The sequence below is a fragment of the Oscillospiraceae bacterium MB24-C1 genome (assembly GCA_030913685.1).
GTDB lineage: Bacteria > Bacillota > Clostridia > Oscillospirales > Ruminococcaceae > Yanshouia.
Map to the genome: position 1 here is coordinate 2107672 of CP133187.1, position 844650 is coordinate 2952321.

Consider the following 844650-nt stretch of genomic DNA (forward strand, 5'->3'; position numbering starts at 1 on the left):
TTGCCTACAACCAACCGGTGACCAGGGCCTATGTTGAACAGGTGCGTGGCGTCGATTCCAGCGGCATCATCGCCAATTTGACTGAAAAAGGCCTGTTGGAGGAAGAAGGAAGACTGGAGCTGCCCGGCAGGCCTATCGCCTACCGTACGACGGCGCATTTTCTGCGCACCTTTGGACTCACATCCCTTGAGGAACTGCCACTGACAGCCGCCGCCGATATATTGGAAGAGGAGTCGCCCGATGATGTGATAGAAGGCCAGATCGTGTTCGGTGAACAGGTTCGGGCTCTAGAAGAATAGGTGGGCGGCATGAAGGTGTTTGGCTGCATTTTACTGCTGATTGTTCTGTTTTTAATGGTGCCGGTTATTGTGCACATCGATTCTGCGCCTGAAATAACAATCACGGTTAAATATTTTTGGTTTAAAAAGGGCATTCTTCCCAAAGGTGAAAAAACTGCAGGGAAGAAAAAGGCGTCAGCCCGCCCAAAAACTAAAAAAAAGAAAAAAGAACGAGAAAAACGTGCATTATCTTACACGCTGCAAGAGCTTTTGGACTTGCTGCAAACGTTACAGCGCCGTACCAGCCCCGCCGTGCGCCGCCTGTTGCGTCGCACCTCGCTAGCGAAGTTTCGCCTATGCATGATTGTGGTGGGAGAGGATGCCGCAGAGACTGCGATTAAGTTTGGTAAGGTCAACGCGCAGGTGTTTACCGCCGTCGCGTTGGTGAAAGAAACCATTCGGCTAAAAGCTGACCAGATCGAAATTCTGCCGGGATTTGGCGCCAGCCAAAGCGAGATTAGCTATTCAGGCGTTGTTCGGCTTGCGCCGCTTGCTCTGCTGGTAGCTGGTGTGCAAATCGCCTTTTGGGGTTTGGTTTCCGCACTGCCGCTGTTCTTAAGATCCTCAAAAAAGAAGACGTCAAAAAACGCTGGCGACGATGCTGCCGCCGCTTTGCGAAAGGAAGATCAGAATGGAAAAGAAACACCCCTTGAGCGAGGTGCTTGAATCCTCTCTTGAGAAACTGAAAAAGCTTGTGGATGTCAACACCATCATTGGTGAACCGCTTACCATGCCCGACGGTGTCACCATTATTCCAATTTCCAAGGTCAGTTTCGGCTTTGCCACCGGTGGGTCGGAGCTGCCCACCTCTAAGCCCACTAGCCCATTCGGCGGCGGTTCGGGCGGCGGGGTGACCATTCAGCCGCTAGCATTTTTAGTTATTTCAAAGGGCGACGTAAAGCTCTTGCAGATGCAGACAGCCGACAATACCGCTGACCGCGTGGTGAACATGATGCCGGGCGTCATCGACAAGGTCTCAGGCATTATTCAAGATCAAATGGCCAAAAAGGCTGAAAAAGCGCAGGAGGTATAAAGGGCCACGCGCAATAAAAGCGAATCATTTTTTTCACTCGCACAGAATATGTTTTTTTAATGAGGCGGGTGAATTTGATGAAAAAACGGATCATTTCTATCATTTTGGCACTGGCGTTGATGTGTTGCATTAACTTTTCGCTGGCAACGGACTCGAACGGATTTGCCGCGGCGAAAGGCGCCGTGCTCATTGAAGCCTCCAGCGGGCGGGTGCTTTTTGAAAAGGACAGTCATGAAAAGCTGTTAAACGCCAGCACCACCAAAATTATGACGGCTACTCTGACGCTGGAGCAGGAAGGGCTAGACGACGTTTTTGTGGTGGATCCCAACGCCATTAAGGTTGAGGGCAGCTCGATGGGGTTGCAAGAGGGTGACCAGGTCACGCTGCGAACACTGGCGTGGGGCATGCTGTTAGCTTCTGGCAACGACGCTGCCAACGCGGCGGCGGTTCGCATTGATAAGAGCCTTGACGCCTTTGTCGAGCGGATGAACCGCAAAGCCAAAGAAATCGGCATGAAAGATACCCGTTTCTCCAGCCCATCCGGGTTAGAGGCCGGTGAGCATTACACCACAGCCTATGACCTGGCACTGTTATCGCGTTACGCGCTGCAAAATGATGATTTCAGTGAGATGGTGCGGTCAAAATCGGCAAAGCTATATTACGGTAACCCGCCGTATCACCGCTGGCTGACCAATCACAACCGCCTACTGTGGCAAAGCGAGGATTGTATCGGCATCAAAACAGGCTTTACCAAGGCCGCTGGCCGCTGTCTGGTTTCGGCGGCGGAGCGCAACGGGCTAACGTTGATTGCTGTGACGCTCAACTGCCCCAACGATTTTGGCGTACACAAAACGATATACGATCAAAGCTTTAATCAGCTTGAGTTCGTTGAATTTGAGGATACGCTGGGTCAACTCTCGGTACCGGTGACCGGTTCAACTGAGCAGCGGGTCGGGGTTAAAGCGCTTTGGGCGCCCGGGGCTTATCTCACTGCGCAGGAGCGCACCCATGTGCGCCTTAATATCGCACTTGAAAGGTTTATTTATGCGCCGGCACCGCAGGGCCAGGTCGTTGGGCAGGCGACCGTAATGCTCGGTGAACAACCGCTCTCGGTTACGCCGCTGGTTACAGCACAGGACCGCCCTGCCAGATTCCCTGAAACGCGTAGCATCATTCAACGCGTTAAGGATTTTTTCGCGTTTCCCCAGAATTACCGGTTTCCGCTGAATGAACGGTGGGACAAAAACCCAAGCCAGAAAGAACAAAAGAAAGCGGCCAAATAAAATTTTAGCGTGTGTTGCACACCCTGTGCAACCACAGCGCCTGCGCAGTTATGACCACTCCCCGGTCATTTTGTGCCTTGCGCGCAGTGAAAGGAATGGTCAAAAATATGAGAATACACAAAGTGTTATCAGATAACGGTGTTGTTTCTCGCCGTAAGGCGGAGCAACTGATTCAAGAGGGCAGAATTACCGTCAATGGCCGCAAGGCTGAGCTGGGTCAGAGTGTCAACCCTGCGCGCGATATCATTCACATCGATGATGAGCGGGTGGTGTTTGAAAAGCGGGTCAAGAAGCTTTATATCATGCTCAATAAGCCTCGGGGCTATGTCACCACCCTTTCGGATGAACTGGGCAGGCGCTGTGTAGCGGAACTGATTTCAGAGGTTTCCGCCAGAGTGTACCCCATCGGCCGGTTGGATAAGGACAGCGAGGGCTTGCTGCTTCTAACTAACGATGGTGATTTTGCAAATTTAATTATGCACCCTAGCCACCACATCGCTAAAACCTATCGCGTGACGGTGCGCCCCGATATCTCAGAGGAGCAACTTGTGGCGCTTTCCACCGGCGTGGCGCTTGACGACGGTGTCACCACCCTGCCCGCACAGGTGCAGGTTGAAGCCAAGGAGCCTGGCCGCGTGGTGTTGCGCATGTCGATATTCGAGGGCAAAAATCGTCAGATCCGCCGCATGTGCGAAGCGCTGGGGCTGGAAGTGGCGCGCCTGCGCCGTATAGCGGTCGGGCCGGTTAAGTTGGGTATGCTGCAACCCGGGAAATGGCGCGAACTAACCCCCACCGAGGTAGGGGCGTTGCGCGGTGCGGTGACAATTTTAAACCCCAACTCATCAAAAGAACCGAAAAAGGACAGACCCAGAAGCAAGGCGGTGGCAAGACCGCGCCCAGCGGCGCGCAGAGACGGGCCGAAGCCTTCGCGGCGCGGTTGACAAACCCTGTGCTCAGGGGTATGATAACAGGAGCAAACAAGAGAAAACAAAAGATTAAGTGAGATTTTGACAAAATATCTTTCACGCACATTTCTGCGGCTGAAAGCCGCTGGCTGTCCATGGTGTGACGGTTGGCCCTTCGCACAGACGTTGCAATGCTGCGTACAAAGGGGAGTAACAAATGACCAGAAGCATGACCGGCTATGGACGAAGCCAGCGGCAGCTTGGCGGGTGGGATGTCACCGTTGAAATTAAATCGGTTAACCACCGCTACTTTGAATTTTCCTGCCGCGCACCCCGCAGCTGCAGCTATATGGAAGACAAGCTTAAAAGTCTGGTGCAAAGCCGAATTTCGCGAGGAAAGGTCGACCTTTACCTGCAGCTGACCAACACTGGCACGCTTTGTGATTCGGTGGTCAAGGTCAACCTTGAGTTGGCAAAGTCTTATGTCGCGGCGTTGCAGGCGTTGTCCGGTGCGACCGGCTTACCCAATGACATCGATCTTGCGGTATTGTCACGGTATCCAGATGTTTTGACCTCTGAACGGATGGAGATTGACGAGGATGCGCTGTGGCAGGCGGTCTCACAGGTGGCCGGAGAGGCACTCAACCGCTTTGTACAGATGCGAGAGACCGAGGGTACCCGCCTGCGGGAGGATATTTTGCTGCGACTTGATACGGTTGAAAAGCTGACCGAAACGGTCGAGGCGCAGAGTCCGCAGACGGTGGAAGCTTATCGGGCGCGGCTTTATCAAAAGCTGACCACCCTACTGGCTGACCGAAATATCGATGATGCGCGTGTGCTTACCGAGGCGGCCATTTTTGCCGACCGCGTAGCGGTGGATGAGGAAACTGTCCGCTTAAAAAGCCATTTGGCGCAGTTTCGCAGCATTCTGGCTCAACCCGACCCCGTCGGGAGAAAACTCGACTTTTTAACGCAGGAATTAAACCGTGAGGCGAACACCATCGGTTCAAAGGCGCAGGATGCTGAAATTGCAGCAGTGGTTATCGCACTTAAAAGTGAGTTGGAGAAAATACGCGAGCAGATACAAAATGTTGAATAGGAGGCATGCAGCTTGAAACTGATCAATATTGGATTTGGGAATATGGTCTCGGCGCGGAAATTGGTCGCGATTGTCAGCCCGGAATCGGCTCCCATCAAGCGCATTATACAGGACGCCAGGGACCGAGGCTCGCTGATTGACGCGACCTATGGACGGCGCACCCGGGCGGTCATTATTACCGATTCTGACCATGTGATTTTATCGGCGGTACAGCCCGAGACGGTGGCCAACCGCCTGGATGATGACGATGAGGATGACGAGCAGGATGAAGCATAAACGCGGACAACTTATCGTTTATTCCGGTCCATCAGGCGTGGGAAAAGGGACGCTGCTCTCCCCGCTGCTTGCGCCTAAAGGGCCGCTGATGCTTTCAGTCTCGGCGACGACGCGCCAACCGAGACCGGGCGAAATTGATGGCGTACATTATCATTTTGTAAACAGCCAACAGTTTTTAAAAATGGTCGCAAACGGTGAAATGTTGGAATACGCCCAATATAACAGTCACTACTACGGTACACCCAGCTGCTTTGTCGAGCAGCAGTTAGAGGCCGGACGTAACGTGATTCTGGAGATTGAAACAAAGGGTGCTTCTCAGGTGCATGCCCTTTGCCCGGATGCGCTGATGATATTTGTTATGCCGCCCTCGCTTGAGGAGCTGGCCGACCGCCTTGAGGGACGAGGAACCGAAACAGACGCTGAGCGCGCGGGGCGTCTTGCCGCCGCCGCAGAAGAAATTCGTCTGGCAGATCAATACGATTTTATCGTGATTAACGATGACATAGAATCGGCCAGGGAACAGCTGCTATGCGCTATCAACGCGGGCGGGCTGATTACCCGGTTGAACAGAAAAAGAATTGAAGAGGTGCTAAAAAATGCTGAGACCAGCAATGAGCGAAATTCTTGATAGAAACCAGGACTGCTACGCATTTGTGGTAGCTGTTGCCAAGCGTGCTCGCTATATTGCGGATACTGCCGAGGAGCAGCACGACGTTTTGGAGGGCAAGCCCGTCAAACTTTCGGTTGACGAATTTGCCTGTGGCAAGAGTAAATTTGTGACCCACAGCGAAATTCAGATATAATCTATGAACATTGCGCACGTTGCCATTGAAAAAGCGACTTATGCTTATGATAAGGAATATGACTACCTGCTGCCGGAAACAATTTGTGCCAGGGCAGGTTGCCGCGTACTGGTGCCATTTGGGGCAGGCAATAGCACCCGGATCGGGTTAGTGCTCTCGGTTGAAGAAGCACAAAGGGAACTGCCCGAGCGACTAAAGGCGATTCATTCGCTTTTGGATGCGGCACCGCTTTTAGACGATGAGGGACTTTTTCTACTAGCGGCTGTGCGCACCGCAACCTTTTGCACTTGGTTTGAGGCGTTGCGCGTATTGATACCGCCTGGTATGGGCGTGAAGGTCAATATGGGGCTTTCGCCGGTGCGAGACCAACATATAGAAGTCGAGGGGTTATCACCCGAAGCACAGCAGCTGTATGCGCTTTTGGTTAACCGCCGCGGCATTACGCCGGAGGAAAAGGCGCTGTCTGCGCTTGGACTCTCCTCACGGTCGGCATGCATTGAAGAGTTGGTTGCCGCAGGGCTTGTGACACGCAGCCGAATGATAAAAAAACGTATCGCAGACGAGCGTGCTGTGATGGCGCGGTTGGTCGTTGAGCAAGGCACAGAGCCTGAAACGCATAAATACACCCCCAAGCAACAGGCGGTCATCAACCTTCTGGAACAGGTTGGTTGCGCCTCGGTGCGTGAGTTATGCTATTTTGCTGGGGCTACCCGCGCGGTGGTTGACCGCATGCAAAAGAAAGGTCTACTCGAGCTGTTTGAGGAGGTTACCCCCCGTCGGACAGCCGACAAGACAAATCCGATTACCGACACCGTACCGATTGTTCTTTCCGAGCAGCAGCAGCGGGCGTTTGATACACTGTGCGTACTCGGACACAAAAATGAATTCACCACCTCGCTGCTGCATGGCGTAACCGGCAGCGGAAAAACACAGGTTTTTTTACGCCTTATTGAAGATGTTCTGGCTCGTGGGCGCCAAGCGATGGTACTCATACCTGAAATATCTCTCACCCCGCAGACCGTCTCAAAATTCAGCGCCCGTTTTGGGGCGCGGGTGGCGGTACTGCATTCATCACTTTCGATGACTGAGCGCTTAGACGAGTGGCAGCGCATCCGCGAGGGAAAAGCCGATATTGTAGTCGGTACCCGATCGGCGGTTTTTGCTCCGCTTAAAAACATCGGGCTTATCGTTATCGATGAGGAGCAGGAGCATACCTACCACTCTGAAAGTGCACCGCGCTACCATGCCCGGGATATCGCCCGGCTGCGCGGCAAAACGCACAACGCACAGGTACTGCTCTGTTCGGCAACCCCATCAGTTGAAAGCTATTATAGCGCCGTGAGTGGCCGATATCATCTCGCTGAACTAAGTGAGCGCTACTCGGGCAATCTCTTGCCGGATGTACTCACGGTAGACATGTCTACCGCGCCACTGAGCGCCATTTCCGCCACCCTCTCTGAAGAACTGTGTGAGCAGATCAGAGAAACGCTGGAGAGGGGAGAACAGTCGATTTTGCTTTTGAACCGTCGCGGTTACAACACAATGGTCAAGTGCTCTTCCTGCGGGGAGGTTGCGCGCTGTCCGCACTGTTCGATCCCGTTGACCTTTCATTCGGCCAACCGCCGGATGGTCTGCCACTATTGCAGCTATTCCCGGGCCGAGACCGTCCCGTGCGACAACTGCAAGAGTGCGATGCTGCGTTATACCGGCGTTGGTACTCAACGTATCGAAGAAGAATTGCAGTCTCTTTTTCCACCGGCGAGAATTCTGCGCATGGATATGGACACCACCATGTCGCGCTTTGCGCATCAACGCGCGTTTGAGGCGTTTGCCAGGGGCGACTATGATATTATGATCGGCACTCAGATGGTCGCCAAAGGGCTTGATTTCCCCAATGTAACGCTCGTGGGTGTGCTGGCCGCCGATCAATCGCTTTATGGTGAAGATTTTCGCAGCTTTGAGCGCACCTTTTCGCTTATCACACAGGTTGTGGGACGCTGTGGACGGGCGCAAAAGCCCGGTCGTGCGGTTATCCAGACCTTCACGCCTGAAAACCGCATTCTGGCGCTAGCCGCTGCGCAGGACTATAAGACGTTTTATGCCGAAGAAATTGGTTACCGCAGGGTGGGATTGTATCCGCCCTTTTGTGATATTGTGTGCGTGGTCTTCTGGTCTGAAAATGAACGCATTTCCGTTCAAAGTGCTAAATTATATAGCAACCAATTTATTGAAACAGCGAAACAAAATTATGCCGATCTGCCGATACGGCTGCTCGGCCCTGCTGAGTGCAGGCCCTACCGCGTAGCGGGGCGTTACCGCTGTCGGCTGCTGGTTAAGTGCCGCAGCGACAAAAGAACGCGTGCGCTCTTTGCTGAGATGCTTGCGTGGTATCATCAACAGAAGAATATGGCGGCAGTGACGCTAGATTTTTATTACGATTCCAACCTCTAGCACTGTGACAGCTTGATGTGTAAACGAAAGGATGTTGAAAAGTGGCGATACGCAAAATTTTAAACGAGTCCGATGAGATACTGCGCAAGCATTCCCGAACGGTAGAGAAATTTGACGACAGACTGCACATGCTGATAGACGATTTGGCCGAAACGATGAAAGAGGCCAACGGTGTCGGACTAGCAGCCCCGCAGGTGGGCGTTTTGCGTCGCGTTGTTACCATCGACGTTGGCCAGGGGGTCATTGAGATGGTGAACCCCGAGATAGTCTATGAGAGTGCCGAGCAAATCGACGACGCCGAGGGTTGCCTTTCTTCCCCTGGGGAGTACGGGTTGGTCAAGCGCCCCAGAAAGGTGCGCGCTAAATATCACGACCGTAATGGAAAAGTCTGTGAGATTGAGGGCGAGGGGCTTTTGGCCCGCGCCATCTGCCACGAGACCGACCACCTCAACGGCCGACTGTTTAAGGATTTGGTTTCCAGAATGCTTGAGCCCGAGGAGTATTAAGTTTGAAAGATTTCAAGCTTCTATTCTCAGCGCGTGTTGCGCGCATTGCAAATAAACGCAACACATGCACAGGATGGCCTGTTGTTCTAAGGACATTTTGTGCCTAGAAGCGCAGTAGGAAGGAAGATTTATAGATGGAAATTGTATTTATGGGCACGCCTGATTTTGCGGTGCCTTCGCTTCAGCGATTACTAGACGATGGCCATAATATTCTGGGGGTTTACTGCCAGCCCGATAAGCCACAAGGGAGACATTTTGTGCTGACGCCACCGGCGGTCAAGGTTCTGGCACAGCAGCACGGTATTACGGTGTATCAACCACAAACCTTCAAAGATGATCAGGTACAGGCGCAGCTTGCTACGCTTAATCCTGAGCTGGTTGTGGTGGCGGCTTACGGCAAAATTCTGCCACAGGCGGTGCTAGATATCCCCGTAAAGGGCTGCATCAATGTCCACGGTTCGTTGCTGCCAAAATATCGCGGCGCTGCACCGATTCAATGGGCGGTCATCAACAACGAACCGATTGCAGGTGTGACCATCATGCAGATGGCACAGGGTCTGGACACCGGCGATATGCTGCTGAAAAAAGAGACGCCAATCGGGGAAGATGAAACGGCGGGTGAATTGTTTGACCGCATTGCAAAGCTGGGTGCGCAGGCACTCTCCGAGGCGGTTGCATCGCTCGACACCCTTACGCCCGTTGCGCAGGATGACGCGCTGGCTTGCTGGTCGCCGCCCTTAAAGAAGGCCGACGGCGAAATCGACTGGGCACAGGACGCTAAAATGGTATATGCCCGCATTCGCGGCGTAACGCCGTGGCCGGGTGCCTACACCATGTTAAATAGCAAACGGCTTAAAATTCATCGCGCCGTGATTGACAATTTGAATAAGACAACCGGTGAGCCCGGCGAGCTACTGGATAACAAACGGCTAGTTATCGCTTGCGGCAGCGGAGCCGTCGAACTGCTAGAAGTTCAGCTTGAGGGTGCAAAACGCATTGCGGCGGCAGATTTTATCCGAGGGCAGCGGCTGACTTTGGGTAAACTATTCTAAAAGACCTTTTTGAAAGGGGCGATTTGCTTGTTTGGACATTACGGATATTACGGCCTTGACAGCTATTATTTGATTTTGGTTATGCCAGCCATTCTCTTTTCGCTTTGGGCACAAAGTAAGGTGAAGGGAACTTTTTCACGCTACCAAAAAGTGCGCAGTTACTCAGGCTATACCGGTGCCGATGTGGCGCGACGTATTCTGGATGACAACGGACTTTACAACGTGCGTATTGAGCATATCAACGGCTCACTGACTGACCATTACGACCCAAGAGATCAGGTTATTCGCCTGTCGGATAGTGTGTACGGCAGCAATTCGATTGCGGCACTGGGCGTCGCGGCGCACGAGACGGGTCATGCGGTGCAGCATGCAACCGGCTATGGACCGCTGAGCATCCGCAATGCGATTATCCCGGTGACCAACTTTGGCTCGCAGTTGGCGATGCCGTTGATTTTATTTGGCTTTTTGTTTAACAATAACCCGCTCGTCGGCATTGGCATCATCTGCTTTGCTATGGTGGCGTTATTCCAGCTTGTTACGCTTCCAGTGGAGTTTGATGCGAGTGCCCGCGCCATGCGCACCCTCTCCAACGAGGGTATTTTGCAGGGGGACGAGGTGTCGCAGACCCGAAAGGTTCTGACTGCCGCTGCACTGACCTATGTTGCCGCGTTAATTGTCTCAGCGGCGCAGTTGTTGCGTCTTGTGTTGCTGTTTAATCGCAGACGCGACTGAATTTAATCGCGACAGTGTTGTTTTGACGGCACGGAAAGGAACATTGATGGAGACTGCCCGACAGGTTGCGGCCAAAGCGTTGTTGCGCGTTGACCGCGGCGGCTATTCACAGCTGACACTCGACGCCGCGCTTAACAAAGCGCGGCTGTCTGTGCGTGATGCGGCTTTTGCTTCGGCGCTTTTTTATGGCGCTTTGGAACGACAGTTAACACTGGATCACTGCATTGCCAAATACGCGCGGCATTCGCTTTCGGACACGGTATCGGTTATTTTGCGGTTGGCGTTCTATCAGCTTGTTTTTATGGATTCAGTACCAAACCACGCTGCGGTGGACGAAGCAGTCAATATGACTAAGGCGATGGGACAGCGTGCCGCCTCCGGCATGGTCAACGGTATGTTGCGTAGCTTTTTGCGCGATGACTGTGCAATTCCCCCGATTTCGGGTAGCCTGGCAGCTAGATTGGCGGTTGAATACTCCTGTAACGAGGGTTTAATCGCGCTGTTTTTGGCGTGGCACGGTGAGGAAAAGACGCGCCTATTGCTTTCGGCCTCTATGGGTCGCCCACCAATTTATATCCGCGTTAATACCCTTAAAACAGATGCCGAAACGCTGTTAACGCATCTTTCCAAACACGATTGTAAGGCGGTTGCCCGCCCTTTGGACGGCAACTGCATTGAGATAGAGGGCGACGCAGTACACACTGTGTCGCATAAGCTGGGGTTTTTCCACGTGCAGGACGTCTGCTCTCAGCAGGCCGCACTGACACTGGAAGCGCGACCGGACGAGCGCATTTTGGATGTTTGTGCAGCACCCGGCTCCAAGAGCTTTGTGCTGGCGCAGCAGATGCAAAACCGTGGGGAGATCATATCCTGCGACATAGCCCCCGCGCGACTAGAGCTAATCAAGCAGGGGGCCAAGCGGTTAGGGATTAACATTATCACCACACAGGTCAACGACGGAGCGGAAAAGAACGAGGGCTTAGGCCAATTCGACCGCATCCTCTGTGACGTGCCCTGTTCGGGATTAGGCGTGCTGCGCCGCAAGCCCGAAATTAAATATCGCAGCGTTCAGTCGCTCGAAGGCCTGCCTGAGCTCCAGTATAAAATTCTAAAAACTTCCGCAAACTATTTAAAAGCGGACGGAATTTTAGTTTATTCCACCTGCACGCTGAATCCCGACGAAAATGAGCGGGTGGTTGAATCTTTTTTGAGGGAACACCCTGACTTTTCTCCTGCGCCGTTTGACGGTACGGACTGGAACAAGACTTTTCTGCCCCAGCCGCAGGGCGGCGATGGATTCTTTATTTCACGCATCAGGAGAGACAGATGAACGCGCAGAAAACAGCTGCCACAAAACTTGATATACTGTCAATGCTACCTGCGGAGCTGGAAGCGCTGGTGCGCGATATGGGTCAACCCAAGTTTAGGGCGGGGCAGCTCTTTGGCTGGCTGCATAATAAGCTTGTGGCCAGCTTCGACGAGATGATGAACTTGCCGGCTGCGTTTCGGGCGGCACTCTCAGAGCGCTGCTACATAACGCAGCTTGACGCACGCCGGTGCCAGAGCGCGTCGGACGGCACAGCCAAATATCTGTTTAAGCTACCTGATGGTAACACCATTGAATCGGTGCTTATGCGGCATGATTACGGCAATTCGCTTTGCATCTCCTCGCAGGTGGGCTGCTATATGGGTTGCCGGTTCTGTGCGTCTACCATCGGGGGCAAGGTGCGTAATTTGACGGCCTCCGAAATGCTCTCGCAGATTTACACCGTGACAAAGCTTTCGGGCGAGAGGGTCGACTCGGTTGTGATGATGGGCATCGGCGAACCGCTTGATAACTTTGATAATGTTGTACGGTTTTTAGAGCTGGTGCGTGATCCCAACGGCATAAACCTTTCTCACAGGCATATTTCTTTGTCGACTTGCGGTTTGGTGGATAAAATTGACGATTTGGCTGCACTATCTTATCAGTTGACACTTTCGGTCTCGCTGCATGCGTGCGATAATGAAACAAGGGATAAAATTATGCCGGTCAATAAGCGTTACCCCATTGAGGAACTGCTGGCGGCCTGCCGCCGGTATTTTGCCAAGACAGGGCGGCGCATCTCGTATGAATACGCACTGATAGCGGGGGTCAACGATAGCCCACAACAGGCTAAGAAGTTGTTGGCGCTGCTTCGCAACCAGAGTTGTCACGTCAATCTTATACCGGTGAACCCCGTGGCTGAAACTGGGTTTACCCGAGGCAGTCGCAAACAGGCCGAAGCATTTAGGGACATACTGACAGCGGGCGGGCTTTCCGCCACCATAAGGCGAGAGCTTGGCAGCGAAATAGACGCGGCCTGCGGTCAGCTTAGAAGAAAAGATGCGAAAGGGGGCGATGCGCAATGTGGATAGCAGGCGATACTCATGTAGGGCAAAAGCGGCGAAACAATCAGGATGTATTCTTAGCGGAGAAGCTGGATGGCAAACTGCTGCTGATGGTCTGCGACGGCATGGGCGGCGAACAGGGTGGCGAACAGGCCAGCGAGCTAGCCATTGAGGCGTCGGCGGCAATGCTGCGCCGAGATTTAAAAGACGTCACCGACGAAAGCACAATGCGCCGGGTACTGGAATGTGCGGGTGCTGCTGCCAATAGCGTGGTTTTTGATGCCGCGCAAGCCGACAGCACACTGACCGGAATGGGTACCACGTTGGTGGGTGCAGTGGTGTTGCCAGACTGTGCGCATTTTATCCACGCGGGCGATTCGAGGGCCTACCTGTTGCGCAACGATGTGCTGACGCAGCTTACCGTGGATCACACGGTGGTACAGGTACTCATTGACCGGGGCGAGATTTCTCAGGATGACGCAAAACATCATCCTCAGCGGCATTACATCACGCGCGCGGTGGGGGTTGTGCCGCAGATTAACTATGACATTTTTTCAATTGACTTGCTGCCAAATGATACAATTCTGCTTTGCAGCGACGGTCTTTACAACTATATGAGCCATGAAGATATTTGCGCGCTGACCGCCATTGCCGTCAAGCGTAAAAGTGTCGCGCCGCTCATCGACCGCGCTAACGAGAATGGCGGCGGGGACAATATTACTGCGGTGATTTGCTGCGTAGCCGAGGAGGTCAGCGCACATGGATAACTTTATCGGAAAAAAGATTGAGGGGCGTTACCAGATCAGCGAGCTGATCGGCGTCGGCGGCATGGCAAATGTCTATAAGGCCACCGATTTGTCGGACGGCAAGACGGTGGCGGTCAAGGTGCTACGCGAAGAGTTTTATGAAAACGAAGAGCTGCTGCGCCGCTTTAAAAACGAGAGCAAGGCCATTGCCATGCTGTCGCACCCCAATATTATCGAGGTTTATGACGTTTGCTTTGCGCATAATATGCGGTGTATCGTTATGGAATACATTGACGGTATCACGCTGAAGGAATATATGGAAGAACAGCGGCCGCTCGCTTGGAAAGAGACGGTACACTTTATCCTTCAGATACTAAAGGCGTTGTCTCATGCACATTCAAAGGGCATTGTCCATCGGGATATCAAACCACAGAACGTGATGCTGCTGTCCGACGCACGAATCAAAATTACTGACTTTGGCATTGCGCGCTTTGCTAGAAGTGAGTCGCACACCATCACCGATCGCGCTATCGGGTCGGTGCATTACATCAGCCCCGAACAGGCCAAGGGTGACCACACCGACCAGCGTGCAGACATTTACTCCATCGGCGCTATGCTCTATGAGATGCTCACCGGACAGCTGCCGTTTGACGCTGACAGCCCTGTTTCGGTTGCCTTAAAGCAGATTGAGCTTGAAGCGCCGTCGCCGCGCAGTATCAACCCCGAAATTCCCGAGGGACTAGAGGAGATTACGTTGCGCGCGATGGAAAAGGATCCCGACCGGCGCTATCAGTCGGCCGATGAAATGCTAAAGGATATTGAAGCCTTTAAGCAAAACCCCTCGGTGCATTTTGAATATAAATACATGACTGATCAAAAGGCGCAAAGCGACCGTTTTAGGCGAAATATGCGCCATGCAAAACAATTGCGGGATGGCAAGGGAGAACGTATGGCAAAACAACGATCCAGAAAACCCATGGGAAAAGAGGTACCGGTTCCTAACCGGGACAATCGAAATTATGAGGATGATGAGCCGCGCAGAGGCTCAATATTGATGGCGCTGGCAGGCATCACTGCGGCGTTTATTGTTATCTCGGTCGCATTTATCGGTGCGATGCTATATCTGAACAACCCACTTGAGAAGGTGCCGGATATCATGATGCCAGATCTCACCGGACTAAAGTACGACGCAATAAAGAATGCGCAGGAATATTCTCAATTCGTTTTGGAGGTTGAAGACAACCAATATAACGATCTTTACGAGCGCGGTGAGGTGGTCAGCCAGAAGCCCAAGGCGGGCACCAAAGTCAAGGAAAACTCAGTGGTACGCTTGGTTATTTCAAACGGCACCAAGGTGGTGCTGATGCCCAACCTTATCGGCATGGAAGAGACACAGGCCTATCAGGAACTGGCCGACCTAGACCTTGAATACCAGAAGGTCGAGATATTTTCTCAACAGCCGGCCGGTACGGTCGTTGCAACCGACCCTGGCTTTGGCAGCGAAATTCCCGCCTCTACCGTTGTGAAGGTGCAGATCAGCATGGGCCCTGAAAACAAGGTGGTTGAGGTACCGGATCTGACCGGCATGGATATCGAAGCGGCCAGAGCGTTGTTACAGCAGCTTGGGCTGGAGATCGGTGGCATCAGCTATGTCACCAGTGACAAGGCGGAGAATGTTGTCATTTCTCAGGACCCGGCGCCGACCTCTCAGATTGCCACTGGAGCATTTGTCAACCTGAACGTTTCGGGCGGCGAGAACCGTAAAAACCAGATTACGCTGCATATTCCGCTGCCAAGCGACGTGACCGACATCGTCAAGATGCAGGCGATGTTTGACGGGCGCATCCTGCGCGAAGAGCGACTGCAACCCTCTACCGCGCTTTTCTGGAAACCACTGTTCGAAGGTTCGGGTGTTGCGAAGATATTTATTCTGTACAACGACTTTCTTTACCAAACCTATGAGGTCGACTTCAACACCGGCGGATATACGCTGGTGGAGGATAATTCAGATATGCACAGCTAAAGAGGAGACACCATGCCACAAGGACGCATTATACGGCAGACAGGCGGTTTTTACTATGTTGACACCGACAACGGCGTGATAGAATGCCGTGCGCGCGGCTTATTCCGCAAGCAGGGGATTACCCCCCTTGTGGGGGATATTGCAGAAGTGGAGCATACCGATGACGGAAAGGGCTTTGTCATCGGCTTGAAAGAGCAAAAAAACAGTTTGGTTCGCCCGCCGATAGCCAACATCGACCGCTTGCTGCTGATACTTTCGATTACCGACCCGGTACCGAATCTCTTGGTGGTGGATAAAATGCTGGCCATTGCCGAATATAAAGGCATTGATGCGGTCATTGTAGTGACCAAGGCCGACTTAGCAGACACTGGCACGCTATGCAGCCTGTATCGCTCGGTCGGCTATGAGGTTAAAAGCATCAATAGCCTGGCCGATTCGCCCGAAGAAATTGCCTCGTTGATAGAAGGCAAACTTTGCGTACTGGCCGGTAACACGGGCGTGGGTAAGTCGACACTCTTAAATGCAATCGATCCAGCACTGGCGCTTAAAACCGGCGAGACCAGCCAAAAGCTGGGGCGCGGGCGGCATACGACCCGCGTCACAGAGCTGTTTGCGCTGTGCGGCGGGCTGATTGCCGATACACCTGGTTTTTCTTCTCTTGAAACGGCGCAGCTTGAGCTTATTAAAAAAGATAAGCTTGAATTGTGTTATCGTGAGTTTGAGCCCTACTTAGGCCAGTGCCGTTTTACCGGCTGTTCGCACACTAAGGAGAAGGGCTGCGCAGTACTTTCGGCGGTGGCATCGGGTGAGATTGCACCGTCACGGCATGAGAGCTATCTTGCAATGTACGAAGAAGCGCGACAGATTAAGGACTGGGAGGTTTAAGCATGGTGCGCAGATGTGTGGTGTTTTGTGCTGGAGAAGAGGGAGAGATAGATTTTACCGTCACACCTGAAGATTTTGTGATCTGTTGTGATGCCGGTTATCTAGCAGCAAAGCGGCGCGGTATCACCCCCGATCTTCTGATCGGGGATTTTGATTCCTACCGCGATCCGTTGCCAGAATCGGTAGAGACGCTGCGATTCCCAGTGGAAAAAGACGACACCGACAGCATGCTGGCGTTGCGTGAGGGTTTGCGGCGCGGTTACTTGCAATTCGTGCTGTTGTTTGCACTGGGCGGTAGGCTTGATCACACACTTGCCAATCTGCAGGCACTGGCTTTTTTAGAGGAATTTGGTGCCAGCGGTCAGATTATCGGCCCGAGAGATCGTGTTCAGCTTTTAAAAAATGGAACACTGGATATCCCCCGCCGCAGCGCGTATACATTTTCAATATTTGCATATAGCGGCAAGGCGATTGGGGTGACGTTAAAAGGGATGCAATATCCACTTAACGATGCGGTGGTTACCGAGGCGTTTCCCATCGGGCTGGGCAATCATATTATTGAGCCGATGGGTAGGGTCAGCGTTTTAGATGGCACGCTGCTGGTGGTCGAATCCAAAATAAATTAGGCGCGACTTGGCGCCGATGTCAACAGAGGAGATTACAGGGTGTTTTCTAATAAAGATATTACGCGCTTGATGATACCGCTTATCATTGAGCAGGCGCTAGCCGTCACCATAGGTGTAGCTGATACGGTCATGGTGGCTTATGTCGGCGAAACGGTGGTTTCTGGCGTTTCAATTGTCGATGCAATTAATATGTTGCTGGTGCAGGTTTTTGCTGCATTGGCAACAGGCGGCGCCATTGTGGTGGCGCAGTATCTTGGCCGACAGAATAAGTCGGCTGCCTGCGAAGCAGCAAAGCAGCTGTTTTTGGTAATGGGTGCCATTGGAATAACGGTTGCGGCTATCTGCGTAACTTGGCGGTACGATATTTTAAGGCTGGTTTATAACACGGTTGAACCTGCGGTCTTAGAATCGGCGCAGGAATATTTTTACTTAACAGCGCTTTCCTTTCCTTTCTTTGCAATCTACAACTCCGGCGCCGCGCTCTTTCGATCACAGGGCAACTCCCGCATATCTATGCTGACCGCCCTGATGATGAATGTGCTCAACATTGGCGGAAACGCTATTTTTTTGTTTGGCTATCACATGGGCGCCCGAGCCGTTGGTCTGGCAACATTGATTTCCCGCATTGTGGGGGCAATTGTTATGGTCTATCTTATCAGGGACAGCCGCAACAGGGTGTATGTCGAGCGGATGTTTCCGCTGAATTTTCGCCCCAGAATGGTGGGGACAATTTTGCGTATTGGTGTACCGACGGGGCTTGAAAACGGTATGTTCCACTTTGGTAAGCTGATGGTGTCTGGCCTAATCGCGTCGTTTGGCACGGTAGCCATCACGGCCAACGCTGTCGGCAACAGCATCACCTCCATCGCTTGTATTCCCGGTTCAGCGGTGGGTCTTGGCATGATTACCGTTGTGGGGCAGTGTATTGGTGCGGGGGAATATGAGCAGGCGCGCTATTACATAAAAAAGCTGCTAAAGTTGGCTTATATCGTCGGTGGCGCAACCAACATTTTAGCGCTACTATTTATGAAGCAGTTGGTTGGGGTATTTTTGCTTTCGCCCCAGACAGCGCAGCTTGCTATCATTATCAGCTCGATGCACGCAGGCGCGTGGTTGATATTTTGGCCCACCGCCTTTACGTTGCCAAACGGGCTACGCGCAGCGGGTGACGTGAAGTTTACCATGATTGTTTCGGTGTCGGTGATGTGGGCTTGCCGTATCGGTTTGAGCTATGTTTTTGCCCTTTATTATAACATGGGTGTCGTTGGCGTATGGCTCGCTATGATCTTTGATTGGGTGGTGCGCACTGTATTTTATATTACACGTTTTATAGGTACGAAATGGCACAGTCATACCGTGATATAAGCATACTTGTTTTTAGACGAACAAAACGCTTCATACTATTTTAAAAGTTGCGAGGTATTATACATTATACCGGCAGCCTTTTATGTTGGCTATTCGACAGGTATCTATAATTTTTACTACACAAAAAGCGCCACCCCAAAGGGGTGGCGCTTAAAGCGCTAAGGCTTACTTTGAGTAATTGTAGAAGCCGATGCCGGACTTCTTGCCGAGCTTGCCAGCACGAACCATCTTCTTGAGCAGGCCATGCGGACGATACTTGGAATCGCCGGTCTCGGAGTACATGACGTTCATGATAGCGAGGCAAACGTCAAGGCCGATCATATCGCCAAGAGCCAGCGGGCCGATCGGGTGGTTTGCGCCAAGCTTCATAGCGGTGTCGATGCCTTCAACAGTGGCAACGCCCTCGGCGTAGATGCCGATCGCTTCGTTGATCATGGGGATGAGGATACGGTTAACAACAAAGCCGGGGGCTTCTTTAACCGCTACAGGTTCTTTGCCCATGCTCTTGGTCAGCTCAAGAACCTGATCAACAGCTTCCTGGGGGGTGTTCTCGCCAGCAATGACTTCGATCAGCTTCATAACGGGGGGCGGATTGAAGAAGTGCATGCCAACAACAGGATGCTCAACACCGTTAGAGATCTCGGTGATCGAGAGCGAAGAAGTATTGGTACCGAAGACAATGCCGGGTTTGCACAGTTTGTCCAGCTCAGCGAAGATATCCTTCTTAACGGACATGTTCTCTGCAATGGTCTCAAGGATGAAGTCAACGTCTGCAACAGCCTCGAGCTCGGTGGCGGGGGTGACACGGCCATAGATGGCGTCCATCTCTTCCTGAGTCATTCTGCCCTTGGCAACAGCCTTGGCCAGCGTGCCGTGCATGTACTTCATCGCACTGTCCAACGTTGTCTGCTTACGGGTTCTGAGAATAACCTCGTGACCAGCCTGAGCAAATGCGTATGCAATGCCGGATCCCATGGTACCGGCGCCGAGTACACCAATTTTCATAATTATTTCCTCCGTTTTTTATATTTGCCTGTCGGCAGTTGATATTACTTATTTTGATAAGGGTCTGCGCGGCGCTTTTCTAAAAAAGCGGTCATACCATTTTTCTGGTCGGCGGTTTCAAAGCAACTACCAAACAGTTTAGCCTCGATGGCTATGGCAGAATCCATATCAGTCTGCAGACCGTCGTTTGCAGACTTTTTAGTAGCGCGCACTGCGATAGGCGCGTTGCGTGCAATACGTTTAGCCATCTTCTCTGCGGCGGGCATCAGCTCCTCAAGCGAATAAACCGCGTTGACCAGCCCGATTTGCAGCGCCTCCTGGGCGTCTACCTGTCCACAGGTATAAAGCATCTCCTTGGCCTTGCCAACGCCGATCAAGCGGCAGAGACGCTGGGTTCCACCAAAGCCAGGGGTGATGCCAAGGCCCACCTCAGGCTGTGCAAACTTTGCGTTCTCCGCTGCGAGGCGAATGTCGCAGCACATAGAAAGCTCGCAGCCACCGCCAAGCGCAAAGCCGTTGATGGCTGCGATAACGGGAATAGGGAAGGTTTCAATTTTGCGGAACACCGCGTTGCCCTTCAGGCCAAAGGCTTCACCCTCGGCTTTGGTCAACGCACTCATCTCGCTGATATCAGCTCCGGCGACAAAACTCTTCTCGCCCGCGCCAGTGATAATCAGAGCGCGCACGTTTTCAAGATCAATGGCGTCGAGCATGGTATCAAGATCTTCAAGCACCTGTGTATTCAGTGCATTGAGCGCCTTTTCGCGGTCGATGGTAGCAATCGCGTATTGTTCCTTTTGCTCGAATTTCACAAAGGACATAGGTTTAGCTCCTCTCAGAATCGCGATACTCGCAAAAGGGATGCGGCAGCAATGTGTCACACCCCTTGCGAAAAATACGTCTTAGAGCTTCTCGACAATGGCGGAAACGCCCATGCCGCCGCCTACGCAGAGGGTGGCAAGACCCTTCTGGCCAGCCTCGAGCTCGTGCAGCAAGGTGACGAGGATACGGCAGCCCGAAGCACCAACGGGGTGACCGAGCGCGATAGCGCCGCCGTTGATGTTGACCTTAGAAGCATCCCAGCCGAGCAGCTTGCCAACAGCCAGAGACTGAGCAGCAAACGCCTCGTTCGCTTCGATAAGATCGATCTGGTCGAGCGACATGCCAATCTTCTTGAACAGCTTCTCAGAGGAGTAAGCCGGGCCAATACCCATGATGGAGGGCTCAACACCAGCGGAAGAACCGCCAATCCACTTAGCCATCGGCTTAACGCCAAGTTCCTTAGCCTTTTCAGCGCTCATAACGATAATAGCGGCAGCGCCGTCATTGATCGAAGAAGCGTTTGCAGCGGTGACAGAGCCGCCGTCGCGCTTGAACGCGGGCTTCATCTTGGCGAGACCCTCGGCGGTGCTACCGGCACGGGGACCCTCGTCCTTATTGAATATAACGGTTTCTTTCTTGACCTTAACCGGTACGCCAACGATTTCAGCGTCGAACTTGCCGGCTTCCTGTGCGGCGCAAGCCTTCTGCTGGGAAGCAGCAGCGAACTCGTCCTGCATCTCGCGGGTGATGCCATACTTATCAGCAACATTCTCGGCGGTGATGCCCATGTGGTAGTCGTTGAAAGCATCCCACAGCGCGTCGTTTACCATGGTGTCGATGATCTTGCCGTTGCCCATGCGATAGCCATAACGAGCCTTGTCCAGCGCAAATGGAGCCAGAGACATGTTTTCCATACCACCGGCCATGATGACATCGGCTTCGCCAGCCATGATGAGCGCAGCAGCCATGTTGATGGTCTTCAGACCGGAGCCGCAAACATTATTCAGGGTAAGAGCGGGGGCTTCAATCGGAATACCTGCGTGAATAGCAGCCTGACGAGCAGGGCTCTGACCCATTCCGGCGGTCAGAACATTGCCGAAGAGAACCTCATCGATGTCAGTGGGCTTAATGCCAGCACGCTCAATCGCTTCTTTCATTACGATAGCGCCGAGCTGTTCTGCGGGGATATTCGAGAGGGCACCGCCCATCTTGCCGATAGCCGTACGGCAAGCGCCTACGAGTACGATTTCTTTGCTCATGTCTTATTCCTCCGTTTTTTTGTGTGTGCAGTTTTAACCTTTCAGGTTATGCTTCCACAAATATACCATTATTGGGCTAATGTTGCAATAGAATGCATTCCCGTCTTACCGAGTTGACGAAAAATTTGTACACCTTGCCAAAAAAAAATAAAATTTCATGACGAATTTAGTGGAAGTGGATTTATTATATTGAAATAATAAACACAATGATCAACGTGCAAATTCTTTCCATAATGCCGACTGAAAGCCAAATATTTACATGACATTGTTAAAATTTTAATTTTCGCAATGTGCGGCATATGAAAACAAATTTTCACGTAGCATTTTTGGGGAGACTATCGCCTCCCCATAATTCTTTTAAAGCACGGGTCACAACATGTCGATAAACTTCATAGCGTGCTTCTATGCTTTGCCCATCCTGAATATTATTTTCAAAAAAGCACTGATAATACGCGGGCTCTTCCAAACAATTACCTTCATAAACCCATCCCTTCCAAGCAATATAGGCGGGTGTTTATGGCGCTGTCATTACCACCAGCGTAGCAGTTGCCAACCCAAAATAACCAACAACACGGTGGCAAAAATCAAAGCCAGTCTAAAGGAGCACAGCAGCACCAAAAGCGCCCCCAGCCCAAAGGCGCCCGCAATCGCGGCAAGTCTGCAGCACTGGAATCGGCGCATTGTAACCCTCCTTTTGGATTATGTTCTCACTTTAATATATTCCAAAGTGAATTCAGGTGTGATTGTGGACTGGAATTTGATGTGTTGTCCGAATAATTTAAAATTTCTGCGAATATAAATCGGGTAGAAATGAATAGCGAGGAGAGAGCCGAATGGAACTAAATCTTCATAGACGATCGGTTGCGGCCTGCGAGCTTCTGCTCGATACGGCCGCGGAACATCCCATAGAGTGCGACGTGCTGCTGCCGGATTATTGCCCCGATATTGTTCGGGTGCTTTGCTGCCAGGTGCAAAGTGCCGTCACCGACTGTGCTGTACGCAAAACGACCTTTACGGTTGAAGGTATGGCCATTGTCAAGTTGTGCTATGTCGGTGAGGTGGGTGGTGTTCGCAAAACTGAGTATAAGATTCCATTTTCAAAAAGCTTTGAGCTTAAAAGTGAACCTACTCGCCCCATCTGGTCGGTCACCTGCGAGCAAGGGCACACCAACTGCCGCGCCGCTTCGCGCAGGCGTATTGATGTGCGGGGCGTCATCATGCTGCGAGTGAAGCTTCTGGATGCCTCACAACAGCAAACAGTTGATGCGGCTGAAGGTATGGGGGTACAGCTTCGTTCCTGTGAGGAAAGCGCATCAGACTTAACCGGTCAGATGCAGCGCCAGTTTTCGGTGGCCGAGATTCTGACCCCAGGGGTGGGCAAAAGCCCAGCTATAGAAATTGTGCGGGCTGAGTGCCGACCCACCGTGCAGGAAAGCCGGGTCATGGCTTCTCGTGTATTGCTTAAGGGCGAATTAATGGTACACCTGCTGTATAAGACCGACCCCGAGACTGGTGCTCTAGAAACCGCCGACTATTCCTTGCCGCTCAGTCAGGTAATAGAGGCCGACAATCTAGACGAGGATATGCAATGTGAAGCGCAATTGAGCTGCGTATCGCTCGACTGTACACCCGAAGAAACGGGGCAGGACGGCGACCTGCGTTTAGAGGCGCAGCTGGTTGCGGTGATCCGGTTCTTTAGGCCGATTATTCTCACCGGAGCCACCGATAGCTACTCTACGCTCTATCCCACACAAAACACCCTCTCTAAGCTACGCGTACCTAAGACCTGTACAGCGGTTTCAGAGCGTGGCAGCGTACGCACCGAGGCAGAGGCACCCGAGGATGTCACTGCGTTGCTGGATGTCTGGGCCAGCCCGTTCGGGCAGAATACCCATATGGAAGATGGCATGCTGACGGTGAGTGGTCAACTGAAATTTATGGCGTTGGTATCCACCGAAGAGCTTGGTGCAGACTGTGTGACCCACACTTGTGATATGTCTATAAAAGTACCCTGCAAAAACGAAATGGCAGAGCTGATGAGCGACGTCACGGTGCTAGCCGTTTCCGGAAGTTTAAGCCAAGGTAAGTTAATGTTGGGCTGTGAATTGCTGCTCTCGGGCATGCTCATCGAATTTGAGATGAAGTCATTGCTCACCGACCTCATGGTCGATGAGAGTAATCCGCGCAAGAGCGACCCGTTACTGGGTCTGATGATCTACTATGCGAACGCCGGCGAGCATATCTGGGATATTTCTAAGAGATTCGGCTCACTGCCAGCGCAGATTATGGCGGACAATGAGCTGACGCAAGAGGTGCTGGAAGCTGATATGCCGCTGATGATACCCACCGTTTAGTGTGCAAAGGGGAGAAAGAGTATGGAAAGCGCAACCAACCACCGCATCTATGAAGACATTGCCCGACGCACCGACGGGGACATTTATATCGGCGTTGTCGGCCCGGTGCGGACTGGAAAGTCCACATTGATCAAAAAATTTATGGAGCAGATGGTACTGCCGAATATTGAGGATTCGGCTTGGCGTGACCGAGCCACCGATGAGATGCCGCAGTCGGCGGCGGGCAGAACCATCATGACAACCGAACCGAAGTTCATTCCGGAAGAGGCCGTGCGCATCTCGGTGGACAACAACGCGCAGTGCAATGTGCGGCTTATTGACTGCGTGGGCTACATTGTCCCAAGTTCGCTGGGCTATATCGAAAACGACCAGCCCCGTATGGTGATGACCCCGTGGTTTGATCGTGAGATTCCGTTTAACATGGCCGCCGAAATTGGCACCGATAAGGTCATCAAAGAGCATTCGACCATCGGTCTGGTTGTTACGACCGACGGTTCCATTTCTGACATTCCGCGCGATGAATACGAAGAAGCTGAGCAGCGCGTTATCAACGAGCTCTCCGGAATTGGTAAACCATTTGCGGTGGTGCTCAACTGCGTCAATCCCGAATCAGAGCAGGCGCAGGCATTGGCGGCTCGAATGGAAGAAAAATATCAGGTGCCGGTCACACCGCTCAATTGTTTGGGGTTGGATTCTCAGGGAATAGAAAAGATTCTGCAGAGTGTACTTTACCAGTTCCCATTAAAACAGATTGCGATTGAAATACCGCGCTGGATCGTGGCGCTCGAGAAAGATCACTGGTTAAAAAAGGCGCTATACGATGCTGTTAAGCAATCAACATTTAGCATCAAACGTATGCGCGAGCTGCCCGAAAAACTGGCCGGTGCTAAAAAATGTGAGTATCTCAATGAATTCTCGCTCGATTCCATTGATTTCGGTCAGGGTAGTGCCCGCGCACGTGCAACGGTAGATCCAAAGCTGTTCTACCGTGTCATTGGCGAGGCAACGGGTATCGACGTTAAGGATGATACCGACCTTATGCCGGTGATGATTAAGCTAGCCACTATTAAACGCGAGCATGAAAAATATCGCCACGCACTCGAAGAGGTAGCGGCTACGGGCTACGGTATTGTCATGCCCACCATGGAGCAGCTAACGCTCGAGGAGCCTGAAATCATCAAGCAGGGTGGGCGGTACGGCGTTAAGCTCCGCGCCTCAGCACCGTCAATACATATGATGCGTGCCGATATCTCCACCGAGGTTTCACCTATCGTAGGTAGTGAAAAGCAGTCACAAGAATTGGTCGAATATCTGCTTTCAGAGTTTGAGAGCGACCCGGCCAAGATTTGGAGCTCGAACATTTTTGGCAAAAGCCTGCACGAGCTGGTCAACGAGGGGTTGCACAACAAGCTTTATCGCATGCCGGTCGACGCCCGCAGTAAGCTGACAGAGACAATTGAGCGCATCATCAACGACGGCTGCTCCGGCCTGATCTGTATCATTTTGTAAAGGATTATTCGCCGGAATACACCTATAAAAAGCGCGGCAGAGGCGCAAAAGCTTACCAGCTAAAGGTTTTTGTGGGGTTGCGCCTAACGCCTACCCCAATGTTGCCCAACGGCACTGTATATATAAATTTGCCAGAATGCGCGCGCTTTTTAGACCGATACTAATATCTTAAAGACGGTGGCCGCGGCTCCATAATAGGAATCGCGGCTACAGTCTTTTATTTTTATTTATAATTTATTTATTGAATTCAATGGAAATAAACGGTATGATTAAATAATCATACCAATAAAAAGGAAAAGCTGTTATGAAAAATATAATGCGATATGTTTTATTTATGGTTGCGGCTGCTGTTTTAATGTCCACCTGTATGGTGGCATTTGCCAAAGAGAAAAAAGATGATTTGCCGACATCGGCCAATTGCACAATCACCATTGAAGGCGAAAACCTCACGGTTTCAGGTAGTTATATGGCAACCAACAGTTATGCCATCAAGGATAAGACCGTGTCCTTTGCGGTGGACAGAAGCGGGTTGGTACTGACCTATCCCGCCCAGAGCAACAGTGTTAAAACCATCCGCCTGGGCAAGCGAACTAACGCGTTTACCGTATCCGGTGCGCTAGATTCGCTTACGCTTGCTGATACGCTTGATTATCACTACTATGTGACTATTGATGCGGCTGTCAATCAACTGACGACGAACGGCGATGTCAAGCTCACGCTAGCTGAGGCTACTGAGATCAATACTTTGACCGTTGCAAACGATAAGGCAATTGTTACGGCCCAAAGTGGTGCCATAGTTCAGAACACCAACCAAGCATTGGATTCTGAAACCTATCTATCGGCGGTTGTCCGCGAATATCGAACGAATATCGCGAGTGCTTCTTATGATAGCACCACTGGGGTGCTGTCATTGCAGGCTGACCAGAGCGGATGCACCGTCGACGATGCGCTAAAGGATGTCGTACTTACTGTGAAAAAGGCCAAGAATGATGCTGCAGTGGCCGGACAGTGGTACTGGCCAAACCTCGACGGCGGTGCGACGGCCAGTGGCCGTTATCTGTATCGCTTTGCCCCTACGCAAGGGGCGGGCACACAGGAGCTGATAGTGACATTTTCCAAGGTTGAGCACGCATCTTAAAAATTTTAAAGCATTTCTAAAGGGGTTGTTGCAAACGGCGCGCAACCAAGGGCTGTTCTAGTGTGGTATGCTGTCATTCCATATGTAGGCGAGTGCCCTCGGACGCGCCGTTCTGCTACATCCTCTTTTTTGACCATTGAAAGCCACATGCCACTGCTGCTACAGTGTATTTACTGTGGAAAAGGGTTACGCTTTTCACATAACAGCGTGCACACGACACCAGTAGGTTAACAGAAAAGCGCTTCCCGAAAAAACGGGAAGCGCTTTTTAAATGCGTGGAGCTTACTTATCAGCGAGAGCTGCCTTGAACTGCTCGATCATCAGCGGCACAACCTTGAACAGGTCGCCGGTGATGCCATAGTCGGCCACTTCAAAGATGGGAGCCGCATCGTTCTTATTGACAGCGATGATGCACTCGGAATCCTGCATGCCAGCCTTGTGCTGGATAGCACCGGAAATGCCCAGCGCGATATAGATCTTGGGGTGAACGGTCTTGCCGGTCTGGCCAACCTGATGGTCGGCAGAGAGCCAGCCTGAGTCGATGGTAGCACGGGAGCCACCGACAACGCCGCCGAGAACATCGGCCAGCTCATGAGCCAGCGCAACGCCTTTCTCAACGTCCTTGCTGATGCCGCGGCCGACCGAAACAACCACATCTGCACCGGTGAGGTCAACCAGCTGCTTGGCAGCCTTGACAACCTCAAGAACCTGAGTCTGCATATCAGCTTCGGTGAGCGAAAACGTGGGCTTAACGATCTGGCAGGCGTCAGCCTTGGCCTGATCGAACGCAGCCTTCTTCATAACGCCGGGGCGAACGGTCGCCATGGCGGGGCGGAAACGGGGGCAGATGATGGTGGCCATCAGGTGACCGCCGAAAGCCGGACGGGTCATCTTGAGGTTTCTGTCCTCATAGTTGAACTTCTGAGACTCCAGATCCAGGGTGGAGCTTTCTCTCAGGAACTCAACATACTTGACAACGTCAACATCTAGGTGGGTGCAGTCGGCGCAAAGACCGGTGTGCAGACGCGCTGCGCAACGGGGGCCGAGGTCACGGCCGATATTGGTCGCACCGATGAGGAAGATCTCAGGCTTCATCTCGGTGATAACGTCGCAGATCACCTTAGCATAAGCGTCGGTGGTATACTCCTTGAGCAGGGGGGAATCGCAAACGATGACCTTGTCGGCGCCGTAGCCGCCAAGCTCCTTGGCGATGCCCTCAACATTGTCGCCCAGCAGCAGACCGCAGAGCTCAACGCCCAGCTCGTCCGCCAGCTTACGGCCTTCGGAGATCAATTCATAGTCTGTGGGCATCAGTTTGCCCTGACGCTGCTCGCAGAAGACCCATACGCCTTTAAAAGCAGCGAGATCGGTATTGTTAAAAGTAGCCATTCGTACTATCTCCTTTCAATCAGATGATGTGCTTTTCAAGCAAAATGCTGGCCAGAGTGGCGCAGGTTGCCTTGTCGGCGCCCTCGAGCATAGTGCCAACACCCTTCTGAGGAGGAGTGAAGGACTTGAAGATGTTCGTGGGAGAGCCCTTCAGACCAATGGTGTCCAAATCAATCAGCGGATCGTCCTTTAAGGTCTCAAAGTTGAAAACATGCAGCGGCTTGGAATAGCAGTCCATGACGCCGCTGACGCTCATGTAACGAGGATCATTGAGCTCCTTGATGCAGGTGAGCAGGCAAGGAGTCTTGGTCTTGATGGTCATGTAGCCGTCCTCAAGCATGCGGCGGCAGGTGACCTCAGTGCCATCAACCTTCAGATCAGCCACATAAGAAATCTGGGGCAGATCCAGCTTCTCAGCGATCTGGGGGCCGACCTGTGCGGTATCGCCATCGATAGCCTGGCGGCCACAGAAGACAATGTCGTCAGCCTCAAGGCCGAGCTTCTTGATAGCAGCTGCAAGAATCTGGGAAGTTGCATAGGTATCGGAACCGCCGAATTCACGTGCAGAAACGAGTACGCCTTCATCAGCGCCCATAGCCATCAGCTCACGGAGCATGGCCTCTGCGGGGGGCGGGCCCATGGTAACAACGATAACCTTGCATCCGCTTGCGTCCTTCAGACGGAGAGCTGCCTCGATGGCGCTCTGGTCATCGGGGTTGATGATAGCGGCCATAGATGCACGGTTCAGCGTGCCATCAGGATTGACGGCAACCTTACCGGAAGTATCCGGAACTTGCTTTACACAAACTATTGCTTTCATAAAACGGTGCGCCTCCTCTTACTTAACCTGAAGAGCATTCGCGATGACCATGCGCTGGACTTCGCTGGTGCCTTCGTAGATTTCAGTGATCTTCGCGTCACGCATCATGCGCTCAACCGGGTAATCACGCGTGTATCCGTAACCGCCGAAGAGCTGGACGGCGCGGCGGGTGACATCGTTTGCGGCCTCGGCGGCAAACAACTTGGCCATTGCGGAATCGATGCTGTAGGGCTCATGCGCCTGCTTCTTGATAGCGGCGGAATAGACCAGATACTGCGCAGCTTTCATGCGGGTGTGCATGTCGGCGATCTGGAACTGGGTGTTCTGGAACTGGGAAATGCGCTTACCAAACTGGACGCGCTCCTTGGTGTACTTGATGACTTCGTCAATAGCGCCTTCACCGATTCCCAGTGCCTGAGAAGCGATACCGATACGGCCGCCATCGAGGGTCTTCATAGCAATCTTAAAGCCCTGGCCTTCTTTGCCCAGAAGGTTTTCCTTGGGGACGATGCAATCTTCAAAAATCAGATCAGAAGTTGAGGAGCCGCGGATGCCCATCTTTCTCTCGTGCTTGCCGACAGAGAATCCGGGGAAGTCCTTCTCAACAATAAAAGCGGAAATGCCGTGGTTGCCCTTGCTGCGGTCGGTCATTGCCATGACAACGAACACATCAGCATAGCTGGCGTTGGTGATGAAAACTTTGGAGCCGTTAAGAACATAATGGTCGCCTTCCAGAACTGCAGTGGTCTGCTGTCCGGAAGCGTCGGTGCCTGCGCCCGGCTCGGTAAGGCCGAATGCGCCGATCCACTCGCCGCTGCAAAGCTTGGGTAGATACTTCATCTTCTGCTCTTCAGTACCATTTTCAAAGATGGGCGCGCAGCAGAGCGAAGTGTGAGCCGACACAACAACGCCGGTTGTCGCGCAAACCTTAGAGAGCTCTTCGACGCATATGGCATAGGACAGAACGTCAGCGCCTGCGCCGCCATACTGCTTGGGGAAATAAACACCCATCATGCCCAGTTTGGCCATTTTCTTGACGGTCTCCATCGGGAACATTTCCTTCTCGTCGACCTCTTCGGCTAAAGGCTTAACTTCATTTTCCGCAAAATCACGATACATTTTGCGTAGCATTTGATGTTCTTTGCTCAGTACAAAGTCCATATTGTTTTCTCCTCCTATAATAGAGTAAAACGCGGCGAGTATGGTGATTTTACTCGGCGGTTTTCAAAGGGACGCTTGAACGTAATTGCACAAAGCAAAACTAATACTTTGACACAACTACAACGTTATAACATTAACACGCAGCTATAAGGAATGCAAGCAGATTTGTTAATTTTCTAACACGACAGCAACTTTTTGTTAAACCATACAAAAATGCTGTTGAATGCAATCTCAATTAGGTGAATGTGTTTGCCAAAAACCCACTTGGTTTTTCAGTCATTTTGGCGGGAATTTCAAGAGTTAAAAGCGAATTGCAAAATATTAAACGACCCTGGGCGACCTTCATCGGCCAAGAGCTATCTGCCCTGTAAAGAATGGCTTTATCGGTTAGATTTTCTCCAAATTTTCAGCTTTTCAGCTTCACGAATCAGCTCTTCGCGGAACTGCGGATGTGCGACTGAGATGATGGCTTCGGCGCGCTCCCAAGTGGTCAAACCCTTTAAGCAGACCTTACCATACTCGGTGACAAGGTAATGGGTGCAGGTGCGGGTGTCGGTAACGATAGAACCAGGGTTAAGGGTAGGCAGAATGCGCGAGCGCAGTACACCATTTTTATCGGTGAAGGAAGACGAACAGCAGATGAAGCTCTTGCCGCCTTTAGAGAGGTAAGCGCCCAACACAAAGTCGAGCTGTCCGCCCGAGCCGCTGATGTGGCGAGTGCCAGAGGATTCAGCATTCACCTGTCCAAACAGGTCGATATCCACGGCGTTATTAATGGACATAAAGTTGTCAAGCTGTGCAATTTGGCGAGAATCGTTGGTGTAATCGACGCCGGTGGCCATGACGGTGGGGTTCTGGTCGATGTATTCATACAGCTTTTTAGAGCCGGCTGCAAAAGCAAACACCTGACGACCACGGTCGATGGCTTTTTTGGAACCGTTGATTTTGCCGGCCTTGGCGATGTCAACAAAGGCGTCGACATACATTTCGGTGTGAACGCCAAGATCTTTAAGATCGGACTGCGCAATCATCGAACCGACGGCGTTGGGCATACCACCGATGCCCAGCTGCAGGCAGGCTCCGTTGGGGATCTCTTCAACGATGAGCTTTGCAACCGCCTCATCAACCTCAGTAGCAGCGGCGATGCCCATTTCGGCGATGGGCGGATTAGTGCCTTCGACCACCATATCCACCTGCGAGATATGTATTTCCGTCTCGGCACCGCCCAAGCAGCGGGGCATATTTTCATTGACTTCGAGTATGACGATCTTAGAAGTCTCGCAGACCGCCTTCAAGTGGGAGGCGTTGGGGCCAAAGTTAAAATAGCCGTGCTTATCCATCGGTGCAACCTGGAACATCGCCACGTCGCCGGGGACAATGTGCTCGCGGTAGTAGCGGGGTAGCTCGGCGTAACGGATCGGCGCATAGAATGCAAACCCTTTGTCTATAGCTTTGCGCTCAATGCCGCCCATATGCCATGAATTCCAGCAGAAATGTGCCTGTGGGTCATCAATTTTAAAAATTTCGGGTACCCACATGCAGATACCGCCGCGAATTTTGATGTCGGTCAGATCGCTCATGCGCGCTGCCAGCGCCTTATCGAGTGCAACTGGGTGACCGGTTGTCCAACCGTAATCGATCCAGTCGCCGGATTTAATAACGCTGACTGCTTTTTCGGCACTTGCCAGCTTGCTTTGATACAGTTCTTGAAAGCCCATCTTGGAAAGTCCTCCCTGTTAGTCTTATATTTAACGATCAAGTCCTTGCTCATTATAGTATGAATCAATTGAGATTTCAACCGTTTGTGTTTCGGCATAGTTCTAAAAAACGGTACTGTTTTGGACCTTTTTTCTACAATTACTAACACTTTCTTTTATAATGTGTAAAAAACGATCGTCATTATATTGACAAAATTAAAACAAGACGTTTATGATAAAATTAAATAAATCCCTGCGTACAAGAGGCTATTAGGCTGTCAAGGAATTTTTCGTAGGAGGAAATGTTTTAGTGAGCAGATTAGAAATTCGCACGCCAAACCGTTCCCAAACTGTGGTGGAGGGCCTGTACCGTGATATTGAAAGGCGCATCACCGCAAGCCCGCCCGGACTGTGTCCTGTTGACCTTTCAGCAGCATTTCTCCACCTTTGCCACGCGCAAACCTGCGGTAAATGCGTTCCCTGTCGCATAGGACTTGGGCAACTGACCGCGTTGCTCAGAAATGTACTCGATGGAAAAGCGGCACTTTCAGATATTGATTTGATTGAAAAGACCGCTCGTGTCATTAAGGATACCGCCGACTGTGCTATTGGGCGCGAAGCGGCCGATATGGTTTTAAAAGGGGTCAAGGGATTTCATGACGATTATGTAGAACATATTACCCACCACCGGTGTCTGTGCAACCTCAATCAGCCGGTGCCCTGTGTGGCACTATGTCCCGCCGGCGTGGATATCCCGGGTTATATCGCGCTGATTTCAGAAGAGCGCTTTGCCGACGCGATTAAGCTGATTCGAAAGGATAATCCATTCCCAACCTCTTGCGCCATGGTGTGTGAGCATCCGTGTGAAGCCAGATGTCGCCGCAATATGGTGGATGATGCCGTCAGCATCCGGGCGCTAAAGCGCTTTGCAGTTGACAACGCGGGGGTGGTACCGGTGCCGGAGTGTGCCGCACCCACCGGCAAGCGGGTCGCCGTCATAGGCGGCGGGCCAGGCGGACTCAGCGCTGCATACTTCCTCTCGCTCATGGGGCACGAGGTTGAGGTGTTTGAAAAGCGCGCTCACTTGGGTGGCATGCTACGCTATGGCATCCCCAGTTATCGTCTGCCGCGTGAGCGCCTTCAGGAGGACATCGATGCCATCCTTTCCACCGGCATTAAGGTCAACCTCAATTCGCAAATCGGCAAGGATATCACTATCCGTGAGCTGCGCCGCCACTTTGACGGTGTATATATCGCCATCGGTGCGCAGGCTGACAAAACGGTCGGTATCGAGGGGGAGGATGCTCGCGGCGTTATTTCGGCCGTTGAGATGCTGCGCGGCATCGGTGACGGTGTTATGCCCGACTTTTCTGGCAAGCGGGTTGTCGTCATCGGTGGCGGCAACGTCGCGATGGACTGTGCCAGAAGCGCCCGTCGTCTAGGTGCTGAGCATGTCACCATCGTTTACCGCAGACGGCGTGACGACATGACTGCTATGTCGGAGGAAGTTCAGGGTGCGGTCGAAGAGGGCTGCGAGCTTGTTACGCTGCAAGCACCGGTGCGCATCGAGCATGAAGAGGGCGATAAGGTCCTGGCACTGTGGACCCAGCCCCAGATCATCTCCACAATGGATGACGCCGGTCGCCCGCGCCCGGTCAAAGCCGACGCGCCGCAGCAACGCATCCCCTGTGATCTGGTTGTGGTCGCCATAGGGCAGGGCATTGAGACCGCACCGTTTGAGGAATACGGCATTCCGATAAAACGTGGTGTTATTGATGCCATGAACTCCAGCGACGTCTGGACGATAACCGGCGTGTTTGCGGGCGGCGACTGCGTCACCGGCCCCGCCTCGGCTATCAAGGCGATTGCCGCGGGCAAGGTGGCGGCTGCCAATATAGATGAGTACTTAGGCTTCCACCATGAGATCAAGACCGACGTCGAAATTCCTGGCGTGCGTATTGCCGATACACCTGCCTGCGGACGGGTGCTACCAAGTGAACGCCCGGCCTGTGAGCGTCTGGGTGACATGGAATTGATTGAATACGCTATGACGGCGCAGGAGGCAGCCCAAGAGGCGCGCCGCTGTTTGCGCTGCGATCACTTTGGTTATGGTTCATTCAAAGGCGGGAGGACTAAAAAATGGTAAAGCTGACGATAGATCGCATTCCCCTTACGGTTTCGGAGGGCTCCACCATTCTCGAAGCCGCTCGTTCAATCGGCATCGGAGTGCCGAGCCTGTGCTATTTAAAGGATATCAACGAGATTGGTGCCTGCCGTGTCTGCGTTGTTGAAATTGAAGGCATGGAGAAACTGGCACCCTCTTGCAATACCGTTGCCGAAGAGGGAATGGTGGTATTCACGAACAGTCCCCGTGTGCGCGAGGCGCGCCGGGTCAATGTCGAGCTGCTGCTCTCGCAGCACGATTGCCGTTGCGCCGCCTGTGTGAGAAGCGGAAACTGCACACTTCAATCAATTGCAAACGATCTTGGCATCTTAGAGATTCCCTACGCGGCCGACTATGCACCCACCGACTGGACAACGACCTTTCCACTTTATCGCGATGCTGCCAAGTGCATAAAATGCATGCGTTGCGTACAGATTTGTGACAAGGTACAGGGGCTCAACATATGGGATGTCGAGGGAACCGGCTCACATACAACGGTCGATATCTCGTATAATCGCCAGATTATGTCTGCCGATTGCGCGCTTTGCGGCCAGTGCATCACCCACTGTCCTGTGGGGGCGCTGCGTGAGCGCGATGACACCCAAAAGGTGTTTGACGCGCTGGCAAACCAAGATATCGTCACAGTGGTGCAAGTGGCACCCGCTGTGCGCGCCGCCTGGGCCGAATCGATGGATATTCCGGATAGCGAGGCGACGGTGGGGCGCATGGTTGCCGCGCTGCGCCGCATTGGCTTTGATTATGTTTTTGACACCAATTTTGCCGCAGACCTGACGATCATGGAGGAAGGCAGTGAATTTTTGGCACGGATTAAAAACCCGGCCTATCTCGACAAGCCGCTGTTTACCTCTTGCTGCCCCGGATGGGTGCGCTTTTTAAAGGCGCGTTACCCCGAATATACCGAGAACCTTTCCACTGCAAAGTCTCCTCAACAGATGTTTGGCGCAGTGACTAAGACTTATTTTGCACAAAAGCTAGGCATAGATCCGGAAAAAATTTGCTGTGTTTCAGTCATGCCCTGCGTGGCCAAGAAACAGGAGTGTGCACTACCGACCATGCGCGACGCTGGAGCGGGGCAGGATGTCGACATCGTCATTACCACCCGCGAATTAGCCCGCATAATGCGCTCGGAGCATATCCTGCTGCGCAGCCTTTCTGAAGAGACGTTTGACAGCCCGCTTGGGGTTGCCACTGGCGCGGGGGTTATTTTTGGTGCGACCGGCGGCGTTATGGAGGCAGCTCTGCGCAGCGCCTACTTCCTTGTCAAGGGTGAGAATCCCGACCCGGACGCCTTTAAATCGGTGCGTGGACTGGACGGTTGGAAAGAATCGGAGTTTATGCTGGAGGGTAATAAGCTGAAAGTTGCGGTGGTCAGCGGGCTGGGCAATGCCCATCGGCTGCTCGACGCGATCCGCCGTGGCGAGGCCCGTTATGATTTTGTGGAAGTGATGGCTTGTCCCGGCGGCTGCGCCGGTGGCGGCGGCCAGCCGATTCACGACGGGTGTGAGCTTTCGGGCCCACGCGGCGAAAAGCTTTACGGGTTGGATAAAAACGCCGAGATCCGATTCTCGCACGACAACCCCGAAATAAAACGGCTGTATAAAGACTTCTTTGGAGAGCCGCTGTCGGAGAAATCGCATCACCTATTGCACACAGATCATTTTGGTTGGAGCATGAACGAACCGCATCGAGCTACGGAAAGACCGTAAACTGTTGCTTAAAGGCCGTTTATAGTATATGCTATAAGCGGAAAGGATGATAATACATGAACAGTTTCGAGTTTTATAGCCCTACTAAGGTTATTTTTGGCAAGGACGTTGAAAGTCGCGTCGGCGAAGAGGTCAAGGCTCGTGGCGCTTCCAAGCTACTGGTACACTTCGGCGGTGGCAGCGTTAAAAAGACCGGCCTGTTGGACCGTGTAGAAGCCTCGCTGAAAACGGCCGGAGTTGATTACATCCTGCTCGGCGGTGCTCAACCCAACCCCCGGCTGGGTCTCGTTCACGGGGGCATCAACCTTTGCCGTAAGGAAAAAGTGGATATGATATTGGCTGTCGGTGGCGGTTCGACGATTGATTCGGCTAAGGCCATCGCCATGGGCGTGCCGTATGACGGCGACGTGTGGGATTTTTATGACGGTAAGGCAAAGCCTGCCGCCGCACTGCCCACCTGCAACATTCTGACGCTTGCCGCTGCTGGAAGCGAAACCAGCGCCAACACTGTCATCACCAACGAGGATGGCTGGATGAAGCGCGGCTTTGGCAACGAGTTGTTGCGTCCTGCCTTTACGCTGATGAATCCTGAACTGCTGTATACCCTGCCGGCCTATCAGACCGCTTGTGGCGTGGTGGATATTATCATGCATACCTTTGAGCGGTTTTTCTCACCCGGTGGCCTCAACGAGGTGACCGACCGTATCGCTGAGGCAATTCTGCGCACCGTTATGCAGTATGGCGCGGTGTGCGTCAAGGAGCCTGAGAACTATGAAGCGCGTTCGGAAGTGATGTGGGCGGGCAGCCTTTCGCACAACCAGCTCACCGGCCTTGGCCGCGTGACCGACTGGGCAACCCACCAACTTGAGCACGAGCTCGGCGGTATGTTCGATGTGGCACACGGCGCAGGTCTGTCGGCCATGTGGGGTTCGTGGGCGCGCTATGTTTACAAACAGGATATGATGCGTTTTGCCCGTTACGGTGTCAATGTTCTAGGATTAAACCTCAACTATGAGAACCCGGAAGAGACCGTGCTGGCAGCGATTGCACAGACCGAGGATTATTTTAAGTCGATCGGCATGCCGACAACCATTCCCGAGCTGATGGGCCGCACCCTGACCGAGGACGAAATCAAAGAGCTTTCGGCCAAATGCACGAACTTTGGGCTTCGTACAATCGGCGGCTTTGTCAAGCTGGGCGAGGAGGAGATCCTCAACATCTTCCGCGCGGCCAACAAGGCGTAAGAACGCCATTACGGCTATTATAAAAGTGATAGAGAACCCCTGTGCTGGAAAGAAGATGTCCGGCACAGGGGTTCTGATTTGGCGATAAGCTCCCAAATATACGGCGCAGACGATGCTGCGTGCAACAAAAATACCGCCCGCGCTGTCGTGCTACTTTACGACAACGCGGGCTTTTTTATTTGACGTGGTTTTTGCGGTAGGCTAAATAGCTTTCTAAAATCAGTACGGCGGCGACAGCGTCGATAACCGCTTTGCGTTTTTTACCGCGTACATCGGTTTGGTTTAGTATGCCGATAGCCGAGACGGTTGTGCTGCGCTCATCCCACAGCGTGACAGGTAAACCACTTTGTTCGCGCAGAATATCGGCCAGTTGATGCGCCAACTCGCTGCGAGGCCCGGCCGAGCCATTCATGTTCAGCGGGTTGCCAACGACAATTTCTTCGGCACAAAGCTCGGTGGCGTGTGCCAAAATTTTGGCGACCAGTCGCTCACGGTTATATTCGGCAATCACCGCCACGGGTGAAGCCAGCAGCTCGCTTTTATCACAGACGGCAAGGCCTGTGCGTGCATCGCCATAATCGACAGCTAAAATAATCATGGGTAACCCCCCTCTTTCGTAGCACGGTTAGTATATTTCGGTATCAGTGTAATAATGCTCAAGAATTTCGACGTAATCATAACCTTCCAGCGCCATATAATGCGCGCCGTATTGGCTCATACCCACCCCATGGCCATAGCCGTAAACGGTGAATTCAAACCGTTCTTTAGAGGCGTTATATTCAACGTCAAAGCAGTGTGAGCGCAGCGCAAAGGACAACAATTTTTCACGTATGCTGCGGCCTGTGATGAGCTTAGTGCCGTAAGTTCCGCCCTGTGAGCGGGTTTCGCCGCCAATTTCAACTGTGCCGACATAACCGCCCGGGGCGTCGCGTTCAACGCTAATCCAATCCTCTGGGTCGCCGTCCAGCACAATACCATACACTTTTTCAACTTTTGCGGCAAAATCGTCCTCCGAGATGGTGTAGCTGCTTTGATAATAAGGCGATTTGCGGTCGGAGGCGCTTTTTACCGGGACAAGATAAGGCAACGCGCCGCCCCAAACTGCCTGAGAGCTGGTGGTGTAACCGCAGCTGGTCGAGTGGTAAACGGTGTTGGCGTAACGCCCATTATAATAAACGCCCACGCCCAAAACCGCGTCGACTGCATCTTCAACGGCGGAAGAGATGTTGCTGTTGAGCAACACGGATGGGGCGATTCCGGCGGCGTTATTATATTTGATCATGGTATAGGTGGCGACCACATGCGCCTTCAAGGCCTCAGGCGCAAGGTTGCCGCGCGTTTCGTTTTGAAGCACCTGGCAGACAAGGTCATATGCATTCATACGCCGAACGCTGCCGCCGTAGGTGTAAGAAAGCTTTTCATCAAAGGCGTCGTCGTGCGCGGACGGCGTATCGTCTGAACCGCGAGGTGGATCATCCTCCTCGTCATCCTCGCCTGTGTAAACATACACCGTTTCATCCTCTGATGACGATGATGGAGTCTCGGGTGCAGACGATGAGGCGGCCGGTACTGATGATGATGGTTCAGGTACGGATGAAGACACTTCAGGAGCAGACGATGATGCGACCGGTGTGGATGATGGTGCTTCCGCTTGGGATGATGACATCGCTGGTGTGGACGGAGATGATACTTCAGGTACCGATGATGCCGTTGGTGCAGATGCTTCAGATTCAGACGATGATAGATCCGCTTGGGATGATGGTGTGTCTTTCTCAGAAGACGATGCTTTCAGACGCCAGGGTGGTACCGTCCGGACTGGACCCAGAACGGTAAGCTGCTCAGAAGTGCCCGAAGCATTTGTCTGTTGTGCAGGGGTTTCGTTCTTCAATGTGCCCAGTAGTGCCGCAGCCGCACCAGCCAGCGCCATGACAGCCAGTACGCAGGCGATGGCAATGCACCCAACAATAGTCTTCTTACGCCCGTTTTTGCTTTGGCTGCGCACAGAGCGCGGCGGCTTTTTAGCCTGATGCCTTTTGTCTGGTGACTTAGCCTCGGGTGCTTTTGCGGATAATGGTAAAGATTCAGGTTCAGCTGCCTCAGTCGGCAATTGTTCCTCGGCGACAACTATGGGCGTTTGGTCAGGCGAATCAAACAGCGAGGTTAGCAGTGTTTTTAGCCGAAACAGCTGCGCAGGGTCGTCATATTCGTCAAACAGTAGCAGGGCGTGCTCGTGGTGAATGCAAAGGCAGGCGGGGAACAATCCGTCGCCTGCAAAAGAGCGGGCGCCCTGCGGCAGATTGCAGCAACGCGCGAACTCAGAAAAGACCAGATCCTGCTCGCGGCAGCGCTTTTCAATATAACCGGCCGCCGCCTTGGAGTGAACAAGCGGGCGTCCCAGTGCGTCTGCGGCAGCCTCGCGGGCAAAGCCGCCGTGCGACATGCCGCCGATTACCAGTACCAATTCGGCTTCGGAAAGCGCCGTGGCGATGGCCTGAGCCAGGCTCTGCCGGTCATTTTGGCAGATGATCTCCTGGGCTTTTAGCTGCATGGCGGCCAGCATCGCGTCTATGCTGCCACGCATTTCACGGCAGCTGTCGTTGGGCTCGATGATTGTCAGCCGCATGTGTCCCTCCCATTTTATATTTTTGAGTACACAGATTTAGATCGTCAGCTCGGTTGTTTCGTCTATCCATACCGCTTCGGTACCGGCCACCGCCGCTTCAATCAAACGCGCGCGATCTAACCCGCTTTCAGCCTCGATGACCCACTCCAGCTGTGGGCGGGTGCGGGGATGGCGCGGGGTGAAGACGGTGCAGCAATCCTCATAGGGGAGGATCGATGTCTCAAAGGTATCGATCTTGCGCGCAATCGTCACAATTTCTTCCTTGTCCATACCGATAACTGGGCGGAAGACCGGCAGTGTAGCAGATTGGTCGGTGCAGGCGATGGCCTGCATGGTCTGGCTGGCTACCTGTCCTAAACTTTCGCCAGTTATCAGTGCGCCACATCCGTACTTTTCACCAAGGTGCGAAGCCATTTCCATCATCAGGCGACGCATCACAATAGTGAAATATTCCTCAGGACACTTTTCACCAATCTCCTGCTGAAGCTCAGTGAATGGCACAACCAACAGGCGTACCCGTCCAGTGTAGGCCGACATCTTCTGACAGAGCATTTTAACCTTCAGCAATGCACGTTCGCTGGTGTAGGGCGGGCTCGCAAAATGGACCGCTATAATCTCCAGTCCGCGTTTCGCCATCATATAACCCGCGACGGGGGAGTCGATGCCGCCCGAGAGTAACAGTGCTGCTTTACCGGCGCTACCGATGGGCATGCCGCCTGCACCCATTTGCTGCCCGGCGTGCAGATAGGCTGCGCGGTCGCGCACCTCAGCCCAGACCACCAGATCGGGGTTGTGTACATCCACCCGCAGGTGGGGGTGACGCTCCAACAGATAGTGCCCTAGTTCGGTGCAAATTTCTGGCGACCCCATCGGAAAGGTCTTGTCCGATCGCTTGGCATTGACCTTAAAGGTTTTCACCGAAGCAAGCGCATCGTCTAGATAATCCGCCCCGGCGCGCATAGCATCAAAGCTTTTTTCGACTACGGCGCTGCGGCTGATGGCAGCGATGCCAAAAACGCGCGAAAGACGCAGATAAGCCTCGTCCATGTCGATGTCGTCGGTCATGGGCGTGACAGTGATGGTGGACTGTGCCTTGGTAACGGTAAACGCGCCGACAGGGGCAAGCCTACGGCGGATATTCTTCATCAAAATACTTTCAAATGTAGCGCGGTTGGTGCCCTTGAGCGCTAGCTCACCATATTTAAGCAGAACAATTTCCTTCATGGATGATCCTCTTTCTTTATCGGACTTAAGACTGCCGCAGCGATTGCATGGCAAGGCTAAGGACGTCGCAAAAGCGTGTAGCTTCTGGCGGGGTGTTGGTCTCGCACAGACTGATGCGCAATGCCGAATCAATTTCGCGCACACTTTTGCCCATGGCCGCCAGAACATGGCTTTTTGCGCCCTTTGAACAGGCCGAACCGCTCGAAACATAAATACCATGAGAGGCGAGAAAATGCAGCAGCGTTTCAGAACGGTAACCAACGGCTGAACAGTTTAATAAAAACGGCGAACAATTTTGGTTCGGAGAATTGACGATGACATTTGGCAGGGCGGACAGTCCTTCGATCAACGCATCCTTGGTTTGCTGCGCGTTGGTGCGGTTGTCATCCAGTCGGTCTACGGCATTTTTTGCCGCCAGCCCTAGCGCTGCAATCATAGGCACACTCTCTGTACCTGGCCGAAGACCGCGCTGTTGGCTTCCGCCGTAAAGCAGCGGCGTCACTCTGACTTTGTCGGCAAGATAAAGTGCACCGACTCCCTTAGGTGCATGAATTTTATGCCCGCTGAGCGTCAGCATATCCACCCCCAACGCCGAAACTGAAAAGGGGATTTTGCCGAACGCCTGCACCGCGTCGGTGTGCAGTAGGGCGTTGGGTGCTTTGAGACGTAGCTTTTTGGCTACTTCGGCCACAGGCTGGACAGTGCCCACCTCGTTGTTGACCAACATCATCGAGACAAGGATGGTACCCTCATTGCAGGCATCAAGCAACTTTTCAACGCTGATGCGGCCGTCTGACTCGGGTTGGATTTCGACCGTTTCAAAGCCGCGCCGGGAAAGTTCTCGCGCCGCAGCCAGTACTGAGGAATGCTCAACCGACGTGGTGACGATACGGTTACCACGCCGCTTTTTGGCGTCTGATCCACCAAACAGTGCCAAGTTGTTGGCCTCTGTTCCGCCAGAAGTAAAAAGCACCTGCCCACCTTTGGCACCCAGTGCCGATAGCAGCTGCTTTTGCGCACGCTCCATCAACAGCTGCGCCTGTACGCCCCGGGTGTGCAGTGACGACGGGTTGCCGTAGTCCTCGCGCATCACCTGCGCCATCAGGGACACCACGCCCTCATCCACCCGCGTCGTTGCGGCATTATCAAAATAGATTTCGTTCATGGGAATGCTCCCCTTACAAACAATTTAAAGATCCATAATTCTATTATTATACCTTAAAAACAGCCTTTTTTCAACCGCCAGAGATATTTACACCACTGAGATCAAACATAGGGATGAACGCACTGTCGGCTGCGGAACCATCCTGAATATAGCAGTGGGTGATGCCAAGCTCAGCCGCGTAATCGACCAGCGCATCGTAGTGGCGCGGATTCACACGGCGGGTCAGCTCAGGGCAACGCGCGCTAAATTCACTGCTGGGGTTGTCCGGTGGGGTGTACTGGCTCATCAGGCTTAAGAGAATATCGTCGCCAAAATGGTTATACAATAGATCGACTGCCTGCATAGAGTCGGCTAGCTGACCCGGCAGCAATAGATGTCGCACTAGCACGCCCCGGCGTAGAAGGCCATCATCATCCAGCACAGGCGGGCCTACGCATTGCAGCATTTCAGCGATTGCAGACAGCGCCGTTTCGGGGTAATTGGGCGCGGCGGAATATTTTAAGCCTAGCTTCTCCTGTGCATATTTAAAGTCTGGCAACCAGACGTCAACCCACGGAGAAAGCATCTGGATGGTATCGACCTTTTCGTAGCCGCCGCAATTGTAGACAACCGGTAGCGATAGGCCTTTCTGCCGTGCCAGCATCAGCGCGTCGATAATTCCAACAGCGTAGTGCGTTGGGGTGACAAGATTGATGTTATGTGCGCCCTGTGCCTGCAGTTCAAGAAATATTTCGGCCAGACGGGCCGCAGAAACGGTCAGCCCCTTGCCACCGTGGCTGATCTCGTGGTTCTGGCAAAACACACAACCCAGCGTGCAGTGTGAAAAGAAGACGGCCCCCGAACCGTTAGTGCCTGATATGCAGGGCTCCTCCCAATGATGCAATGCTGCACGGGCAATTTTAATTTCGGACCCGGTCTTGCAATAGCCCGGGTGTAAGGTGCGATTGGTACCGCAGTTGCGCGGACAAAGGCGACATTCAATTAATCTGTCGTATAAAAAGTGATTCATTGGCATCTCCTTCACCCGATTAGGTAAGCGTTTATAGACACCTTATCATAGCGTGCCAAACACAAAGTTTCAAGAAAAAATACAGTTTTGAGAAATCCCCTAGTAGGATGACAAAATATAAAAAAACTCTCGAAGGATGCACATGTAAAAAAGCGAAAGGGTTGCGACCTGCCTTAGCAGACCGCAACCCCTCGAGTGAATGTGAATTTGCACGTAGGCTGGTAACCGCCGCTAGCACCGTTTAAAAGGCATTACCAGGCTATGGTCGTGGCGCATTGCAACTGTCTGAAAGGATGATGTGCAGCAACGAAAAGCGGTCACGTAGCATGTCCGCCACAGGCGGCGGACTTTTTAAGACGAGGGTGTCGTCGTCCTGAGGAGCGAGAGGTAAGCTGATGGCTACTGTGGTACCTTCATCTTCCTTTGACGCGATGGCTAAGGTTCCATTGTGAAGGACAATAATTTGTCGAGCTACTGATAAACCCAGCCCGCTACCGGACATTGGTAAGCCTTCGTGATCGTAAGAAAAAAAGGGTTCGCACACCTTATCCAATAAGTTTTGCGGAATTCCCTGACCACGATCTCTTATCGTAATGTGCGCACAGGAATCATCGGCGCTCAGTGCTAATGAAATAGCATTATCCGGCTTGGTAAAGCGGCAGCAGTTGGAAATGATATGCAAAATGGCATGATTAAGCAGTCTGTCGTCGGACATGATATATACCGGAATTTCTGGTATATCTAAAGAAAGCCCAATGCCGATGGAGTCGGTCAGCACTCCGGCAGCCAGCCCCAGCCGTCTTAAAAGATCACTCAAGTCAAGCAGGGCAGGCGAAAAGGGTTCATTTCCGAGTAGAAAGTGCAGATGCGCCGTAAAATCAATAGTGAATCGCAACATGTGGTAGCTATTTAGGTTTATCTGCTGTGTCAGCTCACACAATTGCTCGTTTTGCTGGACATCAGGCATACGCGCAATGGTGGAGATACCAGCAAAAATATTGGCAAGTGGGGCACGAAGTCTTCCTGAAATTGCAGAAGTCAAATAGTCGATGCTCTGTGGTAGCATAGGAGTATCCTGCGAGTCGGCAAAGCCAAAAGAGATGAGGTAACCGTCTTCAATTGGGGTAAACGAAGCCGCAAAATGTTCCATGGCCGTGAGCGGAACAGAAAAAGCCCGCGGCTCGCCAGAGGGAGTTTTTTTTATGACTTCAAGCTGTGCGGAAGAAACCAGTAAAGAAAGGCCTCCCGGAACAGACAATGCAGGATAGTGCTTGAGCGCGCAGGCATTGACCCATACTATTAATAAGTTATGGTCTGCCACTGCAAACGGGATGGGGGAGTTGCCGTGAAGCTGTTGGATTAATGCAAGTTGGGATTGCATGTAATCGTCCCCTTTTCAGGTGATATTTATTACTAATATAGTACCATATTATTCGACGTGAAACAACGTAATTCGACAAAATTTCTAAATTTAGGAAATTAGAACATTATTAGAGTGCTTTAACGTGAAATTGATTTCCAAAAAAGACTTGATCTTTTGTGTGAATTATACCAAAATTTTATATAACTATTGTTATTATATAAATTATGTGATATAAAATAGACAAAATATAAAAACAAATAATATTTTTTTGAAAGGATGTAACTAGAGTGGCAATTAAAATTGGCATTAATGGTTTTGGCCGAATCGGTCGACTGGTTTTCCGTGCGGCTGTCGAGCAGCCTGAAAAATATGAAGTTGTTGGAATCAACGATCCGTTTGTTGACCCGGACTATATGGCGTACATGGTTAAATATGACTCGATACATGGTCGTTTTGGTGGCAGCGTAACGGCTAAGGACGGCAAGCTTGTCGTTAATGGAAAAGCTATTACGGTGTTCGAGTGTAAAGACCCCGCTGAAATTGCATGGCGTGACTGCGGCGCGGAATATATCGTGGAGTCCACCGGCGTATTCACCACTGTAGACAAGGCCAAGGCGCACCTTGTAGGCGGCGCCAAGAAGGTCGTTATTTCTGCCCCCTCTAAGGACGCCCCCATGTTTGTTATGGGCGTCAATAACAAAACTTATACCAAGGATATGACCATCGTTTCCAATGCTTCCTGCACCACCAACTGCTTAGCGCCGCTGGCTAAGGTTATCAACGACGAGTTTGGTATTGTTGAGGGGTTGATGACGACAGTGCATTCGACCACTGCAACCCAGAAGACTGTGGATGGTCCTTCTAAGAAGGACTGGCGCGGCGGCAGAGCAGCTACAGCAAATATCATTCCTGCGTCGACCGGTGCTGCAAAGGCCGTCGGCAAGGTTATTCCTGAATTAAACGGCAAGCTGACCGGCATGTCGTTCCGCGTTCCCACGCTTGATGTTTCAGTGGTGGACCTCACCGCTCGGCTCGCAAAACCTGTGACGATGGAAGCGATCTGCACGGCGATCAAGAAGGCTGCCGAAGGCGATATGAAGGGTATTTTATGCTATACCGATGAAGAGGTGGTATCTTCCGACTTTATCACCGATCCGCACACCTCAATTTTTGATGCAAAGGCTAGCATTTTGCTCAACGAACAGTTTGTTAAGCTCATCAGTTGGTACGACAACGAGTGGGGTTATTCCAACAAAGTGCTCATGTTGATCGGGCATATGGCGTCGGTCGACGCGCAGTAAAAATCTTTGAACTTTGTGCAAAGCAGCCATACTGGGAAGATATTTCTTGGTAGGGCTGCTTTTGGTACATAAAAACAAAATATCCTGCCAAAAATACTATGAAAACAGCAAGGTGCCGATTTAATTGAGAAACTCACCAAATTGTTGCATCAAATCCGTTGATTTATTGGCGTCCGTGCTCTAGCCACATCAAATTGGTCGTGCTACAATAACAGCGGAGCCCTATATTGTGTAACAGGAGGCGTTTCTTTATGGCAGTAAAAATCGGCATTAACGGCTTTGGAAGAATTGGCAGAGTCGTGTTGCGGCAGGCGTTGGCGATGCCAGAGCGCTTTGAAGTCTGCGCTGTCAACTACCGCAATGTAGACCTTGAGTATATGAAGTATATGATGAAGTACGATTCCACTTTCGGTCGTTACCCCGGAACGGTGGAAGTTTATGAAAAGGGGCTAAGCTTTAACGGCGTAAAAATTCCCGTCTTCAGCGAAGCCGACGCTACTCAGGTGCCGTGGGGTGCGTTGGGGGCGGAATATATTGTTGAATCAACCGGTGCCTATGTCACGGCAGAAAAAGCTGCTGCACATCTTGCTGCGGGCGCTAAAAAAGTAGTTATTACTGCTCCAGCCAAGGATAATTCCCCAACCTTTGTTATGGGCGTTAACCATACCGACTACACCAGCGATATGACGGTGGTTTCTAATGCTTCCTGTACAACAAACTGCCTGGCACCGCTTGTCAAGGTGGTCAACGACGAGTTTGGCATCATTCAGGGGCTGATGTCCACCATCCACGCGGCAACCGCCAAGCAAAAGGTAGTGGACGCGCGTTCCATGAAGGATTGGCGCACCGGCCGCTCGGTGTTTGGCAATATCATTCCCTCTACCACGGGCGCTGCGAAAGCGTGTGGCCTGGTAATTCCCGAGGTCAAGGGCAAGCTGACCGGCATGTCGTTCCGTATCCCCGCGGCCGACGTTTCGGTGGTTGACCTGACGGCTCGTTTAGAAAAGCCAACAACTTATGACGCGGTTTGCGCCGCAATTAAAAAGGCCACCGAAACCACGATGAAGGGCGTTATGGCCTACTATGACGAGCAGGTGGTTTCGCTTGATTTTCTGGGGGATACCCACACCTGTAACTTTGATGCCAGCTCCGGTATTATGATTGACGATAATTTCATTAAGCTGCTGGCATGGTATGATAACGAGTGGGGCTATTCCAACAAGGTACTGATGCTTATTGAGCATATGGCCGCGGTGGATGCACAGTAAGCGCTACTCCCATAAAGTTTAATTCTTAATGTGAAGAGGGGTGAAATTTTTCACCCCTCTTTTAAATTTCAATGTAAGGAGACCAAAAAAGATGATCAGAAAAGTTGAGCCGAATGACCGTGAGGCTTACATTGGGCTGGTGCAGAGATTTTATAACTCAGATGCGGTAGATCACGACATCCCGAAAAAATATATCGAGGCAACTTTTGACGAGCTAATGCGCTCAGATGTTTATGCCGACGGCTACATTATGACCCATGATGGAAAACCGGCGGGCTATGCGCTGATCGCTAAAACCTTCTCGTGCGAGGGCGGTGGGCTGACGGTCTGGGTTGAAGAGGTGTTTATCCTACCTGAATACCGTTCGCTTGGGCTGGGCAAGGCGTTGTTTGCAACACTCGAAGAAAAATATGGTGGTTCACTAGCGCGTATGCGCCTGGAGATAGCGCCCGACAATATACGAGCCAAAAGCCTGTATCAAAAGCTGGGTTTTCAGGAACTACCCTACCAGCAGATGGTTAAGGAATTTAAATAATAACAGAAAGCGCTGCCGATAAAGGTCGACCTTTGTCGGCGGCGCTTATTAGTCGCAAAGCTGAGTTGGCAATAGTAGAAAACCCCTCTATAAACCGGCTTTCATCCTATTTTAGTACCCCGGTGGCTATCAATATATTGACCAATAAAAAAAATAGGTACATCATAGAAACTATAGCGGTGATGGATATAATAAGCCGGCACCGGTCTTCCCCACGCTTTTTGTCAATGATGACACAGACAATAATCAGCGCAATGCTAAGGGCAAAGCCGACAGCGCTCATGGTTAACGACATTTGTACATCCGTCCTTTCTTAGTTTATCATAGCGCACAGGACTTCAAAAGAAAAGACCTAAATTTATATTGAGCGATCGTTTACGGAAACTTTACCATTAAACGACGTCAAACTAGATATATTTTTAAAATAATAATACGTTTATAAAAACAAAACGGGCGAAAGCCCGTTTTGTACAGTATGTCGATATAAAAAAATCGTAACCTGGCAACAAGTAAGAAGATGTTTCAATGGCGCAAGCTTAACGGTCGGCATTGCGCCACCGGTGCGAGATGCCCTGAATTAAAGATACCATGACTAGTGCGACCAGACCTGCTGCAAAGCCATTGTTGTAGAGGTTGTAGCCGCCACAGGGTGCGCCAACCGCCAACACGACTGCGGCATGCAAAAAACCGGCGATAATGCCGTAATGCCAGCCGAACTGGCCAGATATTGGTGCGAGTGCAGTGCCAAACAGCGCTGCTAAAAGCATGCCGGGGTCGGTTTGGGTGGGAACCATAACATGAGAAGCAATCCAGACGCCGAACATAATGGGGATGGTATTCTTGGGGTGCTCGCCGGCCGCGCCAAAACCGATTGCCGTGAGAATCGCACCACACACAGGACCATTGAGATCGCCGCCCACTAGCATCACATATCCAAGCGAAACGGCGCCCATTGCGCCCATGTTCATCATGGTCGCACCAATGCCGTCGGTGATGACAAAGTCAGTGGGGGAACGACCCGAGTGACGCATAATACGCCAGTAGGACGGGAAGTTGAAGTTGCACAGAATAAACCCAAAAACGATCAGCGCTACAATCAGCGCGATAAGGTAAATCAGCATGGACATTGGAAAGCCGTCGTACCAGATCATGGAGGTTTTTATCGAACCGCCCATCGCCTGCGTTACTGAAGCGATCATCAACGCCATCAGTCCACCAGTAAAGCCGTAATTAAAGAGGGTATAGCCCATGTGGGTCGAAAAGGAATGTTCCGCTAAGGGGATGATTATGTAACCGATCAGAGTACCGATACCTGTAGCGAGAATGATTCTCAGAAATAGGTGTACCGGGGTTTTAAGCAGAATGTCGCTTACAATTGGCGCAAGCGTTGTAGAAAAAAGCGCTGCGTTGGTATAGCGCGACATCGGCTGCCCTTTGACCTTGGCATAAATCCAAACGCCGAGAAAAAACGGTAAAATGTTGAGGGGGTTTTTTCCGAACAACGAAAAGCCCGCCATCAAAAACATCATCGAAATGGTGCCTCCGTTGTAGGGCGTTTTGATTAGTAATGTCAGACCAATTGAAATCAGGGTAACGATGCCGGCGTTCACCAATGCGGCCCCGATAGAACCAATGACAAAATAATCAGTGATTAAAATGTCTGAACAAAGAATATATGCGATAAGGCCATCTAAAATACTTTTTGGCGTTTCTAGGCAAAAGCCAGCCACAATCAACGAAAGTGCAAGAATAAAACACATTCGTTTTGAAATCTGAGCGTTATCAGGGATAGAAGCGGCGTAATGTAGCTTTGTCATGCAGGATCCTTCCTATAACTTGCAGATTTTTTAATTATTCTATCAGACTTTGAATGTATTTTCTACCGAAAAATGTATATAAAAATGAATTTAGTAAAAAACTCACACATTCCATACTATTTTATGTGTAAAAAGTATGCTGATGGTCACCTCGTAATGGCTTGACAAATTTAAATGGAAGGTTTTGATAGGTATAAAATTGAAAAAGATCAAACGCTCAAGGTACTAATAATCACATAGGGAAGTAAGACAAAAGACGAGTGTATTTAGGGTGTATGATAAGCTTAAAACCCCTTGCGCAGGCAAGAGGTTTGATATATACTAAAACCACTCAGGATATGGTGAATTTACTCGGTGTACATGCTCGATTGGCCAATTTTCGGCGCTCTTTGCCAGTTGCAGGGAATTTTTAGCCTCCGCCCCGTACCCGTCATTAAATCAGCGTGTTCCAAAAGGTATTTGGTACGGAGGATGCGAATGCGAATTAGAAGAAAATCCTGGGCGCGGCCGGAACTTGCCGAAAGCCCGTTTGTTATAGACTGCCCCGACGACTGTCGCGGGCATTGGAAAGAGACATTTGCACGGACTGAAGCGCCGCTGCATTTAGAGTTGGGCTGCGGCAAGGGTGGCTTTATTGCGCAAAAGGCTTTTGAGAACCCCGATATTAATTTTTTGGCCGTTGACCTTAAAAGCGAGGTGCTTGGGCTTGCCAAGCGTAACGCCGAGCGGGTCTATTCCGAGGGTGGGCGCGCGGTGGATAATCTCCGTCTTGCCGCGCACAACATAGAATGGATTGACCATATGCTTGCCCCCGAAGATCAAATTGCGAAGATTTATATCAACTTTTGTAATCCATGGCCCAAAAAGCGTGATTTTAAACATCGGCTCACCCACCCCAGGCAACTGGCGCTCTACAAAAAGTTTCTGCTGCCAGGGCACCAATTGTTGTTTAAAACCGATGATGACGTTCTTTTTGAAGCCACCGGGGAATATCTGATTGAATGCGGCTTTAAGGTGGTTGAACATATTGTTGATCTGCCGGCCTCACACGAGGCTTCGGCTATTATGACAGAGCACGAGCGAATGTTTCGTGATATGGGCCTGCCTATACACTATATTGCCGCCGTGCTGCCGGAGGGAAATGTATGAAACCGTTAATATTACTTACCGCGGGGTACGATGTATCCTCAAACGGGCAAAACCGCAGATACCTCTATCAAAACTATGCAGACGCCGTTACCCGCGCGGGGGGCATTCCGCTGTTGCCGCTTGATGACGGTGAACTGGCGGAAGATTTGGCCGCGCTGGCTCAGGGGCTGCTGATCACGGGCGGACCGGACCTTGACCCTGCGCTTTATGGCGAGGAAAAGCACCCCGAGTGTGGCCAGGTTGATTCTCAGCGCGACGCCATGGAATACAAGCTTCTTGAGCGTTTTGTCAAAGCGAAGAAGCCGGTGTTTGGCATATGCCGCGGCATTCAAATTATTAACAGCTATTTTGGCGGCACGTTATGGCAGGATCTGCCCAGCCAGCTTGACGTGGTGCACGGCGGAGGCGACAAGCCGCACGACTGTGTGCATATGACTGAACTGATGCCCGGTTCGCAGCTACACAAGTTTTATGGCGGCCGTATTATGACGAACAGCTACCACCACCAATCGGTCAAGGCGATGGCAGAGGGTTTTGTTTGCACCGCCACCTGTGGTGAGGTTGTTGAGGCGATGGAACACACCACCCTGCCGATTTTAGCGGTGCAATGGCACCCCGAACGCATGACTGGCATCCACCGCTTTGAACACCATGGACCCGATTCAGCTCCGTTGTTTCTTGGGTTTGTTAAACAGTGTAAAATGTTGGGTCGACCGTAAATGTGCCGTATTTAAAACAAAAGCAAACCCGGGCAGAAGGTGGCTTCTGCCCGGGCTTACTTTTCGCTTATTAGGGCAACCTGATCATAAAACACGAAGTCGTCGATGTCGCCCTGCACTTCAAACCACTCCATAAAACTTGATAATACATCATATTCGCTTTCATTTTGTTCCATAGTTGTCGTCTCCTTTTAAAATAGCTTCTACCATTATACGCAGCCAGAACGAAAAAGATGTTAAAAAAAGTCTGCCAATTGATATTTTACTTGCAAAACGATATAATACTAAAATAACATAGTTATCCATAAACGCCGGTTTTTTCATGGCATTGTCTCGTTTTCTATATGGGTGTACAGCATTGTCTATACAATAAAATGGTGCGCATAAATTGATATGCCTTCTAATTTAATAAAATGATTAATATAGGCCCTTTTTCTATTTTCTGTAGAGAGGTTTCTCGCCATTTGTTTTATAAAATAAAAAGCCTCTATATTTATTATTTAAATTAGAATAAGCATAAACTTTTAAGTCGATGTTAATGCGTACAAAGAGCTTTCATCAGTCAAGCTGCGCAGGATGAAAACTTGTCATACACATAGGCCGGCGCAGCGGCAGAAGGGAGTCTGTTATGTATTATAATGCAAAGAACTTTTTCCCTCTTATGAAAGATCGAAAAATAGACGTCATCGGCTTCGGCGTGAGCAATTCTGAGCTTTTGTTCCGACTGGTACACAGTGGCGCGCAGGTGACATTGCACGACAGCCGTACCGAGGATCAGTTCCGACCCGAGCAGATTGAACGCCTAAAGAAAGCGCATGTCGAGTTGTCGTTAGGGCAAAATTATCTGGAAGATTTAAACGGCGAAATCATTTTTCGCACCCCTGGCCTGCCCTTTACCACCGCACAGCTAACCCGAGCGCGTGAACGGGGCAAAATTGTCACAAGCGAGCTGGAGGTGTTTATACGGCTGTGCCCCTGCCCGATATACGGCGTGACCGGATCGGATGGCAAGACCACCACTTCGAGCATTCTGGCTGAGATGCTGCGTCGCTCTGGTAAGGTGGTGCATTTAGGTGGCAACATCGGTAAGCCGTTATTGCCTATTTTGGATATGGTCAGTGAAAATGACCTGTGCGTCATTGAGCTTTCAAGTTTTCAGTTGCTGTCGATGCGCTGCTCACCCGATGTGGCGGTCGTGACCAACATCAGCCCAAACCATCTCGACGTGCATAAGGATATGGCGGAATATGTCGGTGCGAAGCGCAATATTGTGCGGCACCAGAGTGCATTCTCACGGGCGGTGCTCTCCGCAGACAGCGCCGGTGCTGAGGCGTTCATGGATGAGGTGCGCGGGCCACTGGCCTTTTTTTCGCGCCAGCGTCCGGTGCAAAACGGCGCTTGGATGGACGGTAAAGGCGACCTTTACCACAGCGTGGGTGGCCGTGCAGCCTTTTTGATGAACCGCAGTGAAATTAAGCTGCCGGGGCTGCACAATGTCGAAAATGTACTGGCTGCGATCAGCGCCGCATGGGGGGCCGTTACCCCAAAACAGATTTGTGATGCTGCCCGCACGTTTGGGGGCGTTGAACACCGCATCGAATTTGTGCGCTTAAAGGATGGCGTGCGTTGGTATAACGATTCAATTGCCACATCCCCCACCCGAACCGTGGCGGGGCTGATGAGTTTTGAAGAAAAATTGATTTTGATTGCGGGCGGCTACGATAAAAAAATTCCGTTTGAGCCGCTGACTCGTCCGGTGCTTAGTCGTGTTAAGTTGCTGATACTCACCGGACCGACCGCCGATAAAATTGAGCAGGCGGTCACTGATGCGGACGGGTTTAAGGCCAGCGGGCTTAAAATCATCCGTGCGAAGGATTTGGCCGACGCGGTGGCACAAGCCAATGCGCATGCCAAGTTTGGCGATGTGGTGACACTAAGCCCTGCCTGCGCCAGCTTTGATGCCTTTTCTAATTTTGAAGAGCGGGGCAACTTCTATAAAAAATTGGTTAATGCCCTTTAAATAAAGGAGATACAGATGCTGGATTTGTTAAAAACACTGTGCCCGGCGACAGGTGTTTCGGGTGATGAGGCCGACGCTGCCAAGGTAGCTGAGAAGCTGCTCTCACCATTGGGTCGGGTGGAGCACACGCCGCTTGGCAGTGTACTGTGCTATATGCCACCGGCCAAGGCGGGGCTGCCCCGCGTCATGCTGGCGGCGCATCTTGATCAGGTTGGCCTGATTGTGACCCGAATCACCGACAGGGGCTTTTTAAAGGTAGCCGCCTGCGGCGGGCCAGATCGTCGTACGCTCGCCGGTGCGCGTGTAACGGTGCATACGGCTTGCTGCAAACTGCCGGGTGTTGTAGTTGCAACGCCGCCCCATCTTTCGGATGGCAAAACTAAAACTGCAAAGCCTGAAGATTTGGCGGTTGATATCGGTCTGAGCGCCGAAGCTGCGCGCGAAAAGGTTGCCCTTGGTGACCGAATTGTCCTAGACGGTGTTTTGGAACCGCTGTTTGCCGATCGAGTTTGCTCCGCGGCGCTGGATGACCGCGCGGGCTGTGGGGCTATTATACGTGCGGCCGAACTGTTAAAAAAGACTGAAAAAGCCGAAATAATTGTGGCACTTGTTTCTCAGGAGGAGGTAGGCTCTTCGGGTGCGGCGACCGCGTCCTTTGCTGTTGCGCCTGACTTTGCCTTTGTTGTTGACGTGTCAATGGGGTTGGCACCTGATGAAAAGGCTGAGTCCTGTGGCGAGATGGGCAAGGGCCCGATGATCGGGGTCGCACCGATTCTAGACCGCCGCCTCTCGCGGCAGTTAACCGAGACGGCCAAGCGTGCCAACATCCCGTGGCAAATTGAAGTGATGCGCAGCCGCACCGGTACCGACGCCGACGCCATCGCTGTTTCCGGCAAGGGTGTTCGCACCGCGTTGGTGTCAATTCCGCTGCGCTTTATGCATACGCCGGGTGAGGTTGTTGCGCTCTCCGACGTTGAAAATACGGCCCGGTTAATTGCCGAGACGGTTGGAGGTGGCTTATGCAACAGCTGATAAAAGCGCTCTGCGCCGAGAGGGGCATCTCTGGTGACGAGGGGCGCGTTCGCGCCGTGATTGAAAAGCAGCTTTCGGGCAAATGTGCCCTTAGCGTAGACCCGCTCGGGAATCTCATCGCTGTTAAAAGCGGCGAGAAACCCCAAAAGAAGATTGTTTTATTTGCCCACATGGACGAGGTGGGTATACTCATAACTGCCATTACTGGCGAAGGGCTGCTAAAGTTTTCGCCTATCGGCATCGACCCGCGTGTGTTGCACGGCCGGCGGGTGCGCATTGGCGACGCGGGTATTCTGGGTGTCATCGGCGCTAAAGCATGGCATCATCTGGATAACGACGAACGCGAGGCAGAACTCAAAGCCGAGGGGCTTTATATCGATATTGGAGCATGCTCTAAGGAGGAGGCGGCCTCGGTCGTCAGCCTTGGAGACGCGGCCTGCTTCGACGCGCCGTTTTGCGAATTTGGCGAGGGTATGTTGCTCTCCCGCGCGCTGGATGACCGCGTCGGCTGTGCGCTACTCATTGATCTGCTTAGCTCTGATTGCCCGTGGGAGCTCACCGGCGTGTTCACCTGCGGTGAAGAATCCTCAATGTTTGGCGCAACAGCGGCAGCAAATGCCACCGCGCCGGAGATTGCGATTATACTTGAAACGACCACGGCGGGCGATATCGAAGGCGCTCCCGCCGACAAGGTGGTCTGTGCGCTTAAGAAAGGCCCCGTGGTATCTTTTGCCGACAAAGGCACGCTCTACGACCGCGAGTTGTATACGCTGGCCTTTAACGTGGCAAAAGAGCGTGGTATCGAGATCCAGACCAAGGAGGGTATTTTCGGTGCAAATGAGGCTCGCGTGGTCTCTCGTGCGGGCACGGGAGCCAAAACCATGGCGATTTCAGTACCCTGCCGCTACCTGCACAGCGCCTCCAGTGTGGCTGCGATGCAGGATGTAACGGCGACCAAGCAGCTGCTTTTGGCGATCATCGACCCATTAGCTCGGCTGTGATTGAATTTTGCCAGAACGTGCCGCTGCTTAAAGAACCGGAATCACTGATTAGTTGTCGCATGGAGACATTACATGCCTGCTATGGTGCGCTGCCCAACGCGTTAGACTGGTTTGCAAGCGACGCGGGCGGCGTACTTTGCCGCTTTGGCAGTGCATTGCTGATTCTTGGTGATGTAGATTTTGGTGAGCTTTTTGCCTTTGCAGATATACTGGGAGTCAATCGAATTGAATGGGCAGCGGACGGCATCACGTCACATACACTGCCCGACGGATGGACAAGCTCCAGCTATCCGGTGCTGCATGGTATTGGCGGCGTTATACCCAAATCAGGGAAAGTTGAAACCGACATTGAACTACGGTGCTGCTTTACGCTTTTGTGCCAAAGTGACCCTGAGTTTGCTCGCGAGGCTGAATATTTGCCTTGGCTCTCGGATATGACACGCCGTCGCAACGCTGGTCGAGCCGAGGTCTTTATGCATGCCGATGCTGCCGTCGCTTGCGTTACGGCTCGGGGGCGGCACAGCGCTTATCTTTCGTCGGTGGCTGTGCTGCCCGAAAAACGTGGCACAGGGCTGGGACTTGCACTGCTGCGCGCAGTTATGACGCATCCCACACTGCGGGGCGTTGATGTTTTTACGGCGGCGCAGTCCGAGGCGTTGGTGGACTTCTACCTTCAAGCAAGGTTTTCGGTGTTGCCGCAGCTTCTTACCATTACAGAAAAGAGGAAACCCTAAATGATACAACCGGTTTTTACGATAGATTCAGAAATTTTAGAATTTGCCCGACAAGCTGAAATAAAGGCCGCCCCCGCTTTTGCCGCCATTGAAGAAATCGAGCAGTTTAACGGCATGAAGGTGCTCAAAGCCTTTATTGACAATGGCATTTCGACTGCGCACCTTTGTGGCACCACCGGCTATGGTTATGGCGACATTGGCCGCGATGCGCTCGATCGCGTGTTCGCACAGGCAATCGGGGCCGAAGATGCGCTGGTGCGCCACAATTTTGTCTCGGGTACCCATGCGTTGACGGTGGGCCTGTTTGGGCTGCTGCGCCCGGGCGATGTGATGCTTTCATTAACCGGAAAGCCCTATGACACGCTTGAGGAGGTCATTGGCATTCGTGACAATGGCCGTGACGAGGGCTCGCTACGCGATTTTGGGGTACATTATGAACAAGTGGAGCTCCTCGACGGAAAAATTAATGTTAAAGCGGCTGTTGAGGCGGTTGGTGGCGCAAAGGTAGCTTACATACAGCGCTCGCGCGGGTATAGCTTGCGCCCGTCCCTCTCGGTAGCCGAAATTGGTGAAGCGATTAAGGCTGTCAAGCAGGCGAATCCCAACGTCATTGTCATGGTGGACAATTGCTACGGAGAATTTGTCGAGCGGGTCGAACCGGTTGCTTTTGACGCTGATTTAATAGTAGGCTCACTGATTAAGAATCCTGGCGGCGGCATCGCCAAAACCGGCGGCTATCTTGCGGGCCGGCACGATGTGATCGAGCGCTGCGCCTGTCGTCTGACGACGCCCGGTACCGGGCGGGAGGTCGGCTGCTCACTCGATGAGCTCAGAGGCATGTATATGGGGCTGTTTATGGCGCCCTCCACTGTTGCCGCCGCACTTAAAACCGCGGTGTTTGCGGCAGCACTTTTTGAGGAAATGGGCTTTGAGACCTTCCCGAGGGCGAATGAGCCACGGCATGATATCATTCAGGCATTGGCACTTAAAACGCCTGAGGCGCTGGTAGCATTTTGCGAGGGTATCCAGTCCGGCTCACCAATCGACTCAATGGCCGCACCTGAGCCGTGGGATATGCCCGGCTATGACAGCCAGGTGATTATGGCAGCGGGGGCGTTTACGCTGGGCGCTTCAATTGAGCTTTCAGCCGATGCGCCAATGCGCGAACCGTTTGCTGTTTGGTTGCAGGGCGGGTTGACCTATCCGACCGGCAAAGCCGGTATTCTGCTGGGTGCTGACCGCATGCGCAAAAAACAGCGGGTAAAATAATCGCCACGGCACTTGATTAATAAGCACCGGCAAAGGAGGCGTATTTTGACATCCTTTGCCGGTGTTAAATGTTGTAAAGCAGAGATTTTAATGATAAAGGCGAAAGCAGCAATAATCGGTATGTTTCATACTGGGGTATAATTTCATTAAAAAACATGGAGTAAAAGTTTTTTTACCTCTTCCGTTTGTAGCGTGGTTATGGTATAATACATTTTATGTGACAGTCCATTTAGTTTCGTTTTAAATAGGCGGGAGTATGGGGGCTGTTTTATAGATGCGGGCGTGGCGGAATTGGCAGACGCGCTAGATTTAGGCTCTAGTGGGAATCCGTGCAGGTTCAAGTCCTGTCGCCCGCACCAAACTCACATAATCCGAACCATATCTTCCAAATAGGAGATGGGTTCGGGTTTTGTATTTTACTCAAAGATTTGCAATATGTATAAGATTTAAGCCGATGGAATTTGTAAGTTCCATCGGCTTTTGCTATTTTATGCGATTGCTTTTTTCTGTTCCTCTTGCTTCTTTTTCCACTGCTCATAGGCTTTCATATTCTTATCGTCCTTGTAAAAATCTAAGGCACTTGCAAGGTAAGATTCAGCTAAAGACTCTGTTACTGAATCAGGTATTTCCTTTACCTCGGGTGGAAGGCATAGAATAGATACCTCAATTCCTTTATCGTCTAAATCTTGTATAACAGCTAATAACTCTCTAAGTTGGTCGTGTATTGTTTTCATATCTTCAATCTCCTTTACATTGTCATTTCAAAATCTTGTTCTTGCTCACTTTGAATTTTGTGACCTGCCGCAAGCTTTTTAAGATTTTCACGTTGTTTTTGCTTTCTGTCCGTCCAAGTATTTGGAGTAAATGGAGGTAGGGTATTACCAACGCTTTCAAGGTTTTTGCCCAGTGAAATTACATCTTTCGCAAGTCCATAGTGTGCTTGCATTTCACCAAGCCAACCCTCCGGTGGCTCATAGGTAAGTGGTTTGAATCCTGTTTCTTGTCTGAAAATAAACAGCTTTTCTAAATTTTCTTTGAGGTAAGTATCATCGTGAAGCTTGTTATCTCGGCACTTGTAACCCTCGGGAGTAGTATAGGTAACGTATTTTCTCGTATCGCTCCAGTTGACTTCGTAGCCCTCGTACTCCATATTGTGAATGAAGCTTTCTCTATCGGTGGAGTATAAAAGGGCATCTTCTATAGCGGAAATAAGTTGCAATTTCCAACTTTGGTTTCTTTGTGCTGCACGATATTCTCGTTGCTTAATGGCTTGTCCTCGTTTCAATTTATGGTAAGGCTCTAAAACCATCAGCCCATGAGCCATACAAATTTGGTCATTGACCATTCGTTGTTCCATTAAAACATCGTGATTTTGGTGTAGCTTTTTGCCTGTTTTGAAGCTAACCGAGTTCACCACGATGTGATTGTGTGTATGCTTGGTGTTGCAATGTGTTGCAACCATAACCTCAAAATCGGGGAACAGCTTTTGTGCAAGCTCCAAACCAATCTGATGAACTTCTAAGGGTGTGACATTATCTTCTTCTGAAAATGACTGCACAAATTGATAAAACTGTCTGCCATCATCTTTTTTATATTGCTGTTTGGTGACGCACATCTCAGCAAAGCCACTGTAATAATTGCAGTTAATTCCTGTGCGAAGAGATATATCGTTGTAATAAACCTTGTTGCTGTTGGAGATATAATTGAGTACACCAGCCATTGAACCCTTGGTTTGTTTCTTATTTTTGACCGCACTAAACACCGCCACGCTCATCCACCACCTTTGTCAGTTCGTTAATTTTCCAATAGATTGCGGTTAGACTTTCCTCTGTTTCATCAAGTTTAACTGTGTTAATTAAGCCTTGATGGCTGAGCATTGTTAGCTGATTGAGGTTGTTTCCAATCTTTTTTAGCTGACTTACTATCTCGGGAAGTCCATCTATAATGATGATTTCTTTGCCTAATGCCGACTGTGTAATATATTCGGTAACTGTCAACTTTGCTTTTTTAGACTTCTTTTTGATAGTGTCTAAGTCTTTTGCAGATATCCTAAATGCGTAATTCTTGTCTTTTGTTTGTTTCATTCAATTCCTCCGTTTCACATTGATATGTCATTTCTTCGTTCTAAAGGGGTGCGGGTCTCCCGCCGAGCAGTGGCCGCCGTATAGGCGGACGCTATGCTCGCCCTACCCTAAAGGGTAGGAATTCGTAACCGAAAGCTCCTGTGCTAATCTGAAATTGGTGCAAACAGAAATTTGTCCGCAACAATGGCTAAATTTGCGTTATATCTGTATGGGTGGGCATTATGCCACCCCATCGTCATTCTCGGCACAAAGGGGCGAACAGGGGGCAACGGTGGCGAGATTACTCTGTGCTGACGGGAGCTGACACGTAGACGGGAGATTTTGAGGGGAGTTTTCATCCGTCATCGTGTCATTGGGAATATAACTAAGAGAAAACTCGCGCCTTTCAAAGGTTCTGTTTTCAGAATAGGTAATGTTGTTTTCAGTTAAATAACTCATGTGCTTAATGATTTTCTTTTTCAGTACAGACGGGTTGCATTCCAGTTTTAAACTTTCTACAAGTTCCGTTGCTGTTCCAGTAAAACTTTTAACCGATTTAATAAAGTCAGAAAGAAGAATAATCACATCATCAACTCTTTTCTGCTCCACTTCAATTGGTTCACGCAGTTCCCAAAGAAAAGTATCTTTGTTAAATTCCAAAAACAATTCTCGCTGTTCAATATCTCGTCCTGTGCAAATGAGCACTGCTCGGTTCTCAATTCTTTTTTCTTTCTGCAACACAAAGTTAGTATCAGCTCCACCGGCGATTCCACTGGTTCCCGAAATCATATTGAGTGGATCACTGTCACCTGTTTTTCTAAGGTGATGAACCAAAACAATTGCAATTTTATATTTATCTGCAATTTGTTTCAGTGCATTGATATCATCATAGTCGGCGGCATAGGGATTGACATTTGCGGTAGAATTACTACGGACTTTTTGCAAGGTATCAATCACGATTAAGCCTGTATCAGAATGTTCCTTGATAAAGTTTTCAATCTGAATTTCTAAACCGTTTCCGATAGTGTCGCTCATAATTGCAAAATGCAAATTTGGCGGTGCATCATCTGTAATTTCAAACAGCCTGTTTTGAATTCGTGCAAAGCTGTCTTCAAGGCAAAGATACAAAACTTCGCTTTTGCAAGTTTCAAACTCCCAAACCTTCTCGCCTTTTGCAACCTGTAAGCAAATCCAAAGCGACAGCCAACTCTTACCGATTTTCGGTGAACCTGCGAGAATATGCAGTCCTTGCGGAATTAAGCCCTCCACAATAAATTTCAGTTGCTCCAGTGGTTTGGTCATCAAAGTTTCTGCATCCATGGTTTCAAGTTTATTTTTCATTTACATTCTCCTTTTTTTAATTTTCAGTTTTGTCGTTCTACCTAAAGCAGTTCCTGACCGAGGTTCTCTCCGTCGTTTTCGTCGCTCTCTCTTTCGAGGTCTTGGCAACCGTATCACCTTTAGACGATCATTCAATTTTCAAGATGCAATGCTTTTCTTCTACTTTCATTTTACAAATTAATGTGCTATCCTTATATCGTGAATTAAAAGAATTTTATTTTAACAAAATCAATTCTTTACATAAGGAGGGCATTATGGAGATTACTTATCCTTTTGCTAAGGTTTTTACCGACAGCACAAACAAACTGAATGTATTCTTCTTGCACGATACTCAGCACACTACTTTTGAGCAAATTGGAGACATTGGAAATGGTATTGTCGATTTTTGCGAACTTGATTTTACAGAAGTTTTAGAAAAAATAAAAAGCTCGAGTACCATAACGGTATCTGAGCAGAATTTTGAAGATATTAAAAATATATTTTGGAACGCTGTAGACTTATTGAAAGACAAGCACAGCTATGCTCACTTCTTTTTAAACAGCGAAATTTTAAGGACGTTCTATGCAAGTCAAAAGACAAAAGTAGAAATGATTGATTATCTTATATTTCTATTTCACTATTATGCTAATTTACAAAAGATTTATAGCGATGCTTTAGAAATGTGCCTCAATAAAGAAGTGCTGACGGAATACACACTTGCTGAAAGATATATGATTTTTTGCAATCTTACCCCAAACTTTACACATCATATGCTCCGTTCCATGTATGGCATTGCACCAATTTCTTACGGCAAGTTTGATACAAGTAAACTGATTGCTTTTGATGACCCAAAAGATGTAGATACTCGAAAGGTTTTACAGAATATTCATCGTGACAGCAATTATGAAGTAAGTATGTGGCAGTATTTTGCCATTCAAAGTTTAGAGGAAATGCTCTATCTTGAGTTTATGGAAATGATTAAGCGAGGTATTTTAGTGAAGCGGTGTGCTTTGTGCGATAAACTATTTGTGCTTGCAGATAAGCGCAAACGGGATTACTGCGACAGGATTTATAAAAACAATCGCACTTGTAAACAGGTTGGTGCAAAAATGAAATTTAATAAATCTGTTGAGGAAGATAAGTTTTTGCAAGAGTTTCAGCGAATTTACAACCGTATGTATTCAAGGTACTACCGCATTGATGCTTGGGATTCCGAGCGAGAAACTAACAAACTTTCAGAGAAAGAATTTAGGGAGTGGTCTGCTCTCGCATCCAAGTTGCGACTTGACTATAAAGTGGGCAAACTTGATGGTGAAGAAATGACAAAAGCACTTGAGTACAGTGCAAAATTTTATGACAACGAAAGCTGAGGGAACGATTTGTTCTCTCAGCTTTTGCTTGTCTATGGTTAATCCATAATGCCAACCATCTTATTTATGTCACCATCACTACCTACCATAGTGCCACCGCCCATGATGCCAATTTTGTTGCCGTTCTCGTACATATCCTCTGCAAAGATACATTCGTTTTCGCCCATATAGTCCACCCAGCCGAAGCCTAAGAAGTAGCTTTGCTTTTGACCGTTCATTATACGAGTATCACCCATTTGGGGAGTGGGTGGCTCTTTAGGTGTTAGTGTAGGGGGCTTTGTAGCCGTTCTGGTGTCGGATATCGGGGGAATGCCCGATATTTCTTTTTCTGTCGGCTGTGTTGTGGAGCTTTCTTTGGTTGGTGGTTCAACAATTTTCTCGATTTGGGTGCTGATTTTTGTCATTTCTTCGCCCGCAAGTGGCTTTGTTTCAATGGGTTGTGTGTAAATCTTACTTGCTTCTACGACCTCAGACACAGGGCAATTTTGAGGTGAAGTTGGCGAGCTTGTCAGTTCTGTGTGATAAGCTGTTATCATCAGAGAAAGAATTGCAAGTGTAGTTGCTGTCAATGCTATTTTAGTTTTCTTCATCTTTCTGCACCTCCTGTACCATAAAAGAATTCCCACAGTTTTGAGAGTCTATCTCAGCACTGTGGGAATCGTAATTTTGTAATTCATTTGTTAACTCAAAGCCTAATTTAAAGCCTTGAATGAAACTGTCTTTGCTTTGGTAGTTGCAAATCATTTCTAAGGCATCAATAATTCGCAGAATGATTTTTCTATCTTCCTTTGGTAGGTGGTCAATTAGTATTTTGTGGTTTTCATCTATGGAAGATTTAAGTTCTATTTGCTCGATTGGCTTATAAAAGCTGTGGTATAGGTCATCTAATCTTTGTGGCATATTCTCGTCCTCCTTTGTAAGCACAAAGGATACCACAGAAAGAGGAGAATAGCTACTGGAATGTTGGTTTTATTTATTATCAAATAAACTTTTTATCCTTTTGATAACAATAAAAATATTAAGAAGTATTGCAAAAATCAAATAATATATTGTAAAGCTGATACAATATTTCACCCAAGCTGTTTCAATGTTTCCAATAAAAAGAACAGAAAAAGATGCCATCAGAGCAGCTATACAAAGCACGGATTCGAATATAACAGTGTTAAATGTTTCCTTTAACACTTGTTTATAGTGCTTGTCATCTTTGTTGAAACCAGTCAGCACGCTCAACATTGCAAATAGCATTGAAATAATAATAGATAGCACAATAACTATATTTCCGACAATATCCTTGTCAATTAGTCTATAGTTAGCTACCCCAAAAGCCAAGAGTATCGGAACTCCATAAAACACAAAAATTTGTCCTTTGGCATCTTTAAAAATTTCTAATTGATCGCTAAAAATTTTTCGGACGTCGAAGAAGTTATTGTTTTTTCTTGCAAAGTTAAAGAGCAGTATTATTCCTGATAAAGTGAGCAGAAAGCATGGGGACAATATGAATTTAATAATTTTGTCTATCGTCATTTCTATCACCTCAACTTTTATCTACTTGTAACACCATCTCACTTAAATAATCGTCTGCAACTTTTTCAAAATGCCCTAATAATTTTTCTTTGTTTGGGTGACCGTCCGGCATTTGAATATCATCTGGAATCATTTCAATTAAGCTAAGGTTTTCGAGATTTCCCATGTTAATGGTTCTTTCATTGTTGTTGATTTTTACTCGGAGCTTTAGCTGATCATAATCCAATCCATCAAACTCAAACAAATTAAATTTGCCCTGCGTAAAGAAGTCGATCTTCGATTTTATTCTGCTCCATTTAGTTTCGTCAAATGTTAAATTACCTATAATCTTGGTTTCTGCACCATAACCTTTTGCAAAATTATCAGATCCATCACCCGATTTGTGATTTTTAATCATAATGATTTGCTTAACGTTTTCTTGCTTGATCATACGTTCAACAAATAGCTTTGTAGCAATAGTTTTACATTCAAAAGTTATATGATAATTTTCTGCGAAATGCTCTTTTATATAGTCAGTAGTAACGGTCTTAACTCCGTATTGACCGACATTTTGAAAAAACAGCATACCTTTTTGCACTTTTACTTTACCGTCCATGCTGTCCTTGGGGATAATAACGTAAAGATAAAATGGACGTTCTTCAGTTTGATTCTCAGTCCTTTTATGTACAACTTTTCTGCTGTGATTATCAATAATATCAGCTGAGCTACCATAGGTTCCAGATTTTATGATGCAGTATACAAACGAATATTCCTCGGTTTCACCAGAGTAAGAATCTTGGAACTCGCAATGAAAGGTTCTTTTTTTATTACTGTCATCAATTGCCTCAGAATGAGATTTAAAAAATTTTATAAAAGTATCAGCTACGCTGTATTCATTATATTGCTCGTCGTTGTCTTCAATGACTTTATCTTCGAAAAAAAGATAATTGCCTCTTGAATTTCGCTTTTTCAAAAGAAAACTGCACGCAGTTAGACTTAGATTTGCCATATGCTCTCCTTTCTATTGCTCTAAAAATGAAGTTAATAAACTTAAATTTGCACTTGTTATTTAGTAAACTCAAATCTCGCCAACTTCAGTTGTTTTAAGCGGTATCGCAGTGCTGCTTCAGAAACTCCATAGCGTTTCATCAAATCCCCACGGATACCGCACCAAATGCTAAAGGTATAATCGTTTTTGACATGCAGATAGTCCTTTATTTTGGCTCTTCGAGAGTTTTGGAGCATTCTTAGAAAAGCAGGCTTTACCTTATCTTCTGGCATCAGAAAACAGCTTGCAAAATAGTTTGCTTCGGCTTCAATGCTGTTAGAGGTTTGATGTTCTTCCATAATCTCATCTTCACAGCAATAAAAAGCGTTGGTTGTTAGATGATGAGATAGAAAATAGTGCCCAAGCTCGTGGGCTATGGTGAAGTTTTTCCTACCCACATTATCAATCGTACCATTCACCATAATATAAAATTGTCCACTGTTTCCCTTGGTAAGCGCTCCGACAAAATTATGATTAGCGGAGTTAATTTTTCGAAACTTTATGTGTTCTGCCTGCATAATATCCGAGAGGATTTTGTGGCTGTTTCCTTTCTTCAGATATTTAACAAGAACTGTATTTGCAACAGCCTCTATTTCACTATTTGTCATCGTCATCCATGGCATCAAAGATTTCTCGCAGCGTTTGCCTATCAATATCGCCACGAGCGGCAAGTCCTTGGTTTTGCAGCCACAATGCAAAACGGTGGTCTTGCTCATTCTTTGTGCCATTCTCACAAACATGGAGAACCGGTTTTTGTTCCTCTACAACGGTAGCCTGTCCGTTCATAAGCATTGGCAAAAGCCAGTCACGGAGGCTTGTGAGTTCTTGGTTTTCCCTTGTTTTTTCTGAAATCATATTAAACATTGGGCAAATTATTTTATTAAATGATTTAATTTCCTCTGTATTTGGTATATAGATAGGTCGGTCTTTCAACAATTCTTTTTGTAAATGCTTTAGACCTGTGCCTTGAAAAAACTTTTGATTCAGCTCAACCTTTATTGAATTTAACAAAAGGTACAGATAATCAGACAACTTATTCTTTGCACTTATGCACCATGTATCAGTGGAGTATGCTGCATCTCCAACATAGAATTTTACATCAGCATTTCCACCAGTATTTAAGAAGCAGTTTCTTCCATTAATAAGTGGCTTTTTCCATTCGAGGATAGCTTCGCCACTTGTAAAAAATGGGTAATCACCATTAGTAGATTTTGCTTCACCGACTTGAATGGTTGACTTTCCATTTTCTATTATTACATCAGCGATTTTCCCATTAGTAGCCTTTCTGAAAAACAAATGCATATAAATGTCGTGTGCCTGTTGTTGCAATGTTTCGTTGATTTTTTTGTTGCTCAGCATTTTATTGTTTATATTTCTAAGCAATCGTGCAATTTGATCTTGATTATCGTCTATAATAGGAATAATTATATCTTTTAAGTCGGGAATACACAGATTGCTTACTATTGAGCCAGTTGCATCCGCCCTCTTAAATTGTGTCTGAACGAAATTTGAGGAAAGTATAAAAAGTAAATAATGGGGATTGCATTTTTTTTTATCAACTTTTAATAGTACCAACCGTTGACCCAAACAGCACTTTAAACCTTTAGGAACAATCCCTACTACACCCATAGGAGCTTCTCTTGAAATTATTATATCATTTTCTTCTGGAATAGCTCTTTTTGTTCTTTCTTTGTATGTTTTTTCATCAACATAGTATCCATCGCTAAAATCTATATTTCCGTTTTTTAAGTTGAAGTTACGAACAACTCTAATACCTCTATCTTTCCATTCAGGCGTTGTATGAGGACAATCGATTACATCCGTACATAATTCAAATAATTTACAGTATCTCATTTCGCCGCCTCCAACAATTCTTTGTATGTCTTTTTCCATTTAGCGGAAGGATGGCTGCATATATTATCAGAAGTACAGAAAGCACATACTGAATCCAAATAACAATATCCACATATATCAGGGTTCGAGTGCCTACATCCATAAGTTCGATTTTCATTATCTTTATCAGTTAAAGGTGTTCGCAGTGGAAAACACAAATCTTTCGGAAAATTACTCATACTTCACCTTCTTTAACTGCTCTAATATTTCAGCCTGCAGTTTTTCCCCTTCAGCAAAATATTTTGTTAGTTTGCTTGTGTAATCTGTCATTTTTGCATTGAATTCTTCGGGTGTTATATCTACATAATCAATTTCCACATCAAAATACTGTCCTGCTGAAAGAGAATATTTCTTAGCAATAATTTCATCATAAGTTACAGCCACTGAAAAATCTTCGACAGCCTTTTTGTTTAGAAAAGTATCTACAATCAAATCAATTTCTTCGTGACGAAGTCGACATTTTTTATTGTTTCCATCTTGGTAATCTTCGCCCATTTTGGATGCATCAATTAAAACAACCTTTTCTGTTGTTTTGGAATTGTCAAAAAACAGCACCGAAACATTGGTACCCGTGGTTGCAAAAACATTTGAGGGCATACTGATTACACCATAGACGATATGCTCGTCTACGATGTGCTTTAAAACTTTATTTTCTATTCCACTTTTTGCAGTAACGAAGCCTGTGGGAATTACGATGGCACCTTTACCATTTGCTTTTAGTGAGTTGATAACATGCTGAATAAAGCAGGTGTAAATCGCCATGCTTTCCTTTTTCTTTGCCGGAACTTTCGGAACACCCGCCCAAAAACGAGCAGGCATTTTGTCCAGTTTTTCTCTTGTATCGGAAAAATCCATTTTAAAAGGTGGGTTAGATACCACATAATCAAATTGTCTAAGCGATTTCTTATCATCACTTTTGTGGTATGGCTCTGCTAAAGTATCGCCTTGCACTGCATGATCAAGGGAGGTAACCAAGCCGTTTAAAATAAGATTTAGCTTCAGCATTTTATTGCTTCGCTGGGATATGTCTTGTGCAAAAATGGTGCATTTGTCCTCACCAATTTGGTGGCTAAGTGCCATTAGTAATGTGCCTGTGCCTGCTGATGGGTCGTAGCACTCAATATTGTGCAAATCTTTGCTATCACCCACCAAAAGGCGAGCCATTATTGTTGCAATAGAATGTGGAGTGTAGTATTCAGCATACTTACCACCACCTGCGGTATTATAGTCCTTAATTAAATACTCAAAAACAGAAGCAAAAAAATCGTAATGTTGGTTAAACGCTTCTTCAAAAGAAAAATTTACAAGCTTGTCCACCAATGCACGAGCAAATGATGCCCTTTGAGCATCGTCTGTTACATAAGGTGTCAGTTTTTCAAAAAGTGCAATTTTTGTGTTTAATGTGGTTTGTGTTGCAAATATAGCCATATTGATATCAGCGATATCTGTCATGGTGCTATCAAAAATTAAGTCAAAATCGCCTTTAGCCTGTTGGTTCCACAAATTTGAAATTAGGTGTTGAGGGTATAGCTTTGGAATATCCGGGGAAAGCTCGTCTAAAATATCAAGGCGTTCATCCTCGGTCATATTGGCATATACAATTTCCCACTTTTCTGCATTTGCAAGCTTAGGACTGATTTTCTTCACAGCGTGTCCGAATTTGTCGTTAATAAACTTATACAGAAACACCTGTGTGATAATTTTATATTCGTTACCGTCATTGCCCATACCATAGGTTTGACAGGTGGATTTTAACGCATCTATCAGTGCTATTGTTTTTTCTTTTATATTCATGGTTTCTCCTAAATTTAAGCAACAGGATATGTTGCGTTATATTGATTTAAATACTGCTTTGCAATACGACTTTGAATAAACACTCTATCCTCACGCTCATTTTCAAAGCCTAATTTATTCATGCCATCTTTGATTTGAGACATAACAGTTTGTTCAAAATACGCATCTTTTTTAAGAATGTCGTTTCTATCGTAAACTTTTTGGTCAATATCGCCTTTAATAGTAAAAAGCACACTCATAATAGATTCATCATAAATAGAAACTATCGGCTTTCTCTTAGCTATTTTACGCTGCTCGTTTTCTTCACAGATACGTTTATGAACACGGGCAAATTTTGCATCTCCATTATACTTTTTCAGGAGTGCATTATTGCGTTTTTGCAGTTCAGCCAATTTTTTAAGTACATCGTCCAATGCTTTGGAATGTTCATTAAAATGAGCGATGCTATCAACGACGAAACCGTGTTCTTTAAACCGCTGCATAAAAGCTTCTCGCAGAGTGATGAATTCAGGGTCGTCAGGATCTATATTATCAGTAAATGTACGAATGGTCTTTTGCCACTTTTCTTGTAATTCCACGCCTCCGGAGATTAGTTTCATTTCTTCTTCACCAATCTTGTTGAAGTTGAAAGTAATGTCTTGCATAGCTTCATTCACCAGTTGTCGGGTGGAGTCATCTTCCGAAAAGGCTTCCTTTTGGTTAATATTATCAATATGGTGCTGCACCTCTGAAATCATTGCAGGTAACTTTGTAATCTCCAGATGAGCAAAAGCTGCTTTCAATTCATCATCACCGAAAGTACGCACAATATTGCAACAATCTCTTGCCTCAATCAATACTTTTTTAAGCTTTAGCAATTCAACTTTGTCCTCAATTGTCGAAATTTCAGAGCTAAATTCTTCAACATTGTCGGTAGAATAATTGAATAACACTTGTCGCACTTCCTGCATTTGAGCAATCAGAGCATCTTTATCCTCGATTATTTGTTTGAATGTATCTGTTTCATTGCCTTCACCGGTTTCATTCGGGTCATTAAAACGGTTAAGTTCTCGCAAATATGCTTCATTGGTTTGTTCAAAGTTTTGCTTAATATCGGCAAAGTCAATGATATAGCCATATCTGTTTTTCTTATATGGTCTATTAACACGGGTTAGAGCTTGTAGTAAGTTATGATCCTTTAATTTACGACCGAAGTACAACCTTTTTAAGCGTGGGGCATCAAACCCTGTAAGCAACATATTAAAGACAATCAAAATATCAATAGTCATATTCTTTTTGAAGTCTTTCACAATCTGTTTACGGGTTTCCTTATCTTCACTATCATGCAAAATCAAGCCAACCTTAAAATTACTTTTTAGAGATGCAGAACAATTAAGCTCACCTTGAATTTCATCAAAGTAAGCGTATAATTTACGAGCCTGTTCACTTGTTTCACAGATGACCATACCGCCCAATGTGTTATCGCCTTGTATTTGTCTAAAACGCTTTAAGTCATTTATGATAAAGCGTAGCAATTCTTTTACATAGCTTTCATGTTCAATAATTTGACTCTTTTTAATATCTTTTTTCTCTACCAACTCTTCAAGTTTTTCATAAATGGTTGACAGTTTTTCATGATAAGAAGTCTCGATATCTTCTCTAATAATTTTTAATGTGTATCCATCTTGAATTGATTTGTCATAGTAATAGGTATGTAGATATTTACCAAACACTTTCCAAGAAGCTCTTTCATCACTTAATAACGGTGTGCCTGTCAAAGCAATTTTAATGGAATCTTTGTCGGCATCAAATAAATTTGCAAGGAAACTACCTTCCGGTTTATATCCACGGTGTGCCTCATCAATGATAAAAACTCTTTGAAGATTTGTAGCATAAGCAGGCAAATCAACTTTTTCTTTATCCTCAGCGAAGCGCTGAATATTAACAACCGTTACTTCTTGCTTTCCACTATTACCTTCCTGTGCTTGAGTGTTTCGGAATTGAGCCATAAGTTCATCACGGCTGTTTGCTGTTTTTACTTCCAGACCTCTTGCTTCAAATTCCTGTGATGCCTGTTCTAATAAATCAAGTCTGTCAACAATAAAATAAAATTTTGCCACCTTGTTTTGATTAGCAAAATAGTCAGATAAAACATAGTTCAGATGATAAGAAAGTGCAGTTTTTCCACTGCCCTGTGTATGCCAAATCACACCCGATTTAATGCCTTCACTTAGCTTTTGACGTACAGCCAGTGCGGCAAACATTTGCTGATAACGCATAATATGTTTTTGATCGGTTGATTCAATTACTCCATCAACTTCTCGTTCCATCTTCACATAAGCAATTCCATACTTAATCAGGAACAACAATCGCTCAGGGGAGCACATAGAAGTCAATATTCTATTTGTTGGTGTGTTAATATTTAAATTGGTCTGGTACTCAGGAGAATGATGTATTACTTGGCAGTTAAAATCTGTCAACACTCTTTTTTCAGTTTCCAGATTAATTTCTTTATATGGATAGTCTTTTGTAAATGGTGCCAATGGCAAGTTGGCAGGATTTTCTTCTCTAAAACAGTTGAAAGCAACCTGTTCTCGTCCAGCTGTGCAATAGAATGCGCCTTGAATTGGTACAATGCCACCTTGGGCATCATACTCCATATTATTTGAAAATATCATCAATTGTGTAATGTTTATAAATCTGCGGAATTTTTTATTTGGGAAACGCTGTTTATTCATTCGCTCGCTTTCAGCAACCATTCCGCCATGGTTGTTTGGCTTTTTGACTTCAACAAATACAAGTGGTAAACCATTTACAAACAATGTGATGTCAGGACGAAATTCGTCTTGATCTCGTTTGCATGTAAATTCACCTGTACAATGATATGTATTGCTTTCAGGATTTTCAAAATCAATCAATTTGACAGGGGATACGCTTGTTAGTCTTTTATAAAAGCTTCGTCCTAAATCATCGTTATCTAATTCTTGACGAATAGTTTTGAGCATTTGCTCAAATTCTCCCTCGTGCCCAGGGTTTAGTTCGCAAAACTTTTCCTTGAATACTTGTATTAAAATATTAGTATCAGCATCATAAATAGTTTCTGCCATGTCCTCGGAGATTTTGCCAAAATAATCATAACCTAATCTATCTAAATGAATTAAAGCCGGCATTTGGACACGAGTAGCTTCATTAAATTTATTATAATTACTTGTGTTAGCCATCGATAAGTATCTCCATTTCCACAAATATATTTTTACTTTGCATCCTCAAATGCTTTTATTAGTTCATCGCTTACAGTGCACTTCTTAGCCAACTGTATAAGAGCATTCCGAGCAATTTTGTTTGGCTTTGTGTGCTGATTTTCCCAGCGATTAACCGCAGCAAAGCTCACGAGCAGCTCTTTTGCAAGTTGTTGCTGTGATAATTCCATTTCTAACCTTATTGCTTTTATCAATTCGTGTAGTTTCATATCACACCAACTTTTAGACAAAATATACCTTTACACGATAAATTATAACATAAGCTATATTGTTTTTCAAATTGTATTTTGATATAATTTGAATTATAGATTGTTTTTTGGCGGTGATTGTGTGGAAAATAATAAACCAATAGAATATATGACAGTTTTTGAGGCTTCTGAAAAGTGGAAGATGCATCAAACAAATATAATCAAACTATGTGAGAATGGTTTAATCACCAGTGCAGCAAAGTTAGGAGACAAATGGATTATACCTATGGACCCTGCAAAGCCAATCATAACAACGACTACCAGCCTTTCAAAACCTGTAAAGCCAAAGACAGATGTTCAAAGAGCTGCTCTTGAACATATCGAAAAAGGCGAGAATTTTTACACAAGAGAAATGGTTGTTGAAGGGAAAACTTTTATAGTCCATAGCATTTTTCCTAAACAAGGAAAAACAATTGAGGAGAGATGGACGAGCATTGTACTAAACAGATTAGAAAATTTAGAAGGCATTAAGCTTAATGATAAAGAACGCAAGGAGTTAATGTTAAAAGTCAGAAAAAGTAGTTCAGCTGCTAATATGACTTTTGAAAAATATATTGAATATTATAGAAAGCTTTTTAAAGAGTATGGCTTTTCAGATGAGGATATTGAAGTTCTTTTAGAAAGAAAGTCACAAGATTACGAAGACTTTATCCTATAAAATCTTGCAATCCATATTTTTCTAAGCTACAATACAATCCACTACAAGGGAGGTGGCACTGTGAATGCAGTAATTTACGCAAGATATTCCTCTGATAATCAGCGAGAAGAAAGCATTGAAGGACAGCTTCGTGAGTGTATGACTTTTGCCGAAAGCAAAGGGCTTACTGTAATCGAAAGCTATATAGATAGAGCCTTTTCAGCCAAAACCGATAATCGTCCTGAGTTTCAGCGAATGGTAAAGGAGTCCATAAAGCGAAAGTTTGAGGTCGTTATAGTTTGGAAATTGGATAGATTTTCTCGAAACCGATACGACTCTGCTCACTATAAAGCACAGCTAAAAAAGAATAATGTTAGGGTTGTTTCAGCTACTGAAAGCATTTCAGATGATGCCTCGGGTATTTTACTTGAGTCTATGCTTGAGGGCTTTGCTGAATACTATTCTGCGGATTTATCCGAAAAGGTAATCAGAGGACTTACGGAAAATGCTCTGAAATGCAAATATAACGGCGGCGGCATGACTCTTGGCTACACTGTCGATGATGAGCAGTATTTTCAAATTGACCCGGTGCTTGCACCTATCATTCAAGACGCTTTCAAACGATATGTAGACGGTGCCACTATTAAAAACTTGGTGGACCATTTCAAAGAATTAGGTGTTAAGAATTATCGTGGTGGAGATTTAAGTATTGATGCTGTAAAGCTAATGCTTAAAAATCGCAAATATATCGGTGAATACTCTTATCGTGACATCGTTACACCAAACGGTATTCCCGCCATAGTGCCTGAGGAATTGTTCAATAAAGCACAGGAGCGAATGGCGAAAAATAAAAAAGCTCCCGCACGGCACAAGGCAAAACAGGATATGTATTTGCTCACAACTAAGCTACTTTGTGGCAAATGCGGGGCATATATGGTTGGCGAAAGTGGGACAAGCCGCAATGGCACTTTCCACCAATATTATAAATGTGCCCATGTGAAACAGCACAAAGGCTGTGATAAAAAGACTGTTCGCAAGGCTTGGATTGAGGATATAGTTGTCCATTACGCTATGGAAAAGGTTATGGACGATGACTATATCAACGAGGTTTCTGAGAAAGCATTTGCGGCACAGAGCAAAGAGAATACTGTTATTCCTCAGATTAAAAAGCAACTTGCCGAAACGGAAAAAGCTATCAACAATATGATTAAAGCAATCGAGCAAGGCATTATTACATCTTCCACAAAGGATAGGTTGCAAGAGTTAGAGCAGACCAAAGAAAACCTGCAAATCAATCTTGCACGAGAGCAGATGACTAAGCCACCACTTGATAAAGACCAAGTTAAATTCTTTATTATGCAATTTCGAAACCTTGATATTACCAAGGAACGTGACAGAGAAATCTTAATTGATAACTTTGTAAACTGCATATTCCTCTTTGATGACAGAATTATTTTTGTTTTCAATCATCAAGCCGATTATGAAACAGTAAATCTACAAGACTTAGAGTGTTCGGATATTAATGACATCACTGCACCATAGTAGACAAAATCCACTTATAACTATCGTTATAAGTGGATTTTGTTATATACAAGCTTTTCACGGCTAAAACATCTAAAACAGGCAACTTATTTTATAAAAACCACTAAAAGCTATCTGCTTAAACATTTTAATCTCACTTATTCCTATCATAGAAAGGCTGCACCTGCAAATTGACACTAAGGGTTTACTCATGAATTCGCCTCCTCTATGTACGAATCACCCTGAGCGCAATATTCAAAAGTCTCAAAGTAGTATTCAATCCCATCCATCACTTTTTCGCCGAAGGCCCGCTGAAAGCAAGGTCGCTAAAATCCGGTGCGAAAGATTTGAAACCTAGTGCATCCTTATATTCCTGAATAGGCAACTGATTGATATAACTTCTCCATTTAAAATAAACGTTATCAATTTTAAATTTAGGAAAAAGCAAGTATTATTTTAGGGAAATCAGGCTAAAAAAACAATATTATAATATAAAATAAAACTATGGAAATTGTAATCATTGATTTCAATTTCCAAAAAGCTCTGATCAAGAGGGCCTTTGCAGTAAAGTTTCTTGCTTTTCGATAAAATGACAAGATAGCAGTTAAAATAGCAGCAATTAAGCTTTTCTGATTAAGCAGATATTGAGACTTGCATAATATTCTAAAAAATTAGGAAAGGATAATAAAATGAAAACTCTAATATTAGATAGAGATTTGGTTGATAAAGAAGGAAGATTGCTTCTACCAAAAGGCAGCAAAATAGAACTGTCAGAAGAAAATTTGCTGAAATTTGAGCAATTAGGTATAGTGAATCAAATTAAAAAGGTTATTAATAGAGCTAAAGATAGAATATCACCAATAAAAGAGAATTCTTCAATTAAAAATGTTTTTATAAAAAGCATTTTATATTTTGAGAGCAAAGATAAAAAAATTCGTATAGTAACAGTCGATGGACAAGATTTCTTTTATGATCGATTAGAAAATATAATGACTAAACTTAATGAACTTACTTTTTACCAAATTCATAAATCTTATTTTGTCAATTTATCTCATGTTATAATTTTTAAATATGGAGGAGCTTGATAAGAGAATGTATGCTTTTAAGAGAAAGCACAAAAAAACAAAGCGGTTATAATGACATTTCTTATCGGGACAGAGATGAGATAAGCTTGATACATTTTCTTCTATACCTGCAGATACTCGACCCGTTGGATGAGCTTCGTCCAGATGGCTATGATTTGCCATATCCGAAAGTAATCCGCCGCTTAGTAGCACCCAAAAACTCCAGTCTTCCGCGCTGTAAGGCTAGACAGAATACTATCTGTGGCCCCAAGCGCCGACACAGCGGGTTTTTTAATAATGATAACAACAGAACAAGGGTTGAATATATATCATCCCTTAATATGCCCCCTATGCCTCCTTCGCTTGTGGGGGAATGGGGGCATATTATTTAGAAAGTTTTTGAGTTATTAAAAGTAGCTCCATTGGGGGATTCCCAATATATTGCCCGATAGCATAAAATGCTTATTTGAGTATTAGCACAAGTTGACTAAGTGTTCGAAATCTCACCAGCGCGACGACAGAGAACGATAAACAAAAAGAGGTCCTTGCTTTACACTATATGTACCTTTGGGACTGGTGGCGTCGTTGGGAACAACTGCATATCGATATAAACCCTATAACAACAGAAAAAGAAGAGGGCGGTTTAACCATTTTGGTTAAACCGCCGCCCTTATTTTATCCAAGGTGTTTATCGCAGGAAGGCTATGATGTTCACAGTATCGTGGTCTTCCTTCTTGCACATTGAAACTTTAATAATTATATAGGACATGCAAAAGCAATGAGCGAAACGATATCCAAAAACCGCCCGCTATTGCGGGCGGCCCTTATGGTTGCCGAACTAGGATTCGAACCCAGACAAACAGAGTCAGAGTCTGTCGTGTTGAGGTGAGAAATCATTAATAAAAACATTTAATTTTCCGGCTGCTTTACTTACTGCACGTTGTTTTTCCAGATGAGTATAGATAGCCAACGTCGTGTGAATATCCTTATGTCCCATCAAATATGAAGCAGTTTTGACATCAATACCTGCATCATATAGCATTGTACAATATGTGTGCCGAATCATATGTTGAGTAATATCTAAACTTGTCTGCCGCTTATATTTTGTCCATTGCCAACTATGGGCATTTGGATTAATAGGTGTATAAGGGTTTTCACCAAAAATTAGTCCCTTATGAATTCCGGGATGTTTTTTCAGAATTGGTTCTAAGGTTTTGGGCATCGGGATGATCCGTTCTTGATCGCCATTTTTTAAATAGTCCCGAATGAAGGGCTGGCCTTTTACATAGACAACAGCCTTATTTACACAGATTAAGTTTTGCTTAAAATCTAAGTCCTCCCATTTTAGGGCAAGCATTTCTGATCGTCTAAGGCCGGTCATCAACAAGCAGTAGGCATAAAATCCATTTTCAAAGTTATTTCGGTGTAACAAAACTATTTCAACTTCACCTTGCGTTAACGAGCGGCGATGATTTTTCGCCGCCATGCGTGGCGTTTTGACAAAACTACACGGATTTGATAGCTCTAGTCCTTGTATATTGGCATATCTGAAAACTTGCTGGATCATGTATTTTCTCTTGTTAATGGAACTTTTAGCTAAACCTTGCTGATATAACCTATCTAATAGTTCTTGAACTTTTTTAGGAGTAATATCTTCCATGTTTAATTCATTAAATTCTACAACCAAATGGTGTTGCAATTTTGCGTACTCATTAAGAGTATTTTCTTGAACTTCGCCTTTTTGAAATTTAATCCAGTTGTTAGCCCAAAACTTAAACGTCATGTCCATAATAATGTCTCCCTTCCCTACAACATTCATGTTGTAGGGATTTTTTATTGTCTTGAAAGTCCCTCCTATTTGGTAGGGACTTTTTCATTTTATAATCGTAAACCTATTTCGACAAATAAACAGGAGGAAAGCAATATGAAAATTATATCCATCGCAAACCAAAAGGGCGGAGTCGGTAAAACAACCACAACAATGGCGCTGGGGGCAGCGCTTGCTGCTAAAGGAAAATGCGTGTTACTTATTGACCTTGACCCACAGGGTAACCTGTCAAATTACCTCGGCTTTGAGCCGGATAGCGGCTCTACTATCCACGAACTGATTGTAGCCGGGGCTACCGGTCGTGAACTGGATGCTACCAGCTGCATTCGCCACAGCAAAGCCGAGCAGCTGGATTACATACCGGCAACTCTCGCATTATCTGGTGCGGATGCTGTCATACAATCCGCAATTGGACGTGAAAGCGTTTTAAACCGAGTACTGCAAGCACCGCTGTTTAGTAATTACGATTACATCTTGATTGACTGCCTGCCGTCACTGGGGAATCTCACTCTTAACGCCTTCGGCGCGTCGGATTCCGTTCTAGTGCCGGTTCAAATGCAGAAGTTTGCTCTGGATGGGCTGGACGCATTGTTTAATTCTATAAAGATGATCCAGCAGCTTATTAATCCCAAGCTAACCCTGGGCGGCATTCTACAAACGATGCGTGATAACACGAACATGAGCGAAAGCGTTAAAGATTACCTGATAACCAATTATGGCGACGCCGTTTATAGCACTTCAATCCGCCGTTCTGTGGAGGCTGCCAATAGCACCGCTTATCAGAAAAGCCTTGTCAGCTATAAGAACAAGCTTGGCACGGAATACGAAGCTTTTGCAGAGGAGTTTCTGGTACGGGAGGGAAATTAATTGGCTATTGTCAAGCTGCGGCAAAAGCAAAAGCGTGAGCCGCGTAAGCCGCAAGTAGGCGATATTGTTACAATAATTGGCCACATAAGGGACGAGACAACCAAAACCATGCTTAAATCTGGTTCTGCTGTAGTTATTACTGACTTCGTTGTTGAAAAAGGAGTATTTGGAGAAAGGATTGAGTCTTATAAAGTAATTGACTTATCAGGAGAGCAGTTTTCCCAACAGTTGTCCGAATCCCAATTTTGTTTTTTCAAAGACCATCTTATATTCGGATTTTGGGCATTTGTAACTTTGCTTTTAGTTACTGGTTTATGGGGCGTATTAATTAACACGATAGTAACAGAGATCATTACAGTTGACATTCCTATATATTGGAGTCTGATGCTTATACCTTCACTCGTTTTCCTATGGATTTTTGTAACGTTCATTTTTATTCCTTTAGTTAGATCCTGCAAAGAATATTTCCTCTTTAAAAAGAAAGAAGGTGAATAACAATGGCGGCTAAAACATTTGACTTTTCAAATAGACCAAAACAACAGTTCACGCCGGCAGATTTGCCTGGTCTGTTTAGCGGCCTTGGCAATGCAACTGCACCAGGAACCATTGTGCAGTTGCCGCTTGGTAAGCTGATTGCTTGGGATAACCAACCGTTTAAGCCTTATTCCGAAGCGAAAATGCAGCAGTTTGTTGAAGATATAAAAGCAAACGGAGTTTTAAATCCCATAATTGTTCGCCCGAAGGGTGAGCAGTACGAAATCTTGGCAGGTCATAACCGTTGGAATGCAAGTCGCAAAGCAGGGCTGGAAACGATACCCGCCATCATCATGAATGTTGATGACGACACTGCCACGCTGATAATGGTTAACACCAACCTCAACCAACGCGACGAACTGCTTCTCAGTGAAAAGGCATGGGCATATCGTTTGCAACTGGAAGCAATGAAGAGACAGGGACAGAGGACGGATTTAACTTCCGCTCAAAATGAGCGAAAGTATTCCAACAAAGAATCCAGAGAATTACTAGCGGAGCAAACAGGTGAAAACCGTAACCAAATTCAGCGTTACGTCCGCCTTACCTATCTCATTCCCGAATTACTTGAAATGGTAGATAAAAATATGCTTCCAATGATGTCTGGCGTATCACTTTCTTATCTATCTAAGGAGGAGCAGCACATTGCTTGCGACATTTCAGCAGAGTGCGATAAAAAAATATCGACAGCGCAGGCAGAGAAGATCAAGCGGTTGGGGCAGGATGGTAGATTTAGCGCCGAAGCCGCCCGGCAGATCTTGCTTCCCACACCACGCTGGAACGCTGCCAATGCCTTTTCCAGTCGCAGCAAAGGGCTTATCCCTAAGACAGCCACAGAGCAGGACATAGAACGTATCGTCGTGTTGATTAACGAGTATTTTATGCGATCCGAAAAGGAGAAATCCGATGCCTAATTTATCAGATGGTATTATTGATCTGCTTATTAGCATACTGTTCCTCTTAATTACGATTGTGCTATTTTTGCGGGCCCACATCAAATTCTCTAAAGGTGAGTTTATATTCTCTGACCTAATGCTTGCAATACCCTTTACGGTGTTCATATTAGTTTTTTACTTTATCAGACTTCATAAAGGAGGGTAACGCATGCCTGATGTGCAATTGCGTGCATATTATTTTTTCTTGCGTTTCTCGCATTTATAAAATGCTTGTTCAAAGGGCGAATACAACCTCAGCCCACGCAGGGGGAACCTCCATTGGAAAGGAAAGAACCATGAAAAAGAAAATGCCTCAGCTTACCATGAAACGAGCCAAGGAAATTGCAGTCAAGGTTTTGGGGTCATCCAGAGGGCTAGAAAAAGATGAACGCTTTGAGGGTGCACCCTATGCCGTTTATCAAATACCGATGGGTGATTTTCGCACTGAAATCCGTTATGACATCTACGGCGGTACTCTGATTCAAGTTTCGATATGTGGGCCAATACATACGTCTTTTGCCTTATATGATCCAGATACTCTTGAAGAAAATTTTGAGCAGGAAGAGATTTGGAAACGGCGGGAAAAGCAGGAGGCTTTCGACGAATGGGTAGGTGCAAATGGACCGGAACACTGTCACGAAGCCGTGGATAAAAGCTGGAATAATCAGAGATAACCAAAATCTCAAACGATTGCGATTTTGTGATTAAGGAATGGAGGGTAAATAAGTGGATGTATTAGACAGTTACGAAAAGAATACCGTTCGGATTGGCGTTAAAGCAACCAAGCTTACCGCACAAACTTTAAGTGATATTGCTGCTTGGCTGCTCAAGCAGCTTAAAAACAAAATATTGCCGGACGAGATCAAAGGTAAAACCAGCATTAAAAAGCTAATGAAGAAGGGAGACAAGCTAATGGGGCAGGACATCAAAAGCCCCGATCTGAAGGAGCTGAGCCACGTACTTAAACGTTACAATATAGGCTTTGCAGCCATCAAACATGAGGGCACGGATGATTACACCCTGTTTTTCAAGGCCCGTGATCAAGCGCAGCTCAGCACTGGGTTAGACGCCTACCTTGCGAAGGCAGTATCCCGAAATACCCCAGAACAGAAGCGACCGGAAATCAGTAAAACCACCAGGGATAAAGCGGAGCCAGATAAGGATGTGCCGGACGACGTTTCCTTCGCCGCGCCGACACGAGAACCGGCAAAGGAAATTCCCCGGGAGCCACAGCCGCGTTCCATCCCTAAGGAGCTGGAAGAAGCAAAGGCGGTGTCGCAGGCGATGCAGCAGGCGCGCGAAGCTGAAAAAGAGCTTACCCGGAACCGCAGTAGAGGGCGAGAAAGATGAACCGCCGAAAGCTCACGTTTCACACATTAGCTGTTCTCTTTCTACTGTTGGTGTTCTGGTATGTCAACCGGGCCAGCGAACTACTGCGAGGCGCGTTTGAGGATGGAACAAGTATGGCTTTAGCGATACAAAACACAGGCATTGAAATGCTCCGAAATCCGTTTTATCTATCTATTAATAATATTGATCTAGCTGTGGCCAGCGCGTCTGTGCTGGTACTACTCATAACCGCATTACAGCGGCGCAAAGTGTTTCGCCCCGGTGAAGAATACGGCTCAGCCCGCTTTGGTACGATGCGCGACATACAGCCGTTTATTGACAAAGACCCGGATAAAAACATTATCCTGACTGAAACCGAAATGCTCTCGATGTCCAGCCGGATGAAGCGAACCAAGAACGAAGATTACAACCGCAACAAAAACGTACTGATTATAGGTGGCGCGGGCAGCGGCAAAACTCGGTATTTCGTAAAACCAAACCTGCTGCAAATGCATAGCTCTTATGTCGTGACCGATCCCAAGGGCACGCTACTGCGAGAATGTGGACATGCATTTGAAGCGAGTGGATACCGAATAAAGGTTCTAAATCTCAACGAAACGGACGGTATGCGGCAATCGCAGGGGTACAACCCGTTTAACTATATCCGCAGCGAAGCGGACATTCTGAAACTGGTGGATGTGCTTATGGCGAACACGAACGGCGAAGGGCAGAGGCCTACCGGTGATCCCTTCTGGCAGGCGGCGGAAAAGCTGCTGTACACGGCGCTTATTGGCTACATATGGAGTTGCGGCGAGCCACAAGACAAGAATATCGGAACGCTGCTGGATTTATTGGGCGCTTCCGATGCCAAGGAGGAAGACGAGGAATACAAAAACCCTGTAGATGTCCTGTTTATGGAGCTGGAACGGGAATTTCCCGACCACTTTGCGGTGCGGCAATATCGAAAGTACCGCAAGGCCGCCGGTAAAACAGCAAAGTCCATCCTCATTTCATGCGGTGCCAGACTTGCCCCCTTTGATATTAAAGAGGTTAGAGACTTAATGTCAGAGGACGAGCTGGAGCTGGAGCAGCTTGGCGACAGAAAGACCGTGCTATTTGTGATCACGTCAGATACTAACAAGACCTTTAACTTTATCGCTGCCATGATGTACTCTCAGATGTTTAATCTTCTTTGCGACCGAGCGCTATACAAATATGGTGGCAGCCTGCCGGTGCATGTTCGCTGCATTTTGGATGAGTTTGCGAACATTGGTCGCATACCCAACTTTGAAGAGATAATATCGGTCATTCGCAGCCGCGAAATATCAGCTTGTCCGATATTACAATCTAGGGCGCAGCTTGAAAGCGTCTACGAAAAGAAATCGGACATTATTATGGACAACTGCGATACGCTGCTGTTTTTGGGCAGTAAGAGTTACAAGACGCTTGAGGAAATGACAAAAATGATTGGTCGCCAGACCATAGACCAATACAACACAAGCAAATCTCGCGGCAGTCAGAAGTCGGACAGTACGAATTATCAGAAGCTGGGTCGCGAACTCATGACAATAGACGAGCTGGCCAGTATGAGCCGCAGCGAGTGTATCTGCCACATTGGTGGTATTCGCCCCTTCAAGTCAAAGAAATACGACTTAACACAGCACCCGCGCTATCATCTTACATCCGACGCGGATAGAAACAATGCGTATACGCCGCTCTGGCTGCGCCCGCATGTTACCATCTCGGCCGAAGAACGGTTCGAGGTTTTACATATATCAAACCATTAACATCATTGTTCAATCAGAAAGGAAGTAAAACTTATGGAAATTATTTCGGGTACTGTAGATGTTCTCATCACCGTCGTCACCGCCGTGGGTGGCGGACTGGCCGCTTTTGGCGGTATGCAGCTTTTCCAGGCTTACACCGACGGAAACGGTGCAAAGCAGGCGCTGGGTTGGGCGTCAGTCGCTGGAGGTGCCGGTATCATTCTGTTGGCGCAAAGGGTATTCCCTTTGATCACCTCGACTCTATCGTAATAGGCCATGCTGGACTTTTTACGGGAAAACCTTGAACCATTGATGCGGGGTTGGCTGGTGGACAGTATCATGACCAATCTTGACGGCATGTTCTCCAAAGTGCAGGGCCAGACCGCGGAGCTTCAGGATGTCCTGACCCAAAGCCCGGCAAGCTATGCCGGAGGTTCGTTGTGGAACACCGCTGTTGATGTCGCTGGCACGGTTATGACGCCAATTGCCTCGCTGGTTTTGCTGGCCGTGTTTTGCCTGGAGATCATTGGCTGGCTGGAGCAACGAAACCGGCTACATGATAGCACAGATCTGACTTGGATGTTCTTTGAGCTGACGATCAAAATCGCTGTCGGCGTTTATCTGGTCATGAACGCGGCCAAAATCACGAACGGCATTTTCCATCTCGGTGCCGAAATTGTATCAAAGATTCCCGGCGGTTCCGGAGACAGCTTCGGAACCGCGGCCGATCTGGCTTCTATTCGAGCACTTCTGGAAGAAAAAGAGATTGGTTATCTGGTGAGTATGTTGATTACCTCTCTGCTTGGTAAGGTCGGCATTATGGCAATCACCATTATGATTCAGGTATCGGTTATCGGTCGAGTATTCAAAATATGCCTGTACGGTTCGATGGGCGCTGTCCCCTACGCAACGCTGATGCACAAAGAAATGTCAGACATCGGAAAAAACTATATCAAAAACCTTTTTGCATTGGCGTTTCAAGGTTTTTTCATGTTTACCATCGTCGTGATGTACCAGGCGCTTACTCGAAATGTCACCGTCGCGTCCGACCCCAACGAAGCGGTGTTTACACTACTGCTTTATTCCGTGGTTTTTGTGTATGCGCTGTTTAACACGGCGGCGCTGTCCAAGAGCATCTTCAATGCGCATTAGTTCAAAATCCCAAACGATTGGGATTTTGGCGAAAGGAGAATTCACATGCCATATGTCAACATCCCAAAGGATCTATCCGGTGTGCAGGCCAAACTGATGTTTGGCCTGACAAAGAGGGGGCTGATCGTAGCTGCATTGGCGGTGGTGGTATACCTGCCTCTTTACTTCTTTTTAAAATCCATTATCGGCGGCGGGGCTGTATGGCTGATGATGCTGCTGGCAGCACCGCCCTTTATCTGGGGCCTTTATCCGGTACATGATAGCAGGCCAATTGAAAAAATCGTCTTTAATTTTTTGCGAGTACATTTGAAACCCCAAGTACGGCCCTACAGAACAGAAAACTTATACGCCTGCATGGAGCTGGCAGGCAAAATCGAGGAGGTGATAGAGGATGCCGACGCCGACGCTCAATCAGCCGAAAATGAAGGTCATAAAAAGAGTCGATCCCTACGCAAAGCTGCCAAGAAAAACTAAAAAGACAATAATGCGCATGATTAAGCTGGCAAAGCTGCAAGGGAAAATCCCTCGCAGCGCCCAGCGAACCATTCCCTATGACGAGATGTATCGCAACGGCCTTTGCCGTTCCAACGGTGATTATTACACCAAAACCATTGAGTTTCATGATATGAATTACCGTCTGGCCAAGCGCGAAACCAAGGAAGCCGCATTTGAAAACTGGTGCCGTTTCCTTAACTATTTTGATGCAACGGTATCCTTCCAGCTGCTGTTCGTCAACCAGCAAATCGACCTTGAAAAATACTATAAAGCCATTGCAATTCCTGAGCATGATGATGATTTTAACGCGCTGCGTGCGGAATATGTTGCCATGATGCAAGCACAGCTGGCAAAGGGAAATAATGGACTTCTAAAAAGAAAGTTTCTCATTTTCGGCATTCATGCTGAAACACTGGAAGCGGCGCAGCTTAAACTGGACCGCATGGAAGCAGAGATCATAAATGCATTCAAACAGATGGGCGTTTTTGCCGAACACCGCAACGGCTACGAGCGATTAGAAATCATGCATGATGTACTTAATATCGGTACTGACCGCAAATTGAACTTTGCATGGGAGCTTTCGTCTGGAACGGGTTTGACCACCAAGGATTTTATAGCGCCAACAGCTTTTAATTTTAAAGATAAAAGTACCTTTGAACTTCAGGAACGGGTGGGGCGAACTTCTTATCTGCGTGTTGAGGCTAAGGAGCTACCTGACGATATCTTATCGGAATTCCTTGATCTAGACAGCCCCCTGATTGCCAGCATTCATCTTCGGAGTATTGATCAGGCGGCAGCCAAAAAGTACGCCAACCGGCAAATGGCGGCGCTTAACAGCATGAAGGCAGAGGAACAGAAGAAAGCCTTCGGCCAAGGATATGACCCCGATATGCTTCCGCATGAACTTAAAACGAATATTGCCGCGAACGAAGCGTTACTTGATGATTTAGACAGCAGAAACGAAAGGCTATTCCTTATGACCTTTACGCTGACGAATTTTGCTGCGGATAAAGAAGAACTGAACAATACCTGTTCGTCTGCCCGACAGATTGCTCAACAGCACGACTGCCTGTTGCTGCCACTGGACTGGCAGCAGGAGGCCGGACTGATGTCAGCCATGCCGCTGGGGGTTAACAATGTTGAGAATCAGCGGATGATGACTACATCCGCAGCGGCTGTCTTTATACCGTTCCAAACGCAGGAGCTATTCCAGCCCGGTGGTCTGTATTACGGCATCAATGCAATATCTCAGAACATGATCATGGTGGACAGGCTTACCGGCTATAATCCAAACGGCTTGATACTGGGCGTGCCGGGTTGTTTTACGAATGATACAAAGGTTGTATTAGCCGATGGCACCAAAGCCACCTTTGAAGAGCTGATGAATTATAAGGATGGTTTTAAGGTCAAGAGCTACGATATCAAAAGCGGTAAAGAGGTCATAGGAACGGCACGGAATGTGCGAATAACACATTATGCCAAGGAACTTGTGAAAGTAAAATTCAACGATGGTTATATGGTGTCGTGCACACCTAATCATCAGTTTTTACTTTCAGATGGTACATTTAGGGATGCAAAATTTTTGAGGAATGGCCAAAAACTGTATTCAGGCCATATAGTGACTGCTGTTAAGAAGTTTACGCTTGAAAATGAAATACCTGTCTATGACATGGAAGTCGACGACACTTCAGTATTCATGCTTGAAAATGGCGTTTATGTACACAATTCCGGTAAATCCTTTTCGGCCAAGCGCGAAATGGTGAATGTCTCGCTAGTTCTTACAGATGATATCCTGATTCTTGACCCCGAGCGAGAATATACACCACTTGTAAACGCCTTGGGCGGTCAGGTCATTAAAATATCCGCTGACAGCCCGCACCATATCAATCCGCTTGACCTCAACCTTTTTTCTAAGAACGAGGAGGATACGGATTTCGACCCCATCCGGGATAAGTGTGATTTTGTGCTCTCGTTCTGTGAGCAAGCACTAAGCAGCCGCGACGGCCTTCAGCCAATTGAAATATCCGTTATCGACCGCTGCGTCATGAGGGTATACGACAAATACGTCGCAGAGCCTTGTAAAGAAAACATGCCAACGCTTCAAGACCTCTATGACATGCTGATTATACAGCCTGAGACAGAGGGAAAGCGCATTGCAACTGGGCTGGAACGTTTTGTCACTGGCTCACTAAACGTCTTTAACCATCCGACTAATGTTGAAATTGACAACCGCATCGTTTGTTTTGACATTAAAGACCTCGCCAAGAACCTTAAAAAGCTGGGCATGTTGGTTGTCCAGGATCAGATCTGGTCAAGAGTACGCAAAAACCGTGAACAGAAAAAAGTCACCCGCTATTACGCGGATGAATTCCATCTTCTGCTGAAAGATCCTCAAACGGCATCTGCCAGTGTTGAAATATGGAAGCGATTTCGTAAGTGGGGCGGCGTTCCGACCGGCATTACGCAGAACGTCAAGGATTTTCTAACCTCGCCCGAGATTGAGAATATCTTTGAAAACTCTGATTTCATCTACCTGCTCAACCAGGCCGCCGGCGACCAGAAGATTCTCGCCTCGGCACTAAATATTTCCGAGCATCAGCTAGGTTATGTCACCAATAGTCAACCGGGTGAAGGGCTACTGATCTTTAAACGGGAAAGCGCAATCATTCCGTTCATTGACCATTTCCCGAAGGATACGAAATTGTACAGTCTCATGACCACTAAGCTAGATGAAGCGGTGACCGTGTGAGGAAAGGAAGTGATGCACAATGATAAACAAGGTACTATGGGGGCTTTTATATCTGATTGCTTGTTTGACGTTCTTTCATGAGTTGGAATATCCACCAACGAACAATATTGTAATTTCAATCGGTATTACAGCCTTATTAATCCACATTGTTTATGGCTCTTATAAAAATGTCGACAAATTGACGAATTGTCTAGATTATCATGCTGTACTATTTTTGGTCTGCATTGCGGGCCCTATGATTTCATCGTCTTCCGATATGGCTTTAGGAAGACCTTTTATGGCTCTCAGTTTCTACTATGGATTGTATTTAGCCGTCCAATATTGCCGACGCGAAGGATTGAAGCCATTAACAATTATTCAGGCAGCCATATTAAGCATTGGTCTGTTTTATCTGGCTCAGAAGTGGCTATATATACCGTTTGTTGCTGTGAGCGCTATTCTGGGTTGGTTTAGTTACTCCAGTAAAACAAAAAGCTGATAGATAATCCAATAAGTCCAACTGCCACAGCAAAGCACAGAAACCACAGCATATTTGCAGGTATGGTTAAGCCATGCTTCACGGATATCCATCATACCGTTTTCGGCATCGTTCATATAACCAATCGCTTTAAAAAAGCAAATGCTAAGATAAATGTAGATCAAGCTCAATCTGAACTTCTTTCAGACCTTAAAGCTCAATATGGATATATCCCTCAAAAGTAGAAGTATTCGAGCAATTCCTATAATGCTTTCCTTGACTATTTTAATCATTAGGATTAGAAGTCAAGTTCGCAATCGTTTGGGATTTTGAGTACAGAAAAGCCGTCCCGATGAGGGACGGCAATAGAAAGATTCACGTGCGGCTTTCCCGTTTGTTTGCTTGATTAAGTTCCGCCAGACGGTTGATTTTATCCACAGTGGCTTTAATCCGTTGCTGTGTTTCCGGATCGGACTGATACTCTTCTTTCGGACGCCGGGCCTGAGCTTCTTCGGAGGAGATTATTTCATTTACCCGGTTTCTATCCTTAGCATAACTGTGAAGAAAAACACAATAACAAAAAAAGCCCACAATAATTACCCATCGCACAATATCGTTGGTATGAAATAGACTTGTTGCCAGTTCCCCGGCAAGATAGGCCCACATGAGTGAGAACACACCTGTGGAGATCCACCAGCCAATCCTAGTTTTAAATGCCAAAAGAAATAGAATGGCCAGAACTATACCCACGGCGATACAGGCATTGTCAGGAAGTTTATAGTGATAAGCCGCCAAATAAGCACTGAAACCCAGTACGGCAGCGTCAAACCATTCAATATATCCAATAAACATCAACCACAGCAATTTTAAAAAGCAGAGAAATAGCCGGAACAAACCGATAAAAGTGCTCACCATATTATCACTTCCTTATATGTAAATATTACCATAAAATCCGCATAAACACAAGCTTTTTAGGAGGGATACAGCTTTGAGTGAAGAAAAATATCAGGCGGAAGCCAGACATTTTGGACACGCTCCACAGGATGTGCCAGTCGAAGACACCACTGCCGACGAAGCTGAAGCTGCCACACCCTCCAGCCGACTTAAGCAAACCATGCGGCGGCAGGTGCGAAAGCCGGATGGCGTAAAAATCAGACTGCGTGACGATAAACCTAGGCTCAGGCTTAGGTCGCCAAAGCAACGGCTGAAATACACGCAGGCTGAATCACCCGTAGTATCCCCGCCAATGGATGGAAAGGACATGATTCGCCCCAAGGGTTCGGCAAATATCCAGCCAGAAAACAAAAATCGTGCCTCCAATCTGAAAACAGCCCAGCGCCGGCATCGGCAGTTAAAAATTACGGAACAGCAGAAATCGTCTCGACCGTCCAATATGGAAGGCGAGGTAAGGCAAGAACCGCAAAGCACTGTCACGGAATATAGGGAACCGGCTCAGCAGAGCATTCGTTTTGGAAACGCCACCGATAGGTTTACCGTCAAAGATGCCCATTTGGTGGGCGAAGGAACGACGGAGCGGCATACAAGACTGCGATTTAGCAAACAAAACCTGTTGCACTTTAAGGATAAACTTCAATCTGCGGATACATTGACCGCTTCGTTAATCACCCCGGCAAAACGCAGATTGCGCTTGCAACAAACCGCCCGACTGCGTCTCCCAATGGGGCAACTGGAAACTGACGGCAGGAATTCGCAGCAGCAACGGTTACGCTTCACTGGGCAAAGCCGATTACAACCGGATGGAGCGGCTACATCCACCGAAGTATCCTCAGGATATAAAAAACGCCTGCTTTACCGCCCAAACAGTCAATTCTACGGCGACTCGCGTGACAATCGTCATCGGCTGAAGCTACCCGGTAATGCTGTGCCAGACCGACGTAGCGGCTCTCAGCCGCCCACCTTCATGGCTGGGGCACATCCACAACGATTTAAGCCCAAGCTCCAGCTAGTTCGACCGACTTACCAGCTTGAAAACAGTGAGCAGAAACTTAAAGACATACAGCCTTCTAAGAGCTGGATCTTACAATATCAGTATGAGAATCTGCGCTTCAGGGCTGAGTCGGAGCACTGGCGGTTCGGAGAAAGACAGGCACACCGCATCTTCAGGTTTTCGGACAGCGGCAAAAAGGCTCCTTCTCGGCTGAAATTTGAAGAGGATCGAATACCTCACTCATCCAAACTTAAATTTGAAGAAGATAAAATTTCTCATAAAAGAGGCTGGGGTAGCAGTTTAAGCGCTACAAAACAGGAAACTGAACGTGCAATAAACGAACTTGCTGACCAGTCCGAAAACGAGGGTATACAGTCTGCAAACCAACATCGAAAGTGGCAAACCACCGGCCTGGGAGAAGGCTGGCGCGCCGGCGGTGCCTGGCGGCAAGGACACGACCAACGCGTGGTGCAGCGTGAAATCAAGCGCGCAACGCGTGAGGCAAAAGATAAGGCCTATGAGTTGCGCCACGGCAAACCTTCCCGAAGTGCAGAGCTGCGCAAAAAGCTCATGATTCGCAAGCGGCAGATGGAGAACTTCGCTGAAAGGAAGGCGGGCAAACAGGCCGTACAGAATACGGAACGTTTTATAGCTTTTGTGGCGGAAAAAGCTGCACAGCTCATCCGGCTGGCCGTCGCTTATATTGCGGGACCCGCAATTGGCGTGATAGCGATTTATGCTGCGGTGGCAGTGCTGGTACTAATTATGTTTAGCGCCTTTATGGACAGTGCAACGGCCGCTATTACATCCTATGCTGCACCGGATACCGAGATCGAAGCCGCCAGCAGCTACTATACCAAGCTCGAAGCCGAGCTGGACAAAGAGATCAAGAATATATCAACCGCATGGGAATGGCAGCATATCGACCAATTCCACTATGATCTGGATGATATCGAGCATGATCCCTTTCAGCTCATGGGTTATCTCAGCGTCAAGTATCCCGGCTTCACCTTTAGCGATGTAAAAACCGAGCTTGATTACATATTCGACCAGCGCTACACACTCACCACACACCAGTGGTATGAATGGCGAGGCCAAAAGCCTCATCGTTATAAGTATTACCATCTGGACGTGACGCTGCGCGCAAAGCCGATGGAGCCGATACTCCTGAAGGAGATGGCGAAAGACACCAAAAACGACCTGGTGAGCTGGTACGGCGTGCTTATGGAAACCAAGGGTGCGCATCAAGCATATGCAAACCCTTTTGATATAGATTGGTCGGGCAATGTCAGCAGCCTGTACGGCTACCGTGTAGACCCTATTGGAGAGAAAGAGCTACAGCAGCACCGTGGGGTGGACATTGCCATGCCGACCGGCACACCGATACGGGCCGGACTTTCCGGCACCGTGCGGTATGTTGGACATGACAACATCATGGGTAACTACATCATCCTAGATGCAGACGGTGTGGAGCGCACAATGAAGTATGGTCATTGTGATGAGGTACGGGTTTCAGTCGGTGAAAAGGTTGCCGCCGGTGAAACGGTGATCGGCACGGTCGGCAACAGTGGGCAGTCTACCGGGCCACACCTGCACCTAGAGATACTGGAGAACGGCGAATATGTAAACCCCATTTATTCGCTGAATTATAAAGAAAAGACATCATAAGGAGTGGACAGCATGAAAAGAATCTTGAAACGAGCAGCTAGCGCCCTGGTGTCGTTGGTGGTGGTAGTCTCAGTGTTTTCGTTGCTACCTGTTAAGGCGAACGCCGCTACCGCACTGGCAGATTACCCGGTCGGGACGGTATTTAAAATCAAAGAGGATGGTACTTATCAGGACTGGATATTGGTCAGCCACGACTATTTATCCTCCGGCAATCAGCTTTTAATGCGAAAAAACACAATATACTATGCAACTCCTATGAAGGAATACAGAAGATACTTCTATACTAGTGATGGCTCTTCTAATGAATGGTATTACAGACCAATATACAAGGGCTCGGCTCTTGAAACGTATTTAAATAATTCTTTTAAATCACTGCTTAACAGCAATATTCAAAATATGCTTATAACTGTAAATGTCCCAACTACTGTACCTGGAAATATGACTAAACCGGATGGTGTAGAAATATGGCCTGCCACCAATACAACTACATCAAATAAGGTGTTTATACTATCTGCAAACGAGTTATTTGGGGATTGGGTAGGGGGAGGCAATTATATTAGTTTTTTCAATACGGATGCTCGGAGAGCATCTGATAAGGACTATTATGTTAGAGATATTGATAGAGTAGAATCATATTCGCACAGAAATTATTATATCAAGGCAAATGGAACTATATATTGGATTAAGCCAAGTAACTGGAGTAATGCTAGATTGAATTATCGCCCATGCATAGTTCTTCCTTCCACTACCATTGTTGGCACGAGCAATCAAATCGACGGTATCATCACGCCATCAACGCCTACGGTATCGGTATCTAGCACCTGGGCGACCAACAATACGGCTACTCTTTCAGCCACCAACGCAACGCATTATGCTATCACAACCACAAACGTTGCGCCATCCTCTGGCTGGCAGACCAGCAACGTGTTTACTCTGACTGGCAACGGCAATTACTATGCTTGGGCGCGCAGCGCAACCAATACGGTGTCTGCATCAAAAAGCTTTATCGTATCGAAGGTGGATGCCACAAAGCCTACGGTCAGTTCTGTGGCTGTGCCGACGACATGGGGCACCAGCAATACTGTCACGATCTCGGCAAGTGACAACGCCAGCGGTATCGCGGCCTATGCGGTCACGACGGGCGGCACTTCCGCACCGGTATCCGGCTGGCAAACGAGCAACAGCTTTACATTCTCGGCGAATGCCACCTATTATGCCTGGGTAAAAGATCAAGCGGGGAATATTTCAGAAGGCTATAAATTTACGATAGATAAAATTGATGATATCGCCCCATTTGTTAATAAGGTGGACATGCCCACCGATTGGGGAACATCGGCAGGAATCACCATACAGGCGCAGGATATTGGCAGCGGCATCGCGGAATATGCTGTCGCGACCAGTAGCACAGCACCGACAGGAGGATGGCAAAAAGCCAGTAGCTTCACGCTGACTGCCAACGGTACCTATTACGCATGGGTTAAGGACAATGTTGGAAATACCGCATCGCAGCAATTTAAAGTTACCACAGTGGACACCACGTCCCCATCCATAAGCTACGTCACGGTGCCGTCTGGCTGGGGCGTAACTAGCACGGTGACTATATCGGCAAGTGACAGCGCCAGCGGCCTTGCTGCTTATGCCATAAGCACCATCGGTGAAGTACCGGCCACGGGCTGGCAGGCCAGTAAAAATATTGAGATTACCGCCAATGGTACTTATTTCGCGTGGGCGAGGGACAATGTCGGCAATGTCTCGGCGCGGTATGAATTTGTTATTTCCAAGGTGGACAGTACCAAACCCACCGTTACACTGGTTAGCGTACCGGATGAATGGGCGACAACCAGCAAAGTAACGCTTTCAGCATCAGATCTGGGAGACAGCGGGCTTTCAGCTTATGCGGTCAGCATTACGGATACGGCACCCGGCTCCGGCTGGCAATCCGGCACCAGCTTTACACTGGCCGCCAACGGCAGCTATTACGCCTGGGCTAAGGATGCCGCAGGGAATATCTCCGATAGCTATGAATTCACGGTGAGCAAAGTCGATACAGACAGGCCGACCGTGGCCTCGGTGGAGATCCCCACAACCTGGGGCATGAGTAGTACTGTCACTGTCAACGGATCGGATGACACAAGCGCTATTGCGGCTTATGCCGTCACTACAGGCGGTACTTCTGCACCATCCTCCGGCTGGCAGATCAGTCAACAGTTTACATTTTCGGCTAATGGCACCTATTACGCGTGGGTCAAGGATCAGGCCGGTAATGTCTCGCTCTCTGGATATGAGTTTCAAATCGCAAAGATAGATCTCTCTGATCCGGTCATATCGTCGATTGCTATACCAACCGACTGGACAACCGAGGCGAAAATCACGATTAACGCGGCTGATGCCGACACCAGCATCACAGCCTATGCGCTGACAAGCAGCAGTACGGCTCCGGCTGGCGGCTGGCAGGATAGCAGAAGCTTTACCATCACAACGAATGGCACCTATTACGCCTGGGTCAAGGACGGCGTTGGAAACACCGCTTATAAGTCCTTTTCCTTCAGCAAGATTGACAGTACAATGCCGACCATAAGTTCTGTGTCGGTACCCACAAGCTGGGGTGCAGCAAACACCGTAACCGTTTCGGCCACCGACACCGGCAGCGGTGTAGCTGCTTACGCTGTCACCAGCACAAATGTGGCACCCTCCACCGGCTGGCAAACCAGCAAGAATGTAGAGGTCACCGCCAACGGCAAGTATTACGCCTGGGCAAAAGATGCAGTTGGCAATGTCTCAGCGGGTTATGAATTCACGATTAGCAAGGTAGATAGTGGTAAGCCGGTTGTCGGCACTGTCACAGTCCCGGATGCATGGGCAACCAGCAGCACTATTTCGATCAGCGCGTCCGATGACGCCAGCGGCGTGGCTACATACGCGGTGACAACAACCAATACAGCACCCTCCACCGGCTGGCAAGGCGGCAGTAACTTCACACTCACTGCCAACGGCACTTACTACGCTTGGGCAAAGGATGCTGTCGGCAATGTTTCGGAAGGGTATAAGTTCACCGTTACCAAGGTGGATACCGATAAGCCCATTGTTGATTCGGTTAGCGTACCCACCGCATGGGGTGGTAGCAGTACCGTGGCGATCTCAGCCAGCGATACGGCCAGCGGAATTGCGGCCTACGCCATCACCACAAGCGGAAGCGCCGCCCCGGGGTCAGGTTGGCAGGAAAGTAATCGCTTCACCTTCAGCATGAATGGCACCTATTACGCTTGGGCCAAGGATGTTGCGGGGAATATCTCGGCCGGATACGCCTTTACGGTTGATAGAATCGACAACACCGTCCCCGATATAACTGAGATAACCGTCCCGTCCGACTGGGCAACCAGCGCCGAAATCACGATCAAGGCAGCAGACACACAGACCGGCGTCGCGGCCTACGCCCTGACCAAGAGCAGCACCGTCCCGGCGTCGGGCTGGCAGACGGACAGCAGCTTTACCATCACGGCCAATGGCACCTATTATGCGTGGGCGAAGGACGGCGCAGGCAACACCGCTTCAAAACAATTTACCTTCAGCAAGATTGACGTCACAGGGCCAACAATCAGCTCTGTCGGTGTACCTTCAAGCTGGAACAGCACCAGCGCCATTACAATTACGGCCACCGACGCCGCCAGCGGCGTAACATCGTATGCGGTGACAAGCACCAATACCGCACCGACAACCGGTTGGCAAACAGAAAAAACATTTGAAATAACCACTAACGGTACTTGGTACGCCTGGGCGAAGGATGCTGTTGGCAATATCTCGGCGGGTTATGAGTTTTCCGTCAGCAAGATTGATACCACCAAACCGGTGGTCAGTGCTGTTACAGTACCCGATGCATGGGCAACAAACAACGCTGTTTCAATCAATGCTTCTGACGATGCCAGCGGCATCAATACATACGCAGTCAGCAGCACGAACAGCGTACCATCCACAGGCTGGCAAACGGGAAATAGTTTTACGCTGACCAGCAATGGTACCTATTACGCTTGGGCGAAGGATGCCGCGGGTAATGTTTCGGCCGGTTATGCCTTCACGGTCAACCGAATTGATACCACAAAGCCGACTGTCACCTCGGTAACTGTCCCCACCGCGTGGGGGTCAAACAGTACCGTAACGGTTGAAGCCACCGACGCCGAAAGTAGTGTAGCAGCATATGCGATTAGCAGCACCGATACCGTCCCGTCCAGCGGGTGGCAAGCCAGCAGTAAATTTACAATAGCTGCAAACGGTACCTATTACGCGTGGGCAAAGGATCAGGCTGGCAATGTGTCGGTGTCCTATAAATTCACAGTGGATAAGATTGACAGCATTGCACCGTCCATCCTGGGCGTCATTCTTCCGGAGGATTGGACAGCGACAGCGAAAATCTCCATTGTGGCTACCGATGCCGAAACCGGAATCGCGGGTTACGCCCTCACCCGAAGCCTCGCCGCGCCAACAGATGGGTGGCAGACTTCACCGGATTTCACCGCCACGGCCAACGGTACTTATTACGCCTGGGTCAAGGATCAGGCCGGAAATACCGCGTATAAATACTTCTATTTCAACAAAATCGATACCACAGCGCCAAATGTCAACTCTGTTTCAGTGTCAACAAGCTGGGGGACTTCCAACATGGTTACGATTTCGGCTTCTGATGCGGCCAGCGGTGTGGCGGCCTACGCCGTCACCAGCACCAATACGGCCCCACTAGACGGCTGGCAGACCAGCAAAAGTGTGGAGGTCAGCGGTAACGGTACATGGTATGCGTGGACTAAGGATAACGTCGGTAACGTCTCAACAGGCTATGAATTTACCGTTTCCAAGGTGGATAGCATCAAACCTGTTGTCAGTGCAGCTGCAGTACCGGAAGAATGGGCTACCAGCGCAAAAATGACGATTACTGCGTCAGACGAAGGCGGCAGCGGCTTGTCGGCCTACGCTGTGACCAGCACCAACGTAGCACCTGCCACGGGATGGCAATCCGGCACCGGCTTTACGTTGACCGCCAACGGCAGCTATTACGCCTGGGCAAAGGATGCCGCGGGAAACATCTCAAACGGCTATCAATTCACCATTAACAAGATCGACACAACAAAACCCGCCGTGGATTTAGTGACCATCCCCACTGAATGGGGCCCGGGCAGCTCTATAACGGTCAAGGCCAGTGACGTGGGCAGCGGTGTAGCGGCCTATGCCGTTACAAAGAGCGGCACAGCCCCAACTTATGGCTGGCAGCAAAGTGATAGCTTCATGCTGGACAGCAACGCGACCTATTTTGCCTGGGCAAAGGATAACGTCGGCAATGTCTCAGCAGGTTTTGAATTTACGGTGTCCAAGGTGGACAGCACCAAGCCGGTGATCAATGATATTTCCATTCCAACCGAGTGGACAGTATCAGGGAAGGTATCCATTTCGGCTACCGACGCAGAGACCGGCATTGCGGGTTATGCGCTGACGAAGAGCAGCACCGCCCCGACATCTGGCTGGCAGGAATCCCCGGACTTTACCGTCACCGAAAATGGCACATGGTACGCATGGGTTAAGGATGGCGCGGGCAACACCGCCTATAAGAGCTGCTCCATTACCAAGATTGATACCACCGCCCCAACGGTTACTTATGCGTCGGTATCCACCGGATGGGACGCGTCGAACACCGTGACTATATCGGCCAACGACGCCGCCAGTGGCGTCGCCGCCTACGCTGTCAGCACCACCGACACAGCACCCACCACCGACTGGCAGGAAAGCAAGACACTCACCGTAACAGGTAATGGTACTTATTATGCCTGGGCGCAGGACGCTGTGGGCAATGTCTCGCCGGGATACAAATTCACGGTCTCGAAGGTGGACAGCACCAAGCCGGTGATTAACGCCGTTGCGGTATCGGATGAATGGGCAACCAGTGCAAAAGTGACGCTTACAGCGGCAGACGAAGGCGGCAGCGGACTGGCGACCTACGCTGTGACCAACAGCGACGCAGCCCCCGCCACCGGCTGGCAAACCGGCAGCAGCTTCACACTGACAGCGAATGGCACCTATTACGCGTGGGCAAAGGACGGCGCGGGCAATGTGTCTGGAGCCTATAAATTCACAGTCAGCCGTGTGGATACCGATAAACCGGTGGTGGATTCGGTCAACATCCCGACCGATTGGGCCATGAGCGGCACCGTAACGATTACAGCAAGCGACACCGGCAGTGGGATTGCGGCCTATGCCGTTACAACGGGCGGCAGCTCCCCGCCGGTATCGGGCTGGCAGCAAAGCAATAGCTTTACCTTCAGCGCCAACGGCAAGTATTATGCCTGGGTTAAGGATATCGCGGGGAATGTCTCAGCTTCGGGCTTTGAATTTGTACTGGGCAAGATTGACCGCACCAAACCGACTATCACCGAAGTAATAATGCCGGAAAACTGGACGGGTACAGCTCAAATCACGATTATGGCCACCGATGAAGAAACGGGTATCGCAGCCTATGCCATCACTGCCAACAGCACCACGCCAAAGGATAACGCCTGGCAGGATTCCAGCGTTTTCACCCTTGCGGCCAACGGTACCTATTACGCCTGGGCAAAGGACGGCGCCGGAAATATGGCCTATCAGTACATCTATTCCAACAAGCTGGATAAGGGCGCGCCGGAGATCACCGGCATTCGCTTCAACAACGCAAATACGGTGGTCACGGTATCGGCCACCGATACAGTCAGCGGTGTCAAGTGCATCTATATCGGCGAGACTGCCTTTAACGGTGGCTACGTACAGTATCAGATTCCCGATGGAACACACTATCTTACCATCTACGCTGAGGACAATGCCGGGAATAAAACCGAACAACAGACGGTGCGTGTCCCGGGTTGGTTTGATGTACTCGACACGCTGACGATTGAGACTGTAACGTTTGACCCGGATATTAAGACCGCCACCATCACGGCGGCGACCACCAAAACCGAAATTGCGGGTGTCTACGTCAACAACAAGCTCTGCGCTGGAAACCCCGCGGTGTTCACCGTCAACGGTGCACAGTATCTGGAAATGCAGGTGGTGGATGTCAACGGCGACCGCAGCGCGGTATATCGTCAACGCGTACCGGGTTGGGCCGAGGAAGTCAACAGTTTAGCCATCACCGACTGCGAATTCTCCTATGACAATACGACAGCGGTTATCACAGCCGCCGAAACACCCGCGGAAGGGGTTGCCCCTCGAGGTATTACCAGAATAGAAATCAACGGCGAATTCTTTGACGGCAATCCTGTTGCCTATTCCATCCCAGAGGGAACGCGGCATCTTGAAATGCGCGCCTACAACACGGACGGCGACTACTCGCCGCTGCTGATCCGACGCGTGCCCGGGTGGAGCGAGATTGTCTCGACCATCACCATCAGCAGCGTTGAGTTTTCTGATTATAACACCCGCGCGACCGTCACGGCGCTGGCCACCGGGGGCGACAGTGTGACCGGCATCTTTATCAATGATGTGTACTATGAGGGCAATCCGGTTGTTTACAAGATCGGGAAGGACGTGGACACGCTGCATGTTCAGGCGGTGAATCCGAATGGCGACCTTTCCGCAATGGTCAACAAAGCGGTACCGAAAAGTACAGTAAAGTCCACGCTGAAGCTTACCATTGAAGCGCCCGAGTGGACAAGCGCCAACCGCGCTAAGGTCAAGATCACCGCAGGTGATAGCATCGGCCTGAAGGCGATTATGGCCAAGACTGGCGAGGATGACGACTGGACCGACGTGACCTCCAGCCGCTATATCTGGATTTCTGAGGACACGACCGTTTATGCATCGGTCGAAAACGAGGACGGTACAGTCAAAGAAACTTCCTTGGATATTGTTTGCTTTGATAGAGCCGCGCCGACCGTGACGGCCGCACAGCAGGATAAAGTGGTGAACATTCGCGCAGAAGATAAAAAGTCCGGCGTCAAGGCGATTTACGTCAACAACGTCGAATACAACGGCAGCAAGATCTACGGTGGCAACCTGACCTACACCATCCCAGAAGGTACCACCACCGTGGCGGTCAAGGCGGTTGATGAGGCAGGAAACGCCTCCGAAATGCTGGAACTGCCGGTGCGCACAACGGTAACAGCCGTGCCGGGCATCATCGCCCCGTCTCAACCGGCACCTGTTACGCCGCCGCCCGATCCTGAGCCTGCCGCCATCCCAGACCCGGAGCCTGAGCCGGAACCGGAACCCGTGCCAGAACCAGAGGTGGAAGAAGCACCGCAGGAAGAGCCTAAAGCCGCAGGAATGACCACTGAGAAAATGGTTGCACTGGCTGCCGGAGCCTTTACGCTTTCCTCTGCCGGCACCATTGGCGGATTGTGGTGGCTACGGAGAAAGCGCTTGTTGGCGGAGGTTGTGCCAGACTTCGACCCGAAATTCCGCAAGGTTTACGACGAAAGCGAATTTCACGGGACTAAAGATCCGCTGGGTTCTAATGTGACCGAGGTTGAATTCAACCGTAAAATATCCTGACATTTTTAGAAGGAGAGACAGCTATGTATAGCAAAACCATTCTGATCGGGCGGCTTACTGCCGACCCGGAGCGAAAAACCACCCCGCAGGGAACGACGCTTTGCAACTTCCGAATTGCTGTTGAACGTGCCTATAAGGGCGGCGACGGTAACCGGAAGGTCGACTTTATCAACTGCGTCGCGTGGCGCAATACTGGAGATTTTGTGGCGCAGCATTTTCACAAGGGTAAAGCCATCGGTGTAGAGGGTACGATTGAGACCCGCGAATTTACCGATAAAGAGGGTGTTAAGCGAAACACCTTTGAAATCAACGTCGAGCGTCCCTTCTTTGTAGGAGATAGCAAGAAGAGCGACAGTCAAGGTTCAGGGGAGTAAGCCTATGGAGGTCTATCTTTACGGCACGGCCAACGAAGTTACAAAGGCGCAGGCAGCGCTGAAGATTCTTTTTCCCGAAAGCGAACACGCGCTACCGGTTTTCGACCTACCGGATACGCCGGAGCAGATTTACTGCCGCGTAAAATATAAATGCAGGGAAAGGACGGCACAAAATGAGCGACGCAACAATCAGCCAGGCCGATAAAGTCAAAGCACTCACCGATCAGCTGAAGGAGGGCGTACAAAACGTCTTCAGCAGCGGCAAATACGCTGAGTATCTGAACACCCTGTCCCGCTTTCATCGGTACAGCTTCAGAAATTCGATGCTAATTTATCTGCAAAATCCCAATGCCACGCGCGTGGCAGGTTTCAATGCCTGGAAAACGCTTGGGCGCGGCATTAACAAAGGGGAAAAGGGCCTGCAAATTCTGGCCCCTTCCCCCTACAAGATTACGGTTGATGCCACCCATGACGAAAACGGAAATCTACTGCCTGAGCCAGTGAAAAAACAAGTACAACGTATGGCGTTTAAGGTTACATATGTCTTTGATGTTTCCCAGACCAGCGGCAAGGAGCTGCCGGAGCTGGCACACCGGCTTACCGGTGACGTCGGCAAATACGACCACCTGATGGCAGCGCTGCAAAAGATATCCCCTTATCCGATTGCCTTTGACGAAATCGCAAGGGCTGGAACCAATGGTTTCTGTGACTACGAGGCGCAACGCATTGTGATCCGTAAAGGCGTCAGCCAAGAGCAGGCTGTTAAGACAACCGTACATGAAATAGCTCATGCGTTGCTGCACAGCAACAAGACCGGCCCGGAACGTGACCGTCAGGCATTTGAGGTGCAAGCCGAGAGCGTGGCTTATGTTGTCTGCCAGCACTTTGGAATTGATTCTTCTCAATATTCTTTCGGCTACGTCGCCGGGTGGAGCGGCAGTGTTCAGCTGGAGGTACTGGAGCAGTCGTTGACTGTGATTCAGAACGGCGCGTTGCAAATTATAGACAGTGCGGAAATGGAGCTGATAGAGCGCAGCAAAGAGATTGTTCTTTCTGAGCATGCTTTCGATGAGGATAACTATCTTCATTTTGTTGCAACGGTTGATAATCGAGATTATGAGGGACTATTCCGAGTCCATGACCCTGCCAACGGGAAATCCATGCAGATTGTCTCAATCGACTATGGGTATATGCACTCGGCCTTTGAAGCGCAATGGGATAAGTTGACTGAAAGCCTGCGTGAATATTCCCAGGTGAAGTACGGTGAGCTGATTACCCGAGAGGACCCCAATCTGGCCGCGCGAATGCGGGATATTGGACAGATCCCTTATTATGTTGATGGATTCAGCGAAGATTTCCTGATGTGGAAAGATATCGCAACAGGAAAAACACACGGTTATGATGGTTGGGATTTGGTGGCCAGTGATCTTGACAACCTAAACGGCTTGCATCAAACCGAGCTGACCGAAAAGATGATTGCGGTTGGGCTTGAACCCTACAAGGATACATCCGATAAGGGTCAAAACACACTGGCTTGGCTGGATACCAGCACGGGAGAAATAATCAACGCCGACAACTGGCAGGAGGTTTCGGACATTCTGACACAGCGCATGCATGAAGATGAACTCTACACATTATGGCAGGGCGAAACAAACGACCCCCGCACGCAGGAGTGGCGTAGTTTGCTAAAGCCTGCTGAGCAAACACTGGTCGACAAGTGGGATAAGGCTTGGGGAGACGATATGAAGGCCGTAAATGCGATAGTTGAAGAAAACAGAACGCGGCATAACGCCAGACAACACGATATGGCACGTTAGGAGGCTTTTTGTTATGCAGGAAACGTTATTGTCAAGAATTCGTTCTTTTATTAGCGGGAGGACGGAACCAATTCAAACGGGGCATGAGGCGTTAAAGGCTACGGAAGAACCGGCACCCCCAGTTGCTACACAACCACAGGTCAGCTATAACGCAGAGGATATCGGAGAAACCTGCGCCATTATAAGGTATACATATGACAACATTAACAAGGACTGGGATTTGGATACCGATATTTACCGGGGTAGATGGAGTGTTTGCCAGAAATATGCTGATATGCTCAATAAAGGCGAAATCACAGTAGAAGACATACCTGAGCCGTCGGAGCTAGAGCTACTGTTGGCAAAACGTGATGGGCTGAAGAATAGTTTAAATGTTGTAAATGAAGACTTAATCTATTTTGGTCGCACTCAGGGGGCGCCAGAGGGGGCAGATGGTAGAGGCGAGTATGCTGCATCTGTCACTGAGAAAAACGTTTTAGAGGAACGACTTACTTTGGTTAATAATCAAATTGAAGATTTTTATGCAGCATTACACCACGCACCGGATATATCTGATACACCACCAATCGCAGAAATTGTTCTTCATAATGGGCATGGCTTTTCCGAAACATGTACCTACATCGACCCGGAAGCGTTCAAAAAAGATCTCAGAGAAGAAATAGACATACGCGGTATCAATGCAGTTAGCGCCAAGGTTCTCAATGATGATCAGAGCCTAAAATATTTTGTAGCAAAAACCTATTATGAGGAATCCGGCAAATCCTTCCCGCCCATGAACCAGTGGCAGTACGAAAAAGGGCTATCTGAATCGGGAAAAGACCAGTTTCGGGAAAAGCAAGCTTCACGCCCCATAAAAGATAAGCTGGCAGATGCCAAGATCGAGGCCGACCGATTGAACGCTCAGCGGCACACCGGACGCGCCGCTATACAACACGACATGGCACGATAATAGGAGGATTTAAAAATGAATGTATGCTTTAATCTGGAAGAATTGGCTCTAATGGGCGCATATAACCCCGAGAACGGCCGTTTGGCCATGATTAACACCCTGACTGAAGAGTTGACCTTCACGGGCGACGTGCTGGTTGCAGAAACGACCAGAAGCGCATTGGCCAAACTGCACACCATTAGTGATGCAGAATACAGCAGTCAGAATTTTATGCTGGCCAAGGTATTAGAGTAATCCCATCGAAGCACGCGGACAGGCCCCCGTGCTCGGCGGTGGAGATTGGCGTAGCCAATACAACCGCTTGGGGCTTGTCCGGTGTGCCGATGCAAACACTACCGCAGCAGAGCTGCCGTCCCTATAAGACGGCGGCTCCTGCCACACGGCGAGTGGGAGGTGTCCAGAGGGGGAACACCCTCTGGCGGCAAAGCCGCTTGTCGGCTTGCCGGTGATCACTGATGTCAGTGGTTACCGCCAAGCAGATCAGCAATAACATTTTATAGCCGCAACACGCACTGTGGGCTGCACGGCCGCTTTTTCAAAAAAAGCAGGCTCGTGACGGTCTGTTAAAGTGCACCCAAAATCGGACGTACTGCGGCAGAAGGAGAAGGACATGGAAAGCAACGGGATTCTATCAAAAGGCTATGGTATCATTCCAAAGCTCGTCACGCTCGAAGGCAGCCTGAGCATCGATGCTAAGGCGCTGTATGCTTATTTCTGTGCTTACGCAGGTAATAGCTTCAGCTGCTACCCGCCGCGCGGCAAGATTCTAAACGACCTGGGCTTTTCCCCCGCCACCTATTACACCTACCTCCGAGAGCTTCAGGAGGGAGGCTATATCGACGTCAAGAAGCATAAAACCAGCCGGCAAGAGTGGTGTAACAACCGGATTATTTTGCTGCAAAATCCTTCGATTCTGGCCAAAGCCGAGGAAAAGCGTCGCAGACGGTTTGACATCACCGGCGGGTTGCGCGATTTCGGCTATGGCCGGATTCCCCTGGCGGTCATGACTGACCGACGGATTAGCCGCAAGGCAAAAGCACTATACGCTTATTTTTGCAGCTTTGCTGGTAATAAAAGCGTCTGTACGCCGCAGATCGAATTTACCTTGAGCTTTCTGAATATCTGTGTCAATTCCTACTACAAATACCTCAACGAGCTGCTGTGCTTCCATTACATAACTGTGTTTCACCGAAAAAATGAATATGGCCGCTATATCTCAAACAGCATCATGCTTAACCCGCAGCCCGATCATGTAGAAGGGCTGCTTCAGCTTGAAGAGCGCCGAGAGCGGTTTGCGGAGCGCTTAAAAGGCAGAGAAATAAAGCCACCTAAGCGTCGCAGAAAGCGTAAGCCAACCGTTCAGAACCCGCAACAGCTTACCGAGACTATACGCCGGCAGATCGGCTTTGACGAGCTGATTAAGAGCCGTCCGGCAGGTCTGATCAACGTTGTCGTTGGGTTTATCACCGAGCTTTCATTTGATCCCTACAGCCCCGTAGAGGCCGCCGCCGTCGATTATGATTGCGTTGAAGGCTTCCTTGGGCACATGGAACGCAGTCTCAATCCAGACGCCAATATAAAGAATCATGTATCATACTTCAAACGATCCTTCATCAATTACCTGGTTAACATCCAAATGCAATCTGATGGCAAAATGACCTGTTGAAAACTCGCCGGGATTGCATGTTTTTTAAAGATTTCACCGCTTCGCAAGTTTTGGTATATCACAAATTGTACTCGCACAAATTGGTACACTACAACCAGCAGACCCACTATAAGCAATAATATATAATTCTATCTTTACAGATAGAAAATAATAAATATCAGTTCTTGTGAGACATAAAAGGTGTCCGCTATTTTCGTTGTTGAAAAGCGGGCACAAGTAAAAGCGGACGACTGGTTTAATAGGGCGCTGCCCTCTTTACCGCCTTTTGGCGGTAAATTCACCCGGCAAATAAAGAATAATGATAATTCCCGTGGGCGGGCAAAGGAGGCGAATATTTCATTCAATAGAATTTGTGCTCGATCAGACGGCCGGTCTTAACTGGCCTGCCCCTGCTTGCGGCTCCAGCTAAACAACTATAATTAAAAGGAGAACGAAAATGAAATCTAAGCATGAGGATTTTAAGCGGAACGGTATTCCTCTTTTTGGAAAGCGGTATGGACGGTACAATTTGCTTTTCGTGTATGTGGTGATTTGCATAGGGCTGCTTGGCCTTTTTACACTAAGAATCATTTTTAATAACGGTATTCAGCTAGTTATTCGCAGCGTTGTAGTAGGACTTATTGTTGGTTTAACCCTGAATGTCGGCAACTTGTTGACCTATACGAATGTTTTACTTATTGCTTCTCCCAAATCATGTGTTTTATTTTTGCATGCTATGGAGTCAGAACTTTTATTAATTGAAAGCAATGATACTTATTTGAAGTTCCAAAGAACGGTTAAAGAGGATAGTTGTTTCTATGTGTACGATATGAAGCGTAATATGATTTGGATTGACTAGCGGCTAAGATGCCGTTTCCGGTTCCGTCTTACGTCCGCGCCCTAAAACTTTTCTTCCGTCCGGTCAAGCGGCTTTCGCGGCATATGCTCACGCCGCATCCGTATCGCGGCGCTCCGCTATTCCACGTTCTGCTGTGACAGTCCGCGCGAAAAGAGCCTTTTTGCAATTAAGGCAGCAAGCAGGCAGACCGCTTGCCGCCGACAGTCCATGATGATTGTCCATCATAGGCATCAACATGCCGAGCCGGGCGGTTATACCCGGCAGATTAAATATAATTTGGAGGTACAAACATGAAAACAGCAAATGAATCCAAAGCGTTACGCTGCACAGCAAATATGCTTGGCGGTACTGAGCAGAAACAAGGTATCTCGCGCACGGCGGCGTCCCATTGTATTGCCGGTGCCGACCGGATAGATGAATTGCAGAGAGCATTCGCACTGGCGTGCCGAATTATAGACGATAATTCTATGGCCTGCTTGGCGGATAATCAAAGCTGGCAGAACTACATACTTGAACGGGTTAGAACTGAGCCGGTGTGCCGCGTATGCGGTTGCATAGCAGACAACGCTTGCTCTGGCGGGTGCTATTGGGTAGCGACTGATTTATGTAGCGCATGTGCGCAATTTAGTGAGGAAGAGACAGAATCAAAGTACCGTCACCCGCCGCTAAGTGCAATAAATTTTTTATTGCAAACGTCAATGGAAATTGCGCCGCCACTCATTGTAAAGGGCGAATAACAATTGAGCGGAAAGTCCCCGGAACACCGGATCAGGCGGCACGACTTTATGAAATCACGGCGAAAATGTTCGATAATTATTAAAATTTATTGAAAATTACCCCAGTATGGAAGTAATAAGAAAACTGTAATAATATTTCTGACGTGTTTTACTTTTGGAAATTATTTATTATAATAATAAGTTAGATGAGTTGTTAAGGAGTACACTAAATGAATATTTTGCTTGTCGAACCTAATTATAAAAACAAGTATCCGCCAATGGGTCTAATGAAAATAAGCACATTTCATAAAAACAGACAAGATTCTGTGGTTTTTTATAAAGGCAATATGGCGGAGAACGAGTTTAGAAATCTAAGCATTGATAGAGTATATATAACGACTTTATTTACATTTTACTATCATAAAACGGTCGAGACTATTAAGCATTACAGCAAGCACATTGACCCTTCTTGCATTTATATTGGCGGTATCATGGCCTCACTTCTGACGGAACAGCTGCAACAAGATATCGGGAATTGCCATATACTGATTGGACAATTAACCGATGCTGAGGTATTGGGATTGCAGGATCATACAAATATTGATATGTTACCGTTAGACTATAGTATCCTAGATGAAATAGAATATGATTATCCTGCAGGAGATAATTATTTGTCGTATACTACACGTGGATGCCCAAATCATTGCGCCTTTTGTGCTGTCCCTTTGCTTGAGCCAAACTATCAGTTTACAAATAATATTCGCGACCAAATTGAAAACGTGAATTCTCAATTCGGTCAAAAAAGGAATCTTCTTTTATTAGATAACAATATTTTTAATTTGTCAGTTGACCAAATGCAAAAACTCGTTAATGACTTAAAAGCTGTTGGATTCACCAAGGAACCAACCTTTATCAAACAAACACCTTTTGAACAATACTTGACTAAAAGGCATAATGAGCGAATGCATCCTAAAATCTTATCTCGGGCTATAGATTTTCTTAAAGGTCAACATCAAAAATTAAAGAATTCAAAGCATGGAGATGCATATAAGGAATTTTTAGATCAACTCGATACAACAAATGATAAAGACAATTTCTTAGTCGCGAACACCGAATTCATTAATGACATTCTTCGTATGCATAAAAGACCACTAAAACGCTTTATTGATTTTAATCAGGGATTAGAGGCAGCACGAATTACACCTGAAAAAATGGAATTATTAGCTCAGCTACCTTTGAATCCAGTTCGTATCGCATTTGACCATTATAATCCTGCGGCGGTAGAAAATTATCGACGCGCTATAGTCACCGCTTATGAATGTGGAATTAACCACTTTTCTAACTATATGCTATATAATTTTGATGATAGGCCCGATTCATTATGGTATAGGCTTAAGCTTAATATTGATTTAGCAAAAGAATTACATATATCTATTTTTTCATTTCCAATGAAGTACATGCCAATTAGTAAAACAGATCGAAGCCATATAGGACCTCATTGGAACAAAAAGTACTTACAAGCTATTTCTGCTATCCTATTAGTCACAAAGGGTGTTGTTGCCCAGGGAGAAAACTTTTTTAACCGTGCTTTTGGCACTGATATTGATGAATTCTACCGGATACTTTTTTTACCTCGTGATTTTATCATTTACAGAAGTTTCTACGAAACACAAGGAATTACACAACAGTGGGATGCCATTTACAGAGAACTAAGCAAAGAAGGAAAGGATGAACTTCTAAATGCCCTAGTAGACACTAATTACCAATCCGCCCACAGATTAGTGCAAAAGCTTATACCTTTTTATAATAAAGAATATACATATGCCCAACTAACAAGAAAAGGATGACCATGGTCATCCTTTTCTTGTTACTCAAAAGAGTCTATAAACTTTTGTATCAAGCTTTTCAAACCCGCGTTTGAAAGATTATCCAGAAAAACTTTATTAGGGTGTGATTCAGCTGGGTTATGTACAATCTTATCCAATTGGTCTTTAGTAGCCATACCCTCAAAGCAGGAATTAAAGTCTTTTGCTAGAAGCTTATCTTGGTTAAAATCTTGCAGGTTTTTATTCCTATAACTTTTTAGCATATCATCAATCATTGCCCCAAGTTCGGGCGTCGGCTTACTAGATTGATTGGTTAGCCTTTTATATGAATTGCCTTTCTTCAATTGTCTGGTAATAGTCTGTTCAATTAATGAGCGCAATAAAAAGGCTGAGGCAATAGGAAATTTGTAATAAGTCGAACAACCATCTGCTTTGGATATGGCCACAATTTCTTTGGCAACCGCAACCAATCCTTTGTTTTCAGGCATACTTGGATCCAGATTTTCAATTTTCAAATCAGCAAAAAAAGATGTTTGTTTTTCTCTTAATGCAAATGTTTTCTTATCTGTGGCATTATCTCTGTTATACCCATTAAGATTCAGATTTGGTTGCTCCGCTTGAGCTGGCTCTCTTTTATCTGTATTATTAATGTCAGTAGGTATTAAATGGATAAAGTTACTTTTTGGTGAATTTTCAGGAAAAGGCTTAATATTGCCCAAATCTACACTGAAACTTTGTTCCTCTATATCTTCATTACGGAATTTCAAAATTAGCTTTTTTAATCCTGGTATTCTTACATCTGATCTTATTAATGGGTTAACTTTATCCTTGCCTTTTATTTCATCTGTACTGATGCGGTATTTATCATTTTTGGAGCGTTGATCTAGTTCTACCTTTTTCTTTGCTTCTGGTCGGGCAAAAAAAGCTTCTCCAATTAATAATAAAATTTGATCATACAATTCTAGCTGTGAGGGGAGCGGAGTATATTCTAGGGTTTCTTGATCAAATTCTAAGTCTAATCCAAACTCGATATTTTTATTGAGAATCTTCGGCATGAACTGAGTGATCACTGGTAATATTGCGGCAGTTTCTATGGGTAAAGTATGGTGTTTATTTTTTACCAGTTCAAAAATTTTTCTAAATAAAATATAATCTCGTATTTTAGATTCTATAGATTTGATATTTTTAATTGAAACTTCATTGGCTATCTGAGTAATACTTTTACCTTTTTTAAATTGAGAACAGTAATAATTGTATTGCTCAATAGTTGACCATTTTTTTATGTCTGGCTGAGTGTGCTTGGATGCTATATACTTTTGTGCATCAGTACTCTCATCATAAATAATTAGGTTCACTCTTTTCAAATTTTTTACTGTCTCAGGGTCAACGGTAGGAAGTGGAAAGCGTTTCCGTAAATCTTCATTTATTAAGGATTCATTCACAAGTATTTTGCAAGCAGTAATACGACGGTTACCTTCAAGTACAATGACCTTATTATCTTTAATATACGCCGATGCTATATCTTCATTGTAAAGTCCTTTATTTTTGCTAATACTTTCAGCGAGCTCTATGACATTTGCGTATTCCACCAGATAATTAATAATGGATAACTGTGAACTGTCTGTTAACACTGGTAGCAAAGTAGTCGATGCAAAGCGCGGATTTTCTTCGTCTAAGTATATATCTTGCAGATCAACAACAGCATATTGTGCTGAATTTGAGTGGCGCATGCCCTGAATATATTGAATAGCCATGGTGTCACCTTCCTAGCAAATACATTGTAACTATAATATCTTATATTGCCAAATAATACAAGTTTCGATATTGTTTTGACCTAAAACACATTTATCAAAGAAAACGCTTATTTCCCAAACTTGTTGGGAAATAAGCGTTTAGATATTCGCCACGTGAAGAAATAGGTTTGTGCTTTCTAAAAAACTTCCTTGAATGTTTATGACCATCCCCATAAAGTAGCCGTTATAACTTAACCAAACTCTTTTTCCTATACGATTAAATGTAGGGAATCTACTTAATGCAAAGAACAATCAAATCAAAGATACTCTTTTCTTAATCCTTTCTTTTGCTTCGTCATTAATTCCGCTTAACGCATTAATATAGTTGCAGATAAAATCCTTAGGCTTATTTTCATATGCGTAATACAATGCAGTTCTAATATGGTAAGCTACCTTTATAGACTTACTATTATCTATTAAGAGTTTCATTTGGTCTAGGGCATATTTCATTTGCTCTTTATCGCCGAACAATTCGCTGCAATCAAATAAGGATTTAATTATATATGATGAATCACGAAACTTTTCTATACCCTCACGCAAGATGCTTAGCGAGCTATTTTTATCTTTTTTTATGTATGCGTGATACTGCCCAAGAACTTCGTAATATGTTGTATTAGGTCTAGTATAATTAATGCGTGTTATTGTCTCAAGCATGTCATTAATAAATCTTTCCTCCTCCGGTTTTCTTTCAGATTCATTTTTTCTTATAAGTATTTCGAAAAACGGTTGAATTTGATAGGGGTTTTCTGAATCGCTCAGATAATTAGTTTTTGCATATTCATAAGCACTTTCATAATCTTCTAGTCCCCTGTAAACAATTACAATTTCTCGCATTGCGCTTCTGTGGCGCGGTTGGATACTGAGCACCCGCTTATATCGCTCTAATGCTTTTCCGTATTCGGAATTATGACGAAACATAAAACCGCGAAGAAAGTTGTACTCATTAATATCTTTTGCATTGTCTTCTTGGCTAAAAAATTCTACTTCAGTATAAAACGCTTGAGCTGTTTCACGAGCGAGGGCTCTGCAATAATATCCTTGGATTTTGATTTGTACAGGTAAATCATATCTTGAAAACGCCTGGGTTTCCTTGAGTTTTATTACTATACTTATAACCTGCTGGTACTTTTGATGGTTATATAAATCATATATAGACGACAAATAGAGCGTAGAGTACATGAATCGTTGAGGGATATCTTTGCCAGCCATAATATTTGATTTTAAATAATACTTAATACTTTCAAAATCTTCAGCTTTAGTTTTATCGGCTGACTCTATTAATTCATTGAATGCTGAAAGTCTTTTGTTTAAAACTGATTCTATATCAGATGGCAAACTAAAATGGGACCGCTGAATATAATCACTGATTATTGGATTTACCTCAACATACTCATTAGCAACACCTAAATATCGGCAAATTGTAAGAGTTTTAAATAGACCAAATATTTTGTAATAGGAGGGCTTTATTCTTAAAACAGTTAATAATAAATCAGTAGGAACAACGCCATATGACGACGCAAATGCTAATAAGCCATATGCATCCTCACGCATTTCTACAGGAATTGCTGATTCTAGAATAGCTGTTACTTTTTGCGAAAAATTATCAATAATTAAATGGGGATTACTTTTTACTTCTTCTATTGAAGACTCTTTCATAAGGTCAACACAATACTTAACTTGAGGCGGATAACCGGTGAGTATTTCCCGAAAATAGGTTCTGTCGTCAGGAGCAAGTTCGATGCCTCGTACCTTTCCATATACCCTCATCAATCCAGCCCACTCAGAATAGGAAAGTGATGATAAGGGTTGGGCAAACACAGTAGGATTGTCTCGCGAAAAATAAAAATTTAAATTATTATTTGCTGCAATAATAACTGTTACCTCTGGCCTAATTTGCTTTAGTGCATTATTAAACCAATATATAATTTCGCCGTTCTTAGTAATCAAAGCGTCGTTGTCATAAATTATAACCTGCTCTTGATAATTTTGTATACACTGTAGTACTTCCACTAAACAGTTGATTTTGGACTCAATACTAGAAAATGCCGTAACGGTTTCAAGAGAGTAATTACCAAAGCCTATCTCTGAAAGCTTTACAATTAGGTCTTCTATTGATGACATTGAGTCTAATGAGATAATAGGAGGACTATAATAAGTTTCTATTATTTGACTTTCTTTTAAAGATTGAAGTAAGTAAGATCTTCTTCCAATGCCCGTAAAACCGCTTGCTATAACGCAGTTAATACCATTTCCTGAGTCAAAAACTTTTTTAAATCGAGATATTTCTTCATCGCGTCCATAAAAACATTCCATATCTTCGCTTGACAATAAATGATTATCAATAAGGTATTTCATTTGTTGCGCTCTAATCTTTCTATAAGCAACAACATTACTGGAAATGACTCGTAGGTTGTAAGAAGCAAATCCTCTCCTTAGGTAGTCAGGAATTCGAGAATCAGTGTGGCTTATTACGGGATCGATAATTATAGGGAATAATTGTGCTAACTTTTGAGGGTTGTAGTTCAACTTGTCTTGCGCAATTGCTAATTCCTTTTGTACCCATTCTGAGTCCAACGCACTGTTTGAAATGAATATAACAAAAATACTTGTTTTGTCCATTTCTTTAAATATTTCATCTAGGTTTTTCATACCGGTCTCAAAACATAAGCTGTCATAGACGCATTGATCTCGCCCAAACTGATTTGCTATATAAGAGACATACGACTTATCTGAACTGCTATGCGAAAGAAACACTTTATTCATTGTACTCCACCTCAATTTTCAGTAAACTATTCCCATTAATTATACTTAATCTGACAATTATTACAAGGTAACTAAATTGATATAATGGAAAGAGTTAATCCTTATTATTTATCTTTATTTCCACTTGATTTTGTGACCCTATGCGCCTATAATTAGGAACATACGTTCATTCATTGAGGTGAGCAAGTTGGAACGCGTTATACTCCATTCGGATCTCAATAACTTCTACGCTTCAGTTGAGTTGCTATACCGCCCTGAACTGCGAGATAAACCGGTAGCCGTCTCAGGTGATGCCGAGCAGCGCCACGGCATTATTCTAACGGCAAATCGCCTTGCTAAAAGCAGGGGCGTTAAGACTGGCCAGGCGATCTGGCAAGCTCGACAGACATGTCCCAACCTCGTGACGCTTCCACCGAACTACAATAAGTACATTCGCTTTTCACATATGGCACGCAAAATTTATCTGGATTACACTGACAAGGTGGAGCCGTTCGGGATAGATGAATGTTGGCTGGACGTCAGCGGCAGCGTCGGCCTGTTTGGTAGCGGAGAAGAAATAGCTAATACCATACGTCATCGCATTCTAAACGAGCTGGGCATCACGGCCTCTGTCGGCGTCAGCTTTAATAAGGTGTTTGCGAAGTTGGGTAGCGATTATAAAAAACCTGACGCCACAACCGTTATCCGAAAGGAAAACGTTCAGTCTATCGTCTGGTCACTGCCTGCAAAAGATCTTCTTTATGTCGGTAGTGCCACTGCACGGAAGCTCTACGACGTCGGTATTCACACTATCGGCCAGCTGGCCGAGGCAGACCTGAAAATGCTAGAACTGCGATTTGGCAAATGGGGCATCATGCTTTGGCGGTTTGCAAACGGCTATGATACTTCTCCCGTCGCTACTTACGGCGACGAGTGCCTGATCAAGAGCATTGGTAACAGCGCCACCACGCCGCGCGATCTGGTCAACGACGAGGATGTTAAATTGATGCTTTATGTCCTGTCAGACAGCGTAGCAGAGCGTATGCGGGATAACGGCTTTCTGGGGCGCGTCGTGTCCATATCAGTGCGGGACTGCAAGCTACGTTCCTTCACGCGGCAATGCACATTGGAGCATGCCACCTGTCTGACGGAGGAAATCTCCAACGCGGCCTTTGCCTTATTTCAAAGACACTACCACTGGGAAGAACCCATTCGCTCTATCGGTGTCAACGTATCGGATTTTTCTCATAAAAATGAAGTCATCCAGCTGGATATGTTCTGTGACTGGCAAAAACGAGAAGAAAAGCAGAAGCTCGAGCTAACGGTAGACTGGCTGCGCCGGCGGTATGGTCATAATTGCGTGCGGCGCGGAATCGTGATGGCTGACAAAGATTTCGCACACATGAATCCCAAGGGTGAGAATACCATCCACCCGACAGGATATCTTAATGGAGGAGGCAGCATTTCATGAGGCGGGTTGACGTAGAAGTGTTGGCAAAATATCAGCTAGACGGCAAGATCATCCCTGTTTCAGTCAAATGGGATGACGGCCGCACGTTTGAAATAGATCAGGTGCTGGACATTCGGCCGGCCGCATCGACAAAGGTCGGTGGCGCGGGCATCCGGTATCTGGTACGGATAGGGCGCACGCGTACCTATCTGTTCCTTGAGGAAAGTAATTGGTTTGTGGAGGCTAAAGATGTGCGGTAGATATAGCGTTTATGTGGACGATGATCCTGGCATTCGCGATATTATAGAGCAGGTGCAGAAGCTACATCCGGCAGTGAAAACCGGCGAAGTTTTCCCCACGGATTTAGCCCCGGTACTCATAGCTGGGAATAACGGTGGTCACCTGGCCACCGCAATGCCCTGGGGATTCCCAGCATGGAAAGGCACACGACCGATCATTAATGCGCGGTCTGAAACCGCAGCGGAAAAGAGAACATTTCAGTCTGGCCTTGAAAAAAAGCGGTGTGTCATTCCTTCCACTGGCTATTTTGAATGGAACAAGGAAAAGCGAAAGTTCATCTTCCGGATGCCGGATTCAGCGACGGTGTATTTAGCTGGCATCTGGAACAATTACGGCGATGAACAAAGATTTTGTATTCTGACACGCGCCGCAGAACAATCCATCGCGGAGATTCATGAGCGAATGCCGGTGATCTTAAAGCCTAATGAACTTGATTTGTGGATTCATGACCGCAGAGCAGCTGAGCTGCTTATGCGTGGAGATCCACCGGTATTGGAATATAAAACGGCATAATGAAAAGTGGTAGTGCTTACGCACTGCCACTTTCGTTTTTGCTAGGGGGTATAAAAAGCGCCTGATCGGCAGCAACCTGAAGAACTGCGTTACCCGACCTTGCGCTGGCATATAAAAACTTTTATCAAAGCCTAGGACTGTACATTTCTTCCCGGATGGGGTAAAGCCATCGTGCCGACGAACTCAAAAAGCTGATTTTAAAGTTTTGAGATTCCTCTTCCCGACTTAGTTTACCCCATCCTTTCAAAACGTAAAGTCTGCTTCGCACTTTGACACAACTTTTTATATTCTACGCCGGGGCAAGGCCGAAAAGCACGTGCCTCGAATCTAAAAAGCTGATCAAAAGAATACGGGATCATGAAAGGGTTGATGACCGTTTTTAACAAGGCTAAAAGCCAAAATCCCAAACGATTGCGAATTTGAATTCGGAGCTAAAAAAGCCGCCCTCACTACACCATATAGCAAGGACGGCAAGCCAACACCTGAAGCTACTACACAACATGGGCGGCTACTTAATTATAGCAGACCGCCCCAAACATTGAAAGGGGCCTATAAATGATGATTACCACACTTGAACAAAATGCACGTAGAGCAAAAGAGGCTAACAGCTTTAGCAATTATCGGGCTGGCAGCGCAACTGCTGAATACAATGAATATTGCAAGAGAGCCGAAGATATAGCAAGCTGGGCAAAAGAAAGACTTGCAAAGAACGGCGCACCAGCTGAGCGGTCCGAACGGGTTGACTACCTTTTAACACTTTACAAAACAAAAAAGTTGTCCTGGCTCAACGAATTGTATGTAGTGCGCGCCCGCGTTCCTTCCGTTATGATTGCAGGGCCAGCCAATTTCCCGGTACGTGCAAAGCAGAAACAGATAGCACGCGAAAATTCAATAATGGAGCAGAACCCCGAGTCAATTCTAGACGAAATCCGCGGCATAGGGCATAATGCAAAGACGATTTACAGCGACGACCAAAACGCTGTTGAACGCATAAAAGCAAAAATCGAATCATTAAAGGGTATGCCCGACCCATATGGAAATAAAGCCGCCGAAATTCGCCGCCTTAAAGAGCGTCTGTTACAGCTTGCACCCGAGGAATTTGCAGAACAACAAGCCCATACTACTGTGAACGGCGTAAAATCCTATGATGAAATTGTCGCATTATGGGACTCCGGGGAGCTGAAAAAATCAACTTTTGTTTCATCATACGACCCCGCGCCGCGTTGGTATTTTTACCTTTACATTGACTTTTATAACGGCAAGCGTCATTACAAAGAGCTTTTGAGTATCGAGGTTGACGAAACCGGCGAAAACATGAGGCGGTACAACCACGAAAATCGCGAAACCGAGTCAATACCACTTACAGACACGCTGAAATATAGTCTTATCATTTCCAAGGTCAGAGGTAGTGGAAACAAGGCTGTAATTTATCAGCACTTAAAGAGCCTCGCGCCCAAAGCCCAGTCAAAAACCGCCGAGGAACAAGGCAAAATTGAAAACGCCTCTAATACAGTAACCATCAACGGAGAAACTGCGAAGGTTGTTAGAAACAAAGAAAAAATGCGATTGCAGTTAACTTTCGAGGGCAAGCCGGACGATACAACCCGTAAAAAGTTAAAATCAAATGGTTTCCGCTGGGCACCATCGTGCATGGCATGGCAAAGGCTGCTAAACGCTAATGCTGAATGGTCACTAAAGATAATATCCGATTAATAACTAACGCAGATGACCGGCCCACACTGGGCCGGTCACAAGCCCAGCGGAAAGTGAGGGTAATACGTGATTTATAACGTTTTTGTGGAAATGACGTTCGAAGCAGATAATAAAGAAGAAGCAGTAGAAAAAGCAAATAGCGCACTATCGCTTATACCCAAGGGGAGCGACCCATTAAATTATAGCGTTTGCTATATTGGATTACCCGAAAACTAGCAAAAAAGAAGATTCCAATTAAATGGATCATTCCTTGAGCAGGGCGAAAAAGTAGTTATGTAAATTAGCCCGTCAGAATTGGCGGGCTTTCGCTTTTGTCGGAATGTACCGAAGTAAAAATAAAACCGGCCTAAAGCGGTGGCCTCTGCGAAAGCAGAGGCCATTTTAAATGCTACAGGAAGCGCGCCCCGAAAGGGTGCTGCCTGATCGGCAGCACCCTGAAGAACTGCGTTGCCCGGCCTTGCGCCGGCATATAAAAACTTTTATCAAAGCATAGGACTGTACATTTCTTCCCGGATGGGGTAACAACGTCGCGCCGACGAACTCAAAAAGCTGATTTTAAAGTTTTGAGATTCCTCTTCCCGCCTTAGTTTACCCCATCCTCTCAAAACGTAAAGTCTGCTTCGCACTTTGAAAAACTTTTTATATTCTATGCCGGGGCAAGGCCGAAAAGCACGTGCCTCCGAATCTAAAAAGCTAATCAAAGAGACACGAATCGTGAAAAGGTTACTGACCTTTTTAGCAGGGCTGAAAGTCCAAAATCACAAACAGTTGCGAATTTGAAAGGGGCAAAAAGTAATGAAAATTGATAAGTACGAACAGCTAACCCTTGACCTACAACACGCAGGGAGAACAGCGGCAATGCTCTTTGGGGATAGCGAGGATGGCGGCACTTGCAATTTCGATGCTATTACAATTACTCTCCCTCGTTGGAATGTCGGCAAGGTAAAAACGGCGGTCGAAGCGGCGGATATGAGTGCGTGGAAAAACGGCAGTTACTATGTCGTAAACCCTCGCACAAGTGGGCAGGCGAACAGGCGCACAAGGATATGCGAAGCGATAAAAAAAGAGCTTAAAAGTAAGGGGTATGATGTCGGAATGTTCTACATGGTAGATTAGTGTGCTGTCAAAATCCCAAACGATTGCGAATTTGAAAGGAAGATATAAATATGTTAGAAAACGCTTTGCAGAGAATTGCCGCCCAGCAGGGCAAGGAGAACACCCCGATCTGGATGGTCGGGGAGCAACTCAAGGATATATGCCGCAATGAGCCGAGAAGCGCTGAACTTGTAGCGCAGGATTTAGATATACCAGAAATGAGCCTTGCGAACTGTGAAAAAAAGATCAAAGCTTATGCCGATAGCCACCGCCAAGGGAATTTTGCATGTGTCATTCCCTCGGTGGCCGAAAAAATAATCCGTGAGTTTTACGGCCTGACCGCCAAGCCGCCAGCGCAATCGACCAATACGGTCATTAGCCTACTCGATTTACTTTAAGGGGGATTTTACATGCTAACACAACATCAAATAGACGAAATGATTCAAGGTTGGCCGGAACTGCCCGCCGACATTGAGCAACAACTGCGAGACATTGCCCTGCCGCACAGCCGTTATCTGTTCTACCGCCGAGGTAAGGCGGTAGACAACCTGGGGGATGTGGTTTGTGACATAAAACCCACGGCTTATTATGGCTTTTGCACCCATTGTCAAACACAGTCGCAACTGGAATGTTCGCCAGAACATAATAAACCCTATAACTGCCCGGTCTGCGGATCAGTCTGCATCGCCAAAAAATACGGATTAGGGACAACGCGCTTATTTGAAAGCGGCAACCTCAATGTTTTGCAGGCGGCTGACAACAAGCTATATATACGACAACTGCATGCCTACCTCGATTATCGGAAAGACAAGCTGCATCCCACATTTAAATATTACGATAGTGGTTATCGTTGGCTGCTATCGACCGATGGCTGCTATAAACTGTTAAAACAGGGTCGTTCTTGGGGACAGCAGAAAAGCTTTACCATAGATCATAACTGGGCGCCCTGCTCTGATATAAATGCAAAGTTGCTAAATAGCTCCTACTTAAAAAACAGCCACGCAATGGAGTATTTGAGCATGACGCGCAATCAGCTTAACGAATTAATCCTATATGCAGCCGCCTACACCAAGCACCCTAATATTGAGAGTTTTGTAAATGAACGATACTATGTGTTTGCCAAAGAGTATGTCAAAGGTGAACGCTCAGTTATGAACAGAATAGTCAACTGGAAGAAAACACGACCTCACGAAATGCTGCGCATACAAAAAGAGGAATTGCCAGAATTTATGCGACTGTTCCGCAGTAGACCGGAAATGGCTTTGTGTTATCAGCGTGTACGATTAGCAGGACAGCATCTAACCGATTCGCAGCTGCATACGCTGGCCGAACTATGGCACTCAGCATTCAAGGAGCGCCCCGTTCGGGAGGGCATTAAAGATGGAAGGATTTTAAAGATGCTTAATTATTTACAGCGGCAGTATAAGGTAGCCGTACAAAAATACCCGGGGCAGCACCACAGCCTAAATAGTATGGTGACAGTTTGGCGCGATTATCTTGATGAATGCACCGTATTGGAATATGACCTGACTAAAGACAGCATATATTATCCGTCAGATCTTATTAAGCAGCACAACCGTACAATGAAGCTTATTAAGATAAAATCGGACGAATTAAGCTGTAAAAGGGCGGCGGCGCGGGTGAAAAAGCTTAGCTGGATGACATTTGAAAAAGACGGGTTATTGATACGTCCGGCCGAGAGTGCCAACGCGTTAGCTTACGAGGGCAAGGCGCTTGACCATTGCGTAGCCACTTATTCGGATAGGCACATCAGCGGCAAGACGGCAATATTTTTCATCCGACAAAACAATCAGCCGGACACATCATATTTCACGCTGGAGCTTAACGAAAAAGACTTTTTCGTTAAGCAAAACAGAGGATACCGCAACTGTGCCCCACCCGAAGATGTGAAAGCCTTTGTCGAAGCATGGTTGCAATGGTTGCCAGTAGAGCGTAAGCGGCTAGACAGTCTAAAACGGAAAGTACTGAAAACGGCCTAAAGCGGTGGCCTCTGCGGAAGCAGAGGCCATTTCAAATGCTTCAGGAAGCGCGCCCCGAAAGGGTGCCGCCTGATCGGCGGCAATCTGAAGAAACTGCGTTGCCCGACCTTGCGCCGGCATATAAAAACTTTTGTCAAAGCCAGGGACTTTACATTTCTTCTCGGATGGGGTAAAGCCGTCGTGCCGACGAACTCAAAAAGCTGATCTTAAAGTTTTGAGATTCCTCTTCCCGACTTAGTTTACCCCATCCTCTCGAAACGATAAAGTCTGCTTCGCACTTTGACAAAACTTTTTATATTCTTACCGGGCAAGGCCGAAAAGCACGTGCCTCAGAATCTAAAAAGCTGATCAAAGAGAAACGAAACCACGAAGGGAGGTGTTGCCAGTGCCAAGCAAAAAGAAAAAGCCTGCAAAGGCGGTCGATGTTCGCACCATCGTTTTTACCGCAATTGTAGACTTAATCGTAGGGCTTATATTGCTTATCCTCGATAGATACATATAAGCCAAAACCGTATCATGTGGGTGGATTCACTATCCACCCATATGATACCAAATAATCAGAGGGGTGTCAATTATGTATTTCAAACTTGGTTTTTATTTTATCACCATTGGCATTGCCAAGCTGCTTTTTGCGTCCATTGATGCATCTGATCGGCGGCTGTGATTTCCATAGCCGCCAAAATCCCAAACGATTGAGAATTTGAAAAACTGGAAATTGAAAGGAAATAATATATTATGAATAGTACTGCACTGAGAATTATCAAAAACGAAGCTGTTGCCGATAAAAGAAGCCTGAACACCATCACCGCCGAGATTGTCACCATTACACGGCAAACGCAATTGATGATTTTACATTCCGCTATTGAAGTCGGTCGCCGCCTTTGCGAAGCCAAAGAACAGGTGGCGCATGGCGGCTGGGGCGAGTACCTTAAAAATGAAGTGAATTTCTCAGTATCCACCGCAAACAATTTCATGCGTGTTTTTAAAGAATTTGGTGATGACCAGATGCCGCTTTTCGGGGATGCAAAATCTCAAACGTTTGGGAATTTGACCTATAGTCAGGCGGTTGCCCTGTTCGCCGTTCCAAAGGACGAACGTGAGAATTTTGTAGTCGAAAACAACGTTGAGGAATTGAGCGTTGCGGAACTCAAAAAACTGATTGCTGAGCGCGACCAACAGCTGACCGAAGCGCAAGGTCAGACCAAAACGGCAACTGAAAACCTCACAACGTTGCAAAACGAGATTGCCGCGCTCAAAGAAAAAGGCGGCGAAATTAGCCACGAACAGCTGAAAACCCTGCAAGCCAAGGCCGAAGAAGAAGCCCGCGCCAAGGCTAAAGCGGAATTGGAGCAGGTAATTGCCACTACTGCCGAGGAAACCGCCAAGGCTATTGAGCAGCAAAAGCAGCTTGAAGAAAAGTTAAAGGCGGCACAGGACACAGCAAAAGTCGAAGCCGAAAAAGCCATTGCCGAGGAACAGAAAAAGATAGCCGAATTACAGGAACAGCTTAACAAGGCACAGAGTAGCAGCAAGGCAAATACCCAAAAGGCACTCGATGCCGAAAAAAAGAAAGTTGCCGACCTTGAGGAACAATTAAAAACCGCAAAGGATTCTGCTAAAGCCGAAACCGATAAGGCGATAGCCGAAGAGAAGAAAAAACTTGCTGAGTTGCAGAAACAGTTGGAAACCGCTAAGACTTCTGCGAAAGAGGAAGCTAATAAAGTTATCGCCGAGGAACAGAAAAAACTTACCGCTTTGCAGGAGCAGCTTAAAAAAGCCGAAGCCGAGGACGCCGCTGCCGCCGCTGAACTGAAAGCGGCAAAGAACAGAACCGCCGAACTTGAAAAGAAGCTGAAACTGGCGAACACAGACACAACCGTTTTCGCTGTCCACTTTGAGGATTTACAGGCTTGCATCAACAAGCTAAACGGTCTGGTTATCAAGATGGCGCAGGGCGAGGATAAGGAAACCGCCGAGAAACTCAAAGCTGGTCTAAAAAAAGTACTGACCGATGCAGTCAAGAAGTTGTAATCATTAAAGAAAGCCTGTCCGTTACTAAGCGGACAGGCTTTCTGCTTTTAAAGGACGGTCAAAATCTCAATCGTTTGGGATTTTGGGACAGACATCTTCAAGTGCCGCCAAAGGCGCTGCCTTTGGAATCCGCGACCTTTTGAAAAAGCTCGACCAAAACTTCAATCGCTTTCAGTTTTTAGCTGGTATTTTTCGATAATTTGAGCTATAACCTCATCGGCCGTAATTTTGCCTTCAAGAATTTCACGGCCTGAAGTCAAATCTTCTTCAGTTAATGTGAATCCTTCACATTCCATGTTGAAACGGGCGAACGCCAGCGCTTGCTGAATTTCTTCTTCGGTCATAATTTTCACCATTCTATTTGCCCAGTATATCTTTCACACTGTCCAACTTGCTGATCTGGCTTAGTAGAGTTATAACTTGGTCGGGCGTCATGTCGCGGGTACCCATATACTGATCGCAGATAGCACCTACCTGAATAAGCCGATGCGTCCTGGCGCGGCGAAGCTCGTCCGGGCTGGCCGGCGCGTCAATATTCTCGTTGCTAGTCGGTGCCCCGGGCGCAACTGTGACGGTTGGCTGTGTCACAGTTGCCTGTATCGGTGACGGTGCCTGCTGCCCCTGCTGGTATTCTTTATAGAGCCGGTTCATCCGGGCTAGTATTCTTTCGCCCATCTCATCGTCCCCTGTCGTATTTATTCGAATCGGCAATATCTCGTTCCGTCATACGCTTGGCATTAAATCGATCAGCTTCAATTTGTGCAACGACAAGTTTGTCTTTAATGGTTTTTGGCCTTTCCTTTTCACGTGCTTGTATCATGCTATCTAAAACGATCTTCTTTAAATAGCACAAATTCGACCTGTCTCCTAAATCTTTAAAGATAGCGGACGCAGCCACCAAAGCGCTACGTACATAGGTGCTATGCTTCTCAAATAGAGCCGGTTCTAGCGGTATCTTATTGCTTCGCGCAAATAAGCAACAAAAGGTCACTACCGTTCTAGTGTTTCCTTCCCGAAAGCCATGTGTCCTCCACAGTTGCGCCATATGCTTTGAGAATTCATTTGCCATGGACTTATCATCGAGCTCATACCACTTCACCGAGCGCATATTGTCAAGCACGCGCTGGGCATCGCTTTGGATGTCCCTATAATCTGAGTATTCTACCGACAATCCGCTTAACGCCAGTTCGGGCTTTTCTATATTTATGATTCGAGGCATTCCGGCCCACTCAAAAACATCTTGAAAAATCCAATGATGAATTTTGCACAGATGGGCAAAGTCATAATCACCATCCATGGGATTTTCCATAAGCGACTTTATTCTTAGTCCGACAAAATTAGCTTCAATATCATTAAGCAGCTCTTGATCACGGACGTTTTGCTTGTTTTTCAGTATTTCGCTGCCCGGATACAAATATGGGTCAGACATTTGGCTTCTCCTCTATCATTTTATATTTTTGATTGAGGTATTTCAAAATATCTTCGTCAGTAATTTCTCCGCGCTTTTCTTTTTCAGCTAACTCTAAAAAATCTTTTGTAGGCGTTAATCCGTCAACCTTAATGATTCCGAGCGCATAGTTCCATGCCTGTTCCTTTGTCATTGTCAGCCCTCCCCTGTAAAAATATTTAAATTCTCAAACGATTGCGAATTTGATGATCGATTGGCCGGCCTTAGCCGGCCTGCCCCTGCGGGTGCGGGGGTGAATGCGCCGTTGTAAATCTCGGATTTTCAACCGGCGCAGAGGGGGATAGTCTCCCTTTTTTCTCGCGCTGAAAATTCTGATAAAATGCTTTTACAATGCGGATTTTTCTTAATTTATTATACCATAAATCGGGCGAAATAGCAAATGAATATGCTCTTGTCGTCAAGGGGTTTTGAGCAACGAAAATATTGCCTAAACTCCTTTGTTTTTTCTACACTCAAACCACCTGTAACCCGCCTTCAGATTTCGGTATCATAGTGTTAAGAATACCCGAGAGGAGGTGGAGCGCATGGCATTATACAGCTTTCACGGCCAGATTATTGGCCGCGGTAGAAGCATCAAAATGAATCAAGACGGGTCTGTATCGGAGAAAGCCGCTAGCCGGCGCTCGACCTCTGTTGCAGCCGCAGCCTACCGCGCCGGCACGCGTCTCATCGATGAGCGCACCGGTGAGGTCTACGATTACACCCGAAAAGGAGGCGTTGTCCATACCGAGATTATGCTGCCCACAAACGCGCCCGGCCGCTATCATGACCGGCAGAGACTTTGGAATGCCGTAGAGCTGGCGGAGCGTCAGAGTAATGCCCAGCTTTCGCGCGAACTGCGCATCGCCCTGCCGGGTGAATTCACTCGTGAAGAAAACATTGCCCTGGTGCGCGACTTTGTACAGAAGAATTTTGTGGCTAAAGGCATGTGTGCCGACGTGGCCTATCACATCAAGGACAAGGGCGGCAAGGATCACAACCCACACGTACATATCATGTTGACCATGCGCCCGATGACCAAATCCGGTACATGGTGGAAAACTAAATCCAGAAAAGAGTATATCACCGACCGGAACGGTGACCGCATCACGGGCGCCAACGGCGAATGGAAATCGCGCAACGTAGATCTCACCGGATGGAACGACAAGACGCTTTATGTATCTTGGCGAGCACAGTGGGCAGATGCCTGCAACGAGTGCTACGAAGCAAAGGGGCTACCATATCGAGTTGACCACCGCAGCTATATTGAGCAGGGCATCCACCGCCAGCCGACTATGCACATGGGCAAGGAGGCTACCGCCCTGGAGCGCAAAGGTGTTTCCACCGAGAAAGGAAACTATAACCGTACCGTTGCAGCATGTAATGAAATGGCCGACCTGGGGATTGAGCCAACAGGCTTATGGGAAACGGCACAGTCTATCTTTGAACAGGCAAAGGCGCGGCAGCGGCGTTCCAGAAAGGCGAGGGTATCCGAGCCAACCTTGGCCGGTCGAGGGGAAGCAAAAGCGGCCGAGGGCCGGCCTCAGCGACCGGAGGTCGCCCAGTCCGGCGGGCAATCCGGGCCAAGCGTGCGTAGCCAGGATGCCCAAAGGCGCACTGATGCACCGTTGCACGGTGCTGTGCGACAGGGAGCGCCCTGTACCCCAGAAAAAGACGAAAGCCGCCCGCTTTCGTCGGAGAAGAAGCCGCCGCAGCGGCTTGAAACACCCACAACCGATGCTGTGGGTGAGCGGAGCCATGCGCCCGATCGGGCAGCATGGCAGCATGAGCCGGACGCGCTGCGCAATGCGCGGCAGATCCGCAGCGCCATCCGCCAGACGGTGGGAACGCATAACTTTTTGGCCACGCGCGGCGTAGAAAGTTATGGAGATATTGTTGCGGGCGTCCGACTTGCGCAGAGCAATCACGCCGCCTGCCGTGACGAGCTGATCCGTACACAGGCCGAGATTGACCAGCTCCAGAGCGGTGGTGTTCCTGAGATCCAACAGTTGCGCGAACTTGAAAAGTGCGCACGCTGGTGTAACCAGCACCGCGATGTTGCCGAGCAGTTTGAAAAGCTGAAGTTGTTCCGGGGCCGGTTCTACCAGAACCATAAGAATGAGATCGACAAGTTTAACTACGCCAGCAAGAAGCTTCAGGCAGCCGGGTATAACCACCATATTCTACCTGAAGCTTTCAAGCGAGATATTGCTGAGTTAGAAGCCCGACAGGCCTATAGGCTGAAGGCATTGGCGAACCGCCTCGATAGCTTAATCCCCAAACTGGACGAGTTACGCGAAGAGCTGCGCATATGGTCTGCCGCTGAAGTATACATGCGCGAGCTTCTGGATCTTCCCGACCCGGAGCAGTCGCTGCCCGACTTCTCGGTGCCGTCCGGACGGGAGGACGATAGCATTCAGGCAAAGCTTCAGCGCGTTTCCGACTTGGCCCACGAACGCAAACAAAAAGTGCCGGCGACTAAGCACCGGCACGATGACAAAGGACGATAACAGAAAGGATGAGTTTTATGCTACAAGAGAAGCACATCATTGTACGTTATACCATCAGACCGTTGCCAGCGAAAGTTTTTTCCACAGAAAAGCTTCGCCTTGACTTATTGGGTGGTCGAATCCCGCTGTCTTATGTACCAAAAAAGTTTCGATTGCGGAACAAAACATTTTACATTCACGCCTTCAGATATTATCGATATAAGCAAGACATAACCAGTCCTTTTGAAATTTTGAGAAGTGATTATGAATCGTTACCAGATGGCTATGAAAAGCAGCGACTCGTAGATCTTTATGATCAATATAACTACACTTTAAATGGTGTTGAACCACCATCGACGTGTCTTTCTCAAACTATTGATAGTAGCAGAACAGAGCTTTCCGCCTGTATTGAAGAAGCAGATGCGTTAATGAAAAAAATGAAAGAGCGGATATAATATTATGAATTCAAACAAAATAATTGCTCATCAAACCAGCGATAACCTGTCATTTGACGAACGCACAGTTTTAAAGGTTTACAGAGAAAACAAGGAATTCGGCGAAAACAGCTTATTACTGCCAAGCGAAGCCCTGGGCCTGCTGCCATACATAAATTCTGTCAAAATCTCTGCAAAAACCAGAATGGATGCCGATACCCTACTGAACAAATCAATATCTTACTTTTTGTGCTACGGATACATAGAGGCACCTGTTAATGTTTCGCTCGAAGAAATTAACCGGGAGGTTTCAAAATCGGCGGAGTTGGGCCTTCTGGGATTTGAGCAGTCATCGCAACATGACAAATTCTGCTGCATTTCGGATGTGTGTATTTATAAGCCTAAAAGCCGATTTAGTAGGCGTCAGCCTCTGGCGGGTGTGGCTCACGCTAATCTGACGCTAGAACCATTGAGTAACTGGGGCGTATTTACTTATCCGTTTTTCAATAAGTATGCACCTGTCGAGCTACTGCCCACGCTCAGACCTAAATGCAGCATTATACTTACTCGCATTGCAGTAACCGACATAGTTCATGATGACAGGGATAAGTGGAAAAGTCATATTGACAAAGATCTGATTGTGCAGCAATATCAGCGGCCAAAATCACGGCTTTCCCTTTTTTCCTGAATTTCTTCGTATTCGTTATGCAAATTAATATTCAGCTGTCGTTGAGCGTTAAATATGTCAGCCTGTATTTTAGCTTCAGCTAGTGCTTGAGCAATGTTTTTTCTCTTGACCTCTTCTTTCTCTATTTGATCATCCTCGTTTCTGCGCATTTCCTGTTCCGAAGGCTCGGGCGATTGTGCTACGCCGCTCCCGCCAATAAATGACGAATGACTCCAATTTGGCGAGGCGCCATTTTTGGAATACGTGTTATAAGATTTTGAGTGTGAAAGTTTTCTGTTTTGTTGTGAAATTGCCTTTTTGGCAACCAGTATCGCAAGATATGATAGGGCGCACACACTGAGCAGAACAATGCCGATTAGAATAATTAGCTTCGTGGACATATTTTCCCTCCAACTTTTTTCATTCCCCCACGCCCCACAAAGAAAGACGGCAGGGCAACCTCTCGGTTGACCTGCCGTCTTGTTTATGCGATTAAGCTTTTTATCCATAGCCTGATAGGAGTTACCAGCTCCTATCAGGCTTGCGCCTGAAAGATGCACGCACCGCATCATCGACTGATGGATATAGCTTACACCTTATGTTAGCATAGTCTCCGAAATGATTGCAAGGGGGACAACAGTTTGTTTTTTATATAAACTTCCGCTCATTTTGAGCGAAAGTCAAATTTCCGCTTGATTTCATTAATAACACGTGATATACTTTGAATGAAATAATTACCAATGAAACACAAATAGCCCTTTAGAAGTTACCAGCTTCTAAAAGGCTTGCGCCTAGAAGATGCACGCACCGCATCACCAGACTTATCTGTGCCAAGAACACCGCAAGGTGTTAAATACAGAAAGACTATGATGTAATCGGCATCATGGTCTTTCTTTTTGTACTTTGAAACGTGAATATGTTGTAGGGCCTTTCAGTAGCAGTAGAGATGACCCAACAAGCTGCTTGCAAACCGCCCGCTATTGCGGGCGGCCCTTATGGTTGCCGAACTAGGATTCGAACCCAGACAAACAGAGTCAGAGTCTGTCGTGCTACCTTTACACAATTCGGCAATGATTATTGCAGCACTATCTATTATATCTCAAAAAACTGTAATGTCAACAATTTTTTGCACTAAAATACAGTTAGGGCATGAAAATATTGTTTTGGGATACACTTTAATAGACTGAAAACGGAGGGATATCATGGTTATCATACTGCTTCCGCCGGGAAATGACAGTGAAAAGACGGCCTGTGCGCTTTTTGAGCTGTTGCAACGAAGCCGCCACGCTATGCTGCTGTGCGACGCCCTCTGCCATTTTGCGGACGGAAACCCTGATTTTTGCATCGTGATGTGTGGTGCCGGGCAGCAGGTTGTGCTTGATGCTGCCGCTCGTTGTATTGTATTGGTGCCAGAAGGTTGCCAAAGTCCGTTTGTAGCGCCACCCGGGGCAACGGTTCTTTCCTTTTCAGAAAGCGGTCCCAGCATCGCGCTAGACGGCAGCCAGCAGCTAATAAGCTGCGGGCTGCGCCAGAGGGATACGCTAACCCTTTCGAGTTTGGACAGCCAAAAGCCCGTTTTTTCGGTTCAGCGCACCGTCACTACGTTGAACGGAGAATCGCTGGAAATTGGGGAGTACCCATTGAGTATTCCCGATGAGCAAAAACATCAGGATATTATTGCAGCCGCTGCGGTGCTGTTGCTGCAGGACGGCTATCTTGAACCGGATTGCTTTCGCACACATTAATTAAGAGCCTTCTGATCAGATGCAGTGGTATTCGACTTTAATTACTGCTTTGTCATAAAATCATCCGCATAAAAGCATGACTAAAGTAAGGTAACAGTTCCGGCGTTATTCTTGAAAAAGCCTTCATACTCACGAGCAAAGAGCGCATTGGCCTGCTCGCCGTTACAATGGCAGGCGCCCAACCGCTGTATGCCCATCGCCCGCAGGCTTGCCATGGTGGCGCGCATGCGTGGTTCGTCCGCGTCCATAAGATGTGTGCCGCCTATAAATGTGTGCACCGGTGCATTAAATAGCTGAGATACCCACGCGCAAGTGTTGATGACACCCTTGTGTGAGCAACCCGAAAGCAGAGCCAGCCCCTGTTCGCCGTGTACCACAACGACTGTTTCTTCATTGAAATCATCCACGACATAGGCCTCACCACATTGGCGTAGCATACCGGGGTTGGCCTTTTCAACTTCGTTTTTAGAAGGGATACCACATACAAGGAAAACCTTTTCGCTAAGTTTTAATACGCCTGGCTCCAAAATATAAAACGGAACCTGACGCTCAAAAAGAAATTCTTCCGTCAGCCTGGCGCTGATTGGGCGCAGGCGGCCTGATTCACGGTGATACCGATGCGAAAAAAAGTTTGGCCCAAAATAAGTGGCTTTTGGACAGCAGCCATTGTCCAGAAGGGCCTTAACGCCGCCGGTGTGGTCGTAGTGCCCGTGACTGAGCACCAGTGTATCTACGCTCTCTAAGCTGACGCCGAGTTGTCTGGCGTTGTCCAAAAACGCTGGGGTGGCGCCGGTATCAAGCAGCAACGTAAAGCTGCCATCAGTCAGGTGCAGGCTCAGACCATGCTCGGTGTGCATGCCGTCTTTAGCGGCGTTGTTTTCCATCAGGGTGGTCACGACAAACCCCATTTCAAATTCCCTCCTAATATTCGATGATTTATATGTAAGATTTTGATGCGTGTTTCTATTCTACTATAAAATACCGGGGAATACTATATTCCGACTCAACTTTTTATATCGCGCTACCGCTGTTGCAAGTGAACCTTTTTTCGGTTATGATGGCTTGAAGACAGCTTTTGCCATTATAAAAGAGGAGGAACACATCATGACGATTTTAGTGCTGGGTGGTGCGGGCTATATCGGTTCGCATACTGTCAAAGCGCTTTGCAATGAGGGTGTCGATACCGTCGTGGCCGACAATCTTTCAACCGGGTACGCTGCAGCTGTGGACAAACGCGCGCGTTTTTATAAAGGGGATATTTCTGACAAAACTTTTCTGGATACGCTGTTTAGCAAGGAACACATTGATGGCGTCATCCATTTTGCAGCCTATTCTCTGGTGGGGGAGAGCGTTTCAAACCCTCTGAAATATTATGAGAATAATCTTTGTGGTACCCGGGTGCTACTAGAGGCCATGGTCGCGCACAAAATTGATAAAATTGTTTTTTCTTCCACCGCAGCCACTTATGGTGAGCCGGAGCGTATGCCGATTGACGAGCAGGATCGCACCTGCCCGACCAATCCCTATGGCGAAACCAAACTGGCGATGGAAAAGATGTTTTACTGGACGGCTAAAGCGCACGGCCTGCGCTATGTTTCGCTACGCTATTTTAACGCCTGCGGTGCCGATGAAAGTGGAGAGATCGGTGAGGCGCACATGCCGGAATCGCATTTAATACCATTAATACTACAGGTGCCAAATGGTCAGCGTGCGCATATTTCGATTTTTGGTGGCGATTATCCTACAAAAGACGGCACCTGTGTGCGTGATTATATCCATGTCACCGATTTGGCGCAGGCACATATTCTGGCTATGCGTTATTTGGCAAACGGCAACGAAAGCAATATTATGAACCTTGGCAACGGCGTGGGCTTTACGGTGCAGGAGGTCATCGAAACCGCGCGCCGCGTAACAGGGCATGCCATCCCTGCGGTGCTCTCGCCTCGGCGAGAGGGCGACCCGGCACAGTTGATTGCATCAAGCGAAAAAGCCAAACAGGTGCTTGGCTGGCGGCCGCAGCATGCCGAACTGGAAGAAATTATTGCTTCGGCATGGAACTGGCACAAGCGTCACCCAAACGGTTACGCGCCAAAATAATCGGCATTTAGTATCTTCAATATTATAAAGTGGTGTTGGGCTGGGTTTTGTGCTGGCTCAACACCACTTTAATGATATCAGGCATAAAAGTAATGGCTTTAGCGCAAAACATGTTTGTCATCAAACGGTGAAGATAACACTGTTTTAAAATCCGATTTTTTGTGTTTTAGCTGGTTTATTTAACAAAGAGGCTCGCGATATTTTTCCGCCAAATTGCGAATTATTTGGAAATCATAATTGATTTTTAATCGGCTAATACTATGACTGCAAACGCAAATGATCTGAACACAAGTCAGACAATCAAACAATTTCTATTGTAAGGAGAATGTGATTATGGCTAATTCCAGTAACAAGATTATTGTTCCCGAAGCTAAGGAAGCTATGAACAAGTTCAAGATGGAGGCTGCTAACGAAGTTGGCGTTAACCTCAAGCAGGGATACAATGGCGATTTGACCTCTCGTCAGGCCGGCTCGGTTGGCGGACAGATGGTCAAGAAGATGATCCAGTCCTACGAGAGCTCGATGAAGTAACCTTAAACGGCGAAACAACAATTGCAGTTAGCCTGCAATAGCGGGCGATGCTTGAATCGGCCGGAGCGGTACATGCCGCTTCCGGCCGATTATCCATGCATTTAAATGACGTATCTTATTCACTTTTGACGAAACGAAATGAATTATTTTAAAATATCTTTTCTTGTATATTCTTGACGTAAAAAGAATGAAAATTATGATAAAATAAATTCAATGCTTAACTCCCTAAATTTTGTTGAAAAACCTTATGCAAAACGCCTAGGCGAAAATACATAATAAAATTATAAATTTTTAGGGGTTTATCTAATAGAAGTATTTTGGGAGAATAAGAGCAAAACTTGTCTAAAAATTAACTTCTATATTGTCGTAAATAAAAAACCTTTGTTTTTTGCCCTATTGCACAATATTGCAGGATTTGCACCTGCAAACCGTCATGGTTTTTTTGCAGATGATAAGAGACTCTTACAATTCTGTTAATAGCCTCAAAATGTCTTGACATTTTCATGAATTTGATGTTCAATATATACATGTATTCTCTCGTTTTTTTGGCTTTTTCTTTTAATCGCGAAGCCATCAGAGGGCACTACTTTCATATTACTTAACGACTGGATGGTGATAAGATTGTCTTTGGAAGCAATTAAACAGATCTCCGAGACTGAACAATCTGCGCAGCAGTGTATTACTGACGCACAGACAAAAGCGCGGGATATTATTTCTAACGCACAGCGAACTGCTGCGCAGGAATATGATTCAACGCTCAAACGGGCGGCCGCCCAAGCGGCTGAGGCGCTGGCTGGCGCCAAGCATCGCGGAGACGATATGGCCGAGCAACAGCTCTCAGAATATCGCCGGCAATGCGAGACCTTGCAGGTGCAGGCTCAGAACCGCTTGGACAAAGCAGTCGCCATAGTAATGGAAAGGGTAGTCGGCTGATGTCTATTTTAAAAATGAAGCGACTGTATGTGATTGCCCCCGCCGACTCAAGACGGACAGTTTTGCGTGCGCTGACCAGGCTCGGTTGCGTCGAGCTGGAACGCTGCTCCGCTCAGCAGATCGTCGATTCCGGCGGGAAATTATATATTAGTGAAGAAAACACACAGGCTGCAAAAACACGCAGCACCTTGGAAAATGCCTGCCGCCTTCTGAAAAATTCTGGGGCGGCAAAAAAGACACCGCTGTTTTCTGCACGGCCCGAGGTTACCGAGCGTCAGCTCTTTGATACGGCTATGCTCAGCGGTGCCAAGCAAACGGCCGAAGCGGTCGACGCACTGGGTGCCCAACTGGCTGAGGCCGGTGCGTCACAAGCGAAGCTACATTCTCAGATTGCGGCACTGACCCCCTGGCAGCCACTTGACATACCATTAGAATTTACCGGAACGCGAGAGACAGTCTTTCTTATAGGCACGATGCCTGCGGCTATTGAAACCAGCCTGTTGTTTACCCGCTTAGGAGGAGAAGCACCCGCCTGTATGGCCGAGGTAATCGGCTCTGATAGCGAGCAGCATTACATTGCCGTGATGGTTCACAGGGAGCAGGAATCGGACGCATTGAACATCTTAAAAAGCGCCGGGTTTGTCACGGCAAACTTTAAGGATGTTGAAGTAACAGCAGGCGTACAGATAGATGCACTGCAAAAAGAGATTGCTGCGCTGGAAGAAGCCAAAGACGGATACGCAAAGCAGATTGCGGCTTATTATGACCAATTGCCAACATTGGAACTGGCGTACGACGCCTACACCCAGGAGGCGGCTCGGGATGAACTGCTTTCGGCTACCGCACATACGGAGCATACAGCCTATTTTACGGGCTGGATGCCTGCTGAGGCTGAGGCTGCGGTGGCAAAGCTGCTCGACACACAGGGGTGCGCCTATTCAATTGAGGAACCGGCGGAAAATGAAACACCCCCGGTTATGATGCAAAACAGCGCATTCATCAGTCCGGTCGAGCCGATTACAGAGATGTACGACACCCCGGCCTACGGTAGCATTGTGGATCCTAATCCGTTTATGTTCCCATTTTACATTGTTTTTTTTGGTTTTATAATGGCGGACGCGGCCTATGGCATTCTGATGTTTTTTGGTTGTTACTTCGCCCTGAAACTTATGAAGCCCAAGGGTGGCATGAAAAAGACGCTCACCTTATTTATGTACTGTGGCGTTTCAACTTTTTTTGCCGGTTTGCTGTTCGGTGGCTTTTTTTCAAATGCTGTCACAGTATTCACCCAAACCTTTCTCGGAAAAGCCGTCGTTATTCAACCGCTGTGGTTTAACCCCGCGGCCGAGCCGATGAAGATGCTGGCCTTTTCACTGGCATTGGGCGGCGTACACATTATCCTTGGCATGGCGCTGGCTGCTTACCGCATGATTCGTCAGGGGCACCTGCTCGACGCTATCTTCGATGTCGGTTCCTGGTATCTGGTCTTTGCTGGAATTGGGCTATACGTGCTTAAAATTCCGGTCGGGCTATATGTGATTATAGCGGGCGCACTTTTATTGGTGCTCACCGGCGGGCGCAATAGCCCAACTCTCTTCGGCAAGATAACCGGCGGTTTAGGCTCACTTTACGGCATTACCGGCTATCTCTCAGATGTCCTTTCCTATGCACGTATTATGGCGCTTGGCCTTTCGGGCGCTGTCATCGGTCAGGTCATGAACCAGCTTGGCGCTATGGGCGGCGGTGGGTTCTTCGGGCTGGTGTTGTTTATCGTTGTCTTTATTTTGGGCCACACCTTTAACCTTGCTATCAATCTGTTGGGTGCTTATGTTCACACATGCAGATTGCAGTATATAGAGTTTTTTGGCAAGTTTTTTGAAGGTGGCGGGCGCGCATTCCGACCGCTTGTCAATAATACAAATTATGTAACAATCATCAAGGAGGACTAAAACTATGGAATTCGTCACCAATCTTTTTTCAGGCTATTTCTTTGCGCTGCTCGGCGCGGCGCTCGCGGTAGGTCTTGCCGGCTCAGGTTCGGCAAAGGGCATGGGTATTGCGGGCGAGGCCGGCACTGGCATCGTTTCAGTCTCTCCTGAAAAATTCGGTCGTGTACTGCTGCTGCAGGCGCTTCCCGGAACGCAGGGCATTTACGGCCTGCTGATCTCGTTTATGATTCTTACCGCTGCGCCGGTAACGGGCGGCACGCTCACAATCGGGCAGGGCATCGGGTATTTCTGCGGCGCATTGCCGATTGCAATCGCTGGTTATTATTCGGCTATCGCACAGGGCCGTGTTTCTGCCGCCGCTATGGGCATTGTGGCTTCTAAGCCCGAGGAATCAATGAAGGGCGTTATCGCCGCCGGCATGGTTGAAACCTACGCCGTTTTCGCTGTTCTTATTTCGTTTATTATCGTTAGTACGATTCCCAGTCTGCCGCTGTAAGGAATGATTATTATGAACGGACTCGAAAACATTTCCAATAAAATATTAACCGACGCAAAGCTCAAGGCTGATGCAATTATTGCCGAGGCTGAGCAGAACGCCGCCAAAATCCTGGCGGATTCTAAAAAGCGTGCCGAGGCCGAGGTTGAGACGATCTTAAAAGATTCGGCCGCCCGTTGTGCCGACGTTGAGGAGAAAGCGCGCCTTGTTTCCGAACTTGAGGGTAAGAAGCTTGTTTCAAATGCGCGTCAGCAGATGATTTCCCTCACGTTTCAAACGGCGCTTGATCGGCTGCTGTCACTGCCAGAAGCAGAGTATCGCAAGCTGTTGATTTCGCTGGCAAACGATGTGCTGACCGACGGTAAGGGCGGCGAGGTGCTGCTCAACGCAAAGGACCGCACCGCGCATGGGCAGGCGCTGTCTCAGGCGTTGGACGGCAAGGCCACACTTGCTGAGGATGATGCGCCAATTGTCGGCGGGCTGATTATTCGGCGCGGAAAAATAGAGTATAACTGTGCGCTGGATGTTCTTGTGCGCATGGTTTCGGAAAAAGTCGCCCCCGAGGTGTCTTCAGCGCTGTTCCCGGAAGGAGCGTGAGCGTATTGCCAAAGTCGCCCGATACCGATTATGTCTATTTAAGCACCCTTTTGAAAGCGATGGAAAAAAATATGCTTTCAAAAGAAGACCTCACCCGCCTTGTTTCGGCGCGCACCGATGAGGATGCCGTCAAAATTTTGACCGAGAAGGGCTGGAGTACCTTTGATGCCAAAGATTCTGTCGCGCTTGAGCAGGAAATATCGCATCAGCGCAAGGCGCTGTTCGATCTAATTTACCGCTATGTGCCGGAAACCAGCGTCGTTGATTTATTTCGTTTAAAGTATGATTATCACAATCTAAAATCCTTGATAAAAGCCACCGCACAGGGGGTGGATGGCCAACGTCTTTTAAGTGATGCCGGCACCATTAGCCCCAACGCGCTGGTGGGCATGCACAACGATAAAGATTACAGCCACATGCCCCCAATCATGGCTACAGCGACGCAGGAGGCAGCAGACCTGTTGGCCCGCACTGGTGACCCACAGCTTTCTGATCTGTTGTTGGACGGCGCGCTGGCGGCGCAGATGTTGGCGTTGGCTCAAGCCACCGAAAGTACATTTCTTTTGGGCTATGTTCGTCTGTGGATCGACCTTGGCAACCTGCGGGTGCTCACACGCGCAGCTTTAAGCAAAAAGGGTTTTGATTATTTACAGCGTGCGATTTTCCCGGGCGGAAATGTTGCCTGTGGGCAGGTGCGCGAGGTGAGCCCTGAGCTGCTTCGCAGTCTGTTTGGCTTTGGTGAACTGCTCACCGCAACAGAGGCCGCTGCAGAGGCACTTTCCGGCGGTCTAGCGCTTTCAGGGTTAGACATGGCGTGTGACAACACGCTGATTGAATATATTCGTGCCTCCCGCCTGATTCCATTTGGCGAGGCTACCGTCATTTCGTATCTGCTGGCGTTTGAGTCGCAGTTGGTGGCGGTGCGCACCGTCATGTCGGGGCGCGCCTCGGGCTTGAGCGAGGAGAGAATTACAGAAAGGCTGAGGATGAGCTATGTATAAAGCTGCGGTAATCGGAGACAGACAGAGCGTACTGGGCTTCAGGGCTTTAGGGCTTACCGTTGCGACTGCCGAAACGGCGCATGAAGCCGCCGAAGCACTGCACAGCTTAGCTAAAAGCCAACACGCCGTCATTTATATCACCGAACAACTTGCCGCAAAAATCCCAGAGGATATCGCGGCGTATCTGGATCTGCCGCAGACGGCGGTGATCCCAATTCCCTCAAAGGACGGCGTTCTCGGGATCGGTGATTCAGAACTGCATAAGGCAGTTGAACGCGCCGTCGGCGCCGATATTCTCAGAGACCCCGAGGAATAAACATTCCCAACCCCAGACAGAAGGAAGGTTGAATAATGAGCAGTAGCATTACAGGAAAGATTATAAAGGTCGCAGGCCCGCTTGTTGTCGCCGAGGGCCTCGCCAATGCCAACATGTTTGACGTGGTGCGCGTGGGCGATCAGCGACTTATTGGCGAAATTATCGAGATGCGCGGCGATGCGGCTTCGATACAGGTTTACGAAGAGACCTCCGGCATCGCGCCCGGTGCCAAGGTGGAGACCACTGGTGCACCCCTTTCGGTCGAGCTGGCTCCCGGTCTCATTACCACCATTTATGACGGCATCCAGCGCCCGCTGGAGGCAATTCGCGAAGTCGCAGGCAGCCTGCTGACACGCGGCGTTGAGGTTAAGCCTCTCGATCATGATAAAAAATGGGAATTTGTCCCCAGCGCCAAAGTCGGCGACAAGGTTGTCACCGGCGATATTCTCGGTACAGTGGATGAGACCATCGTTGTTAAGCACAAGGTTATGGTGCCGCACGGCGTCTCGGGCGAGATTGCCGAGATTAAAAGCGGTAGTTTTACTATTGATGAAACAATTGCGACCGTCAAACTGGCGGACGGTTCTTTAAAAGAGCTTTCGATGCTCCAGCGTTGGCCGGTTCGCGTCGAGCGTCCCTATAAAAAGAAGCTGGCGCCCGACCTTCCAATGGTTACAGGGCAAAGAACGGTCGATACTTTCTTCCCGATCGCCAAGGGCGGTACCGCCGCCATCCCTGGGCCGTTCGGTTCGGGCAAGACCGTCACCCAGCATCAGCTTGCCAAATGGTCGGACGTGGATATCGTCATCTATATCGGCTGCGGAGAGCGCGGCAACGAGATGACCGACGTTCTGCGCGAGTTTCCTGAGCTGATTGACCCGCGTACCGGTGAAAGCTTGATGCAGCGTACCGTGTTAATCGCCAACACCTCCGATATGCCGGTTGCGGCCCGTGAGGCCAGCGTCTACACCGGCATCACCATAGCGGAATACTATCGCGACATGGGCTACGCGGTTGCAGTCATCGCCGACTCTACTTCCCGCTGGGCCGAGGCGCTGCGCGAAATGTCCGGCCGTCTCGAAGAGATGCCCGGCGAAGAAGGCTATCCCGCCTACCTTGCTTCCCGTTTGGCGCAGTTTTACGAGCGCGCCGGCCGTGTCGTCTGCCTTGGCAGCGACGAGCGCGAGGCGGCGCTTTCCGCTATCGGCGCGGTTTCGCCCCCCGGTGGTGATATTTCAGAGCCGGTCAGCCAGGCGACGCTTCGTATCGTCAAGGTGTTCTGGGGATTGGATTCCGCACTGGCCTATCGCCGCCACTTCCCAGCCATTAACTGGCTGTCGTCCTATTCGCTTTACTTCGACCGCCTAAAGGGCTGGTACGATGAAAACATCGGCGCCGATTTTGTTTCTCAGCGCCACGAAGCAATGAGCCTTTTACAGCAGGAAAGTGAGCTTGAGGAAATTGTTAAGCTGGTCGGCATTGATTCGCTCTCGCCTGGTGACCGCCTGATTATGGAGGCCTCCCAGATGCTGCGTGAGGACTTTTTGCAGCAGAACGCCATGAGCGATACCGACTCCTATTGCCCGATCGATAAGCAATATCGCCTGATGGCTCTTATTCTCAGATATTATCACGCCGCTAAGAAGGCGCTGGAAAGCGGTGCCCCCATGAAGGCGGTATTCGCAATTCCCGCGAGAGATCGCATCGGCCGTGCTAAGGATGTGCCGACCGAGGAATATGTCGAGACCTACGCCGACATATCGCGTGAAATGATTTCTCAGCTTGAGGCTGCTGCGGGAGGTGCACAAGGATGATTAAAGAATACCGTACTATACAAGAGGTCGCAGGGCCTCTGATGCTTGTTAAAGACGTTGACGACGTCGCATATAACGAGCTGGGCGAAATTGAGCTGCAAAACGGCGAGGTGCGCCGCTGCCGCGTGCTTGAAATGAACGGCAGCAACGCGCTGGTGCAGTTATTTGAATCTTCGGCAGGCATCAACCTAGCGCAGTCTAAGGTGCGCTTTCTCGGACATTCAATTGAGCTCGGTGTTGCCCCCGACATGTTGGGGCGCATATTTGACGGCCTTGGTAACCCCATTGACAATGGCCCTGAGATCATGCCCGACAAGCGCATGGATATCAACGGTACGCCGATGAACCCGGCCGCCCGCGACTATCCTTCAGAGTTTATCCAAACGGGCGTTTCGGCCATCGATGGCCTGAACACGCTGGTCCGAGGGCAAAAGCTGCCGATTTTCTCAGGTTCCGGTCTGCCGCACGCCAACCTCGCCGCGCAAATTGCGCGTCAGGCGAAGGTTTTGGGCGGCGACAGTAAGTTTGCCGTTGTGTTCGCCGCTGTCGGCATCACATTTGAAGAAGCCGATTACTTTATCTCTGACTTTACCAGAACCGGGGCCATCGAACGTTCAGTGTTGTTTCTAAACCTTGCGAACGACCCGGCTATCGAGCGTATTTCAACGCCGCGTATGGCGTTGACCGCTGCGGAATATCTGGCGTTCGAGCTGGATATGCAGGTTCTGGTCATCATTACGGACATCACAAACTATTGTGAAGCGCTGCGAGAGGTTTCGGCCGCGCGTAAAGAGGTTCCCGGGCGCCGTGGCTACCCTGGTTATCTTTATACCGACCTTGCTACCATGTACGAGCGCGCTGGCCGTCTGCTGGGCAAGAAAGGCTCCATTACGATGATTCCGATTTTGTCGATGCCCGAAGACGACAAGACCCACCCGATTCCTGACCTTACCGGCTATATCACCGAGGGCCAGATCATCATTTCGCGCGAGCTTTACCGCAAGGGGCTTACACCGCCGATCGACGTTTTACCGTCGCTGTCTCGACTCAAGGACAAGGGTGTTGGCGTCGGTAAGACCCGTGAAGATCATGCCAATACGATGAACCAGCTGTTTGCGGCCTATGCCCGCGGCAAGGACGCCAAGGAGCTGATGACCATCTTAGGCGAGGCGGCGCTGACCGACACCGACAAGCTGTATGCCAAGTTTGCCGACGCGTTTGAAAAGCGTTATGTCTCTCAGGGATATGAAACAAACCGCACTATTGAAGAGACGCTGAATTTGGGCTGGGAGCTGCTTTCTATTCTGCCGGTTGGCGAGTTGAAGCGTATCAAGCCAGAATATATCGAGAAATATCTGCCGAAAAAGCAAGAGGGGTGATGCGGTATGGCAAGACTGAACGTCAATCCCACCCGCATGGAGCTAACTCGGCTTAAAAAGCGTCTTAAAACCGCTACCCGCGGCCATAAGCTGCTTAAAGACAAGCGCGATGAACTGATGAAGCAGTTTTTAGATATTGTGCGCACCAGCCAAAAGCTACGCCTACAGGTTGAGGCCGACTTGGCGGAGGCGTACCGCGGTTTTTTCGCCGCCTCGGCTCTAATGTCGCCTGAGATGATGGAGCAGACATTTCTGTATCCAAAGCAGAGTGTCGCTATCGACATGAGCTTTAAAAATGTCATGTCGGTCAACGTACCGGTTTACACAGTACAGACTAAGACGCAGGATCCCAGCGATATTTTTCCTTATTCCTTTGTTAGCACTCCGGCTGAGTTGGACGATTCGGTCATGCGGCTTTCACAACTGTTAAACGACATGCTCAAGCTTGCTGAGTATGAGAAAACGGTAAAGCTGCTGGCACAGGAGATCGAAAAGACCCGCCGCCGTGTCAATGCGTTGGAATATGTTATGATACCGCAATTCAACGAGACGATTCGCTATATTGTCATGAAGCTTGATGAAAACGAGCGTGGCAACACGACGCGTTTGATGAAGGTTAAAGACATGATGCTCAAAGAAGCCCGCGAAGAGGCGACAAAACGGGATAAAGCGGTCTAGCGCTTTGTTTAAAACTCCAAAGATAAAGCGGTTCCTCTAACAAAAGTAGGGGAACCGCTTTTATATCTGTTTATCAATTCTATTTCTAGCCGGCATGTTGTTTTCTAATTTCGGGATTCTCAATATTGGCACGCTCCAGCGTGGCGATTATAAACTCGATTTGTGCTCTGGTCAGCACATTTTTAGTGTAGCTTTGTATTTTAGCGAGCAGCTCATTGTAATGTAGTACCCCCGGCGGTTTAGACTTTAATTCGCAGTCGCGAGGAAAAGCGACCACAGAAATCAGCGGAACTTTACCCACTGGCTCGAGTGTAGACTCCAGCGCCTTGATATGGCTGTGATTCTGGCGAATCGGGTTGAAAAAACGATGTTTTTCGTTACCGGTTGACCAGGTCCAGTATTGATCAGTGTCCTTGCCCACAATATTGCCGTGGTAGTTCTGTGTCTCAATGACAAAAATGCCATGGGCTGAAATAACAATATGGTCTATATGAGAGAAGCCGGTATACGACTTAATCATAATATCGTTTAGAACGGTGTAATCTTCTTTTGGCAGAGTTGAAAGTAGTGCCGCCACTGAGTTATTTTTAGTTTTTGTTTTGATTAAAAGCAAAAAAACAGACACTATAAGTACCGCTGCTATAAGACATGGTAGCCGCCATACACCTGTAAAAAATGATTGAATTATTGATGCGAAATCTGCGCTCATTCAGTTCACCCTAATTACCAATAGTGATTGTGTAGTGGTTATTGCATCTATTACCATTATTATAACATAGTGCGGATATATTTGCAGCTTATGTCTTTACAGATAAAAAAGTGAAACTCTGCGAAAAAGAACAAATACTCCTACCGCTATGCGCATTTTAATTTTCCACCCGGAACTTATTTTAACATCATAGTCTGCTAAATTGATTGCTTGCTGCCGTTCATAGACGTATTTCCATGAGGATCACGGATAGGAGCTTTTCAAAAAATTCTATGTAATTTTTTGCTATCTTATCTCAAGGGCAGCTCGCATGACCAGCCTGACGCAAATGCTCGGGGAAGATATCTGTGGTACATCGCCAACAAAAAACAGATTCTTTTCAGGACAGTAGAAGGCGAAAGAGCCAGTTGAACCCGAGTGGCCAACCAATGTGTATTTTTTCCCAAACGGATAAAATGTAGGAATTTTCATATATCCGCCCATGTAGCGAATGGGATAAAACTTCATTTGAAGTGGATTGCACTGCGTGAGCTTTGAAAAAACTGCCTTGTCAAAAAGCGCCCCACTCCAAAATGCTTTAATAAAAATCATCAGTTCTCTTGCGGTGGTCACACCGCCACCACTGGCATAACAGCTACGGATAAACAAAGGTCTTTCTAGTTGCAGATGCTTATAGTAAATGTACGGTGCAAAGTCATTCTCTCCGGAGGCAAGATAGGTTTCTTTAAGGCTTAGTGGCATGAATATGTATTTTGTATAGGCTGCCTGCAAAGAAGAGTCGTTTACTGTCTCGACGATTTTCCCAAGCAAATCGAAATTAATATCAGCATAATAGGCTTTTCTTTTTAGACCCGGCAAAAAATGAGAATCCTTAGATTTTATCCATCCGAGTATATCTTCAAATGAATACGAAAAATCCTGTTGTTTAATCTTTTTAAAAATTGCACCCTCCAAATAATAATCTGGTAATCCGCTTGTTTGGAACAAAAGGTGCGCAATGGTAAGGTCAAATGAATTGTCTTTTCCCTTGTAGATATGTAATCCTGCAACAATCGCCTTTGGTAAATAGTCAGAAATTTTATCTTGCAAACCCAGTTTACCCTCCTGAATTAGGGCGAAAATGCAGGTAGTCGTAAAAAGCTTTGTAATGCTGGCCATGAGCATGGGGGTGTCTAAATCTCTTTTGTACGCTTTACTAAAAGAGAAGTCTCCGGTGCAGTTTTCAATCAACAGCACACCTTCATGAATTTTTTCTGAGGCGGTTAATCTATTAAAAAGTTTCTCGACTTTAGTAGTGTCCATCCAAATATCGCCCTTTTTTGATGTTTTATTATTTTGCCAAAATTGACATAATCCACGCTGCATCTGGCACATCCATTTCAGGATTTCTTGCCAGTGCCTCCATGTTGCCTTGTACAGCATTCCATAAGGTGAAGGAGAGGGAAAGAGGGTCACCAGAGCGAAATACCCCTTTTTTTTGACCCGTTTCAATAATAGGTACAGAGTCCCTTATGGTGTCGACTGTGGTGGCAACTTTGTAGACTTCTTCAGGGGTGCGCTCTTTATTCTGTGCCCTATCTATTAAGATGAACATTTTCGCTACCGATCGACTCTCTTTCGCTTTTTGAAAAAAATGCTCAATTATGTCATAAAAGACTTTATAGGGGTCCTCAATTTGTTTTCCAAAAACTTGTACTCCCTCTACACCCAGTTTTACAAGTTCTAGATAAAGCGCTTCTTTTGTTGGGAAGTAATGAAACAATAGCCCCTCGCTCATTTCAAGTGCTTTAGCAATTTCTTTGGTTTTTGTTCCAACATAACCCTTTTGCACAAAAAGGTCTAATGCTTTTAATAAAATCTCTTGCCGACGTAGTTTTTTTTGCTCTGCTCGGTTCATTTCTTATTCCTCCGACTGAGTAAATACTCATTGAGTTATTACTCAAATTTTAACTTATTGACTATAAAATGTCAATATTGAAAAAGCAGCTACACGCCTATTTAGTAACCACCTCATAAAATATTATAAGAAATGCAGTAAAAGAATAAAAATATTGACTCTAAGATATCTGATTCCATAGATGCTACAAGGGGTGTTGTAGCGATATTTCTGACATACAATCTAACTTACGAGAATTACATGAAAATATTGTAGATGAACTACAAATCAATTTTGTTATGCTAAAAGAAGACCTTGGAATCGAATTCGACACAAAGGAAAAATTTAAGGAGTTATTAAAAAGATACAAAAGAGAATAATTTCCATACATTAGCAACAGATGCTCTTGCCTATAAGCGTGTAAATTCTCGTTTGTAAAATCTCATTAAAATATATCTAAAAGAGGTGCCACACGGCAGCTGATTTAGAGGAAAAAGCAAAGAACTGTACCGCCACTTTTGACGAACTGAACACACAAATTAAGACCTTCGAAAAGCGTATGGCTAAAATTGGGGTGCTAAAAAAGCACATCATCAACTATACCCAAACCAGAGATGTTTACACAGACTATCGCAAGGCAGGCTACTCCAAAAAGTTTTATGAGGAACACCGTGCACAGCTTACTTTGCATAAGGCGGCAAAGGCTGCTTTTGATGAGCTTGGTATGAAAAAACTCCCCACCATTAAGACCCTGCAAGCCGAATATGCTGACTTGCTTTCGGAGAAGAAAAAGGCATACGGACAGTACCATGCGACGAAAAAAGAAATGCAGGATATTCTGACCGCAAAGGCGAATATTGACCGACTTTTGGGACTGGAACAGGAGCAAAAGGAAAAGAAAAACCACAGGAACAGCGGTAAGCTGCACTGTAATTATATCAGCTCCCAAAGGGGGCGTAGCCACACAATTTATTGTGTGTTCAGTAAGGATTGGGGATACTTCCCCAACAAGCAAAAGCATACGGTGGTCACCCGTATGCCCTGCTTGCCAGTATTGCCAAATTATTTTAATGCATGTTTAACGTATCTGCAGATACAGTGTTTATTAAATTATAATTATAATATAAATGCTGTTACATAAAGAAAAAATACAGATTATAAGGGAGTATTAAAAAGGTACAAGTATGTGGTTGGTTTTTGCTATAATAACAACTTTTTCATGGGCTTTTTCAGATTTATTTTATAAAAAGGGGGCTGTAATTAGCGACAAAGCAAGTCATATAAAAACGGTAATAATGGTTGGACTTGTAATGGGCTTACACGGTCTTTTATATATGATAGTTAAGGGCATATCCTTTTCTCCGATTTACCTACTAACTTACTTTCCGGTATCTCTTATGTACATATTATCTATGGCTTTAGGATATTTTGGTCTTCGGTATATTAAATTATCAATTTCTTCCCCAATTCAGAATTCCTCTGGGGCAGTAGCTTCTTTATTAATATTTATTTTTTTCGCTCATATTTTAAGTCGTTTAGAAATCTGTGCCATTGTAATCATTACAGCCGGAATAATAGCTCTTGCGATATTAGAAAAAATGGATTCCAATAAATTATTGATTTTGAAGGAAAACGAAAAGAAATATCGAAAAGGTATTTTGGCAATCACCTTGCCAATTTTATATTGTATTATTGATGGCTTAGGAACTTTTGCAGATGCGATTTACCTAGATGAATTATCGCTGATTGGTGAAAATCAGGCACTATTGGCTTATGAGTTTACATTTTTTATTTTTGCAGTAATTCTATATATTTATTTAAAGATAAAAAAAGAGCGGTTTAACCTATTTGCCGAGAAAGATCGTGGTGTTGCCGCTGCTTTTGAAACCCTTGGGCAGTTTTTTTATGTTTTCGCAATGTCCAGAAATGCAATTATTACGGCTCCGCTTATTGCCTCGTACAGTGTCTTTTCTGTATTGCTATCCAGAATTTTTCTTAAGGAAAGATTAACTCATAAACAATATTTTTCCGTAGCTGTCGTTATGATCGGTATTTTATTGCTGGCAATATCAGAAATGATGTAGAATTAATTATTCTTGAAGTAAATCTAAAAGAGCTTTTTCATTCAAAATAAAAATTCTATCTTTATTTATTTCAATTATATTGTTATTACACAGCTTTTTAAGCTCTCTGCATAGTGATGGGCGAGATACGTTTAAGTATTCTGCCCATGTTTTTTTTGTAAAAGATAAATGAATCATTGAATTGCCAGATATTTTTATTTCATGAAGCAAAAAATAGGCTATTTTCGTTTTAATTGATGAGTATGAAAAGAGTTCGAGCCTTTTTTCATAATAGATAATTCTATTTGCAAAAGCGTTTAACAGGTTCTCCGCAATCAAAGCTTCCTTGCACATTTCAAAGATGCTTTGCTTAGGGAAAAAAAGAATCTTACTGTTAGCTCTTGAAAATACGTCACAAGGATATGTGGTTTCAGTTGAAAAAACAACAGCACCACCGAATAACTCCCCTTTGTTTTTATGAAAGATGCAAATTAAATTTCCTGATGCAAGTACCTTTTGTATTTCTATGCTGCCAAAAATAATAATCCCGACATTTTCGGAAAACTGATCTTCCCGGCAGATAAATTCATTTTTGCCGTACGCCTTAATCCGATAGCGGGTTCTTGATAAAACAAGCCGTATTTCGGCTTTATCTAGCCCCTTAAATATAATGCAGTTATATAAAACTTCAATGATATCGTCCATTTAATCCTCTCTTTAATTTTGAAGTGTATCTACAGATACAGCATTTCGGTTAGCCGTGACTTACTATATAAATATATCACAACTGAAAATGCATGTCAAAATCAATTAGGAGGAACAAAATTATGAAAAAATCACTCGCATTAGTAATTGTATTGATTATCAGCCTGCTTACTGGCTGTGCTCAAACCAATTCAAAGGAAACAAATAATACTAGTCCCCAAAGCTCTGAGTTAAAAGCACAAACGACGATAACGGTGGTAGCCCCTAAATCGCCGTCTACTATTCCAATATTAAGAATGATTGAAAATAATTGCATGGGCGATGAAGCCAAAATAGACCTTCAGCTATATAGCGATTTGGAGGCTATGATGGCTATGGCTTCTGAAGGAGATTACGAAATTCTAATCGTCCCTGCGCATACTGCTGCTAATCTTAAAAATAAGCGGTTGGATGTAAAGCTGCTTAATGTGTTTGGATGGGGTGGAATGTCTTTAAGCACAACTGATCCTGGCTGCAATAGCTGGAAGGATCTTGTGGGCAAGGAACTTTATGTTCCCGCAAAAGGCTCGGTACCCGATGTTTTAACTCAATACTTTTTAAAACATAACAACCTTACTTACGGTGAAAATGTCAAAGTCGTTTATTCTAATCATGCAGAAATAGCGCAACTGCTATCATCGGGAACTATAAAGTATGCCGTTGACGCTCAACCATTCGTTACCTTTAATATTAAAAACGTTAAAGACTATAAGGTTATAACCGAATTCTCTGAGGAATGGAAGCTTACTCAAGGAAAAGAGTATTCGATGCCGGGCAATTGTATGATTACAAGCAACGAATACATAAGTAAAAATGAAAAATTGGTAAATACATTTAATGAAAAATTTGCAGAAGCGATTGAGTGGACAATACAGAATCCTTCTGAGGCTGGCACACTGGCGAGTACCCATTTAAAAGCTAAAGCAGAACTGATTGCAGAAGCTATGCCAGGTATCGGATTTAAATATATATCTGCGGCAGATTCTCAAAAAGATATGGAACAGTATTATGGGGTTTTACTGGAGATGAAGCCTGAGAGCATCGGCGGAAAACTTCCTGATGTGGAATTCTATTATTTAAAGTAAATTAGAATAAGATACCTCCTGTTGACAGTAAAATGGCAATAAACAGTATCTGAAGATACTAATTGTAAAAGAAGACTATGCTATAGTATTTTGTAAGCTGCTGATAATGCGATTCATTTGCACTAGGAGGTCCTAATGATAAGAATAGTATCTACAATATTAACTATATGTGTCAGTTCGTACTTTTTAGCTGGATGTGGAGGAAATCATGCGCAGAATACAAATGAAGCTGGAACAGCTTCAGAAACGCTGATTACAGTCATTGTACCAAAATCTTCTGCGGCAATTCCAGTGCTTAGGATACTTGAAAGCAAGGCATTAGGGGATGACATTGGTATTGATGTAGAAATTTTTGATAGTACGGAAGCTATGATATCTATGTCTTCCAGCATGAAGTACAGCTTTATTATTTTGCCTATACACACAGCGGCTACAGTATACAATAACGGTCTTGATGTAAAACTCATGAATGTATTCGCTTGGGGTGGAATGCACCTGGCCACAATTGATACTGCTTGTAAAAGCTGGGAGGATCTAAAAGGCAATGAATTATATGTGCTATCCAAGGGTTCAGTGCCCGATATTTTGACTCAGTATTTTTTGAACCAACATGATTTGGTAATCGGTGAAACCATAGAAGTGGTTTATTCAACCTATCCGGAAATTTCACAGCTGATGAGTCTTGGTAGAATAAAGTATGCTGTAGATGGTCAACCCTTTTCAACCTCCAATCAGGAAAATATTGAGAACTAGAGAATTATTTCCGATTATTCAGCCGAATGGAAAAGCTCAGCAGGCAACGAATATTCGTTGCCTGCTTATGGTCTTGCAGCTAATAGTACGTTTTTATCTCAAAATGTGGAATTCACAAAAAGCTTTATGGAAGAATTTGAAAAATCAGTCAGCTGGGTGATCAATAACCCGGAGGATGCCGGAAAGCTTGCAAAAAAACACTTAAATGCCGATGATGTTCTTATTGAAAAGGCAATGCCTAATTTCAATTTTAATTATGTGCCATCGGATACTGCACAAAAGGATATAGAAAAATATTATGATATCCTATTTGCCTGCAGACCCAAAAGCATAGGAGGAAAAAAACCAGATGAAAGGTTTTATTATAAAACCCAATAATTATTTTAAGAATAAACTTGTCAGTGACAGGCTGCCTTCCGGCATAAGCACTATCTGTATTTCTTTAATATTTTTGCTGCTATGGTATGGACTGTCACTCATTTATACCCCTTTGATACTCCCCAGTCCCGCACTAACTTTTAAATCTCTTTTAGAAGTATTGCAAAGTGAACGTTTTTTTATAGAGCTATTTTCAACTCTTAATAGGCTTTTGATAGGTCTTTTAACATCAATATTAATTGGAAGTATATTAGGAATTTTGATGGGCTGCAGCAAAAAAATAAAACATTTGTTTGAACCACTTGTCTATCTCGTTCAGGCAACTCCACCTATACTCTACATGACACTAGCCATGCTATGGTTTGGATTAAATGGGAGGGCAACAATTTTTATTGTATTTATAGGAAGTGCGCCGGTTATGGCTGTCAATATTAAAGAAGGCTTTGAGAACATTGATACTAAACTAATTGAAATGGGAAAAGCCTTTCAGTTTTCAAAATCAAAAATGATTATGGAGATTATCATTCCGTCATTAAAGGCATACTTCAAGACCGGTCTTATAACAGTATTTAGCTTTGGATGGAAACTTGTTGTCATGGGCGAGGTTTTAAGTGCAAGCACAGGGCTCGGGGCTCAAATTACAGATGCCAGAATGAATCTCGAAACAAACATGGTATTTGCATGGGGAATTATTGTTATTTTTCTTTGTTTTCTCTTTCAAAAAACCACTGTTAAGCTGTTTGAATTTAAATTAAAGCGGAGAAAAAACTATGAGGGATAAAGCATTATTAAAAATTTTGAACATTGAAAAACACTTTGAAGAAGTTATGGTTCTGCATGATTTTTCTATGGAAGCCAACCGGGAAGAAATTGTATGCATTCTAGGCCCTTCGGGTTGTGGAAAGTCTACCATGCTAAATATTATTTCGGGACTAACTACGCCGTCCTGCGGCAAAGTAATAAATAATAGTGAAAATACGAGCTATGTTTTTCAAGAAGATAGACTTTTACCGTGGAAGGACGTATATGAAAATATTAAAATTGTAAATGATAAGAGCTCTCACAAAAACTGTATGGAATTAATTGAAAAGGTAGGTTTAAAAGGGTTTGAAGGTTTTTATCCATGCGAGTTAAGCGGTGGAATGCGGCAAAGGTGTTCCATAGCAAGGGCATTTAACTATGAAGCTGATTTGTTACTTATGGATGAACCCTTTAAATCCCTTGATTATAACTTGAGAATTGGGATGATCCGTTATCTGCTTACACTTTGGGAAAGCAAGAAAAAAACTATCATATTTGTAACTCACGAGATTGACGAAGCGCTCTTGCTTGGAGACAGGATACTTTTTTTAACTAATAGGCCAACTAGAGTTTTGACAGAATTTAATATTGAAACACCTAAGCTCAAAAGAAGCCTTACTGACCCTTCACTAGTTAAAGTCAGAAATCAGATTCTTGACTTGCTGCAAAATGAAAATCAACAAGTTAATCAAGTTAATGCAATATAAAAATACAAGACGGGAACTAAAATAATTATGGGTTGCCGTCTTGTATTTTTATTTATAAAGAAATTATTTTACTTAATCGGTTAATGTTCATTACCGTTATTGTTCTTTTTTGAAATGATAGTATACCTTCAGCTTCAAGCTTTCGCAGTTCTCTGGATAGAGAAGTTCTTGAGACATCCATATACTCCGCCCAAGCTTTTTTAGAAAAAGGAAGTGTAACTATATTTGTATTTTTATCCTCGCTTTCGTACTGAAGGTAATGAACCAAATATCCGGCGATCTTCTCCTGAATGGAATCTAAAGAGAGTATTCCTATTTTGTGTTTTAGCATCAATGTTGAATTTGAAGTCGATTCAAGATAATTAAGCATAAATTGGTTATCAAGCGCAAAAAGCCGTAGTAAATCGGATTTTGTTATAAATAGAATTGTTGTAGGTTTACATGAACATATGTTATCAGGATAATATTCATATTTTGAAAAAATAGAGGATTCTCCAATCACTTCAGGAGCTCTTTTCCTTTCAATAATAACCACCTTGCCGTTTGGAAAAATCTTCTGAACATCCACTGCTCCTGAAAGTAAAATTCCTATTCTATTCGCATTTTGGACAGGCGAAAAAACGATTTCATTTTCGGCTATATTTTCTTCCTTAACATTGATTTTTAATAGCAAAGCTTCAATTTCATCAAAGCTTTTATTCTTAAACAAAGTACATTTTTGAAGTGTAGATAATTTATGATTCATTTTAATCTCCTCTTTATTAATTGAAAAGAGTATCTTGGGATACATATTTTATGACTTTATTATACTATAATACAAGTGTAATGTAAATGATTCTCATTTTAAAAATGAAGCGCAATCGTATTTCTTGGTTTGGAGATGATGATGCTTTGGACGACAATACAATAGAATTCGAGAAAATTCTTCATACATACGGATATAAGCTGACAGCGCAGAGAAAGGCAATACTTGAAATTATTCGTGATGAAAAGAAGAGACATTTATGCACGGAAGAAATATATGATGAGGTTAAAAAAGCTTATCCCGGAATAGGGCTCGCAACAGTTTACCGTACCCTGCAGCTATTTGAAAAGCTTGGGCTCGTACATCATATATTGCTGGATGACGGTTGCATGCGATTTCAGATCATCGATTCTAAGGAAAAGCACCAGCATCATCATCTTGTTTGTGAGATTTGTGGTGAAGTCCTTGATGTGGAGAAGGATATGCTGGGGACTTTAGAAGAAAAGTTGTTAATGGAAAAAGGCTTCACTGTAAAAGACCACAAAGTACAATTCTTTGGAATATGTAAAAAATGCGCAGAAAAACAAAACAAATAAAACTAGGAGGAAAACAAATGTACAGTATTGGAATTGATATTGGTTATTCATCTGTTAAGGTCATTTTGACAGATGAAGAGAATACGATTAGGTTTAGCAGATATCAAATGCATAAAGGCAGGATAAAGAATACGTTGACGGGTATCCTTAAAGATCTGACGGCAGCATTTGATCCGCAGGGCATCAAATATGGATCTGTAACAGGAAATGGAAGCAAGTTTTTAAGTGTAAATGGTGCGGCTAAAGCGGTGAATGATGTTACTGCTGTTATTGAAGGTGCTATTGCGGAAAATTCGTTGGTCGGCTCAATTGTTGACATCGGCGGTGAAAGTGCGAGATTCATCACTGGCTTGGGTGGCAGTGATAAATCTCGCATTGAAATAGCCATGAATTCCAATTGTTCTTCTGGAACAGGCTCATTTCTTGAAGAACAGATGTCCAGACTAAATTTAAAGCTTACCGATTATTCAGAGCTGGTGAAGGAAGCGAAATCCATTCCCAGAATCGCGGGGCGTTGTAGCGTATTTGCAAAAACAGACATAACGCATCATCAGCAGGAGGGCGTTTCGGCTCCGGATATTTTACTGGGGCTTGCCTATGCACTTGTCCGAAACTACAAAGGTACGGTGATGAAGAAGCTCCCTGTTAAAAAGCCAATTCTGTTTTCAGGTGGCGTCTCTTATAATGGAGGGATTATTATCGCATTAAGGGATGTGCTGGAGCTTTCGGACGAAGATTTAATCTTTCCAGACCATTTAGGGTGTGTCGGTGCATTTGGTGCATCGGTCATAGCCAGAAAAGACAGACTGCTGATTGACTTGTCTAAGGTGTTTTCCTTAGCGGAGAATACAGAAGAGATGATAATAAATGAGGATAGCATTGTTCTTCCCAAGCTGTCCGCTTATGGCGTTGGCGACAGCGATGGAAAGCATACATGTAAAAGTCTATTGTCAGAGCGTGAAGTGATTGACTGCTATCTCGGCATAGATATCGGTTCGACCAGTACAAACCTTGTATTAATTAATAGTGACAATGAGATTATCTCCTTTAAATATTTAAGAACCTTGGGTAATCCTATTGATGCTGTGATCAAAGGCTTTAAAGAAATAAAAGAAGAACTCGGCGAAAAAATAAGAATTATAGGCGCTGGAACAACCGGCTCCGGCAGATATATGATTGGAAAAATGATTGGTGCCGATGTAATTAAGGATGAAATCACCGCACAGGCAAAGGCTGCAGTCCAAATTAGCGGTGATGTGAATACTATTTTTGAAATTGGCGGGCAGGACTCTAAATTTATTAGTATTGATAATGGTGCGGTTGTTGATTTTCAAATGAACAAGATTTGTGCCGCCGGCACAGGTTCCTTTATTGAGGAGCAAGCAAAGAAATTCAATATTCCCATTGAAAACTTTGGAGAAATTGCGCTTAGAAGCGATAATCCCATCAGTCTAGGGGAACGATGCACCGTTTTTATAGAAACAAGCATTGCCTCCTACTTAGCAGTAGGCGCAAATATCAATGATATTGTTTCGGGATTATGCTACTCGATTGTTAAAAACTATCTTGATCGGGTTGTTGGACAAAAGAAAATCGGAAACAAAATTTTTCTGCAGGGAGGGCTTGCCTATAATCAAGGGGTCATAAACGCTTTCAGAGCCGTAACGGGAAAAGAAATCATTGTTCCACCATTTTTCAGTGTCACCGGAGCTTATGGTGCTGCTGTTCTGGCAATGGAAGAGATGAACGGGAAAATGAGCTCATTTAGAGGTCTTAATGTAACTGCGGAAGACTTGGTATTACAACATACAAATAGAGGCTCCATTAATTTAGGTGAAAATGAATTTAATGAAAATGTTAAAAAAATTGTGTTTAACGATTATGTTCTTGAAAATTCCGCAAAAAAAACAGTAGGTATTCCAAGAGCGCTTTTTACCTACGGCATGTTTTCTATGTTTAATACCTTCTTCAAAGAGCTTGACTTAAATGTACTGTTGTCTGACCCCACCAATGAAAACACCCTTGCCCTAGGTCAACAATATGCAATGGATGAAACCTGTTTCCCGATTAAACTGATTACTGGGCACGTTGCTGAGCTGATGCAGAAAAAGGTTGATTACATCTTTTTCCCTGATTTGGTGACGGTAGATCACCCTGGCTCCCAAAGCCGAAAAAATTATGGTTGTGCTTTTATGCAGCTTTCTTTTAAGGTTATGAACCGTGCAATGGAGCTTGACAAGAAAGGCATTGAATTGTTGTCCCCTACCATAGCGTTTCATATGGGTAAAGAATCTATTATGAAGAGCTTCCTCAAAGTTGGGGAGCAATTAGGTAAGTCAGCCGACCGAACAAGGAACGCACTTGAAAAGGGGTTAGATTCCGCTAACAGATTTGAAGAACGAATGGCGAAAAACAGCAAAAAGGTTATGAGCCAGCTTAAGTCCGATGAAATTGCGTTCGTAATGGTTTCAAAAATATACGGAGTGGCCGACCCGGTGCTGAATATGAACATACCGGAAAAGCTTGCGGGGATGGGCTACAAGGTGTTTCCGTTTTATGATTTGCCGGAAGGCGATCTGTCGAAAGAACATCCCAACATGTTCTGGCCGTTTGGCCAGCATATTTTGGAGCCTGCTCAGTTAATTCGCCGACATCCCAACCTATACGCTATTTTTCTCACTCATCATGGGTGCGGCCCTGATTCTATTCTCTCCCACTACTTTAGGGAGGAAATGAGAGGAAAACCCTATCTGCATATTGAAATTGATGAGCATTCCTCAGGTGTCGGCATTATTACAAGAGTAGAAGCCTTTATTAACAGCCTTAAAAACATTAACACAAAGCATGCAGCCAATATACAGACGTATGTAAACAGCATTGAGCATAGTGAGACGAATATAAAAAATACGCTTGGTAATCTCAACAAAACGAAAACTATTTATTTGCCATATCTGTATCCGTATTCCGAGTTCTATAAAGAGCTGCTGTTAAAAAGAGGCATTGATGCAAAGGTACTCCCCTCTTCAAGCAAAGTATCCATAGATACCGGACGTAAGTTCACAATAACAGAAGAATATTTTTCACTCACAGCTTTGTTAGGGAATGTGTTTACGACTCTAAAAAGGCTTGATAATAAAGACGTGAATCGTACCGCTTTTCTTATCCCGCAAAATGAAGGAACAGAAACAGACGGTCAGTACAGCCGACTGCTTAGAACAATGCTGGATGAGGAAGGTTATCAGAACGTCGACATTGTATCACCCTTTTGGGAAGATATTCTTTGCAAAGATGATCAAACCTTTAATGAAGTGACCCTGTGTTTTCTTGCTGGTGACATAATCTGGTGTGCTCCTCAAAAGTCACGAGAAAGGTATTTAAAAGCAACGATGGAACTGATAAAGGAAAATCAGTTTAATCTGGAACAACTGAAAGCAATTGCGCAGTCAATCGCAACGGAGCTGAATGGAGAAAGCTTTGAAAAGAAGATACTTGCTGTAGGTGAATTCAATATTCTGTTTGATGGGCTTTTAAATAATGATACTTTCAAGGAACTTGAAAAGAAAGGTCATCGTGTTTTATACAGCCCCTTAGGAGAAGCTATGTGGATGTTGTGGCGGGATTATGCAGATCAAAACAAAAATAATCAATCCGTACTCATGGAGCAAAGACTGCTAGAGCTTAGAAATGGTATTATGACTATTTCTAAAGCCCTCTGTGACTGGAGTCCTTATGAAAAAAATGCAGATGAACTGATACGAATTGCAGACAGAACTTTAGGCTATTTTTCTGGAGCTCATGGAAGATACCGACAAGCGAAGCAACTTTGTGCATCCCATAAGACTGATGGTGTTATCACAGCCGCATCTATTTATGAAAATACAGGAATCGTGCTGGGAATGCTTCAAAAAGGCTTTGAGGACGAGAACACAAAGCCTGTTTTAAATCTCACATTTGATGGAAATAAAAATGAAAATGACCAAATTAAGGTTGATTCATTTATGTACTATCTTTAATTAGGAGGAACAATCAATGAATAGCAAAAATTGCAATAACGGACATAGACAAGAGCAGCATTGTCGAAATAACAGATCACGCCGTGGCCCCAGCAGCTTTCATATGCAGGATTCCAGTCTTGTGTTTGAGAAATTAGCCCTAAAACAAGGCGACACACTTTTAGATTTAGGTTGTGGTGCTGGAGATTATTCTATTCATGCGGCTGGAATAGTCGGGGAAACTGGAAACATATATGCTTTGGATCTCTGGCAGGAGATGCTAGACAAAATTTGTGAAGATGCTATGACACAGGGAATTCATAATATACATCCCGTGGTTTCAGATATTCGTAAGAAAATTAACCTCTCTAATGACAGCATGGATATTTGCTTGATTGCTACTGTACTTCATATGATGGATTTTAAAACAGAAACTGACAGCCTATTTGCTGAAGTCAAGCGGGTATTAAAGTCAGGAGGTAAACTTGCTGTTATTGAATGCAAGAAAGAAAATAGTTCATTCGGTCCTCCTATACAAGCTAGAATTTCACCGAACGAGCTTGAGAAAGGCCTTGTTAAGTTTGGTTTTTCAAAAACAGATTATATTGATTTGGGCTCCAATTATATGGTGATATTTGCTTTAAGTCAATGAAAGTACGGGTGATCACAATGACAATTACGCCTGCTTTGGAAAACTATTTGAAAATAATATTGGAGCTGAATGAAAACGACGCCGAGGCAAGAGTTACAAGTATTTCCGAAAGATTTGGCGTAACAAAGGCAACTGTATCGCAAACTGTGAAAAAGCTTATGAATTATGGCTTAGTTACAAAGGATGTAAGTGGTGCAATATTGCTTACTGATTTCGGGAAAGAAAAGGCAATTGAAGTGCGAAACCGCAATTTAGTTATCAAAGGGTTTTTAACCCAAGTCCTCGGCGTAGACAATCAAGTATCCGAAAAAGATGCCTGTAAGATGGAACATTTAATCAGTTGTGAAACAATAGAAAAGCTTAAAGGATATTTACTTAAACCAAAATAACTAAAACTTAATTGATCCAGGAGAATATGATATGAAATCCCTTTTTGATTTAATTAAATATAAAAAAATTCATTTGATCATATGTGTGGCGTTGGCTGCCATCAGCTCGTTGCTGCTTATCGTGCCCTTTGCCCTGATATATAAAATAGTTATATATTATCTGCAAGCGGGTCAGGGGGCATCGCCCGAGCCTATTATAACATGGCTTGGGATTGCGTTTGCAGCTCTTTTATTAAGATATGCTTTTACGGTTTCTTCCTTTGTATTTAGCCACATTGCGGCTTTTGATCTACTTTACCGTATCCGCGTTAAAATAACAAAGCATATTGGAAGACTTCCAATGGGCTTCTGGGGGAATCACAGTTCAGGACAGGTTTTAAAAATAGTTCAGGAGGATGTTGAAGCAATTGAAAGCTTCGTTGCGCATCATTTTCCAGATGCAGCGGCAGGATTAACCCTGCCGTTTGCGACACTTGTCTTTCTTTTTACTGTCGACTGGCGTCTCGCACTAGCTGCGGCAATTCCGCTTCCGGTTACTATCATACTGCTTTATATGATGTGGAATGGTGCACTTACAGGACAAAACAGAAAGGAACTAACAAAAAAATATCATAAGGCTATAGAAACCATGCATTCTACAATGTTGGAGTATGTTCATGGAATGCCTGTTGTTAAGGCGTTTAATCTTAATGCAGACTCGTTTAAAAGACTCAAGCAATCTGTGTCTGCTTACCGCGATATTGTTGTTGTGTGGTCAAGGGGTGTATCGCCGTATCGGGCACTGGTTTCAACCTTTATTCTCGGAGGAGGTCTGTTTATCCTTCCTCTGGGAATATATTTAATGAAAAACGGCAGCATTGATGCCTCTAAAATCATTTTATTCCTGCTGTTTGGCACAGGTTGCTTTGGTGGTCTTTTGAAGGCAATTATGATTACAACACGCATGGAGCTTATAACCTCTGGTATAAAACGGATAAATGAGATTATGTCGGTAGAACCTCTTTATGAACCATCGGTTCCTAAGATACCAGATAAATTTAACATAGAGCTTAAAAATGTATCCTTTCAATATCAAAAAGGAGATCAAGATATTCTTAAGGATATAAATATTACTCTGCCGGAAGGCTCCTTTACCGCACTGGTAGGGCCTTCAGGAGCAGGTAAAACTACAATAGTAAACCTTATTGCAAGAATGTGGGAAACTACTGATGGTTCAATTAAAATAGGAGGAATACCATTAAACGAAATGGGTACCAAGGGCGTTTCAGAAACAGTAGGAACTGTATTTCAGGATGTTATGATACTAACGGATACAGTAAAGGCAAATATTTGTATGGGAAATGAAAAGGCGAATCAAGATCAAATCGAGGCGGTAGCAAAAGCAGCGGCGTGTCATGATTTTATTATAAATCTTCCGCATGGATATAACACGATTATTGGTGACGGAGGTGAAACACAATTAAGCGGTGGAGAAAAACAAAGAATTGCAATGGCAAGAGTTATATTTAAAAATTCTCCCATTGTTCTTCTGGATGAGGCAACTGCTTATGCCGATGCTGAAAATGAGTCGTTGATGCAGGAGGCTTTTTCAAGACTTATGGTAAATAGAACCGTTGTTGTTATTGCCCATCGGCTTTCAACGATAGTTGGAGCCGATAACATATATGTAATTGATGAGGGAAATGTAGCTGAAAGCGGAACCCATGATAAACTGCTTGCTCAAAACGGTTTATATAAAAACATGTGGGACGTACATTTAAAAGCCAGACAATGGCAGCTGTCTGAAAAGGAGGTTTGAGCATAGTGAATAAAAACAACTGGAGCTTTGTTAAAGAAAATTCCAAAAGGTTAGCTGCTGTCTTTGGCGCAAATCTGGCTTCCAACATCCTTCCGGGAGTATTTTATTTCTTCCTCTACTTGATAGTAATGCAGCTTACAGTACCCATTTTACACGGGCAGCCAATAAGTTATATGGCGTTATGGAAATATTGCATTTGGTATATAGGTGTATTTATATTTTACATACTACTGTCAATGTGGAGCCAGACAAAAACCTATGTCGAAGCTTATACAATGTCGTCAGAACTTAGGTTGGCTATGGGTGACAAGCTAAGCAGGCTATCTTTAAGCTATTTTAAGAAGAATGACCCAGGGGATATCGCTTCACGCTTATTAGGCGACGTGCAAAAGGCAGAAACAATTATCGCCAGAATTCTGCCCGATCTGACCACTGCACTCATCTCACCGGTAATTCTTATTATATTTCTAGCTACAATTAATTCGGCTTTGGCTGGTATTATCTTGTTATCTGTTGTCGCAGCCAGTGTTTTCCTGTTTGTAGCACAAAGAACAGTCGGCATTCTTGGACATAGGCATATAAAAACTGTTGTTGAAGCATCCTCCCGTATCTTGGAATACTTTAAAACGATCAAGCTTTTGAAATCGTACAATTTAACTGGAGAGAGTTTTGAAACAATGAATGAGGCAATGCTACGGCTAAAGAAAGTCAGTTTTAGAACCGAGGTTTGGACGGCCATTCCAATACAGATTTTCCTTTTCTGCTTAGACATAGGCTATTTAATAACGTTGTTTGCGGCAGTAAGACTGTGTGCAGTTGGTAGCATGCCCATTCAGAGCCTGTTTTCCTTTGCGGTTATGGGCTATTTTCTGTTTGAAACGGTAAAATCTCTTGGGCCTCAGCTTGTTGAGCTTAGATACATCTACCTATCAATAAAGCGTATCGGTGAAGTATTTGAAGCAGAGGAACCATCTTATCATGCACTAAACGAACTTCCAAAAACAAGTCATGTGACTTTTGATAATGTCAGCTTTAGTTATAGCGACAGTGATGTATTGAGCGGAGTAAGCTGTCATATTCCAGAGAAGTCCATGACTGCCCTGGTAGGTATGTCTGGTTCAGGCAAAACGACTATGACAAGCCTTATTGCAAGGTTTTGGGATGTCCAGTCGGGTGAGATTCGTATCGGTAATATTCCGATAACGAAAATTAACCCTAATAAATTATTGACAAAGCTTTCTATGGTCTTTCAGGAGGTCTATCTCTTTAACGATACAATTGCCAATAATATTGGAATCGGCAGAAAAGGTGCAGGTATAGAAGAAATAAGAAGAGCCGCATCACTCGCCTGCTGCGATGAATTTATTGAGGCTCTTCCTCATGGATATGGCACGGTTGTCAGTGAAAATGGTAATTCACTGTCTGGAGGTGAAAAGCAACGAATATCTATCGCCAGAGCTATTCTGAAGGATGCTCCAATCGTAATTCTGGATGAAGCGACCGCATCACTTGATCCTGAAAATGAAGCAGAAATTCAAAAAGCATTTGAAAATCTAGTTAATGAAAAAACGGTTATTGTAATCGCCCATCAGTTTAAAGCAATTGAAAATGCTGATAATATTCTTGTTTTGGATAAAGGGCACATAGCCGAACAAGGAACACATAAAGAATTGATTAAATCAAACGGATTGTATTCTAAGCTGTGGAAAGAACAACAGAAAGCCAGAGGCTGGAAAATGGAAGCGTCAGAATTTAACAAGTAAAAGAGGTGAAATAAATATGAATGCCAATATATTGGAAATGACTACATCTTAGTCTATAAGCTCTCCCGCTTTGGCAGAAATGCTGCCGATATTCTAAACTCACTTGAACATGTGCAATCCTACGGAGTGAATCTTATTTGTATTGAAGAAGGAATTGATTCATCACAGACAAGTGGTAAACTTTTAATCTCTGTACTGTCTGCTGTTGCTGAAATAGAGCGTGAAAACATTATTGAGCAGACAATGAACGGATGTAAAGAAAATTTGCTCCTTATGGATATTATCTTAAAGATAAGCAACTTTTTATCCAAGAGAATGAAGCCGATGCAGTAAGGATTATCTTTGATAAGTATGTACATGGTCAAAGGCACTAAGAATGAATACCGCCAAGTACAGCAAGATGACTATATTCTTGCAGATGGTCAGCACGATGCTATCATCAGCGAGGAACTATGGACGCAGGCACATGAAAAACGAGAAATAACAGGTGTAAAATCTCCCTCTAAAATTGGTCGGGACAGAGCACATTTGTTAAGCGGTATCTTAAAATGCCCTAAATGTGGCGGACCGATGTGCACAAACAAACACACATGGACAAACAAAGACGGTACATATCAAGAGATTTACTATTATGTGTGCAGTAAATCTCGAACAGCACGGGGAAAAAGCTGTGATTATAAAGCTATGCTCAAGAAAACTGACATTGAGCCACTTGTCATTGAAGCAATCAGAGAGCTGATAAAAAATCAAGATTTTGCAGCAGAAATCAAATCAAGGATAGGCAAGGAAATTGACATTTCTACTTTAAACAGAGAACTAAGCAATTATGAATCCAAACTGCGAGAGGTCGAGCTTAATAAAACCCGTCTTGAAAATGAAATTGACAGTCTGCCGGAGGATACCCGTTTCAGAGAACGCAAGCTTCACGATATGACCCTCCGGCTTGATGGTCTATATGACATCATTGTAGAGCTTGAAGAAAAATCGAGGATGTAAAGCTACGCCGAAAGGCTGTAGAGCAGGATGCCATTACTTTAGAGAACATCTACACCCTGTTGGCAAACTTTGATAAGGCCTTTGATAAAATCAGCGATGAAGAAAAAAATCTCTGATTTCTTCGCTAATCAAAGAAATAGAGATTTTCCCATGTGACGAGGCAGAACTGCCCCTTAAGTCTATTTTATTTAACTTTCCGGTTTATAAAGACGGTGGAGATGTTTATGAATTTTGTGGGACAAAAGAACAACCGTCTCAACGTGCCATGAGTAGACAAAATGATGCCCTTTGAACCTGATTATACCTTGGAGTCAGATAATATATATTATGGTCTTTTATTATTTGGCGATTGCATTCCACAATGCCTAAAGAACTTATTAAATTTGCATTCTTCATGTATTAGGGAGTTCATCAAATTTTGGTAAAATTTCTAAGTTACTTTCCCAACTTGCTTTATTTGCGCAAAAGATGTGTCCTTGCGGTTTCATGTGTAAGTCACTGTCAATACATCCTGCGGGGACAACCAGTAGCTTTCCATCAATCTGAATATTTGGAAGTGCCGATCCGCAATTGGAGCAGAAGCTTTTTATGTGACCTTCTGAATGGTAATTAAAGATTTTAGCTTTATCTTCACCAGACAGCCATTTTAACTTGGCTGTAGAAGAAAACAGATTGGCCGCATGGGCTGACCCTGTATCCTTACGACATCGCTCACAATGACAAAGAAAGAAATTTTCAAATTCCCCCTCAATCTCAAAAGTGACTTCACCACAAAGACATGATCCTTTATATTTCATTGAAATCTCCTTTTAAATAATTCAATTTTTGAATAGGCATTTCATCTAATATTAAAATATTTACTTATATGAAATACAAGTTTAACAATCTTCTAACCGGCATAATTCGACAATGCACTCCACATGCCTTGAGTAGACAATAAAGATGTCGTAGGTAGCTGATAGTTCCTTGGCGGAGGGGTATCTCTTTAAGAAAACACCTACAAATCTTGTGATTTGAATTTTAAAAATCCCCCAAGGTTTTCTTCCAACATCTTATCTACTTAAGCCACAGTAGTCGTGCACAATCTTATCAAAAGTAAAATTGTACGCAATAAAACTTTTAAATGATGATATTGTAATTTAAAGGCTTTATTCTGTGCAATTTATTAAATTGTTACATAAAGTTTGGTCTACTATTAGTCCCGACTTAAAGTGTATACGTATTTGTTCTTTTTCTATCACATCTATTGACTTTATTATACTATTTAACTTTACTTCTTCAATTGCTTTTACGTTGATTTCAGCACCGTTAAATAGATTAACTATAGAAGCTTTAGACTGCAAAGACAGGGAAGATGCTGTTTGTATTTCAGTAGCATCAATTGTATTTAGCACTTTAGACAGTGCATTGAGCAATGCAGTTTCCTTTAAACTACTTGCATTACTGCACTGTGTAGTGCCACTTTTTAATCGCCGTTTACATCTCCAAACAATTGTATTATGCTGCTTGTTATACTACGGGAAAGTTAGCTTTCATGTAAAAGAAATCATGGACAACAAAGATATGACCAGAAGCAAGCTTGCTAAACTTGCAAATATCCGTTTTGAAGTAGCTGACAAATGGTACAACGGAAATATTGAGCGTATGGATATTGATGTCCTCACTCGGATCTGCTTTGTTTTGGATTGTAAGATTTCCGATTTGATGACCTATAAAAAGTAAATCTCACTAATACAGAGTCTGTTTTTACAGGCTCTTTTTATTTGCAGATACCCAATATCTCTGTTCCATACTTGGCAAGGAGTATAGCATGAATGATAGCTTGAAATGTTTTCTCATCAATCAGGCTTTCATCGGCAATTTCATTAAGTTTAATATATTCTTTCCCTGTAGATATTGTCTTTGCTGTTTGATAGACAGCATATCTGTTGGTATCAATTCCTTTTAAATGGATTGATTTAAAATAAACCTTAGTTAAATAAACATGTGGCTTTGACCATTCCCATAGTTCATGGTCCGCTGTAAGCAAAAACAGAGTGGCAAGAAATTGATTATTATCAATTTTCTTTATCACTCTGTTTTTTATGTTGATAATATTTTTAAATCGCTGTCGGTGACCGCTGTCGCAAAAGAAATCACCATTAAACTCTGAAATCAGTTTACTCAATCTTTTTTTGAGATTATATTCTCTGAAATCCTTAAAGGTACTTTTTACTATGTTTTCATAACATACCGCGTTCGCTTTCAATCTTTCCGATAAGACCAAGCATTTGCTATCATCATTTTTACATTTTGGGTATTCGGTGCAAAACCGACAGGCTGTATCCTCTTCACTGAATGGTAACCCTTTTAATACAATTATTCCTTTCTCTCGCTTCATGAAATTAGGTACAAGCATCATCATTTGTTCAAACCCCTGTAACCTTGTACCGTACATAAATAATTTTGACATTGTAATCTTTCCTTTCTTTTTGTTTTTGGCATAAAAAAGAGGCTAAGTCTGTAGGTCTTAAGTTGACCTAAGGCTTAGCCTCTTAATTTTACATATTAAATTTTTGATTAATTGGTCATTTCATAAACATCCACTCTTTTAATAATCCTGTGCTGTTTAGCCCACTCTTGAATTTGGGCCACCCCTTCTTCAGATAAATCAAAGATCAGTGTCTCATCACCATAATGCTGGCTTGAAAACAACATCTTTCTACCCTTGTATAAGTTAAGAGTAAACCATTTAATAAAACCTTCTTTAGATAAGAAATTTTCCTTCACTTCAATTTCAAAGTCATTTGTTACTTTCCCTTGAAAAACAAGTTCTCTAGTTTCTTCATTATTTATTTTTTCCCCATACTTTATTCCCGATTCTATAGCTTCTCCATCGTTTGGCCATACCCTTGTTTCAAAAGTATCTGCCTTATTAAGAGATTTCTTTACAAGATTAACCCACCATGAATATTCTGCAAAAATAGGAGCCACATTTCTACTAGAAAAGTCTTCTCTTTCAACCATAAGCATTACATAATATTGCATAAATTCACCCCATAAAATATCATATTTCCTATGTCATCTATAATTCCACCATTTTCCAAGGCTCAAAAACGGCACTTTTTTGCCCGTTTTTAAGCCTCAAAATCACTCCAAAACCACAACATCTTGTGGTCAAAGTCTACTTTTTACCCTCCGAACCACATTTCGTCATCATTATTATCGCTTCAACGTGTGCTGTTCTTGGAAACATATCGACCGCCTGAATTTTTTGTGGAATATAACCCAGTTCGCTAAACAAAGCGACATCTCGTGCGGCGGTAGCGCTGTTGCACGACACCATGACAATGCGGTCAGGTGCCATGCGAACAGTGGTTTTAATCAAATCCGGTGTGCAGCCCTTGCGAGGCGGGTCAAGAATAATAACATTGGGGGCGATGCCCTCGGCTTCAAGCTGGGCAGCAGCCTCTGCTGCATCTGCGCAGATAAAGCGTGCGTTCGCAATGCCGTTCTGAGCTGCGTTTTGACGCGCGTTTTTGACAGCGTCTGAGACAATTTCCACCCCGATAAGTTGTCCGGCCTGATGCGCCATAGAAAGGCCAATGGTGCCTGCGCCACAGTAGAGATCCAACAGAACTTCGCCGCCCGAAAGCGCCGCGAACTCTTTTGCAATGCCATAAAGCTGCTCAGCAGCACGGCGGTTAACTTGATAAAACGATAATGGAGAAAGAGAAAAAGAAAGCCCGCAGAGCCGGTCGGTGATGGTGCTTTCTCCCCAGAGTGTTTGACATTTTTGTCCGAGCAGTACGTTGGTTTTATCGCAGTTAATATTGAGTATTACAGAAGTAATAGCAGTGCAGGCGCTGCGGAGCACTTTGATGAGCGCATCTGTTTGGGGTATGGCGCTACCGTTGGTGATGATGGTGACCATCACTTCTCCGGTAGCTTCGGCGTGGCGAATATAAAGTGCGCGCACCAGTCCGTTGTGCGTGGTCTCGTCGTAAATACTGACGTTAAATTCGGCCAGCCATCTGCAAAACGCGGCGGCTATTTCGCCAAAAAAAACAGGGTGGAGCAAGCAATCCTCCGCCGGCTCCACTCTGTGTGAGCGTTTGGCGAAAAAACCAACAATAGGCTTACCGTTTTGCAGGCGGACAGGGTAGATTGCCTTATTGCGGTAACGGTCGGCTTGCGGGGAGGGAATAGCCGGAGGCAACGTGATCATTAGCTTGCCAATGCGGCGCATGTTTTCCTCTACCCAGCTGTTTTTGGTCAACAACTCCTGTTCATAAGAGATGTGTCGAAGGCTGCAGCTGCCGCAACGGCGATAGATGGGGCAGTCGTCCTCTAGGCGGCACGCAGCGGGCGAGAGCATCTCTTCAATAATACCGAAGGCATAGTGCGAAAGCACCTTGACCACCCGCACTTTCAGCTTATCCCCTACCACTGTAAAGGGGACAAAGACAGCCATACCGTCGGCACGGCCGACGCCGTTGCCCTCATTTGTAATATCGGTAATCTCCAGCGGAATAATTGCGTTTTTTTTCAGCATAAATGCCTCCGAATCAAATCAATCCCATATTTTTAAGAATAAACGAGCCTAAAAAAACAGTAACAACCGAGGCTCCGGTAGTAAACACCACCATTTCGGCGGCCAGTGCACCGTCGGCACCCATAACATCGGCCATGACGGGGCATCCGGTTGCGTTGGGCGTGGCAAGGATAAGAAACAGTGAACAAAGGGCAGCGCCTTTCATACCGATTAAAATTGCAATTGTGGTGCCCACCAGTGGTAAAACTAGTAGCTTTGCACAGGCGCATACCAACGTCAGCTTCATGTTTCTCAACGCATTTTTAAAATCAAGTTGGGCGCCTACACCCACCATAGCAATAATAGAACCGGCGGTACCCAGATCAAACACCGGACGTTGAATCAGAACCGGCAGCGAAATGTGCAGCCCCGATAAGGTAAATCCGGCAATGCTTGCGATTATCAGCGGATTGCTAAAAACGTTGATAATAACCGATTTTACATCAACCTTTTGACCGGGTGTATCCGTATAGATTGAAAAGATGATGACAGCGAGAATATTATAAAGCGGGACGGTGCAGGCAACCAACACGCCCATGGTGCCAGCGGCTTCTTCTCCGCTGAGGCTGATAGCAAACGGAAGACCCAGCATAACGGCGTTGGAACGGAAGCTGGCTTGTGCCATAACGCCGATGCGCCCGCGCGAACTGGTCAGCTTTGGGGCTATAAGCAGCATGGTGCCGATCATACCCAGAAGGCACAGCACACAAAGCGACAGCAGAACCGGGTCAAAGGCTGTTGAAAAATTTGATGTGTAAGCTGTTTTAAACATTAACAGGGGTAGCAAAAGATAAAAGCACAGCCGGTTGACCTGTTTAGTGCCGATATCATCCAACCACCCGACCTTGCGAACGAAATAGCCGGAAGCAATCAGCAAAAAGCCCGGTACGACTGCATTCAAACAAAAAATGAAATTTTCCAAAGTGATATTCCCCCGAATCGTTTTGCAGAGATATAGTCTATGATACCACTAAAAAGCCCATAATGATAGTACAAAACCGGGCAGTAAGGGACAAAAGCATTCCTTTTTTAAACGTGCTGTGTTATGATAAAAACATGGATATGCTATTAATTTGATAGGGCTATATATAAAGCCAGCTATGCACAAAAGGGGAACATAGATGCTTCTGACACTCAACGACATAGGAAAAAGCTTTGGCGCAGAGCGTATTTTTGAACATATTAATGCTGCCGTCAACGAGCAGGACCGAATTGCACTGATTGGGCCTAACGGCGCAGGCAAAACAACGTTACTTAACATCATAGCGGGGCTTGAAGAGCCGGATGAGGGTAGTGTTGCCCGAGCCGGAACGCTGAACGTTGGTTATCTTCGTCAGAACGGCGGGCTTTTGGCCGACGGAACAATTGAAAGTGAGATGAAGCGCGCGCTGCAAGAGGTGTATGCGGTGGAGCAGGCCATGCTGGCAACAGGAGAGGAGATGGCGCGCCAGCAGCATGGCACGTCGCGTTATGCTGAGCTGGAGCAGGAATACCAGCGTCTGGAAGCAAAATTTGTCAGTCTGGACGGCTACCACGCAACCGTGAAGATTAGTACCGTTTTAAACGGCATGGGGTTTGGTGGTTTTGACCGCGCGACGCCAGTGTCGAGTATGTCCGGCGGTGAGTGCACACGACTGATGCTGGCCAAGCTTCTGATCGAAGCACCCGACCTGTTGATTCTGGACGAAGCGACAAACCATCTGGACTTTAAAATGCTAGCATGGCTCGAGGAATATCTGGCGTCTTACCGCGGGGCGATACTAACCGTGAGCCATGACCGCTATTTCCTCGACCGCGTCACCAACGTGACCTGGGAGATAGAAAATTTGAGCCTTGTTTCTTATCCCGCGCCTTACGGACGCTATCTGGCTTTACGTGCCGAACGGCTTGAGCGAATGGAAAAGGAATATGAGCGACACGTTCAGGAGGTGGCACGCCTTCAGGACTATGCCGATCGCAACATGGCGCGCGCGTCGACCTCGGCGAGCGCTAAAAGCCGCCTGAAGATGATTGAGCATCTTGGCGATGCACAAAAGCCCTATGTGCCTAAAAAACCGCCGCTGATCCGCTTTGAGCCGAAAAGTCGCCCGGTGTCCGACGTGCTTGCAGTGCGTGGGCTGACTATTTCCGTGGGCGAGGGGGAACAGCACCGTGAGCTGCTCACTGCAACCAACATTCATATCAAGCGCGGTGAGCGGGTGGCCATTATCGGTGAGAACGGCGCGGGCAAATCGACGCTTCTAAAGACGCTTATCGGCAAGTTGGCCCCCGCCGCCGGCGAGCTTGAATGGGGTCGAAATGTCAGCCTTTCCTGCTTTGAGCAGGATTCCTCCGACCTGCATCCGGATAAAACCGCACTGATGGAGCTTTGGGACCGGTTCCCGTTATCCAACGAACATACACTGCGCACGCTGTTGGGCGGATTGCACCTAGAAGGCGAGGAAGCGTTTAAAACGATCGGGGTACTGTCGGGCGGTGAGCGGGCGCGCATCAAACTGGCCATTGTCATGCTCGAGCATGGCAACGTGCTGGTGATGGACGAGCCAACCAACCATCTCGACATCCCAGCCAAAGAGGCGCTGGAAGCGGCACTGATAAAATTTGAGGGGACGGTCGTTGTAGTTTCGCATGACCGCTATCTGCTTTCGCATCTGCCCACTCGAATTTTGAGAATGGCCGACGGAAGCCTGCAAAGTTTTGACTGCGGTTTTGAAGAGATGCAGGCGCAACTGGCGCTAAACGCCTGGCAGGAAAGGGCTGTAATAACCGAAAGCCCTAAGACTGAGAGCGGTGCACAAAAGGCGTTTCACCGCTCAAAAGCACAGCGCAGCGCCGAGGTGATGGCAAAAAAACGGCTGGAACGCCTGGAACAGGATATTGCAATAACGGAGGCGAAGCTGGAAGATACCCAGAAGACACTTGCTGACCCTGAGGTCGGCAGCGATTACGAACGACTCTCTGAGCTGACGCAGCAGATAGCTGAGCTTGAGGTTCAGCTGAACAGTTATTACGCCGAATGGGACCAGTTGCTATAAAAACGGGGCTATGCTTTAAATGGCGAAGTGCCATGATATAGACGAAAAAGAGGCGGTACAGTATGAAAATTGAGTGGAACAAGAAGCATACGACCATAGCGGTTTATGCTTTGTTGGTACTGATGATTGTAATTCCTTATTATTTGACGCTGGCAAATCTTCCGGCGGTATGGATGACAGTGCGCAATCTTTTCCATCCCATTCTGCCGATGGCTTACGGCTTTGTCATCGCCTACCTGCTTAATCCTATCATGGTGGAATTAGAAGCGCTATTGGGGCGGTCAAAGTTTTATAGCAAACTAAAGCAAAGGCATCAGCGGGCGCTTTCGCTGCTGCTGACCTATCTTCTGACCATTGCAGTACTGGTTGTTTTTGTGCTTATCGTTTTGCCGTTGGTTGCTTCTAATGTTGCCGCCATGTATGAGCAGCTTCAAAATTATGTCGGTGCTACCGAAACCTTTGCCAATGAGCTGCTCGAACGCATTCCGCAAGATTTAATACCGCAGGAATATGTAGAGCAACTTACCCAGATGGCGGGCAACAGCATTCAGGACCTTATCAACTGGATGGCTACCTCGGCGCCAAAGGCTATCGGGCTGATTTGGCAGCTTGGCTCGGGGTTGATCGCTACTTTTCTGGCTGTGGTGGTCTCGATCTACCTGTTGTTTGCAAAAGAGCGTTTCATCGCCCAGCTGCGCAAATTTCTTTGCGCATTTCTATCCAAAAAGAGTGTGCGTCGTCTTGTTATGGTTACCCGCACCACCCACATGATGTTTGGGCGTTTTATCACTGGCAAAGTTATCGATTCCATCATCATCGGCATTTTGTGTTTTGTGGGGCTTAGCATCATGCAGATGCCCAACGCTGTGCTGGTCAGCTTTATTGTGGGGCTCACCAATGTGGTGCCTTATTTTGGGCCATTTATTGGGGCGGTGCCCGGGTTTATTCTTATTGCAGTCATTTCTCCGGTACAGGGTTTAATATTTTTGATCTTTATTTTGGTGCTACAACAAATTGACGGCAACATTATCGGTCCGATGATTTTAGGGGATTCCACCGGGCTTTCGGCCTTTTGGGTGGTGTTTGCCATCTTGTTTTTCGGCGGTATGTTTGGCGTGGCGGGTATGTTTATCGGCGTACCGACCTTTGGCGTTATTTACGCACTGGTTAAGGAAAGTATCACTGAACGGCTCAGCGCGAAAGGAATGCCTATCAATACAAAGGATTATATTGCACCACTGGAGATTAATGACCAAGAGTAGAGGATATGAGTGCTTGATCAATCTAAACAGTTTGTTTTGACACGCCTCTATAATTTTACCCTATAATATTTTCCGGGCGCGCTTCTCTTATACAAAGGACAACCTTGTATAAGAGAAGCGCGCCCGGTTTTATTTTTAGCCTGAACGGTACTTATGGACGTCAGTTAGTCCGAGTCCGACTTGGTGTCCTCGGAGCTTATGGCGGAATCTATCATATGTATCAGCTCAAGGGTGCTGCGAAAATGCGCTTCTTTGCCTTGATTCATCCACTTCAGGGTGCCTTGCCAAGTGTCATTTTGCTGGTAAGCAATCTGAACGATAAACGTGTCATTTGATTGTTTGCGGCTCATCACGTAATCCCCCACATCAAAGGTTATTTATAATACTATAGCAGAAGTTGGTCACAAAATGGTTGCATCAAACGGCAGGATGTTATCGAAAATACGTTAATTAAATGAAAAAATGAATGCGGCCATTGAAAGTTTATCGTTATTATACAGCAAAAAGTTACGAAATTAGACACTTTTTAAAAAATTGCTGGATTTTTAAAGTTAAATATCCTATAATTAAATAAATACTTAAGAAAATTTTCGGTTAAAACATATTGGGTATGGGGGCAGAATTATGCGGGTCAGTGAAACTGTCAATAAAAGCACACAAAACAAGGAATTACGCATTTCTATGCTGGGAAGATTTGAGCTTCAGGTCGATGATGTTTCAATCAACGACGGAATCAATCGTTCTCGTAAAATGTGGAACCTGCTGGCATATATTGTGTCTCACCGTGACAAACTGATTTCGCAGCAGGAATTTATTAATGCGCTTTGGGGCGACGAATCGGGACAGAATCCGATTAACGCACTTAAAACCCTTCTTTATCGCATCAGATTGTTGCTGACCCCCCTTGAAAAAGCATATTCGGCAGAGTTTATTTTGTCGCAGCGCGGCTCATATAGTTGGAACAGTGCCATCAACTGCAAAGTGGATGTCGATGAATTTGAAGCATTGTGCCGCCGCGCAGCGGACGAAAAGCTGGACGATATGAAGCGGATTTCACTTTATCGCGAGGCTATGGATATCTATCGCGGAGATTTTCTTCCCAAGCTGAGCATGGAGTTTTGGGCCATTCCGCTGAGCGTACACTACCATTCGCTCTATCTAACAGCGGTAAAGCGTTTTGTCGACCTGCTTGATCGCAATGCGCTCTACATAGAAATTTCGCAGGTTTGTACTAACGCGATTGCCATAGACCCGCTGGACGAGGACATTCATTGCATGCAAATCCGTGCGTTGCTTCGCCAGGGTAAGAACTCGGCGGCGCTTTCTCAGTATGAAAAGGCAACCGATATTCTTTATCGAAATCTAGGCATTAAGCCATCAGAAGCACTGCGCAGATTATATGTAGACATCATGAGAACCAATGAATCGCTCGAAACCGACCTCAGCGTCATTCAGGATCAGCTGCGTGAGGCGGTGTCTGAGCCGGGTGCGTTTGTCTGCGAATATGGCTTTTTTAAAGAAGCCTATCGCCTTGAAATTAGACGCGCCGCCCGTTCAGGGCTCGCCGTGTTTATTGGTCTCTTCACCGTTTATACCGACACGGGAGAAATACCGGAGCTACCTTTGTTGAATGTCGCTATGGATCAGCTGCTGGAGGCGATAAAGTTAAGCCTTCGCAAGGGGGATGTCGTTTCGCGGTACAGCGGTATGCAGTACGTCGTGATGCTGCCTACGTTGACCTACGAAGACGGGGATCAGGTTATGAACCGTATCGTCAATAATTTTTATAAGCAGATTCGCCGCAAGCCGGTTAAGCTGCATTACCGGCTGCAACAGCTGGAGCTGCCGGAGGAAATGCTCTAAGCCTACACAGAACCGGCGGTTTATTGAGGGCCAAATTTTCGGTCTACCCGCTTTGCGGGGTCTTGATGTTTAAACAGTAAAGTGTGACATCATATGTATTTAAAAGGTCAGGACACAGAAAAGAGGTGAAACCCTTGAAAGCGGTATATTATTATCCCGCTTCGGCGATGCGGGTCTGTGTCGACCGTCTCTCCGGCACGGAGATTAGCGGCCGCGCATATTGCCCCCAGTTGGAGGAACCCATTGTTTTTAAGGATTTAAGCATGTTTTTGCTCATGGCAGATCGGGCACTCGACCGCCGTGGTTATCCGTTGGCGTTTCAGAAAAAGCGCAGCTTTTTGGAGGAACGCATGGTTGATGGCGCTGAATCTCTTTATAAAGAGGTTAAGCCCATTCGTCAACACGAGCAGGTGATTGATGTCAGTGCAATGCGTGGGGAAATTTGCACATTTTTGGTGCATGTCTTATCGCGCCGCAATTGCAGTTGGCAGGGTCGTATTGACTGGATTGACGATGGTGATTTTGATACCTTTAACAGTGGACTGGTCTTTTTGCGCAGGGTCGGCGCACGCCTGGTGCAGCTTTCGCCAGGCAATATGAAAAGCCCCAAATACCAATAACATCAATAAAACACTGTTTTTAAAGCGCTTAAAACAGTGTTTTTATTATCGTTAGACTTACCACCTTCATGCTGCGTGACCGCGTCCATATCCTCAAGCCACTTATTGTGTAAAAATATCTCTTGAGGCAGATACTATAATACAAGGGCAGCTTGTATCGCAGTGCTGCGACTTGGATAGACCGCAGCGTTGCTGCGGTAACGACTAATTACTGTGGCCAGTCTAATCATTTTCAAACCAAAAACAGAGCAACGGAGAAGAGAGACATGAATATCCAGATATTCGGGAAAAACAAGTGTTTTGATACTAAAAAGGCAGAGCGGTATTTTAAGGAGCGCGGTATTCGCGTCCAGCGAATTGACCTGTTACGCTATGGTATGAGTAATGGCGAATTTTCATCGGTGTTATCCGCTGTTGGTGGCGTGAACGCTCTGTTGGACGAAAAGGCACCAGATGCGGCACTTGTCAAATATCTTGCACAGGAGCAAGACAAAGCACAAAAGCTTTTGGAAAATCCGAAGCTTTTAAAAACGCCGATTGTGCGCAACGGCAAGAAAGCCACAGTGGGTTATTGCCCGGAAATTTGGCAAACCTGGGAATGATGAATAAAGGCTGGATTTTTGAGCGATGACGTTTGTATGCTGCACTAAAAACGATTAAAAGTGGCTAAACAGAGACCGATGCCCCCAAAATTTAAATAGAATCCGACATTATATGGCACAAACTTTATTCGAATAATATGGCTTTATCGCAGATTTAAAGCGCGACCTTACCAGTTGGCAAGGTCGCGCTTTTTTAATTGGATTATTACTCCGCTGCTTTGAACGAAACGAAGGGGTTAACCGTTTCGCCCATGACCTGCGGCAACTTGCCATCCCAGCGCTGTACCTGCTGGTACTGGATATATTCTGGGCTTTGGTTAAGCTGCTTTTGGATAATCTCAATGGTATAAGCCTGTGCATCGGCCTTAATCTTCTCGCTGTCGGCCTGTGCCTGCGCTTCGATAACTGCCTGTTTGGCCAACTCTTCCTTTTCCTTAGTCTTGTTTTGCATGGTCAGTGCCTGCTGCTCGGCGGCAACCTTGGCACGGATAGTTTCTTCAAAACCATCTTCAAAATCCAAATTTTCCATTGCAAATGAAACGACGATGACACCGCTGTTGCCAAGACTGGTGCGCAAAGTCTCTTCAATATTCTCCTGCACGGCGGCACGGTTCTGGACGAGATCCTCAGCGCGCACCTGACCAATTGCATTTTTCATAGCCGACTGCATTTGGGGAATGATAAGCTTTGTCTCAACATTGGCGACGCCTACATTTCGGATCAAGTTACCGATCAGTGCCTTGTCATAGATATAGTTGAGCTTCACCTGCAAATTTTCAACCGTCTGGGTGTCCTTCGTGTAGGCAGTGGTGTTCATTTCATACATCTGCTCACGAATATCAACAACGCGGATAGATTGTATAAACGGAATTTTCAAGTTCAAGCCAGCACTTAAAGAGGTGTCAACAATACGCCCAAATTGATATTTAACACCTATGTAGCCTTCATCAATTACCGTAAAAGACAAGCTTCCCAACACAATGAGTGCGACCAGCAGTACTACGATAATGACCGAACGGGACAGCGATTTAAAAAAATTACCTGTGGCTGGCGCACCACCTGAGGGCGCACCATTGCTCTGGTTAAACTGAAATGCCATATTCCCCTTACCTCCCTAAAGTTGCATATATCTTGTGAATGTTTAAAGTATATCATGCGACGTAATACTAAACAATAAGAATTTTTAACTAAATTGTGTCGAAATATCTTTTAAGTATTAAGGGCATAACGACATACAATAGCAATTGGTCTTAAATAACGCTTTAAACTATCTGGAAGACTAAAATCCGCTTATTGCCAAAAACCTTAGAAGATATTAACGGGTATTTATTAATTATGTATAATATGTGGAACTTTATTTGAAAAAAATGAAACTTTAACACTTTGAGTTGAAATTTCATTTAGATAATGCTATAACGGTAATATTGCCTAAAAGCAAAGCTCAATATTGCGCAATATAACCAACGCACTTAATGGGATATTGTGACAAAAACAGGAGGAGTTCGGTTATGTTACAGTTTATTGTGACTTTTAATCTTACACTATTCATTCTTTTTACACTGTTCTACTTGTACCAAATTGTTTATGCGGTTATAGGTGTTGTTCGTCGACCCCAGAAACCGCCCGAAGCGATGAAGAACCATCGCTATGCGGTGCTAATTGCTGCCAGAAATGAGAGCGCGGTCATTGCTGAATTGATTGACAGCATCAAAAAGCAAAACTACCCGCGAGAGCTGCTGGATATATTTGTGGTGGCGGATAACTGCACCGATAAGACGGCGGCTGTCGCAAGACGCGCAGGAGCCACAGCGGTTTATGAGCGTTTTAATCATTTACAGGTCGGCAAAGGCTATGCGCTGGATTATATTCTGAAAGGCATTGCACGAGACTATGGAGCCAATGCCTATGAAGGCTATTTTGTTTTTGATGCGGACAACCTTTTAGATGAGAACTTTGTACGCGAAATGAACAAATGGTTTGACCGGGGCTATCGTGTTCTTACATCCTTCCGTAACTCTAAGAACTTTGCCTCCAACTGGTTATCTGCAGGATACTCCCTTTGGTTTATGCGCGAATCGCGTTACCTGAACTATCCGCGCATGCTATTGGGCACCAGCTGTGCCATTTCAGGCACCGGCTTTTTGGTGCATAATGACATTATCCGTAAAAACAACGGCTGGAAGCATCATCTGCTGACTGAGGACATCGAATTTTCTGTGGACTGTGTTATCAACGAAGAAAAGATTGGATACTGTCACACCGCCGTGGTTTACGATGAACAGCCTTGCACTTGGAGTCAGTCTTGGACGCAGCGGTTGCGTTGGGCTAAGGGGTTTTACCAGGTTTTTGGGCGCTACCACAAACAGCTGATTTATGGCTTTGCGGTAAAGGGTCAGTTTGCGTGCTACGATATGTTTATGACGATAGCACCGGCATTGTTTGTTTCGCTTACTAGCGTGATAGTCAACGGTATTTTTTTGCTGACCGCTCTGCTGGGCGCGGATGTGGCACCAAATATGATTCCGTTGACAACTGATGCTATTTTCGCCTCGGTTTTTAACTTTTATATAGCGCTGTTTTTGTTTGGCCTGCTGACCACTATCACCGAATGGAAGCAGATACACGCCAGCGCGGCCAAAAAGATTTTATATGTTTTCACTTTTCCGGTATTTATATTTACCTATGTGCCAATTTCGATTGTCGCATTGTTCAAAAAGATTCACTGGAGCCCTATTACCCATAGCATCAGTCGATCCATTGAGGATATGGTGCATCAGTAAGCCTAAAATATATAAAAGCGTCGCTCAATGCGGCGTTTTTATATTTCATAATGAATTAGGTGCGCTGTTATATCGCCCCATGAATAACTGCCATGCAGACGTAGATAATAATAAGGCGAAGAAAAAGGGCTGAAAAACACGGGCAGGCGGCTGGTTTCTTCTGTCGAAGGGCCGGTCGCCGTGCACCGCGAAAAGTTTAAGTCTGAAAAAGTGGTGAAAAGTATGACAAATTATTTTGCATCCTCGGCTGATAAAGACGGTGAGGATAAGCGTGTTCAGCAACAGGCCGAAATGCAGAGCAGTTCCCAAAAACGGGCGATGGAAACTGGACAGGAAAGTATTCCCACTCTTGAGCAGATGTCTGAAAAGCCAACTGACGATGGAAACGGCACCATGTTAACCACCTCGGAGATTATTGATTTTGCCGCAGGCGCAGACACCTATCTTTAAAGCAATGAGAAGCAAGTTTGGTGCGTCTAAAAAGTCCGGCTTAGGCTGGGCTTTTTTATGTTCCCAATATCAAAAGCAAATTATTTGGGTATAATTATTGTTAAAAGACAAAACAGCTACAGCTTGCTCGAGCTGATGTTTTAAAGAGTTTGACGTGCGAAAAAAAAGACGTTATGATAATAAAATGAAAAAGCAATTAGGAAGTGAAGACATTTGACACAGTGGCAAAACCGGATATTTGGACAAGGGAAAGCGGTGCTTAACAGCCCGTCTGTTCGCGTTTTGCTCATTGGTGTAGCAGTGGCACTGGCTTCGCAGCTTTACTTCTTACCCGGTGTAGGTGATTTTCGCTTCTCGGGTGCGGTGATATTGTACCCGGTTTTGCTTGCGAAAATGTTTCCGGGGCGCACTATCCCGGTGGCAGGTGCCGTAACAGCGGGGGTTGTGTGGCTCTCACGCGCATTTGTAAGTCTGGTTGTGGGACATGCACCCGTCGGTGCTGCGCTGGCAGCCATGCCTGGGGCTTTATTTTATCTTTGCTATGACACACTATTTTGTCTCTTGGTACTCAGGCGGGACAAAGTGGCATTGCCACATTTTTTGTGCGGTTGTTTTGTAGCGGACATGCTTTCTAATATGGTGGAGATCGGGCTTTCGACCGGACTTCATTATGAGGCGCAGCCCACTGTTTTTTATTTAATACTGACAGTGGTGGCGTTGGGGCGGGCGCTGTGTGCAACCGGCTTGTTTTGGTGGCTGGGTTATTATCGGCGGCTGTTGCTGTTGGAGGAACGCGAACGACGCTATCAGAGGCTATTTCTCATGACTGCACAGCTGAAGGATGAGCTTTACTTTCTCAAAAAGACCGCCGGCGATATTGAACGGGTCATGGGAAAGGCCTATGAGCTTTATGAGGGTCTGGCCGACGGGTCACAGGCTGAGCCGGGTCAGAACCGGCAACTGGCGCTAACCATTGCGCGGGATGTACACGAGGTAAAAAAGGGACACCTGCGCATTTTAAAAGGCATTGAATCCGAGGTGGAGGCCGCCTATGACCGCGAAGTCATGCACATTTCGGATTTGATGAAAATTTTAAAAGAATCTGCCCGCAAAACTTTTGATCGACACAAGCCGCAGAAAATTCGCGTGCTTATTGGGGTGGAACATGATTTTGTGACCCGAGAACACCACCGCCTTATGTCGATTCTACGCAATCTGGTGACAAATGCTATTGAGGCGATGGAGCAGGCGGACACAAGTGGAACAATTAGGGTAGAAGAATTTTTGGAAGAGGGCAACATCGTTTTTCGGGTGGAGGACGATGGGCCGGGCGTGCCGCCGCGCATGCACGATAAGATTTTTAACATTGGGTATTCGACCAAATTCAACCCGGTGACAGGCGATATCAACCGGGGCGTGGGGCTTACTGCGGTGAAATCGCTCACCGAAGAGCTGGGTGGCTCGGTGACGATGGAAACGGTACAAGGGCACGGGTGCCTTTTTTTGGTGCGCATTCCATGCGCACAGCTGGAGGAGGATTATGCGGATTTACATCATTGAAGACGACCCTACGGTCGTTGCCGTGCTGGAGGATATTATTGAAGGCGAAAATCTGGGAGAGGTTTGTGGAACGACCGAAGATGGCCATGTGGATTTGGCACAAATTGCGGCCTGCGCACCTGACCTTATTCTTATAGACCTGCTAATGCCCGGCATGGATGGCATTCAGGTTGTGCGCGAATTAAAGGCTCGGCAGACGGCCGTCCGATTCATTATGATTTCACAGGTTAGCGCCAAAGAGATGGTCGCAAAAGCCTATGAAGCCGGTGTGGAATTTTTTATTCATAAGCCGATTAACCTGTTTGAGATTAAAAGGGTGGTCAGCAATGTGGCGCAGCAGATTGAGCAGGCGCGTACACTTTCCAGCATCCAGAACATGCTGCATGCCGGTTTGCAGGGCGCACACACCGCCCCTGCCAGCCGCGAAGAACTTTGGCGGCAGCGCCTTAAAAGCATACTAAGTCAATTGGGCATGGCGGGGGAGAAGGGTTCAAAGGATATCATAGAACTTTGTATGATGCTGCTACGTCGGCGCGAAACGGTTTCACAGGTGGGCATGCGTACCCTTTGCGCCCAGCTGGGCAGCAACCCTAAATCGACCGAACAGCGTATCCGGCGTGCGATTGAACGCGGCTTGCACCATCTGGCCAGCCTTGGCGTTGAAGATTACGGAAACGAGGTGTTTGTGCGATACGCTTCCCGTCTTTTTCCGTTTGGCGAGGTGCGGGCTGAGATGGCACGAATTCAAGGCAAGGGTCCAAGTGGGAAGGTTAATCTGAAGAAATTTATCGACGGTATGGTAATTTTGGCGGAAGAATTTTGAGGATTAACGCCTATCAAATCTTTAAAACGTTTTTAAGCGGCTGACCTTGTCGCTTTTACATGTGAGAAATAACATTGATTTTAGGAAAAAATGAGGTTTAGTAACAATTGATGCAAATTTTAAAATGAATGTTAGTACAATCTAATAAAAATTGAAGCCTATACATTCTTATTGCCGCTGCACTGCAGCGGTTTTTTGCTTTTTTAACCAAAATTTATCGTCAAAACTAACAAAAGTACTTGGGGGATGATTAGAACAATTGTAGAATCGTCTTTCAATTTCGACACATTTTGACGCCAATTGAAGAACGACCATTACACTCAAAACAAACACAGAACCAAAACTGTGAATTGCCAGACAAGGCCGGAAGGTCGCACGTTAAGAGAAAAAGACTGCGCAGGTCAGAGTGAGCAGTTGAAAAATGTGACATGTATGAGGTCTGCGTTTAAAAAAACGCGGGCCAATAGCAGCGGTTGCATTCAAAGCACAGGGGATGCTTTTGGGGGAAAGCGCCCGGGCTTTTCCGACTGCTCGCCGAAAACAGACAGTAGCGTCTCATAATTTGACGCAGTAGCAATGGGTTTGGTGCCCGATGGTACAACCTGACGCGAGATGATTGAAGCCTTTTGGTTTGGTAACGAATAATTTATGGGAGGAAATATGTCTATGGCGCTATCTTTTAATTTGATCGAAACATTTGGTCTTTCGGTTGTCGTACTATTAATCGGAAAATTTCTGGTTGATAAAATTGGATTTTTAAACAAATTTTGCATTCCGGCTCCGGTTGTGGGTGGTCTTCTGTTTTCGCTGCTGAATCTGGCGTTTAATGTCAGCGGGGTAGCGACCGTAACACTGGACACGGGTCTTCAAAGCTTTTTCATGATCTGCTTCTTCACTACCGTTGGCTTCGGCGCAAGCTTAGCGGTACTTAAAAAAGGCTCGGTCGCAGTTATTATATTCTTGGCGGCGGCCAGCTTGCTTTGCGTATTACAGAACGTCACTGGCGCGGGCATTGCCACACTGATGGGTGAAAGTCCGCTGCTTGGCGTGGCGGTAGGCTCCGTCCCCATGACCGGCGGCCATGGTACTGCTGCCGCGTTTGGACCGATAATGGAGGAAGCCGGTTTGATAGGCGCTTCTACCATCGCGGTCGCTGCAGCTACCTTCGGATTGGTTAGCGGCAGCCTTATGGGCGGCCCGGTTGCTAACCGCTTAATTCGCAAGCGGAACCTCAAGGCTAGCGCAGCGGATGCTGTATCCACTGATAAGTCTATCCTCGAAGAAAAGAAAGTTCTTTTAAACAGTGGTCACCTGTCCACCGCGTTTTTCCAGATTGCGGTTGCAATGGGTCTGGGCAGCTATGTTTCTAAGGCGATTGCGCTGACTGGGTTGACTGTACCGGCTTATATCGGTTCTATGCTCGTAGCAGCGTTCATGCGCAACATCTTTAAGGATGGAACCTCTAAAGAGATTCGCATTGCCGAAATTCAGGCACTGGGCGAGATTTTCCTGTCCATCTTCCTAGCGCAGGCGCTGATGTCACTCAAGCTCTGGGAGCTGGCCAGCCTGGCGCTGCCGCTGGTTGTCATTCTGCTTGCACAGGTCACCCTGATGTTCCTGTTCACAAACTTTGTTACCTTTAACGTTATGGGCAGAGATTATGACGCCGCGGTTCTTGCTGCCGGTCACTGCGGATTCGGCATGGGCGCAACCCCCAACGGTGTCGCCAACATGACCGCGGTCGTGACTAAATATGAGCCGTCACCGAAAGCGTTTTTCGTTCTTCCTATTATCGGCGGACTGTTTATCGACTTTATCAACTCCTTTATTGTGCTGTTCTTCATCAACGCACTGAAATAACACAAATTTTCTGCTGATGCCGTCGGGGCTTCGTTGTCTAGAATGCGCTTTGCGCCTTTTTTACAGCGAGGTCCCGATTGTTTTTATTTTTTAGAATTAATTGGTGATCAACTTTTTAAAAGTGGTTGCCTGTTTTTGACGGTTGGGCACAACCGATAATTTGGACGCAGATGCATAAACTAAACCAAAAAGCAAAGGAGGAATTTTTATGGAGCAAAACAATGTACCGCAATCGCTTGCGCAGAACACGTTAGACCAAATTCCCTCGCCGACATCTGACGCCCGTAGCATTACCGCTTTGGTTAAAGAGGGTGGCAAGGTAACAGGTTATCAGCTCTCAGATAAGACGGTTCTAGATAAAACGCAGGCCATCGCGCTGGCGCGGCAGGGTGGCATTAAAGGCGTGGGTATCTCCCACCGCGGTGACACCGAATATCTTAAATCGCTCCCCGACAACAGCGACGGTAATAACCTGAGTAATCTATCCTCAATTTCTCCCGCTGATAAGGAGTAAAAACGCAAAAGAGGGGGCGACTGTTATTGCAGCCGCTCCCTTAGTCTCTCGAAAAGTCTTTTACTTTGCTCAAGATATTAGCTTCACAAAACGGGCAATTGCGCGTTTGTCGCCTGTGGGCGAACCATTCGTGTACGTAGTGCGTTTTAACGGCGCTGCGGGGGCATGATACCCGAAGCGGATCACATCGTTCTTCACTCTACTCCCCGTTGTTGGGTCTTACAGAATTCACTTTATCGAAACTCTAAGGGCGGCTGCAATAAGCAGCCGCCCTGTCGGTTAAAAATTAATAGGCTCGTGGGTCAACACTTGTGTTGTGGGTGACGTTGAAGTAAGCTATTCCGGAAGGTTAAACTTTTCAAACACCCATGCGGTCAGCTCGTTGAGCGAAGGGTGAATAATCATCGAATCGTTGATGGGTGCATAGGTGCCAACATCGGGACACAGAATTCTGAGCATCTCAAAATCCTTTGCACTTATGGACTGGCACTTTTTCTGACACCGATAACCCGCGTTCATCAGGTAGACAAATGGCTGAAGCAGCACAGAAGAATGTGGTCCAACAATGTGCACACCCAGAATTTTTTTGTCATCGCCGATAATCATTTTTACAAAGCCGTTGTCTTCATCACGCTCGTGGTAGCCCATCGCTATGCCGCCTACGACTTCTGAATAATAGTTTTTGGCGGACTGGTAGGTCAAGCCCTTTTGCTGAACCTCTTTTTCGGTCATGCCGACATGAGACACCTGTGGATGAGTAAAAATCGTCCACGGAACCGTGTCATAGCGGGCTTCTCTTTTTTCGCCTTCTGAGAAGAGGTTCTGGATTAAAATTTGCGCTTCATAGTTGGCTTTGTGTCTAAACTGATATTTGCCGTTTATGTCGCCCAAAGCCCAGATGTGCTCCTGTGACGTCTCAAGAAATTCGTTTGTGGTGATCCAGCCTCTTTTGTCCACCGTTACACCGGCCTTTTCAAGCGCGAGGGTGTCTGAGTTAGATTGCACGCCGGTGGCCACCAGAATCTCCTCACATTCTACAACGGTGCGCTCACCGGTGAGGCGGTTTTGGGTGGTCAGCTGCTTTTGACCGTCCTTGGCGGTAACCGAAAGAATATCACTGTCGTTGAGCACCGTGATACCCGCCCTGATAAATTGTCTTTTGACAAACTGCGCCACCTCGGTTTCCTCTTTATTCAATATACCGCTTGTGCGGGAGATCATGGTCACCTGCGTGCCAAAAGCAGAGAAAATGTGGGCAAACTCGGCACCGATGGCTCCGCTGCCGATAATGGTGAGGCTTTTCCATAGCTTTTTGGGAAATTTCTCACCAAAAAAACTTTCAGACGTCACATAACCGACGTCTTCAAGTCCCTCGACTTTGGGCACAAAACTTCTGGCGCCTACCGCAAGAATAAAACGGTCGCCTGAGATGATTTCATCCTCCTGACCGGGCTGTGAAATCACCATGCGGTTGGCGTCAACAAAAGCTGCACTACCCTTATAGACCGTTAGATTGGGGATGTTTTGTAGATTGTTTTCAATCGTCTTATTAAAATCAATCTGCTTCCACATTCTGCGTGAAATGGTTTCCCAGTCCATCTGCACAGAGCCTGTCTGAATTCCGAATCTCTCGGAGGTCTGCGCTTCACGGATGAAATCCGCAGGGTAGACCAGCATTTTAGACGGGATGCAGCCCTTCGTCAGACAGGTGCCGCCAAACTTCGACTTTTCAATGATTGCACAGCGTAGCCCTTTATTCAAAGCGGCTTCCATGACCATAAGGCCAGCCCCGCTACCCACAATCACAATATCAAAATGCTTCAAGAAAAACTCCTCCTCTGGTTTAGGTATTGTCCGCATCTGTCGGCAGTCAGATGACTTGACTCTTTCCGTCCAACACGATGGCAGATGTTATATCGAACCGCGAAAACTGGCGGGTTCTTTCTATAGGTTGCCACTTTTAATTTACCATAAAACTCAGGGGATTAGAAGTCTTTTTAGAAATAATTGGAAAATATTATTGGAAATATGAGTTATTTCAAGAGTTTTGGTCAATGTATATAAGAAAATAGCAAATTGACAAGTAAAACACTGTGTGGCATAATGTCTGAGAAACGCGAACAGCTGTGGCTTTTGGTGTTTGATGAGGCAATTTAAATGAATACGGAAATTTTCCTTACCGCCGGGTATTGGAATTTAAGCGCCAGACTTCATATCGCCAGGCCAAGTAAGATATGAAGCGCTGGCGCGTTTTATAATTGTGGAGGTTTGATATGAAAGGCAAAGCGAACTTAAAAGAGTTTGCAACATATACGTCACTAAATGTGCTCGGTATGATCGGGCTTTCTTGCTATATACTGGCGGATACTTTTTTTGTGGCGCAAGGGTTGGGAACAGACGGGCTGGCGGCATTAAATCTTGCAATTCCGGTCTTTAATCTAATTCACGGTAGTGGGTTGATGATCGGTATGGGGGGTGCGACCCAATACGCCATTCTAAAAAGCCAAAATGATTTTGAACGGGCTGACCGGGCCTTTACCAGTACCGTTTTTATGGCACTGGCTTTTTCTGCCGTGCTCTTTGTCACTGGTTTATTCTTATCCGGTACCATTACCGCTGCACTGGGTGCCGATAAAGATGTTTTCGGCATGTGCCAAACATATGTGAAATTTTTGTTGTTATTTGCACCACTCTTTATAATCAATAACATTATGTTATGTTTTGTCAGAAACGACGGCGCGCCACAACTGGTTATGTTTGCGATGATAGCGAGCAGCTTTTCAAACATTGTGCTGGACTATATTTTTATCTTTCCGATGAATATGGGCATTTTTGGCGCGGTACTCGCGACTGGTTTTGCCCCCGTTATCAGCCTTTTAGTTTTATTAATATTTTTTATTCAGCGAAAAAACAGCTTTCACTTTAAGAAAAGCGCCATCCCCGTACGGGTAGTAGGGGGGATTCTCTCCTGCGGTGTACCCTATTTGATTACAGAGCTGGCCTCTGGTGTTGTAATGATTGTGTTCAATTTAATCACGATGCGTTTAGCGGGCAATATCGGTGTGGCCGCTTATGGGATAATTGCCAATATTTCGATTGTGGTAATATCCATCTTCACAGGAGTGGCGCAGGGAATCCAGCCGATCATTAGTCGGCTTTACGGCGCTGGTAACCGCACGGCACTTGTAGCTACGTTGGGTTATGCACTCAAGTTGATCGTGATATTGTCGGCTGTCATTTACGCGCTTGTTTTCTTTGGTGCTGACCCAATTGCAGCCGCTTTTAACAGTACGCAAAATGTGCAAATGCAGCGTATTGCGACATCGGGTCTTAAAATCTATTTTACATCCTGCGTTTTTGCGGGCGTTAACATCATAATTTCGGCGTATTTTGCCGCGATGGAACGTGCTCGTCCCGCGTATCTCATTTCGCTTTTGCGTGGTTTTGTCATCATTTTGCCGACGGTGTTTCTCCTGTCCGCCATCTGGGGGATAACGGGGGTCTGGTGCGCGCTTCCAATGACGGAGGCGTCGGTGTCGCTAGTTGCCCTCGCTCTTTATTATTTTAAACGGCCTCTCTAAAAGGGGTTGTCGGATTATCCATTTTTTGAGGGGATAAGTACTTTTCTTTTCCCTCCTGCGCGAAAATATGTTACAATAAACGCGAGACAAGGGGCGCGTTTGCCAGAGCCTGTCATATCACCACAAGGAGCGTTACCATGCCAAAATGTCAAGTGACCCTCACCGCAAATTCGGGCGTATTGATTGAATGTAACGGTACCAAAGTTTGTTGCGACGCCTTCCACGATGATAAAGCGGTAGAATTTAGCACAGTTTCACCTGAGATGCAGCAACATATGTTGGAATCTCCGGCATTTCAAAACCCGGACATGATTTTTTACACCCATAATCACCGTGACCACTACACCCGCCCAGCGGCGGAGCAGGCGTGCAAAAGGTCGCCCGGTGCGCTGTTGGTTTCGCCGATGCAGGAGCTGGACAACAGTCTTCTTCTTTGTGAGGACACCCACAGGCTGAAGCTTGGCAACGCCGAATTTTCGTTTAAGCATCTGCGTCATGACGGCAAGGAGTATATTGACTTACCAAACTACGGCTGTCTGATAAATTTTGACGGCTTTCGGGTGTTGATTCTAGGGGACTGTGTCATCTGCAACCCGGTGCTTGAAGACTGGATTAAGGACACGCCGGTCGATTTAGCGTTGCTCAACTTTCCATGGCTGACGCTAAAGCGCGGCAGGACGTTTATTGCCGACGTAATCCGCCCTCGGCACGTGATGTTTTATCATCTGCCTTTTGTCGGTGATGATGTGGGTGGTTATCGTAAGATGACGGCCAAAAATCTGCCGCTGATCACTACGCCCCAAGATGTCCGCGTGTTACAAGAGCCATTTCAGACTGAAACGGTGGAATAAAGTTAAACTGGTTTTAAACCGTTTGAAGCTTAAAGTGCTTTTTGTCGCGCACCTACGCGCAAATATGCCATAATAAATAAGTAATCATATGAGAAGGGATGTCTTATTGATGGAAGAACGTGTGTACGACTATTTTATTACGCAGGATTACAACTGTGCTGAGACCATTTTGATGTTGGCTAATGACGAGTACGGCCTTGGTCTGCGCGAACAGGATTTTAAGCTGGTCAGTGCGTTTGGCGGTGGCTTGGGCTGCGAGAAGACCTGTGGGGCTCTGTGCGGTGCGCTCGCGGCTATCGGCTGTCTCAAGGTGACCGACCGAGCCCATGCCACCGAAAACTTTAAAGAACTGTGCGCTGATTTTGTCCAAAGGTTTGAGGACGATCTAGGCAGCATAGACTGCGACGTGCTGAAGTTGAAATACCGTGACGAAGAAACACGATGCCTTAAAACGGTGGAATTGGCTGCAAAAGCACTTGAAGATTATATAAAAGAAATCTAAGCACCCTTCTTTAATAAAATGCGTTGGGCCGCCTGCTATTAATAGTAGGCGGCCTTTGTCTGTTAAAATTTATTGCGAAGAAAAGTTGTACATACTGGAGTTTTTGGTTGCTTCTGCGTTTGCTTTCTCAACCCAAAAGTGCGGGAAGGGAAGAGGATTTGCGTGGAAAATACCAGAAGAAACGAGAATACGCCCCTCGGTAAGGCCGACTGGATAGACCTTGCCGAGGGGCTGCTTCTGTTATAACAGATGAAAATGTACAATTAGAGTAGAGAAAACGATGGAAACAGTAGACACCAGCTTGATCAAGATATTGATTGAGGGGCCCGAAGTGTCTTTAAAGGGGTCGCCGACTGTGTCGCCGATTACGGCCGCTTTATGGCTTTCGGAACCTTTTCCGCCATAAGCGCCGCCCTCAATATATTTTTTAGCATTATCCCATGCGCCGCCCGCATTAGCCATAAAGATGGCCAGCACAAAGCCAGTCACCGTTACGCCGCCGAGCAGCCCAACCACACCGCTGCATCCCAGCAGCAACCCGGTGACAATTGGAACAACCACGGCCAGCAATGACGGTGCGATCATTTCTTTTAAAGCACCCTTGGTGCAAAGATCGACGCAGGCTTCATAATTGGGTTCAGCTTTACCCTCCATCAGGCCAGTGATCTCTTTAAATTGTCGCCGAACCTCGACCACGATCGACTGTGCAGCCCGTTGCACGGCGCTCATTGTCTGTGCCGCAAAGCTAAAGGTGAGCATGGCGCCAATAAAAACGCCCACTAGAACCGCGGGGTTGGTGATCTGCAAATCGATAGTCTTGCCAATGGCGGACAGCTTTTGGTTGACAATGTCGACGTAGGAAACCATCAGCGCCAGTGCCGTCAAGCCCGCCGAGCCAATGGCAAAGCCCTTGCCCGTTGCGGCGGTTGTGTTGCCCAATGAATCGAGCGCGTCGGTTCGCTGACGCACCTGCGGCCCTAGTCCGCTCATCTCGGCAATACCTCCGGCGTTGTCGGCCACCGGCCCGTAGGCGTCGGTGGCAAGCGTAATGCCAAGGGTTGAGAGCATGCCGACGGCGGCGATGCCGATGCCGTACAGGCCCATCTGGTAAGAAGCTTGATTGGGGGATGCCGACAGGCTGCCACCCGCTGCGATAAAGCTGACAATGACCGCCACGCTGATGCAGATGATGGGCAGTGCCGTCGACCGCATACCCAGTGACAAACCACCAATGATGGTGGTGGCGGCACCCGTCTCGGTGCTCTGTGCCAATTGCTGCGTCGGCTTATAAGTATCGGAAGTGTAATATTCGGTAAAGAAGCCGATGGCGCAGCCCGCTGTCAGTCCCGCCAGCAGCGCCACATAAACGCCCATGCTGCCGATGACAACATAGGTCACCGGTGCGGCGATTATGGCAGTTAGGAAAGCGGCGATGTAAGTCCCGGTTCGCAGTGTCTTTAAAAGCGCGCGTTGGTCGGCCTTCTCTCCGGTTTTGATAAAGAAGGTGCCAAGAATGGAACACGCGATGCCCACAACCGCAATGACAACCGGTAGCAACATTGCCTGCCAGCCCAGCCCCGCCGGCCCATAGGCGGCAGCGCCCAGCGCGAAGGAGGCCAAAATCGATCCGACATAGGATTCGTAAAGATCCGCACCCATTCCGGCGACGTCGCCAACATTGTCACCGACGTTGTCAGCGATGACGGCTGGATTTCTGGGGTCATCCTCGGGGATGCCTGCTTCGACTTTGCCAACGAGGTCGGCACCCACATCCGCCGCCTTGGTGAAAATGCCACCGCCCACGCGGGCAAACAGCGCCATCGACGAAGCGCCGATGCCGAACATCACCATTGTCTGTGCAATCTCGGCGTAGCCACATCCAAACAGATACTTTAATATCAAAAGCCAGACCGAGATATCCAAAAGACCTAGCCCCACCACTGTGAAACCCATGACCGTTCCAGAGGAAAAAGCGACGTTAAGGCCTCGGTTTAGGCTTTTTTGTGCGGCACAGGCCGTGCGCGCGTTTGCAGCCGTCGCAATCTTCATGCCGACAAAGCCGGCCAGTAGCGAATAAAAACCACCGGTTAAAAAGGCAAAGGGAACAAAGACCGAGACAAGGCCAAACGCAGCCAGTGCCGCAAATAGGGCGGTCATTACGGCGAAAAATTTACTCACGGCGATATACTGCCGCTTTAAATAGGCGTCGGCTCCTCTTTTAATAGCTGAAGCAATGCGTTTCATCGTGTCATTGCCCATTGGGAAAGCCAGGACCCGTCTGCTTTGAAAAAAGGCGAAGGATAACGCAAGTCCGGCTCCGACCAGCCCTATCCAGAATAGGTTTTCCACTCTGCTCATCTCCTTAAAAAAGCTTGGGCTGCTCTAAGCAGCCGATAAATATGGGAGAGCCGCCATGGAAAACGGCTCTCCCGACGGAAGGCTTTAATATGAAACATGCTGCTGTAATGGGTTTTGTGCGATGTCCGTTGTCAACGGGGCATTCTAACTGATGAGGGTTCAGCGGCAAATGCCAGTGCAGCTCGCAACGCATCCAGCGTTTTTTGCGGCGTGCTGTCCGCTACAATTGGCAGTAGGGCTTCGCGACGTCTGTAAAAATCTATAACCGGTTCGGTTTCGTGGTGATAAATCTTCAGACGGTCAGCGATGGTCTCGGGCGAATCATCCGCCCTTGCGATAACCGGCCCACCGCATACGTCGCAAACCCCCTCTTTTTTCGGGGGCATTGAATCGAGATTATACCCCGCGCCACAGCGAGCACACACCCGGCGCGCCGCCATGCGCTGTATCACAACCTCATCTGTTACCATGAGCAATACAGCTTTCTCAATTGCCACGCCAATGGCTTCAAGCCCTTCGGCCTGTGCCACCGTTCGAGGCACGCCATCCAGAATAAAGCCCCCGTCGCAGTCGTGCTGCGACAATCTCTCTTTGACAATGCGCAGAATCAGAGCGTCGGGCAGCAACTGCCCTTTGCGCATTAGCTGATCGGCTTCTTCAGCGGTGCTTCCACCTCTTTTGACCGCGGCGCGCAGCATCTCTCCGGTCGATATGTGTGGGATGTTCAACGTGGCAGCAACGTGCTTGGCTAGCGTGCCTTTTCCTGCCCCGGGGGGCCCCAGCAAAATCATTTTCATTTTTAAAGGACATCTCCTTATTACTGTGTAATCACATTTTTGCTTAAAACAGTGCCAAAGTGCTGTTTCTAGTCCGGACAGAGGATGGTTGCCTCTGCTGGATTAATGCACAAAAACAAGTTTATTACACTAGCTTAAACCAAAATGCATTACAGCGCAAGCCCACCTGTAACTTCTAAAACAGCACCGTTAACAAATTCTGCATCGGTGGACGCTAAAAACAGGCAGGCATCGGCAATATGCTTCGGGCTGCCGAGCATCTTCATAGGGCATTTTTCCTTCATGCCGTCCAATACCTTAGGGGGCATTTTCTCAGTCATAGCCGTCAGGACGAAGCCCGGCGCCACGGCGTTGCTGCGAATCATGTGCTTTCCAAGCTCTTTAGCCCAGGTTTTTGTCATTCCTATGATGCCTGCTTTGGCCGCAACATAATTGCTCTGACCGAAATTGCCATAGATACCAACGAGCGAAGCGATGTTCACGATGGCTCCGCCTCTTTGTTGTGCCGTCATCGCTTTAGCCGCCGCCTGGCCGCATAAAAATGTACCTTTAAGGTTGATGGCGATTGCTTTGTCGAATTGCTCCTCGGTCATGTTGACCAGACGTGCGTCCAGCGTCGCACCCGCATTGTTTACCAGAATATCTACGCCGCCAAAACAGTCATTTGCCGCTTCGAATAGCGCTGATACCGACTCGGCATTGGTAACGTCGACCGATACGGCCAGCGTATTTTCGCCAGTGCTGTCTAAACTTTGTGCTACCTTCTTGGCCGCATCCGCGTTTAAATCCGCCAGCACCACCTTGGCGCCTTCGCTTAAAAAGCGTTTGGCTGTCTCGCTGCCGATGCCCCCGGCAGCACCGGTTATAACTGCAATTTTATTTTCGAGTCTCATAAAAACACGCCTTTCTGCCGCACGATACGGCATAGAATTAAGGTTTGAATAGATCTTTTTAAGCATGCCAAATAAATTGTTTTAGCTTTGGCCTACTACTGGATGAGAACTCCTCGTTTAAGCGCTTGTGAACCGCATATAGAGGTCAATTTTGTTTTATGCGGCATTGCTTCTTAGTTCAGGGTTTTGATGATCAGACTGCCGCTGATGCAGCGCTGACTCTGCTGATTGACCGCTTTTGCTTCTAAAATGAGCTTGCGTCGGTCGCATTTTTGTGCGACTACAACTGAAAAGGTCATTTGGTCACCAAGATAGACTGGCTTCTCAAAGTCGTAATCAACCTTACAAAGAATCGCCCCAAAGCCCGGCAGATTCTGTGCCGCCAGAAGCGAGAAATATCCCAGCAGCAGGCTGCCTTGACAGACTTGGCGCTCGTAGGTGGTTACCTGGTTTAGCTTGGGTGAAAGATGAAACGAATCTTTATCCCCTATAAACACCGCGTAGTCGCTGATGAGCTGCTGTGTGATATCGACAACTATTGAGGCGCTGTCGCCGATGCTTATCTGCGCAAACGGGATGTGAAAGGGTAGTTTATCCATTGTGTTGTCTCCTTTTGTGGCTGTCGTCAATCGGCTACCGGAACCTTGCCCCACCGCACGGCGGTAGCCGCCCAGGTGTAACCAGTACCCGCCGCAACCATCACAGCCAGATCGCCGTCTTTGAGTCGCCCACTCTTGACGCCCTCAATAAGCGATATAAAACAGTCTGCCGACTGGCAATGCCCATATTCCTCCAGCACAAATGAGTTTTCCTCGGTGAGGTCAAATTCCGATAAAATATGGTTTAAAATTGAGCGTTTCATAAAAATTGGCGCAATAAAATTGATGGATTTTGAGTCGTACCCGCTTTTTGCGGCGGCGCGCGTAATCACCTGATTGAAGTTGCCCAGCGTGATGGGGTCGAGTCTTTCTTTCATGCTTTTGATGTCCATGACCTTGAGGTAACGGTTTTCGGGCGGCATATGCAAAATATGATCCATATTGACACAGCCCACGCCCGGCACACAGACATCGGTGGCAAACTGCCCGTCAACGATCATAGCGCTCTCTAAGATAACGTTTTCGTTTAGATCGCGCTCCAACAGCACCGCAGCTGCGCCGTCACCAAAGTTAAACATAAAGCGGCTCTGAGAATCCTTATAATTGATCAGATCGCCTTCTTTTGAAGAGGACACCAGCAACACATGCTTTAAGTCGGGGTCTTGAATCATCATACTTTTAAGCACCTTGAGCGACCAGACGCCCGCCGAGCAGAGATTATGGATTTCAAACGCCGTCGCATTTTTGGCGCCCAGCTCGTGTTGAATTTTGGCGGCGCAATTAAAGAGGTAATAATCTTTATATTCACTACCGCAGTAGACCACCATGTCGAGTTTTGCGGGGTCAAAATCGCCCAGCGCCTGTCGAGCGGCCTGAACCCCCATAAAGGACACTGTTTCTTCGGGTTGGGCCTTGTGGATAAGCTTGATGCCAAATTTCTCGCGCACGACTGCCTCGGGGATGTCGGACGCTGCGCTGATCCACGCGCTGTCTCGAATGCCGGGGGGCACATAGCAGCCCATACTGCGGATACCTATGTTCACAGTTTTCATGTTTTGCTCCAATCTGCTAATATGTTTGGATGCGCCTGTTTGATTGGTCAGGTGAGCATCTGAGATTTTTTGCACAGCAATGCTAAAGCGCCGACATACCGGATGTATTGTAAGCGTTTATAAAACAAATGTATGAAAGCGCGGGGGAGGTACACGGCGTAGTTTAGCGTTGCTTATGCAAAAATTTTAGTCTTTTGCTTCACCGTACAGGTCGGTGATCTGTTTAACAACGATTTTGCCCACGTTATTTTTGGGCACGTCGTCTACAAATGTGATGTACTTGGGGATTTTATATCGGGCAAGCTTAGTGTTTAGCTTATTTAAAATTTCCTGTTTGGTAATGGTCATGCCCGGCTTTAGGGATACGACAGCCTTGCCGGCCTCGCCCCATTTTTCATCCGGCACGCCAAATACGCAGCATTCCCGAATGGCTTCGATGTCATAAAGAGCGCTTTCAACCTCGGGGGGGAACACATTTTCGCCGCCGGAAATGAACATGTTCTTCTTTCTACCTACAATGTAATAGAAGCCGTCGGCGTCCACCGTTGCCATGTCACCGGTGTGTACCCAGCCATCGACCAACGTGGCTTTCGTTTCGCTTTCGTTGTGCCAATAGCCAGAGAAAATCTGCGGGCCGCTCCACAAAAGCTCGCCGGGGGTGTCGGGAGTTGTAATCTCGTTTCCGTCGTCGTCAACAAGCTTGACCAAAGAGAGATACATGGGCTTGCCGACCGAGGCGAACTTCTGCTCGACGACAGATTGCGACACAAACTGCGCAGGGGTAGAGAGGTTGTTGGGTCCTGCCTCGGTCATGCCATATCCGAGGATGAACTTGATGCCCTTATCCCAAAACGCCTGCATGATATTCAGCGGGGTAGGGGCAGCGCCCGCCATTATCCAACGCAAACTCGAAAGATCGCTGGCGGCAAAGTCGGGTTGCTCGACCATCATACGGAATATCGTTGCCGCTCCAAACAGGCAGGTCGTTTTCTCCTTTTCAATGACCTCAAGCGTTTTCTTGGGGTCAAAACCAGTGCTTATATAGAGCCTGCCGCCCGCATGCAACAGCGGCAGCGTCAAGAGGTTCCAACCGCCGGTGTGAAACAGTGGAAGCACGATGACCGCGCTATCATCAAAGCGCAGACCCCAAGTGCAGATCTCATTAAAGCTGTTAAATATCTCGCTTCGGTGTGAAATCATGCCGCCTTTGGGTAGCCCCGTCGTGCCGCCAGTGTGGATGATGAGGTGGATGTCCTCAAGTTCCAGCGTTTCGCAGCAGATAAAGCTGTCGCCATATTGTTTGAGCAGTGCGTCGTAGGCCGGGTGTCCCTGGCACTCGTTTTGGCCCAGCACCACAAAATGTGCAACCTCCGTATTCGCCTGAAGATGTGCGGCCGTCTGCGAAAAGGCATCCTCATACATCAGCACCTTTGGCCCTTCGGACGTGATCAGTGCTGTCAGTTCCTGTGCCGACAATCTGGCGTTATAAGGGACCAGTATAGCCCCGAGCTTGCCGGTGGCGTAATAAGCGTCGATCAGCTCTACGCGGTTGCGCGAGATAATCGCGACCCGGTCACCCTTGTTGACGCCAAAACGTTGCTTTAAGCAGTGCGCTAGGCGGTTGGCGCGCGACTCCAGATCGCCGTATGTATAATTCTTATCTGTATCCAGATCGGTCACCGCAATGCGGGTGGCGTCTAGACGTGCTCTGAAATAGGAATAATTTCCGATCCAACCATTGCTCATCGTCAAAATCTCCTTTAGCCTGAATTCTATGTTGTGTGCTGATGGCTTGTTATACGTTCTGCGCTGCCTGTTGGAGTGCGGACACAGTCTGTACCACGCGCTGGGCCAGTCCCTGCATGATGCCAACACCTTCGGAATCTTCAAGGGCATCCTTTGCGCCGCCCTTTCCGGCGACGCCGACATTCCAATAGGTGTTGCCCACGACTATGCAGTCGTTGCAGGTTGCCCACAGCAGAATTTGCGCAAAAGCAAAGTTCTGTCCGGCACGGCGTGCAACTGTCACCGGTGCCACCACCTTGCCTGAAAGAACGCTGCCCTTCCAGGCATAGCTGTCGCCCTTGGCTTTCATGTCGTTGACCGCCCAGCGGCCGGAGAAACCAGTGCGATCCAGTATTGCTTTGAGTTCGCTGGTGATAGAGGCGTGATATACCGGAGAACCGAGTAAAATGGCATCTGCCTCACAAATTTTTTTAAAAATATCTTGAAAATCGTCTTCAATAACGCAGGCTTTAGCCGTAACGCAGCCATAGCAGCCCCGACATCCCTTGAGCGATTTATCACCCAGCCAGACAAGCTCGGTTTCGGCCCCGAGATGAGTCGCCTGTTGTAGGGCGACATTTAAGTAATGTTCGGTGTTCCCGTTTTCACGGGGACTGGCACAAATTGCAAGTACTTTCATAGGTTCACGCGTTCCTTTCTGTCACGGCGATCAGCGCGTCGTTTTTTATTGCATGGTCAATCAATGTCTCCGCGGTTTCTGGGCATCGGAATATTTCCCGATGCCCAAACCGCTTTTTAAGGAGAGTGAATTATAGATCCAAAACCGCCTGTAGGGGCTTGGAAATTTCCTGTTTCTTGGTGGCAAGCGAGACGATGACGGTTACGCCAATGGCAATTGCTGATGTGATGAAATAAGCTGGCAGCGCACTCGGATATTTAAACCCGAAGAACGGGGCGATATTGAGCACGAAGGAAACGGCAACGCCATATAAAGCGCCCTTTTCGTTGCAGCGATCCCACAAAAGACCCATTACGAAGACCGGGAAGGTACCCGACACCAGCGTACCCCAGCCAAAGGTGCCCAGTAAGGCCACCATCTCGGTGGAGTAGATGGAGACGACAATGGCGATGCCACCTAGCACAAACATAAAGATTCTTGAAACAGTCATCTGCTTGGCCGGATCAATTTTAATGCCGACCGCGGAGGTTAGATCCTTGGAAAGCAGCGTCGACGACGAAGTCAGGAACATGCTGGCCGAGGACATGGCCGCCGCAAGCACTGCTGCGTAAACAAGCAGCTGCGCCCAGACACCGACATAATCAGAGAAGGCATAAATAGCTTGGTCGCCCGATTCCAGCGGCTGAATTTCGCCAATAGCGACGAGATAAAGTGCGCCATAGGCCACCACAACGGCCAAGAAGCCAACGATGGTGTGGGTGATAGCCGTCACGATGCCCGCCTTGGGTAGGTCGCGCGGATCTTTGACCGCATACATACGGGTGAGAACCTGTGGTTGGCCGACGCAGCCGAGAATGGGGATGAGCATCCAAGTCAGGCTGATGCCTCCGGGCATTTTACCCCAGGCGTTGAGCAGGCCGACGCCCAGAGTCTTGGTTACGCCGTTGGTACCAACAACCTCTGGCACCGCGGACACCGCGGACAGCACATTGCCAAAACCGCCGGTGATGGAGAAGAAAGCGACGATCATTACGACGCCAGCTATTACCATAATAAAACCTTGGAATGCCTGTGTCAAAAGGCCGCCGACCTCGCCTGAAAGAGCGGTGTATACTGTAAGTAGACCAAAGATGACAAAGCCCGCGACAATGGGCTGCCACCCGAGCAGATGGGCGATCAGCTTGCTACCTGCCGAGATTTGCGCAGCCAGATAACCGATGCAGCCCAAGCAAATAATTAAAGACACAAGAGCCTTGATAAGGCGGTTATTGTTAAATCGGATGTCGCAAATATCGCCCAGACTCGAAATCGGGGCAATCTCTGCCATGGCGCGGACTTTTTTGCCCAGTATGATATAACTCATGGCAAAGGCGGCGCCTGAAAGCATCCAGAACGTCATGGCGTTGCCTGTGGTGTAGATGATGCCCGGAACGCCGACGAGTGCAAAAGCACTGGCGATGCCCGCCATGCTCGAAAGTCCGACAGTCACGGGGCCAAACATGGCTGTTCCGCCAAAATAGGCCTGTGAACTGGTGGCCTTTTTTTTGGCCCAAATACCAATGAGGAACGAAACGGCGATCATTAGGCCTGAAAATATGACAATCAACATCACGTTGTTTTGTGGCATATTATTTTACCCCCTTCAAACTATCGACCTTATTGATGAAATCTTCCCAGTCCTTTTCAGAGAGCCACTCATCTTGGCAGAGATATAAACCGAGATTCAGCGTCAGCATGCCACCGATCCAATATAGAAAGATGGTCGGAGCAAAGGAGGGGTGGAAGCCGAAAACGGTGAAGGTTGGCATTTCATTACCGAACAGTGTGGCGTAGTACCCCGAAGTGATAAAGCTGACCAACCAAAGTGCGGCCCAGATCAAAAGTGGATAGAACAGAAACTTTTTAGAAACAATGCCATTTTTGGCAACGCCTAAAACCATGTGCAGAAACATAAGACCCACACCTACACACATTCCGATCACGAAATGCCCCGATGTACCTGTGACGATGCAAACGAACCATAAAACCGCAATTAAACCGACAATGAGATCTCTGTGCTTAGAAATGTTCATATTAACGCCTCCCACTTTATTGGCATGTACCGGCCGGCAAAAGGCACATGCTGTTACAACATAAAACCTGAATCGTGTTTCATGTTTTCTAAATTGTAGCAACAAATATGTATAATGTCAACGGTTATTATTAACAAACAATTCATATTTTGTAGTAAAAAACGACTAAAATAATAAAACCTACTGTGTTAATAATGGAATTGAAAGAGCGGAGCAATGCTTTACAAGCGTGTTTGACCGTATTAAAATATAACAATGCGATGGAAACCAATGGAAAAGGGAAAAAGGAGTGGTTTTATGGAAGTTAAAGAAAAAGTCAAGTATTTTTATGAACACATTGTTTCTAATCACCTGCTGGATGAGCTTCCAAAATATATCTCAGAAAAATGCGCTATAAGAGTGGGGGAGACCCTTGTTCCTGTTGGCATTGACGGCATGAAGCAGCATCTTATAGATGTCAGAAAAACCCATCCAGATTTAAAGATGACCATCATCCGTCAGTATTGCGACAGCGGATATGTTATATCCGAATTTATTGCGGAAGGAACGCACAAAGGCGAATGGCTAGGCATGAAGCCTACAGGGAAAAAATTATCATTTACAGGCGTTGATATTGATAAAATAGAAGATGGGAAAATAATAGAACACGGCGGGGCTATGAATACATTTGAGCCGTTGTTTGCAGCAGGAATTATCAAACCGACCCCGTAATAAACAAAAAAATCCCGCCGTTATTTCGGCGGGATTTTACTATATACAGTTTAATTGAACATACCATCAAGCATCTTCATCGCCTCATTCACAATATAGTCGATGTCGCGCTCCTCTTTAAACATGATCCAGTGCATGCCAATGAAGTTTGCCAGCCCCATCAGCGCGAAGCTTAAAACCTCGGGGTCGATATCCTTCACTTCGCCGGTCAGTTTGGCGTTGTTCAGATGCTTGATATACGAACGGGCAAAGGTTGAATAATATTCGTCAAATAACCTTTTGTCGATAAACAACGATTCCCATGTGATGTTAAACACATATTTATGTTCAGCGATAAAATTTAGCCACGCGCGCAGGCCTTCGCGCTCGGCTTCGCGCCTTGTTTTACAGCCCGCAATCGCCTGACTGATATGCAGTCTGATCGTGTGGCTATACTGCCGCAGAAGGTATTCATAAAGATTTTGCTTGCTTTCAAAATAGATGTAAAAGGTGCCGGCACTCACATTCGCAAGTCCGGTTATATCATTGATACCCGTTTGATAATAGCCTTTTTCAAAAAAAATCTCCTCCGCGGCGCTACAGATGCGGTTCAATGTTTCTTGCCCGCGGTTGGTTTTTGGCTGGTTGACCAACGTGGATTCTGACGGGTCGTGCATCGGTTATCATTCCTTTTAATACGAAAAGTTTTTTAAATTGTAGCAGAATATGAATAAAGTTTCAAGTTGTCTGGTTTGTAACGACATTCTAACGTTTAGAACCGCTGTTCTACATTGTCACAATCCCCAAAGAGAAGGGCAGAGATGCGTCGTAAAACACGATGCACCCTACTGCGCCTGCGCGTTGATTTTTTCGGCAAGCTCATTGAGATAGACCCAACGTTCGGTTTTTAGCTCTAGCTCATCCTTTAACGTGTCCATCTGTACCGTGAGCTCCTGTAACTGGACATAATCGCTTGAAGCCTGTGCAATGTCTTGCGCACAGGCCGCAATTTGGGTTTCAAGTGCGGCAATGTCGTCGTCAATCGTATTAAATTCCTGCTGCTCTTTAAACGAAAACTTCAATTTTCGCGGTTTTGGGGCAGATTCTTTCGGGGGCGATTTGACCTCACCGGGGGACGCGTCTTTTTTAACCTCTGGCGGCTGCTCAGAGGGCCTTTTTTCGGCGTAGTCGCTGTAATTGCCAGTATAACAGGCCACTTTGCCGTCTCCGGTCACTTCGAAAATTGAGGCGGCTACCTTGTCGAGAAAATAGCGATCATGTGAAACTGCAATGACCGCGCCGGGGAAGGATTCGAGATAATCCTCCAGAATTGCCAGTGTTTCAATGTCCAAGTCGTTGGTAGGCTCGTCGAGCAGCAAAATATTTGGTGCCGCGATGAGGATGCTCAAAAGATAGAGGCGCCTGCGCTCACCGCCACTGAGCTTACCGATGGTGGAGTATTGCAGATCGGCTGTAAATAGAAACCGTTCCAGCATTTGCGAGGCAGAAAAGGTGCTCTCGTCGGTCCGAACCTCGCCCGCGATCTCACTGATAAAATCAAACACCCGTTGGTCCGGGTTCATCTCACGGCCTTCCTGTGTAAAATAGCCGATTCGCACTGTCGAGCCGGTCTCCACCGTGCCGTTGTCAGGCGTCAAATGCCCCGCGATTAGGTTTAACAGTGTCGATTTGCCCGCACCGTTTTTACCCACAATGCCGATGCGGTCGTTTTTTTGAATGCTGTAAGAAAAATCATCAATTACAGGGCGGCCGTCAAAGTTTTTGCAAACCCCTTCCAGTGCGATTAGTTTCTTGCCCAGACGGCTTGAAACAGTTGCCATCTGCACCGTATCATCGCTTACGGGCGCCGACTGAGCCATGAGCGCGTCATAACGCTCAATTCGGTCGCGGCTCTTGGTGCCGCGTGCTCTGGCACCGCGCATAATCCACTGGTATTCGCGGCGCAAAATAGACTGACGCTTACGCTCGCTGGCCTGTGTCATTTCAGCGCGCTGCGCTTTTAACTCAAGAAACTTGGAATAGTTGGCCTCGTAGGTATAAAGCGTACCGTGTGACAGCTCAACAATGCGGGTTGCAACTCGCTCAAGAAAATAGCGATCGTGCGTGATCATGATCAGTCCGCCGGTAAAGCGGCTCAAGCGCTGCTCCAGCCAGATGACCATATCGCTGTCCAAATGGTTGGTCGGCTCGTCCAAAATAAGAATCTCAGCCGGACATAACAGCGTGGCGGCTAGTGCCACACGCTTGCGCTGCCCGCCCGAAAGTGTTCCAATCTTGGCGTCAAAGTCGGTAATGCCCAGCCGCGCCAGCATGGCTTTCATCTCATAGTCGTTGATATCGCCAAACTGCGGTGCGACCGTTTCAGCTACCTGTTCAATAACGGTGAAGTCGTCTTCCATTGCCGGATTTTGAGACAGAAAGGCGATTTTAAGGTTCGGGTTTATTGAGACGATGCCCGCGTCAGGTTGCTCGATACCCGCAATGATTTTTAACAGGGTGCTTTTGCCGGTTCCGTTGATACCGACAATACCGATACGGTCCCTTTCGTTTAGATAGAGCGAGGCATCCTGCAAAAGCTGCTTAGTCGCATAATTTTTAGAGATGTGTTCGGCGGATAATAGCATGGTTTCTCCTTATGATTGAGCGGCAGAAGGCCGCGTCTGGGTTTAATAGTAATTGTTATGACCCTATTATAGTATAAAATTGCCCACTTGTGTGCTAAATGTCATAATAACCTGTCTCGCTGCGGAAAATCGTCCAAAATGCTGGGAGATACAAGGGTAGAAAAGGGAAAAAAGACGTGGTATAATAGCCGCGTTCAGCTTTATACCGTCATGATGTCCAACGGCTCGCCGCTAACTCGGTATGCTGTCTTTTGACACAAAAACACTGTGCTGCCGTCGCGGCATTAAAATCTAAGGAGACCATATGAGCATATTAAATGTCAGCAATGTCAGTCACGGCTTTGGCGCGCGACAGATTCTAAAAGACGCTTCTTTTCGCCTGCTCAAAGGGGAGCACATCGGTCTGGTGGGCGCCAATGGCGAGGGCAAAACCACATTTCTCGATATCATTACAGGCAAGCGCATGCCTGACGAAGGTGAAATTTCGTGGTGTAATAATATCACGACCGGCTATCTAGACCAGTATAGCAGCCTTGAAAAAGGCAAGACCATTCGAGATATTTTGCGCGGGGCTTTTGCGCATATGTACACGCTTGAATCGGAGATGTTGGCGCTCTATGACAAAATGGGGGATTGCCCTGCCGAAGAGATGGACGCCCTCATGGTAGAAGTTGGTGATATTCAGGAGATTTTGGATCATAGCGGATTTTATACACTGGACACCAAGATTGAAGAGTACGCAAACGGCTTGGGGCTTGGCGAAATTGGCCTTGATCGCGATGTTTCAGAGCTTTCGGGTGGGCAGCGCGCCAAAATTCTGCTTACCAAGTTGCTGCTGGAAAACCCGATGATTCTTATTTTGGACGAGCCGACCAACTTTCTGGATGAGAACCACATCGCATGGCTCAAGCGCTTTTTACAAAACTATGAGAATGCGTTCGTCCTCGTCTCGCATGACATCCCGTTTTTAAATGATGTGGTCAACGTCATCTATCATGTTGAAAATGCGATACTGACCCGTTATACCGGAAACTATGACCAGTTTATGGCGCTCTACGAGGTCAGAAAGCGCCAACTTGAGCAGGCCTATGAAAAGCAGCAGAAGGAAATTGCTCAACTGGAGGATTTTGTTGCACGCAACAAGGCCCGCGTTGCTACGGCTAATATGGCGAAGAGCCGCCAGAAAAAGCTCGACAAGATGGATCTTATCGAGCTGGGTAAAGAAAAGATAAATCCGACCTTTTCGTTTACGCCCGCGCGCACGCCGGGGAGGGAGGTTATTGTGGCAAAGGGTCTGGTGCTCGGTTACGATGAACCGCTGACCCGCCCTGTGGATGTCATGCTGGAGCGCAACCAGAAGATTGCGGTGCGCGGTGTCAATGGTCTGGGCAAATCGACGCTGCTCAAAACGCTGTTGGGGCTGATATCCCCCATTGAAGGCTCGGTGGAACATGACCAATTTGTTGAAACGGGCTATTTTGAGCAGGAGGAAAGCCGAAGTGACCGCACAGCGTTAGAAGAGATTTGGAGCGAATTTCCCGGTATGACCAACGGCGAGGTGCGTGCGGCACTGGCCAAATGTGGTCTGACCACCGACCACATCACCACCCAGATGCGGGTGCTTTCGGGCGGCGAGAACGCCAAGGTTCGGCTGTGCAAGCTGATGCTGCGACCCATGAACCTGCTGGTACTTGACGAGCCGACCAACCATCTGGATGTTGACGCCAAGGAAGCGCTGAAAGAGGCGATCCGCGGCTATAAAGGCACTGTGCTGCTCGTTAGCCACGAGCCCGAGTTCTATTCCGATATTGTCTCAGACGTCTGGAATGTTGAGGACTGGACGACTAAGTTGGTTTGAAGATTCTACCTTATAAAGCGTCCCTTCGTTCTTAGTACATTGGCCTAAGAACGAGGGGGCGCTTTATGTTATGCGGCTGTGTGGTGCCTACTCAAAGGCAAAAATACAGATTTTAAACTTTAAAAAAACACAGTTTTGCCTAAATTTGTAATTAATATAAGGGCAAATGAAAGGGGGCCTTCAACTATGGTGAACAGCAAGAAAAAAGCATCCAGAATCAGGCTTATCATACAGGTTTTTATCTTTGTGCTTGTATTTCTGATTGCCATAAGCAAATGGATGGTGGAAAAGGGAATTAAAATTCCACTGTTGCCAAATGCATCGCTTCACGCAATTTGTCCTTTTGGCGGTGTAGCAACTATTTATGAATTTATCACGACGGGTGGATTTATCCAAAAAATACACAATTCGTCATTCATTTTGATGATTCTCAGCGTAATAACGGCAGTTTTGTTTGGCACGATATTCTGTGGATATATTTGTCCGTTCGGCTCCTTTCAGGAGTGGATTGGCAAACTAGGTAAAAAACTTTTCCCGAAAAAGTACAACCAGACGGTTCCCCAAAAATTAGACAGTACTTTAAGATATCTCAGATATGTGGTTTTGATCATGGTTGTGTATCATACTGCGAGTACAGCCAAGTTGGTTTTTCAGTCGATTGACCCGTATTATGCGCTGTTCAATTTCTTTACCGACGAGGTTGCTGTTTCCGCTTACATCATGCTCGGGTTGATCATGGTGCTGTCGCTCTTTATAGAACGGCCCTGGTGTAAATATCTTTGCCCATACGGTGCATTCTTGAGCCTGTTTAACCCCATTCGCGTTTTTAAACTTAAACGCAATAAAAGCACCTGTGTCGGCTGCAAAAAGTGCGACAGGGTTTGCCCGATGAATATTGAGGTTTCGAGCAAAGAGGTTATTGGCGATCTGCATTGCATCAGCTGCCACAAATGTACCAGTGAGGTTTCCTGTCCGATCAAAGATACCGTTAGCATCGCTTTCGGAAAGGAAGGTGTTCACATTGAAAATTAAGCCGCAGATTGCAGTTATTGTCACCATTGCAGTGTTTGCTTTCGGAATTACCGTTACATCCGTCTTAGGGCTTTGGAAAACCGAGTCGAGCAAAATTCCCGCCAAATTTAAGGAGCAGCAATATTCCGACCAATATAATCCCGCAGATATTCGAGGTTCCTACACCTTTTCAGAAATCAGCCGGCTTTATGATATTCCGTCAGAAGACTTATTTGCTGCTTTTGGAATTGACGCAACCCAAAAGCCCGATTTTAAGTGCAAAGATCTCGAGAGTATTTATGGCGATTCCGAGTTTGAAGTCGGAACTTCATCGGTAAAAATGTTCGCGGCCTATTATCTGGGGCTGCCATATGAGCCGAGCGAAGAAAGCTTTCTGCCGGATTCTGCCGCCAATATTCTGAATGAAAAAGGCAATATGACCGAGAGCCAGCGCGAATATCTGAGCAACCATACAGTTCCATCAGATTAATGGCGAGTTCAAGCAACGGAAGGTACCAGGCGTTTTCCGTTTACCAAGGCTAAAAGTAAGTGTTTGTTTTAAAAAGCGATTCTCGCCCGTGGGTGAGAATCGCTTTTTAAATAAGTTTTCCCATATTGGTACAGGAGATTGCGCATGAAAACGCCCGCTAATCTCGCGTGGGAATAACTGCACCTTTGGAGGCTGTCGATACGCTGTGCCGATAGTGGTAGAGATAACCCTCGACTGGCAAAGGGGCGGGGCGGGTTGCCTCTTGCCGGCGCGCCTCAAAGTCCACGTCTGGTGCGTCGATGGTTCCTCGGCTTACATCAACATGGATGATGTCTCCGTCACGCAGGTAAGCGATTGGGCCGCCGTCATATGCCTCAGGACAGATGTGCCCGACGAAGCACCCGTTGTTCGAGCCCGAGAAGCGGCCGTCGGTGATGACGCATACCTTATTGCCCAGCTTCATCCCCACCAGCAGCTTCATGGCCTTGTACATTTCCGGCATGCCCGGGCCGCCCTTGGGCCCCTCGTTGCGAATGACCACCACCTCACCGGCTAGTACCTGATGATTGCGGATGCCGTGAAGCGCATCCTGTTCATTTTCAAATATTTTGGCGGGGCCAGTAAAAGTCAGTGCGTCGTCCGGAATCGCCGAAGGCTTCGTTACAGCACCGTCCGGTGCAAGATTGCCTCTCAAAATCGCAATGCCGCCGCGCGTATGTACAGGGTTATCAAAACGCCGAATGACGTCGGGATTATAGTTTTTAAAGGCGGTAAGATTTTCTGAGACCGTCTTTGCCGTGCAGGTGAGGCAGCTCAAGTCGAGCCGGTCGCTCAGAGACTGCATGATAGCAGGAATGCCACCCGCCTCGTAAAAATCGAGCAGGGTATATTGACCCGCCGGAATCATCGGCACGAGATGCGGTATCTCCTTGCCGACCGAGCCAAGCTCAAAGATGTCGAGGTCGATACCCGCCGCATAAGCCAGTGCGAGAATATGTAGCACCATATTGGTCGAGCCGCCGATAGCGGAATTCACTTTGATGGCATTGCAGATTGAAGCTTTTGTTATAACGTCGCGCGCGCAGATGCCCTTTTGCAACAGCGTCATGACGGCGGCGCCGCTCTCGAACGCGATGCTGAGCCGCCGGCTGTAAACCGCCGGAATGGCAGCGCTACCGGGCAGCGACATCCCCATGGCTTCAGCAAGGCAACCCATTGTATTCGCTGTTCCGAGCATTGCGCAGGAGCCGATTGTTGGTACAGCGTTATCCTCAATCCAGTCGAATTTTTCATGGTCGATAATGCCGGCTTTTAGAGCGCCCTCCGACTGTTGTATGATCGAATGGTCGATGTATTCGCCGCCGTAGGGATTGCCCTCCTTCATTCTGCCGGGCAGGGTGGGGCCGCCGTTTAAAAAGACGGTGGGCAGGTTCACTCGAAGTGCGCCGAGCAGCATTCCCGGTACAATTTTGTCGCAGGAGCCAAGAATGACGAGTGCGTCAAGGCGGTGGGCTTCCACCATCGCCTCAATGTCGTTGGCGATCATTTCTCGAGCGGGCAGAATATATTTCATACCCTTGTGCCCCATGGCTATTCCGTCGCATGCACCGATGGTTCCAAACTCAATCGGCGTACCGCCCGCCGCGTAGACCCCCTCCTTGACCCGCTGCGTCAGCTGGTTTAAAATGACATGCCCCGGGCAGATGGAATTGTAAGAATTGACCACTGCGACGATGGGCTTTTTTAACTCATCTGCACTGAAACCGGATGATTTGTAAAGCGCTCTGACATTTGCCCATTCCGGTCCGTCTAAAATATCACTGCTTCTAATCATTTTTATTTCTCCATTTTCGCAAGCAGCTTTTGCGCTGCCGGTCGCTGTTTCTTGCTACATACTGCCATAAAAAACCGATACTGCCGCCATTATACAACCTTATATCAAACGGCGCAACCCGAAAGGCAGCAAATAACGCATTATCACCACGGTGATAATGCGTTAGCTTTGGTTGGGTTGATTCTGGGCACGGTGACCGGTATAATGTTTATAAATTAGGATAAAAACGAGGTAATTATGATGGAAAGCTTTGCTGATCTGGCACGAAGGCGCTATTCTGTGCGCAAATTTGCAAAAAAGCCCGTAGAACCTGAGCTTTTGGAGAAGGTGCTGCAAGCTGCCATGCTGGCGCCAACCGCCAAAAACTATCAGTCTCAGCGCATTATTGTCGCCACAAGCGAGGAGTCTGTCGCCCGGCTGAGAGCGTGTACGCAGTGCCATTTTGGCGCACCGGTCTTGATGATTCTGGCCTTTGACACCGCAAAAGCCTCAGTTCGGGCAACGGATGGAAAAAACTGTGGCGAACAAGATATTATGATTGCGGCGGATCATATGATGCTGCAGGCAGCAGATCTCGGCCTTGGGACGACGTTTGTAGGGCTGTATGATGAGAAGGCCCTGCGGGAAGCATTTCCGCAGCTGCAAGGCCTGACTGTAGAGGGGCTGATGGTGTTGGGGTACCCAGCCGAAGATGCAAAACCCTCAAAGCTACACTACGAAAGCCTGCCAATGGAGCAGGTAGTTACGCGCGTTTGATGCAGCGCAGGGAGCCAAGACGATTTTAATCGTTGAAATCCCGGGTTAAAATATCACTTTTTTGCAGGAATTCATCTACGGTTTTAAATTGAAGCCGGTTCATAATCTCGATGACATAAGGGTTGTCCAAAGGCGTGCTGTATGGGGCTTCTAGTGCATATTGGTCAACAAACCCTGTCCCTGTGTCTGTGTCGAGAACTCTTTTGGGGCCGCCCACACATCCACCAATGCAGCCCATGCCTTCGTAAAAATTGCCCTTGATATCATTATTTAAAATGGCTGTCAGCAGCTCTTTGCATTCTTTGACACCGTTTGCATAAACAGGCTTTAGTTCCCTGTCGACCTGTAATCTTTTAGCGGAAAGAGAAACGGCCTCGCTCACGCCGCCGGTTCTGGCGTAAAGCCTGCCCAATGCTGAAGAATGTTCTTTGGTCGTTTCTTCCAACTTTGAAAAATCGACCTGGAATGCTTCAAAGATGTCTTTTAGCTCTTGAAAAGTTAAGACGCAATCAACGGCGCCGGCAATTCCTTTTTCTCTAGATTCTGCTTTTTTCGCAAGACAGGGGCCAATGAAAATTGTTTTGCATTCGGGATTGAGCTGCTTGACGATTCTTCCCGCCGCAATCATGGGCGAAACAGCGGGCGGAAGATGCTCAACAATATCGGCATAGTTTCTTTTAATAAGCGAAATCCAGATTGGGCAGCAGCAGCTCGTCAATTGAAACGTTTTATTCTCGCTATTCTTTTTAAATTCCAAGGCTTCTTTCAAAGTTAAGATGTCGGCAAATGTCGCCACTTCCACCATGCCTGCAAAGCCGATTTGTTTTAATGCGGTTCTAATTTTTGATGGGGTAGCCGCTTCCCCGAACTGCCCGACAAAAGCTGGCGCCATCAGCGCATATACGCTTTCATCAGATTGCTTTAGAATTTCGATCGCCTTGATAATATCCCGGCTTTGTTCGAGGTTGTGCTCTTCACAGGCGTCAATACATTCATGGCATCCGGTACATTTTTGGGGGTCAAAAGAGATGGCCCCGTTTTTTATTTCCACCGCGTCAAAAAGGCAAGCCGCAACACAGCTTTTATCAGTGCAGGCGCATTCGCCAGTTTTCCAAACCAATGGGTGGCTATCAGGGTGCAGCAAACAGTCCATATGGGTTTTATCATAGTTCAGCCCCGACAAATTGACCGGCTTATTTTGTGCTTTGTCATGCGCCAGCTTTTGATACAACTCTTCAAAGGTCATAATAGCTCCTTTTGTTTATAAGAGATCGTGATATTCCATAGTCTTTCCCGCTTTGCCTGTAATAATTGCCTTTTTCGGTAAGAAATACTCTAAACCCGTGCACTTGCCATTTGACAGAGTATATAACAACACCCCAATCGTTATTCCGATCTCATACGGCATAACATTGGGGTGTTTTGCTCAGTTTAATGGATAATTTAACGGTCTATTCGGTAAATAACGGCGTTGATAAATAACGCTCGCCAGTATCGGGCAGAATGACAACAATGACTTTACCCGCGTTCTCGGGGCGCTTTGCCAACTCAGTCGCCGCCCAGACCGCCGCGCCCGAAGAAATGCCAACGAGAAGTCCTTCAGCTTTAGAAATCGCTTTACCTGTCGCAAATGCATCTTCATTTTTTACACGAATAATCTCGTCATAAATAGACCTGTTCAATACAGCGGGAACAAATCCCGCACCAATGCCTTGAATTTTATGGGGACCCGCTTTGCCTTCGGAAAGCACTGGGGAATCGTTTGGCTCGACCGCCACCACTTTAATGTCAGGGTTCTGAGCTTTTAAAAATGCGCCAGTGCCGCTCAGGGTGCCGCCCGTACCCACACCTGCGACCAGAAAATCAATCTTGCCGTCGGTGTCGACCCAAATTTCGGGGCCGGTTGTTGCCTTGTGTACTGCGGGGTTTGCGGGGTTGACAAACTGCCCGGGAATGAAAGCGCTGGGGGTTTCTTTAGCCAGTTCTTCAGCCTTGGCAATAGCACCGGACATGCCCTTTGCGCCTTCTGTTAACACCAGCTCGGCACCGTAGGCCTTGAGCAGGTTTCTGCGTTCAACACTCATCGTGTCGGGCATGGTGAGAATAATGCGATAGCCGCGCGCTGCTGCGACTGACGCCAGACCGATGCCGGTGTTGCCGCTTGTTGGCTCAATAATGACCGAGCCGGACTTTAAAAGGCCTTTAGCTTCGGCGTCGTCAACCATGGCCTTGGCAATTCTGTCCTTGACGCTGCCGGCCGGATTGAAATATTCAAGCTTACCGATGATTGTGGCGCGCAGGGCGTGTTGCTTCTCATAGTTTGAAAGCTCGAGCAGGGGAGTTTTTCCGATCAGGTCAGTTAAATTCTTATAAACATTAGACATGGTGGGACCTCCTGAAATCTTTTCTCATAATTCATATATGTTTAATATGTAATATAATATAGCAAGTGTTTTTTAAATTGTCAACACTTTTTTTATTGCGCAATTGACCAGGGAGTCGCACGTCCATAAAACCGGGGCAGGGCTTAAATAATCTTGACAAAGCGCATTTTTATACTTATTATCTAAACCATATCAATTATATATGAAAAGAGTGACCAGATGAGAATATCCGCAAAGGGTCGTTATGCGTTGGCGGCGGTTATCAATATGGCGCAACGGTATCATAACGGCGAATATATCACCCTGCTTAGCATTTCTGAAACGCTGGGCATATCCAAAATATATTTAGAGCAGGTGTTCTCGTTGCTTAAACGGGAAGCGCTTGTGCAGTCAATTAAGGGCGCACAGGGTGGTTATCAGCTGACGCGGGCGCCGGGGCAGATAACAGTGCTGGAGGTTCTGATGGCTGTCGAGCAAGCCCTGTTTGAGTCGGCGCAAGAGACGGTGCAGGAAAAGGCACCCGATATAGAGACCGCCCTGCAGCTATCGGCGTTTGGTGTACTGGATAAGACGATTAGAGAAACGTTAGGTGGCATTGTGATTGCGGACCTTGTTAAGGAGGCGGAGAAGCACAAGCCGGAACAAGCGATGATGTTTTACATCTAATGTTCCGGAGCCTTAAACCGGGGTGATTACATCGGAATGCACGCTGGTAAATGGTTTGATAAACAGGGGCTGATGGTTTTTGCGCCCACTATCAAGGGGGCGGAGGCTTCTGCTTTTGAGTGGATAAAAGGTAAAATAGATTGATGCGTATAAAAGACGGTGAACGGACTGAATAAAGTCCGTTCACCGTCTTTTTTATGAGCTCTGAACTATATGCCGGTGGTACCGCCGTACAACGAGAGTACTCAGGTCGGATTTTCATTATCATAATGGCAGCGAGAGGGGATGTGGTATTCTCGGATTTTATATTGCAGTTGCCGCCGGGAGATACCAAGATATTCCGCCGTCTTGCCGCGGTGATTATTGCAGGCCAGCAAAGCGGCCAAAACCTTTTCCTTGCTCAGCCTACCGGAACCCAACTTTGGCAAAACGCGCTGATTGGGGGGCTCATGGGCGGGGGCTTTTTCGCCCAGCATGCCGACGGGAATGCTGTTGATTTCAGTTGTAGAAGAAGGGGTCATAACCACCATGCGCTCGACGAAATTGCGAATTTCGCGCACGTTACCCGGCCACTGGTAGCTGCGAACTTCTGCCAAAACCTCTTCAGAAAAACTCTTTTTAAGATTATATTTCTGACAGAAATAGTGCAAAAAATGCAGACAAAGCGGCACAATATCCTCTTTGCGGTTGCGCAAGGGCGGAATGGTTAGTGGAATTACATGGAGCCGGTAATAGAGGTCTTCACGGAAGGCCCCCTGATGCACCAGATCGGTCAACGACTGATTTGTCGCGGTGATAAGCCGAAAATCCACCTTCTTGGGCCGTATAGCACCGATGCGCTGAATGCTTTTTTCTTCGATCATGCGCAGCACCTTGCCCTGTATGCTCAGGGGCAGTGAATTGACTTCGTCAAGAAAAAGGGTGCCGCCGTCAGCCGCCTCAGCCAGACCGATTTTACCATCTTTATTTGCACCGGTGAAGCTGCCCTTCTCGTAACCAAACAGTTCGGCCTCGATCAGATTTTCTGGGAAAGCGGCACAGTTGACGGTGATCAGCGGCTTGTCGCTACGATTGCTGTGCTCATGGATAAAATCGGCGATCACCTCTTTGCCGCTGCCGGACTCGCCGTAAAGCAGCACGGTGGAATCAAGCGGCGCGATGCTGTTAGCCACCGAGAGAAGCTGCTTGATCTCCTCGCTTTTGGCGATAATACTGACTTTTTCAGCCTTTGGCGAGATATTAGAATCTCGATTGAGAATTTTATTCTGTTTAAGCAGGGTGTGATAAAGATTTTCAAAATCTGCAATATCCTGCAGCATGGTGACAACATATTTGACGTTACCAAAGCCGTCAAAAATCGGGGTTCCGGTTACAATTCGCATCCGGGTTGGCCCGTCAATTTTCTGAAAATCTTGATAATATTGCAGCCGGCTGATTCGCCGTTTTTTCTGGCAGACAAGATCAAAAACGCAGACGTCAATAAAACTTGTGAAATCATGGACGTTCATCAAAAGATAGTCTTTGCGGGGGATGTTTCTCCAGTTGATCATCACGGTGTTGACAAAGATAAAATTTCCCTGCGCATCATATACGGCTATGCCGGCATCAATATTGTCCAACACCACCGTGAAAGGCAGAAGCTCGGACAAATCATCAAAATGCGTCAACTCCTGCATTTGATCGCTCCTTCCGCTGAAATGATTTTGTAAACATTTTACCACATAAAATCGCTCGTTTAAAGCGGGAGTCATGACAACCAGACAAAGTGGCAATGGACCCAAGCCGGCGATTGCGCTGTCGCCTGTGAGCGGTCAACACAATAAAGCGCGTCCCAAAATAAAAGCAGAGATGCGTTACCGGAGTGTGACGGTTTGGCTGATTGCAGCCGATGGTACATTTACCCTTTGTGGCTGTGACGGCTTTTCAAACTTTTTGCCGTCACTCTGTCAAACAAAACCACTTGTCGCCAAGACTACCCGCGCCTTTAAAACGCGGGTAGTTTTGTGACTTTGGGCCCGGGCTGATAAAACCAGTACGGGTAAAATTGGCATCAGAGTTGCGGAAAAGAGTAGAATATAGCCAAGAATCAGATCATTTCACAGAAGGTCTGTATGCGTGTTCTGATCTGCTCATAGCTGGTGTTTTGCTGGTCGATTTCAATGGTCAGACAAGGCAGGTCTGCGTCGCGCAGGTCAGCCACGATATGGGGCAGATCGTATTCTTCGGGGTCACAGAACTTCATCAGGCAGGCGACAACGCCGGTGGCGTCGTTTTCCTTGCACATGTCCGCCAGCATTTTGCCGCGCGGCTTGCCCAGCTCATGGGCGAGACTGCACCCATAGCGCGCATTCCATTGCAGCGCCAAGCGCTTGAGACCGCCGCCACCTTTTAAAGGCGTATCGGTACGAAACTGGCGCATCTCCTGTGCCAAATCGTCCGCGACAATGGCGATGTTATTTTCGGTGAAGATATCTAAGAGTGCGTCCGGCTCACAGGTGATGCCGGTGAGCACAACCTTTTTGCCACTGAATTTGTAAACAGGCAGCGCTTTGAGCGCTTCGATAATCTCGCGCACAATGGCGGTATGCTCGCTCTTTTCATAGAAGAGTGCGCTCTTCATGACGGCGTGGCGAACGTGTGGTGTCACCACATCAAGGTGATCGTTTGCCACCTGGGCAAACTCGCGCATGACAGCGTTGTGTTCGTTATAAATTACGATGCTTTGTCCCAGCGCTTTTTCGTTCATCATCATACCGGTGATGGTGCTGAGCATTGAGAGCACATTCTCATACTCGCTGATGAGGTAATCAACACTGGCGGGGGATTTGCGGTTCTGGGGGTAGACGATCGGAATCATCGGAATGCTGGAAACACCGAAACGCCAGTTCTGGGTCATGCAGCGGAAGGTGTCACACAAAGCGGGGATGATGACGGCCGAAAGACCCTGATAAGTACCGCGCAGGCCAAGCTCCAGCGTCGACTGCATGATGGGGCAGGCAAACGCGGGCAGGTAGCTTTTGACCAACTTTAGCTCCGTCTTACCGCCCCAGAGGCCGAACGGAATCATGCCGGAGGCGTGAACCAGCTCTTCGGGTGTGTAGACGGGGAAACATCCAATTACTTTTTTACCCTGGGAAAGATAGTAATCTAACCGGGCACGGGGGTTTTCGCACGCGCTTTTAAGCAGCGCGATATTGCTATTTAAATTAGCCATTGGATATCGCCTCCTTGTTCTGTCTCATGACTTCCACCAGACCCTGAATGCGTGTTTCAAACTGGGCCTCGCTATAGTTGCGGTAATCGGCCTGATCGCCGTCAAAGGAGGTGAAAGGGATACCGGTTCTGGCCGAAATCTGGCGTTGGACCTCCATCATCTGGCAGTCCATAACCTTGCAACTGCGGTTGACGTGATAAATGGTACCCTCGCAGCCGAATTTCTCCAGAGCTTCTATGCGGCGCGCGATCATCGTTGTCGCATTGTCGCCGTTGGTTGAAGCGAAGCAGTAGGCGCGTGCCATGCCGTCCAAATCTTCATACTCGATGGCCCACGCCTTACCATAGCTGGAAGCCACCATGTTGATGCCGTGTTTTTTTAGCGTACGCAGGTTGTGGCCTAAATAGGGCCAGCAGGCGATACCATCCCACGAGACGCGGAACTGCTCTTCCACTGGGAAGGTTGAGGTACCGTTTTTGATATGTTGCTCAATCTCATCGTTGAGCTGCTGCAAAACGGCGGTGGAGGATTCCTTGCCGCGATTGCACACCATGGCGGACATGTAGTTGAAAAGCTCAAAACCGCTCAAAGGAGAGGGCTTTCTGTCCAACAGGTTGTTCGCACGCTCCCAGAGATAGCTGTTACGTTGCGAGATTTCCATGATCTTTTTAAAGCGCTCTTCATCCCAAGTCTTGCCGGTAAAGGCGCAGAGATCTTCAATCAACTTGTCAATCTGCGCGCGGACATAACGCACGCGGGTTTCGGTGACATAGTCGTAAGCGTTGTAGCAGGTATCAATAAAGAAAACTGGAATATCCATCTGCTTGGCGAGATTTTCATACCACTTGGTCAGCTGATTGCAGATGTTATTGGTCAGCAGCAGAAAATCGGGCTTGATCATCTTGCCGCCGTCGGGCAGCTCGACGTTGCTTTCGCCGTTTAAGACCGAGGCGTAGGCCAGATTGACCTTGGCGTAGGCGCACAGGTCATTGGAGTAGCCCAGCGGGCCCTCGCACTCTTGCAAAAACGGGTCGGCCTGATGGCGGGCGGCGATGCCGGCCGAGTGGTTTTCAGGGTAGAGAATGTTAAGCCCCAGTGTCTCCGCAATCTCCTGCGGGAAGATGGAGGCAGACCAACCGACCTTTTCGCCGTTTTCTTTGGCGATTCGGGCGTTTTCAAACAGTGCGTTTGTTTGTTCGCCCAGCATAATCATCGACTTGGGCTTGGGGCGTTTAGGCTTTGGTGCGGGTGCTGCAGCAGTATCGGTAGCAGCGGTATTTTCTTTAAGTGTAGCGTTTTCGCTCATGATACTTTACCTTCTCCCTTTAAGTATTTTTCCCATGCCAGCACAGCAGCGCCAATGGCACCGGCCGACTGGCAAAGCGGATGTACTAGAACTGGGCAGCCCAGCTCCCGCGACATCGCATGTACAACACCGACATTGAGTGCGACGCCGCCGCTCATGGCGACGTTTTGGCTGCGGCCTAGCCGCAGCGCCATACCCACGACGCGCTTGGCGACTGAGTTGTGGATTCCGGCGGCGATATCCTCGATGGGAATGTTTGAGGAAAGCTGTGAGATGACCTCGGACTCGGCAAAGACGGTGCAGGTGTTGCTGATAGCGACCGGACGCGTCGACTTTTCGGAGACCGGGCCGAGATCGTTAATATCGACATTTAAAACTCTGGCCATGACATCTAAAAACCGACCGGTGCCTGCCGCGCATTTATCATTCATCTGAAATGCGAGCATTTGCCCCCGAGGGCTGATTTTGATGGCCTTGGCGTCCTGACCGCCGATATCGATAATGGTATCGGCAGTGGGCAGCAGATAATGAATCCCCTTGGCGTGACAGCTCAGTTCGCTGATTTGATCGTCGGCGTAGTCACAGTTCATGCGTCCGTAGCCGGTGACGATGGTATAGCTGATATCCTGCGGGGTCAGGCCGGAGATTTCAAACACCTTTTCGCGTGCCTCTTTTGGCCCCACGGTGCCGGTGCCGAGCGGAACAACCACATGCGCGATGAGCTCGTTTCCATCCCGTAAAATTACTGCCTTGCTCGAGGTGGAACCGATGTCAATTCCAAAGGTATACATGGGACGGCGTCCCCTTTCGTTTATACTATTTGATGTTGCCGGCTTCACGCATGGCTTTAATATCGTCGTCGGTATAGCCGAGCTCTTTTAACACTTCGTTATTGTCACAGCCGATTGGGCCCGAGGTGTTGCAGGGGATGGCCGCCGGATCAATAGAGCCAAAATGAACAGGCCCGTTAGCAAATACGGTTTTAGTTCCGTCCGAATATTCGTGGAAATAGGTGTAATGGTTTGCCTGAACCTGCGGATCGTAGGGAACGTCCTTGAAATGGTACAAAATCTCGTGGGGGAGGTCGTGCTTATCCAACAGTTCATGCCAGTAAGAGACCGGCTGTTCCATAAATTTTTTATCGAAGATTTTGGTGAGTTCTTCTCTGTTTTTATAATAGGCCTCCGATGTAGAAAACCGCGGATCGGTTGCGATTTCGGGCATTCCGATAACCTCGCAGAACTCGGGGAAACGCCGGTAGTCGATAACAGCAAGATAGAACCATTCGCCGTCCGAGCCTTGATAGGTATTGCTGCCGGCATGCCCGCAGTCGTAGCGGTCACGCGGAAGTTTTCGACCGTTAAAGCCGTTTAAAAGACCGGTGCAAAGGATGAAGGTGCCTGCCTGAAGCAGCGAGACGTCGACCTTGTCGCCCTTACCAGTGACGCTTCTTTTATAAAGCGCCGCAGCGATTCCGCCTGATAATGCAACTGCCACACTGTGGTCGCCGATGCCGCCAACGGGTACGAGCGGGGGGCCGCCAGCCGGGGCAAGGTCAGCCATCAGGCCGGTTCTGGAAAAGAAGACGGTGTAGTCGTAACCGGGACGATCTTTCTCCGGACCCTTTTCACCGTAGCCGAGCACTGAGGCGTGAATCAGGCGAGGGAACTTCTCTTTGAGCTGTTCGTAGGTGAGGCCCATCGGCTCTAGTGCCTGAACGCGGTAATTGGTGACGAGTACGTCCGCCGTAGCCAAAAGCTTCATCATGGCTTCGCTGCCTTCGGGGGTGCGCATATTCAAGGAGACAAAGCGCTTGTTGAGGTTTTGCATATCGAAGTTGGGGTTTGCGTCCTTTGTGCAGGGGGAGAGCGTGGTGCCGGCCTGTTTGCGCCATGCGTCACCATTCATCGATTCGACTTTTATAACATCGGCACCCCACTCAGCAAGAATTCTCGCCGTCATCGGGCCTGCCAGCATAGTGGATAGCTCCACAACTTTAATGCCTTCCATTGGTTTCATAAGAATGTCCTCCTCTAAAAATGTTTTTAGAAACCCCAGACGGGGTGTTTTATTGGCCTTTGAAATTTACTGGTCGTTTTTCTAAAAACGCCGCTGTGCCTTCTTTGCGATCTTCAGTGCTAAAGGCGACGGTCTGGGCGAGTCTTTCGATCATCAGCCCGGTGTTTATATCGGTCTCGCTACCGGTGTTGATGGCAATTTTGCTCATCATGATCGCCACCGGACCCTTCGCCATGATCTGTCCGGCCATTGTCTCAGCCTCGGCCATCAGCGCCTCGCGGTTGTCCTCGGTGACTTTGTTGACAAGGCCGATTGAGCAAGCCTCCTCCGCGCCGATGATCCGTCCGGTGAAGATCAGCTCTTTCGCCTTTCCGATTCCGACCAGCCGCGGCAGGCGCTGTGTCCCGCCCGCCCCTGGGATGATGCCCAGATTGGTCTCTGGCTGGCCAAACTTTGACCTTCTGGTTGCGATGCGGATATCGCAGGCCATTGCCAGCTCGCAGCCGCCGCCGAGTGCGTAGCCGTTGATAGCGCAGATAACCGGTTTATACAGATCCTCCAGCGCCTTGAGGGAGAGTGACGCTGTGGCTTGCAACATTTTTAAATATGCACGATTGTGAATTTCCTTAATGTCGGCGCCGCTGGCCAGTGCCTTGTCCCCGGCGCCGCTGACGATGACCACCTTAACTGAGTCGTCGTCGCGGGCTAACTGTGTTGCGGTACGGATCTCGTTCCACATCTCAGGGCTCAGAGCGTTGCGGACGTCGGGGCGGTTCAAAGTCAGGTGCAAAATTCCGTCGTGGTTTTCGTACAGTATGTTCTCGAATTTCATTTAAATATCACCGTCTCTCTTTATAGCTTCGAGTTTTGTTTATGCCCTTGGGGTTGGTTATGTCCAAGGGGGTGGAATGCTTATCTCAGCTTGATGCACAGTAGTAAGGCCCTCTCCCTTATTAAAAAGGCGCGTTTTTAGGCGAGATATCGCCATCGTCGACCCGTTTGATGTAAACGATATTTGCGTCCCATTCGCCGAGTATTTGACCGGCGACCGGGCCTGTGTCCCAATGCGTCAGCGCTACAACCCGCAACCCTTCAAGATTTTTGACCATTATTCCTGTGTCTCCTTTCTAATAGCAACGGACTGTTGATCCGGCACTTTCTATCTGTTATTGACATGCAAAAAGCATGCCAACATTAGCTAAGAGAAAATGAATTATAACGTCAGAAAAAAGAACGGACAATTAGGCCCATAGGTTTAGCCCGGTTGTCCGATGTTGATTTTAAGTGCCAAAATCGCCTATTTAAGCGCTTCTTCCGGAAGAATCATTGGAAATAAGATGCCATTGCACAGATTAAATGAATGTGCAAAACCGCTGTTTGGCACTGACAAACCACCCCTTCTTATGCGGATATTAACCTTGAAAAGGTATGCCTGCACAAAAACATGCTGAAATAGTAGTGGTGCGGTGCAAACAAAAGTGCAAATATTGCACTTTTGCACTTCACATTGCACATGAGTCCACTTCACACTTCACTGTTTTTTTAGATGTAATTAGCGAATAAAGGTGAAACTAACTTTTGAAAGTGCACAGAAATAGGCATCGTTATGCTTTTATTTGGGGTTAAGTAAGCCCATACCAGCGATTTTTCATAGCAGGTAAGAGTTGGCATCAATATTGCATGATAATTATTAAGACGCAATTATTGAAAAAAACGGGGCGTATCAGCAAGTTTGTGGAAGGAGATAAACGAATGGAAAACATCTATATCATGGGTGCTGTTCGTACAGCGGTTGGCAAATATGGGGGGGCGCTTAAAAGTGTTCCGGCGCATACACTGGGCGCGCTGGTCATTAAAGAAGCGCTGCGGCGCGCCAAGGTTGATGGTGCCATGGTTGACGAAGTCATTTTAGGCGAAGTGCGGCAAAGCACAGAAGCTTCTAATATTGCGAGATGTGCATTGCTTGAAGCAGGGCTGCCCGAATCGGTTCCCGGTTTTACGGTCAACCGGCTCTGTGCCTCGGCTATGCAGGCAATCCGCAACGGCTGCCAAGAAATTTGGTTGGGTGAGGCGGATGTCATTGTTGCAGGCGGTGCCGAGAACATGAGCCGTGCGCCGCAGTATCTGCGCAACGGCCGGTGGGGTGATGGGACGCTGACACTGGTTGACTCCAACATCGAGGCGGGTTCGACCGCCCAGCCGTATTCGGTTTACGGCAAGGAACTGAGCATGCCCAAGACAGCCGAAAATGTTGCTGAGCGCTTTAACATTTCGCGTGAAGCGCAGGACAGCTTTGCGGTTGAAAGTCAGCGACGCGCATTGGAGGCCATTGCGGCTGGTCATTTCAAGGCGGAGATCGTTCCCGTTGAGGTCAAATTAAAGAAAAGCACGACGGTATTTGACACTGATGAATTCCCCCGTGCAGGTACAACCATGGAGGCACTGGCGAAGCTAAAGCCCATTGTCAAGCCGGATGGCACCGTTACCGCCGGAAACTCCTGTGGGCGTAATGACGGCGCGGCGGCACTGGTGCTGATGTCGGAAAAAAAGGTTAAAGAAACCGGCCTAAAGCCGTTGGCAAGAATTGTGGATATTAGCCGCGTGGCGCTTGAACCTGCCATTATGGGCTATGGTCCGGTGCCAGCCACCCGCAAAATTCTTGAGCGCACCGGCATCTCTCTGGAACAGATTGATCTGGTGGAGTTAAACGAAGCCTTTGCTTCACAGTCGGTCGCCTGCATCCGCGATTTGGGGCTGGACCCCGCCAAGGTTAATATTAACGGCGGCGCCATTGCGCTGGGACATCCGCTGGGCTGCACCGGGACCCGTCTTGTTGTGACGCTGCTACATAATCTTCAGCGCACCGGTGGCCGCTTTGGTCTCGCTACACTGTGTATTGGTGGCGGGCAAGCGATGGCAACTATTATCGAGCGGTTAGATTAGCTTTGCATCTTTGTAGGCATTTATTATAAGGGGGTATTTTTTATGACTATTGATCAGGTTAAGACCATTGCTGTTATCGGTGCGGGTGCAATGGGCCAGCAAATCGCCATGAACACCGTTTTGAATGGCCGGGCGCACGACTATAAAGTTATTCTTTGTGACTCTTTTCCCGCCGCCGTGGAAAAAGCGCAAGATTGGGCTGCCGACTATCTGGCGGGGCGGGTGGCCAAGGGCCGTATCACGCAGGAAGAAGCCGACAAGGTGACGGCCAACTTTTCGTTTTCTCAGGATGTAGACGCTTCAGCCGCACAGGCGGATCTTATTATTGAAGCAATTATTGAAAACCTGGATATCAAGCGCGATCTTTTTGAACGTATCAGCAGAATATGCAAGCCCGATACCATTCTGGCCACCAACAGCTCTAATATGGTCAGCTCGAAGTTTGACGATGTGACGCTTAGCCCTGAACGCCTATTGAACATCCATTATTTCAACCCTGCTCTGGTTATGCAACTCGTAGAAATCGTACGCGGCCCACATACATTGGAGGACGCGATTCAAACCGCTTGTGCGTTCGCACGCAATACGGGCAAAAAGCCCATTATTATTAATAAAGAAATTCCGGGCTTCGTTGCTAATCGCATCAACGCGGCAGTGACCAGAGAGGCTTGTCTGCTGCTAGAGAAGGGAATTGCCTCGGTTGAGGATATTGATACTGCGTGTGAGAAAGGGCTTGGCTATCCGATGGGCCCGTTCCGTTTGATGGATCTGACGGGTATCGACGTCAATTATTATGTCCGTCGAGACCGCTATGCAGAGAGCGGTGACGAATATGACAAGCCCAGCCCACTTGTGATCGAAAAGTATAAGAAAGGCGAGTTTGGCAAGAAAACCGGCAAGGGATGGTACGATTACAGCACGAAAAAGGAATAAGCATTCATGAAGTGTCAGTTTTATAAACAGTCATTTCTTGAAAGGAAATCCTGCTTTAAACTTCAAAGGCTCTGCGCGGTTGGCAGGGGTAATCACATAAGAGTCTTGAAGTGTTAAAATGAAACATCGTTGAGTAGTTTGATTAAGACTTCTCAACGATGTTTTTTGTTGTGATGGGCAGAGTGTAGGGCTGATGGGTGTGTAAAGCTAATTTTCAAATATGTATAATAACTGGAAATAAAATTATGCATATATACTAAAAAATATGTTGAGTATTAATGATATGTTGTAACATATTTGCGAATATGCTAAAATTCTATCACAGGGATAGGATATGATGGCAGTCTATATCTTTTATCCGAGTTTCTGCGGTAAATGCGCGAAAAATTGAGCGGCGCCGGGGGGTGCGCTTTATATGGGGGGATGGCTTCGCATTCAGAAAGCCTTACGGGTTAAGCTTCTGAGCGAGGTCTAGCACACATCCGGTATTCGTCCGCTTAAAGAAAAGGACGGAAATGAAAATGAAAAGCATTAAATCAAAGATTATGACCGCAATCATTTTATTGGTGTGCATTTCGCTTACGGTGGTAGGGGGCACGGCTATTGTTTTAAATTACGGTAGTACGTTAAATCTCATCCACAAAATCATGCAGGAAACAACGGTTCTGGCTGCCGAGCGGGTTTCCTTTGAGCTGCAAAAGTACCAGAGCATAGCAATTGAGGTGGGATGTACACCTCGGCTTGCAAACCCTGCCGCATTGGTGACCGACAAGCGTAATATCATTTCACAGCGAGCACAATTGCATGGTTTTTCGAAGGGGAATATCATTGACGCTTCTGGCACGGGCATGTTGGACGGAAAGGATTACAGCGAGGAGGATTATTTCAAGACGGTCATGAAGGGTGAAACCTTTATATCGGAGCCTTCTCTTGATGAGACGACCAACGAAAAAACAATTGTTGTCGCTGCACCGCTCTGGAAGGAAGGTGTTCACGGCACCAGTGTAGTCGGTGTGGTATACTTTGTGCCGCCGGAGACATTCTTAAATGATATCATGGCTTCTATTCAGGTCAGTGACAACAGCAGTGCATATATGATCGACACCGCTGGTAATACGATTGCACATGTTGATGGCGATGCAATGGAAATCGGGGATAACGTAGGGGTTGCGGCACAAAGCAATGCTTCTCTTTCAAAGCTAGCGCAGGTGCATATCGCCATGCAAAGCGGCGAAACTGACTTTATTTCCTGCACATGGGGCGGTGGCATGCGTTATATGGCTTATGCGCCGGTGGCAGGCACCAATGGCTGGAGTATCGCGATACATGCCCCTGCAATGGACTTTATCAAGGACGCGTTGACTGCTGCGCTGGCAACGGTGGTGCTGTTGGGAATAGCGCTGGTGGTTTCGGTTATCATTGCGGGTAAGGTTTCCAAACGGATAGCAGGACCGGTCATGTTGTGCGCCAACCGGCTATCTAGTTTGGCCGAGGGTGACTTGCATTCCGACGTGCCGGTTATTTCTACCCGGGACGAAACGAGCAAGCTTGCAGCAGCAACCGAGCGCATCACGCTGACACAGCGAGCCATAATCAATGATATCAACAGGGTGCTGGGCGCAATGGCGGATGGCGACCTGACGCTGAAGGCTGAGGCTGATTTTCCGGGAGATCTCGCCGAGATTGAAAAAGCCATGTCCAGAATTATGACTTCGCTGAACCAAACGCTTTTGCAGATTAATATTGCTTCGAACGAAGTGGCTGGCGGTTCCGGTCAGGTTTCTGCCGGGGCACAGGCACTCAGCCAAGGGGCGACCGAACAGGCCGCGGCCATAGAGCAGCTTTCGGCAACGGTGGAGTCGATCTCGACACAGATCAAAGACAGCGCCCAAAACGCGCGTGAGGCAGGCCAACTTTCTGAGCAGTCCGGCACCGGCGTCTATGAGAGCAACGCGCAGATGGTGTACATGATTTCAGCGATGAACGAAATTGCCGGCGCTTCAAATGAGATCAGCAAGATTATCAAGACGATAGACGACATTGCCTTTCAGACCAATATTCTTGCACTCAACGCAGCGGTTGAAGCCGCGCGTGCGGGCGAGGCCGGTAAGGGCTTTGCTGTCGTGGCCGATGAGGTGCGCAATTTAGCAGGTAAGAGCGCCGAAGCGGCTAAGAGCACGACGACACTGATCGAAAGTGCTATAACCGCTGTTCAAAAGGGCACCAAAATTGCGGATGAAACCGCAAAATCACTCAACGAAGTAGTGGATCAGGCCGCCAGCGCCAGCAAAAAGGTGCAGGCAATTGCGGCGGTGTCTGAAAATCAGGCCGCGCAGGTTGTTCAGATTACGCAGGGCATTGATCAAATTTCGGTGGTCATTCAGACAAACTCGGCAACCGCGCAACAGAGTGCGGCCGCTTCTGAAGAGCTTTCAGGGCAGGCACAGATGCTAAAAAGCCTGGTTGGTAGATTTAAACTGCAGGATGAAGCCGCTGTCATTACCGAAGCGGTTGTTTCAGAGCAGGAAGAGTACCAAGAAAATTTTCCACAGAACTTGTCGGATTTGAACGACGACTCAAAATATTAAAAAATGGTTTTCTAAATGGGTGCTTTACTTCTTGCGAGCAAAGCGCCCATTTTTACGCCGATTTTACAGGCTCAAAATTGTATTGCGGTGCTTGTGGTGATATACTAAGCATTAAAGCGAATTTATGGATATAATAGCAAGGCGGTTATATAGGTTTTCGACTATTTTCATAACAGACAACAGTACCTAAGCCCATGGACTTATGTGACCCACTAAAACAGAACATTGAACCATTTTGATAAAATTTCGGCAACGGGCCGACAACGGAGGAGAAATGCATATGAACTCAGAAATTATCTGCGTGGGAACCGAGCTTTTGCTCGGGGATGTGGTCAACACCAACGCCGCCGATATTGCGCGCGGCTTGGCGCACTTAGGCATTAATGTTTACCATCATGAGGTGGTGGGGGATAACCCCGGCCGCCTTCAGGAGTGCCTGAAAGATGCGTTTTCGCGTAGCGACATTGTGCTGCTGACCGGTGGGCTGGGGCCGACCTATGACGATCTGACAAAAGAAACGGTGGCCGCCCATTTTAACCGTAAGCTGGTGATGGACGAGCAGAGCTTAAAGACCATTGAGGGCTTTTTTAACCGGATAGGCCGCGAGATGACCGATAATAACCGTAAACAGGCTATGATGCCAGAGGGTTGCATCATTTTGCAAAACCCGAACGGCACTGCACCCGGTTGTATCATTGAGGGAGAAAACGGTAAAGTGGCGGTGATGATGCCCGGGCCACCCCGCGAAATGCGCCCCATGTTTGATGGCCCCGTGACCGACTATTTGCAGCGTCGATTTGGCGATGATGGCGTGTTGGTTTCGCGCACCATCAACTTTTTCGGCGTGGGCGAGTCGGCGCTGGAAGCGAGGCTCAAGGACATGTTGGTCAATGCCACCAATCCGACCATTGCACCGTATGCAAAAACGGCCGAGTGTCAGCTGCGTGTCACGGCCCGAGCCGCTACCGAAGCGGAAGCGCGCAAGCTGATAGAGCCTGTGGTTCAAGAGATTACGGCGATTTATCCCGACGAGATTTACGGTTTTGATTATCACACCATCAACGAGGCGGTTGTCAACGTTTTGGCAGAGCAAAAGTTGACCTTTGCCTGCGCCGAAAGCTGTACCGGCGGGCTGGTAGCACAGCGAATTGTGGATGTTCCTGGGGCTTCTGCCATGTTTTTAGGCGGTGTGGTGGCCTATTCCAACGCATTGAAGCAGGCGGCGTTGGGGGTAAGTGAAAACACACTGAAAGAACACGGCGCCGTTTCGCGCGAGTGCGCACTTGAAATGGCGCGCGGTGTCAAAAAGCTGACTGGCGCGGATGTTGCGGTTTCCACCACTGGTGTGGCAGGCCCCGGGGGCGGTACCGACCGGGCGCCTGTTGGCCGGGTGTATGTAGCGGTGGTCAGCAATGGTGGTGAAGAGGTGCGCGAATTAAACTTAGCGCGCGGACGCGCCGACGACCGTGAGAATATCCGCTATATGTCTTCGTCCCATGCCTTTGAAATGGCGCTGCGCGCGGTGCAAAAACTGTAATTAGATAAATTAAAAGTGGCGAGTAATTTCCTTAGGGGAATTACCCGCCACTTGCAATAATTTGGTAAAATAAGGCCACTATATAAACAATAGAAACATGATATAAATAGTTGTTATGCCGCGTAAAAAAGAGTAACCGCCCTCGGAGAGGTTGCGTTGTCTCGGCGTGTATGGCGCTCGTGGTGAAAAGGGAGGGCACTATGAAAAAGAGGATGATTTTTATAGCGACAATGCTGCTCGTTTTATGCGCCTGTGCTGTCCAGCAATCTGCATCGCCGACGAACCCGGATAGCAGCACGGTCGAATCATCCTCACAGCCAGCTTTGGACAACAAGCTTGAGCTACTCGATTATGGTGGTGTAAGGCTCAATTTTGTCCGACCGGAAGAAGCTTACGATATTTTGGGCATAACAACTTTCGGGGAAGGCTACGCTGTCATCTATCAACAGGCTATGCCCGACTCCTTTAACAAAATATTCAGTCCCAGTGATGTGTTTTATAACATTTCCACCCAGTTGTTCACCGCTGAGGGGGCTTATCTCAAGACGGTAGATTCCCAGTGGCACAACGCCATTAAAATTACCGAGCCGCTGCTGCGGCTGACGCCCCATACCGATACGATTACCTTTGAAATCTGGCGTGAAAATGAGACAGGGCATACCGAAGCGAATTGTTTTACGCTGGCGATCACCGAAGAGGGGCTACAGACGCTGGGGGAAAACCCCAATCATTATTATTACAGCTACCACCTGTTTAACGAACTGATAGCTGACGGTGAGGCGCAGCTGCAATATGCCGTTGATTACAATTCATTACAGGGAAAAGATGTGCTGCGGTTTCGGTTGGCTGCCCCAGAGGGTGAGGTGGCTGAGCGAATTGTACCAGTGACCGATGCTTCTTTTTCAAATGCGCTTTATAACACCGTACACGGCATAGACCAAGATGACTGGCTCAACGATCAACAAAATCCGCTGTATATGCTTGATGTTTCACTAAATACGCAGGCAAAAACAGCATCGCTTTCAAATGGCAAAATTACCTGTGGATTAAATTTTAGCAATGGAACACCGGGGTATAGCGTCACCCGCCGTTATACCGAGGCGATGCTCGGTGAGATGATTGCAACATCTCCCGACGGGACGCGACAGATTTACAGTGCTGATTTTCGCAACTATTTTGAGTCGCCCGGCGGCTGCGATTATGTCGTGCGTGAGGCGGAGGGTTTTAAGTTTTTATTTGCGGGCTCCGAGTTGGATCAGCTTTATTTTTTAGACAACGACCGCATCTGGGTGAACACTTTCGGTGCGCTTCGGTTTTATGACGCCACTTCTGGTGTACCCTTATTATCAGACTCGAAATTTGATTTTGGAACGCAGCAAAACCCCTATAACAAATCGATGAGTGGCATCGCGCGCATCGTGGTGGGCACAGCGGTGGATATGGAAAATCACGTTCTGCTCGTTGCGCACCGCCCCTATACCTTTGGCTCCGGCGTGCTTTGGCAGGGCACCGCACAGCAAACTCAGGCGCTGCCGGTGACGCTGACGGTGTTGGATTGGGATGGCCGGCCGCTGCGTGAATATAACACTGGCAAAACGATGCGAGCCTTCGCCAAGTTTTCTATTAATGTCCTTTCAGTTAACGTAAACGGAGACGGCACAGCCGATCTGTTATGGAGCGAAGAGCAACCGGTACAGGTGCGCTACTTGACCTAAAAATATAGAAAAATTTACCAAATAAAGTGATAAAAATGCCATGACGCGAAAACCATTACCACGACAAGAGGCGCTTTATTGCCTAATTTCTATAAAGCCCTCCTATTGTGGGAGGGCTTTTTTGTGCTGTAATTTTTGTTTCACTCCAAAGTTATTATGCTATAATAATTATATGATATTTCTGTAACGGGCAAGTGCCCGAGAACTCGTTGTCGGGCATGGCCAATGCCTTTTGATGGGCGGATTTGACACTGCACGCTTAGCGCTTCTGGTATCATAACCTAACTGAATGCACGCCCAAAGCCAAGCTAAGTTTTAAATTTAGACCCACTTACAGGAGGAATGACGATGCATCTGGAAAAAAGTGGTCTGATTAATGACCAAATGGCGTTTTTGCGCTTATTATCCAAACAATTTCCTAATATTCAGTCGGTTTGCACCGAAATAATTAATCTCAAGGCTATTTTGGATCTTCCCAAGGGTACCGAGCATTTTATTAGCGATCTGCATGGCGAATACGAGGCAGTTGCACATATCCTCAATAACGCGTCTGGCGTTATCCGTGATAAGATTGACGAGCTTTACAGCGAGAGCAGCTCGGACGAAGAACGTTCAAAGCTGGCGACGCTTATTTATTATCCGCAACACAAGCTGGAGCTGCTAAAATCCGAACATCAGGACGATCTCGACGAATGGTATCACGATACGCTGGTCAAGCTAATAGATATCTGCCGAGTAGTGGCTTCAAAGTATACCCGCTCCAAGGTGCGAAAAGCGCTACCCGTTGATTTTGCCTACATCATCGACGAGCTGTTGCATGCTGACCACTATGAGAAAAACAAAGAGAATTATTACGGACGCATTTTCTCCACAATTGTCGATGTGGGCAGGGCCGATGCGTTCATTGGGGCGCTTTCGAGCCTGATTAAACGTTTGGCGGTCGATCAACTGCATATCATCGGCGATATTTACGACCGTGGGCCGGGCGCTGAGGACATTATGCAGATGCTGATGGGCCACCACGCGGTGGATATTGTCTGGGGTAACCACGACATGCTTTGGATGGCTGCTGCTGCAGGTAACGAGGCTTGCATCGCCAACGTGCTGAATGTTTCGCTTTCTTATGCGAATGTCGACACGCTGGAAAATGGCTACGGCATCAGCCTGCGCGCCCTGACGACCTTCGCCGAAAAGACCTATGGCGATTCAATGGCATTTAAGCCCAAGGTGCTCGAACAGGATAAAATCGGCTTAAACGATGTCGAACTGGTAGCAAAGCTGCGTAAGGCAGCTGCCGTCATGCAGATGAAGCTTGAGGGGCAGATCATTGCGCGCCACCCCGAATATGATATGGATGAGCGCATGATGCTTGATAAGATTAACTTTACCGAGGGCACGGTGACCATCAAGGGCATGACTTACCCGCTACGTGACACCGATTTCCCCACCATCGACCCTGAGTCGCCTTATGAGTTGACCGAAGAAGAGCGTCAGCTCATGACCTCACTGAAGGATTCCTTTATCCGGAGCGACAAACTTCAGGCGCATATGCGGTTCTTGTTTGAGCATGGCAGCTTCTACCGCTGCTTCAATTCCAACCTGCTGTTCCACGGGTGTGTGCCGCTTAATCGCGACGGCTCGTTTGAACGGTTTGAGTTTGATGGCAAGCGCCTGTGGGGCAAGCGTCTGTTTGACTTTTGCGAGCATAAGGTGCGCGAGGGCTATTTTGGTACCCGCGGCACAAAAGAGAAGCGCGACGGTGAAGACTTTATGTGGTGGCTGTGGTGCGGCAAAAATTCGCCGGTATTCGGCAGAACCCGTATGACCACTTTTGAGCGCATGCTGGTGGAGGACAAAGCCTCGCACGAGGAGCCGAAGAACCACTATTATCACTACATGAATGACCCCAAAGTGATTGCCAATATTTTTGAAGAATTCGGGCTCGACCCCGAAGTATCACACATTATCAACGGGCATATTCCGGTGAAATCTAAGGATGGCGAAAGCCCGATCAAATGCGGCGGTAAGCTGCTGACCATCGACGGAGGCTTCTGCAAGGCTTATCAGAAGACGACCGGCATCGCAGGCTATACACTTATCTACAACTCCTATGGGATGCGGCTGGTGTCACACGGGCCGTTTAAGGGCATTGGCCAGGCGGTGCAGCAAAACACCGACATTTTATCCAAAACAGATATTTTCGAAGTAGCAACCCGACGCAAGCTGGTGGCTGATACAGATATTGGCATGGAGTTGCGCGGTCAGATTGATACCCTCTCGCTGCTGCTTGAGGCGTACCACTCCGGCGCAATGCCGCAGCTTTCGCGCTGATGCGACCGCGGCAAGGCTTTTCCGGCACGGCGCTGCAAGTAATGGCAGTGCTAAGTATGACCGGAGATCATATCGGGGCAGTTATGATGCGCGACGGGCAGATTGCGTGGGCCACAGTGCTGCGTGACATGCCAGCCCTATTTGCGCTGCGCGCCATCGGACGCGCAGCTTTCCCCATTTTTGCATTTTTGCTGGCGCAAGGCATGGTGCATACCCGCAGTCGTAAACGCTTCATTCTGCGACTGGCGGTGTTTGCCTTATTATCAGAGCTGCCATTCGATTTGGCGTTTTATGGCGTTGGTTTTTACCCCCACCATCAAAACATTTTTTTTACACTTTGCCTGGGTGCTGTCTGCATTGCGCTTTTAGATTATGGCGGTAGGGCGTTTGGTGTTTTTGCCGCCATGGGTATGGCTCTGATTGCGCAGCTTTTGTACACCGATTACGCTGCACTGGGCGTGTTAACCGTTTTAATGTTTTGGTTACTTGCACAAAAAGGACGGTTGGGCGTTGTCGTTGTGCTGCTGCTTTTTGCCGGCAGCTTTTTGATATACGACCAGTGGGTCAATTTATTTTGTTTGCTTAGCCTACCGTTGCTATTGTGCTATAATGGCACGCGTGGTGGACCGGCCGGTCTGGTAGGTAAATCGATCAGAAAATGGGGCTTTTATTTTTACTATCCGTTACATTTGTTGGTACTGTCCGCACTGGCGGGACGTTAACTGTATGGGGGAAAAGAACCTTTGACGAGCTTTTCAATACCCGCAAAGCGTTTTCACATTATTTTTTTGTCGAAAACATAGTAAAAAGCGCATCAAATATGAATATTATGTTGACAATCGTAGCGATACGCAATAAAATTAACTGGTGTTTTAATATAATATTCCTAAAAATGCGTTGTAGCAAGATGAGGAAAAACAAGCAGGAAGAAAATGACAAGGAGTGTAGTTTAAAATGGACCTTATCATCCTAATGCCCATTGGAGCAGCAGCGGCGCTGATATTTGCGTACCTGCGCTCTAAGAAGGTGCTTGCCGAGAGTGAAGGCACCGAGTTGATGAAAAAGATCTCAGCTTCTATCCGCCAGGGCGCGAACGCGTATCTCAAACGCCAGTACAGCGGGGTGGCAAAATTCTTTGCCATTGTTTTTGTTGTTATGCTAGTAGTGGTATTCATGGGCCAGATGGAAATCTGGGTGCCCATCGCCTTTTTGACCGGCGGCTTCTTTTCGGCGCTTTCCGGTTTTATCGGCATGAAAATTGCAACCGCTGCCAATGCCAGAACAGCCAGTGCAGCCAGCGAAAGCCTCAACCACGGCCTTAGAGTCGCTTTTTCGGCCGGTTCGGTCATGGGCTTTACCGTTGTTGGTCTTGGCCTTCTGGATATGAGCCTTTGGTTCTATTTTTTGAAGTATGTTGTTTATGCTGGGCTGCCCGTTGCCGAACAGGCGACCCACATTTCAGCGCTGATGCTCACGTTTGGTATGGGCGCTTCTATGATGGCGTTGTTTGCTCGCGTAGGCGGCGGCATCTTCACCAAGGCAGCCGATGTCGGCGCCGACCTTGTCGGCAAGGTTGAGGCTGGAATCCCTGAGGATGACCCCCGAAACCCCGCTGTTATTGCGGATAACGTCGGTGATAACGTCGGCGACGTGGCCGGCATGGGTGCCGACCTTTACGAGTCTTATGCCGGTGCCAGACTTTCGGCTTGTGCGCTTGCTGTAGCCGCTGGATTTGGCATGGATGGCATGGCAGTTCCGATGGCGCTTTCGGCAATCGGTATCTTCGCTTCCATCATCGGCACTTTCTTTGTTAAGACCGGTGAAAATGCCGACCAGAGAAGCCTCCTGGGTTCTCTGCGTAAGGGCACCTATATCGCCAGCGCGCTGGTGGCCATCGGCGCTTATTTCCTTATTGACTATGTCTTTAAGGGCGAGCAGCTTGGCTTGTTCATTGCGATTATCGTTGGCCTGATTGCGGGCAACGCTATCGGTTATTTCACCGAATATTACACCTCGGACACCTATAAGCCCACCCAGAAACTTGCGGGCTCTTCAGAGACCGGTTCTGCAACCATTATCATCAGCGGTTTGTCGCTGGGCATGATGTCCACCGCTATTCCTGTAATTATTGTTGCTATTGCTGTAATTATCAGCTTTATTGTTTCGGGCGGCAACGCCAGTTTTGAAGCGGGTCTTTTCGGTATCGGCCTTTCGGCTGTCGGAATGCTCTCGACACTCGGCATCACCCTTGCAACCGACGCCTACGGCCCAGTGGCCGATAACGCCGGCGGCATTGCAGAGATGGCTGGTCTTGATGAGGCAGTTCGCAATCGCACCGACGCGCTTGATTCGCTCGGTAACACCACCGCTGCCACCGGCAAGGGCTTTGCTATCGGTTCTGCGGCGCTGACCGCGCTCGCGCTCGTCGCCGCTTATGTCGACCAGTGCAAGGCTATTGATCCCGATATTGTGCTCAACCTCAGCGTTACCAACCCTGCTGTGTTGGTCGGCTTGTTCATCGGTGGTGTGCTTCCCTTTGTATTCGCAGCTATGACGATGGAATCGGTCGGCAAGGCTGCCATGAGCATTGTCACTGAAGTCAGACGCCAGTTTAAGACCATTCCGGGTCTGATGGAAGGTACTGCTGAACCGGATTATCACACCTGTGTCGACCTGTGCACCAAGAGTGCTCAGAAAGAGATTATGGCGCCATCGGTTATGGCTATTGTGGTACCGATTGTTGTCGGCTTGCTGCTTGGCGTTGACGGTGTTACGGGAATGCTGATGGGCGCTACTGTTACCGGTTTTATTCTTGCCATCATGATGTCCAACGCCGGTGGTGCTTGGGATAACGCCAAGAAATATATCGAGGCAGGCCATTACGGCGGCAAGGGTTCTTCTAACCACAAGGCAGCTGTTGTGGGCGATACCGTTGGTGATCCTTTCAAGGATACTTCCGGCCCCTCGATCAATATTCTGATCAAGCTACTTTCGACCGTTTCTATCTCGTTTGCGGCGCTCATCGTGCGTTTTGCGTTGCACCTGTTTTAAGACCTGAGAATTTAATTTAGACCTGTACTATTGATGAGGGCGGCTACCGTTTGGATTAAGCGGGGCCGCCCTCAAAGTGTTAGTTAATAAGAGTAAAGCAAGCGACAGGGGAATAGTAAAATTTAGGTTACCCCCCTACTTTCGCACTGAGACGCCCAAAGTGTGCCGGGTTTTCGTGCGCAGGTGGCAAAACAAGCTAATTTTACGAGCTTTTGTAAAAACTGAATAAGCTAAAGACTTTTGGGTATTTATGTTAGATACCCCTAAAAATGGCTACAATAAAGCTGTCGAGTTTTTATAGAGAGCCAGCATTAATACGCGACGGATTGGTTGTATTTGTAAGCGCCTATTGGTACAATAGTGATACGATTTGTTATTTTCAGGGAAGCTATTGACGCAAACTATTTGAGATGGAGGAATCCCTCGTGGAAAAAACAACAAAACAGTTGCCGTATTTGCTTGTCATCTTGTTGGGGTTTTATTGGCTTCCGTTGCTTATAGTAGACACGGGGTCCGCTATGATGTTGCTGCTTGTGATCATCCCTTTAATCTGCTTTCTTTGCTCATGCGTATATGGTGCAAGACACTCGTTTAATTTTTTTTATGCTATGATTGTAGCTGTTCTATTTATCCCATCTATTTTTATTTTTTATAATACTACTGCATGGGTTTATTCCTTGGGTTATGGGATAATTTCCTTAATAGGCAATTTAGTTGGTGCGTTATTTTATCGGTCGGCAAAATAAGTACCATAAAAAGGCTGACATCAGATTAACTGATGTCAGCCTTTTTTTGCTTTCATGGGGGTGTCTACTTGTCAGCAGGGTCTGGGTTCACCACATCCGATATGCGCTCTGCGCTGTCAGCTGCTGTTGCAGCGCGATCAATTCGGCGGAGGTAGCAACCGCCTCGCACTGGAAGGCAGTCTGCCATAATCGGCTGCGGTAATCCTGAGTGGAGCCGCTGTTAAAGACGCGGGTTGTTTCAGATTTGAAATAGCTGATTGCGTGGTTGAGCAGCCTTAAAGTAGCTGTATCGCCGCCGGGGGCGGTATCTACGGTAACAATACCGCATATGCCGTCGGGCATGAGATAGAAGGCCTCAGTGGCCATACGCGGGAAGTGTTGGGGAAGCGTCTGCCATATCGTAGCTACGGCGTTGCCGATCAGTGTCAGTCGCATTTCTGATGATGCTAGAACGCCTTTGTCAGCTAAAAGCTGCCGGCGCCCATGTATGGCAAGTGTAACAAAATAACTGTTGTGCATTACGTTGCTGCCAAAACGGTCTTTGCCGGTTGACGATGTATCCACGCCACACCTCCCTGCTGCGCTTATGCTACCAATCTGCAAAAAGCTGCCTTGCAGTCCCCTAAAATGGCGGCGCAGTCGCTCAGGGCAATGCCCTGACTGCACTGTGGCCATTTGACGGATAACTCGCAAAGCAGCTACTGAATACTTCTCGTTAGAAGGAGAGCAGCAACGCCTTATCACCCGCATAAAACGAGGTCAGACAGGCACACTCCAACACGGTGATATCCGAATCCTTGGTGCCATAGGTGGACTTGATCAAATCACACATCGTTTTGACGGCGTTGGGATTGTTACAGTGGGTGATGACCACCGGTTTGCCGGTCATGTCCTTATAGCGCCCCATGAGGGCGACCATCCGCTCAATAGCACGTTTCTCGCCGCGAGGCTTTTCAATAACTTCTATGACGCCCTCCGCTGTGTTTGTAGCAACGGCCCGAATATTCAGTGCCGAGGCCAGCACACCAGCTGCACGGCTCATCCGCCCGTTTTTAACCAAATTATCAAAGGTGGCAAGCGAAAAGAGAATCTTCATCGAGTCGCGATAACTTTCGATCTGGCGGACGATTTCTTCAAAGGGGATACCTTGTTCAATAAGCAATTTGAGTTGCCGTAGTATAAGTACCATAGACCCCGCGGCGGAACGGCTGTCCACCACATGAATCTTCTTTTCGGGGTGTTCGTCAAGCACCATATTCATCGCTTGAACGGCACAGTTGTAGCTTCCGCTTAAACCGCTGGTGATGGTGACGGCAATGGTGTGCGCCGCCTTTAAAAACTGTTCTGCAAAGGCGTAGGGGGAGGGACATGCCGAAGAAGACGCCCCTGAGAAATTCTTCATTGCGGCGAGCATTTCATGAGGATCCGTTTGGGGCAGATCGACAAATTCTTGATCGCCGACTAATATTTTTAAAGGTACGGTCGAAAAAGGAATTGCCCCTGTGTCAAAGTTATCAGGGTTCAAGTCGCAGGAACTATCCGATACCAATTGCCAATCATTCATCGATAAAAACCTCCGAAACCTGCTGTTCGTTGCAGCAGTAATGTTATTATAATACTGCGGACCGCCCTAAAAATCAAGCTGCGTGGTTATTGCGTGAGTTGGCGGTATATGTCGCTTTTTTTGCAACCAATTTGCTGTGCGGCCTGTTTTGCGGCAGCGGATGCACCTTGCCCCCCGGCCATAAGCGCTTGAGCCAGGGCGACAGCCTGCTCCAGTGTTGCCGCTGGCGTGGTGATTTCGGGTGCGCCTTCTACCACGAGCACAAATTCTCCGCGCGGGGCGGTGGAGTCGGGCGCGGCGTAGCGCGCAACCGCCAGCCCGAGTGTGGTTCGAATGACCTCCTCGTGTAGCTTGGTCAGCTCGCGGCAAAGTGCAATGCGCCGTTCTTGGCCAAAAGTGGCGGCCAAGTCGTTTAGCGTGGTGCGTAGTTTGTGTGGTGCCTCGTAAAAAATCATGGTGCGGCGCTCAATAGCAAGAGATTCAAGATGCTCGCGCCTGTTTTGCCGGTTGGTTGAAATAAAACCCTCAAAGGTAAAACGGCTGGTATTAAGCCCGGACATGGCCAGTGCGGTGGTAGCGGCGCTCGGCCCAGGAACCGAAACGATTTCAATACCGGCTTCGGCGCAGAGGCGGACAAGGTCCTCGCCGGGATCGCTGATGGCGGGCATGCCGGCGTCGGTGACCAACGCGCAGCTCTCACCTGACAAAATACGTGCGACAATCTGCTCGCCGCGTTCACGCAGGTTGTGCTGGTAGTAGCTGACCATAGGCTTGCTGATTTCAAATCGGTTTAAAAGCTTAAGCGTGACGCGCGTATCTTCCGCGGCTATAAAATCAACGGTGCGCAGCGTTTCTACCGCTCTTGACGAAAAGTCGCCCAGATTCCCGATCGGCGTACCCACCAGATAAAGCTTTGACATGGTTGTTACCTCATTCGATAAATTTCACGATATTCCGCGCTGGGGGTTCCATCACTGTTTTGCAGGTAGAGCGCCGGCAGCCAGTCGAGCTGCCGATTGCCCGCACGGCGTGCTTCCACCAAAAATAGGTGTGGCGCTTTACCGGGCTGTGTTAGTACTGGGCGGATGCGCTTGGGCTCCAGCCCGGCAAAACGCATGGCCTCAAACAGGTCGGGGAGCCGCTGGGGTTTAAAGCAAACACAAAAGCGACCGCCATAACGCAATGCTCGCCCAGCGGCACCACAGACATCTGAGATGTCCAGATCGGTTTCCTGCCGGGCGGTTTGACGCGCGCCGCCGCCATATCCCGCCTTAAAGTAAGGCGGGTTGCACACCACAAGATCAAAGGCGTTGGCGGCAAGAGCGGGGATGTTTTTATAGTCCTTTAAGTCGGCGCAAATGACATTGATGCGATTGGTCAGATTATTTTTCTCAACCGAAAGCGAAAAAAGTGCCGCTGCTTGGGCCATTAGTTCAATCCCCACTACATGAGACGGGGAGACTTCGCCTTCGCCAAACCACAGCAGCGTCACCACGCCGCAACCACAGCAAAGCTCTGCGACTATATCGTCAGCGCGCGGTGCGGCAAAGCGCGCAAGCAAGACAGAATCGGTTGTGAAACGGTGCTCATCACTGATGGCTGCTGTAATGCCGTGTGTCAGCGGTATAAAAGATTGTGGCATAAAAATTCCGAGCCTCCGTGGGTAGTTGCTTTTATCATATCACAAAAGCGGGGCGAATTTCCATTAAAGCGTTTTAAAACATTGCAGTTGGTTCTAAAAATTGCCTCGGCTTATAAAAACGAGCGTGACTTTAAATTACCCATATAGTATAATCTTTTGAAAAATTGTACCAAATTTCGGTTGTTAGCGGAGGAGAACAATATGAAAACCCTGCTATTTTGTGCAAAAGGTTTTGAAACAATGGGATTTAGCGTTTTTATCGACATTTTGGGCTGGGCCAGAAATGATTACGGATACGATGTGACGGTGGAAACCTGCGGCTTTACAAAAGAGGTACATAGCACATTTAGCATTCCCATAATAGTTGATAAAACGATTGACGAAATTTGTTCAGCGGATTATGATGCATTGGCAATCCCCGGCGGCTTTGAGGAGTTCGGATTTTATGAAGAAGCTTATGATGAGAGATTTTTGAATTTGATCAGAGCTTTTGACGCACAGAGCAAACCGATTGCCACAATTTGTGTGGGTGCGTTGCCGTTAGGGAAGAGCGGCATTTTAAAAAGCAAGCGGGCAACCACTTATCATTTGAAAGGTGGGTACCGCCAGCGACAACTTGCCGATTTCGGCGCTGAGGTTGTCAACGAGCCGGTTGTGGTTGAAGGGCATATCATCACTTCCTATTGCCCACAGACGGCGCCATTTGTCGCATTTGAGCTACTGAGAAAGCTGACGAGCGATGTACAGACTTCCGTAGTCATGCAGGCTATGGGGTTCTAGAGGCGGCTAGAAGCAAAGGAAATGCTGTGGCAGGAGGCTGGTCTTTTTTTGAACGGCAGGACATACATCGCGGGCGCTGTTACTGTTTAACATGACCACCGATTGATTTATGGGGTTGCAATTAAAACAGCTTTATTGACTGCAAAATATGTAAACAGTAAACTAAATTCTAGAAATGTTGATAAACGGCTTTGCTGAGACGCTAGAGTACCTCAGCAAAGCCATTTTTATCATTTGATTTAGTTTTGACATGCTCATAGTAAAATTTTAAGACTAGGAAGTTAGGGGTAGCATAAGAATTATAAATAAAAAGCATAATCCCTGACGCAGTAACATGTGTACTTAGGTTAATTGTCTTTGACTTATGCTCACATCTTTTAAACTTTATTTTTCTTTTTTTTCAAATTTTTCCTTGAGTTTTGAAAGGGCCTTCGACTCCAGACGTGACACATAGGAACGTGATATTCCCATGCTCTGGGCAATCTCGCGCTGGGTTAATGGCCGTTTACCATGCAAACCATAGCGCAATATTACAATATCCCGCTCGCGGTCATTTAGCTCGCTTTCGATGCTGTGGTGCAGCTCCTGCGCACGCAACCGAAATTCGATATCTTCAAAAATGCTGCCTTCGTCCGCCATGATGTCTTGCAGCGTCAATGCGTTGCCGTCCTTGTCGGTGTCGATTGGGTCAAAAATGTAAACATCCTGTGCCGTCTTTTTACGGTTGCGGAAGTACATTAGAATTTCATTTTCTATGCACCTTGAGGCGTAGGTTGCAAAGCGCGTACCTTTTTCATAGTCAAAGGTGGAAACTGCTTTGATCAACCCTATTGTGCCAATAGAAATAAGATCGTCCTGATCTTTGATGTTGGAGTAATATTTTTTTATGATATGTACCACCAGGCGCAAATTGTGTTCTATCAATCGGTTTCTGGCTTGTGTATCCCCCTCTCGGATTAATTTCAGGCATTCGCGTTCATTTTTTGCTGAAAGCGGCTTTGGGAAGGAATTCCCGCTGCTGACATGCAAAACAAATAGGAGCCGCATCAGCTGTGGTAGCCCTGACAGAAGCGTCTCTAAAAACATAGTGTTCCGCCCTCTCACGTTGTATTTCACCTTACATTTTATGTGAGAAGCCCTGTGAAAAGCACGCCGGGGGATGTCCTATCTGGACCAATAAAATTAAAAGAACGTCTAACGAGACGCCCCATTGCAATATTATGTATACGAACCACCAATCAGCTGGCATTGATATGTACCAACCGCGGGCATAATTTTTAAATTCTACTAAAAAGAACAAAAAACCAATATAAATCATAGAAAAGTAGACGTTAAGATCTTCAAAAAAAACAGCCAAAGAGGGCAACGCCCTTTTGGCTGTTTTTCTATGTCAAGTACATTTACTTTTTTTGTTCTAAAAAGTCATTAAGTTCGGTGTTTTTAATATCGGTGATGAACATATGCCCCGGCGAGTGGGTAATCACAATCGGGGGCTTTGCCGCTTCAATCGCCGCTTGTGGCGTGACGCCGCAGGGCCAGAACACCGGTATTTCACCTTCACGAATCTCCACCGATTCGCCGTAATCCGGTTTCATGATATCCGCAACGCCAACCTCGGCCGGGTCACCCATATGTACCGGCGCACCGTGCACATTGGGATACTGCTTGGTGATTTCATAAGCCAGCTTGGCATTTTCGGGCGTCATGGGGCGCATGCTGCACACCATCGGCCCCTCAAATGGGCCGGCCTTGACAGTCTGGATGTTGGTCTTATACATCGGTACGTTGCGGCCGGTGGCGATATGGCGCACTTCGATGCCCGCTTTGATCAGCGCTTCTTCAAACGAAAAACTGCACCCGATCAAAAAGCCGACAAAGCCTTCCTGCCAGAAAGCCGAGGCATCGTTAACGCGCTCAGAAAACACGCCGTTGCGGTAGATAAAATACTCTGGAATATCGGTGACAATGTTGCCTCCCGCGCCCATATCATGGGTTTCCGGTGTGCCCTCAATGATTTCCAGCACAGGGCAGGGGAAAGGATTTCTGGCGGCGTATTCCTTAAAATCCGCAGCATAATCTGCGGGCAGAATGACAAGGTTTGCCTGCGCATAGCCCGCGCACATTCCTGCCGTGGGAAAAGTAATTTCACCCGCACGTATTTTTTTGCGAACTTCGGCGGGACTCATATTGATATATGGGGTGATGTCATAGCGTGCCATACCCGTCTTCCTTTCTGTCAGTTTTTTAGCGCGGTTTTACACGGCACCGGTAGTCGGTTCCGTTGACGTTCACAGTAAACTCCCACGGGCCGGGCGTCGCCCGCACCAGATCGAGATCGGTGCGTATCGCCTCAAGGCGCCGGAGGTTCGAGAGGTAAATGTCCTGTGCCTCGGTGACGGTCACCGCTTTGAAGCGCACCGTGTCGCCGAATTTGCACTGCGCAATTAATGGGAAATCCGCCGTGATGACGTTGGCGATTTTCGTATAGCCGCCGGTGGTTTGGCGGTCAGCCAACATAATGATCGGCTGGCCCGCGCTGGGAATCTGCACAGCGCCCATCGAAATGCCGTCGGAGATGATGTCTCCACCCTTGATGTGCTCAACAACCTCGCCCTCCAGGCGGCAGCCCATGCGGTCAAACTGGTTGGTTACCGAATAGGTGGTGCTCAAAAAGGTCTTGATGCCCTTTTCGGTGAAGGCGTCATCCTGTGGGCCCATGACTACCCGCAACGTCTTGTGCGTAGCGGTGAAATCCTCCGGTGGAACAAAGCGCCCCTGTGTCAGATTAGGCAGGTCGGTTTTAGGCGCTCTGAAAGCTAGGCGATCCTCCTTGCCTAGTTTTCGGCCCTCCACACCGCCGATCTGTGCCTTGAGGTAGGTTGAACGGCTGCCCATGACTGGTGCAATGTCAAAACCACCCGCCACAGCCAGATAAGCCCGGCAGCCCGAAACCTGCATGCCAAACGTCAGCTTATCGCCCGGCTTGACCGCAACTGCACGGTACATCGGCATTGGCGAGCCGTTGAGCGCAGGCGAAAGATTGCCGCCCGTCACTGCGATGACATTGGCCTCGTCAAAGGTGACAGCGGGGCCCATCATGGTAATTTCAAGCGCCGCTTCGTCCTTTTCGTTCCCCACAAGAATATTGGCAATTGCAAAGGAACGGGGATCCATAACGCCTGATACGGGCACGCCATACTGCTGATAACCAACGCGCCCTGCGTCCTGCACGGTGGTCAGAAAACCGCCGCTGAGAATCGTCATGCCCATAATTAACCCTCCTTGCTGTATGTTTTGACGACATAACTGCCTGCGGCAACTTGTGCTGCGATGTCGTCGAATTCGGCCTGGTCCACTGGGCGATATTTGACGTATTGCCCTGCCTGCAAGAGTATTGGCGTCTCACGCTGTGCATCGTAAAGCTTTAACGGCGTCCTGCCGATGAGCTGCCAACCGCCGGGCGAGTCGATCGGATAAACACCGGTCTGACTGCCCGCGATGCCCACCGAGCCACCCGGAATTTTAACGCGGGGGCTGGTCAGACGCGGCGTGGCAATTTCAGCGCTCATGCCACCCATATACGGAAAGCCAGGGGTGAACCCCAGCATATAGATCAGGTATTCCGGCGCGCTGTGAATTTTAATAACTTCCTCAACTGTTTTGTTGTTGTGCTCGGCTACAAAGCCGAGGTCCGGTCCCATCTCGCCGCCATATAACACGGGGAGTTCCACAACCGAGGCGGGAGGGATTTCCACCTCGTCCAAGCTGCCGAGCAATCCCTGCAGCGTTTCTCGCAATTTTTCGTAACGGATAACCTCCGGACGATAATGTACGGTCAGCGAGCGGTAGGTTGGCACCGTTTCGACAATGCCGGGTACGCCCTTTTTCTCCAGCGCGATATTAAAGGCGCGGATGCGCGCGTTGATTTCAGTGCTAATTTCATTGCCGAACTCCACCAGAATAGAGGTGTCGCCGGTCATTAAAAAACGAACATCCTGCATCAGCTTAAAGCCTCCTTGTTCCTGTTTTTGACGGGCGCGCCACCGTTATCAGCCGGCAGCGCACCCGCAGTAGTGCTTTATCCGAAGATGGTTAAAAGTCTAGGCAGTGCTTTGATACCAACGTAACCGGTGAGTAACACGACGAGAGCACCCGAGACAATCAGCCAGGTTGGATGCTTATAGTCCTCGCCGACAATTGCCTTATTGCGCGAGGCCAGCAGCATTGTGCCGAGCGTTACCGGCAGGATCAGGCCATTGAGCGAACCGGCTGCCACCAGCAGTGTCTTGGCGCCGCCGAGGATGGCCATGATGAGGGTGGAAAACGCGATGAATCCAACAATAAACCATTTCTCATTTTTAGCAACAAAGGGGTGCAGGGTTTTGAGGAAAGAAACCGAGGTGAAAGCTGCGCCGATAACCGAAGTGGTACCCGCCGCGAACAGCGCTACACCGAAGAGGCGATAGCCAATTTCTCCGGCAGCAAGGCGGAAAGCTTCGGCTGCAGGGTTCGAGGCGGCCCCAATCGCACCGACGGCCTCGGCGCCGCCAGCAGTACAAACACCGAGCACGGCGAGGAACAGCAGCACACGAACGGTGCCCGAAACAGCGATACCGGTCGTGACCGAGCGCTGGATCTGGTCAAGGTTTTCTTTGCCGGAAATACCAGCGTCAAGCAATCTGTGCGCACCTGAGAAAGTGATGTAGCCGCCGCAGGAACCGCCAAGCAGCGTAATCATTGGGAAGAACAACGCTATAGGATCATCTGGGGCAAAAACCTTAGCTGCTACTTCACCAACAGGGGGCTTTGAGCTGACAGCTACAACTAAAATGGTCAGCAGAATAATTGCGCCGAGTACTTTTGTTACAGTATCCATGCCCTTTTTGGCATCTTTGGAAAGGAAAATTGTAATAGCAATTATGCCGCCAATAACGGCGCCCACCTTTGTCGGGATACCAAGCATTGCGTTGAGGCCTAGCGAAACACCGCCGACGTTACCGATATTAAAGGCCAAGCCGCCCAGCGCCACAAGAAACGCGATAAAGTAGCCCAGGCCCGGTAACACCTTATTGGCAACGTCTTGACCACGCATGCCAGAAACGCCGATAACGCGCCAGACATTGACCTGTGTGGTGATATCTAAAATGATGGTGCAAAGAATGACGGTGGAAAACGACGCCATGTACTGTGAAGTAAACATAGTTGTCTGGGTCAGAAATCCAGGCCCGATAGCGGAAGTTGCCATCAAAAAGGCAGCACCTATTAGGACAGCGGCATTCTTTTTGTCAGGCTTTGCGGGGGAAGTTGCGCTACGGTTTTCTTTGTTGCTCATAACATTTTTTCCTCCTGTTCAACATGTCGGTCTTAAACCGCGACTGAATCTATGCGCATACGATCAGGTTTTTTGTTTTGATACCCGACGGTGCTGTGCTTTGATTCAACCAACGGTTACCTTATGGTTTAACCTGCCGTGACATGTATTATGCTTTTTCGGCAAGCTTTGCGGCTCAGTTTAAAGCTGCGTTAAGTTGCAAATGGTCACGCCGCTATTTTCTAGCGTCTCGCGAATGTTTTTAACAAACTCCAGTGCGCTGGGGTTGTCGCCATGAACGCAGATGGAGTCAGCCTTGATGCTGATGACCTTGCCGGTCACTGTTTCCACTGTGCCCTTGGTCACCATCTGCACCGTTCTGGCGATGGCGACTTCCTTGTCGTGGATGACAGCGCCGGGCAGCTTTCTTGATACGAGCGTGCCATCGTCGTTATAGGCGCGGTCGGCAAACACCTCGGAAGCGGCACGAAGCCCAATCTTTTCGGCTGCTGAAATCATCTTGCTGTTGGCCAATCCGAGCAAAATAATGTTGGGGTCCACCTCGTAGACACCCTGGCAAATGGCTTCTGCGAGCGCCTCGTCCACCGCGGCCATGTTATAAAGCGCGCCGTGGGGCTTGACATGCTGCAATGGAATGCCCTTGGCTTTTGTAAACGCCAAGAGTGCGCCAAGCTGATATTTGATATAGGCTTTTGCTTCGGCGGGGGTCACCACCATGTTCCGGCGGCCAAAGCCCATCAAGTCCGGGAATCCAGGATGCGCACCCACTGCGGTGCCAGCTGCTGCGGCATTGGCAACCGTCTGTTCCATTACGACGGCGTCGCCGGCGTGCCAGCCGCACGCCACGTTGGCTGAAGAGACATATTTAAGAATCTCGGAATCCATACCGATGGTATAGGCGCCAAAGCTTTCGCCAAGGTCGCTGTTCAGATCTACCTTATACATAAAACTTCCTCCTTAAAATTTTGTGTTATTAATATATAATTGCAATTTTAATGCCAACTAATTCACGGTCGGATTATAGCGATTTTCGCAGGATTTTAACCGCATCTTTCACAAGAGTTATATGGAATATTTGTACAAGCTGCATTTTCGCTGGGTGTGCGGTGTGCGCCTGCGCACAGGTGATATGTGCGAAATCGCACGTTTTGAATAACACCCAGACTTAACTTTCAAAAAGCTGACACAAAAGCTTGCTTTGCACAAAGATATCAACTTTTAGTAGAATAGTCAAATAACAGGCGATATTCACTTAGGGCAAAACCCAAAGAGCTGCTGTATCTTATAAGATACAGCAGCTCTTTGCTCAGTTTATCAGCCGCCGTGAAATCGTTACAGCGTTAAAGCGAGTTTCGTCGTCGGGCTCGGCGGCCTTTGCAGCCTTGGGGTCGGGTGCAACCAGTGGAATATCTGAAATAACATAATTGCCCAGCACACGCGTATGGAATCGGAAGCCTTCATCAGCTTCGTCATATTCGGCGCCCGCAATTTCTACCGGCATGCCGTCGACAAGTTCATAAATATATTTACCCGTCTCGGTCTCATAGAAAAACTCACCGGTACGATTGAATTTTACATGATTAAAGCCGATGAAGAGCATATTAGCGTTGGGGTTGGCTGCTTCAACAGCGGCGTTCGGCATGGTGTCAAACAGCATTAGCACTTTACCTTGGCCCGATACATCTACGGTGAAGGTACCTTCATTAGATTCGCTGCCAAAGGAAAGCTCTACCTCATCGTCATAGTCAAATTTCAGCAAATGGGGCTCTCCCGGATAAATAATCTCTTGGTCATGATCAATCAACAGCTCTTCATAACGCAAATAGTTATTGTAGTGACAGATTGAAAACTGCACCTCAATCTCGGCGTCCTTGATGTGGTAAGGCTGATCGCCCTTCTTTTTGTTCAGCGTCACAGTACCGATAAGGTCGGCGTCGGTCGTCGCTGTACTTTCTTTCAGCTTGATGACTAGTGCGGGGAAATATGCTTCAAACGTACTGTCTTCTAGACTCCAGGACAGAGACCTGACAATTTCAACGCTAACCGCTTCTACGAGATCGCCGCCTTCTTCCCACTCGGCCTTAACCTTCATGTTCCGAATCATGTCCAAAGAAAAATTCTCCCAATCATCTTTGGCGTGCGTCAATTCAAGAAAAACAGTTGAACCATATTCGGCTCCATCGCGGTCAATAACAAAGTAGTCACCCTCAAGCGGCGCACAGCCCTTCGGTCTGCAGACATAGTCGTTTTCTCCCACGTAGATCCTTGGTCCTTGGATACCGTCAGTAGAAAAGCCGGTTGCCGGCTTTGCAAACGAGACGGTCGCTAGGCTAACTAACATTGTCATGACAAGAATAGCACTAATTACTTTCTTCATTTAATACCCTCCAAGTTTATAAACTCTACTGTGCTTTGCTGATTCTACCATTTTAAGGTAAATTATATTATGATTTTAGCACTATGTTTACAATTTGGCAATATATTATTTGAAAAAACAGCACTGAAAAGGTCACATATTTGGTGATATTTTTGCAATTAAAGATCTGATCCATCAAATTTTTACTACTGTTCTAGTTTTCGTCGCAGAGTGAACCGCGTAATGCCCAAAAGTTCCGCGGCCTTTGAATAATTGTTGCCGCTGATTTTAAGTGCCCTGTCGATACAATCGCGCTCAATTCGTTCCAAAAGCTTGGGGAGGTTGATGCCCTCTTCGCCAAAATCTGGTGTGTTCACTTCGACCATTCGATTCAAATCTGTGGAGGGCCGTTGCAAAGAAGCCGGTTCTTCAAGAAAGATTGCCCTGTGCAGAACGTCGCCTTCACAAAAAAGTGCACAGCGCTCCAAGACATTTCGCAACTCACGTACATTGCCCTTCCAACAGTACTCTGCCAACTCTCTTGCAAAGTTGGGGTCTATTCCCCGAATATTTTTTTTGAATTTGCGATTAAAGCGTTGGAGAAAATAATTGCACAACGGCAGAATATCTTCGGGACGCTCGCGCAATGGCGGAATGGTAATCTGCATCACGTTTAAGCGATAGAATAAATCCTCTCGAAATTCTTTGCGCCCGATGGCTTGTAACAGGTCGCGGTTGGTGGCAGTGATTACCCGGACGTTAACTTCAATGTCGTTGAGGCCGCCGACACGCTTAAAGCGACGATCCTCTAAAAAAGTCAACAGCTTGGATTGCATGGCTAGCGGTAGCTCGCCAATTTCGTCCAAAAACACGGTGCCGCCGTCGGCAAGCTCCAACAGACCTTTTTTGGTTTTAGCAGCGCCTGTGAACGCACCGCGCTCATAGCCGAACAGTTCGCTTTCCAAAAGATTATCCGGAATGGCACCGCAGTTGATTTTGACCATGGCAAGCTGCCGGCGCTCGCTGTTATGGTGAATGAGGTTGGCCACTACCTCTTTGCCGGTGCCGGTTTCGCCGCGGATGAGGACATCGACCTGGTCGCTATGCGCCACCACGCCGATCTGGCGGCGGATGTTCTGTATAGCGGGGCTTTCACCCACCAATGCGTGCTTGGGGGTGGAAATCAGGTCGAGGTTTCGCTTGGTCTTGAGCTGATCCATGCTGCGGTTAATCATCAACTCAAGGGCATCGAGATCAAAAGGCTTAAGAATATAATCATACGCCCCGCGTTTGACCGCCTCCACCGCCTGTGAGACCGAACCGTAAGCGGTCATCAACACGAGCTGAATATCGTCGTCAATTTTTTTGATTGCCTCAATATAATCAATGCCCTGCTGAGTGCCAAGACGGTTATCTAACAAAACAAAATGCGGTGCAAAGCGCTCTACAAGCAGCAGTCCGCTCTCGATGCTGTCTGCGGTCTCAACCTGATGCCCGAGATCGCTTAACCCCTCGCGTAGCGACAAGCGAATAAGATATTCGTCATCGATAATTAGAATTTTATAGTTCATTATGCGTCCTCCTGCATGTTAGGCTGCGGGCGGTTTCTATCATAGGTCAGGTGCGAAACCGTCAAGAAGCTTAAAGTCGCCACCACCGTGCCCGGAAAGGCTGGATGAAATGCGAAACCGCCTGCGAGGTACGGTGGATAAAACAGCGCCAGACATAACAAACCCGAGCTCAAACCCGCCCAGACGCCCTGCCGCGTGGTGCGGCGGTAAAGCAGCGAGCCGTAGAGCGTCGGGAACATGGTGACACCGAATATACCCCACAAATCGCCGCCGTAGGTCAAAAGACTGGCAGGTGGATGAATGGAGAGCAGCAGTGATACTGTACCCCCGACAAAAATGCTCGCGCGGGAAAGCGTGAGCAGTGCCGACTCGCCCAGTGGTTTTTTGCGCAGTGTGCTGACAATATCGTAGCTGAAAGAGGATGCGATCAAAAGCAGCTCCGAATTGGCGGTGGAAATGCAGGCCCCGATGATGCTGAACAGGAAGAATCCGCTCCAGGGTCCATAGATGAGGTTGTTGATTACATGCACAAAAATGCCGTCAGTTTCCTGCACTGTATCGATAGTGGGAAACATGACCCGCATACCCAAACCGATTTGCAGCAACGCAAAATAAAGCAGCGCAAGATACATCATCGAGCACAGCACCGTTCTTTTTGCCGTCTTCTTATCCTTGGCCGAAATCATGCGTATGGTGTACTGAGGGTTTGCGGCCAGCCCCAGCCCCCAGCCGAAAAACATCGTCGCGCTCATCAGTGGTGCAAATTTGCCTTTACCGAACAGGTGCAGCAGCGCGCCCTTATCAGTGGGATAGGGCATGGCAGAATAGGCATATCCGCTGATTTGAGCTGCTTTTTCGTGGATGACCGCAATACCCCCCGCCCGCGTAACAATAACAACAAACACCATGACCAACCCCAGTGACAGCGCAATGAGATTGAAGGCGTCGGTTTTAGCCACGGTGTGATAGCCGCCAAAGGTGGAGTAAAGAATAAACAGATAAATTAACAATATTGCAAAGACGTATGGAATGTTAAACAGCGTGGCTGCCACAAGCCCAAAGCCACGTATCTGAATGACCAGATAAAAAACATAAACGCCGATCATAATGACTGCAAAAATCACCTGTAATGCCTTTGAGCCAAATCGCTTGCGGAAAAACTCGGGGATGGTGAGAATATCGTTTTCATACAATCTGTCGCTGATGAGCGCCAGCAGTACCGCGCCTACAAACCACGGAATGACCGAGTAGATCAGCGCTGCGTAGCCGCTCTCAAACACGCTGCCCGTAAAGCCAAGGATGGTGGCGGCCGATACCCATGTGCCGCAAAAGGTGAGCACACAGCGGCTGAGGCTCAGCTCGCGCCCGCCTAAATAGAATTGTTCCTTGGTGTTGCCTTTTCTAAAGCTGTTTTTGCCGATCGCCAGCAAAATAGCGGAGTAAATGCAAAAGTAGATCAGATAGATAACGGTTTTATTCATCCTGCCGCCTCCTGCATTTCAAAAGTGATGGTGATGGTGGTGCCTTCGCCCCGTGCGCTTTGGATATCAAAGCTACCGCCGTTTTGTCGCAGCAGCCGTCGCACGATTGAAAGACCGAGGCCGCGCCCTTGGGCTGCGTTCACACGCCCGGAGGATAGAACGCTTTTAAGCGCCTGCTCGGTCATGCCCTCGCCGTTATCTACGACGGTGAGCACCACGCCACTTTCTAGGCGACGGGCCGAAACGGTGACGTCGCCACCGTCGCCAACAGCGCGAAAGCTGTTGTTGATCAGGTTGATTAACACCTGTTTAATCTGCCCCTCATCGGCGTAAAGCATCAGATCGGATTCGGCAAAAAAGCGCAACGCAATGCGGCTGTTTTCGGCCACCTTGGTGTAAAGCAGCGCAATTTCGTCAAAGAGCTTACCCACTGGAAACAGCGTCTTATGACTGGCGCGCTCGCGGGCGAGGTTTAAGAGATTCTCAATCAAAAGGTTGATACGATCCACTTCGCCGACCATACCGGAGCAGATAGCGCGTTCATTTTCGCCCTCAAGCCGCTTTGATATTACCTGAATACCGGCGCGTACCCCTGCCAGCGGGTTGCGTATCTCATGCGCAAGGTCGGCCGCAATCTTGCCGGTGTGAGCCAGTTTTTCGCTTTCGCTGAATTTTTCTTCCATCATCTTTTTATAAGTAATGTCGTCGAGCGTGCACAACGCACCCCAGACAAAGCCGTTGGCATCGGTCAGCCGCCAGATGCCGATTTCAAGGTCGTAAGACCGGCCGCTCGGGTCTTGTGCGCGGACAGGGTCCATCACGGGCCGACTGCTAGCAATTAGCCGACGCAGCGTTTCCAACAGCGGCTCACCGTCACAGCAAAGCCCTTCCGCCGAGAGCATGGCGGCCGCCTTGGAGTTGATACAAAGCTGTTCGCTCTGCGCGTTGTAGGCGACGATGCCCAGTGGCAGGTTTTCGACAATTGCCTCATTTAAGATTTTAACTCGGACAATTTCGCCGGTATAACGATGGATATCCGACAGCATGCTTTCAAAAGAGATTGCCAAACGCCCGATTTCGTCGCGGCGTTGACGATAGTCGGCGGCAAGGGGCTGCCCCACCGTCAACCCAGGGTCGCGGCTGATGCGTTCGCATGCTTCGGTTAGCCGCCGAATGGGGTCGGAGATATTATAGGCGATGAAAATACCGGCCTGCACCGTGATGATCAACAGCGCAATTGTGGCGATGATCATATAACGCTGATTCTCGATCAAATCGTCGTAGAAGTCGGCGCGGTCCAGAATATAGCACAGCGTCCAACTATAACGATTGTCCATGCGCGAGAGTAAAACCCATTCTTCACGCATCTGAGAGCGGTCACTGCCCTCCAACAGCGGCGCGCCGCTCTCGTCATAAATGAAAAAGCCTTTGTCGGCGCGGGCGGCGCAGGTGCGTAAAATCGACTTGCGGCTCGAGGCAATTCCGTAGTGCTCAATCTCACTTGTCACGCTTTCGAGCAGCAGACGCGCGTTGAGATATTCCTTTTCAAGCTGTGCGCGATAACCGTTATAAAACAAGATACCGCCAAAGGTTCCGGTAAACAAAAAGCTGATGATTAAAAATGGAATCAAAATCTTATTTTCAATATCCAGCTTGATTTTAAATAGTCCCATTGGTACTTCTCCCCAGACTAAAGCTGTTTATCCTGCGTGGGTCTAAAAAATGCAAAGATGCCCGACGGTTGCCGTGCCCCTAAAAAGGTGGGAATAAGGTGATAAGCTCTGGCAAAAACAACACCCACAAGCATGCCTGTGGGTATTTTAAATCTAAAATATTAATCCGCCTGGCGTGCCAAGCAAAAGTGTAAACACTATTCTAAGTGTCAAGCAAATCAGCCCCCGATGCATGCAGCAAATTGTTTTTCTTATATTAACCTATTTTTGTTGAATATGCAACAAAAAAGCGGACTATCTGCCGCGTTTTAAGACAATGCCAAGCAGTGAAAAGACGATGAACACCATGAGATTGGTTATGACGACGCTTGCACCGGCCGGCGTGTTAAAAACAAACGAGATCATGATGCCGGTGCAAAAGCTGAACACCGAAACAACAGCCGCGCAGATGACAACCCCTTTAAAGCTGAAGAACAGCCGCATGGCTGAAAGGGCCGGAAATATAACAAGACTAGAAATGAGCAGCGCGCCCATCATGCGCATGCCAACCACTACCGTCACGGCGGTGAGCAACGCAAGCAGCGTGTTGTAGGCGCCCACCCGTACGCCGGTTGCCCGGCCAAACGCCTCATCAAAGGTTACAGCAAATATGCGGTGGTAGCAAAAAACATAAAGTGACAACACCACCGCCGAGAGTACAGCGGCAAATATAACGTCGCTCTTACTCATGGCCAGCACGCTGCCGAAAAGATAGCCGTGGATATCGGCGTTGATTCCGGAGGATAGCGAGGCCGCCATAACGCCCACCGCCAGCGCTGAAGAAGAAATCATCGCGATGGCCGCGTCGCCGCGCATCGACCCTTCGGCACTGATGCGCAGCAACAGAAACGCCGACAGCATCACAACCGGCACCGCTACCACCAGCGGCGCGATATTCAATGCCATTGCGATCGCCACCGCACCAAAACCAACGTGGGAAAGCCCGTCTCCAATCATAGAATAGCGCTTGAGCACTAGACTGACCCCCAGCAGCGCAAGGCACAGTGAAACCAGAATGCCCACCATTATTGCGCGCGTCATAAATCCATACGAAAACATTGTCATAACAAGGTTAAGCATTCAATTGTTCCTCCAGAAATTTCGGGCAAAGAAAAACTAAAAGCCCGCCAAAATTGCGCAGGGGTTGCACCGCCTCTAAAAATACCCGGGGTATCTTGTTATGCATCTGCTTTTTCCCCCAGAAGGCGACGTGCCGCATCACTTTTATAATAGTCCTCAACCGGGCCGAAAAAGGCGCAGCCGTTGGCCATGTGCAAAATTTTGCCCGCGCGGCGCGCCGCTTGCAGGTCGTGAAGCACCATCAGGATTGTAACGCCATGCTGTTTGTTGAGATGATTGATAATGCCATAAAGCTCAGCCGCCGCCGATGGGTCCAGCGCCGCCGCAGGCTCGTCGAGCAGCAGCAGCTTATCGGTGGCGCAAAGCGCCCGCGCCAACAGTACACGCTGGTGCTGTCCGCCCGAAAGCGCTCTAAACGAACGTTTTTTTAAGTCCAGCGCCCCTAGCTGTGTCAGCGCCTTTTCGGCACGGGCCTTATCAGCCGCCGAATAAAATGGGCTGTGACCGCTTGCCCCGAGGCAGCCCGAAAGCACCACCTCCCAAACCGAGGCGGGGAAGTCGCGTTGTGCCATCGATTGCTGCGGCAGGTAGCCGATCTCTCGCGGGGTGACGCCATTCATGACTATTTCGCCCGAGCGCGGTTGTTGCAGCCCCAAAAGCGCTTTGACCAGCGTCGATTTGCCCGAGCCGTTTTCTCCGACGATGCAGATATAATCCCCAGCTTCGACCGAAAACGAAAGATTTTCAATAGCAATGTGCGCACCATAGCTCATGGTTAAATTTTTACACTCTATCATCGGCACGGTTCATTCATCCCCTTGTGGCGATTGCGCCCTTTTTGGTTTCTAGTCATTCTTTTTCTCCTTTTGCTGTGCGCGACGCTTATCAGTACACTGTGCGCAGCAGCCCACCAAAACGATTTGCGCTGCGTCTAGCTCAAATCCATGCTCTTTATAAACATGATCGGGCAGCTTGTCCAGATATTTGCATTCCAGATGGGTCAACGCGCCGCAATACGCACATTTCAGGTGGTAATGCTGAGGCTGCGGCTCGGGCTGATATTCAAAGCAGGCACTTTTGCCCTCGCCAAACTGGTACTTTTTGACGCAACCCTGCGCAATCAATCGCTCAAGACAACGATAGACCGTTGCCTTGCCAACCGGCCTGCCATAGCGCTGTAAAAGCGTTGCAATCTCATCAGCGGTAAAATGTTCGCCGATGTGCGCTTTTAACAGCTCCAATATCACGGCTCGCTGCCATGTCTTATAGCCCCCGGCCATCGCACAGACCCCCTATCCCTGAAAGCTTATTAATATCAATTTGAGTTTCGTTTTCATATTTTATGCCGCTGCAGCAAAAAAGTCAAGAAAAGCGATTATAATACTGATTTTCCACTAAAAAATCAGATTCCTTTTTGCTGTATTTTCTGTCGCTTTGTGTCGGTCGCATCGTTTTTGGATAAAAGATTGCTCCCGATAGAAACTCGTCGTATAAAAACGCAGAGCGAATTACCGCTCTGCGTTTAAAGCAATTCTAATTTCTCCCGGCTTCCAGTAGCTCGAACCATCCGGCTTTCGGCAAAGCAGACCGCTGTCGATAAGCTCACGCCGGAGGATAAAATAATCGTTAAAGGTGTGCCACTGCGTGCAGATGGCATTGACCGATTTTTCGGTATAGGTGCTGCCCGCTTCAAATTTTTCCGCCAGATAGCTCAGCACGGCCGCTCGAGGAACAGCTCGCTTTGGCAACTGTATAATTCGGCCCGAAGCATCAAGAAACCTCTTGATATCTGTGTTTTGTTGCATTTAGACTCCTCCATTTGTTTGTGCGTTGCGTCTTTCGGACCACAGCTCTAACAAAACGGCAACGTCGCCGGAAAACTCCCGGTCGGTTTGCGCCTCTTTCTTTTTGATCTCTTCAAGCACCTCAAAAGAAAAAGCCGACGCGCCGTGCTGCTTCCACGCCTGAGCCATGCAAGTTTCAGGGCAGGAATTAGTTGAGCATGAAAAAGAAAAACGATTTTTAGAACCCTGCATGTCGGTCGTCGACCGAATCCACGCGGCATCGGCAGCCTCGCATCGGATACAAAATACACCGCCGATCACTGTTCTATTTTTATACTGCGTTTTAAGCGCTTTTTTAGCGTGTGCATCCATTACTAAAACCTTCTTTCTGACTATTTTTGAAAACGGTCACTTCTTCGGTAGCACATCAGCAACGCCCGTACGTCCATATCTAAAATTTCCGCCAGCATTAAAAGCAGCGAAACGTCGGGCAGGCCGGTGCCGCGCTCCCATTTTGAAACAGCTTTGTCGCTGAGGCCCATTTTTTCGGCAAGCTGTTTTTGTGTCATGCCGCGCGCCAAACGTGCTTGGCGAATGATAATACCCGCTGTGCTATCTTTCATCATTTTCACCCCGCAAAAATATCGTAATGCCCGGCGGCAGAAAAAACAATAAACGCTCCGTAGAGTTGTGATTGGCGCAGGCAAAAATTACATTTGTTGGTGGTCTATTTATAAAAATCTGTCCGTACAAAACCGGATGTTTGCTGGATGACAAACTGTTTGCAGCATGCTATACTGATGTTAAATTTCGGCTGGTCTGAGCGGGCCGCCACAGGAGCATTTCTCCTTTGAAGTGCAACAATAGCATCAGGCCAGATATTCGCTGAATGGCAATTATTCGGTGGGGAACAGGCCTTTACGGAGGGAATAGATATGGCAAACAGTTTAGCGGAGCTTAGGGAGACACTGAAAAATTGCAAGGGCTGCCGCCTGTGTGAGCAGCGGAACAACGTCGTTTTCGGCGTTGGGCCTGCGCACGCACGGGTCATGCTCATCGGTGAGGGGCCCGGCCAGAACGAAGATGAAAAAGGTGAACCGTTTGTCGGCAGGGGCGGCATTCTGCTGGATAAAATGTTGGACGCCGTGGGGCTTTCCAGAGAGACGAACGTCTTTATCGCCAACATGGTCAAGTGCCGCCCACCCCAAAACCGCGACCCACAGTCCGACGAGATGGAAGCCTGCTTGCCTTTTTTACGCGAACAGGTGCGTTTGCTTCGCCCGCGCATCATCGTCTGCGTGGGGCGCATCTCGGCCCAGAGGTTGATTTCCGCCGATTTCAAGGTCACAAAACAGCACGGTGAGTTTTTTGACAAAAACGGTGTGCTGATGATGGGGACGTTTCACCCGGCCGCTCTGCTGCGCAACCCCAACCAGAAGCCGATGGCGTTTGAGGACTGGTTGAAGCTGCGCGAGGTGATCAAAAAGGAATGTCCCGAGGTTTATCAATAAACAATAAAACTTGGAGGAAACGTAATGAGTAAAGTGTTGTGGAGAAAAAACACCCTACCTAAAACCGACGACCGTTATCTCTCGTTGATGGACATACAATCGGTAGAAAGTGCGTTGGCCTTTCACCGCAGCTTCCCCGAATATTCTGTCACCCCGCTGCGGCAGCTTGAGGGTTTTGCCAAAGAGCTGGGGCTGGGCGGGCTTTATGTCAAGGATGAATCTTACCGCTTTGGTTTAAATGCTTTTAAAGTTCTGGGGGGCTCTTTTGCCATCGGCAAATTTGTCGCCGCGCAGCTCGGGCGCGATATCAGCCAGGTGGATTACGCATTTCTGACGTCCCCGGAATTTAAAGACACCTTTGCGCCCTGCACCTTTTTTACTGCCACAGACGGCAACCACGGGCGTGGGGTGGCTTGGTCGGCTGACCGCCTTGGGCAAAAAGCCGTCGTGCTCATGCCTGAAGGCACCGTTAAAAGCCGTTATGAGAACATCAAAAAGCTCGGCGCAGATGTCACGATAGAAAAGCTCAATTATGATGATTGCGTACGCAAGGCCGCGATGCTGTCGGCACAAATTCCCGCCAGTGTGGTGGTGCAGGACACCGCTTGGGACGGTTATGAGGAAATTCCGACACATATCATGCAGGGCTATGGGACGCTTATTGCCGAGGCGGTTGATCAAATGACACAGGAGGGCATTGTGCCGACACACGTGTTTGTGCAAGCTGGTGTCGGTTCGCTGGCGGCGGCAGTACAGGGCTACCTCGTCAACCGATTCCCGGAAAACACACCGAAGGTTGTGGTCATGGAATGCCGCGCCGCCGACTGCTTCTATCGCTCGGCTGTTGCGGGAGATGGCGAAGCAGAGGCGGTGGGCGGTGCACTTAATTCGATTATGGCCGGGCTCTGCTGCGGTGAGGCTAGCCCCATCGCCTGGGATATTCTGAAAAACCACGCTGCGGCGTTTTGCTCCTGCGATGACAGCGTGTCGGCTGCGGGCATGCGCCGGCTCTCCGCCCCCGTCGCAGGTGACCCTCGCATTATTTCGGGCGAAAGCGGTGCGGTGGGCACGGGGCTTGTCGACCTTATCTGCCGCTGTGACGACTATATCGACTTGAAAAACGCGCTGGGCATCGATGCAACGTCGCAGGTGCTGTTGATTTCCACCGAGGGAGACACAGACCCCGAGTGCTATCGCGCCATTGTTTGGGATGGGGCTTACCCCAGTGCAGACTAGCACCTATCCGGCCTTTATAGCAAACCCTTGACCGGTTCAGATTAACGACAACGATGTAGTGGTTTGAACGCCGAAATTCGATGTAATTTTAACATTCAATATTGATTTTTACGTTGTTGCACAACCCTTTACTGCATTTTATCACTAAAGCACAGCTGAATTGTTTGATATTTTATGTAATAGTAATAGTTTTTGATGTTAATCCTGCATATTGCCTGTCAGAATGCGAAATATCTTGCTCGTTATGTAGAAATAATTGCTTTAATTTGGTATAATATCGGTATAAATCAAGCCATAATGGCATTGTGCGCCTTTCATTGCGGTTGTTTCAATTTTATATGCTTTTTCCACGTGGAAAGCAATTGTCAAATATGTATGGAGGGAAACTACATGAGTAAAAAATTTGTCTACCTGTTCTCAGAAGGCAACGGAAAAATGCGCGAGCTGCTTGGCGGCAAAGGTGCTAACCTTGCCGAGATGACCACCCTCGGCATGCCGGTTCCGCAGGGCTTCACCATCAGCACCGAAGCCTGCACCCAGTATTACACCGACGGCCAGAAAATCAACGATGATATCAAGGCTCAGATTTTTGAGAGCCTCGCCGCTCTTGAGAAGATTTCCGGCAAAAAGTTCGGCGATCTCGAAAATCCGCTGCTTGTCTCGGTTCGTTCGGGCGCGCGTGCGTCGATGCCTGGCATGATGGATACCATCCTGAACCTTGGCTTGAACGACGAGGTTGTTGAGGCATTCGCCAAAAAGACCAACAACCCCCGCTTTGCTTATGACTCCTACCGCCGTTTCATCCAGATGTATTCCGACGTTGTTATGGAGGTCGGTAAGGCTTATTTTGAAAAGCTCATCGACGAGATGAAGGAGAAGAAGGGCGTCACACAGGACACCGATCTTACCGCCGACGACCTCAAGGAACTGGCTGGCCTGTTCAAGGCTGAGTACAAGGCCAAGAAGGGCGTTGATTTCCCCTCCGACCCCAAAGAACAGCTCATGGGCGCCATCATGGCGGTTTTCCGTTCCTGGGATAACCCCCGCGCTATTTACTACCGCCGTATGAACGACATTCCTTCCTCCTGGGGCACCGCTGTCAACGTACAGATGATGGTGTTCGGCAACACCGGCGACACCTCCGGCACCGGCGTTGCATTCACCCGTAACCCCGCCACCGGCGAGAAGAAGCTGTTCGGTGAGTTCTTGATGAATGCGCAGGGCGAAGACGTTGTTGCAGGCGTCCGTACCCCCCAGTCCATTGAGCATCTCAAGGAAATCATGCCCCAGGCATATGACCAGTTTGTCGAAATCTGTGACCGCCTTGAAAAGCATTATCGCGATATGCAGGACATGGAGTTCACCATTGAAGATAAGAAGCTTTATATGCTTCAGACCAGAAATGGCAAGCGCACCGCCGCCGCTGCGCTTCAAATTGCTTGCGACCTTGTCGACGAGGGCATGATCTCCGAGAAGGAAGCCGTTATGATGATCGACCCCAAGCAGCTTGACGCCGTGCTGCATCCCCAGTTTGACACCACCGCCCTCAAGGCCGCCAAGCCGATCGGTAGTGCGCTGCCCGCTTCGCCCGGTGCCGCCTGCGGACAGGTCGTCTTCACCGCTGAGGCCGCTGTTGAGTGGGCGGAATCCGGCAAGAAGGTCATTCTGGTTCGCCTTGAGACCTCTCCTGAGGATATCGCCGGTATGCACGTTGCACAGGGCATCCTGACCGTGCGCGGCGGCATGACCTCCCACGCCGCTGTTGTTGCGCGCGGCATGGGCACCTGCTGTGTTGCAGGCTGCGGCGACATTAAGATTGACGAAAATGCCAAGGTCTTCACCCTTGGCGGCAAGACCTTCCACGAGGGCGACTTTATCTCGCTCGACGGTTCGACCGGCAACATCTATGGCGAAGCCATCAAGACGGTTGAGGCTTCTATCTCCGGTAACTTCGGCCGCCTGATGGCTTGGGCTGACAGCTACCGCAGTCTCAAGGTTCGCACCAATGCCGACACTCCGTTTGACGCTGCGCAGGCTGTCAAGTTTGGCGCTCAGGGCATTGGCTTAACCAGAACCGAGCACATGTTCTTCGAGGCTGACCGCATCCCCGCTATGCGCGAGATGATCGTATCCAAGAACGAGGCACAGCGCCGCGCCGCGCTCAAGAAGCTTCTGCCGATGCAGCGCAGCGACTTTGAGGGCATCTATGAGGCGATGGCTGGACGCCCTGTTACCATTCGCTTCCTCGATCCGCCCCTGCATGAGTTCCTCCCCCACGAAGATGAGGACATCAAGACGCTTGCCGCCGACATGGGCCTGACCTTTGAGGAGCTCAAGACCACCGTTGAGTCTTTGCATGAATTTAACCCCATGATGGGCCACCGCGGCTGCCGTCTGGCGGTTTCTTATCCCGAGATTGCCGAGATGCAGACCACCGCTGTCATCGAGGCTGCCATCAACGTCAAGAAGGCGCATCCCGACTGGGAGATGGTGCCCGAAATCATGATTCCGTTGGTTGGCGAAATCAAGGAGCTGCAGTATGTTAAGTCGGTTGTCGTCAAGACTGCTGATGAGATCATCGCCAAGAGCGGCGTGGATCTTAAATACCTCGTTGGCACCATGATCGAGATTCCGCGTGCTGCGCTGACTGCAGACGAAATTGCCAAGGACGCGCAGTTCTTCTCGTTTGGCACCAACGACCTGACCCAGATGACCTTCGGCTTCTCGCGTGACGACGCCGCTGCGTTCCTCGGCGCTTACTACGACAAGAAGATCTATGAGCAGGATCCCTTTGCCCGTCTGGATCAGACCGGCGTAGGCAAGCTCGTTGAGATGGCTGTCAAGCTTGGCCGTGAGACCCGCCCCGACATCAAGCTGGGCATCTGCGGCGAGCACGGCGGTGACCCGTCCTCGGTTGAGTTCTGCCACAAGGTCGGCCTCGACTATGTCTCCTGCTCGCCCTACCGCGTGCCGATTGCACGTCTGGCAGCAGCGCAAGCTGCAATAAAATTCTCTAAGTAGTTTAATATACGAAAAGACATTGCATCTCAAATAAGAGTTGCAATGTCTTTTTTTATTATGATAATTATATTTTGCATTTTGGTGTTATGCTCATAATCTTAGTTATCCGCTTTGGAAAAAACACCCCACAAAGATAAAATAATACCTGTCATCAGCAAAATAGCACCAATGACCAACATCGGGAACAAGCCTAAATTAGACACTGTTTGCCAATATTTACCTAATCGTGTATTCCATTCTGTTGTATTTTCTAAACCTATACTTGCTATTAAAGATGAAAACAGCAACATCAAAACGCCTGTAATCTTAAAGCCTATCCCGGCTATTATTTTTTTCATATTTGTTTCAACCTTTCATTGTTTAATTAGTCCTTGGTAATATTATACTATCAAATAAACTTGCACACAACCTAATTATAATGTGCCATAATGAAGTAAAAAGTGTGCCATAATACAATAAAATCCAGATAGCTCTATTAGGGTCGCACTCCTACAGGCCGCCATCAAAAGCCCCAGATAATATAGACTAAAAAAAGGACACTGCCGATCGGCAGTGTCCTTTTTTGCATGTTTTACAACTTCGTATTTTGCTCATTTTATTCATTTCGCCAGCCTTCACCGCATGGTCTTTTCTTCTGAAACTTGTGCTATTTAAACCTAAATTCATAAATTTATGTGTTAAAATGCCTATTGATTAAAAAAATTAACTTTATTATAATAAAAATGTTACCAATATATAGAAAAGGTTTTCTGGCGTCTTTAAACAAAGAAAACATTGCAAAATTTAGCTTTTAAAATCAGGGCATAGAAAATGCCGAGAGTTCGCCAAAAAATTTGTCTTGGGGCAAGCCGATTCTCGTTTGTCAGCCAGGTACATCTTTCAAGGTAAATACCATATTTTAGGTCTGTTACCGTAGACTTCAGTATAAGCTTTTCGGTACCCGAACAAACCTTGGCCCCGAACGGAAGATTTGCGAACTTGTCACTGCACTTCGTATTTCTGTGCGGTATTGTCCTTTAATTTTTTGCTTTTGGAGAGAAAACATGTCGCATATAACAGTTTTTGATGTTGCTCGGCGTTGTGGCCTATCCCCAACAACGGTATCTCGTGTATTGAACAATACGGATTATCCGGTCAGCGAACAGGCACGCCAAAAGGTTTTGCAGGCCAGTAAAGAGCTAGACTATTCTCCGAACCCGGCTGGCAGAATGCTTAAAACAAAAAAAAATTATGATATCGGCCTGATCGTTCCCAATATTTCAAATTACACATATGCTATTTTGGCAACCGGTGTACAAAAGGTTGCAGCGGCATACGGATATCAAGTGATTCTTTGCACCTCTTTCGACAGTGTGGAGATGGAGCGAAAAAATATTGAGCTTCTACGGAAAAAACAAGTAGCTGGCATTGTACTGGTAACCCTGGACTGGACGGGGGATAACATTGCATATGCGGTAAGCAAAAAGCTGCGTATCGTAGCAGCAGAACAGGCAGTGCAAAATGTCGATTGTCCCCGGGTGCTGGCAGATCATTTTCATATTCCTTTTATGATTATGGACTATCTGGTTCAAATGGGGCATCGGGACATTGCGTTTCTTTCGGCCCCGCTTGATCGCCCCAGCCGTAAATTACTGTATAGCGGGTATCAGGAGGCAGGAGAAAAAATGAAACAGGTCTGCCGTACACAAGCGCTGTTTGCAACACTGGAGCCAGACGCGCAGGGGCCGAGCTTTCAGCAGCATATTGCCTACGGTATGGAGCTTGGGCAGCGCCTGCTGCAGCAAAGCACAATGCCAACCGCAATCTTTTGCAATAACGATATGGTGGCGCTGGGCGCTTTACAAAAGCTGATTACTTGTGGCGTAAGGGTTCCAGACGATGTAAGCTTGGTTGGAATCGACAATTCGCCCTATTCACAACTTCCATATATGCCGATATCCTCGGTGGATGAGAACGTATCCAAAACCGGGCAGGAAGCAGCAAAGATGCTGTTTGCACTGATTAAAGGAAAAGAACAGGAAAATCCGGAACGGATCATTGAAGCGACTTTGGTCGCAAGGGGAAGTGTTCGGGATCTGCGTTAAGAAAAGGTGGAAATGTGGCGAGTATGCTTTCAGTAGAACACATTACAAAAAATTACGGGGGCAACAGCGCCATAGCAGATGTAACGTTTGCGGCAAAATCGGGCGAGGTTGTGGGGCTGATCGGCCATAACGGTTCCGGCAAGTCCACCACGATGAATATCGTTACCGGCTACCTAACGCCTACCTCGGGGCGGGTGATGGTTGAAAAAACCGATGTTGCACAGAGCCCACTTGTGGCGCGTAGCAAAATTGGGTTTATGCCGGAGAATCCGCCGCTTTATTTTGACATGACAGTGGAAGAGCAGTTAGGATTTGCCTGTGCATTGCGCAAAATTAAACGGGCGGATCGAGCAGCGGAGATTCAACGAGCAAGCCGCCTTGCAGATGTTGAGGGGGCACGCGGGCGGTTAATTCGCAATTTGTCCAAGGGTTATCGCCAGCGTATCGGTCTTGCGCAGGCATTGATTGGTAATCCGCCGGTGCTTATTTTAGACGAACCGACAGCAGGGCTAGACCCGCAGCAGATTCTTGAAGTTCGCGAAGTAATCCTTTCGCTTCGCCGCGATCATACCATCCTCCTCAGCAGCCATATCCTGTCGGAAATCGCTGCAGTATGCGACCGGCTGGTCATTTTGAGCAACGGCAGGGTGGTGGCTGACGATACAGCAGCTATGCTGCTTCAAAATCACAAAAAATGCCCCCGATACAGGGCACGCGTCACAGGCAATTTAGAAAACATAAAGGCGCTACTGGATGCTTCCGGCTGGGCAAAATCTTGTGAAATTCAGCGCTGTACGTCAGACGGCGTACAAGAAGTACTGTTTACGGCAGATGGGGCAAAGGTTTTTGAAAGCTTCTATTTGATTGTGCAATATACAAACAGTGAGTTGACTGCATTTGAGCCGATTCAGCCTAGTTTGGAGGAAGTTTTTCTCTCGCTAACGAAAGATCATCGGTACCAAAAATAAAATCACGTGCACGGTTGTACATAAAAGGAAGTGAACCCTATGGGTGCAGTTTTTGAAAAAGAATTTCGACAATATGCAAGCTCCATGATGGGGGCAATATTTCTGGCTGCTTTTTTTGCCCTTACCGGATATTACTTCGTAATTGGGAATTTGTATTCACAAAATGGGGACATTAGCACCTTGTTCACCTCGGTTTTGATGATGTCGATGTTCCTGTGTCCGGCGTTGACCATGCGGTTGCTTGCCGAAGAAAAGAAAATGGGTACCGATCAAATGTTGTTTACTGCGCCGGTGTCGTTATTCGATGTGGTGCTAGGGAAGTTCTTGGCTTGCTGGTGTTTTTTTTTGTGCGCTAGCCTTGTAATTGTTCTGGATATCGCAATTTTGGCGGCGTATGGTTGCTTTCAACCATTGGTGGCAATTGGAAACCTTGTTGGTTTGTGGTTGTCCGGCGCGGCGTTCCTTGCCATTGGAATGTTTTTATCCTCGTTAACAGAAAATCAGCTGGTGGCGGCAATTTTAACCTATAGCATCCTGCTGGGACTATGGCTACTAGACTTTTTGCAATCCTATCTTTCCAACCCAATTTTGCTGGGGAGTGTTCGTTATCTCTCTTATCGGCAGCACTATGCAGAGTTGTCGTCAGGGATCTTTAGCTTGTCTACGTTTGTTTACTGTGTGGGCGTCTGCCTTCTGTTTTTAGCGTTGACAGTCCTGCGGCTCAAGCGTGAGCATTGATGGAGGGAGAAATGAGCGGAAGTATAAAGCTAAAAAACAAAGGATATAATGCGCTGACCGTACTGTTGATTCTTTTGTTTATCGCTACCAGTGTATGTGCCTATATCCTGACAGACCGCTTTGGTCTAAAACTGGACTTAACAGAAAACCGCCTTTATACGCTTACGGATACCACCCACAATCTTGTAGAAAATTTATCCGCCCCGGTTGTGATTACCGTATTTAACACCGAAACGGAATTTCTTACGCTGCCGCGCGAGTTGTTGCGCCGTTATGACCGTTTAAGCAGCAAACTGTCGGTACGTTACTGCGATCCTTATCTTCAGCCTGCGCTGGTACAGGGATATCGGGAAAAGGGATATGATGTGGAGTTGAACTCCATCATGGTGGAAAGTGGCGAGCTTGATCGTTATATGACTTTAATGGACCTTTATAAAATGGATTCATCTGGTGAAAAAGTGCAAGGTCTTGTGGCGGAACAGATGCTGACCTCGGCTATTGCTGGGGTGACAGCCCAACGAAAACCGCTGGTGCAGTTTACCGATGGCCATAACGAACAGCCGTCGCAGGCGCTGTTAAATGTCTTTACACGCAACAATTATGAGCTGTCTTATACGATGCTCTCGGTACTGGGTGTAGATCCGCAAGCAGATACGTTGGTGATCGCCGCGCCCACCCGTGATTTTTCCAAAGAGGATACAGCTGCGGTGGAGCAATATCTGGAGCAGGGCGGAAGTGTAATGGTTTTTCTTGAGCCGGGCAGTACGGCCTTCCCAAACCTGTTCGACCTGCTGGCAGACTGGGGAATCGGCGTAAGCGACCAAACCGTGTTGGAACCTCAGTTGTATGTCTCCGCAAGTCGCTTGAATGTGGCTGCTACTTATGCCAACCACCCCATCAATCAGTTTTTTGCTGACAACCGCTACTATGTGATCAGCCCGTCCAGCCGCGCATTGCTACCGTTGTACGAAAAGCGAGGCGGCGTGACAACGCAGCAGGTATTGATTTCGTCCAGTAAATCTTATGCGCAAACGCATGTCGAAAGTGAAGATTCAAAAGTGCCGGAAGCGTATGGCCCATTTGTTTTAGCAATGACATCGCAGCGAGAGGTAAGCACACAATCAAACAGCAAGTCTGCACGCCTGTTTGTTTCCGGCAGCAAAAATATTTACGGGGACGATTTGTTACAAAGCAGTAGTCTAGCAAATAATAACTTTCTAGTTCGAAGCGCATCTTGGTGTCTGGAAGAAGAGCCATTGCTGGATATCCCAGATAAAGCGCTTGATACAGAATATCTCCCCATTTTGGCGGGTGAGGCGCATTTGTTTGCGCTGATTCTCCAAGGAATTCTGCCTATGGCAGTGCTAATTTTTGGCGCTTATGTTTATTTGCGCAGGAGGCACTTATGAACACGGCAGAGCAAAGGCTGGCCCGCTGGGCCGTAGCAGCAATTGTTATCTTGATCGTTGGCAGCGTTGTGCTGTGCTTTATTCCTCCGACAGAAGTTGCACAGCATGAAAGCAGCGCGGTAACGGATATAAGCGTGGCGGAACTTTCCGCTATTGCGATAAAAAATCAATCTGGTGGCTTTGGCCTGGTCGTCGAGCCCCAGGGAGTTTCGATTCTGGATGTAGCCGATGTGCCTTTGTCAGCCAGCGCCCTAAAGGTTTTTGTCTACCAACTGGCACATCTTAGCGCAGAGCGTGTGATAGGCGTACCAGATCACTGGAAAGAGTTTGGGCTTGAAACCCCTGACACCTATGCAGTTCTGCTTCGAGCAGATGGCAGCCGCATTCGATTGTATCTGGGCAACCAAAGTCCGCTGGAGGACGGATGGTATCTACGGCGTGAAGACAGCGATACGCTTTACCTTGTCAGTGACCAGATTGCGGATATGATGCGTTATACCGTGAATGATTTTCGCAATTTGCAACTGTTTGCGGGGGTTGCAGCCAATCAATTTACAGATTTCTCCTACATAAAAATTCAACGAGCAGGCGACGAAGTGGTGGTTCAGTGCGATACCACAGACGAAACGCTTCATTTTACGGTGGAAAAGCCATTTCAAGCAACGCTGGATTGGCAAACCGCAGTGCAAACACTTCTGACTCCGCTGACAAAAGTCGAGCCAATTCGATTTGTAAGTGACAGCAAACCGTTGTCTTATTATGGGCTGGACCAGCCGCTTTATCATATGGAGGTGTCCTACGGGGGCCAGACTTCGCGGTTGGTTTTTTCCCACGCAGATGAACTGCACTATTACTGCGCGGCAGAAAATGATACTACCGTCGTCAAGGTGGAGAAAGCAGATTTTGCGTTTTTGGACGTGCGCGCTACAGATCTACTTGGTACATCTCTTTATGCTAGAACAGCAGCAGAAACCGAAAACGTGACGATTGTGTCTTCTGATAAACGATACAGTGTTGATTTTACAGGACAGGGAACAGCGCTGCAAGGTACTTGTGGCAACCGACTGCTATCACAACAAGAGGTTGTCAAGCTATACGGCCAGTTAACCAATATCCCCATTGCCGAAGAATTGCCTTATGGGCAGGAGTTAACTGCAAAAAGTTTTGTCACCTTGGTTTTTACCATGCGAGATGGAACGGTAGACACCGTTGCGTTGGTTCCTCTTTCGGAGCGACGGTGTGCGGTGGTAGTCAATGGGCAGGCAACGCACACCACCTATCTTGCTTCTGCAAGGGAAATATTAAATGCGGCGACTCTATTTCTAGGAAAGTAATTACTTTCCTAGAAATATGGGCATATCGTTTTTATAAATAGAAAACCTTTTCTGTTATGGCTTTATTGTGTATTTCGGCTAAGTGCCGTTATATAAAAATAAAAATGTAGAAGGAGTATGAAAAATGAAAAGAACGCTTACCTTAGTTTTGGCAGCTGTAATGGTGCTGTCGCTTGTTGCTTGTGGCACATCCGGGGCATCGTCTACTCCATCGTCCGCTGCATCAGCATCCTCGCAAAACGCCGCTGGGGAATCGGCAGAGAAAGCCTCTATGTCGTTTGCCAACACCCAGCCCGAAGCCGATGTGGAAACACAAGCTTTGTTTGAATGCGAAACCCAGATCGAGGCGGCCACCAACGGCAACTTTGCAATTGAAGTTTACCCCAACTCTTCCATGGGCGATACCGACGATTTGCTGGAGCAAGCCATTGAAGGCGCTGCAGTGCTGACCATTACCGATCCCGGCCGTCTGGCAGACTATATTCCGGAATACGGTATTCTCCAGATGCCTTACTTCATGCCGGACTATACCTACATCAACCCCGTTACCTCAACAGATAAGGTAAAAGAGTGGGAAGCTGGATTTGAAGAATTTGGCGTAAAGGTCCTGACATCCAACTGGTATGGCGGCACCCGGCATTTTGTGTGTAACACGGAAGTAAACGTTCCTGCGGATCTGAATGGCCTGAAGATTCGTACCATGGGCAGTGATCTGTGCATCCAGTCTGTAAATGCAATGGGCGCTGTGGGCACCGCGATGTCGCAGTCGGAAATTTACTCTGGCATCGAACAGAAGGCAATTGACGGATGCGAAAACCAGAATACCTCTACTTATGCAATGCGCCTTTACGAGATTCAAAGCTACATTAATAAAACCGGACATTTCATTCTGTTGGGTACCCCGGCTATGGGAACGACCTATTTTAACTCTTTATCTGCCGAGAACCAGCAGCTTCTGGTAGATACCTTTACCAAGGTGGGCACCGATTATCAGAAAATCTGTGTTGAGCAGGAAGCTGAGTTTGAAAAGGAAATGAAAGAAAAAGGCATGACAATCAACGAAATAGATACAACTCCGTTTAAAGAGGCTGTTCAGCCTGTTTACACCCAGCTTGGCTACGATACACTGCGCGATGAGATATATGCAGAAATCGGCCTGAGCTGATTGAAAAAGCGCCGTATGCTGCCGGCTAATGCCGACAGCACACGGCTGCGCGGGCAATCAGAACTAACATGAAGGAGAATAGCCTATGAAGAAAATATATCAGACAATTTGTAAAGCAGAAGAGAGTATCTGCGGTATGCTTCTGTGCATCATCGTCGCGTTAGCATTTCTGACCGCCATTGCCCGTTGCATCAAGCACCCAATCTCGTGGACAAATGATATCTCTCAGCTGTTTCTTGCGTGGCTGGCCTTTCTAGGGGCGGACATGGCCTTGCGCGAAGGGCGGGTGCTGGGGGTGGATATTTTGACACGGCGGCTTCCGGAAAAAACGCAGGCTGCAATTCGTATCGCTACAAACGTGCTGCTGCTGCTAACGCTGGCTGCATTTGTAAAGTATGGGTTTGCTCTTTGTTTTAATAACATCAGTCGCTCTTACCAGGCGCTTGGCCTAAGCTATTCCTGGGCAACGGCAAGTTTGCCGGTGTGTTCCATCCTAATGGTAACAACCATCACGCTGGAAACGATGCAGCAATTCAATGTGTTGACTGGGCGTACATCTGCGGTAAAAGAGAGGGCGAAGTAAATGGTAATTTTACTGTTCACATTTATTATTCTTTTGGCGTTGAACGTGCCGATTGCTTTTGTGGTGGGATTGTCCGGGCTGTCGTTTATTTTGACAACCGATGCTATTCCCTTTTCGGTGGCGGTGCAACGCGTAGTAGCACAAACACAATCCTATAGCTTTTTAGCGGTTCCGTTTTTTATTTTTGCAGGTAACCTGATGAATGAAACGGGAATCACCAAATATCTGCTGCGGCTGGCGAAGTTGGTAACCCATAAAATGTACGGTGGGTTGGCCCAGGTAAACATTTTGATGAGTACCATGATGGGAGGCATTTCTGGTTCTGCTTGTGCAGACGCCTCCATGGAGGCTCGCATCATTGGTGAAGATATGATCCGCGCTGGTTACCCGAAGGGTTATACCTGTGCTGCAACGTGCTTTTCTTCCTTGGTCACTGCCACGATCCCGCCTAGCCTAGGGTTGATTTTATTTGGCTATATTGGCAGCGTTTCCATTGGCCGTTTGTTTGCGGCAGGCATTGTTCCCGGCGCACTAATGGCAATAGGGATGATGATCACGGTGGCAATCACAGCAAAGCGTCACCGCTATGAGCCGCCAGTAGAAAATCAGAAAGCACCGAGCAAAGAGGAAGTCATGCATACCATAAAAGAATCGATGTGGGCGTTGTTCTTCCCCATCATTTTGCTTGTCGGCATTCGTATGGGCGTGTTTACAGCTTCTGAAGCGGGTGCGTTTGCTGTGGTGTATGCATTGTTCGTAGGCAAGTTTATATATAAAGAACTTACATGGGAGCGCTTTAAAACTTCTTTGCGAAATGCCTGCATGGATACTGGCGTTATTTTGCTGATCGTTTGCTTATCGGGTATTTTCTCCTATGCGATTACATATGTAAAAGCACCTGTTAAAATTTCAAATGCAGTTCTTGGAATTACCACCAATCCCGCAATGCTGCAAATTTTAATTATGCTATTGATCTTTGTGATGGGACTTTTTCTGGACAGTGATGTCAACACTCTGCTACTGACCCCTATTTTCCTACCGATCGTACAAGCTGCAGGCGTTGATCCGGTTCACTTCGGCGTAATGATGGCAACCATATTAACCTTGGGCGTTATGACACCGCCGGTTGGAACGGCCTGCTATATTGTGTGTGGCATCTTGCAATGCCCCATTGAAGAGTATGTTAAAGCGTCGATTCCATTTATTATTTCGATTTTGATAGTATTCGGGATTTTGGTGTTCTTCCCCAACGTTGTGCTATTCCTGCCAAACCTGATTTTTGGCTGATTTAAAGCGGCAATTTGAAAGGATACAAGCTATGAGATATATGACAGTAGACAAGCTGCAGGTTTTTATTACAGAAAGCCGAAAAGAGATGGGGCAGTTTGCCGGACAGGATGCTGCTTGCATGTTGAAGCTGATTCTTCAGGAAAAGGAAACAGTAAACGTGATGTTTGCGGCTGCACCTTCTCAAAATGATGTTTTGGAGGAGCTGATTCGGGATACGGACATTGATTGGACAAGGGTTAACGCATTTCATTTGGATGAATATATCGGTCTTAGTGCGGATGCACCCCAAGGCTTTGGAAACTTTTTACGAAAGAAAATTTTCAGCAGATGTCCTTTCCGCGCCGTGTACTATATAGACCCCGTAACGGTAGATCCGCAAGAAGAGGCGCTGCGGTATGAACAGCTTTTGAAGGAAAACCCCATCGATATATGCATTCTTGGCGTGGGCGAAAATGGGCATATGGCATTTAACGATCCGGGTGAAGCGGATTTTGAAGATCCGCATCTGGTTCGCATTGTACATCTTGACGAGCGCTGCCGTCAGCAGCAGGTAAATGACAATTGCTTCAAAACCATTGATGAAGTACCCAAAGTTGCCCTTACAGTCACCATTCCAGGGTTGCTGCGTGCAAAAATGATACTTTGTGTGGTTCCTACGGTGAACAAGGCAGAAGCAATTGCTAAAATGCTGACCGGCCCTGTAACAACACAGTGCCCTGCATCCGTGCTGACGCGCAAGCAATGTGCCCGCCTTTATTTGGATTCGGAAGCGGCCAGCCATTTGGCCTGAGGAGAAGTGACGATGCAACTTGTAAGAAATGCCGCGCAAGCTGCGGCAAATGAGGATGGGCTGCTCTTCTTTCCGCAAGAGTGTGAAACCATTGCGGTGAATCGCGTGGAGATCGCAAGCAGAGAACATACACAAATGGCGATTCATGACGATGAGGAAGAGATCTATATTATTACGCAGGGAACAGGTAACGTATTTTTAAACGATGTGAGATATCCTGTGCAAACGGGTGACGTTGTTTATGTTCCCCGCAACACGACACATTGGGTGGAAAATGTAGGTTCAATCGCGCTGATTTATCTGTGTGTGGCAAACTGGCCAGATAAAAACAAATAGGAAATGTTTGTTTTTCGTCCAATTTGGGTTGAACCAACAACAACTTCAGGAGATAAAGAATGAAAATTTATGTAGATCTCAATACTAATCAAATGGGGGAGCGTGCGGCGCAGATTACTGCGCAGGAATTGAACCGTGCAATTGAGCAACAAGGGCATGCACGATTGCTGCTCTCTACTGGCGCATCCCAGTTTGAAATGCTGGAAGCGCTAGTGAAAAAAAATGTTCGCTGGGATAAGGTCACTATGTTTCATCTAGATGAATATGTGGACCTTCCGGTACAGCATCCTGCAAGCTTTCGTAAATATCTGCAAGAGCGCTTTGTCGACAAGGTACACCCCGGTGCATATCACTTTGTAAATGGGGAAGGAGATGTTAAGGCCAATATTGCGGCGCTTACCAACGAACTGCGCAGCGCGCCCATTGATGTGGCGTTGATCGGTATTGGCGAAAATGGGCACATCGCCTTCAATGACCCTCCGGCAGATTTTGAAAATCGTGAAGCTTACATCATTGTTAATCTGGACGAGCGGTGCAAGCGTCAGCAGATGGGCGAAGGCTGGTTTGCTACCCTGGATGAAGTGCCCAATCAGGCAGTGACAATGACGCCCTGGCAGATCATGCAAAGCCGTGTCATTTTGTCTGTTGTGCCAGGTAAGCGCAAAGCAGAGGCGATTCAAAAAATGCTGGAGGCCCCGGCAACTACGGTAATGGTTCCGGCAACAAAGCTACGCGAACATGAAAACTGTGTTCTGTTCCTGGATGAGGGCTCTGCCTCTGAGGTTGATCCAAAATATTTACCATAATAGCTTCTTCGATACGCACCTTCGGCATTGGCGAAAAGCACCCACTGACGATGCCAGGCTACTATGAAAAATGTATAAGAGGATATTGTAACTCAATCAACTTAGATTTTGAGTTGCAATATCCTCTTTGTTTTGTCTATTGAAATAAAGACAATGACAACCTAGCTTATCGTAATATTTTTAAAGGATGAAAGCGCCAAACTGGTGCTAATAACCTCGCCCCCTTGTCGCTAAGTAGTTATATCTTCCATTCTGTATATTTTTAAAAATGCCTCATAAAACTCACTCGCCCTAATGAGGCTGGCTTTATGATTTGCCCCGGATATCTTTGTACTAATAAGATTTGGAAACCGTTTTTTATAGGAAGAAATATCTGTTTCCCAAATTTCATCCTGTTCACCAATCACTTGGTAAATTGGAATATCAAGCGATATATCCTTCGTAATGCTGCTATTATTTTTATCAAGTGTTGATGCATTCTGGAATATAAGACTTTCATACATTTTTTTATCAGTCTGTTTAATTGCATCAGTGAAAAGCTTGATTAGGTCTTTTTCGCTTTCTACATCATAAACATTCTCGAAATTTGGATATCTTAGTTCCTTCTTTCCTAAATTTAGCTTGTAAAAGATTTTAACAACAGGCTCTAACATGTTGTGGCTGTATAGAAAACCGCTAAAGCCCTTTGCCTCATCTAAAGAAGGCGAAGATGCCATCAATATTACTTCATCGATACGATGATCAATGCTAGCCAGCGTAAGGGCTATTGGTCCCCCATAAGATAGCCCAATGGCTGTTACTTTTTCTTTAATACCTAATGCATCAAGCAAACCTTTCATATCTAAAGCATGATCTTTAATCGTAAGCTTATTTGTAAGAGGGCTGCTCAAACCCTCACCTCTCCGGTCAGGTAAAATCATTTTTGAAAACAAGCCCTTTTCGATCATCCACTTGGCAGGTCTTAAAAGCATTGTATGGTTTCCTCCCGACCCGCCGCCATGGATGTATATAGCTGTTTTGCCATCTTCTTTCTTGTCAACTACTCTTGCATGAATAGACGCTGCGCCCACTTGGAAAGTCTGCAGAGTTTCATTCAATATTATATTCTGTGATATCGTTAACATTTTTGTCTCCCTTCTCTGTTGTTTCGTAACTAAAAGGCTCCACTTGTTTCTTCTATCACGCTATCTTATATTGAAATTTGGCACTAAGCCTATAAACAGTTAAATGCGCTTTATTTGCACAATCTCATATTTTTTTTAATTTGTCAATACTGTTTAAAGCACTTTGATAATCATTTTTTAAATTATAATTTTATTCCCGTCCACCATCGACAGCCGAATAAAAACGCGCTAGAATTATTTGAACCGTTCGTTCAGCTAATTTCAGTGCATTTTCTATAATTAGGTAATTTTGTTATGAATTTAATAAGCAGCTATCAATATGAAAAAACGGGTGAAAATTGTTCTCGGCGTTGTTATTTTGGCTGTTATTATATCCGGCGCATTTATAACAAGCTATTTGGTATCAGTAAAAAATTATAAAACCGCTGTTGAGAAAATCACCTATAACAATCAAAATGCCTTGGATGTTTCGGACGGCTTTTATATAGGGGAATGCGACGTTCAGTTTATTTATGCCAAGGTTAAAGTAACGGTCAAAGATCACGGCATAACCGATATTCAGCTTCTTGAGCACCGTCATGATCGCGGAGCGGCAGCCGAAAGCATTTTGAAAGAAATTATTGATAAACAAAAAATTGATGTCGATACCGTTGTGGGTGCGACGAATTCCAGCAAGGTGATTATAAAGCTGTCGACAATGCCTTGTCGAGCAAACCTCAATAGAGTTAAGAAGCGACATTATAATGAAAAAAAGAGACCTCCTGTTGTAGTGAACTACGACAGGAGGTTTTGCTGAGTTCAGAGAAAATCGGACGCCGCCGGAGCAATAAATCGGATGATTTTTTGGAGGAACTACATGCAATGAGGCGCTACCTAGCCAAAGTGTTCGAGATTAGTCGCTTCTTGGCTCTTTGGTATTGTGTTGTTCATTCCATTTTGAAAGTGCCAGATTTGAAACAAGGCAGTCTCCAAAGGGAAACTCCGAATTCTCGTTGACATATTGCAACGAGACAGGCGCTTTTTCTATGGGGGTATCTTCTGTTTTGAGGCAGATACAACCTTTATCTACGAAATAGCTGATTTCCGGCTGAATGATACTGTTCACAAACAAATTTTGATAGGAGCTGTACGCGGGGTTAATTATTTGTGCATCATCATATTCGGGTATGCCGTCTTTGTTGGTAAAGATTTTTTTTGCTTTGGAATAAGCATTGTATTGATAGGTTTTTACCTTTATAACACCTGAACAGGGGACTTTAATGATCAGCGATTCCAACGTAATTATTTGGCCTTTCAGGGGAATATCCTCTGTGTTAAGTCTTAAAGCACCTTTTTTCACTGTGTAATTTATTTTGGGCTGCAAGACCCCGTTGATGTACAGGTTATAATAAGAGACTTTACAAGGGGCGGGGATGCCGTCACTGCCATATTCTTTTATCATATCCTCATCAGTAAAGACCCTTTTTACGCCGTCGGATACAGCGTTATATAGCAAGTTGGTCACCTGCTGAATTTTGTTATCTAGATTTATAAAGGTCACAAAGGTTATCATCACGACTTGACCGCGCAAGGGCAGGTCGGTTGTTTTCAGCTCCAGACGGCCTTTTGTTAACACATAGTTTGTTTTGGGTTGCAGCACGCCGTTGATAAAAAGGTTATAGTACGATACTTCTTGCGGTGAAAGAATGCCGCGATGTCCATATGTCTTTTGCTCGTCGGCGTTGGTATAAATGCGCTGGTGTCCATCAGAAATGGCATTATATTGATAGATTTCAGTATAACGCAGTATGTTGCTGTGTAAAAGGCAGGCCTTGGAATGGAATCTTACTGAATCATAAACTCTGTCTGCGCTGATGTATATTTGGTCAAAAATCTCCTGCGAATTATCTAGTATCGGTACCATGAAGCAGGTTTTTGCCTTTGCATAAACGGTTGCATCAATATTTATTGTAATTTTGATGTGATCGGCACGATTCTGCCCTTTGCTGAAGACCGGAACCGCGCGGCAGGTAAAACAATTCAACGCAAAGCATAAGTCTGACCCATTGGGCGCGCAAAGAAAGAGGTATTTGACAATACAAAACGGGAGCGGCACAGACAGAATGCCCGCGTCGGAGCAGACAGCGACAAACCCTTTGATAGAGATGGCCACAAGCTGTTTGGTGGTCGCGTCGCCGGCTGGCGATTTAACTTTTATTGCGGCGCGATTGTTAGGGCAGGAAGCCTCTGAAAAATCAACAGCGTTTGGCTGATATGGGCTTATAATATTTCCGTTTTTATCGGTTAAGTAACAGAAAACTAAGGGGAAATTGTTTGGTGGCATAATATCACCCCCTCTAATTTGATAATTCTCCAAACAGCTGCATAGGAATGAATTAAAGCATCATTCAATGAGGCTGGCAATACATTCGTGGCATGTGCGTATTGTTATTCCTAGTTGTAGGTGTTATTCAATATATAAATGTAGAGTATGTGTGAGGGGCTGACTTATGGCATTAACCGCAAAAAAAATTATAATTACCGGCGCGGACGGGTTTATTGGCTCCCATTTGACCGAGACACTCGTCAAACAGGGGCACTCTGTTCGTGCTTTTGTCTATTACAATGCGTTTAATACCTGGGGTTGGCTTGATTATGCCGAAGCACAAACAAAAAAAGCGCTGGAAGTTATCCCCGGCGATATCAGAGATTCTTACGGTGTTAAACGTGCGATGAAGGGCATGGATGTTGTATTTCATCTTGCTGCGCTCATTGCTATACCATATTCATACTATTATCCGGAATCCTATTTTGATACAAACACAAAAGGGACGTTAAACGTTCTGCAGGCGGCCCGTGAGCTGGGAACGGAGAAGATCATACACACTTCCACAAGCGAGGTCTATGGCACGGCACAAAATATCCCAATAACCGAAACCCACCCGCTGCACGCGCAGTCGCCATATGCAGCCTCAAAAATAGGTGCGGATCAAATGGCACTGGCCTATTACTGTTCCTTTGGTACGCCTGTTGCAATTATCAGGCCGTTTAATACCTACGGCCCAAGGCAGTCGAACAGGGCGGTTATACCGACCATCATTACCCAGATTGCGCAGGGTGCGCGAAAAATAAAGCTGGGCGCGCTGACGCCCACCAGGGATTTTAATTACATAACCGACACAGTTCGCGGGTTTATTGCGGTTGCCGAAACGCCGGAGACAATAGGAGAAATTGTCAATATCGGAAGCCATTTTGAGGTGTCGATCAAAGACACAGTTCATATAATTTCGAGCATTATGGGTGCGGAAATTAAGGTTGAAAGTGAATCACAGCGCATGAGACCGGAGAAAAGCGAGGTGGAGCGGTTGCTGGCGGACACAACAAAGGCTGAAAGTCTGTTCGGTTGGGCGCCAGCCTACGGCGGTATATCGGGATTTAGGCGGGGGCTTTCGGAAACCATTGCGTGGTTTAGTGATAAAAACAATCTTAAACGATATAAGGCAGGCGGATATAATCTATGAAAACAAAGGTCAGCCCATCAGAGTTTGTTTTTGCTTTAAAAAACGTTCTAAAAAAGGACGACTGCCCAATCGCCCTGCACGAGCCGCTTTTTGCCGGGAATGAATGGAACTATGTTAAAGACTGTTTAGATTCGGGATATGTATCCTCCGTCGGGGGCTATGTTGATAAATTTGAAAAAAATTTGGCCAACTATACCGGATCCAAATTTGCAATCGCCGTTGTGAGCGGGACCGCCGCCATGCATCTGTGTCTTAAACTGGCGGGCGTGGGGCAAGGGGATGAGGTGTTGGCTCCGACGCTGACCTTTATTGCAACAGCAAACGCCGTCTGCCATTGTGGGGCGGTGCCGCATTTTATAGACTGTTCGGCCGAGAGCCTTGGCGTAAACCCTGAAAAATTATACGCCTATCTCAAAGAAATAACCATTAAAAAGGACGGGTTTTGCTATAACAAATTGACGATGCGCCCTATTAAAGCTGTGGTTGTCATGCACACCTTTGGGCATCCGGCCGATCTGGAACCACTTTTAGAGGTTTGCCAGATGTTTAGGCTCCAACTGATTGAGGATGCAGCGGAATCGCTGGGTTCCTACTATAAAAACAGACACACCGGAAATTTTGGAACATTATCTGCGATGAGTTTTAACGGCAATAAAATTGTTACGACCGGTGGCGGGGGCGCAATATTGACAAACGACGAGGCCCTTGCAAAGTCGGCAAAGCATATTAGCACGACCGCCAAGCTGCCGCACCGATGGGCCTTTGTACATGATCGGGTGGGCTATAATTATCGAATGCCTAATATCAACGCGGCTTTGGGCTGTGCGCAATTGGAGCAGCTTGACCACTTTGTCCGCAGCAAACGGGCTTTGGCGGGAAAATATCGACTGGCCTTTGAAAATATGCATGGCATCACCTTTTTTCAGGAGCCGGCCTACGCTAAGAGCAACTATTGGCTGAACGCCTGCATTCTCAGCGAAGAAAATGCCTTGATGCGGGATGAAATTCTTGCGCAGACGAACGATGCGGGGCTGATGACCCGCCCGGCTTGGGTTTTGATGCATAAGCTGCCTCCGTTTCAGGATTGCCCACATATGGATCTTTCAACGGCGGAAAGTCTGGAGCAGCGCATCATTAATATACCGAGCAGCGCTTGCCTAGGAGAGGCGTAGGTGGGGTTTGAGTATGCGAAAAATCTGCGTGGTAACCGGTTCGCGCGCCGAATACGGCTTACTTTTGGGCTTGATGGCAGCGCTTAAAAAAAGACGCAATCTGCGCTTGCAGGTGGTGGTCACCGGCATGCACTTGGCACCGGAATTTGGGCTGACTTATCGACAGATTGAAAAGGATGGCTTTTTGATTGATGAAAAGGTCGAAATGCAGCTTTCCAGCGATACGCCGGTGGGTACCTCAAAATCTATCGGGCTTGGGATTATCGGGTTTGCAGATGCCTTTGCGAGGCTAAGGCCCGATCTTCTCGTGGTTTTAGGCGACCGCTATGAAATATTCGCGGCGGCTCAGGCTGCAATGATCGCAAAAATTCCCATTGCACACATAGCGGGTGGTGACGTGACCGAGGGTGCGTTTGACGAAGCAATTCGGCACAGCATCACCAAGATGTCACAGCTACATTTTGTCACCAATTCAAAGTCTTGGCAAAGGGTTCGGCAGCTTGGAGAAAACCCGGCGTATATTTTTAATGTGGGGCATATCGGGTTAGACCTGATCAACACACTACCGCGGATGAGCCGTGCTGAGCTGGAGCGGGACTTAGGCATCAAGCTTTATGATAAAAACCTGTTGATTACGTTTCATCCGGTTACGCTGGACGCGCAGCCCTCAGAAAAGCAATTTACCGAGCTATTGGCGGCGCTCAAGTGGCTTGGTGACGATATCGGCCTGATTTTCACCCATCCCAACGCCGACCCCGAAGGGCGCCGAATCATATGCCAAATTGAAGATTTTATTGTCACCCACCCCAACGCGGTTTCGTTTCCGTCCCTGGGGCAGCTACGTTATTACAGCATCATTGGGCAGGTCGACGCGGTGGTGGGCAACTCCTCAAGCGGTGTGTACGAGGTGCCGTCGTTTCACAAGCCGACGGTCAATATCGGCGACCGCCAGAAAGGTAGGTTGTTTGCACCCTCGGTCATTTGCTGTCCCGCCCAAAGAGATGAAATATTTGATGCGATTCAAAAGGCGCTCCAACTGGATTGTACCGGCAGCGAGAATCCCTATGGCAACGGCGGTAGCATTGAAAAAACAGTGGGGATTCTGGGAAGCTTTCCAGATTTCAAGTCCTTGATAAAAAAGCAGTTTTATGAGGTGACGCAGATGCCATAACCTTTCATGCAGACAAGAAATTTTAATATTATATATTTAATTGCATGGAGGGGCCGGCATGGAGGCACTACAAATTATTTCGTTTACTGAAAAGGCACGATGGAATGGCATTGTAAAGTCGTTTTCTAATTATGACGTCTATTATTTACACGAATATGTGTCGGCCTTTCGCTACGCGGGTGACGGCAACCCTTATCTTATTTATTACAGCGGCGACAGGATGCGGCTGTGCTACACCGTTCTGCACTGCGACATTGCAAAAAGCTATACATTTGAGGGGATTTTAGAAAAAGGCTGTTACTATGATATAGCCACGCCGTATGGTTACGGCGGCCCTCTGGTGACGCATTATAGCCAAAAGGAAATGCGCCGCTTTTTTGCTCTGTTCAAAGCCTACTGCAATGAAAACGGCATTATTTCGCAATTTATACGCTTTCACCCGCTTTTGGGGAACGAGGTGCTTTTTGCCGATTACTGTGAACTGTGCAGTATCAAAAAGACAGTTTTTGTCGATATCGCCGATCGAGAGACCGTTTATGCCAATTTGGAATCGCGATGCCGAGGTGCAATACAAAAGGCGAGAAAGACCGGTATTCAAATAAAAATCGACAACAGCGACGAGGCCAAAGCAACATTTATCAGGCTCTATTCAGAAACCATGCAGCGGCTTGGGGCTGCATCGTATTATTTTTTCAATGGCGAATTTTTTGACGATTTCTTTTTAAACATGGCGGGCTATTATAATTTGTTTTGCGCCATGTTGGAAGGGCAAATTGTTAGCGCGGCAATTATCCTTTGCTGCAACCTTAATATTCACTACCATTTAAGCGGCTCGGATGAGGCCTTCCAGCGCTTTTCGCCCAATAACCTTCTGCTTTATACCGCCGCCTGCTGGGGCGCGGACAACGGCTATAAAAAATTCCATCTGGGGGGCGGCGTTGAGGCGGACGACAGCCTGTTCTTATTTAAAAAATCTTTTAATAAAGAAGGACAGCTTGATTTTTACATCGGCCGCAGCATTTTCAGCGATGAAAAACTCCGCAGTCTGGTTAAACTTCGCGTCGATTGCGACCCAGACTTTGACCCCCAAAACGGATATATGATTCAATACCGCGCGTAAAGGAGCTGCGTTATGAAAAAAATCAAAATTATTGCAGAGGCTGGTGTGAATCATAACGGCAGCATGGATTTGGCGAAGCAGCTGGTGGATATTGCGGCGAAGGCGGGCGCGGATTATATTAAGTTTCAGACCTGGAAAAGCGAAAGCATTATCTCGCGGTATGCGCCCAAGGCCAAGTATCAGGCAGAAGCAACCGGAAACGGTGGAACAATGCTAGGCATGGTTAAAAAACTGGAGTTATCCTTTGACAATTTCAGAGAACTAAAAGCCTGCTGCCAAAAGGCGGGCATCGGTTTTCTGTCAACGCCGTTCGATATTGAAAGCGCGGAATTTTTGTTTTATCTCGGCGTTGATGCAATTAAAATACCGTCGGGTGAGATTACCAATTTGCCGTTATTAGAGGTGATTGCAAGCTTTCCCAACCCGATTTTGCTCTCCACCGGCATGTGTACGCTGCAAGAAATTGAGGACGCCATCGCAGTTTTGCAAAAAGGGTGGGTAGAATCAATCGCCCTTCTGCACTGTAATACGCAGTATCCGACGCCAATGAACGATATAAACCTTCGAGCCATGCAAACCCTAAAAGAGCGTTTCGGGTTCCCGGTGGGGCTTTCAGATCACTCACAGGGTATTGAGGTGCCGATTGCAGCTGCCGCGTTGGGCGCAGAGGTTATTGAAAAGCACTTTACATTAAGCCACCAACTGGCGGGGCCGGATCATAAGGCCAGCGCCGACCCTAACGAGCTAGCCGACATGATCCGCGGGATACGCAACATTGAACTGGCGATGGGAACAGGCGAGAAAACGGTTACTGAATCGGAGCGGGAGAATATTGCCGCCGCGCGAAAAAGCATTGTCGCGGCCAGAAGTATTTTAAAGGGCGAAGTTTTTACGCCCGATAATATTACAACCAAGCGGCCCGGGACGGGTATTTCCCCTATGAAGTGGCATGCGGTGATTGGCATGGCTGCAAAGCGGGATTTCGGTGTGGATGAGCTGATCTCTCTGTAATTGGCGGGGATATTGGCTACGGCACCGGATATGTGCATATCAAAAGAGGGGGATGGTATGAAATTTGTAGTCATTGGGTTGGGTTCAATGGGAAAACGCAGAATCCGGCTGCTACTAAAGCAATTTAAGCCTGCGTGCTTATGTGGTACCGACATCAGCGAGGAGAAGCGGGCACAGGTGCGGGCGTTATTTGGCATTGCAACCTATGCGAATTACGAGACGGCTATTGCATGGGAGCACCCTGACGCCGCCCTAATCTGTACTTCGCCGCTGAGTCACGGGGAGATCATACGCCGGTGTATCGCGCGGGGTCTGCACATTTTCAGCGAGATCAATCTGGTTTCGGAACAATATGATGCGATTATCGCGGCGGCAAAAAAGCAGCAGGTACAATTATTTTTATCCTCCACCCAGCTTTACCGCAAAGAGATTCAGACGATTGCGGATATTGTTTCAAAGCAGGGTAAACCGGTGAATTATCGCTACCATGTAGGACAATATCTGCTCGACTGGCACCCGTGGGAGAACGACAAGGACTTTTTTGTCTGGGATAAGCGGACTGATGGCTGCCGTGAAATTTTTGCAATTGAGCTACCGTGGCTTATCCGAACTTTTGGAGAAATTGCGAATTTTATGGTGGTCAAAGATAAGATGTCCGATTTGGAAATTGACTACCCCGATAATTATTTTCTGATTTTGCAACACGAAGGTGGTAGCAAAGGGGTTTTTATTGCCGATGTGCTGACTAGAAAGGCCCAGCAGACGCTCTTGGTCTATTCCGACTCGCTTTATCTGACCTGGGAGGGCACGCCCGAAAGCCTGTGCCGATATGACACAACAAAAAAAGAAAGCGAGTCGATTGCTACTTACGACATTGTGGAGAGAAAGAACGGCTATACCCAAAACAACATTGAAAATGCGTATGAAGCGGAGCTATCGGCGTTTTTAATGATGATAGCGGGCGAAAAAGACCACGTGCACTATAGCTTTGAAGAAGATTTACATACGCTGAAGCTCATTGACCGAATTGAGGGGATGCCATCTTGAAAGTATGCTTTTGTGGCCTTGGTTCCATCGGGAGGCGACATCTTAAAAATTTAACGCATCTCGCCTCGGCGTTTGGCACGATGCCGGAAATACATGCGCTGAGGAAAACGTCAAACGCGCTGGATAAAGATATTGAGAAGCTGCTTGCCAAACAATTTGCCGATGTGCGCGAGTTAGATCAGGACTATGATCTCGCGTTTATCACTAACCCAACCAGCCTGCATTTTGAAACGATGAAACTGATGGCAAAACGGGCAAATCACCTATTTATCGAAAAGCCGATTTTCGACAGCGGAAGCTACAACATCGGCGAAATAGAGTCCAGTCCGACCGGTGTTTATTATGTTGCAGGGCCGCTGCGCTACGCGCCGGTAATTCAGGCGTTAAAAAAGATGATCAACAATCAAAGCGTTTACTGTGTGCGAGTCATCTGCTCGTCTTATCTACCGGACTGGCGGCCGGGAGCCGATTACCGGCAGGGTTACAGCGCCCAAAAAGCACTGGGCGGTGGCGTCGACATCGACCTGATACACGAGTGGGATTACATCATTGCGCTGTTTGGATTCCCCCGAAAGGTTCATAGAATTTGCGGCAAGTATTCAAGTCTTGACATAGACGCCAACGATACCGCTGTCTATATCGCTGAATATGAAAACATGGTAGCCGAGCTACATCTGGATTATTTTGGACGAGAGCCAAGACGTGAAATCGAACTATTCACCGAGCAGGGGAGCATTATCGGCGACCTGATTAAAAACACCATCACTTTTTCAGACGGTCGCCCGCCGATTCAGTTTAGTGAGAGCGAGAACGACATCTATCTGCGCGAGATGCGCTTTTTTCTGGATTGCATACGCTCAGGTCGGGCGTTTAATAACATAGGGCATTGCTGCGCGGTGCTAGACGTTGCATTGGGGAGGGGGACATCATGAATATTCTGATCACTATTTGCGGACGCGGTGGCTCAACATGGGTTAAGAACAAAAATATCCGAAGCTTTTTAGCTAAACCGCTGCTGTATTACACCATTGCGGCGGCACGTCTGTTTAAAGAGCGCCGGCCGACGGACTGTGTTGATATTGTCGTCAGCAGCGACAGCGACGTGATTTTAGCGCTGGTTCGACGGTTTAATTTAAACTGTATCCAGCGCCCAGCAGAGTTGGCGGGGGACACCACCCCTAAGCTGGCTGCAATCAGACACGCGCTGCTCGAGATGGAGAAAAAGCCGGGCAAAATCTATGATTATGTCATCGATTTGGATATTACATCGCCGCTGCGCAAGATTGATGATATGGAAAAAGCGCTAAAACAGCTTGAAGTACAGACCGACATGGATGTGGTTTTTTCCGCCGTGCCGGCCAGACGAAACCCGTACTTCAATATGGTGGAGCGAAAGGATGGCAAAATGCAAAAGATTATAGATGGCGGCTTCACTGCAAGGCAGCAGGCCCCCCCGGTCTATGACATGAATGCGTCGATATACTGCTACCGGAGAGACAGCATCATCAGCAAACTGAATCAGTCCCCGCTTGACGGTGAATTTGACATTGTGTTAGTGAACGACACCGCGGTTTTGGATATCGACAGCGAAGACGATTTTGAGCTGATGGAAATATTGGCAAAGCACTTTATGGCGGATGGATTTAAAGAAATTGATGCATATGTAAGGACAATGTGACTTAAAAAATTCAGAAGTATTAAGCTACGGGGCGGCTGTTCCTTATATCTAAAGGTACGCTGCCCTTTTATATAACAGCATAAATCGTGACTGGCAGGCCTCCGGCCAAGCGACTCAACACCGGAATCTGCGGTGAATATACTGATACTAATCGCCCACTAAAAGCAGATTAATATGGCAGTTTTCCGCTCTGCACCATTTTGGGCGTTAGCGGGTATCATCCCAAGGATTCTAATTCTTGCAGGATAAAAGCCTTCTCGCCTTTTTTAGTGGAGATTAGTAAAAGCAAAACGGATGGATAGCTCATGGATATTTTAGAGAAAATTTTAATAGAACCTGATACGCTAATTCAAAGAGCAATTGAAATTATAGACATTAGCTCGCAGCAAATAGCGCTGGTGGTGGATGACGACCGGAAATTGTTGGGCACAGTTACCGATGGTGACATCCGCCGTGGACTAATGCGGGGGATTTTGTTAAACCAGCCGGTTGAGCAGATTATGAACAACCGCCCTATTACGATTCCCGAAATTAAGGATCAAAACAGCATCTTAAATATCATGCGGGTCAATAAGCTGCGGCACCTGCCGGTGGTTGACGCCGCGGGTCGCCTCATTGGAATTGAGAAGCTGGACGATTTATTGCAGACACCCAAAAGAGAGAACTGGGTCGTTATCATGGCCGGTGGACTGGGCAAAAGATTAAGGCCACTGACAGAAAACTGCCCCAAACCTATGCTGGAAATCGGCGGGAAACCGATTCTGGCCACCATACTGGAGGAGTTTATCAAACAGGGCTTTAGCCGTTTTTGTCTCTCGATCAACTATAAAGCGCAAAATGTTATCGATTATTTTGGCGACGGCAGCCAATGGGGAATTACGCTCGATTATATCCACGAAGACCGCCCCATGGGAACCGCCGGATCGCTGCGCCTGTTTCATCACGAGACCGAAGAGCCGATAATTATTATAAACGGCGATATCCTGACCAAGCTAGGCTTTGACCAGTTGATTAGTTTTCACAAAAAACGCAAGGCCTGTGCAACGGTTGCGGTGGCAGCTTACGATTTTAAGGTCGATTACGGCGTTGTTAAGGTCGACAGAGATATGCTGATTGGCTTTGAGGAAAAGCCAGTCTTCACAAGCTTTATCAATGCGGGAATATATGTCTTAAACCCCGAAATATTAAAAAAACTGCCGGAAAACAGTTCTTTAGACATGAATCAGCTGTTGGAAATAATGCTAAAAAACAACGAGAAGGTGTGCGCCTTCCCCATAAGAGAATATTGGATAGATATTGGGCAAATGCGCGATTTTAATCAGGCGGTGCTGGATTATGACACCGTGTTTTTGAAGTAGGCAACGGCGTTAGCATAAACAGGAAAGAGGAGATGCACATGCATGTCATTGAAGATCAGGAAAACGACTATACATGGTATTCCGAAGAGATGCGCAGTCGGGTTGCAATGATTTTTGATTTGGCTGCTCAGATGTCGGAACTCAGAAACGTATTGGAACAGATAAAAGCTGAAGCAAAAAGTTTGCGACAGCTTTTTTTTAGCGACGAAGAACAAAAAGAGATGCAGGCATTATCTAGCGGGTTTGACCTTGAAATGCGCAGAACCAAGCAGAGCATTTTGAATAACCTGATGACCTATCGCCAGTTCGGTTGGTCAAAAATCTTTGACGAGGGGAAACGCGAATGAATGCAACACAATGTTTGGAAGAAACAAACTGCCGATTACATAATACGCTGCAATCTTGCGTTTCTCTTTTTAGAGAGGGCGAAGATAATAGGGCGCTGGACGCGCTTCTTGACAGCATTGAAGACCTTGAACGGATATTGGACATTTTTCAATGTGCGGAGGCGACTGACTTTGGGCTGGACAATATTCTGTGGGGTTACCGTAAACTGCTCAAATGTATGCAAAATCAAGATGTGACAGGCATGACCGACTTATTGGAATTCACCATCATCCCACAGTTAAAAGCGTGGGAAGCGAGGTGCAATGTAATATGCAGATAGCGAAACCGAACGAAACAAGAGAAATGTTTGAAAAAAATCTGCAGCTTTTAGCGCCGTGGCAGAGAGCACTTGTCCAAAAAATTGACGAAGACGTGCTGTGGAAGAAGATTGAGGTTACATACAACGATGACGGCTATCCCCTCTGCCAATATCAACAGGAGGGTAAGGCGTTTCAGATCGTGAGTGCGCAACCGGTTCCCGAAGCTAAAGCGTGGTGCAAGGCGCTGTTAAAGCGGGCATCCGGGGCCGTGTTTCTTTTTGGTTCGGGTTTTGGTTATCCGATTTTTGAAATATTTGCACATAAAATGCCCCATACACTTGTCGTTGTGTTTGAACAGGATCTTTTTTTATTTAAAGCCATGTTGTACCACTTTGACTTTGAACCGATTATAAAATCCGGAAAATTAATTTTTTTCGTCGGTGACAACAGTCAGTTTGAACAGGATTTTTCCGACCTGTTTGGCAGCCTAAACTTTTTTAGCTGCACCTATCCGGCCTTTTGTTTTACGCCCGCTGCGCAACGCAACTTCAAAAAGCAGTATTTGGCCATCTATCAATTTGTCTTTACCCGACTGTCGTTGCTGACCTTTTATATCGGTAACGACCATCTCGATAATTTAATTGGATTATGCAATTTAATCGCAAATGCCGGCGCCATTGCTCGCAACCCGTACCTCTCTTGCTTGAAGGATCGGTATAAAGGAACCCCCGCTTTTATTGTGGCCAACGGGCCGTCGCTTGATAAAAATATCGATCAGCTCAAAGATATCGCGGGGAAAGGGTTGGTTATTTCGGTGGAGTCTGCCATTGTGCCACTCATAAAAAATGGCATTAAGCCCGACGTCCTGACCATTATAGAGCGATCAAAAGAGACCTATTCCTACCACTTTGAAAACAGAAGCTTGCCGGATGATATGGCGTTGATCTGTTTGGCAATGGTCGATAAACAGGTTTTCCCGGCCTTTGATGGAGCCACAATTCCTGTGTTTCGCAGCGGGGAGGCCATAAACCAGTGGGTTAATGGCAATCTTGGCGATGGCAGCGCAATTGACGCCGGTTCAAACGTATCACATCTGGCATTGGAGTTGGCGGCCTATTTTGGGGCGAGCCCGATTGTATTTGTCGGGCAGGACTACGCCTACGGCACTACAGGGACGACGCACAGCCGGGACGCATCCTACTATGAAAAAACAGGCGAGGAAGCCAGGGCGCTGATCGAGTCGCTACCGGTGATCTATGTCGAGGGCAACGATGGCACACAAATAGCGACAAACCCGCTTTGGAACAGCTTTAAGATGGGTTTGGAAATCAAGATAGCGGCGCACCCCAATATATTGTTTCTCAACGCGACACAGGGTGGCGCAAAAATAGCCGGAACCAAATGTGTTCCCCTCACAAAGATTATTGCGCAGTACTGCACTAAGGAAGTACCCTGCCGCGTTAATCATCTGATAGATGAAAATAAAAAGCAGGTTTCTGTTTCGGATAGAATCGCGCTTTTGAGCCGCTTTATAGAAGATACGGCACAGTATGCACAGCTGTTTCGAGGCTTTGTGCAGGAGACGGTCAAGGGAAAGCTGGACTGCAAAGACATGGTGCAGCTTTCACAATTGGAGGACATAAAACGTTATGAAGCCACCATTGATGAAGCCTACAAGCGCCATCTGGAGGTGTTTGATACTTTCTTGCGTAACGGTTTATGTCGGCACTTTATTCAGCAGATGTTTTTTGTCTATTACTATCTGATGAACCGGGTCGGAAACATTGACGCCCCAGAAAAGGTGACAGAGGTTTTTAAATTGCAGTATGACCTGTTCTACTATCTAAACATTGTCAATCAAAGCTTGAGCATTCATCTTGAAAACGCCGTGGAATCTTTAAAAGCGCAACTCATTGCGCTAAAAACAGAGCAGGAGGGGTGTGAAGCTTGTGAGCGGGATTGACGACTTAAACAGGAAAATAACGCAGCTTTTAAAGGAGCCTGATAGCGCGAAGCGGTATTACGCCGTGGGTGCCATTCTCTACCGAGCTAAGGACTGGGAAAATGCCGAGCGCTTTTTGGGCAGAGCCTATGAGCTTGATCCGGCCGATATTGATATTTTGTATCATTATGCCGCTGTTTTGTACCAACGGCAGGACTACCAGAGAGCGGCCGCTCTTTGCCGTCAGGGCTTAAAAACAGCACCCAACGACCGCGCGCTGCTTGAAAAGCTGGGCGATAGCTGTTATCTGTTGGGTGTGTATGAAGAAGCGGCAAAGGCCTATGAGCACCTGCACAAAATATCAGACGGGGTGGTATTGCCATGACCGAAAAAAAGGAATTAAGCCTCTGCGTGGTGACTTACAATGATGAAAAGTATATATCCGACTGTCTGCACGACTTAAAGGACAGTGTAAATGAGATTATTGTCGTAGATATCGGCTCGAGTGACCAGACAGTCGCTTTGGCGCAGCGCGCGGGTGCGCATGTCTTTGAGTTTGATTGGCAGAATAGCTTTAGCAGCGTCAAAAATTTTTGTATAGATCGAGCTGTCGGAAGATGGTTGCTATTTTTGCAAGCTAATGAAGCCTTATCCAATACGGATTTGAGAAAAGTGCCGCTGCTTTTAAAAAATCCAAATGTAGAGGGCTATTTGTTGCAGCTCACCGGGCTAGGTGGGCTTAAAATGGTTCCGACAAATAGCAGACTGAGGCTAATTCGCAACAGAAAGGAATATCGCTATCGCTACAACGCCTTTGAACACATACCCGATGTGCAGATTTGCAACATCGAAAATGCGGATATTATTGTTTGGCGCCGTGACAACGAGGTGTCTTGGGATACACCAATGCGCGACCAACTGCTGGAACAGGACATCGCAAAGGAACCACAGGTGCATTATATCAACTATGTGTATGGGCTCAGTCTTTTTAAAGCGGAAAAATATGAGGAGAGCGTCGCTTACTTTGAAAACGCCTGTGACGGTCTCAACCCTGAGTGCTTATTTGCCGCGCATCTTTATGAATGTCGGAGCTGGGCCTTGCTGTATCTCGCACGTTATTTGGAAGCTTTAACGGTGTTAGACAAAGCGGTTGAGCGCTTTCCCCTTTACACAGATTTTTTGGTTCTGCGCGCAGAAACGCATAAACAGCTTGGCGATTACAATGCGGGCATTCGCGACTTGATGCGCTGCCTGAACACCATGAAACAGCTTACCCCAATGGTGCCCGGCCCGGAAATTAGCGCCGCGATCGTCTGGGAGTCGCTTGGAACCATGATGGCGCATCTAGCAAACCTGCGTCAGGCGTTGGCCTGTTTTCAGCAAGCGTATTACCTCAACAGCCGTAACAGCGGAGTTTTCGATAAGCTATGCACCCTCGCTCTAGAGGCGGAAATGCCCGAGGCATTGTCGGGCATTTTGGGCCTTGCGCTAAAGCAGAATATCCCTCAACAGATGGTCGCGGCCGCCAAAGCATTTTTTGCGTTGGGGCAGTATGACAAAGCATTGGGCTTAATCCGTCGTGTAACCGATGCCGGTTTTGAAGGGCAGGCTTGTGATGTCAAATTTAACTGCCGCTTGATGATAGAAAAGGGCCAAATAGCCGACCGCCAGAATGATGGCGACGTAGGCAATGACCGAACTTTGGCTGAACAAATAAAGCGCTGCTGGCTGTGTGATGCAATGTCAGAGGCCGAAATTCTACTCAAAGAATTGGCACAAACAGATGGCAAAACTCCATCTTTTAGCGCCTTATATCACTTAATACAAAAACAGCTAAGCGGCGACGAACCATCTTTTATGACTTTGGCACCGGATGCGTACCGCGAAATTAGTGCCGTGCATGACACGTTACTGTTTAACGGAAAAACAAAAAAGGCCAAAGCCCTCTTGCCGCTACTATTACATGAACAGAGGCAAAATTCTTTTGTTAACCTCGCCGTCTTATGGGCGCGGTTCAATAACTTTGACGTTCTCAGACAGATATTTAAAGCGATAACTCAAGAAGATTTGCGCTCGGAATTTAAACACAGGGTGCTGAAAAAGCTGTTGCATGACGGACATTTAGAAACGGCTGAAAAACTGTTGTATCTGGGCTGTCGGCAGCCCTCCAAGGAAATGCAACTTACGTTGTGGTCTGCACGCTACACAAGAAAGATTGAGGAAATCAGCCGGTATGTTGATGATGGCGAATTATTTGGCCAAACTGTTGAAGCGACACAACTTAAAAACACCAAGTCGCTCACAGACTTTTTTGGTGCGATTCATAACAAAGTGGGCGACCATAGCGATAAAAAAGTGCTGACATGCGGTGAAATGCATGCACAAATCGGCACAGTTTTTGAAAAGAAACAAAAGAATATTGAAGCGATGACGGCGTACCTTCGTGCCTTACAATGGGAGCTGAATTTAATGGCTCATGAAAAAATATGCGCATTCGGCAGGGAAAGTTCAAATGATTTGGATGCGCTTTTAAAAAAATTGCCGTGGACAAAAGGCGGCTTATTTCATACGCGAGCAGGATTTTCCGATTATATACGTGGTCTGAGCCTTTTTGACAACGCACAATTTGAGCAAGCTTTTTCGTTGCTTAAAAAAGTTACGATCTCTGAAACCAACAGCCCTGCATTCGCCTATATGCTGGTTATCCTGTGGCTTCAAGACAAGCAAGAAGCAGCAAATGCGCTTATAAAAAGTCTTGTAGCATCGCCATCGATGATAGGTTGGAGTTCACACATTTTAAAAAACCATATTTTGCATCAGCTCGAGGAATCTCTTGAGCAAAATCAATATGATGGGCTGCTTTTAGCGGCTAAAGAAAGCGTGTTAAACCAAGTTGAGAGGACATTATAAAAGTGGGACGCCTGTTGGGCGAGGCGACGTATTTTAGGCATGGGCAGTAGCCGAAAGCAGGCGAAAAACATAAGATAAAATGTTCCTCAATATGAAGCACATTTTATTTGATAAAAGGATTTGATGAGATATTGGAAAGTTTTGATCAAAATTGGGAACACATCCATCAGCATCAGGAGTGGGGGAAATACCCGTCTGAAGAGGTTGTACGCTTTATTGCGAGAAACTTTTATGGTAAAGAGCGGCGCAGCATCAAGCTTTTAGACGCGGGGTGCGGAACAGGTGCCGTAACCTGGTTTTTGGCGCGAGAGGGATTTAACGTATATGGGTTTGACGGCTCAAAAACGGCAATTCAAAAGGCTCGGCAACGCATGGAAGAGGAAGCGGTCACTGCCGAGCTGGCGGTCTGTGATGCAACATGCCTGCCGTATCTGGATAATTTCTTTGACGGGATGGTCGACTCGGTTATGATCTGTGCAAACACACTCGACAATGTCAAAAAGATTTTGAGCGAGTGTTACAGAACATTAAAGCCTGGCGGACGTTTTTTTTCAACGGGATTATTTCGGCCGGAGACGAGCGGATACGGCGCAGGAAAATTGATTGAGCCCAACACCTATACAGACATCACCTCGGGTGTTTTAGCTGGCAAAGGCATTGTACACTTTTTTTCTTATGAAGACATTACGGCGTTGTGGCAAAGCGCTGGCTTTACTAATCTTATAATCGATTCAATGGCGCGCTCTGAGCACGGCGGAACGGGATGCATCAGCTACTTTATGGTTGAGGCGCAAAAAGCTAAATAGGTGAGCCTTGGCATTTCACCTATTGAAGCCCCTGGCATAATATACTATTGTAGCAACACAACCCGGACATTTTTACTTTAAGAAAGAAGGTAAGTATATGGCGATTGGACTGTTTAAGCTTGTTGTTGAGAGCACACTCTCCGATGTGCAGTATTTCTCGACAGCATCGACAGACTTAACCATTGACGATACAACCCCTGTCGTTTTGCTTGCAACTGATTTTGTCACTGGCGACGGTGCTGCTGTCACGACATTTACAAACGCAACATCCGCCGGCTATTATATGCTGGAAATTGGTGGCGTATTGCAGCAAACAGGCTTATATACGATCAGCGCCTCTGGCGGCGGCCTAGAGCTGCTTTTGACCACCGGTAACACTGCAACCTATAACATTGCAGCAAGCACGCCTATCACGCTCACTGTAACGGAGAGCACAATTAATAACTAATAGCATTTTGGGGCGCGCTATCTTCAGAATATGGGTTGTCTGGATGCTAAATAAGTACTCGAAAGCATTATAGGAAAGCGGAGGACGGCACGCCGTCCCCCGCTTTTAGCCTTCTGTTGTGATTGTTTGCAGCACCGCTATTAAATCCTCCAAGTTATTGATGCATACGTTTCTTGAAAGGATTTCATTTTTTAGATCGATTGATAAGGATTCAAAATTATTCCGAATCTCAGGGCTTACGAAAGATATAAAAATCACCCCTTTGAATAGTTTCTCTCAAAGTGAAGTGAGTCATTCACACAAAATAAGGCGTAGCAATATTATGTATGGCGAACTTGCCGTCCGCCAAGAAATTACATCGCCCGACACTCACTGGCACATTTTTTGCACTCTTCCGCACATTTGGTGCAGTGATCATCTTTGAACATCGAGCAACTGGAAGCACATTCATCACAGACTCTGGCACACAATGTGCATAGGTCTTTCGTATGCTTTGCCTCCATGGCCATAAAGCAGGATGCCTCGCGGCAGATTGCGGCGCATTCCATCAACATGCTGATGCAGTCTTTTCTTGCTGCTACATCGGGTTCTTTCAGGCAAAGTGTGGCGCATTCGCGGCAAGCCTGAGCACATCGATTGCACTCATCGATACACTTTTGGTATTTGTCTGTACTGTTTGTTACAACGCCCATAAAAAAATCTCCTTTTAAAAGTGATATAACTCACTTCCATTATGCGCTTAACAAAGAGTTTTATGCGACAAAAAGCAAAACGCACCGTTGCCGGTTGTTAGCCGATAACGGTGCGTTGCTGTATGAACGTTCTTTAAGTGTTTTTGGGATTTTTTAAAACCGCATTTTCATTAATTGATAAATTGATTGGTTTAGGCGATCCAAGCGTCGACGACCTCTTTGTTGTCGGCTATCCATTTTACTGCCGCGTCGGTCGGCTCCATGCCTTCATTGATGAGGGCTTCAAGACTGCCGATCTGTGCGTCAGTCATTTTAAACTTCTTGAGCATAGTGGCAACTTCCGCGTGCTCACCGCTAAAGTCCTTGTTGGCCAGCGTATGGATTTCTTCCGCTTCGCCATAGGAGCCCTTGGGATCCTCGAGATATTTTAGATCAAATTTTGCGAACATCCAATGGGGGCTCCAGCCGGTAATCGCAATCCACTCGTTTTTGCCATAGGCTTTTTCCAAAGACGCCATCATAGCAGGCTCACTGCCCTGGACGATTTCAAGGCCAAGGCCATAGTCCTCTTTTGCGGCTTCGGTCGCTTTCATGATACCGGCGCCGGGGTCGATGCCGATAACCTGATCGTTAAACTGGTCTGCTGCGCCCTCAAGCTCTTCGATAGAATTTATCGTCACATAGCTTGGGACGACTATGCCAATTTTTGCGGATTCCTGATACCAGATACCGTAGTCCTCAAGCGAATCCTTATATTCTGCCCAGTAGGTGGCATGGGTGATCGGCAACCATGCGTCCATAAAGATATCGATGTCGCCCTTGCTCAAGCCAACGAACAGCGGCGCAACATCCAACTGAGTGAGGGTTACTTCATAGCCCTTCTCCTCAAGGATGACTTTCCACAGATTGCTGACTGCGATGCATTCCGCCCAGTTCACATAGCCGATATCGATGGTCCCTTTAGTTTCAGCAGGGGCCGATGCCGAAGAATTGTCGGCCGGCTTGTTAGAACTTGCGCATCCGCCGAAAAGCACCAGCACCAGACTGACAATCAAAACAATCGAAACAGTGCTTTTCCAAGTTAATTTACCTTTTACCATACTTTCTTTTTCCTCCATTTTCTTAATTTTTTTTATTTTCAGTTTGTAGTGAATTTCCGACTCCCTGAGAGATTCTATCAAGAATAATGGCCATAATGACAACGCCAATGCCATATTCAAAGCCCATTCCGTTCTTGAGTTGGCCAATCGCGGTTAAAACGCCTGCGCCCAATCCGCCCGCGCCGATCATAGCCGAAATGACCACCATCGACAGAGAGAGCATCATGGTCTGGTTGATGCCGGCCATAATTGTAGGAATGGCAACAGGCAACTGAATTTTCCATAGCATCTGCATCGGTGTAGAACCGAAGGCCTCGCCGACTTCTACCAGATCTTGCGGGACCTGTCTGATACCCAGATCGGTCAAACGGATGATCGGCGGCATCGCAAAAATAACCGTTGCAAACACGGCGGGAATTTTGCCGATGCCAAAAAAGAGCAGAGCCGGAATGAGATAAACAAACGATGGCATTGTTTGCATGAAGTCTAGTATCGGCGATATAACGAGGTGGAACTTATGCTTACGCCCCGCTAAGATGCCCAGAGGGAAGCCGATGAGCATCGAGACAAGTGCCGATATAATCACCAAAATGAGGGTGTTTATAAAGGGGTCCCAAAGCTCTAAGTTATGGATGAACGCGAGACCGAGGATGGACCCAAGCGACAACTTCCAGCCGCTGGCTTTCCATGCGATGGCAGCGAAAAACAAAACAATAATCCACCAAGGCACCATCATCAGATAGTCTCTCATCGTATTAATGCCGTCGCCCGCCTGTTTTGAGAAGGCATCCAATGCTTGCCCAAAATTTGTCTGAAGCCATTTGACGGCGGCATCGATTATTTCAGCTAATGGGAATTTAGGCATTGTTTTCCCCCCTGTTTTCAGAATCAAGTGCGGCCAGAACCGCACCGCGGACAATAATACCCTTGAGCTTATTTTCCGCATTTACAACCGCCAGAGGCAGCTTGCTTTCGGCAATGACGCCCAACATATCCTTGATGGGGGTCTCTTCCTCAACGACCGGCCCAACGGCCAGTTCAATTTCGCTCAGGCTGGTGACTTTAGCGTCTCGCGCCGCAAGCGCCATCTCAACGGTGATAATTCCCTTGTGTTTCTTTTCTTTGTCAACAACAAAAACACTCGAGATACCAAATTCTTTCATGATGCGCAGTGCAACGCTGGGGCCGTCACGCAATGGAATGACCGGATGGGGCTTTTTCATCACGTCTCCGGCCGTCAGAATTTTGCTGCGATCGACGCCGCGCACAAATTTGGCCACGTAGTCGTCGGCGGGGTTCTTGATAATTTCTTCCGGGGTGCCAATCTGAACCAGCGTACCGTCGCGCACAAATGCAATGCGGTCGCCGAGCTTTAACGCTTCGTTAAGATCGTGCGTGATAAAAACGATCGTCTTGTTCATTTTTTGCTGTAGGCTGAGCAGCTCATCCTGCATTTCTTCTCTGATCAGCGGGTCAAGTGCGCTAAACGCTTCGTCCATGAGCAGGATGTCGGCATCATTTGCAAGCGCACGCGCCAAACCAACACGCTGTTTCATGCCGCCGCTCAGTTGTGAAGGATATTTGTCTTCCCATCCCTTCAAGCCAACGAGCGCCAAGGCATCGAGCGCGTGTTGCTCTCTTTCTTTTTTTGGCACACCTTGGACTTCTAGTCCGTAAACCGTGTTTTGCAATACGGTACGATGCGGTAGCAGCGCAAATTGCTGAAAAACCATGGCTGTCTTTTTCTGCCGCATCTTTCGCAGCTCTACATCTTTGAGCTTGGTAATATCAACGCCATCAATCACTACAGATCCCGCTGTTGGGTCTATCAAGCGGTTAAGGCAGCGCAGGATGGTCGACTTTCCGCTTCCGGAGAGTCCCATGACGACAAACACTTCGCCGCTGTTAACTGTAAAGCTGATGTTATTAATTCCGACTGTCTGGCCGGTTTCTTTTAATATTTCTGCTTTACTCCTACCCTGTTTCAAAAGATTTAACGCTTTGTGAGGATTGCTGGAGAAAATTTTGACAAGGCCGTTAACCACAATTTTTTCGGTCGATTCCAGCATAGCATACACCCTTTCCTGTCGTAGTTTTGTATTGAGCTATCCAAATAAACAAAGAGGTTTTATCATCATATACAGCTTAAAAACTAAGAATATTTAAGTGAAAAAAGAACCTTTTCAAATAGCTACTGACAACTCATTATATCTTATGGAGTTGTCAGTTGTCAAATTTACGTAATTTTTATGAGCAATAAAAAGCGCCATAACACGACAAATTACAACGTGAATTTTTATAACAATTATAGTTATTTGCTTATTGAGAGGATAAAATCAACCTAGAATATAAATAGTTTTTACTAAAACTTGTGCATCTATATAAAATTAACATTTAATAGCAAATTTAAACGCTGGGCGGTAAATTTTCGAATGATCTATTAAAAATTGCTGTAATTGACTTGGGTATATGTAGGGGAAGGGAATATTGGCGGGGACTCTAGGAAGAAGAGAGAGAATGTGATAAAATTAAAAATTAATGACTAAAAAAGGAGGCTGGGCCGTGAAGACTTCGGCGGGGCACAACAATCTGCTGATAACCTGGCGGCCAGCTTTTGGCGGTGCGGAACTGACACGGGTCGAGACCTCCGACAGAGATGTCGTGTTGCCCGATACGGTGGAGGGGTTGCCAGTGACCGCGCTCGGACCCCTTGCCTTTGATACTTCAAATGAAGAGCGGCCCCAAGGCCAACAGCTACGTATCATCTGTGGGTTGGGCGGGGCGGAGATGGACAACCGAAAGCTGGAGCGCATTACCCTTCCGACAACGCTGCGTCGGGTGGGTGACTATGCTTTTTACAATTGTTTTGAATTGCGTGAGGTGCGCTTTTCTGAAGAAACCTATCACTGGGGCGTCAGCGTCTTTATGAACTGCCAGATGCTTAGCACTTTTTTTATTCGAGCGGTGTCTGAGAGGGCGGAAAGTGTTTATAATTTTGCGAATGAATTTTCCCGCGAGCTGGATGTCGCGATTGAATATCCAGAGGGTTTGCCGGCTCGTTTGGTTTTCCCAGGCTATGATGAGTCTTATCAGGAGAATATCTCGGCACGCTATTTTATATATGGGGTTCAAGGGCCCGGATATCCCTATCGCAGCATATTTAAAGACCGTGCGCTAATCTTAAAGGATTATGACCGACTGTGGCCGGCTCTTTTGGCGTCGGAACATGACCCGGACTGCGCATTGCGCATGGCCTGGTACCGGATGCGTTTTCCGCGTGATCTGGCACCGGAGGCCAAGGAAGGGTATCTTGAATTTTTGCGCTGTAATGTGGGCGTGGTAATTACGTGGCTGTTGGGTCAGCGCGATATGCGCGGGCTTGCGTGGTTTTTGCCACAGTCTGACGCTGACCGCAACACGCTGACACAGGCCTGTGATGCGGCCCGGAAATTGGGCGCAGCCGAGGGGTTGGCGCTTTTGCTGGAAGAACAGCACCGGCGTTTTTCTACCGGAGCGAATAAGACCTTTGAGCTATAACATTAGAAGTTGAGGGCGTTGCCCTGTGGGCTGGAGAGGAGCAAGCGGATGGCGGGTCAAAAGACGATGGCTGAAATTGGACTAGAGATTTTGCGGGTGGCGCAAAGTGAGCTGTACCTAAACCTGCCTTATCTCGATCTGGCGCTGTGCGCGCTGACATTTGTTCCGGGCGATGAAATGACGCCGACGCTGGCCACCGACGGTGAACAGCTACATTATAACAGCACCTATTTGTCCGAGCGCTATCTGAGGGCACTCACAGGCGTAAATCGGACCTATCTACATGTCGTGCTGCACTGCATGATGCGCCATCTGGCAAAGAAGCGCGGAAAGGACAGCGTGCTGTGGGACTTGGCCTGTGACATCGCTGTCGAGAGTATTCTTGATGCGCTGGCGGAGAATTATCCCTGCCTCAAGGGGGTTGTCGCGCCGATGCGCCGTGGTCTTTATGGCGAGTTGCGAACCCAAATGCGGGTGTTGACGGCAGAAGGCATCTATTACGTGCTGCTGCGCCGCCAACTGCCGGCGCAGGAGCTTGCACGGTTGCGGCGGGAATTTTTTGAGGACGACCACGGGCTGTGGGCGCCTGAAAGCCGTGAGCAAAAGGAACAGAGCGACCGTCAGGATAAAAAATGGGGCAGCATGTCTGAACGTACCCAGACGGGACTTGAGACGGTGATGTCCGAGCGCTCCACCGGCGGCGAAGCGGTCTACGAGCAGGTGAAAGTCGCCAACCGCGAGGGTGTAGATTACCGAGACTTCCTGCGCCGGTTCGCGGTGCCGCGGGAAGTTATTGGGGTGGACGGGGACGCCTTTGACTACGGCTTTTACAGCTATGGGCTGCGGCTTTATGGCAACATGCCGTTGGTCGAACCACCTGAAACGCGGGAGGAAAAGCGCATTCAGGACTTTGTGATCGCAGTGGACACGTCTCTTTCAACCTCGGGTGCGCTGGTGCTGCAGTTTTTAGCCGCCACCTATTCTATTTTGCGCAGCACCGAGACTTTTTCCACCAAGGTGAACATCCGCATCATCCAGTGCGACGATCAGGTGCGCAACGACACCGTCATCCGCGACCTGGGGCAGCTGGCGGACTATATGGACAATTTTCAGCTGGCAGGGGGCAGCGCCACTGACTTTCGCCCCGTTTTTGCTTATGTGGAACAGCTGCGGGCAACCGGAGAGCTGCCGGGGCTGCGTGGGTTGATTTATTTTACCGACGGCATGGGTATCTACCCTAAAAAGCGACCGCCCTATGAGACGGCATTTATTATGATGGAGGCGCCGCTCATCCCGGTGGAGGTGCCGCCATGGGCCATTCGCCTTTCGCTAACAGAATCGGAGTTAGCGCAGGCAGCCCGACCCGACCCGCTGGAGGATGAGGGATTGATCTGGTCGGAGTCGCCGTATTTATAAGCTGATTAACGGAGGAAAACCATGAACATTAAGCAAGCAAAACAGGAGATCACCAATACCCTTCGGGCTTATCTGGCGAAGGATGGACAGGGCAATTATTTCATCCCTGTCAACCGCCAGCGCCCCGTGCTGCTGATGGGCCCTCCCGGCATAGGCAAGACCCAGATTATGGCGCAGATCGCTGCCGAGACCGGCGTGGGGCTGGTCTCTTACACCATTACCCACCACACCCGCCAAAGTGCCATCGGCCTACCCTTTATTGAGAAGCGAAGCTTTGATGGCAAAGAATACGCCGTGACCGAGTACACTATGAGCGAGATTCTTGCCTCGGTCTACACGCTCATGGAAAAGACCGGCATTCGCGAGGGCATACTTTTCCTCGATGAAATCAACTGTGTTTCTGAGACGCTGGCGCCCATGATGCTTCAGTTTCTGCAAAACAAGACCTTCGGGAATCAGCGCCTGCCGGATGGCTGGATTATTGTGGCGGCGGGTAATCCGCCGGAGTATAACAAATCGGTGCGGGACTTTGATGTAGTGACCCTCGACCGCGTGAAGCGCATCGATGTCAAAGAAGATTTTTCGGTTTGGAAGGAATACGCCTACCGGTGCAACCTGCACGGTGCCATCATCTCCTATCTGGACATCAAAAAGGAGAACTTTTACCGAATTGAAACCAGCGTGGACGGCATGGAATTTGCCACCGCTCGCGGCTGGGAAGATTTGAGCGAACTGCTTTTGGTCTATGAGCAACTGAACTTAAAATTAGACCGCGAGGTCGTGGGGCAATATATTCAGCTGCCCCGCATCGCCCGCGATTTTGCCGGATATTTAGAGCTTTATTATAAATACCAAAAGACCTATCATGTCGATGAGATTATAGAGGGCAAGTGGCATGCCGCTACGGAATCGGAGTTGCGGGCCGCGCCCTTTGACGAAAAGTTGTCGGTTTTGGGGCTGCTGCTTGCTCGCCTATCGGAGTCGGCCGGGCAGACCCGCGAACAGGATGCGTTGACCCAATTGCTTTATGCCGACCTTTTAAACTTTAAAGAATATTTGTCGGCAGGGGAGTCCGCCGTCAGAATTTTGGAAGGGGTTGAGCAGCGCCGCCGTCAGGACATAGCGCGCGTCGCCGAGGCGGGCCAGCTTGACAAGGAAACCCGCAGGCAGACACAGCAGGAGATTGAGCGCCTAAACTGCTACCGCGAGCGGCTGATAGCGGAAAATATCGCCGACGGTGGTGCGCTGGACGCGGTACGGGCTTGGTTCCAAGAGGAAGTGGATGCCCGGAAAAGCGCCAGTGAAACGGCGGGCAAACATTTTGACAACGCTTTTCGCTATCTAGAGCAGACCTTTGGCGACAGCCAGGAACTGGTGATGTTTGTCACCGAAATTACGACCGGGTTCAACACCTCATGGTATGTGGAACACTTTGGCTGTGACGCTTATTTCCGCCACAACAAAGAGCTGCTATTTGATGATACCCGTCGCCGTATTCAGGCGGATATCATCGCAGCAAAGAGCGAATGAGCAATCAAACTTGCGACTCAAAGCGTGCATCATATAGAAAGGGTGAAAGGCTATGACAGGTACCGTGGTGTTCAGTGTTTTAAATGCAAAATATGTCCATGCGTCGCCAGCGCCGTGGTGCTTGGCGGCAGGTGTTAAAGCGTTTGCACCACATCTATATAGCCGCGTGCATATTGTGGAAGCGACCATCAATCAGCCCCCCGAGGATGTGCTGCAACGTATCGTGTCTCTTGCGCCTAGTATTGTTGGATTTTCGTGCTATCTGTGGAATGTTAATACCACGCTGGCGCTATGCACCGCGCTAAAACAGGCTTTGCCAGATGTGGTGATTGTTTTAGGTGGGCCGGAAGTAAGCTATCGTGCTGAAAATGTGCTGCAAAACCATACACAGGTCGATTATATTTTAGCGGGCGAAGGCGAAGAGAACATGCCCGCATTTTTAGCAGCCGTTTTTGCGCAGGGGGAGCCAGTGATTTTGTCCGAATCGGCGCAGCAGATGATTGCCGGTCTTTGCGGGCGGCGTGCCGACGGCACGATATATGAAAATGAGCCGTGTGTGCTACATGGAGCCGTTCCCTCACCGCTGACAGCCGGCTATGCCGAAGCGGTACAGGGGCGCATCGCTTACTTTGAAACAAGCCGTGGTTGCCCGTACACCTGTGCGTTTTGCCTATCGGGGCGGTGTGGTGTTCCGCGCTTTTTTGAATTGGAGGCCGTTTTTGGGGACTTATTGCGCCTTGCCAACAGCGGTACGCAAACCATAAAATTCGTCGACCGAACCTTTAACGCTAATGCTGGTCATGCCAATAAAATTTTGCAGTTCATTTTGGCACATTACGGAAAGGAAATCCCGCAGGGAATCTGCTTTCATTTTGAAATTGCAGGCGACATTTTGCGAGAGGAGACCTTTTCACTCCTTGGGCAGATGCCCGCGGGCGCGGTTCAGCTGGAAATTGGCATGCAGTCGTTTTGTGAAAGAACGCTAGAGGCGGTAAACCGCAAAACAAACACGGCTATTTTACAAGCCAATATTCGCCGTCTTGTGGCGATGGGCAATATGCATATTCACATTGACCTGATCGCCGGATTACCCTTTGAGAATCTGGTTGTATTTGCGGAAAGCTTTAACACGGGCTATGCGCTTGGCGCGCAGATGTTGCAGCTTGGTTTTTTAAAATTATTGTACGGCAGCCCCATGCGCAGCCTGCCGCAAGATTATCCGTGTGAATTTGACCAGAACGCACCCTATGAGGTGCGGACGACCCCGTGGCTCTCAGCCGAGGATTTTGCGCTGCTGCACCGAACCGAGGATGCTGTAGAGCGTGTTTATAACAGTGGACGGTTTCGCCAAACGGCGGATTATGTGCTAAAAGCCAGCGGACTGACCCCGTTTGAGTTTTATACCGGTCTGGGCGTCGCCTCCCAAAAAGCGGGTGTTGGTTGGCGCATCGCGCTTGATGATTACACAGCGGTTTTAAAAGATTATTGTGCTTCGCTGAATCATGTCGACGGTGAGGTGTTGCGGGATATGATGGTGCGGGACAGACTTTCGACAAACGCAACCGGTCGCCTACCAGCATGCTTGTACAGACGGGATGAAGAGCTTTCTAGAGCGATCAAGCGCCTTGGGGCACACCCAGAAACGGCGCCGAAAAAGGGTGTGCGCCGCGGCATCGCGTTGTTATACGCTGCAAACGCTCTGTGTTGGGCGGATTATATCCCGGAAGAGAAAAACCTCGTCACAGGCCGCTGGGCATTGCACGAAATGCCGCTGGGCGAGATATTGGCGCAGTATACCAAAAAGCGGTAATATCACCGTTGCATGTGGTGTGCTAACAAAAGTATAAACTGAAATTTGAAACGAGGTGGGAAGATGAAGATGATCTAACTGCAAGGTTTTAAGAGCCTTGCTAATGAATTATAAATAATAATTTAGGAGGGCCTTACCATGAGCTATTATTATTTTGAAAACAAAAAAGTATATTATAACGAATCTGGTGAAGGTACACCGTTGCTACTTCTGCATGGCAATACCGCTTCTTCAAAGATGTTTTCTGAAGTTGCAAAGGAATATAAAACAGAGTTCAAAGTAGTCTTAATCGATTTCTTAGGCCATGGAGAATCAGATAGATTGCAAAAATTTCCGGTCGATTTGTGGTTTTACGAAGCTGAACAGGTCATAGCATTTTTACGCGAAAAGAATTATTCAAATGTAAATATCATTGGGAGTAGTGGGGGCGCATTAGCTGCAATTAATGTAGCATTAGAAGCGCCCGAACTTGTAAGCAAGGTGATTGCAGATAGTTTTGAAGGAGAAACTCCACTCAAATCTTTCATTGAAAATGCTAAGGCTGATAGAGAATTTTCTAAGCAAGATGAAAACACGAAAATGTTTTATGCATGTATGCATGGCTCTGATTGGGAACAGGTTGTTGATAACGATACCGATGCCATTATTCGGCACAGCAAAGAAATAGGCGTTTTTTTTCACAAGCCTTTACATTTTCTAAAAGCGAAGATACTCTTAACCGGCAGCAAAGCAGATGAATTTATATCCACCATATCTCCTAATTACTTTGAAAACGTTTATGGCGGAATGGTTAAAAAATTCAAACACGGAAAAATCCATTTGTTTGATACAGGTGGACACCCTGCAATGCTTACAAATCCAAAAGATTTTTATGAGCTGAGTATGGATTTTTTTAGAAGATAGGTTGACATTCGGCAGTGAGATTTTGATCGAACACCTTAATATAGCTAAATGAATCTTGCTCAAGTGAATCTCACTATTCTCGAAAGCGTGGGCAACCTCACCGTTTTATGGTTCGGCTGTCCTCTTTTCATATCACCGTCTTTATGCGAGTATATCTGCCAAACTAAAAAACGCGCTGTAAAATGCAAATTAAGGCATTTACAGCGCGTCTTTTATACTTATTAGAGAATTAGGTCGCTTGCTTTCCAATCCTGATAGTACGCCCGGATCGTATTCATCAGAGTCTGCGCAAGCGGCACCAGATAAGTGTTTATTTTGTAGCAAAAGGACAAGGGGATATTAAGATCGGCGGAGCGGGTATCGAAGAAAACCAAGCCCGGGTAGTTGGAGGCATCCTTTACGCCGGTCTCCACCAAAAAACAAAAGCCCATGTCGGCGGAGACCAGCTTTAGCGCGGTATGATTGTTGGTGGTGTTGAGCCGGTCAGAAAAGACGAGCAGATTCTTTTCTAAAAAGTTGCTGACATGGCGGCCCACAGTGAGCGTTCGGTTTAACGAAATAAATCGCATGGGCTCAAGCAGTTTTAAATCCAGCGGCAAGCCGGCAGCGCGCATCTTAATAAATGACTGCGCCACAGGATTCTCGCGGTGTAAGACCAGCAATATGCGTTCATAGTTGATTGTTTCGGTGACAAAAGCTTCGGGGGAGCCCGACACAGAGGTGTTCATGACGGCAAAGTCCGCCTTTCCGTTTTGTAGCAGTGCATAAAGCTCACTGACCGGATATTCGTGAAGATTTATCTGGGCGTTCGGATGTTCCTGAAGAAAGCGGGGGAGAATTTGCGGCAGCAAAATTGACCCGCGCCATGTTCCCAGCCCGAGGTTTACGGTCTGGTTGCGCGAGGATTGCAGGCTATCGAGCCCGGACTGAAACTTTTGGTATAGATGATTGCTGTTCTCCAAATAGCTTCGGTACATCTGCCCACCCTGGGTCAATTCCAGCGGATTTTGCGAGCGGTCGAACAATTTGGTGCCTAGCATCTGTTCTAGTTTTGCAATGTGCTGACTCAGTGAGGGCTGGGAGATAAACAGCTTTTCGGCTGCGCGAGAGATATTCCTTTCCCGCGCCACTGTGAGAAAATATTCGGGATTTCGATTGACAAACACGCCATAACACCTACCTTTTGGTTTGCAAGACCGATTTCTGTTTATGTTACTATAACACAGTTTTTTATTTTATCACAACCTATAAAGCGGATATTTATAGGGGAATGCCTATCGTAAAAACAAGTAAATAAACTGCTTGACCGGCAAATTGAGATAACTCGGCTTATTTGCAGGGAATTCTTTTTAGATTAGGGGACGTATTGATTTTAGGGCATCTTGTGTATAGGTGTTTACCTATGGGGGAATAGGAGAAATCATCTTTTACAAGGCGGTAAAAACATGATACCGTTAATTTATGGAGCGGCAGCTACAAAAAGCTGCCGAAAGGAGATTGACGGCTATGGCAAATATTCTGATTACCGAACAGATTGACTCTGTTGGCCCGTCCCTGTTGGAAAAGGCCGGACATACCATTATCCGGATGGAAACAAGGGAGCAGTCCGAGCTGGCTGAAAAAATAAAGGACGCCGATGCGGTGATTGTGCGCATTCTGGATATGCCTGCGGAAATCATCAGCGACGCCCCTCGGCTCAAAATCATCGCCAAGCATGGCGTTGGCCTTGATAATATTGATCTAAACGCGGCAAAAGAGGCTGGCGTTGCGGTGACCATTACCCCAAGTGCGAACAGCCTTTCGGTCGCGGAGCATGCCGTTTCCCTCATGTTGGCTCTTTCCAAGAACATTCCCCATGTACCCGACCAATATCGGGAGATCGGTTTTGCAGCTAAAAATTGTGCGCCCGGTGTGGAGGTTTCCGGCAAGACGCTGGGGCTTATCGGCTGTGGGCAAATCGGTAGCCGATTCGCCCAAATAGCGGCAGGTGGCTTTGGCATGAGGGTGCTGGTATACGACCCCTATATCTCGGAGGTACCACTAGGTTGTGAACTTATTTCCGACAGGGATCGCATCTTTAAAGAATCTGATTTTATTTCGCTGCACTGTGTGCTTTGTCAGGAGACCTTCCGCAGCGTTGGGCAACGGGAGTTTGATATGATGAAACCGGATGCCATTTTCATCAACTGCGGACGTGGGCCACTGGTGGATGAGTCTGCACTGATTCGGGCGCTACAAGATGGAAAAATCCGTGGCGCTGGTCTGGACGTGACCGAAAAAGAGCCCTGTGACCCCGCTAGCCCGCTGTTTTCGATGCCCAATGTTATCCTGACGCCGCATTATGCCCCCACTACGATTGAAGCCGCCGCCCGTGTGTCAAAAATTGCAGCGGAAAATGTCATCGCTTTTCTCGGAAATGGCGATGTGGTTGGACGGATTGTTTAGCCCAAACTGATATATAGAAGGAGAGATTTACAATGAGACTTGCGACCATTAAGCAGGACGGCGCAGAAATTGCCGGTATTGTCACCGCCACCGGCATATTCCCGATCACCGCGCTGAACGCCGCCAAGGGTACCGCATGGAAAACCGAAATGTATGAGCTAATCTGTGCCGAACAGATTCCCGGGCTGACTGCATGGTATAATGAAGGCGGCAAGGCGGAGCTGGAAAAGCTCCCTGGAACCGTTACATACGACAAGGTTATCTATGGCCCGCTTTACCGCAACCCGCCGCGCATTTTTGGCATCGGCCTCAACTACGCCGACCACGCTGGAGATCTAGGCGAGAATGCGCCGGTTGGTTTCCCGGGCAGCTTTTATAAGCCCGCCTCTTGCATTACCGGGCCGGGTAGCGACATTAAGATTCCGGCATTGCCTGAAGCGCAGAAATCGACCGCCGAGGCCGAACTTGGAATCATCATCGGCAAGGCTTGTAAATTCATCGAGGAAAAGGACTGGAAGGATTATATCGTCGGCTATACTACCGTGCTGGACATGACCGAAGAGTCGATTTTACGTCAGAATCCCCGCTTTTTGACGCTGGTTAAGGGCTTTGATACCTTCTTTAGCTTTGGCCCGCAGCTTGTCACCCCCGACGAGGTGGAAGACGTGTTGGCTCTGGAGGTTCAGTCGGTTCATAATGGTGAAATCCACGCCAAAAACATTGTCCGTAACATGACCCACAAGCCCGCCCGTCTGGTTAGCCTTGTCTCGCATATGCAGGGCTGGTTGCCCGGTGATATTCTTTCCACCGGCACGCCCCGCGCCTTTCATATTCAGGATGGCGACACTGCCGAATGCCGAATCTATGGCCCGGACGGCTTTGTCATGGAGCCGCTGGTCAACCCCGTTGTCGACCTGAAGCTTCACCCGGAAAAGCAGTAAACTTTGAAACATATAAGGAGGTCAACGAGATGAAAACAGTGTTCACACTTACATCCGCCGAATCCAGACGCCTTATCGCCAAGGCGATTGTCCAGATGCCGGCATTCAAAAAAGCTTGGGAATCTGCCTATGTTCTGCTGGCCGGTGGCACGACCAATGCTTTCATCGCACAGGAACTGCTCGGCCGCGAAGGCCTCGACCCCGCCAAATGTACGGTGGGCTTAAGCACCGACGGCTTGCTTTGTGTCACCCACCCCGCCAGCCGCAAGAGCTTCCCCAATGTGTTTTATAAGGGCGAGGCTGTGGAAAAGACCCTTGTCGAAGCACTGAGCGATTTTCATGCCCAAACCGTTGTCGTCAAGGGCGCGAATGCTGTTGATATGCAGGGGAACGTCGGCGTCGTCACTGCTGGATTTGACGGCGGCACCATCCCCCGCGTGATCGGGCCTGTCACCTCCAATGGTTTAAAGTACATCACGCCGGTAGGGCTGGAAAAGCTGGTGCCCTCCGTTCCGGAAGCTTGCCGGGCAGTGGGCGCACAAAACATCGACATCTCGATGGGTGCCGATTTTGGCATGTACTGTCTTTCTAACACCATGGTGGTTACCGAGCTAGAAGCGATTAAGATGATGTTCGGCCTTTCTGGTGTTTTGGTTTGTTGTGGCGGTGTTGGGGGCAACGAAGGCGCCGTAACCCTTGCTGTTGAAGGCGAGGAGGCACAGATCAAGGCGCTGGTTGCATACCTTGAGGATGAGATTAAGGGCGAGCCCCCTGTTGATGGTAACAAGGGTATCTGTGCGGATTGCCGCTATAAGCGCTGCCGCTACAATGGGCTTAAATCTGAGGATTTACCCGCATGGATGAAGAAAAAAGGCATCGTTGATTAGGGGCTATCGCATTGTATAGATAAATATTAAAGCAAACCACCACGCAGACATGTTCGCGCGGTGGTTTTTTTGTTTACATAGAACCCTGAGATGTGGCTGATACGCTGCAAAAGGCAATCTGAAATTTCAGTGGTTATGGTTTTTCATAAGAAACCGAGAAAGCCGAATACTTTGCGGCTAAATAATATAATAATAGAAATGGATAAGCCGGTGACATACCCGCATACCAAACGGACAAGGAGGAAGATTTCATGTATAACGCAGGGTTATTCTGGGTTTTGGTGCTGCTTTCGTCCGGCTTTGCATATCTAATCGGAAGCATCAGTTTTTCGATTCTATTTACGCGGATTTTTTATGATGTGGACATCCGAACGCTCGGCAGCGGCAACGCCGGACTGACAAATGTGCTGCGCTCGGTCGGGTGGCAAGCGGGTGTTTTGACGCTCTTGTTTGATTTTTTGAAAGGAGCGGCATCCGTTATAGTGGGCAGGGTGATTTTTCAGTACTATTGCCAGCAAAGCGGCACGCCCGCCTATTTTCAGCAGTACGGCGTGCTGATCGCCGGGCTGATGTGCGTAATCGGGCATGTCTATCCGCTTTATTTTCATTTTAAAGGCGGGAAAGGGATTCTGACCTCTGCCGCGGTGGTCGCTTTTTTTGACTGGCGGGTGTTTTCGGTTGTTTTTATTGTGTTTGCGGTTGTGTTCACGGTCTCAAAAATTGTCTCGCTTTCCTCAATCATTGCGGCGTTTAGCTTTCCGTTGGCGCATTGTCTGATTCTTTCTTTCTGGGATTACCGCATCGGCAGTTCGCCTTACGGCACGCTTCCGCTTTCTTATTTGTGGATTACGACCGCTCTGGCAGCGGTGTTCTCCAGCTTGCTGATCTATAAGCACAGCGCCAATATTGAGCGCCTGAAAAATAGGACAGAAAAAAAATTTACATTAAAACGATAAAAATAAACGAGCGGTCTGCATGATGCAGGCCGCTCTGTTATGTCTTTTTACAGCAGTTCTTTTGTCGCGACGATATTTACGTTAGAGCCGCACACGCCGGGTAGCACAACATCCCCGATATGCACCGGCAGGGAAACCGTATGCCCTGCAATTTCGTTTAAACAGTCGAAAATTTTGGATTTATCAATTGGTTGGGAGGTTTTGACCGGCAGCGGATGGCGGCTACCCCGCACCGTCATGAGCGCTGTCACCATTCTTTTGGGTGCGGTCAGCTCCTCTTGCGCATATTTTTTCCCGACATTGCAGCTATACCCGCTGATTGACTGGATTTCGCCATTTTCCAGAACCGCTGAAATACGGCAGCCTATCGGACAGCCGATACATGTGATTTCTTTTAGCATGCTACGACGCCTCCACTTTCACGGTGAGATTCTCAGCATCTGAAATCTGTCTGAGCGCTTCTGGGGTGAGCTTTAAACTGACCATTTCGCCCGGGGTCAGGATGCGACTAGAATGTCGGTAGATCTCTTTTTCTCCCGCCGTTACACAAACCTTTGCATTTTTATAGACATTCTTGGGGCGGAACATGAGTGTGACCGGTTGATCGGCATTACCCACATGAATTTTCTGCGGTACAGCGCCCGATACGCCAAACCCACTGATGATTGGCATGGATTTTAGGTTTTTATCTAAGGTGTCCGTGATGTAACGCCATGCTTTTGCGCCGGCCTTTGCGGCTTCTTCCGAGACAAAATCGACTAGATCGTGCACGTGCAGGACATTGCCGCAGGAGAAAACACCTGATACAGAGGTTTGCAGGTTCTCATCCACCGAAGGGCCGCCGGTGTCTGCGCACAGGTCAATTCCAGCCATTCGGCTAAGCTCATTTTCTGGAATCAGTCCGACCGAAAGCAACAGCGTATCGCAGGCGTAATATTGTTCGGTGCCGGCAATTGGCCGCTTGGTTTCGGGGTCGACCTGCGCAACCGTTACACCCTCTAGCCGCTCGCGTCCTGCAATATCCACCACCGTGTGGTTTAAGAGGAGCGGAATGTCATAATCGTCAAGGCACTGCACGATATTGCGCTTTAACCCCGAGGAAAACGGCAGTAGCTCGACGCAGGCGAGCACCTTCGCTCCCATGAACGTCATTCTTCTTGCCATAATCAGGCCGATATCGCCCGAGCCTAAAATCACGACGCGCGCACCGGGCATGATGCCTTCAAGGTTCACAAACTTCTGGGCGGTGCCCGCCGTATATATCCCTGAGCACCGCCAGCCGGGGATGGCAAGTGCCCCACGGGGACGCTCTCGGCATCCCATGGCCAGTATGATGGCCTTTGCCTGAAAGTGCTGAAGCCCGTTTGAGCGATTGACGGCGGTCACCTGCTTCTCCTTGGTGATTTCAATGACCATTGTGTTGCACTGATAGGGGATTTGATAATCAATCACCCGGTCGATATACTTCTGCGCATATTCAGGCCCGGTCAGCTCTTGCTGAAAGGTATGCAGCCCAAACCCGTTGTGGATGCATTGACGGAGGATTCCGCCCAGCGTATCTTCGCGTTCCAAAATCAGAATATCGCGACAGCCTTGCTCATAGGCGGAAACAGCAGCAGCCAAACCGGCAGGCCCGCCGCCGATTATCAACAGATCGACTTTACGCATGGCGCTGTTCCCCCTTTCCAAACAAATAGCTGTGCAGCAGTTTGGAGTCTTCCCCGAATTTCGTGATTTCCAGCGGCGACAGGTTCAGTTCCTCGCACAGAATCTGAATGGTTCTGGGCGTACAGAAGCCTGCCTGACACCGTCCCATTCCAGCGCGTGTCCGCCGCTTAATGCCATCAATTGTCTGCGCACCCACCGGCCTGCGAATCGCCTCGCGGATTTCTGCCTCGGTTACCGTTTCACAGCGGCACACAATTTTAGCATAGTCCGGATTGGCGGCAATTGCCTTGGCGCGTTCCAGATCATCCATCTCCCTAAACTTCGGAATCGCTTTCCGAATGGGGTTGAAGTTTGGATTCTCCTTAGCGTCCAATCGCTCGGCCACCAGATCGGCGAGATCGCGCGCAATTGCGGGCGAGGAGGTCAGACCGGGGGATTCGATGCCGCTTGCGTTGAAAAATAGCGGCGCATCCGGCGCTTCACCCAGAATGAAATCGTCTCTGTCGCTGTGGGCGCGAATTCCGGAAAAGGTGGTAATCACGTCACGCAATGGGATGTTCTCCCAGGTTAAGCTACCGAATTTCAACGCTTTGGCAAGCCCTTGCGGTGTGGTGCGAATGTCTGATTTGTCTAGAATATCCTCCGCGGTTGGGCCTATCAGAACGGTGCCGTCGACGGTCGGGCTGACAAGAATGCCTTTGCCGAGCTTGGTCGGAAGCTGAAAGACCGAGGCGTGAAACACGTCGGCATATTTTTTATCCAGAATGTAATATTCTCCCCTGCGCGGTAGGATTTTAAAGGCGTCCTCAGAAACCATTGCGTTGATGGCGTCGGAATAAAGCCCCGCGCAGTTGACAACCGCTTTTGTCTCAAAGGCTCCTGCTTTGCTTTTTACAACCCAGCAGCTGTCGCCTTTTTCAATTTTAGTCACTTCGGCGTTGCGGTAAAACAGCACGCCGTTTTCCGCCGCATTTTCGGCGTTTGCAACCGTCAGCTCATAGGGGCAGACAATGCCCCCAGTTTCGACCAGCAGCGCCGCACAGGCGTTTGGGCTAAGGCTGGGTTCCCGTTTATGTAGCTCCTCTCTACCAATGATGCGAAGCTTGGGAACTTCGTTGATTTCCCCCTGTTTTTTCAGTGCCTCCAGTTTGGGAATGTCGTCCTCTGAAAAACAGACAACCAGCGACGTGTTCCATTTGAGCGGAACATCCAGTTCGGTGCAAAGCGTCCCAAACATTTGATTACCTAAAACGTTATACTTTGCCTTTAGTGTATGGGGCTTCGCATCATAGCCACCGTGTACAATTGCTGTATTCGCTTTGCTTTGTCCTTCACAAATATCGGCGGCCTTTTCCAGCAGGGCAATTTTCAGGTCATACCTGGCCAAGCTTCTCGCAACAGAGCAGCCGATGACGCCACCGCCGATTATAATGACATCCAGCATCTTCTTGAACACCACCTTTTGACTCCCCATTTTTGAAGGAATCTGATGTTAATATCTAAAAAATTCCATAAGAATGCAGGGGCATACAAAGACGATGTTTGCCCCTGCATTCAAAGTGCGTGGGTCTACCAGGGAATGGCTTGGAACAGGAGAACCGCGATGATGCCGCCGACGATGGGGCCGACTACTGGAACAACCAGGCCGTAACTAAAGTTGGAGCCGCCTTTGTTTTTAATCGGCAGCATCGCATGTGCAATGCGAGGGCCAAGGTCACGGGCTGGGTTGATCGCATAACCGGTCAATCCACCAAGGGACATACCGACCGATACGATGATGCCGAACACTAGTAGATAGTTTAAACCAACGTTGCTGGCGCCCACGACGTTTCCGACGCCGAGGATGGCGAACACCAGCACAAAGGTGCCGACCACTTCAGAGAGGAGGTTCCGGGCAGTGTTTGGAATGGACGGGCCGGTCGAGAAGCAACCCAGAATAGTTCCTGGATTTTCGGTTGCGTCGAAATGGTCCTTAAAGAGCAGGTAAACAAGAACCGCGCCGGAGAAAGCGCCAAGCATTTGAGAAATGATGTATCCCGGCACCATGCCCCATGCAAGACCGCCGTTTATTGCGACCGCGATGGTAACTGCCGGATTAAGATGCGCACCTGACGCCGCACCAAAGATAAACGCAGGCAGCAGGACGGCAAGGCCCCACGCAAAGGTGATCTGAACAGCGCCGGCGCCCTTCATTCCAGATTTTGTGAGGGTAACGTTTGCAACAACACCGTCGCCAAGAAGAATTAGAAGACCTGTTCCTAAAAATTCCGCAATATATGGCAGCATGCGATTACACCCCAATTCTTAAATTTATGTGATTTTATCGACTAATTTTTTGCCCAGCCCAAAGCGCACTTAACAGCTTTGTTCCAGCCTGCAATCAGCTCGGTACGTTTTGCCTCTTCCAGCGAGGGCTTGAAGATTCGAGAAATCTGCCAGTTCTTGATGACATCCTCTTTGCTCTCCCAGTATTTCACCGCGAGACCAGCCAGATAGGCGGCACCCATCGCTGTTGTTTCTACGCAGACCGGACGATGAACCGGTGCGTTGATAATGTCCGACTGGAACTGCATCATAAAGTTGTTGGCGCAGGCGCCGCCGTCAACCTTGAGCGCGTTGAGCGTGATGCCCGAATCTTGCTGCATCGCCTTGAGCACGTCATGGGTCTGATAAGCCAGCGACTCCACTGTGGCGCGGATGATGTGATATTTATTGACGCCTCTGGTCAAGCCGACAATAGCACCTCTGGCGTACTGGTCCCAATGGGGAGCGCCAAGGCCCGTAAAGGCCGGGACAATATATGCGCCGTTCGTGTCGCTCACCTTTGTTGCCATATATTCAGAATCCGGTGCGCTATCGACGAGCTTGAGCTGGTCGCGCAGCCACTGGATAGCGGCGCCCGCCACAAAGATCGAGCCTTCGAGTGCATAGTTGACCTTTCCGTCAAGGCCCCATGCAATGGTGGTGACGAGACCGTTTTTGGAATAAACGGGCGTCTCGCCTGTGTTCATTAACAGGAAGCATCCGGTGCCGTAAGTGTTCTTGGCTTCGCCCGCGTTAAAGCAGGTCTGGCCGAAAAGTGCGGCCTGCTGGTCGCCTGCGGCGCCCGCAATCGGAATGGGGCTTCCAAACAGAGAGGCTTCTGTTTCGCCGTAGATGCAGCTGGAGGGCTTTGCTTCTGGCAGCATGGATGCAGGAATATCCAGTTCCTTTAGGATTTCCTCGTCCCATTTCAATTCCTGAATGTTATACAGCAGCGTGCGGGATGCGTTGGAGTAGTCGGTGACGTGGACTTTGCCTTTGGTCAGCTTCCAGATCAGCCAGGTGTCGATGGTTCCAAACAACAGGTCGCCCGCTTCGGCTTTTTCGCGTGCGCCGGGGACATTGTCAAGAATCCATTTCAGCTTGGTGCCGGAGAAATAGGCGTCGATCACTAGACCGGTCTTCTGACGGAAGCTGTCGACCAGGCCCTTTTCTTTCAGGCTGTCGCAGTATTCCGAGGTGCGGCGGCACTGCCAAACAATCGCGTGGTAGACCGGCTCGCCGGTGTTTTTGTCCCAGACAACGGTGGTTTCACGCTGGTTGGTGATGCCGATGGCCGCAATGTCCTCGGCTGAGGCGTTGATTTTATGCATGGCCTCCTGCGCCACACCGATCTGCGTGGACCATATCTCCATGGCGTCGTGTTCGACCCAACCGGGCTTGGGGAAATACTGTGTGAATTCTTTTTGGGCTACGCTGATCATTTCACCCTTCTCGTTGAAGAGAATGCAACGTGAGCTGGTGGTTCCTGCATCCAAAGCCATAATGTACTTTCCCACTTTTAATTCCTCCCAAAATAAAATTATCAGGATTTTCGTCCAACATTTTGTATGATTAATACAAAATATTTTACAAGAACATCGTAGCACTGTTCAACAATCGCTGTAAATGAACAATCCGGCCGTTTTGTCTAAACAGTTTTTGGTTTTGTCTAGCCATTGCGTGAAAAACCTGATGAACAGGCTTTTTGCATAAATATTGGATTGTCTGATTGCGGTGCAGTACAACAATTTAACGGGTCTCGCTATATCATGATATGTTTGTCCACAGAAAAATAGTAGAATAAGCGGCCAATCTTTTTGAATAGGATTGGAACAAAGATAGATTCGACATTGGCCCGCAAAAAAATTTGGACATACCTTTTGGCGGCCGGGCTTTGGATTGACGTCTGTATATAAAAACAGGAGGAAGATTTTATGGATAAGTCCTTTTTGGGCGCGATGGAGGCAATCACCAGCACAATTAAAGACAACAAAGAATTTTTGACCGACCTTGATAGAGCTATCGGCGACGCCGACCATGGTCATAATATGGCGCGCGGGTTTAACGCCGTTATAGAAAAATTAAAGGCTTCGCCGCCCGCCGATCTGTCGATGGGGCTAAAAGCAACAGCCATGACGTTGATTTCCACCGTTGGGGGCGCGTCCGGTCCGCTTTACGGAACTGCGTTTCTGCGCTGTTCAAAGGTGATGCAAGGAAAAGAAGTGATTAATAAAGTTGCTGTCGTGCGGTTGTTTGAAGAAGCGTTGGATGGGATTGAAACCCGCGGGAAGGCTCAGCCGGGGGACAAGACCATGATTGACGCACTCAAACCCGCCTATGACGCATTTGTTACAGCCACAGAGCAGAGCAAAAGCTTTTTGGAATGCATGGAAGAAGCCTGTAAAGCGGCAGAAGAGGGCGTTGCTTATACTAAGACAATAGCAGCCAGAAAGGGGAGGGCCAGCTATTTGGGCGAGCGCAGCATCGGGCATCAGGACCCGGGTGCCACTTCGGTACTACTCATTTTAAAGGCGCTGACAGAGTATTATAAAGCTTAAATCAAAGCACTCAGGCTGATAAAAAATGCCGGCAAAACCGGCGGAATGGAGAAACTCATGGTAGGACTTGTTATTGTATCCCACAGCGCAAAAATTGCTGAAGGGGTTCTGGAGATCGCGTCCCAGATGGCGGGAAGCGAACTGAAACTGGTTGCGGCAGGCGGCCTGCCAAACGGCGAGATCGGCACCGACGCCGTACGCATCAGCAACGCTATTGCAGAGGCGGACTCCGGCGACGGAGTAGTCATTCTGTTGGATTTGGGAAGCGCAGTTCTTAGCACCGAAACAGCGATAGAATTTTTGGAGGAAACGGCGCGTATCCGTGTGCGGATTGCGGACGCCCCGATTGTTGAAGGGGCTGTCAGCGCGGCGATTCAGGCAACCATCGGCTCACCGCTTGATAAAGTGGCTGACGCGGCCGAGCGGGCGCACACACTGCGTAAATTGTAAGGGATAGGGAGCTGATGAGATGAAACAGAGCACATTGACACTAACAAATTCAATAGGACTACATGCAAGGCCTGCGGCCGAAATGGTGAAGGCGGCAGCCAAATTCAAGAGCAAAATCACGCTGGAGGGAAACGGGAAAAAAGTCGATGCCAAGAGCATTATCATGGTTTTAGGGATGGGTCTGCGCCAAAATGATGCCATCACCATTTGTGCCGAGGGCGAGGATGAGGAAGCGGCTGTGCAGGTTCTGGGGGATTTGGTTAAACAGCGGTTTCATGAATAGGAGGGCGCCGCGCTGTGACGAAATTCAAAACAATACAGGCGACAGGTGCCGTTACGGGAGTTGCCCGGGGGTATCTTCATTTTCTTGGCCGAGATATTCAAAAGGAAATGGCGCTTTATCAACAGCAGGATTCCACGCTGGAGATACAACGGTTTTATGACGCGCGGAGTGCCACTGCTGCGCGAACCGACAAGCTGGCGGAAACATTGCGGGGAGAGCAGCAGGACGAACAAGCGGCCATTCTGGAAGCGCAAAGCCTGATTCTTTTGGATACATACTTTGAATCGCTGGTGCGCGAAAAAATTGAAGTTTTGGGACTTTCGGCTCCCGAGGCTGTGCTGCAAAGCTGCGAGGAGATGGCAGCCCCGATTTTGGCGCTGGACGACGCCTATCTAAGGGAAAGAGCGAATGACATTAAAAATGCTGGGACACAGATTGCTGAAATGCTGCTCGGAATTGAGGAAACAAAACTCAAGGCGCCCGCGATTTTGTTTGGGGAGGAGATCGACCCCTCGCTGATTATCGGTCTTTCGCAGGAGGCAGCCGGATTCATCATCAAAAGCGCTAGCATCACCTCCCATGCGGTGATTCTTGCGAGATCCAGAGGGATTCCGACGTTGGTGGGGCTAGAGGATCTGCGTGGGCAGATTCCGGACAACACCCCGGTCATTTTAGACGGCGGGGAAGGATTGCTAATCGTCAACCCAGACGAGCAGACGATTCGGAATTATCAATTAAAAATAGAAGCGCAAGAGAAAAAGAAGCAGGAATATCGGCGACTCGCGTCGGTTGGAGCTTCTACAAAAGATGGATTCAAAGTCACGTTGGCAGCTAATATTGGATATCCGGAAGAGCTTTTGCAGGCATCGCAATACGGGTATGAGGGGGTTGGCCTTTTCCGGACGGAGTTTCTGTTTTTAGGTAAAAGCACACTCCCGACAGAGGAGGATCAATTTTTCGTTTACCGGCGTGTTATTGAGCGGTGCCAAAATCATCGCTGTATCATCCGCACCATGGATATCGGCGGAGACAAGCCGCTTGACTGCTTGGAGATTCCGCCGGAGCAAAATCCGTTTCTAGGCTGGCGGGCGATACGAATCAGCCTGAAGCGCGTCGATCTGTTTTTGACCCAGCTTCGCGCAATTCTGCGCGCTGGTATATATGGAAAGGCGGCGATTATGCTACCCATGGTCGCCAGCTTGGCGGAGCTGCGTCAGGCGAAACAGCTGATCGCACAGGCGATGCAATCACTTGAGGAAGAGAAAATTCCGTTCGCGAGGGACATTGAAGTAGGGATTATGATTGAAACCCCTGCGGCCGCGATTATGGCGGCGCAATTTGCAAAGGAGTGCGATTTTTTCAGCATCGGGACCAACGATCTGACACAGTACACATTGGCGGTGGACAGGGGAAACCCGCTCGTCTGCCAGCTTTACAGCTATTTTCATCCGGCGGTACTGCGGCTGATTCATCAAGTGATATTAGCGGCGCACAGCCAAGGGAAATGGGTTGGCATGTGCGGCGAAATGGCGGGTGATCCCGCCGCCGTGCGACTGCTGTGTTCTTGGGGAATTGACGAGCTGAGCATGAGCCTTCCTCTCATTCCATTAGTAAAACAGGCTATTCTCGCCTGTGAAACCGACCGGCACTGGGCCGATGCGGTTCTGGCACTTTCAGAAACAGACCAAGTAAAAACCTATCTGGAATAGTGAACCTGAAAAAACAGAGGCATGTAAAAGCAATTTACTTGCTGTACATAAATGAAAAATGAAAGAGAGGCCGTTATTATGAAAAAGATAATCAATCATCCGGCAAATGTGGTTGACGAAATGTTGGAGGGGCTGACACTGGCGTATCCGCAGTATGTTCGCCGCCTAGAAGGGTTCAATGTCATCGTGCGTGCCGATGCCCCGTGTGATAAAGTGGCGCTGATCAGCGGTGGTGGCAGCGGCCATGAACCCTCCCACGCCGGATGGGTTGGCGAAGGCATGCTGGACGCAGCGGTCGCGGGTGCGGTGTTTACCTCTCCGACGCCCGACCAGATTTATGAAGCGATTAAAGCGGTTGACGCTGCAAAGGGCGTTTTGCTGGTTGTCAAAAATTATACCGGTGACGTGCTGAATTTTGAGATGGCTGCTGAAATGGCCGAAGCAGATGGCATTGAGGTGGCGCAGGTCGTTGTAAACGATGACGTGGCGGTGGAGAACAGCACCTGGACCAGCGGGCGCAGGGGCATTGCGGGTACTGTGTTGGTCCATAAGATTGCGGGCGCGAAAGCACAGGCTGGCGCAACGCTGGCGGAAGTAAAAGCCGTCGCCGAAAAAGCGATTGCCAATGTACGTTCTATGGGCATGTCTATTTCTCCTTGCACAGTGCCAGAAGCGGGCAAACCGAGCTTTGAGTTGACGGAAAATGAAATGGAAATCGGCCTGGGCATCCACGGCGAGCCGGGAACCCATCGCGAAGCCCTTCGCTCGGCGGATGAAATCACCGACCTTTTGCTGGAAAAGCTGTTCGCCGATCTCCCGTTAGAAAGCGGCGATGAAACGGCGGTTATGATTAATGGCCTTGGGGCTACGCCATTGATAGAGCTTTTTGTTGTCAACCGGCGGGTTGCGCATGTGTTTGCGGAAAAAGGAATTCAGATTGTTAAAACGTTTGTCGGGAACTATATGACCTCTCTGGAGATGGGCGGATTCTCCATTTCGGTCGTGAAGTTGGACGGAGAAATGAAGGGACTGCTGCTGGCTAAGGCGGATACACCAGCGCTTGTACAGCTGTAATTTCACGCGCGGTTTTATACCCTACAGCATTAAAATGTCCCGGCCGGTCTCGATAAAAAAGCCCGGCCGGGCATTACATGCGCCGACAGGCTGTTGTGTAAAATAAAAATGATTTTAGGTGGAAAGTTTGATAGGGAGGATTTTCATGGTACGAACGTCTCAGACCAAAACGCAGCTTGCCAATTCACTCAAAGAAATTATGAAAAAAGTGCCCTTTCATAACATTACAGTGCAAAATGTTGCGGACGACTGCAAAGTTAACCGCCAGACCTTTTACTACCACTTTAAGGACATGTATGATCTATTGGAATGGATTTATCAAAACGATATTTTCTGCGGATTCCAAGAAATTTCGGTAAAAAACTGGCAGAATGTACTGCTGGATACTATAAAATATGCAAAAAGAAACAAGTCTTTTTTACGCAATACCAATCGTTCTCTGCGCAAGGAAACGATAGAAAAATATCTATTTCCGTTTATCTACCAGCTGTTCGAGCTGGTTTTTGATGACGCCTGCAAGGATGCCCTTATCCGGACGGAGGAAAAGGTGTTTATCTTGAAGTTCTTTACACATGCCTATGTCAATGTCATTATTCAATGGATTGGAAACGGCATGCAGGAGGAAGACACCTTCCTGCTTGAAAAAGTGCAGATCCTCCGCAGGCTGCTGCAATCGTACCGCAACAGTCAGACGGCCGAGACGATTACCGTTTATAACGGACTGCAAAATATGGAGGTCAAAAACGGCGGAAAAATGCGCGGACAAATTATTCCAATGATGTCGGAGGCGGTCAATAATTTTTAAGAAATTCTTGTAATGTAAACAGAAATTAGGGCGGCTAAAAAATGAACTGAACCTTAAAGCTATGACGGAACACACCGTAGCGGGCAGTTCACTGCGGCTGCCCTTGTTATTTGCCATTTAATCAGTGGTGCTTATGGCATGAGAATGCCTGAGTTGATTGAAAAGCTCAAACGCGAAACCACAGTTTATTTCAAAAAGCGGGTGGGGCTTGACAAAGCCCCAATGGAAGGGTAAGGTTATGATGCCAAGCCAGAAATAAAAACAAAGCCCGACCGTTTAAACGCAAGGCTGGCACTTATTGAAAAGGATGGAAATTCCATGAAGCTGATAACCGTAAAGGACTATGACGCCATGAGCGAGGCTGCGGCAGAAATAATTATGCGGCAGATAGATTCAAAACCCAACAGCGTCATTGGCTTTTCCACTGGTTCAACACCCACCGGCACATATAAGCAGTTGACAGCATTCTGCGCCCAGGGCAGGGTGAGTTTTAAAAACGTGGTACCCTTTAATCTTGATGAATATGTAGGGCTAGCACCTGATGATCCGAACAGCTATGTGTACTATATGAAGGAAAACCTTTTTGACCATATTGACATAGACCCCGCCAATACCCATATACCAAATGGTGCAGCCGAGGATTTAGAGGCGGAGTGCCGTCGGTACGACGCACTGCTTGAGCGATATGGCAGCATCGACCTTCAGTTGGTGGGCATAGGGCAAAATGGGCATATTGGTTTTAACGAACCGAGCGACACATTTAGCGACAAAACCCAGATTGCTAAGCTTTCGGAAAACACCCGCGCGGTTAATGCGGCGCATTTTCGGTCTGCCGACGCTATGCCTCAGTTTGCCATAACCATGGGGGTGGGCGACATAATGCGTGCAAAGCGGATAATTCTCATGGTAAATGGTGCGCACAAAGCGCAGATACTCGATAAAGTCATGCATGGCGAGATAACGCCTCAGGTTCCGGCATCCATCTTGCAGCGGCATGATGACGTCACCGTTATTGCGACGCAGGATGCTTTTATTTAGCCGTCGAACAATCAAAAGCCCGCCCAAAAGGCGGGCTTATTTAATACTTCTACCGTTTTGCAAAGGATGGCTTCAATATCTCAGAATAGATAATTTTTCTATACGTGGTCACTAAAGGGTAAAATGCATAGCTGTAATTTGTACCGAAGAGGGAACGGATTACTTATTACTTACGTGGTGAGTTTAAAACTTGTCGGACGATCATTTTCAGTTATCTTTAGAAAATATTAGGGTAGTTTTGGTCGTCGTTTTTGGCCTTTCGTCGCATAAAAATCTCCCAAACGCAGTTTATAGTTCTGCGTTTGGGAGATTTGTTATTTAGAGCTTTTTCTTTTTCCGAAACTTCCAACTATAAGTGCCAATCGCCACAATTGACAGAACAAATGCCATAACCAGCTCGATACTTGTACTATTAGCTGAACTGGAGTTTTCTGAATTGTTTATGGTTACAGTTTTTTCGGGATGCGGCTGCTTTTGAGTAGAATTACTTGCGTCTACACCATTGGATTCAGGCGTAATGGGCTTTTTCAATTCCGCTTCCTTAGGTGCAGTCACTTTAATTACGCCGCCAGTTGTGGGATTTGTGATAATCGTTTTTGTCGGCGCATCTCCATAGAGCGTTTCAAGCAGAGAAAGCGGCCAGTATATCCGACTTGCATCCTCGTCCTGATACATTCCGGCAGGAACGGTAATGGTTTTTCCGCCGTTCCAATCAATGACAAGCGTAACGTCGGGACTTCTTCTAAGTTCACTCATCACAGAGTCGGGCATCTGATCAAACCACTTGGCGCTAACTTTAACCGTGTCCCCATTACGTGCAGCTTTAATTGCAGTTTCTACAACATCCCAAAACTTTTTTTGTTCTTCATTTGGGCCATTGTCACTGCTAGATGAACGCAATATCTTTTCAACCGGAACCATAAAGGTAAAGGTGCTGAATTCGGAGACATACATGCTTATAACATTGTTTTCCAGCGTATATTTCCCATGCGCAAGTGTGGTTCCTCTTGTAATTGTTTCAACAAGCGTGCCGTCTGACTTGTAGTGGTTTATAACCAGATCATCAGCCTGAGTTCCGCTCGGTAAAGTAAATGTAATGATTAAAGGCGAATGAAGCTGTTTTTTTATACCGTTTACAAACAACTCCGCCTTTATTTCTAGTACATTTTGCGTTTCCTTAACGTAGTTAGTTGGGGTTTGTTGTGTAAGCTTGACTTCAACATCTGCTGCATCTTTTTCACCGCTTGCTAATGCAAGACCATTTGTAGAAGGAGAAGAAATTTCGTTAGCAAGGTCTGACGGTGCAGTTAATGTTGTGCTTGTTGAGATATTGGCAATCAACCCATAAAGCTGGTCAAGATTTTTGATTGTATCGGGATCAAGCTTCTGCTTTTGGTCTTTGGTAAGCGCAATTAATTCCTGTGCGATATTGGTGACCATCTCTTTTTGAGTATCACTCATATTGTCGCCACCTGAAAAAATGTCATTGAGCATTTTCTCTATGCTCTCAATGTCATCATCGCTATTATTGGAGTGACCTGCATAGTTTTTCGGGTCATATTTCACCAGTACATGGGATACCGGCTTCCCATTAACAGAAAATTCGATCATTGAAATTCCTTTTTGCTTACCGGTTATGATCAAAGTCAAGCCGTTAATTTCAGAACCAACAATCTGAGGGCAAGAATTATGAATTGTTACCAAATCGGTAATCTCAATTCCGTCCATTGATAAAAGTGGTTCACCCTTAAAGGATATTGTTGGCGAAATCTCTGCCGTTGCACCTTCTTCAGCGATGGTCACTGCATTGTAACTATCGAATGTTACCAACACCTCCGTAAGCTTTACAGGCACTGGAATATCGACGGATTTTTCGTAGTTTGTGCTGTCTGTTGGATTAAAGGTTGCAAGGAAAGTCTGTGTTCTGTTTTCGTCATCGGCGACTAGCGCTGTTTTTGGTGTTTGCCATGACCAATAGCCAATATCCGATTTCGGAAGATTAACATCCTCAAGTGTTTTTTGAGTGTTTGTTATGGCATATAAATTCTTTGGCACCTCGTAGCCCTCCAGTATACTAGAGGGTGCTTTATTAACCGTAACCGATACACGCCCGGTGGCTGTGTTGTAGTTATTAGTATCATGAGGCGTGAAAATTACCATATGGCTTGATGTTCCCACTTCAGGCATAGTAGTATCATCATCCCATTCCCAAGTACCGGTAACTGCCAAGTTGCTATTATGTGGATTAACTGCCGAACCACCTGTTAATGTGCTGTCAGATAATCTTTGTCCGTATCTGATATCTGCTGCTATTGGCACCGTTATATTAGGGACTGCTTTTTTAACCGTAATCGATGCATCTGTTGTGGCTGGGTTGTAGTTTTCAGCATCATCGGGGGTGAAAACTACCGGATGGATGATTGCTTCCCCCGCTTGGTATGCCGTTGTATCATCCTCCCAAAGCCATCTGCCGGAGACAGTCAAACTACTATCATGTGGGTTCGTCGCCAAGCCGCCTGTTAATGTGCTGCCAGATAATGTCTGCCCAAAACAAATATCTGTTGCTGCCGGCGCGGTTAAAATAGGAACAGCTTTTTTAACCGAAACCGATATCGTTGCTGTGGCGACGCTATATTTTCCAGCATCATCAGGGGTGAAAATTACCTCATGGCTTGATGTTCCTGCTTTGGGTGCGGTCACAGTATCTTTCCACGCCCAAGTGCCGGAAACGGTTAAGGCACTGTTGTGTGGGTTCGATGCCATACCACCTGTTAAGAGGCTATCCGACAGCTTTTGACCGTAAGTGATCTCTGAAGCGGACGGCACCGTGATGCTAGGGGTTACTCTATCGACCGCAACCGCTACTGTTGTTGTGGTGGTGTTGTAATTTTCAGCATCGTTAGGCGTGAAGACGACCGTATGGATTGATGATCCCTCTTGGGGTGCGATCGAATCATCCGTCCAACGCCATGTACCGGGGATGGTCCATGCGCTGTTGTATGGGTTTGATGCCAAGCCGCTGGTTAACAGGCTGTCTGACAATTTTTGCCCGTAACGGATATCTGAGGCCTTCGGCGCAGTTAAAGTAGGCGTCGCTTTATTAACCGTAATCGATACATTCCCGGTGGATGTGTTGTAGTTTTCAGCTTCATCGGGTGTGAAGATGACCCTATGGCTTGACGTTCCCAATTCAGTCATGGTGGCATCCGTTTCCCACGTCCAACTGCCGGTAACCATCAGCTCATTATTAAGCGGATTAACTGCCGAGCCGCCTGTAAATACGCTGCCTGATAGTTTTTGGCCGTAACTGATATCTACTGCTGTCGGCGCAGTGATACTGGGGGTCACTTTATAAACCGTCACCGGAATAGTTACTGTGGCTGGGACGTATTTTTCGATATCATTAGGCGTAAAGATTATCTCATGGCTTGGTGATCCGGCTTTTGGCACAGTCGCAGTATCTTTCCACGCCCAAGTGCCGCGAACGATTACCGCATTATTATGTGCATTAACCGCTGAACCACCTGTTAAAGCGCTGGCTGATAAGCTTTGGCCGTAACTGATATCAGATGCTGTTGGTGCAGTTATGCTAAGGGTTGCTTTATTAACAATGACCCATACCTCTACGTTGACTGAACTGTATTTTTCTGAATTTGTAGGCTCAAACACGGCTGTAAAGTCATTTAGAGCAGAGGGGAACGTGTTGGGCCAAAGCCAATGCCACTCTCCTTCAACGGTCAATTTGTTGTTTTGTGGATCAACTGCTGAGCCACCTGTGAATAGGCTTTCGGACAATTTTTGGCCGTAACTGATATCCGATGCTGCCGGCGCAGTTACATTAGGGATTAACTTTTCAACCTCAATCCATACGGTTGTTGTGACTGCGTTATAATTTTGATCATCAACAGGTGTAAAGATTATATTATGTCTTGATGACGCCGTAGGCGCGCTCGTATTATCTACCCATTCCCAGGTACCATCAACGGTGAATGTATCGTTATACGGATTATAAGCCGAGCCGCCTGACAATGTGCTGTCTGAAAGCTTTTGCCCGTAGGTAATAGCTGATACCGTCGGTACAGTTAAAATGGGGGTCGATTTATAAACCGAAACCGGCACATCAACTGTGGCTGTGCTGTACTTTTCGGTTTTATTGGGCGTGAAAACCACTGCGTGGCTTGAGGTGCCGACAACAGGCGTGGTGGTATTTGTTTTCCATTGCCAAGTACCGGTCACTTCACCCCCCTGCGAGTTAACGGCTGAACCACCTGTCAATTGGGCGGTACTTAATGTTTGACCGAAAATGATGCTTTTAGCCTGGGGTACATTGCTGATAATGGGGCTTTCTTTGGATATTACAAAGGATTTACTGACGCTTCCTATGTAATTACCGTTTCTTACTGCGTTAACAATTACGGTTGCCGTATCCCCCAGATTGACGTTATTCTCGTAGCTGTAGTAAAAATCGTTGTTGCAATTTTCACCGTGAGTATGATTAATACTACATGGATTTAAAGTTATTGTTTCTTCACCGATTTTAAATTCTACTTTTGGTGTTGGCTTGATCGGTTCACCTGTAACAACTTGAGGTTCAATATCTTCAATAATATTACCCGCTAGTGCAATTTTCCATTTGGCATACAATGTTATGTTTTCTGTTATTGGCGTGCTAAAAACCCATTCGTTTAGGCACTCTGATTCGGTGAACCAACCTACGAATTCGTCGGCTGCCCCCAGTACGCCAGGATTTCTTATTGGGCCTGTTGGTTTTGCGACTGCGTCGCCTACCGCTAAGTCCTGAGGCTCTACCGCTGAACCGCCTTGTGCATCAAAGCTTGCAACAATCGTTTTTTGTTTTGTCAAATGAATATTAGGATATTGTACGCTACTATTTTTAAGCTTTGGGAGCTTTTTGTTATCAGTTGGAATATCCCACTTGTCGAGACTAAAGCCGCTCTCTGTCCAATTAAAAGCTTCAAATTTGTCGGTTAAAAGGCCTTGGCTTGTAGAATAAAACAGCTCTAAACCACGTGAATTTGGTGCTTCATTCACTGTATTAATAGAGCTCAGGGAATAACCATTATTAAAACCACCACTTGCGGCTATGTGGCCCGCATTTTCATTCGTGTTAGAACTAATTTTTGAATTTAAAGCAACGCAGTTATTGATTGCAGCTGTACCTGACGAATATCCTGCAATGCCTCCAGCCAATCCAGATGAATTTACATAGCCAGTACTATAGCAGTTGGATATTGTACCTGTGTTGTTGCCCACAATATTGCCGACGTTGGGTTTGCGCCAGTTATAAACCTTATAACCCAAAACAGTTGCAGAACTATAACAGTCAGAGACTATTCCGGCGTTTTCAGCAACTATTGCGCCAACGTTTTCGTAACCGCTTACATGTCCAGTAACGTAGCACTCTTTAATAGTACCTTTGGAATAAACTGCAATTCCGCCGGTGTTGTAATAAAACGACGACGTACTGCCCTTGATTATACAGTTCTCAAGACCTAAACCGCTAATTACAGCATTTTCACCAACATAGTTAAATAGCCCTCTATAAATATTCAAGTTTCTTATAACATGACCGTTTCCATCAAAATTCCCTTGAAACGGCGTCGAGGAAGTTCCAATTGCACTAACACTTTTTTCGCCCATATCAATATCATTTATAAGCTTGTAAAATTTCCCCGACTTATCATCGCGATTGTCGTTTACTTCATCTCGTAATCTTATAAGGTCATCGATGCTTTGAATAAGAAACGGGTCCGATTGAGTTCCTGTTCCTATGGATGCAATCCAAGCGGGGAAGGGGTCTGGTCTTGGAAGGCCGATATCCGCCCAGAACGATTCACATGCAAGAATGGCTGCGTCTAATTTATTTCCTTTGGTCTCTTCGTTATTCCCATTCCACGCATTACTCCAATAATAACTATCAATAACTGTACCATTGGTGTCGTCGCCAATAATCATTCCTGTTTTAATATCAGGATCATATATATTTACCCTAATTGTCCTGCCGAGATAGACTGACGCACTGATTGTTCCGCTATTGCACCCGCCTATAACACCGCCAACAATATTATCGCCTGAAAGATCACCTGTGACATAGCATTGCATTATAGCGCCACTTTCAATCCAACCTGCAATTCCGCCTGTGGAAAATGCGCTTTCGGGCTCAGCATAACCGGCAATATCTCCTCGGCTGTAACAACGCGTTATATTAATGGTACTAGTAGATTGTCCAAGAATTCCGCCTGCATATTTTGTACCTTCAATAGCGCATGTGCTGTAACAGTTTTCTATTTTAACTTTTTCATACATGGCTAAACCCGCGATGCCGCCTGCTGTTTCACCATTTACACGGCCCGTACTGTAGCAATTGATTATTGAGCCCTCGGTTATATTCGCTATTGCGCCTACGGTGTCGCCTACTATATTACAATCAACAACACCTAAGTTTTTTATAACAGCGCCTCTTTCGACCTTTGAAAACAAAGCACCGGTGGTGTTTTGGATGACACGATTATTACCATCAAAGGTACCTTTAAAGTTGATTAAAGGGCTAATGCCGTTAAAATCAATATTATTATTTAGTTTATAGAATTTACCGGTTGAATCTTTAGACCCAATGGCTATAAAATCTTGTGCGGTTTTGATTAAATAAGGGGAAGTACTCGTTCCGTTGCCTTGAAAGGTGTAAGATTTAATCCAGTGGGGCAACGTACTGGACTGGGTACCCCCAGTATTTTTTAGAATTGGAAGTGCGTTATCTACAAAAACCCAACTATTTGAGTCGTTTGAAAAAATATTAGAAAATTGCTCGGAGAGCACCCCAGTTGCGTTACAATTGATACTCTGGCCTTGCAAAACCTCAACGGACATATTGCTCCAAGCATAACAGTTACTTAGACCCGTACTAGGAATACCTGAAACCCCTCCACTTTTGTATCTATCGGCGCCTACGTATTTACCGTTTATGACTTTCTCGCATAAAGCCACACTGTTGGTTATAGAGGCTGTTTCATTTGCGTATCCGATGATACCGCCACCATAAGTAAAATATGTAGTGACATTACCAAGGTTGTAACAATTTTTGATCGAGCCGCTAGACCAGCCTGCAATACCACCCAATGCAAAGCCGTTAGAGGTTACGATATCACTTGTGTTATAACAGTCAGAAATACTACCGGATTCAAGTATAGCGCTTGCAATACCGCCAGCTGAACCCCGAGGAGTCTCTATAACACCTGCAGTATAGCATTCAGAAACGATGCCTTCGGTACGTCCAACAATACCACCGACAAAGTATGCTCCTATTAAATAGCCATTATAGTAGCAGCGAGAAATTGTTCCAGTGGAAATTCCCGCTATACCGCCAATATTGGTTGAATCGGACATGATCTCTCGGTTTATTTCAAAGGTGGAATAGCAATCAGAGATTGTTCCACTAGAAAGCCCTGCAATGCCGCCAATATTAGCGATATAAGTCCCTTGGATAACGCCAGAAGTGTAGCAATTTGTAATAGTTCCTTCAGAGTATCCTGCTAGAATGCCAATGTTCTCATCTATTGTTGCTCTCCAAGGATCTTGATGCTGCGACCCTGTGTCAATAAAAGCATCAACGACACCTAAATTTTTAACAACGCCTTCTTGACCTATGCTGCCGAATAACCCAACATTGCTTCCTCGTTCGCGCTGATATTTCAAATTTTTGATATCAAATCCTGCGCCGTCAAAGGTGCCACTAAATGGACTGGTTAAAGTTCCAATGATGACTCGATCTGTACCCATAGAAATGTCATTAACCATGACGTAGCAGGCGTCAGCATATTTCTTGTCTAGGTATGTAGAACCGTTCTCGACATAATAAGCTAGGTCCAGTAGATGTCTAGACTCTCCAATAACAAACGGGTTGCTCGGGCTGCCAATTTGTCCTATTGGCGCTGACCGCATGCTAAAACTACGGAAGGTATAGCGGCTTTGCATGGCTTCGTATTGTTTTACTTGCTCTAAAAGAGAGAGCTGTGCAGGATCTTTCCCCAACAGACTTGTGCCGGCAGCTTTATATAGAGGGCAATCCTCTAGATGCTGCACCATCTCCCCGCTGTCTAAAGGCGGACAATCACATTCAGGGGTCACATTGTTAATATCTTTGTTCTCTGGTAAAGAGGGGGCCTCGGGTTCGGCAGGGTCTTTAGCTTCACCGGAGGTGTTTTCGGGGCAATTCTCTAGATGCTGCACCATCTCGCCGCTGTCTAAAAGCGGACAATTGCACGCTGGAACAACTGTTGAATTGTCAGAAAAAGCTTCGTTTTCTGATGAAGGTAAGGGCTCGGATTCCACCTGTTCTTCACTTTGTACAGGCGCGGTATTATCAACTGCATTTTCTTCTGTATTGGCATTAGCTATATTCTCGGGGCAATTCTCTAAATGCTGCACCATTTCGCCACTGTCTAAAGGCGGACAATTACACGCCGAAGCAACATCTGTATTATCCATTCCAGCAGTTCGGTCACTTTCTGCGCTCTGACTTTCCTCTAATTTTGCAGATGCCGCTTCTGCTTCTACCATACTTTGGGCATCAGATAGATCTAATGCAGACGCGGGTAGAATGGTCATTTGTAAAATCACAGTAATTGTAAGTGCCATAGAGAGTAACCTTTTAAAACTCATGTCATATCCTCCGATTGTTCTTTTGTAAAACTATATTTTAATGTACGGTTTAGGGTTTTGATCTTCCTTATGACTCATCTGACAATTTTACTATCAAAAATATTTAGCGCTTTTTACATAAAACTACAATTTTAATTATAATAGCTTCTATCTGGCTTTGCTATTCCGATGCCGAAAGCAACACGATATAGGAAGAATTGACACTTAAAAAAAAGCAGCCACGGATAATAACACCGTGGCTGCTTGCTGCTTGACAGTCATTGCAGCAATATTTTGTAATTGTTGTAGGCCTGCCTGATCTGGCGATACTGCCGTTTCCGAATTGGAACCCTCGCACCGCTCCTCATAACGAACACATAGTGACACTCGTCCAATTCAGCGTACTGCATGTTAATGATATAGCTTTGATAACAGCGCAAAAAACTCCCCACAGAAGGTATTTGTTGCTCTAGACGGTTTAGCGTACCATAAGCCTCCAGCACAGAACCGTTTGTTAAATAGATTTTCAGTTTTTTCTGGGAACTCTCAATGTATTCCACCGCAACTAATGGAACCACACATTTTTCTCTGCCCACCGAATCTTGCAGTGTCAATAGAATCTGTTTTTCCTTGCGCAAACATTCCAAGAAAGATACCGACATCTGCACCTTTGGGTTGTTTGGATCTATCTGTGCCGGTTTTGTGGCATCGCGAACAAAGGCGATGAGATATTCCTCACCATTTGAGGTGATAATTTTAGAGTTGATCTCGGTACGGATGAGGGTACCATCCTTTTTTACATTTAGGCGATCAATATATTCATGTGGAAACAAATCCTCTTGAGTGTACTGCTCTTTTAAATAATAGCGCTCTGATGTCGGTATTAAATCTCGAATGTTTAGTTTGGTGATTTCTTCTATTGTGTAGCCAAATATTTCTGCACCCGACTGATTACACATTAGAATATCACCGTTGACATTTTCAATAAAGATTCCCTCTAGCGAGAGATTTAACAGAACCAATAAATCTTTATCAAGTATATTCACGGCACCGTTTCACTTCCCATCTGATCTAAGCAAATATGCACATGATCTCGTTAGCATTAATCGCTAGGTAGGTGTTGATGTGTCTATAATCCAGAACAATAATACCAATTTTAATGAATATTTTCAAGTTTGCATACAAAAAAGACGCAGTTTCCCCTTGGCGGAAAAAAGTGGATTTTATAGGTCGCTTTTTGTTTGGTTGAGGAAAGTGATAATATTATTTAGCAAAGACGAGCGGGAAAATATAAAATTGGCTTAAAAATGAAACAATCCTCACTCAAATTTTAAGTGAGGATTGTTTCGGTGCCGATAAAAGCGTGATCATTGGTCTAACCAACCGGCTTTTACGGCTCTTAAAACAAGGTCTTTGCGTTCATTCAGGTCGTTCTCAACGACAATATAGAATTTGTGTAAAAGAGGGTCAGGTGTGGGCCAGAATCATATTTCGTCAAAGCATCTCGATCATCAAATCGTAGCCATTTTAGCTAAAAAATAGGAATACACTATCCGCCACCAACATTATAATTTTACATTTTGGCCTTGCCGCTGTTGCTACGGCGGTTCGCTTTTTATGGTGTGAAATTATTAAAATAACAAACTGCATCGTGAGAAATGTCGCTTGAGTTCACTTTTCGGTTGCAATTAAAGTATAGTTTTCCGTTGGTTTCATCACATCCTTCTATCTCAAAAAGAGTTGGATATGCAGAAGATGTGATACGGAATGACAGATTAGGATTAGCAGTAACCGTGCCTGTAGCGGTTGAAGCATTGTTGTAAACAAGAACGATGCTGACGTTATTATTTGTCAGCGGCACTAATAGCTGATCGCTACTCGCTATATACCCAATACCCTGTCTCGTAAAGTTTTCAAGGCCCGCTACGGTCTTGCCATTGACCAAAGCATCTTTAATGTTAATTTTAAACCCATATGTAAGATTGATTGTCCCACTATTTGCGGTCAGCGGAACTTGACCTCTGTAAACCGTTACACCGTTTTCGGTGCCATCATATACGAAAAAAAGAAAGTAAATGTAATTCGAGTCTTTTGCATATTTTTTTGCGCCTGATATTGCAATGTTGTTACCATTGTATTTTAGTGTAAATCCACCCAATTGGGTATACGTTGTTCCAGAATATGAAAGTTTGACAAGGCTTTCGTTACCGGTCTTCATCGTAGCAACAAAAAGATGATAGCTTCCGTTGATTGTGCAGGTATCCATATCATTGGCATGGCCCAGGTGGGTTGTATAAGTGGCCGAGGTGTCACCGTTGGTCATAAGTGTAGTGCTTCCATCACTCATCTTAGTCCTGTAGATGACCTGTTTGCTTTCGTCATCGTTGCATTTGGCCGTATAGACATAAGTCGATCCAACGGCAAAACCCTGTGTACGGTTGCAGCCGTTGCCATTAGGAATTGTTGCAACCGTTGTGTAGGTATTATAATATGCCGCGTTTGCTGTAACGGATAATAAGGCCACTGCACAAAGCAGCGATACGACAAAAGCTCTTATACGCGTGTTAATTTTCATATTATTTCTCCTCCTTTATAACTGTCGCAAAGCTTTTTAATAAATTGTTGTTCTGTTAGTAAATGCTGATCATGTAGATCCTTCAGCTACGCATCCTCGACGAATAGGATGCCATTTGTGCTTCGTAATTTTGATAACAAAACATTACGATCCGAGTCCTGACCGAAACGCTGTACGTCAATGATAGCGCTATTGATTGGGCAACTATTCCCACCGGGATACTCTAAATGAGATAGATGCCATTTGTTTTTTCGTATCGTCGCAAGAATAGTCGAAAACGGCGTCTCGGCCGTGTACTCAATATAAAAACGAACGACAGTAGAGTCTTTTAAGTACTTTTCGTCGAGACGATTTAGCGCTACAATCACACAGAAAAGAAACCCACACATGATAACCGCTACTTCGTAAAATCCGCTTCCTACGGCAAGGCCCATACATGCGGATGCCCATAGTCCTGCAGCGGTCGTCAATCCCTTTACACGCTGACCTCTTTGATATCCTGTAATTACAATGGTTCCGGCGCCAAGAAAACCAATACCACTAATGACTTGAGCCCCAAGACGTGCGGGATCGGCATTCGAGTTGAAATAAATGGAAAGATATTGGTTTAGCAACATAACTGACGACGCACCAATGCATACAACAATATGTGTGCGCAATCCGGCAGCGTGGCGCTTTTTGCTTCTTTCATATCCAATTACCGCGCCGCAGCCAGTTGCTAACAGGAAGCGGAAAAAAATAGATGCTATTGACAATTCTCTCAGTGGATTCAGGAGATCAAGCACGCCACTATCCTCCTCGTATCTAGAACTATGTTGCGTAGATTTATGTTCAGCTTATGTTTGGTTATAGAGTCAGCACTCTGCGCACTACATGAGACACTGCAACGCCAAGATTTTTATGGCTTTCGGCACCCATATGTACACAATCAACCTCAGATGCAGTTGCGTACACAGAGGCGTCAAGAAAGAATGCACCATGAGCCTGACATACCGGATAATAATAATCTTTAAAACGAAGTGACTCGCTATATTTGCCTTGCATAGAAGAGGAGGGTTCCCGTGTATCAATGCCCGAAAGCAGTGGGATGGGCGAGATTACAAGAATCAGAGGCGAACCCCTAAAAACGCTGGTGTTTCCACTATCAGACTGCACATAATCCGCGGAGAATGCGGCGCTCAGCAAGGCGTCCAGCCCCTTTGAGGAGCCGCGTGCATCCGTAAACTTCAGGTCGTTGGTACCAAGGCTGATGATCAGCAAGTCAACAGGCTTGGCTGCTAATAACGTATACAGAAGACCTTTTCTACCATTCAGATAGTCACAGAACGGGTCGTCGAATGAAGTGGTTCGAGAATTCATACCCGCCTCAATGACACAATATCCACTACCCAGATTCTTTTGAAGCAGTGCTGTCCAACGGGTGTCTGCGTCAAAGCGCGCTCCTGTGCCAGGGACGTAACCCCAGGTGTTGGAATCACCGTAGCATATAATTCTTTTCATTGCCTTTCACTTTCGACCATCAAAGAAGATGGGGTTTGTCCAGGCAGAGCGGCCTGCAATATCGACGCAGACAATACGAACATATGCCTCACGCCCTGTTAGGGTATGGGCGGCCTCGGTGAGCGATGCGCCGTCTTCTGCAAAGAAGGATTTGCCTCTGGGCGGATAGGTGACAAAATGGATTTCCCGACAGGCGGAACAGGCGGTATATACCTTGTCGCCGTCCAGGCCGAAGTCGTGGATCACAGGGCCGCTGGAGGCATAGAATCTACCGTTAAAGAGCGCCTCCATAATGGCCTGTGGGCTGCGCTGGGAGGCTTTCACCCAGATCCAGCCACCAAATAGGTCATGGTGAACATGCACGTCATCACTGGCGGTGGCGAATACGTACCTTCCGTGACGCAGGAGCATGTCCCAGTAAATTTCTGCGTTGCCGCCGTGGCAAAGATGCTCCGTGCCGTTGTTGTAGACCTCTATCGCATGAAAGCCGTTCAGTGACAGAACTTCCGATGGCTCCATTCTTGACCAGATGGGATGGGCCAGCGTGACAAACTGCCCGTCTTCTCGCATCATGTCGATAAGCTGTGGGTCGGTCAGCTCTGCGGCAGAATAGCGCTTGCAGAGATAGTCGGTGCTTTCTTTGCCGATTGCACCGGTGCCCACGACGTGGGTACACTTGTATGGGCTGTACTCGATGTCATGCTCCACGCCGGTGAGCAGAATTAGCCGTTCTTCTGGCAGCTCACTGTGCGGCACAAAGACATTATGGTCCGTCATAGAGAGAAAATCATAACCGTGGGAGTAATAGAGCTGCGCAATGTCCGTTGGCGTGATCACGCCGTCCGATACGGTTGTATGGCTGTGCAAGTTTCCCTTCAGCCAGACTCCATCCTTGGAAAAATAAGATTTTTTCATAAATAGCCTCGTTTCAAGCAGGAAAGCTTTATTTCAGCAGCGTGGGAAGTAGAGTTGAGATACCGGGGATAAATGTAACCAGAAGCAGGGTGATAATCAACGCCGCGAAAAGCTCTTTTCCTTGCTTTAGAAAATCAGGAATTTCAATCTTGCACAGGTTGCAGCACTGGTACATTGTTGCGCCGAAGGGAGGCGTGATGGCACCGATGGACAGGTTGAGAATCATCATGATGCCGAAGTGGATGGGGTTAATGCCAAAGTTTATGGCCACAGGGTACAGCAGGGGGCCTGCAATCATCAAGACGGCGGAGCTATCCACCAACATACCCATGATGAGCAACATGATGTTCACCATCAGAAGGAACACGATGGGATTATTAGTAATGTCAAGCACAAGCGCCGTGATCATCTGAGGAATCTGCGCATAAGTTAGATACAGGCCAAAAACGGTGGCGGAGATGATGATGCCAAACACATTGGCGATGGAGGTGAAGGCCTCTAAAAGAATCATCTTGAAGTCGGAAATATGTAGCTCTTTGTAGACGAACATACCCACAAAGATACATAGTAAGCAGAGAATAGCACCACCCTCGGTAGCGGTGACGATACCGAAGCGCAGGCCAACAATGAGCACAACAATCATCACCACGGCCCAGAAGCAGTCGACGAAGCCGCGGGCAATCTCTTTGAGCGTGGCGCGCTCTTCACGCACGGGCTTATAACCGTCGCGGTGGGAGACGTAATTCACGGCAAGCATCATGAAGATGCACATTAGAATGCCGGGCAGGTAGCCAGCCATAAACATATCCAGCACAGAATTTTCCGTTATGGAAGCGTACAGAATCAGCATGACTCCGGGAGGAATCATAGGCGAGATCAGAGCGGAGTTTGCAGTGACAGCGGCGGCAAAGGCGAGATTAAAACCTCGTTTCTCCATTTCAGGCACCAGCATCTTGCACTGCATGGCGGCGTCCGCATTCGAAGAGCCGCACAGACCGCCCATCAGGGTGGACAGCAGCACATTTACCTGAGCCAGGCCGCCCCACATATGGCCCACCAGCAGGTCGGCAAACTTCATCATGCGGGAGGTAATGCCGGTGTAGTTCATGAGCAGGCCCGCCGTGATGAAAAACGGGATAGCCATCAGGTTAAAGTTCATGCCGGAAGTAACCATCTTGGACAGCACGATGTTTAGCGGCATCTCCGGTGCGATAAATGTAAAGTAGACGACGGCTCCGCTGATAAAAACGGCGCATACCGGGAGACGAAAGGCCAACAGGACGAATACCAGAATCAGAGGAAGCCAGGTAAGAAAATTCATTCGGTTTTCCTCCCTTCAATCCCCTTAAAGATGCGGCTCAGCAGTGACCATAGACTGCGCACAGCACCGCTAAAGAATCCCACCACGATGGACAAATACGGAAAAAAATAAGCAATTTTCGTGCCGGTGACCATGCGGGTAAGTCCGCTCTTGCACAGCTTGAGGCCCCAATAGGTAATGAAAGCGGAGAATACAAAAATAAAAATATCACGGAGGATATCTAGAATTTGCTGACCAATAGGGGGTAGCAGATTTTGAATGAACTTGACATCCACATGGGCATCTTTTTTGTATAGGTATCCGAAGCCGGCATACCCGATCCAGACATACGCAGACAGGGCAATGGCCTCAAGTGTAGTGGAATAGTGTTGCAGGACGACGCGCGAGAATATGTTGATGATAACAGGTACAATGACCAAAATGACCATCACCCGTCCCATCCATTCTTCTGCCGTTCCGTCTCGGAAAAAGGCAGCGATTTTTTTCATAAGGTTCCTCGTTTCGTTAGACTGGACACTTGTATTTGTTGGGCGTCTCTTTAGCCATCTTATGAAAGTATAGTCTGAGGAAACCTTAGAGCCTCCTCAGACTATACACGTTAGGCTACTACAAAATTTGCGTCGAAGGCGGTAGAATTACTTGCCAGCGGCGATGTCGGCGCGAATCTGAGCAACGGTATCCAGAACCTTCTGACCGATTTCATACTTCAGGACGTTCTCCTTAGCTAGTGCGGCAAAGGGAGCACGATCCACTTCATAGAATCGGACGCCGGCTTTCTCCATATCAATACGCATGATAGCCTCGTTCTCCATGGAATACTCGTAATAATTCTGTCCGGCGGTATGTAGCTCTTCTTCGATGATGTTACGATACTCTTCAGGCAGGCTGTTCCAGAAAGTGGTGCTGCAGTACAGGCCGTCAGCAAGAGGCATCTGGGCAAGCAGGGTGGCTTCCTTGACAAGCTCATAGGTCTTGGTGCTGTACATCAGGCTGATGGACTGATCGACGGCATCGATAGTGCCGGCAGACAGAGCGCTGACCTGCTCAGAGGAGGGCATAGCCATGGGGCTGGCACCCAGGGAGTTGAAGCAGTCCAAATAGGGCGAGGAGCCGGGGACACGCAGCTTCAGACCCTTCATGTCATCGGGGGTCTTGATCGGCTTCTTGCCAAGAACGTGACGCATACCGGCAGTAAAGCTGACATTGATGCAGTGAATGTTCACGGCGTCGAGATTGGCGACGATTTCGTCGAACAGGTCGGTGTCATAGAAACGCACGCACTCCTCGGCGGAATCAAACACGAAACCTGCCTGAATGGCGCAGGCATCGGGATAGTAATCTTCCCACTGGCTGAAGGCGGTTACATATAGCAGAGGAGCATCGCTTCTGATTGCCTCAACGGCATCAGCGGGGGTACCAAGCGTATTGTTGGGATAGACCTTCAGGTCGATGGCACCGTTGGAACGCTCAGAAATACGCTGGGCGGCGGCCTTCAATTCAAAGTTGACCTGATCCATATCACTGTAGGCGTTGGACAAGCTAATGACGATGGGCTTGGTGGCTTCTTTATTGCTGGTGCTGGCTTCGGGTGTGCTGGCGCTGGCGCTGACAGCGGAGGCTTCGGTCTTGCTGCCGCAGGCCGCCAGACTCAGCGACATGGTCAGAGCTAGTACAAGTGCAAACAACTTTTTCATACATTTAACCTCTCTTCTATTTTTGCGTATACGCCGTACTAAAGTTTTGATGAATAGAGAGCCCCCCTTTTCCTGCCGGTTTATTATGAAATATCTTAGTGATTCTCCTCGTGCCAAACGAGTTGTTTAAACCGCGATGTCAATGCTATGGTAAAAAGAGTGATTCAACAGAACGTCATATGATCGTATTTGACGGAGCTGAGGCTACGCTAGCAAACTTAGTTATTACAAATAACGATGTGCTCAAGTTCGGCTATGACCTCATCAGACAAGGTATCCAGCAGCCCCAGATCCCAAACCATCTGGAGGATGGTATAACGGGCGCGAACCTCCTTGCAGTACAGGAAGGTTTGCCTGAGTAGGTCGTCTTCCACGCCGATTTCGCTGGGTAAGCAGGGGGAATTTAGAGAGCGCAGGATGCCCATAATTTCCTCGGAGGAGGGCAGGCCAGACAACAATGCCATAATCTCGTCCCAGTGAGCCTCTATGGTGTCGATACGAGCTAGGCGGGCGGTAGTCTCGTTCTTCTGAGCCTTGGCTTCCATAGCAATGACGCCCTCTGCGGCGGGGCCGTAGGCTGTATGAATGGCATCCTCCCAGGCAGCTTGCTCATAAGACTTAGCCGCAACGCGGGCAGCATCGAAGTCTACATCAGCCTTCCGTAGTTTCTCCACCAGTTTAAGAATGAGTACGGTGCCTACACCCACCTGAGTGCCGTGGGGTACAGGGCGTTTGCCTGCCTGTTCAAAAATCATTTCCCAGTAGTGGGACATATGGTGTTCACAGCCGGAAGCGGGGCGGGAGTTGCCGTATAAGCTCATGGCCACACCGGCCAGGACTAGGCCTTCCATGATATTGCCCAGCGTCTCGGGGTCTCGCTCCGTGGCTTTGTCGGCACTGGTCAGCACTTTCTGGACGCAGCTTTCCACTAATTCCACGATGTTGTTGCAATAGTGCTCACCGTTGATGACCTTGGCCAATTTCCAATCACACAGGCAGGTGAACTTGCCTAACAGGTCACCTAGACCCGCGGCGATCATACGGTAGGGGGCACCCTTTAGTATCTCGGTGTCGCCAATGATGGCGGTAGGAGTGTGGGCGTCGAACGTGGTCTTCAGGTGATTGACCTGGATGGCGGCGATGCTGGAGGCAAAGCCGTCCATGGGAGCGGCGGTAGCCACGGTAAAAAAGGGACGGCCCATCTTAAAACTGAAGTAACGGGTCATGTCGTTGATTGTGCCGGTGCCTACGGCCACCATTAGGTCACAATCCATAGGCATGTTGATGGCTAGCTCACCTAAAGTAGCCTCGTCAAAACCCAGGTGGGACAGCTGGATGATTTTATGCTGGATACCGGCATCCCTCAGAATTTTTACACATTTCTCGCCAGCGATACCATAAGTGATGGGGTCGCTAATGAGGTACAGGCTCTTGAAGCCCATCGCCTTGACAAGATTGGGCAAATCATTCAGGGTGTCCTTGCCCATGCGTACAGCCGACAGGGCAGCATAATGTTCCTTGCCGCAGTCGCAAGTAAAGCGCTGATCCAGATACGCATTCAATTCCATCGGTTTCTTTGGCATTTTCATATCATTAGCCTCCTGCATAATGGCTGTGTTCCAATAGAGTCAGTATGAATATAGATTGCAGTATAAAATTGACGCAATCTTCCAACCTTACATAGTTTTTCGCTAATGCTAACGCAGATTTGAGGTGCACTTAATTCAGTTAAGTATGAGCGCCATAAATGCTTATATTTTCTTTATCAATGATAGCTTTTTGGTAAAAGCTATGCAAACGTAATTTTTAAGACGCTGTTTTTGCATTATTTCGTACAAATAAGTAAAATGTTTAGTAAATAATTTACTGAATAATTCTGACATTCAAAATTTTGAAAATTGTCGCGTCTTTTTTCTATTTCTATCTTTTTTTTAATATAAATACTGTGCTAGAAATGGTAAATAGTTTAGTAAATAATTTATTAGGGAGCCTGATTTTATAAAACTTTCTCTGTTTTGCACATATAAAAAGCCGGGAAACAGTGCAATGTTCCTCGGCTTTTTATTAATAATTAATCGCTAATCGTTTTTTAATTGAGTTGAATTCTTTTTCTCCCTGGGGCCTGTGCTCTTTCGGATAATGAGTTTTGGGAAATACTCTACACGGGTAATTCCGTCCGGACTATCTTCAAGCTCAGAAAGATGATTTCCGCCCTCAATCTTGCGAACCAAAATGTCCACAGCCTCTCGGCCTGACTGCCTTGCATAGCTTTCTACTGAAGTCAATGAAATCCCCTTGTATTTTGAGACGCTTGTGTTGTCACAACCACATACCGAATAATCATCAGGAATTCGCTTCCCCGCATCGATGATCGCATCCATAACACCAATGGCTATCATGTCATTGACCGCAACGAACGCCGTCACATCTTCATTGCGTTCAATCAACCGTTTGGCCATCAAATAGCCTAGCTCATATCCTTCAGGTACAACTTTTGCCTCCGCCAATTCCAGTTCAGGTGAGCAGGCCATTACGCTTTGAATCGGATTGAGATCGTGGGCCTTGTATACTGATCGTAACCCTTCTAACCGGCGAATCCGGGTTACCTGTTTTGTCTCGAAGGTGGATGTGATAAAAGCTATTCGCTCATGACCAAGTTTAATCAGATATTCACCGATGATAGTTCCCACACGGAAACCGTCTAACTCAAGAATATCTGCGTTATTATGTACGCCTTTGTCGTAGATATGGATGACAGGCTTTGACCACCCCACCTGTTGCAACAACATATTATTTTCCGTCGGGTAGAGGAAAAACACACCCGCAAAAGGAAATTGGCTGCAAATCTGTATAATGCGGGTTTCCTGCGGTATCTCACGGAATGTGTCAAACGCTAACAAGGAGTAACCTAACTCCTTAGCTCTGCGCTGCATTGCCTCCACCATATGCACATAGTATAAATTTGAAAGTGTTGGTGTAATGGCAACCAATACTTTTTCGTCAAGTGCCGCTGATTTGAAGGCGCCATTTCGAACATAGCCCAACTCATTACAGGCATCTATAACGCGGCGACAGGTCCTCTCAGGAAACTTACTACTGCTTTTCCCGTTCAGAATCATTGATACTGTGGCAGCAGAAACGCCCGCACGCTTTGCCACATCTTTGGCAGTAACTCTTACTTTTTTAATAGCACCCACCACCTTATATTTTTGATTATATCGCAAATTCAAGGAAAATAAAACCCCAAAACGCAGCTTTGAACGGCACCTCATCTTTTGCTTAATTAGTTTAGAAAACATATGCCCCCACACCCCCTCGCTTGTGTGTGGCGTGGGGTTTAGAAAGTTTTCGAGTTATCAAAATAATAGGGCGGTATTGCGGTGATAAGACCCCAAGAGAGAGCCTATCCGAACTAAATCGAGTTGATAGGATGCTAAATGCTAATTTAGTGGGCTAAGAGCAGCTGCAAAAAAATATCAGCCGGAGGGTTATCCTCCGGCTGGCGGGTAAAGAAGCTTATTTCTTTTTAAAAACGGCGTTGATGCTTCTGGGGCCGTAAATGGCGTCAAAAGTGAAGGTGGCGGTATCACCACAATTGATACTATTGGGAACAGCTTTTCCATCCACCTGAATGTAGTAGATGGTGTAGCCTTCGTTTGCGGTGACGGTGTATTTTTGGCTTATACTACCGGGTCTGAAGATTTTTTGACCTGGTTCGGTTATGCTACCGCCCTCGCCTGCGGTGGCGGTAATGGGAAGATAAAGCAGATTTTTGTGGGATTTAGTCCTTTTGCCGCCACTGCTAAAGGTGGGGGGGATGATATAAGTGATATTGTAGGCTTTTTCGAAATTGGCTTGTATAGACGCAGTAAGTTCCTCGTCAGTTTTTGGCCAGGCGTCGTTCCACTTTGGAGCACAAGGGCTGTTGGCTTCGGAGGTGGCAAATACGAAAGGGTAAACTGGAATAACGTCATTTTCATCAGGTGCGCCGACAAGCAAGTACAACGAATTGGCGCCGGTTTTAATAGGGTTTACTGGTGTGGTGTAACCAACGATTTTTGAATCTTTTTGTAGAGAATACTTCACCTTATGCACCGTATCCCCACCCACTATACTAGGAGCTAAAAATTCCCATCCGTCCCCGTCATTTTTCAGTATAGCTATATGCTTGTCCTTCTGGGTATCATCAAAAGCCACCGCCCAGTAAGATGTTCCTGAACGACCGTTATACGCAAAAGCCGGCAGACCATTTAAGGTGGAAGGGGTCAACATATCCGTTATTGGTTCACCAGACGACGAATAAAAGTAAATGCCATCATTACAAATGTAGTCCCAATTAAAAACTTCTGCTTTGCCCTCCATTGTTCCGGTTAGTAGCTTTGACAAATCGGCGGGATTAGTTGCTGCAAATGCAGCAGTTGGAAGCGCAAGGAGAATAAGGGCAATTGCAAGTGTGAGAGACAATAGTTTTTTCATTCTAAGACTTCCTTTCATTATTAAAATATCGTTAATAGCTCTTTGGCTTTTAGTGTTTAATGATTGCTAATTTCTCCGCTTGTTAAACTTATAGAGAAAAAACGCATAAGGTAAGTTCCGAGACATAGAATGCTTTTCACTGCATGAACATAGGGCGAAAATTATACCTACTTTATTAACCCTAAGGCAATCTGTTAGAAAATGTTGTCATAAACCTGTGCGTGATAGATTTTTATTTATGGAATTGGCTTACCTGCCTGGCTACTTGGTGCGGTCAACGGTCAGCAGATCCATAAAGGTAGCGGCTGAAATCTCCAGAATCTCACTGCCGCCCCGATAAAATATCAAGCGGTATCCATCTGTCGCCACACTTCGGAATACATCTTGGTTGCGCAGTAACCCAAACTGCACCGATGACAGCCGCCTGTGCATATCTAAGCAAACCGTGCTGCCAGATTCCATTTCTATTTGAAGACAGCCGTCTTTCATGGGCGTTACTGCGCGAAAGATTCTACTGCTTTGCATGAAAAGTCTCCTTTCCAATTTGAATAGTGGTATAGCGGCATGGAAATTTCCAACATTGTGGGTATTTATTTTTAAAAAATAAAAACACCGTACAATAAGTGTACGACGTCTCTTTAGCGAAAGGATATCCCCCATCGGGTATTTATTTTTTAAATTCTCCTGCGCCCCTTAAATCTTTAAGCTATATATGCTGCACAGTATATCTTAAGATGGTTTTAAGTTTTTCTGGAGCTACTTTTGGTTGCTTATTACTTCAGTAGAGAACTTTGTGCTCTGAGGAGAGGTATAATTTTCAAAGTTAATAGGAGAATTAGCTTGTTTTTCTGCTGTTCTGGGGCCGATAGATGAGTTTTGCATAAAACCGGATTCGCGTTTGACATATTCATCCTCGGTAAATGACATAGCATCTTCGCTAGATTCTAAGGCTTGTTCTATCAAGGGATTAGAGGCATTATTTTCAGCTGTTTGTTCCTGTTCTTCCATATATCCAAGTCCTCCCATAAATGCGCCCAGCGCTGCCACTATAAGAAGCCAAGGATTTGTCGCAATTCCCAAAATAGAAAACGCAATAGCCGCTAAGCCTCCGACGGTAGCGGCGCCAGATAGTGCTCCTCCCAAGACGCCGTCTTCGCTGCCGCCTTCTATACCACCATTTTTTCTGAATCTACAACCAGTTGAGTTAAATCGTATTGTGCCTTATTCATTTTTTTAGTATTCCAAAGATGCTATTGTGGGATTTCGAGAATTCTTGTGCCGCCAATGCGGATATTTGGCCCCAGTCTAACACTTGTTCCATAAACGTATCTAACAACAACGATACACCATCCACGCTATTACTCTGCTCGTCACTCTGACGCGTAATGTAATCAAGATAATTTTCGGAAACTCGCTGATCGATTTCCAAAGTTTGGGCTGGTGTATCATTTGTAATTTCTTCCATTGTTTTTGCCCTTTCTATAGTATTATTTACTAAAATGTTTTAGTATTTGAATAGTAGATTTGAAAGGAGAAAACTATGTTAAAAGTAGTATTTCTGGGTTTGGATCTGCATCCTCTTAAAAATTTAATTAAGCCCGCCGGTCTTTTAAAGAATGAACGTGTTTATGGCTACTCTGCAGTAACCGATTTTATTGCTTCAATTGGTGAAGAAAACTTAGTTTCTACAAGTTATTTCACAAGATCTGACAATGTTGTTACGTGCGCAATTACATACCATGATAATGCACTTATAATATGTCCTCATTGTTCACGGGAACTAACCAATGCGTTTACGTTCTGCCCTCATTGAACATAATCTCACCAAATTATCGTAAGAACATATTGGGGGCGGCAAAAGAATTAGACCGTTTTTTACATACGAACTTGCATGGAAGAATCCCGAAGTATTTTAAAGAAATTCCGATTGAGGATATTACCGACCGGCTTCATAAGCTGATGGCATCTACTGATGCGACTTATGCCGCCTATACACAAGCTCCCGTCTATCAAAATGCTCTCGGCACAACTGTGACTATCGAAAATAGCCCCGTGACCAAATTGAAAAAATTTATTGCTAGCGTCAAAGATGAAAGTCCAACTGATATAAAACGCTCACCTGAATGGGATAGTAAATGGTATATTTACGAAGGGGATATTGTTAAAAAAGACGCGACGGGAAATATCCTTTTCGGCTATGTGGGGAAGGTTTTTGGTTATGACGATGAGTTTCTCTGCTTAGGGGCGGGCCTATACCAGATTTGGACCGGCCCGTGGCGTTTAGACTATGCAACAAGCTATGGCGACGATCCCTATGATACCAAGATGATTAGAAAAGGCATTGCCTATTATAATAAAACACATTAGAAAAGGGGATATGTGTGAAAAGACTTCTATGCGATAAAGCTAAAATAAAAAGGCTTCGTACTACGGCGCTGCTTCTGCTTTTCATAGCGTTTTGCTTTTATTTTTTCAGCGCGCAGAGATACAGGGGCGAAGAGCTTATCGGCACCTACCCTTCCCCAAACGGAACCTATATTTTGACAACCTATCTTAACAACGCAAGAAGTCTGACTGTTGACTTCGCTGTGCTTGGCCGGGTCAAGAACACCAGGACGCATCTGTCTAAAAACGTCTATTTTAAATACCACTGTAGTGTGGCTGATGTCCGATGGCCGGACGACACCACGGTGGTGATTAACGATGTGGTAATAAACGTCGGGAAGGATGTTTATAATGACGACGGTTACGAAGTCAAGCACTGGTGATTCCCCCACGAAAAGGAGGCGTCATGAGCTACTTCGCCTCTGCTCGGTTGAGATTGGGCGGTATGGTCAGGATTTTCCATCAGACAGAGGTGCTATATATGAACAAGGCATGGCTTAAAGAAAATAGGATTGTGTCATCATTATTATTGTACTACTTTTTACGCTAATGACGGTTTACAATCTCTTTTATAATACACAGCGCATCAAAGGGGAGGAAGTTATAGGCACATACCCTTCCCCAGGCGGTACTTATATTCTGACGGCCTATCTTAATAACAGAAACAGCCTGACCGTGGACTTTGCGATTCTCGGGCGGGTGAAAAATACCAGAACCCATTTGTCGCGGAATGTTTACTGGCAATACCATTAAAGAACCGCAGAGGTTGAATGTTAGATTAGACCACTGTTATTATAAACGATATAACTTTAAATGTTGAAACGCACGCTTATGATTACAGGGAGCATGATTATAAATAATGATAAAATAAAAGTGACCTTTAAGGTCGCTTTTTGTTTTGATAGAGATATTGATAATACGATTGATTACAGCTTTTCTAAAGACATAGACAGGAAAAATATAAAAACTGCCTAAGAATACAACGAACCCTCACTTGAATTTTAAGTGAGGGTTCGATTAAATATTGCGATAGAATAGATGCAGAGAATATTCAAAAGTTGCTTTAAACTTGAAATTAATTGACCATTGCAAGCCACATTCACTTTGATTATGCTAAAATTACAATCAGGAGGTAATATTTTGAAAGTGTTACATCCCTGATTGAACTTAGGAGGTGTATTGTTTTGGAAGATGCAATAGTGATTGCCTTTAGAGATAGGTATGGATATGTCGTTGGAACTGAAGACTATTTTTCCGCTCTAAATAAGGGGATTTTATCGGGCCTTATGGCAGATGATCGAAAGTACAATTATCGTGAAGCTTTGCGAAAATCAGCAGATAGAATACACCATATATTAGATGAGATTGATGCAGACCTCCTTTTTGGATATGTTGGCAAACTCTTTGGCTATCATGACGAATTTCTTAGTGCCGGAGCAGGTGCATATCAGATTAAAGAAGGCACTTGGGATTGGAGTTTTTGGCCCACCTACTTTGATGATCCTTATGACAATAAAATGATACGCAAGGGCATTGAATATTACAACAAAACACACTAGAAAGCTGGGGTTCATTTATGAAAAGAGCTATATTAAAAGCGATCAAAATAATATTGATCAGCTTTCTTACCTTGATTCTACTGTTTGTTGCTTTTTTACTTTATCATTCGAATATTCAAACTATTAAGGGTGATCAAGTCATAGGAACATATCCTTCACCTGATGGCACCTATATTGTTACCGCCTATCTGAACAGCGGTAATATGACAACGGACTTTGCAGTATTAGGACGTGTGAAAAATACAAAAACCAATAGATCAAGAAATATTTATTGGAAATATCACTGTAACTTTGCTTACGTGCGATGGTCAGATGAGGACACAGTTGTTATTAACGGTATCGTGCTTGATGTGAAAAAGGATACTTACAAAAATCTAGATTATTAATTTCAAAATTGTAGCGCTGTTTTATCAAAAATATATTGAATGGTATTTTATGGATAGGGCGTGTAGGGCATGTAAAATTGAAACTTTTCTACTAAAATAAGCTGATATCCCGATCTGACCATTATCTCGAATATAATATGTGACTGTGCTAAATGCCGAGGAAAATTTTCGAAAATATACGCCCTACACGCCCTACTTTCTGTACAGATATATTTCAATACCAATATTGAATGATAATAAACTACATAAATAACTGCTATCCTATTGTGCTTCAATATAATTATCCGTCGTTTGAAAATACCTAAGCAGACTAATTATCTTATCAATCCGCTGGCATTCATTAATAAAATAATACTATTGGTGTTTTATGGATAGGGCGTGTAGGGCATGTATAATTGAAACTTTTCTACTAAAATAAGTCCATTATCGCTCTGGCCAATTATCTCAAATATAATATGTGACTGCGTTAATGACGAGAGAAATTTTCGAAACTACACGCCCTACATGCGCTACTTCTGGTGTAGACATGTTTCAATACCAGTATTAGATGATAATAAACTACATAAATAGCAGTTGTTCTATAATGTCTCAATATAAATATCTGTGATTTAAAATATCCAAACAGACTAATTATCTCCTTAATCCGGTATAGCAGGGTGATAGATTAAAATATAGCATTGAGAGGGGATAGGACTATAAAATATAAACCCGCATTATAACGCCATTATGATGATATTTTAATTTTCAAGATAAACTATTTAAAAATAATAGAAAAACGACCCTCAAGGTTTACTTGAGGATCGTTCTGGTGCCGCTGACCCGTACAGGGCGGTGGGCGTATAGGCTATTGCATTGCTAATATCGAGCGGGGGACGCTTGGAAACGTCGATGCCAAGCGGGTTAAAGGTGATTTTCACGCCGCCATCGTCAAAGCATTCTACCCGTTCCACGAACATGCCGACAAGATCGCGGTCGGACTGTTCCAGTGCAAACAGAAGAATACTGGCTATTTCCGGCTCGCTGTACTTATTCATAGCCCGTTCGGTCAGGCTGATTTCATATAGGATCACCTCAATGTTTGAGGCTTGCTTTTCTAAATCTTTCAGAGTGTCCACCGTTGAGCTGGAATAGATGCGATTTGCAATAGCCTCGTTGATGGCCTTGATTTTATCTTTGACGTTTTGCAACTCGGCGCGAAGTGCTGCTTTATCTGGTTGGCCAGCATCCTTGGCCTTTTCAATCGAGCGGGCGATATATGCAGCGTGTACATGCACATTGTCCGGGCGGATCAGCTCGCGAACATGGCTGACTACCAATTCTTCAATAGCATCTTTAGGCACAAGCTTTTTGTCACAGGTGCGCAGCCGCTGGTTAGCATTGCAGCCGTAGTAAAAATATTTGCTGCGGTTATTGACGCCGACCATAGCCGCCCCGCAATGGCCGCAGAAGATTTTGCCCGAAAGCATGTATTTCACCTTGGCGGTATTGGCGGCGTTTCGCTTATTATCTGCCATGCGCTTTCTTACCTTCTCCCATAATTCATCCGATACAATGCGCGGTATCGCGTCGGGTATCTTGATGCATTCGACGTCTTCGGCGTGGGTGTTTCTTTTGCCGTTGTCGTCGCGTGGAACCTTACCATAAACATAAGTGCCGATATAGCGTTCATTGCAAAGTAGGTCATGAATGGAATTTTTGCCGAAGCTGCTGCCACGTTTGGTTTTTGCACCGACGCGGTTCATTTGGTCTATGATTTCGTTGTAGCTGCTGCCGTAAGCGTACATATGAAAAACCGCCCGCACGACATCGGCCTCAGTTTCATTGATGTGGTACTTTTTATCTATGACGTTATAACCCAACGGGGCCACGCCGCCGGTGTGGAGCGCCTGCTGTGCTAAAAAGTTCATTTTAGCTTTAACCTTTTGTCGCGTCTGTAAAACATGCATTTGGTTTATTAGTGCATTAATACCCTCACTGGCAAAGACGGAGGGGTCGTTGATGTCGCCACCGATAAATGACTGCGTCACCGAAATTAGGTTGATTTTATTAGCCTGCAACAGTCTGCGAAAGCTGAACCAGTCCACCAGATCACGGCTAAACCGTGACTGGTCGTATATGAGGACGGCTTTAAACAATCCTATTTTAGTATCACGAAAAAAGCGGTCAAGCTCTGGCCGGTGGGACTTCATGCCGGAGGTTGCCTCGTCGGCATATACATCCACAATGCGCATGTTGTGCGCGGCTGCATACTCGGCGCACTTTTTAACCTGCACTTCTATAGTGTCAGGGTTTTGGTTGTCTGTTGAATACCGGGCATATATTGCGGCATTAATCATAAAAATAAACCTCCTTAGAGTATGCTTGCGCAGACCCTGCAGAGGTGTTATAATTTACCTTGCAGAGTGGCTTTTTGACTGATTGGCTGCTCGTATTGCATCCCGTTTGGTGTTCGCTGCACCAAGCGGGATTTTATATTTGATCGATTGTATTAAATGTGTATGATGAATTATCAATACTGCTGAAAATATTCTCTTGAACTTCAAACATCAAATCAATGACTAATCCTGAGAAAAATTCTAAATCAGATGTGTGTACAATAATACTTTTGCTTCCATGGGCAAGCTTATTACGAAACATTAAAAATCGTTGAAGCTTCGATTTATACTTTTCTTCGGGCACCATACTTATCCCGAAACGTAGGCAAATAATTTTTAACTGATCATAATTGACGTTTGATCCAGTGGGAATAGGGGCTATGGTGAACTTTTGAAATAAAAAATTATAGATGCGCTTTACAAATTCTTTTTGCTTATTATAATCCCGGGGAGGGTTATGCAATTGTAGCAAAGAAAAAGAGTTATGAGTTAACATATCTATATTAACATTGCAAAAGTCTAGTTCTTTGCTATTTAAGTACTTAGCATACTCTGAAAATGAAAAATCGATAAACCCTTCCCAAATGGAATATAAAGCCGGAATTGCATATTTCAAGGCGATCTCTTTTTTTTGGGGTGAAAAGCCGGGATCAATTGCAATTGCTTTTATTAAAGCTATCTCACCTAAACGCCAATTAATATCTTCAACTATTGAGTCCTTAGTTCTGTCCATTGCCTTCGACCTCAAAAATTTCGATGGCACGTTGAATACGCCTTTTGGCTCGTTGCTGGCTTCCCGAAGCTGATCCAGAATATTTTTTAAAGAATTCATCGTTTTTAAGCATTTCTATTTTTTCTTGTAACAAGATTGGCTTATCTAAATAAAAATTATAAAACGATGATGTCGCTATCGTAATTGCTTCAAATAAGCTAGGGGAAAATAAATTGCTGCCATTGAATCTAAAAATCTCTTTACCAAGGGGCGATAACAAATGGATAACATTTTCGAATACGCGTTGATCCGCCGGACTAAGGTCTAAGCCAGCATTAACTTTTTCTTTCATAAAATTGGTCATGTGAACAGAAACAGATGTTGATACTTTTTCCCAATCATGAAATAGCGACATAAAACGAATAACCAACTCTTGATCATATAGCTGTTTCTTTTGCTTATCGGATATTGCAATAATTCCTTGAAATTCTTCATTTCTGGACATTTCCTCTAAAAACTGATAAAAGGAAGATAATTTCCCCCTGAAAATACAGTTTCGTATTTCTTGATCAGTTAACGGTTCTCCACCAGTATTCAATCTGCTGAACAGTTCATACCGCATATCCCATTTACTATCCCATTTTATTACCTCAACACGGCATACTGTCCTTTTCAAATTTAAGACATATTTTAAGGGTAAAGAATCTATGTTATACCCTTCAAGGGAAGGTATAAGATCTCCACTAACAAGAACCCATTTATTTTGAGCATAATCCTCTAGTAATCCAAAAAAAGATAAAACAGTAGATAATCGTTGCAGGCCGTCTACTAATTCCCACTTGCCCTCTTGACCTTCAGCCACGAAAATAGGGGGGATAGGGATTCCTAGAAGGAGTGACTCAATAAATCTGGTTTGCTGATCAATACTCCAGCGAAATAGCCTTTGGAATTCTGGCGATATAATAATTTCATCCCGCTCATACATGCTCATTATTTCGCCAAAGGACATATCTAATCTGTCTGTTGATAGGCTATTTCTTCTTTCTGTTATCTCAAACTCCAAAGTAGCAATGGATGCAATTTCATCTCCTTGTAAATGAGATGATTTTAAATTCTCATTCCCCACGGTTAACCCTCCTCATTTTTAAGAATTAATCTATTTCGCCGCTTACTTTATATCCCCGTTAAATGTGACACCACCGAGCGGGATTTCTTATTTCCCGAAAATAGATTTCCAGAGCATATTTTGCATTTTTCTCTTCCGCCCGGCATTGGTGGTCGGAATTCCGGTTGCGTGCGCTATTTTTGTTTTAACCTTGGTAACCCCAAGTGCGCGTTTCCAGCTGAATCCAAATGCCATGATAAAACCTCCTTCATTTTAAGCACAGAGTATTTCGTACCCTGTATTCGGCAAGATCGTGACTGACGCCTATGATGCAGGCGACCTGATCTATGGTGAAATCTTGGAGTTCCATCATATCATCATCTGAGTATAAGAGGCAAACAGCAAAGCGGTTCGCTTCTGTTTCATATCGGCTGGTGACGAAAAAGGTGCGCGAGTCTAAAAATAGGCGGTTCAACTTTTTATGCATGAACCAGTGCCCCAACTCGTGGGCACATACCAGCCGAGTTTGATGGTCATTCAGGCTTTCATTTATATAAATAAACTTGTTGCGTTTTAATTGTTGATAGAATCCCCGGACGCCGACCAGAGGAACATATATTATGTCAAATCCAAGAGATTCTGCAATGTCAAAGGGGTTGCGCGTTTTAAAACGCTTGACCGCCTTTTCTGCAAAGCCCTTGGCATCAAGCATCATTGTTTTCCTTTCTGAATTTTTTAGGCGTGTACCTCTCCTTGTTTTTTACCTTGGCCATTTCCAATCCTATTTTCATGGCAGCAAGAATAGACTCTTTGGCCTCGTCACTCAAAGGATCGCCGTCGAACATTAAGCCCTCGCCGCTCTCTAAATTCTGGCGCAGGCGTTCCATGTCCTTGGCTATATCGCGCTCGTCTCTCGTATTGAGAGCGGGCGCGCTTTCTTTTAGTTCTTCTTTTCCTAGAAGGTAATTAACAGATACGCCGAAATAGTCAGCTATTTTTGCAGCTGTCTCGGCATTGACTCCTGATCTTCTCCCCATTTTCAGGTCGGTCATAATGCTGGGTTGAATTGCTATATCTTTACACATTTTATAGCCGGTGATTCCTTTTTTAGCACAAAGGTCTGAAAGCACTTCGTATAAATTGGCCACATTAATACGCTCCTTTTTAGTCAAAACATAAATTATACAATCGAGTATTAATTTTAGGGTTGACTATTATACGTATGCGTAGTAATATGCAGATATAACATACGCACACGTGTATTTATTGTTTGGTCACGCTCTTAATATATTACACATAAGCGTAAATGTCAACGTTTTAGGAGGTGAAAACTTGTCGGAAGTTAAAATTTGTCAATATGGCAAGGAGATTAAAAAGCGCCTTGTAGACATCGACAAAACGCAAGAGTGGCTAATTAGCCAAGTTTCACAAGATACGGGGCTATATTTTGACCGCTCGTATTTGCATAAGGTGATGGCGGGCAGAAACAACAACCCCAAAATCAAGGACAGCATCAACAAAGTGCTGGGGATGGCGGGGTAGAAGGGAGAATCGAGTATGGCAAATGAGCTTTACATAAAAGAATGCGTGTACCCGGACGGCACACCGGTCGAAAGTCTGCCGGTTGGGCCGTTTGTAGAAATACTGGCACAAAAGGCGGCTGAAATCATTCGCGCCGGTGGCGTAGAGGCTTGGAAAGCCAAGCAAGCCGCCGCCAAAAGGAGGCCCGCAAGATGAACCCAATAATCACCGGCGATGCGCTGAAACTGCTGGAGCAGTTTGTTGAGTATGCCACTAACCCCAATACCTGCGTAGCACTGGCCGACGCGATGTATTACGACCATGAAGCATTCTACCGCCGGGCGAAGCAGCTTAAATCGCAGTTGGAAAAGAGCGGCCTATGCTGACCGCCCCGAAAATTACCCATGACATGCGCCTTGCCTCGCTGAAAGGTTGCCGGACAATACGACGGAAACGCCTTTCATCCTATTTCAAGCGGCTGTTTGCCTTAAAGAGCATCTTTCTTGCTGAGACAGCGCGCGCCAGACTGAAGCGTATTTTTACGATTACTGGCCTTATTGTAATGCTGCTGCCCGCCGTGATACATATTGTTTATTTACCGTCGCGGGTGAGCCTCGTGTTGTTGGGACTGTTCCTGATCGGGTGGGGGAGGTGGCAGTTATAGCAACCACTACCGCTATGAAGCGCTCAGAGCTGCACCGCCTTGTGGATGATGCCATCGAGCGGGCAATGTGGGACGAGAACCCGCTTGTCGCATGGCAAAACTTTATAAATATCCTCGAAACGGATGGTCGCCGCGCCATTGGGGACAAGCTCGAAGCGAGCGGGCGTAACCGCTATACCGGGGAGGTGCGCGAGAATGTCGGAGCATGACACACGCTGCCCGATCTGCGGAAAGACACCGGAACAACAGCGGTCATGGGTACGCTGTCCGAAGCATCAGGCACCCGTCTGCTTGACCCATTGTTACAGCGGTTGCCCACTCCTCGACCAGAGCAGCAGCCGCACCGTTTGCAACTTCTACCAAAGCAAAGAGGCCCGACAATTTGCCGAGCCAACGCACCGGGACGCGCCCCCGGCATCAAAGCGCATAAAGAGATAGGGCATCGCCGCCGCAAACGGTGATGCCCCTAAAATACCCAACGCTTTCGCGTCAACTGAACATAAATATTATAACATATTTGCGCGAATAAATCAATTGAAAAGTGCGCCAGAATGCGCCTTTTAGCTTGATTAAGGGGTATTAACTTTTGGTTCGCCCGCCCCGAGGGGGACAGAAGGAACAAAGCATGCCCTACTGTAAGAGAACGACCGACGCCGGTCGAACCCGAGAGGTAGAACTAAGGCAGCGGGCAGTTCGCAGCCAGTCAACAGGATCGGGGGAAGAGTGGCATAAGCCATCCCCCGAAGAGATCGCAAGGGTAAACCGCAGTAACGCCCTTCGGCGGCTGCGCCATATCCTAAATGCAAATTTTGGCCCGGAAGATATATGGGTGACGTTTACTTATCGCAAAGAGCTGCGCCCGACTACTGCTGAAGCATTAGTCCATTATCACACCTTAATGCAGAATATCAGAAAAATATATTCTGCTGAAAACGTCCCACTGCGGTATGTGGCTGTCACAGAACAAAGACCATCGAAGAAATCGCACCATCACATGGTGCTGCCGGGCATCAAGCTGAGACAGCTGCAGGCGCTATGGCCATATGGCCATGTCAATGTGCGCCCGCTCGATGAATCCGGGCAATATCGCAGGTTGGCAGAGTATATCTTTGCCCACACCGACACACCCGAGCGGGTGGGAAATCGCTGGAAATGCTCAAAAGGGCTAGACAGGCCGAAACCGAAACAGAAAACCATCAAGGCCAAACATTGGCGAGAGGGCGTCAAAGTACCAAAAGGCTGGATGCTCGACCCGCAGACCGAACCGGAGCGGGGGCGAAATCCATACAGCGGGGCCGAATACCTGCGCTACACCCTCATACGTTTAAAGCCGATCAAAAGGAGATGTTGAAAATGAATAGTCGTGCAAAGAAAAAATTAACCCGCTCGTGGCAAGATCGGGACTGGAACCGGAACCGAAAGTGTTGGCACAGGTTTCCGGTGCCGTTAGGTCAATCTTGCTGGGTGCTTGTAACAAATGATGAAAACCAGTGGCAGCCGATCGAAAAGAAATTGGCCGGTATCGTCGAGATTTATGTTTTAGGCTTAAGCAGAAAATATGCCGTTCGGGATGTGGACGGTGATATACCGGGCTTTGTTTACCCGCATGATCTGTTTGAATCCTTCGAGCAGGCAGACCAAGAGGCTGAAAGGAGGAACCGCCAGCAATGAAATATCCTATTCAATCTAGTGAGGACAACGAACAGCAGCAGCTTATTGCATGGGCCGCATGGCAGACTGCCCGTCACCCGGAATTACAGCTGTTGTATCATGTACCAAACGAGGGCAAGCGCGGCCTTGCCGGTGGCGCTCACCAAAAGCGGTTAGGACTACGAGCGGGCGTTCCCGATCTGTGCCTGCCGGTGGCGCGCGATACATACCATGGTCTTTATATTGAAATGAAATTCGGGAAAAACCGTCCAGACAAAAGTCAAACGTGGTGGATAGAACAGCTTGTCGGTCAAGGCTATTGCGTTGCGGTTTGCTATTCCTGCGAGGATGCCGCCCGGGTGATTATGCGATATATCGCAGGAACCGAGGAAACAGGGCTGTATCAACCGCGCACCCTTCCGCAAAATGGGAAAGGGTATTCAGGATGAAATATGCCGAGTTGATTATCACCTACCCGGATTATGCCCGCCTGATTAACCGCATGGATGTACTGTTAACATCCGGAAGTCGCCCCAGTGACCTGCTGCCGGATGCTTACAGCTGGATAGAGCGGCACATGCGTCCAGAGGATAGGCACCCAGCGCGGACGAAGTTAGAAACCTTTTGTCGTTTGAGGATGGAGGGTAATCATGAAAGAGCAGCTAACACGCGAGATTATCAACGCGGCGTTAGTGTTTTTGGAAACACCGCAGATTGAGCAGTTGCAACAGTGCATTACCATCGCGCTGCACAGTTACGAGATCAGTCTTGCCGAGACTGCAATGGTACCTGTTGAGAGTTTGACCGAGCGGGTGTTTAAGACATTTTTTGTAAGCAAGAAGATTGAAGGACTATCTGAAAAATCCCTTAAATACTACGCAATGGAGATTAAGGCGCTGATTGAATTTATCCAAAAGCCATTAGATCAAATAGGCACAGATGATATTAGGTTTTACTTAGTAAAACAATCACAAAAAGGCATATCAAAGGTGACACTTGACAATAAGCGCCGAGTGTTCAACAGCTTCTTCAGTTGGGCATACAACGAGGATTACATAGAGAAAAACCCCATGCGAAAGATTAAGAAGATTAAAACGGAAAAGATTATCAAGCAACCATTCACAGAGGAACAGGTGGAAGTGCTGCGCGGGGCCTGCCGGACACTACGCGAAACCGCCATGGTGGAACTATTCGCATCTACGGGAATGCGTGTTGGTGAAATGGAAACGCTGGAGATCAGCCGTATTGACTTTCTGACTGGTGAGGTAATCGTATATGGAAAGGGTGCAAAAGAGCGCGTGACATATCTAAACGCTCGCGCAAAGCTGCACCTTATGCGCTACCTAAAAAGCCGCCAAGACGATTGCCCCGCCGTGATTGTTCGCGAAAAGGGCGAGGTAAAGGGATTATCCATAAGCCGGATCGAGAAGATCATAAAGGCTATAGGCGAGCGGGCAGGGGTAGAGAACACGCACCCGCACAGATTTAGGCGCACGACTGCCACAACCGCCATAGGGCGGGGAATGCCTATCGAGCAGGTGCAGCAGATGTTGGGGCATACGTCGATTGAGACAACGACCCGTTATGCCGTTGTAAGCCAGAAAAATGTAAAGGCCAGCCATGAAAGATATCTGGCGGGATAGGAGGATAGCATGAAAATTAAAGATGTGGCAACTCTGTGCAAGAAAAACAAAATAGCAATTCTATATGAAAGTGGCGCGGATGATTCCGTTGAGCAGTATGTCGGTGACGGTGCCGCTATTTATAAACTGTTTGGGTTGCCCTATCTGGACACATCCAATTTACTCACGATCTTTGATGTGCCGGAGAAAGACCGCACCAAGTGGCTTGTGAACAGTCGAGTACTACCGGAGGGTATCAATCTGTCTGACTGCTGCGAGGGTGAGCAGCTCATAGATGAGCGGGGCACCTATCCTGAAATTGTTTATGCCGGACGGGTATTAAAGCCGCTGGAAATCAGCAACGGAATAATTCTCATTCAAACCAAATATCTAAAGCCTGTTTCCGACGAGCAGGAAATGCAAGAGCTATACGAGCGCAAGACTAGGGACGGCCTGTCCTATATCGTTGTTAAAACCGGCCTCATAGCGCAGGCGGCCATTATGCCTATGCAGATGCCGGGGGGTAAATTTGCCGATTCTCTGGCTGCGCTGGCGTCACAGATCAGACGATCCGCCGAGCGAGCCAAAGCCGATAAGCAGGCCGAGCAGCTTGCCAAAATGGGACTGACCATAAATCAGGACACCGGAGAAGTACAGGAAATACAACGATAAACCATGATTTATCAGACAACGAGAGGTAAGACGAAATGATACACCTCGGAGATATTAGCAAGATAGACGGCTCTAAAATTGAGCCGGTGGACGTTATAACATTTGGCTCACCTTGCCAAGACCTTAGCGTCGCGGGAAAGCGAAAAGGTTTAAGTGGTGAGCGTAGCGGCCTGTTTATGGAGGCCGTGAGAATCATCCGTGAAATGAGGGAAGCAACCGATGGATTATATCCAAACTACGCTATTTGGGAAAACGTGCCCGGAGCATTTAGCAGTAATGGCGGGCGAGACTTTGCCGCCGTCCTTGAAGAATTGTGTAGACTTTGCGACCCACGAGCCAGAATTAATTTGCCCGATAAAGGCAAGTGGCGAAAGGCGGATTACTTTTGCGATGGAAGCTGGTCAATCGCCTACCGTGTATTCGATGCACAGTTTTGGGGAGTGCCCCAGCGTCGCCGTAGAATCGCGCTTGTCGTGGATTTTAGAGGAAACACCGCACCCGAAATACTTTTTGAGCGCCAAGGCTTGCGAAGGAATTTTACGCCGAGCCGAAAAGCGCGGGAAGAAGTTGCCGGAGATATTGGAGAGGGCGCTAAAGTCTACAATGAGAGCGGACAAGGATACTGGATGCCCGGATTTGGATGCCTGAGGGCAGAGGGAGAAAACAGGCCAAGCAGGCCGTCACATTGTATTTGTTATGGATTTACGAACAGAGGGCTTGTAAGCGGGGATGTAGCTGAAACCGCAAGAAGTGAGTGTCATGGCGCGCTGCCAATGGTTTGCTACGGAATCGGCGGATATAACAGTGCCGGGATGATGTCAGATAACCCAAAAGCCGGATTTTATGAAGCCAACACCTCGCGCACATTAGACTGCAACGGCGGCAACCCTGCTTGCAATCAAGGCGGTATTGCGGTGGTACAATCGGTAACGCTTGATTGTCGAAACATGGCCGTAAATCCAGAACTAAGCGGAACAATACAGGCTAAAAACAACGGTGGTCAATCGCTTAATTACATAAATCCAGTAATGCACCCGCAAGTCGTGGGAACACTCGCCGCCAGCGGAGCGGGTACCGACAGACCGGCAGGGCAGAAAAACGAAACGGATTTTTGCATTGCGTATTCACAGCAGCGCAGTGACGAGTATATGAAAAACGATGTCGTTAGCACACAAAGCGCAAGGCAGTATAAGGACGCAACTGACCTTATCGTGAATTTATGGCACTGGGTTGTTCGTCGCCTCACCCCATTGGAATGTGAACGCTTGCAAGGTTACCCTGATTACTGGACGGATGTGCCGCCAATTACTGAGCTTTCAGAGCAGGATATGGCCTTTTGGCGAGAGGTATTTAATACCTGGGACGATATCAACGGCGTTAAGCATCACAGCGACAAGCAAATACTTAAATGGCTTTCCGAGCCGCCCGCAGACGGTCCGCGATACAAGAGCCTTGGAAACAGCATAGCACGCCCATCTTGGAAATGGGTATTGAAGCGCTTATCTGCACAATTCGAGCGGGATGCCACGCTGGGCAGCCTGTTTGATGGCATTGGCGGGTTCCCACTGATATGGGAGCAGATCAACGGCGCAGGTTCGGCGCGGTGGGCGAGTGAGATTGAGCCGTTCCCAATTCGTGTGACGTGGACAAGGTTTTCCCGGAGATAACAACAAATTGTAATTTGGAGGTACATAAAAATGCGAGAAATATTATTTCGCGGTAAGCGAATTGATAACGAAAAATGGATTGAGGGTGGTTATTGGCTCAACGAAACACCGACCAGACAAACGCACCACATCATTGATTGCGATGGTAATTCTCACGTTGTCGGCCCCTCCACCATCGGCCAATTCACCGGCCTAACCGACATAAACCGTACCAAGATTTTTGAGGGCGATATTGTTAAATACCGCCACGGTGGAGAGTTTGCGGATACCGGAGTTTATTACCGTAATTATGAAATTCAGTTTTGCAATTCATATGTTAGGTGCGGATTTCGTTTTCACAATGGCAGCATCAACTTTGCGTGCAAGCAATCAACGCTAGGCGCTGGGGACTGCGAAATCATTGGTAAAATCCACGACAACCCCGAGCTTTTACAGGCCGCTAAATAACAGGAGGTGCATCATGAGCAAATTTGACTTTATGACGTTTGGGTATGACGCCGGGGACGAGGATATGTTTGTCACCCACGCCAGTAAATACACCGCAGAAGAAACGGTCGTGCTTTGCAAGCGAGAATGTGCGTACAAATTCCGCGACCGCACCATTTTCCACAACCGAATTTTAAAAGCTTTGCGCGAACCCACCGTTTCCGATGTGCAGGATATGTACTGCGCCTTTCGGTTTGGGAACCCAGAGTGGCCAGACGGATGTTATGCGCTTGTAGGCCCAACGGAACGCGGCGCGTTTCCTGTTCGCGTGATTGATTTCGGGCGGCTGGTATAGGCCGCTAAATAACAGTTTATCGACGGATTGCCGACAGAAAGGACGCAAGTATGAAAAAAGCAGAGGAAAAATAGGCAAAAAAAATCCAGGGCCAGCAACTGCCCCGGGTCTCTTCCTTTTGACTATCTCTCACTTACATAAGGGACTTCGTCTTCGTAGATCAGATCATCTACATCTATGTCGCCAATATTTAGAAACACGCTTAATTCTCCTTCCTCAATTTATAATTGTATACCCCACACAAATCCGCTCCTGTGAAGAAGCGGATTGTGTAGCGAGGGTTAAGCTACACGAACGTTAACGGCGCGCAGCTTGCGGGAATCCTTGGGGTCGGGTTCGGTATCAAAGAAAACCTTCTGCCCCTCGACCAGCGATTTAAAACCGTTGCTTTGAATGGCAGAGAAGTGAACAAACACATCCTCGCCGCCTTCGTCGTTGGCGATAAACCCAAATCCTTTGCCCTCGTTGAACCACTTGACAGTACCTTTATTCATAAAGTACCTCCTGAAAAAAAGTTATCCTACAACAAAAATAAAAACCACGGGTGAAATAAGTCAAACGAAAATTGACTTACAACCCGCGGCGATCAATTCGTACATTTAGAACACTCGTTAAGTATACCCGGTTTGTCCAGTATTGTCAAGATAAATATTTGAGCATAAAACAGTTGGCTAATATTTTGCTGATGCAACAAACAATAGAAAGGACGTGACAGCATGACTACACACGACATAATCAAGGGCATACCGCTTGAACGCCTTGCTGAAATATGTGAGGCCGAGAGACAGGGAGGGTGTACAACTGATAAATATTTAGAGCGCCTTGAATATCAAGACGCCCTTATTAGCGCATATCAATCGCTTTTAAAACAAAGCACGGAACTTTGTACACAGTTATTAAAAAAACTGTGAAGAAATCAGAGAGGTAGTATATCCGACGCCTCCTTGGTCATTAATTCCATTTCAATCCATCGAACAGTTACTTCTATGAGACGCTTTAAGTCTTGGACATCCTTGTTTTCATGCTTGCGAATATAATGTGTCTCATCATTTCCGATCCAAACGGCACGTTCTGCGACAATCTTAAGCTGGGGATTTTCTATATATGTTTTTATGCAAGGTCCCAAAGGCGCGCGTTTAATCTTGTCGTGTTCAGATTCTTCTAAACTGGAAATTAAATAGTCCTTAATTAAAAATTCTATAGCTTTGCGATAGCCTATTCCTGCGATCTCAGATAGATTGGCGCACTCGGCAGAATGTGCCTCATTATAAATTTTTACAAAGGAGGGAGAGATATCATTGATATAAGTAGAAAATAAAACAGGAGTTGCGGGATTTGGTGCCAAAAAAAACGGCGTGGATTCGACTTCCACGAGATAGACGGCAGTGCCAGTATTCTGAACATCCATGCTTTGAATAGCTTTGACAAATGCGCTGCAACACCCCCTGCATTCAAAAAATACATATGCCGACCGTTGCTGGCTACTAGCATATGCATAAAGAAAGTTAGGCTTAATTGCCTTTTTGCATAAAGGGCATTCGTCCGGTTCGAAAAAACGAAGAGTCACCTTGCCACCGCTGGGCGTCTTAGCTTCTTTTTCTATTCTTAGCATGGCTATTACCTCCACAGTTTTGCTATTATTCTACCACATTATTACATATGCGACAAGAAGGCCACTAAATGAACGTTTATCTGACCGAGGATAAATGAAATGAAATATTTTTGCATTGTGGTTGTTTATGTTGCATGGTTTGCTCTAATAGGATTTTTATGCTGGCATTTTAATTCATTGTGGCCGTGTTTACTTTTACTAACAACACCTTAAACATACAGTAAAAAATTCAATCTGAAAAGGTGGTGATAAATTGAGAGATTACCAGCGCCAGCGGAGAAACCCATACCTCTTACCGCACAACGTTTATAAGCAGGTTCTTTACATGGCAAAAGATTATGATCGCCTACGCGCAGAACGTGAAGACATATTATGCGCTATGCCAATTCATGACGGTATGCCGCGCACTACTGATCCAGCAGACCAAACATATAGTAAAGCGGAACGACTGAGCCGAATTGAAGATCAAATTAGAGCCATCGAGCGGGCGGTGGAAAAGATACCTGAAGAATATCGGCGCGGTGTGTGGAATAACGTCCTCTATGGTATGCCCTACCCGATTATAGCCGGAAGTGCAACGTGGCAGCGATGGCGCTCTCGTTATATTTGGTACGTTGCTAAAAATGCCGGTTTAGCCTAGTTGATAGTTAGGGGCAAAAATCAAGTGGTATTATAAGGGCAATGAAAGTATGCAATCAGAAAAGCCGAGGATGATTCCCCGGCTTTTCCTATTTCAGAAGGGATGTGCCAAAGCATGAAAAACTACACGGCAGTAAAGTGCCTAAAATGCGGAAAGATAAACCTTTTCCCGTTCAATATGGCGGACGGATGCAACTGCGTTTCGTGCAGGGGATATACTGTGCCAATAGGTGACGCTGTTATATCGGGACGTATTTTCAGAAATATGAGCAACAAGCAAGCCGAGGTTACAATCCCGATCCAATATCCGTTATTAATAATCAGGACGCCGCTCATGAATGACCACGACAGGGAACTTTTGCGACAAAGCATAATGCATCAAATGAGAGATGGCGTGGTTACTATCCACGGCAGACATGATATTTCAGTAATTTCAGAGGATGGGAGCGTGACAAAATTATGAGCGATGAACTTTACAAGCAGCAGTTTGCCGAATGGCTTAATGAACAAAAGATAAGAGTGCGCGAATTTGAAAGAACCATTGAAACCCTTAGGGCCTTGATTGCATCCACTGAAAAACAGCTGACTTTTCATTTACAGGGTGCAAATGCTGCAATTAAGGAATACAACGCGTGGGCAAAAGAGAATTTGCAGGAGCAAGTTCCCGCTTTGGTTGTAGATGAATAATGGCAAAGGAATGGGCGAAAGCATTCTACAATTCAACAGCATGGCAAGCCTGCCGGGATAGCTACATTGCATCGGTGTTCGGCCTGTGTGAACGCTGTGGCAAACCGGGCGACATCGTTCACCACAAAACCATCCTCACACCGCATAACATCAACGACCCGGGTGTCACACTCAACCATGCAAGGCTGGAATATCTCTGTCAGGAGTGCCACAACAAAGAACATGCCGCGCGGCAGCAAGAGCGCCCGCAGCGGTACCGGTGGGGGGCAGATGGAACGGTACTCCCCCCTTAAAAAATTTTCAATTATCAATGTCTCAAGACCGAGAGGGGCCATTCATTTTTTACCGCAGGGTCGCGAAGGGGGGTGTACCCATGGAAAATAAGCCAGAAAAAACTAAAGCAGAGCGGATCAAGAAGGAGAAGAACAGACTTAACAAAATCTACAAGGTTTTGGAGCCGGGTAAGTATGCGCTCGCCTTTCCGCTGATCGAAAACGCGGCGTTTATGCGTGTCACGCTGGACGACCTGCAGGCGTCGCTCAACTCCAACGGCTGCAGCGAGGACTACCGGAACGGGGCCAACCAGTTCGGGAAGAAAGCCTCGTCCGATTTGCAGGCGTACAACAGCCTTTTCAAGAATTACAACACCGTCATGGAACGGCTTGAAAAACTGCTGCCGCCGGAGCAGCGAAAGTCCAAGCTTGACGCGATGCGCGGCGAGTAAGGGGGGAGCGGATGAACTACATACTGGAGTATTACCAGAAAATCAAGGCCGGGGAAATCATCGTCGGCAAGTGGATTTTGCTAGTGTACGAATATATCGTGAACGGGCTGGAAAACGGCTCGTTTTTCTTTTCCTCGAAAAAGGCGAGTAAGGCCATCCGGTTTGTGGAGGCGTTTTGTCACCATTGCGAGGGGCGCAGCGACCTGATCCGGCTGGAGCTGTGGCAAAAGGCGATACTTTCCTGCATCTTCGGCATTGTGGACGCGGAGGGCCTGCGGGTGTTCCGCGAGGTTTTAATCGTCATGATGCGCAAGCAGGGCAAGACGCTTTTCGCCTCGGCTATTATCGCCTATATGGCGTATCTCGATGGCGAGTATGGCGCAAAGGTCTATTGCCTCGCGCCGAAGCTGGAGCAGGCCGCCATCGTGTACGAAAACTTTTATCAGATGGTGGAAAAGGAGCCGGAATTGTCGGCGCTCGCCAAGAAACGCCGGTCAGATATTTACATCGCGGACTACAACACCAGCATCAAGCCTATTGCATTCAACGCCAAGAAGTCGGACGGCTTCAACCCGCATTTGGTGATCTGCGACGAGATCGCGGGCTGGTCAGGCGAGGCGGGGCTGCGGCAGTATGAGGTCATGAAGTCGGCGCTGGGCGCTAGGCGGCAGCCGCTCATTTTGTCAATCTCCACGGCGGGCTATGTCAACGATTCGATTTATGACGAACTGGTCAAGCGCGCCACGGCCTTTCTGCTGGGCAGTAGCCGCGAGCGTCGCCTGTTGCCGTTTCTGTACATGATCGACGACCCGGACAAGTGGAACGACATCAACGAGCTGCAGAAAGCGGGGCCGAACCTCGGCGTGTCGGTGGCGGTGGATTTCCTACTGGAAGAGATCGCGGTCGCCGAAAATAGCCTTTCAAAGCGGGCGGAGTTTCTGACCAAATACTGCAACATCAAGCAGAACGCCTCCGTCGCGTGGCTGGACTACCAGACGGTGGACAAGGCCGCGAACACAAAGGAGCCGTACAGCCTCGAGGATTTCCGTTCTTCCTATTGCGTGGGTGGTATCGACCTTTCGCAGACCACCGACCTGACCGCCTGCTGCGTGGTAATCGAGCGGGAGGGTAAACTGTACACCTTTGCAAAATTCTTTATGCCCGCGTCCCGGCTGGAGGCGGCGCAAGCAGAGGACGGCGTCCCGTATGAGCTGTTCCGTCAGCGTGGGCTTTTGCAGCTTTCGGGCGAGAACTATGTGGACTATCGGGACTGCTTTAACTGGTTCCGCGAACTGGTGGAAGAGTATGAAATTTTGCCGCTTAAAATAGGCTACGACCGTTATTCGGCGCAGTATCTCGTAGAAGAAATGAAGCAATATGGCTTTCACATGGACGACGTGCATCAAGGTGAGAACCTCACGCCGGTGATCCGGGAGTTTGAGGGAATATTGAAAGACGGCGCTTTTAACATGGGCGACAATGCGCTGTTAAAGGCGCATTTCCTGAATGTGGCTCTGAAACACAACAGCGAGACAAGAAAGTTCCGCCCGGTGAAGATCGGCCAGCGCGAGCGCATTGACGGCTTTGTCGCTGTGATCGACGCCATGACAGTGCGCCAAAAATGGTATGCCGACATTGGCGAGCAGCTAAAAAATGAGGGGTGATAATTTGGGACTTTTCGAGAGCATTTTTAAACGGCCCAACCGCGCCAACAATGTCGGGCAGTATTTCCAAACCCTGACGGCCTACCGCCCGGCGTTCACGTCGTTTGATGGCGGGCTGTATGAAATGGAACTAACCCGCGCAGCGATTCACGCGGTGGCGAACCACGTCAGCAAGCTAAAACCGGAGGTAATCGGATCCGCAAAGCCGCATTTAAAACGCACATTGACATACCGACCGAATCCGTTTTCGTCAACACCGCAGTTTTTGTACCGGCTGGCTACCATTCTGCTGGTGAATAACACGGCGTTTCTCGTACCAATTGAGGACGCATTCGAGGACATCATCGGGTATTATCCAGCGCTGCCGCAGCTTTGCGAGGTCATGGACGTGGGCGGCAGGCCGTACCTGCGCTATACCTTTTCGAGCGGGAAACGCGCGACCATTGAGCTGGAACGGACAGGCGTGTTGACGATGCACCAGTACCGCGACGACTTTTTCGGAGAAACAAATGCGGCTATGTACCCGACCATGCAGCTGATCCATACACAGAATCAGGGCATTGAGGAGGGTGTCAAAAATTCGGCGACCTTCCGATTCATGGCGCAAGCCTCAAACTTCGCAAAGGGCACCGATTTGGCTGCCGAGCGCAAGCGCTTTACCGCTGAGAACTTCGCCGCCGAAGAATCGGGCGGGTTGTTGCTGTTTCCAAACGGGTACACCAACATTCAGCAGATTAAAAGCCAGCCGTTCGTGGTGGATGCCGCTCAGATGCAGGCTATTCAGGCGAATGTGTTTAACTACTTCGGAGTAAATGAGGAAATCTTGCAGAACAAGGCTATTGGTGACAGCTGGGCGGCGTTCTATGAGGGGCAGATCGAGCCGCTTTCCATTCAGATATCCACCGTCATGACCAATATGACCTTCACTGACCGCGAGCGTTCAACCGGCAACCAGATTTTTCTCACCGCCAACCGGCTGCAGTATATGACCAACAACGATAAGTTGCGGGTGTCGACGCTGATGTTCGACCGTGGCCTTATGAACCGCAACGAAATACGGGAGATTTGGAACCTGCCGTCGCTGGAGGATGGAGACGGTTATTACATTCGCGGTGAATATCACCCGACAAAGGAGGAACCGCTTAAATGACAAAAGACAGGCAGCACCGCACATTTGAAATTCGTGCGGCGGGCGACGGCATGACCGTGGAGGGCTACGCAGCAACCTTTGAGCAGCCCACCATTCTGTATGAATGCGAGGGGGTTAAATATTACGAGGTCATTGCGCGCGGGGCGTTCACCGGTGCGCAGATGTCCGACGTGATGATGAACTATAACCACCGGGGCAAGCCGGTGGCCAGAACCAAAAACGGCACCCTAACGCTAGAGGTGGACGACTTGGGCCTTAAAATCAAGGCCGACCTTTCCGGCACCGAAGAGGGGCGCAGACTTTACGAAGAGGTCAAGGGCGGTTACATAGATAAAATGTCCTTTTCCTTTAAGGCAGACCCCAACCGGGACAGCTACGACAGGCTAACCCACACACGGCGTATTTCCGGATTCGAGCGCATTTTTGACGTGGCGGCGGTCGATATTCCGGCTTACGATAGCACCAGCATTTCGGCACGTTCCTTTTTTGAGGCGCAGGCCGAAGCAGAGGCGGCGGAGGCCGTCCAACACCGAAACGCAGCCAAAAAGCTGATATTAAATTTAACAACGGAGGGATTTTAGCATGAAAAAGAGAATCAAGGACATCGAAGCTCGCCTTTCGGCCATCAAGGGCGAGGCGGCAAAGGACGACGCGGATATCGACGCGCTGACCAAGGAGGCGGGCGACCTGCAGGAAGAGCGCACGGGACTGCTTAACCAGATCGAGAAGCGCCAGAAGCTGCTCGACAGCATTTCTAACGGCAGCGAGGGGCAGATCACCCGCATTTTTGACGATGGCTCCGAGCCGCGCAAGTATACCGCCGAATCGCCTGAATACCGCAGCGCGTTTTTTAAAAACCTGCTGGGCAAAGAGCTGGCCACCGAGGAACGCGCTGCTTTCACCCACCTGACCACCAACACCGCCGCCGTTCTGCCGACCACGACCCTGAACCAGATTTGGGACTTGGTGAGCGGGCAGCACAGCATCATGAAGGATATTAAGGTGCTGAAAACCGGCACCGTTATCAAGGTCGCCAAGCATGTTTCTATCTTGCAGGGTAAGGCTAAGAAGGTCGCAGAGGGCGTTGCCAACGACGACGAGCAGAACGAATTTATCGACGTCACCCTGACCGGCAACGACTTCTCCAAGCACATCAATGTTTCCTATGCAATGGCGCAAATGAGCATTGACGCGCTGGAGGCGTATCTGGTCAGCGAGCTTTCCGAGCAGCTGGGCGAGGCGATGGCAGACGACGCCGTCGCGACTATTATCACGGGTATTAACGCGGCCAACAAGGTCGAGACAGCGGCAGTGGCAACCGTCACCTACAAGGAGCTGGCGGGCGTATTCGGCAAGCTTAAGCGGGCGCGTGACATCAAGGTTTATGTCACCAATGCCACCCTTTACAACCGTCTGGTTGCCATGACTGACGACACCGGGCGACCGATTTTCCAGTCCAACATGCAGGACGGTGCCAAGGGGGCGCTGCTGGGCGGCCTGATCCGCATCGAGGATTCAGTCGGTGACGACAAGATCCTGATCGGCGACCCGAACCGTGTGCTGTTCAACATGGTGCAGGACATCATGATCGAGCGGGATAAGGACATCAAGAACCATGTTTATACTTACGCCGGGTATGCCAGAGGCGAGGGCGCGCTGATGGATGATAAGTCCTTTGCGCTGCTGACTGTAAAGCCCACCGTCTAACGGGGGGTAGAAGCAAATGCTAGAAGCGGTCAAATTAGCGCTGCGGATTACCACCAAATATTTTGACGCCGAGTTAAACGACCTGATTGCTGCCGCGCAGGCCGATTTGACGCTGTGCGGCGTGACTGTTGTCGGGAAAGAGAGCGACCCGCTGATAAAGCGGGCCGCTGTGCTTTACTGCAAGGCGCATTTTGGTGCGGACGATAACGCCGGGCGCTATCAGCAGTCCTATGACATGCTGAAAGGCTCGTTGATGATTGCGGGGGATTATCGTGCTGGATCGTGACATTGTTATAACGCTGATCGGTGGTGCGCCTGCTGTCAACGCGGCGGGCGATGCCATCCCCGGGAGCGAGCGCACCGACATAATCGCGCGGATTCGCTCAATTGGACAGTCTGAATTTTATCAGGCGCAGGCGCTGGGACAAAAGCCGGAGATCAAAGCCGTCATATGGGCGGCGGAGTACGGCGACCAGCGGCAGGCCGAGATCGGCGGGCGGGTGTACCGCATTAACCGGACTTTTCAAAATGGCGACCACATGGAACTGGTCTGTCAGTCGGGGGTGGGTTAATGGCCATTCCTTCACCTGTAAAGTTTAAAAAGGGGCAGGTCGAGCTTGTTTCCAGCGTTGACCGCGCCAGCTATACCCTGACCGAGTTAACCCGCGCGGCCTTAAAAGATACCGGGCGGTTAATCCTCATGCGCTGCGCGCGAAAGCTGCGGGCGCTGCCGGGCGGCTCAAAGTATATGAACAAAAAGCGCACCGGAAAATTCCAGTATTGGGTGCGCAAGCAGGAAAACGACCTAATTGTCGGCATCCATAATCTGCAGCGAGGCGCGTATGGTAATGCCTGGTATGGCGAGCTGCAGGAGCTGGGCACATCCAACCAGCCGCGCCGCGAGATTCTGCAATCCACGGTGCGCGAGAGCATCGAGGACATCCGGAAGATTCAGGGCGCGTACCTGTCGGCCATTGAGGACGATATGCGCGCGCAGGAGTTAATCAACGAGAACGAGGAAATCGGGGAGGCGGGCGACGGTGACACAGGAACTTAAAATCATTATCCGGGCGCTGCTGCTGGAACTTTGCCCGAACGTCTTTTATGAGGACGCGCCGCCCGAAAAGCTGTTCCCGCACATTGTGTTTGATCTCAACTGCTTTTTCAGTGGTAACAGATGGGACTATTCTCTGGAACTCAATGTTTGGGACAAGTCGAACGACACGGCAACGGTCGAGGCGCTGGCCGACGCCTGCACCAAGGCGCTGGATCACCGCGATGGACTGACCGACACGCTGCAATATCGCATTTATCGCGCGACGCGCAACAAGGTGGAAGACCCCGACAAAGAAGTGCGACGTCGGCGGCTGACTTTTGAACTTTATGCTTACGAAAGGAGCAACATATGAGCAAAACATATAGCGGTTTTACTGCTAAGACCTCGGAACGTCTGCTTTTAGACGCCGGGGCCTTTTTTAAAAACTTTGATGCCGCGACCGATACCTTTGAAACGGCGGTGACTGCCGGAAAGCTAATCGGTGCGACGCGCGGCGGCGGTGAATTTAAGGCAGCGCCCACTATCCGCCGCATTGAGGTGGACGGCGTCAAGGGTGCGGCCAAGGGTCTGGAGGCTATCGACGAGTGGGCCGTCACGCTGATGGCGAACGTCCTTGAATTGTCGGAGGACACGTTGAAACTGGCGCTTGTTTCGGTGGATGTGGACACCACGACCAACACCAATTACAACATTCTTTCAGCGCGCAACTACTTCGATTTGGCGGACTATATCGAGAATGTCACATGGGTGGGCAAGCTCTCGGGCAGCGGCAATCCGGTGATTATTCAGGTATTGAACGCGATTAACACCAACGGTCTGACCGCCACCATGCAGGATAAAAACGAGGGCGTCGTGCAGATGATTTTCACCGGGCATTACGATCAGGCGAGCCTTGACAGCCCACCGTTTAAGATTTTCTACCCGAAAGCGGGGGCTAGTGCATGAGAAAGTTGACCACACAGGACGTTTTTGTAGCGCTGCGGATTGTATCCGATTTGCAGCTTAAAGACGAGGTGCAGACCCTTGCGAAGCTGGCCAATGACAAGGAACTTTCCCGTGATGAAATTGGCGCGCAGGCATTTATGAAGGTGTTGGATCTGTTTGTTTCTAAAAAGGCAGAGGGGCGCGTTTATGAATTTCTAGCCGGGCCGTTTGAAATGACACCCGAACAGGTGCGCGATTTGGAACTCATGGTGCTGGCGAATAACCTGCAGTTGATGGCGGAGGAGAACAACATCGCCGGTTTTTTTACGTTGCTGGGCGGCTTGACTACACCGAAGCCCTCGACCTCGTCCTTTGCCGCTATCGCGAAGTAGCATTCATCATGGCGATGCCGTCCGGGGACGGGCTGCGGCTGATCCGCCATGCCATGCAGCAGCAGGAAGAGGATTTTCTACGCCAGCGTTGGGTGGCAGGGTATCAGCATATACCATTTGAGGAATTCAAGCGTGGCCTTTCGGCGCGGGCGGACACCCGAAAAGAAGCGGATATTTTAGAAGACGTTAAGTCTATTTTGAGTATGGCGAGGTGATGCTGTGGAACTTTTTAAACTGTTTGGCACAATTCTGGTCGATAACAAAGAGGCGCTTAACAGCATCAGCCAGACCGACGGCAAAGCTAGAGGGTTGATGGATTCGGTCGGCGGCGGAATTAAAGCCGTTGCGGGTGCGGCGGTGGCGGTGGGTGCCGCCACCGCTGCCGGAGCGACCGCTATTTATGGCATGGCGACCAAGGCCGCCGAAGCAACCGACACCATCGACAAAATGAGCCAAAAGATCGGTGTCTCGCGCACCGCCTATCAGGAACTGGACTTCGTGCTATCTCAGAGCGGCACGTCGGTCGATAAAATGCAGTCGGGCATGAAGTCGCTAACCACAGCAATTGATGGCGTCAGCACTGGCAACAAGGCAGCTGTTGAGAACTTTCAAAAACTCGGTGTGTCCGCGACAGATGCCAATGGCAAACTGCGCAATCAGGAGGACGTGCTTTTTGATACCATCGACGCATTTCAGAAGATGGAGGACGGCACCGAAAAGGCCCGTCTCGCACAGGAACTTTTTGGGCGAAGCGGCACCGAGCTGATGCCGTTGTTAAACGGGCAGGCGGGAAGCATGGAGGAAATGCGAAAGCAAGCGCATGAGCTAGGGCTTGTTATTGCGGACGATGCGGTTGATGCCGGTGTAAAGTTTACCGATACGATAGACCAGATGAAGCGCTCTTTCGGCGCCGCCGCAACACAGGTGGGCGTCAAGCTGATGCCTATTATTCAGCAGGCGGCAAACTGGGTTATTGCGAATATGCCCATGATTCAGAAGGTTGTGGGCAAGGTCTTTGACATCATCGGGTCAGGCGTTTCGGTAGTCGTGGACTTTATCGCGCAGCTCATTGCGGCATGGGCTGAGTGGGCGGCAAGCAACCAAGAAACGATAGACACCGTTATGGCGGCACTTACTTCTCTTTGGGAGTGGGTGCAGGAGCTGGCGGCGACCGTTTTAGAAGTGATTAAGGCTTTTATGGATGCAATGAGCGCCTTTTGGAAAGCCCACGGCGGCGAGATCATTGCGATTGTCAAACCGCTATGGGATGGTATTAAGCTTATCATTGACACGGCCCTCAATATTATCATGGCGCTGTTCCGGGCTTTCGCCGCCCTGTTCAAAGGGGACTGGTCGGGCTTTTGGGCGGAGATTAAAGCCCTGCTGAAATCCTTATGGGACGGCATTGTTAAGCTGGTGCCGCTATTGCTGCAAGCATTCATCAAAGCTTTTGAGCTGGGGTTTTTGCTGCTGTTTGACGTCGGTAAAAGTCTGTTCAACGCACTATGGGATGGTCTAAAAAGTGTGTGGGAAGGCATTGTCAGCTGGGTGAGTGAAAAAGTTTCTTGGCTGGCCGACAAGCTCGCATTCTGGCGCAGCGGAAAGTCTCAAATGAGCGAGGGCGACGACATCGACGGCAGCCATGCAACCGGCCTTTCTTATGTGCCGTATGACGGTTATATCGCCGAGCTTCACGAGGGTGAGCGGGTGCTGACCGCCGCCCAAGCGCGCGGCTATGGGCAGGAGGGCGGCGTCAATATTGAAAAGCTTGCCGACACCATCATCGTGCGGGAAGAGGCCGACATCGACAAGATTGCAACGGCGTTGCATCGGAAAATCCAACGTGAAAAGCGCGGAAGGGGGTTGCGTTAATGGTCAATGGTTTTACATTCAGGGGTGAAAGCGCCTCGTCAAAGGGGATCATAGTGCAGCGGATCACGAATCTACTAAAACCGGCCAAGCGGGTGAACCTGCTGACCATTGCCGGGCGCAACGGTGTGACGCGGCAGACCGACGGCACCTATGCCGAGCGGCAGATTCTCATGGACTGCATACTCATTGAGCACAACCGCGCCGCGCTGCAGCTGAAAGTGGAGGCCATCGCCAAGTGGCTTTCCACTTCCGGCGAGCTGGTGATTCTTTCAACGCCCGGCCGCATTTATGACATGTCACCAGATGGGGAGATTGTGCTGTCGCCCAACCAGTCAACACAGTCCTTTCAAATTGCATTCTCGGGCTTTCCGTTTGCGTTGAGCCAGCCCAATATGGCGGACTTCATCATCAACAGCAACGAACAAAACGCGCAGGTTGCGGTCAGCGGCACCGCTGATACACCTTGCGTGATCCGCATCAAAAATACCGGTACCAGCCCGATTTATAACATTCAGATCGGGCACCGGAAGGAGGTCAATTGATATGCCTGCAAGCAACTATTTACAGCGGCAATCCCTCAACGCGTTTTTGCGCGGGACTGTGCCGACCATTCCAAGCACCTGCTATCTCGCGCTTTATACCACCAACCCCGGGGCGAGCGATTCGGGCACCGAGGTCAACGGCGTAGGCTATGAGCGGCCGCCGGTGACATTTTCCGCCGCCACATCGAGCGGGACATCTTCGTCGGTATCAAACTCGGCGGCTGTGACGTTTCTCGAGGCGGGCGGCTCTTGGGGGCGTGTGGCGTATCTCGGCATTCGCGACGCCGCGACGGGCGGCAATCTGCTGTATTACGGCGCGTTAAGTACGGCGCTGGATGTGCTGGCCGGGACAACGCCTAAATTTGAGGCGGGGACGCTGACGGTATTCCTTGAATAAGGGGGCGGGGCAATGATCCGCTTTAACAGGGGCAAGTTTAATGTTTCGGGCGGGGACACCACAAGCTTTATTTGCGATGTGCGCGCGTTGCATAGGGTTGAGGCTCGTATGTCCACACTGGTGAAGCTGGAGCGCACGGCACTTTCGGCGGCGCATGGCGTGACCGGCAGGATGTCGGCGACGCTGGCCGCTCGCTGTTCGATGCAGTCGGCATTCTCAGGCGTGGCAAGGCCAAAATATATGGTCAATATGGGCACGGCGCAAATTGCCGCGCAGTTTTCGCTATCAACCCCGGCGCTGCGCACTACCGCCTATGATTACATCGACCTGAAAGGCATTCAGCTACTGCCCGGCGAAACGCTGGAGATTGACACCGAGAACATGACGGTGACGATCAACGGCAAAAATGCGGTGCAGCACTGGCAGCTGGGCAGCAAGTTTTTTGAGCTGGCACCCGGCGAGAACACGTTTATCTATTACGACACCGCATCTACGCGAAAGGCGGCGCTTACGGTGACATGGCGCGACAGGTGGTTGTGATATGGTGACGACGATCTATGACCATAAAACAGGGCAGCGGCTCTGCTTTCTGCAAAATGCTTTTGACATTGAATATTCAATAAACCTAAACGGCCTGCACACGGCGCGGTTTTCCCTCCCAGCGGAGGACGAAAAAAACGCCTATTGTACGCCGTTTAATTATGTGGAGCTGTTCGACGGCGACGAAAGGGTCGAGCTGTTTCGCATCATGCCGTATACTTTCACCCGAACGGCGGACACTCACGCCTACACCTACGAGTGCGAGCATGTGCTGGCGGTGTTGATGGACGATGTGCTGTTCGGATGGCATGAGCTGGGCAACATGGCCACGCCGCAGATCATGCGCTATGTCCTCGACCGGCAGGTCGTGACGCGGTGGCAGCTCGGGCGGTGTGATTTCACTGACCTTTATCAGTATGCGTGGGAGAATGAAAACCTGCTGTCGGCGCTCTTATCTATTCCGGCGTCGTTCGCGGCGGCATATCGCTGGACGTTTGACACGACCGTGACCCCGTGGGTGCTGAATCTCATTCGTGCCGACGAGGCTTTCAGTGGAAAGGAAATCCGATACCGCAAAAACATGTCGGAGATCACCAAGACGGTGGACGCCACCAACCTAACGACCCGGCTTTACTGCCTCGGGTACGGGGAGGGGGACAACCAGCTGACCATTGGCAGCCCGCCGTATCTGGATGCCGACACCATCGACCGCTATGGCATTATTTCAAAAATTTATGTCGACCGCAGCCAGCAGACCCGTGAAAGTCTGCGTGCGGCGGGGCGGGCTGTGCTGGAGGCAACCAAGGAGCCGTATGTCAGCTATATGGTGCAGGCGACCGACAAAGCGGCGGCCATCGGCGAGATGGTGCGGGTGATCGACGACGAGGACGGCATCGAATTTTACGCTGTCGTGGCTGCGGTCACGGTGTCACAGGACAATGTGACGGTGCAGATCGCCAACAAGGTGCAGGATGTGGCGGCGACGATTGCCGACCTTTCCGACCGGCAGCGGATCGCCGACCTCTACGCGCAAGGGGCGACCAACATTGATTCCCACGATTTCGCCGACAACTGCGACGCCTCTAATCCGGCAACGCTGCGATTTTATATTCCTGCCGAGGCGGTGCGGATCAACGCGGTGAAGCTGACCTATTCCTTCCTGCCGTTTCGCTCATTTTCAAAGGGTGTCGCGAGCGGGGGCGGCAGCAGCGTGACCTCAAAGTCGGGCGGCGGGCGGAGTGCCACTTCCGACGCAGGCGGTGGGGACAGTGTGACGAGCGAATCGGGCGGCAGGGCGACGGTGTCCTATTCCCCGACCTACAATTCGGTGTCGTCGAGCTATCCGAAATATGACGACGGCGAGGGTATCGAAGAGCATTACCACACGGTGGGAACGGGGACAATGGCGCATTCGCACACCGTCCCGGGTCATACACATAAGGTAGCGATACCGGATCACCGGCATTCTTTCGATATTCCATCCCACACCCACAAGGTGGATGTTCCGACGCACACGCACGACATGCAGCACGGTATTTTTACCGGCACCAAGGCCAGCGCGGCGACCATAAAGGTAGACGGACGCGCCATTCCGGCGACTGCTGACACCGAGCTGGATATCGTGCAATATCTCGCCACCGACAACGCGGGGAAGATCACCCGGTCGGCGTGGCATTCTATCGAGATTATACCCAACCTGCTGACCCGCATAGAGGCGTCGGTCATGGTGCAGGTTTTCATCAATTCTCGCGGCAAGGGGGATTATTAAATGCAAACGATGTACCCGGCTTTTGTAAACAGCCCGGAAACGGTGACGCTCGGCGCGATTTCGCCGACCGACACCACCGTGACGGTGCAGGACATTACCAAAATACCGGTGCCGCCGAACCTTTTGGTGATCGGCGGCGACAGGCCCGACGCCGAGACGGTACTGCTGACGGCGGTGTCTGGCTCGACGCTGACCATTCAGCGCGCGGTGAACGGTACCGCCCGGACGTGGGCGGACAGAACGACCATCGCGCGAAATTTCACGGCCTACGACCACGACGCTTTCAAGGCGAATATTGAGAAACTGAACACCGGTAAGCTGAACACTGACGGCAACGGCTCGAATGTGACGGCGGACTTTACACAGGCATCGTCAAAATTGAACATTTCCAGCGGTGAAAAGCTGTCGGTGATCTTCGGCAAGCTCATGAAGTGGTACGCAAGTTTCGGCGCGGCGGCGTGGATGTGTACCGGCACCACATCCGGCACCGTGGCGCTGGGCAACCACAACCACACAGCGGCGGCGGTGGGCGCTGTTCCGACCACGCGGAAGGTGAACGGCAAGGCGCTTTCTGCTGATGTGACGCTGACTGCGCCAGACGTAGACGCACGGCCTAATGACTGGTTACCAACGACTGGCGAGATAGGGGCCGCACCTGATTTCATGAGAAGCAGCCGCACCATATACGTAGCAACTACGGGGAGCGACATTACTGGCGATGGCACAAGTGCAAATCCGTACGCAACTATAAGCAAGGCCGTAAGCATGCTAACGCCTGTGTCTGCGGGCAACTATAACACCACCATCAATATAGCTACCGGGACATACACAGAGAATATTTTGATTGCAAATATCAGTAATGTTGTAACGTTAAGCCCATCTGGGAGTACCACGATAAACGGAACACTGACCATATCAGGAGCGCAAATTGTTCTCGGTAATAATCTTACGATAAATGCTACGTCTGCGTCTGCTATATTGGTGAATGTTAACAGAGGCGGAACATTTAACCTTGACAATAAAACGCTGATATTAACTAATACCAGTGGCCTGTCAGGGGTTATTGGAGTATTAGCCGAGTTAGGCGGCAACATGAACACCGCTGTTGCAAGCGGAACAATAAGCATCACAGACATGACCAATGCTGCTATTGCAGCAAACGGAACAGGTCGTGTTTATGCCAATACCATTATGGGGAACGGGAACGGAATTGGCATTAGAGCGTGGGGAGGAATTATAACATATGGGACTTTGCAAAGCGGATTTTCAACAACAGAAGTCTCAAAGACACGCGGAGGTCAAGCATATACTGGCTAAAAAAGGGGGATAAAACATGAAAATGACAGCATATGGAGCACAATTTGAGTGTGCCAAAGCCGTTAAGGGAGACAGGGATATATATCTGTTTGACAGTGGCGGCAACTGCATCGCTAGCTTTGAAGGCATATCCGATTTTTCTTGTTATGCCATCAGCGGCGGGGAATGGTCAGAAAGATCATTGAATGAAATCAAATCTTCCAAAATTTCCGCCAGCAAAACACAGCTCGCAGAGTATTTAGAAACCCACCCGCTTACATACACCGACGGCAAGCAATACAGCGTCACCGCCGAGAAGCAAAGCCTACTGACCTCGGCACTGGCACGGCACCAGATTGCCACCGCCGCAGGCGTGACCACCGCGCTAAAGTGGAACGCCACCGGAGAAGAATGCACTGTTTGGGAACATGCCGAACTCGCGGCGCTGGCCTTGGCGATTGCCGCCTACGTCGAGCCGCTTGTTGCTCAGCAGCAAGCCGCAGAGGTTGCAATCAGCGCTTGCACCACCGTTCAGCAGGTCGAGGCGATAACCATCGCCTACGGCTCATGAAGCGCTCAAGCGCCCTTTTTTTAGCAGGCGGGGCGCTGTATTACCTGTTTGAAACGGCTTGGCGCGGGTATAGCCACTGGACAATGTTTGCTCTCGGCGGGCTATGCTTTGTACTGGTGGGCGGGCTGAATAACTATTTGCCGTGGGAAATGTCGCTGCTAAAGCAAATGCTGCTTGGCGGGCTGATTATTACGCTTGGCGAACTGCTAACCGGCATCGTCGTCAACCTCTGGCTGGGCTGGCATGTGTGGGATTATTCCGCGCTGCTGGGCAACCTGTGGGGGCAAATCTGCCCACAGTATAGTTTCCTGTGGGTGGTGCTATCCGGGCCGATAATCATACTGGATGATATACTGCGCTGGAAGTGGTACGGCGACAAAATGCCGTCGTACAGACTAATATAAAAAAGAATCCCCGCTGCTGAAAAGTGGCGGGGATTTGATATGAAAGGAAAGTGTCTATGAAAACAAATGAGGTCAAAGGAATATTTATCGCGATATTTACGGTCATTAACGCATGGTTGGGAACGCTGGCTCCGCTGGTCTATCTGCTGCTGATTTTGCAGATTACCGATTATATTACCGGCGTGACTGCGGCACCCTATCGCGGTGAGACGCGCAACAGCGACAAGGGCTTTCGTGGGATTGCAAAAAAGCTGTGCATGCTGGTGCTGGTCGGCCTTGGTATGGCGCTTGACTGGCTGCTGATTTTCGCCGCTGCAACGCTCGGTATGGTGTCGCCGGTCAAATGCCTGTTTGCTGCGCTGGTAGCAATCTGGTTGGTTGCCAATGAAATTCTTAGTATTCTGGAGAACATCGGCGACATTGGCGTGAAGTCGCCCGCATTCCTGCTGCCTATGGTCAAGTGGGTGCAGCAGCAGGCCGAAGAAAAAGGCAAGTCGGGGGTGTAGTGAATGAAAGGCATAGATGTTTCACATTATCAGGGCGTGATTGACTGGGCAAAGGTCAAAGCTGCAGGTTATGAATTCGCCATGATAAAGGCCACCTATGGTTGGGACAATGACAAGCAGATTGACCCGAAAATGATGGCGAATATCGCCGGATGTGAGGCCGTGGGCCTGCCGTATGGCTTCTATCATTATTCCTATGCCGAAAGCCCGGAGGATGCCGTCAAAGAGGCAGAGTTCTTCCTGCGGCATATTGCGCCGTACAAGCCCACCATGCCGGTGGCGTTTGACTTTGAGGAACCGTTCCAGATTGGTGGCACTGATAAGAAGGGCGTAAAGCATGTGGGGTACAGTCTGGACAAGCAGCTTTCAATTATCGAGGCATTTTTGGGTGCTATTGAAAAGGCCGGTTACTTCGGCATGATTTACATGAGTGCCTATTACCTGCAAAAGCTGTACGATTACGCACCGGCACGCGTGTCGAAGTTCGCGGCGTGGGTGGCTCAGTACGCCAGCGCCTGCACCTATTCCGGCAAGGTTGGTATTTGGCAGAACAGCGTAATTGGCTCTTATGGTACGCTTGGCAAGGATTATTTTACCCATGGGGCCGTTTTGGGCGTGAGTACAAACTGCGATGTAAATATCGGATATGTGGATTACCCGAGCATTATCAAGGGTGCGGGTTTAAACGGCTGGGATAAGGAGTCCGTGCCGGGCGATACCCATTTTGCTGAGTTTGACACCGACCCGGACTATAAAGCTCTGTATGAGGGGATTATCGCCCAGTTGCAGGCGCTGGTCAATGGAAAATAAAGCTTATTAAAATGTGACAAATGAGCCTCCTGATTTTTTTCAGGAGGCTCATTTTATTATATAAGAATATGTATTAACATAAACAATTAGAGTATAACCTATGGAGTAACGTCTAGTTTTGCCCCTATCTTTTCAACTAATTTTCTTGTATAATATTGTATATAAAGGTAATTAATTGGAGGAAATCATGAAGCCTAAAATTGAGCAATTTAACTTGTTACGAATATCTATGGCATTTTTCATTCTAATATTTCATTTGGTCTTACATTTCAAAGTCGTCTTTCCTGAAGGAATGGGATTAAATTCTTTTTTTCGTATGGGCAATATACTAATGGTTGGATTTTTTATGTTATCAGGGTTTGTGTTATATTATACTTATCATGATAAAGAGATATTAAATAGATCATCACTAAAAAATTTTTATATAAAGCGTTTTATCGGAATTTATCCTGTTTATCTATTTTTTGTTATTTATATTTATGTAACGAAGTATGGCTTTTTTAAAACACCATTACAAACATACTTGGCTCTCCCTTTAGAATTATTGGGACTTCAAAGCTTATTTCCTCAGTTTGCCAATAATCTTGGAAATGGAGGTTCTTGGTTTGTATCGGTCATTTTTTTATTATACTTAATATTCCCTTTTCTGTGTTTTTATATTAGGAATATTTTAAAGAAGGCTAATTTTGCTCTATTGTTTTTATATTTAATCTCTGTCTATTTTTCTGTGCTACAAGCGCAATTCGGAATTTATTTGTTTTTCAACCCAATTAATAGGATTCCGGAATTTTTAATAGGGATGATATTGGCAAAGATTTATATTGAGAATCAAAAAAGAGAGAAAAAATTCAAAAATTATAGAATTATTATTACAATTGCATTATATTATGTTGCAATAAATTATTTATATAATTTAACTTTATTCGAATGGTTGAAATTTAGTAAAAGCCCTATTTATTTTAATGTTATAAATATCCCTGCTCTTGCGTTAATTATCTATCAACTGGCCTATATTGATAACAAATTTATAATATCTATATCGAAAAATAAAAGCATTCAATATTTAAGTGATTTGACCTTCACATTTTATGTCACGCAGTCAATTGCATTGCGCTTGGGCAGATACGTAAGAGCGAAAGCATATTTTGGCACTACAAATACTTCTTATTTTAAATTTTTTATAATTGTTTTTATTTCTAATTTAATTTTTGCTGTTATTACTCACGAGTTGCTGGAGAAACCATCAAAAAAATATTTTAATGAATTGTTTAAAAGGTCTATCTCTAATAGTCATGCATCAGTTCATAACAATTAAAACATCGCATAAAAGCAACAAGGTAACTGTTAAAGTTAACTTTTCAAAGAGAAAGCCGGAGGCGTTAAACCTCCGGCTTTCTGCATTACGTATCAAATTTTGTTAATAGTAATAAAAACCCATCTGATACGTACAAGGATGGTGCCGCTGACCGGGATCGAACCGGTACGGTATTTCTACCGAGGGATTTTAAGTCCCTTGCGTCTGCCTGTTCCGCCACAGCGGCTGATAAAAAATCGCTTATTTATTTTACAATAGGAGGCGGGAGATGTCAACTGTAAGGTTGAAATAATGCTGGGGGTATCCTATAATATAGTAAACAGAAAAGGGGGTGGCGGCTGTGAAAAGAATAGTTTTTTGGTTAGCGGCGTTGCTTACAGCGTTGCTTTGCGTTGTTTGTGCAATGGCAGAGGAGGCGGCCGTCGCCGTCATTGACGGCACACAGGTTTTTGTGGCAGAGGCCGGCGGTGAACCTTGTCAGATAGAAAGCGGTGGAGAAAGCCTGCGAACGGTGGTCCGGCCAGGGTCGACCATCTATTTTTCGATTGCTAATGCCACCCGAGCTGAGGATCTCAACGGTCTGCGGGTGGTGGTGGACTGGAGCAAGGGCGGAGAGTTGACCGAAATGCCACGAATAGAATATCGCCGGATGATGGACGAAACGGGCGAGACGTCGCTGGGATTTCGGTATGTGGCAGCGGTGGATATACTGGATACCGCCGACATTAAGCCGCACACGCTGCGCGGTTATATCAAGATCGCCAAGCGCGCCAATGCGTCGGCGCCGAAAGTTTCGCTGACCATTCTTGTGCGTCAGGATGGCCGTGAGGATACCGACCGAATAGTGGCTTGTACCCAGAAAAAACTGATACTGGAGTTTAGCCGCGCTGAAGAAATGGTGCAGATTGCATTTTATGACAGGGGATTTTTTGAGGTGAACGTAACCGGGCAAGGCCCGCTGAATGTGGGGTGTAGCACCGAGCCGGTCACCGATATTGCCGAGCGCTACCCCGGTGCAACGCTGAAGTTTTTAACCTGGGGGAATCGGCCGTTTTTTAACCGCTCCGGTAAACTGGTTCTTTATGCCGGGCCGGGTTCGTTTTTGTATGCCCTGAATGGTAACAGACTGGTCGAACTCTCCGAAGGCTACTCTGAGCAGGAGGGCGGCTTTGTAGTGATCACCCGTCGGTTAGAGGGTTTTGTTATTTCAGACAGACCGCTCGACCCTGCGGCTGTGCCGGTTCCCCAGCCGAATCCGCCAACGGGCGCGCACGATAAATAAGAAAATATTGGGTTTATATGCAGTAAATTCTTAGGGTGCGAACACTTGTAAAGTATAACACCTAATGTTAAAATGGTATTGTATGAGGAAAAATATAGTCAAACAGGAGGATTTTTTCATGAAAAAACTTTTTTGCACCGTGCTGGCACTGGCTATGATTGTTGCAGCGGCACCGGTCGCACTCGCAAAGAATGTAACGGACTACGATGAGGGCGATGTGTACATCAAGGACGATGATTACTATGATGACGGCCCCCAGAGCACAATTGCGCCTGGAAGCTCAGGTTATGTTTATCTTTGCCCTTATGAGGACGGCAAGACAACCGGCCCTAAGAGCGTCCGCATAGATGATATGGAGGTTCTCGATTCGGACAACGGCAAACCTGTGAAGCTGATCTCGGTTGACAGATCGGCCTCGCGCCTCAAAGTAAACAGCGACGAAAGAGCTTGGTTTGTCAAGATCAGCGTCAAATCGGTCAGCTCATCGAGCTACCCCGATGATGGCTTCGACATCGACACGCTGACGCTGGAGTATACTTATGACGGCGACAAGTACGAGGATGTTCAGGTTAATCTCGACTCCATCGAATATGATGAGGCCGACGACGAGTTTGAAGAAGACGAGAAGATGTTCACTTATGAGAAGGACGATGACGTTGACATCGATTTGCCCGACAGCGCAGGCATCTTCACCGGCACTGCTCGCAAGGATTTTGACGTTGTTGCCGCCATGGACACCGACGTTGACAACTCGTTGCTCAACAAATACCCTAGCGCTGATATCCGCTTCTTTAACGGCAATGGTGCGACCTTCCCCGTAACCGGCGGTAAGATGACCATCTACGCTGACAGCGGCGACTACCTCTATGAGGTTTCGGGCAACAAGCTGACCGACCGCAGCAGCACCTGGGTCAGCAGCAAGAATGCGTTTGTGATTTCGACCACCAAGATCGGCAAATATATCGTTTCAGATACCAAGCTGTCGGCCAAGTCGGATTCCAACAGCACCGGCAGTTCCAGCAGCTCTTCTTCAAAGTCGAGCGAATATATCGGTTCTACGCCGCTGCCCAGCAATCCTGTGGTAACCAACCCGCAGACCGGCGCCAGCGCCTAAAGTTTTGTGGCCTTTTAGGGGGTGTTGCAAAATGTGCTGCATTTTGCGGCATCCCCTTTTGACATTGACAATCTTGCATCGGGAGGATTTATGACATGAAGAAGCTGTTTGCCGTACTGCTGATATTTGCAACGCTGGCGGCGCTGAACATCTGTACATTTGCCGCCTCACGTGGCGCTGCCTATATTGAGGATAACGGATACTACGATGAGCGGGTGGATCAGTCGACACCCGGCGGCACCGTTTACATTGCACTGGCCGAGGCAACAAATAAAGATAATGACTATAAAATCTCCAACAGTATGGTTCCGACCACAGCAAAAATCACATCGGTTAAAACCAAGGGCTTTATTGACGATAAGGACTATAAGCTGATTAAAACCGGTAGTCTGGACATTGAAAAGCTGGATGTAGAAGACGGTAGCGAATGGTATTTTGCTGTGTTGGAGATCAAGGATATTGACGTAGAAGATTATCCCGAGGACGGGTTTTCGGTCTATGGTACCATTAAGGTCACCCGCAAGAGCGGCAGCACCTTTACGATAGATCTTGAAGATACACTGGATCGCATCCGATTTGACGAGGCGGAAGATGAGGACGAGCTGGCTAAACAGGCACAGCTTTACTCCTTTAAAAGCAACACCGAGTTCGAGCTTGAATTCCCCAACGGAAACGGACGCTTTTCTGGCAGAACTAGGGGCTCGCTAGACGTGCTTGCAGCGATGAGCCACGCCAAGATTTCAGCTATCACTCGGCTTGAGAGAAGTGCTGATATGACTTTTTATATCGGCAATAACGCTGAGTTCTCTAACATTAGAGACGGGCAGTTGATTATTGAAGCCGATAATGGCAATTATCTTTATAAAATCGGCGACAGAAACAAGCTGACCAATATGAGTAACACCTATGACGAGGATGAAGACGCTTTTGTGATCGATACCAATGTACTGGGCAAGTATGTTGTCTCGGACGAGCGGTTGCCCACGAGCGGGACCTCTTCCGATGACGACGAAGATGACGAAGATGACGAAGATGACGAAGATGACACCTACATTTATCGTGGTGACGACGAAGACGACACCCCCTATGTATCGGTACCGCTGATTAACCCGTCGACGGGTGCAGCGGTATAAGCAGGAGGCAAATCAGGCGTTTCGCTAGTACAAACGCGTTTTTGCTTTGGTGGGTATAGATGAATATGGAGAGCCGCAGGAGCACTTTGTTTCCTGCGGCTTTTTATTGTACCCTTCTGAGGCAAGGCACATACTACTGCTTTAGTGGTGGTTTTGCTTTAAAAGTGGTCTTGCGATTTTCCAGCACAGCTTTTTAGATTCTATCATTTTGCCGTCACCGTTAAGTCATCCGGCGCATAGCATGAATCGAGAGGTGAGGCAAATGCGCGATGTGCTTTTAATCATTTTAGGGGTGTGCGGAACACTGGTTGCAGGAATGCTCTGTGAGCAAGGGCTGGTCTGGATGCTGCGTCCAGCGCGTCACTGCGGCACAGTGACGCTGCTGCCGGTGACAGGGGAGTGCCCAAGTTTGGAACGGCAGCTGCGCTGGCAATATTTCTGTATGCAGTCGCATCCCTGCCGCAGGGGAGAGCGGCTGGTCATCGTCGACTGTGGCGCAACCGGGAACACGCTGCTCAAGGCCGAGCTGTTTTGCCGAGATAGACCCGGTGTGATGGTCTGTACACCCGAGGGGTTGCGCCGGATTATCGGGAACGATGCCATTTACAAAGCGGTGGCGCTTGTATTATACTAAAAAGGAATAATATCAACCTGATGGGGGCCCACTGCGGCTCCCGCGGGGTTTTTTTATAGGGTGTCAGGCGCTTTCCTGTTGGATATCGCTGCCGCCCAGAAAAGGGTTTTGAGGAGGCTGCTTGTGGAGAGCTACAATAGGGTTCAGGGTGTTGTAAACGACGTGGTTTACCACTCGGAGGAGAGCGGCTTCACCGTGCTGGAGCTGACCGTTGGGGACGAGCTGCTCACGGTTACCGGTCGGGCGGTCGGGGTTAGCCGGGGAGAAGAGGTCATTGTCACTGGACGGTTTGTCATGCACCCGAACTATGGCCGACAGCTGAAGGCAGAGGCCTTTGAACACGTGATGCCCGCCACTGCTGCGGCGGTTTTGCGCTATCTTTCAGGCGGGGCAGTCAAGGGAATCGGCCCGGTGACAGCCTCACGCATTGTGGCAAAGTTCGGCGACAAAACGCTGGATATCATGGAAAAGGACCCAGCTCGACTCGCGCAGGTGCGGGGCATTTCGCCACAGAAGGCTGAAAGCATTGGCCAGGAATATACCCGGCTTTTGGGTATGCGCGCCGTGATGGCATTTTTATCGGCACACAGCATTGAGCCTACGGCGGCGGTTACAATGTGGAAAAAGTGGGGTGCAATGGCCAGAGAGCGCATCAACGCTGACCCGTTCTGCCTGTGCGACAGGGATGTCGGCGTACCGTTTGAAAGGGCGGATGCCATTGCTGCGACGCTTGGCGTGGGCGAGACTGACGGTTGCCGCGTGCGCGGGGGGCTTTTGCATGTGCTGGCCCACAATCTTAATAACGGACATGCCTGCCTGCCCATCCAAAAGCTAGTGGCGGCTTGCTGCCGTCTGCTCAATATCGGCTCTGAGCCGGTTGAGATCGGCGTAGATGATCTTTGTGAACGCGGCGAGGTGATGAGCGAGGAAATTTTCGGGGTGCGCTTTATCTACCTGCCCGACCAGTTTTTTGCCGAGGCGTATGTGGCGGAACGGTTGGGGATCATGATGCGCTTTTTGTCGCAGGATGCCGCCGTAACGTCTGACGAGCTGACGGCGCTGGAGCGGGAGCTTGGCATTTGCTATGCCGAGCAGCAGCGACAGGCGATCTTTTGGGCGGCGGAGCACCCGATTATGATATTGACCGGCGGCCCCGGCACTGGAAAGACCACGACGCTAAACGGCATTATCACACTGTTTGAGCGCCGCGCCATGAAGGTGGCACTCGCTGCGCCGACCGGGCGGGCGGCCAAGCGTCTTTCAGAGGTGACCGGGCGCGAGGCTAAGACCATTCACCGCCTGTTAGAGGTGGATTTTGGCAGCCGTGAGCGCGGCGATTTGCAGTTTAAGCGCAATGAGCAAAATCCTCTGCCGTTTGATGCGGTGGTGGTGGACGAGATGTCGATGGTGGACGCAACGCTGTTTTCGTCACTGCTCAAGGCGGTGCGTACCACAGCGCGCCTGATTCTGGTGGGCGACCCTGACCAGCTGCCGTCGGTTGGTGCGGGCAACGTTTTGCGCGACCTTATCGACAGCGAGGCGGTAGCCTGTGTGCATCTCAGCGAGGTGTTCCGTCAGGCGGCCAATAGCTTGATTATTACATCGGCGCACGACATTGTCTCGGGGCGGATGCCCACGCTAAACCGCAACGACGCCGACTTTTTCTTTTTGCCTAGCACCTCGCAGGAGCAGGCGGCCTACACTGTCGCCGATCTCTGCGCCCGCAGGCTACCAAAAGCCTATGACTATTCGCCGGTGCGCGATATTCAGGTTATCGCCCCCACCAAGCAGGGCGCGGCGGGCACCGTCGAACTCAACCGAATGTTGCAGGAGGCGCTTAATCCTCCCGATAAAAGCAAGTGCGAACACAAGGCGGGGAATTTTTTGCTGCGCGAGGGCGACAAGGTCATGCAGACCCGCAACAACTATGATATCGAGTGGCAGCGCCCCGATGGCGAGCAGGGTTTGGGCGTTTTTAACGGAGACATCGGCACCGTTGAGATGATTGACAGGCCCACTCGTTCGGTCATTATCGCGTTTGAAGACCGTCGGGCGGAATATGCCTTCGATATGCTCAATGAGTTGGATTTGGCCTACGCCATCACGGTACATAAGAGCCAGGGCAACGAGTTTGACGTGGTGATCATCCCGCTGCTAGGGCGGCACAAAAAGCTGCATTACCGCAACTTGCTCTACACAGCGGTGACCCGTGCCAAAAAGCTGTTGATTTTAGTCGGACATGCCGACACAGTGGCGACGATGGTTGAAAACAACCGCAAGACGCTGCGGTATACCAATTTGGCGCCTAGGATCCGGTATCAGCTGGGAATGTGAAGAATTAAATTACTATTAGTATAATATTGCGCGGCATACTTATTTTGGCAGAAGTGAGGTTAACGCGTACCACCCAAAGTTTAATCCTCCGCAGGGCGGGGGGCTTGTGCTATCGCAGGGAGAGTCGGTAGAACCGCCGAAGGTTTGGTTGCTCCACGTGCGGGGGTTAGGGGTGAGTTTAATTTCGCAGCGCCAACGTGCGAAACAAAGCCCTGCCGGTTGGATGGCGGTAATTTTACCCGCTGTGCCACCAAGCCTCCCACAAGCTTTTATAAAAGCTTGACCAACATCAATTCTAAAAGCGGTAAAATAGACAGCATTTGTGTTCCAGGTGAACTTGAAAAGGAGTATCACGATGAAGACAAGCAGAATTACTCGGACGTTTACAAAAGCGCTGTTCCCAGCAATTATGACCGTCATCTCGCTGGTGCTGTTTATCGCTGTTTATGGTTTCGAGATATTGACAGCGATGGAACCGCGCTATTTTAAGAGTCTGATCTTTGCGCTTCCTACGGTTTGCTTTGCCATTGTGACCTATCTGACAACAAATAGGTGGGTTAAAGAATTACCTTCTCTGGTTTTAACCAGCGTTTTAGTCGGTGCATTGAGCTGCGTGATGCTTATTGCATTTATTATTTCAGTTTTTGACGCGGCGACAACTACAACAACCGATGTAAAAAAATATGAACGTGCTTTACGACTCTCCAGCTTTCCAGAGAGTGCGCTGAGTAACAGTTTTCCGGACAAGATTCCAACCGATGCACAGGACGTTTATTTTAGTTATAACCCCGCCTTTTTACAGGGGGGAGAGAATCTCGCGCTGAAGTTTAAAACCAGTTCGGAGGCGATTGATCGGTATACCGAAGAATTTTCAGAAAAGGCCGAATGGATCGGGAAAGAAGGGAATCTGCAAGCTGGGGAGCACGGCGTTTTTGGGGGAACGGTGGATTTTTTTGACCAATCCTATAACTGGCATTATAACGCCACCGTTTATGTCCTTTCGAGTAGGTCTAATCAGCTCGGCGACTGGAACCACGGCGAATTGTATCTTGTAGCTATCAAAGAAATAAGCTGCGAAGTTTTATTTTTAGCGAAAAGGTGGTAAACCGGGGCGACCGCATGACCAAAACGGCTTTGCCGGTAAAATAAAAACAAAGCGCACGTCGAATACAGCAGGGAGGGCAGCAGCATGAAGATGGCGGGGAAGATAGGACTGCGCAGACAGATGGCAGCGGCTGCGCTGGCTATTGTTGTTGTGATGGCAGCGGTGCTCAGCGTCTTGTTTTATAACCGGCATATCAAGGGGGATTTAACCGAGCGGGCGATCTATACCCTTCAGATGAACGCAGCGCGCGAGATGCAGTCCACCGACCTGATGATTGAGTCTCAGTACGAGGTTCTGGAGATGTACGCCGGACTTTATGCTGGGCAGCCGGATACTGCTGAGAATATGCGCGACGCTATGTTGGCGCAGTTGAAGGTCGTGCGCGATACCTCCGACTTTTATCTTGTGGGCGTCGCCATGCCTGATGGCGCGGCGTTGACCGATATGGGCAGCACGGCCAATGTGAGCGGCGAAAGCTTTTTTACCCAGAGCTTGCGGGGTGGCCGCAGCATCACACTTGTTGAGAGCGACAATTTTGATGCCCAAAGCCATTTTTGTCTGGCGGTACCCATTTTAAAGAACGGTGACGTGCAGGGGGTTGTGTTCGGTTTTTGCGAAGAGATGGTAATCCGGCGTATGCTGACCCCAAGGGATTACGGCGGCGGCAGTTACGGTTTTTTGTGTAGCACCGACGGAAAGCTGCTGCTGGACAGCAAGCGCAATATTTTATTTGGCGACATGCAGCCGGCCGACCTATTTGAAGCGCTGGCGCAGGCTGAAATCGTTAGTGGTGGCTCTGTCTTGCAGATAGAGGCGAATATCCGGCAGGGTAAAAGCGGTATCTTTGAGCTGGCCACAGATAACGGCAGCTGTTATGTGACCTATCAGCCCTCGGCGATGAACAACTGGGTGCTTTTTAACGTCATGACGGGTGCCGGGGTTGCGGAACAAATTGTCGAAAGCACACACAGCATGTGGCTGTTGCTGCTTGTGCTGTTGCTTTCTTTGGCATTGGTGGCGGCATTGCTAATGCTGATTGGGCATTATAACACCGTCTTGCTAGAAAAGAACCGTAAACAGCTGTTGTATACCGAGCGACAGGCGATGCTGCAGCGGGAAAAGCTGACGTTTGCGCTGGGCCGCTCTTCAACTCGAGTGTGGGAATATGACATTGTCAACCGCCGCGTGACACAGGATACCCATATCCCCGACAGCATTTTCGATAATGTGCCGGAAAGCATAGTGGAATCTGGCCTAGTTCACCCCGATGATATTGAGACCTATCTCGCGATGCATCAGAGGGTGCAAAACGGTGAGCCCTATGTCTCGGCTGAGATCAGGATGCGCCAGGCGGACGGCTATGTCTGGAACCGGATAGAATATACCACCTTTTTTGATGAAGAGGAAAGACCGTTGCGCGCCATTGGGGTTTCTAACGATATTTCAGCGCAAAAGGCGGCCGAAAAGCGTTACCGCGATGAAGTGGCATTCCGGCAGATTTCTGGGCCGGACACGCTGATTTCGTTTTGCATCAACTGCACCACCGACACGATTGAAGACGCTATCAGTTATGACAACCGGCTGAGCTGGCTGACCAGAATCCGCTCGTTTAACAAGATGGCCGCCCGCGTGGCTGAGACGATCACCAACCCGCAGGAACGCGAGCGTATGCTCACCGAGCTGAACACCGCCACCATGCTCGAGCGCTTTGCCGCGGGACAGACCAGCTATCATGTGGAATATCGCCGCGATTTGAGCAGAGGCGAAAAAGATTTGCACTGGATCTCCTGTTCGGTCAACCTGATACACAGCCCCACCTCGGAGGAGGTGCTGGGCTTTGTTTACACACGCGATATCACCCGGCGAAAGCTGCTTGAGATGCTTTCTAGCAGCACGGTACTTTTAGATTATGAATATGTCTCCTGTCTGGATATCAACACCGATTTTATCTATGCGGTGCGCATCTGTAGCGAGACCCACGCAAAGCCGGTCATCGAGACCGAAAACTTTAGTGAGCGACTTCGGCGGCTGGCAGCGGGCGAGCTGAACATTTCCCCCGAACAGCTCAGTACCTTCTCATCTGCTGCTATTGCCAAACGCTTAGAAGAGGTGACCAGTGACTCAATGTTTTTGGAGGCCCCGTTACCCGGCGGCCGCACCGCGCACAAAAAGGTGAATTTCACCTATCTCAACCGCGAGGAGAAGCTGGTGCTGATTACGCGCAGCGATGTCACCGACATTTATAATGAGGAGCAGAAAAAGAACGCGATGCTACGGCGCGCGCTGGAATCGGCTGAACGGGCCAGCCGCGCTCGGGGCGATTTTTTGGCGCATATGTCGCATGAGATTCGCACGCCCTTAAACGGCATCCGTGGGATGCTTGATATCATCAAAGAAAACCCCGACGAATACCTGTCGCTCTATCTGGATAAGGCGATCATATCGGCGAAGCACTTGACGGGGCTCATCAACGATATTCTCGATATGTCCAAAATTGACAGTGGCATGATGGAGCTGAACGAGGCGTGGATGAGCACCAATGAGTTTGTCACTTATATTGACGCCATCATTGCGCCCCAGGCCGAGGAAAAGGGGCTGTCCTTCACTTCGCATTTTAATTGGAACGGCTGTGAGAGCATCTATACCGACGGAAACCGATTGAATCAGATTTGCATTAACCTGCTGGCAAATGCGGTGAAATATACGCCCGCTGGCGGGAAGGTAATCTACTCAGTCGAGGCGCTGCTTCAGGTCGATGATCTGGTCTCGCTATCGGTAACGGTTGAGGATAACGGCATCGGTATGTCTTCCGGCTTTTTGGCCGACGCGTTTGAGCCGTTCATTCAGGCTGATCGCTCTTTTGCTAAAAAAGGTACCGGGCTGGGGCTGGCGATTACCAAGCGCTTGGTCGAGCTGATGAAGGGCGAAATTACGGCGTACAGTGTGCCCGGGGCGGGCACCCGAATTGGCTTTACGGTGACGGTGCGCGGCAGACGACACGGTAAAGAACCGGATAGTGGTCAAGTTGCGGACGGCACGCTGGCCGGGCGGCACGCGTTGGTAGCCGACGACCACCGGATCAACCGTCTGGTCGCGGAAAAGCAGCTCCAGGCGGCCGGGCTATCCGTGACCAGCGCCGAAGATGGCGCTCAGGCGCTTTCGCTGTTTGAAAATTCGCCACAGGGGCATTATGACATCATCTTTATGGATATCATGATGCCGGTTATGGACGGCCTGACCGCTGCGCAGTTGCTGCGGGCGCTGCCGCGCGAGGACGCCAAAACGGTGCAGATTGTGGCGATGACTGCTAACGCTTTTAACGAGGATATTCATAAATCACTGGAAAGTGGTATGGATTTTCACCTTTCTAAGCCGTTTGACCGCGATCAGCTGCGCCAAATTTTGCGCAAGGTATTCGGCACCGGTTAAAACAGCCAAAAAACGACGGCAGATCTTTCAGGAAAAGTTTTCCTCAAGGTGCCTAACTACCAAAAAACGTGCGCAAAATCTATCATGATGTGGTATGATTAGGTGTGATGAAAATACCGCCGTTCAGGCGTCTGTTTTTTTGAAAGGTGGAAATATACTTATGACTTCTAACGATATCGGAATCGACCTCGGTACCGCAACTGTTATTATTTATGATATGCAAAAGGGGTTGCTGTTAAAAGAGCCATCAGTGGTGGCGGTGGATAGCCGCAGCGGTGACATTATTGCAGCGGGCGATGAGGCTTACCGTATGCTGGGGCGTACCCCGGATAGAATTCGCGCTGCCATGCCGCTTGTCGATGGCGTTATCTCCGACTTTGATATGACAAAGGCGATGATCTCGCATTTTATCCACAAAATTTATCCGAATAATCTCATTAAGCCCAGAGTGGTGATCTGTGTGCCAAGCGGCGTGACCGAGGTGGAGGCTAACGCTGTTGTTTCGGCGGCTCTTTCTTCTGGTGCGCGCAAGGTTTATCTCATTGAAGAACCGGTTGCAGCCGCCATCGGAGCGGGCATCGACATTGCAAAGCCCGAGGGCAATATCATCCTCGACATCGGCGGCGGCACCAGCGATATTGCGGTGCTCAGCTTAAACGGTGTCGTGTGCAAAACCTCGGTGCGCATGGCGGGGCGTAAGTTTGACGAGACCATCGTCAAATATGTCCGCCGAAACTTTGGTCTGCTCATTGGTGAGCGCATGGCCGAACGGGCAAAGCTTGCCTGCGGTAGCGTCTCTTTTACCCCTGAAGAGGACTGCGAAATTGTCATTAAGGGCCGCAACCTGAGCACCGGCTTGCCCGGGCAGATGACCATTACACGCGGACAGCTTTGTGAGGCGCTGTCTGAGTGCATGGAGCTTATTATTAGCGCCGTGCGCCGCATTTTAGAGAACACCCCGCCCGAGCTTGCGGCGGATATCTACCGCAACGGGTTGACGCTGACCGGTGGCGGTGCGCTGCTGCACGGCATCGACCGCCTGCTCACCGAAAGCACCCACCTAGAGGTGCATGTTGCCGAAAACCCCACCGAATGTGTCGCCAAAGGTACTGCGGCCGCGTTTGTGGTCGTGGATAGTTTGGCTGACGGTTTTATGAAAAGCGCCACCTATCTGCACTGATGCGGTTGGCACGCTCATTGAGGGGGGCGGCGCATCACGCGCCGTATGGGTTCTCTGCGGCGGCCTTGACCTAACTTCTGCCGCCGTCGCCTGACGACATGTCTTTCCGTGCCTGAAAGGGCGCTGGATATATAATTTGGATGACAGGAAGAATCAGGAGGGACTAAATGAAGCTGGAACTTAACGAATTTTTAAAAGACTTTGAAGCAATCACCGACATTGGCAAAACACCCGAGGGCGGTAGCGAGCGCCTTTCGATGAGTGACGAGGACATTCAGGCGCGCAAAACACTGATTGAGATGCTGGAACAAGAGGGCCTTGCGGTGGATGTTGACACCACAGGGGCCATTTGGGCCAGACTTGAGGGCGAACAGCCCGACCTGCCCGCTGTGCTGGTCGGTTCGCATATCGACACGGTGCGCAACGGCGGAAAATATGACGGTCTTTTAGGGGTTATGCTGGGCTTTCAGGCCATGCGTCAGATAAAGCGCTGCGGCGAAAAGCACAAACGCGCCATCGAGCTGGTGGTGTTCCCCACCGAAGAATCGGCCCGTTTTAACTACCCCACCGTAGGAAGTAAGCTTTTGGCTGGACGCCTTGAACCGGAAAAGCTCAAAGAGATGGTGGACAAGGACGACATCTCGCTTTATGACGCGCTCGTGTCGCGCGGGTACGACCCGGCACACCCCGAAGAAGGGCAAAAGCGCTTGAAAAGCGCCGCCTCGATGCTGGAGCTGCACATTGAGCAGGGACCCCTGCTGGAGAGCAGCGACATTTCGGTCGGTGTTGTTTCGGCCATTGCTGCCCCCACCCGACTGGCGGTGGAGATTATCGGCGAATATGCCCATTCCGGTGCTTGCCCCATGCATCTGCGGCGCAATGCGCTTACCGCAGCGGCCGAGTTTACTCTGGCGGTGGAGCGCATCGGTATTGCGGAGGCGGTCAACCAGTCGGTGGCGGCGGTGACGCTTTGTGAGCTGGTTCAGGGTTCGATGAACGTGGTGCCCGGCCATGTCAAAATGGCGGTGGATATTCGAGGCATCCAGATGGACAGCATCAACCGCTGTGTGCTTGGCGTTGAGCGGCATTTGAAATCTATTGCCGATCTGCGGGGCGTGCAGTGCACACATCGTGTTATCAGCAGTGATAAACCGGTGCCGATGAGCGACCGCATGATCAGCGTTATTCGCAAGGCCAGCGACAAGTGCAACATTAAATATAAGGTGATGCCCAGCGGCGCGGGTCATGACGCGATGAACGTCGCTTCGGTTATTGATACGGGCATGATCTTCATCCCCTGCAAGGGCGGCATCAGCCACAACCCTGCCGAAGCGGTGAAAAACGAAGATGTCGCAGATGGCTTTGCGGTACTTTATACGGCATTGTTGGATGAGGCCAATCGTAAATAATCTTCTTTTTTGCCCTAAGTCGGTCGAAAAAGACGGGTTGGGGGCGAAGGAAGGGGTATTTTGCAGCGCAAGCGTAAAATAAAGCTTTGGTTGACGCTGGGGATTGCGGCGCAACCGCCGAAGGTTTGTTTGCTCTGTAGGGTGGGGGAGCTCCTCGCTATCGGGGAGAGTTGCCATGACTATCGAAGGCTGTATTGCTCCGTAGGCGCCGCTTTTCTGCCGCCAGAAAAAGAGGCGGGGGAAAGATCGCTAAAGGAGGAAACCTTTCGATGTTTCTCCCCTTGAGAAACCCCTCTTTTCATCGACCAAGAGCGGGGCGCTCACCGCCCCCACCTTGGACCCCCAAAAAAATGGCGAGGGCTGTGTGGCTGCGGCGGAAATGAGGCCTTTGACCCAAGTATAGATTACAACTATGAGGTGATTTTAATGTTTACGAATTTTGCATTGCCTGAAATAGAAGTTGGTGCCATCACCACAGGCAAGCTGCTGCCGACGTTTTTGGTGCTGCTACTTTGTCTGGTGGGCATAAAGGTGCTAATGCGGCTGTTCTCCCGGGCGCTGGCCAAATCAAAGGTGGATAAAACCTTGCACACCTTTTTGCACTCGGCGGTGCATATTCTACTTTATTTGCTTACAGGGCTCATAGTAGCGGATCAGCTGGAGATTCCGATCACGTCACTGATCGCGGCATTGAGCGTCGCCGGTTTGGCGATTTCGCTGGCGGTACAGGGTGCGCTTTCAAACGTAGCGGGTGGCATCATGATTCTGCTGACCAAGCCGTTTGTGGTTGGCGATTATGTCGAGGCGGGCGAAATTTCGGGTACAGTGGATGAAATTGGCCTGAGCTACACCAAATTTATGATGCCGGACAACAAGACGGTGTTTGTACCCAATAGTGATATTTCCGCCGCCAAAATTATCAATTATACCAACGCAGCGCAGCGTCGGTTGGAAATTAAGGTCACTGCCTCTTACGATAGCCCAACCGAAAGCGTCAAAAAGGCGCTGTTTGCAGCGGCGGCCCGCCATGAAGAGATTTGTGCTGACCCGCCTGTGTTTGCCAACATTTCAGACTATAAGGATTCCTGCATCGAGTATATACTGCGTGCCTGGGTGCCGACAGACGACTATTGGACCATTTATTTTGCGCTTATGGAAGAAATCCGCGAGGAGTTCGAAAAGGGCGCGGTGGAAATGAGCTATCCACATATGAATGTACATCTACAAAAATGACGGTTTTATGATGAGATAATGCAAAAAGCGGGGGCGAAAAGCCTCCGCCTTTTATTTTGATGACCAATCACGCAAGAGGTTACTTAAAAGCTTGAAAAATGGCGTTATTAACAACCTTTTAAAACCGGTCTTTCAAAAGATAAAATTTGATCTGCTGTTTAATGACATATAGTGGTAACAAGTTCATGAAGCTTACACAAAGATTACCATAATGTGTTAATTCTGTTGAAATATGAGAACCTGTTTGCTATACTTTATATCGTGCAGTAATATCAGCGACGACCATCCTGCATTGGGAGATGGGACACCATGAAGCATTCCGCGCTGCAAAAGTTCAATTATATCCTACTGTGCTTGCTGGCGGCGAGCTTTGTAATTGTGCTTATGGGCGTGGTTCAAAGCGGGAGCCGGCTTTTTTACAGTGATGTATCCGGCACTCAAAAATTGCTGGATGGATGGCAGATTGTGACGGGCGGTGCTGCGCCCCAACCAGTCTTGTTGTCACAAAGTTATGAGGCTGCCGACGGCGTGACGCTTGTGACCTATCTCGATGAAGTAGGCATCCAGCAGGGGCTGGTGAACTTAGTACATTTTAAAACCACCCCGGGCTATATGACGGTTCGCATTGGCGACAGAACCATTTATGACTGTTCCAATACAGCGGTCGGGCTTTTGGCAGCGGCCGATATTGAACGCGATCATTATATTCCCATAGCGGCTGACGATTTTGGCCAGCCCCTGAGCATGACGCTGCTGCCTCAGCGCGGTTGCGGCACGGTGGCGGTTGATTCGGCACTGTTGACCACCAAGGCCGGGGTGCTGATGGCGGCAACTTTAGATAACCTTTGGAGCATCTGCCTCGATTTTGCCATTATGGTCGTGGGGCTGATGATGGTGCTGGCCTATTTTGTCATGCTGCGCCATGCACATCACCCTGCCATGCTGTGGTTGGGGATGTTTTTAGGTTGCTATTCCATTTGGAACAATGCTTATTCCAACGTTCTGATGGCGCTGTTTGCCGACCAGGGGCTTTGCAATATGCTGCTGTATGTTCTGGTTGGTATGATGGGCGTAATGTGGCTGTTGTTCATATTTTTCCTGAATAAAAAGCGACATGTTCGGATTTTTAATTTTATGATATTGCTGGTTTTGCTCAATTCGGTGGTCACCTTGTTGAGTTCCGTGTTTTTACCGGCTGCCACAAGCAGCAATTTTTTGCTGTTGGATATTACGGTGTTGCTCGCTGCTTTTTTTAGCCTGGGTTTGCTGTTGGCCGACTATTACCGATATCAGGATATTGGCTCCCATGTGGCGCTTGGTATGGCTGGCGCAGCGGGCTGTGCTATAATCGGATTATTCAATACTTTTTTCGGCGAAGGTTTTTACTGTAATTTTGTATTTAACCTCGGTATTTTGTTTTTTACCGTTTGCTTTACTGTTGGGCTGGTGGTCAGCGGCATTGATACGCTGGTGCTTAAAAGTAGAATGCATACGCTGGAGCTAGCGGCCTATCGAGATCAGCTGACCGGGTGTGAGAACCGCCGCGCCTTCGACCAAAAACTTGAAACCTATCGTAAGGGGGATCGCGCCGACGCGCTCGAGGGTCTGGCGATGGCGATGTTCGATTCCAATAATCTGAAAATTGTCAACGATACTTACGGACACGCGCGGGGCGACCGCCTGATTATTGATACCGTCGATGCATTGCGGCACTATTTAGGCGATTTCGGCACCATTTATCGTATTGGTGGTGACGAGTTTGTGGTGGTTTGTGACAATACCGACCGCCGCGCACTGGGGGTAGCGCTCGAGTCCTTTGACCGAGAGGTCAATGCAAAGGGAGAAGCGGGCATTGACGTCTCGTGGGGCATCGCTTATTATAAGCCGGAGATAGACCCCGACCCCGACAGCGTGCTGATGCGTGCAGAACACCGGATGTATGAATATAAGAAGGGGTGCAAGCTGTGATGCGCCCTTTTTTGTTGCGTTGGGCAGGGGTTAAAGTGGGGTAAGCCGTGCAACCGCAGGCGCGCACGGCAAAACGCCTAACGTATGGGGCGTTTGGCTAGACCGCTCGCATATATGTGCGAGCGGCTACTTGGCTCCACTTATCACAGTGGGCGACATGTATGCCCGCTGCGGCTCCATCAATACCCCACAAGCTATAAAAAGCTTGATCAAAATTTTATTTGAGAAAGCTTTATCCGTTCGTCCAACGTTATGACTTTTCTTGCGTGCCAAAATGGTGTACAATAGAAAAAATAAGGGACGACGGGGTGGGAACACAAGTGGCGCGCGGTCGCCATATGACCACCGAACCTTTGCCCGCTGTTTTGAGCGGATAAAGCTAGATTCCATGTCACGAAGGAGAAATTGAATGCTGGAGAAGGCACAGGCCGATCGATATCTGGCGCTAAGACGCGCACTGATTGAGAAACGATTTTCTAAGATGAACGACATGCAGCGCGCTGCGGTGTTGACCACCGAGGGGCCGCTGCTTATTTTAGCGGGTGCGGGTAGCGGAAAAACCACTGTTCTGATCAACCGTATCGCGAACCTTTTGCTGTTCGGCAGGGGGTATAACAGCGGCAACGTGCCGTTTTACGTGGATGAGGCGGCGCTGGGCTGGCTGGAACAGGCCGCACGCGGCGAGGTTTCGGACGACAGCAGGCTCTCGCGCTTTTTGGCCGACAGCCCGCCCCGCCCATGGGAGATTATGGCGATCACCTTTACAAACAAGGCGGCGGCCGAGCTTAAAAGCCGCCTTTCCGCCATGCTGGGTGAGGAGATTGGCGGTCAGGTGCATGCCTCGACCTTCCATTCCACCTGTGTACGCATGCTGCGCGCCGACATCGACCGGCTGGGCTACCGCAGTGGCTTTGCCATTTACGATTCAGATGATTCACAGAAGGTCGTCAAGGACATCATCAAGGCGCAAAACCTAGACGACAAGCAGTTTCCGGCACGCAGTGTGCTTTCAAAAATCGGCGAGTTTAAGGATATGCTCGAAACGCCCGCTCAGACGATGAGAAGGGCCGAGGCCGCCAGCGACTTCCGCCTGAAAAAGCTGGCGAAGCTTTATGACGCGTATCAAAAGCGCCTGTTTGAGGCGAATGCGCTGGATTTTGACGATATCATTACGTTGACGGTACGACTGTTTAGTGAGCATCCCGACGTGCTGGAAAAATATCAGCGCCGCTACCGCTATGTGATGGTGGACGAATATCAGGACACCAACCGCTCACAGTATAAACTGGTTTCGCAGCTGGCGGGGGGCAGCAACAACCTGTGCGTCGTCGGCGATGATGACCAGAGCATCTACCGCTTCCGTGGCGCGACGATTGAGAACATCCTCTCGTTTGAGCAGCAGTACGAGGGCGCGAGGGTTATCCGCTTAGAGCAAAACTATCGCTCGACCCAGAACATCCTGACCGCTGCCAACGAAGTTATTGCCAAAAACACCGCCCGCAAGGGCAAAACGCTGTGGACTGCCGCAGGCGACGGCGACAAGCTGGTGGTTTACACCGCCTATGACGAGCGGGATGAAGCCGCTGCCATCGCCGATATCATCAACCGCGAGCATGACAAGGGGGGACGCAGCTATTCCGATTGCGCTGTGCTTTACCGCATGAACGCCCAGTCGCAGACGGTGGAATCGGCGCTTGTTTCGGCGGGCATCCCCTATAAGGTTGTGGGTGGCACCCGCTTCTTCGACCGCAAGGAGATCCGCGACATGGTCGCCTATTTAAGCGTGCTGCACAACCCCGCCGACACGCTGCGCCTGATGCGCATCATCAACGAACCAAAGCGCGGCATCGGCGACGCGACGGTCACCTCGGCGCAGGAGATTGCCGACGTGCTGGGCGTGGGGCTGTTCGAGGTGCTGCAAAACGCTGAAGAATACGCGCCCTTGCAACGCAAATCGAAACCCCTGATGCAGTTCGCGGCCATGATGTCCGGCCTGATGGAATCTGCTGGGCTGCTGCCGCTCGATGAGCTTTTGGATGAGCTGCTGGAGGAGACCGGCTACCGCGCCATGCTGCTGGCTGAGGGCGTTCAGGGTCAGACCCGCTTAGAGAACATTGAGGAACTTAAAACGACTATGAAGCGCTATGAGTCTGAGACCGAGGAGCCGTCGCTGGGCGGATTTCTCGAGGAGGTGGCGCTTTACACCGATCTGGACAGCTACGACGCCGACACCGATTCGGTGACGCTGATGACCATGCATGCCGCAAAGGGTTTGGAGTTCCCGGTGGTGTTCCTGCCCGGAATGGAGGAGGGGTTGTTCCCTTCGACCCGGTCGTTTGCCGACCCCGAACAGCTCGAGGAAGAGCGGCGTTTAGCCTATGTGGGCATCACCCGCGCCAAAGAGAAGCTGGTGATGTTATGCACAAAGCGGCGCATGCTGTTCGGCCAGACGCTTTATGGCCGTGAATCGCGGTTTTTGTGCGACATCGCCCCCGGGCTGGTTTCTCGTGAAGGCAGAAAGCCCGCCCCCACTGCCCAAAGCGCCAGAACGCCTGAGCCGGTATCGTTTGGCGCATTCGGCAAGACCGCCGCGCAGGCTGCTGCTGAATCGGCACGCGCTGGCACCGGATTTGGAGCAGCGCCCAAGCCCGCGCCCGCCGAAAAGGCCGGGTTTGATCTGGCGAAGGGCGACCGTGTTATGCACCGCGTGTTTGGTGGCGGCACCGTCATTTCGGTTACGCCAATGGGCGGCGACCATATGCTTGAAGTGCGGTTTGACAAAGTGGGAGTCAAGAAGATTATGGCTGCCTTTGCCCGGCTGCAAAAGCTTTAACAGTATACTATACATTATTATAAAGCGCCCGTCCCTGCCGTTTTTGGTGGGGTGGGGCGCTTTTGTTTAGAACATTAAGACAAACAAAAAACTATGATAAAGGGGAGAGGGGCGTGCCGCGGTGCGATTGTTGAAAAATCTGGAAGGCTATGTTATGCTAATAACGAGGTGAAGCCAAATGAAAATGAAAAGCGTGAGAGAAGTTCTAGGAGACGCCGCCATGATGATTGGTGGGTTGGTTTTTGCTGTACATATGGCGAAGGCTTTGTTGGCGAAATATAATCTAACGCTTTTTGACCTTTGGAAGACGCTTTTAAAAATGCCCAGCGACCTTTGGAATTCGGGCGACAGCGCCTTTTGCGCGTTGGGCCTGATGGTCACCGGCTTGGGTCTTGCTATGGCGGGCTTGGCGTTTCTTCAAATCTTCTTGGAAGATCGAGGCTTTATCTTAAAATCCCTATTCAAAAAAATGGAAGTTAAAAAGACGAGTTGATGTGTGTTTACACCTTTTTGGGATGCTGGAGGCAGGGGAAATAGCTATCACACCAAAGCCAGCTGGAGGCATCGGCTTTCAGATTGTTGGCATGTAAAATATAGTGCCACATCATTTGGTTTGGCGGGGCTGCTGTCAGGGCACCCAAAACAAGAATAATCCGGAGTAGTCTGCCTATTTTTAGGGCGCTGCTCCGGAACTTTTATTTTAATTGGCTTTTTTCTGCCGGTGCCAGCCGCGCGACCTATTCGATGCTGTCATTTGCGATTCTTCGGCATAATATAATTAATAGCGCAGAGCATTATGGCTCGCGTTGGTATGACTTTTACTAAAGCGTTTTGTGGCGGCGTATTGCGGTTAGAGAATCCCTTGAAAACGTGCAATATTCTTTGGCTGTGACGTCAATTGTACAGCGGCCAAACGTCACAAAAAAGCGTTTAACTCATACTATGTAGTGAGTACAATCTGATATATCGAACAGGAGGATTTGTATGGCAACAAGAAACGCCAACGACAACCTTGCCGGACGCGCGGCAAATGTCTTTCGTGAGGCTGTTTGCATCGATACACGAAGGATTTATGACGCAGTGTCCGATAAGGATTGTATCCGGGACCTACAGGTGATTTTCACCGACGAGGGCCAGGAGCTGATTGATTCGGCAGGACTGATCAAAACCCGCTGCTGTGAAGTAATGGGCGTCTATTTTGAGGTGGCGCCGCTCGCGTTCAACAAGGGCTTTTTCTCGGTGGATATGACTTTCTTCTTCAAGATTGTCTGCACCGTCTGCAATGGGCCCACCACCACCCCGGTGCTGGTTGAAGGCTGCGGCATCTTCTGCAAAAAGGTGATTCTGTTCGGCAGCGAGGCGGGTGTGAGAACCTTCTCGACCGTCGAGGAGCTGACGGATACCGACAACTGCACGCCAATTGTCAATGTTCAGGTGCTTGATCCCATGATTCTGGCGAGCCACATCTGCGAAGAGCCCGGGCAAGGCGCCCCCGCCTTCCCATCCCCAATCCCAAGCGAAATCGCCGAAAAGTTTGAGGGCAGTTTTGCCTGTGTGCAGCCGGTGCGCACCCTCTATGTGACCCTTGGTATGTTCTCTATTGTGCAGCTGATGCGCCAGGTTCAGGTGATGATTCCGGTTTATGACTTTTGTGTGCCCAAGAGCGAGTCTGATACACAAGTGGTGAACAGCGACCCGTGTGAAATTTTCAGCAAGGTTGAATTCCCGTCCGACGACTTTTTCCCGCCAAAGCTTTCCGATATGAATAACTGCGATTAGACACAGGACATAGCAGGACGTAAAAAAGGCGGTGCTCAAAGCTGGGGCGAAAACGCATCATTTTTAACAAAGCGGGCAATTTTGCCCGCTTTGTCGTTTGCGGGGGGCGCTATGGTGCAAGGTCGTTTCGACCCAAAAGCAGGGGGGCGGACAGGCCGCTTATGGTGGCAGTAATCCCTTTTATGCGGGTAGCGGAGGTACACCGTACAAAGTAATGAAAATCCAGCCGTTAAATAAAAGAAGAAGCATCCTTGGCTGGTGCGCAGAGGTAGGAGAAAAATCTCGCCTCAACGGTTCGCTCATCAGATGCTTCTAGTTCTACTGCATTACAGGACCCAGTGCGTCAATAAATTGAAAACTAGTATTTGCTATTGACACTTATATCTTCGTAATCTTCTTGCTCAACATAATCATTTAAATAATGATCGGTTTTATTCTCTAATTTGAATTGACCAACAAGTTCTTTCATGGTTTGGGCTTGTCCGGACAGTTCTTCGCTTGCCGCGGCACTTTCTTCGGCTGTTGCTGAGTTTGTTTGTACGACCGAAGAAATTTGATCGACGCCCAGCGTTACCTGATTAATTGCATTTGACTGTTGTTTTGAAGCTTGCGAAATTTGCGCCACTGTCTCCGAAACAGCCTTCATATTTTCTACAACATCGAGAAGAGATTTGGCGGTTGCATTCGCAATTTTTGTGCCGCTTTCTACTTGATCTATAGAATTTTCAATTAACGCTGTGGTGTTCTTTGCCGCTTCAGCACTTTTGCTTGCCAGATTTCTAACTTCATCCGCAACAACCGCAAAGCCTTTGCCTGCAGAACCGGCCCTTGCCGCTTCTACCGCTGCATTCAGTGCAAGAATATTAGTCTGGAAAGCGATGTCTTCAATGGTTTTAATAATTTTTCCGATTTCGCTGGATGAATCATTAATCTGAGACATTGCATTTAACATCTCAGCCATATGTTTATTACTTACTTCTATTTCAGCTCTTACCTGCTTTACATTTTCATTTGCATTAGCAGCATTAGTCGAGTTTTTATTTACCTGATCGGATATTTCAGTAATTGTTGCAGAAAGCTCCTGGATGGAGCTGGCTTGTTCGGTTGCACCCTGCGCTAAAGCCTGTGCGCTGGTGGATACTTGCGCAGAACCGCTTGAAACCTGATCTGAGGCTTGATTAATATCTGACAAGACAGAATTAAGTGACTCTGTGATGGTGACCAGAGACTCTTTGATGGGGGCAAAGTCGCCCTCGAAATCCCCTTGAATCTGCACAAGCATATTACCCTGCGAAATCTCATTTAAGGTATCGGTAATGTCTGTAATGTAATTTCTTAACGACAGGACTGTTTTATTAAGTGAAGAGGCCAAAATGCCGGTTTCATCCTTGGCGTTTACTTTCACGGTGTCGGTTTTTAAATCGCCGTCCGCTAAAAGCTCCAATCTGCGGCAAACAAGAGCGATGGGGTTCGCGATGGTATTCGCGATCAGCAATGCAAAGATAATTCCCAAGATAATGCACAATAAAGAAGATATACCAAGGCCGGCAATGGTATACCAAATAGTCGCCGTCATTTCAGAAATGGGCGCCACAACGCCATAGGACAACCCATCGGTATCATTAATAGGTGCATAGTAGCAAATTCTGTCCCCTGTTGCATACGCATAAGTTTCTACGTCGCTTTTGCCCGCAATCATGTTTTTGTAAACCACCGCAGCGGTAGCAAAGGAGGGGTCGGTGTTTGCTTTCTCAATGAAATTTGTTCTGTTATTGATTAGATCTGGGTTTTTGCTTGCTATCATGGCGCCTTCTTTGTCAAGCATAAACACATTTCCGGTTTTTCCGACCACAATGTTTCTTACAATGTCGGTGTAAAACTGAGGATCAAGGGTCGCCAATACTACGCCTGTATAGCGGTTGGAATTAGAAACTGGCGTACAGGCAATAATGCATAGCTCTCCATTAATATCATAAGTGGTTGGAGAAACGTAGGTTTCGCCCGCCTGTGCTTTTTTGAAATACTCCTGATCTAGAACACTCTTGCCGTTTAGATCAGCGTTGCTGCTGATAATCTTACCGTTTTTATCCACGATGCTTAAAGATTGATAGCCTAGTACTTCCTTTTGCCGATCAAGTGTACGCAGCACCTCCGACTCAGGCGTGCCAAATCTTCCAATTACATCTAACTTCGCTACCGACTGAATACCTAATTTTACATTATTTAAAGAACTAGAGATAGCTACTTCAGCAGTCTGTCCAATAGAGCGTAAATCACTTTCTACATTTTGAGTAATACTCTTTTTGCTAGCAAAAATGCCAACAAATAGATTAAGAATTGCAGTTAAAAAAACGATTGCAGTGATACATACGATTAGTTTTGTCTTGAGAGATTTAAACTTGTTCATACTCTTCCCTTCTTTAAACCGTCAAATTAGTAAAGCAAATCGTAAATTTTTGCTAACTATTACATATTATAACATAATTTGCACAATTTTAAAGATAAAAACACATTTTTACAAAATGGCTTTATAGCCCGTCGGCATAAGACGGCAAGACAGTAAACGGCAGTAAGAAAGTTTTTATCAATTTTAGGGCATTGCCAGCGCATCCTTATAGTAAAGATGCGTTGAGCAGTGCCCTTTTTTGCTTTTTTTAAGACGCGCTATGCCTACGGTTTTGACCATAGAAAGCCACTCATTCATTATGATAGGATTAAGATTATAAAGGAGTAAAAATTTACATGAATTATTATAAAATATTTCCTCTAATTCCAGAACACGCCATAATAATGCCTGAACCGATGTCTGACCCGGCGTGCGATAGATTATTTGACGCGCTTGATACCCTGCGGCACGAAGCATTTGCGCTGCAAAACAGGCTCTTTGGCGCCCCGCTCGAAGCGCGTGACCATCTTGAGAGGCTGCTGTCACACAACGAAGCAAAACAGGCCGCGATACGCCGCAATCTTTCGCAGTTTGGTTATGTTTTTTAAGAAAGGAGCCCGCCATGCCAAACCGGATTTTAAAAGAAAGCATCTGCTATTCTGATGACCTCGACTGCCTGACCGCCTTTGAAGAAACGGTGTTCTACCGCCTGATGGTGCGGGTCGACGACTATGGCAGGTTGGACGCCCGGCCCGCATTTTTGCGCTCGCAGCTATTTACCACCCGCGCCGACATCACCGAAGAGCAGATATGCAGCGCCATTGACCATTTGGTTGAAGTTGAACTGGTTGCGTACTATACCGTGGCGGACAAGCCCTATCTTTATATCCGCAACTGGCAAAAGCACCAGCGCTTGCGCTGTACAAGAGAAAAATATCCGCCACCGTTCGAGGAAAACGCGCTGTCGGATGAGGCTTTGCAACCGTCTGCGGCAAGTTGCGGCAATCTGCCGCAGACGACGGCAGAAGATGGCAGCCTGCGGCAGTCTGCCAAAAGTTGCGGCGAGTTGCTGCTATCGGCGGCTCGCGTAGGCGCGGAATCCGAATCCCAATCCCAATCCGAATCTGAAGTCGAATCCGAAGTGGAGGTGGAATCCCAACAAAAGGCGCGGTGCGGTGCGCACCGCTTTATCCCCCCAACGGTTGAACAGGTTGACAGCTATTGCCAAAAACGCAAATACAGGGTCTCTGCCCAGCGATTTGTCGATTTTTACGCCTCAAAGGGCTGGCTTGTTGGCACCTCGCCCATGACCGACTGGCGGGCCGCCGTACGCCGGTGGGAGGAGCGCAACGGCACAGACTGCGGTGGATCGGCCCGAGCAAGCCCTCAAATAGCTTGCCGCTTGTCCACCGCAAAAAAATATGAAAGCGAGGACTGCATATGAACGACTGTTTAAACGGCGTGATTGCCCGTGCAGAACAGGCTGTTCCCAGCAAGGAGACCTACCTCAAGGACGGGCTGCGCTATTGCCAAAGCTGTCACACACCCCGCCAGCACACCGTCACGCTGTTTGGGGAGCAACGCACTGTACCGGTGATGTGCCGCTGCCTAAAGGAGAAGGAAGCGATTAGAAAGCGCGAGGCCGAGCGCCAGGAGCAAAACGCCGAGAGAAGCCGACTGCGAAGCCTTTGCTTTAGCGAACCGGCGCTGTCTGGCTGCCGCTTTGAACAAGCGCAGCCAAGCGCGCTGATTGATCGGGCGCGGCGTTATGCAAAGCGGTTTGACCAGCTTTATCGCGAAAATATTGGGGCAATGTTCACCGGCGAGGTGGGCAGCGGCAAAACTTTTGCGGCGGCCTGCGTAGCCAATGCGCTTATCGACCGATGTATTCCGGTGCGGATGATTTCGCTGCCACTGCTGCTGGTTCAATTGCAGAGCCGGTGGGAAAAAGCGGCGCTGCTAAACGAGTTTGCGACGTGTAGCCTGTTGATTCTGGACGACTTGGGCAGTGAACGCAGTTCGGACTATGCGCTTGAGCAGCTTTTTTTGGTTATTGACACGCGTTACCGCACAGGTAAGCCACTGATTATCACCACCAACCTCACAGCTGAGGAATTGAAAAATCCGGCGGATTTGCGCTATGAACGTATTTATGACCGTATTTTGGAGCTGTGTGTGACGGTGGTTGCGCCCGGGCACAGCCGCCGCGAAGAGGTACGGCAACATAAACGCCAGCGTGCGCTTGCACTGTTGGGAGAGGAGGAAAAATCTTGACCAACATTCAAACAAGAAAAACAAAGCCTGAAGATCTGCCGCTGATACCCATCCCCCCGCGCGGCACATCAATGCGGGGGAGTACACTGTCGGCAAAGGAGGTTGTCGCTTTTAAAAAGCGCTTTTTAAGCCAGTTTTCTGACAACGAGCGCGCAATCAGGCGCCTGGAGGAAGAAATATGCCGCTGGGAGTCGCGCGCCGAGAAGATGACAAGCAGCTTTTCGCACGCACCGTCTCACAGGGGGGAGGATCGGATTCAGTCGGCGGTGGATGAGATTGTCGAGCTGCGCAACCTGCTTTATGACCGCTTGGTGGATGCGACAGAGCTGCGCCGACGCATCGCACAGGTTATTTCAAATGTTCCGGAGCAGCGGCTTCAGCTATTGTTGGAATATAGGTACATAGACGGGCTGACCTGGGAGGAGGTGGCCACCGCGTTAACCTGCGATTACCGTTGGACGCTGCGCTTGCACGACCGCGCCCTGGCACTGTTGCCAGAGCTGGACGGCGAACTGGGGTTATTTTAATATTTATAATGAGGAAGAAAAAGAATTAAAACGAAATTGACTCTGTGTGAAGTCTAAAAAAGCCTGTTGGCTCAGCCGAATGGGTTGAAAGCAAACACGCGTAAGGGAAGAGCGTGGCGTTTATGTTTTTGGGGGGATAGCGCGGAGACAAGGGTATATGGTACGCACGTAGAGATTTCAAATGGTGCATGTAGATTAAATGAAGATGAGAATAAGATATTTTACGTAGATAGATGGTGGGGCGCTGATCTGACCCACGACATTTTGAGCCAAGGGCAAGCACGCATGCCCAAATTTAGACCAGGGGAGAGAGCAGCGTCTTGCAAAGAATATTTTGGACCGGGTGATCTTGCGCTGGACGGTAACAGCGGTTAAAAAACAGTCGGCACAAGAATAAGGCTGAGAAGAGTACCGTTTTTCAATTGGTTATAACGGCTTGGCGCTGGGTTGTCTCTCAGCTGTGTTGGGCTGGGGGTAAGCCCCATTTTGGCCATAGAAAGCCACGCACGGGATGTGATATTCTGTAAATGCAGAGATTTGGGGCAGCGGTTGCTGTCCCTTTTCTTTGCCCGGATACTGATATTTGATGAATTTGATGAAGAAAAACGGCCTGTTTTCCGCCCTGCGTTGCATTTTTAGTGGGGTAAAATAGGTGGTTTTTTGATTTTATTGCTTTGATCAATATTAGTATAGAAGAATACTGAAGGGAGATGGCAGGATGCCAAAAAAACGACTGGATAGCGACGCGACCCCCGTAAGACGCCCCGGCGCTAAAAAAGAGACGGCAACCGCCGCCGAAGTGCTGCGCGAGCTGACCGACATCGGGCTGGGGCGGCGGGCATTCACCGCGACCGACCGACAGGGCAACACGGTGGAAAACACCGCCAGCGTACCCGAGCGAATCCGCGCGCTGGAGCTGCTGGCCAAGTACCACAAGCTGACCGGCACGGCGGTGGAATTGCCAACGGAACCAGTGAAGATCGTCGACGATATCGCCGAGCGGCCAGCGTCAAGTTCGGGTGGTGAAACGGGTGCGGGCGGCGACGCAGCGGGCAGCGGTGGCGGGGGAAAAACCAATGGATGAGATTAGGCTGACGCAGCTTATCGCCCCGGCGTTTGACGCGGTGCATGAGGACGTGAAAGCTGCGTGCCACACCCACTATTGGCTAAAGGGTGGCCGCGGTTCGACAAAATCCTCCTTCATCAGCTTGGAACTGCTGCTTTGCCTGATGCGCGACGCACGTGAGGGCATTTTCACACACGCTATTGTTTTGCGCCGATATTCGGTGACGCTAAGAGAATCGGTGTTCGCACAGCTACTGTGGGCGGTGGGGGCGCTGGGGGTGCAGACGCTGTGGGAGCCTTCGCTTTCGCCCTTAAAGCTGACCTATCTGCCGAGCGGGCAAAGCATTTTGTTCCGCGGGCTGGACGATGCGGCCAAGCTTAAATCGGTTAAGGCAGAGCGCGGGTATATTAAATACGCCTGGTTTGAGGAGGTCAACGAGCTGGAGGGGATGGAAAAAATCCGCAGTGTGCTTCAATCGGTCAACCGAGGCGGTGAGCGGTTTATCAATTTCTATTCCTTTAACCCGCCCAAATCTCAGGGCGACTGGGTCAACCGCGAGGTGGTTGAAGCTGGGCTGCGTAGTGACACGCTGGTGCATCATTCCGATTACCGCAGTGTACCGCGCGAGTGGCTGGGCGAGCAGTTTTTGGCGGAGGCTTCGCATCTGGCACAGGTTCGACCCGAGGCGTACCGGCACGAATATTTAGGCGAGGCGGTGGGTACCGGCGGCGAGGTCTTTAAAAACGTGACACTGCGCGAGTTGACCCCACAGGAGGTGGCGCGGTTTGATAACCTGCGCCGTGGCATTGACTGGGGCTATGCCGCCGACCCATTTGCCTATAACGTCTGTCACTTCGACGCGGCGCGCCGACGGTTGTTCCTGTTCTTCGAGGTGCATGCGCTACGCATTTCTAATCGGGCGGCGGCTCAACGCATCAAAAAAGAAGCCGGGGCGGCGCGAATTATCTGCGACTCGGCCGAGCCTAAGAGCATTGATGAGATGAAAGGCTATGGCCTGCGGGTGGCGGGAGCGAAAAAGGGGCCCGATTCGGTGAGCTATGGCATCAAGTGGCTCTCCGACCTTGAGGAAATTGTTATTGATCCGGTGCGCTGCCCCGAATCCGCACGGGAGTTTTGCGGCTATGCCATTGGCAGGGACCGCGAGGGACGGCTTTTGTCACAATATCCCGATCGGGACAACCACCATATTGACGCCGTCCGCTATGCCTGTGAGGGGGATATGACCCGGCGGGGGGTGAAGTTTTGAGGGCGTTTGAGCTGTGGAGTAAGGGGTTCTTCTGGCTGCCGCGGGGGTGCCGGCAGGCTGTCGAAGGCTATATTGCTCCGCAGGCGGGAAAAAGACCGCTCAAGGGGGAAACCTTTTGACGTTTCCCCCTTGATAAACCCCTATTTCCACCGACCAAGGGGGGCTGTTGGCGGCAAATTAGGGGTGTCCAGCTAGCTTGCAATATATGTGCGCTCGCGGCTGCTTGACTCCACTTATCACAGCGGGCGGTATGTATGCCCGCTACGGCTTGATCAAGACCCCACAAGCTTTTAAAAAGCTTGACCAAAACATTAAAACATCACACAAATAAAAGGAGGATGACATATGCCAAAGCTCTTGGAAAAGCTGTTGCGTGAGTCCGAGGACGCACACGCCAAAAAAGCGGCGCTCGCCCGCGAGGCACGCAGCTATTACGAAAATAATAACGCTGTCTGTCGCAGCGGAGCCGCCGCCATTGCGGAGGTGAACGGCTATCTGCGAAAGCTCGGCAAAAATCCGCTGCATTCGGCGGACAATCGAATCCCAACCAACTGGCACCGCATCATCACCGACCAGAAGATTGGCTATCTGCTGACCTACCCGCCGCAGCTCGATGCCCCCGGCAATGAACTGGCCGCAAAGGAACTCGTTAAAGCGCTTGGCGGCGACTACCCAAAGGTGGCAAAGCTTTTGGGTGTAGATGCCACCAACTGCGGCGCGGGCTGGTTGGCCTACTGGTACGACGCAAACGATGCATTTTGCTACTGGCCGGTGCCACCCGAGCAGATCCGCCCGGTGTACGACTCCGATTCCATCAAGCCGAGGCTTAAATATCTGATCCGAAGCGTCAATTCGCCAAACAGTAAAACCATGCGCCACGAGCTTTGGACCGACCACGACGTGACCTATTACACCGTGGGGGAAAACGGCGTAATTGCCCGTGATGCCACGATGGGCGAAAATGGTGTAATGGCGCACCGCTATGGTGCAATTCCGTTCATCGAATTTCGTAACAACGGCGACGGCGTCGGCGATCTGCCGATGTATCGTGCGCTCGTCGATGCCATCGACAAGCTGGTTTCGGGCTTTGCCAACGACATCGACGACATGCAGGAGATTATTTGGGTGATCAAAAACTACGCGGGCGAGACGGCTGAAACCGACTACGACCAAAACGGGAACCCCGTCCCGCGTGAAATTGACCTGCTGCAAAAGCTGAAAGCCAAAAAGCTCATCAGTGTTGACGGCGACGGAGGCGTCGACACGCTGCGCGGCGAGATTCCGTTTGAAGCCCGGTGTGCGTTTTTGGATATTCTGATCCGGCAATTGTACATCTCCGCCATGGCGGTCAACCCGTTCCCAGACGCAATTGGTCAGGCCAGCGGCGTTTACATCGACTTTTTATATTCGCTGTTGGAACTAAAGGCTGGATTGATGGAGACCGAGTTTAGAAGCGGTTTCGACGCGCTGGCTAAGGCGGCGCTGCACTGTGGCCGTCTGCCCGACGCGCAGATTGAGCAGGTTTGGACCCGCAACAAGCCTCGCAATGAATCCGAGGTGGTACAGATGATTTCCGGCACCGATTCGACGGTTCTCTCGAATGAGACCAAGACCAAGGCACATCCACTGGCCGAAAACTGGCAACAGGAGCGCGCACGCATTGCCCGCGAGCAGGGGGCGTAAGCGTTGTAAGCCAAGGCGAATTTTATGATTGAGATGTCATGGAAAAATTGCTATACTGTACTAACCAAAAGCATTGGCGAGGGTTATAGCTGGGAGGATTTATGATTAAAATAATCAAGAAAATAAGCTATGGTTTAATTGCGTTACTTATAATCGCAGTGGTTTTTATATTGTTAGCGATAAAGCTCAATTGGGACATTGGGAGTGGCTTTATTCCGGTATTTGGGATTATTTTAATATTGACGCTGCTTAGTATGACCATCGTTTCGGTTGCCCAAATGCTTAAAGCCTTCCGCAAAGACCGCAAGAAGTTATTAAAAACGTTTTTTATAAGGTGGGGGTTCTTTTTTCTAATGCTCTGTGCGACAGCATTTTTAAAAAAGGACGCCATCGAACCAATGCTTTTAGCAACGTCATTGGCCCTCGCTGTTTTTAGCTTTTGTTATTCTGACGCTGAAGCATAGCGTCGTTTTATGAATTTAAAAAAGTGTCAAGCTAAAACCCCGCTACGTAAAAACGTGGCGGGGTTTTTGTCAGTTATTTTTGCACAGGAATTATTCGTTTAAGGGTAATAGCTCCAACAGGCGTTTGACTACCCCGGTTGGGAAATCGGATGTGGGGGGATGCTCCAAAAGCGATTTAAGCAAATCGCGGGTGTTTTTGCTCTGCGGCAGCATATAGCCTGATTCGCGCAGAATATCTTCAGCCATTAGGCGGTTTGATTTTGCCACCACTTCGGCCAGTTGACGCACGACGGAGCTTTCGGATTTTGCGGCGAGCTGCAGGGCGATTTTCTCCTGCTTTGTCTTGCTCTGAGATAAAGCGCGCAGTGCAGCGGTGACATTTTCTGACTTTGGCTGCTGGGGCGGAAATGCCAGCGGCACCATCGAGATGGCGCCGGAAGGGCAAGCCTCGGCACAGGCACCGCAGCCGATGCAGCTGCTTCGGTCGATGACGCTGTTCTCAGTGTCGGAGGCGCCGGTCGGACAGACGTAAAGACACAGGCAGTCCTTGGTGCACAGGCGAATATTTCTGACGGCAATTTTTTTCATGACGCGTTACCTCCTTTCAACCTTGGCGATCTTCCAGCTTGGTACTTTGCAGACCGGACAAAGCTCGGGCGGGGTTTCGCCAACGTAGACGAAGCCGCAAATTTCGCAGATATAGACGTTGGTGGTTGTTAAGAAGCCGTCGCCCTCTTTTTCATAGCGGGCGAGCAGGGCGTTGAGAATGCGTGAGACCTTTTCGCTCCAGACCAGCGCACGCAGTGCGCCACGGTCGGGCTTTTGATCTGCCGCTGCATTGGCAGCGGGGAAACCGGACTCAAGATCCTTTTGCACTAGCGCAAGCAGTGCGGCGGAATCGCTTTCAGGCTCGGCGGGGGTTCTGGCTTTGAAATAATCAGCTAACTGGGTAAAAAGCGCCGATTCTTCAGCCAGATATTGTTTTTCACAGCCGCGCGCAAGGTTGGAACACAGCGCTGACAGCTCGCCGACGGTGAGTTCGCGCAGCGCCTCGGTCTCGATTGGTACAGTGGGCGCATTGGCGGGCGCGGGTGCTTCGGGCGCCTCAACCTGTTGCGGTTCGAACACCGATTTGGGTGCGCCGCAGATGGGGCATTGCCAGTCCTCGGGGACATCCTCCCACTTGGTGCCGGGGGCGATGCCAGTGTCTGGCGCGCCGGTGGCCTCGTCATAAGTATAACCGCAGACGGTGCAGACATATTTGCTCATCCTTTTACCTCCCTATAATGTTAAAAGCAAGGCCCCCAAAGGAGCCAAGCGTTTCTGTCGGATAAGATTAAGCGGACGAAAATAAGTAAGCCGTGGGCAGCCCAAATCACATTTGTGCTACCCACGGTGAATTTTTGCGGTGGCCTTGGAGAAATTAGGCCTCTAGCTCAAATTCTTCTTTGCCGACGCCGCAGTCGGGGCAGACCCAATCCTCGGGAACATCCTCCCACTTGGTGCCGGGGGCGACGCCGTTATCGGGATCTCCGATCGCCTCGTCATAGACATAGCCGCAAACGATACAGACATACTTTTTCATTCTCATTTCCTGCCTTTCAGTTTTAATGCGGAATTGCTTGTTATAAAAAGCCCAAAGGCCTTTTCTCAAAGATGTTTGTTTTGAGATTGTCCTTATCATACCATAAATAAACTATTTTAAATGTGATTAAATCACAAAATTTTCGATAAAATTTCCTAAATATAGCCCTTAAAATGGAACTGCGGGCATTTGTCGCTTTCGATTACAAAAAAAATAGCGGAACGCACGAAATTGAGACCCGAAAAATGGCGAAATGTTCAAATTGCATTGACGCTGCTGGTTTAAAGTGCTAAAATAGGCCGTACATACTTATTATAGTGCTCAAGGAGGAATCCGCATGTCGGAAAATAATCCGTTGCTGTCGGCGAGTGAGCAAAACGCGCTGGAGCTAAAGGCGCAGCAGCTGCTCGAAGAAAAGGACTCAGAGGCGAGAATCCGCACCTACACCGGCCCGTTTGCCAAGGTTGTGACGGGGCTGCTGCTTTGTTGGGCGGTTTTTCAGCTTTATTATAACACAATCGGCGCGATGAGCGCGATTAACCTGCGTGCGTTTCACTGCATTTTTTTGCTTTGTTTTACCTTTTTGCTCTATCCCGCTTATAAACGTGAGAAGCGCACCCGTGCGCTGCCCCCGGTGTGGGATGTGGCGTTGATTGCATTGTCGATTTTTGCGTTTGGATACCTGATTTTAAACTACACCCGTTTTGCCGCCACCGGTGGACGCGGTACGAGGGCCGACCTGATTGTGGCGGGGCTGGCGCTGTTGGTCGTGTTTGAAGCGGCGCGCCGCGCCTCGGGCAATTTGGCTTTTTTGGCGCTGGCGTTTTTAGCCTATAACTTTTTGGGGCAGTATATCCCCGGGCGCTTGGGACACAACGGCTTTACGCTAAAGCGCGTGCTGCTCACCCAATTTTGGGGTACGCAGGGCGTTTTGGGTGTGGGCATCGGCGTTTCGGCCACCTATATCTTCTTGTTTGTGTTGTTTGGCGCGTTTTTAAAACACAGCGGTTTTAGCCAGTTTATCAACGATATCTCGCTGACGCTGGTGGGGCAAACCCCCGGCGGCCCGGCGAAGGTCAGCGTGATGGCTAGCGCCCTGATGGGCATGATTAATGGCAGCGCCATTGCAAACGTTGCCACCACCGGTACCATCACTATTCCGCTGATGAAGCGCACCGGCTATAAAAAGGAATTCGCGGCCGCCGTTGAAGCGGTGGCCAGCACAGGCGGCCAGTTTTGCCCGCCGATTATGGGTGCGGTCGGCTTTGTCATGGCGGAGTTTTTAGGGGTCAGCTATACAAATGTCATGATTGCGGCCTGCATCCCTGCGCTGCTTTATTACCTTGGGCTGCTGTTCTCGGTACATTTTGAGGCGAAGCGGCTCGGCCTTTCGGGCATTGCCAAGGAGAATATCCCCGACGCGGGGCGGGTCATCAAAGACCAGGGGCATCTGATTGCGCCGCTTGTCGTGCTTATGGCAATGATGTTCATGGGCTATACGCCGCTGTTTGCCGCGGTAGCCGCCATCTTTGTCACCATCGCGGTCAGCTGGGTGCGCAAAGAGACGCGCATGGACCTTAAAAAGGTGATCGACGCCACCTGTGAGGGTGCGCGCGGCGCGGTGGGCGTGGGTGTTTCCTGCGTGATCATCGGCGTGATTATCGGCACCGTGACGCTGACCAGCTTAGGGCTCAATATGGGCTATCTGATTTTGCGCATCGTGGACAACAGCCACATTTATCTGACAGGATTTCTCGTCATGATCATGAGCACGATTCTTGGCATGGGCGTGCCGGGTGTTGCGGCCTATGTCATTGTTGAAGCGGTCGCCGTGCCGGTGCTCATCAAGGTGGGTGTTATGCCGATGGCGGCGCACATGTTCTGTCTGATTTACGCCTGTCTTTCCAACATTACGCCGCCGGTTGCGATGAGCAGCTATGTCGCGGCGGGTATCGCCAACTCCGACCAGACTAAAACCAGCCTGCTTGCTGTGCGTTTGGGGCTTGTCGGCTTTGTGATTCCATTTTTCTTTTTGAATAATCCGCTGCTACTTATCGGCTCGTCGCCTGATGTGACGGCAGTGCAGACCGCTTGGGCGGTGGCGACCGCGGTCATCGGCACCATTGCGATGGTCAGCGGGCTGGGGGGGTGGCTGCTCGGCCGTTGCAACTGGGTTGAGCGCACAGTGCTTTTAGGTTTTTCATTCTTTTTAATTGACCCCGGCGTCGGCACCGATTCCATCGGGTTTGTTGGACTGGCGGCGGTGTTAGCTTTCCAGATATTTAAGCTTGTGTCTGCCAGAAAGGCAAACAAGCCCGCCTAAAGCGGATGGCATTAAAGCGAGCCGAGATCATTCGGTACCGTGTCAAGCGGTTTTTCCAAAAGGTACAAGCGGAACGTTTATTGAAAATAAGTTCCCCATACGCTCACAACGGCCCCGGTTGGGGTCGCCTGAGATAGATTAAGAAAATGAAAAAGAGGAGACATTAAAATGAAAAAGACCCTTGCAGTTATTCTTTGTGCATGCATGCTGGTCGTTGCTTTTGGCGGCTGCGGCAATTCTGCCCCGGCATCCAGTTCCGCGCCCGCAGGCAGCGCTGACCAGAGCGCACCGGCACATGACCCGGTGGTTATCAATTTCCCGACGGCGAGCGCTTCGGGCGCACTTTATGCAGTGGGTGCGGCTATCACCGATCTGTGGAGCACCAAGCTCGACTATGTCAACGCATCTAGCCGTGCTTCCAACGGCGGTATTGACAACCTGAACCAAGTCGCCGACGGAGAGGCGCAGGTTTCAATCGCCATTTCGAGCAACTGCTATCAGAGCCTCAACGGCACCGACAGCTTTGAAGGCGCCGCAAACGACAAGCTGCGTGTCATCGCGGGCCTGTACTTTAACCCCAATCAGGTGGTCGTCACCGAGAAATCGGGCATCAGCACGCTGGCAGACGTCAAGGGCAAGCACTTTGCTGTTGCCGCTGCGGGCTCCTCGGTTGAGGGCGAGTGCAAGAACCACTTTACCGCTGCTGGGCTTAACTTTCCCGACGACCTCAACGCAGAGCCGCTGGCCTTTGGCGACGCCGCCGATATGCTGCAAAACGGCACCCTTGACGGCGCATGGATTATGAGTGGCGCACCCGCTGCTGCTGTGACGCAGGCTGCCACCGCAGGCTGCCAGCTCGTGAACATCGGCGACGATATCATCGAGAAGCTTCAGGCGGAATATCCGTGGTATGCCCCCTACACCATCAAGGCCGGCACCTACCCCAATCAGGACGCAGATGTGCAGACCACCGCGATTAAGATGGTCATGTTCTGCAGCGCCGACCTCGACGAGCAGGCTGTCTATGACCTGACCAAGACACTGTGGGAGAACATCGACGAACTGGGCGAGTCGCAGGGCAACCTCAAAGGTCTGACCGCGCAGGAGGCTGTTAAGGATATCGCCAACCTGCCGCTTCACGACGGTGCCGCTAAGTACTATAAAGAAATCGGCGTGATGTAATCGAAGCCGCATAATAAAATAGCATGATTAAACCCCCGCCTATGGCGCTTTTACGCGCATCAGGCGGGGGTTTTTGCAGGTCTCACCGCGATTAAGCCGATGTTTTTGATTACTTCTTTTAATTGAGGGTTAACATCGGTTTAATATTCATAGATATAAAGTAATCTTTAATAGGAGACGAAGCTATGTATTGGAATAGATTAATGGATCCGGACTCTGTTTACAGTGCGCCAAGACGTGAAAAAAAATTAATTTCTTTAGCATATAAACCTGAGGACGAAGTTATCGTTAAAGTGGAAGAGGATCTTAAAGAGGCTGCCAAAAACGCCGGATATGATTTAACCATTCTTTATTCTAATAATTCTGCAGACATCCAGTTAGAGCAGGTGCGAGAAGCGCGCAAAAGAGGTTACAAAGGAATTATTGTTAATTTGGTTACGCCGCAGTCCGCACCCGCGATTCTTGAGGCTGCGGGTGATATGAAGGTTGTATTTATCGCCCATGTTCCTGACGATATGAGTATTCTCAACGAAAATGCAATCTATATCGGTGCTGACCAAGAAGCTGCCGGCAGATTACAGGGGGAATGGTTGGCTAATTATTTCAAGATAAGGGGCAAGGACGAAATTAGGTATATTCTGCTCAAAGGCGAAGAGATTTTGTACTTAACCGAGGAGCGCACCCAGTCTGCATTGCAGGCATTGGCTGACAACGGCATAAAGGCAATTCCGGCTGTTCCGCCGATAATTGCAGACTACGAGCGCACTGAAGCAACATCTAAATTACTCCCAATTCTCAGATCGGGCGTCAAATTCGACGCAATTATCTCCAATGATGATACGATGGCGCTGGGTGCAATTGAGGCGCTTGAAAAACTAAATATGGATCCGTCAAAAACAGTGATTGTTGGTCTTGATGCAACGGAGCCCGGGGTGCGGGCTCTTCTAGAAGGCAAAATCGCGATGACGGTATATCTAAATAGAAAAGAAAGAGCTGTGGCCACAATTAAAGCGCTGGATAATATGATTGCTGGAAAACCTTTCGATCAAGGAATGGAAAGCCTGGTATCTAAAGATAACCCTTATGCCATCATATATCCGTATGAACCGGTCACAAGGTACCATATACCAAGTGATTTCTATTTTTAGCTGTTTTAAGGAGCAAAATAGGATGCCACGGCGTGGAGATACTGCGGTTGGGCGCTGTCATTTTAGTCCACGCGCGGGGTTAAACCGCTTTTGCCACCATCCGGGCTTGTAACGGAGCAGAAAAGCGTTGAGGTAAGCGCCAAGATAGAGGATATACATGGAGTAGTAGATCCAGACCAGCGAAATAATAATCATGGTGAGATTCCCATAGATGCCAAAGAAATGGAATATGTCAATTAAAATGGCGTATATCTTGGAAAAGACGAACCACACGATTGCGGAAAATGCGGCACCGGGCAACTGCTGCCGGAATTTGAGATTTTTGCGAGGTAGTGAAGCGAAAAGCATGGCGTTATAGAAGGTGAGATACGCAATAAAAATTAGGCCGCGCAGATTCAAAAACGCCTCCCATAGTCCGATATAATAAGGGAAATAGCTGCCTATAATGTGTATGAGATATTTGCCGAAAACGACTATCGAAAAATCTAGCACAACGAAAAGGATGAGGAGCCCGGTATATAAAATACCGTGCAGGCGCAACCGGAAAAAGCCCTGTTCCTGATAGCCCTCATAAATTTCGCCAACGCCGCGCGCCAGACAAGCAAAGAATTTTGAGGCCGACCAAAGCTCCGCTATAAGTGAAAGAGAGAGCACAGACAACGAACTGTCATACACTTCTGCGACAATATTATGGATTAATTGCTGAAATTGCTCTGGTGCATAACTAAGCAGCGGTTGCAGAATCATTCCTTGGGTTAGCGAAGTAAAGGGGAGCAGACCCAGAAATAGCATCACTAACGGCACCAGTGAAAGGAAAAGGTAAAATGCGCTTGAAGCGGCGAATATGCTGATATGCGCGCGCCCAAGTCCCTGCCTGAACAACGAAAGGGCCGACCAGAATTTGTTCTTTTTCACGGCGCTGTGCTACCTCCTACCTGAGATGCTTGATAACTATTTTATGGTTAAGTATAAATGAAATATACATGTCCGGTCAAGCGGGGAGCCAATTGCCCGGATTGTTTTGAAAGTAAGGCAGAAGGAGTAGATTAATTCATGAAGCTGACAAATTATTCCAAATAATTCTTTGTTCTACATCTTTGCCGTGCTACTATAAACCAGTGTAAAGGAACTTTCCATAAAAGTGACGGCAAAAGGAGCGGTATTTCATGAGTCTGGCGTTATTGATCGAGATTGAGGACAAAAAAGAGCAGCTGAGCCAAATTGACGCGCAGCTTGACGAAAAAATACGCGATAAGGCCGCCTTTGAGCTGGCGCTGGCCTGTCACAATTTCAGAAAATTTTTTGAGACCCACCATTTTAAGGTTGAGGAGACTCTTGAGGAAGGCAACCGCGCCCTAACCGCTCAATATGGCGGGCTCAAAGCAACGCTGCACTATAATTCGGCGCAACAGCACAAGGGGGCATATGCCGTTTTATACCTGTCGGTCAAGTTGAGCCGAAACGAGAAATATAAAATTGTACTGCAGCGTAAAGATTCGGCTCGGCTGGATGTTAACGTGGCTTCACTTGGGTATTCGCTCAAGGACACACCCGAGGTTCAGCAGGGGCAGGAGCTTGACCGGCTGCAAAAGCAAATTGAAGCCAACGAAGAACGGCTGGCACATTTTCAGCAGGAGCAGTGGACTTACACAATTATGACGGACAAGAACAGCCCTTCGGACAGCTTTAATTCGATTATGGAAATTTTGGTTTATCTGATCAGATAACATGATGAACAGCAACAGGCCGCCGGTGAAGGCGGCCTGTTTTTGTAACCTGACTTATTGAGAGCGGCGCGTTGCCGGACATTTTGCCCCACAACTTGGGTAGGAAAAGGCACGTCGGTATGACTAAATTTCGGTATCGTCAGATTTTTGAGTGGCCGAAGCGCGGATGGCTCTACCGCCACGTCTGCCGCCGCGTCTACCACCGCGCCTACCACCAGGTCCACCACCGGGTCCGCCGCCGGGCCTACCACCAGGTCCACCACCGGGTCCGCCGCCGGGTCTGCCACCAGGCCCACCGCCGGGTCTGCCACCAGGTCCACCGCCAGGTCCACCGCCGGGCCAGCCACCGGGTCCACCACCGGGTCCGCCGCCGGGTCCGCCACCGGGCCAGCCACCGGGCCAGCCACCGGGCCAGCCACCAGGCCAGCCACCGGGCCAGCCACCGGGTCCACCGCCGGGCCAGCCACCAGGTCCACCGCCGGGCCTGCCACCAGGCCTACCACCGGGCCTGCCAGGTCTTCTACCCGGGTGCCGCCACGGTCCGGCCGGCCAGCGCAGCGGATTATTCCAGAAGTTCCAAGGTTGGGTTATGAACAGGTAGGGAAATGTGATGTACCAAGGAAAACGCTCGTACAGATAGGCGCTGACCGGCACCATGATAATTTGGGTAGGAACGATATTTGCAGGGCTAAGGCCGGGGTTTGCCGCCAACAGCATATCGGCCGTGACACCAAAATGGCTGGCGATCAGGTCAAGAGTATCCCCGGGCTGGATAATATATTCGAACAACTTTCAATCACCTCCATAGTATTATATGGAAATGACCGCACAAGTGATTTTATTGAGGGGAATTATAAAGCACGCTTCTATTATAGCGAAACATGTTTACGGTCTGACATATTCTAAAATTAAAAGGCTACCTATAAAACGGTAAGTTTGGCTCAAACCTTCTCTACAAACAACAAAGCAAACACGGCAGCCAGCACGACGCAGGCAAAAAAGATTGCGTTCATGCCAAAGGTGCGGGTCAACAGCGCACCAAGCACCGCACCGATCACGAAAAACACGATGATACTGTAATAGCGCAGGCTGTTTTGCAGGTCGTCGGGGTTTTTGGTGCGCCCAAACACCCAAAGACATTCGGTGGCGCTGCGCAGGTTGCCGGTACACATGGTGGTGGCATAGGCGTTGCCGTACATTTTACGGAAGCTCTGCACCTGTAACGCGCACACAAACGACACCAACACGTTGGCCAGCATGTCACCGCTTTGGGGGATAAAGGCGATTAAAAACAACACCAGCGTTTCAAACGCAATGACCACCTGACGCCAGTGGAATTTGGCGTGATCGTAATAGAACTGTTTAATGGCCTCGGCGGCAAAGATGCCCGCCGCAAAAGCGATGATTGGGACAAGGTAATAGAGACAGCCCCAAAAGTTGCCCTGCGCCATGTGCATGCCCACCAGTACGATGTTGCCGGTTTGAGCATTGGCAAAAACGCCCCCGCGGCACAGGTAGGTATAGGCGTCTAAAAAGCCGCCGACGACGGCTAACAATGCGCCAATTAAAAGCGTTTCAGATATATTTTTGTGGCGTGTCATGGGGATTCCTCCATCTGGTGCCACCGCGCGAAGCGGGCGCGCCTCCCTGCTAAATTGTTGTAAGCGACGCGTGGCAATATATATCAAAATTTACATCATATTAGCATAAAACACAGCAGAAGGAAAGGGCGGTGCCAATAGCTGTCTGTCGACAGTCTGTCAAAGCCTAATGCGTTAAAACTGACCATAGAAAGCCACAGGTTACCCATGCTAAGATGTAGGTGTCAGAAATGGCACACAGTAAAAGGGCGGAAGCGCATTAAAATTGCGCCCGTCCTTTTGTTGTGCAAAAATGCCTTTCGTGCGGGCGCTTAAACGGCACGATCGCCGCGGCGCAGAGCGGCTGCGCGCTTAAAAGTTAAATCGACGGCGGGAAAGGGCAAAAAATGGAGCAACTGAAACAACTGTTTGGCGAAAAGGCATTGACCTACGGCGAATTTGAAACTGCGCTGCAAGGTTGCAAAGACCTAAAGCTGGCAAACCTTGCCGGGGGGCAGTATGTCGACAAGGCGAAGTTTGCCCAGCTCGAGGTGCAACTAACGGAGGCCAAGTCTGGGCGCGAGGCCGATGCCAAAGCGTTTGGCGAACAGCTCACCGCTCAGAAAAAAGACGCGGGAATCGCGCAGGTGCTTATTCGGGCGCAGGCCAAGAACCTGACCGCCGCCAAGGCGCTGCTTAGGCTTGACGAAATTGTGTTGGATGGCGACACGCTCACCGGGATAGACGAGCAGCTTGAAGCGGTCATGCGTGAGAACCCCTTTTTGTTCGGGGGCGCGCAGGGTAACCCGCCGCCACCCGCAAATGGCGGTGTAGGCTTTGTCTCGGACGACACGGCAAAGTGGCGGCTCGAAGCGGGACTTCCGATAGCCGGGCAGTGATAACAGTTTGGCACGTCTTGCTCTGCTGCGCGCGGGTGGAGCATTTTTTATGACCTGTCACTATTTTTGTTCCAAATGTACGAATATTCATCCTGTGATATTAAAAAAGGAGACTAAATTATGAACACTTTTACTGAAAAGGCAACCAAATTTTTGGACGTTCTCGACGAGGTTTACCGCCGTGGTGCCATTACTGCGATGCTAGACGACGCGGCGCTTTCCAGCCAGTTTGCCGGCGCAAAGACCATCAAGTTGCCTAAAATTGCCGTGGACGGCGCGGGAGACTACGACCGAGATAACGGCTACGCACAGGGCGGGGTGGCTGCCTCTTTTGAGGAGCACACCCTAAAGTATGACCGCGGCAGAAAGTTTAGAATTGACGTACTCGACGACGACGAGGCCGCGTTTGACCTCTACCGTCAGGTGGCGCTGCAATATTTGCGCACCCGCGAGATTCCCGAGATTGACGCCATCCGCTTTGCCGAAATCTTTGACGCCGCCAGCCGCGCAGGTACACTTGGCACCGTGGTGCAGGCTGACCTGAACGCAACCGCCAAGCCACTGGCTCTGTTTGATGCGGCTGAAAAAACACTCAACGAAAACGAGGTGCCCGATGAGGGCCGCGTGCTGTTTTGCACCAATGATTTTTATGCGCTACTCAAATCTTCCGACGTGATTGCACGCCGGTTGGATGTAGGCGCTAACACCGGCGACATCGACCGCCGCGTCGTGATGCTCGACGGCATCACCCCGATCATCCGGGTGCCGCAGTCGCGTTTTATGACCCGAATTGCCCTGCTTGACGGCAGCAGTGCCGAGCAGAAGGTCGGCGGCTATACCCCCATCGCGGGTACGAGCTGCGACATTAATTTTGTCTACGCCAACAAAGACGCGTTGCACGGGGTAATCAAGCGCCGGTTTTCTAAGATTGTCGAGCCCGCGGCCAACCAGTCGGCCGACGCTTATGACATCTTCTACCGTGCGCACCACGACCTAATCGTCAAGGATAACGAGACAGCGGGCATCTACATCCACACCAAGGCCACCGCGCGCGCTTAATGCGGGGGTGGACAACATGACATATATGAAAAACGGCGGTTTGATCAGAATAGTCAATGACCGTGACGTGGCACGCTTTGTCGAGATGGGCTATGTCCCCATGGCAAAAAGTGAGAAGCCCGCCCGAAAGGCTGCCCGCAAACACAAGGAGGAAAAACCTCATGGTGGCGCGTGATGTTTCGGCGCTCGTCGCAGAGCTGTCGGCGCGGGATTTGATGTTCGGCGCGACCGAGGCGCAGGCGCGATCAGTCGCAGAACAGGCCAGACTTCAGTTAGCGTCTTATTGCAACTTGTCGGAATTCGCCCCGCTGCCGGACGGCATGTTCTACGGCTGGCTGACACTGACGGGCGCGCTACTATCTTTGCGTACCGACGCTACAGCGGGGCGGGTGACCAGCGTTTCGGAAGGGGATAGGACGGTGACCTTCTCACAGGAGAATGAGGGGTTGCCCGCTGCTTGCAAGGCGGTCGCCGGCCGCTACCGCAGACTGGGATAACAGAATATCTTTTGAGGTCGGGCGGATTTCTGTCCGGCCTCGTTTTATAACAGGGAGGGAATCGATTTGGATATTCCGGGAGGGGCCGCCGCGCGGGCTGCTTTGTCGGCTATGTATAGCGACACCGCTGTCATCAAGCGCAGCTGTACCGATGCGGCGACCAACAGCATGGTGACTGAAACAGTGTATGACGGGGTGCGCTGTCATCTTTCAAGCCGAAAGGGACTGGGTGCGCGACGCACCGCCTCGCTGAGCCAGACCGCGGCGCAGGCGCAGACAAACGCGGGCTATACCGTGTTTTTTGACTCCTGTATTACGGTGCAACCGGGCGATTTTCTTACGGTGACGCATGGGGAACAGACGGTGCGTGGGCGCGCGGGGCTGGCCGATTACGGCACGCTCGGGGTCACCGTCGCGCTCGACGGCGTGGTGATCGCCTGATTCCATGCTAAAGGGAGAAAAGACAATGGCAATTATTTTTGACTCGGGACTGTTGACGCGCCGGGAGGCCAAAACGCTAACCCCGGCGGATTTGTGCAAAATCGCGCTTTGCAGTGCGGTAGCGGTGCAGTTGCCGGGCGCGACGGTGTATGCTTCCGCACAGGCGCAGGGGGTGGTCGCGCCGGCGGTGTTTGTGCGCTTTGGCAAGATTGCGGCGCGAGAGAAGCTGGGTGGCGTTGAGCAGGTAGTCGTCGAGGCACAGTGCCGTTATCTTCCGCTGGCAGCGGAGGACGACGGCGAAAACGAGACGGCCATGCAGGCGATGCTCGACGCGCTGCTGGCAATCAACGGCGGGGAAGCGGATTTTTCCAGCCGGAACCGAACCGCCGAACGCACCGAACTCGGGGCGACCACCAAGGGGGAAATTCGGTTGGAGATTCGGCGGAAAGATGCCGCCGAGCTGGCCGAAGGCATTATGCGGACGCTGGAGCTGGGGGTACAGGCAGGATAGTTTGCGTAACCCGCGCTAAATCAAAACTTTATATCTTTAAATACATCTATATAATCAAAGCGAAAAGGAGACATGAAAATGGCACAATTGACAGGCGCAGTTATCAATGTTTACAGCGAAAAGACCCTCGCCATTGAGGCGGGAGCCAGAGGCACGGCGGCCATTGCGCTGCCGCTGGATTGGTATATGGAAGGCAAGCTCATCACGCTCAACGTCGACGATTCCGCGTTTTTAAAACTCGGGCACATGCTCGACGATATGATCGAAGTGCGTGAAATATGTAAGCGCGCTTCCAAGGTGCTGATTTATCCGCTTTGCACTGGCGGCGTGAAGGCGTCGGCAACACTGGGCGAAAACCTGACCGCGACCGCGCTAAAACAGGGCGCACGCGGCAACGATGTCAGCGTGGTGGTAGTAAAATCGGGCGAGCTGTGGCAGGTAAAGACCTTTATCGATGGCTGTGTGGCGGACAGCCAGCTTGTGACGGATGCAGCGGCCTTTAAGCCCAACGATTTTGTCGCCATCAGCGGTACAGGCGCCCTTGCTGCAACCACTGTAAAGCTAACCGGCGGCAGCGACGGTGCGGTGGTCGACACGGCGTATGACATCTTTCTCGAAGCGCTCAAGACTGAGGAATTCCAGACCATCGCTTACACCGGTGCCGATGCGGGCATCAAGCAAAAGCTGGTCGAATATGTCCAGCGACAGCGCGATGACGAGGACAAGTTCATTCAGGCCTGCGTGGGGAATATGCCTGCCGACTACGAGGGCATTATCTCGTTTGCAAACGGCGTTATTCTAAACGATGGCACCGCGCTGGACGCAAACATGGTCTCGGCGTGGCTGGCGGGCGCAACCGCCGCGGCTGCGGTGAATGAATCGCTCACTTACGACAGTTACGACGGCGCGGATAGCGTCACCGAAAAGCTGACCAGATCTCAGCAGCTTGTCTACAAAAATCAGGGTCTGGGTTGTTTTATCCTGAACAACGGCAAGGCCAAGGTTGAAAGCGACATCAACACATTGGTGACCTACACGGTGCAAAAGCAGAAGGATTTTTGTAAAAACCGTGTGCTGCGTGTCATTGATGGAGTTTGCACCGATATCAAGGCGGTGTTTGATTCTTCCTTTGCGGGCGCGGAACACAACAATGCAAACGGGCGCAACCGCTTTAAGGCGAGCATCTGTGACTATATGACTGCGCTGCAAAATCAGAACGCCATCGAGGAATTTGAATCTGACGACGTGACCGTCGCCGCCGGTGCGGATAAGGACGCTGTGGTGGTTACCCTGCGCATTAAGCCCGTTGACAGCATGGAAAAGGCGAACATCACCGTTCGCGTGAGATAAGGGGAGGATAACACATGGATAAGGTAAAGCTTTCTAGTATTCCCGCGGGGCACGACGGCAACGGCTATATCACGCTGGACGGCGGCGTGGTGGCGGCGTTTCGCATCGCGAAGATTTCGGCTCAGCTCGACGTCACCAAGGAAAGCCGCCGATTTTTGGGTGAGGTGATGACCCAGAACGCCGCCCGCGGCATGGCGGGCAGCGGCAACGTGTCTTATTACCACACGACCACCGCGCTTATTGACGCGATGAAAAAGTATCAGAACGGCGACAGCTACCCTGAACTGACGCTGCAATACTACGCCGAAGCACCCGGAAGCAAAGGCCGCTGCGAGGTGGTGCTGCGCAATGTGGTACTCGATGCGGTGAGCTTTGGCGCACTAGACGATTCTTCCGACGATGCCATGATGAACGAGAGTGCGTTTTCATTTGACGATTTCGACATCATTGAGCGGTTCTAGAAACAACAGGGGGGCGGCTTATTAAAGCCGCCCCTTTTTCTACAGCTCAGGGAAAATAGTTTTTCGATACAATGCGACACACCGCGCGAATAAAGCGTTAAAATTAGGTGAAAAGTGCATTGGTAATTTGCACAGAGGCGCTGCAAAAAGCGTCATAATAAGACAAAATTCTGTTTGTTACAACAAGATATGAGCGGCAGTTGAGAGCCGCTCGACAAAATCCGCCATCGCGCGCAAGAGGGTTTGTCCAAAAAGGCGCGCGGGGCAAGGCTTATTCATCCTATGCAAGAAAATACAAAAATATGCCGCGGGGCTGTATTTTCCGCGGCGAAAGGGGTTATTTTTTATGAATACTATTCGCTTGCTCAAGCAGATTGCGCGGGACGCCATCCGGACGGAAAGCCCCTGCGATATTATCTACGCCACCTATTTGGGCAATGCGCTGCGCATCGACGCGCTGCCGCTTGACCTGCCGCTGGATATGGTGAACATTCCGTCTAAGATGCAGAAGATTGAGGGCAAGATCACCTGTACGCTTAAAGAAGGCGAGGGCGTGGCGATTGAGGGCAGCGGCGACGTGCGCAGCATTAAGCTGACCGACGTGCCGGTGACTATCACGCTGGAATTAAAGCCCGGCGACCATGTTATTGCGGCGCGGCATGGCGGCGGGCAGAAGTTCACTATTCTGGATAAGTACTAAGGGCGGAATATGCACAGGGCGGTTTTATGCAAACGAAAAACGCACAGGTTGCCCTGTGCGTTTTATATGCGTATTAGCCGAAGATGCCTTTCTTTTTAGGCTCCTCTTCAACGTAGGGGGTGTAGGGCTGGTTGTCTTCGTAGAAGATGGTATAACAAATTATCACGCTACCAGCATTGGACATGATAATATTTTTGATACTATCATACCCTACTTGAGCAATGAATTCTTCAATAGGAGATAGTTCTTTACGCTGATTATCATACAAACGATTGGAATTCATTTGAAAAACTTTAATTCGTATCACAATAAAGTCCTCCTAGAGTTTTCCTTAATAATAACATAAAGGAGTGGCAAGAAAAAGGTGGAAAATCAACAAGCTGCTGTCTTGCAGGCGGACGAGCTGATCGATACGGAGAAGTAAACAGGGTAAAGGCGCGCTGGCATAACCCACCGCCTGTGGGGCAGGGCGGCTTTAGGCAAACAAAAAGCGCACAGGACAGCCCTGTGCGTTTTTAAGATGCGTATTAGCCGAAGATGCCTTTCTTTTTGGCGGCGTCCGTTTTAGTGCGTGGGGTGTAGGGCTGGCCGTCTTCGTAGAAGAAAGAATAACAGGAGTAAGAGCTATTGGGGCCCGAAACGATAATATTTTTAATATTTTCATAACCAATTTCAGCAATAAATTCTTCAACTTTTTCTATTTCATTGGCACTTAAATCTGCGTAATTAGACGAGGTCTTAGAAGCTATATCCGAGTTTATTTGAATAACTTTCAAACGTATCACAATATTACCCTCCCAAGTTTTTCTTAAATAATAACACATAATTGAAAGAGGTGAAAGACAATATGGATAAAACTAGTGTTTTGCAGCCTGATGAGTTAATGAAAGAGGTTGCAAAGCAAGGTGGAGCCATTGCGGGGTTGCTTAATAATCAGTGGACAACCCTGCAATTGCTTGATGGCACACTGCTGATGTCTTTCGGGATGCATAGTCAGCTTTTTGCAGCTATGTTGGGTGAGCTTGCACTGCAAAATAGCTTTGCCAGTGCGCAGTTGGGCGAACAGCAGCTTTACGATGCGGCTGCGTTAGAAGGCGCGTCTGCAATGTATCTGCTAACGAGTACACTTTCGGGTAATGTAGACAGGATGACAGGGTATCTGCTCAGAATGATGAATTTTAGTGAAACGACTAACGAAAGCATTGGGCAAGTGTTGCCGTTGCTAAAGGAAATGAGAGAATCCAGTGGAATTAACGATGCAGCCAACACGGCATTTGGTGGTATTGGGGCAATGTCAAGTGTAGGAGATGCTATCCAAAAATCTAACATTGGTGGGGTTGGAACTGCTCTTAAAACTTTTGGTGGCGCCGCTGGAATTATGGGTAAACTTGGTGCGCTTGCTCCGCTGCTTACCTCTGCTGCGCCGTTACTGGTTGGCGGTCTGGCGGTGGCGGGCATTGGTACAATCGCGTATAAAGCTTATAAAAACCATAAGGCAAAAAAAGAGGAAGAAAAGAAGGAAGAGGAAGCTCGAACTAATGTAGCAAACCCCCTGACCGGCGTGGAAGATGAGGTGGATACCGGACAGGCGAGAGCTCAGGTTCAAGTTGATACTACACAGGCTCTAGTAGACCCCTTTAACACAGGGCAGGGTGAAGATTCAGCCTACAACAAGTATCAAGGCCAAATTGAAAGTAGCCAAAAGACAGCTGACACCCTGCGCGAAGCGGTCAGAACTGGCAATATCGACGTAGCGGCGCAGCTTGGCGCGGTGGCAGATGCTCTCCAAAGGCTGGCTGAAAAACCCGCTGATCGCAACGTGAAAAGTGAGATTGTCATCAACACGCTGAAAACCAACACGACGCTCTCGGAGTTTAAGGAAATGTTCATCGAAACGTTGGTTCGCGATCTGGAAACAGTGGAGTAAAAGCAAAACCGCAGGAATTCACCCTACGGTTTATCTTTATTTACCTGCAGCCTTGACCATTGTCTTCGTAGAAAATGGTATATATTAAACAATAAATGTCACCAGATGTTGTTATTTTACGTACGTTTTCAAAACCAATTTCGGATATAAACTCCTCGATAAGGGTATATTCTTCTTCACGTCTGGCCAGTTTTTTTTGATACTTGGCCTTGCCTTTTTCGCTTTGGTCGTTTCTAGCTGCTATTTCGGCAGAAGGAAAATCAAAAAGGTCTGGGCTAATTTTAAAAACTTTCATTCTTATCATACTAAAAACCTCCGCTATGTTTTTTATCATTCTAGCACCAAAGGAAAAGGTTGGCAATGAACGCGGGGGACAACATCAAAAAAGGGGGAGCGCAATGTCGTTCCCCCTTGGCGCGCAGGATGAAATCACCCCGGCAGGTTGTCCTCGTAGAAAATCGTGTAGGTCATAATGCCCTCGCCACCGGGCGCGACAGCGATTTTGCGAATGTTCTCAAAGCCCACCACGGCGATGAATGCCTCGACAGGTGCCATTTCTTTTTTGCGCTGCTCGAGCTTTTGAGCATAGCGTTCCTTGCCCCTTGGCATGTTGCCGCTTTTTAAAAGCTCGTCGTAGTTTGTCAGATCAAATACCTTGAGGTTTAAGAGAAAAAGCTGCATTCTAACCATGTCAAAATCCCTCCACGATAAAATTTTACCACATATTAGAAAATTCTTCAAATATTTCGAAAAAATCCAACTTAAAAGGAGTAAAAATTATGAAAAATCTCGAAGGATTCTTAAACCCCAAGAAGAAACCAAACCTGCGCTTTATCCTCTCGGAGGATTTTGTCGGCGAGGATGGTGCGCCCCTCGTGTGGGAGATGCGCACCCTTTCGGCACGCGAGCTTTGCGAGGTGCGCGGCTACTACGAGGGTCGCGGGCAGGAGGAAACAACCCTCGCTCTGCTGCACCATTACTGGTTGGCGGTCTGGCGGTGGCGGGTATCGGCACAATGGCTTACAAGGCGTATAAAAACCATAAGGCAAAAAAAGAGGCCGAAGCGGCCAATGATACTCTCTCCGAAAAATCAATTATGGACCCAGTTGCCTTAGAAAATATGGAGAACATGCCCAGCAGAACGCCTTCGCTGCCAGCTAGAGAGCCTATTACCGAGCGGTCTATTATGGACCCTATTGCCTCAGGCAACATGGATGACATGTTTAATAACAGACAGGCAAGTAGCTTGGACAAAGGACAGATGACAGCAGCGGATGCCATGCGGGAAGACAGGGGGGACAGCAAGCTGATCGCCCAGCTTAGCGAGCTGACCGACGTAATGCGCAGAGTAGCCGACAAACCCGCTGATCGCAACGTGAAAAGCGAGATTGTCATCAATACGCTTAAAACCCACGCGACGCTCTCGGAGTTTAAGGAAATGTTTATCGAAACGTTGATGCGTGATCTAGAAACAGTGGAGTAAAGCAAAACCGCAGGAATTCACCCTACGGTTTATCTTTATTTATCTGCGGCCTTGACCATTGTCTTCGTAGAAGATGGTGTAAGCTAAATAATAGGGACTACCCGTTGAGGTGATTATGCTTCGTACATTTTCAAAACCAATCTCAGCTATAAAATTTTCTATGGGAGCTAACTCTTTTTCGTGTTTTTCTAATTCTTTCTTGTATTTTGCTATACCTTTTTCGCTTTGATCTTCTCTTGAATTTTGATCAATATAAGCCATATCAAATTTTCCTGGGTCAATCTTAAATATTTTCATTCGTATCATACCAAAAACCTCCGCTATGTTTTTTATCATTCTAGCACCAAAGGAAAAGGTTGGCAATAAACGCGGGGGAGCAACATTAAAAAGGGGGAGCGGCAATGTCGTTCCCCCTTGGTGCGCCGAGATCAATTAACCCGGTAGGTTATCCTCGTAGAAAATGGTGTAGGTCATAATGCCCTCGCCACCGGGCGCGACAGCGATTTTGCGAATGTTCTCAAAGCCCACCACGGCGATGAATGCCTCGACAGGTGCCATTTCTTTTTTGCGCTGCTCGAGCTTTTGAGCATAGCGTTCCTTGCCCCTTGGCATGTTGCCGCTTTTTAAAAGCTCGTCGTAGTTTGTCAGATCAAATACCTTGAGGTTTAAGAGAAAAAGCTGCATTCTAACCATGTCAAAATCCCTCCACGATAAAATTTTACCACATATTAGAAAATTCTTCAAATATTTTGAAAAAATCCAACTTAAAAGGAGTAAAAATTATGAAAAATCTCGAAGGATTCTTAAACCCCAAGAAGAAACCAAACCTGCGCTTTATCCTCTCGGAGGATTTTGTCGGCGAGGATGGTGCGCCCCTCGTGTGGGAGATGCGCACCCTTTCGGCACGCGAGCTTTGCGAGGTGCGCGGCTACTACGAGGGTCGCGGGCAGGAGGAAACAACCCTCGCTCTGCTGGCTAAAAGCATGGTCACCCCGAATTTGAGCGACGCTGAGCTGCTGCGCGGCCTTTCGCAGAAGGAGGGGAGAACCATCCTCGACCCGTGCGAGGCGATAAAATCGCTGCTGGATGCGGCGCAGCTAGGGGTGCTGTTGGCCTGCTACTTTAAGCATCAGCAGGTCAATAACTTTAATGAGCTGGTAGATGAAGCAAAAAACTCCTAAGGCGGGGCGGCGACGATATGAGCTATCGCGCCTACCTCGCCTTTTCAAGACACGGCATTCTCCCGCATGAATTTATGGCGCTCCCCTGCGAGGAACAAGCCTTTTTGCTCGCCTGCGACCTCACCGAACAGGACGAACGGCGCGAAGATGCCGAACGAACCCGCAGACGGATGCGGCGGCGCTGAGTTTTTGCTTTGCGGTCGCAGAAAGTCCAGCGGATGTTGAAAACCGAACCATTCGACAAAATGTTGCCTAAACATTCGCCGAAATGCGAGGATTTTCGCAAAAAGCGGACAGGCTGTGGCACTATAACAAGTTGAAAACTGATGCGTTCGACGCCGCTCGACACCCCGCGCGGCGGTAAAAACACGCAAAACAGTTTTAAGCGACCTAATACGTCAAAAAAGCGATTCCACAACAAAAGGAGGTCAAAAAATGGCTTACGAAATATACTTAGGCGGTTGCGCGCTCTACGGCGTCAGCTCGGTGGAAGAATCGGTCGCGCGCAACGTCACCGAGCACGATGCCATCGGTTCCGGCGTTTTTACCATGCCGAAAAATGCGGGGCTTAAAAGTTGGAATATCAAGCTGGAGCTGACACAGCAAAATCTCGGGCAAGAGGGCTGGCGCAAGGCCTCCGTGGTGCTCGAAGACCTGCGCGACATGCTCAACGATAAAAACGGTCAGCGGCTGGTCATCGTGTCCGACCAGCAAAAGCTTTCAAAACTGGCGTTGCTGCGGGATATTAAATATGAAACCAGCTATCAGGGCATCTATTCGGTAAGCCTTTCGCTGGTGGAGTATGTCAAGGCGCGGGTGAAATCATCTGGCGTGCCAAGCGTCACCCGCCCCGGTACACGCCCTAAAGCACCGGACAAATTTAAGGCTTTGAGCGCATATGATGAGCTGGCGGGTAAAAAGACTTTTGAAGTGCCAGATTCCAGTATAGAGTATCCTGTTCTCGAACCAAGCGGCACAAAGCCTGAAAATCTTGCTGGACTTAAGGATGACGCTATTGTTAGGGTTATCAAAGGGGATTCCAATAGCGCGTTCATCACCGAGCAGCAGAAGGAAGAGGCCGCCATAACCGGTGTCATGGTCAGTGCTTATGAAGATTTTGATAATAGTATGGGCTCGGAATAACAGCCCCCAAGGGAAATGCCCGGCTCGCATGTGCGGGTCGGGCTTTTTTCACATAACAAATTAAGGAGGAATAAACATGCTTTTAGTCAATAATCTTGACGTTTCTCAGGTGGTATATAGCGCAAGCTGGGTTGAAGAGCTAAACGGTGGACCTTCCACGCTGGATTTTTCACTCCCTGCTGCGCAGACGGCGAAGTTTTCTGTCGGTGATAAGGTCATCTTCACCTACGAAGGTACCAAGCTGTTCTATGGATTCCTGTTCAAGGTGGACAGAGGGTCGGACCAGGCCAGCTGCACCGCCTATGATCAGCTGCGCTATCTCAAGGCCGAAGCGCCGCTGATGCGCCAAAACGAGACGCTCTCCGATTTTGTCGCGCGGGTGCTTGCACAGGCGGGGGACAGAATTCGCATCGGTGAAGTGGCCAACACCGGTGTGAAGCTGTCGCAAAAGCTGTTCGAGAGCGGCAGCTATCTCAATATGCTCTATAATTCTATCGACGAAACTCGGAATTTAAATGGCTGCCGCTATATGCTGCGAGACGAGTTCGGAGCGGTGGCGCTGCGCGATTTATATGATCTGCGCACCGGAATTGTTGTGGGAGACGGCAGCCTTGCCACCGATTATCGCTATGGCCTCGCCATTGGGGATAACGCCTGCAACTACGTCAAGGTGGCTAAAAGCAGTAGCGAAGAAGGGCTTAAAAGCGCTATCATTGCGCAGAATGCCGACCTGATCGCCAAGTGGGGCAAGCTGGTGGCGTTTAAGACGGTGTCAAATGGCAACGCTGCGCAGATGAAAAGCCTTGCACAAAGCATTTTGGACGAGCGCGGCAAGGAAAGCGAGACTCTCTCGGTCGATTGCATCGGTGACCTGCGGCTGAGGGCGGGGTGCGAGGTGCGTTTGGATATCGCACAGGCGGGCTTAGATTTTCGCGTGCTGATTACCCGCGCCAATCACAGCTTTTCGGGCGCGGAACACACTATGAAGCTGACGATTCAGCGCAGCGAGTGGTAACAGTCTATTCCCAAACAGATTAAAGTTTTTGATCGAACTTTTTCAAAAGTTTGCAGGGCGCGGGACAGCGTCCCGTCGTGTCCATACCCATAAAAAAGCGCAGGAGGGGAGGAGAAACGGTCTGGGAGACCGTTTTACCGTGGGGAATCCCCGCTAGGGGTTCCCCAATTTGTGGATGACGCGGGTAACCCACTGGAATGGGAGCTGCGCCAATTGACCGCCACCGAGGGCGCGGAGCTGGCAAGGGAAAACGCGAGCAACATCCGGATGCTGACCACCATGGTAGCACATGCTTTGGTAAAACCGAACTTGCGCAACGCTGAGTTTCTCTATGCGCTCTCTCAGCAGCGCGGTAGAACGTTTTTGACCCCGCCGAGGCGTTGACCGCCCTCGTCACCGACAGTGAGCTGGCACGGCTGATTCTGCTCTATGAGCTGCACAATACTGTGGAGACGCAGGCGGCAAAGCCGGAGGAGACCCAGCCCGAGGAAGTTGCGGCGCAGTAGAAAAAATGAAAAACCGCCCGTGGTTGTGCGGGCGGTGGGGGACGATGTAAATTATTTAAGCTTTGTTGCGCAATGGGGGCAATAGTCAAACGTATAAGCTACGTCGTTGTTGCAACTGGGGCATTTGAGCGGTTCATCAACGCTGGGGTCCATTTTGTGGGCACAGTTGGGACAAAACGAAAAGGTATTGGAAATGTGGTGGCCGCATTTTGGGCAGGCGTAGATGTTCTCGTCTTCGTAGAAAATGACGTAACCTGACATGCCGTTTGGAACAGGGATGCCAACTACGTGTTTGATATTTTCACTCTTTATCTCGTTTAGGTAAGGAAGAACGAGATCGTTAATCTTTTGTATGGAATGCCAACCGGTAAGGAATGAAATTTCTTGGCACAAAATCACTTAAATCACCTCAAATTTATTATGGTATAGAAAATTTAAAAAAACAACGGAAAGGAAGAAAAATATGGAATATAATTTGAGCCAAACCTTTGAAGATAGCCGAAAGGCTGTCGATGACTATCTTAAATATATTTTATGTCAGAGTAGTGAACAACGGGAAAAGGCAGATTATTCATTGAATTCGCTCATGGATAGTGTCAATGCAGTGGGCACGGTGGCGGCTATGGCAGCCAAGGAATCTATGGTGTCGCATAACAGCACCTTTCAAATGCTACATGCGATAAACGAAGCGCAAGGAGCATTGATGGATCTTGTCATTGATTTTCGGTTAAACGGTGGTACTGGCGGTGGAGGTATATCTGATGGAGTTTCTAAAGCATCTTCTTTGGTCACTCTTGTAAATTCTACTAATCCGCTGGTTAAGGCGGCAGCAGTTGTAACCGGACTGTTTGGCTCCAAATTAGATGGAAGTGAAGAGATGAAGCGAGCTGAACTTAATCAGTACAATTCATTGACCAACAAAGCAATAAGGGCTAAAGAGAATGCCGGAAAGCTTGTTGGCGAAATAAATTACAGTATCAACCCCATGCCAAATCCTGCCACCAACGGCCCGGCCCCTTTGATGAATGGGAATTTGTATAGTATTTTGCCATTTATAGGGAGTGACGCTGATGCTGCGGCATTGATAGAACCACTAAAAGAAGGATACCAAGCTGCCGCTGAGGCTAAAGCAGCACATACACCAATGGCAATTTTACGCAGAAAGGCAGAGGAAGCGGCGAAGATGATAGAGCGTGAAATTGACAATGCAGGGAAAGAGCTAAAAGGCGCTTATGAAGCACGCATGCAGATCCCCAACCCCTCCACAGGAGCTGATGAATCCACGCAAATCTACAACATGCAAACCCATATCGCCACCATGCAGCCACAATCAGTACAGGTCGTCGCGCAACCCGCATCAACCAGTGTTGCGCCTGAACAGAACATCAATCTAAATATCAACAACGAGTTTAAGGGTATTCCGCAAAGCAAGAGCGAGCTTAATAATATCGGCGAATATCTTGCCCAACAGATATGTGACAAACTAAACTCCGGCGCGATGCTACTCTCTAACAACTGGTAACCCAACAAACGAAAGGAAGGCCTTAAAATGGACCTGTTTACAGCAATTCGCGACGTTGTGCACGAGATATTGCGAGTCGAACCGCTAACGCGGGTACAGTACGGCACCTACACCGGCACGGTTATGCGCATCGACGCGCTGCCGCTCGACATCCCAATGGATATGATCGAGATTCCCCCGTCGCTTCAAACGATTGAGGCGACGATAAGCTGCGAGCTGACCGAAGGTCAGGGGGTCGAAATTACCGGCACCGGCACCGTGCGCAAAATCAAGCTGACCGACGTACCGGTGACGATTACGCGCGGCCTAAAGCCGGGCGATAAGGTCACACTGCTGCGGCACTGCGGCGGGCAACGGTTTTCCGTGCTCGATAAAATCTGAGGGTGGCAAAAATCCGGCGCGCGGCGGCTTGTTTTAACAAGCAGATCATTTACATAAGGCGGAGGGACTCGACTCCGTCAGCGGGCGCGGACTCTTCGCCTTTTTGCGTCAATTTGAATGTACTTAGGGTTGATAAACTTTCCGCCGGGTGGGATAAGCCGCCGCTTTGGCTCATAAGCTTTAAAGACAAGCGCGTTCAAATGCGCCTCAAACGCAAAATTCAGGATAACATTTTAAGCGCCGCACGCTGTTCATCCACGGCTGCGGTGGCTTGCAAGAAAGGAAGAAAGTGATGAACAAACAGGTTATAGACATTTCGGAACACAACATACGGCATGGGGCAATTGACTGGCAGCGGGTGCGGGCTTCTGGCGTGGAGGGGGTCATGCTGCGCGTGGGCTGGGCGGGCTATTACGGCGACGTGGTGAAGGATGATTATATCGACGACAGCATTGAGGCGGCGAGCGCGGCGGGGCTTTCGGTCGGGCTTTACGTCTATGCGTACACCAAGAATCCTTCAGCGGCGCACCGCGCAGCGGGTCAGGTGGTGGAGATCGCCGAGCAGCACCCCGGTAAAATCAATATGCCAATTGCCTTTTGTGTGTGGGAAACCGATCTCCCCTGCCTTGTCAGTCAGGGCAAGGAGGGTCTGACCGACAGCGTCATCGCCTTTTTGTTTGAAATAGAGCGGCTGGGTTATTGCGGCATGTTTTATACCTACACCGCCTTTGCGCAGACTTATCTGAACCTCACCCGGCTTTGCTCGCGCGATGTCTGGATTTCTGACTACCGCTGTGATGAAGCGGTTCTGCGGCGCCAGCTCGGCCGCCGCGATTACGGCATGTGGCAATATATCGGCGAGCGGGGCGAGTGCGACGGCGTGCCCGGTGGGTGCCGCCGCAGCAACTGCTATATCGACTACCCGCTATACATAGCCAAGCGTAAGCTGGGCGGGCAGGGGTGTCCGGCGGTTCAAGGCTGACATATTTGAGCTTATCATCATCATAAATCATCAACAGTTAAGCGGGGGCGGGGTGCCCCCGCTTTTATGATGAGGCGTATCAGGTCTGGGGGATTGTTTTAACTCGGTGCTGTGTGGGGGAAGTGTTTCTCACGTTCACCCACTTGCACACGTTTAATAAACAAATTCAGAAGCTTAGTAGCTAGAACATTCAGCTACATGGTCTGCTTGGCTTTTTCTAAAACCGCTTGCAATTTTTGACATATTGGCGATAAAGCCTCACAAAAAGGCATGTTTGTCCGAGTTTTGTGCAACACCTCTCTATTGTGAAATGACAGTTCGTAAGTTTTCTGATATGCTTTGATTAATTTGTTGTGCGGATGATTGTGCGGTATTCGATGTAATTTTACACCTTATTATATACAGCGCTCTTGGCTGGTGCTAAGAACGCAATTACTGCAAAATAGGGGGAAGGAAAGCAGGAATGGAAGAGTAGCTAAATGCCTTGAAAATATGGCGGCATCGATGCAACATTACCCAAGGGTGCCAAGCATATGGACATACGACATGCGCGGGCACCCTATTTGCTGAAAAAGAGACCATTGGTGACGAAGAATTCATAAAAGCATTGGAACAAAGAATTGAAATGTGTCAACAAAAATGGGTGGTATGGGCCAAAATTTGGACCATGCCACCCAATTCGGTTAAAGATAAAATAAAAAAGCATTATTCCGGTCAGGGTTCCTGATTGATTTGGAGAATCCCCTTGAAAATGTCGCCTGCCAACAATTTTTCCAATGTGGCGATTGTGGGCTTGGGGTCTTGGGTCATGCCGCCTTTTGCCCAATCAAGGACAGCGCCTGTCAGACCGTGGGCATAAAAACGAGAAATCTGACGAATCTGCTGCGAGGAAAGCACCTGATCGCCGTTGGCGCCCCGCAAAATATTCTCGGTGAGATTCTTGTAAAAATCCATCAAACACTCTGAAAAGCTGTTTTGTCCTTGAAACTCAAGAACATTCAGATAAAATTTTCGATTTTCCTGCATATAACCGCATAGAGAAAGCAGACCATCGCTCCAATGTTCAATCTCAACAACATCGCCGATAATCGGCGTAATCTCGGTATAAAAGATCCAGCTGATGACGTCATATTTATCTTTAAAATGATAGTAAAACGTATTTCGGCTGATTTTACACTGTTTAGCGATGTTGCTTACCGAAACCTCAGCAAAGGGTGTTGCTTCAAGAAGCTGTTTTAATCCCTTCGCAATCATAAGCTTGGTAAATCTGGCATTTGACAATGACGTGGCCCCTTTCTTTTGCAATTGAGCATGTTCTTAAATCCGTATATTAACATAGATTTTAGATTCTGGTCAAACTGCAAAAGCTGCTTGACTTAACAGAACATATTAAATCTAAAGGAATTTTTAACTATGTTGCAAAATATTTTTCGCTTACTTATTGTAATTTTGCTGGCGGTTTGCGCAGGAAAGCTGGCCTCAAAAGTGCATATGCCGGCAGTGCTGGGGTTTTTAATGGCAGGTATGCTACTTGGCCCCCATGCTTTTAATCTTTTAACACAGGAAATATTAGATGCTCCTGTATATCACAGTTTGATGTCGATTTTGGAGTGTGGTATGGGTCTTATGTTGGGAACAGAAGCGGTATGGAAGAAAATGCGTGTCTATGGCTCACAAATTCTCATCATCACCCTTGTCCAATCCTTGTCAACCTTTGTATTGGTCAGCGCCGCTTTTGCCGCTATTTTTTATTATATGGGCATTCCGGTTTTTCTGGGGCTGATTTTTGGCGGCATTGCATTGGCAACAGCGCCCGCCCCTGCCTTGTCTATTGTGACGGAATATAAAACCGAAGGCCCCGTTACCAGAACTTTGATCCCTATGGCTGTTTTGGATGATATTATAGCGATCACGGTTTTCCTTACCGTCATGAGCATTGTGGTAAAAAAGACCGCCAGTGCTACCGTGCCAAGCTATATCATTTTATTTGTAGTGCTGTTCCCATTAATAATTGGCTTGCTGGTTGGTGTGCCTGTAGCGCTAATTTTAAAGCGCTGCCGGTCTAACAAAGTAAATGCTTTCGTTGTTTTCTTCGGCGCGCTGCTTGCCGCTATTTTTACGATGTGGAGCAATAAAAACCTGATGCCGTTCCCTATCCTAAACTTTATGCTCAGTGGCATGGCCTATTCCGCTTGCTTTGCCAACATTATTTCTACGGAAAAATTGGATGCCGTTATGAAATATTGCAATCCGTTGATTGGCGCTTGCTTTACCCTCATTATTTTAAACCTAGGGGTTCCGCTTGATTGTCATTTAATTTTGGGCGCGGGTACTTTTACTGCTGTCTATATCATCATGCGGGCGGCAGGCAAAATTGGCGGTGCGGCACTGGGGGGTTATCTTTCAAACGCGCCGACCACAGTCAAAAAATATCTTGGTTTAACCTTAATGCCACATTCCGGTGTCTCGTTGGTTTTGACCGGTATTGCAATTTCTTCGCTAACTGGCGTTTACAGCCAATATCGTGATATTGTTCTTGGAACCATTGCGGCAGCTGCTGTCATCAACGAAATTATAGCGGTGTTTGCGGCAAAGCAGGGCTTTAAAATGGCTGGTGAAATGGGAAAGGCGAACGGATAGCGCATAATTTGAAAAAAGATTCTGCAATGGCGCCAAGCATGGTTAAAACTATTAAGGAATTTTGGAGCGCAATGAAAGTTGTATATATGCGCTATTAAATTCCTATAGTTCAAAGGCCGCAAAACCGCACAGGACGAATGTCTGTGCGGTTTTGCTAACTGCGTATTCTGTATGCTTTTTCAAATTGTTCGTTAGGGAGATTGTCTTTCTCGGAGCCGCTTCTCTAAAAATTTAAGAAAGTGCCTTAGTCGATTATTACGACGGGTTTAATTAAATCCCTCGGCTTTTCGTCCATCAGCTTGAAGGCTTCTTCGATCTTATCAAAGCCTTTAAGGCGGTGGGAGATCAGCTTAGTGGTGTCGATGCGGCCATACTTGACCAATTCCAGCATCTTCTGAATTCGGAGTGCACCGCCGGGGCAGAAACCGCCGCGGATGGTCTTGTTTGCCATGCCCAATCCCCACGAATAAGCGGGCATCGAGAGCACATCCTTAATATCAAAGAAATTGACGTTCGAGATATATCCGCCAGCCTTGGTCATATCGACAGCCTGACGCAGCGTGTCCTGCGTTCCGCCCGCGATAATCACCGAATCCGCACCGCCGCCGGTCATTTCCAACACCTGTTGGACGATGTCGCCCTCTTTATAGCTGACGATGTCGGTCGCACCGTACTCTTTGGCGACCGCAACGCAGTTGGGGCGGGTGCCGATGGCGATGATGCGCCCTGCGCCGTGAAGCTTTGCGCCCGCAACCGCCATCAGGCCGACAGGGCCGATGCCGATGACAACGACGGTATCGCCAAATCGTACATTGGCGTTCTCAACACCGTGCAGGCCGGTGGACATCATATCGACAGTCATGACAGCTGCCTCGGGTGAGACACCTTCGGGCAAAAGCACCAGGTTGGCGTCTGCTTGGTTGACGTGGAAATATTCCGCAAAGGTGCCATCCTTTGAACCTAGGAACTTAAAGCTTTGCATAAGCCCTTCATCATGGGCGTTGTATTCGCCCTGAACGCCGGGGGCCAGCCAGTTCGGGGTGGTGCAGGGGACGACAACGGTGTCTCCCGGCTTAAACTTGGTGACCAGACTACCGGTTTCGGTAACGACGCCGACCGCCTCGTGCCCAAGAATCAGATTTTCGTGTTCGCCTGAGCCGCCGTGCAGAACATGCACGTCCGACGAGCATGGCGCCAACGCAATGGGGCGGACAATTGCATCCAGCGGACCGCAGGCGGGGCAATCCTTCTCAACCCACCCTGCTTTGTTTAAGCCTAACATGGCAAAACCCTTCATATTTTAAAAACCTCCTAATTGACTTATTAATTTTGCTATTATTTGAATTATAAGGTAGTGTATAAGATATAGCAATTAACAAATTGATAACTATTTTTGTTTTAAATTTAAACACCTATGGCGATTGGGGATAAAATGGTAAAATCCAGATAAAATCGGCTGTTTCAGTATTTTTTTATTGTCGGTTTGCGGTTTGTTTTTGGCAAAAAAAGTGGTTTGAATGTGCCTGATAAAACCCGTCAGTTATTGACATCAAAGTGTTTTGAGGGTACTATATAAAGGAATTTACAGTACTATCGATGGCGTTTTCTCCCCGCCGCGCTTTTGTTTTGGCAGGGATTCTTTTGTATGCCTGGGTTTACAGGCAAAATCTAAGGAGGGCTTGTTGTTGCCAAAAGTTACGCTTTTATGTCACACCCCTGAGCCGGAACGGGTGGTGGCTGCCGCCGCCAAGCTATGTTATTCGGCGCAGTCGGTAGAGGGGTTGCTTGATGGTCTCACCCCTGAAAAGACCGAGGGTTTTTTAAAAATGCTGGTGGACTTGGGACACGAAAGCCCAGTTGAGCACGCCAGCTTTACTTTTGCTATTGAGGGGGTGTCGCGTTCGCTTTTAGCGCAGATCACCCGGCACCGTATCGCTTCTTACAGTGTGCAAAGCCAGCGCTATGTGCGGCTTTCGCCGTTTGAATACGTCACGCCGCCCGAGGTGGCTGCCGACCCTCAGGCGCTTCTCGCCTATCGCCAGGCAATGGATGCCGCCACCGAAAGCTATGAGAAAATTACGGCAATTTTAAAGGAAAAGCATCTTAAAACGTTATTGGCGCAAGGTGTGCCAGAGAAGCAAGCTGCAACAAAAGCCGAAAAACAAGCGATTGAGGATGCCCGCTTTGTGTTGCCGAACGCCTGTGAAACCCGCATGGTTGTCACGATGAACACTCGCAGCCTGTATAACTTTTTCCGCCATCGCTGCTGCACCCGCGCCCAGTGGGAAATTCGCGAGGTGGCTGACCAGATGCTGATGCTGGTTAAAGAGGTGGCGCCGGTGATGTTTGGCCTTTCGGGGCCGCCCTGTGTGGCGGGCAACTGCCCCGAAGGCAAGATGAGCTGTGGAAGAATGAAAGAAATGCGGGAACGCTATAAAGGGGCGCAGGCATAATGAATGGCAGACTGATTGTTTTTGAAGGTCTTGATGGCAGCGGAAAGGCCACTCAGGCGGCGAAAGCAGTGCAGCGGCTTGAGGAAAACGGACAGGCGGTTCGCGCCATCTCGTTCCCCGATTATAACAGCGAATCTTCGGCGCTGGTTAAAATGTACCTGCGCGGCGAGGTCGGCGCACTCGATGATGTTAATGTTTACGCCGCCTCAGGTTTTTATTCGCTTGACCGCTATATCAGTTATCAGCGCGAATGGAAAAATGATTATCAGGCGGGTAAGACCGTCATTGCCGACCGCTATACCACCTCAAACCTTTGCCATCAGATGGCAAAGCTGCCACGCGATGAGTGGGTGGCCTATATCAGTTGGTTGGAATACTATGAATATGTGCAGCTCGCGTTGCCAAAACCAGATCTGGTGTTATATCTTGACATGCACCCGGCAGCCTCTCAGCGTCTGATGGCGCAGCGCTACAACGGCGACGAGGCAAAAAAAGATCTGCACGAGCGCAACCGGGCATATTTGGAGTCCTGCCGCGAGGCGGCACTGTTCGCCGCAGATACGCTGGGCTGGGTTATTTTACCTTGCTCCGACGCGGCACACAACCCTTATCCCGTCGACGTCATCGCCGACGCCGCTTTTGCGGAAATTTCCCGCCTGAGTGCGGTAGCAAAACAGTAGAACTTCGGAGGCCTTATGCTAGAATTTAAAGAAATCACCATGGCCGACAAGGACTGGACCACGCAAGTGATGCGCTATTCCGGTCTGCGCGGCAGCGAATATACCTTTGCTAACTTGTTTAACTGGGCCGTTACTTATACGGTTCGCATTGCACGTTTTGAAGATTTTATGATCGCCCGCAGCGGCGCGGTACGTATGCATTACCTTTATCCCGCCGGGCGGGGCGATTTTGCCGGAGCGCTCAAAGCTATGGAAGCCGACGCCGAATCGATGGGCATTCCGTTTGAAATGTATGGCATCCCCACCGAGGGCGTCGAAAAAATTGAGCAGATTTATCCCGGGCGGTTCAAGTTTACCGCGGTGCGCGATAACTTTGACTATATTTACAGCCGTGAGAGTCTGGCGACTCTTGCTGGAAAAAAGCTACACGGAAAGCGCAATCACATCAACCGCTTCGTGGCGGCGAATCCCGACTGGCGCTATGAGCCGCTGACCGAGAAGAACATCGACGACGCCAAGGCGATGAATGTTGAATGGTGCAAGCAGAACGGCTGTTTTGAAAAACACAGCAGCCTGCATCGCGAGGCTTGCGCCGTGCGTAGTGCCTTTAACCACTATTTTGAGCAGGGGCTCATCGGCGGTGTGCTGTATGTGGGCAATAAGGTGGTGGCCTTTACCTTTGGCAGTCCCGTCACTGACGACACCTTTGTGGTACATGTCGAAAAGGCGTTTTCAGATATTCAGGGTGCCTACCCGATGATAAACCAGCAGTTTGTCAAAAATACGCTGGATCAGTACGAATTTGTTAACCGCGAGGACGATCTCGGGGAAGAAGGCCTACGAAAAGCGAAGGAATCTTACCGCCCCGTGATGATGTATGAGCGCTATGCCGCTGCTGAGAAATGATGGAAGAACAAAAATTCACCTTCACACAGGCGACCGCCGCAATGGCGGCGCCATTAAAACAGCTTTGGCGAATCGTCTTTGGCGATGCGCCGGACTATATCAGTCTGTTTTTTGATCACCGCTTTGTACCAGAGAATACAATGGTGGCGCTTTTTCAGGGTGCGCCGGTCGCAATGCTGTATTTATTGCCGATTACGATACGGGAAAAAGAAACAGATTATGATGCTCGGTATATTTACGCTGTGGGAACGCACCCCGATTTCCGTTCGCAGGGGTTGAGCGGTGGGCTGCTTAAAGCCACCCATGCCCGGCTTGCGGCAGAAGGGGTTGCGCTCTCGTTGCTTGTCCCCGCCGAACCGTCGCTTTTCGCTTATTACGGCATGCGCGGCTTTAGCACCGAGTTTTTCCGCCAAACAGCGATCTATTCAGCGACAAAAAGTGGCAGTCAGGTACCGCTTAAAACAGCCGAGTTGCCCGAACTGCTGGCGCTGCGCGACAGTTTTTTTGGCCAAAGCGGTCTTTACGCCCGCTGGAACACAGAGGCACTTGCCTATCAGCAAAAAGAAGCCGCGCTACTCGGGGGTGAAACAGTGGTGTTTGATGCACCCGAGGCGGGCTACGCGCTTTGCTATCCCGCGGGGAACGCTGTCATCATCAAGGAATGGGCGGCTAAGGCGATTTATCCCGAGGTTTTAAATGCAATTGCCGCGCGGTTTGACTGCGAAAGAATTATTCTTCGCCTGCCTGCTGATTTTATTGTTGGCGGCGCACCTGAACCTTTTGCCATGACCAGATGGTATCTTTCAGAAAGGGATGCACCACAGGGAAAGGCCCCGTACCTTTCGCTGGTGCTGGATTGATAGAAAGATTAATGGAAAAACCAGCCAACATTAAAGAATATAAAAACGCGTTACGTAACCGTTTTAAAGAGCGCCGCCATTTGATGACCCAAAACCGCAAGGCGCTGGCTGACCATCGCATCGCGGTGCGGCTTCGGTCGTTGTTGTGTTACCGGCGCGCCAAGACGGTGCTTGTCTATGTTTCGATGCCCATTGAGGTCGATACCCGCGAGATTATCTCAAAGGCGCTGTCAGACGGCAAGCGCGTGGCGGTGCCGCGCTGCGTGCCGGGTACGCGCGAGATGGAGTTTTATCTCATTGAAAGCCTGGACGAGCTTTCGCCCGGCACCTTTGGGGTTTTGGAGCCGGTGCCCAACCCCGGACGTTTGTTGCGAGATTTCTCGCACAGCATCTGTGTGGTGCCGGCGCTCGCCTGTGACCGCAATGGCTACCGCCTAGGTTATGGCGGCGGATACTACGATCGTTTTTTGCGCGATTATCCCGGCGAAAAGGTGTTGATACTATATAAGTGCTGCCTTGTGGCACACCTTTGGCATGGCCGATTCGACGTACCGGTTGACCGCATTGTCACCGAATATTTTACCGCCGGCACCGCCGTGCGCAACCAGGGGGGTAAGCCGCGCTAAAAGCGGCTTATTAAAACCTTAATCCATTTAGAATTTTTTACACATAAGAACAGAAAGCCCCAGAAGGGCTTTCTGTCTGGCGTTCCGCCTAAGTAAGAAAATCAGTTGCGTTTAGCAGCATCCGCAGTTGTTACCGCATCCGCAGTTATTTCCGCACATGTTGCCGCATCCATTTCCACAACTGGTGCCGCCTAGCCCACCGCATCCGCAGCAGCAGAACAGCAGAATGATGATGATGATGATCCAAAGGCAACCGCAATTATTACCCCACACTTGACTTTCACCTCACATTGATGATTTATTACATACTATGCCTTTGATGTGGTGGTGGTTACAATGTACGAAGGGAGAAACCCGCAATGAGAAAAAATTTATCCGAAGAGCGCCCCCAGCCTGAGGGCAGGCGGCGGCGGCGCCGATCCAACGGAATGGCGCTGTTGGTTTCGGTGTTGCTGGTACTTGGTGCTGCCGGGTTTTTAGCCTTCTTCGCCATATCAAGCGCGACCGATCTCCTCGCCTTTGGCAAAGAGGATCGGCAGATTGAGGTGACGATTGAAAACGGCATGTCGGTCAACCAAATTGCCCAGCTGTTAGGCGAAAAGGGCGTGGTCGAGCAGCCACTGACCTTTAGGCTTTATGCCGCGCTGCGTAAAAAAGATAACGATTTTCAGGCGGGCAGCTATGTTTTTAACTCCAATATGAGCTACGACCGCATTATCACGGCGCTGCGCTCGGGTGACATCATCAAAGAGGAGGTCACCATCACCTTTTATGAGGGTATGACACTGCGCGAAATTGCTGCATCACTTGAAGAGAACAAAGTTTGTTCGGCTGAGGATTTTATCAGTTACACCCAAACGAGCGAGCTACCCTATGAGTTTGTCGATATGATGCCCGAAAATGACCTGCGTTTTTACCGGCTTGAGGGCTATCTTTTCCCCGACACCTACGATTTCTACGTCGGCGAGAACGTGCAATCGGTGGCTAAAAAATTCCTGAAAAACTTCCAAAACCGCATCATGCCAGAACTTTACTCTAAGATACAGGATGCGGGCATGACGCTTGACGAGGTGATCACACTCGCCTCGGTCATCCAGAAGGAAGCGGGCAACCCTGACGAGATGAGCATGGTTTCCTCGGTGTTTCACAACCGCATAGATGACGTCGGGGCGGGGCTGCCAATGTTGCAGTCTGACGTGACGATTTTCTATGTTGAAAACGACATCAAGCCTTATCAGAGCCGCGCCACGCAGGAAGTTTACGACGCCTATAACACCTATGTGTGCAAGGGTTTGCCGGTCGGCCCCATCTGTTCGCCCGGTCTAGACGCCATCAAGGCGGCGATAAACCCCGAGGAATCACAAAATTATTTCTTTGTCACCGATATCAACGGCAAATATTATTACAGCAAAACACTCGATGAGCATTATGCCAACGTCCGCCGGGCGGCGGCCGCGGGCGGTGCCGAACACGGCACCGACGTGCAGTAAAGCTTTAAAAATAAACGGCGGGCCGGGCGCGCGTTTGTGCATCGCCTGTGCCCGCTTGTTTTTGCAATTTCCTCATCAGAGCATAAAGGAGCGAACCGATGAAAAGACCTGAGCTGCTGTGTCCCGCCGGGGATTTTGAACGCCTTCAAACCGCCATCCGCTACGGCGCGGACGCGGTCTATCTGGGCTCCACCCAATTTGGCATGCGCGCCGCACCCTCGAATTTTACTATGGAACAACTGGCTGAGGCGGCGGATTATGCCCACGCCCGCGGCGTCAAGCTGCACCTGACGGTAAACACACTGCCGCGCTGTGACGAAGCCGCCGCATTGCCCGAGTTTTTGGTGCAGGTGGCGCGAACCGGCATCGACGCGCTGATTATCGCCGATCTTGGCGTGCTGACGACGGCGCGCAAGCTTTTGCCGGATATGGAGATTCACGCTTCAACCCAAACCGGCATCGTCAATCATTTGACCGCCAACGCGCTTTATGATTTGGGCGTCAAGCGGGTGGTGCTGGCGCGCGAGCTGACGTTCGACGAAATCAAGACCATCCGTGCCAAAACGCCGCAGGAGCTTGAGCTTGAGGTGTTTATTCACGGTGCAATGTGCATGTCGGTCTCGGGTCGGTGCGTCATCTCAAACTATCTCACTGGGCGGGACGCCAACCGCGGTGAATGCTCGCAGCCCTGCCGTTGGAGCTACCACCTGATGGAGGAAAAGCGCCCGGGGATATTCCTGCCGGTGTTTGAGGATGAACACGGCTCGACCATTTTAAACGCGAAAGATTTGTGCATGATTGAGCACCTGCGCGAACTGGCCGATGCAGGCATCGCTAGCTTTAAAATTGAGGGGCGCGCCAAGTCCCCTTATTACGTTGGGGTGGTGGCTAACGCCTACCGCGCCGCGCTGGATGCCGCCATGGAAGGCAAGTCCGCGCCTCAATGGACGTTGCGCGAGCTGCAAACCGTTTCTCACCGGGAATATTCTACCGGATTTTTCTACGGACGCGAGCCGCTGCAGCAAAGCTATTACGCGGGCGGCTATGTGCAGGATTGGGAGGTCAGCGCGGTGGTGGAGCGCTGTGAGAATGGGCGGCTGTACCTGATTGAGAAAAACCGCTTTGCCCAAGGTGATGTGCTAGAGCTTTTAGAGCCGGGGCAGCAGCCCCGTCAGCTGACGGTGGAGGATTTGCGCGATGAAGCGGGAGAGCCATTGGATGCTGCCCGCCATCCGCATATGAAGATCAGCATCGCTTGTCAGGGCAATGCAAGTGTGGGCGCTATGCTGCGGCGGGAGAAACTGCCGCAGGTCTGATGCCATTGAAAATGATTAAAAGCAGCGCCCTTACAACATTGTGAGGGCGCTGCTTTTACCGAGAAACCGATTGTCTGCGTAGAATTGAAGTTTGACTCAAGCTTTTTATAAACTTGGGGGCTCTGCCGCAAATCTTCAAGTATATAAGGATGTAAAACAGCTTGGAAGAGCGTTTTTGCCATGGGGTTGCCCCGATGCAGCAACTGGCAGCATTTTCGGCTTTGTGCCTAAGAGCGCCCGATGTTATTAAGAAAAGTGAATGGTCTGCAATTGCAAACCACTACAAAAAGAACGCGTCCTGTCCGGGCAGATCACCGGACAGGGCGCGCTTTTTAAGGGGAATATTCCATTATGAATTTGCTGTTGATGTGTTTGCCATTACACGGTTGCTGTACTAAAGCTTACGATTCAATGGCGATGGTGCGCGAAGACGGCAAAGTGTTGGCTTTCTTGGGCAAGGTCAGCTTTAAAACGCCGTTGGTGTACTCGGCTTTTATGGCGTCCTGCTGGATGCCGGAAACATCAAAGCAGCGGCTGAAAGCGCCGTAAGAACGCTCGCGCCGCACAAAGTTCCCCTTGCTGTCGGTCTCTTCGCTTTCGGTGCTGCGTTGGGCGCCAATGGTCAGGCAGTCACCATCGAGCGAGACGTTGATATCCTCTTTCTTAAAGCCGGGCAGGTCGGCCTCCAACTGGTAGCTGTCGCCCATATCCTTGATGTCGGCCTTGAATTCATCCAGCCCGGTGCGTTGGAAAAAGGTTTTTTCAAACTTGTCGAAATCAGAAAACGGATTAAAAATCATGCTGCTGCGTCTGCGGTCAAAGGGCATTAGATCAAACATATCAATTCCTCCATTCAATGACGTGTTGTTTTGATTGCTTATTTGACGGAACCGACGGTTCGGGTGACCAAGGCACCCATGTAACCGAATTCATTGGATTCACCCTCCTTATCTGTTACACTTCCAGTCTTTGTTGCTACAACTATACTATACGCTAGAATTGTAAGGAAATCTCGTAAAAAATTTATATAAATTATTAATTTTAGCACTCAAATATACCGAGTGCTAACTTGTTTCCGGGTAGCGAGAAAACAGATACAGAGCGGTTATCAGTACAAAGCAAAAAAAGAAGGCTGGGGTATCTCCCCAGCCTTTTGTATATGTGTGGTGCTTATACTTTCTTTTTAAATACGGCATTGATGCTTCTTGGGCCGTAGATGGCATCAAAAGCAAAGGTCGCGGTATCGCCGCAGTTTATACTGTTGGGGACAGCCTTTCCATCCACCTGAATGTAATAGAGAGTCACAACCTGCGTTTTTTCAAACGTCCAAAACGGCAATTTTAATGCGAGTTTGGGAAACTCGTGGAAGCCAAACTTCCGCTGCTGTTTCCTATAAATTTAAAAGGCCGGGAAATGATCCCCGACCTTTTTATATATACGAGCTTATGTTTTCGATATTCTCCTATAATCTTTTCTTAACATACGTTTTTGCGTTGTCGGGGGCGCCAGCCATTCGCAGCCTTATCCCTCTTTGGCAACTTTCTTGCCTTTTTGCGCAAAACGACAGACCGGGGCCATCACGCAGACGTCGCACTGTGGGCGTCGGGCGACGCAGACGGCCCGCCCGTGCAGCACCAGCCGGTGGCAAAAATCATTCGATTCATCCATTGGCAGGCAGGCCCGCAGCTCGTTTTCGCACTTGAGCGGGTCTTTGGTGGTGGTCAGCCCCAACAAATTCGTGATGCGGATGCAGTGGGTGTCGCACACGACGGCAGGCTGATGATAAACATCCCCGACGATGAGGTTGGCTGTTTTGCGCCCGACGCCGGGCAGGCGGGTGAGCTGTTCAATCGAATCGGGCACCACGCCGTCAAATTCCTCGAGCAGCATCTGCGACATCGCGACGATGTCCCTGGCCTTGGTCTTATACAACCCACAGCTTTTGACCACTTCGCCAATCTCCTCCGGTGTTGCTGCTGCCAGCGCTTCAAGTGTCGGATATTTTGAAAACAGTTCGGGCGTCACAAGGTTCACTCTGGCGTCGGTACATTGTGCCGAGAGCCGCACTGCGATTAAAAGCTCATGCGGTTTCTCATACTCCAGCGAACAGATGGCGTCGGGATAGGCTTCTTTTAAAAGGCGCACCGCCTCAGCGGCGCGTTGTTTTTTAGTCATGGATATCCTCCTTAAAATACCGGTGGAACACCGGGTGGGTAAAGCTTATATTTCTGCTGTATCCGACGCTATCACGTCGGACAAAGTGGCTTAACATTGGACGAAAAGGCAGTTACTTCGCTGATGGCGTTGTTATAGATGACGTCCACCGGCTCCCAGTAGGGTGCTTTGTCAAGGTTGTAGCGGCTGTTGATAATGGCACCCTGATTATAGCCCATGAATGCGCCGACCCATTCGGCGGGTAGCATGGTTTTGACATAGACCGAGGCCTCACAGTTTTCGACCCGGCCTTCGACCGAGAAGCCGCAGAATCCGCCTATGGCACGCGGCGCCCCGTAAATCTGCCCCGAAACGGCGACAACATCGCCCTCCACCGTGCAGTCGGAAAGGATTGCGCCATGCAGCGAGCCCGCAAAACCGCCCAGCTCGCTATCGCCTGCAACGCTTACCTTGGCAGTGCAGTTGGTGACGCGGGCAAAGGACGCCTCGTCACCGTGTTGATAGTTACCGATGAAGCCCGCAAAACCACCGGTCTTATAGTACCCGACGACCTTACCCGAGACGTGACAGTCGCTGACCTGTCCCATGCAGCGGCCTGCCAGCAGGCCGGTTGCGACCTCCCCGGCGGCGGGCGGTGCGGTGACGGGTGTTGAGACCGAGGCGTTTTCGAGTGTGAGGTTTTGAACCTCCCCGCCGGGGCCAATCACCGAGAAAAAGCCACCGACCAACGGGGCGTCGGGCGATTCGGGCGCTGTGAGCGTGATGCTTACATTCCGGATGGTGTAGCCTTGTCCATCAAAGACGGCGTTAAAGCCTTGGGGGCTGTCGTCCCGGATGTCGTTCGGCAGTAGCGGGCGGTTGACCCCGATGGTGGGGAAGGAGATGCCCTCTAAATCGAGGTCAGCTTCCAACAGATAGCGCTTTTGCTGTGCCTGACGGTCGCCGGAATTGACTGCCGACGCCATTTGGAGCAGTTCGTCCACTGTCGAAATGCGTACCGTCTTATATTGTGCCTTGGGCAGGGCGGGTTCAGACAGGTTTGTCACCGCCGCGAGCTGCCAGACGGTATCATTTTTGTGGTGGACTCGGCTCACCGGGGCGGTCAGCTCCTCTTGCAACACCTTGGGCACAAAGTGGTAGCGCACACTGCGCAGCGTATCACCGTCGGGCGTAACGCGCGCCAGCGTCAATAGATAGCTTCCGTCTGCTTCGGGTGCGGGCAACTCAGTTGGGCCCTTGAGCACATAGGGCGGGGTAACGTCGTCGTAGGCCGTAGAGTAGGTGAGCGCATACTGCTCGTTTTTCGGGGCAATATCCACCCCGAAATACAGGTCGCAAATCACTTCGGCTATCGGCTGTGGCAGGGTGTAGAGCGTTTCGCCCTGTGTATCATCTTTGGCAAGGGCGTCGAGCAGATCATTTTTCAGCAGCCAGCCATAGGCGTAGCCCACAGTGGCACTGTAATCGGTGCCGTCCCAGTCCAGTCCCCCGCAATAGTCTTCGTAAATCTCAGCAGCAAAGAGCATGTCCGACAGCGCCGACGAAGCGGGCGAAGGGACCTCGGGTGCGGGCTGGGAAGAAGATGTTCCGGGCTTTTGGCAGGCGCAGGCCAGAATCAGCAGCGCTGCTAGCAAGAATGAACGAAGGCGGTTAAAGCGCAGCATGGCAATCCCTCGACTTTCTTAGTTTTTATCGCATCTTGATTATACCGCGCATAAAAATAAAAAACAACGCGTAATAACTCGGGGGAACATGCCCATTTTGACCATGCAGCGATCCCGCAGCAAAAGGCGACACCTTGACTCAACCGGGTAGGCACTGCCGATGTGTTGAGCTTGAGGGTCGCATTTACTGCGGGATTACCAAAACAAAGGGGGCGAAGGCTAGGTATTGCAAGTCAGGCGCTAGCAGCAGCAATTATTCCGCAGGTTATTCCGGCAACAGTCACGGCCATTGTTGCGGCCTTTGTTCCCGCCATTTGAGTTGTTGACGGGCTGTTCGGCAAAAACCGGCCAGAATGGGCCGTTCGTGCTGTTGTTGGTTGTGCTGGTTCCCGCGACGACATTGTTGCGGCCTCGACCGCAGCCGCGTCCATTGTGGTTGCTGTTGTTATTGGCCGTGTTAGCGCGTAGATTTGCGTTGCCGCATCTGGGTCCGTCGAAGTTGTTTGCGTTGTTATTTGTTGTGGTGACGGTGCTTGTTTCAGAAGCGGATGCGACAGAGGCGCTGTTACATCTGCAAGGCATATTCAATCAACTCCAAAAAAAGGTTTGCTTCATCCTATGCCGAAGCAATAAAAAAGGTTTCAAGGTGGCTTGATAACCGGCGTGATACCATTAAATTTGTAAGGCATATGCATTAAAAAAATATAGATAAATTTTGGCTTGACCGCCAAAAACCGCATGACAATCAGCTTGCTTGGACAAATGCCCCGAGTACAAGCTCTGTGGTTTTGACAATTATTGAAGCCTTGGCGCGGTATACTCATGTGTACAAGGGGGAGAGAGTCTTGCCCACGGTTGTCTATGTGGATGTTCTGCTTGTCATCAACTTTATGGTCAACTTTATTTTGCTGCGGATAACAGCGCTGTTCATCCGACGGCAGCCGGTGTTTTGGCGGCTATGTCTGGCGGCTGTTCTCGGCGCTTTTGGTGCGCTAATTATCTTTGTGCCGGTTTATAACCGTGCCGTGCTGCTTTTATATAAGCTATTCCTGACGGTTATGATGTCGGTTACCGCCTTTGGGTGTAAGGGTTTTAAACGTGTTATGATGTCGGTGTTTTGCCTTTTCACCGTCAGCTTGCTCACTTCCGGGTTGTTGCTGCTTTTATCAGTGACAATGCGCCCGCGTGGCATGCTGGTTTCTAAAGGGGCGGTATACCTTGATATAGGCGCGGCGGCGCTCATCGGATGTTGTATCGCGGCTTATTTGATTGCAGGTGGCTTGTCTAGCTTGCTGGCGCGTGGCTCCCCAAAGGGGACGTTGTGCGAGATAACCGTGTTGCACGCAGGGGCGGTGAGCGTCTTCCCCGCGCTGGTTGATACCGGGAGCAATTTGACCGAGCCGTTTTCGCACTGTCCGGTTATTGTTTGCGAAGAGCAGGCGCTGGGCAGCGCTATGCCGCCGGAGTTAAAAAACTTTAGCCTCTCAAAAACGCCAGGGCAGGGGCTGCGGCTCATACCTTATAAGACGCTTGATTCCTCCGGGTTACTGCCTGCGTTCATGCCAGATACCCTGCTGGTGCGACCGCAGGGTGAAAGTGCCAGAAAAGCCGGCGATTGCTATATTGCGGTGCTGGATAAATCACTTGGGTCAGCTGATTACCGTGCCGTTTGCAATCCGCAGATGCTGATACCAAATTTCAATTTAGCGTAAGCTATAAAGTACAGAAAGTGGGGGCGTAAATATCATGAAAAAATCGGTGGGAACATTCTGCGAAGCGCTGCGGTTGCGGCTTTATCTTATACTGCTGCGCTTAGGCTTTACCGAAGCGGTGCATTACATACACGGTCCTGAGACGCTGCCCGCACCGCTTTCGCGTGAGGAGGAGCGGGTCATTTTTATTCGCCTTGAGCAGAAGGACCACGAAGCACGGCAGCAACTTATCGTGCACAACCTGCGGCTGGTGGTGTATATCGCGCGCAAGTTTGAAAGTTCCGGACTCGGGGTGGAAGATCTCATTTCTATCGGTACCATCGGGCTGATTAAGGCTGTAAACACCTTTTGCCCAAGCAGGGGTATTAAGCTGGCGACCTACGCCTCACGCTGCATCGAAAATGAAATTCTCATGTACCTACGCAAGTGTCAGCCACTAAAAAACGAAGTCTCGATCGACGAACCTTTGAATATCGACTGGGATGGCAACGAACTGCTGCTCTCGGACGTTTTGGGTACCGACCCCGATTCCATCAACCGCCCGATTGAGCAAGACGCCGAAAAAAGCATGCTAGCCGACGCCATCAACAAGCTCTGCGAGCGGGAACGAATGATTATGCAGCTGCGCTTCGGATTTTTAGACGGAAAAGAGCGTACCCAAAAGCAGGTGGCCGATATGATCGGCATCAGTCAGTCGTACATCTCGCGGTTGGAAAAGCGCATAATCAAACGGCTACGGCGCGACCTTGACAAGGTGATGTAAACGCTGCCGCACAAAATATCGGTCAATCAGCCGGTGACGCATACCAGCAGCAATCGAAACGCAACGCCCACGTGAATTCGGCCGCTCTTCCGATAGGGGGAGCGGCCTTCCTATTAATAAGAATTATTCTAACCGCAGCGTTGACAAGACGAAGGGTAAGGTGTATGATATTGCCCATAGAGGTTAGCCACAACTAACCAAGGGCAGGAATATATATGACAGGAGGATTTTAAGATGTCAGTAAAATTGAGCGGCGTCATGGAAACGCTACTGATAACGCTTTATATCAGGGCTAAAGATGCCATGAGCGACGTGCCTGTAATCAACGATAAAAAAGCCGCGGAGATGGTGCGGAAAATTGACTACGACTTTAAAAAATTTGAGAGTGGTGAGATGTCTTATTACGGTGTTTTGGCACGTGCAAAAATTATGGACGAACGGGTAAAGCGTTTTATCGACCTAAATCCGGACTGCGTTATTGTTTCGGTCGGCTGTGGTCTGGATACGCGGTTCTCGAGGGTGGATAACGGCAAAATTCGGTGGTATAATCTTGATTTTCCAGAGGTCATCGAACAGCGAAAGCTCTTTTTTCAACCGCATCCCCGCGTTACGGATATTGCAAAATCTGCACTGGACCCCAGTTGGACGCAGGCGGTTAAAACAAAGGGGCAGCCGCTGCTGATTATCTCGGAGGGAATGCTGATGTACCTTCAGGAAAGCGAAGTGGTGCAGCTTCTTGGGATATTGACTGACGGATTCGACCATTTTGAGGCGCATCTTGACCTGTTGTACAAAGGGCTTGTTAAGAAGGCGGGCATGCACGATACACTTAAAAATACCAATGCTCAGTTTAACTGGGGGGTCAAAGACGGCAGCGAGGTGGTGAAGCTTTGCCCCGTAATAAAGCAAGTTGGGCTAATCAACTTCACTGATGAAATGAAGCATTTGCTGCCGGGAATAAAAAAGCTTTTTACCCCCGTTATGTACATAACCAATAACAGACTGGGTATATATACGTACCGCAAAGGCGCGTAACGCCGAATTGCGCGTGCAGTTTGCTTATTAAAAATGCAGGGTCGTCTCTTTCGAGAGCGACCCTGCATTTTTTATTGCGCTGTGGCACCGTGTTCCAGCTTCAGCAGAGCCGCTTTCATCTCCAGTCCACCTGTGTATCCGGTCAGTTTTCCGCTTGCACCTACCACCCGATGACAGGGCACAACAATCATCATCGGGTTGCGGTGGTTTGCCATGCCGACGGCGCGGCAAGCATTCGGATTATCCACTGCTTCTGCGAGCTGCTTGTAGCTGCGGGTTTCGCCGTAGGGAATATCACAAAGCGCCCGCCAGACCTTTTTTTGAAACGGTGTGCCATACAATATGTATGGGAAATCAAAGTTTTTCCGCTGTCCCGCCAGATATTCGACGATCTGCGCAAAGACATTCTCGGTCAACGGGCAGGGCAGGTGCTCAGCATCCGGCTGCATTACCCGGTTGAGCGAGACGACAGTGCCATCGCTATAGCCGATCTTCAATAAGCCGAATTCAAACGGGTAGAAAGCGTATAATGTCATTTTGAACCGTCCTTTCTTATTAGCTTGAAGCAAAAAAATCACCGTCACTGCCGCCATTATAGCATAAGCATCCGGTGATTTCTTCTCTAGTTTCAACTAAGCAATTTTGATCAAGGATTGGCTTGCGTTAAGGCGGCAAATTGGGTGCAAAAAGTGAGATTCGACAAAAACCGCAGTATATTTAGCTACATAATCTTCTTGTACATAAAACGTAGGGGGAAGAGGGTGGTTTACCCTCAAGCAGTAGTTTGCCGACGATGAAAAAAATACATGAAATCAGCTCTTGTCTAATATAAAAATGGTATGACCCGTTGCAGCGACGATGAACAGGGTTGCCCCTGTTACAGCGGCAGCGCATTATACATTAACAGGCCGAGCAGCACCCCATACAGCAACGACGCAATCATCAGACCGGTGAGCGCCCCACGGGCCGCACGGCCTTTGACTTCATCGCGTAAGCGGTAGAACAACAACGCAAGCAAAATGCACAGCAAAACGCCAAAAATAAGAACCAACGGCATCGGCACACCCGCCTTCAAAAAGTCATCCTGACCAAACAAGCGGTCAAATTTCGGCGACGTTAAAGCCGTTGTCGGCTAGCGCCTGCTTAATCTGGTCGACATGCGCGTGATCACGGGTCTCAATCGCAATATCCAAGAAGCAGTCGGTGATGTTCTTATTGTTGCTGGTACGGTTATGGTCCACGCCGGTGACGTTTGCGCCGCACCCAGCCAGAATGGATGAAACTGCAACAAGCTGTCCGGGCGTGTCCGAAAGCTCAATGCGCAGTCTCGCGGTGCGCCCCGTCATGAGCAGACCGCGGTTGATCACCCGCGAGAGAATGGTCACGTCGATATTGCCGCCTGAAACAAGGCAGACAACATTTTTACCCGCGAGCGGCAGTTTGTTTGCGAGTATTGCCGCCACCGGCACGGCACCCGCGCCCTCGGCGATCATCTTCTGCTTTTCGATGAGCGCCAGAATAGCGGCGCAAATTTCATCATCGGTGACGGTGACAATTTCATCGACGTATTTTGAGCAAAGATCATAAGTTAGCACGCCCGGCATCTTGACGGCGATGCCGTCGGCCATGGTGGCCACCGAGGTCAGCGCTTTGCGTTCATGGTGTGCGATGGCGTTAAACATCGACGGTGCGCCCGCAGCCTGAACGCCGTAAACCTTGACGTTGGGGTTTAAGGACTTGACCGCGAAGGCGATGCCTGAAATCAGCCCGCCGCCGCCGATCGGTACGACCACTGCGTCCACCTCTGGCAGCTGATCCAATATCTCCAACCCGATGGTGCCCTGCCCGGCGATCACGCGCTCGTCATCGAACGGGTGAATAAAGGTGGCGCCGGTCTGCTGCTGTAGCTCGGCGGCACGGGCGGCGGCGTCATCATACACGCCCTTGACCAGCTCGACGTTTGCACCGTAGCTGCGGGTGGCCTCAACCTTTGAGATGGGGGCCGAGCCGGGGATGCAGATGGTGGCAGGAATGCCTATCCGCGCAGCGGAGAGCGCCACACCCTGCGCGTGGTTGCCCGCCGAACAGGCGATTACCCCGTGCGCACGTTCCTCGCTTGAAAGCTGAGAAATCTTATAGAAGGCCCCTCTGACCTTAAAGGAACCGGTTATCTGTAGATTTTCGGTTTTCAAGAATAATTTGCACCCTGTCGATAGTTTAGGTGCGTGAATCAGGTCGGTTTTTCGCACTACGTTTTTCATGGTAAAGGCAGCGTGGTAGATGCTATCCAGCGTAAGCACAGCGACCATCCCCCTTTCAATTTTTTTGAGATAGCAATAGCATACGCGAAATCGCCCATAAAATCAATTGCATATGTGGTAAAAACTAATAAAAAAACATTGCGATGCATGACTTTTCCTTATTTTTTATTTTGATAAAAGGTAATAAAGTTGAATATTAGACTAAACAATGCTATAATATTCCAGGAATGGAAGGAGCTAGCCAAGCAATGGCTGCCCCGAGAGAAAGCAAAGACAATTTAAAGCGTGTTGCCACACTGAACTGAAATCAGATGTCGTCCTTGCCATCGAACGCGTTCAGCAGCATTCTTGTAGCCTTGTTGTAAAAGACCGATGGGTTCCTCTGCCCTATTTGACACACTGGGTACCCGAAAGTCGGTATTACACTATTTAAAAAGGAGTTTTTGTCTTGCGATTCAGTAAATCTCGTAAATTATTACTGTTCTTGCTAGATATCAGCATTATCTCGGGATGTTACTTTCTGATTAGCCTGCTGTTGGGCAGCAGAAATATTAATCAACATTATATGGTTGTTGTGCTACAGCATCTGCTACTGATTGGCCTTTGCTACAGCGTCAGCCTGTTTGCCTTTAAGATGTATGACAGCCTGTGGCGCTATGCTGAGTCACAGGAGTATTTGACGCTGATTATCAGTGTTGCTGCGGCCTTTTGTAGTTATAGGCTGATGGAAGCTCTGCTACCGCTTGAAAAGCTGCCGGCTGCCGTTGGTATTACCGCCGCTTCGCTGTCGTCTCTGAGCATGTTGTTGGTCCGCTTTTCTTACCGGCAATACCGCAACTATAAAAAGCTTTCGCACGCAAGGCATATTCGGTTGGCTATTGTAGGTGCCGGTAGCGCAGGCGCCACCTTGCTAAACAATATTCAAAGTAACGCCGACAGCAATTATTTGCCGGTGTGCTTTTTTGACGATAACCCTGTCAAGATTGGCAAGCGCATACATGGTGTCAGTATTGTCGGGCCGGTTAATATGGTGGCGCAATACTGCAAGACGCATTATATCCAGGAGCTCATTATCGCAATGCCTTCGATCAACAGTAGCGCGCGCAGGAAGGTTATTTCAGAATGTGCACGCGCCGGTTGCGATGTGAAAATTTTACCAGATACCGTGTTGCTGTTGGAAAATAAATATGATATACTGGAAAAAACTATAAGACATGTCAATATACAGGATTTGTTAGGCAGAGAAAGTGTCACATTTGATTGTGAAAATGTCCATTATTTTCTAAAAGACAAGGTCGTCATGGTGACCGGCGGCGGAGGCTCTATTGGTTCTCAGCTTTGCAAGCAGGTGATGCAGTGCGCGCCCAAACGGCTTGTGGTGATCGATATTTATGAGAACAATGTGTACGATCTGCAGCAAGAATTGCTGCTGGATTGCGGAAAGAACATTCCTCTCAGTATAGAAATTGCTTCGGTTCGGGATGTCGAAAAGCTCGACAGCCTGTTTGATAAGTATCGTCCACAGGTGGTTTTCCACGCTGCGGCGCATAAGCATGTTCCGTTGATGGAGCTTTGCCCCGAGGAAGCTGTTAAAAACAATATTTTCGGAACCTATCATATGGTACAGATGGCCGACCGCTATCGCACTGAGAAATTTGTGTTAATTTCGACTGATAAAGCGGTCAACCCCACCAATATTATGGGGGCGACCAAGCGTTTTTGTGAAATGATACTCCAAAGCATGAAGGGCGTCAGTCAGACTCAGTTTGTCGCTGTACGCTTTGGCAATGTTCTGGGGTCGAATGGATCAGTTATCCCGCTGTTCAAACGGCAGATTGAGCGCGGTGGCCCTGTCACCGTCACCCATAAAGATATTATTCGGTACTTTATGACGATTCCCGAAGCGGTACAGTTGGTGTTGCAGGCAGCCACCATGGCCGAGCAATCGGAAGTTTTTGTGCTGGACATGGGTGAGCCGGTTAAAATTATTGAACTGGCCGAAAACATGATCCGCTTGTCGGGCCATCGGCCCTATCAAGATATCGACATCATCGAAACAGGACTCCGCTCCGGCGAGAAGCTTTATGAAGAGTTGCTGATCGCCAGCGAGGATTTGATTTCGACCCCGAATACAAAGATCTTTATCGAGCGCCAGCATCGCATTTCTCAGCATGAGATTCAGCAAAAGCTAAAGCACATTGGCGAAGCGCTGGGCAGCGAATCGGTGAGCCGCCTTCGTGCTGTGCTGCATGAAGTGGTGCCTACCTTTAAAGAACCCCATGAGGTTAATCAGATTTTTGAAGCGACCGAAACAGCACAATCGGAGCAAACAGCCCAAATGCTGAATCCCAGTGTACCTATTGTCATTCACAGTACGCCGGCTACTGTCGTAGCCGGAAAAATACCGGTATAAGTGATGCCGACAAGACAAAGGAAGTGACCCTTTGGCAGTCTATTACATTTTGATTTTTGTTATTATTCTGTTTGGCATCCTGCAAAACAGGTTTTTGCCTACTGAGCAAGCCAAAAAAGTTTATTGCATCGGGGGCGGTATTGCGCTGGCACTGATCTCCAGCCTGCGCTTTATGGTCAGCACCGATTATTACAATTATTGGGAAGGGTTTTTGCAAAGTTACTTTTTAAGCTGGGAAGATTTCTCGTACCAGCGATTTGAAAAAGGCTATCTTGCAATCAGCCGGTTGCTTTCTGGTTTTACGCTGGGGTATAACATTTTGTTTGTGGCGTTTGCCATTCTTTTTGCCGCCGTTATCGCGTGTTTTATTTACCGCCGTTCCGCCAATGCCTGGGTCAGCTTTACCGCCTTTGTATGCTTTGGTTTTTTATATAATTCCATGTGCTTTCTGCGGCAGTATACGGCCCTAATGATTATGCTTTTCGCTTTTAAATATGTTGAACAGCGTCGGTTTTTCAGATTCGCTATTTTTGTATTGCTGGCGTCTACTTTCCATATCTCCGCCATTGTAATGCTTCCATTTTATTTCATTTTGCGCATCCCCATGAATCGGATGACATTGCCGATAGCACTCGTTCTTTGTGGTATTGCTTTGTTGGGATCCGAGACGGTTTTAGGTATGGTCACCAAAGTGGCTTATAAACAACATGGGCTTACATCGGTGGAGGTTATCCACGGAACCAGCCCGGGACCGGGTATCGCTTTTTTAGTTTTCTTAGTTATCTGTCTGGTACTTTATAAGCCCTTGGTGCAGCGGCGTCCATATAACACTTTCCTGATCAATCTGCTTTACTGGGGGACCTTCTTTGAGCTGGTGGGCATTAAGCATGCTATTGTATCGCGTTTGGCACTGTTTTTTATGACCCCAGCGGTCATTCTTCTGGTAGCCGAGCTGGTAGAGCTTTTCAAAAAGAATATCCAATCAATCACTAGGAGTGCCGGACAATCACTAGCGGTTGTGGTGTTGATCTATGCTTTGTTGTTGACGCCCATGCTGATTCTGCACCAGCATCTTTTGGATATCAATTATAATGGTGTGGTGCCTTACCAAAGCGTCTTCTCAGAAGCGTTTAGGGACTATTAAGGAGGCATGGCGTATTGGCTGTAGCAAGAAAGGCCACAAAAAACAGTGGCGGCCGGTTGGTCGGCACAATTTTGCGACGACGAGCGGGTCTCGGGGAAGATATATTCCTTTTTTTGGCGACGTTTTTAATTTGCGCTTTTTATCAGATGGAAAATCACCGCCTGAATGTATCAAATATAAAATCAATGCCCGATTTTAGCGGACTTCCCGCATCATTTGCGCTTTTGGCGGAGTTGTTGTTAACCTATGGCATGCAGCTGTTTCGGGCGGGCTTCGCTGTATTATTTGTTATCACACTGCTTGTGCTGAGCCTGTCAAACGGTGTTTTAAAACGGTGGCATTTTGTGCCTGTGGTTGCGGCGCTGCTTTTACTGCCCCAGTTAGGGCTGGCTTTGCTAGGTGGCACTCGCCATGGTGACGGCATTCTTCGGTTTTTGTACGAGCTGTCCGTTATGCTTGGGCAATGGCCGCTTATCACGCTGCAAAAGTTATTAGCGCGTATATTACCATTTTCTGTCGGTTTGCCTTTGGTTGCTGCACTGGCTGTTACTACATCAGGTTTGATGTATACGCTGGGATATCTAATTGCCCGAAGCAGTCAAAAGCAATGATTCCACTTAATATCCGAAAACTTATGCTGAGCAAGTCAAGCAGCTCAGCGTTAGTTAAATAATACAATTTAAGGAGCGTTTTGTTATGAAAAAAATTATGTCCCTCATGCTTTCAGCGGCCATGATTATTGCAATGGCTTCGTTGGCAATGGCTGCCGACTATAGCAGCTCGACGGGAGAGACAGCAGGCAGCAGTGGCTTCTCTGGCACACCGGCTGTTGTTTCCTCGTCCTCCGTGACGCAGGCTGTTGCCGCTGGCAGTGCTGTAACGGTTACTGAGAATGCAGTTGTTACTCAGAACGTTGTTCAGAGCATTGCGACCGCTACCCAGCCTGTCACTTTTACCGCCCCCAACTACACTGCTACCATCAACCCGGCGACGATTACCGCTGCGCAGAACATCAGCCTGGGTGCCCTGCCGGCTAATGCTGGGATCGAATCTCTGTTTGGCAAGTACTTCAGCAACAGCTTCGCCTCGGTGCAGCTTGCACAGCAGGGCTCCTTTGGTGCGACGGTCGAATTCACCATTGCCCCCACCAACCTTGGTACACTGAATACTGCCAACCTGCAGTTCTTTTCCTATGATCTGGCTACCAACAGCTACACCAGAGTCACCACCCCATACACCGTTAATCCAAACGGCAGCCTTACCTTTTCCACGACGCTCGGCAACACCATTATCATCACGGATGGACCGATCACTGCAAGATAATTGCTTGACGCAAGGTTCTGATGGAGCTTTCCGCTGCGTGGCTTGACACAGAGGAAAGCTCCTTATCCTGTTTGTAAGGGGCTATGCGTATGATTTTAGATCTGCACACCCATATTTTGCCCGGCATCGATGACGGTGCCAAAGCGGTCGATGTTTCTGCCCAAATGCTTGCAGAAATTGCGCGTCAGCAGTTGGGACTAGCTGTGCTTACGCCGCATTTTTATCCATATGAATGTTCCGCCGACGATTTTTTAGAAAAGCGCGCTGCAGCCTATGCCAAGTTGGAAACCGCGGTGCAGGAAAAAACGCCCACTCTGGTTGGCTGCGAGATATTTTTATCCCCACTTTTGATGAAAAACCAGAATCTGCGCCGTCTTTGCATAAGCGGCACCGATTTTGCACTGATCGAGCTGCCTTTTACTGAGCACTTGGATGATAAGACAATCCGTCTGCTGGAAGATCTGCGTTATAATCATGGCATTAAACCCATTCTCGCGCATGTAGAGCGGTACCGGTCAATCACCCAAAGCCGTGATATGCTTGATACGCTGATTTCTTGTGGTTGCATGGTGCAGGTGAACGCAGCGTCTTTTTTAATGTCTCCGCTTAAAAGGCGGTTTGTATTTAATTTGCTCAAAAACTGCAAGATTGATTTTTTAGGCAGCGATTGTCACAATATGACAACACGTCCACCCAATCTGCGGCAGACAGTGGATTTTATTACTAAAAAAGCAGGCTTACAGGCGCTTGAAAAAATTGAAAAGCGCTCTGAGATGTTGTACAATCAGGCTTGCAAAAATCAATTTACAGTTATATAATTGAAATTGGTAACAATTTTAGAAAACCTTGGCAAAGCCAGTGCTTTTATGTGATATGTTAAAAGGCCCTATCATCTTCTGGGAGGAATATACTTGCAGGATTCAATCGACATCATAGAACTGTTTTCTATCCTACTTAAAAGAATTTGGATTATTATTTTGGTCACCGTATTTTGTGCGGCCGCGACCTTCAGCATCTTTAAATTTATGGTTGCACCGACCTACACGGCTCAGGCATTGCTATATGTGAATAATAATAATCAATATTCTGGTATAAATAACGTTAATCTCAACGATATCAACGCCTCCCAAAAGCTGGTTAATACCTATATTGTCATTTTACAGAACGATAAGATTATCGAGCAGGTTGCCCAGCGTTGCAATCTGCAATATGGCGAACTCAAAGATGTCAGCGAGATGATCACCATGAAGTCGGTCAACAATACCGAAGTGTTCAGCATTGCGGTCACCAGCACCAGTCCGGAGCTATCGGCCAAGATGGCCAACACCATGGCTGATATGGCGCCCGCAGAAATTATCCGCGTGGTCAAGGCTGGCTCTGTGGAAGTAATCTCACAGGCTGAGCCGCCGGCCAGGCCTAGTGGCCCTAATTCGGTGCGCAATGGCGTCATCGGCGGGTTGCTTGGGTTGATCCTCACCTGTGGCTGCGTGTTGTTATTTGAGATGTTGGATATCACCGTCAAGGGAGAAGAGGATTTGATCAGCCATTATAATGTTGCGGTACTCGGCGAAATTCCGGACTTTTACTCGGTGTCCAAGGGAGGATATAAAAATTATGAGAAGTAACGGATTATTCTCTCTTTTTCGCAGAACACACGACGCGTCTGATCGGACCCATGGTATTTTGATTGATGATAACACGCCTTTTGCTATAAAAGAAGCTTATAAAACGGCTCGCACTAATCTTTTATTCGCGCTGGCTACCAGCGAAAATAAATGCGTAATCATGACCAGCGCTTTGGCGTCTGAAGGGAAATCGACTAACTGTGCTAATCTGGCGTTAACCATGTCGCAGACGGGGGCTTCGGTACTGTTGATTGATGCGGATTTAAGAAAATCGACCCAGCATAAGATTTTTGGCATCTCCAATACCATTGGTCTTGCAGAGATTCTGGGTGGCTTTTGCAAAGTTGGCGATGGTGTACAGGAGCAGGTGCATCCCAACTTGGATATCATCACGGCAGGGCAGGTGCCACCGAACCCATCCGAGCTGCTCGGTTCACAGAACATGCAGAAGCTGATTGAAATTGTGAGCAAAAACTATAGCTATATTTTTATCGACAGTCCCCCGGTCAATATCGTGACCGATGCTTTGGTGCTGGCCAAATATGCTGCCGGCCTGATCATGTGTACGCGTTACCGGCAGTCTACCCATGACGAGGTGCGTCGCGCCGTTGCCAGTGTTGAGTTTGCCAACGCAAAAATTCTGGGCATGATTGTTTGCGACGTAAGGGATACCGGCTCTAGCTATTACCGAAAGAGCTATAAGTCATACAAAAGCTACGAATAAGCGCTGTGTCTGAAAATTGGGGTAAAGCCCATCAAATGGCCGGGCTATAACGGCTTTATGTGATTGTTTTGAGTACCCGCTGCGGTGCAGGTTGAAGAAAAGACAACCTGCCGCGGCGGTTTTTTGTGCGCAACAGTTTTTGCACACCCCCATACTGGCTCCCAAAACGGTTTGAGTCTGCGAAGGTTCAATGTGATTCACTTTACTGCGCACCTGAGGCGAAAAGCTGTGGTAAAGGCATTTTTAGCCCCCAAAAAACTCGGCATGATTTTATTAAAACATCATACTGCGATAATAGCATGCTGTAATTTCGCTGCATCCTCGCTACTGTTTAGGCTTTTAGAACGTGCATAACATAAAAATATAAATTAAGTATTGACAAATATGATAGAGATGGTTATAATCACATAAATCATATATAAATAATATGAATTAGAAAGAAGGAGGTCACAGAAATAAAAACATTATTCGAAATTTTGTTGAGAAGTAATTTTCGTTGTGGCCGAATGCCTTACTCCCGGGCGCATAGCAGGTTCGGGTGTAAGTGCTGTACCTATTTTTAGCAGCTGCCGCACAATACTGCGGTGAATTATCCGACCATCCGCGCCCGGGAGCTTGTCCGCAGAGGCATGCCCGGGCTTTTTATGTTCCGGCGACTAAAAACGAATGGAGAAGATTATAATGGCTAATAAAAAATATCGCTTTGAAACGCTTCAGATACATGTCGGGCAGGAGCAGCCCGACCCCGCCACAGATGCACGCGCTGTGCCGATTTATGCGACGACTTCCTACGTTTTTAAAGATTCCGCGCAGGCGGCTGGTCGATTTGGCCTGACCGAGGGCGGTAATATCTACACCCGCCTGATGAACCCAACTTCCAACGTGTTTGAAAAGCGCATTGCAGCGTTGGAGGGGGGCGTTGGGGCGCTGGCCACCGCTTCAGGCTCAGCGGCCATCAGCTACGCAGTGCAAAACATCGCGTGGGCAGGCGACCACATTCTGTCGGCTAAAAACCTCTATGGCGGCACCTATAACCTGTTTGCCAATACACTACGCGAACAGGGCGTTGCTACTACTTTTGCTGACATCACCGATTTGGTGGCCTTTGAATCCGCCATTTTGCCCAACACTAAGCTCATCTTTGCTGAGACCCTGGGGAATCCGAATTCCGACGTTACCGACCTGCGCGCTCTCGCGGATATTGCCCACCGCCACGGTATCCCGTTGATTGTGGACAACACATTTGCCACCCCATATTTGCTGCGTCCCATTGAGTATGGCGCGGATGTAGTGGTGCATTCGGCGACTAAGTTTATTGGCGGGCATGGTACCGTTATGGGCGGTGTGATCATTGATTCCGGAAGGTTTGACTGGGCGCAAAATGATAAATTCCCCGGCCTTTCAGAGCCGAACCCCTCTTATCACGGCGTGGTGTTTACCGAGGCCTGTGGCAATCAGGCCTATATCATCAAGCTGCGCACCACCCTCATGCGTGATCAAGGCGCGACGATTTCGCCGTTTAATTCCTTTCTCCTGTTACAAGGGCTTGAAACGCTTTCGCTGCGGGTGGAACGCCATGTTGAAAACGCGTTGAAAGTGGTGGAATTCTTGAAAGGCCACCCGCTAGTTGAGCGCGTCAACCACCCTTCGCTCGTCACCGGAAAAGCCAAAGCACTTTATGAAGACTATTTTCCAAACGGCGCGGCGTCCATCTTTACCTTTGAGATTGAGGGTGGGGCCGAAAAGGCACGACAATTCACTGAAAGTCTGGGGCTGTTCAGCCTTTTGGCCAATGTTGCCGATGTTAAATCGCTGGTTATTCACCCCGCGTCAACCACCCATTCGCAGATGAATGAGCAGGAATTGCTGGCTGCCGGTATCAAACCCAACACGATCCGGCTGTCTATTGGCACAGAACACATCGACGATATTATCGCCGATCTGGCGCAGGGTTTTAAAGCGGTTAATTAATACTGATATCCCGTTATAGATTCCGGGCAGCTTTGCCTGACAAGGATGGAGATGCAGCGCGGGCAAAATAAAGGCTAAATTCAATATTACCAAAAGCTAGGGGCCTCTGCGGCGTTGTCGCAGGGGCCCGTATCATTCGCGCTTTGTAGAATAAAAAACCGGATTTGCCGCCAACGCAGGCAAATGCCCGTATTTGGCGGCAGACCCGATGATATGGGAGGTGTGAATTGCATAGAACGGGGGCGGCGTACCCAACATGTTACCCGAAGTGGTAACAAATATTAAACAGCTGCGGTGCGTTTCTTTTTTGCACGCGTAAACTGCATGACATAGATGATAATCAGCAGAGCGATACCGATACCGTCGGTTATCGTACCGGCATCCACCATCATAATACCGCCTCCAATGAGTAATACTCTTTCTATAATATTACAGTTAGTTTTAAAATAGCCAGTCATACCGGTCGCAATGCCAATCATACCGATGACGGCGGTTACAATAGATAGAACCACTTTGCCGACAAATAGCCCGGTGTCCATCCCTTCAGGGCGTACCAGCACCATGACAGGATTTAGCACAAACATATACGGTACCAGATAAGCCGCCAAGCCCAGGCGTGCGGCGTTAAATCCAGTTTTCATCGGGTTGGAGCCAGCGATGCCCGAGCCTGCGAATGCAGCAAGCGCAACCGGCGGGGTGATGTCTGCTACGATGCCAAAATAGAACACAAACAGGTGCGCTGCGATGCCCGGAACCCCGAGTGCGACCAGCGCCGGTGCCGAAATGGTGGCCTGGATGATGTAGTTGGCGGTGGTTGGCACGCCCATACCCAACAGAATGGAACATAGCATGGTGAACAGCATAGTCAAAATTTTGCTGCCGCCAGCCAGCGCAACAATGCCGCCCGCCATTTTGAGGCCGAGACCGGTTTTGGTGATGACGCCGACGATGATACCGGCGCAGCCGCAGGTGACAGCGACGGCGACAGCGCTGCGGGCGCTCTGTTCAAGCCCAAGGATAAATTTCACCAAAAAGCCTTTGACGTCGAAGCCGTGGGTTTCGCGGATGATTTCAACGCACCATATGACGAGGCACGCAATGATGCCAAACAGCGCGGCGCGCATGGCGGTTCTGCCCGAGACGAGCATGTAGATAATTACGATAACGGGTGCGATCATATACCAGCCGCGCCGTAACAGGCTCCCAACGCTTTGCACTTCATTATCGGCGACGCCGGTGAGTCCTAATTTAAGCGCTTCAAAATGAACGTTTGTAAAAATACCGGTGAAGTACAACAGTGCGGGGATACAGGCCGATAGCGCAACGGTGGTGTAAGAGCATCCGATGTATTCGGTCATGATAAACGCCGCCGCGCCCATAATCGGCGGCATAATCTGTCCGCCGGTCGAGGCGGCAGCTTCAACGGCGCCTGCAAATTCCGGCTTGTAGCCGGTTTTTTTCATCAAAGGGATGGTGATGGAACCGGTGGAAACGGTGTTCGCAACCGAGCTGCCGCTGATGGTGCCCTGCAAAGCGCTGGCCACAACGGCCGCTTTGGCCGGGCCACCCACTTGCTTGCCGCAGGCGCTCATGGCGATGTTGGTCATCCAGTCGCCGACGCCGCTGGCCTTTAAAAAGGTGGCGAAAACGAGGAAGAGGAAAATGAAGGTGGCCGAAACATAGATTGGCGAACCGAGAATACCCTCGGTGCCAAGCCACTCCATCGTGACAACGCGGTGCAGTTTAAGACCGGAGTGACTCATAAAACCGGGGAAATAGTTTCCGAACAGCGCGTAGATTAAAAAGAAACTTGCCAGGCCGACGATAACCATACCGGCCACGCGGCGTGCCGCTTCCAGCACGAGTAAAACCGCTATCAGGCTGATGACAATATCGAGCTTGGTGAACATGCCGCTGCGCAGCAAAAGCTCATCGTAAAAAAAGACATGGTAAGACGCGCAGGCGACGGCCAGCAGCGCCAGTATGTAGTCGTAAAACGGAACCTTTTGTGTTGGCTTGCCATGGGCAGGGTAAAGCAAAAAGGTGAGCACCAGCGCAGCGCCCAAATGGGGGGCGCGCTGCAACGTAGAAGGAAAGGTACCAAACAGAGCGGTGTAAAGCTGAAAAATCGACCAGCCAACGGCCAACAGAAAGACAATTTTGGCCGGAATGCCTGTGAGCTTTCTAAAGGCGGATTCCTTGTCGTATTTGGACATAATTTCATCGCCGTCAAAAGCTTGTGGCTCTTGGGCGAGGGATTTTTCCGTGATGTCGCGCATAGACTAACGCTCCTCTCTGGGGTGTCTTTTTTTAAAGCTGGCGAATCCCGTAAGCGGGCGCGAACAGGATTCGCCAGTACGCTTTAGAATCTAGAGGGTTTTAAACGACTTTTTTAAAGCTAGATGATGAGCGAAGCGTCAATGGTAAGTCCTTTTTCCTTAAAGTATTTCACAGCGCCCGGGTGAAGCGGCGTGGTGATGCCGTCGAGCGCGCCTTCAAGGCTGATGTCACGTCCAGCGGTGTGGGCCGAAGCGATTTCAGCGGCGTTCTCATAAAACGCTTTGGTAATTTCGTAAACCTCGTCCTCAGACATATCCTTGCGGCAGTAAAGCGCTGCCTGACAGGTGATGGTGTTGAAATCCTCGGTGTTGGAATAGGTTCCAGCCGGAATGACCAAACGGGTATAGAACGGTGCTTCAGCCTGAATTTTTTCAAGGATTTCGTCCGGGATGTCGATGTAGTTGAGGTCGATGCTGGTGGTCATCTCAATGATGGAAGCGGCAGGAACACTCAGCACTGCGGCGCTTGCATCCAGATGGCCGTCCTGCATTTTAGCGGCTGCGTCGCCGAAACCATCGCGCTCGGCGGTAATATCCTTGGAGGTGTCAATCCCGGCGAGACGGAACACCATCTCAGAAGTGCCGGCAGTGCCGCTGCCGACCGGGCCGATGGCCACGCGCTTGCCCTTGAGGTCGGCGATGGTCTTGGCGCCGGTGGAAGAAGCCGCAATCAGCTGATAAACCTCGTGGTAGACCACGCCGATTGTGCGGACGTTTTCATAGTTGGATTTGAACGGCTCGTTGCCGTTCCATGCGGCGTCGGCGACGTTGTTCATCGAGATGCCCAGATCGGCTTCGCCCGCTTGCAGCAGGTTCATGTTTTCAACCGATGCGCCGGAGGAGACACAGCTGATCTGAATGTTGGACAAATGTGAATTCCAGGTGTTGGCCATCGCGCCACCAAGCGCGTAATAGGTGCCGCCGGTAGAGCCGGTAACCATAGTGTATTTGGCGGGGTCTGCGGGTTTGGCGGAAGCGGCGGAGGGGGCGGCCGTTGAGCCTGAGGGTGCGGGCGCCGATGCGGGGGAAGAGCTGCTGCCACAACCGGTGAACAAAAGAGCGAGCGCAAGTATCGTTGCCATAGCGAGTGTCAGTCTGTTCTTCATAATTGCCTCCTTAACTTATCACAAATGTTTTTGCTCCTCATCCTATTTTTCTAGCAGTCCGCGCCTTGAGGGCTTATTTATAGCCCAAGCAGACGACTTTGCCATCCTTTACAATCAGTTCATCGTCAAAGGTGATGGTGGGATCGTACTGCACCATGTCGATATGTACCGACGAGCGGGCGGGCTGGCCATAATAATAGCCGTTGCCCATTGCGATGTGGCAGGTGCCCATGGCCTTCTTTTCTTCCTCAAAGTCGCCGTTGAACATGCAGGCCGGGTTTAAGCCGATGCCGATTTCAGCGATGTTGTCGCTATCTTTGATTTCGGCGATCTGGCGACGAATCTCCTTGCAGATGTTGGCGTCGCCGCCGACGACCTCGACAATGCGGCCTTCTTCGATACGCAGCTCCACGGGGGTAGAGGGCTTGCCGTAGTAGCAGATCGGTCCGTCGATGACCAACTTGCCGTGGGTAGTGCCGATGACGGGACCCAAGGAAACCTCACCGTCTGAGAATGCCATTGCGTCGCCCGGGTTGCGCGCGATACCGCACTCGATAATCGGCTCCATCTGGTTCATTTCCATGTGAAGGTCGGTGCCGGCGGGGGTGGTGATATGCGCGTGTTTTTTACCCCGCCAGATGGCCTGGAGCTTGACGCCGTCAGCGTAGACCTTTTCATAATCGGCCAGTGCGCCGCCGCGGGTGAAGTTGTCGATGGTGCGCAGTACCACGGAAGCTTCTCTCAGGCGCTTTTCGACGATCAGCTCCTTGAGGCGGTTGTTATAGATTGCGGCGCCCGAGGCGGTGGTCATCCCGATAAACACGTCGCACGCTTCCATCGCGAGTTCCAGTGTTTTGGGGAAAGTGAGAGCCTTATCTTTGCCGCGTATCGGCATCATGCTGATGTTATATTCGGCGCCGCATTTAAGTGCTGCGGCGGCGCAGGCGTTTGCCATGCGCATATCGGTCTGGGGGTCTATTGCGATGAGTACTTCTTCGCCGGGCTTGACCCCTAACAGGTTGCTGACCAGGTAGTCGGCTCGTTCTATGCACTCAATAATACGGTTATTTTCCATGACGCAAAACCTCCTGAAAATCTATTATACTACAAAAAAGACATAAAATGGCATTTGATCATTCTGCACGACCGCGGCCGTCGGCTGTGCAGCCCGATCTATTAGTTTTTATGTTAACCTCAAAAAGTATATGCGTCAATATATTTGATAATATTTGTAATTTATATCCATAATTTGTTGAATTTAATGTGCATTTTGAACTATCGATATGAAGTATATCATTCATTATGTCCTCCAAAGGGATTGCATAATGGAGCAAACGACGTTATAATAGAAATTGGCTACTTGCATTTTACAACCAGTTTCGCCAGCATCTATATCACGATAAAGGAGATTTGAGTTTGATATGAGTACCGTTGACAATAATCTTATTGTGTCGCTCAATCCGCTTGAGCGCATCAACGCTCAGCTGCCTGATTTAAGCAAAACACACCGCAAGGTCGCGGAATATATGCTTGAAAACTACGACAAGGCTATTTTTCTCAGCTCCTTTAAGGTGGCTCAGAAAAGCGGTGTCAGCGAGTCGAGTGTCATCCGTTTTGCCACAACACTCGGCTATTCGGGGTACGCACAATTGCAGCATGAGCTGCAAGAGATGCTTAAGCATCAAATTTCGCTGACGCAGCGCCTGACCGATATTGTTGATGCTACCGATAGCGAAAATGATATTCTTGACACCGTTGTTCAAAAAAACATCGAGGGCATTCAAAAGCTGCGTCACACCATCGACGCGGCAGCTTTTCGCGATGCAACCGAGCTCTTGGCCAAATCTGCACGGGTGTTTCTCATCGGTTCGCGAAGCTCTTACGGCATGATCCACTTTCTGGGGCTGAACCTCGGCTGGATTCGGGACGGCGTGTATATCATCAACGGCGAAAGCCACGAGTTTGACAAGCTCTCTTCGTTGACGCCGCATGACGCGGTGCTGGCAATCAGCCTGCCGCATTATTTAAAATCTACCATTCAGGCGTTACGGTATGCCCATAAGTGCAAAGCCTGTACCATTTGCATTACCGATACTGCCACGTCGCCGATTGTGCAGTATGCCACGGTACCGCTGTTGACCAATACGCAAATTCTCTCTTATTCGGACAACATTGTGCCGGAGGCCTGCTTGATTACCGCGCTGCTCAACGCGGTCGGCTCCATGAACCGCATCGACGCACAGAAGATCCTTGAAAACCGTGAAAATTTCTGGCGGGAATGTGATATTTACGGCGGGCTGTGATGACTTGAGCACCATGCAAAGCTTGGCTGGTGCCGCGATATCCCTCAGTTTTTAGTATATTACGGATGACAGCGAAGCATGTTGATTTAGAGATTGCCGTGATAAAAATTTACTTTTTGGACAAAATCGGGGCGCCGTGCCAAATGCACAGCGCCCCTAATTTTATTATTTAAAGCATTGTAATGCAGGATATTAAATCATATCCTGCATTAAATCGTGCCGCCACTTATGTTTTATCAGTGGATATGCGTCTGCTAAAGCGTTACAATAACCGGCTTGTGTGAGACGGCGGGCAAGAATTTTTCGACCACATCGGCGGTTTTAAGCTTGATGCTGCTGGTGTTCTGACAGGGATGGCAGCCGATGAATTCGCTGTCGAGCACGTCCTTGTCAATCAAAAGCTGCACATGGTTTTGAGTGTCATTCATCAGGCCCATGATGCTCACGCTTCCGGGTGAAACACCGAGAAACTGCGCCATAAAATCCTCATTTGCGAAGCTTAGACGCGCCACACCGAGCTGCGCGGAAAGATCTTTCGTCTTAAAGGGCTTGTCGCCAGGCATCATCAACAGGTAGAACACGGTCTGTTGACGGTTGCACAAAAAAAGGTTTTTGCAGATGAGTACGTCGAGCGCGGCATCGATCACGCTGCAAACCGCCATGGTGGTGGCGGGTTCGTGGTCGGTGCGTTGATATGCAATGTCAAGCTTGTCCAGCAGGTCATAAGTTTCAAGCTCACGCTTGAGGCGCCCTTCGCAGTTCTCAGGGCGACCGGAGTAAATTTGCATCTCAATCATTCCTTAGCGTCATTTAGTGGTTGTTTTTATAAATTGTAGCATGTTTTTTTCAGCAGAGCAAATGGCCTCTTTTCATGGCGCTAGCCCTGTGCCAGAGAAATTTTTGCTGGGCAGACGCTTGGACAATGGTTGCCGCGCGCCATTAAAAAGCATTCAAGCAAGGTCTCTGACACTGCAAACTATCCGGCAAAGAGACGCGTAAGTATGTTTTATATAGAAATCGCTTGCAATATGTACAAAACTTATTTTGCCTCTTTGTATACCTCTATGAAAGTTACGCGGAAAAGAATTCCACAATTGACTGCCGACACACTTAGGTTTACTATAAGAAACATAAGGTTTATAACATACGAAAATAAACCTAAAATTTTAGTGAGGTAAAGCGATGGCGATGAAAAATGATATCCCTGTTTCGCTGGTGGATGTCGCTTATCGGCGAATTCGTGAGGATTTAGCGAAGGGTTATCTGACACCGGGCGAAAAACTCAATGTCCGCGTTCTGACCGAACGTTACGAGGTTAGCGACACGCCGGTTAAGCAGGCGCTTAACAGATTGATGGTGGAGGGCGTGGTCGAAAGCATTCCGCGCAAGGGAATGAAGGTCAAACGCATCACCTGGGCAGAAATTGAAGAGATTTTGGAATTTCGCATAATGATGGAGCGTTTCTACGCCCCGAAGGTCATCACATTGCTTCCTAACGATGTGCAGCTGCAAAAAGCATTTGATGCGAACCTAACCGAAAACCTGCGGCTGGCGCAAAGCTACAACACGGTGGATGAACATTTGGCTGTTTACCGGCTGGACCAGCAGTTTCACCGGATGTATCTGGTGTGCGGTGGCAGCCGAAAGGCGTTGCAGGTGTTTGATAACCTCAATTCCCATGCCTATGCCACCTATCTTTTTGACCGCCAGCCTAAAGAGAAAACCATCAGCGGTGTCGAAGAACACCGTGCTGTCTACGAGGCTATTCTGGCAGGCAACCTTGAGCGTCTTTTAGAACTTTTGGATCTGCACAATAAAAATGCGCGCGATATTCTCTATCTGACACTAAAAATTAACAATCGTATTGTTTGACGAATAGAAGGTGATACCACTATGAAGGTTCTCGTGCTAGAGGCTAGTACTTCCTCCGCGAAAGCCATGCTGTTTGATAGCGAGCAAGGTATTCTTGCACTCAAATCTGAAAATTATCCGCCCAAGGTGGGCGACAGCACCGTTCAAAATACCGAAGGCGTGTTTTACGAAATGATGAAAACAGGCGCTGAGGTGGCCAAAGATCAAAAAGTGGACGCCGTTGCCCTTTCGGGCATCTGGCACGGGTTGACGGTGTGCGACCAAAAGATGCAGCCGCTCACCCCAACCTATACCTGGGCCTATCTGGGCGCTGCCCCTACGGTGAACGCGCTGCGACGCGACAACGCTTATGTCAACAGCTATTATCAAAAAACCGGCTGCATGGTGCATTCCATCTATCCGATGTTTCGGCTGATGCAGCTTAAAACCGAAGGCTTGGCGCTTTCAGATCGCTTTGTCATGGGGCAGGGGGAATATAATTTCTACCGGCTGACCGACGGATTTTATTCAACGCCCAGCCTGATGTCGGGCTTTGGCGCGCTCGATACCCACAATCGCGATTATGACGGCGCGTTGCTTTCAGAAATGGGCATTACCCGAAGTCAGTTGCCAGAGCTTTCGGAATATTGGCAGACGCGGCCACTAAACAAAGCTTCCGCTGCGCTGCTCGGGGTGGCGCAGGGCATTCCGGTGTTGCCGCCCTTTCCGGACGGGGCGCTCAACCAGATCGGTTCGGGCGCGATGGCCGAAGGGGAGATGACCCTGTCAGTGGGCACAAGCGGTGCGCTGCGCATGGTGACGGCAAGGCCCGTTATTCCCGATTCACCCAGCACATGGTGCTATATGTCGCCAACCGGCTGGCTGTCGGGCGCGGCGACACAGGGCGCCTGCAACTGCGTAGACTGGATGAAAAACAAGCTGTTTGACAGCCGCTATTCCTACAGCGAGCTGGAGGAAAAGGCGGTTGATATCAAGAACCTGCCGGTGTTTCTGCCGTTTTTGTTCGGGGAGCGCTGTCCCGGCTGGCAGGATGAGCGTCTGGGTGGATTTCACGGCGTCAAGGCGGCTCACGGCCGCGAAGAGCTGTTTATCGCGACGCTCGAAGGGGTTCTGATGAATCTGCGACACTGCAGCGATGTTTTGACCAAAATAACTGGTCAGCCTAAAAATATCCACGTGTCAGGCGGCATTCTCAGATCGCAGGTCTGGCTGCAAATGCTGGCCGACATCTTTGGTCAGACCCTTTCCTGTACCGACGCTGAGCAGGCTTCACTTCTGGGTGGCGCGGCGCTAGCGATGGTGAGTCTGAAGCAGACCGACGATTTCAACATTATGGCTGACTATTTTAAGCAGCAGTATGTTTATCCCCGTGCGGAATTTAAATCGCTTTATGATGGGAGGTATGCGCGCTATCTGGAATGTTACAGCCGCTGCGATTAAGACAACTGTGTATGCAGAATTCCACTGAAAAATAGACATCTTTGCGGCAGGTTTTCCGCCTTGGCATTGTCCCCCGTCGTCCGCGACATCTGCGCTACGTCTCGTTTTTGCCGGACGAAAAATCGGCCTGCCAATCTATTAAGCTTTTTAATCAAATATCAGCATAAACCCCCATGCGCACGGTTGCGCTTGCCTTTTAATGCCGTACTTAAAGATCTTGGGCGCGTGCGGCCGGTCCGACGCGTCACCTTTGAAAATTTGTTAGTACAAAACAAAGATGGGACAGAGAGGAAGGAACGATTTTGGATAAGAAAAAGGGCATATTCCATCGTATTAACTGGGCCATAGACAGATTTTTGGCGGTGCTGTCCGCTATCTGCCTCGGTGTGTTGACCTGTGTTGTATTTTACAGCGTGCTCAGTCGCTATCTGCTCAACTCGTCAATTGCATGGGCAGAGGAGCTTTCAACCTTTTTGCTGATCTGGGTGGTTTTTACATCCACCATTGTGGTGTACAACCGCAGCGAGCATCTCGGGCTTGATTTTCTCGTTTCTGCCGTACCAAAGCCAGCCTCGTTTTTAATGACGATTCTTGCGCATATCGGCATTCTGGTCTGCGGCGCATTCCTGCTGTTAGGCGGTTGGGAAATGATGCGCGAGGGCATGGACACCCTGTCACCGGCGCTGCGCATCCGCTATGGCTATGTCTACACCGTTCTCCCACTGTCAGGCACGTTGCTGGTGATCGGAACGCTGGCAAAGCTGTGGATGATTGCTAAGGCGTATTTTAAAGATCACACCACGCTTCTGCACATCAAATTTTTTGACTGAGGGGGAGAGAAGACATGATTTTATTCGCGTTTTTGGCGGGCCTGTTCACCTTTTTGCTTTTTAATGTGCCGGTTGCCTTCGCGCTGCTGCTAACCGGTATTCTGCTCATGGGGCTTATGGGTGACTTTTCTCCCTTCGTTATCGTGCAGAGCATGGTCCGCGGCATCGGTAGCTTCTCGTTGCTGGCAATTCCGTTCTTTGTCATGGCGGGCGAGATCATGAATAAGGGCGGCATTTCGCGCCGCATCGTCAACTTTGCCAAAGCGATCATCGGACATATCACCGGCGGTTTGGGCTACTGCACCGTGTTGGCCAGCATGATTTTTGCGGGTATCAGCGGTTCGGCCATCGCCGACACCACCGCCATCGGCTCCATTCTGCTGCCGATTATGGAGCGCGACGGCTACGACGTCAAATCCTCCACCGCGCTGGTCTGTACCGCGGGCTGCATCGGCCCGGTTATTCCACCCTCCATCCCGATGATTTTGTTCGGCGTCACCACTGGCGTTTCGGTCGTCAAGCTGTTTTTGGGCGGCATCATCCCCGGTGTTCTCATCGGCGTCGGCTTAATGATCGTCTGGTACTTCCACGCTAAAAAACACGGCTATCGCTCCGACGAAAATTTCTCGTGGCAGCGGGTGTTCGTTACTCTGAAAGACGCCTTTTGGGCGGTACTGCTGCCGATCATCATCTTAGGCGGCATCGTCTCCGGCATTGTCACCCCGACCGAGTCGGCCGTTGTCGCCGTCGCTTACGCGTTGTTCGTCACCAAGTTCATCTACAAAGAACTGGTTATCACCCGCGACATCCCCGAAATTTTGATGTACACCGCCAAGCAGTGCGGCGTGGTGCTCACCGTTTGCGGTAGCGCCATGGCGGCGGGTTATTACATAACAACTGCGCAGGTGCCGCAGCTTCTGGCGAACGCCCTGCTTTCGGTTTCGGATAATATTTATGTCATCATGCTGCTTATCAACCTTCTTCTTCTGCTGATTGGTTGCGTTATGGATCTAACCCCCGCCATCCTCATCATGGCGCCCATCATGTTCCCGGTTGCCATGCGTCTGGGCTTAAACCCCATCTATTTCGGCGTTATCATGTGTACCAACCTTTGCATCGGTCTGGTGACACCGCCGGTTGGCACGGTACTTTATGTCGGCTGTGGTCTTTCGCGCCTGAAGATTGCCGACCTGATCAAGCCACTAATACCGTTTATTGCGGTCATGTTTATCACGCTACTGGTTTGCACCTACATCTCTCCGCTTATTACCTTTATTCCGTCACTTGTTAGTTGAGCTAATGCCGTTGTGACGGCTGTTGTGACAGGATGCGGTTAGGGCTTGTGCTGTCCGCTTAAAATTGCAGCCGCCACGCCAAACAGGATTTATTACCGGTTCTTTAAAGAGGGAGGGCCGGTTGTAAATAATGAAAATAATGAAAGAGGGAAAAAGTAATGTCAAAGCGTGTAATATCCATGGTTTTCGCCGTTGCATTTGTTCTGATGTCCCTTGCGGGCTGCGGAATCGAGCAAAGCTCGGTTGCCCCCGCCCCGGCATCCTCCGCTGCGCCAGCGGCATCCTCGGCTGCACCCGCAGCCAAGGACGCACAGGTCTTGAAGATTAGCTTCGGTTCTTCCGACAATCACCCGATAACCGCTTACCTCAAACTGTTCGAGCAGGAGTTTGAAGCAGCGACCGAGGGCCGTTACGACGTACAGATTTATACCAGCGCAACGCTGGGCGACGACCTGAAGGCCACAGAGGCGGTTAAGGCCGGCCAGCTTGACGCCGTTGTCACCACCGCCGCGCCGGTAACCGGCATTATCCCAGAGCTTTTCATCTTTGATTTGCCCTTCCTGTTTAAGGGCACCGAAGAGGCTGACAAGGTTTTGCTCGACACCGAATTTTCTGAGTGGCTCGATGCCAAAATGTACGACAAGAACATCTTAAACCTCGCGTGGCTTGAAAACGGCTTCCGTATGCTGACCACCAGCAACACCGAGGTACATAGCCCCGCTGACGTCGAGGGCTTAAAGATCAGAACGATGGAAAACCAGATGCATCTGGCTGCATGGAAGGCGCTGGGCGCAAACCCCACCCCCATGCCTTTCTCTGAGGTGTTCACCGCTCTGCAACAGCATGTTATCGACGGTCAGGAAAATCCCATTCCCACCATCTATGACGCCAAGTTCCAGGAAGTTCAGAACTACGTTGCGCTGACCGGCCACGTCTACTCCCCCTATGTGTTCCTGTGGAGCAAGAAGCTGGCCGACAAGATGCCCGCCGAGGACGTGGTGCTGCTTGAAAAGTGCGCCAAAGATCTGCGCCTGAAGTCCCGCGAGCTGACCCGTGAGGCCGCTGCCAAGAACCTCGAAGCCATGAAGGCTGAGAAGATCAACGTCATCGAGCTGACCGACGAAGAGAAGCAGGCGTTTAAAGATGCCGTGCAGCCCGTTTGGGAGCAGTTCACCCCCACCATTACGCAGGAAGCGATCGACAAGTTCAACGCTGAGCTGGCTAAGTAAATCCGAGAGCATTCATTTGCTGTGCCGAGCAAAAACGGCAAAGATTGAGTTAGGGAGCCGCCGCCCATGTGGTGGCGGCTTAGCCCTACGATAACGCTACTTTAAAAAAGTGAGATAATAATCTTGCAGGGCTTGGGGCGGCGTCCCAAGCGTTTTCTATAAGTTAAAAGCGCAGAAAAGTGCGCAAAATCTGCTTGCGGTGGGTTTTGCGGGGAACACCCCCGCCGGGATTTCCCTTTAGAGGTGGGGATTTTCACTTTTGTACGTTTAAACTGCCACAACTATAAAATAACAAAGAAAAAAGGAGCAGCTCGCCATGAAAGCATTGGTATATACAGGCCCTCTCAAAGTAGAGGTTTTAGAGGTTTCAGAACCCGTATCCAAGGCGGGGTGCTTAAAAATAAAAATGACCTACTGCGGTATCTGCGGTAGCGACATTGGCATCTATCTCGGCGGACATCCGCGCGCCAAAGCACCGCTTGTTCTGGGGCACGAATTTGTCGGCGAGGTTGTCGACGCCGCGCAGAGTCAGCGCGGTTTTAAAAACGGTGATAGGGTCGTCACTTATCCGCTCATCTCCTGCGGGTACTGCCTGCCTTGTCGCACCGGCAACGCGCATGTCTGCCGCACGCTTGGCCTCATCGGCATCGACACCGACGGCGGCATCTGCGAATCGGCCTACATAGACGAAAATGTGCTGTTTAAGGTACCGGAAAATCTCTCGGACAAGGCAGCCGCTGTGGTGGAGCCGCTGGCCGTCATTGTGCGCACCATCCATCAGGCGCGCTTTAAGGCGCTTGATTCCGCCGTCATCATCGGCGCTGGCCCCATCGGGCAATTGACGGCGCTGGCGTTAAAGCACATGGGCGTTTCCAAGGTGTTTATCTCCGACCTCGACCCCGTCCGCCTACAAAAAGCGGCGCGATATGGGGCCATTCCGGTCTGCACCAAGGACGAAAGCCTGATCGACGCCGTCTATGCTGCGACCGAGGGCGAGGGTGTCGACGTGGTGTTCGAGTGCAGCGGTGCGGAATCTGCCGCGATAGAAATGACCAAACTCGTACGCATCGGCGGCACAGTGTGCATGACAGCCGTCCACAAAAAGCCGCATCTTGTGAACCTTCAGGAACTGAATTTCCGCGAGGTGACGCTGGTTGGCAGCCGCGTTTACACCAAGGAGGAATTCAAAAGTGCCGTGGCGTTTGCTGCCGAAATCAGCGACGAGCTTGAAACGCTCGTCTCGCACATTGTGCCTCTGCGCGACTCTGACAAAGTTTTTGATATGATCAAGGACCCCACGCTTGGCACCGTTAAAGTGCTGGTGGACTGTACGCAAATATAGCTTAAAAGAACCGAGGGAAAAGCCATGACAGAAACGACACTACAAACCATTTTAGAAAGCAAGGTCATCGCCATTGTGCGCGGCATTTCGGCACAGGGCGTGTGTGAACTCGCCCAAGCCATGAAGCAGGGCGGGCTGCGCTGCATCGAGGTCACGTTTGACCACACGAGCGAAGCGGCGCGGCAGGAGACGCTAAAATCTATCTGCGCGATAAAAGCGCAGTTTGGTCACGAAATGTGTATCGGCGCGGGGACGGTGCTGTCGGTGGAGGACGTCGGTGAAGCGCAGCGCGCCGGGGCGGAATATATTATTTCGCCGAACACCGACGCGGCAGTCATAAAAGAGACCAAGCACTTGGGGTTGGTGTCAATTCCCGGGGCGTATACCCCCTCGGAGGTGGTGTTTGCGCACCAGTGTGGGGCAGACGTCGTAAAGCTGTTCCCGGCTGGGATATTGGGCGCGGCCTATATCAAGGCGCTTAAAGCACCTTTAAAGCACATCCCGATGATGGCGGTAGGCGGTGTGACGCCGCAGAACACGCCGGATTTTCTGACGGCGGGCGCTGTTGGCGTTGGCGTCGGCGGCAACCTCGTGTCGCCAAAGCTTGTAGCCGAGCGGCGCTTTGAAGAAATCGCCGCCATCGCGCGACAATATGCCGACGCGGTTCGGGGGTGAGTGGCATGGCCGTGCGGGTTTATTATGACCTTGGTACCTCAAACGTGCGCATCTTTGTGCTGGATCGCGCGCTTAACGCGCTTTATACCGCCCGCCGGGCGCTGGGTGCGAAGGATTCCGCCATCGTGGGGAATAATAGCGCGTTGATTGCGGGCATGAAAGAGATGTACGACGCGGCGCTTCAAGCACTCTCGCTCAACGATGCCGATGTGGTGCAAATTTACGCCTCGGGCATGGCGACCTCGCCCTATGGCTTTGAGGAGATTCCCCACTGCACGGTGCCGGTCACCGTCGCGGAATTTGCCCGTCGCGGTGTGTTCACACATCAAGAAAAAAAGGCGTTCAACCGTGAAATTCTACTCGTTGCGGGCATGAAGACGACGGCGGACGACATCGCGTTTGTCAACAACACACGCGGCGAGGAGATTGAGGTCGTCGGCGTGATGGCCGAGCTTGAAAAGCGTTTTGGCGACGAGCCCGTAGCGGTGATTCTGCCCGGTTCGCACACCCATGTTATGCTAGTAGGGGCGGGGGCGATTAAGGGCATTGTCTCAAACTTTACCGGGGAGCTGTTTCACGCGCTTAAAACCCAGACGATTTTAGCGCCGGTGATGGATACCGAATTTGACCGCCCCGACATCGACGCGCTGCTGATGGGCGCGCAGAACGCTGCGCATTTTGGCTTTAACCGCGCTTTGTACATTGGGCATGCCATGCGCTTATTTGGGGAAGGGGACACGCGCGCCCGCCGCTGCTATTGCGAGGGCGTGATCTCCGGCGGGATGATCACTGCGCTGGATTATTACTGCGAAAACGTCTGGCAGGGCTGCCAAAACGCCGCAATTGTTTCAAACGCCTACATGGGCGACGTGTTTTTGGCTCTGCTGACGCAGAGTCGCACCATTGAAAATGTGCAGCGGATTGAGATTGACGCCAACAAGAGCTACGCGCTCGAGGGGTTAAAACGCATCATCCGCTGCCGGGGAGAAGAGTGAATATGAAGAAAGTGATGATTACCTCCCGCTCGTTCGGGTCCATCGACGATACGCCGATGGATATTTTAAAGGACGCGGGCTACGAGATTGTCCTGCGGGGCAAAGATTTTGACCAGCAGAAATTTAATGCCGAGATTGCGGATTATGATGCGCTGGTCATCGGCGCGCACGATTTTCCTGCCGAGGTGCTGGCGGGCTGCAAAAAGCTCAAAATTATCTGCAAGCACGGGGCGGGATTGGATAATATTCCGATTGAGGCGGCCAAGGCGCAGGGTATTATGGTTTGTAATGTGCCGGGGACCAATGCCAACGCTGTGGCTGACCTGACCTTCGGCCTGATGCTCTGCTGTGCGCGGCAAATTGTCGCCGCCAACAACCGGGTACACACCGGCGCGTGGAAAACCATAACCGGAACCGATGTCTACGCCAAGACGCTGGGGCTTTTAGGCTTTGGCGCAATCGCTAAAAATGTGGCACGGCGGGCGGCGGGCTTTAATATGAAGGTGTTGGCTTACGACCCGTTTATTAAAACGCTGCCCGAAGAGTTTTCACACGTGACGTTGTGTGATAATATCATGGAGGTCATTTCGCAGTGCGATTTTCTATCGTTGCACCTGCCGCTGACCGATGAGACGCGCGGCATGATTGGGGCTAAGGAGCTTTCTGCGATGAAGCAGGGGGCATATCTCATCAACGCGGCGCGCGGCGGCATTGTCGATGAAAAAGATTTATACAACGCGCTGGTTTCAGGGCGCCTGGCTGCTGCGGCGATGGATGTCTCAGAAAAAGAGCCGATCGACCCCGCCAATCCGCTGCTGACGCTTGAAAATGTCGTTATTACGCCGCATCTGGGCATGTACTCCAAAGAGGCTATCGGCGCGGTGAGCACCATCTGTGCGCAGAACGCCGCCGCCATGCTGACGGGTGAAGCGCTGCAATTTCGCGTGGTGTAACGGCACTGATTATCAACAGCCCCTGTTATCATAAGGAGGAAGCAATATGCTGGACAAAGAAACAATTATCAAACGTATCGAAGAAAAGGGCCTTGTCGCCGTTGTGCGCGCCGAAACTGCCGATCAGGCGCAGCGCATTACCGAGGCGTGTTTAGAAGGTGGCTGCGCCTCAATCGAGTTAACATTCACCGTGCCGGGTGCGCACCGTGTCATTGAAGCGTTGGCCAAGGCCTACACCCCTGACCAGATCATGCTGGGGGCGGGTACCGTGCTCGACAGCGAAACGGCGCGCATCGCCATTCTCTCGGGCGCGCAATATGTCGTCAGCCCCTGCTTTGACGCCGACGCGGCGAAGCTTTGCAACCGCTACCGCCTGCCCTATATGGCGGGCTGCATGACGCTCAAAGAAGCGGTTACCGCAATGGAGGCGGGTTGTGATATTCTCAAAATCTTCCCCGGTGACCTGTTTGGCCCCAAGATTTTAAAGGCGATTCACGGGCCGATTCCCTACGCCAAGATGATGCCCACCGGTGGTGTCGATGTCAACAACGTTGCCGAGTGGATCAAGGCCGGTGCCGTCGCCGTGGGCGCGGGTGGCTCGCTGACCGCGGGCGCCAAGACCGGAGATTACGCAAAAATTACCGCTACCGCGCGCCAGTTCATTGCGAACATTCAGTCGGCGCGCGGCGCTTAAAGTACGCTTATGGGGGCGTATCAGATCGGGCTGCTGGGCCTTGGCGTCATGGGCAGCAGTCTCGCTAAAAACCTGATCAACCACGGCTTTGTCACGGCGCTGACCAGTAAGAATGAAGCCGAGCGCGCTCGCTTTAACCACACGGGCGATTATAAAATTTTTGATTCAAACGAGGCATTTGTCGCCGCGCTGAAAAAGCCGCGTGTCATCTTTTTGATGGTTACAGCGGGCAAACCGGTGGATATGGTGATTGAAGCACTTTCTCCGCTGATGGAAGCGGGAGATGCGATCATCGACGGTGGCAACTCGTTTTATCAGGACACCAGCCGCCGCTATAATGCGCTGGCGGAAAAGGGCATCCACTATCTTGGCGTGGGCGTTTCGGGCGGTGAAAAAGGCGCGCTCGAAGGCCCGAGTATGATGGTGGGCGGAAGCCGTGCCGCGTGGGAAACTGCCCGCCCGTTTTTGACCGAGGTAGCAGCCAAAATCGCCGACGACACTCCCTGCTGCGACTATCTTGGGGCACAGGGCGCGGGGCATTATGTCAAAATGGTGCACAACGGTATCGAATACGGCATTTTGCAGCTCATTGCCGAAACCTATCAGCTTTTGACCAAGGGGATGGGCTATTCGGTTGCACAGGCTGCCGAGGTGTTCGCGCGCTGGCGCGAGGGGGCGCTCTCGAGCTACCTCATCGACATCACAGCACTGGTTCTGAGTAAAGCCGACGCTGACAGCGGTGAGCCGCTCATCACCAAAATCTGCGACATGGCCGGACAGAAGGGCACCGGCAACTGGACGCTGCTGGAGGGCATTGCACGCGGGGTCTATATCCCCACCATTGCCGAGGCGGTGTTTGCGCGCGCGCTTTCTCAGAAAAAGGCGCTGCGTCAGGCAAGTGTTGCGACATTGAGCGGCCCACAGAATAAAACTGAACTTACCGAGCTGATGCTGCAACAGGCGCTTCACGCGGGCATCGTCTGCTGCTATACACAGGGGTTGGAACTAATTGCGGCGGCAAGCGATGAGTTCGGGTGGAATATCGACCTCGAAAAGACCGTTTCGCTCTGGCGCGGGGGTTGCATTATTCGCAGCGTACTGCTTTTTGACATTATGGAGAGCTACCGCACACAGCAGGGGCTTCAAAACCTGATGTTAGCGCCACGCTTTGCCGCCCTGCTCAACGATTTGTCTGACGGTTGGCGCAAGACGGTGACGCAGGCCGCACAAAGCGGCATCGCCGCGCCGGCGTTGATCTCAACGCTGTCCTATTACGACAGCTGCCGCACCGACCCCATGCCCACGGCGCTGGTGCAGGGGCTGCGTGACTGCTTCGGCGCGCACACCTATCACCGAGTGGATAAAGAGGGGTCTTTCCACACCGACTGGGAAAACTAAAAAAGGAGAAAACCGCATGAACCTGTTTGATTTAACCGGAAAAAAGGCTATTGTCACCGGCGGAGCCGGCGGTCTGGGCCTTGGCATCACCGAAGGTCTGCTCGAAGCGGGGGCTGAGGTGGCCATTGTGGCCCGAAGCGCCGCCGCCGATGAGGCCGCCCGCGCCTTTTATGAAAAGGGCTACCGCTGTCATGCCGTGCGGGGCGACGTTTCCGATGCTTCCTCTCGCAAGGCGCTGTTCGAGCGGGCGGTGGCGGTGCTCGACGGGTTGGATATTCTGGTGAATAACGCCGGAATTCAGCGCCGTCACCCTTCTGAGGAATTTCCGCTTGAGGACTGGCAGGCGGTGTTAGACACCAACCTGACCGCCTTGTTTGCCATGTGCCAGCTGGCCGGACAGTATTTTCTCCAAAACGGCGGCGGGAAAATCATCAACCTGGCGTCGATGCTCTCGTTCTTCGGGGGATACACCGTGCCGGCCTACGCCGCGGCCAAGGGCGGTGTGGCGCAGTTGACCAAGGCGCTGGCTAACGAGTGGGCGGGGCGGGGCATCTGTGTTAATGCCATTGCGCCCGGCTATATGGATACGCCGATGAATGTCGCGCTCATAAATGACCCGGTGCGAAACGACGAGATTCTAAAGCGAATCCCTGCTAAAAGATGGGGCACCCCAGCCGACATGAAAGGCCCGGCGGTGTTTTTAGCCAGCAGCGCGTCGGATTATCTCAATGGCGCGATCATTCCGGTGGACGGTGGCTATCTCGGGCGCTAAACAGTCCTTTTAAACCAAGCACCTGATAATTTTGTGCGTTGGGGTGCGGCGGGTATCATACCTGCCGTACCCCGACGTTTTTATTCTCGACCGACCGTACGCACGGCAGCGAATTTTAAGGATTTGAGGGAAATTCTGTTAGAAAAACAATTTTTTAGCTTTCAAACCGCAGGCGGGTTTGCTAATATAGAGTCAGATGCGCAAGTATCGGCGCTATAACAGGCTGTGAAAGGGGCGCACGCGGTGAGATTGATAAAAATTATTATATTTACGTTACTGTGCTGGGGCTTATTGTGCCCACAGGTCTTGGCGCTGGATACCGTTTTACGCGTTGCAGTTAACCCTAATCTGCCGCCGTTTCAGATGCGCCAGACCGACGGTGCGTTGATCGGTCTGCACATCGACCTGATGAAAAGCATTGCCCAGCGCAATAACTATCTTGTGGAATACATTATCTGCGATACCAATTCCGCCTGTGAGCAGGCGCTTAAAAACGGCGAAGCAGATCTGATTTTGGGCGTCGTACTGCCGCCGTCTTTGGAACAGGGCGACCAGCTCACAGCTGAAATATCGCGTTCTCCGCTGTGTATGATCGTCCCGAAAAATAAAGTCAAGGAATTGATTCCGGACAATGCGTTGGACGGACACCGGGCGGTGTTTGAGAAGGGGACCATCGGCTACTCCTTTATGTCGAGCCTTGGCAACCTTTCTTATCACGTGGTGGCCGATCAGATGCGGGTTTTTGATGAGCTTTATTTGGCGGAATCTGACGTGGCGGTGGCGGTTAAAAGCAGCGCGGTGTTTTTGCTGAACGAGGCCGGATGTTCAGACGACTTTACTATTTTGCGCAACTATATGGTGCCGATTTCTTATACCATTAAGGTGGCACCGGGCAATAAGCAGCTGCGTGAGGAGCTTGACAGAGGCATCGAATTTCTGCGGGTGAGCGGCGAATATAACCGAATGTTTGATAGGTGGACCTTTGCGGAAAAAAGCAAACCGGCAGCGCTTGATTATCTGCGCCAGTACTGGTATATCACCGTTGGGCTGCCGCTGGTGCTGGGCTTTATCGGCTGGAGTAATTTGCAGATGAACAAAAAACTTAAATTGCAGGTGGCCGAAAAAACCTCCGAGCTGCAACAGACCAACGCAATGCTTGAGCTGCGACTTTTGCAGATACAAAATGATGCCGAGGTACAGCGCCGTATCATAGAAACCAGCCCGAACGCCATGTTGATTATCGACCCCGGCGGCGTTATTTTGATACTAAACAAAAGCGCCTGCAGAATCATGGGTGTGACGCCCAACATGGTGGGGGAGCCCATCACGAAAATTCCGTTATGCGAATTTTTGCTGCGCGAAAAATTCCAGCAGGTGATAAACGGGGTGGGATACCCAAACGAAATTAAAAAATATATCGGCAACGGACACAGCTACCAGTACAGCATCTTCCCACTTTATGAGCTTAACAACATCAGCGGGGCATTACTGGAGGTTAAGGATATCACGCAGGATGTCAATGACGCCCAGCAATTGTTAGAGCGTGAAAAGAACCGTGTGCTCAATCAGCTTGTTGCGGGTATTGCACATGAGATTAAAAATCCGCTGACCTCTATCAAGAATTTTGCGGTGTTATTAAAGCGCAAAAAGGACAACCCCCAGTTTCAGGAGTCTTTTTCCACCATTGTTCCGCAGGAGGTGGAGCGTATCAATCAGCTTGTCGAAAGCCTGATCGACTACGCCCGCCCGCACACGGCACAAAAGGATGAGACGTTGTTTGAAGAAGCGGTGCGCCCCTGCATCTTTTTGGTCAAGGGCATGCGTTTTGCGTCCTCGGTGGATTTTTGTGTGGAGATTCAGCCGGGGCTGACGCTGTTGGCCGACCCCAACCAGCTCAAACAGATCATCTTAAATCTGCTGCTCAACGCGGTAGAATCGCTAGAGCAAAAAAGCAAGCAACATCCCGGGTTTTTATCGAAGCTCAACATTCACGCTTTATCAATGGGCGGCGGCGCGACGGTGTTAACGGTGGCGGATAATGGCATGGGTATGTCTCAGGACATTATCAATAAGGCTACCGAGCCATTTTTCACAACCAAAACCACCGGCACCGGCATGGGGCTGGCGATCACACGTCAGTTTGTAGAAGAAAACAACGGTAGACTGGTTATCGACAGTGTAGAAATGCATTTTACCAGTGTAACAATCTATTTCGGGAGGTAGCTATGAAGCATCAAATTCTCGTCATAGACGATGAACCCAACATTTGTCTAACGCTAAAAATGGCGCTGGAAGACGACTACGAAGTTTTTACGGCAAACACTGCCGAAGAGGGCCTGGCCACATTGCAGTCAGAGGCAATCGCGCTTTGTCTGCTGGACCTGCGGATAGGCCCCGCGGATGGAATGGAGGTTTTAAAGCAGATTAAAAGCCTCAATTCACATATTGCCGTTGTTATGATAACGGCCTACGGCAGCATTAAGTCGTCGGTAACGGCGATGCAAAATGGCGCCTATGGCTATTTGACCAAGCCGATCGACCTCGACGAGATGGTTTTAGTCATTAATCAGGCGTTGGAGTTTAGGCAGCTAAACGAAAAGGTCGAATATATGAGCGGCGCTCTGGAAACCCGCTTTGGCATGGGAGAAATTATCGGCAAAAGCGAGCCGATGCAAAAGCTTTACAAGCTGATTGACCGCATCAAGGACATCGATTCCAGCGTCGTCATAACCGGCGAGAGCGGCACCGGCAAGGAATTGGTGGCGCGGGCGCTTCATTTTAGCGGAAACCGCAAAAACGAACGCTTTGTAGAGGTGAACTGTGCCGCTATCCCCGAGGGGCTGCTGGAGGAGGAGCTGTTCGGGCACAAGCGAGGCGCGTTCACCGGCGCAATTTCCGACAGCAAGGGCAAGTTTGAATTCGCTGGAAAAGGAACGGTGTTTTTGGACGAAATCGGCGACATGCCGCTTAGCCTACAGGCCAAGCTGCTGCGGGTACTGCAGCAAAAAGAAATTACGCCGATCGGTGAAAACCGCAAGGTGCCGGTCAGGGCCAGGGTGATCGCCGCCACCAATCGCGATATTACAGCACTGGTGGACGAGGGCAAGTTTAGACAGGACCTTTATTTTCGCTTAAACGTCATTGAACTACATATTCCGCCGCTGCGCGAACGACGGGGCGATATTCTAGATCTGGCGGCGCATTTTATAGCTAAAAATTGTGTCCAGCTCAAAAAGCCACCGATGACCATTGCAAAGGCGGCGCAGCGCAGCCTGATGGAGTACACCTACCCTGGCAATGTTCGGGAGCTTGCCAATATGATTGAATATGCCACCATCTTTGCCAACGGCGGTGAAATTACGGCGGAGGATTTGCCCAAAAGGGCCGCCGGCGATGAACAGACAGCGATGGTGGAATTTGAGAACATGACACTCAAAGAGATTGAACTAAAGGTGATTGCCATGCGCCTTAAAGCAAATGGCGGCAGCATTCGGTTGACGGCCCAACAGCTTGGCATCAGCGATAAAGGACTGAGAAACAAGCTCGAACAGTCGCAGATCAACTATAAGGAGCTTAAATGATGAGGCGAAATCGTGTGTTGAGCTGCCTAATAGCGTTGGCGATAATACTTGTTGCGGGCTGCGGCGGCACAGACACCGAGGCGTTTAGCGTCACGCTGCCGCAGAAAAGTACGGGGCAGCCCCGCGACGAGATTGTCATTGCGACCAATCAGGACATCACCTCCACCGACCCGCAGGCCGCTGACGAGCTTGCCGCCGCCCGCGTGTTTTATCTGATCTATGACAGGCTGTTCAATATAGACCCCTACACCGGTGAAATTTTGCCCTCGCTGGTCAAATCCTATCTTAAAACGACCGACACGGTGTGGATTTTTTCGCTGCGGGACGACGTCTATTTTCACGACGGAAGCCGCTTGACGGCGCAGGATGTCAAGTTCAGTCTAGATCGGGCAAAGAACTCCGAGCGGGTAAAGGCGCAGCTTTCTACCATGAAGGAGGTACAGGCGCTTGACGACTTTACTGTCAAGGTGGTGTTAAACGAGCCGTACCAGCCCTTTTTAGCCAAGTTGTGTCTGACGGGTTGCAGCATTGTGAGCAAAGCCGCGGTCGAAAATAACGGCGGTCGGTTTAAGCCGATTGGCACCGGCCCTTACCGACTGACCGAATGGCGTGTCGGGAACCGCATTGTGCTTGATCGGTTTGAGCATTATTTTGACGGCATTTCGCCAACTTCGCGGCTGGTTATGCGCGCAATCCCCGACAATCAGGCGCGGCTGCGCGCCCTTGAAGATGGTGAGATACAGGTGGCCGAGTGGCTGGATTCCGCCGACTTTGAAAAGGTCATTGAAAACCCCGGGCTAAAGCTTTTGCAGGTGCCGTCGGTGACGGTTGCCCATATTGCACTCAACGTGACCAAGCCACCGCTCAACAATGTGCTGGTTCGGCGGGCGATTGCACGCGCCATCGACAAAGAGAGGCTGGTTAGGGAGACGCTGCTTGGCAACGGACAGGCGGCGACCACTGTTTTGGGCCCGGGCATCAGCGGATATTACGACAAAATGGAAGGCTTCCCCTATGACCCACAGGAGGCTAAAAAGCTGCTGGCGCAGGTCGGCTACCCCAACGGCTTTACGCTGGAGTTGCTCACGGTGGAGTCGGTTTTTGATTTTTGCCTACCGCTGTTGCAGCAAAATCTTGCAGATGTCGGCATAACGTTAAAGGTGGTGCCGCGTGATTCTACAACCTTCTTCAAAAAAATCAACGCGGGCGAACAGATGGCGCATATCGGCACCTGGAACAACGTAATTTTGGACCCCGACAGAAGCGTAGACCCTTTTTATTCCCCGTATTTCGGTGCGGCCAGCAACCGGATGCGCTATAAAAACACAAGGGTGGATGCGCTTATTGAGCAAGGGCGCAGAAGCGCGGATGCGCAGGCCCGTGTTGAAATTTACCGTGAGCTTCAGGAGATTATTGTTTCGGATAGCCCGTGGGTTCCGTTATATAGCACGAACACTACCGTTTGCGTCGCGCGCGGCATCGGCGGATTTTCGCCGCATCCTGCCAATCAGCACAACTATACGCGCATTGTAATGTTTGATTAATTTGAAAATATTACAAATTAAAATTGTAAAAACTACAAAAGTTTATTGAACCTAAAAATAAATATAGTTGGAACAAAGCGCTTACGCTCTCTTTTTAGGGGGCATAAGCGCTTTATTTTAGAGTGTCGACAAAACAAATTGTGTAAAGCATAGTAACGGTGGCAAAAGTGGGGGCGTAAGCCTCCACTTTCGTGTTAAGGCGCACCCAGAACAAAGCGTTCATGTCCCCTAAAAAAAGGGAATATTAACGCTTTATGTTTTTTTACAATTTAAGATCTAATAAAAAATTGGAGAATTGGCACGAAAATTGCTCGTAATATTATTGGCCATGGCAAAGGTTGTTATGGCAAATTCTTTACCGGAGGTGTCCCAATTGTATGATGTTGTAATTAAAGGCGGCACGATTGTCGACGGCACTCGCGCAGCGCCCCGTGTCGCAGATCTTTGCATTTCCGACGGCAAGATAGCGGCGGTATGCGACACGGCGGATAAGCCCGGCCGGCAGGTTATTTTGGCGCAGGGCAAAATCGTTTCGCCTGGTTTTATTGACATCCACAGCCATTCTGACATCTGCCCACTGCTGCCGGCGCCATTTAAAGTGCAAAGTAAGCTTTATCAGGGCGTTACCACTGAAATATGCGGCAACTGTGGTATTTCTATCGTGCCGAATCAGGGGCCTCATCAAAAGGAGAACAGCACGTATTTTGAGCGCATTCTTGAGCTTAAGTCCGAGGATTTTAAGCATGATATGGCGTCTGTTTCCGACTATGCCAAGCGGGTGAAAAAGCAGGGGTGCGCCACCAATTTTGGCATGCTTGTCGGGCACAGTGCATTGCGCGGCTGTACGATTGGTTTTGATGACCGCGACCCTACACCCGACGAAATGGAGCAGATGAAGGCGCTGCTTGACAGCGAGCTTTCTCAGGGCGCTTTTGGCATGTCGCTGGGGCTAATTTATCCGCCTAGCGCATTCTGCAAGACCGAAGAGCTGGTCGAGTTGGCTAAGGTGGTCAAAGCGCACGACGGCATCCTTGCAGTACATATCCGTAACGAGAGTGCCAAGGTGTTTGAATCGGTGGATGAAATGCTCAATATCGCGGCGCTTTCGGGCGTTCATCTGCATATTTCGCACCTGAAGCTGATGGGCAAACCGCAGTGGGGACGCGCGAAGGAGCTGCTAGATAAAATTGCGAATGCCAGAGCGCAGGGGGTAAACGTCGACTGCGACCAGTACCCTTATCACGCGTCGAGCACCAGCCTGACAGCCATTGTGCCCAACTGGGCGCACGACGGTGGATTTGAGGCGCTTAACAAATGCCTTAAAGAGAAATCGCCACGGCTTTTGAGTGACATCGCCGAAATGATGGCATTTAGAGGTGGTCCGGCCTGTGTGTTGGTGTCTTATACCAACGGTCTGGCGACAGAGTTTGACGGTAAGACCGTTGAAGAAATTTCAAAGATTCTGGGTGTCTCTCCCGAGGAGGCGGTGGCCGATGTACTTATACGCAGTAATGGTGTGGTAAAGGCTATCTACTTTTCGATGAGTGAGCAGGATGTGTTTACTATTTTAAACGAGATGGATATTTCCATCGGCAGCGATGGCTATGCCTTTGACTACGCAATGGACGGCAACCCGCATCCAAGAAGCTTTGGCACCTTCCCACGGTTTTTACGCATTAATCGCGAGCAAAAGCTGATGCCGCTTGAAGACGCTGTCTATAAGATGACCGGACTGCCCGCAAAGCAACTTGGCCTGACAGACAGAGGTATTTTAAAGCCCGGATGTGTGGCGGACATCACGATATTCGATGAAAATAAAGTAAAAGACACCGCCACCTTTTTGCGCTCAGTGGTTAAGCCTGAGGGGATTGAACACGTTTTAGTCGCCGGTGTACCGGTGCTTTTGGACGGAGAGCAAACCGAGGCGCTCCCCGGTACGGCTTTGCTTAAAGCGAAATAATCAAACATACAAGGAGGATAACACAATGGGTCCCTACGCTTTGATACCTGAAGAATCCCTCTGGGCACTAATTCCAATGGCGGTTTATATCGTGGTTTCGTTTATGCCCAAAAGCAATGGTCTTACATCAGCATTTGTGGCTTGTGCGGCGGGCTTTTTCCTCACCGGGCAAACCCCCACCATGTTTGGCAAGCTTGTCACCGAGTCGCTCGGCTCGACGCTGGGTCTTATCGGCCTCATCATCATGATGGGTGCCGGCCTTGGAACGCTGATGACAGAAGCTGGCATCAGCCATACCATGGTTTACTGGATCATCCAGAAAATTGGTGTTAAGACCGAAAAACGCGCCATCGTTACGGTTATTCTCACAACCACGCTCGTCTGTGGCCTGCTCGGCACCCTTGCCGGGGGCTGCGCCATCATCGCCCCCATTCTTATTCCGGTAGTTGCAGCTGCCGGGTTGAAGCCCGCCACTGTCGGCGCGGTATTCCAGAGCTCGGGTGAAACCGGCCTCATCTGGGGACCCTTTACCGGCCCGACCGTCGCGTTGTTGGCCATTACCGGGCTTTCTTACGGCAGAATGATGCTGTGGGCTGCGCTCCCTTACGGCATCATCTGGCTGGTGGTCATCTACTTCGTTGCGCTGAAAATTCAGAAGGATCCCAAATATGACGAGGTGTACCGGCTCGAAGAGAATGTGGCAGAGATCGTCATAACCCCTGAACAGAAGCGCACAACAATTGCTTTTGTCATCACCTTTATTGCGCTGGTGATTTACAGCATGTTCACGAAGCCCGGCACCGCCTACACGGTGTTTGTGGTTATCATCCTTATGCTGGTTATCGGCCTGTTTTCTAAAAAAGGCCTCAGTGATTGCTTTAAGCAGGTGTCGAAGGGCATGGGCTCTATGGCTGGTATTTTCCTGCTGTTTATCCTGCTCAATATCATGCTCAACTACGTCAACTACGGCGGCGGCTTTGAGGCACTCGGCAAGCTGTTCCTGTCGATGATAGGCGAAGGCAGCCGCTCTCTGGTGGTTATCTTCGGTACGCTAGTAGGCTCGTTCGGCGTCAACGGTGGTGCGGTGGCACAGCTTCAGGTTACGCACGACCTGTTCTCGGCCGCGTTGGAATCCACCAAGGTTCCGATGGAAGTCTGGGCGCTGGCACTTATCTGTGGCTCACGCGTAACCACCTCCATCTATCCCGGTTCCAACATGCTGGCGCCTATGGGTCTTGCAAGAAGCGAAAGCTTAAAGGCCATGCTGCTTGGCGGATGGGCGGTTTCAATAGCCTCCATTGTGTTTATCATACTTTGGGCATTGATTGGCATGCCGATCTTCTTCCCGGTTTAGCTATTTTCTCCCCCCTTTATTTGAGGGCTGTCGGCAATTCTGACGGCCCTCAGCTTGCTCTGACGGGTCTGAGTACAAATCGACTTTGAGGGCAAACATCACCAGACAACAAGGCGGCGGGGGTTTTTATTGCTTGCCTTTGGTGACGAAAAGGACAATTTTGGATTAAGTTACACAACCCTCCGGCGGTCGCTGGAGGGTTGATTTTTTATATAGGTAAGCTGGTTTTTATTGTTTGCAATTTTGTTTAATTTTAAATACAAAAACATCTTGATTTCGTCAATGTTTGCGAGTATGATACATAAGCTGTAAGGATTATCAGCACACTGGCAAAGGAGGATTGAGACCATCTTTTAATTGGCGCCCCTAAATAACAGAAAAGGAACCAATTTATAAATGACTATTAAAGAAACGCTCAAGCGCATCAACCCAAGCGGGTGGATCGCGATATTGTCCGTTATCCTGCTGGCCGAATTGGTTATAGCGGGTACAATATATATTAACGCAAAGCTTGATAAAATCGGATTTGACAAGGGGGATGATTTGCCGGCTGACGCGTGGAGTCAAAGCCTGGGCAAACTCGATCACATCAATGTGCTGCTGCTGGGCACCGACGAGCGCGCGCCGGATGGTGGGATCGGAGATTTTGGTTCGCAGCTGCAACAAAATGCCCGTGCCGATGCCTGTATGCTGCTGAGCCTTGATCTCAAGACGCACACGGCGCATCTGGTCAGCCTCGAACGCGCCATTGGTGTGCCGATAGAGGGCGTTGGGGAGGACTGGTTGACCCATGTCTTTACCTACGGCGGTGCCGAAGCCATGCTCAAAACCGTGCGGGAGCAGTTTGGCGTTGAGGTCTACCGCTATGTGCGCGTCAATGTCGGCGTTGCAGCCGATTTGATCGACGCCATCGGTGGCGTGGACATCATACTGACCGAGACTGAGGCCGCCGCTTTAAACGGCGAAATTTACACCAACTCGGTCACCAAGAACCGCGTCACGCCGGGGTTAAACCACCTTGATGGTTTTGACGCCATTGCCTATGCTCGCCAGCGGTTTATCGACAGCGACTTTCACCGGGTGCAGCGCCAGCGCAATGTGTTGCAGGCGGCAATAGACCAGACCAAGACGCTGAATCTCAAAGAGCTTGACAACCTTTTGGATGTGGCACTGCCGATGGTGCAGACCAACTTCACCAAAAGCGATATTACTGCGCTGATTCCAAAAGCACCGTCATTTTTGGGCGTGAAGCTTCAGCAGATGACGTTGCCGCTTAAAGGTATGTACGGGAAGAAGTATACCGATGACGGACGCAGCCTCATGATGCTAGACCAGGAGGAGACCACCCGTATTTTGGATGAATTCTTCTACGGCAGCTTTGACCCTGAAACCTACGTCGCCTCCGACGAAGTGCAGTCGCGGGTGTGGCAGGCACAGCAGCAGGCGATGGCCGAGTGGAACAGCAAGCATCCTGCACCGCCCGTTGATAGCGGGCAATCGGAGCGGGCGCAGCAGCCAGAAAGTGAAGATGCAGAAACAGATGCAGCAGCCGACACACAGCAAACTAATAACGAAGAAGATGATAATGACGACGGAGAAGATGATGACTTTGATCAATTGGGCACCATTCTCTGGACGCCGGATGACGACGAATAGCTCTGTAAAAACAAAAAAGTAAAAATTATTTTAGGAAAGCCGGATGATTTTGAACACCGATCATTTGTATCGCTTAAACAAAAAAGATCTTCCTCGCGCTATCCAGATACTATGCAGATGCTTTGAAAAAGACCCGTTGTACCAAAAGCTGATCCCGCAGGATAAGGTTCGCCTGCAAGCGCTGCCCAGCCTGTTTGACTGCGATGTACACGAGATGTACGACACCTGCGATGTGCTTTCCAACTCCCCCGAGATGAAGGGTCTTATTATTCTGGACGATGAGACAGAAAGCTATAATCCCCTGCATTTTTACGCCACCGGCGCATTTTACACCCTTAAAACCGACATGTGTTTGATCAGGGGCGATTTGAGCCTTGGCACGCTGCTCAACTTTTTCACCGGCCGCAAATACCTCAATTCCGAGTGGCTTGAGCGGTTGAAAACCAAACGGCGCATACATATCATCTATCTGGCTGTCGACCCCCAGTACCAGGGTACCGGCATTGCGCACCGTCTGCTTGGGCCGGTGCTGGACTACGCTGACCAGCGGGGCCTGTTGGTTACGCTTGAAACGCACAACCCCCAAAACCTGAAATTTTATACCGACTGCGGCTTTTCGCTGCATGAAATGATGAGAAGTCACTTTGACCTCGTGCAGTATTGCATGGTGCGTGAGCCAAAGAGTGGCACCGTCTGCCAGCTGATGCCCCAGCCGACTGCTGTGCCGGCACCGGCTTAAAGCAAGAAGTAACAAAAGGGAACCGGAGAAATCCGGTCCCCTTTTTGTTTTGTATTAGAAAACGCATCGATAAGATACGTTTTCCGCGGCTAAAACTGATAGCCCTCCGCCAACTTGTTTACGCTGACATAAACATTGGAAATTTCATACCAGGTGGAGAAATCGACCGAGCCGTTGACCGGTAGATGAAATATTTCCTGAAACTCGCGGACCGATTCGGCGGTTTTCGGTCCGTAGACGCCGTCTACCCGCACCTTGGGAATCTTCGGAAAATGGGTGGCGATGCTGTTGAGCTGTTCCTGAATGGTACGCACATCCCGCCCGGAGGAGCCGACCTGAAGCACAACACCCGGGAAGGAGAGCGGAACCCCCTCGACTTTGTCGGCCTGAGAGAGATAGACGTCAGGCCCGTAATAGTGGCGTAGAATAGATAAAGCGTCATAGCCCTGCGTACCTAATTCCTTAGAGCCCCACTGTTCCAAAACTTTGGGGCACTGCACCCGAACACCGTCACAAAACTGGGCAAAAAGCGGCTGGCGGATGCCCGGCTTTGTTATGTAGGTCGTAAAAATTTCATCTACAACCACCGAGATGTTCTCAAAAACATTGCGTCCATACACAAACGCCTGGTCAAAGGCCGTGGAGTTGGTAATGGTAAAATCATAGCCCTTGCCGCGGTACCATTCGGTATAAACGCGGTTGAGAACAAACGAGAGGATGGCCAGCACATTGGCGTGTATTGTCTGCTTGGGCCATGTGGAATAGATTTCGGAACTTGCAACGTTTTTAATATAATCCTTAAATGGAATCCAAACGTTTTCCGCTGTTACAGTTGGCCTGCCCAGATGAACGACAATATATTCTGGTACCACTGGCTCGGGCAGCACGACATAGCCTTGCTTTTCGGGCAATGGCTTGACCGCGGCTTCGGGAATTTTTGGCGGGTAAACACCCCAAAGCGTGTGCTGGTTGATGTTGATGGTGCCAGGCACGCCCTCTTTGGTGACGCGGGGGGTGATGTTGACACCCTGAAGAGCGGTGACGTCGGGCAAAATTTGCACGCCGTTGATGGTGATGCCTTCAAAATCGGGCGCCTCAACTCGTATATCATATTCGGAATAGGGTTTGGGGCTCATCGGTTCTAACGAATAATCCAGCGGTGGGGCGGCCAGCTCCACCTTTGGCGCCTGACCAGAGGAATCCGTTTTTAACTCCTCAATGACCCGGTCAGTTCCCGGCTCAATAATCCTGACAGTGGCGCTGTCCACAGGAAAACTCGTTGCAATGGCATTGACGTTAACCGCCAGCCCGCCAAGGCTGGACGATCGTCCTGCTGGGGTATTGTTGGGACTCATATTTTCTCCACCTCCATAATATGATTATATGCAGAGATTTTATAATAGAATACCTGCGGCATTTAAGTTAATAAAGCCGCCTAGGAGGTGGATTCTTGGAACACCGGCTCATCCCTTTAGAGCCAAATGTTAAGTTTGCAACCGAGTTGCTGTCTGAAGGGAACCTGTTGGAGGTCATCATCAAATTTCACGGGGACCTCGATGAAATTGCACGCCAGCTCAACGGCGTTGCCGAGCGGCTCAATGAAAATTATGCTATCCTAACCATTCCGCTGAGTTCATTTTCCAATCTGTTTACAGTGCGGGGGGTGGAGTACTTTGAAATGCCTAAATCAATGGCTTATATGATGCAGCGCAGCATGGAAAAATCGTGCGTTCCTCCCGTTCAGCGAGAGAGAAGCTTCGGTCTGCGTGGCAAAGGGGTTTTGGTTGCGATTATTGATTCAGGAATCGATTATACGCACCCCGATTTTCGAAACGAAGACGGCAGTAGCCGAATTTTATACCTGTGGGATCAGTCGCTGGAAGGCACGCCGCCCCCCGACTTTAACGGTGGACGGCTGTTTACCAAAGAGGAGCTGGACGCTGCGCTAAAAAGCCCCAACCCTTACAGCGTGGTGCCCTCCCGCGATGTCATTGGGCACGGCACCGCCGTGGCAGGTATCGCCGCCGGAAACGGCCGGTCAAGCGACGGGCAAGAATTAGGCGTAGCGCCGGAGTCAGAGCTGATTGTCATTAAGCTGCAGCGGTCGGGTGCCATAGGGTTTGCTTTAAGCACCGCAATTATGCGCGGGGTAAAATTTGCGTTGGATACTGCACAGGCGCTTGAAAGACCGGTTTCCATCAACATCAGCAACGGCACCAATGACGGTGCGCACGACGGGAACTCTTTGTTTGAGCAATACCTAAACTCGGTTTCAGAACGCTGGAAATGTGCCATATGTGTCGCGACAGGAAACGAGGGCTCCTCCGGACACCATTTTTTTGGCGTTGCCGCTGAGAAGCGAACCAACTACGCCGAGATGGTGGTCGGAGAAAATATTCGTAGCCTTTATATCACACTATGGAAAAACTTTGTAGATTCTATCGAATATGAACTGATTGCGCCATCTGGGCAGAGTACTGGTAATATCGCTGCCACCCAAAGCGTCACGCTAACGGTGCTCGACCGCGTTCAGGTGTCGGTGCTTTATGGTCAGCCCAACCATTATACCACCAGCCAGGAGGTGTATTTTTCGCTCAACGCAATTGGCGATAGCATTCCACAGGGGTTGTGGCGTTTGTCATACACCGGCGTCAGTGTTGTCGACGGCCGATTTGATATCTGGTTACCGATGACCGACGTCGTAACACGGCAGACCGCTTTTTTGGTGCCGAATATACAGAACACCATCACTATACCGGCTACAGCCTATAAGGTTATTTCGGTCGGTGCATATAACTCATTGCTCAATACCAGTGTCGACTTTTCGGGCCGTGGCATGCCTTATGGCCGATACGGCCAAAAACCCGACCTGGTGGCACCGGGGGTCAATGTTTTAACCACCAAGACGGGCGGCGGCTATGACCGGTTTACCGGCACCAGCATCGCAACACCGTTTGTGACTGGCTCGGCGGCACTGATGCTTGAATGGGGCGACATCAAGGGAAACGACCCATTCTTATATGGCGAGCGCATCAAGGCGTTTTTATGCCACAGTGCAGCGAGGAGCTTTCCGCGCGCCTACCCCAACCCGGAGTGGGGCTATGGTGCGCTAAACCTCTGCGACACGATGGGCGAGCTGGTGATTTTTAACCAGAGGGGAGGCGCATTCCGATAGATAACGACGAATTGCTTCAAGAGTTACTATACGATCCAGACGCTGTGGATTTTGTCATCCGTAAAAATCAGGAGCTTGAAAATATTCTCAGGGATACTGGAAAAGTAGCCATTGCTTATACGCTGGCCGGCAGATATACCTTTTGTTACACGAGTGGAAAATATTTTGAAGAGATTGTCACGCTGCTGGGTGGCAGCTTTATCGCCACGGCCTCACTGGTGCTGGGGCTTTTGGACCGCGCGAGCTTGGAAACCAGCGGAATTCTTCAGGTACATCGGCAGCCCTATCTGGATTTACTTGGACGCGACGTTTTAATAGGATTTGTCGACACCGGCATCGACTACACGCTCGATGTGTTTCGCTACGAGGATGGCACCACCAAAATTCACTACATCTACGACCAGACCATTGAAGGCGTTCAACCGGAGCCCAACTGGGTCGGCACCGAATATACCGAAGCGCAGATCAACGAAGCGCTCCAATCTCCCAACCCCCGTGAAATAGTTCCCCATGAGGACACAGTTGGGCATGGCACTTTTCTGGCCTCAGTCGCCGCGGGACGCGCAGTGGGCGATTTTATCGGTGCGGCACCGGACGCGGGCATTATTGCCGTCAAGCTTCGCAAAGCACGGCCGTTTTATCTTGAGCGTTATCTCGTCCCCAAAAACCAGGAAAACGCGTTTGAATCCAGCGCGGTAATGCTGGGGGTTGAGTACATTCTAACCCGGGCCCAAAAGCTGGGAAAGCCGGTTGTTATCTGCATTGGATTGGGCAGCAATTTTGGTAGTCACGATGGTTACAGCATTTTTGCAGAGTATTTAAGAGGCGTCTCCACCCTCAAGGGGGTGTGCCTGTGCGTTGCAGCGGGCAACGAAAGCCAGGCGCGGCATCACACGCAGGGTATTATCAGCGCCAAGGGCGAAACACAGAACATCGATTTAATAGTCGGCGACCGTGAGGCCGATATTGTTATTTCGATCTGGAACAACGTTTCTGACAGAATTTCGGTTTCGGTTTCCTCGCCCGCCGGAGAAACAGTAGGGCGTCTGCCTGCCAAGGCGGGTAGCACGCGCTTTACCAGCCTCGTTATGGAGCCCACCACCATCGACGTCAGCTACTTTTTCCCCATGGAAGGTACCGGTGCACAGATGACGGTGGTGCGGCTCATCAGGGCATCTCCGGGGATTTGGACCATCACGCTGCATGGGGATATCATTTTAGATGGCAGCTTTCACGCATGGCTGCCAATGACAGGATTCGTTGATCCGTCCGTGGAGTTCTTATCCACATCACCTTATTACACCATCACGGTGCCGGGCGTCATGAACGAGGCGATTTGCTGCGGCGCCTATGACCCACAGCAGGAGAGCCTATATGCCAAAACCTCGTGGGGGCCGACCAGGCTTGAGATGCTGGCGCCCGACCTTGTTGCTCCGGGTGTCAATATCGGTGGTTATTATCCCAGCGGTTATGGATTGATGGATGGCACCAGCATCGCCACCGCCATTACGGCGGGCGCCTGTGCGCTGATGATGCAATGGGGGGTGGTGGAGGGCAATGACACGGCGTTTAGCACCTATCAGATACGCGCTTATCTCATTCGCGGCTGTTCGCGCAACGAGGGGACGCGGTACCCCAACCCGCAATGGGGATATGGTGTGCTAAATTTAATGCAAACCTTCCAGCTTATGCGTGAGCTGTAACAGTATATCCTAGCGCAAATCGATTTATGGTGGTAGGCCGCTATTGGCTGTCCGCACGGCAACTTTGCTAATCAGCCCGGCAATAGGTTAAAGAAAAGGTGAATGCAACCTTTAAGTGGCCTGAGGGGGCAGCAAAATCTGATTGGGAAACCGTTTCGCTGCCCCCAAGCTATCTTGCGTGTAGAAAAAAGCACAGGGCAACAAAACAAGGTTGACCTGTGCTAAAATTATAGTTTTATTGTCTTAGCAAAGCATTTTCAACCGCTTTTCGGATTACTTTGCTGGAGTATGTTGCGCCACTGACAAGATCGACATTTGTTGTTTGGCTTTGTAACATCTTATCCACGATACCTTCGGCGGCTGAGCCTTTTCCATTATCATGCTCTAGCAACATGATTTCAGTCATAACCCCATTTTTGACTGTCACCTGAGCTTTAACATAAACGGGACCCGCCCCAAACTCGCCTGTGTAGCTGCCGTCTGCAATGGCACTTAGAGTGATATCAGAAAAAGTGGTATTAGAAAGAATTTCCTCTCCTTTTTTAGCTAGAGATATAAAATTTACAAATACAATTGCAAGTGCAAGCAACATAAACGCAATAACAGACACAGCAATAAGGAGCCTTTTTCGTGTTTTAAGCATTTTGGGTCTCCTTAATTTGCTTTCGTACAAATTCAAGTGCAGATGTTATTTCAGCCTTGTTCGGATGCCCCATTGCCTTAAATAAAAAGCTGCCCTGGCAAAGAAACTCTTTGCCCACAAGGTTAAGCCCCACATCTGTTAGAGTTTGGCGAAGACTACCCTGTGCGATATTTCTTGTGGATGAGGTCAAAAGCGCCACCTTTTTAATTTGACTCGGAGAAAGTTGTTTGACATAGTTAAGAAGTTCTTGCTTGCTTTCTCCGCCATAAATGCCACTTACAATAAAAAGCAGGTCGCAGGGAGGGATTTTAGGGTTTTTCTTTAGGTCGTGTGTCGGAGCACCTATCTCATCTGCAATTCGGTGTGCGATTTTCTTGCTGTGGCCAGTCATTGTCGCGTATAGAATTTGTACATTCATACTCAATGCTCCTTCATATTCCCAAGGTTTGTATAGATTTTTTGCTGTACTGTGCGCAGCGTTTCTATTTCTTCGGCCGTTAGGTGGTTAAACATTCTGTTTAAAAAATCCTCTGTAATTGCTTTGTTTTCTTCATCCCATTGCTGACATTTTGCAGTTGCAACAATACGCATGGTGCGGCGGTCTGTGGGATCGTCCTCTACCCGCACAAAGCCCTTCTTCTCAAGCTTTAAAACCAGCTGCTTTATGTTTTGGTGGGAGCTATCGTACATGTCAGCAAGCATCTTGAGGGTAGGGGGCTCTTCAAACATTTCGAGCACCATAAGTACAAACCACTGCTTGGCTGTCAATTCGTCAGTAGTCCGATCCATGACAGTTTGTAGACGATTAGAAAGCAAAAAAATGTTCCCGAAAACAAATTTCCTTTTATCTAGTTTTTCTAAATCATACATGGAATAGCTCCTTTTAGTAATACATTACCTATTATAGGTAGCATATTACCTTTGTCTTCACTTGTCAAGATCAAGCGTTCTAAATTATAAATTTTACCGTTTTGTCTAAACCCTCATACTTTTTTATACAAAAGCGATGGCTGTTTGCGCCAAAATTTAAAGCACCTTATAAGAATGCTAATTGGTGCAACTGATTTACACAAAAAGCCCCGACCGCTTTACTGGTCGGGGCAAACATTTTCAGATGGCAGCTGTCAGACGAGCCGCAGAATCTGCGCGCCTAGCTTTTTGGCAACCGCTTCGTCGTGGGTCACCAGCAGTACTGTTTTTCCGTCGGCATACTGCGTGATCAAGGGCAGCAGGTGGTCGCGCGTGTTGTCATCTAACCCGGTGAAGGGTTCGTCTAAAAACAAAAGGTCAAAATCGGCCAACAATGCGCGGGTAAGCGCCACGCGGCGCTGCATGCCGCCGCTTAAATTGCGCACCGGATGATAGAGGCTGCCACCAAGACCGGCTTTTGTCAGGGCCTGTTCCATTTCCGCTTTTGTCCGATGAGGGCAGACAAAACGGAGGTTCGAGATGGCGCTCATATTCTCGCAAAGGCGGTTTTCCTGGAACATAACGCTTTTTTTAGGGTTCGTAATATCACAGAACACCCGCCCCCCATCGGCAGGGGTCAACCCCATCAATGCGCGCAGCAGCGTGGTTTTTCCACAGCCTGAGGGACCCAGAATACAGGTTATGCCCGATTCAAAACAGTGGGAGAAATCTTGCAGGACGATTTGTTCGCCAAAGCGGACGGTCAACGAGTCGGCGGTGAGCGTCATAGGGCGTCACATCCTTTCTATGCGGCGGACGAGAGCGTCGAGCGCCGACAAAAATAGCCAGCCAAACAGCATGCTTAACAGCACAATGACCACCGTCCACGCGAAGAGATCGGGGGTGTCGAGATAAATTTTGGCCTGATATAACCGCTCTCCGACAGAGCCCTTTGGGATGCCGATGACTTCGGCGGCGATTCCAGATTTCCAGCACAACCCGATTGAGACGGCACAGGCCGAGCGCAGATAGGGCAGCAGCTGTGATAGGTACAAATAGCGCACCCGTCGCGCAGTTGGAACGCCAAAAACGTCGGCTAATTCCAGCATGGCGGGGTCGGTCGCATACAACCCCTCGCACAGGTTGATGTAGATGATCGGTAGTGCCATCATGAACGATATGGCGATCGAAAGGCTATGCGACGGCACCCAGATGAGCAACAGAATGATAAACGACGCAACTGGCGAGGCCTTAATAACCGCCATGAGCGGCGAGAGCAGCGTGTAAAACAGTTCAAACCGTGCCGCAATCGCCGCCAGCAGCGCGCCGGAGATTAGGGCGGCAAAAAAGCCGGCGGCAATTCGGATAAATGAGAAGGCGACGGTGTGCCAGAATGTAGGTTCCAGCACCAGCACCGCCAGCCGTTTGAGTACCGTGACGGGCGAAGCCAGCAGCAACGCCTGTGAAAGCGCCATGCTGCCCAACTGCCACAGCAGCAGCCAAAACAGCACCGCAGCCGCCTTTAAAAGCGCTTTTTGGACAGGGCTAGCCGACAAAGTAGAAGTTTTCATCGGGCAAAGCCCCTCCCACAGCCTTGGGGTTCTGGTCAAAGAGGATGGCGAGATAGCCACTTAAACGCTCGCGCATTTCCTCACCCGCAATAAAGGTGATGTTGCATTGGGGAATGGCCTTTTGTGCGATGGCAGACGACACAATTTCGTAGTGCGCCACAAGGTCGGACGCGGCCTCGATGTTGTTGGGGTCGGTAACATAGTCGACCGAGGCTTTATACGCGGTCAGAAAATCTGCCACGGCCTGGGGGTTGGTTTTGATAAAATCGGTTCGCGCCACCACGACACCGGTTATGAGCGACGAGGGCTTCTCCTGCGCTTGCGCCCACTCGCGGTTGAGGTCGAGGGTCACGCGAATCTCGTTGTTTTTCATCTGGGCTGCGGTGACAAAGGGCTGCGGCAGCATGGCGATCGTCTTTTCCTTCACATCCAGCACCGCCGCACACTCGGCGTGCTCAGCTTTATACTCGATGGTGACGTCCTTTTCGGGGTCGATACCGTTCTGCTCCAGCATAAAGTTCAGTGCATATTCGGGTGTGGCGCCCTTGCCTGCCGACAAGATGGTCTTGCCGCGCAGATCCTCAACGGTGTGGATATCCTCGCCATTTTCGACGATGTAAAGGACACCCAGTGTGTTGATGGCCAGCACCTGTACCTGCCCCTTGGTGTTGTTGTAGAGAACTGAGGCGAGGTTGGCGGGAACGGCGGCGATCTGAATGTCGCCCTGCACCAGTTTAGGTGTAATTTCATCCACCGCGCCCGCAATGTTGAAGGCGTAACGGTTTTGGTCTGCGTCATCAGCCATTAGTTTGACCATGCCCATAGCTGTGGGACCCTTGAGCGCAGCAACCGTAATCGGTGCGGCAGGTTCGGTCTGGGAGGGGGCCGTCGAAGAGGTGACGTCCGAAGTCGCGGGCAAAGACGGCGCCACAGAGGACGAAGCGGCACCGCAGCCGCAGAATATAAGGGTGAGCGCCAGTACAAGGGGAATCAGTTTCTTCATAACTCTTTTCCTTTCAATAAAAACGATGGATAAGTTCAGCCATAGCGTGCTAGCACAGTTTAAATTACCGGGTCAAGCGGCTTTTACTTTGTAAGTTGGTTGAGCCTTATTCATCAGTTTCAGGCTTGATGTGATTAATAAACGCATCGCGGTCAAGCAACGTGATGCAACTTCGGTCAACCTGAATTAATCCTGCATTCGAAAGAGCCGCCAGTTCCCTAAACAGGGCGGCCCGGCTCATGCCTAAAATTTTTGCTAACTGTTCCTTAGAGCAGCCAAGTCGCACGGTGTTTTGCCGATCGGCGTTGGTTAGCAGATAATCCGCCAGCTTTGCCCGACCAGAATGTGCTGTGAGCAGCGCAATACGCCGAATTAAAAAGCGGATTTTGCCATTTAAAATCGTCATATACCGCTCGGCCAGTGCGGGACTGACGCTGAGCATCTGTAAAAACGCCTGTTTGGGAACAAAAACGATTTCGGTGCGCTCGCGGCAGACCAGACGGGTTTCAAGCTCGTTTTGGGTGAACAGATTGCTGATGCCAAAGACCTCTCCTGCGCCGAGGCTCGAAAGGCTAACCTCGCTTTCTCCGGGCGAAATGCCAAAAACACCGACGCGTCCTTTGGCGATAACGCCAAGCACAGGTTCACCATCTAGTGTATCTTCGACGGGTTCCCCGCGTTTAAAGCTTTGTGCGGACAGTGCATTTTCATCAAATTCGCAATCAAAAAACAACGGGCAGGCAGTGACGGCGGCCTTGATCTGAGCCTTTGTCATGGCGATTTTCCTCCTTGGATTGTACCCTAATGCCGGTGTCCCACTAAAAAAACAGATGGCTTTTTTAGTAGGGCGTCAGCATAAGCAGGACAATGTTATCATAGATTTTTTAGAAATGCAATAAAAACAGTATCATTTGAGACGGTTTTCATTGTGCGATTAATAATAGTATTTACAGCGATGGGTGGAATTTTTAAAACGGCAGAATAATTTTAAAAACAGATTTTATAAAAAGCGCGCCGACACATGGCACCCCATGTTCCACAAACTATATAGATTGGGGTCAACTTAAACGGCGGCGTCATTCGACGCCGCCGTAGGTGCTTGATATTTTAAATTAGCGGGCAGGTTAGCCCAAAAGCGTTGCAAAGTCCACATCTGACAGCGTAGCGCCCTCGGTTGCGACCACCGCAGCCGCCACGCGATTTGCCAGCGACAGCGCCGCCGAAAGCGGTAGCCCGCGGCACAGCCCCAAGATCGTCGTTGCAACGTGCGAGTCGCCAGCGCCGATGGTATCCACCACCTTTTCTGAAACGCCCGGCAACGTGTAGGTTTTGCCGTCTGGGTTCATCCAGAAAACGCCCTGTTTGCCGAGGGTGACGATGACAGTGTTCTGCGTTTTGGCTATGAGATTGCGTGCCGCCGCCGCGACCGAATCGGCCTTGCCCAGCGCCATCGCTTCTGACGCGTTGAGATGCAATATGGGGTGCAGCGCGTACATCCGCTCATTCTTTTCGCTCGGAATGCGCACGCCGGTAGGGCCGGGCGCGTAAAACAGCGTCTCAATCGGCGCGGTTTCAAGATACTCAATCAGCGCGCCGCCAGTTTTCTCCTCAATTTCCAACCCGCAGACGTATCCAAGGTCAAAGCGCTTTGCGCTGTGCGGCTGCATCCACGCGGAGTTAAAGGTATATTCCACCCCGTGGTACGAAACAAAGGTGCGCTCGCCGCTTTTTTCGACAAAGCAGTAGCAGCAGCCGTTTTCCGCCTCGGGCAGGTCGATATAATCGGGGAAGGCGAGTGCGTCGAGCTGGCGTTTAACGTAATTGCCATAAACGCCCTGACCACCCACCGGGGTGATAAAGGTCAGCGGAACTTTGGCGCGCTGCAAAATATTGGCGACGTTATAGGCACAGCCGCCAACCGAAAAGCGCTGGCTTTCGGGGTGTAAATCCTCCTCGGTTTTTGGCAGATGATCTAAGCGGATAATGACGTCCACACAGGTGGAGCCAATGACAAGCACATTTTTCAAGGCAGGAATCTCCTCGCTATCAATGATTCACTGAGGTATTGTATCAACTTTGGCGAAAAAGGTCAATTTATGGTATAATACATTTTTATAAATGCAAATATTTTCGACTAAAAGAGGGCTTTTATGTACGAGCAAATGATAACGCTTTCCAACGCTTTAAACGATAAACTGACCGCTTGCCGGCGCGATTTTCACCGTTACCCCGAGACGGGCTGGCTTGAGATGCGCACCAGCGCCATCATCGCGCAGCGGCTGACCGATCTGGGCTACGAGGTACTCACCGGAAAACAAGTCTGTCGCGAGGGTGCGCGCATGGGTCTGCCGGACGAGACCGAGCTGCGCGAACATGCTGAAAAAGTGCTGCAACAGGGCGCACCTGCAGCCTATCTGACCGACGAGATGAAGCAGGGCTACACCGGTGTGGTTGGCATTCTGCGCTGCGGCGCGGGGCCGGTGGTCGCGCTTCGGTTTGATATTGACGCACTGGGAATGCAGGAATGCACCGAGGACACCCACCGCCCGACCCGTGAGGGCTTTGCAAGCCGAAACGCGGGTAACATGCACGCCTGTGGGCATGACGGACACGCGGCAATCGGCCTTGGCGTGGCTGAGGTGCTGATGCAGCTTAAAGACAAGCTGCACGGCACGGTGAAGCTTTTGTTCCAGCCGGGGGAAGAGGGCGCGCGCGGTGCCGCAGCCATGGTGGCCAACGGCCTGTTGGATGATGTGGATTTCTTTGCCGGTTCGCACATTGCGCCGGATAATGGCCCCGACGACGGCGACGTGACACCCGGCACCTACGGCTCCCTTGCGACGACGAAATATGACGTGACCTTTAAAGGGCGGGCGTCGCATGCGGGCGGCTTCCCCGAGCAGGGCAAAAACGCGCTGGTTGCCGCGGCTGCGGCCGTGATGGCGCTTCAGGCCATCCCACGGCACAGCGGCGGACAAAGCCGTGTCAACGTTGGCACACTGCACGCGGGAACGGGGCGAAACGTCATTCCCGACATGGCCTGCATGCAGCTCGAGGTACGCGGCGAAACGACCGAGATTAACGCCTACATGGCCGAAATGGCGGTCAACGCTTGCAACGGTGCGGCGCTGATGCAGGGCTGCACCTGTGAGATGGTCAAGATGGGCGAGGCGCAGGGTCAACAGAGCGATCCGGCCTTTATTGCGCGCATCGCGGCGTTGATGCGCCGTCATCTGCCGGATTTAAAGGTCAGCAGCTGCGAGAACGCTCAAAACTGGGGCAGCGAGGATATTTCGATCATGATGAACCGCGTTCAGGCGCGCGGCGGGCTGGCGACCTATATGCGCGCCATGACCCCTATCGCCTCGCCCCAACACACGGTGCAATTCGATTTTGACGAGGTCGTGTTGTCTAAGAGTGTCAAAATCTTCTGTGCCATTGTCTGCGACCTGATCGGCGAGAACTAATTCTAATGGAATATCAGCATAAGAGGGGAAAAGCATGAGCCGTATTTTAATCGACAATATTACCGTGCTGACGATGGATCAAAACAACACGGTGTATCAAAACGGGTATCTGCTGACCGACGGCGACAAAATTGCGGCGCTGGGCGGCGGGGCCTTTGCGGGTGACAATGACGAATATATCGACGGTGCGGGTGGCATTTTGCTGCCGGGTTTTGTCAACACCCACTGCCATGTTTCAATGATGCCATTTCGCTCACTGGGGGATGACTGCCCCGACCGGCTGCGGCGCTTTCTCTTCCCGTTGGAAAACGAGGCCATGACACCGCGGCTTGTCTATCTCGCGGCGAAATATGGCATTTGTGAGATGCTACTCTCGGGCACTACCACTTTTTTGGACATGTATTATTTTGAGGACGAGGTGGCGCGCGCCTGTGAGGAAATGGGTATCCGCGGCTATCTGGGCGAGACGATCATCGGCCAGCCCACCTGTGTGAGCGAGACACCCTACGGCGGTTTTGACTATCAGCGGGGCTTTCTCGAAAAATACCGAAGCAGCAGCCGGATTCATCCGATCATCGCGCCACATGGCACGACCACCTGCGACGAAGCAGCGCTGAAAAGGGCGCATGCGCTCGCCGTTGAATACGACACGTTGTTCACGCTGCACGCTTCTGAGATGGACTACGAAATGGCGCACTTTGCCGAGCGGGGAAGCACCCCGACCGCGTTTCTCGATAAAATTGGCGCGCTTGATGCGCGCACGTTACTGGCGCACAGCATCCATGCGAATGATAACGACCTTAATCTGATTGTAAAACGCGGCGCGGCGGTGGCGCACTGCATCGCCAGCAACACCAAGGCGGGCAAGGGGATTGCCCCCGTCAAGGGGATGATCGAACGCGGCATTGCGGTGGGGCTTGGCACCGATGGGGCTTCCTCGGGCAACACATTAAGCATGTTTGACCAGATGCGGATGTTTGCAAACTGCCACAAGACCGCCAACCGTGACCGCGGGCTGTTCCCTGCCAAGGATATTGTGCGTCTTGCGACCACTGGGGGCGCTCAGGCGCTGCACGGTGCGCGGGAATATGGGCAGCTTGTCCCCGGGATGCAGGCCGATCTCGTGTTGGTCGAGACCGATTCAGTCAATATGTTTCCGGTGTTCGACCCTTTTTCGGCGCTTGTTTATTCGGCGAATGCCTCTAATGTGCGCACCGTGCTGGCGCAGGGGAAAGTCGTCGTGCGCGACAAGGAATTGGTTGGGCAGAGCCTGGGTGATATCCGCGCCGAGCTGTTTGCGGCGATGGGGCCGTTTGTCACCGCCGCAGAAAAATATCGGGACGTTTTATAAAAGTAGGATTTTGAGCCGGGGCTGTGTCAGCTTCGGCTCTTGCTTTTGGTCAAAGTTTCGCAGGCGCGCACGGTAAAACATCAGCTTATGGCGGTTGTCAAGCGCGTTCAGGAAGAAAAATTCTTTGTATCCCGCCGCCGCTATGATAAATATTGGTGATATTTCCACATTTATCATATGCGGCGTTTTATCTACCATTACTGAAATAAAGCCTCCGGTTATATATCTCAAAAATTTTAAAAAATGGAGGCTTTAAGCTGCTCAAACTGCCGAAAAAGCTCACTGTAATTGACTTTAGTGTCGTAAAATGTTAGTCTAAAGTGTATTTTTTCAAAGGCATTAAACGGCGCAGTTATTGCGCGAACATTTTTTATAATAAAGGGAGGAAAGCTCTGGTGAAGCGTGCAAAGGGCGTTGTCTGGCTGCTGCTTATGCTGCCCGGCATTTTATTTGTCACCATATTCATGCTGATTCCGCTCTGTCTGCTGGCGGTCACCACCGTCTCTCCACAAAGCGGTACCTTCTCGCTGGAGGCTTACATCGCCATGTTTGGCAGTGAATATTTTCGTCAGGTGTTCGCCCGCAGCCTGCGCCTGAGTCTTTTGAGCACGGCGGTGTGCGCGGTGCTGGGTTTCCCGACAGCTTACTACATAGCGCGCTTTTCAAAGCACAAGGGCATGCTCATGGCGCTGGCGGTGTTCCCGATGTTCACCAGCCCGGTTATCCGGTCTTTTAGCTGGATGGTCATTCTGGGTAAAAAGGGCATCATCAATAGCATTTTGGTGGGCAGTGGGCTTTTTGCCAAGCCGCAGAGCCTTTTGTATAACGAGTTTTCAATGACCGTCGGTTTTGTGCAACTGTTTTTGCCGCTGATGATCCTATCTTTAATCGGCGTGATGGACAGCATCCCCGACGATCTGAGTTTAGCCGCCTGTAATTTGGGCGCGACGCGGTTGCGGGCATTTTTCAGCGTGGTGTTTCCACTGAGTATCTCGGGACTTGTTACCGGTAGCGTTCTGGTGTTCACCGGTTGCCTGACCGCTTATACGACGCCGCAATTGCTCGGCGGAACCGATACAAGGGTGCTTGCCACGGTTATTTATCAATACGCCATGAGCCTTGGCGACTGGGTTCAGGCCTCGGTGGTGGCGGTTACCATGATCGCAGTGACGGTGGCGGTGTCCATTGTCTTCAACGCATTCAGTAAAAAGATCAACCCCATGGTTTAGAGAGGACGTGTATCTGTGTCGCTTTTGGAACTGCAAAACATCACGGCGGGTTACGATAAAAATATTATCCTCAAAGATTTTAACCTCAGTGTGGAAAAGGGCGAGCTGCTAAGCCTCTTGGGCTCAAGCGGCTGTGGCAAAACGACCACGCTGCGCCTTGTCGCAGGCTTTTCGGAGCCTATGAGCGGCAGCTTTATGTTTGATGGCAAGGATTACACCCGGGTACCGCTTCATAAGCGCAACTTTGGCTTTGTGTTTCAGAGCTATGCACTGTTCCCGCACATGACGATATTTGACAACGTCGCGTTCGGCCTTAAAATGCGGAAAATGGATACAGCCGCTATTGCCGACGCAGTACATAACATTTTAAAAACTGTGGATTTAGAAGGGTTTGAGCATCGGCTACCGCGCGAGCTTTCGGGCGGGCAGCGGCAGCGCGTGGCATTGGCCCGCGCACTGGTGGTCAAGCCCGACCTTTTGTTATTCGACGAGCCGCTTTCAAACCTTGACGCCAAGTTGCGCGTCAAAATGCGCGTCGAGATCCGAAAATTACAGCAGGAGCTGGGGTTTACGGCCATCTATGTTACCCATGACCAAGAGGAGTGCTTTGCCATCAGCGACAAGGTCGCCATCATGAACAATGGCGTCATTGAGCAGCTCGGCGCACCCAGCGAGATCTTCAACAACCCCAAAACCGAATTTGTCGCCCGATTTGTGGGCTTTGAAAACTTCTTTAACCTCACGCGTACCGGCGAAAAGAACTTCACGGCGGCCGGTGTGTCGCTGGCGGTCGATCAGCCTTGTATGGGTGATAGCTTTAAGGGCTGCATCCGCCCTGAGGATATTGTCGTCTGTCCCGCCGGGGAAAAGACTGCAAACGCCGTGCCGGGGCGGGTGGTTGTTAGCACCTTTTTGGGCAAGCGCAACCAGTACAACGTCGAGACGCCAATCGGTGAGCTGGTGGTCAGCACCAGCCAGGAACAAGCCTTCAACATCGGCGACGCGGTGACGCTGTCGCTGGTGTCGAATAAAATTATTTTAATCTAGGGGCAGCCTTAAAAGTCCACAACTTTGGCAATTCCACTGAAAATGCGCTGCGTCAAAAATGCCCGGAATACATCCGGCGTACTTGCGCTTTCTTCCTTGCCGCTTATGCTTTTAGTGAATTTCGCTATTGTTTTGACTTTTAAGAAACGCTCCGACCTGGAAGGATGAAAAAGGAATGAGTAAAAAGGTTTTAGCCCTTGTTTTGGTTGCAGCGATGGCTGCACTTTCCCTGACTGCTTGCGGTGGCGCTTCGAGCGCTCCAGCTTCTTCGGAGGCACCCGCGTCCTCCGGCCCCGTTGATTCTGCTGAACCTTCGGAAAAGCCCTTTGAGGGACAGACCCTCTCGATCAGCACCTTTAGCTTTAATGCTGAGTTGCTGCAAAAGAACATCTACGACCCCTTCATGGAAGCCACTGGCGCAAAGCTGGTTGTGGACACCGGCAAGAATGCTGAGCGCGTGACCAAGATCAAAGAGTCCCCCGAGAACTACGACGTCGTTGTCATCGGCGACCTGTTTGTATCCCAGTTGGCCGAAGAGGGTCTCATCGACACCATCGACCGCGCTGCCATGACCAACCTCGACGCGCTCTATGACTGCGCCAAGGCGCCCATGGGCGAGGATTTCGGCCCCGCTTACACCTTCAACCGCCTCGGCATTGTCTATGACGCGCAGTATTGCAACGTTGACATCAAGAGCTGGGCCGACCTGTGGAACCCCGAACTGGCTGAAAGCATCGCCATTCCGGATATCACCACCACCACCGGCCCGCTGTTTTACTATGCCACCGCCAAGGCTTTTGACCTTGAGCCTGGCAAGGATGACGCCGCCATCTTCGCTAAGCTCGGCGAGCTGAAGGCAAACGTCGTCAAGACCTACACCAGCGCCAACGACACCATCACCATGCTCAATCAGGGCGAAGTTAGCGTCGCTGTGCTGCTCGACTACAGCTACACCGCTGCCCAGAAAGCCAACCCCGACTATGTTTGGGTCGACCCCACCGAGGGCAGCTTTTCCAGCTATAACATGCTCAACATCATCAAGGACAGCAAGAACAAAGAGCTGGCCACCGCGTTCATCGACTTCTATCTGAGCAAGGAAGTTCAGCTTGCCGAGGCGCTCGACGGCGTTGACAGCCCGGTGCGCCCCGACGTTGAGCTGACCGAAGAGCAGGCCGCCAACTTCACCTATGGTCAGGACACCATTGACGCCCTGATGTTCCCCGACTGGTCGCTGTATAACGCCAACAAGGCACAGTGGATCGAGCAGTGGAACGCGATCTTCTCGGTTAAGTAACACATTAAAACGCAACCCGATAGCGGTATAGCCTCTAAAACGGCTGTGCCGCGCGGGAATCTTCTGAGCCTTTTTAAAACAAGGTTTTTAAGACTGCCTATGGGAGTTTACGGTATGAAAAAGAGCAAAACGCTGCTGTTGATTACAATTTTGGTGTACGCTTTTCTGATTGGCCCGCTGCTTGTTATTGCCGCGGCGTCTTTCAGCGACACCCCATATCTAAAGTTCCCGGGCGAGGGGTTTACGCTTAAATGGTATGCGCAAGCACTGACCATGAACGCGTTTATCGAAGCGGCCAAGATGAGCTTTTTCATCGCCATTGCGGGAACGCTTATTGCGCTACTGCTGGGGCTCCCGGCGGCGTACGCCCTCAACCGTTACCGTTTTAAGGGCAAAGAAAGCATAAAGCTGTTGTTCTTGTCGCCGGTGCTTATTCCATGTGTCGTGCTGGGCTTTATGATGCTGCGCTATGTCGTCAAGCACTATAACCTGCCGGTCATTCCAAGTCTGTTGATCGGCCACACACTGCTGAGTATCCCGTATATTATGCGAGTGGTGACCTCAAGCCTGGCGAATTTCGACTTCGCCGCAGAGGAGGCTGCCGAAAGCCTAGGCGCAACAAAGGTCTATACGTTTTTTCACATCGTGCTGCCCAACATTAAATCGGGTATTGCCTCGGCCTGTATCATGGCGGTGATCAATTCGTTTAACAACGTGTCGCTCTCGGCCTTTTTAACCGGCCCCGGTGTTTCGATGCTGCCGATCGAGATGATGAGCTATGTCGAATATCACTTCGACCCCACCATTGCTGCGTTGGCCACTTTGATGATGGCGGTAACGATGGGCGTAATGTTGCTGATTGAAAAAACGCTCGGTCTGCAAAGCGTCGTTTAATTAAATTGTTGTACTTCTAATTTGAATACCAAAAGCGCTCCGCATTCCATTGTCGTTATGGATGCGGGGCGCTTTGCATATTGCAGCAAGCGCCGACACAGGGTGGAATACGGCTGTTGCGAAAGAAGAGACCTCGGGGTAGCCGCCGCTTTTGTAAGCCCGCCCGCTCTTTTATCGGGTGGGCAAATATGGTACGATAAGACATGATGAAAGGAAGGTTGGTTATGCGGATTAAAACACTCGCTGTCGATACCGCCTATGATATCGGCGGCGCATTTTTACAGGCAATTGCCATTCAGTGCTTTATTTCAGGGTGCCGTATTGCGCCGGGTGGCGTATCCGGCGTTGCCATTTTGCTTAACTTTATGTTCGCGCTGCCGGTCGGCGTCATGTCGTTTGTTCTAAATATTCCGCTATTGATTTTATCTTGGCTTTATCTAGGGCGAATGTCCACACTTAAAACGCTTAAAACCATCGCACTCATGGCGCTTGTGCAGGATCTTCTGGTGACGCCCTATTTTCCGGCCATCGCGGGTGAGCGCATTGTGCTGGCCGCCTTTGGTGGTGTGTTTTCCGGCGTGGGCATGGCGATGATCTTCATGCGTGGCTCCACCACCGGCGGCATGGATATTGCCGCGAAGCTCATCCAACGCGCCGCCCCGCATTTTCAGATCGGCCACGCGCTGATGCTAGTGGACTTTTTGGTTGTAGTCGCCTCAGTGCTGGTTTATAAAAACATCGACACGGCGTTTTATGGCCTGCTGTGCATCGTCTGCACCACCCAGACTATCGACATGATCATCTACGGCATGAAGCGCAGCACTATGGTGACGATTATTTCAAAGTACAATACCGAAATTGCCAACGACATTATGCGACAGCTCTGCCGCGGTGCGACCTTTTTTAAAAGCTGCGGTGCGTTTAGCCGGCAGGAGGGGGAGGCGCTGCTCTGTGTTGTTGATAAAAAAGAGTTTTATCGCGTCAAACAGATCATTGACGCATACGATCCCCACGCCTTTGTCATCGTGTCTGAAACTAAGGAGGTTTACGGCGAAGGCTTTTTGGATAGCTGCCACACCGGTGTATAACCCTTGATTATTCTCCCACAGGCTCAGCGCTTTTAGATAGTCCAATCGTTTTCTCATCGAGTCATCGACATAGCAAATGCCCCGTCTTTACAGCATTTTGGCTGTGAAGGCGGGGCGTTGTTTATGAAATATGTACAGAGAATTTGAAACTTTTACACTGAGCTACCGGCTGGTCGAATAAAGCGGCCTGCCTGCGTTGAGGTCGTCCCTGATTTGGCGGGCGAGATAATCACTAATCTCATCGAGGGATCTGCGATCCTGCGTGACGCCCTTGAAATTATTGGTTACATTGAGCGTGATCGCCTCATTCTTGCTGTTGCCGGATTGCATGTGCCAGTATTGTGCGGTTTGCGCCTGTATATCGGCGAGCTGAAGCTGCTGTTGCTGCCAGCCGTCAAGGGCTGCGGTGGGATGGGGTTGGTTGGTCTGCCATGCGTTAAATGTAGAGGTGGGCTGGTAGAGGTGGAGATTAGAGGCGCCATAAATATTATCGATACTGCTTAAAGTTGCAGTGGCCTGTGAGATTTTATCTCGGGCTTTCTTTCGCTTTTCATATTTTTTCCGAAACAGTTCTCCGCGTTGAGTGGGGGGTTCTCCCTCGTAGATGAACGGGTTAGATGCCGCCAAGATGCTGTCCATGGTGTTTGCCTGAGCAGTTGCCTGATCAATATCCAATACTAATTGACCTGCTTCAACTTAATACTGCAAAAAAGCAAAGGCGCCAACAAAAGCAGCCATAATAGCTAAGGCACTAGCTACTACGGGGTGTTTTGCAGCTTGCAGCAAAGCAAGCGTCGATACTGAATTTATAATCTCTTTCACCTTGTAATCTGTAAGCACATCTGCATACGATAAAATGCCCGCAACATCTGCCGCTGTGCCAAAAACAGTCCCAAAGGTGTCAGAATCGTCTGAGTTCTCAGAGCTTGCCAGAGTTCCTAAAGAATCTATCAGTTTACTTTGTGTTTGTTTAAGTTGTTCAAGCGCCAGCGTGGTTTTTCCCTGCGCTTCGCAAAGAGATGACAAAAGTCGTAGAGGGTTATCTTCGCTTAATAAAGCTAAAGCGTTATCTTTTCCCACAAAAATCACTTCCTTGTTTAATTATTTTTGGTGCGTCATAATTTGGAAAAGTATAAAAAATTATTTACTTTTAAAACTAGTTATTTTAAAATTGGCAGGAGGAAATTTATAATAAAGGTTATTGCCACAGCAGCTTTAAAATCTCACTGAGCAACGCCACCGTGCCGACGGACATGAGCGGCATTTCTTTGGCGGTCTGAAAAAGCAGCTCGCACAGGGCTTCGGTGATCTCCGGTTTCATCGTTTTATTTTCCATCGTTTATTTCCTTTTGTTTTTCTTTTTAACCCCAACTGCCCCGCCGTAAAGATACGACAGGGCAACATTTTGCTTTTATGAGTCTTACAATCAGTTTCGTCTGCGTGGTGCCAGATTCCGCTGCCGCTCGGCCAGTTTTTGATTTTCCTCCTGCTCAAGCTGTTCACAGGCATAAAAAAACGCCTGTTCCTCGCGAGAATAGGCCGCGAATTCACTTGGGCGTATGTGGTGCTTGCGCAGGGCAAGATAGGCTAAAAATGCCGTTTCGTCCTTGCCCTGCTTAATCAGTTTTTTACTTCGGCCGCCAGTTCGGCAAGGCTGGTGCCCAGTGCGTTGTGCCGCTGGTACATCACGATCAATCGGGTGAGCTCCGCGTCGGTGGTCAAGGCCTTCAGTGCCTCGGCGGGCTCCAGAATAGTTCTACCCTCACGCTGCGAAAGCTCTTTGAGCAGTTCGGCATCTCTCAGGTTCGGGTACACCAGCGAACAGGCGATGACCGTCAGCAGAATGTCGCTCTGGCTGCGTCCCTCATACTGCTTTTGCAGCTCACAGCTTTCCATGGATGAAAGTTGGCGCAGCTCCCATTCGACGGGTGCGCTGCTTTCATCGCAAAACGCTTCGGATAGCACAAATTTCAGATTCTCCTTACGGGTGGGGTTCAAAAATGCTTTGAGATTTTTCGTGGTTGTTTCTCCTTTAAGTTATTTTTGGATAAAAAAGCGGACGCGTTCAGAAAGCCTTTTTCCTTTGTGTCGGAAACCTTTTGATATCTGCCGCATTTCTATACCTAGACTCTAGCATAGGTTCACAGTGGCCTTCTATGGCGTATTTCAGTGAAGGAGACAAAAAACCGCGTGTCCAAACGCCACGCCTCACACTTTTACATAAAACTTAATCTCTAAAATTGTTTTCCCCTGCATATACATGCACTAAGACGACACAGGGGAGGGCACACATGTGAAAGGCTTGCCGGAGGAGCGCGCCATACTGCTCGCTCAATATATCATCGAAAACAACGCAACGGTGCGCCAGGCGGCAAAGGCGTTTGATATTTCAAAGTCCACCGTACATAAGGACGTCAGCGAACGCATCAAACTGCTGTCGCCGTCGCTGCATGAGCAGTGCAGGCATGTGCTTGAGGTGAATAAGTCGCAGCGGCATATTCGCGGAGGGCTGGCCACAAGAGAAAAATATGCCAAAATGAGGACGAAATAACCGGTCGGGCAGTTTTGCTCGCCCAACCTTCAAGCGCACGCTTCCAAACTTTGGATGGTGCGCTTTTTGGGTTTTGCAGGGCTTTAAAACTGCGTTATAATTGACATCTTTACCGAAAAATTGTACAATAAACAATATCTGTGAAAGCCGCCAAAGCACACAAAGATTTCTGTTTAACGGGCGAATGGCGGTCATGGTTTATTGCGGCTTTAAAGCCGCATTTTGGAGTTTCTGAAAATAAAAATTACTGACTTTTTCACAATGATAGGTGCTTAAACATTTTACTTGTGAGAGATACTATAAGTTAGCAAATAACGGAAGGAAGGTTCGCCTTGGAAAAGTTTGTTATAAAAGGCGGTCAACCCCTTGGTGGAGAGATTACGATCAGCGGTGCAAAAAATGCCGCCGTTGCCATTATTCCGGCGACAATTCTGGCAAAGGGCCGTTGCGTGATCGAAAATGTTCCCGACATCAGCGATGTCGAAATTTTACTCGAAATTCTAACGCATCTCGGCGCAAAAACCCGCCGGATCAATCGCGATACCCTCGAAATAGATACTTCTGCCGTGGACTGCAACGAGGTTCCCTATGAGTTTGCAAGGGCTATGCGGGCGTCCTATTATTTCCTCGGCGCACTGCTCGGGCACTGCAACGTGGCGAATGTCTCGATGCCGGGCGGCTGCAACTTCGGCGTGCGACCCATCGACCAGCATCTCAAGGGATTTACCGCGCTGGGAGCCGAGGTGACCGTTGACAGCGGCATGATCTGCGCCAAGGCCAACCGCCTGTTGGGCGCGCACATACACTTTGACGTAGTCAGCGTTGGGGCGACCATCAACGTTATGATGGCCGCGGTAAAGGCACACGGTGTCACCATTATGGAAAATTCTGCCAAAGAACCACATATCGTTGACTTGGCCAACTTTTTAAACTCGATGGGTGCCGACATCCGCGGCGCAGGCACCGATGTGATCAAGGTTCATGGGGTGGATGTGCTCCGTCCCAGCACCTATTCCATAATTCCCGACCAGATTGAGGCGGGCACCTACATGGTGCTGGCGGCGGCGACGGGGTCAGACCTACTCATTAAAAACGTCATCCCCAAGCATCTGGAGTCAGTCACCGACAAGCTGGAGGCGGCAGGTGCCATCGTCGAAGAGCTTGACGACGCGGTTCACGTGACGGGACAGGCCACTATCAACAAGGTCAATGTCAAAACGCTGCCGCACCCCGGTTTTCCGACCGATATGCAGCCGCAGATCACCGCCATGCTTTGCCGTGCCGGCGGCACGAGCATCATCACCGAGGGCGTGTGGGAAGGCGGCCGGTTCAAGTATATCGACGAATTAAAGCGCATGGGCGCAAATATCTCGGTCGACGGCAAAATGGCGGTTATCGAAGGGGTCACGCGGCTGACCGGTGCGCCGGTCAAGGCGACCGATCTTCGCGCCGGGGCTGCGCTGATCATCGCGGCACTCGCCGCCGAGGGCGTCACCGAAATTGAGGATATCGAGCATATCGAACGCGGCTACGAAAAGATTGTTGAAAAGCTCGTGCATATCGGCGCGGATATCAAAAAGCAGATCACGCCCGATTCGGATATGATCAGACCCGCGCAATAGCGGCTTAGAAAGTCTGGGGCTATCCCCGAAGCAATTTGGGGATAGCCGTTTTGTTTTAATTTTTAAAGGGGAGATTCTATTGGCGAAATTCTGCGTGCTGGCCTCGTCGAGCGCGGGTAACAGCACCTATATTTCCTGCGCGCAGGGCGCCGTGCTTGTCGACGCGGGCATCAGCTGCCGCAGAATTGTCAACGCCATCGCCCAAACAGGCGAGTCGGCGTCAGAGCTTAAAGCGGTGTTGATCACCCACGAGCACACCGACCATATCAAAGGACTGTTAAACCTTATCAAGAAAACCGGTGCGGCGGTGTACGCCACCGGCCCGGTGCTCGACTACATAGCGGCGCGCAATCATGTGCCGGCCGGTGCAACGCTTGTCGAAGTGACCAGCTGCCCATTTGAAGCGGCGGGCATGCAGATTCGGGCGTTTGCCACCCCCCACGATAGCGCCGCCAGCGTCGGCTACCGCCTGACGCTGCCCAATGAGCAGACCGTTGCGGTCGCCACCGACTTAGGGGTCATCACCGATGAGGTTATGCAAGGGGTTCGGGGCTGCCGCACCGTGTTGCTGGAGGCCAACTACGATCCGCAGCTGTTGCGAATGGGGCCGTACCCTTATTTTTTAAAGAAGCGTATCGCCTCGAACAATGGGCATTTGGATAACAGCAGCTCGGCGGCGTTTGCCGCGGCGTTGGTGGAATCCGGTACGGCGCAACTCTTTTTAGGGCATCTCTCTCGCGAGAACAACAACCCTGCGCTGGCTGAGCAGACGGTGGCGGCAGCTTTGGCTGAGGCTGGCGCACAGCGCGGCCTCGATTTTGAGCTGGAGGTTGCGCCCTACGATGAACTATCCAGATTGGTGAGATTCTAATACCATGTCCCCCCGAAAAGCAGCGATCTTAGCGATGGATGTTCCCCGCCCCGCTGCGTTTTCTGCGGGGCGAAATTCTCGCCAAAAGCTATTTTAGTTTTAAAGGGGAGAGCGGTACAAATGCGAAATATCCGATTAATCACGGTGGGCAAGCTCAAGGAGAAATATCTTTCTCAGGGTTGCGCCGAATATTTAAAGCGCTTGTCGGCCTTCGCGCGGGTTCAGGTGATTGAGCTGGACGAGGTACGCTTGCCCGAGAGGCCCTCTCAGGCGCAGATTGATGCAGCGCTGGCCTTGGAAGGCGAAAAGATTCTGGACAAAGCCCGCGGCAGTGCGCTCATCGCGCTGTGTATTGAGGGCGAGCTATTCTCTTCCGAGCAGTTGGCCGCAAAGCTCGACGCGCTTGAGGTTCAGGGCAACAGTGCCATTTCGCTGGCCATCGGCAGCTCGTTTGGGCTGGATGACGCAGTCAAAAAAACGGCGGTGGTGCGGCTGTCGTTCTCGCGCATGACCTTCCCCCACCAGCTTATACGCCTGATACTCTGCGAACAGCTTTATCGCGCCTGTTCCATTTCGGCGGGTGGAAAGTATCATAAATAGCAATTGATGCCGAAAGGGGAAGCACGATGGCCAGAACAGAAAACACATTAAAGACAAAACCGATGGATGCGCGCGCCTTTGCAAATAGAAGTGATACAGCGGTGACATGGCTGGGCGGCGCGGGTTTTTTGGTCAACTGCCGCGGGGTCATTATCCTTATTGACCCGGTGCTTTCGCTTTCGCCTGATAAAGAGGGGTGCAGCGAGGCGGGGCTGAAGCTTAAAATCGCGCTGCCGATTCTGGCGCAGCAGATCTCGCACGTCGACTATGTGCTGTACACCCACTCGGACATCGACCACCTCGGTCCGATAACGGCGAATGCACTGGCCGAAAAGGGCGCGAAGTTTTTTGGCACCTACCGCGTTTACCACGCGTTGACCCAGCTTGGCGTCAACCCAAAGCAGGCGTTTGTCTGCCGCGAGGATGAGCCGGTGCAGCTCGGCGGCATCGCGGTTGATGTCACGCCCGCAGACCACCCGTGGCAGCTTAAAGATTTAAAGCGCGAGGGCAGACCGTTTCGCGCTGGGGAATGCTGCGGCTACATCCTCAATACGCCGGACGGTCGGCTGTTTTTTCCGGGCGACACCCGCCTGATGGAAGCACATCTGCGCATCAAAAATATTGACTTGCTCGCATTGGACGTCTCGATGTGTGAATACCACCTCAACCATACGTCGGCGGCGGTTCTGGCGAATAATCTGCCCGAGGCGTGGTTGTTCCCACTGCATTACGGTACCTACGATTCGCCGCAGCCCGCGCACCAGGGCGATCCGCGTGACGTGTTTAAAAATGTGACCGACGGCGACCGGCGCGGATTGCTGTTGCCGCCCGGCGAGCCGTTTGTGCTCAAAAAACTTGAGGTTTTAATGCCGTAGATTAAAAGCCTGAGTTCGGCTTTTTTAAATAAAGCTATTGAACGACATCTGCCTGCGGCGAGAAGGCCGTCGGCTTTTGGATAGACTACGCCTGAAAAGAGGGAGCATTTTGAATCTGATACAGCAACTGGCGCAGGAATTGTCACTGCGCGAAAGTCAGGTGGAAAGTGCGGTTAAGCTGCTCGACGAGGGCAACACCGTGCCGTTCATCGCCCGTTACCGCAAGGAGGCGACCGGTTCGCTCGACGACGGCCAGCTGCGCGACCTTGAAGATCGTCTCAACTATCTTCGCAATCTGGACAAACGCCGCGAGGAAATCCGATCGAATATCGAGGGGCAGGGTGCCTTAACCGACGAACTGGCGGCCGCTATCGCCGGCGCCAAAACGCTGGCGGCGCTTGAAGATCTTTACCTGCCCTACAAGAAAAAGCGCCGTACCCGCGCGCTGATGGCTAAGGAAAAGGGCTTGGAGCCGCTGGCGCTTAAATTCTTTGAACAGACCGGCGCAGCGCTGCCCGACGTGCTTGCTGCGCCGTTTGTTGAACCTGAAAAAGGGGTGGAAACGGTCGAGGACGCTATTGCGGGCGCGAAAGACATCATCGCCGAAATGGTCTCGGATGATGCGGCGGTGCGCGGCGCTCTACGCGCATTTTTGCAGCGAACGGCATGTTTGCGTTCGGTGTCGGACGACGAGCAGGCGGCGCAGGGCGTCTACGCCATGTACTGCGATTTTTCCGAGCCGGTGAACAAAGTGGCGGGCTACCGCGTGCTGGCGATTGACCGCGGGGAGCGCGAGGATGTACTCAAAGTTTCGATTGAGTGCGACATGGAAGCCGCGCTGCAAACGCTGGAGCGCGTGGTGGTCAAAAAAGGCTTTTCGCCGTCGATTCATGTGGTGAAAGAAGCCTGCGCCGATGCGCTGACCCGTTTGATTTTCCCATCATTGGAGCGCGAACTGCGTAGCACACTGACCGAAAATGCCGCCGAACAGGCGATAAAGGTATTTGCGCTAAACTTAAAGCCGCTTTTAATGCAGCCGCCCGTCAAGGGCCGGGTGACGCTGGGGCTTGACCCCGCGTACCGCACTGGCTGCAAAATTGCGGTGGTCGATGCCACCGGCCGAGTGCTTGATACCACTGTGGTCTATCCGACGCCGCCCCAGAGCAAGGTTGACGAAGCTGCCGCGAAGCTCAAGGCGCTAATCAAAAAGCATAACGTCAGCATTATTTCTATCGGCAACGGCACCGCCTCGAAGGAGTCGGAAATCTTTGTCGCCGACCTCATCAAAACGCTGGACACGCCGGTGTCCTACATGGTGGTCAGCGAGGCGGGCGCGAGTGTCTATTCGGCCTCAAAACTTGCCGCTGAGGAATTTCCGCAGTACGACGTGTCGCTGCGCTCGGCAGTATCGATTGCCCGCAGGTTGCAAGACCCGCTGGCCGAGCTGGTCAAGATTGACCCCAAGGCCATCGGCGTGGGGCAGTACCAGCACGATATGCCCAAAAATCGGCTGGATCAGACACTGGGCGGCGTGGTCGAGGACTGCGTCAACTCGGTGGGTGTGGATGTCAACACCGCATCGTTTTCGCTTTTGGCGTACATTGCGGGCGTCGGCCCGGCGTTGGCGAAGAATATTGTGGCCTACCGCGAGGAGAACGGACATTTCACCTCCCGCAAGGCGCTGATGTCGGTGCCAAAGCTCGGCAAAAAGGCATTTGAACAGGCGGCGGGCTTCATGCGCGTCGCCGAGAGCGAGAACCCACTGGACAATACGGCGGTACATCCCGAGAGCTATACCGCGGCGCAAAAGCTGCTCAAAGCTTGCGGCTTTAACGAGGCGGATTTACGCGCCGGACGCCTTCAAACGTTGCCTGAGCGCGTGGCAGAAAAGGATGAATCAGCGCTGGCGGCAGAGCTTGGCGTCGGCGTTCCCACGCTACGCGACATGGTCACAGAGCTGTTAAAGCCCGGGCGAGACCCGCGTGACGAGCTGCCGCCGCCAATGCTGCGCTCTGATCTGCTGGAGCTCTCAGACCTCAAGCCCGACATGGTTTTGGACGGCACGGTGCGCAACGTGGTCGATTTCGGCGCGTTTGTTGACATCGGCGTGCATCAGGACGGGCTGGTGCATATCTCTCGCATTTGCGACCGGTTCTTAAAGCACCCGAGCGAGGCGGTTCGGGTGGGCGACGTAGTGAAGGTGAAGGTGCTGGAAGTGGACGCCCGCCGCAAGCGGATTTCACTGACCATGCGGGACATCTAAGACAGAGAAGGAATAAGACGATGCCGAACTATGGGATAAGATTTTTGCGGATGATCTTTGGAATAGCGTTTTACGGCTGCGGCGTTTACATGACAATTCAGGCAAATCTGGGGCTTAGCCCCTGGGACGCGCTGCACATGGGCATCAATTGTGCCACGGGTTTAAGCTTCGGTAACGCCTCCGTGATGGTGGGGCTGATCATTCTGGTGGCGGATGTACTGCTGGGTGAGAAAATCGGCTTTGGCACGATAGTCAATACTATCATGATCGGCAAGATGGTGGATTTTTTCAATTACATCGAGCTGTTACCCAAGATGGAAAATTTTTTCTCGGGGCTTGTGCTTTTGCTTGCAGGCTTGGTGATTGTTTGCTTTGGAATGTATTTTTACATGGGCACAGGATTAGGCGGCGGCCCACGCGATTCGCTGATGGTTGCCCTTCACCGCAAGTATCCGAAGCTTCCTATCGGCTTGACGCGCACCCTGCTGGAGGGTGCCGCGCTGCTGAGTGGATGGATGCTGGGGGGCAAGGTGGGCATCGGCACGTTGGTTTCGGTGTTGAGCGTCGGCTTTATCATGCAAGGTGTTTTTGCGTTGGTGCGCTTTGACCCCAAAGCCGTGCAGCACGAAAACCTTATGGTCACTATCAACCGGATGCGCTCTGCTCAAAAGATTTGAAAATTTAGTTTGGCTTTTTTGGGGGCGGTGTGCTGAAAGCACGCCGCCTCTCTCTCTCGTATTCAGATTCAGATTCGTATTCGTATTGGGATTCGGATTCGGATTCCGCGCCCGCGCGAGCCGCCATCTGCCGCAGGTTTTTACAGCTTGCGGCAGGCCGCCGCAACTTGCCGCTGATTGCCGCAAACTCTTGCAGACGTTTTTAAACGGCATCATTAGCGTAGCTAATATAAACGCTTTTTCACTTATCAAGGTTCATATTAACGCGCATCAAAACAGGCAAGCGCTGTTTTCAGGCAGCCCTTGCTCATATTAGAATATGGTTCAAACCCCGTAACACCGAACCTGCCCCCCATGGTCAATGTGTTTTGGGGTTGCTGTTTTTTGTAAGAAAGCCGCCCGCCCTACCATCAGTTTAGCATAGGGCGACGGGGGCTTTCTATGGTCAGTTTTTTGGGGGGCGATCCCCTCGTTAATGCGGGGATGTCCGCTGCGGCTTTTGTCGACCCTGTCCCTTTTGACCAAAGCTTCAAGCCATTCGACCACCTTTCCGTTAAAGCAACAAAAGAGTCTGCACCGCCATGTGGCAATGCAGACTCTTTTTAAATTCAGGCAATAATAATCAAAAATCTTACAGCTTTTCGACAATATCCTTGGTGTCGCGTGCAATGAGCAGCTCCTCATTGGTGGGCAGCACCCAAACCGCGACCTTCGAGTCGGGAGTGGAGATGCAAGCTTCCTCGCGGCAGCCGCTGTTCTTGGCAGCGTCGAACTTGATGCCGAGCACTTCCATGTTCTCGCAGACACGCTCACGCACAACGTCGTCGTTCTCGCCGATGCCGCCGGTGAAGCAGACAGCGTCTAGCCCGCCGAGAGCGGCGGCGTAGGAGCCGATATACTTCTTGATCTGGTAGCACAGGATATCCACAGCCAGCTTGGCGCGCTCGTTGCCGGCATCCTCTGCGGCGTGCAGGTCGCGCATGTCGCTAGAAACGCCCGAGATGCCGACCAGGCCGGCCTGCTTGTTGAGGATGTCAATGATCTTGCTGGTGCGGAAGCCCGACTTCTCAGACATAACGCTGACAAGCGAGGGGTCAATCGCGCCGCAGCGGGTACCCATGATGAGGCCATCCAGCGGAGTCAGACCCATGGTGGTGTCCACGCACTCGCCGCCGTTGATAGCGGTGATGGAGGAACCGTTGCCCAGATGGCAGGTGATGACCTTCAGGTTGTCCCTGCCGGTCAACTCGACCAGACGCTGGGAGACAAAACGGTGGCTGGTGCCGTGGAAGCCATAACGGCGCAGGCGATATTTCTCATAGTACTCGTAGGGAATCGGATAGATATAAGCCTTGGAGGGCATGGTCTGATGGAGGGCGGTGTCGAACACGACAACCATCGGAATCTTCTCGCCGAACACCTTGCGGCAGGCCTTCATCGCAGTCAGGCCGGGCGGGTTGTGCAGGGGTGCGAGGGTCGAAAGCTCGTCGATGGCGTTCATGACCTCGTCGTCGATGAGTGCCGAGCAGGCAAATTTCTCGCCGCCGTGCACGCCGCGGTGGCCGATGGCCGAGATCTCAGAGATGTTGTTGATCACCTTGTGCTCGCCACAGGTCAGCAGCTCGACAACCTCGGCAAACGCCTCAGCGTGGGTGGGGAAGGGCGTCTCATACTCAATCTTGGTGCCGTTCGAAAGCTTGTGGCTGATTTGGCCGCCGGCGCCGATGCGCTCGCAGAGACCCTTGGCGATGACTAGCTCGGTTTCCATGTCGATGAGCTGGTACTTCATCGAGGAGCTGCCCGCATTGATTACCAGAATTTTCATTATTGTTATCCTCCTTTGTTATACTGAAATACCAGATTAAAAGGTTAAATAGATTAGCTGTTGCCAAGATATCAACTTTTTAGAGGAATATCAGTATTAAAACACGACCATGCTTGCAAAAAAGAACGCCCCTTTTGTCAATTAGGAATACCAAACGGGATTACGCGCGTAATCGTCAGTATTTCTTGACTAGGGTGCTCATAAATAATATAATATTATATAATTTCCAAAAGTTCAAGTATACCGCAGTAAATCGAAGTATTATTGGATATTTACACTATCGTGGGCATTTTTCGAGCCCAAAATACTTAAAAATCCATGAAAATTTTGTGTGCGGCATATGGGGCTTGAAATACCGCAACAGATGAAAGGGGGTAGCGCTAATGACTATTGTAGCAATTGCGGCGGAGTATAACCCGTTTCACAACGGGCATGCCTATCACATCGCCAAAACGCGTGAAGCGGGGGCAACGCATATCGTCGCGATTATGAGCGGCAATTTTACCCAGCGCGGAACCCCTGCCATTGCAGAGAAACGAGCTCGTGTCAGGTCGGCGCTTGCGGGCGGCGCCGATCTGATACTGGAGCTGCCGCTCCCCTATGCCATGGCGACCGCACAGCGCTTTGCGCTTGGCGTCGCGGGCATCGCAGAAGGAATGGGATGTGTCGATGTCTTGTCCTTTGGCAGCGAGTCCGGCTATCTTTCAATATTAAAAGCGGCTGCGAATGCGGTGGATAGCGCCCCCGTGTGTGAGCGCATGACTCAGTTGCTTTCAACCGGAATCACCTTTGCGCGTGCGCGGCAGCAGGCGGTCAGCGAACTTTGTGGTGACGAAATTGCCGAAACACTCGGCAGCCCCAACGACGCGCTGGCGGTGGAATATATCCGTCAGCTCAAACTCATGGGCAGCCGCATTGTGCCGTTCGCTGTTGTAAGAAACGGCGCTAGGCACGACGACGTTGTTGCAAAAGGCGAAATGGCCTCGGCCTCTTTTTTGCGGGCGCTGATGCGCAGCGGTGGCGTTGCGGCTATTTCCGATTTTATGCCAGAGGGGGCGCATGCAGCTCTTGGGGCTGCCGTACAGGAATCGCTGGCGCCGTTTGACGAGAAAAAGCTGCAAGCCATGATGCTCGGCGTACTGCGCCGCATGACGGCTGAGGAAATATCTCGTGTGCCCGATCTCTCCGAAGGGCTTGAAAACCGTATCTATGCAGCCATCCGACAGGCGTGCAGCGTTGAAGAAATCTACACGCTGGCAAAGTCCAAGCGCTACACCGCGGCCAGAATCCGCCGGGTGGTCATGTCGGCGTTTTTAGGGCTGGAATCCATCTATGGTGAGCAAAAGCCGCCCTACATCCGCGTGCTGGGCTTTAACACGCGTGGTCGAGAGATACTCTCGCGCATGAAGGAGACCGCCACGTTGCCGGTGTCCGACTCGCTGGCCTATTTGAGCCGCGTCAACGAGGTGTGCGCTGCCTTTGTCGAGCTGGAAGCACGCGCAACCGATATTTATCTGTTGGGACTGCCGGTCATCCGCCCCTGCGGTTATGATTACGTGGCCGACAGCGTCCGTGATATTTAAACTGTAATGACCTAAAGACGAAAGGAAGGGTAAGCTATGAAATCTATTTTGATGCTTTTAGATAAGAACGCCAGAATGTCCCATGAGGATATTGCCACGGCGACCGGCAAGACCGTCGACGAGGTGAAGGCCGAAATTAAGGCCTATGAAGAAAACGGCACCATCAAGGGCTATACCACCCTTGTCGACTGGGAAAAGACCGACCGCAACTATGTGACGGCTCAGATCGCGGTCAAGATTTTACTAAACGGAAAAAGGGGCTTTGACGACATTGCCGAGCAGTTGGCCAGCTTTGAAGAGGTTGAGACGGTGACGCTGATGAGCGGAGGCTACGACCTTTCGCTGACCGTTTCAGGCAAGACCTTTCAGGAGGTTGCCATGTTCGTTGCCTCGCGTCTTTCCCCGCTTGAAGGGGTGCAGTCCACCTCCACAACCTTTTTGCTCAAGACTTACAAAGAGCGGGGCATAGCCACTAAAAAAGATAAAGATATGCGGGAGGTGCGGGTTTGATCAATTATGATAAAGTGCTGTCACAGACGGTCAAAGACATCAAGCCTTCGGGCATACGACGCTTTTTTAACCTTGCGAACGAAATGGAAAACGTCATTTCGCTCGGTGTTGGCGAACCCGACTTTAAAACGCCGTGGGCGGTGCGCCGCGCGGGTATACAGGCGCTTGAGGCAGGCAAAACCTGGTACACCGCCAACGCGGGCATGGCGGAGCTGAAAAGCGAAATTTCTAACTATATGGCTCGCCGCTTTCAATTAAATTATAAGCCTGACGAGCTTTTTGTCACAGTGGGCGGCTCTGAGGCGATTGATATGTGTATTCGTGCGCTTGTTGAGCCGGGCGATGAGGTTATGGTGTGCGAGCCGAGCTTTGTGTGCTATTCGCCGATTGCGGCGCTCTCGCAAGCCAAGGTGGTGCCAATTGCCACCAAGGCCGAAAACGGCTTTTCGCTGACCCCCGAGGAACTCAAAGCCGCAATTTCGCCCAAATCTAAGCTTTTGATTATGCCGTTCCCTTCCAACCCCACCGGCGGCATCATGACAAAAGAACAGCTTGAAGCGATCGCCGACGTGCTGCGCGGCACCGATATCATGGTGCTTTCCGACGAGATTTATGGCGAACTGACTTACGGCGGCATCAAACATTATTCTCTGGCTAATATCCCTGATATGTGGGAGCGCACCATCGTGGTCAACGGCTTCTCGAAGGCCTATGCCATGACTGGCTGGCGCTTGGGCTACGCTTGTGGCCCCAAGCCGATCATTGACCAGATGCTCAAAATTCACCAGTACGCCGTTATGTGCGCGCCCACCGTCAGCCAGTTTGCCGCCATTGTGGCGATGAAAAGCTGTGACGACGCCATCGCAGAAATGCGCGACGAATATGACATGCGCCGCCGCATGCTAGTGGATCGCCTAAACGCGATGGGCCTGACCTGTTTTGAGCCCAGGGGCGCATTTTACGTCTTCCCAAGCATCAAATCCACCGGCTTGACCAGTGCCGAATTTTGCGAGCAGCTTTTAAACGCCAAGCGGGTCGCGGTTATTCCGGGTGACGCGTTCGGTGAATGTGGCGAGGGGTATGTCCGCATCTCTTATTCCTACTCGATGGAGCATCTCATCACCGCGCTTGAACGCATTGCGGAATTTTTGAAGGAAATCAAATGAGATGACAGAATCTATTACCGCAAAAGCTTTTGGAAAAATTAATATGACTCTTGCGATCACCGGCCGACGTGACGACGGCTATCACACGTTGTGTTCGGTAATGCAGAGCATTTCGATTTGTAATGTGGTCAAGGTTTTTAAAACCGAGGGCGGGGGCGTCACACTTAATTGTGACGACCCCGCTTTACCGACCGACGAACGCAATACAGCCTATCGCGCGGCACAGACCTTTTTATGTCATGCGGGGCTACCGCGGCGCAGCGGCATCTTTGTCAAGCTGCAAAAACGGGTGCCGTATCAGGCGGGCTTAGGCTCGGCCAGCGCCGACGCCGCAGGGGTGCTTGCCGCCTGCAATGTGCTGTTTGGGCAGCCGTTTTCTCAGCAGCATCTACTGGAGATTGCCGCAAAAATCGGGGCGGATGTGCCGTTTTGCCTCACCGGTGGAACCAAACTTGCCGAGGGCATCGGCGATATTTTTACCCCGCTGCCCAATTGCCCCGACTGCACACTGCTGATTCTGCATCCCGGTGAGGGCGTTTCCACGCCAGAGGCGTACCGGCGGTTCGACGCGCTGCAAAATCCGGTTCAGCCGCAAGCCCAACCCATGATAGCGGCGCTACATAGCGGCGATCTGCATCAGGTCGCCACAGCCTGTGGCAATGTGTTTGAGCAGTGCTGCCCCGTGGCTGCGGTTGCAGAGATGAAGGCGGCGCTATTGAGAGCGGGCGCACTTGGCAGCGCTATGAGCGGCTCTGGCACTGCAGTTTTCGGTCTCTTTGCCGATGCACTATCCGCCCAAAGGGCTCGCGAAGCGCTTTTGCCCTTTGGCTGGAAAAGCTGGCTGGCTAATCCGGTCAATTGTGGCGTTTTAGTAGAATAGTTTTGGTTGTGTAAATTGAGATGTCATCTGAGCCAACAGCCCGACAGACTTGTCGGGCTGTTACTTTCTGGTTTCGGTCAAGCTTTTTAAATCTTACGAGGTTTGGGGTGGGACCCCAAGCGGTGTTTTATGACTTGAAAAACACAGGAAGGGGGGAGCCAAAACGGGGAACTGTTTTGCGCAGGGGACCCCCTGCCAGGGGTTCCCTCGACGCCGTTTAGAGCAGTATTACTTATACCTTTGAAGCCTTCGGCAAAAGAAATCCGCTGAGTGCATAAACCGCCAGAAACCTGACCATCCTGTTATTGCAACAGGATCGGCAGAAATAACCGCATAGAACAACACCCGCCCACAGTGGGTCATGGCCTGCCGTCCTGACTTTAACAAAGGATTGGCAGGTTTTTATAATGACAAAAACAGACCGATTTGCCCTCACTCTTTTTTTGACGCTAATGCTGTCGATGCTTTTGCTTTCGTTCGACAGCTTTGCCGCACAGTGCGCCGCCGTGCGCCAGAATACGCTGCGGCTGCATATCATTGCAAACTCGGATCTTGATGAAGACCAGCAGCATAAGCTCTTGGTGCGCGACGCATTACTGCAAGAATATTCAGAGCTGCTGGGCGGGGAAGATGCCGCTCAGGCAGCCCGCATTGCCGAATTTTTGCGCGACGACATCACCTTGACTGCCCAAAAAACGCTGCAGGCGGCGGGGGATATGCACAACGTCGCGGTGAGTGTCACCGATATGTACTTCGACACCCGAACCTATGAGGATGGCGTCACGCTGCCCGCCGGAGAATATACCGCGCTGCGGGTGGTGATTGGTGAAGGCAAGGGGAAGAACTGGTGGTGCGTCATGTACCCCCCGCTTTGCATCCCGGTGGCGACACAAGAACAGGCTGCCGAGGTGGAAGAGCAGATTCGTACCCTGAGTGTCGAACCGTGTTATCAGGCGAAGTTCGCCGTGGTTGAAGCTTTTGAAAAGCTGACCGACCGCGCCAGTGAATAAACGTCCACTAAATTTTCGAATTCAAAACGGCCTAAATTTAAAACCAAAAAGTATCCCGGGGCGCAAATGCCCCGGGGTTTTGTTTTCTTGGAATAATTCAACTGCGCTGACGCGAGAATAAACGCTAAACGCCACCGACGTAAAAGCTGAGACTTCAGCCCCTGCACCGGCGGCACTTATGCTTATCCTGTACCCAGCAGATCGCGCCGCAGCTGGGTCATAATCTTCTTTTCGCGGCGTGATACCTGCACCTGTGTCATCCCTAATCGTTCGGCGGTCTGGGACTGGGTCTTTTCGCCAAAATAGCGCAGCAGAATAATGGCGCGGTCGCGCTCCTCCAATAAATCCAACGACTGGCGCAGCGCGATAAGATCACTGGTCAGCTCCTCGGGCGAATCGACCGGTAGATCAAGCTGACCGCCACCCTGCTCTTCGCTTTCGGTCAGCGATATTGGCGGCGCACAGACGCCGATGGCTTCTACCACCGCTTCTTCCGAGACTTCAAGCAGCGCAGAAAGCTCTGAGATAGTGGGCTCATGACCATGCTCAAACGAAAACCGTTCCCGCGCGCGGACAATACGCATCGAAAGCTCCTTGATGGTGCGGCTTATTTTAATTGCGCCACCATCGCGGAAAAGGCGGCGCATTTCGCCTAGAATAACCGGTACGGCATAGGTCGAAAAGCGCACCCCGCGGTCGTGGTCAAACGCGTCGGTCGCTTTAATCAGCCCGATGCAGCCGGCCTGAAACAGGTCTTCATATTCGATACCGCGCCCCTTAAAGCGGTGGGCGCAGGCATGCACCAGCCCCATGTTGCTTTCGATAACTTCGCTGCGCGAAGGAATTTCCTTACACCCTGACATTTGCATCACCTTTGGAGATGAGCCTCCTTTCGAGGGTGACAACGGTGGGGCCGCCCGGTTTTGAGCGTACCTTGACCCGGTCCATCAGGCTTTGCATCACCGAAAAGCCCAGCCCGGAGCGCTCCTGCGCAGCACCGGTGGTAAAAAGCGGTTCCATCGCCTGATTAACGTCGTCTATGCCGCAACCCTTGTCCTTCACCCTAATAACCACCCGCCTGCCTTCATAGATGTCGGCGGATATGTAAACGCGGCCAAGGGTATTCGGATAGGCGTGCACAATACAGTTGGTTACCGCCTCTGAAACGGCGGTGCGTATGTCGCAGAGCTCCTCTACTGTGGGGTCGAGCTGGGCTACAAAGGCGGCGACGGCGGCGCGGGCAAAGCTTTCGTTGACCGAACGGCCGTCAAACTCAGCTTTCATTCTGTTGAGCGGTTTTATCATGTTTTCATTCCTCCGTTTTAATACTGGCCAAGCGGTCTAGCCCCGCCAGGCGCATCACCTTTTGCAGCGGCTTGGGGGTGTTGGCAACACTCACTGTGCCGCCGAATGTATTCATTAGCTTGTAACGTCCCATGACCAGACCTATTCCAGAGGAATCCATAAAAGTGACGCCGCCAAAATCCAGCGTCAGCACAGCCGGGCGATAGCGATCAATTGCTTCGTCTATCTGGGCGCGCATACCGGCCGCCGAATGGTGGTCGATTTCGCCCGCGAGCAGCACCGTCAGCGTATCGCCGGCGGGGGAAAGAATTGTACACACAGCTTTGCACTTCCTTTTTTGGATAATATGGATATCTTTTCAATTCAGAAGGGGAAATATACCCCAAAACAGAAAAATCCCTTATCAACAAGGATAAGGGAAGCACCTGGTCGAGAAAGGTCATAAACCGCGGCTTGCCGCCAAAAAAGCGAAAAAATGGCGGGTAAATGCCGCAGGCTCAAAAGATGCAAATTTGTTTTAAGCAAAAAAGCCGTATTTTGTCCAATAGCAAGCAAAATATCAACAAACCAAACAGACGGACTTGCTAGAATAGCGCGGCTTCCGATGCCGCAATTTTTAGACAAATTCGATGGATTATTCGAATTTTTCGATGCATATAGTCAGCATTACATATAAAAAAGAAGAAATTTAAACCAATTTCCCTGTATCTTTTTAGTGAAATATGCGTTATAATAAATATCAGTGTAAAATTATAAAAGTCCAGCATTATGTCCAAATTTATCGCCTGCATGTTGCAAAGCACATGCTCTGTCCGGAGGGGCTTAAAAAACTTGGATATGCTTACCTTGGCTCTGCTGCGGACTCTGATTGTACAACAAGGGGGAAGTCACCATGAAATCGCTCAAACTCAAGTTAATCGTCATGTTTACGCTGGTTATTTTTGTTGTCGTGTCAACTTTAGGCATCGCAATTGTTACCTTTGAAGGCAATAAATTATTGGAAGATGCCCACTACAACCTGGAAATGATGGCACAGGCAGAGGCTGAAAACATTGCCAGCCAGCTCAAAGCTGAGCTAAGATATATTGATGCTCTGGCCCAAAATGCTATGATAACCGACGGCACGGTTACAGTTATCGAAAAGACTGCCTATTATCAGGCGGAAGCCGAAAGAATGGGTTACATACTGTTTGGTTATGCCGATTCATCGGGTAAAGCGATTATTTTAGATGGGAGCATGACAACGAATAATGTTGCCGATCGTGAGTTCTTCCAAAAAGCGATGGAAGGTGAAGCAAACTGCTCTGATCTGATGTTTAGCAAGTTAGACGGAAAGCCCGCCATCGTGTTTGCGGCACCCGTCAAAATACATGGTCGCGTTATCGGTGTGTTCTATGGTCGAAAGGACGGCCTTATGCTCAGCGAATATAGCCAGAATACCACCTATAAAGAGACAGGCTACGCCTATATTATCAATAACCAAGGCACCACAGTAGGGCACAAAAACACCGATCTGGTTATGGCGCAGGACAATGACATTGAAAACGCGAAGAACGACCCAACTGTTCAGGCACTGGGCGCCATGACACAACAAATGATAGCCGGTGGCGTAAGTAGTGGGGAGTATCGTTACAACGGTGTTGACAAAATTGCGGGCTATGCCCCCATTGATGGTAGCCCGTGGATTTTAGCGCTTACAGTGGAACGCGGTGAGATTTTTGAAAGAGTCATTGCATTGACCAAGCTGCTTTTGGGTTTGTGTTTGGCGATAACGGCAGCAGGTGTTATCGCAATCTATTTCGTTAGCGACCGAATTGCCAATCCGATTAAAAGAATCACCGCGGCGGCTCAGCAAATTGCCGACGGCAATTTTGATGTCTCGCTGTCGGTTAAAAGCAAGGACGAAATCGGGCGTCTGGCACAGGCTTTTGGGTTGACCATCAACCAGTTGGTCAACTATCAGGGTTATATTGACGAGATTTCGGAGTCGCTGCTCAGCGTGTCTCAGGGCGACTTAACCATTGAGCCTAAGCGCGATTATGTCGGACAATTTAAAAGACTTAAAGACAATTTACAAGCCATGCTCGACAACCTCAATGCCACGCTGACCAAGATTAACGAGGCTGCGGCGCAGGTGGACAGCGGCTCCGACCAGGTCTCAAACGGTGCTCAGGCGCTTTCTCAGGGCGCCACCGAACAGGCCAGCGCTATTGAGCAGCTGTCGGCTTCCCTTGAGGAGGTTACGGCGCAGATCAAACAGAATGCCGAAAATACACAATTGGCGCATGATAAAGCCAATTTTGCAGGCCGGGAGTTGCGCAGTAGCAACGACAAAATGAAGGATACCGTTGCAGCGATGGATCAGATTGCTCAAAAATCTGCCGAAATTTCTAAGATCATCAAGGTTATTGACGACATCGCTTTCCAGACCAATATTTTGGCGCTCAACGCGGCGGTTGAGGCCGCTCGCGCAGGCGAAGCGGGCAAGGGCTTTGCCGTTGTAGCCGACGAAGTTCGAAATCTAGCGGGCAAATCGGCTGAGGCAGCCAAGAACACCACCGTGCTGATCGAAGAGACGATTGCGGCTGTGAAGAACGGCAGTGAAACCTCCGCCTCGACCGCACAGTCGCTGGAGCAGAGCGCCCAAGAAACACGGGCTGCTATTGAGCTGATAGACAAAATCGCACATGCTACGCAAGATCAGGCCACTGCAATTGTCCAGATCAGTCAGGGTGTTGAACAGATTTCTTCGGTGGTACAGACCAATGCCGCCACTGCGCAGCAAAGCGCCGCAGCAAGCGAAGAATTGTCTAGCCAGGCCAACCTGTTGGAGGAGCTGATTGCAAAGTTTAAGATTAATGATGCGGTTTCGCAGAGCGAGACTTTCGAAGAGCTGTCTGAGGAGGACGAGGAGCCCGTTGACCCTGCTCCTGTTATCGAGGACGGCGACAGCAAATATTTTTAAAATTAGCTTACAAAAAATTTCGTTGCCCAACGGGTAGCGCATCAGGGCCGTCGGTTTAATCCGGCGGCCCTAAGCTTTGTTAAGATGTCGCAAGAACCTTTTCTCGCCTAATTCTTAAGGTTTCAATATTCCTTACGGCGGCCGGTAATAATGACAGAATTGGCTCTATATGATATAATTTTTGATATCTTATTTTGTGCCTCGCGGTCAATATATGGTCGCCAGATAGGGGCAGGAACAGCAACGGGGCAAGCTATTTGGCGGTCATGCTGCCCTTACAATGAGCAAAGGAGAGTTTTGAACATGGAGATGGTATCCCCCCGATATGCAGGGACAAACAAGGGTCATTACAGTCCCGGCGTGATTTCAAACGGCATGTTGTATATATCCGGGCAGTTATCTATTGACCCAGATACCCGCGCATTGCCCGACGGCGGTATTGCGGCACACGCCGCGTTGGCGCTTAAAAATCTCGAACGCGTGCTAACCGAGGCGGGCTTAACCCGCAACGATGTGGTGCAATGCCGCGTTTATGTGACCGATGTTGCACTCTGGGACGAAGTGAATGCCGTATATGCCGAATTTTTTGGCAACCACAAACCCGCTAGAATCGTTTTGCCGGTACCGGCGTTGCATTTTGGCTGCATGGTCGAGATAGAAGCGGTCGCGGAGGTGCGCGCCTTATGAATTACATCTGCTCAAAGTGCGGAACCAAAACGGATGTAACGACCAGAGCGCCCAAATGCGATTGTGGTGGGCTGTGGAAGCTCGACTTTACCCCGGCAAGCTTCGACCCGGCGCTGATTGACAAAAGCTGTTGGGGTCTTTTTCGCTACCGCGCATTTATGCCGCTCCTCGATGAAAGCTGGCGTGAGATCTCGTTGGGTGAGGGTATGACGCCGGTGGTGCCCTTTGACGACGATCTGCTGCTCAAGATGGACTATTTCATGCCTACGCTGTCCTTTAAGGACAGGGGCGCCGCCGTGCTGATCTCTCATTGCAAAGCGATTGGCGTCGATTCGGTAGTCCAGGACAGCAGCGGCAACGCAGGCAACAGCGTGGCAGCCTATTGCGCCAAAGCGGGCATCGCCTGTGAGATTTTTGTCCCCGAGGGCACCTCGCCCAAGAAAATCGACATGATCCGCGCGCACGGTGCGGCGGTCAACATTGTCCCCGGCTCGCGCGACCATTGCGCCGACGTCTGCCGCGCCAAGGTGGACAGCGCGGGTAAATATTATGCCAACCATGTCTACAATCCCTTCTTCTACGAGGGTACCAAAACCTATATCTACGAAATTTATGAGCAGCTCGGGCGCATCCCGCAGAATATCTTTGTACCGCTGGGCAATGGCACGCTGTTCATCGGTGTTATCAAGGCGCTGGAGGAGTTTTTGGCGGCCGGAATTCTCGACAAAATGCCCAACGTTGTCGCGTTACAAAGTGCGCATTGCGCGCCCATTGCGGCAGCGGTGGAGCAGGGGCTGACATCTCCGGCCGCGGTCACAGTCTCACCTACGCTGGCAGAGGGCATTGCTATCGGCGTGCCAATGCGCGGTGAAGAGATTTTGAGCTATATTAAAAAGCACCACTGCAAGGTGATTCTCACCCCCGAAGATAAAATTCTTGAGGCCAGAAGCGCGCTGGCTAAAAAGGGCATCTACTGTGAGCATACCACCGCGGCCAATTACGCGGCCTATCTGCATTATTGCACGCTTTACGGCAAAACGCCGGACAGCATCATCCCGATGTGTGGCGCGGGATTAAAATCCGACCATTAAATTAGAATACTGAAAAAAGTAACGCCCCCGGAAATCAATTGAAGTGATCCAAAGTATGTCTAGGGCTGGCAATCCCAGAGATAACGCTGTGATCGAAAGCTTCTTTGGTAGGTTCAAAGATGTTTTGCGTTTCCAGTTTCACTACTGGCTTGCTGATGACCTTTCTTCCGTCATCACAGACGCAATCGCTTATTTTAATACCATTCGTCCCCTCCGCAAACTAAGCGGAAAACCACCTGTCCAATTCAGAATTGAACAGGCAGTTTAAGTTGAGCTTTATTCTGTCTACTTTCTATTGACTATTTCAGAAATCAATCCGGGGGCACTGTTATCATAAGCAGAAAAAGCAATTGAAGTTTGAACCAGCTTTTAAAAGCTGGTGGGGTTTGGAACAAAGCCCAGCGTGCTATTATTGATTAAATACACAGGAGGGGAAGCAAAAATAACCCGGGGGAGTGTCTCTGCGCGGGGAAGCCCCGTAAGAGGCCCCCCGATGCCGTGGCAAATGGCATTTGTTAGGTGGATTTTATGTAATAAGAGCACCCTCGGATAAAATCCGAGGGTGTACAATTTACTAATCCTAGTTTAGATACTAAAATATACGAAAAGTATATAAAACGCCTTATTCACACAAGAAATGCAGCATAAAAGTAAAGGCCAGAAGATCGGCGCACCCGCCGGGGCTGATATTTTCCGCAATGAAATCAGCGTCGAGTGTTTGGAGAACCGCCAGCTCGGGGTGAGGCGTTTTTTCAAGCAGAGAAAAAAGCGCTTCCTGTAACGTTTTTTGTCGTGCAACCCCCACGCGGGAGATTACATTGGTGTCGGTGGCTTTCGCCATCAGATGAATTAACGCAATCGCGCCCGCATCGTTCAGGCTGTACCCCTCGGCCAGTAGCGCTTTAAATACCGGCAAGCTGATGTCTCGCACGCTGGGGAAGCCCGCTGCTACCTCGCCACGAATGCCCGAAATACCATGCTGTGCATAGATGCGCTCGCCCGCTGTCCGCGCACCGGCTTGTTCAATCTTTTTTAAGTCGTTGGTTGTCTCTGCTCCGGTCATTTCAGCGCACAGCAGACAGAGCTGTTCCGGTGTGGGTTTCCCCTTTGCCCAGAGTCGTCCTGTGGCGGCGCAAAGAATCCCCATCGAATAGATGGCGCCTTTGTGGGTGTTCACCCCGCCGGTCGCGCCGAACATGTCGCTTTCAGCACGCTGGCCGATGTAACGCAGCGACGCAAAAAGCTGTGCGGGCGAGAGATCGCCGCTGCGCGCGCCCTTTAAGGCACAAGCTTTAAAATACGGCGTCAGGGCTGTGGCACTGTCCATAAAGGTGAAAATATCCATGTCACGATGTGCACCGGCGTTTGCGCGGTCAACAAGGCCTGGCTTGGGCGTGACGCAGACTTCGTACAATAGGCTTTTGACAGCCAGCCCGGCGATGTGCTCGGCGGTCTCATTGTCGAGATAATCTTCGATGAGCTGCTTTGTCCGCTGTTCGATGGCATCCAGTCCGTGTCGGCGGCTGCGCGCGCAGGCGGCTGCTTGATCGCCGCAGATGAGACAGCGTCGGGGCGGCGCGCCAAAATCGCTGCGCGACAGTTTTTCCCCCTCGGAATTAAGCACATCAATATCAAAAAGCCGCGCGGCATCAAAAGCATCCTCAATCTGAACCATCATTTTTTTGATAGCATTGTCCGAAAAATTAACCGCCCAATAGCCCTCAAGGCCGGTGTTATAGTCGAAGATGATGCGAAACGCAACCTCTACGTTGTGGCGGCGTAGCTGTTCATCTATCAGCCGCACGCCCGCGTCAAACAGACGGTCGGCACTTTCAAAGCGCTTGTTTTCACCCGCGATGTTCATCGTCAGACAAATGAGGGGCGCGCTGTATTTTAAAAGCAATTCCTGTTGAAAGGCTGCCCGGCGTTCGCGTGCCAGCAGCATCTCTTCTAGCTGTACCTTCACGTTTTTGTCCTCCCGAACTGATATGTAACACTACTTATCTTAACGTTAAGCAGCGGACACGTCAAGGTACTGCTAATCAAGACGAATCAAAAGCAGCTTTAAAAAATCAATCTGTCAGCAAAACCGTCAATTCAAAATATTTATAAAAAGTCTTGCAAAATGAAAAGTAATGTGATATTATCACACCAATCAATATCACGAAACCTTTGATGCGGAGATCAAACCGTGAGATGCGCCTACAGAGAGTGGGGGAGGCTGAGAGCCCCGCGGAGAGCAGCATGGCAAATGGACCGCTGAGGGCGAGGTGAAAGGGTCGCTTTTAAAGCGCCTGAGTACCCAAGACGTAAAGCCGGCGTTACCGGCTGGAAATGTGTTGGCATTTCTGTAAGTGAGTGGGTTTGCTTTTTGCAGACCAATTAAGGTGGTACCGCAGATTTTTACAATCTGTCCTTAAACAATGGTTTAAGGGCGGATTTTTTGTTTTGTGGACCCAAATAGCCGTATCAACACCGTGGCGCGCACCAACAGGCGGCGCCCTGTTTTGTAAGAAGGAGATATTGTAATGAAAAAGATTCTTGCATTCGCGCTCGCCGCCATGATGGCCGTTATGACTGGCTGTGGTTCTGCATCCGTCTCTTCTGCACCGTCCAGCGAATCTCCCGCTTCTTCAGAGCCTGTCAACGAAGCGAAGCAGGTTGTCATTGGCATTGTTCAACCGATGGACCACCCGTCGCTAAATCAGATTCGGGAAACCATCATCGACGAGCTTGACGTACTCGGGCTGACCGGCGCAGTTAAGATTGAGTACCGCAACGCAAACGGCGACGCTTCGATGCTGCCGACCATCATGAGCGAGCTGATCGGCGGCGGCGTGGATATTCTCGTCCCGATCGCCACCGGCACCGCACAGGCCGCCGCTGCCGCAACCGACACGCTTCCCATCATTTTCTCGGCTGTCTCAAACCCGGTGGAAGCGGGGTTGGTCACCGCGTTTGAAGAGACAACCAGCAACATCACCGGTGTTTCCAACTCCATCGCCATTGAGGATATTTTTAAGCTAACCAAGGAGCTGACCCCCGATGTTAAAACCTTTGGCTTTGTCTACACCACCAGCGAAGTCAATTCCATGGCCGGTATCAAGCGCGCCCGCGCCTACTGCGACGCAAACGGCATCCCCTATAAAGAAGCGGCCATCACTGGCGTCGGTGAGCTTCAGTCGGCGGCACAGTCGCTGGTCGGCCAGGTGGACGCCTTCTTCACCCCAAACGACAACACCATCGCTTCGGCTATTTCAATCTATATGCAGGTGGCAAACGACGCGGGTATCCCGGTTTATGTCGGTGCCGACTCAATGGTTGCTGACGGAGGACTCGCGACGGTGGGCATCGACTACACCGTACTGGGTCGGCAGACCGCTCAAATGATCGCGCGGATTCTAAACGGCGAAACCATCGCCGAAAATCACGTTGAACAGGTCAAGGAATACGCGAAGATGATCAACATGGTCACCGCCAAACAGCTTGGCATCACCGTGCCCGACGCGCTCAAGGATGAGTTTGTCATTATTAAGAGTAATTCGTAAATGCTCAAACAAAAAAAGCGCTGCCGTAACTTTTACGGAAGCGCTTTTTCTATTGTTTTAACCTATGAACATTTGGGTCCAGTAATTGCCGCTGGGTACATATCCAACGCCAATCTGTGTAAAGGAACTTTTCAGAATATTGGCGCGATGTCCCGGGGAGTTCATCCAGCCGGTGACGACGGCCTGAGGCGTGCTATATCCCATGGCGATATTCTCGCCCGCAGCACGATAAGAAATACCAAAGTTAGTCATCATGTTAAACGGAGAACCATAGGTCGGGCTGGTGTGGGAGAAATAGCCCTTGTCATGCATGTCCTGAGATTTATAACGTGCGACTCTGGAAAGCTCCCAGTTCATGGTGAGAGGTTTCAGGCCGTTTTTTGCGCGTTCAATGTTGACCAGTCTGACAACCTCGGTCTCATATTCGGTGACAGTGTTTGAAAGGGTGGGGATGGAGAGCACCTGACCCGGATAAATCAGATTGGGGTTTTTAATCTGCGGATTTGCCGAAATGATCTCGCTGGTGCCCACCTGGCACTTAACGGCAATTTTCCACATGCAGTCGCCTTTGACGACGGTATAAGAAGTAGTGTTAGCAGCATTTGCACCGACGGCCAGCATCGCTGCACACATTACGGCGGAAAGCAGCATCGAAAGCTTCTTCAAATAATATCCCTCCTGTTGGTATCGGTATCCAATCGGCCGGCGCTTAAGCGCCGGCCACAGGTATCACTCTTAGCAGCCCCAATTCAGGCACTGGCCAAGCATTTGCAACAGAGCGCTGCAGTCAAGAGAACCGCCGCTGAAAGAGAAGCAATTAAACATTGCAGTTACCTCCTTGTCATATTTGCCTTGCAAGTGCATTTAAAGGTTAACAAAAGAGACAATAAAAAGCAAATGAAATATCTACCTTGTTACTAGGGATTAATTTTACAAGGTTGCATTTCCCAATTATAGGCATAAAACATAGAAAATTTAAAAATTTTAAACAAAAAAACATATTTATTATGCTTCCAACAATGTTAAGGGTAATCCAATCTGGCAATATGTACAAAAAAATAAAGCGAAGTGGAATCGTAAAAACCCTACGCTTAAAGTTTAGTCAAAAATCCTTCTTAAATCAGACTTTTTTAGATTTAATAGGCTGTGAAAAGGTAAATAAAAAATTCAGATCTTGACAAAAACCAAGACCCGAATTTTAAAAAAGTTGTGTTCTAAAGAATAATTTGTGCAATATTTTTTAATTTCAGCTTTTAAAATACAATAATTGGATTAAAAACTTTAGCTGTTTACAAACAAACCGTGCTTATTGCAATAAAAATAGAGCTTTCCGTCAAAAGCCAGCGGCAGATTTAACTGCGCCTCCTGCTCTGGATAAAGTCTGACCAGCGTCAACCGGTTACTAGAGAGATAGGCGACAAAGCTGATAAAGTGCGCCTTGTTCATGTCGTGATCAAAAGTCACAAAGTATTGGTTGTCGATGATTTCAAGTCTGGCAGCGTGTGCGCTATCTGCGGGCTGAGGCGTGAGCGGTTCCAGCTTTCGGCCGCAGCACGAAATTTCAGCAGCGCCGGTGCTGTTTACAATGCTGCCGCAGTTCGGGCAGACATAGAACTTTAATCGTTTCATATTACCTCCATCCATGGGGTTTTCGCCGATGTCACCCGTGAGGATACGCTCGACGCTTACGCCCAAAATTTCTGAAAGCGTGCCGAGCAGCGAAACGTCGGGGCAGCCTAAGCCACGCTCCCATTTCGATATGGCTTTATCGCTTATATTCATAGCGTCTGCAATCTGTTTTTGGGTTAGGCCCTTTTCTTTTCTTAAAGCCAAAATAAGGCCGCCAACTTTGCTGCAATCCATGCGTTTCACCTCCATTAACAATATAGCATGTAATCGACTAATTTTTCAATAAACGCTCCGTAGAGTTTTGTTCGCAATGGCTTCGCGCTTGCATCATTTCAATATTCGTAATTTCAGTCACACACGAAAATACAGATGTAGCCCTGTCTTCAAACCGCAAATAAAACAATATAATTTCGACATTTTTGTGACAATTAATTTAAAAATAATGTTTATTATAGCGAAAATTAGTATTATAATGATGTGAGAATACTTATTTTGCTAAGGGAGGATTCATTATGATATCCAAAGAACTGGCTCAAGTAATTTTAGATAAGGTGCATCAGGTTATGCCGCATCCGCTCATCATCTGCGGAACTGGCGGAGAAGTGTATGCAGCCTCTATAAAAGCTAGAGTTGGAAATATTCACGACATATCTAAATCAATCTTAGCGGGACGTTTAAATGAATCCGTAATCACGCCAGAAATGCAGGAGGAATATCTGCGTCAGGGTAAGGATGTCCGCAATGGTATACATATTCCCATCGTTGTACGTGGAGAAAAAATCGCCACGGTGGGCATAACGGGAGACCCGCCTGTCGTGCGGCCTTACAGCAATATGATCAAGCTTATGATAGAGCTTGTTTATGAAGAGGCCCTTGTTCGTGAGAGTATTGTGAAGACGCATGAAGAGGTCAATGAAAGCTTTGGCGAGCTGGCCGCTACTTCTCAGTCGCTCTACGCCAGTGCGGAAATGATTGCCGCCGCAAATGAATCGGGCAATTCTATTGTGCAGGAAGTCACCGAGATCCTGACAAAGGTTAAAAACAATTTGATGTTAATAGACAATATTGCTAAAAAGACCAATCTCATTTCCGTAAATGCCGCGATTGAATCGGCGCGGGCCGGCGTGCATGGGCGGAGCTTTGCTGTTGTGGCAAGCGAGATTAAAAAGCTGTCGAATGATACGTCGGAATACGCGCACAAAATTACAGAATTAAACGATCATTTTGCAGCAAAATTTCAGGATATTCTTAAAATCATCGATGAAAACCATGCGGTCTCTTTTGATCAGAAAGAATCGCTTAAAGTACTTACCGAAAAAACCGAAAGCATAAAAGAGTCGCTTGAGAGCCTTTTGCATTAAAGGCTAAGTATCACCGATTGTCAAATAGTTTTCCCTAAAAAGAAAATAAGCTCCAAAATGGCTGATAAAGCCGTTCTTGGAGCTTATTTAGCATGTTCTTAAAAACAGCTATATCATTATTTCTTTAATAATAAGATAAATCACAAATAACCAAATGGCTACAATAGGTAACGCAAAATACCACTTCTTAGGTCTGCCGTCAGCCCATAATCCTTCGGCTCGAACACGGCACTCTGCAAACACGTCGGGCGGAATCAATCGTACTGTTAGAGCGATAAGACTTGGCAATATAATGACGTCGTCTAAATAACCCAACACGGGTATAAAATCTGGGATAAGGTCAATGGGAGACAATGCGTATACAATTGTTATGCCAGCGAGAATTTTGGCTATCACCGGTGTTTCTTTTTCCCTTAATGCTATGAAAACAGCGGGAATATCTATTTTTATTTGTTTAGCGCTTTCTTTTAGACCCATCAAGATACCGCTTTCTGCTTAATAAATTAATTTTTTATTTACGCTTATCATCATTATTACAAAAAATCCATGTATGAGGTTCAATCCTCACACATGGATTTTCCTGGTTGGGCTGGCTGGATTCGAACCAGCGGGATGCCAGAGTCAAAGTCTGGTGCCTTACCGCTTGGCTACAGCCCAATAAAAGGAGATATGAAAAAAAGGCGTGAAGCCTTTTTTTCATATCAGTGGGGTGGATAATCGGATTCGAACCGACGGCCTCCAGGGCCACAACCTGGCGCTCTAACCGACTGAGCTATACCCACCATGTACAAAAGAACAAAAGCTTGCGTGCCGCCACAAAGGACGTTTAAACAGCTTATTGGTGCGCCAGAAGGGACTCGAACCCCTGGCCTACTGCTTAGAAGGCAGTTGCTCTATCCAGCTGAGCTACTGGCGCACATAGAAATGGATGGAGCGGGTGATGGGAATCGAACCCACATAGCCAGCTTGGAAGGCTGGAATTCTACCACTGAACTACACCCGCATACCGTTTGACAGCGTCATTAATTCTACCAAATAACATCAGGTTTGTCAACAAGAATTTACTTCGATGGCGCAAGAAGATGAAAAGACACGCAATAATTTAAAAAAACCAGGAAAGCAATCATAATTTCTGCACTAAAAGGGCGCATACTGGCCGAAAGATATCCCCCCGGCCAGCCAAATCAAACAATTTACTTTGAAAATTTAAGCATTTGCCGCACGATATGGGCCGACTGCTCAGCGGCGCGGTCCTTAAAGGTGTCATAGGTCATGGCGGCCTCGTCATCAGCGCTGTCGGACATGGTGCGGATAATCAAAAACGGCTTGTCGTTGACAAAGGCGGCGTGAGCGATGGCGGCACCCTCCATTTCGACACAAAGCGGCGAGAGACGCTCGACAATGCGGTCCTTAACCGGGCCGCCTTGCACAAACACGTCGCCGGTGGCGATGCATCCGCTGTAATATGTAAACTCGCCCAGCGCGTCACAGGCCTTCTGCGCCAACGCCAGCAGCTTTTTATCGGCGTCAAAATTTAGCCGGAAAGGGTAGTAGTTTTTCATCAGCGGTTCGGCGTCGTGGAAGGCGGCGTTGGTCGAAAGCACGACGTCCAGCACCTTCAGGCGCTTGTCCACCGCGCCCGCGATACCCACGTTGATGACGGCGTCGGCCTTCATCTCGCGGATCATCAGCGAAGCGCAGAGCGCCGCGTTGACCTTGCCAATGCTGCAGCATACGACTGCCACCTGCTGACCCTCGAGCGTACCGCGGTAAAAGGTACTACCATAGTGTTGTTCCTGGCTCTCAATATCCATTGCGTCGCACAGCAGCGCGACCTCCTCGGGCAGTGCCCCAATAATTCCCCAGATCATGGGCAAACCTCCTTTTAGATTGATGTCATGGCGAGCCACCCGGAATTGGCGGGCGGCTCGCAGTGTTGTGTCCTTGGGACGACGGGTCTATTCCTTGTGCCACTTGATGCCCTGCGGGGTATCCTCCAGAACAATGCCCTGCGCCTTCAACTCATCGCGGATGGCGTCGGCGGTTTTAAAATCCTTGGCTTTTCTGGCGGCCTGACGCTTTTCGATTAACGCTTCAATCTCGGCGTCAAGGCTGTGGGCCTTTCGGTTATACAAAATGCCCAGCACGTTGGTCAGCTCGTCGAAGCAGGCGGTGGCATAGGCGACCGTCTCGGTCGACTTAGGCTCAGCAAAAAAGCTGTTGCAGTCGCGAACCAAATCAAACAGCGCGGCGATAGCGTCGGCGGTGTTCAGGTCGTCGTCCATGGCGTCGATGAAGGCCTGACGGCGCGTGTCCACCGTCTGGCGGAAAGCATTCTCACCCTCAACAGGGGCGGGAGCCGCGTGGGTCGCTGCAAAATCGAGGTGGTCGCGGCAGGTGTAAAGGCGGTCGAGCGCCGCGCGGCACTGCTCGATAATGTCGTAGCTGTAATTGATGGGGGTGCGGTAGTGCGCCTGAAGCATCAGGAATTTGATCGGTTCATAACCGAATTTCTCGGCCACGTCACGGGTGGTGAAGAAGTTGCCAAGGCTTTTGCTCATCTTGCGGTTATCGACGTTGATAAAGCCATTGTGCATCCAGTAGCGGGCGTATTCATGGCCGGAGCAGCACTCGCCCTGTGCGATTTCGTTTTCGTGATGGGGGAAAATCAGGTCGCTGCCGCCGCAGTGGATATCAATGGTCTCACCGAGGTGTTTTCTGATCATCGCGGTGCATTCAATGTGCCAGCCGGGGCGTCCGTTGCCCCACGGCGACGCCCAGTATGGTTCGCCGGGCTTGGCAGCCTTCCAGAGGGTGAAATCCAGCGGGTCTTCCTTGTGCTCAGAGACGTCGATGCGGCTGCCCGATTCAAGGTCCTCAATCGGCATGTGCGAGAGCTTGCCGTACTCGTCAAACTTGCGGCTGCGGAAATACACGCTGCCCTGTGACGGATAGGCGAACCCTTTTTCTTCGAGCGTCTTGATGACGTTGATGATCTCATCCATTGTCTCGGTCGCCTTGGGATGCACTGTCGCGGGGCGGATACCCAATCCCTCGGCGTCGGTCATATATTCCTTGATATAGGTGGCAGCGATGTCGGGAACGGTCGTACCCTCATCGTTGGCGCGGTTGATGAGCTTGTCGTCAATGTCAGTAAAGTTCTGGACGAAAGTCACCTCGTAGCCGCGATACTCAAAATAGCGACGCAGCGTGTCAAACACGCAGATGGGGCGCGCGTTGCCGATGTGGATGAAGTTGTAAACAGTGGGGCCGCAGGCGTATATTTTCACCTTGCCCGGTTCCAGCGGCACAAACTCTTCCTTCTGCCGTGTCAGGGTATTATAAATTTTCAAAGAGACCACTCCTTTTGTTGAGGGCGCGCCGATGCAGCAGCTCGGGGCTTCCCTAATGATTATTGTATCAAAAAGCCGTCCTCATGCAACTGCACGAAGACGGCTTGATTACCGCTGTTCCACTTCGGGGAAGAAAGCAGCCCTTAACGCGGGCAAACGCAGGCGGGGTAGTGACGCCGAAGCGGCGCGTTCTCTCGCTGTGCTGGCGGGTGCACGGTTTCCTGCTCTTTTACGCCGCGGCTTTCAGCCGGTGACCGCAGCTCTCTGAGGTGAAAGAATGTGAGAAAACCCTTCCCGTTAAACGCATCAATATTTAAAAGTTTATAATAATACTACTCTAGCATATGACTAAAAAAATTGCAAGAGAACCGCAAAATTACGGCACGCTGACCATAATGGTGTGGCAGGGGATGAGAATGCCTCACAGCGTCAGCGCGCGAAAAACGCCGCTGTTTGATAGCGGCGAAATTAGGGCGGGGAGCAAGCTGTGATCTTATCTTCATTGTGAACGGGCAAAGGTTAAAACGCGGATGCCGCCTAAAGCGGCAAGAGGAAACCGCTGACAAGGGGTCCCCCTTGCAAAAACAGTCTCCCGGACTTTCTGCGCCCCCGCCTGTATTTATTGAATGAAAAGCACGCGAAGGGGTACTGCCCGAAACTTTTTGTAAAAAGCTTGACCTAAAACTTTAATACAGTCACTAACACGCTTACATATCGCTGAACAGCAGTGCGCGGTTTTTCCAGACATAATTAAAGCCAGAAAGCAGCGTGAAGAACACCGAAGCATACATCAGCACCAAAGAGATAACATTTCCGACGGTGTCCAACCCGCCGGACAGCAGACCGCTTAGTGGTGAAGACGCCAGCCACAGCCACAGCAGCACCCAGATAATCCAGATCATCTGGGTAACGGTTTTCATCTTGCCCCATTTGTCGGCGGCGATGACCAACCCTTCTCCGGCGGCGATGAGCCGCAGTGAAGTCACCAGAAACTCACGGGTGAGAATCACAATAACCACCCACGCGGGGGCAAGCTTCAGTGCGACAAAACAAATCATAGCACTCATCACAAGAATTTTATCGGCCAGTGGGTCCATCAACTTGCCGAAGGTGGTGATAAGGTTATGGCGCCGCGCAATTTTACCGTCGAGCATGTCGGTTAGGCTGGCAGCCGCAAAAACCAGCAGCGCTATCAGGTTAAACGCACCAGAGTTGCCCGCCATAAGAAAAAACACAAAGAACGGCACCAGTATGATGCGCAGCATCGTCAGCTTATTCGGAAGGTTCATTGTTTAATCCACCTGCTCTCCTGTTAAATCATAGCCGTCGGCACCGGTGATCTCCACCGAGACGAATTGACCCGGCTCCAGCCCGTCCTCACCAACAAAATATACCTTTGTGTCGATGTCCGGGGCATCCATATAGCTGCGGCCGACATAGCACTGTGCCTCGTCGTCATAGCCCTCGCACAATACCTCCAGCACGCGACCCTCACAGGCACGCGCAATCTCATTGGCAATGCCCATCTGAATTTCCATAATCGTATCGGCACGGTGGCGGCGCAGGGACGCCTCCACCTGATCGGGCATCTTACCTGCGGGGGTTTCTTCCTCCTGTGAATAGGCAAAGCACCCCAGCCGTTCAAACGCCTGATCACGCACAAAATTGCACAGATGCTCGAATTCCTCTTCGGTTTCGCCGGGCAAGCCGGCGATCATGGTGGTGCGTATCACCACACCAGGGATGCGGTCGCGCAGCTTTTGAAGCAACCCACCTATTAAGGTAGAATCACCCCGGCGCAGCATGCGCTTTAGTACCGTATCGCAGCTGTGCTGCAACGGCAAATCGATGTATTTGACGATTTTTGGCTCGTTTGCAATGACCTCGATCAGCGCATCAGTCGTGCGGTCGGGGTAGCAGTAAAGCACACGAATCCAGTGTAGCTTTTCAATCTTACACAGTTCGCGCAGCAGTTCGGGCAGCATCAGTTTGCCGTAGATATCCTGTCCATAGCGGGTGGTGTCCTGTGCGACGACGTTTAATTCCACCACGCCCTGTTCGGCGAGCTGCTTGGCCTCTTCAATGATATCCTCCATCTTGCGGCTGCGGAAATGCCCGCGAATATCGGGGATGGAACAAAAGGAGCAGCGGTTGTCGCAGCCCTCGGCCACCTTGAGATAGGCAAAATAAGGGGCATTGGCCAGGATGCGCTTACCCTCAAGCGGCAGTGCAGCTTTGTCGCCGAATTCTACGATACGTTCGCCTTTCTCCAGCGCGTGGCGAAGCGCTTTGGCGATGCCACCCATCGCGCCCATACCGAGAATGACGTCCGCCTCGGGCACTTCAGCAGCGAACTCCTGCTGGTAGCGTTCGGCGAGGCAGCCGGTGACGGCCAGCGCTTTAAGCTTGTTTTTCTTCTGCTGGGCGGCTTCAAAGATATTCTCGATCGATTCGCGCTTGGCGTCCTCAATAAAGCCGCAGGTGTTGACGATGATGGCGTCGCACTGCTCCGGCTCGTTGCAGATGGCAAAGCCGTTCGCCGCCAGCTCTGCCAGCATATGCTCCGCGTCCACCTGGTTTTTGGAGCAGCCTAGCGAGATCATTCCAACCTTATAAGTCATTATCTGTTTGGTCCTTTCGGGATGTATTGATACTATTATAAAATCTGCTTTGCGAAAAATTTGCACAAATTAGAGTTTTAGTTCATCATTTTATATCAAAAGCCACCGATTTTTGGCGCAAGGCTCTAGTTCGCGCTTCTTTCAAAAAGCACAGGGGAACCCTCGTTCAGAGGCTTCCCCGATGCCATTTAAGGGCTTTTGTCGTGTGCATGATGCCAAAGCACTTGAAATTTTTGGGTTTTGGCGTGGGGCAAAAGCCCACGTAATTTTGCAGGGAGTTCGCCTCGCTCCTATGTAAGAAACCAGAGGTGCTGCATTTAGTCCTCAAAATCTTGCTCAGATACGGTGCGCAGCGCGCTTTGAATGTCGGAGTAGGTATAGCCACAGCGCTCAAGCAGCGAAGAGGCGCGGCGAAGGTCAGTGTCACTTTTAAGAACGCCAAAACGTGCGCGTAAAAGCTCGGTGGCGCGCTCAGTAAGATCGTCGCAGTCGAGCTCTTCAATAGCCAGCGCGCATAATTCAGAGGCGATGCCACGCTTTTGTAGCTCATACCGGATGCGGCGCGGCGCAAACCCGCGCAGATTAAATAAATCGCGCGCGCAGCGCAGAGCGTAGTCCTCGTCGTCGACAAGCCCCAACTCCTCCATGCGGGACACGGCTGCGCGTGCCGCTTGGGCATCGGTTTTTTCGGCTAAGCGACGGGTGAGGGTTTGGGCGGTATAGCTTCGGGCTGAGAGCATGTTCAATGCGCGGCGTTTGGCCTCCTGCTCACGGCTCTGGCGCAGCAGGGCGTTGAGCGCATCTTCGTCAACCGCGTCGCCAACGTCAAAACCCGAGAGCCGCCAGCATTCCTGTTCAATCGCAAATAGAAAATTGCCGTCAGCATAAACCGAAATTCTGCCGCGCTTTGTTTGCCGCACGTCGGTAATAATCATTTGTCAGTGCTCTGCTCATCGACTTCAACGTCGATATTGGCAGAGCCCTTGGCGGCGGCGCGACCCTTGGAAGATTTACTGGATTTTTCGATGCCAACTGTTTGTACGCCCTCGCGGACCTTGGTTGACAGCTCCTCCAGCAGTTCTGGGTTGGCTTTAATATAATCCTTAACGTTGTCACGGCCCTGACCCAGGCGAGTTTCGCCATAAGAAAACCATGAACCGCTCTTCTGAACGACGCCAAGCTTGACCGCAAGATCGAGAATTTCGCCCTCCTTAGAGATGCCCTGGCCGTACATGATGTCAAACTCTGCCTCTTTAAAGGGCGGGGCAACCTTGTTTTTGACCACCTTTACGCGGGTGCGGTTGCCCAAAATATCGCTGCCCTGCTTAATCTGTTCAATGCGGCGTACGTCCAAGCGCACCGAGGAATAGAATTTGAGCGCGCGACCACCGGGCGTGGTCTCGGGGTTGCCGTACATCACGCCGATTTTTTCACGCAGCTGGTTGATGAAGATGGCAATACAGTTAGATTTTGAAATAGCGCCGGTGAGCTTTCGCAGCGCCTGGCTCATCAGGCGAGCCTGCAAGCCAACGTGTGAGTCGCCCATTTCGCCCTCGATTTCGGCCTTGGTGACCATGGCAGCAACCGAGTCGATAACCACGACGTCGATAGCGCCTGAGCGCACGAGAGCCTCGCAGATTTCCAGCGCTTGTTCACCGGTGTCGGGCTGCGAGACGAGCAGCGAGTCAATATCAACGCCCAGCGCCTTTGCATAAACGGGGTCGAGTGCGTGCTCAACGTCGATAAACACCGCTTCGCCACCGAGCTTTTGCGCCTCGGCGACAATATGCAGCGCCACGGTGGTCTTACCGGAAGATTCCGGCCCGTATATTTCGACGATACGCCCCTTGGGAACGCCGCCGATGCCCAGCGCATAATCCAACGCGACAGAGCCGGTGGGAATTGCGTCTACATTGAGCGTGCTGTGCTGCCCGAGCTTCATCACCGCGCCCTTGCCAAATTTCTTTTCAATCTGGCTCAGTGCGGTTTCTAGTGCAGAATGCTTGTCCTCAGCCATCTTAATATCCTCCGTCCGTTGATTATGTATCGGCCCCGGCCGTAATTTTGTTTGTACATTTAGAATATTATAGCGCATCAGAAAAAGAAAAGCAACCAATTACGATAAATTTTCGAACAAACGTTCCGAGAAAAATACCCCCAGGCCACAGCTTAAAAAGGCTTTTGGGCGTGTCACAACAGCATTATAAAGTTAGCTGATTTTATACATAGCCTACACTTTTTCGACAAGCTGAGAATTATTTGAAACGTTTGGCACAAAATAAAGACAATGCTGAATAAAAGGAGCGTATCAACATGGACAACAAGCCGGAATGGATGAATAACCCACAGGTAAAGGCGTACTTTGACGGTCTGCCGCCCTTCGTCCAAGAGAATATTATGCAAGGATCAAAACCTTTTAGTAGCCTTGACGAAATCATGCGCTTTGCACAAAATATTAAAGGTGACCAAACCCCGCTTTAAGCCGTGACGCAACAGAAAAACCGCTGCAAACAAAGCTGTTTTGCAGCGGTTTTTAAAGCTTTTGAAAAAACAGAACCCAAAATCAGACCACCCGGCGGCATTCTGCCGGCTGCTATGGAAATGGCCAACTGCTTTGTGGTATAATAACCGCAAAGCCGCTATTATATGGGCAATTCCAACGGCTTGTCCGGCGTTACTTTTCCGATTTGCCGCCGGGCAACTGCTCCTCGGCGTTCTTAATCAGGTTAAATAACGAAGCGGCAAACAGTGGATAGCCTTCATTGAGGGACTGGGTGGTTATCGTCACCGGTTCAACCTCGTCTATCTCGCCCAGGCCGGGAATCTGCTTGAGCTCACCCGAGACAATGGCTTCGGCGTTGCTTTCAAAGGTACGCATGGCGGCGTCGGCGTAGCCGGCGGAAAGCGGCTTTGGCACCGAAAAAAACGCCTGCGGGTTTTTGGTGTCGGTGGAATAAACAATTCTAAACATGCGGTATACTGCCAACATGAAAAAAGCCGAGGCCTGCGAGATCAGCAGACGGTTTTTGGTCTTGCCAAGCAGGTCGAACAGCAGATAAAGCGAGTTGGATATTAATTTTTTATTGAGCATTACCAGCAGGCCGACATTGCCTACAGCATTTTCTTTTCCGGCGTCCTCAGGGGCGGGCAGCTCCTCAATATTGAGTAGTGCTCCGCTTCTGTCCGGTGAGCGGCCCAGCAGATAATCACAGGAGACGTTATAGTAGGAAGCGACCTTTACCACAAAATCTAGTCCGCATTCACGGATGCCCTTTTCATAGTGCGACAGCAGCGCCTGAGAGATACCAAGGTCGGCGGCCGCCTGTTTCTGACTCAGCTTTTGCTCGCGCCGCAGCAGAGAAATGACTCGGGGAAAGTGTGGATTCATCGAAAATAGCCTCCTAAATTACGAAGAGTATATTGATTATAGTATAACAAAGGGAGATTGTAAAGAAATAATGATTGAATTGTAAAAATATGTAGATATCAACAAATTTGTGGAGGTAAAAATGGTTACTTACAAGCTGCATTTAATTCGTCACGGCATGACCGAAGGCAACCGCGTTGGGCGGTATGTCGGGCGGATGGATATTCCAATTTGTAAAGAGGGGCGGGAAGAGCTTTTGATGCTCAAGGAAAAATACGAGTACCCCGCCGTGCAGGAGGTCTATTGCTCGCCGCTGCTGCGCTGTATTCAGACGGCAGAAATTCTTTACCCCGATGAGCCCCGCACCGTTGTGGAAGATCTGATGGAGCTTTCTTTGGGAGACTTTGAGGGGAAATACATCGATGCGCTGCAAGAGGATCCGGCCTATCTCGACTGGATCGCCAATTCGCTGCACAGCACCCCGCCCGGGGCACTGGAAACGAGTGAACAGTTTGGCGCGCGCATCGGCGGGGCGTTAAACGCCATTTTTATGAACATGACGCAAAACCGTATTACCGAGGCGGCGATTATCGCTCACGGCGGTGTGTTTATGGGGCTGTTGGCGGCCTTTGCTATGCCGCGTGCCCCCATGGGTGAATGGGCGCTGGGCAACGGCACCGGCTATACCATCCGCATGTCGACAGGGCTTTGGATGCGTGATCAGGTCGTGGAGGTCATCGGCAGCGTGCCGGTGGGGCTGCCTACGGGCAGAGATCCGCGGGTGATGGGCAGCCTTGGCATCAAGCTATAAGTTCTGCTCCATAAACCTTAAACCAAGGAACTTTAATACGTATGACTGATACCCCACTAAAATTGTTACGGCGTACTTTTCTAGCCCTTCCGGGCAAATCTACTGCCAGCTCGTCGACCTTTCAATGGGATATCAGTATAGTTAATTTTGCAAAACGAAGGGAATATCCATGAAGCTGAGAAGACTGATAAAACAAAATGCGCGCCGGGCGTTGCAGCGCCATTGGTCCCGGGCGGCGGCGATCACGCTGGTCGCCTTGATTTTCTGCTTTTTGTTTGTGACGCTTGAAATGCTGCTTTCGGCAGTGTTTGGACTACCAGCATTTGTTGACCCGTTTGCAACGCCAGGGCTTTATATCGACGACTTGCCCAACGTCTCTCCGATTGCAATGGGGGTAGCCCTTTTGGTGGCGGCGCTTTATTTTTTGGTGCTAGTGCCATTGTCGCTGGGGTTGATACGGTGGTTTTTTCTGCTGGGCGACGGCAAGGTCGAGTCGACCGTTGCCATTTTTGAATATTTTCGCTCACCCGCGCAGTTTTGGCGGGCGCTTTGGTTGCAAATCTGCCTGTTTTTTAGGCGGCTGATGTGGTCGATTCTCTTTTTGGTGGCACCTGTTACGCTCATCTATCTTGCCGAAATCTGGCGGCAGAAGGGTGATACCGACCTTGAATCGGTATTGTCTCTGGGGCTGACACTTGTGGGTGTTTTGCTTCTAATTCTGTTCGGTGTATTTTTAATGATCTGGCTGATGCGCTATTATCTGGCTGAATATGCCTTGGTTAACGACGGTGATCTGACGGCACGAGAGGCGATTCAGAAATCGAAACAGTTGAGCCGGGGTAGGCTGACCGAATTGCTGGTGCTTGAGCTTTCAATGCTGGGTTGGCGCTTGCTGGATTTTTTAATACTCCCGAGGCTCTTTACGCTGCCGTACCGCTGCACCATCAAGGGTCTTTACGCCCACTATCTGATCGAGGTTGCCAAGCGCGATTTGAACGAGGTGGAAGAAACATCAAAATAAAAGAGACGTTATTAATTCTACTTGCAACAAAAAAGCTTCGTACCACATATCAGCGGTGCGAAGCTTTTTATATTTCTAAAATTATGACCGCGGCTGTTCGCCAGTATCTACGTCGCCGACCGCACTGATGTAATAGCCCTGATCCCATTTAGTGAGGGTGTAAAGCATATATTTCTCAGGGGTTGGTTGATCGGAATCTTCACCGGTCTGCGGGTCGGTACTCCAGATGTTGCCCGGGGCGACGTAGCCCACGGTCAACGAAATCGTATCACCCTTTTTGTCGATATCGGTAATAGCGGGTGAGTAGGCGACCTTGTTGATCGAGGGGACGCGATAAGCCGAAATTTCGGGGTCGAAGAGGTAGCTGGCGTCGTAGTCTTCAAAGCTCTGGTGGGTCAGTACGACATTCGGCCCAAAAAGCTTTGTTGCGGCTACATCGACGTCCGACGAAGGGACGAGCAGTAGACCGTTTTCGTCATAGGTATAAGCGCCGCGGTTTTCGCCCATAAGCGCCGCCCAAAGCGACGACTGTAGCAGCAGATTTTGCTCGACGTTTTCCACGCGGGAAAAGGGAACGGGGTCCATCATGACCACCGGGCTGATAAAGCTTTCGTAACGGGCGCGCTTGGCACTGTTGTCAAACAGCCCACCGATTACGTCGGCACCCCAGAGCATCGCCGAGAAAAGACCGACAGCGGCAAAAGCGACAAAGGCTCCGCCAATGATAGTCGCAATCCGACGGCGCTGTGCCGGGCTGCGGCGTGGACGTTTAGAGTTGGTTCGTTTCATGCTTCCTCCGTCAGGCGCGAATCTGTCCGTCACCTGTTACGATATATTTAATCGAGGTTAGCTCACGCAGCCCCATGGGGCCTCTTGCGTGCAGCTTTTGGGTGGATATGCCGATTTCGGCGCCAAGGCCAAATTCCCCGCCGTCGGTAAATCGGGTCGAGGCGTTGACATATACCGCCGCCGAATCGACCCCGGCCACAAACCGATGGCTGGCCGAGACGCTGTCGGTGACGATGCCATCGGAATGTCCGGTGGAGTACTTCGCGATGTGATCCATCGCTTCATCGACGCCGCCCACAACCTTTACAGCAAGGATGTAGTCGTTATATTCGGTTTCCCAATCGCTTTCATTCGCGGGTTTGATGTCCTTTAAAATGGCGCGGGTTTCGGGGCAGCCGCGCAGCTCAGTGTTGTGGCTGTCCAGTGCCGTTTTCATCATCGGCAAAAACTTTTCTGCAACATTGCGGTGTACCAGCACCGTCTCGAGCGAATTGCAGACCGAGGGGCGCTGTGTTTTGCTGTTGTCGACGATATCCACCGCCATATCAAGGTCGGCGGCCGAATCGACATAGACGTGGCAATTGCCTGCACCGGTTTCAATGGTGGGCACGCTAGCGTGCTTGACAACCGATTGAATCAGCTTGGCGCTGCCGCGCGGAATGAGTAGGTCGACATAGCCGTCGAGCCGCATGAGCCGTTCAGCGGTGTCATGTGAGGTGTCTTCGACAAAACTGATAACATCCGAGGGAATTCCGACCGATTGCACTGCCTCACGCATCAGCGCGACCAGCACGCGGTTAGTGGCATACGCCTCCTTGCCACCACGCAGAATACAGGCGTTGCCGCTCTTTAAACAGATGACGGCAGCATCTACCGTCACATTGGGACGGGCTTCGTAAATCATGGCGATAACGCCGATCGGCACGCGGGTTTTAACGATGCGCAGACCGTTGGGGCGGGTGAGTCCCTCGTCGATAGCGCCGACCGGGTCGGGCAGCGCAACAACCTCCTCGGCGGCGGCGGCAATGCCATCAATCCGCTCGCTGGTGAGGGTTAGGCGGTCTATCATCACGGTTCTCACGCCGCTGGCTTCGGCGTTGGCAATATCCAGTCGGTTGGCTTCTAAAATGGCCGACTTGTTTTCGCGCAGCTTCGCGGCAATGGCCAATAGCCCCGCATTTTTAGCGGCAGTGTCCAGCGTGATAAGCTGACGGGCCGCCTTGCGGGCATTTTTACCTAAGGATACCAGGTCATACATCTTGCTTCCTCCCCAAAAAGTATGTGCCTATCGGTGCGCCGTCAAACAGCTCGTAAAGCAACGCAGGTTGCGAGCCATTGATGATCGACATATCAATGCCGGCGCCGCAGGCAATTTCGGCGGCGTTTATCTTAGTGATCATGCCGCCGCGTCCGAATATACTGGAGCTTCCGCCCGCCAGATGGCGGACATCCTCGATATTTTCAACCACGGGAATCAGCGTTGCGGTCGAATCCTCCTTCGGGTTGGCGGTGTAAAGGCCATCGATGTCCGAAAGCAGCACTAGCACATCGGCATGAATCAGCTTTGCGACAATGGCCGAAAGGGTATCGTTATCGCCGAACTCAATTTCTTCGGTCGAAACGGTGTCGTTTTCGTTGACGATCGGAATGACGCCGAATTCCAGTAGACGTTCAAAGGTGTTGACGACGTTTTGTTGGCGCTGCTCCTCTTCCACAACATCGCGGGTGAGCAAAATTTGCGCAACTGAATGATTATATTCACTGAAAAGCTTGTCATAAGTATACATCAGCTCGCACTGACCAATGGCGGCACAGGCCTGCTTGGTTGGCATGTCACTAGGTCGGCTTTTAAGCCCTAGTTCCCCAATACCTACGCCGATAGCGCCGGACGACACCAGCACAATCTCCTTACCGCTGTTTTTCAAGTCGGCCAGCGTTTTGACCAGACTTTCAAGACGGCGGTAGTTAATTAAGCCGCCGCCATGGGTGAGAGTGGTTGTGCCAATCTTAATGACAATGCGTTTCGCTTCCAGAAAACGGTTCATATCGCCTTTTCCTCTCTTTTTGTTCGCCACCGGACGGCCGATTATTCCTCGGGGTCGGGTGGCACATAGCGCATGGTGACCGACACGATGCGCTGATCTTCCATCTCAGAGATCTCGACCCGAACGCCGTTATATTCAAAAGCGTCGCCCACCGCGGGGATAAAGCCAAGACATTCAAATGCCCAGCCGCCAACCGAGGAATATTCGCTGTCAAAGTCGCGTTCCTCATAGCCGATGCGATCCAACGCGTCTTCAATGGGGTAGTCGCCCGATACACGGTATACATAGGGTTCAAGCTCGGCGAAGTCGATTTCTTCGTCCTCGTCCTCATCCCAGATCTCGCCCACAAGTTCTTCGAGCAAATCTTCCATGCTCACAATGCCCATAGTGCCGCCAAAATCGTCTATGACCACCGCCATATGGGTGCGCTGACGCTTAAAATCGTTTAGAAGCAGTGCGGCACGGTGGCTTTTGTGCACAAACAGCGGCTTTGCTACCAGCGCCACCAGATCAATGGGCTCCTTGCCCGCCAGCAGCGCTTCAAGATAATCACGGGTGTGCAGAATGCCAATGATGTTATCCAGCGAACGCTCGAACACCGGGATGCGAGAAAACCGCTCACTAAGGACGATGTCGCGTATTTTTTCGGGCGGATCGGTGATATTAATGGCGGTGATGTCCACGCGCGGGGTCAAAATCTCCTGGACGGTGGTGCTGTCAAAGGACAGCGCCGACTGCATCAGTTCCGAGCGCTGCTCGTTGAGCACACCCTCTTCCTCAATGGTTTCGATAATATTCAAAAGCTCCTGCTCGGTGACCAGTGGATGATTGCCCTTGTCACCGAAAAGCTTGGATACAAGTTCCTGCAGCTTGACGAACAGCAACGCCAACGGCGTAAGAATGAACATGAAGACCGACAGCGGCCCGCACAACGAAAGCGTCACCGATTCGGCGTTTTCTTTGGCGATACTTTTAGGCAGCACCTCGCCAAACACCAGAATCACTACGGTGGTGGCGGCTGTCGCAATAGCGATACCGCTCACCCCAAAGATTTGGGTGGCCAGCACGGTGGCTGCGGAAGCGGCGGCGATATTGACGACGTTGTTACCGACAAGGATGACCGAAAGCGTGCGGTCAAACCGTTCGACCATTGCCAATGCGCGCTGGGCGCGGGGGTCACCGTCTTCTGCCATGGTTTTCAGCCGCACCTTGTTTACGGCCGAAAGCGCCATTTCAGAGGCGGAAAAAAACGCTGACATAGCAATGAGAATAAATAGCAGAAATAAGGTCCATAAACCGTCTGTGTCCAAAAAAAAGCTCAACTCCATCTTAAATGTACAATTATTTATCTGTTCACCTGATGGTGAATACGTTAAATTTTATTTTAGCATGTATGCCCAGACTTCTCAATAACAAATTATTAAGGCTTTGCAAAGTTTACCCTAAAAAGGCAAAAGGCCGCCATGACGGCGGACTTTTGTGTGTGAGGAAACCGTTCTGTTATGTCGGGAACTCCAAATGACCCGTGCAGTTTGGAGAGCTGGAAAAGGTCATGTAGATCTTGTGAGGGACGATTCACACCGACAAAACATAACATGAAGGATTTCTAAGATCATATTAACAGAATTTTCATAAACTTGCAAGCAATAAATTAGAAAAAAATTCGCACTATTATTTTAATATGAATCAATTTAAAAAATCGGAACTACAAGTGGGGGATGCGCTTCAGCTACCTTAACAAAAATGATCAATTTTCTTTGAGCATGAAAAACGGGGAAACCACGGCGCAGGCTTCTCGTTGTTTTTGAAAGGTGCTAAAACCCCTGCAGACTTATTCATTTGTTTTTATAGAAATACTTTTAACCGAGCAAAAAGAGGATGGGAAAGCCCATCCTCTTTTTTAATAGAATTTACTGATTCTGCTGTTTGGCGGCGAGTGCCTCAAGCACCTCGCGGCGCGAGAGATTAACTCTGCCCTGCTGGTCAATTTCGGTGACCTTGACGAGAATCTCATCGCCGACAGTGACAACGTCCTCAACCTTTTCGACGCGCTTGGTGTCGAGCTTTGAGATGTGGACGAGGCCTTCCTTGCCGGGGGCGATTTCAACAAACGCACCGAACGCCATCAAGCGGGTAACTTTACCCTTGTAAACAGCGCCGACCTCGGGATCCATTGCGATGGTCTTGATGACCTGAATGGCGCGGTTGGCGTCGTTGATGTCGATTGCGGAAACAAAGACGTTGCCGTCGTCCTCAATGTCGATCTTGCAGTTGCACTCGGCAGTAATCTTCTGGATTACCTTGCCGCCCGAGCCGATGACCTCGCGGATCTTGTCGGGGTTGATCTTGAGGGTCAGCATCTTGGGCGCATACTTCGAGAGCTGCTCACGCGGGGCGGGCAGTGCCTTGAGCATGATTTCGTCCAGAATATAGAGACGGGCTTCGCGGGTTTTGGCGATCGCCTCGCGGATGATATCAAAGGTCAGGCCGTCGATCTTGATGTCGACCTGAATGGCGGTGATGCCGTTGTGGGTACCGGCAACCTTGAAGTCCATATCGCCGAAGAAATCCTCAACGCCCTGAATGTCCACCATGGTGATCCAGCGGTCGCCCTCGGTGACAAGACCGCAGGAGATGCCTGCGACAGGGGCTTTAAGCGGCACACCCGCATCCATCAGCGACAGAGTAGCAGCGCAGATGGAAGCCTGAGAGGTCGAGCCGTTTGAAGAGGTGATCTCCGACACGACGCGGTAGGCATAGGGGAATTCCTCAACAGGGGGGATGACCGGCAACAGCGCCTTTTCAGAAAGCGCACCGTGGCCAATTTCGCGGCGGCCGGGGCCACGCGAGGGGCGGGTTTCACCCACCGAGTAGGACGGGAAGTTATATTGGTGCATATAGCGCTTCTCGGTCTCAGCGCCGATGCCATCGAGAATCTGCGCTTCGGACACAGCACCCAGCGTGGTAATGGTCAGGCACTGGGTCTGGCCACGGGTGAACAGCGCCGAGCCGTGCACGCGGGGAATCAAACCAACCTCAGAAGCGAGCGAGCGAATTTCGTCGAGCTTTCTGCCGTCGACGCGCTTGCCGTCGTCAAGCAGCCAGCGGCGCACAACAAACTTTTGCAGCTTGTAGATGGCTTCATCCAGCTGATAGGCAAGCTCAGGCATCTCGGCCTCGAACTTCTCCTTGATATCAGCGACGATGGGAAGCATGCGCTCTTCACGCACGTTCTTATCATCGGTGTCCAGTGCGTAGCGCACGCGCTCAACGGCGAATTCCTTTACCGCTTCAAACAGATCGTGGTCAACCTCGACCTCGGTGTAAGCAATCTTGGGCGCGCCAATCTCGGCCTTGACGTCGGTGATGAACTGCGCAATCTTAGCAAGCTCCTTGTGGCCCTCAATGATGGCGTTCATGACCACATCGTCCGGCACCTGGTTAGCGGCTAGCTCGATCATGCAGACTTTGTTGACGTCGCCCGCAATGGTCAGCAGCATCTCACTCTTTTCGCTGTCATCTTCACCGGGCATCAATACCGGTTTGCCGTCCACGAGACCGACGGCGATGCCGGCAATCGGGCCACCCCACGGAATATCGGAGATGGACAGGCAGAAGGACGCACCGATCATACCGCAGATTTCAGGCGAGCAGTCGGGGTCATACGAGAGAACGGTCATGATGATGGTGACGTCGTTTCTCAAATCCTTGGGGAACAGGGGGCGCATGGGGCGGTCGACCAGGCGCGATGCCAGAACGGCGCGGTCGGTGGGTCTGCCCTCACGGCGCAAAAACGAGCCGGGGATCTTGCCGGCAGCGTAAAGTTTCTCTTCAAAATCGACCGAAAGCGGGAAAAAGTCGATTCCCTCGCGAGGGTTCTTGCTCATGGTAACATTGACCATGACGGTGGTTTCACCATAGCGGACAAGGCAAGCACCATTGGAGAGCATGCCAATTTTTCCGACCTCAAAGCTTAGAGGACGTCCTGCGAATTCGGTCTCGAAAATTTTGTGTTGGAATAACAATGATTTTTCCTCCTTAAAATATTCATTAACATTGCATCCCAGCGCACCGACCGCTTTTAGCGATGAATCCAACCTTTGGCTAAAAACAAAGGCTCGATTCACGGCTAAAGGGCCTTGAGCCGGCATGCGGCTATCTTGCACAGGAAGGCAGACGCTAACTCTAAGCGCCTGCCTTCACACAATAGCTTCTTACTTACGGATACCGAGCTTAGCGATAATCTCGCGGTAACGGGTAATATCTTTCTTGATAAGGTAGCTCAGCAGGTTTTTTCTGTGACCAACCATCTTCAAAAGGCCGCGGCGGGAGTGATGATCGTTCTTGTTCGCCTTCAGGTGCTCGGTGAGGTCGTTGATTCTCTTGGTGAGAATAGCGATCTGAACCTCAGGCGAACCGGTGTCGCCCTCGTGCAGGGCGTTTGCGAGAATAACTTCTTTTTTCTGTTCTTTAAGCAGCATAATTAAAAACTCCTTTTTATTATTCGGCACTGACACAGCAATGGGCCATGAGTATTCCCCAAAAAACGGGGCAGCCGCCCAAAAGCCGTGTACAGGTCATGCGCTAAAATATTATACCAGTATGGTACTTATTTGTAAATAGTAAATTTGGATTACAGGCGGCGCAACAGCGTGTTTTACCAAATAAACTTTAAAACAAATCGCTTTAAAATCACAAAAGTAGCGTTTGGTCAGGCGAATTCAGGTAGGATGTTCTGCGCCAGATTATCCAGAAGATAGCGGTGCATGTCGGTGATAGTCTCAAAGTGATAGCTTCCATCAAGCACCGAAATTAACAAATCAGTGGGAGCGCTTCTACCAGGTGAAAATTGCGATGATGTGAGAAGCGCCATGCTTTTCTTTAGCCGGTCGGCGGCAAAGCTTTGTGTTACGGCTTCAATAGTCTCACTTCGTTCGATAGAAGTTACATCAAAAATGATGATATTTTTGTCGCGATAAACCTGATGCTTTGATAGCTCGCGAAGCGCCACAGGTCCGTTTGGGGTTTCAAGCGTCGGGTTCAGTCCGTGGATATCACCAGTTTTCACCGACTGAAGCCACATTAGCGGCACTAGCTCCGCTTCATAGAGCCACGGCATAGGCGCGTAAATAACGGTGTAACTGCCTTGCAACTGTTCTGCATAACGGCGCTTCTGGTCGCCCTGAAGGACGATAAAGCTAATCGGATATTCCTCGTAACCCAGGTAAGGGTTATCGAATTTTACATTTTCCAGTGAAGAAAGGGTGTAACCCGTTTCCTCCAGTGACAGACCGGTCAATGCAGCAGAGGGTTTTGAAAAAAAGACGCCACCGAGCAGCACGATCAGCGCAAGAAATACCCAATAACCAGCTTTTTTTCCTTGTGGCATACGCATGATGTCATCCCCCACAAATGCTGTCAATCGGTGTCTTAACAGTTGCTCGCTAGCATCCGCGCGCGGTCTGCGTCTTTACGGATAGCGTCTTTGAGTGCGTCGAGCGATTCAAACTTCTGTTCGGGGCGCAAAAAAGAGAGAAATTGCGTCTCCACTGGCTTATTATAAAGATCGCCAGACCAGTCGAGAATATAGCTTTCGGCACCGACGCTGTCGGAGCCCACCGTCGGCTTGATACCTACGTTGGTAACCGCTGGGTGCGCCTCGCCGTCGATAAACACCTGTGTGGCATAAACGCCGAACCGAAGCTGAGCATATTCCTCGCCGATTAACTGGTTCGCAGTGGGGAAACCCAACTCGCGCCCTAAGCCCCGCCCGTGCGATACCGCAAAATCGATGGCAAAAGGTCGGCCCAAAAGGCGGTTTGCCGTCTCGATCTCGCCGGCGGCCAACGCCTCACGGATACGGGTTGAGCTGACGGGCAGACCGTTGTCCAAAACCGCCCCAACCTGCTCCACCGCCACACCGTGCGGCTCAAGCAGGGCAGCCAGCTCCTTAGCTCCCGCGCAGGCGCCCTTGCCGAAGTGATAGTCATAGCCGCAGCAGACCACCTTGGCGTTTAAGCCACGCATCAGTACGTCCAGCGCAAACTGCTCGGGCGAAAGGCCTTTAAATTGCGAAAAATCGGGGGTTAAAAGCCAGTCAGCCCCCAGCGCCTCGACCGACTTTGCTTTAAGCGAGGGCGTTTGCAGCAGACGTGCGCCTTTTTTCTTTTCGGGGCTGGCGCTTTTAATCGAGAAAGAAAACACGCAGGTATCCAGTCCGTGGTGTTTATGCGAGAGCGCCGCTTCAATTACGGCTCGGTGCCCGCGGTGCACCCCGTCAAAAAAGCCCACGGCAACCGCAGTGGGACGCTGCGTTTCAATTTTTAGGTCCTGTGCAATATTCATCGTTATAGTTACCTTTTTATTTTGTCTCACCAGGGGCTTTTTAAACGTCACCAATTTAGATCAATTCTGTTCTAAGCCGATTACTACAACAAAATGCCCACACACAACCGGTGTCCCTGCATTTTGTCTTACGCTTATGCTTTTGAATTTCTCACATTTTTAGCTTTTTTAAAATACTCTAAAAGCGTTTTAAACGCATGCCGTCCGCATCTGGGGCGACGGTGCCAAGGCCGAGAAAAATTCCGCTTTGCCAGACAGCATACTGACCCGGCTCAGGGTTCCCAAGCTTTTTTAAACTGAGCGCCACGCCGTTTGAAAGCATTTTGCCCTGCCATTCACCTACCTCGAGGCGAGGTAGCGTGACAAAGGCGGTGGAAACGGGCAGCAAATGGTCTAAAAGGGTACCTTGGTCGGTTAGGTGCTGCGCCTCGTCCATCGTGATGCAATCATCTATCGCAAACCCGCTGGAGGCGGTGCGTCGCAACGCAAAGAGCGCCGCACCACAGCCAAGCACCTGTCCAATATCATGGAACAGCGTGCGCACATAGCTGCCCTTTGAACAGGTTACCGAAAAATCTGCCCGACGTTGGTTTGCATCAAACGAAACCAGCGTCAGGTCGTGAATGGTGATTTGCCTGCCGGGGCGTTCGACCTCCTTACCTTGACGGGCGAGGTCATAAAGGCGCTTACCGTTAACCGAAACGGCGGAATACATCGGGGGGATTTGGGTGATCTCCCCGCGAAAAGCGGGCAAAGCCGCTTCGACCATTGTTTTATCTACGGCGAGATCGCTTGTGGAAAGCACCTCGCCAGTTATGTCCTGTGTATCGGTGCTGATGCCAAACTGTACGGTGGCGAAATAAGTTTTTTCTTCGCAGGGCATTATGTCACAAAGACGGGTGGCCGAACCAAAAAGGCAGGGGAGTACCCCCGTCGCCATCGGGTCAAGTGTTCCGGCGTGGCCGATTTTGCGTTGACGGCTCATTCCCCGTAGCTTTGCAATGACGTCAAACGAGGTAAAACCCTGCGGCTTATCCAATAACAATATGCCGTCTGCCATGTGTTACCTCCCTGGGAAAAGCTTTGCGTTTTAAGACTGCAGCGCCTTTTCGCAGGCGGCAACCAGCATGGCCTCAGCGTTTTCGAGACGATCCCAAATGCGGCAGCCCGCGGCGCGGATATGTCCGCCACCCTCAAATGCGCTGCAAATCTCTGAGACGTTTGCCTTGTCGCTCGAGCGCATTGAAACGCGTACCGAACCGTCGTCGCGCTCCTTTAGGGTGATGCCGATGTCGACGCCGTTTATGGTCAGCGGCTTAGCGGCGATGCCCTCAAGCTCCGACTCGTCAGTGCCTGCCCTTTCCAGCATGTCGAGCGTGATAACGATGACCGCAATCCGTCCACCCGCATAATAGCGCACGGCGGCAAGCGCGGCCGATTCCACCTGCACCTGCCCGCGCGACTTCGACTCAAAAAGGGCGACGCGAATGCGATTAAAGTCAGCGCCCTTGTCCATCAGGTCGGCAGCAATGCGCAGCGTTTTAGGCGTGGTGTTGGAATAACGAAAACCGCCGGTGTCAGACGACATGGCCACGAACAGCGCGGTAGCGGCGTAGGGGGTTATTAAAACCCCCATTTCGCCGAGTACCTCATAGATCGCCTCGCCGGTGGCGGCATAATTGGGCAAAAACGTCTCTTTAGCATAGAGCGGGTTAGTGGGGTGATGGTCGATGCAAAGATCGACCTCCGGTCGGCTCTCGGGCGGGTCGCCGATCATCGAAGGGGCGGCGATATCAATCGCCACCGTGAACTTCGGTTCAAAGGCGGGTGTCTCGCGTGCCAAGAACATCAGGTTAGCCGGAAAAGGACTGCGACATTCGATAAAAGCGCGTTTGCCTAAGTTGGTCAGCGCATCATAAAGCGCCATGGCGCTGCCAAAGGTGTCGCCGTCGGGGTCGCGGTGGCAGAGTATGCGGATATCGTCCTGCTGTAAAAATAGCTCGGCACAGCGGCGGGCATCAACTTTCACGCTTCTTTTCCTCCAAGTCATTGAGGATTTTGGCGATGTCGGCTGAGTGTTCAATCGAGCTGTCCGCTATGAAACGCAACTCTGGCGTATGCCGCAGCTGTAGGCGGTGCCCCAGCTCGCGGCGCAGAAAACCGGCAGCGCTTTTTAAAGCCTTGACAGCCGTCTCTGCGGCTTCCTGCCCCTGCAGGGAACTGACATAGACTCGGCAGACCGAAAGGTCGCTGGAAAGGTCAGTTTTGACAATCGAAAGCATGCCGCCCGAAATGCGCGGATCCTTCATCTCGCGCAGAATGGCCGAAAGCTCACGCTGAACGTCTTCGTGGGTTCTTGCGGCGCGGTAGGATGGCATAAAAAACGCCTCCTTTCAAACAATCATAATCAATATATTTTGGTGGAGCCGCGGCGTGATTTAGTCGCGGTATTCCTCCATTTCGTAGGCTTCAAATACGTCGCCGACCTTGATATCGGCGAATTTGGTCAGTGTCATGCCGCACTCGTAGCCGGTGGCGACTTCCTTGACGTCATCCTTGAAACGCTTGAGGCTGTCAAGCTTGTCGTCTGCGATGATGATGCCGTCGCGCACGACACGAATCAGCGCGTTGCGGTTGATCTTGCCTTCCAGCACGTAGCAGCCTGAAACGGTGCCGACCGACGAAATCTTATAAACCTGGCGCACCTCGGCACGTCCGAGATCCTTTTCGCGGATCTTGGGCGTTAGCATGCCCTTGAGGGCATCAGTAACGTCGTTGATGGCGTCGTAGATGACGCGGTAGAGCCGCAGGTCGACGTCTTCACGCTCGGCGGAAATTTTCGCCGAAGGCTCGGGACGCACGTTAAAGCCGATGATGATGGCGTTCGAAGCGTTGGCCAGCATGACGTCCGACTCGCTGATAGCGCCGACAGCACCATGGATGACGCGTACTTTGACCTCTTCGTTCGAGAGCTTTTGAAGCGACTGCTTCACCGCTTCGACCGAGCCGTCGACGTCGGCCTTGACGATGATGGGCAGCTCCTTCATTTCGCCCTCGGAAATCTGGCTGAAGAGATTATCCAACGTGACCTTTTGATAGGCCTTGAACTGCTCTTCCTTCGCATCGTGGCGGCGCTTGTCGACCAGCTCCTTGGCGAGCTTCTCATCCTCAACTGCGTTGAGAATATCGCCTGCGGTCGGCACCTCCGAAAGGCCGGTGATCTCGACGGGGGTCGAGGGGCCGGCGACGTCAATGCGCTCGCCCCTGTCGTTGGTCATGACGCGCACACGGCCCAAAGCGGTACCCGCAATGACCATATCGCCAGTTTTCAGCGTGCCGTTTTGCACCAACACGGTAGCGACAGGGCCGCGGCCCTTGTCGAGCTTGGCTTCGATAACGGTACCCTTGGCAAAGCGGTCGGGGTTGGCGGTCAGTTCCTGTGTCTCGGCGACGAGTAGAATCATTTCAAGCAGGTTGTCGATGCCTGTGCCGGCCTTGGCGGAAACGGGGACGCAGATGACATCACCGCCCCACTCTTCGGGAACCAGCTCGTACTCGGTCAGCTCCTGCTTGACCTTTTCAGGGTTGGCGGTGGGCTTGTCGATTTTATTGATGGCGACGATGATCGAAACACCGGCCGCTTTTGCGTGGTTGATGGCCTCGACCGTCTGCGGCATGATGCCGTCGTCAGAGGCGACCACCAGCACGGCAATATCGGTCACCTGCGCACCGCGGGCACGCATTGAGGTGAAGGCCGCGTGTCCCGGGGTATCCAAAAATGTGATGGGGCTACCGTTGATTTCAACCTGATAGGCGCCGATGTGCTGCGTAATGCCGCCCGCTTCAGCCGAGGTGACATTCGTTTTACGGATGGCGTCGAGCAGCGACGTTTTGCCGTGGTCGACGTGGCCCATGACAACGACGACGGGGCAGCGGGGAGAGAGGTTATCCTCAACATCCTCGGTCTCGTCAAACAGGCGATCCTCAATGGTGACGACCACCTCGCGCTCGACCTTCGCGCCAATTTCCATGGCGATCAATGCGGCGGTGTCATAGTCGATAACCTGAGAAACCGACGCCATGACGCCAATGCCCATCAGGCGCTTGACAATTTCAGCAGCCTGAACCTTTAAGCGCAGTGCCAACTCACCGACGGTGAGCTCATCCGGCAGCGAGACCTCCAGCTTCTGGCGTCTCTGGCGCTCAAGCTCCAAGCGGCGCATTTTTTCTGCTTCCTTCTCATAACGCGAACGCGCTGGCTTGCCGCGCTGCTGGCGGCCGGTGAACTTCTGCTTCGTGGGGCCTTTGGTTTTCGCGGCGATGTTTGAGGGCGCAATCTGCTCATAACGCTCGTTATATTTATCGAGGTTCACCTGAGCCGAGCGCATATCGACATGGCGCGAAGCGGGACGTTCAACACGGTTAGAAGCCGTCTGCTGTGTCTGCTGCACTTGCTGTGCATGGGGCTGTTGCGGCTGTGCAGGACGCGGCTGTGCAGGACGCTGCTGTGCGGGACGTTGTTGTGCGGGACGTTGTTGTGCAGGGCGCTGCTGGCCGTTGTGCGGGCGCTGCTGCTGTGCGGGGCGACCCTGACGGTTATTGTTATTATTACTGTTATGGTTATTATGCTGCTGCGCAGGGCGGTTCTGACCCTGTGCAGGCGCGGGCGCGGCGGCCCTTTGCTGCTGCGGGGCTGTTGATGCAACTGCGGCAGGTGTCGCAGGCGTTGCGGGTGCGGCGGGCGCTGCAGGCGCGGCGGCCTGTGCTTTCCGCTGCTGTGCCAGCGCAAAATAATTGTCAAGGCTCTTCGCGTTATTTTTCTGGGTGTAGTGGTCGAACACCAGATTCAACTCGGCATCCGAGAGCGCCGTCATATATTTACGGTTCTCATCAGGATAATATTGACCTAAAAGCGCAAGGATATCCTTGTTCGATACTCCTAAATCCTTAGCCACCTCATGTACGCGGTATTTGTCCATCATAAATTAGAATCCTCCTCGTGTAGTTCTCAGCTTGCGGCGTCCTGCAGGCTGAGAACCGCCTGCGGGCGGGTGATTCGGTACGACATGCGCACCGTATGCAAAAGCTTAATTTTTTTAATATAAAGACGGCTACCCGTTATCGGTACTGCCGGTCTTTGAATGCCCTTGCGTGTATTGTTCCCCCGTGCCTCGTTTAAAACGAATGGGTGTTGGCGCTTGTGCGACAGTTTTTAGCCGCTGACGGCATCATCGCTGTGTTGAGTTGCGTGCTGTCCGGTGTTGTGCAGTGCGGCCGCACGTTCCGCCAGTCCCTTGTCGGTAACCGCCATGACGGCGACACGCTTTCCGATGGCGTAATACACCGCGTCGGAAGTTTCGGCCATATCCAACGACTTGACCGAGAGACCTTCCGCTTTCTTGAGCATGCGCATTCTCGTTTTAGGCGAAATATCGGCGGTGAACAGCAAAAGCTGCGCGTCGCGTCCTAAACTTGCGGCTGCAGGGTCAAAGCCAAGCTTTAACTTTCCGGCCTTGCGGCAGATGCCCAGAAGCCCTAGCAGATTACTCTTCACTGTCAGCCAGCTCCTTTTCCATCGCGTCGTAAACGGCGTCCGGAATCTGGCAAGAAAAAGCCCGTTCCAGTCTGCGCGCCTTTCGTGTCTTTTGCAGGCATTCAAGTGCAGGACAGATATAGGCGCCGCGACCAGGCTTCCTGCCCGAAAGGTCGAGCGAAATCTCGCCTTCGGGGCTTTTGACCACCCGCACCAGCTCTTTTTTCGGTTTATGTTCACCGCAACCCGAGCACATGCGCAGCGGTATTTTTTTCTGCTTCATTCCATTTCACCTCCGATAGCACGCGATACAAATTAATCCTCAGTTTCCTCGGTGTCAGCTGCATCCTCAATATTGGGGGCAGGGGCTTCATCCTCGCCGAAGAATCCGCTTTCGGGGCGGATGTCAATTTTCCAGCCGGTCAGACGTGCTGCCAAGCGGGCGTTGTGGCCCTTGTTACCGATAGCCAGCGAAAGCTGGTGGTCGGGCACCGTCACGCGGCAGGTTTTTGCCTCCTCGGGGTCGATTTCCACCGAGAGGACGTTGGCCGGAGAAAGCGCTGCGGCAACAAACTCCGCAGGGTCTTCAGAATAACGAATAACATCTATCTTTTCACCGCCGAGCTCGTCGACGATGGTATTCACACGCGCGCCCTTCGGGCCGATGCAAGCGCCCACGGCGTCGACATTGTCGTCGCGGGAGGAGACAGCCACCTTGGAGCGGGTGCCGGCCTCGCGTGAGATGGCCTTGATCTCGACGGTGCCGTCGTAAACTTCGGGGATGTTCATCTCGAACAAACGCTTGATCAGGCCGGGATGAATGCGCGAGATCATGATCTTGGGACCCTTCTCGCTGTTGATAACATCCGAGACATAGACCTTGATGCGGCTGCCGTCTTTATACTCTTCGCCCGGCACCTGCTCGGCCTTGGGCAGCACCGCTTCGCTGTGGCCGATCTCGACCGTCACGCTACCGCGCTTGGGGTCGGTTCTGATGACGGTTGCGGTGACGATGTCGCGCTGCTTGGATTGGTATTCTGCCAACAGCTGTCCACGTTCGGCTTCTCTGATACCTTGGCGGATAACATGCTTGGCGCTCATGGCCGCGATGCGACCGAACTGCTTGGGCTCAAGCGGAATTTCAATGATATCGCCGATTTTAGCGTTGCTTTTAACACCCTGGGCTGCGCCTACGCCGATCTCGATGGCGGGATCCTCCACCTCTGCGACCACCTGCTTGCGCACAGCGACAAAAAAGCGTGCGGTCACCGGGTCTATCTCCACAATGTTGTCCTCTCCGCCATTGGCGTCGCGCTTTACAGCAATGGAAACGGCATTTTTAATCTTTTCCACCATGTATGCAACGGGAATACCCTTTTCCTTTTCGAGAAGCGACAGTGCCTCGAAAAACTCACGGTTAATCATTGTCCTGCTCCTTTGCTGTAATCAAAATCGTCCTGCAAGCGGATATAGGCCGCTTCGCCCTTGGCGACGGTTTGCTCGGTTTCGCTTTCGGTCTCGCGGATGACCGCAGTGCCTTCGTGATACGAAACGAGCGTACCTGCAATTTCGCGCAGACCGTTGCGCGCGCGAATAAGCCGCGCTGTAACCGGCCGCCCGATGTTCTCTTCAAAATGCCACGGCTTTGTCAGCTCACGTTCGATGCCGGGGGAAGAAACTTCCAGACTGTAGGAACCGTCAATAGGATCCGCTGCATCGAGAATGGGGTCGATGAAACGCGAGAACTGCTCGCAGTCATTGATGTCAACCCCGCCATCTTTGTCGATAAAATAGCGCAGAAACCATGCGCCGCCCTCTTTTTCAAAGCGGACGTCCCACAGCCGCAAGCCCATTTGCAACAGCACCGGCTGGGCCAGCTTTTCCGCTGTCTGCGCGGTGTTTTGTTTAGCTTTTGCCATAGTTAACCCCCTATACATAAACAAAAGAGCGGGTTATTACCCACTCTCCTGTCAATACTTCATTCTTACTAAAAATACAATAGCACATTCTTTATAAATTGGCAAGGGAAAAATAGAAATGTTCCAATATAAGGGTTTTAAGTGGGTTTAATTTTTAAAAAGTTACTAAAGGCATCTGTTTTTCAATAACCTGCGTGTCGATTTTCACGCTAAAGCGCACAAGGTGTGCCAAATTGTTTACTCGTTGGCGACAAAACAGGCGCAAATTGCCCGTTTTGCTTTTTTCGGTAAGCTGTCTGTTCTTTGAGCAGCGGCATATGATTTTATTATACCCGCTGTGGCGCGGTTCTTCTTGAAAAAGCAGCTGCCAAATGCTACTATATACCTTATCATATTTAATGGGCAATAATGCTAATTGTTTAACAGGAAAGCTGGGAGAGGAAAAGATGACTATTCAGGAGAGATTCGGAATTCACGTGTTTCATGACGAAATCATGGAGCGCATGCTGCCCGCCGAGGTGTTTTTGAGCTTGCGTAAAACGCGAAAAGAAGGCGGAAAGCTTGACGAAAGCATTGCAGGTCCGGTGGCCGAAGCCATGCTCAAATGGGCGGTTGAGCAGGGGGCGACCCATTATCTGCACTGGTTTCAGCCGCTGACCAACGCTGCCGCCGGCAAGAGTGAGGGCTTTTTAGAGCCTTGCGGCGACGGCACCGCTATTTTGGAATTCAGCTCACGTGCGCTGGTGCAGGGCGAGCCGGACGCGTCGTCCTTTCCCTCGGGTGGCATTCGAAACACCTTCGAGGCCAGAGGCTATACGGCGTGGGATCCGACTTCCTCGGTGTTTGTCAAGGATAAAACACTTTATATCCCCACGGCATTTTGTGGGCCGAGTGGCATTTCGCTCGACCAAAAAACGCCGCTGCTGCGCTCGATGGAAGCGCTGTCAACTCAGGCGGTTCGCATTCTTCGGCTTCTGGGTGACACAGAAACCACGCGTGTCATCACGATGGTCGGTGCCGAGCAGGAATATTTCCTCGTCGACCGCGAGCGTTACGAGCAGCGCCTCGATTTAAAGCTCTGCGGCAGAACGCTCATCGGCGCGCCGCCCCCAAAAAGCCAGGAGCTTGATGACCACTATTTCGGCCGTGTGCGGCTGCGCATTTCGTCGTTCATGCACGAGCTGGACGAAAGACTTTGGGAGCTTGGTGTGGCCGCCAAGACCAAGCACAACGAGGTGGCGCCCACTCAGCACGAGTTGGCGACGGTATATGATTCGGCCAACGTCACCTGCGACACTAACCAACTGATCATGGAGACCATGAAGGAGATCGCCAAGCGCCACAACCTGGCCTGCCTGCTTCATGAAAAGCCGTTTGCCCGCGTAAACGGCTCGGGCAAGCACAATAACTATTCGCTTTGTACCGATAAAGGAAAGAATCTGCTGTCCCCCGGCGAGCATCCTGAGAACAACCTGACATTTATCCTGTTTCTTGCTGCTTTTGTGCGCGGGGCGGACCGCTATGCGGCGCAGCTTCGCCTTTCGACCGCGACGCCGGGCAACGACCACCGCTTAGGCGGTTTTGAGGCCCCGCCAGCCATTATCTCGATGTTTTTGGGCGAGCGTTATACCAATCTGCTGGCCGCGTGCAGCCGCGACGATACCGGCGCGCACGTACGCCCGGTGTCGGTGGGCGTCAACACCATCCCCAGCGTACTGGCTGACGACGCCGACCGCAACCGCACCTCACCCTTCGCCTTCACCGGCAATAAGTTTGAGTTCCGTATGGTCGGCTCGGCACAGTCGATTGCATTGGCCAACATCGTGTTAAACGCCATGATTTGTGACAGCCTCGACGCCTTTGCGAACCGGCTTGAAAACAGCACCGACATCGATAAGACCGTGCGTGAGATCGCCTGCGAGACCTATGTCAATCACGGCCGCATCATCATGAACGGCAACAATTATTCTGAGGACTGGAAGATTGAAGCTGCTCGACGCGGCTTGCCGATACTCTCCAACGCGCTGGACGCCGCTGCCGTCTGGAAGCAGCCGGACACCGTTGACCTGTTCGGGCGCTTTGGCATCTTCTCGCCGGTCGAGTGCAGCTCGCGCCATGAAATCATGCTGGAAAACTACAGCAAAATTACGCTGATTGAAGCCAACACGCTGCTGGAGATGATGCAGCGCGAGGTGTTGCCGGCAGTGATCGCCTACACCGGAAAAACCGCCGAGAGCCTGCGGCAGCTGCGTTCCGTTGGGCTTGACAACGCCGAGCTGTTTAATTATATCGAAACGCTGTCCGACTCGATCAGCAAACTGACGCAGCGCACCCAAAAGCTGCGCGACAACGTTTTGGCGCTACCCGACGAAAGCCACGAGCGTGCGACCCTTTATATCCGCGACGTAATTCAGAAGGATATGCAGAACATTCGCGAAGTGTCGGATTTTGTCGAGCGGATGATGGATAAGACCTGCTGGCCGATGCCGACCTACACCGATCTGATGCACCGCGTTTAAATGGGCTGCAAAACCCAATCGCTTGTTAAAGCGATGCTTTATAAAATTTACTTTATCGAAACTCTGGGGCGGCTTTTGCCGCCTCTTTTTTATGGGACGGTCTTTGATAGAAACGGGGTTAACGCAGATTATCATCGCGCCTTGTCACTGCTTAATTTGGAGCTATTTATCGCTGTAACTTACAAAAAAAGTCTAATTATGTCAAAACACCCAGTAATTTGATGGGGATAAAAATGAAAATTTATTGTGTAAAATGATCTATACTTGAATGGCTTTGTTGTGGGATAGTCTGAAAATGAAACAAATTTTAATAATTATGCCATAATTTTAAGAAAGTCTATTAACAACTCGAAGTAAAAGGTATATAATAAGGCCGATAGAAAACTGGAAATTGTATATCCGTTGGGCTGTGTGCCTTTTTATCACAGATTTTTATAAGGAATAGAAAAATGACGACAGAAGACAGACTGACCAAACTTGATACGCTGCTGAGTGCCTACACCAATTATTTTGATATTCAGCGCGACGTTACAGCCGGAGACGTGACCTTTGCAGCGCTGGCGCAGTACCATTCCAGATCGGGCAAATACATTCTGGTTAAATCTGCAAAGATATGGTCCATCGAAATGAACGAGTACGTCTATTTCGCTGTGGTTGATCATCTCGACGTGAATAGGTTGGAAGCCCTGTACAAAGCGGCTCGAGACGCCGGTCTCGCACTGATAAAACCGCACAGTGAACATATGCGTTCCTATGTGTCGCTGGCGATCATCGCGGATTCGATTGACCCAGAAGCGCAAAAGGCGCTTTGCAAAATCAGGTTCCGCAAAAGTTTTTGGCTTGCACTCCATGGCTGGATGGAGTTTCGCATTGCGGCAATAGACCTTTCGGCGGGGCAGGTTTTTTCAAACCCTGCAGGAAGGGACGTTCGGGCGACGCTCGAACGCAATTTGCAACCCAAATAAGAGAGGAGAAAACACATGAACTCACTGGTTATTCTGGTAATTGGTATCGCGGTGTTGTTTGCGGGCTATGTTACATATGGCAGCTGGCTTAGCAAGCAGTGGGGAATTGACCCCAAAAAGGTAACCCCGGCCCACACATTGACGGATGGAAAGGATTATGTCCCCGCCAAGTCTCCTGTGCTTCTCGGACATCACTTTGCTTCTATCGCGGGCGCGGGCCCCATCAACGGACCGATTCAGGCCGCTATCTTCGGTTGGGTTCCGGTTCTGCTGTGGATCCTGATCGGCGGCATTTTCTTTGGTGCGGTTCAGGACTTTTCGGCACTGGTCGCTTCTATCCGCCATCAGGGCAAGTCGATTGGTCACGTCATTGAAGTGAACGTCGGCGCAAAGGCAAAAAAACTGTTCCTGATATTCTCGTACCTGACGCTGCTTCTGGTTGTTGCCGCGTTTGCCAGCATCGTGGTCAGCACCTTTGCAGGCTTCAGTGCAGATGGTGCGCTTAACACGCCTAATGGCCGTACAGCCTCCACTTCAATGCTGTTTATCGTGATTTCCATCGTTTTTGGTGCAATGGTTTATCGCAGAAATGCGCCGCTTGGAATTTCAACCGCTATTGGTGTTGCTGGGATTCTCGCCTGTATGTATATCGGGTATAAATTACCCATTTATCTTGCTGGTAACGTTTGGCTTGGAATCGTTCTTGCTTATATTTTTGTCGCTTCTGTCACCCCGGTCTGGATTCTACTCCAGCCGCGTGACTACTTAAACTCTTTCTTGCTTTACGGCATGATGATTGCCGCCGTTCTCGGCATTCTGGTTGCGCATCCCCCGATCGCCCTACCGGCTTTCAATGGCTTCATGGTAGGCGGCGTCAAGGGTTATGCCAGCGGCTATCTCTTCCCGACGCTGTTCATCACTGTGGCCTGCGGCGCTATTTCGGGTTTCCACAGCCTAGTCGGCTCCGGTACAACGTCCAAGCAGCTCGATAGAGAGACCGACGCCAAGCTGATCGGCTACGGCGGCATGCTCATCGAGTGCGCACTGGCTATTATTGCACTGATCTGTGTAGGTGTTCTCTTTAAAGATGGCGCATTTCCCACCGGTTCTCCTCCTGCAATTTTCGCAACCGGTATTGCTTCCATGCTTGAAGTTGTCGCGGGTCCGGCTTCCCGTGAAATCGCTTATTCCACCATTATTCTGGCGGTTTCAGCTTTCTGCTTAACTTCGTTAGATACCGCGACGCGCCTGGCCCGTTACATGTTCCAGGAATTCTTCATCGCTGAGGGCGAGGACCCTGCAACACTGACTGGCTATAAGAAGTTTTTCGCTAATCCCTACGTTGCCACCGCAATCACTGTCGCTATCGGCGGCGCAATGGCATCCGGTGGTTACACCAAGATCTGGCCGTTGTTCGGCGCTGCTAATCAGCTGCTTGCTGCGCTGGCTCTGTTAGCTGCCGCTGCTTGGCTGGGCAACATCGGCAAGAACAACAAAATGTTCCTGTTCCCGATGGGATTCATGCTCTGCGCCACCATCAGCTCGCTACTGCTTACCCTTAAAACCAAGATTGGCGTACTCGCAGCCGGCAATGGCTCCATCGGCGCCGAAGGCCTGCAGGTTTTCTTTGCCGCTTTGCTGGTCATTTTGGCGGTTGACCTCACTATCGAAGGTGTCAAGACCCTCAATAGCAAAAAGCCCGCTAAATCTAGCAAGTAACCTGTTGTTAATTACTCTGAATTAGTATAGAATAAAAGACGCTGCATGAGCGGCGTCTTTTATTATGTTCAGATAAGGAATGAGCTTTTATGAACGGTTATTTAAAGGGGTGCCTTTACGTTATTTTATCGGCGATTATTTTCGGGTGCATGCCCCTGATGGCCAAAAATATTTACGCTGAGGGTGTCAATGCCATCAGCCTAGTTTTGTTGAGAAATGTTTTGGCGATTCCGGTGCTTTATCTGCTGTTGCGTATTAAAAAGATCAATATACGACCCGCTAAAGAGGGGGCGCTTAAACGCATCGCGTTGCTCGGTCTTTATGGGACGGTTTTGACCCCTGCTCTATTGTTTTCTTCCTACAACTACATATCCTCAGGCACGGCGACAACGCTGCATTTCGTTTATCCTGTTTTTGTGCTGTTGGGCTGCGCTGTATTTTTTCATGACAAAATCGGCCTGGTCAAGGGTTGCTCTGTGCTGCTTGGCAGCATCGGCATGTTGTTTTTCTATACGCCCGGAGAAAATGCGCAGTTTTTTGGTATGGCATTGGCGATTGCCTCGGGCATTACCTATGCGGCTTACATCGTCTATCTTGATAAAAGCGGGTTGGGGAATGAACATCCCTTTAAAATTGGATTTGGTATGGCAGTCAGCTGTTTTTTCTTACTAGGACCCTGTGTCACGCTAGCCGGTGGTCTAACGTTGCCCAAATCTTTTTTGGGCTGGGCGTTGTGCTTGTTCTTTTCCATAGTTATTATGGTGGGGGCGGTGGTGCTGTTTCAAATGGGCGCGGCGATTGTCGGGCCGCAGCGCGCTGCAATACTTAGCACTTCTGAGCCGATTACTGGAATCGTAGTCGGAATCATAGCTTTTGGTGAACCGTTTGGTTTAAAAACCGCGCTGGGGTCGGTACTAATTATCGCCTCAGTGGTGCTGCTTACCGTTTTTGATAAAAAGACGGAGCAACAGCTTTCGGCTGTCAACGCTGAGCGGCAATTATAAGCTGTTCTTGACGGTGAATCGGGTTTATATTATCATTAAGTTCAACACAACCAAAATCAAAAGCCAGAAAGGGCGTATGATATGAAGCGACCGGCATCTAAAGCACAGTTTGTTGCAGTAGTGATTATTGCATTGATGGTGCTGGCCTCCGTTGGATTTTTGATCTATCAGCAGCTTCAGCCGAAGCAACCGGCTGTGAGCGCCGTCGTGTCAATTGATGGTATCGAGGTTTGTACTGTTGATCTTTCTAAAGACGTCGAACCTTATGACATTGACCTCGACGCGTTATTCGGTGTGGGTGTGGTGCTGGAGGTCAAAGAGCATGAAATTCATTTTAAATCTTCCACCTGCCCGGACCAGATCTGCGTGCATGCAGGGTGGCTCTGGCGCGATATGGATATTGCCGTCTGTATGCCCAACAAGGTTTCGGTGATGGTTGTTCCGACGGCTGACCTGCCCGGATAAACACCGGTGCGGATATGTTTGACAACCGACGCGGAAAGTGCTACCATGAACATTGCAAGGGAGCTTTCTTTTGGAAGGCTGAGAGGAGGGGCATAACCCCTCGACCTTACCTGATTTGGATAATGCCAACGTAGGGATGCGGTGCAATCAAAATTTTTTAGAGTGGAGTTTTCGCTCGATAAGATGATGAAAAAGGTATCCCAGAAAGGGATGCCTTTTTTTAATGCCGTCACCGCTTGCCCAGAAAGAAAGGAATGAATTATATGAAAAAGGTTCTCACCATTGCGGGCTCAGACTGCAGTGGCGGCGCCGGAATTCAGGCCGACATCAAGACGATGACGGCGCACGGCGTTTACGCCATGAGCGCCATCACAGCGCTAACTGCTCAAAACACCACGGGGGTTTACGGCGTGATGGAAGCGACACCTGAGTTTGTCGCGCAGCAGCTCGACTGCATCTTTCAGGATATCCGCCCCGACGCGGTTAAGATCGGCATGGTTTCCAATGCCGGTATCATTGAGATGATTGCGAGAAAGCTTGGCGATTACCGCGCGGAAAACATCGTGGTCGACCCGGTTATGGTCTCGACCAGTGGCAGCCGCCTGATCTCGGACAGTGCGCTCGATACGCTTAAAACCAAGCTGTTGCCGATGGCGACAGTCATCACTCCGAACATCCCCGAGGCGGAATGCCTTTGCGGCTTTGCGGTACATAACACCGACGACATGCTACGCGCCGCCAGAGCGATGGAAAAGCTACTGGGGGGCGGCATCATCATCAAGGGCGGGCATCTGTCTGATTCGGCCGACGACCTGCTGCTCTATCAGGGCGAGTCGCACTGGTATCGCTCAGAGCGTGTGGCAAACCCCAATAACCACGGCACCGGTTGCACGCTTTCTTCCGCTATTGCCTGCAACCTTGCGTTGGGGCATCCGCTGCCGGAAGCTTTTAAACGTTCCAAGGACTACATCACCGGCGCTTTATCTGCCATGCTGAACTTAGGGCAGGGCAGCGGTCCCTTAAACCACTGCTTTAACATTAAGGAGGCGGCACAGTGAACGCAAGTGTCGCGATTCAGGTTCTGCCCAAGGTGGAAGGCGACGAGACGCTCCGCATTGTGGATGCCGTGATTGCCTATATCAAGTCCAGCGGTCTGCACTATGTGGTCGGGGCCTTTGAAACCACCATCGAGGGCGACTATGATCAACTGATGGAGATTGTCAAACAGTGTTCGCTCATATGCATTCGCGAAGGCGCACCCAGCGTCATGAGCTATGTCAAAATCAGTTACAGTCCTGATGGCGTCTGGACGATAGACGAAAAGATCCAAAAGCATCAACAATAAAAATGGACCGAGGCATGAATAAATGAATGCAATTAAAATCCGAAAAATGGTGCTCACTGCAATGTTCGCTTGTCTAAGCTTTGTGCTGTGTACCTTTGTTTATTTTCCGTCGATGGCACCGTTTCAGCATTTTGTCAACGTGTTGGCTGCGGTCTTTCTTGGGCCGTGGTACGGCCTGGCCGCTGCATTTTTGACCGGTGTCATGCGCATGATGAGCGGACGTACCATTCAGGCGTTGATAGGCGCTGTTTTTGGCGCTTTCCTATCGGGTCTGCTCTACCAAAAGACAAAAAAACTCTGGGCCGCCGTCGTTGGCGAGGTGATTGGAACCGGTATCATCAGTGCGATGGTTGCCTATCCGCTCATGAAAATGTGGTACGGGCTTGACGCTCAGTCACCGTTTTATTACATTCCGTTCTACACACCGTCCTCGATGATGGGGGCGTTTCTCGCGGTGCTGGTGCCCGGTGTGCTCAAGCGGTCCGGTATGTTGCAGCGCCTGCTCGACGATATCAACCGCTAGGGGGCACACGATGAAACAGACCATACAAAACATACGCGATAAAAAACCACTCGTGCACTGCATCACCAACTTTGTCACCGTCAACGACTGCGCCAACATCATCCTCGCTGCGGGCGGTACGCCGACCATGGCGCACGACATCCGCGAGGTCGAAGAGATTGTATCCATCGCTTCTGCGCTGGTTCTAAATCTTGGCACGGTGGGGGATATCGACGCGATGATCGCTGCCGGAAGACGCGCCAACGCACTGGGTAAGCCGATTGTGCTAGACCCCGTCGCGGCGGGGGCTTCCCGCCTGCGCAACGAAAGCTGTGCGCAGATATTAAAGGAACTGAAGCTGTCGGTCATTCGCGGCAATATCTCAGAGATCAAGTCGCTGGCGATCGGTCATGCCGATACCCGCGGCGTCGACGCGGGCGAAAAAGACGTCGTCACCGAAAAAAATCTCGAGGCTGTCTGCAAGATGGCTAAGAATTTTGCCAAGGCCACCGGCTCAGTTATCGCCATTTCGGGTCGGTTGGACATTATCGCCGACGCCGAACACGCCTGCGTCATAACAAACGGCTGTGGCGAGATGGCTCAAATCACCGGCAGCGGATGCATGCTCACTGCGCTGATCGGAACATTTGCGGGCGCACAACCCGACGATCTCTACACTGCCACCTTCGAGGCTGTTTCAGCCATGGGGCTGTGTGGGGAGCTGGCACGCGAAAAGATGCTGGTCAACCACGCAGGGACGGCGTCGTTTAGAACCTACCTGATTGATGCCGTAAGCCTGCTCACCGACCACCAGTTAGAAGGAGGACAACGCATTGAAAATAGATAAAAGCACGATGTTGCTCTACGCCGTCACCGACCGCACCTGGTTAAACGGTGCAACGCTTGAAAGTGTGGTAGAAAAAGTACTGGCGGCCGGGGCGACCTTTTTACAGCTGCGCGAAAAGGGCTTGTCTGACGACGCATTTCTGGCCGAAGCCAACAAAATGAAGCCACTCGCCCAAAAATATAACGTTCCGTTTGTGATAAATGACAATATTGAGGTTGCTGTCAAATGCGGCGCAAATGGCGTTCACGTTGGCCAGTCGGACATTGTAGGGCGTGATGTCCGCGCGCTTGTCGGGCCGGACATGATTCTTGGCATCTCGGCCAACACGGTGGAGACGGCAAAACGTGCTGAGGAGAGCGGTGCGGATTATATCGGTGTCGGTGCGGTGTTTGGCACAGCCACAAAAAAGGATGCCCAGGCCATCAGTGTCGAACGTCTGCGCGAAATTTGCGCGGCAGTCAGCATTCCGGTTGTGGCCATCGGCGGCATCAACGAACATAACATCTTACAGCTTGCGGGCAGTGGTATTGACGGCGTGGCGGTCATTTCTGCTATTTTTGCAAAGCCGGACGTCGCCACCGCCACCCGCGAGCTGCGAAAGCTCAGTGAGAAGGTGGTGAACGGCTAGGCTATGAATAAACACTTTGCAATTTTTGATATGGATGGCACACTGATAGACTCCATGCCAGCGTGGCGCGGGCTGGGCAAGAATTTTCTTCTTTCCCGTGGTATCACACCGCCGGACGACCTGCGCAAAATCATTGCGCCGATGACGTTGCAGCAGTCGGCGGAATATTTTAAGACACTGGGCGTCAAAGGTAAGACCGACGCAATTGTCAAAGCGCTAAACAGCTATATGCGCACACAGTATGAGACGGCCATCGAGCCGCGCGAAAATGTTGCGCAATATCTTGAGGCTATCAAAGCCGCCGGCGTGCGCTGCTGCGTGGCGACTGCCACCGACGAGGCGCTGGCGCGCACCTGTTTAGGGCGGCTGGATTTGCTCAAATACTTTGAATTTATCGTCAGCTGTGAGGATATCGGCGTGGGCAAGACCAGCCCGGCGGTTTACCACGCAGCGGCAGAGCGGTTGGGCGCAGCACCGGCCGACATCGCCGTTTATGAGGACGTTCCCTATGCCGCCGAAACGGCGAAACAAGCGGGTTATTACGTCGTTGGCGTCTATGACCCTTCGGCAGAACGACATCAGGAACGCCTGAAGCTGACTATCGACGAATACATCGCGGATTACGCCGCAGCTGCTGTGGCGCTGACAGGGGAGGTATCGGTATGACTTTCACCGACCGCTTACATAAAAGCACAGAATCGATCTGGGCGGGTTTTCACGCCCACCCGTTCGTCAAAGGTATCGGAGACGGCACCCTTAACATTGACCGTTTTCGCTTTTTTCTGGTTCAGGATTATATCTATCTTTTTGAGTATGCCAAAGTTTTCGCGCTTGGCGTAGCAAAGGCAAAAAAACCCGCACATATGTGCCGCTTCGCCAAAAGTGTGGAGGCTGTACTCAATGGCGAAATGACCATCCACAAAGCCTATATGAAGCGTCTGGGCATCGATGAGCGGGACGCCGAGACAGCAAAGCCTGCACTGGCGAACAGCTCTTACACAAACTACATGCTGTCGGTGGGCTTTACCGGCGATGTGGCCGCCATCACGGCGGCGATATTGGCCTGCTCGTGGAGCTATGCCGAAATTGGTCTGCGCTTGAATCAAATTTCGGGTGCGGCGGCGCATCCGCTTTATGGTGAGTGGATTTCGGGCTATTGCCAAGACGCCTATCAAGAAGAGAATAATGCGCTGATTGAGCTAATGAATACGCTGGCCGAGGGGCGCAGCGAAGAAGAACTGACCTATCTCGAAGAGGTGTTTATCAATTGCAGCCGGCACGAGGCGCAGTTTTGGGATATGGCATGGAAGATGGAGGATTAGCAATGCTTTCGCTTCGAGAGGTGACCTACCAATATCCGAAGGAATCGGCCCCGACCGTTGAAGGGCTCTCCTTTGATATGCAAAAAGGCGAGTTTGTTTCACTCGTCGGGGTCAGCGGCTGCGGTAAAAGCACTATTTTTCGGTTAATTAACGGCCTGATCCATGCTCATGCGGGAGAAATTCTCGTCGGCGGAGAAAACGTTCGCGGTAAGCGCCACTACTGCGGCTATATGCCACAGCGCGATCTTTTGTTTCCGTGGCGCACGGTGGAAGCGAATTTAAAGCTGCCGCTTGAGATTGTAGGTGGACTGACTAAGCAGGAGATGCGGCAGCGCGCCGACAAAATGCTTGAGCAGGTGGGCCTGGCGGGCTGTGGGGACAAATACCCCGCCGAATTGTCGGGCGGCATGCGGCAGCGCGCTGCGTTTGGACGCACGGTGCTTACCGGATCCGATTTGCTGCTGCTTGACGAGCCATTTTCGGCGCTGGACTTTTTAACCCGCGTCTCCATGCAGGAGTGGCTGCTCACACAATGGGCACAACAGAAAAAAACCATCCTGTTTATCACGCATGATGTGGACGAGGCGGTTTTCCTTTCAAAACGCATACTGGTCGTAGCACAGACGCCAATTAAAACGCTTATCGATATCCCCGTGCCGCTGCCATATCCGCGCACCCGCGACATGTTGGCACGGCCTGAGATCATTAAACTGCGTGAACAGTTGGTCGCGCTGCTAAGAAAGCAGGTGGCGCTATGAAAAGGCTAAAGACTCACTCTAAAGAACAGCTCGTCCGCGCCACAAACCTGCCTGCCGCCGGGTTGGTGTTTTTACTGCTCATCCTTTGGCAGGCTATCGCCATGAAAATTAATGCCGCCTATATCATCCCGTCGCCCACGCAGATTCTTGTGCGGCTATGGGAGCTGCGCGAGACGCTGTTTTTGGTACATCTGCCCGCAACCATGCTCGTGACCTTTGTCGGCCTGCTCATTTCTATCATACTGGGGTTATCGCTTGCTGTGGCGATGGATTTAAGCCCGCTGGCCGAAAAGTCGTTTTACCCCATCATCATCGCATCGCAGACCATTCCCACCACCGCAATCGCACCGCTGTTCGTGCTGTGGTTCGGTTACGGAATCTGGAGTAAGGTGCTCGTCACGGTGCTCATCACCTTTTTCCCGATCACCATTTCGGTGTTCGATGGCTTCCGCTCAGCCAAAACCGAGATGGAAGAGCTGTTGCTGACCTATGGCGCGGGCAAAAAAGACATCTTTTTAAAACTCAAGCTGCCCGGCGCACTGCCCTATTTCTTTTCGGCGATCAAAATGGCCATTCCGCTGTCGATCATCGGCGCGGCAATAGGTGAATGGCTTGGCGCGCAAAGCGGGCTGGGTTATTTCTCACGACGGATGATGACCCAGCTCGACGGCGCGGGCGTGTTTGCCCCCATTGTGCTGCTATCCATCGTGGCAATGCTCATCGTCGGATTGATTAGTATCATCGAGCGGGCGGTTATCCGCTGGCGCAAAGAAATATAAAGATTTAAGGAGATACAATTATGAAGAAGCTATTTTCCGTTTTGCTGGTGGCGTTTATGCTGCTTGTCGCTTCCGGCTGCGGTGCAAAGACCTCGTCTGCCCCCGCCGAATCGAGCGAGGCGCCTGAACTGCAAGAAATTGACGTCGTGCTCGACTGGTACCCCAACGCGCTGCACGCCTTTATGTACACTGCCATTGAAAAGGGCTACTACGCCGACGAGGGCATAAAGGTCAATATCCGCTTCCCCTCCAACGCCAACGATGCTATGTCGCTCGTCGCGGCGGGCAAGGCACAGGTGGGGCTTTACTACCAGCAGGATGTCATCATGGCGCGCGCCAACCAGAATGTACCGGTGCGCTCAATCGGCGCGGTGGTTCAGTCGCCGCTGAACATCGTTCTGAACCTTAAAAGCGCCAATATCAGCTCCCCGAAGGATCTGGTCGGCAAAACCATTGGCTACGCCGGAACGGAACTCAATGAAGCGCTTATTCGCAGCATGATGGAAAACGTCGGCGCCGATTACAGCGACGTTCAGATGATCGACGTCGGCTTTGATCTCATGAGCTCGATGACCACCGGCAACGTTGACGCAACCATCGGCTGCTATGTCAACCATGAGGTGCCGCAAATGATCGAAGAGGGCTTTGAGGTCGATTACTTCACTGTGGACGAATATGGCGTGCCGACCTATTATGAGGGCGTGTTCATGTCCAACGACGAGATGATCAAGAATGACCCCGAGACGCTCAAAGCGTTTCTGCGGGCGAGCACCAAGGGCTTTGCCGACATGAAGGCCGACCCCGAAGAAGCGCTGGCCATTCTTTTGAAACACCAGAACACCGAGAATTTCCCGCTATCTGAATCGGTGGAGCGCCAGAGCATGACCATGCTGCTGCCGATGATGGAAACTGAGACCGCGTCGTTCCTCTCGCAGACGGATGAAGTCTGGCAGAAGAACATCGACTGGCTGTACGACCAAGGGCTGATTACCGAAAAACCAGCCGTTTCGGATTTAAAAGCTACGTTGTAATAATACTATAAGGATATAATAAAGGTTGCCACACGTTATTTGTGTGGCGACCTTTATTTTGAAAGGTAGCAAAAACTAAATTTGCTAAGAATCTAGCCTGTGGGGTTGTGGTAAAACCCTAGCGTTGATTAATTTAAAAGCCCAGGAGCGGTATCGGTATGCGTCCTTTATTCACCCAGAAAGTTTGTAAAGTTTGCGTACGTTAGATGCCCCAGCGCACAATTGACAAACCGCGTCCCCACGCCCTATACTTTTAGCAGTTAAGCGGTGTATGCTTTGAGCTTTTCGAGGAATTTTTCCACCATATCGGCGTCGGTTGCCCACGAAGTGCAAAGGCGGATCATATCCTGCGTATCGTCGACAGCGCTTTGAACCGAGAAGACGAAATCCTCTTCCAAACGTGTTAGCACCGCCTTTGGCAGAATGGGGAAGAGCTGATTGGTCACCGCCTCGGCGGCAAAGGAATAGCCCAGCGCCGCAATGCCGCTTGCCAACCGTTCAGCCATGTCGTTGGCGTGCTGCGCCAGCTTATAATAAAGGCCATCGGTGAAAAGCGTCTCAAACTGAACTCCCAGAAGGCGGCCCTTGGCTAGCAACCCGCCGCGCTGCTTGATAATGGAGCGAAAATCGGCGCCCATCTCCGGACGGTTGATCACCAGCGCTTCGCCGAACAGCGCGCCCATCTTGGTGCCGCCTATGTAAAACAGGTCGGTCAGCGCTGCGATGTCGGTCAGCGTCAGGTCGTTGCCGCGGCAGGTCAGTGCGCAGCCTAAGCGTGCGCCGTCTAGGTAAAGCGGAATGTGATACCGCTTACAAACCTCTGCCAATTCTACCAACTCTTGTTTGTGATAGACCGTGCCCAGCTCGGTCGGCTGCGAGACATACACCATGCCGGGCTGCACCATATGTTCGGCCGTAGGGTCGTCGTAGTGGGCTTTTATCAGCGCCTCCACCGCCTTGGCAGTCAGCTTGCCGTCGAGGGACGGAATGGTCAGCACCTTGTGGCCAGTGGCCTCAATCGCGCCCGATTCATGCACGCTGACATGTCCGCTTTCAGCCGAAATCATGCCCTGATGCGGACGCAGCAGCGCGGCGGCAACGGTAAGATTCGTCTGAGTGCCGCCCACCAGAAAGTGAATGTGGCTGTCGGGCCGTTTGATCTCGGTCGCAATTAGACTGCGGGCGCGGTCACAGAATTCGTCGGTACCGTAGCCCGTCGTCTGCACCAGATTAGAGGCAGCCATGGCCGTCATAATACTTTCGTGTGCACCCTCGCTGTAATCGTTTAAAAAGCTGTATTTCATCAGGCACAGTCCTTTCGGGAAAAAATATATAATCAGTATAGCACATTTTGAGCCTTGATCAATGCTAACTGTAAAGAGGATGTTATTATGTTAAATCAATCATATGCTTTCGGGGTAGATATCGGTGGAACATCGGTTAAAATGGGCCTCTTTTCAGTGGAGAGCGGCCTTTTGGAAAAGTGGCAGATCCCTTCGCATACCGACGGGGATAGCGCCGCCATGCTCGCCGAGATTGCCGACAGTATTCTAAAAAAGACGGCGGAAAAGGGGATTACACCGGCGGATGTCTGCGGTGTTGGCGTGGGTGCGCCCGGCCCGGTTGATGCGCAGGGCGTCGTGCACGGCTGCGTGAACCTCGGCTGGGGAGAAGTAGCGCTAAAAACTGATCTTGAAGCGCTATGTGGTTTTGTCGTCCGTGCAGAAAACGATGCTAACGTTGCCGCGCTCGGCGAACTTTGGCAGGGCTCGGCAAAGGATTGCGACAGCATGGTGCTGCTGACATTGGGCACCGGCGTGGGCGGTGCGGTAATCTTGGGCGGTAGGCTGTTAAAAGGTGCGCACGGCTGCGCCGGAGAGGTGGGGCATATCGCTGTCTGTCCCGATGAAACGGTGCCGTGCAGCTGTGGCAGACGTGGCTGTCTTGAGCAGTACGCCTCCGCTTCGGGGCTGGTGCGGCTTGCAAAAAAGATCGTAGACTCTGGGACAGAGTCTACGCTGGTAGGACAACAGGTTACTGCCGAAGAGATATTTTTAGCGGCTCAATCGAATGATGTTGCTGCACTGCTGGCAATCGACTGTCTTGCAAAATTCCTGGGGGGCGCGCTTGCGGACATTGCTGCGGTCTGCGACCCGCAGGTTATTGTGATCGGTGGCGGGTTATCACAGGCAGGCGAACTGTTGTGTGCTACCGTGACGCGGCATTATCGTAGCATGGCCTTCGGCGATATGGCCAATACCCCCATTAAAATTGCTACGCTGCAAAATGACGCTGGCATATGGGGTGCCGCTGGCTTGTTGCTGAACAACTACCCTAATCACATGGCAAAATGATGGCGTTTGGTATTGAAGCGGGTAATTTGCAGTAGTTTTAGTAGTCGCGTTCACTTTGCGTTGCATATAGTGTTTATGAGAAGCCATTTTTAAAGGAGAGAGCACTTATGCCACAAAAGAGCATTGAGCAGTATGAACGCGAACTAATGCAAATGTACCGCCTGGCACTCGCCAAGGATCCCAACTATGCGGCGCTGGCTCGACGCCAGAGCGAAGCAATGGTACGAGACCGCATTTCTCAAGAGGAGAAGATTGATGTTGAAATACCGGCGCCGAGTGTGGAGGAGTCCGTGCCGCTGCCGGAGGGTATCGCTCCGGTTGCAGAGACGCCCGCCATGCCGATGACGCCCGCCATGCCGATGCTGCCCGCCATGCCGGAGACGCCCGCCATGTCGGAGACGCCCGCCATGTCGGAGACGCCCGCCATGCCGGACACACCCGATATGCCCGAAGAAGCAACAATGCATGAAGAAATCATCATGACTGAAAAATCTATTGAGTTGTCAGAATCTGGCGTGCCCGAGCTATCCATCGCATTCGAAGAGCTATTAGAGCCCGAGGAACCCACCTTGCAGCCAGAACCTGCCGAAGCTCCCGTTCTGGCTGTCGTTCTGCCCGTTCCAGACATCACCTCGCAGCCCGGGGCAGAAGTACAAACCCAAGTGTTGATTGGTACAGAGACTGACGACGAGAACGAAACCGAGATGGAAGCCGGTGCTGGTACAGTGGCGGCTGTCCCGCCCGAGCAGCAGGCTCCACCCGAGCAGCAGGCTCCACCCGAGCAGCAGGCTCCACCCGAGCAGCAGGCTCCACCCGAACAGCAGGCTCCACCCCAGCAACAGGGCCCCGCCGAGCAATCGGTCCCAACCGAAAAGCAGCAGGCACCGTCTGTTTCAACAATGCCAATGATGCCCATGCCCGCAGAAATGCGCCGCACCACAGCGACACCTAATCTGGGCGCAGGCAACTTGATTGTCAACGTGACGACACAAAATCGAACAAAACCGGTTAAAGATGCTGTTGTCACGGTCAGCCACCCCGAAGAGAGCGGAAACAAGGTGGTTGCTGAGGTTGTAACCGACAGCTGTGGTAAAACAGAGCTGATTCGCCTTCCTGCACCGATACGTGAAATTCCAATATACCCCCAGCCGATGATCGGTGGCGATTTGAGCGCACAATATCTTGTCACCGTTAAAGCGCCGGGCTATAAATCAGTGGTCGATGAGGAAATCTCGATCTTTGACGGTGTGACCTCGGTCAAGCGCATCGATTTAGAAAGCGAAATGGGGAGTGAAATTAGTGAGGCCAGTGAGGCTAGTGCTTCTGATGAAAACTGCGCTGATATTCAGAGGGAATAGCCATGCAAAAGAGCCGGTATGTCCAAATTCCAGAGGTTATAACAATTCATCTTGGTGACAAGGACGCCGATGCCCCGAATATTACCATGCCGTTTGCGGAATATGTAAAAGGTTGCGCCAGTTGTATTATTTGCCCAACATGGCCCGAAAACGCACAGCGCGCGAATATTTACGCCATAACCTCCTTTGCGCTTTATCGTGTCTGTAACAAGTGGTACCGCGCGCGCGGCTATGCTTTTGACATCACAACCAGTGAGGAAGATTTGCCGTTTAACGGTCAAGGCTGCCTGTTTTATAACACAAGCTGCCTTGTGGAGGAACTGTTTAATAATTATCTGACCCGTCAGGGTAGCGGCGATCCGCTACCGGCGCAAATTTGCCAAAGCTGCCAAGCATCGGGGGTCAGCGGTGCATTGTGTCAGCTCGGGGCAATCGAAATGGCCGAAAACGGCAATACTGTCTATGATATTTTGAGAAAATATTACGGAGAGGATATTGTAATGGTGCAAAACGTACCACAAAAAGGTGGACGTGAGCGTTTTTTAGGCACCCCGTTGATGTGCGGCGCAGTTGGGGATGATATCTGCACCATCAAGCGGGAGCTCAACTGCATCGGTCAGAACTATCCGGCCATTAAGCCGCTCGACGACGACTGCCCCAATTTTGACGCGCCTTGTGAGCGGGCGGTACGCACCTTTCAGTACATTTTTGACCTGCCTATTACCGGTGTGCTTGACAAAGCTACCTGGTATAAAATCAAACAGACCTCGGCCGACATAGCGCAGGGCGACGCCGACCCGTTTGCACAAAAGTCTGTAGCGAATTTAAAACCTGCTTCGGGCAGTGTCTTAGCGGGCAACACAGTGGGGAATAACCCGATTTTTGACAGCAACGAGCGGGGAGATGCTGTGCAAAAGGGTGTTGTATCGAGCAGCGGCATGCCAAACATCGTCGTGCCGAGCCGCACAATACCGGGGGCAACCTCAAGCACCATTATCGTGCCGGGCGATATGACAGTAAACCCTGTAATATCCGATAGAGGTATAGCGGAAAAAGCCGCGCAGGATTACAGGCCGCCGGCGCACACAGCGTTAGAAAATGTGGCGGAATGGAACGCCATACGCGAAAGTATTATGCAAAGTGAAAATCCGCCGGACAGTATTATATCGGACCGGGGGATAGCGGCGCGTGCAGAATCTGAAAGCGCGATACCGGAAGAAGCGATCCCGGGTATCATGCCGGAAGAAGTTGTACAAAGTGAAAATCCGCCGGACAGTATTATATCGGACCGGGGGATAGCGGCGCGTGCAGAATCTGAAAGCGCGATACCGGGTGAAGCGATCCCGGGTATCATGCCGGAAGAAGTTGTACAAAGCGAAATTCCGTCGGACAGTATTATATCGGACCGGGGGATAGCGGCGCGTGCAGAATCTGAAAGCGCGATACCGGGTGAAACAACTCCGGGCGTCATGCCGGAAAGCATTGCATACAGCAAAACCGCCCAGGGGGAAGCAGTACAATGGAATGCTGCGCGGCAAAACATACCGTCGGAGAGCATTATTCCAGAAAGCCCAGTCACAGCACCCAAAAGTCCGACCGACCATCTTGTCAAAATAGGCCCCAGTGTCAGCACGGCACTGCCGGATGAGGGCGGTGTGAGCTCCGGCCACGCTGTGGAGTGGCTTAAAAAATATTATGGCCTTTAAACCGAATGGAAAGAAGAAGGCGGGCGGGTTTACCGCCCGCCCCAGAGTGTTGACAAGATGAATTGTGTAAAACATAGCAATGGGGGCGCAGTGCGAAAGGACGGTGGAGTCGCAGCAGGTATACATGCCGCTCGCCAGACCGCGCGAACCAACTAGAAGCTCATTATATGGTTTTACCCTTGACATTGGGTGGGCGTGGTGATGAACTTTTGCATCAGCGTGTATATCTTTTGCCGAATCGGTAAAATTTTATGCAAATGTTGCTGTCAGAGTCATTTTGTAGTAAAATCTTTATGCAGTGATATCAGGGTAGTTTTTAAAATCGAATCTGCGGCTTTAATATAAGTGCCAGCAGTAAAAAATATGTTTGATCGCTTTGTTTAAAAACAAGCCCAGGAGGAGGACAATAGAATTGTACGAAAAGTTTGAAAGCCCTTTTTCTACCCGCTATTCCAGCGTGGAGATGCAGTATCTCTTTTCGGCTGAAATGAAATTTCGCACATGGCGCCGGCTGTGGATTGCACTGGCTAAGGCTGAGAAGGCCGAGGGCCTGGACATTACCGACGCACAAATCGCCGAGCTTGAAGCTAACAAGGACAATATCAACTACGAGGTGGCCGAAGAGCGCGAGCGTTTGGTGCGTCACGACGTCATGAGCCATGTCTACGCCTACGGCGTTCAGTGCCCAGATGCAAAGGGAATCATCCATCTGGGGGCGACCAGCTGTTATGTCGGCGACAACACCGACATCATCGTCATGCGCGAGGCGCTACGTCTGGTGCGTTGCAAGCTCATCAATATTATTGCACTACTGGCTGATTTTGCCGAGCAGCACAAAGGCCAGCCCGCACTGGCTTACACGCATTTACAGCCTGCCCAGCTGACCACCGTCGGCAAGCGTGCCACGCTGTGGATGAATGAGTTGATGATGGACCTCGCCGAGATCGAGCACCGGATTGGCAGCCTAGAGCTGCTGGGCAGCAAGGGGACAACCGGTACGCAAGCCAGCTTTGTCGAACTGTTTGGCGGCGACTCGGAAAAAATAAAGCGGGTGGACAAGTTCATCGCACACGAAATGGGCTTTGAGGGCATTGTTCCGGTGTCGGGTCAGACCTATTCCCGAAAGGTGGACGCGCAGGTGATGGACGTGCTGTCCGGCGTCGCACAGTCGGCGTCCAAATTCGCCAATGACATGCGCCTGTTGCAAAGCTTTAAAGAAATGGAAGAGCCGTTTGAAAAACAGCAGATCGGCTCGTCTGCTATGCCGTATAAGCGCAACCCCATGCGGTCTGAGCGCATCTGTGCGTTGGCGCGCTATGTGATTGCCAACAGCACAAACCCAGCGCTGACTGCATCGGTACAATGGTTTGAGCGTACGCTTGACGATTCTGCCAACAAGCGCATCGCCATCAGCGAGGCGTTTTTGGCGGTGGATGCTATTTTACAGATTATGCTCAACGTCTGCGACGGATTGGTGGTCTACCCCAAGGTTGTCGAGGCTAGAGTCATGGCTGAGCTGCCGTTTATGGCCACCGAGAACATTATGATGCAGGCGGTTAAAAAAGGCGGCGACCGACAGGAGCTGCACGAGAGACTGCGGTCACACTCGCTGGCGGCGGCACGCGTCGTCAAGGAAGCGGGCGGCAAGAACGACCTGCTCCAGCGCATTGCGGCCGACCCCGCGTTCGGTCTGACGATGGACGAGCTATCGCAGGTGATGCACCCCGCCTTGTTTGTTGGACGTGCACCCGAGCAGGTGGCGGAATATCTGAAAGACTATATCCAGCCGATGCTAAAAGCCAACGCGTCTATCTTGGGGGTTAAGGCCGAGCTGAGAGTTTAATACGCACTCTCGTTTGAAAGCGTGATAAATGCGGCTGACTTTATGCTTTTTGGTTTTTGCTGTTTGAGGTGCCATCCCGCCTTGCGCCAGCGAATCCATGCGATATAATCAGTCCGGAAGTTTTGATCTGCTCAAATATGAAGGCGAGCGTTGCCAAAATGCACTGAAGCGGTGTGGGCAGCGTTGACATTCACGTGGCATTATTCTATAATGAAAGTTATTGACGTCGTAAGGAAAACGGTGTTTTAAGGGGCTTAATTCTGCATGAAATGCAGGGGGCCGGTGAGGGAAACCCGAGTTCCCGTCGGCCGTTATTTACGGCGCGGACCGACTAAAACACGAACTGGAGGCAAGATTGTGAAAAAGGTTGGAAAACCGGTATTTTTCATCATCGTGTTGTTGATCGCAGCAATGGGCTATCTGACCGTTGTTGGCGTTTCAAGCACCTATGGTGACATCACCACAACCCAAATCAAAGGCATTGATGACGTGCGCTGGGGTATTGATATCCGCGGCGGCGTTGACGTCACCTTCTCCCCGCCCGAGGGTGTGACAGCAACCAAGGAAGAGATGGCTGCCGCCGAGTCGATCATACAGATCAGACTGGTGAGTCAGAACATCACCGACAGCGAAGTCTACACCGACTACGACAAGAACCGCATTATTGTGCGCTTCCCGTGGAAGGCGGACGAAACCGAATTCAACCCCGAGCAGGCGATTGCCGAACTGGGTGCCACTGCAAACCTGACCTTCCGTGAACTGGACGAGGTCGATTCGTTGGGACTTCCCACTGGAGACACCAAGGAAAACATCGTGATCACCGGCGCTGACGTCGAATCAGCTTCTGCGGTTTATACGCAGGACCAAAGCGGCGCCAGAGTCCATATGGTTGAGCTAAAGCTCAAGGAGTCCGGTAAGGAGAAATTCTCCGCCGCAACCAAAAAGCTGGTTGGCAAGCCGATTTCTATCTGGATGGATGACACCCGGATATCCGCGCCGCTAGTCAAGGATCAGATTGTCGATGGTGTCGCCACCATTTCGGGCAATTTTGATGCCAAGAGCGCGATGGATCTTGCCAATAAGATCAACGGTGGCGCGCTGCCCTTTGCGCTGGTTACCGAGAATTACAACACTATTTCGCCGACGTTGGGTCTTGGCGCCAAGGATGCCATGTTGATGGCGGGCGCGATTGCGTTTGCGATTGTTGGCCTGATCATGCTGTCCTTCTACCGCCTGCCGGGCTTTGTCGCCATGATTGCGCTGTTTGGACAGGTCATTCTGATGGTCGCATCCATCACCGGGTTCTTCGCGGTATTCCCGTCGTTTACGCTGACCCTGCCCGGTATCGCTGGTATCATTCTGGCTATCGGCTTCGGCGTTGACGCCAACATCATCACTGCCGAGCGCATCAAAGAGGAGCTTATCAACGGCCGTTCTATCGACGCCGCAATCGACTCCGGCTTCAAGCGCGCTTTTTCGGCTATACTTGACGGCAACGTGACGGTTATTATCGTTTCGATCATTCTGATGGGCGCCTTCGGCCCGCCGGACAGTCTGTTTACCCGCATGCTTTCACCGCTATTCTTCATGTTCGGTGTTTCGGCTTCGGGTCCAATTTACTCGTTTGGCTACACGCTGCTCGTGGGCGTTATCCTGAATTTGTTTATGGGCGTGTTCGTCTCCAAGCTTCTGCTTAAGTCGGTCTCACGCTTCAGCGCTTTTCGTAATCCTGCGCTGTACGGAGGTAAGAACTGATGAAAAAGTGGAATATTAATTTTTTCAAACATCGCAAAATTTATTTTGCATTTTCTATTACGATGATTGCCTTAATGCTGGTAGGTTCCGTGATGTTTGGCGTTGACCTTGACATCCAGTTCAAGGGTGGTGCGCTTATCACCTATTCCTACACGGGCGACCTTGACCAGACTGAGTTTCAACAGTCGGTAGAATCGGTTCTGGGGCAGAAGGTTTCACTTCAAAAGTCGACTGATATTGCAACCGGTACGCAGAGGTTTGTTGTTTCGTTGCCCACCAGCGAAGGACTCAACGCCGACAAGCAGGCCGAGCTGGCCACGGCCCTTGATGAAAAATACAAGGACAACAATCTGGCCACCGCCTCTATCAGTGTTGTCAACCCCACCATCGGTAAGGAATTCCTCGTCAAGAGCCTCACCGCTGTGGCCTTTGCATCGCTGCTTATGGTGGTTTATATCAGCCTACGGTTTAAAAAGATCGGTGGCTGGGCGGCGGGTATCACTGCGGTTATCGCGCTGATACACGATTTGTTGATGGTGTTTGCAGTTTTTGTGCTGTTCCGCATATCGATCAACGCGAACTTCATCGCGATATGCCTGACCATTTTGGGCTATTCTTTGAACGACACTATCGTTATCTACGACCGTGTCCGTGAGAATAAGCGTGTTTACGGGGATTCGATGCCGATTGAGCAGCTAATGAACCTGAGCCTCAACCAGTCGTTTACCCGTTCTTTGATGACCAGTATCACCACGGCTAGCGCAATGACCATTGTATCGATCATTGCCATGATGTATAACGTCACTTCCATTCTCTCATTTTCCTTCCCCATGATCATCGGCATGATATCCGGTTGCTATTCTTCGCTGTGCATTGCAACCATGCTTTGGGTAATGTGGCAGAAGAAAAAAGAGGCTTAACACCTTTTAATCGAATCCATAAAAACTGCCCTAATATGGTTTAGGTCGATTTTTGTGAAATAAAGGAAAAATCGGCAGGGTTGCGTTTGAATTTGTCGCAGCTCTGCCGATTTGTCATTAGCAATACCAATCCCGAGAGCATAAGCTAACATGAAAAGCTTTATGTTCGGAGGGATGACTTTGTCTTGGCTTGCTTCGCTGCACCCGGTTTATCAGGGGCTTTTGGCCACGTTGTTTACATACGGTGTCACCGCCCTTGGGGCATCTCTGGTTTTCTTTTTCAAGTCGGTTAATCAGAAAATGCTCGATATGATGATGGGCTTTGCTGCCGGTGTCATGATCGCCGCTTCGTTCTGGTCGCTGTTGTCGCCGGCTATTGAGCTTGCCACCGAGCTAGGCCGAAATGCTTGGCTGACGGCAGCCATCGGCTTTGCGGGGGGCGGCGTGTTTGTTATTTTATCAGACGTTTTTTTGTCCAAAGTGCGTTTTGCCAATTGCGACGGTGGCAAGGTGCGGCGTTCAATCCTGATTGCCTCGGCGGTCACGCTGCATAATATACCTGAAGGGTTGGCGATTGGCGTGGCGTTTGGCAGCGTTGCATTGGGCATTGAGGGGACCTCTCTGCTCTCCGCTGTGATGCTGGCGCTGGGAATTGGATTGCAGAATTTTCCTGAGGGCACCTGTGTCGCAATGCCGCTGCGCCGCGACGGTGCAACCAGGCTGAAAAGCTTCATGGTCGGGCAGGCTTCCGGCCTTGTGGAGCCGATTGCGGGTGTTCTGGGCGTACTTTTCTCTATCACGATGCGCTCGGCGCTACCGATTGCACTGGCCTTTTCAGCAGGCTCCATGATATCGGTGGTGTGCTCTGAGCTGATTCCTGAGTCGTTTCAAGATAACAAACGGGTTGCGACCATCGGCGTGCTGATGGGCTTCATTGTCATGATGGTGCTCGACGTGGCGCTGGGATGATTTCCACAAAAGCGTAAAACGGTTTTGCGCATATGGATTTGAAAGGGAGAATGACTATGAAAACAGGGGCATCGACATCCTGCCTGTTTCCCATGTTGACCGAAGATGCACTCACGGTGCTGACCGGTATGGGAGTTCATACGGTGGAGGTGTTTTTGAATTCTCCCTCAGAAAAGACCCCGGAATTTGCCGACTGCCTTAACCAAATTACAGGTGCGACCGACACACAGATCGTCTCGGTACACCCCTATTCCTCAGAAGCGGAGGGCGTCAGCTTTTTTAGTGGCTATGGCCGTCGGTTCGATGACGAAGCGGAGGAATATCGCCGATATTTTGAGTTTTGCAACCGGGTGGGGGCGCAGATATTGGTCTTTCACGGGGCGCGCAGCTTCATGCCGATTGAGCCGGATTTTTATTTTGAACGCTTTGCCCGGCTGCGCGATATTGCCCGTGGTTTTGGGGTGCGCCTCTGCCAGGAAAATGTGGCACGATGCCACAGTGGAACGCCAAAGTTTATCGAGCGCATGATACACGCCATACCGGATGTTGAATTTGTACTGGATGTTAAGCAGGCGGTTAGAGCTGGGGTAACGCCCTTTGAGATGCTCGACGCCATGGATGGCCATCTGGCGCACCTGCATTTAAGCGACCATCGCTGCGACTGCGACTGCTTGGCGCTGGGCGAGGGTGAATTTGATCTCACGGGTCTGGCGCGGCGCCTTAAAACAATGGCCTACGGCGGCGCGGTGCTGCTGGAGCTGTATAGCTGGAACTTCTCTCGGCAAGAACAGCTTGCCGAGGGCGTTAGGCTGTTTGAAAGCTTGTTGTGATCGTGTCATGGTTCAGTGGCGATTGGGCTTTAGTAGAAATCCCCAAAATTGGAGACATTTCAAGATTGATTTTGCCAAAGCCTGCGACACATAATGTTTTGGTATGGCAAAAAAATTGACCTGCGCTGTCAAACGGCGGCGGGCGCCGGGGAAAGCGGCATGCGGTTGTCGAATGGATATAATTTCCAAATTACGGTTTTTAGGGTAGAATAGAAAAAAACCGCAAGGAGGACTAAAATATGACGCCGCTGGAGTTGTTTTTGGTAAAAAATCTGCCGCTGACTTATCATGTTACCTTCACCGTTGTGCGCAACGAGAAAGGTGCATCAATCGTAGGTGGGTTGGCCGCATGCGACGCTTGTGATCAAGTGGTGGCGGTGGTGTGTGACCTTGATTGTGACCACCGTGAGCTTGAGGCTCTGGCGCTGCGCTTTAATTTTGAGCAACCGCCGCTCGAAGCGCTTGAAGAAAAAATTGCACAGTCGCTGGGAACAGCTGGTGCAGGGCGAAAGGTTATCTTTACCTGAGCGTTGCATTTTGGCTCTGGCGTGGTATACTTTTATTATTCAATTGCGATGGTCATGGTGCCAAAGGCTCCCCAGATGACCATATACGAATCCTTGTTTTAAATAGAGATTCGTATAAAATGCGCCTCGCACTCATGATGACGATGGCGCTGTCGCGTTAAGGAGGTTCATTTGATGAAATGCCCGTTTTGCTCCTACACCGAAAGCAAGGTTATTGATTCTCGCCCAGCGGACGATGGCGAACGAATCCGCCGCAGGCGCGAATGCCTCTCTTGCCAGAAGCGCTTTACCACCTATGAGGCGGTGGAGACGATTCCGATAATGGTGATTAAAAAGGACGGTGCGATGGAGCCGTTTTATCGCGACAAGCTCTTAAACAGCATGCTGCGTGCCTGCGAAAAACGACAGGTCTCACTCAGACAGATTGAGAAGGTCGTTGATGAAATTGAGGCGATGCTGCAAAATGCCATGGAGCGCGAGATTCCTACCAGCCGCATTGGCGAATTGGCGATGCAAAAACTCAGGGATATTGATGAAGCAGCCTATGTGCGCTTTGCATCGGTTTACCGTCAGTTTAAGGACATCGGTTCATTCATGGATGAACTCAAGCTGTTGCAGGATAAAAAGTAGTTGTATATTTGGAGAAGGGGATTTTTGCTTCTAATCATCCCAATTTTAAATTTCTGTAAAATGAAAATCGCCCGCAGGACTTGATAGGTCTTGTGGGCGATTTTTTTATCTATTAAAGTGCTGCATATTGCGCGTTTTATAAATTTTTCATCATATTTCTTTTTACATGCAAAGCGCGCACAAGCGACGGCTTTTAAAAAAGATTTTTCGGGTGTATTGCTTGCGTATCCCAAAGCTGATCGATACGAGCATAAAGCTCTGCAAGCTCTGCAAATAGTTCATTCTCTTCTTTCTGCCCAAGCCATACCTCTGAGCGATCCAACGCACTTTCAAAAGGGTCGCAATAATTGCTGCCCGCAAGGGCGTGGAAAAGATATTTTTCCTCCTCCCAATGGAGTACGAGCTGCTGCATTGCTTCGTCAGCGCGAGATTGGTTATTGGCGGCAACCGCATCCTTGATCTGATTGATTTCATCTTTTATTGCCAAGGTATTTTTGTCGAGATGGTTGACCAAAAATAAGCAGGAAGCCGATAAGGCTATTAAAAAAAAGATGGCAATAAAAAAACGCTTCATTGCTTTTTCTCCTTTTTGATCAGAATATACTGTGCTGAACGGTCGCAGCTCATGGCAAAAATATCTTTTTCGGTTAACTCCTTCTCCTTGAGAACCTTGCTTAGCCATGCTTTGTCAAGATTGCAATATTTAAGCGCCTGCACATCTATATCACCATCATTTATAACAATGACTGGCGGAGATTCACACCCGGGTAAGGGAATGAAAAGCGCTTCATTTGTAACTGGCCGATTCTTGAATTTCGGATAGACAGAAAGGCTGCCATTGGTCTCCACGATGGCAAAAAGCACCTCGTCAATGTCAAAGATACCGTTGCCGCGCAGTAACTCGGTCAGGTCATCCAGAGACCACCGTAGGTTTGCCAGCTCTTTCTGGTCGAGTTTTCCGTCTCTAATGACACAGCGTGGGTGCCCCAAAACAACACCGCGCAGCTTGCGTGATTTTAAAATTGCGACCGAAAGTACAACCTCAAGACAGGCCAGCAGCACGATGGACAAAACACCATTTATCATAGGTGAGCCGATATTTTCGATCGGAATTGCGGCGATATTAGAAATCATAATGGTTGTCGCTAGCTCTGAAGGCTGAAGCTCGCCCAACTGCCGTTTACCCATAAAACGCAGTACAATAGACACTGTCAAAAAAAGGATAAAAGTGCGCCAAAGTGAAATAAACATAAAAAAAACGCCTCATTCAAAGTTTTTATTATTAAATATAGTTTGCCTTTTTAGCACATAATAAAAACGTCTGAAACGATGCAAAGCGTGCCAAATATTGGCGTTTTTATTTCTACATCAGCGTTAACGCCAAAAGAGGCGATTATGAGGCAGGATTGATTGGAAACAGACACAGTCGTTGCCTTGGCGTCAACTTTTTGCCGCTGTTAATCGCACCGTTGCCTGACATGATATAAGGGAGAACAAACAAATTGTTCTCAAAAAAGCACAGGCAAAGGAGGTGTAACGGTGTGATGAAGAGGATTTTTAAAGTATCGGCGACCATCGTGTCTGTCGTAATGCTCGGGCTGTTGGCAATTTTACTCTGTTTGCAAATTATGTTGCCCGACCGTTATTATGTGACGCAAGGCGAACATTTTTCGCTAAATGGCGGTTGGCTGGGCATAAAAAGCAGCAGTTGGGTGGATAATATGCCCCCCGAATTAGTTTCGCGTCCGGGTAATGAATATGCGATGCGGCTTTCACTGCCGGGCGGTGCCGTTATTAAGACGGTTAACGTCAAGGTAGTCGAAAGAGACATGGTGATTCCCGCCGGAACGCCGTTCGGCATTAAAATGTTTACCGACGGCGTAATGGTAGTGGGTTTGAGCGATCTTGACCTACAAGGCAAGGCGATGAACCCCGCAAAAAATGCGGGCATCCGTACTGGTGATATTATTCTTTCCATCGACGGCAGGAAAATTTATTATAATGAAGATGTCGGAAAGATTGTCAGTCAAAGTAATGGACGTGAGATGCAGGTGACACTACGGCGGGACGGGAATATCAAACAGGTTAATCTGAAGCCGATTCAGTCACCCTCTGACGAAAGCTATCGCGCGGGAATGTGGGTGCGCGACAGCTCAGCCGGTATCGGCACAATGACCTATTACGATCCTCAAGAAAGGATTTTTGCAGGTCTTGGGCATGCAATCTGCGATGTGGATACCGGCGACATCATGCCGCTGTCAAGCGGTGAAGCGGTTGAAGTAACCATTACCGGCGTCAACCGTGGCTCAAGCGGATTCCCAGGTGAGTTGCGCGGTGTGTTTGGCAGCAATAAGGTTATAGGCAGTTTGATAAAAAATAACGTAACGGGCATATATGGTGAATGCAGCATGCCGCCTGTGCAGTGTGAGCCGGTTCCTTTAGCAACAAGGGGCGAAATTCACACGGGCGCTGCGACCATCTATACCACTGTTGAGGGCAAGCAGCCACAGGCTTATGACATTCAAATTGAACGCATTGCGACAACCGACACAAACCCTACAAAGAATATGGTTGTTAAGGTGACGGATCCCCGACTGCTGGAAGTAACGGGTGGTATTGTGCAAGGTATGAGTGGTTCTCCAATTATTCAAGATGGAAAATTGGTTGGCGCTATCACGCATGTATTTGTCAATGACCCTGCGCGAGGTTATGGCATCTTTGCTGAAAATATGCGCAACTCTTATTCAACTGGTGAAAAAATGGCTTCTTAATAACGTTTTTTTGTGAACAAAAAATGGCTTCGGGTAAGCGTTTGCGGTTCGCTCATATCCAAAACAAGAATGGCTCTCCCTATTCGGGAGAGCCATTCTTGTTTTGGATTAAGAAGTGAATCGAAGTTTTCAAAATTCAACAGGCCTGCCTTCTTCGGCGGACAGGTACGCCGCATAAATGACCCGGGTGGTCTGATATGCGAGCTCGAAGTCGCTCGAGGGTGTTTTATCAAAATAAACGGTTTCGGCAAAGTCCTGTAATTCGCCCATATAACCGCGGATAATTTCGTCCGAAACAAAGGCTTTATTCCAGCCCAGCTTTGCGGGCAACATCTCGGAAATCTCGACGTCCTCCATGCCCTCTTCATCAAGAAAATAAGTATTAAGCAAGTCGGTCGGGGTAATATTACAGGTCATTGCATTGTCGTTACAGTAGATTTCAATATAATTTTTTGTTCCGCCTAGCACGGTGTCGGAGGCGAGTACAACCGCTTTGCTACCGTCAGAAAAGGTGACGGTGACGTTGGCGAAATCCTCAACATCCTGCGGCTTAGCGCTGATATGGCGATGTTCATGCGCATTGAGACAAGCAGTGGTGCGACCGGTGTCGGCAAGAACGCTCTTAATGGTGATACGCTCACCACGCGCCTTGGCTTCCTGCTGTTTTAGCCAGAGCATACCCGCCAATGGATGACAGCCGACGCGAATCAGCGAACCACCGCCGGTATATTTCCATTCACCTGCCACGGGAGAACTTGAGCCCTTTAGGCTTTCCTCTCCTTTTAAAAACAAAATTTTACTTTTGCGTTTTGTAATGATATCCGCAGCGCGGCGTACAGGCGTGCTATAAACAAAATTCTCTGCGTATAAAAATTTGGCGTCGCTTTTTTCTACCACGTCGCGAAGACTGTCGATAGCTTTAAGCACCTCTGCATACATTTTACTTTTAGGAACTTTTTCGCCGATCGGCTCCGGGTCACCCGGCATGCCAAAGTATCCAGTTAAGGGCTTTTCACAGATGACATTCTTGCCGGCTGCCAGCGCCTTTGCGACCATATCGGGGTGTAAGAACGGAGGTGTTACGATATCAACAAGGTTTATTTCTGGGTCTTTAAGCAGTGCGTCAAAATCTGTGATAACCTGTTCAAATCCATAACGCTCTTTTACAGCAGTGGCCTTTTCAAGGTTTGTGTCCACAACGGTCTTTAGCCGTAGCGGTACACCAGAAACTTTTTCATAACCGTTTCCATGAAGATAGGCGGCATAACCGGCGCCAACCAATCCTACGCAAACTTCTTTCAATTGAGTCCCCTCCAATGTTAATTTTACACAAGATTGCCCAAGCAACACCCATGTAATATTAATTATCTGTTAAACATTAAAGGAAAACAATTCAAATTTTCGATTGGATTTTAGATTTTTTCGATCAATGATTGTATGGCTACACCAGCAAAGATCGAAAGACCGATTTTATAGCTTAGGTATCTTCAGGAGACAAATAAAATCATAACACTAATCGCGCATTAAGAAAACGAACGATTTTTTACATTATACATATATATTAACAAAAACCGTAAAAATGGTTAGAAAATCGGCTCAATGTCAATATTTGTTTCCTTCAAACTGCGTTAAAATATTATAAAGGCAAGAAAATCAAATAAAAATCGCGGTTTTTTTAATGAAATTATAAAAAGTGCTGTAAATCACCAATCTATACCGAAACTGCTCGGGGTGTACGGCATTCTGTTAAATTTGGAAAAAAATAGAATTTATATAAACGAAAAGGGTTGCAATCGTTGGCATAATATGGTAATCTATGGGAGTCAAGCAGCGCAACCAATATTATAACAGGAGGTAAGTGACCCATGGCAGAAAAAATGAAGGTACTCATCGCAGACGATAATAAGGAATTTTGCGCACAGGCTGCGGCACTTTTGCACACCTACGGTTATGAGACTGTTTTTGTGGCGAAGGATGGCATAAAGGTGACCCAGGCTATTCTTGACCAGCGACCGAATGTGGTACTGATAGATGTATTTATGCCACGCTTGGATGCCATTGGTGTAATGAAGGCCGTGCGGGAGGACGAGCAGGCTTATAAGCCGCTGTTTATGATGATGTCCACCTTTGACAACGGTATTTTAGAAAGAGAGTTACTTGCCGCGGGCGCTGCCTATTATTTTTTGCGCCCGTTCGATGTCAATATGATGGTGGAGCGCGTCGTACAGCTTTCGGGGGCCAAACGTCCTGATAATGTCTCGCGAATTACCGATTCCAGGCGGTCGCCCAGTCTTGAAGTCACCGTCACCGACATCATTCATCAAATCGGTGTTCCCGCCCACATCAAGGGTTACCATTATCTGCGCGAGGCCATCATGATGGCGGTCAACGACCCCGAAATCATCAATTCGGTGACCAAACAGCTTTATCCTGCGGTGGCAAAACGGTTCTCAACAACCTCCTCACGTGTGGAGCGTGCTATCCGTCACGCCATTGAGGTGGCGTGGGATCGCGGTGATGTTGACGTACTTACCTCCTACTTTGGTTATACCATCCATAATACCAAGGGCAAGCCGACCAACAGCGAGTTTATCGCGATGATCAGCGACAAGCTGCGCCTGAAGCTTCGCCAAGAGGCCAGGTAACAGTTTTCGTCCGCCTCAAGTGCATATGAGCTTCGTCTTCCTTATAGACAGGATGGCGGAGCTCTTTGTTTTGTGGTAAAATGACGGAAGATAAATTATGACTAAGCCGCAGTATGACATAGAAAAGGGGAATGACATGCTTCATATCATAGCCGGCGTTGCCCAAAGCGGCAAAACGACGCTGATTAAGCAGCAGATTAAAGCCAGAGTCGAATCGGGCGGTCGCGCGGTACTCATCGTACCCGAGCAGGCCTCTTTTAATAATGAGCGCGCGTTACAGCAACTTTTGGGCCAAAGCGCTGCCAAAGCAGAGGTGTTGAGTTTTTCACGCCTGGCCGAACGGCTGCTGCGCCAGCTGGGCGGGCGCGACCGGCAGCCGGTGACGCCTGCCGCACAGGTTTTTTTTATGAGTGTTGCGCTCGACGAGCTCTCCGACTTGTTGACTGTTTATGGCCGCCACTACCGCAGCCGCGGCTTTATTGAACAGACGCTCTCAGTGGTGGAGGAATGCAAAAATGCTGGGCTTTCTCCTGAACGGCTCTCAACCTTTTCACAGGCTTTGCCAGCAGGTGCGCTGCGTGATAAGGTGCGGGAGCTTTCGCTGATATTTGACGCCTATGAGGCGATTTTGCACCGCGGTTGCCTGTCGCCACAGGATGTGTTGGATCTCGCTGCCGAGAGGCTGGCGGATAGTTCGGTTTTAAAAGATGCCGAGATTTTTATAGATGATTTTGGTGGGTTCACCGCCCCTGAATTGTCGCTGATTTCAGCGCTGTTGTCTCAGGCGCGGCAGGTGACCGTTGCGTTGTGCTGCGATAACCCCCGAACCAAACAGCCCGCCTTTGCGCTGGCGGCCGACACGGCGCGACGCCTTTTGCATCTGGCACAAGAGAGGGGCGTTGAGGCTGTACAGACTGTTTTGCCTGAACCAAACTGGCACCCAGCCGCGCTGTGCGCACTCGAACGCGCCACCCGCGCCGAAGCGTTGCCGGATAAGGATACCATCGGCGGTGGGGTAGTCAAGGCCGTCTTTTGCGCCAACCCCTACGATGAGCTGGAAACCGTCGCTGCCGAGATTGCGCAGCTGGTGCGGCAACAAGGTTATCGCTACCGCGATATCGCAGTGATCGCCCGCGATATGGGGCGCTACCAAACGGCGCTACCGTCGGTTTTCACCCGCTTTGACCTACCTTTTTTCTGGGACATGCGCCATGACGCGCGTTGCTCGGCACTCACTCAAGGGGTGTTGGCGGCGGTGTTGGTTGCCTGCGGAATGCGTGAGGGCGACTGGCTTGACATCGCGCGTTCCCCGCTGTTCGGGCTGGAGTCTGAGTTGGTTGGTGCGCTTGAAAACTACAGCTTTGTCTGGTCATTGCGCCGGCCAGAGTGGGAGCGCCCATTTTACAAAAACCCCGACGGCATGGTCGAGCTTTTAAGCCCGCGCGCCGCCAAAACGCTGCAAATGCTCGAGAAAGCCCGAGAAAACATCACCGCACCGGTTCTGTCGCTGCGACAAACTTTTGAAAGCGGTCAGGGCAGCCAGGTGGCCAAGGGTCTGTGGCGGTTTTTGCAGCAGATCGACGCGGCCAAGCATATGGCTGATTTTGCCGAAGCCATGCCTGCGGATGAGAAGAATGCTTTCTTAGAAGAGCAGTCGCTGCTCTGGCAGCAGCTTGTCGGATTATTAGAGCTGTTTGACGCGATCCCCGACGAAATAACCGTGACCAAAGAGCGGATTGCCGAGTTGGTCGAGCTGTCGTTTGGTGGGTTCGAGGTGGCGACAGTGCCGCGCACGCTCGACGAAATCGCGGTGGGCACCGCCGACCGAATCCGATGTGAGAATGTCCGCGCCGTATTTTTGCTTGGCGCAATAGAAGGGGAATTCCCCTCCGCCGCCATGCCGGGTGGGTTGCTATCGGAAAACGAGCGGCGGCAGCTGGTCGAGGGCGGGCTTGATCTGCTCACTGAGGGCGACCGCTCTCAGGCCACCGAGCGGATGTTTTGCTACCGCGCCGTCACCGCGCCCGCTGAGCATCTGGTGGTTTGCTGTCCACGCACCGATGCGGCAGGTTCGGCGCTGCTGCCCTCCGCTATCTTTTTGCGTGCCGCGGCGCTGACCACCGAACAGAGCCGCCCTGAGTTCTGGCACGTTTGGACGGTGTCAGGGTTGGAAAAGGCCATTGCTGAATATCGTGACATATCCGACGCCCGTCTTTCGACACTCGTTGCGTTGGGCGAAAAAACGTTGGGCGAACAGCGGGTGACGCGGCTGTTACGCGTCGACGACAAGCGGGTTCATGCGCTGATTGATCCGGCTATCCCATCCGCGCTGTTTGGTGGACGCTTAAAGCTTTCGCCCTCGCGTTTAGAACAATACTATCGCTGCCCGTTTAGCTATTACATACAAAAGGGACTTGGCGCTCGTAAACGCCAAAAGGCCGAGCTGTCGCCGATTCAGGCGGGCGTACTCATCCACCGCGTACTGGAACGGCTCTTGTCGCAACACGGAGGTAAGGGGCTTTCTGCCGTGCCGCCCGAGCAGCTCCGGCAGCAGATTGCCGCCGAGACAGTGGGCTATCTCACCGAGTGCGCAGGTGACCCGGCGCTACTTCCTGCACGGCTGCTGCGCAACTTTGAGCGCCTTGGCGAGTGGCTTTTCGACATGGTGTGCCATCTGGCACAGGAGCTTTTACAAAGCGAATTTGAACCGGTGGCTTTCGAGCTTGAAATCGGCGAGGGGAAAGAAGTCTGCCCGTTGGTGTTTAAAATAGGATCGGACACCGAAATTCTCATTGAAGGCACGGCCGACCGCGTCGACACGGCGGTCATCAACGGAAAAAAATATCTACGTGTGCTCGATTATAAATCTGGCAAGAAAAGTTTTCTACTCGACGAGGTCTATTATGGGCTGAATTTGCAGATGCTCATTTACCTGTTTTCCATCTGTCAAAACGGTGCAGGCCCACTGGACGGGGCGACTCCAGCGGGTGCGTTGTATGTACCGGCACAAGGGGGATATGTTTTAAGCGCGCGCGGCACCGACCCCTATCAGCTTGAAAAGCAAAGGCATAAGCAATATGTTATGAATGGGCTGCTGCTGTCGGATGAAGACGTGCTACGCGGGATGGAGCGGGATTTAAACGGCGATTACATCCCCTATGCCCAAGGCGGAAAAAAGATTGATGCGCTTTATTCTATGGAAGAACTGGCGAAGCTATGGCGTCTGGTCGAGCAAAAGATAGAAGGGATGGCGCAGCAGCTTTATTCCGGCGATATTGCGGCGCTTCCCAGTTGCCGCGGCGCGGATTCGCCCTGTAACTTTTGCGATTACCGCACGGCCTGTGGCTTTGAAGCGGGCGACCCGGTGCGCGAGCTGCTAAAGCTCGACCGCGCCGCCATTCTAAAGGGGGAGGGGAGCGCCGATGGCGAATAATACAAACTGGACCGATGAACAGCGCCGCGCCATTGAAGCGCGCGGCCACACAATTTTAGTCTCCGCCGCGGCGGGCAGCGGCAAGACCGCCGTGCTCACCGAGCGGGCGGTGCGCCGCATGTTGGATGGTGACACGCCGATTGACGCCGACCGGCTGCTGGTTGTCACCTTTACCCGCGCCGCCGCACAGGAGATGAAGCAACGCATGCTGAAAAAGCTGACCGAGTACATCGCTGAGCATCCGCTGAATATGGCAGCGCGTCGCCAGCGGCAGCTGTTGGATCGCGCGGTGATTGGCACGATCGACTCACTTTGCCTGAACCTGCTGCGTGAGAACTGGCAGCTGCTGGGCCTTCCGGCAGCCTTTCGTGTTGGTGACACGCAGGAGCTGGACGCCATGCGCGAACAAGCGGTGGATGCTGCGCTCGAAGCTGCCTATGCCGATCGCGACGATGCAGCGTTTAGTGCGCTGGCTGAGTTGCTCTCGCAAAAGCGGGGCGATCAGAGTCTGGCAGGTACCGTTTTGCGCGTGCTCGATTTTGCCCGTACCCATCCATTTTATATTGACTGGTTGGATGAAAAGCTCAAGGTTTATGAAAACTGTGCAAACCCCGCCCAAAGCGTGTGGGGGGATATTCTGCTTCAATTCGCGCGCGAATCGGCGCAGCGTTGCAAGACTGATGCCCAAGCGGCACTTATAGAATTGCGCGACGAGCCGGATTTTGCCAACTATCTTCCGGCGTTTGAAGGTGACGCTGCGTTTTTTGCCGCCTTATGCCCGGCGCTTGAACGTGGTAATTGGGATGAGGCGGTTACCCTGCTGCGTGGTTACAGTGCGGTGCCGCTAAAGGCGGCAAAACGCAGTGCCTGCCCCGAACGCAAGGTGCAGCTTCAGCGCCTGCGCACCCGCCATAAAGCGATGGTTCAAACGCTTCAAACCAAGGTGCTTTCAGCAAATCTTTCGGAATTTTCTGAGGATGTTGCCGACCTTCTCCCCAAGCTGCGTAGGCTTTTTGCACTGGTCAAGGATACCGATAGCCGCCTTCTGGTACAAAAGTGCGCGGCGGGCATCTTCGACTTTTCAGACCTTGCACAGTTTGCGGCCAGCCTACTCATGACGCGGGACGAAGAGGGGAATTTACATAAAACCCCGCTGGCGGAATCTATAGGTGCGCGCTTTGACGAAATCATGGTCGACGAATATCAGGACGTCAACGCCGTGCAGGATATGATTATCACAGCGCTCTCAAATGGCAAAAATCTGTTCATGGTTGGCGACGTTAAGCAGAGCATCTATCGTTTTCGGCAGGCTCAGCCCGAGATTTTTCTGCGCCGAAGCGAGGAATACGCCCAAAACAGCGCGCCGGATGAACCGGAATTGATTACGCTCAGCGGCAATTTCCGCAGCCGGAGCGAGATTACTCAGGCGGTTAACCGTGTCTTTGAACCGTTGTTTTCCAAGCGAGTCGGTGAACTTTTTTACGATGAAAAACACAAGCTCAATGCGCTGGCAACCTATCCGCCGGTCGACGGCGCAGGGGTACAATTCCACTTTTTAGAGCAGGGGAGCCTCAATGCTGCTGATGCCGCCGAGGCCGAGGCGCTCTATACAGCCGGCGAAATTAAGCGCCTGATAGACAGCGGCACACTCGTGACCGAAAAAGGTGTGCTGAGGCCGGTGTGCGCGGGAGATATCGCCATTTTGCTGCGATCGCCCAAGGCTCAGGCGGAGGTTTACCGCCGCGCGCTCGAACAGGTGGGCGTCGAGGCGTTTGCACAGATCGAGAGCGGCTTTCTGGATAGCTTTGAAATCACGGCGGTACTCAATCTTTTGCGTGCGCTGGACAACCCCACGCTAGATATCGAACTGATTGGCGCAATGCTTTCGCCAATGTTCGGCTTTAGCGATGACGCGCTTGCAAAAATCCGCCTGATGGTGCCCAGTGGGCATTTTTACCCCGCTGTCAAAAAAGCAGCCGAAACCGACCTGCAAGCCCGTGCGTTTTTAGAGGTTTTTGAACATCTGCGGCGCCGAGCGCTGACGATAAGTGCCGCCGAATTGATTACCGAATCGGTTGAAACCACCGGGTTCGACCTGCTATGCCGCGCGATGCAGGGAGGTAAGCAACGGTTTGCCAACTTGCTTTTGCTCGCGCAGTACGCCGAGCAGTACCACCAGAACGGGCATCGCGGATTGTCGGGACTTCTAAAGATGATCGACCGTGCGATGCAAAGTGGCGATCTTGCCCCGGCCTATGTCGGTGAGCAGACCAACGCCGTGTTTATCACCAGTATTCATAAATCCAAGGGTCTTGAATGGCCGGTTGTGTTCCTGTGCCAGGCGGGGCGCGACCATAGTTTTTACCGCAACGATTTAATCCGGCCGACGCTGCTGCACTCCGAGCTGGGCTTCGCCTGTGTTCGGCGTGACCCTGCGCTGCGGCAGCAGTTTGTCGCTGTGCCGCTTGAGGCGGTGCGGGTAGAAAGCGAGCGCGCTATGCTATCAGAGGAGCTGCGTATTCTCTATGTAGCCGCTACCCGCGCCAAAGAACGGCTGGTTATCACTGCCGCAATGAAAAAGGCACTGGAAACAGCTGAGGCACTCTCGCCTGACGGCAACAGGCCCGCCCCCGCGCAGGTGCGCGAATGCCAGAACTACGCCGAGTGGTTGTTACTGGCGCTAGGTTGTTATGGCGACGCTGCACAAGCGCTGCGTCTGGGCAACCCGCTGGGGCAGATTGGGCTGTACTTCGACTTCTTAGAAGAGCAAACCAGCGTGGATGCATTGCCGCAGACCGATCAGGATGGCCAGCAAAGCTTGTTCGATGACGCTGCTGCTGTGTTGCCGCCCGCCAATCAAGAACTGGCCTCAGAACTTTCTTGGCGGCTGGCGTTTGAATACCCCTTTGCTAAGGCAGCCAAGACACCGTCAAAACTGGCCGTTTCACAACTGACGCACCCTGCAAGCAATGAATTTCGCTTCGCAAAAAAGCCTACCTTCGCGCTAGAATCGGCCTCATCGGGCAGCGAGCGCGGTACAGCTGTGCACGCCTATATGCAGTATTGTGACTACACTGCGGCGCGCAAAGATGCCGCTGCCGAACTGGTACGTCTTAAAAACGTGGGCATTCTCACCGCACGGCAGGCCGAACTGGTAGCGCTGGACAAGATCGAGCGCTTTTTTGAAAGCGGTTTAGCGCAGCGCGTTTTTGCTGCTGACGAGGTGCTGCGCGAATTCGCTTTTATGGTCAGCGCCGCCGACTGTGCTTCTACCCGTGAGCTCGTGGCTGAAAACGACGAAGCGCCGATGCTGCAGGGCATCGCCGACTGCATTTTAATTGAAAAAGATCGCGCGGTGGTTATTGATTATAAAACTGACCGCGTAAAAGATGCACAAACACTGCGCGAACGTTATGCCGGACAGTTGGGACTGTATCGCGAGATGCTGGCTTCGGCCCTGACGGTGCCGGTCACCGAATGTATCATCTGGTCGTTTGCACTCGATTGCGAGATTGTGGTTTAGTGGTAGACCCAAGCGCAAAAACTGCCGCAACAGAATGTGAACTCTTGCGGCGGCGCATAATGGGGCGAAGCTTGTCTCTATGTGCGTATACTTAAAGTTATTAATGAGGTCTAATAACCTATAAGTATATGACAAAATCCTTTTAAGTAAGTTTTTTGATTAACTGATATTCAAAGTTTGTGGTGTGAGGGGCAAAGCCCCTAGCCTTACCACTTAAAAGCGATAAGCATTTGCTCTATGTATTTGTCCAATTAATAATCAAGGGCCCGGCTATTAATGCCGGGCCCAATTCTCTGTGCGGTTTTAAGTCTTGGTTTGGCTTGGTTTGGCTAAAATGCGTTGTCGTTTTGTTTGCGGCGGCCATGCCTATTTCTGGGTTAGGCATTTGAAGCGACGGGTGACAATCTTAATAAATTCGCCCAGCGTGCCGGTCTGCTCGGCGTGCTGTGGCAGAATGACGCCAAATTGCAACAGCTCACAGCTGCCTTCAACCGGAACCGAAACAACGTTATACTTTGAGCTTTGTGCATCGAAGGCCTGTATGCCGATGGTATAAAAATTGCTGTTAGAAATCAGGTGTAACAGTGCGGAACGCCCGGCTACATAAACGATTTTAGGTGAGGAGTTGAGGTCGAACTGAAGACTTTCGGTTGCTACGTGGTAGATAAAATCCTCATACTGGTCGATATAGCGAACAAAGCCGTAGTTGCGCAGCGCGTTGAGCGTCACTTTTTCGCCACGTTTGATCAGTTCGTGCTTGCCCGAAACACAGATGTGCGGACAGAGATTCACCAGCGAAATAAAGGTCAACTCCTTTTTTCGGAACAGCTTCATCAAATCTTCACTTTGTTCGCTGGCAAAGTGGATCACCCCGACATCAGCTGCACCCGACTCAACGTCGCCGATGACATCGATGGTACTTCCTTCATTTAGCTTGTACGAAAAGCTTTCAAGGCTTTCGTGGTTTTTGCATAGCTCAATAAAGCTTTCCATCGTGTGAGAAAACTTGGTCATAGATATACTAATGGTATCGGCGTGACGTTTGGGTTTTTTGGCAATCTGCTTTAAACCTTCCATTTCTTGCATGATGGCGTTGGAATGCTTCAAAAAACGCGCGCCGGATGTCGTAAGAACCACACCCTGTTTGGTGCGTAAAAACAGCTCAAATCCAACATCATCCTCAATATCCTTGATGATATGGCTTAAATGGGGCTGCGATATGTATAAGGCCTGAGCGGCTTTATTAATGGAGCCGTATTTTGCGACTGCCACAAAATATTCTAAATGTTTAAGATTCATGTTCTGCCTCCCGATGCTTTATCATGCGATGCGACGAAACGATCCTTATTTAATTATGCATACTTTTGCACGAAAATCATCAAAAATTTTTTCCTTTTAAGATATTTTGTTAAACCTGTTGCAAAGAAAAACAAAATACAGGTGACTATTAATATACACTAAAAGGTATATCGGATATAAGGAACACGTATTGGCAAAAAAATGATCAAGCATATAAAATATGAAAGGTGGACAAACACTTTGTTATAATTATAACTTTTCTTTAAACACAAGGAGATAATTAAATGATACAGCAGGTACTCGACGAGGCAGTGGCATACGCTGCTCGCTTTACACATTTGGGCAAATCGGCGGGTTACATCCCGGAGCTGGCAAAGACAGATCCGGCGCAGCTGGGTGCATGCATCGTCACTGTGGACGGCACGCACTATCATGCGGGGGACTGGAACCAGCCCTTCACCATCCAGAGCATCTCAAAGACCATCTCGCTGATTCTCGCGCTACAAACCGCAGGGACGGACCGCGTTTTTTCAAAGGTGGGCGCAGAACCCACCGGAGATGCTTTTAACTCGATCAGCAAACTGGAGGCAAGGGAAGGCCGACCGCTAAACCCGATGATAAATGCCGGTGCCATCGCGGTGATGAGTTGCATTGCAAAAGAGGACTGCTGGCCGCAGCTTTTAGCTCTGACGCGTAAACTTTGCAGGCGCGACAGCATTGATATTGATCAGGCGGTATATCGTTCAGAAAGCGCCACCGGTATGCGCAACCGGTCTCTGGCTTATTTTATGCAAAGTGCGCATTTGATTGATGGTGACGTTGAAGCAGCGCTTGATGTTTACTTTAAAATGTGTTCGCTGCGTGTGACAACCGAAGATCTAGCCAACTACGGCATGATTCTGGCAAACGGCGGCATCGACCCTGACACCGGCGAATGCCTTGTGGAAAACGACATTCTGCGTATTGTCAAAACACTGATGGTTACTTGTGGGCTTTACGACGGCTCGGGCGAGTTTGCTGTCAATGTTGGCCTCCCGTCAAAAAGTGGCGTGGGCGGCGGTATCGTTTCGGCGGCAGAGGGCAAAATGGGCATCGGTGTCTTTGGCCCCGGCCTCGATTCAAAGGGCAACAGCATCGGTGGGTGCCGGATGCTCGAGTACATTTCCAAGCATTTGAACCTGCACTATTTTGCGGACCACCCTTTGCAAAGCGCTACTTCCAATAAGCGGTGAGCAGCCAGATATCCCACGTAAAAATACAAACTATTTTTACAAAAGGGTTGACATCTATAACGACAACTGATAATATATATCAGTACAACAAAGCAGAACATGCAATGTTCTCACCTGTGCGTGACAGATACGTACATGGTCAATAGCAACCACCGCAGCTTTAAAGCTGTTTTTGTTGTCATTGATTGGGTGTAGAACAACTGCGTTCTGCACCCACTTTTTTTTAGGTAACGGAGGTGCTTGAACATTAGCGTTAAGGAACTACTCATAAATGAGGATATCAAGGATAAAGAAGTTAGAGTGATCGGCGTAGATGGGGAACAGCTGGGCATTATGGATACCCGTGAGGCACAGCGGCTTTCTGTTGAGCAAAATCTTGATCTGGTGAAGATTGCCTCACAGGCCACGCCGCCGGTTTGCCGCATTATGGACTACGGCAAATACCGTTTCGAGCAGGCCAAAAGAGAAAAGGAAGCCCGTAAAAACCAAAAGATCATTGAAACAAAAGAAATCCGCCTTTCGCTTAATATTGATATCGGGGATTTCAACACGAAGGTTAAACAGGCGACCAAGTTCCTTGCCGAGGGCAACAAGCTGAAGGTTTCCATTCGTTTTCGTGGACGCGAAATGGCGCATCCCGAAATTGGGCACGAAGTCATGTCGCGTTTTGCGAAGGCCATTGTCGATTGCGGCAATGTGGAAAGGGCCTCCAAGCTTGAGGGACGACACATGCTGATGTTTGTAGCCCCAAAACAACCTGCGAAGTAAAATTATTTGGGAGGAAATATAAGATGCCGAAGATCAAGACCCATTCGGGCGCAAAAAAGCGTTTTAAGCTTACCAAAAACGGAAAGGTCAAGCGTGCATGCGCCAACAAGCGCCACATTCTGACCAAAAAGCCCACCAAGCGCACCCGCAGACTGCGCCAGGGCGCTATGACTGATGTGACCAACGTCAAGGCTGTCAAGCTTCTGATTCCTTATATGTAAACCACTACAACAATTACAACCCAACGGAGGTATAAAATATGGCTCGTGTTAAGGGCGCTACGATGACAAAAAAGCGCAGAAAAAAGGTATTAAAGCTTGCTAAGGGCTATTTTGGTGGCAAGAGCAGACTGTTTAAAACCGCAAAACAGGCGGTTATGAAGTCCGGCAGATATGCATACATCGGCAGAAAGCAGAAGAAGAGAAACTTCCGCCAGCTGTGGATTACCCGTATCTCGGCTGCCTGCCGCATGAATGACATGAACTACTCCACCTTCATGAACGGACTGAAAAAGGCCGGCATTGAGCTCAACCGCAAGATGCTTTCTGAGATCGCTATTGCAGATCCGGCTGCGTTCACCTCCCTTGTCGAAAAGGCAAAGGCTGCCCGTTAATCAGAACCCTAAAAACGTCCGGCTGATTATCAGACCGGACGTTTGTGCTAGGAATACATTGGATAAAATGACCATAGAGGCAGCCGGGTATATTTGACATCATAGTAAGCACGCTTTAAAATGCATCTTGAGCGGGCTTGTCTACGCGACCTTATGCGCCCGCTGTTTTTAGCGCAGATGCGCGTTTTTCGACGCTATTTTCATGGAGGCGCCATGTTGGAAATCACCTCTAAAGATAATTCTAGAATCAAAGAATTCAGAAAGCTTTGCACCAGCCGGAAGTACCGTTTGCAATCGCAACGGTTCGCTCTGGAGGGCGTAAGGCTTGTACGTGATTCTCTGCAAAGCGGTGTCGAACTACTGACGCTGATGGTGACGAATGTCGGCATGCAGCGGCTGGGCGACGATTTTGACAGGCTGGCGATCAAGGCGCGCGAAACCTTGCTGATTTCCGACCCATTGGCGGCTACCCTTGCCGAAACCGAATCGCCGCAAGGGGTGTTTGCCATCTGCGAGGGTCGGCTGTTTTTGCCGGGGCTGCCGCAAGCCGCGTCAAATGGCGCGCTGCTACTTTGCTCGCTTCAGGACCCTGGCAACGTCGGGACGATTCTGCGTTCTGCCGATGCTTTTGGTCTCTCTGCCGTTGTGATGACCGCCGACTGCCCTGATCCCGCGGCACCTAAAGTTTTGCGTGCATCGATGGGCGCCGCGCTGCGCGTAGCCATTTACTGCGCGGACAGCGCCGAGATCGCCGTAGATGCCCTGCGCCAAAGCGGCATAGCGGTTTATGCCGCTGCATTGGATAGCGAAAGTGTCCCGGTGGACGCCGTATCGCTTGAGAATGCCGCTGTCGCCATCGGCAACGAGGGTGCAGGACTGACCCCGCAGGTGCAGGCCGCCTGTACGGGACGGGTGATCCTGCCTATTTCTGAACAGAGCGAATCGCTTAATGCCGCAATGGCGGCCACTGTTTTTGCGTGGGAGCTGTCGCGCTGCGCACGAGGTGCGAAAGGAGCGTTGATCTGATGACCTATAAGCATCATGCGCGGGAATGGCTGTGGATGCAACAGACCTTCGGCATCGGGACAACCCGCGCGCACGAGGTACTGACGCGTTACGGCTCGGTGACCGAGCTGCTGGCGCTTTCAAAATCGCGCATCGTCTCAGACAGATTCTTTACCGATACCGAAAAATCCGCCCTGATAACACCTTGCTTTGCCGAGGCGGAACGGATTTTATCGGCCACCGAGGTATTCGGGGCAGCCGTGTTGACTCCCGACTCCCCCGAATACCCCGAGGGCTTTAAGCATATTCATTCGATGCCGCTGGTTTTATACGCGCTTGGCGATATTTCGTTGTTGCGCGACCATTATCTAATTTCAATGGTTGGAACGCGTTCGCCTGATGAATATGGTATTGCTGTGGCGAAAAAACTAAGCGGAGAAATTGCTTCTCTCGGCGGTGTTGTTGTCAGCGGCATGGCGCACGGCATCGATGCTGTCTGCCACCGTTCTGCGCTGGAAGCAGGCGGCAAGACCATCGCGTTTATCGCGGCAGGGCTGGATATTGACTACCCCAAGCGCAATCGCGCGCTGCGTGGTTTGGTCGAGCGTGCGCAAAACGGACTGGTGCTCACCGAATACCCGTTGGAGACGCCGGCCTTTGCCTCACATTTTCCGCTGCGCAACCGGCTGATTTCGGGCGCGTCGATGGCGACGGTTGTTATACAGAGCAAGCGAAGAAGCGGCACTATGCTCACGGCTGGGCATGCGCTCATACAAAACCGCGACCTTTATGCGGTGCCGGGCAGCATTTTTTCGCCTCTTTCCGAAGGGGGCAACTACCTGCTGTCGCAGGGGGCGGAACCGGCACTTTCGGGTGCTGACATCCTGCTGCGGTATGTTTCAATTTATGGCTATGTGCTGACGCCGCCGCCGGCACGGCAGACCTCGTTGTTTTCGGACAATGCACCAAAGTTGCCAAAGCCCCCGCGGCCGCAAAGGGCGAGATGCGGCGAAAAAAAGGACGAGGTCAAGCTGCCGGATTATCTAACCACGCAGCAGATTGCGGTGATAAACTGCCTTGAAAACGGCCCCGCGGCAATAGAAATGCTTTGCGAGGCACTCGCCCTGCCGGCGGGGACGATATTGACGCTCATTACCGGCCTCGAGATTTTTGGTTTAGTCAAAATGCTACCGGGACGAAAGGTAATGAGTTGCATATCATAAAGTAAAATTCTTTGAAAGACGAAATTGAGGAACATGTGTATGTCTAATCTGGTTATCGTAGAGTCGCCTGCCAAGGCTAAAACGATTCAAAAATATCTGGGCAAGGACTATTCGGTCATTGCCTCAATGGGGCATGTCCGTGATTTGCCCAAGTCGAAGCTTGGCGTGGATGTTGAAAATGGCTTTGAGCCGCAGTATCAGGAGATCAAGGGTAAGGAATCGCTGGTGTCAGAATTAAAAGCGGCGGCAAAAAAAGCCGACGCTGTTTATCTCGCAACTGACCCTGACCGCGAGGGCGAGGCGATTTCGTGGCACCTTGCGCAGATGCTCGGGTTACCTCTGAGCGAGAAAAACCGCGTTACCTTTAATGAAATTACCAAGACCGGCATCAAAGGCGGTATGGATACCCCGCGCGAAATCAATCAGAGCCTTGTTGACGCGCAGCAGGCGCGCCGCATCTTAGACCGAATCGTCGGTTACAAGCTTTCGCCGTTTTTGTGGAAGAAAGTGCGCCGCGGGCTTTCCGCGGGGCGTGTGCAGTCGGTGGCGGTTCGGCTGATTGTCGACCGCGAAGAGCAGATTCGCGCCTTTGTTGCCGAGGAATATTGGACGGTGGATGCCAAGCTCTCTGCCCATTCCGCTAAAAAGGGCTTTGATGTTCGGCTGGCGCTTAAAGATGGCGGAAAAATTGAACTGCACGACGAAGCCGCTGCGAATGCGGTTTTGGAGGATATCAAAAGCGCCACATGGCAAGTAACAAAGGTTAAAAAGAGCGTCCGGCGCCGTCTGCCTGCGCCGCCGTTCATTACGTCGACTCTGCAACAGGAGGCTTCGCGCAAGCTGGGCTTTCAGGCGCGCCGCACCATGAAAGTGGCCCAGGAGCTGTACGAGGGTATTGAGCTCGAGGGTCACGGCGCGGTCGGTCTGATCACCTACATGAGAACCGACTCGCTGCGCATCTCAGAAGAAGCGCAGCAGGCTGCTGAGGACTACATTAAGTCCCATTATTCCAAAGAATATCTGCCCACCACCCGCCGGGTGTATAAGACTAAGAACAACGCACAGGACGCGCACGAGGCCATTCGTCCTTCGATGCCTGAAATTACGCCCGAGGAGGCCAAAAAGAGTCTGACCGCCGAGCAGTATAAGCTTTATAAGCTCATCTGGGAGCGCTTTATCGCCAGCCAGATGGCCAACGCCATGTTGGACACCATGTCAGTGGATATTTCAGCTGCGGACTACACCTTTAAGGCGTCGGGCTATGCGATTAAATTTGACGGCTTCACCGCGCTGTATGAAGAAAGCCGTGACGAAGAAAACGAAAAATCCACTGCACTGCCGCCTCTTGCCGAAGGCGATGTGCTCGCCATGCAAAAGGTGGACGCCAACCAGCATTTCACCCAGCCGCCTGCACGCTTTTCTGAGGCGTCGCTGATTAAGGCGCTTGAAGAAAACGGCATCGGTCGTCCGTCGACCTATGCGCCGACCATTTCCACCGTCATCGACCGTGGCTATGTCGAGCGCAATGCCAAAACGTTGATTCCCACCCCGCTGGGCGAGACGGTCACGGGGCTTTTGCGCGAACAGTTTAAGCACATCGTCGACGTCAAATTTACTGCGGGGATGGAAGGTAACCTTGACCGTGTGGAAAGTGGCGAGGACGACTGGGTCAAAACCCTAGACGTGTTTTATAACGATTTTGACACCACACTGAAAACTGCCGAAAAACAGATGGAGGGCATCCGCGTCAAGGTTCCGGACGAAGAAACCGAAGAGGTTTGTGAGCTTTGCGGACGCAAGATGGTAATTAAATCCGGGCGTTTCGGCAAGTTTTTGGCTTGCCCGGGCTATCCGGAGTGCAAAAATACCAAGAAAATTGTTCAGAAGACCGGCGGCTTTTGCCCCAAGTGCGGTGGTGAGATGCTGACCAAAAAGTCCAAGAAGGGTCGCAGCTTCTTTGGGTGTGCAAACTTCCCGAACTGCGACTTTATGACCTGGGATAAGCCGCTGCCCGATAAATGCCCCAGTTGCGGCGCTTCGCTCTTTAAAAAAGCCGGCCGCAACGGCGGCATCGTCTGCCACAAGGAAGGCTGCGATTATGAGCGCGCTGCCGACAAGACGGAGAAGGCGGAATGAGTGTTGCGGTAATTGGCGCTGGGCTGGCGGGCTGCGAGGCAGCTTGGGCGTTGGCACAGCGCGGCATCGCAGTGACGCTATATGAAATGAAGCCGCAGAAATTTTCTCCGGCGCATCATAACAGCGGCTTTGCCGAGCTGGTTTGCTCAAACTCGCTTAAAGCCGCGCGGCTGGAATCGGCCGCTGGGCTGCTCAAAGCTGAGATGCGTAAAATGGGCTCGCTCATTCTCGCGTGTGCCGACCAATGTGCGGTCCCTGCGGGCGGCGCGCTGGCGGTGGACCGTGACATTTTCTCCGCGCTTGTCACCGAAAAAATTCGCGCACATCCACTGATTACGGTGATAGAAGGCGAAGTGACAAGCCTGCCGGGAACGGGCGCCGTCATCGTGGCGACGGGGCCGCTGACCTCCGACGCGCTCAGCGATGCCATCGCCCAAAAAACAGGTGCCGAGCGTCTGAGCTTTTATGACGCAGCCGCACCCATCGTTGAGTTTTCTTCAATAGATATGACCAAGGCGTTTTTTGCCGCGCGTTACGGTCGTGGCGAGGACGACTATATCAACTGCCCGATGAATAAAGTGCAGTATGAGACCTTTTTAGAAGCGCTGACAAAGGCTGAGCGCGCCGAACTGCACAGCTTTGAAAAGCTGGCGGTCTACGAAGGCTGTATGCCGGTCGAGGTGCTGGCCTCACGCGGTAAAGACGCCATCCGCTATGGCCCGATGAAGCCGGTGGGGCTCACCGACCCCGCAACCGGCCACCGCCCATGGGCGGTGGTGCAGCTTCGGGCAGAAAACCGCGAAGGCACGCTCTATAACCTCGTCGGCTTTCAGACTAACTTAAAATTTGGTGAACAAAAGCGGGTTTTCTCGCTGATTCCGGGTTTGGAGAACGCAGTTTTTGCACGCTACGGCGTCATGCATCGCAATACCTTTATCGACTCCCCCCGTCTGCTGGATATACAGCTTCGGTTGCTTGCCGAGCCGCGCCTGCGCTTCGCCGGGCAGATCACCGGCGTGGAGGGCTATATCGAATCGGCAGCCAGCGGCATCTGGGCGGGTATTTCGCTGGCAAGAGAGATTAATGGGCAGACGTTGTTTACGTTGCCCCGCGTCTCAATGCTGGGCGCGCTGCTTTGTTACATCACCGACAGCACCGTCAAGCACTTCCAGCCGATGGGCAGCAATATGGGGATTTTGCCACCGTTGGAGGAAAAAATCAGAGACAAGCAGGCGCGTTATCTCGCTTTGGCAGAGCGCTCGATGCAAGCGCTTGAAACCACGACATTTTAAGCTATCATAAGGGGAGGGCTTTGCATGAACATTGTTATCGACGGCTTTGGCGGAGATCACGCGCCGCTCGAGCCACTGCGCGGTGCGGCCGCCGCGGTTGCCGAACTGGGCGTATCGGTCACGGTGACCGGCGATGAAGCCAAACTGCACGAATGTGCCAAATCGAACAATATTTCTTTAAATAATATCACCTTTGTCCATGCGCCCACCGTCATCCCGGTGGACGAGGAGCCGACAAAGATTTTAAAAGCTTATGCCGACTGCTCGTTGGCTGTCGCGCTGGGGCTTGTCGCCCAGGGCAAGGCTGATGCGGTTGTTTCGGCGGGGTCGACCGGTGCGCTGCTAGCGGGGGCCACCTTCATCGTCAAGCGTGCCAAGGGCGTCAAGCGCCCCGCTATCGGCACGCTTGTTCCAACGGCTGGCGGCAAGTTCTATTTGCTGGTGGATGCAGGCGCTAACCACGACTGCCGCCCCGAGATGCTTTGCCAGTTTGCGGTGATGGGTACAGCCTATTACGAGAAGATCATGGGCGCTGCATCCCCTCGCGTGGGGCTCATCAATATCGGTACCGAAGAACACAAGGGCACCGAGCTGCAGCAGCAGACCTACGCGATGCTCAAAACAGCAGATGCGCTTAACTTTGTTGGCAATGTTGAGGCGCGCGATTTGCCCAATGACGGCTGCGAAGTTGCGGTGTGCGACGGTTTTACCGGCAATGTCATCTTAAAACTAACCGAGGGTTTTGCAACCTTTTTTGGCAGCGTGTTAAAAGGCATATTCATGGCGAACGTCGCCACCAAGCTCGGTGCGCTGCTTGTTTCCAAACAGATACGCGTATTCAAACGCTCGATGGATTATAAAGAATATGGCGGCGCGCCGATTCTGGGCACCGCCAAACCGGTGATCAAAGCGCATGGCAGCTCGGACGCCAAGGCATTTAAAAACGCCATACGTCAGGCGAAGTTCTGTGTCGAGCGCGACGTTTGCCAGAGCATTGAGCAGGGCGTTGCCCGTTTAAAAGGCGAGGGGAAGGAATAAACCATGGAGCAGCTCCAAAAGGTTATTGGCTATCATTTTAAAGAACTGAATTTTCTGAAAATAGCGCTCACCCATTCTTCCTACGCCAACGAGAGCCGCCATGCTTCGGCAAACAACGAGCGGCAGGAGTTTTTGGGCGATGCGGTGTTGTCGCTGATTGTCGCAGACTATATCTTCCGCCACCGCAAGGTGCCGGAGGGTGAGTTGACTAAAATCCGTGCGTCGCTGGTGTGTGAGGCAGCGCTGGCCGGTTTTGCCCAGCAGATTGAGTTGGGCAAATACCTGTTGCTGGGGCGTGGCGAAGAGCACAACGGTGGGCGCACACGTCCCTCTATTCTGGCGGACGCCTTCGAGGCGCTGATTGCCGCAATCTATCTCGACGGCGGTATGAATGCTGCGCGCGATTTTGTTTTGCCGTTTATTTCCGATGCGGTTGAGCACGCGGCGGGTACCGATCTGCACGATTACAAGACCCAGCTTCAGGAGATTATCCAAAAAAACCCTGAAGAGCGCGTGGCCTATATTTTGGTCGATGAGCGCGGACCCGATCACGACAAGTGGTTTTCGGTGCAGGTGCACTTAAACTCCAACGTCATCGGCTCGGGCGAGGGCAAAAGCAAAAAGATCGCCGAACAACAAGCGGCAAAAGAGGCGCTGTTGCTCATGGGCATCAAACTATGAGTAATAAGCACGGCAATCTCGCTGTGTTTGTGCCGCATATCGGTTGCCCGCACCGGTGCAGCTTCTGCGACCAGCGCATCATTTCGGGCGCTCAAAATGCGCCCACCCCGCAAGACGTGACGGCGCTTTGCGAATCGGCGCTGGCGCGAAATACCGGCAGAGATTTAGAGCTGGCGTTTTTCGGTGGCAGCTTTACGGCAATTGACCGCGATTATATCTGCGCGCTGCTGGAAGCGGCCGGTGCGTTTGTCGGCAAGGGGATTTGTGGCATCCGCCTTTCTACCCGTCCCGATGCGGTGGGGGAAGAAGTGCTTTCACTGCTTAAAACCTACCCTGTCACCGCGATTGAGCTTGGCGCACAGTCGATGAACGACGCGGTGCTGCTCAGGAACGAGCGGGGGCACACGGCGCAGGATGTCGTCGACGCGTCGGCACGCATCCGTCGCTTTGGGTTTGAACTGGGATTGCAAATGATGATCGGCTTAGACGGTGAAACTGAGCAGGATTCTTATGGCACCGCCCAAAAACTGATGGCTTGTTACCCCGACACGGTGCGCATCTACCCCGCATTGGTACTCAAAGGTACCGAACTAGCCAAACGGCTGGCGGTGGGGGCATACCGTCCGCTGACCCTTGAGGAGGGCATACAGCGCACCGCGCGCGTGATGGAGCTGTTTGAGAAAGAGAACTCAGACATCCGCATCATCCGCGTAGGGCTGCACCCCTCAACAGAACTGGAGCAAAAACTGGTGGCGGGGCCGTATCATCCCGCTTTCCGAGAGCTGTGCGAAAGCCGATTGATGCTCGGTCGACTACTCAAGGCGCTAGAAGGTGTCCCCACGGGCAACATTACCGTTGGTGTACATCCGCAGGACATTTCACGTATGACAGGGCAGCGCCGGTGCAACCTTATTGCGCTTGCCGAACGCGGCTATATTGCGCGGGTGATACCGGAAGAAACGGTAACCCGGCTGCGCCCGGAACTTTTATGACTGGTATTAAGATATTCCACGTTTTCAAACTTGCAGGAAGGAAGGTGCTGCTTTGCGACTGAAATCACTCGACATTCAGGGGTTTAAGTCCTTTGCCGACCGCACAACGCTTGATTTTAATGACGGCATCACTGCCGTTATCGGGCCCAACGGCTCGGGCAAAAGCAATATTGCGGATGCGGTGCGCTGGGTTTTGGGTGAGCAGTCCACCCGTACACTGCGCGGCGGCAAGATGGAGGATGTCATCTTTGGCGGCACGCAGGCGCGTAAGGCGCAGGGCGTCGCTTCGGTCACCTTAAATATTGACAATACCGACCGCGCCATGGTGGGCATGGATTGCGATGAGGTCGCCATCACCCGTAGGCTCTATCGCTCGGGCGACAGCGAGTATCGCATTAACGGCGCGCAGGTGCGTTTAAAAGATATCAACGAGCTGTTTATGGATACCGGTTTGGGGCGCGACGGCTATTCGATCATCGGACAGGGCCGCGTTGCTGAGATCGTGTCGGCACGTTCCAAAGAACGCCGCGAGATTTTTGAGGAAGCCGCTGGTATCTCGAAGTTTCGTTACCGAAAAACCGAGGCAGAACGCCGCCTGGCACTGGCCGAGGAGAACTTGTTGCGCCTGCGCGACATTCTCGCCGAGCTGGACGGGCGTTTAGCGCCTTTAAAGCAACAGTCTGAAAAGGCGCAGAAGTTTTTAGAACTGGCCGGTGAAAAAAAGCAGCTCGAAGTTTCGGTGTGGATGCACACATTGGCTCAATTGAGCACCAAGGCGGCTGTACTTGAAGACAAGCTGCTGCTGGCACAGGCTGATTTTGATGCGGCTGACAGCGCCGTCACCGGCTTTGAGCAGGAATTTGCCGAAGAGATGGAGCGGGGCCGTGCGCTGATGGTTGCGATTGAGACGCAGCGCAATGAAATCAACCGCCATACTGAACTGGCCGCGTCGTTTGAATCGCAGTCGGCGGTGCTTCAAAACGATATTAGCCACCACGAGCGGTCGATTGCCGAAATAGAAGCGCAGATTGCACAGGCTGGGCGCTCGCAGAGTGAAATTGAGGCCGGACTTGAGGCTGCGCGACAGGCGCTTTCACAGCGACAGCAGGCGTTGCAAGAGCTGGTGGCGCAGAAAGAAGCACTTCTACAGCAGCTCAATGCATTGGCGGTGGAGCAGCAAAACTGCACCACCGAGCTGAATGTGATGAGAACCCGCCGTGCGGGCGCGTTTGAGGCGATTGAGAGTGCCCGGCTCGATTCCGCCGCAGCCGCCACGCTTTTAGGCGAAAGCGCAGAGCGCATCGCAGCTATATCTCAGGCGCAAGCTGCCCGGGAGCAGGCGGTGGTCGACGCACAAAATGAGAAGCATGAGTGCGAACAGCTGCTGACGGCAATAGAAGAATCACTCGTCTCGCTGGATAATGAGGCGAAGGGTTATCTGCTAAAGCAGGGCAACCGCAGGCAGAAGGTGGAGGAGCTGGACAAGCAGCTCAATGATCTTAGGCAGAAAATAGGCGAACGCCGTTCACGCGCGCGCTTGCTTTCCGACATGGATAAGAATATGGAGGGCTTTGGCCAATCCATTAAATACATCATGAATCAGGCGCGTGCCGGGGCCGTCAAGGGGCTGCATGGGCCGGTATCGTCTCTCATTGGCGTCACCGATGAACACACCGTCGCAATTGAAACTGCGCTTGGCGGCGCGATGCAGAACATTGTCACCGACAGCGAGGAAACTGGTAAGCGAGCCATCGGGCTGTTGAAATCCGCTAAGTCGGGTCGTGCGACCTTCTTGCCGCTGACGTCGGTTCGGGGCAACCGCCTCGATCTGCGCGGCGTCGACACCATGTACGGCTTTGTTGGTCTGGCGTGTGATTTAATCCGGTATGACAAACGATATGATGGTGTGATGACCTCGCTGCTTGGGCGCGTTGTGGTGGCAGAGGATTTGGACGCCGCCGTCACCATCGCCAAAAAACACGGCTACCGTTTCCGCATTGTCACGCTCGATGGACAGGTTGTCAACGCGGGCGGTGCCATGACCGGTGGCTACACTGTCAAATCGGCGGGCATTCTGGGACGTCAGGGCGAAATTGACCGACTAAATCAGCAGTGTGAAACGCTGGAAGCGCAGGGCAAGGCTCTCGCGGAGCGGCGCGAGGCCGCAGCAGTTGAACTGGCTGCTGTCGAAGCCGAACTGGCCGCCATTGCCGCCCGGCGCAGAACCTGCGAGGAGGATAAAGTCCGCGGCACAGCCGAGCTTTCTGCCGCTGTAATCCGCTTAAAAGAGGCTGAACGTCAGGTGCGCGAAACCGCCGCCGAGCGCGAGGCGTTAACTTTACGTATCGAAGAGATGAAGCAGAAAAGCGGCAGCGCCAAGACGCTGACCGAAACGCTTTCTACCGAGTTGGAGCAGCTTCAAAGCGATATTGCCAAAGTGAGTGCGCGCAGCGCAGAACTCAACACGCAACGCGACGCACTGCTGGGCGCACAAAATGAAAACGCCACCCAAACGGCGCTGTGTGAGCGCGACATCGCCGCATCAAATGAAGAAATCAACCGCTTGACCGAGCAGGTCGGTGCAACCCGCGCATTAAGCGGCGAGAATACACAAAAAATTACGCAGTTGCGCACACAGATTGAAGAAGCCCACGCGCAGATCGAAGCGCTTTCACAAAAGCTGGAAGCTGGCCGTACACACGCGCAGCAGGCGCAGGCATTGGTGGCACAGACCATGCGAGAGCGGGAAGAAAGCGAACGCCGCTGCGCCGAACTGCGGGCTAAAGAGCGCGAAGAAAGCGCCAGACGCGACGGGCTTTACCGCGAGGTTGTCCGTCTGGGCGAACAACAAAATGCCGTTCGGGGCGAGCGCGATACCCTTGTGGCAAAGCTGTATGACGAATACGAGCTGACCCAGTCCGCCGCTGAGGACATTGCCGAACGGATTGAGGACATCGCCGCCGCGAACCGCCGACTCTCCGAACTGCGTAGTAAAATCAAGGCGCTGGGCTCGGTGAACGTCGACGCCATCGAGGAATATAAAGAAGTGTCCGCCCGCCATGGCGAACTGTCCCGACAGCTTTCCGACGTCGAGCGGTCAAAGACCGAGTTGGGCAAGCTAATCACCGAGCTCACCAGTCAGATGTGCGAGATTTTCACCGAAAAGTTCGAGGCGATCAACCGCAATTTTGGCAAGACGTTTAGAGAATTGTTCGAGGGCGGCAGCGCGTCGCTGTCTCTCACCGATCCTAACGATGTGTTGGAAAGCGGCATTGAGATAACGGTGCATCCGCCGGGCAAGCTGATTAAGAACCTGGCTGCGCTCTCGGGCGGTGAGCAGGCGTTCGTGGCAATCGCTATTTTCTTCGCTATCTTAAAGGTCAACCCCTCGCCGTTTTGTCTGATGGACGAGATTGAGGCGGCACTCGACGACGTTAATGTCTCGCGTTTTGCCGCGTACTTACGCACCCTCACCGAAAAGACGCAGTTTATCACCATCACCCACCGCCGTGGCACGATGGAGGAAGCTGATGTGCTTTATGGCGTCACAATGCAGGAGGAGGGCGTTTCAAAGCTTTTGATGCTCAATGTTTCAGAAATTGAAAAGAGCTTTAATATCAAATAATTAAAGGAGGGGTTAAAATGGGCCTTTTTTCAAATATCAGCGCAGGGTTACGAAAAATTTCTTTTACCGCGCGCATCGATGACGAATATTTCGAGGAGCTTGAAGAACAGCTCATCATGGCGGATGTCGGGGTGCAGACCTCTGAACTAATCGTCTCAAAATTGCGTGAACGCGCAAAGAAAGAACGTCTGACCGAAGCTTCCGCACTGCGTCCGGTCATTAAAGAGGTTGTCCGCGGAATTTTGGACGTCAATTGCCCGGACAACATTACCGAGTCGCCGCGCGTGTTACTGATGATCGGCGTCAACGGCGTGGGCAAGACCACAAGCATCGGAAAATTAGCTGCACGCTATACTGCCGAAGGCAAAAAAGTGCTGTTAGCCGCGGCCGATACCTTCAGAGCGGCGGCAATCGAGCAGTTGACTATCTGGGGTGAGCGCACCGGGACGCCGGTTGTCGCCCATACGCAGGGCTCCGACCCCGCCGCCGTTGTGCACGACGCGCTGCAGGCAGGCAGTGCGCGCGGTGCCGACGTGATCATCTGTGATACCGCCGGGCGGCTGCACAACAAGCAAAACCTGATGGATGAGCTTTCTAAGATTCGCCGTGTTGTCGCCAAGGAGCTGCCTGATTGCGTGCCGGAGGTGCTGTTGGTGGTGGACGCCACGACGGGGCAGAATGCGCTTTCTCAGGCGCGGCGCTTTAAAGAGGCCGCCGGCGTCAACGGCATTATTCTGACCAAGCTTGACGGCACCGCCAAGGGTGGTGTGGTTATCGCCATTGCCAACGAGGTATCCGTGCCGGTGCGGTTTGTCGGCGTGGGTGAGGGGGTTAACGACCTCTATCCCTTTGACGCCACCGAGTTTGCCGAAGCGATTTTCGGTGACGCCGATGAGTAAAACACTTGTTGCCGCCACCCACAATATAGGCAAGTTGGCCGAGTTTGCCCGCATGCTAAAACCAAAGGGTGTCGACGTCATTTCGCCCGAGAACCCCGAGCTGGTCAAAAGCATTGTCGAAGATGGCGAAACCTTCGCCGACAACGCGCTGATAAAAGCACGTGCGGTGTTCGCTGCCACCGGTCTGCCCACCATGGCGGACGATTCTGGGCTTTGCATTGATGCACTCGATGGCCGCCCCGGCGTCTATTCGGCGCGGTATTTGGGTGAGGACACGCCCTACGCGATCAAAAATGCCACTATTATCAAAGAACTTGACGGTGTGCCGGATTCCAATCGCACTGCCCGCTTTGAATGCGCTATCGCGCTGGTCACAGCGCAGGGCGAGCATGTGTTCAAAGGCACTTTTGAGGGCAAAATAGGCTATAAGCCCAGCGGTGAGAATGGTTTTGGCTACGACCCCATTTTTTACGTCGGGGACGAGAGCAGTGCAGACATGTCCAACGCCGAAAAGGACGCGGTCAGCCACCGAGGCAAAGCGCTGCGCGCTATGCTGGCAGAAATAGATAAATTGTTGTAAGAATCGCCGCTATATTAAAGTTCTGATCAATATCGACTACACAGGCTAAAAAGTCTTATTCATTTAACAGATCATATAAACAAATCGGGCACTGCCTACTTCTAAGGAGAAAACATGGAGATAACATCCAAACAGCGCGCCAAGCTCAAAGGGCTGGCGCAGAATTTAGAAACGATTGCACAGTTCGGTAAAAACGAGCTGTCACCTGAACAAATCACGATGGTTGACCAGATGCTCACCAAGCGCGAGCTGATTAAATGCGCGGTACTTGAATCGTCGCCCTACACGGCGCGTGAATTAGCCGAGCTGCTGGCGCAGGAGACAAACGCCGTGTCAGTTCAGGCGATTGGGCGACGTTTTGTTCTGTATCGCCGCAACCCAAAGGACCCGGTCATTACGCTAGACTAAGCGTATCCATCACACACGGCAAAGAGGTAGATCAGCATGAGGGTAGGCATTTTTGGTGGAACTTTTAACCCCATTCACAATGGGCATCTCTCGCTTATCGCGCATCTTATCGAAGCGCTTGCGCTCGACGAGCTGTTGCTTATTCCAACGGCGGTACCACCGCATAAGGAAAGCGACTGCGTCGTCGACGCCGAGCATCGTCTAGCGATGTGCCGCCTTGCGGTGCAGGATAATCCCAAGGTTCAGGTGAGCGACATCGAAATTATGCGCGGCGGCAAAAGCTACACCGTTGATACACTGCGCTTGCTAAGCGTTGAGCGCCCCCAGGATGAGCTGATTCTGCTGGTGGGTAGCGATATGTTTTATACGGTCGGTGAGTGGCGCTGTGCCAACGAAATTATGCGGCTGGCCAAAATTGCCGCAATCCCGCGTGAAATGGGTGAGCATGAAAAGCTGCTGGCCCAGCGCGACCGGCTCAGTGCGGCGGGCGCGCAAGCTGAGGTGGTGGAGGTTGATCCGCTCATCGTCAGTTCCAGTGATTTACGCGCGCAGATGTGCGCTTCTGAAAATCTCCCGCCGCTTGTCGAACGCTACATCGTTCAAAATGGTCTCTATGGCCGAACGCAAAAGCTGCTGGTCGATCTCGACCAGCTCACCGTATGGTTGCGGGGCATGCTTTCGCGTGAGCGGTTCATCCATTCGCTCAATGTGGCTAGCGAGGCGCTACGTCTCGCCCAGACCTGGGACGAAAACGGTGATATGGCCTATTTGGCCGGCCTTCTCCACGATTGTTGCAAAGAGCGGACGAGGGAGGAAATGTTGAATCTTCTGGCAGGTTCTGATATAATTAAAGACCCGATATTTCTGCAAAGTTTGCCTATTTGGCATGGTTTTGCGGCAGCAATTTACATTCAGCGTGAATTATCGGTGCTAAACGCCCAAATAATAGATGCGGTAAGGTATCACACCACGGGACGTGGGGAGATGACACGCATCGAGGAGATTATCTATCTGGCGGATCTGATTTCTGCCGACAGAGAGTATCCGGGTGTTGAGGCGCTCAGAGCCAAGGCTCACCGCTCCATCGAAGCCGCGATGCTGGAGTCGTTGCAATTTTCGATTAAAAAACAGCTCGAAAATGGGGCGCCCGTGCTGACTGATACCCTAAACGCCTATAACCGTTATCTGCTGCAATTGGGGCAGGAGGGTTAAGGCTCGAAAGGGAGCTGTGTCGGTTGTCGCAAAAATCCAGGGTGTTGCTTTCGGTTTTAACTTGTGTGGGGCTTTTTGCCGCTTCGGCGCTGGTCACCTCGGCACTTATTGCACAGAGAAGGCGACAGGTTTCGCCGCTTGATCTGCGGCAGAATACGACGGTCTCCCGCCAGCCGCAGCTGGTGGTGGAGCCGGAACAGGACGTGGATTATTCCGCAGAGTTGCCTGTGCAGCTGAAAAACGACGAGCGTTATGGTCTGTTGCTTTGTGGCATAGACCACACCCGATCTCTGGCGGATGTGATTATTTATGCGCAGCTTGACCTGACCAACCGACGTGTTCAGGTGCTGCAAATTCCGCGTGACCTGTTTGTCGGCACGCAATATACCACAGGCAAGATCAATTCGGTCTGCCTGAACTTTAATACCGACGACCCGGCTAAAAATATCCGGAGCATCGTATCTTCCCAGCTTGGGTTAAAGGTTGACGGCACGGCCGTCATCACGCTGGCAGGGGTGCGGGCACTGGTCGATTCGGTGGGCGGCGTTACTGTCAATTTAGAACGCGCCATCGAGTTTTTGCCCGGGAAAACGATTCCCTCCGGCTCTCAGACGCTCTCGGGCGAACAGGCCGAATGGCTGCTGCGTTATCGCAAGGGCTACGAAATGGGGGACTTGGACCGGCTCAAGGTGCAAAAGCAGTTCATGCTGGCCGCCATGCAGTCGGTCAAAAATCTTGGCAAATTTCAGGCGCTTAAAATTGCGGCCAAGAATTTTGGCCACGTTAAGACGACGATACCGTTTTCTGAGATACGTTCGCTCATCGATGTCAGTATGGGGCTGTCAACCGACAGCATCACCATACAGACGTTGCCGGTTTACGGCGTGACCTATCACGGCTATTCCGTGCTTTGCATCAACCGGTTTAAGCTTGCTGAAATGCTCAATGCGAGCGTGCGTGCAGCAAATCCGGTCGACCCGTGGGCGCTGCAACTGGCTTATCCGCCCGAAGGAAGCGAGCAGCCGCCGTCTGACGCGCCCCCGCAGGAAGAAATCGACCCGCTGTTCGATTTTAGCTGGGATTATGAAGACCCATACAGCGAATATAATGATAATGACGCCGAAGGCGTTGTAATACGCAATAATAATTGAGGAGGTTTGTTAATGACAGCATTGGACAGGGCTAAAGAGGTTGCGCAGCTGATTGACACCAAAAAAGGGGACGATGTGCGGGTACTGCACATTGGCACACTAACCAGCATCGGTGATTATTTTGTCGTTGCCACCGGCAATTCGGTCACACAGGTCAAGGCGCTGGCGGATGCGGTGGACGAAAAGCTTTCGGCGCAGGGCCTTGAGCCCAGACGCATTGAGGGTTATAACTCTGCGTCGTGGATTTTAATGGACTACAACGATGTGATCATTCACATTTTTTTGAAAGAGGCAAGAGAATTTTACTCGTTGGAACGGCTTTGGGGGGATGCACCCGAGGTTGAATGGAATGAATAATTAGAACCTGAAACTCAAGAAACCTTCGCTGCGCCTTGGTAACGGAGGTGGAAGCCGCAACGGGCATTCATACCGCCCGCAGTGATCAGCGGCTAAATGCAACATTCGGCACATAAGCCGAGCAAAGCGAAGGAAGTTTAAATAAAACGGCAGAGATGTTGATTGGAGAGTGAGTCACCTTGAAGTACGATTTTAAGTCGATCGAAAGTAAGTGGCAGCGCATCTGGGATGAGAAAAAAGCGTTTGCAGCTCTTGAAGATTATTCTAAGCCCAAATTTTACGCGTTGGTGGAGTTTCCGTACCCTTCCGCACAAGGGTTGCATGTCGGGCATCCGCGCTCGTACACCGCGCTTGACATCATCTCGAGAAAGCGCAGAATGCAGGGCTACAACGTGCTCTACCCGATGGGCTGGGACGCATTCGGCCTTCCGACCGAAAACTTTGCGATAAAAAACCACATCCACCCCGAGATTGTAACCAAGCGCAACGTGGCAAATTTTAAGGCGCAGTTAAAGGCTTTGGGGCTTTCGTTTGACTGGGACCGCGAGGTTAACACCACCGACCCCGAATACTACAAGTGGACGCAATGGATATTCCTTCAGCTCTTCAAAAAGGGTCTCGCCTATAAAAAGGAGATGGCCGTCAACTGGTGCACCTCCTGCAAGGTGGTTCTGGCTAACGAAGAGGTCGTCAACGGCAGTTGTGAGCGTTGCCACGGCGAGGTCATCCACAAGGTTAAAAGCCAGTGGATGCTTAAGATCACCGAATATGCGCAGCGACTGATCGACGATCTTGACCTTGTCGACTACATAGACAGAGTCAAGGTTTCGCAGAAAAACTGGATCGGTCGTTCCACCGGTGCCGAGGTCGACTTTAAAACAACCGCCGGCGATGTGATGACCGTTTTCACCACCCGACCCGACACACTCTTCGGTGTGACCTACATGGTCATGAGCCCCGAGCATCCCTTTCTCAAAAAGTGGGAGGGCAACATCAAAAATCTCGACGCCGTTCACACCTACCAAGAAGAAGCGGCGCATAAATCCGATTTTGAGCGCAGCGAACTGGCCAAAGACAAGACTGGCGTACGCTTAGAGGGCGTTGCGGCAATCAACCCGGTGAACAACGCCGAAATTCCGATTTTTGTCTCGGATTACGTCCTCATGAGCTACGGTACCGGCGCGATCATGGCGGTTCCGGGGCACGACACCCGCGACTGGGAGTTTGCCAAGAAGTTTGACCTTCCCATCATCGAGGTCGTCAAGGGTGGCGACGTTGAAAAAGAAGCCTTTGTCGACTGCGCCACTGGCATTATGGTCAATTCCGGCATGCTCGACGGCCTGACCGTCGACGAGGCCAAGAATAAGATTGTTGAACATCTTTCTGAGGGTGGACTAGCACACGAGAAGGTGAATTATAAGCTGCGTGACTGGGTTTTTGCCCGCCAGCGCTACTGGGGTGAGCCAATTCCGATTGTCTGCTGCCCCCACTGTGGTTATGTGCCGCTCGACGAGAGCGAACTGCCGTTGCGTCTGCCGGAGGTTCAGTCCTACGAGCCGACCGAGGACGGCGAATCGCCGTTGGCACACCTTGAGAACTGGATCAACGTCAAGTGCCCCAAGTGCGGTGCACCTGCACGCCGCGAAACCGACACCATGCCCCAGTGGGCAGGTTCGTCGTGGTATTTCCTGCGCTATATCGCGCCCCGTTGCGATACCGCCATCGCCCCTAAGGAGGCGCTGGATTATTGGATGCCGGTCGACTGGTACAACGGCGGTATGGAGCACACGACGCTACATCTGCTCTACTCCCGCTTCTGGCACAAGTTTTTGTATGATATCGGGGTTGTTTCCACGCCTGAGCCTTACGCCAAGCGCACCAGCCACGGCATGATCTTAGGCGAGGATGGCGTCAAGATGAGCAAATCGCGCGGTAATGTCGTCAACCCTGACGACATTGTCAATGCCTGCGGTGCCGACACCATGCGTATGTATGAGATGTTCATGGGTGACTTTGAAAAAGCCGCGCCGTGGAAATCTTCTTCCATCAAGGGCTGCACCCGCTTCTTAGAGCGCGTGTGGGCGCTTCAGGATGTGCTGGTTGACGGCGAAGGCTACTCGAAAAACTTTGAAGGCGCGATGCACAAGACCATCCGCAAGGTGACCGAAGATATTGAGTCGCTGGCGTTCAACACCGCCATCGCCGCAATGATGACGCTTTTAAATGAAATTTCGGATAAAAAGCAGATTACCCGTGGCGAGTACAAAACGCTGCTGCTGCTTTTGAACCCCTTTGCACCGCATATGACCGAGGAACTGTGGGAAATCTGCAACTTCGGCGGTATGCTCTACCAACAGAGCTGGCCGACCTATGACGAAGCAAAATGCATCGACGAGACCGTCGAAATTGCAATTCAGATTTCCGGCAAGCTGCGCGGACGTGTCGAAATTCCAATGAATTGTGACAACGCTGAAGCGCTTGCGGCTGCCAAAGCTGTACCCGAGGTTGCCGCCGCTATCGCAGGCAAAACTATTGTCAAAGAAATTGTTGTGCCAAACAAGCTCGTGAATATTGTCGCAAAATAGACTGCATGGGTACTTGACACTATTGTGTAGACTATTGTATAATATTCGTGTTATCCTTTAACAGGATAAATACTCCTGCCTAGGGCGTTGGGAGGGAATAGTAAATGTCAGAAATTCGTGTTAAGGACAACGAGTCGTTGGATAGTGCTCTGAGAAGATTTAAGAGACAGTGCGCAAAATCCGGAGTTCTTCAGGAAGTGCGCAAAAGAGAGCACTACGAGAAGCCCTCTGTAAAACGCAAGAAAAAGTCCGAGGCTGCAAGAAAGAGAAAATTCAAATAATAATTTGAAATTCTGCAGGGTAGGAGGGCTTCTTCCTGCTCCGCAAGTAAAAATCCCCGCCGTTTGTATAAAACGGCGGGGATTTTTATTTATCGCCAGAACTAAATAGGCGTGTATTAAAGCACTTGGTTAGAGACATCTGGACTATACTCGAGAATATCGCCGGGCTGACAGTCTAGAACACGGCAGATGGCTTCCAGCGTAGAAAATCGTATAGCTGAAATTTTTCCGGTCTTGATGTTTGAAAGATTAACATTAGAGATACCCACTGCCTGAGCCAACTCGTTTAACGACATCTTTCGGTCAGCCATCACGCGGTCCAGTCTTAAAATAATAGGCATATCTCTCCCCCTTAAAGCGTTTCATCCGATTGTTTTTGCAGCATACTGCCATAATCAAAGAAACGACATATAAAATGCTACTGTTTTGTGCTTTGATTATAGCAAAAGCAATACCATATCCCAATAAAAAAACAATTATAAACGATAAATATTTAATATAAAAGGATATAATTCAACAACTCTACCCGCCGATACATATGGGGTTTTATTAACAGATTGCAGCATTTTGCAGAATAATGGAAACTTAGTCTATTGAACAAACTAAAAACCATCAGAGACAGGAGGAACAAGATGACGCGTAAAAGAAAAAAGAAACGCTTTACTTCGTTTTTAATTATAATTACCGGCATTTTATTTTTACTGACAGCCGTCGGTAATCCGGTGGTGTTGTATAACAATCACCGACTTAAACGAGCGTTAACCTCCCTTGATGCACAGACGGTGACTTTAAATGAGGTTGTTCCGTTTAGATGGGATGTGGTCTACACCTTTGATGCCTATCTTTCAAAAGGAGAAATGGAAAAAATTATCGGTTTTAAAAGCGCTAATCTGCAAGAAATGGTAAATAGTGGCATGGTTCAGCTGGTCTTTGTCAAAGGGCGTTCCGTGGTCGGCAGCGTTTGCAGCTATGCAGATGTTTTGGGATATTATATCCAGTTTGAGCCGGGCGAAGGGTATTATTCCAAAGTCGAGTTTAACGATCACGCAGATTTTGACATCGAAAAGCGAGATGGCATTATTCGATTATATTATGCTGATGCGCCGGCCTATTAGCGCCTTGGTTAAGAACCGTTCTAAGGGTTTGCACTCAGGCATATAAAAGCGGGGAAGGGTAACACCCTTCCCCGCGCAATTATAATATGTCAGCCCTTAGGCATGGTCAAGTCATTATCGGTTAAACCGTCCTTGGCCAGCATACTTTCCAACACACTGATGTCAGACGAGATATCCAGCACATCTTTTTCAAACAGCAGGTCAAGCTGCCGCTCGAAGCCTAAAACAAGATGGTCAAGAATGCTTTCAATGTCGCGCATGGCGGCCTGCAAATTTTCTCCGCGTACGCCCTGCTCTTCAAACTGCTCGTAGGCGGTTATAATCTTGAGGGTGGTTGGCAGATAATAGCTCATAAAAACGCCGATTTTGCGTTCCTTTGCTGGGTCACGCTCGACAGCTTCCAGAATAAGCGCGGTAATTTCCTCAATTCGCCGCACCTTTTTCGAGACTGATTCGTCGGCGATGCGCTTGTTTACCATACGGATTTTCGCGAGCATATCCCGGCGCGAATCTGGTTGTGCACCATCGTTATCAGACTTGTCGGAAATAGGCTTGTCCTCAAGCGCAGTCAGATCCACGCCCTGAGCAGAAACGACGAGCAACTTGCGGGCGTGGTCGATATAACCACCAGGAAACAGCCCTTTATCGAGATGGCGCTGCAGCTCCTTGACCAGCTGTGGATAAGTTACGCCCAGCGTTGCAGCCATATCGGCTAGCTTCATAACCTTGCGTGTGCCGACTACATTGCAAAAGCGAATTTTTTTGGCCTCCTGCAAGGCCATGCTGCGGGGCACCATCAGAAAACAGCCGCCGGAGACAACCGCTAGCCCCGAAATGATGAACGCCGCCACAGTGTCTGGAACGGAACCTCCGCCGAATATACTGGCAAGTCCCAAAAACGAAGATAGGCTTCCAACGGCGATCATACCAATTCCCAACGCGCCCAATGCTGTATACCACCACGGTTTTTTAACACCGCTGATATTGGCGGCTGACTGCGTAGCGGGCCTATCCTCGGCGGTGTGCTGGGGCACAGGCTGCTGTGGGGCAGGGGGCGGCGCAGCTTTCTGACGCTGCGATGTGTTTGGCACGCCAGCGGGCGGTGTTTTAGGCTCATAAGGAACATATTCACCGTAAATTTTTCCGTCCGGCCTCTTTACACGTTTGGGCGGAATCCGTTTTTGCGGACGTTTCGATTCCGAAACAGTTTTCCAAATCAAATAGACGGCAACCGGCCACAGCCCGATCGAAAACAGCACCACGATGGCGATAATCCGCCCGACAGGCAGGTCATCGGGCTTTTTTGGATTTGGTTCAATAGGAGAATAATAGCTCATAAATGCACCACACTTTAATGTTGGTTCTAATTATATCGTATATCGTCACATACTAATATACAATCAGTTTAAGAATCAAAATGCCTGTTTAAATTCATCATCTTGATCAGGTACTAGTATAGCATGTTTGCAAAAATAAACAAACCGCAATATTTGTATTTACGACAAAAATGCTTTATAATGTTGCTATCTGCAAGGAGGCATGACATGAGCATTTTTTACCCGCATGAGCGGTATCCTACTATTCTGGACGTTTCACCCAAGACACTGGCTTTAGCCGGTTATCGCGGTGTGATTCTCGATGTTGACAATACGCTGACCACGCACGACAATCCCGTCCCGTCCGACGGCGTTTTAGCGTGGCTGGAAGAGGCGCGGGCTGCGGGATTAAAGCTTATCATCCTCTCAAACAACTCGCCGACGCGGGTCAGTCTGTTTGCAGACCTGCTTGGGCTTGAATTTGAATCGAACGGCAGAAAACCGTTGCCCACCGGTTATCGCCGGGCGCTCTCTCGGCTGGGGCTCGAACCCAGAGAAGCAGTCGCCATAGGCGACCAGATTTTCACCGACGTACTCGGCGCACGTCTAGCGGGAATTTACTGCATCTTCGTCAACCCGATAGAACCCGAGCACACCCGATTTTTCAGATTCAAGCGTTGGCTTGAACGCCCGATTCTTTCGGGCTTTGAAAGGAGAAGGCGACATTAATAACATATCAACGGCGCGCTTTGGCCCTGCGGGTAGCGCCGACAGTTTTGCTGCAATGGGCTATAAAAAGACCGAGCAGATGCCGGAGTATCTGACCAAGATGGGGCTCAACGCCTTTGAATATCAGTGTGGACGCGGTGTGCGTGTCAATTCAGGTATGGCCGAAAAATTTGCGCGGCTGGCGCAAGAGGCCAACATTGCCATTTCGTTGCATGCGCCCTATTATATATCGCTTTCGTCGGTTGAGGAGGAAAAGCGGCGCAATTCGGTGGAGTACATTTTGCAATCTGCTCGCGCGGTGAAGCTTTTGGGCGGCAACCGCATCGTTGTACATTCCGGGTCCTGCGCGAAAATGAGCCGAGAAGAGGCGCTTGCTCTGGCGTGTGAGGCGATGGGTTGGGCTATTGCGGCACTCGATGCCGAAGGGCTCTCCGATGTACGCATTTGTCCCGAGGTGATGGGCAAACTAAACCAGCTCGGTACGCTCGAGGAAGTGATGGCGCTGTGTCGTCTTGACGAGCGCATGCTACCCTGTGTCGATTTCGGACATCTGAACGCCCGCACTTTTGGGGGCTTAAAAACCTTCGACGATTTTAAAGCGGTGTTCGACACCATAGAAAACGCGTTGGGGAATGCACGCCTAAAAGAATTCCATGCACATTTTTCAAAGATAGAATATACTGAAAGCGGCGGAGAAAAACGACATCTCACTTTTGAGGATACCGTTTTCGGGCCGGACTTTGAGCCGCTTGCTGAGTTGATGGTGCAAAGGGGCTGCTATCCGACTGTAATCTGCGAATCGGCCGGCACCCAGGCTGAGGACGCCAGATGGATGCGCACATATTATGAAAAAATATTGGCTCAGGGGGCGGAAAAGTTATGATCCAACAGCGGTTACAGCGGCTGCGGCGTGAGCTGCCGGAACAGGTTGACGCGGCGCTGATTATTTCGGATGTCAACCGCCGATATTATACCGGCATGGCTTCCAGCGCGGGGACGCTGCTAGCGATGCGTGACCAAGCTGAGCTAGTTATCGACTTTAGATATATCGAAAAGGCTAAAGCGGTCGCTCAGGGCTGTACAGTGACGCTGCAGCAGCGCGAGATTTTCAAGCAGATGCGTGCAATTGTAGAAAAGCATGGCGTCAAAACCATCGCGGTGGAAACGCAGCACATGACCGTCTCGGAATTTGAAGGCTGGAAAAAGGCGCTGCCCGGGGTGACGTTCCTCTCGGGTAAGCTGCTGGACGATATCATCCTGTCGCACCGTTCGGTCAAAACCGCCGAGGAACTTGTCACCATGCGCCAGGCGCAGGCCATCACCGACCGCAGCTTCACCGAGCTTTTAAACTTTATCCGCGCGGGCAGAACCGAGCGTGAGGTGGCCAGCGAGCTGGAGTATATCATGCGCAAATTCGGTGGCGATGGTCTCGCGTTTGACACGATTGCCGTCTCGGGCAAAAACAGCTCGATGCCGCACGGCGTCCCAACAGAAAAACCAATTGAACCGGGCGACTTTCTCACGCTGGACTTTGGCGCGCTCAAGGACGGCTACTGTTCCGACATGACCCGCACTGTGGCGGTTGGGCATGTCAGCGACGAGCAGAAAAAAGTTTACGATGCAGTGCTAAAAGCGCAGAATAAGGCGTTTGAAGTCATAAAAGCCGGGGCAAGCTGTAAAATGATAGACCACACGGCGCGCAGCTTTATTGAGGATGCGGGCTACAAGGGGTGCTTTGGTCATGCGCTGGGGCATTCGCTCGGGCTTGAAATACACGAGGAGCCGCGCTTTTCGCCGATGACCGAAACGTTTGCCGCGGCGGGCAATGTGCTGAGTGTGGAACCGGGCATCTACCTAGAGGGCAAATTCGGCGTTCGCATTGAAGACGTAGTAGTCGTCACCGAGGTGGGCTTTGAAAATCTTACCCACAGTCCGAAACAGCTTATCATCTTATAAAATTTTCAAGAAACCCGTTTCAATACTTGAAAAAAGTGTCTTTTTAGGCTATTATTAGGTACATATGCAAGAGAGTTATCTCAAGGAGGAGCAGCTATATGATTTCAGCAGGTGAATTTAGAAACGGCGTAACCTTTGACATTGACGGCAATGTCTTTCAGATTATTGAATTTCAGCACGTCAAGCCGGGTAAGGGTGCCGCTTTTGTTCGCACCAAGATCCGCAACGTAATTTCCGGTTCGGTCACCGACCGCACCTTCAGCCCCAGCGAGAAATTCCCGACCGCTTTTGTCGAGCGCAAGGACATGGAGTATCTCTATAACGATGGCGGGCTTTATTATTTCATGGATTCCGAAACCTACGAGAACATCCCGATCAACGAGGACAAGCTTTCGGACAACTTTAAGTTTGTCAAGGAGAATGTTACCTGCAAGGTTCTCTCCTACAAGGGTGTAATCTTCGGCGTTGAGCCGCCTAACTTCCTTGAGTTGCAGGTCGCTCAGACCGATCCTGGCTTTAAGGGCGATACCGCTACCAATGCTTCAAAGCCCGCTACCCTTGAAACCGGTGCAGAAATTCGTGTTCCGCTCTTCATCAACGAGGGCGACATGATTCGCGTCGATACCAGAACTGGCGAATACCTCGAGCGCGCTTAATGCTTTTACAATATAAATTTTAAGGAGGATGACCGACATGACTGTTACTGAAAGAGTTGCATACCTTAAGGGTCTTACCGAGGGTCTTGATCTTGATACTTCCAGCAAGGAAGGAAAGCTGCTCAACGCGATCATCGACGTGCTTGATGACATTGCGTTTGAAGTCAGCGACCTGCAGGAGGTTGTCGGCGAACTCGGCGAACAGATCGACATGATTGACGAGGACCTTGATGGACTCGAAGAGATTGTTTATGACGACGAAGAGTACGACGATGACGACTGTGACTGCTGCCAGGACGGCGATTTGTACGAAATCGTATGCCCGAGCTGCGGCGACAGCATTTACCTCGACGAGGATATGGTAGAAGAAGGCGAGATGGATTGCCCTAATTGCGGCGAGCATCTTGAGTTCGACTTCGACGAGGATGAAGACGAAGAGGGCGAGACCGAAGGCGACGAGTAAGCCGCGCTTTTGTTTCATCTGAAAACGCACAAAAAAGCGGCTTCTCAATTTATTGAGAAGCCGCTTTTTCTCGGTGAGGGAGTGTGGTGGGTATCGGTATTAAAAGGAATGCGCAGAGTCTGAAAACGCTGCGTTTAAACTGGAAAAGCTGCCTGGATTTATTCTTTCCACCACGATGCGCCGTCTGCCGTGAGGTGACGCCCATTGGGACAGCACTTTGCCCCGAGTGCATGCAGCAGCTGCCGGAAAAGCTTTGCGCCGCCAACCGCTGCCCAGTCTGCGGAAAGCCTGTTGACAGTTGCGTCTGCCGAGAAGTACCTTTTTATTTTTCTCGCGGCGTTTCTGCTTTTTGCTATGAGTCGGATACACATTATTTAATCAATTGCCTCAAAATGCAGCCGCACAGCCCGGCGTTGGAGCAGGCCGCAAGCTTGATGGCCGAAGCCTTTGTGATTTTTGGCTTGGCTGAAGCTGGTCACTTTGATGCAGTGACCGAGGTGCCGATGAGCGCCGAAAACATAGAAAAGCGCGGGCATAATCAGGCCAGAACGCTGGCGGAAAAGCTGGCGATACGGCTGAATATAGACTATTTACCATCTCCGCTGATCTGTGACGCAAAAAAGCAGGCACAGCATACCCTTTCATTTACTCAGCGGTTTGAAAACGCGCAAAAGGGCTATCATAGGCAAACGGGGGCAACTTGTTTCGGACGCATTCTGCTCGTTGACGATGTGATGACCACCGGTGCCACACTTGACCGCTGCGCGCAGCTTTTGCGCCAATGTGGTGCCACGGAGGTCTGCTGCCTGACGGCTTCCACTACGTTGCGGCGGGGGGATATGCCGGAGTTGTTGTGAAGTGCAGTCAAAAAGACGCCGAGAACAACGCACTACCACCATAAAAAGTCAGCCGCATGAATCTCATGCGGCTTCTTTGATGAATGCATCAATAAATATATGACATAATCATAAAAAACAAGACGATAAGCGCCAGCATCATTCCGAATCCTATTGCGAGTGCCCAGATGATGTTTTCAGGCATGGCAAGCCTACTTTCCGTCAGAAGTTTAAAGTATAAAGCCGGTAATCAAGCCGGCTTGAATCATCTATTCGTCGGTTGCTGTATCGTGGGCTCATAAAGATTATTTAAAATTTTAATAATTAAAAAACCTTCAAAATCCGCATCACAATGCAGAATTTGAAGGTTTCTTTGGTGGACGCACCCGGGCTCGAACCGGGGACCTCTTGCGTGTGAAGCAAGCGCTCTGACCAGCTGAGCTATGCCTCCGAAGCTTAATAAGTATAGCATATTTAAAAAATGATGGCAAGTCCCATAATAAAAAAAGTGCAAAATTTTTCAGCATAATTTTGAGACTTTTATTGCGCATAGGCGCATTTTCTGTTATTATAAACGTTTGTAGGATATAGAAATCGTAGTAGAAGCATGGGGGATTATACCTTGTCAAAATTAGAGCATGAAATCAAGCGGCGCAGAACATTTGCGATTATCTCGCATCCTGACGCCGGTAAAACCACCCTCACAGAAAAATTTCTGCTTTATGGCGGCGCTATTCAGCTGGCCGGCTCAATTAAGGGCAAAAAGGCTGCGCGACACGCTGTTTCAGACTGGATGGAGATAGAGAAGCAGCGCGGCATCTCGGTCACTTCGTCGGTTATGCAGTTTGAATATGAGGGATATTGCATCAATATTCTCGATACCCCGGGACATCAGGATTTCTCTGAAGACACTTACCGCACCCTGATGGCAGCCGACTCAGCCGTGATGGTCATTGACGCTTCAAAGGGCGTTGAGAACCAGACTCGGAAGCTCTTTAAGGTTTGCACCATGCGCCACATTCCGATTTTCACCTTTATTAACAAGATGGACCGCGACGCCCGCAGCCCCTATGAGCTGCTTGAGCAGATCGAGGAGGAACTGGGCATCGAGACCTATCCGGTCAACTGGCCGATCGGCTCTGGGCGCGATTTTAAAGGCGTGTTCGACCGGCACCGCCGCGAGATTATTGCGTTTACTGCCAATAGTGGCGGTGCGCGTGCGGTGGATGCTACTGAGTTGGAACTTGACGATGCGCGGCTGGGCGAAATCCTCGGCGAAGAGCTGCACAGCACCTTGCAGGAGGATATTGAGCTGATCGACGGGGCAGGCGTAGAATTTGACCAGAAGCGGGTGGATTGCGGTGAGCTGACGCCGGTGTTTTTCGGTTCGGCGCTGACCAACTTCGGCGTAGAACCGTTTTTGGAGGATTTTCTGCGCATGACCAGCCCGCCTCTGTCGCGCACTGCCGACATCGGTGTTGTAGATCCTTTTGAAGATAAGTTTTCGGCCTTTGTGTTTAAAATTCAGGCCAACATGAACAAGGCGCACCGCGACCGCGTCGCATTTATGCGCATCTGCTCCGGGCGGTTTGAAAAGGGTGCCGATGTACTGCATATTCAGGCGGGGCGCAAGCTCAAGCTTTCGCAGCCGCAGCAGATGATGGCGCAGGATCGTGAAATTGTTGAAGAGGCTTTTGCGGGTGATATCATCGGCGTGTTTGACCCGGGCATCTTTTCCATCGGCGATACGGTCTGCGCCCCATCCCGGCCGGTGATCTTTGAGGGCATCCCAACTTTTGCGCCCGAGCATTTTGCGGTCATTACTCAAAAAGACACGCTCAAACGCAAGCAGTTTGTCAAGGGCATGAGCCAAATTGCGCAGGAGGGTGCCATCCAGATTTTCCAGGAGCCGGGAACCGGTATGGAGCGCGTCATTGTGGGTGTGGTCGGCGTGCTGCAGTTCGACGTGCTTGAGCACCGGCTGCTTCATGAGTATGGGGTTGAAATCCGACGCGAAAATCTACCGTACCAATATATTCGTTGGCTGACCAATAAGGAAATGGACCCCAAGAAGCTGCAACTCTCGTCCGATACCAAGCGCATACAGGATTTAAAGGGCAACAACCTGCTGCTGTTTGCCAACAGTTGGAGTGTGCAATGGGCGCTTGATCACAATAAGGGGCTTGAACTGGCGGAGTTTTCAAAAAGCTGATTCAAGTGATCATATTCATAAATCAATATGCAAAACGCGTCTTGAAGCGGAACTTCGCTTCAAGACGCGTTTTTACGTTTTAGGATAGAGAGTATGGTCTTTAAAAATATCAAATGCCGGATGATGCTACGTTTTTAAAAAAATTCAAACTAAACTACACCAACACAGGCTCGCGGTTATCAGTGGTTTGTGTCTGTCCCAGCTCATGGTCAAGACGCTCTTTAGCAACAGCCAGCATCAGCTTGATGCGGTTTTCTTGATTGACGCGGGTGGCTGAAGGATCATAGTCAATCGCGACAATGTTCGAAATATTGCCATATAATTCGCGTAGTCGGTGGATCATGCCCTTGCCGCTGATGTGGTTGGGCAGGCAGCCAAATGGCTGTGCGCAGACGATGTTGCCGTAACCGTGCTCGATCAGCTCGACCATTTCGGCGGTGAGCAGCCAGCCCTCGCCCATCTTGTTGCCATAGCCGATGATGTCCTTGACCAATGCCTTGAGATGATAATAAGGAGATGGCGCGGTGAATTGCGGATGCTTTGACAGTACGTCGAGCATGATGCGTTCCATGCGCAGTAAAAGCTTCATAAATCCGCTAACAGCCAAATATTTCATGCAGTTACCGCCGTATAGCTTATGATCCTCAAGACGGTTGTCCACTTTGAACAGCATAAAATTCAACAGGCCGGGTAACATGATCTCGCAGTCCTGCGAGGCTAAAAACTCCTCAAGATTGTTGTTGGCGAGCTTTGAATATTTGACATAGATTTCACCGACAATGCCGACCTTGACCTTGGGGGTGTGGGTGATTCGTATCTGCCCAAAATCGGTGGCAATGCGTTCAAGATTATGCTTCATTTGGGTCAGGTTTAGGCCGTTTCCAGCTTTAAACTGACGGGTCAACTCGGCAATCCACCGCTTGATCATGCCGTCGGCGCTGCCCTTGTCGTCCTCATAGGGGCGAATTTGGTTCGAAAGCAGCATGAGCATATCCCCATAGATCAAGGCGGCGATCAGCTTTCTGATCATCGGCAGCGTCACCTGAAAGCCCGGGTTTTCCTCAAGGCCCGAAAGGTTAGCCGAAATGACTGGCAAATGGCTGTACCCAGCCTTGACAAGCGCCTTGCGCAGCAGATGTATATAGTTTGACGCACGGCAACCGCCGCCGGTCTGGCTCATCATTAGCGCAGTTTTGTCCAGGTCATATTTGCCACTGTTTAATGCGTCTATCAGCTGGCCTATGACCAGCAAGGCGGGATAACAGGTGTCGTTGTGGACATATTTTAAGCCCTCTTCAACCACCTGATGGCTGCAGTTTTCAAGAATTTCGATCTTGTAACCGGCATTGCGCATCACGTTGCGAATTAACTCAAAATGAATCGGGGCCATCATGGGAACTAAAATGGTGTAGTCGCGTCGCATTTCTTTAGTAAAGATAATGCGACTGGGTTGTTGCGATTGGGGTTCATGCATGGCAGCTACCTCCTGCTGCAGTTTGTACATTTTTTTGATCGACCGCGGCAAACAGGCTGCGCAGTCTTATTTTAACAGCACCCAAATTGGTTATTTCGTCGATTTTTATCTGAGTATAAAGCCTCCCCTCGTCCTCTAGCAGAGAACGCACTTCATCTGTTGTGATGGCGTCGATGCCACAGCCAAACGAAACCAGCTGCACAAGGTGCATGTCGGGTTGATCTTTGATATATCGGGCGGCGGCATAAAGCCTCGAGTGATAGGTCCACTGGTTTAAGACATTGACCGGGAATTTTGGCACACGGTCGCTGATGACATCCTCCGAAATAACCCCGACCCCAAAGCTGGTGATAAGATTGTCGATACCGTGGTTGATTTCCGGGTCGATATGATATGGTCTGCCCGCCAGCACAATAATGGGGCTACCGTTTGCGCGGGCCTCTTGGATGATGGCTTCGCCGCGTTCGCGGATGCGTGCAAGATAAACATCCTGTTCAGCGTAAGCGGCTTTTGCAGCATTTTGCACCTCAGACAGCGTGATATTATCGTCGGGGAAATAATCGGTCAGTATTTTGTGCATTTTCTTCGGGAACTCATATGGTCGGTGAATGCCGACGTAATCCTTAATAAAGGTGGCGCTGCGCAGGTCGGGCATGTTCGCACCGATGACCTCGGGGTAATAGGCCACAACCGGGCAGTTATAGTGGTTATCCCCCAAATTTTCGTCGAGATTGTAGCTCATACAGGGGTAAAATACGGTTTTAATTCCGTTATCAATCAGTGTTTGCACATGCCCGTGCATCAGTTTGGCGGGAAAGCAAACGGTATCCGACGGAATGGTGCTCTGTCCGAGCAGATAGATCTCACGGTCGGAGAGCGGCGAGGTCACGATTGAAAAGTCAAGCTGTGAGAAAAACGCGTGCCAAAATGGCAGCAGCTCAAACATATTGAGCCCCATTGGAATACCGATTACACCACGTTTAGCCTGTGGATTAGGTCCGTAGGCTTTTAATAGCTCGAGCTTATAATTGTAGATGTTCAGCGCATTAAAATTGTGGCGGTTGGTCACGGGGCGTTCGCACCGGTTGCCGCTGATGTATTTGCGTCCGCCAAAGAAAGTGTTGATGGTCAGATGGCAATGGTTTTCGCATAGGCCGCAGTTTATGTCCTTGATATTGTGGATAAAACTTTCCAGCTGTGCCAGCGTGGCAATACTGCTTTGACTCTTGGGGTGCGATTGGGCATAAAGCGCAGCGCCGTAGGCGCCCATCAACCCGGCAATGGTCGGGCGAACCGCTTCAAGCTTCATTTCCTGCTCAAAAGCGCGTAGCACAGCATCATTTAAAAAGGTGCCGCCTTGAACAACGACGTGCCGCCCAAGTTCCTCGGGCGAGGAGGCACGGATAACCTTATATAGAGCATTTTTGACAACGCTAATCGAAAGACCTGCCGAGATGTTCTGGATGGAAGCGCCGTCCTTCTGTGCCTGTTTGACCGAGGAATTCATAAACACGGTGCAGCGGCTGCCCAGATCGACGGGGCGGTCAGCAAACAGGCCAAGTCTGGCAAAATCCTCAACGTTGTAGCCTAAGGCGTTCGCAAAGGTCTGCAAAAATGAGCCGCAGCCCGAGGAGCAGGCCTCATTTAAAAAGATGCTATCAATAATGCCGTTTTCAATTTTAAAGCATTTAATGTCTTGACCGCCGATATCAATAATGAATTCAACATCCGGCAAAAAATGTTGCGCCGCCGCAAGATGTGCAGCGGTTTCAACGATGCCGTAATCTAGCGAAAATGCATTTTTAATAAAATCCTCACCGTATCCGGTGGCTGTGGCACCCGCAATGGCGATGCGGGGATATCGAGTATAGAAATCGATTAGAAATTCACGCACAACCGGAACGGGGTTACCCTTGTTGGGTTGATAAACACTGGACAAAAGACAACCCTCGTCATCGATAACCGCCAGCTTGATCGTTGTGGAGCCGGCATCAACGCCAAGAAAAGCCCTGCCGGTGTAAGCGGCGGGGTCGGCTTCCTCAATGGTGCATCGGCTGTGGCGCGCACAAAAATCACTGTATTGCCGATCGTTCTCAAATAACGGTTCAATAAAATGATACTGCCCCGTATGTGATAGATTGCCCAGCAGATGTAACGCCTTTTGCGGTTCGATAGCTCGGTCGGCACAAAGCGCCGCGCCAATCGCGACATAATAAAGAGAGTTCTCAGGGCAGAGGCCAGTAACCTTTAAAGTGCTGTCAAAGCTTTTTCTCAGTTCGGATAAAAAGGTGAGCGGGCCGCCTAAGTAGATGACGTTACCGGTGATGGGGCGACCCTGTGCCAGCCCCGCGACGGTCTGGTTGACAACTGCCGAAAAAATGGAGGCAGCGATATCATCATGGTTTGCGCCTTGATTGAGTAGCGGCTGAATATCGGACTTGGCAAACACGCCGCAGCGCGAAGCGATGGTATACAGGCGCTGGGCACGCGCGGCATAATCATTCATCTGCTGTGGTGTAATATCCAATAAAGTCGCCATCTGATCAATAAATGCCCCGGTGCCGCCGGCACAGGAGCCATTCATGCGCACCTCTAGCCCATTCTTCAGGAATAGAATTTTAGCGTCCTCGCCGCCCAGCTCAATAGCCGCATCGGTTTCGGGCAGACGGTTGCGCAGGGCAACACGGGTCGCGAAAACTTCTTGCACAAAGGGAATGCCGCATTTTTCGGCCAGTCCCATGCCCGCAGAGCCCGAAATTGCTAGCACGAGACCGTCTTGTAGAGCAAAATTTTGGCGGACTATGTTGATGAGCTCGGTTGTTTTTTCTGCAATTTGCGAATAATGGCGCTCATACGAATGATAGACAATATTGTCATTCGTATCGAGCACCACACACTTTATAGTCGTAGAACCTATATCAATACCAATTTTCACTTGTTTCACCCACACATTGTGTTATGCTGAAAGATTAAAGCATCAAAGCTGTCAAATTAGGGATTAGTCACGAGTTGCCTTTGAAGTATCTATAGCATAGAAGCTTTGTGTCAGGATGTCAATATCTATAAAACTGATACATATTTAATGGGAAAACGTGTGACGTTTCTTTTTAGGACCTATTGCGGCAATACACTGAACAAGATATGAACGGAAAGTGTAAAGGCGCACAAAGGCCTTGGCAGCATGCCAAATATGGCGGAAACCCTGTGAAAAAGGCGGTTTGTGCAGGAAATTATGCACAATGACGAAATAATGCACTTATTTCTGTGAATATGAAATTTGAGGACTACAACTGTACTTGCGTAACGAACAAGTGAATTTTAATAATGAAGGAAATTGCATATCGGTTGCAAAAAAACGAACGAAATAAAGCGGAATTTTAATCTGATACAGAAATATGAAGCTAAAAATGAAGGGAGGGTCAAGTAATTTAACATATTAATGCATTAAAATTTTTTACACAAAAAGGCAAAAAATGGGCTTAATGGTTATTAATTATAGTAAAATATACATTTTAATGAATATTGCAAAAAACTATAAAAAGCTTTTATAATAAAGGAAATAAACAAATACTCAAAAACAATAATACAGAAAATATACATAAAAGCTAAATATATTGTAATTTTATTCATTTTGTTCATGATTTAGCCCAAAAAACTTGCCAATTATTTACCCCTGTGCTATACTGTAAACACTAATGGCGGTTGACATTTTTTTATCTAAAATCAAAACCGCACATAATGCAAGTTGAATGGGAGGAAATTTCATGAAAAAGTATTTGGCAATTTCCATGGCGCTGGCACTTGTGCTGGTGCTCGCAGCCTGCGGCGGCACATCTTCTGCTCCGGCTTCGTCGGCTGCTCCGGCACCGTCGTCCGCAGCACCCGCACCGTCTGAAGCACCCGCAGGGCCGACGATTGATGGTGACTTCATCATGGCTACCGGCGGCACTTCCGGCACCTATTACGCTTTTGGCGGCGTCATCTGCCAGGTAATCAACGGTGCAACCGGCTCGAACATCACCGCGAACTCCACCGGCGCTTCTGTTGAGAATATCCGCCTGCTCGAGTCCGGCGATGTTGATTTCGGCATCGTTCAGACCGACATCATGGCCTATGCCGTTGGCGGCACCACACTTGAGACTTTTGATGGACAGCCTGTCAACAATGTTAAGGCAGTCGCATCCCTCTATCCTGAGGTTGTTCACTGCGTGACCACCAATATGGACATCAACACCATTGCCGACCTCAAGGGCAAGGTTGTCTCGATGGGCGCTCCCGGTTCGGGCACTCGTGCAAACGCTGAGCAGTTCCTCGAGGCCTATGGTCTGACTGCTGCCGACGTTCAGGTTCGTGACCTCTCCTTTGCAGAGTCCGGCAGTGCGCTTCAGGATGGCACCATCGACGCAGCGTTCGTCGTAGCTGGCGCCCCTAACAGTGCGATCACCGAGCTTTCTGTTTCCAAGCCCGTCAAGATCGTTTCTATCGGCGATGCTGAGCGTGCCGCCATGATCGAGAAATATCCTTTCTATGCCGACTACACTGTTGGCAAGGACGTTTATAAGACCGAAGCCGATGCGACCACCCTTGCTATCAAGGCTGTTCTCATTTGCCGTGCTGAGCTGTCCGATGACGACGTTTACGCTTTCACCAAGGCGCTGTTTGAGAATCAGGCCGATCTGGCTAGCGCACACGCCAAGGGCACTGAGCTTTCTAGTGAATCCGCTATGATCGGCATCGTTCCCGGAAATGTACACCCCGGCGCCGCGAAATACTACACTGAGATTGGCGTTAAGGTTCCGTAAGGAAAACCTAATCCAGATATAATCTTGGATATTAAAAAGTATGTACGCGGGCGGGCGAGAGCCATCTCGTCCGCCTGCGTTCTTCTTAGCGTCATTATCTTGTTATTGTTGTTGCCCTTACTCCCGCCCAGTCTTGTGGTATCTTCTGAAGGAAAAGTCCGTTATGAGAAGATTATCACATCTACCGAGTGTGAAGTAGGATTCAGGCATTCGGTCAACAAAGGGTTGATTCGCGAGGTGTACCGCCTAGATCCTAAAAACAAGCTGATCACGTTGGAGGAAGGTTATTTTCAAAGCTATGGTGCAGGTATGATAGATACCATTTATGAAACTGCCGATATGAATTTTCGGCAGGAGGGTGATTTTTACATTTTGGATTTTAAACCGGAGTGGAAAGCATCTATCGGATATATAGGGGGGAATATCGCCGGTCATATATTTAAATACGGCGATGATACAGTTGAGATCGGGAAATTATACCCGAAACAGCCGTTTTCAATTTCGATATCACGTCGCAGCGTTTTAAAAAGGCTGCTGCGGCTTACCTAAACGTCGATTCCTTGCACAAATAATAATGTATACAATCAATCGATCTTCGACCGCACAGGTCGGAAAGGGTGAAAAAACTTGCTTTTCAAAAAGAAAGTAAAACCGGAGGATATTGATTTATCAACTCTGGATAGAGAAAGCGCTTATAGAACTTTTACGGGGTGGCAGAATACTGTTATCACCATCATCCTCATCTGCTTTACCACGTTTCAGCTTTATGCTTCGATTTTTCAGCGCGTGCCTCAGCAGCAGGTTCGGTACATACATCTTGGCTTTGCGATCGCATTAGCCTATTGGCTCTATCCAGCATCTATCAAATTTAGTCGCACTAAGCTTAATGTTTTCGATCTGCTTTTTGGTTCAGCGTTTGTCGGCGTTGTTGCCTATTGCGTTTTTAATTACGCCGAGCTTTTAAAGCGTGCCGGTCGTTTTAACGATACGGACATGTATGTCGGTGTTATAGCTATCATTTTGATTATTGAAGCTTGTCGACGTGTTGTTGGCGTACCGATTGTTATAATTGCGACGCTCTTTATTTTCTATGCCCGCTTTGGTGCTTATATGCCAGGCTTTTTGCGCCATCGCGGCTACACCTCGAAGCGCATTGTTACCCATCTGTTCTACACAACCGAGGGTATTATCGGTACCCCTATCGGCGCCTGTTCAACTTTTATTTTCCTATTCATCATGTTTGGTGCATTCCTCGAAAAGACCGGCATCGGCCAGTTCTTTATCGATATCGCCAATGCGCTGGCCGGTTGGGCGGCCGGTGGACCTGCAAAGGTTGCAGTTTTGTCCTCCGCGCTGCAAGGTACGGTTTCGGGCTCTTCGGTTGCTAATACCGTTTCTACCGGCTCATTCACCATTCCTCTAATGAAGTCGTTAGGTTATAAGCCTGAATTTGCGGCGGCGGTTGAGGCTGCGGCTTCCACTGGCGGTCAGATCATGCCTCCCATCATGGGCGCGGCGGCCTTCCTGATTTCCGAGGCTGTCGGTATCAACTATCTTGAAGTTGCAAAAGCGGCTGTGGTTCCTGCTGTCTTATACTTTTCCGGCATCTGGATCATGGTACACTTTGAAGCCAAGCGTCTGGGCTTAAAGGGCATTCCGCGTGAGCAACTACCTAAGGCCGGCGCTTTGATGAAGGAGCGCGGACACCTGATTATTCCGTTGGTTTCTATCATCGTGCTGCTGGTTATGGGCTTCACCACCACTCGTGCTGCGCTGTTCGGCACGCTGGCTTGCATTATTGTTCCTTTCCTGCGCAAGAACACCTGGGTTCCTATTAAGGATGTTGCGTCGGCTTACCCGAATGCGGCGCGCAATATTATTTCCGTTGCCTGCGCCTGCGGTGTTGCCGGTATCATTGTTGGCGTTGTTACGCTGACCGGATTGGGCCTGAAGCTGGGTGAAAGCCTTGTTTCGCTCACAGGCGGCAACCTCTTCCTAACCCTGTTCTTCGCGATGATAACTTCCATTGTCTTGGGCATGGGCGTTCCCACCACCGCAAACTATCTGATCACTTCGACGATTGCTGCGCCGATTTTGGTTAAGCTGGGTGTTCCGGTCTTTACCGCACACATGTTCTGCTTCTATTTCGGCATCGTGGCGGATATCACGCCTCCCGTTGCGCTGGCGGCCTATGCCGGTTCGGCTATTGCCAAGAGCGATCCTTTCAAGACGGGCGTCAACGCCTCCAAGCTGGCTATTGCGGCCTTCCTTGTACCGTATCTGTTTGTATTCAATCCGAACATGATCTTGATTGGCGCAACACCACTAAACATGGTTCAGATTGTTGTCACTTCGCTGATTGGCATGTTGGGTATCGGTACTGGCCTTACCGGTTACTTCCTGACTGATGCACGTTGGTATGAGCGTATTGTGCTTGTCGCTGGCGGTTTAGGTATGCTTATTCCGGGCGGCATCACCGACATTGTTGGATTTGCTGCATTGGCTACTATCGCTTTCTTGCAGCATTCGCGTGTTAAAAAAGCCGCTATCGTCTAAAGTTATTAAAACTTAAAACTGAAACGGTGCGGTCGTTAAGACCGCACCGTTTTAAAAAGCACGAGGCCGCGTATTTTAACGCGGCCTCGTGCCAGCTAAGCAAAAGCAAATGATTTGACAAATGAAAAAGCCAATATCGGGTTGCTGGGGCAACCCTTGAGAGAGCTTTCCCATAAGAACCTATTGCAGCAGCGTTTCACAGCCTTTAGAGCATCGGTTTAATGAAGCTAAACCTTTGAAGCACTTGAACTTATAAACGTCACCTTATTTAAATTTAAGCCGGTCACTGTGCTATCCCAAAAGGCTCAGCGTGGATTTTCAGGACATGGGGCGGTGAAGGCGTAGCTTGCGGGCGTAGATCAGCCGCATCAACGAAGAGACTGCGACTATGCCAAGCGTCAACGCGCCGGTGATGGTCAGCGCATGCAGCCCGACCGAAAGGAACAGCTCGTTTTTACCGTTGAGCGCATGAAGCATCGCCTCATAAATCAGACCGCCCGGTACCAGCGGAATTAGCGCGGGAACCAGATAGATGGTCACAGGCGCGCGCTGGACGCGTGCCATTACCTCGGCATACAGGGTTATGGCTGCGCTCGCCATGCAGTATTGTGCTAAATCGCCGCCCGACTCAGCCAAGAGAAAAAAGAGCCAACCAATGCCGCCGCCGATAGCGGCTGTCCACAGCTTGAGGCCCCGCAGATTAAAGAAGATGCCAAAGCCTAAAGCGGCCAGAGAAGCACATAATATACTCATTTTTATCACCCCACAAAGCCGCGCCAGACGGCGAGAGAGCACATGACACCGATGGCGATGCCGGCGGCAATGACGGTGGCCTCGGTGCCCTTCATCACCCCGGTGACCAAATCACCGGCAATAAGGTCGCGCATCGAATTGGTCATGGCCAGTCCTGGCACTAAAAGCATCAACGTACTGATGGTGACGACGGCGCTGTTTAAGGTGGGCCAAAGCTGTGCTGCAACGGTGGCCGAAAGCGCAGACACGGCCCCGCCGATAATGTTGTTAAGCAGCAGCCCACCGCCCAGCTTTTCCATCACCGCGCCCACCCAGCGCACCAGAATCCCGGCGGCTGTTGCAATAACTGCCTCAGGCAGGCCCCCGCCAAACAAGATGGCAAAGGCACCGGAACTTAAACCCGCTGCCAACAGTTGCTGCGGCAGGGTGTAAGCCGGACGCTGAGCAATAACCGACAATGCCTGAATAATTTCCTGTTCTTCGGGCGTCTCGGTACAAATACGCCTGGCCAGCGCATTAAGCGCGTCGACGCGGTCAAGATTAATATCACGGTAGTATACACGCCGGGTTTTAGTAAAGGTCTTGCCGCCCTGATCGGTGATGGTTACCACCAGACTGGCGGGTATGGCAAATACATCCGCTTGCGCACCATAAGCCGTGGCTATACGGCAGATAGTATCTTCAACGCGATGTATTTCGGCGCCGTGCGTCAACAGCAAAAAACCTATTTCTGAGGCCATGTCGTTTAGTCGTCTAATATTCATAAGCACCCCCAAAGGATGTTATAATGTACGATGAAAAGGGGAAATAATTTCCCGCAAAATGACCGTAGCGCTGTCTACCATTTTAAGATAGAGCAGTATTTTGGTCTAATTATAACGCGAAGATGGCAAAAACGCCAGTGCGAAGTTGATATTTGATAAAAAAATGGATAGACTCAATAAAAAACTGCAAGAATCGCTGCATAAAAACTTCTCATACAGAAATCTCTTTTTAATAACTTAGTTTGTTTCGACAGTATTAGAAACAATCTGCCGATTATTATTAGACAATATAATCACAATGCAAAAATGCCATTATAATACTGCAATTTTTCCGTCAAGGCACTATACAACCTTGAAAAGATGAGGTATAATCATAACCAATATAAGGGGAGAAGAGGTGCGCAAAGATGCAAAGAACAGAAATTAGAACTCTTTTTTTAAACCCGCAGCAATTTGAAAATCAAACGATAACGGTCTGTGGGTGGGTCAAAACGCTGCGTCACTCAGGCGCAATCGCCTTTGTCGAGCTTTCTGACGGCGGTAGTTTTAAGTCGCTTCAAGCGGTTGCGGCCGAGGATGAACTGGCGAATTTTGATGAACTGATTCATCAAAATGTAGGCGCTGCGCTCGTTATAACCGGTACACTGTTGCTGACGCCCGGCGCCAAGCAACCCTTTGAGCTACGCGCGAAGACTGTCACGGTCGAAGGGGCTTCTGCACCGGAATATCCGCTTCAGAAAAAGCGGCACACCCTTGAATATCTGCGTACCGTCGCGCATCTGCGCCCCCGCACGAATACGCTTTCTGCGGTGTACCGCGTTCGTAGCGTGGCGTCGTTTGCTATCCACCGCTTTTTTCAGGATCACGGCTTTATTTATTCACACAGCCCGATCATCACCGGTAGCGACTGTGAGGGGGCGGGTGAGATGTTCCATGTCACCACGTTGGATATACAAAATCCGCCAAGAACCGAGGATGGCACAGTTGATTATTCGCAGGACTTTTTTGGAAAGCCTACAAGTCTGACTGTATCGGGACAGCTTGAGGCAGAGGCTATGGCCATGGCCTTTGGCAAGGTGTACACCTTCGGCCCGACCTTTAGAGCAGAGCGTTCTTTCACGGCACGTCACGCTTCGGAATTTTGGATGATCGAGCCGGAGATCGCTTTTGCCGACCTCGAGGATAATATGCAGCTTGCCCGCGATATGATTAAGGCGGTACTTGCAGAGGTGCTAGAAAAGTGCCCTGACGAGATGAAGTTCTTCAATGATTTTTACGATAAGAATCTGCTTTCACGGCTCAATGCCATTATCACCTCGGACTTTGCGCAGGTCACCTACACCGAGGCGATCGGCATTCTCGAGGCGGTTAAAGATAAGTTTGAATATCCGGTGTTTTGGGGCTGCGATCTGCAGACCGAGCATGAGCGATATTTGGCAGAGCAACATTTTGGCCGCCCGACCTTTGTCACCGATTATCCCAAGGAGATCAAGGCGTTTTATATGCGCATGAACGACGACGGCAAAACCGTTGCCGCTATGGATTTATTAGTGCCCGGCGTCGGCGAGATTATCGGTGGTAGCCAGCGCGAAGAGCGTTTGGATGTTCTTCTTGCCCGTATGGCAGAATGTGGCCTTCCTACCGAAGATTATGAATGGTACCTTGACCTGCGGCGTTTTGGATCGAATCGGCACGCCGGCTTTGGCCTTGGATTTGAGCGCCTGATCATGTATATCACCGCCATTAGCAATATCCGCGATGTGCTGCCGTTCCCGAGAACGCCGGGCAGTGCAGAGTTTTAATCTGGAACAGGCGGGAGCAGCCCAACGTCCCGGTGCTGACCTCGTTTGAATATAAAAATGTATCCTGCAATTAACGCACATATAATTTGTTTGCTAACAAGGAGGAAAATGTTATGAAGGCTTACCAGCAAATGAACAGGGAAGAGCTTCTCGCCGAGAAGGCCCAAATGGAGGCGGCGCTGGCCGACTACAAGGCAAAGGGATTAAAGCTGAATATGGCGCGCGGAAAGCCGGGCGCAGAACAGCTTGATCTGAGCATGTCAATGCTTGATATTCTCAATTCCAAGAGCAACTGCAAGACCGAGAGTGGAGTCGATTGTCGAAATTATGGTGAGCTTTCAGGCATAGACGAAGCTAAAAAGCTTTTTGGCACATTTATGGGTGTTTCGCCGGAAGAAACGATCGTTGTCGGATCTTCGTCACTGACCTTTATGTATGACTGCATGGCGCGCGCGATGCTCAAAGGCACTGTTGATTCCGACAAGCCCTGGTGCAAATACGACAAGGTCAAATTCCTATGCCCTGTGCCAGGCTACGATCGTCATTTTACCATCTGCGAATTTCTCGGCATTGAGATGATCAATATCCCGCTGACCGAGTGGGGCCCCGACATGGATCTGGTCGATAAGCTCATTGCCGAGGACGACAGCATCAAGGGCATGTGGTGTGTACCGAAGTATACCAATCCGCTTGGTGGCACCTATTCAGATGAGGCGGTCAAGCGTATCGCTGCGATGAAGCCCAAGGCCAAGGATTTCAGAATTTTCTGGGATAACGCCTATGCGCTGCACTATGTCTATGAGGACACCAAGCTGCTCAACATTCTTGAGGAATGCAAAAAAGCTGGTAACCCCAACATGGTGTATATGTTTGGGTCCACATCCAAAATCACCTTCCCGGGCGCGGGCGTAGCATTCATGGGCGCCTCCAAAGAGAACGTCGACTTCACCTTAAAGCAGCTTAACGCGCAGGCGATCAGCTGGGATAAGATGAACATGCTGCGGCATGTCCGCTTCTTTAAGGATATTGACGGCATCCGCGCTACTATGGATAAGCATGCGGCCATTCTACGCCCGAAGTTTGACGCGGTGCTCAGTGCATTGCAGGCAGAGCTGGGCGGGAGAGGCGTTGGCGAATGGGTCAAACCGACAGGCGGTTACTTTGTCACCTATATGGCGCCCAAGGGCTGCGCCAAGCGCATTGTTGCGCTCTGTAAGGATACCGGCGTGGTGCTAACCAATGCGGGTGCTACCCACCCCTATGGCAAGGACCCTGACGACAGCTACATCCGCATTGCGCCTAGCTTCCCAACTCCCGCGGAACTGTCGCTTGCGATGGAGATTTTCTGTGCCAGCGCGCGCTTAGCCACTATCGAAAAGCTGCTTGGATAAAACAAAATGTTTTCTATTGCCCCCGCTGCCAAAAGCGGGGGCGCTGCTTTTATTTAAGACTTACTGAAATTACTGCGACTTTAACCCGCGGGTGCGAGTCCACCTTATAATGCGAGAAAAATGACCTCGCCAGACACCAACAGGCTGTTTTTTTATAACAAAGCGCGAAAAAATACCGCGAAGGCCTTTTAAATAGTGCGCAAATTTTGTATGATAGCCATATTGCGGATTTTTTGTAAATTTTTATTACAGTATTTACGGAGGTTTGTTTAAATGGATATAAAAGCAATGTCCCTCAGCGAATTCACCCAAAGAACGGCCAGCAAAGCATCGGTACCCGGCGGCGGAAGTGTCGCGGCACTGGCTGGCGCAATTGCGGCGGCACTTTCGGGCATGGTGGCCTCACTGACAATTGATAAAAAGGGCTATGAACAACACCGGCCCGAGATGCTCAACCTCTTTGAAAGGGCGGAGGTGCTTCGTGCGCGCCTGCTCGATGATATTGAGCGTGACTGTACCTCATTTGATGCTTATATCGCAGCGCTGGCGCTACCCAAGGAGACCGATCAGCAGAAGGAAGCGCGCAGCGCGGCGCTGCAGCAGGCGCTAAAAGTCGCTTCTGCCGTGCCACTGGAGGTTGCGCAGACTGCACTGGAGATCATGCCGTTGGCGAAGCTTGCGGTACAATACGGTAACACCAATGCTGTATCAGACGGCGTTATATCGGCTATGATGGCGCGGACAGCTATTTTAGCGGCACTTTGTAACGTCAAAATCAATCTTGGCTCCATTAAGGATGCTGACTATGTCGCCAAAACTGCGCAACATGTCCAAAAGCTTGAGCAGGTCGCTATCCAGATGGAAAAGGATATTTTAGCCGCAACCTCATTTTAAGCGTTTGCAATGTGGCGCGCGTATTATAACCTATGTTAAACGCGGATGATGCGAAGAGTTCCCTGACAAAAAAATACAAATAGGATAATAAAGCTCACATTATAGTAACTGTAATAAAACTTGCGCCATATTTTACTATTATTTATAAAGCCCCCATTGCCAGGCAACATAAGCCGGGCATGGAGGCTTTCTTGTAGCGCTGTTGATCAGTGTAGGATCACCAGCGCGAGCCAAGCCTCAAACGTGCTTCGGGCTTGGCTCGCTAAATATGATGTTCGGCACATTTTACCTGCTGTGCTTAATGTTAATTGTGATGGCCTAAAATCGCTTCTAAGTCTTGTTCAGGCGTTGAAATAGGCTTTATATCAAACTTATCAACTAGCACCTGCATGATATTCGGCGTAATGAATGCGGGCAATGTTGGGCCTAGGCGAATGTCCTTTATTCCCAAGGACAAGAGGACTAAAAGTATGCCGACTGCTTTTTGCTCATACCAAGAAAGCACTAGCGAAAGAGGCAGATCATTAACGCCACAATTAAATGCTTCGGCCAGGGAGACGGCAACCTTAATAGCCGAATAAGAATCACTGCATTGACCGCAGTCCAACACCCTTGGGAAACCTGCTACCGTTCCTAAATCCAGTTTATTGAAGCGGAACTTGCCGCAAGCCAAAGTCAAAATAATCGTATCTTTAGGCGTCTTTTCTGCAAACTCCGTGTAGTAGTTTCTGCCGGGTCTGGCACCGTCGCAGCCTCCGATTAAAAAGAAGTGTTTTATTTTACCGCTTTTAACTGCTTCAACAATTTCACTTGCATGGCTCAAAATAGCGTTATGTGCAAAGCCAATTGTAATTCTTTTTTCAGGTTCGTCTTGCTGCCAGCCGCCTAGTTCCAATGCTTTTTCAATCACAGAAGAAAAATCTTTCTTGCCGTTATTTTCTTCAATGTGCGGACAATCAGGCATTCCCACGATGCTTGTGGTGAACAGCCTATCCTTATAGCTGTCCCTCGGTTTTTGCACACAGTTGGTGGTCATCAATATGCAGCCGGGAATCCCGTCGAATTCTTCTTGCTGCTTCTGCCACGCTCCGCCAAAATTGCCAATCAAGTGTTTATATTTTTTTAGCCCGGGATACGCATTAGCAGGGAGCATTTCGCAGTGGGTATAGATATTTATGCCTTTGCCTTCTGTTTGCTCTAACAAGTCTTTTAAATCTTTAAAGTCATGACCTGATACAATAATAAACGGGCCTTTTTTCTTTGTGGTTAAAACCTCGGTGGGCTCGGGGTTGCCGAAAGCGTGGGTGACAGCGGCATCCAATAATGCCATGCATGTCAGGTTTGTTTTCCCAAGTTCCATATTGAGATTAAATAGATCCTCAACTGTTAAGCTGTCATCAATCGTGCCCGCTAATCCTTTATAAAAGAAGTTGTTTACCTCATCATCAAATTTCCCTAAGATATAAGCATGATGAGCATAAGCCGCCATACCCTTAAAAGCATAGATCAACAGTTCCCTTAAAGAACGGATATCCATATCTAAGGTTTCATCAGACATAATGCCTATATGCTTGGCATCCTCAAGCATTTCTTCTATGCTTTCGGGCGCTTTATAATTTGCCGCTTCGGGTACATTTTCTAATTTGCCAACTGCGTTTTTAAGCTCTTTTTTTATTTCTTCAGCCTTTTTAATGTATTCGAGAAATCTGGTTGGATCAAAATTTACATTAGTAAGGGTAGAGAACATGGTGTCTACAACAAATTTATTGATCTCACTTCTGATTTTTAGTCCATTTTCCAGATTCTTTTGGCCATAAAAGCCAATGCCTTTTAATTCGTGAATTAGTATATCCTGCAGGTTGGCAACAGTGGGGTTTTTACCACACACACCTGATTTTACGCAGCCCTTGCCACCTAACGTTTGCTCACATTGATAACAAAACATTGAACTATCCATTTTTACCTCCATTTATTGTACTTGCAGTAGTTTTTGTGTCGATGTATCTATTATTCAATTAGTAGGATAGACATTGCCAAAATATTTCAACAGACATAAGAAGGCCCGGATTATAGTCGGCTTTTTATTAATCAAAAATCCTATAGGGGCATCAATAAATTCTTCAGTTTTAACGTGGCTAGCCGATATTTAAAGAAACCGCACCGTGACACCGGCAATTATTGATCCGAAAAGGTTAAATAACATATCGTAATCAGTATCAGTCAGGTCGTGCTGACACCTGAGCTTTTTAGACACAACATCGTGAACAAACTCAAGAATTTCAAAAAGTGTGCCGATAGAAATACCTAAGGTTATTACAAAAAGAGATGTATACAAATCACTGTATGGAAATGGCGCAACTGCATTGTTCAAGATTGCAAAAGTCAGTAATGAGAAGGAAAATGCCCCCAATAAATGCAGCCACCGATCATATATTTTCGATTTATAATAATAATTGAGATAATTCCCCATAAAGAAATGCCCAATTACGGTGATGATTGAACAGGTTATAATAAATACAGGTATATTGACCCTAAAATAGTAATTATATAATAAAAACCAGACTACAAGAACCCATGCCAAAAAGTTGGAAGCTGCTTTCCCGAACTGTTTTCGTTTAAAATATTCGACTATTAAATAACTCTGTGAGATAGTGATTATCAAAGCGTTCATTATAAAATAACTTTTTGATGACATTTTTTTGCTCCTTAACACGACAAATTACAGTACGCCGAGAGATTAAAAAATGCTGACGCTTTGAATATTATGATTACTTGTACGAACCTTTATGCGGATTTTACACCCGCACTGTAAAGCGGTATTTTTTTAGGAACGTATTGTTTTATTTTTAGATATGGTTTATAAATAAAAAGACGCCTGAACCCCTAAAGGCTCTGGCGGCAGGTTTTTAAGCTATTCGATTCAATATAAAGGCCACGTTAAAACCGCCTAAGGACTAAAAGCACTTCACTGCCAAGATTCGAATCAGTGTCCTTAGAATATGCTTATTGTATTAGTTTGACCCGATTTCTGCCTTTATACAAGATATTTTGATTTTAATATAGATTTTTTTAAATTATTTGTCTAAAACCTTGATTTTTTTTTGTAGCTATGATATACTCATTTAGCTGTCAAAAATCAGTATATCTGGGTGTGGCGCAGATGGTAGCGCGCTACCTTGGGGTGGTAGAGGCCGCTGGTTCAAATCCAGTCACTCAGACCAAGAAAAAGTCATGTATGAGCATTCAAACTCATACATGACTTTTTTAGTTATGATAAAGTGAAATGAAGATTATTTTGGCCGATTTCTTTAGATTGAAAGTCTGTCCGCTTAGATTAGGCGGGCAGACTTTTGGCGTTACAAAATGCCGTATTTCGTACATTGCACTTCCCAAGCTGAAAAGAGCGTATTACGTCCGGGAGAACACGCTTACCTTTCGAAAATGAGGTTCTTCAGTAGCGACAGACGAGAGCGGAATACATCTTATATCGGATAGCGGCTTTGGATGACTCTGTTCATCATATAATTAATATAAGTTAATATATATGTATATATTAACAAAAATAATATAAAATAATATAAAAATCGACTACAAAAATAAAGATATTGTTTATATGTATAAATATAAAATTAATATTTTATGGAAAATGCATCTTGTAAAACTTTACAGTTCGGAATATAGTTTAAGTAATGGTTCGTTCCATCACTATTTTATAATGTAAAGGAGCATATTTTATGAGTACCAACCAAAATGCGTCCCCCTGTGTATCCGAAGAAGGCGCACTTGCGATTAAGAAGCTGACTTTCTGGGAAGCTGCACTGATCGTCGTTGGCGCAAACATCGGTTCGGGCATTCTGGGCCTCGCTTATTCCGCGCGCAAGGCCGGTTGGCCCATTCTGCTGCTCTGGCTGATCGTAGCCGGTATCTGCACCACGATCTCCATGCTCTATGTTGCCGAGACGACGCTTCGCACCAAAAAGCCGCTGCAACTGCCCGGATTAGCAGAGAGATACGTTGGAAAGCTCGGTGCGGTACTCGTATTCACCTCGGTTTGCGCCAACTCCATCGGCTGCATGATTGCCTACACCAATGGTAGCGGTAACATTCTGTCGCAGTTGCTTGGTGTCTCACGCCCGATGGGCAGTCTTCTTTTTACCATCCCGGCCGTTGTAGTCGTCTGGTTTGGTCTAAAGGCGACCGGTGTCGCTGAAAAGTTTATCAGCTCCGGCATGATCGTTCTGCTGGCGGTCATCATCGGTTTTTCGTTCTTGTCCGGCAAGGCAGATATTAGTCGTGCCATCTACACCAACTGGACATACGCTGTTCCTGTGTTCAATATCGCTATCTTCTGCTACATCGCACAGTATGCGGTTCCCGAATTGGCACGTGGCTTGCGCCATGAGCCGCTTTCGTTGCCCAAGGCGGTTATTATTGGCATGACCATTACCGGCGTCCTGCTCTCTCTGGTGCCGCTGGCAGTCATCTCGCTGACCGGTGCTGAGAACGTCACCGAAGTCGCGACCCTTGCATGGGGCCAGGCGCTTGGCAGCTGGGCACTCTATGCCGCAAACCTCTTTGCACTCTGTGCAATGATGAGCTCCTACTGGGCGGTCGGTGGTTCAATGCTGACCAACATCGTCGATATGTTCAAATTTAATAACGAGCATGATACGAAGACCCGTTTAATCGCGATCATCTCCGTGGGTCTGCCACCTTTCATCCTTGCTTATAGCGGATTGATCGGCTTTGTGGATGCAATCTACCTCGCCGGCACCTTTGGCGGCGTCATCATGTCGATTTTACCCGCCTTAATGGTCAACAGTGCCCGTAAGAATGGCGATGTGGAGCCTGACTGGAAGTGTGGCTGGTACGCACAGCGCTGGGTGCAGATTGTTATCATCGTTCTCTTCTGTACAGCTGCGTGTTATGCTATTTTTGATCTGATTGGCATCTTGCCGTCTGCATGGTAATAGTCATAGTTTGAAAGGAGCATTGTTTACATGCGCGTCATTCCAAAGGACAAGGTCATTTTCAGCTTTAATGCTAACAACAAGGCTTTTTATGAAGTGGAAAACGGTGAAACTTTCTGGGTGGAGACCGATGACTGCTACAGTGGGCAGATCAAAAACTCCTTAATTAAGCGTCCCGATATCGATATATCCATCATGGACTGCTCGGTCGGCCCGATCGACGTAAAGGGCGCAATGCCTGGCGATACCCTATGTGTAGAGGTGCTCGCCATCGAATTCGCTCCGCAGGGAGTTATGGTGACATCCAGAGGCCTTGGCGTTCTGGGCGACAAGATCACTGAGCCAGATACCAAGGTCATTCCGATCAAAGACGGCTTCGCACATTTCTCCGATGAGATTCGCCTTCCGCTGACACCGATGATCGGCGTATGCGGGGTAGCGCCCAAGCCTGGTTTGGATATCCACTGCGCCGTCCCCGGAGACCACGGTTCCAACATGGATACAAAGATGGTCAAGGTTGGATCGAAGGTTTATCTGCCGGTTTCGGTTGAGGGTGCTGGACTGGCGGTCGGAGATCTGCATGCCTGCATGGGAGACGGTGAGCTCTCCGGCACCGGAATCGAGACTCCTGGTCGTATCTGCATTAAGACAACCGTTTACAAGGATCGCCCGGTGGAGCGGCCTGTGATCGAGACCCGCGACAGTCTCTATTTTATCGCTTCTGATAAAACACTCGAGGCTGCGATCAAAGTTGCAGTTGATGATACGGTCTCCTTCCTGATGAAGAAACTTTCTCTTTCTTTCCCGGATGCATACCGACTGCTTTCCGCGACCTGCGATATCCAGATTAGCCAGGTGGTAAACGATATGCTGACCGTTCGTGTTCACTGTCCTAAATTCGATACAAGAATCGATACGATTTAAACAGTAAAATTTCACTAAATTGCTCCGGTTGATCCAATCGGGGCAATTTTGTTTTATCCCGCTCTTGCAGAGATGGTCCCTTTGTTTTAAAATAAAAAAAGACTGTCGCTTCCGTTGAAAGGAGGCTGTGCGGATGTCAAAAAAATTACGGACTTATTTTCCCAGTCGCTGGCAGGATACCGTGTTAATGGTGGTTGTCATGGTAACAGCACTAGATTTCTGTTTACTGCTGCGTCCGCTCGGCGTCGCCGGGCTACATGTGCCACTCGTGTTCGTGTTGGCGGTTATGATCGTTTCGGGCTGTACCAAGGGGTATTTATACGGCCTTCTAGCGAGCATCATCGCGGTCTTCGGCGTAAATTTCGCCTTCACTTATTCGGCGGATACCTATGCGATGCTTCTGACGGGATATCCACTGACGTTTTTGACGTTGTTTTCCGTTTCAATCATGACAAGTACCTTCACCACGAGAAACCGTGATCAGGAACGCATCCGTGCTGATGCGGAGCGCGAAAAAATGCGTGCTAATCTTCTGCGGGGAATCGGTCACGATCTGCGCACACCGCTTACATCCATTATTACAGCGTCAAATCTGTTGCTTGAAGAAGAACAAAATATCGACGCACAGCAAAGGAAAGAACTGCTCCTCAATATGCGGGATGAGTCGGAGTGGCTGATTCGGATGGTGGAGAATCTACTTTCGATTACGCGGGTCGGTGGCGAAGCCGCGAATCTCACCCGCGGCCCCGCAGCGGCGGAGGAGCTGATCGGCGAAGTGGCCTCGAAATTCCAGAAGCTCTATCCCTATGTTTGCGTAGACGCAATCAGTCCTGAAGAGCTGGTGATGGTTTCGGTAGATGCTGTTCTAATCGAACAGGTGCTCTTCAATCTGATGGAAAACTCCGTACAGCATGGCAAAGCTGACGAAATTGTCATTTCGGTCGTTCCAGTCGGGAAAAAAGTTCGGTTTTACGTAGATGACAATGGAAGCGGCATTGACGAGGCGCTGCTGCCGCATCTGTTCGAGGACTATGTTTATCAGATCACGAAAGAATCGAGCCATGACATGAAGCAAAATCTTGGTATCGGTCTGTCCGTATGCATGGCCATCCTCAAGGCGCATGACAGTGCCTTGCACGCAAGGAACAAAGCAGACGGCGGTGCACAATTTAGTTTCACACTTTCCTGAAGGAGGATGTAGTATGGAGGAGAAGAAGCGAATTCTGATTGTTGAGGACGATCAAATTATCCGCAACGTGATTGCGACCACATTGACTGCAAATGGTTACTCGATATACACCACCGGAAGCGGACTTGAAGCTTGCTCGATCATCATGAACCGGAAGCCTGATTTGGTCATCCTCGATATCGGACTGCCGGATATCGACGGGTTTGAAATCATCCGACAGGTGCGTTCCTGGAGTACAATGCCGGTGGTTGTTGTATCTGCGCGCGTACACGAGCTCGACAAGATCGAGGCGCTGGATATGGGCGCAGATGATTACCTGACAAAGCCCTTTGGAACCGGCGAGCTGCTTGCACGGGTGCGCACCGCATTACGTCACGCGCAAGCCGGACAGCCCCAGAGTGACAAAAATGGCATGCTCTACCGCAATGGCGGCCTGAGCATCGATTTTGAAAAGCGTTTTATAACGGTGGACAATGTCCAAGTCCACCTTACACAGACCGAATACAAGATCATATCTCTGCTCGCACAGAATTCTGGCAGAGTGCTCACCTACGAAACGATCATGAAGGAGCTGCGAGGCGACACTTCAAAATGGGACACCCAAACGCTGCGCGTGAATATGGCAAACATCCGCAGGAAGATTGAAAAAAATCCGGCGCGCCCCGCTTATATCTTCACTGAGGTCAGCGTCGGTTACCGAATGGCGGAAAGCGAGATCTAAAGCCGCATGTCCACTTTATGATGAGCAGGCAAAAACAAATGCGCGTCTATACGCTCCTTCAAATTTTGTAATTGCTGATTAATTGTTTAAAAGTTGTAGCTAAAAACACGGTCTAGACTTTGTATTGATGAGGATTCAACGATGGTATATTTCAACCAGTTAGATAACGTAGATATTGAAACTATCTACAAAACGTTTTTAAGTGCGTTTAATGATTATACCGTAGCCGTAAATTTGCCATATTTGCAATTTAAACACATGCTTAAACGTAAAGGGTATAACCCTCAAATATCGGTTGGTGCTTTTGAGCATAATCAGTTGGTAGGCTTTGTTTTAAATGGCTATCGCAACTGGAATGGAAAAACGACTGCTTATGACTTAGGGACCGGTGTTATTGCAAATTTTAGAAAACAAGGTATAACAACCAACCTATTACAAATTGCAAAAAAGCAATTTTATGATGCAGGGATTGAGCAGTATTTACTGGAAGTAATCACATCAAATACGGCTGCCGTGCAACTTTATAAAAAGAGTGGCTTTACGGTTCAACGAGAGTTTCAATGCTATGAGTTGGAACGTGCAGATCATACTCAAGGTGCGCTTTATACTGTTGACCATGTATCAAAACTGGATTGGGAACAGGTGAAAGATTTTTGGGACTTTAAACCTTCTTGGCAAAATTCTATTGAATCGGTTGAAGCCTTATCTGAAAACTTTATCTATTCTATCGTTTGCAAAAACAATACCATTGTTGGCTATGGAATTATTGATAAAGAGACAGGTGACATCCCTCAGATAGCAGTAAATAAAAGCTGGCGACAAAAAGGCATTGGTAGCAGTCTGATTGCTGATCTATTACAAAATACAGATGCACATAAAATAAAGCTTCTCAATGTCCAATGCCAGTCAGATTCGATTAAACACTTTCTTTTTAAAATAGGATTTAAATATAGCGTGCGTCAATATGAGATGCTTCTCAAGTTATAAGTCAACGCAATTATTTGAATAGTCGGCCGAATTTGTATTGATGATCATTTTTAATAATTTTTTGGGATATGAGAACCTCGTTGTTCTTTTTGTAGGTTTCGGTGTGCTTCTTGTTTGATTAAGACAAAGAAAGTATTATTATTAACTTCAGTTAAATGACAAAGAAAGTTATGCCAGACGTTGATGGCTAAGAATAAAAAACCTCACGCTAACGAATTTAAAACAATGGCTGGTTCCAAAGCATTCGCATTAGCCATAAAAATCAATGCTCCGTATGATTTAAAGTCCACACGGAGCATTGATCTATTTTATATGAGTATGTATTAGTGATAAGAAATGGCCGTTGTCATCCCGCCCAATGACAATTGCATATTGTTGGACATGTGATGCGGAATGTGGCAGTGGAAGGGCCAGTTTCCCGGATTGTTTGCTGTGAATTCCAAGTCGTATGTTTCTCCTGAAGCCACATTGATTGTACTCTTGATAAGCCTGTTTTGGACGGGTATGGTATTGCCATCGGTGGCCGATACTGCAAACTGGTGTCCATGGATATGAATTGGGTGCGCGTCATGCCCGAAATTGCCAAGCCTTATCCGAACTCCTTCACCTTTTTTTACATCAAGCTGGGTTACATATGGGAAACACCGGCCGTTAATTGTGAAAAAGTTGAAGTCATGTGATATTGGATTGAGGTCATATGTACCCGGCGATATTTCTCCCGCCATAAGCCCTTTGACGTTAAATTCTTGAAGCATTAGAAAATAGTCGCGTTGAATTTTGCTTTCATAGCGGCGGTCCAGAACGATAAATGCTCCGCCCAGCCCCATCATCTGCTGGACGGGGGCGGCAAAATGCGCATGATACATATGTGTACCCGGAGGATTTGTTATTCTGAAATGGTAATCAAAATATCCTCCCGGTTCGATTTTTGGTGACGGTTCAATTTCAGGGACACCGTCCATCGCATTGGGCACATCAAGCCCGTGCCAGTGCACACTCGTCGCTTCGGGCAGATGATTGAAGACACGGATATTCACATAGTCTCCGGAGTAAACCTGGATGGTCGGACCTGGAATACTTCCATTGTATCCCCATCCGTTTATGTATAGGCCAGGAAGTATTTCTCTTTTCACCGGCTCGGCAACGAGCTCAAAACATTTAAAACCGCTTTGCAGTCTGTAAGGAAGGTCAGGAATGTTCGGAGTTATAACCAATGGCGAAGCACCTCGTTTTCCAATATATATTATCTTATATATATAAAATAGTGATCTGTCTTACTACGAAGTCTTCTTATATCTCTATGGTAGCAATTTTTCATAAGGGTATACTGGCTTGTTTTCCGTAGTAATTGTTTGAAAACTCCTCCTTTGAACTTCCACCCGCCTACTGGCGCTCATGTAAAGAGAACCTACCCATAAAGTAACCCCCACGGAGAGCTCTCCGTGGGGGTTTTTCATTGACGAAAGCTTCCACCAGTAGACTTATATGTACCTTGTGTTATTTGAGCCACTAGTCATATCAGCGCTATTATAAAGTTACGGGGTGTTATTTTGCATCTGCATTGATGTACCCTGTGCGCGATTCAGATGCATTTGGAACATTTGATACTCGCCCTGAGCCATGTTCGAAAAAATGTTGCTGATCTCCTGAAAATGCTGAGCAATCTGCGTATCGTACATAGCATTTTGCTGGTGCATCTTGGCCATCATTATTTGCATCTGGTCCATATTCATTGCCATTTGATAATACCTCCTCATATCGTAGTCTCTTTATTTTACGTCAGATTGAACGGAAACGTTCCGGGTGTATGCTCGTCGAGAATTTGAAGATGAGATGTTATTATAAAAATGGCTTTTTCGGGAAGGGGTTCTCTAACTCCTCGTTCCTTCTCCGGCGTCCGGCTCTAAAAAGTCGGGCTGCTACCATTGGATAAACTTTGCGATATTACTCAGAAAATGCTGGGCAGTCCATAGAAGAAGCAGCGTAATTAGCATATGTGTTTTGAAATCGGAGCTAAATCGTTAAAAGTGTTAAGAGATTTGACGCAAAATAGGGTTTTCAAAGTTGCACAAACAACGCAGCTCGTTTTTGGTGTTTCATATGATTTTATTTTGAATGATAGAATCAGTGTTGACTTGTGGTTCAAAATTAATTAATATAATTGTATTATTAAATTGTTGAACAATTTTAATCAAACAAAAGGAGGAACAATATGAGTAATATTCTGGAGGGTGCATGGGACCTGCATGTGCACAGCGCACCTGACGTCATCAAGCGAAAATTGACCGATTTAGAGATGATGCAGCGTTTGATTGCAAACAAAATGAAAGGATATGCCATCAAATCGCATATTTCATCCACCACCGGTCGCGCTGCTTTGGCCAACCAACTTTATCCTGAGGCCACCGCTGTGGGCACCATCACCTTAAACAACACAGTAGGCGGCATCAACCCTTTTGCAGTGGAAATGGCTGTCAGAGATGGGGCCAAACTGGTCTGGTTACCCACCATTGATGCTAAAAATGAAAGCGATCATATTGCCGCCAACGCGGCACATGCAACAGATAAAACCAAAGTGCCATTCTTTGCAAAACTGCGCATGGAGCTCGCCGAAAAAGGGAAGCTTCAGCCACCCATTTACATCTTAGATGAAAAAGATGAACTGATTCCTGAGATGCATGCTGTCCTCGATATTATCGTTGAGCACAACATCGCGCTGGCCACCGGCCACATTAGTGTTAAAGAGGCTTTTGTTGTCGCACGTGAATGTCACAAACGCGGTTTTAAAAAACTGATTATCACACATCCGAATTTTCCTTCCACCACCTTTACCAAGGAAGAGCAAAAGGAGCTGGCGAAGCTCGGTGCCATGATGGAGCACTGCTTCACCACGCCCGACACCGGCAAAATAACCTGGGACCGCGCGTTTGAGGAAATTCGATATGTGGGCGTTGAGCACTGCATCATTTCTACCGATTTAGGCCAACCGGCCTACGTCTATCCGGATGAAGGCATCATAGGCTTTGCAAATCAGCTATTAACCCACGGATTTAGCGAGGAAGAAGTCCGGACCATGATTTGCCACAATCCGGAATATCTCATTAATGGATAAGGAGAATCAAAATGTTTGATGAAAACCAAAATGTGCTTGTCGTAAGTGGACATGCCGCAGACTTTGTCTGGCGTGCAGGGGGCACCATCGCCAAGTACATCGCACATGGCGCAAAGGTCAAGATCATTGTGCTCAGCTTTGGCGTCAGAGGCGAATCGAACGATCTTTGGAATCAACCAGACCAGACAGCAGAAAAGGTCAAGGCTATTCGCCGTACCGAGGCCACCGCCGCTGCCGCGTGCCTGGGTGTTACCGATGTTGAGTTTTGGGACTATGACGATTATTATATGGATCTGGACGACAAGGATAAAATTGATCGGATGGCAACGCTCATTCGAGAATTTAATCCGCATCATATCATCACCCACGGTGAAAAGGACCTCCTGAATCCTGATCATGACGCGGTTAATCGCTTTGTTTTCAAATCAAGTGTGCTGGCGATATCCAATGGTGTTCAGCTTGGTGACACTAAAACTTCCAAACAAACGCGCATCTTTGGCTTTGAGCCGCACCAGCCCGAAATTTGTGATTTTAAGCCCGAGGTAATTATCGATATCACCGAAACTATGGAAGCCAAAAAAGCCGCTATGAACTGCTACAAAGCGCAGGGGCACCTGATTGAATACTATACCGTTCGCGCGTTTGTGCGTGGAAATCACGCAAGACGCCTGTCGGGCAACAAGAGCTATAAATTTGCCGAAGCTTTTAACAGAAGATTTCCTTATGTCGGCGAATGGCTTGTATAACATTGAATTTTCACCAATATTGTGAGACAATTGTGTAGCTCCTTTTTGAGTGGAGTTGCCCGGAGGTAATATTTTATGGGAAAACCTGTTCTCGGATTTATTGGCCTTGGCGAAGCTGCATTTTCCATCTGCAGCGGGCTCACTTCGGTGTCTGAGCCGACCATATACGCCTATGACGTCATGGCTAACAGTGAAACAGCCGGGGAGCTGATACATAATCGTGCAAAGCAGGCCAATGTTACACTGGTCGAAACGCTTGAGCAGCTCGTCGACAAAAGCGATGTCATTCTTTGCGCAACCAGCGCCAAATATGCGCTTTCTATCGCCAAAGAGGCGGCGGAATTTTTAAAACCTGGAAAAATATATTCCGATATGAATTCTGCTTCGCCCATGGTTAAGCGAGAAATCGCACAGGCTGTTGATGCCACTGGTGCAAGTTTTGCAGATAGTGCCGTTATGGAAATTGTTCCTCCGCACAAACACAGAGTTCCTATTGCCGTAAGCGGAAGCGGCGCAAAAGAATTCGCGTCGTTGCTCAATCCGCTGCAAATGAATATTACATACATCAACGACAATGCGGGCAGCTCTTCTTCAATGAAGATGTTCCGCAGTATCTTTATGAAAGGCATGACCGCATTGCTGACCGAAACATTGCTGGCCGCCTATCAGGCCGGCGTATGTGATGAGGTCATGGATTCAATCACCAAAACGCTTACTGAGAAAACACCGGAACAGCTGGCCAACCTTTTGATAAACCGCACCGCTGTTGCGGCACAACGCAGAGTAAGCGAAATGGAGGACGTAAAGGCAACCTTGGAGGCCATGGAACTGCCGGCTTTCGCAACCGAAGGCACAATAAACCGGTTGCAATGGTTCTGCGACCTGGGCTTAAAGGAATATTTTAACGCTATTTCCCCAGCAGATTACCACGATGTATTGAGAGCAGCAGTAGAACTAAAAGCAAAAGGAGAAAAGTAAGATGAACAAGAAGATTATGGCCGTTCTTTTGTCAGCAATGATGGTTTTCAGCTTTGCCGCTTGTGCAAGCTCATCTCAACCTTCCGCATCTTCCTCGGCAGAAACAGCACCATCCGAAGCGGTGGCTCCTAAACTGGATTACCCCAAGCGTGCGATTGAAATGGTCGTTCCATTTGGCGCTGGCGGCTCTGCCGACATGATGGCCAGAAACGTTGCCCAGATTATGGGGAATTATATTGATAAACCAATTAACGTGGTTAATAAGGCCGGCGGTGGCAGCACCACTGGAATGATCTATGCCAATGAGCAGGAAGCTGATGGATACACCATTCTCGAAATTACGCCTTCGCTGCCCATCATCGAGGCGCAAGGAATCGCACCCATCAACTTTACCGAAAACTTTGTCCCGATCGGGAATTTCCAGGTGGATATACAGTCCTTTGCTATCAACAAGAACAACCCTAACTTCTCAGATCTTGATACCATGATCGCCTATGCCAAAGCGCATCCCGATACCGTTAAGGTAGGCGGTACTTCGCCCGGCGGCCTTGACGATTATATTGTAAGAGGCTTTTCCGAAGCCGCAGGAATCCAGCTTTTATATGTTCCGTATAATTCTGCAGCTGAGACGAAATCTGCGCTGCTCGGTGGCGAAATTGACATTTATCAGGACAAGCTCATCTCTTTCATTCAGATGCTTCAAACCGACGAGGTCGTGCCAATCGTCACCTTATATGATCGCCGCCTGACCGAAGTTGAAGAAATGAAAGATGTTCCCTGCACAGTTGAAAAGGGCATCAACTTCACTCAGGGCTCATGGAGAGGCTTCGCCGTCAAAAAGGGGACCCCACAGGAAATCGTGGACTATCTTGAAGAGCTCTTGAAAAAGGTATACGATTCTGAAGAATATCGCAAGATGGCTGAAAACGACAAGTCCGATCTCATTCCTGGTTACATAGACGCCAAAACTTACGGTGAGCTCTGGCAGAAAGAACTGGTAGGCTACAAGGATATCTTTAGCAAGTAAAGCGAATCACCTATATTGGCGAAAGCATCTGCAAACGGGGGACAGATCCCCCGTTTGCAGAAAATATAAAAGCACCTTTCGTCACACCACTTATCATGGGAGTGAAACTTATGGAACTGCTTTTCAACCTGTTTATCGGCTGCGTGCTGCTAATGTTTCTGGTGGGTGGCACCACGATATCCTATAACACGGTAGCGGCCGATCATCTTGGTTCCGGTGGCTTCCCAATGATATTTGCCACAATTGGGCTGATATTGTTGGCGTATAGCACCCTGCAAACCCTACGTTCGCCCAAAGCCGCCAAGGAGCCCTCAGGCGTGACTTTTGCGGACTACAAACGCGTGGGTGTAATTGTTCTATTGTTGCTGTGTTATATCCTGACCATCAAAACACTGGGATTCGCCATTGTAACATTGATTTTCATTGCCGGAAGCGTTACGGCACTAGGCTATAAATCATATGGAAAAACAGCTATTTTTTCGTTGCTATTTACAGCTATGCTGATTATCATTTTTGGCCGTGTTTTCTTCATTGCGCTACCCCGCGGCGTCGGTATTATCAAAGAATTTAGCTATTATCTGTATTAAGGAGGAGAATAAGATGGTTTTACAAGGTTTGATTAATGTATCTTCTCCTGTGACACTGCTACTCATCATAGTGGGAACCACCTGGGGTCTTACCGCGGGCGCATTGCCCGGCCTGAGCGCCTCCATGGCGGTTATTCTCATGCTGCCCTTTACTTATGGCATGGGGGCTATTCAAAGTGTCGTCGTACTGGTTGCCGTTTATGTGGGCGCCATGTGTGGCGGCTCCATCTCCGCCATACTACTCAAGACACCAGGAACGCCCAGTTCGGTTGCAACCACTTTTGACGGCTATCCGATGGCTATGCGCGGCGATGCCCCGCGTGCAATCGGTCTTTCGATCACCGCTTCTTCGGTGGGGGGCATCTGTTCAGGCCTTGTCATGGTAACCTGTGCGCCGCTACTGGCACAGTGGGCATTAAAGTTTCAAAGCGCAGAATTTTTCGCACTTTCACTGCTTGGGTTAAGCTGCATTGCAAGCATTGGCTCTGATCAACCGGTTAAAGCGCTGCTCTCAGCATGTCTTGGGCTGCTAATTTCCACCGTCGGTCTGGATTCTATCTCCGGCGCCCAGCGCTACACCTTCAATCAACAGTTTTTGATGAACGGTATCGACTACATTCCAGTCATGATTGGTGCTTACGCCCTGGCAGAGGTCTATCGCAACATCTTGCTCAACAAAAAGACACAGGCAAATACAACATCCGAAGCTGCAAACAATGCCGCTGTGGGCGGTTCGCTGGTTCCGACGCTGGTGCTTGGCATTCCGGGCGGTACAGTCGCTGCCATTTTGCTGGCTGCATTCACTATGCACGGTCTGATTCCTGGGCCGCTGCTGCTGAGGAACCAACCCGATATGCTCTACAGCATTTTATTCGGTATGATTGTATCATCACTGCTGCTGTTTGTGGTGGGCATTTTTGTAGCGCGTCAGTTTTCTCGCATCGTCACACTGCCTTATCCGTTTTTGGCCACCATTATTATGATACTTGGCCTACTTGGCTCCTATTCGTTGCGAAATAGCATCTATGATGTGATGATTATGTTCGGCTTCAGTTTCCTTGGTTTTATGTTTGATAAGTACGGTTATTCAACGTCTTCGTTTATACTGGGTATCGTACTGGGCGCAATTGCTGAAAATGGATTAAGAAAGCAGATGATCGTTTCTGGCGGCAGCTGGACCGGTTTCTTCACGCGGCCGATTTCTCTCATTGTATTAATCATTAGCGTGATATCCTTTCTGACGCCTCTTATTCGCGCAAAACGTAAGGTTAAAAGTAATTAGTCCGATTCTATACACAACAGCCTTATCATGATAAAATGATAATGCATATAATAAATCATTATTGAGGTGGCATTTATGGTACGTGCAAACGAAATTGCATACGCATATATCAAGGCCAGAATTCTGGACGGAACATTTCGCCCTGCTCAGCGGTTGGTAGAAGCGCAGCTTGTCGAGGATATCGGCGTAAGCCGCAACACTATAAAAAAAGCATTGATGCTGCTTTCGCGCGAGGGACTGGTCACGATTGAAGACAACAAAGGGGCAACCATCCGCTCATTAGATTTGGAAGAAGTTGCTCAGTATTATGAAATTCGTATTGCACTAGAAAAAATCGTGGTGCAGCACGCTGCCAAAAACATCACCGAAAGCGATCTTGATGAAATGGCGTCGCTGCTCGATAAAATGAAGTCATTAAGCGCCGTTAAGGACTTTGATACTTACAGCGAGTGTAATCGTCAATTTCACAACATCATATATGTCGCTGCACGCAAACCGATTATCGCAGATATTATACAGAATATAAAAACCCAGCTAAAACGCTTTCAGATTAAAACCATGCTCGTTCCCGGCAGAGCTGACCGCTCGCTGGAAGAGCATGAAGCCATTCTGAATGCTTTGCGCAATCACGACGCAGTCGTGGCAGAAAAGGTGATTGTAACCCATGTTTCACATGTTGTAGAAACCATCACAGAATACAAAAACCTTTTCTTCTGAGAAGGGAGCAAATGATACAATGAGTAATTATAAACCTTTACCTGAGTTGATTGACAATGAACTTGTGGCACGCGCCGCCGCATTTGGTACAGCTCAGCTTTGCGACGGAATGAAGAGCCTGGGAATAGAGCGCGACGGCTGCATGGATTATAATATCATGCCGATTACGCCAGGTGTGAAAATGGCAGGAACTGCCTGCACAGTTGAAACGCAAGACGGGGACAACTTTCCGATACATGTCGCCATCTATCAGGGCAAGCCCGGCTACGTCATGGTTATCGACGGCAAATCCTACTATGACCGCGCTTACATGGGCGATCTAATGGGCGGTGCCGCCAAGGCAATTGGACTTGAAGGCATTGTAGTGGATGGCTGCATCCGCGACCGGATTGGGCTGACCGAAATGGGTCTCAATATTTTTTCACGGGGTTATATGCAGCGTGGCCCCTCGAAAAAAGGCCCCGGCAAAATTAACGAACCGGTATGCTGCGGCGGCGTTACGGTCAACCCGGGTGATCTTGTGGTCGGTGATTGCGACGGGGTAACGGTTGTACCGCGCGACCGAATTGAGGAAGTCTTGGCACTTGCCGCAAAGAAGGATGATTACGAGCAAAAACGCCGCGAAGCGATATCGGAGTATACCCGTTGCCGCGAGGCCGGTTTTCCACTGCCGGATCTGACCCCTGATTGGGTTAAGGCAATGCTGTAATCGTCAGACGCCATAACTTGGATCAATAACATAAAGAGAAGGCGCCCTATTTGTTTTCAGTACACTTACTGTTTACAAATGGGGCGCCATTAAGTGCTTCGGAGGTTTCCTACTCAATTCAACATCCTCTCTTCCTACGTCTGTTCTTTTGTTACCTACAGAGGAATATTGCCGCGAAATCTGCTTGACTGGAGGAAAGAAAAGCCTTAGGTTATATATGTAGGGCGAAATGATATAAGTAAACGCATTGGGCGGTATACTATTCTGTGGCGGGTACATTGAAAGAGGAAAACAGATTAATTGTCAATAGAAAAATGAGAGGTGCAAAATGTCATCAGAAATTTATCTCGCTGGTGGTTGTTTTTGGGGAATGGAAAAATATCTTGCCGCTATCAATGGCGTTCAGGCAACAAAAGTGGGTTATGCCAATGGAAACACTGAGAATCCCACTTATGATGAGGTTTGTCATCAAAACACAGGGCATTCCGAAACGGTATATGTAATCTATGATGCCAAGATTCTTCCGCTTGAATTTCTGCTAGAATTATATTATCAAGCAATTGATCCGGTTTCGTACAACCGTCAAGGTGGCGATATTGGAGCACAATATCGAACCGGTATATACTACGTCAACGAAGAAGAACGCTCAGTGATTGAAAACTCTATTACACGGCTTCAAAGCCGTTATAGCAAGCCTATTGCCATTGAAGTCATGCCGCTTCGCAATTTCACCCCTGCGGAAGAATATCACCAAAATTATCTGAATAAAAATCCGGGAGGATATTGTCATATCGGGAAGGATCAGTTTGAAAAAGCGGCAAAAGCGTTAGTGAATCCTGCCGACTACCTTGTTCCGAATATTGACAGCTTACGCAAAAAGCTGACGCCTACTCAGTATGAGGTTACGCAGCATAGCGCCACCGAACCAGCATTTCAAAACGAATTTTATCAGACCTTTACGCCCGGTATTTATGTAGATGTCACCACAGGGGAACCTTTATTTTCTTCGAATAATAAGTTTGAATCTGGCTGTGGCTGGCCTAGCTTTTCAAAGCCAATTGATCCCAATGTTATTCGCGAGAAATCAGACAGCTCACATGGTATGATGCGCACTGAGGTGAGAAGCCGGGCTGGTGACGCACATTTGGGACATGTGTTTCACGATGGTCCGGAAGAATTGGGTGGGTTGCGTTACTGTATCAATAGTGCATCACTACGGTTCATTCCTAAAAAAGATATGGAGCGCGAAGGATATGGATATCTACTAAGTCTGATAGATTGAGTGGGCATAAACTCATATGATCCATCCAATTTAAATGAGAGGTTTTAATCAAACCTTTTATATAGTGAAGCGCTACTTGAAGAAAAGTTCAAGTAGCGCTTCGTTTTATTAGATTCCCAATTTATAGATTATATTACAGCCCCCATGTTCTTTATAAAGTAACTGTCCGTGAATAGTCTACCGTGACCCTTCACCAAAAATGACGATGTAATCAACATTTTCATATCGTCTCTCATGACATCAACGGGGGTTCATGAATGTATAAGGCCGCTTAGAATACATAGCTTAGCGCCAGAATGCTTGCATTTTAATTTCTGTTGTTGGTAATACACTCAATCGGATATGCTTCATAACTAGAAAACAGAAAAAACTGAAAACGGAAGCGACGTGATTAAATATTGTACATTTCGGTGTAGCTGCCAAACTGGGGAACCTCCTGACCGGCGCTGGCGAAGCGGTTTTTGGTCGTACTCTGGTGCTTTGTTGAATAGGCGGCAAAATCCGACTCCATCAGCTCAAATGTCTTGTCTTCGGCAGCCTTCTTTTTGATGGCGACATTGGCAACCGCCTCGGCATCCTGTCGATGGATTACAACGATGCCGTCGGCATCGCCGACCAGAATGTCTCCTGGGAAGACAACCTGGCCACCGCAGGCGATAGGAGTATTAATCTCACCGGGGCCGAACTTAAACGGACCCTGTGGGGTGATGCCTTTGGCGTAAACGGCTATCGGAAGCACTTTGATTCCATCAAGATCACGTAGGCAGCCATCGACTACGATACCGGCCAGCCCCTTCTTGGCAGCAAACCGGACCATGATCTCTCCGGCAAGGGAACGGTTACAGCCGCTGCCACCATCTACAACAATCACATCGCCCGGTTGAGCCATGTCCAGCGCCTGATGAAAGAACAGATTGTCACCAATAGGCGCTTTAACAGTGATGGCGGTTCCCAGCAGAGGAACGTTATTTAAAGGTCTGATATAGTCGTGCATGCAGAACAGACGGTTCATCTCATCATTAATATTGCTAGAGGGCAAACCTCTAAACAGCTCGACTATTTTCGGGTCTGGACGCTCAACCTTTGTAAAGATTCTGTTTCCAATACTTATCATTTAGTTTCCTCAATTCTATTAAAGTTTATAAACTCCCTGTTGACAATCTCACGCATCTCACGACTGCCGAAAGCGTCGTACCGTGCGATGCAGTCCATGCAGATGGCTGCCATATTGATATCGTTGTCCACTGTGTTGCCAGCACAGTGTGGCGTGGCGGTAACACAATCGAGTTTGAGCAACTCGGCATCCTTTGAAAGTGGCTCCTGCGTAAAGGTATCAAGACCAGCACCCAGAATTCGTCCCTCGCGCAGCGCTTCAACCAAATCGCTTTCGTCAATAATGCCGCCGCGTGAAGTGTTGATGATACAAGCAGTGGGCTTCATCAACCCAATCTTCTCCTTGCTAATCATCCCTTTGGTAGATTCCAGTAGTGGAACATGAATGCTGATGATGTCGGATTGAGCCAGCAGCATATCAAAATCGGTGTAGGTGACGCCAAGGAATTTCTCCTGTTCCTCGTCCAAGCGAACGATATCATAGTAAAGAACCTGCGCTTCAAAGCCATTACGCACGATATCGGCCACCTTGCGGGCAATGTTGCCAATGCCGATAAGACCCACCGTCTTACCGTGGAGCAGATAGGAGCGGGTGGAATACTGCTCTCTGGCCCACTCACCCGTCTTCATCTTGGCGTTAAGCGCAATCACATTGCGAAGGACATCTAGCATCAGGGTAACGGTCATCTCGGCAACCGGTATGCTGTTACCGCCGACACAAATACCAACGGGGATGCCGCGTTCTCCGGCGGCCTTGACATCTATCTTGTCATATCCGACCCCCCATTTTTGAATCCATTTAATACGGGGAGAGGCGTCCATAATCTTGGCATCAACCACACCTCCGCGGTTAACCATATAATCTGCGTCCGCCAAAGCGGAGAGATCTCCACTCGCCGCGACATGATAGGTTTCGAAGCCCTTCGGACATTTGCTACTCAATGCCGTGAGCATGTTGTCACTAAAGGCTCCGTATAATGCGATTTTTTTGCTCATGTTGGGTTGCACCTCATTTGGTTACATTTTCCTTGGATTTCCTATCCACATAGGACATGATTATCGGCGAAAAAAGGGATATTCCAATTAGCAAGGTAAGCACGATGCTGATTGGACGGCTGAGGAAGTAGCTTAACATACCGCCTTTGGCATTGGCTAGTATAACTGCACGCCGCCAGTTGTTTTCACAAATGCCAGAAAGGACCATGCCCAAAATCATGGGGGGCGCAGCAAAGCCGCAGCGCTTGAGAATAAAGCCAAACAAACCAAATACAACCATAACGCCGACATCGAACATATTGTTACGAATGGCATAAGTGCCAATGACACACAGCGCGGTAATGACCGGCCCCAAATAGCCCATTGGGACCGAACTGACACGGGCAATATAACGCGCGGCGAACAATCCAATGATGCCCATGAGAATGTTGGCTATCAGGAAGCCGAGCATGATGGCATAAGTAGTGTCGGCGTATTTGGTAAACATGGCGGCACCGGGGGTCAGGCCATGAATCATCATACCGCCGAGTAAAATGGCCGCCACCGAACTGCCGGGCAGACCGAGGGTGATCAGTGGTATTAAAGCGCCGCCGGTGGCGGCGTTGTTACCGGTTTCGCAAGAAGCCACGCCTTCCAAAGAGCCGTGACCGAACTTTTCAGGATGCTTAGAAAACTTCTTGCCCATGCTATAACAAATCCATGAGGAGATGCCTGCACCGGCAGCGGGTACGATACCGACAATGGTGCCGACGACCGAGCAGCGCGTAATGGTTGGGAAGAGCGTTTTCATTTCTTTCCAAGGGGGAAGTGCTCGGCTGTTCTTTAAGTTTTCCTCATCTTCAATAACCGAACCTTTCTTACCGTGATGCACATCCCAAGCTAGAGACATGACCTGAGAAATCGAAAAAAGGCCGATCAGGGCAGGAACAAAATTGATACCATCCTCGAGTTGGATCACGCCTAGAGTCATACGAGGGAAACCGGTAATGGCGTCGAGGCCGACGCAGCCGAGAATTAAGCCCAAAATACCGGAAAACAGGCCTTTGACAACCGAATCACCTGCAAGGCTAGCAATGACGGTAAGACCGAAAACAGACAAAAGGAAGTACTCAAGGACAGAAAACTTTAGTGAGAGAGCGCCGAGCGCAGGGGCGATAAGTAACATTGCTATGGCGCTAACAATGCCACCCAAGGCGGAGCTGAAGGTTGCCACACCCATGGCCTCCATTCCGCGGCCTTGTTTGGTCAGTTGGAAGCCGTCTATGGCGGTTGCGGCTGAAGCGGGAGTGCCGGGGGTATGGCAAAGGATAGCCGTGATCGAGCCACCATAGATGGCTGAGGTGTACATTGCAACAAGCATGCTCAGAGCAGCCACGGGGCTCATGCCATAGGTAATGGGAATCAGCAGTGAAACGCCCATGGCGGCAGAAAACCCAGGCAGTGCACCGATAATCATGCCACCTGCTGTGCCGGCAATTAGGGCAATGATGGTATCCACGCCGATCAAGGTCTGAAAGCCGGCGATAATATTAGCGAAATCTACCATATTTCATGTTCTCCTTTCCACGCATCACAGCAATTGGCCCAGCATGCCAAAACCATCCACAGATACGTTTAGCATACGGACAAACACGAAATAAATCAGTAGCAAATAAGTGATGTCGATGGTGATGATAATAGGCCATGAAGTGCGCTTCATAAATCGCATCAACACGATGATCATAACACCGGTAGCCAGAAAATAACCAACCGCCATGAACAACACGAAATACAGTACCACAAATCCCCAGGTGATCAGAGGAATTTTCAGCGCATCTAAAGTCAGAGCCTTTGCGCCCTGCGCTTCGACAGGCAACTTACTTTTATTTAAGCCACGATAAATGATCAGAATGGATAATACTGTCAGTATTCCGCCCAATAGACGAGGCATCATAGCCGCATCAGGGGACAGGTTCATATTCAGTGCAAAAATAAGCAGGCATAGCGCCAAACAGACAAGACCTATGTAAACGTCTTGATGGAGTTGTTTCTTCACCAAATGTACTCCTTTCCTGTTGGAGCACCGAGCTGCTTAACTCGGCGCTCCACAATGGGTCATTGAATATCCAGTGCTTATTTCTGCACTTTCCAAAGCTCTAGGCGGCTATCTAGCTGATCCATCAGCAAGTTGTAATACTCTTCGCCGGTGTAGAGCTCAAGCTGGGCGCCCATGGCGGCCATATTCTTTTGATAATCGGGGTCATTAAAAGATTTGATTAAAGCATTGGTCATCTTCTCTACGATAGCGGGGTCAACACCCTTCATGTAGGCGTAACCACGGGCGGAAAAGGACACATAGTCATCCACACCGATCTCAATAGCGGTAGGTACGTCGGGTAGGTACTCGGAACGCTCGGGAGCAAAAACTACGATGGGGCGATAGCCGTTTTCTTCGGCTTCCATTACATCGCCGACATTGGCAGAGAGAATGTCGGTCTCACCAGCTAAAAACATGGTTGTGGCGTCGCTGGCGCCGTCGACTGGGATAACAGTAAGCTGGCTGCCGTGCTTTTGTTCAAGGAATTTGGCAACGGTGGCATCGCCGCTGGTAATACTGGAAGTAGCAGAGGCTAGGATTAAGGGATTGTTCTTGGCGTATTCGATTAACGAAGAATAATCGGTGAAGCGGGTTTCGTCGCTGCGAATAGCCAGAACCTGATAGTCTACAACATGGTTGGCTAACAGTTCAAAATCTTCGATGGTTTTTTCGCGGGGATTGGTCGCATCATAGTGACCATACAAAGCCGACAGGTTCACTAGAGCAAAGGTATATCCGTCTGGATCGGTATTCTGCAAAAGCTGATTCCACGCAAGCCAGCTACCGCTGCCGGGGACGTTCTCGACTACCACGGGTACGCCTAGCTCTTTCTTCAGAGCCTCAGCCAGATAGCGGCTACCCAGGTCGGACGAGCCACCAGCAGAATAACCACAGAGCAGGGTAATGGCCTTGTTGGGCCATTCACCATTGGAAGCCGTGGCGGGGCTTGCCGTTGCGCTGGAATCAGATTGACCGGCGCTTGGGGCGCTGCTTTGGCTGCCACAAGCCGCAAGAGAAACGGCAATTGCCAGAACCAAAAGGACTGAGATTGCTTTTTTCATGTCTTTTCCTCCTATTTACTTAGATTATCCAACCTATAAGCGCAATGTGCTTATAATTGAAAACTGAATTTAAGGTTTAGTTAACCGGTTTTGTTTACCGGTTAACTAAATTGTCAAAAGAGAAGGATGGAAAGCCCATCCTTCGTTCTGCAACAAATATACCTAGAGAAAGTAGAGAGAATTATAACATCTTCAGGTTGGTGGAATTGCGAAAAAATAGACTTCCCTGCAGCGCAGTACCTCCTTGACTTGGCTGGTGTTCCCGCAGACTTTCCATCATTTTTTCCGCTGCCATAATCCCCATGCGATCCATCGGTTGGCGAATAGCTGAAATACCCGGATAAACCAGCTCTGACCAACCGACAGCGTCATAACCGCAAACCCCCAATTCATGGGGAATCCTGATCTTTCGCTGTTCCAGCTCTTGAAGAACCAGAAAGAGAGTGTGTGTATTAACTGCCATGATTGCCTTGCGCTGACCGGGATACTGATGTAGAAAAACATCGAGTGCATCCCCAACAGCAGGATTGTCCCGTCCCACCAGAACAACCGACTCCTCATCCGTCATACCAAAAAGCTCCTGGGCGGTCTGGGCGAAAACATCGCCCATCCACTTTTTATGAAAATTACGGACATCCAAAAGAAAGCGACTCTTTTCAAATCCTTGTTCCTTAAGATGATACAACATATTTCGAATCAGCTCATCATGCTTGACATAGACGCAGCCGTATGACCACTCAGCCAGTTGCCGCGTACAGAGAACGACAGGAATCCCGCGTTCGCATATCTCGTTATAACGGGTAACCGAATTTTCGCAAGGGATAATGATAAGCCCTTCCACCTGCTGGTTGAGACAGAGCTGGATCGCCATCTGCTCGGTCTTCTGATCGTCGTTGCTGCAGTAAACAATCGTACCATAACCGTTTTTGGAACAGATATCATTAATCCCCGTGACCGTCTGTGCACCTACCTGATAGCGCAGTGTGTTAACGATAACGCCAATCATCCCACTTTTTTTTGATTTTAAGGTGCGCGCAACGTTATTGGGAACATAGTCATATTCCTTAATGATTTGCTCGATTCGGGAACGCGTCTCCGCGGACATATAATTGTAATTACCGTTTAAATAGCGGGAAATAGTAGTCTTAGATACCTTCGCAGACTTAGCAATATCTGAAATTGTAATTCTCCCCGCCATGTTTACACCTCCCTTGTGTATCGATTTTGTTTACCGGTTTCTATTTTAAATTACCAAATGATTCCGCTAAAGTCAATGCGGCTTTATTACAAAATAATTTATCAATTTTTTAGCATTATGAATAAAAGGTAAGTCCATCCGCATTTTACAGTAAAAGAAAAGTTGCCCGCCACATCTGGCTAACTACATAGAAAAGTCAGAACATATTTGGTATTCGCTCAGAGAAAAAAGAAGTCATCTAATCCATGCAAAATCGCACCATTAAGCATGTTTTTTCGGATGTTAAGGCAGCAAAAACGGCCACTACATTGTGTTTTGATAACGACCAGCAATTTATCAATGAGGTGATTTGGTCACCAACCGAGTATTAACTTTTACATATGGGGCAACATAAAATTTGTTGATTATCATCTTTTGCGCCGTTATTTAATGTAGTGTGAATATTCATGGCAATTTGCGAAAAGAAATTTAAAGACAGGATTGAAGACCTGACAGATACCACATACTCTAATCACCTTTATAATGTTTGCTGACCAGTGCTGCAAAACATTTAAAAAGGTAGAGGAAGATGCAATTATAATGAACAAAGTACAATCTATTGCTGTTGCGGCAGCAATGCTTTTAGCAATCGTCGGTTGTAGGGGTAACGCTTTCAGCAATTTATCGAGTGCACCATCTGGCAATGCGTCGTCTGGTGCATCTGCTACTGCGTGGACACCCATTAAGGATGTCAAGGTCATCGTAGCTTACAGGCACGGTTCAGGAACTGACACCAGTGCTCGGCTATTGCTGGCCAACGCAAAAAAGTACGTCGGACAGTCGCTCGTAGTTGAAAATCTTGAGGGTGCCGATGGCAAAATTGGCTATACGGCGTTGGCCCGTGCCAAACCGGATGGCTATACCATTGGCTTTATCAATATGCCCACCTTTACGACACTGGCGCTTGAGTCTGACTCACCCTTTAGTATTAAAAGTGTGGTGCCGATCTGCAACCATCTTTTTGAGCCATCAGCTGTTGTTGTTAAACAGGATAGCCCCTACAACACCCTGCAGGATCTGATAGATGCCTGCGAGGCTGGTGAACTAAAGTGTTCCACTAATGGTAATATGGCGTCTAATCACACCGGCGCCCAGATTTTTGCCAAGGCTGCTGGCTTTGACTATAAGGCGGTACCCTATGGTGGGACGGCCGACCAGTTGATGGCGCTGAGCCAAGACGAAGTGGAATTTTCGGTTCCAAAAGTTGGTGATGTAGCTTCAATGGTAACAGGTGATAATGCCGAGCTACGCATGCTTGCGGTGTTCTCAGAAAACCGCGTCGAGCAATATCCCGATGTACCTACTATGAAGGAACTTGGCTTAATTGACACCTGGTATGGCAGCGCGCGTGCCTTGGTCGCCCCCGCCAATACCCCTCAGGCAATTATTGATTTTTATGCCGAGGCGTTTAAAAAAGCGATGGAAGATCAAAAGTGCATCACGGACCATGAGGCCGCAGGGCTTTCAATGACTTATATGGATCCTGACGCGCTAACAGATTTGCTTACCGCGCAGGATACCTTTTGCCGTGATATCGTTGTAACGCTGTATCAGGACTAAACCATCTGAATGCTTGCTTACGTGGCGCATTAACGATAATAAAAATTTAAAAGAACGCAGAGCTAATACCAATTAAACGGCATTAGCTCTGTTTTTAAATCGTAGATTAAATATAAGGAGGGGGATACGATTGGCTCAGTTCGACGTTTTGCTGGACTATCTGCGGCAGCTCAACATCGTCTCTATATTTGTGCGTTTTGCTTTTACAATATTCTGTGGCGGTATTATCGGGATGGAACGGGGCAAAAAACGCCACCCGGCCGGGTTACGTACCCATTTGGTGGTGTGTATTGGTTCCGCTTCGGTCATGATGGTCAGTCAGTATATCGCGCTGTACTTTAGCGCTAATACCGACCCTGCACGGCTTGGTGCGCAGGTGATCAGTGGCATCGGCTTTCTCGGCGTTGGCACCATTGTGGTTACAGGGCATAATCAGGTTAAGGGGTTGACTACGGCTGCCGGACTGTGGGCCTCGGCCTGTATGGGTCTTGCAATCGGAATTGGCTTTTATGAAGGTGCGCTTATTATGTGTCTCTTCCTTTATATGGTGCTGGAGGTATTGGAACGTCTGGATGAGCAATATTTGAAGACCTCCAATAACATCAAACTCTACATTGAATATGCGCATACGATGCGACTGTCTTCGGTTATTACACATCTGCGCGACAAGGGATGGAAGACCCATGCCATTGAACAACTCAAAACCGATTGTGATTGTGCCGCTATGTTGGTCACATTGTCGCACGCTGGCAAGCGACAGGCGCATGACATCCTACTGGAGGGCCTGCGTGCATTGGATGGCGTTTGTTTTGCGGAAGAGATATGAGTAGTCGTCAAGACGAACATACAAAAAGCGCTGCAACCTGTCAGGGTTGCAGCGCTTTTAAAAAGATATAGTTATTTCATCACCGCACCGGTATTGGCGGCACCTACCAGACGGGCATAGCGTGCCAGCCAGCCGGATGTAACATTGGGAGCAGGCATGACAAACTTTTGCTTTCTGGCTGCAAGCTCTTCATCGCTGACCTTGACGTTGATACGACTTGCAGGAATGTCGATCTCGATAAGGTCGCCTTCCTCAATATAGGCGATGTTACCGCCTGCCGCCGCCTCGGGCGCCACATGCCCGATGGAAGCGCCGCGGGAAGCGCCGGAGAAGCGCCCATCGGTGATGAGTGCGACAGTCTTGTCCAGCTTCATACCTGCCAGTGCAGAGGTGGGGGAGAGCATCTCACGCATACCGGGGCCGCCGGCAGGTCCCTCAAACCGGATGACAACGACGTCGCCGGAGATAATTTTGCCTTTATAGATCGCGTCGATAGCCTCTTCTTCAGAATTGAACACGCGTGCAGGGCCAGTGTGGGTAAGCATCTCAGGCGCAACAGCACTGCGTTTGACTACGCAGCCATCCTGCGCGATGTTGCCCCACATGATGGCGATGCCGCCGGTTTTGCTGTAGGGATTCTCGATGGGGCGGATAATCTCGGGGTTTTTATTGACCGCGCCCGCGACATTTTCAGCGAGAGTTTTGCCAGTAGCTGTGATGACCGAGGTATCAAGGAACCCAGCGGCGGCTAGCTGGTTCATCACCGCGGGTAGGCCGCCTGCGGTATTAAGCTCCTGAATATAATGGCGTCCGGCAGGGGCCAGGTGACAAAGGTTGGGCACCTTGGCGCTGATTTCATTGATGGTTTTCAAATCCATTGGAACACCGGCCTCGTTTGAGATGGCCAACAGGTGCAACACGCTGTTGGTAGAACAGCCCAATGCCATATCGACCGAGAGCGCATTTTTGATAGAAGCAGGGGTAATGATGTCACGTGGGCAAATATTCTTTTCCAGAAGTTCCATGATCTTCATACCTGCCTGCTTTGCCAGTTGGGTACGAGCCGAATAAACGGCGGGAATGGTGCCGTTGCCGGGTAGCGCAATGCCGATGGCTTCGCAAAGACAGTTCATTGAGTTAGCGGTATACATACCGGAGCAGGAACCACAACCGGGGCAGCTGTCCAACTCGCGGGCGCGCAACTCGGCATCGTCAATCATGTTTACTTTGTGTTCACCAACCGATTCAAACAGATAAGACAGGCTGGTGTGTGCGCCATCATGCTCACCAGCCAGCATAGGTCCGCCCGAAACCACTAGCGCGGGAATATTGATTCTGGCCGCGGCCATAACCATACCGGGGACGATTTTATCGCAGTTGGGAACCAGCACTAAAGCATCCAGACAGTGCGCCATGGCCATGGTCTCGACCGAATCGGCGATTAGCTCGCGCGAAGCCAGCGAATATTTCATACCGATGTGACCCATGGCAATGCCATCACAAACGCCGATTGCGGGAATCAGTATAGGAGTACCCCCCGCCATTCGAACACCGGCTTTGACCGCCTCGGCAATTTTGTCCAGATGAATATGGCCGGGCACAATTTCGCTGTGTGCCGATACCACGCCGACCAGCGGACGGTTTAGCTCCTCATCGGTATATCCAAGGGCATAAAACAGAGATCGGTGCGGTGCACGCTCCACTCCCTGGGTGACCTTATGACTTCTTAATTCCATAACTTTTCCCTCCACTTGTCGCATTCTACCACTTATTTTGCGAAGATATAAAGCTATAATAATACAAGAACAGCAGCAAAGTCAAGAAGGACGAAGGGGGGCCTCGGTTGACATCAATGTTGGTTAGCGGTAGAATTATAGTGACAAATAATGCGGGGTGATACATAATGACAGCATGTTTTGATACCGTGATTTTTGACCTTGATGGTACGCTTCTTAATTCGATCGATGATCTGACCGACAGCATCAATAACGCGCTTGGTCAGTGTGGTTTTCAAAAACACACCACAAAAGAGGTTCAGGGCTATGTAGGGGACGGTGTGGATATGCTTGTTCGCCGGGCGTTGCCTCAAAACGCTGATCAGGTAGATTATAATGCTGTATATAGCGCTTTTATCGCGATTTACTCTGAGAATATGTACAATAAAACCCAGCCATATCTGGGTATACCCGAGCTGATTGCAGAGTTGTGTCAGCGGGGTGCTAAAATGGCGGTGGTGTCTAATAAATTTCAGGACGCGGTGACGCCGCTGATCCAAGACTATTTCGGTGACTGTATTCCGGTATCGGTCGGGACGGATGAAAACACGCCTAAAAAACCGGATCCGAGCGGGGTACTCAAGGCGATGGAAGCGTTAGGTTCGGTACGTGAGCGCACAATTTATATGGGCGACTCGGATGTGGACATTTTGACCGCGAAAAATGCGGGGGTATTTTCGGTGGCCTGCACTTGGGGCTTGCGCGACAGAACGGTGCTTGAGGCGGCCCATCCCGATGCGTTGATCGATTCCCCGATAGCGCTATTGCCGCTTTTAGAGGGGAATAATAAGGCATTAAACCAGAAGTAATCGAACAGGGTAAGTATTTTAGTTTTTTTCTGTGCAGCCCTTGCAAAATGACAAACCGGGTGCTATAATAATTAACGCTGAATTGATTGAAATCAGCGCTAATTTGGGGGCGTAGCTCAGCTGGGAGAGCGTACGGTTCGCATCCGTAAGGTCGAGAGTTCGATCCTCTTCGTCTCCACCAAAATTGATGTTATGTAGTGTAAGCTGCATAACATCAATTTTTTGGCACATTTGATTGCTGGTTTCGTATACTAGAGGAAATTAATAATATCATCGTAACAACTGAATACGGTAATCCGATTAAATGAGCGGGCGTATCATTATGAAAATACGCCCGCTTTTTTTAATGCCCTTTTCTTGATTTGCCCACATTAAAAATAAAATGAGAAGAGTTGTTTGGCAATTAAAGTAGTGGAGGATATCAATAAACTACTTACTTGCGAGGGTATATTAAAAAATAATGATATGTTCAAAGAGGTTTTGTGTTTGAATATAGCGGTCTGAAACTATGATATCAAGAAAATCATCTGTTATCATGGCGGGCTTTACAATTTTGATATAAAAGAAAGTTTAAAGGATATAGTGTCGAGCTTCTAGTAATCTAAAATGAAGGATAAGTTTTTAAAATTCATTTAGTGTTTAGAGCATTCAACAATTCCAAAACTTTCTTATCTTGAATTTGATTTAATTGTTTATACGGGACACAAGTAATTAGCAAGTTGTAGGTTAGTACTATAATGGGCAACTCATTTCTGAGTGATAGGCGTGTTGTTATTCACTTATATTGGCATTTTGTAAAACTTTGTGTAAAAGTATTTGCCCAGTGAACAAGGAAGTAGCATAAGTTATTAGGTTTGAGCCAGCAAATCATAGTCTGGCATTCTGTCCTGATAGCCGTGCTTCAGGTGGGTGGGCGTTAACACCATTTATTTTATCGTAGTCCCAATGTGGCTTTTCTGTTGCCTTTTGAAATTGCGAACTTTATTGTACTCTATCTTCAGGCGCGAATAGAGCTAATCTCTTATACACTATGTCTTCTTTTGCAACTGGTCTTGCGGTACCAGCTCATCTATATCCACTATCACGATATCCCCGCCGTCTATCTTTTTTCCAGTCGTCGATTCGCTATAGCCCCTTCCTCTTTCCATTATACAAAAAAACCATGCCCGTAGCATGGTTTTGTGGCAATCTAGGCGGTGGGGGTCGGCAACATTGCCGGCCCCCACCGCTTAAAATAAGAAAAGGCAAATAGTGAATTAATGTGTTGCCTTGGTGGTCTTTTTGACCTCGCGGATAAAAGGCAGAAGGATGCAAGCCATAATGACCACCAGCAGGAACAGGTTGATGCCGCCCTTTAAAAATACAGTGTAGGAGCCGTCGGCCAGCAAAAGCGCCTGACGGAACGATACCTCCATAGTATTACCGACTATAGCAGCCAGAATCATGGGCGCAGTAGGGATTTTGGCCTTGTCGAATATGTAGCCGACAATCGCGAAGATAACCATGAGATAGAAATCAAATACCGAGTTTGAGATAGCATAGGCGCCAATGAACGCCAGTGCCAGAATTATAGGATAGAGAATTTTCGGCGGGATCGAGAGTACGCGCACCAGTGCACCGGCCATTGGGATGTTAACAATGGCGATGATAATGTTGCCGATGACCATCGATGCAATTAGGCCCCAGGCCAGCTGAGGATGATTGGTGAACAGCAGCGGACCGGGCTGCAAACCCAGCATGAGCAGCGCGCCCATCATAACCGCCGTAGTGCCCGAACCCGGAACGCCGAGGGTCAGCATCGGAATCAGCGCGCCGACAGAGGCGGCATTGTTAGAAGCTTCAGGTGCTGCAAGGCCGACAATTTCGCCCTTGCCAAAGTCGTCGGGGTTCTTTGCAATCTGCTTTTCGTTGTTATACGCCATCAGGGAAGCCATTGTACCACCCGCACCGGGCAGTGCACCGATGATAAAGCCGAGCGGTGTACTGCGCAGAATGGGTTTCCAGCATTTTTTCCACTCTTCCATAGTAATCCAGATTTTGCCGAACTTGGTCTGCATTTTCTTTTTTCCTTCGTCGATGTCTTTAAAGCTTTTAAAAACTTCGCCCAGCGCATAAAACGCAATGATGACAATAAGAAAATCAATGCCGGACATCATATGCGGTTCGCCAAAGGTAAAGCGGGGCACACCGGACTGTGCATCAAGGCCCACGCTCGAAATCATCAAGCCGAAGAACATCGAGGCAAAGCCCTTTGCCGCATTGCCTTTGTTCATCGAAGCAGTCATAGAAAGCGCTGCCAGCATCAGCATAAAATATTGCGAGGGGCCGAATTTCAGCGCAAATCGCGAAACCGGAACCGCTAGAAAAATGAAGAAAGCAACCGAAATAATACCGCCGATGAAAGAAGCGATGGCCGAAATAGCTAGGGCAGATTCGGCCTTGCCGTTTTGCGCCATAGGGTAACCGTCAAATGTTGCAGCAATAGCAGCACCATCGCCGGGGGTGTTGATAAGGATCGAGCTTCTAGAGCCGCCGAACATCGCGCCGTAATATACGCCGCACATGGTAATCAGGGCACCCTCGGGTCCCATGGCATAGGTTAGCGGCAGCAGCACGGCGACGCCGGTTGCGGGTCCCAGGCCAGGCAGCATGCCGATAATTGTACCCAGAACACCGCCGATTGTCACCCACATCAGGTTAATCGGTTGGAAGGCGACCAAGAATCCCATCATCAAATTATTAAAAATTGCACTCAAAACAGTTCCTCCTCCCGATTAGAAAATGCCGCCGGGCATCATTGGCAGCGGAATTGTCAACATTTTGGTGAACAGAAGATAGACACTCAGTGAAAAGGCCAGGGCGATGACGATGTTTGACGGCCATTTTTTCCTGCCGCGGAATAAAAACAGCATCAGCCCCAGAAACAATACGGTTGAAATGACATAACCGAGCTGTTCAAAGATGACGGCATAAACGATACCGGCGAGACAGGTGACGGCAATGAGAATGCGATCCTTGGGAATTTTACCGTCAGCTGTGCGTTCAAATTTAAACTTTTTAAATTTGGTGGGATCCTTTTTAATTTCGGCAACCGCTGTTGCCATAAGCAGAACGCCGCATATAATCATCCCTACCCCCAACATAATTGGGAACAGCAGCGGCTCAATCGGGTTTCCGATAGTCGCCCTGTCTAGGTTAAAGGCTGCGGCTGTATAGATGACACCAAACAATAGGGTGCCAAGTCCAACGATCACATTAAAATCCATTAACATAAGTGACCTCCAATTTGAGGTGTTTGTTTTATAAACCTCTTTTGAATATAGCAGGGAGGAGACGACGCGTTTCACAGTCGTCTCCTGCCCCACACTGTGCCGGACGCTTCACGCGCCACGAAATAAGATTGTCTTATGCCTTAAGCATGCCGACAGAATCAAGCAGCTCCTTGTATTCCTCATTCCGCTCGTCGAGGAACTTCATGAATGCGTCGCCGGTCATAAATTTCTGATCCCAGCCGTATTTTTCGCACTCGGCTTTCCATTCGGGCGCCTCAACCATTTTGCTCAGCGCATCCACCCAGAAATCCTTGGCGTAGTCAGGCATGCCGGCAGTGCCGAACAGGCCGCGCCAGTTATAGAAAGTGGCGTCAATGCCCTGCTCCTTACAGGTGGGGAAGGTTGCAATGGTACCGGTGCCGATGCGCTCGTCAGAGGTGATGGCCAGCACGCGCAGGTCGCCGCTTTCAACAAGGCCGATGCTGTCTGCAACGCCGGAGGTCAGCACGTCAAAGTGTCCGCCGAGCAACATGGCGGTTGCGGAGCCGTCCTGGAAGCTGACGTAGTCGATCTGTTCAGAATGCTCAACGCCGGCGGCTTTTGCGACCTTCAAAAACTGGAGGTGATCCATCGAACCGGCCGAAGAAGCACCGCCAAGCTTAACGCTCTTGATGTCTTTCTTCAGTGCGTCCATCACATCATTAATGGTCTGATACGGAGAATTCTTACCTACTAAGAAGCAGCCGTAGTCGGTGATCAGTGCGGCCAAAGGGGTGGTATTATCCTTGTAGTTCAGCGGAGTGGTGCCGTTGAGATTATTGAGGATAAGGGGCGGAGAATAGACCGAGATGATGGTATCACTGCCCTTTTTCTCGTCCATATAAGCCAGATTGACCGAACCGCCGCCGCCAGGCTTGTTGGTGACAGGCATTGCGACAGAGACCAGTTTGGTGTCCTTAAGTACCTTGGCGACAGCGCGGATGGTCGTATCCCAGCCACCGCCGGCACCGGCGGGCGCTATGAATTCCATTGCCTTTGCGGGGTAAGCAGGTACTGAGCTGCTTGAGTCGGCGGGCGCTGTACTTGAAACGGCGCCGGAACTTGTCGTGGACGCAGTGCTGCTGCCGCCGCATGAGGTGGCGACTGCACAAATGCTAAGTGCTAAGAAAGTCGCGAAAGTTTTTTTCCAAGCCATGATAATCCTCCTACTAATTTTTTTGACCTGCTCCTGCTTGCAGTGAAAACAAATCAATTTTCCTATCCTTTGTCGTCTATTCCCAAACCCACTGTCTGACAGGAGGTTATTCGGGCAAAACCTGATATACCACGTCGATGATGCTGCCGTCGCGATATTCTACCACGGCGACAATTTTATCGCGGTTGTATTGAATCGGCTCCGGCTTACCGGTCAGGCGTTCAGCCATCTCCTTAAGCTGCTGCATGGTGAAAAGCTTAAGGCCAGATTTGCGCAGCCTTTCCGTAAGGTCGGGGTTGCGCGCGGTGTTAACTGCCACACCATACTCGGTGACAACACAGTCCACGCTGGTCCCGGGCGTGCAGATGGTATTGACCTCATCCACAATGCTGGGGATGCGCCCACGAATGAGCGGCATAGCCATAATGCTTAGTCGGGCAGCACCTGCACAGTCGGGGCCGCCGCCCAGAGCACCACGCAGCTCGCCGTTGGATCCGGTGAGGATATTGCAGTTAAAGTGTGTGTCCATTTCAAGTGCGCTTAAAATGCAGATATCTAGCTTGTTTATGCAGCAGCCGTTGCCAAAAATATTGGCATAGGTACCGGTTTCGGTCTCAATGTGGGTAACATCATTGCACAAGGCGGCGCTGGCTTCAGTATCGAAGCTCTGGACGGCCAGAATTTTTTGTATGTAGCCCTCCTGATGCAGGCGGGTGATTGCTGCGCCGATTCCACCAAGTGCAAAGGCTGCGTGAATATTCTGCGTGCGCATGCGCTCACCTAAAAAGTTGGTGACGGCAATCGGCACCGCGCCGACGCCGGTTTGTACGGAAAAGCCCTCGACAAACAGGCCCGAATATTCGATGACCTTTGTCGTATTCTCGGCAATGAGCAGCTGCTTGGGGTCACGGGTGGTGCGCGCCGCCCCTTTGCCGATCAGGGCGCTGTCGCCAATCTGGTCGACGACGACCACACAGTCGACGTCGCTCTGGTCAATTGAGATAGGGGAGCAGGGATAGGATACCAGATTGTCGGTGATGAGTACCACATTGGCAGCATATTTGGCGTCCACCATGGCATATCCTAGCGCGCCGCAAATATTTTTGCCGGTGCAGCCGGTGGCGTTACCATATTCGTCGGCGGAGGCCACGGCTAGAAAGGCCACGTCAATGTTCAGTTCGCCCGCCTGAATGGCGCGCACGCGGTCGCCATGGGTGCGCAGCACAACGGGATTTTCCAGAATACCTTCCGAAACCGCCTTGCCCAGCTTTCCACGCAGGCCGCTGCTTTCCAGATGGGTGATGGTGCCGTCCTTAATGAATTCGACAACCGGATCATGTACGTCGGTCAGGGAGCTTGGCGCCAGCGTCAGATTTTTGATGCCCAGCGCGCGGATAGCCTCCAGCACCGGCAGTACCGTCAAATCTCCGTCGCGAAAGCCGTGGTGGAATGAAATAGTCATACCGTCCTTCAGACCCACGGACCGGATGGCCGCTGTTAAATCGCGCTGAATTTTGTTACCCATATCGGGCGTGCGTTTTTTCAGTTTGCGGTAGGACGCAACCGGTGCGTCGGCGGGCGACAGGGCAAATTCGCCCTGATAGGGAATTAGCTTTTTGTTGTTTATTTTTTCGGGAATGTTTCTGTTGACTGCGTTTGTCAGCATCCGTATGCACCTCCGTCCAGAATGCCGGCGGCGTCGGCCAGCCGGATGACGCGCCGCGCGCGTTCCACCATCGGCAGGTCGATCATTTTGCCGTTTAGGGCGATGACACCTGAGTGTTTTTCTTCGGCTTCTTGGATGGCGCCGAAGGTGCGGATGGCGTAGTCAATTTCCTTGATCGTGGGGGTAAACACTTGATGAATCGGCTTTATCTGGCGCGGATGAATACAGGATTTGCCGTCAAAGCCGAGCTGCTTGATCAGTTTAACTTCTTCCAGAAAGCCCTCGTCGTTGTTGATATCGCTGTAAACGGTGTCGAGTGCGTAAATTCCGACTTCGCGGCAGGCCATCAGTAGCAGACCTCTTGCGGTGGCAAGCTCTACGCCCAGTGGGGAGCGGGTGGTTTTCATGCTGGTGACAAAATCCTCAGCACCAATGGCCATGCCAATCAGCCGTTTGGAGGATTTGGCAATTTCACGCGCGTTTAGAATACCCGACGGGTCTTCCAATGCGGCCATCAGCTTAATGGTACCCTCTTTAAAACCGATGTTGCGCTCAATCTTGGCAATCATCGCTTCGGCGTCCCAGACATCTTGTGCACAGGATGTTTTGGGCAGGCGGATGACGTCGGGCTTTGCGCGAACAATTGCTTCCAGGTCCTGATGGCCGGTTTCGGTGTTGATGGCGTTGATACGCACCACCGTTTCGGTATCGCCAAAGTCAATGGTTTTCAGCGCATGGTAGATGACAAAACGCGCGGCATCCTTTTCGTTGACCGAGACGGAGTCCTCAAGATCAAACATCAGCGAATCGGCGCCGTAAATAGTCGCCTGTGCAATATTGGCGGGGCTGCTGCCTGAAACATACATCATGGTTCGGCGCAGCTTTATTTTTTCTGCAACCATTTTAACCCACCTTCCAGTGATAATCGGTCAGCGCCGCGGCGCGGCAGACCGCAGCTGAGACACGGGCGCGTATCGTGCAATCCAAGGCGCCTTTGTCGTCAATACTGACAAACGCTTCGGTAATATCAAACTCTCGCAGCACATCGTTGACGGTGGCGAGAATAGCATTGCCAAACTGGCGCTTGACTGTACTTTTTAAATCAATTTCAAGCCCTTTTCCCGGATTGGGGCTGATTTGCACCAGCACATCGCTCGATTCCAGAGAGCCGGCATAGCTCTTTTTTGTGATTTGACACACAATAATGATCCCCCTTGTTTTGTATATAACGATCGACGTTCAATGCCGAGAATCGCTATTTTTGATTTTGGCAATGATAGGCTTCGCCTCGTCGGAACAGAGAAACTGATAGGTGGTTGGCGGCAGCAAAGCGGCAGTGTCCACCAGTTTGTCCTGTTTGATCAGCGCGCGCACCCGCGAGGCACTGACCGGTGCGCCCTGCTTTTCAAGGCGGTTGATGCAGTGGAACTGGATATTATAAGCCGGCAGTGTCTCAGCCATTACGCTGTTATAGGTTGCGGTGGTGACGTCCAGCGGCTCTTCACCCACAAAGCGGTCGGTGACACCAAGCGCGGGGGCGATACCGGTGCAAAACAGCATGGCGTCCAGCCGGGCATGCGCTCTTGTGGCGACGTCTGCAGTTTTCAAAAAGTAGGTCGGAAAGGTTGCGCCGGAGATCACATAACTCCCCCCGTCAATGAGCGAGACGTTTTTTAGGTCGGCTGTTCCCGCTTGAATCAGCTTTTTGCGGATAGCGGCGGGGAACAGGGAGCGATCTTCCTCTACAACCAGCACAAACAACCGGTCACAGGCGTCGCTGGCCTGTTCGATTAAGTAGCGGTGTCCTAAGGTGAAGGGATTGGCGTTCATGACAATGGCCCCGCAGCTGCCGCCGTCTGTTCGTAAGGCCGAAAGGCTGTCCAAATAGCGTGGGTAAGACTTGGCGTCGGTTTCCATCAGCAGCACGTCGTCGGTGCAGATGATGGTATGGAACGCAAGGTCTTCAAACATCACCCGGTTGGCGGGCTTAGTGAACAAAAAAATATTCGCAAGTCCCTTGGCGATCAATTCAGATAGCAATCGGGATATCAGCGTGTTGACAATACCCTCGCCGCGCATGCGCGGATCAATTGCCACGCATTTTATGACGTCGCCGCCGTAGCCCGCACCGCCCACCAGTTCATCGTTATAATAGGCGCCGAGGTAGCGTTCCAACAGCCTGTCCACAGTCAGGCCAAAAGGTTTGAGAAAGGTTTCGACCTGCTGATAATATTTCGGTATGTTAAGAGGAATATCACGTAGTTCAATTTCGCCATACAGCATACTAAATCCCTCCCGATACAACGTGTTATGCTTTTACATAAATAATTCTACTATCAAAGTTGAAAAATGTACAATATTAATATATAATCGAGATTATAAGCAATAGTTATATTAGTATATAGATTTTAAAGTTTGGTATATATTAAAATTAAAATAATATTGTGCAAATCTTCTTTTTTTGCCTTTATTCGCTTTTTCATTTTCCTGAAAAATTATTTTTTCGCAAAAGTATATAATCAAATTTCGCATTTTAAAATTGTCACTACATCAACAAATTATTTTAGGTTAAATGGAGGGGTTGCATGCAGTTGAGAGATTTGGAATATGTCGTAGCTATTGCGCAAACCGGTAGTTTTTCAAAGGCTGCGGCTCAAATGTTCGTCAGCCAGCCGGCACTTAGCCAGGCGGTTGCCCGGTTGGAAGAGGAGTTTGGCTTGCAAATTTTTCACCGCACTCGCGGCGTGATTACCCCTACCGAGGCGGGGCGGGTGCTGCTGGAAGACGGCTTAAGCATTCTTCAAATGAGCGACCGCATACAAAAGCGCATGTCAGATGTGCAGAATCTGCGCACGGGGCAGGTGTCCATTGGTATATCTCATCTTTACGGAAAGTACTATTTTTCCCGCATTATGCCGATTTTCCGTGAGCGATTCCCGGGCATTATCATCCACATCGTGGAGGACACTTCCTCCCAGTTGGAAAAAAAGCTGGAGGCAGGTGTGGTGGATATCGCCTTTTTTTCAGTGGCAGGCGAGTCAGAAAAACTGGTGTTCGAGTTCCTGTTCCACGAGGAGCTGCTGTTTGGTGTACCGCCCGGGCACCCTATCAACAGTTGCTACAAGCATGACGGCGATACTTTGCCCGTCGTGGATTTAGAACTGTTCAAGAATGATGACTTCTTGATGATCAAGCGTGGACAACGTTTGTATACGCAGGGTCACATGCTGTGTACCCGTGCAGGTTTTGTGCCCCACGTGGTCTTTGAAACCGGCAACAGCGAGCTGGCAAATACCTTTATTGCCGGTGGGCTCGGTGTCGGATTTTTGCCCATAGCGGTGCGCTGCACCTGTCAGCCGGAACACCGTGCGGTTTATTATCTTCTCAGCGACCCTGAAGCCAAGCGCGAATATGTGGTAGCTTACAATAAGCACCGGTTTCTGTCACTGGCGGCGCGGCAGTTTATTGAGGTCGCCAAGGAGATCAGCCATCAGTTCGGCGATATAACACCAAACTTAAAATAGATACCTTAACAGTTTTATTGATTGATTAAGAAGTGAAGTAGGTTTTACTTCGGTCTAAGCTTTATACTCTTTTGCGTTTACAACAAAAAATCAATCGAACTATTATCTATAGTTAGCCATATCAGTAGACAATTCAATATGTACTAAAGGCCGAAGGATGAGAAAATCCTCCTCGCTTTCCGGCTCCTAATACTCAAAAAATTCGCTTAGTGATAAACTTCCAGTCGAAATTCTAAAGTAATTTTACAAATAGCATAACTTTTGATGTGAGCGGGTAATAAAGCGGGGTTGGGCATCTTTAAAAAGGCCGGATATCGGACACTTTTCGACAGTTTTGCTTTCTATATGCTCGCTATCAAAGAAATAAGACAAAGATTGATAACCACTATTCTCTCAATTGCGCGTTGTTGATATGATCTACCAATATAAGCTCAATTTAACTTAACAAAATGTTTAAAGTGGATAGTAGATTACATTGATAATAATGAACGCAGTAGTAAGATTATTTATATAATACACCGGAGGGAAATGCCGTGAAAAAACTGTCATTTGATGATTTTATGAGATTGAGAAAATTGGTTTTCCGTGGTGCAAGACCGCTTGACTTTACAAAATGGAAATACCTTTTTGAAAACGGAAGCTGTGATGATTTCCTTTCGGTTCTGTCCAGTTATCAGAATGAGGACGGTGGTTTTGGATATAACATAGAACCAAATAACTGGAACCCTAATTCGTCCCCTTATACGGTTTGCATTGCGTTAGATTACTTAGACACGACAGGCGATTATGTCAGCAGCATAAAAAATACGATTGTTAATGGCATCATCAAATATCTTGATTCTGGAGTATATCTGACGGAAAACGGTTGGGTGGGGATGCAAGGAATTCCTACCAACAATGATTTTTCTCATTTGCCGTGGTTTCATTATGACCCGTTGAAATCCACGCAAGTCGATATAGGAGTGACTAAGCGTCTTTCAGACTTCATACTTAAACAAGCAGATAAAAGCAAAAATATTTATCAAAAAGCAGTAACTTTGAATGAGAAGTATAGTTCTTGTGGACAAGTTCTTCTTCAGGGTCTCCCCGACTATGATTTAACATCATTTGACCCAACGTCATTTGACCCAGCAACATGGGAAACATTTAAACCATTGCCAGTATACTTCGTCAGTACACCTGAAAGTGAGCATTATCCTAAACTTAGGAATGTTGTAGACATAAATTTGGATACAATTGTTGATATATTGCGTAATACCAATGAGCTTTATATAATGCCTTTGGAAGAAGTGATTGCATGGGAAAAGAACAATCCGCATCCTGATGATAAAGTGTGGAGCGATTACGAACAAACAATTGGCAATTTTTATTGGGGTGCTAACAATATCACATCCAATATGGATATATTAAGAAAGTTTGATAGACTTGATTTTCAATTGCCTATACAAAGCTAATGAGCATTCTCTGTAGTAATATGAGGTTCACATTATGTTTACTTAAGGGATAAGCCCAGAAGTCATTCTTCTGGGCTTATCATAGATAACGTATAACCGGCGTGAAGGTTAGTACCATAATAGGCAATTTGGAAGAGGCCTTTATAATACCAGAAGATCAATCTCAAGAGCTTCATTTTGCTTCCGACCAGGGGGCGCCAATTTACTTAGCTTAGCTTAATTTTATTAATTATTGCAACGAGCACAGGATTCAACAGAGCATGAGTCGTGTCAGATGCACATATGACATTGTAAAACAGACAAGGTTTAGACATAAATATGATTTTACTGCTTTTTATTACCATCATATCCTTGCCCGAGAATTTCCAAATGGGCGAGTTTGTTAAAGATTTTGATTGGCAATGAGATCTACTCCACCAAACACGGTAATACCATCGCCATTGTGGGCAGCACCTTATACGAGAGTCAAAAGATTGACGACCATTATGTGGTAAGCTCCTTAAATTTAACCACGATGGAGAGAAAGAATCTTTTATATTTGCAAGCACCAGGAACGATACTAGTCTCCCCCAGTGGCGAAAAATTAATGTATTACTATTATCCCAACTATCCGAATTACCCGAATAATACGGATTGCGTCGATATTTATAGTTTGAACATGTAGATTATAAAAAAACAAGTGCGACCAGGAGGGATATTGTGAAATTAAGCAAGATTGTGTTGGTTTGCGTTATGTGTATGATGGCCTGCATATTTTCAGCTTGTAAAATACAAGAAAGTACAGAGTTAAAGCCCTCTACCGCAGATGAAGCTTCTTTAGGTTCTTCGACAAGTGAAGCTGTCTCGGAATCTTTAGAGGTAGCGCCTTTGCAAACGACGGTGGTAAAGGAAATAACGCTGCCGCACGGCACGAGGCGCATATATTGGGTGAGGGATAATGAATTGTTTATCGCCGAATACGGACGGGATACGAAAGATGAACAAGAAGAGACAAAAGCACTGTATCTTTACAATGTGGATACCGATATTCTCAGAAAGGTAGAGTTGCCTGATCACTTTGAATTTGGGCCAGACCACATACAAGAATATAGCTTTGATGAGGAGAATGTGTATTGGTACAACGGCAAATATGAAGAGGGGGATGAACATTTCAGGGTATTGAAGATTCCGGTGGATACGGCGAAAGCGGAGCTTGCAGAGCTTATTGTTCCGCTGCAGTCTTTTTCAAAGGTGGAACAGGGCAAGCTGTTGATCGGATCAGGAAAGCCTGAGCAGTTGAATACCATCACCATTAAAGATATTTTTTCAAATGAAATCATCGGAGAAATTCTATTGGATAATAACATGCAACATGCTATACGCCCGCTTTCCATTTCCCCCGATTTGAAGAAGTTATATTTGATTTGCCCACCGGAAGGGGACCCCTTTGCAGCTGTGTACGATAAGGAGGGGAAACTGATTGACCCGTTTGAGGGGAAAAGTATTTTTTATGAGTTCTATTCTCTTGACGGCACTTTTCTTTATCGTATGGAAAGTGTGATTCCTGATCCCTATTATATACACTCGTGGAGTACAAATGGAGATTACTTTATTCATAGTGGAGATAAGTATTATGACTATTCGACACTGCGTGCAAAGTATTATTTTCAAATATATCGCTCGGAAGATGGATCGTTATTGCATGAGTTTGAAGCCAAAGATGTTTTTTGGAGATACGACGAGCAGGTAAACGATAAATGGCTGTATTATACGTCGGAGATTCGCCCCGAGTTATATCTGTTTGATATGGAGTCCGGTAAGACAAATACGGTATTGCTACCCGGGATGCCGGATAACATAAGCGTGAATAACAGCGCCTCCAAAGCGGCATTGGTTTTTGATAAAAATATAAAAATTGTTTCTATCTCATAGGGATAGGATAACAGCGCAGGGGCTGCCCAAAACAGCCCCTGCGCTTGTCTGCGATTAAATAAAACTATAGCATATGTCATAAGGATAGTAGGTGTTCCCAAGCGGCGCAAAAGAGCTGGCCGATATAGAGCTGTAAGCATCCACATTTGATATCTCAAAATGTAGGTGTGAACCCTTCTGTCCTTCCAGACCCAAACCGGTGTTTCCTTCATGACCGATTAATTTACCTGCTTCTACGATTTGACGTTTTGAAACCTCAAAGCCGCTCAAATGCAGGAAGGTGTAGTAAAATCCATCGTCGCCTCGAATAGTGAGTCTACCAAAGTTATTCTTATTTGGGGGATATTCCGGGCCAACATGAACGACGGTGCCGCCAACAGGCGTCATGATGTTGGTTCCATAACCGGCATTGATATCAATACCTGGATGGAACTTGCCGTCGTATGCCGAAGAGGAGTACAGCGCGCCGTACATGTTTCCGTAAAGTTGTAGGCTGCTGGCATTGTTAAAAGCTTGCTCGCCGTAGCAACACATATAAAGAAAATCAACCCCGCCAAGCCATGAATCATCTACGAAGCCATCCTCTAGAGAGTAGGTGCTAGTACGCTGTACATTAGGCATATTGCTCATTGTCTTTGCACTGAAAAACTCTATGCCTTGGGTAAAACCGGGTACTTTTTCTATACGATAGATTCTTTCCGCATACCATTCACAACGGGAACTATAGTTGGCAGAAGAAACCCACTCAACGCCGGTACCATCAGATTTGGCGGCAAGAATAAGGTTGCCAGGAGTCTCTATCTTAACAATCGGTGCAAAGGAATCATGTCTAACGGTACGTATGTGCATGTTATGCCCCAATTTACCCAAAACAACATTATTACCATCTTTCCTAATTGCTAACTCCTCATACCAGGATATGGGGTTCTATGTCGCGTGTATTCGGGAGAAAGACTTATGTTTGAGCGGTAGTAATAGATTTGTGATTGAGGTGCACTGCCTGTACCTCTGGCCGTAAGTTTGATATTTCCATCATAAGACAGAACTTTGGATGTCGAATTTGAAGAAGCAACATTAGATGATGCGCCTACATTTGTGAAAAATCCGGTAAAATGAGTGGGCGTGTTTTCATACGCCCACTTTTTAATGTCCTATTCTTGATTTACGTCACATTTAGAAAATTACTTAATATAAATGTATTTTGGCAAAAATAAATGCTTTCTGCCACGGCGCATTTATAAAATGAAAACAATTGTTTTAATCATACGCTTCTGTCCATTCGAATCTGCTGCACATCTGAAAAATACTGGAACATCAATTCTAGAAACAACTTAGAGTAGTGAGACAGATACCGCTCCTTATGGCGAATCAATGACAGGCGCTGAATCATCGGCTCTCCACGATAATAAAGCGGAAAAATATTAATGTCATCAGGAATCAGACTTTGCTGATTGACAAGGCTCATCTGAGAAGAAAAGCAGGCCGCCAGCCGCTGCAAGCATAAGTTAGAGCTGATTTGGGTATATGTGCTGGTGATATATTGTTTTGGAGTTACCCCAGCCTCGTCAAAGCTTTGTTTAATTTGTCTGCCCATGCGGTTTGAAAGCATGCAGAATGGAAGCTTTGCAAAATCTTTTATATTTGCCCCGTTACGTGCCGATAATTTCAAATCGTCTATCTCATCGCCATAATACTGTCGTAGTAGCGAATCAGCAACACATAGATAAACCTGGTCATCCATCAGATGCTCCGATACCAACTTTGAATTTTCTTCTCCTGAAACAATGATGGCAAAATCCAACTGTCCATTTATTATCATAGGTTCAAGTTTGGAAGAAATTGTGTCTGTAATTCTAATTTCCACATCTGGATATCGCTTGGAAAACTGCGGTAAAATTCCCGGAAGACAGGCATTCACCCGCATGGTACTAGCTCCAAAGCGAATCATCCCTTTTTCCTGATTCTTAATATCCGAAAGAATGTCTTTTAAATTTGTGTTTTCTTTATTAACAACATCGGCAAAAGCCAACACAAATTCCCCTGCACATGTCAAAGACAAAACAGGTTTTCGATACAGTAGATCAACCCCATAATATTTCTCAAGCCTTTGTATGTGGTTGCTCAATGTCTGCTGAGTAATAAACAGACGGTTGGCAGTTCTCGTCATATGAAGGTCTTTGGCTAACTCTGAAAAATAGTATAAGCTAATAACATCCATGCCGTTGCTCCTCTATTATCACAAAGTTTTTTTGTTGAATCTTTAAAAATTCTCTGTTTGATTTGTGTTGGTCTTTATATTACTATGAAATTGTTAAATAAGCAAGCTGCGCAGCGAGAAACAGTGTAATATTTGGAGGTATATATGAAAATCGGTTTTATCGGCTATGGAGAAGCCGCTTATAATATTTCCCTGGGGTTCGGCTGCGAAGGAATCACTGGCATTCTCGCCAACGATGCCATGATGAATCATGAGACAATGGGCAAGCAAGTTCAGAGTCGAGCGCAGCAAGCTGGCGTTACCCTAGTTTCCTCCGCAAGAGAAGTTGCCGAGTGGGCAGACATATTATTTGTTGCTGTTCCTTCTTCTTTCACAATGGATGTTTGCAATGAAATCAAAAATGTTCTCAAGAACGGTCAGGTCTATGTTGATGTCAGCGCATCTACCCCTGCCATAAAGCAAGCAATCTGGGAAGTAGTCAAGGACACCGGGGTTCTGTTTGTGGACGCTGCTATGTTGGGCTCTCTGCCCAAAGACAAGCATAAAGTGCCTATTACTGCAAGCGGCAACGGAGCGGAGAAGTTTAAAAATCTAATGACCCCTCACGGAATGAAAATTACCCTTGCAGGCGAGAAAGCAGGATCTGCCTCCGCTATTAAGCTAGTGCGTAGTATTTTTATGAAAGGAATAGCCTCTTTGATGTTAGAGATGCTACAGGCAGCAGATTCATACGGGGTATCAGATGAGGTTATAGCTTCTATCTCCAAGTCAATGGATAACATCCCTTTCACAAGCCATCTTGATCGACTAGTAACGGGCTCAGCTCTGCACTGCACCCGCCGCGCTGCGGAATTGAAAGGTTCTATAGACATGCTTTCTGAAGTAAACATCTCATCTGAAATGACAAAAGCCACAAAAAACCGTCTGGAAGCTTTAGAAAAATATGAATTTTCTAAACGGTTCATTGATATTAAACCATCGGGATGGTCTGATATTATTTCAGCTATCCGCGTCGACGCCACATATTAGGAGGTAATACTATGCCTGTTGGAAAACGTATATATCTAAAAAGAGATATGCCAGATTCTGAGATAATGGAGCAGTTCAAGGCGATTCCTGCCTCTAACACAGCTGATGTTATGTCTCGCAGCTGCGCTATGAATCCACGCATTCGTCTGGTCAGCCAGCCAAAAGATCAAATGATGGTCGGACCCGCATTCACAGTAAAGGGACGAGCAGGAGACAATCTAGCACTTCATGCCGCTTTGAATTTTTGTCAAGAAGGCGACGTGTTGGTGGTGTCTAATGAGGAAGACAATACTCGGGCGCTGATGGGCGAGGTTATGATGGCATATTTAAAATACGTCAAAAAAATAGCTGGCATTATTCTCGATGGCCCCATCCGTGACATAGATGAAATCGGCAAGTGGGACTTTCCTGTATATTGCACCGGTACAACTCCGGGGGGCCCATACAAAGAAGGCCCCGGCGAAATTAACGTTCCCATATCCTGTGGTGGAGTCAGTGTCAACCCGGGAGATATTATTCTTGCTGACCCCGACGGCGTAATAGTAATTCCAAGCAAAGATTCCGTTGTAATTCTCGAAGATGCCAAGAAATTTCAGGCCGCTGACGAAGCCAAACTTGCAGCCGCAAAGAACGGCACTGCAAAGAGAGATTGGGTAGACAAGGCACTAACCGAAAAAGGGTTCGAAATTATTGATGACATATATCGCCCCTAAATTATTTTTGAGTAAATACAATCCCCTTGAGCAAGTAAAATAATAGGCTTATATGAAGCGAAAAGGAGAACAACAATGAAAAAGTTAATTGCAATCACTTTATCACTAGCTTTAACCTGCATAATGTTCACCAGCTGTGGAAACAGCAGCAATTCAGCGCCTTCTGCATCTGGTAACGGCACCGGTACGGCTGAAACCGACTGGCCTAAGGAGACTGTTACCATGGTTGTCCCTTACAGTGCCGGAGGCGATACCGATACTTATTGCCGTCAAATGAGCAAACTTCTGAGCGATGAATTGGATGTTAACTTCGTGGTTGTCAACACCACCGGCGGTGCCGGCGTTGTAGCTTCTTCTAGCGTTATGAGTGCAAAGAACAATGGATACACCGCGCTCTTCCATCACACTGGTGTAATGCTAACGCAGGAGGCTGCTGGTAGCAACGAGTTCTCCTTTATTGAAGATTTTGAGGTTGTAGGAACTGTTGCGCGTGATGACACTTATGCTCTTATAGCAAAGGCAGACAGTCAGTGGACCACTCTTGATAATATGATCTCCTGGGCAAAGGAAAATCCCGGAAAGCTGCGCTACTCCTCAACTTATTATGGCGCTACTCATGCGGTAGCTGAAGCCATGGAGCGCACCATGGACATCGAGCTAAACCAAATTGACGTTGGATCATCCACTGCAGACAGACTCACCGCCTTTATAGCAGATCAATGTGACGTACTTGTAGTTAATTATATGAATATCGCTGACTACATTGAAAACGGTGACTTCGTGGTTCTTGGAATCTGCGCGGAAGAACGCCCGAGCGGCCTTGAAAAATACCCAACTTTAAAAGAGCAAGGTTATGAAGTAATTCAATCAAAGTTGTATGAAGTGCGTATGCCAAAAGGAACCAACCAAGCTATAGTAGACAAGCTTTCCACCGCCATGGAAAAGATTGCATCATCTGATGAGTTCAATAATGTACTCTCCACTTATTATGCCAAGCCTTACTACCGCAACGCTGAAACCACCATAAGTGAAGACAGTGCTCAAGTTGAAGAACTCAAAACCTACTTCGCTCAATCATAATTTGCGAAATGACTGTCCGGCAGTGAAGATTCTTGCCTCACTGCCGGACATCTCAAATGATATGGAGGGTTAATGAGTGACCAATAAGAAAAAGAATATTATTGTTTCCGTCATGTTTATGGCTTTTGGGGCTTTTCTTTTTGTTGAGTCTCTAGGGATTAAACATATGATGAAAAACGACGTAGGTTCTGGTTTCTTTCCAAAGGTAATTTCAGTGGCGATAATTGTTGTGTCTGCCATACGTCTTATAATGGCCCTAAGGGAAAACACAGGGGAAAAGAAAGCTTCAAACGACGATAAAATAGGTGGACTTTTAACAATTTTGTTGATTGGTGCATATGTGCTAGCATTTAACACCATAGGGTTTCTAATTTCTACCGCAGCTTATCTGTTTTTGCAGATGTTGGTGCTTACCCCCGAAGAAAAGCGGAATCTCCCACTGCTTGCAGGTTTAGCTATATCGGCACCGATTCTCATCTATGTTTTGTTCGTATATGTTATCAATACGCCGTTGCCAAAAGGCGTATTTGGTTTTTAAGGAGGCGATAAAATGATTGCAGAAGCAATTCAAATGGTATTGTTCAATCCGGTATGCATACTGCTAATTTTAGTCGGTGTAATTATCGGCATCATTTTCGGCTCCATTCCCGGTCTCTCTGCCTCCATGGCACTGATTTTGTTTTTACCTATGTCTTTTGGTATGGAGCCTATGAACGGAATTTCTCTGTTAATTGGTCTATATTTGGGCGGAATTTCCGGAGGACTCATCTCTGCTATTCTGCTTAAAATCCCTGGTACCGCCTCATCAATAGCTAGTGTATTTGATGGTGGCCCAATGGCGGACAACGGGGAAGCAGGTAAAGCTCTTGGAGTAGGTATACTGACCTCATTTGTAGGCGGACTCATAAGCATATTTGCTTTAATGTTTATTTCTCCGTATCTCGCCAAAGTAACTTTAGCCTTTACATCGGCAGAATATTTTGCCATATCCATCTTTGCCCTTACTATAATTTCTAGCTTATCAGGCAAATCCCTCATTAACGGAATACTTGCCGGTCTATTTGGAATAGCCCTTTCATTAGTGGGAATTGCGCCTGTAGACGGAGCAATTAGATTTACCTTTGGTCAATCCCAGCTTTACGGCGGATTTGAAACAGTAGTAATCCTGATTGGTCTTTATGCTGTCACTGATATCATAAAAACAGGCTTTGACCGTAAAAATATTGTTAACAGCTCAACAAAATATGAGTATAATTTGAAAGGCTATGGAATTTCAGTAAAGCAATACCTGTCCCATTGGAGAAACATTATCCAATCAGCTTTGATTGGGTTGGGAGTCGGTATTCTTCCGGGCATCGGCGGTTCTACATCAAGCCTGCTTTCCTATACGGCAGCACGAGGAAGTTCCAAACATCCTGAGAAATTCGGAACAGGTATAGTTGATGGCATTATAGCCTCCGAAACCGCAAATAACGCCTTAATAGGCGGATCTTTGATCCCCTTGATTACCATGGGTATTCCGGGCAATGTAGCAACCGCTATCTTTTTGGGCGGTCTAACCATACACGGAATATCCCCAGGACCCCTGATTTTTCAAAAGAGCGGACAGTATGTATATGGCATCTTCATAGCCCTGTTGATAGCAAATGTATTTATGCTGATTTTTGAACGTGCCGGCCTGAGGATATTTGTTAAGTTGCTAGATATCCCCAAGTACATTTTGCTGCCTATTGTTATGGTTTGTTGCATAGTTGGAGCATACTGTGCGAATTACAGCATCTTTGACGTGTGGTGTGTAGCTATATTCGGATTGATGGGGTTACTGTTTAAAACTCTCAATGTACCGTCAACGCCTATGATTATTGGCTTTATTCTGGGCTCTATGACTGAGGAAAATCTGCGTCAAGCTTTGATGCAAACCGATGGTAATTGGTCTATTTTTGTCACCCGCCCAATTTCATTTGTTTTCCTGATCATTGCCTTAATTTCCGTTATTATGACTATTAAAAAACAGGTATCTAAGCAAAATTAATAATTTTAAACGACCGTATGATTTCAAGAGCTTTTGAAACCTTGAAATTATGTGGTCGTTTTTGTGTATACCACGGGGGCAGTGGAAACTATTTATGTTGAAGAGGGCGGCATGGGAGATAATATGCAAATCATCCGCCGAGTAGTTTAAATTAGTAAAAGTAATGTTTCACCTCAAACTAAATAGGAAGCATATGGCTATATATAATATCCCCAAACCCTGTGTGAAAGATAGGATAGCCCAGGTTCCCGAGCTTAACCCAATAGATTCTCTTAGAGACGTGTTTTCTGCATTTACTCATAATATCCTTCCCAAACTGAAAAATCCGCTCAAAATGAGCGGATTTTTCCATTAAACACATTCACCTGATTAAATATGATACTCCAGTTAATTACCGTGTCTATTTTTCGTGGCAAATGATTATTTGGTTCATAATCCGGTCCAGCCGATACCCTGCAAAAGGGTCAGTGCAATCATAGCAAATACCGATTGAACCAGAAGCATGGGCAGGAACCACTTGGCGTACTTGTTCCAATCCACACCTGCAATACCCAGCGAACCCATTAGTGTACCTGCTGTAGGGAACAGACAGTTAGAGAAGCCGTCACCGAACTGGAACGCCTGTACTGCAACCTGGCGGGTAACACCCACAAGGTCCGCAACAGGCACCATAATAGGCATAACTGCGGCAGCCTGACCGGAACCGGAGGGTATGAAGAGGTTAATGAAAATGTTGGCAATAAACATAACGTTAGCACCAATAATCGAACCAAATTTGGTCATAGGGATGCTCATAGCGTAAACGATAGTGTTGAGTATTTTACCATTTGCCAGGATGATGGAGATGCCATTTGCAAAGCCCACGATAAAAGCTGCACCCAACATGGTGGAACATCCTTTAAGAAACATCTTGGTGGTGCCGTTAATTCCATAGCCGTTAAAAATGCCGAGGAAGATCGAAAGAATCAGGAATATTGCGGCGAACTTATCGTTACTCCATTTATAATTGATAGAGCCAAAAATGATTGCACCGACCGCACCAAAGGTTGCCAACAGATTGACATAGTGCTTCCAGTTAATTTGCTCACCACTGCTCCCCTCGGTCGCCTCCATTGCACTGGAGCCCATATATTCACCGAGCTGCATACCTGGCTTATAGTTTAGGCTCTTAGTGGGATCCTTACGGACCATCTTGAAATAGCGCATCACAAAGTAATAAGAAATGATAAAGTTAATAATATGTATCACAATACGAACGTTGAGTCCGGAAAATACCGGTAATTCCGCAATCGGGTGCGCAATACCCAGTGTAGACGGATTAGCCCATCCCACGTTAAAGCCGGAATAAGCGCCAAGATAGACCATCAAAAATCCTGATGCGCGATCGAGTCCCATGGTGGTAGTAACCAGAATACCGATTGGAATAAGCGCAACAGTTGGGTTGGCAAATACGCCGGTTGCCCCGCCGATGGTCATAAACGCCATGATTGCCAGTACAACGACAGCATCGTTGGTCTTTTTACCGCCTGCAATCTTAGAAAAAGCCAATTCGATTGAGCGTGTTTGCTGCAGGATATATACTGCAGCGCCGACAAACATAATCATGGTCATCAGAACTGATGCTTTGGTAAAACCGCCTACCGTTGCATTAAATACTGCCCATAACCCTTGGGGGCTCTGTTCAACGGTATGATAGGTGCCCGACACAACGCGATTTACGGTGCCTACTTTTTCATAGTCAAACTCACCGGCTGGGATAATCCAGGTGAGAAGCGCTGCGAAAGCCGTAAGCAGGAACAAAAGTGCACAGGTGTGGATAAATTGGAATTGCTTCTTTTCGTTTTTCATACATATTGCCTCTTTCCTTATAAAATATCAGAAAGCTCCCGCTCAAACGGTAGCGCCCTTCCTCTTCCATATGCGATTACATCTTACAAAAATCAAGCGTATACTGTGCCATAACAGCCGCTGCGACGCCGATAGCTTTTTCGTCAAAAATATTTTTGGGATTGTGCAAGCCAATCCGGCTTTCAGGCAGGTCGTTACCCGTACCTACACGAAATTGTGCACCGGGGCAAAAATCAAGGAAACGAGAAAAATCGTCTGAACCGGGAGAAGGTTTTTCGTACCATATAACGTTTTCGGTGCCTATGGTCTTTTCTGCCGCTGCTGCAATACGGTCAATTACCTCGTCAGCGTTGATGAGAGCAGGAACGCCTTCCTCAATCACTACATCGGCTTCGGCACGCATGGCTTCACAACAGCTTTTTGAAACGCGGCGGATGGCCTCCCAAATATTATGACGGCTCTCTTCGCTGAACGTGCGCAGTGTTCCCTCCAGCTTGACCTCAGATGGTATAATGTTCATTGCAGTTCCACCGTGTATCATGCCAAAGGTCAGTACCGCGGGCTGAAGCGCCGGATTTTCACGGGAAATAATGCTTTGCAACTGGGTAAGCAAATATGCCGAGGTAATAATAGGATCCACACAACGATAAGGATGCGCGCCGTGTCCGCCCGAGCCCTTAACGGTAATTGACACCGCATCGGTAGCAGCGTTGGCAGCACCTTTTATAACGCCAATGCTGCCCGCCGGAAATTCAGGCGAGACATGAACGCCTATAATATTGTCGCATTTAGGCTCAAGTGTCATCAGACCGGCTTCAATCATTTTCTTTGCACCGGTCACCCGCTCCTCTGCCGGCTGAAAAATTAGTCGGACATTACCACAAAGCTCCGATTTAAGCTCATTGAGCACTCTTGCAGTAAGTAATAATGCAGCGGTATGGATATCATGTCCGCACGCATGCGAAAGTTCTACGTTTTGGGAGGCGAACGCAAGGCCTGTCTCTTCGGTGAGAGGTAATGCATCAATATCTTCACGAATGCCAACAGTCTTTCCAGGTTTAGAGCCACGGATAACTGCTATGACACTTGTGGGCAGTCCCGGAAGTTGTTCCCCAACAATACCGTAACGAGCTAGCTCATTGAGAATCAAGTTTGATGTGGCATATTCTTCATACCCAAGTTCGGGATGCGCGTGAATTTTTCGGCGAATTTCGATGGCTTGCGCTGAATACTGATCGATCAATTCATTGACTGTTGTCATTTTTCTCCTTCTTTCCACAAGAGTTTTTATTTTAAACAAATATTTTTATTAAATTATGTGCGATATTTAGATTATATTAACAAAATATGTACTTGTAAAATACATTTTTAGACATCAGCACTATGACCTTTTAGCCATATCATATGTGCAGCGGACAGATACCGGTAGTGTATTAAATAGTGTATTAAAAAATGCACCTTAATACGGCTTTAAGCCACATTAAGATGCATTTTTTTGAAGGGTATTTGCCGACCCTTTTTAACTATGTTCAGCTTCCTTTTGGTAAGTTTCCTTAATCATCTGTACAAACTGTCGCACTGGGTCCGGCGGATCGACGGTTTTATATTCTGCTGTCAACAGCCACTGCATACACGGATCATCCGAATAGAAAAACACTAGCTTGTCTAAAAAAGCGCAGTTTGACAGATAGAATGTCGGGATAATGGCAATGCCAAGATTGTTGGCAGCCAATGCAATCATCGAATCTATATTTTGCGTTTCAATTACACCCGAAGGCGAAATGTCATATTTCGCAAATACATCGCGCATATCATTGTTGATGCGTTGTCCCGCCTTGCCCAGAATCATGTTTTGATTTGAGAGCATCCGCAGATCTATGTATTTAGGATTTTGAGGTGAATTAAGATCGTCCGCCGTCACAAGGCCGGCTAAAAAATGCTCTTTTGAAACGACAAGCAGTCGATGTTGGGTGATTAATGTCTCAAACCAGGCCGCAGACGGATGAGATCTATCTACCTCCGTATGAACAACCACTGCAACGTCTAACTGTTTCTGCGCAAGCATACGGTGGATATTATCGTCGTTTTCTTCATATAGTCGCAACTCAATATTAGGATGTAGTTGGCGAAAAGGTTCAAAAACATGCGAAATAATAAAACTGCCGGTCCATGGGCCAACGCCGATATGCAACTGGCGCATCTCACTGTTATCAGCCTGCGCAATTCTTCGCATATAATGATCATGCAGTCGTGCGGCATCACCGATATATTGCAGGAAGCGTTCTCCCGCCGCGGTGAGCGCCAATGGCATCTGACTGCGGTCAAGCAGGCGTGTACCCAACTCAGCTTCGAGCTGGGTTAGGAATTTGCTCAGCGTAGACTGAGAAATATACAGCTTCTGTGCCGCTTTTGAAATATTTCGCTCCTGTGCAATTGTACGAAAGTATTGAAAAGCCCTAAAATTGAAAAGCACGTCATCGACTCTCCTATCGCGCTGTAAGGTTGCTATTATGGTGCAGTGCTAAAGAACTGCTCGTCTACTATAATACTATATTTCTATTAATAAAACGACAGGTTATTTCAGAAGGTACCTATGCAAATAATATTCAACAATGTATAGGGCGCGGATTTTTAACGAATCCGCGCCCTATACATCATATACATAAAAGAGGTAAATGAAATCAAATAATCCTGCAGTCAACAAGTTCGCCGCTATATACAGCGTCTACTGCTAAAGCAGCACCCATCGACATTCTTTTAAGTGCTTCAGTTGTAGAAGCGGCGTTATGTGGTGTAAGAATTACATTCTCCATATTAAACATTGGGTTTGAGCTTTGTGCAGGCTCAGGGTCGCTAACATCAAGACCTGCGCCGCCTATTTCACCATTTAAAAGAGCTTCAATTAGGGCTTGTTCATCTATTATTGCACCTCTTGAACAATTAATTATAGTTGCGCTGTTTTTCATCAATTTAAATTCTCTTTGACCAATTGAGTGCCTAGTCTCATCGGTAAGAGGTGAATGAAGGCTTATGTAATCTGATCTCCTAAAAATATCATCACAGTTATCTACAATCTCTACACCTTCAGGGGTGCCTTTGGTGAACGGATCGTAGGCAATAACGTGCATATCAAACCCCGAGCGGCATATTTTTGCCACCATAGATCCAATTCGACCATAACCTATCAATCCTAGTGTTTTCCCGGATAATTCTGTGCATTCCAACCTGTTTTTAACGTCGTATCCGCTCTCGCGGTATCCGTTTGCCATTGCAGGCATATTTTTTGCACAGGCCATCATTAAGGCAACAGTATGTTCAGCGACTGAAAGGCTGTTGCCATTAGGCACTATCGTGACAGGGATACCTAACGCCCTTGCAGCTTCGATATCAATGTTATCATACCCTACACCGTGTTTTGCTATTACTTTAAGAGACGGTGCAGCCTGCATTATTTCTTTTGTTATCTTACTAACTCTGACTATTATAGCGTCACAATCTGATATTTTCTCAAGGATATCTTCTTTTTCTCGACTTTTTGCGTATACTATTTCCCAACCATGGCTTTTGAGATAATCAGGTCCGCAAGGGTCAATAAATTCGGGTAATAAAACCTTTGGCATGTATATATCTCCTTAGGATTCTCTCTATAGTAACTGATCATTTAATCTTCGGCAGATTTAGCGTTGGCATCTCCAAGGGTTTTCTTATTAAACATTTTAAGAAAAATGGGGGAGAACAATCCAAAAATAACCATTACAGCCAGAAGAATAGAAATAGGTCTCGTTAAGAAATATGTCATCATGTTTCCTCTTGAGAGCACAAGCGCCTGGCGCCAGTTCTGCTCTGCCATCGGACCAAGAATTAGACCCAGTACGATAGGAGCGGTAGCAAAACCCAGCTTACGCACAAAATAACCTAGAAATCCGAAGGCTGTCATAATAAACACATCAAACATACTATTGTTTATAGCATAGGCACCTATTGTTGAAAGCCCTACTATTATGGGGCACAAAATTGTCATAGGCACTATACTTACCTTAACAACCTGTTTTGCAACGAGTAAACCTATGATACCCATTAAAATATTAGCGGCCAAAAATCCGAAGATTAAGCAATAGGTGATATCGCCTTGCTGTGTGAATAGTTGATGACCGGGAACAAGTCCTTTTATTGTAAGACCGCCTAACATTATTGCAGTCACACCGCTGCCAGGTATTCCGAGCGTTAATAAGGGGATAAGTGCGCCACCCGTAACGGCATTGTTTGCAGATTCAGAAGCAGCAAGGCCCTCTATTGAGCCATTGCCAAATTCATGAGGAGTCTTTGAATGCTTTTTTGCATAGTTATAGGAAACCCAAGAGCCTATATCAGACCCAGCACCAGGAAGAATTCCAACAAGAATTCCAATAATTGAAGATAAACCAATAGTTGGAATTATTTTTTTTATTTCTGATTTACTGGGTAAAATCTTACCCTTTAGCAATTTGCTTGGATCATCGGTTATTTTGTTCTTTCCTTTAACTATATCTTCGACGGAAATCATGACCTGAGAGATAGAAAACAAACCTATCATAGCGGGAACAAGCTGTATACCCGATTCAAGGGCGATAGAGCCGAATGTAAATCTGGGTGTGCCATTCATAATGTCGAGACCTATACAACCTATTAAAAGACCAAACATACCCGACATAAGACCCTTTACCATAGAATCTCCTGCTAAGCTACCGATTATAGTTAAACCAAACAAAGCAAGAAAAAAGTATTCGAGGGATGAAAATAAAAGAGATACTTTTGCAAGGGTAGGGGCGATAAACAAAAGAGCCAAAGCACTGATTGTTCCACCTATCATAGAAGCGATGGTAGATATACCAATCGCCTTTAAACCCTCACCTTTTTTGGTAAGAGGAAACCCATCAATGGCAGTAGCTGCAGAGGCAGGGGTCCCCGGTGTATGTATTAAACATGCAGTAATTGATCCACCATAAATAGCGGCAGTATAGACAGAAACCAAGAGAACAAGTCCAGCAGCAGTACCCATTCTAAAGGTTATCGGAATTAGAAGTGCCACCGCCATACTCGCTGAAAGGCCCGGTAATGCTCCTACCACAATACCGCCAAAAACGCCTATTATGCAGGAGAAAAGCGCCTCTAAAGTGAAGAAGTTTTGAAGTGCTTGTAGCAACATGTGTTTACCCTCCTTATAACAGGCTTACTTTTAGCCACATAATAAATAAGACATATACAAATGCCATATATCCTGCTGTAACAGCAGCTATAATCCAGTATGGTCTTACCTTCATAAAATACATTGTGCTAACTAACATAATTATTGTAGAAGGGAAGTATCCAACTATCGAAAATAGCACCACGTAAATAGCGATGCTGATAAAGTAAAGTATAGGCATTTTCATAATACTTAAATTGAGAGAAGAATCTCCCGACGCTTTAAAAGCTTGTATGATCATAATGGTATTAAGAATAGCAAAAGTAGAAATGATCAGTTTAGGAAAAAGAGCAGTTTCGGGAAGCATTTTCGTAGACATATAAAAAGCGCCAAGCAGCACAGCATAAATAACGGATCCGCATATTAAATCCTGTTTGGTTTTCGAACTCATTAGCACACCTCCGGTATAGTTGCGTTGTGCCCACTGCTACTCTATAGCAGTGGACACAACAATTAATTAAATAATCAATATTTAATTAACACCGTATACTGCTTTCGCAGCATTCACGCCATCGTCGAGGAATTTTGCGTATTCTTCTTGAGGTACAAACTCTGTTGCTGCGCCGATTGCTTCAAGCGCGCTAATTGTTTTAGGATCGTTGATGCTTTCTACAATTGCGTTGTATAGAATCTCACGCACAGCAGGGTCAACGCCCTTAGGAAGTGCATATCCTCTGGAAGAGTTGCCATATATTTCGCCAAAACCAAGTTCCTTACAGGTGGGGACGTCGTCCATAAGGCTTACACGCTCAGGAGCAAATACGCACATTACAGTAAAGTCGCCGTTCTTTTTTCCGGTAAGTACGTCAGAAACGTTTCCGACAAGAATATCGGTGCTCTTGTTTAACAAATATGTCTCGTTATCCTTAGCACCCTTTGTGGTTACAATTTCAATCTTTGTGCCAAGTTCTTTGTTCATACGCTCAACGATAGTGCCGTCATCAGACATTATTCCTGCAGCGGAAGAACCAACAATAAGGGTATTATTTTTTGCATACTCAATAAAAGATGCCATGTCATTGAAGCGTGTTTCATCTTTGCGACATGCAACGACGTTATAGTCCGACACGTGGTTGCCAAGAAGATCAAAATCGTTGTGATCATATTCTCTGGGGTTTGCAGTATCATATTTGCCCATGGTTACGTTAGGCGAGTTTATAAGAGAGAAGGTATATCCGTCAGGTTCAACAGTTTTAATAACTTCACTCCAACAAACCCAACCGCCACCGCCGTTTTTATTTACAACAGTTACAGGTTGACCGATTTTTTCAGTCATAGATTCTGCGAGGATTCTGCAAAGCAGATCTGAGCTTCCGCCTGCGGAAAATCCACAATATAATGTAATGGGCTTGGTGGGGTAATCTACTTTGGTGTTCTTCTCCTTGGAAACAGAATCCGACTGGCCGGCAGAAGTGCTGGATGGAGTGGTGGATGCAGAGCCACCGCATGCCGCCAATGCAAAAACCATAGCTAGTGTTAAAGCGATTGCAATTAATTTTTTCATCCCTAATTCTCCTTGTTATAATTTTATAAAACTTTTAAACTAAATTGTTTAAAATGTTTACGATTATAGATAGACACAGCCTATTTCCTTAAGCTTTTCTTCTACCCAGGGTCTTACATACTCGCCTTTTAAGATTCCTTTCATAATGGAATCTTCTTTAGCTAATACTGCTTTAGACTTTTCAAGAACTTCAAGGGCATCATCAGGTCTGATGACAACTACGCCATCATCGTCGCCTACTATAATATCACCGGGATGTACGACACGTCCACCGACCGAAATAACGCCGCCTATCTCACCAGGTCCGTTTTTGTAAGGGCCGTTGGGCGTAATTCCTTTAGCAAAAACATGAAAATCATCAAGAGCCGCAATTTCCTCGGTATCTCTTATACTTCCGTCAACCACAATTCCTGCAATCTTTTTAACTTTACAGTAATTCGCCATAAGAGCACCTAAGATAGCTCTTTCACTTCCGCCACCCGCATCAATCATAATGACATCGCCTGGCTGTGCCATGTCCATTGCTTTGTGGAACATCAGATTGTCACCTTCGGGAACTTTTACAGTAAAAGCTGTACCTACCAAGGTTCCTTTTCCGGCATTAATGTGCCTTATTGAATAGTGGATAGCTGCAGTTCTCCCCATGTTGTCATCGATGTTTGCAACAGGTATATTGCGAAAACTTTGCACCAGCTCTTTTGGAGGACGAGTAAAGTCCCCGTAAATTCTGCAACCTGGATTAACCATTTCATTTTGCTCCTTTTATAAGATTTTAACTAAGTCTCTAGCAATTACCGATCGGTTAGCGATATACTTTTCTGAGACACTTTTATTGTTCAGCACATCATTAGTTAATGAAATTGCTAATTCAATTTGAGTTTTTTGCGATTTTTCACCGTAAAATGCACTATGACATGTTAACATTACATTTTCCATTTTAAGCAATGGGTTTTCAGGACTAATGGGCTCTTGTTCAAAAACGTCCAGACCCGCAAAACGAATTTCTTTGTTTTGAAGTGCACTTATAAGTGCTTTTTCATCGATTAATCCTCCTCTTGCGATGTTTATTATCATTGCAGATTCCTTCATTTTACCAAACGCATTTGAATTGAAAATGTGCTTAGTTTTATCGTTTAGTGGGGCGTGCAATGAAATTATATCTGAACGCTTTAGCAAATCGTCAAAGCTGACAAATTCAACATCAAAATCTTTTTTTACATCGTCAGTTACAAAAGGGTCACATGAAATTACTTTGGAACCAAATCCATCGTGAAGCATTTTATATAAGGGACGAGCTGAACCTCCAAATCCAAAAAGGCCAATAACCATTGAGCTCATGTCCGAAGGCAAAAAATAAGAAGCCTTTGGCCATTTGCCCTTTCTTATATTTCTATCGTAATATGCGGCATTTCTTAACAGCCCAAGTATGAGCGACATAGCGTGGGTAGCAAGCTCGTCGACACAAAAATTAGGCATAAACATGATGAGGGTATTGGTTTCTGATGCAGCTTCAAGGTCAATTGAATTAACACCTATACCAAAACGCTGCACCATTTTAAGCCTTGGCAGCGAATGAAGAACTTTAGATGTTATCGGAGGATTTCCTGTAGCGAGAATTGCATCGGCATCTTTGCACCCGCTAATAAGTTCGTCTTCGGATAAATAATGCTCTAATCTAACATGAATATTATTTTTAAGCATCATTTTACTTATATAATCTAAATTGGTTTTACTGACGCTTCCGTAGTTGCTGTCTACAACAACTGCATTAAACATTGCCATCATTCCTTTCGCTAATATTAACATGCAAAATACATGCCAACTATAGAGAGTTTTAGAAATCTATAAGAATGAACAAAATTATTTAAAATAACTATCATAAATGACAATAACGAAACTAATTGATGAGAATTAGTTTCGTTATTTAAAAGCAGTGTTTTTTGTTTAACAATATAAAAATCAAACATATTGCATATAGCAATACAACTATTGCAAATTACAATATTGCGCTATTTTTCATAAGATTTTAACTTTCTCCATAACGTTGTGCCATCTATTTCTAATATTTTTGCGCAATCAGTTTTGTTCCCTTTTGTGCATTCCAGTACTTTAGAAATATAATCTTGTTCTAACTGTTTGAGCGACATTAATTTTATTTTATCGTGATTAATAACGTCAGATTTTTCATCGTATTCATATACCAAATTAAAAGTATCCATATCTATAATACTCTTATGAGACATTATCATTAACTTTTCTAGAAAATTCTCAAGTTCTCTTATATTTCCGTGCCACTCAAATGTTATTAATTGGTTTAGTACTTCATTGGTAACACCTAAGATGCTTTTATTTAGCTGGCGGTTTTTTGATCTAATTAGTGCGTCAATTATAGGCGGAATATCTTCTTTTCTTTCACGCAAAGGGGGGACATGTAAGTCCAAAACGCTAAGACGATAATAAAGGTCCTCTCTAAAATGCCCTTTTTCTACCAGTCTTTTAAGGTCTTTATTTGTTGCCGCTATAATTCGGACATCTATGGTTCTAAGCTTATCATCGCCTATGCGCATTATTTCCTTTTCTTGCAAAACACGTAGAAGCTGCGCTTGCATAGACAAAGTAATTTCACCTATTTCATCAAGAAATAGCGTGCCTGTACTTGCCATTTCAAAAACACCTTGTTTACCATCACATCTTGCGCCGGTAAATGCGCCTTTCACATATCCAAACAGCTCGCTTTCAAGCAGATTTTCAGGCAATGCTGCACAGTTTATAGCTACAAAGGGTTGCTTTTTTCTTAAGCTTGAATTATGTATGCTTTGGGCTAATAACTCTTTTCCTGTCCCTGTTTCTCCAGTTATTAGTACAGTGCTGTCGTGTTGGGCAAAGGTTTTAGCAAGATGCTTTGTGCGAAGAATGGCTGGGGAATTGCCGATTATAGAAGAAAAAGTGCACTTTGCAATATGACCTTTAAGTCGCATGTTCTTTTGTGCTCTCAAACCTAATTCATGAATTTCTTGAGCGTCACGCAGGGAGTAGAGAGAGCCACTGCGATTATAGGCAATATCAAGTTGGGTTTTTTGAAGCAAAACAAATATGTTTCCCTTTTCTCTATCATCAATTGTTTCAGGAGAGAATACGTCTACAACCCTTTTGCTTTTTAAAAGATCGTGTATATTTACGCCCAACTCGTTTTTTGAATTTACACTTAAAAGCCGTTCCGCTGCGTGATTCATAATTGTTATACAATCTTTAGAATCAACTGCTATCATCCCTTCGCTGGAATAATCCATAATAGCTTGAACCACTTTGTTACGGTGTTCTCTGCTTGTTTCAATCTGCAAAAGCATTTGAGAATTTGTTAAAGCGACCTCAAACATGCGTGGATCTATACCAAATAAAATTCCGACTTTGCCCATGTTTTTTGCTGTTTCAACGCAAGGAGTACCGCTTATAACTACTTCATAGTTCCCTTGGTTGATAAACTCTTCTGCTTGATCTGTTAGAGGGCGATCGTGTGTATATTCTTTTATATCAATCATTCTTGCCCGTTCTTTGAAAACTTCAAGACATTGCCTAGCAGTATAGCTTACATTTGAACTTCCAACAATCAGTATTTTATCAGAGTATTACAATGCCTCATTAATTGCCGTTATAAACTCCATTCCTCCGAATGTCATTTCTAACACAGGAATTAAAAGCTGCTTTTGCAAAAAACGTGCGGTAGTTCCAATGCTGACAACTACTCTGGTGCCTTTGCTTATCATATCAGTTGCGATTTTTAGAGCTTCCCCCATGGAACCATAATAGACAGGGTAATTAAACCCTTTTGATTTTAGCAATTCTCTTATTATATCTATCATTTTTGTGTTTGGAATTATAAAAAGTATAGAATTATCCATTAAAGAAACCCCCATAGGAAAACTAATCAATTACTATATATGATTACACAATTTTATTATTAAGACAAGAAAAAATTACTTAAGTCTACCTCTTTAATAAGGTTTGTAAAAATACCGGCTAAGCCATAAAAGCCTAGCTGTTGCTGTTTAAATACAAAATTTGGCGTTCCAAATACCTGGCTTACACGGGGCACTTCATGGGTAAAGGTTTAAAAAAAGCATCCAAAAAACGCTATAACAATTGCCCCTTGGTACCGAGCATTTTCGGCACTCAAGGGGCAATTGTTGATCAAATTTTTAATTTGGCGGATGATAACATAAAATTGGTCAGATTTTAGTATCAGTACAGATTTCAAGTAGTTAAAGCACTGCTACCGATCGCGCTTAGAGGGCATGCTTGAAAAATGTATCCAAGCTTGCCACCAACTGAAGAAAAATAGGATGATCATCAAACATAAAGTCATTATGCTTGCCATCAATCTTATAAAGTTGGTTGTGATCGCCATGCAATGTGCTAAAGAATGCGACAGACTCTTGTGCGGGGTGCAGAAGATTATCTTTTCCATACCCAACAAAGACTGGGATATTTAGTGCATCGGAGTAGTCTTCCGCATTGAATTCTAAAATAGACTGACCTATTTCAAGAGAAATTTCCTGGCCATATCCCTTCACGACATAAAGGTTCTCCACGACAACATCCTTGGTTTCGGGATCCAACGGATAAAAGTGGAAGGGGTTGTCAAACTTTCTTTCACCGGATTGAATAAAGCGAATTCTTTCCTGTTTGACTTCTTCTTTCAGCTTAACGAAGTCTGCATAGGTATTCACGCTTGCCAACCAACGCTCACCGTTGTAGAAGCCATTCAGACCAGCAACCGCCTTTACCATCGGTTCAAGAGCCGCAGCCTTCATGACCAAAGCTGCAGCCATTCCCCAACCCACCAAAAGTATTTCTTCACTGTTTACTTCCTTTTGGAGGGAAGCGAAAACCACTGCATTTCGGATATCTTCGACCTGTTCTTCCAACTTGCACACACCACTGGGGCCCTCATTTTCCAAGAATCCTCTGTAGTCAAAGCCGAAAACAGCATACCCCTTTTTGGTTAATGCACGAGCATATAGAGCAGGATAAATTGAATTTAATCCCATGTACCCCGAGTTCACAACAACACAGGGATATTTTTCACCCTCCTTGTAATCTTCGGGCAGATAAAGAATAGATGCCAAGCGGTACCCATTGCTATAAAACGTTAAATTTTTTTCCTTCATGTTACATCCTCCTTGATTGTATGACTGATAAAGTGCCGGAACACTATAATCCTAGCTCAAAAGTTTTTGGGGTGTTTGCCGTACAATTTCTTTTAAAGTAGAGGTAGAGACGCCTTCTTGCAACATCGCTTGCACGAAACGCAATAGTTCTAAGGCAGGGTAGTCTTCGTTTAATTGCCCCCGGTCGGTGACCATAATGACCCGCCTGGGATTCAGAGTTCTAAGGCAATTTGCCATTTCTAATTGTGTAATAGTCTTTTCTTTAATGGTCGCAAAAACTTTTTCAATGTAGACACCTTGTTCACAAAGTTCTTTCTGAATGCGTTGTGTCACGAGCGTGCGCATCCAATCGGGATGGGTTAAAACTGTTTTAATTCCCATTGCAAGCGACTTTTGGCACAGCGCCAAGGATTCCTCTAGGCTAATGTGACCGGTTGCGACGCACGCATCGTAGTTTTTGATGATATCCAGTATTTCCAGTATTTCTTGGTTGATTTGACCTTCTGCATCAAAAACCGACAAGCCTTTTCGCTTAAAAAAATCTCCGGGCATATCGCCCATCCGCAAAGAATGGGCAGCATCTCGCGTAGGCATCCACACCATTCGGCCACCGGCTTTCAAAAAACTTTCGACAGCGTATGGATTGAAACCGCCAACGGGGTAATTTAGAGCAAGTCCACCAAAAGCTTGTGCCTTGGTTTTACAATGTTCATTTGCCATCATGGCTCTGCTTTGCGTTTGCTCATAATGACTTTTAATCAGAATCCCTGCTATGCCTGCGTCATCTGCTTGTTTGAGTGCCTCAAAGTCATCTAGCTTTCTGGGGAAGTGAGATGGTGCGGTGTGGATGTGCAAATCATACCCACCACAAATAATTTCCTTTGCTTTTTCAAGGAACATTTTATTCTCCCAAATCGAATTCTGGAATTTTGGTATACGCACCCTTATCTGCAGAAGTAGCCATGGCAGCAAACTTGGCAAGTGCCGGAGTTCGTGGTTTTTTGATGTGTTTGACCGACTTCATTCTCTCTTGAATTTCTTCCGCTGATACTTCTAAATCTAGCTTTCGATTGGGAATGTCGATATGAATGATATCGCCATCCCGAACAGCAGCAATCGGACCACCCGCAGCAGCTTCAGGACTGATATGTCCAATGCACGGGCCTCTAGTCGAACCAGAAAACCTACCGTCCGTCACCAGGGCGCAGCTTTCATCCATACCTCTGCCAACCAACAGGGAGGTAACCATGTGCATTTCTCGCATGCCTGGACCACCTTTGGGCCCTTCGTATCGGATAACGATAACATCACCTGATTGGATGCGATCCCCAACAACAGCCTCGACGGCATCTTCCATCGAATGGAATACCTTAGCTCTGCCGGTAAAAGTGTACATTGAGGGCTTCACGCCGGACTTTTTGACCACTGCGCCGTTGGGCGCTAAAGTGCCCGAAAGAATTGCTAGACCACCATCTTGGCTTTTGGGGTTTGAAATGGGGAAGATGACGTCATTTTCAACCAAAGGGACCGATGCAAGATTCTCTTTGACTGTTTTACCCGTAACGGTGAGATGATCATCCTCTAGCCACTGCTCGATCGATTTCAATACAGCGGGCACCCCTCCAACATCATGCAATGCCGAAACCGGATAGGCACCGGAGGGTTTTAAATTACAGATATATGGAACTTTCCGACTAATCGCATCAAAGTCCTCCAGCGTTAGTTCAACATTGGCCTCGTGCGCAATCGCCATGAGATGCAACACCGTATTACTCGAAGACCCCATTGCCATCGTGGCAGCAATACCGTTACGCAACGCTTGTCGGGTGAGAATCTTCTTGGCGGTGAGATTTTCTTTGATCATTTCCATGACTCTCATTCCGGCTGCTTTTGCAAGACGGCGCTTTTCTGAAGAAACGGCAAGTGCTGTGGTGGAATGAGGCAACGACATACCCAAAATTTCTGCAAGAAAACTCATCGAGTTTGCAGTGCCCAACATAGCACATGTTCCGTACGAAGGCAATGCCACCTTTTCAAATTCCAACAGTTCCTCGTAGGTGTATTTTCCCATTTGCGTTTGACCGATAAATTCACGCATATCGGTTAATGTGATCACATCAATATCCTTATACTTTCCTGCCATCATAGGACCGCCGGGAATGATAATGGCTGGAATGTCAAGTCTTGCAGCAGCCATCATCATACCAGGGACAATTTTATCACAACCGGGTAGCATGACCATGGCATCAAACTGGTGCGCTTCTACCATGAGTTCAATCGAATCAGCGATCACCTCTCGACTGGGCAAAGGATAGCTCATGCCCTTATGTCCTTGACAAATTCCATCACATAATGCAATTGTGTCAAATTCACGGGGCACACCACCCGCTTCGATAATGCCATGCTTTACAAAATCTGCAATCTCACGTAGATGGATGTGACCCGGAACCATTTCGGTAAAAGAATTGACAACGGCAACAAAAGGTTTTTTAAAATCATGGGTATCCAAACCGGTGCTGTATAACAAAGCTCGATGTGCAGAGCGTTCCATACCATTGGTTAGGACACCACTACGATGGTCACTAAAGTGCATTGGCTTTCCCATAATCACAAATCTCCTACTATGTATTTTAATTTTCGTTAAACAAAAATGCACACTATAATCCAGCTAATATCTATACTAGGCACTTCTTTTTGAAAAGTAAAACAAAATTACTTACAGGTGACACAAATAATTACTTGTGGCTTTTTTGCCCGTATGCTATAATGCACTGGAGCTAGGGAAGGGAGGATGTAATGGATTTACGCCAGAAGATGTTTCTTGCAATTGCGCAAGAAATGAGTATTACAAAAGCAGCTAAACGTCTTTTTGTAACCCAGCAATGTGTCAGCATTTATTTAAAAAAGATGGAGGAGGACTATGGTTGCACCTTTTTCAACAGAAGACCTCGTTTATCGTTAACAGCAGAGGGAAAAGAAATGTTGGATACTTTGTGGCAGATACAACTGATTGAGCAGCGCTTTGAACAACGACTCGAAGAAATGCAAAGCGGTGTTTGTGCCACCATTCGTTTTGGCATCAATTCTACTCGGGCAAGAATTATCTCGAATAATTTATGCCGAAGATATAACGCAATTTATCCAAAAGTTAAGATATCATTTGAGTTTCGAGATACCAGAGCGATGGAAAATATGCTGGCACAGTATCAATTAGACTTGTTTTTGGGCGTTAATACTTCAGATAATGCTTTATTTGTCCTGAAACCCATGCGAACCGAGCCGATATTCTTTGTTTGCACAGAACAATTACTCAAGAAAAGCTTGGGAACAAATTTTGATATTATCTCTTCTCAAAGTTTATCGTTAAAAGAAATATCGAAATTTCCAATGGTGAGAAATTCAAACGACAGTACACTAAATGGACTATTGGATAAACACTTGCTTGATCAAGGGTTAAGCTTAGACTGTGCTTATTTCATGAGTGACTATGAAAATCAGTTTGAATTATGCCGTCAAGGGATCGTAGCGGCGTTTTGCCCCAAAATGATGTTAAAGCGTGTAATAGATCTTAATTTCACCTGCTCATTTCATCAGCGCTTATTGGTATTTGATATTAAAGACGTACAAGATCGATTGAATTTACAGCTTGTGACTCATAGCGGAATTCGACAACCTGATTTTATCAATGTTTTTATTGATCAACTCCATTCAGAATTGCAAATTTGCGAAAATGAAATTGATAGTTATAAAAATTAGCCTGCAAAATCTTATAATATTAAGAGCTTGCCCCCTTTTAACTACAGGGGACAAGCTCTTTTAAATTGTGGATTAAACTAGTTCAATTATTTATATATAGCTTCCTCACAACTTCTTGTATTTTTTTTTCAAATTCTTTCAAGTAATAGGGCTTTTCAGCATGTTGAAGTGAAACAAGATCCAGCCGTAATTTATTCCTGAAAGCTTCCAAGTTCAAGACATGAATATACTCTTTTTTCTCACAGTGGGCATTATGCCTATTGACTTTGGAAAGTAGCATCTGAGGGCAAAACATTGCGAACAATCCCTTGGAACAGAGCGAAAGCTGTGTTTCTACATCGCTTATATCATACGTGTTATATAATTCCATGTGGTTTGCCTTTAAATAAGACTGCAACAAGAAGTTGATAGCACCGGTCTTATAACTTCCAAGGAAAGGAAGGTGGGTAAAGTACTTTAAATTTGGATGCAATAAAATGTTGGTATATTCGGCTTCATTAAAATGCTTTCGCAACAAGCCTTCCGAAACAATAAAACCAATGTTTTCGTTACGCAGCAGCTGATAAGAAAAATTCTCATGATATTGGGTATTGATACCAAAGAACAGGTCAATCTTTGCCTCCAATAATCGTTGTTCCAAAATGACCGTATCATCCATCAAAAAGCTTATTTTCACTTCTGGGAATTTTTCATAATACTCCGGTAGTATCTGCGGCAGCAGAACCTGAGCACGGGAAGAGTTGATTCCCACGACAAAACTACCTTTCTCACCTTTTGTGCGTTGTTCCATATTTTTCAACATCATAGACTCAACTGCTTGCATTTGTTGCAACGACTGAAGCATTGATTTCCCGGCTTCTGTTAATTGGAAGCGTGGCTTTCTTGTGAAAAATTGTAGTCCGAACTGCTTTTCGATTCGTTTAATATGATCACTGATACATTGTTCTGTAACCGAAAAATGAAGAGCAGCTTTACTGATACTCATTTCTTCGGCGACAATAACAAAAACTTCATAGTTTGTTTGCACTATATTAACCCCCATAAAAAACAACTCGTTACTTTTTAATGAATAGTACCATCAAACTTTTTAAATATCAAGAAAAATATTGATATTTTAACTTTATAACTTGTTTGACGTTGTATATTTTATGGCGTAAATTAAAGATGCTTCATAAACATCATTTGCACGACTTAAGTCTGTTCAGAATTAAAATCAACATTAAAAGGTTATAATACCGGACATTTTCTAAAAATGTCCCCAATATACCCTCTATCACATCACTTGCTCTACGGCTGTTGAGCATTTAATTTTAGCCATGTGAATTCTAGCACAAAAAGATATTGTCAGTTTCGCTCAACGCTGCAAGCTTGAGTATTTCAATTCACACCGGCAGAGCCGGTGGTAGTTTGGCGCTAAAGCTACAATACAAGGAGGAGGAGAATTATGGTTCGACTAACACCCTATGAACAACAAATGCTAGATGGCAAAATGGGGGCCTTTAAGCAAAAAGCCTTAGAGTTTATTGTTCGCTACGCAGAGGTTCTAGGAGCAGAGGAGCTTTGCGAAATATCGAGAGCGACTTGCTTTATCGGTGCACAACACTATCTAGACTGCTATCCGGATGACAAGGACTATGAGGAGATTTTTTCTGAATTTTATCTATCCAGTGATGAAACGGTGCCGTTCGGTACCACTGCTCCCCGTTGCAAAGCTCAGACTTGTGCTGCATGTTGTGATATCGAGGATCATGAAAAAACACATCTTCCAGAAGAATTTGTGAAAAAGAATCGCAGATTCCTTGAAGCGACTAAGAAAATGGGAATCTCTATTGTAGATTCCTGCACCCCTTACTATTGCGGGTGGGTGCCCATGATGGGGGAACATTTTGTCACAACAGAATCGAGCAATGTCGTCATTAGCAACACGATCTATGGCGCTTGTGGTAATTCAGACGGTGTCGAGGCGGCTGTTTGTGCTGCAATTTCGGGTCGAATTCCCAAATGGGGCATGCATGTCCCTGAAAATCGTTTTGGTACCTGCCTTTTTCATCTTGATTTCGAAGTGCATACCCAGATGGAATGGGATCTGCTCGGATTTACGCTGGGAAGATTATTACCGAAGCATGAGGTACCCATTATCGAGAATGGCTTGTATAACATCGAGATTAATAACATGCGGCAACTTTGTGCTGCACTGTCCGTGACCAGCGCAGCAGAAATTTGCCATATTGTTGGGCACACGCCCGAAGCCAGAACGTTGGAAGATGCACTTGGCGGAAAAGAACCCAAGTATGTCATCCATGTAACTGAACGGGACATGCAAGAATCCTTGGCTATGATCTGCGATAAAGGTAGCGGGCCCGTCGATTTTGTCAGCATCGGTTGTCCGCATATTTCTCTCGATGAGATTCAAGCAATTGCTTCTTATGTAAAGGGAAAACATTTACCTGCCGGTACAGAGCTTCAGATTTGGACCGACTATGCAGTCAAATCATTGGCAACGCTTAATGGCTACACCAAGATTATTGAGGAAACCGGTGCATCGGTATTGACCGGTAGCTGTCCCATTGTCATGAAGGAAGAAAGTCACAAACATGCTAAGTCGATGGTACTGTTTGGGTCGAAGCAAGCATTTGGAATTCGTCATCAAAGTAGCGCTACCGTTTACTATGGAGAAGTCAAGCGTTGCATTGATGCTGCTTACAAAGGCAGGTGGGAGGAAGCATAATGAAGGAATTTGTTTTAAAGGGTAGAGGCGCGTTGAAGGGCATTGCAGAGGGTGAAGCTGTCGTTTGCCCTGATAGTATCGCAGGCAATTCTGGCGCTTTGGGTGATACCGATGGTGTCATTTATGAACGCGGCAATGTAAACTACGGTGTTTGCATCAATGGCAAGATTCTGGTAGTTCCCTGCGCAAAAGGCTCCAATGGCTTTTCTGCCCACTTTAAAGGGGCGCAAATCGCAGGAGTTACCCCTGCCGGATGGGTTGCTACCCGCATGGATGCAAGACTTGGTGTTGCAGTTGCAAGTATGGGAATTCCCTGCGTCGCCGATTTTCCGGAAGATCAGAATCCGTTGGATAAGATTAAAACCGGTGATTGGGTGAAAATTGATGGGACTACCGGTGAAATCATTGTTAAGTCGAAAAAATAAAGAAACGAGGAGAAATTTCTATGACTTTTACGCCGTATTCCATGCTGATTGATTTTTGTATTATGTCTGCCTTCCTATTCATAGGACAAATTCTGCGCAGCAAAATTAAATTCCTTCAAAATTATTACATACCTTCTTCCTTGATTGCTGGTTTCCTCGCTCTGTTCTGTGGCCCCCAGTTCTTAAATATTGCACCCTTTAGCGAAAAAACTGGTTCTTATGCCTATCTTTTGGTTTGCGTGTTGTTTGCGGGTCTATTTCTCGGGAAATCTGAAAAAATCAGTCCCGCAAAAATTATCAATAAGGTTGGCGACACCTTCTTAATCAACATGTCTAGCGAAATTATCGGCTTTGCCATTCCAATGGTTGTAGGCGGCGCTATTCTGCTGGCCCTGTTCCCCAACGTGTTCCCCGAGCTGTCAATTCTGCTACCCGCAGGCTTTACTGGTGGTCACGGCTATGCGGCCGCAATCGGCGGAACGCTTAATAATCTGCTCGGACGTGACGACGCCGTTATTATCGGCCAGACTTTTGCAACCTTTGGGTTGTTGACAGGCATTTTTGGTGGTATCATTTCTATAAACTATGCCACCAGAAAGGGTGCAACCAAGCTGATCAAAAGTATCGGTTCGTTGCCGGAATCCTGCAAAACAGGCCTGATTCCTGTCGGCGAGCGTAAATCGATCGGCGAAGAAACCGTCCATCCTATGTCTATTGATCCTCTGGCCTGGCACGTTGTGCTTGTACTTATGGCCACTGGCATGGGCTACGGCGCTTATCAGCTTTATAAACCGTATGCACCCAATATCGAGGTTCCGATGATGTGCCTGACCATGTTGGCAGGCGTACTTATCCAAAGCATCTTGAACAAAACCGGTTATGGCAGCTATGTTGATAAGCATGCAATCGACCGCATTGGAAGCGGCGTCACCGACTATCTTGTAGGCTTTGGTATAGCCACAATAAAAGTTTCGGTCGTGCTTAATTACCTCTGGCCTATTATCATCATGTGCCTTATCGGTGCGACCTGGGCGCTCTGTCTCGTGTTTTTTATTGGCAGAAAACTTTTCAGAAATTTTTGGTTTGAGCGTTCAATATTCATTTTTGGTTATATCACCGGCGTTGTTGCCATCGGCGTCACCTTGCTGCGAATTGTCGACCCGGAAAATAAAAGCGGTACGCTTGATGATTTCGGAACAGCCTTTACGCTGCAATCAATTATTGAACTGTTTATCGTAACGATGGTACCGGTATTTGCGGTGAGCATGGGCGTTATCCCGGTTGGTTTAATCCTGCTCGCAATTGGTGTTGCCATGCTGTTGCTTTGTCGCTTAAAATATGGCGTTTATAAAATGCCTATGGACGCTTTGCGCCAGGGTGAAGCACAGATCATCGAGTCTTAACTTTTCTCACAAATACACTGCGTTTAAAAGGTTTATACTAAAAAGTTTATACTCATAAATAGGAACCCCCGGCTACGCCGGGGGTTCCTATTGCTTTTTAACATTATCCATAACTTTTGTGGCCCAAATTACGTGGAGCATATATGGTGTCTTACAAAAAGATACCCCGCTCCAATAACCAACCTTCCAACTGACGAATATGTTGAGCAGCACGCTTTTTTCGTGTGGCCGCCGCTGCACGGCTGATAACGCTGATAAGAGAAAGGCAGCCAGTATAGTTCGGAAAATAGTAACTTGATGACATGGTGCAGTGAAACGACAGGTCAGAATACGGGTGAGCTGGAGATAACCCTGTATCAGTGATAAGAACTATTGGTATTCCATCTTCATGCAAATCACGAATTGCATCTACAACTAGGGCAGTATAACGCGGAAAACTTAAAACAATGACTAGATCCTCTTTTTCCACCATGGAAAGACGATCTAAATAATCTCCCACACCAAAACTTACATCATAGACTTTTAAGTCAAGGTACCTCAGAATGTTCGCAAACAGACTTGCCAAAACACCCGATGACCGCCCGCCAGTAATATAGATACGTTTTGCTTTATCCATCATCTCAAGCAGCTTGGGCAAGTTTTCTCTATTAGTTGCATCAGATAATGTCGCTCGGATAGCGGCGATATCCTCATCCATTTCCTGGGCGAAAAATCCGTCGTCGTCGTCGTCACTCTCCGTGCTTTCAGAAATTTTATTAAACATAACCAACTCAGAATGTGCGTATTCTGAGAACACTTTTTTAAATTCAGTAAACTTGTTGTACCCTAAGTGGATGCAAAACTTAACCACGGTGTTGTCGCTGACACCAATGTTTTTGGCCAATGTTGTAATAGATAAAAAAGGAATCTGATTATAATTCTCTAACACATAGGCCGCCACTAATTTTTGGGCGGCCGGAAATGATTCCTGTTCCTGGCGGATTCGGTTGAGCAGTTCAGTCACCTTGTTTGTGCACTCCTTTGTGTCTTTCCTGATAGACATGTTATATTCAATGTTATTATACCAGAATTTTTTTTAGATGCAGAGCAAAATAAAAATTTTTTTAAATAAAAACTTGAAATAAATTTTTTTATATGATATGTTTAAAAAAAGAAAAAACTTATTATCTGTCTACATTTGTCAAATTACGGATGGAATACGTTTATTAAGGGGCACGATACATAAAAGTGAAGTCTGGCCAGTTCACGTGCACCGTATCGGCCACCCAATGAAATTGTCTTCCACGCCGTGTTTGGATAGAACTTAAAGGGAGAAACGAACAATGATACCTGTTGAAAAAATTGCAAGCGGTACCCTCTCCAATTTGGTCCTTTATGTAGCCATCGTGGGTCTACTCCTGGTAGTGGCGACCTTGATTCGCCTGAAGATTTCTTTCCTGCGCAAGGCATTTGTTCCCGCTTCTCTTTTAGCCGGTTTAATCGGTATGCTTTTGGGGCCCTATGCTTTAAAGGTAATTCCTGTAGACATGATGGCTTCCATCAGTGCTCTGCCCGGCCAGATGATCACTGTTGTTTTTGCTTGTATGCTGTTAGGCATCAAAAAGCAGGAGTCCAGCAAAGTCATGCTCCGCGACGCAGCAGCGGGTTTAGGGTGGCTGTGGTCTAGTAGCTTTATGCAGGTTGGCGTTCCCTGTCTACTATGCGCTTTGTTGTTTACACCTGTTTTTGGCATCAATCCTTTGTTTGGCTCGCTGTTTGAGATTGGGTTTGCCGGCGGACATGGTACGGCAGGCGGCATGGCAAGTGTTTTTAAAGACCCCGCTTTGCTCAACTGGGCCGATGGCGCCGATCTAGGGCTGACCACCGCCACCATCGGTCTTCTGGGTGGTATCTTCGGCGGTATGGTAATCATCAACTACGGTGTGCGTAAGAAGTATACCAAAGTCCTTTCCGAGCGTACGGTTACCGGCAATACCAAGGAGGTATTCGCGGAAAGTGAACGTGAACCCGCTGCCCATATGCCCATAAGTCAGGACGTGGTAGAGCCGTTCGCTTTCCATTTAGGCGTTATTGGCATTGCCATTCTTATTGGCCGAGCTTTTGTCTGGGGCTTTGGTCTGGTGTTTAACTATAAGGGATTGCCACTGTTTCCGTTCGCTATGATAGGAGGCTGGATTGTCAACGGAATCGTCCAGCGAACCTCGCTGAAAGACCTGTTCGACCGCTCTATCTTTCAACGCATTCAGGGCATGGCGTTGGAGATTCTGGTGGTGGGCGCAATGGCCTCTATCAAAATTCCGATCGTACTGGCCTACTGGGCACCTCTGCTTATTGGTAGCTTAACTGTATTGACTCTGATGGTGGTCTGGTTTTTCTGGCTCAGTCCCCGCATCTTCTCTGATTGCTGGTTTGAGCAGGGCATTATCCGTTTTGGCGCTTTCTGTGGTGTGGCCGCTGTAGGCTATATGTTGCTGCGGACTGTCGACCCCAAAATGGAGACGGACACCGGTACCATTTATGCACTGGGCAGCCCCTTTATGAGCCCCTTTATTGGCGGCGGACTTATCACCACTGCTTATCCCTACATTATTCAAAACCTAGGCCCATTGAATGCCGGTCTGGTTCTATGCGGCGCATCTATTGCTATAATCATAGTGCTGCGTCTCTTTTTCTGGAATAAACACGTTAAACTTGAACAACGCTAAGCGCTAGCTTTGGCGACTTGATTTGGGTTACGCAGCAAAACTTTTGCTGTGGCGGAGTGAGCTCCGCACGATGGAGTCAATTTTCAATTTGGAGGCAAATATATAACGATGAAAACAATTGTAACTGTCATCGGTGCAGGGAACGGCGGCACCGCTATCGCAGGCTATCTCTCCAGCATGGGGGCCACGGTCAATCTCTGTGACTTATTCCCTCAGTATTTGGAGGGGATTCAAAATGCGGGAGGGATAGATTTAACACTCAATGGACAAACCTCCCACCAGGTTTTGAATATGATTACAGATAATGTCGCGCATGCAATTCAGGGAGCCCATCTTGTCATGGTTGCCACGCCGTCTTTCACGCACAAGATGATTGCCGAAGCTTGCTATGACGCCTTGGAAGACAATCAAGTAGTCGTATTGAACCCCGGCCGTACAGGGGGCGCACTGGAATTTCTTAATGTTGTCCGTAGTAAAGGGTGCAAGGCTGATATCACTGTGGCAGAAACGCAGACCCTGATCTACTCCTGCCGCAAGACCGGCCCTTCTGCCGTCGAAATTTATGGCGTAAAAAAGGAAGTGATGCTGGGTGCATTTCCTGCAAACTGCACGCAAAAGGTTTTGGACCTACTTCACCCTTTTTATCCACAGTTTACGCCGGCTAAGAACTGTCTGGAAACTAGTTTGTCAAATATAGGAGCTCTTTTCCATCCCACACCGGTACTACTTAATATTGGTCGAATTGAGAAAGACCCCAAGGGATTTCGCTACTACTGGGATGGAATATCCCCCTCTGTGGCAACTTTAATCAAGGAAATAGATTGTGAACGTATGGCTGTGGCAGACGCTTATAACATTAAAATTCTCAGTTCTGAAGAATGGTTATCTCAGTCTTATGATACCCACGGCGACGATTTATATCAGCTGATTCAAAACAACCAGGCTTACGGCGACATCATGGCGCCCAATACCATACAGGCGCGATATGTCACTGAAGATGTGCCCATGAGCTTGGTTCCGATTTCTGAATTAGGCCGTATTGCCAGTGTTCCTACGCCCAATATTGATGCAGTAATTAAATTAACAAGCAGTATTTATAAGCGCGATTTTCGTGCTGAAGGGCGCAGTGTTAAAAATATGGGGCTGGAAGGTATGACAAAAGAACAGGTTGCTCATTTTTTCGAAACTGGGATACGGTAATAGCATTTGTTTAAATACAATGAAAGGAAATTCGCACTATGAGTAAGATCGATATGTTGTTTCTAAGCAATAAAGATATGGCCGAGTTGGGAGCAAGCGACATGCAGGCTGCTATCCACGATGTGGAACGTGCATACATACTGATTGAAAAAGGGGATGTTTTGGTTCCTGGCAAATGCGTAATGCGATGGGGGAGCACCCCCGAAGATGAGAATGTCTATGGACGGATCAATGCGATGCCTGGATTTCTGGGCGGTGAGTATAATATGGCCGGGATAAAGTGGATTGGCAGCGGCCCCATGAACTATAAAAAGGGTTTACCTCGAGCCAGCGTTACAATCATACTCAACGACCCTGATACGAAGTTGCCTGTTTGCGTTGCGGATGGTACCGAAGTAAGCGCCAAACGAACCGGTGCCTCGGGCGGTGTAGCCATTAAGTTGCTTTCGCGTGAGGATTCCTCTGTTATGACTATTTGCGGTGCTGGTGCCCAGGGGCGTACTCAACTGGAGGCGGCGCTCCTTGTGCGGCCTAGTATCAAAACCGTCTATGTTTATGACATACTGTCAGAGAATTCTCAGCGATTTGCAGATGAAGCAAAATCACAATATGCCAACGTTTCGGTGATCCCTGTCAATAGTCCCGAGCAGGCGATCCGCGAGAGCGATATAACCGTTTGTGTAACGTTGGCGAATGAGCCGATTGTTTCTTCCGAGTGGCTAAAAAAAGGATCTCTACTGATGAACATGGCTGACTACGAGGTTACCTATGACTGTGTGAGCAAAGCAGACAAAATTGTGGTAGATAACTGGGAAACCATTAAGCACCGTATGATTAGTACTGTTGCCATGATGTGGAAAGATGGAATTATTAAAGATCAAGATATAGACGCTCAACTTGGCGAGATTCTAACCGGCTCCAAATCTGGTCGTGAGAACAATGATCAAATAATCTATTTTAACGCTGTAGGCACCGGCATTTTGGACCTTGCCGTTGCGACGCGATGCTATCGCAAGGCGGTAGAGTTAGGTAAGGGTACCACAGTTCCCTATTGGGAATAAACCACTATGAGAACAGGTATGTACTTCAAGTTTGACCATTTTACATTGTAACAAACACTTTTTACAAATTGCGTTCAACCTGAACTATTTATCCTTGTGCATATATAGACAAATGCAAATTGCCATCAGCTTATGCTGAAGGCAATTTGCATTCTAGTAAATAATAAAGCATACTTTTCAATTTGTATGAAACAGTCTGGATGCTACTCATTACTCCGCAACGCCCACCGCATTACTGGGTAGTGGTGTTTCAGTGTTCGTAGGTAAAGGATAGATTAACTCTATAAAATTACCGAGGTAACAAACCCCTGCGCGTATCTTACACCTGTAACTTACTTCTAGTGGGAGGCATCATCTTCGGCGCAACTTTCGAATTCCTGATTTGTTTGCCACAACGTCCTCCCAACATTCTGGCGTTTGGTAGTTCCAAGCGTGATAGTAGCTACCGTAATTCTCATCTGCTGAGTTGCCTTAAATATTTGTTGTTTCCACCTTTTCTGGACTCTACTTTAAAACCATCTGGTTTCCGCAGGTGCTCGGTACAGCAGGGCATGAAAGGGGAGAAGGCAAGCTGGGTTTCATCGCTTAGAGAACATGGTGAATGATTTTAGGTTTATAACAAACAAAAGCCGCTACACAAGTAAGTGTAGCGGCTAAATCATGTTTTCGTAATAATTGAATTTATAATATAAACTCTTTCGCCCACTCTTGCAATTCATTTATAAATCTCGCCAAATGAAAACCATCGCAAACAGCATGATGAACTTGAATAGATAATGGTAGTAATACCTTTTGGTTATCAGAAAAATATTTTCCCATTGTAAAGATTGGGGGGAAATAGTCATATCCCTTTTGCAAATTCAGATTAAAACCAGTAAACGAAACCCAAGGAATACACGAAACAGTAAACAGATTATTTTCTTGTGTGGGCTTTGAAGTCGTTGCCCTTCCATTGCCATAAGAATTCATGTCATGAAGATAGTGGTCGTAGAACAACTTGAAGTTCTCGTTATACTCCGTCCAAACATCAGTAATGCTTTCTGTCTCATCATGAAAAACAGTAAAACAGGGATTGGTTTTTTCATAGTAACCAATATTACCGTCTTCGTCTGTTGCCATACGAAATTCACGATGAAGATTCACAATATGAGCGATACCATAAAGAATAACAGGGAAAACCTTCAACTGTTTGTCCTTTATTTGTTTTAGCAGTTTTGTTATATCAATGTTAACACACATGCTGTATGTGCACGGTATATTAGCTGAATAGTGCTTGAAAGCATCGGCTCGTTTCCAGTTTTGTATATCAATTTTATTAAAATTCATGTTTATTTGCCTCCTAAATACTGTTTGATAGTGTTTAGGAGGCTTGCTTGTTTGTATCTACCATTTTTACCTCCACAAATATGAACCCATCTTATCGGTGATATTTTTCTACCACCGTTTAGAAATGATTTTACACGGTGTAGTATTTTTGTGTTTATTTTAACATAGCAAAGCAATTGCTTCAACTAATTTAATGTGAACAATATTTACTATCACATTTCGCTTTTTTAGTGCCAGATAGAATGGCTCCATGAGGGCATATGCTTTTACACTCGCCACACCGAATACACTCTGTACTATTAATGTTTTTCGTGATTTGCACATTCATTTTACAGTTTTTCTCACAAAGCTTACAACCTGTACATTTTACTTTGTCAACGGTCATCTGATAAAAACTAAATTTGTTAAACAGTGCGTACATTGCTCCGAGGGGACAAAGATATTTGCAAAAGGGACGATAAACAACAATGCAAGAGAGCAAAATCACAATCAATATGCTCAATTTCCAAAAGAACAAGCCGCCGATGGTGTTTTTTAATTCTTCATTCATTGTCAGCAATGGAATACCACCCTCTAACGTTCCGGCAGGACAAATAAGCTTGCAAAAGAAAGGGTTTCCCATACCGTATTGATTTGTAATGATTATCGGTAAAGCAATAACAAATACAATCAGAATAACATATTTCATATAGCGCATCGGCTTATCAATTCGGCTTGGAATTTTAAGCTTTGGAGATTTAATTTTATAAAGCAAGTCTTGCACAAATCCAAATGGGCATAAAAAGCCACAAATAAGGCGACCGAACAAAATGCCAAATAGCATAATAAATCCTATAATATAAAATGAAAACTTAAAGTTGCGATCACCTAACACCGCCTGCAATCCCCCTATGGGGCATGAACCGAGTGCACCGGGGCAAGAGTAGCAATTAAGAACTGGCACACAAAATAGCTTAGTCCTACCAGTAAATATTTTTCCATTTGCAAATCCGGCAGCATATCCATTTATTAAAACAGTAGCAATAAGCTGTGTGATGTGCCGTTTATTCGCTTTCTTTTTCATCAACCAATTCCTATACACTCAAGGCAAACATTTACTGCCTTTTTAAGTACAATTAACTGCTCTTTTCGCATTAATCCTATCCCAATAAACAGCACTGACAAAGCAAGGATGACATACTTTAGATTTCTAATATTACATTTATTCATTACTAGCCTCGTTTCCTGCTGCATCAATAAGTTCTATCCTTTCAAGGATGGCCTGGCGGTAATCGTCTTCTGATCTTCCTCCGAAGTGTGGTGTACCAACGGTTTGACCGTTCGAGTCAACAAAGATTGTTGTCGGGAAAATAGTTGTTCGTTCTTGTAGAACTTCATCTATTTTTTCGTCAGGAATCAAAGTCATAAACTCAGCCTCTGCATCCTGCATGACCTCCGCAGCAAATTTAGCATCCTTGCTATCCGCGGCTGTGTCCAAACAAATAGAAATGATGTTACTGTTTTCGGGTCGATTTTGATAAAGCTTTGCAATGTCAGGCATTTCCGCAATACATGGGCTACAACTCGTTACCCAAATATTAACCATAGTAATCTTATAATCTTTAAAACAATCTTCTGAGGTTACTGTTTCTCCTGTAACCGAAATGGTTTTAAATCCCGATAAGTTGATGTCTGTAAATATTTCTGTTTGTTCCTTTTCTTTCTGTGCTTGCTCCTCGGGTGCCAAAATTATTACATCACTTGGACCCTTAAGAAGGAAGAACCCACCTAGTAATACGCCAATACTTATTATTACGGCAAATACAATGCCAACTACTTTAAAAGCTTTTTTCATTTTGATACCTCTTTATAATTATTTTAGAGAAATGTTGTTTCATGAACTATTTCTTCTTTCTATGACGCTTTACAAGATAAGTGATAACTAGGCCGATTCCTGACAGTATTGCAGTAAGCCCAAAAATAAATGAAAGAGGAATCAATGCAAAGGGTTCAACTAATACACCGTCTGCTGAAACATAACTTCCGATAGCCTTAAATGCTACCATACAACCAATGCTTGCAAGAATTGAAAGTAATAACGTACCTAGTAAGAAGGCGGATAGTATATCGCGCTTCCATTTTTTTGATATATTGCTTATTACGCGGATATCCTCAGTATGACTTCCAGCCAAAATTTCGATATCTATTTGCGCCAGCTCTGCTCTACATTGCGGGCAGGTAGATAAGTGGTCCTCAATTATCTTGCGACTGTCTTTACTACATACATTATCGTGATAGAGAGGCAGCAAATCTCTGACAACTTCACAGGTTATACCCATTATAATCTCTCCTTTAGTTTTATTTTAGCTCGATGGTAAGTGACTCTTGCCCAACTTTCCGTTTTCTCAAATAAAGTGGATATCTGCAGAAAAGATAACTCTCCAAATACGCGTAAAGTAAAAACTTCTTTGTAAGGCTCCTCTAAATGATGTAGTGCTTTATGGATTTCTAAAACATTTTCTTTTGTTAATAGCTGCTGTTCAATATCTACTTCATCGACAATATTTTCTGCTTTTGAAAATGCAGTAAATTTCCTTTCCTTTTTGCTAGAACTAAAATAGGAGTTTTTAGCAATTTGACATAGCCAAACATAGAGCTTGCACTTTCCATCAAATTTTTCTATATTTCTTAATGCCTTAAAAAATGTTTCTTGTGTTATCTCTTCAGCAATTGCTTCATTTTTGCTCAATGACAAAACATATTTATATACGTCTTTGAAATAAAGATTGTATATTTGGTCGAAATCAGTCACCCTCTTCACCTCGCTTTCATATATAAGACCGCCAAGCTTTAGATTCGTTACAAACTTTTTTAAAAAATCGGCGTGATATTAAAACATCCCTTCGTTCAAGTTTTTTCTCTGGTGAGATTCTTGACCAAAGGGATGCGCTGTATTGACTTTTACTTAAAATTTTCTGGGGTCTCAAAACGACACACGATCTACATCCTTAGTCTTGCCGGTAAATTTTTTGAGCCTCTTGGCGGGCTTTGTCGTTCGATTTTATTTTAATGTATGCACGCAAAAAAGCCCAGCCTAAACTGAGCTTTTTTGAGGTTGAGAACCCCCGGCATAGCCGGGGGTTCCTGTTTTAGCCTGCAACCAAATTAGGCAGAAATAGAGATAGTGCGGGCCAATATGTAACAATGAGCAGTGCAAGAATTGCGGCAAAAATCAGTGGCCAGACGGCTTTGCAGATCTGTTTTAGAGAGATGTCAGCAATACCGCAGCCGACATACAGATTGACTCCGACGGGCGGCGTAATCAGGCCCAGTGCCAGATTGAAAACCATCAGACAGCCCAAATGGACCAGATTGATATTCAGCGCCTGTGCTACAGGAACCAGGATGGGCACCAAAATATACATCGCGGAATTAGCATCCAAGAAGCATCCGGCGATCAACAGAATAACATTGATCAATAGCAGGAATATGTACTTGTTGCCACCGGATACACCGATAAGCGCACTACTGGCATCTGCTGCAATTCCGGTGACCGTCAGGACATAGGCAAACAAACTGGCTGAACCGACGATTAGCATGACCACCGCTGTCTGTGAGACGCTGTCAATCAACAGCCGCCATACGTCCTTAAGCTTGATCGAGCGGTAAATAAATAGCCCGACGAGCAAACCGTACACAGCGGAAACAGCTGCCGCTTCGGTGGGGGTAAAGAAACCGCCGTAGATACCGCCTAGGATAATAACCGGCATCAGCATTCCCCAAAATGCATCTTTTAGTGCATTCCATCGTTCTGTTGCGCTGGCCTTGGGCAGGAGCAGCAAATTCTGTTTGCGTGTGATTAGCGCAGTACAGGCAATGAGCGCAAAGCCCATCAACAGACCGGGGAGAATGCCGGCAGCAAAAAGCGCACCGACAGATGTACCGGTAATGGAACCGTAAATCACAAATGTGATGGAGGGCGGAATAATAATACCGATGGCACCCGCTGTGGAAACCAATGCAGTTGAATAGTCCTTTTGATAGCCCACGTCGGTCATTGCGGGAATCAAAATTAGACCGAGGGCAGCCACAGTGGCGGGGCCACTGCCGGAGATAGCGGCAAAAAAGCAGGCGACCAAAACGGTAACCATTGCCATACCATTGCGCTTATGCCCGATGACCGTCCGGAAAAACGCAATCAGACGGGAAGAGATACCACTTCGTTCCATAATGTTGCCGCCAAGGATGAAAAAAGGAATGGCGAGCAATACGAACTTGCTTGTTGCGGCATACATGTTGGCTGGAATGACGGAGAGCGGCAAATCTAGAGAGAGCAGTGTCACAATACTGGATATACCTAAAGCCAATGCAATGGGCGTGTTAAGCAACAACATGACAAAGAAAGAACCGAATAAAACCAGTGCGGTCATTTTAAGATTCCTCCTTTTTGCGCGTCTTTTGAATTGCCAGCTGCGCGTAACGGATTATCATGAAAACGCCGCCGACCAAAACCCACATGCCAAATATCCATTCAGGCCACTGCATGCCGGATGTTTTAAGTTGGTTGATATATTCGTTTTTAACCATGCCATATCCATAGTAGGTCAATACAATGCCAAAGAAAACGCCTAGGATATCCGCAAGAAACACCAGAACGTTTTGCACCTTGGCAGGTAAAAGATCCGTGATTGCACTGAGCCCTAGATGTGCGTGACGCTTGGCAGCAACAGCGGCGCCGATCAAACTGAGAATCATCAGTCCGAGCCGTGTCAGTTCCTCAACGAAGGGCATGGACAACAGAAAGATGTAACGTGCAACCACATTGACAAATGTCAAGACCAGCATTGAAAGCAGAATCGCTGCACAAAAGTGGTCCTCAATAGTTAGTAGCAGTTTTTTCATAGGTCGTTTTCCTTCCAATATCAATCCAAGTTTAGGTTGTTATGATTTTAGAATTTGAAAACGTTAAACATTAAAAGCTGCACAAGCATCCGCACCGTAAGCTTCTTTGTACTCATTGATTAAACTGTCGATAGGTGAACGAAATGCGGCAATATCATCAGCGGTCAGTTCGTAAAACTCACAGCCATATTCGTCTTCGCACTTTTTGATCAAATTAGACTCGTTGTTGACGATCTCCTGATTTTCGGCTTTGCAAGCTTCCTCTACACAGTCGCGAATCAGCTGCTGCGTATCTTCGCTCAAAGCGGCGAACTTTTTGCTGTTTGCCATAAAGGTAAAGGCTTCATAGGTGTGTCTGCTGACGGTGAAATACTTTTGAACTTCCTGAATGTTATTTGAAACGCAGGTGCTGATGCTGTTGTCATGGCCGTCGATGGTGCCTTGCTGCAAAGCGGAAAACACCTCGGACCAAGACATTGCCTGGGGGCTGGCGCCGTAGGCTTTGTAGAACGCGCTGAAAAACTCTCCGCCGGGAATTCTCATTTTAAGGCCCTTGAGATCCTCGGGTGTTTTAATCAGGCGCTTGCTGCTTGTCATCATTTTAAAGCCGTTGTGGACGGCGCCGAGATAGGTCAGACCTTTTTCTTGCAGAACAGAGTCGATAAACTCGCCACCTGTTCCCCAGAAAGCATCCTCAGCAGCTTGATAATCGGAGAAAATCCAGGGGAGTGTGCTAACCATCAAACGGTTATCCAAATTGGAAATGATACTGGTGGAATGACAGTCCATATCGACGGTGCCGTCCAAAACCAGTTCCAAGCCCTTGCTCATGTCGCCGCTGGCCAACTGGTCATTGTTATAGACCGTGATCTGAACGGCGCCGTTAGAGCGCTCACTGACCAACTGGGCAATTCTTTTGGCGGTTTTGGTGTCGTTTGCCTGGTCGGTACCGTTGCAACTCATTTTCAACTTAACCTTGTCATAGGTCTTTTCTCCGTCAGCACTGGCGGCGGTCGTACTGCTGCCAACACTCGCACTGCTGCTTGAAGCGTTGCTACACGCACCCAGTGACAAAACTATAGCCGTTGACAGAATCAATGCAATGATCCTTTTCATGTCTGTTCCTCCTCATTTTTCCAATTATAGCAGGCTTTTTGCCTGTTTCACAATGTTTTCGACGGTGATACCGTTCATGTACAATAGGCGCTCATATGGTGCAGACTGACCGAATTGATCTTGTACGCCAATACGGCGGACGATACCGCGACCGCTTTCGGCGACGCATTCCGATATGGCGCTGCCAAGCCCATTTAAGATGTTGTGATCCTCAATGCTCACGATACGACCAATCTCGTCAATGGCCTTCTGCACGGTTACAGTATCTAGCGGTTTGAGTGTATGCATGTCAATGACGCGTGCCTCAATGCCTTCTTTGTGCAGCTGTTCGGCGGCCTTTAATGCCAAATGAACCGTATCGCCGATTGCAAAAAGGGCAACGTCTTTGCCGTCGCGTAACGGAATGGCCTTGCCGATTTCAAAAGATTGGTTTTCGTCATAAACAACAGGAACGGCATCACGAGTAAAGCGCAAAAAAACAGGGCCGTCCCACTCCGCCGCCGCGCGGACAAGCTTTCTAGTAGCATGGTAGTCGGCCGGCATAATGACGGTCATATTGGGGAATGTGCGCAGAACCCCCATATCTTCAATACACTGGTGGCTGGCACCATCATTGGCAGGTGTCAGACCGCCATGTGAACACGCGATCTTGACGTTTAGTTGTGGGTAACACATCTCCTGCCGGATTTGCTCTGCCATACGCAGAGAGCCAAACACCGCATAGGTAACAACGAATGGAATTTTGCCGCTGGCTGCAAGTCCTGCGCCAACGGCGGCGCCGTTTTGCTCGGCAATTCCAACGTTAATGTACTGTTCTGGCAACGCTTCTGAAAATTTGCTGGTCTTACAGGATTTGCCGATATCGATATCCACAACATAAATGTCTTTATTTTCTTGTCCTAGCACGACGATTTCATCGCCGAATCCTTCGCGCGTTGCAATTGTATCACAATTGGTCATTTTAGTCGATCTCCTTTCCAAGCTGCTTCATGGCATTGGCATATTGTTCTGCGTTCGGTGCCATGCCATGCCACTCCGCCTTGTTTTCCATAAAATCGACACCTTTGCCCTTGATTGTGTGAGCGTTGATAAATTTGGGCTTGCCATTGCGGGCCTTGTGAATTTTATCAAACGTATCGAGAATCTCAACCATATTGTGGCCGTCGATCTCATATGTATCAAAACCAAATGCCTGCGCTTTTGTAGTCAGATTGATGTGCGGCATTACCTGATCAGTGGTTCCGTCTAGCTGCAACCCATTATTATCCAGTATCAGCACGTAATTGTCCAACTGGTACTTATACGCAGTCATCATGCCTTCCCAGACAATACCCTCGTCAATTTCGCCGTCACCTACCATGGTGAAAACGCGATAATCTTTGTGATCGCGCTTTCCGGCCAGCGCCATACCGACAGCGCAGGCCGCGCCCTGACCAAGAGATCCGGTGGAGATATCAATTCCCGGACATTTTTTCATGTCGGGGTGACCTTGCAGCATGGAGCCTTCCTGACGCAATGTGTGAAGAACTTCCTCGGGGAAAAAGTGACGGCATCCGAGCGCCGCATAAAGGATAGGGCACACATGCCCTTTTGAAAGAACAAAGCGATCGCGATCCGCCCATTTCGGATTTTCAGGATCGATATTCAGTTCGTGAAAATATAGGGCCGCTATAATATCCGCTGCTGAAAATGACCCACCGGGGTGGCCGGACTGCGCCTCGTAAATCATGGTTAAAGCGATCCGCTTTAATTCCAGCGCACGCGCTGAAAGTTCTTTGATGATCTCTGTACTCATATAAACAAGACACCTCCAAGTTTTGTTTACCGCATAGCTTACACTAAAAAGATACAACGTATATTATATTAACGATCAATGTAGGATGTTATATCTATACCATACACTTGGCCGGTAGGAATGTCAATTGGATTCCTACCGGCCATAAAAAATTTGGTAAAATTTCACCAGTTATATGAACTTTTCCAGTAAAAATAGCTATTTTCTATTGCCTCGTACAATTCTGCTACGTCGGTACCTTGCAGTGCAGCCAATAAATCCTGATGTGTTTTAGCCAGATATTCCTCATCATGCTCTTGGAAGATTCGCCGAATCGTGCGTAAACGGGACTCACGAGTTAAGTCCACAACAACATCGTGTACCTTTATAACCAAGGCATTTTTTGTTGCTCGTGCCATGGCATAGTGGAAACGAATGTCCGCCTCTGCTATCGCTTCAATGTCGGGCGTTTTGCTGCAAATTTTTTGCGATAAGTCCTCACACAGATGCTCAAGTTCAGCCCATTCATTCTCGTCTAGACCCTGCTTTCGTATAAGTTGCATGATTCCAGTTTCAATAATGCGGCGCAGGCCGATTAAATCACGATATGAATCCTCTTTTTGCAAAATAATGCTGTAAAGCATTGGGTTGATTAGTTTTTCGGAAAAGCCGTTGCACACAAATGTACCTTCCGGGCGGCGGATTTCTACAACACCATATGCGCCTAGCACACGGATGGCTTCCCGTACGGTATTTCGCCCGACTTGAAAGGCGGTAACCATCTCAACTTCGGTGGGAAGCTTGTCACCAGGTTTAAGCTCGCCCGAAATAATGGCATCTGTAATTTTATCAATCACTTTTTGAACAACAGATTTATTGTTGATTGGTGTCATTAAACTTTTATTGTCTTCCATATTGTTCACCGTTCATCTTTCTTGTATTTGGATGGAAATAATTTCAACCGTTATCTTTTTGACAATTGATTATATATAGTAATATAATATTCTTTCAGAAAAATAGCAAGTACTAATCATCCTACGTAGTATATAATTTTGTTAAAAAAGTCAAATTTACAAAATTACAACTAAATTTTCACTTGACATTTCACAAATAAAAGCCTATAAATTAATATAGATACATTCAACGTATGATGTTGTAGGGTGTTTACATTATTACGAGGAGTGTCTAATATGCGCGCAGCTTTTATTGAAAAACCGGGTCTGGTTTATTTTACGGATAGGCCGGAACCCCAGCTTGAAAAAAGCGACGATATCAAGATTCGCGTTTGCTACACAGGAATATGCGGGTCTGAGGTGCATGCTTTTGGCGGTGTTCATCCCTTCCGTATTCCACCATTGGTTTCAGGACACGAATTTTCCGGTGTTGTGTCCGAGGTGGGGTCGGCCGTTAAAGATTTTAAGGTGGGTGATCGCGTTACGGCCGATCCGCAGGTCGGCTGTGGAAAGTGCGCTTATTGCCAATCTGGACAATATAATCTTTGCCCGGATAAACGTGTTTTGGGGGCGACCTATTGGTCCGGTTCTTTTGGCGAATATATCGTCACACCGGAACATACGGTGCTACATTTGCCTGAGAGTGTGGACTTTCCCAGCGGCGCACTAATTGAACCTATCGCCGTTGGTATGCATGCTGTTCGCGAAAATGGTATAAGTTCCGAAAAATCCGCTTGCTTTATTGGGTTTGGCCCGATAGGCATGGGGGCATTTTTGTCTGCCCAGTATTTGGGCTGCCAAGATATGTTTGTAACAGATATCAAGGAATATAACCTGGAACTGGCAAGGGCTATGGGCTGCAAAAGCGCCCTTAATCCCGCCAAAACAGATGCGGTTAAGGCTATTCTAGAGGCGACAGACGGCTATGGTGTTGACGTTGTTTTTCTTGGGTTTGCCTCTCTCTCAGCGTTTGAGACCGCATTTCAGGTTGCAAAGCGCGGTGGCACAATCGTGCAGGTAGCGTTACCCACTGGGCCTCTCTCGCTGGATGTTGGTCCGATTCAAGCGAAGGAATTACATATTCGTGGATCGAACATGTATGTGCGCAAGGATTATGAACTGGTGATTGACGCGATATCAAAAGGAATGGATCTCTCACATTTCATTACCGATACTTTCCCGATTGAAGAAGTTGATAAGGCATTTGACATTATTGAAAAACAGGATCATCCGATCGTCAAAACAATGCTGCATTTCTAAGCGATATGTGCATCTTGGATTTTCGAAACACACTGTTTTTTAAGCCTTAATAACAACATAGTCCCTATGCTATAAATCCCCCAATTGTAGGATTAACAAGCCTGCTGTTGGGGGATTTACCTATATTTTTTTATCTTGAGAGCATGTAAAAGAAGCATTTGCAAAAAATATGGGCTTCAACCTAATTAGCCAAAATTGGGCAGGGGTGTCGTATTATAATTTGCACAGGCCTTTCATAGCCTGTCCGTTGTCTATGGTGAAAGTATTTGAAAGTTCTGTTATGATAACCCTCCTTTTGTTTCTTTATCTTGAAAGTATTGAAAGTCATTCTTGAATATGATAATATGCAATTAATATAGATTACATCAAAAAAACCAAAGGTTTTATGCGGATTTATTATGGAAAACAGCCAAAGAAACAACTATCAAACAAATGGCTAAAGTACCTCCTCGTGTTGTGGCTGCTTTTTACGAGAAGCATTCGGTCAAGCGTTCCCTTGTGGTATCTGCGATAGGCGTTGTACAGCTCCACGATTTTAGTATATCGTTGCAAAACCGAAATCGACTCCATTTGGATATAAGCGTATTATTAAGCCATTGGCTTTTTAATAAAATAAAATGTTGGAGGAAAAACGAATGAAAAGAATAGTAGCACTGATTATGAGCGTTGTTCTTGTATTCTCTTTGGCGGCTTGTGGTTCGTCAAAACCTGCACCGTCATCAGAGGCAGGCTCTGAATCTGCATCGACTCCTGAAAAATCTGAAGATGGTAAATTTGAGCTTGCCCTTATCACCGATCTCGGAACAATTGATGATAAATCCTTTAACCAAGGTTCTTGGGAAGGACTCAAAAAGTATGCTGAGGAAAATAACATTACGCACAAGTACTACAAGCCCACCGAAAAGAGTACGGACGCGTATCTGTCCGCAATAGAGTTGGCGGTTAAAGGTGGTGCGAAAGCAATTGTAACCCCAGGTTTCTTGTTTGAAGAGCCGGTGTTCATTGCTCAAGCAACCTATCCAGACGTAAAGTTTATCCTCATCGATGGTAACCCACATAATGAGGACTACTCGGAATTCCGCACAGATAAAAACACTGTTGGTATCCTGTATGCTGAAGAGCAAGCGGGCTATCTTGCAGGTTATGCGGCAGTAAAAGATGGCATGACCAAGCTGGGTTTCATCGGCGGTATGGCCGTTCCGGCGGTTGTGCGTTTTGGTTATGGCTTCATTCAGGGCGCAGATGCTGCTGCACAGGAACTCGGTGTTAAAGTTTCAATGAACTACCACTACACCGGCGGATTTGATGCAACACCGGAGGCTCAGACGCTTGCAGCTTCCTGGTACCAGAATGGCACAGAAGTTATTTTCGCTTGCGGTGGCGCTGTTGGCAACTCGGTAATGGCAGCTGCAGAACAGGCAAAAGGCAAGGTTATCGGCGTTGATGTTGACCAGTCTGGCGAATCTCCAACCGTTATTACTTCCGCGATGAAGGGTCTGAGCGTATCTGTTTATGACATGCTGAAGGCTTTTTACGACGGTTCTTTCCCCGGTGGTCAAGGCCTAGTATTCAATGCAGAAAATGACGGTGTCAGTCTGCCAATGGCAAGTTCTAAATTCGAGAAATTCTCGCAGGCAGATTATGATGCGCTTTATAAGCAGTTAGCTGCAAACGAAATTGACATCACAAAGGATGCCGACAAGGACGGCAATAAGATTGAAATTACGGATTTAAAAACTGCTGCAGTTGAAACTACTTTTGTAGATTAACAGAGACCTTTTGACAGTTTTATGGGAAGGAACTCCGCAAAATGGGCGCTGAGCTCCTTCCCATTTTATCTAACCGAATTTTATATTAATTCTGTCTAAAAATCGTGAAACATGATTTTTTATTGAGAAAGCAGGATAAAAACGGGCAAATCACCACGGAAACCGCTTCAAGCTAAGTGAAAACGCAAGAGGTGACAAGTATGGATTTTATTATTGAAATGGTTGGCATTACCAAAATATTTCCCGGAATAGTTGCAAACGATGATGTAACCCTTCGGCTTAAAAACGGCGAAATTCATGCGCTGCTCGGTGAAAACGGTGCGGGAAAATCGACGCTTATGAGTGTTCTTTTTGGTATGTATCAACCAGAAAAGGGGATTATCAAGAAAAACGGTCAAGCGGTAAAAATTCACGACCCAAACGATGCTAACCGACTGGGCATCGGCATGGTACATCAGCACTTTAAACTAGTATATAATTTTACGGTACTTGAAAATATTATTTTGGGCGTTGAAACTACCAAGAATGGTTTTCTAAAATTGGATAAAGCGCGTGAAAAAGTAATGGAACTGTCTAACCAATATGGTTTAAAAGTCGACCCTGATGCACGTATTTCTGAAATCACTGTGGGTATGCAGCAGCGAGTTGAAATCTTAAAAATGTTGTATCGTGAAAACGAAATTTTAATTTTTGATGAGCCCACAGCAGTACTTACTCCGCAAGAGATAGATGAATTCATGAAAATCATGAAGAGCCTTGCAAACGAGGGGAAATCCATTCTATTTATCACACATAAGCTCAATGAAATTAAAGAGGCCGCTGACCGATGCACCGTACTGCGTAAAGGCAAATATATTGGCACAGTAAATGTTTCCGAAACCAGCAAAGAGCAAATGTCAGAAATGATGGTAGGTCGAAAAGTCAATCTGAAAATAGATAAAAAACAGTCAGAGCCCGGGGATGTTATTTTTGATGTTAAAGATCTTTGCGTAAAAAATCGACTTTCAGAGAAAATGGTTGTCAACAATATCTCCCTTTCTGTACATGCCGGGGAGATTGTTTGCGTGGCGGGTATTGACGGCAATGGGCAAAGCGAGCTTGTCTATGCACTTACAGGTCTTATTCATCAGGATTCCGGGTCTATTAAGCTAAATAGCAAAGACATCACACATGCATCCATACGTGAACGCAATGTCAGCGGTATGGGTCATATTCCGGAAGATCGTCATAAGCACGGCTTGGTGCTGGATTACAACTTAGCATACAATCTTGTGTTGCAAAGTTATTTTTCTCCGCGTTTTCAAAGTAATGGCTTCTTAAAATACGACGAAATTTATAAATATGCCGATACACTTATTGATAAGTTTGATATACGAAGCGGGCAAGGTGCCCACACAATTACAAGAAGCATGTCGGGTGGAAATCAGCAAAAAGCAATCGTTGCGCGCGAAATTGACCGTATGCCCGAACTGCTCATAGCTGTCCAACCAACCCGTGGCTTGGACGTTGGTGCAATAGAATACATTCACAGAAAACTAATTGCTGAGCGCGACAAGGGTAAGGGTATTCTTCTCGTCTCGCTGGAGCTTGACGAGGTTATGAATATCAGTGACCGTATTCTCGTCATTTATGAGGGCGAAATCGTCGCTGACCTAAACCCGAAAGAAGTGACTGTTCAAGAGCTGGGGCTTTATATGGCGGGTTCGAAAAGAGGTGAGGAGCAATGACAAACAGAGAAAAAGCCAGTCCTTCCAACGCAAACGGACGCTATTATAATCGGCTTTTGAACACCGAAAGTTTTTCAAGCTTCCTATCTTCCTTAATGGCAGTTATAATTGGCCTATTGGTTGGATTGATTGTCTTGTTGGTTAGCAACCCGTCACAGGCACTAGGCGGTTTTTCAAAAATTCTCATGGGCGGCTTTACCGATATGAAAAACCTCGGTCAGGTGTTTTACTTTGCAACACCAATTATTATGACTGGTCTTTCGGTTGGTTTTGCAAATAAAACAGGGCTGTTTAACATCGGCGCCGCCGGTCAGTTTATTATTGGTGCATATGCTGCCGTTTACGTCGGTGTAAAGTGGACTTTTCTTCCCGGTGCAACGCACTGGATGGTGGCACTTTTAATGGCAATGATTGCAGGTGCTCTTTGGGGCCTTCTTCCCGGCGTTTTAAATGCTTATCGCAACGTTAATATCGTTATCTCGTGCATTATAATGAACTATATCGGTATGTATACGGTAAACTATTTGGTTACCGAGACTATTTTTGATTCTTTAAAAAACCAATCCAAACGTGTTGCTTCAACTGCGATTATTCCGAAAATGGGACTTAATCAAATATTTAAAACCGGCAACAGCTCTTCAAGCGTTAACGCGGGAATTTTTATAGCAATTATAGTCGGCATCATTATTTATATTATTTTAAACAAAACGAAGTTTGGTTTTGAGTTAAAAGCGTGCGGATATAACCGTGATGCGTGTAAATATGCTGGCATTAACGAAAAACGCAATATTGTATTTTCTATGATGATTGCGGGTGCACTTGCCGGTTTGGGTGGTGCCCTTTTATATCTGGCAGGTTCGGGTAAAGGAATTGAGGTTTTAGACGTTTTGGCAGCAGAGGGTTTCAATGGCATTCCTGTTGCGCTTCTCGGTCTGAATAATCCAATTGCTATTATCTTTTCCGGCATTTTCATTGCTTATCTGAATGTTGGTGGATTTAATATGCAGTTGTATGATTTTGTGCCGCAGGTTATCGAAATCATTATTTCCGTAATCATTTACTTCAGTGCATTTGCATTGCTCTTAAAAGGCTTTATTCAATCGATCCATAATAAGCATAATCACCATTCGTCAAATGCAAACATAGAGCTTCATTCAGAACCGAGAAGTGCAGAAGGGGGAGAGGAATAATGCAAAACTTTTATTTTTTAATTCAGCAAATGATGTTCTTCTCAATTCCTCTTCTGATCGTTGCGCTGGGGGCTATGTTCTCTGAGCGAAGTGGCGTTTGGAACATAGCGCTTGAAGGCATTATGATTATCGGTGCGTTCACCAGCATCTTATTTATTAGCATGTTTCAGTCTCAGATACCCGGGCAGCCTATTTTGCTCATTGCCATTGTGATTGCTGCTGTAACCGGGTGCATCCTTTCACTGGCGCACGCCTATGCAGCCATCAACATGAAAGCAGACCAAACTATCAGCGGTACAGCGATCAATATGTTCGCACCGGCATTTGCTATTTATGTGGCGCGAATGATTCGTACTGTTCAGCAAATTCCGTTTAACAATGAGTTTCGTATTGAAAGCGTCCCTGTGCTGGGCGATATTCCTGTGATTGGTGATATATTCTTTAAAAACACCTATATCACCACTTACTTAGGCTTTATTATTTTAATAGTTTCATCAATTGTGCTTTATAAAACCAGATTTGGCCTTCGCTTGCGTGCCTGTGGCGAGCATCCTCAGGCAGCGGATTCCGTTGGTATCAACGTCTATAAAATGCGTTACATCGGTGTCATGATATCAGGTGCGTTAGGCGGTATCGGCGGACTGGTATTTGTTGTTCCTACTTCAACGAACTTTAATGCTTCGGTGTCCGGTTACGGATTCCTTGCCCTTGCTGTTCTTATCTTTGGCCAATGGAAACCCTCTCGCATTTTGTTTGCAGCGTTTTTCTTTGGCCTTATGAAGACGATAGCGTCGGCGTACTCCGGAATCCCTTTCCTTGCATCTAGTGGAATTCCAAATGAAATATATAAAATGTTTCCGTATATTGCCACCTTAATCGTCTTGGCGTTTACTTCTAAAAATTCTATGGCACCGAAAGCTTCGGGTATTCCATACGACAAAGGCAGCAGATAGTACCAAAAGGCACGACTTGTCGTGCTTTAGTTGCCCTTCAAATTTTGAACAGCTTTATTTAGCTGAGCAGAATTTGAAGGGTAATTCTTTTCTAAAAGCCTTTTATTATTGCCGTTACCTCTAAAAGATAAAGTACATTTATTTTAGCTTATCGAAAAAGACCAGTTAAACTGGTCTTTTTCGCGTAAATATTTAAAAGTATAGCTAGAATTTCCTGCTGCAAGCTTACCTTTCATCACCAACTCAGAGAAAAAATAAATTTTGGAATTATTTATGCCTATATGGTAAAGCAGATACCGGTGTTCATGCTGTGGAAGGCCTTCGGCAGCGCTGCGGCAATGGCTGCGGTTTCATAAAATCCGGTGCAGTGGCCTACCGAGACAAATTCAACCTGCTCCGCTTTCAGTGCTTTAATCGTTGAATCTAGCCGCTGTCGGCCCGCGTTTAGAAGATGTAGCCCGCCCATGATACCCCAAATTTTTTGCTCAGGCAAAATTTCCTTGACTCTGCTCATAATGTTGACTATGCCGGCGTGTGCGCAGCCGCTTAGAATAAGGAGGCCGCGCTCCCCCTCGATAACCAATGCCTGCTCATCCCAGATGAAGTCAGGTGCAAGGCCCTGATCTTCCTCTATAAAAAACGGTTCTTTAATTGTTTCGAATGTACTGTTTCGGGGTATGCGACCAGTCAGCCACAGCCCGGGGGCCAGCATACTCGGCCCTTTATTAAACTCGAAAATCGCCCCCATGCGCTCGAGTTCGGTTTGTTCCAGCATCATCCCCACAGGCTTGAGTTTATCACCCGGCTTATGAAAGCGAGTGATAAAAATTCCGGGATGGGCATAAATGGTCAGTGGCTTTGTTCTTATTTTCAAAAGCTCAGCCAAGCCGCTGACATGGTCTAAATGCCCATGGCTTAAAATAACACCGTCAATAGAATCTGCCGGTACACCTAGCGTTGCCAGATTTGGAACCAGCGCCTTTCCGCGTCCTGTGTCATAAAGCCATCGCCCAGTTTCAGTTTCAATCAGCACTGCAAGACCGTGTTCCCCCAGCAGTCCCGCTGTTACACCCGGGATAAAGGGCATGGCAACTGTATTTTCTGCCACGATGGTTAATTTTGTTTTCATTTTTACCGCCTCCTTTTAAGCATGGTTATGAATCAGTGAGATTGCATGATCTAAAAAATCCTTTACAACAGCCAGCCGGTCACCCGGCATATCCGCCAGAAAATCAAAAAGTTTCCGGTCATTTTCGTCATGATACTCTTCGTGGCACCGATAAGCCGTCCATCCTTTTTCGGTCAGGTATAACCGTTGGCGTTTTTTATCCTGCGTATCATCTTCCTTCGTGATCAACTCTCGTTCGGCAAGCTTTTGCAGTGTTTTGTGTACGACCGGTCTGGTAATACCAAATTTTCGCGCTAACTCTGCGCTGTAAATGCCCGGAAAATCGCCAATCATTTTAATCATGTGAATTTCTCCGCGGTAAAACGTCATGTCCTCGCTACCAAAATTGAGAATATTGATTTTGCTATTGGCGGTTTGCTCGGTCAGCTCAATAAAAGACTGAACAATGTCGTCGGGATTTATCACAGGCTTTGCATTATCTTTTCGGTAGAGATGCCCTTTAAAAAGCGCATCCTTTAAAGTATTGGCGGTACTCAATCCGGCTTGTTTTATGGCTTGAGATATCGCTCGTTCACTGGGCGGAAGCGGCGTACCATCAAGAAAGCCCGAAAGCCAGCCGATCATATTGGGGGGTGCTTCGCCATCGCGCTCCGCAAATTGTCCGGTGATGAGCAGATAACCACCTGCACAAAGGGATGCAGACAGCTTCTGAAAAAAGTGGGACAAATCGCCGACAACAAAATTGAAGATGCCAGAAGCGATTATCAAATCATAAGGGCCGCCCAGTGAATCAGTGTTAAAATCGCCGACAACGATGCGTACATTTTCCTGCGCGCTATGTTGCTGTATAAAATCTTTGGCGATGTCGGCTACCGGAGGTATTTCAAAAACAGTTGCTTTGCTGTTAGGGAAATGCTTTGCAAATTCAACCGATAAAACACCTGCACCGCCGCCCAGGTCTAAAATATTGAGCGGTTGTTGCAAGTCGGAAAACAGTTTCTTCATTTCGGTTATAAACGGTTCAACGCGCATGGCATACATTTCCGCAATAGTCACTTTGGCAAGGGTCGCAAAATCATAACCGGCATTATTTGAAGGCGTATCACCACTCAGTTTTACCTTCAGAGTGTCAAGTGACGTCATTTTTTCTCGGAACAACAGCGATTCTCCTAAATACGCCACACTGTTTTGAGATAAAAACATTTTTGTATCAGAAGTGTTCACATAAAAATCATCCAGTCTGACAATTAGGCCGCTAGAGTCAAGAGCCAGCAGCAACAATTCTGTTTGCCTTATGCCGCAGTTTAAAGCTTCGGCGACATTCTGCGCTGTCACTGGTGTATCCAGGTGTGAAAAAATGTTTAGGCGTATGGCAGCAAAAAGTAGCTGCGCTTCTCGATAATTTCGAATCATCTGATAATAGCGACCGGGGTTACTCTCGGTACAGTGCATAATATTTGAACCTCCTGCTATTAGACAACTTTGCATTTATCTTAGAACCTCTAGCTCTTTTAGTTATCTTAGCATACAAATTATTTGTTTGTCAATATAACTAATAGAAATTTACCCTCTGAGTCGAGCTTTATTTGGGTAATTTTTAATTGTTAGTAGCAAAAAGTCAATTTGTCGATTTAAACATAAAAACCTGTTGATATAAACTGATTTGTATGCATATTTTTACTCGAGATAGTGCTGACTTGATATTTTGTTCATTAAGGAGTATGATCAAGGTTGATGTTTGCCTACAAAATACAGATTAGGAGTGAAAAAAATGAGGCTAATGGTATTTGTGCTAAACAAGACAGAGCTGCTTGAACCGCTGCTGGCTGAGTTCCTACAGGCTGGGATATCTGGCGCAACTATTTTAGAAAGTACAGGCATGGCAAGGGTGTTAACCCAATATGAAGGAAATGAGATTCCGTTTATTGGCTCAATAAGGGCGTTGCTGAACCCTGAAAGATCAAAGAGCGAGACCATTCTGTTTGTTATTAAAGACGAACAGCTTAAGACTGCCGTTGCAACAATCGAAAAAGTTGTGGGGAACATCTACAATAAGGATACTGGAATTATTTTCAGTATACCTATAGATTTCGTAAAGGGGTTACCACATCTTGAGTTATGATATTCTTTTAAACGTCGCAATCATTTTGCTATGCGGACTTTCTTTTGGAAGACTTGGCAAGTTGGTTAAGCTGCCTAATGTTACAGGATACCTGATTGCCGGACTTATCATAGGTCCGGCTATCCTTAAAATTTTACCGGTGAGTGTTGTGAACAATTTTTCGGTAATATCTGAGATGGCGCTTGGCTTTATCGCATTTTCCATCGGCACAGAATTCAAAATCTCTTATTTTAAGCAGGTTGGTGTGGCACCGATTATTATAGCAATTATGGAGGCATTCGGTGCAGTCATTCTGGTGACGACCTCGATGATTTTGCTGGGTTTCGACGTGAGACTTTCGATTCTATTGGGCGCTATTGCTTCTGCTACCGCCCCTGCACAGACGATTATGGTCATTCAGCAGTACAAAGCTAAAGGACCTGTTACATCCATGCTTTTGAGCGTTGTTGCGATTGATGATGCCGTCGCACTTATTTGTTTCGGCTTTGCTGCAACCGCAGTAAAAGCAATGTCAAACAACGCGCCCATCTCTTTTTTGAGCGTGTTAGCGCCGGTTTATGAAGTGCTGGTTTCATTTTTGATCGGCGTGGTATTGGGCGGCGCCATGGCACTATTTTTACACTGGTTCCACAAATCTTCAAACAGAATCAGCGTCATAATCGCATTTGTACTTTTAACCTTGTGGACGGCCAGTGCAATCAATGCCTCTCCGCTGCTGGCTTGCATGGCATTGGGCGTTATGATGACGAACGTGCGCTATGATATTTCTGATGTGATTAAGGTAATGAACACCTTTACACCCCCAATATTTATGATCTTCTTTGTAATTTCGGGCGCGGGCTTTGACGTTGGATCACTTATGAGCATTGGTTTTATCGGCACAGTCTATGTTGTAATGCGTGTGGTTGGTAAATGGTTTGGCGCATGGCTGGGCGGAACCATAGCCAAGGTGGATCCCAATATTCGCAAATACCTTGGGCCCACACTGATGCCCCAGGCAGGTGTTGCGATTGGCTTGATTTTGGTGGCAAAAACGATTACTCCCGAATTTGCTTCACAGATTCAAACCGCAATTCTCGGCTCAACTTTTATCTATTCGATCATAGGCCCCAGTGTTGCGAAGAACGCACTTATCAAAGCGGGCGAAATTGTTATTCCAGACAAGAAGAAAGTGTAAACGCTGGCATATTTCTGAAAACAAACTTATGCTACTTTCTCATTGACGCTAAAAGGGTGCCGCCACTTTTAAACTGATCTAGTAAAAATGGATAATGACAAAAAGAGACCTCCTGTTGTAGAGAGCAGAACTACAACAGAAGGCTTTTTATATGCATCGATATTACTCAAAACATACTAAATAAAATAGTGTGGGAATTGATTGTTTCAAAAAGCGGCGGCACCGTTTTTGCAGGTTTGAACCCCATATTAACCCAAGATTAAAGAGGTAAGCAAGAATTAATCTCTGGATCTCAGGATTAATCTTTGTTCTTTGTTGTATTATTTAAACCAAAGACGGCTCTGGCGCTTTCAGCGCTAGGGTCGTGCTTTATATTTTTAGAATGAAATTTGCTATTATCTTTATTACTCTTTGAGCCGCTATCCTTCTTTTTACTATGATTCATACATGCATTCCTCTATTACTCATAAACAATTTTAAAACCGGTGGTTTCAATACAGTTTTTAATATCAGCTTCAGTAGCAGGGTCATTATACTTTATATCGACCGTACCTGTTGTTAGATTAACGCCGACTTCACGAACCCCATCAATTTTGTTCAGTGAGTTCTTGATTTGGGTCTTTTGCTCTTTGTTTTGAATGCCAGAGACACTACACAGTATCTGGTTCATCTTTTGCCCTCCATAGATTTCTCATGCCCGCTGTGATGCAGGCCAATCTTTTGGCCGTTTATAATACCGACATCAGCATTTTCTTTTGGCTTCATTTGTCTGAGTTCCGGGTTGCTTTTGGGGCGATCTTTCACCCTGTTTTTGTTATTGTTCATCGACCGTTCCTTTCCCGATGGGGGTATCATCACATTTACTGTTAAAAATCTAAGATTTTGATTTATCGTCGCCGGGTTTATGCCTGCTCCCAGATTGTTTTTTATTATTCCTGCTTTCGCCGTCCAGCGCACTTTCCGCCATAGTAGGACCACCGCGGGATTTTATCTTTCGCACATCTTTTGGATCAAGTTGACTATCTTTCGGCATATTTAATCACCTCATCGGTAGTATAGACCTGTGCCTATCAATTTATGCTGACTATTCTTGAAGCAGTTCTTCATCTAAGATATAGTAAGAAGTGGAAGAATGAAGCGTATGATATTCGATTATAATGATGACATGTGAAGAAGCTATCCAATGTATCACACAAATTACATTTTTGTTGCATCAACTATGTATAATAAAGTTGTCTTAAACGATTTTTTAGGCCATTATGACAGGAGCATGATTAATGATTATTGGAGTGGCAACCATCAAGCTTTATGTACCATGGGCATATTCCCTAAAAGAAAAGCGCATGGTGGTTAAAAGCATCGTTTCAAAGGTGCAAAACAAATTTAATGTATCGATTTCAGAAATAGATGCCCAGGATATACACCAAACTATCATACTTGGCATTGCCTATGTAACCGGTGATACCAGACTGGCCGACAGCATGATCGATACGGTCATTACATTTATTGAGCATCATACAGAGGCAGAAATACTAGACATTTGTCGAGAAATTAGATGAATAAGAAAGCGCTTGCAAAACCCAAAGTATACTAATGTACTCCCGATAAGGTTTTCAGTGCTGTAAACAAGATTCAAGAGACTACGTTTCATTGCGTTAATCGGTGCAGACCGATTTGCATTGTGCAAGGCTCAGGGGTATAATATTATAACCCTAACGAAAAGGATGGTTTTGCCATGTCCACCCTGCCACCCCTAAAGGTGATTGCTAAAATTCACAGCGACTTTCCCACAAAATTCGGAATCCCCCGCCAAAGTGGTCTTGTAGATTCCTTAAAGTCAACCATAGTCTTCGAACCTGCGTATCGCAATCCTCATGCGCTGAGGGGGTTGGAGGGGTATTCCCATATATGGCTTATCTGGCACTTTTCTCAGACAGCAAAAGAAGACTGGACCCCCACTGTGCGCCCTCCTCGTTTGGGCGGCAACACAAAAATGGGGGTTTTTGCAAGTCGCTCTCCATTTAGGCCAAACGCCATAGGTCTTTCCTCGGTCAAGCTTGATAAAATACAGCTGGAAAGCTCTCAAGGCCCACTGCTTTTTGTTTCGGGAGCAGATTTAATGCACGGTACACCTATATATGATATAAAACCCTACCTGCCCTATGTAGATTGCCACCAAGATGCCACTGGCGGATTCGCTCTTCAATCAAAGAAAGGAACATTGGTGGTAGATTTTCCACAGCAGTTGCGCCCGCTGATACCCCAAGAGAGCCTCGAACCGCTACTGGAGGTTTTGGCACAGGACCCACGTCCCGCATACCAAAATGCGCCTCAACGTGTATACGGATTTGAGTTTGCAGGCTTTGAGGTGCGTTTTATCGTTGAGGAAAATATGCTTACGGTAAAAGAGCTGCTTCCATTAAAATAGATGGCTTGCGGGGGATCTTACCCATTGGTATAGGAGTAAGGTAGTCTCTAAAAACATTTTGAAATCTATTTATCAACTATACTGTTATTATAGGCCGCTACTATAGCGGCCTATTTTTATTTATACAATAAAACCGATACATTCCTATTGGAATATACCGGTTTTGGATTATATATTTGAGCATTTATTTTTGTATTATGGCGCAACTTAACAGATTGCTTTATAACTTCAGTAACTAAAAATAGAAGCTATGTGTCAGTTAGTAAACTATTCTCACAACAGCTCTAGATATTGACATTACTCAATTTAAGGCGTGAAGTAAAAGGTTTGAGAGAAAAGCATCAATCCTCCTCAATTGAGCGGGGGCGGATACTTTTACGATTGTTATGATATTCTAATTTTAGTGTATTTTTTGCTTGCAAGTCGCTAAAGTTCTATAACGGAGTGGGGGAGAGACCGTGTCTCAAAGTTTGCAGCGGCATTACCATTCGCTGACATCGTATCGTTTGAGAACAGCATCGAGCTGCTTGAGACTTTGGGTGGATTGGGGAGACAGCCGGGTGGCAAGCTCGTTCGATATTGCTTCGAGTACCGCAAAAGCAGAGATGCGCGAGAACAGATCGGAGGAAGGGCGGGTGAGTAGAACCGCGTCCGCAAGATCAGTGATCGAACAGGATAGGTTGTTGGTCAACAGGATCAGCGGATGGCCCTGCTCATGGCAGAACCGCGCCACCTCGATGGAAGTTTTGGTATAAGGCCATTCGGTGATTAAAAACAGAACATCACCGTCTCCCATTTGACTGACACGATCAAAAATAAAATGTTCATCGTTACTTAATTGGTAAACTTTGTTTAAAAAGGGGGTGAGAATCGACTCAAAATAGAGTGCGATTGGCTTTGAAGAACGCAGACCGAACAGGAGGATTCGCCGTGCCCCCAATAACATCTGGATGCTTTTTTCAAAGGCAAGATGGAGATCTGGCGTCAGTGTTTTCTCCAGCATTTCGATCATGACGTTGAAGGTACCCACGAGCGAATCCTTTTCTTTTGGCACTCCGCTGCGCAGCATGGCGTTGAGTTGCCAATAGGAAGAGCTGATGCGCTGCACGGAGTAAGCATGGACATCTCGCTTAAAGTCATGGTAGTTATCATATCCGATTTCATGCAGAAAACGGAAGATGGTTGCCTCTCCGACCTTTGCATTTTTTGAGAGGGCAGCAACCGACATCATACCGATTTCGTCGGTGTGATCCAGAATATAGTCGCAGAGCTGACGTTGCTTTTTTGAGAGGATATTTCGGTTTTTAATCAGGCTCTCTATTTTTTCAAAATTCATATACGCAAGTTCCTTTCTTCTTTTGAGGAGTCTCTGATTATATGTAAAAAGTGATTGATTAATTATTAACAATATCAAAAACGGAGCAAAAGTTATTTTGATTATATCATAAAACAATCGTTTTTCAATTGTTTTTAACATAATTTTCTAAATATTTTTGCTATTTAAAGTATTTCTAAATTTTTGGAGTAAAACAAAAGTAAAACAATAGACTTTGCTCCAAAACGCTTTCTTATGCTTGACATATGATAGTTACAGTGATATTATGATAGTAATAACTCCAAAAATTAAGATAACGGAGTAAAAAAGGAGATTTTTCGTTATGTCTAGTAAGGAAAACAAGGTACTCTGGATTTCTCAGGAAGAAGCAATTGAGTGCGGTGCGCTCGACATGAAATTCATCATGAACAACGTCATGCGTGCAAACAAGATGCTGGGCAGAGGCGAGACCATCGAAATCCCGCTGTTTCATATGATGTGGGATCCCGGAAAACATGCAGGCAAGCGTGTGGGACTACATGCCTGCATCATCAACAGCGAGGAAGAGAATGTACATGTTGCCGGTGTGAAGGCGATCCCGTCCAACCCGACAAACCCGCGCAAGTTAGGCAAGCCTCGTTCGAACGGTCTGGTCACCCTCTATGACGAGGAAACCGGATATCCTCTGGCGGTGGTGGATGACACCATTATCAGCGGAATGAGAACTGGCGCAGGCTCCGGATTGGGCGCAAAGTGCTTTGCGGATCCCAACTCCGAGGTAATTGGACTGGTTGGTGGCGGCATTATCGCAGGCTATTGCCTCGAGGCAACCGCAATGTTCATGAAAAACATCAAAAAAGTCAAGATCTTCGACTATAACCGCGAGAATGCACTCAAATTCTGTGAGAAGTGGGCACACCTCGGTTATGAGTTTGAGGCAGTGGAGAGCGCAGAGGCAGCAATTCGCGATTCCGATATCGTTCATACCTGTACACTGGTGGACGTGGGCGAGGAGTATGTCGAGCCTTCGTGGATCAAGCCCGGCTCATTCCATTCCTTCGTTTCGCAGTATGATTATAAGGAAGAATGCCACACCATCCCCGGAATTAAGTTTGGCATGGACTGGCTGGATCGCCTGAATGACCGCGATGCATGCACCCTTTCCAATATGGTACTCGACGGAAAGATCGCAAAGCCCGAGTATCCTCAGGTTACTCAGGTTTCCGATGTCCTACTCGGTAAGCATCCCGGTAGAACCAGCCCCGACGAGACCTATCTCTTTGCTACCATTGGCATCGTTATCACCGATACCCTCAACTGCTACGAGGTCTACAAGCAGTGCCTTGAAAAGAACCTCGGTACCTGGGTATATCAGTGGAAGGAACCCGCGAAGGTCTAAGGCTATTTTGTTAGCTGAAATTGTTGCACCAAAAACAAAGGGGAGGGCTTGTTGTGGATTCACGACAAGCCCTCAATCTGTCGAAAAAGTCAAGCAAAAGCTGGACTTTTTTTATTTTGTGCTTAAATAAATATTAGCGGAATTATTTGAAAACAATTATTTATTTCTACTAATGCGCATACGCTTCCCCAGAGCGGACATTGATCATATGGTTAAGGCTTTAAGTACCCTCATTTTAAGAACAAAACTCCCACCATTTAGTGGTGGAAGTTTATCAAAATTGTTATAATAAGGGCCTAATCAAAATTAAATATATCTTCAATTGGGGCCTTTACAGCTTTTGATATATCAATTGCTAATTTTAAAGATGGATTGTATTTAGCCGCTTCCAAGCGAATAATAGTTTCTCGCCGAACACCTACTATTTGTGCAAGCTCATCTTGTGTTAATTCTGCAAGCTGTCTATATCTTTTTAAGTTACAATTGAAATTCGGCATATTATTTTTCCTCTAAACTATAGAGTTTTATTCCATAAATATTAAATATTACAGCATATACAAATGGAAGCAAAACATATGCAATATCTGAATTTCTAGTGTATAAAACCAAAACCCAACAAGAAAAAATTAAAACAGTTGATATATTAAAGGTAAAAGCCATGGCTTCTTTTCGGTTTTCAATATATCGCTCATCCGCTTTATCTCCCTTTATTTTTGCAATAAAAAAGTTAGCAAAGAAAGCAAAACATCCAATAAAGCCTAAATCTAATATATCTCCCGAAACGAAATACCTAAGCGCAACAAATCCTAAAAAACCAAAAAAACCACAAAAAAATTGCTTTTTAATCATCGTGTTTCTCCCCGGTACAGTGATGTAATTGTATCTAATAGTGATAATAATATCACTATTATAAAAAAGTGTCAATAGCAAAAATAAGCAGACTATATCTCAAGTCTGCTTGAAGGGATATCATAATCTTATGTTTCAAATTCTAATTTGTATGTGAAGAAAGCTTTTATAAAATTGTCTAAATCCTCAAGAAATTATTGGCTCCGATGTCATTTATATTGGAAACCGATGGTCTGAAGGTGCTAAAACAGCCGCCTTACTTATCAGAGAGGCGGCTTAGATTTAGATTACCACTGATTGCGGCACAGCCTACAACGAGAAATGACAGATATATTTGTTGCGGTAATTTGCGGCGGAATACTCATCGTCATTGCTCCGCTATATTGAATACAGATAAAATCCCCAACGCGGAAACGGCATGCGTTAGGTGTATGTACAACCACGATTTGCGACATCGCATGGTCAAAGACATACAAAATGTCGCACTCGACCCTTCGCACAGTAGCTTGCATTGTCATAGGTATCACCTCTTATGGTATGATATGCTGAGGGTCGATTGAGGTGTACCGGCGTGGGGTGGAAGATGCTCCACTTGAACTCAACTGGTAGTCGTGGTAAAATAATCCAAACCCACTATAGATGCCATTGGAAACCATATACGCCCTAAAAGGCGCAGAATTCTGTGCGATTTAAGGCTTTCAATGGCGGGGTGAAATTCCTCTGCTTTTATTACATTTCCTTCTCGACTGCGAAATACAAGGGCTTTCACTGACGCAATTAGGGGCAGATATTTATGCACTGGAAAATGAAAGGAGGGGGACTATGGCACGAGTGCAAATTCAATTCGACAAGCCATATGTTTATATACCAACAACTTTACAAAATCGGTTGGAAACCATTCATAGCTATCCACTCACCATCTTGCAGGCGGCTTCTGGATTTGGAAAAACCACCGCGATCAGTAAGTATCTTTTTCAAGCTGAAGCGCATCAGGTTTATTGGTACACCTGCATGGGGGAGCCCATTCGCAAGGCATGGAACGGAATTTGCAAGATGTTTTCTCATATCGACAAAAATGTAGCCAGACAGTTGGAAGCGTTGGCTTATCCGACACAGGACAACCTCGTGGATATTGCGGAAATTTTGGGCGGGTGCTCAGTTGACGGGGAAACATGGGTCATAATCGATAACTTTCAATACATACAAAACAGCCTACCCGAACGCATGCTCCATGCACTGGCACGCCATTCAAGTCAATGGCTGCATATCGTGGTCATTACCCAGTCCATAGATAATATGGACATCGGTGGTATTTCGTCCGACAAGATTTATGTCATTGAAAACAGCGCTTTCTTTTTTCAAAAAATAGATACAAATGCTTATTTCCAAGCCAACGGAATTACATTGTCCTGCGACGAACTGGACAGACTTCACATGCTTTCTGAGGGATGGGTAGCTGCTTTGAATCTTCAACTGATACATTACCGGCAGGAGAGGGATTTTGAAGCGACCGATAGCATGGATGACCTGATTCAATCCGTAATATGGAATCGGTTGGAACTTGAGGAGCAGCTTTTTTTGATTGCTGTTTCTTCGCTCGACCGCTTCACAACGGAGCAAGCGTATATTATTTTGCAAAAGGACGTTTTCTCGGGCAGTATCGCCCGGTTGTTGAACAGTGGATCTTTTATCCGTTATGAACGGGTCAGTGGAGCGTATACACTGCACAGCCTGTTGAAAAAATTTCTGCGTCAGGAGATGACTAAGCTACCCGCCGAGGAAATCAGTAGGATACAAAAGCTTGCAGCCGACGCTTATGCGGCTGTTGGCGACCGCTATCACGCCCTACGAAACTATCTGGAAGTGGCGGAGTTTCAAACGCTACTTTCGCTGCCGCTCAAGGCCTCGGATTTCGCCCTATATTTGGAGGATGGCAGTGCTAAGGTTCTGGAAGAGGTGCTGAACAAATGCGATAGGGCGCTGCTCATGCAGTATCCGCAAACGCTATCAATGATAACCTTTGAGCTTTTCCGGGCAGGCAGCTATACAGCATTTGGTCGTGGTTGTGCGCTTATAGCGGACATACTCTCTCAACCAGAACAATGTGGGCTCAGCGCGAATGAGACCAGAACACTGTCGGGACAGATGGCATTATTGCAATCTTTTATGGCGTTCAATGATATTGAAAAGATGAGCGTGCTGCATCGCAAAGCGTGGGAGTTGCTAGGAGGTTCCTTTTCCAATCGATCTGACTGGAACGATTCATGGACCTTTGGCCAGACGTCTGTTCTGTATATGTTCTGGAGCAAAAGTGGGGCGCTTGACAACGAGCTTGCCTGCATGGAAGAATGTCTGCCCTATTATATCCGCTTGACCCAAGGACACGGAACCGGCGCAGATTGCGCTATGCAGGCCGAAGCTCTGCTGATGCGCGGAAATGATACCGCTGCCGAGGCATTGTGCTACAAGGCAATTTATCTTGCAGACGAACAAGAACAAGACAGCATTTGCTTTGCCGCTGAAACGGTTCTTTTGCGCATCGCTTTGTTGCGGGGTGATACAGAAACTTACGAGAATGTACGGCAAAGCATTCTCAAACGAGCCAAAACCTGCGTCGAACCGATGGGAAGAAGAATGGCCGATCTAGCGCTGTCCTTTGTCTCAGTTCTGGTCGATGATGGCGCCGTCTCCGAATGGCTCACAGATTTGGATAAAATTGCGACTGTCTTGTACGAAGTGGCAGTCCCCTTTGGGGTGCTGGTATATCTGCGCTGGCTGGTACCCCAGAACCAGAATGCCAAGCTACTGGGTATCGCACAGGGCGCACTTCCGGCCGTGGTGCAACACCATTTTTTGCTTCCTCAGGTTTATTTTCACCTGTTTTCAGCTATTGCCCATAGCCGTCAGAGGCAAATGCAGGAGGCGCAGGCGGCGCTGGATCGTGCCCTTGCGATTGCACTGCCTGACGGCATCTATCTTCCCTTTGTAGAGTATGGCGAGCAGCTTGAGCCCCTTCTGGCTGCGCGCAGCCAATCGCCTGATATGACCGGGGTGCTTTCGCTGTACAAACGGCATAAAACCGGGGTAGAAAAGCTAAAAAAAAGCGTAGCGATCGGTCGGCTTTCTCCCCGAGAGCGGGAGGTGGCGCGGTTGGCTGCCGACGGGCTAACCAATCGGGCTATTGCAGCGCGGTTGTTAATCTCGCAAGAAACGGTTAAAGCGGTTATGAAAAATATATTTCAAAAGCTAAGCATTGGCTCGCGTGTTCAGCTTAAAACTTTAAAGCATGCGGGGAAAATTTAAAAATAAATACCCGATGGGGGATACACTTAGGTTAAAAAGACGTCGTACATTAATAGTACGGCGTCTTTGCTTATTTTACCCAAAACTAATGAAGATATATTTATGTTGGAAAAATAAGTATACCAAGGCTTTTTACGCTCGTGAGAATACTTGAGAAATATATGGAGGTAGATAACGCTATGAAAAAGAAGCTGTTCATTCTTGTAGTATTGACATCTTTACTTTTAACTGTTTTTTTGGCTGGATGCAGTAAAGCTGAATCGGTTGAGGAAAGTAGTTCAGAAATCATATCCGAGGCGACCACAACATTGGCGGACTATGACGGCTGGTGGTACATAGACGATGACTCACATGACGGTGTTTCCATGATTGAAATTTTCCGTGTAGACGCACAAGCACAGGAGATTACCGTCTACAACAACGAAGGCTTCACTGTAGCCACCTTAAGCGCTATTGAGGGGAGCACTGGTGAACTGATTTTAGATTTGGAACTTTTCGGCGAGGTTCCCATGGTTCTTTTAGATTCGGATACCCTGACGTGCAAAGATGGCATGACTTTCCGTAGGGGAGAGCCATTACCCGAGCCGGATTACTCGTCGTTCACAGGTATCTGGTACCAAAACGGGGATGAGAATGGCGGTTACTATAAGTTATCTAATGATGGTTCCTATGAGTATTACGTGAATTCCAAAACTGAAGAAGCAATCGAAAAGGGTACCTATACTTTTTCTACTATGACACGGTATATCGGCGATAGCGAGCCGTTTGAAAGCCCCTGTCTGACCATGGACGACGGCAGCGGATTTACTGACGATTTTTATCTGTTGGAGAGCGGCGTGGGGCTAATGGGCAGCGGCTTTGACAAGAATTTTTATATTCGCAGCGATGCACTGGGAACGACATCTGGAGATAATACCATATTTTTGTGCACCCTGGTGCTCAAAAGCCCATGGCAAGGTGATAATGGCAACTATCTCATCTTTATGGAAGACGGCACATTCAAGCTGTCCACTGCGGATGAGTCGGGAGAGGTCAAGCCCTATGACGGAGGCAAATGGTCGGCAAACGGCCAAGAACTTTTCCTTGTTTGGGAGAATGATGAGGAAGAAACGGCAGAATATCAAGTTGAAAATGAAATTTTCGTACCATCTTTGAAAGAAATATTCGCAGGTATGTGGTAATTGAATTAACATTGAAAGAGAGGAATTTAATATGAAAAAAAGTATTTTATTAGTATCTGTTATTGCGCTCGTACTCGCCTTAGTACTTTGCGCCTGCGGTGGAACGACCCCGACAACACCGAGCAGCACCTCGGAAAGTACTACGGAAAGCTCGTCCAAAAGCACTTCCAGTACGCAGGCTACGCAAACAAAAGTTACCCTTTACGCCGATTTTTCTGCCGGCTCTGCAGATGCAGAAAGTATGGAGTTGATAAAGAGCAATGAACAGACGGTTTCGGGTGATCTGACTGTAGAGGTGCTGGCACAGCAGCTTTCTGAATGGACGGGGCTGGACTTTACGATTACCAGTGCAGAGCTTTCGGGGGACAGTGTGACAGTGGATTGGGCGGCAAACGCCACTCTTGTGGCTGGGCTAGACGAGCGGGGGCAGAAAGAAGAGTTCCATTTTTATGATGCGGAAAGCCTCAACTGGTTTATGATGGATAGTCTTGCGCGAACCATTAAGGAAAACCTCAAAGTTAGCACGGTATATTACTCTATGGATGGCGGAAAGCCGATTGCATTAGAAGATATGACAGGGCTTAAGGAACTGCCTGTGGAACAGCCCTACGAGGGAAGCGCATTCTTTTTTGCTCATGTAGATAACAAGGGCGACGATGAGGTAGGTCAGTTTACTTACAGGGATGAGGAAAATCAGCTCCTTCTTTCATATCCCAATGACTTTTCAGCCGATGCAGCTGTGGATGAAAATGGCGATATTTCCTTTGCATCCCAGCAGGGTGACTCGGCGCTGTCGTATTGGGTTATCCCTAACACCTATGATGAGGATGCGGCTGCATTTATCGAGAATTCCCGCGCTAAAGAAATAGAAAAACTGCAAGGGAATGTGGTCATCGGAAAAAGCGAAACATTGAATCAGGAAACGGGAGAGGTAAGTATATTGGCAAATTACTGGGTGGTAGATACAGACAGGATTGTTTGTGTAGCCATCAAATGCGGTAGTTGGGAGGAAGTGTCACAATGGTATGATTCCTTTAAAGGAGGCGCGGTTCATATTGAAAGCGTGGCCGGGATTAATGCAGGAGAGGGAATTTCGGAAGATGAGGCAATGGATGTGCTTAGCAATGCGCTTGCCGACCGTATGACTGACGAAACGGCGATTGTTGCCAATGGCGAAAGCGAAATGGAAGGGCAGCATTGCTGGACCTTTTCGTTCGGCAAAAATACGCCAGAAAAGTTTACAGCGGAAGAGCATTACGCCGTAACCGACAATGGTGAAATTTACGTCTTAGATATTATCAATGATAAATATGAGCCGTTGGCCATAGGGTAAAGGAGTGAATATGATGCGTAAATATTTCTTAATATTATTAGCTTTTTGCTTGATGTTGTCCTTTGCGGGCTGTTCAGCTTCAAGCTCAACTGAGAATAAGGAGGAAGGCATACATTTCGAACTGCTTCCTGAGAATGCCGACCTTTCCCTAGCTCCGGGTGTGGTGGTTGAGCCGAAAAAAGCACCGTACAACTTGGGAGGATGGACTGCAGACAATATAGTGTTTTGGGAAGTTGAGCTGCCAGAAGACGGACAATACTCTTTTAAGATTACTTATTCCCGTCCTACTCAGTATCCTATGGCGGAGGGTATTCTCCGTGTGGATACAGCGGATGGCGTAACCCATGATATGCATTTCCAAGCACCTCCCACAGGGAAAAACAAAAAGAAGGATGATTGGTCTGTTTATGTTACCAAAGATTCGATTGGAGATAATTTGGTGGCGGGTCCGGCTTTTATTTGGGTCATTCCGAACTATGAGCCAGGTGACGGTATGCCAGAACACTTTATAAATCTGCGTTCAATCGCCGTGACCTGTACCCCTGATTCATCCAATTCCTCAGAGGATGAACCCAATGAGCAAACACCGGCTTCTAAGATTGAACAGGCGGAGTCTGAAAATGAAAAGGTAGCATTGGAGAATACATATAAAATTATCATTGACGGTGAAAATATGACAGGGAAAATGAACCTTGTTATACAGGATTATGAATTGTACGCTGAGGCAACCTCGTACTTTGATGCGCTGACCCATAGTGGTAATCCCATTCTATACAGTGAATACGATAAAGAAACAGGGGTCGTCGGTGTTTACTCATGGGCTACGGATGTAATGATTTTACGCTTCCATATGGGTACTAATATTGGCTACAGGCTGATTGATGCTATGAATGATCAATGGGAAGAAAAGAGGTTGGACGCAGACATATATGCTGATTCACAGGACAATGCCCTAATTCCAGTAAAGACAGTGACCGAGTACCTAATATCCTTAGGTCAATTAGAGGCTACTGTGGAGGAATAAAAACAGCAATAGGGGGTGGAAACTATGTCTACAGGGGTGGCAGTATTTCTTTTTATGGTGGGCTTGGCTGGTGCATTTTTTAGTTTTAAGGCTGTCAGCAAGAGAAAGAGAGCAAAAAAGAAAGCTGGTGCAGCTGTGGCGGTCTGCATAGCTTTCTGCCTGATGGCGGTGCTGTCGGTGTTTTATCTGGCAGCCGCCTTGCTATTGATTGGCAACATTCATTAATAAACGCTGGGCATGCATTTCCGTATGCAGCTTTAAGATTGAATAATGAGCGGGAAATCTGAAAACAAATTAAATACCCGCGCTAACAAGCAGAACCCTAGAAATGTGGTATACCGCCATGCTCAAAAGCGGAGAAAAGGAGGTTTATCATGCAAAACAGCAGAATATTTCGTGCAGTTACGCCCCTGGAAAACGGATTCCTTAAAGTTGAAATGGAATCTGGCAGCACGGTTTGTCTGGATATGCACCGGCGGCTTCAATCGGTGCGGTTCGGATTATTGCGCAACCAGGATGTGTTCCGAAGTGTTACGACAGATGGATACCGTCTGATTTTTTACAGAGACGACAGCGAGGTGCTGGAGATTCCGGCAGCCACCTTTATGGATCTGCTGGCTGTCGACCGCACACGGTAGAGACAGTCAAATAGACACGAACTGTTCCCATTAATAAATGAAAGAGTTATTTTATGAATAAAATTTATTCAGTTATTATTATCCTTGGCATAGCCCTCAGCTTGGTTGCTTGTAGTGGTGCGGAAAAAGATGCGAGCAATACCAACATAGCATCAACGGATTTAATAGCTCAATCAGAAAGCAATGCAATTCCAGAAATGGGAAAATCGTATGAATTTGAATTTAATCCTTATGTTTTAACATCAGAATATGAGCAGTTATACGGAGATGAATTTTTACAAGCTTATAGAAACTTTGTTTCTTCATATTTAAACTATGAAAACTATTATTCATGTCCTAGCGGCGATTACGCTTATTTAATTTCAAAAATGCAGCAGGTAAACTTTCCTTTGTTTAATGCCGATGCATATTTTGATTATGATAATTTTTATAATGCGCAAACAGGAAGAGTACCAATATATTACGTTTCTGAAAGCAAAGAACAACACGATGAATTAATAAGTAATTTTGTTGATGACTTATCAGAGATAATTGAAAATAATATAATGCAAAACGACAATGACGTTATTAAAGCCATAACACTATATCGTGCTTTTTCAAGTAGTGTAAGTTATAACTATGACGCAATAGATAACGATATGATTTCAGATGTTTCTCCGTATAACGCACTAATAAACCGTGATGGCATATGTCAAAGCTTTGCAGGGGCATATACATATTTGCTGTTACAGCTTGGCATTGATGCAAATACTTGTGGAGGAATGACGTATGACAATACAAGTGCACATGAATGGACAATACTAAAGCTTGATGGAAAATATTATTATGCTGATCCAACGTTTGAAAATACCGAAACTGGAGGATGTGGCTTAAAATATTTTGGAATTACAACAGCAGAGCGTGAGGAGGCAGGAAATTTTGACCCTCAATATTTTAATATTGGCTTAACTAATGAAATATGGTCAAGAGACTCTGATATTTCAGATACAAGGTTTGAACCATTAAGAGCTTGCTTGACTTTTGAAATTGACCATGAAGAGAATTCAGTTGTTTGTTTTGATGAAAATGGAAGTGAGTACATAAAGTTTAGCTAAAAAGCCTGAATTTACCCCTGGGGTGCATTGCAAGACTAGATTATGAATAAATGACTAATGTCACATCTCTTTAAGATGTGACATTTTTATGCCTACAAGAGGATGCTAGGCGGATAGTCTTGTGCCGTAACGTCTAAACGCTGTGCAGTATCTGGCTGTTTAGTCCCTATTGGCATTTGTAAATTCAAGAATGATAAAGGGCGTTTTAAATTAATATAATATAGTGATATTTAATAATATATTAGGAGAATGCTTTATGAACAATCAGATATTTAAAGATATGGTAGAAGCTAATATAAATGAGATAAACGACACCATTGACCTTTTATATTTAACATCAAACTCTTGTAGTAAAAACAAGCTATTAAATAGCTTGAGAAAAAACATATCAAATATTAAAACGCTCTTGCAAGACCTCCAAAACGGTGCAAGCATAAACAATTCACAGCCTAATACTACTAAAGTATTTACATTGGATGAGCTATCAAAATACAACGGCAAAGATGGCAATCCGGCATATGTAGCAGTGAATAGCATAGTATATGATGTAACTAATAATGCAGCGTGGGGAGGGGCGACACATTTTGGACTAACTGCTGGTAGAGATTTGACGAAGGCATTCTCTGCATGTCACGCCGGTGAGCCAATTCTTAGCAAATTAAAGGTGGTCGGGAAGATGGCGGAATGAATCAAGCAAATATCAATTGTCCCAACTTTTCACTTAAGCTCGAGACAGCTTCAGTGCTTGTTAATAAGGTCATAGATGGCATCAATAGAAACACAATGAAAAAAAGAAAGCTGGTTTGGCTTGAGCTTACCGGTTGTTCAGGGAACATAATATCCCTTCTTGATGGAGCGAATCCAGACTTTAAAAGCTTGGCTGCACAAATGGTCAATTTCATTTACGAAAATAGCCTCATGGTAGCTGAGGGTGAGGCTGCCATGAAAAAACTGTTTAGTGTTATAGGTGACGATTACATATTAGCCGTTGAGGGTGCGGTCTCCACAAAAGATGATGGAATGCACCAAATCATAGGAAGATGGAAAGGCCAACCTGTAACAGCCCTTCGAGCAATTACAGAGCTTGGGGAAAATGCCTCTCATGTCATTGCAGTGGGTACCTGCGCCTCCGATGGAGGAATTTCGGCGGCAAAACCAAACCCTTCAGAATGTGTGGGTATACAAAAATTACTCAAAAAGAAGGTTATAAAACTACCAGGGTGCCCGTGTCATCCTGATTGGTTTATGGGTACTCTGGCCTATATCATGCTTTGTGGTGAGCCAGAACTGGATGACAGACAAAGACCCCTTATGTTTTATAGCACATTAATTCACGACATATGCCCCAGAAGACCATATTTTGATAAAGGGATATTCGCCTCAAAGCTTGGTGAAAAAACCTGTATGTTTAAACTAGGATGCAGAGGGCCGGTAACAAGGGTTGATTGCCCACTCAGAAAATGGAACGATGGGGTAAATTGGCCAATTGGCGATGATAGTCCTTGTATCGGATGTGCTATGTTTGGATTTCCAGACAAAATGGAGCCGTTCATTAGTTACGACACGACTTAAATGGGGTGAAAAAAACGAAGAGAATTATAATTAATCCTGTAACCCGCATAAGTGGGTTTATGGAAATAGACGCTGTCATTGATAGTAACATTGTTGCAGATGCAAAGACCGAGGGCCTTCTTTTCAGGGGCTTTGAAAAAATGCTGGAAGGAAGAAGCCCGTTTGATGCCGTGTATTTCACTCAGAGAATTTGTGGAATTTGTTCCACAGCTCACTCCATGGCCTCTACGATGGCTTTAGAAAATGCTATGGGCATCGTTATATCACAGCAAGGCAGATATTTAAGAGACATCATACACGGATGCGAGTTTCTTCAAAATCATATCCGGCACTTTTATCAGTACACCGCACCTGACTTTATTAAGCTTCCCGAAGGCAATACACTTTTTGAAACAGAACATAATGATTTTAGACTGCCTAAACACAAAAACGATTTAATTGTGCAGCACTACTTTGATTCTCTTGAAATAAGCCGCAGTTCGCATGAAATGCTGGCGATTTTAGGCGGAAAAGCACCACATAACCATGGCGTCTTTATCGGGGGAATTACCTCACAAGCAACCCCTGAAAAAATAGCGCGTTTAACCTCAATGCTTCAAAACATCAAACAGTTTATTGTCACCAAAATGATACCCGACGCATACACCATTGCACAGTACTATAAAGAGTATTTTAAAATTGGACGGGGGTACGGTAATCTATTAAGCTTCGGTTGCTTTAATCAATATAAAATGCTGGGTACCCTATTTGTTAACCCCCTAGAATACAGCAATGGGAGGATGACAAAGCTTAATCCCGCAGAAATTACAGAAAACGTACATTCTTCATGGTACACATCAAAAACAGATACTTATACGCCTTTTCAAACAATCCCTGACCCTGATGTAAAAAAAAGCGACGCTTATTCTTGGGTAAAAGCACCGAGGTATAGAGGTCTGCCGTATGAGGTTGGACCTTTGGCTAGGATGTGGCTATGTGGTGAATACCGAAATGGTATTTCGACCATGGATAGAACAATTGCCAGAGCGCTAGAAGCAAAGAAAATAGCGAACATCATGCTTGTTTTACTTAAAAACCTTATTCCTAATATCTCGTTGCAAGAGAAGTATGAAATACCCCAGCGTGCAAATGGGTCAGGCTTGATTGATACAACGCGGGGAGCTTTAGGTCATTGGATAAAAATTGAAAACAAAGTTATTTCCTTTTACCAAATTATCACGCCATCCGCGTGGAACCTTTCTACCAGAAGTCAGGATCAACTACCGGGTCCGGGCGAGAAAGCAATGATTGGCACAACCATCAACAACACTGATCTTCCGGTAGAGCTCGGGAGAATTATTCGCTCGTTTGACCCATGTGTGTCCTGTGCTACACACGTATACAAAAAAGGCAATCTGATTAAAACGATGCAGGTGGTACCATGAAAAGGTTACTCGTAATAGGCATAGGAAGCGTCATTATGAAGGATGACGGAGTCGGTACAAGGGTTGCCCAAGCTATTGAAGACACCCTGCGGGAACATAATATTTCTTGCTTAGTTGGAGAAACGGATTTCCAGTGTTGTTTTGATGAAATTCAGCCGGACGACATTTTGATAATAATCGATGCAATGGCTCAGGGTAAAGAAGCCGGAAGCATTGGTATCATGCCTTTAAGCGATGCCCTAAAAGATCGCAATAAGCTTCGGTCTCAGCATGAATTTAGTCTCTTTGATTTAATCCAATTGCATTATCCGAAGATACAAGGTTATTTAATTGGAATTGAAGCAGCAGAGATCGACTTTGGCTTTGATCTCAGCTTGCAACTTCAACAGTACTTTGATCAGATTTGTAACACTGTGTCAAAAACAATATTAAATATAAAGGAGAAAGCGCAATATGCATGATACACATTTAATTGAAAAAATATATCAATCCATAGTTGCTCTTTGCAGGCAAAATGGAGTAGTGAAGGTAAATAATCTTGATATTGAAGTTGATGAGGGTAGCCATATTGAAGGCCCGCATCTTCTATCTCATTTAAAAGATCGAGATAGTGCTATGTTCGGTGACTGGACAAACATACATGTCGAACATAAGCCGTATGAAAAGCTAACAGCAGTCATAAAAAGCATAGATGGCGATGGATGTGAATGATGCAAGGCGATATTTAATCAATTTAACAGGAATTGTTCAGGGGGTTGGGTTCCGCCCCTTCGTTTTTAGAATTGCACAACAGCATGGGCTTAAAGGATGGGTGGAGAACCAGGGTTCAAGGGTGTTAATAGATATTGAGGGTAAAGGCGAAGACATTCGAGAATTCACCCACAAATTGCAAAACGGTTATCCCCAAAACGCTAGAATTGCCGAGTTTAAAATTTGCGAGCAACCATTTTGGGGCTATTCAGATTTTTTAATCAAAACAAGCTGTCTGGAAGCGAATACTGCAAATTTTCTACCTCAAGATGTTGCAGTCTGCGAAAGTTGCATGAAAGAATTTAACACGCCTGGAGACAAGCGGTTTCAATACCCGTTCATCAGTTGTACCGATTGCGGGCCGAGATACTCGATTATCAGCAGCTTACCGTATGACCGAAAAAGCATAACTATGTCAGCATTTGAGATGTGCCCACAATGTGCATCGGAATATAGTAGCCCGAGCGACAGAAGATATCATGCCCAAACCAATTGCTGCCCCCATTGTGGGCCGGAACTAAAACTTCTGGACGCTAATGGAAACACGGTGAATTCCACTAACCCTGCTAAAATGGCAAGTCAGCTTATTTACCAAGGTAAAATTCTTGCGGTGAAAGGAATAGGCGGATATCACCTTTGTTGTAACGCCGAATCGTCTGCTATACAAAGACTAAGAAAACTAAAAAACAGGCCGCACAAACCGCTGGCAATCATGGCGCGTAACATCGAGGCGGTTAAAAGAATCTGCAAGGTTTCCGAAAAGGAAGAAGAAATCCTAACAGGAATACGAAAACCAATTTTGCTTCTTTATAAGCGTATACCTGAGTACTTGCCTCAAGTTATCGCGCCAAATCAGAAAAAGCTTGGTGTAATGCTCCCTTATGCGCCGCTTCACTCTCTGATTTTTGCTGCTGATGTTGATTATCTCATCATGACCAGCGGGAATATCAGCGGCTCGCCAATTTGTTATAAAGAATGCGATGCTCTAAGTTCTCTTAAAAACGTTGCTGACTACTTTCTGACGCACAACCGCGAGATTACCGTTCCGGTGGATGATGCGGTGGTAAAAGTGGTAGATATGCAAGAGGTGCTTGTTCGGTGTGGACGAGGTTATGCGCCTTTAACATTACCTATAGAAACAAATCATGAGATATTAGCAGTCGGAGCGCAACAGAAATGCTCTGTTTGCATTACCAGAGAAGGTTTTGCCGCTGCAAGCCAATACATAGGAGATCTAAATGAGTATAAAACATTTAGAGTTTTCGAGCAGCAGATTAATCATTTTAAAGACTTGTTTGGTTATTGCCCCGAGGTTTTTGCTCACGATCTAAATCTTGATTATCTTTCTTCACGCTATGCAAAAAACCAGATTGGACAAAAAATTGCAGTGCAGCATCACCACGCGCATATGGTGGGTTGCATGGCGGAAAACAAACTAACTAACGATGTAATTGGCGTCATCTATGACGGTACGGGGTTAGGCACAGACAGCGCAATATGGGGCGCAGAGTTCTTTGTAGGTTCATTATCCAGATTTACAAGAGCTGGGCATTTACAATATGTAAAGCTTCAGGGAGGCGACAGTGCCGTAAAAGAACCTTGGCGGTGTGCAGCATCATACCTGTTAGCACTTGGTATTGAACCTCATGAATTTTTACCGAAAATAGACCCCATTGCAATTGATGCGGTTAAGGCTGCAATTAGCAATAACATTAAATGCTTTGAATCGTCCAGTATGGGGAGGTTCTTTGACTGCGTTGCCGCGCTCTGTGGCTTTTTTACGAATATCACCTATGACGCACAGGCGGCAATTGAATTAGAAAATCTTTCGTATACAGATGTTGATAATTTTTATACCTACTGCATTAGTGAAACTGAAAATGGCTTGATTCTTGAATATGACGATATTCTAAAAGACATACTCACCGATATTCAAAACGGGGCTTTAAAGCAACTTATATCAGCAAAGTTTCATAACACAGTAGTTGAAGCTACGGCCGAATGTATATGCAAAATACGTAAAAAAACTGGTCTTAACGACGTTGTATTGAGCGGAGGCGTTTTTGAAAACACATATTTACTTGAACGGCTAATTTTAAAACTACGTAATTTAAATTTTAACGTTTATTACAATCGGCTTCTCCCAACAAATGACGGAGGCATTTCTTTCGGACAGGCGGTAGCTGCCAGTGCAATTATAAAGGAGAATAATCATGTGTCTTGCTGTTCCTGCAAAAGTTATCAAAATCAATAACGCTCATGCAGAGGTCGATATTATGGGGGTCAGGGAAAAAATCAATATTATGCTGATAGATAACCCCCATATTGGCGACAAAGTAATGGTGCATGCAGGCTTTGCAATAAACAAAATCGATGATGCATATTTTAACTTTCTAAAAGACACTTTACACGAAATGTTGGGTGATTCCATATGACCGAAGTAGAAAAGAAGCTTATTAAGAAAGTAATTTTACAGATAAAAGACTCTGTTACGAGTGATATTCGAATTATGGAAATATGCGGTACTCATACTCATCAGATTGCCAGGTTTGGAATCAGAAAGCTTTTAACTTCAAAAATCCACTTTGTATCAGGTCCTGGCTGCCCTGTCTGCGTTACCGAGCGGGGGTACATTGACGCATTGATAACACTTTTAGAGCAAAACAATGTTACCGTAGCTACATTCGGAGACCTTTTGAGAGTGCAGGGGACATGCGGAAGTTTAGAAGAGCAAAAATCATTAGGAAAAAAGGTGCTAACGGTTTACTCTCCCGAGGATGTTCTTTCTCTTGCGCAAGATTACAACGACAAAAGCATCGTATTTGCGGCGGTCGGTTTTGAAACGACAGCTCCTCTCTATGCAGCATTAATCAAGACTGCAAGCATGTTAAAAATCAAGAACCTCTTCTTTCTTACATCACTAAAACGAATGGAACCAGCAATTAGGTTTGTTCTTGGAAATGCCAAAGCAAATATCGACGGAATACTCTGCCCAGGTCATGTTGCCGCGATAACCGGTATCAAACCGTTTTTGCCGATAACCACTGAATATCACATCCCTGCCGTAATATGCGGATTTGATGAGATGGATCTCGTTACTTCTATCAACGTTTTGTGCAAGCAGATTGCAGGAGAAACCCCCGTTCAATTAATTAATACATATAAACGTTGTGTGAGCGACACTGGGAATGAAGCTGCCCTTAGTCTTATGAATGAAGTATTTAAGATATCCGAAGTGAGTTGGAGAGGTATTGGTAAGATTAAAGATTCTGCAATGATTCTAAACGGCAACTATGAAGCGTTTGATGCTTGCAAGAAGTTCGGCATTGAAGTTAAATCAAACCCCCATCCCTTTCCTCATGAATGTGAATGCGGGAAGGTTATGATTGGAGAAAAAACACCTGACATGTGTAAAAATTTCGGATGTCAATGTACTCCGGAACACCCGCTCGGACCGTGCATGACTTCCTCTGAAGGCGCGTGTTCGGCGTATTACAAATATGGAGGTAGTGAATTTGGATCAAAAAATTACGCTTCGACACGGTGACGGAGGCCTGCATACCAATAGGCTTATACGTGATATTTTCTATAAGCATTTTAAAAATGAAATTCTTTCTGGATATCAAGATTCTGCTATTTTCACCATGGAAAAAGGGCGGCTTGCATTTACGACAGACAGCTTTGTGGTAAAGCCAATTTTCTTTCCCGGAGGAGATATCGGAAAGCTTGCTGTATGTGGAACGGTCAATGATTTGGCAGCGGCGGGAGCACTTCCCCTATATATCAGCACTGGATTTGTTATAGAGGAGGGGTTTGAAATAGAAAAACTGGATGCAATAGCTGCATCTATGAGTAGAGTTTGTAAATTGGTAGGAGCAAAAATTGTTGCGGGAGATACCAAAGTCGTAGAAAAAGGATTGGTCGACGGAGTGTATATCAACACCTCCGGCATTGGAAGAGTACATGAACACTTTCATCCGAGGCCAATATCCTCAGGCGATGAAATTATACTGACAGGTTCCCTAGCAGAACACGGAACAACTATTTTACTTAAAAGATATGCGCTTGGCCTGAAGGGAGATTTTATAAGCGACTGCAATCCCCTCTCTCAAATAATCACCGCTCTCGGTGACAGCATGAAGCACATAAAGTTGATGCGAGACCCTACGCGGGGCGGCGTTGCAACAGCTCTTTGCGAAATTTCAGAAAGCCATCACATAGGCGCAATAATTGAAGAAGATAAATTGCAGATTAGGCCCGCTGTAAATTCTGTTCATGAGATTTTGGGTACCGATCCGTTATACTTTGCCAGCGAGGGAAGAATGATACTTGTTGCAAAAAAAGGTTATGGTATTGAAATAGTGAATATTCTTAAAAGACTTGAAAATTGCTGCAATTGCGATGTTATAGGTGTTTTTAACAATACATACAACAAGATATGTATTCGTACATCACTCGGTGGAGAACGGATAGTTAGTATGCTAGAAAACCAAATGATATCCAGAATCTGCTGATTATAGCATTGATTATTAAGGAGGAAAAACTATGCATATTCCAGATCATTATTTAAGTCCTTCAACCTGTGCGGTTTTAGGGGTAGCTATGATGCCTGTATGGATTAAGTCTGTTAATAAAGTAAAACAAGAAATCCCCAAAGAAAAACTGCCCCTGCTTGGTGTTGGAACTGCCTTCTCGTTTTTAATAATGATGTTTAATGTTCCTCTTCCGGGCGGTACCACCGGTCATGGGGTTGGTGCAGTATTGTTAGCAATTATTCTAGGACCTTATTCTGCGTGCGCTTGTGTATCCGCCGCGCTCCTAATCCAAGCTTTGCTATTTGGAGATGGGGGTATACTGGCGTTTGGAGCAAACTGCTTTAACATGGCTTTTATAATGCCTTTTAGCGGATACTATATCTATAATTTTATAAATAATAGATGGAAAAATAAAAAGGCCCAATATGCTGGAATTGCATTGGGCTCTTACATAGGATTAAATTTGGCTGCGCTTTGTGCAGCAGTTCAGTTTGGAATTCAGCCTTCGCTTTTCACAAATATGGCAAACCAACCGCTTTATTGCCCTTATCCGCTGAGTGTTTCTATACCTGCCATGATGATGCCTCATCTTGCTGTTGCGGGCTTACTAGAGGCTGTTATTACTATGGCTACTATCTCATTTGCAAAAAAGGTATCTCCAGATTTATTTTGTAGCAGTAGAAAAATCAAGTTAAACCCAGCATATAAACTAATTGCTTGTTTAATATGTCTATCGCCTGTTGGCCTTCTCGCACCTGGTACTGCTTGGGGTGAATGGGGTTTAGATGAAATAAAGAATGTTGTCTCGAACGGACATATATTAGGCTATATACCTGAAGGTATGCAGCAAGGATTTATTTTTGAGACAATGATTCCAGATTATTCAGTTAACGGATTTCCTGATGCTGCCGCATATATTTTCTCGGCTGCTATTGGAACTTTAATAGCTATTGCTTTCTTTAAGATAATTGAGGCAATCGCAAAAAATTACTATGCTACCAAAGTTGGGGAGTGGTAATCTATCTTACAATTGCGAAATTCTAAACAAAGAACGAGGTTGCGCTACAAGGTAATGACGCACAGAAGTAATAGAATAAAAACAAAGGCCATTGTGTCAAATGGCTTTTGTTTTGCATAGTATATGCATACATGAGCATACACGTATATAGAGGTGAGATGATGACGACGAAAATATTTAAGGCATTGTCAGAAGAAATTAGATTAAGAATACTGGCATTACTGTTTAATGATGAAGCGTGTGTGTGCGAGATAGAAGCTGTACTAAATCTTTCTCAGTCCAACGCATCAAGGCACCTATCCTGTTTAAAGAACAGTGGCATTTTGAAGAGTTATAAAAAGGCTCAATGGACCTATTATAAAATCAACGGAGAATTCTCAGAAAACAATTTAGAACTAATGCATTATCTGCAAAGAAAAGTAAAAGAAACGCCAACGTATCAACAAGATTTAAATATGATGAAAAATTGCAAGTGCGAAAGCATGTGCAAATAAAAATGAAAAGCAAAATGATGCATAGTAATATGAGAACCCTCTTTATTATTGTGCATTTTAATTTTACCTGCTAATTAGAATCCTTCTTATACTTTTGTTTATAAAATTGTAAGCTAAGTACTTAAATTATCACAACTAATATTTTGATAAAGGTAGGTTTTGTTAATGAAAAGCGTGCAAATCTTCGAGCCTGCTATGTGCTGTCCTACTGGTTTATGTGGGGTTGGCGTTGACCCAGAATTATTGAGAATGTCAACGGTTTTAAACTCCCTTAAAAAACAAGGAGTTATCATTGATAGGTTTAACCTTAATAGCGCACCAATGGAATTCGTCAACAATAAAACAGTGAACAATTTTATTAGCTCCAAAGGTGTAGCTGGCTTACCAGTAACACTAGTCGATGGAAAAATTGTTATATCTGGTAGATACCCAACCAACCAAGAGTTGATAAAGATATTAAACATCCCTTTAGGGTTTCTTGGCCAGTCGCACACAAGCAAGTTCAAAGTCACCCCCAAAAGACAAGGTGGGGGCAGCTGTTCAGGTGGAAACTGTTGATAATATAGCCATTGTCGGATATAAAACCATAGAGTGCCAGACGCACTTAGTTAACATATTTTTAAGGAGGACATAAGGTTGCAACCGTTTGATATTAACAAGATACCCCTTACAAAATATCTATTCTTTACTGGCAAGGGAGGTGTAGGCAAAACCTCCGCAGCCTGTGCAACAGCGGTGACCCTTGCAGACAATGGGAAAAAAGTACTTCTAATAAGCACCGATCCGGCATCGAACCTTCAAGATGTTTTTAACACTGAACTAAATAATAAGGGAATTCAAATACAGGAAGTTCCTCGCTTATATGTTGCAAACTTAGACCCTATTCAGGCTGCCGCAGAGTATAGGGAAAGCGTAATTGCCCCCTACAGAGGCAAGTTGCCCGATGTTGTGATAAGCAATATGGAAGAACAGCTTTCGGGTTCTTGCACTGTGGAAATTGCAGCATTTAATGAGTTTTCTCATTTTATTACTGATATTCAATCTCAAAAGGAATATGACCACATTATTTTTGATACAGCCCCCACAGGCCATACGCTAAGAATGCTGCAGTTACCTTCAGCATGGAGTAATTTTATAAGCGAAAACACCCATGGAGCATCTTGTTTGGGACAATTAGCTGGGCTTGAGGATAAGAAGAAAATGTATAGGAATGCCGTTGAGACATTAGCCGACGGCAGTATGACAACACTAATTCTAATTTCACGTCCGGAAGATGCTCCGCTGAAAGAGGCCCAAAGAGCATCTAAGGAGCTTTCAGAGCTTGGTGTTAATAATCAGATGCTTGTTGTTAATGGAGTTTTACTCGCGTTTGATGACCAAATATCGCATAGTCTGTATAAGAAGCAACAAAAAGCGTTAAAGCACGTTCCTCTTAGCCTTCAAAAAGTGAGTACTTATTATATACCCCTTAGAGCGTACAACATTACTGGTATAGAAAATGTGAGAGCGCTACTAAATAAAGATAATTATATATTATCTCAAGATAGAGTAAGTTGTCCTAAGATACCAAACCTAAAGGACGTTATTCAAGACCTTTATAAGACAAAGAAGAAAGTCATTTTTACCATGGGTAAGGGCGGTGTAGGTAAGACCACTATAGCAGCAGCCATTGCTCTTGGATTGGCCTCAAAGGGCGAAAAGGTACATCTTACTACCACCGACCCGGCCGCACATCTTAAGTTCGTTATAGACGAAAATAGGGGCATTACGATGAGCCATATTGATGAGCATGAGGAGCTGAGAAAATATCAAGAAGAAATCCTCAGCAAGGCGAGAGAAACTATGTCAGAGGATGACTTAGCCTATGTCGAGGAGGACTTGCGATCCCCATGCACGCAGGAAATTGCTGTTTTCAGGGCATTTGCTCAAGTAGTAGAAAAGGCTGAGAACGAGATCGTAGTAATAGATACCGCTCCGACTGGCCACACACTTTTACTTCTGGATTCCACCCAAAGCTATCACAGAGAAATAAAGCGCTCCCAGGGGGACATTCCTGAATCAGTGAAGAAACTTTTGCCACGTCTTAGAAACAAGGATGAAACAGAAGTGATTATAGTCACTTTGGCAGAAACGACTCCTGTATACGAAGCAATGAGATTAGAAGAAGATTTAAAACGAGCGGGCATTAATAGCAAATGGTGGGTAATTAATTCCTCACTTTATAAAACAGGTACCACTAATAAAATGCTCTCAGCAAAGGCAAGTAATGAGATAGCGTGGATTAATAAAGTGGATGCACATGCAAACGGCAACTTTGCTGTTATTAGCTGGAGTGACGGAGAAATTAAGGGAGACAAACTTCTAAAACTATAAAAAGCATATAATTAAAAAAGAATGAAAGAAATGAGATGCATAAACCCCAAATGGGGAAAGCACTTATATTATCAAATCTATAAACAGCAATCTGCTAGAAGTTGTGCGCATTGGACGATTTTAGGGCTATATCGAACTATGAATCGTTACATCTTTATTAGAGACTTTTCCGAAAGTTTCAAAGTAGAATAGTTATATTTATGTAATCTAAATTATTGTCGCTCTTCTTCCTTGCTCCATCTTCGCAAAGAAGTTAGGGCTCTTTGCAAACCCTTTCCCCAGTTTTTCTAGGTTCAGAACAAATATTGATCAAAGTTTTATATAAACTATTTTTCCTCTTTCTATTTTTTGTTATATTGTTGCCTTAGCAATTAAATCATTCAGTACTTCTTTTTCATTTTGTAGGCTTTTACCAGTGGCACTGAGCATATCGGTCAAACGGCTTATGACATGCTCAATCTGGCTTTTGGTATTCTGTACCTGATTTTGGGATTGATTAATTTTATCCAATACTGCCCAATCTGCAAACAACCCATCAAAAAAATAGTCTGCAAAGCATAAAAAGCCATCAATGCTAACCTGCATATCTGCGTGAATCGTCACATCGGTCAGCTCTGTTTTAAAACGACGCAACTGTACCTGCAAATATTCGACCCGTTGCTGTGCTTCGTCCAGATGGCTATGCTTTGCCATATCCGATAGCAAACCGCCACCCAGCAAGTCCCAAGTGCCCCAGCCTTCTGCACTGTCGAGACTGGACAGAATACTATCGGTGGTCTCAAGCGCTGCCTGACCGGCCACAAGTGCCTCCTGGATTTCTTTTACCTGTCCTTCCAAATAGGAGATACGTTCCTCGGCTCGAAAAACTCCCTCAGCATCTTGAGTAGCGAGGGATTTAATAGCCTTCAGCTTATCCTTTAGCGTCTGATCATATTGCTGTTCGCATTCGCCTAGTTGACCCAACTCTGCCTCGTAACGTTTGATATCTGCCTCTACTGCAGAAAGTTCACGTGCGGCAACGTCATACTTAACGCTAGCAACATAGGCCTCTTCGCGCTCTTTGTCCAGCTTTTCATCCATCTTGCCAATGACTCCATAGAAGAAGGCGGCTAAACTATGGCCTTCCAGACGGTCAACGTCGGCTTGCTCGTCCAACTTGTCTTTTCTGAGCGCATCGACTTTGGCGCTCAAAGTCACGCGTTGAGTGTATAGTTCTTTTAGCTTAGACTCTTTGTGCTTTTTTTGTTCAATTTGCCGTCTAAGAAGCTGCATTTTTTCATCATAATACGCCACTGGGAACTCCTTTCGATTCTGTACAACTAAATTTTCGCTTGAATAGCTGTACTATGTAAAACTTTTCATTAATAAGAACGTTTAACCATGAGCACGCTTGCACATCCACCATCTAAACATTAAATGCAGTTCAAATTGAGCTTATACTGGAAGATCATATCCATTATGGGAACATTCAGGTCATCTACTTTTACCGGCTGTCCTGTATCGAGCACACAACGCATATGACATCCCACAATATCCATAGGCGTTGTCCATAATGTTATCTCCTTTTATTCTGGCTATTTAACAAATGGCTCATTGATACCATGGGCCTTTCTTTTTTTGATGTTTAGTATTTACACGCGAATTCTTATGAAACCATCCATAATACGTCGAGCAGTGCTTTCAATTGAAACATAGTCGATGTTGCCATTTGTAATGCTCAGTGGTATATGCATTACGCCACTTGGATGCCCTATACGAACCAATGTCCTGCCCACGAGGTTTAGGGTGGCACTAGGTAATGTGTCCGACAAAACTGTAGCTACTGCGATGGCGTTTGCCGAGGTAAAAGGACTCGCTTTGTGTGGTTGCCGTACCGACAGTACCCGCACACAGATGTCCATATCACTTGCATTAAGTTGGCGACCTGTCAAGTCAATATAAGGCTGGGGTGCGGTAAATATGGCGATTTTCGGCACGCCTGAAAAGTTGTCCCGTGCATCCTTCATTGTTTTGCCAAACCCAATTTTCATAGCTGCAGTACAGCGGATCGCTTCCAGATAAGTCATTACTGCTTCGTTCGACTCAAATTCAGTGGGCAACTCCGTTCCTATAAGGCCGACATCTTCAGCTCGCACAAGAACCATAGGATTTGAAACATCAAGTATCGTTGCATCAATATCAGCAAAGCCCTCAACGTGCAACCTGTCAACCGAATGACCGGTCGGCAACAAGCTGCCTGTTTTTGCACCTGCCGGATTAAGGAATCTAAGTTCTATTCGTGGGGCAGTTCCATCAATACCGTCTAGACAGAAATCGCCATCCTGAGAAAGAATACCATTTTCCGTAGGCACACAGTTGACGACAATCTTATTTGTATTGAGATTTAACATACGAATCTCAGTTATGGGGTGTGTTGCGGTAACAAGGCCTTCCTCAACTGCAAACGGTCCGACCGCTGCGGACATATTACCACAATTTGCAGAATAGTCCACCGTTGTACTACCAACAACGATCTGTACCGAAATATATTCGATATCAACATCGGCGCGATTTGATTTTGAAACCACAACCGCCTTGCTGTTAGATGAAACGCCCCCACCAACACCGTCTATTTGCTTAGCATCGGGTCCGCCGAGTGCCTGCAAAAAAATACTATCCCACTCTGCATGGTCAGCCGGGAGATCTTCCTGTTTAAAAATCAGTCCTCGGCATACGCCGCCGCGCATCAAAACCGCTTTAAATTTTCTCATTATGTTTCCTCTCGTATTATAGTAGTAGTTTTTAGAGCCCCTCTTTAAGAGCTGTATGCTACAGTGTTTAGGATGTTGTGGTTGGTTTTCTTTCCTACCACATAAACATTTCTTCCTTTTAATTCTACGTTCATTGTGTCTCTCTAAGTATAAATCCCCCTGATTGTAAGTTTAACATATACTAGGGGGATTGTGGCTTTCAATGGTCAAAAAACTTTTGATCATATTGCTTTATCCGGATTATTTATAAGCTAGAACTTCGCAAGATTATTTGATATGGATATAGACAGGGAAATCCATTTAACACTTCAGGAATTGAAAAAATATTTGGCGTTTTACGACCAGAATCAGGTGTTAAAAGATAAATTTATGGTTTCAGAAAGAATAGACTTTGACCTTTGGGATACAAAAATTATATTTGATTATGATAACCGACTTTTTTGCATGAATAAAAACCCTGATAAAACAGTTTTTAAAGGAAAACAGCTTAAGTCCTTTACCATCAAGGAAGACAGCGCCCTCCTGTTTGAAGGTTCAGCGAACGGAATTCATCGTTATGCCAGCACTGTGCCAGAACACGCCATGGCGCTAGCGCCGCAAATCGCTCAGTTTAAGATGAACCAGCAGCTTGCCAGAGCCGTTGATAAACTCAACGGCGACAAAGATGGTCGAATGACCCCGCGGCATTAAAGGTACATCATCATGAATACCTATAATCATTTTTATGACTTTCACTGTGAGGCTACAAAAGAAAAACCGGATGCAAAGCATCCGGTAATTTCTAGAGCTTCAAAAATGCCGCAACAATGTCGAAATTAGTTGCATGCAATTGAGAAGGATTAATGTACACCTAAACTATCAAAATGGTCAAGGACAAAATTCACCACTCCATTAGATCATATTTTTGCAAAGCAGAGTTTGCTTGCTCAATACTCCTTAGTGTTTGAGGAGAAAATCGGACACAAAGCTCATCGACCAAAGCTTCGATTATCGCTGCAAAGGGGATAATCGAATATTTATCCTCAACTTTAGGCGTGAGCAGAATCTCCGTAGCAATATCGTTCAAGCGGCAGTTTTCATTATTGGTCATTAGAATAACCGAGTGTCCAAGTTTTTGCGCGTACTGCGCAGTGTCCATTGTAAGCTTGGTATAAGGCCATCGTGCAATCACCAAAATACTACTCGCTGTGGGCAGCTTGCCGACGCGATCTAACGAAAAATGCTCACCCATGGAAAGTACCGACACTCTTTTTGGGGTAGTTAGCATGAGCGCCTCAAAATATTGCGCCAACAGATTGGATGAACGGCACCCGATGACCCCTATTTCCGGGGCGCGCTCCAACAGTTCAACGGCGCGGCGGAAGGATCTTTCAAAGGTGGGCGCAATCATTGTACCCAAAATGGCAACAGCGTTTTCAATAGAAGAATAAAGACTATCGACCTTCTCGCTATTTGTCAGCATGCGCTGCATCTGCCAATAATTAGGGTAGGAGCTGTGTGAAAGGTGGCTACTCAAATCCACTTTAAACGACATGAAACTAGTATAGCCCAAGTCATGCAGCATACGAAATAACGTAGCTTTACCCACTCCCGCGCTTTTTGCTACTTCTTCTGCCGTCGCATCCGCCAGCGTGTCTACATTTTTGATCATATAATCACATAGTTGACGTTGCTTCTTACTCAGGGAGGTCCAATTTTCAAATAATCTTTCAATTTTATTTGTAGACATCGCCTGCACCCCCCTTTACATCTATCACACATATACTTATTGAATTATATACAACAGAATTGGAAAAATCAAGTATGCGTCATTTTTCGTGAGCATTTGAAACAAAAAAGATACTAATAGTCCGTATAACATGTCGAAACTTTGACTTTATTATTGACATTCTAATATTTTGATACTATTATGATACAAAACAGCTCATATTTCAATTGTAAAGAGCAGAAGGAGAGACCAACAGTGGATAACAAAATTATTCAGGCCATGAACATCGCGGACAAAATTATAGGGGATTTATTAGCGGTAAAAGCAGGTGAGGAGGTGCTTATTGCGATTGATACCGAGAGCGATATGCGTATGGCGCAGGCTTTCGCCGCAGCCAGTCAAAAGTGCGGTGCGGACTTTATGATCGCAATGATGGCAGCGCGCGATAAGAGCCAGGCTACTACCATTCCGAAATCCCTGGAGGAGGCCATGTCTGGCTGTGATGTTTTTATTCCTATGACAAAAGCATCTGGTGCACCCGCATACAACTTAAAAATGAAAGCGTTGTTGCGTGAAAAAAAGATTCGAGAATGCTGCATGGTCCTGCGTGACATTGACAATTACATTCACGGGGGAGCGCTTGCAGATTATGAGCAAGTATATGTTGACGGCCAAAATCTTCAAAAGCTGTGGTGGCATAAAAAGAACGCACATGTTACCTCGCCCGCGGGTACCGACCTGACTTTTGAAATGATTGATATGATGCCGATCATTGAGTGTGGTATTGCTCGTGAACCGGGGCTCAGTATGGCTTTCTCGGACGGAGAGGTTTCATTAGGTCCTGTTGAGGGCACTATGAATGGAACTATGGTAATTGATGGCCCCATGTGCTACTATGGGCTTCCTAGCACTCCGGTTCGTTTGCGTATTGAGAATGGAAGGGTGGCCGAGATTCTCGGCGGGGATCCAAAGATTTGCAAGGAGTTGGAAAAGCTATTCGCCGAGGTAAAAAACAGTGACAATATTGCGGAAATCGGCATTGGACTGAACCCGGCATCATTGTTTAACGGTGACTTTGAGGAGGAAAAAAAGGCACGCGGAACCATTCATTTCGCACTTGGAAACGGTTTGTATTATGACCAAAGCGTTGATTCCCAAGTACATATTGATATGGTGTTGTATAACACTACCGTTGATTTTGATGGCGAAATCTTTGTTAAAGATGGTAATGTGATAATTTTAGATAAAATAGAACGATAGATAGAAGACAAAGCCGAAGTTTGGAAGGAGTTATAGCATGCAAGATGATAAAAAAATCTCTAAAAAGCTCGCAAAGCATCCTTTTTGGGGACTTATCTTGATGGTCATCCTGACCGTTATTTTAACGTGGCTGATTCCAGCCGGTCAATATGACCGATATGTAAATGAAGCAGGCTTAACTGTAGTAGACCCTTCAAGTTTCCATTATGTGGAGAACAATCCCGCCGGTATCGCAGATATGTTCCGCTCATTTTATTATGGATTTACCAAGGCTGCTGGCGTTATGGGTGCAGTTTCCTTTGTAGGTGGCGCATTTGGCGTATTAAAGGGTATTGGCATCCTCAATGCCGCTGTAGTCGGCTTGACACATAAGATGCGTAATAAGCCCTTTTACCTTCTGGCCGGAACGGTCATGCTTGCTATTGCGCTTCATCATTCCTTTACAGGTTTCCGCGAGCTGGATGTTGTTTTTGTGGCATTAATGATACCTATTTGCCTTGAAATGGGTTATGATACCATGACGGGAGCGGGAGTTGTGTTGTTAGGTTCCACAGTAGGCTTTACCTGTGCCCTTGCAAACCCCTTTTTCACAGGTATTGCCCATGAGATTGCAGAACTTCCCATGTATTCCGCCATGTGGTTCCGGGGAATGGTTATGTTAACATTCCTTTTGATCGGTTTGTTATATATCAACTCATATGCCAAGAAAGTAAAAGCAGATCCGACAAAAAGTATAACTTTTGCACTGGAAGCTGAATCCCGCGCAAGATTTATTAGAGGAACAAACAGTGATGAAGCGGGGGCAGATCAATTGACTACCCGTGAAAAAGTGGCGGGATGTTCATTTTTAATTGTTTTTGCTTATATGGTTTTTGGGTGCATTAAGCTGGGATTTGGATTTGCCGAAGTTGCAGCTTGTTTCTTTGCAATGTCTCTTTTGACTGGTTTTATTGCGGGAAAAAATCTTAATGAAATTTGCTACCTATTTACTCAGGGAATTGCAGATATATTAGTCGCAATTTATATTATTTTCTTTGCGCGCGCCATCTTGGTGCTTATGGAAGACGCATTGATAATTGATACGGTTATTCACTTTTTATCTCAGTTTGTCATAGGAAGCAGCAGCGTTCTCTCTGCGGTAATTGTCTTTATTTTACAGTGTCTAATTAACTTTTTTATCCCATCGGGCAGCGGTCAGGCTGTTATTACAATGCCCATTATTACGCCTCTGGCCGATATGGGGGGGATTACTCGACAAGTTGCATGTCTTGCTTCTCAGCTTGGCGACGGCATAACCAACTATATCTATCCTACTAACGGCGGTCTGTTAGCTACGCTGGCGGTAGCTGGGCTTTCCTATGCACACTGGGCGAAATTTGCGTGGAAAATTATCCTATTAATGGTCATCCTATGTGCTGTTTTCGTAGCGGGGGCACAGATGATTGGTTTGATGTTGTAGTTGCACAGCTAACCCTTTCTTTAGTCCAGGAGCACTCGTATTTTAATTACCTGCTCATAGGCATTTGGGTAATGAGCATAATGTATTGTGCCCAGGTTATGATGATCTAAGAAATTGCCACCAGCTCACAGCTGGTGGCAATTGTATTTGTTATAAACATAAAGGGCAATTAAAACGCCTTAGTTTTAGATTGGTAAAACAATACTATGCCATTCACACGCAGCCTGAAACACTCTCGGGCCGCCCAATATCGGCCTAGCAGAGATACCTATCTATTTATTACGAGAAAACTCCAGATAGCGGGGATCATAATCGCTATTGCTATAGACATCTTTTTTGACGTTGATAATCACATCGTTAATGACCACCGTGGTGTCGTCCAGCCATTGGACTTTGGATACATTACAGTGATATTTATCATAGACGTTTTTTGACCGATTCGTCTTGGTATTCATAACCCGGCCAAGCACCGAAAAATCAGTGGTTATATTACCGCTGTTAAGGTAAGTTGTTAGAACGTAAGTACCATTTGGAGAAGGGTATACTCCGATGACTTCTTCCCCTCTGATGCGCTGCGGGTTCCAAAGATAAAAGCAAACCACGATAGGAATCAGAATCAGCGTAGCAATACGAAGCTTTTTTATTTTAGCTTTATCAGATATAAGCTTTTTCACACATGCAACCCCTTTTCTAATGTGTTTTATTATAATAGGCAATGCCTTTTCTAATCATCTTGGTATCATAGGGGTCGTCGCCGTAACTTGTTAATTGGTCTAATTGCTTCAGGCCTTTCGTATGCAGCTGATAGAGGCCCGCTCCTAGGCAAAGAAACTCATCGTCATAACCGAAAACCTTTCCTACATAACCAAAAAGGATGTTCCCGGGTGCGTCAAATCTAATAATATCTCCTTCGTAAATATACCACTCGCCGGTCCATTCAGGCGAACTTTTTATATCAATAGGACTATCATCCTTGACGCTAAGAACAAATTCCTTTAATTTGGTCACTGGGCTATTTGCGATAGTCACAGTTGTGCCGAGAGCATTTTGATAAACGGGTGCTTGGGAATAGGAGGCATAAGTCGCATCAGTAGATGCCATCAACCTATGGAGCCGATCAGTAACATTCTCAATCGGAATTAAGTTAAAATACTGTGGGATTCTTCCGTGCAAATTTGTATGTAAAAAACGGTCTAATTCTTTTGCCGCCTCCAAGATATTCTTACGATAATTTGGTGATAGGATGTTTGCCTGCTTCTGCCCATCCGCCAAATCGTACTCAAGCTGCCGAGAAATACGCTTAAATTCTTCCAATACCATTTTATCATAGGTTTTACTATTATTTAAGATGTTTTTAGAAACATTGCGAAGAAATACACGTTTTTGGACATATGAAATATAACCATCTGAGCACATGGCTTTTGCGCTTCGTCCTGTAAATTGTTTTGAGCTATTCGTATATAAAAATTTCAAGCATGCGTCTTCTAAAAAGTCAGTGCCCTTGCCCTGCTCCGCCTGTTTTAAAAACAACGCCCTTTTGACATTATTGCCAATGGCAGCAGTTTTTCCCCGCGAAATTACTTTTTTAGCAACGTCCAAGCGTTCACTGGCGGACAACCCCGAATAGCCTCGCATTGTTTTGACTGCGGTGTCAATCGCGCTTTCACTGGCCTTAGACGCGGGCCGTGTTTTAGCGCTCGAAAGATTCAGCATTCCAATGCACTCTGCACTTTTACCCGTGCTCTTTAAAACTAATTTGCAGAGGCCTTCATAACCCTCAATAACGCTTATAAGCTTTTTTCGGTCATTTAAAGGTATATACCGCAGTACGCCAATATTCGTTTTCAAATCCTGATGAATTTCTTCTAACACGCCATGTATTCTATCAGCTGACTTTTGCAACTCCTTATAGTAATTATAATTTGTATAATCCTGCATAAGTGCCGCTAAAATGCCCGTGTTTAACGCAGCAAAATAGGAAACACTCCCAAGAATCCTTCCGTTCTGTCCTTTTAATGCGATTGTTATATCGTCTCCCAAGATATTTCACCTTCAAAATTCAAACAGGTAATATGAATCTCCTGATTGTAATTTCAGCATATATCAGATCGAACGTGGCTTTCAATGGTCAAATTACAACGGGCGCAATCTGCTCCACATAAACTGGAGCTTCTGATTATAGTATGAGCCTGCTGTTTGACGAACTTCACATTATGGTACTAACCTACCACGTCAGTTGAGCAGGATCATCTATGCAATTCGCCTGGAAGAGTGCCCTGGTCTTGTCCAATAGAAATTTTCTTTTGCCTATTTTAAAGCAACTCAAATTCCGCATAGATGTCAAACCAAGGAAGCGTTCGGTCAGTGAAAAAACCAGGGCCAGAAGACATGACAGACCTATATCGCCCCGGTATGAGTTTTTCTTCAAAACGCCAATGCCCAAAAGACGTCAAGTATCTATCGCCCGGTGCAATATCGCCGCTGCCAGTTTCCCAATTAGGCATGGCGTCTTCGGAAAAAGAGAGGCTTCGCCTTTGCTCGCCGTCAAAGCGTTCAACGTTATAGTCGGTTGAACGCCCAACTGCCATGGTGTTGTTGTTTAAAATATACCCGCTTACACAAAAAACATTTGAATTTTTCAGAATATCTGACAGGTTAATTTGTTGCTTATCAATATGCAGGACGACGCTCTCCGGACCCGGTTCAATGATTACATCAGGCACTGCTCGCGTCGGTGCATGTCCGTAGGCGAAAAGCTGTAATTATAATAAGGAACAGTAGGGTTAATAAGCTGATCAACCACAAGCTGAAAATCACGTCTATTCTCGTCAGGTGTTGCAAGTACATACTCGACAGCAACATCTACATCATTGCTTTCAATATGCAATCGTTCTTCGCCTATGGTTATGGTGTAGCTGACACCGTTTTCAAAATTGACTAACAGCGTATAGGCATTTTTGAGCGTAGCGTATTTATCAACAAATCTAGCGGCGCCATTTACCTTAATATTTCGGATATAGGGCTCCACAAGATACATCATATCCATTCTGGTATCATAAGTGTAGGCAATTTCTTTGCCGGTAGTATCACTGACAGAGATCGAACGAATTCTGCCTCGGTTCATGATGGACAGCCACATTGGTCTGGGATCCTCGCCCTGTGTCTGTACGGTTTCGCAGCGTTTTCTCAATGCGCTGTATTCGTCTTCAGGAATCAATAACCTAACGGTGGTTTTTGCTTTATATTTCCAGTGAGAGTGCGTCAGTTCTATGCCACTTTCGAAAAATTTAATAGTACATCTATCGTCGCTCTCGAGATACAGATCTAACGAGAGCTCTTCGCGCCACGGCTTTCCAAGCTCATCACACACGGCAGCGTTAGCCAATGCTGCCGAAATAACATCATAGTCCGCCTGCATCTCATAGCTAATCTTTTGGGTGTTGTCATGCAGATACAAATTTTGCATATAGATGGGCGGACCCTCGCTTGAAAACACGGTGACCCACCACGGCTGTGCCGCAGCGGCGAGATTCTCCGGTTGCGTGTCGGACACCACCTCTGAGACGGGTATTTGTTCACTGAATTTTAAAAATGCCTGCTGCCATTCCTCCGTCATCTTGCTGGCATCAAAAATCAGTGGACTATCCCAATCGGGCAGTTTAACGGTCAGCCATTGGCCATTCCATGCCAGATGCACTGGCTCCCCATTCCATTCCAAATAAATAAACTCGTAGCCACTGGTATGAGGATTTCGCGTTCCATTCGAGGCATCCAAAATTTCGAAGGCGGCAAGCCCACCAGTGTTCCTCAGGCATTTTAAAATTTCATCGGCAATATAACGGTCAACTATGCGCTTCTCCTGTGTGAGGCCAAGGGCGGTGTAGTACAGCGCGTTAATATCTGAGGCGCGCAGTGTGCTTATCTTGTTACGGTAGCGTGCCAAATCCTCGTCATCAGCAAAATCTTCCGACATCATAGTAAGCGATAAAGAATTTTCTGGTACAATTGCAATTTCCGCTTCCTTATTGTGATTTAAAGAAAGCAGCGACAGGACATAGTCGGTCAGCGCATGTTCGTCCGTATAATAAAACATTTGATTTGTGTTGGTGGCAGAATCCCATATTGTAAAATAGCCGCCCTGGGTAACAAGACAAGACTGCTCGCCCTGTTTTAAATATACCATACTGCCAGCGCCCGTCAGCATACGATTCCGGTCCTCCTGTGTGGCGGGTATCAGCGTCAGGTTCTGTATAATTTTAAGCACCGCCGAAATATCGTCTTGCGTCAGTACCATCAAAAACCCCTCGGGTCGATGCGCCTCATTTATCAGCATTGTATTAATTTTATTCGTTTCAAATGTGCTTAAGAATTCTTTAAGCGCATGGCAACTTTGTTCGGTTGACAGAACAGGCTCCAGCTGGTCACCTTTGGGAACAAATTGGTTCATAGTAACCCAATCTACCAGTTCTGCTCTTAAAGCAGGCCGCGTATCTATTGACGATGACGCGTTAATCGGCAATTCAGTCGAAATATCGGACTGCGGCTGCATACAACCGGTCAATATTATTATGAGAATGATTACACAAAAACTTTTTAGGGGATTAAATAACCTTAATAAAGTGCACTTGATTCCATGTGGTGTTATTGCAGCCGCTTTTCGGTCTGGCGTTCTAATAAGGTATTTGCGTGCATTCATACGTCTCCTTTCCAGACTTGTTTGCGATCTTTATGTTTCGACATATAAATCGCCTACGGCTTTATACTTTGTATTATGATAAACAGTTCGCATCAGTTTCACGTTATCTATGTTAGATGAAGTAGGCAGAACTAAGTTTTATGCTCTACTAGAAGTTTTTTATTATTTATTCAATATCTAGTTGCATAAAAACTGCTGATTCTGCTGGGTTGTCGTTATATTTATCGATTTCATAAAATCCATATTTGCATAGATCTGAATTGCATCTACCATAAAAGGAAATGTATCAAGCCGCATTTGTTTATATCCTATAGCTCTTCCATCTGCAATAATGCGCTCAGTTAGCATCTTCCCAATCTGTAAGCCTCTATATTGAGGACGAACATATAGTCGGTTGATTTCACAGACGACTTCATCAATCATACGTAAAGCACCGCAACCAGCTGCTTTTCCATCCACAAACACAATATATAACCGTCCAAAGGGTAATCCATATTTATGTTCTATATCTGTAATTTCTTCTTTATAGTTCTGTGATGTAAGGCATATTGCAACATCATTTCCCTTTGTTAATATATCATCATATAATCTCATAATAAGCACCTTCCTATAGCATAGTGCTCCTACTTTTCTGCCAACGCAACTTTACATACTGCACTCGCTTTGTCTGTTTCAGGTATATCATAAACATAATCCTGCTAATAAAAGTCAAGTGCTATTTTAATAAGAATTTACTTAAAATGAGTATAAGTAAATTGGCCAGACAATTAACAGCATCTGGCCTGTTGGTAATATTATACTACTTAATTTATTGCGCGTAAACCTCCTTAACCCTTGCGTAATAAATCCTAAGGAACTTGTTTAATACAGCTATCTTAGCGACTCTTAATGGCTTTCCTTCAGACTCTTTTTTGAGCATATATAAATATACAATAATACGTGGCCCTAGTATATCTCCAACACCCAATAAGAGGATGGCTGACTGATTATGTTCCGGATGCGAAATCCAATGAGAAGTACGTCAGGCCATTTAATCTCTTATTATAATAAAAATAAGCACAAGTTTCGAACCCTGTACATGGGTTGGATTCTTGTGCTTTTATAGTACCAATGAGCAGCTTAAATTGTGCCCGTACTGGTAGATCATAAACATAATGCGAAGCTCAATTTAGCTAACAACAGCACATCTTATCAATAATGAGAAATTGAGAGAACAATAATTATAAATAAAAATTGTCAGAAAACACAGTATACTAAAAAAGCATCAGAGCTATTTATTTGAAAAAGGAAAACTATACAAAAAGTACACGGCTGCTCAAATACGTCCAGATACACATTATTTCAAATCGACGCAGCTTCAGATGGTATAGAGTTCCGGTCTCCTGTCTTTAAATGCGGGAAGCTTTTTGCGTATAGCTTTTACGCGATCAAGATCTATGTAGCAAGGTAGTAGTTCAACACACTCCCCAGCGCAAGCCACCGGCACGCCCATCGGGTCCACGACAACGCTCTCTCCAATGTGGTTGGGGCCTATCTGGTCGCAGGCAACCATATAAACAGTATTCTCAATCGCACGCGCCGTAACAAGCGTTCTGAAGTGATGGCTCTTAAGGTCGCCGCGTACCCAAGCCGTCGGCATAATAATGATATCCGCGCCTTTTGAAGCTTGATAGCGCGCCACCTCAGGAAAGCGAACCTCATAGCAGACAAATAGGCCGATTCTACCGAATGGTGTATCCACAGGTTCAAAAAAGTCATCACCGGGTTTAATATCGTTCGACTCCTTGTAACCGAACGCATCATAAAGATGTGTCTTATGGTAGGAACTAACAATTTCGCCTTTTGCGTTAAGCATGACAGTAGTATTATAGTTACGGTCATCGTTAGGGTCATCAGTCTTTTCGTTCATACCAAACACCATCCAGATTCCGTGCTTTTTTGCCAGCGTCTGCATGCCGGCGACAAAAGGACCTTCAAGTTTTTGTGCGGTGGAAAGGCGGGTCTGACGGTCGGTGTCAATTGGGAAATGACTCATGAAAACCTCAGGGAACACCATCAGATCCGGCTTATAGGCTGCGAGGGCCTTTTCTACCGCTTCTTCAGCGTTCTTAAGGTTCACAGCAGGCTCGCCGTGAGAACTCATCTGTGCAAGAACAAAAGTTGTTGGCATATATTTTCCCCTTTTCTTATAATTTTTTAGTCGTCGAGAAGTTTCGGTGGAAAAAGGTTATAAACAGAGCATGAGCTCCGCATCCTTTGATGGACTGACAGATATTTTGAAAGATCACCGACTCAATACTGGCAAAAATAATTTAGCGTACCTACAACTGCTTTCGAACAGAGCCGTGTCAAATTGCACTTAAACTATCCGCTCAATTGCTTAAGCCGCATGGCACACCAACAAAAAAGCGTTTATTGCTCCAAATATCCTTTAATGCAGGCTGCAATTTCCTTAACACCGCGCTCGACAGCTATGCGGCCTTTTTCAACTGAGCCCAAAGTAGCGTCACCAATCGTTCCGGTCTTGGTATAGCTACCATATACCACGCTCTTGGTAATGGTGGGCCACTGATCGGTATATTCGTTGGGCGAATTGGGTGCCTTTTCCATGTGAACCAGTTCGGGAACGAGAAACATCAAAACCGAGGTTCCCGCCTCGCCGGCGTGAGCATGCGGGGTTGTATGCTCAAATATGTCGGTGGTAAAGGAAGGGATATACTGCCACCAGCCAATCTGTCCATAACGAATGTCATGCTTGATGCGCATGTCCTCCATAACCTCGTTAAGCGGCTGAGTGTTGTGAAAGTGTGTATTGATAACAAAGAAGTTCTTAAACCCAAGCCGGACAAACTCTTCAATAATATCGCGGTAAACGGCAGTGAGTGCGGCGGCTGAAATAGCAATAGTCCCCGGAAAATCAGTGAGGCTTTTGGACTGCCCAACCTCAACACAGGGTGCCACAATACCGTTAACCTCTTTGGCTACAAGTTCTGAGATTTTTTCTGCGACGAGAATATCGCTGCCCAGCGGCAAGTGGGGGCCATAAACTTCGCACGCACCCGAGGGAATGATAATGGTTTTGGCTGTTTTGCTGCGCTCCGAAAATTCAGTCCACGACATGTTTTTAAGCTTGTATTCCATAATTAATCTACCTCTTTTTACAACTGATGTAAAGAATCCGAGTCAGTAAAATTAATTTATTAATTCTCACCTCTTTTATTGTACTGTTCAACAGCAAGCCCCAATAACTCCATTGCTCTGGCAAGATCGCTACAGTTTAATACGTAGGCTATGCGAATCTCATTCTGGCCTTTTCCCGGAGTAGCGTAAAAGCCAGCGCCGGGCGCAAATATAACAGTCTCGTTGTTATCGCTGAATTCTGTCAATAGCCAGAGCATAAACTGCTCGGCATTGTCGATGGGTAGCTTTGCCATCATATAAAAAGCGCCCTGCGGCTCGACGCAGACCACACCAGGAATTTTGCGAATGCCTTCATATACGGTATCGCGGCGTTTCTTATATTCCTTACAGATTGGTGAAAAGTAGTTGGGCCCGACATGATATAAAGCAGCAGCGGCAAGCTGTTCCAGCGTTGCAACAGATAAGCGCGCCTGACAAAGTTTTAGAACATTTTTTTGAAGCTCCCTGTTTCGGGATATTAAGCAGCCGACGCGGGAACCGCAGGCTGAAAAGCGCTTGGATACGGAATCTATAATGATTGCATTATCTGCAATATCATCAAACTGGCCAATTGATGTGATTTTTTCTCCACCATACACAAATTCACGGTAGACCTCATCTGCTATAAGAAATAAATCGTGCGATTTTGCAATATCTGCAAGTATTCGTAATTCTTTCTCAGATAAAACAACTCCGGTAGGGTTGCCTGGGTTGGTGAACATAAGTGCGCGGGTATTCGGGGTTATGAGACTTTCGATTTTTGCCCTGTCCACATAACGATACCCCTTTTCCGGCGATGTCGGAATTGGCACTACCTTCGCTCCGGTCGTGTTCGTAAAGGTATTATAGTTTGGATAAAATGGCTCGGGAATTAAAATTTCATCACCGTCATCAAGAATAGCATTGAGCGTAAACCAAAGCGCTTCTGAGCCTCCGGCGGTGATAATGATTTCATCTTCTTTGTAGTGGCAGCCAAGACCAGCATAGTATGTCTGAATCGCATTGATTAGTGAGGGTATTCCAGGGGAAGGTGCATACGCCAAAACAGGATCACTAAAGGTTTTACATACGTCAAAGTACGCCTCCGGGGTTTTTATGTCCGGCTGTCCAATATTTAAATTGTATATTTTTACACCGCGTTTCTGCAGTTCCACCTGATAGGGATAGAATTTGCGGATAGGGCTGGGGTTGCATCTTTGAATTTTGCTAGAAAATCTCAAACGAAAGCACTTCCTTTCCTATTTTTTCCCTTAAAACCCGACATCTTAGCTGCAGATTTTCAAGGGCATATTGCCAGCCACTTTCTTGTTTTCAACTGACAATACTTAAATTCATAAATTGGCATACATAAGCTAAAGCTGTTTGACCATCGAGTGCAAACCGGGGAAATAATCAGACATCTGTTTACCTGCGCAGAATTCTTCTTTCATTTTAGCCTCGTTTATATTGGCTTTTTCGGCTTTTACAAGCAGATCTTCCAGCCGATCTGGTGGGATGACTATCACGCCGTCAGCATCACCAAATATAATATCTCCCGGGGTTACCGCCGCCCCTCCGCATTGCACCGGCACATTATAGAGCCCATTTTGGCATAGAAGGTTTGTCGTTATTGGCGAAAAGCCTTTGCAAAAAACCGGGAACTCCAGTTCTTCAATACCAATGCTGTCCGTCGCCATACCATCGATAACGATGCCGGCAATGCCGTTGAGCTGCGCTACCAGCGCGACTACATCGCCGCAACAGGCATGTACCGACTCCTCGCCTCTGTCTACCACAATAACGGACCCGGGCTTAGCGTGCTCTATAGCATAATAAAGCATTGCATTGTCGTTTCCACCCATCCAGACCGTCACGGCTGGCCCTGCTATCTTTGCCTTTTGAAAAACAGGTTTGATTGAAGGGCTCATATAGCCGTTCTGAATGTAATGACCAATTTGCGCGGGATCAACACACATCATTCTTTCATACAATTCCTTCGTAAATTCCATAGGAACCTCCTCCATTTTTTAGCATTATCAGATGATAATCTTATGCATCATCGAATCAAAAGCTCTGCGACGTATCCGATATAAGGCCTAAAAATAATCGGGGTACATTACAGCAATTTGAAAAAACAGTATCAGCCACCACAAGCAGCATTGTGTCAGATTTCTTCTGCGGCCTGCATGGGGAATCCCCATGCAGGCCGCAGAAAAAGAGCTAGATTATCTGTCAACGCAATCCTGGAACACCCAGCGTAATGCGTCAGGGAAACGTCGTTTCCATTCCGACAGACGGTGAACACCGCCGGGATAGATATTATATTGTATATGATCCTCCGGTACACCGTGAGAGAGAAAAGCATTGTGGATATTTGCTGCGCCATCGAGAAACTCCTGTTTCTCGGTCATACGACCCTGTTCCTCGGTACCCACATCAAGATAAAAGTACTTTATGTGGCTGTAATCAGCTTCATCCAGGACTGTTTCAAGATGATCCATCCAGATACAGGCGGCAGGACTCATAGCAATGGCCCTGCTGAAAAATTCGGGATATTTCAACAGTGCGTATAGACTATTGAGCGCCCCAGTGCTACTGCCGCAAATGGCAGTGTGTGCCGCGTCGGACAGGGTACGGTAACTGCGGTCTATCATTGGCTTTAACGTGCCAGTCAACCATGCAAGATAAGAGATACCCTCGCCTTCTATCCGGCTTTCAAACGTCTTTCCGGCAGGAACGTCAAAATCCTTGGTAAAAGGAGAATACTGCGCGGTGCGCTCAGCAGAGTTATTCGGGCAAGCAATGGCGACAATAATGACCTGTGGTAATGAAAAACTATATCGACGATAGTACCGGGCATACTCCAGACTGTCCTTTTCAGGAAAATCTTCCTTGTCAAACACATATTGCCCGTCATTCATATACAACACCGGATATCTTTGCTGTGTGGTTTCGTATCCGTCCGGTAACATGACTCGGACGGTCACATCCCGTTCAAGCGGTCCGATAACGGTGTTGATTTTTTCTATTTGCATGTTATAAGTATCCTTTCGTGGCTTTTACAATAGTATCCGCACCAGAATCCCCTGAAGAATCAGGACCATCGCGCCGCCCAAACGAGAAGAGATCTGCGCAAAGGGCATCAAATTCATACGTTCGGAAGCTGAAAGAATAGCGACATCGCCCGCGCCGCCCACGTTAGACATGCACAATCCCGCCGTGATGGCTGATTCTATAAAGAAAAACTTGACTAGCATTCCAACAAGCCCTGCGCCAATTACTGCGCCGATGACAACAAACAGGCAAACGGCGAAGAAGCCAGGCGTAAGAATAGAAATCAGTTCGCCAATGTTAACCATGGTTAGGCCAACGCCTGCCATCATGGTGATGGTGAATACAGAGGAAAGAAATTTGTACCACTGAATAGCGGCATATTCCAGCTTTTGAGGAATTACGCCGGAAATTTTAGCGATAGCGGTGATACCGATAACGAAAGCATAATAGTGTACCGAGGGAACAAAGCTGCCGGCGACCTTGCCCAGAATGAACAACGAACAGGCAACCAGAAGACCAATACCCAAATCTTGCAAGGAGAACTTATAATCATATGCGGCCTCTGTGTCTTTAAGATCGTAACCTTTCATCAAAACGCCTTCGCCCGAAAGAGCAGTAAACTTTTTGCCCACAGCGTTGATAATGGCAGCTAAAAACAGCGAAGTGATACCGCCGACCGTAACCGAAGGATAGATGCGCGAAAACACGATGTCCTTGTCCAAGACCATGGCCTCAGAATAAATTTCAGACAGGGGAATGGCACCGCCACCTGTACCGCCGCCCATGATGGGGCCTGCGATATAAAGCAGCGTATCTTTCCAACCAATGCCGACAATTTCGCCGGCAATGGCGCCAAAAGCATATGCAAAAAAGATGCCGCCGACAAGCGGTACAAAGTAACGTAGCCCTGCCGAAATCAGCAATTTACGATTCATACCCAAAATGCTGCCGCAGATGAGGCCGCAAATGTAAAAGGTAATAAAGTTGGTACTGCCGCCGATAAAACCGCTTGCAGTATCCAGAAGATTCTGAGGCCATACGCCTAAAAATTTAAGGATGCCGAGGCCTAATGCCACCATGAACATACCACCGACGGATTTTCTAATAAACGGGATATTTACGCCGAGGAAATACATAATGTGTCCAAGGACCATGCAGACGGCAAAACCGCCAATCATATCCTTTGGCAGCAGACCCATCCAGGCCGAACTAAGTACAATGATTGCACAGATGCCAAACCATAGCGGCGGCATACCCATAACATGATCCATAAACAGCTTGGATTGTTTGTTTTCTACAGTGATCATTTTCCTGTTCCTTTCTAACTGCATAGCATATTGTTTAAGCCGATCTATTTATAATTGCCCACCTGATGCTTTTATTTTCGCCGCCAGTGTTAAATTCCCCCTTTCCTTTCAACGGCATTGAATGATAGAGCCTTATCACAATTCTTAAAAACATCTAGCGGATATGCGCTATTTTATTTTGACGTCTAAAATGGCATTAAAACCTGATTCCAGCGTGGCACAAAGCACTTTAGCAGCGTGCACGACATCTTGTGGGCAATAGCACTCCTGTGCAGTATGATAGCCTAAAACGGGGATGGCCAGCTCTCCGGCAGCTACCCCACCGCGGGAAAGCTGGACACAAACCTCGTTGGGCAGCACTGCCCCGGTCTCATTAACTTTATACTGACAAGTAATATCGGCTTTTTCAGCTCCTTGCCAAAGTGCATCTATGATTTCAGCATTCCAGACTGCGTATTCATTCTTATAAGCAATTGCAGGACCCATAGAGGGTCGCAAGGTTGCATCAATTGCTTGCGCTGCCGCAAGACGGATGTAGGCATAGGGTTCCAGATTGTAAACAGCGCTTCTGATACCGCGAAATCCCACCTCTGATTGCACAGAAAACACAAAGTAAAGGTCGTTTGGGCAGAAATCAAGCTGCTGCATAGTCAATATCGCTGTCATGGCACCGCAAACGCCCGATAAATGAGGCGCTTGCACCAGGCCGTCCTCCTGTGTCACAACGCGCTGCTTGAACACCGCTGGGGTACCTACATTGGGAAGCACCTGTTGGACGCAATCATTACAAACATCAGGGCAGAGGAACATATCATGGCAGCTCTGCTTTTCTGGGGCAGGTGTTTTTTCACTGGTGCGCAGTTGGATCTCAGCGCAAGTACCGCCTTCCAGTTGCACCTTCTCACCTGAAAGCAAATCGATATTGTGATTCCCTAACGGGACAAAAGAGATTTTACCACTGCCGTCCACGCCACTGACCACAAATCCAATAGTATCCATCTGAGCATCGATAACGATTTTAGGGCCGCTTCCTTTGCGGCGACAGATCAGATTCCCCAGTGTATCTATGCTGATTTCGTCTGCATAGGGCTGCAGCAACCGGACCAGCGTGGCACGCAGATTATCCTCGAAGCCCGAGGGTCCGACCCCTTGGAGTAATTCATTTTGTAAAGTTGTCAAATTATACATCACACACACCCGTTTCTTGTATAAACAGTTCTGATAGCCTGTAAACGTCAAGTATATCCGGCAGATAGCTTATCAGACCAGCGGTATGCATGTTACGCGTCGGAAAAGAAACACCCAGGGCTAACGCGCCGGAAGCCTCACAGTGAAGCACGCCTGCGTCTGTACCACCAATATCCATAGTACGGTATTGCCAGTTGATACCTAACTGTGTTGCTTTTTGTAATATTTCTTCACGGAAAGCGCGGTTATAAATGGTTGCACGATCCAATACCGAGACCGCCGCACCGCCACGCAGCCTGACACCCTGCATATGTTTTGGAATGCCTGTAAAATCTACGGCCGAGGTGCCCTCAATGACTAAACATGCACCCGGGTTCAGCCGACGGGTTAACGGCAGTGCTCCGCGCAGCCAGATTTCCTCACCTGAGGTGAAGGCAAACCACGTGTCATATTCCAGCTTGTTTTCCATTAGCTTCATCAAAATGGCACAACCCGCCCGGTCATCTAGCGCCTTAGCCTTGATACAACGATCGCCAAAGAGTTGTGGCGTGTAATCGAACACCACTGGATCTCCTACGGAGACTTTTGTTTCGGCTTGTTCTCTGCTGCAAGCGCCTATATCGAGGCTCAACTCATGCTCAAGGGGCGCTCTTCTGCGTTCTGCCGGTGTGGTAAGATGGTAAGCCTTAAGGGCGACAACCCCTTTAATTCTGTTTTTGCCAACACGCATGCGCATACCGACAGCGATACGGGGATCAACAGCACCAACGCTCACCAGTTTTAGCAGACCGGTGTCGGTGATTTTCTTCACCAAATAGCCCACTTCGTCGGTATGAGCACATACTACGACAGGACGTTTTCGGCGTTGTCTGCCTTTGACCAGTGCAATCAAATTGCCCATGGCGTCTGTTTCCACCGTTTCGGCAAGGTGAGCTATACGCTGGGCGATAAAGTGGCTAACATCCTGCTCGTGCCCCGCAACACCGTCTAATTCACAAAGCGATAAAATTAATTTTTCCATGTCACATCACCTCCAAAGCAGAGATTCTGTGGGGTCGCCTCAGTGATTAGGCAAGCCAACAGCCGAGAGATAGCCATAATATCTTGCAGGCTGACAATTTCCACCGGTGTGTGCATGTACTTTAATGGAAGATTGATACCCACTGTGGCGGTGCCGGTTCCGGCTACCTGCATTGTCCATGCGTTTATGTAGCTTTCTGCCGCAACGGCTGCCAACCGTGTTGGAATGTCGTTTTTCTGCGCAATCTGCCTGAGCAGCGCAGCTGCGGCGGGCAAACTGTTCGCACCGGTAAAAATCACCGGGCCGCCTTTTAGCGGAAAAACATCATCTTTAGGTAATGAATCTTCAGTTTCCGCATGGCAAACATCAACCGAGACGGCCAGGTCGGCCGGATAGCGGTAACTGCAAACGCTGGCACCGACAAAGCCAATTTCTTCTTTTGTCGTACCCGTTATAATAAGATTACAAGGAATGGGTGAATCTTTTATAAGTTCCAGCGCATACAGAATACTAACAAAGCAGGCGCGGTCATCCATAGCCTTTCCACATATCAAGCCATCAGCCATTTCAAAGGACTCATCAGCAAAAGTTATGTAATCACCAGGATGTACGATGTTCTTGACCTCATCGGCCTTACGACCCAGATCAACCAACATTTCAGAAGTGGGGGTAGCTGTAGTAGCGTCCATGTGAATAAGCAAATGTGGCGGTATAGTAGCAACAATGCCTTTTATCAGCCCGCGGCATCGGGTGCGAACTAATAGTGTTTGCCCTAGCATCACCCGTTGGTCAATACCTCCAATGGGAGTAAATCGCAAAAAACCTTCTGCAGTAATTTCGGTTACCATGGCACCAATTTGGTCGAGATGTGCATCCAATAAGAGCGTTGGTGCGTTGTACTCGTTTGAAAAGCGTTTAGCTACAAGATTGCCGAAACGATCTATAATCACCTCGTCGACCATCGGGGCGATTAGCCCAGCGGCTATGCGCGCGATATTCTGCTCACAACCCGATACACCAAACTGGTTTGACAGCTCAATGATTGTTTTTGTAACGTCCAAGCAGTTAACTCCTCTCAAATTATTTATATACTATAATTTTTTGATTAAAATCGAAAAATCAGAGAATTTAGTCGCGAAACGACCTAGATAAAGATTTTTTAAAGATAAAAAAACTATAAAACAGACATTTTTAGTTGCTTTATGGTCATTTTAACACCCCATTATTATTGTGTCAATATAATTTACCTTTATTTTTTTAGTATTAATAAAAATATTTGTGTATCAAAATTTTTTACATACAAACGCAAATGGCTCTAGCAACATTAATATGAACGTGCATTTTAGCCCCAAATGGTGTATACTGATATTTGTTAGTTTTAGTATGACAATAATTTGGAGGCTTTTATGCTTGGAAAACAGATAAGGAATCTTCGAAAGGAGCGCCAGCTTACCTTAAAAGAACTGGCCGATCTCACCGATTTGTCTGTCGGTTATCTGTCTCAATTGGAGCGGGATCAGGTTGAACCATCGTTATCTAGTATCAGAAAAATTGCTGCTTCACTAGATGTCCCTCCCTATATTTTTATGGACTTTGAAAAGAGCTCGGCACTGACTTTGCGCCGGGAAGAACAATTAGTTTTAAAAAAACCAATTTCAGCGATGGAATACACAGTGTTAACCCCACTGCCATCAAAGGACTATGTCCCCGGCTCACTGGTTCTGGGTTATACCCTGGATCCTGGAGAAGAAGATTTTGAATCACTCATTGTTCATAATAACGAGGAGATTGTATTGGTGTTGGAAGGAGAGCTAACTGTTCATTTAAGCAGTGAGACTATCGTGCTACGCGAAGGGGATACAACCGTACTGCAAAAAAATACGCCCCACCGCTTTTCAAATGATGGGGAAGTGAAAATGCGTGCAGTATCCATTATGACACCACCAATTTGGAGTTTGCAAAATTTATAATCGGTATGGACTTCGATCGTAAGATGGCCTGGCGCATAACAGAAAGAAATCGCAACAGAACATTACAGCAAACACATTGACCAGTTTTAGAAAACCATCCACATTAAGATCACCACATATCTGTTTAAGAATATGCGAGGCGGGCAGACAGCACAGCTTTGAGCTGAATAACCTTGCGATTCGCCTGCGGGTGAGGAATGTTAAAATGGAAACAGTTATTATTTGTTACGTATGAAAATATGCATAATATTTACTTTCCGACAAAAAGGCCGAAGAGTGAGGAGAATTCCCTCATTCTTTGGCCTTTTGATCATCTGCATATTAAGGTAAAGTTTGCTCTGCTGCTTTTCAATTTGATTGGGTAGTCTCAAGATTTATGTGTGCAATTAGTTTTCGCATCACCATTAGACAAGGATTTAGAGGACGCGGAGCAAATTGATAGGTGGTATTGCTGAACGATTCTGGGGGATATTTCGGTATCTCCCAACCCAGTACATAATGTCTGGCATAATAAACATAATGGGAAACTGGGATTATTCAGGATGATTTCAGAATGAAGTCAAATTCATTTTCAGCTATTCGCAATTCTTCTTGATGTGCCCAACTCTTTTCTCTGGTAGGGAAAAACAAATTTATTGACATCCCCCTCCTTTAAGTTTATCCAAAAACTATTTACTGTCCTTTTGCAAGGATACTCTGGACGACTTTGGGTATGTAGTAGCAAAAAAGGCAGGGCATAGATTTCTGAAATCCATTGCCCTGCATCGCCCTCGGCAAAAGGGCATAGTAAATAATGCTTATTATGCAATACTCAACACATCCGGGTTTACTTTTTTAAAGCTTTTATATAGAACCTAACAGGTCATTCAAGCTAATTATCTTAGCGCCTTTGCTTTCGTAATAATGCAGCATTTCGCCAATTTTCTTTTTATCATAACTGGTAATGCAATCTGATAATACATTAACTCTATAATTTGCTTTACGTAAGTTGTAACAGGTTGATTTAACACAAGCGACAGCATCTGCTCCTGCTATGTAGAAATCACATATTTCGTTTTTATGAATAAAGTCTGCGAACTCCTCACTGCTTAATGCATTTCCTCTATATTTTGTGAAAACATTTTTTGACACTATTTTCAAATCCGAAGCTAATTCAGACCCAAGTGTATTGGGTTTAAAAGTCCTCGTGCCGTCTGATAAATTTTCATGCCTTATGTAAACAACATGAATGTCTTTTTTTGCTGCCCAATCTATGGATTTGTTTATATTATCAATTATTTCCTTGTAATTCTTTGTTATATCGTTTTGAATATCTATTATTATTAAAGCTTTTTTCTGCATAGGTTTCCTCCTGATGGATTGATAGGAAAAGCTTTTTTCGTAAATATCATCTTTCGATGACGAGAGTAAAACCGCCTGTCAATTGCAATGCGGCTCCCTCAAAGGGGATTCATAATCGGCGAAGCGTTCCAATAGAACCAGTTTCTTCATTATGCGTTCACACCCCACTCCCTGCATTGCTCGATGCGCTTTCCATCATCACCCTGTTCTTTGTCATAGGCGAATTGGTTGAGCAAATCGCAGGGAAAGTCACTGCATTTACCGCAATGCTCCAGGCCTTTACCTTCGCAGCAACTTTTTACAGGGCAGGAATCGCCCCAAAACGGTTTGTCAATATGTACACAGCTCCCGCAATTCATCTTGTCCCTGTATTCGCACGCTCTACACAAAATGCCACACCTTGATTCAACCATTGTTATGCCCTCGATTTTCTTTTTTATGTTATTTTAGCACGGCAAACACGACAACAGGGCGTCTTGTTTATTTGTACCTTGATAAAATATTTTCAGCGGCGGTTTTCAGATTTTCCACGATATATTCCGGCTCTAACACTTTCACCTTGCCGCCAAAGCCGAGCAGCCAGACGAGAATATAATCGCGTTTCGTAAACTTGATTTCAAAACGCAATCCCTCGGCTGTTTCTTCGTAGCAATGGAGTCCGTAGGTTTCAATAAGCCGATACTTTTCTGATGTATCAAACAGCGCGACCAGTTTATTTTCTTTATCTTCCTCAAACCACGCTTTAAAGTCACGCTTCTCCGTCGGGATTTCGCGTGGTACAAACCTCTCGTCACATAAACGCAGATTCCACAGGCGTTGGAGTTTGAACAGCCGAAAATCTGATCGCTCCAAACAAAACCCGAAAACATACCACGCCGTCCATTGAAAAATAACGAAGTATGGTTCAATATGGCGATGGGATTCGCCTTTTTCGTAGAAATAGTCAAACTCAATGATCTGACCGTAAAGCACAGCGCGTTTTATCAGTTCGATTTTATCGGTAAGTTGCCCTCTGTCATGTGAAGCGAGGTCGATAATGACAGGCTCGCGCATTGAAACAATCGCGTCAGTATTGGCGCGGAGTTTATCTAAGACGCGCTCGATATTCGACTGCTCCGACACGCTGCCAATCCCTTTCAACGCGGCGATAATACCGGACAATTCATCTGCCGTTAAGACGCTCTTGTCCAGCTTGAACCCTTCGGCGATCGAAATACCGCCGCCGCTTCCTTGATGGGCGACTACGGGGATTCCCGCCCTGCACATTGCGTCAATATCGCGCCCGATTGTACGGCGGCTGACCTCGAACTTTTCAGCCAACTCAGGCGCGGTCACGCGGTCTTTTTGAAGAAGTATGGTAAGTATACCAAGTAGTCGGTCGAGTTTCATCTTTCATCACCAATATCAGTATAACACAAAAACACGACAACAGCGTGTCGTGTTTGAAAGTATAAATGCTCACCTGCATCTTCTGATTTCTCTTGCGGGGACACCTCCGACAACCGTATACGCAGGAACATCCTTTGTCGCGACTGTCTGTGTTTCAATAATCGCGCCATCGCCAATATGAAAAGTTATTTGCAAATAGCTAATAGGCGTGTAATTTGAAGTATACGTATGGGAACAAGCATTTTGATACCGGGAAAACAAAAAAATGCGTCTTGAAATTCGGTTTATTCAAGACGCATTTGCTGTATATTTTTCTCAATAGCTCAAGCCCGCTGGACATAGCGCTACATAGAATATAATAATAAAACCGTTTTGATTCCATCAAACTAGGATCTGAGCTTATACGTAATTTGCGTTATGCTAAAACCTAACAATCTAAAAGATATGAAATGGGTGGCAATACAGGATTTGAACTACCACCCTATCGCATTATACATAAGGCGAAACAATTAGATTATCATGGTTTATTTAATTGAATGTCTATTTAATGCAATTCGGCACTTAACAAAATCGCGTAATACCCTACAAGGGCCCCTATATAGCGCGTGTCTAAAAGTGTCATTTTTTCGAAGCCTCACCAAACTCTCCAGTTTCCACCAATGCCTCGTCATGTACAACGGTGCTAACAACCTTCGTAATCACATGATCCTGCCGCACTGCTTGGACGGTTGATTGAACTGCCTTTTCAACCTCGTATTCCTGCTTAAGCCCGGCATTGAGCGTGTATACCGTAATAAGAAGAACGACCGCAAACGGAAGGCCTGTAATGACTGAACCGGTTTGCAGAGCAGTCAGGCCGCCGCCTATCAATAGAGTCGCCGCAACAACACCTTCCAGCACAGCCCAAAAGATTCGTTGGGGGACAGGAGAATTCAATTTGCCACCCGATGTGAGATGATCAACTACCAATGAACCGGAATCGGACGAAGTAACGAAAAAAACGGTTACCAAAATCACACCTACGACCGATAAAATATCGTGCAAAGGCAAAGCATCAAGCATTGCAAACATGGCAAGGGACTCATCGATATTGACAGCGGACAGAATATCGGCTGCACCGCTCATTTCTTGAAAAATGGCCGTCCCACCAAAAACCGACATCCAAATAAAGGATAGTAGCGACGGAATGAGCATAACACCTAGAATGAATTCACGCACTGTTCGCCCCTTGGATATTCTGGCGATGAACATGCCCACAAAAGGAGACCACGAAATCCACCAAGCCCAGTAGAAAATTGTCCATCCACCCTGCCAATTGGTTTCGCGAAAGGTCTCTGTCCACGAGCTCATTTCGATGAAGTTTGCAATATAATACCCGATATTTTGGGTAAAACCACTCAAAATATAAACAGTCGGCCCCGCAATCATGATAAAGATCAGGAATACCCCGGCCAATACCATATTCAACTCGCTGAGTCGCTTAACGCCCCCGTCAAGCCCTAAAACAACCGAGGTGGTCGCAAGTGCGGTAATCACAAAAATTAAACCAATTTGTATCGGCACAGTAATTGAAAGACCAAACAGGTGGTTTAATCCAGCATTGACCTGTGAAACCCCCAGGCCTAAAGAAGTTGCAAGGCCCGTCAGTGTCGCAAGGACAGAAAGAACATCAATGATATTCCCACATACGCCGTAAATTTTATTCCCAAGAAGCGGGTAAAACACCGAGCGCATAGTTAGAGGGAGCCCACGGTTAAATGCAAAAAATGCCAATGCCAAGCCGACCAATGCATAAATGGCCCATGGGTGAATTCCCCAATGAAAAAATGTGCTGGCCATCGCTGACTGCGCGGCCTCGGGTGAATTTGGATTCATGACGCCAAACATTGGAGATGGATTATATAAATGCGAAATTGGCTCAGCTACACTCCAGAACATCAGCCCGATGCCCATACCGGCACTAAGCAGCATGGCGTACCACGCAAATTTACCAAACTCCGGATCTGCTTCAGCGCCGCCAATTTTAAGATTGCCATAGCGGCCAAACGCAAAACACAGACCTGCAACGACAAAAATATTGCTTGCCAAAATGAGAAACCACCCAGCATTTTTTGTGATGCCACTCATAATCGAATCGAAAAAAACCTCAGCTCGTGTAGGGAAGGATAGTGTCAACCCGATAAATACGAAGAGAATGACCGCTGAAATCAGTGTAACTTGAGGGTGGATATCAAACCCGTACCCCTTCCAATTATTCGCACCCGGTTCCTGCTGATCTGACTCGTCAAACCATGATACCGTCGGGCTAATTTGCAACCCCTTAAACGGTTTTCGGTTCTTAATCGCGTGCTGGCGCGCCTCTTTTTCCACCTTATTCAGCTTTTGCTCAAGCTGCTTCTTCTCAATAATTTTGCGCTTTCTTTCATTTTCTTCACAATTTTTCTGTTCTACTTTTTTACTGTTATTCTCCATCAAAGGCCCCCCTGTATTAATTAAACCGAAGAGGATGTTATATATAATATATCCATCAATCCTGGGCTTATAAAAGCGACTAATTAATTATTCTATCATATTTGGGGGATATTCTTCAAGTTTTCACTGGCTCAATTCTAGCGAACCAACGCTGTCCCTGATATACAATCTTGCGTCTTGCCGTAGGCTGCAGATGTTGTGAGCATTTCTAAGGGCAGCTCTGCAAATATTTTTATCAGCTTATCATATCGCGATAAAGTTTCTATTGACGAATTTTTCGGACCCAAACCAGTGTTCAAATAAAACGCTATTAAATAGATTAATAATCCGAAATATTTTTATTATATACTTCTCTGCTGTAAAAAGCGTGTTGAATTTCAAAATTCAACACGCTTTCGCTTTTGCCGCTTTAGCACAAAAGAAAAGCAATCCCCGAGATACTGAGGGATCGTTCTGATACTGCTGAAGCGCGCTTATTGGCCTCCTCAACCAGCTTTTAAATGCTGATATGGGTTGGTATGTAGGGCAAATTACTGATAGTTTTGTTAAAATGCCGCCCGTATTGCTCATAGCCTTGTTCGGCAAGGACATACAGGGGGCAACATTTGCCCTGCCGTCAGAAGTGGGGGTGAGGGGACAGTGGCAATCGTTTTTACATCGCTTTAATTTCAGCCATAGTCATGCTTTCGTTCTCGGAAATCTGCACTACCGTGTGTTCTTGACCCATTTATAGAACGTTGATGAGGATATTCCATATTCCTGCAAAATTTAACTGCTGGATTTTCCTGGCTGGCCAGTTCCGTATTTTGAGGCGATTCAATAAAACTGGTGATAGGCAAAATGCCCTCTGATGTAGGGAAATAAAACTACACCAAGGGAGATTTTGATTTCTTTAAAAAGATTCAATCCTGCTACAGGAAACCCAAAGGATGTATAGTCTCGGCTTGCGGCTCCATTTGTGACAGCTGACTTAAAAAATAGGATTCTCTCCTTGATTTAGACCTAGGGTGGTAATGGCATGATGCAGATGGATAGACATCGCCTGCTTTGCGCCGATGGCATCCCTTTTCTCTAAGAATTCCATCAGAAGGGCATGATCCCGAAGGGTATTCTCGGCAAGGGTCTGGGTCGAGTAGCCTAACAAAATCGATTCCTCTACGGTTCGATTGATGATAGGCACCAACCGCTGCATAAATTCATTGTGAGAGGCTTCCACAATGGCGTTGTGGAAGTGCTGGTCTATTATTGTTCGGTCCTTTCCTTGACGGATAAAATCCTCGACCTTTTTCCCTGTCTTAAGTATATGTTTTAGCTCCTCGTCGCTGGCGCGTCTGCAGGCTATTGCGGACATATCAGGCTCAAAGATAAGACGAGCTTCGTAGAGATCTTTCAATCGTATCCGGATGTACTCGATAGACCCCAGACCATAATTGCTGAAGGCCGCCATATCCGTTGAGACAAAGGTGCCTTTGCCTCGATACACCTCAAGTACACCTTGTGACGCCAAAATGCGGATGGCTTCTCGTAGTGTGTTTCGGCTCACACCTAATTTTTCAGACAGGATATTTTCCCCGGGAAGTTGATCTCCAGGTTTGTATTCGCCCACCTTGGTAATAAGGTCATAAATATTTTCGGATGCCTGTTTTGAAAGGGTTTTCTTTATCATCGAGGGAATCTCCTTTTCGCCTGTGGTGCTGAGCATAGCACAACTTTTATATATCATAAAACCTTTTTTAAAAAAAATCAAGCTTGGTCTTGTTCAATTTATATACAGGTAAAAACGCAGATTGTTGTAATTTGTTCCAAATTTTTCAATTATATGTTAAATAATATTGACTTTGTAAAATGCGAGTTGTAGTATGATGTAGAACAAGTATATATGATGTTGGTCAAGTTAAGAAAGGGGATGAATCAATATATCAGAAAGAACCTTAGGTTGGTTTGATTTTAAGCGACTTACCGTAGTCGTCGGTCATTTTGGAAGTGGTAAAACAGAGTTTTCTATCAATTTAGCAGTCGAACTAGCAAAGCGAAACTGTACTACCGCAATTGCAGACCTAGATATTGTAGACCCATATTTTCGTTCCCGCGAGTGCGTCGAACTGTTTAGTACCCATGGTATAGAGCTTATCAGCAGCTCAAAGGCCTGCGTAGATGCCGATGTGCCATCCATGCCACCTGAGATTAACATGCTATTTGACAGCAATGATGTGTTTGGTGTACTTGATATCGGTGGAGATGCATCGGGAGCCAGAGTGTTGGCGCGTTATCGGCAAAGGCTCGTATCTTGCGGTGCACATGTTTTATGTGTAATAAATGCGAACCGTCCGGCTACCGACACTCCAGAAAAGGCAATTGCATACATACGCGATATCGAGTATTCATCGGGTTTACAGATTAGTGGGCTGGTCAACAACACCCATCTGTGCAAGCAAACCGAATTTTGCGATATTATTTTAGGAGCTAAATTAATTACGGAAATTTCCGTTTTTACAAATATACCTATTTTGTGCCATGTGGTACCTGAAGAGTTGGCTGAACAGGCTATCAAAAGTGTTCATCCGGTTTTTCCCATTAAGTTGTATATGAAAAAACCATGGGAGTAACCCATAGAAAAGGAGCTATGATATGGCAATTGAACTCACCTTTCATCAAGACCTCTGCAAAGGCTGCGCGCTCTGTGTATCAGTGTGTCCCAAGCACATACTGACGCTGGACAACATCATTACCAATGCGAAGGGCTATCACCCCGTTGCATGCATCGATGAATCGCAGTGTATTGGATGCGCAAGCTGTGCAAGAATTTGTCCGGATTCCATAATAACAATCAAAAAAGGCTAAAAGGAGTTGTATCCAATGAAACGAGAAATTTGGAAGGGTAGCGAGGCAATCGCCGAAGCCGCTATTCGTGCAGGTTGCCGCGGCTTCTTCGGCTATCCCATCACCCCGCAAAATGAGATACCTGAATATATGTCCCACAAAATGCCTCAGGCAGGAGGCGTGTTTGTACAGGCCGAGTCAGAAGTGGCTGCCATAAATATGGTATATGGTGCGTCTTCTTCTGGCATCAGAGCTATGACATCATCTTCTTCCCCTGGTGTGAGCCTGAAGCAGGAGGGAATCAGCTATATGGTTGGCGCTCAACTGCCTGCCGTCATTGTAAACGTTATGCGCGGCGGTCCAGGGCTTGGCTCAATTCAACCGGCACAGGGCGATTATTTTCAGGCGACCCGCGGCGGCGGTAACGGCGACTATCGTACGCCTGTTTTGGCGCCTGCCAACCTGCAGGAAACAGTTGACTTGATGCAGGAAGCATTTGACATTGCCGACCAGTATCGCATTCCTGTCATGTTTTTGGCAGACGGCTTGATCGGACAGATGATGGAGCCTATCGTGTGGAATGAGCATCAACAGCGCACCCTTTCAGAAAAGACGTGGGCAGCATCGGGGCGTGGCGATCGCGCGCATAACAATTTTATTACTTCTTTATTTATTGATGCTTCCAGCTGTGAGGCGGAAAACGCAAATCTCTCAGCAAAGTATGCTGAAATCGAAAAGAATGAGTGCCGCTGGGAAGAACTGCTACTCGAGGACGCTGAGGTTGTTTTAGTAGCGTACGGTACTCCCGCACGTATCGCACAAACTGTCGCTGAAAAGCTCAGAAAACAGGGAATAAAAGCAGGTGTATTCCGTCCTATTACCCTCTGGCCGTTCCCTTATTCCCGGCTGAAGGAAATTGCAGCAATGGATAGCACCAAGATTTTTCTGGATATTGAAATGAGTACTGGTCAGATGCTAGATGATGTAAATCTAGCCGTAGCTGAACGCAAGCCTGTCAGATTCTACGGCCGTTCCGGGGGCATGATTCCCACCGTAGCCGAGGTTGAGAAAGCGGCACGAGATGCCTACAGGGAGGTCAAGTAATATGACAACGATTTATAAAAAATCCAAAGGCCTTCAGAACAACGAGCTGCATTACTGCCCTGGTTGCGGTCACGGTATTATACATAAGCTAATTGCCGAGGTGATGGTGGAGATGGATGCTGTTGGCACCACCATTGGCGTGTGTCCCGTTGGATGCTCTGTGTTTGCGGGCAACTATTTTGCCTGCGACATGGTTGAAGCGGCACACGGTCGTGCACCCGCTGTGGCTACTGCTATCAAGCGCACCCATCCAAATCAGCCCGTATTCACCTATCAGGGTGACGGTGATCTTGCCTCTATTGGTGCTGCCGAAATTGTCCATGCAGCGATGCGCGGCGAAAAATTCACCACCATATTTGTAAACAATGCTATCTACGGAATGACCGGAGGGCAGATGGCGCCCACAACGCTGATTGGACAGAGAGCTACGACCGCACCCTCAGGTAGAACCAAGGAGCAGGCTGGCATGCCTATGCGTGTTGCGGAGATGCTGGCGACACTGGATGGCCTTGTTTATGCCGAGCGTGTCTGCGTTACTGATATCCCGCACCTGAACAAAGCCAAAAAAGCAATAAAAAGAGCTTTCGAGAAGCAGATGGCAGGCGAGGGCTTTACCTTTGTGGAGATTTTGGCCTCCTGTCCAACCAATTGGGGCATGGATACGCTGGAAGCTAACAAGTGGCTGATGGAGAACATGGCAAGCTATTATCCGCTTGGCGTAATCAAAGAAACGGAGGTGAGATAACATGAAAAAGGAGATTATCCTTTCGGGCTTTGGTGGACAGGGAATCATGTCCATCGGAAAAAATTTAGTAGAGGCCGGGGTTGAGGAAAACCTTGAGGCATCCTGGGTGCCTTCGTATGGACCCGAGATGCGAGGCGGCACTGCAAACTGCTCTGTCATCCTCAGCGATGAGCGAATCGGTTCTCCTCTGGTTGAGGCACCTACGGAAATTATCGTTATGAACCGCCCTTCCCTAGCGAAATTTGAGCCGACCGTTGTGCCGGGCGGAACTGTGTTTATAAATAGCAGTATTGTGCCTGATAAGGTTTCACGCACTGATCTGAAGTCGGTTTATGTTCCCTGCGATGAGATTGCCAAGGAACTGGGAAATCCAAAGGTTAGTAACATGGTGATGCTAGGTGCATATGTTGCTGAAACTAAGGTCTTAAAAAAGGAAACCATTCAAAATATGATTATTGAAATGTTCTCCGGCAAAAAAAACAAGCTGATACCGCTAAATATGGAAGCGTTTAAGCGTGGTATAGATTGTGTTAAAGATATTGAATAAAGGAGCAGAAAATATGCTTAGTGATAATGTAGCAAAGGGAGTAGACAGAGCACCGCATCGCTCGTTGTTTTATGCTGCCGGATTTACCGAAAAAGAGCTTGAGAAGCCATTGATCGGTGTCGTTTCTGCACAGAGCGATATCATTCCAGGTCACATTCACCTGAACAAGCTTGCTGAGGCTGTAAAGGCTGGAATTTATGCCGCGGGTGGCACACCTGTGGTTGTTCCCGCAATCGGTGTCTGCGATGGTATTGTGATGGGCCATCGCGGCATGCACTATTCTCTCGCTTCCCGCGAACTGATTGCCGATTCAGTAGAAACTTTAGCAGCGGCACATTGCTTTGATGGATTAGTTCTAATCCCCAATTGCGATAAAATTGTACCCGGCATGGTGATGGCTGCTCTACGCCTCAACATTCCATCAATTGTATGTTCAGGTGGGCCAATGATGGCAGGCCGTGTAAAGGGAAAGAAAATCGGCCTGTCTCAGATGTTTGAGGCGGTGGGCGCATTTAAAGCCAATATGCTTGACGAGGACGGATTGCGTAGATGTGAGCTTTCCACCTGCCCCTCCTGCGGCTCTTGTGCAGGCATGTTCACCGCAAATTCAATGAATTGCCTCTGTGAAGCACTGGGTTTGGCTCTGATAGGAAACGGGACCATTCCCGCCCCTATGTCTGCTCGTGTTCATCTGGCCAAGGAAAGCGGTATGAAGATTATGGACTTGGTGCGAGAGGATGTCAAACCTCGTGACATCGTGACCATGGATGCATTGAAAAATGCGATTGTGGTGGATATGGCACTTGGTTGCTCAACTAACAGCTCACTGCATCTTCCTGCCATTGCGCACGAAGCAGGCCTTAAGCTTAATATAAAACTATTTAATGAAATTAGCGAAAAAACCCCGAACCTCTGTCATCTGGCGCCTGCAGGTGAGCATTTTATGGAGGATCTTGATGCAGCAGGCGGTGTTGCTGCCGTAATGAAACAGTTGGCTGACATCGGTTTGCTCAAGCTTGATCTTCCTACCGTAACTGGCAAAACGGTAGGTGAAAACATTAAAAATGCCGCAAACTGTGATCCTGAGATTATTCACACAGTAGATCATGCATATTCCAAGACAGGTGGTTTAGCATTTCTGTTTGGTAATATTGCAAAAAATGGCTGTGTCGTGAAGCGCAGTGCGGTAGCTCCTGAGATGCGCGTGCATTCCTGCAAGGCAAGAGTGTTTGTCGGTGAGGATACAGCTGTAGAAGCAATTTATGCAGGCGAGATCAAACCGGGAGATATCGTGGTAATTATCTACGAAGGGCCAAAGGGCGGCCCCGGTATGCGCGAGATGCTGGTTCCAACCTCCGCATTGGCCGGTATGAAGCTAGATAAGGATGTTGCGTTGATTACCGATGGCCGATTTTCAGGTGCATCAAGAGGCGCTTCTATTGGGCACGTTTCCCCAGAAGCTGCTGTCGGTGGGGAAATTGGATTGCTACGCGATGGCGATATCATTGACATTGATATGGATAACTACACTATCCATGCACATGTAAGTGATGAAGAGTTTGCTCAGCGCCGTCTAAAACAGGTCAAGCCAGAATCGTGGGTAAAGGGAGGATGGCTTGCCCGATATCAAAAGGCAGTCACTTCAGCTGACGAGGGCGCAATTTTGAGATAGGCATACCTACCGTTGAAGTTTGTGAAAGAACAGCACAATTACGTTGTTAGTAGCAGATTACTGGGGTTTTATAATTAGTTTCTGTTTTACGTGGCGATATGAAATTAATAAAAGAAAGAGGAGATCAGAATGAAAAACATGCATCGTATACTTAGCCTATTAATTGCGCTCTTACTACTTTGTTCTCTAGCCGGATGCACAAGCTCTCCCCCAACTGTTACTAACCAGGAATCAACAGCTACCTCTGCCAAGGCGACGGTACTCAAGTTAGGTACCACCGTCAACGAACAGGATAGCTTCCAGATTGCAGCCGAGAAGTTTGCTGAACTAGTCAAGGAGCGTACTAATGGTGCCTATGAAATCGAAATCTACCCTAATGGAGCGCTCGGGGATGAGCGCACCATGCTAGAAAGTATGCAGATAGGTACGTTGGACATGGGCATTATCACTAGCGGTCCTTTCGTGAACTTTGTTCCCGAGATGGGCGTACTGGATATGCCATTTCTGTTTGGCGGCAATGAGGAGGCCTACAAGGTTTTGGATGGCGAGGTCGGACAAGAGTTGCTAAATAAGCTGTCAGATTCGGGTATCAAAGGCCTTGCATATGCGGAGCGCGGATTCCGCAACCTTACCAACAGCGTGCGTGCTGTAAAGGATGCTACTGACATTCGCGACCTAAAGGTTCGCGTCATGGAGAATGAAGTTTATACCGCCACGTTTAACGCTCTTGGAGTGAATGCAGTTCCTATGGCTTGGTCTGAGGCGTTAACCGCACTGCAGCAGGGTACTGTTCAGGGTCAAGAGAACCCTGTCAACGTCATTTACTCATACAAGCTATGGGAATCACAGAAGTATGTAACAATGACTCGCCATGCTTATGCTTCTGCTATCATCACCATGAGTCAGAAACAGTATGACAAGCTGCCCGCCGACGTGCAAAGTATTTTCAAAGAGGCAGCACAGGAGGCAGCTGAGTTTGAACGTGATTGGGTTGCAAACAACGAGGCATCCCAGCTGCAAGCGCTCAAAGACAACGGTATGGAGGTTATTGAGAATCCCGACATCGGTAGCTTCAAGGCTGCGGTGAAGAGCGTCTACGACAAGTATCCCCAATATGCCGACTACATGAGCAAAATCCAAAACGCCCTTTCCTAATGTAATGGGAGACATTTTCATGGTAATTGCAAAAGTAATCCGAAAGGTCAGTGACCTTGTTAATAATTTGTGCAGTGCACTTTGTATAATGACTATTGTTGCTATGGTACTTGTAACCGGTATGCAAATTTTCTGTCGCGTATTTTTCACAGCCCTGTCTTGGAGTGAGGAGGTTACCCGTTATCTTTTGGTGTGGTCCACCTTTATCGGCTGCGGAATTGTGTATAAAAACGCGGGACATATTTCGGTCACTATGATGCGCGATCACTGTCCGCCAAAGATTGTTACGATTTTGAAGATAGTGACCCATTTGATTTGCGCCGCATTCTGTACCATTGCTGTCTATTACGGCTTTAAGTATATGGCTATGCAAGGTAAGCAGCTTTCGGCTGCACTGCGCATTCCGATGCGCTATATGTACATGGCGATTCCTGTTGGTTGCTTTGTGATCGACCTGCATATTCTCGATGCAATTATTCAGCTGACGACCAAAATTAATGGGGAGGTAAGCAAAACATGAGTACCATCCTGTTTGGAACTTTTTTGGCATTGCTTGTGTTAGGTGTTCCAATTGCGTTTGCGATTGCAGTTGCGGGCGTATCAGTACTGCTCGTTGGTGGTGTCGACCTACTCATAGTGATACAGCGCATGTTTGCCTCCACCGATTCCTTCCCGCTGGTGGCAGTTCCGTTCTTTATTCTGGCGGGCGATCTGCTGGCGCGGGGGGCAATGTCCAAGACGCTGGTTGAGTTTGCCGAATCGATTTTAGGACGCATCCGTGGCGGCCTTTCAGCGGTATCAGTGGTGGCGGGCATGTTCTTTGCCGCTATCTCGGGCTCGGGCGCAGCGACCACTGCAGCGGTAGGCGCGACACTTATCCCCGAGTTAAAAAAGCGCAGCTATGAGGAGGCACCCTCTGCTGCGCTGATAGCATCGGCTGGTTGCATCGGCGTAGTAATTCCGCCGTCGGTTCCGCTGGTACTCTACGCTGTCATCGCCGACCAGAGCGTTACACGCCTGTTCTCTAACGGATTTTTCCCTGGCGTGATGATGGGTGGTATGCTCATAGTACTAGCGCTTTATCAAGCAAATAAAAAAGATTACCCCAAGGGGAGTTTGTTTACCTGGAAAAATGTCTGGAGTACTTTTAAAAAGGCAATTTGGGCGTTGCTTATGCCCGCCATCATTCTCGGTGGCATTTTCTCAGGTTACTTTACGCCGTCCGAGGCAGCGGCGGTTGCAGTTATTTATGCCGCGGCAATCTCCTTTGTAGTTTACCGCGATATGAGTGTTAAACAATTTTTTCAGATTGTGCTGGGCAGTGCCAAAACCTCGGCTGTGATAATGCTTATCATCTCCTGCAGTGGTGTGTTTGGCTGGGTGCTGGCAAATTGGAAAATACCCGAGCGGGTTGCACAAGCGGTTCTGTCGGTTTCGAACAACCCCTATGTGCTGATGTTTTTGATTGCAGGGATTATCTTGATTGCGGGTGTATTTATGGAAACTTCCTCAGCGGTTATCTTGCTAACGCCCGTATTTCTGCCACTAATTAAAGCGTTGGGCGTAAATCTGATTCATTTCGGTCTGATTTTCACTATTGGTATCTCAATCGGTATGATCACGCCGCCCGTGGCTATCAACCTATTTGTGGCATCGAGCACCACAGGTTTGCCCATCGAAAAGATTTCCAAGGCAGTCATTCCATACCTAATCGGCCTTATTGCTGTATTTTTAGCTTATGTCTACCTGCCAATGTTATTACCAGCAATCGTCATCTAAGCTTGATACGAAGCTGTTGCAGCTCTGCAAAAAACATCATGGCAAGCTACTATCGGCGGCAGTACAAACCTTAGTTACTCTAATTATTTCCAGTAATAATAAAGTGGATTTCCTATGACATATAAGAAAGGTTGATATTGTGTGCCGAAGTATGAGGAACTATATAATAAAAAACTGAAAACACCCAAAGAAATTGCCGACATGGTACAGTCAGGATATGTTTGTGTCTCTCCAACCTGTATGGCACAGCCCGATGCAATTGCACAGGCAATTGCATCGCGTGCCAATAGAGGCGAGTTGGAGGGTGTCAAGCATCATAGCGTCATCGCCATTGAGCCGGCACCTTTTGTGGACATGGAGCTGCGCGGAAAATATGATTACGTTTCCTGGTTTACGCAAGCCGCTGCGCGCTCCAGCGTCCAAAGTGGATTAAGCGACTATATGCCCTGTCACTATAGTGAGGAAATTGCGCTTTGGGATATGCGGGGCGCACCTGACGTAGTCTATGCTGTTGTTACTCCAATGGACAGGCACGGTTATTTCAGCTTTGGTTTGGTTGCATCGGAATGCGTGGAGTTAGTGAGCAGAGCAAAATATGTTTTTCTGGAAGTAAACCGAAATATGCCTCGCTTGTTCGGCAACAACATTATTCATATATCACAGGCCACAGCCATCTGTGAGCATGATGCACCCATTTCAACACTGTCGCCGCCCTTAGTAACAGAAAAAGACAAAACTATTGGGCAGCTAATCGCACAATATATTTCCGATGGCTCTACTATTCAGTTAGGAATCGGTGGTGTTCCAAGCGCAGTTGCAAATTGCTTGTATGATAAGAAAGATCTTGGAATACATACCGAACTTTTCATGGATAGTATGGTAGATTTAATTGAAGCTGGTGTCGTTACAAATCTAAAAAAATCTATAAATACCGGAAAAACGGTAGCTGCATTTGCATGGGGATCTCAAAGAATGTATGACTTTTTGCACAACAATGTGTCCGTTGAAATGATGCCGGTTTCTTACGTAAATAATCCCTACACTATAGCGCAGATCGAGAACTTCGTCTCAGTCAATTCTTGCCTTGAGGTTGACTTATTGGGTCAGGTATGTGCAGAATCCATTGGTAGCATACACTTTAGTGGGTCCGGTGGTCAGGTCGATTTTGTAAGAGGCTGCAATATGTCACTTGGTGGTAAAAGTTTTATTGCAATGCCGTCAACCGCCAAAAACAATACAATCAGCAAAATCAAGCCTATTTTAACACCTGGGGCTGCTGTTACCACCGGTAAGAACGACGTAGACTACATTGTAACGGAATATGGTGTCGCACATTTAAGAGGCAGAACTGCTGGAGAGCGTGCAAAGGAACTCATTAAAATAGCACATCCAAAATTTCAGGAGGAGCTTTTGCACGAGACAAAAAGGATGAAACTCATTATCTGAAAGCGGTACTACCTTCTTTCTATCGAGGCTATCTTTCAATGATATTATCCTTGCTTTTTACGAAACAGAGTAAAGGATACGTTAAGGTATCTCTTTGCATTAGTGGAGTCTTTTTATCCACCACATCGTAACAAGTAACAAGCCCGCATCGCTAAGGGAAGTAAGATGAGCGGACTACTAAAATAGAAAATATTACAATTCTTTATAGGGGAGACATCATGAATTTTATTGACTTATCCACATGGGACAGAGCTATGCACTATCAAGCTTTCCGAGACAGTATACAGCCACAGTATTGTACCACATTTGAAGTGGACATTACGAATTTCCTGATAAAGATAAAGGAACGGGGATATTCATTTACATTTTCTCTTGTGTATGCTGTAACAAAATGTGCGAACCAGATAGAAGCGTTCCGCTGTCGCTTCGTAGACGGAAAACCTGCTGTCCTGAATACAATCAACACTTCATTTACTTACTTAAAAAAGGGGACAGAGCTATTTAAAGTTGTGAATGTTCCAATGCAGGACACCATAAAAGAATATGTTGATTTGGCTAAAAAGATCGAGAAAAACCAAGAAGATTATTTTACTGCACCAATGGGAAATGATATATACCAGTTTTCACCGTTTCCGTGGGTATCGTACACTCATATTTCGCATACGAACTCTGGTAAAAAAGATAATGCCACACCGCTATTTGATTGGGGAAAGTTTTACGAAAAAGACGGTAAAATACTACTGCCATTTTCCGTACAGGTACACCATTCATTTGTCGACGGCGTGCATATTGGTCAATTGGCAAGGCTTTTACAAACGTATCTCGATGGTGAGATTCTATAACACGATGGATATTTTACCCGAATATTGTACATATGATGGAAGATGTTGAACAGATAAATGCTGATATATTGGCTGATGTTTATAGCAGCGAAAGCAGTTGAATCAGAGAAAGTTGAATTAAAATTGAATATCAGCAAAAATCAAGATAAAGCAAACCGCGAACAATCATTTTTCCAAAGGTGAGCATTTGCTAAGAAAGATTAGCCATTCAATCACATAACAAATGAGCAACTTCGTATCGTATCTTGGTAGTCTGGCGAGGTATTTCAACGTCGCGTTATGGTACTATCATGCCACTTGTGTATTATCTATGTTAAGCCCAGAAGAGTACCTTCTGGGCTTGTACTTTGGGTAAACATAATGCGACGTTTAAGTCCGCGGATTATGCGAAGCTCATAACGCTATAATTCATGTGCGGCAGTCAGAAAATATTAAACCGACGATAAAAACTCTATTGGCAATTACTCTTTCAAACTAATCCGAAAGTTATAGCCATATTCACCTAGCATATGCACAAGGCTTGAACCTTCAATAAATGTGATGGGCTTATCTTCCACAAACATTCTAGAATCATTTCCATAATAGCTGCCTCCCTTAGCGCAACACAATGCCATCTATCTCAGCTTTATTTCTCGACGATGAGGCTGATGGGTTAGCTCCTAGAATATCACAGTAAGTTACAGCTAACCTTCTAGAACCGACATAAGAATTGTTATAATTTATATATAATACCATTTAATAAGTGTGTGCAGGAAAGGGGGGAGTTTTCAGGTGAAATCTTATCGGAAAGGAGGCGGAAAAAGTGAAGTTTTGGAAAATGAACGGGGCCGGCAATGATTTTATTATCCTAAATAATATTGAAGAAAAATTACCGCACAATATTTTACCGCAGCTAGCCAAAACTCTGTGCGAGCGACACTTGTCTATCGGTGCTGACGGATTGATGGTTGTTGAATCTGCAACACAGGGCGGAGACTACAAAATGCTGTTTTTTAACTCCGATGGTAGCATAGGCGAAATGTGTGGCAACGGAGCGAGATGTATATGTCGTTATGGTTATGAAAACAATCTTGCAGGAGAAACTCAAGTTGTGGAAACCACCGCCGGAATTGTTACTGGGTACCGAATTGATAAGCGATTATATCGTATACGGTTAAACGATCCAACTACAATAGTACTTGATGCCGAAGTTATTATAGATGGTGTTAAGGTAGAATGTAGCTATATTGAGCTAGGTAATCCGGGCCTTCCCCATGCAGTAATACCTTACCAAAATCTAAAAGAAGCGGATACCGGAAAGTTGAGAGAGTTTGGCGAAAAACTGCGTTGGTATAATGGATTTTCTAAAGGTGCCAATATAAACTTTTACGAAATTTTGGGCAACGATTATATTTATGAGCGAACATACGAAAGAGGCGTAGAGGATTTTACCTATGCCTGTGGTACAGGTACAGCATGTGTAGTTGCTGCCCTTTCCTTAAAAGAAAAGGTAAGCGGTGGTACAGTTAAAGCAGATATGAAAGGTGGTACTCTGTTTATAGACTTAACTAAAGATGGAGAACAAATAACAGACATACTGCTAACCGGTCCTACCAATATAGTTTGTATAGGTGATATAACCGATGAGACTTTAAGCCTTTAGTACTACAAATAAAGGTATTTGCAGTTTTTATTATTAAGTTGTTTTATAAGCAATCTGTATTAAAGTTTCAGCTATCAACTAATTATTATATTAAATAACGATAAGCGCCGTATAGCCTATCATGTAACGCAGTTTGTTAACGGATTTATATTTTTGTTTAAATAACAGCATCTATTTTCCATTAATTTATTTATTGAATTTTTGAAAGGAATGTTTTTATGGAGAAGAAGTCAGTTATTAAGAATTATAAGTTCTTGGCTATTTTGCTCAGCAGTATGATAGTAGGCTCAATCGTAGGTTGGGTTGCTCCCGATTTTGGTAATTCCATAGCCTTTTTAGGTAAACTGTTTATTAATATGATGTTCTGTATTGTTGTGCCAATGGTATTTGCTTCTATTGCAGGTGCCGTCGCCAATATGGAAAGTCGCCAACGTGCAGGGAAAATTATGGGCACCACAGTTGGAGTTTTTGTGATAACCGGTGCTATAGCTGCAATAATTATGTTTGTACTTATGAAGATGATTCCACCTGTTCTTGCTCCTTGGAGTGATATTCCTGCCGAGGGAATGGGAGAGTATGCTTCTTTAACTGCCATGATAGTAAACTTCTTTACCGCAAGCGATTTTGTTGGACTGTTAACACGCAGAGCAATGCTGCCGCTTATAGTTTTCTCTGTATTGTTTGGTTTTTCTGTTAATATGGCAGGCGGCAAAGAATCATTAATGGGTAAGTTTTTAGATAGCTTAACCGAAACAATGATGAAGTTTGTTAAAATAGTTACCTACTACGCGCCCGTTGCATTCTTTGCAATCTTTGCAGACCTGGTAGCAACCTATGGTTCCAGCGTAGCAGAAGGTTACGGTAGAGCACTAATGGTTTATTATCCTCTTTGCTTTATTTACATATTTACAGCTTTTCCGTTATTTGCATGGTATGGCGGCGGCAAGGGTGCAGTAAGCTTAATGTTTAAAAATATTGCTCGTCCTGCCATTGTATCTTTAGGTACCTGCTCATCTGTTGCAACAATACCTACAAATATGGAAGTTGCTGCTCAGTCGGGTATTTCAAAAGATGTTTCTGATATAGTACTTCCGCTTGGCGCAACCATGCATATGGATGGTTCCTGCTTCTCATGCGTTCTTAAAATTGCGTTTGTATTTGGCGTATTTGGTAAGTCCTTTACCTGGAGCATGCTTCCAATGGTAGTTTTGGTTGCTGTTCTGTCTTCTGTAGGAATGAGCGGTGTTCCCGGTGGCGGATATATAGGTGAATATATTATCTGCTCAATCTTCTTCCCAACACAAATGGAGCTTGCGTTCCCAATTCTTGTAGCAATAGGCAACTTGGTTGACCCACCCGCTACTATGATTAATGCAACAGGGGACTATGTTGTTTCTTACATAGTATCTAGATATGCAGACGGAAAAGACTGGCTTAAAAAGTCAATCGCAACTAAGGTTTAAGCTATAGTTTGCCTTAAGTAAGATTTTAATTTAGTACAAATAAAAACTTTCCAATCACATGCTTATAACATATTTATAAGCTAATAAATAGTGTTAAAGGAAATACTACAGCTATGAAAAGTAAAATTAATGCGTTGATTGTTGGCTATGGTAATATTGGTCGCCATGCATTAGAAGCTATTAAAACTGACGATGGTTTTGTGCTAAAGGCAATTATTGATCCGATATGGAGCAAAAAGGTAGCCGAGGTTGATGGCATACCCATGCTGGAAAGCATGCAACAATCACCAAGCTTTGATGTCGCGCTGTTGTGCGTTCCGTCTCGAATGGTTATGGAGGTCGGGTTGGAAATATTAAAGATGGGTAAGCGCACGGCAGATATATTTGATATTCACGGCCATGAACTGTTGCATTTATATCAAACCTTTGAAAAAGTTGCTAAGGAAAATAATACTGCTGCACTTATCTCGGCAGGTTGGGACCCGGGTTTGGATTCGGTAGTTAGGGTATTGCTTTCGGTTATGATTCCCCATGGGATTACCTTTACAAATTTTGGTCCGGGTATGAGCATGGGGCATTCGGTTGCAGTTAAGGCAATATACGGTGTAAAAGATGCCGTAAGTCTTACCTATCCAAAAGGATGTGGCGTGCATCGACGAATGGTTTATATAATTCCTAACCAAGGTGCCAATCAACAGCAAATTAAAGATACTTTACTTAACGATCCTTATTTTTCTCACGATGAAACCCATGTAGCCTTTGTTGAAAGCTTGGATAACTATTTAGATATGGGGCATGGTGTGCATATAGAGCGTAAGGGTCGTGCTGGGGCGAAATATAATCAACGAGCCTTTTTTGATTGTAATATACACAATCCTGCCGTTACAAGTCAGGTATTGGTAATGGCTGCAAGAGCAATTATGAAGCAGCGCCCCGGTTGCTATACCATGGGGATGGTACCACCGACAGACTATCTTAATATGACTGTTGACGAAATTGTGCGTGACTTAACCTAAAAGGTGAAATTTACAGTACAGTTATAAAAGTTAAATGAAATTGCTAAAAAACACCTCTATTAAATGTAAAATCCCTTGAAAGCGGTCTTAAGATGCCGATTTCAAGGGATTTTTTAGTTTTGATAAATTTGGTAAATAAGCTCAATAGAAATTATAAATGATTTTTTACCGCATCCTCCAGTTGTTTCATAGCTTTTTCCAGTACAAAGCGGGGACAGGCTGCATTTAACCGCATATAGCCGTTTAAATTTTTGCCAAATGCATATCCGTCATTTAAACCAAGCTTTGCCTTTTTAATCATAAAATCATGCAGTTGCTCGTTTGTCATACCTAAATCTCGGCAATCAAGCCACATTAAATAAGTTGCATCTGGAGCATAGGTTTTTATTTGAGGTATATTTTTTTGGCAGTAATCTACCACATAATCAAAATTTGCGCTTATATATGGCAGCAGTTGTGTAAGCCATTCTTCCCCCTCGTTAAATGCAACTTCCATAGCTATAACAGAAAATGCATTGTTACGATGAATATCCATATTCATCCAAAAATTATCAAAAACTTTTTTCATATGGGTATTAGGGAATACAACAGCACTTGCTTGCAGTCCTGCAAGATTAAATGTTTTTGTACCTGAAATTGCTGTAACTACATTAGCAGCAAATTCTTTTGATAATGCAGCAGACGGGATATGCTTTTTGTTATGAAATATTAAATCTGAGTGTATTTCATCACTAATAACCAAAACATGGTATTTTAGACAAAGCTGCATCATTTTAAGTAATTCTTGTTCTGTCCATACAATTCCAAGTGGATTATGGGGGTTACAAAACATAAACATATCAACTTGTTTAAGCTTGTGTTCAAAATCCTCCCAATCTACGCCCCATTTACCATCAACTTCAATCATTTGGTTTTCTGCAACTTTGCGTCCTGCAAACTCTGCCATATCATAAAACTCACCATAAACAGGTGTTTGAATTAGCACGCTACCGCCAATAGGGGTATAAAGTTGCACCATTGCAGATAATGTTTGCACTACCCCTAAACAAAAGCTCATGCAGGAAATATCTATATCCCAATTATTACGGCGCTTTTGCCAACCCTTAATAGCTTCGAAATAACTTGCAGGCCGTGTAGTATATCCCCACAGGCCTTCTTCTGCACGCGCCTTTAAAGCATCAATAATAGGTTGTGCTGTTTTAAAATCCATGTCTGCAATCCATAGAGGAATTACGTCATTGGTGCCAAACTTTTTTTCTCTTTCGTCATACTTGGCAGATAAATTTCCAGTGCGGTCAACTATTTGATCAAAATTGTATGTCATAGTTAAGCATCCTTTCTTTAATTACAGCCTTACGGCGTTTTTAGTCTGGTAATTAAGCAAAAGTGGCACGAAAACGATAACAGTTATAACACCAAGTGCAACTGTTAGCTCTGTGACGGTATCGCCGTCAACTGCAAGCGTAGTAAAAGGCAAAACACAAGACTTTATCGCAACAGTTACAGGCGCAACCTCTGATTCTGATAAGAGTGTAACGTGGTCGATTTTCGGGTGGAAAAACAGGCATAGGCATTGATGAAGTTGCAGGTTTTCCACACCAATAACAAAGCTCCTTTTGGCTGATAATTTTCAACTTACAATTTTTAACAGCGCTATATATTACATTTTATCATAATAATGGGCGAAAAACTTATCATTTTTTTGCTATAATCTGCGGTTAATTCTAATTGCGTATAATTACTAACCACCTACCGTTGGATGGACTTCGCGTTATGGCCGTTGCCCGCAAAGGATCTTCTTTACGTTGGTAGCGCCACATCACGAAAGCTCTACGACGGTGGTATCTGACCATTGGCCAGCTGGCCGGCGCAGACCTTAGAATGCTAGAACTGCGATTCGGTAAATAGGGAATTATGCTCTGGCGCTTTGCGAACGGCTACGATACTTCACCCGTCGCAACATACGGCGACGAGTGCCTTATAAAGAGCATCGGCAACAGCGCCACCACGCCGCGCGACCTGATCAGTGACGAGGATGTCAAACTTATGCTTTATGTCCTGTCAGACAGTGTGGCAGAGCGTATGCGGGATAACGGATTTCTGGGGCGTGTCGTGTCCATATCGGTGCGTGACTGCAAACTGCGTTCCTTCACGCGGCAGTGCACGCTGGAGCATACCACCTGCCTGACGGAGGAAATCTCCAATGCGGCCCTTGCCTTATTCCAAAGACACTACCACTGGGAAGAACCCATTCGTTCTATCGGCGTCAACGTATCGGATTTTTCCCACAAGAATGAGGTCATCCAGCTGGATATGTTCTGCGACTGGCAGAAACGAGAGGAAAAGCAGAAGCTGGAGCTCACGGTGAACTGGTTACGTCGGCGGTATGGTCATAATTGTGTTCGGCGGGGAATCGTGATGGCCGACAAAGATTTTGCACACATGAATCCCAAGGATGAGAATACGATCCACCCGACGGGATATTTTAATGGAGGAGGCGGCATTTTATGAGGCGGGTTGACGTAGAAGTGTTGGCGAAATACCAGTTGGACGACAAGATCATCCCTGTTTCGGTCAAATGGGATGACGGCCGTACGTTTGAAATAGACCAGGTGCTGGACATTCGGCCGGCCGCTTCGACGAAAGTCGGCGGTACAGGAATCCGGTATCTGGTGCGGATAGGGCGCACACGCACCTACCGGTTCCTTGAGGAAAATAATTGGTTTGTGGAGGCTAAAGGCGTGCAGTAGGCGATGATCCTGGCACCCGGGAGATTATTGAGTGCAATACCTGTACTATTACAGCAATTAAAAAGTGGTCGTGCTTAGATGCACGACCACTTTTTTTATTTAAATTGATATCGAACCGCCTGAATGGCGGCGATCTGAAGAACTGCGTTGCCCGACCTTGAGCCGGCATATAAAAACTTTTTTCAAAGCCAGGGTAAGACGGCAACCGAAAACCTCACGAAACTGCAAAGCGAGATTGCCGCACTCAAAGCAAAATCCGGTAAGATCAGCGAGGAGGAATTGAAAACCCTGCAAACCAAGGCTGAGGAAGAAGCCCGCGCCAAGGCTAAAGCAGAACTGGACACGGTGATTGCCACCAGTGCTGAGGAAACCGCAAAGGCCATCAAACAGCAAAAACAGCTTGAAGAAAGATTAAAGGCGGCGCAGGATACAGCGAAAACCGAAGCCGAAAAAGCCGTTGCTGAGGAAAAGAAAAAGGTTATCGAACTGGAGCAACAGCTGAAAACGGCAGACGAAAACGCCAAGGTAGCCGCCGACAAGACAGTTGCCTAGGAACAAAAGAAGATTGCCGAATTACAAGAACGGCTTAAAAAGGCGCAGGGCAGCGGCAAAGCTGAATCCGAAAAGGTGATAGCCGCCGAGAAAAAGAAAGTTGCTGAGTTGGAAGAAAAGCTTAAAAAAGCAAAGGAACCGCCAAGACGGAAACCGAAAAGGCGATAGCCCAAGAAAAGAAAAAGCAAGCAACCCTTGAGAAAAAGCTTAAAAAGCAGAAGCGGAGGACGCCGCGGTAGCCGCTGAACTCAAAGCCGCGCAGACTTGCGCCGCCGAACTGGAAAAGAAGCTTAAACTGGCGAACACCGACACCACTGTTTTCGCTGTCCACTTTGAGGATTTGCAAACTTGCATCAACAAGCTTAACGGCTTATTAATCAAGATGGAAAAGGGCGAGGATAAGGAAACCGCCGTAAAGCTAAAGACAGCGCTGAAAACCGTGCTAACTGCCGCTACCGAAAAACTGTAAGTTATAGAACAAGCTGTCCACCGTAAATTGGTGGGCAGCTTGTTGCTCTATGACAGCTATCCGAGGTATGCAAAGCGCTCAAAATCCCAATCGTTTGGGATTTTTAGAACGGACATTTGAAGTGCCGCCAAAGGCGCCGCCTTTGGAATCCGCGAGCTTTTGAAAAAGCTCGACCAAAACTTTACCCACACTATTGGTTACACGAAGTCACGTTCTGACGACATTAGCTAATTGACCATTGAAAGTCACATTCACAAGCTGTTACAGTTAATTTTGTAAAAAACATTTTTCTGATAATCAGAAAGTGAGGGAGTTTATGGGATACAGTAACGTGAAAAAAAGAGTTAAAAAAAGCAATTATTAATTTAAAGGATTTCCGCCCAAAATGTGGTAAACTGGTAGAAAACACTATACTAGACCAAGAGACAAGAAGTGCTCTTAAAGAATTTTTACCGCCTGTAGGCAGAATAAATTAATGCAGTATTTTGAAAAGGATCCCTACAACACTGTTGTGTTGACAGACTATATCTGGGACAATCTTCCGTACGGTGATGGTTAAAACTAGCTGAAGGTAATGATCTTGATTTATATTACTCTTTTGGGAAATTAGATATTTACTATCGCGCTTCCTATGATCAAGAAATGGGATGGATTTTTGAGTGCTATGCGCAAGATACTTATGATTTTGGGTTAGACAAAGATATTAGCTATGAAGAAATTTTCACTAAAGGTTTAAAGCATATGCTTGGCAATTACAAAGGTAAAATAGCAAACAATGGGCTGGTTTTCGCAAAAGGAGCAAGTGATTACTCAGTTTGAAATTGCTATTAATTTTAAATACTGCTGCGAAGGGTGATTCTATGAAAAGAGCACTTTTTAATACTATTCGAAGGTGGCGTTGGGAATGGCTTGCTATTATCTTAGCAATATTAGTCTTTGGGTTCTGGGGTTATGGTTGTCTCCGACACACTTTTCGCTCCAGAATAACATCAGAAGAATCAAAAATAAGATTTGACAACCGTATGTCTGAGATCGAAGATATATTGAAAAACTATGGTGTGGATTTTCATGAAGTTAACCCATGGGACAATATGCGATATATGCGCAGAGTTTTATGTAAGTTTTCTAACGGTGGCATGGATATTATTCTTGAAAATGAGAATGGTACCGAAAAATACACTTTAATAATCACGATGGTACCAGGTCAAACACCGGAACAATCTCTACCAGATGCTGCATCTCTACATATGGCTTGTGAAGTACAAAATATATTAAGTGGTGGCGAATTTGCACCAGAGTTTTTGGAGGAAACGCTTGTATCACTAATGGATGATGCACGCAACCAATTTTCAGTATTTGAACCTCGCTCGGAGCCAAGATATATATATTCTGACGATAAGTATGGAATTCATCTTGATGTCCATCAGAATAAGGAAGAGACATATACTGCTTATATAAAGTTTATAACCTATAAGTTTGAGTAATATCGAGCGTTCAGATTAATATTATATGTCATGTAATATGTCATGTAATTTGCCCGCTAATGAAAATGGGCAGATTTATAATCTCCTGTACGTTGTCTAGCTTGCTGATCCGGCTCATCAGAGTTATGACCTGATCGGGCGTCATGTCGCGGGTGCCCATGTACTGATCGTAGATGGCACCAACTTGAATAAGACGGTGTGCCCTAGCGCGGCGCAGTTCGTCCGGGCTGGCCGGTGCGTCGATGTTCTCGCTACTGGTCGGTGCCCTGTGCACAACTGAGACGGTTGGCTGTATCATGGTGTCCTGAATTGCTGCTTTCTGGTGTTGTTCCGCATGGTGCTCTTTATAAAGCCGGTTCATCCGGTCTAGTATTCTTTTCGCCCATATTTATGCTCCTATCTGTTGATTATAATTTCACTCTATCATTGGTGAAAACGAGTGTCAAGGCCTTCCGCGCGACAAAAATGTCGCCGGAAAGCCTTGGGTTTTTCTACACTCAAACCACCTGTAACCCGCCTTCAGCTTTCGGTATCATAGTATTAAGAATACCTGAAGGGAGGTGGAGCGCATGGCATTATACAGCTTTCACGGCCAGATTATTGGCCGCGGTAGAAGCATCAAAATGAATCAAGACGGGTCTGTATCGGAGAAAGCCGCTAGCCGGCGCTCGGCCTCTGTTGCGGCCGCAGCCTATCGCGCCGGCACGCGTCTCGTCGATGAGCACCGGTGAGGTCTACGACTATACCCGAAAAGGAGGCGTTGTCCATACCGAGATTATGCTACCCCCGAATGCACCCGGCCGCTATCACGACCGGCAGAGGCTTTGGAACGCCGTGGAGCTGGCGGAGCATCAGAGCAACGCACAGCTTTCCCGTGAGCTGCGCATTGCCCTGCCGGGCGAATTTACCAGGGAAGAAAACATTGCCCTGGTGCGCGACTTTGTACAGAAGAATTTTGTGGCCAAGGGCATGTGTGCCGACGTGGCCTATCACATCAAAGACAAGGGCGGCAAGGATCACAACCCCCACGTACACCGATGACCAAATCCGGCGCATGGTGGAAAACCAAATCTCGAAAGGAGTATATCACCGACCGGAATGGCGACCGCATCATGGGTGCCAACGGCGAATGGAAATCGCGCAACGTGGATCTCACCGGGTGGAACGACAAGACGCTTTATTTATCCTGGCGAGCACAGTGGGCAGTTGCCTGTAACGAGTGCTACGAAGCAAAGGGGCTACCATATCGAGTTGACCACCGCAGCTATATTGAGCAGGGCATCCACCGTCAGCCGACTATGCACATGGGCAAGGAGGCTACCGCCCTGGAACGCAAAGGTGTTTCCACTGAGAAAGGAAACTATAACCGTACCGTTGCAGCGTGCAATGAAATGGCCGACCTGGGGATTGAGCCAACAGGCTTATGGGAGACGGCACAGTCCATTTTTGAACAAGCGAAGGCGCGTCAGTGGCGTTCCAGAAAGGCGAGGGTATCCGAGCCATCCTTGGTCGGCGGAGGGCAAGAGAAATCGGCCGAGGGCCGGCCTCAGCGACCGGAGGTCGCCCAGTCCGGCGGGCAACCCGGGCAAAGCGTGCGCAGCCAGGATGCCCAAAGGTGCACTGATGCACCGTTACACGGTGCTGTGCGACAGGGAGCGCCCTGCACCCCAGAAAAGGACGAAAGCCGCCCGCTTTCGTCGGAGAAGAAGCCGCCGCAGCGGCTTGAAGCACCCACAACCAATGCTGTGGGTGAGCGGAGCCATGCCCCCTATGAGGCGGCACGGCAAGCGGAGCCTGCGGCAAAATCACCCGCGCCGCATTGCGCCGACAACAACCGCAATGCCCTGCATAATACCGTCGGTACGCACAACTTCCTTGCTACGCATGGCGTACAAAACTATGCGGATATTGTCGCCGGCGTGCGTAAGGCACAGGCTGCACACGTTCAATGATGAATTCGTCCGACTCAGTCCGAAATTGACCGCTTGAAGAACGTTGACCTCTCGAAGCTTCAGCAGCTGGAAGCACGTCGCGACAAGTTAGCCGCCAAGTGGCATGAATCGCATGAGGAGCTTCGCTTGTGGGCTTCCGCAGAGCTTTACATGCGCGAGCTGCTTGGTCTACCCCATCCGGAGTAGCCGTTACCCAACTTCTCGGTGCCATCCAAGCCCGACCGTCAACAACGCGCGCCTGAGCCTACACACGAACAAAAACAAAAAGCGCCGGTGAAATCTCACCGGCGCGATGACAGAGAACGATGAATCATGGATAAAAATAATCGGCACCAAAAGCTTACACCAGCATTACGTTATAAACTTGCCTTATTGGTTGTAGGACAACATGAACGTAATGAAAAGCACATTAAAGGATACAGTAATAAGCGTCTGCCTAACATTTTTCGCAACACATTACTTGATTTAGTATTGGTTACCTGAATGCAGAAAATTTTATTTCACTTTCTATTTGGAGCCTTTGCTAACCTGGTTTTATTTTGAATGCGGCTACGCTGCCGAGATTGTGACATATCTCGAAAAAATCACGGAATCGAATGATTCTGTTTTGTGTTTAACGGATGAAGAACGTGACGGAGCAGAGGCGTTGTTCAATTGGACTTTCTTAGCATAAGCAAAGGAGTTCGGGTGAAATAATTTCTCCGCTATAAAACTTGCCGTTGTATTCAATAATTGTCGCAAAAGCAATATGGCACGTTACCTTATCACCATTTAAAGGAACAATATTTATGTCGTGAACAAGTTGCAATTCTGAAATTTCAATAGTGCATTTAAGTAGAATATGATATGCTTCCGGAAACTTCAAATTTTTAGCCACTTTTTGTTCCTCCTATATTTTCCTTAGCACATGGAAGGAGCGCAGGCAAGTCGTTTTATGCTCCTAATCATAATATAAATTTTAAAAAGAATTTTTGATAAATATTTTTCGAGGACAGAGCACATTGGCGAAAAGGAATTAAAAATGTCCCTGATTGCATAGTATGCGAACGCTGATGGTATTTCCGATGAACCCACACAAAGAAAGACGGCAGGACAACCTCTCGGTTAACCTGCCGTCTTGTTTATGCCGTTAAGCTTCTTCCCATAGCCTGATAGAAGTAACCAGCTTTTAAAAGGCTTGCGCCCAAACGATGCCCCAAACGCATCAATGGACTTATCTATGCCAATAGACACCGAAAGGTGTTTAAACCAGAAAGGCTATGATGTTAACGGCATCATGGTCTTTCTTTTGTACTTTGAAAAATAAACAACGATTTGCTCTATAGTAAAACTATAAGACTATATAGAGATATCATTCCTCGGATCTCAATGAACCGAGGAATGATATTTTGGAGCTGCTAACCAGATTCGAACTGGTGACCTCGTCCTTACCAAGGACGTGCTCTACCACCTGAGCCATAGCAGCATATTGAATTTTGTTGTTGGCGTTGGTGCAACGTTGATTATTATAGCCGATAGTGTATCGGTTGTCAATATAATTTAATCATTTTCTTTTTTATTCTTTTTAATTCAAATATAGACTTATATTTTAAAAATTGCGACATGGTTCCAATGGACTTTGACAATATATGAAAAAGGTGTAATGATACAATCGCACAGTCAAAAGACTGTGCGATTGTATCAAGAGCCGTTTAAAATATTGTGTGGTACTTTAAAAATGATAAATTATGCGACGCTTGGCATTGTGGGGACGCGGTGAACACAAGCGGCTGTGTAGCGCGGTGTGGTGCGCGTGTGGCGCTTTGAACCGGTTAATGCCTTGCGTTTTTGGTTAGAAAAGGCCGCTGCAACAAGTGCAATCGTGAGACTGACGGCCGCTAATATGATAAGTGCAGTTAGCAAGCCGCTGCGCAGTATATTTTGAGTGCGCAGTTCGTTTTGCAGACATACGAATACGGCGTCCGAAAGGGAATGGCTGTATCTCCGGAGGGTGTGGTGATGATGGCGTTATCCGCCAGAAAGTGCGCCGGTGCTATAACCGGCTGCGCATCGGTATTGCGATATGTAATCTGATACGCAACAGGGAACAGGCGGGAAATTGTATTGGAAGCGAAGGCCTGAATGCGGGGCAGCCCAACTCCTATCGTCAAAGAAAGGATAGCAGCGGCAATAAGGCACAACACAGAAAACTTTTTGCTTAATCTTTTCATATTTAATCTCCTCCTGGAATTGGTAGCTTGGAACAACTGTTCTTTTTATACTATATCACGAACGCATGTTCTAATGCAAGGGGTTTTGTAAAAAAAGAGAACAAATATTCTGGAGTTATATAAATACCGACTCCACAAGGCGTGCTGAATCGGGTGGTGAATACTGCCAGCGGTCCATGTGGTCGCCCTCGAAGAAGTATTGCAGTGGCATCGGGGGATACTGGGCAGTGAAGGCGTCAACAATAATGAGCTTTACCTTCATTTTCTGTGGTATCAGACTTTTAATGTAAACGCTCGCGTGTTGTGAACAGCTGACCTGCGCGCGCGGCTCGGCCAGGCCGGCCAGATTCGGGGTCAGCTCGACAAATATACCGTAAGATTCCACCGAACGAATAATGCCCGCGACCGTTTCTCCCGCTGAAAAGCGGGCTGCATTTTCAGCCCAGGTGCCCAGTAGCTCTTTATGGGTCAAACAAATTCGGCCGGAGGGCTCAATATCGCGCACAACAACGCGAATATCCTGGCCAAGGCTGAAGCGGTCACGCGGGTGGGAGATGCGCGAAACCGAGATGGCGTCGATCGGGACCATTGACGAAATGCCACAACCGATGTCTACAAAACAGCCGAACCCTTCTAAATGGGTGGTACGTGCGCGGATGACATCACCACGACGCAGACGGGAGAGATATTGCTCACTGCAGCGTTGCTGCGCAGCACGGCGTGAGAGCATTGGTGTAACTTGCCCGCCGATTGTTTCAAATCCGACAACCGTAAAGCACACGGGCTTGTTAACGCGAGAGATCATAGCAATATCGCGTGTTTCGCCACTTTTTATGCCCAATGCGCCTTCTTCCCTCGAGATGATACCCTTGAGCCCGCCGCCAAGCTCGACGATAAGGTTGTGGGAAGAATCGCATATAATGGCGCGCCCTTCGAGAATGTCGCCGTTTTTAGACGCTTCCGAAAGCGCGAAGAGATTAGAAATGCGCAGGGTATTTTGTGTGGTTTCGATCAGATGACCTTCGGGATAAAATTCCATTTGCGGATGCCCCCTCTTTTTTGACACGGCAGGGTGTGGATATCCTGCCGATTCTATGTTTATTCTTGTGAGAGAGGGTTTAGAAGCAGCGGTTGAATTTATAACGTTTTTTAGGCGAATACACTTTTAAAATGCCGTTATTTTTAAAGGTTATTTTACGGTGCGCCACTATAAAAAATATTTGCCAGTGCAGCCTGATATCTGTTATAATAACAAATTGAAGTAGTGTAAGGAGGGGAAACCGATGGATGTACGGGTAGGAGATACCCTGTTGATGAAAAAGCCGCACTCTGCGGGTCAAAAGAATTTTTGGTGCTGCGTTCAGGTGCTGACTTTCGCATCCGCTGCAAGGGCTGCGGTCGAGAGGTCATGGTGCCCCGCCCAAAGGTTGAGCGCCACATTAAACAGATTATTCATCCCGAGCCCCCCATAGAAGGATAAACGGAGGAACATTATGCTCGATAAGATAAAATCCGCCGAGCTGCGTTATGATGAAATCAGTCGCAAGCTTATGGACCCTACCGTCGTCAACGACAATGCGTTGTACAAGTCGTTGATGAAAGAATATAAGGCCCTGACGCCGCTCGTGGAAAAATACCGCGAATATCAGGATGCTAAAGCCGCCAATGACGAGGCGCGCGAGCTGCTCGACGAAGCCGGGCTTGACCGTGAGCTTAAAGAAATGGCGCAGGAGCAGCTGCTCGAGAGCCAGAAGGTGCTTGACGGCTGTGGCGAGGAGCTTAAAATATTGTTACTGCCCAAGGACCCAGACGACGACAAGTCCGCTATTGTGGAAATTCGCGGCGGTGCGGGCGGCGAGGAGGCGGCGCTTTTTGCTGCGTCGCTCTACCGTATGTATTGCATGTATGCCGACTCAAAAGGCTGGAAAAGCGAGCTGATTTCTTGCAACGAGACCGAGTTACACGGCTTTAAAGAGGTGTGCTTTATGCTCCAAGGCGAAGCGGCCTATTCGCGCATGAAGTATGAAAGCGGTGTTCACCGCGTGCAGCGCGTACCAGATACCGAGGCCTCTGGGCGTATACACACCTCCACTGTCACGGTGGCCGTGTTGCCAGAGGTGGAGGATGTTGAAATCGATATTAACCCAGGCGATCTTCAGGTTGACACCTATCGTGCAAGCGGGGCGGGTGGCCAGCACGTCAACAAGACTGAATCGGCTATTCGAATTACTCACCTTCCTACCGGCATGGTTGTGGAATGTCAGGACGAACGCAGCCAGCACAAAAACCGCGAGAAAGCCATGACGGTGTTACGCTCGCGCCTTTATGAGAAGATGCAGCAGGAGCAGACCGACCAAATTGCGGCCGAACGCCGCAGTCAGGTGGGTACAGGTGACCGCTCAGAGCGCATCCGTACCTATAATTTTCCGCAGGGACGACTGACCGACCACCGCATCGGTCTGACCCTTTATAAGCTTGATTCGATCATGAACGGTGACCTAGATGATGTTTTTTCGACGTTGGATCACCTATGACCAGGACCGAAAAGCTCAAACGTGCGGCAGAAGGGCAGGCGTAGTGAAGGTGCCTATGACACAGGTGCTCGGCTGTGATGAAAACGGCGTGCAGGCGGGCAGCGGCGCTGCTGCAGGCCGGGCGGGTGGTTGCCATCCCGACCGAAACGGTATATGGTCTTGCTGCCAATGCACTGGATGAAACCGCAGTAAAAATATTCTCGGTCAAAGGTCGCCCACAGGATAACCCTTTGATTGTGCATATCAGCGACCTGGATATGTGGCCATCTCTGGTCGCCAATTTACTTCCAAACGTGCGCTAGCGCTGGCGGAAGCCTTTTGGCCGGGACCGTTGACCATTATTTTGCCTAAAGCGATTTAGTGCCCGTTACCACAACGGCGGGCATGGACTCGGTGGCGGTTCGCATGCCTTCACACCCGGCTGCCCGTGCCGTGATCAAGGCCGCGGGGTTGCCGCTGGCAGCACCCTCGGCCAATCTCTCGGGGTCGCCATCGCCGACGACAGCGCAGCATTGTTTAAAGGATTTGAACGGAAAAATTCCACTTGTTTTAGATGGTGGTGCCTGCGATGTCGGCATTGAATCGACGGTGGTTTCGCTGGTGGACAAGCCTGTTCTGCTGCGCCCAGGTGCTATTACGGTCGAGATGTTGTCTAAAGTACTTGGCGAGACCGTCGCCATTTCCGAGGCGGTCAGCAGGCCGCTCAAGACGGGGGAGCGCTCCGACTTCACCGGGTATGAAATACCGGCATTACGCGCCGCGGGCGCGCGTTGTTTTAGTTGAGTCGGATCTGGAATCCTACATTAAGCTGCTCAACAACGCCGCCGAGCCTAAAACCTACGGGTTGGTGTTTGAGGGTGAGCAGTCGCTGGTACTAAAGCCCTGCATCACCTACGGCCGGGCGCATGATGCGGCCAGCCAGAACCGGGAGTTATTTGCGTCGCTGCGGCAGCTCGATGAGTGTGGTGCAAAACTTGTTTATGCCCGGTGCCCTGACCGAGATGGTGCATCTCTCGGGGTTTATAACCGCATGCTGCGCGCTGCGGCTTTTGAGGTGATTAAGCTATGAGAAAAATTTGCGTGATTGGGGCCTGGACCGGGCAGGGTAGACTGGCAAGCCGGTAAACCGAGCGTTTCTAAGATTATTCGTTCGCAAGGTATCGCTACAGTTATCGGAGATCTGCGGACGCAGTTTCACGCGAGGTGGTCGCTAATGAAAAAAAAAAAAAAAAAAAAAAAAAGGGCTGCCTGGCTGACATGGCCTTGGAATTTTCAATATGGCTATTTTGAATATGGATGGGGACATTAAACCGCAAAAAGCTTGCTGAAATTGTATTTGGCGATTCTAAAAACTTGAGCGGCTACAACACGTTGATCTTTCCGTATATTCGCAGCCATTTAAAAGATAAGATTGAACAGCTTGAAGCTCAGGGTAAAACGGGTTGTGATACTTGGATGCCCCAACCCTGTTTGGAAAGCGGCATTGACGCCGACTGCGACTCGGTGATTGCGGTTATCGCCAACCCGAGGCAAGTTGCGCCTCAATCGCATCGTTGTGCGTGGATCATCTGACCGACGGAAGAGGCGCGTCGTCGCATTGCTGCGCAACATGACAACGACGCCTATTACACCACGCGCTCACAGATTGTCATTGTCAACGACAAGGACTCAGCAGGAGCTACATGTTAAAAACACTTGAGCTGGTAGGAATGCTCCAGCGCGCCATCCGCGCGAGCAGTGTGATCTCGAAGGGCAGGTGCACAACTGAAAAACCTGTCGCGCGCCTGAAAGTGCCAGGAGAGAATGCCCAGTGACGCGCGGTCGCAAAGGGCGCAAAAAAAAAAAAAAAAAAGCAGAATCAAACGCCGGGCCATAATATCATTGTTTGGGGTTGGCGCTGGTGCCTGCTGGCTAGCTGGTTGGTGCTGCAAAAATGCATTTATCCACTCAAGTATACCGATGCGGTTGAGCAATATGCGGCGGAATACGGGCTTTCTCCCGCGTCAGCTTGTATATGGTATTATCCATACTCGAGAGCCGATTTCGACCCGATGCAGTCTCACACCTATTGGTGCGCGCGGCCTAATGCAAGATCACCGAAGAGACGTTCGAATGGGCACGCTTGGCGCTGCGGTGATGACGAGGCCCTCTACGAGCATTTATTTGACCCCGAAACCAACCATCCGTTATGGCACTTATATTTTTTCGCTGTTTGCTAAAGCGAGTTCCGGCTAGCCGGAGGAAGCACTGGCGGCTTATCATGCAGGGTGGGGCAGTGTAAAAAAATGCCGCTTTCTACTGAAGAATACAGCAGTGACGGTGTCACACTTTTTTAGAATATTCCAAGTTTAAGGATACCGCACAATATGTTCCGAGAGTAAAACACGCGGCGCAGGTTTACGCCACGGAAAGTTTACGGCAAGCGTTACAGACTATTATTTTTCGACGTGGTGCGAATGCACCCGGCTTTATAAGGAGTGAGCATCATGACAGACAAGAAGAAGTCCGAGGCGCAGCTTTAAAGGAGCAGCTTTGCTATACGCCTAAAAATGCGGGCGAGCTGTTTTTGACGACAAGCGAGTGGGAAAAAGGCCGACCTGTTTTGTGCGAGGGGGTATAAAAATTCCTCGATCTTGCCAAGACGGAGCGCGAGGCAGTGGAAGTTGCGATTTCTTCTATGGCGTGCGCGAGAAGGGGTTTCGCGTATTTGATCCTCGCGTTCAATATAAAGCCGGCGACCGCGTGTTCTTATAATAACCGCGGCAAGGCGCTTGTGCTTTGCACTATCGGTACCGAACCGTTGGAAAACGGCGCAAGACGGTCGCATCATTAACGACGTGCCGCGCATTGACCTAAAGCCCCGCCCAGCGATGAAGAGACGCAGCTTGCGACAAGTTTAAGACCCACTATTATGGCGGCATCGTAAAAATAACATCAGTGGACGGCGATTCCGCTGGCTCTGCATGGCGTTACCGTACGCGCTGACGGCAGGCGAGCGGGGCATCCGGTCATCATCGGTAGAGGAAGACAGACCCGGTCTTTACCATCAACAATGACCTGCTGCCACATTTGGCCAGTGAACAGATGCAGCGCAAGCGGCGCTGACATCATCAAGCGAGAGGCGCTCAACGCCTTAGTCGGGGGCAGAAATGTTCCGCAGACGACAAAGAAAGCGAGAGGCGGGTCAAGTTGGCCATCCTCAAGCTGCTCAATGAAAAATATGGAAAACTTGGACCGAGGCGGATTTTTCTCTCTGCCGAGCTGACGATGGTACCGGCCTTTAAGGGCAATAGTGACGGGCTTGACCGCAGCTTTGTCGGTGCTTACGGCCATGACGAGACCGCGTGCTCCGCTTACACTCACCAATGGCGGCTCTTCAGATTACAAATCCTAGTCGCACGGTGGTGACGGTGTCGCGTCGCCGATGCAAAAGAAGAAACCGGCTCTGAGGGTAATTTCGGGGTTGCAGTCAAAAATTCCTTGCAGTATTTTTATTACGAAGATCCGGCAGGCAACGACCCGGACTCCGCTGGCAGAACGGTGTTTCTCAAAATCAAGCTGCTTGTCGGCGGATGTCAACGTGAAAGGTGTACGACCCGACCTTTTCCGCGGCGAGATGCACGAGAAGAATAACGCTTCTTATTGCAACTACGGGTGTGGTGATCACCAACATACCGGTTCACGCGGTAAAGCTTCCACCACTTCAACGATGCCTCGGCCGAATTCATGGGTGAGATCAGAAGCTTGGGTCGGACGGGTAGCAAAGGTTCAGTGGCAGACCGGTGAGCTTGGCAAGGTGGATGCCGGCGCAGGCGGCAACGCAGTGGCAACGTATGACTCGCGGCGCTCAATGTCGCCAGACGTTGGCGTGCCCGGTTCTTCTTCGATGCATGCGCCCTTCGAGGTCCGTCTCCCGGCAGAGATGTCTACCAGACATTCCCGCGCTTTCCGTCGAATACCACAAATAAAAGTATCGCCAAAGCCCGGCCAAGCCGCAACCTACGGCCGGGTTTAGCGCATATATACCTGGTTGGATATTTTTGAAGGAGGATGTCATTAAGAAGTGCTCCTGATACTTATGGGAAGTTTCCAAGGTAAAACGGAAAACACAGCCTTGTTTTTAAAGCCGTTTTATGCAGTCGCTGGTTGACGGTGGGGCAGAGCAGGAGTTGATCTGGCTTTATGATCAGACGATTCATCCGTGTACGGTATGCAGAACATGCCAGACAGACTGGTCGAGGTTTGGTTGCCGGTACAACGACGACACATGCAGAAAATTTCTTTTTTTTTGATAAAGTTTGCAGCTGTGACATTATTATTGTAGTTAGCGACGCCGATCTACTTCCCCCCCTCATGGTGTACTGCACGCCAATGATGAAGGCGATGCTCGATCGGATCATGTTCGGCGGAAAACGAACAAATATTATGGCGATAAAAAAGGCCCGGCGTTATGGGCGGGGAAGAAGATGGTGCTACTCGTTACCTGTGGCTATCGCCCGGAAAAGGGCGCTGATCTGTTCGAGGTCGGTATGATCCGCTATTGCAAGCACTCTCAATTAACTTATGCGGGCATGCTATGCGAACGAGATTTGGGGTATGATCATGATTTTATGGACACTGGACAAGACTGAGAACGCCCGCGAGTTTGCAAAAAGACTGCTAAATAGCTGATATACAGTGCGCTGAATAGATCACATGCGTTCGCTCGGCTCGGGACGAATACATATTTTAATATGTCACCATTTTGCCTGTATTTTTCTATAGCCTGATGGCAGTGAGGGACAGCTTATGACAGGTTGGATGGTTTTGATCACACTGCTCCTCTTTTTTCTGGCAGCGTCTGCAGTTGGATGCTATCCGGGTAGGCAGCGCACGAGCAAAAGCTTATTTAACGGCCGCCGCGGGTGTAACCATGGCACTGACGGGGGGCGATGTCGCTAATTCTGGAAAGAAAATATGGTTTTTCAGATGCGCTTGTGGTGCCTGGGCGTCACTTTGGCTGCGTGCAGTTCTGGCCATAGCGGTTTGCGCCGGATTGGGCATCCTGCTGGCTCGGCTGGCTGGCGGCAAAAACAAACGATAAGTTGTATAACAATTAGTGAAAAAATGCCAACCATTTTATAGGCTGGCATTTTTGTTATAAAATAAAAAAATCCCTCTCTCTTGCAGAAGGATCACAATTGTGGTAAAATATTTTTTTGCAAAAAAGGTAAAAAAGCCCCGAAAAGTATTGACAGCGACCTTGAAAAAGGGAATATACTAGTTATACTGTATCATAATGGGTGTATCTGCCTTTAGCATAGTTTATCTTAACACACCCTAAATAAAAAAGCAATAGAAATTTACAAATCGGCAAAACGTTTCCTTGTATTTTTTGAGCTTTTAATAATCATAGACGAATGGAGTGAGGCGAAACCTATGTTGCAAGGTGAAACCCGTCAACCTTGCAAAAACAGTTCGCATGAGACTTCGGCAAAATTAATGAAGTTCTGGACATGCCAAAACCTGATTGAGGTGCAAAAAACTCCTACCGCTGGTTCCTCGATTTGAAGGCCTTAAGGACGTGTTTAATACGACATGTCGGCCATTACCGATTATCAGGGTAATCTGGTGCTCTCGATTTTATCGATTACCGATTGGAGGACAAACCCAAGTACACCATTGAGGAGTGCAAAGAACGCGACACTACTTATGCTGCACCGCTCATCGTCACGACCAGTCCTATTAAATCGCGCCCGGAGACCGAGTGAAATTAAAGAGCAGGAGATTTTCATGGGCGACTTTCCGCTCATAGACCGAAAGTGGCACTTTTGTAATCAACGGTGCGGAGCGCGTTATTGTTTCGCAGCTTGTCCCGTTCGCCCGGCGTTTTTATTATTCCCGCACAAGAGATAAATCCGGCCGGGAATTGTTCGCCGCCACACGTTATTCCTAACCGTGGTGCATGGTTAGAGTACGAGACTGATTCTAATTTAAGCATTTTTGCCTTATGCCCGCATCTGATAAAAACCGCAAGCTGCCCCATCACCACCTTTGTCCGGGCGCTCCTGGTATTGCCACCGACGAGCAGATGATGGAGCTTTTTGGGCGAAAGCGAATTATTGACGAACAACCCTTGAAAAGGACACCATTAAAAGTGTCAACGAAGCGCTGCAAGAGGTTTATCGCAAGCTGCGACCAGGTGAACCGCCTACCGTTGAATCGGCCAAAAAGCCATATTAATTCATTGTTCTTTGACGCGCGGCGATATGATCTTTCAAGGGTTGGTCGCTACAAATACAACAAAAAATTGTCGATCTACAGCGAATCACCGACCGTGAGCTGGCCCAGGCGGTTGTCGACCCCATGACCGGCGAAATTTTGTATGAGCAGGGCGCCATTCCTGACCCGCGAGGATGCGCAGAAAATAGAGTGCGCTGGCGTGGACTGCGTTTATATCCAAAAAAGTTGGCGAAGCTGTTGTTAAAGTCATTTCCAATGGAATGGTGGATATACATGACTTTGTCGATTGCGACGCGCTAGGCATTGTCGAAAAAGAAAAGGTTCGTTTCTGTGTTCTGCGCGAGATAATCTCGAACAGAACAACGACGACGAAGCAATTGCCGCTGCCATCAAGGCGCGTGCCGACGAGCTGGTGCCAAAAGCACATCATCGTCGACGATATTTTCGCCACCGTCAACTACTTGTGTGCAACCTTTCGGTGGGCGTAGGTCTTGACGACGACATCGATCATCTCGGCAACCGCCGTATTCGCTCGGTGGGCGAACTGCTGCAAAAATCAGTTCCGTATCGGCTTCTCCCGCATGGAGCGCGTCATGTACGTGAGCGCATGGCAACCCAAAGCCAGCGGATCAGGGCGAGGTGACGGCACAATCCCTCGTATCAATATCCGCCCCGTTGTGGCTTTCCATCAAGGAGTTTTTCGGCTCTTTCGCCGCTTGTCCCAGTTCTATGGATCAGACTAACCCCTTGGCAGGAATTGACCCATAAGCGCCGTCTTTCGGCACTTGGCCCAGGCGGTCTTTTCGCGTGACCGCGCAAGTTCTTTGAGGTTCGCGACGTTCACTATAGCCACTATGGCCGCATGTGCCCAATTGGAAACGCCTGAAGGCCCGAACATCGGTCTGATCTCGTATCTTGCAACTTTTGCGCGCATTAATGAGTATGGCTTTATTGAGGCTCCTTATCGACGCGTATGCAAGGGGTACCGGCAAAATTCTTGATGAAGTCATTTACATGACCGCTGATGTCGAGGACGAGTTTGTTGTAGCACCGAGGCTAACTTGAGCCGATTGAAGATGATTGTTTTGCCCGCCCCAGAGTTGCTGCCAAGTTCGTTACCGCGACGCCATCGCTTGAGGTGGATCCGCGAATCGGTTGACTTTATGGATATTTCTCCGAAGATGGTGGTCTCAGTCGCGACTGCGATGATCCCCTTCCTCGAAAACTGACGACGCCAACCGTGCGCTGATGGGCTCGAACATGCAGCGTCAGGCCGTTCCGCTTCTTAAAACCGAGTCGCCGATTGTTGGTACCGGTAAGCGGGAGTACAAGGCAGACAGGTCGATTCCGGCGTTGTGGTCGTTTCCAAGCATAATGGTGTGGTCAAAAGTGTATCGGCCGATCTGGTCGTGCATCACCGACGATCAGGGTATTAACCACAACTATCCGGCTGACGAAATTCATGCGTAGTGCAACCAAGGCACCTTGCGTCAACCAGCGCCCCATTCTCAAAAAGGGTGAGCGCGCGTCAAGGCGTCGGCGACGTGATTGCGGACGGCCCCTGCAACTTCCAACGGTGAAATTTCGCTGGGCAAGAACATGCTTATCGGTTTTATGACGTGGGAAGGCTACAACTACGAGGACGCCGTTCTTATCAACGAGAAACTGGTTAAGGGAGGATGTTTACACCTCCATTCATATTGAAGAAATACAAAATTAGTAAGCCCGTGATACTAAGCTTGGGCCGGAAGAAATCACCCGCGACATCCCGAACGTTGGCGAAGACGTTTTAAAGAGCTTGACGATCAGCGGTATCATTCGTATTGGCGCCGAGGTTCGTGCTGGCGACATTGCTTGTCGGCAAGGTCACGCCAAGGGCGAAACCGAATTAAACGCTGAGGAGCGTCTGCTGCGCGCCATATTCGGCGAGAAGGCGCGTGAGGTTAGAGATACCTCGTTGCGCGTACCGCACGGCGAATACGGCATCATTGTCGATGTCAAAGTGTTCACGAGAGAAACTTCCGACGAGCTTTCTCCGGGTGTTAATATATGGTGGTTCGTTGCTATATCGCTCCGAAACGTAAAGATTTCTGTCGGCGATAAAGATGGCGGAGACGCCACGGCAACAAGGGCGTTGTTTCGCGCGGTTGCTGCCGCAGGAGGATATGCCTTATCTGCCCGGTGGCCAGCCGCTGGACATCGTTTTGAACCCCCTGGGCGTTCGCTTCGCGTATGAACATCAAAGGCCAGGTGCTTGAGGTTCATCTCGGACGCGCCGCCGCAGCATTGGGCTTTAAGATTATGACGCCGGTATTTGACGGCGCCAAGGAAAGTCGATATTCGCGAAGCACTTTCTCCAGGCGGGTCTTGCCGACGACGGCAAAACGGTCCTTTATGACGGACGCGCACCGGTGGAACCATTTGACAACCGTGTAACCGTGGGTTACATGTACTTCTTAAAGTTGCATCACCTTGTTGACGATAAGATTCACGCCCGTTCTACCGGCCCTTACTCGCTCGTTACCCAGCAGCCGCTGGGCGGCAAAGGCGCAGTTCGGCGGTCAGCGCTTCGGCGAGATGGAAGTTTGGGCACTCGAGGCATATGGCGCCGCTTACACACTGCAGGAAATTCTCACTGTGAAATCCGACGATGTGGTGGGCCGTGTCAAGACCTTTGAGGCGATCGTTCAAGGGCAAGAATGTTCCCAAGCCTGGTATCCCCGAATCCTTCAAGGTTTTGATCAAAGAGCTCCAGTCGCTGGCGCTTGATGTTCGCGTGCTGGATAAGGACAACAACGAAATCGACCTCAAGCAACAGTTTGATGACTGATGACAATATGGGGCTGACCCCGCTTGACACGGAGCTGTTCACCCAACAACGTGGAGGTTGACGGCGAACTGGAAGCCGGCGGCTTCGCCGTTGAGAATACCGAAGGAGAGCCCGAGCTGGTCGACGACGGCCTGTTGTCGGAATTTGATGATATCGGATTCTTTTAATGAGGAACGAATAACAACGACGACTTTTGAAGATTAATTACGGAGGGATAGCAGTTGGAATTTAATGTTTTTGAGTCCATTAAAATTGGTCTTGCTTCCCCTGATCAGATTCGCTCCTGGAGCTACGGCGAGGTCAAAAAACCCCGAGACCATCAATTACCGTACCCTAAAGCCGGAGCGCGACGGTCTGTTCTGCGAAAGAATTTTTGGACCCATGAAGGATTTAAGGAATGCTACTGCGGACGCTATAAGCGTATCGCTATAAAGAACCCAAAATCTGTGAGCGCTGTGGCGTTGAGGTAACCCGTGCCAAGGTGCGCCGTGAGCGTATGGGCCACATTGAATTGGCCGCACCGGTTTCTCACATCTGGCGTAATGGTATTTTAAGGGCACGTCGTCCCGCATGGGACTGCTGCTTAATATGTCCCCAGACTGTTGGAAAAGGTGCTGTATTTCGCGGCTTATAATCGTCATTGATCCCGGCATTACCAACTTGAAAAAATATGCGCTGCTCTCTGAAAAGGAGTATCGTGACCTGCGTGAGGCGTACTCGAGGACAGGTTTGACGCCGGTATGGGTGCCGAAGCCGTTAAAAGCTTTTTAACGGGCTTGATCTTGCTGCACTTTCAGGTCGGAACTGAAAGAAGAGCTGGAGAAGGCTGCGGGTCAAGCGCGCGAAGCTGTTAAAGCGCCTTGAAGTTGTCGAGGCGTTCCGCGCCTCGGTAACCATCCCGAGTGGATGATTCTCGACGTTGTGTCGGTAATTCCGCCCGATATCCGCCCGATGGTTCAGCTCGACGGCGGACGCTTCGCCACTAGCGATTTAAACGACCTTTATCGTCGTGTGATAAACCGCAACAACCGCTTAACGAAGCTGCTGGAACTCGGCGCGCCCGATATCATCGTTCGCAACGAGAAGCGTATGCTGCAGGAGGCTGTTGATGCCCTGATCGATAACGGTCGCCGT

Annotated in this window: 793 protein-coding genes, 11 tRNA genes, 9 pseudogenes and 1 riboswitch (1 of these 814 only partly in view); of the genes and pseudogenes, 505 read left to right on the top strand and 308 right to left on the bottom strand. The window is 48.3% G+C overall.

Translation table 11 applies throughout. The features are described from left to right. From scpB to RBH76_10195, 20 genes are all read left to right on the top strand, one after another. Positions 1 to 299, top strand: partial view of an SMC-Scp complex subunit ScpB gene (scpB, locus tag RBH76_10100; protein WMJ83075.1) — the 3' portion only. Its footprint begins 292 nt before the window's first position; the window shows 299 of its 591 coding nt (coding positions 293–591); its start codon lies off the left edge, out of view; it ends in the stop codon at positions 297 to 299. A 9-nt stretch (positions 300 to 308) separates the two neighbouring features. Beyond that, positions 309 to 1004 carry a hypothetical protein gene (locus RBH76_10105; protein ID WMJ83076.1) on the top strand — a complete coding sequence of 232 codons (696 nt, stop codon included), beginning with the start codon at positions 309 to 311 and terminating at the stop codon, positions 1002 to 1004. Next, positions 970 to 1371: a GerW family sporulation protein gene (ytfJ, locus tag RBH76_10110; GenBank protein ID WMJ83077.1), complete on the top strand. Its 402-nt coding sequence runs from the start codon at positions 970 to 972 to the stop codon at positions 1369 to 1371. Before RBH76_10105 ends, ytfJ begins: the two co-directional genes overlap by 35 nt. Before the next feature lie 77 nt (positions 1372 to 1448). Beyond that, positions 1449 to 2654, top strand: a complete 1206-nt coding sequence (locus RBH76_10115; protein WMJ83078.1) for a D-alanyl-D-alanine carboxypeptidase family protein — start codon at positions 1449 to 1451, stop codon at positions 2652 to 2654. A gap of 107 nt (positions 2655 to 2761) precedes the next feature. Beyond that, the gene (locus RBH76_10120) at positions 2762 to 3595 is read left to right on the top strand and encodes a pseudouridine synthase (protein ID WMJ83079.1); all 834 of its coding nucleotides are present in this window, start codon (positions 2762 to 2764) and stop codon (positions 3593 to 3595) included. A gap of 181 nt (positions 3596 to 3776) precedes the next feature. Beyond that, positions 3777 to 4658 (top strand): YicC/YloC family endoribonuclease, encoded by an 882-nt coding sequence (locus tag RBH76_10125; protein ID WMJ83080.1) that lies wholly within the window; start codon positions 3777 to 3779, stop codon positions 4656 to 4658. Positions 4659 to 4700: 42 nt separating this feature from the next. Next, entirely contained in the window at positions 4701 to 4934 is a 234-nt protein-coding gene (locus tag RBH76_10130) for a DUF370 domain-containing protein (protein ID WMJ85225.1), read from the top strand. Then, positions 4924 to 5562, top strand: coding sequence for a guanylate kinase (gmk, locus tag RBH76_10135; GenBank protein WMJ83081.1), 639 nt, complete (start codon positions 4924 to 4926; stop codon positions 5560 to 5562). The genes RBH76_10130 and gmk overlap by 11 nt, the downstream gene beginning before the upstream one ends. Next, on the top strand, positions 5531 to 5737 hold the full coding sequence (locus tag RBH76_10140) for a DNA-directed RNA polymerase subunit omega (GenBank protein WMJ83082.1): 207 nt from the start codon (positions 5531 to 5533) through the stop codon (positions 5735 to 5737). Before gmk ends, RBH76_10140 begins: the two co-directional genes overlap by 32 nt. A gap of 3 nt (positions 5738 to 5740) precedes the next feature. Further along, positions 5741 to 8188: a primosomal protein N' gene (priA, locus tag RBH76_10145; GenBank protein ID WMJ83083.1), complete on the top strand. Its 2448-nt coding sequence runs from the start codon at positions 5741 to 5743 to the stop codon at positions 8186 to 8188. Between the two features lie 41 nt (positions 8189 to 8229). Continuing rightward, entirely contained in the window at positions 8230 to 8694 is a 465-nt protein-coding gene (gene def, locus RBH76_10150) for a peptide deformylase (GenBank protein WMJ83084.1), read from the top strand. Between the two features lie 134 nt (positions 8695 to 8828). Continuing rightward, positions 8829 to 9746, top strand: a complete 918-nt coding sequence (gene fmt / locus RBH76_10155; protein ID WMJ83085.1) for a methionyl-tRNA formyltransferase — start codon at positions 8829 to 8831, stop codon at positions 9744 to 9746. Between the two features lie 81 nt (positions 9747 to 9827). Then, positions 9828 to 10478, top strand: coding sequence for a zinc metallopeptidase (locus RBH76_10160; GenBank protein WMJ85226.1), 651 nt, complete (start codon positions 9828 to 9830; stop codon positions 10476 to 10478). Positions 10479 to 10524: 46 nt separating this feature from the next. Further along, positions 10525 to 11808, top strand: coding sequence for a 16S rRNA (cytosine(967)-C(5))-methyltransferase RsmB (gene rsmB / locus RBH76_10165; protein ID WMJ83086.1), 1284 nt, complete (start codon positions 10525 to 10527; stop codon positions 11806 to 11808). After that, positions 11805 to 12875, top strand: a complete 1071-nt coding sequence (gene rlmN, locus RBH76_10170) for a 23S rRNA (adenine(2503)-C(2))-methyltransferase RlmN (protein ID WMJ83087.1) — start codon at positions 11805 to 11807, stop codon at positions 12873 to 12875. Before rsmB ends, rlmN begins: the two co-directional genes overlap by 4 nt. Beyond that, on the top strand, positions 12866 to 13615 hold the full coding sequence (locus tag RBH76_10175) for a Stp1/IreP family PP2C-type Ser/Thr phosphatase (GenBank protein ID WMJ83088.1): 750 nt from the start codon (positions 12866 to 12868) through the stop codon (positions 13613 to 13615). Before rlmN ends, RBH76_10175 begins: the two co-directional genes overlap by 10 nt. Further along, entirely contained in the window at positions 13608 to 15617 is a 2010-nt protein-coding gene (pknB, locus tag RBH76_10180) for a Stk1 family PASTA domain-containing Ser/Thr kinase (protein WMJ83089.1), read from the top strand. Before RBH76_10175 ends, pknB begins: the two co-directional genes overlap by 8 nt. A gap of 12 nt (positions 15618 to 15629) precedes the next feature. After that, the gene (rsgA, locus tag RBH76_10185) at positions 15630 to 16502 is read left to right on the top strand and encodes a ribosome small subunit-dependent GTPase A (GenBank protein WMJ83090.1); all 873 of its coding nucleotides are present in this window, start codon (positions 15630 to 15632) and stop codon (positions 16500 to 16502) included. A 2-nt stretch (positions 16503 to 16504) separates the two neighbouring features. Further along, positions 16505 to 17128, top strand: coding sequence for a thiamine diphosphokinase (locus tag RBH76_10190; protein ID WMJ83091.1), 624 nt, complete (start codon positions 16505 to 16507; stop codon positions 17126 to 17128). A 39-nt stretch (positions 17129 to 17167) separates the two neighbouring features. Beyond that, on the top strand, positions 17168 to 18493 hold the full coding sequence (locus RBH76_10195) for an MATE family efflux transporter (protein WMJ83092.1): 1326 nt from the start codon (positions 17168 to 17170) through the stop codon (positions 18491 to 18493). Positions 18494 to 18658: 165 nt separating this feature from the next. On the opposite strand, the gene RBH76_10200 is transcribed toward RBH76_10195, so the two are convergent. From RBH76_10200 to RBH76_10215, 4 genes are all read right to left on the bottom strand, one after another. Then, entirely contained in the window at positions 18659 to 19498 is an 840-nt protein-coding gene (locus RBH76_10200) for a 3-hydroxyacyl-CoA dehydrogenase NAD-binding domain-containing protein (protein WMJ83093.1), read from the bottom strand. Positions 19499 to 19542: 44 nt separating this feature from the next. Beyond that, positions 19543 to 20319, bottom strand: coding sequence for an enoyl-CoA hydratase-related protein (locus RBH76_10205; GenBank protein WMJ83094.1), 777 nt, complete (start codon positions 20317 to 20319; stop codon positions 19543 to 19545). An 81-nt stretch (positions 20320 to 20400) separates the two neighbouring features. Further along, positions 20401 to 21579 (bottom strand): acetyl-CoA C-acetyltransferase, encoded by a 1179-nt coding sequence (locus RBH76_10210; protein ID WMJ83095.1) that lies wholly within the window; start codon positions 21577 to 21579, stop codon positions 20401 to 20403. 528 nt (positions 21580 to 22107) lie between these two features. Then, positions 22108 to 22260 (bottom strand): hypothetical protein, encoded by a 153-nt coding sequence (locus tag RBH76_10215; GenBank protein WMJ83096.1) that lies wholly within the window; start codon positions 22258 to 22260, stop codon positions 22108 to 22110. A 152-nt stretch (positions 22261 to 22412) separates the two neighbouring features. Between RBH76_10215 and RBH76_10220 the strand changes: the two genes are divergently transcribed. From RBH76_10220 to RBH76_10230, 3 genes are all read left to right on the top strand, one after another. After that, positions 22413 to 23933, top strand: coding sequence for a DUF3794 domain-containing protein (locus tag RBH76_10220; GenBank protein WMJ83097.1), 1521 nt, complete (start codon positions 22413 to 22415; stop codon positions 23931 to 23933). Between the two features lie 21 nt (positions 23934 to 23954). Next, positions 23955 to 25442 carry a stage IV sporulation protein A gene (gene spoIVA, locus RBH76_10225; GenBank protein WMJ83098.1) on the top strand — a complete coding sequence of 496 codons (1488 nt, stop codon included), beginning with the start codon at positions 23955 to 23957 and terminating at the stop codon, positions 25440 to 25442. 304 nt (positions 25443 to 25746) lie between these two features. Next, positions 25747 to 26580 carry a hypothetical protein gene (locus RBH76_10230; GenBank protein ID WMJ83099.1) on the top strand — a complete coding sequence of 278 codons (834 nt, stop codon included), beginning with the start codon at positions 25747 to 25749 and terminating at the stop codon, positions 26578 to 26580. A 282-nt stretch (positions 26581 to 26862) separates the two neighbouring features. On the opposite strand, the gene RBH76_10235 is transcribed toward RBH76_10230, so the two are convergent. From RBH76_10235 to RBH76_10250, 4 genes are all read right to left on the bottom strand, one after another. Then, on the bottom strand, positions 26863 to 27969 hold the full coding sequence (locus tag RBH76_10235) for an electron transfer flavoprotein subunit alpha/FixB family protein (protein WMJ83100.1): 1107 nt from the start codon (positions 27967 to 27969) through the stop codon (positions 26863 to 26865). A gap of 19 nt (positions 27970 to 27988) precedes the next feature. Then, positions 27989 to 28789, bottom strand: a complete 801-nt coding sequence (locus RBH76_10240; protein ID WMJ83101.1) for an electron transfer flavoprotein subunit beta/FixA family protein — start codon at positions 28787 to 28789, stop codon at positions 27989 to 27991. 18 nt (positions 28790 to 28807) lie between these two features. Beyond that, complete coding sequence (locus RBH76_10245; GenBank protein ID WMJ83102.1) at positions 28808 to 29950, bottom strand: acyl-CoA dehydrogenase; 1143 nt, start codon at positions 29948 to 29950, stop codon at positions 28808 to 28810. Between the two features lie 380 nt (positions 29951 to 30330). Further along, complete coding sequence (locus RBH76_10250) at positions 30331 to 31668, bottom strand: butyryl-CoA:acetate CoA-transferase (GenBank protein WMJ83103.1); 1338 nt, start codon at positions 31666 to 31668, stop codon at positions 30331 to 30333. 289 nt (positions 31669 to 31957) lie between these two features. Between RBH76_10250 and RBH76_10255 the strand changes: the two genes are divergently transcribed. The 3 genes from RBH76_10255 to RBH76_10265 are packed head-to-tail and all read left to right on the top strand — an operon-like array spanning position 31958 to position 36782. Beyond that, positions 31958 to 33793, top strand: a complete 1836-nt coding sequence (locus RBH76_10255; protein WMJ83104.1) for an NAD(P)-binding protein — start codon at positions 31958 to 31960, stop codon at positions 33791 to 33793. Beyond that, positions 33787 to 35538: an NADH-dependent [FeFe] hydrogenase, group A6 gene (locus RBH76_10260; GenBank protein ID WMJ83105.1), complete on the top strand. Its 1752-nt coding sequence runs from the start codon at positions 33787 to 33789 to the stop codon at positions 35536 to 35538. Before RBH76_10255 ends, RBH76_10260 begins: the two co-directional genes overlap by 7 nt. Before the next feature lie 56 nt (positions 35539 to 35594). Continuing rightward, the gene (locus tag RBH76_10265; GenBank protein WMJ83106.1) at positions 35595 to 36782 is read left to right on the top strand and encodes an iron-containing alcohol dehydrogenase; all 1188 of its coding nucleotides are present in this window, start codon (positions 35595 to 35597) and stop codon (positions 36780 to 36782) included. 175 nt (positions 36783 to 36957) lie between these two features. On the opposite strand, the gene ruvX is transcribed toward RBH76_10265, so the two are convergent. The 6 genes from ruvX to RBH76_10295 form a co-directional block, all read right to left on the bottom strand. Then, on the bottom strand, positions 36958 to 37380 hold the full coding sequence (gene ruvX, locus RBH76_10270; protein ID WMJ83107.1) for a Holliday junction resolvase RuvX: 423 nt from the start codon (positions 37378 to 37380) through the stop codon (positions 36958 to 36960). Positions 37381 to 37407: 27 nt separating this feature from the next. Continuing rightward, positions 37408 to 39405, bottom strand: a complete 1998-nt coding sequence (locus tag RBH76_10275) for a SpoIID/LytB domain-containing protein (GenBank protein WMJ83108.1) — start codon at positions 39403 to 39405, stop codon at positions 37408 to 37410. A gap of 36 nt (positions 39406 to 39441) precedes the next feature. Beyond that, positions 39442 to 40629, bottom strand: a complete 1188-nt coding sequence (thiI, locus tag RBH76_10280; protein WMJ83109.1) for a tRNA uracil 4-sulfurtransferase ThiI — start codon at positions 40627 to 40629, stop codon at positions 39442 to 39444. A 25-nt stretch (positions 40630 to 40654) separates the two neighbouring features. Continuing rightward, positions 40655 to 41794 (bottom strand): cysteine desulfurase family protein, encoded by a 1140-nt coding sequence (locus RBH76_10285; protein WMJ83110.1) that lies wholly within the window; start codon positions 41792 to 41794, stop codon positions 40655 to 40657. 70 nt (positions 41795 to 41864) lie between these two features. Further along, complete coding sequence (locus tag RBH76_10290; protein WMJ83111.1) at positions 41865 to 42803, bottom strand: radical SAM protein; 939 nt, start codon at positions 42801 to 42803, stop codon at positions 41865 to 41867. A 259-nt stretch (positions 42804 to 43062) separates the two neighbouring features. Next, entirely contained in the window at positions 43063 to 44184 is a 1122-nt protein-coding gene (locus RBH76_10295) for a sensor histidine kinase (GenBank protein ID WMJ83112.1), read from the bottom strand. A 269-nt stretch (positions 44185 to 44453) separates the two neighbouring features. Here RBH76_10295 and gap (RBH76_10300) point away from each other — a divergent pair, with 269 nt between their 5' ends. The 3 genes from gap (RBH76_10300) (at position 44454) to RBH76_10310 (ending at position 47270) form a co-directional block, all read left to right on the top strand. Then, complete coding sequence (gene gap / locus RBH76_10300; GenBank protein ID WMJ83113.1) at positions 44454 to 45467, top strand: type I glyceraldehyde-3-phosphate dehydrogenase; 1014 nt, start codon at positions 44454 to 44456, stop codon at positions 45465 to 45467. Between the two features lie 251 nt (positions 45468 to 45718). Next, positions 45719 to 46735, top strand: a complete 1017-nt coding sequence (gap, locus tag RBH76_10305) for a type I glyceraldehyde-3-phosphate dehydrogenase (GenBank protein WMJ83114.1) — start codon at positions 45719 to 45721, stop codon at positions 46733 to 46735. 91 nt (positions 46736 to 46826) lie between these two features. Beyond that, positions 46827 to 47270 carry a GNAT family N-acetyltransferase gene (locus RBH76_10310; protein WMJ83115.1) on the top strand — a complete coding sequence of 148 codons (444 nt, stop codon included), beginning with the start codon at positions 46827 to 46829 and terminating at the stop codon, positions 47268 to 47270. Positions 47271 to 47376: 106 nt separating this feature from the next. On the opposite strand, the gene RBH76_10315 is transcribed toward RBH76_10310, so the two are convergent. After that, on the bottom strand, positions 47377 to 47565 hold the full coding sequence (locus RBH76_10315) for a hypothetical protein (protein WMJ83116.1): 189 nt from the start codon (positions 47563 to 47565) through the stop codon (positions 47377 to 47379). 241 nt (positions 47566 to 47806) lie between these two features. After that, entirely contained in the window at positions 47807 to 49087 is a 1281-nt protein-coding gene (locus RBH76_10320; protein ID WMJ83117.1) for a DUF1576 domain-containing protein, read from the bottom strand. 477 nt (positions 49088 to 49564) lie between these two features. Here RBH76_10320 and trmB point away from each other — a divergent pair, with 477 nt between their 5' ends. From trmB to RBH76_10360, 8 genes are all read left to right on the top strand, one after another. Next, positions 49565 to 50236, top strand: a complete 672-nt coding sequence (gene trmB / locus RBH76_10325; protein WMJ83118.1) for a tRNA (guanosine(46)-N7)-methyltransferase TrmB — start codon at positions 49565 to 49567, stop codon at positions 50234 to 50236. Then, positions 50233 to 50955: a type 1 glutamine amidotransferase gene (locus RBH76_10330; GenBank protein ID WMJ83119.1), complete on the top strand. Its 723-nt coding sequence runs from the start codon at positions 50233 to 50235 to the stop codon at positions 50953 to 50955. The genes trmB and RBH76_10330 overlap by 4 nt, the downstream gene beginning before the upstream one ends. A gap of 628 nt (positions 50956 to 51583) precedes the next feature. Then, positions 51584 to 52975 (top strand): UDP-N-acetylmuramoyl-L-alanine--D-glutamate ligase, encoded by a 1392-nt coding sequence (gene murD, locus RBH76_10335; protein ID WMJ83120.1) that lies wholly within the window; start codon positions 51584 to 51586, stop codon positions 52973 to 52975. 15 nt (positions 52976 to 52990) lie between these two features. Next, a complete protein-coding gene (locus RBH76_10340; GenBank protein WMJ83121.1) occupies positions 52991 to 54007 on the top strand; it encodes a M20/M25/M40 family metallo-hydrolase in 1017 nt (338 codons plus the stop codon). Further along, on the top strand, positions 53995 to 55008 hold the full coding sequence (locus RBH76_10345) for a M42 family peptidase (protein ID WMJ83122.1): 1014 nt from the start codon (positions 53995 to 53997) through the stop codon (positions 55006 to 55008). Before RBH76_10340 ends, RBH76_10345 begins: the two co-directional genes overlap by 13 nt. After that, positions 55005 to 55742, top strand: coding sequence for a GNAT family N-acetyltransferase (locus tag RBH76_10350; protein WMJ83123.1), 738 nt, complete (start codon positions 55005 to 55007; stop codon positions 55740 to 55742). The genes RBH76_10345 and RBH76_10350 overlap by 4 nt, the downstream gene beginning before the upstream one ends. Beyond that, complete coding sequence (locus RBH76_10355) at positions 55743 to 57011, top strand: methionine gamma-lyase family protein (GenBank protein ID WMJ83124.1); 1269 nt, start codon at positions 55743 to 55745, stop codon at positions 57009 to 57011. Positions 57012 to 57287: 276 nt separating this feature from the next. Further along, positions 57288 to 57370 (top strand) — tRNA-Leu (locus RBH76_10360). A 129-nt stretch (positions 57371 to 57499) separates the two neighbouring features. Here the strand turns inward: RBH76_10360 and RBH76_10365 are convergent. From RBH76_10365 to RBH76_10380, 4 genes are all read right to left on the bottom strand, one after another. Beyond that, positions 57500 to 57745 carry a hypothetical protein gene (locus tag RBH76_10365; protein ID WMJ83125.1) on the bottom strand — a complete coding sequence of 82 codons (246 nt, stop codon included), beginning with the start codon at positions 57743 to 57745 and terminating at the stop codon, positions 57500 to 57502. Positions 57746 to 57759: 14 nt separating this feature from the next. Beyond that, a complete protein-coding gene (locus tag RBH76_10370) occupies positions 57760 to 58779 on the bottom strand; it encodes a relaxase/mobilization nuclease domain-containing protein (protein ID WMJ83126.1) in 1020 nt (339 codons plus the stop codon). Further along, positions 58766 to 59095: a plasmid mobilization relaxosome protein MobC gene (mobC, locus tag RBH76_10375; protein WMJ83127.1), complete on the bottom strand. Its 330-nt coding sequence runs from the start codon at positions 59093 to 59095 to the stop codon at positions 58766 to 58768. Before mobC ends, RBH76_10370 begins: the two co-directional genes overlap by 14 nt. A 219-nt stretch (positions 59096 to 59314) precedes the next feature. Continuing rightward, on the bottom strand, positions 59315 to 60415 hold the full coding sequence (locus tag RBH76_10380) for an AAA family ATPase (GenBank protein WMJ83128.1): 1101 nt from the start codon (positions 60413 to 60415) through the stop codon (positions 59315 to 59317). A gap of 254 nt (positions 60416 to 60669) precedes the next feature. Here RBH76_10380 and RBH76_10385 point away from each other — a divergent pair, with 254 nt between their 5' ends. Further along, entirely contained in the window at positions 60670 to 61764 is a 1095-nt protein-coding gene (locus RBH76_10385; protein ID WMJ83129.1) for a DUF6076 domain-containing protein, read from the top strand. 38 nt (positions 61765 to 61802) lie between these two features. Here RBH76_10385 and RBH76_10390 read toward each other — a convergent pair whose 3' ends face one another. The 9 genes from RBH76_10390 to RBH76_10430 form a co-directional block, all read right to left on the bottom strand. Beyond that, positions 61803 to 62354, bottom strand: coding sequence for a hypothetical protein (locus tag RBH76_10390; protein ID WMJ83130.1), 552 nt, complete (start codon positions 62352 to 62354; stop codon positions 61803 to 61805). Next, entirely contained in the window at positions 62341 to 62664 is a 324-nt protein-coding gene (locus tag RBH76_10395; GenBank protein WMJ83131.1) for a hypothetical protein, read from the bottom strand. Before RBH76_10395 ends, RBH76_10390 begins: the two co-directional genes overlap by 14 nt. Positions 62665 to 62733: 69 nt before the next feature. Next, positions 62734 to 63288 (bottom strand): hypothetical protein, encoded by a 555-nt coding sequence (locus RBH76_10400; GenBank protein ID WMJ83132.1) that lies wholly within the window; start codon positions 63286 to 63288, stop codon positions 62734 to 62736. Between the two features lie 10 nt (positions 63289 to 63298). Next, positions 63299 to 64276: a hypothetical protein gene (locus RBH76_10405; protein WMJ83133.1), complete on the bottom strand. Its 978-nt coding sequence runs from the start codon at positions 64274 to 64276 to the stop codon at positions 63299 to 63301. Between the two features lie 56 nt (positions 64277 to 64332). Further along, complete coding sequence (locus RBH76_10410) at positions 64333 to 64938, bottom strand: ImmA/IrrE family metallo-endopeptidase (protein ID WMJ83134.1); 606 nt, start codon at positions 64936 to 64938, stop codon at positions 64333 to 64335. Next, positions 64913 to 66169: a restriction endonuclease subunit S gene (locus RBH76_10415; GenBank protein WMJ83135.1), complete on the bottom strand. Its 1257-nt coding sequence runs from the start codon at positions 66167 to 66169 to the stop codon at positions 64913 to 64915. The genes RBH76_10410 and RBH76_10415 overlap by 26 nt, the downstream gene beginning before the upstream one ends. A gap of 210 nt (positions 66170 to 66379) precedes the next feature. Beyond that, positions 66380 to 68002, bottom strand: coding sequence for a class I SAM-dependent DNA methyltransferase (locus tag RBH76_10420; GenBank protein ID WMJ83136.1), 1623 nt, complete (start codon positions 68000 to 68002; stop codon positions 66380 to 66382). A gap of 14 nt (positions 68003 to 68016) precedes the next feature. Further along, positions 68017 to 71202, bottom strand: a complete 3186-nt coding sequence (locus RBH76_10425) for an HsdR family type I site-specific deoxyribonuclease (GenBank protein ID WMJ83137.1) — start codon at positions 71200 to 71202, stop codon at positions 68017 to 68019. A gap of 32 nt (positions 71203 to 71234) precedes the next feature. Beyond that, a complete protein-coding gene (locus tag RBH76_10430) occupies positions 71235 to 71450 on the bottom strand; it encodes a helix-turn-helix transcriptional regulator (GenBank protein ID WMJ83138.1) in 216 nt (71 codons plus the stop codon). Positions 71451 to 71571: 121 nt separating this feature from the next. Here RBH76_10430 and RBH76_10435 point away from each other — a divergent pair, with 121 nt between their 5' ends. The 3 genes from RBH76_10435 (at position 71572) to RBH76_10445 (ending at position 74732) form a co-directional block, all read left to right on the top strand. Continuing rightward, the gene (locus RBH76_10435; protein WMJ83139.1) at positions 71572 to 72147 is read left to right on the top strand and encodes a hypothetical protein; all 576 of its coding nucleotides are present in this window, start codon (positions 71572 to 71574) and stop codon (positions 72145 to 72147) included. 60 nt (positions 72148 to 72207) lie between these two features. Further along, on the top strand, positions 72208 to 73668 hold the full coding sequence (locus tag RBH76_10440; protein WMJ83140.1) for a recombinase family protein: 1461 nt from the start codon (positions 72208 to 72210) through the stop codon (positions 73666 to 73668). Positions 73669 to 74336: 668 nt separating this feature from the next. Beyond that, positions 74337 to 74732 (top strand): LytTR family DNA-binding domain-containing protein, encoded by a 396-nt coding sequence (locus RBH76_10445; GenBank protein ID WMJ83141.1) that lies wholly within the window; start codon positions 74337 to 74339, stop codon positions 74730 to 74732. A gap of 844 nt (positions 74733 to 75576) precedes the next feature. Here RBH76_10445 and RBH76_10450 read toward each other — a convergent pair. After that, positions 75577 to 76500, bottom strand: coding sequence for a site-specific integrase (locus tag RBH76_10450; protein WMJ83142.1), 924 nt, complete (start codon positions 76498 to 76500; stop codon positions 75577 to 75579). 135 nt (positions 76501 to 76635) lie between these two features. On the opposite strand from RBH76_10450, the gene RBH76_10455 reads away from it, so the two are divergent. The 11 genes from RBH76_10455 (at position 76636) to RBH76_10505 (ending at position 86841) form a co-directional block, all read left to right on the top strand. After that, positions 76636 to 77406: an AAA family ATPase gene (locus tag RBH76_10455; GenBank protein WMJ83143.1), complete on the top strand. Its 771-nt coding sequence runs from the start codon at positions 76636 to 76638 to the stop codon at positions 77404 to 77406. After that, complete coding sequence (locus RBH76_10460; protein ID WMJ83144.1) at positions 77407 to 77901, top strand: hypothetical protein; 495 nt, start codon at positions 77407 to 77409, stop codon at positions 77899 to 77901. Positions 77902 to 77903: 2 nt separating this feature from the next. Then, on the top strand, positions 77904 to 78851 hold the full coding sequence (locus RBH76_10465; protein WMJ83145.1) for a ParB/RepB/Spo0J family partition protein: 948 nt from the start codon (positions 77904 to 77906) through the stop codon (positions 78849 to 78851). A 317-nt stretch (positions 78852 to 79168) separates the two neighbouring features. Beyond that, the gene (locus tag RBH76_10470) at positions 79169 to 79546 is read left to right on the top strand and encodes a hypothetical protein (GenBank protein WMJ83146.1); all 378 of its coding nucleotides are present in this window, start codon (positions 79169 to 79171) and stop codon (positions 79544 to 79546) included. A 52-nt stretch (positions 79547 to 79598) separates the two neighbouring features. Further along, positions 79599 to 80222, top strand: coding sequence for a PcfB family protein (locus RBH76_10475; protein WMJ83147.1), 624 nt, complete (start codon positions 79599 to 79601; stop codon positions 80220 to 80222). Then, positions 80219 to 81988: a type IV secretory system conjugative DNA transfer family protein gene (locus tag RBH76_10480; protein ID WMJ83148.1), complete on the top strand. Its 1770-nt coding sequence runs from the start codon at positions 80219 to 80221 to the stop codon at positions 81986 to 81988. The genes RBH76_10475 and RBH76_10480 overlap by 4 nt, the downstream gene beginning before the upstream one ends. Positions 81989 to 82021: 33 nt before the next feature. Further along, positions 82022 to 82237: a Maff2 family protein gene (locus RBH76_10485; protein WMJ83149.1), complete on the top strand. Its 216-nt coding sequence runs from the start codon at positions 82022 to 82024 to the stop codon at positions 82235 to 82237. A gap of 69 nt (positions 82238 to 82306) precedes the next feature. Next, a complete protein-coding gene (locus RBH76_10490; GenBank protein ID WMJ83150.1) occupies positions 82307 to 83119 on the top strand; it encodes a CD0415/CD1112 family protein in 813 nt (270 codons plus the stop codon). 45 nt (positions 83120 to 83164) lie between these two features. Further along, the gene (locus RBH76_10495) at positions 83165 to 83593 is read left to right on the top strand and encodes a PrgI family protein (GenBank protein WMJ83151.1); all 429 of its coding nucleotides are present in this window, start codon (positions 83165 to 83167) and stop codon (positions 83591 to 83593) included. Beyond that, positions 83511 to 86363, top strand: a complete 2853-nt coding sequence (locus tag RBH76_10500) for a PrgI family protein (GenBank protein ID WMJ83152.1) — start codon at positions 83511 to 83513, stop codon at positions 86361 to 86363. Before RBH76_10495 ends, RBH76_10500 begins: the two co-directional genes overlap by 83 nt. Before the next feature lie 19 nt (positions 86364 to 86382). Next, a complete protein-coding gene (locus tag RBH76_10505; GenBank protein WMJ83153.1) occupies positions 86383 to 86841 on the top strand; it encodes a hypothetical protein in 459 nt (152 codons plus the stop codon). Here RBH76_10505 and RBH76_10510 read toward each other — a convergent pair. Next, the gene (locus tag RBH76_10510; GenBank protein WMJ83154.1) at positions 86817 to 87011 is read right to left on the bottom strand and encodes a hypothetical protein; all 195 of its coding nucleotides are present in this window, start codon (positions 87009 to 87011) and stop codon (positions 86817 to 86819) included. The genes RBH76_10505 and RBH76_10510 overlap by 25 nt on opposite strands. A gap of 184 nt (positions 87012 to 87195) precedes the next feature. Next, the gene (locus RBH76_10515) at positions 87196 to 87735 is read right to left on the bottom strand and encodes a hypothetical protein (GenBank protein WMJ83155.1); all 540 of its coding nucleotides are present in this window, start codon (positions 87733 to 87735) and stop codon (positions 87196 to 87198) included. A 73-nt stretch (positions 87736 to 87808) separates the two neighbouring features. Between RBH76_10515 and RBH76_10520 the strand changes: the two genes are divergently transcribed. From RBH76_10520 to RBH76_10570, 11 genes are all read left to right on the top strand, one after another. Further along, entirely contained in the window at positions 87809 to 90436 is a 2628-nt protein-coding gene (locus tag RBH76_10520; GenBank protein WMJ83156.1) for a M23 family metallopeptidase, read from the top strand. A 12-nt stretch (positions 90437 to 90448) separates the two neighbouring features. After that, positions 90449 to 98938 (top strand): DUF6273 domain-containing protein, encoded by an 8490-nt coding sequence (locus RBH76_10525; protein ID WMJ83157.1) that lies wholly within the window; start codon positions 90449 to 90451, stop codon positions 98936 to 98938. A gap of 23 nt (positions 98939 to 98961) precedes the next feature. Further along, a complete protein-coding gene (locus RBH76_10530; GenBank protein WMJ83158.1) occupies positions 98962 to 99312 on the top strand; it encodes a single-stranded DNA-binding protein in 351 nt (116 codons plus the stop codon). A 4-nt stretch (positions 99313 to 99316) separates the two neighbouring features. Then, positions 99317 to 99517 carry a hypothetical protein gene (locus RBH76_10535; GenBank protein ID WMJ83159.1) on the top strand — a complete coding sequence of 67 codons (201 nt, stop codon included), beginning with the start codon at positions 99317 to 99319 and terminating at the stop codon, positions 99515 to 99517. Then, positions 99486 to 101129: an ArdC-like ssDNA-binding domain-containing protein gene (locus tag RBH76_10540; GenBank protein WMJ83160.1), complete on the top strand. Its 1644-nt coding sequence runs from the start codon at positions 99486 to 99488 to the stop codon at positions 101127 to 101129. Before RBH76_10535 ends, RBH76_10540 begins: the two co-directional genes overlap by 32 nt. 13 nt (positions 101130 to 101142) lie before the next feature. Next, positions 101143 to 102078 carry a hypothetical protein gene (locus RBH76_10545; protein ID WMJ83161.1) on the top strand — a complete coding sequence of 312 codons (936 nt, stop codon included), beginning with the start codon at positions 101143 to 101145 and terminating at the stop codon, positions 102076 to 102078. A gap of 15 nt (positions 102079 to 102093) precedes the next feature. Beyond that, positions 102094 to 102312, top strand: a complete 219-nt coding sequence (locus tag RBH76_10550) for a transposon-transfer assisting family protein (GenBank protein ID WMJ83162.1) — start codon at positions 102094 to 102096, stop codon at positions 102310 to 102312. 376 nt (positions 102313 to 102688) lie between these two features. After that, positions 102689 to 103744 (top strand): helix-turn-helix domain-containing protein, encoded by a 1056-nt coding sequence (locus RBH76_10555; GenBank protein WMJ83163.1) that lies wholly within the window; start codon positions 102689 to 102691, stop codon positions 103742 to 103744. A 436-nt stretch (positions 103745 to 104180) separates the two neighbouring features. Next, on the top strand, positions 104181 to 104582 hold the full coding sequence (locus tag RBH76_10560; GenBank protein WMJ83164.1) for a hypothetical protein: 402 nt from the start codon (positions 104181 to 104183) through the stop codon (positions 104580 to 104582). 290 nt (positions 104583 to 104872) lie between these two features. Continuing rightward, positions 104873 to 105319, top strand: coding sequence for a hypothetical protein (locus tag RBH76_10565; GenBank protein ID WMJ83165.1), 447 nt, complete (start codon positions 104873 to 104875; stop codon positions 105317 to 105319). Between the two features lie 209 nt (positions 105320 to 105528). Beyond that, positions 105529 to 107145 carry a hypothetical protein gene (locus RBH76_10570; GenBank protein ID WMJ83166.1) on the top strand — a complete coding sequence of 539 codons (1617 nt, stop codon included), beginning with the start codon at positions 105529 to 105531 and terminating at the stop codon, positions 107143 to 107145. 20 nt (positions 107146 to 107165) lie between these two features. Here the strand turns inward: RBH76_10570 and RBH76_10575 are convergent, their stop codons facing one another. After that, positions 107166 to 108878 (bottom strand): hypothetical protein, encoded by a 1713-nt coding sequence (locus RBH76_10575; GenBank protein WMJ83167.1) that lies wholly within the window; start codon positions 108876 to 108878, stop codon positions 107166 to 107168. A gap of 291 nt (positions 108879 to 109169) precedes the next feature. Then, complete coding sequence (locus RBH76_10580) at positions 109170 to 111680, bottom strand: toll/interleukin-1 receptor domain-containing protein (GenBank protein ID WMJ83168.1); 2511 nt, start codon at positions 111678 to 111680, stop codon at positions 109170 to 109172. Between the two features lie 178 nt (positions 111681 to 111858). On the opposite strand from RBH76_10580, the gene dinB reads away from it, so the two are divergent. From dinB to RBH76_10620, 8 genes are all read left to right on the top strand, one after another. Continuing rightward, on the top strand, positions 111859 to 113130 hold the full coding sequence (dinB, locus tag RBH76_10585; protein ID WMJ83169.1) for a DNA polymerase IV: 1272 nt from the start codon (positions 111859 to 111861) through the stop codon (positions 113128 to 113130). Next, a complete protein-coding gene (locus tag RBH76_10590) occupies positions 113127 to 113369 on the top strand; it encodes a hypothetical protein (protein ID WMJ83170.1) in 243 nt (80 codons plus the stop codon). Before dinB ends, RBH76_10590 begins: the two co-directional genes overlap by 4 nt. Next, positions 113359 to 113922, top strand: a complete 564-nt coding sequence (locus tag RBH76_10595) for an SOS response-associated peptidase (GenBank protein WMJ83171.1) — start codon at positions 113359 to 113361, stop codon at positions 113920 to 113922. The genes RBH76_10590 and RBH76_10595 overlap by 11 nt, the downstream gene beginning before the upstream one ends. A gap of 555 nt (positions 113923 to 114477) precedes the next feature. Further along, positions 114478 to 115635, top strand: coding sequence for a hypothetical protein (locus RBH76_10600; protein WMJ83172.1), 1158 nt, complete (start codon positions 114478 to 114480; stop codon positions 115633 to 115635). Positions 115636 to 116430: 795 nt separating this feature from the next. Continuing rightward, positions 116431 to 116751, top strand: coding sequence for a hypothetical protein (locus tag RBH76_10605; GenBank protein ID WMJ83173.1), 321 nt, complete (start codon positions 116431 to 116433; stop codon positions 116749 to 116751). A 50-nt stretch (positions 116752 to 116801) separates the two neighbouring features. Further along, positions 116802 to 117128: a hypothetical protein gene (locus RBH76_10610; GenBank protein ID WMJ83174.1), complete on the top strand. Its 327-nt coding sequence runs from the start codon at positions 116802 to 116804 to the stop codon at positions 117126 to 117128. 12 nt (positions 117129 to 117140) lie between these two features. Beyond that, on the top strand, positions 117141 to 118730 hold the full coding sequence (locus RBH76_10615) for a PcfJ domain-containing protein (protein ID WMJ83175.1): 1590 nt from the start codon (positions 117141 to 117143) through the stop codon (positions 118728 to 118730). Between the two features lie 735 nt (positions 118731 to 119465). Beyond that, positions 119466 to 120761 (top strand): DUF3102 domain-containing protein, encoded by a 1296-nt coding sequence (locus RBH76_10620; protein ID WMJ83176.1) that lies wholly within the window; start codon positions 119466 to 119468, stop codon positions 120759 to 120761. A gap of 161 nt (positions 120762 to 120922) precedes the next feature. Here RBH76_10620 and RBH76_10625 read toward each other — a convergent pair whose 3' ends face one another. From RBH76_10625 to RBH76_10640, 4 genes are read right to left on the bottom strand one after another with little or no spacing between them, the layout of a single operon-like run. Beyond that, complete coding sequence (locus RBH76_10625; GenBank protein WMJ83177.1) at positions 120923 to 121105, bottom strand: antitoxin VbhA family protein; 183 nt, start codon at positions 121103 to 121105, stop codon at positions 120923 to 120925. A gap of 13 nt (positions 121106 to 121118) precedes the next feature. Then, complete coding sequence (locus tag RBH76_10630; GenBank protein ID WMJ83178.1) at positions 121119 to 121436, bottom strand: hypothetical protein; 318 nt, start codon at positions 121434 to 121436, stop codon at positions 121119 to 121121. Between the two features lies 1 nt (position 121437). Next, complete coding sequence (locus RBH76_10635; GenBank protein WMJ83179.1) at positions 121438 to 122190, bottom strand: Fic family protein; 753 nt, start codon at positions 122188 to 122190, stop codon at positions 121438 to 121440. Beyond that, the gene (locus RBH76_10640) at positions 122183 to 122362 is read right to left on the bottom strand and encodes an antitoxin VbhA family protein (protein WMJ83180.1); all 180 of its coding nucleotides are present in this window, start codon (positions 122360 to 122362) and stop codon (positions 122183 to 122185) included. The genes RBH76_10635 and RBH76_10640 overlap by 8 nt, the downstream gene beginning before the upstream one ends. Before the next feature lie 391 nt (positions 122363 to 122753). Between RBH76_10640 and mobQ the strand changes: the two genes are divergently transcribed. From mobQ to RBH76_10655, 3 genes are read left to right on the top strand one after another with little or no spacing between them, the layout of a single operon-like run. Beyond that, positions 122754 to 124718, top strand: coding sequence for a MobQ family relaxase (gene mobQ / locus RBH76_10645; protein ID WMJ83181.1), 1965 nt, complete (start codon positions 122754 to 122756; stop codon positions 124716 to 124718). A 17-nt stretch (positions 124719 to 124735) separates the two neighbouring features. Continuing rightward, positions 124736 to 125152, top strand: a complete 417-nt coding sequence (locus tag RBH76_10650) for a hypothetical protein (protein ID WMJ83182.1) — start codon at positions 124736 to 124738, stop codon at positions 125150 to 125152. 4 nt (positions 125153 to 125156) lie between these two features. Further along, positions 125157 to 125819 carry a hypothetical protein gene (locus tag RBH76_10655; GenBank protein WMJ83183.1) on the top strand — a complete coding sequence of 221 codons (663 nt, stop codon included), beginning with the start codon at positions 125157 to 125159 and terminating at the stop codon, positions 125817 to 125819. Here RBH76_10655 and RBH76_10660 read toward each other — a convergent pair. Together RBH76_10660 and RBH76_10665 are read right to left on the bottom strand one after the other, a co-directional pair. Beyond that, positions 125783 to 126358 (bottom strand): hypothetical protein, encoded by a 576-nt coding sequence (locus tag RBH76_10660; protein WMJ83184.1) that lies wholly within the window; start codon positions 126356 to 126358, stop codon positions 125783 to 125785. The genes RBH76_10655 and RBH76_10660 overlap by 37 nt on opposite strands. 436 nt (positions 126359 to 126794) lie before the next feature. Continuing rightward, a tRNA-Gln gene (locus tag RBH76_10665) sits at positions 126795 to 126868 on the bottom strand. Positions 126869 to 127000: 132 nt separating this feature from the next. Here RBH76_10665 and RBH76_10670 point away from each other — a divergent pair. After that, positions 127001 to 127543: a hypothetical protein gene (locus RBH76_10670; protein ID WMJ83185.1), complete on the top strand. Its 543-nt coding sequence runs from the start codon at positions 127001 to 127003 to the stop codon at positions 127541 to 127543. A gap of 80 nt (positions 127544 to 127623) precedes the next feature. Here the strand turns inward: RBH76_10670 and RBH76_10675 are convergent, their stop codons facing one another. Further along, entirely contained in the window at positions 127624 to 128451 is an 828-nt protein-coding gene (locus tag RBH76_10675) for an MBL fold metallo-hydrolase (GenBank protein WMJ83186.1), read from the bottom strand. Positions 128452 to 128647: 196 nt separating this feature from the next. Between RBH76_10675 and galE the strand changes: the two genes are divergently transcribed. The 11 genes from galE to RBH76_10730 all read left to right on the top strand — a co-directional run bounded on the left by galE (position 128648) and on the right by RBH76_10730 (position 139334). Continuing rightward, positions 128648 to 129640 carry a UDP-glucose 4-epimerase GalE gene (galE, locus tag RBH76_10680; GenBank protein ID WMJ83187.1) on the top strand — a complete coding sequence of 331 codons (993 nt, stop codon included), beginning with the start codon at positions 128648 to 128650 and terminating at the stop codon, positions 129638 to 129640. A 333-nt stretch (positions 129641 to 129973) separates the two neighbouring features. Continuing rightward, the gene (locus RBH76_10685; GenBank protein WMJ83188.1) at positions 129974 to 130171 is read left to right on the top strand and encodes an alpha/beta-type small acid-soluble spore protein; all 198 of its coding nucleotides are present in this window, start codon (positions 129974 to 129976) and stop codon (positions 130169 to 130171) included. Positions 130172 to 130792: 621 nt separating this feature from the next. Continuing rightward, the gene (locus tag RBH76_10690) at positions 130793 to 131104 is read left to right on the top strand and encodes a hypothetical protein (protein ID WMJ83189.1); all 312 of its coding nucleotides are present in this window, start codon (positions 130793 to 130795) and stop codon (positions 131102 to 131104) included. Then, positions 131104 to 133053: a V-type ATP synthase subunit I gene (locus tag RBH76_10695; GenBank protein ID WMJ83190.1), complete on the top strand. Its 1950-nt coding sequence runs from the start codon at positions 131104 to 131106 to the stop codon at positions 133051 to 133053. The genes RBH76_10690 and RBH76_10695 overlap by 1 nt, the downstream gene beginning before the upstream one ends. Before the next feature lie 4 nt (positions 133054 to 133057). After that, a complete protein-coding gene (locus RBH76_10700) occupies positions 133058 to 133549 on the top strand; it encodes a V-type ATP synthase subunit K (protein WMJ83191.1) in 492 nt (163 codons plus the stop codon). 12 nt (positions 133550 to 133561) lie between these two features. Next, positions 133562 to 134146, top strand: a complete 585-nt coding sequence (locus RBH76_10705) for a V-type ATP synthase subunit E family protein (protein WMJ83192.1) — start codon at positions 133562 to 133564, stop codon at positions 134144 to 134146. 5 nt (positions 134147 to 134151) lie between these two features. After that, positions 134152 to 135147, top strand: a complete 996-nt coding sequence (locus tag RBH76_10710; GenBank protein ID WMJ83193.1) for a V-type ATPase subunit — start codon at positions 134152 to 134154, stop codon at positions 135145 to 135147. Further along, complete coding sequence (locus tag RBH76_10715) at positions 135140 to 135463, top strand: V-type ATP synthase subunit F (GenBank protein WMJ83194.1); 324 nt, start codon at positions 135140 to 135142, stop codon at positions 135461 to 135463. Before RBH76_10710 ends, RBH76_10715 begins: the two co-directional genes overlap by 8 nt. A gap of 35 nt (positions 135464 to 135498) precedes the next feature. Then, entirely contained in the window at positions 135499 to 137277 is a 1779-nt protein-coding gene (locus RBH76_10720) for a V-type ATP synthase subunit A (protein WMJ83195.1), read from the top strand. Beyond that, the gene (locus RBH76_10725) at positions 137274 to 138656 is read left to right on the top strand and encodes a V-type ATP synthase subunit B (GenBank protein ID WMJ83196.1); all 1383 of its coding nucleotides are present in this window, start codon (positions 137274 to 137276) and stop codon (positions 138654 to 138656) included. The genes RBH76_10720 and RBH76_10725 overlap by 4 nt, the downstream gene beginning before the upstream one ends. Positions 138657 to 138662: 6 nt before the next feature. Then, positions 138663 to 139334, top strand: a complete 672-nt coding sequence (locus RBH76_10730) for a V-type ATP synthase subunit D (protein WMJ83197.1) — start codon at positions 138663 to 138665, stop codon at positions 139332 to 139334. Positions 139335 to 139419: 85 nt separating this feature from the next. Here the strand turns inward: RBH76_10730 and RBH76_10735 are convergent, their stop codons facing one another. From RBH76_10735 to RBH76_10745, 3 genes are all read right to left on the bottom strand, one after another. Then, entirely contained in the window at positions 139420 to 139959 is a 540-nt protein-coding gene (locus tag RBH76_10735) for a nuclease-related domain-containing protein (protein WMJ83198.1), read from the bottom strand. Between the two features lie 369 nt (positions 139960 to 140328). Then, on the bottom strand, positions 140329 to 141408 hold the full coding sequence (locus RBH76_10740) for a serine hydrolase domain-containing protein (GenBank protein WMJ83199.1): 1080 nt from the start codon (positions 141406 to 141408) through the stop codon (positions 140329 to 140331). Continuing rightward, on the bottom strand, positions 141374 to 141940 hold the full coding sequence (locus RBH76_10745) for a TetR/AcrR family transcriptional regulator (GenBank protein WMJ83200.1): 567 nt from the start codon (positions 141938 to 141940) through the stop codon (positions 141374 to 141376). Before RBH76_10745 ends, RBH76_10740 begins: the two co-directional genes overlap by 35 nt. A gap of 457 nt (positions 141941 to 142397) precedes the next feature. On the opposite strand from RBH76_10745, the pseudogene RBH76_10750 reads away from it, so the two are divergent. After that, positions 142398 to 142826: pseudogene (locus RBH76_10750) on the top strand (relaxase). A 277-nt stretch (positions 142827 to 143103) separates the two neighbouring features. Continuing rightward, positions 143104 to 144003: an EamA family transporter gene (locus tag RBH76_10755; protein ID WMJ83201.1), complete on the top strand. Its 900-nt coding sequence runs from the start codon at positions 143104 to 143106 to the stop codon at positions 144001 to 144003. A gap of 6 nt (positions 144004 to 144009) precedes the next feature. On the opposite strand, the gene RBH76_10760 is transcribed toward RBH76_10755, so the two are convergent. Beyond that, entirely contained in the window at positions 144010 to 144687 is a 678-nt protein-coding gene (locus tag RBH76_10760) for a Crp/Fnr family transcriptional regulator (protein ID WMJ83202.1), read from the bottom strand. 122 nt (positions 144688 to 144809) lie between these two features. On the opposite strand from RBH76_10760, the gene RBH76_10765 reads away from it, so the two are divergent. The 5 genes from RBH76_10765 (at position 144810) to RBH76_10785 (ending at position 148450) form a co-directional block, all read left to right on the top strand. Further along, positions 144810 to 145811, top strand: a complete 1002-nt coding sequence (locus RBH76_10765; protein WMJ83203.1) for an ABC transporter substrate-binding protein — start codon at positions 144810 to 144812, stop codon at positions 145809 to 145811. A 135-nt stretch (positions 145812 to 145946) separates the two neighbouring features. Beyond that, the gene (locus RBH76_10770) at positions 145947 to 146564 is read left to right on the top strand and encodes a hypothetical protein (GenBank protein WMJ83204.1); all 618 of its coding nucleotides are present in this window, start codon (positions 145947 to 145949) and stop codon (positions 146562 to 146564) included. Between the two features lie 57 nt (positions 146565 to 146621). Beyond that, positions 146622 to 146942 (top strand): hypothetical protein, encoded by a 321-nt coding sequence (locus RBH76_10775; protein WMJ83205.1) that lies wholly within the window; start codon positions 146622 to 146624, stop codon positions 146940 to 146942. After that, positions 146914 to 147723, top strand: a complete 810-nt coding sequence (locus tag RBH76_10780; protein ID WMJ83206.1) for an ABC transporter permease — start codon at positions 146914 to 146916, stop codon at positions 147721 to 147723. Before RBH76_10775 ends, RBH76_10780 begins: the two co-directional genes overlap by 29 nt. Beyond that, complete coding sequence (locus RBH76_10785; protein ID WMJ83207.1) at positions 147713 to 148450, top strand: ABC transporter ATP-binding protein; 738 nt, start codon at positions 147713 to 147715, stop codon at positions 148448 to 148450. The genes RBH76_10780 and RBH76_10785 overlap by 11 nt, the downstream gene beginning before the upstream one ends. Before the next feature lie 52 nt (positions 148451 to 148502). Here RBH76_10785 and RBH76_10790 read toward each other — a convergent pair whose 3' ends face one another. Continuing rightward, positions 148503 to 149195 carry a Crp/Fnr family transcriptional regulator gene (locus RBH76_10790; protein WMJ83208.1) on the bottom strand — a complete coding sequence of 231 codons (693 nt, stop codon included), beginning with the start codon at positions 149193 to 149195 and terminating at the stop codon, positions 148503 to 148505. An 86-nt stretch (positions 149196 to 149281) separates the two neighbouring features. On the opposite strand from RBH76_10790, the gene RBH76_10795 reads away from it, so the two are divergent. From RBH76_10795 to RBH76_10825, 7 genes and pseudogenes are all read left to right on the top strand, one after another. Next, positions 149282 to 149791 (top strand): Fur family transcriptional regulator, encoded by a 510-nt coding sequence (locus RBH76_10795; protein ID WMJ83209.1) that lies wholly within the window; start codon positions 149282 to 149284, stop codon positions 149789 to 149791. Positions 149792 to 149808: 17 nt separating this feature from the next. After that, complete coding sequence (locus tag RBH76_10800; GenBank protein ID WMJ83210.1) at positions 149809 to 153804, top strand: acyl-CoA dehydratase activase; 3996 nt, start codon at positions 149809 to 149811, stop codon at positions 153802 to 153804. Positions 153805 to 153820: 16 nt separating this feature from the next. Further along, a complete protein-coding gene (locus RBH76_10805) occupies positions 153821 to 154435 on the top strand; it encodes a class I SAM-dependent methyltransferase (protein WMJ83211.1) in 615 nt (204 codons plus the stop codon). Positions 154436 to 154452: 17 nt separating this feature from the next. Further along, the gene (locus tag RBH76_10810) at positions 154453 to 154824 is read left to right on the top strand and encodes a metal-dependent transcriptional regulator (protein WMJ83212.1); all 372 of its coding nucleotides are present in this window, start codon (positions 154453 to 154455) and stop codon (positions 154822 to 154824) included. 31 nt (positions 154825 to 154855) lie between these two features. Then, complete coding sequence (locus RBH76_10815; protein WMJ83213.1) at positions 154856 to 156622, top strand: ABC transporter ATP-binding protein; 1767 nt, start codon at positions 154856 to 154858, stop codon at positions 156620 to 156622. A 5-nt stretch (positions 156623 to 156627) separates the two neighbouring features. Beyond that, positions 156628 to 158385, top strand: coding sequence for an ABC transporter ATP-binding protein (locus tag RBH76_10820; GenBank protein WMJ83214.1), 1758 nt, complete (start codon positions 156628 to 156630; stop codon positions 158383 to 158385). Between the two features lie 39 nt (positions 158386 to 158424). Beyond that, positions 158425 to 159654: pseudogene (locus RBH76_10825) on the top strand (recombinase family protein). A gap of 119 nt (positions 159655 to 159773) precedes the next feature. On the opposite strand, the gene RBH76_10830 reads toward RBH76_10825, so the two are convergent. Continuing rightward, the gene (locus RBH76_10830; GenBank protein ID WMJ83215.1) at positions 159774 to 160178 is read right to left on the bottom strand and encodes a GFA family protein; all 405 of its coding nucleotides are present in this window, start codon (positions 160176 to 160178) and stop codon (positions 159774 to 159776) included. Between the two features lie 358 nt (positions 160179 to 160536). Here RBH76_10830 and RBH76_10835 point away from each other — a divergent pair, with 358 nt between their 5' ends. After that, entirely contained in the window at positions 160537 to 161103 is a 567-nt protein-coding gene (locus RBH76_10835; GenBank protein WMJ83216.1) for a helix-turn-helix transcriptional regulator, read from the top strand. Positions 161104 to 161140: 37 nt separating this feature from the next. Here the strand turns inward: RBH76_10835 and RBH76_10840 are convergent, their stop codons facing one another. The 4 genes from RBH76_10840 to RBH76_10855 all read right to left on the bottom strand — a co-directional run bounded on the left by RBH76_10840 (position 161141) and on the right by RBH76_10855 (position 164876). Beyond that, positions 161141 to 161833 carry a hypothetical protein gene (locus RBH76_10840; GenBank protein ID WMJ83217.1) on the bottom strand — a complete coding sequence of 231 codons (693 nt, stop codon included), beginning with the start codon at positions 161831 to 161833 and terminating at the stop codon, positions 161141 to 161143. A 107-nt stretch (positions 161834 to 161940) separates the two neighbouring features. After that, positions 161941 to 162408: a hypothetical protein gene (locus tag RBH76_10845; GenBank protein WMJ83218.1), complete on the bottom strand. Its 468-nt coding sequence runs from the start codon at positions 162406 to 162408 to the stop codon at positions 161941 to 161943. 136 nt (positions 162409 to 162544) lie between these two features. Further along, positions 162545 to 163915, bottom strand: a complete 1371-nt coding sequence (gene rlmD / locus RBH76_10850) for a 23S rRNA (uracil(1939)-C(5))-methyltransferase RlmD (protein ID WMJ83219.1) — start codon at positions 163913 to 163915, stop codon at positions 162545 to 162547. Between the two features lie 13 nt (positions 163916 to 163928). After that, positions 163929 to 164876, bottom strand: coding sequence for an AEC family transporter (locus RBH76_10855; GenBank protein ID WMJ83220.1), 948 nt, complete (start codon positions 164874 to 164876; stop codon positions 163929 to 163931). 199 nt (positions 164877 to 165075) lie between these two features. On the opposite strand from RBH76_10855, the gene RBH76_10860 reads away from it, so the two are divergent. After that, on the top strand, positions 165076 to 166989 hold the full coding sequence (locus tag RBH76_10860) for an ABC-F family ATP-binding cassette domain-containing protein (GenBank protein WMJ83221.1): 1914 nt from the start codon (positions 165076 to 165078) through the stop codon (positions 166987 to 166989). Positions 166990 to 167051: 62 nt separating this feature from the next. Next, the gene (locus RBH76_10865; GenBank protein WMJ83222.1) at positions 167052 to 168251 is read left to right on the top strand and encodes an AI-2E family transporter; all 1200 of its coding nucleotides are present in this window, start codon (positions 167052 to 167054) and stop codon (positions 168249 to 168251) included. A 164-nt stretch (positions 168252 to 168415) separates the two neighbouring features. Here the strand turns inward: RBH76_10865 and RBH76_10870 are convergent, their stop codons facing one another. Continuing rightward, a complete protein-coding gene (locus RBH76_10870) occupies positions 168416 to 168601 on the bottom strand; it encodes a hypothetical protein (protein WMJ83223.1) in 186 nt (61 codons plus the stop codon). 274 nt (positions 168602 to 168875) lie between these two features. On the opposite strand from RBH76_10870, the gene RBH76_10875 reads away from it, so the two are divergent. From RBH76_10875 to RBH76_10885, 3 genes are all read left to right on the top strand, one after another. After that, positions 168876 to 170114, top strand: a complete 1239-nt coding sequence (locus RBH76_10875; GenBank protein WMJ83224.1) for a BTAD domain-containing putative transcriptional regulator — start codon at positions 168876 to 168878, stop codon at positions 170112 to 170114. Between the two features lie 134 nt (positions 170115 to 170248). Beyond that, positions 170249 to 170734 carry a hypothetical protein gene (locus RBH76_10880; protein WMJ83225.1) on the top strand — a complete coding sequence of 162 codons (486 nt, stop codon included), beginning with the start codon at positions 170249 to 170251 and terminating at the stop codon, positions 170732 to 170734. A gap of 266 nt (positions 170735 to 171000) precedes the next feature. Next, a complete protein-coding gene (locus tag RBH76_10885) occupies positions 171001 to 171336 on the top strand; it encodes an ArsC/Spx/MgsR family protein (GenBank protein ID WMJ83226.1) in 336 nt (111 codons plus the stop codon). Positions 171337 to 171541: 205 nt separating this feature from the next. On the opposite strand, the gene RBH76_10890 is transcribed toward RBH76_10885, so the two are convergent. Continuing rightward, a complete protein-coding gene (locus RBH76_10890) occupies positions 171542 to 172435 on the bottom strand; it encodes a prohibitin family protein (protein WMJ83227.1) in 894 nt (297 codons plus the stop codon). A 409-nt stretch (positions 172436 to 172844) separates the two neighbouring features. Here RBH76_10890 and RBH76_10895 point away from each other — a divergent pair, with 409 nt between their 5' ends. From RBH76_10895 to RBH76_10920, 6 genes are all read left to right on the top strand, one after another. Next, positions 172845 to 174116 (top strand): glycosyltransferase family 2 protein, encoded by a 1272-nt coding sequence (locus RBH76_10895; protein ID WMJ83228.1) that lies wholly within the window; start codon positions 172845 to 172847, stop codon positions 174114 to 174116. A 222-nt stretch (positions 174117 to 174338) separates the two neighbouring features. Continuing rightward, entirely contained in the window at positions 174339 to 174566 is a 228-nt protein-coding gene (locus RBH76_10900; GenBank protein WMJ83229.1) for a hypothetical protein, read from the top strand. 213 nt (positions 174567 to 174779) lie between these two features. Beyond that, complete coding sequence (locus RBH76_10905) at positions 174780 to 176126, top strand: ATP-binding protein (GenBank protein WMJ83230.1); 1347 nt, start codon at positions 174780 to 174782, stop codon at positions 176124 to 176126. Next, complete coding sequence (locus tag RBH76_10910) at positions 176107 to 176949, top strand: DNA-binding domain-containing protein (protein ID WMJ83231.1); 843 nt, start codon at positions 176107 to 176109, stop codon at positions 176947 to 176949. The genes RBH76_10905 and RBH76_10910 overlap by 20 nt, the downstream gene beginning before the upstream one ends. A gap of 666 nt (positions 176950 to 177615) precedes the next feature. Continuing rightward, positions 177616 to 178809 (top strand): sodium/glutamate symporter, encoded by a 1194-nt coding sequence (gene gltS, locus RBH76_10915; GenBank protein WMJ83232.1) that lies wholly within the window; start codon positions 177616 to 177618, stop codon positions 178807 to 178809. Positions 178810 to 179017: 208 nt separating this feature from the next. Further along, entirely contained in the window at positions 179018 to 179323 is a 306-nt protein-coding gene (locus RBH76_10920) for a DUF3892 domain-containing protein (GenBank protein WMJ83233.1), read from the top strand. Between the two features lie 336 nt (positions 179324 to 179659). Here RBH76_10920 and RBH76_10925 read toward each other — a convergent pair whose 3' ends face one another. Beyond that, positions 179660 to 181147, bottom strand: a complete 1488-nt coding sequence (locus RBH76_10925) for a dihydrolipoyl dehydrogenase (protein WMJ83234.1) — start codon at positions 181145 to 181147, stop codon at positions 179660 to 179662. Between the two features lie 449 nt (positions 181148 to 181596). On the opposite strand from RBH76_10925, the gene RBH76_10930 reads away from it, so the two are divergent. The 3 genes from RBH76_10930 (at position 181597) to RBH76_10940 (ending at position 184257) form a co-directional block, all read left to right on the top strand. Further along, entirely contained in the window at positions 181597 to 182904 is a 1308-nt protein-coding gene (locus RBH76_10930; GenBank protein ID WMJ83235.1) for an MATE family efflux transporter, read from the top strand. 137 nt (positions 182905 to 183041) lie between these two features. Continuing rightward, positions 183042 to 183755 carry an MBL fold metallo-hydrolase gene (locus tag RBH76_10935; protein ID WMJ83236.1) on the top strand — a complete coding sequence of 238 codons (714 nt, stop codon included), beginning with the start codon at positions 183042 to 183044 and terminating at the stop codon, positions 183753 to 183755. Positions 183756 to 183864: 109 nt separating this feature from the next. Next, complete coding sequence (locus tag RBH76_10940) at positions 183865 to 184257, top strand: C-GCAxxG-C-C family protein (GenBank protein WMJ83237.1); 393 nt, start codon at positions 183865 to 183867, stop codon at positions 184255 to 184257. Positions 184258 to 184497: 240 nt separating this feature from the next. Here RBH76_10940 and RBH76_10945 read toward each other — a convergent pair whose 3' ends face one another. The 9 genes from RBH76_10945 to RBH76_10985 form a co-directional block, all read right to left on the bottom strand. Then, entirely contained in the window at positions 184498 to 186606 is a 2109-nt protein-coding gene (locus RBH76_10945; protein WMJ83238.1) for a sodium-translocating pyrophosphatase, read from the bottom strand. Positions 186607 to 186746: 140 nt separating this feature from the next. Then, positions 186747 to 187412 carry a nucleoside monophosphate kinase gene (locus RBH76_10950; GenBank protein WMJ83239.1) on the bottom strand — a complete coding sequence of 222 codons (666 nt, stop codon included), beginning with the start codon at positions 187410 to 187412 and terminating at the stop codon, positions 186747 to 186749. Between the two features lie 149 nt (positions 187413 to 187561). Further along, positions 187562 to 188305, bottom strand: coding sequence for a 3-oxoacyl-ACP reductase FabG (gene fabG, locus RBH76_10955; GenBank protein ID WMJ83240.1), 744 nt, complete (start codon positions 188303 to 188305; stop codon positions 187562 to 187564). Positions 188306 to 188478: 173 nt separating this feature from the next. Then, positions 188479 to 188904, bottom strand: coding sequence for a MaoC/PaaZ C-terminal domain-containing protein (locus RBH76_10960; protein ID WMJ83241.1), 426 nt, complete (start codon positions 188902 to 188904; stop codon positions 188479 to 188481). Between the two features lie 26 nt (positions 188905 to 188930). Beyond that, positions 188931 to 189956 (bottom strand): 3-oxoacyl-ACP synthase, encoded by a 1026-nt coding sequence (locus RBH76_10965; GenBank protein WMJ83242.1) that lies wholly within the window; start codon positions 189954 to 189956, stop codon positions 188931 to 188933. 186 nt (positions 189957 to 190142) lie between these two features. Further along, complete coding sequence (locus RBH76_10970) at positions 190143 to 191702, bottom strand: AMP-binding protein (protein WMJ83243.1); 1560 nt, start codon at positions 191700 to 191702, stop codon at positions 190143 to 190145. A 49-nt stretch (positions 191703 to 191751) separates the two neighbouring features. Further along, on the bottom strand, positions 191752 to 192381 hold the full coding sequence (locus RBH76_10975) for a flavodoxin family protein (GenBank protein ID WMJ83244.1): 630 nt from the start codon (positions 192379 to 192381) through the stop codon (positions 191752 to 191754). A 130-nt stretch (positions 192382 to 192511) separates the two neighbouring features. Then, positions 192512 to 194008 (bottom strand): hypothetical protein, encoded by a 1497-nt coding sequence (locus RBH76_10980; GenBank protein ID WMJ83245.1) that lies wholly within the window; start codon positions 194006 to 194008, stop codon positions 192512 to 192514. A gap of 1 nt (position 194009) precedes the next feature. Continuing rightward, on the bottom strand, positions 194010 to 194453 hold the full coding sequence (locus tag RBH76_10985; protein WMJ83246.1) for a hypothetical protein: 444 nt from the start codon (positions 194451 to 194453) through the stop codon (positions 194010 to 194012). 297 nt (positions 194454 to 194750) lie between these two features. Between RBH76_10985 and RBH76_10990 the strand changes: the two genes are divergently transcribed. Then, positions 194751 to 195164: an ester cyclase gene (locus RBH76_10990; protein ID WMJ83247.1), complete on the top strand. Its 414-nt coding sequence runs from the start codon at positions 194751 to 194753 to the stop codon at positions 195162 to 195164. Between the two features lie 50 nt (positions 195165 to 195214). On the opposite strand, the gene RBH76_10995 is transcribed toward RBH76_10990, so the two are convergent. Both RBH76_10995 and RBH76_11000 read right to left on the bottom strand, forming a co-directional pair. Beyond that, the gene (locus RBH76_10995; protein WMJ83248.1) at positions 195215 to 195820 is read right to left on the bottom strand and encodes a TetR/AcrR family transcriptional regulator; all 606 of its coding nucleotides are present in this window, start codon (positions 195818 to 195820) and stop codon (positions 195215 to 195217) included. A gap of 168 nt (positions 195821 to 195988) precedes the next feature. Continuing rightward, the gene (locus RBH76_11000; GenBank protein ID WMJ83249.1) at positions 195989 to 197788 is read right to left on the bottom strand and encodes an ABC-F family ATP-binding cassette domain-containing protein; all 1800 of its coding nucleotides are present in this window, start codon (positions 197786 to 197788) and stop codon (positions 195989 to 195991) included. A 304-nt stretch (positions 197789 to 198092) separates the two neighbouring features. Between RBH76_11000 and RBH76_11005 the strand changes: the two genes are divergently transcribed. The 3 genes from RBH76_11005 to RBH76_11015 all read left to right on the top strand — a co-directional run bounded on the left by RBH76_11005 (position 198093) and on the right by RBH76_11015 (position 201147). After that, positions 198093 to 199646: an ABC-F family ATP-binding cassette domain-containing protein gene (locus RBH76_11005; GenBank protein ID WMJ83250.1), complete on the top strand. Its 1554-nt coding sequence runs from the start codon at positions 198093 to 198095 to the stop codon at positions 199644 to 199646. Between the two features lie 186 nt (positions 199647 to 199832). Beyond that, the gene (locus RBH76_11010; GenBank protein ID WMJ83251.1) at positions 199833 to 200678 is read left to right on the top strand and encodes a 4Fe-4S binding protein; all 846 of its coding nucleotides are present in this window, start codon (positions 199833 to 199835) and stop codon (positions 200676 to 200678) included. Continuing rightward, complete coding sequence (locus RBH76_11015) at positions 200668 to 201147, top strand: hypothetical protein (GenBank protein ID WMJ83252.1); 480 nt, start codon at positions 200668 to 200670, stop codon at positions 201145 to 201147. Before RBH76_11010 ends, RBH76_11015 begins: the two co-directional genes overlap by 11 nt. 157 nt (positions 201148 to 201304) lie before the next feature. On the opposite strand, the gene ilvD (RBH76_11020) is transcribed toward RBH76_11015, so the two are convergent. Beyond that, complete coding sequence (ilvD, locus tag RBH76_11020) at positions 201305 to 202981, bottom strand: dihydroxy-acid dehydratase (GenBank protein ID WMJ83253.1); 1677 nt, start codon at positions 202979 to 202981, stop codon at positions 201305 to 201307. A gap of 237 nt (positions 202982 to 203218) precedes the next feature. Between ilvD (RBH76_11020) and RBH76_11025 the strand changes: the two genes are divergently transcribed. Further along, positions 203219 to 203737 (top strand): nitroreductase family protein, encoded by a 519-nt coding sequence (locus RBH76_11025; protein ID WMJ83254.1) that lies wholly within the window; start codon positions 203219 to 203221, stop codon positions 203735 to 203737. A 25-nt stretch (positions 203738 to 203762) separates the two neighbouring features. Here the strand turns inward: RBH76_11025 and RBH76_11030 are convergent, their stop codons facing one another. Next, positions 203763 to 204983: a [Fe-Fe] hydrogenase large subunit C-terminal domain-containing protein gene (locus tag RBH76_11030; protein WMJ83255.1), complete on the bottom strand. Its 1221-nt coding sequence runs from the start codon at positions 204981 to 204983 to the stop codon at positions 203763 to 203765. A gap of 205 nt (positions 204984 to 205188) precedes the next feature. Beyond that, positions 205189 to 206121, bottom strand: coding sequence for a cysteine synthase A (gene cysK / locus RBH76_11035; protein ID WMJ83256.1), 933 nt, complete (start codon positions 206119 to 206121; stop codon positions 205189 to 205191). Positions 206122 to 206340: 219 nt separating this feature from the next. Between cysK and RBH76_11040 the strand changes: the two genes are divergently transcribed. Further along, positions 206341 to 206787 (top strand): Rrf2 family transcriptional regulator, encoded by a 447-nt coding sequence (locus RBH76_11040; protein WMJ83257.1) that lies wholly within the window; start codon positions 206341 to 206343, stop codon positions 206785 to 206787. 245 nt (positions 206788 to 207032) lie between these two features. On the opposite strand, the gene RBH76_11045 is transcribed toward RBH76_11040, so the two are convergent. Next, positions 207033 to 208463 carry a sigma 54-interacting transcriptional regulator gene (locus tag RBH76_11045; protein WMJ83258.1) on the bottom strand — a complete coding sequence of 477 codons (1431 nt, stop codon included), beginning with the start codon at positions 208461 to 208463 and terminating at the stop codon, positions 207033 to 207035. A gap of 73 nt (positions 208464 to 208536) precedes the next feature. On the opposite strand from RBH76_11045, the gene RBH76_11050 reads away from it, so the two are divergent. Continuing rightward, the gene (locus RBH76_11050; protein ID WMJ83259.1) at positions 208537 to 208794 is read left to right on the top strand and encodes a hypothetical protein; all 258 of its coding nucleotides are present in this window, start codon (positions 208537 to 208539) and stop codon (positions 208792 to 208794) included. A gap of 79 nt (positions 208795 to 208873) precedes the next feature. Here the strand turns inward: RBH76_11050 and RBH76_11055 are convergent, their stop codons facing one another. The 6 genes from RBH76_11055 to RBH76_11080 form a co-directional block, all read right to left on the bottom strand. Next, a complete protein-coding gene (locus RBH76_11055) occupies positions 208874 to 210001 on the bottom strand; it encodes a 2-hydroxyacyl-CoA dehydratase family protein (GenBank protein ID WMJ83260.1) in 1128 nt (375 codons plus the stop codon). After that, entirely contained in the window at positions 209994 to 211307 is a 1314-nt protein-coding gene (locus RBH76_11060; GenBank protein WMJ83261.1) for a 2-hydroxyacyl-CoA dehydratase family protein, read from the bottom strand. The genes RBH76_11055 and RBH76_11060 overlap by 8 nt, the downstream gene beginning before the upstream one ends. Further along, entirely contained in the window at positions 211304 to 212098 is a 795-nt protein-coding gene (locus tag RBH76_11065; GenBank protein ID WMJ83262.1) for an acyl-CoA dehydratase activase, read from the bottom strand. Before RBH76_11065 ends, RBH76_11060 begins: the two co-directional genes overlap by 4 nt. A 25-nt stretch (positions 212099 to 212123) precedes the next feature. Next, entirely contained in the window at positions 212124 to 213326 is a 1203-nt protein-coding gene (locus RBH76_11070; protein ID WMJ83263.1) for a CaiB/BaiF CoA-transferase family protein, read from the bottom strand. Between the two features lie 49 nt (positions 213327 to 213375). Next, complete coding sequence (locus RBH76_11075; GenBank protein WMJ83264.1) at positions 213376 to 214158, bottom strand: enoyl-CoA hydratase-related protein; 783 nt, start codon at positions 214156 to 214158, stop codon at positions 213376 to 213378. Between the two features lie 121 nt (positions 214159 to 214279). Continuing rightward, positions 214280 to 214435: a CoA transferase gene (locus RBH76_11080; GenBank protein WMJ83265.1), complete on the bottom strand. Its 156-nt coding sequence runs from the start codon at positions 214433 to 214435 to the stop codon at positions 214280 to 214282. A gap of 643 nt (positions 214436 to 215078) precedes the next feature. Here RBH76_11080 and RBH76_11085 point away from each other — a divergent pair. The 8 genes from RBH76_11085 (at position 215079) to RBH76_11120 (ending at position 228424) form a co-directional block, all read left to right on the top strand. Beyond that, the gene (locus RBH76_11085; protein ID WMJ83266.1) at positions 215079 to 216269 is read left to right on the top strand and encodes a thiolase family protein; all 1191 of its coding nucleotides are present in this window, start codon (positions 215079 to 215081) and stop codon (positions 216267 to 216269) included. A 42-nt stretch (positions 216270 to 216311) separates the two neighbouring features. Further along, positions 216312 to 217202 carry a 3-hydroxyacyl-CoA dehydrogenase family protein gene (locus RBH76_11090; protein WMJ83267.1) on the top strand — a complete coding sequence of 297 codons (891 nt, stop codon included), beginning with the start codon at positions 216312 to 216314 and terminating at the stop codon, positions 217200 to 217202. A gap of 521 nt (positions 217203 to 217723) precedes the next feature. Beyond that, positions 217724 to 219790 (top strand): methyl-accepting chemotaxis protein, encoded by a 2067-nt coding sequence (locus RBH76_11095; protein ID WMJ83268.1) that lies wholly within the window; start codon positions 217724 to 217726, stop codon positions 219788 to 219790. A 280-nt stretch (positions 219791 to 220070) separates the two neighbouring features. Continuing rightward, positions 220071 to 221327: a competence/damage-inducible protein A gene (locus RBH76_11100; protein ID WMJ83269.1), complete on the top strand. Its 1257-nt coding sequence runs from the start codon at positions 220071 to 220073 to the stop codon at positions 221325 to 221327. A gap of 200 nt (positions 221328 to 221527) precedes the next feature. Next, the gene (locus RBH76_11105; GenBank protein ID WMJ83270.1) at positions 221528 to 223042 is read left to right on the top strand and encodes a hypothetical protein; all 1515 of its coding nucleotides are present in this window, start codon (positions 221528 to 221530) and stop codon (positions 223040 to 223042) included. A 342-nt stretch (positions 223043 to 223384) separates the two neighbouring features. Next, entirely contained in the window at positions 223385 to 225373 is a 1989-nt protein-coding gene (locus RBH76_11110; GenBank protein WMJ83271.1) for a fructose-1,6-bisphosphatase, read from the top strand. Further along, positions 225373 to 226095, top strand: coding sequence for a TraX family protein (locus RBH76_11115; protein WMJ83272.1), 723 nt, complete (start codon positions 225373 to 225375; stop codon positions 226093 to 226095). The genes RBH76_11110 and RBH76_11115 overlap by 1 nt, the downstream gene beginning before the upstream one ends. A 232-nt stretch (positions 226096 to 226327) precedes the next feature. Continuing rightward, entirely contained in the window at positions 226328 to 228424 is a 2097-nt protein-coding gene (locus RBH76_11120) for a sodium-translocating pyrophosphatase (GenBank protein ID WMJ83273.1), read from the top strand. Positions 228425 to 229257: 833 nt separating this feature from the next. On the opposite strand, the gene RBH76_11125 is transcribed toward RBH76_11120, so the two are convergent. From RBH76_11125 to RBH76_11140, 4 genes are all read right to left on the bottom strand, one after another. Next, the gene (locus RBH76_11125) at positions 229258 to 229734 is read right to left on the bottom strand and encodes a hypothetical protein (protein ID WMJ83274.1); all 477 of its coding nucleotides are present in this window, start codon (positions 229732 to 229734) and stop codon (positions 229258 to 229260) included. A gap of 151 nt (positions 229735 to 229885) precedes the next feature. Continuing rightward, on the bottom strand, positions 229886 to 230734 hold the full coding sequence (locus tag RBH76_11130) for a DegV family protein (GenBank protein WMJ83275.1): 849 nt from the start codon (positions 230732 to 230734) through the stop codon (positions 229886 to 229888). 86 nt (positions 230735 to 230820) lie between these two features. After that, positions 230821 to 231654 carry a 16S rRNA (cytidine(1402)-2'-O)-methyltransferase gene (gene rsmI, locus RBH76_11135; GenBank protein WMJ83276.1) on the bottom strand — a complete coding sequence of 278 codons (834 nt, stop codon included), beginning with the start codon at positions 231652 to 231654 and terminating at the stop codon, positions 230821 to 230823. A 5-nt stretch (positions 231655 to 231659) separates the two neighbouring features. Continuing rightward, the gene (locus RBH76_11140) at positions 231660 to 232376 is read right to left on the bottom strand and encodes a methyltransferase (protein WMJ83277.1); all 717 of its coding nucleotides are present in this window, start codon (positions 232374 to 232376) and stop codon (positions 231660 to 231662) included. A gap of 201 nt (positions 232377 to 232577) precedes the next feature. Here RBH76_11140 and RBH76_11145 point away from each other — a divergent pair, with 201 nt between their 5' ends. Next, positions 232578 to 233156 carry a DJ-1/PfpI family protein gene (locus tag RBH76_11145; GenBank protein WMJ83278.1) on the top strand — a complete coding sequence of 193 codons (579 nt, stop codon included), beginning with the start codon at positions 232578 to 232580 and terminating at the stop codon, positions 233154 to 233156. Between the two features lie 384 nt (positions 233157 to 233540). On the opposite strand, the gene sigK is transcribed toward RBH76_11145, so the two are convergent. From sigK to RBH76_11225, 16 genes are all read right to left on the bottom strand, one after another. Next, on the bottom strand, positions 233541 to 234242 hold the full coding sequence (gene sigK / locus RBH76_11150) for an RNA polymerase sporulation sigma factor SigK (protein ID WMJ83279.1): 702 nt from the start codon (positions 234240 to 234242) through the stop codon (positions 233541 to 233543). A 314-nt stretch (positions 234243 to 234556) separates the two neighbouring features. Further along, a complete protein-coding gene (locus RBH76_11155; GenBank protein WMJ83280.1) occupies positions 234557 to 235375 on the bottom strand; it encodes a putative hydro-lyase in 819 nt (272 codons plus the stop codon). 25 nt (positions 235376 to 235400) lie between these two features. After that, positions 235401 to 236426 (bottom strand): biotin-dependent carboxyltransferase family protein, encoded by a 1026-nt coding sequence (locus RBH76_11160; protein WMJ83281.1) that lies wholly within the window; start codon positions 236424 to 236426, stop codon positions 235401 to 235403. Between the two features lie 2 nt (positions 236427 to 236428). Continuing rightward, complete coding sequence (gene pxpB, locus RBH76_11165; GenBank protein ID WMJ83282.1) at positions 236429 to 237157, bottom strand: 5-oxoprolinase subunit PxpB; 729 nt, start codon at positions 237155 to 237157, stop codon at positions 236429 to 236431. A 77-nt stretch (positions 237158 to 237234) separates the two neighbouring features. After that, complete coding sequence (locus RBH76_11170; protein ID WMJ83283.1) at positions 237235 to 238488, bottom strand: divalent metal cation transporter; 1254 nt, start codon at positions 238486 to 238488, stop codon at positions 237235 to 237237. A gap of 180 nt (positions 238489 to 238668) precedes the next feature. Beyond that, positions 238669 to 239433 (bottom strand): 5-oxoprolinase subunit PxpA, encoded by a 765-nt coding sequence (locus tag RBH76_11175; GenBank protein WMJ83284.1) that lies wholly within the window; start codon positions 239431 to 239433, stop codon positions 238669 to 238671. A gap of 361 nt (positions 239434 to 239794) precedes the next feature. Beyond that, positions 239795 to 240865 carry a hypothetical protein gene (locus tag RBH76_11180; GenBank protein WMJ83285.1) on the bottom strand — a complete coding sequence of 357 codons (1071 nt, stop codon included), beginning with the start codon at positions 240863 to 240865 and terminating at the stop codon, positions 239795 to 239797. A 185-nt stretch (positions 240866 to 241050) separates the two neighbouring features. Then, on the bottom strand, positions 241051 to 242415 hold the full coding sequence (locus RBH76_11185; protein WMJ83286.1) for a sigma-54 dependent transcriptional regulator: 1365 nt from the start codon (positions 242413 to 242415) through the stop codon (positions 241051 to 241053). After that, positions 242415 to 243896 (bottom strand): sodium:solute symporter family protein, encoded by a 1482-nt coding sequence (locus tag RBH76_11190; protein ID WMJ83287.1) that lies wholly within the window; start codon positions 243894 to 243896, stop codon positions 242415 to 242417. The genes RBH76_11185 and RBH76_11190 overlap by 1 nt, the downstream gene beginning before the upstream one ends. Continuing rightward, entirely contained in the window at positions 243893 to 245569 is a 1677-nt protein-coding gene (locus RBH76_11195) for an ATP-binding protein (GenBank protein ID WMJ83288.1), read from the bottom strand. Before RBH76_11195 ends, RBH76_11190 begins: the two co-directional genes overlap by 4 nt. Before the next feature lie 294 nt (positions 245570 to 245863). Next, complete coding sequence (locus tag RBH76_11200) at positions 245864 to 246688, bottom strand: metal ABC transporter permease (protein WMJ83289.1); 825 nt, start codon at positions 246686 to 246688, stop codon at positions 245864 to 245866. A gap of 98 nt (positions 246689 to 246786) precedes the next feature. Beyond that, a complete protein-coding gene (locus tag RBH76_11205; GenBank protein WMJ85227.1) occupies positions 246787 to 247485 on the bottom strand; it encodes a metal ABC transporter ATP-binding protein in 699 nt (232 codons plus the stop codon). Positions 247486 to 247533: 48 nt separating this feature from the next. Continuing rightward, complete coding sequence (locus tag RBH76_11210) at positions 247534 to 247968, bottom strand: transcriptional repressor (GenBank protein ID WMJ83290.1); 435 nt, start codon at positions 247966 to 247968, stop codon at positions 247534 to 247536. A 228-nt stretch (positions 247969 to 248196) separates the two neighbouring features. Beyond that, on the bottom strand, positions 248197 to 248493 hold the full coding sequence (locus RBH76_11215) for a DUF2087 domain-containing protein (GenBank protein WMJ83291.1): 297 nt from the start codon (positions 248491 to 248493) through the stop codon (positions 248197 to 248199). Next, positions 248494 to 248844 carry a GIY-YIG nuclease family protein gene (locus RBH76_11220; protein ID WMJ83292.1) on the bottom strand — a complete coding sequence of 117 codons (351 nt, stop codon included), beginning with the start codon at positions 248842 to 248844 and terminating at the stop codon, positions 248494 to 248496. 20 nt (positions 248845 to 248864) lie between these two features. Continuing rightward, positions 248865 to 249095 (bottom strand): helix-turn-helix transcriptional regulator, encoded by a 231-nt coding sequence (locus tag RBH76_11225; GenBank protein WMJ83293.1) that lies wholly within the window; start codon positions 249093 to 249095, stop codon positions 248865 to 248867. 312 nt (positions 249096 to 249407) lie between these two features. On the opposite strand from RBH76_11225, the gene RBH76_11230 reads away from it, so the two are divergent. From RBH76_11230 to ppdK, 3 genes are all read left to right on the top strand, one after another. Beyond that, on the top strand, positions 249408 to 249983 hold the full coding sequence (locus RBH76_11230; GenBank protein ID WMJ83294.1) for a uracil-DNA glycosylase: 576 nt from the start codon (positions 249408 to 249410) through the stop codon (positions 249981 to 249983). Positions 249984 to 250007: 24 nt separating this feature from the next. Beyond that, positions 250008 to 251219 (top strand): diaminopropionate ammonia-lyase, encoded by a 1212-nt coding sequence (dpaL, locus tag RBH76_11235; GenBank protein ID WMJ83295.1) that lies wholly within the window; start codon positions 250008 to 250010, stop codon positions 251217 to 251219. A gap of 390 nt (positions 251220 to 251609) precedes the next feature. Beyond that, positions 251610 to 254240, top strand: a complete 2631-nt coding sequence (ppdK, locus tag RBH76_11240; GenBank protein WMJ83296.1) for a pyruvate, phosphate dikinase — start codon at positions 251610 to 251612, stop codon at positions 254238 to 254240. A 98-nt stretch (positions 254241 to 254338) separates the two neighbouring features. On the opposite strand, the gene RBH76_11245 is transcribed toward ppdK, so the two are convergent. Further along, on the bottom strand, positions 254339 to 254578 hold the full coding sequence (locus tag RBH76_11245; GenBank protein WMJ83297.1) for a hypothetical protein: 240 nt from the start codon (positions 254576 to 254578) through the stop codon (positions 254339 to 254341). Between the two features lie 705 nt (positions 254579 to 255283). On the opposite strand from RBH76_11245, the gene RBH76_11250 reads away from it, so the two are divergent. From RBH76_11250 to RBH76_11300, 11 genes are all read left to right on the top strand, one after another. Next, positions 255284 to 256324, top strand: coding sequence for a LacI family DNA-binding transcriptional regulator (locus tag RBH76_11250; protein WMJ83298.1), 1041 nt, complete (start codon positions 255284 to 255286; stop codon positions 256322 to 256324). A 23-nt stretch (positions 256325 to 256347) separates the two neighbouring features. Then, complete coding sequence (locus tag RBH76_11255) at positions 256348 to 257292, top strand: ABC transporter ATP-binding protein (GenBank protein WMJ85228.1); 945 nt, start codon at positions 256348 to 256350, stop codon at positions 257290 to 257292. A 39-nt stretch (positions 257293 to 257331) separates the two neighbouring features. After that, the gene (locus tag RBH76_11260) at positions 257332 to 258030 is read left to right on the top strand and encodes an ABC transporter permease subunit (GenBank protein WMJ83299.1); all 699 of its coding nucleotides are present in this window, start codon (positions 257332 to 257334) and stop codon (positions 258028 to 258030) included. 11 nt (positions 258031 to 258041) lie between these two features. Further along, a complete protein-coding gene (locus RBH76_11265; GenBank protein WMJ83300.1) occupies positions 258042 to 259439 on the top strand; it encodes a GldG family protein in 1398 nt (465 codons plus the stop codon). Then, positions 259436 to 260773 (top strand): DUF4340 domain-containing protein, encoded by a 1338-nt coding sequence (locus RBH76_11270; GenBank protein ID WMJ83301.1) that lies wholly within the window; start codon positions 259436 to 259438, stop codon positions 260771 to 260773. The genes RBH76_11265 and RBH76_11270 overlap by 4 nt, the downstream gene beginning before the upstream one ends. Before the next feature lie 124 nt (positions 260774 to 260897). After that, positions 260898 to 261938 (top strand): C4-dicarboxylate TRAP transporter substrate-binding protein, encoded by a 1041-nt coding sequence (locus tag RBH76_11275; GenBank protein WMJ83302.1) that lies wholly within the window; start codon positions 260898 to 260900, stop codon positions 261936 to 261938. Between the two features lie 85 nt (positions 261939 to 262023). Next, positions 262024 to 262521, top strand: a complete 498-nt coding sequence (locus RBH76_11280; protein ID WMJ83303.1) for a TRAP transporter small permease — start codon at positions 262024 to 262026, stop codon at positions 262519 to 262521. After that, complete coding sequence (locus tag RBH76_11285) at positions 262522 to 263808, top strand: TRAP transporter large permease (GenBank protein WMJ83304.1); 1287 nt, start codon at positions 262522 to 262524, stop codon at positions 263806 to 263808. Positions 263809 to 263839: 31 nt separating this feature from the next. Further along, positions 263840 to 264601: a glucosamine-6-phosphate deaminase gene (locus RBH76_11290; GenBank protein ID WMJ83305.1), complete on the top strand. Its 762-nt coding sequence runs from the start codon at positions 263840 to 263842 to the stop codon at positions 264599 to 264601. Positions 264602 to 264613: 12 nt separating this feature from the next. Next, positions 264614 to 264937: a cupin domain-containing protein gene (locus RBH76_11295; protein ID WMJ83306.1), complete on the top strand. Its 324-nt coding sequence runs from the start codon at positions 264614 to 264616 to the stop codon at positions 264935 to 264937. 59 nt (positions 264938 to 264996) lie between these two features. Continuing rightward, positions 264997 to 265743 carry a glucosamine-6-phosphate deaminase gene (locus RBH76_11300; protein ID WMJ83307.1) on the top strand — a complete coding sequence of 249 codons (747 nt, stop codon included), beginning with the start codon at positions 264997 to 264999 and terminating at the stop codon, positions 265741 to 265743. A gap of 230 nt (positions 265744 to 265973) precedes the next feature. Here RBH76_11300 and RBH76_11305 read toward each other — a convergent pair whose 3' ends face one another. After that, positions 265974 to 266867 carry an alpha/beta hydrolase gene (locus tag RBH76_11305; protein WMJ83308.1) on the bottom strand — a complete coding sequence of 298 codons (894 nt, stop codon included), beginning with the start codon at positions 266865 to 266867 and terminating at the stop codon, positions 265974 to 265976. Positions 266868 to 267186: 319 nt separating this feature from the next. Between RBH76_11305 and RBH76_11310 the strand changes: the two genes are divergently transcribed. Next, positions 267187 to 267663: an FMN-binding protein gene (locus RBH76_11310; protein ID WMJ83309.1), complete on the top strand. Its 477-nt coding sequence runs from the start codon at positions 267187 to 267189 to the stop codon at positions 267661 to 267663. A gap of 96 nt (positions 267664 to 267759) precedes the next feature. Here the strand turns inward: RBH76_11310 and RBH76_11315 are convergent, their stop codons facing one another. Then, positions 267760 to 269190: a DUF4183 domain-containing protein gene (locus RBH76_11315; protein WMJ83310.1), complete on the bottom strand. Its 1431-nt coding sequence runs from the start codon at positions 269188 to 269190 to the stop codon at positions 267760 to 267762. A gap of 166 nt (positions 269191 to 269356) precedes the next feature. Here RBH76_11315 and RBH76_11320 point away from each other — a divergent pair, with 166 nt between their 5' ends. From RBH76_11320 to RBH76_11395, 16 genes are all read left to right on the top strand, one after another. Then, entirely contained in the window at positions 269357 to 270367 is a 1011-nt protein-coding gene (locus tag RBH76_11320) for an NAD-dependent 4,6-dehydratase LegB (protein ID WMJ83311.1), read from the top strand. After that, complete coding sequence (locus tag RBH76_11325; protein ID WMJ83312.1) at positions 270364 to 271539, top strand: LegC family aminotransferase; 1176 nt, start codon at positions 270364 to 270366, stop codon at positions 271537 to 271539. Before RBH76_11320 ends, RBH76_11325 begins: the two co-directional genes overlap by 4 nt. Positions 271540 to 271552: 13 nt before the next feature. Beyond that, complete coding sequence (neuC, locus tag RBH76_11330) at positions 271553 to 272710, top strand: UDP-N-acetylglucosamine 2-epimerase (GenBank protein WMJ83313.1); 1158 nt, start codon at positions 271553 to 271555, stop codon at positions 272708 to 272710. 58 nt (positions 272711 to 272768) lie between these two features. After that, on the top strand, positions 272769 to 273830 hold the full coding sequence (locus RBH76_11335; protein WMJ83314.1) for a GNAT family N-acetyltransferase: 1062 nt from the start codon (positions 272769 to 272771) through the stop codon (positions 273828 to 273830). A gap of 12 nt (positions 273831 to 273842) precedes the next feature. After that, entirely contained in the window at positions 273843 to 274841 is a 999-nt protein-coding gene (neuB, locus tag RBH76_11340) for an N-acetylneuraminate synthase (protein WMJ83315.1), read from the top strand. Between the two features lie 57 nt (positions 274842 to 274898). Beyond that, entirely contained in the window at positions 274899 to 275888 is a 990-nt protein-coding gene (locus tag RBH76_11345) for a Gfo/Idh/MocA family oxidoreductase (protein WMJ83316.1), read from the top strand. Beyond that, positions 275885 to 276820, top strand: coding sequence for a Gfo/Idh/MocA family oxidoreductase (locus RBH76_11350; GenBank protein ID WMJ83317.1), 936 nt, complete (start codon positions 275885 to 275887; stop codon positions 276818 to 276820). Before RBH76_11345 ends, RBH76_11350 begins: the two co-directional genes overlap by 4 nt. After that, positions 276817 to 277566 carry an acylneuraminate cytidylyltransferase family protein gene (locus tag RBH76_11355; protein ID WMJ83318.1) on the top strand — a complete coding sequence of 250 codons (750 nt, stop codon included), beginning with the start codon at positions 276817 to 276819 and terminating at the stop codon, positions 277564 to 277566. The genes RBH76_11350 and RBH76_11355 overlap by 4 nt, the downstream gene beginning before the upstream one ends. 305 nt (positions 277567 to 277871) lie before the next feature. After that, positions 277872 to 278924: a nucleotidyltransferase family protein gene (locus RBH76_11360; protein ID WMJ83319.1), complete on the top strand. Its 1053-nt coding sequence runs from the start codon at positions 277872 to 277874 to the stop codon at positions 278922 to 278924. A gap of 38 nt (positions 278925 to 278962) precedes the next feature. After that, entirely contained in the window at positions 278963 to 279271 is a 309-nt protein-coding gene (locus RBH76_11365; protein WMJ83320.1) for a hypothetical protein, read from the top strand. Further along, a complete protein-coding gene (locus RBH76_11370; GenBank protein WMJ83321.1) occupies positions 279268 to 279591 on the top strand; it encodes a hypothetical protein in 324 nt (107 codons plus the stop codon). The genes RBH76_11365 and RBH76_11370 overlap by 4 nt, the downstream gene beginning before the upstream one ends. Beyond that, a complete protein-coding gene (locus RBH76_11375; GenBank protein ID WMJ83322.1) occupies positions 279582 to 281534 on the top strand; it encodes a DUF115 domain-containing protein in 1953 nt (650 codons plus the stop codon). Before RBH76_11370 ends, RBH76_11375 begins: the two co-directional genes overlap by 10 nt. Next, positions 281521 to 281898, top strand: coding sequence for a tetratricopeptide repeat protein (locus RBH76_11380; protein WMJ83323.1), 378 nt, complete (start codon positions 281521 to 281523; stop codon positions 281896 to 281898). Before RBH76_11375 ends, RBH76_11380 begins: the two co-directional genes overlap by 14 nt. Continuing rightward, complete coding sequence (locus RBH76_11385) at positions 281895 to 284423, top strand: glycosyltransferase (protein WMJ83324.1); 2529 nt, start codon at positions 281895 to 281897, stop codon at positions 284421 to 284423. Before RBH76_11380 ends, RBH76_11385 begins: the two co-directional genes overlap by 4 nt. Before the next feature lie 131 nt (positions 284424 to 284554). Next, on the top strand, positions 284555 to 285229 hold the full coding sequence (locus tag RBH76_11390) for a class I SAM-dependent methyltransferase (protein WMJ83325.1): 675 nt from the start codon (positions 284555 to 284557) through the stop codon (positions 285227 to 285229). Positions 285230 to 285326: 97 nt separating this feature from the next. Next, the gene (locus RBH76_11395; protein WMJ83326.1) at positions 285327 to 285677 is read left to right on the top strand and encodes a DUF4183 domain-containing protein; all 351 of its coding nucleotides are present in this window, start codon (positions 285327 to 285329) and stop codon (positions 285675 to 285677) included. Between the two features lie 353 nt (positions 285678 to 286030). On the opposite strand, the gene RBH76_11400 is transcribed toward RBH76_11395, so the two are convergent. The 4 genes from RBH76_11400 to RBH76_11415 form a co-directional block, all read right to left on the bottom strand. After that, positions 286031 to 286369, bottom strand: coding sequence for a four-helix bundle copper-binding protein (locus tag RBH76_11400; protein ID WMJ83327.1), 339 nt, complete (start codon positions 286367 to 286369; stop codon positions 286031 to 286033). 191 nt (positions 286370 to 286560) lie between these two features. Next, positions 286561 to 287469: a glycine betaine ABC transporter substrate-binding protein gene (locus RBH76_11405; GenBank protein WMJ83328.1), complete on the bottom strand. Its 909-nt coding sequence runs from the start codon at positions 287467 to 287469 to the stop codon at positions 286561 to 286563. Positions 287470 to 287491: 22 nt separating this feature from the next. Continuing rightward, entirely contained in the window at positions 287492 to 288334 is an 843-nt protein-coding gene (locus RBH76_11410) for a proline/glycine betaine ABC transporter permease (GenBank protein WMJ83329.1), read from the bottom strand. Next, positions 288327 to 289538 carry a glycine betaine/L-proline ABC transporter ATP-binding protein gene (locus RBH76_11415; protein ID WMJ83330.1) on the bottom strand — a complete coding sequence of 404 codons (1212 nt, stop codon included), beginning with the start codon at positions 289536 to 289538 and terminating at the stop codon, positions 288327 to 288329. The genes RBH76_11410 and RBH76_11415 overlap by 8 nt, the downstream gene beginning before the upstream one ends. Positions 289539 to 290031: 493 nt before the next feature. Here RBH76_11415 and RBH76_11420 point away from each other — a divergent pair, with 493 nt between their 5' ends. The 5 genes from RBH76_11420 to RBH76_11440 all read left to right on the top strand — a co-directional run bounded on the left by RBH76_11420 (position 290032) and on the right by RBH76_11440 (position 296665). Beyond that, positions 290032 to 291006: a leucine-rich repeat protein gene (locus RBH76_11420; protein ID WMJ83331.1), complete on the top strand. Its 975-nt coding sequence runs from the start codon at positions 290032 to 290034 to the stop codon at positions 291004 to 291006. A 48-nt stretch (positions 291007 to 291054) separates the two neighbouring features. Then, positions 291055 to 292422: a VWA-like domain-containing protein gene (locus RBH76_11425; protein WMJ83332.1), complete on the top strand. Its 1368-nt coding sequence runs from the start codon at positions 291055 to 291057 to the stop codon at positions 292420 to 292422. A gap of 21 nt (positions 292423 to 292443) precedes the next feature. Beyond that, positions 292444 to 293952 (top strand): AAA family ATPase, encoded by a 1509-nt coding sequence (locus RBH76_11430; GenBank protein ID WMJ83333.1) that lies wholly within the window; start codon positions 292444 to 292446, stop codon positions 293950 to 293952. 52 nt (positions 293953 to 294004) lie between these two features. Continuing rightward, the gene (locus tag RBH76_11435; GenBank protein ID WMJ83334.1) at positions 294005 to 295762 is read left to right on the top strand and encodes a DUF4080 domain-containing protein; all 1758 of its coding nucleotides are present in this window, start codon (positions 294005 to 294007) and stop codon (positions 295760 to 295762) included. 138 nt (positions 295763 to 295900) lie between these two features. Beyond that, positions 295901 to 296665: an alpha/beta hydrolase gene (locus tag RBH76_11440; protein WMJ83335.1), complete on the top strand. Its 765-nt coding sequence runs from the start codon at positions 295901 to 295903 to the stop codon at positions 296663 to 296665. 221 nt (positions 296666 to 296886) lie between these two features. On the opposite strand, the gene RBH76_11445 is transcribed toward RBH76_11440, so the two are convergent. Next, positions 296887 to 297831 carry a LysR family transcriptional regulator gene (locus RBH76_11445; GenBank protein ID WMJ83336.1) on the bottom strand — a complete coding sequence of 315 codons (945 nt, stop codon included), beginning with the start codon at positions 297829 to 297831 and terminating at the stop codon, positions 296887 to 296889. A gap of 340 nt (positions 297832 to 298171) precedes the next feature. On the opposite strand from RBH76_11445, the gene RBH76_11450 reads away from it, so the two are divergent. The 4 genes from RBH76_11450 to plsY all read left to right on the top strand — a co-directional run bounded on the left by RBH76_11450 (position 298172) and on the right by plsY (position 301894). After that, positions 298172 to 299110, top strand: a complete 939-nt coding sequence (locus tag RBH76_11450; protein ID WMJ83337.1) for a hydroxyacid dehydrogenase — start codon at positions 298172 to 298174, stop codon at positions 299108 to 299110. A 32-nt stretch (positions 299111 to 299142) separates the two neighbouring features. Further along, on the top strand, positions 299143 to 300051 hold the full coding sequence (locus tag RBH76_11455) for a fumarylacetoacetate hydrolase family protein (protein ID WMJ83338.1): 909 nt from the start codon (positions 299143 to 299145) through the stop codon (positions 300049 to 300051). A 29-nt stretch (positions 300052 to 300080) separates the two neighbouring features. Further along, entirely contained in the window at positions 300081 to 300938 is an 858-nt protein-coding gene (locus tag RBH76_11460) for a hypothetical protein (GenBank protein WMJ83339.1), read from the top strand. A 251-nt stretch (positions 300939 to 301189) separates the two neighbouring features. After that, entirely contained in the window at positions 301190 to 301894 is a 705-nt protein-coding gene (gene plsY, locus RBH76_11465) for a glycerol-3-phosphate 1-O-acyltransferase PlsY (GenBank protein WMJ83340.1), read from the top strand. Positions 301895 to 301941: 47 nt separating this feature from the next. Here plsY and RBH76_11470 read toward each other — a convergent pair whose 3' ends face one another. The 5 genes from RBH76_11470 to glpK form a co-directional block, all read right to left on the bottom strand. Next, positions 301942 to 302295 carry a DUF1667 domain-containing protein gene (locus RBH76_11470; protein WMJ83341.1) on the bottom strand — a complete coding sequence of 118 codons (354 nt, stop codon included), beginning with the start codon at positions 302293 to 302295 and terminating at the stop codon, positions 301942 to 301944. A 1-nt stretch (position 302296) separates the two neighbouring features. Further along, the gene (locus tag RBH76_11475) at positions 302297 to 303562 is read right to left on the bottom strand and encodes an FAD-dependent oxidoreductase (protein ID WMJ83342.1); all 1266 of its coding nucleotides are present in this window, start codon (positions 303560 to 303562) and stop codon (positions 302297 to 302299) included. Next, positions 303555 to 305006, bottom strand: a complete 1452-nt coding sequence (locus RBH76_11480; protein ID WMJ85229.1) for an NAD(P)/FAD-dependent oxidoreductase — start codon at positions 305004 to 305006, stop codon at positions 303555 to 303557. Before RBH76_11480 ends, RBH76_11475 begins: the two co-directional genes overlap by 8 nt. 125 nt (positions 305007 to 305131) lie before the next feature. After that, positions 305132 to 305848, bottom strand: coding sequence for an MIP/aquaporin family protein (locus RBH76_11485; protein WMJ83343.1), 717 nt, complete (start codon positions 305846 to 305848; stop codon positions 305132 to 305134). Positions 305849 to 305889: 41 nt separating this feature from the next. Then, the gene (glpK, locus tag RBH76_11490) at positions 305890 to 307383 is read right to left on the bottom strand and encodes a glycerol kinase GlpK (GenBank protein WMJ83344.1); all 1494 of its coding nucleotides are present in this window, start codon (positions 307381 to 307383) and stop codon (positions 305890 to 305892) included. Positions 307384 to 307800: 417 nt separating this feature from the next. Here glpK and dhaL point away from each other — a divergent pair, with 417 nt between their 5' ends. The 7 genes from dhaL (at position 307801) to nagB (ending at position 313783) form a co-directional block, all read left to right on the top strand. Next, positions 307801 to 308424, top strand: coding sequence for a dihydroxyacetone kinase subunit DhaL (dhaL, locus tag RBH76_11495; protein ID WMJ83345.1), 624 nt, complete (start codon positions 307801 to 307803; stop codon positions 308422 to 308424). Between the two features lie 57 nt (positions 308425 to 308481). Continuing rightward, complete coding sequence (gene dhaM, locus RBH76_11500; GenBank protein WMJ83346.1) at positions 308482 to 308874, top strand: dihydroxyacetone kinase phosphoryl donor subunit DhaM; 393 nt, start codon at positions 308482 to 308484, stop codon at positions 308872 to 308874. A 19-nt stretch (positions 308875 to 308893) separates the two neighbouring features. Further along, positions 308894 to 309157 (top strand): HPr family phosphocarrier protein, encoded by a 264-nt coding sequence (locus RBH76_11505; GenBank protein WMJ83347.1) that lies wholly within the window; start codon positions 308894 to 308896, stop codon positions 309155 to 309157. Positions 309158 to 309171: 14 nt separating this feature from the next. Continuing rightward, a complete protein-coding gene (ptsP, locus tag RBH76_11510) occupies positions 309172 to 310866 on the top strand; it encodes a phosphoenolpyruvate--protein phosphotransferase (protein ID WMJ83348.1) in 1695 nt (564 codons plus the stop codon). Positions 310867 to 310944: 78 nt separating this feature from the next. Next, the gene (gene dhaK / locus RBH76_11515) at positions 310945 to 311940 is read left to right on the top strand and encodes a dihydroxyacetone kinase subunit DhaK (GenBank protein WMJ83349.1); all 996 of its coding nucleotides are present in this window, start codon (positions 310945 to 310947) and stop codon (positions 311938 to 311940) included. A gap of 145 nt (positions 311941 to 312085) precedes the next feature. Continuing rightward, a complete protein-coding gene (locus RBH76_11520) occupies positions 312086 to 312745 on the top strand; it encodes a TetR/AcrR family transcriptional regulator C-terminal domain-containing protein (protein WMJ83350.1) in 660 nt (219 codons plus the stop codon). Between the two features lie 318 nt (positions 312746 to 313063). Further along, positions 313064 to 313783 carry a glucosamine-6-phosphate deaminase gene (gene nagB / locus RBH76_11525; GenBank protein WMJ83351.1) on the top strand — a complete coding sequence of 240 codons (720 nt, stop codon included), beginning with the start codon at positions 313064 to 313066 and terminating at the stop codon, positions 313781 to 313783. Between the two features lie 318 nt (positions 313784 to 314101). On the opposite strand, the gene RBH76_11530 is transcribed toward nagB, so the two are convergent. The 15 genes from RBH76_11530 to RBH76_11600 all read right to left on the bottom strand — a co-directional run bounded on the left by RBH76_11530 (position 314102) and on the right by RBH76_11600 (position 336387). Next, positions 314102 to 322462, bottom strand: a complete 8361-nt coding sequence (locus RBH76_11530; protein ID WMJ83352.1) for an InlB B-repeat-containing protein — start codon at positions 322460 to 322462, stop codon at positions 314102 to 314104. Positions 322463 to 322719: 257 nt separating this feature from the next. Beyond that, entirely contained in the window at positions 322720 to 323487 is a 768-nt protein-coding gene (locus tag RBH76_11535; GenBank protein WMJ83353.1) for a PAS domain S-box protein, read from the bottom strand. A gap of 569 nt (positions 323488 to 324056) precedes the next feature. Then, entirely contained in the window at positions 324057 to 325016 is a 960-nt protein-coding gene (locus tag RBH76_11540) for a hypothetical protein (protein WMJ83354.1), read from the bottom strand. An 86-nt stretch (positions 325017 to 325102) separates the two neighbouring features. Beyond that, complete coding sequence (locus tag RBH76_11545; GenBank protein ID WMJ83355.1) at positions 325103 to 325801, bottom strand: MgtC/SapB family protein; 699 nt, start codon at positions 325799 to 325801, stop codon at positions 325103 to 325105. Between the two features lie 61 nt (positions 325802 to 325862). After that, complete coding sequence (locus RBH76_11550; protein WMJ83356.1) at positions 325863 to 326516, bottom strand: GDSL-type esterase/lipase family protein; 654 nt, start codon at positions 326514 to 326516, stop codon at positions 325863 to 325865. Positions 326517 to 326522: 6 nt separating this feature from the next. Further along, positions 326523 to 327383, bottom strand: coding sequence for a hypothetical protein (locus RBH76_11555; GenBank protein ID WMJ83357.1), 861 nt, complete (start codon positions 327381 to 327383; stop codon positions 326523 to 326525). A 76-nt stretch (positions 327384 to 327459) separates the two neighbouring features. Continuing rightward, the gene (locus RBH76_11560; protein ID WMJ83358.1) at positions 327460 to 328752 is read right to left on the bottom strand and encodes a TRAP transporter large permease; all 1293 of its coding nucleotides are present in this window, start codon (positions 328750 to 328752) and stop codon (positions 327460 to 327462) included. Further along, positions 328749 to 329240, bottom strand: a complete 492-nt coding sequence (locus RBH76_11565) for a TRAP transporter small permease subunit (GenBank protein ID WMJ83359.1) — start codon at positions 329238 to 329240, stop codon at positions 328749 to 328751. Before RBH76_11565 ends, RBH76_11560 begins: the two co-directional genes overlap by 4 nt. A 147-nt stretch (positions 329241 to 329387) precedes the next feature. Further along, the gene (gene dctP / locus RBH76_11570; protein WMJ83360.1) at positions 329388 to 330563 is read right to left on the bottom strand and encodes a TRAP transporter substrate-binding protein DctP; all 1176 of its coding nucleotides are present in this window, start codon (positions 330561 to 330563) and stop codon (positions 329388 to 329390) included. A gap of 101 nt (positions 330564 to 330664) precedes the next feature. Continuing rightward, complete coding sequence (locus RBH76_11575; GenBank protein ID WMJ83361.1) at positions 330665 to 332035, bottom strand: sn-glycerol-1-phosphate dehydrogenase; 1371 nt, start codon at positions 332033 to 332035, stop codon at positions 330665 to 330667. A gap of 489 nt (positions 332036 to 332524) precedes the next feature. Beyond that, complete coding sequence (locus RBH76_11580; protein ID WMJ83362.1) at positions 332525 to 333745, bottom strand: LacI family DNA-binding transcriptional regulator; 1221 nt, start codon at positions 333743 to 333745, stop codon at positions 332525 to 332527. Between the two features lie 217 nt (positions 333746 to 333962). Next, entirely contained in the window at positions 333963 to 334922 is a 960-nt protein-coding gene (locus RBH76_11585) for a hypothetical protein (protein ID WMJ83363.1), read from the bottom strand. Between the two features lie 261 nt (positions 334923 to 335183). Then, on the bottom strand, positions 335184 to 335447 hold the full coding sequence (locus tag RBH76_11590) for a hypothetical protein (protein WMJ83364.1): 264 nt from the start codon (positions 335445 to 335447) through the stop codon (positions 335184 to 335186). A gap of 231 nt (positions 335448 to 335678) precedes the next feature. Next, positions 335679 to 336065 carry a hypothetical protein gene (locus tag RBH76_11595; protein WMJ83365.1) on the bottom strand — a complete coding sequence of 129 codons (387 nt, stop codon included), beginning with the start codon at positions 336063 to 336065 and terminating at the stop codon, positions 335679 to 335681. An 82-nt stretch (positions 336066 to 336147) separates the two neighbouring features. After that, positions 336148 to 336387: a hypothetical protein gene (locus RBH76_11600; protein ID WMJ83366.1), complete on the bottom strand. Its 240-nt coding sequence runs from the start codon at positions 336385 to 336387 to the stop codon at positions 336148 to 336150. A gap of 380 nt (positions 336388 to 336767) precedes the next feature. Between RBH76_11600 and RBH76_11605 the strand changes: the two genes are divergently transcribed. The 4 genes from RBH76_11605 (at position 336768) to RBH76_11620 (ending at position 339252) form a co-directional block, all read left to right on the top strand. Beyond that, entirely contained in the window at positions 336768 to 337289 is a 522-nt protein-coding gene (locus tag RBH76_11605) for a polymorphic toxin type 44 domain-containing protein (protein ID WMJ83367.1), read from the top strand. Between the two features lie 14 nt (positions 337290 to 337303). After that, positions 337304 to 337690, top strand: coding sequence for a DUF5412 family protein (locus RBH76_11610; GenBank protein ID WMJ83368.1), 387 nt, complete (start codon positions 337304 to 337306; stop codon positions 337688 to 337690). 801 nt (positions 337691 to 338491) lie between these two features. After that, positions 338492 to 338866: a polymorphic toxin type 44 domain-containing protein gene (locus RBH76_11615; GenBank protein ID WMJ83369.1), complete on the top strand. Its 375-nt coding sequence runs from the start codon at positions 338492 to 338494 to the stop codon at positions 338864 to 338866. A gap of 17 nt (positions 338867 to 338883) precedes the next feature. After that, positions 338884 to 339252, top strand: coding sequence for a DUF5412 family protein (locus RBH76_11620; protein ID WMJ83370.1), 369 nt, complete (start codon positions 338884 to 338886; stop codon positions 339250 to 339252). Between the two features lie 782 nt (positions 339253 to 340034). On the opposite strand, the gene RBH76_11625 is transcribed toward RBH76_11620, so the two are convergent. From RBH76_11625 to RBH76_11650, 6 genes are all read right to left on the bottom strand, one after another. Next, entirely contained in the window at positions 340035 to 341588 is a 1554-nt protein-coding gene (locus RBH76_11625; protein WMJ83371.1) for a recombinase family protein, read from the bottom strand. Positions 341589 to 341721: 133 nt separating this feature from the next. Then, positions 341722 to 342360, bottom strand: coding sequence for an MAE_28990/MAE_18760 family HEPN-like nuclease (locus RBH76_11630; protein WMJ83372.1), 639 nt, complete (start codon positions 342358 to 342360; stop codon positions 341722 to 341724). Then, a complete protein-coding gene (locus tag RBH76_11635) occupies positions 342347 to 343465 on the bottom strand; it encodes a DUF262 domain-containing protein (protein WMJ83373.1) in 1119 nt (372 codons plus the stop codon). The genes RBH76_11630 and RBH76_11635 overlap by 14 nt, the downstream gene beginning before the upstream one ends. Positions 343466 to 343552: 87 nt before the next feature. Then, positions 343553 to 343699, bottom strand: a complete 147-nt coding sequence (locus RBH76_11640) for a hypothetical protein (GenBank protein WMJ83374.1) — start codon at positions 343697 to 343699, stop codon at positions 343553 to 343555. A gap of 13 nt (positions 343700 to 343712) precedes the next feature. Next, a complete protein-coding gene (locus RBH76_11645) occupies positions 343713 to 344159 on the bottom strand; it encodes an ImmA/IrrE family metallo-endopeptidase (protein WMJ83375.1) in 447 nt (148 codons plus the stop codon). Further along, the gene (locus tag RBH76_11650) at positions 344149 to 344592 is read right to left on the bottom strand and encodes an XRE family transcriptional regulator (protein WMJ83376.1); all 444 of its coding nucleotides are present in this window, start codon (positions 344590 to 344592) and stop codon (positions 344149 to 344151) included. Before RBH76_11650 ends, RBH76_11645 begins: the two co-directional genes overlap by 11 nt. Positions 344593 to 344776: 184 nt before the next feature. Between RBH76_11650 and RBH76_11655 the strand changes: the two genes are divergently transcribed. The 14 genes and pseudogenes from RBH76_11655 (at position 344777) to RBH76_11720 (ending at position 352021) form a co-directional block, all read left to right on the top strand. Then, on the top strand, positions 344777 to 344986 hold the full coding sequence (locus RBH76_11655; GenBank protein WMJ83377.1) for an XRE family transcriptional regulator: 210 nt from the start codon (positions 344777 to 344779) through the stop codon (positions 344984 to 344986). Between the two features lie 15 nt (positions 344987 to 345001). After that, complete coding sequence (locus RBH76_11660) at positions 345002 to 345181, top strand: hypothetical protein (GenBank protein WMJ83378.1); 180 nt, start codon at positions 345002 to 345004, stop codon at positions 345179 to 345181. Further along, entirely contained in the window at positions 345178 to 345351 is a 174-nt protein-coding gene (locus tag RBH76_11665) for a hypothetical protein (GenBank protein ID WMJ83379.1), read from the top strand. The genes RBH76_11660 and RBH76_11665 overlap by 4 nt, the downstream gene beginning before the upstream one ends. Continuing rightward, positions 345345 to 345629 carry a hypothetical protein gene (locus RBH76_11670; protein ID WMJ83380.1) on the top strand — a complete coding sequence of 95 codons (285 nt, stop codon included), beginning with the start codon at positions 345345 to 345347 and terminating at the stop codon, positions 345627 to 345629. The genes RBH76_11665 and RBH76_11670 overlap by 7 nt, the downstream gene beginning before the upstream one ends. After that, on the top strand, positions 345617 to 345838 hold the full coding sequence (locus RBH76_11675) for a hypothetical protein (GenBank protein ID WMJ83381.1): 222 nt from the start codon (positions 345617 to 345619) through the stop codon (positions 345836 to 345838). Before RBH76_11670 ends, RBH76_11675 begins: the two co-directional genes overlap by 13 nt. Further along, positions 345825 to 346067: a hypothetical protein gene (locus RBH76_11680; GenBank protein ID WMJ83382.1), complete on the top strand. Its 243-nt coding sequence runs from the start codon at positions 345825 to 345827 to the stop codon at positions 346065 to 346067. Before RBH76_11675 ends, RBH76_11680 begins: the two co-directional genes overlap by 14 nt. 187 nt (positions 346068 to 346254) lie before the next feature. After that, the gene (locus tag RBH76_11685; protein ID WMJ83383.1) at positions 346255 to 346980 is read left to right on the top strand and encodes a hypothetical protein; all 726 of its coding nucleotides are present in this window, start codon (positions 346255 to 346257) and stop codon (positions 346978 to 346980) included. 2 nt (positions 346981 to 346982) lie between these two features. After that, positions 346983 to 347300, top strand: coding sequence for a hypothetical protein (locus RBH76_11690; protein ID WMJ83384.1), 318 nt, complete (start codon positions 346983 to 346985; stop codon positions 347298 to 347300). Continuing rightward, entirely contained in the window at positions 347297 to 347728 is a 432-nt protein-coding gene (locus tag RBH76_11695; protein ID WMJ83385.1) for a VRR-NUC domain-containing protein, read from the top strand. The genes RBH76_11690 and RBH76_11695 overlap by 4 nt, the downstream gene beginning before the upstream one ends. A gap of 201 nt (positions 347729 to 347929) precedes the next feature. Further along, entirely contained in the window at positions 347930 to 348922 is a 993-nt protein-coding gene (locus tag RBH76_11700) for a tyrosine-type recombinase/integrase (protein WMJ83386.1), read from the top strand. A 9-nt stretch (positions 348923 to 348931) separates the two neighbouring features. Beyond that, the gene (locus RBH76_11705) at positions 348932 to 349573 is read left to right on the top strand and encodes a hypothetical protein (protein ID WMJ83387.1); all 642 of its coding nucleotides are present in this window, start codon (positions 348932 to 348934) and stop codon (positions 349571 to 349573) included. A gap of 35 nt (positions 349574 to 349608) precedes the next feature. After that, positions 349609 to 349875, top strand: a pseudogene (locus tag RBH76_11710) (DNA cytosine methyltransferase). A 1395-nt stretch (positions 349876 to 351270) separates the two neighbouring features. Next, positions 351271 to 351687, top strand: a complete 417-nt coding sequence (locus RBH76_11715) for a YopX family protein (protein WMJ83388.1) — start codon at positions 351271 to 351273, stop codon at positions 351685 to 351687. A 13-nt stretch (positions 351688 to 351700) separates the two neighbouring features. After that, complete coding sequence (locus RBH76_11720) at positions 351701 to 352021, top strand: hypothetical protein (protein WMJ83389.1); 321 nt, start codon at positions 351701 to 351703, stop codon at positions 352019 to 352021. A gap of 281 nt (positions 352022 to 352302) precedes the next feature. Here the strand turns inward: RBH76_11720 and RBH76_11725 are convergent, their stop codons facing one another. Further along, positions 352303 to 352515: a cold-shock protein gene (locus RBH76_11725; GenBank protein ID WMJ83390.1), complete on the bottom strand. Its 213-nt coding sequence runs from the start codon at positions 352513 to 352515 to the stop codon at positions 352303 to 352305. Between the two features lie 422 nt (positions 352516 to 352937). Then, positions 352938 to 353633: a hypothetical protein gene (locus tag RBH76_11730; protein ID WMJ83391.1), complete on the bottom strand. Its 696-nt coding sequence runs from the start codon at positions 353631 to 353633 to the stop codon at positions 352938 to 352940. A 325-nt stretch (positions 353634 to 353958) separates the two neighbouring features. On the opposite strand from RBH76_11730, the gene RBH76_11735 reads away from it, so the two are divergent. The 27 genes from RBH76_11735 to RBH76_11865 all read left to right on the top strand — a co-directional run bounded on the left by RBH76_11735 (position 353959) and on the right by RBH76_11865 (position 372598). Beyond that, entirely contained in the window at positions 353959 to 354273 is a 315-nt protein-coding gene (locus tag RBH76_11735) for a hypothetical protein (GenBank protein ID WMJ83392.1), read from the top strand. Positions 354274 to 354387: 114 nt separating this feature from the next. Further along, on the top strand, positions 354388 to 354735 hold the full coding sequence (locus tag RBH76_11740; GenBank protein WMJ83393.1) for a hypothetical protein: 348 nt from the start codon (positions 354388 to 354390) through the stop codon (positions 354733 to 354735). Further along, the gene (locus tag RBH76_11745) at positions 354732 to 354959 is read left to right on the top strand and encodes a hypothetical protein (GenBank protein ID WMJ83394.1); all 228 of its coding nucleotides are present in this window, start codon (positions 354732 to 354734) and stop codon (positions 354957 to 354959) included. Before RBH76_11740 ends, RBH76_11745 begins: the two co-directional genes overlap by 4 nt. Next, a complete protein-coding gene (locus RBH76_11750; protein ID WMJ83395.1) occupies positions 354959 to 355252 on the top strand; it encodes an HNH endonuclease in 294 nt (97 codons plus the stop codon). The genes RBH76_11745 and RBH76_11750 overlap by 1 nt, the downstream gene beginning before the upstream one ends. Positions 355253 to 355332: 80 nt before the next feature. Then, positions 355333 to 355683: a hypothetical protein gene (locus RBH76_11755; GenBank protein ID WMJ83396.1), complete on the top strand. Its 351-nt coding sequence runs from the start codon at positions 355333 to 355335 to the stop codon at positions 355681 to 355683. A gap of 11 nt (positions 355684 to 355694) precedes the next feature. Beyond that, positions 355695 to 357347: a terminase large subunit gene (locus RBH76_11760; GenBank protein WMJ83397.1), complete on the top strand. Its 1653-nt coding sequence runs from the start codon at positions 355695 to 355697 to the stop codon at positions 357345 to 357347. A 4-nt stretch (positions 357348 to 357351) separates the two neighbouring features. Further along, positions 357352 to 358497 carry a phage portal protein gene (locus tag RBH76_11765; GenBank protein ID WMJ83398.1) on the top strand — a complete coding sequence of 382 codons (1146 nt, stop codon included), beginning with the start codon at positions 357352 to 357354 and terminating at the stop codon, positions 358495 to 358497. Further along, positions 358494 to 359078: an HK97 family phage prohead protease gene (locus RBH76_11770; GenBank protein ID WMJ83399.1), complete on the top strand. Its 585-nt coding sequence runs from the start codon at positions 358494 to 358496 to the stop codon at positions 359076 to 359078. Before RBH76_11765 ends, RBH76_11770 begins: the two co-directional genes overlap by 4 nt. Position 359079: 1 nt before the next feature. Continuing rightward, on the top strand, positions 359080 to 360204 hold the full coding sequence (locus RBH76_11775) for a phage major capsid protein (protein ID WMJ83400.1): 1125 nt from the start codon (positions 359080 to 359082) through the stop codon (positions 360202 to 360204). Between the two features lie 16 nt (positions 360205 to 360220). After that, a complete protein-coding gene (locus RBH76_11780; protein ID WMJ83401.1) occupies positions 360221 to 360490 on the top strand; it encodes a DNA-packaging protein in 270 nt (89 codons plus the stop codon). Beyond that, complete coding sequence (locus RBH76_11785; protein WMJ83402.1) at positions 360477 to 360776, top strand: phage head closure protein; 300 nt, start codon at positions 360477 to 360479, stop codon at positions 360774 to 360776. Before RBH76_11780 ends, RBH76_11785 begins: the two co-directional genes overlap by 14 nt. Next, complete coding sequence (locus RBH76_11790; protein WMJ83403.1) at positions 360776 to 361261, top strand: hypothetical protein; 486 nt, start codon at positions 360776 to 360778, stop codon at positions 361259 to 361261. The genes RBH76_11785 and RBH76_11790 overlap by 1 nt, the downstream gene beginning before the upstream one ends. Further along, a complete protein-coding gene (locus RBH76_11795) occupies positions 361245 to 361613 on the top strand; it encodes a hypothetical protein (protein ID WMJ83404.1) in 369 nt (122 codons plus the stop codon). The genes RBH76_11790 and RBH76_11795 overlap by 17 nt, the downstream gene beginning before the upstream one ends. After that, a complete protein-coding gene (locus RBH76_11800; GenBank protein WMJ83405.1) occupies positions 361610 to 362206 on the top strand; it encodes a hypothetical protein in 597 nt (198 codons plus the stop codon). The genes RBH76_11795 and RBH76_11800 overlap by 4 nt, the downstream gene beginning before the upstream one ends. Next, complete coding sequence (locus RBH76_11805; GenBank protein ID WMJ83406.1) at positions 362203 to 362577, top strand: hypothetical protein; 375 nt, start codon at positions 362203 to 362205, stop codon at positions 362575 to 362577. Before RBH76_11800 ends, RBH76_11805 begins: the two co-directional genes overlap by 4 nt. Positions 362578 to 362585: 8 nt before the next feature. Next, on the top strand, positions 362586 to 362792 hold the full coding sequence (locus tag RBH76_11810) for a hypothetical protein (protein ID WMJ83407.1): 207 nt from the start codon (positions 362586 to 362588) through the stop codon (positions 362790 to 362792). Positions 362793 to 362796: 4 nt separating this feature from the next. Beyond that, on the top strand, positions 362797 to 364449 hold the full coding sequence (locus RBH76_11815; GenBank protein ID WMJ83408.1) for a hypothetical protein: 1653 nt from the start codon (positions 362797 to 362799) through the stop codon (positions 364447 to 364449). Then, positions 364449 to 364991: a phage tail family protein gene (locus tag RBH76_11820; GenBank protein WMJ83409.1), complete on the top strand. Its 543-nt coding sequence runs from the start codon at positions 364449 to 364451 to the stop codon at positions 364989 to 364991. The genes RBH76_11815 and RBH76_11820 overlap by 1 nt, the downstream gene beginning before the upstream one ends. A 1-nt stretch (position 364992) precedes the next feature. Then, positions 364993 to 365388, top strand: a complete 396-nt coding sequence (locus RBH76_11825; protein ID WMJ83410.1) for a hypothetical protein — start codon at positions 364993 to 364995, stop codon at positions 365386 to 365388. Between the two features lie 12 nt (positions 365389 to 365400). Next, positions 365401 to 365928, top strand: a complete 528-nt coding sequence (locus tag RBH76_11830) for a phage tail family protein (protein ID WMJ83411.1) — start codon at positions 365401 to 365403, stop codon at positions 365926 to 365928. Position 365929: 1 nt separating this feature from the next. Continuing rightward, positions 365930 to 367696: a phage tail spike protein gene (locus RBH76_11835; protein WMJ83412.1), complete on the top strand. Its 1767-nt coding sequence runs from the start codon at positions 365930 to 365932 to the stop codon at positions 367694 to 367696. Further along, positions 367697 to 369013 (top strand): hypothetical protein, encoded by a 1317-nt coding sequence (locus RBH76_11840; GenBank protein ID WMJ83413.1) that lies wholly within the window; start codon positions 367697 to 367699, stop codon positions 369011 to 369013. Between the two features lie 16 nt (positions 369014 to 369029). After that, positions 369030 to 369563: a hypothetical protein gene (locus RBH76_11845; protein WMJ83414.1), complete on the top strand. Its 534-nt coding sequence runs from the start codon at positions 369030 to 369032 to the stop codon at positions 369561 to 369563. Continuing rightward, positions 369512 to 369967 carry a hypothetical protein gene (locus tag RBH76_11850; protein ID WMJ83415.1) on the top strand — a complete coding sequence of 152 codons (456 nt, stop codon included), beginning with the start codon at positions 369512 to 369514 and terminating at the stop codon, positions 369965 to 369967. The genes RBH76_11845 and RBH76_11850 overlap by 52 nt, the downstream gene beginning before the upstream one ends. Positions 369968 to 370023: 56 nt before the next feature. Then, positions 370024 to 370473, top strand: coding sequence for a phage holin family protein (locus tag RBH76_11855; protein ID WMJ83416.1), 450 nt, complete (start codon positions 370024 to 370026; stop codon positions 370471 to 370473). A gap of 3 nt (positions 370474 to 370476) precedes the next feature. Beyond that, on the top strand, positions 370477 to 371283 hold the full coding sequence (locus RBH76_11860; protein WMJ83417.1) for a glycoside hydrolase family 25 protein: 807 nt from the start codon (positions 370477 to 370479) through the stop codon (positions 371281 to 371283). A gap of 187 nt (positions 371284 to 371470) precedes the next feature. Beyond that, positions 371471 to 372598, top strand: a complete 1128-nt coding sequence (locus tag RBH76_11865) for an acyltransferase (protein WMJ83418.1) — start codon at positions 371471 to 371473, stop codon at positions 372596 to 372598. 139 nt (positions 372599 to 372737) lie between these two features. On the opposite strand, the gene RBH76_11870 is transcribed toward RBH76_11865, so the two are convergent. Beyond that, a tRNA-Leu gene (locus RBH76_11870) sits at positions 372738 to 372824 on the bottom strand. 114 nt (positions 372825 to 372938) lie between these two features. On the opposite strand from RBH76_11870, the gene RBH76_11875 reads away from it, so the two are divergent. From RBH76_11875 to RBH76_11940, 14 genes are all read left to right on the top strand, one after another. Continuing rightward, positions 372939 to 373880 carry a hypothetical protein gene (locus tag RBH76_11875; protein ID WMJ83419.1) on the top strand — a complete coding sequence of 314 codons (942 nt, stop codon included), beginning with the start codon at positions 372939 to 372941 and terminating at the stop codon, positions 373878 to 373880. A 118-nt stretch (positions 373881 to 373998) separates the two neighbouring features. Continuing rightward, positions 373999 to 374994 (top strand): hypothetical protein, encoded by a 996-nt coding sequence (locus RBH76_11880; GenBank protein WMJ83420.1) that lies wholly within the window; start codon positions 373999 to 374001, stop codon positions 374992 to 374994. A 95-nt stretch (positions 374995 to 375089) separates the two neighbouring features. Beyond that, the gene (locus RBH76_11885; GenBank protein ID WMJ83421.1) at positions 375090 to 376127 is read left to right on the top strand and encodes a hypothetical protein; all 1038 of its coding nucleotides are present in this window, start codon (positions 375090 to 375092) and stop codon (positions 376125 to 376127) included. A gap of 262 nt (positions 376128 to 376389) precedes the next feature. Further along, positions 376390 to 376761, top strand: a complete 372-nt coding sequence (locus RBH76_11890) for a hypothetical protein (protein ID WMJ83422.1) — start codon at positions 376390 to 376392, stop codon at positions 376759 to 376761. A 123-nt stretch (positions 376762 to 376884) separates the two neighbouring features. After that, positions 376885 to 379095, top strand: coding sequence for an ATP-dependent RecD-like DNA helicase (locus RBH76_11895; GenBank protein ID WMJ83423.1), 2211 nt, complete (start codon positions 376885 to 376887; stop codon positions 379093 to 379095). A 355-nt stretch (positions 379096 to 379450) separates the two neighbouring features. Then, entirely contained in the window at positions 379451 to 380200 is a 750-nt protein-coding gene (locus RBH76_11900) for a hypothetical protein (protein WMJ83424.1), read from the top strand. 84 nt (positions 380201 to 380284) lie between these two features. Beyond that, a complete protein-coding gene (locus RBH76_11905) occupies positions 380285 to 383629 on the top strand; it encodes a response regulator (GenBank protein ID WMJ83425.1) in 3345 nt (1114 codons plus the stop codon). A 160-nt stretch (positions 383630 to 383789) separates the two neighbouring features. After that, on the top strand, positions 383790 to 384809 hold the full coding sequence (locus RBH76_11910; GenBank protein WMJ83426.1) for a rod shape-determining protein: 1020 nt from the start codon (positions 383790 to 383792) through the stop codon (positions 384807 to 384809). Positions 384810 to 384976: 167 nt separating this feature from the next. Next, positions 384977 to 386218, top strand: a complete 1242-nt coding sequence (locus RBH76_11915; GenBank protein ID WMJ83427.1) for a Zn-dependent hydrolase — start codon at positions 384977 to 384979, stop codon at positions 386216 to 386218. A 426-nt stretch (positions 386219 to 386644) separates the two neighbouring features. Then, entirely contained in the window at positions 386645 to 387451 is an 807-nt protein-coding gene (locus tag RBH76_11920; protein ID WMJ83428.1) for a mechanosensitive ion channel family protein, read from the top strand. Positions 387452 to 387760: 309 nt separating this feature from the next. Then, positions 387761 to 389419: a diguanylate cyclase gene (locus RBH76_11925; GenBank protein ID WMJ83429.1), complete on the top strand. Its 1659-nt coding sequence runs from the start codon at positions 387761 to 387763 to the stop codon at positions 389417 to 389419. Between the two features lie 409 nt (positions 389420 to 389828). Further along, positions 389829 to 392252 (top strand): 3'-5' exonuclease, encoded by a 2424-nt coding sequence (locus RBH76_11930; GenBank protein WMJ83430.1) that lies wholly within the window; start codon positions 389829 to 389831, stop codon positions 392250 to 392252. A gap of 178 nt (positions 392253 to 392430) precedes the next feature. Beyond that, the gene (locus RBH76_11935; protein WMJ83431.1) at positions 392431 to 392745 is read left to right on the top strand and encodes a hypothetical protein; all 315 of its coding nucleotides are present in this window, start codon (positions 392431 to 392433) and stop codon (positions 392743 to 392745) included. 491 nt (positions 392746 to 393236) lie between these two features. Continuing rightward, a complete protein-coding gene (locus tag RBH76_11940) occupies positions 393237 to 394031 on the top strand; it encodes a hypothetical protein (protein WMJ83432.1) in 795 nt (264 codons plus the stop codon). A 358-nt stretch (positions 394032 to 394389) separates the two neighbouring features. Here RBH76_11940 and RBH76_11945 read toward each other — a convergent pair whose 3' ends face one another. Further along, the gene (locus RBH76_11945) at positions 394390 to 396438 is read right to left on the bottom strand and encodes a methyl-accepting chemotaxis protein (GenBank protein ID WMJ83433.1); all 2049 of its coding nucleotides are present in this window, start codon (positions 396436 to 396438) and stop codon (positions 394390 to 394392) included. 335 nt (positions 396439 to 396773) lie between these two features. Here RBH76_11945 and RBH76_11950 point away from each other — a divergent pair, with 335 nt between their 5' ends. The 8 genes from RBH76_11950 (at position 396774) to RBH76_11985 (ending at position 403698) form a co-directional block, all read left to right on the top strand. Next, a complete protein-coding gene (locus tag RBH76_11950) occupies positions 396774 to 397025 on the top strand; it encodes a hypothetical protein (GenBank protein WMJ83434.1) in 252 nt (83 codons plus the stop codon). A 14-nt stretch (positions 397026 to 397039) separates the two neighbouring features. Beyond that, positions 397040 to 397861, top strand: a complete 822-nt coding sequence (locus RBH76_11955; protein ID WMJ83435.1) for a hypothetical protein — start codon at positions 397040 to 397042, stop codon at positions 397859 to 397861. Next, positions 397858 to 398691 (top strand): ATP-binding protein, encoded by an 834-nt coding sequence (locus RBH76_11960; GenBank protein WMJ83436.1) that lies wholly within the window; start codon positions 397858 to 397860, stop codon positions 398689 to 398691. The genes RBH76_11955 and RBH76_11960 overlap by 4 nt, the downstream gene beginning before the upstream one ends. Next, positions 398688 to 399218, top strand: coding sequence for a hypothetical protein (locus RBH76_11965; protein ID WMJ83437.1), 531 nt, complete (start codon positions 398688 to 398690; stop codon positions 399216 to 399218). The genes RBH76_11960 and RBH76_11965 overlap by 4 nt, the downstream gene beginning before the upstream one ends. Before the next feature lie 718 nt (positions 399219 to 399936). Then, a complete protein-coding gene (locus tag RBH76_11970; protein WMJ83438.1) occupies positions 399937 to 400302 on the top strand; it encodes a hypothetical protein in 366 nt (121 codons plus the stop codon). Further along, positions 400295 to 401551, top strand: a complete 1257-nt coding sequence (locus tag RBH76_11975) for a phage terminase large subunit (GenBank protein ID WMJ83439.1) — start codon at positions 400295 to 400297, stop codon at positions 401549 to 401551. The genes RBH76_11970 and RBH76_11975 overlap by 8 nt, the downstream gene beginning before the upstream one ends. Positions 401552 to 401896: 345 nt before the next feature. Continuing rightward, a complete protein-coding gene (locus tag RBH76_11980; protein WMJ83440.1) occupies positions 401897 to 403234 on the top strand; it encodes a phage portal protein in 1338 nt (445 codons plus the stop codon). Between the two features lie 101 nt (positions 403235 to 403335). Further along, entirely contained in the window at positions 403336 to 403698 is a 363-nt protein-coding gene (locus tag RBH76_11985) for a hypothetical protein (protein ID WMJ83441.1), read from the top strand. Between the two features lie 90 nt (positions 403699 to 403788). Here the strand turns inward: RBH76_11985 and RBH76_11990 are convergent, their stop codons facing one another. From RBH76_11990 to RBH76_12000, 3 genes are all read right to left on the bottom strand, one after another. Further along, positions 403789 to 404286, bottom strand: coding sequence for a 4Fe-4S binding protein (locus RBH76_11990; GenBank protein ID WMJ83442.1), 498 nt, complete (start codon positions 404284 to 404286; stop codon positions 403789 to 403791). Between the two features lie 6 nt (positions 404287 to 404292). Then, positions 404293 to 404967, bottom strand: coding sequence for a rubredoxin (locus tag RBH76_11995; protein ID WMJ83443.1), 675 nt, complete (start codon positions 404965 to 404967; stop codon positions 404293 to 404295). Positions 404968 to 405121: 154 nt separating this feature from the next. After that, on the bottom strand, positions 405122 to 405283 hold the full coding sequence (locus RBH76_12000; GenBank protein WMJ83444.1) for a rubredoxin: 162 nt from the start codon (positions 405281 to 405283) through the stop codon (positions 405122 to 405124). A gap of 337 nt (positions 405284 to 405620) precedes the next feature. Here RBH76_12000 and RBH76_12005 point away from each other — a divergent pair, with 337 nt between their 5' ends. The 3 genes from RBH76_12005 (at position 405621) to RBH76_12015 (ending at position 409936) form a co-directional block, all read left to right on the top strand. Continuing rightward, entirely contained in the window at positions 405621 to 407606 is a 1986-nt protein-coding gene (locus RBH76_12005; GenBank protein WMJ83445.1) for a TRAP transporter permease, read from the top strand. 168 nt (positions 407607 to 407774) lie between these two features. Continuing rightward, positions 407775 to 408788: a TAXI family TRAP transporter solute-binding subunit gene (locus tag RBH76_12010; GenBank protein ID WMJ83446.1), complete on the top strand. Its 1014-nt coding sequence runs from the start codon at positions 407775 to 407777 to the stop codon at positions 408786 to 408788. Between the two features lie 185 nt (positions 408789 to 408973). Beyond that, a complete protein-coding gene (locus RBH76_12015; GenBank protein WMJ83447.1) occupies positions 408974 to 409936 on the top strand; it encodes a sugar ABC transporter substrate-binding protein in 963 nt (320 codons plus the stop codon). Between the two features lie 57 nt (positions 409937 to 409993). On the opposite strand, the gene RBH76_12020 is transcribed toward RBH76_12015, so the two are convergent. Then, positions 409994 to 410851, bottom strand: coding sequence for a YihY/virulence factor BrkB family protein (locus RBH76_12020; protein ID WMJ83448.1), 858 nt, complete (start codon positions 410849 to 410851; stop codon positions 409994 to 409996). Positions 410852 to 411102: 251 nt separating this feature from the next. On the opposite strand from RBH76_12020, the gene RBH76_12025 reads away from it, so the two are divergent. After that, the gene (locus RBH76_12025) at positions 411103 to 411663 is read left to right on the top strand and encodes a hypothetical protein (GenBank protein WMJ83449.1); all 561 of its coding nucleotides are present in this window, start codon (positions 411103 to 411105) and stop codon (positions 411661 to 411663) included. Between the two features lie 123 nt (positions 411664 to 411786). Here the strand turns inward: RBH76_12025 and RBH76_12030 are convergent, their stop codons facing one another. Then, the gene (locus tag RBH76_12030) at positions 411787 to 412452 is read right to left on the bottom strand and encodes a LysM domain-containing protein (GenBank protein ID WMJ83450.1); all 666 of its coding nucleotides are present in this window, start codon (positions 412450 to 412452) and stop codon (positions 411787 to 411789) included. Positions 412453 to 412604: 152 nt separating this feature from the next. After that, complete coding sequence (locus RBH76_12035; GenBank protein WMJ83451.1) at positions 412605 to 413264, bottom strand: YoaK family protein; 660 nt, start codon at positions 413262 to 413264, stop codon at positions 412605 to 412607. A gap of 386 nt (positions 413265 to 413650) precedes the next feature. Here RBH76_12035 and RBH76_12040 point away from each other — a divergent pair, with 386 nt between their 5' ends. The 9 genes from RBH76_12040 (at position 413651) to RBH76_12080 (ending at position 419161) form a co-directional block, all read left to right on the top strand. Further along, entirely contained in the window at positions 413651 to 414142 is a 492-nt protein-coding gene (locus RBH76_12040) for a phage scaffolding protein (GenBank protein WMJ83452.1), read from the top strand. A gap of 120 nt (positions 414143 to 414262) precedes the next feature. Continuing rightward, entirely contained in the window at positions 414263 to 415201 is a 939-nt protein-coding gene (locus RBH76_12045) for a hypothetical protein (GenBank protein WMJ83453.1), read from the top strand. 16 nt (positions 415202 to 415217) lie between these two features. Then, on the top strand, positions 415218 to 415376 hold the full coding sequence (locus RBH76_12050; GenBank protein WMJ83454.1) for a hypothetical protein: 159 nt from the start codon (positions 415218 to 415220) through the stop codon (positions 415374 to 415376). Beyond that, positions 415363 to 415698 carry a hypothetical protein gene (locus RBH76_12055; GenBank protein WMJ83455.1) on the top strand — a complete coding sequence of 112 codons (336 nt, stop codon included), beginning with the start codon at positions 415363 to 415365 and terminating at the stop codon, positions 415696 to 415698. Before RBH76_12050 ends, RBH76_12055 begins: the two co-directional genes overlap by 14 nt. Before the next feature lie 66 nt (positions 415699 to 415764). Then, positions 415765 to 416139: a hypothetical protein gene (locus RBH76_12060; GenBank protein ID WMJ83456.1), complete on the top strand. Its 375-nt coding sequence runs from the start codon at positions 415765 to 415767 to the stop codon at positions 416137 to 416139. A 25-nt stretch (positions 416140 to 416164) separates the two neighbouring features. Then, on the top strand, positions 416165 to 416650 hold the full coding sequence (locus RBH76_12065) for a hypothetical protein (protein WMJ83457.1): 486 nt from the start codon (positions 416165 to 416167) through the stop codon (positions 416648 to 416650). 78 nt (positions 416651 to 416728) lie between these two features. Beyond that, positions 416729 to 418000, top strand: a complete 1272-nt coding sequence (locus tag RBH76_12070) for a phage tail sheath C-terminal domain-containing protein (protein ID WMJ83458.1) — start codon at positions 416729 to 416731, stop codon at positions 417998 to 418000. Positions 418001 to 418014: 14 nt separating this feature from the next. Then, the gene (locus tag RBH76_12075) at positions 418015 to 418461 is read left to right on the top strand and encodes a phage tail tube protein (GenBank protein ID WMJ83459.1); all 447 of its coding nucleotides are present in this window, start codon (positions 418015 to 418017) and stop codon (positions 418459 to 418461) included. Positions 418462 to 418807: 346 nt separating this feature from the next. Next, positions 418808 to 419161: a DUF2577 family protein gene (locus RBH76_12080; protein ID WMJ83460.1), complete on the top strand. Its 354-nt coding sequence runs from the start codon at positions 418808 to 418810 to the stop codon at positions 419159 to 419161. Between the two features lie 73 nt (positions 419162 to 419234). Here RBH76_12080 and RBH76_12085 read toward each other — a convergent pair whose 3' ends face one another. Together RBH76_12085 and RBH76_12090 are read right to left on the bottom strand one after the other, a co-directional pair. Beyond that, positions 419235 to 419468, bottom strand: a complete 234-nt coding sequence (locus RBH76_12085; GenBank protein WMJ83461.1) for a hypothetical protein — start codon at positions 419466 to 419468, stop codon at positions 419235 to 419237. Positions 419469 to 419688: 220 nt separating this feature from the next. Continuing rightward, positions 419689 to 419946: a hypothetical protein gene (locus RBH76_12090; protein WMJ83462.1), complete on the bottom strand. Its 258-nt coding sequence runs from the start codon at positions 419944 to 419946 to the stop codon at positions 419689 to 419691. 62 nt (positions 419947 to 420008) lie between these two features. Here RBH76_12090 and RBH76_12095 point away from each other — a divergent pair, with 62 nt between their 5' ends. Further along, a complete protein-coding gene (locus RBH76_12095; GenBank protein WMJ83463.1) occupies positions 420009 to 421088 on the top strand; it encodes a hypothetical protein in 1080 nt (359 codons plus the stop codon). A 40-nt stretch (positions 421089 to 421128) separates the two neighbouring features. Here the strand turns inward: RBH76_12095 and RBH76_12100 are convergent, their stop codons facing one another. Together RBH76_12100 and RBH76_12105 are read right to left on the bottom strand one after the other, a co-directional pair. After that, complete coding sequence (locus tag RBH76_12100; protein WMJ83464.1) at positions 421129 to 421392, bottom strand: hypothetical protein; 264 nt, start codon at positions 421390 to 421392, stop codon at positions 421129 to 421131. A 125-nt stretch (positions 421393 to 421517) separates the two neighbouring features. After that, positions 421518 to 421778 carry a hypothetical protein gene (locus RBH76_12105; GenBank protein WMJ83465.1) on the bottom strand — a complete coding sequence of 87 codons (261 nt, stop codon included), beginning with the start codon at positions 421776 to 421778 and terminating at the stop codon, positions 421518 to 421520. An 89-nt stretch (positions 421779 to 421867) separates the two neighbouring features. Here RBH76_12105 and RBH76_12110 point away from each other — a divergent pair, with 89 nt between their 5' ends. Then, positions 421868 to 422203, top strand: a complete 336-nt coding sequence (locus RBH76_12110) for a hypothetical protein (protein ID WMJ83466.1) — start codon at positions 421868 to 421870, stop codon at positions 422201 to 422203. 14 nt (positions 422204 to 422217) lie between these two features. Then, positions 422218 to 422571: a hypothetical protein gene (locus RBH76_12115; protein WMJ83467.1), complete on the top strand. Its 354-nt coding sequence runs from the start codon at positions 422218 to 422220 to the stop codon at positions 422569 to 422571. A gap of 39 nt (positions 422572 to 422610) precedes the next feature. On the opposite strand, the gene RBH76_12120 is transcribed toward RBH76_12115, so the two are convergent. Both RBH76_12120 and RBH76_12125 read right to left on the bottom strand, forming a co-directional pair. After that, positions 422611 to 422877, bottom strand: a complete 267-nt coding sequence (locus tag RBH76_12120) for a hypothetical protein (protein ID WMJ83468.1) — start codon at positions 422875 to 422877, stop codon at positions 422611 to 422613. Positions 422878 to 423003: 126 nt separating this feature from the next. Continuing rightward, the gene (locus RBH76_12125) at positions 423004 to 423264 is read right to left on the bottom strand and encodes a hypothetical protein (protein ID WMJ83469.1); all 261 of its coding nucleotides are present in this window, start codon (positions 423262 to 423264) and stop codon (positions 423004 to 423006) included. A gap of 89 nt (positions 423265 to 423353) precedes the next feature. Here RBH76_12125 and RBH76_12130 point away from each other — a divergent pair, with 89 nt between their 5' ends. From RBH76_12130 to RBH76_12155, 6 genes are all read left to right on the top strand, one after another. Then, the gene (locus tag RBH76_12130) at positions 423354 to 423752 is read left to right on the top strand and encodes a hypothetical protein (GenBank protein ID WMJ83470.1); all 399 of its coding nucleotides are present in this window, start codon (positions 423354 to 423356) and stop codon (positions 423750 to 423752) included. A gap of 17 nt (positions 423753 to 423769) precedes the next feature. Continuing rightward, positions 423770 to 423937: a hypothetical protein gene (locus RBH76_12135; protein WMJ83471.1), complete on the top strand. Its 168-nt coding sequence runs from the start codon at positions 423770 to 423772 to the stop codon at positions 423935 to 423937. 250 nt (positions 423938 to 424187) lie between these two features. Then, a complete protein-coding gene (locus tag RBH76_12140) occupies positions 424188 to 424895 on the top strand; it encodes a hypothetical protein (GenBank protein WMJ83472.1) in 708 nt (235 codons plus the stop codon). A 76-nt stretch (positions 424896 to 424971) separates the two neighbouring features. Then, positions 424972 to 425910, top strand: coding sequence for a hypothetical protein (locus RBH76_12145; protein ID WMJ83473.1), 939 nt, complete (start codon positions 424972 to 424974; stop codon positions 425908 to 425910). A gap of 171 nt (positions 425911 to 426081) precedes the next feature. Continuing rightward, entirely contained in the window at positions 426082 to 426294 is a 213-nt protein-coding gene (locus tag RBH76_12150; protein WMJ83474.1) for a hypothetical protein, read from the top strand. Continuing rightward, complete coding sequence (locus tag RBH76_12155) at positions 426291 to 426416, top strand: hypothetical protein (GenBank protein WMJ83475.1); 126 nt, start codon at positions 426291 to 426293, stop codon at positions 426414 to 426416. The genes RBH76_12150 and RBH76_12155 overlap by 4 nt, the downstream gene beginning before the upstream one ends. Before the next feature lie 51 nt (positions 426417 to 426467). On the opposite strand, the gene RBH76_12160 is transcribed toward RBH76_12155, so the two are convergent. Further along, a complete protein-coding gene (locus RBH76_12160; GenBank protein ID WMJ83476.1) occupies positions 426468 to 426815 on the bottom strand; it encodes a zinc ribbon domain-containing protein in 348 nt (115 codons plus the stop codon). A 64-nt stretch (positions 426816 to 426879) separates the two neighbouring features. Between RBH76_12160 and RBH76_12165 the strand changes: the two genes are divergently transcribed. From RBH76_12165 to RBH76_12175, 3 genes are all read left to right on the top strand, one after another. Then, the gene (locus tag RBH76_12165; GenBank protein WMJ83477.1) at positions 426880 to 427938 is read left to right on the top strand and encodes a hypothetical protein; all 1059 of its coding nucleotides are present in this window, start codon (positions 426880 to 426882) and stop codon (positions 427936 to 427938) included. Between the two features lie 27 nt (positions 427939 to 427965). Next, entirely contained in the window at positions 427966 to 428319 is a 354-nt protein-coding gene (locus tag RBH76_12170) for a DUF2577 family protein (GenBank protein ID WMJ83478.1), read from the top strand. Positions 428320 to 428611: 292 nt separating this feature from the next. Then, on the top strand, positions 428612 to 429301 hold the full coding sequence (locus RBH76_12175; protein ID WMJ83479.1) for a GH25 family lysozyme: 690 nt from the start codon (positions 428612 to 428614) through the stop codon (positions 429299 to 429301). A 714-nt stretch (positions 429302 to 430015) separates the two neighbouring features. Here the strand turns inward: RBH76_12175 and dhaS are convergent. Beyond that, positions 430016 to 430582 (bottom strand): dihydroxyacetone kinase transcriptional activator DhaS, encoded by a 567-nt coding sequence (dhaS, locus tag RBH76_12180; protein WMJ83480.1) that lies wholly within the window; start codon positions 430580 to 430582, stop codon positions 430016 to 430018. Between the two features lie 132 nt (positions 430583 to 430714). On the opposite strand from dhaS, the gene RBH76_12185 reads away from it, so the two are divergent. Further along, positions 430715 to 431941: a cation:proton antiporter gene (locus tag RBH76_12185; protein ID WMJ83481.1), complete on the top strand. Its 1227-nt coding sequence runs from the start codon at positions 430715 to 430717 to the stop codon at positions 431939 to 431941. 244 nt (positions 431942 to 432185) lie between these two features. On the opposite strand, the gene RBH76_12190 is transcribed toward RBH76_12185, so the two are convergent. Continuing rightward, on the bottom strand, positions 432186 to 433238 hold the full coding sequence (locus RBH76_12190; protein WMJ83482.1) for an NAD(P)-dependent alcohol dehydrogenase: 1053 nt from the start codon (positions 433236 to 433238) through the stop codon (positions 432186 to 432188). Between the two features lie 388 nt (positions 433239 to 433626). On the opposite strand from RBH76_12190, the gene thyX reads away from it, so the two are divergent. Genes thyX through RBH76_12215 form a run of 5 tightly spaced genes read left to right on the top strand, consistent with a single transcriptional unit; the run spans position 433627 to position 437466 of the window. Continuing rightward, a complete protein-coding gene (gene thyX, locus RBH76_12195; protein ID WMJ83483.1) occupies positions 433627 to 434394 on the top strand; it encodes an FAD-dependent thymidylate synthase in 768 nt (255 codons plus the stop codon). Beyond that, positions 434394 to 435074: a thymidylate kinase gene (locus tag RBH76_12200; GenBank protein WMJ83484.1), complete on the top strand. Its 681-nt coding sequence runs from the start codon at positions 434394 to 434396 to the stop codon at positions 435072 to 435074. The genes thyX and RBH76_12200 overlap by 1 nt, the downstream gene beginning before the upstream one ends. Positions 435075 to 435089: 15 nt before the next feature. Beyond that, positions 435090 to 435980 carry a phosphatidylglycerol lysyltransferase domain-containing protein gene (locus RBH76_12205; GenBank protein ID WMJ83485.1) on the top strand — a complete coding sequence of 297 codons (891 nt, stop codon included), beginning with the start codon at positions 435090 to 435092 and terminating at the stop codon, positions 435978 to 435980. After that, positions 435977 to 436840 carry a GNAT family N-acetyltransferase gene (locus tag RBH76_12210; GenBank protein WMJ83486.1) on the top strand — a complete coding sequence of 288 codons (864 nt, stop codon included), beginning with the start codon at positions 435977 to 435979 and terminating at the stop codon, positions 436838 to 436840. The genes RBH76_12205 and RBH76_12210 overlap by 4 nt, the downstream gene beginning before the upstream one ends. A gap of 11 nt (positions 436841 to 436851) precedes the next feature. Beyond that, positions 436852 to 437466, top strand: a complete 615-nt coding sequence (locus RBH76_12215; GenBank protein ID WMJ83487.1) for a 5-formyltetrahydrofolate cyclo-ligase — start codon at positions 436852 to 436854, stop codon at positions 437464 to 437466. Positions 437467 to 437577: 111 nt separating this feature from the next. Here the strand turns inward: RBH76_12215 and RBH76_12220 are convergent, their stop codons facing one another. Further along, positions 437578 to 437739, bottom strand: a complete 162-nt coding sequence (locus RBH76_12220; protein WMJ83488.1) for a hypothetical protein — start codon at positions 437737 to 437739, stop codon at positions 437578 to 437580. A gap of 86 nt (positions 437740 to 437825) precedes the next feature. On the opposite strand from RBH76_12220, the gene mltG reads away from it, so the two are divergent. The 3 genes from mltG (at position 437826) to RBH76_12235 (ending at position 440670) form a co-directional block, all read left to right on the top strand. Next, positions 437826 to 438956 carry an endolytic transglycosylase MltG gene (mltG, locus tag RBH76_12225; GenBank protein WMJ83489.1) on the top strand — a complete coding sequence of 377 codons (1131 nt, stop codon included), beginning with the start codon at positions 437826 to 437828 and terminating at the stop codon, positions 438954 to 438956. A 98-nt stretch (positions 438957 to 439054) separates the two neighbouring features. Beyond that, positions 439055 to 440272, top strand: coding sequence for a U32 family peptidase (locus RBH76_12230; protein ID WMJ83490.1), 1218 nt, complete (start codon positions 439055 to 439057; stop codon positions 440270 to 440272). A gap of 161 nt (positions 440273 to 440433) precedes the next feature. Beyond that, entirely contained in the window at positions 440434 to 440670 is a 237-nt protein-coding gene (locus RBH76_12235; GenBank protein WMJ83491.1) for a hypothetical protein, read from the top strand. A 3-nt stretch (positions 440671 to 440673) separates the two neighbouring features. Here RBH76_12235 and RBH76_12240 read toward each other — a convergent pair whose 3' ends face one another. The 4 genes from RBH76_12240 to RBH76_12255 form a co-directional block, all read right to left on the bottom strand. Continuing rightward, the gene (locus RBH76_12240) at positions 440674 to 441111 is read right to left on the bottom strand and encodes an Hsp20/alpha crystallin family protein (GenBank protein ID WMJ83492.1); all 438 of its coding nucleotides are present in this window, start codon (positions 441109 to 441111) and stop codon (positions 440674 to 440676) included. Positions 441112 to 441793: 682 nt separating this feature from the next. Continuing rightward, positions 441794 to 442447 carry an endonuclease III gene (nth, locus tag RBH76_12245; GenBank protein ID WMJ83493.1) on the bottom strand — a complete coding sequence of 218 codons (654 nt, stop codon included), beginning with the start codon at positions 442445 to 442447 and terminating at the stop codon, positions 441794 to 441796. Between the two features lie 71 nt (positions 442448 to 442518). Then, positions 442519 to 444111, bottom strand: coding sequence for a GLUG motif-containing protein (locus RBH76_12250; protein ID WMJ83494.1), 1593 nt, complete (start codon positions 444109 to 444111; stop codon positions 442519 to 442521). Between the two features lie 240 nt (positions 444112 to 444351). Next, complete coding sequence (locus RBH76_12255; protein WMJ83495.1) at positions 444352 to 444693, bottom strand: hypothetical protein; 342 nt, start codon at positions 444691 to 444693, stop codon at positions 444352 to 444354. Between the two features lie 263 nt (positions 444694 to 444956). Between RBH76_12255 and RBH76_12260 the strand changes: the two genes are divergently transcribed. The 3 genes from RBH76_12260 (at position 444957) to RBH76_12270 (ending at position 447621) form a co-directional block, all read left to right on the top strand. Next, positions 444957 to 445823: a sigma-E processing peptidase SpoIIGA gene (locus RBH76_12260; GenBank protein ID WMJ83496.1), complete on the top strand. Its 867-nt coding sequence runs from the start codon at positions 444957 to 444959 to the stop codon at positions 445821 to 445823. 34 nt (positions 445824 to 445857) lie between these two features. Further along, complete coding sequence (gene sigE, locus RBH76_12265; protein WMJ83497.1) at positions 445858 to 446586, top strand: RNA polymerase sporulation sigma factor SigE; 729 nt, start codon at positions 445858 to 445860, stop codon at positions 446584 to 446586. 234 nt (positions 446587 to 446820) lie between these two features. After that, positions 446821 to 447621 carry a class I SAM-dependent methyltransferase gene (locus tag RBH76_12270; protein ID WMJ83498.1) on the top strand — a complete coding sequence of 267 codons (801 nt, stop codon included), beginning with the start codon at positions 446821 to 446823 and terminating at the stop codon, positions 447619 to 447621. 71 nt (positions 447622 to 447692) lie between these two features. Here the strand turns inward: RBH76_12270 and RBH76_12275 are convergent, their stop codons facing one another. From RBH76_12275 to ilvA, 3 genes are all read right to left on the bottom strand, one after another. Next, complete coding sequence (locus tag RBH76_12275; protein WMJ83499.1) at positions 447693 to 448157, bottom strand: methylated-DNA--[protein]-cysteine S-methyltransferase; 465 nt, start codon at positions 448155 to 448157, stop codon at positions 447693 to 447695. Between the two features lie 341 nt (positions 448158 to 448498). Then, entirely contained in the window at positions 448499 to 448678 is a 180-nt protein-coding gene (locus tag RBH76_12280; protein ID WMJ83500.1) for a hypothetical protein, read from the bottom strand. Positions 448679 to 448721: 43 nt separating this feature from the next. Beyond that, entirely contained in the window at positions 448722 to 449921 is a 1200-nt protein-coding gene (ilvA, locus tag RBH76_12285; GenBank protein WMJ83501.1) for a threonine ammonia-lyase, read from the bottom strand. Between the two features lie 409 nt (positions 449922 to 450330). On the opposite strand from ilvA, the gene RBH76_12290 reads away from it, so the two are divergent. The 8 genes from RBH76_12290 (at position 450331) to RBH76_12325 (ending at position 459082) form a co-directional block, all read left to right on the top strand. Then, positions 450331 to 452295 carry a nucleoside-diphosphate sugar epimerase/dehydratase gene (locus RBH76_12290; protein WMJ83502.1) on the top strand — a complete coding sequence of 655 codons (1965 nt, stop codon included), beginning with the start codon at positions 450331 to 450333 and terminating at the stop codon, positions 452293 to 452295. Between the two features lie 31 nt (positions 452296 to 452326). Next, positions 452327 to 453439 (top strand): EpsG family protein, encoded by a 1113-nt coding sequence (locus tag RBH76_12295; protein ID WMJ83503.1) that lies wholly within the window; start codon positions 452327 to 452329, stop codon positions 453437 to 453439. Positions 453440 to 453453: 14 nt separating this feature from the next. Beyond that, entirely contained in the window at positions 453454 to 454050 is a 597-nt protein-coding gene (locus RBH76_12300) for a hypothetical protein (protein WMJ83504.1), read from the top strand. 85 nt (positions 454051 to 454135) lie between these two features. After that, positions 454136 to 454762: a hypothetical protein gene (locus RBH76_12305; GenBank protein WMJ83505.1), complete on the top strand. Its 627-nt coding sequence runs from the start codon at positions 454136 to 454138 to the stop codon at positions 454760 to 454762. Positions 454763 to 454851: 89 nt separating this feature from the next. Beyond that, entirely contained in the window at positions 454852 to 455580 is a 729-nt protein-coding gene (locus tag RBH76_12310; GenBank protein WMJ83506.1) for a CpsB/CapC family capsule biosynthesis tyrosine phosphatase, read from the top strand. A 93-nt stretch (positions 455581 to 455673) separates the two neighbouring features. Further along, complete coding sequence (locus RBH76_12315) at positions 455674 to 456387, top strand: Wzz/FepE/Etk N-terminal domain-containing protein (GenBank protein ID WMJ83507.1); 714 nt, start codon at positions 455674 to 455676, stop codon at positions 456385 to 456387. Next, positions 456377 to 457111, top strand: coding sequence for a CpsD/CapB family tyrosine-protein kinase (locus RBH76_12320; protein ID WMJ83508.1), 735 nt, complete (start codon positions 456377 to 456379; stop codon positions 457109 to 457111). Before RBH76_12315 ends, RBH76_12320 begins: the two co-directional genes overlap by 11 nt. Positions 457112 to 457792: 681 nt before the next feature. After that, positions 457793 to 459082 carry an O-acetylhomoserine aminocarboxypropyltransferase/cysteine synthase gene (locus RBH76_12325; protein WMJ83509.1) on the top strand — a complete coding sequence of 430 codons (1290 nt, stop codon included), beginning with the start codon at positions 457793 to 457795 and terminating at the stop codon, positions 459080 to 459082. 281 nt (positions 459083 to 459363) lie between these two features. Here RBH76_12325 and RBH76_12330 read toward each other — a convergent pair whose 3' ends face one another. From RBH76_12330 to RBH76_12340, 3 genes are all read right to left on the bottom strand, one after another. Further along, complete coding sequence (locus RBH76_12330) at positions 459364 to 461361, bottom strand: TRAP transporter permease (protein WMJ83510.1); 1998 nt, start codon at positions 461359 to 461361, stop codon at positions 459364 to 459366. 119 nt (positions 461362 to 461480) lie between these two features. Beyond that, on the bottom strand, positions 461481 to 462527 hold the full coding sequence (locus RBH76_12335; protein ID WMJ83511.1) for a TAXI family TRAP transporter solute-binding subunit: 1047 nt from the start codon (positions 462525 to 462527) through the stop codon (positions 461481 to 461483). A gap of 73 nt (positions 462528 to 462600) precedes the next feature. Beyond that, positions 462601 to 463602 (bottom strand): aminopeptidase, encoded by a 1002-nt coding sequence (locus tag RBH76_12340; GenBank protein WMJ83512.1) that lies wholly within the window; start codon positions 463600 to 463602, stop codon positions 462601 to 462603. Positions 463603 to 463948: 346 nt separating this feature from the next. On the opposite strand from RBH76_12340, the gene RBH76_12345 reads away from it, so the two are divergent. After that, positions 463949 to 464830, top strand: coding sequence for a MurR/RpiR family transcriptional regulator (locus tag RBH76_12345; protein WMJ83513.1), 882 nt, complete (start codon positions 463949 to 463951; stop codon positions 464828 to 464830). Positions 464831 to 465084: 254 nt separating this feature from the next. On the opposite strand, the gene RBH76_12350 is transcribed toward RBH76_12345, so the two are convergent. Further along, positions 465085 to 465618, bottom strand: coding sequence for a prolyl-tRNA synthetase associated domain-containing protein (locus tag RBH76_12350; protein ID WMJ85230.1), 534 nt, complete (start codon positions 465616 to 465618; stop codon positions 465085 to 465087). 394 nt (positions 465619 to 466012) lie between these two features. Between RBH76_12350 and RBH76_12355 the strand changes: the two genes are divergently transcribed. The 19 genes from RBH76_12355 (at position 466013) to RBH76_12445 (ending at position 489159) form a co-directional block, all read left to right on the top strand. Next, positions 466013 to 466702 carry a GntR family transcriptional regulator gene (locus tag RBH76_12355; GenBank protein WMJ83514.1) on the top strand — a complete coding sequence of 230 codons (690 nt, stop codon included), beginning with the start codon at positions 466013 to 466015 and terminating at the stop codon, positions 466700 to 466702. A gap of 21 nt (positions 466703 to 466723) precedes the next feature. Then, positions 466724 to 468142: an FGGY-family carbohydrate kinase gene (locus RBH76_12360; GenBank protein ID WMJ83515.1), complete on the top strand. Its 1419-nt coding sequence runs from the start codon at positions 466724 to 466726 to the stop codon at positions 468140 to 468142. Between the two features lie 302 nt (positions 468143 to 468444). Then, positions 468445 to 468972 carry a TRAP transporter small permease gene (locus RBH76_12365; GenBank protein WMJ83516.1) on the top strand — a complete coding sequence of 176 codons (528 nt, stop codon included), beginning with the start codon at positions 468445 to 468447 and terminating at the stop codon, positions 468970 to 468972. A gap of 14 nt (positions 468973 to 468986) precedes the next feature. Continuing rightward, on the top strand, positions 468987 to 470267 hold the full coding sequence (locus tag RBH76_12370; GenBank protein WMJ83517.1) for a TRAP transporter large permease: 1281 nt from the start codon (positions 468987 to 468989) through the stop codon (positions 470265 to 470267). 158 nt (positions 470268 to 470425) lie between these two features. Continuing rightward, on the top strand, positions 470426 to 471496 hold the full coding sequence (locus tag RBH76_12375; GenBank protein WMJ83518.1) for a DctP family TRAP transporter solute-binding subunit: 1071 nt from the start codon (positions 470426 to 470428) through the stop codon (positions 471494 to 471496). A 316-nt stretch (positions 471497 to 471812) separates the two neighbouring features. Beyond that, entirely contained in the window at positions 471813 to 472838 is a 1026-nt protein-coding gene (locus tag RBH76_12380) for an alcohol dehydrogenase catalytic domain-containing protein (protein WMJ83519.1), read from the top strand. A gap of 24 nt (positions 472839 to 472862) precedes the next feature. Then, complete coding sequence (locus tag RBH76_12385; protein ID WMJ83520.1) at positions 472863 to 473513, top strand: bifunctional 4-hydroxy-2-oxoglutarate aldolase/2-dehydro-3-deoxy-phosphogluconate aldolase; 651 nt, start codon at positions 472863 to 472865, stop codon at positions 473511 to 473513. 5 nt (positions 473514 to 473518) lie between these two features. After that, positions 473519 to 474508: a 2-dehydro-3-deoxygalactonokinase gene (locus RBH76_12390; protein ID WMJ83521.1), complete on the top strand. Its 990-nt coding sequence runs from the start codon at positions 473519 to 473521 to the stop codon at positions 474506 to 474508. Between the two features lie 2 nt (positions 474509 to 474510). Beyond that, positions 474511 to 475461, top strand: coding sequence for a phosphoglycerate dehydrogenase (locus RBH76_12395; GenBank protein ID WMJ83522.1), 951 nt, complete (start codon positions 474511 to 474513; stop codon positions 475459 to 475461). A 46-nt stretch (positions 475462 to 475507) separates the two neighbouring features. Beyond that, entirely contained in the window at positions 475508 to 476155 is a 648-nt protein-coding gene (locus RBH76_12400) for a bifunctional 2-keto-4-hydroxyglutarate aldolase/2-keto-3-deoxy-6-phosphogluconate aldolase (protein WMJ83523.1), read from the top strand. A gap of 9 nt (positions 476156 to 476164) precedes the next feature. Continuing rightward, complete coding sequence (gene gndA, locus RBH76_12405; protein WMJ83524.1) at positions 476165 to 477553, top strand: NADP-dependent phosphogluconate dehydrogenase; 1389 nt, start codon at positions 476165 to 476167, stop codon at positions 477551 to 477553. 16 nt (positions 477554 to 477569) lie between these two features. Beyond that, a complete protein-coding gene (locus RBH76_12410) occupies positions 477570 to 478325 on the top strand; it encodes an SDR family oxidoreductase (GenBank protein ID WMJ83525.1) in 756 nt (251 codons plus the stop codon). Between the two features lie 243 nt (positions 478326 to 478568). Beyond that, positions 478569 to 480548, top strand: a complete 1980-nt coding sequence (locus RBH76_12415) for a transporter substrate-binding domain-containing protein (protein ID WMJ83526.1) — start codon at positions 478569 to 478571, stop codon at positions 480546 to 480548. A gap of 2 nt (positions 480549 to 480550) precedes the next feature. Next, positions 480551 to 481906 (top strand): sigma-54 dependent transcriptional regulator, encoded by a 1356-nt coding sequence (locus tag RBH76_12420; protein WMJ83527.1) that lies wholly within the window; start codon positions 480551 to 480553, stop codon positions 481904 to 481906. Continuing rightward, the gene (locus RBH76_12425; protein WMJ83528.1) at positions 481906 to 483450 is read left to right on the top strand and encodes an ABC transporter substrate-binding protein; all 1545 of its coding nucleotides are present in this window, start codon (positions 481906 to 481908) and stop codon (positions 483448 to 483450) included. Before RBH76_12420 ends, RBH76_12425 begins: the two co-directional genes overlap by 1 nt. A 373-nt stretch (positions 483451 to 483823) precedes the next feature. Then, positions 483824 to 485410: a D-aminoacylase gene (locus tag RBH76_12430; protein ID WMJ83529.1), complete on the top strand. Its 1587-nt coding sequence runs from the start codon at positions 483824 to 483826 to the stop codon at positions 485408 to 485410. A gap of 25 nt (positions 485411 to 485435) precedes the next feature. Then, positions 485436 to 486764, top strand: coding sequence for a TRAP transporter large permease subunit (locus RBH76_12435; GenBank protein WMJ83530.1), 1329 nt, complete (start codon positions 485436 to 485438; stop codon positions 486762 to 486764). Positions 486765 to 487160: 396 nt separating this feature from the next. Beyond that, entirely contained in the window at positions 487161 to 488420 is a 1260-nt protein-coding gene (locus tag RBH76_12440) for an LCP family protein (GenBank protein ID WMJ83531.1), read from the top strand. A 43-nt stretch (positions 488421 to 488463) separates the two neighbouring features. Further along, entirely contained in the window at positions 488464 to 489159 is a 696-nt protein-coding gene (locus RBH76_12445; GenBank protein ID WMJ83532.1) for a GNAT family N-acetyltransferase, read from the top strand. Between the two features lie 89 nt (positions 489160 to 489248). On the opposite strand, the gene RBH76_12450 is transcribed toward RBH76_12445, so the two are convergent. Beyond that, positions 489249 to 490514: a peptidoglycan-binding protein gene (locus RBH76_12450; GenBank protein ID WMJ83533.1), complete on the bottom strand. Its 1266-nt coding sequence runs from the start codon at positions 490512 to 490514 to the stop codon at positions 489249 to 489251. Between the two features lie 95 nt (positions 490515 to 490609). Between RBH76_12450 and RBH76_12455 the strand changes: the two genes are divergently transcribed. Continuing rightward, a complete protein-coding gene (locus RBH76_12455; protein WMJ83534.1) occupies positions 490610 to 492334 on the top strand; it encodes a S8 family peptidase in 1725 nt (574 codons plus the stop codon). Between the two features lie 11 nt (positions 492335 to 492345). After that, the gene (locus tag RBH76_12460; GenBank protein ID WMJ83535.1) at positions 492346 to 494037 is read left to right on the top strand and encodes a S8 family peptidase; all 1692 of its coding nucleotides are present in this window, start codon (positions 492346 to 492348) and stop codon (positions 494035 to 494037) included. Between the two features lie 235 nt (positions 494038 to 494272). Here RBH76_12460 and RBH76_12465 read toward each other — a convergent pair whose 3' ends face one another. The 8 genes from RBH76_12465 to RBH76_12500 all read right to left on the bottom strand — a co-directional run bounded on the left by RBH76_12465 (position 494273) and on the right by RBH76_12500 (position 500181). After that, on the bottom strand, positions 494273 to 494680 hold the full coding sequence (locus RBH76_12465) for an FMN-binding protein (protein WMJ83536.1): 408 nt from the start codon (positions 494678 to 494680) through the stop codon (positions 494273 to 494275). Continuing rightward, entirely contained in the window at positions 494673 to 495098 is a 426-nt protein-coding gene (locus tag RBH76_12470; protein WMJ83537.1) for a flavodoxin domain-containing protein, read from the bottom strand. Before RBH76_12470 ends, RBH76_12465 begins: the two co-directional genes overlap by 8 nt. Before the next feature lie 2 nt (positions 495099 to 495100). Beyond that, positions 495101 to 495550: a MarR family transcriptional regulator gene (locus RBH76_12475; GenBank protein WMJ83538.1), complete on the bottom strand. Its 450-nt coding sequence runs from the start codon at positions 495548 to 495550 to the stop codon at positions 495101 to 495103. Between the two features lie 254 nt (positions 495551 to 495804). Continuing rightward, positions 495805 to 496377: an ATP-binding cassette domain-containing protein gene (locus tag RBH76_12480; GenBank protein WMJ83539.1), complete on the bottom strand. Its 573-nt coding sequence runs from the start codon at positions 496375 to 496377 to the stop codon at positions 495805 to 495807. A 6-nt stretch (positions 496378 to 496383) separates the two neighbouring features. Beyond that, positions 496384 to 497160: an ABC transporter permease subunit gene (locus RBH76_12485; protein ID WMJ83540.1), complete on the bottom strand. Its 777-nt coding sequence runs from the start codon at positions 497158 to 497160 to the stop codon at positions 496384 to 496386. After that, a complete protein-coding gene (locus RBH76_12490) occupies positions 497135 to 498163 on the bottom strand; it encodes an ABC transporter substrate-binding protein (GenBank protein ID WMJ83541.1) in 1029 nt (342 codons plus the stop codon). Before RBH76_12490 ends, RBH76_12485 begins: the two co-directional genes overlap by 26 nt. Positions 498164 to 498269: 106 nt before the next feature. After that, positions 498270 to 498938 carry a Crp/Fnr family transcriptional regulator gene (locus RBH76_12495; protein WMJ83542.1) on the bottom strand — a complete coding sequence of 223 codons (669 nt, stop codon included), beginning with the start codon at positions 498936 to 498938 and terminating at the stop codon, positions 498270 to 498272. 349 nt (positions 498939 to 499287) lie between these two features. After that, positions 499288 to 500181, bottom strand: a complete 894-nt coding sequence (locus RBH76_12500) for a PfkB family carbohydrate kinase (GenBank protein WMJ85231.1) — start codon at positions 500179 to 500181, stop codon at positions 499288 to 499290. Between the two features lie 132 nt (positions 500182 to 500313). Between RBH76_12500 and RBH76_12505 the strand changes: the two genes are divergently transcribed. The 7 genes from RBH76_12505 to RBH76_12535 all read left to right on the top strand — a co-directional run bounded on the left by RBH76_12505 (position 500314) and on the right by RBH76_12535 (position 508533). After that, positions 500314 to 501630, top strand: coding sequence for an amidohydrolase (locus RBH76_12505; GenBank protein ID WMJ83543.1), 1317 nt, complete (start codon positions 500314 to 500316; stop codon positions 501628 to 501630). Between the two features lie 34 nt (positions 501631 to 501664). Continuing rightward, positions 501665 to 502981 (top strand): amidohydrolase, encoded by a 1317-nt coding sequence (locus RBH76_12510; GenBank protein WMJ83544.1) that lies wholly within the window; start codon positions 501665 to 501667, stop codon positions 502979 to 502981. Positions 502982 to 503376: 395 nt separating this feature from the next. Continuing rightward, the gene (locus tag RBH76_12515; protein WMJ83545.1) at positions 503377 to 504210 is read left to right on the top strand and encodes an ABC transporter permease; all 834 of its coding nucleotides are present in this window, start codon (positions 503377 to 503379) and stop codon (positions 504208 to 504210) included. Between the two features lie 15 nt (positions 504211 to 504225). Next, entirely contained in the window at positions 504226 to 505257 is a 1032-nt protein-coding gene (locus RBH76_12520) for an ABC transporter ATP-binding protein (GenBank protein WMJ83546.1), read from the top strand. 175 nt (positions 505258 to 505432) lie between these two features. Then, the gene (locus RBH76_12525) at positions 505433 to 506551 is read left to right on the top strand and encodes an ABC transporter substrate-binding protein (protein WMJ83547.1); all 1119 of its coding nucleotides are present in this window, start codon (positions 505433 to 505435) and stop codon (positions 506549 to 506551) included. 114 nt (positions 506552 to 506665) lie between these two features. Then, positions 506666 to 507445 (top strand): ABC transporter permease, encoded by a 780-nt coding sequence (locus tag RBH76_12530; GenBank protein WMJ83548.1) that lies wholly within the window; start codon positions 506666 to 506668, stop codon positions 507443 to 507445. Between the two features lie 224 nt (positions 507446 to 507669). Continuing rightward, positions 507670 to 508533 (top strand): YitT family protein, encoded by an 864-nt coding sequence (locus RBH76_12535; GenBank protein ID WMJ83549.1) that lies wholly within the window; start codon positions 507670 to 507672, stop codon positions 508531 to 508533. Positions 508534 to 508695: 162 nt separating this feature from the next. Here RBH76_12535 and RBH76_12540 read toward each other — a convergent pair whose 3' ends face one another. From RBH76_12540 to RBH76_12555, 4 genes are all read right to left on the bottom strand, one after another. After that, a complete protein-coding gene (locus tag RBH76_12540; protein WMJ83550.1) occupies positions 508696 to 509208 on the bottom strand; it encodes a hypothetical protein in 513 nt (170 codons plus the stop codon). A 21-nt stretch (positions 509209 to 509229) separates the two neighbouring features. Beyond that, a complete protein-coding gene (locus RBH76_12545; GenBank protein WMJ83551.1) occupies positions 509230 to 509613 on the bottom strand; it encodes a hypothetical protein in 384 nt (127 codons plus the stop codon). Between the two features lie 118 nt (positions 509614 to 509731). Beyond that, a complete protein-coding gene (locus tag RBH76_12550) occupies positions 509732 to 509869 on the bottom strand; it encodes a hypothetical protein (GenBank protein WMJ83552.1) in 138 nt (45 codons plus the stop codon). Between the two features lie 284 nt (positions 509870 to 510153). Beyond that, positions 510154 to 510498 carry a hypothetical protein gene (locus tag RBH76_12555; protein WMJ83553.1) on the bottom strand — a complete coding sequence of 115 codons (345 nt, stop codon included), beginning with the start codon at positions 510496 to 510498 and terminating at the stop codon, positions 510154 to 510156. A 328-nt stretch (positions 510499 to 510826) separates the two neighbouring features. Here RBH76_12555 and RBH76_12560 point away from each other — a divergent pair, with 328 nt between their 5' ends. The 8 genes from RBH76_12560 (at position 510827) to RBH76_12595 (ending at position 518598) form a co-directional block, all read left to right on the top strand. Further along, positions 510827 to 511084: a sporulation transcriptional regulator SpoIIID gene (locus tag RBH76_12560; protein ID WMJ83554.1), complete on the top strand. Its 258-nt coding sequence runs from the start codon at positions 510827 to 510829 to the stop codon at positions 511082 to 511084. A 332-nt stretch (positions 511085 to 511416) separates the two neighbouring features. Further along, positions 511417 to 512706 (top strand): UDP-N-acetylglucosamine 1-carboxyvinyltransferase, encoded by a 1290-nt coding sequence (locus RBH76_12565; protein WMJ83555.1) that lies wholly within the window; start codon positions 511417 to 511419, stop codon positions 512704 to 512706. A 79-nt stretch (positions 512707 to 512785) separates the two neighbouring features. Next, positions 512786 to 513577, top strand: a complete 792-nt coding sequence (locus RBH76_12570) for an MBL fold metallo-hydrolase (GenBank protein WMJ83556.1) — start codon at positions 512786 to 512788, stop codon at positions 513575 to 513577. Positions 513578 to 513697: 120 nt separating this feature from the next. Next, entirely contained in the window at positions 513698 to 514177 is a 480-nt protein-coding gene (rlmH, locus tag RBH76_12575) for a 23S rRNA (pseudouridine(1915)-N(3))-methyltransferase RlmH (protein WMJ83557.1), read from the top strand. A 26-nt stretch (positions 514178 to 514203) separates the two neighbouring features. Continuing rightward, the gene (locus tag RBH76_12580) at positions 514204 to 515052 is read left to right on the top strand and encodes an MBL fold metallo-hydrolase (protein ID WMJ83558.1); all 849 of its coding nucleotides are present in this window, start codon (positions 514204 to 514206) and stop codon (positions 515050 to 515052) included. Positions 515053 to 515158: 106 nt separating this feature from the next. Then, complete coding sequence (locus RBH76_12585; GenBank protein WMJ85232.1) at positions 515159 to 517315, top strand: Tex family protein; 2157 nt, start codon at positions 515159 to 515161, stop codon at positions 517313 to 517315. A 20-nt stretch (positions 517316 to 517335) separates the two neighbouring features. Then, on the top strand, positions 517336 to 517992 hold the full coding sequence (locus tag RBH76_12590; GenBank protein WMJ83559.1) for a hypothetical protein: 657 nt from the start codon (positions 517336 to 517338) through the stop codon (positions 517990 to 517992). A gap of 441 nt (positions 517993 to 518433) precedes the next feature. Then, positions 518434 to 518598: a hypothetical protein gene (locus RBH76_12595; protein ID WMJ83560.1), complete on the top strand. Its 165-nt coding sequence runs from the start codon at positions 518434 to 518436 to the stop codon at positions 518596 to 518598. Between the two features lie 25 nt (positions 518599 to 518623). Here the strand turns inward: RBH76_12595 and RBH76_12600 are convergent, their stop codons facing one another. Next, the gene (locus RBH76_12600) at positions 518624 to 519817 is read right to left on the bottom strand and encodes an acetate kinase (protein WMJ83561.1); all 1194 of its coding nucleotides are present in this window, start codon (positions 519815 to 519817) and stop codon (positions 518624 to 518626) included. Positions 519818 to 520200: 383 nt separating this feature from the next. On the opposite strand from RBH76_12600, the gene RBH76_12605 reads away from it, so the two are divergent. The 5 genes from RBH76_12605 to RBH76_12625 all read left to right on the top strand — a co-directional run bounded on the left by RBH76_12605 (position 520201) and on the right by RBH76_12625 (position 524966). Continuing rightward, positions 520201 to 521400, top strand: a complete 1200-nt coding sequence (locus RBH76_12605) for a nucleotidyltransferase family protein (protein WMJ83562.1) — start codon at positions 520201 to 520203, stop codon at positions 521398 to 521400. Between the two features lie 36 nt (positions 521401 to 521436). After that, positions 521437 to 521910 carry an Lrp/AsnC family transcriptional regulator gene (locus RBH76_12610; protein ID WMJ83563.1) on the top strand — a complete coding sequence of 158 codons (474 nt, stop codon included), beginning with the start codon at positions 521437 to 521439 and terminating at the stop codon, positions 521908 to 521910. Beyond that, on the top strand, positions 521910 to 523076 hold the full coding sequence (locus tag RBH76_12615) for an aminotransferase class I/II-fold pyridoxal phosphate-dependent enzyme (protein WMJ85233.1): 1167 nt from the start codon (positions 521910 to 521912) through the stop codon (positions 523074 to 523076). The genes RBH76_12610 and RBH76_12615 overlap by 1 nt, the downstream gene beginning before the upstream one ends. A 1-nt stretch (position 523077) precedes the next feature. Beyond that, positions 523078 to 523956: a 4-(cytidine 5'-diphospho)-2-C-methyl-D-erythritol kinase gene (gene ispE / locus RBH76_12620; GenBank protein ID WMJ83564.1), complete on the top strand. Its 879-nt coding sequence runs from the start codon at positions 523078 to 523080 to the stop codon at positions 523954 to 523956. 407 nt (positions 523957 to 524363) lie between these two features. Next, positions 524364 to 524966, top strand: a complete 603-nt coding sequence (locus RBH76_12625; GenBank protein WMJ83565.1) for a stage II sporulation protein R — start codon at positions 524364 to 524366, stop codon at positions 524964 to 524966. Positions 524967 to 525148: 182 nt separating this feature from the next. Here RBH76_12625 and RBH76_12630 read toward each other — a convergent pair whose 3' ends face one another. Genes RBH76_12630 through RBH76_12640 form a run of 3 tightly spaced genes read right to left on the bottom strand, consistent with a single transcriptional unit; the run spans position 525149 to position 526590 of the window. Then, positions 525149 to 525829 (bottom strand): sigma-70 family RNA polymerase sigma factor, encoded by a 681-nt coding sequence (locus tag RBH76_12630; protein ID WMJ83566.1) that lies wholly within the window; start codon positions 525827 to 525829, stop codon positions 525149 to 525151. After that, positions 525816 to 526271, bottom strand: a complete 456-nt coding sequence (spoIIAB, locus tag RBH76_12635) for an anti-sigma F factor (GenBank protein WMJ83567.1) — start codon at positions 526269 to 526271, stop codon at positions 525816 to 525818. The genes RBH76_12630 and spoIIAB overlap by 14 nt, the downstream gene beginning before the upstream one ends. A gap of 4 nt (positions 526272 to 526275) precedes the next feature. Continuing rightward, positions 526276 to 526590 carry an anti-sigma factor antagonist gene (locus tag RBH76_12640; GenBank protein ID WMJ83568.1) on the bottom strand — a complete coding sequence of 105 codons (315 nt, stop codon included), beginning with the start codon at positions 526588 to 526590 and terminating at the stop codon, positions 526276 to 526278. A gap of 573 nt (positions 526591 to 527163) precedes the next feature. On the opposite strand from RBH76_12640, the gene RBH76_12645 reads away from it, so the two are divergent. From RBH76_12645 to RBH76_12655, 3 genes are all read left to right on the top strand, one after another. Further along, the gene (locus RBH76_12645; GenBank protein ID WMJ83569.1) at positions 527164 to 529236 is read left to right on the top strand and encodes a methyl-accepting chemotaxis protein; all 2073 of its coding nucleotides are present in this window, start codon (positions 527164 to 527166) and stop codon (positions 529234 to 529236) included. Positions 529237 to 529539: 303 nt separating this feature from the next. Further along, entirely contained in the window at positions 529540 to 529923 is a 384-nt protein-coding gene (locus RBH76_12650; protein ID WMJ83570.1) for a RidA family protein, read from the top strand. After that, positions 529920 to 531014, top strand: a complete 1095-nt coding sequence (locus RBH76_12655; GenBank protein ID WMJ83571.1) for a threonine synthase — start codon at positions 529920 to 529922, stop codon at positions 531012 to 531014. Before RBH76_12650 ends, RBH76_12655 begins: the two co-directional genes overlap by 4 nt. 622 nt (positions 531015 to 531636) lie before the next feature. Here RBH76_12655 and citG read toward each other — a convergent pair. Then, complete coding sequence (gene citG, locus RBH76_12660; protein ID WMJ83572.1) at positions 531637 to 532980, bottom strand: triphosphoribosyl-dephospho-CoA synthase CitG; 1344 nt, start codon at positions 532978 to 532980, stop codon at positions 531637 to 531639. A 562-nt stretch (positions 532981 to 533542) separates the two neighbouring features. Here citG and RBH76_12665 point away from each other — a divergent pair. Continuing rightward, positions 533543 to 534562: an ABC transporter substrate-binding protein gene (locus RBH76_12665; protein ID WMJ83573.1), complete on the top strand. Its 1020-nt coding sequence runs from the start codon at positions 533543 to 533545 to the stop codon at positions 534560 to 534562. A 57-nt stretch (positions 534563 to 534619) separates the two neighbouring features. Here RBH76_12665 and safA read toward each other — a convergent pair whose 3' ends face one another. Together safA and RBH76_12675 are read right to left on the bottom strand one after the other, a co-directional pair. Further along, positions 534620 to 535183, bottom strand: a complete 564-nt coding sequence (safA, locus tag RBH76_12670) for a SafA/ExsA family spore coat assembly protein (protein ID WMJ85234.1) — start codon at positions 535181 to 535183, stop codon at positions 534620 to 534622. A gap of 660 nt (positions 535184 to 535843) precedes the next feature. After that, the gene (locus RBH76_12675; protein WMJ83574.1) at positions 535844 to 536425 is read right to left on the bottom strand and encodes a helix-turn-helix domain-containing protein; all 582 of its coding nucleotides are present in this window, start codon (positions 536423 to 536425) and stop codon (positions 535844 to 535846) included. A gap of 278 nt (positions 536426 to 536703) precedes the next feature. On the opposite strand from RBH76_12675, the gene RBH76_12680 reads away from it, so the two are divergent. Next, positions 536704 to 537552, top strand: coding sequence for a sugar diacid recognition domain-containing protein (locus tag RBH76_12680; GenBank protein WMJ83575.1), 849 nt, complete (start codon positions 536704 to 536706; stop codon positions 537550 to 537552). Positions 537553 to 537660: 108 nt separating this feature from the next. Here the strand turns inward: RBH76_12680 and RBH76_12685 are convergent, their stop codons facing one another. The 7 genes from RBH76_12685 to cysS form a co-directional block, all read right to left on the bottom strand. Next, positions 537661 to 538029: a DUF1232 domain-containing protein gene (locus RBH76_12685; GenBank protein ID WMJ83576.1), complete on the bottom strand. Its 369-nt coding sequence runs from the start codon at positions 538027 to 538029 to the stop codon at positions 537661 to 537663. Between the two features lie 104 nt (positions 538030 to 538133). Beyond that, positions 538134 to 538209, bottom strand: a tRNA-Gln gene (locus RBH76_12690). Between the two features lie 48 nt (positions 538210 to 538257). After that, positions 538258 to 538334 (bottom strand) — tRNA-His (locus tag RBH76_12695). Between the two features lie 57 nt (positions 538335 to 538391). Continuing rightward, positions 538392 to 538468: transfer RNA gene (locus tag RBH76_12700), tRNA-Arg, on the bottom strand. A 13-nt stretch (positions 538469 to 538481) separates the two neighbouring features. After that, positions 538482 to 538555 (bottom strand) — tRNA-Gly (locus RBH76_12705). Positions 538556 to 538745: 190 nt separating this feature from the next. After that, positions 538746 to 539423, bottom strand: a complete 678-nt coding sequence (locus RBH76_12710; protein ID WMJ83577.1) for a 5'-methylthioadenosine/adenosylhomocysteine nucleosidase — start codon at positions 539421 to 539423, stop codon at positions 538746 to 538748. Between the two features lie 87 nt (positions 539424 to 539510). Continuing rightward, complete coding sequence (gene cysS, locus RBH76_12715; GenBank protein ID WMJ83578.1) at positions 539511 to 540905, bottom strand: cysteine--tRNA ligase; 1395 nt, start codon at positions 540903 to 540905, stop codon at positions 539511 to 539513. Positions 540906 to 540960: 55 nt separating this feature from the next. Here cysS and RBH76_12720 point away from each other — a divergent pair, with 55 nt between their 5' ends. Then, positions 540961 to 541173 carry a hypothetical protein gene (locus RBH76_12720; GenBank protein ID WMJ83579.1) on the top strand — a complete coding sequence of 71 codons (213 nt, stop codon included), beginning with the start codon at positions 540961 to 540963 and terminating at the stop codon, positions 541171 to 541173. Between the two features lie 439 nt (positions 541174 to 541612). Here RBH76_12720 and pgsA read toward each other — a convergent pair whose 3' ends face one another. The 4 genes from pgsA to recA all read right to left on the bottom strand — a co-directional run bounded on the left by pgsA (position 541613) and on the right by recA (position 545543). After that, positions 541613 to 542194 (bottom strand): CDP-diacylglycerol--glycerol-3-phosphate 3-phosphatidyltransferase, encoded by a 582-nt coding sequence (gene pgsA / locus RBH76_12725; protein ID WMJ83580.1) that lies wholly within the window; start codon positions 542192 to 542194, stop codon positions 541613 to 541615. A 3-nt stretch (positions 542195 to 542197) separates the two neighbouring features. Then, on the bottom strand, positions 542198 to 543526 hold the full coding sequence (gene rimO / locus RBH76_12730; GenBank protein ID WMJ83581.1) for a 30S ribosomal protein S12 methylthiotransferase RimO: 1329 nt from the start codon (positions 543524 to 543526) through the stop codon (positions 542198 to 542200). Between the two features lie 317 nt (positions 543527 to 543843). After that, positions 543844 to 544461 carry a regulatory protein RecX gene (locus tag RBH76_12735; GenBank protein ID WMJ83582.1) on the bottom strand — a complete coding sequence of 206 codons (618 nt, stop codon included), beginning with the start codon at positions 544459 to 544461 and terminating at the stop codon, positions 543844 to 543846. Continuing rightward, a complete protein-coding gene (gene recA / locus RBH76_12740; GenBank protein WMJ83583.1) occupies positions 544458 to 545543 on the bottom strand; it encodes a recombinase RecA in 1086 nt (361 codons plus the stop codon). Before recA ends, RBH76_12735 begins: the two co-directional genes overlap by 4 nt. Before the next feature lie 296 nt (positions 545544 to 545839). Here recA and RBH76_12745 point away from each other — a divergent pair, with 296 nt between their 5' ends. Then, positions 545840 to 546007, top strand: coding sequence for a hypothetical protein (locus tag RBH76_12745; protein WMJ83584.1), 168 nt, complete (start codon positions 545840 to 545842; stop codon positions 546005 to 546007). A gap of 193 nt (positions 546008 to 546200) precedes the next feature. Here the strand turns inward: RBH76_12745 and RBH76_12750 are convergent, their stop codons facing one another. Then, positions 546201 to 546914 carry a helix-turn-helix transcriptional regulator gene (locus tag RBH76_12750; GenBank protein WMJ83585.1) on the bottom strand — a complete coding sequence of 238 codons (714 nt, stop codon included), beginning with the start codon at positions 546912 to 546914 and terminating at the stop codon, positions 546201 to 546203. 121 nt (positions 546915 to 547035) lie between these two features. Here RBH76_12750 and RBH76_12755 point away from each other — a divergent pair, with 121 nt between their 5' ends. Both RBH76_12755 and RBH76_12760 read left to right on the top strand, forming a co-directional pair. Beyond that, positions 547036 to 547704, top strand: a complete 669-nt coding sequence (locus tag RBH76_12755) for a histidine phosphatase family protein (protein ID WMJ83586.1) — start codon at positions 547036 to 547038, stop codon at positions 547702 to 547704. 169 nt (positions 547705 to 547873) lie between these two features. Then, positions 547874 to 548725 carry a DUF975 family protein gene (locus RBH76_12760; GenBank protein WMJ83587.1) on the top strand — a complete coding sequence of 284 codons (852 nt, stop codon included), beginning with the start codon at positions 547874 to 547876 and terminating at the stop codon, positions 548723 to 548725. Between the two features lie 81 nt (positions 548726 to 548806). On the opposite strand, the gene RBH76_12765 is transcribed toward RBH76_12760, so the two are convergent. The 16 genes from RBH76_12765 to rimP form a co-directional block, all read right to left on the bottom strand. Then, entirely contained in the window at positions 548807 to 549514 is a 708-nt protein-coding gene (locus tag RBH76_12765; protein ID WMJ83588.1) for a hypothetical protein, read from the bottom strand. A gap of 10 nt (positions 549515 to 549524) precedes the next feature. Then, positions 549525 to 550772 carry a glutamate-5-semialdehyde dehydrogenase gene (locus tag RBH76_12770; protein WMJ83589.1) on the bottom strand — a complete coding sequence of 416 codons (1248 nt, stop codon included), beginning with the start codon at positions 550770 to 550772 and terminating at the stop codon, positions 549525 to 549527. Continuing rightward, entirely contained in the window at positions 550765 to 551559 is a 795-nt protein-coding gene (gene proB / locus RBH76_12775; protein ID WMJ83590.1) for a glutamate 5-kinase, read from the bottom strand. The genes RBH76_12770 and proB overlap by 8 nt, the downstream gene beginning before the upstream one ends. 41 nt (positions 551560 to 551600) lie before the next feature. Continuing rightward, positions 551601 to 552869 (bottom strand): hemolysin family protein, encoded by a 1269-nt coding sequence (locus tag RBH76_12780; GenBank protein WMJ83591.1) that lies wholly within the window; start codon positions 552867 to 552869, stop codon positions 551601 to 551603. Between the two features lie 600 nt (positions 552870 to 553469). Beyond that, a complete protein-coding gene (locus tag RBH76_12785; protein ID WMJ83592.1) occupies positions 553470 to 555584 on the bottom strand; it encodes a polyribonucleotide nucleotidyltransferase in 2115 nt (704 codons plus the stop codon). A gap of 189 nt (positions 555585 to 555773) precedes the next feature. Beyond that, a complete protein-coding gene (gene rpsO / locus RBH76_12790) occupies positions 555774 to 556040 on the bottom strand; it encodes a 30S ribosomal protein S15 (GenBank protein ID WMJ83593.1) in 267 nt (88 codons plus the stop codon). A 230-nt stretch (positions 556041 to 556270) separates the two neighbouring features. After that, positions 556271 to 556954 carry a hypothetical protein gene (locus tag RBH76_12795; GenBank protein ID WMJ83594.1) on the bottom strand — a complete coding sequence of 228 codons (684 nt, stop codon included), beginning with the start codon at positions 556952 to 556954 and terminating at the stop codon, positions 556271 to 556273. 35 nt (positions 556955 to 556989) lie between these two features. Then, positions 556990 to 557904 (bottom strand): riboflavin biosynthesis protein RibF, encoded by a 915-nt coding sequence (gene ribF, locus RBH76_12800; GenBank protein WMJ83595.1) that lies wholly within the window; start codon positions 557902 to 557904, stop codon positions 556990 to 556992. A 178-nt stretch (positions 557905 to 558082) separates the two neighbouring features. Then, complete coding sequence (gene truB / locus RBH76_12805; protein ID WMJ83596.1) at positions 558083 to 558964, bottom strand: tRNA pseudouridine(55) synthase TruB; 882 nt, start codon at positions 558962 to 558964, stop codon at positions 558083 to 558085. Between the two features lie 30 nt (positions 558965 to 558994). Continuing rightward, the gene (locus RBH76_12810; GenBank protein WMJ83597.1) at positions 558995 to 559933 is read right to left on the bottom strand and encodes a bifunctional oligoribonuclease/PAP phosphatase NrnA; all 939 of its coding nucleotides are present in this window, start codon (positions 559931 to 559933) and stop codon (positions 558995 to 558997) included. After that, positions 559923 to 560282: a 30S ribosome-binding factor RbfA gene (rbfA, locus tag RBH76_12815; protein WMJ83598.1), complete on the bottom strand. Its 360-nt coding sequence runs from the start codon at positions 560280 to 560282 to the stop codon at positions 559923 to 559925. The genes RBH76_12810 and rbfA overlap by 11 nt, the downstream gene beginning before the upstream one ends. Before the next feature lie 60 nt (positions 560283 to 560342). Further along, positions 560343 to 562886, bottom strand: a complete 2544-nt coding sequence (gene infB, locus RBH76_12820; GenBank protein WMJ83599.1) for a translation initiation factor IF-2 — start codon at positions 562884 to 562886, stop codon at positions 560343 to 560345. A 230-nt stretch (positions 562887 to 563116) separates the two neighbouring features. Beyond that, entirely contained in the window at positions 563117 to 563458 is a 342-nt protein-coding gene (locus tag RBH76_12825; protein ID WMJ83600.1) for a hypothetical protein, read from the bottom strand. Next, complete coding sequence (locus tag RBH76_12830) at positions 563448 to 563720, bottom strand: YlxR family protein (GenBank protein ID WMJ83601.1); 273 nt, start codon at positions 563718 to 563720, stop codon at positions 563448 to 563450. Before RBH76_12830 ends, RBH76_12825 begins: the two co-directional genes overlap by 11 nt. Before the next feature lie 32 nt (positions 563721 to 563752). After that, entirely contained in the window at positions 563753 to 564862 is a 1110-nt protein-coding gene (gene nusA / locus RBH76_12835; protein ID WMJ83602.1) for a transcription termination factor NusA, read from the bottom strand. Then, complete coding sequence (gene rimP, locus RBH76_12840) at positions 564859 to 565356, bottom strand: ribosome maturation factor RimP (GenBank protein ID WMJ83603.1); 498 nt, start codon at positions 565354 to 565356, stop codon at positions 564859 to 564861. The genes nusA and rimP overlap by 4 nt, the downstream gene beginning before the upstream one ends. 446 nt (positions 565357 to 565802) lie before the next feature. Here rimP and RBH76_12845 point away from each other — a divergent pair, with 446 nt between their 5' ends. The 15 genes from RBH76_12845 (at position 565803) to RBH76_12915 (ending at position 579240) form a co-directional block, all read left to right on the top strand. Then, a complete protein-coding gene (locus RBH76_12845; protein WMJ83604.1) occupies positions 565803 to 567875 on the top strand; it encodes a glutamine synthetase III in 2073 nt (690 codons plus the stop codon). 449 nt (positions 567876 to 568324) lie between these two features. Next, entirely contained in the window at positions 568325 to 568840 is a 516-nt protein-coding gene (locus RBH76_12850) for a hypothetical protein (protein ID WMJ83605.1), read from the top strand. Positions 568841 to 568855: 15 nt separating this feature from the next. Next, positions 568856 to 570559 carry a carbon starvation protein A gene (locus RBH76_12855; protein ID WMJ83606.1) on the top strand — a complete coding sequence of 568 codons (1704 nt, stop codon included), beginning with the start codon at positions 568856 to 568858 and terminating at the stop codon, positions 570557 to 570559. 89 nt (positions 570560 to 570648) lie between these two features. Next, entirely contained in the window at positions 570649 to 571563 is a 915-nt protein-coding gene (locus RBH76_12860) for a DMT family transporter (GenBank protein WMJ83607.1), read from the top strand. 81 nt (positions 571564 to 571644) lie between these two features. Next, positions 571645 to 572028, top strand: coding sequence for a NusG domain II-containing protein (locus tag RBH76_12865; GenBank protein WMJ83608.1), 384 nt, complete (start codon positions 571645 to 571647; stop codon positions 572026 to 572028). Between the two features lie 46 nt (positions 572029 to 572074). Further along, a riboswitch (TPP riboswitch) is annotated at positions 572075 to 572183 on the top strand. Positions 572184 to 572291: 108 nt separating this feature from the next. Continuing rightward, positions 572292 to 573086, top strand: a complete 795-nt coding sequence (gene thiD, locus RBH76_12870) for a bifunctional hydroxymethylpyrimidine kinase/phosphomethylpyrimidine kinase (protein WMJ83609.1) — start codon at positions 572292 to 572294, stop codon at positions 573084 to 573086. Then, complete coding sequence (locus RBH76_12875) at positions 573083 to 573373, top strand: thiamine-binding protein (protein ID WMJ83610.1); 291 nt, start codon at positions 573083 to 573085, stop codon at positions 573371 to 573373. The genes thiD and RBH76_12875 overlap by 4 nt, the downstream gene beginning before the upstream one ends. Before the next feature lie 22 nt (positions 573374 to 573395). Continuing rightward, positions 573396 to 573896, top strand: coding sequence for an energy coupling factor transporter S component ThiW (gene thiW, locus RBH76_12880; GenBank protein ID WMJ83611.1), 501 nt, complete (start codon positions 573396 to 573398; stop codon positions 573894 to 573896). Between the two features lie 10 nt (positions 573897 to 573906). Next, positions 573907 to 574722 (top strand): hydroxyethylthiazole kinase, encoded by an 816-nt coding sequence (gene thiM, locus RBH76_12885; GenBank protein WMJ83612.1) that lies wholly within the window; start codon positions 573907 to 573909, stop codon positions 574720 to 574722. Further along, the gene (thiE, locus tag RBH76_12890) at positions 574709 to 575350 is read left to right on the top strand and encodes a thiamine phosphate synthase (protein WMJ83613.1); all 642 of its coding nucleotides are present in this window, start codon (positions 574709 to 574711) and stop codon (positions 575348 to 575350) included. The genes thiM and thiE overlap by 14 nt, the downstream gene beginning before the upstream one ends. Before the next feature lie 3 nt (positions 575351 to 575353). Then, positions 575354 to 576016, top strand: coding sequence for an HAD family phosphatase (locus RBH76_12895; GenBank protein WMJ83614.1), 663 nt, complete (start codon positions 575354 to 575356; stop codon positions 576014 to 576016). Next, positions 576013 to 576672 (top strand): thiaminase II, encoded by a 660-nt coding sequence (tenA, locus tag RBH76_12900; protein ID WMJ83615.1) that lies wholly within the window; start codon positions 576013 to 576015, stop codon positions 576670 to 576672. The genes RBH76_12895 and tenA overlap by 4 nt, the downstream gene beginning before the upstream one ends. Before the next feature lie 2 nt (positions 576673 to 576674). Further along, positions 576675 to 577430, top strand: a complete 756-nt coding sequence (locus RBH76_12905; GenBank protein WMJ85235.1) for an ABC transporter ATP-binding protein — start codon at positions 576675 to 576677, stop codon at positions 577428 to 577430. Further along, on the top strand, positions 577427 to 578209 hold the full coding sequence (locus tag RBH76_12910) for an ABC transporter permease (protein WMJ83616.1): 783 nt from the start codon (positions 577427 to 577429) through the stop codon (positions 578207 to 578209). The genes RBH76_12905 and RBH76_12910 overlap by 4 nt, the downstream gene beginning before the upstream one ends. 20 nt (positions 578210 to 578229) lie before the next feature. Next, complete coding sequence (locus RBH76_12915) at positions 578230 to 579240, top strand: ABC transporter substrate-binding protein (protein WMJ83617.1); 1011 nt, start codon at positions 578230 to 578232, stop codon at positions 579238 to 579240. A 260-nt stretch (positions 579241 to 579500) separates the two neighbouring features. Here RBH76_12915 and RBH76_12920 read toward each other — a convergent pair whose 3' ends face one another. Next, positions 579501 to 580544 carry an aminotransferase class I/II-fold pyridoxal phosphate-dependent enzyme gene (locus RBH76_12920; GenBank protein WMJ83618.1) on the bottom strand — a complete coding sequence of 348 codons (1044 nt, stop codon included), beginning with the start codon at positions 580542 to 580544 and terminating at the stop codon, positions 579501 to 579503. An 87-nt stretch (positions 580545 to 580631) separates the two neighbouring features. On the opposite strand from RBH76_12920, the gene RBH76_12925 reads away from it, so the two are divergent. The 10 genes from RBH76_12925 (at position 580632) to nrdR (ending at position 592132) form a co-directional block, all read left to right on the top strand. Then, complete coding sequence (locus RBH76_12925) at positions 580632 to 581594, top strand: ROK family glucokinase (protein ID WMJ83619.1); 963 nt, start codon at positions 580632 to 580634, stop codon at positions 581592 to 581594. Between the two features lie 107 nt (positions 581595 to 581701). After that, positions 581702 to 582952 carry a hypothetical protein gene (locus RBH76_12930; protein WMJ83620.1) on the top strand — a complete coding sequence of 417 codons (1251 nt, stop codon included), beginning with the start codon at positions 581702 to 581704 and terminating at the stop codon, positions 582950 to 582952. 2 nt (positions 582953 to 582954) lie between these two features. Beyond that, positions 582955 to 584658 (top strand): peptidoglycan-binding domain-containing protein, encoded by a 1704-nt coding sequence (locus RBH76_12935; GenBank protein WMJ83621.1) that lies wholly within the window; start codon positions 582955 to 582957, stop codon positions 584656 to 584658. A gap of 463 nt (positions 584659 to 585121) precedes the next feature. Beyond that, entirely contained in the window at positions 585122 to 586501 is a 1380-nt protein-coding gene (gene purB / locus RBH76_12940) for an adenylosuccinate lyase (protein WMJ85236.1), read from the top strand. Positions 586502 to 586858: 357 nt separating this feature from the next. Continuing rightward, positions 586859 to 588256 carry a SecD/SecF family protein translocase subunit gene (locus tag RBH76_12945; GenBank protein ID WMJ83622.1) on the top strand — a complete coding sequence of 466 codons (1398 nt, stop codon included), beginning with the start codon at positions 586859 to 586861 and terminating at the stop codon, positions 588254 to 588256. Beyond that, positions 588256 to 589176 (top strand): protein translocase subunit SecF, encoded by a 921-nt coding sequence (gene secF / locus RBH76_12950; protein ID WMJ83623.1) that lies wholly within the window; start codon positions 588256 to 588258, stop codon positions 589174 to 589176. Before RBH76_12945 ends, secF begins: the two co-directional genes overlap by 1 nt. A gap of 180 nt (positions 589177 to 589356) precedes the next feature. Then, a complete protein-coding gene (locus tag RBH76_12955; GenBank protein WMJ83624.1) occupies positions 589357 to 590145 on the top strand; it encodes a ZIP family metal transporter in 789 nt (262 codons plus the stop codon). Positions 590146 to 590201: 56 nt separating this feature from the next. Then, positions 590202 to 590975, top strand: a complete 774-nt coding sequence (locus RBH76_12960) for a sugar phosphate isomerase/epimerase (protein WMJ83625.1) — start codon at positions 590202 to 590204, stop codon at positions 590973 to 590975. Between the two features lie 239 nt (positions 590976 to 591214). Next, positions 591215 to 591502 carry a hypothetical protein gene (locus RBH76_12965; protein ID WMJ83626.1) on the top strand — a complete coding sequence of 96 codons (288 nt, stop codon included), beginning with the start codon at positions 591215 to 591217 and terminating at the stop codon, positions 591500 to 591502. A gap of 174 nt (positions 591503 to 591676) precedes the next feature. Beyond that, on the top strand, positions 591677 to 592132 hold the full coding sequence (gene nrdR / locus RBH76_12970) for a transcriptional regulator NrdR (GenBank protein WMJ83627.1): 456 nt from the start codon (positions 591677 to 591679) through the stop codon (positions 592130 to 592132). Between the two features lie 193 nt (positions 592133 to 592325). On the opposite strand, the gene RBH76_12975 is transcribed toward nrdR, so the two are convergent. Next, positions 592326 to 592706: a DUF4363 family protein gene (locus RBH76_12975; GenBank protein WMJ83628.1), complete on the bottom strand. Its 381-nt coding sequence runs from the start codon at positions 592704 to 592706 to the stop codon at positions 592326 to 592328. Next, complete coding sequence (locus tag RBH76_12980; protein WMJ83629.1) at positions 592703 to 593383, bottom strand: DUF421 domain-containing protein; 681 nt, start codon at positions 593381 to 593383, stop codon at positions 592703 to 592705. Before RBH76_12980 ends, RBH76_12975 begins: the two co-directional genes overlap by 4 nt. Before the next feature lie 293 nt (positions 593384 to 593676). On the opposite strand from RBH76_12980, the gene spoIVB reads away from it, so the two are divergent. After that, complete coding sequence (spoIVB, locus tag RBH76_12985; GenBank protein ID WMJ83630.1) at positions 593677 to 594903, top strand: SpoIVB peptidase; 1227 nt, start codon at positions 593677 to 593679, stop codon at positions 594901 to 594903. Between the two features lie 129 nt (positions 594904 to 595032). Here the strand turns inward: spoIVB and RBH76_12990 are convergent, their stop codons facing one another. Beyond that, on the bottom strand, positions 595033 to 596205 hold the full coding sequence (locus RBH76_12990; protein ID WMJ83631.1) for a Gfo/Idh/MocA family oxidoreductase: 1173 nt from the start codon (positions 596203 to 596205) through the stop codon (positions 595033 to 595035). Between the two features lie 563 nt (positions 596206 to 596768). Here RBH76_12990 and spo0A point away from each other — a divergent pair. The 3 genes from spo0A (at position 596769) to addA (ending at position 604504) form a co-directional block, all read left to right on the top strand. Next, positions 596769 to 597548 carry a sporulation transcription factor Spo0A gene (gene spo0A / locus RBH76_12995; protein WMJ83632.1) on the top strand — a complete coding sequence of 260 codons (780 nt, stop codon included), beginning with the start codon at positions 596769 to 596771 and terminating at the stop codon, positions 597546 to 597548. Positions 597549 to 597645: 97 nt separating this feature from the next. Then, a complete protein-coding gene (locus RBH76_13000) occupies positions 597646 to 600981 on the top strand; it encodes a PD-(D/E)XK nuclease family protein (GenBank protein WMJ83633.1) in 3336 nt (1111 codons plus the stop codon). After that, positions 600971 to 604504, top strand: a complete 3534-nt coding sequence (gene addA / locus RBH76_13005; protein ID WMJ83634.1) for a helicase-exonuclease AddAB subunit AddA — start codon at positions 600971 to 600973, stop codon at positions 604502 to 604504. Before RBH76_13000 ends, addA begins: the two co-directional genes overlap by 11 nt. A 366-nt stretch (positions 604505 to 604870) precedes the next feature. On the opposite strand, the gene RBH76_13010 is transcribed toward addA, so the two are convergent. Then, positions 604871 to 605803 (bottom strand): LysR family transcriptional regulator, encoded by a 933-nt coding sequence (locus RBH76_13010; protein ID WMJ83635.1) that lies wholly within the window; start codon positions 605801 to 605803, stop codon positions 604871 to 604873. A gap of 284 nt (positions 605804 to 606087) precedes the next feature. Here RBH76_13010 and glsA point away from each other — a divergent pair, with 284 nt between their 5' ends. From glsA to rpsU, 20 genes are all read left to right on the top strand, one after another. Beyond that, the gene (glsA, locus tag RBH76_13015; GenBank protein ID WMJ83636.1) at positions 606088 to 607035 is read left to right on the top strand and encodes a glutaminase A; all 948 of its coding nucleotides are present in this window, start codon (positions 606088 to 606090) and stop codon (positions 607033 to 607035) included. A gap of 240 nt (positions 607036 to 607275) precedes the next feature. After that, the gene (infC, locus tag RBH76_13020) at positions 607276 to 607803 is read left to right on the top strand and encodes a translation initiation factor IF-3 (protein WMJ83637.1); all 528 of its coding nucleotides are present in this window, start codon (positions 607276 to 607278) and stop codon (positions 607801 to 607803) included. A 23-nt stretch (positions 607804 to 607826) separates the two neighbouring features. Beyond that, positions 607827 to 608024 carry a 50S ribosomal protein L35 gene (gene rpmI, locus RBH76_13025; GenBank protein ID WMJ83638.1) on the top strand — a complete coding sequence of 66 codons (198 nt, stop codon included), beginning with the start codon at positions 607827 to 607829 and terminating at the stop codon, positions 608022 to 608024. 38 nt (positions 608025 to 608062) lie between these two features. Continuing rightward, positions 608063 to 608416 carry a 50S ribosomal protein L20 gene (gene rplT, locus RBH76_13030; GenBank protein ID WMJ83639.1) on the top strand — a complete coding sequence of 118 codons (354 nt, stop codon included), beginning with the start codon at positions 608063 to 608065 and terminating at the stop codon, positions 608414 to 608416. 213 nt (positions 608417 to 608629) lie between these two features. After that, a complete protein-coding gene (locus tag RBH76_13035) occupies positions 608630 to 609442 on the top strand; it encodes an RNA methyltransferase (protein ID WMJ83640.1) in 813 nt (270 codons plus the stop codon). Then, positions 609442 to 610644 carry a DNA-processing protein DprA gene (dprA, locus tag RBH76_13040; protein WMJ83641.1) on the top strand — a complete coding sequence of 401 codons (1203 nt, stop codon included), beginning with the start codon at positions 609442 to 609444 and terminating at the stop codon, positions 610642 to 610644. The genes RBH76_13035 and dprA overlap by 1 nt, the downstream gene beginning before the upstream one ends. A 39-nt stretch (positions 610645 to 610683) precedes the next feature. Then, on the top strand, positions 610684 to 612780 hold the full coding sequence (gene topA / locus RBH76_13045; GenBank protein WMJ83642.1) for a type I DNA topoisomerase: 2097 nt from the start codon (positions 610684 to 610686) through the stop codon (positions 612778 to 612780). Continuing rightward, a complete protein-coding gene (gene trmFO, locus RBH76_13050) occupies positions 612777 to 614072 on the top strand; it encodes a methylenetetrahydrofolate--tRNA-(uracil(54)-C(5))-methyltransferase (FADH(2)-oxidizing) TrmFO (protein ID WMJ83643.1) in 1296 nt (431 codons plus the stop codon). The genes topA and trmFO overlap by 4 nt, the downstream gene beginning before the upstream one ends. Before the next feature lie 24 nt (positions 614073 to 614096). Beyond that, the gene (plsX, locus tag RBH76_13055) at positions 614097 to 615110 is read left to right on the top strand and encodes a phosphate acyltransferase PlsX (GenBank protein ID WMJ83644.1); all 1014 of its coding nucleotides are present in this window, start codon (positions 614097 to 614099) and stop codon (positions 615108 to 615110) included. Positions 615111 to 615113: 3 nt separating this feature from the next. After that, positions 615114 to 615791 carry a ribonuclease III gene (rnc, locus tag RBH76_13060; protein ID WMJ83645.1) on the top strand — a complete coding sequence of 226 codons (678 nt, stop codon included), beginning with the start codon at positions 615114 to 615116 and terminating at the stop codon, positions 615789 to 615791. Next, positions 615788 to 616783 (top strand): radical SAM protein, encoded by a 996-nt coding sequence (locus tag RBH76_13065; GenBank protein WMJ83646.1) that lies wholly within the window; start codon positions 615788 to 615790, stop codon positions 616781 to 616783. Before rnc ends, RBH76_13065 begins: the two co-directional genes overlap by 4 nt. 52 nt (positions 616784 to 616835) lie before the next feature. Beyond that, entirely contained in the window at positions 616836 to 620408 is a 3573-nt protein-coding gene (smc, locus tag RBH76_13070) for a chromosome segregation protein SMC (GenBank protein ID WMJ83647.1), read from the top strand. Positions 620409 to 620425: 17 nt separating this feature from the next. Continuing rightward, positions 620426 to 621307: a signal recognition particle-docking protein FtsY gene (ftsY, locus tag RBH76_13075; GenBank protein WMJ83648.1), complete on the top strand. Its 882-nt coding sequence runs from the start codon at positions 620426 to 620428 to the stop codon at positions 621305 to 621307. Continuing rightward, complete coding sequence (rdgB, locus tag RBH76_13080; protein ID WMJ83649.1) at positions 621300 to 621887, top strand: RdgB/HAM1 family non-canonical purine NTP pyrophosphatase; 588 nt, start codon at positions 621300 to 621302, stop codon at positions 621885 to 621887. Before ftsY ends, rdgB begins: the two co-directional genes overlap by 8 nt. A gap of 114 nt (positions 621888 to 622001) precedes the next feature. Continuing rightward, positions 622002 to 622295, top strand: a complete 294-nt coding sequence (locus RBH76_13085) for a YhbY family RNA-binding protein (GenBank protein ID WMJ83650.1) — start codon at positions 622002 to 622004, stop codon at positions 622293 to 622295. Positions 622296 to 622331: 36 nt separating this feature from the next. Then, entirely contained in the window at positions 622332 to 623507 is a 1176-nt protein-coding gene (nadD, locus tag RBH76_13090; protein WMJ83651.1) for a nicotinate-nucleotide adenylyltransferase, read from the top strand. A 23-nt stretch (positions 623508 to 623530) separates the two neighbouring features. Continuing rightward, on the top strand, positions 623531 to 624658 hold the full coding sequence (locus RBH76_13095) for an LCP family protein (GenBank protein WMJ83652.1): 1128 nt from the start codon (positions 623531 to 623533) through the stop codon (positions 624656 to 624658). Positions 624659 to 624670: 12 nt separating this feature from the next. Then, a complete protein-coding gene (gene rsfS, locus RBH76_13100; protein WMJ83653.1) occupies positions 624671 to 625015 on the top strand; it encodes a ribosome silencing factor in 345 nt (114 codons plus the stop codon). A 179-nt stretch (positions 625016 to 625194) separates the two neighbouring features. Then, complete coding sequence (gene leuS, locus RBH76_13105; GenBank protein WMJ83654.1) at positions 625195 to 627600, top strand: leucine--tRNA ligase; 2406 nt, start codon at positions 625195 to 625197, stop codon at positions 627598 to 627600. 104 nt (positions 627601 to 627704) lie between these two features. Continuing rightward, positions 627705 to 627881 (top strand): 30S ribosomal protein S21, encoded by a 177-nt coding sequence (gene rpsU / locus RBH76_13110; GenBank protein WMJ83655.1) that lies wholly within the window; start codon positions 627705 to 627707, stop codon positions 627879 to 627881. Between the two features lie 116 nt (positions 627882 to 627997). Here the strand turns inward: rpsU and RBH76_13115 are convergent, their stop codons facing one another. Beyond that, positions 627998 to 628222 (bottom strand): helix-turn-helix transcriptional regulator, encoded by a 225-nt coding sequence (locus RBH76_13115; GenBank protein ID WMJ83656.1) that lies wholly within the window; start codon positions 628220 to 628222, stop codon positions 627998 to 628000. Between the two features lie 291 nt (positions 628223 to 628513). Here RBH76_13115 and RBH76_13120 point away from each other — a divergent pair, with 291 nt between their 5' ends. Continuing rightward, entirely contained in the window at positions 628514 to 628996 is a 483-nt protein-coding gene (locus tag RBH76_13120) for a hypothetical protein (GenBank protein WMJ83657.1), read from the top strand. Positions 628997 to 629085: 89 nt separating this feature from the next. Here the strand turns inward: RBH76_13120 and RBH76_13125 are convergent, their stop codons facing one another. Beyond that, positions 629086 to 630333, bottom strand: coding sequence for a 5-bromo-4-chloroindolyl phosphate hydrolysis family protein (locus tag RBH76_13125; protein WMJ83658.1), 1248 nt, complete (start codon positions 630331 to 630333; stop codon positions 629086 to 629088). 207 nt (positions 630334 to 630540) lie between these two features. Between RBH76_13125 and RBH76_13130 the strand changes: the two genes are divergently transcribed. From RBH76_13130 to RBH76_13155, 6 genes are all read left to right on the top strand, one after another. Beyond that, positions 630541 to 631041 (top strand): YqeG family HAD IIIA-type phosphatase, encoded by a 501-nt coding sequence (locus RBH76_13130; protein ID WMJ83659.1) that lies wholly within the window; start codon positions 630541 to 630543, stop codon positions 631039 to 631041. A 55-nt stretch (positions 631042 to 631096) separates the two neighbouring features. Continuing rightward, on the top strand, positions 631097 to 631924 hold the full coding sequence (locus RBH76_13135; protein ID WMJ85237.1) for a TIM barrel protein: 828 nt from the start codon (positions 631097 to 631099) through the stop codon (positions 631922 to 631924). Further along, positions 631921 to 632997 (top strand): Xaa-Pro peptidase family protein, encoded by a 1077-nt coding sequence (locus RBH76_13140; GenBank protein WMJ83660.1) that lies wholly within the window; start codon positions 631921 to 631923, stop codon positions 632995 to 632997. The genes RBH76_13135 and RBH76_13140 overlap by 4 nt, the downstream gene beginning before the upstream one ends. 98 nt (positions 632998 to 633095) lie before the next feature. Then, positions 633096 to 633653: an elongation factor P gene (gene efp, locus RBH76_13145; GenBank protein ID WMJ83661.1), complete on the top strand. Its 558-nt coding sequence runs from the start codon at positions 633096 to 633098 to the stop codon at positions 633651 to 633653. Between the two features lie 37 nt (positions 633654 to 633690). Further along, positions 633691 to 634116 carry a hypothetical protein gene (locus tag RBH76_13150; protein ID WMJ83662.1) on the top strand — a complete coding sequence of 142 codons (426 nt, stop codon included), beginning with the start codon at positions 633691 to 633693 and terminating at the stop codon, positions 634114 to 634116. An 86-nt stretch (positions 634117 to 634202) separates the two neighbouring features. Next, entirely contained in the window at positions 634203 to 634973 is a 771-nt protein-coding gene (locus RBH76_13155; protein WMJ83663.1) for a double zinc ribbon domain-containing protein, read from the top strand. A gap of 353 nt (positions 634974 to 635326) precedes the next feature. Here the strand turns inward: RBH76_13155 and RBH76_13160 are convergent. Continuing rightward, positions 635327 to 635403, bottom strand: a tRNA-Val gene (locus RBH76_13160). A 156-nt stretch (positions 635404 to 635559) separates the two neighbouring features. On the opposite strand from RBH76_13160, the gene RBH76_13165 reads away from it, so the two are divergent. Then, entirely contained in the window at positions 635560 to 637164 is a 1605-nt protein-coding gene (locus tag RBH76_13165) for a peptide chain release factor 3 (GenBank protein ID WMJ83664.1), read from the top strand. 154 nt (positions 637165 to 637318) lie between these two features. Here the strand turns inward: RBH76_13165 and RBH76_13170 are convergent, their stop codons facing one another. Together RBH76_13170 and RBH76_13175 are read right to left on the bottom strand one after the other, a co-directional pair. Continuing rightward, entirely contained in the window at positions 637319 to 638638 is a 1320-nt protein-coding gene (locus RBH76_13170) for a 2-hydroxyacyl-CoA dehydratase (protein ID WMJ83665.1), read from the bottom strand. Next, on the bottom strand, positions 638631 to 641573 hold the full coding sequence (locus tag RBH76_13175) for an acyl-CoA dehydratase activase-related protein (protein WMJ83666.1): 2943 nt from the start codon (positions 641571 to 641573) through the stop codon (positions 638631 to 638633). Before RBH76_13175 ends, RBH76_13170 begins: the two co-directional genes overlap by 8 nt. 829 nt (positions 641574 to 642402) lie before the next feature. On the opposite strand from RBH76_13175, the gene RBH76_13180 reads away from it, so the two are divergent. From RBH76_13180 to RBH76_13190, 3 genes are all read left to right on the top strand, one after another. Further along, positions 642403 to 643440 (top strand): TAXI family TRAP transporter solute-binding subunit, encoded by a 1038-nt coding sequence (locus tag RBH76_13180; GenBank protein ID WMJ83667.1) that lies wholly within the window; start codon positions 642403 to 642405, stop codon positions 643438 to 643440. A 24-nt stretch (positions 643441 to 643464) separates the two neighbouring features. Then, positions 643465 to 643989 carry a DUF1850 domain-containing protein gene (locus RBH76_13185; GenBank protein ID WMJ83668.1) on the top strand — a complete coding sequence of 175 codons (525 nt, stop codon included), beginning with the start codon at positions 643465 to 643467 and terminating at the stop codon, positions 643987 to 643989. A 78-nt stretch (positions 643990 to 644067) separates the two neighbouring features. Beyond that, positions 644068 to 645996, top strand: a complete 1929-nt coding sequence (locus RBH76_13190) for a TRAP transporter permease (protein WMJ83669.1) — start codon at positions 644068 to 644070, stop codon at positions 645994 to 645996. 318 nt (positions 645997 to 646314) lie between these two features. Here the strand turns inward: RBH76_13190 and RBH76_13195 are convergent, their stop codons facing one another. Together RBH76_13195 and RBH76_13200 are read right to left on the bottom strand one after the other, a co-directional pair. Next, positions 646315 to 646749, bottom strand: coding sequence for a threonine/serine exporter family protein (locus RBH76_13195; GenBank protein ID WMJ83670.1), 435 nt, complete (start codon positions 646747 to 646749; stop codon positions 646315 to 646317). 5 nt (positions 646750 to 646754) lie between these two features. Next, positions 646755 to 647513: a threonine/serine exporter family protein gene (locus tag RBH76_13200; protein WMJ83671.1), complete on the bottom strand. Its 759-nt coding sequence runs from the start codon at positions 647511 to 647513 to the stop codon at positions 646755 to 646757. A gap of 407 nt (positions 647514 to 647920) precedes the next feature. Here RBH76_13200 and asnS point away from each other — a divergent pair, with 407 nt between their 5' ends. The 3 genes from asnS (at position 647921) to RBH76_13215 (ending at position 651600) form a co-directional block, all read left to right on the top strand. Beyond that, positions 647921 to 649315 (top strand): asparagine--tRNA ligase, encoded by a 1395-nt coding sequence (gene asnS, locus RBH76_13205; protein WMJ83672.1) that lies wholly within the window; start codon positions 647921 to 647923, stop codon positions 649313 to 649315. Positions 649316 to 649428: 113 nt separating this feature from the next. Further along, positions 649429 to 650706, top strand: a complete 1278-nt coding sequence (locus RBH76_13210) for an aminotransferase class I/II-fold pyridoxal phosphate-dependent enzyme (protein WMJ83673.1) — start codon at positions 649429 to 649431, stop codon at positions 650704 to 650706. A gap of 273 nt (positions 650707 to 650979) precedes the next feature. Further along, positions 650980 to 651600: a cyclodeaminase/cyclohydrolase family protein gene (locus tag RBH76_13215; GenBank protein WMJ83674.1), complete on the top strand. Its 621-nt coding sequence runs from the start codon at positions 650980 to 650982 to the stop codon at positions 651598 to 651600. A gap of 304 nt (positions 651601 to 651904) precedes the next feature. Here RBH76_13215 and hcp read toward each other — a convergent pair whose 3' ends face one another. Then, positions 651905 to 653557 carry a hydroxylamine reductase gene (hcp, locus tag RBH76_13220; protein ID WMJ83675.1) on the bottom strand — a complete coding sequence of 551 codons (1653 nt, stop codon included), beginning with the start codon at positions 653555 to 653557 and terminating at the stop codon, positions 651905 to 651907. A 1188-nt stretch (positions 653558 to 654745) separates the two neighbouring features. Here hcp and RBH76_13225 point away from each other — a divergent pair. The 6 genes from RBH76_13225 (at position 654746) to RBH76_13250 (ending at position 660391) form a co-directional block, all read left to right on the top strand. Then, positions 654746 to 654821 (top strand) — tRNA-Pro (locus RBH76_13225). A gap of 513 nt (positions 654822 to 655334) precedes the next feature. Further along, positions 655335 to 656570, top strand: a complete 1236-nt coding sequence (locus RBH76_13230) for an amino acid permease (protein WMJ83676.1) — start codon at positions 655335 to 655337, stop codon at positions 656568 to 656570. A 30-nt stretch (positions 656571 to 656600) separates the two neighbouring features. Continuing rightward, the gene (locus RBH76_13235; protein ID WMJ83677.1) at positions 656601 to 657494 is read left to right on the top strand and encodes an acetamidase/formamidase family protein; all 894 of its coding nucleotides are present in this window, start codon (positions 656601 to 656603) and stop codon (positions 657492 to 657494) included. Positions 657495 to 657627: 133 nt separating this feature from the next. Then, positions 657628 to 658683 carry a DUF4118 domain-containing protein gene (locus RBH76_13240; protein WMJ83678.1) on the top strand — a complete coding sequence of 352 codons (1056 nt, stop codon included), beginning with the start codon at positions 657628 to 657630 and terminating at the stop codon, positions 658681 to 658683. 13 nt (positions 658684 to 658696) lie between these two features. After that, on the top strand, positions 658697 to 659404 hold the full coding sequence (locus RBH76_13245) for a response regulator transcription factor (GenBank protein WMJ83679.1): 708 nt from the start codon (positions 658697 to 658699) through the stop codon (positions 659402 to 659404). A 141-nt stretch (positions 659405 to 659545) separates the two neighbouring features. Continuing rightward, complete coding sequence (locus tag RBH76_13250) at positions 659546 to 660391, top strand: GNAT family N-acetyltransferase (protein WMJ83680.1); 846 nt, start codon at positions 659546 to 659548, stop codon at positions 660389 to 660391. Between the two features lie 323 nt (positions 660392 to 660714). Here RBH76_13250 and RBH76_13255 read toward each other — a convergent pair whose 3' ends face one another. Beyond that, positions 660715 to 661605, bottom strand: a complete 891-nt coding sequence (locus RBH76_13255; protein WMJ83681.1) for a copper oxidase — start codon at positions 661603 to 661605, stop codon at positions 660715 to 660717. Between the two features lie 321 nt (positions 661606 to 661926). Continuing rightward, the gene (locus tag RBH76_13260; GenBank protein WMJ83682.1) at positions 661927 to 662130 is read right to left on the bottom strand and encodes a hypothetical protein; all 204 of its coding nucleotides are present in this window, start codon (positions 662128 to 662130) and stop codon (positions 661927 to 661929) included. A gap of 473 nt (positions 662131 to 662603) precedes the next feature. Here RBH76_13260 and RBH76_13265 point away from each other — a divergent pair, with 473 nt between their 5' ends. From RBH76_13265 to msrB, 9 genes are all read left to right on the top strand, one after another. Further along, positions 662604 to 663503 (top strand): DUF6282 family protein, encoded by a 900-nt coding sequence (locus RBH76_13265; protein WMJ83683.1) that lies wholly within the window; start codon positions 662604 to 662606, stop codon positions 663501 to 663503. An 11-nt stretch (positions 663504 to 663514) separates the two neighbouring features. Then, positions 663515 to 664249 carry a PIG-L deacetylase family protein gene (locus RBH76_13270; protein WMJ83684.1) on the top strand — a complete coding sequence of 245 codons (735 nt, stop codon included), beginning with the start codon at positions 663515 to 663517 and terminating at the stop codon, positions 664247 to 664249. A 75-nt stretch (positions 664250 to 664324) separates the two neighbouring features. Next, positions 664325 to 665227 carry a DUF1932 domain-containing protein gene (locus tag RBH76_13275; protein WMJ83685.1) on the top strand — a complete coding sequence of 301 codons (903 nt, stop codon included), beginning with the start codon at positions 664325 to 664327 and terminating at the stop codon, positions 665225 to 665227. Position 665228: 1 nt separating this feature from the next. Beyond that, positions 665229 to 666254, top strand: coding sequence for a tripartite tricarboxylate transporter substrate binding protein (locus RBH76_13280; protein ID WMJ83686.1), 1026 nt, complete (start codon positions 665229 to 665231; stop codon positions 666252 to 666254). Between the two features lie 110 nt (positions 666255 to 666364). Further along, positions 666365 to 666841, top strand: coding sequence for a tripartite tricarboxylate transporter TctB family protein (locus tag RBH76_13285; GenBank protein ID WMJ83687.1), 477 nt, complete (start codon positions 666365 to 666367; stop codon positions 666839 to 666841). Between the two features lie 13 nt (positions 666842 to 666854). Next, on the top strand, positions 666855 to 668123 hold the full coding sequence (locus RBH76_13290; GenBank protein WMJ83688.1) for a tripartite tricarboxylate transporter permease: 1269 nt from the start codon (positions 666855 to 666857) through the stop codon (positions 668121 to 668123). A gap of 75 nt (positions 668124 to 668198) precedes the next feature. Then, positions 668199 to 668840 (top strand): GntR family transcriptional regulator, encoded by a 642-nt coding sequence (locus RBH76_13295; protein WMJ83689.1) that lies wholly within the window; start codon positions 668199 to 668201, stop codon positions 668838 to 668840. 19 nt (positions 668841 to 668859) lie between these two features. Continuing rightward, positions 668860 to 669549 carry an RraA family protein gene (locus tag RBH76_13300; protein ID WMJ83690.1) on the top strand — a complete coding sequence of 230 codons (690 nt, stop codon included), beginning with the start codon at positions 668860 to 668862 and terminating at the stop codon, positions 669547 to 669549. A gap of 328 nt (positions 669550 to 669877) precedes the next feature. Further along, a complete protein-coding gene (msrB, locus tag RBH76_13305; GenBank protein WMJ83691.1) occupies positions 669878 to 670831 on the top strand; it encodes a peptide-methionine (R)-S-oxide reductase MsrB in 954 nt (317 codons plus the stop codon). 391 nt (positions 670832 to 671222) lie between these two features. On the opposite strand, the gene RBH76_13310 is transcribed toward msrB, so the two are convergent. The 6 genes from RBH76_13310 to RBH76_13335 form a co-directional block, all read right to left on the bottom strand. Then, positions 671223 to 671945 carry an RraA family protein gene (locus RBH76_13310; protein WMJ83692.1) on the bottom strand — a complete coding sequence of 241 codons (723 nt, stop codon included), beginning with the start codon at positions 671943 to 671945 and terminating at the stop codon, positions 671223 to 671225. After that, positions 671942 to 672940: an NAD(P)-dependent oxidoreductase gene (locus RBH76_13315; GenBank protein WMJ83693.1), complete on the bottom strand. Its 999-nt coding sequence runs from the start codon at positions 672938 to 672940 to the stop codon at positions 671942 to 671944. The genes RBH76_13310 and RBH76_13315 overlap by 4 nt, the downstream gene beginning before the upstream one ends. A 13-nt stretch (positions 672941 to 672953) precedes the next feature. After that, entirely contained in the window at positions 672954 to 674486 is a 1533-nt protein-coding gene (locus tag RBH76_13320; protein ID WMJ83694.1) for a tripartite tricarboxylate transporter permease, read from the bottom strand. A gap of 24 nt (positions 674487 to 674510) precedes the next feature. Beyond that, the gene (locus tag RBH76_13325; GenBank protein WMJ83695.1) at positions 674511 to 674975 is read right to left on the bottom strand and encodes a tripartite tricarboxylate transporter TctB family protein; all 465 of its coding nucleotides are present in this window, start codon (positions 674973 to 674975) and stop codon (positions 674511 to 674513) included. A 77-nt stretch (positions 674976 to 675052) separates the two neighbouring features. Continuing rightward, positions 675053 to 676078 carry a tripartite tricarboxylate transporter substrate binding protein gene (locus tag RBH76_13330; protein ID WMJ83696.1) on the bottom strand — a complete coding sequence of 342 codons (1026 nt, stop codon included), beginning with the start codon at positions 676076 to 676078 and terminating at the stop codon, positions 675053 to 675055. A gap of 181 nt (positions 676079 to 676259) precedes the next feature. Continuing rightward, positions 676260 to 677276, bottom strand: coding sequence for a LacI family DNA-binding transcriptional regulator (locus RBH76_13335; protein ID WMJ83697.1), 1017 nt, complete (start codon positions 677274 to 677276; stop codon positions 676260 to 676262). A 579-nt stretch (positions 677277 to 677855) separates the two neighbouring features. On the opposite strand from RBH76_13335, the gene RBH76_13340 reads away from it, so the two are divergent. Further along, positions 677856 to 678875 carry a tripartite tricarboxylate transporter substrate binding protein gene (locus RBH76_13340; protein WMJ83698.1) on the top strand — a complete coding sequence of 340 codons (1020 nt, stop codon included), beginning with the start codon at positions 677856 to 677858 and terminating at the stop codon, positions 678873 to 678875. Positions 678876 to 679005: 130 nt separating this feature from the next. Next, entirely contained in the window at positions 679006 to 679701 is a 696-nt protein-coding gene (locus tag RBH76_13345) for an MgtC/SapB family protein (protein ID WMJ83699.1), read from the top strand. Positions 679702 to 679772: 71 nt separating this feature from the next. Here RBH76_13345 and ilvD (RBH76_13350) read toward each other — a convergent pair whose 3' ends face one another. After that, positions 679773 to 681437 carry a dihydroxy-acid dehydratase gene (ilvD, locus tag RBH76_13350; protein ID WMJ83700.1) on the bottom strand — a complete coding sequence of 555 codons (1665 nt, stop codon included), beginning with the start codon at positions 681435 to 681437 and terminating at the stop codon, positions 679773 to 679775. Between the two features lie 167 nt (positions 681438 to 681604). On the opposite strand from ilvD (RBH76_13350), the gene RBH76_13355 reads away from it, so the two are divergent. Further along, entirely contained in the window at positions 681605 to 682285 is a 681-nt protein-coding gene (locus RBH76_13355; protein ID WMJ83701.1) for an HAD-IA family hydrolase, read from the top strand. Between the two features lie 105 nt (positions 682286 to 682390). Then, positions 682391 to 682466 (top strand) — tRNA-Ala (locus RBH76_13360). A gap of 1075 nt (positions 682467 to 683541) precedes the next feature. Here the strand turns inward: RBH76_13360 and RBH76_13365 are convergent. The 7 genes from RBH76_13365 to citC form a co-directional block, all read right to left on the bottom strand. After that, positions 683542 to 685041: a tripartite tricarboxylate transporter permease gene (locus RBH76_13365; protein WMJ83702.1), complete on the bottom strand. Its 1500-nt coding sequence runs from the start codon at positions 685039 to 685041 to the stop codon at positions 683542 to 683544. A gap of 18 nt (positions 685042 to 685059) precedes the next feature. After that, positions 685060 to 685557 carry a tripartite tricarboxylate transporter TctB family protein gene (locus RBH76_13370; GenBank protein ID WMJ83703.1) on the bottom strand — a complete coding sequence of 166 codons (498 nt, stop codon included), beginning with the start codon at positions 685555 to 685557 and terminating at the stop codon, positions 685060 to 685062. A gap of 133 nt (positions 685558 to 685690) precedes the next feature. Next, on the bottom strand, positions 685691 to 686752 hold the full coding sequence (locus RBH76_13375) for a tripartite tricarboxylate transporter substrate binding protein (protein ID WMJ83704.1): 1062 nt from the start codon (positions 686750 to 686752) through the stop codon (positions 685691 to 685693). A 106-nt stretch (positions 686753 to 686858) separates the two neighbouring features. Then, positions 686859 to 688418, bottom strand: coding sequence for a citrate lyase subunit alpha (gene citF, locus RBH76_13380; protein WMJ83705.1), 1560 nt, complete (start codon positions 688416 to 688418; stop codon positions 686859 to 686861). Beyond that, positions 688412 to 689320, bottom strand: coding sequence for an aldolase/citrate lyase family protein (locus RBH76_13385; GenBank protein ID WMJ83706.1), 909 nt, complete (start codon positions 689318 to 689320; stop codon positions 688412 to 688414). The genes citF and RBH76_13385 overlap by 7 nt, the downstream gene beginning before the upstream one ends. A 1-nt stretch (position 689321) precedes the next feature. Beyond that, the gene (citD, locus tag RBH76_13390; protein WMJ83707.1) at positions 689322 to 689618 is read right to left on the bottom strand and encodes a citrate lyase acyl carrier protein; all 297 of its coding nucleotides are present in this window, start codon (positions 689616 to 689618) and stop codon (positions 689322 to 689324) included. Between the two features lie 39 nt (positions 689619 to 689657). Then, positions 689658 to 690701, bottom strand: a complete 1044-nt coding sequence (gene citC / locus RBH76_13395; GenBank protein ID WMJ83708.1) for a [citrate (pro-3S)-lyase] ligase — start codon at positions 690699 to 690701, stop codon at positions 689658 to 689660. Between the two features lie 302 nt (positions 690702 to 691003). On the opposite strand from citC, the gene RBH76_13400 reads away from it, so the two are divergent. The 3 genes from RBH76_13400 to RBH76_13410 all read left to right on the top strand — a co-directional run bounded on the left by RBH76_13400 (position 691004) and on the right by RBH76_13410 (position 695307). Continuing rightward, on the top strand, positions 691004 to 691942 hold the full coding sequence (locus RBH76_13400) for a LysR family transcriptional regulator (protein WMJ83709.1): 939 nt from the start codon (positions 691004 to 691006) through the stop codon (positions 691940 to 691942). Between the two features lie 533 nt (positions 691943 to 692475). Beyond that, positions 692476 to 693396 carry a hypothetical protein gene (locus tag RBH76_13405; protein WMJ83710.1) on the top strand — a complete coding sequence of 307 codons (921 nt, stop codon included), beginning with the start codon at positions 692476 to 692478 and terminating at the stop codon, positions 693394 to 693396. Between the two features lie 738 nt (positions 693397 to 694134). Next, entirely contained in the window at positions 694135 to 695307 is a 1173-nt protein-coding gene (locus RBH76_13410) for a hypothetical protein (protein ID WMJ83711.1), read from the top strand. Positions 695308 to 695361: 54 nt separating this feature from the next. Here the strand turns inward: RBH76_13410 and RBH76_13415 are convergent, their stop codons facing one another. Then, positions 695362 to 696156, bottom strand: a complete 795-nt coding sequence (locus RBH76_13415; GenBank protein ID WMJ83712.1) for a M23 family metallopeptidase — start codon at positions 696154 to 696156, stop codon at positions 695362 to 695364. Between the two features lie 412 nt (positions 696157 to 696568). Beyond that, positions 696569 to 697525, bottom strand: coding sequence for a LysR family transcriptional regulator (locus RBH76_13420; protein WMJ83713.1), 957 nt, complete (start codon positions 697523 to 697525; stop codon positions 696569 to 696571). Between the two features lie 144 nt (positions 697526 to 697669). Here RBH76_13420 and RBH76_13425 point away from each other — a divergent pair, with 144 nt between their 5' ends. The 5 genes from RBH76_13425 to RBH76_13445 all read left to right on the top strand — a co-directional run bounded on the left by RBH76_13425 (position 697670) and on the right by RBH76_13445 (position 702379). Continuing rightward, the gene (locus tag RBH76_13425; protein WMJ83714.1) at positions 697670 to 698554 is read left to right on the top strand and encodes a DUF1932 domain-containing protein; all 885 of its coding nucleotides are present in this window, start codon (positions 697670 to 697672) and stop codon (positions 698552 to 698554) included. 11 nt (positions 698555 to 698565) lie between these two features. After that, positions 698566 to 699267 (top strand): RraA family protein, encoded by a 702-nt coding sequence (locus RBH76_13430; protein WMJ83715.1) that lies wholly within the window; start codon positions 698566 to 698568, stop codon positions 699265 to 699267. Positions 699268 to 699342: 75 nt separating this feature from the next. Then, positions 699343 to 700347: a tripartite tricarboxylate transporter substrate binding protein gene (locus RBH76_13435; protein WMJ83716.1), complete on the top strand. Its 1005-nt coding sequence runs from the start codon at positions 699343 to 699345 to the stop codon at positions 700345 to 700347. Positions 700348 to 700423: 76 nt separating this feature from the next. Beyond that, positions 700424 to 700885, top strand: a complete 462-nt coding sequence (locus RBH76_13440) for a tripartite tricarboxylate transporter TctB family protein (protein WMJ83717.1) — start codon at positions 700424 to 700426, stop codon at positions 700883 to 700885. Between the two features lie 12 nt (positions 700886 to 700897). After that, positions 700898 to 702379 (top strand): tripartite tricarboxylate transporter permease, encoded by a 1482-nt coding sequence (locus RBH76_13445; GenBank protein ID WMJ83718.1) that lies wholly within the window; start codon positions 700898 to 700900, stop codon positions 702377 to 702379. A gap of 429 nt (positions 702380 to 702808) precedes the next feature. Here the strand turns inward: RBH76_13445 and RBH76_13450 are convergent, their stop codons facing one another. The 14 genes from RBH76_13450 to ilvD (RBH76_13515) form a co-directional block, all read right to left on the bottom strand. Further along, positions 702809 to 704227, bottom strand: coding sequence for a Na+/H+ antiporter NhaC family protein (locus RBH76_13450; GenBank protein ID WMJ83719.1), 1419 nt, complete (start codon positions 704225 to 704227; stop codon positions 702809 to 702811). Between the two features lie 76 nt (positions 704228 to 704303). After that, the gene (locus RBH76_13455; GenBank protein ID WMJ83720.1) at positions 704304 to 705488 is read right to left on the bottom strand and encodes an amidohydrolase; all 1185 of its coding nucleotides are present in this window, start codon (positions 705486 to 705488) and stop codon (positions 704304 to 704306) included. Positions 705489 to 705746: 258 nt separating this feature from the next. Continuing rightward, a complete protein-coding gene (locus RBH76_13460) occupies positions 705747 to 706700 on the bottom strand; it encodes a LysR family transcriptional regulator (GenBank protein WMJ83721.1) in 954 nt (317 codons plus the stop codon). A gap of 208 nt (positions 706701 to 706908) precedes the next feature. After that, a complete protein-coding gene (locus RBH76_13465) occupies positions 706909 to 707847 on the bottom strand; it encodes a hydroxyacid dehydrogenase (protein ID WMJ83722.1) in 939 nt (312 codons plus the stop codon). Between the two features lie 41 nt (positions 707848 to 707888). Continuing rightward, on the bottom strand, positions 707889 to 709412 hold the full coding sequence (locus RBH76_13470; protein ID WMJ83723.1) for a tripartite tricarboxylate transporter permease: 1524 nt from the start codon (positions 709410 to 709412) through the stop codon (positions 707889 to 707891). A gap of 13 nt (positions 709413 to 709425) precedes the next feature. After that, positions 709426 to 709842: a tripartite tricarboxylate transporter TctB family protein gene (locus tag RBH76_13475; protein ID WMJ83724.1), complete on the bottom strand. Its 417-nt coding sequence runs from the start codon at positions 709840 to 709842 to the stop codon at positions 709426 to 709428. An 81-nt stretch (positions 709843 to 709923) separates the two neighbouring features. Beyond that, a complete protein-coding gene (locus RBH76_13480; protein ID WMJ83725.1) occupies positions 709924 to 710955 on the bottom strand; it encodes a tripartite tricarboxylate transporter substrate binding protein in 1032 nt (343 codons plus the stop codon). 63 nt (positions 710956 to 711018) lie between these two features. Then, positions 711019 to 711702 carry an RraA family protein gene (locus tag RBH76_13485; GenBank protein WMJ83726.1) on the bottom strand — a complete coding sequence of 228 codons (684 nt, stop codon included), beginning with the start codon at positions 711700 to 711702 and terminating at the stop codon, positions 711019 to 711021. Between the two features lie 15 nt (positions 711703 to 711717). Next, entirely contained in the window at positions 711718 to 712731 is a 1014-nt protein-coding gene (locus RBH76_13490; GenBank protein WMJ83727.1) for a C-terminal binding protein, read from the bottom strand. A 233-nt stretch (positions 712732 to 712964) separates the two neighbouring features. Then, positions 712965 to 714494 (bottom strand): sigma 54-interacting transcriptional regulator, encoded by a 1530-nt coding sequence (locus tag RBH76_13495; protein WMJ83728.1) that lies wholly within the window; start codon positions 714492 to 714494, stop codon positions 712965 to 712967. Positions 714495 to 714581: 87 nt separating this feature from the next. Beyond that, entirely contained in the window at positions 714582 to 714854 is a 273-nt protein-coding gene (locus RBH76_13500; protein ID WMJ83729.1) for a PrpR N-terminal domain-containing protein, read from the bottom strand. A 384-nt stretch (positions 714855 to 715238) separates the two neighbouring features. Next, complete coding sequence (locus RBH76_13505; protein WMJ83730.1) at positions 715239 to 716123, bottom strand: alpha/beta hydrolase; 885 nt, start codon at positions 716121 to 716123, stop codon at positions 715239 to 715241. 51 nt (positions 716124 to 716174) lie between these two features. Beyond that, complete coding sequence (locus RBH76_13510; protein ID WMJ83731.1) at positions 716175 to 717023, bottom strand: DUF6282 family protein; 849 nt, start codon at positions 717021 to 717023, stop codon at positions 716175 to 716177. A gap of 1 nt (position 717024) precedes the next feature. Then, entirely contained in the window at positions 717025 to 718716 is a 1692-nt protein-coding gene (ilvD, locus tag RBH76_13515; GenBank protein WMJ83732.1) for a dihydroxy-acid dehydratase, read from the bottom strand. Between the two features lie 203 nt (positions 718717 to 718919). Here ilvD (RBH76_13515) and RBH76_13520 point away from each other — a divergent pair, with 203 nt between their 5' ends. Further along, positions 718920 to 719879: a LysR family transcriptional regulator gene (locus RBH76_13520; GenBank protein ID WMJ83733.1), complete on the top strand. Its 960-nt coding sequence runs from the start codon at positions 718920 to 718922 to the stop codon at positions 719877 to 719879. 82 nt (positions 719880 to 719961) lie between these two features. Here the strand turns inward: RBH76_13520 and RBH76_13525 are convergent, their stop codons facing one another. Then, entirely contained in the window at positions 719962 to 720906 is a 945-nt protein-coding gene (locus RBH76_13525) for a LysR family transcriptional regulator (protein ID WMJ83734.1), read from the bottom strand. A gap of 417 nt (positions 720907 to 721323) precedes the next feature. Here RBH76_13525 and RBH76_13530 point away from each other — a divergent pair, with 417 nt between their 5' ends. The 3 genes from RBH76_13530 to RBH76_13540 are packed head-to-tail and all read left to right on the top strand — an operon-like array spanning position 721324 to position 724435. Continuing rightward, positions 721324 to 722607 (top strand): aconitase X catalytic domain-containing protein, encoded by a 1284-nt coding sequence (locus RBH76_13530; protein ID WMJ83735.1) that lies wholly within the window; start codon positions 721324 to 721326, stop codon positions 722605 to 722607. Then, positions 722607 to 723032 carry a DUF126 domain-containing protein gene (locus RBH76_13535; GenBank protein ID WMJ83736.1) on the top strand — a complete coding sequence of 142 codons (426 nt, stop codon included), beginning with the start codon at positions 722607 to 722609 and terminating at the stop codon, positions 723030 to 723032. Before RBH76_13530 ends, RBH76_13535 begins: the two co-directional genes overlap by 1 nt. Positions 723033 to 723052: 20 nt before the next feature. Beyond that, the gene (locus RBH76_13540; GenBank protein ID WMJ83737.1) at positions 723053 to 724435 is read left to right on the top strand and encodes a sodium/glutamate symporter; all 1383 of its coding nucleotides are present in this window, start codon (positions 723053 to 723055) and stop codon (positions 724433 to 724435) included. A gap of 151 nt (positions 724436 to 724586) precedes the next feature. Here RBH76_13540 and RBH76_13545 read toward each other — a convergent pair whose 3' ends face one another. After that, complete coding sequence (locus RBH76_13545; GenBank protein ID WMJ83738.1) at positions 724587 to 725438, bottom strand: MurR/RpiR family transcriptional regulator; 852 nt, start codon at positions 725436 to 725438, stop codon at positions 724587 to 724589. 319 nt (positions 725439 to 725757) lie between these two features. On the opposite strand from RBH76_13545, the gene RBH76_13550 reads away from it, so the two are divergent. The 3 genes from RBH76_13550 to RBH76_13560 all read left to right on the top strand — a co-directional run bounded on the left by RBH76_13550 (position 725758) and on the right by RBH76_13560 (position 729401). After that, positions 725758 to 727140, top strand: a complete 1383-nt coding sequence (locus RBH76_13550; GenBank protein ID WMJ83739.1) for a hypothetical protein — start codon at positions 725758 to 725760, stop codon at positions 727138 to 727140. A gap of 108 nt (positions 727141 to 727248) precedes the next feature. Then, on the top strand, positions 727249 to 728340 hold the full coding sequence (locus RBH76_13555) for an NAD/NADP octopine/nopaline dehydrogenase family protein (protein ID WMJ83740.1): 1092 nt from the start codon (positions 727249 to 727251) through the stop codon (positions 728338 to 728340). Positions 728341 to 728378: 38 nt separating this feature from the next. Beyond that, a complete protein-coding gene (locus tag RBH76_13560) occupies positions 728379 to 729401 on the top strand; it encodes a hypothetical protein (protein ID WMJ83741.1) in 1023 nt (340 codons plus the stop codon). 681 nt (positions 729402 to 730082) lie between these two features. On the opposite strand, the gene catA is transcribed toward RBH76_13560, so the two are convergent. The 11 genes from catA to RBH76_13615 all read right to left on the bottom strand — a co-directional run bounded on the left by catA (position 730083) and on the right by RBH76_13615 (position 739412). Next, positions 730083 to 730727, bottom strand: a complete 645-nt coding sequence (gene catA, locus RBH76_13565) for a type A chloramphenicol O-acetyltransferase (protein WMJ83742.1) — start codon at positions 730725 to 730727, stop codon at positions 730083 to 730085. Positions 730728 to 730917: 190 nt separating this feature from the next. After that, the gene (locus RBH76_13570; protein ID WMJ83743.1) at positions 730918 to 731790 is read right to left on the bottom strand and encodes a 4Fe-4S binding protein; all 873 of its coding nucleotides are present in this window, start codon (positions 731788 to 731790) and stop codon (positions 730918 to 730920) included. Between the two features lie 138 nt (positions 731791 to 731928). After that, a complete protein-coding gene (locus tag RBH76_13575; GenBank protein WMJ83744.1) occupies positions 731929 to 732561 on the bottom strand; it encodes a TlpA disulfide reductase family protein in 633 nt (210 codons plus the stop codon). 46 nt (positions 732562 to 732607) lie between these two features. After that, entirely contained in the window at positions 732608 to 733045 is a 438-nt protein-coding gene (locus tag RBH76_13580) for a DUF3955 domain-containing protein (protein WMJ83745.1), read from the bottom strand. Next, complete coding sequence (locus RBH76_13585; protein ID WMJ83746.1) at positions 733045 to 733518, bottom strand: sigma-70 family RNA polymerase sigma factor; 474 nt, start codon at positions 733516 to 733518, stop codon at positions 733045 to 733047. The genes RBH76_13580 and RBH76_13585 overlap by 1 nt, the downstream gene beginning before the upstream one ends. A gap of 337 nt (positions 733519 to 733855) precedes the next feature. Further along, positions 733856 to 735136, bottom strand: coding sequence for a TRAP transporter large permease (locus RBH76_13590; protein WMJ83747.1), 1281 nt, complete (start codon positions 735134 to 735136; stop codon positions 733856 to 733858). A 1-nt stretch (position 735137) separates the two neighbouring features. Continuing rightward, positions 735138 to 735608, bottom strand: coding sequence for a TRAP transporter small permease (locus RBH76_13595; GenBank protein ID WMJ83748.1), 471 nt, complete (start codon positions 735606 to 735608; stop codon positions 735138 to 735140). A gap of 63 nt (positions 735609 to 735671) precedes the next feature. Next, positions 735672 to 736724: a DctP family TRAP transporter solute-binding subunit gene (locus tag RBH76_13600; protein ID WMJ83749.1), complete on the bottom strand. Its 1053-nt coding sequence runs from the start codon at positions 736722 to 736724 to the stop codon at positions 735672 to 735674. 24 nt (positions 736725 to 736748) lie between these two features. Continuing rightward, entirely contained in the window at positions 736749 to 737684 is a 936-nt protein-coding gene (locus tag RBH76_13605; protein WMJ83750.1) for a transketolase C-terminal domain-containing protein, read from the bottom strand. A 1-nt stretch (position 737685) separates the two neighbouring features. Next, positions 737686 to 738519, bottom strand: coding sequence for a transketolase (locus RBH76_13610; protein WMJ83751.1), 834 nt, complete (start codon positions 738517 to 738519; stop codon positions 737686 to 737688). A gap of 164 nt (positions 738520 to 738683) precedes the next feature. Then, positions 738684 to 739412, bottom strand: a complete 729-nt coding sequence (locus RBH76_13615; GenBank protein WMJ83752.1) for a GntR family transcriptional regulator — start codon at positions 739410 to 739412, stop codon at positions 738684 to 738686. 276 nt (positions 739413 to 739688) lie between these two features. Here RBH76_13615 and RBH76_13620 point away from each other — a divergent pair, with 276 nt between their 5' ends. From RBH76_13620 to RBH76_13640, 5 genes are all read left to right on the top strand, one after another. Beyond that, positions 739689 to 740711: an alcohol dehydrogenase catalytic domain-containing protein gene (locus RBH76_13620; protein WMJ83753.1), complete on the top strand. Its 1023-nt coding sequence runs from the start codon at positions 739689 to 739691 to the stop codon at positions 740709 to 740711. A gap of 635 nt (positions 740712 to 741346) precedes the next feature. Then, positions 741347 to 742480, top strand: a complete 1134-nt coding sequence (locus tag RBH76_13625; GenBank protein WMJ83754.1) for a BMP family ABC transporter substrate-binding protein — start codon at positions 741347 to 741349, stop codon at positions 742478 to 742480. Between the two features lie 200 nt (positions 742481 to 742680). Then, the gene (locus RBH76_13630) at positions 742681 to 744207 is read left to right on the top strand and encodes an ABC transporter ATP-binding protein (protein WMJ83755.1); all 1527 of its coding nucleotides are present in this window, start codon (positions 742681 to 742683) and stop codon (positions 744205 to 744207) included. 95 nt (positions 744208 to 744302) lie between these two features. Then, positions 744303 to 745397: an ABC transporter permease gene (locus RBH76_13635; GenBank protein WMJ85238.1), complete on the top strand. Its 1095-nt coding sequence runs from the start codon at positions 744303 to 744305 to the stop codon at positions 745395 to 745397. After that, positions 745397 to 746350 carry an ABC transporter permease gene (locus RBH76_13640; protein WMJ83756.1) on the top strand — a complete coding sequence of 318 codons (954 nt, stop codon included), beginning with the start codon at positions 745397 to 745399 and terminating at the stop codon, positions 746348 to 746350. The genes RBH76_13635 and RBH76_13640 overlap by 1 nt, the downstream gene beginning before the upstream one ends. Positions 746351 to 746627: 277 nt before the next feature. Here the strand turns inward: RBH76_13640 and RBH76_13645 are convergent, their stop codons facing one another. Together RBH76_13645 and RBH76_13650 are read right to left on the bottom strand one after the other, a co-directional pair. Then, positions 746628 to 747479: an MBL fold metallo-hydrolase gene (locus RBH76_13645; protein ID WMJ83757.1), complete on the bottom strand. Its 852-nt coding sequence runs from the start codon at positions 747477 to 747479 to the stop codon at positions 746628 to 746630. Between the two features lie 15 nt (positions 747480 to 747494). Next, positions 747495 to 748931, bottom strand: a complete 1437-nt coding sequence (locus RBH76_13650) for a methyltransferase (protein WMJ83758.1) — start codon at positions 748929 to 748931, stop codon at positions 747495 to 747497. 319 nt (positions 748932 to 749250) lie between these two features. Between RBH76_13650 and RBH76_13655 the strand changes: the two genes are divergently transcribed. Both RBH76_13655 and RBH76_13660 read left to right on the top strand, forming a co-directional pair. Then, entirely contained in the window at positions 749251 to 749601 is a 351-nt protein-coding gene (locus tag RBH76_13655) for a hypothetical protein (protein WMJ83759.1), read from the top strand. After that, positions 749591 to 750778, top strand: a complete 1188-nt coding sequence (locus RBH76_13660) for a cation:proton antiporter (GenBank protein WMJ83760.1) — start codon at positions 749591 to 749593, stop codon at positions 750776 to 750778. The genes RBH76_13655 and RBH76_13660 overlap by 11 nt, the downstream gene beginning before the upstream one ends. Before the next feature lie 298 nt (positions 750779 to 751076). Here RBH76_13660 and RBH76_13665 read toward each other — a convergent pair whose 3' ends face one another. Genes RBH76_13665 through RBH76_13680 form a run of 4 tightly spaced genes read right to left on the bottom strand, consistent with a single transcriptional unit; the run spans position 751077 to position 751811 of the window. Then, positions 751077 to 751223, bottom strand: a complete 147-nt coding sequence (locus tag RBH76_13665; protein WMJ83761.1) for a CPC_1213 family protein — start codon at positions 751221 to 751223, stop codon at positions 751077 to 751079. Between the two features lie 15 nt (positions 751224 to 751238). After that, complete coding sequence (locus RBH76_13670) at positions 751239 to 751448, bottom strand: heavy metal-associated domain-containing protein (protein WMJ83762.1); 210 nt, start codon at positions 751446 to 751448, stop codon at positions 751239 to 751241. After that, on the bottom strand, positions 751445 to 751603 hold the full coding sequence (locus RBH76_13675; protein ID WMJ83763.1) for a hypothetical protein: 159 nt from the start codon (positions 751601 to 751603) through the stop codon (positions 751445 to 751447). Before RBH76_13675 ends, RBH76_13670 begins: the two co-directional genes overlap by 4 nt. A 49-nt stretch (positions 751604 to 751652) precedes the next feature. After that, positions 751653 to 751811, bottom strand: coding sequence for a hypothetical protein (locus tag RBH76_13680; protein WMJ83764.1), 159 nt, complete (start codon positions 751809 to 751811; stop codon positions 751653 to 751655). Between the two features lie 244 nt (positions 751812 to 752055). Between RBH76_13680 and RBH76_13685 the strand changes: the two genes are divergently transcribed. Continuing rightward, a complete protein-coding gene (locus RBH76_13685) occupies positions 752056 to 752337 on the top strand; it encodes a DUF503 domain-containing protein (GenBank protein ID WMJ83765.1) in 282 nt (93 codons plus the stop codon). 176 nt (positions 752338 to 752513) lie between these two features. Further along, positions 752514 to 753206 (top strand): tRNA (N6-threonylcarbamoyladenosine(37)-N6)-methyltransferase TrmO, encoded by a 693-nt coding sequence (gene tsaA, locus RBH76_13690; GenBank protein WMJ83766.1) that lies wholly within the window; start codon positions 752514 to 752516, stop codon positions 753204 to 753206. Between the two features lie 481 nt (positions 753207 to 753687). Here the strand turns inward: tsaA and RBH76_13695 are convergent, their stop codons facing one another. Next, entirely contained in the window at positions 753688 to 754542 is an 855-nt protein-coding gene (locus RBH76_13695; GenBank protein WMJ83767.1) for a MurR/RpiR family transcriptional regulator, read from the bottom strand. Between the two features lie 322 nt (positions 754543 to 754864). On the opposite strand from RBH76_13695, the gene RBH76_13700 reads away from it, so the two are divergent. Further along, on the top strand, positions 754865 to 755920 hold the full coding sequence (locus RBH76_13700) for a hypothetical protein (protein WMJ83768.1): 1056 nt from the start codon (positions 754865 to 754867) through the stop codon (positions 755918 to 755920). 296 nt (positions 755921 to 756216) lie between these two features. On the opposite strand, the gene RBH76_13705 is transcribed toward RBH76_13700, so the two are convergent. Both RBH76_13705 and RBH76_13710 read right to left on the bottom strand, forming a co-directional pair. After that, positions 756217 to 756417 (bottom strand): helix-turn-helix transcriptional regulator, encoded by a 201-nt coding sequence (locus RBH76_13705; protein ID WMJ83769.1) that lies wholly within the window; start codon positions 756415 to 756417, stop codon positions 756217 to 756219. A gap of 1 nt (position 756418) precedes the next feature. After that, a complete protein-coding gene (locus RBH76_13710) occupies positions 756419 to 756769 on the bottom strand; it encodes a DUF3796 domain-containing protein (protein WMJ83770.1) in 351 nt (116 codons plus the stop codon). Between the two features lie 822 nt (positions 756770 to 757591). Here RBH76_13710 and RBH76_13715 point away from each other — a divergent pair. The 20 genes from RBH76_13715 to arsA all read left to right on the top strand — a co-directional run bounded on the left by RBH76_13715 (position 757592) and on the right by arsA (position 777508). Next, on the top strand, positions 757592 to 760072 hold the full coding sequence (locus RBH76_13715) for a LuxR C-terminal-related transcriptional regulator (GenBank protein WMJ83771.1): 2481 nt from the start codon (positions 757592 to 757594) through the stop codon (positions 760070 to 760072). Positions 760073 to 760251: 179 nt separating this feature from the next. Continuing rightward, a complete protein-coding gene (locus RBH76_13720) occupies positions 760252 to 761253 on the top strand; it encodes a hypothetical protein (GenBank protein ID WMJ83772.1) in 1002 nt (333 codons plus the stop codon). Positions 761254 to 761284: 31 nt separating this feature from the next. After that, complete coding sequence (locus RBH76_13725) at positions 761285 to 762586, top strand: hypothetical protein (protein WMJ83773.1); 1302 nt, start codon at positions 761285 to 761287, stop codon at positions 762584 to 762586. A 10-nt stretch (positions 762587 to 762596) separates the two neighbouring features. Then, positions 762597 to 763610, top strand: coding sequence for a hypothetical protein (locus RBH76_13730; GenBank protein WMJ83774.1), 1014 nt, complete (start codon positions 762597 to 762599; stop codon positions 763608 to 763610). A 24-nt stretch (positions 763611 to 763634) separates the two neighbouring features. After that, positions 763635 to 763835 (top strand): hypothetical protein, encoded by a 201-nt coding sequence (locus RBH76_13735; GenBank protein WMJ83775.1) that lies wholly within the window; start codon positions 763635 to 763637, stop codon positions 763833 to 763835. A gap of 149 nt (positions 763836 to 763984) precedes the next feature. Further along, positions 763985 to 764248 (top strand): hypothetical protein, encoded by a 264-nt coding sequence (locus RBH76_13740; protein WMJ83776.1) that lies wholly within the window; start codon positions 763985 to 763987, stop codon positions 764246 to 764248. Between the two features lie 53 nt (positions 764249 to 764301). After that, positions 764302 to 765342, top strand: a complete 1041-nt coding sequence (locus RBH76_13745) for a transglutaminase domain-containing protein (protein ID WMJ83777.1) — start codon at positions 764302 to 764304, stop codon at positions 765340 to 765342. 256 nt (positions 765343 to 765598) lie between these two features. After that, complete coding sequence (locus RBH76_13750) at positions 765599 to 766030, top strand: cytochrome b5 domain-containing protein (GenBank protein ID WMJ83778.1); 432 nt, start codon at positions 765599 to 765601, stop codon at positions 766028 to 766030. After that, entirely contained in the window at positions 766027 to 766914 is an 888-nt protein-coding gene (locus RBH76_13755) for a hydrogenase small subunit (GenBank protein ID WMJ83779.1), read from the top strand. Before RBH76_13750 ends, RBH76_13755 begins: the two co-directional genes overlap by 4 nt. A gap of 59 nt (positions 766915 to 766973) precedes the next feature. Next, entirely contained in the window at positions 766974 to 768338 is a 1365-nt protein-coding gene (locus tag RBH76_13760; protein WMJ83780.1) for a nickel-dependent hydrogenase large subunit, read from the top strand. Positions 768339 to 768373: 35 nt separating this feature from the next. Next, positions 768374 to 768799 (top strand): hydrogenase maturation protease, encoded by a 426-nt coding sequence (locus RBH76_13765; GenBank protein ID WMJ83781.1) that lies wholly within the window; start codon positions 768374 to 768376, stop codon positions 768797 to 768799. After that, positions 768792 to 769049: a hypothetical protein gene (locus tag RBH76_13770; protein WMJ83782.1), complete on the top strand. Its 258-nt coding sequence runs from the start codon at positions 768792 to 768794 to the stop codon at positions 769047 to 769049. Before RBH76_13765 ends, RBH76_13770 begins: the two co-directional genes overlap by 8 nt. Further along, positions 769030 to 771342, top strand: a complete 2313-nt coding sequence (hypF, locus tag RBH76_13775; GenBank protein WMJ83783.1) for a carbamoyltransferase HypF — start codon at positions 769030 to 769032, stop codon at positions 771340 to 771342. The genes RBH76_13770 and hypF overlap by 20 nt, the downstream gene beginning before the upstream one ends. After that, the gene (locus RBH76_13780) at positions 771302 to 771523 is read left to right on the top strand and encodes a HypC/HybG/HupF family hydrogenase formation chaperone (GenBank protein WMJ83784.1); all 222 of its coding nucleotides are present in this window, start codon (positions 771302 to 771304) and stop codon (positions 771521 to 771523) included. The genes hypF and RBH76_13780 overlap by 41 nt, the downstream gene beginning before the upstream one ends. Continuing rightward, on the top strand, positions 771520 to 772635 hold the full coding sequence (gene hypD / locus RBH76_13785; GenBank protein ID WMJ83785.1) for a hydrogenase formation protein HypD: 1116 nt from the start codon (positions 771520 to 771522) through the stop codon (positions 772633 to 772635). The genes RBH76_13780 and hypD overlap by 4 nt, the downstream gene beginning before the upstream one ends. Continuing rightward, positions 772604 to 773602, top strand: coding sequence for a hydrogenase expression/formation protein HypE (gene hypE / locus RBH76_13790; GenBank protein WMJ83786.1), 999 nt, complete (start codon positions 772604 to 772606; stop codon positions 773600 to 773602). The genes hypD and hypE overlap by 32 nt, the downstream gene beginning before the upstream one ends. Positions 773603 to 773633: 31 nt before the next feature. Further along, positions 773634 to 774641: a cobalt transporter CbiM gene (cbiM, locus tag RBH76_13795; protein ID WMJ83787.1), complete on the top strand. Its 1008-nt coding sequence runs from the start codon at positions 773634 to 773636 to the stop codon at positions 774639 to 774641. Positions 774642 to 774802: 161 nt separating this feature from the next. Then, positions 774803 to 775135 carry a metalloregulator ArsR/SmtB family transcription factor gene (locus RBH76_13800; GenBank protein ID WMJ85239.1) on the top strand — a complete coding sequence of 111 codons (333 nt, stop codon included), beginning with the start codon at positions 774803 to 774805 and terminating at the stop codon, positions 775133 to 775135. A 165-nt stretch (positions 775136 to 775300) separates the two neighbouring features. Further along, positions 775301 to 775693 (top strand): arsenite efflux transporter metallochaperone ArsD, encoded by a 393-nt coding sequence (gene arsD / locus RBH76_13805; protein ID WMJ83788.1) that lies wholly within the window; start codon positions 775301 to 775303, stop codon positions 775691 to 775693. 78 nt (positions 775694 to 775771) lie between these two features. Next, positions 775772 to 777508: an arsenical pump-driving ATPase gene (gene arsA, locus RBH76_13810; protein ID WMJ83789.1), complete on the top strand. Its 1737-nt coding sequence runs from the start codon at positions 775772 to 775774 to the stop codon at positions 777506 to 777508. A gap of 351 nt (positions 777509 to 777859) precedes the next feature. On the opposite strand, the gene RBH76_13815 is transcribed toward arsA, so the two are convergent. After that, complete coding sequence (locus tag RBH76_13815) at positions 777860 to 778801, bottom strand: hypothetical protein (protein ID WMJ83790.1); 942 nt, start codon at positions 778799 to 778801, stop codon at positions 777860 to 777862. A 338-nt stretch (positions 778802 to 779139) separates the two neighbouring features. Further along, positions 779140 to 780258, bottom strand: coding sequence for a PrpF domain-containing protein (locus RBH76_13820; GenBank protein ID WMJ83791.1), 1119 nt, complete (start codon positions 780256 to 780258; stop codon positions 779140 to 779142). Between the two features lie 276 nt (positions 780259 to 780534). Between RBH76_13820 and RBH76_13825 the strand changes: the two genes are divergently transcribed. Beyond that, a complete protein-coding gene (locus RBH76_13825) occupies positions 780535 to 780948 on the top strand; it encodes a hypothetical protein (protein ID WMJ83792.1) in 414 nt (137 codons plus the stop codon). 190 nt (positions 780949 to 781138) lie between these two features. Here the strand turns inward: RBH76_13825 and RBH76_13830 are convergent, their stop codons facing one another. Next, a complete protein-coding gene (locus tag RBH76_13830) occupies positions 781139 to 781987 on the bottom strand; it encodes a MurR/RpiR family transcriptional regulator (protein WMJ83793.1) in 849 nt (282 codons plus the stop codon). Positions 781988 to 782221: 234 nt separating this feature from the next. Here RBH76_13830 and RBH76_13835 point away from each other — a divergent pair, with 234 nt between their 5' ends. Then, entirely contained in the window at positions 782222 to 783226 is a 1005-nt protein-coding gene (locus RBH76_13835; protein WMJ83794.1) for an aminopeptidase, read from the top strand. Between the two features lie 37 nt (positions 783227 to 783263). Further along, positions 783264 to 784685 (top strand): TIGR00366 family protein, encoded by a 1422-nt coding sequence (locus RBH76_13840; protein WMJ83795.1) that lies wholly within the window; start codon positions 783264 to 783266, stop codon positions 784683 to 784685. Between the two features lie 272 nt (positions 784686 to 784957). Here the strand turns inward: RBH76_13840 and RBH76_13845 are convergent, their stop codons facing one another. From RBH76_13845 to RBH76_13915, 15 genes and pseudogenes are all read right to left on the bottom strand, one after another. Then, positions 784958 to 785359: a DUF5412 family protein gene (locus RBH76_13845; GenBank protein WMJ83796.1), complete on the bottom strand. Its 402-nt coding sequence runs from the start codon at positions 785357 to 785359 to the stop codon at positions 784958 to 784960. Positions 785360 to 785375: 16 nt separating this feature from the next. Beyond that, positions 785376 to 786725 (bottom strand): polymorphic toxin type 44 domain-containing protein, encoded by a 1350-nt coding sequence (locus RBH76_13850; protein ID WMJ83797.1) that lies wholly within the window; start codon positions 786723 to 786725, stop codon positions 785376 to 785378. A 272-nt stretch (positions 786726 to 786997) separates the two neighbouring features. Beyond that, entirely contained in the window at positions 786998 to 787408 is a 411-nt protein-coding gene (locus RBH76_13855) for a hypothetical protein (GenBank protein WMJ83798.1), read from the bottom strand. Next, positions 787396 to 789132: a hypothetical protein gene (locus RBH76_13860; GenBank protein WMJ83799.1), complete on the bottom strand. Its 1737-nt coding sequence runs from the start codon at positions 789130 to 789132 to the stop codon at positions 787396 to 787398. The genes RBH76_13855 and RBH76_13860 overlap by 13 nt, the downstream gene beginning before the upstream one ends. 426 nt (positions 789133 to 789558) lie before the next feature. Then, a complete protein-coding gene (locus tag RBH76_13865) occupies positions 789559 to 789975 on the bottom strand; it encodes a GNAT family N-acetyltransferase (GenBank protein WMJ83800.1) in 417 nt (138 codons plus the stop codon). A gap of 214 nt (positions 789976 to 790189) precedes the next feature. Further along, positions 790190 to 790312: pseudogene (locus RBH76_13870) on the bottom strand (IS110 family transposase). Between the two features lie 426 nt (positions 790313 to 790738). Next, positions 790739 to 791551 carry a carbon-nitrogen hydrolase family protein gene (locus tag RBH76_13875; protein WMJ83801.1) on the bottom strand — a complete coding sequence of 271 codons (813 nt, stop codon included), beginning with the start codon at positions 791549 to 791551 and terminating at the stop codon, positions 790739 to 790741. A gap of 242 nt (positions 791552 to 791793) precedes the next feature. Further along, positions 791794 to 792522: a creatininase family protein gene (locus tag RBH76_13880; protein WMJ83802.1), complete on the bottom strand. Its 729-nt coding sequence runs from the start codon at positions 792520 to 792522 to the stop codon at positions 791794 to 791796. 59 nt (positions 792523 to 792581) lie between these two features. Further along, positions 792582 to 793781 (bottom strand): pyridoxal phosphate-dependent aminotransferase, encoded by a 1200-nt coding sequence (locus RBH76_13885; protein ID WMJ83803.1) that lies wholly within the window; start codon positions 793779 to 793781, stop codon positions 792582 to 792584. A 132-nt stretch (positions 793782 to 793913) separates the two neighbouring features. After that, complete coding sequence (locus tag RBH76_13890) at positions 793914 to 794549, bottom strand: RraA family protein (protein WMJ83804.1); 636 nt, start codon at positions 794547 to 794549, stop codon at positions 793914 to 793916. Between the two features lie 216 nt (positions 794550 to 794765). Continuing rightward, complete coding sequence (locus RBH76_13895; GenBank protein ID WMJ83805.1) at positions 794766 to 795575, bottom strand: alpha/beta hydrolase-fold protein; 810 nt, start codon at positions 795573 to 795575, stop codon at positions 794766 to 794768. Between the two features lie 24 nt (positions 795576 to 795599). Then, positions 795600 to 796901: a 2-hydroxycarboxylate transporter family protein gene (locus RBH76_13900; protein WMJ83806.1), complete on the bottom strand. Its 1302-nt coding sequence runs from the start codon at positions 796899 to 796901 to the stop codon at positions 795600 to 795602. Between the two features lie 168 nt (positions 796902 to 797069). After that, a complete protein-coding gene (locus RBH76_13905; GenBank protein WMJ83807.1) occupies positions 797070 to 798089 on the bottom strand; it encodes a hypothetical protein in 1020 nt (339 codons plus the stop codon). Next, on the bottom strand, positions 798082 to 799110 hold the full coding sequence (locus tag RBH76_13910; protein ID WMJ83808.1) for a M42 family peptidase: 1029 nt from the start codon (positions 799108 to 799110) through the stop codon (positions 798082 to 798084). The genes RBH76_13905 and RBH76_13910 overlap by 8 nt, the downstream gene beginning before the upstream one ends. Next, on the bottom strand, positions 799098 to 800171 hold the full coding sequence (locus tag RBH76_13915) for a M42 family peptidase (protein ID WMJ83809.1): 1074 nt from the start codon (positions 800169 to 800171) through the stop codon (positions 799098 to 799100). Before RBH76_13915 ends, RBH76_13910 begins: the two co-directional genes overlap by 13 nt. 345 nt (positions 800172 to 800516) lie before the next feature. On the opposite strand from RBH76_13915, the gene RBH76_13920 reads away from it, so the two are divergent. After that, complete coding sequence (locus RBH76_13920; GenBank protein WMJ83810.1) at positions 800517 to 801080, top strand: cupin domain-containing protein; 564 nt, start codon at positions 800517 to 800519, stop codon at positions 801078 to 801080. An 843-nt stretch (positions 801081 to 801923) separates the two neighbouring features. Here the strand turns inward: RBH76_13920 and RBH76_13925 are convergent. The 6 genes and pseudogenes from RBH76_13925 to RBH76_13950 all read right to left on the bottom strand — a co-directional run bounded on the left by RBH76_13925 (position 801924) and on the right by RBH76_13950 (position 807948). Beyond that, a complete protein-coding gene (locus RBH76_13925; protein WMJ83811.1) occupies positions 801924 to 802421 on the bottom strand; it encodes an isochorismatase family cysteine hydrolase in 498 nt (165 codons plus the stop codon). Positions 802422 to 802570: 149 nt separating this feature from the next. Then, positions 802571 to 802834 (bottom strand): DUF3795 domain-containing protein, encoded by a 264-nt coding sequence (locus tag RBH76_13930; GenBank protein WMJ83812.1) that lies wholly within the window; start codon positions 802832 to 802834, stop codon positions 802571 to 802573. Positions 802835 to 802901: 67 nt separating this feature from the next. Beyond that, positions 802902 to 803810 (bottom strand): YafY family protein, encoded by a 909-nt coding sequence (locus RBH76_13935; GenBank protein WMJ83813.1) that lies wholly within the window; start codon positions 803808 to 803810, stop codon positions 802902 to 802904. A gap of 78 nt (positions 803811 to 803888) precedes the next feature. Beyond that, positions 803889 to 803990, bottom strand: a pseudogene (locus RBH76_13940) (acetyltransferase). A 438-nt stretch (positions 803991 to 804428) separates the two neighbouring features. Then, positions 804429 to 806282, bottom strand: coding sequence for a BCCT family transporter (locus RBH76_13945; protein ID WMJ83814.1), 1854 nt, complete (start codon positions 806280 to 806282; stop codon positions 804429 to 804431). A gap of 970 nt (positions 806283 to 807252) precedes the next feature. Further along, positions 807253 to 807948, bottom strand: coding sequence for a FadR/GntR family transcriptional regulator (locus RBH76_13950; GenBank protein WMJ83815.1), 696 nt, complete (start codon positions 807946 to 807948; stop codon positions 807253 to 807255). Positions 807949 to 808453: 505 nt separating this feature from the next. Here RBH76_13950 and RBH76_13955 point away from each other — a divergent pair. The 14 genes from RBH76_13955 (at position 808454) to RBH76_14020 (ending at position 822513) form a co-directional block, all read left to right on the top strand. Then, a complete protein-coding gene (locus tag RBH76_13955; protein WMJ83816.1) occupies positions 808454 to 808888 on the top strand; it encodes a hypothetical protein in 435 nt (144 codons plus the stop codon). 22 nt (positions 808889 to 808910) lie between these two features. Beyond that, positions 808911 to 809123, top strand: coding sequence for a 4Fe-4S binding protein (locus RBH76_13960; protein ID WMJ83817.1), 213 nt, complete (start codon positions 808911 to 808913; stop codon positions 809121 to 809123). Between the two features lie 15 nt (positions 809124 to 809138). Beyond that, a complete protein-coding gene (locus RBH76_13965; protein WMJ83818.1) occupies positions 809139 to 810206 on the top strand; it encodes a 3-methyl-2-oxobutanoate dehydrogenase subunit VorB in 1068 nt (355 codons plus the stop codon). Between the two features lies 1 nt (position 810207). Then, positions 810208 to 810951 (top strand): thiamine pyrophosphate-dependent enzyme, encoded by a 744-nt coding sequence (locus RBH76_13970; protein WMJ83819.1) that lies wholly within the window; start codon positions 810208 to 810210, stop codon positions 810949 to 810951. A gap of 1 nt (position 810952) precedes the next feature. Continuing rightward, entirely contained in the window at positions 810953 to 811498 is a 546-nt protein-coding gene (locus RBH76_13975; protein ID WMJ83820.1) for a 2-oxoacid:acceptor oxidoreductase family protein, read from the top strand. A 13-nt stretch (positions 811499 to 811511) separates the two neighbouring features. Next, positions 811512 to 813170 carry a dihydroxy-acid dehydratase gene (gene ilvD, locus RBH76_13980; protein ID WMJ83821.1) on the top strand — a complete coding sequence of 553 codons (1659 nt, stop codon included), beginning with the start codon at positions 811512 to 811514 and terminating at the stop codon, positions 813168 to 813170. Between the two features lie 129 nt (positions 813171 to 813299). Continuing rightward, positions 813300 to 814325, top strand: a complete 1026-nt coding sequence (locus RBH76_13985) for a TRAP transporter substrate-binding protein (protein WMJ83822.1) — start codon at positions 813300 to 813302, stop codon at positions 814323 to 814325. Positions 814326 to 814344: 19 nt separating this feature from the next. Continuing rightward, positions 814345 to 814845, top strand: coding sequence for a TRAP transporter small permease (locus RBH76_13990; protein WMJ83823.1), 501 nt, complete (start codon positions 814345 to 814347; stop codon positions 814843 to 814845). Next, positions 814842 to 816104 (top strand): TRAP transporter large permease, encoded by a 1263-nt coding sequence (locus RBH76_13995; GenBank protein ID WMJ83824.1) that lies wholly within the window; start codon positions 814842 to 814844, stop codon positions 816102 to 816104. Before RBH76_13990 ends, RBH76_13995 begins: the two co-directional genes overlap by 4 nt. Positions 816105 to 816245: 141 nt before the next feature. Beyond that, positions 816246 to 817550, top strand: coding sequence for an acetyl-CoA hydrolase/transferase C-terminal domain-containing protein (locus RBH76_14000; GenBank protein WMJ83825.1), 1305 nt, complete (start codon positions 816246 to 816248; stop codon positions 817548 to 817550). A 218-nt stretch (positions 817551 to 817768) separates the two neighbouring features. Beyond that, positions 817769 to 818392: a CatA-like O-acetyltransferase gene (locus tag RBH76_14005; protein ID WMJ83826.1), complete on the top strand. Its 624-nt coding sequence runs from the start codon at positions 817769 to 817771 to the stop codon at positions 818390 to 818392. An 802-nt stretch (positions 818393 to 819194) separates the two neighbouring features. Then, positions 819195 to 820034 (top strand): diaminopimelate epimerase, encoded by an 840-nt coding sequence (gene dapF, locus RBH76_14010; protein WMJ83827.1) that lies wholly within the window; start codon positions 819195 to 819197, stop codon positions 820032 to 820034. Positions 820035 to 820252: 218 nt separating this feature from the next. Next, complete coding sequence (locus RBH76_14015) at positions 820253 to 821497, top strand: dicarboxylate/amino acid:cation symporter (GenBank protein ID WMJ83828.1); 1245 nt, start codon at positions 820253 to 820255, stop codon at positions 821495 to 821497. Between the two features lie 113 nt (positions 821498 to 821610). Further along, complete coding sequence (locus RBH76_14020) at positions 821611 to 822513, top strand: diaminopimelate dehydrogenase (GenBank protein ID WMJ83829.1); 903 nt, start codon at positions 821611 to 821613, stop codon at positions 822511 to 822513. A 151-nt stretch (positions 822514 to 822664) separates the two neighbouring features. Here the strand turns inward: RBH76_14020 and RBH76_14025 are convergent, their stop codons facing one another. Beyond that, complete coding sequence (locus RBH76_14025; GenBank protein ID WMJ83830.1) at positions 822665 to 823837, bottom strand: MalY/PatB family protein; 1173 nt, start codon at positions 823835 to 823837, stop codon at positions 822665 to 822667. 21 nt (positions 823838 to 823858) lie between these two features. After that, positions 823859 to 824110 (bottom strand): hypothetical protein, encoded by a 252-nt coding sequence (locus tag RBH76_14030; protein WMJ83831.1) that lies wholly within the window; start codon positions 824108 to 824110, stop codon positions 823859 to 823861. Between the two features lie 317 nt (positions 824111 to 824427). Between RBH76_14030 and RBH76_14035 the strand changes: the two genes are divergently transcribed. The 3 genes from RBH76_14035 to RBH76_14045 all read left to right on the top strand — a co-directional run bounded on the left by RBH76_14035 (position 824428) and on the right by RBH76_14045 (position 825815). Beyond that, on the top strand, positions 824428 to 825024 hold the full coding sequence (locus RBH76_14035; protein WMJ83832.1) for a hypothetical protein: 597 nt from the start codon (positions 824428 to 824430) through the stop codon (positions 825022 to 825024). Next, positions 825021 to 825263 carry a hypothetical protein gene (locus RBH76_14040; protein ID WMJ83833.1) on the top strand — a complete coding sequence of 81 codons (243 nt, stop codon included), beginning with the start codon at positions 825021 to 825023 and terminating at the stop codon, positions 825261 to 825263. Before RBH76_14035 ends, RBH76_14040 begins: the two co-directional genes overlap by 4 nt. Positions 825264 to 825410: 147 nt before the next feature. Next, positions 825411 to 825815, top strand: coding sequence for a hypothetical protein (locus tag RBH76_14045; protein WMJ83834.1), 405 nt, complete (start codon positions 825411 to 825413; stop codon positions 825813 to 825815). A 121-nt stretch (positions 825816 to 825936) separates the two neighbouring features. On the opposite strand, the gene RBH76_14050 is transcribed toward RBH76_14045, so the two are convergent. Next, a complete protein-coding gene (locus RBH76_14050) occupies positions 825937 to 826161 on the bottom strand; it encodes a hypothetical protein (protein WMJ83835.1) in 225 nt (74 codons plus the stop codon). Positions 826162 to 826926: 765 nt separating this feature from the next. Between RBH76_14050 and RBH76_14055 the strand changes: the two genes are divergently transcribed. Together RBH76_14055 and RBH76_14060 are read left to right on the top strand one after the other, a co-directional pair. Then, the gene (locus tag RBH76_14055) at positions 826927 to 827103 is read left to right on the top strand and encodes a hypothetical protein (GenBank protein WMJ83836.1); all 177 of its coding nucleotides are present in this window, start codon (positions 826927 to 826929) and stop codon (positions 827101 to 827103) included. A 41-nt stretch (positions 827104 to 827144) separates the two neighbouring features. Beyond that, on the top strand, positions 827145 to 827768 hold the full coding sequence (locus RBH76_14060) for a hypothetical protein (protein ID WMJ83837.1): 624 nt from the start codon (positions 827145 to 827147) through the stop codon (positions 827766 to 827768). A gap of 40 nt (positions 827769 to 827808) precedes the next feature. On the opposite strand, the gene RBH76_14065 is transcribed toward RBH76_14060, so the two are convergent. Continuing rightward, positions 827809 to 828129, bottom strand: coding sequence for a hypothetical protein (locus RBH76_14065; protein ID WMJ83838.1), 321 nt, complete (start codon positions 828127 to 828129; stop codon positions 827809 to 827811). Between the two features lie 356 nt (positions 828130 to 828485). Here RBH76_14065 and RBH76_14070 point away from each other — a divergent pair. Next, positions 828486 to 829720: pseudogene (locus tag RBH76_14070) on the top strand (MobA/MobL family protein). 33 nt (positions 829721 to 829753) lie between these two features. After that, positions 829754 to 829906 carry a hypothetical protein gene (locus tag RBH76_14075; GenBank protein ID WMJ83839.1) on the top strand — a complete coding sequence of 51 codons (153 nt, stop codon included), beginning with the start codon at positions 829754 to 829756 and terminating at the stop codon, positions 829904 to 829906. A gap of 478 nt (positions 829907 to 830384) precedes the next feature. On the opposite strand, the gene RBH76_14080 is transcribed toward RBH76_14075, so the two are convergent. The 4 genes from RBH76_14080 to RBH76_14095 all read right to left on the bottom strand — a co-directional run bounded on the left by RBH76_14080 (position 830385) and on the right by RBH76_14095 (position 832969). Continuing rightward, positions 830385 to 830597 (bottom strand): hypothetical protein, encoded by a 213-nt coding sequence (locus tag RBH76_14080; protein WMJ83840.1) that lies wholly within the window; start codon positions 830595 to 830597, stop codon positions 830385 to 830387. 512 nt (positions 830598 to 831109) lie between these two features. Then, positions 831110 to 831185 (bottom strand) — tRNA-Thr (locus RBH76_14085). Between the two features lie 430 nt (positions 831186 to 831615). After that, positions 831616 to 831930, bottom strand: a complete 315-nt coding sequence (locus tag RBH76_14090) for a hypothetical protein (protein WMJ83841.1) — start codon at positions 831928 to 831930, stop codon at positions 831616 to 831618. 115 nt (positions 831931 to 832045) lie between these two features. Further along, positions 832046 to 832969, bottom strand: coding sequence for a S1 RNA-binding domain-containing protein (locus RBH76_14095; GenBank protein ID WMJ83842.1), 924 nt, complete (start codon positions 832967 to 832969; stop codon positions 832046 to 832048). Between the two features lie 244 nt (positions 832970 to 833213). Here RBH76_14095 and RBH76_14100 point away from each other — a divergent pair. The 6 genes and pseudogenes from RBH76_14100 (at position 833214) to RBH76_14125 (ending at position 836036) form a co-directional block, all read left to right on the top strand. After that, a pseudogene (locus tag RBH76_14100) lies at positions 833214 to 833410 on the top strand (DUF951 domain-containing protein). 13 nt (positions 833411 to 833423) lie between these two features. Further along, positions 833424 to 834464 carry a peptide chain release factor 1 gene (prfA, locus tag RBH76_14105; GenBank protein ID WMJ83843.1) on the top strand — a complete coding sequence of 347 codons (1041 nt, stop codon included), beginning with the start codon at positions 833424 to 833426 and terminating at the stop codon, positions 834462 to 834464. 77 nt (positions 834465 to 834541) lie between these two features. Then, the gene (locus RBH76_14110; protein ID WMJ83844.1) at positions 834542 to 834766 is read left to right on the top strand and encodes a Sua5/YciO/YrdC/YwlC family protein; all 225 of its coding nucleotides are present in this window, start codon (positions 834542 to 834544) and stop codon (positions 834764 to 834766) included. Between the two features lie 103 nt (positions 834767 to 834869). Continuing rightward, positions 834870 to 835247 (top strand): L-threonylcarbamoyladenylate synthase, encoded by a 378-nt coding sequence (locus RBH76_14115; GenBank protein ID WMJ83845.1) that lies wholly within the window; start codon positions 834870 to 834872, stop codon positions 835245 to 835247. Beyond that, complete coding sequence (locus RBH76_14120) at positions 835201 to 835533, top strand: Sua5 family C-terminal domain-containing protein (GenBank protein WMJ83846.1); 333 nt, start codon at positions 835201 to 835203, stop codon at positions 835531 to 835533. Before RBH76_14115 ends, RBH76_14120 begins: the two co-directional genes overlap by 47 nt. Positions 835534 to 835760: 227 nt before the next feature. Further along, entirely contained in the window at positions 835761 to 836036 is a 276-nt protein-coding gene (locus tag RBH76_14125; GenBank protein ID WMJ83847.1) for a dephospho-CoA kinase, read from the top strand. A 1362-nt stretch (positions 836037 to 837398) separates the two neighbouring features. Here the strand turns inward: RBH76_14125 and RBH76_14130 are convergent. Next, positions 837399 to 837827 carry a hypothetical protein gene (locus tag RBH76_14130; GenBank protein ID WMJ83848.1) on the bottom strand — a complete coding sequence of 143 codons (429 nt, stop codon included), beginning with the start codon at positions 837825 to 837827 and terminating at the stop codon, positions 837399 to 837401. A 217-nt stretch (positions 837828 to 838044) separates the two neighbouring features. On the opposite strand from RBH76_14130, the gene RBH76_14135 reads away from it, so the two are divergent. From RBH76_14135 to RBH76_14160, 6 genes and pseudogenes are all read left to right on the top strand, one after another. Continuing rightward, entirely contained in the window at positions 838045 to 838479 is a 435-nt protein-coding gene (locus RBH76_14135) for a hypothetical protein (GenBank protein ID WMJ83849.1), read from the top strand. A 451-nt stretch (positions 838480 to 838930) separates the two neighbouring features. Beyond that, positions 838931 to 839095 (top strand): hypothetical protein, encoded by a 165-nt coding sequence (locus RBH76_14140; GenBank protein ID WMJ83850.1) that lies wholly within the window; start codon positions 838931 to 838933, stop codon positions 839093 to 839095. A gap of 281 nt (positions 839096 to 839376) precedes the next feature. After that, the gene (locus tag RBH76_14145) at positions 839377 to 839547 is read left to right on the top strand and encodes a hypothetical protein (protein ID WMJ83851.1); all 171 of its coding nucleotides are present in this window, start codon (positions 839377 to 839379) and stop codon (positions 839545 to 839547) included. Between the two features lie 439 nt (positions 839548 to 839986). Next, positions 839987 to 843501 (top strand): annotated as a pseudogene (rpoB, locus tag RBH76_14150) (DNA-directed RNA polymerase subunit beta). 38 nt (positions 843502 to 843539) lie between these two features. Beyond that, on the top strand, positions 843540 to 843683 hold the full coding sequence (locus RBH76_14155; GenBank protein ID WMJ83852.1) for a hypothetical protein: 144 nt from the start codon (positions 843540 to 843542) through the stop codon (positions 843681 to 843683). 54 nt (positions 843684 to 843737) lie between these two features. Then, positions 843738 to 844650 (top strand): annotated as a pseudogene (locus tag RBH76_14160) (DNA-directed RNA polymerase subunit beta').

Bases quoted from the DNA above. Each gene is read 5' to 3' on its own strand.
- RBH76_10105 (WMJ83076.1), top strand. From the start codon at position 309: ATGAAGGTGTTTGGCTGCATTTTACTGCTGATTGTTCTGTTTTTAATG.
- ytfJ (WMJ83077.1), top strand. From the start codon at position 970: ATGGAAAAGAAACACCCCTTGAGCGAGGTGCTTGAATCCTCTCTTGAG.
- RBH76_10115 (WMJ83078.1), top strand. From the start codon at position 1,449: ATGAAAAAACGGATCATTTCTATCATTTTGGCACTGGCGTTGATGTGT.
- RBH76_10120 (WMJ83079.1), top strand. From the start codon at position 2,762: ATGAGAATACACAAAGTGTTATCAGATAACGGTGTTGTTTCTCGCCGT.
- RBH76_10125 (WMJ83080.1), top strand. From the start codon at position 3,777: ATGACCAGAAGCATGACCGGCTATGGACGAAGCCAGCGGCAGCTTGGC.
- RBH76_10130 (WMJ85225.1), top strand. From the start codon at position 4,701: ATGGTCTCGGCGCGGAAATTGGTCGCGATTGTCAGCCCGGAATCGGCT.
- gmk (WMJ83081.1), top strand. From the start codon at position 4,924: ATGAAGCATAAACGCGGACAACTTATCGTTTATTCCGGTCCATCAGGC.
- RBH76_10140 (WMJ83082.1), top strand. From the start codon at position 5,531: ATGCTGAGACCAGCAATGAGCGAAATTCTTGATAGAAACCAGGACTGC.
- priA (WMJ83083.1), top strand. From the start codon at position 5,741: ATGAACATTGCGCACGTTGCCATTGAAAAAGCGACTTATGCTTATGAT.
- fmt (WMJ83085.1), top strand. From the start codon at position 8,829: ATGGAAATTGTATTTATGGGCACGCCTGATTTTGCGGTGCCTTCGCTT.
- RBH76_10160 (WMJ85226.1), top strand. From the start codon at position 9,828: ATGCCAGCCATTCTCTTTTCGCTTTGGGCACAAAGTAAGGTGAAGGGA.
- rsmB (WMJ83086.1), top strand. From the start codon at position 10,525: ATGGAGACTGCCCGACAGGTTGCGGCCAAAGCGTTGTTGCGCGTTGAC.
- rlmN (WMJ83087.1), top strand. From the start codon at position 11,805: ATGAACGCGCAGAAAACAGCTGCCACAAAACTTGATATACTGTCAATG.
- RBH76_10175 (WMJ83088.1), top strand. From the start codon at position 12,866: ATGTGGATAGCAGGCGATACTCATGTAGGGCAAAAGCGGCGAAACAAT.
- pknB (WMJ83089.1), top strand. From the start codon at position 13,608: ATGGATAACTTTATCGGAAAAAAGATTGAGGGGCGTTACCAGATCAGC.
- rsgA (WMJ83090.1), top strand. From the start codon at position 15,630: ATGCCACAAGGACGCATTATACGGCAGACAGGCGGTTTTTACTATGTT.
- RBH76_10190 (WMJ83091.1), top strand. From the start codon at position 16,505: ATGGTGCGCAGATGTGTGGTGTTTTGTGCTGGAGAAGAGGGAGAGATA.
- RBH76_10200 (WMJ83093.1), bottom strand. From the start codon at position 19,498: ATGAAAATTGGTGTACTCGGCGCCGGTACCATGGGATCCGGCATTGCA.
- RBH76_10205 (WMJ83094.1), bottom strand. From the start codon at position 20,319: ATGTCCTTTGTGAAATTCGAGCAAAAGGAACAATACGCGATTGCTACC.
- RBH76_10210 (WMJ83095.1), bottom strand. From the start codon at position 21,579: ATGAGCAAAGAAATCGTACTCGTAGGCGCTTGCCGTACGGCTATCGGC.
- RBH76_10215 (WMJ83096.1), bottom strand. From the start codon at position 22,260: ATGCGCCGATTCCAGTGCTGCAGACTTGCCGCGATTGCGGGCGCCTTT.
- RBH76_10220 (WMJ83097.1), top strand. From the start codon at position 22,413: ATGGAACTAAATCTTCATAGACGATCGGTTGCGGCCTGCGAGCTTCTG.
- spoIVA (WMJ83098.1), top strand. From the start codon at position 23,955: ATGGAAAGCGCAACCAACCACCGCATCTATGAAGACATTGCCCGACGC.
- RBH76_10230 (WMJ83099.1), top strand. From the start codon at position 25,747: ATGAAAAATATAATGCGATATGTTTTATTTATGGTTGCGGCTGCTGTT.
- RBH76_10235 (WMJ83100.1), bottom strand. From the start codon at position 27,969: ATGGCTACTTTTAACAATACCGATCTCGCTGCTTTTAAAGGCGTATGG.
- RBH76_10240 (WMJ83101.1), bottom strand. From the start codon at position 28,789: ATGAAAGCAATAGTTTGTGTAAAGCAAGTTCCGGATACTTCCGGTAAG.
- RBH76_10245 (WMJ83102.1), bottom strand. From the start codon at position 29,950: ATGGACTTTGTACTGAGCAAAGAACATCAAATGCTACGCAAAATGTAT.
- RBH76_10250 (WMJ83103.1), bottom strand. From the start codon at position 31,668: ATGGGCTTTCAAGAACTGTATCAAAGCAAGCTGGCAAGTGCCGAAAAA.
- RBH76_10260 (WMJ83105.1), top strand. From the start codon at position 33,787: ATGGTAAAGCTGACGATAGATCGCATTCCCCTTACGGTTTCGGAGGGC.
- RBH76_10265 (WMJ83106.1), top strand. From the start codon at position 35,595: ATGAACAGTTTCGAGTTTTATAGCCCTACTAAGGTTATTTTTGGCAAG.
- ruvX (WMJ83107.1), bottom strand. From the start codon at position 37,380: ATGATTATTTTAGCTGTCGATTATGGCGATGCACGCACAGGCCTTGCC.
- RBH76_10275 (WMJ83108.1), bottom strand. From the start codon at position 39,405: ATGCGGCTGACAATCATCGAGCCCAACGACAGCTGCCGTGAAATGCGT.
- thiI (WMJ83109.1), bottom strand. From the start codon at position 40,629: ATGAAGGAAATTGTTCTGCTTAAATATGGTGAGCTAGCGCTCAAGGGC.
- RBH76_10285 (WMJ83110.1), bottom strand. From the start codon at position 41,794: ATGAACGAAATCTATTTTGATAATGCCGCAACGACGCGGGTGGATGAG.
- RBH76_10290 (WMJ83111.1), bottom strand. From the start codon at position 42,803: ATGAATCACTTTTTATACGACAGATTAATTGAATGTCGCCTTTGTCCG.
- RBH76_10295 (WMJ83112.1), bottom strand. From the start codon at position 44,184: ATGCAATCCCAACTTGCATTAATCCAACAGCTTCACGGCAACTCCCCC.
- gap (WMJ83114.1), top strand. From the start codon at position 45,719: ATGGCAGTAAAAATCGGCATTAACGGCTTTGGAAGAATTGGCAGAGTC.
- RBH76_10310 (WMJ83115.1), top strand. From the start codon at position 46,827: ATGATCAGAAAAGTTGAGCCGAATGACCGTGAGGCTTACATTGGGCTG.
- RBH76_10315 (WMJ83116.1), bottom strand. From the start codon at position 47,565: ATGTCGTTAACCATGAGCGCTGTCGGCTTTGCCCTTAGCATTGCGCTG.
- RBH76_10320 (WMJ83117.1), bottom strand. From the start codon at position 49,087: ATGACAAAGCTACATTACGCCGCTTCTATCCCTGATAACGCTCAGATT.
- trmB (WMJ83118.1), top strand. From the start codon at position 49,565: ATGCGAATTAGAAGAAAATCCTGGGCGCGGCCGGAACTTGCCGAAAGC.
- RBH76_10330 (WMJ83119.1), top strand. From the start codon at position 50,233: ATGAAACCGTTAATATTACTTACCGCGGGGTACGATGTATCCTCAAAC.
- murD (WMJ83120.1), top strand. From the start codon at position 51,584: ATGTATTATAATGCAAAGAACTTTTTCCCTCTTATGAAAGATCGAAAA.
- RBH76_10340 (WMJ83121.1), top strand. From the start codon at position 52,991: ATGCTGGATTTGTTAAAAACACTGTGCCCGGCGACAGGTGTTTCGGGT.
- RBH76_10345 (WMJ83122.1), top strand. From the start codon at position 53,995: ATGCAACAGCTGATAAAAGCGCTCTGCGCCGAGAGGGGCATCTCTGGT.
- RBH76_10355 (WMJ83124.1), top strand. From the start codon at position 55,743: ATGATACAACCGGTTTTTACGATAGATTCAGAAATTTTAGAATTTGCC.
- RBH76_10365 (WMJ83125.1), bottom strand. From the start codon at position 57,745: ATGAAAACAATACACGACCAACTTAGAGAGTTATTAGCTGTTATACAA.
- mobC (WMJ83127.1), bottom strand. From the start codon at position 59,095: ATGAAACAAACAAAAGACAAGAATTACGCATTTAGGATATCTGCAAAA.
- RBH76_10380 (WMJ83128.1), bottom strand. From the start codon at position 60,415: ATGAAAAATAAACTTGAAACCATGGATGCAGAAACTTTGATGACCAAA.
- RBH76_10385 (WMJ83129.1), top strand. From the start codon at position 60,670: ATGGAGATTACTTATCCTTTTGCTAAGGTTTTTACCGACAGCACAAAC.
- RBH76_10390 (WMJ83130.1), bottom strand. From the start codon at position 62,354: ATGAAGAAAACTAAAATAGCATTGACAGCAACTACACTTGCAATTCTT.
- RBH76_10395 (WMJ83131.1), bottom strand. From the start codon at position 62,664: ATGCCACAAAGATTAGATGACCTATACCACAGCTTTTATAAGCCAATC.
- RBH76_10400 (WMJ83132.1), bottom strand. From the start codon at position 63,288: ATGACGATAGACAAAATTATTAAATTCATATTGTCCCCATGCTTTCTG.
- RBH76_10405 (WMJ83133.1), bottom strand. From the start codon at position 64,276: ATGGCAAATCTAAGTCTAACTGCGTGCAGTTTTCTTTTGAAAAAGCGA.
- RBH76_10410 (WMJ83134.1), bottom strand. From the start codon at position 64,938: ATGCCATGGATGACGATGACAAATAGTGAAATAGAGGCTGTTGCAAAT.
- RBH76_10415 (WMJ83135.1), bottom strand. From the start codon at position 66,169: ATGAGATACTGTAAATTATTTGAATTATGTACGGATGTAATCGATTGT.
- RBH76_10420 (WMJ83136.1), bottom strand. From the start codon at position 68,002: ATGAATATAAAAGAAAAAACAATAGCACTGATAGATGCGTTAAAATCC.
- RBH76_10425 (WMJ83137.1), bottom strand. From the start codon at position 71,202: ATGGCTAACACAAGTAATTATAATAAATTTAATGAAGCTACTCGTGTC.
- RBH76_10430 (WMJ83138.1), bottom strand. From the start codon at position 71,450: ATGAAACTACACGAATTGATAAAAGCAATAAGGTTAGAAATGGAATTA.
- RBH76_10445 (WMJ83141.1), top strand. From the start codon at position 74,337: ATGAAAACTCTAATATTAGATAGAGATTTGGTTGATAAAGAAGGAAGA.
- RBH76_10450 (WMJ83142.1), bottom strand. From the start codon at position 76,500: ATGGACATGACGTTTAAGTTTTGGGCTAACAACTGGATTAAATTTCAA.
- RBH76_10455 (WMJ83143.1), top strand. From the start codon at position 76,636: ATGAAAATTATATCCATCGCAAACCAAAAGGGCGGAGTCGGTAAAACA.
- RBH76_10465 (WMJ83145.1), top strand. From the start codon at position 77,904: ATGGCGGCTAAAACATTTGACTTTTCAAATAGACCAAAACAACAGTTC.
- RBH76_10470 (WMJ83146.1), top strand. From the start codon at position 79,169: ATGAAAAAGAAAATGCCTCAGCTTACCATGAAACGAGCCAAGGAAATT.
- RBH76_10480 (WMJ83148.1), top strand. From the start codon at position 80,219: ATGAACCGCCGAAAGCTCACGTTTCACACATTAGCTGTTCTCTTTCTA.
- RBH76_10485 (WMJ83149.1), top strand. From the start codon at position 82,022: ATGGAAATTATTTCGGGTACTGTAGATGTTCTCATCACCGTCGTCACC.
- RBH76_10490 (WMJ83150.1), top strand. From the start codon at position 82,307: ATGACCAATCTTGACGGCATGTTCTCCAAAGTGCAGGGCCAGACCGCG.
- RBH76_10495 (WMJ83151.1), top strand. From the start codon at position 83,165: ATGCCATATGTCAACATCCCAAAGGATCTATCCGGTGTGCAGGCCAAA.
- RBH76_10500 (WMJ83152.1), top strand. From the start codon at position 83,511: ATGCCGACGCCGACGCTCAATCAGCCGAAAATGAAGGTCATAAAAAGA.
- RBH76_10505 (WMJ83153.1), top strand. From the start codon at position 86,383: ATGATAAACAAGGTACTATGGGGGCTTTTATATCTGATTGCTTGTTTG.
- RBH76_10515 (WMJ83155.1), bottom strand. From the start codon at position 87,735: ATGGTGAGCACTTTTATCGGTTTGTTCCGGCTATTTCTCTGCTTTTTA.
- RBH76_10525 (WMJ83157.1), top strand. From the start codon at position 90,449: ATGAAAAGAATCTTGAAACGAGCAGCTAGCGCCCTGGTGTCGTTGGTG.
- RBH76_10530 (WMJ83158.1), top strand. From the start codon at position 98,962: ATGTATAGCAAAACCATTCTGATCGGGCGGCTTACTGCCGACCCGGAG.
- RBH76_10535 (WMJ83159.1), top strand. From the start codon at position 99,317: ATGGAGGTCTATCTTTACGGCACGGCCAACGAAGTTACAAAGGCGCAG.
- RBH76_10540 (WMJ83160.1), top strand. From the start codon at position 99,486: ATGAGCGACGCAACAATCAGCCAGGCCGATAAAGTCAAAGCACTCACC.
- RBH76_10545 (WMJ83161.1), top strand. From the start codon at position 101,143: ATGCAGGAAACGTTATTGTCAAGAATTCGTTCTTTTATTAGCGGGAGG.
- RBH76_10550 (WMJ83162.1), top strand. From the start codon at position 102,094: ATGAATGTATGCTTTAATCTGGAAGAATTGGCTCTAATGGGCGCATAT.
- RBH76_10555 (WMJ83163.1), top strand. From the start codon at position 102,689: ATGGAAAGCAACGGGATTCTATCAAAAGGCTATGGTATCATTCCAAAG.
- RBH76_10560 (WMJ83164.1), top strand. From the start codon at position 104,181: ATGAAATCTAAGCATGAGGATTTTAAGCGGAACGGTATTCCTCTTTTT.
- RBH76_10565 (WMJ83165.1), top strand. From the start codon at position 104,873: ATGAAAACAGCAAATGAATCCAAAGCGTTACGCTGCACAGCAAATATG.
- RBH76_10570 (WMJ83166.1), top strand. From the start codon at position 105,529: ATGAATATTTTGCTTGTCGAACCTAATTATAAAAACAAGTATCCGCCA.
- RBH76_10575 (WMJ83167.1), bottom strand. From the start codon at position 108,878: ATGGCTATTCAATATATTCAGGGCATGCGCCACTCAAATTCAGCACAA.
- RBH76_10580 (WMJ83168.1), bottom strand. From the start codon at position 111,680: ATGAATAAAGTGTTTCTTTCGCATAGCAGTTCAGATAAGTCGTATGTC.
- RBH76_10590 (WMJ83170.1), top strand. From the start codon at position 113,127: ATGAGGCGGGTTGACGTAGAAGTGTTGGCAAAATATCAGCTAGACGGC.
- RBH76_10595 (WMJ83171.1), top strand. From the start codon at position 113,359: ATGTGCGGTAGATATAGCGTTTATGTGGACGATGATCCTGGCATTCGC.
- RBH76_10600 (WMJ83172.1), top strand. From the start codon at position 114,478: ATGATGATTACCACACTTGAACAAAATGCACGTAGAGCAAAAGAGGCT.
- RBH76_10605 (WMJ83173.1), top strand. From the start codon at position 116,431: ATGAAAATTGATAAGTACGAACAGCTAACCCTTGACCTACAACACGCA.
- RBH76_10610 (WMJ83174.1), top strand. From the start codon at position 116,802: ATGTTAGAAAACGCTTTGCAGAGAATTGCCGCCCAGCAGGGCAAGGAG.
- RBH76_10615 (WMJ83175.1), top strand. From the start codon at position 117,141: ATGCTAACACAACATCAAATAGACGAAATGATTCAAGGTTGGCCGGAA.
- RBH76_10620 (WMJ83176.1), top strand. From the start codon at position 119,466: ATGAATAGTACTGCACTGAGAATTATCAAAAACGAAGCTGTTGCCGAT.
- RBH76_10625 (WMJ83177.1), bottom strand. From the start codon at position 121,105: ATGACCGAAGAAGAAATTCAGCAAGCGCTGGCGTTCGCCCGTTTCAAC.
- RBH76_10630 (WMJ83178.1), bottom strand. From the start codon at position 121,436: ATGGGCGAAAGAATACTAGCCCGGATGAACCGGCTCTATAAAGAATAC.
- RBH76_10635 (WMJ83179.1), bottom strand. From the start codon at position 122,190: ATGTCTGACCCATATTTGTATCCGGGCAGCGAAATACTGAAAAACAAG.
- RBH76_10640 (WMJ83180.1), bottom strand. From the start codon at position 122,362: ATGACAAAGGAACAGGCATGGAACTATGCGCTCGGAATCATTAAGGTT.
- mobQ (WMJ83181.1), top strand. From the start codon at position 122,754: ATGGCATTATACAGCTTTCACGGCCAGATTATTGGCCGCGGTAGAAGC.
- RBH76_10650 (WMJ83182.1), top strand. From the start codon at position 124,736: ATGCTACAAGAGAAGCACATCATTGTACGTTATACCATCAGACCGTTG.
- RBH76_10655 (WMJ83183.1), top strand. From the start codon at position 125,157: ATGAATTCAAACAAAATAATTGCTCATCAAACCAGCGATAACCTGTCA.
- RBH76_10670 (WMJ83185.1), top strand. From the start codon at position 127,001: ATGGTTATCATACTGCTTCCGCCGGGAAATGACAGTGAAAAGACGGCC.
- RBH76_10675 (WMJ83186.1), bottom strand. From the start codon at position 128,451: ATGGGGTTTGTCGTGACCACCCTGATGGAAAACAACGCCGCTAAAGAC.
- galE (WMJ83187.1), top strand. From the start codon at position 128,648: ATGACGATTTTAGTGCTGGGTGGTGCGGGCTATATCGGTTCGCATACT.
- RBH76_10685 (WMJ83188.1), top strand. From the start codon at position 129,974: ATGGCTAATTCCAGTAACAAGATTATTGTTCCCGAAGCTAAGGAAGCT.
- RBH76_10695 (WMJ83190.1), top strand. From the start codon at position 131,104: ATGTCTATTTTAAAAATGAAGCGACTGTATGTGATTGCCCCCGCCGAC.
- RBH76_10700 (WMJ83191.1), top strand. From the start codon at position 133,058: ATGGAATTCGTCACCAATCTTTTTTCAGGCTATTTCTTTGCGCTGCTC.
- RBH76_10705 (WMJ83192.1), top strand. From the start codon at position 133,562: ATGAACGGACTCGAAAACATTTCCAATAAAATATTAACCGACGCAAAG.
- RBH76_10715 (WMJ83194.1), top strand. From the start codon at position 135,140: ATGTATAAAGCTGCGGTAATCGGAGACAGACAGAGCGTACTGGGCTTC.
- RBH76_10720 (WMJ83195.1), top strand. From the start codon at position 135,499: ATGAGCAGTAGCATTACAGGAAAGATTATAAAGGTCGCAGGCCCGCTT.
- RBH76_10725 (WMJ83196.1), top strand. From the start codon at position 137,274: ATGATTAAAGAATACCGTACTATACAAGAGGTCGCAGGGCCTCTGATG.
- RBH76_10730 (WMJ83197.1), top strand. From the start codon at position 138,663: ATGGCAAGACTGAACGTCAATCCCACCCGCATGGAGCTAACTCGGCTT.
- RBH76_10740 (WMJ83199.1), bottom strand. From the start codon at position 141,408: ATGCAGCGTGGATTATGTCAATTTTGGCAAAATAATAAAACATCAAAA.
- RBH76_10745 (WMJ83200.1), bottom strand. From the start codon at position 141,940: ATGAACCGAGCAGAGCAAAAAAAACTACGTCGGCAAGAGATTTTATTA.
- RBH76_10755 (WMJ83201.1), top strand. From the start codon at position 143,104: ATGTGGTTGGTTTTTGCTATAATAACAACTTTTTCATGGGCTTTTTCA.
- RBH76_10760 (WMJ83202.1), bottom strand. From the start codon at position 144,687: ATGGACGATATCATTGAAGTTTTATATAACTGCATTATATTTAAGGGG.
- RBH76_10765 (WMJ83203.1), top strand. From the start codon at position 144,810: ATGAAAAAATCACTCGCATTAGTAATTGTATTGATTATCAGCCTGCTT.
- RBH76_10770 (WMJ83204.1), top strand. From the start codon at position 145,947: ATGATAAGAATAGTATCTACAATATTAACTATATGTGTCAGTTCGTAC.
- RBH76_10780 (WMJ83206.1), top strand. From the start codon at position 146,914: ATGAAAGGTTTTATTATAAAACCCAATAATTATTTTAAGAATAAACTT.
- RBH76_10785 (WMJ83207.1), top strand. From the start codon at position 147,713: ATGAGGGATAAAGCATTATTAAAAATTTTGAACATTGAAAAACACTTT.
- RBH76_10790 (WMJ83208.1), bottom strand. From the start codon at position 149,195: ATGAATCATAAATTATCTACACTTCAAAAATGTACTTTGTTTAAGAAT.
- RBH76_10795 (WMJ83209.1), top strand. From the start codon at position 149,282: ATGATTCTCATTTTAAAAATGAAGCGCAATCGTATTTCTTGGTTTGGA.
- RBH76_10800 (WMJ83210.1), top strand. From the start codon at position 149,809: ATGTACAGTATTGGAATTGATATTGGTTATTCATCTGTTAAGGTCATT.
- RBH76_10805 (WMJ83211.1), top strand. From the start codon at position 153,821: ATGAATAGCAAAAATTGCAATAACGGACATAGACAAGAGCAGCATTGT.
- RBH76_10810 (WMJ83212.1), top strand. From the start codon at position 154,453: ATGACAATTACGCCTGCTTTGGAAAACTATTTGAAAATAATATTGGAG.
- RBH76_10815 (WMJ83213.1), top strand. From the start codon at position 154,856: ATGAAATCCCTTTTTGATTTAATTAAATATAAAAAAATTCATTTGATC.
- RBH76_10830 (WMJ83215.1), bottom strand. From the start codon at position 160,178: ATGAAATATAAAGGATCATGTCTTTGTGGTGAAGTCACTTTTGAGATT.
- RBH76_10840 (WMJ83217.1), bottom strand. From the start codon at position 161,833: ATGTCAAAATTATTTATGTACGGTACAAGGTTACAGGGGTTTGAACAA.
- RBH76_10845 (WMJ83218.1), bottom strand. From the start codon at position 162,408: ATGCAATATTATGTAATGCTTATGGTTGAAAGAGAAGACTTTTCTAGT.
- rlmD (WMJ83219.1), bottom strand. From the start codon at position 163,915: ATGCTGAAAAAAAACGCAATTATTCCGCTGGAGATTACCGATATTACA.
- RBH76_10860 (WMJ83221.1), top strand. From the start codon at position 165,076: ATGCTTCTGACACTCAACGACATAGGAAAAAGCTTTGGCGCAGAGCGT.
- RBH76_10865 (WMJ83222.1), top strand. From the start codon at position 167,052: ATGAAAATTGAGTGGAACAAGAAGCATACGACCATAGCGGTTTATGCT.
- RBH76_10870 (WMJ83223.1), bottom strand. From the start codon at position 168,601: ATGAGCCGCAAACAATCAAATGACACGTTTATCGTTCAGATTGCTTAC.
- RBH76_10875 (WMJ83224.1), top strand. From the start codon at position 168,876: ATGCGGGTCAGTGAAACTGTCAATAAAAGCACACAAAACAAGGAATTA.
- RBH76_10885 (WMJ83226.1), top strand. From the start codon at position 171,001: ATGAATATCCAGATATTCGGGAAAAACAAGTGTTTTGATACTAAAAAG.
- RBH76_10890 (WMJ83227.1), bottom strand. From the start codon at position 172,435: ATGGCATTTCAGTTTAACCAGAGCAATGGTGCGCCCTCAGGTGGTGCG.
- RBH76_10895 (WMJ83228.1), top strand. From the start codon at position 172,845: ATGTTACAGTTTATTGTGACTTTTAATCTTACACTATTCATTCTTTTT.
- RBH76_10900 (WMJ83229.1), top strand. From the start codon at position 174,339: ATGACAAATTATTTTGCATCCTCGGCTGATAAAGACGGTGAGGATAAG.
- RBH76_10910 (WMJ83231.1), top strand. From the start codon at position 176,107: ATGCGGATTTACATCATTGAAGACGACCCTACGGTCGTTGCCGTGCTG.
- gltS (WMJ83232.1), top strand. From the start codon at position 177,616: ATGGCGCTATCTTTTAATTTGATCGAAACATTTGGTCTTTCGGTTGTC.
- RBH76_10920 (WMJ83233.1), top strand. From the start codon at position 179,018: ATGGAGCAAAACAATGTACCGCAATCGCTTGCGCAGAACACGTTAGAC.
- RBH76_10930 (WMJ83235.1), top strand. From the start codon at position 181,597: ATGAAAGGCAAAGCGAACTTAAAAGAGTTTGCAACATATACGTCACTA.
- RBH76_10935 (WMJ83236.1), top strand. From the start codon at position 183,042: ATGCCAAAATGTCAAGTGACCCTCACCGCAAATTCGGGCGTATTGATT.
- RBH76_10940 (WMJ83237.1), top strand. From the start codon at position 183,865: ATGGAAGAACGTGTGTACGACTATTTTATTACGCAGGATTACAACTGT.
- RBH76_10950 (WMJ83239.1), bottom strand. From the start codon at position 187,412: ATGAAAATGATTTTGCTGGGGCCCCCCGGGGCAGGAAAAGGCACGCTA.
- fabG (WMJ83240.1), bottom strand. From the start codon at position 188,305: ATGAGACTCGAAAATAAAATTGCAGTTATAACCGGTGCTGCCGGGGGC.
- RBH76_10960 (WMJ83241.1), bottom strand. From the start codon at position 188,904: ATGGATAAACTACCCTTTCACATCCCGTTTGCGCAGATAAGCATCGGC.
- RBH76_10965 (WMJ83242.1), bottom strand. From the start codon at position 189,956: ATGAAAACTGTGAACATAGGTATCCGCAGTATGGGCTGCTATGTGCCC.
- RBH76_10970 (WMJ83243.1), bottom strand. From the start codon at position 191,702: ATGAGCAATGGTTGGATCGGAAATTATTCCTATTTCAGAGCACGTCTA.
- RBH76_10975 (WMJ83244.1), bottom strand. From the start codon at position 192,381: ATGAAAGTACTTGCAATTTGTGCCAGTCCCCGTGAAAACGGGAACACC.
- RBH76_10980 (WMJ83245.1), bottom strand. From the start codon at position 194,008: ATGCCACAAAACAACGTGATGTTGATTGTCATATTTTCAGGCCTAATG.
- RBH76_10985 (WMJ83246.1), bottom strand. From the start codon at position 194,453: ATGAACATTTCTAAGCACAGAGATCTCATTGTCGGTTTAATTGCGGTT.
- RBH76_10990 (WMJ83247.1), top strand. From the start codon at position 194,751: ATGGAAGTTAAAGAAAAAGTCAAGTATTTTTATGAACACATTGTTTCT.
- RBH76_10995 (WMJ83248.1), bottom strand. From the start codon at position 195,820: ATGCACGACCCGTCAGAATCCACGTTGGTCAACCAGCCAAAAACCAAC.
- RBH76_11000 (WMJ83249.1), bottom strand. From the start codon at position 197,788: ATGCTATTATCCGCCGAACACATCTCTAAAAATTATGCGACTAAGCAG.
- RBH76_11005 (WMJ83250.1), top strand. From the start codon at position 198,093: ATGAGCATATTAAATGTCAGCAATGTCAGTCACGGCTTTGGCGCGCGA.
- RBH76_11010 (WMJ83251.1), top strand. From the start codon at position 199,833: ATGGTGAACAGCAAGAAAAAAGCATCCAGAATCAGGCTTATCATACAG.
- ilvD (WMJ83253.1), bottom strand. From the start codon at position 202,981: ATGATTAGAAGCAGTGATATTTTAGACGGACCGGAATGGGCAAATGTC.
- RBH76_11025 (WMJ83254.1), top strand. From the start codon at position 203,219: ATGATGGAAAGCTTTGCTGATCTGGCACGAAGGCGCTATTCTGTGCGC.
- RBH76_11030 (WMJ83255.1), bottom strand. From the start codon at position 204,983: ATGACCTTTGAAGAGTTGTATCAAAAGCTGGCGCATGACAAAGCACAA.
- cysK (WMJ83256.1), bottom strand. From the start codon at position 206,121: ATGTCTAATGTTTATAAGAATTTAACTGACCTGATCGGAAAAACTCCC.
- RBH76_11040 (WMJ83257.1), top strand. From the start codon at position 206,341: ATGAGAATATCCGCAAAGGGTCGTTATGCGTTGGCGGCGGTTATCAAT.
- RBH76_11045 (WMJ83258.1), bottom strand. From the start codon at position 208,463: ATGCAGGAGTTGACGCATTTTGATGATTTGTCCGAGCTTCTGCCTTTC.
- RBH76_11050 (WMJ83259.1), top strand. From the start codon at position 208,537: ATGACAACCAGACAAAGTGGCAATGGACCCAAGCCGGCGATTGCGCTG.
- RBH76_11055 (WMJ83260.1), bottom strand. From the start codon at position 210,001: ATGGCTAATTTAAATAGCAATATCGCGCTGCTTAAAAGCGCGTGCGAA.
- RBH76_11060 (WMJ83261.1), bottom strand. From the start codon at position 211,307: ATGAGCGAAAACGCTACACTTAAAGAAAATACCGCTGCTACCGATACT.
- RBH76_11065 (WMJ83262.1), bottom strand. From the start codon at position 212,098: ATGTATACCTTTGGAATTGACATCGGTTCCACCTCGAGCAAGGCAGTA.
- RBH76_11070 (WMJ83263.1), bottom strand. From the start codon at position 213,326: ATGAAACCAATGGAAGGCATTAAAGTTGTGGAGCTATCCACTATGCTG.
- RBH76_11075 (WMJ83264.1), bottom strand. From the start codon at position 214,158: ATGAAATTCGAGAACATACTGTACGAAAACCACGACGGAATTTTGCAC.
- RBH76_11080 (WMJ83265.1), bottom strand. From the start codon at position 214,435: ATGGTCAAAAATCTTGAAGGGTTGCGGGTTGTAGCGCTGACGCATTGG.
- RBH76_11085 (WMJ83266.1), top strand. From the start codon at position 215,079: ATGGAAAACATCTATATCATGGGTGCTGTTCGTACAGCGGTTGGCAAA.
- RBH76_11090 (WMJ83267.1), top strand. From the start codon at position 216,312: ATGACTATTGATCAGGTTAAGACCATTGCTGTTATCGGTGCGGGTGCA.
- RBH76_11095 (WMJ83268.1), top strand. From the start codon at position 217,724: ATGAAAAGCATTAAATCAAAGATTATGACCGCAATCATTTTATTGGTG.
- RBH76_11100 (WMJ83269.1), top strand. From the start codon at position 220,071: ATGAACTCAGAAATTATCTGCGTGGGAACCGAGCTTTTGCTCGGGGAT.
- RBH76_11105 (WMJ83270.1), top strand. From the start codon at position 221,528: ATGAAAAAGAGGATGATTTTTATAGCGACAATGCTGCTCGTTTTATGC.
- RBH76_11110 (WMJ83271.1), top strand. From the start codon at position 223,385: ATGACGATGCATCTGGAAAAAAGTGGTCTGATTAATGACCAAATGGCG.
- RBH76_11115 (WMJ83272.1), top strand. From the start codon at position 225,373: ATGCGACCGCGGCAAGGCTTTTCCGGCACGGCGCTGCAAGTAATGGCA.
- RBH76_11120 (WMJ83273.1), top strand. From the start codon at position 226,328: ATGGACCTTATCATCCTAATGCCCATTGGAGCAGCAGCGGCGCTGATA.
- RBH76_11130 (WMJ83275.1), bottom strand. From the start codon at position 230,734: ATGAATGATTGGCAATTGGTATCGGATAGTTCCTGCGACTTGAACCCT.
- rsmI (WMJ83276.1), bottom strand. From the start codon at position 231,654: ATGTCAAAGCTTTATCTGGTGGGTACGCCGATCGGGAATCTGGGCGAC.
- RBH76_11140 (WMJ83277.1), bottom strand. From the start codon at position 232,376: ATGCCACAATCTTTTATACCGCTGACACACGGCATTACAGCAGCCATC.
- RBH76_11145 (WMJ83278.1), top strand. From the start codon at position 232,578: ATGAAAACCCTGCTATTTTGTGCAAAAGGTTTTGAAACAATGGGATTT.
- sigK (WMJ83279.1), bottom strand. From the start codon at position 234,242: ATGTTTTTAGAGACGCTTCTGTCAGGGCTACCACAGCTGATGCGGCTC.
- RBH76_11155 (WMJ83280.1), bottom strand. From the start codon at position 235,375: ATGGCACGCTATGACATCACCCCATATATCAATATGAGTCCCGCCGAA.
- RBH76_11160 (WMJ83281.1), bottom strand. From the start codon at position 236,426: ATGGGCATGACGATTCTCAGCGGCGGTTTTCTGACCACCGTGCAGGAC.
- pxpB (WMJ83282.1), bottom strand. From the start codon at position 237,157: ATGCAGGATGTTCGTTTTTTAATGACCGGCGACACCTCTATTCTGGTG.
- RBH76_11170 (WMJ83283.1), bottom strand. From the start codon at position 238,488: ATGAGCAACAAAGAAAACCGTAGCGCAACTTCCCCCGCAAAGCCTGAC.
- RBH76_11175 (WMJ83284.1), bottom strand. From the start codon at position 239,433: ATGTATAAGGTAGATCTGAACAGCGACCTTGGCGAAAGCTTTGGCGCC.
- RBH76_11180 (WMJ83285.1), bottom strand. From the start codon at position 240,865: ATGAAGAAAGTAATTAGTGCTATTCTTGTCATGACAATGTTAGTTAGC.
- RBH76_11185 (WMJ83286.1), bottom strand. From the start codon at position 242,415: ATGAACTATAAAATTCTAATTATCGATGACGAATATCTTATTCGCTTG.
- RBH76_11190 (WMJ83287.1), bottom strand. From the start codon at position 243,896: ATGAATAAAACCGTTATCTATCTGATCTACTTTTGCATTTACTCCGCT.
- RBH76_11195 (WMJ83288.1), bottom strand. From the start codon at position 245,569: ATGGGACTATTTAAAATCAAGCTGGATATTGAAAATAAGATTTTGATT.
- RBH76_11200 (WMJ83289.1), bottom strand. From the start codon at position 246,688: ATGCTTAACCTTGTTATGACAATGTTTTCGTATGGATTTATGACGCGC.
- RBH76_11205 (WMJ85227.1), bottom strand. From the start codon at position 247,485: ATGATAGAGTGTAAAAATTTAACCATGAGCTATGGTGCGCACATTGCT.
- RBH76_11210 (WMJ83290.1), bottom strand. From the start codon at position 247,968: ATGGCCGGGGGCTATAAGACATGGCAGCGAGCCGTGATATTGGAGCTG.
- RBH76_11215 (WMJ83291.1), bottom strand. From the start codon at position 248,493: ATGCAACAAAACACAGATATCAAGAGGTTTCTTGATGCTTCGGGCCGA.
- RBH76_11220 (WMJ83292.1), bottom strand. From the start codon at position 248,844: ATGGATGCACACGCTAAAAAAGCGCTTAAAACGCAGTATAAAAATAGA.
- RBH76_11225 (WMJ83293.1), bottom strand. From the start codon at position 249,095: ATGAAAGATAGCACAGCGGGTATTATCATTCGCCAAGCACGTTTGGCG.
- RBH76_11230 (WMJ83294.1), top strand. From the start codon at position 249,408: ATGGCAAACAGTTTAGCGGAGCTTAGGGAGACACTGAAAAATTGCAAG.
- dpaL (WMJ83295.1), top strand. From the start codon at position 250,008: ATGAGTAAAGTGTTGTGGAGAAAAAACACCCTACCTAAAACCGACGAC.
- ppdK (WMJ83296.1), top strand. From the start codon at position 251,610: ATGAGTAAAAAATTTGTCTACCTGTTCTCAGAAGGCAACGGAAAAATG.
- RBH76_11245 (WMJ83297.1), bottom strand. From the start codon at position 254,578: ATGAAAAAAATAATAGCCGGGATAGGCTTTAAGATTACAGGCGTTTTG.
- RBH76_11250 (WMJ83298.1), top strand. From the start codon at position 255,284: ATGTCGCATATAACAGTTTTTGATGTTGCTCGGCGTTGTGGCCTATCC.
- RBH76_11255 (WMJ85228.1), top strand. From the start codon at position 256,348: ATGCTTTCAGTAGAACACATTACAAAAAATTACGGGGGCAACAGCGCC.
- RBH76_11260 (WMJ83299.1), top strand. From the start codon at position 257,332: ATGGGTGCAGTTTTTGAAAAAGAATTTCGACAATATGCAAGCTCCATG.
- RBH76_11265 (WMJ83300.1), top strand. From the start codon at position 258,042: ATGAGCGGAAGTATAAAGCTAAAAAACAAAGGATATAATGCGCTGACC.
- RBH76_11270 (WMJ83301.1), top strand. From the start codon at position 259,436: ATGAACACGGCAGAGCAAAGGCTGGCCCGCTGGGCCGTAGCAGCAATT.
- RBH76_11275 (WMJ83302.1), top strand. From the start codon at position 260,898: ATGAAAAGAACGCTTACCTTAGTTTTGGCAGCTGTAATGGTGCTGTCG.
- RBH76_11280 (WMJ83303.1), top strand. From the start codon at position 262,024: ATGAAGAAAATATATCAGACAATTTGTAAAGCAGAAGAGAGTATCTGC.
- RBH76_11285 (WMJ83304.1), top strand. From the start codon at position 262,522: ATGGTAATTTTACTGTTCACATTTATTATTCTTTTGGCGTTGAACGTG.
- RBH76_11290 (WMJ83305.1), top strand. From the start codon at position 263,840: ATGAGATATATGACAGTAGACAAGCTGCAGGTTTTTATTACAGAAAGC.
- RBH76_11295 (WMJ83306.1), top strand. From the start codon at position 264,614: ATGCAACTTGTAAGAAATGCCGCGCAAGCTGCGGCAAATGAGGATGGG.
- RBH76_11300 (WMJ83307.1), top strand. From the start codon at position 264,997: ATGAAAATTTATGTAGATCTCAATACTAATCAAATGGGGGAGCGTGCG.
- RBH76_11305 (WMJ83308.1), bottom strand. From the start codon at position 266,867: ATGTTAACGATATCACAGAATATAATATTGAATGAAACTCTGCAGACT.
- RBH76_11310 (WMJ83309.1), top strand. From the start codon at position 267,187: ATGAAAAAACGGGTGAAAATTGTTCTCGGCGTTGTTATTTTGGCTGTT.
- RBH76_11315 (WMJ83310.1), bottom strand. From the start codon at position 269,190: ATGCCACCAAACAATTTCCCCTTAGTTTTCTGTTACTTAACCGATAAA.
- RBH76_11320 (WMJ83311.1), top strand. From the start codon at position 269,357: ATGGCATTAACCGCAAAAAAAATTATAATTACCGGCGCGGACGGGTTT.
- RBH76_11325 (WMJ83312.1), top strand. From the start codon at position 270,364: ATGAAAACAAAGGTCAGCCCATCAGAGTTTGTTTTTGCTTTAAAAAAC.
- neuC (WMJ83313.1), top strand. From the start codon at position 271,553: ATGCGAAAAATCTGCGTGGTAACCGGTTCGCGCGCCGAATACGGCTTA.
- RBH76_11335 (WMJ83314.1), top strand. From the start codon at position 272,769: ATGGAGGCACTACAAATTATTTCGTTTACTGAAAAGGCACGATGGAAT.
- neuB (WMJ83315.1), top strand. From the start codon at position 273,843: ATGAAAAAAATCAAAATTATTGCAGAGGCTGGTGTGAATCATAACGGC.
- RBH76_11345 (WMJ83316.1), top strand. From the start codon at position 274,899: ATGAAATTTGTAGTCATTGGGTTGGGTTCAATGGGAAAACGCAGAATC.
- RBH76_11355 (WMJ83318.1), top strand. From the start codon at position 276,817: ATGAATATTCTGATCACTATTTGCGGACGCGGTGGCTCAACATGGGTT.
- RBH76_11360 (WMJ83319.1), top strand. From the start codon at position 277,872: ATGGATATTTTAGAGAAAATTTTAATAGAACCTGATACGCTAATTCAA.
- RBH76_11365 (WMJ83320.1), top strand. From the start codon at position 278,963: ATGCATGTCATTGAAGATCAGGAAAACGACTATACATGGTATTCCGAA.
- RBH76_11370 (WMJ83321.1), top strand. From the start codon at position 279,268: ATGAATGCAACACAATGTTTGGAAGAAACAAACTGCCGATTACATAAT.
- RBH76_11375 (WMJ83322.1), top strand. From the start codon at position 279,582: ATGCAGATAGCGAAACCGAACGAAACAAGAGAAATGTTTGAAAAAAAT.
- RBH76_11385 (WMJ83324.1), top strand. From the start codon at position 281,895: ATGACCGAAAAAAAGGAATTAAGCCTCTGCGTGGTGACTTACAATGAT.
- RBH76_11395 (WMJ83326.1), top strand. From the start codon at position 285,327: ATGGCGATTGGACTGTTTAAGCTTGTTGTTGAGAGCACACTCTCCGAT.
- RBH76_11400 (WMJ83327.1), bottom strand. From the start codon at position 286,369: ATGGGCGTTGTAACAAACAGTACAGACAAATACCAAAAGTGTATCGAT.
- RBH76_11405 (WMJ83328.1), bottom strand. From the start codon at position 287,469: ATGGTAAAAGGTAAATTAACTTGGAAAAGCACTGTTTCGATTGTTTTG.
- RBH76_11410 (WMJ83329.1), bottom strand. From the start codon at position 288,334: ATGCCTAAATTCCCATTAGCTGAAATAATCGATGCCGCCGTCAAATGG.
- RBH76_11415 (WMJ83330.1), bottom strand. From the start codon at position 289,538: ATGCTGGAATCGACCGAAAAAATTGTGGTTAACGGCCTTGTCAAAATT.
- RBH76_11425 (WMJ83332.1), top strand. From the start codon at position 291,055: ATGGCGGGTCAAAAGACGATGGCTGAAATTGGACTAGAGATTTTGCGG.
- RBH76_11430 (WMJ83333.1), top strand. From the start codon at position 292,444: ATGAACATTAAGCAAGCAAAACAGGAGATCACCAATACCCTTCGGGCT.
- RBH76_11435 (WMJ83334.1), top strand. From the start codon at position 294,005: ATGACAGGTACCGTGGTGTTCAGTGTTTTAAATGCAAAATATGTCCAT.
- RBH76_11440 (WMJ83335.1), top strand. From the start codon at position 295,901: ATGAGCTATTATTATTTTGAAAACAAAAAAGTATATTATAACGAATCT.
- RBH76_11450 (WMJ83337.1), top strand. From the start codon at position 298,172: ATGGCAAATATTCTGATTACCGAACAGATTGACTCTGTTGGCCCGTCC.
- RBH76_11455 (WMJ83338.1), top strand. From the start codon at position 299,143: ATGAGACTTGCGACCATTAAGCAGGACGGCGCAGAAATTGCCGGTATT.
- RBH76_11460 (WMJ83339.1), top strand. From the start codon at position 300,081: ATGAAAACAGTGTTCACACTTACATCCGCCGAATCCAGACGCCTTATC.
- plsY (WMJ83340.1), top strand. From the start codon at position 301,190: ATGTATAACGCAGGGTTATTCTGGGTTTTGGTGCTGCTTTCGTCCGGC.
- RBH76_11470 (WMJ83341.1), bottom strand. From the start codon at position 302,295: ATGCTAAAAGAAATCACATGTATCGGCTGTCCGATAGGCTGCCGTATT.
- RBH76_11475 (WMJ83342.1), bottom strand. From the start codon at position 303,562: ATGCGTAAAGTCGATCTGTTGATAATCGGCGGCGGGCCTGCCGGTTTG.
- RBH76_11480 (WMJ85229.1), bottom strand. From the start codon at position 305,006: ATGCTGGATGTCATTATAATCGGCGGTGGCGTCATCGGCTGCTCTGTT.
- RBH76_11485 (WMJ83343.1), bottom strand. From the start codon at position 305,848: ATGCTGCCATATATTGCGGAATTTTTAGGAACAGGTCTTCTAATTCTT.
- dhaL (WMJ83345.1), top strand. From the start codon at position 307,801: ATGGATAAGTCCTTTTTGGGCGCGATGGAGGCAATCACCAGCACAATT.
- dhaM (WMJ83346.1), top strand. From the start codon at position 308,482: ATGGTAGGACTTGTTATTGTATCCCACAGCGCAAAAATTGCTGAAGGG.
- RBH76_11505 (WMJ83347.1), top strand. From the start codon at position 308,894: ATGAAACAGAGCACATTGACACTAACAAATTCAATAGGACTACATGCA.
- dhaK (WMJ83349.1), top strand. From the start codon at position 310,945: ATGAAAAAGATAATCAATCATCCGGCAAATGTGGTTGACGAAATGTTG.
- RBH76_11520 (WMJ83350.1), top strand. From the start codon at position 312,086: ATGGTACGAACGTCTCAGACCAAAACGCAGCTTGCCAATTCACTCAAA.
- nagB (WMJ83351.1), top strand. From the start codon at position 313,064: ATGAAGCTGATAACCGTAAAGGACTATGACGCCATGAGCGAGGCTGCG.
- RBH76_11530 (WMJ83352.1), bottom strand. From the start codon at position 322,462: ATGAGTTTTAAAAGGTTACTCTCTATGGCACTTACAATTACTGTGATT.
- RBH76_11540 (WMJ83354.1), bottom strand. From the start codon at position 325,016: ATGAAAATTAACACGCGTATAAGAGCTTTTGTCGTATCGCTGCTTTGT.
- RBH76_11550 (WMJ83356.1), bottom strand. From the start codon at position 326,516: ATGAAAAGAATTATATGCTACGGTGATTCCAACACCTGGGGTTACGTC.
- RBH76_11560 (WMJ83358.1), bottom strand. From the start codon at position 328,752: ATGAATTTTCTTACCTGGCTTCCTCTGATTCTGGTATTCGTCCTGTTG.
- RBH76_11565 (WMJ83359.1), bottom strand. From the start codon at position 329,240: ATGAAAAAAATCGCTGCCTTTTTCCGAGACGGAACGGCAGAAGAATGG.
- RBH76_11575 (WMJ83361.1), bottom strand. From the start codon at position 332,035: ATGAAAATGCCAAAGAAACCGATGGAATTGAATGCGTATCTGGATCAG.
- RBH76_11580 (WMJ83362.1), bottom strand. From the start codon at position 333,745: ATGTTTTCTAAACTAATTAAGCAAAAGATGAGGTGCCGTTCAAAGCTG.
- RBH76_11585 (WMJ83363.1), bottom strand. From the start codon at position 334,922: ATGAAAAAACTATTGTCTCTCACACTTGCAATTGCCCTTATTCTCCTT.
- RBH76_11590 (WMJ83364.1), bottom strand. From the start codon at position 335,447: ATGCAAAGCAGTAGAATCTTTCGCGCAGTAACGCCCATGAAAGACGGC.
- RBH76_11600 (WMJ83366.1), bottom strand. From the start codon at position 336,387: ATGGAAGAAATTACAAATGATACACCAGCCCAAACTTTGGAAATCGAT.
- RBH76_11620 (WMJ83370.1), top strand. From the start codon at position 338,884: ATGAAAAGAGCTATATTAAAAGCGATCAAAATAATATTGATCAGCTTT.
- RBH76_11625 (WMJ83371.1), bottom strand. From the start codon at position 341,588: ATGATTAATGCCGCAATATATGCCCGGTATTCAACAGACAACCAAAAC.
- RBH76_11630 (WMJ83372.1), bottom strand. From the start codon at position 342,360: ATGGACAGAACTAAGGACTCAATAGTTGAAGATATTAATTGGCGTTTA.
- RBH76_11640 (WMJ83374.1), bottom strand. From the start codon at position 343,699: ATGGCATTTGGATTCAGCTGGAAACGCGCACTTGGGGTTACCAAGGTT.
- RBH76_11645 (WMJ83375.1), bottom strand. From the start codon at position 344,159: ATGATGCTTGATGCCAAGGGCTTTGCAGAAAAGGCGGTCAAGCGTTTT.
- RBH76_11660 (WMJ83378.1), top strand. From the start codon at position 345,002: ATGGCAAATGAGCTTTACATAAAAGAATGCGTGTACCCGGACGGCACA.
- RBH76_11665 (WMJ83379.1), top strand. From the start codon at position 345,178: ATGAACCCAATAATCACCGGCGATGCGCTGAAACTGCTGGAGCAGTTT.
- RBH76_11670 (WMJ83380.1), top strand. From the start codon at position 345,345: ATGCTGACCGCCCCGAAAATTACCCATGACATGCGCCTTGCCTCGCTG.
- RBH76_11680 (WMJ83382.1), top strand. From the start codon at position 345,825: ATGTCGGAGCATGACACACGCTGCCCGATCTGCGGAAAGACACCGGAA.
- RBH76_11685 (WMJ83383.1), top strand. From the start codon at position 346,255: ATGCCCTACTGTAAGAGAACGACCGACGCCGGTCGAACCCGAGAGGTA.
- RBH76_11690 (WMJ83384.1), top strand. From the start codon at position 346,983: ATGAATAGTCGTGCAAAGAAAAAATTAACCCGCTCGTGGCAAGATCGG.
- RBH76_11695 (WMJ83385.1), top strand. From the start codon at position 347,297: ATGAAATATCCTATTCAATCTAGTGAGGACAACGAACAGCAGCAGCTT.
- RBH76_11700 (WMJ83386.1), top strand. From the start codon at position 347,930: ATGAAAGAGCAGCTAACACGCGAGATTATCAACGCGGCGTTAGTGTTT.
- RBH76_11705 (WMJ83387.1), top strand. From the start codon at position 348,932: ATGAAAATTAAAGATGTGGCAACTCTGTGCAAGAAAAACAAAATAGCA.
- RBH76_11715 (WMJ83388.1), top strand. From the start codon at position 351,271: ATGCGAGAAATATTATTTCGCGGTAAGCGAATTGATAACGAAAAATGG.
- RBH76_11720 (WMJ83389.1), top strand. From the start codon at position 351,701: ATGAGCAAATTTGACTTTATGACGTTTGGGTATGACGCCGGGGACGAG.
- RBH76_11725 (WMJ83390.1), bottom strand. From the start codon at position 352,515: ATGAATAAAGGTACTGTCAAGTGGTTCAACGAGGGCAAAGGATTTGGG.
- RBH76_11730 (WMJ83391.1), bottom strand. From the start codon at position 353,633: ATGCTAAGAATAGAAAAAGAAGCTAAGACGCCCAGCGGTGGCAAGGTG.
- RBH76_11735 (WMJ83392.1), top strand. From the start codon at position 353,959: ATGGCAAAAGATTATGATCGCCTACGCGCAGAACGTGAAGACATATTA.
- RBH76_11740 (WMJ83393.1), top strand. From the start codon at position 354,388: ATGAAAAACTACACGGCAGTAAAGTGCCTAAAATGCGGAAAGATAAAC.
- RBH76_11745 (WMJ83394.1), top strand. From the start codon at position 354,732: ATGAGCGATGAACTTTACAAGCAGCAGTTTGCCGAATGGCTTAATGAA.
- RBH76_11750 (WMJ83395.1), top strand. From the start codon at position 354,959: ATGGCAAAGGAATGGGCGAAAGCATTCTACAATTCAACAGCATGGCAA.
- RBH76_11755 (WMJ83396.1), top strand. From the start codon at position 355,333: ATGGAAAATAAGCCAGAAAAAACTAAAGCAGAGCGGATCAAGAAGGAG.
- RBH76_11760 (WMJ83397.1), top strand. From the start codon at position 355,695: ATGAACTACATACTGGAGTATTACCAGAAAATCAAGGCCGGGGAAATC.
- RBH76_11770 (WMJ83399.1), top strand. From the start codon at position 358,494: ATGACAAAAGACAGGCAGCACCGCACATTTGAAATTCGTGCGGCGGGC.
- RBH76_11775 (WMJ83400.1), top strand. From the start codon at position 359,080: ATGAAAAAGAGAATCAAGGACATCGAAGCTCGCCTTTCGGCCATCAAG.
- RBH76_11780 (WMJ83401.1), top strand. From the start codon at position 360,221: ATGCTAGAAGCGGTCAAATTAGCGCTGCGGATTACCACCAAATATTTT.
- RBH76_11790 (WMJ83403.1), top strand. From the start codon at position 360,776: ATGGCCATTCCTTCACCTGTAAAGTTTAAAAAGGGGCAGGTCGAGCTT.
- RBH76_11800 (WMJ83405.1), top strand. From the start codon at position 361,610: ATGAGCAAAACATATAGCGGTTTTACTGCTAAGACCTCGGAACGTCTG.
- RBH76_11805 (WMJ83406.1), top strand. From the start codon at position 362,203: ATGAGAAAGTTGACCACACAGGACGTTTTTGTAGCGCTGCGGATTGTA.
- RBH76_11810 (WMJ83407.1), top strand. From the start codon at position 362,586: ATGGCGATGCCGTCCGGGGACGGGCTGCGGCTGATCCGCCATGCCATG.
- RBH76_11820 (WMJ83409.1), top strand. From the start codon at position 364,449: ATGGTCAATGGTTTTACATTCAGGGGTGAAAGCGCCTCGTCAAAGGGG.
- RBH76_11825 (WMJ83410.1), top strand. From the start codon at position 364,993: ATGCCTGCAAGCAACTATTTACAGCGGCAATCCCTCAACGCGTTTTTG.
- RBH76_11830 (WMJ83411.1), top strand. From the start codon at position 365,401: ATGATCCGCTTTAACAGGGGCAAGTTTAATGTTTCGGGCGGGGACACC.
- RBH76_11835 (WMJ83412.1), top strand. From the start codon at position 365,930: ATGGTGACGACGATCTATGACCATAAAACAGGGCAGCGGCTCTGCTTT.
- RBH76_11840 (WMJ83413.1), top strand. From the start codon at position 367,697: ATGCAAACGATGTACCCGGCTTTTGTAAACAGCCCGGAAACGGTGACG.
- RBH76_11845 (WMJ83414.1), top strand. From the start codon at position 369,030: ATGAAAATGACAGCATATGGAGCACAATTTGAGTGTGCCAAAGCCGTT.
- RBH76_11855 (WMJ83416.1), top strand. From the start codon at position 370,024: ATGAAAACAAATGAGGTCAAAGGAATATTTATCGCGATATTTACGGTC.
- RBH76_11860 (WMJ83417.1), top strand. From the start codon at position 370,477: ATGAAAGGCATAGATGTTTCACATTATCAGGGCGTGATTGACTGGGCA.
- RBH76_11865 (WMJ83418.1), top strand. From the start codon at position 371,471: ATGAAGCCTAAAATTGAGCAATTTAACTTGTTACGAATATCTATGGCA.
- RBH76_11880 (WMJ83420.1), top strand. From the start codon at position 373,999: ATGAAAAAACTTTTTTGCACCGTGCTGGCACTGGCTATGATTGTTGCA.
- RBH76_11885 (WMJ83421.1), top strand. From the start codon at position 375,090: ATGAAGAAGCTGTTTGCCGTACTGCTGATATTTGCAACGCTGGCGGCG.
- RBH76_11890 (WMJ83422.1), top strand. From the start codon at position 376,390: ATGCGCGATGTGCTTTTAATCATTTTAGGGGTGTGCGGAACACTGGTT.
- RBH76_11900 (WMJ83424.1), top strand. From the start codon at position 379,451: ATGAAGACAAGCAGAATTACTCGGACGTTTACAAAAGCGCTGTTCCCA.
- RBH76_11905 (WMJ83425.1), top strand. From the start codon at position 380,285: ATGAAGATGGCGGGGAAGATAGGACTGCGCAGACAGATGGCAGCGGCT.
- RBH76_11910 (WMJ83426.1), top strand. From the start codon at position 383,790: ATGACTTCTAACGATATCGGAATCGACCTCGGTACCGCAACTGTTATT.
- RBH76_11915 (WMJ83427.1), top strand. From the start codon at position 384,977: ATGAAGCTGGAACTTAACGAATTTTTAAAAGACTTTGAAGCAATCACC.
- RBH76_11920 (WMJ83428.1), top strand. From the start codon at position 386,645: ATGTTTACGAATTTTGCATTGCCTGAAATAGAAGTTGGTGCCATCACC.
- RBH76_11925 (WMJ83429.1), top strand. From the start codon at position 387,761: ATGAAGCATTCCGCGCTGCAAAAGTTCAATTATATCCTACTGTGCTTG.
- RBH76_11930 (WMJ83430.1), top strand. From the start codon at position 389,829: ATGCTGGAGAAGGCACAGGCCGATCGATATCTGGCGCTAAGACGCGCA.
- RBH76_11935 (WMJ83431.1), top strand. From the start codon at position 392,431: ATGAAAATGAAAAGCGTGAGAGAAGTTCTAGGAGACGCCGCCATGATG.
- RBH76_11940 (WMJ83432.1), top strand. From the start codon at position 393,237: ATGGCAACAAGAAACGCCAACGACAACCTTGCCGGACGCGCGGCAAAT.
- RBH76_11945 (WMJ83433.1), bottom strand. From the start codon at position 396,438: ATGAACAAGTTTAAATCTCTCAAGACAAAACTAATCGTATGTATCACT.
- RBH76_11950 (WMJ83434.1), top strand. From the start codon at position 396,774: ATGAATTATTATAAAATATTTCCTCTAATTCCAGAACACGCCATAATA.
- RBH76_11955 (WMJ83435.1), top strand. From the start codon at position 397,040: ATGCCAAACCGGATTTTAAAAGAAAGCATCTGCTATTCTGATGACCTC.
- RBH76_11960 (WMJ83436.1), top strand. From the start codon at position 397,858: ATGAACGACTGTTTAAACGGCGTGATTGCCCGTGCAGAACAGGCTGTT.
- RBH76_11970 (WMJ83438.1), top strand. From the start codon at position 399,937: ATGCCAAAAAAACGACTGGATAGCGACGCGACCCCCGTAAGACGCCCC.
- RBH76_11975 (WMJ83439.1), top strand. From the start codon at position 400,295: ATGGATGAGATTAGGCTGACGCAGCTTATCGCCCCGGCGTTTGACGCG.
- RBH76_11980 (WMJ83440.1), top strand. From the start codon at position 401,897: ATGCCAAAGCTCTTGGAAAAGCTGTTGCGTGAGTCCGAGGACGCACAC.
- RBH76_11985 (WMJ83441.1), top strand. From the start codon at position 403,336: ATGATTAAAATAATCAAGAAAATAAGCTATGGTTTAATTGCGTTACTT.
- RBH76_11990 (WMJ83442.1), bottom strand. From the start codon at position 404,286: ATGAAAAAAATTGCCGTCAGAAATATTCGCCTGTGCACCAAGGACTGC.
- RBH76_11995 (WMJ83443.1), bottom strand. From the start codon at position 404,967: ATGAGCAAATATGTCTGCACCGTCTGCGGTTATACTTATGACGAGGCC.
- RBH76_12000 (WMJ83444.1), bottom strand. From the start codon at position 405,283: ATGAAAAAGTATGTCTGTATCGTTTGCGGCTATGTCTATGACGAGGCG.
- RBH76_12005 (WMJ83445.1), top strand. From the start codon at position 405,621: ATGTCGGAAAATAATCCGTTGCTGTCGGCGAGTGAGCAAAACGCGCTG.
- RBH76_12010 (WMJ83446.1), top strand. From the start codon at position 407,775: ATGAAAAAGACCCTTGCAGTTATTCTTTGTGCATGCATGCTGGTCGTT.
- RBH76_12015 (WMJ83447.1), top strand. From the start codon at position 408,974: ATGTATTGGAATAGATTAATGGATCCGGACTCTGTTTACAGTGCGCCA.
- RBH76_12025 (WMJ83449.1), top strand. From the start codon at position 411,103: ATGAGTCTGGCGTTATTGATCGAGATTGAGGACAAAAAAGAGCAGCTG.
- RBH76_12035 (WMJ83451.1), bottom strand. From the start codon at position 413,264: ATGACACGCCACAAAAATATATCTGAAACGCTTTTAATTGGCGCATTG.
- RBH76_12040 (WMJ83452.1), top strand. From the start codon at position 413,651: ATGGAGCAACTGAAACAACTGTTTGGCGAAAAGGCATTGACCTACGGC.
- RBH76_12045 (WMJ83453.1), top strand. From the start codon at position 414,263: ATGAACACTTTTACTGAAAAGGCAACCAAATTTTTGGACGTTCTCGAC.
- RBH76_12050 (WMJ83454.1), top strand. From the start codon at position 415,218: ATGACATATATGAAAAACGGCGGTTTGATCAGAATAGTCAATGACCGT.
- RBH76_12055 (WMJ83455.1), top strand. From the start codon at position 415,363: ATGGTGGCGCGTGATGTTTCGGCGCTCGTCGCAGAGCTGTCGGCGCGG.
- RBH76_12065 (WMJ83457.1), top strand. From the start codon at position 416,165: ATGGCAATTATTTTTGACTCGGGACTGTTGACGCGCCGGGAGGCCAAA.
- RBH76_12070 (WMJ83458.1), top strand. From the start codon at position 416,729: ATGGCACAATTGACAGGCGCAGTTATCAATGTTTACAGCGAAAAGACC.
- RBH76_12075 (WMJ83459.1), top strand. From the start codon at position 418,015: ATGGATAAGGTAAAGCTTTCTAGTATTCCCGCGGGGCACGACGGCAAC.
- RBH76_12080 (WMJ83460.1), top strand. From the start codon at position 418,808: ATGAATACTATTCGCTTGCTCAAGCAGATTGCGCGGGACGCCATCCGG.
- RBH76_12095 (WMJ83463.1), top strand. From the start codon at position 420,009: ATGGATAAAACTAGTGTTTTGCAGCCTGATGAGTTAATGAAAGAGGTT.
- RBH76_12100 (WMJ83464.1), bottom strand. From the start codon at position 421,392: ATGATAAGAATGAAAGTTTTTAAAATTAGCCCAGACCTTTTTGATTTT.
- RBH76_12105 (WMJ83465.1), bottom strand. From the start codon at position 421,778: ATGGTTAGAATGCAGCTTTTTCTCTTAAACCTCAAGGTATTTGATCTG.
- RBH76_12110 (WMJ83466.1), top strand. From the start codon at position 421,868: ATGAAAAATCTCGAAGGATTCTTAAACCCCAAGAAGAAACCAAACCTG.
- RBH76_12115 (WMJ83467.1), top strand. From the start codon at position 422,218: ATGCCCAGCAGAACGCCTTCGCTGCCAGCTAGAGAGCCTATTACCGAG.
- RBH76_12120 (WMJ83468.1), bottom strand. From the start codon at position 422,877: ATGATACGAATGAAAATATTTAAGATTGACCCAGGAAAATTTGATATG.
- RBH76_12125 (WMJ83469.1), bottom strand. From the start codon at position 423,264: ATGGTTAGAATGCAGCTTTTTCTCTTAAACCTCAAGGTATTTGATCTG.
- RBH76_12130 (WMJ83470.1), top strand. From the start codon at position 423,354: ATGAAAAATCTCGAAGGATTCTTAAACCCCAAGAAGAAACCAAACCTG.
- RBH76_12135 (WMJ83471.1), top strand. From the start codon at position 423,770: ATGAGCTATCGCGCCTACCTCGCCTTTTCAAGACACGGCATTCTCCCG.
- RBH76_12140 (WMJ83472.1), top strand. From the start codon at position 424,188: ATGGCTTACGAAATATACTTAGGCGGTTGCGCGCTCTACGGCGTCAGC.
- RBH76_12145 (WMJ83473.1), top strand. From the start codon at position 424,972: ATGCTTTTAGTCAATAATCTTGACGTTTCTCAGGTGGTATATAGCGCA.
- RBH76_12165 (WMJ83477.1), top strand. From the start codon at position 426,880: ATGGAATATAATTTGAGCCAAACCTTTGAAGATAGCCGAAAGGCTGTC.
- RBH76_12170 (WMJ83478.1), top strand. From the start codon at position 427,966: ATGGACCTGTTTACAGCAATTCGCGACGTTGTGCACGAGATATTGCGA.
- RBH76_12175 (WMJ83479.1), top strand. From the start codon at position 428,612: ATGAACAAACAGGTTATAGACATTTCGGAACACAACATACGGCATGGG.
- RBH76_12185 (WMJ83481.1), top strand. From the start codon at position 430,715: ATGTTGCAAAATATTTTTCGCTTACTTATTGTAATTTTGCTGGCGGTT.
- RBH76_12190 (WMJ83482.1), bottom strand. From the start codon at position 433,238: ATGAAGGGTTTTGCCATGTTAGGCTTAAACAAAGCAGGGTGGGTTGAG.
- RBH76_12200 (WMJ83484.1), top strand. From the start codon at position 434,394: ATGAATGGCAGACTGATTGTTTTTGAAGGTCTTGATGGCAGCGGAAAG.
- RBH76_12205 (WMJ83485.1), top strand. From the start codon at position 435,090: ATGCTAGAATTTAAAGAAATCACCATGGCCGACAAGGACTGGACCACG.
- RBH76_12210 (WMJ83486.1), top strand. From the start codon at position 435,977: ATGATGGAAGAACAAAAATTCACCTTCACACAGGCGACCGCCGCAATG.
- RBH76_12215 (WMJ83487.1), top strand. From the start codon at position 436,852: ATGGAAAAACCAGCCAACATTAAAGAATATAAAAACGCGTTACGTAAC.
- mltG (WMJ83489.1), top strand. From the start codon at position 437,826: ATGAGAAAAAATTTATCCGAAGAGCGCCCCCAGCCTGAGGGCAGGCGG.
- RBH76_12230 (WMJ83490.1), top strand. From the start codon at position 439,055: ATGAAAAGACCTGAGCTGCTGTGTCCCGCCGGGGATTTTGAACGCCTT.
- RBH76_12240 (WMJ83492.1), bottom strand. From the start codon at position 441,111: ATGTTTGATCTAATGCCCTTTGACCGCAGACGCAGCAGCATGATTTTT.
- nth (WMJ83493.1), bottom strand. From the start codon at position 442,447: ATGACTAAAAAACAACGCGCCGCTGAGGCGGTGCGCCTTTTAAAAGAA.
- RBH76_12250 (WMJ83494.1), bottom strand. From the start codon at position 444,111: ATGCTGCGCTTTAACCGCCTTCGTTCATTCTTGCTAGCAGCGCTGCTG.
- RBH76_12255 (WMJ83495.1), bottom strand. From the start codon at position 444,693: ATGCCTTGCAGATGTAACAGCGCCTCTGTCGCATCCGCTTCTGAAACA.
- sigE (WMJ83497.1), top strand. From the start codon at position 445,858: ATGAAAAAATCGGTGGGAACATTCTGCGAAGCGCTGCGGTTGCGGCTT.
- RBH76_12270 (WMJ83498.1), top strand. From the start codon at position 446,821: ATGTCAGTAAAATTGAGCGGCGTCATGGAAACGCTACTGATAACGCTT.
- RBH76_12275 (WMJ83499.1), bottom strand. From the start codon at position 448,157: ATGACATTATACGCTTTCTACCCGTTTGAATTCGGCTTATTGAAGATC.
- RBH76_12280 (WMJ83500.1), bottom strand. From the start codon at position 448,678: ATGCCGTTGGTTCTTATTTTTGGCGTTTTGCTGTGCATTTTGCTTGCG.
- RBH76_12305 (WMJ83505.1), top strand. From the start codon at position 454,136: ATGAAAAAAATTATGTCCCTCATGCTTTCAGCGGCCATGATTATTGCA.
- RBH76_12310 (WMJ83506.1), top strand. From the start codon at position 454,852: ATGATTTTAGATCTGCACACCCATATTTTGCCCGGCATCGATGACGGT.
- RBH76_12320 (WMJ83508.1), top strand. From the start codon at position 456,377: ATGAGAAGTAACGGATTATTCTCTCTTTTTCGCAGAACACACGACGCG.
- RBH76_12325 (WMJ83509.1), top strand. From the start codon at position 457,793: ATGGCTAATAAAAAATATCGCTTTGAAACGCTTCAGATACATGTCGGG.
- RBH76_12330 (WMJ83510.1), bottom strand. From the start codon at position 461,361: ATGCGCGACATCACGGAAAAATCCCTCGCCCAAGAGCCACAAGCTTTT.
- RBH76_12335 (WMJ83511.1), bottom strand. From the start codon at position 462,527: ATGAAGAACAGACTGACACTCGCTATGGCAACGATACTTGCGCTCGCT.
- RBH76_12340 (WMJ83512.1), bottom strand. From the start codon at position 463,602: ATGGAAAATAACCGTATTATTGAGTGCATAGAACGAGCCGACTACCTG.
- RBH76_12345 (WMJ83513.1), top strand. From the start codon at position 463,949: ATGAGTACCGTTGACAATAATCTTATTGTGTCGCTCAATCCGCTTGAG.
- RBH76_12350 (WMJ85230.1), bottom strand. From the start codon at position 465,618: ATGCAAATTTACTCCGGTCGCCCTGAGAACTGCGAAGGGCGCCTCAAG.
- RBH76_12355 (WMJ83514.1), top strand. From the start codon at position 466,013: ATGGCGATGAAAAATGATATCCCTGTTTCGCTGGTGGATGTCGCTTAT.
- RBH76_12360 (WMJ83515.1), top strand. From the start codon at position 466,724: ATGAAGGTTCTCGTGCTAGAGGCTAGTACTTCCTCCGCGAAAGCCATG.
- RBH76_12370 (WMJ83517.1), top strand. From the start codon at position 468,987: ATGATTTTATTCGCGTTTTTGGCGGGCCTGTTCACCTTTTTGCTTTTT.
- RBH76_12375 (WMJ83518.1), top strand. From the start codon at position 470,426: ATGTCAAAGCGTGTAATATCCATGGTTTTCGCCGTTGCATTTGTTCTG.
- RBH76_12380 (WMJ83519.1), top strand. From the start codon at position 471,813: ATGAAAGCATTGGTATATACAGGCCCTCTCAAAGTAGAGGTTTTAGAG.
- RBH76_12385 (WMJ83520.1), top strand. From the start codon at position 472,863: ATGACAGAAACGACACTACAAACCATTTTAGAAAGCAAGGTCATCGCC.
- RBH76_12390 (WMJ83521.1), top strand. From the start codon at position 473,519: ATGGCCGTGCGGGTTTATTATGACCTTGGTACCTCAAACGTGCGCATC.
- RBH76_12395 (WMJ83522.1), top strand. From the start codon at position 474,511: ATGAAGAAAGTGATGATTACCTCCCGCTCGTTCGGGTCCATCGACGAT.
- RBH76_12400 (WMJ83523.1), top strand. From the start codon at position 475,508: ATGCTGGACAAAGAAACAATTATCAAACGTATCGAAGAAAAGGGCCTT.
- gndA (WMJ83524.1), top strand. From the start codon at position 476,165: ATGGGGGCGTATCAGATCGGGCTGCTGGGCCTTGGCGTCATGGGCAGC.
- RBH76_12410 (WMJ83525.1), top strand. From the start codon at position 477,570: ATGAACCTGTTTGATTTAACCGGAAAAAAGGCTATTGTCACCGGCGGA.
- RBH76_12420 (WMJ83527.1), top strand. From the start codon at position 480,551: ATGAAGCATCAAATTCTCGTCATAGACGATGAACCCAACATTTGTCTA.
- RBH76_12425 (WMJ83528.1), top strand. From the start codon at position 481,906: ATGAGGCGAAATCGTGTGTTGAGCTGCCTAATAGCGTTGGCGATAATA.
- RBH76_12435 (WMJ83530.1), top strand. From the start codon at position 485,436: ATGGGTCCCTACGCTTTGATACCTGAAGAATCCCTCTGGGCACTAATT.
- RBH76_12440 (WMJ83531.1), top strand. From the start codon at position 487,161: ATGACTATTAAAGAAACGCTCAAGCGCATCAACCCAAGCGGGTGGATC.
- RBH76_12445 (WMJ83532.1), top strand. From the start codon at position 488,464: ATGATTTTGAACACCGATCATTTGTATCGCTTAAACAAAAAAGATCTT.
- RBH76_12450 (WMJ83533.1), bottom strand. From the start codon at position 490,514: ATGAGTCCCAACAATACCCCAGCAGGACGATCGTCCAGCCTTGGCGGG.
- RBH76_12465 (WMJ83536.1), bottom strand. From the start codon at position 494,680: ATGCTTAAAACACGAAAAAGGCTCCTTATTGCTGTGTCTGTTATTGCG.
- RBH76_12470 (WMJ83537.1), bottom strand. From the start codon at position 495,098: ATGAATGTACAAATTCTATACGCGACAATGACTGGCCACAGCAAGAAA.
- RBH76_12475 (WMJ83538.1), bottom strand. From the start codon at position 495,550: ATGTATGATTTAGAAAAACTAGATAAAAGGAAATTTGTTTTCGGGAAC.
- RBH76_12480 (WMJ83539.1), bottom strand. From the start codon at position 496,377: ATGACGCTCACCGCCGACTCGTTGACCGTCCGCTTTGGCGAACAAATC.
- RBH76_12485 (WMJ83540.1), bottom strand. From the start codon at position 497,160: ATGAAAACTTCTACTTTGTCGGCTAGCCCTGTCCAAAAAGCGCTTTTA.
- RBH76_12490 (WMJ83541.1), bottom strand. From the start codon at position 498,163: ATGAAGAAACTGATTCCCCTTGTACTGGCGCTCACCCTTATATTCTGC.
- RBH76_12495 (WMJ83542.1), bottom strand. From the start codon at position 498,938: ATGACAAAGGCTCAGATCAAGGCCGCCGTCACTGCCTGCCCGTTGTTT.
- RBH76_12505 (WMJ83543.1), top strand. From the start codon at position 500,314: ATGTACGAGCAAATGATAACGCTTTCCAACGCTTTAAACGATAAACTG.
- RBH76_12510 (WMJ83544.1), top strand. From the start codon at position 501,665: ATGAGCCGTATTTTAATCGACAATATTACCGTGCTGACGATGGATCAA.
- RBH76_12525 (WMJ83547.1), top strand. From the start codon at position 505,433: ATGAGTAAAAAGGTTTTAGCCCTTGTTTTGGTTGCAGCGATGGCTGCA.
- RBH76_12530 (WMJ83548.1), top strand. From the start codon at position 506,666: ATGAAAAAGAGCAAAACGCTGCTGTTGATTACAATTTTGGTGTACGCT.
- RBH76_12535 (WMJ83549.1), top strand. From the start codon at position 507,670: ATGCGGATTAAAACACTCGCTGTCGATACCGCCTATGATATCGGCGGC.
- RBH76_12550 (WMJ83552.1), bottom strand. From the start codon at position 509,869: ATGGAAAATAAAACGATGAAACCGGAGATCACCGAAGCCCTGTGCGAG.
- rlmH (WMJ83557.1), top strand. From the start codon at position 513,698: ATGCGAAATATCCGATTAATCACGGTGGGCAAGCTCAAGGAGAAATAT.
- RBH76_12580 (WMJ83558.1), top strand. From the start codon at position 514,204: ATGGCCAGAACAGAAAACACATTAAAGACAAAACCGATGGATGCGCGC.
- RBH76_12590 (WMJ83559.1), top strand. From the start codon at position 517,336: ATGCCGAACTATGGGATAAGATTTTTGCGGATGATCTTTGGAATAGCG.
- RBH76_12595 (WMJ83560.1), top strand. From the start codon at position 518,434: ATGGTCAGTTTTTTGGGGGGCGATCCCCTCGTTAATGCGGGGATGTCC.
- RBH76_12600 (WMJ83561.1), bottom strand. From the start codon at position 519,817: ATGAAAATTCTGGTAATCAATGCGGGCAGCTCCTCGATGAAGTACCAG.
- RBH76_12605 (WMJ83562.1), top strand. From the start codon at position 520,201: ATGACTATTGTAGCAATTGCGGCGGAGTATAACCCGTTTCACAACGGG.
- RBH76_12610 (WMJ83563.1), top strand. From the start codon at position 521,437: ATGAAATCTATTTTGATGCTTTTAGATAAGAACGCCAGAATGTCCCAT.
- ispE (WMJ83564.1), top strand. From the start codon at position 523,078: ATGACAGAATCTATTACCGCAAAAGCTTTTGGAAAAATTAATATGACT.
- RBH76_12625 (WMJ83565.1), top strand. From the start codon at position 524,364: ATGACAAAAACAGACCGATTTGCCCTCACTCTTTTTTTGACGCTAATG.
- RBH76_12630 (WMJ83566.1), bottom strand. From the start codon at position 525,829: ATGTCAGGGTGTAAGGAAATTCCTTCGCGCAGCGAAGTTATCGAAAGC.
- spoIIAB (WMJ83567.1), bottom strand. From the start codon at position 526,271: ATGATAAAACCGCTCAACAGAATGAAAGCTGAGTTTGACGGCCGTTCG.
- RBH76_12645 (WMJ83569.1), top strand. From the start codon at position 527,164: ATGAAATCGCTCAAACTCAAGTTAATCGTCATGTTTACGCTGGTTATT.
- RBH76_12650 (WMJ83570.1), top strand. From the start codon at position 529,540: ATGGAGATGGTATCCCCCCGATATGCAGGGACAAACAAGGGTCATTAC.
- RBH76_12655 (WMJ83571.1), top strand. From the start codon at position 529,920: ATGAATTACATCTGCTCAAAGTGCGGAACCAAAACGGATGTAACGACC.
- RBH76_12665 (WMJ83573.1), top strand. From the start codon at position 533,543: ATGAAAAAGATTCTTGCATTCGCGCTCGCCGCCATGATGGCCGTTATG.
- safA (WMJ85234.1), bottom strand. From the start codon at position 535,183: ATGCTGGCCGTCGGTGCAAATGCTGCTAACACTACTTCTTATACCGTC.
- RBH76_12675 (WMJ83574.1), bottom strand. From the start codon at position 536,425: ATGGATTGCAGCAAAGTTGGCGGCCTTATTTTGGCTTTAAGAAAAGAA.
- RBH76_12680 (WMJ83575.1), top strand. From the start codon at position 536,704: ATGATATCCAAAGAACTGGCTCAAGTAATTTTAGATAAGGTGCATCAG.
- RBH76_12685 (WMJ83576.1), bottom strand. From the start codon at position 538,029: ATGGGTCTAAAAGAAAGCGCTAAACAAATAAAAATAGATATTCCCGCT.
- RBH76_12710 (WMJ83577.1), bottom strand. From the start codon at position 539,423: ATGATCTGGGGAATTATTGGGGCACTGCCCGAGGAGGTCGCGCTGCTG.
- RBH76_12720 (WMJ83579.1), top strand. From the start codon at position 540,961: ATGATTATTGTATCAAAAAGCCGTCCTCATGCAACTGCACGAAGACGG.
- pgsA (WMJ83580.1), bottom strand. From the start codon at position 542,194: ATGAACCTTCCGAATAAGCTGACGATGCTGCGCATCATACTGGTGCCG.
- rimO (WMJ83581.1), bottom strand. From the start codon at position 543,526: ATGACTTATAAGGTTGGAATGATCTCGCTAGGCTGCTCCAAAAACCAG.
- RBH76_12735 (WMJ83582.1), bottom strand. From the start codon at position 544,461: ATGATTATTACCGACGTGCGGCAAACAAAGCGCGGCAGAATTTCGGTT.
- recA (WMJ83583.1), bottom strand. From the start codon at position 545,543: ATGGCTGAGGACAAGCATTCTGCACTAGAAACCGCACTGAGCCAGATT.
- RBH76_12745 (WMJ83584.1), top strand. From the start codon at position 545,840: ATGGACAACAAGCCGGAATGGATGAATAACCCACAGGTAAAGGCGTAC.
- RBH76_12750 (WMJ83585.1), bottom strand. From the start codon at position 546,914: ATGAATCCACACTTTCCCCGAGTCATTTCTCTGCTGCGGCGCGAGCAA.
- RBH76_12755 (WMJ83586.1), top strand. From the start codon at position 547,036: ATGGTTACTTACAAGCTGCATTTAATTCGTCACGGCATGACCGAAGGC.
- RBH76_12760 (WMJ83587.1), top strand. From the start codon at position 547,874: ATGAAGCTGAGAAGACTGATAAAACAAAATGCGCGCCGGGCGTTGCAG.
- RBH76_12765 (WMJ83588.1), bottom strand. From the start codon at position 549,514: ATGAAACGAACCAACTCTAAACGTCCACGCCGCAGCCCGGCACAGCGC.
- RBH76_12770 (WMJ83589.1), bottom strand. From the start codon at position 550,772: ATGTATGACCTGGTATCCTTAGGTAAAAATGCCCGCAAGGCGGCCCGT.
- proB (WMJ83590.1), bottom strand. From the start codon at position 551,559: ATGAACCGTTTTCTGGAAGCGAAACGCATTGTCATTAAGATTGGCACA.
- rpsO (WMJ83593.1), bottom strand. From the start codon at position 556,040: ATGCTGCTTAAAGAACAGAAAAAAGAAGTTATTCTCGCAAACGCCCTG.
- RBH76_12795 (WMJ83594.1), bottom strand. From the start codon at position 556,954: ATGCGTATGCCACAAGGAAAAAAAGCTGGTTATTGGGTATTTCTTGCG.
- ribF (WMJ83595.1), bottom strand. From the start codon at position 557,904: ATGAATATTGCACAGGACCTAAAAATTGAAACGCAGCGTCCCACTGCG.
- truB (WMJ83596.1), bottom strand. From the start codon at position 558,964: ATGGCAGACGGCATATTGTTATTGGATAAGCCGCAGGGTTTTACCTCG.
- rbfA (WMJ83598.1), bottom strand. From the start codon at position 560,282: ATGCCATCCTACCGCGCCGCAAGAACCCACGAAGACGTTCAGCGTGAG.
- infB (WMJ83599.1), bottom strand. From the start codon at position 562,886: ATGATGGACAAATACCGCGTACATGAGGTGGCTAAGGATTTAGGAGTA.
- RBH76_12830 (WMJ83601.1), bottom strand. From the start codon at position 563,720: ATGAAGCAGAAAAAAATACCGCTGCGCATGTGCTCGGGTTGCGGTGAA.
- nusA (WMJ83602.1), bottom strand. From the start codon at position 564,862: ATGATTAACCGTGAGTTTTTCGAGGCACTGTCGCTTCTCGAAAAGGAA.
- rimP (WMJ83603.1), bottom strand. From the start codon at position 565,356: ATGGCAAAAGCTAAACAAAACACCGCGCAGACAGCGGAAAAGCTGGCC.
- RBH76_12845 (WMJ83604.1), top strand. From the start codon at position 565,803: ATGACTATTCAGGAGAGATTCGGAATTCACGTGTTTCATGACGAAATC.
- RBH76_12850 (WMJ83605.1), top strand. From the start codon at position 568,325: ATGACGACAGAAGACAGACTGACCAAACTTGATACGCTGCTGAGTGCC.
- RBH76_12855 (WMJ83606.1), top strand. From the start codon at position 568,856: ATGAACTCACTGGTTATTCTGGTAATTGGTATCGCGGTGTTGTTTGCG.
- RBH76_12860 (WMJ83607.1), top strand. From the start codon at position 570,649: ATGAACGGTTATTTAAAGGGGTGCCTTTACGTTATTTTATCGGCGATT.
- RBH76_12865 (WMJ83608.1), top strand. From the start codon at position 571,645: ATGAAGCGACCGGCATCTAAAGCACAGTTTGTTGCAGTAGTGATTATT.
- thiD (WMJ83609.1), top strand. From the start codon at position 572,292: ATGAAAAAGGTTCTCACCATTGCGGGCTCAGACTGCAGTGGCGGCGCC.
- thiW (WMJ83611.1), top strand. From the start codon at position 573,396: ATGAATGCAATTAAAATCCGAAAAATGGTGCTCACTGCAATGTTCGCT.
- thiM (WMJ83612.1), top strand. From the start codon at position 573,907: ATGAAACAGACCATACAAAACATACGCGATAAAAAACCACTCGTGCAC.
- RBH76_12895 (WMJ83614.1), top strand. From the start codon at position 575,354: ATGAATAAACACTTTGCAATTTTTGATATGGATGGCACACTGATAGAC.
- tenA (WMJ83615.1), top strand. From the start codon at position 576,013: ATGACTTTCACCGACCGCTTACATAAAAGCACAGAATCGATCTGGGCG.
- RBH76_12905 (WMJ85235.1), top strand. From the start codon at position 576,675: ATGCTTTCGCTTCGAGAGGTGACCTACCAATATCCGAAGGAATCGGCC.
- RBH76_12910 (WMJ83616.1), top strand. From the start codon at position 577,427: ATGAAAAGGCTAAAGACTCACTCTAAAGAACAGCTCGTCCGCGCCACA.
- RBH76_12915 (WMJ83617.1), top strand. From the start codon at position 578,230: ATGAAGAAGCTATTTTCCGTTTTGCTGGTGGCGTTTATGCTGCTTGTC.
- RBH76_12920 (WMJ83618.1), bottom strand. From the start codon at position 580,544: ATGAAATACAGCTTTTTAAACGATTACAGCGAGGGTGCACACGAAAGT.
- RBH76_12925 (WMJ83619.1), top strand. From the start codon at position 580,632: ATGTTAAATCAATCATATGCTTTCGGGGTAGATATCGGTGGAACATCG.
- RBH76_12930 (WMJ83620.1), top strand. From the start codon at position 581,702: ATGCCACAAAAGAGCATTGAGCAGTATGAACGCGAACTAATGCAAATG.
- RBH76_12935 (WMJ83621.1), top strand. From the start codon at position 582,955: ATGCAAAAGAGCCGGTATGTCCAAATTCCAGAGGTTATAACAATTCAT.
- purB (WMJ85236.1), top strand. From the start codon at position 585,122: ATGCAGTATCTCTTTTCGGCTGAAATGAAATTTCGCACATGGCGCCGG.
- secF (WMJ83623.1), top strand. From the start codon at position 588,256: ATGAAAAAGTGGAATATTAATTTTTTCAAACATCGCAAAATTTATTTT.
- RBH76_12960 (WMJ83625.1), top strand. From the start codon at position 590,202: ATGAAAACAGGGGCATCGACATCCTGCCTGTTTCCCATGTTGACCGAA.
- RBH76_12965 (WMJ83626.1), top strand. From the start codon at position 591,215: ATGACGCCGCTGGAGTTGTTTTTGGTAAAAAATCTGCCGCTGACTTAT.
- nrdR (WMJ83627.1), top strand. From the start codon at position 591,677: ATGAAATGCCCGTTTTGCTCCTACACCGAAAGCAAGGTTATTGATTCT.
- RBH76_12975 (WMJ83628.1), bottom strand. From the start codon at position 592,706: ATGAAGCGTTTTTTTATTGCCATCTTTTTTTTAATAGCCTTATCGGCT.
- RBH76_12980 (WMJ83629.1), bottom strand. From the start codon at position 593,383: ATGTTTATTTCACTTTGGCGCACTTTTATCCTTTTTTTGACAGTGTCT.
- spoIVB (WMJ83630.1), top strand. From the start codon at position 593,677: ATGAAGAGGATTTTTAAAGTATCGGCGACCATCGTGTCTGTCGTAATG.
- spo0A (WMJ83632.1), top strand. From the start codon at position 596,769: ATGGCAGAAAAAATGAAGGTACTCATCGCAGACGATAATAAGGAATTT.
- RBH76_13000 (WMJ83633.1), top strand. From the start codon at position 597,646: ATGACTAAGCCGCAGTATGACATAGAAAAGGGGAATGACATGCTTCAT.
- addA (WMJ83634.1), top strand. From the start codon at position 600,971: ATGGCGAATAATACAAACTGGACCGATGAACAGCGCCGCGCCATTGAA.
- RBH76_13010 (WMJ83635.1), bottom strand. From the start codon at position 605,803: ATGAATCTTAAACATTTAGAATATTTTGTGGCAGTCGCAAAATACGGC.
- glsA (WMJ83636.1), top strand. From the start codon at position 606,088: ATGATACAGCAGGTACTCGACGAGGCAGTGGCATACGCTGCTCGCTTT.
- rpmI (WMJ83638.1), top strand. From the start codon at position 607,827: ATGCCGAAGATCAAGACCCATTCGGGCGCAAAAAAGCGTTTTAAGCTT.
- rplT (WMJ83639.1), top strand. From the start codon at position 608,063: ATGGCTCGTGTTAAGGGCGCTACGATGACAAAAAAGCGCAGAAAAAAG.
- RBH76_13035 (WMJ83640.1), top strand. From the start codon at position 608,630: ATGTTGGAAATCACCTCTAAAGATAATTCTAGAATCAAAGAATTCAGA.
- dprA (WMJ83641.1), top strand. From the start codon at position 609,442: ATGACCTATAAGCATCATGCGCGGGAATGGCTGTGGATGCAACAGACC.
- topA (WMJ83642.1), top strand. From the start codon at position 610,684: ATGTCTAATCTGGTTATCGTAGAGTCGCCTGCCAAGGCTAAAACGATT.
- trmFO (WMJ83643.1), top strand. From the start codon at position 612,777: ATGAGTGTTGCGGTAATTGGCGCTGGGCTGGCGGGCTGCGAGGCAGCT.
- plsX (WMJ83644.1), top strand. From the start codon at position 614,097: ATGAACATTGTTATCGACGGCTTTGGCGGAGATCACGCGCCGCTCGAG.
- rnc (WMJ83645.1), top strand. From the start codon at position 615,114: ATGGAGCAGCTCCAAAAGGTTATTGGCTATCATTTTAAAGAACTGAAT.
- RBH76_13065 (WMJ83646.1), top strand. From the start codon at position 615,788: ATGAGTAATAAGCACGGCAATCTCGCTGTGTTTGTGCCGCATATCGGT.
- ftsY (WMJ83648.1), top strand. From the start codon at position 620,426: ATGGGCCTTTTTTCAAATATCAGCGCAGGGTTACGAAAAATTTCTTTT.
- rdgB (WMJ83649.1), top strand. From the start codon at position 621,300: ATGAGTAAAACACTTGTTGCCGCCACCCACAATATAGGCAAGTTGGCC.
- RBH76_13085 (WMJ83650.1), top strand. From the start codon at position 622,002: ATGGAGATAACATCCAAACAGCGCGCCAAGCTCAAAGGGCTGGCGCAG.
- nadD (WMJ83651.1), top strand. From the start codon at position 622,332: ATGAGGGTAGGCATTTTTGGTGGAACTTTTAACCCCATTCACAATGGG.
- rsfS (WMJ83653.1), top strand. From the start codon at position 624,671: ATGACAGCATTGGACAGGGCTAAAGAGGTTGCGCAGCTGATTGACACC.
- rpsU (WMJ83655.1), top strand. From the start codon at position 627,705: ATGTCAGAAATTCGTGTTAAGGACAACGAGTCGTTGGATAGTGCTCTG.
- RBH76_13115 (WMJ83656.1), bottom strand. From the start codon at position 628,222: ATGCCTATTATTTTAAGACTGGACCGCGTGATGGCTGACCGAAAGATG.
- RBH76_13120 (WMJ83657.1), top strand. From the start codon at position 628,514: ATGACGCGTAAAAGAAAAAAGAAACGCTTTACTTCGTTTTTAATTATA.
- RBH76_13125 (WMJ83658.1), bottom strand. From the start codon at position 630,333: ATGAGCTATTATTCTCCTATTGAACCAAATCCAAAAAAGCCCGATGAC.
- RBH76_13130 (WMJ83659.1), top strand. From the start codon at position 630,541: ATGAGCATTTTTTACCCGCATGAGCGGTATCCTACTATTCTGGACGTT.
- RBH76_13135 (WMJ85237.1), top strand. From the start codon at position 631,097: ATGGGCTATAAAAAGACCGAGCAGATGCCGGAGTATCTGACCAAGATG.
- RBH76_13140 (WMJ83660.1), top strand. From the start codon at position 631,921: ATGATCCAACAGCGGTTACAGCGGCTGCGGCGTGAGCTGCCGGAACAG.
- efp (WMJ83661.1), top strand. From the start codon at position 633,096: ATGATTTCAGCAGGTGAATTTAGAAACGGCGTAACCTTTGACATTGAC.
- RBH76_13150 (WMJ83662.1), top strand. From the start codon at position 633,691: ATGACTGTTACTGAAAGAGTTGCATACCTTAAGGGTCTTACCGAGGGT.
- RBH76_13165 (WMJ83664.1), top strand. From the start codon at position 635,560: ATGGGGGATTATACCTTGTCAAAATTAGAGCATGAAATCAAGCGGCGC.
- RBH76_13170 (WMJ83665.1), bottom strand. From the start codon at position 638,638: ATGCATGAACCCCAATCGCAACAACCCAGTCGCATTATCTTTACTAAA.
- RBH76_13180 (WMJ83667.1), top strand. From the start codon at position 642,403: ATGAAAAAGTATTTGGCAATTTCCATGGCGCTGGCACTTGTGCTGGTG.
- RBH76_13195 (WMJ83670.1), bottom strand. From the start codon at position 646,749: ATGAGTATATTATGTGCTTCTCTGGCCGCTTTAGGCTTTGGCATCTTC.
- RBH76_13200 (WMJ83671.1), bottom strand. From the start codon at position 647,513: ATGAATATTAGACGACTAAACGACATGGCCTCAGAAATAGGTTTTTTG.
- asnS (WMJ83672.1), top strand. From the start codon at position 647,921: ATGCAAAGAACAGAAATTAGAACTCTTTTTTTAAACCCGCAGCAATTT.
- RBH76_13210 (WMJ83673.1), top strand. From the start codon at position 649,429: ATGAAGGCTTACCAGCAAATGAACAGGGAAGAGCTTCTCGCCGAGAAG.
- RBH76_13215 (WMJ83674.1), top strand. From the start codon at position 650,980: ATGGATATAAAAGCAATGTCCCTCAGCGAATTCACCCAAAGAACGGCC.
- hcp (WMJ83675.1), bottom strand. From the start codon at position 653,557: ATGGATAGTTCAATGTTTTGTTATCAATGTGAGCAAACGTTAGGTGGC.
- RBH76_13230 (WMJ83676.1), top strand. From the start codon at position 655,335: ATGAGTACCAACCAAAATGCGTCCCCCTGTGTATCCGAAGAAGGCGCA.
- RBH76_13235 (WMJ83677.1), top strand. From the start codon at position 656,601: ATGCGCGTCATTCCAAAGGACAAGGTCATTTTCAGCTTTAATGCTAAC.
- RBH76_13240 (WMJ83678.1), top strand. From the start codon at position 657,628: ATGTCAAAAAAATTACGGACTTATTTTCCCAGTCGCTGGCAGGATACC.
- RBH76_13245 (WMJ83679.1), top strand. From the start codon at position 658,697: ATGGAGGAGAAGAAGCGAATTCTGATTGTTGAGGACGATCAAATTATC.
- RBH76_13250 (WMJ83680.1), top strand. From the start codon at position 659,546: ATGGTATATTTCAACCAGTTAGATAACGTAGATATTGAAACTATCTAC.
- RBH76_13260 (WMJ83682.1), bottom strand. From the start codon at position 662,130: ATGGCAATGAATATGGACCAGATGCAAATAATGATGGCCAAGATGCAC.
- RBH76_13265 (WMJ83683.1), top strand. From the start codon at position 662,604: ATGAGTAATATTCTGGAGGGTGCATGGGACCTGCATGTGCACAGCGCA.
- RBH76_13270 (WMJ83684.1), top strand. From the start codon at position 663,515: ATGTTTGATGAAAACCAAAATGTGCTTGTCGTAAGTGGACATGCCGCA.
- RBH76_13275 (WMJ83685.1), top strand. From the start codon at position 664,325: ATGGGAAAACCTGTTCTCGGATTTATTGGCCTTGGCGAAGCTGCATTT.
- RBH76_13280 (WMJ83686.1), top strand. From the start codon at position 665,229: ATGAACAAGAAGATTATGGCCGTTCTTTTGTCAGCAATGATGGTTTTC.
- RBH76_13285 (WMJ83687.1), top strand. From the start codon at position 666,365: ATGGAACTGCTTTTCAACCTGTTTATCGGCTGCGTGCTGCTAATGTTT.
- RBH76_13290 (WMJ83688.1), top strand. From the start codon at position 666,855: ATGGTTTTACAAGGTTTGATTAATGTATCTTCTCCTGTGACACTGCTA.
- RBH76_13295 (WMJ83689.1), top strand. From the start codon at position 668,199: ATGGTACGTGCAAACGAAATTGCATACGCATATATCAAGGCCAGAATT.
- RBH76_13300 (WMJ83690.1), top strand. From the start codon at position 668,860: ATGAGTAATTATAAACCTTTACCTGAGTTGATTGACAATGAACTTGTG.
- msrB (WMJ83691.1), top strand. From the start codon at position 669,878: ATGTCATCAGAAATTTATCTCGCTGGTGGTTGTTTTTGGGGAATGGAA.
- RBH76_13310 (WMJ83692.1), bottom strand. From the start codon at position 671,945: ATGATAAGTATTGGAAACAGAATCTTTACAAAGGTTGAGCGTCCAGAC.
- RBH76_13315 (WMJ83693.1), bottom strand. From the start codon at position 672,940: ATGAGCAAAAAAATCGCATTATACGGAGCCTTTAGTGACAACATGCTC.
- RBH76_13320 (WMJ83694.1), bottom strand. From the start codon at position 674,486: ATGGTAGATTTCGCTAATATTATCGCCGGCTTTCAGACCTTGATCGGC.
- RBH76_13330 (WMJ83696.1), bottom strand. From the start codon at position 676,078: ATGAAAAAAGCAATCTCAGTCCTTTTGGTTCTGGCAATTGCCGTTTCT.
- RBH76_13335 (WMJ83697.1), bottom strand. From the start codon at position 677,276: ATGGCGGGGAGAATTACAATTTCAGATATTGCTAAGTCTGCGAAGGTA.
- RBH76_13340 (WMJ83698.1), top strand. From the start codon at position 677,856: ATGAACAAAGTACAATCTATTGCTGTTGCGGCAGCAATGCTTTTAGCA.
- ilvD (WMJ83700.1), bottom strand. From the start codon at position 681,437: ATGGAATTAAGAAGTCATAAGGTCACCCAGGGAGTGGAGCGTGCACCG.
- RBH76_13355 (WMJ83701.1), top strand. From the start codon at position 681,605: ATGACAGCATGTTTTGATACCGTGATTTTTGACCTTGATGGTACGCTT.
- RBH76_13370 (WMJ83703.1), bottom strand. From the start codon at position 685,557: ATGTTAATGGATTTTAATGTGATCGTTGGACTTGGCACCCTATTGTTT.
- RBH76_13375 (WMJ83704.1), bottom strand. From the start codon at position 686,752: ATGGCTTGGAAAAAAACTTTCGCGACTTTCTTAGCACTTAGCATTTGT.
- citF (WMJ83705.1), bottom strand. From the start codon at position 688,418: ATGCTGACAAACGCAGTCAACAGAAACATTCCCGAAAAAATAAACAAC.
- RBH76_13385 (WMJ83706.1), bottom strand. From the start codon at position 689,320: ATGGTTGCAGAAAAAATAAAGCTGCGCCGAACCATGATGTATGTTTCA.
- citC (WMJ83708.1), bottom strand. From the start codon at position 690,701: ATGCTGTATGGCGAAATTGAACTACGTGATATTCCTCTTAACATACCG.
- RBH76_13400 (WMJ83709.1), top strand. From the start codon at position 691,004: ATGCAGTTGAGAGATTTGGAATATGTCGTAGCTATTGCGCAAACCGGT.
- RBH76_13410 (WMJ83711.1), top strand. From the start codon at position 694,135: ATGATGGCCTGCATATTTTCAGCTTGTAAAATACAAGAAAGTACAGAG.
- RBH76_13415 (WMJ83712.1), bottom strand. From the start codon at position 696,156: ATGCACATACGTACCGTTAGACATGATTCCTTTGCACCGATTGTTAAG.
- RBH76_13420 (WMJ83713.1), bottom strand. From the start codon at position 697,525: ATGGATGTTATTAGCTTATACTATTTTTCAGAGTTAGCCAAAGACCTT.
- RBH76_13425 (WMJ83714.1), top strand. From the start codon at position 697,670: ATGAAAATCGGTTTTATCGGCTATGGAGAAGCCGCTTATAATATTTCC.
- RBH76_13430 (WMJ83715.1), top strand. From the start codon at position 698,566: ATGCCTGTTGGAAAACGTATATATCTAAAAAGAGATATGCCAGATTCT.
- RBH76_13435 (WMJ83716.1), top strand. From the start codon at position 699,343: ATGAAAAAGTTAATTGCAATCACTTTATCACTAGCTTTAACCTGCATA.
- RBH76_13445 (WMJ83718.1), top strand. From the start codon at position 700,898: ATGATTGCAGAAGCAATTCAAATGGTATTGTTCAATCCGGTATGCATA.
- RBH76_13450 (WMJ83719.1), bottom strand. From the start codon at position 704,227: ATGAAAAACGAAAAGAAGCAATTCCAATTTATCCACACCTGTGCACTT.
- RBH76_13455 (WMJ83720.1), bottom strand. From the start codon at position 705,488: ATGACAACAGTCAATGAATTGATCGATCAGTATTCAGCGCAAGCCATC.
- RBH76_13465 (WMJ83722.1), bottom strand. From the start codon at position 707,847: ATGCCAAAGGTTTTATTACCCGAATTTATTGACCCTTGCGGACCTGAT.
- RBH76_13470 (WMJ83723.1), bottom strand. From the start codon at position 709,412: ATGTTGCTACAAGCACTTCAAAACTTCTTCACTTTAGAGGCGCTTTTC.
- RBH76_13475 (WMJ83724.1), bottom strand. From the start codon at position 709,842: ATGAGTTCGAAAACCAAACAGGATTTAATATGCGGATCCGTTATTTAT.
- RBH76_13480 (WMJ83725.1), bottom strand. From the start codon at position 710,955: ATGAAAAAATTAATTGCAATCGCTTTAACACTAGCTATGGTTTTTGCA.
- RBH76_13485 (WMJ83726.1), bottom strand. From the start codon at position 711,702: ATGGTTAATCCAGGTTGCAGAATTTACGGGGACTTTACTCGTCCTCCA.
- RBH76_13490 (WMJ83727.1), bottom strand. From the start codon at position 712,731: ATGTTTAATGCAGTTGTTGTAGACAGCAACTACGGAAGCGTCAGTAAA.
- RBH76_13495 (WMJ83728.1), bottom strand. From the start codon at position 714,494: ATGATTGATATAAAAGAATATACACACGATCGCCCTCTAACAGATCAA.
- RBH76_13500 (WMJ83729.1), bottom strand. From the start codon at position 714,854: ATGGATAATTCTATACTTTTTATAATTCCAAACACAAAAATGATAGAT.
- RBH76_13505 (WMJ83730.1), bottom strand. From the start codon at position 716,123: ATGAAGGAAAAAAATTTAACGTTTTATAGCAATGGGTACCGCTTGGCA.
- RBH76_13510 (WMJ83731.1), bottom strand. From the start codon at position 717,023: ATGTTCCTTGAAAAAGCAAAGGAAATTATTTGTGGTGGGTATGATTTG.
- ilvD (WMJ83732.1), bottom strand. From the start codon at position 718,716: ATGCACTTTAGTGACCATCGTAGTGGTGTCCTAACCAATGGTATGGAA.
- RBH76_13520 (WMJ83733.1), top strand. From the start codon at position 718,920: ATGGATTTACGCCAGAAGATGTTTCTTGCAATTGCGCAAGAAATGAGT.
- RBH76_13530 (WMJ83735.1), top strand. From the start codon at position 721,324: ATGGTTCGACTAACACCCTATGAACAACAAATGCTAGATGGCAAAATG.
- RBH76_13535 (WMJ83736.1), top strand. From the start codon at position 722,607: ATGAAGGAATTTGTTTTAAAGGGTAGAGGCGCGTTGAAGGGCATTGCA.
- RBH76_13540 (WMJ83737.1), top strand. From the start codon at position 723,053: ATGACTTTTACGCCGTATTCCATGCTGATTGATTTTTGTATTATGTCT.
- RBH76_13550 (WMJ83739.1), top strand. From the start codon at position 725,758: ATGATACCTGTTGAAAAAATTGCAAGCGGTACCCTCTCCAATTTGGTC.
- RBH76_13555 (WMJ83740.1), top strand. From the start codon at position 727,249: ATGAAAACAATTGTAACTGTCATCGGTGCAGGGAACGGCGGCACCGCT.
- RBH76_13560 (WMJ83741.1), top strand. From the start codon at position 728,379: ATGAGTAAGATCGATATGTTGTTTCTAAGCAATAAAGATATGGCCGAG.
- catA (WMJ83742.1), bottom strand. From the start codon at position 730,727: ATGAATTTTAATAAAATTGATATACAAAACTGGAAACGAGCCGATGCT.
- RBH76_13570 (WMJ83743.1), bottom strand. From the start codon at position 731,790: ATGAAAAAGAAAGCGAATAAACGGCACATCACACAGCTTATTGCTACT.
- RBH76_13575 (WMJ83744.1), bottom strand. From the start codon at position 732,561: ATGAAAAAAGCTTTTAAAGTAGTTGGCATTGTATTTGCCGTAATAATA.
- RBH76_13580 (WMJ83745.1), bottom strand. From the start codon at position 733,045: ATGGGTATAACCTGTGAAGTTGTCAGAGATTTGCTGCCTCTCTATCAC.
- RBH76_13590 (WMJ83747.1), bottom strand. From the start codon at position 735,136: ATGACCGCACTGGTTTTATTCGGTTCTTTCTTTGTCATGTTGTTGCTT.
- RBH76_13595 (WMJ83748.1), bottom strand. From the start codon at position 735,608: ATGAAAAAACTGCTACTAACTATTGAGGACCACTTTTGTGCAGCGATT.
- RBH76_13600 (WMJ83749.1), bottom strand. From the start codon at position 736,724: ATGAAAAGGATCATTGCATTGATTCTGTCAACGGCTATAGTTTTGTCA.
- RBH76_13605 (WMJ83750.1), bottom strand. From the start codon at position 737,684: ATGACCAATTGTGATACAATTGCAACGCGCGAAGGATTCGGCGATGAA.
- RBH76_13610 (WMJ83751.1), bottom strand. From the start codon at position 738,519: ATGAGTACAGAGATCATCAAAGAACTTTCAGCGCGTGCGCTGGAATTA.
- RBH76_13615 (WMJ83752.1), bottom strand. From the start codon at position 739,412: ATGGAAGACAATAAAAGTTTAATGACACCAATCAACAATAAATCTGTT.
- RBH76_13620 (WMJ83753.1), top strand. From the start codon at position 739,689: ATGCGCGCAGCTTTTATTGAAAAACCGGGTCTGGTTTATTTTACGGAT.
- RBH76_13625 (WMJ83754.1), top strand. From the start codon at position 741,347: ATGAAAAGAATAGTAGCACTGATTATGAGCGTTGTTCTTGTATTCTCT.
- RBH76_13630 (WMJ83755.1), top strand. From the start codon at position 742,681: ATGGATTTTATTATTGAAATGGTTGGCATTACCAAAATATTTCCCGGA.
- RBH76_13635 (WMJ85238.1), top strand. From the start codon at position 744,303: ATGGCAGTTATAATTGGCCTATTGGTTGGATTGATTGTCTTGTTGGTT.
- RBH76_13640 (WMJ83756.1), top strand. From the start codon at position 745,397: ATGCAAAACTTTTATTTTTTAATTCAGCAAATGATGTTCTTCTCAATT.
- RBH76_13645 (WMJ83757.1), bottom strand. From the start codon at position 747,479: ATGAAAACAAAATTAACCATCGTGGCAGAAAATACAGTTGCCATGCCC.
- RBH76_13650 (WMJ83758.1), bottom strand. From the start codon at position 748,931: ATGCACTGTACCGAGAGTAACCCCGGTCGCTATTATCAGATGATTCGA.
- RBH76_13655 (WMJ83759.1), top strand. From the start codon at position 749,251: ATGAGGCTAATGGTATTTGTGCTAAACAAGACAGAGCTGCTTGAACCG.
- RBH76_13665 (WMJ83761.1), bottom strand. From the start codon at position 751,223: ATGAATCATAGTAAAAAGAAGGATAGCGGCTCAAAGAGTAATAAAGAT.
- RBH76_13670 (WMJ83762.1), bottom strand. From the start codon at position 751,448: ATGAACCAGATACTGTGTAGTGTCTCTGGCATTCAAAACAAAGAGCAA.
- RBH76_13675 (WMJ83763.1), bottom strand. From the start codon at position 751,603: ATGAACAATAACAAAAACAGGGTGAAAGATCGCCCCAAAAGCAACCCG.
- RBH76_13680 (WMJ83764.1), bottom strand. From the start codon at position 751,811: ATGCCGAAAGATAGTCAACTTGATCCAAAAGATGTGCGAAAGATAAAA.
- RBH76_13685 (WMJ83765.1), top strand. From the start codon at position 752,056: ATGATTATTGGAGTGGCAACCATCAAGCTTTATGTACCATGGGCATAT.
- tsaA (WMJ83766.1), top strand. From the start codon at position 752,514: ATGTCCACCCTGCCACCCCTAAAGGTGATTGCTAAAATTCACAGCGAC.
- RBH76_13695 (WMJ83767.1), bottom strand. From the start codon at position 754,542: ATGAATTTTGAAAAAATAGAGAGCCTGATTAAAAACCGAAATATCCTC.
- RBH76_13700 (WMJ83768.1), top strand. From the start codon at position 754,865: ATGTCTAGTAAGGAAAACAAGGTACTCTGGATTTCTCAGGAAGAAGCA.
- RBH76_13705 (WMJ83769.1), bottom strand. From the start codon at position 756,417: ATGCCGAATTTCAATTGTAACTTAAAAAGATATAGACAGCTTGCAGAA.
- RBH76_13710 (WMJ83770.1), bottom strand. From the start codon at position 756,769: ATGATTAAAAAGCAATTTTTTTGTGGTTTTTTTGGTTTTTTAGGATTT.
- RBH76_13715 (WMJ83771.1), top strand. From the start codon at position 757,592: ATGGCACGAGTGCAAATTCAATTCGACAAGCCATATGTTTATATACCA.
- RBH76_13720 (WMJ83772.1), top strand. From the start codon at position 760,252: ATGAAAAAGAAGCTGTTCATTCTTGTAGTATTGACATCTTTACTTTTA.
- RBH76_13725 (WMJ83773.1), top strand. From the start codon at position 761,285: ATGAAAAAAAGTATTTTATTAGTATCTGTTATTGCGCTCGTACTCGCC.
- RBH76_13730 (WMJ83774.1), top strand. From the start codon at position 762,597: ATGATGCGTAAATATTTCTTAATATTATTAGCTTTTTGCTTGATGTTG.
- RBH76_13735 (WMJ83775.1), top strand. From the start codon at position 763,635: ATGTCTACAGGGGTGGCAGTATTTCTTTTTATGGTGGGCTTGGCTGGT.
- RBH76_13740 (WMJ83776.1), top strand. From the start codon at position 763,985: ATGCAAAACAGCAGAATATTTCGTGCAGTTACGCCCCTGGAAAACGGA.
- RBH76_13745 (WMJ83777.1), top strand. From the start codon at position 764,302: ATGAATAAAATTTATTCAGTTATTATTATCCTTGGCATAGCCCTCAGC.
- RBH76_13750 (WMJ83778.1), top strand. From the start codon at position 765,599: ATGAACAATCAGATATTTAAAGATATGGTAGAAGCTAATATAAATGAG.
- RBH76_13755 (WMJ83779.1), top strand. From the start codon at position 766,027: ATGAATCAAGCAAATATCAATTGTCCCAACTTTTCACTTAAGCTCGAG.
- RBH76_13760 (WMJ83780.1), top strand. From the start codon at position 766,974: ATGGAAATAGACGCTGTCATTGATAGTAACATTGTTGCAGATGCAAAG.
- RBH76_13765 (WMJ83781.1), top strand. From the start codon at position 768,374: ATGAAGGATGACGGAGTCGGTACAAGGGTTGCCCAAGCTATTGAAGAC.
- RBH76_13770 (WMJ83782.1), top strand. From the start codon at position 768,792: ATGCATGATACACATTTAATTGAAAAAATATATCAATCCATAGTTGCT.
- hypF (WMJ83783.1), top strand. From the start codon at position 769,030: ATGGCGATGGATGTGAATGATGCAAGGCGATATTTAATCAATTTAACA.
- RBH76_13780 (WMJ83784.1), top strand. From the start codon at position 771,302: ATGTGTCTTGCTGTTCCTGCAAAAGTTATCAAAATCAATAACGCTCAT.
- hypD (WMJ83785.1), top strand. From the start codon at position 771,520: ATGACCGAAGTAGAAAAGAAGCTTATTAAGAAAGTAATTTTACAGATA.
- cbiM (WMJ83787.1), top strand. From the start codon at position 773,634: ATGCATATTCCAGATCATTATTTAAGTCCTTCAACCTGTGCGGTTTTA.
- RBH76_13800 (WMJ85239.1), top strand. From the start codon at position 774,803: ATGACGACGAAAATATTTAAGGCATTGTCAGAAGAAATTAGATTAAGA.
- arsD (WMJ83788.1), top strand. From the start codon at position 775,301: ATGAAAAGCGTGCAAATCTTCGAGCCTGCTATGTGCTGTCCTACTGGT.
- RBH76_13820 (WMJ83791.1), bottom strand. From the start codon at position 780,258: ATGAGAAAATTTAAAGCGGTTTTGATGCGCGGCGGCGTATGCCGAGGA.
- RBH76_13825 (WMJ83792.1), top strand. From the start codon at position 780,535: ATGGATATAGACAGGGAAATCCATTTAACACTTCAGGAATTGAAAAAA.
- RBH76_13830 (WMJ83793.1), bottom strand. From the start codon at position 781,987: ATGTCTACAAATAAAATTGAAAGATTATTTGAAAATTGGACCTCCCTG.
- RBH76_13840 (WMJ83795.1), top strand. From the start codon at position 783,264: ATGCAAGATGATAAAAAAATCTCTAAAAAGCTCGCAAAGCATCCTTTT.
- RBH76_13860 (WMJ83799.1), bottom strand. From the start codon at position 789,132: ATGAACCAATTTGTTCCCAAAGGTGACCAGCTGGAGCCTGTTCTGTCA.
- RBH76_13865 (WMJ83800.1), bottom strand. From the start codon at position 789,975: ATGAGATTATATGATGATATATTAACAAAGGGAAATGATGTTGCAATA.
- RBH76_13875 (WMJ83801.1), bottom strand. From the start codon at position 791,551: ATGCCAACAACTTTTGTTCTTGCACAGATGAGTTCTCACGGCGAGCCT.
- RBH76_13880 (WMJ83802.1), bottom strand. From the start codon at position 792,522: ATGGAATACAAGCTTAAAAACATGTCGTGGACTGAATTTTCGGAGCGC.
- RBH76_13890 (WMJ83804.1), bottom strand. From the start codon at position 794,549: ATGGAATTTACGAAGGAATTGTATGAAAGAATGATGTGTGTTGATCCC.
- RBH76_13895 (WMJ83805.1), bottom strand. From the start codon at position 795,575: ATGCAAATAGAAAAAATCAACACCGTTATCGGACCGCTTGAACGGGAT.
- RBH76_13900 (WMJ83806.1), bottom strand. From the start codon at position 796,901: ATGATCACTGTAGAAAACAAACAATCCAAGCTGTTTATGGATCATGTT.
- RBH76_13905 (WMJ83807.1), bottom strand. From the start codon at position 798,089: ATGTATAATTTGACAACTTTACAAAATGAATTACTCCAAGGGGTCGGA.
- RBH76_13910 (WMJ83808.1), bottom strand. From the start codon at position 799,110: ATGGAAAAATTAATTTTATCGCTTTGTGAATTAGACGGTGTTGCGGGG.
- RBH76_13920 (WMJ83810.1), top strand. From the start codon at position 800,517: ATGCTTGGAAAACAGATAAGGAATCTTCGAAAGGAGCGCCAGCTTACC.
- RBH76_13925 (WMJ83811.1), bottom strand. From the start codon at position 802,421: ATGCAGAAAAAAGCTTTAATAATAATAGATATTCAAAACGATATAACA.
- RBH76_13930 (WMJ83812.1), bottom strand. From the start codon at position 802,834: ATGGTTGAATCAAGGTGTGGCATTTTGTGTAGAGCGTGCGAATACAGG.
- RBH76_13935 (WMJ83813.1), bottom strand. From the start codon at position 803,810: ATGAAACTCGACCGACTACTTGGTATACTTACCATACTTCTTCAAAAA.
- RBH76_13945 (WMJ83814.1), bottom strand. From the start codon at position 806,282: ATGGAGAATAACAGTAAAAAAGTAGAACAGAAAAATTGTGAAGAAAAT.
- RBH76_13950 (WMJ83815.1), bottom strand. From the start codon at position 807,948: ATGATAAAGAAAACCCTTTCAAAACAGGCATCCGAAAATATTTATGAC.
- RBH76_13955 (WMJ83816.1), top strand. From the start codon at position 808,454: ATGCCACCTGAGATTAACATGCTATTTGACAGCAATGATGTGTTTGGT.
- RBH76_13960 (WMJ83817.1), top strand. From the start codon at position 808,911: ATGGCAATTGAACTCACCTTTCATCAAGACCTCTGCAAAGGCTGCGCG.
- RBH76_13965 (WMJ83818.1), top strand. From the start codon at position 809,139: ATGAAACGAGAAATTTGGAAGGGTAGCGAGGCAATCGCCGAAGCCGCT.
- RBH76_13970 (WMJ83819.1), top strand. From the start codon at position 810,208: ATGACAACGATTTATAAAAAATCCAAAGGCCTTCAGAACAACGAGCTG.
- RBH76_13975 (WMJ83820.1), top strand. From the start codon at position 810,953: ATGAAAAAGGAGATTATCCTTTCGGGCTTTGGTGGACAGGGAATCATG.
- ilvD (WMJ83821.1), top strand. From the start codon at position 811,512: ATGCTTAGTGATAATGTAGCAAAGGGAGTAGACAGAGCACCGCATCGC.
- RBH76_13985 (WMJ83822.1), top strand. From the start codon at position 813,300: ATGAAAAACATGCATCGTATACTTAGCCTATTAATTGCGCTCTTACTA.
- RBH76_13990 (WMJ83823.1), top strand. From the start codon at position 814,345: ATGGTAATTGCAAAAGTAATCCGAAAGGTCAGTGACCTTGTTAATAAT.
- RBH76_13995 (WMJ83824.1), top strand. From the start codon at position 814,842: ATGAGTACCATCCTGTTTGGAACTTTTTTGGCATTGCTTGTGTTAGGT.
- RBH76_14005 (WMJ83826.1), top strand. From the start codon at position 817,769: ATGAATTTTATTGACTTATCCACATGGGACAGAGCTATGCACTATCAA.
- RBH76_14015 (WMJ83828.1), top strand. From the start codon at position 820,253: ATGGAGAAGAAGTCAGTTATTAAGAATTATAAGTTCTTGGCTATTTTG.
- RBH76_14020 (WMJ83829.1), top strand. From the start codon at position 821,611: ATGAAAAGTAAAATTAATGCGTTGATTGTTGGCTATGGTAATATTGGT.
- RBH76_14025 (WMJ83830.1), bottom strand. From the start codon at position 823,837: ATGACATACAATTTTGATCAAATAGTTGACCGCACTGGAAATTTATCT.
- RBH76_14035 (WMJ83832.1), top strand. From the start codon at position 824,428: ATGCTCTGGCGCTTTGCGAACGGCTACGATACTTCACCCGTCGCAACA.
- RBH76_14040 (WMJ83833.1), top strand. From the start codon at position 825,021: ATGAGGCGGGTTGACGTAGAAGTGTTGGCGAAATACCAGTTGGACGAC.
- RBH76_14055 (WMJ83836.1), top strand. From the start codon at position 826,927: ATGGGATGGATTTTTGAGTGCTATGCGCAAGATACTTATGATTTTGGG.
- RBH76_14060 (WMJ83837.1), top strand. From the start codon at position 827,145: ATGAAAAGAGCACTTTTTAATACTATTCGAAGGTGGCGTTGGGAATGG.
- RBH76_14065 (WMJ83838.1), bottom strand. From the start codon at position 828,129: ATGAACCGGCTTTATAAAGAGCACCATGCGGAACAACACCAGAAAGCA.
- RBH76_14090 (WMJ83841.1), bottom strand. From the start codon at position 831,930: ATGAAAAGATTAAGCAAAAAGTTTTCTGTGTTGTGCCTTATTGCCGCT.
- RBH76_14095 (WMJ83842.1), bottom strand. From the start codon at position 832,969: ATGGAATTTTATCCCGAAGGTCATCTGATCGAAACCACACAAAATACC.
- prfA (WMJ83843.1), top strand. From the start codon at position 833,424: ATGCTCGATAAGATAAAATCCGCCGAGCTGCGTTATGATGAAATCAGT.
- RBH76_14110 (WMJ83844.1), top strand. From the start codon at position 834,542: ATGAAAACGGCGTGCAGGCGGGCAGCGGCGCTGCTGCAGGCCGGGCGG.
- RBH76_14115 (WMJ83845.1), top strand. From the start codon at position 834,870: ATGCCTTCACACCCGGCTGCCCGTGCCGTGATCAAGGCCGCGGGGTTG.
- RBH76_14120 (WMJ83846.1), top strand. From the start codon at position 835,201: ATGAAATACCGGCATTACGCGCCGCGGGCGCGCGTTGTTTTAGTTGAG.
- RBH76_14125 (WMJ83847.1), top strand. From the start codon at position 835,761: ATGGGGACATTAAACCGCAAAAAGCTTGCTGAAATTGTATTTGGCGAT.
- RBH76_14140 (WMJ83850.1), top strand. From the start codon at position 838,931: ATGGTGCTACTCGTTACCTGTGGCTATCGCCCGGAAAAGGGCGCTGAT.
- RBH76_14145 (WMJ83851.1), top strand. From the start codon at position 839,377: ATGGCACTGACGGGGGGCGATGTCGCTAATTCTGGAAAGAAAATATGG.